Consider the following 922,746-nt stretch of genomic DNA (forward strand, 5'->3'; position numbering starts at 1 on the left):
AAAAGACATCATCGTCCGCTACAAATCGATGAGCGGCTATTGCGCGCCGTACGTGCCGGGCTGGGATACGCACGGCTTGCCGATCGAAACGGCGCTCGCGAAGCAAGGCGTCGACCGCAAATCGATGAGCGTCGCCGAGTTTCGCAAGTTGTGCGAGCAATACGCGTATGAACAAATCGACAACCAGCGCCGGCAGTTCAAGCGGCTCGGTGTGCGCGGCGACTGGGACAACCCGTACATTACGCTCAAACCGGAGTACGAAGCCCAGCAAATTAAAGTGTTCGGCGAAATGGCGAAAAAAGGGCTCATCTACAAAGGGTTGAAGCCGGTCTATTGGTCCCCGTCAAGCGAATCGGCGCTCGCCGAAGCGGAAATCGAATATAAAGACAAGCGTTCGCCGTCGATTTATGTCGCCTTCCCGGTGAAAGACGGCAAAGGCGTGCTTGAGGGCGATGAGCGAATCGTCATTTGGACGACGACGCCGTGGACGATTCCGGCGAACTTGGCGATCGCCGTCCATCCGGAGCTGGACTACCATGTCGTGGAAACAAACGGACAAAAATACGTGGTCGCTGCTGCCCTGGTCGAGTCGGTGGCGAACGAAGTCGGCTGGGACGCATGGTCGGTCGTCAAAACGGTCAAAGGAAACGAGCTTGAATACGTCGTGGCGAGACATCCGTTTTATGAGCGCGACTCGCTTGTCGTCTGCGGTGAACACGTCACGACCGACGCCGGCACGGGCTGCGTCCATACGGCGCCGGGCCACGGGGAAGACGACTTTCTCGTTGGGCAAAAATATGGGCTTCCGGTCCTTTGCCCGGTTGATGAGCGCGGCTACATGACCGAGGAAGCGCCGGGATTTACCGGGATGTTTTACGAAGACGCCAACAAGGCGATTACACAGAAGCTTGAGGAAGTCGGCGCTTTGTTGAAGCTTGGGTTTATCACCCACTCGTATCCGCACGACTGGCGGACAAAGCAGCCGACGATTTTCCGGGCGACAACGCAATGGTTTGCATCGATCGATAAAATCCGCAGCGAGCTGCTTCAAGCGATTAAGGAAACGAAATGGATTCCGGAGTGGGGGGAAATCCGCATCCACAACATGGTGCGCGACCGCGGCGACTGGTGCATTTCCCGCCAACGCGCCTGGGGGGTGCCGATTCCGGTCTTTTACGGCGAAAACGGTGAACCGATCATCACCGATGAGACGATTGAGCATGTGTCGAACTTGTTCCGCCAATACGGATCGAACGTCTGGTTTGAGCGCGAGGCGAAAGACTTGCTGCCGGAAGGATTCACTCATCCGTCGAGCCCGAACGGCATCTTTACGAAAGAAACGGACATTATGGATGTCTGGTTTGACTCCGGTTCGTCGCACCAAGCCGTGTTGGTCGAACGCGACGATCTCGTGCGTCCGGCTGATTTGTACTTGGAAGGCTCCGACCAATACCGCGGCTGGTTCAACTCATCGCTGTCCACCGCCGTTGCCGTCACCGGCAAAGCGCCGTATAAAGGCGTGTTGAGCCACGGCTTTGTCTTGGACGGCGAAGGGCGGAAAATGAGCAAGTCGCTCGGCAACGTCGTCGTGCCGGCGAAAGTGATGGAACAGTTTGGCGCCGACATTTTGCGCCTTTGGGTCGCTTCGGTTGACTACCAAGCGGACGTGCGCATCTCCGATCATATTTTAAAACAAGTGTCCGAAGTGTACCGGAAAATCCGCAACACATTCCGGTTTATGCTCGGCAACTTATTCGATTTCGATCCGAACGAAAACGCCGTGCCGATTGGGGAGCTTGGCGAAGTCGACCGCTACATGCTGGCGAAGTTGAACAAGCTGATCGCCAAAGTGAAAAAGGCCTATGACCGCTACGATTTCGCCGCGGTTTACCATGAGATGAACCATTTCTGCACCGTCGAGCTGAGCGCGTTTTACTTGGATATGGCGAAAGACATTTTGTACATCGAAGCGGCCGACTCGCGCGCCCGCCGCGCCGTGCAGACGGTGCTCTATGAGACGGTCGTCGCGTTGGCGAAGCTCATCGCGCCGATTTTGCCGCATACCGCCGATGAAGTGTGGGAGCATATCCCGAATCGAAGAGAAAACGTCGAAAGCGTCCAGCTCACCGATATGCCGGAGCCGATCGCGATCGACAGCGAAGAAGCGCTGCTGGCGAAATGGGATGCGTTTATGGACGTGCGCGATGATATTTTCAAAGCGCTCGAGAACGCCCGCAATGAAAAAGTGATCGGCAAATCGCTGACCGCGAGCGTCATCGTCTACCCGAAAGACGAGGTGCGGAAGCTATTGGCGTCGCTTGATGCCGACTTGCGCCAGCTTCTCATCGTTTCCGCCTTTTCGATCGCCGATGAGCCGTATGACGCCGCGCCGGCCGAAGCCGAGCGGCTCGACCACGTGGCCGTCCTCGTCCGCCCGGCGGAAGGCGAGACGTGCGAGCGGTGCTGGACGGTGACGAAAGAAGTCGGCGCCGATCCGTCGCATCCAACGCTTTGTCCGCGCTGCGCGCACATTGTGAACGAACATTATTCCGCGTAACAAAAAGCGGCAAGGCTGCCTTCCTGGCGGCCTTGCCGCTTCATTTGTTTGCCATGGCGAATTATGCTACAATGCAAAAAGGATGAATGAGAAGGACAGGGGGATTTGGCACGGTGGCATACTATTGGCTCGCGGCGGCGGTCATCATCCTCGATCAATGGACGAAATGGCTTGTCGTCCGCTATATGCGACTTGGGGAAAGCATCCCGATCATCGACAACGTGCTCTACATTACGTCGCACCGCAATCGCGGGGCGGCATGGGGCATACTAGAAGGGCAGTTTTGGCTCTTTTATTTGATTACGGTGATTGTCGTGGCGGCGATCGTGGTCTACATCCGCCGCCTGAAGCCTTCTGAACGCCTGGCGGGCGTAGGGCTTGGGCTGATGCTCGGCGGGGCGGTCGGCAACTTTATCGACCGCGTATTCCGGAAAGAAGTGGTCGATTTCATCCACGCGTACATCGGCACGTACAGTTTTCCGGTGTTCAACGTGGCTGACTCGGCGCTGACGGTCGGCGTCATCTTGCTGTTTGTCCATATGTTTTTTTTCGCGACACCAGAGAAAGGGAATGAGTAGATGGACACGATCACGTTTCACATCGAAGACGAATATGACGGCGAACGAATTGATAAAGTGATCGCGGCGTTAAATGAGGAATGGTCGCGTTCGCAAGTGCAGCAATGGATCAAAAACGGGCTTGTGACCGTGAACGGCCAGACGGTGAAAGCGAACTACAAATGCGAGGCGGGCGACTCGGTCGCCGTTTCGCCTCCTGAGCCGGAGCCGCTTCATGTCGAGCCGGAGCCGATTCCGCTTGACATTTATTATGAGGATGAGGATGTCCTTGTCGTCAACAAGCCGCGTGGCATGGTCGTCCATCCGGCGCCCGGGCATATGCGCGGCACGCTTGTGAATGCGCTTCTCGCCCATTGCCGCGACTTGTCCGGGATCAACGGCGTGCTTCGCCCCGGCATCGTCCATCGCATTGACAAAGACACATCAGGGCTGTTGATGGTGGCGAAAAACGACGCCGCCCACCGCTCGCTCGTCGAGCAGCTGGTGAACAAAACGGTGACGCGCCGCTACAAGGCGATCGTCCACGGCGTCATTCCGCACGATTATGGCACGATCGATGCCCCGATCGGCCGCGACAAGCGCGATCGAAAGAAAATGGCCGTCACCGAAGAAAACGGGAAGGAAGCGGTCACCCATTTCCGCGTGCTCGAGCGGTTTCGCCATTATACGTATGTGGAGTGCCAGCTGGAAACGGGGCGGACGCACCAAATTCGCGTCCATATGAAATACATCGGCTACCCGCTCGCTGGCGACCCGCAATACGGGCCGAAAAAAACGCTCGCCATCGACGGCCAGGCGCTGCACGCCGGGGTGCTCGGCTTCCGTCATCCGAGAAGCGGCGAGTATTTGGAATTCGAAGCGCCGTTGCCGCCGGAGTTTGCCGAGCTGCTTGACTGGCTGCGAAAAAACGATTGACAAACGAACACGCCCCCTTTACAATGAAAACAGGTGAACAGGAACCTTTAAGTTCAGTCCTGTGAGGCTGAAAAGGGGTCGGAATGACAAAGAAGGGCGATGTATGCCCATCTTGTTTGGCGATAAGCGCGCCATCCCCCGCTTCACAGGCGGGGGATTTTTTATGAAAACAGGCGGGAACGGCCTGGTTGGCGCGCCGCCTGCGGAAACACGCTGGCCGCGGCGTGTATGCGCTGTTAGGAGGTGGACGGAATGCAAAAGGCGGTCGTGATGGACGAACAGGCGATTCGCCGCGCTTTGACGCGCATCGCCCACGAAATCATCGAACGAAACAAAGGCATTGACGGCTGCGTGCTTGTCGGAATTAAAACGCGCGGCATTTACTTGGCGCGCCGCTTGGCGGAGCGGATCGAGCAAATTGAAGGGGCGTCCGTTCCCGTCGGTGAGCTTGACATCACCTTGTACCGCGACGATTTGACCGTGAAGACGGACGACCATGAACCGCTTGTGAAAGGAACGAATGTGCCGTTTCCGGTGAGCGAGCGGAATGTCATTTTAGTCGATGATGTGCTGTTTACCGGCCGGACGGTGCGGGCGGCGATGGATGCGGTCATGGATTTGGGCCGCCCGTCGCGCATCCAGCTCGCCGTGCTTGTCGACCGCGGCCACAGGGAACTGCCGATCCGCGCTGATTTCGTCGGCAAAAACGTGCCGACCTCTCGTTCGGAACTGATCGTCGTGGAGCTTTCGGAAGTGGACGGCATCGATCAAGTCTCCATTCATGAAAAATAGCGAAGCACCCTTTTAAGCGCAGTCCCGTGAGGCTGCAAAAGGGGCGGAATCGTTTCGGCTGTTTCTGCACCCTCTTTGCGTCTTCGCGGGCAAAGAGGGATTTTTTGTGCACACTAAAAAGCAAGACTCGCTCATTCGATCAAAGGAGTGACGAAAGATGAACAAACCGGTGTTGGACATTCAAGACCGCCCGACTGTTGGGCAATGGATCACCTTAAGCCTTCAGCATTTATTCGCCATGTTCGGGGCGACGATTTTAGTGCCGTACTTAGTCGGCTTAGATCCGTCGATCGCCTTGCTGACAAGCGGGCTTGGAACATTGGCGTTTTTGCTCATTACGAAATGGCAAGTGCCGGCGTATCTTGGCTCGTCGTTCGCCTACATTGCGCCGATCATCGCGGCGAAAACGGCTGGCGGCCCGGGAGCGGCGATGATTGGCAGCTTCCTCGCCGGATTGGTGTACGGGGTTGTCGCCCTCATCATTAAAAAAGCCGGCTACCGATGGGTGATGAAGCTGCTGCCGCCGGTTGTCGTCGGTCCGGTCATCATCGTCATCGGTCTCGGCTTAGCCGGCACGGCGGTCGGGATGGCGATGAACGGCCCGGACGGCAAATACAGCTTGCTCCATTTCTCGGTGGCGCTTGTGACGCTCGCGGCCACGATCGTCTGCTCGGTGCTTGCGCGCGGCATGTTGAGCTTGATTCCAGTGCTTGTCGGCATCGTTGTCGGCTACGTTTACGCCCTCGCTGTCGGACTCGTTGACTTGTCGAAAGTGGCGGCGGCGAAATGGTTCGAATGGCCGGATTTCTTGATTCCGTTTGCCGATTATCCGGTGCGCATCACTGCCGAGATCGTCATGCTCATGGTGCCGGTGGCGATCGTCACCTTGTCCGAGCATATCGGCCACCAGCTCGTCTTAAGCAAAGTCGTCGGCCGCGACCTCATTCAAAAACCGGGGCTGCACCGCTCGATTTTAGGGGACGGAACGGCGACGATGATCTCCGCCTTGCTTGGCGGTCCGCCGAAAACGACGTACGGGGAAAACATCGGTGTGCTGGCGATCACCCGCGTCTACAGTGTCTACGTGCTGGCCGGCGCGGCGGTCATCGCGATCGCTTTCGGCTTCGTCGGCAAAATCACGGCGCTGATCAGCTCGATTCCGACGCCGGTCATGGGCGGTGTGTCGATCTTGCTGTTTGGCATCATCGCCTCGTCCGGACTGCGGATGCTCGTTGACAGCCGCATCGACTTCGGCGCGACGCGCAACTTGGTCATCGCCTCGGTCATCTTGGTCATCGGCATCGGCGGAGCGGTGCTGAAAATCAGCGACAGCTTCCAAATTACCGGGATGGCGCTCTCGGCCATTGTCGGCGTCCTCCTCAACTTGATTTTGCCGGGGCGTCCGCAAGCCGCGGAAAACCTATTTGAAGAAAACTAGAGCGACCATGTCGCCTAATAGGAGAAAGCACCTTTTAATTAAGTCCCGCGAGGCTTAAAAAGGTGTGAAAACAGGCGCATCCAGGGCCGGAGTGCACCTTCTTCGGCTCTGCCATGCGCCGATCGTCACACCTTGCCCAGCCGGCAAGGTGTTTTTTTTCGCGAAAAAACGAAAAGGAGCGAGACCGATGACCCATCTTTTCGCATTAAGTGAACTGCCGCTTGATGAAATCCACCGTTTGCTCGATGAAGCGGAAGCGTTCCGCAGCGGGCGCATCTGGCGCCCGGCGGCGCCGATGTACGTCGCCAACTTGTTTTTCGAACCGAGCACGCGCACGAAATGCAGCTTCGAGATGGCGGAACGGAAGCTTGGGCTTCATGTCATTCCATTTGACCCGGAACGCTCGAGCGTGCAAAAAGGGGAGACGCTGTACGATACCGTACGGACGCTTGAGGCGATCGGCGTCGATGCGGTTGTCATCCGCCATCACGAAGATGCGTATTTCGAAGCGCTCCGCCATGCGGTCGGCATTCCGATCATCAACGCCGGCGACGGCTGCGGGCACCATCCGACCCAGTCGCTCTTGGATTTATTGACGATCCGCCAAGAGTTTGGCGCCTTCACTGGCTTGACGGTGGCGATCATCGGCGACATCCGTCATAGCCGCGTCGCCCGCTCCAATGCGGAAGTGTTGACAAGGCTGGGGGCAAACGTCCTGTTTTCCGGACCGGCGGAGTGGAAAGATGAAACGAATCCGTACGGGACGTACGTCGACATCGATGAGGCCATCGCCCGCGCCGATGTCGTGATGCTTTTGCGCATCCAACATGAACGCCATGCGGAAACGATGGGGCTGACAAAAGAAGAGTACCATGCGCGGTACGGGCTGACGCTTGAGCGGGCGCGGCGGATGAAATCGGGCGCCATCATCTTGCACCCGGCGCCGGTCAACCGCGGGGTCGAAATCGCAAGCGAACTTGTCGAAGCGAAGGCATCGCGCATTTTTAAACAAATGGAAAACGGCGTCTACGTCCGGATGGCTGTCTTAAAACGGGCAATGGAAGGGAGAATGGAGCATGGGCGTATGGCTGAAAAATGGCATGTCGTTCAATAAAGATGGGGAATTGATGCGGACACATATCAAAATCGAACACGGAACCATTGCAGCGATCCTCTATGAACAGCCGCTGGAAGCGAATGAGGAGGACGTGATCGACGTTGGCGGCCGTCTCATCGTTCCTGGCCTGATCGACTTGCACGTTCATTTGCGCGAACCGGGCGGCGAGGCGAAAGAAACGATTGAAACGGGCACGCTCGCCGCGGCGAAAGGCGGTTTTACGACGGTTGCTGCCATGCCGAACACAAATCCGGTGCCGGACCGGAAAGAGCAGATGGAATGGCTGCAAGCCCGCATCCGCGAAACGGCGCGCGTCAACGTGCTTCCGTACGCGGCGATCACGATTGGGCAAAAAGGGGAGGAGCTGACCGATTTTGCGGCGCTAAAAGAAGCAGGGGCGTTCGCCTTTACCGATGACGGCGTCGGCGTCCAGTCGGCCGGGATGATGTTTGAAGCGATGAAACAGGCGGCGGCGCTCGATATGGCGATCGTTGCCCATTGCGAGGACGACACGCTGACAAACGGCGGAGCGGTGCATGACGGCGAGTTCGCCCGCCGGCATGGGCTCGCCGGCATTCCATCCGTCTGCGAAGCGGTGCACATCGCCCGCGACGTCCTGCTCGCGGAAGCAGCGGGATGCCATTATCACGTCTGCCATATCAGCACGAAAGAGTCGGTGCGCGCCGTCCGCGACGCGAAGCGGGCCGGCATCCGCGTCACCGCCGAAGTGACGCCGCACCATCTGCTCTTGTGCGATGAAGACATTCCGGGGCTTGATGCGAACTACAAAATGAACCCGCCGCTGCGCAGCCGAGAGGACCGTGACGCATTAATTGAAGGACTGCTCGACGGCACGATCGACTTTATCGCCACGGACCACGCGCCGCATACGGCTGCGGAAAAAGCGAAAGGCATCGAGGCGGCGCCGTTTGGCATCGTTGGGCTCGAAACGGCGTTTCCGCTCTTATATACCCATTTCGTCAAAACAGGCGTGTTTACATTAAAGCAGCTTGTCGATTGGCTGACGATCAAGCCGGCGCAATGTTTCGGCCTCAAGGCCGGGCGGCTTGCCGTCGGGGCGCCGGCGGACATTGCGGTCATCGATTTGGAAACGGAAGAAGCGATTGATCCCGAGACGTTTGCCTCAAAAGGGAAAAATACGCCGTTTGCCGGCTGGAAATGCCAAGGCTGGCCGGTGATGACGTTTGTCGGCGGAACACTCGTATGGAAGAAAGGAAGAGAATGACATGAAACGGCAGCTGATTTTAGAAGATGGTTCGTTTTTTGTCGGCGAAGCGTTTGGCAGCTTGAAAGAGACGACCGGCGAAGTCGTCTTTAACACCGGCATGACCGGGTATCAAGAAATTTTGACCGACCCGTCGTATTGCGGGCAAATTGTGACGATGACGTATCCATTGATCGGCAACTACGGCATTAACCGCGACGACTTTGAAGCGATCCGCCCGCATGTGCACGGGTTCATTGTCAAAGAAGCGTGCCTCATGCCGTCCAACTGGCGCGGAGAACTGACGTTGGACGAGTATTTGAAAGAAAAAGGCATCCCTGGCCTTTCCGGCATCGACACGCGCAAACTGACGCGCCTTATCCGCCAATACGGAACGTTAAAAGGGATGATCTGTGGGCTAGATGTCGATCCGGTGGAAGCAGCAGCCAAGCTGCGGGCGATGGAGTGGCCGCGCGACCAAGTGCGGCGCGTCTCAACGAAAAGCGCCTACCCGAGCCCGGGGCGCGGTGAGCGCATCGTCTTGATTGATTTCGGGATGAAACACGGCATTTTGCGCGAACTGAACAAGCGAAATTGCGATGTGATCGTCTTGCCGTACAACGCCACCGCTGAAGAGGTGCTCGGCTGGCATCCGGATGGGGTCATGCTCTCGAACGGACCGGGCGACCCGAAAGACGTGCCGGAAGCGATCGAGATGATCCGCGGGATTCTCGGCAAAGTGCCGCTCTTTGGCATCTGCCTCGGCCATCAGCTGTTCGCCTTGGCATGCGGGGCGAATACGGAGAAGATGAAATTCGGCCATCGCGGCTCGAACCATCCGGTCAAAGACTTGCGCACCGGCAAAGTCGCCATCACGTCGCAAAACCATGGCTATACCGTCACGCATGAATCGCTTGCCGGCACGCGTCTTGAAGTGACGCACGTCGCCTTAAACGACGGCACGGTCGAAGGGCTGCGCCATCTCGATTTCCCGGCGTTTACGGTGCAGTATCATCCGGAAGCGTCGCCGGGGCCAGAAGATGCCAATCCGCTGTTTGACGAGTTTTTGGCGCTCATCCGCCAGTTCAACAAGAAAGGAGAAGTCATCCATGCCTAAGCGCCGCGACATTGAAACGATTTTAGTCATCGGCTCGGGGCCGATCGTCATCGGCCAAGCGGCCGAGTTCGACTACGCAGGGACGCAAGCGTGCTTAGCCCTAAAAGAAGAAGGATACAAAGTCATTCTGGTGAACTCAAACCCGGCGACGATCATGACCGATACGGAAATCGCCGATAAAGTCTATATGGAGCCGCTGACGCTCGATTTTGTCGCCCGCATCATCCGCAAAGAGCGGCCGGATGCGATTTTGCCGACGCTTGGCGGCCAAACGGGCCTTAACTTGGCGGTTGAGCTCGCCAAGGCCGGCGTGCTTGAAGAGTGCGGCGTCGAAATTCTCGGCACGAAGCTCGAGGCGATCGAAAAGGCGGAAGACCGCGAACAGTTCCGCGCCCTCATGAACGAGCTTGGCGAGCCGGTGCCGGAAAGCGCGATTATTCACAGCCTGGAAGAGGCGTATGCGTTTGTCGAACAAATCGGCTATCCGGTCATCGTCCGCCCCGCGTTCACGCTCGGCGGCACGGGCGGGGGCATTTGCACGAACGAAGAAGAACTTGTCGAGATTGTGTCAACTGGCTTGAAGATGAGCCCGGTGCATCAATGCTTGCTCGAGCGGAGCATCGCCGGCTACAAGGAGATTGAATACGAAGTGATGCGCGACGCCAACGACAACGCGATCGTCGTCTGCAACATGGAAAACATCGACCCGGTCGGCATTCATACGGGTGACTCAATCGTCGTCGCCCCGAGCCAGACGTTAAGCGACCGCGAATATCAGCTTTTGCGGAACGCGTCCTTGAACATCATCCGCGCCCTTGGCATCGAAGGCGGATGCAACGTCCAGCTCGCGCTCGACCCGGACAGCTTCCGCTATTACGTCATTGAAGTGAACCCGCGCGTCAGCCGCTCGTCGGCGCTGGCGTCAAAAGCGACGGGGTATCCGATCGCGAAACTGGCGGCGAAAATCGCCGTCGGGTTGACGCTTGACGAAATGATCAACCCGGTCACCGGGAAAACGTACGCCTGCTTCGAGCCGGCGCTCGATTATGTCGTCACGAAAATTCCGCGCTTTCCGTTTGACAAATTTGAATCGGCGAACCGCCGCCTTGGCACGCAAATGAAAGCGACCGGCGAAGTGATGGCGATCGGCCGGACGTTTGAAGAATCGCTGTTAAAAGCGGTTCGTTCGCTCGAGATCGGGGTGCATCATCTGGAATTGAACGAGGCGAAAACGGCCGCCGACGACGTGATCGAAAAACGGATCCGCAAGGCGGGCGACGAGCGGCTCTTTTACATCGCCGAGGCGCTCCGCCGCGGGGTGACGGTGGAGACGCTGCATGAATGGAGCCAAATCGACCGCTTTTTCCTGCATAAGATTCAAAACATTATTGAGATGGAAACGGTCTTGAAAAACCACCCGGGCGACCTTGACGTGTTAAAAAAAGCGAAGGGGCTCGGCTTCTCCGATGCGGCGATAGCGGCGTTATGGAACAAAACGGAGCGCGACATTTACGCGCTGCGCCGCCAACGAGGCATCGTGCCGGTGTACAAAATGGTCGATACGTGCGCGGCCGAGTTCACGTCGGAAACGCCGTACTACTACAGCACGTACGAGGAAGAAAATGAATCGATCGTGACGGAAAAACCGAGCGTCATCGTGCTTGGCTCCGGCCCGATCCGCATCGGCCAAGGGATCGAATTTGACTATGCGACCGTCCATTGCGTCTGGGCCATTAAGCAGGCCGGCTATGAGGCGATCATCATCAACAACAACCCGGAAACGGTCTCGACCGACTTCAGCACATCGGACAAACTGTATTTCGAGCCGCTGACGGCCGAAGACGTGATGCATGTCATCGACCTCGAGCAGCCGATCGGCGTCATCGTCCAATTCGGCGGGCAAACGGCCATCAACTTGGCGGCGGAACTCGAGGCGCGCGGCGTCCGCCTGCTTGGGACGACGCTTGAAGATTTGGACCGCGCCGAAGACCGCGACAAATTTGAACAGGCGCTCTCAGAGCTTGGCATTCCGAAGCCGGCCGGCAAAACGGCCGTTTCGGTCGAAGAAGCGGTCGCCATCGCCGAAGAAATCGGCTATCCGGTGCTCGTCCGCCCGTCCTACGTGCTCGGCGGCCGGGCGATGGAAATCGTGTACAATCGCGGCGAGCTGCTTCATTACATGGAACACGCCGTGCGCGTCAATCCACAGCACCCAGTGCTTGTCGACCGCTACATCACTGGCAAGGAAGTCGAAGTCGATGCCATCGCCGACGGCGAGACGGTCGTCATCCCCGGGATCATGGAACATATCGAACGGGCCGGCGTCCATTCCGGCGATTCGATTGCCGTCTACCCGCCCCAGACATTAAGCGCGGAAGTGATCGACAAGATCGCGGATTACACGATCCGACTGGCGCGCGGGCTGCATATTGTCGGGCTGTTGAACATTCAGTTTGTCGTCTCGGGAAGCGATGTCTACGTCTTGGAAGTGAACCCGCGCTCAAGCCGCACGGTGCCGTTTTTAAGCAAAATCACCGGCGTGCCGATGGCGAATCTCGCCACGAAAGCCATTTTAGGGACGAAGCTCGCCGAGATGGGCTATGAGACGGGCGTCTGCCCGGTGCGCCCTGGCGTGTACGTGAAAGTGCCGGTGTTCTCGTTTGCGAAATTGCGCAACGTCGACATTTCGCTCGGCCCGGAAATGAAATCGACCGGCGAAGTGATCGGCAAGGACGTGACGTTTGAAAAAGCGCTCTATAAGGGGCTTGTCGCCTCGGGCATCCAGATCCAGCCGCATGGGGCGGTGCTGTTGACGGTGGCCGACAAAGACAAAGAAGAAGCGGTCGAGCTGGCGCGCCGCTTTGCCGACATCGGCTACCAGCTGTTGGCGACGAACGGCACGGCGGAAACGTTGAAAGCGGCCGGCATTCCGGTGACGGTCGTCAATAAAATCCACTCGGCGTCGCCGAACATTTTGGATGTCATCCGCCAAGGGAGGGCGCAAGTCGTCATCAATACGCTGACGAAAGGGAAGCAGCCGGAAAGCGACGGCTTCCGCATCCGCCGCGAAGCGGTCGAAAACGGCATCCCATGCTTGACGTCGCTTGATACGGCAAGGGCGATGCTGCAAGTGCTCGAATCGATGACGTTTTCAACGACGGCGATGACGGAAGGGCTGGTGCGGTCATGATCGGCCGCGAACGAATGACGGTCGCAAGCCAGCGGTTGATCGCCGAGCGGACGTATGAATTGACGCTTTCAGGCCGCCTCGTGCAAGAGATGCGCCAACCGGGCCAGTTCGTTCATGTGAAAGTGGCCGCATCCGCCGATCCGCTCCTGCGCCGCCCGCTCAGCCTTTGCCATATCGATCGGGAGCGCGGACAGTGCACGATCATCTACCGCCAGGAAGGAAAAGGCACGGCGCTGTTGGCGCAAAAACAGCCGGGCGATGCGGTCGATGTGCTCGGCCCGCTCGGCAACGGCTTTCCGCTCGAGGCCGCGCCGGCGGGCAGCCGCGCGCTGCTGGTCGGCGGCGGCATCGGCGTCCCGCCGCTCTATGAACTGGCGAAGCAGCTCACAAAGCGCGGCGTCAAAGTGGTGAGCGTGCTCGGGTTTCAAACGAAAGCGGCGGTCTTTTACGAAGAGGAATTTGCCGCGTTCGGCGAGACGCATGTCGCGACCGATGACGGCTCGCACGGAACGGCCGGGCGCGTCACCGATGTGATCGAAGCGCGCTCGCTCGAGTTTGACGTCTTGTACGCCTGCGGTCCGAAGCCGATGCTTCGGGCGCTGGCGGAACGGTTTCCGAACCGGCCGGTGTACTTGTCGCTCGAGGAGCGGATGGGCTGCGGCGTCGGGGCGTGTTTCGCCTGCGTCTGCCATGTGCCAGGGAGCGAGACGGCGTATAAAAAAGTATGCAGCGACGGCCCGGTGTTTCGGGCCGGGGAGGTGGTGCTATGAACCGGCTTGCGGTCGAACTGCCGGGTCTTTCGCTCAAAAATCCGATCATGCCGGCGTCCGGCTGTTTCGGATTTGGCCGCGAGTACGCCCGGTTTTACGATTTAAGCGTGTTAGGCGCCATTATGATCAAGGCGACGACAAAAGAGCCTCGCTTTGGCAACCCGACACCAAGGGTGGCAGAAACGCCGGGCGGGATGTTAAACGCCATCGGCCTGCAAAACCCCGGCCTTGACAAAGTGCTCAAAGAAGAACTGCCGTGGCTTGAACAGTTTGACGTACCGATCATCGCCAACATCGCTGGCTCGACGGTGGAAGAGTACGTCGAGGTAGCCGAAGCGATTTCCAAAGCGCCCAATGTCCATGCGTTAGAGCTCAACATTTCCTGCCCAAACGTGAAAAAAGGCGGGATTGCGTTCGGCACCGTGCCGGACGTGGCCGCGGAACTGACGCGGCTTGTCAAAGAAGTGTCCGCCGTGCCGGTTTACGTGAAGCTGTCTCCGAACGTCACCGACATCGTCGCGATGGCGAAGGCCATTGAACAAGCGGGCGCCGATGGCTTGACGATGATCAACACGCTCGTTGGTATGCGCATCGACGTGAAAACAGGCCGCCCCGTTTTGGCCAACGGCACCGGCGGCTTATCCGGCCCGGCGGTCAAACCAATCGCCATTCGCATGATTTATGAAGTGAGCCAGGCGGTGTCGATTCCGATCATCGGCATGGGCGGTATTCAAACGGCGGAAGACGTGCTCGAGTTTTTCTACGCCGGCGCGAGCGCGGTTGCGGTCGGCACGGCCAACTTCGTCGATCCGTTCGTCTGCCCGACGATCATCGCCGACCTGCCGGCGCTGTTGGACGACCTCGGGATCGGCCACATTTCCGAATGCATAGGAAGGAGCTGGAAGACCGGTGCACACGCCGTTCATTGTCGCGCTTGATTTCCCATCAAAACAAGAGGTGGAGCGGTTTTTGCGGCCGTTTGCCGGAACGCCGCTGTTCGTCAAAGTCGGCATGGAGCTGTACTATCAGGAAGGTCCAGCCATCGTCGCGTTTCTCAAAGAACAAGGACATGCCGTCTTTTTAGACTTAAAACTGCATGACATCCCAAATACGGTGAAACAGGCGATGAAAGGGCTCGCCCGTGTCGGCGCCGATTTGGTGAACGTCCACGCCGCCGGCGGCCGGCGCATGATGGAAGCGGCGATCGAGGGGCTTGACGCCGGCACGCCAAGCGGCGCCGCCCGACCGCGCTGCATCGCCGTCACCCAGCTGACAAGCACGGACGAGCGAATGCTTCATGAGGAGCTGTGGATTTCCCGCCCGCTTGCGGAAACAGTCGCCCATTACGCCGCCTTGGCGAACGAAAGCGGCCTTGACGGCGTCGTCTGCTCGGCGAACGAAGCGCCGCTCATCAAAGAACGGTGCGGCGCCTCGTTCCTCGCCGTCACCCCGGGCATCCGCTTTGCCGATGAGGCAGCGCACGACCAAGTGCGCGTCGTCACGCCAAAGCGCGCCCGCGAGCTCGGCGCCGACTACATTGTCATCGGCCGCAGCCTCACCCGCGCCGCCGATCCGCTGAAAGCCTACGAACGCCTGCAGCACGAATGGAACGGAGGAGAGAAAGAATGAAACACGACATCGCCGCCAAATTGCTTGAAATCGGGGCGGTCGCCCTGCAGCCGAACGAACCGTTTACCTGGTCCTCGGGCTTGAAATCGCCGATTTACTGCGACAACCGCCTGACGCTCGCTTACCCCGACGTGCGCCGCCTGATCGCCGCCGGCCTCGCCGAACTCATCCGCACCCAGTTTCCCGAAGCGGATCTCATCGCCGGCACCGCAACCGCCGGCATCCCGCACGCCGCTTGGGTGAGCGAACGGCTCGGGCTGCCGATGTGCTACGTCCGCAGCCAGGCGAAAGCGCACGGCAAAGGAAAACAAATCGAAGGCCAAGCCGAACCGGGCCAGCGCGTCGTCGTCATCGAAGACTTAATCTCGACGGGCGGCAGCTCGCTTGCGGCCGTCCGCGCCTTGAAAGAGGCAGGCTGCGAGGTGCTGGGCGTCGCCGCCATTTTCACATACGGGCTCGACAAAGCGAAACAGGCGTTTGCCAAAGAGAATTTGCCTGCCTACACGCTCACCGACTACGACACCCTCATCGAAACGGCCGTCCGCCTTGGCGCCGTCAGCGAGCACGACTTGGCGACATTGCGGCAATGGCGGGAGAATCCGGAGGAGTGGGGGAGCTAAAAGAGGAAAAGAGGAGCGCGGACCAAAGGATGGTTCGCGCTTTTGTCATGGACGAAGCGGGGAGATGACTCACTCGCCATCGGCGTCATTCCATGGGGAAAAACGGAGTGTGACAGCGTCTAATGTCGTCAATATTTCGTGGGTTTTCTGAACATGAGCAAGTTTCGCTCACCACCAAGCATGAACATAACCATTCGTGGATGGTTATGTTCACAGAAAAGAGCAATGGTCGGATGGAACGACGATCGCGTATACGTACGATGGTTTCAGGAACCATTTATGGAAGAGAGAAAGCTCTAAAGTGGGAGATAGGAAGAGCTTATGCAGTGAGAAAAGCTGGGGGTAATATGTATCTTCATGTCAGACCGTGATAACATAAACAAAGGGGGTAAGCTATGTTACTGAAAACATTTCTATTATTAGGAGAAGAAGGGATGTCTGACGTTAAAAAAGTTTTTCTATCCTGAAAATACCCGAACTTCAAAATGTGCAAGGTTTCAGAGTTCGACATAGCGGCGTTTTCATCCCTTCGATGGTGACGAAATCTTTTTGTCATGGGAGTCTATATAGATCGTAAAGTGAATTTTCATCTCATGATGTACAATGAACGGGTATAATATGTTTAAAAGGATCCATCTTCCTTGAAAGGAGTGAAAACGTTATGGATTTTGTAAGAGTAATCAAAAACAGCAATGACTTAGAAAAGATCATCGATTTGCCTCAATCATTAAAAAATAGAAAAGTGGAAGTCATTATTCTTCCTTATGCAGATAAAGAAGATTTGGAACAGCCAAAAAAAAGGAATCTAAGAGGGGCTCTGTCCAAATATAAAAATGAGACTTTGCAAGCCCGAGAAAGCGATGCTTGGTCTAAAGCTGTGTGTTTAGTGCAAAATAAAAATACAGAGTTCTGCAACGAAAAGTGCAGAGCCTAAGGCAAAGAAAAAAGACTTGCCGGCTCCTAACCTTTCTTCTACTGTGGAAGGTGTGAAGACATAACCAAACAGTGGAGAAAGGATGCTGACAATGCCTGAAGTTCATCGTATCAGAAAACTGCGTGAAAAGAAAGGGGTCTCTTTCTCCACCACACCATTTCAGCTAAAATGAAGTATATAGGCGACAAAGGAGAAGATGCCGATGTCCTTGCCTCGGTTTTCCAATGTGTCGTACGAGCAATATTGGGCGTTGCGGGAACAAAGCGATGAGTGGCTTGAATATATTGATGGCGCTGTGTATATGGCTCCGTCGCCAAGCATCAAGCATCAGCTTGTTTCGAGCAACCTTCATACCGAATTGGGCCTTTATTTTCGTGGGAAGCCGTGCAACGTGTTTGCGGCGCCGACCGATATCGAACTGGCTAGCGACAAGTTTCCCGATCGCAAAGTCGTCATTCCGGATTTAAGCGTTATTTGCGATTCAAAAGGGTTTACGGAAACGAAGTATGTCGGCGTGCCTACTCTTATCGTTGAGATCTTGAGCCCTTCCAACCAGGCGCACGATTTAGTGACCAAATTCAATTTGTATATGGCGTACGGTGTGAAAGAGTATTGGGTCGTCAATCCGATGAAAGAGGCGATTACCGTCTATACGCTGAACGAGGAAGGACTGTATGAGCAGGCGGATGTGAAAGCGGGAACGGGTGTGGTGCAGTCGGCATGCTTTCCTGGGCTTCAAGTGGCTCTTGAGGATATGTTTCGTTGAGACGGATGGCAGACGTGCATGGAGTTGCATTCGCGATGGCGGCTTGTGGTTGACTCGACAAGTTTGCCAAGCGGGCTGTCCGTAAGGCCAATGCAGCTGGTCTTACAGACAGCCCGCTGTCTTTTATGCGGCACTAGACCGTTTCGGTTTGCGGGAGTTCGCGCAAATCGCCCGATGCCGTGTTGGGCGGCCATTGGGGCGCGTTTACGATGGTTTCGCCGCTTGTTCTTTTTGCCTCTGTTTCATGGTGCGGACGAGTTCTTCATCCGGCGTGACGTAGAGCGTTTGCTCGTGTTCGTAAATGACAAACCCCGGCTTGGCGCCGCTCGGTTTTTTCACGTAGCGGATGTGTGTGTAGTCGACAGGCACCGACCCGGAGTGGCGGGCTTTGCTGAAGTAGGCGGCCAAGTTTGCCGCCTCGAGGAGCGTCTCGTCAGACGGCTGCTTGCTCCGGATGACGACGTGCGAGCCAGGGATGTTTTTCACATGCAGCCAAACATCGTCCTTATGGGCCAGCTTTGTTGTGAGATAATCGTTTTGTTTGTTGTTTTTGCCAACGAGTATTTCCGTGCCGTCGCTTGCGACGTAGCGGTCAAGCTCGGGTGCGGTTGGTTTGCGCTTTTTTGCTCCTTTCGCCGCGCGCGGGCGCAAATAGCCTTGTTCAATGAGCTCGTCGCGGATTTCCTCGACATCTTTCGGCGAGGCGGTTTCAAGCTGGCTTAAAATCGTGTCGCAATAGGCGATGTCTTCTTTCGTCCGCTCGATTTGTTGTTGCACGACGGCGAGCGAGTTTTTCGCTTTTTGGTATTTTTGAAAGTACTGTTGCGCGTTCTCGGACGGCGATTTTTGCGGGTCGAGCGGAATGGTGACCGTGCCTCCGTTTTCGTCGTAGTAGTTTGCGACCTCGATTTCCGTCATGCCGCGCTTTGCGGCGTACAAATGGGCGGTGAGCAGTTCGCCGTACAGTCGATAAACGTCGGCTTTCTTTGCTTCTTCGAGCGTCTGTTCGAGCTTTAGGAGCTTTTTCTCGTTTTTCGCCTTTTCGTTCGCCATGAGCCGCTCGATGTCATGGGCTTGCTGCTTGACGCGGTCGCGCTCGGCCTTGCCGAAATAAAAGCGGTCGAGTAGCTCGCTTGCGCTCGCAAACGGTTGGCCTTCGATTTGTAAGTGCTTAAGCGGCAACACGTAAAACCATTCTTTTTCCCCGTTCGTGTACATCATCGGGGCAAAGCGGCGGCCGCGCACGTCATCGATGAGCGAAAGAAAGCTTTTTGGCAGCGTCGCCCGGTTGGCGAGCCCGGCGCGGAAGACGGCTTCGTTGGCAAATAGCGGCGAAAGGCCGCTGAAGGCGGAGACAAGCTGTTGGGCGAGCTTGCCGGCGTGAAAGTCAAGTTTTTTCAGCACCGTTTCTTCCGTCGCTTCAAGCGGATTCAGCTTGCCGTGCGTCGGTGGGGCGACGTACGGATGCCCGGGAAGCACCGTCCGGTAGCGGTTGACCGACGGCGACAAATGTTTCAAGCTGTCGATGATCGTGTTGGTCGATGCATCAACGAGGATAATGTTGCTATGGCGGCCCATCACTTCGATGATGAGCCGCTTCGTCTGCAGATCGCCGAGTTCATCGCGGCCTTTTGCATCGATGATGATGATGCGGTCGAAATCGGCTTGGCGGACCGACTCGATGATGCTTCCTTCCAACTGTTTGCGCAGTCGCATGCAAAACATCGGCGGCTCGGGCGGATTGTCGTACGTTTCGTTTGTCAAATGGACGCGCGCATACGTCGGATGCGCTGACAGCATCACTTTATGATTCTGGCCGCGGGCGCGCACGAGCATGACGATCTCATACGCCGACGGCTGGTGGATTTTCGTGATCCGCCCGCCCGCAAGCGCCTCTTCGAGTTCACCGACAATGGCGTACGTAAACACTCCGTCAAAGGACATGGAAAACACCTTTCTATTTCGTTTGTTTGCTATTTCGATCTTACCATACGACCCGCCGTTTTGAACATTTCTTTGAATATTACCTGAAGACGGACGAAGATGCCCGACGAACATGTTGCATAAAATGGGGAGGCCCGCTTTTTTGACACGATTTTTTCCCTTATGGGGGAGATGGCGTGGCAAAGGGCCCCACGACTCCTTATGTTTGTGTCGCTAAACATCATGGCGGGGACTATCATTTTTTGGGACATGTATGAATAAGCATAGAGAAGCGGGAACGGCGTGCGAAAAAATGGAAGGACGGAGGGAGACAGAATGCAATGGCATACGCTCGCGGCAAGCGATGTCGCGCACGAGACGAAGACGAATGTCAAGACCGGGCTTACTGCGGCGGAGGCGGAAAAACGGCTGCGGCAGTTCGGGTACAACGAGCTGGCGGAAGGGAAGAAGGAGTCGGCCATCGTTGTCTTTTTTCGCCAGTTTCAAGATTTTATGGTGCTTGTGTTGCTTTTGGCGACGGTGATTTCCGCGTTTTTAGGCGAGTATGTGGATGCGGTGGCGATTGTCGTCATCGTGATCATGAACGCCATCCTGGGGTTTATCCAGGAGCGGCGGGCGGAAAAGTCGCTTGCCGCCTTAAAACGGTTGTCCGCTCCGCAAGCGGTTGTGTTGCGCAGCGGGGAGTGGGTGAAAGTCCCCACGCGCGAGCTTGTTGTCGGCGATGTGGTGAGACTTGCAAGCGGCGACCGGGTCGGGGCCGACATCCGCTTGATTGAGGCGGCCGGCCTGGAAATCGAGGAGTCGGCGCTGACGGGCGAATCAGTGCCGGTGGCCAAATCGGCCGCCCCGCTTCATACAGAACAGGCGTCGTTGGGCGATTTGCACAATATGGCGTTTATGGGGACGCTCGTGACAAGAGGGAATGGGGTCGGGATTGTCATCGCCACTGGGATGAAAACAGCGATGGGACAAATCGCAACGATGCTCGAAGAGGCGGATGCGGGGGCAACCCCGCTCCAGCGCCGGCTCGAGCAGCTTGGGAAAATTTTGCTTGTCGTCGCATTGGCGCTGACGGCAGCGGTCGTGGCCGTAGGTGTCATTCAAGGGCACGACCTGTATGAAATGTTTTTGGCTGGTGTGTCGCTCGCGGTCGCCGCCATTCCGGAGGGGTTGCCGGCCATTGTGACGGTCGTCTTGGCGCTTGGCGTGCAGCGGATGATCAAACGGAACGCCATCGTCCGCAAACTTCCGGCGGTGGAAACGCTCGGCTGCGCTTCGGTCATTTGTTCCGACAAAACGGGGACGATGACGGAAAACATGATGACCGTCACGCAAGTATGGGCAGGCGGGCGGACATTTGCGGTAAGCGGCGTTGGTCTTGAAACGGATGGCGAGTTTTCTGAACGCGGCCGGACGGTTGATCCGAACCGCGTTCCCGAGCTCGCTCGCCTATTGACAATGGGGGTGCTTTGCAATAGTTCGGAGTTGAAAGAGGAAAACGGCCGGCGTTACGTCGACGGCGATCCGACGGAAGGAGCGCTGCTGGTCGCGGCGGCCAAAGCTGGATTGGCGAAAGGAATGCTTTTGCGTGAGTACACGATCGAACAGGAGTTTCCGTTTGATTCCGAGCGGAAAATGATGACGGTCATCATTCGCGACCGGAACGGGCGGCGGTTCGTTGTGACGAAAGGGGCGCCCGATGTGCTGCTTGAGCGGGCGGACCGCCTGGAATGGAACGGGCGCGAGCAGGCGCTGACCCCGGCGTGGAAAGAGACGATTGAGAAGGCGATTCGCCAGATGGCGTCTTCCGCCTTGCGCACGATTGCCATTGCGTATCGGCCGCTTGCGGAAACGGAGCGGATCGGATCGGAGAAGGAGGCGGAGACGAAGCTTCGGTTTCTCGGCGTCGCCGGCATGATCGATCCGCCGCGGCCGGAGGTGAAGCAGGCGGTGGCGCGATGCAAAGAGGCGGGGATGAAAACGGTGATGATCACCGGGGATCATGTGTTGACCGCAACGGCCATCGCCAAACAGCTTGGCGTGCTCCCGCCCGGCGGAAAAGTGATGGACGGGGCGACGTTATCGCGCCTGTCGGTCGACGAGCTCGAACGCGAGGTCGATAATATTTACGTGTTTGCCCGCGTCTCCCCGGAGCATAAGCTGAAAATTGTCAACGCCTTTAAGCGCCGCGGTCATATTGTCGCCATGACCGGCGACGGGGTGAACGACGCGCCGGCGTTGAAAGCGGCGGATATCGGCGTCGCGATGGGCCGGTCGGGGACGGAAGTGGCGAAAGAGGCGGCGTCGCTCGTGCTGCTTGATGACAACTTTGCGACGATTGAGGCCGCGATTGAAGAAGGGCGCAACATTTACGAAAACATCCGCAAGTTTATCCGCTACTTGCTCGCCTCGAACGTCGGGGAAATTCTCGTCATGTTGTTTGCGATGCTACTTTCGCTTCCGCTGCCGCTCGTGCCGATTCAAATTTTATGGGTGAATCTCGTGACCGATGGGTTGCCAGCCATGGCGCTTGGGCTCGACCGTCCGGAGGAAAATGTCATGAAGCGGCCGCCGCGCCGTCCGGATGAAGGGGTGTTCGCCCGCGGGCTCGGCTGGAAAATCGTAAGCCGCGGCTTTTTGATCGGCGTTGTTACGCTGGCTGCGTTTCTGACCGCCTATGAACGGAGCGGCGCGGATCTCGTTTACGCTCAGACGGCGGCGTTTGCGACGCTTGTGTTGGCCCAATTGATCCATGTGTTCGACTGCCGCTGCGATCGTTCGGTTTTTGACCGCAGTCCGTTCGGCAACATGTATCTCGTTGCAGCGGTGATCGTGTCGCTGCTGTTGCTGCTGGTCGTGATCTACTACCCGCCGCTGGCTGCCGTGTTCCATACGAAGCCGCTTGCGGCCGTCGATTGGCTGCTCATCATCGGTTTGTCCGCCTTGCCGACCTTTTTGTTTGCCGGCTCGCTTTTTACGAGAAAATAAAAGGATGGATATGTTATAATAAAAAAGGTGATAGAGGAGCGCTCTATGACCTTTTCTTTTTCATCAACGACGCAACGGATGTGATGGCATGGTTTACAGCATGACTGGTTTTGGCGCGAGCACGAAAAAAACGGACCGCTTGACGGTGGCGGTGGAAATGAAATCGGTCAACCACCGGTTTTGTGAAATTTCCATTCGCCTCCCTAGACAATGGCTCGTGTTTGAGGATAAAATAAAAAAAGCAATTTCACCGTACGTGCGACGCGGAAAAGTGGAAGTGTTCGTCACGATCGCCGGAGAAGGGCTTGTGAAACGGAGCGTACATATCGATTGGGATTTGCTTGGCCAGTATTGGGCCGGAGTGCAGGAAGCCGCAAAGCGATTTGCCATTGACGGCAGCGTGACGGCGGCCGAGCTGCTTCGGCTTGATGGGGCCGTCGAAGTGGTGGAAGAGGAAGGAGCGAACGAGCAGGTCGAGCCGCTGCTTTTGGCCGCTGTCGATGAAGCGGCAAAGGAACTTGTGGCCATGCGCCGGCGCGAAGGGGAGGCGCTGGCCGCGGATTTGCGCGCCCGCCTTCATGAAGTCGAAGCCGGGGTGGAAGTCATTGAGCAGCGGGCGCCGCTTGTAGTCGAGCAATACCGCGAGCGGCTTGCGCGCCGCCTGCGCGAATGGGCGCCTTCTCCGGTTGATGAAGCGCGGCTGCTCACAGAAGTGGCGGTGTTTGCGGAAAAGGCGGACATTCACGAGGAATTGAAACGCATCCGCAGCCATTTGGCGCAAATGACGGACGTCCTTGAGGCGGACGAACCGATCGGGAGGAAGCTTGACTTTTTGGTGCAAGAGCTGAACCGCGAAGTGAACACGATCGGCGCCAAGGCGAACGACAGCTTGATCGCCGCGCAAGTCGTTGAGATGAAAAGCGTGCTTGAGAAAATGCGCGAGCAGGTGCAAAACGTGGAATAAACCGTTTAAGGCGGCTTGCCGGCGGCAAAACTATGACATATGGCAGGTGGGCGCGTCATGATGAGATTTATTAACATTGGGTATGGAAATATGGTGTCGGCCACCCGCATCATTACGATTGTCAACCCTGATTCGGCGCCGATTAAACGGATCATCCAAGATGCGCGCGAAAGCGGCAAGCTCGTTGACGCGACGCACGGCCGAAGAACGCGCGCGGTCATCATCACCGACAGCGATCACGTCATTTTATCGTCCGTACAGCCGGAAACGGTGGCGAACCGCTTGTACGGAAGCGATGATTTCTCCGAGGAAGGGTAGGGTTTTCAACGTTGAAAAGCGAACGTGGATTGTTAATCGTCATGTCAGGGCCGTCCGGCGTTGGCAAAGGGACGGTGCGCAAAGCGCTGTTTTCGCGTCCTGACATCAAGCTTCATTATTCAGTGTCCGTCACAACACGCAAGCCGCGCGAAGGCGAAGTGGAAGGCGTCGACTATTTCTTTCGGACGCGCGAGCAGTTTGAACAAATGATTCGGGAAAACAAGCTGCTCGAATGGGCCGAGTATGTCGGCAACTATTATGGGACGCCGATTGATTATGTGGAAAAAACGCTCGCCGAAGGGAAAGACGTGTTTTTGGAAATCGAAGTGCAAGGAGCGATGAAAGTGCGGCGGGCGTTTCCAGAGGCGCTCTTCATTTTCTTGGCCCCGCCAAGTCTCACGGAGCTTGAAAAGCGGATCATCGGACGCGGCACCGAGTCGAAAGAGCTGATTGAAAATCGGCTGCGGGCGGCGAAAGAGGAGCTTGAAATGATGGATGCGTACGACTATGTCGTGGAAAATGATGAAGTCGAGCTCGCCTGCGAGCGGATCAAGGCGATTGTCACGGCTGAGCATTGCCGGCGCGAACGCGTCGCCGAGCGATATAAACGGATGTTGGGGGTGGAATGACGATGCTGTATCCTTCCATCGATTTGCTGATGCAAAAAGTGGACTCCAAGTATAAGCTTGTCACGGTGGTGGCCAAACGGGCGCGCGAGTTGCAGGACGGTGCGGAGCTGATGGTGAAAAAGCCGGTGTCGAAAAAATTTGTCGGCCAGGCGCTCGAGGAAATTGCCGGTGACAAGGTCGAATTAGTGGAAGAGGAAAAATAACAACCTAGCTTTAGGTTGTTATTTTTTTCAATGTCGGGGGGTGGCCAACATGATCAAGGGAAAACATATTTTGCTTTGTGTGACCGGGGGGGTGGCGGCGTACAAGGCGGCGGTGCTCACCAGCCAGCTCGTCCAGCGCGGCGCAGAAGTGAAGGTCATTATGACCGAAGGGGCTTGCCAGTTCATTACACCGCTCACGTTTCAAGCATTGTCGCGCCAGGAAGTGTATGTCGATACATTTGCCGAAAACAACCCGGCCGTCATCGCCCATATCGATTTGGCGGACTGGGCGGATCTCGTCCTCGTTGCGCCGGCGACGGCCAATACGATGGCGAAGCTGGCCGCCGGCATCGCCGATAATATGGTGACGACGACGATTTTGGCGACGAAAGCGCCCGTCTGGATCGCTCCGGCGATGAACGTTCATATGTACGAGCATCCGGCCGTTCGGGCGAACATGGAGCGGCTCTGTGAGTTCGGCTACCGGTTCATCGAACCGTCGGAAGGCTACTTGGCGTGCGGCTACATCGGCAAAGGGCGTCTCGAGGAACCGGAGAACATCATTGCCCATATCGAGCGGTTTTTTGCCGGCGATCCGCCGCTGTTTCGCGGGAAGCGCATTCTTGTCACCGCCGGGCCGACGCGGGAGAAGCTCGACCCAGTCCGCTATTTCTCTAACTATTCGAGCGGAAAAATGGGCTACGCCATCGCCGAAGCGGCGGCCCGCTTCGGCGCTTCGGTGACGCTCGTCTCCGGACCGACGGCGCTCCCATCGCCCGATGGCGTCGAGACGGTGGCGGTTGAATCGGCGGAAGAAATGTATGAAGCGGTTTTGTCTCGCTTTGCGGAAACGGACATCGTGATCAAAGCGGCGGCGGTCGCCGATTATCGGCCGAAATATGTCGCAGCTTCCAAAATTAAAAAGCAACCGGGCGGTTATGTCGTCGAGATGGAGCGGACGGTCGATATTTTGAAGGCGCTTGGCGAGCGGAAAACGGGGCAGATTTTGGTTGGATTTGCCGCTGAGACGGACAACCTTGAGCAGTATGCGTTAAAAAAACTGGAAGAAAAGCGGCTCGATATGGTCGTCGCCAACAATGTCACCGAAGAAGGCGCAGGGTTTGCCGGCGATACGAACATCGTCACCATCTTCCGCCGCGACGGCGTCGTTCGGCCGCTGCCGCTCATGACAAAACGCGAGGCGGCCGAGGAAATTTTAAAAGAAATACACGCCTATATCGAGGGGATTCGATGAAAGTCGCCTCCGTGATTGTCGATGTTCCGTCCCGGCAGACGGACCGCCCGTTCGATTATGCGATCCCGGAGCGCTGGCAAGGCGTCATCCAGCCGGGCATGCGGGTGACGGTGCCGTTTGGGGCGCGGCGTTTGCAAGGGTTTGTCGTCGAGGTGAAAGACCATTCCGACATCAAGCAGCTGAAACCGATTGAGCATGTGCTTGATGTCGTGCCGGTGTTAAACGAAGAGCTGCTGGATCTTGGCCGCTATTTAACGGAAACGACGCTCTGTTTCGCCATCTCGGCGTACCAGGCGATGCTGCCGGCGGCGATGCGGGCGAAATATGAAAAAACGCTCCGCTTGACGGATGAACGAAATCGGGAAGCATTGCCGGACGACCTAAAGCCGCTGTTTGTCCATCAAATGGAAGTGGCTTGGAAAGACATTGAAGCCGCCAGCTTATGGCGGGCGGCGCAAAAAGCGGTGCAGCAAGGTGTGCTTGAAGCCGTTTACGAAGTGAAAGAAAAAGCAGGCAAGAAAACGGTGAAGCATGCGCGTTTGGCCGTTCCGGACAAACAGGCAAACGACGCGCTGGCGGCGCTGCCTTCAAGGCAAAAGGACGTGCTTTCGTTTTTGCTTGAAAAAGGGGAAGCGGTGCCGGTTGCCGAGCTGCAAGCGGCGCTTGGCGTTTCCTCAGCGCCGCTGAAAGCGCTCGTCGACAAAGGATTGGTGGTGCTGAACGATGTCGAGGTGTACCGCGACCCGTACGAACATCGCACGTTTCAGCCGAGTGAGCCGCCGGCGCTCACTCCGGCACAAGAAGCGGCGTTGGCGAAAATCGCCGCTTCGGTGCGCGCCGGAGAGCACCGCACGTTTTTGCTTTACGGCGTCACCGGGAGCGGGAAGACGGAAGTGTACATGCAGGCGATCGACGAAGTGCTGCGCCAAGGGAAAGAGGCGATCGTCCTTGTCCCGGAAATTTCACTGACGCCGCAAATGGTCGAGCGGTTTAAGGGGCGGTTCGGTCCGAAGGTGGCAGTGCTCCACAGCGGGCTGTCCATCGGGGAAAAATACGACGAATGGCGGAAAATTCACCGGAAGGAAGTGCAGCTTGTCGTCGGTGCGCGCTCAGCCGTGTTCGCCCCGTTTGAAAACTTAGGGATGATCATCATCGACGAAGAACATGAGACGAGCTATAAGCAAGAAGAAATGCCGCGCTACCACGCGCGCGATGTCGCCATTTACCGCGCCCGCCGCCACAGCTGCCCGGTCGTGCTTGGCAGCGCCACCCCCTCGCTTGAGACGTTCGCCCGCGCCGCCAAAGGGGTGTACGAGCTGCTTGAGCTGCCGGAGCGCGTCAGCCGCCAAGGTTTGCCGTCGGTCCATGTCGTCGATATGCGCGAGGAACTGCGCAGCGGCAACCGCTCCATGTTTTCACGCCGGCTGCTTGACGGGTTGCGACAGCGGCTCGAACGCGGCGAGCAGGCGGTGCTGTTTTTAAACCGGCGCGGCTATTCAACGTTTGTCATGTGCCGTGGCTGCGGCTACGTCATCCGTTGTCCGCATTGCGACATCTCGCTTACGTACCATCGCGCCGGCGAACGGATGAAATGCCATTATTGCGGGCATGAAGAGCCGCTTGCCCCCCGCTGTCCGTCGTGCGGAAGCGAACACATCCGCTTTTTTGGCACTGGCACGCAAAAAGTGGAAGAAGAACTGACGAGGTTGCTGCCGAAAGCGCGCGTCATCCGCATGGATGTCGACACGACCGGCCGCAAAGGGGCGCATGAAGAGCTGCTTTCCCGTTTTGCCGCTAAGGAAGCCGATATTTTGCTCGGCACGCAAATGATTGCCAAAGGGCTCGATTTTCCAAACGTCACGCTCGTCGGCGTGCTGGCGGCTGACACGATGCTGCATTTGCCCGATTTCCGCGCCGCGGAAAAAACGTTTCAGCTGCTGACACAAGTGAGCGGGCGCGCCGGACGGCATGAGCTGCCGGGTGAAGTCGTCATTCAGACGTACACGCCCGACCATTACAGCATCGAGCTTGCCGCCCGCCATGACTATCGCGCCTTTTATCGGCGGGAGATGATGCTGCGCAAAGCGCACGGTTATCCGCCGTACTACTACTTGACGCTCATCACGGTCGCCCACCAGGAAGCGCCGGCTGCCGCCAAGACGGCGGAAAAAATCGCCGCCTACATGCGCAAACAGCTGTCAAACGAGGCGGTCGTTCTCGGTCCGGTCGCCTCGCCGATCGCCCGCCTTCACGATAGATATCGTTACCAGTGCATGATAAAATACAAACGGGAACCGAATGTAACGGCGGCGCTCAAAGCGGTCATCGACCGCTACCAAGCCGATGCCGCCCATGGCGGAGCGGCCATCACCGTCGATACGAACCCGTATATGATGATGTGAAAATGGAGGAAATGACGTTGCCAATATTGCCGATTGTCACATATCCCGCCCCGATTTTGGAGCAGCCGTGCGCCCCGGTGACAACGTTTGACCGCGAGCTTGCCCGGCTGCTTGACGACATGTACGATACGATGCTTGCCGCTGACGGGGTCGGCTTGGCCGCCCCGCAAGTCGGCATCACCAAGCAGATCGCCGTCATTGACGTCGGCGATGAACATGGCCGGATTGAGCTCATCAACCCAGTTATCCTCGAGGCGCGCGGCGAAGAGGTCGATGTGGAAGGCTGTTTGAGCTTTCCCGGCCTGTTTGGCGAAGTGCCGCGCGCGAAATTTGTGAACGTGCGGGCGCAAAACCGGCGCGGCCGTTCGTTTACGCTTTCGGCCGCCGGTTTTTTGGCGCGCGCGTTGCAGCATGAAATCGACCATTTGCACGGTGTGCTGTTTACATCAAAAGTGATCCGTTACTGTGATCTTGAGGAATTGGAAGGATAGATGCCGATGACGAACATTGTGTTTATGGGGACTCCTGATTTTGCCGTGCCGATTTTGCGGCAGCTTCTTGACGACGGTTATCATGTTTCGGCGGTTGTCACCCAGCCGGATAAGCCAAAAGGGCGGAAGCGCCAGCTCGTGCCACCCCCGGTGAAAGTGGAAGCGGAGCGCCACGGCATCCCGGTGCTGCAGCCGACAAAAATTCGCGAGCCGGAGCAATACGAACAAGTGTTGGCGTTTGCGCCTGATTTGATTGTGACGGCGGCGTTCGGGCAAATTTTGCCGAAAGCGCTGCTGGAAGCGCCGAAATACGGCTGCATCAATGTCCATGCCTCGCTTCTGCCCGAGCTGCGCGGCGGGGCGCCGATCCATTATGCCATCTGGCAAGGAAAAACGAAAACGGGCGTCACGATCATGTATATGGTCGAGAAGCTGGATGCCGGCGATATGTTGGCGCAAGTCGAGGTGCCGATTGCTGAAACGGACACGGTCGGCACGCTCCATGATAAATTGAGCGCCGCCGGGGCTAAACTATTATCAGAAACGCTTCCACTTTTATTGGAAGGAAACGTTACGCCCGTTCCGCAAGATGAGGAGAAAGCGACGTATGCGCCGAACATTCGCCGCGAGCAGGAGCGGATCGACTGGACGCAGCCTGGCGAAGCCATTTACAACCATATTCGCGCCTTCCATCCGTGGCCGGTTGCGTATACGACACACAGCGGGAACGTTTGGAAAGTTTGGTGGGGAGAAAAAGTGCCGACACCAGAAGCGGCGCCGCCGGGCACGATTGTGGCGCTCGAGGAAAACGGCATTGTCGTGGCCACCGGCAATGAGACAGCCATTCGCATCACCGAATTGCAGCCGGCCGGCAAAAAACGGATGGCCGCCGGCGAGTTTTTGCGCGGCGCCGGCAGCCGTCTTTCGGTCGGCATGAAGCTAGGAGAGGATCATGAACGTACGTGAACTTGCGTTGGAGACATTGTTGGCAATTGAACAACAAGGAGCCTACAGCCATCTGGAGCTCAATGAAGCGATTCGCAAAGGCCGGCTTGACGGGCGCGATGCGGCGTTGCTGACGGAGATCGTCTACGGCACGGTGCAGCGGCGTGATACGCTTGACTACTATTTAGCTCCGTTTTTGCGAAAGGCGCGCCGGCTGGAGCCGTGGGTGCGCATGCTGCTCCGGTTGACGCTGTACCAAATGGTGTATTTGGACCGCGTCCCGGATCACGCCGCCATTTTTGAAGCGGTCGAGATCGCCAAGCGGCGCGGCCATCGCGGCATCGCCTCGCTTGTCAACGGCGTTTTGCGCACGATCGGCCGTGAGGGTCTGCCTTCGCTTGAGGCGATTCACGACTCCGGAAAACGGCTCGCCGTCGCCACCAGCCATCCGGAATGGCTTGTCCGGCGCTGGATCGGCCAATACGGTTTTGAGGAAACGGCGCGCATGTGCGAGACGAATTTGCGCCCGCCGCAGTCAACAGCCCGCGTCAACCGGCTGCGGGCGACGGTGGAGGAAGCGCTTGATCGGCTGCGTGCTGAAGGCATGGCAGCTGCTCCCGGCCATCTCGCGCCGGAGGCTGTCCGCGCGGAAAAAGGAAATTTGGCGCATACGCAAGCGTTTCGCGCCGGTTTGCTGACGATCCAAGATGAAAGCTCGATGCTTGTCGCCCGGGCGCTTGATCCGGCTCCCGGCGAGCGGGTGCTTGACTGTTGCGCGGCGCCCGGGGGGAAGACGACCCATATTGCCGAGCGGATGGGCGGTCGCGGTGAAGTGGTCGCCGTCGATGTTCATGAGCATAAAGTGAAGCTCATTGAGCAGCAGGCGCAAAGGCTTGGGTTTCGCTGCATCACCCCCCTCGCCCTTGACAGCCGCCGGCTCGGCGAGCGGTTTGCCCCTGAGTCGTTTGACCGCATTTTGGTCGATGCGCCGTGCACCGGATTCGGCGTCATTCGCCGCAAGCCGGAGATCAAATACACGAAAGGGAAAGACGACGTCGCCGCGCTCGTTGCGGTGCAGCAAGCCATTTTGCGGGCGGCCGCGCCGCTGTTGAAAAAAGGGGGCGTGCTTGTTTACAGCACGTGCACCATCGAGCGCGAAGAGAATGAAGACGCGATCGCCCGTTTTTTGGCCGACCATCCGGATTTTGCCCTTGACGACCGTCTCGCCGAGCGGATGCCAGAGCCGGTGCGGCCGCGCGTGCGAAGCGGAATGCTGCAGCTGTTGCCGCATTATTTTGATTCCGACGGGTTTTTTATCGCATTACTACGAAAGAAGGTGTAAATGGAGTGGAAATCGTCCAGACCGCTGTCCGCCGGGCCTCCAGCGGCGGGCAGCCGCCATCGTTGCCGTCTGTTTATTCGCTCACGCTTGACGAGTGGAAAGAATGGCTTGCTGCTCAAGGCGAAAAGCCGTTTCGCGCCACACAAATTTACGAATGGCTGTATGAAAAGCGCGTCACCGATTTTGCCGAGATGACGAACTTGCCGAAACGGCTGCGCGAACAGCTCGCGGCGTCGTTTTCGATCACGACGCTCAAAACGATTGTCAAGCAAACGTCCAAAGATGGGACGATCAAGTTTTTGTTTGAGCTCCATGACGGCTATTCGATCGAGACCGTGCTCATGCGCCATAACTACGGCAATTCGGTGTGCGTGACGACCCAAGTCGGCTGCCGCATCGGCTGCACGTTTTGCGCCTCGACGCTCGGTGGGCTGAAGCGTCATTTGGAAGCGGGCGAAATCGTCGCTCAAGTTGTACACGTGCAAAAGGCGCTCGATGAGACCAATGAGCGCGTCAGCAGCATCGTCGTGATGGGCATTGGCGAGCCGTTTGACAATTACGATGCGCTCATCAAATTTTTGCGCATCGTCAACCATCCGAAAGGGTTGAACATCGGCGCCCGCCATATCACCGTGTCAACGAGCGGGATTATTCCGAAAATCTATCAATTTGCTGACGAAGGCATGCAAATCAATTTCGCCATTTCGCTGCATGCACCGACGAACGAGCTGCGGACGAAGCTGATGCCGATTAATAAGGCGTATCCGCTGCCGAAGCTCATGGAGGCGGTCCGATACTACATTGAAAAAACTGGACGGCGCGTGACGTTCGAGTACGGATTGTTCGGCGGAGTGAATGACCAACTTGAGCATGCCGAGCAGCTGGCCGAGCTGCTTAAAGGGCTGAAATGCCATGTAAATTTGATTCCGGTCAACTATGTGCCGGAGCGAAATTATGTGCGCACGCCGCGCAACCAAATTTTTGCCTTTGAACGGGCGCTGAAAAAACATGGAATCAACGTCACCATTCGCCGCGAACACGGACACGACATCGATGCCGCCTGCGGACAGCTTCGCGCGAAGGAGCGGAAAGAAGAGACGAGGTGAATCGGATGCGAGCCGTTTTCCGAACTGATATCGGCCAAATTCGCGAGCATAACGAAGACAACGGCGGTGTATTTGTCAACGAAAGCGGCCAATATTTCGCGGTTGTCGCCGATGGAATGGGCGGTCACCGCGCCGGCGATGTGGCGAGCGCGATGGCGGTGGCGCACTTGCAAGAGCAATGGGAGCAAGCGCCGTGCATTTCCTCGCCGGCTGAGGCGGAGCAGTGGCTGAAAGTGCAGATCGCAGCCGCCAATGAGCGGCTGTTTCGCTACGCCCTCTCCCATCCGGAATGCCAAGGGATGGGAACGACGGTCGTCGGCGCCATTTGCGCTGGGCCGTTTGCCACCATCGCGCATATCGGCGACAGCCGCTGCTACTTATTGAACCAAAACGGAATTCAACAGTTGACCGATGACCATTCTCTTGTCAATGAGCTGGTCAAAAGCGGGCAAATTTCCAAAGAGGACGCCGAACACCATCCACGCAAAAACGTGCTTTTGCGGGCGCTTGGCACCGAACCGGCCGTGAAGGTCGATATCAAAACCGTTTCCATCGATGACGGCGATATGCTCCTGCTATGCTCGGACGGATTGTCAAACAAAGTGCCCGAGGCAGACATCGTGCAAATTTTGACCGGTGCCGGCGCGCTTGAAGAAAAAGCGCAGGCGCTCATCGAATTGGCGAACGGGCGGGGCGGGGAAGACAACATTTCGCTTGCAGTCGTTGATTTTTCAGTGGAACGTGAAGGTGGGTGATCGGCGTGCTTATCGGAAAGCGATTGAACGACCGCTACAAAATCATCAGCCTGATCGGCGGCGGCGGCATGGCGAATGTCTATTTGGCCCGCGACATCATTTTGGAGCGCGATGTCGCCGTGAAAGTGCTCCGCCTTGATTTTGCCAACGACGACCGGTTTATTAAACGGTTCCGCCGCGAAGCGCAGGCGGCGACGAGCTTAAATCATGAGCATATTGTGCCGATTTACGACGTCGGCGAGGAAGAAGGCCTTTATTATATCGTGATGGAGTATGTGCGCGGTTCGACGCTGAAACAGTACATTCAGCAGCATGCCCCGCTTCCGGTCGAGCGGGCGCTTTGCATCATGGACCAACTGACGTCGGCCATCGCCCATGCCCATGAGAACGGCATTATCCACCGCGACATTAAACCGCAAAACATTTTGCTTGATGAGCACGGCAACGTGAAAGTGACCGACTTCGGCATCGCGGTGGCGATGAGTGGAACGACGATTACACAGACGAACTCGGTGCTCGGTTCGGTTCATTATTTGTCGCCGGAGCAGGCGCGCGGCGGCATTGCCACTGAAAAGTCGGACATTTATTCGCTTGGCATCGTCATGTTTGAGCTTGTCACCGGCCGGCTGCCGTTTTCCGGCGAATCGGCCGTTTCGATCGTGCTGAAGCATTTGCAGGCGGAAACGCCGTCGCCCAAGGCGTGGAATCCCGACATTCCGCAAAGCGTCGAAAATATTATTTTAAAAGCGACGGCGAAAGACCCGTTTTACCGCTATGAATCGGCGCGCGCCATGAACGAGGACATCCGGACGGCGCTGGACCCGAGGCGGCGCAACGAGGCCAAATTCACGATCCCGGATGACGGCGATGAAGCGACGAAGGCCATCCCGATCATAAAACATCCGGAAAGCGCCGCGCTTGAGCCGGAGACGCTTGTCTATGAGGAAAAGGCGAACGAGCCGGCCAAAGCGGATGACGAGCCAAAGGCGAAGCCGAAACGGAAGCGGGTCTGGATCGCCTGGCTTGCCGCCGTCATCCTATTGCTTGGAGCGGCCGGCGTGAGCGCGCTCACATGGATTCCGGACGTGTTCTTTCCAAAGGAAGTGACGGTGCCGGATGTCGTCAATAAAGACTATGACGAAGCTGTTGAACAGTTGTCGGCGCTCGGCTTGGAAATCAAAGACACGATCGATGTCGAAGATGATGCAATAGAAGAAGGAAAAGTCGTGCGCACCGACCCGGAAGCCGGAATGACGGTGAAGCAAGGGGCCGGCATTGTCATCTATAAGAGCGCCGGCAAAAAGAAAATCGAGTTTCCAAGCTTTATCGGCGACGATATTTCGGCCGCCGAGGAGGAGCTGCGCGCGGAAGGGTTCACTCGCATTACGCGCAACGGCCGCCATAGCGATAAGCCGGAAGGGACGATTTTGGATCAATATCCGTACGCCGGCGATGAAGTCGTGCCGAGCGAAACGGAAGTGATGTTCACGGTCAGCCTCGGTCCGGAAACCGTAACGCTCAAAGACTTGAGCGGCTATACGGAAAAAAGTGTGCGCGACTACGGCGAAGACCAAGGGCTGCGCATTGAAGTGAAGTACGAGTATTCCGATGAAGTGCCGAAAGGGCTTGTCATCTCGCAAACTCCGGCAGCCAATGAGCAGGTGGAAAAAGGCGAGACTGTTACGGTCGTCATTTCCCGCGGCCCGGAGCCGAAACCATCCAAAACGGTCATCAAAGAAATCGTCATCCCATACGAGCCGGCGGAAAACGGACAGGTGGTGGAAGCCCAGCTTTACATTCAAGATGCGAACCATAACATGACAACGCCATATAAAACGTACCGGCTGACAGGGCCGGTCACGGAGATCGTAGAGTTTGAAATTCCATACGGGGAGACGGCGTATTATCGCGTTATTGTCAACAATGTTGTCAAAGACGAAGGATCGATTCCATATCCAGAACACGGCGGAAAAAAGGAGTGAGGCTATGGCAGAAGGGCAAATCATCAAAGCGTTGAGCGGATTTTATTACGTGCTCTCGGAAGGGAATGTGTTTCAGTGCCGCGGGCGCGGTGTGTTTCGCAAGCAAAAAGTGACGCCGCTTGTCGGCGACCGCGTCGTCTTTACGGCGACAAGTGAGACGGAAGGCTACATTTTGGACATTCGCGAGCGGCAAAATGAACTGGTGCGGCCGCCGATCGCCAACGTCGAACAGGCGATTTTAGTTTTTTCTGCCGTAAGCCCGGACTTTAGCGCCAAGCTGTTGGACCGCTTTCTCGTCTTAATCGAATCGAAGGAAATTGCGCCGATTATCGTCATTAGCAAAATGGATTTGCTCGATGGCGAGGCGAAAGACGCGATCGCCCGTTATGCAGGTGATTACCGGCGCATTGGCTATGAGGTGATTGAGACGTCGGCCGTGACAAAAGACGGCCTCGATAAGCTGGCGGCGCACCTGCGCGGCCGCGTCTCGGTCGTTGCCGGACAGTCCGGCGTCGGCAAGTCATCGCTGTTAAATGCGCTTCGCCCGGATTTGCGGCTGAAAACCGGCGATATTTCCACCCATTTAGGGCGCGGCAAACATACGACCCGCCACGTCGAGCTGCTGGAGGTGGCCGGCGGGCTCGTCGCCGACACACCGGGGTTTAGCGCCCTCGAGTTCGACGATATTGAACTTGACGAGCTGCCGCGCTATTTTCCGGAATTCCGGGAATACGGAGAAGGGTGCAAGTTCCGCGGCTGCCTTCATGTGGCCGAACCGAAATGTGCGGTCCGCGAGGCGGCTGAGGCCGGGGACATTCCGCCGTACCGCTACGACCATTATTTAAGTTTTGTTGCGGAAATGAAAGGACGAAAGCCGAGGTATTGAACGATGATTCGAATTGCGCCATCGATTTTGTCAGCTGATTTTGCCCGTTTGGCCGAGGAAATCCGTTCGGTGGAAGAAGGCGGAGCCGATTGGCTTCATGTCGATGTCATGGACGGACGGTTCGTGCCGAATATCACGATCGGGCCGCCGGTCGTTGCCGCCATTCGCCCGGTGACGAAGCTGCCGCTTGACGTTCATTTAATGATCGCCGACCCTGACCGATACATTCCGGCGTTCGCCAAAGCCGGGGCGGACATCATCTCCATCCACGCCGAGGCGTGCGTGCATTTGCACCGGACGATTCACTTTATTAAAGAGCAAGGTGTCAAGGCCGGGGTCGTGTTGAATCCGCATACGCCGGTTGAGACAATCCGCCATGTCATCGCCGACGTCGATCTTGTCCTATTGATGACAGTCAACCCGGGGTTTGGCGGGCAGGCGTTCATTCCGTCCGTCGTGCCGAAAATTCGCGAAGTCGCCCGTTTGGCCGGCGAACAAAACAAGGCGCTGGACATCGAAGTGGACGGCGGCGTCAACGCGAAAACAGCGCCGCTTTGCGCCGAAGCCGGGGCGAATGTGCTCGTCGCCGGGTCGGCCATTTACAATGAGGCGGACCGGGCGGCGGCCATTCGCGCTTTGCGAGAAGCGTGCGCCAAGTAGAGAACGGGCTCTTGCATCCGGCAGCCGCTGCAACGGTAGGCGGTGAGCGCCGGAAAAGCCAGGCAAGGCGAAACAAGGCTTTTTCTTATTGAAAAAGGCGAAGGGGGGAAGGGGAATGGTGATCCATATTGTCGGCGGCGGCCCGCGTGAGCTTCTCCCTAGCTTGCGCCGCTATGACGGCGCGGATGTGCATTGGGTCGGCGTCGACCGCGGCACAACGGCGCTGCTTGAAGCCGGCCTCCAGCCGGTGCGGGCGTTTGGCGATTTCGATTCCGTGCCGGCTGAAGAAGTGGCCAAGCTTCAGCAAATGCTTCCGGGTTTGGAAATATGGCCGGCAGAAAAAGACAAAACAGATATGGAGATCGCCCTTGATTGGGCGGTGGAACAGGACGCCTGCCACATCCGTCTGTTTGGCGCCACCGGCGGACGTCTTGACCATCTGTTTGGCAATGTCGAGCTGTTGCTGAAATACGCCGGCCGGCCGATTGAAATCGTCGACCGGCAAAATGTGTTGACCGTCCATCTGCCCGGCGTGCATACGATCACACGCGACGATCGATACCGCTATGTGTCTTACATCCCGATTTCTGAAACGGTGGCGGGGCTCACGCTTATTGGATTTAAATATCCATTGGCCGACTGTCATATTTCCCGCGGTTCCACACTATGTATTAGTAACGAACTTATCCAATCTTCCGGTACTTTTTCGTTTTCGGAAGGCATATTAATGATGATAAGGAGCAGCGATTTTGCCGGCTGCCCGTAGTTGCGATTGGTCAGCAACGGAATATACTGGATAAGGAAATGGCGGGAAGCGCGTGATATGACGGGTGTGAGGAGGGAATCGGGATGAAGTTTTATACGATCAAGCTGCCGAAATTTTTAGGCGGAATTGTGCGGGCGGTGTTGAACGCGTTTAAAAAAGGGTAAGAAAAAAGCACCATTTTTGGTGCTTTTTTTGTTGAACGGTTAGACGCGTTTCACTTTTCCGGATTTCAGGGCGCGCGCCGAAACCCAAACGCGTTTCGGTTTGCCGTCGACTAAAATGCGCACTTTTTGCAAGTTGGCTTTCCACGTGCGGCGGCTGGCGTTCATGGCGTGCGAACGTGTGTTGCCGAACGATTTTTTCTTGCCGGTAATGAAGCATTTCGCCATCGTTTTTCCCTCCTTGCTTTTACATCCCTCTAAAAACACTATTATAATTTATCATACAACGGAAGGGATTGCAATAGACGCGCTCTTTCTCTTTCAAGAAAATGTCCTTGACATATATTTCAGTTTTCGGCTAAATAATACTAGTGGGCGGCCGGGAAGCGCTTTGAAAACAGAAAACGTTATAGTACAATGGGGGTAGCTGTGCGAGATACGCAAAGGGGGAACGAACATGTCAATTGAATGGCAAACAAAATATGGGCGCATTGAAATTGCCAATGAGGTCATTGCCATGATTGCCGGGGGAGCGGCCGTCGATTGCTACGGCATTGTCGGAATGGCGTCGAAAAATCAAATTCGCGACGGGCTGTCGGAAATTTTGCGCCGTGAGAACTTTTCCAAAGGAGTTATCGTCCGCGAGGAAAACGGCGAAGTACATATCGACATGTACATCATCGTCAGTTACGGGACGAAAATTTCCGAAGTCGCCCACAATGTGCAGTCGAAAGTGAAGTATACACTCGATCAGACGCTTGGATTGGCGGTTCAGTCCATCAACATTTACGTCCAAGGGGTTCGGGTGGTGAATCCGTAGTAAGGGGGAATCAGCCGGTGGCAATGAGGACGCTTGACGGAAGACGGTTTGCCGATATGGTGCAGCAAGGAGCCGCGCATTTGGCGAACAACGCCAAGGCGGTCGATGCGCTGAACGTCTTTCCGGTTCCAGATGGCGATACAGGAACAAACATGAACTTGTCGATGACGTCCGGAGCGAAAGAGGTGAAGGCGCATGCCTCCGACCATATCGGCAACGTCGCCGCGGCGCTGGCGAAAGGATTGTTGATGGGGGCGCGCGGCAATTCCGGCGTTATTTTGTCGCAGTTGTTCCGCGGGTTTGCCAAAGCGGTGGAAGGCAAACCGCAAGTGGACGGCTTCGAATTTGCCGCCGCCCTGCAAGCGGGGGTCGATACGGCCTATAAGGCGGTGATGAAGCCGGTCGAAGGAACGATCCTCACCGTAGCGAGAGAGGCGGCGCGCAAGGCAATTGAAACAGCGAAAAAAGATCGCGATGTCGTAGCGGTGATGGAAGCGGCGCTTGCGGAGGCGAAAGCCGCGCTCAAGCGCACGCCGGAGCTGCTGCCGGTCTTAAAGGAAGTCGGGGTTGTCGACAGCGGCGGCCAAGGGCTTGTGTACGTGTACGAAGGATTCCTTGCCGCTTTGAAAGGAGAAGCTGTCAGCACCGCTCCCGCCGAAGTGCCGATGGAAGAGCTTGTAAAGATGGCTCATCATCAAAGCGCGCAAAGCCATATTCATACCGACGAAATTGAGTTTGGCTACTGTACGGAATTCATGGTTCGGTTTGAGAAGGACAAACTGGCCCAGCATCCGTTTTCCGAAGAAGTGTTTCGCCGCGACTTGAGCCGATTTGGCGATTCTTTGCTTGTCGTCGCCGACGACGAGCTTGTCAAAGTGCACATCCATTCGGAAACGCCGGGCGAGGTGTTGACCTACGGCCAGCGCTACGGAAGTCTCATCAACATTAAAATTGAAAACATGCGCGAACAGCATGCCAACATCGTCGGCAAAGAGGCGGAACGGCCGCTGCAAGCCGGCGCGGAAGAAGCGAAGCCGTACGGCATCGTTGCCGTCGCGATGGGCGCCGGCGTGGCCGAATTGTTTCAAAGCATCGGCGCGCACGCGGTCATTGAAGGCGGACAGACGATGAACCCAAGCACCGAAGAAATCGCGGAGGCCATTCGCCGCGTCAACGCGGAGACGGTGTTCGTGCTGCCGAACAACAAAAATGTCGTGATGGCGGCCAAACAAGCGGCCGAGCTTTCCGAGCGGCAGGTGATCGTCATCCCATCGAAAACCGTTCCGCAAGGCATGGCGGCGCTCTTGGCGTTCAATCCAGCGCAGTCAGCCGAGCAAAACGAGCGGGCGATGACGGCGGCGCTTTCGCGGGTGAAAACGGGGCAAGTGACGTTTTCCGTGCGCGATACAACAATCGATGGCGTCGAAATCGAAAAAGGCGACTACATGGGGCTGTTCGATGACCGCATCGTCGTCGCCGATAAGGACAAGTTGGCCGTGACGAAGCGGCTGCTTGATGCGCTCATTGACGAGGAAAGTGAAATTGTCACCATTTTGTACGGTGAGGATGCGACCGAAGTGGAAGTGGAAACTGTTGTCGCCTATCTGGAAACGGAATATGATGGAGTGGAAGTCGAAGTGCACAACGGCCGGCAGCCGCTCTATCCGTTTATCATTTCCGTCGAATAATATGTTAAAATAATAGAAGGGAGCATTCCCTTCTATTTTTTATGCGAACGGAGGAAAGGCACCGATGAAATATAAAAGCGTCTTTGACATCATCGGCCCGGTGATGGTCGGACCGTCAAGCTCGCATACCGCCGGGGCGGCTCGCATCGGCCTCGTCGCGCGCAAGCTGTTTGGAAGACAGCCTGAATGGGCGCGCATCTCGTTTTACGGCTCGTTTGCCGAAACGTACCGGGGGCATGGGACCGATGTGGCCATCGTCGCCGGGTTGCTTGGATTTGATACGTTTGATGAGCGCATCCCGGACGCTCTGGCGATCGCTCAGGCTGCGGGAATGGACGTCTCGTTTTCCGCCGAAGAGGCGATTCCGCATCACCCGAACACGGCGCGTGTGCGCATTGGCGACGGAAAAGGGGAGCTTGAGCTTGTCGGCGTGTCCATTGGCGGAGGGAAAATTGAAATCATCGAGTTAAACGGGTTCGAGTTAAAGTTGTCGGGCCATCACCCAGCGCTATTAATCATGCATAACGACCGTTACGGGACGATCGGGGCGGTGGCCAGCGCGCTGGCGAAGCATGCCATTAATATCGGCCATATGGAAGTATCGCGCAAGGAAAAAGGGAAGGAAGCGCTGATGACGATCGAAGTCGATCAACCGTTGACCGACGAGCTTTTGCAAGAGTTGGAGCAGCTGCCTAACATTATTCAAGTAACCAAACTCGTTGATTAAATCGAAAGCGGTTCCATGTTTTGCGAAGACAGCCATGATGACGGACAGGAAGGATGGGGAAAAGAGAATGTTTCGCAATGTTGCCGAGCTTGTTGCATTGGCGGAAAAAGAGCAAATCAAAATCGCTGAGGTGATGATCCGCCAAGAAGTCGAAGTGAGCGGGCGCAGCCGGGAGGAGATTATGGCGCAAATGGAGCGCCACCTCGAAGTGATGGAGCGGGCTGTTGAAAGAGGGCTGCAAGGAGTCGTTTCCCGCTCGGGGCTGACAGGCGGCGATGCGGTGCGGGTGCAGCGCTATATCGAGCAGGGCCGCTTTTTGTCCGGGGAAACGATTTTGGATGCCGTCAGCAAAGCCATGGCGACAAATGAAGTGAACGCGGCCATGGGCGTCATTTGTGCGACGCCGACAGCGGGCTCAGCCGGCGTTGTCCCCGGGACGCTGTTTGCCGTGAAAGAGCGGTTGAATCCGACGAGAAAAGAAATGGTCGAATTTTTGTTCACCGCTGGGGCGTTCGGCTATGTCGTCGCCAACAATGCTTCCATCTCAGGGGCGGCCGGCGGCTGTCAAGCCGAAGTCGGTTCGGCAGCCGGCATGGCGGCTGCGGCGCTCGTTGAGCTGGCCGGCGGAACGCCTGCTCAAGCAGCCGAAGCGATGGCGATCGCCTTAAAAAATATGCTAGGATTAGTATGTGATCCTGTCGCTGGCTTGGTCGAAGTGCCGTGCGTCAAACGGAATGCGATGGGGGCGGCCAACGCCATGATCGCTGCTGATATGGCGCTGGCCGGTGTAAAAAGCCGCATTCCGTGTGATGAAGTGATCGAGGCGATGTACCGCATCGGCGCGGCCATGCCGGTGGCGCTGAAAGAAACTGCGCAAGGGGGGTTGGCCGCGACGCCGACCGGCCGCGCCATCGCGGCCCGCATTTTCGGCGCTTCTGCGGCATCGAAGTGAACGAAACGATGCAACAGCCGGTGACGGCGGTCAAAGGCATCGGTGAAGAAACGGCGGCGGCGCTCGCCGACATCGGCATCACAACCGTCGGCGACCTGCTCATGTATGCGCCGTACCGGTATGACGATTACGAACAAAAAGATCTAGCCGCCGCCCGCCATGAAGAAAAAGTGACAGTGGAAGGGAAGGTGCACAGCGCCCCGCTTGTAACGTATTACGGAAAAAAAAAGTCGCGCCTTTCCTTTCGCCTGCTTTCCGGCCGCTATTTAATCACGGTTGTCTGCTTCAACCGCCCGTATTTGAAAGAAAAACTCGCCTTCAATGAAACGGTGACCGTAATCGGCAAATGGGACCGGCACCGGCAGGCGATCAACGCCTATGAGCTTCGTTTCGGGGCCGCCCCGGAGACGGCCGGCATTGAACCGGTCTATTCGGTGCGCAGCCCGCTGACGGTCAAAACGATGCGCCGGCTCATGAAGGCGGCGTTCGCCCAGTTTGGCGCGCACATTCCCGACCCGCTGCCGCCCGCTTTGCGCCGCGCCTACCGTCTTGTCGACAAGCAGGAGGCGGTTCGCGCCCTTCATTTTCCGCGCTCGCGTGAAGAGTTGCACCAGGCGCGACGCCGGCTCGTCTATGAAGAGTTTTTGCTGTACCAGCTGAAAATGCAGGCGTTTCGGCGAATTGTGCGCGACGGGCAGCACGGCGTCGCCCATTCGTTTTCCGAAGAGCGGCTGGCGGCGTTTCTTTCCGCTTTGCCGTTTTCATTAACGAACGCCCAGCGGCGCGTCATCAAGGAGATTTTGGCCGATATGCGGGCGCCAAGGCAAATGAACCGTCTTTTGCAAGGCGATGTCGGCTCCGGCAAGACGGTCGTGGCCGCCGTGGCGCTGTATGCGGCGGTGTTGTCCGGCTTTCAAGGAGCGCTGATGGTGCCGACGGAAATTTTGGCTGAGCAGCATGCCCGCTCGCTCGCCGACCTGTTTGCCGGCACAGATGTCACGCTGGCGCTGTTAACAAGCTCCGTGAAAGGGAAGAGGCGCAAAGAGCTGCTTGCGGAATTGGAGGAAGGGGCGATCGACATCGTCATTGGGACGCACGCGTTGATTCAAGAAGGTGTACAGTTTCGCCGGCTCGGCCTCGCCATTACTGATGAGCAGCACCGGTTTGGCGTCGAGCAGCGTCGCATTTTGCGCGAAAAGGGGCATGCCCCGGACGTGCTGATGATGACGGCGACGCCGATTCCGCGCACGCTGGCGATCACGGCGTTCGGCGATATGGACGTATCAGTGCTCGACGAAATGCCGGCCGGGCGGAAGAAAGTGGAAACGTATTGGGTCAAGCATCATCAATTCGCGCGTGTGCTCGATTTTATCGAAAAAGAGCTTCGCCGGGGGCATCAGGCGTACGTCATTTGTCCGCTTATTGAAGAGTCGGAAAAATTGGATGTGCAAAATGCCATTGATGTTCATAGTCAGCTCGTCCACTACTACCGCGGGAAATATGAGATCGGCCTCATGCACGGCCGGCTGTCGGCCGATGAAAAAGAAGCGGTGATGCGAGCGTTCAGTGAAAACCGCATTCATGTGCTCGTTTCGACAACGGTCGTGGAAGTCGGGGTGAATGTGCCGAACGCCACCGTGATGGTCATCTATGACGCCGAACGGTTTGGACTTGCCCAGCTTCATCAGCTGCGCGGCCGGGTCGGGCGGGGGGACGCCCAGTCATACTGCATTTTAATTGCCGACCCGAAATCGGAAGTCGGCAAAGAACGGATGCGCATCATGACGGAGACGACGGACGGGTTTGTGCTGGCGGAAAAGGATTTGGAGCTGCGTGGTCCAGGCGATTTTTTCGGCACGAAACAAAGCGGGCTTCCGGAGTTTCAATTTGGCGATCCGGTGCATGATTACCGCATCTTGGAAGTCGCGCGCCGCGATGCCGCCAAACTCGTGTCGACGACGGCGTTTTGGCGTGATGAAGCGTACGCGGGGCTGCGCGCCGAACTTGAGGCGTCCGGCGTGCTCGATGGAGAAAAGCTAGATTAATAGGCAGGCGGCAAAATGTGGCCGCTTTTCACTTTTTCTGCTTGCATTCCGTTTTTTGATATTATATATTACTTTTAGTACCTAGTCATAAAACCGGACGGTGTAACGAATCGATGAGAAAAAGCAAACGCGAACGGCAACGGCTGCTGCAGGAGACGATCCGGGAAAATCCGTTTATTACCGACGAAGAGCTGGCAGAAAAGTTCTCAGTCAGCGTGCAGACGATCCGCCTCGACCGGCTTGAACTGTCGATTCCGGAGCTGCGCGAGCGCATTAAACATGTCGCCCGCCAGTCGTTCGCGGATAAAGTGCGGGCGCTGCCGCTTGAGGAAGTGATCGGCGATATTATCGACATTGAGCCGGATGAGAGCGCCATTTCCATTTTCGATGTGAAAGAAGATCATGTGTTCCGGCGCACCCGCATCGCCCGCGGCCATCATTTGTTCGCCCAGGCGAATTCGCTCGCCGTTGCCGTAATCCATGACGAATTGGCGCTGACGGCGAAAGCGACGATCCGCTTTGTTCGTCAAGTCAAGGAAGGCGAACGGGTGGTGGCGAAGGCGAAGGTGACCGGCAAAACGGCGAACGGGCGCACGATTGTCGACGTAAACAGCTACGTCGGCCAAGAGCTCGTGTTTTCCGGAACGTTCGAAATGTATCGTTCAAACATAGAGAAAAAGGATGGCGACAGCAATGAACATCGCGATTGATGCCATGGGAGGCGACCATGCTCCACGCGAAATCGTCCTTGGGGCGGCTCGAGCCGCCGCGCATTTTCCCGACATTCATATTACGCTTATCGGCGACGAAGCGAAAATCCGTCCGCATGTGCCGGACGGAGGGCGCCTGTCGATCCTCCATGCCGATGAGGTGATTGAAGCGACCGATGAGCCGGTGCGGGCTGTGCGGCGCAAAAAAAACTCGTCGTTGGTGCGCATGGCGGAAGAAGTGAAAGAAGGACGCGCTGACGCGTGCATATCGGCCGGCAATACTGGTGCGTTGATGGCGGCTGGGCTGTTTGTCGTTGGGCGGATTGCCGGCATCGACCGGCCAGCGCTCGCGCCGACATTGCCTACGCTGGACGGGCGGGGGTTTGTCTTTTTGGATGTCGGCGCCAATGTCGACGCCCGCCCGGAGCATTTGCAGCAATATGCGATTATGGGGCACGTGTATGCCCAACAAGTGCGGGGCATCGCCAAGCCGCGCATCGGCCTGCTCAACGTCGGCACCGAAGATCAAAAAGGGAATGAAACCGTGAAGCGGGCGTTCTCCTTGCTGAAAGAAACGAACCTTCATTTCATCGGCAATGTGGAGGCGCGCGATTTGCTGAATGGCGTGGCCGATGTCGTTGTCGCTGATGGGTTTGCCGGCAATGTCGCCTTAAAAACGATCGAGGGAACGGCGATGGCGCTTTTTTCGTTGCTCAAGCAGACGCTGACAAGCGGCGCGGTCGCAAAACTCGCCGCCGCTGTCCTCAAGCCGAAGCTCGCCGGACTGAAAAAGATGATGGACTACTCCGAATACGGCGGGGCGGCGTTGTTCGGCTTGAACGCTCCGGTCATTAAAGCGCACGGCTCATCCGATGCGAACGCTATTTTCCATGCCGTCCGCCAAGCGCGCGAGATGGTGGCCCATGATGTCATTGGCACGATCAAAGCGGAGCTCGAGCGGGCATAATGGATAAAGGAGGAAGCAAAATGGGTAAAATCGCCTTTTTATTTCCGGGACAAGGGTCGCAAACGGTCGGCATGGCCAAGGACGCCGCCGACCGCGACGCCCGCGCCCGTGCGGTGATTGAGGCGGCTGACGAGCGGCTCGGATTTCCGCTTTCTTCGCTCATGTTCAACGGGCCGCAAGCTGAGCTGACGCTGACGTACAACGCCCAGCCGGCGCTTTTGACCGCCAGCATCGCCTTGCTTCAGCTCGTAGACGGAGAAGGCTTGAAGGCCGATTACGTCGCCGGCCATAGTTTGGGTGAATACACGGCGCTCGTGGCCGCCGGCGCCATGTCGTTTGCCGACGCTGTCTATGCGGTGCGCCGCCGCGGCGAGCTGATGGATGAAGCGGTGCCGGCCGGCGAAGGGACGATGGCTGCCGTATTAGGGATGGAGGCAGAGGCGCTCGAAGCGGTGACGAACGAAATTGCCGCCCAAGGCCATCCGGTTGAGCCGGCCAATTTCAACTGCCCGGGGCAAATCGTCATCTCCGGTTCGAAAGCGGGAGTGGAAAAGGCGGGGCAGTTGGCGAAAGAGCGTGGCGCGAAACGCGTCATTCCGCTGGAAGTGAGCGGACCGTTCCATTCGTCGCTCATGAAGCCGGCGGCGGAAAAACTGCAGGCTGTTCTTGACAGCCTGGCCATTGAAGATGCTGCTGTTCCCGTCATCGCCAACGTAACGGCCGAGCCGGTGACGAAGAAAGAGGACATTGCCCGGCTTCTTATTGAACAGCTCTATTCGCCGGTGCGCTGGGAACAGTCGGTGCGCACGCTGTTGGCGCTTGGGGTCGACACGTTTGTCGAAATCGGACCGGGGAAAGTGTTGTCCGGCCTCGTGAAAAAAATCGACCGCAACGCCCGTGTTTATGCGGTAAACGATCTCGCTTCCTTGGAAACGACCATTGCGGCGCTGAAAGGAGAATAACAAAACAATGCTTGAAGGAAAAATCGCCCTCGTTACCGGGGCGTCGCGCGGCATCGGCCGGGCGGTTGCCTTGGAGCTCGCCCGTCAAGGGGCGAACGTCGTTGTCAACTATGCCGGCAGCGAGGCAAAAGCGAATGAAGTCGTTGAGATGATCCGCTCGCTCGGCCGCGAAGCGATCGCCGTCCAGGCGGACGTCGCCCGGGCGGAGGAGGTGGAGCGCTTGGTGAAAACAGCGCTCGACCAGTTCGGCCGCCTCGACATTTTGGTGAACAACGCCGGCATTACGCGCGACAATTTGCTCATGCGGATGAAAGAAGAAGAATGGGATGCGGTGATTAATACGAACTTAAAAGGGGTATTTCTTTGTACGAAGGCTGTGACACGGCCGATGATGAAGCAGCGCGGCGGCCGGATCATCAACATCGCCTCCGTCGTCGGGGTCATCGGCAACCCTGGGCAGGCGAACTACGTGGCGGCCAAAGCCGGCGTCATCGGATTGACGAAGACGGCCGCGCGCGAACTCGCCAGCCGGAACATCACCGTCAACGCCGTCGCACCGGGATTCATTACAACCGATATGACCGAAGCGCTCAGCGAGGAATTGAAGGGGGAAATGTTAAAACAAATTCCGCTCGCCCGTTTCGGCGAGCCGGATGACGTCGCCCGCGTTGTGGCGTTTCTCGCGTCCGACGCCGCCGGCTACATGACCGGCCAGACGCTTCACGTTGATGGCGGCATGGTCATGCCGTAACAAAAGGCGGCTAGTATTTTCCCTGAGAATCGACTATAATCATGAAGGGAGGTGAACAGAATGGCAGACGTATTGGAACGTGTCACGAAAATCATCGTCGACCGGCTCGGGGTTGACGAATCGCAAGTGACGCTCGAGGCATCGTTCAAAGACGATTTGGGTGCTGACTCGCTCGACATCGTCGAATTGGTCATGGAGCTCGAAGACGAATTCAACATGGAAATTTCCGACGAAGAAGCGGAAAAAATTGTCACAGTCGGAGATGCTGTGAACTACATAAAAAGCCATCTGTAATCCCGCTTTTTTGCAAAGTCCCGTTGCTCCGAACGGGGCTTTCTCTGCTTTTTAAGAGGCGCACGGGACCTAGCCGCGGAAAAAAGGCGCCTTTGCCACTCGCGTAGCGGGATGGTGAACGGATATAATAAAGGATAGTATACGGCCAGTTTTGTCTGGAACGAAGTCGGAGGGCATTTTTATGTCAAAACAAAAAGACAAAGAACGCATCCACGAAAAAAGGCGGGCGAAGTTTCAAGAACTGCAAAGGAAAATCGGGATCACCTTCCAAAATGAAAAGCTGTTGATGCAAGCGTTCACCCATTCATCGTATGTGAATGAGCATCGGCGGCGGCTTCACGAGGATAATGAACGGCTCGAGTTTTTGGGCGACGCCGTGCTGGAGCTGACCGTTTCCCAATATTTGTTTCAAAAATTCCCACATATGAGCGAAGGGCAGTTGACAAAGCTGCGGGCGGCCATTGTCTGCGAGCCGTCACTTGTGAAATTTGCCAACGCCCTGTCGTTTGGCGAACTCGTTTTGCTTGGCAAAGGCGAGGAGCTGACCGGCGGACGGACGCGCCCGGCGCTTTTGGCTGACGTGTTTGAAGCGTTTATCGGCGCCCTTTATTTGGATCAAGGAATGGAGGCGGTCCTCCATTTTTTAGGGCAAACGATCTTTCCCAAAATAGATGAAGGTGCTTTTTCTCATGTGATGGATTTTAAAAGCCAGCTGCAGGAACTCGTGCAGCGCGACGGCAGCGGGACGCTTGAATACACCATTTTGGAAGAAAAAGGACCGGCCCACAACAAAGAGTTCGTCGCCCGCGTGGCGTTAAACGGCCAAGAGCTCGGCATCGGTGTCGGCCGCTCCAAAAAGGAAGCCGAGCAGCATGCGGCACAAATGGCGCTTGAGACGCTGCGGGCTGCCGAGCGGCCATAGAAGGCTGGCGCTTTTACGTCAGTCTTTTTGTATGAACATTTTTTCTCGACGCACTGTGGTGGTATATTGAAAACAGCAGCCTGTCCCGGTCCGTCCGGCGGGCCGAGATCAAAGCGGAAAGATGGTGAAGCATCGTATCATGTTCCTGAAACGGTTAGATGTGATCGGCTTCAAATCATTCGCCGACCGCGTATCGATTGATTTTGTCCCCGGTGTCACGGCGGTTGTCGGCCCGAACGGAAGCGGCAAAAGCAACATTACCGACGCGATCCGCTGGGTGCTCGGCGAGCAGTCGGCGAAATCGCTGCGCGGGGCAAAAATGGAAGACGTCATTTTCGCCGGCAGCGACTCGCGCAAGCCGCTGAATGTCGCCGAAGTGACGATCACGCTCGACAACGAAGATGGCTTTTTGCCGCTTGAGTATCAAGAGGTGAGCATCACCCGGCGCGTTTACCGCTCCGGGGAAAGCGAGTTTTTCATCAACCGCCAGCCGTGCCGCTTAAAAGATATTGTCGATTTGTTTCTGGACTCCGGGCTTGGCAAGGAGGCGTTTTCGATCATCGGCCAAGGCCGGGTCGAAGAAATTTTAAGCAGCAAGCCGGAAGAGCGGCGTACGATTTTTGAAGAAGCGGCCGGTGTCTTGAAATACAAGCTGCGCAAAAAAAAGGCGGAAACAAAACTTGCGGAAACACAAGACAACTTGCATCGCGTCAACGACATTTTGCATGAGCTCGAACAGCAGCTTGAACCGCTTCGGATGCAGGCGTCAATCGCCAAAGAGTATTTGGAAAAACGCGAGGAGCTCGAGCGGTTTGAAGTGGCGCTTATGGTGCACGACATCGAGGAGCTGCACCGGCAATGGAGCGGACTGAAGGAAGCGCTTGATCGGCACCAGCAAGAGGAAGGAGCGCTGGCGGCGGCGCTGCACAAAATGGAAGCCCATATCGAACAGCTGCGCGACCAAATGGCGGCCATTGACGAGTCGATCGACGGCCTGCAGCAAGTGCTGCTGTTGGCGAGCGAGGAGCTTGAAAAACTCGAAGGCCGGAAGGAAGTGTTAAAAGAGAGGAAAAAAAATGCAGAAAAGCGGAAAGAGCAGCTTGAGGAGACTGCCGCCGCTTTAACGGCGAAACAGCGCCGCCTGGCCGAACGGCTCCGTGCAGAGCGGGCTGAGCTCGCCCGGCTTGAGGGCGCTGCCGCGGCGCTGGAGAAAGAGCTGAAAGAGAAACAAATGTCGCTTTCCGAGTATGAGGTTGATCTTGAGGAGGAGATCGAGCGGCGAAAGGGCGATTATATCGACCTTGTCCACGAACAAGCGGCGTTGAAAAACGAGCGCACGCATGTGGAGCAGGCGATCGGCAAGCTGCAGGCCAAGCGGGCGGCGCTCGACGAAGCGAACCGCCACCATCTTGCTGAACGCGAGCAGATAGAACGAAAACTGGCGGCTTCGCGCGCTGAGCAGTCCCGCCTTGAACAAGCCATCGCTGAGACGAGCGGGAAGCTGGCTCATATGACGGCCGCACTTGCGGCACAAAAGGCGGAGCTCGAACGGAATGAGTCGCTTTTGCAGCAGGCGCGTCAATACCGGCAGCAAACAAAAGCGCGCAAGCAATGGCTGGAAGAGATGCAACACGATTATGCCGGCTTTTTCCAAGGGGTGAAGGAAGTATTAAAAGCGCGCGACCGGCTTCCCGGCATTCATGGCGCAATCGTCGAGCTGATCCGCGTGCCGGACCGCTACGAAACGGCGCTCGAAACGGCGCTCGGCGGCGCGATGCAGCACATCGTCGTCGACAGCGAAGCGGCGGCGCGGCAAGCCATCCACTATTTGAAAACGAACGGCCATGGGCGGGCGACGTTTTTGCCGCTTGACGTCATTCAAGCGCGCGCCCTGTCGGAGCGGGAGCGGGCGATGATCAGCGGCCATCCGGCGTTTGTCGGCATCGCAAGCGAGCTGGTCGAGTACGATCGCGCCCATCAGGCGGCGATCGCCCATTTGCTCGGCCACGTCATCGTAACGGCCGACTTAAAAGGGGCGAATGAGCTCGCCAAACTCCTTCAGTACCGCTATCGGCTCGTCACCCTTGACGGCGATGTCGTCAGCCCGGGCGGCGCGATGACCGGCGGCGGGGCGGCGAAAAAGACAGCGTCGCTGTTGAGCCGAGCCCGCGAGCTCGAGGCGATGGCCGCCAAATTGCGCGAAATGGATGAAACGATCGCCCGGCTCGAGCGCGATATCGCAGGGAAAGAGCGCGAGCGGGCGGAGCGGGAACGGGAGGCGGCCGCGCTGCAAGAGGAGATGGCGGCGCTGCAGCGGGCGCTGCAGGCGCAAAAAGACGAACAACGCGAACTCGACTGGCAAAAAAAGCGGATCGACGAGCGGCTCGCGCTGTACGATGAAGAAAAAGCGAACGATGAGCGTGAAGCGGCGGAACTCAACCGCCGTCTCGTCGCCGTTGACAGACAGCTTGAGCAGCTTGCCGGAAAGCTGCAAGCGATTGACGACGACATCAGCCGGCTGCAGGCGCAAAAACAGACGGAGCAAACGACAAAAGAAGCGCTGCAAGCCGCGATCACAGAACAAAAAGTCGCTTTGGCCGAGACGAAAGAACGGGTGAAACACGCGCGGCGGACAGTGGAGGAGCTTGAAACGGAATTGGCTGAAACGGCCCGCGAGCTCGAAGCAGCCGAACGGGAGCGCGCCGCCCTTGCCGCCGAAATGAACGCGCCGTCCTGGAACGAGGACGAACTGGAGCAACAGCGGCAGCAAAAGCTAGAAGACAAGCAAAAAACGATTGAACTCATCGCCAGCCGCCGCGAACAGCGGCTTGACTGCCAAGGGCGGCTTGAGCATTTGGAGCGGGAATGGAAAGAAGCGAAGCGCCAGCATAAACAGCTTGTCGATGTGGTCAAAGACGAAGAAGTGAAGTTGAACCGGCTGGACGTTGAGCTTGATAACTTGCTCACCCGGCTTGGCGAAGAGTATGGAATGTCGTTTGAGGCGGCCCGTTTGGCCTATCCGCTTGAAATCGGGGCCGAAGAGGCGCGCAAGCGAGTGAAGCTGATCAAGCGCGCCATCGATGAGCTCGGCACCGTCAATTTAGGAGCGATCGATGAATATGAGCGCGTTTCCGAACGGCACCGTTTTTTGAGCGAGCAAAAAGCCGATTTGGAAGAGGCGAAAGCGACGCTCCATCAAGTGATCGACGAAATGGACGAGGAAATGAAAAAACGGTTTTTTTCAACGTTCGAACAAATCCGCGCTCATTTCGGCGAGGTGTTCCGCGAGCTGTTCGGCGGCGGGCGCGCCGATTTGCGCCTGACTGACCCGAACGACTTGCTTGAAACCGGGGTGGAGATCGTCGCCCAGCCGCCGGGGAAAAAGCTGCAGCACTTAAGCCTGCTTTCAGGCGGTGAGCGGGCGTTGACGGCGATCGCCCTTTTGTTCTCGATTTTAAAAGTGCGCCCAGTGCCGTTTTGCGTCCTCGATGAAGTCGAGGCGGCGCTTGATGAAGCGAACGTGCAGCGCTACGCCCAATATTTGAAGCGGTTCAGCCGCGATACGCAATTTATCGTCATCACCCACCGGAAAGGGACGATGGAAGAGGCGGACGTGCTGTATGGCGTCACGATGCAAGAATCGGGCGTCTCGAAGCTCGTTTCCGTCCGTTTGGAAGACTCCAAGCAACTCGTGTCGTCATAGAAAGGAGGAGCCTGCATGGGCTTTTTTCAAAAGTTGAAAGAAAAGTGGACAAAACAGGCGGATGCCGTCACGGAAAAGTTTAAGGAAGGGCTGTCGAAAACGCGCGATTCACTCGCCGGGAAAGTGAACGACTTGATCGCCCGCTACCGGAAAGTCGATGAGGAATTTTTCGAAGAGCTCGAGGAAATTTTAATCGCCGCTGACGTCGGCGTGGCGACCGTCATGGAACTGGTCGATGAGCTGAAAATGGAAGTGAAGCGCCGCAACATTCAAGATTCGGCGCAAATGCGCGACGTGATCGCGGAAAAACTGATTGACATTTACCGCGCCGGCGCCGATGACATCGAGCTTTCCGCCTTGAATATGCAAGAAGGAGGGCTGACGGTCATATTGTTCGTCGGCGTCAACGGCGTTGGCAAGACGACGACGATCGGAAAACTGGCGCATAAGCTGAAATCGGAAGGGAAATCGGTGCTCTTGGCCGCAGGCGACACGTTCCGCGCCGGAGCGATCGAGCAGTTGGAAGTATGGGGCGAACGCGTTGGGGTCGATGTCATTAAGCAGGCGGCCGGCTCCGACCCGGCGGCCGTTATGTACGACGCCATTCAGGCGGCAAAAGCACGCAGCGTTGACGTGTTGTTGTGCGACACAGCCGGGCGGCTGCAAAACAAAGTGAACTTAATGAAAGAGCTTGAAAAAGTGAAGCGCGTCATCAGCCGCGAAATCCCGGGCGCTCCGCATGAAGTGCTGCTTGTGCTTGATGCGACGACCGGGCAAAATGCGATGAGTCAGGCGAAGCTGTTTAAAGAAGCGACCGATGTGACCGGCATCGTGTTGACAAAGCTCGACGGAACGGCAAAAGGCGGCATCGTGCTCGCCATTCGCAACGAGCTGGCCATCCCGGTGAAATTCGTCGGCCTCGGCGAAAAGATGGACGATTTGCAGCCGTTTGATGCAGAAAAATATGTATACGGACTGTTTGCCGGTTTGTTCGATGAACAATAACGGCTAGTTGGCCAGTTGCATGCCGTTTAGCGGCTCGTACGGCATCGGCGCGGCCTGCATCCGTGTTTTCCCGCCAGGCTGGCGGCCAACCGCGCCCCAGCCTTGCTTTTATGCGGGGAGAAAAATCGGTCTCATCTTGACAAGAGCCGGAAAACAAAGTACACTCACTTTTGTAAAGGGAATTTACTTAACAACGGGGGAGGGAGCGTTCGGTGCTGGAAAAAACGATGCGCATGAACTATTTGTATGATTTTTATCACGCGCTGCTGACGCCGAAACAGCGCAATTACATGGCGCTGTACTACTTGGACGACTACTCCCTCGGGGAAATTGCCGAACAGTATGAAGTAAGCCGCCAGGCGGTGTACGATAACATCCGGCGCACGGAAGCGATGCTCGAACAGTATGAAGAGAAGCTCGGGCTGCTGCAAAAATATGAACAGCGGCGGCAGGCCATCGAGCGGCTGAAAGACTACATCAGCCGGCATTACGGCGCTGACGCCGAATTGGCGGCGCTTGTCCGCGAGCTGGATGAACTTGATTAAAAAAGGGGGTGGCCGCCATGGCGTTTGAAGGATTGTCCGAACGTTTGCAGCAGGTGATGAACCGCATCCGCGGCAAAGGGAAAGTCACCGAAGCGGATGTCAAAGAGATGATGCGCGAAGTGCGCCTCGCCTTGCTCGAGGCTGACGTCAACTTTAAAGTCGTCAAAGATTTCATCAAACGGGTGAGCGAACGGGCTGTCGGGCAGGAAGTGATGAAAAGCTTGACGCCGGGCCAGCAGGTGATTAAAGTGGTCAAAGAGGAGCTGACGGCGTTAATGGGCGGCGAACAGAGCAAAATCGCGGTCGCCAAAAAGCCGCCGACGGTCGTCATGATGGTTGGCCTGCAAGGGGCTGGGAAGACGACAACGACCGGGAAGCTCGCCAACTTGCTGCGCAAGCGCCATAACCGGAAGCCGCTGCTGGTCGCTGCTGACGTCTACCGCCCGGCGGCGATCAAGCAGCTGGAGACGCTCGGCAAACAGCTGAACGTTCCTGTCTTTTCGCTCGGCGAGGACGCCAATCCAGTCGAGATCGCGAAACAGGCGCTCGAGCGGGCGAAAGAAGAGCATTACGACTATGTGCTGATCGACACGGCCGGCCGCCTTCACATTGATGAGGCGCTCATGGATGAACTGAAGCAAATGAAAGAGGCGGTCAAGCCGGACGAAATTTTCCTCGTTGTCGACGCCATGACCGGTCAAGACGCCGTCAATGTCGCGCAAAGCTTCCATGAACAGCTCGGCATCACCGGCGTTATTTTGACGAAGCTCGATGGCGACACGCGCGGCGGGGCGGCGCTGTCGATTCGCGCCGTGACGGGAGCGCCGATCAAGTTCGCCGGGATGGGCGAAAAACTGGATGCGCTCGAGCCGTTTCATCCGGAGCGGATGGCGTCCCGCATTTTAGGGATGGGCGATGTCTTGACGCTCATTGAAAAAGCGCAGGCCGCCGTTGATGAGGAGAAGGCGAAAGAGCTCGAACAAAAAATGCGCACGGCCACCTTCACGCTTGACGACTTTTTGGAGCAGCTCGGCCAAGTGCGCAAGCTCGGGCCGCTTGACGAACTGATTAAAATGCTGCCGGGAGCCAATAAAATCAAAGGGCTTTCCAACATTCAAGTCGATGAAAAGCAAATCGCCCGCGTCGAAGCGATCATCCGCTCGATGACGAAAGAGGAGAAAATGCATCCGGAAATCATCAACGCTAGCCGCAAAAGGCGGATCGCCAAAGGGAGCGGCACGACCGTGCAAGACGTCAACCGGCTGCTCAAGCAATTTGATGACATGAAAAAAATGATGAAAATGATGACGAATATGCCCAAAGGGAAGAAAAAAGGATTTCGCTTCCCATTTATGTAAATGATGTTCTGTTAAGCGAAAAACCTTTACAAACGGGAAAAGAATTGTTAATATACTATCTTGTGTGAACACTATACGGAGGTGCGTACAAACTATGGCAGTAAAAATTCGTTTAAAACGCATGGGCGCAAAGAAAAAACCGTTTTACCGCATTGTTGTGGCGGATTCCCGCTCGCCGCGCGACGGCCGCTTCATTGAAACGATCGGCACATACAATCCGGTTGCGGAGCCAGCCGAAATCAAAATCGATGAAGAGCTGGCGCTCAAATGGCTGCAAAACGGTGCCAAACCGTCCGACACGGTGCGCAGCTTGCTGTCGAAACAAGGCATTTTAGAGAAGTTCCATAACTTGAAATACGGCAAATAAGCGGGATGCACATGAAACCGCTCATTGAAACGATCGTCAAGGCGCTTGTCGATCATCCGGAGGCGGTGGCGGTCGAAACCCGTGAGGAAGAGACGGCCGTCATCTATGAACTGTCGGTGCACGATGACGATATCGGCAAAGTGATCGGCAAACAAGGACGGACGATCCATGCGATCCGCACGGTCGTCTATGCCGCCGCCGCTGGATCGCCCAAGCGGGTGATTGTGCACGTGAAAGAAAAAGGGTGAGGATGTTCCTCTCCCTTTTTTGATATCGCCGTAAAGGGGGATGGGGATGAAGCTCATTCAAACGGTCGAAGTGCGGCAAGTTGTCACCGAGCGGAGCAAACAAGAGCTTGCGGCGGCATTTGCGGCGCGCAAGCAGCAGTTGGAGCGCGAGTGCGGCCAGCTTCGCTTCGAGCAAAAGCGGATGGAGAAAAGCGGGAAATACCCGGCTAGTCTTGTAAAGCAATATTTTGCCAAAGAAATCGACGACCGGATGGAGAAAATCAAGCTGCTTGAGTTTCAGCTTGAACAGTTACATATGCTATCGTTAGGAAGTGAATTGAAAGAGCGGGAAGTCGAGGCGCTCATTGAGGTGAACGTCGGCGACCGCTGGGAAGAGGTGACGAAAACGCGCGCCATTATCGTTGAAGACGGCGTCGTGAAAGAGATTCGCTAAGGAGGGAGCAAAGAATGGAACGATGGTTTAACGTCGGCAAAATCGTCAATACGCACGGCATTCGCGGCGAAGTGCGCGTCATTTCCCGCACCGATTTTCCGGAAGAGCGATACAAAAAAGGAAACAAGCTGTACATTTTCCGCGAACGCGACAGCGAGCCGATCGAAGTGACGGTGAAAAGCCATCGCGTCCATAAATCGTTCGACTTGCTGTCGTTTGAAGGCTATGACAGCATCAACGATGTCGAACCGTTTAAAGGAGCGATGCTGAAAGTGCCGGAAAGCCAGCTCGGTGAACTCGCGGAAGGCGAGTATTATTTCCATGAAATCATCGGCTGTACCGTCGTAACGGAAGAAGGAGAAACGATCGGCACGGTCAGGGAAATTTTAACGCCGGGGGCGAACGACGTCTGGGTCGTCCGGCGCGGCGACGGCACCGATGCGCTCATTCCGTACATCGACGAAGTCGTTCTTCGCGTCGATCCGGCGCAAAAAACGATCATCATCCGACCGATGGAAGGGCTGCTTGAATGATGCGGATCGATATTTTGACGCTGTTTCCCGACATGTTTTCCGGCGTATTGAATGAGTCGATTTTAAAGAAGGCGCAAGAAAAAGGGGCGGTGGACATCCGGCTTGTTGACTTCCGCGAATTTGCCGACAACAAGCATAAGACGGTTGATGATTACCCGTACGGTGGCGGCGCCGGCATGGTGCTGAAGCCGCAGCCGATTTTCGACGCGGTGGAACATGTGACAGCCGGCTCGCCTGGCGCGCGCATTATTTTGCTTTGCCCGCAAGGCGAGCGCTACACGCAAAAAAAGGCAGAAGAGCTCGCCCAAGAAGAGCATTTGGTGCTTATTTGCGGCCATTACGAAGGATATGATGAGCGCATCCGCCAATATTTGGCGACCGATGAAATTTCGATCGGCGATTACATTTTAACAGGCGGGGAGCTCGGCGCCATGGTCATCGTCGACAGCGTCGTCCGCCTGCTGCCCGGCGTGCTCGGCAACGAAGCGTCGCCGGTTGACGACTCGTTCAGTTCCGGCCTGCTGGAGTATCCGCAATACACAAGGCCAGCCGACTTTCGCGGCATGAAAGTGCCGGACATTTTGCTTTCCGGGAACCACCAGCTCATTGCCGAATGGCGCGAGAAGGAGTCGCTCCGGCGCACGTTTTTGCGCCGCCCGGATTTGCTCGCCGGCTATCCGCTCACCGAGAAACAAAAGCAATGGCTGAAAGAGTGGGAACATGAACGCGAAACGGAAAACAGCGGCTCTCAATGCGAATAACTATTGCTTGCGCCCGGCGTTTATGCTATCATATCTTTTGTGTGACTGAAGCAGTCCGCTTAAGGACGGAAAACGATGTTCCGCTGCAATGATCAAACGCATTGGCATGAACATCTGTGGAAGGAGTGGAAAATGATGCATCATTTAATCCAAGAGATCACGAAAGAACAATTGCGGACCGACTTGCCGGATTTCCGCCCGGGCGACACGGTGCGCGTCCACGTGAAAGTTGTGGAAGGCAACCGCGAACGCATCCAAGTGTTTGAAGGTGTCGTCATCAAACGGCGCGGAGCGGGCATCAGCGAAACGTTCACGGTTCGCAAAGTGTCCTACGGCGTCGGCGTTGAGCGCACGTTCCCGGTGCATACGCCGAAAATCGCGAAATTGGAAGTCATCCGCCGCGGGAAAGTCCGCCGCGCGAAATTGTACTACTTGCGCAACCTTCGCGGCAAAGCGGCGCGCATTAAAGAAAAAACGGCCCAATAACGGGCAACGGTGGATCACAGCGGAAAAGGAGCTTGCTTTCAAGCTCCTTTTTTCACTATCGATCAGCCGAACGGATAAATGATCATGTAGGTGGGAGAACGATGGAAGAGAAAAAAAGCGAATGGCGCGAATGGCTGAAAGCCATTGTTGTTGCGGTGCTGTTGGCCGGGGGCATCCGCTACTTTATTTTTGCCCCGATTATCGTCGACGGCTATTCGATGATGCCGACGTTACATAATCACGAGCGGATGATTGTCAATAAGTTGGCCTACAAAATCGGCATGCCGCATCGTTTCGATATTATTGTGTTTCATGCCGAGGAAGGGAGAGACTATATTAAACGGGTGATCGGCTTGCCGGGCGACCGGATCGAGTACAAAAATGATACCTTGTACGTAAACGGCAAACCGTATAAAGAGCCGTATTTGGACGAATATAAAAAGCAGGTTGCCGACGGGCCGCTGACCGAGCCGTTTACACTTGAGGAATTGACCGGGCGGAGCACGGTGCCGGAAGGGCATTTGTTCGTCATGGGCGACAATCGCCGCTTCAGCAAAGACAGCCGCCATATCGGCTTCATTCCGATGTCAAAAGTCGTTGGCAAGGCGAATCTTGTGTATTGGCCGCTTTCTGACGCCCGGATTGTGAAATAAACGAGGCAGGTGATGCCAATGACAGTGATTCAATGGTTTCCCGGCCATATGGCAAAAGCGAAGCGGGAAGTGCAAGAAAAATTAAAGTTGATCGACGTAGCGTTTGAGCTGCTTGACGCCCGTTTGCCGATGTCATCGCGCAACCCGATGATCGATGACATTCTCGGACAAAAGCCGCGCCTCATTTTGCTCAATAAGGCGGATATGGCCGATGAGGCCGTAACCGAGCAATGGATCCGCTATTTCCGCGGCCAAGGCCGAACAGCCATCGCCATCGATGCGCAAAGCGGGACGGGGGTCAGGCAAATCGCTTTCATTGCCAAAGAAATGGTAAAAGAGAAATTTGAGAAAATGCGGGCGAAGGGCATTAAAAATCCACGCCCCGTGCGGGCGCTCATTGTCGGCATCCCGAATGTCGGCAAATCGACGCTCATCAACCGGCTCGCCGGCCGCCATATCGCCAAAACCGGCGATAAGCCGGGGGTGACGAAAGCCCAGCAATGGATCAAAGTCGGCAAAGAAATGGAGCTGCTTGATACGCCAGGGATTTTATGGCCAAAGTTCGAGGATGAAGACGTCGGCTTCAAGCTCGCGGTCACCGGAGCGATCAAAGATGAAATTTTGAACTTGCAAGACGTCGCTGCCTATGCGCTCCGCTTTTTGTCAGTCCATTATCCGGAACGGCTGTCGGAGCGCTACCGCCTTGACAGCATCCCCGATGACATCGTCGCCTTATTTGACGCCATCGGCCGGCGGCGCGGCTGCCTGACAGCGGGCGGCGGCATTGACTATGACAAGGTCGCTGACATTGTCTTATACGACATTCGCACCGAAAAATTAGGACGGTTGAGTTTTGAAACGCCCGCTTCCTGGACGTAATGGCGTCCGGCGGGCGTTTTTTGCTTCACAGCCGGCTGAACATGGCCGATAGTATAAGTAGAAAAGGGAGAGAAACATGAAGGAGTACACGGTAAAAGAAATCGAAGCGCTGCTTCCGGAGCTTGGCGGCGAGGATGACCCGCGCTGGGAGATGCTGCGGCGCGATGAACGGAAAAGCGTGCAGGCGCTGCTTGCCCGTTTTGTGAAACAAAAAGAGCGGGAAAAAGCGATGCGGCGGCGTTGGGAGGAGTTGATGCGCTATGAGCGTGAACTGTACGCCGCCGGCATCGAACGAATCGCCGGCATTGACGAGGCCGGGCGCGGGCCGCTTGCTGGCCCGGTCGTCGCGGCGGCGGTCATTTTGCCGCCTGACGCCTACTTGCCAGGGCTTGACGATTCGAAACGGCTGACAGCAGCCAAGCGCGAGGCGTTGTTTGCGCAAATTGAGGCGTGTGCGGTTGCGGTCGGCATCGGCATTGTCAGTGCGGCGGAAATTGATGAGCGGAATATTTACGAGGCGACGAAACAGGCGATGGCAAAGGCGGTCAGCGCGCTGTCGCCGCCGCCTGACTACTTGCTCGTTGATGCGATGGCGGTGCCGTGCGCGCTGCCGCAGCGGCGTCTGATGAAAGGCGATGCCAACAGCGCTTCGATCGCCGCGGCTTCCATTATGGCCAAAGTGACGCGCGACCGGCTGATGAAAGAGCTCGACCGCCGCTATCCGCAGTACGGGTTTGCCCGCCATATGGGCTACGGGACGCCGGAGCATCTCGAGGCGATCCGCCGTTACGGCATAACGCCGGAGCACCGCCGCTCGTTCGCGCCGGTAAAGGAAGCGGCGGGCGTTGAAAATTAGCCGGCCGCACGGTTGGGCTGCAGGCCGGGACGAAAGGGGGAAAGCAAAATGGTGGAGCGGATGGAACGAACTGTTCCCGTGGCCGCCGTCCGCGATGCGGCGTCAAGCGGACAGTTTCGGCCGGGGCAGGCGGTTGTCGGCCGAATCGAGCGGGTGGAAGAGGCGGAGGCGGGGGAGCGGACAGCGCTTGTCCGCACCGACGGCCGCATCGTGCGCGCCCGCCTCGAGGCGCCGCTTGCCGCCGGGCGCACGTATTTGTTTGAAATCAAGGAAAGCGGCGGCAACGTTTACTGGAAAGCGGTCGCGCTTTCCGAACCGGAGCTTGCGGTTCCCCGTGAAGACGTCGTCCGCCGATGGCAGCAGGCATGGAAGCTGCCCGAGGCCGCACTCCCGGTGCTCCGCCAAGCGCTGAAGGCAGGCGCGGCCGTAACGAAAGAAGAAGCCGCGGAACTGGCCGCAGCGGTGCGGAAAACCGGCCGGCCGGCCGACGCGGAGGAGGTGCTCGCTTATTTGTTCCACCGCCGCCTCCCGCCGTCTCCCGCCGTATTTCGCGCACTGTGGGCGGCGCGGACCGGAGAGCCGCTCGCAGTGCAGCTTGAAAGGCTAAAAGCGGTGTTCACTGAACGTTCTTCAGGCCCGATGGCGCCGGTGTTCAAGCAGGCGGCCGACCGTCTTCTTTCGCCGCCGCTGTTCGCCTATGAGGCAGCGGTGCGCCTGTTGTTGACAGCGGAAGAAGGAGCGGAGGGGCCGGCTCATGCGCTTCTTTTCCGCCTCGGGCTTGTTCCGCTGCCGGCAGGACGGATGGCCGCCATTCAGAACGCCATGCAGCAGCGGCAGTTTGCTGAAGTCGGGAAGCTGCTCGGCCTGACGGACGAGGAAGCGTTTTTCGCGCGCTTTGCCGCTGTCGATGCCGCCTGCAAAAGCGGTGCGCTGTCAGAGGCGGAAGCGAAGCTGTGGACGTCTGTCCGCACGGCCGGCGACCCGGCGCTGTCGCTGTTTCATTGGTTGAGGCGGATCGCTGGCCGCCTCGGGCTTGAGGATGAGGCGATGCTCGCCGAAGCGTTGAAAACAAGAGGCGCGCCGCCGATGGCTCCTTCGTTGAGACGGCTGCTTCTTCATCTGCTCGGCGGAGCGGGAAGCAAAGAGGCGGAAGCCGCGGCGGAAGCGTTTCTCGACCGCCTTGACGGAATGGCCGTCATCGCCGGAAGCGATGGGCCTGTCGGGCACATTTGGATTTCTTTTCCTTTGCCGCTGGGCGGGCGCAACCACGATTTTTCGGTTTATTGGCAAGGGCGGCGGAAGGATGGAGGGGCGCTTGATCCCGATTATAGCCGCATCGTTTGCAGCGTCACGCTCGAACAACTGGGCGGGATTTTGATCGATATGCGTGTGCAGCGGCGGATCGTCCACATTTCCATTTTTCACGATGATCCGAGGCTGCCGGAGCTCGCTCATCGCTTTGCCCCGCTGGTGAAAGAACGTCTTCAGGCGCACGGTTATCTGCTGTCGGGCATTGATGTGAAAGCGGCCGAAGCCAGTCCCCCGGCCCCTTCCGTGCTGCCGTTCGCCGGCCGCAGCAGCGAGGTGGATTGGCGCGTATGAGCGAGGAGCGGAAAAAAGCGGTCGCCCTGTCCTATGACGCGGCGGTTTATGAAGCGCCTGTCGTGAAAGCGAAGGGAGCGGGAACGGCGGCGGAAGCGATCATCGCTGCCGCCCGGCAGCATGGTGTGCCGATTCGAAAGGATCCGTCGCTCGTTGAACTTCTCAGCAAAGTGGAAATCGATGACGCGATTCCGGAAGAGCTGTATGCGGTTGTCGCGGAGTTGTTTGCGTTCCTTTATCAGCTCGATCAGGCGGCGAAACAGGAAACGGAGGGGAGAAGGGACGATTTTCCTATCCCCTAATTTCTCAATTTTGCGGCGAAACGGTGGACAAGCGGGAAATGTTAGGTATAAAATGAAAGCGCTAAGACTTTTTCAGTTTCATACATAGGAGGTTGGCGCATGAACATTCATGAATACCAAGCAAAAGAAATTTTGCGAAGCTATGGCGTAAGCGTGCCGAACGGCCGCGTCGCGTTCACGGTTGATGAAGCGGTGGAAGCCGCCAAAGCGCTCGGCACACCGGTATGCGTCGTCAAGGCGCAAATTCATGCCGGCGGGCGCGGCAAAGCGGGCGGGGTGAAAGTGGCGAAAAGCCTCGAGGAAGTCCGTACATACGCCGGCGAACTGCTCGGCAAAGTGCTCGTTACCCACCAAACCGGCCCGGAAGGAAAAGAAGTGAAACGGCTGTTGATTGAAGAAGGGTGCGACATTCAAAAAGAATACTATATCGGCCTTGTCGTCGACCGCGCCACCTCGCGCGTCGTCTTAATGGGTTCGGAAGAAGGCGGCACGGAAATCGAAGAAGTGGCGGCGAAAACGCCGGAGAAAATTTTCAAAGAGTACATTGACCCGGCCGTCGGGCTGCAGGCGTTCCAAGCGCGCCGTTTGGCTTTCAACATCAACATTCCGAAGCATCTCGTCAACCAAGCGGTCAAATTTATGATGGGCTTGTACCAAGTGTTTGTCGACAAAGACTGCTCGATCGCCGAAATCAATCCGCTTGTCGTCACCGGCGATGGCAAGGTGATGGCGCTTGACGCGAAGCTGAACTTTGACTCGAACGCGTTGTACCGCCACCCGGATGTGCTCGAATACCGCGACTTGGACGAAGAAGATCCGAAAGAGGTTGAAGCATCGAAATACGACTTGAACTACATCGCCCTTGACGGCAACATCGGCTGCATGGTCAACGGCGCCGGCCTGGCGATGGCGACGATGGACATCATCAAATATTACGGCGGCGAGCCGGCCAACTTCTTGGATGTCGGCGGCGGCGCCAGCGAGGAAAAAGTGACGGAGGCGTTCAAAATCATTTTGTCGGATCCGAACGTAAAAGGCATTTTCGTCAACATTTTCGGCGGCATTATGAAATGCGATGTCATCGCGAGCGGCATCGTCGCAGCGACGAAGCAAGTCGGCCTCACGCTTCCGCTTGTCGTCCGTCTTGAGGGCACGAACGTCGAGCTCGGGAAAAAGATTTTAGAAGAATCGGGCTTGAACATTACGGCGGCGGAATCGATGGCGGACGGCGCGCAAAAAATCGTCGAGCTAGTACGTTAAGAAAGCGAGGGAGACACGTGAGCGTTTTTGTCAATAAAGATACGAAAGTGATCGTACAAGGGATTACCGGTTCGCAAGGGCTGTTTCATACAAAACAGATGATTGAATACGGCACGAACATTGTCGGCGGCGTTACGCCGGGCAAAGGCGGCACGGAAGTCGAAGGCGTGCCGGTGTTTGACACCGTTTCCGAAGCGGTCGAAAAAACAGGCGCGAACGCCTCGGTCATTTACGTTCCGCCGGCGTTTGCTGCAGACGCCATTATGGAAGCGGTCGACGCCGGGCTTGATCTTGTCGTCTGCATCACCGAAGGCATTCCGGTGCTCGATATGGTGAAAGTGAAGCGGTACATGGAAGGGAAAAAGACTCGCCTCATCGGCCCGAATTGCCCGGGCGTCATTACGCCGGAAGAGTGCAAAATCGGCATTATGCCGGGCTATATCCATAAAAAAGGGCACGTCGGCATCGTCTCGCGCTCCGGCACGCTGACGTATGAAGCGGTTCACCAATTGACGCAAGCCGGCATCGGCCAATCGACGGCGGTCGGCATTGGCGGCGACCCGGTCAACGGCACGAACTTCATCGATGTGCTGAAGGCGTTTAACGAAGACGAGGAGACGTACGCGGTCATTATGATCGGCGAAATCGGCGGCACGGCGGAAGAAGAAGCGGCCGAATGGGTGAAAGCGAACATGACGAAGCCGGTCGTCGGCTTTATCGGCGGGCAAACGGCGCCTCCGGGCAAACGGATGGGCCATGCCGGCGCCATCATTTCCGGCGGCAAAGGCACGGCGGCGGAAAAAATCAAGAAAATGACCGAATGCGGCATCAAAGTAGCGGAAACGCCGGCCGTCATCGGCGAAACGCTCATTTCGGTCTTGAAAGAGCGCGGTTTATACGAAAAATGCAAAACGCATTAACATGGGGCCCCGCACGTTGCCGTGCGGGGCGCTGTTTGCCATTGACGCAGAAAGGAGAATGGTATGTACGATACAGTTCGCGACCGGCTCATTCATCTTCACCATTGCCGCGGAGCCGGCTGGAAGACGATCCGCTCTCTGCTTGACGCGGACCCGACGCTTGCCGCTCCATTTTTCATGCCCCCTCAATCCCTTCGCCCGCTCGTTCCGCTTACTTCTCAACAATTCGCCGCTTTTTTCCGCGACCTGCATTCCATTGATCTTCACCGGCTCATCAAAACGTATGAAGCGCGCCGCATTCACGTCATAACCGTGTTCGATGATCACTATCCGCCGCTGTTAAAGCATATTTACGCTCCGCCATGGGTGCTGTATGCAAAAGGGAACGCCGGCTTGCTTCAACAAACAAAGTTGATCAGCATCGTCGGCACGCGACGCCCGACCAAAGACGGGCTCGAAGCGCTCGACAAGCTTGTTCCGCCTCTTTCGGCCGCCGGATGGACGATCGTCAGCGGGCTGGCTGCCGGCATCGACATTCATGCCCATCGGCTTGCCGTCAAGTACGGCGGAACGACGATCGCCGTCATCGCCGGCGGGCTGGATCATGTTTACCCGAAAGCGCACTCGCCCTTCGCCCGCTATTTGATGGATGAACAGCTTGTCATCGCTGAACATCCGCCGGCAACGAAGCCGCAGGCATGGCACTTTCCGGCGCGCAACCGCATCATCAGCGGGCTGTCGCTCGGCACGCTCGTCGTGCAAGCGAAACGGAAAAGCGGTTCGCTCATCACCGCCGCGTACGCGCTCGAGCAAGGGCGGGAAGTGTTCGCCGTCCCCGGTCCGATCGGGGCGGCCGAGGCAGCCGGGCCGAATACGCTCATTCAGCACGGGGCAAAACTAGTGCAGGAAGCGGAAGACATCATCTCCGAATTCCCGTACGTATAATGATCATGTTTGACAAATGCGGCAATAATCATTAATAATAATGAAGATTTCAATTTACTTCCTAGGGGTGGAAGATGGATGTCAGACTACTTGGTTATCGTCGAATCGCCAACGAAAGCGAAGACGATCGAGCGGTACTTAGGAAAAAAATATACGGTCAAAGCTTCGATGGGACACGTTCGCGATTTGCCAAAAAGCCAGATGGGCGTTGATATAGACCGCGGCTACGCATTGAAATATATTACGATTCGCGGCAAAGGCCAGGTGATTAAGGAGCTGAAAACGGCGGCCAAAAAGGCGAAAAAAGTGTTTCTTGCCGCCGACCCGGATCGGGAAGGGGAAGCGATCGCCTGGCATTTGGCCCACATGCTCGATTTAGACATTCACTCAGACTGCCGCGTCGTTTTTCATGAAATTACAAAGGATGCCATTCAACAGTCGTTCCAGCAGCCGCGCTCCATCAACATGAATCTTGTCGACGCCCAACAGGCGCGGCGCGTGCTCGACCGCCTCGTCGGCTACAACATCAGCCCGCTCTTATGGAAAAAAGTCAAAAAAGGGTTGAGCGCCGGCCGCGTCCAATCGGTTGCGCTCCGTCTGATCATCGACCGGGAAAAAGAAATCCGCCAGTTTCAGCCGGAAGAATATTGGACGATTCAAGCGACGTTTCAAAAAGGGGATGAGGCGTTTGCGGCTTCGTTTTACGGGATGGACGGCGAAAAGCGTGAATTAAAAACGGAAGCGGACGTCAAAGCGGTGCTCGCCCGCTTGAACGGGCCTGCGTTTACCGTGAAAACGGTGACAAAGCGGGAGCGAAAACGCAGCCCGGTGCCGCCGTTTACAACATCGTCGCTGCAGCAGGAGGCGGCGCGCAAGCTGAATTTCCGCACGAAAAAGACGATGATGATCGCCCAGCAGCTGTACGAAGGGATCGACCTCGGCAGCGAAGGAACGGTCGGGCTCATTACGTACATGCGCACCGATTCGACGCGCATCGCCGAAACGGCGCAGCAAGAGGCGGCAGCGTACATTGAGGCCAAATTCGGCGCGGCGTACGTCAGTCAGGAGAAGCGGAAAGAAAAGAACAGCGCGAACGCCCAAGACGCCCACGAGGCGATTCGCCCGACCTCGGCGTTTCGCGATCCGGAGAGCGTGAAGCCATATTTGACGCGCGACCAGTTTCGGTTGTATAAACTCATTTGGGAACGGTTTATCGCCAGCCAGATGGCGGCGGCGGTGCTTGACACGATGAGCGTCGAGCTGGAAAACAACGGCGTCGTGTTCCGCGCGAGCGGCTCGACGGTGAAGTTTCCGGGGTTTATGAAAGTCTATATTGAAGGGACGGACGATCAAGCGGAAGAGCAAGACCGGCTTCTTCCGGACTTGACGGAAGGGGAGACGGTCAAGAGCGAGGCGGTCGATCCGAAGCAGCACTTCACCCAGCCGCCGCCGCGCTATACGGAAGCGCGCCTCGTCAAAACGTTGGAGGAGCTCGGCATCGGCCGCCCATCGACCTACGCCCCGACGCTCGATACGATCCAAAAACGCAACTACGTCGTGTTGGAAAACAAACGGTTCGTCCCGACGGAGCTCGGGGAAATCGTCGTCGAGCTGATGCTTGAGTTTTTCCCGGAAATCATCGATGTCGAGTTTACGGCGAAAATGGAAAAAGAGCTGGATGAAATTGAAGAGGGAAAAGTGGAATGGATCAAAGTCGTCGATGAGTTTTACCGCGAGTTCGAGAAAAGGCTGAAAGTGGCGGAAAAAGAAATGCGCGAAGTGGAGATTAAAGACGAGCCGGCCGGGATCGACTGCGACATATGCGGCAGCCCGATGGTGTACAAAATGGGCCGCTTCGGCAAGTTTATCGCCTGCTCCAATTTTCCCGAATGCCGCCATACGAAGCCGATCGTCAAAGAAATCGGCGTCAAATGCCCGAAGTGCCGCGAAGGAGAGATTGTCGAGCGCAACACGAAGAAAAAGCGGATCTTTTACGGTTGCAGCCGCTTTCCGGAGTGCGATTTTGTCTCCTGGGATAAGCCGCTTGCCCGCCCATGCCCGAAATGCGGCGGCCTGCTTGTCGAGAAAAAGTTAAAAAAAGGCGTGCAAGTGCAATGCACGGCCTGCGATTATGAAGAACAGCCGGAAACATAACGGAGTGTTGAACACAATTCAGAATTTTAGAAAAAAATAGTTGCGCTGCAACCAATCATATGGTACGATGTAGAGGCATTGCGGGGTGAGGCGATGAAAAATGCGACATTTGCGTTACAATTGTTCATGGAATATTTACAAATCGAGAAAAATTATTCACAATATACTATTGCGTGCTACCGGCGCGATATTGAGCAGTTTTTCCAGTTCATGAACGAAGAAGGGATCCATGAGCTTGACCAAGTCGCCTACAGCGACGTCCGCTTATATTTGACGAAACTGTATGGCCAGCATTTGGCCAGCCGTTCGGTCGCCCGTAAAATTTCCAGTTTGCGCAGCTTTTACAAATTTTTGCTGCGCGAAGGGCGGGCGGCCGAAAATCCGTTTGCGCTTGCGACACTGCCGAAGAAAGAGCAAAAAATTCCTAATTTTTTATACCCGAAAGAATTAGAAGCGTTGTTTCTTGTCAATGATGAAAATACGGCCCTCGGCCAGCGCAATGCGGCGCTGCTTGAGTTGTTGTACGCGACTGGTGCTCGGGTTAGTGAATGTTGTCACATACAGCTGTCTGATGTCGATTTTGTTGCGGAAACTGTGCTCATTCACGGCAAAGGAAACAAGCAGCGCTACGTTCCGTTTGGCCGTCCGGCCCGCGAAGCGCTTGAACGGTATATTCATGGGGGCCGACGCGAGCTGACCAGAAAGCTGCGGGCGGACCACCGCTATTTATTTGTCAACGCCCGAGGCAATCCGCTCACGCCTCGGGGAGTGCGCCATATTTTGGATCGGATTGTCGAAGCTGCTGCGCTGACGCAAAACATCAGCCCGCATATGCTTCGGCATACGTTTGCGACTCATTTGCTCAACGAAGGGGCGGATCTTCGCTCTGTGCAGGAGCTGCTCGGCCATGCGCATCTCTCATCGACGCAAGTGTACACCCACGTGACGAAAGACCGGCTGCGGCATATTTATTTGCAGGCGCATCCGCGGGCATAGCCCGCATGTAAGGAGGGGGAAAGCGATGGAACGCTTTCATGCGACGACGATTTTTGCCATCCGCCATAACGGCGCAGCGGCGATGGCTGGCGACGGCCAAGTGACGTTCGGCAACGCTGTCGTGATGAAGCATACGGCGAAAAAAGTGCGGCGCCTGTTTCAAGGCAAAGTGCTCGCCGGCTTTGCCGGCTCGGTGGCTGACGCGTTTACGCTGTTTGAGATGTTTGAGGGCAAGCTGGAACAGTTCAACGGCAACTTGCCGCGCGCGGCCGTCGAGCTGGCGAAAGAGTGGCGGAGCGATAAAGTGCTGCGCCGCCTTGAGGCGATGTTGATTGTCATGGATAAGGAACATTTGCTGCTGATTTCCGGCACAGGGGAAGTGATTGAACCGGATGACGGCATGCTCGCCATCGGCTCGGGCGGTCAGTATGCGTTGGCTGCTGGGCGTGCGTTGAAGAAGTACGCCGGCGGCTCGATGACCGCCAAGGAGATTGCGAAGGCGGCGCTGGAGATCGCCGCTGACATTTGCGTTTATACGAACAGCCATATTATTGTCGAAGAGCTGTAAAAAAAGGAGGGGCCGATGATGGCGGAATCGTTGACTCCACGGCAAATTGTTGAGAAGCTCGACCAGTTTATCGTCGGACAAAAAGAGGCGAAAAAGGCGGTGGCGATCGCGCTTCGCAACCGGTACCGCCGCAGTTTGCTCGATGAAAAACTGCGCGATGAAGTAATGCCGAAAAACATTTTAATGATCGGCCCGACCGGGGTCGGGAAGACGGAGATCGCCCGCCGTCTCGCGAAGCTCGTCGGCGCGCCGTTTATCAAGGTTGAGGCGACGAAATTTACGGAAGTCGGCTATGTCGGCCGCGATGTTGAATCGATGGTGCGCGATTTGGTGGAAACGTCAGTTCGGATCGTGAAAGAACGAAAAATGAACGAGGTGAAAGACCGAGCTGAACAACAGGCGAACAAGCGGCTCGTTGAACTGCTCGTTCCGGGCAAACAAAAGCAAACGATCAAAAACCCGCTCGAGCTGTTGTTTGGCGGCCAAGGGAATCCGTCGGACAACAGCTACGGCCATGAGGACGAACAAGTCGAGCAAAAGCGGCGTCAAGTCGCCTGGCAGCTGGCAAACGGCCAGCTCGAAAACGAGATGGTCACGATTGAAATTGAGGAGCAGACGCCAATGCTCTTTGACTTTTTGCAAGGGACGGGCATTGAGCAGATGGGCGTGAATATGCAAGACGCGCTCAGCAGCCTGATGCCGCGGCGACGCAAAAAGCGGCGCCTGAAAGTGAGTGAAGCGCGCAAGGTGCTCATCAATGAAGAAGCGCAAAAACTGATCGACATGGATGAAGTGACGCAAGAGGCGGTTCGCCTCGCTGAACAGTCGGGCATCATCTTTATCGATGAAATTGATAAAATTGCCCGCAGCGGGGCGGTGTCCGGCTCGGCCGACGTCTCGCGCGAAGGGGTGCAGCGCGACATCTTGCCGATCGTCGAAGGATCGACGGTCATGACGAAATACGGACCGGTCAAAACGGACCATATTTTGTTCATCGCCGCCGGCGCGTTTCATATGGCGAAGCCGTCCGACTTGATCCCTGAGCTGCAAGGCCGGTTTCCGATCCGCGTCGAGTTGGCGAAACTTTCGGTTGACGATTTCGTAAGTATATTGGTCGAGCCGAATAATGCGCTCATTAAACAATATCAGGCACTTTTGGCAACAGAAGGTATAAGTCTTGAATTTTCTGACGATGCTATTCGTAAGATTGCCGAAGTGGCCTTCGAAGTCAACCAGACGACCGACAACATCGGCGCGCGCCGGCTGCATACGATTTTGGAAAAACTGCTTGAGGATTTGCTGTTTGAAGCGCCCGATATCGGGCTCGACAAAGTCGTCATCACGCCGCAATACGTTGAGCAAAAACTCGGCAGCATCGTCAAAAACAAAGATTTGAGCGAATTTATTTTATGAGGAGGAGATGGACTCGATGAACTTGCTAGAGAAAACACGAAAAATCAACGCCATGCTGCAGAAGGCAGCCGGGCGGCCGGTCAATTTCAAAGAGATGGCGGAAACGCTTTGCGATGTCATTGAAGCGAACGTGTTCGTCGTCAGCCGCCGCGGCAAACTGCTTGGCTTCGCCATTAAACAGTCGATTGAAAACGAACGGATGAAACGGATGCTTGAGGAGCGCCAGTTTCCGGAAGAATACACGAAAAACTTGTTCAACATTACGGAAACGTCCCCTAATATCGATATTAATAGCGAATATACGGCGTTTCCAGTGGAAAATCGTGACTTGTTTAAAACCGGTTTGACGACGATCGTTCCGATCAACGGCGGAGGCGAACGGCTCGGCACGCTTATTTTGTCGCGCCTTGACCGCGAGTTTGACAACGATGACCTGATTTTGGCCGAGTATGGCGCAACGGTCGTCGGCATGGAAATTTTGCGTGAAAAAGCGGAAGAAATCGAAGAGGAAGCGCGCAGCAAGGCGGTCGTGCAAATGGCGATCAGCTCGCTTTCTTACAGCGAACTTGAGGCGATTGAACATATTTTTGAAGAGCTTGACGGAACGGAAGGGCTGCTTGTCGCCAGCAAAATCGCCGACCGCGTCGGCATCACCCGTTCGGTGATCGTCAACGCCCTGCGCAAGCTTGAAAGCGCCGGCGTCATCGAATCGCGCTCGCTCGGCATGAAAGGAACGTACATTAAAGTATTGAATGACAAGTTTTTAAGCGAACTGGAAAAATTGAAATCAAGCTGAACGGCATAGCTGCCTAAGCCCGCTGGGTATTTTGTCCCGGCGGGTTTTTTGTTGTTGACAAACATCTTTGGCATCGTTTTTCTGTCATGGCATCTTCGAAAAATAGTACCAAGTTCCGTCTATACATTAGGTTTTCTTTCCCGTAAAATGAAAATTAGCAGAAATTGTCGAAAAATAGGAGAAAAGAGGGGATTCCATTGGCGCTCTTTTCAGCGACGATCGGTTGGCTTGAACAAGGACTTCGCTACGCTGCGCTTCGCCAACAGGCGATCGCCGACAACATCGCCAACGCCGATACGCCGGGCTATAAGGCGAAAGATGTGCGCTTTCAGGCGGAGCTTGACCGGGCGCTTGCCCTTGAGGCCAAACGGACGGATCCGCGCCATTTTCCGTTTCGAAACGAACAGAATGGAAAAATTGTCGTGACGACCAATGCCAGCATCAGTTACAATCATAATGGAAACAGTGTCGATATCGACCAAGAAATGTCGAAATTGGCGGAAAACCAAATTTATTATAACGCTCTGATTGAGCGGTTAAACGGCAAATTCAATACGCTAAAGACGGTGATCAAAGGAGGAAAATAGGCTGTGTCCGTGTTTCAAAGCCTAAACATTTCGGCGTCGGCGCTCACCGCCCAGCGGCTGCGCATGGACGTGATTTCTTCCAACATCGCCAACGCTGATACGACGCGGGCCCGCTTCGTCAACGGGCAGTGGGAGCCGTACCGACGCAAAATGGTCATCATCGAACCGCGCAGCGGGGCGTTTTCGGGCTATTTGCAGGCCGCCCTCGGACGCGCTGAAGCTGTCGGCAACGGCGTTCGGGTGCGCGAAATTGCTGACGATCCGGCTCCGTTTAAACTCGTCTATGACCCGGACCATCCGGATGCGGGCGCAGATGGCTACGTCCGCTTGCCGAACGTCGAACCGCTCAAAGAAATGGTCGATTTGATCGGTGCGACGCGCTCGTATGAGGCGAATGTCACCGCGCTGAACGCTTCGAAAGGGATGCTCATGAAGGCGCTTGAAATCGGGAAATAAGCCGAAGAGGAGGAATGACAAATGGTTGATGGAGTGAGCCGCATCGGGCTGGCGCCGGCGGCCGCCGCTTCAAGCCCGGCGAAGCCGGCGGCGGTGCAAAAGCAGTTCGCCGCCTTTTTCAAAGAAGCGCTCAACAATGTCAATAACGCACAAATCGAGGCGGATGCGCTGACGGAAAAGCTTGTCCGCGGGGAAAACGTCCAATTGCATGATGTGATGATCGCGGCGCAAAAGGCAAGCATCGCGCTGCAGCTGACGATCGAGATCCGCAACAAAGCGGTCGAGGCGTACCAGGAAATGATGCGCATGCCGTTGTAGACGGCAAGGGACGATACATACAGAGCCCGCCATGGCCGAACGGTGGCCGCGGCGGCTGTATGGCTGGATGATCGGGGGAATCGTATGAGCAACAAGTGGAAAGAGTGGTGGGGCCGGGCCCGTTTGTTTTGGCAAGAGCGGACGAAAAAACAGAAATGGCTCGCCGCCGGAGGGGCGGTTGCGGCCCTTTTGGCCCTTGGCCTTGGCATTTTTTTCGCCTTCAGGACGGAAATGGTGCCGCTATACAGCAATTTGACGCCGCAAGAAGCCGGACAAATCAAGGCGACGCTGGATCAGCGCGGCGTTCCCGCCGAGGTGACGGATGGCGGCACGACAATTAAAGTGCCGAAAGAGCAAGTGGATGCGCTGAAAGTCGAGCTGGCCGCCGAGGGCATTCCGAACAGCGGGGTCATCGATTATTCGTTTTTCGGCCAAAACGCGAGCTTCGGCATGACCGACAACGAGTTTAATATGGTGAAACTGAAGGCGATGCAAACGGAGCTCGCCAACTTAATCAAAACGATCGACGGTGTCGAGGACGCGAAAGTGATGATTAATCTTCCGCAGCCGAGCGTATTCGTTTCCGATGAAAAAGGGGAAGCCTCGGCTTCGATCGTGCTGAAGACGAAGCCGGGCTATGAATTCAGCGACGAGCAAATTCGGGCTTTGTATCATCTCGTCGCCAAAAGTGTTCCCCACCTCTCTACAGATAATATCGTCATTATGAACCAGTTTTTTGAGTATTTCGATTTGAAAAATGAAAACAAAAATTCGACAGCGGCGGCATTCACTGAGCAGCAACAGATCAAACGACAAATCGAACGCGACATTCAACGGCAAGTCCAGCGAATGCTCGGCACGATGATGGGGCAGGACAAAGTCGTTGTCTCGGTGACGGCCGACATCGACTTTACACAGGAAAAGCGGGAGGAGCAGTTGGTCGCTCCGGTGGACGAAAAGAACAACGAAGGCATTGCCGTCAGCGTCCAGCGCATTAAAGAGACGTACTCGGGAAGCGGTGCGCCGCCGGGCGGCACGGCCGGAACGGGGACGAATGAAGTGCCGGGCTACCAAGGAGCAAACGGCGGAACGAATGGAAACTATGAGCGGACCGAAGAAACGATCAACAATGAGGTCAACAAAATTAAAAAACAAATCGTGGAAAGCCCGTATAAAATTCGCGATCTAGGCATTCAAGTGATGGTCGAGCCGCCAAATCCGGATGATCCGAATTCATTGCCGCCGGAAACGGTCAATGACATTCAAAAACTATTAGGGACGATTGTCCGGACGTCGATTGACAAAGAAGAAGCGCAGGCGCTGACCGACCAGGATGTCAATAGCCGCGTCGTCGTCTCGGTGCAAAAGTTCAACGGCAAACCGGCATTCACCGAACCGGCGCCGGTTCAGCCGGCGTGGTGGTGGTACGCGGCCGGCGGAGGCGCGCTATTGCTCATTGCCCTACTGCTCTTCTTCTGGCTGCGACGCCGCCGTGAAGATGAAGAAGAAGAAGAGGAGGAGCTCGCATTCGCCCCGCCGCTTCCGGTCGAGCCGGATTTGCCGGAGCCGCCGGAGACGGAGGCGGCGCTGCGCCGTCGGCAGCTGGAGCGGTTGGCGAAAGAAAAACCGGATGAGTTTGCCAAACTATTGAAAACATGGCTATCGGAAGAGTAGGAGGAGCGGCGTATGGCAAAACGCGATCGGAAAGGCGGGCTGACGGGCAGGCAAAAGGCAGCCATTTTGCTCATTTCCCTCGGCCCGGACGTATCGGCCTCCATCTATAAACATTTATCCGAAGAAGACATTGAAAAGCTGACGCTCGAAATTTCCAACGTCCGCCAAGTGGCGGCCGAGCAAAAAGAGGAAGTGCTTGAGGAATTCCGGCAGCTCGCTTTGGCGCAGGATTACATCGCCCAAGGCGGCATCGCCTACGCGAAAGAAGTGTTGGAAAAAGCGCTCGGCCCGGACAAGGCGATGAACATTATCAACCGTCTGACATCAGCGCTTATGGTGCGGCCGTTTGATTTCGCCCGCAAAGCCGACCCGATGCAGCTGTTAAACTTTATTCAGCATGAGCATCCGCAAACGATCGCTCTCATTCTTTCGTATTTAGACCCGGCGCAGGCGGGGCAGATTTTATCAGCGCTGCCGCAAGAGATGCAGGCCGATGTGGCCAGGCGCATCGCGCTTATGGACAGCACGTCGCCGGAGATCATTAGCGAAGTCGAGCAAATTTTGGAGCGGCGGCTGTCGGCGACAGTGATGCAAGATTACACGCAAGCCGGCGGCATTGAGGCGGTCGTCGAAGTGCTGAACCAAGTCGACCGAAGCACGGAGCGGACGATTTTAGAGGCTTTGGAAATTCAAGACCCCGAGCTTGCGGAAGAAATTAAAAAGCGGATGTTTGTGTTTGAAGACATCGTTACGCTCGACAATCGCGCCATTCAACGCGTCATCCGCGAAGTGGATAACAATGACCTTATGCTGGCGCTTAAGGTGGCGAGCGATGAAGTGAAAGAAATTGTCTTCCGCAACATGTCAACAAGAATGGCCGAGACGTTCAAAGAAGAAATGGAATATATGGGCCCGGTCCGGCTGCGTGATGTGGAAGAAGCGCAATCGCGCATTGTCGCCATTATCCGCCGTCTCGAGGAAGCCGGGGAAATCGTCATCGCCCGCGGGGGAGGAGATGATATTATTGTCTAGCGTCATTAAAGCGCCGGCATTGGCCGGGCGCGCCGGCAAAAAGACGATCGCCGTGCAGCGCTGCATGTTCGATGTTCCGCCTTCGAACGAGGATCGGCAAAAGGAAATCGAGGCGATTTCCGCCGCCAAAGAAGAGGCGGCCGCGCTTCGCCGCCAAGCCGAGCAATATTGCGAGACGGTGCGCGAACAGCTGGCCCGTGAACGGGAGCAATGGGAGCGCGAGAAAGACCGGCTTAGGCAGGAAGCGCGCGCCCAAGGGTACGAAGACGGCTACGCCGCCGGGCGCGAGGCGGCGCTTCGCGAACACCGCGAATGGATCGACCAAGCCCGCCGCTTGGCGGAGCGGATGAATCACGAATTTTATGCGAAGGCCGAGGCGGCGGATGAGATGATGCTCGAAGTGGCGCTGAAAGCGGCGGAACGCATCATCGGCGCCACGCTCGAGCGAGACCGGAGCGCGTTTTTGCCGCTTGTGCGCCAAGTGCTGCAGGAAGTGCGGCGGCAAACGGAAGTGTCCGTTTACGTGCATCCGGGTTGTTATGAGACGGTAGCCGAACAGCAAGAATTGTTGAAATCGCTATTTCCGCACCGCGTCGATTTGTTCATCTATCCGGATGAGGCGTTGCCGGAATACGGTTGTCTCGTGGAAACGCCGTTCGGCCGCATCGATGCCAGCGTAGACATGCAACTTGAACGGTTGCGCGAAGCGCTCTACAGACGGCTGAAGGAGGGAATGTCCTCTGAACTGGCAGGCGCTTCTTGATGAAATCGCCACCGCCGATTTGTACAAACGATTCGGCAAAGTATCGCGCGTTGTTGGGCTCATGACCGAATCGAAAGGGCCGGGCAGCTCGATCGGCGACCTTTGTTACATTCATGAAACGAGCGGCCGGAAAATTCCGGCGGAAGTCGTCGGCTTTCACGAGCACCACGTCTTGCTTATGCCGTTTTCCGCCATGACGCATATCGCCCCCGGCTGTTTGGTGGAAGCGACCGGCAAGCCGCTCGAAGTGTATGTTGGCGATGCGCTCATCGGCTCCGTTCTTGATCCGCTCGGCCAACCGTTGGACGGCGCCCCGCTGCCGCCCGGGCTGAAGCCGGTGTCGGTCGACCGCGATCCGCCCAATCCGCTCACCCGGCCGCCGATCGTCGAGCCGCTTGAAGTCGGCGTACGCGTCATCGACAGCCTGCTGGCGGTCGGGAAAGGGCAACGGGTCGGCATTTTTGCCGGTTCCGGCGTCGGCAAGAGCACGCTCATGGGAATGATCGCCCGCCGCACATCGGCTGACGTGAACGTCATCGCTTTAATCGGCGAGCGGGGGCGCGAAGTGCGCGAATTTTTAGAGCGCGACCTTGGGCCGGAAGGGCTGGCCCGTTCCGTCGTCGTTGTCGCCACCTCGGACCAGCCGGCGCTCATGCGCGTCAAAGGGGCGTACACCGCGACAGCGATCGCCGAATATTTCCGCGACCAAGGGGCGGATGTCATGCTGATGATGGATTCGGTCACCCGCGTCGCGATGGCGCAGCGGGAGATCGGGTTGGCTGTCGGCGAGCCGCCGACCACAAAAGGCTATACCCCGTCGGTGTTCGCCTTGCTCCCGAAGCTGCTTGAGCGGGCCGGGACGAGCGATTCAGGCACGATCACCGCTTTTTATACAGTGCTCGTTGACGGCGACGATATGAACGAGCCGATCGCCGATGCGGTGCGCGGCATTTTGGACGGCCATTTTGTGCTTGAACGCCAGCTCGCGAATAAAGGCCAGTACCCGGCCATTAACGTGCTGAAAAGCGTCAGCCGCGTCATGCCCCATATTATCAGCGCTGAGCACCGCGAAGCAGCGAACCGGTTCCGCCGTCTCCTTTCCACTTATATCGATTCGGAGGATTTGATCCAAATAGGGGCGTACAAGCGGGGGTCATCGCGAGAAATTGATGAGGCGATTGAACGTTATCCGCAAATGATGGCGTTTTGCCGCCAAGAAATAGAGGAAAAGGCGACGCGCGCCGAAAGCATTGATGCCCTTTTCCGTCTCATTTCGCCGCCATGACGGGGGCACAGCGCTAAGATGGTGGAAGGGTGATCGACGATGATGCCGACATTTCGGCTGCAAAAACTATGGACGATGAAGGAAAAAGAAAAGCAAGCAGCGCTGGCTGAATACGAAGAAGCGCTGCACAAGTTTGAGCAGGCGGCCGAGGCGCTGTACAAGTTGCTCAAGGAAAAAGAACGATGCGAGGCGGAAAGGGACAGGCGGCTGCAAGATGGCCTCGCTGTCGGGGCCATCCGCCATACGCTGCAGTATCTCGCCAATTTGCAACAAACCATTGATCACTACCAGCTCATCGTCATGCGGGCGCGCGAGCAAATGCAGCGCCGGCAGCAGCGCCTCATTGAGCTCAACATTGAAGTGAAAAAGTATGAGAAAATGCAGGAGCGCGTGCGGTTGTGGATAGAGCAGCGCGAAAAAGAGGCCGAAAGCCGCCTGCTCGATGAAATAGCCGTTCAGCGCTTTGTGCGGCAAGGAGAGTTATAGATGGCGGGCAGCAAACTTCAGCAGGAAGAAACGGCAGGCCGTTGGCAATGGATTTTGTTCGTCGTTGTCGTCCCAAGCCTCTTTGCGGCTTTCTTCCTCTTGTTGATTGCAAAGGCGGCCGGCATTGATGCGGTGAAGGCGAAACAATGGGCGGACCGCGTGCCGTTCGTCGCCGAGTGGCTTGACTGGAAGAAGAAAGAAAAGACGCTGGCCAACACGATCGAGACGCAACAGCAGACGATCAAGCGGCAAAGTCAAACGATCGCCAAGCAAAAAAAGCGAATCGAGCAGCTAAAAAGCGACTTGGCGGCAAAAGACGAGGAAATTGCCCGGCTGTCGACGCAGCAGCAACAGCTGGCCCGACCGGAAAAGAGCAACGGGCAGGCAGCCGTGGCCGCGGCGGATGTCATCAGCATGTATGATGCCATGTCAGACAAGCAGGCCGCGGCTATTTTAGCCAAGCTGCCGGAGAATGAAGCGCTTGAGGTGCTGAGCCGGCTCGATGGCGACAAAGCCGCGGCTATTTTGGAACAAATGCCGGCCGAACAGGCGGCGAACTTGCTTTCGTCATTGCATAAATGGGCGACGAGAGAGGGGGCGGCTGAATGAAAGTGATGATCGCAGCGGCTGCACCGCAGCCGACGGGCGCGGAGCCGGCAGCGAAAAAGGAGGAAGCGGCTTCTAGCGCATTTGCGGCATTATTGGCGCAAAAGCAAACCGGAAAGCCGCCGGTTGAGGAGGGGATTGAGCGGTCATCCCAGCCGGAAGGAAAGAAGCCGCGAAGAACAGACGAATGGACAGAGTCGTTATGGCTGGCCGCTTCAGCTATGCACGTTGGCGCTGCCAACGTTCTAAACGCCCCCCCGGCGGCTGCACACAATGATGGTGAAGCCTTGGCGGCTGATGGGGAAAGCGGAAGAGTCAACCAAGAGGGGGCCGGTGCAAAAGCATTGGCAGCCGCTCCGTCTTTGTGGCAGCGGACGGATGAAAATAGCGGGTTGGACAAAGCTGCTTGGCTGGAACAACAGGCCAAAGAAATGAACGGGCGTTTCGATGGCGAACACCAGCCGCCTTTCTCACAAATTTTGCCGCGAACCGAGGGAGCTAGAAAGGAAATGGCGGTGCATTCCAACGGTGAAAGCAGCTGGCTGGCGCCGCGAGTTTTATCTTCGATGTACGGGCCAGCCTCTTTACGGCAGCAGGAGGACGCTCGCCAGCTGCATAGTGTACTCGTTTCGACAAACCTTGCCTCTTTGACTTCATTCGTCCCTGCCGGCCATGAGGCGGGTGCGGTGGAAGCAGAGAATGAAAGTTCGTTTGTCGAGCAAGTGGCCCGTGCATGGCAATTCAGCCGATGGGTGAAGCTGCCAAACGGCGTTATGCAGCTTGTTATTCGCCTTCATCCGGAACATCTTGGAACGGTGACGGTGAAAATGGCGCAAGAAGGCGGAAAATTGACCGCCCGGCTGCTTGTGGCGACCGATGCGGCGGAAGAGTTGATCCGCACCCACTTGCCGCAGCTTGTCCAGCTGCTTGACGCCGGCCAAGTTACTGTTGAGAAATGGACGGTTTGGTCTGATTACGACAGCGCGGCTCTCCCGCCGCACCCGGAGCAGCGCCGCGACGGGCGGCAGCAAGGCGGCTCTCGGCAAGAACAAAAACGGGAACAATCGCCTTCCTCTGCCCCATTTGAACTTGACGGGGCAGAGGCGGATGGATGAGGGGGACGATGATGGCAACGAACACGATCGATGCCAGTTTATGGTTGGCAAACGCGGGCCGGCCGGAACGCAAAACAGGCAATCAAATTCTTGGCAAAGACGATTTTTTGAAAATTTTGCTCGCCCAGCTGCAAAACCAGGATCCGCTCAATCCGATGGAAGATAAAGAGTTCATCGCGCAAATGGCGAGTTTTTCATCGCTTGAGCAAATGATCAATATCGCCGATCTTATGCAGCAATGGATGCAGACAAGCGGACGCGATGCGCTGCTGCGCTATAGCGGCTGGATCGGCAAAACGGTGCATTGGCAAGAAGGCGATGCCACGATGAGCGCGGTTGTAAAATCGGTGACGCAAAAAGACGGGAACATTGTTCTCGGGCTCGATAACGGGGCGACGATTGCCGCGGACGCGGTGATGACAGTCGAACAACACGAATAGAGGGGAGAGGGAGCGAATGCTTCGTTCGATGTATTCCGGCATTGGCGCCATGCGCAATTTCCAAACAAAACTTGACGTTATCGGCAACAATATCGCCAACGTCAATACGTACGGGTTTAAAAAAGGACGAACGATCTTTAAAGATTTAATGAGCCAAACGATTTCCGGGGCCAGCGGGCCGAACGCCGGCCGGGGCGGCACGAATCCGAAGCAAGTCGGGCTCGGTTCGCAGCTGGCCGCCATCGACACGGTCCATACGCAAGGAAGCCTGCAAACGACCGGGCGCGTGCTCGACTTGGCGATTTCGGGGGATGGGTTTTTCATTCTTGGCGAATTGAACAGCAGCGGACAACTTGTAAATCCGTTATTTACGAGGGCGGGGAATTTTTATTTGGATAAAGACGGATATATTGTCAATGCCGACGGCCTGTATTTAGTCGGTGAAGGATATAGTAATGCGGGATTTACAGGATTGCGAGCACGCATTCAAGTTCCAACGGATGCACAAAGCATGAGCATTGGAGCCGATGGAGTCGTCAACTATGTTGATAAAGATGGAAAGTTGCAAGTGGCAGGTAGAATTCGGCTTGCCAAGTTTCCAAATAATGATGGGTTGGAAAAAGTTGGAGGGGATTTATTTAGAGAGACCGCTAACTCAGGAACGATTATTGGTGGAGAGATTGCTTCCCCACCTCAAGAAAACGGCACCGGGACGATCGTCTCCGGCGCGCTTGAGATGTCGAATGTCGACCTTGCTGAGGAGTTTACGGAAATGATCGTCGCTCAGCGCGGCTTTCAGGCAAACACGCGCATCATTACGACATCGGATGAAATTTTGCAAGAGCTTGTCAACTTGAAAAAGTAGAATAGGAGGTAGGGCGTCGGCTGTCGTCGGACGCTGATGCCCGCTTGCCGATGATTTCGCTGACGAAGCTCAACGGCAAACGGTTTGTGCTCAATGCGTTTTACATCGAACAAATCGAGGCATTTCCCGACACGACCGTGACGCTGACGAACGGGAAAAAATTTGTCGTCCGCGAGACGGTCGAACAAGTCGCGGCGCTGGCGAGCGAATTTTACCGGCAAATTGGCGCGTTTCGCTTGCCGGAAGCAGGAGGATTGGATCGTGAAAGGGAATAAAGTACTCAAAACGATGGCCATCGTGCTGGCGGTCATTGCCTTGGCGGGCACGGCGGCGCTTGTTGCCGTCATGAACCTAGCCGGCAAAGAAAAACAGGGGGCGCCGAGCGCCGATGAACTGGCGGACAGTTCGATCGACATCCCGGAAATGACAACGAATTTGGCTGATGGCCGTTATATTAAAATCTCCTTTAAAATTCAAACCGACAGCGACAAAGGAAAAGAAGAGGCGGAGAAACGCGATTTTCAGATTAAGGATGCGATCATCGAGCAGCTCTCGGAAATGAAAGCGGCCGACTTTAAAGGAAAGGAAGGAATGACGGCGTTGAAAGAGCAGCTCAAACAACAGATTAATGCGTTAATGCAGGAAGGGAAAGTGGAGAACGTCTACATTACCTCCTTTATCCTCCAGTAGCCTGCCATCCGAAGGGGGGAAGGTGACATGACAGCCGGCGAAGTATTGTCGCAAAGTGAAATTGACGCACTGCTTGCCGCGCTTTCGGCCGGAGAAATGAACGCGGAAGAACTGAAAAAAGAAGAGGAAGGGCGGCGCGTCAAAACGTATGATTTCCGGCGGGCGCTTCGGTTTTCCAAAGACCAGATCCGCAGTTTGACGCGCATTCATGAAAATTTTGCCCGCCTGTTGACCACGTTTTTTTCCGCCCAGCTGCGCACGTATGTGCAAATCTCGGTCGCGTCGGCCGACCAGATTCCGTACGAAGAGTTCGTCCGCTCGATTCCAAAAATGACGATCATTAACGTCTTTGAAGTGCCGCCGCTCGACGGGCATGTGCTGCTGGAAATCAATCCGAATATCGCCTATGCCATGCTCGATCGGGTGATGGGCGGCCGCGGCGCCGGCATGGACAAAGTGGAGCACCTCACTGAAATTGAGACACGCATCATGTCCAACTTGTTCGATAAGGCGTTTGCCTATTGGCGCGATGCGTGGGAGTCGGTGGCGGAAATGGATCCGCTGTTCGTCGACTTTGAGGTCAATCCGCAGTTTTTGCGCATGATCGCGCCGAACGATACGGTCGTCGTCATTTCGCTCAACACGCAAATCGGCGAGGCGCGCGGCATGATGAACGTTTGCATTCCGCATGTTGTTTTGGAGCCGATTATGCCGCGGCTGTCAGTGCATTACTGGATGCAGGCGCAAAAAAAAGAGCGTTCCCCCGAGGAAGCGGGACGAATTGAGCATGGCATCCGCGCGGCTCAACTGCCGATTGTCGCCGAACTTGGCACAGCGGCTGTTACCGTCGGCGAATTTTTGCAGCTCGAGGTCGGAGACGTCATCCAGCTTGGGCAGTCGATCCATGATCCGCTTGTCATCAAAATCGGCCATATTCCGAAATTTATCGGTCAACCGGGGAAGCGGAACAAAAAGCTGGCGGTGCAAATTTTAGCGATGATCGAGGGGGACGAAGCAGGACATGATGAATGACGGAATGTTGTCGCAAGACGAAATCGATGCTCTGTTGCGCGGAATAGACAGCCGTGACCGCGCACCGGCGCTTCACGATATTTTCACCCCGCTCGAGCAGGACGCTCTAGGGGAGATTGGCAATATTTCCTTTGGCAGCTCAGCGACGGCGCTGTCCATGTTATTGAACCAAAAAGTCGAGATTACGACACCGAACGTCTCGGTGATCGAGCGGACGCGCGTCCCGGATGAGTTCCCGCAGCCGTATGTCGCCATTCAAGTCAATTATACGGAAGGGCTTCTCGGGACCAACTTGCTGGTCATTGAGCAAAGGGATGCCGCCATTATCGCCGATTTGATGCTTGGCGGCGACGGAACGGCCCCCGACAGCGCGCTTGGGGAAATTCAGCTGAGCGCGGTGCAGGAAGCCATGAACCAAATGATGGGGTCGGCGGCGACGTCGATGTCGACTGTTTTTGGCAAGCGGGTCGACATTTCCCCGCCGACGATCCATCTTCTTGATTTGAGTGAAGGAAAAGGTCTGGAATATTTGCCGGATGAAGACTTTTTGATTAAAGTGTCGTTCCGGCTGAAAATCGGCACGTTAATTGATTCGAACATCATGCAGCTGCTGCCGGTCGACTTTGCCAAAGAACTGGTCACCTATTTGCTTGGCGCGGCGGCAGGGGGAGGGGAAAGCCAGCCTGAGCTGCCGGCTGGGGCGCCTCTGTCCGTGGAGCCGGAGCCGCAGCCCGCTTACGCCTATGCGGAGGCCGGCGCTCCTTCTTCCCCGGCGGCGAACCGTTTCCCGGAGGCGCCGGCTGAGCGCCTGGATGAAGGCAAAAGCGCAGCTGGACGGCATATTCAAGCAGCTGATTTTGCTGAGTTTGACGCCCCACCGCTTGCCGCGGCGGAGGCGCGCAACTTGGAGCTGCTGTTTGATGTGCCGCTGCAAGTGACGGTTGAACTCGGACGGACGAAACGCTCGGTGCAAGAGATTTTGCAATTGTCCACCGGATCGATCATAGAACTTGATAAGCTGGCCGGCGAGCCGGTCGACGTTTTTGTCAACAATAAGCTGATCGCCAAAGGCGAGGTGGTCGTGATCGATGAAAACTTCGGCGTGCGCATCACCGACATTGTCAGCCAAAGCGATCGGTTAAAACGGCTAAAATAATGTGCATGGCAGGAGGTAGGGGGATATGGCAAGAGTGCTTGTTGTCGACGATGCTGCGTTTATGCGGATGATGATTAAAGACATTTTGACGAAGAATGGGCATGAGGTCGTCGCCGAAGCGGCCGACGGGAGACAGGCGGTCGAAAAATACAAGGAGACGCGCCCCGACATTGTGACGATGGATATTACGATGCCGGAGATGGATGGGATTACGGCGCTTAAAGAAATAAAAAAAATCGATAGCAACGCCAAAGTGATCATGTGTTCGGCGATGGGGCAGCAGGCGATGGTCATTGACGCCATTCAAGCCGGGGCGAAAGATTTCGTTGTCAAGCCGTTCCAGGCGGACCGCGTCATTGAAGCGATTAACAAAACGATCGGCTAGGAGATTAGAGGTGAGGGGATGTTGATGGCCATACGGCGATGGGCAGCGGGATTGCTGGCGGCAGCCATCTTGTTTGGGGCGCCGCCGGCGTCGGCTGCCCAAAGCCCGACGGTCGCCGATTGCCTGCAGCATCCGGATGCGTGCGGGCCGTCAGCGCCGGCCGGGCAACAGACAAAACCGACAGCGAATCAACCGGCTGATGCGGTGTCTGCTTCCGATGTGCTCCGGCTCATCGGGGCGACCGCCTTTGTCCTCGTTCTTCTTTACGCTCTGTTAAAATGGCTTTCCCGCCGCCATTCGCCTGTTTTCGGGTCAAAGGGTCTCATTGAGAATCTCGGTGGAACGAGCGTCGGGGCAAACCGCTCTGTTCAACTCATCAAAGTCGGCAACCGGCTACTCGTCATCGGCGTTGGCGATTCGATCCAGCTGCTGCGGGAAATCAGCAATGAAGACGAAATAAACGAACTGCTGGCGCAGCATAATGAGCGGCTCGAACGGATGGCCAGCTTCCACCCGTTTGGGTCCCTCCTTCGTGAATATTGGACAGCGAAAGCGAAACGGGGAAGCGGTCCGGCTCCGTCCTTTTCCTCACTGTTTGCCGAGGAAATGAGCCGAATGGCCGACAGGCGGAATGAGTGGCTGAAGCGGTTGAAAGAGAAAGGAACGGCTGGCGATGAATGACTTTGTCCATATGTTTAACTCGATGGCGCCCGAGCATGTCTCGACATCGGTGAAACTGCTTTTGCTTCTTACCATTTTGTCGGTTGCTCCCGGCATTTTGATCATGATGACGTGTTTTACGCGCATCGTCATCGTTTTGTCGTTCGTGCGCACGTCGCTTGGCACGCAGCAAATGCCGCCCAACCAAGTGTTGATCGGGCTGGCGCTGTTTTTGACGTTTTTCATCATGGCGCCAACATGGAAAGAGATTCACGATCAGGCGCTTGAGCCGCTGTTTGCCGAAAAAATTGATTTGGATGAGGCGTACGAACGCGCCGCTGTTCCGCTCAAGCAGTTTATGAGCCAACATACGAGACAGCAAGATTTGGCCTTGTTTTTATCATACAGCGGCGCCGGGCAGCCGAAAACGGTCAACGACATTCCGCTTACCGCGCTCGTCCCGGCGTTTGCGATCAGCGAGCTGAAAACCGCGTTTCAAATGGGCTTTATGATTTTCATCCCGTTTTTGGTCATCGATATGATCGTCGCCAGCGTCTTAATGTCGATGGGAATGATGATGCTGCCGCCGGTGATGATTTCGTTGCCGTTTAAAATTTTGCTATTTGTTCTTGTCGACGGCTGGCATTTGGTCGTCAAATCGTTGCTGCAAAGCTTTCAATAAAGATGGGTGGCGTTTATGAGTGCCGATTTTATCATCCGCCTTGCCGAACAAGGCGTCTACATCGTGTTGATCGTTTGCGGCCCGTTGCTGCTGCTGTCACTTGTTGTCGGGCTCGTTGTCAGCATTTTTCAGGCTGCGACCCAAATTCAAGAGCAGACGCTCGCGTTTGTCCCGAAAATCGTTGCTGTCCTGCTCGGGCTCGTCTTGTTCGGGCCGTGGATGCTCTCGAAAATGGTGTCGTACGCCCATGACATTTTCGCCAATTTGGCTTCATTTATAGGCTGATCTATGATGGAACAACTATGGACGTATTTTCCCGCGTTTTTGCTCATCTTCGCCCGCACCGCTTCGTTTTTTGCGGCCATGCCGCTCTTTTCGTACCGGACGGTGCCGGCTTCGTACAAGATTGGAATGGCGTTTTTTTTCAGCTGGCTTATGTTTTTGGCAGGGCCGAAGCCGTCGCTTCCATTGAATGATGTGTATGTATTGTTCGTCGTCAAAGAGGCGCTCGTCGGGCTGGCGCTCGGCTTGATCGCGGCCATCGTCATGGCGGCTGTGCAAGTCGCCGGCGGCTTGATCGATTTTCAAATCGGGTTTGCCATCGCCAACGTCATCGATCCGCAAACCGGGGTGCAAAGCCCGTTGCTCGGGCAGTATCTTCACTCGCTGGCGCTTTTGCTGCTGCTTATGCTTGACGGGCATCATTTGCTGCTTGACGGCTTGTTTTACAGCTATCACTGGCTGCCGCTTGACCGGTGGCCGCACATTGCCGACGGGCGGGCGGCTGAGTATGCGGTGCGCACGTTCGCGGCGATGTTTGCCGCCGCTGTGCAAATGGCTGCCCCGCTTGTCGGATCGCTCTTTTTGGTCGATGTGGCGCTCGGCCTCATCGCCCGCGCCGTGCCGCAAATGAATATTTTTGCTGTCGGGTTTTCGCTCAAGACAGCGGCTGCGTTTTTCATGTTGTTTGCGGCGATCGGGGGAATGTTGACCGCGGCGCGCGAACTGTTTCAACTTATGTTTGTGTCGCTGCGCGAGTTTATGCAGCTGTTGGGAGGCGCGTAACGTGGGCGAACGGCGGCTTGATTTGCAGTTTTTCGCCGGGGAAAAGACGGAAAAGGCGACGCCGCGCAAACGGCAAGAAGTGCGGGAAAAAGGCCAGGTCGCCAAAAGCAGCGATGCGGTGGCCGCCATCGTATTGCTCGCGCTGTTTCTCGTTTTGTCGCTGGCGGGAGCGTATGAGCGGGACGGGCTGCTGCGCATGCTCGCGCGTGCGCTTTCCGATTATGCCGCCGCTCCGCTGACGATTGATTCGCTTCATGCCATCTTTCTCGACTGGCTTCGCCATGCGGCGCTTCTGTTAGCTCCATTTTTTGCCGCCGCCGTATTAGCGGCTGGGCTGGCCAACTTTTTGCAAGTCGGTGTCTTGTTTACCGCAGAGCCGCTCAAAATCGACGGAAACCGCCTCAACCCGGTGCAAGGAATAAAACGGCTTTTTTCGCTGCGCGCCATTGTCGAGCTGTTAAAATCTGTGTTAAAAGCTGGAATCATCGGTGCGGTCGTGTTTATGCTCTTGCTCGGGGGATGGGACGAGCTCACGGCGCTTGCGGCCAGGCCGCCGGCCGCCATGCTTGCCATTGTCGGCGCGCTGACGGTGAAAATGGGGCTGTATGCTGCGGCCGCGCTCTTGTTTTTGGCGTTGTTTGACTATTTGTACCAGCGGTTTGAGTTTGAACGAAACATCCGCATGTCGAAGCAAGACATTAAAGATGAATTCAAAAAGACGGAAGGCGACCCGCTCATTAAATCGCGCATTAAGCAAAGACAGCGGGAGATGGCGATGAGGCGGATGATGCAGGAGGTGCCGAATGCCGATGTTGTCATCACCAATCCCACCCATTATGCGGTAGCGCTGAAGTATGAAGATGGAAAAATGGAGGCGCCGGTTGTCGTGGCGAAAGGGGCTGACTATGTGGCGTTGAAAATAAAGGAAATTGCCAAGGCGAACGGCGTCGTGACGGTTGAAAATCGTCCGTTGGCGCAGGCGCTTTACCGGCAGACGGACGTCGGCGACATGATTCCAGAGACGTTTTTTAAGGCAGTGGCGGAAATTTTGGCGTACGTCTACCGGCTCAAACGAAAAGGGTAACAGCAAGGGGAGAAAACCATGCAAGCGCAGCTCAAAGATTTATCCGTGTTAATTATGGTTGTGCTCATCGTCGCCATGCTCGTCATTCCATTGCCGACATGGCTGCTGAGCGTTTTGATCATCATCAACATTTCCCTCGCCTTGCTCGTTTTGCTGACGGCGATGAACACGAAAGAGCCGCTTCAGTTTTCCGTTTTTCCGTCATTGCTGTTAGTGCTGACGTTGTTCCGGCTCGGGTTGAATGTCTCGACAACCCGTTCGATCTTAAGCAAGGGGGAAGCGGGCGGCGTCGTTGAGACGTTTGGGACGTTCGTCGTCGGCGGCGATGTCGTCGTCGGGTTTGTCGTGTTTTTGATTTTGGTCATTATTCAGTTCATTGTGATCACAAAAGGGGCGGAGCGTGTCTCGGAAGTGGCGGCCCGCTTTACGCTCGATGCGATGCCGGGCAAACAGATGAGCATTGACGCTGATTTGAACGCCGGCATGATCTCGGAGCAGGAAGCGCGCGAGCGGCGGGAAAAAATCGCCCAAGAGGCCGATTTTTACGGTGCGATGGACGGAGCGAGCAAATTTGTAAAAGGCGACGCCATCGCCGGCATTATTATCGTGATCATCAATATGCTGTTTGGCATGGTGATCGGCGTTGTTGAGCAAGGAATGGACATGGCGGAGGCGGCGAAGCGCTATACGTTGTTGACGGTCGGCGACGGAATCGTCAGCCAGATTCCGGCGCTGTTGATTTCGACCGCGACCGGCATCATCGTCACGCGTGCGGCGTCTGACAGCAATTTAAGCGGCGACATTATGCGTCAGTTATTTGCGTTTCCGAAAATGTTGTACGTCACGGCGGGAACGATTTTCCTGCTCGGCTTGTTTACCCCGATCAACGATGCGTTGACAATGTCGATCGCCGGGCTGCTGGCATTTGGCGGCTACCGATTTGTCGAGCAGCAAAAACAGGGGGAAGCGGCTGCCGTCCAGCCGGATGAAGAAATAGCGGCGGCTGACGAATTAAAAAGTCCGGAGAGCGTGATTCAACTATTGCATGTCGACCCGATCGAGTTCGAGTTCGGTTACGCGCTTATTCCGCTTGCGGATGCCGCCCAAGGCGGCGACCTGCTTGACCGGATCGTCATGATCCGCCGTCAGCTCGCGCTTGAGCTCGGCATCGTCGTTCCGGTTGTGCGCATCCGCGACAACATCCAGCTTCAGCCGAACGAATACCGAGTGAAAATTAAAGGCGAAGAGGTGGCGCGCGGCGAGCTGCTGCTTGACCATTATTTGGCGATGAGCCCCGGGATTGATGACGGATCGGTCGAAGGGATTGACACGGTTGAACCGGCGTTTGGCCTGCCGGCGAAGTGGATCTCCGAGGCGGCCAAAGACCGCGCGGAAATGCTCGGCTATACGGTGGTCGATCCGCCGTCGGTCGTTTCGACGCATTTGACGGAAGTGCTCAAGGCCCACGCCCATGAACTGCTTGGGCGCCAAGAAACGAAACAGTTGATCGATCATTTGAAAGAGTCGCACCCCGTGCTGGTTGAGGATGTCACACCGAATCCGCTGCCGGTCGGGGATGTCCAAAAAGTGCTTGCCAAGCTGCTGAAAGAGAACGTGTCGATCCGCAATTTGCCGCTTATCTTTGAGGCGCTTGCCGACTTTGCCCGCCTGACCGCCGACACCGACTTGTTGACGGAATACGTCCGCCAGGCGCTGGCGCGGCAAATCACGAAGCAGTACGCCGTGCCGGGCGAACCGCTGCGTGTCATTACGCTTTCGGGCAAGGCGGAAAAAACGATTGCCGATGCGGTGCAGCAAACGGAGCACGGACGCTATTTGGCGCTTGATCCGGCGCGGGCGCAGGCGCTTGTCGAGGCGGTGGCGGCGGCGCTCGACCGCCACCCGTTCGCCGGCCAAACGCCGATCTTGCTCTGTTCTCCGGCTGTGCGCATGTATGTCCGGCAGCTGACGGAGCGCCATTTTCCGTCAATCCCGGTGCTGTCGTACAACGAGCTCGAAGCTGACGTCGAAGTTCAAAGCGTGGGGATGGTGGAAATCGAATGAAAGTGAAAAAATTTGTCGCCCCGTCGATGAACGAAGCGATGAAAATGGTCCGAGCCGAGCTCGGCCGCGATGCCGTCATTTTGCACTCGAAGGAGATTCAAACGGGCGGACTGTTCGGCTTGTTTGCCAAAAAGAAGATTGAGGTGCTGGCCGGCATCGATCCCGATCCACTGCCGCGCCGCGCGTCAGAGGCGAAGGCCCCCGCTTCTTCACGGCCGGCGGGGCGGGAGGAAGCGGACGGTTTGTTGGCCGCCGAGCTTCGGGAAGTGAAAGCGCTCGTCCGTCAAATGGCCGGCCGGACGTCGTCGCTGTTGTACCCGCCGCCGCTTATGGATGCGGAGCGGCGGCTGCTGCAGCAAGGCCTCGCCGATGGCTACATCCGCCAAGTGATGGACCGCCTGCTTGAGCGATGGTATGCGGACAAAAAAGAGAGATCCGCTGCTGCAGTTGCCGGCTGGGCGAAAGAAGCGGTGCGCGATCTTCTTTCGCCGCTCCCGTTCGCTGAAACGGCAGGAACGAAAAAATATCGCCTGCTGCTTGGCCCGACCGGAGTTGGAAAAACGACGACGCTTGCCAAAATGGCGGGGCGCGCGGTGCTTGAACATGAAAAAAAAGTCGGATTTATCACGACCGATACGTACCGGATCGCCGCGATCGACCAGTTGAAGACATATGCGCACATTTTGCAGGCTCCGCTCGAGGTGTGCTACAACGCCGATGACTTTCGGGCGGCTAAGCAGCGCCTGGCCGATTGCGACGTTGTGTTCATTGATACGGCCGGCCGCAATTTCCGCAACCCGCACTATGTTGCCGAGCTCCAGCAAACGATCGAGTTTGACAGCGAGACGGAAACGTTTCTCGTGTTCGCCGCCACCGGAAAATACAATGATATGAAAGCCATTTATGATCGCTTTTCCGTCCTCCCGATTGACCGGCTGATCGTGACGAAGCTTGATGAGACCGATACGTACGGCGCGGTCGTCAATTTTCTGCTCGAGAGCCGGGTTGGCGTTGCCTATTTAACGAATGGGCAAAACGTGCCGGACGATATGGTGGAAGCGTCAGCCGACCGGTTTGTCCATCTGTTGTTTGGAGCGGATCGATGGTGAGAGACCAGGCGGAACGGCTTCGCCGCGCGTTAAGCCGTCCACGGCGTCCGGCTTCGCCGCGGACGATCGCGGTGGCGAGCGGAAAAGGCGGAGTCGGCAAATCGAACCTTTCGCTCAATCTTTCCGTATCGCTCTCTGAACTCGGGTTTCGCGTCCTGTTGCTCGATATGGACGTCGGCATGGGCAATATCGACATTTTGCTCGGTCAATCGTCGCCGCTTACATTGGCGGATTGGTTTTCCACTCGGCTGCCCCTTTCGGACATCGTCAAAAGCGGGCCGGGGCAACTATCATATATCGCCGGGGGGACGGGCGTTGCGCAATGGCGGACGTTGGATATGGCGGGCATCGACTATTTTTTGGCTGAACTGCAGGCCATTGCCTCGCGCTATGATTATCTCATTTTTGATATGGGGGCGGGGGCATCGGAAGAGCGTCTTTATTTTTTAAAGTCGGTCGACGATGTGTTCATCGTCACGACGCCGGAACCGACTGCGGTGACGGACGCCTATGCCATGATGAAATACATGCATGCCGCCGGCAGCGAAGCGCCGTTTTCGATCATTGTCAACCGCACGAGCTGCGGGCAAGAAGGGTATGGCGTCTTTCAGCGGCTGAAAGATGCGGCGGCGCGCTTTTTAAACAAACCGATTGCCCTGCTCGGCATTGTGCCGGAAGACCGGGTTGTCGCCCGCGCGGTCGTCAGCCAGATGCCGTTTGTCCTGCTTGACCCGAAGGCGAAGGCGAGCCAGGCCGTCCGCCAAATGGCTTGGCGCTATGCGATGGGCAGAGAGGGCGAGCCGGCGCCGCCGGGTCAAATCCCCCGCTTTTTTGCGATGCTGCGCCAATTTTTGCTAGAAAGGTAGAGACGGAACATGAAGACGATCAAGGTGCTTGTCGTCGATGACTCGGCGTTTATGCGCAAATGGATCAGCGACTTTTTGTCCGAGCACCCACGCCTCGAAGTCGTCGGGACGGCTCGCAATGGCCAAGAGGCGCTCGACAAAATCGCCCTCTTGCGCCCGGATGTCGTCACGCTTGATGTCGAAATGCCGGTTATGAATGGGCTCGAAACGCTGCGGCGCATCATGCACAAGCAGCCGCTGCCGGTCGTCATGGTGTCGAGCACGACGAGGGAAGGGGCGGAAAACACGATCACCGCCATGCAATACGGGGCGGTGGATTTTGTCGCCAAGCCGTCTGGTCCGATTTCGCTTGATTTATACAAAGTAAAAGATGAGCTGATCCGCAAAGTGCTGCACGCAAGCGAGGCGAATGTAAGGGCGCTCGCCGCCCACCGCCCGGCGCTTGCCGCCCGGCGCCCGCCGGCCCAAACGGCGCGCAGCCAAAAAACGGTCGTCGCCATCGGCACGTCGACAGGCGGTCCGCGCGCCTTGGAAACGGTGTTGACGCAGCTGCCTCCTGATTTTGCCGCTCCGGTCGTCATCGTTCAGCATATGCCGAAAGGGTTTACGAAATCGCTTGCCGACCGGCTCAACGCACTGGCGGCGATCACGATCAAAGAGGCGGAAGACGGGGAACTGTTGCGAAATGGCACCGCCTATATCGCCCCGGGCGGCGTCCATCTTGCCGTCGATGAGGAAAACGGCATGTTAAAAGCGCGTTTCGACGAATCGCCGCCGCGAGCGGGCCATCGCCCGGCTGTTGACGTATTGTTCGAGTCGCTTGCGGCCATTCGCTGCTGCCGGAAAGTGGCGGTGATCATGACCGGCATGGGGGCGGATGGCACTGCCGGGCTGAAAAAATTGAAAGAAAACGAAAATGTGAAGGTCATTGCTGAGGCGCGCGAAACCGCTGTTGTGTTTGGCATGCCGAAAGCGGCGATTGAAGCAGGGGTTGTGGATGCCGTTGCTCCGCTTGCGGCCATCGCCGCCGCTATTGTTCAATCGATCGGGGAGTAAGGGGGAAAACGGCATGGATATGAGCCAATATTTAGACTTGTTTATTGATGAAAGCAAAGAACATTTGCAAACGATCAACGAACGGCTGCTTGAACTCGAAAATGATCCGGGCGATATGGCGCTTGTGAATGAGATTTTCCGCTCCGCCCATACGTTAAAAGGCATGTCGGCAACGATGGGGTTTGAAGATTTGGCAAATTTGACGCATCAAATGGAGAATGTGCTCGATGGCATTCGCAACCAAAAGCTAGCCATTACCCCGGAACTGCTTGATGTCATTTTCCGAGCGGTCGACCATTTGGAAGCCATGATCCTCTCGATTGCCGCCGGCGGCGATGGAAAGCGCGATGTAAGCGAGACGGTCGAGCAGCTGAAGCGGATCGAGCAGGGGGAAGGGCCCAGGGGGCGGGCAAACGGCGAACTGCCGGCTCTCGAGCAGGCGTATGGGGAATTTGAATACCGTGTGCTGCAGCAAGCGAAAGAACAAGGATATTCCGTCTATGAAATTCGCGTCCGCCTCCGCGACGACTGCCTGTTGAAATCGGCGCGCGTGTACATGGTGTTTGAACTGCTCAATCAAGAGGGGGAGGTCGTGAAATCAACGCCGCCTGTGGACATGCTTGAGGAGGAGCAGTTTGACCAAGAGTTTCTTGTCACGGTCGTGTCGAAAACGCCGGCGGATGAGCTGCAAAAGCAGCTGATGGGCATTTCCGAAATCGATGAGGTGGCCGTTCGAGTGCTCGATGCCGATGACCTGTCCGTCGAAGGCGAAGATCGTGCCGCCGCGCCCGAATCGCCGATGTCGGCCGCCGTCGAGCAAGCCGCAGCGGCGCAAACGGAAGCCGGGGGGGCGCAAACCGAAGCCGAAGCGCCGGAAAAGCAGCCGGCCAAGCATGTGGGCAAAACGATCCGCGTCAATATTGAACGGCTCGATATGCTGATGAACTTATTTGAAGAGCTTGTCGTCGACCGCGGGCGGCTTGAGCAAATTGCCCGCGATGTCGGCCATGCCGAACTGACGGAGACGGTCGAGCGGATGTCGCGCATTTCAAGCGACTTGCAAACGATTATTTTAAACATGCGCATGGTGCCGGTGGAAACGGTGTTTAACCGCTTTCCGCGCATGGTGCGCCAGCTCGCCCGCGAGCTCGGCAAAAAAGTGCGTCTTGACGTGATCGGGGCGGAAACGGAGCTTGACCGGACGGTCATTGATGAAATCGGCGATCCGCTTGTCCATTTGCTCCGCAATGCGCTTGATCATGGCATTGAAGCGCCGGACGTCCGGGCGGCGCGCGGAAAGCCGGAGGAAGGGACGATCCAATTGCGCGCCTACCATAGCGGCAACCATGTCTTTATTGAAATCGAGGATGATGGCGCCGGTATTTCTAGGGAAAAAGTGCTGAAAAAGGCGATCAGCCGCGGCATCGTTTCGCCCGAGGCGGCTGAGCATTTAACCGATGAGCAAGTGTATGAGCTTATTTTTGCTCCCGGGTTTTCCACTGCCGATCATATTTCCGACATTTCCGGGCGCGGCGTCGGCTTGGATGTCGTCAAAAGCACCATCGAGTCGCTCGGCGGCACGGTGGCCGTCGATTCCCGGCCCGGCCAAGGGTCGCTGTTTTCCATTCAGCTGCCGCTCACGTTGTCGATCATTTCGGTGCTGCTTGTGCAAATTGCGGCGGAAACGTATGCCATCCCGCTGTCATCGATTATGGAGACGGCGCTCATTAGGAAAGAAGACGTGTTCTATGTCCATAACCAGCCGGTCATCGATTTCCGCGGCAAAGTTGTGCCGCTCGTCCGGCTGAAGGACGTGTTCGCTGTGCCGGGCGCGTCGGATGACAGCGAGACGGTGCCGGCTGTCATCGTGCGAAAAGGGGAAAAGCTGGCGGCGTTGGCGGTCGACTCGTTTATCGGCCAGCAAGAAGTCGTGTTGAAGTCGCTCGGCAACTATTTATCTTCTGTTTTCGCCATTTCAGGGGCGACGATTTTGGGAGACGGCCGGGTGGCGCTCATTATTGACTGCAACGCGCTTGTCAAATAGAAAGCCGACTGTATGCCGGCGGAGCTGGAAAAAGGCCGCGGGCGGACGCGGCCTTTTCGTTGGCGGCGCCGGGCGAGGAAGCTGAACAGAAAAAGGGGGAAGCGACCGATGAGCATGAGCGTGCAGACGGATTGGAAAGTGATTGCATTTCGCCTGCAAGAGGAAGAATATGCCTTGCCGGTGCAATACGTTCGTTCCATTGAAAAAATGCAGCCGATTACGCGCGTGCCGGGAACGGCTCCTTATGTCAAAGGAGTCATCAACTTGCGCGGGGTCGTCACGCCGATTATCGATTTGCGCGAGCGGTTCGGGTTTGCGCCCGAACCATACGGGGAGCAGACGCGGATGATTATCGCCGCCTTTGGGGATATCGAAGTCGGGTTGATCGTCGATGCGGCCAACGATGTTCTCGATATTCCGGCAGCGAGCATTGAGCCGCCCGAGGCGATCGGCGCCATCGGGGCCGCTTACATTTGCGGAGTGGCGAAAGTCGAGAAGCGTCTCCTCATTTTGCTCGATTTGGCAAGTGTCTTAAGTGAATAAAACGGAGAGAGGGGCGTTTGCGGTTGGACGACATTCGCAACTTAACAGGGACACACATTGATATTTTGCGCGAAATTGGCAACATCGGGGCCGGCAACGCGGCGACCGCTTTGTCCATGCTGCTCAACAAAAAAATCGAAATGGCTGTGCCGCGCGTCCAAATTGCGACATTTGCCGAGATGATGGAGCTGATCGGCGGTCCGGAGCAAGTGGTGGCATGCGTCTATTTGCGCGTCGAAGGCGAAGCGCCGGGAAACATGTTTTTCGTGCTGCCGCCGGACCAGGCCGAGCAGTTTGTCCGCCGAATGACGGGCGATGGCTCGTTTTCGTTCCAAGGCGAAGCCCATGAGCTCGGGCGGTCGGCGCTGCAGGAACTTGGCAACATTTTGGCCGGCTCATACTTGTCGGCGCTCGCCGATTTCACCCGGTTAAACTTGCATCCGTCCGTGCCGGCGCTGGCGATCGATATGATCGGAGCGGTGCTGTCGTTTGGCTTGCTTGAGCTGTCGCGCGTCGGCGATTGCGCCATTTTGATCGATACAGCCATTTACGATGACCGGCGGCCAAACGAGAGCATTAACGGCCATTTCTTCCTTCTTCCTGACCCGGAATCATTTTCCATTATTTTTCGAGCGTTAGGTGTGGATGGGGGATGAAGACGGCAGAAGCAGTGAAGGTTGGCATTGCCGAAATGGAAGTTGTCGTGGCGCCGAACGTCATCCGCACATGCGGGCTCGGGTCGTGCGTGGGCGTCGTCATTTATGACAGCGGAAAAGCGGTTGCCGGTATGGCGCACGTGATGCTGCCGCATTCATCGATGGCGCGCGGGGGAGTTGTCAATGCCGCCAAATACGCTGATACAGCGGTGGAAGCGCTTTGTAAGCTCGTCCTGGCCGCTGGAGGACGGAAGGGCATGCTCAAAGCGAAGTTGGCCGGAGGGGCGCAAATGTTCTCGTTTTCCGCAGCTGGCGGGGACATGATGCGCATCGGCGCCCGCAACGTTGAGGAAGTGAAAAGGCAGCTTGAACGGCTTCATATCCCGATTGTGGCCGAAGATGTCGGGGGCCATAGCGGCCGCACAATCGAGTTTAACCCGCAGACGGGCGTGCTGGCCATCCGCACGGCGTGCCAGGACATAAAAGAAATATGATGGAACGATATGTGGTTTCCGCGAGGCGAGGGGGAGAATGATGGGGAGCGCGCTAAAAGGCGAAGAACGGAAATATTGGGACGACTGGGTCAACGGCCGCGACCGCCGCGCGGCTGAAGAGCTCGTGCAGCGCTATATGCCGCTTGTTTCCTACCATGTGCAGCGGCTTTCGGCGACGCTGCCGAGTTCTGTGCCAAAGGATGAGTTGATCAGTCTTGGGCTCCTCGGGTTGTACGATGCGATTGAAAAGTTTGACCCATCGCGCGATTTGAAATTCGATACGTATGCATCGTTCCGCATCCGCGGCGCGATATTGGACGGTTTGCGCAAAGAAGACTGGCTGCCGCGCAGCGTGCGCGACAAGGCGAAAAAAATCGAGGAAGCGGCCGAACGGCTGGAGCAGCAGTATATGCGATCGGTGACAGCGAAGGAAATTGCGGCTGAACTTGGCATGACGGAAGCGGAAGTGCAGGCGGCGGCCAGCGACACGTTTTGGTCGCTTTGGTTGCCGCTCGGACAAGGAGCGGCTGAAGACGAAGATGAGCCGCTGGCGATTCGGGACGACCGCGCCCTGCTCCCGGAAGAGGAAGCCATTAAGCGGGAAATGATCGACCAGTTGGCGGAAGGCATTCGACGGTTGAATGAAAAAGAGCAGCTCGTCATCAGTTTGTTTTACAAAGAAGAGCTGACGTTTACGGAAATCGGAAGTCTTTTGCAGCTGTCGACATCAAGAATTTCGCAAATTCATGCCAAAGCGCTGTGGAAATTGCGCCGCTTTTTAAGCGGGGATTCATGAGGCGAAAGGAAGCGGGAAGATGGACATCCAATTGCCGATGCTGCAAAGCGTCATGCCGAAGGCGCCTGAAGCCGCGTCCAAGCACGCCTTGGCGCAGCAGCACCCTCATGTTGTGCAGGCGCAGCGGGCAGCCGCGGAGGAAAAACGAGCGGAGCAGGCGCGCCGCCAAGTGACGGGAAAACGGGCGGGAGACGCGCTCCGTTTTGGGAGTCATCCTTATAAAGGAAAAACAATCGACATCAAAGGATAGTGAACAACGATGGAGGCATTTTGGCTGACTGTCAGCTTGTTGCTGCACGCGTTTTCGTTTTGGTTGATCATCCTGCTTTACACGCGCTTGTCGCGGCTAAGCGAAGAGGAAGCAAGAGCCAAGAGGCGGGCTGAGGAGCTTGAGGAGGCGATGGCGGCCCATCTCGTGGCGTGGAAAGAGGAAAATGAGCGCTTTTTGGCCGAGTTGGATGCGCTGCTTAGCGCGAAACCGGCCGCCGCGGCGGACAAGCGGACGCCGGCTCCCGTCAAGAGCCGCCTGCCTCAGCAGTCAGAGCCCGGCAATGAGAAAGAGAGCAGGCTGGTAAACGGAGCGGGCAGCGAAAACAGGCCGGGTCGGAAACAAACTGCATCGGAGCGGCCGGAGCTGGGGCGAAGCGGCCGGGTTGAACAAACGGACGCCATGGACGCGCTGTCGGACTATTTTCCCGATGTTGACGCCATCGAAGATGTAGTCGACTTTTCGCCGCCATCCGCCCATGCCGCCGCCATCGCCCGCCGTCTCGAAGCCGAAGGGATGACGGTCGAAGAAATCGCGAAGAAGCTCGGAAAAGGAAAAACAGAAGTCGAACTGCTGCTCAAATTTGGCCGAAAAAACGGCCGAATGGGCGAACAATAGCTTGATTTCCTGCCGGCGGTTATGATATATTTTTACATGGTGTGAATACACACGCCTGATGATTTCAGCAACGGTGCTGGCAACGCCAGTCTTGCTGAAAGATGAGGCAGGCGGAGGCACAAAAACCACAAGGAAACAGGAGGAGCATGCATGTCAGTCATTTCAATGAAGCAATTGCTTGAAGCTGGCGTCCATTTCGGACATCAGACGCGCCGTTGGAACCCGAAAATGAAAAAATACATTTTCACGGAGCGCAACGGCATTTATATTATCGACTTGCAAAAAACGGTGAAAAAAGTCGAGGAAGCATACAACTTCGTCCGCGAACTGGCGGCGAACGGCGGCAAAATTTTGTTCGTCGGCACGAAAAAACAAGCGCAAGAATCCGTGAAAGAAGAAGCCGAACGCTGCGGCATGTTTTATGTCAACCAACGCTGGCTTGGCGGCACGCTGACAAACTTTGCAACGATCCAAAAGCGGATCAAGCGGTTGCGCGAAATTGAAAAAATGGAAGAAGATGGCGTATTTGACGTTCTTCCGAAAAAAGAAGTCATCGGTTTGAAAAAAGAAAAAGAGCGGCTTGAGAAATTTTTAGGCGGCATTAAAGACATGAAAGAACTGCCGGATGCGCTGTTTGTCATCGACCCGCGCAAAGAACGGATTGCAGTGGCGGAAGCGCGCAAGTTGAACATCCCGATCATCGGCATTGTCGACACGAACTGCGATCCGGATGAGATCGACTACGTCATTCCGGCAAACGACGACGCCATCCGCGCCGTCAAACTGTTGACGTCGAAAATCGCCGATGCGGTGCTTGAGGCGAAACAAGGCGAAGAAGCCGCTGTGGCAGCAGAGTAAGGCAAGGTGGAGGAAAGGTGATAAGAGGGGAAAGCCTTTTATCACCTTTTTTTAGACAAAAGTCAGCAACTTTTGGCTATACTAACGAATAAGGGCAAAATGGGCATCCGTTGCCGGCATCGATACATATATGCGATCAAAAGAAGGAGGATTTATTCATGGCAATTACAGCACAAATGGTCAAAGAACTGCGCGAAAAAACGGGCGCAGGCATGATGGACTGCAAAAAAGCGCTCACCGAAACAAACGGCGACATGGAAAAGGCGATCGACTGGCTGCGTGAAAAAGGGATCGCCAAAGCGGCGAAAAAAGCGGACCGCATCGCGGCGGAAGGAATGACGTACGTCGCTGCTGAAGGCAACACAGCCGTCATTTTGGAAGTGAACTCGGAAACGGACTTCGTCGCCAAAAACGAGTCGTTCCAAACGCTCGTCAAAGAGTTGGCCGCCCACTTGCTGAAACAAAAGCCGGCTTCGCTTGACGAGGCGCTCGGGCAAACGATGGACAACGGCGCGACCGTCCAAGACTACATCAACGAAGCGATCGCCAAAATCGGCGAAAAAATTACGCTCCGCCGCTTTGCCGTCGTCAACAAAGCGGACGGTGAAACGTTTGGCGCGTACTTGCACATGGGCGGGCGCATCAGCGTATTAACGTTATTAGCCGGCAACGCCAGCGAAGAGGTCGCCAAAGACGTGGCCATGCATATCGCCGCGCTCCATCCGAAATATGTTTCGCGCGAGGATGTGCCGGAGGAAGAACTTAACCGCGAACGCGAAGTATTGAAACAGCAGGCGTTAAACGAAGGCAAGCCGGAAAATATTGTCGAGAAAATGGTTGAGGGCCGTTTGAAAAAGTTTTACGAAGACGTTTGCCTGCTTGAGCAAGCGTTCGTCAAAAATCCAGATGTCACAGTGCGCCAATATGTGGAATCGAACGGGGCGACCGTTAAACAGTTCATCCGCTATGAAGTCGGTGAAGGGCTTGAAAAGCGCCAAGACAATTTCGCTGAAGAAGTCATGAGCCAAGTCAGAAAGCAGTGACGGACCGCAACAGGGAACACGCGCGTGTTCCCTGTTTTTCAAAGCGATTTGCATCATGGAGGTCGGACATGGAACAGCCAAAATATCGACGTGTCGTATTAAAATTAAGCGGGGAAGCGCTCGCCGGAAAGCAAGGGTTTGGCATTCAGCCGGCGGTGATCCAGTCGATCGCCAGACAAGTGAAAGAAGTGGCTGAGCTTGGCGTGGAAATCGCCATCGTGGTCGGCGGCGGCAACATTTGGCGCGGAAAAACGGGAAGCGAAATGGGGATGGACCGGGCGACAGCCGATTATATGGGGATGTTGGCGACGGTGATGAACTCGCTTGCCCTGCAGGACAGCCTCGAGCAGCTCGGCGTCGAGACGCGGGTGCAGACGTCGATTGAAATGCGGCAAGTCGCCGAGCCGTACATCCGCCGGCGGGCGATCCGCCATCTTGAGAAAAAGCGGGTCGTCATTTTTGCTGCCGGCACGGGCAACCCGTATTTTTCGACCGATACGACGGCGGCCTTGCGGGCGGCGGAAATTGAAGCGGACGTCATTTTAATGGCGAAAAACAACGTCGACGGCGTCTACAGCGCCGATCCGAACGTTGACGCCAACGCTGTTAAGTACGACGAGCTGTCGTACTTGGACGTCATCAAGCAAGGGCTTGGCGTCATGGATTCGACTGCTTCATCGCTTTGCATGGACAACAACATTCCGCTTATCGTCTTTTCAATCATGGAAGAAGGCAACATTAAACGCGCTGTCTTAGGCGAAAACATCGGAACGATCGTAAGGGGGAAATAACGATGGCAAAGCAAGTGATTCAACAGGCGAAAGAAAAAATGGATAAGGCCGTGCAAGCATTCACCCGCGAGCTGGCAAGCATTCGCGCCGGACGGGCGAACGCCGGGCTGCTCGAAAAAGTGACGGTTGATTATTACGGCGTCCAAACGCCGATCAACCAGCTTGCTTCGATCAGCGTGCCGGAAGCGCGCCTGCTCGTCATCCAGCCGTACGACAAATCGGTCATCAAAGAGATGGAAAAAGCGATTTTAGCATCGGATTTAGGGTTGACGCCATCAAACGACGGATCGGTCATCCGCCTTGTCATTCCGCCGTTGACGGAAGAGCGGCGCCGCGAGCTGGCCAAGCTTGTCAAAAAATATTCAGAAGATGCGAAAGTCGCGGTTCGCAACATCCGCCGCGACGCGAACGACGAGCTGAAAAAGCTCGAGAAAAACGGCGAAATTACGGAAGACGAACTTCGCAGCTACACTGATGATGTGCAAAAACTGACCGATGACCATATCGCCAAAATCGACGCCATCACAAAAGAGAAAGAGAAAGAAGTGATGGAAGTATAGGCAAAACGATGCAAACCCTCTATGTTGATGGAGGGTTTTTTTGCTATAATGGAAAGGCAAAACATGTTGGCGGAGGACTCGTATGTTTAATAAAATCCGAAAAGCGAAGCGGGAAGATGCCCCGCTGACAAAAGAGGATGTGCTTGGCCATCCGATTCCGAACCATGTTGCCATCATTATGGATGGGAACGGGAGATGGGCAAAAAAACGGGCGCTGCCGAGGGTGGCCGGCCATTACGAAGGCATGCAAGTCGTGCGCAAAATCACCCGTTTTGCCAATGAGCTTGGGATCGAAATTTTATCGCTTTACGCGTTTTCGACGGAAAACTGGAAACGGCCGAAAACGGAAGTCGACTATTTAATGAAGCTGCCGGAACAGTTTTTGACGACGTTTCTTCCCGAGCTCGTCGCCGAAAATGTCAAAGTCCAAGTGATCGGTCATACGGAGGCGTTGCCCGATCATACGCGCCGGGCGGTTGAGCAAGCGATTCACGAAACGAGCGGCAACACCGGCTTAATTTTAAACTTTGCGCTCAATTACGGAAGCCGGGCGGAGATTGCCGCCGCTGTAAAGCGGATCGCTGAGGATGTCGAGCGCGGGGTGCTCGCGCCGGACGATATTACGGAGCCGCTCATTTCCTCATACTTGATGACGAACGGCCTGAAAGATCCGGACTTGCTCATTCGCACAAGCGGAGAGATCCGCCTGAGCAATTTCATGCTTTGGCAATTGGCGTATACGGAACTTTGGTTTACGGATGTCTTATGGCCGGATTTTACGGAGCAACATTTTCTAGAGGCGATCGCTGCCTACCAGCGCCGCGACCGCCGGTTTGGAGGAGTGTCAGCGCGATGAAGCAGCGAATCATCACCGGAGTCATAGCGGCGGCGCTCTTTTTGCCGATTGTTATTTTTGGCGGATTTCCGTTTATAATAGTAACATATATATTGGCCACGGTCGGACTGTTTGAGCTGCTGCGGATGAAAGGGATGTCCCCGTTGTCTTTCGCTGGGGCCGCCGGGTTTGCCGCCCTTTGGCTCCTGCTTGTTCCCGCTCTTTACGGCCAAGAATGGCTGGCGTCCGGGACGACAAAGTTCGGTGTGCTGGCCGCGCTCGCTTTTTTGCTGCTTGTCGGCACCGTCGTGACAAAAAATGCGCTGACGTTTGATGAGGCGGCATTTGTCGTGCTGGCGGTTTTGTATGTTGGCGTCGGGTTTTTCTGCTTCGCCGCGATCCGCTTGGCCGGCTTGGCGTACTTCGTCTACGCGCTGTTTGTCATTTGGGCGACCGACATCGGAGCGTATTTTCTCGGCCGCGCGTTCGGCCGGCGCAAGCTATGGCCGGAAATCAGCCCGAATAAGACAGTCGAAGGCGCCATTGGCGGCGTCGTCTGCGCTGTTGTCATCGCGGCCGTTTACGAATGGGCAGTCGGCCCGTTCGGCAGCCTTGGCGCAGCTGTGGGGATTGCGCTTTTGCTTTCGATGTTCGGCCAGCTTGGCGACTTGGTCGAGTCCGCTTTCAAACGCCATTACGGCGTGAAGGATTCGGGGGCGATTTTGCCGGGGCATGGCGGCATTTTGGACCGGTTTGACAGTCTGCTGTTTGTGCTGCCGCTCTTATACATATTCATCGAAGCAGTACGATAAGCGGATGAGGAGTGAAAATGTTGAAATATATTAGTATATTAGGGGCGAGCGGATCGATCGGCCAGCAAACGCTCGATGTCATGCGCGCTCATCCGGACAAGTTTCGTCTGGCGGCGGCATCGGTTGGGAAAAATGTGGAAGCGGCAAGAAAGCTGATTGTTGAGTTTTCCCCTGTTCTTGTCGCTGTCACCGACCGAGACGCTTACGAAGTGCTTCGCTGCGAGTACAGCGGGCGGACTGCAGTCGTGTACGGAGAGGAAGGGTTGGTGGAGGCGGCTGTTTGCCCGCAGGCGGACGTCGTTGTCACCGCCGTCGTCGGCAGCGTCGGCCTCGTGCCGACATTAAAAGCGATTGAAGCCGGGAAGACGATCGCTCTCGCCAATAAAGAGACGCTTGTCGTTGCCGGGCATCTTGTCACGGCGGCAGCCAAGCGGCGCGGTGTGCCGCTGTTGCCGGTTGACAGCGAGCATTCCGCCATTTTTCAATGCTTGCAAGGGGAAAAGCGTGAACACGTGGAGAAGCTGATTCTGACCGCGTCGGGCGGGAGCTTTCGCGATCGGACGCGCGAAGAGCTTGCTCATGTGACGGTCGAAGAAGCGCTTCGCCATCCGAATTGGTCGATGGGGGCGAAAATTACGATTGATTCCGCCACAATGATGAACAAAGGGTTTGAAGTCATTGAAGCGCATTGGCTGTTTGGGCTGCCGTATGAGCGAATCGACGTCGTCCTCCATCGAGAGAGCGTCATTCATTCGCTCGTCGAGTTTCGCGACACGAGCATCTTAGCCCAGTTGGGCACGCCGGATATGCGCATCCCGATTCAATACGCGCTCGCCTATCCGGAGCGGCTGCCGCTTGCGGCGGCCAAGCCGCTCGATTTGGCTGCGCTTGGGGCGCTCCATTTCGCCCCGGTCGATTTTGACCGTTACCGCTGCCTCCGCTTTGCCTATGAAGCTGGAAAACGCGGCGGCTCGCTGCCGACGGTGTTGAATGCCGCCAATGAGGAAGCGGTGGCGGCGTTTTTAGCCGGACGCATTCCGTTTTTGGCCATCGAGGAGTGGATCGAGCGCGCTCTTGAGCGCCATCAGCCGGTGGACGATCCGCAGCTTGAAGAGATTCGCGAAATTGACGCGGATGTGCGCGCTTATGTCCGCTCACTATTAGCATAAAGGTGGTTGAAACGTTGGAATCGATTATTTCGTTTATTGTTGTCTTCGGCGCTCTCGTCTTTTTTCACGAGCTCGGGCATTTGCTGCTGGCCAAACGGGCCGGCATTTTGTGCCGCGAGTTTGCCATCGGGTTCGGACCGAAAGTGTTTTCGTTTAAGAAAAGCGAAACGGTGTATACGATCCGGCTCTTGCCGCTTGGCGGTTTCGTCCGCATGGCCGGCGAAGACCCGGAAACGATCGAGCTGAAGCGCGGGCAAGTCGTCGGTCTTTTGCTTGACAGTGAAGGACGGGTGGAAAAAATCGTCCTCAACCATAAGGACGATTATCCGAACATTCGGGTCGTTGAGGTGGAAGACGCTGATTTGGAGCATGGCATGTATGTCACCGGCTATGCCGACGGCGAGCGGCTGGAGCGGTTTGCGGTGAAAGAACCGGCGTTTTTTGTCGTCGACCGCCAAGAAATTCAAATCGCCCCGTACCACCGCCAATTTGCGGCAAAAACGCTCGGGCAGCGGACGATGACGATTTTGGCCGGCCCGCTCGCCAACTTTCTATTGGCCGTCCTCGTCTTTATCATCATCGGCCTTTTGCAAGGCTACCCGGTCGACAAGCCGGTCATCGGCGAGCTGACGCCGGATGGAGCGGCGCGCGCGGCGGGGTTGAAGCAAGGGGATGAGGTCATCGCCATCAACGGCGAACGGATGGAAACGTGGACGGAAATCGTCAACACGATTCGCGCTCATCCAGAGGAGCCGCTGGAGTTTCAAATTGAGCGGAACGGGAAAGACATGAGCGTGACCGTCACCCCGGAAGCGAAAACGATTCAAGGGGAGACGATCGGCTTAATCGGCGTCTATCAGCCGATGGAAAAATCGGTGTTCGGCTCCGTAAAGCAAGGGCTGGTCGAGACGTATTACTGGACGAGGGAAATTGCAACAGGGCTCGTTCAATTGATCACCGGCCAGTTTCAGCTTGACATGCTGTCAGGCCCGGTCGGCATCGCTGTATCGACTGGCAAGGTGGCGGAGTCCGGGATCTACTACTTGATGAAATGGGGCGCGATTTTAAGCATCAACCTCGGGATTGTCAACTTGTTGCCATTGCCGGCGCTAGACGGCGGGCGGCTCCTCTTTTTCGCCATTGAAGCCGTGCGCGGCAAGCCGGTCGACCGGCAAAAAGAAGGAATGGTCCATTTTATCGGTTTCGCCTTGCTTATGTTGCTGATGCTTGTCGTCACATGGAACGACATTCAAAAATTTTTCCTATAAAGAGAGAGAATGAGGTGGCTGTGAATGAGACAAAGTCAAGCGTTTATTCCGACATTGCGCGAAGTGCCGGCGGACGCGGAAGTGAAAAGCCATCAGCTGCTGCTGCGGGCCGGCTTCATCCGCCAGAGCGCGAGCGGAGTCTACACGTTTTTGCCGCTCGGGCAACGCGTGCTGCAAAAGATTGAAGCGATCATCCGTGAGGAGATGAACCGCATCGGCGGCATGGAACTGCTGATGCCGGCGCTGCAGCCGGCCGAGCTTTGGCAGCAGTCCGGCCGTTGGTATTCGTACGGACCGGAGTTGATGCGCTTAAAAGACCGGCACGAGCGCGATTTCGCCCTTGGGCCGACGCATGAGGAAATGATCACGGCGATCGTCCGCGATGAAGTGAAAACGTACAAGCGGCTGCCGCTTGTGTTGTACCAAATCCAAACGAAATTCCGCGATGAAAAGCGCCCGCGCTTCGGACTGCTGCGCGGCCGTGAATTCATGATGAAAGACGCCTATTCGTTCCATACGTCAAAAGAAAGTTTGGATGAAACGTACAACGACATGTATAACGCCTATTCGAACATTTTCCGCCGCTGCGGCTTAAACTTCCGCGCCGTCATCGCGGATTCGGGGGCGATCGGCGGCAAAGATACGCACGAGTTCATGGTGCTCTCGGACATTGGCGAAGATACGATCGCCTATTCCGACGCGTCCGACTATGCCGCCAACATTGAAATGGCGCCGGTTGTGACCACGTACGAGAAAAGCAGCGAGCCGCCGGCCGAATTGAAAAAAGTGGCGACGCCGGGGCAAAAAACGATTGATGAAGTCGCTTCCTACTTACAAGTTTCGCCGGAGCGCTGCATCAAGTCGCTTTTGTTCAATGTCGATGGCCGGTACGTGCTTGTCCTTGTCCGCGGCGACCACGAGGCGAACGAGGTGAAAGTGAAAAATGTGCTCGACGCCACCGTCGTGGAGCTGGCGACGCCGGAAGAAACAGAACGGGTGATGGGGGCGCCGGTCGGCTCGCTCGGTCCGATCGGTGTCAGCGAAGCGGTCATGGTGATCGCGGACCATGCTGTTGCTGCCATCGTCAACGGTGTTTGCGGCGCGAATGAGGAAGGCTACCATTACATCGGCGTCAACCCGGACCGCGATTTTGCCGTCAGTCAATACGCCGACTTGCGCTTTGTCCAAGAGGGCGACCCGTCTCCGGATGGCAAAGGGACGATCCGCTTCGCTCGCGGCATTGAAGTCGGGCACGTGTTCAAGCTTGGCACGAAATACAGCGAGGCAATGAACGCCGTGTACTTGGATGAAAACGGCCAAACGAAGACGATGATCATGGGCTGCTACGGCATCGGCGTCTCCAGGCTGGTCGCGGCGATTGCCGAGCAGTTTGCCGATGAAAACGGGCTCGTCTGGCCGGCTTCGGTGGCGCCGTTTCATATCCATTTGCTGACAGCGAACGCGAAAAGCGACGAGCAGCGAGCGTTGGCGGAGGAATGGTACGAAAAATTGGGACAGGCAGGATTTGAAGTGTTATACGATGACCGCCCGGAGCGGGCCGGAGTCAAGTTTGCCGACAGCGATTTGATCGGCATTCCGGTTCGCGTCACCGTCGGCAAGCGGGCGGGCGAAGGCATCGTCGAAGTGAAAGTGCGAAAAACAGGCGAGACGTTTGACGTGCCGGTGGGCGAATTGACCGATACGGTGCGCCGCCTCTTGCAAGGGTGAACGAACGGCGCCGGCGAAAAAGAACGAGTTTCTTTTCCGTCGGCGCTTTTTGGCGTTTGTATGGTATGATTAGAAAGAGAAACGATTTCGTTGAGAGGGGAAATCATGGCCACGAAAGAACAAAAAGAGCGGTTTTTCGTTTTGCTTGAGCAACTGAAGATGACGTCGGATGAATGGATGCCGTATTTCCGTGATGCGTTCATTCACAAAGTCGTGATTGATAAAGAAGAAAAAAGCTGGCATTTCTATTTTCAGTTCGCCAATGTGCTGCCGGCCGAGGTGTACAAATCGTTTACGAACCGCTTGGCGGCTGCTTTCCGCCATATCGCTGCCATCCGGTATACGATTGATGTCGAATCGCCGCGCGTAACGGAAGACGATGTGCGGGCGTACTGGCCGCTTTGCCTCGCCGAGCTGCAAGAAGGCGTCTCGCCGCTTGTCGATTTGCTGAGCCGGCAGACGCCGGCGGTGAAAGGGAACAAGCTCATTGTCACCGCCCGCCACGAGGCGGAGGCGCTGGCCGTCAAACGGCGGTTTGCGCAAAAAATCGCTGCGATTTACGCGTCGTTCGGTTTTCCGCCGCTTCAGCTGGAAGTCGACGTGCAACCGGCTGAGCAGGAAATGGAGCAGTTTTTGGCGCAAAAGCAGCAAGAAGATGAAGAGCGGGCGTTGGCGGTGCTGACCGATATGGCAAAAGAAGAGGAAAAGGCAGCAGCCGCTTCTCCATCCGGCCCGCTCGTCATCGGCTACCCGATCCGCGACGAGGAGCCAGTGCGTCCGCTTGAGACGATCGTTGAGGAAGAGCGGCGCGTTGTGGTGCAAGGGTATGTGTTTGACGCTGAGGTGAGCGAGCTCAAAAGCGGCCGCACGCTGTTGACCATGAAAATCACCGATTACACGAACTCGATTTTAGTCAAAATGTTCTCGCGCGACAAAGAGGACGCCGAGCTCATGAGCGGCGTCAAAAAAGGCATGTGGGTGAAAGTGCGCGGCAGCGTGCAAAACGACACATTCGTCCGCGATTTGGTCATCATCGCCAACGATTTGAACGAAATCGCTGCAAACGAACGGCAAGATACAGCGCCCGAAGGGGAAAAGAGGGTCGAGCTCCATTTGCATACCCCGATGAGCCAAATGGACGCGGTTACCTCGGTGACAAAACTCATCGAACAAGCGAAAAAATGGGGTCATCCGGCGATCGCCGTCACCGACCATGCCGTTGTTCAGTCGTTTCCGGAGGCCTACAGCGCGGCGAAAAAACACGGCATGAAGGTCATTTACGGCCTTGAGGCGTACATCGTCGACGATGGCGTGCCGATCGCCTACAATGAAACGCACCGCCGTCTTTCGGAGGAGACGTACGTCGTCTTTGACGTTGAAACGACCGGGCTGTCGGCTGTGTACAATACGATCATTGAGCTGGCGGCCGTCAAAATCAAAGACGGCGAGATCATCGACCGGTTTATGTCCTTTGCCAATCCGGGACATCCGCTGTCCGTGACGACGATGGAATTGACCGGAATCACGGACGAAATGGTGAAAGACGCTCCGCAGCCGGATGAGGTGCTGGCCCGTTTTGTTGACTGGATTGGCGATGCGACGCTTGTGGCCCATAACGCCAGCTTTGACATCGGGTTTTTAAACGCAGGCCTCGCCCGCATGGGACGCGGCAAGCTCGCCAATCCGGTCATTGACACGCTTGAACTCGCCCGCTTTTTGTATCCGGATTTGAAAAACCACCGGCTGAACACGCTTTGCAAAAAGTTCGACATTGAACTGACCCAGCACCACCGCGCCATCTACGACGCGGAGGCAACCGGGCATTTGCTTATGCGGCTATTGAAGGAAGCGGAAGAGCGCAGCATACTGTTTCATGACGAATTAAACAGCCGCACGCACAGCGATGCGTCGTACCGCCTGGCGCGCCCGTTCCATGCGACGCTGTTGGCGCAAAACGACATCGGGCTGAAAAACTTGTTCAAGCTCGTCTCGCTGTCGCACATCGATTATTTTCACCGCGTGCCGCGCATCCCGCGCTCCGTGCTGGTCAAGCATCGTGAAGGGCTGCTCGTTGGCTCGGGCTGCGACAAAGGCGAGCTGTTTGACAACTTGATCCAAAAGGCGCCGGAGGAAGTCGAAGACATCGCCCGCTTTTACGATTTTCTTGAGGTGCATCCGCCCGAGGTGTACAAGCCGCTCATTGAAATGGATTACGTCAAAGATGAAGAGATGATCCAAAACATCATCCGCAGCATCGTCGCCCTTGGCGAAAAGCTCAACATTCCGGTCGTCGCCACCGGCAACGTCCATTATTTAAATCCGGAGGACAAAATTTACCGGAAAATTTTAATCCATTCGCAAGGCGGGGCGAACCCGCTCAACCGGCATGAGCTGCCGGATGTGTATTTCCGCACGACGAACGAAATGCTGGATTGCTTCTCGTTTTTAGGGCCGGAAAAAGCGAAAGAAATCGTCGTCGACAACACACAAAAAATCGCTTCGTTAATCGGTGAAGTGAAGCCGATCAAGGATGAGCTGTACACGCCGCGCATCGAAGGGGCGGACGAGGAAATCAAGGAAATGAGCTACCGGCGGGCGAAAGAAATTTACGGAGACCCACTGCCGAAACTCGTTGAGGAGCGGCTTGAAAAAGAGCTGAAGAGCATTATCGGCCACGGATTTGCCGTCATTTACTTAATTTCGCATAAGCTCGTCAAAAAGTCGCTCGATGACGGCTACCTTGTCGGGTCGCGCGGCTCGGTCGGCTCATCGTTTGTCGCGACGATGACGGAAATTACCGAGGTGAACCCGCTGCCGCCGCATTACGTCTGCCCGAACTGCAAACATTCCGAGTTTTTTAATGACGGTTCGGTCGGGTCGGGCTTTGACTTGCCGGATCAAAACTGCCCGCAATGCGGGACGAAATACAAAAAAGACGGGCATGACATCCCGTTTGAGACGTTCCTCGGCTTTAAAGGCGACAAAGTGCCGGATATCGATTTGAACTTCTCCGGCGAGTACCAGCCGCGCGCCCACAACTATACGAAAGTGCTGTTTGGCGAAGACAACGTCTACCGCGCCGGAACGATCGGCACGGTCGCCGACAAAACGGCGTACGGGTTTGTGAAAGGCTATGCGAGCGACCATAACTTAGAGCTGCGCGGCGCGGAAATCGACCGGCTGGCGGCCGGCTGCACCGGAGTGAAGCGGACGACTGGGCAGCACCCTGGAGGCATTATCGTCGTTCCCGATTATATGGAAATTTACGACTTTACGCCGATCCAATATCCAGCCGATGATACGTCATCGGAATGGCGGACGACCCATTTTGACTTCCACTCGATTCATGACAATTTATTGAAGCTCGATATTCTCGGGCACGACGATCCGACGGTCATCCGCATGCTGCAAGATTTAAGCGGCATCGATCCGAAAACGATCCCGACCGACGACCCGGACGTGATGGGCATTTTCAGCAGCACCGAGCCGCTTGGCGTTACGCCGGAGCAAATTATGTGCAACGTCGGCACGATCGGCATCCCGGAATTCGGCACGCGCTTTGTCCGGCAAATGCTCGAAGAAACGAAGCCGAAAACATTTTCCGAGCTCGTGCAAATTTCCGGTTTGTCGCACGGCACCGATGTATGGCTTGGCAACGCGCAAGAACTCATTCAAAATGGCACGTGCACGCTTTCTGAGGTGATCGGCTGCCGCGACGACATTATGGTCTATCTCATTTACCGTGGGCTTGAGCCGTCGCTGGCGTTTAAAATTATGGAATCGGTGCGCAAAGGGAAAGGATTGACGCCGGAATTTGAGGCGGAGATGCGCAAGCATAACGTGCCGGAATGGTACATCGACTCGTGCAAAAAAATCAAATACATGTTCCCGAAAGCGCACGCGGCGGCCTACGTGTTGATGGCGGTGCGCATCGCCTACTTTAAGGTGCACCATCCGCTTTTGTATTACGCGTCGTACTTTACGGTGCGGGCGGAGGACTTTGACCTTGACGCCATGATCAAAGGATCAGCCGCCATTCGCAAGCGGATTGAGGAAATCAACGCCAAAGGCATTCAGGCGACGGCGAAAGAAAAAAGCTTGCTCACGGTGCTGGAAGTGGCGCTGGAAATGTGCGAGCGCGGCTTTTCCTTTAAAAATATCGACTTGTACCGCTCGCAGGCGACCGAATTTGTCATTGACGGCAACTCGCTTATTCCGCCGTTTAACGCCATCCCGGGGCTCGGGACGAACGTGGCGCAAAACATTGTGCGCGCCCGCGAAGAAGGGGAGTTTTTGTCAAAAGAAGATTTGCAGCAGCGCGGCAAAGTGTCGAAAACGCTGCTTGAGTATCTCGAAAGCCGCGGCTGCCTCGACTCGCTTCCGGATCATAACCAGCTGTCCTTGTTCTGACGGACGGTTTTTCGTTGCAATATATTTCCCAATGTGTTATAGTTTTAGTGGAATTGGCAAAGATAATGGCAAGCAAAGAGTGGGGAAACCCACTCTTTCGTCTTGAATGAGCATCGGTCTTTCCGTCTTTCGTTCATTCCCCGCCTTGTGCAGGGGATTTTCTCATTATGCAGCATGCAGCCTTGCCCAGTAAGGAGGAACACGATGAGCAAAAAAGTGACAGAAACGGTTGAACAGCTTGTCGCGCCGATTTTGGACGAAATGGGGCTCGAGCTGGTGGACATCGAGTATGTGAAAGAAGGAAAAAACTGGTTTTTGCGCGTCTTTATTGATTCAGACACCGGCGTGGACATCGAACAGTGCGGCGTCGTCAGTGAAAGACTAAGCGAAAAGCTCGACGAGGTCGACCCGATTCCGCACAACTATTTTTTAGAAGTGTCATCGCCGGGAGCGGAGCGGCCGTTAAAAAATGAAAAAGATTTTGTAAGAGCAATTGGGAAAAATGTATATATCAAAACATACGAGCCGATTGCAGGAGAAAAGCAGTTTGAAGGGGAATTGACCGCTTTTGACGGGACGACCGTGACGCTGTCGGTCAAAGACCGCGGGCGGCAAAAAACGGTCGCCATTCCGTATGAAAAAGTGGCGAGCGCTAGATTAGCCGTCATTTTCTCTTAATGATAAAAGGGGGATTTTCGTTTCATGAACACGCAGTTGCTTGAGGCGTTAGCCGATCTGATGCGGGAAAAAGGCATCAGCAAAGAAGTGATTATGGAAGCCATTGAAGCGGCGCTCGTTTCCGCGTACAAGCGCAATTTCGGCCAAGCGCAAAACGTGCGCGTCGATTTAAATATGGAAACAGGGACGATCCGCGTGCTCGCCCGCAAAGACGTCGTCGAAGAGGTGACCGATCCGCGTCTTGAAATTTCGCTTGAGGAGGCGCAGCGGATCAATCCGAACTATCAAATCGGCGATGTCGTCGAATTGGAAGTGACGCCGCGCGATTTCGGGCGCATCGCTGCGCAAACAGCGAAACAAGTCGTGACCCAGCGCGTGCGCGAAGCGGAGCGGAGCATCATCTACGCCGAATTTGTCGACCGCGAAGAGGACATTATGACCGGCATCGTCCAGCGCATTGACCCGCGTTTTGTCTATGTCAGCCTCGGCAAGGCGGAGGCGCTTTTGCCGGCGAACGAACAAATGCCGAATGAAACGTACAAACCGCACGATCGGCTGAAAGTGTACATTACGAAAGTGGAAAAGACGACAAAAGGGCCGCAAATTTTCGTCTCCCGCACTCATCCGGGCTTGCTGAAGCGGCTGTTTGAGCTTGAGGTGCCGGAAATTTACGACGGGACGGTTGAAATCAAGTCGATCGCCCGCGAAGCCGGCGATCGTTCCAAAATTTCCGTCCATTCCGACAATCCGGAAGTCGATCCGGTTGGCGCCTGCGTCGGGCCAAAAGGGCAGCGCGTCCAGGCGATCGTCGACGAGCTGAACGGGGAAAAAATTGATATCGTCCGCTGGTCGGCCGACCCGGTGGAGTTTGTCGCCAATGCGTTAAGCCCAGCGAAAGTGCTGCGCGTCATCGTCAATGAAGAGCAAAGGGCGACGACCGTCATCGTTCCGGACTACCAGCTGTCGCTCGCCATCGGCAAACGCGGGCAAAACGCCCGTCTGGCGGCAAAATTGACCGGCTGGAAAATCGATATTAAAAGCGAGTCCGAGGCGCGGGACATGGGCATTGATCCGTATGCGCCATCCACTTCGCTTGATTTCAACGGCGCGGCGGCCGATAATGAAAATAGTGATGAGAACGTCCAATCATTCGATGCATCGGCGGAAATCGAGTGAGGGGGAATAGAAATGGCAGCGCAAAAGAAAATTCCGTTGCGCAAATGCGTCGTCACTGGAGAGATGAAGCCAAAGCGGGAAATGATGCGCATCGTCCGCTCCAAAGAAGGAGAGGTGTCGATCGACCCGACCGGCAAAAAAGCGGGGCGGGGCGCGTATATTACCCTTGACCCGGATTGCATTTTACAGGCGAAAAAGAAAAATATTTTGGCCCGCCATTTAAAAGCCGACATCGCCGACTCGCTCTATGACGAGCTGCTTGCTTTGGCGAAAAAGGAGAAACAGGCAGGACAATGAAACAGAACCGCTGGGCATCGCTGTTAGGGTTGGCGCAGCGGGCCGGAAAAGTCGTTTCCGGAGAGGGACTTGTCGTCAAAGAAGTGCAACGGGGCAGGGCGCGGCTCGTGTTGCTTTCGGAAGATGCGTCGGCCAACACGGAAAAAAAAGTGACGGATAAATGTGCGTTTTATGGCGTCCCGCTTTGCAAAGTGCCGGACCGGTATGTGCTGGGCGGCGCGATTGGCAAAGACGCCCGCGTCGTCGTTGCCGTCACCGACGAAGGGTTCGCGCGCCAATTGCAAACGATGCTCGACCGATCTTTATGGGGGTGACTGTATGTCAAAAATGCGTGTGTACGAATATGCGAAAAAACAGAACGTGCCAAGCAAGGACGTTATTCATAAATTGAAAGAAATGAACATTGAAGTAAACAATCATATGGCCATGCTCGAGGCCGATGTCGTCGAAAAGCTTGACCATCAATACCGCCCAAAGGCCGAAAAGAAAACCGAAACCAAAAATGAAAAGAAAGCGGAAAAGAAAACCGACAAGCCGAAGCGGCCGACGCCGGCGAAGACGGCCGATTTCTCGGATGAGGAAATTTTTGACGATGCAAAAGAAGCGGCCAAGCCGGCCAAGAAAAAAGGGGCGGTGAAAGGGAAAGAAACAAAACGAACGGAGGCGCAGCAGCAAGAAAAGAAAGCGTTCCAAGCGGCGAAGAAGAAAGGAAAAGGGCCGGCGAAAGGGAAAAAACAAGCGGCCCCGGCCGCGAAGCAGGTGCCGCAGCCGGCGAAAAAAGAAAAAGAGCTGCCGAAGAAAATTACGTTCGAGGGTTCGCTCACCGTGGCCGAGCTGGCGAAAAAATTGGGCCGCGAGCCGTCGGAAATTATTAAAAAGCTGTTTATGCTTGGCGTGATGGCGACGATCAACCAAGACTTGGACAAAGATGCGATCGAGCTCATCTGCTCCGACTACGGCGTTGAAGTGGAAGAAAAGGTGACCATTGACGAAACGAACTTTGAAGCGATTGAAATTGCCGATGCTCCGGAAGACCTGGTTGAACGGCCGCCGGTTGTCACGATCATGGGGCACGTCGACCATGGGAAAACGACGCTTCTTGATGCGATCCGCCATTCGAAAGTGACCGAGCAAGAAGCGGGCGGCATTACGCAGCACATCGGCGCTTACCAAGTCACCGTCAATGACAAAAAAATTACGTTCCTCGATACACCAGGCCATGAAGCGTTTACGACGATGCGGGCGCGCGGCGCGCAAGTGACCGATATCGTCATCCTTGTCGTCGCGGCCGATGACGGGGTCATGCCGCAGACGGTCGAGGCGATCAACCATGCCAAGGCGGCAAACGTGCCGATCATCGTCGCCATTAACAAAATGGATAAACCGGAAGCGAACCCGGACCGCGTCATGCAAGAGTTGATGGAGTACAACCTCGTTCCGGAAGAATGGGGCGGCGATACGATTTTCTGCAAGCTGTCGGCGAAAACGAAAGAGGGCCTCGATCATCTGTTGGAAATGATTTTGCTTGTCAGCGAGATGGAAGAATTAAAAGCCAATCCGAACCGGCGCGCGGTCGGAACGGTCATTGAAGCGAAGCTCGACAAAGGGCGCGGCCCGGTGGCGACGCTGCTCGTTCAAACCGGCACGCTCAAAGTCGGCGATCCGATCGTCGTCGGCACGACGTACGGGCGTGTGCGGGCGATGGTCAATGACAGCGGGCGGCGCGTCAAGGAAGCGGGGCCGTCGATGCCGGTGGAAATTACCGGGCTGCACGACGTGCCGCAAGCCGGCGACCGTTTCATGGTGTTTGAGGATGAGAAAAAGGCGCGGCAAATCGGGGAAGCGCGGGCGCAGCGGCAGCTGCAGGAGCAGCGGAGCGTGAAAACGCGCGTCAGCCTCGACGATTTGTTCGAACAAATCAAGCAAGGCGAAATGAAAGAGCTGAACTTGATCGTCAAAGCCGATGTTCAAGGATCGGTTGAGGCGCTGGTTGCCGCCTTGCAAAAAATCGATGTCGAAGGCGTGCGGGTGAAAATCATCCATGCGGCGGTCGGCGCCATCACCGAATCGGATATTTCACTGGCGACGGCATCGAACGCTATCGTCATTGGCTTTAACGTCCGCCCGGATGCGAATGCGAAGCGCGCCGCTGAATCGGAAAAAGTCGACATCCGCCTCCATCGCATCATTTACAACGTCATTGAGGAAATTGAAGCGGCGATGAAAGGGATGCTCGACCCGGAATACGAAGAGAAAGTCATCGGCCAAGCGGAAGTGCGGCAAACGTTCAAAGTGTCCAAAGTTGGCACGATCGCCGGCTGCTATGTCACCGACGGCAAAATCACCCGCGACAGCAAAGTGCGCCTCATCCGCCAAGGCATCGTCGTGTACGAAGGCGAAATCGATTCGCTCAAACGGTATAAAGACGATGTGCGCGAAGTGGCGCAAGGATATGAGTGCGGCTTGACGATCAAAAACTTCAATGACATTAAAGAAGGGGACGTTATTGAAGCGTACGTCATGCAGGAAGTGGCTCGGGCATGATCGGCTTTGCCGCATGCGAATGTCTCATTTATAACGCCCGCTCGCTGAAGGACAAACGGGCCGTCCTGCAGCGGGTGCTGACAAGGATTCGGCAAAAGTACAACGTCTCTGTGGCTGAACTCGATTATCAAGACGCATGGCAGCGGGCGAAAATCGGCCTTGTCGCCATCGCGTCGAGCCGAATGGCGGCTGAGCGGGAACTCGAGCGGGCCTTGGCCTTGATCGATTCGTTCCCCGAGTTGGAGCGGGCGTCCACATCATTTGAGTGGTTGTAAACCGAGGTGATGGATGATGAACATACGGGCAACTCGCGTTGGCGAGCAAATGAAAAAAGAGTTGAGCGACATTATCGGCCGCAAGCTGAAAGATCCGCGCATCGGTTTCGTCACCGTCACCGATGTGCGCGTCACCGGCGATTTGCAGCAAGCGAAAGTGTACATTAGCGTCTTAGGCGATGACGAGCAGCGGGAGAACACGCTGAAAGCACTGGAAAAGGCGAAAGGATTCATCCGTTCGGAAATCGGGCAGCGCATTCGCCTGCGCAAAACGCCGGAAATTTTGTTTGAGATCGATGAAACGATGGAATACGGCAGCCGCATTGAGCGGCTGATCCGCGAAATTTCCGACGGCGACCGCCGCCGGCCGGAAGAGGCGGAGGATGGTCCAAACAATGGATAGACGAACCGTCTATCCATTTCCGTTGCGCGAGTATAGACAGGGAAAGGGTGCGCCGATGGACGGGGTATTGCTGCTCAACAAACCAAAAGGAATAACGTCGCACGACTGTGTGGCAAAGGTGCGCCGCCTGCTTGGGGTAAAAAAAGTCGGCCATACCGGCACGCTCGATCCAAATGTGTCCGGCGTCCTGCCGCTTTGCCTTGGCAAAGCGACGCGCATTGCGGAATTTCTTACCGGAGCGACGAAAACGTACGAAGGGGAAGTGACGCTCGGCGCAGCGACGACGACCGAAGACGCCGACGGTGACGTCGTTGCCGTCCGGCCGGTCGAGCGGCCGATTGCGCGGGTGGAAATCGAAGCCGTTTTCCGCCGCCTTATCGGGGAAATCGAGCAAACGCCGCCCATGTATTCGGCGGTGAAAGTCGGCGGCAAAAAGCTGTATGAATATGCGCGCGCCGGCATCGAGGTGGAGCGCCCGACGCGGCGCGTGACGATTTACGAGCTCGAGCTGCTCGATGATCGCGAGCAGTTTGCCGGGGAGACGGTGTCATTTCGCTTCCGCGTCACATGCAGCAAAGGCACGTATGTCCGCACGCTCGCAGTGACGGTCGGCGAGCAGCTCGGCTATCCGGCTCATATGTCCGATCTCATCCGCACAGCGTCCGGCCCGTTTCGGCTTGAAGATTGTGTGACGCTTGAAGAAGTCGAGCGCCGGGCGGCCGACGGAACGGCCGCCGCCTTGCTCATTCCGATCGAGCAAGCGCTTTTTCATTTGCCGAAATATGAAATCAATGATAAAGTAGCAGAGAAAGTAAAAAACGGGGCGCTGCTCCGGCTTCCCGCCTTTTTGCATGCGCTTGACGGGCCGGTCGTGCTCGTGACGCCCGAGCGGGAGGCGCTGGCCCTGTATGTAAAGCATCCGGCGCGCCCGGGCTTGATGAAACCGCTCAAAGTGTTTCGTTGACGCCGGGCGAAGCGCGGAAAAAAAGTAAGGTGGGTTATGGACATGGAAACGATATTTCTTTCGCATCCGCATCGCTTTGAGCGCCAGGCGCTTCCCCCGACGGTGATGGCGCTCGGCTATTTTGACGGCATTCACCTTGGCCACCAAAAAGTGATCCGGACGGCGGTCGAGATTGCGAATGAACGCGGATACGAAAGCGCGGTGATGACGTTTCATCCTCATCCGTCCGTCGTGCTTGGCAAACAACCTGAGCTTCGTCTCATTACCCCGCTTAACAAAAAAGAGCAGTTGGTTGCGGCGCTTGGCGTGAATCGACTGTATATCGTCGAATTTACACCGGCGTTCGCCAACCTGCCGCCGGAGCAGTTTGCCGATCAATATTTGGATGGGCTTCATGTCAAGCACGTCGTCGCCGGTTTTGATTTCACTTATGGCCGGTTCGGAAAAGGGACGATGGAGACGATGCCGCTTCATGCGCGCGGCCGCTTTGGGCAAACCGTTGTTCCAAAGCTGGCCGTCGACGGGGAAAAGGTGAGTTCGACAAGGGTGCGGAAGCTCATTGAAGAAGGGGCGGTCGATCAGCTCCCCCGCCTCCTCGGCCGTTTTTATGACATCGAAGGGACGGTTGTCGCCGGGGAGCAGCGCGGGCGGACGATCGGGTTCCCGACGGCCAACATTGCGTTAAATGGCGACTACCTATTGCCGGCGGTCGGCGTTTACGCCGTCAAAGCGACCGTTGGCGGCCGGACGTACGAAGGGGTGGCGAACATCGGCTACAAACCGACGTTCCATGCGGCGTGCGAAGGGTTGCCGAGCGTGGAAGTGCATTTGTTTGCGTTCGCGCGCGACATTTACGGGGAAACGGTGACGGTTGAGTGGCACCGCCGCCTGCGGAGCGAGCGCAAGTTTGCCGGCGTCGCCGAGCTAGCGGCGCAAATTGCCCGCGACAAGGAAGAAGCAAAACAGTATTTCCGGCGTTTGGACGAAAAGACTTGCATTTTGCCGGAAAAAGAGGTATTCTAATCAATGTATGCGAACCGTTGCTTGGCCAGGCGAGTCACCGACGCCCGCTCGGCAAACGGGGATCGAAGACTAGGGAGGTGAACCATGATGGCATTGACGCAAGAGCGCAAACGTGAAATCATCGAACAATTCAAAGTCCATGAGAACGACACCGGTTCTCCGGAAGTGCAAATTGCGATTTTGACAGAGCAAATCAACAATTTGAATGAGCATTTGCGCGTCCATAAAAAAGACCATCATTCTCGGCGCGGCCTGCTGAAAATGGTCGGGAAACGCCGCCGGCTGTTGGCCTACTTGCGCAATAAAGATGTGGCGCGCTACCGTGAAATAGTTAAGAAACTTGGATTACGTCGATAAAAAAGCGGGAGCATTCCCGCTTTTTTGCTAGTTTATAGGCGCCGTTTGCGCGGCGATGATACAATAGCGCCAATTCGTCTATACTAATCATCAGCAGATCCCTTATTTTTGTACATAGAGAGGAGTACTCGTCTGTATGGAACAAGAGAAACGCGTGTTTTCCATCGATGTGGCTGGACGCCCGCTCGTCATTGAAACCGGCGAACTGGCAAAACAGGCGAACGGGGCGGCGCTCGTCCGCTACGGCGATACGGTAGTGCTGAGCACGGCCACCGCATCGCGGGAAGCAAAAAATGTGGACTTTTTCCCGCTGACGGTCAACTACGAGGAGCGGCTGTACGCGGTCGGGAAAATTCCGGGCGGGTTTATTAAACGGGAAGGCCGCCCGAGCGAGAAAGCGATTTTGGCGAGCCGGCTCATCGACCGGCCGATCCGCCCGTTGTTTGCCGAAGGATTCCGCAACGAAGTGCAAGTCGTATCGATGGTCATGAGCGTCGACCAAGACTGCTCCCCGGAAGTGGCGGCGTTGATCGGTGCGTCTACGGCGTTGACGATTTCCGACATTCCGTTTGAAGGACCGATCGCCGGTGTCATCGTCGGCCGCGTCGATGGCCAGTTTGTCATCAATCCGACGGTCGAGCAGATGGAAAAAAGCGATCTGCATCTTGTCGTCGCTGGGACGAAAGATGCCATCAACATGGTCGAAGCCGGCGCGGATGAAGTGCCGGAAGAAGTGATGCTCGAAGCGATCATGTTCGGCCACGAAGAAGTCAAGCGGCTCATTGCTTTTCAAGAGGAAATTGCCGCCCAGGTCGGCAAAGAAAAAATGGAAGTCGTCTTGTATGAACCCGATCCTGAGTTGGAGGCGGAAATCCGCCAACTTGCGGAAGCAGAATATTAAGCGGGCGGTGCAAGTGCCGGAAAAACTGGCGCGCGATGCTGCCATCGAGGATGTAAAAGCGGGCGTCATCGCCAAGTACGAAGCAGAAGAGGCGGATGAAGAGAAGCTGAAGCAAGTGCAGGAAATTTTGCACAAGCTTGTGAAAGAAGAAGTGCGCCGTTTGATTACAGTTGAGAAAATCCGTCCGGACGGGCGCAAAGTCGATGAAATCCGCCCGCTGTCGTCGGCGGTCGGCGTCTTGCCGCGCACGCACGGGTCGGGCTTGTTTACGCGCGGCCAAACGCAAGTGTTGAGCGTTTGTACGCTCGGGGCGCTCGGCGATGTACAAATTTTGGACGGGCTTGATTTGGAAGAATCGAAACGGTTCATGCACCATTACAACTTCCCGCCGTTTTCCGTCGGCGAAACTGGGCCGATGCGCGGGCCGGGGCGGCGCGAAATCGGACACGGCGCGCTTGGGGAGCGGGCGTTGGAGCCGGTCGTGCCGTCGGAGCGCGAGTTTCCGTACACGATCCGCCTCGTTTCGGAAGTGCTCGAGTCAAACGGATCGACATCGCAGGCGAGCATTTGCGCGAGCACACTGGCGATGATGGATGCCGGGGTGCCGATTAAAGCGCCGGTCGCCGGCATTGCCATGGGGCTGGTGAAACAAGACGATCATTACACAATTTTGACCGACATTCAAGGCATTGAAGACCATCTCGGCGATATGGACTTCAAAGTCGCCGGCACGAGAAAAGGCGTCACCGCCCTGCAAATGGACATTAAAATTAAAGGGCTGACGCGCGACATTTTGGAAGAGGCGCTCATGCAGGCGCGCAAAGGGCGCTTGGAAATTTTGGACCATATGATGCAAACGCTCAGCGAGCCGCGCAAAGAGCTGTCCAAATATGCGCCGAAAATTTTGATCATGCACATCAATCCGGATAAAATCCGCGAGGTCATTGGGCCGAGCGGCAAACAAATCAATAAAATCATCGATGAAACCGGCGTGAAAATCGATATCGAGCAAGACGGCACGATTTTCATCTCCTCTGTCGATGAAGCGGCCAACCAAAAAGCAAAGCAAATCATCGAAGACATCGTCCGCGAAGTCGAAGTGGGGAAAGTGTATTTGGGCAAGGTGAAACGGATCGAAAAATTCGGCGCGTTCGTCGAGCTGTTCAACGGCAAGGACGGGCTCGTCCACATTTCCGAGCTGGCCGAGGAGCGGGTCGGCAAAGTGGAAGACGTCGTGTCGATCGGCGATGAAATTTTGGTGAAGGTGACCGAAATCGATAAACAAGGGCGCGTCAACTTGTCGCGCAAAGCGGTGTTGCGCGAGCAGCGCGGCATTGCCGAGCCGCCGCGGGAAAAACGCGGAAGACGGCCGGAGCGCCAACGCATGAAGCCTTAGGAATTTGTTTCTTAAGGCTCTTTTGCTATGTTCTAACTTGTCTCCCGTAGACATATGGTTGTAGTAGTGAAAAAGGAGGGGGACAAGGGTGAACAACGGCTATGCCCGATACATGGCGCTAGCGGTCATGTTTCTCATCGCTTGGATGGCGGTTCAGTGGCCTCCGGTCGGCGGCTACATCGAGAGCTGGCGCCCGGCGGAAATGACCGCCATGAAAGAACGCGACAAACTGTACGAGACGATTGTCAAGCAGGCGAAGCAATACGAAATTCCCGCCCAGGATGCGGTCATTGATAAAGTGTGGAAGGCGACGCCGGGGTACAACGGGCTCGCTGTCGATATTGACGCCTCTTATGAAAACATGAAGAAAACGGGAACGTTCGATGAACGAAAACTCGTGTTCCGCCAAGTGCCGCCGCGCGTTCATTTGGATGACTTGCCGCCGGCGCCGATCTATCGCGGCCACCCCGACAAACCGATGGTCTCGCTGCTCATCAACGTGGCCTGGGGGGAAGAATACATCCCTGATATGCTTGAGACGTTGAAAAAACACGGGGTGAAGGCGACGTTCTTTTTGGAAGGGCGATGGGTAAAAAACCATCCGGAGATGGCAAAAATGATAGCAGATGCCGGCCATGAAATCGGCAACCATTCCTACAGCCATCCGGATATGAAAACGCTCAGCAGCGAAGCGGTCCGCCGCGAACTGGAAAAGACGAATGAAGTCATTGAAGCGGCGACGTCGGTCAAATGCAAATGGTTTGCCCCGCCGAGCGGCAGCTACCGTGATGACGTCGTCAACATCGCCGCCGAGCTCGGCATGAAGACGATCATGTGGAGCGTTGATACAATTGATTGGCAAAAACCGTCGCCATCTGCTATAGTGAAACGGGTAACATCAAAAATCCATCCCGGCGCCATGATTTTGATGCATCCGACGATGCCGACGGCGGCCGCACTCGATGAGCTGATCGCCTCGATCAAGCGGAAAGGCTATGCCATCGGCAGCCTGACAGCCTTATTCGACGAGAAAAGACTGGCCAAAAAACAGGAGGAACATGGAGTTGATTAACAAGTACACGTGCAAAAACGGCGTGCGAATCGTGTTGGAGCAAATTCCGACTGTAAGGTCGGTGGCCATCGGCGTATGGATCGGCACAGGTTCGCGCAATGAGACGGAACAAAACAACGGCATTTCCCACTTTTTAGAGCACATGTTTTTTAAAGGGACGGCGACGCGCACGGCCCGGGACATCGCCGAAGCGTTTGACAGCATCGGCGGGCAAGTGAACGCCTTTACGTCGAAAGAGTATACGTGCTATTACGCCAAAGTGTTGGACGAACATGCACCGCTCGCGTTGGAAATGCTTGCCGATATGTTTTTCCACTCGACGTTCGTTGAGGACGAGCTGCAAAAAGAGCGGAACGTGGTGCTTGAGGAAATCAAAATGTACGAAGACACGCCGGATGACATCGTCCACGATTTGCTCGGCAAGGCATGCTATGCGGGCCATCCGCTCGGCTACCCGATTTTAGGCACGGAAGAGACGTTGTGCACGTTTACGGGGGACACGTTGCGCCAATATATGGCCGACTACTATACTCCGGATCGCGTTGTCGTTTCCGTTGCCGGCAATGTCGATGAGCGGTTTATCACTGAAGTCGAACGTTATTTCGGCTCGTTCACTGCGTCCCGCAAACCCGCTCCGTCAGGGACGCCGACGTTTGCGCCGCAAAAGCTCGCGCGCAAAAAAGACACGGAGCAGGCGCACGTATGCATCGGGTTCAACGGCCTGCCGGTCGGCCACCCGGATGCGTATCCGCTTCTGATTCTCAACAATATTTTAGGCGGCAGCATGAGCAGCCGGCTGTTTCAAGAAGTGCGCGAACAGCGCGGATTGGCGTATTCGGTGTTCTCGTACCATTCCGCCTACCAAGACAGCGGCTTGCTCGCCATTTACGCCGGCACGGGGAGCAGCCAGCTTGACGTTTTGTTTGAAACGATCCAACGGACGCTGCGCCAGTTGAAAGAAGACGGTATTACGGAAAAAGAGCTGCATAACAGCAAAGAACAGATGAAAGGAAGCTTGATGCTTGGGCTTGAAAGCACGAACAGCCGCATGAGCCGCAACGGCAAAAACGAACTTCTTCTCGGCCGCCATCGGTCGCTTGACGAGATTATCGAGGAAATTGAAAGCGTCACGGTGGAAAAAGTGAATGAGCTGGCGCGCACCATTTTTACCGATGATTACGCGCTCGCCTTAATCAGCCCGGATGGCGTGCTGCCGCGCCCGCTTCGATCGTAGCCCCTGTCGGGCATAAAAAAAGCTAACGACCCGTTGTGAGGTTGTTAGCTTTTTTCGTTTGGCGCGCCCGTCATTCTTGTTCTGGAGCGTCGATCATCACCATATCGGCGCCGATTTTGCGAATATACTTCCACGGCACGCGAATTTCCTGCCCGTCTTTGCGAAACCCGAACCATTTTCCAGTCGGGATGAGCAACGCTTCGATTTGCCCTGTTTGTTCGTTGATTTCCAAATCCGTTTGCCCAAGCACCCCAAGCCGCTCCGCCCGCCGCACATCGACGATTTCTTTGCCGCTTAATTCACTCAGCCGCACGCTGATTCCCCCTTCCCTCTTCCCTACTTCTATATGTAAGAAACGGGCGGGCAAAAAATGCCGCCCGCCAATGGCCTATTTTTCCGCCAAGGGCATTCACCTATATTTTTCTTCCAACATAAGATGGGAAAAGAAACGGAGCAGTTTGCCAGTAAAGAAGGTGACGAGGACATATGATGTTGACAGGAATGCATGTCGCCATCATCGGCGGCGATGCGCGGCAACTTGAAGTGATTCGCAAGCTTGTTGAACTGGACGCCAAATTGTCGCTTGTCGGCTTTGACCAGCTCGCCCACCATTTTACCGGGGCGACGAAGATGTCGATCGAGGAGGTCGATTTTGCCGACCTGGATGCGATCATTTTGCCGGTTCACGGCACGACATTGGATGGCAAGGTCAACAGCGTGTTTTCCCACGAGCCGATTCCGTTCACGGAAGAGATGGTGCAAAAAACAGCCAAGCGGTGCACCGTTTATTCCGGCATCAGCAACTCGTATTTAGACGAACTGATGAAAAAGACCGGGCGCAAATACATCCAGCTGTTTGAGCGCGATGATGTCGCCATTTACAACTCGATCCCGACCGCTGAAGGAACGGTGATGATAGTGATCCAGCACACCGATTTTACGATTCACGGTTCCCGCATCGCCGTTTTAGGATTGGGGCGCGTCGGCATGACCGTCGCCCGGACATTTGCCGCTTTGGGGGCAAAAGTGAAAGTCGGGGCGCGCCGGTCGGAACATTTGGCCCGCATTACGGAAATGGGGCTTGAACCGTTTCATTTGAATGATTTGGAAAAAGAAGTGCGCGATATCGACGTTTGTGTTAACACCGTCCCCCATTTGATTGTAACGGCGAGCGTCATCGCGAAAATGCCGGCCCATACGCTGATCATCGATTTGGCGTCAAAGCCGGGCGGCACCGATTTCCGCTATGCTGAAAAGCGCGGAGTGAAAGCCATCTTGGCGCCTGGGCTGCCGGGGGTCGTCGCGCCGAAAACGGCCGGACAAATTATCGCCAACGTCTTGGCGCAGCTTTTGTATCAAGATTTACAGAAACGGGAGGAGAATAAACAATGAGCGAAAAAAGCCTGAAGGGGAAGCGGATCGGCTTCGGCCTGACTGGATCGCACTGCACGTATGACGCTGTGTTCCCGGAAATTGAAAAACTCGTGAATGAAGGGGCGGAGGTGCTGCCAATCGTCACGTATACGGTGAAGACGACGAACACCCGGTTTGGCGAAGGGGAAGAGTGGGTGAAAAAACTCGAGCAATTGACCGGGAACGAGGTGATTGACACGATCGTCAAGGCCGAACCGCTCGGGCCGAAAATCCCGCTCGACTGCATGGTCATCGCGCCGCTGACCGGCAACTCAATGAGCAAGCTGGCAAACGCCATGACCGATTCACCGGTGTTGATGGCCGCCAAGGCGACGATGCGCAACCACCGCCCGGTCGTGCTCGGCATTTCCACGAATGACGCCCTCGGCCTAAACGGCGTCAATTTGATGCGGCTGATGGCGGCGAAAAACATTTACTTCATCCCGTTTGGCCAAGATGCTCCGCACGCCAAACCGAACTCGATGGTGGCGCGCATGACGCTCCTGCATGACACTGTGCTTGCCGCCTTGGAAGGAAAGCAGCTGCAGCCAGTTGTGATCGAACGGTTCCGTTACAACGACTAACGGAGGGTGTGGAAAATCGACGCCGGGCAGAAAAATTTTCTCTCGTCCGCAGCGGAATGTGATAAAATAAAGACTATGAATTCACCTCTTTAGAGTGACGATGTGGAAGGAGAATGGCTGATGGCTGAAAAACAATACCATGTCGCTGTCGTCGGAGCCACGGGGGCAGTCGGACAACAAATGGTGCGGACGCTTGAAGACCGGAACTTCCCGGTCGGAACATTAACGTTGTTATCGTCAGAACGCTCGGCTGGCAAAAAAATGCGCTTCCGCGGCAGAGAGATTGAAGTGCAGGCCGCCGCGCCCGAGCGCTTTGATGGGGTTGATATCGCCTTATTCAGCGCTGGCGGCGCAGTGTCGAAAGCATTGGCGCCGGAGGCGGTTCGGCGCGGGGCGATTGTCATCGACAACACGAGCGCATTCCGGATGGAGGAAAACGTGCCGCTTGTCGTCCCGGAAGTGAACGAAAGCGATTTGACATGGCATAACGGCATCATCGCCAATCCGAACTGCTCGACGATTCAAATGGTCGTGGCGCTTGAGCCGATTCGGAAGGCGTTCGGCTTATCCCGCGTCATCGTTTCCACGTACCAGGCCGTCTCGGGAGCAGGGGCGCAGGCGATTGAAGAGCTGTACGAGCAGACGAAAGCGGTGCTTGACAATAAGCCGTTCGAGGCAACCATTTTGCCGGTCAAATCGGACCGGAAGCATTACCCAATCGCGTTTAACGCCATTCCGCAAATCGATAAGTTTCAAGATAACGGGTTTACGTTCGAAGAGATGAAAATGATCAACGAAACGAAAAAAATCATGCATATGCCCGAGCTGAGCGTCGCGGCGACGTGCGTGCGCATTCCGGTGGCGAGCGGGCATTCGGAGTCGGTGTATATCGAGATCGAGCAAGACGGTGTCACGGCTGCCGATTTGCAAGCGGTGCTGCGCGAGGCGCCGGGCGTCGTTCTCCAAGACGATCCGAGCGAACAGCTGTATCCGATGCCGGCCAACTGCGTCGGCCAATACGACGTCTTTGTCGGCCGCATCCGCCGCGATTTGGACAACAGCCGCGCCTTTCATTTATGGATTGTTGCCGACAACTTGCTAAAAGGGGCTGCTTCAAATTCCGTGCAAATTGCCGAAAGTTTGCTGAAGCTCGGGCTCATTTAACGAGCATCGGGGTGTTATCATGAAAATCATTGTTCAAAAGTTCGGCGGCACGTCCGTCCGCGACGAACGCGGGCGAAACTTGGCGCGCCGCCATATTGAAAACGCGCTTGGAGATGGGTACAAAGTCGTCGCCGTTGTATCAGCGATGGGCCGCCAAGGCGATCCGTATGCGACCGACACGCTTCTTGGCTTGATCGGCGGAGCCCGTCACCATGTGACGAAGCGCGAGCAAGATATGCTTATGGCGTGCGGGGAAATCATTTCGAGCGTCGTGTTCAGCAACTTGCTGAACGAACACGGCATCAAGGCGACGGCGTTTACCGGCGCGCAAGCCGGATTTCGCACGACCAGTGATCATACGAACGCCAAAATTGTTGAAATGCGCTGCGAACGGTTGCTTGAAGCGCTTCGGGAATACGACGTCGTCGTCGTCGCCGGCTTTCAAGGCATGGCGGAAAACGGAGACATCACAACGCTCGGGCGCGGCGGGAGCGATACATCGGCCGCGGCGCTCGGCGCGGCGCTAAACGCCGAGTGGGTTGACATTTTTACCGATGTCGATGGCGTGATGACGGCCGACCCGCGCATTGTCGAAAATGCTCGGCCGTTGGAAGTTGTCACCTATACGGAAATTTGCAATATGGCGTACCAAGGGGCGAAAGTGATCCATCCGCGCGCGGTGGAAATCGCCATGCAGGCGAAAGTGCCGCTGCGCATCCGTTCAACGTATTCCGATGGGCCGGGGACGCTCGTTGCGTCATCGGTGCGCGGTCAAAGAGGAAGCGATGTGAAAGAGCGTCTCGTCACGGGCATTACGTACGTCGCCAATGTGACGCAAATGAAAGTGTTGGCAAAAGAAGGGCATTATGAACTGCAGTCGGATGTATTTCAGGCGATGGCTCACGAAGGAATCAGCGTCGACTTTATCAACATTTCACCGTACGGCGTCGTCTATACGGTGAGCGGAGATATGACGGAAAAAGCGATAGCCGCTTTGCGCCGCATTGGCTATGATCCGGTTGTGACGCCCCGCTGCGCCAAAGTGTCGGTCGTTGGCGCCGGCATTGCCGGTGTGCCGGGAGTAACGGCCAAAATCGTCACCGCTCTATCGGAGCAAGGCATCCAAATTTTGCAATCGGCAGACAGCCATACGACCATTTGGGTATTAGTCAAACAAGACGATATGGAAAAGGCCGTCAATGCCTTGCATGACGCCTTTTGCCTGTCCGAGGCCGAACAGGACGAATGATCAACCGATTTGAAAATGAGGAGTGAAAACCGTGGTTCAGTTCGGGAATGTCGTCACTGCGATGGTCACCCCCTTTGACCGAAAAGGAAACTTAGATTTAGCGAAAACGACAGAACTCGTCAACTATTTGCTTGACAACGGCACGGATGCGCTTGTTGTCGCAGGCACGACCGGCGAATCGCCGACGTTGACGACGGAAGAGAAAGTCGCACTGTTCCGCCATGTCGTTTCCGTCGTCAATGGCCGCGTGCCGGTTATTGCTGGGACGGGAACGAACAATACGCGCGCCTCGATCGAGCTGACGAAACGGGCGGAAGAAGCAGGCGTCGACGCTGTCATGCTTGTGGCGCCATATTACAACAAACCGAATCAAGAAGGGCTGTATCAGCATTTTAAAGCGATCGCTGAGAGCACGCCGCTGCCGGTCATGTTGTACAACGTGCCGGGGCGCACGTCGGTCAACCTCGCTCCTGAGACCGTCATTCGGCTGGCAGCGATTCCGAATATTGTCGCGGTCAAAGAAGCCGGCGGCAATTTAGAAGCGATGGCGGAAATCATTGAACGCACGCCGGACGATTTTCAGCTGTATAGCGGCGATGACAGCTTGACGCTGCCGGTGTTGGCGATCGGCGGCGCCGGCGTGGTTTCTGTTGCATCGCACATCATCGGCAACGAAATGCAACAAATGATTCGTGCGTTCCAGGCCGGCGACCATCAAGCCGCCGCCGCGTTGCACCGGAAATGGCTGCCGCTCATGAAAGGGCTGTTCGCTGCGCCGAGCCCGGTGCCGGTGAAAACCGCCCTGCAGTTGCGCGGCTTGGATGTCGGCTCGGTGCGCCTTCCGCTCGTTCCGCTCACCGAGCAGGAGCGAAACGAGCTCAGCCGTCTGCTTGATGCTTGATGGCCATATCCGTGCAGCAAATGACCCCAGCGTCGGTTCGGACGTTGGGGCTTTTTTGTCGAGACGGTGAAATGCGCCAGCTCGTTCATGAACCATCTTGTGTTTTTTGGCGTCAATTCGTTATAATAAAGGCAAGTGACTTTGAGCGGGTTAGCATCACAATTGGGAGGACGCAGCCTTGAAATCCAAAATAAAGCCAGTAGAGAAAATACGCATTTTTGCCCTTGGGGGAATCGGGGAAATCGGCAAAAACATGTATGTCGTCGAATTGGACGAGGACATTTTCGTCCTCGATGCCGGGGTGATGTTCCCGGAAGATGAGATGTTTGGCATTGACAAAGTCATCCCGGACATTGCCTACTTAATTGAACGGCAGCACCGCATTCAGGCGATTTTTCTCACTCACGGGCATGAGGAGCATATGGGAGCAATCGCCTACGTGCTCAAGCAGCTGTCTGTGCCAGTCTACGGGACGAAGCTGACGCTCGGGTTGGCGGAAGCGATTTTAAAAGAGCAAGGCATTGCAAACGCCAAACTGAATGAAATTCATCCTGACGCTGAACTGCTGTTTGACAAAGCAAAAGTGACGTTTTTCCGCACGATCCACAGCATCCCCGATTCGATCGGCATCAGCCTGCATACATCGCAAGGAGCGATCGTGTACACGAGCGATTTTAAATTTGACCAGACGCCGTATGGCAATAATCGCGCCGACTTGGGGAAAATGGCGCAAATCGGCGAACAAGGGGTGCTTTGTCTTTTGTCGGACAGCACGAATGCCGAGCGTCCGGGCTACAGCGGCTCTGATACAGCCGTCGCCCATGAGATTGCAGATGTGATCGGCCACGCGAAAGGGCGCGTGTTTGTCGCCTGCTATGCCTCGAACATTACGCGCATCCAACAAGTGCTTTACGCCGCCAAGCAGTACGGGCGCAAGGTGGCGGTGATCGGCAAAACGCTGCATAAAATTATGGACATCGCCGTCCGCCTCGGTTATTTGCATCTGCCGGACAAGGTGACGATTTCTGCCTACGACTTGGACCGCTATGGGGATGATGAACTCGTCATTTTGACGACCGGGGGTCATGGCGAGCCGATGAGCGCGCTTTGGCGCATGGCGCGGCAGGCGAACAAGCAGGTGAACATTAAAGAAGGAGACACCGTCATCGTCGCTGCTTCTGTCATGCCGGGGTATGAGCTTGGGTTTTCGAAAACGATCGACGCCCTATACCGGGCTGGGGCGAACGTCATTTACCGCGATCGGCAAGTGCACGTGTCCGGGCACGGCTGCCAAGAAGAGCTTAAGCTCATGCTTAATTTGATGAAGCCGAAATATTTCATCCCGGTGCATGGGGAGTACCGAATGCAAAAGGCGCACGCCCGGTTGGCGAAGGCGGTCGGCATCTCGGAAGAGCGGACGTTTTTGCTTGACAAAGGTGAAGTGGTCGAATTTCGCGGCGGAGCCGCCCGCCCTGGCGGTAAAGTGCCGTACGGCAACATTTTAATCGATGGCCTCGGCATCGGCGACGTCGGCAACATTGTGTTGCGCGACAGGCGTTTGTTGTCGCAGGACGGCATTTTGATCGCCGTGGTGACACTAAACAAAGAAGCGAAAACGATTGCTGCTGGACCGGAAATCATCTCGCGCGGATTCGTTTATATGCGCGAGGCGGAGACGCTGTTGGAAGAGGCTGAGCAAATGGTGGCGGAGATCATTAAGCGCTGTCTGGAATCATACATGCTGGAATGGTCATCGTTAAAGGCGAACATTCGCGAGGCGCTAAGCCAGTTTTTGTTTGAGAAAACGAAGCGAAAGCCGATGATTTTGCCGATTATTATGGAGGTATAACGCAATCATGCTCAAAGTCCAAGGGAAATGCTGGAAACGGTGAACCGTTGCCGGCATTTTTCTTTTTCTTTTCGGCCATACTAAACGTATGACCGATAGAAAGGAGAAGGAATCGATGGACAAGGAGCGTTACCTTCAGGAAGAGACGGAAGAAAAACCGGAAACGAAAACGGAAGAGGCCACTGCTGCCATCACCCAGCTTGGGCAGACGAACGTCCCGCAAATGGAACCGGATACGAACATTCATTGTCTGACGATTGTCGGCCAAATTGAAGGTCATATTCAGCTGCCGCCGCAAAACAAGGCGACAAAATACGAACATGTGATCCCGCAAATCGTCGCCATTGAGCAAAATCCGAAAATCGAAGGGCTGCTCGTCATTTTAAATACGGTCGGCGGTGATGTGGAGGCCGGGCTTGCGATTGCGGAAATGCTCGCTTCGCTGTCAAAACCGACCGTTTCCATCGTGCTTGGCGGCGGCCATTCGATCGGCGTGCCGATCGCCGTTTCGTGCAACTATTCGTTCATCACTGAGACGGCGACGATGACGATTCATCCGATCCGTTTGACGGGGCTTGTCATTGGCGTCCCGCAGACGTTTGAGTATTTGGATAAAATGCAGGAACGCGTCGTCCGCTTCGTAACGAAGCATTCCAACATTAGCGAGGAGAAGTTTAAAGAGCTCATGTTTTCCAAAGGCAATTTGACGCGCGACATCGGCACGAACGTCGTCGGTCCCGATGCGGTCCGGTACGGCTTGATCGATGAAGTGGGCGGCGTCTCACAGGCCATGGCGAAGCTGCGCCAGCTGATCGAAGCGAAAAAAGGCGGCGAAGGGAAGATGATCCAATGATTTTGTACACGATCATGCCGGAACATTTGGTGTTCCCGGTCGATGCGGCCGCGTATGAAAAGCAAAAGCTAGTGCATTACGAAGGCATCCCGTTGCTCGTCCAAATGACCGATACGGGCGAATATGAAATCGTGCAAAACTTAAGCACCAACCCCTATCATTTTTTAAACGCCAAGTATGCGCCAGGGGTGCGGTTTCCGGTTTCTGTCGCAACATCGTAATGAATTGTCAAGTTGTTCATGATATAATAATAGACAAACGGAAAAAAGCAGCCATTGTTGGCTGCTTTTTTCCGGCTTGCCAATTCATTCATGCTGGAGTGAGCGATCATGGCGAAACGAAAGCGACAAAAAAAAGGAAAACCGCCAAAGAAACAGTCATGGACGGAGACGATTCGCTTTGAATTGATCGGTCTCGGGCTGCTGGCTGTTGCCGTTGTGGCGATGGCTCGCCTCGGGCTTGTCGGGGAAACATTCGTGCTTGTCGGCCGCTTTTTTTTCGGCGAATGGTACATGCTGTTAATAGGGGGAGTGTTCATTTTATCGCTCATCCTCATTTGGAAACGATCGTGGCCGTCATGGGCGAGCCGTCCGTTTGTCGGCGTGTCAGTCATCACAGCGGCGCTTTTGCTGCTAAGTCACGAAAAGTTATTTGAGCTCATGTCGCGGCGCGGTGAGCTTGATCCGAGCGTCATCCGGACGACGTGGGCGCTGTTTTGGAACGAGGCGGGCGGAAAGGAGTCCCATGCCGACCTAGGCGGCGGAATGGCTGGCGCTCTGTTGTTTGCCGCCAGCTATCAGCTGTTTGATTCGCTCGGGACAAAATGGATTTGTTTTCTGCTGTTTGTAGTCGGCTTTGTCGTATTGACCGGGAAATCGCTGCGCGAAACGATCGGACAGATAGTTGTTGGGGCGGCCGCGCTTGTGCGGAAGGAATGGCTGGCGTTCGTCGCCGATGTGAAACAATGGCTCGCGGGGAGAAAACGGCGAGCGAGTGTAGAACGAGGCCGGCGTTCACGGCGGACGGCCGCCTATCCGGCCGAGGAATCGGCAGAAGCCGGGGCTGCTGAGGCGGACGACGAATTGCTTTCGCCGCCGCCGATCATATCCGATTTTGCCGCCGTCCGGGCGGCCGCCGAGCCGGAAGAAGAGAAACAGCTGTCTGCGGAAGATGACGACAGCGAAGGGGGGGCATCCCCGCCGTTGGCGTTTTCCGAGCATGAAAATGCCAATTACGATTTGCCGCCGCTTGAACTTCTCCGTCCGCCAAAGCCGGCTGGGCAATCGACCGACCATGCGAATATTTATGCCAATGCGCGCAAGCTGGAAAAAACGTTCCAAAGCTTTGGCGTCAAGGCGAAAGTGACGCAGGTGCACCTTGGCCCGGCGGTGACAAAATATGAAGTGTACCCGGACGTCGGGGTGAAAGTAAGCAAAATCGTCAGCTTAAGCGACGACTTGGCGCTCGCCTTGGCGGCGAAAGACATCCGCATTGAAGCGCCCATCCCCGGCAAGTCCGCAATCGGCATCGAAGTGCCGAACGAGGAGATCGCCACCGTCTCGCTGCGCGAAGTGCTGGAGGCGGTCGAGCACACAAGGTCCGAATCAAAGCTGTTGATCCCGCTCGGGCGCGACATTTCCGGGGAAGTCGTTGCCGCCGAGTTGAACAAAATGCCGCATTTGTTGATCGCCGGCGCTACCGGGAGCGGGAAAAGCGTCTGCATCAACGGCATTATCGTCAGCCTGCTCATGCGCACCAAGCCCCATGAAGTGAAGTTGATGATGATTGACCCGAAAATGGTCGAGCTAAGCGTCTACAATGGCATTCCGCATCTGTTGACGCCGGTCGTCACCGATGCGAAAAAAGCGGCTCAAGCGCTGAAAAAAGTCGTCCAAGAAATGGAACGGCGCTACGAGCTGTTTTCCCATACCGGCACGCGCAACATTGAAGGGTATAACGAGCATATCCGTCAGCAGAACGAAGCCGCGCTGGAGCAGCAGCCGCTTTTGCCATATATCGTCGTCATCATTGACGAACTGGCTGACTTGATGATGGTCGCTTCGTCAGATGTGGAAGAGGCGATCACTCGGTTGGCGCAAATGGCGCGCGCGGCCGGCATTCACTTGATCATCGCCACTCAACGCCCGTCGGTTGACGTTATCACGGGCGTCATTAAGGCCAACATTCCGTCACGCATCGCGTTCAGCGTCTCATCGCAAATTGACTCACGCACCATTCTCGATGTGGGCGGGGCGGAAAAACTTCTCGGCCGCGGCGACATGCTGTTTTTGCCCATGGGCGCGTCCAAACCGGTGCGCGTGCAAGGCGCATTTGTGTCCGATCAAGAAGTGGAAGACGTCGTCCAATTTGTCATCGGCCAGCAGCAGGCCCAATATTACGAGGAGATGATCGTGCCGGAAGAGGAGGCGAACGCATCGGCCTTCGAAGACGACTTGTATGAAGAGGCCGTCCGCCTTGTTGTGGAAATGCAAAGCGCTTCTGTGTCGATGCTGCAGCGCCGCTTCCGCATTGGCTACAACCGCGCCGCCCGGCTGATCGACGCCATGGAGGAGCGAGGCGTCGTCGGTCCGTACGAAGGGAGCAAACCGCGCGCGGTTCTTTGGTCGAAAGAAGATTTGAAAAAGACGTCGTAGCACTCGGCGGAAAATGGGCCTCAGAGCATTTGGTCAGAAAAGCGCTGGCGTCACAAGGTTTTTCCATTGAACATGGGCTGAAATCAACAGTCTTTTGCGCTGCATCGCAAGCCCTGATCGCTAAGCAGGCAGGTCGATGCCACCTGCCTGCCAATCGTATGTCACATTGGAAACGCTCCCATAAACATATCTTTTTTTCGACAAAATTTGATAACCCTATTTATTTGGCCAGTAAAAAATGATATAGTAGTCTCAAAAAGGTTATATGTCTAATGTCAGAGGTCTGACTCTTACAGGAGATCATGTGGAGGACGTTGTCATGTCAATCAAATCAGACAACCGCCATCTGTACTTGCAAGTCATCGACCGTTTGAAACACGATATTGAAACTGGTGTGTACAAAGAAAAGCAAAAGCTGCCGTCTGAGTTTGAGCTTGCCAAACAGCTTGGCGTCAGCCGGGCGACGCTGCGGGAAGCGCTGCGGGTGCTGGAGGAGGAAAACATCATCATCCGCCGCCATGGCGTCGGAACGTTTGTCAACGCCCGGCCGCTGTTTACGTCCGGCATCGAGCAGCTGTCGAGCGTCACGGATATGATCCGCCAAGCCGGACGAAAACCGGGAACGATTTTTTTGTCTTCTTCCATCCAGCTGCCGACAGAAGACGATATGCGCCGTTTTCAATGCCGCCCGGACGACGAGATTTTGTTGATCGAGCGGGTGCGCACCGCCGACGGGGAGCCGGTCGTCTATTGCCTCGATAAAATTTTGTGCAAGTATTTGCCAAAAGGCATTTCGTACGAACACGAATCGTTGTTTGAAAACTTGCACAACCAAACGCACCGCGACATCGCCTATGCAGTTGCGCGCATCGAGCCGCTCGGCTACCATGAGAAAGTGTCGCCGATTTTGCAATGCGACCCGGAAACCGCCCTGCTTGTGCTCAAGCAAATGCATTTCGACAAAAACGACGAGCCGATTTTTTACTCGACCAACTACTTCCGTTCCGACAAATTCAGCTTTCATGTCATGCGGAAACGGTTTGGTTTTTAAGGAGGTGAAAGGGGTACATAGAACGTGAACGGAAGTTTCATACTAATTTAGGAACAAACTTTTCAGCTTAGGGGGAATGGATGATGAAAAAACGATTCGGATGGGCGTTGTCCGTTCTGTTTGCCGCCGGCACGCTGCTTAGCGCCTGCGGCCAGGATGGCGGCAACGCGGGAGGCAATAATAAGGAAGATACGTTTAGCGTCGCCATGGTCACCGACGTCGGCGGCGTTGATGACAAATCGTTTAACCAGTCCGCGTGGGAAGGGATTCAAAAGTTCGGCAAAGACAACGGGCTAGAAAAAGGACGCGGTGGGTACGACTATTTGCAGTCGACGAGCGACACCGATTATCCAACCAACTTAAACAAGCTCGTGCGCAGCGACTTTGACTTGATTTTCGGCATCGGGTATTTGATGGGCGACGCGGTGAAAGAAGTCGCGAAGCAAAACCCGAAAAAACATTTCGCCATCGTCGACACGGTTGTTGATGAGCCAAACGTCGCCAGCATCACGTTCAAGGAGCATGAAGGCTCGTTCCTTGTCGGCGTTGTTGCCGGTTTGATGACGAAAACGAATAAAATCGGCTTTGTCGGTGGGATGGAAATTCCGTTGATCGAAAAATTCGAAAGCGGATTCCGCGCCGGCGTGAAAGCGGTCAACCCGAAGGCGACCGTTCAAGTGCAATACGCAGGGGCGTTTGACCAAGCGGATAAAGGGAAAGCGATCGCTTCGAGCATGTACGCTTCCGGCGTCGACATCATCTACCATGCGGCCGGGGCGACTGGAAACGGTGTTTTCTCAGAGGCAAAAGACTTGAAGAAAAAAGATCCGAACCGTGAAATTTGGGTGATCGGCGTTGATAAAGACCAAGCACCGGAAGGGGAAGTGAAAGTCGGCGGCAAAACGTACAACGTAACGCTCACTTCGATGGTGAAACGCGTCGACGTCGCTGTCTATGACACGGCGAAACGGGCGAAAGACGGCGACTTCCCGGGCGGCAAAACGATTGAGTACGGGTTGCCGGAAAATGGGGTTGGCATCGCTCCGACACAAGACAACATTCCAGAAAATGTGCTGAAAGCTGTTGACGAATGGAAAGAAAAAATTATCAAGGGCGAAGTGAAAGTGCCGACGAATCGGAAAGAGTACGAGCAGTTTGCAGCGACCATCAAATAAAACATGAGGAAGGGGGCTGGCGTGCGCCGCTGGCCTTCTTCAAAATCATGAAATGAAGGGCGGCCGTTTTGCTGCCGCCTCTCATTTTGTGATTTTGACCCCGCTGCAGTAAGGAGTGAATCGCTTGGAATACGTGATTGAAATGCTCAATATCCGCAAAGTGTTTGGCTCGTTTGTCGCCAATGACAACATTACGCTGCAAGTGAAAAAGGGGGAGATACACGCTCTGCTTGGCGAAAACGGGGCCGGCAAATCGACGCTCATGAACGTGCTGTTCGGTTTATACCAGCCGGACGGCGGCGAAATCCGCGTCAAAGGAAAGCCGGTGCGCATTACCGACCCGAACGTCGCCAACGATCTTGGCATCGGCATGGTGCATCAGCACTTTATGCTCGTCGATACGTTCACGGTGACGGAAAACATCATTTTAGGCAGCGAACCGACGCGGGCGGGAACGATCGATATGAAGCGGGCCGAACAGGAGGTGCGCGAGCTGTCGGAACGGTATGGGCTGGCGGTCGATCCGACAGCGAAAATTGCCGACATTTCCGTCGGCATGCAGCAGCGCGTGGAAATTTTAAAAACGCTCTACCGCGGCGCGGATATTTTGATTTTTGACGAACCGACAGCGGTGTTGACGCCGCAGGAAATCCGCGAGCTCATCCAAATTATGCGCACGCTCGTCCGCGAAGGAAAATCGATCATTTTAATCACCCATAAGCTAAAAGAAATTATGGAAGTGTGCGACCGCGTCACCGTCATCCGCCGCGGCAAAGGGATCGCGACGCTTGAGGTCGCGGAAACGAACCCGAACGAGCTGGCGGCGCTCATGGTCGGCCGCGAGGTGCAGTTTACGACCGCTAAGAAACCGGCTGAACCGGGAAAATCGGTGTTGGAAATTAAAGACTTAGTCGTCAAGGACGCGCGCGGGATCAAAGCGGTCAACGGTTTGAACTTGACGGTGCGCGCCGGGGAGATCGTCGGCATCGCCGGGGTCGACGGCAACGGGCAAACCGAGCTGATCGAGGCGATTACCGGCCTTCTGAAAGCGGAATCCGGCACGGTGAAGCTGAACGGCCGCGATATTACGAACTTGCCGCCGCGCAAAATCATCGAAGCCGGCGTCGGCCATATTCCGCAAGACCGGCATAAGCACGGGCTTGTCCTCGATTTTCCGATCGGCGAAAACATGGTGCTGCAAACGTATTACAAGCCGCCGTATTCAAAGCGGGGCGTGCTGAACTTTAAAGCGATCTACGACAAAGCGCGTCAGCTCATCCGCGAATTTGACGTGCGCACGCCGGATGAATATACGAAGGCGCGGGCGCTGTCGGGCGGAAACCAGCAAAAAGCGATCATCGGCCGCGAAGTTGACCGCGACCCGGATTTGTTGATCGCCGCCCAGCCGACAAGGGGGCTTGACGTCGGCGCGATCGAGTTTATCCATAAGCGGCTCATCGAACAGCGCGACCGCGGCAAAGCGGTGCTGCTCGTCTCATTTGAGCTCGATGAAGTCATGAACGTCAGCGACCGGATCGCCGTTATTTATGAGGGGAAAATTGTCGCCATCGTCGATCCGAAAGAGACGACGGAACAAGAGCTCGGGCTGCTGATGGCCGGAAGCAAACGGAAGGAAGCAGGTGTGTCGTGATGAAGTCAAACCGTCTCCAGCAATTGTTGATTCCTGTATTGGCCGTCTTGCTCGGCATGGCTGCCGGATCCATCGTCATGCTCGTGAGCGGCTACAACCCGATCGCTGGGTTTTACGCTCTCGTGTACGGGGCGTTTGGCGATACGTACTATATCGGCGAAACGATCCGCCAGACGACGCCGTACATTTTAACCGGGTTGGCGGTGGCGTTTGCTTTTCGCACCGGCTTGTTTAACATCGGGGTCGAAGGGCAGCTGATCGTCGGCTGGCTGGCGGCCGTCTGGGTCGGCGTGTCGTTCGACTTGCCGAAAATCATCCATTTGCCGCTCGCCATTTTGGCGGCCGCCCTCGCCGGAGCGCTTTGGGGGCTGATCCCGGGCGTGCTAAAGGCGTATTTAAAAGTGCATGAAGTCATTATTACGATTATGATGAACTATATTGCTTTGCATGTAACGAACGCCATCATCCGTTCCGTTTTGTCCGATGAGGGATTTAAATCAAAGCCGGTGAAAGAAAGCGCATCGCTTCACTCCGACTTTTTTGATGCCATTACGTATCATTCCACCATGCATTACGGCATTTTCATCGCTGTCGCCGCCGCATTTGTCATGTGGTTTTTGCTTGAGCGGACGACGAAAGGGTTTGAGCTGCGGGCGGTCGGGTTCAACCAGCATGCCTCCCAGTATGCCGGCATGAACGTGCGCGCCAACATCATTTTAGCGATGGTCATCTCCGGCGCTTTTGCCGGCGTCGCCGGGGCGATGGAGGGGCTTGGCACATTTGGAAACATCTCGACGAAAGCCAGCTTTACCGGCCTCGGGTTTGACGGCATCGCCGTCGCCCTGATTGGCGGCAACAACGCGTTTGGCATTTTGCTCTCCGCCTTGTTGTTTGGCGCCTTAAAAGTCGGGGCGTTGGAAATGCCGTCAAGCGCCGGCGTGCCGACCGAACTCGTTGACATTATTATCGCGCTCATTATTTTCTTTGTGGCATCGAGCTATATGATTCGCTGGCTGTTATCTCGCTGGCAAAAGGGGGCGGAGTAAGTGAGCGTGTATGACGTGTTGCAGACGATTATCCCGACAGCGATTTTCTTTGCGGCTCCCCTCATTTTCACGGCGCTTGGCGGCGTGTTCAGCGAACGGTCCGGCGTCGTCAACATCGGGCTTGAAGGATTGATGACCATCGGCGCGTTTGTCGGCATCGTCTTTAATTTGACGTTTGCCGATCGGTTTGGCGAATGGACGCCGTGGCTTGCCTTATTGGCTGCCATGGTGGTCGGCGCTGTATTTTCCCTGCTGCACGCTGTCGCGTCGGTCACCTTTCGCGCCGACCAAGTTGTCAGCGGGGTGGCGATCAACTTTTTGGCGCTTGGCCTGTCGCTGTTTTTAGTCAAAAAAATGTACGGCAAAGGCCAGACCGACCAAATTCAAGTCGGGTTTGACAAAATCGATGTGCCGGTGTTGAGCGACATCCCGGTCATCGGCCCGCTGTTGTTCTCCAATGCGTATGTGACGTCGTACATCGCCATTTTGTTGGCGTTTGTCTCTTGGTATGTGATTTATAAAACGCCGTTTGGCTTGCGGCTGCGCGCCGTCGGCGAACATCCGATGGCGGCGGATACGATGGGGATTCATGTCGCCAAAATGCGCTACATCGCCGTCATGATCAGCGGCGCGCTCGGCGGCTTGGGCGGTGCGGTATACGCGACGATCATTTCCCGCGATTTCAGCCATGCGACCATTTCCGGGCACGGATTTATGGCGCTCGCCGCCATGATTTTTGGCAAATGGCATCCGATCGGCGCGATGGGAGCGGCGCTCTTTTTCGGACTGGCGCAAAGCTTAAGCATTGTCGGGCAAACCATTCCGTTTTTGAAAAACGTTCCGACGGTTTACTTGCTCATCGCCCCGTACGTGCTCACCATTTTGGCGCTCGCCGGCTTCATCGGGCGGGCGGAGGCGCCGAAAGCGGCCGGCACGCCATATATCAAAGGGAAACGGTAGAACTTGCAGCTGTCCGGCGCAACCGGACAGCTGTTTTTCATTCCCATGATGGCCATGTTTCCAAGCGCATCGGACGAACTAGGCGGATTTGTTTGCATTTGTCGCTTGGCAACAGGTATATTGTTGATAAGACATCTCACAATAAGCATGCCGCCCATTTTGCGACAGAAAAGGAGGAGTTGGCTTGGTCGATGAAAAAATAACGGCGGTTGGGCCGGTTCGCGTCCATACGATTCCGACCGATAAGTACAAAACGAATACACTCGTTTGGAAAATGAAAGCGCCGCTCGCCAAGGAAACGGTGACGCTGCGCGCGCTGCTTCCGTACGTTTTGCAAAGCGGCACGGCCGACTATCCGAGCGTCAAGGCGCTGCGCACCTATTTGGATGAACTGTACGGGGCGACGCTGAACGTCGATTTAACGAAAAAAGGCGAACATCATATCATGACGATTCGCATCGATGTCGCCAATGAACGGTTTTTGCCTAAACAAACGCCGTTGCTATCGAAAGCGCTTCAACTGCTTGCCGACTTGCTTCTCCGCCCGGCGCTTGACGGCGGCCGGTTTGTCGAGGACATCGTCGTGCAGGAAAAACGGGCGCTGCGCCAGCGCATTCAAGCCGTTTACGACGACAAAATGCGCTATGCGAGCATGCGTCTCGTGGAAGAAATGTGCAAAGGGGAGCCGTACGCGCTCTCGCCTAATGGCGAGCTCGAGGATGTCGACGCCATTACAGCGGAAGGACTGCACCGCTATTATGAGCGGGCGTTGGCTGAAGATGAGCTTGACTTGTATGTCATCGGCGATGTCGACGAAGAAGAGGTGCTCAACACCGTCCGTCAGCGCTTTTTGCTGCCCGACCGCGCAGAGCCGGCGCGTACGCCCCAAGCTCAGGCAAAAGCGCGTGGGGAAGTGAAGGAAGTGATCGAACGGCAAGACGTCAAGCAAGGGAAATTGAACATCGGCTACCGAACGAATGTCACATACGAGGATGACGATTACTACGCCTTGCAGATGTTTAATGGTATTTTTGGTGGTTTTTCCCATTCGAAGTTGTTCATTAACGTCCGCGAGAAGGCGAGCCTTGCTTATTACGCCGCCTCAAGACTTGAAAGCCATAAAGGGCTGCTCATGGTCATGTCCGGCATTGAGCCGGCCAATTACGAGAAGGCGCGGCGCATTATCGACGAGCAAATGCAGGCGATGAAAAACGGCGATTTTACGGATGAAGAAATCGCGCAGACGAAAGCGGTCATCCGCAATCAGCTGCTTGAGACGCTCGACACGCCGCGCGGACTTGTCGAAGTGCTGTACCACAACGTCGTCTCCGCGCGGAAGCGTCCGCTTCACGAATGGCTGGCCGGCACGGAGGAAATCGGGCGCGAAGACATCGTGCGCGTCGCTGAAAAGGTGGAGTTGGATACGGTATACTTTTTGACCGGAATGGAGGGGGGGACGGAAGATGGAAAAACGGGTGTATGAGACGCTGCAAGAAGAGCTGTTCTACGAAAAAATGGACAACGGTCTTGACGTGTACATTTTGCCGAAAAAGGGATTCAACAAAACGTACGCCGTGTTTACGACGAATTACGGTTCGGTGGACAACCAGTTTGTCCCGCTCGGCCAAACAGAGATGAAACGCGTCCCGGACGGCATCGCCCACTTTTTGGAACATAAGCTGTTTGAAAAAGAAGACGGCGACGTGTTTCAACAGTTCAGCAAACAAGGCGCCTCGGCGAACGCTTTTACGACGTTCACCCGCACGGCCTATTTGTTTTCCAGCACCGACAACGTCGAGAAAAACTTGGAAACGCTGATTGATTTTGTGCAAACGCCGTATTTTTCCGACAAGACGGTGGAAAAAGAAAAAGGCATTATCGGCCAGGAAATCCGCATGTATGACGACAACCCGGACTGGCGCGTTTATTTTGGCGCCATCGAAAGCATGTACCACAACCATCCGGTCAAAATTGACATCGCCGGCACGGTCGAATCGATCGCCCAAATTACAAAAGAGCTGTTGTACGAATGCTACGAAACGTTCTACCACCCGAGCAACATGCTTTTGTTTGTCGTCGGTCCGGTCAACGAACAAAAAATCATGCAGCAAATCCGCGACAATCAGGCGAAAAAATCGTTCCCGTCCGCTCCTGAAATAAAGCGGTTTACGTACGAAGAACCGAGCGGAGTTGCGGAAACGAAAAAAGTCATCCCCATGCACGTGCAGGCGAATAAATGTTTTGTCGGCATCAAAGCGCCGTCCGTGCCGGAAACCGGCGGACCAAAACTTCGCCATGAGCTTGCCTTCCATGTTGCATTGGACTATTTGTTCGGCAAAAGCTCGCCCCATTACGAGCGGCTCTACCGCGAAGGGCTGATTGATGACACGTTTATGTATGATTACACGGAAGAGCGCGAATTCGGCTTTGCCCTTGTCGGCGGCGATACAAGGGATGCCGAGCGGCTTGCGGCGGAAGTCAAAAACGTGTTGTTGTCATTTTCAGTTGAGGCAGTGAAAACGGAGGAATTTGAGCGGGTGAAAAAGAAAAAAATCGGCGCTTTTTTGCGCGCGCTCAACTCGCCGGAGTATATCGCCAACCAGTTTACGCGCTACGCGTTTTACGGCGCGAGCTTGTTTGACATTTTGCCGGCGTTGTCATCGTTGACGCTTGACGACGTTGCAGCCATTGCCGATGCGTGTTTCCGCGATTCGCAAATCGCCGTTTGCGAGGTTGTGCCAAAAGGGCAATGACAGGGGCTGACCGAAAGAGCGGTAATGCCCCTATCTGGGGCAACATGGAAAACTAGACCACCCTGAAACCCCTGGTAAAACCAACGATTTCAGAGGTGGTCTCTTTCCCATGTTTTTCAGTTTCATTTCATCAAAAAGGGGCTTTTGCGTCAGCCCCTTTTTTGCGTCCAACAGAAGGAGGAGAACGTTCGATGCGCTATGCGTTAATTACCGGAGCGTCAAGCGCGATCGGGCAAAGCATCGCCCGCGAGCTCGCGCAAGGCGGCTATGGGCTTTTTCTTCATTACTACCGGCGCCGCGCGCCCATTGAGGCGCTGCAAGCCGAACTAACCGGCGTGCACACCGTGCCGGTGGAAGCGGATTTGTCGATGCCGGGCGGGGTCGACCAACTGCTTTCCCGCCTCGACCGCCCGATCGATGCCATCATTTATAACAGCGGGGCCACGTATTACGGGTTGCTTACCGACATGAATGACGAGCTGATCGAACGGATGGTGCGCCTCCATGTGACAAGCCCGGCGCAGCTTGTGAAAAAACTGCTGCCGCCGATGATTTCGAAAAAGCGCGGCCAAATTGTGTTCATTTCTTCGATTTGGGGGTTGTGCGGCGCCTCATGCGAAGCGGTGTATTCGATGACCAAGGGCGGGCAAAACGCGTTCGCCAAGGCGCTGGCGAAAGAGCTCGCCCCGAGCGGCATCCGCGTCAACGCCGTCGCGCCGGGAGCGATCGCCACAGATATGCTCCGGCCGTTCAGCGAAGAAGAATTGGCGGCGCTCGCCGATGAAATTCCGGCCGGCCGGCTCGGGACCCCTGAGGAAGTGGCGAAAACAGTGGCGTTTTTGTTGTCGGACGCCGCTTCTTACATCACCGGCCAAATCATCTCTGTCAACGGCGGCTGGTATTGTTGAGCGTATATTTTTTTCGCCCGCAGGCAAACTATCCTTGAAACGTTCATCAAGGAGGGAATGGACATGTCGGTACTGGATAACTTTGAACAATGGAAAGACTTTTTATCGGAACGTCTGCAGCAAGCGCAGCAACAAGGTTTGACCCAGCAAGTGATCTCGGATGTCGCCTATCAAATCGGGGACTATTTGGCGAAAAACGTGGATCCGAAAAACCCGGAAGAACGGGTGCTCGCCGACCTTTGGAGCGTTGCGGATGAAAAAGAACAGCATGCCCTTGCCAACATGATGGTGAAACTTGTCCAACAAAAATAACACCCGGTAAAGAGAGGGGCTCCCTCTCTTTTTTCTTTCCTCTTTTCGGTTGCTTTTCCGTTCGCGGTTATAGTAGTATGAACTTAGCATAAGGCGTTCGTGCGGACAGCGGCAAGGGAGGAGACGGGATGGGCAAGCAGGAGTGGTATTTGGAGTATGAGATTCATGTCAACCGTCCAGGGTTGCTCGGCGATGTCGCCTCGTTGCTCGGCATGTTGTCGATCAACATCGTGACGATCAATGGCGTCCGGGATTCGCGCCGCGGCATGTTGCTTCTTTGCGACAGCAGCGAACAAATCGAGCGGCTGGCGACAATTTTGCGGACGATGGACAACATTACGGTGACGAAACTGCGCCAGCCGAAGCTGCTTGATCGTTTGGCCGTCCGCCATGGCCGCTACATTCAGCGCGATGCCGACGACAAAAAGACGTTTCGCTTCGTTCGCGACGAGCTTGGGCTGTTGGTCGATTTTATGGCAGAAATTTTTAAAGAAAAAGGGCATAAGCTCATCGGCATTCGCGGGATGCCGCGCGTCGGCAAGACGGAGTCGATCGTTGCTGCGAGCGTATGCGCCAATAAGCGGTGGCTGTTTGTATCATCGACGCTGATCAAGCAGACCGTCCGCACGCAGCTGATGGAAGACGAATATAGCGAGGACAACATTTTCATTGTCGACGGCATCGTTTCGACGCGCCGCGGCAATGAGCAGCACTGGCAGCTCATCCGCGAGCTGATGCGCCTCGAGGCGACGAAGGTCGTGGAACATCCGGACATGTTTGTCCGCCATACGGAATATACGCTTGATGATTTTGACTATATTATTGAGCTGCGCCATGAACCGGACGAAGACATTTCCTACGATGCGATCGAACGCCCGTCCTTGCTGGGCGGAGACGGATTTTCCGAATTTGGATTTTAATTTTAACAAGTGGAAGGTGTTGGCCGTTGACGGAACTGGGAAAACGTTTGCGGGAAGCGCGGGAGGAAAAAAACATCAGCTTGGACGAGCTGCAAGAGATGACGAAGATTCAGAAGCGGTATTTGATCGGCATTGAAGAAGGGAATTACGCCATTATGCCGGGCAATTTTTATGTGCGCGCCTTCATTAGACAATACGCCGAGGCGGTCGGCCTCGATCCGGATGAGCTGTTTGAACAATATAAGCAGGACATTCCGCAATCGTACCAAGATGATCTTCCGCAGCCGCTGTCGCGCGTGAAAACGCGCCAACAGCTTTCCGCCGAAGGGACGAAATGGCTCGACTGGCTGCCGAAAGCCTTGATCGCGGCGGCCGTCGTCGGGGCGGCCGTTCTTGTTTGGATGCTGCTCCAGCGCGGCACGGCAAACGAGCCCCCGGCGAAAACGAGCCCGGAGACGGCGGAAGTGGAAAAGCCGAAACAGTCGCCGCTTGAACAGGCGAAACAAAAGCAGTCGGCGAAGGAAACGGACGAGAAGGCAACGAATGAAAACGGACAGCAAAATGAACAGCCAGCGCCGACTGGCGAAGAAGAACAGCCGGCTGCGGCGATGAATGTGACGGAAAAGCGCGGCAACACGGCGACGATTGAAGTCGCCAGCTCCGGCGCGTTTTCCATCGAGCTTTCATCCAAAGGAACGTCATGGGTCGAAGTATACAATACGAAAGGCCATACGTTTTACCGCGGCAACTTGACAAGCGGGCAGACGAAAACGTTCGATCTGTCGGCCGAAAGCGAAGTGTGGGTGAAAATCGGGCGCACGCTCGATGTTGAGATGAAGGTGAACGGCCAACCGTTTGCCTACCCGTTTGCACCGAAGGACGAGGTGTACCAAAAGCTGCGTTTCATCTTGAAAAAATGACGGCGGGGAGCAGCTTTCAGACGGAAGAAGCGCCGCTCCCTTGCTCGCAACAGAATGTTGAACTAGCGGAGGTATTCGTTGTGAATTTGCCGAATAAAATTACGGTAGCGCGCATTATGCTCATCCCATTTTTCTTGATCGTCATGCTCGTCCCGTTCGGGTGGGGAAGCGTCCGTATTGCTGGGGCGGAGCTTCCGGCCGCTCATCTCGTCGGGGCTCTCATTTTTATTATCGCTTCAACGACGGACTGGATTGACGGCCATTACGCTCGCAAGTACGGACTCGTCACCAACTTGGGCAAGTTTTTGGATCCGCTTGCCGATAAACTGCTTGTGTCAGCAGCGCTCATCGTGCTCGTTGAACTCGGCGCCGCTCCGGCTTGGATGGTGATCGTCATCATCAGCCGCGAATTTGCCGTTACCGGCCTGCGGCTCGTGCTCGCCGGGGAAGGGGAAGTCGTCGCCGCCAACATGCTTGGCAAAATCAAGACATGGACGCAAATTGTGGCGATTTCCGCCCTTTTGTTGCACAACTTCCCATTTTCGCTCATTCCGTTTCCGTTTGCCGATATCGCGCTTTGGGTAGCGGTCATTTTTACGATTTGGTCCGGCTGGGATTACTTTTCCAAAAATAAACATGCTTTTGCCCATTCGAAATAGCCGGCCGAAAAAGGGGGAACGTCTGTTGAACGCGGAGATCATTGCTGTTGGCTCCGAACTGCTGCTCGGGCAAATTGCCAATACAAACGCCCAGTTTTTGTCGCAGCAGCTCGCCGCCTTGGGCATTAACGTCTATTTCCATACGGTTGTCGGCGACAATGCCAGCCGCCTCGAACAGGCGGTGAAAATTGCGCAAACGCGGGCGGACTTGGTCATTTTTACCGGAGGACTCGGCCCGACGAAAGATGACCTGACGAAAGAAACGATCGCCCGCCTGCTCGGCCGCCGGCTTGTGACCGACGAGGAGGCGATGCGAGCGATTGAAGCGTTCTTTGCCCGCACGAATCGGCCGATGACGGAAAACAATAAAAAGCAGGCGCTCATCTTGGAAGGGGCGGCCGTGCTGAAAAACGAGCACGGCATGGCGCCGGGGATGGCGCTGACGGTCGATGGGATTACATACATGTTGCTGCCCGGACCGCCGAAGGAAATGCAGCCGATGTTTACGAAATACGGCGCAGCGTTTTTGCGCGGCGCTTTTTCGCTTTCCGAGCGCATCGAATCGCGCGTCCTCCGCTTTTTCGGCATCGGCGAGTCGGCGCTCGAGGCGGCGATCGCCGACTTGATCGACGCCCAGTCGAACCCGACGATCGCCCCGCTTGCAAACGACGGTGAGGTAACGCTCCGTCTGACGGCGAAACATCGGGATCAGGCGGAAGCCAAGCGGCTGCTCGACGAGGCGGAAGCCGCCATTTTGACGCGCGTCGGCCGTTATTGTTACGGGTATAATGATGAAACGCTGTTTACAAAGACATTGACACGGTTAAAAGAAAGAGGATGGACAATCGCTGCAGCGGAAAGCTTGACTGGAGGCATGTTCCTTGAAGAGCTGACAGCTGTGCCGGGGGCGTCGGCTGCTGTGCGCGGCGGCGTTGTCTGTTACACAAACGGCGTAAAAGAACACATCCTTGGTGTGCCGCGGCCGCTGCTGGAGACGGACGGAGCGGTGAGCGAGCCGTGCGCCCGTTTGCTTGCTGAAAACGTCCGCGCGATGTGCGATGCGGATATCGGCATCAGCTTCACCGGCGTCGCCGGACCCGATCCGCTTGAGGGCCACCCGCCCGGCACCGTGTATATCGGCATCGCCGTCCGCGGGCGCGATGCGACTGTCCACCGTCTGACGCTGTCCGGCACGCGTGATGCCATTCGCATCCGCACCGCCAAATACGGCTGTTTTTTTCTGCTTGAGATGCTCGCGGCCGACTGCTGATCGGCCGCCCCCTTCCTTCTCCATTCTCCACCGCACATCGTTTTTTCCACCGCATGAGTATGGCGATTGTTGCTAGTTTCTCCACCGAAAAAACGAATGGACGTTCGTTTTTTGCTTGGCAATGGCCGCAAAACGCGGTATAGTATAAGTAGTCCTAGAATAAGGAGGAGTAGGTTAGTGAACCAAGATCGTCAAGCTGCATTGGAGCAGGCATTAAAACAAATTGAACGACAGTTTGGCAAGGGGGCCATCATGAAGCTCGGCGAGCAAGTCGACCGCAAAGTGTCGGTCGTGCCGAGCGGTTCGCTGGCGCTCGACATCGCGTTAGGCGTCGGCGGCTATCCGCGCGGGCGGATTGTGGAAATTTACGGCCCGGAATCGTCTGGGAAAACGACCGTTGCCCTTCACGCGATCGCGGAAGTGCAAAAGCGGGGCGGGCAAGCAGCTTTCATCGACGCAGAGCATGCGCTCGATCCGATTTACGCACAAAAATTAGGGGTCAATATCGATGAGTTGCTGCTTTCCCAACCCGATACGGGCGAACAAGGTGCGTCACGTTTCCGTATAAGTGCGTAGGCACGAAAGCGGAGTCCGATGGGAACATCGGGACAACTCTACAGCTGAGTTGGAAGGTGAAATTCCTTCCCGTGGTGATAGTCCTATATCCACGAGCCTGAGACTCCTGCATGCATTCCGGTGCACCCTCACCGGGATGTATGAAGCCAGGTGAAGTCGTAACCCAAGTAGCCTAAGGCCGCAAAATGTGGCTATGGCGAAAGTGGTGCGGGGCTCCTTAAAAGACGCCTATGGTGACGAAAGGAACCTATGCGTGAAGCTCGGTTACCGGTGCTCCCTGAAAAGGGACCATACAGGACGAACCACCGTGTCTTGTTTGCGGTGTTTCCTTTAACCGGCTGGCTTAGTTCGGTTACTGCTCTGATGGGTAGCGGACGTTCCAATCAGAGGTCCTGCCGAGTAGAGTAGGCACCTAAGGGCGTTCAAAAGAAGGGATAGGCTGTAGGGAACGTGAGAGGCCCCCTAAGGAGGAGACAGGGCTGGTCGATGATATCTTAGGGGGAGTCAGCGGTTCCATAGTAATGATGAAGGAGCGCCGTTTGAACCCCAAAGGCAACGATGGGGGAGGAAAAAACGCTCCGGAGTGAAGGGAACCAGCCGGGGCGGCAAAGTATCTACATGTTACGGCAAGCAGGCTAATTCATGGCACTTCCACCCAGTATTATAAAAAGGGGAAAGGACATGAAGGTAAATAAACTTGTCGTAAAAAGCGAACAGGACTTGAGAAACTGCTTGGATCTTCTTTATCAAGAAGCTAAAAAGGGAAAACATTTTTACGGGATGCTTGAGTTGCTTCAAAATGATGTTGTCATTTTAGAAGCTATTCGCAATATTAAAAGCAATAAAGGCAGCAAAACGGCGGGGCTTGATCAGAAAATAGTAGATGATTATTTGCTTATGCCAACGGAAAAAGTTCTCAGGATGATAAAAACCAAACTCAACGATTATAGGCCTATACCGATGAGAAGATGCAACAAGCCCAGAGGAAATGCCAAAAGCTCAAAAAGAAAAGGCAATAGTCCGAATGAGGAAGGGGAAACGAGGTCCTTAGGAATATCCGCGGTGACGGATAGAATCATCCAAGAGATGCTCCGGATAGTGCTCGAGCCGATTTTCGAAGCCCAATTCTATCCGCACAGTTATGGGTTCAGACCGTATCGCTCCACCGAACATGCCTTAGCCTGGATGCTGAAAATCATCAACGGAAGCAAGCTGTATTGGGTTGTAAAAGGTGACATTGAAAGTTATTTTGATCACATCAATCATAAGAAGCTTCTGAACATCATGTGGAATATGGGCGTTAGGGATAAACGGGTACTATGCATCGTTAAGAAAATGCTGAAGGCGGGGCAAGTGATACAAGGTAAATTCTATCCAACCGCTAGGGGGATTCCTCAGGGAGGAATTATTAGCCCGTTGTTGGCTAATGTATATCTCAACAGCTTTGACTGGATGGTTGGCCAAGAATATGAGTATCACCCTAATAACGCAAACTATCGGGAAAAGAAAAACGCATTAGCGGCGTTAAGGAACAAGGGACATCATCCCGTCTTTTACATTCGTTATGCTGATGATTGGGTTATTCTTACGGATACGAAAGAATATGCGGAAAAAATAAGGGAGCAATGTAAGCAGTATTTAGCCTGTGAGTTGCACTTAACTCTATCGGATGAGAAAACGTTCATTGCAGATATCCGCGAACAACGGGTTAAGTTTCTTGGCTTTTGTATTGAGGCAGGAAAGCGGCGCTTTCATAAAAAAGGATTCGCCGCTAGAATGATTCCCGATATGGAAAAAGTCAATGCCAAGGTCAAAGAAATTAAGCGCGATATTCGATTGTTAAGAACGAGAAAATCGGAATTAGAGAAAGCCCTTGATATTGAAAACATTAACGCCAAAATTATAGGATTAGCCAATCATCTAAAAATAGGCATTTCCAAGTACATTATGGGCAAAGTAGATCGCGTCATTGAAGAGACAGCCTACCGCACCTGGGTTAAAATGTATGGGAAAGAAAAAGCGGCGCAATATAAAAGGCCTGTGTCAGAGTTTCACAATCGGATTGACAGACATAAAGGCTATCAAATGAAACATTTTTCTGTCGTCACAGAGGATGGCATAAGAGTAGGGATTACTCATGCAAAAATAACGCCTATACAGTATGCAACAGTATTCAAACAAGAAATGACCCCATACACTGCAGACGGCAGAAAAATGTATGAAGAAAAGCATAGAAAAATACGATTGCCAGATAAAATGAGTCTGTTTGATCACGATTCGATATTCATCTACATTTTATCTGAGCATAATGATGGGAAATATAATCTTGAATATTTCTTAAATAGGGTGAATGTATTTCACAGAGATAAAGGAAAATGCAAAATATGTGCTGTATACTTAAGTCCCGGTAACTTCCACTGCCATCATATTGACCCGAGTAAACCTTTAAGTGAGATCAATAAGACCGTTAATCTAGTTAGCTTATGCAACCAATGCCATAGGCTTGTCCATAGCAACCAAGAACCGCCGTTTACAGAACGAAAAATGATTGACAAACTAACGGAGTATAGGAACAAGCTGAAAATATAAAAGTTCTGTTCGCTGGAAAAATTGTAGGTGCTGCTGCCATGTCATCGCGAGGTGATATGGTGGAGAGATAGCCCAAACGGGGCTATCGAAGCTGTCCCGGTGGAACGCCGTGTGCGGGGAAACTCGCACGCACGGTGTGGGGTGGGGGAAAAGCCGGAGATTGCATCAAAGGCTTACCTATCACTATCGCTCGAAATCGCGGAAGCGCTCGTGCGAAGCGGCGCGGTCGATATTATCGTCATCGACTCGGTGGCGGCGCTTGTGCCGAAAGCGGAAATTGAAGGGGAGATGGGCGACGCCCATGTCGGCTTGCAAGCGCGGCTTATGTCCCAGGCGCTTCGCAAGCTGTCTGGCGCCATTAACAAATCGAAAACGATCGCCATCTTCATCAACCAAATTCGCGAAAAAGTCGGCGTCATGTTTGGCAATCCGGAAACGACGCCGGGCGGGCGGGCGCTCAAGTTTTACGCTTCCGTCCGCCTAGAGGTGCGCCGCGCCGAGCAAATTAAGCAAGGCAATGATATGGTCGGCAACAAGACGAAAATTAAAGTCGTCAAAAACAAAGTTGCGCCGCCATTTAAAACGGCTGACGTCGACATTATGTACGGCGAAGGCATTTCCCGCGAAGGGGAAATTCTCGACATGGCGTCCGAATTGGACATCGTGCAAAAAAGCGGTTCGTGGTATTCGTACAAAGACGAGCGGCTTGGCCAAGGGCGGGAAAACGCGAAGCAATTTTTGAAGGAAAACCCGCACATCGCCGATGAGATCGCCCGCGCCATCCGCAAACATTACGGCATCGATGATGGCGAAGCAGGCGGCGAACCGATGCAAGACGAATTTGGGCTGCTTGAGGAATAACAGACGGAAGGCGTCCTGGCATGGCTGGGGCGCCTTTTTCCTAGCTGCCGAAACGGAACGGCCATTCACGTCCCTTTGCAGGATATGCCGGAGGACGCCCGACTAACTTGCAGGCGGTTCTGTTTCTTTTCGCATTTTGCCAAAAAGAAGAGGCAGAGCAGAACGCTCTGTGTGCCGCGGCTTAAGAAGGGCTCCTGTGTAATATCTTGACAATTCCTACCGCCGCCTTTACAATGAACATGTATATTTGTCCATGTACACGGCAGGGTCGCGTGCCCGCCCGCAGCGGCGTACTGCTTGGATGCGGGGGCGCGTGGAAATGGCCAGGCAAACGACCAAGCCAATGGGTTGAAAACGGGAATGTCCATCTGCGTCGGACGATGGCGCGAAGAAGGCGCAAGGGAAAACGAAACAGCAAGAGGAGGTGAAACGATGGGTTCGATCATCATCTCCGCTTTGCTTGCCTTAGTCATTGGTGCCGTTGTTGGCTTTTTTGTTCGCAAATCGATTGCCGAAGCGAAAATCGGTGGCGCGAAAGCAGCTGCCGAGCAGCTGATTGAAGAGGCGAGACGCGAGGCGGACGCCTTGAAAAAAGAGGCGCTTCTCGAAGCGAAAGACGAGATTCATAAATTGCGGACGGAAGCGGAGCGCGACATCCGCGACCGGAGAAGCGAGCTCCAAAAACAAGAAAACCGCTTGATGCAAAAGGAGGAAAACCTCGATCGCAAAGATGAAGCGCTCAACAAACGCGAGGCGCTGCTTGAAGCGAAGGAAGAAGCGTTAAACGAAAGACAACAGCATATTGAACAAATGGAAAGCAAAGTGGAAGCGCTCGTAAAGCAGCAACAAACCGAACTCGAACGCATTTCCGGCCTGACGCGCGACGATGCGCGCCAGCTCATTTTGGAACGCGTTGAAAAAGAACTGTCCCATGAGATTGCCATGATGATCAAAGAGGCGGAAACGCGGGCGAAAGAGGAAGCGGACAAGCGGGCGAAAGCGATTTTGTCGCTGGCCATCCAGCGCTGTGCCGCCGACCATGTCGCCGAAACGACGGTGTCCGTCGTCAACTTGCCAAACGATGAAATGAAAGGGCGGATCATCGGGCGCGAAGGGCGGAACATTCGCACGCTTGAGACGCTGACTGGCATCGATTTAATTATCGATGATACGCCGGAAGCGGTGATTTTGTCCGGATTTGATCCGATTCGCCGCGAAACGGCGCGCATCGCGTTAGACAAGCTTGTGCAAGACGGACGCATCCACCCGGCGCGCATTGAAGAAATGGTGGAAAAGGCGCGCCGCGAAGTCGATGAGCACATTCGCGAAGTCGGTGAGCAGACGACGTTTGAAGTCGGCGTCCATGGCTTGCATCCGGATTTGATCAAAATTTTAGGGCGGCTGAAGTTCCGGACGAGCTACGGACAAAACGTCTTGAAACATTCGGTGGAAGTGGCGTTTTTAGCCGGACTGATGGCGGCCGAACTCGGAGAAGACGAAATGTTGGCGCGCCGGGCCGGCTTGCTTCATGATATCGGCAAGGCGATCGACCATGAGGTTGAAGGCAGCCACGTGGAGATCGGCGTCGAGCTGGCGACGAAGTACAAAGAACATCCCGTCGTCATCAACAGCATCGCCTCCCACCATGGCGACACCGAGCCGACATCGGTCATCGCGGTGCTTGTGGCGGCGGCGGATGCGCTCTCCGCAGCGCGGCCGGGAGCGCGCAGCGAGACGCTGGAAAACTATATTCGCCGCTTAGAGAAACTGGAGGAAATCGCGGAATCGTACGAAGGCGTGGAAAAATCGTACGCCATCCAGGCCGGCCGCGAAGTGCGCATCATGGTCAAGCCGGATATGATCGACGATTTGGAAGCGCACCGGTTGGCGCGTGACATCCGCAAACGGATTGAAGAAGAGCTCGACTACCCGGGCCATATTAAAGTGACCGTCATCCGTGAAACGCGCGCGGTCGAATATGCGAAATAAAGTGGCATCCTATTGCCACTTTATTTTTTTGTGCGTAAAATGAGAAAGTACAATGGATCCGCGCCACCTTTGAAGCGAAGCGCCATATTTTTTTGATTAGAAAGGGATCGATCATGAGAATCTTATTTATCGGCGATGTCGTCGGTTCGCCGGGGCAAAAAATGGTCGAGCATTATTTGCCGAAATTAAAAGAAAAACACCGTCCCGATATCGTCATCATCAACGGTGAAAACGCCGCCGGCGGGAAAGGGATCACCGAGCCGATTTACCGGGCGTTTTTGGCCCAAGGAGCCCATGTTGTGACATTAGGCAACCATGCGTGGGACAAGCGTGATATTTTTGAATTCATCGATCAGGCGAAGGCGCTCATCCGCCCGGCGAACTATCCGCCCGGCACACCGGGAAAAGGCATCGTCTACGTGCCGACCGAGCAAGGGGAGGCGGCGGTCATCAACTTGCAAGGGCGGACGTTTTTGCCGGCGATTGACTGTCCGTTTCAAAAAGCGGATGAATTGATTGCCGCTGCCTCGACGCGCACGTCGGTCATCATTGTTGATTTTCACGCTGAGGCGACAAGCGAAAAACAGGCGATGGGCTGGCACTTGGATGGGCGCGTGTCGGCCGTCATCGGCACGCATACGCACGTTCAGACGGCGGACAATCGCATTTTGCCGAAGGGTACGGCGTACATTACCGATGTCGGCATGACCGGCCCGTATGACGGCATTTTAGGGGTTGACCGCGACGCGGTGCTGCGCAAATTTTTAACCGGACTGCCGGTCCGGTTCGGCGTCAAGGAAGGACGAAGCCAGCTGAACGCGGTGCTTGTCGATGTTGATGGAAAAAGCGGGCGTGCGCTTGGCATTGAACGGTTGATCATTAATGACGACCACCCATATTTTGAATAATCGTTTTTTTAAAAATTTTAAAAACAAGCTTCTCCTCAGCAGGAATAGTTGTCGAAACAGTGAATATAGTTACAGTGAAGACATTTTACCGTAATCCATTTTTCAAGGGGACGAGGGAGGAGCTAGAAATGGAAATATTAAAAGTTTCAGCAAAGTCGAATCCGAACTCTGTAGCCGGTGCACTTGCCGGGGTGCTGCGCGAGCGCGGCGCGGCGGAAATTCAGGCGATTGGTGCAGGTGCATTGAACCAAGCCGTTAAGGCAGTAGCGATCGCACGAGGGTTTGTGGCACCAAGCGGCATGGACTTGATTTGCATTCCGGCGTTTACCGATATTATTATTGACGGAGAAGAGCGGACCGCCATTAAATTAATCGTCGAACCTCGTTAACTCGATGATGAGTCAATGGTAAAATATAACCTGTTGGCGCCTTCGCTGTAGAAGGCAGGCAGGTTATTTTTGCTTTTTTAAGGGGGAAAATGAATGATTTTCGATGCCCACTGTGATGCGCTCATGAAGCTATGGCAAGACCGGTCGTTGTCGTTTCACGATGGGGCGCCGCTTCATGTCACCTTTTCTGGCATGGCGGAAGCGGGAATAAAAGTGCAATGTTTTGCCATTTACGTGCCGGAAACCGTGCCGGAAGAAGCCCGGTTCACAGCGGCATTGGAGATGGTGGACATTTTCTTTGCCCGCATCGTCGAGGCGTTCCCGTCCGTCAAGTTTGTGCGGACGAAGCAGGATATCGCCGCACTGAAAGAAGGGGAAATTGGCGCGATGTTGACGCTCGAAGGATGCGACGCCATCGGTGCCAACCTTGTCAAGTTAAAGACGCTTCTTCGCCTCGGCGTCGCTTCTGTCGGCCTGACGTGGAACTTTCCAAACGCCGTCGCCGACGGGGCGTGGGAGAAGCGCGGCGCCGGCTTGACCGCGTTTGGCCGGCAAGTCGTCGAGCTGCTCAATGAAACAAAGCGGTGGGTCGATGTGTCCCATTTGTCGGAAAGAGCGTTTTGGGATGTGATCGAAACAGCCTGTTTTCCGATCGCTTCTCATTCGAACGCCCATCGCCTCTGCCCGCATCCGCGCAATCTGACGGACGAGCAGCTGAAAGCGCTGATTGAAAAAGACGGGATGATTGGCATCAATTTTGTCCCGTACTTTTTAACGAAGGACAAACGGAGAGCAACGATCGCCGATGTGCTTCGCCATCTTGACCATGTATGTGCGCTCGGAGGGGAAAACAACGTCGGGTTCGGCTCCGACTTTGACGGCATTACGGAAACGGTTTCCGGCCTTGAAACGGTGAAGCAATACGACCAGCTCGTCAATGAGTTGTACAAGCATTACTCCGCCGAACAAGCATCCCGCTTTTTATTCGGCAACTTCTACGCCCATTTACCGGAGTGACGAATATCACGGAGTATCGGATCTGCGTATCCTAAAATAGAAGACAGGGCATCCGCGGTGCCGGCTGAAAAAGGCGTTCAAAATGATAGTTTCCTTGTCAGAAAAGTGGTACAATAGTAGCGAAAGGCTGGAGTGAATATGAAGGGGTGTAATGCATGATCGAACAGCTGTCATGGAAGGTGGGCGGCCAGCAAGGGGAAGGAATTGAAAGTACAGGAGAAATTTTTTCCACCGCGCTGAACCGCCTCGGATATTACTTATATGGATACCGCCATTTTTCTTCACGCATCAAAGGGGGTCATACGAACAACAAAATCCGCGTCAGCACGAAGCCGGTGCGGGCGGTCGCAGACGATTTGGACATCTTGGTGGCGTTTGACCAAGAGACGATTGACTTCAACTTTCACGAGCTGCACAGCGGCGGCATCGTCATGGCGGACGCCAAGTTCAATCCGGTCATTCCGGAGCGGGAAGGGGTCGTCCTTTATGCCGTTCCGTTTACTGATATCGCCACAAGCCTTGGCAACTCGCTCATGAAAAACATGGTTGCCATCGGCGCGACGAGTGCAGTGCTCGGATTGGATCCGGCCGTGTTCGAAAGCGTTGTCGCGGACACGTTTGGCCGCAAAGGGGCGCAAGTCGTCGAGAAAAACATGGAAGCGATCCGCGCCGGAGCCGAATATATGAAAGAGCAGTTGGGCGGGCGCGCCGAACCTATGAAACTGGCAAAAGCGGACGGCAAACAGCGGATGTTCATGATCGGCAACGACGCGATCGCCTTGGGCGCCTTGGCCGGCGGGGCGCGCTTTATGGCGGCGTATCCGATCACCCCCGCCTCGGAAATTATGGAGTATTTAATTAAAAAGCTTCCGGATCTCGGCGGCACGGTCATCCAAACAGAAGACGAAATCGCCGCCTGCACGATGGCGATCGGCGCCAACTACGCCGGCGCCCGGGCGTTCACCGCTTCCGCTGGTCCGGGTCTGTCGCTCATGGCTGAAGCGATCGGCTTAGCCGGAATGACAGAAACGCCGCTTGTTGTGGTTGACACGCAGCGCGGCGGCCCGAGCACCGGCTTGCCGACGAAGCAAGAACAATCGGACTTGCTTGCGATGATTTACGGCACGCACGGGGAAATCCCGAAAATCGTCATGGCGCCAAGCACGGTCGAAGAAGCGTTTTATGACATGGCAGAAGCGTTCAACTTGGCTGAAGAATATCAGTGTCCGGTCATTTTCTTGTCGGATTTGCAGCTGTCGCTCGGCAAACAAACGGTCGAGCCGCTCGATTACGACCGGATCGAGATTCGCCGCGGCAAACTCGTCAGCGAGGAATTGCCGCCGCTTCCGGGCAAAGACAACTTCAAACGATATGAGGTGACGCCGGACGGCATTTCGCCGCGGGTGCTGCCGGGAACGAAACACGGCATCCACCACGTCACCGGGGTCGAGCATGCCGAAACGGGCCGCCCGTCGGAAACGGCAGCGAACCGCCGGACGCAAATGGAAAAGCGGCTGCGCAAACTCGAGCACATCCACTTCCCGACGCCGGTGCACAAACAACTCCGCCACGAAGAACCGGATTTGCTCCTTGTTGGCTTTTTATCGACGCGCGGAGCGATTGAGGAAGCGATCGAACGCCTCGAGCAGGACGGTGTTAAAGTCAACCATGCGCACATCCGCCTGCTTCATCCGTTCCCGGTTGACGACGTGCGGCCGCTTGTCGAAAAAGCGAAGCGGGTCGTCGTCGTTGAGCAAAACGCGACCGGGCAATTGGCAAGCTTGTTGAAAATGCATGTCGGGCATGCGGACAAAATCGCCAGCGTCTTGAAATTTGACGGCAATCCGTTTTTGCCGGGCGATGTCTATACTAAATGCAAGGAGTTGTTAGCACAATGGCCACCTTTAAAGATTTCCGCAATGATGTGAAGCCAAACTGGTGTCCGGGCTGCGGCGACTTTTCCGTTCAGGCCGCCATTCAGCGCGCCGCCGCCAACCTCGGTTTGGAGCCGCACGAACTCGCGGTCATTTCCGGGATCGGATGCTCCGGCCGCATTTCCGGCTACATTCATTCCTATGGGTTTCACGGCACGCACGGCCGCGCCTTGCCGCTCGCCCAAGGGGTGAAAATGGCGAACCGCAACTTGACGGTCATCGCCGCCGGCGGCGACGGCGATGGGTTTGCGATCGGCATGGGGCATACGGTTCATGCCATTCGCCGCAACATTGACATCACGTATATCGTCATGGACAACCAAATTTACGGGCTGACAAAAGGCCAAACATCGCCTCGCAGCGCCGCCGGGTTTCAAACGAAAAGTACGCCGCAAGGGTCGATCGAGCCGGCGTTGTCGCCGCTTGAAATCGCGTTAAGCGCCGGAGCGACGTTTGTGGCGCAAAGCTTTTCAAGCGACCTAAAAGAGTTGACAAGCTTAATTGAAGAAGGCATCAAACATAAAGGATTTTCCCTCATTAACGTCTTCAGCCCGTGCGTCACGTACAATAAAGTCAACACGTACGAATGGTTTAAAGAGCGGCTGGTGAAAGTGAGCGACATTGAAGGGTACGACCCGTCCGACCGGGCGATGGCGATGCAGACGGTGATGAAATACGACGGGCTTGTCACCGGGCTCATTTACCAAAATAAAGAGCAAAAATCATACCAAGAACTCGTCCCGGGCTACCGTGATACACCGCTTGCTGAAGCCGATTTGAAATTGAGCAAAGAAAAGTTTGCCGAGCTTGTAGCAGAGTTTATGTAACATATAGAAAGATTGGAAGTGATTCACACCCGATGAGGGCTTGCCTCATCGGGCGTTTTTTGTTATCATAACGCGTTCCGGACATCCGGAATAAATCCCATTGTGTTTCATGACGGTTGACGCTATACTATGGTAGTGTGTGATGGAAGAAATTTGCGAGGAAGGCGGGCGGCCAACAAAGCGCCTGCGATCTACATTATTACGAATGAGGAAAGGAGATTGCGATGAACGAAAAACAACGGTTGGAACAAACAGCGCAAATTGAGACGGCAAGCCATCCAGCGGACAGAAAATCCGCCTTGGACCGGCTGAAGGAAAAAACGACGAAAGACTACGAGAAATATTTCACGAAAGTGTTTTTGCCGCCGAATTTGAAAGAAGCGAAAAAGCGCGGCAAAGAGGAAGTTCAATATGTAAAAGACTTTGCGATTCCGGACGAGTTCCGCGGCATGGGGCGCGGGCGGAAGTTTTACATCCGCACATACGGCTGCCAGATGAACGAACATGATACGGAAGTGATGGCCGGCATTTTCATGGCGCTCGGCTATGAGCCGACCGACCGTCCGGAAGAGGCAAACGTCATTTTGCTCAACACGTGCGCGATCCGTGAAAACGCGGAAAACAAAGTGTTCGGCGAGCTCGGCTACTTAAAGCCGCTCAAAACGACCAATCCGGACTTGCTTCTTGGCGTGTGCGGCTGTATGTCGCAAGAAGAAGCGGTCGTTAACAAAATTTTAAAGCAATACCAATATGTTGATATGATTTTCGGCACGCACAACATCCATCGACTTCCTTACATTTTGCATGAAGCATATATGTCGAAAGAAATGGTTGTCGAGGTGTGGTCGAAAGAAGGCGACGTTGTCGAAAACTTGCCGAAAGCGCGCAAAGGCCGCATTAAAGCATGGGTCAATATTATGTACGGCTGTGACAAGTTTTGCACGTATTGCATCGTTCCGTATACGCGCGGCAAGGAGCGAAGCCGCCGTCCGGAAGACATCATCCAAGAAGTGCGCCAGCTCGCCGCCCAAGGCTATAAAGAAATCACGCTGCTTGGGCAAAACGTCAACGCTTACGGGAAAGACTTCACCGACATCCAGTACGGCCTTGGCGATTTAATGGATGAGCTGCGCAAAATTGACATTGCCCGCATCCGCTTCACAACGAGCCATCCGCGCGACTTTGACGACCGGCTCATCGAAGTGCTCGCCAAACGCGGCAACTTGGTTGAGCATATCCATCTGCCGGTGCAATCGGGCAGCACAGAAATTTTAAAAATGATGGGCCGCAAATATACGCGCGAGGAGTACTTGGAGCTCGTCCGCAAAATTAAAGCCGCCATTCCGGACGTCGCGTTGACGACGGACATCATCGTCGGCTTCCCGAACGAGACGGACGAGCAGTTTGAAGAAACGCTGTCGCTTTACCGCGAAGTGGAGTTTGATTCAGCGTATACGTTCATTTACTCGCCGCGCGAAGGCACGCCGGCGGCGAACATGAAGGACAACGTGCCGATGGAAGTGAAAAAAGAGCGGCTCAAGCGGCTCAACGACCTTGTTCAAGAAATCGCGGCCAAGAAAATGAAGCAATACGAAGGCCAAGTCGTCGAAGTGCTCGTCGAAGGCGAAAGCAAAACGAACCCGGACGTGCTGGCCGGCTACACACGCAAAAACAAGCTCGTCCACTTTACGGGTCCGAAGTCGCTCATTGGCCAATTGGTCAACGTGCGCATTACAGAAGCGAAGACGTGGACGCTGACGGGCGAATTCGTGAATGAAGCGATCGAGGTGAACTGATATGGCGAAATATACGCGGGATGAAGTGCTGGCGCAGGCGAAGCAGTTGGCGAAAATGATCGCCGAAACCGAGGAAGTCGACTTTTTCAAACGAGCGGAGGAAAAAATCCACCAAAATGAAAAAGTGCGCACATTGATCAACGAACTAAAATCGCTGCAAAAACAAGCTGTCAACTTGCAACACTACGGCAAACATGAGGCGCTCAAGCAGGTCGAGGCCAAAATTGACGCCATTTACGAGCAGCTCGAACAAATTCCGATCGTGGGCGAGTTCCAGCAGTCGCAAGCTGAGGTGAACGACTTGCTTCAGCTCGTAGCCTCGACGATTTCGAATACGGTGACCGATGAAATTCTCGCTTCGACGGGCGGCGATGTGCTGCGCGGCGAAACAGGTGCTGCCCTTCGCTACAACAAGCACGGCGGCTGCCATTAAGGCGCCGTTTGGACGCATGGAGCAATGGCAAACGGGGGTCCCAAACGAACGGGGCCCTTTTTTTATGGCCGCTTTGGCCTATCGATGATCACCATGATGCCGCGGAGAGGCGAAGGGAGGCGCGCGGCTTGCCCGACGGCAGCTGCACAAATCAAACGGCCGCGCTGATGGACGAAAACGGAAGCCGCCAGCCGGGCGGAGAAAAAGCAGGCACATTGAACGGAACGCTTGCATACAATGAACTATACGGAATAATGATTCATTTGCTGTGCACATTAGCGGAGATGGCGCATAGGATGAAATGAAGATTCATTTGAGGAGGGTTCCGTTCGATGTCTGAATACAGAGAAATTATTACGAAAGCCGTTGTCGGCAAAGGCCGCAAGTTTACACAATCGACCCATACGGTGACGGCGCCGAACCGCCCGTCAAGCATTCTTGGCTGCTGGATCATCAACCACCGTTATGAAGCGAAAAAATGCGATAAAACGGTCGAAATTCACGGCCATTATGACATCAACGTCTGGTATTCGTACAACCACAATACAAAAACCGAAGTCGTCACCGAAACGGTGTCGTATACGGACGTCGTCAAATTAAAATATCGCGACAAAGATCATTTAATCAGCGATGACACCGATGTCATCGTCCGCGTCATCCAGCAGCCGAACTGCTTGGAATGCACCATTTCGCCGAACGGCAACAAAATCGTCGTCGAAGTGGAACGGGAGTTTGTCGCTGAAGTGATTGGCGAGACGAAAGTGTGTGTTGTCATCAATCCAGAAGGATGCGGCGGGGACGACGATGACTTTTGCGATGATGAGGACTTGGATGAAGAATTAGAAGATTTAAGCCCGGATTTGCTGCTTGGCGAAGAAGAGTAAAACTAGGAAATTTCTTTCCTAGTTTTTTCTTTTGCCGCTTGTTATAATAGTAGCGCAATCAACGGCCGGCGGGGCCGAAAAGGTTGGGGAGAAACGATGCCATCGTACACACCGATGATCCAGCAATATTTGCATATTAAAGCGCAATACCCAGATGCGTTTTTATTTTTCCGGCTCGGTGATTTTTACGAAATGTTTTTTGATGACGCCATCAAGGCGTCCCAAGAGCTGGAAATTACCTTAACGAGCCGTGACGGGGGCGGCGACGAGCGGGTGCCGATGTGCGGCGTGCCGTACCATTCAGCGCAAGGGTATATTGAACAGCTTGTCGAAAAAGGGTATAAAGTGGCCATTTGCGAACAAGTCGAAGACCCGAAAACGGCCAAAGGCGTCGTGCGCCGCGAAGTCGTTCAGCTCATCACCCCTGGGACGCTCATGGAAGGCAAAGGGCTGGCCGAGAACGAAAACCATTATTTGGCGGCCTTGACTCCATTTGCCGACGGTACATACGGGCTGGCTTACGCCGATTTGTCGACCGGCGAAGTTCGGCTCACACTTCTTTCTTCATGGGAAGAGACGGCCAACGAGCTGCACGCCATCGGGGCGCGGGAAGTCGTCATTGGCTCAGACAGCGCGGACGAATGGGTGCACGAGCTGAAGGAGCGGTACGGCCCGGCGGTTTCGTATGAAGACGAAACGTCGATGCGGGAAGAGTGGGGCGCTGTAGCCGGCCATATAGCGCAGGAAAAGCTGCGGATGACGGTGGCCCGCCTGCTTCATTACCTTGTCCGCACGCAGAAGCGGCAGCTTGATCATTTGCAGCCGGCTGAGTTGTACCAAGTCGACCAATATATGAAAATGGACCGATATTCGAAATTGCACTTGGAGCTGGTCGAAACAGTGCGCTCCAAAGGGCGGAAAGGCTCGCTCTTATGGCTGCTCGATGAAACGGTGACGGCGATGGGCGGCCGCCTTTTGAAACAATGGCTTGACCGGCCGCTTATTAACCGGAATGAAATTGAACGGCGCCTCGATTTTGTGGAGACGCTGAAAACGTCCTACTTTGAACGGCAAGAATTGCGCGACCGGCTGCGCAGCGTCTATGACATCGAGCGCCTTGTCGGCCGTGTTTCGTACGGCAACGCCAACGCCCGCGATCTTGTGCAGTTGAAAAAATCGCTTCTGCAAGTGCCGGCGCTTCGCGAGACGGTGAGCGGCTTGCCTCTCGCCGAAGCGGACAAGCTGTGCGAACGCCTCGACCCGTGCGCAGAACTGGCTGATTTGCTCGAGCGCGCCATCCAAGAACAGCCGCCGCTTTCCGTTAAAGAGGGAAACATCATTAAGGATGGATACGACGAACGGCTCGATCGCTACCGCGATGCGAGCCGCAACGGCAAGGCGTGGATTGCCGAACTGGAGGCGAAAGAGCGGGAGGCGACCGGCATCAAATCGCTCAAAGTCGGCTACAACCGCGTGTTTGGCTATTACATTGAGGTGACCAAGCCCAACCTTCCGCTCATTCCGGAAGGGCGCTATGAACGGAAACAGACGCTCGCCAACGCCGAGCGCTTCATTACCGCTGAACTGAAAGAAAAAGAGGCGCTCATTCTTGAGGCTGAAGAAAAAAGCATGGAGTTAGAATATGAACTGTTTGTCGCCATTCGCGAACAAGTGAAGCAATACATTCCGCGCCTGCAGAGGCTCGCCAAAGCGATCGCCGAGCTTGATGCGCTTCAGTCGCTGGCGACGGTGAGCGATGAGCGGCGCTACGTGCGTCCGCAATTTTCCGCCGAGCGCGTCTTGGCCATCGAAGGCGGCCGCCATCCGGTTGTCGAAAAGGTGCTCGGCGCGCAAACGTACGTGCCGAACGACTGCTATATGAACCGCGAGCGGGAAATATTGCTCATCACTGGGCCGAACATGGCCGGGAAAAGCACATACATGCGGCAAGTGGCGCTCACCGCCATCATGGCGCAAATCGGCTGCTTCGTCCCGGCCGAGCGGGCGGTGCTGCCGATTTTTGATCAAGTGTTCACCCGAATCGGCGCCGCTGACGACCTGTCGGCAGGGCAAAGCACGTTTATGGTCGAGATGCTCGAAGCGCGCCGCGCCATCGCTCATGCGACGCAAAACAGCCTCATTTTATTTGATGAAATCGGGCGCGGCACATCGACATACGACGGCATGGCGCTCGCCCAAGCGATCATTGAGTATATTCATGACCATATCGGTGCGAAAACGCTGTTTAGTACGCACTATCACGAATTGACAGCCTTGGAACAGTCGCTTGGGCGGCTGTGCAACGTCCATGCCCGCGCCGTTGAGGAGAATGGCAAAGTCGTCTTTTTGCATCAAATCGCCGACGGGCCGGCTGATAAAAGCTACGGCATTCATGTCGCCGAGCTGGCCGGGCTGCCGGCTTCGCTCATTGAACGCGCGCGGGCCATTTTAGCGGAACTGGAGAAAGAGGCGGGAAAACAGGAAGCCGCCGCAGGCAGGATGGACGATGGCGCTTTGGCGGAAGCGGGTTTGGCTGTTCAGGGGAACGAAGCGTTAGACGTCGGCAGCAAGGTTGAGCACGAGAAGGCCTCCCGTCCGTCAGCCGGCGCGGCGCGGGAGGGTGTTTTGACGGAAGCGGCGTTTGAGCAGCTGAGCATGTTTCCTGACCTTGCTCCGGCGCCTGTGGAGCCGCCTCTTTCAAGCAAAGAGAAAAAGGCGCTCGCGGCGCTGAAAGAGATCAATTTGCTCGAGATGACGCCGCTTGAGGCGTTAAACAAACTGTACGAGCTGCAAAAGCTTGTCAAGTAACGTGGAGGTGGGGGCATGGGACGCATCCGCAAGCTCGATGATCAGCTGGCAAACAAAATTGCCGCCGGCGAAGTCGTTGAGCGGCCCGCTTCCGTGGTGAAAGAGCTGGTCGAAAACGCCATCGACGCCCACAGCACGGCGATTGACATCGACCTTGAAGAAGCGGGGCTGGCGAAAATCCGCATCATCGACAACGGCGACGGCATGGAAGAAGACGATTGCCTTCTTGCGTTTGAGCGGCATGCGACAAGCAAAATCCGCGACGAACATGACTTGTTTCGCATTCGCACGCTCGGATTTCGCGGCGAGGCGCTGCCAAGCATCGCGTCCGTGTCGGAAGTCGAGCTGACGACCGGCACAGGCCGCGGACCGGGGACGAAGCTCGTGTTAAAAGGAGGCGCGCTCGTCTCCCGTGAGCGGGCGGCCGGACGCAAAGGAACGGAGATTACGGTGTCCAACTTATTTTTCAACACCCCGGCGCGGCTCAAGTATATGAAAACGATCCATACCGAGCTCGGCCACGCAGCCGATGTCGTCAACCGGCTGGCGCTGGCCCATCCGGACGTGTCATTCCGGCTTCGCCATCACGGCAAGACGCTGCTGGCGACAAACGGCAGCGGCGACGTTCGGCACGTGCTCGCCGCCATTTACGGCATGGAGACGGCGAAATCGCTGATTCCTATCGAAGCGGAATCGCTTGACTTCTCCATCCGCGGCTACATTTCGCCGCCGGAAGTGACGCGCGCCTCGCGCAATTACATCTCGCTCATCGTCAACGGCCGCTATGTGCGCAACATGCCGCTTGTGAAGGCGATTGAGGCGGGCTATCATACGCTGTTGCCGATCGGCCGCTACCCGATTGTATTTCTCGCGATTGACATGGACCCGGTGCTCGTGGATGTCAACGTCCATCCAGCGAAGCTTGAGGTTCGTTTCAGCAAAGAGGCCGAGTTGAATGACGTGGTCACCGCCGCGGTTCGCCAAGCATTCCGCGAACGGACGCTCATTCCGTCCGTATCGGCCGACAGCAAAACGGTCAAAGCGAAAGCGGAGCAAGCGGCCTGGACGTTTGCCCATCGCGTTCATGAACCGACCGCCCTGCCCGACGGGGAGGCAAGGGATGTGACCACAGCGACCCCTCTAGCCAGCGAAGGAGCGCTTGCCCCGGCGTCTGCAGCGGCTCAGGCTGATGCGCACGCTGTCTTGAAAGAAGCGGAGGTTGGGATGGTTTCGAGCAAAAAATCGGCCGCTGCCAACGATGCTCCTGCTGCGGAGCCGAAGCTGGCTGATGAGGATGAGGAAAAACGAGCGATGACGCACCTGCCGGATGCTGGGCGAGCCGAGAAAAAACAGGCGGTTGACCGCCTTCCGCCGCTTTATCCGATCGGCCAGCTCCATGGCACGTATATTTTGGCTGAGAATGAACATGGGCTGTACATGATCGATCAGCATGCGGCGCAAGAGCGGATCAATTATGAATATTTCCGGGAAAAACTCGGGAACGTGACGAACGAAGTGCAAGAATTGCTTGTTCCGCTGACGTTCGAATACCCGGCCGATGAATATGAGCGAATCGCCGCCTGCCGCGACGAGCTCGCCCGCTGCGGCGTGTTTCTTGAGCCGTTCGGCCCGCGGGCGTTTCTCGTCCGCTCTCACCCGACATGGTTTCCGAAAGGCGAAGAAAAGGCAATCATTGAGGAAATGATTGAACAAGTGCTGGCAATGAAACAAGTCGATATAAAGCAGCTTCGAGAAAAGGCGGCCATTTTAATGAGCTGCAAGCGCGCCATTAAAGCAAACCAACATTTGCGCCAGGATGAACTGTTCGCTTTGCTTGAGGCGCTGCGGCAGACGACGGACCCATTTACTTGTCCCCACGGCCGGCCGATCATCGTTCATTTTTCGACATATGAGATTGAAAAACTATTTAAACGGGTGATGTAGACAGCGCTCCCTTTGTGCGACAAAGGGGGCGCTTTTTGTAATCGTTTTGTAATCTACTTTTATTCTTTCTGTTACAGACGGATTGCTTTGATTTTACTATAATGGCTCATGTGTAGGGTAACTATTCAGCCACATCATAAAGTGAGCTGAATATTTTCTTCTTTCCTTGTCTATGATGTGAATACTGATAGACAAGGAGGTGAATCGCATGTTGACGGTACAACAAGCTGTATTTACAGTTGAGAGCTTAATCGGCAAAGTTCAACAACAAAAACAGCTCATTCATCAACTCATTCAAGAAAATGAACATTTGCGTCACGAAAACAAACAACTACGCAAAGAAAATGAACAACTGAAGTACCGTGTTCAAGAGCTGGAAGCACGCACGAAAAAAAACAGCTCCAATAGCCATTTGCCCCCATCTTCTGACCGTTTTGAGAAAAAGCGTTCCTCCCGCGAGCCGTCTGGCAAAAAGCCTGGTGGGCAAGAGGGACATGAGGGGAAGACGCTCCGTCAAGTGGAACATCCACATCATCGTGTCGTCCACCGTGTGCATACGTGTCAAGGATGTGGAGCTTCTTTGTGTGAAGTCAAACCGTTCAAAGTCGATATCCGTCAAGTGTTTGATGTCCCTCGTGTGGCGATCGAGGTGACACAACATGAACGTGAAGTGAAATCGTGTCCACATTGTCGATGCGTGCAACAAGCCGAATTCCCATCCCATGTCACGAATCATGTGCAATACGGTCCACGGCTCACGGCGCTCGTTGTTTATTTACATCATATCCAATTGATCCCGTACAAGCGTTTAAGTGATACAATCGAAGCGTTATATCAACACTCGATTAGTACAGGAACCCTTGCCAATATGGTGAAACGAGGACGCGAAGCGCTGGAATCAAATATGGACATCATCGAAGACGCCTTACTTGAATCCAACATCCTGCATGTCGATGAAACGAGTTTGCGCATCAATGGGAAACTCGCATGGGTGCATGTCGCGTGTACATCGAGATATACATACTTGGCTCCTCACGCTTCTCGTGGAAAAAAAGCGACCGATGATATCGGGATTCTTCCCCGATATGAAGGGACGATGATGCACGATGCGTTCGGTACATATCCGAAATACACACATGCCACCCATGCCCTTTGTCACGCCCATCATTTGCGTGAGTTAAAAGGATTCATCGAACAAGGGCATACGTGGGCGATGCGCATGACCACGTTTCTGTTAGCCGCCAAGCAAGCCGTCGAAGCCCATCACGGTGCACTTTCCGAAGAAGAAGCGAGACGGTGGGAACGAGTGTATGATCGCATCCTAGAAAGAGCACAACACCGATTAGAAACGATGACGCCTCTTCCGAAAAAAGCACTCGCTTTTGTTCGACGCCTTCAAAAACGAAAGGAAGAAGCGCTGCGTTTCTTACGTGAAGTACATGTTCCCTTTGACAACAACCAAGCCGAACGCGATCTTCGCATGGTCAAAGTCAAAGAGAACATTTCGGGTACGTTTCGCGAAGAAACATTCGCGCAGTCGTTTTGCATCGCAAGAAGCATCGTTTCCACACTGACGAAACACGAAAAAAACGTGTGGGATTCGTTATGTCTTCTGTTGGCAGGCGAAACGATCGATCGAGTTCTTTCCGCTACCTAGGGCATTTTCTATGACCGAAATGCCCTATTTGTGCTGGGCTTTTTTATACACTAGCACTGGGGTGAATAGTTACTGTGTAGGAATACGTGGTGAATTTTGTAGAGTGATAGCGAATTTTGTATAAACATGGATACATAAAGATGGATACATCGACGTCATAGGGGGATGCAGCATGAAAAAAACGGTTATATTGACAAGCACGTTGATCGGTTCCTTGTTGGCCGGCCACGCGGCATCGGCGGCGAGCTATACGGTGCAAAAAGGCGATACGCTTTGGGAGATTGCGAGGCAGTATGACACAACCGTCAGCGCATTGAAGCAGCAAAACAACTTGACGTCCGATCTTATTTTTCCAGGACAGGTGCTGCAAGTCAATGAGCAAGGCGAAAGTGAACAAGCAGTTGCAAATACATACACCGTTCAGCCCGGCGATACGTTGAGCGGAATTGCCCGCAAGTTTGGAACAACGGTTGACACGTTGCTCAAGTTGAACCCAAGCATTGCGGATCCCGATTTCATCCGCGTCGGGCAGAAGTTGCAAGTAGCAGGGGGACAGGAACGTTCCAATACATACAATGTGCAGCCGGCAGCCGTGCCGACAAGCGGCCGGTATATCGTGCAGGCGGGGGATACGCTGCTTGGGATTGCGAACAAGTTTCAAACGACGGTCGACCGTCTATTGGCACTGAATCCACAAATTACAAACCCGAACATTATTCGCATTGGCCAAGCCATTAAAGTGGCGGGCGGAACGGCTGATGTCCGGGAGGCCAAGCAGCAGGTGTCGGCCGCCAACTCGGCTGCCGCTGAGTCCTCCGCATCGCTTGCCGACCGAATCATCGATATTGCGGAAAAATATTTAGGGGCGCGCTATTTGTATGGAGCAAGCCCGTCGCGCACCGATGTGTTTGACTGCTCATCGTTTACGATGCGCGTTTTTGGCGAAGCCGGCATTTCGCTGCCGCGCACATCCATCGCTCAGGCGCAAGCGGGAAGAACGGTGTCGTTTGGCCAGTTGCAAAAAGGCGATCTCGTCTTTTTTGATACCGATTCGAACGGCACAATCAACCACGTCGGCATTTATGCTGGCAACGGGCAAATGATCAACGCCACCGTTTCGCGCGGTGTCACGTATTCGTCGCTGACGTCATCCTATTGGAAAACGCGGTATGTAAAAGCGGTTCGGGTGCTTAACTAACGGGATGCGTATGGACGTCGGCTTAAACATAACCGAATGCGGCGGAAGGCTGCTCGCATAAAGCACATTTGTGGCTTTGGCGGGCAGCCTTTTTTTTATGCATCCCGTGCAAAGATGTTGCTTCAGCTGCTGATCGTCACAACCAAGGGAATCATAAGGCCTGTCAATCATTTCGTACATCCTATAATAAGAAAAGGTGTCCCGTTGCTTGAGGGACACCTTTGGTCATTATTGGATGGGTTTTTTCGCTTTTCGCGTCACTTCCTCCTGAAATGAACGGATAAGGGACAGAACGATCAAAATCATGATGATCGCAAACGGGAATGCAGCGATGATCGAAGCGGTTTGCAACGCTTGCAGACCGCCAGTCCACAGCAAGATCGCCGCAGCTGCCGATTGAATGATGCCCCAGACGAACTTGACCGAATTTGGCGGGTTTAAACTGCCCTTAGTGGTTTGCATGCCGAGCACAAACGTTGCTGAGTCTGCCGATGTGACGAAAAATGTGCAAATGAGCAAAATGGCAATTCCCGAGAGCAATGGAGCGAATGGGAAATGTTCGAATGTAAAAAACAGAGCTGTTTCTACTCCTTATTTGTACAATAATCTCATGAGGATCGTGTTAGCGGTTTTGGGGCTTTGCACTTTTAGGGTAACAAAATTCGACAATGAATACAAACGATCCAAATTTTTGACGCATATCATTTTGTGCCATGATTTTTTATCGTGTAAAATAAAATACTTGTAGTTTACCAAAAAAGGAGGTTATTTGTATGAGCAGCCGCCTGTCGGTCATGGTCAGCATCGTGCTGGCGATGCTCGTCGCGTCCATGGATACGACCATCATGAACACGACAATGCCGATCATCGCCGAAGAGCTTGGGGAATTTTCCCTGTATGCGTGGACGTTTGCATCGTACATGATTACGACGACTGTCCTGTCGCCGATTGCCGGTCGTCTGTCGGACTTATTCGGCCGCAAAAAAGTATTCAGCTTTGGCATTATTTTATTTCTAATCGGCTCGCTTTTTTGCGGATTGTCGCAAAACATGGTGCAGCTCGTTTTGTTCCGCGCCTTGCAAGGGGTGGGGGCGGGATTTATGATGCCGTTTCCGGCGATTATTGCCGGCGATTTGTTCCCCGTGGAAAAGCGCGGAAAAATCCAAGCGTTTTTTACGGCCATGTGGGGACTTTCTGCCGTGTTGGCGCCGCTTTTAGGTTCGCTGTTTGTCGAGTATGCGACATGGCGCTGGGTTTTTTATGTCAACATTCCGATTTGCTTGCTCTCGCTTTTGACGCTGCTTCCGTATAAAGAAGTGTATGAACCGAAGCGGGCGGCGGTTGATTATATGGGGGCTTTGTTGTTTGCGGCGGCGATCAGCTTGCTTTTGCTCGTCACGGTCGTTGAACAGGGGCGATGGTGGTACGGTGCGGCCGGAGCGTTGTTGCTTGTCGTCTTTTATTATTTCGAAAAACGGCAGCCATCTCCGCTTGTGCCGCTGTCGCTTGTTCATCATCGGACGCTCAAATGGATGAACATTAATGGCTTTGTCAGCTGTGTTGCCTTGTTTGGGACGTCAAGCTACATCCCGCTCTTTTTGCAAAATGTCGCCCACTTGTCCGTGTTTGCCAGCGGCGTCGCCTTGCTCGGCTCCTCGGTCGGCTGGATGATCGCCGCCGTGCCGGCGGGGAAGTGGATTTTGCGCTATGGCTATCGTCCGCTTCTGATCATCGGCAACGTGCTGCTTGTCGCTTCCGGCCTTTTCCTCGCCTTGCTGAATGAAAGCCATGGGTTTTGGTACGTCTTTTTCATCATGTTTTTGCAAGGGCTGTCGTTCGGCTTGACGTCAACCGTGGGCGTTATCGGCTCGCAGCAGCTTGCTGATGCCCATGAAAAGGGGATTGCAACTGCCTTTTTTATGTTTTGCCGCAATATCGGCACGGCGATCGGCGTCACGGTGATGGGAGCGTTTTTGGCGCAGGCGTCGGCCTTTATGACCGGCATTCGCCACCTGTTTTTATTTGGTTTAATTGGCAGCATCATCGCGCTCATTACCTCATTTTTTATCCGCGATGAAGCGGAAGCCGGCCGAAACTCTTGGCAGCCGGAGGGGACGACATAAAGTCGGTCAAAGGAGGAATGCTGCCGCCGATGAAGTCGCTGTGCAAATTCGCGACGTATCGTCGGCGGTCAGCGAGATGGCCGCTTCTTCCGAGCAAATCGCCCGCTCTGTCCGGCTTGTCGCTGATGTGGCCGAATCGACGTCCGCCGGCGCCCAGGAAGTGTCGGCGGCGACCGAAGAACAGTTGGCGTCGATGGAGGAAATTTCGGCTTCGGCCGCGTCGTTGTCGAAAATGGCAGACGATTTGCAGTCGATTGTCAGCAAGTTTTCGTTGTGATGGCCATGGAGACGGCTGCTGCGGCAGCCGGCCCGTTTTGTGGCGGAAAAGGCGCCGATATAACACGATCATCACCATCCCAGCCTTAACAGCCCTCGGTATTGTTTATGCGCGGTCTCATTTGTGCGGAATAAACGACACGATGAACCTCCCCCACTTATCGAAGTGGGGGTTTCCTGTTTCCCCTTCGGAGGTGGATGCATGATAGGCTGGTTGGCAGCCTATCTGCAGGCAACACCTGGCACCCGTCCCGTTGGGAGCCACAGGCAACATGAGTATCCATGATACTCAAGGGCGGGAACTCGCCATCTACGACTTCATACCTAAGCAATCCGTCGATACGTAAACGGTTTGACCGTAAATTCCAATGGGCGGATTTCACCATAATATACTTTGGCAAATAAATTCATTGCCCCATGGATATCACGGTGTCGTTTGTACCCGCATTGACATGTATAATTTCTAGAAGAAGATTTATTTTTCTTCCCGCAAACAGGGCATGTTTGCGAGGTATAACTTTCATCTTTTTTCTCGATTTGAATTCCTTCGGCATTCAATTTGTATTTGAGATAATCAAATAATTTTCCAAACGACCAATTGGATAATTTCTGATTGGTCTTTTTGTTTCGTTTCTTTTTCGTATTCCGTTGGATTCCTTCGATATCTCCAATGACGACTTCTTTCACTTGGTTTTCCAAACACCAACGAACAAATTGTCTCGTGGTTTTGTGCAGTGCATCCTTTAGTTGTGCCTCTGATTTCGAAAGTACATATTGTTTCGCCCGATTGTACTTTTTCCATTGTTTGGAGCCTTTTTTGCATCTGCTCATGAGTTTTTGCAGTTCTTTTAATTTCTTGTTTCTCAACCGATGAATGCTTCTTATTTTTCTTCCCGTGATAATGAGGCTTTCCCCATTTTCACAAATGGCTGCGATGGTGTGAATTTCCCCTGGGTCAATAGCAACACGGTTTTTACATGGATTTTCTTTTGGTTTTTTCCCATCTTCATACGATAAACAAAGCCACAAACCACGGTCATAGACCAACTCGATTTCTTTGACTTTTCCGTTTGGAAGTTTCTCTTTGTCGATTTTCACCACCAAAGGAGATTGTCGTTTTCGATTCCAAATTCCTAGCGACAGTTCCAACGTTCCGTCTTCATGCAAAACAAACCCATCTTTTGCCCATTTCGTGTTGAAATGTTTTTTCTTTTTGTATGGATATTTGATTTTTTCTCCTTTTTTCCGTGCTTCTTTTGCCCCATCACGGGCAAAGATATATTTATGCACAACCGCCTGGATGCTTTGGCTGTGGATAGAAAAACGACCTTTTGTTGCTTTTTGCAGTTCCGTTTTGGTTATCCATTTTCCTGTTTCCAAATGATGTTCTTTTGCCAAACGAAGGCATTCGTTCCAAACTTCTGCGGAGATACGATTGCATTCAAATAGTTTTTGGATAACTTCTTTCTTTGCCCGAAAACGGGTTTTCAGCGTTCGATACATGGTTTCACCTCCTATGTTTATTGTATTCTATTGCCATCCAAAGAAGAAAGAGAAAAACAGAAAAACCGAACGCCATTCATCCCCCACCTGTAGAGGTGGGGGACTTCTGGCTGATTTATGTTAAAAGAGTCAGCGCCAAGAAAAAGGGCGGAAAAGCAAAAGAGGCCTAGCGGACGGTGAAAGCCTTTTGCGGCGTTCACTTTTTTGGCGTTCGGCGCGGCAACGGAAAGAATGGCAATTTTTCGTGCTGTGATGTATAAAACGGCAGACAGATGGCGAAAACGTAGGAAAGAAATTGTTTCATGCGTTGCCGTTTTTATGTATAATGGTGGTTGATATGAGTTCAGCAATAGAAAGCAGTGGCGCACCATGGCAGAAAAAGTCGTTGTCATTGTCGGGCCGACGGCGGTCGGCAAAACGAGGCTCGGCATCGCCTTGGCGAAAAAGCTGGGCGGGGAGATCATCAGCGGCGATTCGATGCAAATTTACAAAGGAATGGACATCGGCACCGCGAAAGTAAAGCCGGATGAAATGGACGGGATTCCGCACCATTTGCTTGACATTAAAGAGCCGTGTGAACCGTTTTCCGTCGTTGAATTTCAGCGGCTTTGCCGCGCCCTCATCGCCGACATTTCCGCGCGCGGCCGGCTGCCGATCATCGTCGGCGGCACCGGGCTGTACATTCAGGCGGCCATTTACGACTACCAGTTTTCCGACGCTCCTTCCGACGAAGCGTACCGGCGGGCTCTTCGGCAGCTGGCGGCTGAACAAGGGGTCGAAGCGCTCCATCGGCAGCTTGAGGCGGTTGATCCGGAAAGTGCGGCGCGCATTCACCCGCGTAACGTCCGCCGCGTCATCCGCGCCTTGGAGGTGTATCACTCGACCGGAAAACCGTTCAGCGAATGGCAGCGAGGCCAACAAAAACAGCTGTTGTATGAAGCGGCCATCATTGGGCTGACGGCGGAGCGGAGCGTGCTTTACCGGCGGATCAACGAGCGGGTCGATCAAATGATTGCCGAAGGGTTGGTGGACGAGGCGAGAGCGCTTTACGACCGCGGCTTTCGCGATTGCCAGGCGGTGCAGGCGATTGGCTACAAAGAGCTGTACGATTATTTTGACGGCCGCGTCTCCCTGGAGGAAGCGGTCGAGCAGCTGAAGCAAAATTCACGCCGTTATGCGAAGCGACAGCTGACATGGTTTCGCAACCAAATGCCGGTCGAATGGTTTGACATGACGGACGCCAAGATGTTCACCGCTAGAGTGGAGGAAATTTTTCGCTACATAGCAGGAAAGCTTCGACTCGAAGCGAATATATAAACCATATCTTTAGAGAGAAAAGAGGAGGACGTTCCATGAAAACGACGATCAACATTCAAGACCAGTTTTTAAACCAGCTGCGCAAAGAAAGCATCCAAGTCACGGTTTTCTTATTGAACGGCTTCCAGCTGCGCGGGTATATTAAAGGATTTGACAATTTCACCGTGCTTTTGGAAGTGCAAGGAAAACAACAGCTCATCTACAAACACGCCATTTCAACGTTTGCGCCGGAGCGGAACATCCAGTTTGAAACCGAGCACCAGTAATGCCGACGGTACATACGCCGCCGAGAGAAGACGCCTTTCCTAATGGGGGGCGTCTTTTTCGATGCCCGTCGGTCTGCACCTTGTTCCCGTTCCGCTGTTCCGTTGATCTGAGCGGCTTTTTCAATTTGAATGCGTAAACGGCTGTTTTTTTGAATAAAAATATACAAACTTTTCCCGCTGCGACCGGCCGGTTGTTCGCTTGGGCGATTGTCACGGATCGGCGGCGGCGTACGTATACTAATAGCAAAAGCGCGAGGCGCCGGCAGCGAATGCGGAACGTGTGCGGATGGCAGAAAACGGGAAGCGAGGTGACGCCCTTTGTCGGAATTGACGATGAACAAGGCGAAAGGGCAAATTAATATTGTGCTCAATTCGAAAACGGTCAACCATTTAGTAAAAGACGAGCGGAACGATTGGCTCGACGGCGAAGAGCATCAGGCGCTTCGCAACATCCAGAAAGAACTTGACCAATTGATCGGGCTCGATCATGTCAAAAAAATTGTCAAGGAAATTTACGCCTGGTTGTACATTAACCGGATGCGCAAAGAAAACGGCTTAAAAGCGAACCGCCAGGCGCTCCATATGATTTTTAAAGGCAATCCCGGCACGGGAAAAACGACGGTGGCGCGCCTGCTCGGCAAACTGTTTTTTGAGATGAACGTCCTGTCGAAAGGACACTTTATTGAGGCTGAGCGGGCCGATTTGGTGGGGGAATATATCGGGCATACGGCGAGCAAAACGCGCGATTTGATCAAAAAAGCACGCGGCGGCATTTTGTTTATCGATGAGGCGTATTCGCTCGCCCGCGGCGGGGAAAAAGACTTTGGCAAGGAAGCGATCGATACGCTTGTGAAAGGAATGGAAGACTATTGCGACGATTTGGTCGTCATTTTAGCCGGCTATCCGAAAGAAATGGACTATTTTTTATCGTTGAACCCAGGGTTGCCGTCGCGCTTTCCGCTGACGATCGAGTTTCCGGACTATACCGTCGAAGAGCTCGTGCAAATCGCCAAACAAATGCTGCGTGAGCGCGAATACGACATGACGCCGGAAGCCGAGCGGAAACTGTACGTCCACCTCGAGGGGACGCTTGAGACCGCCGGACGCCTCAAATTCAGCAACGGCCGCTATGTGCGCAATTTGATCGAAAAAGCGATCCGCAAGCAGGCGGTCCGTCTTCTGCACGAAGGGCGCTATGACAAAAAAGAGCTGATGACGATCCGCGACCGCGATTTCGTCTTCCATGCGTAAAACGAAAGGGGTCTCCTTTTCGTTTTTTTTGTGCCGTAAAAAGAGGAATGCCGGCCAAAAGAGCGAATACATAAACAACGGGGGCATATGCACTAAATTATTTGAATTGTCTGTCTATGGGATCCGCCCGCCCTCTGTCGAGACACGAAAAAGGGGGAGAAGGCGTTTGTACGTGACGATTGGAGAGATGTTTTCCCAAACAGTGCGAAAGTTTCCGGACCGGGAAGCGGTTGTCGAAGTGGCGACCGGGCGCCGCTATACGTACGCCGAATGGGAGCGGGAGGTCAACCGGTGGGCGAATGCGTTTCAGGAAGCCGGCGTGCGCAAAGGCGACCGCGTCTCCACCGTTTTGTACAACACGCTTGAATTGGCCACCGCGCTGTTTGCCTGCGCCAAAATCGGCGCCGTGTTCAATCCGATCAACTTCCGGTTGAAAGCGGAAGAAATCGCCTATATTTTGACGGACGCCGAGCCGAAAATCGTCCTGTTTGAACGGGCGGTTGAGCGGGAGCTGGCCGCGATTCATGATCGTTTTCCGCACATCGCCTTTTGGTCGATCGATCGCGATCCGCCGCCGTTTGCCAAAAGCGCCCATGAACAGGCGGAGCGGGCCCGGGAGGAAGCGCCGTCCGTTCGGGTGGAAGAGGGTGATTTGTACGCCATTATGTATACAAGCGGCACAACGGGACGTCCAAAAGGAGTGATGCACCGTCACCGCGACATGATCGAGCAAAGCGTCCTTTGCCATGGGGTGATGCGCATCCGCGAGACGGACCGCGGACTGGCGGCAGCGCCTCTGTTCCATTGCGCCGAGCTGCATTGCTGCTTGCTGCCGCGCGTGCACGCCGGAGCGGCGAGCGTCATTTTGCACCATTTTGATGCCAGGCTCGTGCTCGAAACGATTGAGCGGGAGCGGATTACGGTTTTATTCGGCGCCCCGACGATGTGGAACATGATCCTTCAGGAAAATGTAAGCGATTACGACTTGTCGTCGCTCCGTCTTGGCTTGTACGGCGCCGCTCCGATGGCCCCGGCGCTTGTCAGACAATGCCAAGAGCGGCTTGGCATCGGGCTCGTGCAAGCGTACGGCATGACGGAAATGGGACCGGCGGTGACGTTTTTGCTTGAAGATGAGCAGCTCAAGAAACCGGGTTCCGCTGGGCGCGCCTGCCTGAACCATGAAATCCGCGTCGTCCGTGCGCGTGAGGACGGGCCGTCCGACCCGGACGAGGTGCTGCCGCCATATGAAGTCGGCGAAATTGTGATGCGCGGGCCGTGCATGATGGCCGGCTACTACAAGCGCGAGGAAGCGACGGAAAAAGCGCTGTACAAAGGCTGGTATCATTCGGGTGATCTCGGCTACCTTGATGAAGACGGCTACTTGTATGTCGCCGACCGTGTCGATGACATGGTGATCAGCGGCGGGGAAAACGTCTATCCGCGCGAAGTCGAGGACGTGTTGTACGAACATCCGAAAGTGCTTGATGCCGCCGTGCTCGGCGAGCCGGACGAGCTGTGGGGCGAAAAGGTCGTTGCGTTTGTCGTCAAAAAGGACATCAGCCTCACCGCCGATGAGCTCGAGCAGTTTTGCAAGACGAGCGACCGCCTCGCTCCCTATAAGCGGCCGCGCGCCTACTATTTCGTTGACGCCTTGCCGCGCAACGCGAGCGGCAAAATTCAAAAGTTTTTGCTGCGCGAACAGCTGAAAAAACAGGCGACGGGCGGAACAGAGAAAAAGTGACCGAACAGAAGAGAGGGATGAACGGGTGACGGCTCGCTATTTGCGTGAGGAGCACCATATGTTCCGCGCGGCGTTTCGCAAGTTTTTGGAAAAAGAAGCGTACCCGCATTATAACGATTGGGAGAAGCGCGGCATCATTCCGCGTTCGTTTTGGGCGAAGATGGGCGAGAACGGCTTTCTTTGCCCGTGGGTCGATGAAGCGTATGGGGGGCTAAACGCCGATTTTGCCTATTCGGTTGTCATCAATGAAGAACTAGAAAAAGTTGGATCGAGCCTCGTCGGCATCGGCTTGCACAACGACATTGTCACGCCGTATATCGCATCGTACGGAACGGAGGAGCAAAAACAAAAATGGCTGCCGAAATGCGTCAGCGGCGAGCTCATTACGGCGATCGCCATGACTGAGCCGGGCGCCGGTTCGGATTTGGCGAACATTTCAACGACGGCCATTAAAGAGGGCGATTATTACATCGTCAACGGGCAAAAAACGTTTATCACGAACGGCATTCATGCCGACTTGATCGTTGTCGCCTGCAAAACCGACCCGCACACGAAACCGCCGCACCGCGGCATCAGCTTACTTGTCGTCGAGCGCGACACACCGGGGTTTACGCGCGGCCGGAAACTTGAAAAAGTCGGGCTGCACGCTCAAGATACCGCCGAGCTGTTTTTCCAGGATGCGAAAGTGCCGGCACATAACTTGCTTGGCGAGGAAGGAAAAGGATTTTACTACTTGATGGAAAAGCTCCAGCAAGAGCGGTTGGTCGTCGCCATCGCCGCCCAAACGGCAGCGGAAGTGATGTTCTCCTTGACCAAACAATACGTGAAACAGCGGTCCGCATTCGGCAGGCGGGTGAGCGAGTTTCAAACCGTTCAGTTCCGCCTTGCCGAAATGGCGACCGAAATCGCCCTCGGGCGCACGTTTGTCGACCGTGTCATCGAGGAGCATATAGCGGGAAAACAGATCGTCACGGAAGTGTCGATGGCGAAATGGTGGATCACCGAGATGGCGAAACGCGTCGCCGCCGAGGCGATGCAGCTGCACGGCGGCTACGGCTATATGGAGGAGTACGAGATCGCCCGGCGCTATCGCGATATTCCGGTCAGCGCCATCTACGCCGGGACGAACGAGATGATGAAAACGATCATCGCCCGGCAATTAGACTTGTAGAAAGAGGGGGTCGCGGTGCTGGACGGCATTGTTGTACTTGATTTTTCCCATTACTTGCCCGGTCCGTTTGCGAGCTGGCGCCTTGCGCAGCTCGGGGCGGACGTTATCAAAATCGAGCCGCCGTCCGGCGACCGGCTGCGCCCGTTCGCCGGGGGCCGGCTGTTTGCCGCCTACAACGCCGGCAAAAAAAGCGTTGCGTTAAATTTAAAGACGGAAGAAGGACGAGACCAAGCCCGGCGGCTCGCCGCCCGCGCCGACGTGTTGATCGAAAGCTTCCGGCCCGGGGTGATGGCGCGGCTTGGGCTCGGCTACGACGACGTGCGCCGCGACAACGAACGGATCATTTACTGCTCGATCAGCGGCTTTGGCCAACAGAGCGGGCGCTCGCTGCTCGGAAGCCATGATTTAAACTACATGGCGCTCTCCGGCTTGTTGGCGCAGCTCGCCGATGAACGCGGCCGCCCGGTTCACCCGAAAGCGACGCTGGCCGATTTTATCGGCGGCATGGCGGCGGCCGAACGCATTTTGGCAGCGCTGTTTGCCCGTGAGAAAACAGGGGCCGGCGCGCATTTAGACGTTTCGCTTGTCGATGGTTTGGCGTCGATGATGGCCGGCCACTTTGCCATTGAACACGGCGGCGGACCGAAGACCGGTCTTTCTGAGTTGTCTGGGGAGGTGGTGTGCTACCAGCTGTATGAGACAAAAGACGGCCGCTACATGAGTTTGGCGGCGCTCGAGCCGCACTTTTGGCGGCAATTTTGCGAAGCGGTCGGCCATCTGGAATGGATTGCGGCGCAATGGGCGCCGGCGCGGCCGGGAGAAGCGGTATATGATGGGCTTGTCGCCTTGTTCCGTGAAAAGACATTGGATGAGTGGATCGCGTTCGCCGAGACGGTCGACGCCTGCCTTGCCCCGGTGCTGGAGACGGGTGAGGCGAAGACGCTGTTTGCTGACGGCCGGCTCCGCCATCTCGTCCGGCTGCGGCCGGATGGCGCGTGGACGGCGGCGCATGGGCCGGACGGCCAATGGGGCGGCGGGGAGCCGCCTAAAGTCAATGAACATGCGCATTTGGTAAAGGGGGAGGAATGACCGATGATGAAAACACCGTTAAACATTTCCATGATGCTTGAGCGGGCGGAGTTGTTTTTCCCAAAAAAGCAAGTCGTTTCGCGCATGAAAGGAGGCGTCGTCCGCCATACATACAAGGAGATCGGCGAGCGGACGCGGCGGTTGTCAAGCGTATTGAAACAGCTCGGCGTCGAGGTCGGCGACCGCGTCGGCACGTTCGCGTGGAACCATCACCGCCATTTGGAAGCGTATTTTGCCATTCCCGGCATTGGAGCGGTGCTCCATACGATCAACATCCGCCTCTCCGCGCAGCATATCGCGTACATCATCAATCATGCCGATGACCGCGTCCTGCTGATTGATGACGATTTGCTGCCGGCGATTGAAGCGGTGAAAGACGAGATCCCGAACGTGCGCGCTTTCATTATCATGACTGATAAGGATGAGCTGCCGGACACGACGCTGTCGCCGGTGTACCATTACGAGAAGCTGCTCGCGGACGGCGATCCAACATTCCCGTTTTTAAAAGATCTCGATGAATACCAACCGGCCGGTATGTGCTATACGTCGGCGACAACGGGTAATCCGAAAGGGGTCGTCTATACGCACCGCAGCACCGTTCTGCATGCGATGGTGCTCGGGCTGGCTGATACGCAAGGGCTGTGCGAACGCGACGTCATCATGCCGGTCGTACCGATGTTCCATGTCAACGCCTGGGGGCTGCCGTTTGCCGCCACGTGGTTCGGTTCGACGATCGTCATGCCGGGGCCGGCGTTTACGCCGAAAGTGCTTGCCGAGCTCATTGACGCCGAACGGGTGACGATCACCGCCGGCGTGCCGACGATTTGGCTTGGGCTTTTGCAAGAATTGGAGAAAGGAAACTACGATGTCAGCAGCTTAACGCGCGTCATTTGCGGCGGTTCAGCCGCGCCGAAAGGGATCATCCGCGCGTTTGAAGAAAAATACGGCATTCCGTTCATTCACGCGTACGGCATGACGGAGACGAGTCCGCTGGTGCTCGTCTCGCGCCCGAAAAGCTATCAAGACGGGCTGTCGTACGAGGAGAAACTGGATATTCGCGCCAAACAAGGGTTGCTTGCGCCAGGGCTTGAGATGAAAGTGATCGGCCAAAACGGCCCAGTCCGTTGGGACGGCCAGGAAATGGGCGAGCTTTGCCTGCGCGGGCCGTGGATCGCCGCCGAATATTACAACGATGAGCGCACGAAAGACTCGTTCCGCGACGGCTGGCTCCATACCGGCGATGTCGTCACCATCGACGAAGAAGGGTTTGTGAAAATCGTCGACCGGACGAAAGATGTCATTAAAAGCGGCGGCGAATGGATTTCATCGGTCGATTTGGAGAATGCGCTCATGGCCCATGAGGCGGTGTTCGAAGCGGCGGTCGTCGCTGTGCCGCATCCGAAATGGCAAGAGCGCCCGATTGCCTGCGTCGTGCTGAAAGAAGGCAAAAGTGTGACGAAGGAAGAGCTGTACGACTTTTTGCGCCCGCAATTTACGAAATGGTGGCTGCCGGATGACATTGTGTTTCTCGATGAAATTCCGAAAACGAGCGTCGGCAAGTTTTTAAAGCGGAAGCTGCGCGATGAGATGGCGGCGCGCTATGCCGACGCGGCAACGGAGTAAAGGAGGCGGACACCGTGGCAGACACCATTGCGGTCATCGGCGCCGGGGTGATGGGAAGCGGCATCGCGCAAACGGCGGCGATGGCGGGAAAAACAACAAGGGGGAGAAAATGGTGCGTGAAGCAGTCATTGTCGAAGCGGTCAGGACGCCGGTCGGCAAGCGCAACGGCGTTTTCCGCGATGTTCATCCGGTGCATCTCGCTGCGGCCGTGCTCGATGAAGTCGTGCGCCGGGCGGGCATTGAAAAGCGGATGGTTGAAGACATCGTCATGGGCTGCGTGACGCCGATCGCCGAACAAGGATACAACATCGGCCGGCTCGCGGCGCTCGAAGCCGGCTTTCCGGTCGAAGTGCCGGCCGTGCAAATCAACCGGATGTGCGGCTCGGGGCAGCAGGCGATTCATTTCGCCGCCCAGGAAATCCGCTCCGGCGATATGGATGTTACGATCGCCGCCGGAGTCGAGAGCATGACGAAAGTGCCGATTTTAAGCGATGGCAACGAACGGACGATTCCGCCGTCGCTGCATGAAAAATACGAATTCATCCACCAAGGCGTCTCGGCTGAGCGGATCGCCAAAAAATACGGCCTGACGCGCGCGGAGCTCGACGCCTACGCGTACGAAAGCCATCAGCGTGCCTTGGCGGCGTTGCGCGAAGGGAAGTTTCGCGCCGAAATCGTCCCGGTGAAAGGGCTGGACCGCGACGGCCGCGAGATTCTCGTCGCCGATGACGAAGGGCCGCGGGCCGATACGTCGCCGGAAGCGCTCGCCGCGCTCAAGCCGGTGTTTCAAGAAGACGGCGTCATCACTGCCGGCAATGCGAGCCAAATGAGCGACGGGGCGGCCGCTGTTTTGCTGATGGAGCGGGAGGCGGCGAGGCGGCTTGGGCTCACGCCGAAAGCGCGCATCGTCGCGCAGACGGTCGTCGGCTCCGACCCGACGTATATGCTCGATGGCGTCATCCCGGCGACGAGGCAAGTATTGAAAAAAGCCGGCCTCACGATCGACGATATCGACCTTATTGAAATCAATGAAGCGTTCGCCCCGGTCGTGCTCGCTTGGCAAAAGGAAATCGGCGCTCCGCTTGAGAAGGTGAATGTCAACGGCGGCGCCATTGCGCTTGGCCATCCGCTCGGCGCCACTGGTGCGAAGCTCATGACATCGCTCGTTCATGAACTGGAACGGCGCGGCGGCCGCTATGGGCTATTGACGATTTGCATCGGCCACGGAATGGCGACGGCGACGATCATCAAGCGGGAGTAAGGGCAACGTGCGAAAAAACATTTGTGTGACACACACTCGACAGCGGTGGCGGCCGCTGTTTTTTCTGTCATGACGAGAAAATAAAAATATGGGACGGAACTGGAGCGATGTGATAAGATGAAAGAAAAGCAAGTGAAAGGGGAAGCGCAGTGCAGAAGGAGAAGCCGTTTTACACGTATCACGACATTGAACATTGGGAAGGAAATTGGGAACTGATCGATGGCGTTCCCTATTTATTGGCGTCTCCGTCGTTTGAGCACCAGTATGTGGTCGGACAACTGCACCTTGCATTGGCTTCGTATTTTCAGACGCGCGGCTGTCATGTTATTCTTGCCCCGTTTAATGTTCAGCTTGATCCTGAAGAGCCGGAACGGATGGCGAAAACGGTTGTTCAGCCGGATTTATCAGTCGTTTGTCGGGTTGAGCAAATCGGGAATCGGCGAATGAAAGGGGCTCCCGATCTCGTTGTGGAAGTGCTGTCGCCAAGCACCGCCCTGCGCGATCGAAACCAGAAATACTATTTATACGAAAAATATGGGGTGCATGAATATTGGATGGTAGACCCCAGCAATCGAACGATCGAAGTGCTCAGCTGGCAAGATGGACGATTCGAGCAGCGAGCGGTTTTCGGGCCAAGCGATGAGCTGGTTTCGTTTTGGCAACCGGATTTGACGGTTCCGCTCGCCCCTGTGTTTCCTCCGGAAGAAAGCGACGTCTAGCTGATCGAGCACCGTCTTGTTTGGCTGTTAGCTCTGAAAATAACGGCTTTGCTTTTGGAGTCAGCAGCAGAAAGAAGAACGCAAAGGGGATCGATGCCATGAAACAACCTGTTCTTGCTTCCTTGTATTTATCGCTTGCTGCCAGCATTTGGGGCGGGATGTACGTCGTGAGCAAATACGTGTTGGACTACATTCCGCCGTTTACGCTTGTCTGGCTGCGCTACGCCGTCGCCTTGATTGTGCTTGGTGCCATCGCCGCGGCGAAACGGGAGCGCCCGCCAAAGAGCGGGCGCGACTGGGGGATGGTCATCGCAATCGGAATCATCGGCTATGTCGTTTCCATTTCGTTGCAGTTTGTCGGCACAAAATGGTCGAACGCCCATACCGCTTCCCTCATCACCGCCTCGACGCCGGCGTTTGTCGTTTTGTTTGCCCGCTGGCTGCTTGGCGAGACGCTCACATGGCGGAAAATGGCTGCGCTGCTACTGGCGACAGCGGGTGTCATCGTCATCGTCGGCCTCGGGGGCAGCGAGGAGTCGACGTTCGCCGGAAATATAGCGTTAGTCGGCGCGGCAGTGACATGGGCGCTGTTGTCGGTGCTGGTGAAAATGACGGCGGCTCGCCTGTCCGTGTTTTCGGTCACTACGTATGCCATTTTTGTGGCATTCATTGGCATGACCCCGATGATGCTTGCCGAAGGGCCGGGGCTTGCTGCAAGCCATTGGAGCGTTCCCGTCGCCCTTGGGGTGTTGTATCTTGGCGTTGTATCGACAGCGGGGGCATTTTTTCTTTGGAACAAAGGGATGGAAATGATTGACGCCGGCGTCGGCTCGCTCTTTTTCTTTTTCCAGCCGCTCGTCGGCTCGCTCTTTGGCTGGCTGTTTTTACAAGAGCAACTTGATGTCTCGTTTTGGCTCGGCGGGGCGCTCATTGTTGCCGGAGTGGCAGTGGCGGTGCGAAGCGGGCAAAGTGCGTAAGGAATGCAGCGGCAAATGAAATGACCGGTAAAAAAGAAAAATGGTAAAGCTTTGAATTGCATCTATTATCAAAGCGAGGAGCCGTCTCTCTTTTCGTACGAATCAATTTTGCCGTTTTATCATGGCTCGCCCGCTTTTTCCCCAACCGCCCGGCGCGGCAGCTTCCAACCGTATGTGTAGGACAAAATGCGCAAAGCGGCGACGGCGATAAACAGCATATACAGCTCTACGGGCGAATCCATCCATTTCAACCCGACGGCAAGGCCGGCCAAAATCGCCCAGGCGGCGTAAATCTCCGCATGCAGCACGAGCGGCTTCCGTCCGGCGAGCACATCGCGGATGATGCCGCCGCCGCTGCCGGTCAACACCGCGGCGACGATGACCGCACTTAACGGATGCCCCATTTTCGCCGCATACAGCGCTCCTTGAATGGCGAACGCCGACAGCCCGAGGGCGTCAAAAAAGTTGCCCCACCGCTTCCACGGCGGAAGCATTTGCTTTGGGAACAAATACACAACTGTCATGGCCGCCAAAGCGACAAGAAAGAGCGGCTCTTGTTCCCATAACGCCGACACGGGAACCCCGATCAGCAAATTGCGCACCGCCCCGCCGCCAAAGGCGGTGACGATTCCCAAAATGTACACCCCAAGCAAATCGTACTCCTCTTCCATCGCGACGATCGCCCCGCTAATGGCAAAGGCGATCGTGCCGATGATGCTCAATACTTCCCACGTCATTCTTGCTGTTCCTTTCCGTGCGTTGTTCTTGTATCATTGTAGAGGCAAAAGCGGCGGAAAATCAATCATTTTTTTGGAACGAACTAGCAGAACGATGATGGGATTTGGTATCATGAACGTAGAGAACATGTTCGCCGCGAGGAAAGGAAGGGGGATGCCATGACCCGTGAACAAGCCATTATCGTCGGCTGTCAGCTGGCTGGTGTAGACGACGGACGGTTCCGCTATTCGATGGAAGAGCTCGCGTCGCTCGTGGCGACGGCAAACGGCGAAGTGGTTGCCGAACTGGCGCAAAAACGCGAAGCGCCGCATCCGGCGACGTATATCGGCAAAGGAAAAACGGAAGAGCTCGCGGCCCTTGTCAAGGAGCTCGAACCGGATCTTGTCGTTTTCAACAGCGAGCTTTCCCCAAGCCAGGCGCGCAATTTGACAAACCTGCTTGGCGAGGTGAAAGTCCTTGACCGGACGCAGCTCATTTTAGACATTTTTGCCCAGCGCGCCCGCTCAAAAGAAGGAAAGCTGCAAGTCGAGCTCGCCCAGCTCGAATATATGCTGCCGCGCCTTAGCGGCCAAGGGGAGGCGCTGTCTCGCTTGGGCGGCGGCATCGGCACGCGCGGGCCGGGGGAGACGAAGCTTGAGACCGACCGCCGCCATATTCGCCGCCGCATTGACGACATTAAAGCGGAACTGCGGCGCGTCGCCGAGCACCGCGGGCGGTACCGCGAGCGCCGGCAAAAAAACCGAGCCTTTCAAGTGGCGCTCGTCGGCTATACGAACGCCGGCAAGTCGACGATTTTCAACCGGCTGACCGCCGCCGATTCGTTCGAGGAAAACTTGCTGTTTGCCACGCTTGATCCGCTGACGCGCAAATGCGTCTTGCCATGCGGCTATACGGTGCTTGTCACCGATACGGTCGGGTTCATTCAAGACTTGCCGACGACGCTTATCGCCGCATTCCGCTCGACGCTCGAGGAAGTGACGGAAGCCGATTTGTTGCTTCACGTCGTCGATTCGTCTCATCCGGATTACGTTGCGCACGAGCGAACGGTGTTGCGGCTGCTCACTGAATTAGGGGCTTCTTCCATTCCGATGGCCACGGTGTACAATAAAAGCGATCAAAAAGCGTCGGAATTCATTCCGACAACGACTGCTTCCATCATGATCAGCGCGCTTTCCGCGGCTGACATTGACCGGCTTCGTTATTTTCTTGAAGAAGCGGTGAAACAGCAGATGGTTCATTATGACGTATCGATCCCGAGCGGGGAAGGAAAACTGCTCGCCCAGCTAAAATCGGACACCATTTTGCACGAATGGCATTATAATGAACAGGGGGGCACGTACGACTGTCAAGGGTACGTGCTGCCAGCGCACCCCTTGTATGGGGAATTGCAATCATTCCAACGGTAGAAAGGGTTCATCGATGTTTTGGACACAATGGAAACATGGGGAAATGATCGCTGCACTCGTTGAGGAAGTCGAACGGCAAATTGCGCCGATCCATCGGCGCATCGACCGGATTGTCGATGCGAACCAATATCGCGTGCTCGACAGTTTCCGCCGCCACCAAGTGAGCGACGGGCATTTCATTCCGTCGACCGGGTATGGCTATGACGATATCGGCCGCGATACGCTTGACCGCATTTACGCCGACGTATTCGGGGCGGAAGCGGGGCTTGTGCGCCCGCAAATCATCTCCGGCACGCACGCGATTGCCATCGCTTTGTTCGGCGTTTTGCGCCCGGGCGATGAACTGCTTTACATCACCGGCGCTCCGTACGATACGCTTGAGGAAATCGTTGGCATCCGCGGCCGCGGCGTCGGCTCGCTGAAAGAGTTCGGCATCCGCTACCGGAGCGTGCCGCTGGCGGAGGACGGTTCCGTTGACTTTCAAGCCGTTCGCGGCGCGCTCCACGAGCGGACGAAAATGATCGGCATTCAGCGCTCGCGCGGTTATGCGACACGTCCGTCGTTTACGGTGGATGAAATCGCGGAAATGATCGCTTTTGTCAAAGCGATTAAACCCGACGTCGTCGTGTTTGTCGACAACTGCTACGGCGAGTTTGTGGAGGAGAAAGAGCCGTGCCATGTCGGCGCCGATTTGATGGCTGGCTCGCTCATTAAAAACCCGGGCGGGGGCTTGGCGAAAACGGGCGGCTATATTGTCGGAAAGCAAAAATACGTCGAAGCATGCGCTTACCGGATGACCTCGCCGGGCATCGGAGCGGAAGTCGGTCCGTCACTGTATGCGTTGCCGGAGATGTACCAAGGGTTTTTCCTCGCCCCTCACATTGTCGGCCAGGCGCTCAAAGGAGCGGTGTTTACGGCGGCGATGCTCGAGCGGATCGGACTAAAAACCTCGCCATCGTGGAAGGCGAAGCGCACGGATTTGGTTCAGTCCGTCCGTTTTGACGATCCGGAACAAATGGTGGCGTTTTGCCAAGCGATTCAGGCTTCCTCCCCGGTCAACGCTCATTTCACTCCGTATCCGAGCGACATGCCCGGCTATGAAGACAAAGTGATCATGGCCGCCGGCACGTTCGTGCAGGGCGCGAGCATCGAGCTGACGGCAGACGGGCCGCTGCGGCCCCCATATGTCGCCTACGTGCAAGGCGGGCTGACGTATTCACACGTCAAAATCGCCATTTGTTCAGCCGTCCACCGTCTGCTTGAGCAACAGCTCATTTGTTTGTGAGAAAATATGACGCATCATTGACTGTTTTCTTGACATTATGGTAAAATGAAGGTATCAAAAGCGAGGAGGAATTGGCATGAGCAGTCATATTCGTCGTTCCATGCCATTGTTTCCGATTGGGATCGTGATGCAGCTGACTGACTTATCCGCCCGCCAAATCCGCTATTACGAAGAGCACGGCCTCGTCACGCCAGCGCGCACCGAGGGCAACCGGCGGCTGTTTTCACTCAACGACATCGACCGTTTGCTCGAGATTAAAGACTTGATTGACCAAGGCGTAAACCTCGCCGGCATCAAGCAAATTTTCGCCGCCCGGCAAGAAGGGCGCCATGAGCAGCCGGAAAAGGTCGAAAAAGTGGGGAAACCGAAGCTGTCCGACGAGGAGTTGCGCGAGATTTTGCGGACGGAGCTGCTGCAGGCCGGACGGTTTCAGCGCGCATCGCTTCGCCAAGGAGATCTCGCTCGCTTCTTTCACTAAGGATTGAGAAATGATTTCGGAGCCGGGGGAGGAGTTTCAATCATGGCAAAATATACGCGCGAAGACATTATGCGCATCGTCAAAGAAGAAAACGTCAAGTACATTCGCCTGCAATTCACCGATATTTTGGGGACGATCAAAAACGTCGAAATCCCGATCAGCCAACTTGAGAAAGCGCTCAATAATAAAATGATGTTTGACGGGTCTTCGATCGAGGGGTTTGTCCGCATCGAAGAATCGGACATGTATTTGTATCCGGATTTGGACACGTTTGTCATCTTCCCGTGGACATCGGAAAAAGGAAAAGTCGCCCGCTTTATTTGCGACATTTACAATGCGGACGGCACGCCGTTTGAAGGCTGCCCGCGCTACAATTTAAAGCGCGTGCTGAAAGAGATGGAAGCGCTCGGCTTTACGGCGTTCAACTTGGGAGCGGAACCGGAGTTTTTCCTCTTTAAGCTCGATGAAAATGGCCGTCCGACGATGGAACTGAACGACCGCGGCGGCTACTTCGACTTGGCGCCGACCGACTTAGGGGAAAACTGCCGGCGCGATATCGTGCTTGAGCTTGAGGAGATGGGCTTTGAAATTGAAGCGTCGCACCATGAAGTTGCCCCGGGCCAGCACGAGATCGATTTTAAATACGCCCATGCCATCAAAGCGTGCGACGACATTCAAACGTTTAAACTCGTTGTCAAAACGATCGCCCGCAAACATGGGCTGCATGCGACGTTTATGCCGAAGCCGATTTTTGGGATTAACGGTTCGGGAATGCACTGCAACTTGTCGCTGTTTCGCAACAACGAAAACGCCTTTTTTGATCCGAACGGCGATTTGCAGTTGAGCGATACGGCCCGGCAGTTTATTGCCGGCGTGTTGAAGCATGCGCCGAACTTTACAGCTGTCACCAACCCGACGGTCAACTCGTACAAGCGGCTTGTTCCGGGGTACGAGGCGCCATGTTATGTCGCCTGGTCGGCGCGCAACCGCAGCCCGCTCATCCGCATTCCGGCTTCGCGCGGCATGAGCACGCGCATTGAAGTGCGCAGCGTCGATCCGGCGGCGAACCCGTACTTGGCGATGGCCGTGCTGTTGGCGGCCGGGCTTGACGGCATTCGCAACAAGCTCACTCCTCCGGCGCCGGTTGACCGAAACATTTACGTCATGACGAAAGAAGAGCGGCTTGAAGAAGGCATTGTCGATTTGCCGGCCACGCTCATCGAAGCGCTCGACAATTTAAAATCGGACGAGGTGATCGTTCAAGCGCTCGGCAAACATTTGTTTGAGCACTTCGTCGAGGCGAAAGAAATCGAGTGGGATATGTACCGGACGACGGTTCATCAATGGGAATTGGATCAATATATGGAACTCTACTGATTCATAAAAAGGGGCTGACCCAAAACGCGAATGCGTTTTGGGATCAGCCCCCACTTTTTTGCCTCAAATATAGAAGAATCGCCCTTTTTTCTGGTAGAATAGAGTCACCAAAACCACTACCACCGAAAGAAGGGCGATTCTTTTATGAAATATGATCATATTTCCTTTAAAGAGTATACCATGGACAACCTCTCTTTGCCAAGCAACATCGCCGATCTCATTCCACGGGATAACATGGCCCACGTGGTTCATGAGATGGTTGAACGCATCCCGATGGAGACGTTTCTTGCTTACTACAAAGGAGGGGGCGCCTCCGCCTATCATCCGAAAATGATGACCAAAATTCTCCTTTACGCTTACACCCAAAAAATGTATCATGGCCGTGAGATTGCACGGCAGCTCGAAGTCCACCTTCCCCTCATGTGGCTAAGTGGATTTCAAAAGCCGGACTTCCGCTCCATCAATCGGTTTCGTTCGGAGCGGATGAAAGACCTGATTGACGACCTGTTCCGGGAAATGATCACGCTGCTCGTGGCCGACGGCTATGTCAAGATGGAAGATTATTTTGTGGATGGAACGAAAATTGAAGCGAATGCCAACCGGTACACCTTCGTTTGGCGCAAATCGGCTGAGAAGTACCAGGAGAAACTCCAAGCCAATGTCGATCGGCTGATTGCCCAGATCGAGGCGATCGTGGAAGAAGAAAAGGCGGAAGACATCGACCCTTCGCCGGCCTTTACGTCAGAAGAAATCCGAAAGAAAACCGAGGAGTGGGAAAAACGGTTGGAGGCCGAGCCGGACAACCAACCGTTGAAGAAGGCCATCAAGAAGATGAAGGAGGACTACTTGCCCCGCAGTGAAAAGTATGAACACCAACTCCATGTATGCGGGGATCGCAACAGCTATTCCAAGACCGATGTGGATGCCACCTTCATGCGGTTGAAGGAGGATCACATGCGAAACGGCCAGCTCAAGCCGGCCTATAACGTACAGGTGGGTTCTTCCGGCCAATTTATTTTGGGGTATTCCCTTCATCAGAGGCCGGGCGACACTCGTTGTCTTCTCCCGCATTTGGAGACCGTTCGAGAGAAGTACGGCGTGGAACCCGAACGTTTGATCGCTGACGCGGCTTATGGCTCGGAAGAGAACTACGTGAAGCTGGAAGAGAAGCACATATCGGCCTTGATCAAGTACCATACGTATGAGAAGGAGAACACGCGCAAGGTCAAGAAAAATCCGCATCATCAGCAGAATTGGACCTATGTGGAAGAAGAAGACGTTTGGATTTGCGCCAATGGGAAAAAGCTGGTTCGCACCGGAACTTCGAAACAGACCACGGAATCAGGATACACCTCGGTCACCCGACACTACCAATGCCATGAATGCGAAGGATGTCCGTTCCGTTCGGCCTGCACGACTTCCAAGTATGGACGAACCACGCAATGGAACCCCGTCTATCATGAACAAAAACAGAAAGCCCGCGAACGGTTGGAGAGTGAAGAAGGGCAAGCCCGATACCGCCAACGCCAAACCGACATTGAGAGTGTATTTGGGCAAATCAAACAAAATCGCGGGTTTCGTCGCTTTGTCCTGCGAGGCCTCCAAAAAGTTTCCATCGAATGGGGGCTGGTTTGTGCTGCCCACAATCTTCTCAAAAAAGCCGCTAGGGACAAGCAATTGTCCTTGGTGGCGTAAATGAGGGGGAGAACAGAGTCGGAATTTTGTTCCGTTTGGTAAAATATACAAAAACCAGAGAGGGCTGACTCCAAAAGTCCGCTTTTTGGCGGACTTTTGGGTCAGCCCCTTTTTATGGGCGCAGGCCGGCACGAGTCAGTCGAACAGGCGATAGACGCCGATCACTTTGCCAAGAATGGTGCAGTCGCGAACGATGATCGGCTCAAGGTGGGCGTTTTCCGGCTGCAGGCGGATATGGTCCTTTTCTTTGAAAAACCGCTTCACTGTCGCCTCATTCTCTTCCGTCATGGCGACAACGATGTCGCCGTTATCGGCGGAAGACTGCTGGCGGACGATGACGTAGTCGCCGTCTAAAATGCCGGCTTCGATCATGCTGTCGCCCATCACTTCAAGCATAAACAGCTGCTCCTCCCCGGCGGCGAGCCGCTTCGGCAGCGGAAAATAATCCTCAATGTTTTCGACCGCGGTGATCGGCTGGCCGGCTGTCACTTTGCCGATGATCGGCACGGAAATGATCTCCTCTTTTTTCCCCGCTGTTTCCGCATCGCTGTCCAAAATTTCAATGGCGCGCGGCTTGGTTGGGTCGCGGCGAATGTATCCTTTGCTCTCCAGGCGCGCAAGGTGGCCGTGAACAGTGGAGCTCGACGCCAGACCGACCGCTTCCCCAATCTCCCGGACGGATGGGGGGTAGCCTTTCGTTTTCACTTCGTGCTTAATAAACTCTAAAATTTGCTGCTGCCGTTTGGACAGTTTTGTCATCCTTTTTCACACCTCTTGCCACATCATTTGTTTTTATTATAGCACGGAGCAGATGAAAAAACAAACATAAGTTCGAGTTTTTTGTTGACACAAACAAGTGTTCCTGATTATAATTAAAGAAAAAAGCGAACAAACATTCTAGGTGGGGGGGAGAATATGAAAAAAGGGTTGATGCACTATGTCGTTTTTTCCGTCTTGCTCGCCCTGATGCTGGCTGCATTCGTTTACGCCGGCGATCCGGTCGATCCGAACGAATACATGACCGTAACGGTGGCTTCCGGCGACACGCTTTGGGGGTTGGCGAGGCAGTATGAAGAGGAGCATGGACTGACGCCGGGCGAGTTTATCCGCTGGGTGGTGGAGGTAAACCATCTGCCGGACCCGCGCCTTACAGCAGGGGAACAAATCGTCATTCCTGTGTTAAAATCAAAGCATGGCGGCTCATTGGCCGTCAACCGGTGACAGAAGGAAGGGATGGCCATGAAGGCAGTCATTTACTGCCGCGTCAGCACGGACAAAGCGGAACAGGAAACGTCGCTGGCCAGGCAGCGGGCCGAGCTCGAGAAGCTGGCGGCCGACTGCGGCTTTGAAGTTGTCAAGGTGATTGCCGAACAGGCGAGCGGCTATGAAGCCGACCGCGACGGCGTGTTGGAGCTGTTGTCGCTTTGCGAAGAACATCAAGTTGATGCTTTGCTCATTCAAGATGAAACGCGGCTCGGGCGCGGCCACGCGCGCATGGCGGTGCTGCATTGCCTGAAAAAGAGGGGCGTGAAAATTTACAGCGCCAGCCATCGCGGGGAGATGCCGCTGTCAGAGGCCGATGAAATGGTGCTGTCGATCATCGCCATTGTCGAAGAGTATCAGCGGAAAATACATAACGCCAAAATTCGCCGCGGCATGCGGCGGGCTGTCGAGCGCGGCTACCGGCCGGACCGGAACTTGACGCGGCGCGGCGAGAACGCCGGGCGCGACCGGGTCGAGCTGCCGGTTGAAGAAATCGTCCGCCTGCGCGGGCACGGCTTAACGTTTGCGGAGATCGCCGCCACGCTCCGAAGCTTCGGTTACGAGGCGTCCAAAGCGACCGTCCATCGCCGCTACCAAGAATATATGGACGGGCAGCAGGAGCGGCATTGACCATATGATGCGTCCGTCCGTCGAGCGACGGACGGCAAACGAAGGCGGGCGAGCGCCATCGTTGCCATCTTCCCGTTTCATCGGATAAGATAAAACAAAACGATACCATGGCAGATAGGGGAAGATGACTCATGCTTGCCAAACATAAATTGGCCCGCATTAATGAACTGGCGAAAAAAGCGAAAACCGGCGGCTTGTCGGCCGAGGAGACGCTGGAACAGGCGAAGCTGCGCCGGGAATACATTCAAGCGTTTCGCAAGGCGATGACCGATATGCTTCATACGGTGACGGTCATCGACCCAAACGGCCACGACGTGACGCCGCAAAAATTGAAGGAAAGTCAGCGGCGGCGCCTCCATTAAACGGTCGGAAGAGGGGCCCGGAAAATAACGTTGTACAAGCCGTTCGATTTTCTATATGATAGTAGATGACACCATGTTGATGAAAGGGAGGAAAACAATGGCGCATTCGATCGAAGAATTAGCGATTACCACCATTCGAACGCTGTCGATTGACGCGATCGAAAAAGCGAAATCCGGGCACCCGGGCATGCCGATGGGCGCGGCGCCGATGGCGTACACGCTTTGGACGAAATTTATGAATCATAACCCGGCGAATCCAAACTGGTTCAACCGCGACCGGTTTGTCTTGTCAGCCGGGCACGGGTCGATGTTATTGTACAGCTTGCTTCATTTAAGCGGCTACGACGTATCGATGGATGATTTGAAACAATTCCGTCAATGGGGAAGCAAAACGCCGGGCCATCCGGAATACGGCCATACGCCGGGCGTGGAAGCGACGACCGGCCCGCTCGGCCAAGGGATTGCGATGGCGGTCGGCATGGCCATGGCGGAACGGCATTTGGCTGCTACATACAACCGCGACGGGTTTGAGATCATCAATCATTATACGTACGCCATTTGCGGCGACGGCGATTTGATGGAAGGAGTGGCGAGCGAAGCTGCGTCACTCGCCGGCCACTTGAAGCTCGGCCGTCTGATCGTCCTGTATGACTCGAACGACATTTCGCTGGACGGGGAGCTCAACCTGTCGTTCTCGGAAAACGTCGCCCAACGTTTCCAAGCGTACGGCTGGCAATATTTGCGCGTCGACGATGGCAACAACATCGAAGAAATCGCCAAAGCGCTCGAGGAGGCGCGGGCGGACCTTGACCGGCCGACGCTCATCGAAGTGAAAACGACGATTGGCTACGGCGCGCCAAATAAAGCGGGCACGTCCGGCGTCCACGGCGCTCCGCTCGGCGCCCAAGAGGCGAAGCTGACGAAGGAAGCGTACCGCTGGACGTTTGCTGAAGATTTTTATGTACCGGAAGAAGTATATGCCCATTTCCGAGAAACGGTGCAAGAGGCCGGTGCGAAAAAAGAAGCGGAATGGAACGAACAGTTCGCCGCGTACGAACGGGCGCATCCGGAGCTGGCCGCCGAGCTGAAGCGGGCGATTGAAGGGAAGCTTCCGGATGGCTGGGAGGCGGCGCTGCCGGTGTATGAAGCGGGCAAAAGCCTGGCGACCCGCTCATCGTCCGGGGAAGTGATCAACGCCATCGCCAAAGCGGTGCCGCAATTGTTTGGCGGTTCGGCGGACTTGGCAAGCTCGAATAAAACGCTCATCAAAGGCGGCGGCAACTTCTTGCCGGACAGCTACGAAGGGCGCAACATTTGGTTTGGCGTGCGCGAGTTTGCCATGGGGGCGGCGCTGAACGGCATGGCGCTTCACGGCGGGTTGAAAGTGTTCGGAGGCACGTTCTTCGTGTTCTCTGACTATTTGCGTCCGGCGATCCGCTTGGCGGCGCTGATGGGCTTGCCGGTCATCTACGTCTTGACGCACGACAGCATCGCCGTCGGCGAAGACGGGCCGACGCACGAGCCGATCGAACATCTCGCTTCGCTTCGGGCGATGCCGAACTTGTCAGTCATCCGTCCGGCTGACGCAAACGAAACGGCGGCAGCATGGCGGCTGGCGCTCGAATCGACGGACAAGCCGACTGCGCTCGTCTTGACGCGTCAAGATGTGCCGACGTTGGCGGCAACAGCTGAGTTGGCGTATGAAGGCGTGAAAAAAGGTGCGTACGTCGTTTCACCGGCGAAAAACGGCGCTCCGGAGGCGCTGTTGTTGGCGACTGGCTCGGAAGTCGGTCTGGCCGTCAAAGCGCAAGAAGCGCTTGCCGCTGAGGGCATCCATGTCTCCGTCATCAGCATGCCATCGTGGGACCGCTTCGAAGCGCAGCCAAAATCGTACCGCGATGAAGTGCTTCCGCCGGCCGTGACGAAGCGGCTCGCCATTGAAATGGGCGCGTCGCTCGGTTGGGAGCGCTACGTCGGCGCGGATGGCGACATTTTGGCCATCGACCGATTCGGTGCTTCCGCTCCGAGAGAGAAAATCATGGCCGAGTATGGCTTTACGGTTGACAACGTCGTCCGCCGCGTGAAAGCATTGCTCGGCAAGTAATCGGGAAAGCTGCCCTTGCGTTGTTGCAGGGGCAGCTTGTTTTTGGGAAAGATGGCTGCACCTTGGTCACGTATTTTCGGGGGGAATCGAGAATCAAAGGCTTGCTCGTGACGTGTCGGCCTGTTCGCGGCCGCATGGCCATCGCAAACAAAAATCGACAATGTTAGTGAAAAAAATTGCCGTTAATAGACATATTTTTCCCTCTTGTCTTTCTATAATAAAGATAAGACGAACGAGAATGGGGGATGGGACGTGGTCCGCTATTGGATTTATTTGTTAAATGACGAGGTGGCGGCGCATTACCGCCATCAGACGGAAAAGATTGTCGAACTGCTTCGTGAGCATCAATACGCGAAAGCGCCGCTGAAGGCGATTTGCCGCAAACAAGTCGAGTTCATTACCGAGCGGTTGTCGTTCTCGCGCCTTGAATTAGGCTTGCGGCAATATTTCTATGGCCGAGTCGGCAAAAATTTGGAGCGCAATATGTTTATTTTGCAAAACGATTCCGGGGATGAGGCGCTGCTTGTCGTGCAAAAACGCCGCCTTCTCCTTGCCGCCGACAGCGCGCCGCTTGCGGCGGAGATCGGCCGCGCGCTCGCCAAAGTAGCGCCGTCGTTTTTGGCGGTCGCCGCTGATTTTGCCGACTACTATTGGCTGTCTGCGCCGGCGCAAGGAAGAAAATTCGCGTAAGACGAAGATTTTTGCTGCGGAATATTGTCTAATGGCGCATCGTTTAGTACACTGTTAGGGAGACAACAAGAAGGAGGAAAAGCGCTGTATGTGGGGTACGATTCTCGTTGGTGTGCTGGCGCTCATCGCCGGTATGGCGATCGGGTTTTTCATCGCCCGCAAAACGATGATCAATTATTTAAAGAAAAATCCGCCGATCAATGAGCAGATGATCCGGATGATGATGATGCAAATGGGCATGACTCCGTCGCAGAAGAAAATCAACCAGATGATGAAAATGATGAACAATCAACTGAAATAAGCGAAACGGACACTCGATCGAGAGTGTCTTTTTATTTTGCCAAAATGTTCTTTCAAAATTTTTCTAGTTTTGTTACAATAATATGGCGATTGTTCGTCAGCCAAATGAAAGGAGGGCGGGCCTTATGCGCGTGTTTCGCGATTTGTTTTGGTTTTTCCGCCAAGAAAAGAAGGCGTATATCACCGGCATTTTCGTGCTTGTCATCGTGGCGTTTTTGGAGACAGTCCCGCCGAAAGTGATCGGCTTGTTGGTCGATCATATGAAAAACGGCACGATGACAAAAGAAGTGCTCATCCGCTGGATCGCCGTCCTCGCCGCCGTTGCGGCGGCGCTTTACGGGCTCCGCTACGCTTGGCGCATTTTCATTTTCGGTTCGGCGGTCAAGCTTGCCCGCCAGCTGCGCAACGAGCTGTATCAGCATTTTACGAACATGTCGCCGTCGTTTTACCAGCGGAAGCGGATCGGGGATTTAATGGCCCATGCGACCAATGATTTGCAGGCGATTCAACAAACGGCGGGAAGCGGCATCTTAACGCTCGTCGACTCGGTGACGCTCGGCGGGTTTGTCCTGGCGACGATGGCGATATCGATCAGCTGGAAGCTGACGTTGATCAGCCTGCTGCCGCTGCCGGTGATGGCATGGGCGACAAGCCGGTATGGGGCGATGCTGCATGAACGGTTTTTAACGGCGCAAGCGGCGTTTTCGTCGCTGAACGACAAGGTGCAGGAAAGCGTCAACGGCATCCGCGTCATCAAGGCGTTCGGCTATGAGGAACACGATGTCGAGGCGTTTCGCCGTCAATCGGAAGACGTCGTGGCGAAAAACGTTGCCGTCGCCAAAATTGACGCCTTGTTTGATCCGACGATCGGGCTGCTTGTTGGGCTGTCATTTTTTCTCGCTGTGGCGTTTGGCAGCCAAATGGTTTTGGCGGGCGAATTGACGATCGGCGAGCTTGTGTCGTTTACGACCTACCTTGGCCTGCTGATTTGGCCGATGTTGGCGTTCGGCTGGCTGTTTAACATTGTTGAGCGAGGGCGTGCTTCGTACGACCGGGTGCGGGCGCTGTTGGCTGAACAAGATGAAATCAACGAACGTCCGGATGCCCTTCACATCGCTCCGCAAGGCGACATTGAGTATGATGTTCGTCAATTTGCCTATCCGGGGGAGGCGAAGCCGGCGCTTCGGGGCATTCGTTTTCAGCTCAAGCGTGGGGCGACGCTTGGCGTCGTCGGCAAAACGGGGGCGGGAAAAACGACGCTGCTTCGCCTGCTGCTGCGCGAGTTTGACGGCTATGACGGCGAGATTCGCTTCGGCGGCCGCGACATCCGCGATTATACGCTTTTCGCGCTCCGTTCGGCGATCGGCTACGTGCCGCAAGACCATTTCTTGTTTTCTGCCTCCATCCGCGACAACATCGCCTTTGCCAAGCCGGAAGCCGGAGAGGACGAGGTCGTACGGGCGGCGCGGCTGGCCGACATTCATGATGACATTTTGCAGTTTCCCGACGGGTATGAGACGGTCATCGGAGAGCGCGGCGTTTCCCTATCCGGTGGGCAAAAACAGCGGCTGTCAATCGCCCGGGCGCTTCTCATTGACCCGGAAGTGCTCATTTTTGATGACGCGTTGTCGGCCGTGGATGCGAAGACCGAGGCGCGGATTTTAGCGGCGCTCAAACAGGAGCGGCGCGGAAAAACGACGATCATCGCCGCTCACCGTTTAAGCGCGGTTGAGCATGCCGATTGGATTCTCGTCCTTGACGGGGGGCGAATTGTGCAGGCCGGAACGCACGAGCAGCTGATGGCAGAAGGCGGCTGGTATCGTGACATGCACCGACGCCAGCAGCTTGAGGCGCTTGCGGAGTAACAACAGGTCTGAACGTTCGAGCTCTCGCCGAAAACGAGCGGAGCGAAAAACCTGAAAATACAAGTTGTTTGTAAGATAGGGGGAAGTGGATGAACGACCGATGGTTGACAACAAAAGAGCAGCGGCGCGTCTTATGGCGGCTGCTCGCTTATATGGGAAGATACAAAAAAGAAACTGCGCTTGCGTTTGCGCTTCTTCTGTTGGCAACGGCCGGGGAGCTTTCCGGCCCGTATTTGGTGAAAGTGTTCATTGATGACTATTTGGTGCCGGGCCGCCTCGCTTTTGGACCGGTGGCGGCGCTGGCGGCCGCCTATCTCGGCGTGCTCGTCTTGAAAACGATCATTTCCTACTTCCAGCTTGTCGAGTTTCAGCGGCTCGCTTTGTACGTCATTCAAGCGCTGCGGATGGATGTGTTTGCGAAAGTGCACCGGCTCGGGATGAGCTATTTTGACCGGACGCCGGGCGGAAGCATCGTTTCGCGGGTGACGAACGATACAGAAGCGATCAAGGACATGTTCATCAGCGTCCTAGCAGCCTTTGTGCAAAACGGCTTGTTTGTCATCGGCGTGTTTGTCGCTATGTTTTCGCTTGATGCTAAGCTTGCGTTGTTTTGCCTGTTCATCCTCCCGGCGATCGCGTTCATCATGCACACATACCGCCGCTACAGCTCAGTGTTTTATCAAGAGATGCGCGAACGGCTGAGCGAACTGAACGCCAAATTGAACGAATCGCTGCAAGGAATGGCCGTCATTCAAGCGTTCCGCCAGCAGCGCCGTTTATATCAAGAGTTTGCCGCCGTCAATGAAGCGCATTACAAGGCGGGGATGAAAAACATCCACCTTGATGGACTGCTGCTTCGACCGGCGATCGATGTGGTGTATATGTTGTCGATCATGGTCGTGCTCAGCTTTTTTGGCATCACGGCGCTTGATGGCCCAGTTGAGATCGGCGTGCTGTATGCGTTTGTCAACTATTTGGAGCGCTTTTTCGAACCGGTGACGCAAATGATGATGCGCCTGTCTCTTTACCAGCAGGCGATCGTTTCCGCCTCTCGCGTGTTTGCCCTTCTTGATCATCAAGAAGAGGCGCCGGCCAATCCAAATCGGTCGCCGCATGTGATCGAGCGCGGGGAAATCGAATTTCGGGATGTCAGCTTTTCCTACGACGGCAAACGGGATGTGCTGAAACGGCTGTCGTTTGTCATCCGTCCAGGTCAGACGGTCGCGTTTGTCGGCCATACTGGCAGCGGCAAAAGTTCGATCATCAACTTGCTCATGCGCTTTTATGAGTTTGACCGCGGCGATATTTTGCTTGACGGCCGGTCGATCCGCGATTACTCGCGCGCCGAGCTGCGCCGCCGCCTCGGCCTTGTCTTGCAAGATCCGTTTTTGTTTTACGGGACGGTCAAAGAGAACATTCGCATGTATAATCAGGAACTGGACGACGAAGCCATTAAGGAGGCCGCTCGGCTCGTGCAGGCCGATGCGTTTATTGAGCAATTGCCCGGCGGCTACGACCATGTGCTCGCCGAGCGCGGGGCGACGTTATCAAGCGGTCAGCGCCAGCTTCTTTCCTTTGCTCGCACGATCGCTGCTGATCCGAAAATTTTGGTGCTCGATGAGGCGACCGCCCATATTGACACCGAAACAGAGGAAGCGATTCAAGATGCGCTCATGCGCATGCGGAAAGGGCGGACGACGATCGCCATCGCCCACCGTCTATCAACGATTCAAGACGCTGATCAAATTTTCGTCCTCCACCGCGGCGAAATCATCGAGCGCGGTACGCATCAGCAACTGCTGGCGCAAAAAGGGCTTTACTACCAAATGTACTTGCTGCAAAACGGCCTCGTCGATGTCCAAGCGCAACATCCAAAGAACGGACTGTTCGCCCGCCATGAGATGAGATGACCGCTTGCGCAGGCGGCGGGGGCGTGCCGAAAAGAAAAAGCGCCGTTTCCCGTTTAGCGGGAGGCGCTTTGTTTTCGTTGTCGTACTTGTTCGCGCTGATAGGCGTTGAGCAGCGTGTCGAGTTCTTTGCTTACTTTCATTGCGGCTTCAGAGTTTAAACCCGTTTTGGCTACGGTGTCGACAAGTTCCATCCGCTTTTGTTCGATTAAGGTCAACAGATTGCATTTTGGCACGAATAAACCGTCCTTTTCATGAAGTATCGTGTACTGTATTTTATATTATTTTACCAATGAATGCAAAAATGGAAAATAGAAAGAGTCAGTCAAGACTTTGTGGAGAACATTTTTTCGGTTCACTACGGGTGTTGTCAATCACTAGTTATAGAACCATTTTCAGGAATTAATATCGTAAGCGCTTTCGGACTCTCATCCCTCATCTTGAAGTGATGATATTGTATTCCATTTTTTTTACACCCAACCACCATCCCGGAGCGCCGACAACGCTTGATGGATCGGCGTCCCGGATGACCGCTGCAGACACGGTAGATTCTGACGCACCACATCTGCCCATAACCGTCCGGCCTTCCGTTTGGCCTGTTCGATCCGCTTGGACTTTGTTGAGGCCGAGACGGCCGACTGGGGCTCTTGCTCCTCCCACCGTCCCTTTCTCCACCCGATCCCGTCGATTCGGGCCGCCATCGCCCTCAGAAACGCCCGAAGCCCTTGGTCTTTCCAGCTGCGGCGGGATTTCACCCGATGCGCAAACCGGCTCATCACGCTCTCGGCGTGGCCCATCGGACGCATGCCGGTCGTCTCCACCCCTTGCTCCGACAGCCACTCCCGATAGTCCCGGATGCATCCCGGCATCGACTCGATCCGGCGAATCAAGGCGGCCAGCTGTTGTTCTTTGCCTTCGTCCTCCAACGTGCCGACCGCGCTGTTCAGCTCCACGAGAAGCCCCTCTTCGTCTTGTTTCGCCAGCTTCTTCCGCACCTCCCGCCAACGCGGATGGCCGGACAGACACTGACGCAGCTCCCGCGCCACATGAAATCGATCCAGCTGAAAGCACGCCCGCTTCCCAAAATACTCCCGGCAGGCTGTGATCCACGACGCCGCGTCGCCGTTGATGATCAAAAGGTCCCGGCACGGGTCATAGGCATATTCGTTCATCAGCCACTCCTCAAACCGTTCCCACACGTCTCCCGCCCCTTCATGGAGGTAGTGGCGCCGGTTCACGAGCTCGAGCTGCGAACCGTTTCGTTTCCATCCCTCGTGAACCGCCAGGATTTTCTCTTCTTTCGCCCGTTTCCCTTTCCCCTGGCGGGAAATGAACAGCCCATCCGCCTCCACAAACAGCACTCGGCCGTGCCGTTGGGAAACAGGGTGGTGCAGCGAGACAGGGGCCTCCAGCACCAGTTGGCGAATCGCCTCGTGGCTCATGACCGCATACCCCACGATCGACTCCAACGTACGGGCCGCTTTGCGGTAGGAAGAGCACTCTACGGCCAACTCGACCGCCGTTTCCTCGAGGCAAGGACTGATCGATCGGGCCCCATCAAAGCCTAATTCGGCATCCAGCAAGAAGGTATAGTTCCCCGTTTGCCGGTCATAGTAGTAGTTCCGTCGAAACGTCACTTCTCCAAACAGCGTTTGGATCGTAGTCGGCCGTTTGTCTTTCAGCTGATACCGGCGCTTGTCCCGCGCTTCCGCCAGTTGTTGATCAATCTCCTCCAAAAGGGCCGCCAACAAGACAGCGAACACCTTTTGAAGAGTTCTGACTAATTGTTCCTCCAGCTCTTTTAATAAAGGCCATTCTGTGGTAAGATGTTTCATGGACTCTCTCCCTCCTGTTTTATGGATGTTGGTCATCACCATCATAGCAGGGAGAGAGTCCTTTTTGCATGACATTTGCTTTTTTCTACCGCGCTTCGCTTGGTGGCCCCGACGAGCGTCGCGAACAAAAGTTCGCAACCCTCGTCGGGGAATCATTCCTGAATGTCACCCACAAATATTTTACTCACACCTTTCCCTGCGTACCTGCGCTTTATTTAAGGAAGAGGGCGCGCTGACGCCGGCGCCATTTTACTTACAAAGACGGGCGACCGCCTCGAGCACGCGATTTTCTTCGAACGGCTTGACGATAAAGTCGGAAGCGCCGGCTTCGATCGCCTCAACAACCATGCGCTGCTGCCCGAGCGCCGAGCAGATGATGATTTTCGCCCCGGGATCGATCTCCTTAATCGCCCGCACCGCTTCAATCCCATTCATGACCGGCATCGTAATGTCCATGATGACAAGATCGGGGCGCAGCCGGCGATACAGCTCGACCGCCTCTTTGCCGTTTTCCGCCTCACCGGCTACGGTGTGATCCGTTTTTTCCAGTACGCGCGCCAGCGTTACCCGCATAAACTTCGCATCGTCAGCAATTAAAATGGCAGCCATCTTTCCATCGCCCTCTCCTCAACGATATTCCTCCAACAACAGCCGCACAAAGGGCGGCTCCATCGCCGCTAAAAACCAGTAAACCCGCCAAACAAGCTCGTCGTATAAGCGATCAGCTTCGTCATCCAGTCAAAATAAAGAACAACTCCCATCGCCACCATGACATACCCGCCCGCTTTCATGATAGGGGCGCTATGGCGGCGGATCCATTGCAGTTTGCCGATAAAAAACGAGAGAATGAAAAACGGAACGGCAAAGCCGAGCGTATACGCGAGCATATACATCATCCCCGAGCCCGGGTTCGCGGCAGCCAAAGCGATGACCGCCACCAAAATCGGCCCCATGCACGGCGTCCAGCCGGCGGCGAACGCCATGCCGATCAGCGCCGAGCCGAAATAGCCGGACGGCCGCTCACGAAACGAAATGCGCCGGTCTTTCAGCAAAAACGCCGGCTTCCACAGCCCGGCGACAACAAGGCCGAGGGCGACGATCACGACCGCGCCGATTTGCCGGATCACATCTTGATAATCGGCAAACAGCCGGCCGAGAAACGATGTCCCGAAGCCGAGGGAGATAAAAATGAGCGAGAATCCTAGCAAGAAGCAAAGCGTATGCCATAAACTGCGGCGATTGAGCATGGCGTTTTCTTCTTTCAGCTCGCTGACCGACACGCCGGTAATATAAGACAAAAACGCCGGATAAAGCGGCAGGCAGCACGGGGAAATAAACGACAAAAACCCGGCGCCGAACGCTAAAAAGAGATTGAGATCATTCACTGTTGGATCAGCCCCTGCTCTGTTTTTTACTTTTATTTTAGCAAAAATCCTCCTCCCCGTAACGTTTTTCCCGCTGTTTCTTGGTCAATTTTTCTATTTGTGTGAGTAAAATATTTGTGGGTGACATTCAGGAATGATTCCCCGACGAGGGTTGCGAACTTTTGTTCGCGACGCTCGTCGGGGCCACCAAGCGAAGCGCGGTAGAAAAAAGCAAATGTCATGCAAAAAGGACTCTCTCCCTGCTATGATGGTGATGACCAACATCCATAAAACAGGAGGGAGAGAGTCCATGAAACATCTTACCACAGAATGGCCTTTATTAAAAGAGCTGGAGGAACAAGTGTGAGTAAAATATTTGTGGGTGACATTCAGGAATGATTCCCCGACGAGGGTTGCGAACTTTTGTTCGCGACGCTCGTCGGGGCCACCAAGCGAAGCGCGGTAGAAAAAAGCAAATGTCATGCAAAAAGGACTCTCTCCCTGCTATGATGGTGATGACCAACATCCATAAAACAGGAGGGAGAGAGTCCATGAAACATCTTACCACAGAATGGCCTTTATTAAAAGAGCTGGAGGAACAATTAGTCAGAACTCTTCAAAAGGTGTTCGCTGTCTTGTTGGCGGCCCTTTTGGAGGAGATTGATCAACAACTGGCGGAAGCGCGGGACAAGCGCCGGTATCAGCTGAAAGACAAACGGCCGACTACGATCCAAACGCTGTTTGGAGAAGTGACGTTTCGACGGAACTACTACTATGACCGGCAAACGGGGAACTATACCTTCTTGCTGGATGCCGAATTAGGCTTTGATGGGGCCCGATCGATCAGTCCTTGCCTCGAGGAAACGGCGGTCGAGTTGGCCGTAGAGTGCTCTTCCTACCGCAAAGCGGCCCGTACGTTGGAGTCGATCGTGGGGTATGCGGTCATGAGCCACGAGGCGATTCGCCAACTGGTGCTGGAGGCCCCTGTCTCGCTGCACCACCCTGTTTCCCAACGGCACGGCCGAGTGCTGTTTGTGGAGGCGGATGGGCTGTTCATTTCCCGCCAGGGGAAAGGGAAACGGGCGAAAGAAGAGAAAATCCTGGCGGTTCACGAGGGATGGAAACGAAACGGTTCGCAGCTCGAGCTCGTGAACCGGCGCCACTACCTCCATGAAGGGGCGGGAGACGTGTGGGAACGGTTTGAGGAGTGGCTGATGAACGAATATGCCTATGACCCGTGCCGGGACCTTTTGATCATCAACGGCGACGCGGCGTCGTGGATCACAGCCTGCCGGGAGTATTTTGGGAAGCGGGCGTGCTTTCAGCTGGATCGATTTCATGTGGCGCGGGAGCTGCGTCAGTGTCTGTCCGGCCATCCGCGTTGGCGGGAGGTGCGGAAGAAGCTGGCGAAACAAGACGAAGAGGGGCTTCTCGTGGAGCTGAACAGCGCGGTCGGCACGTTGGAGGACGAAGGCAAAGAACAACAGCTGGCCGCCTTGATTCGCCGGATCGAGTCGATGCCGGGATGCATCCGGGACTATCGGGAGTGGCTGTCGGAGCAAGGGGTGGAGACGACCGGCATGCGTCCGATGGGCCACGCCGAGAGCGTGATGAGCCGGTTTGCGCATCGGGTGAAATCCCGCCGCAGCTGGAAAGACCAAGGGCTTCGGGCGTTTCTGAGGGCGATGGCGGCCCGAATCGACGGGATCGGGTGGAGAAAGGGACGGTGGGAGGAGCAAGAGCCCCAGTCGGCCGTCTCGGCCTCAACAAAGTCCAAGCGGATCGAACAGGCCAAACGGAAGGCCGGACGGTTATGGGCAGATGTGGTGCGTCAGAATCTACCGTGTCTGCAGCGGTCATCCGGGACGCCGATCCATCAAGCGTTGTCGGCGCTCCGGGATGGTGGTTGGGTGTAAAAAAATGGAATACAATATCATCACTTCAAGATGAGGGATGAGAGTCCGAAAGCGCTTACGATATTAATTCCTGAAAATGGTTCTATAACTAGTGATTGACAACACCCGTAGTGAACCGAAAAAATGTTCTCCACAAAGTCTTGACTGACTCAGGAACAATTAGTCAGAACTCTTCAAAAGGTGTTCGCTGTCTTGTTGGCGGCCCTTTTGGAGGAGATTGATCAACAACTGGCGGAAGCGCGGGACAAGCGCCGGTATCAGCTGAAAGACAAACGGCCGACTACGATCCAAACGCTGTTTGGAGAAGTGACGTTTCGACGGAACTACTACTATGACCGGCAAACGGGGAACTATACCTTCTTGCTGGATGCCGAATTAGGCTTTGATGGGGCCCGATCGATCAGTCCTTGCCTCGAGGAAACGGCGGTCGAGTTGGCCGTAGAGTGCTCTTCCTACCGCAAAGCGGCCCGTACGTTGGAGTCGATCGTGGGGTATGCGGTCATGAGCCACGAGGCGATTCGCCAACTGGTGCTGGAGGCCCCTGTCTCGCTGCACCACCCTGTTTCCCAACGGCACGGCCGAGTGCTGTTTGTGGAGGCGGATGGGCTGTTCATTTCCCGCCAGGGGAAAGGGAAACGGGCGAAAGAAGAGAAAATCCTGGCGGTTCACGAGGGATGGAAACGAAACGGTTCGCAGCTCGAGCTCGTGAACCGGCGCCACTACCTCCATGAAGGGGCGGGAGACGTGTGGGAACGGTTTGAGGAGTGGCTGATGAACGAATATGCCTATGACCCGTGCCGGGACCTTTTGATCATCAACGGCGACGCGGCGTCGTGGATCACAGCCTGCCGGGAGTATTTTGGGAAGCGGGCGTGCTTTCAGCTGGATCGATTTCATGTGGCGCGGGAGCTGCGTCAGTGTCTGTCCGGCCATCCGCGTTGGCGGGAGGTGCGGAAGAAGCTGGCGAAACAAGACGAAGAGGGGCTTCTCGTGGAGCTGAACAGCGCGGTCGGCACGTTGGAGGACGAAGGCAAAGAACAACAGCTGGCCGCCTTGATTCGCCGGATCGAGTCGATGCCGGGATGCATCCGGGACTATCGGGAGTGGCTGTCGGAGCAAGGGGTGGAGACGACCGGCATGCGTCCGATGGGCCACGCCGAGAGCGTGATGAGCCGGTTTGCGCATCGGGTGAAATCCCGCCGCAGCTGGAAAGACCAAGGGCTTCGGGCGTTTCTGAGGGCGATGGCGGCCCGAATCGACGGGATCGGGTGGAGAAAGGGACGGTGGGAGGAGCAAGAGCCCCAGTCGGCCGTCTCGGCCTCAACAAAGTCCAAGCGGATCGAACAGGCCAAACGGAAGGCCGGACGGTTATGGGCAGATGTGGTGCGTCAGAATCTACCGTGTCTGCAGCGGTCATCCGGGACGCCGATCCATCAAGCGTTGTCGGCGCTCCGGGATGGTGGTTGGGTGTAAAAAAATGGAATACAATATCATCACTTCAAGATGAGGGATGAGAGTCCGAAAGCGCTTACGATATTAATTCCTGAAAATGGTTCTATAACTAGTGATTGACAACACCCGTAGTGAACCGAAAAAATGTTCTCCACAAAGTCTTGACTGACTCCAGGGAAAGGCGAGCATAGGCAAGCGCCGCGTTTTTTGTTATAATGATAGCGTTGTCCATGAATTTTGCCGGAAGAAGGTGATGGCTTTGGCGTTCATTACATCGCTCATCGCCGTTGTAATGGCGTTTTTCATCTTTTTTGTGCGCATGAAGGCGTCAGAAAAGCCGACGAATGCCAAAAAAATTATTTTGCCGCCGCTGTTTATGAGCACTGGGGCGCTCATGTTCATCGATCCGGTCTTTCGCGTTACGCGCGGGGAGCTCATTGAGGCGGTCATTCTCGGCCTGTTCTTCTCGCTGTTTCTCATTAAAACGTCGAAATTTGAAATCCGCGGCAACGATATTTATTTGAAACGTTCAAAATCCTTTATTTGGATTTTGCTCGGGTTGATTGTCATTCGTCTTGGCTTGAAAACGTATTTAGGTCGAACGATCGACTATCGCCAGTTAAGCGGCATGTTTTATTTGCTCGCGTTTTCAATGATCGTCCCATGGCGGATTGCGATGTATGTTTCGTATAGAAAACTGGCAGCGCAGCTGAAACCGCCGATTCTTACGTGAAAAGGCGTCCGAGAGAATGTAGACGCCTTTTCTTGCGCCAAGTGCATAAAACGGCCGCGAGGCGTCAAACGTTGCGTTTTCGTTGAGATCCGCCTCTTGTTTGCCGCGTAGCGGCCGCAGCGAGCCGCGAGGCGAAATGGTGAAAAAGCCGCCGGCTCATCTGTCGGTTCGGATGAGCGTCAGCGGCTTTCCAATAAATGTTTATAAGGGGCGAGATCGATGTTCTTCGCCTGCAATGTCCGGATCAAAAACTTATGGTCGCGCTTGGGGGTTGCGATGATATAGCCGCGGATCAGCAAGTCGCGTGTGATGCGCGGCGCCTGTTCCTTGAGCGCAAGCTCGCCGATTTTGCCGGCGATTTTTTGCCGGGCCACGTCGCGAAACAGTTCGGGCACAGGGCGGACAAGCTCCTCAAGCAGCGCTTTTTCTTCTTCCCCCCATAGATGACGCGTCTGTTCAATGTAATATTCCTGCCAGTCGAGCTCCGATTTCCCATCTTCTTTCGGCAGCCGCTTCAAAAACTTGCGGAACATGAAAAAGCCGCCGATCGACATCATGACAAGCAAAAAGACGACCCAAAGCAAAATAAACCAAAGAAACCATCCGGTCAGCACGATCCCCACCCCAACATGATGATCAACTGTTTTTGCCATAGGCAAGATTCGTCTACTATTATGTCGAAAAGCTTGCTGTTTGGCAAGTTTCAAACAGCGGCTTGTTACGAAGCGTAACGCAACTGTAATGCAACTGTAAAAAAGCTTGTCCCACCTTACAGCGCCAATGGATTGAAAGCCGCCGGCCGCTTTGTATGGAAAAGATATACAGTGACGTTCCCTTCTTTGCCTGCTAATCTAGTAAACAAAGAAAAAAAGCCAAAAGGCAACGATGAGGGGGATGCGCAGAGTGAAAGTGAAAAAGACGATTGCAGCGCTCACGATCATTTGCTGTATGGCGTTAAGCTCTCATGGGCTGTCGGCGGAAGCGGCTGGCTCGTATACATACTATCAAGTGAAAAAAGGGGATACGTTGTCGAAGATCGCCAAACAATATCATACTACGGTTGCTTCGTTAAAGTTGTTAAACGGGTTAAAAAGCGATGTGATTTATGCCGGCGAAAAGATAAAAGTGCCGGCTGCGGCGAAGCGATCGGCTTCGGCGCCGGCAAAGAAGAAATCGATCTCATTAAGCGCCGCCGACCGGAAGCTGCTCGCCCAGCTTGTGCAGGCGGAGACCGGTTCGAGCGAGCCGTTTGCCGGCAAGGTGGAAGTGGCGCTTGTGGTTTTAAACCGTACAACGCACCCAGAGTTTCCAAAGACGGTGCGCGGCGTTATTTATCAAAAAACGAAATCCGGCTATGCGTTTGTGCCGGTGAAAACGGGGAAATTGACCCGCATTCAGCCGACCAAGCAAGATTACGAGGCGGTTGACAAGGCGCTAGCCTTATTCCCAAACGACCGCCGCGGCTCGCTTTATTTCTACAATCCGAAAATCACCAAAGACAAATGGATGTTATCGCGTCCGGTGACGATTCGCATCGGGCACCATGTCTTCGCGAGATGAACGGGGTCGAATAAGGCCTCGTTCTTTTGTTTTGTGCATAGCGGCGGGCCGGCGTTGTTTCATCACGATTCGGCAGGAATTTCGACCGGCGGCTGCGAATGTGTGTAACGAGGAGGGGAGCGATCGTGAAAAGAATCGATCTCATCTATAACACGCTGTGTCAGTGGAAGAAGAGCGGAGAGTCGTGGGCGAGCGCAGAGGAGCTAGCTGACGCTCTCGGATTGGATCGAGCTAACGTCAGCCGCGATTTGAATCGGTTGTGGAGGGAAGGAAAAGTGCAAAAACGGCCGGGAAGGCCGGTGCGGTTTGCGGTCGCCGGCAATAGAGCGACAGCGCCGCGGTTGGACCGGCTTGCCGCCGAACAGCCGAGTTTGGCCATGGCCATCGAGCAGGGCAAAGCTGCCCTCTTGTATCCGCCGAAAGGACTGCCGATGCTGATTGTCGGGGAAACTGGGACGGGAAAATCGATGTTTGCCGAGTTGCTCCATGAATTTGCCGTCGCAACTGGCCGTTTTCCGCCGGGGGCGCCGTTTGTGACTTTTAACTGTGCTGACTACGCCAACAACCCGCAACTGTTGCTTGGGCAACTGTTTGGAATCCGGAAAGGAGCGTACACGGGAGCGCATGAACAAAAAGGGCTGCTTGAGAAGGCGGATGGAGGCATTTTATTTTTAGATGAAGTGCACCGCCTGCCGGCGGAAGGTCAGGAGATGCTGTTTACATTCATTGACCGCGGCGTCTACCGCCGGCTAGGGGAAACGGACACGGAACGAAAGGCTGATGTGCTGTTGATTTGCGCAACGACTGAAAACCCGGAATCCAACTTGCTGAAAACGTTTCGTCGCCGCATTCCGATGCATATTTGGCTGCCGCCGCTTGAGAAGCGGACGCTTGAGGAACGGTACTGTCTCGTCATGCAATTTTTTCAACAGGAAGCGGTGCGCCTCGGGAAAGACATTCATGTCTCTGCCAATGCGTTGCGCGCCTTTTTGTTTTACCCCTGTCCAAACAACGTCGGACAGCTGAAAGCCGACATTCAGCTCGTTTGCGCCAAGGCGTATGCCGACTATGTCACCGGAAAAAAAGAAAACGTCCGCATCCAGCGCGCTGACTTGTCGTTTGAGGTGCAAAGCGGGCTGCTGCTCGAGAAAAAGCATCCGCAGGCCGCCTCCTTTCCGCTGCCGCACGGTCGGTGCGTGTTTTCAGCGCATGGAGGCGAATGCCGACCAGAACTGGTGAATGATGACCAGCAATCGATTTATGACAATATTGAGCGCAAATACAGTGAGTTGAAAAAGCAGGGCGTCACCGGCGATGAACTGGATTTGCTGCTTGAGATGGACATTGAACGTTATGTTTCGCAGTATATGAAAAGTCTTCATCGCCGCATTCGCGATCGCTGCGATCTGGAGAAAATGATCGCACCTGACGTCCTGTCATTAACCGAGGCGCTAATCGCCTACGCGGAGAACAGACTGGAACGCCGTTTCCCGGAAAAGGTGGTGTATGCGCTCGCTTTGCATATTCAAACGGCGCTTAATCGCCTTCGGACCGGGAACGCCGTGACCCACCCACAGCTCAATCAGGTGCGCACCGCTTATAAAAAAGAGTTTGCCGTTGCCTTGGACTGCTTGCAGCTTATGGAAGAACAGATGCGCATTGATTTTCCCATCGATGAAGCGGGGTTTTTGACCATGTTTTTCGCGCACCGTGACGAAGAACAGGAGGAACAGGAAGAGCGGGTGGCGGTGGTTGTCATCATGCATGGCAACGGCGTTGCGTCGGCTATGGCGGATGTCGTCAACAAATTGTTGGCAGCCGCATGCGTGCAAGCGGTCGATATGCCGCTCGATGCGGACCCGAAACAAGTTTACAAGCAAGTAAAAGCGGTCTTGCAGCCGGTTGCATCGACGAAAGGGGCATTGCTGCTTGTTGATATGGGATCGCTCGTGTCTTTTGCCCATTTTTTAGAAAAAGAGCTTGCCATTCCTGTGAAAGTCATTTCTGCAGCGAGTACGCCGCATGTATTGGAAGCCGCCCGCAAAGCGATGCTCGGCTATTCGCTTGTCGACATTTATAACGAAGTGAAAACCGCTGCGCCATATTATATGAGCCAACCGTTTTGGGAAGAGGACGGGGCGGAGCAAGATAGACTGGCGATTGTTACGGCTTGTTTGACGGGAAAAGGAAGTGCGCTTGCATTAAAGCATATATTGGAAACTTACTTGCAGCTTGATGAACAATTATGGGAAATTATCCCTATTCATATCGTTGATGAAAAAGAAGCGCAAAATAGGTTGTCAAACATAGCCAAACATGTTCGAATCGTCGCCATCGTCAGCCATTTCCGCCTCGATGAACGGGTTCCGCACTTTGCTTTGGACGAAGTGCTCAGTCTGAAAGCCATGAAAGAAATACAAGCGCTTGTCGATGATGAAGAAATGTATATGCATATGGCCCGAGAACTGGACGGCCATCTTCGCCATCTGTCCTCAGGACGGGCGATTCCGGTGATCCGTGCGGTGCTCGCGTCGATCAGCCAAGAGATTGGGTTTCCGTCGCAGTCCAGCGATATGGCCGGACTTGTCCTTCATTTATGCTGCCTGCTTGATCGGTTGTTGGCCGGTGAACCATCAAGCGATGCTGGGACGGACGGTGGTTGCTGTGAACACGAACCGCTGTATACGATCGTGAAGGAGGGGTTGTTTCCGCTCGAACAGCGGTACGGCGTTCGCATCGGTGAGAATGAATTGTGTCACATTATTCGCTTTTTCCGCTCGCTGCAGCAAAAACGGGACACATAAGGCGTCTGCTTCTTTGTTTTGCGCTGTTTGATTGAAAACGGTTTCAATACACAGTTGCCGCTGACTGACACACAATGAGCCGATCTCGCTTTTCACTTCTTTTTTATTGTTGGCATGGAATTTGCTTGTTAAGATGGCGATCACAAAACAAAGGAGGAGAAAAGCGATGAACATTTTACTCATTTGCGCCGCCGGCATGTCGACGAGTTTGCTCGTGACGAAGATGCAGGAGGCGGCAAAGCAAAAAGGGATCGAGGCGAACATTTGGGCTGTGTCAGCTGATGAAGCGAAAAGTCATCTCGACCAGGCGGATGTTGTGCTGATTGGCCCACAAATCCGCTATAAGCTCGCCGCCTTCAAAAAAGAGGGTGAGGCGCGCGGCATTCCGGTTGATGTCATCAATCCAGCTGACTACGGGCGTGTCAACGGCGCCGGCGTGTTGGACTTTGCGCTGCGGTTAAAAAAATAAACAGGGGGTAGGGGCGGATGGATCGGTTTATTCGTGTGTTGGAAGAGCGTGTGATGCCTATCGCCGGCAGGATTGCCGAACAGCGCCATTTGCAGGCGATTCGTGACGGGATTATTTTGTCGATGCCATTGTTGATTATCGGGTCTTTATTTTTAATCGTTGGCTTTTTGCCGATTCCCGGTTACAACGAATGGATGGCGAAATGGTTCGGCGAGCATTGGCTTGATAAGCTTCTCTATCCGGTTGGAGCGACGTTCGATATTATGGCGTTTGTTGTCAGCTTCGGCGTCGCTTACCGGTTGGCGGAAAAGTACAAAGTTGATGCGCTTTCGGCCGGCGCGATTTCACTGGCTGCTTTTTTGCTCGCAACCCCGTATCAAGTGCCGTTCACGCCGGAAGGAGCGAAAGAAACCATTATGGTCAGCGGCGGTATTCCGGTGCAATGGGTCGGCAGCAAGGGGTTGTTTGTTGCCATGATTTTGGCGATTGTGTCAACCGAAATTTACCGGAAAATCATTCAAAAAAATATTGTCATTAAGCTGCCGGACGGGGTGCCGCCTGCTGTGGCCCGCTCCTTTGTTGCTTTGATTCCGGGGGCCGCTGTTCTCGTCGTTGTCTGGGTGGCCCGCCTTATTTTGGAAATGACACCGTTTGAAAGTTTCCATAATATTGTATCTGTGCTTCTAAACAAACCGCTCAGTGTGCTCGGCGGCAGTTTATTTGGCGCCATTGTCGCTGTACTGCTTGTGCAGCTGCTATGGTCGACCGGTTTGCACGGGGCGGCGATCGTAGGAGGAGTAATGGGGCCGATTTGGTTGTCGCTGATGGACGAAAACCGAATGGTGTTCCAGCAAAATCCGAATGCCGAACTGCCCAACGTCATTACGCAACAGTTTTTTGATCTTTGGATTTACATCGGCGGTTCAGGAGCGACATTGGCGTTGGCGTTGACGATGATGTTTCGGGCCCGCAGCCGGCAGCTGAAAAGCTTAGGTCGGCTGGCGATCGCGCCCGGCATTTTCAATATTAATGAGCCGATCACGTTCGGCATGCCGATCGTCATGAACCCATTGCTGATCATTCCGTTCATTCTCGTGCCTGTCGTGCTTGTGGTTGTTTCCTACGCCGCGATGGCGACCGGGCTTGTCGCCAAACCAAGCGGGGTGGCCGTGCCATGGACGACACCGATCGTGATCAGCGGCTATTTAGCGACGGGAGGCAAAATTTCCGGGAGTATTTTGCAAATCGTTAACTTCTTCATCGCGTTTGCCATCTACTATCCATTTTTCTCGATTTGGGACAAACAAAAAGCGGCCGAAGAGCAGACCGATCCAACGATCTCAAGCGGAGCGGGAACAACGCAATCGCTGTAAATAAGGAGAGGAACGAAATGCCGCGCTATTGCATAGTCAACGCCGATGATTTCGGTTACTCGAAAGGGGTCAACTACGGAATTTTGGAAGCGTTTCAACACGGTGTCGTCACGTCGGCGACGCTGATGGCCAACATGCCAGCGGCAGAACACGCCGCCCGATTGGCGAAGGAACATCCGGAACTCGGCGTCGGCATTCATTTTGTGCTGACGTGCGGCCGGCCGCTGGCCGATGTTCCGTCGCTTGTGAACGAGAACGGGGAGTTTCCTAGGCGTGGAGAGGCGCTTGCTGGCGCTAGGCGCAGCGATATCGAGCGGGAGCTTGCTGCCCAACTCGAGCGGTTTTTCTCGCTTGGGCTCTCTCCAACGCATATCGACAGCCATCATCACGTCCATGAGCACCCGAATGTGTTTCCGGTTGTGGAACAATTGGCTGAACGCTATCGGCTGCCGATCCGTCCGGTGCGGACGACACGGCCGCACCGGCTGGCAACCGTCGATGTCTTTTTTCCCGACTTTTACGGGGATGGATTGACAAAGGACCATTTTTTGACGCTCATCGACCGGATTGGCGACGGGCAGACGGCAGAAGTGATGTGCCATCCGGCCTATATGGACGCCCCTCTTGCTGCGGGAAGCTCTTATTGCCGGCAGCGGATCGAGGAGTTGGCTGTACTGACCGATCCAGCGCTCTCTAAGGAGATCGCAGAGCGTGGTGTCCAGTTAATTACGTACCGTGAATTCTATCAACTATAGGAGATGGCGTTATGCAAACGTATGAACAAACTGTATTCCAACTGATTCTTCACGGGGGAAACGGCCGCAGTTATGCAATGGAGGCGATTGCAGCGGCGAAAAAAGGGGAATTTGCCGCGGCGCGCAGGCTGCTTGAACAGGCGGGAGCGGAACTGCAGGCGGCCCATAGGTTGCAGACCGAGCTGCTGCAACAAGAAGCGAGCGGCGGGCAGCCGGTGGTGACGCTTCTGATGGTGCATGCCCAAGATCATTTAATGACGGCGATCACGGTCAAGGATTTAGCCGCTGAATTCGTGGAGCTGTATGAAGCGCTCAAGCGGCAAACAACCGAATCATAATTGTCGTCGGCCGGCTTGTTGACCGGGTGAGGATGATTCGCTTCAACGGGAATGAACCCAAGGCGGGCGGCAACGGGCTGTTCTAGCGACCGCCCGCTTTGTTGATTTTACAATAATTTTATTATGTGAACATAAGGGCGCCAGCCGTTCAGCCCTCCCGGCTGCCGCCGGTCTCGGCTGAACGGAGAAGGAAAACTCGGCTTGTTTGCGTCACATATCGTGGCTTGTGTTATGTTTTTGCCGCGTGTGATTGCGGTTCTTCACTTTTTTCGAACCGTCAAGCGGCTCCGGCTGCCCAGGATTGTCGCCTTTCGGGGCGTTTTTGCGCATATCTTTGCCGTCGTTTTTGTTCGTCATTTGTTGTCCCTCCTTTGTCCGTTAGCATGCGGCGTTGTGCTTTTGCTTATTCGGCGCATAATTTGCGCCCGGTTTGAAACGATAAGTAGTGAACGACCGCGATGACTGCGAAGGAGGGACGAGCCATGGTTTACCATAAAACGAAGCAAGAGGCGTTTCAAGCAGCGCAAAAGGCGACGATGGAGGCAAAAGAGTGGCATGACCATCTCGTCCGTGATCAAGCTGATTACGGCTATCAGTTAGCCCATTTGCGGCAGGAAGTGAACGAGGCGTTTGCGCAAATTGAAAACGCCCTTGAAGTCGCCTCGGAAACACAGCGCATACAGCTCGAGAAATTCCGCAGCGATTTGCAGGCGATTGTGGATGAAGTGAATCAACATGAGTAAGGGAATGACGGCGGCGGTCATTCCCTTTTTCCTGTCGATGGGGATGCTTGCGGTCAAACAACACCGTCTCCCAATCGTGTGAACGAATCGCTGCCCAAGGTGGCCAATCCCCCCAGATGCTCGGAAATGGCGAATTGGCCGCCTGCAACAGGTTGGGATTCTAGACGTTTTCCCGCTTCTTATGGCCGGAAGAGAGCGGGCCATGCGGTTATGGCAGGCCTGGGTGGCGAAACGGGCGCCAAGTCATTGGTTCTTTTTTCGTTTTTTGTTGTTTTGCCGCTGCGCTTCGGTCAACGGTTCGTTGGAAAATTCTTCATTGTAGCCGGCGCCCATCCCTTGCGCTTTTGCAGCGTTCATGCCGGGGATGACGTGGTTCGCTTTCCGTTTGCCCATGTTTTGTTCACCTCCGCTTCTAGTTTGCGACGAAACGGCCGCCTTATTCTTTTTTTGCCGCAGCAAGGAAATAAGATGGCGGCTCGTTGGAAAACATTATTTACAACTCGTTCTGTTCTATAATAATATAAAGTCGTGCCGAACTTTATGGGGATTGGGAGAATTCGTGCTATTTTTTCGACTTTCGCTCGGAAAAATAGTATAGTATTATTGTGAAGTGAAGGGGGTTATACATATGGCGAAACAAGATGTGTTCAACGCCCGCTCTTCATTCGAAGTCAACGGTAAAAAATACAATTATTACCGTTTGCAAGCGCTTGAAGAAGCGGGCATCGGCCAGGTGAGCCGCCTGCCGTACTCGATCAAAGTATTGCTTGAATCGGTGCTCCGCCAAGTCGACGGGCGCGTCATTACGAAAGAGCACGTCGAAAACTTGGCCAAATGGGGAACGCCCGAGATGAAGGACATCGACGTGCCGTTTAAGCCGTCGCGCGTCATTTTGCAAGACTTCACGGGCGTGCCGGCTGTCGTTGATTTGGCTTCGATGCGCAAAGCGATGGCGGATCTAGGCGGCGACCCGTACGAAATCAACCCGGAAATTCCGGTCGATCTCGTCATCGACCACTCGGTGCAAGTCGACCGCTACGGGTCGGACGATGCGCTAGAGTACAACATGGATTTGGAATTCAAACGGAACGCCGAACGGTACAAATTTTTGAAATGGGCGCAAAAAGCGTTTGACAACTATCGCGCCGTTCCGCCGGCAACGGGGATCGTCCACCAAGTGAACTTGGAATATTTGGCAAGCGTCGTTCACGCGGTCGAAGGGGAGAACGGCGAGTACGAAGCGTTCCCGGATACGCTTGTCGGCACGGACTCGCATACGACGATGATCAACGGCCTCGGCGTCCTCGGTTGGGGAGTCGGCGGCATTGAAGCGGAAGCCGGCATGCTCGGCCAGCCGTCGTATTTCCCGGTTCCGGAAGTCATCGGCGTCCGCTTGACAGGCAAGCTGCCGGACGGAGCGACGGCGACTGACCTGGCGCTTAAGGTGACGCAAGTGTTGCGGAAAAAAGGCGTCGTCGGCAAATTCGTTGAATTTTTCGGACCAGGAGTGGCGACTTTGCCGCTTGCCGACCGGGCGACGATCGCCAACATGGCGCCGGAATACGGGGCAACGTGCGGCTTCTTCCCGGTCGACGCTGAAGCGCTTGACTATTTGCGCTTGACCGGCCGCGACGAACATCACGTTCAAGTCGTCGAAGCGTATTGCAAAGCGAACGGTTTGTTCTACACGCCGGATGCACCGGAGCCGGTGTTTACGGATGTTGTGGAAATCAACTTGTCGGAAATTGAAACGAACTTGTCTGGCCCGAAACGGCCGCAAGACTTGATCCCGCTCTCGAAAATGAAACAGTCGTTCCGCGACGCGGTGAAAGCGCCGCAAGGCAACCAAGGCTTTGGCTTGACGGAAGCGGACTTGGAGCGGGAAATTACGGTCGAGCTGAACGGCGAACAAGTGAAATTGAAAACGGGCGCTGTCGTCATCGCGGCGATCACGAGCTGTACCAATACATCCAACCCGTACGTTCTCGTCGCCGCCGGCTTAGTGGCGAAAAAAGCGGTCGAAAAAGGCTTGCAAGTGCCGAAATACGTGAAAACGTCGCTCGCGCCGGGCTCGAAAGTCGTCACCGGCTACTTGCGTGACTCGGGGTTGCTTCCGTATCTTGAGCAGCTCGGCTTCCACCTCGTCGGCTACGGCTGCACGACATGCATCGGCAACTCGGGTCCGCTTGCGCCGGAGCTCGAAAAAGCGCTCGCGGAAAGCGATCTGCTCGTGACAAGCGTCCTGTCCGGCAACCGGAACTTTGAAGGCCGCATCCACCCGCTTGTCAAAGGCAACTATTTGGCATCGCCGCCGCTTGTTGTCGCCTATGCGCTCGCCGGCACGGTCGACATTGACTTGCTTAGCGAGCCGATCGGCAAAGGCAAAGACGGCAGCGACGTCTATTTCCGCGACATTTGGCCGTCGATGGAAGAAGTGAAAGACGTCGTCAAACGGGCGGTCGATCCGGAACTGTTCCGCAAAGAATATGAGCGCGTGTTCGACGGCAACCCGCGCTGGAACGCCATCGAAACGACGGACGAGCCGCTCTACCAATGGGATGAAAACTCGACGTACATTCAAAATCCGCCGTTCTTTGAAGGCTTGTCGCCGGAAGTGCGCAAAGTCGAACCGCTCACCGGCTTGCGCGTCGTCGGCAAGTTCGGCGACTCGGTCACGACCGACCACATCTCGCCGGCAGGGTCCATCGGCAAGAACACGCCGGCAGGTCAATATTTGATTTCAAAAGGCGTCGAGCCGAAAGATTTCAACTCGTACGGTTCGCGGCGCGGCAACCACGAAGTGATGATGCGCGGCACGTTCGCCAACATCCGCATCCGCAACCAAATCGCGCCGGGCACGGAAGGCGGCTATACGACGTACTGGCCGACCGGCGAAGTGATGTCGATGTACGATGCGTGCATGAGATACAAACAAGACGGCACCGGGCTTGTCGTCATTGCCGGCAAAGACTACGGCATGGGCAGCTCGCGCGACTGGGCGGCGAAAGGGACGTTCTTGCTCGGCATTAAAACGGTCATCGCCGAAAGCTTTGAGCGCATCCACCGCTCGAACCTCGTCTTGATGGGCGTCTTGCCGTTGCAGTTCAAAGAAGGCGAAAACGCTGAAACGCTTGGTTTGACCGGCAAAGAAGTGTTCGAAGTCCACATTGATGAAAACGTCAAACCGCGCGACCTCGTCAAAGTGACGGCGACGAACCCGGATACGGGTGAAAAGAAAGAATTTGAGGTCATCGTCCGCTTTGACAGCGAAGTCGAAATCGACTACTACCGCCACGGCGGCATTTTGCAAATGGTGTTGCGCGAAAAATTGGCGAAAGTGAAACAATAACGACAAAAAGCAGGCTCCCATATCGGGAAGCCTGCTTTTATTTTGTGTTGAGCTTTTTCGCTGCGTTCTCAAGCTTGCTTTTTGGATCCGGGGTGAACGTTCCGTCTTGGCCAAAGCCTTGCGGGTTGACGCCCGGCGCCTTTGTGCCGCGGTTGCGGCCGCCGTTTTTCGCCATCGTTTTCACCTCCACTCGGATAGTATGGCCGATCGGGGTGAAAATATAAGCAAAGCACGGCCGACAAAGGAGAGAGGAACGATGAACAAAGGATTAAAAACAGCGCTCGCGACGATTGCACTGGCACAATTTTTAAAAATTCCGATCAAGCAGCTTGAGACAGGCCGCTGGGACTGGCGGCTCTTTTTCGAAACCGGCGGAATGCCAAGCTCCCACTCTGCCGGCGTTTCGTCGTTGGCGACATTTATCGCCTTGGAGCGGGGGGTAAGAACGATTGATTTTGCCCTGGCGGCGTTGTTCGGATTGATCGTCATGTATGATGCGCAAGGCGTGCGGCGCCAGGCGGGCGAACTCGCCCTTCGCCTGAACGAGCTTGCCGAGGAAGTAAAAAAGTTAGAAGGAGACCCAAAACAAACCGTTTATCACAAACGACAGCGGCAGCTGCGCGCCCGGCTCGGGCACGAGCCGATCGAAGTCGTCGGCGGGGTGCTCTTGGGCATGGCGACCGGTGCTCTTTCGTATTGGGCGTGCCGACGCCGGCGCGAACCTTTTAAGTGGTGAAGAGGACGAGGCGTACGCGGACCGGAATAAGCGGGAAGCGAGACGCCTAGCAGAAAAAAGCTGTCCCGCTTTTTAGGCGGGACAGCTTCTGCCGCCGCTAGGAGGAGATGTTCCGTTTTTCCCGCCACCGTTTCCCCCATAAGCGCGCACTCGGAAGTTCCGAGAGAATCATGCCGGCGAAAATCGCCACACCGCCGAGCCAGGCAGACGGCGACAGCCGCTCGCCGGCCCAGAGATAGGCAGTTAAGGCGGCAAACACCGGCTCCATGGCAAAAATGAGCGCGACGCGGGTGGGGGTTGTATATTTTTGCACCGCCGTCTGAATGAAAAAGGCGGCGGTCGTCGCCAACAGCGACGTCACGGCAAGCGCCCCCCACACTTCCGGACGGCGAAGCACGGCTATGTTCCACATGTCGGCGGCATCTTCAAACCAAACGGCAAAAAGGAAACAAAGCGCAGCAACGGTAAAAATTTGCACTGTCGTCAGCAGCACGGTCGAATAACGCGATGAATATCGGCCGGTGACAATAATGTGCATGGCAAACGAAACAGCGCAAAAAAAGACGAACAAGTCGCCGCGGTTGAATGACAACTCGGCTCCGCCCGTCAGCCAATACAAGCCAAAGGCGGCGAGCGCTGCCCCAATGGCGGCGTTGGCGGTCGGCTTTTGCTTTAAAATGAAAACGGAAAAGAGCGGCACGAGCACGACGCTCAGCCCGGTAATAAATCCAGCTTTCGACGACGTCGTGTACAACAGCCCGATCGTTTGAAACGCATAGCCGCAAAACAGCCAAAGCCCCATCCACGCCCCGGCGCCGATGACCCGCCATGAAAGGTCGGACAACAGCGAGCGGGATCGGACAACAGCCCAGGCGAGCAGCAGCAAGCCGGCTAGGCTGAAGCGCACAGCGTTAAACGACAACGGCTCCAAAAAGGAAATGGCGTTTTGGACGACGACAAACGTCGTCCCCCAGACGAACGTTACCGCCAACAAACTTAAATCAGCGACGGTTTGCTGCTTCAATTCGACTCCCCCTTGTCGGTCTTTTCCACCCGTTGATCGGTTGCTAGCCGCTAGTGTACCATAAACGCGGCGAAAAAAACATACTTTTTTGGAAAAAAGCCGAGGCTTTGGCGTCAAAATCGGTTGAAATAGAAGGCTGCCGTGCATAATAATTAAATAATGAACAAGGACGAAAATGTGATAAAATAAAAACCGGCTTTGATCATGGCGATGCGGAAGGGTGACAACGTTGGAGGTGCAAATCCACTGGACATATATCACGCCGAAAAAGCAGGAAACGTTCCTCTTGACGGATTGGATTGAAGCAAGAGAGGCGCTCATGCTGGCCGATGATTTCGAGAAAACCGGGCGGGTGAAAGCGCTTGAGTTTGTCGACCGAAACGGGGTGGCATGGTCAAAAAAAGAGCTGAAAAAGCTGCTTGAAGAGATCGCCAGCGAGCCGCATGAGGTCGTCGTCTATTTTGACGGCGGGTTTGATCATGAGACGTCCCAAGGCGGCGCAGGGGCGGTCGTGTACTATAAGCAAAACGACCACCGCTACCGGCTGCGCGCCAACCGCCGGCTCGGGGAAATCAAATCGAACAACGAAGCCGAGTATGCGGCTTTTTGGTTTGTCATGCAGCTGCTCGAAGAACTGGGCGTCCGCCATTTGCCGGTGACGTTTCGCGGCGATTCCCATGTGGTGCTGAAGCAGCTGTCGGGCGACTGGCCGTGCTTTGAAGATGATTATAACGCTTGGCTTGACCGCATCGAAGCGAAACTGCGCGAGCTCGACATTCAACCGGTATATGAACCGATTGCGCGCAAGCAGAACAAAGAGGCCGATTCGCTCGCCCGTCAGGCGTTGGACGGACAGCTGATCACGAGCCGCACGGAATTGGAAGAGAAAGGGTAAGGTTGTATGGAAAAAAAACGAAACGAACGAAAAGAAATATTGGAACAGATCGCCCGACTGGAAGAAACGTATTGCGACGGCTGTTTTTTAAAAAGCACGTTCCGCAAAGAGTACGGCAAAACGTACGCCCAGTCGTTTTGCATCCAACAATGCACGGTCGGAGAGCAAATGCGGCGGTACGGGGAGAAGCTGCTTTCCGTCCCACCGCGGCCGCGCCAATAGCGGAGGCCTGAACGGAAGCCGGTTTGCGGGCGCGATGCCAAGCCGCATGACATGGCGCTGTCCGGGAGCGGCCGCACATCGGCCGCCGTCTATCCCCCCCTCTGTGCTCGGCGCAGTGAAAAGAGCTTCGCAAGCGAAGCTCTGTCGGATGGGGTTATTGTTGCGCCTCGCGAAGCTGGTGCTCGGCGCGAGCCAATTTTTGTTCGCACTGGGTGAGAAAGTCGCCGTCGACGCCAGTCGCCTGTTGACGGGCGCGGGCGAGTTGGCGGCGGGCGTTTTCGACCGCTTCTGCAGCGTGATTGAGCATCTCCGGATCGAGCTGCATCGTCGCCTGGCCGACCATTTTTTCCGCTGTTTCGACGAACATTTCCACTTGCTTTAAGTCATTGTATCCCGTATGTACGTCGGCATCGCGTTTGGCCATATGAACACCTCCCTTTTGTTATTGTTTGCCGCTTGGTGGGAACTATGCAAAACGGACATAAAAAAGGCATCCTTGCTTATGCAGGATGCCTTTCTTTCCGCTCCCGTTCTCTCGTCTATGTCAACGAAGCCTTATAATTTGACAACGTTCGCTGCTTGCGGTCCGCGGTTTCCTTGTACGATTTCAAACGAAACTTCTTGGCCTTCTTCCAACGATTTGAACCCTTCACCTTGGATCGCCGTGAAGTGAACGAATACGTCCGAACCGCCTTCCACTTCGATGAAACCATAGCCTTTTTCGTTGTTAAACCATTTTACTTTACCACGTTGCATAATGCTGAATTCCTCCTAATACCTTTAGCCAACTTGGCTAACCTCAAGATTTTTATCAAATAACAAAATATACTCCACAGCCAACCAAGGTGCGTCCTCATGATGAATGCCTGAAATATATTCTGTTATGTGATGACTTTACTATACACTATTCGGAGCTGCCGCGTCAAGCAAAAGAAAGGAAATTTCCGAAAAAAAGTGTCCCCCGCTGAAAAAATGCTGTTCAGCAAAGGAAAACAGGCCGTCCGGGGAGAAAAAAGTCATGAACGGGCAACGACAGCCATACATTGGAATAGGAACGACGCAAAGGGGGAGGAGCGGATGTACCGCGGAAAAATCGCGGGAAAAGAAGTGATCGTCCGGCTGGGCAGCAGAGTAAGCCGCCGCTATTTCAGCGACAATAAAATTTACAACATGGTACTTTCGTACGGGGAATCGGCGTTCCGCAAAGGGCAGGACACATTTTGCATTTACAACGACCGCATCGGCTTGATTGTCGCGGAAGTCGAGCAGCAAGACGTCCCGGTCATCCGGATCGACTACATTATCGAGAACGAAAATGTGTACGAATAACCGATTGACAATCGATAGAGAATGCAGTAATCTCGAATGTAAGCGGTAACAAAAACCGCGTTCGTCTGTTTCAACCGGAAACAGGCCGCCGCCGCTAGGCGCGTCTGTTTATTTTTTGCTCCGGCGCTGAAACGGGCGGCGGTTTTTTTCGTATATGTAAACAACGAGAGATAGCGAAAGAGGTGACAACGATGCTGCTTCGCAAAATGATGTCAAAAGTCGGAGTCGGGTCGGCGCACGTCGACTTGATCTTAAATAAATCGTTATGGCGCCAAGGAGAAGTGATTCAAGGGATCGTCCACATTTACGGCGGAACAGTGGAACAAAGGATCGAGCGGCTTGATGTCGAGCTCGTGCAAAAAACGATCGAAAACGGCAAGGAACTGGATGCCATTGTCGCCGTCATTCCGGCGGCCGGAGCGTTTTCGATCAAGCCGGGCGAGAAAAAGGAGATCCCGTTTTCCTACACGATTCCGGAAACATTGCCGCCATCGCGCCCCGGTCGGTCTTATCGGTTCATCACCCGCCTTCATATCGAAGACGCGGTTGATACGCTCGACTTCGATTATGTGCAAATTTTGCCGAAAAAATAGGTTGACAGCGTTTTCAACAGGTGATATGCTAAAAGCAAGTTAATACGTTGGGGTGGAGAAGCGGAGACCCACACATATTCCTCGTTGATGAGCGGGGAAGTGTGTGGGTTTTTGCTTTTTCGCCCAACGGTTCACCCTCCGGAGGGGCTGGACAAACAGGAAATGGAAGAAGAAATCACGAAATGAAGAAAAGGGGGAAGAGAACAAATGTCGCCATTTTTAGGGGAGCTCATCGGCACAGCCTTGCTCATCATTTTCGGCGCGGGTGTATGCGCCGGGGTCAACTTGAAAAAATCATACGCGGCCAACTCCGGCTGGATTGTTATTACGATGGGGTGGGGGTTGGCGGTGGCCGTGGCCGTATACGCTGTCGGCCAGTATAGCGGCGCCCATCTCAATCCAGCGCTGACAGTCGCGTTGGCGCTCGCCGGTGATTTTCCGTGGAAAGACGTGCCGGGCTATATTGCGGCGCAAGTGCTTGGGGCCGTCATGGGAGCGGTCATTGTCTACCTCCACTATTGGCCGCATTGGAAAGAAACGGACGACCCGGGCGTCAAGCTTGGCGTGTTTGCGACAGGTCCGGCCGTGCCGAATGCGGCTGCCAACTTGCTTAGCGAGATCATCGGCACGTTTGTGTTGGTGTTGGCCATCTTGGCCATTGGCGCCAACCAGTTCGCCGATGGGCTTAATCCGTTTGTCGTTGGTTTTTTGATCGTGGCGATCGGCCTGTCGCTCGGCGGCACGACGGGATACGCCATTAATCCGGCCCGCGACTTTGGGCCTCGGTTAGCCCACTTTTTGCTGCCCATCCCAGGGAAAGGATCATCAAACTGGTCGTACGCATGGGTGCCGATCGTCGGACCGCTGCTTGGCGGCGCGCTAGGCAGTTTGGTGTATAAAGCTGTTTTCTTGGGAAAACCGTCAGGCGCATTATGGGGAGTGCTGGCGGCAACGGCAGCCGTTTTGGCGGCGGCGAAGATGACAAACGGAAAGACAGTGAGCGCCACAAGCCGCCGTTCTCTGTAGCTGGCATATGGGGATTGCAAGCTCATCAAGGAGAAGGGGGAAGAAGGTTATGAATCAATACATGTTAGCCATCGACCAAGGCACAACGAGCTCGCGCGCGATTTTGTTCAATCAAAAGGGCGAAATCGTCCATATCGCTCAAAAAGAGTTTACGCAATATTTCCCACAGCCGGGCTGGGTCGAGCATAACGCGAACGAAATTTGGGGCTCGGTGCTCGCCGTCATCGCGAGCGTTTTGTCCGAGACGCAAGTGAAGCCGGAACAAGTGGCAGGGATCGGGATTACGAACCAGCGGGAGACGACGGTGGTGTGGGAGAAAGACACAGGCAACCCGATTTACAACGCCATCGTCTGGCAGTCGCGGCAGACGGCCGATATTTGCGATGAACTGAAGGCGAAAGGGTATGACCCGTTGTTTCGCAAAAAAACCGGCTTGCTTATTGACGCCTATTTTTCCGGGACAAAAGTGAAATGGATTTTGGATCATGTCGACGGAGCGCGCGAACGGGCGGAGCGCGGCGAATTGCTTTTCGGCACGATCGATACGTGGCTCATTTGGAAGCTGTCCGGCGGCCGCGCCCATGTAACCGATTACTCGAACGCGTCGCGCACATTAATGTTCAACATTCATACGCTCGAGTGGGATGACGAGCTGCTTGATATCCTAGGCGTACCGAAGGCGATGCTTCCTGAGGTTCGGCCGTCGTCGGAAGTGTACGCGAAAACCGCCCCTTATCACTTCTTTGGTGTCGAGGTGCCGATCGCCGGGGCGGCGGGCGACCAGCAGGCGGCCTTGTTCGGGCAGGCGTGCTTTACGGAAGGGATGGCGAAAAATACGTACGGCACCGGCTGCTTTATGCTCATGAACACCGGGGAAAAGGCGGTCGCGTCGAAACACGGGCTGCTCACGACGATCGCTTGGGGAATAGACGGCAAGGTCGAATACGCCCTTGAAGGCAGCATCTTCGTCGCCGGTTCGGCCATTCAATGGCTGCGCGACGGCTTGCGGATGATCAAAACGGCGGCGGACAGCGAAGCGTACGCCGAAAAAGTCGAGTCGACCGACGGGGTGTATGTCGTCCCAGCGTTCGTCGGCCTCGGCACCCCGTATTGGGACAGCGAAGTGCGAGGCGCGGTGTTTGGCCTCACGCGCGGCACGACGAAAGAGCATTTCATCCGGGCGACGTTGGAATCGCTCGCCTACCAGACAAAAGATGTGCTTGCCGCCATGGAAGCCGATTCCGGCATCTCGCTGACGACGCTGCGCGTTGACGGCGGGGCGGTGAAAAACAACTTATTGATGCAGTTTCAAAGCGATTTGCTGGCCGTTCCGGTTGAACGGCCGGTCGTGAATGAAACGACGGCCTTGGGCGCGGCGTATTTGGCCGGATTGGCCGTCGGCTATTGGAACAGCCGGGATGACATCGCCGCCCAATGGCAGCTCGAGCGCCGGTTTGAGCCGAAGATGGATGACGACAAGCGAACGATGCTCTACGATGGCTGGAAAAAAGCGGTGCGGGCGGCGATGGCGTTTAAATAACTATAGGGAACAAAGCAATAATCGATCGTGAATGGGCGGCCGCGGTCAAGCTGTGTCCTTTTCCACTTTTTTGTTCATTGCTTAGGCAGATGTTCCTTTCGTGGAGCATCTGCTTATTTATTGTCCAAAAAATAGTGGTTGAAACTGAGCTGTAGTTCACAGTCATGTTTTTCTATGAGGTATAAGACTGGAAAGGAATCAAAAAATTTACTGATATTTTTCTATAAATATTGAATTTACGAAAAAAAATGATAGAATATTATCTAAAAGGTTGGTGAAAAACAACGGATTCGCTCGATCCGTGAGAAATCACCTGGAATGAAAACAAGGTGTTGCAAAGTTTCTTAATTGGAGAAATACTGCTGTAAAGCTTTACATTCGTTAAATCACCGGCCTTCTAAATATTATAGTCTAAAATTTAGTAATACTAACAAAAGGGAGAAGGACACATTGGCAAAGCAAACGTTATTGGAAATTGAGGAGTTGCGAGTCTCTTTCCGCATCGGTGATGACTATTATGCGGCGGTCGACGACGTTTCGCTGGCGATCGGAGAGAACGAAGTCGTCGCTCTCGTCGGGGAGTCGGGTTGCGGCAAAAGCGCACTCGCTTTGTCGATCATGGGTCTCCACCCGCCCGAAAAGACAAAAATTGAGGGGCGCCTGCACTTTAAAGGGACAAATTTGCTGTCGCTCTCCGTTGCCGAACTCAATCGCATCCGCGGCAAAGAAATCGGGATGATCTTTCAGGATCCGTTAACGGCGCTCAATCCGCTCATGACGGTCGGCCGGCAGATCGAAGAAAGCATGGATTACCATCTGCGGCTGTCAGCAGCCGAAAAAAAGAAGCGAACGATCGTCTTGCTTCGCAAAGTCGGCATTCCGGAGCCGGAAAAGGTGTACCACCGTTATCCGCACGAGTTGTCCGGGGGGATGCGGCAGCGGGTCGTCATCGCGATCGCCATCGCCTGCGAGCCCGCCCTGCTCATCGCCGATGAACCGACAACGGCGCTTGATGTGACGATTCAGGCGCAGATCATAGGGCTGCTCAAAGAGTTGCAGCGGCAAATGAAAACGAGCATTATTTTAATCACGCATGATTTGGGGGTGGTGGCGGAAATGGCGGACCGTGTGGCGGTCATGTATGCTGGGGAAATCGTTGAGTTAGCGGACGTCGATACCATTTTTCACCGTCCGCTTCATCCATACACTCGCTCATTGTTGCAGTCGATCCCGTCTGCGCAGACGAAAAAGGAACGACTCCACGTCATCCAAGGGATCGTTCCGCCGCTGCATAAACTGCCGCGGCGCGGCTGCCGCTTCCAGCCGCGCATCAGCTGGATTGGGGCGGATAAGCACGAATCGGATCCGAAGTTGCGGGAAGTGGAGCCGGGGCACTGGGTGCGTTGCACATGTTATCAACATTTTTATTTTCCCGATGATCAAACGGTAGGTGGAATCGGCTATGGCGCTTCTTAACGTCAACCATTTGAAAGTATACTATCCGGTGCGCGGCGGTTTTTTTCGCCGGGTGGTCGACCATGTCCGCGCGGTGGACGATGTCAGTTTCACGCTGAACAAAGGGGAAACGTACGGGCTCGTCGGCGAGTCCGGCTGCGGCAAGACGACGACAGGGCGCACGATTATCGGTTTGATCCGCGCCACGGCCGGGGAAGTGCTGTTTGAAGGGACGGATTTGACAAAGCTTCGCCGCCGCGAGTTTCATCCGTATCGGAAAGACATCCAGATGATTTTCCAAGATCCGTATTCTTCGCTCAATCCGCGCAAACGTGTGCTCGACATTGTCGCCGAGCCGCTCCGCAATTTTGAACGCCTGTCCCCGCAAGAGGAGCGGCAGAAGGTGCAATACGTTTTAGAGCGGGTCGGCTTGAGCGCGGAGTCGATTTACAAATATCCGCATGAATTTTCCGGCGGACAGCGCCAACGCATCGGCATTGCGCGGGCGCTCACGCTCAATCCGAAGCTCATCATCGCCGATGAGCCGGTGTCGGCGCTTGATGTGTCGGTGCAGGCGCAAGTGTTGAATTTCATGAAAGAAATCCAGCAGGAGTACGGGCTGACGTATTTGTTCATCAGCCATGATTTAGGGATCATCCGGCATATGTGCGACCGCATCGGCATTATGTACCGCGGCCGGCTCGTGGAGGAAGGGACGAGCGAGGAGATTTTTACGAATCCTCAACATATTTATACGAAACGTCTGCTCTCCGCCATTCCGAACGCCGATCCGCGCGAACGCGGCCGGCAGGAGGCGCTTCGCCGCGAAGTGGAAAAAGAATATGAGCAGTCGTATTCCCGCTATTTTGATGCAAACGGCCGGGCTCACCCGCTCAAGCCGATTTCGCCGACGCACTCGGTGGCCATTCCGTAAAGAGGGGAAGACGGGAAGATGCTGAAATTTATTTTACGGCGAATCCTCATTATGATTCCGCAATTGTTTTTGCTGAGCGTCCTCATTTTCTTGCTGGCGAAGGCGATGCCGGGCGATGCGCTGACGGGGCAGCTGGCGGCCAACCCGAAAATGGATCCGCAGACGCTTGAGGAAATGCGGGAAAAACTTGGCTTGAATGATCCGGTACATATTCAATACATCCGTTGGGTGAAAAACATGCTGCAAGGGGATCTCGGCCTTTCCTATACCCACCAGCAGCCGGTCACTGATCTGCTGGCCGGACGGATCGGGAATACGGTGTTGCTGTCGGCGGCGATTTTAATTTTGACGTACCTGATTGCCATTCCGCTTGGCATCGTGTCGGGGCGATGGACAAATACATGGGCTGATAAGCTGATCGTCGGCTACAGCTATCTCGGGTTTGCCACGCCGCTGTTCATTTTTGCTTTGATCATGCTGTTTATTTTCGGCTTTCACCTTGGCTGGTTTCCAACCGGCGGCAGCGTGGACGTTCAGGTCGAGGAAGGGACGCTCGCTTACTATTTAAGCAAATTGAACCATCTCATGCTTCCGGCGTTGTCGGGAGCGCTCATCAACACGGTCGTTACGATTCAATATTTGCGCAGCGAAATCGTCGATACGAAAGTGAAAGATTTCGTGAAAACGGCGCGGGCGAAAGGCGTGCCGGAGCGGCACATCTATTGGCGCCATATTTTGCGCAATTCGTTTTTGCCGATCGCGGCGTTTTTAGGGTATGAGATCACCGGGCTTGTCGGCGGTTCCGTGTTTTTGGAGTCGATCTACAGCTATCCGGGGCTTGGCCAGCTGTTTTTGCAGTCGATTATGCAGCGGGATTACAGCGTCGTGACGGCGCTCGTCATGATTTCCGGCCTGGCGACGCTGGTGGGCACGCTGTTGTCGGACATCATTTTGAGTGCGGTCGACCCGCGCATCCGGATTGAGTAGGGAAGGAGGAAGGCAGCTGACATGAAAGCGGAAATCAGCGGCCCAACGCCGGCCGGAGCGAACATCGAGAAAAGCCCTTCCGCCTTTTCGATCATGTGGCGGGAGGTGGTTCGGGATCGGCTCGCGCTTGGTTCGCTCATCATTTTAGGAATCCTTTTGTCGATCGTCTATGGCGTGTCGCTCTTTTTGGATCAAGAGGAAATCGTGAAAGTGGATTTTCTTTCCATCTATTCTCCGCCGTCAGCGGAACACTGGCTTGGCACAGACTACGGAGGGCGCGACGTGTTTGGCCAGCTCATCATCGGCGCCCGCAATTCGTTTACGATCGGGCTGGCCATTACGCTCATCACTGGGGCGATCGGCCTCATTGTCGGATTGGTGGCCGGCTATTTCGGCGGCTGGATTGACAATGTCATTATGCGCATCATCGATTTTATTCTCGTTCTGCCGTTTTTGATGCTCGTTATTGTTTTTGTCGCCATTGTGCCTAAATATAATGTATTGACGTTCATTTTGATCATGAGCGCGTTTTTGTGGACGGGCAAAGCCCGGCTGATCCGCGCCAAAACGCTGGCCGAGCGCGAGCTGGATTATGTCAGCGCGTCAAAAACGCTCGGCACGCCAGATTGGAAAATCATTATTTTTCAAATTTTGCCCAACCTCAGCTCGATCATTATCGTCAATTTGACGTTAAGTTTGGCGGGCAACATCGGCATCGAGTCCGGGCTCACGTATCTTGGCTTCGGGCTGCCGGAGAGCACGCCGAGCTTAGGGACGTTGGTCAGCTATGCGACCAACCCGGATGTTTTGCAAAACAAATGGTGGGTTTGGTTGCCTGCGTCATTGCTTATTTTAGTGATGATGCTGTGCATAAATTTCATCGGCCAAGCGCTGAAACGTGCGGCTGATGCAAGACAACGACTAGGATAAGGGGGAAGAAAATGTGAAGAGAAAATGGCTGGCGGCTCTCGCCGCGCTCTTGCTCGTGCTCGCCGGGTGCACGGGCAAATCCGACACAACGAGCGGAAAGGGCAACAATAACGAAAAACCGGCGGCTCAGAAGGAAGACATCAGCAAATTCCCGATGACGGTGAAAAACGACGGGAAAATCATCGATGGCGGCGTGTTGAAATACGGCCTTGTGTCCGATACGCCGTTTGAAGGGACGCTCAGCTATGCATTCTACACCGGAGCGCCCGACGCAGAGATTTTGCAATTTTTTGACGAGTCGCTTTTCCGGACGAACGGTGACTATGAAATTACAAATGATGGGGCTGCCACGTATGAGTTGTCGGATGATAAAAAGACGATGACAATCCGTATTAAAGACAATGTGAATTGGCATGACGGCCAGCCGGTGACCGCTGAAGACTTGGAGTATGCGTATTTGGTCATCGGCCATAAAGATTACACCGGCGTCCGCTATGGCGATGCGCTCATCCAAGGGATCGTCGGGATGGAAGAATATCACAGCGGCAAAGCGGATAAAATTTCCGGCATTAAAGTCATCGACAAAAAGACGTTGACGATCACATGGAAACAGGCCAATCCGTCGGTGTTGACTGGCATTTGGGCGTATCCGCTGCCGAAGCATTACTTGAAAGACATTCCGATCAAAGACTTGGCGAAATCGGATAAAATCCGGAAAAACCCGATCGGGTTCGGTCCGTTTAAAGTGAAGAAAATCGTTCCGGGCGAGTCGGTAGAGTTTGTTCGCAATGATGACTACTGGGCTGGCAAACCGAACTTGGAAGGCGTCATTTTGAAAGTCGTCAGCCCGCAAGTCGTCCTGCAAGCGCTGAAAAAAGGCGAAATTGACGTCGCTGAGTTCCCGACTGACCAATATTTGAACGCGAAAGGGACGAAAAACATTCAGTTTATCGGTAAAGTGGATTTGGCGTACAACTATATCGGCTTTAAACTCGGCCATTGGGATGCGAAAAAGCAGGAAAACGTAATGGACAATCCGAAATTCCAAAACAAAAAACTGCGCCAAGCCATGGCGTACGCCATCAACAACCAAGAGGTGGCCGACCGCCTGTATCATGGTTTGCGCTTCCCGGCGACCACGCTGATCCCGCCGTCGTTCCCGGGCTATCATGACAGTTCCATCAAAGGGTATACGTACAATCCGGAAAAAGCGAAACAATTGCTGGATGAAGCGGGATATAAAGATGTGGATGGCGATGGCCTCCGCGAAGATCCAAACGGCAAAAAATTCAAGATCAACTTCTTGGCGATGAGCGGTGGGGACATCGCTGAACCGCTGGCCAAATTTTATATGCAATGCTGGAGAGATGTGGGCCTCGATGTTCAGCTTGTAGACGGACGCTTGGCGGAGTTCAACTCCTTCTACGATATGGTCGAAAAAGACGATCCGAAAGTGGATGTCTACGCCGCCGCTTGGAGAACTGGAACGGACGTCGACCCGTACGGATTGTACGGCCGCAACGTCATGTTCAACTACTCGCGTTGGGTGAATGAGAAAAACGATGAACTGTTGGAAAAAGGCCATTCCGAACAGGCGTTTGACAAAGAATATCGACGGAAAATTTACAGCGAGTGGCAAAAGCTAATGAACGAAGAAGTGCCGGTCATCCCAACGTTGTATCGTTCCGCCATCTATGCGGTCAACAACCGTGTCGCCAACTTCACGGTCGATCCGAGCTCGAAGCTGACGTGGAAAGATGTCGGCGTCACGTCCGAGCAACCGGAAGTCGAACAATGACGATTGTTGCCTTTGATGATGTACGATAAGATAGAAGATAAATTGCATACGTCTTATCAAGAGTGGGCGAGAGAACGGGCTTGATGACCCCACAGCAACCTGCCGCAGGCAAGGTGCTAACACCCGCAAAGCGGTTTCGCTTTGGATGATAAGAACGGCTCATGACCCCTTTCGCATCATTCCGAGGCGAAGGGGGTTTTTGTCGATAGGGGGTGAAGGGGGAATAGTGAAGAGGGACATGTCGATCCGAGCTTGCATGGCCGCTCATCTCCCTGCCGCAGCGTTCGCCGTTTGTGTCATGCGCTGTGTGCAGGCGGAGCTCATCCGGTTTGACTCTAAGGCGGCGGTGCATGTCGACCGTGGGGACGGATACGTTCATTTGTATGGGGAAGCGCAAGGAACAGCCTTTTCGTTGTTGTTGACCAACAGTGAGGCGGACGAATGGAAGGCGGACGGACCGTACGCCCTTGACCGCTACATATGGACAGAGCTTGGGAAAAAAGGGATTTTCCCGATGCAGATGACGCCGTATTTACAAGCAGTATGGTTAATGGAGTCATAGAAAGGAAGAGGACGAATGGCAGTCAAAAAATTTGAGCATGTCGGTATTCAAGTGAAAGACATCGAGGCATCGAAAGCGTTTTATCAAAACGTCGTCGGCTTGGAGCTGCTCGGCGAAATGATTCATACGAACGGCACGATGAAATTGGCGTTTTTAGGGATTGACGGCTCGATCATTGTCGAGCTGATCGAAGGATACAATCCGGATTTGCCGACGGAAGGAAAAGTGCACCACGTGGCGTTTACGGTCGAAGGCATCGAGCAGGAAAAAGAACGGCTTCAGTCGCTGGGTGTGCCGCTTGTGTGGGAAGAAATAACGACACTTCCGAACGGGGCAAAATATTTGTTCTTCCTCGGGCCCGACGGCGAATGGATCGAGTTTTACGAGCCTGCTCGATAAATGGCGTCACGCTAGGCGGCCAGCTGTTTGGGCCGCCTATGAATTTGCCGTCTGGCGATTGGCGCTTCGTTCTATTTTTCTTCGTATGGCCTTGCCTGCCGCTAGACAACAACCGTCCATGTAGGAGTCGTCGTCTTCTCGATTCAATGGTATACTAGAAAAAGAGAGGGGGAGGATGACGTGGAAGAAATGATCGTGCACGCGATTCAAGACGACTACCCTGATGAATTCGCCTGGTGCTACGGCTGCGGGCGTCTGAATGAACAAGGCCACCATTTCCGCACCGGGTGGCGGGGCGACAAAACGGTGACGGTGTATACGCCGCGTCCGGAACATACGGCGATTCCAGGGTTTGTGTACGGCGGGCTGATCGCCTCGCTCATTGATTGCCACGGCACCGGTTCAGCGGCGCTTGCCTTGCATCGGAAAAACGGCCATGAACCAGGGAGCGGGGAAACGCCGCCGCGCTTTGTCACTGCGTCGCTTCACGTCGATTTCGTCAAGCCGACGCCGCATGGCGTGCCGCTTGTCGCCGTCGGCACTGTGACGGAGATTCATCCGAAAAAATGGAAAGTGGACACCGAAGTGTTCGCCAACGGCGAACTGTGCGCCCGCGGTCAAGTCGTCGCGGTCGTCATGCCGAAAACGTTTGTCCAGGGATGACAAGCAAACGAAAAGCGCCGGAGGGCGGCTGTTTTTGACAGCGCTTTCTCCGGCGCTTCGCTCGTTGCGCTCGATCCCGCTTGGGAAAAAGCGGACATCTTCACAAGTGACATGTTCATCCTTGGATGGCGGGGCGAAACAGGTTGCCGATCGAACGCTTCTAGGCATGACTGCTGCCAACAGCCCGATTCAGTTGGACCGGTTTGGCGTCTGCCTCGGCGCCAGCGTTTCACTTCCCTTCCATAAACGAAAGCGCTTTTTACGGTTTATCCATAATCAGCACCGAGGAGGTCGCGCTCGCCACTTCTTTGCCGTTTTGCCGGACGACGGCAGTCACGTAGGCGACAGTTTTCCCGAACTTTTCCACTCGCGCTTCCACTTCAGCTTCCCCTGCCGCCGCGGGGCGGTGAAACGTCGTCTGCAAGTTGATGGACGCGTGTAGCTGGTCATCGCGAAGCAAGGTCGTCACCGCATACGCCATGAGAATATCCGCCGCCGCTCCGACGAACCCGCCCATGATCACCCCGTTGCCGTTGAGCAGCGATTCGCTGATCGTCCATACGCCTTTCGCATAGCCGTCTCGGGCTTCCGTCAGGCGGACGCCGAGAGTTTCGTCGCATGGGGGCGGCGCGCTTTTTCCGGCAATGACGTCATGCAAGCTGGTAATTGGCTTCATCTCGAACATCCTTTCTGTCATCCATTGCGTTTCCGTGAAAATCCCCACCACTTGGTGAGTGCGGTATACGCTCCTGATCCGTGAGGGTATACTGAAAATGGCCAAAAAAGGCAATAGGAAAGCAGAGGTGCCCGATTTTAGGCATCTCGTATAACCTGTCTGCCTTTTGGCTAGACTAAATAAGTTGTGGTTGGCGGAACGGCTCTTTGCGGGAGATCATGCAAAAGATGATCACCAACATCCGCCGAGCAATGGCGATGAGGGCTTTTTTCTTCCCGCATCGGGCCGCCAACGACCAAAACTTTCGGGACAAGGGATGCGTCTTGGATCGAGCTGCTGACCATGCCGCCTCGCATAACGCCGATCGGAGATGGGGATTGCCTTTTGTCGTGCGCGTGCTCTTTCGCTTTCCGGCGCTTTCATGGTTGCCGGGGGACAATCCAGTCCATGAAGCCGCCCGTTCCGGCGTTTCAAAGACGCTCATGTCGGTTCCCATCTCGGCTATGATGACGGCGGCGGTTTGTTTTTTCACTCCGGGCATGGTCATCAGCAGGTTCACTTCCTCGCGATACGGCTCGAGCAGGCGGTCGATGTGCTGGTCGACTTCTTCGATTAACTGCTCCAATTCCTCAACGTGTTTCCACAAGAGGCGAAGGAGACGGAGCTCGTGTTCGGTCAAGGTGCCGAGCAGCGAATCGTACACCGCTTGCTTTTTCTTTTTGAGCCTTCCGCGCAGGCATTGATCCAACTCGTCCTTGTCCACGTATCCCTTCTCAAGCAGCCGGGCGAGGATGTCTTTTCCGGAAACGCCGAAGAGATCGGAGAGGACCGAGCCGAGTTTGACATTGGAAGACTCGAGCACTTTTTGAATCCGGTTTTTCTCCGAAGTCAGCTGTCCGACCCACTTTTTGCGGAGGCGGGTAAAATCCCGCAATTCGCGAATATCCGCTGGGGGGACGAAACTTTTTTCAACGAGTCCATGGCGGAGCAGCTTGGCGATCCACTCGGCGTCAGAGACATCGGTTTTTCTTCCCGGGACATTTTTGATCCGCTGCGGATTGGCCAGTGTCAAGTCGACATAGCCCTCGAGGAAGGCGAAGACCGGTTTCCAATACACGCCGGTGGATTCCATGGCGACATGGGTAACGCCATGTTCTTCGAGCCACTCAAGCAGGTCGCCAAGTCCCTTCGAGAACGTGGAGAAGGTTTGAATGTCCTTTTGAATGTGTCCATCTTCTTCCCATAGCGCGCAGGCGACGATGGTTTCGGCATGAACATCCAATCCTGCGCAGCGAGGATAGATGACATCCATGATGAAAATCCTCCTTTTCGATGATCGAGTGCGCAAACAGCGAATCCACGGGAGAAATGCGGCAGTTTTCCGTTCGTCGTCACCTTTCCTCCGCATCGGGAAAGGGCGGACAATGGGTGGTGCACCCAGTGGATTCAAACACTTTTCCGTACAGGGTCTAAGCCACCATTAAGCATAACGTCCTGTTGAACTGTTTGCGCCTATTCTTCATTATGGGAAGAAAAGGGGGATTTTCATCCCTGGGTGGAGGGCAAACCATTGCCCATGGATCTTTTCCGTGAAAATGCATGCGCCTTGAGCAGTCATTTTCATGCCGGGTGGAGGGCAAAGCGCGCTGCCCATGGATCTTTTCCGTGAAAATCCCGTCGGCAAGCGGTCATTTTCATCCCCGGGTGGAGGGCAGATCGCTGCCCATGGATCTTTTCCGTGAAAATCCCGTCGGCAAGCGGTCATTTTCATCCCCGGGTGGAGGGCAGATCGCTGCCCATGGAACTTTTCCATGAAAATGGGGTCATTTTCATGCCCGGATGGAGGGCAAAACGCCGCCCGCGGATCGTTTCGGTGAACATCATGGATCCTAAAGCAGCGATTTTCATCGGGTGGTGAGCGAAATGAGCTCATGGATGTTTTATTCGCCAAACGGCGGCGATTTCCTCTTTTCGCGTGCATGGGGAGGAGAACGGCAAAGCTGTGGCGAAAGAAACAAGCAGCGGATGATGGAAAGGAGATGGTCTCATGTATCAACCGCCAGACGCCGGCCGTTGGACGGGACGGATTGACAGCGTGAGCGATGAGCAGACGTTTCGCCTTCATCAGCGCATTCGCTTGCTCGATTTGTCCAAGCCATTGGAGACGGTGGAACGAGCGGCGGCATTCATCGGGTTTGCGTGCGACGAAGGAGTGCGCCGCAACCAAGGACGCCAAGGGGCGAAAGAGGCGCCGGCCGCCGTCAAAGCGGCGCTGGCCCGGCTGCCTTGGCATCTTCCGGAAGGGGTCGTTGTCTATGACGCAGGCGATGTCGTTTGCGTCGATGAACGGCTCGAACAAAGCCAGACTGAACTTGGGAAGGCGGTCGCCCGCCTGCTGAAAAACGGGATGGCGTCTATCGTGATCGGCGGCGGCCATGAGACGGCGTACGGCCATTACTTGGGCGTTCGCGAAGCGCTCGGGCCCGAAGCCCGCCTTGGCATCCTCAACATTGACGCCCATTTCGACTTGCGCCCGTACGATGACGGGCCGACGTCCGGGACGATGTTTCGGCAAATATTGGATCAAGACGAACGGGTCCGTTACTTCTGCCTCGGCATTCAGCGGCTTGGCAACACGGCAGCGCTGTTTGCGGCGGCCGAGACGTACGGCTGCCGGTACATGCTTGAAGACGAGCTGACCGCAGGGCCGATCGAGGCCGCCTATGAACAAATCGAGGAATTTGCCGCTCATCACGATGCCGTGATGTTGACCATTTGCATGGACGCCATCAGCGCGGCTGCCGCGCCGGGGGTGAGCGCGCCGTCGCCGTTTGGACTCGCTCCGTCGCTAGTGCGCGCTCTCGTCCGCCGAATCGTTTCTCATCCGAAAACGATCAGCGTCGATCTTTGCGAAGTCAATCCACTCTGGGATGAAGGCGGAAAAACGGTGGCGTTGGCCGCCGCCTTTTGCATGGAAGCGCTCCTTCATTTTCGACGCTTGCAGCCAAGGCGGTGAGAACGTGAAATTGGTTATTGCCGAACGGGATGACAAAGAACAGGAAGCGATCCGCTGGCTCGTGTCCGCGTATTCCTTGCCGATTGAGCGGGTGTATACGGCAGCCACCGTGGAGGAGATGATGGCCGTCTTGGAGCGGGAGGCGCCGGAGCTATTGTACGTCGAACTGGATATGATTCCGTATGAACGATGGTCGAAGGCGACATCCCACGTCCGCTTGTTTTGCCAACGGGTGATTGCCGCAACGGCCGAGGCGACGTTCGCACGGGCGAAACAAGCCATCGACTGGCAATGCGTCGATTTGCTTGTCAAGCCGCTTGAGCCCGCCAAGCTGAAACAAGCGTTGAGGACGGCGGTTTCGCTTTCCTCCAACAGCCGCTCGAGCCTGACAGCGGGTTTTGACGGCCATGACGACTACCGCGCATTATTTTACGATGACCCCGCCGCAGCTTCCACCCATGTATGGCTTGTGCAGGCGGAACAGCCTGCCTTGTCTCGGGAAGTGATCCGCTTTTTAACGAGCTATCCGTTTCGCGGACGGGCGCGTGTATTGCCGCTCACCCGTATGGCGGTTTGCCTGCTTCCCGATTTGCCGGGCGACGGGAAAGAAGAGGCGTGGAAGCTGCTGCGCGATTGGGAGGAAGATCATCATGAGCCGCTCGCGGTTGTCGTGATGCCGCCTGATGGCCGGAGGACGGTGCGCGCGCAATACCAAGCGGCCCGCCGGCTGCTCGAGACGACGTTTTTCATTGGCTATCGCCAAGTGATCGCTCCCGCTTCGGAATACGAACAGTGGCGTGAGCTCGATCCGTTTTTGACGCCGGAGGAGCAGCGGCAATGGATCGAGATGCTCGAGCGGTTCGACCATGAAGGGGTGAAGCGATGGCTGCGGCGCGAATTCTCCCATTGGAAGCCGCCGTTTCCGAGCCCGGAGATGGTGCGGACGCGGCTGACAAGCATCTTGGCGCAAATCCGCCGCTTCATGAAAACGTACCGTCTGGACCGCGGCGGAACCGAGCGGGAGTATATGCGCATTTTTCAAGACATTTTGTACAATCCCGTCTTGTATCGCATCGTTCAAGAATTGATTTTATTTTTATATCGATTGTTCTATGAGGCCAAGCAGGCCGAGGAAGACGCGCGCGTCGACGCCGTGGAGCGCGGCCTCCGCTATATGGAGGCGCATTTTCGCGATCCGTCGCTCACGCTTGAGCGGGTCGCGGCCGCCGCCGGGCGCAGCCCCGCGTATTTCAGCCATTTGTTGTCGAAAAAGCGCGGCGTGACGTTTCGCCAGTGGCTGACGAATCGGCGGCTTGAGGAAGCGAAACGGCTGCTTCGGCAGACGGACTTGTCGATCAAAGAAATCGCCGAACAAACCGGGTTTCGCACCGCCCATTATTTGATGCGCGTCTTTAAAGCCGAACTGAACCAGACGCCGACCGCCTACCGCGATGAACAACGGCTGAAACCGTCATCACCGCGGTAGGCGGTTTTTTCAAAAGAAATGAACATATATCAAAAGAAATGGATAGATGAAGCGAAAAGAAAAAAGAAATTTCAAAAAAAATGGATCATCTTGAAAAGACGAGAATCTATCTCCATCCTCTTGGCTTCCTTACAATAAAAAGCAAAGAGGAAAAAGGAGAGGATGACGATGGCAGAAAAACGGACCGTCAGCCCGCCCGCGGGAACAGAGCGGCGGGCGAAAGGATGGATTCAAGAAGCGGCGCTGCGGATGCTGAACAACAATTTGCATCCCGATGTCGCCGAGCGGCCGGAGGAGTTGATCGTCTACGGCGGCATCGGCAAGGCGGCGCGCAACTGGGAATGTTACGAGGCGATTGTGGACACCCTTCTTCGTTTAGAAAACGATGAAACGTTGCTCATTCAATCCGGCAAGCCGGTGGCGGTATTTCGCACGCATCCGGACGCCCCGCGCGTGCTGATCGCCAACTCCAACCTCGTGCCCGCATGGGCGACGTGGGACCATTTCCACGAACTTGACAAAAAAGGGTTGATCATGTACGGACAAATGACGGCCGGGAGCTGGATTTACATCGGCAGCCAAGGGATCGTCCAAGGGACGTATGAAACGTTTGCCGAAGTGGCGCGCCAGCACTTTGGCGGCACGCTGGCCGGGACGATCACGCTGACTGCCGGCCTTGGCGGCATGGGCGGGGCGCAGCCGCTCGCGGTGACGATGAATGGCGGCGTCTGCCTCGCTGTCGAAATCGATCCGGCCCGCATTCAGCGCCGCCTTGATACGAAATATCTCGACACGATGACCGACAGCTTGGAGGCGGCGCTTGCGATGGCGAAACGAGCGAAGGAAGAGAAAAAAGCGCTGTCAATCGGCCTTGTCGGCAATGCGGCTGAAGTGTTGCCGCGTCTCGTCGAAATGGGCTTTGTTCCGGACGTCTTGACCGATCAAACGTCCGCCCATGATCCGTTAAACGGCTACATCCCGGCTGGCCTTACGCTTGATGAGGCCGCCGAACTCAGGGCGCGCGATCCGAAGCAGTACATCGCCCGTGCAAAACAGTCGATCGCCGCGCATGTGCGGGCGATGCTGGCGATGCAAAAGCAAGGGGCGGTGACGTTTGATTACGGCAACAACATCCGCCAAGTGGCAAAAGACGAAGGGGTGGACGACGCCTTTTCCTTCCCGGGCTTTGTGCCGGCCTACATCCGCCCGCTCTTTTGCGAAGGAAAAGGGCCGTTCCGCTGGGTGGCGCTCTCGGGCGACCCTGAGGATATTTACAAAACCGATGAAGTCATTTTGCGTGAATTCAGCGACAATGAGCGTCTTTGCCATTGGATTCGCATGGCGCAAAAACGCATTCAATTCCAAGGGCTGCCGGCGCGCATTTGTTGGCTCGGCTACGGCGAGCGGGCGAAGTTCGGGAAAATCATCAACGACATGGTGGCCAAAGGCGAGCTGAAAGCGCCGATCGTCATCGGTCGCGATCATTTGGATTCGGGCTCCGTCGCTTCGCCGAACCGGGAGACGGAAGGAATGAAAGACGGAAGCGACGCCATCGCCGACTGGCCGATTTTAAACGCGCTGTTGAATGCGGTCGGCGGCGCAAGCTGGGTGTCGGTTCACCACGGCGGCGGCGTCGGCATGGGCTACTCGATTCACGCCGGCATGGTCATCGTAGCCGACGGCACAAAAGAGGCGGAAAAACGGCTGGAGCGCGTGTTGACGACCGACCCGGGGCTTGGTGTGGTCCGCCACGCCGACGCTGGCTATGAGCTCGCCATCCGGACGGCGAAAGAAAAAGGCATCGATATGCCGATGCTCAAGTAGAAAGGGGGATCCATATGCGCCCGCTTTTTGTCCGCCGCGCCCGCCAGCTCGTCACGCTGGCGGGAAGCTCCGCGGCTCCGCTTGTCAAGGAGAAGATGAGCGATCTAGGCATCATCGAAAACGGCAGCGTCTGGATCGAAAACGGAGTGATCGTTGCGGTCGGCCCGGACGATGAACTGGCCCGCCAATTTGCCGATCGGCTCGCCGAAGCTGACGTCATCGACGCCAAGGACAAAACGGTGACGCCTGGGCTTGTCGATCCTCATACTCATCTCGTTTACGCCGGCAGCCGCGAACACGAATGGACGATGCGGCTCGGCGGGGCGACGTACATGGAAATCATGAACGCAGGCGGCGGCATTCATGTCACGACAAAAGCGACGCGCGAGGCGTCGGAAGAGATGTTGTATGAGGAAAGCAAGCGGCGGCTTGATCAGTTTTTGCTTCATGGGGTCACGACCGTCGAAGCAAAAAGCGGCTATGGTTTAAGCCTTGAGCACGAAATCAAGCAGCTTGAAGTCGCCAAGCGTCTCGATGACACCCACCCGGTCGATATCGTCTCCACGTTTCTTGGCGCTCATGCCGTTCCGCCGGAGTGGAAGCACGATCCGGATGAATACGTCCGCCTTGTCATCGACGAGATGATTCCCGAAGTGAGCCGGCGGGGGCTCGCCGAGTTCAACGACGTCTTTTGCGAGCGCGGCGTCTTTACCCCCGACCAGGCGCGCCTCATCCTCGAAGCAGGGAAAGAGCACGGCTTGACGCCGAAAATCCACGCCGATGAAATCGAGCCGTATGGCGGGGCGGAACTGGCAGCCGAAGTCGGCGCCATCTCCGCCGACCACCTGCTTCGGGCGTCGGACGAAGGAATCCGCCGCATGGCCGATGGCGGCGTCATCGGCGTTCTCTTGCCAGGCACGGCGTTTTTCCTCATGACCCAAGCCGCCGACGCCCGCCGTCTGATCGACGCCGGCGTTCCCGTCGCTTTGGCGACCGACTGCAACCCTGGTTCGTCGCCGACCGTCTCGCTGCCGCTTGTCATGACCTTGGCCTGCCTGCATATGCGCATGACCCCGGCCGAAGCCATCGCCGCCGCCACGATCAATGCCGCCCACGCCATCGGCCGCGCCCATATGATCGGCAGCCTTGAACCAGGCAAGAAAGCGGATTTGGTCGTTTTCAACGTCCCGAACTACGTGCAAATCATGTACTATTACGGCGTCAACCATGCGGAGACGGTGATCAAGGATGGGAAGGTGGTGGTGGCGGGAGGAAAGGTGCGCGCTTGAAGGGGAATGGTCTTCCGTTGAAGCGGTTGGCGACCGGAAGCGGGATGCTTCCGGTTGTACCAGTCTTGCGTAACGAAGAACAATGGGGGTGGAGAGAAATGAAAGCGAATCCAACCATGGCGCCATCCACGCCGACACCAACGCCGGCAAGCGGGGCATGGAAGTTTTTCGTCTTTAGCGCCATCGGCATTTTCGTATTTTTCGTTCCGGTGTCCATCGGCGGCACATCATCGATTTTGCTCGATCATATTGTGACATGGATCCGCACCCAGTTTTCAGCACTTGTTCCTTATTATGCTCTGATCGTGATCGCTCTCGGTGCCGTTTATCCGTTTTACAAAAAAACGTGGAACAAAGATGCTGTGACAACCGTTTTTTCACTGTTGAAAGTTCTAGGACTGATCACGGCGGTCATGTTGGTGTTTCGCATCGGTCCGTCATGGTTGTTTCAGCCGAATATGGGACCGTTCTTATATGACAAGCTCGTCATTTCCGTCGGACTTCTTGTGCCGATTGGCTCCGTCTTTCTCGCCATGCTCGTTGGCTACGGGCTTTTAGAATTTGTCGGCGTATGGATGCAGCCGATCATGCGGCCGATTTGGAAAACGCCGGGCCGCTCGGCCATCGATGCCGTTGCCTCCTTTGTCGGCAGCTACTCCATCGGTCTTTTGATCACGAACAAAGTGTTCAAAGAGGGCAAATATACGGTGAAAGAGGCGGCAATCATCGCTACCGGCTTTTCCACCGTATCGGTGACATTTATGGTCGTTGTCGCGAAAACATTGGGGCTCATGCCAATCTGGAATACGTATTTTTGGGTGACATTTCTCGTGACGTTTGCCGTTACAGCGCTGACCGCCCGGCTTTGGCCGCTGAGCCGCATGAGCGACGAGTATTACGACGGCAAAGGAGATCCCGAGCAAAAAGTGACGGGAAGCTATATGAAGCAAGCTTGGGCTGAAGCGATGAGGGCGGTAGAGCAGTCAAAAGGGATTGGGACAAACATATGGGAGAACTTGCGAGATGGCTTCATCATGACGATGGGCATTTTGCCGTCCATTATGTCAGTCGGACTGATCGGGCTGTTGCTCGCTGAATATACGCCGGTGTTTGACTGGTTGGGCTACCTGTTCTACCCATTCACCCTTCTGTTGCAAATCCCTGAACCGTTGTTGGCCGCGAAAGCTTCGGCCATTGAAATCGCGGAAATGTTTTTGCCCGCTTTGCTTGTCACCGAAGCTCCGCTTGTCACAAAATTCATTATTGCGGTCGTATCCGTCTCGGCGATCCTATTCTTTTCCGCTGTCATTCCATGCATTTTGTCTACGGAAATCCCGCTCAGCTTGCCGCGGCTTCTTGTCATCTGGTTCGAACGCACCGTCTTGACGCTCATCCTCACCGCGCCGCTCGCATATTGGCTGCTTTGACGGGAGCGCGGCGCTTCGATGAAAACGGACATCGATGGGGTGGCTGCGATTTTCAGGTTCGCCGCCATTCCATCAACCCGATTGAGAAGTTTCAGCGCCATGAAAGCCTGTCCACCTCCGAGACAGGCTTTCACAGCGTTTCCCGCTGCTGCTTTAACAAATCGCGAATTTCTGTCAATAGCTCCTCCTCTTTCGTCAGCGTCGGTGCGGTTTCCTTCACCTTTTCCTGCTTTTTCACCCGTTCATACAGCGTGTTGATCAATTTCACAAACAGGAAAATCGAAAACGCGATGATCAAAAAATCGACGACTGTTTGGATAAACGCCCCATATTTCACTTCCGCTTTGCCGACTTTCCAAGACAAATCGCTGAAATTGATGCCGCCTAGAATCAGCCCGACAAGCGGCATGATGATGTCATTGACGAGCGAGGAAACGATTTTGCCAAACGCCCCGCCGATGATCACCCCAACGGCTAAATCGATGACATTGCCGCGGACGGCGAATTTTTTAAACTCGTTCCACATGGTCATCTCCTTCCAAAGAAAATGTTCGTCTGCTATTATACCCGACCGGCCGCAACATTGAAACTTTTTAGCTTAAATCGAGTCAGTCAAGACTTTGTGGAGAACATTTTTTCGGTTCACTACGGGTGTTGTCAATCACTAGTTATAGAACCATTTTCAGGAATTAATATCGTAAGCGCTTTCGGACTCTCATCCCTCATCTTGAAGTGATGATATTGTATTCCATTTTTTTACACCCAACCACCATCCCGGAGCGCCGACAACGCTTGATGGATCGGCGTCCCGGATGACCGCTGCAGACACGGTAGATTCTGACGCACCACATCTGCCCATAACCGTCCGGCCTTCCGTTTGGCCTGTTCGATCCGCTTGGACTTTGTTGAGGCCGAGACGGCCGACTGGGGCTCTTGCTCCTCCCACCGTCCCTTTCTCCACCCGATCCCGTCGATTCGGGCCGCCATCGCCCTCAGAAACGCCCGAAGCCCTTGGTCTTTCCAGCTGCGGCGGGATTTCACCCGATGCGCAAACCGGCTCATCACGCTCTCGGCGTGGCCCATCGGACGCATGCCGGTCGTCTCCACCCCTTGCTCCGACAGCCACTCCCGATAGTCCCGGATGCATCCCGGCATCGACTCGATCCGGCGAATCAAGGCGGCCAGCTGTTGTTCTTTGCCTTCGTCCTCCAACGTGCCGACCGCGCTGTTCAGCTCCACGAGAAGCCCCTCTTCGTCTTGTTTCGCCAGCTTCTTCCGCACCTCCCGCCAACGCGGATGGCCGGACAGACACTGACGCAGCTCCCGCGCCACATGAAATCGATCCAGCTGAAAGCACGCCCGCTTCCCAAAATACTCCCGGCAGGCTGTGATCCACGACGCCGCGTCGCCGTTGATGATCAAAAGGTCCCGGCACGGGTCATAGGCATATTCGTTCATCAGCCACTCCTCAAACCGTTCCCACACGTCTCCCGCCCCTTCATGGAGGTAGTGGCGCCGGTTCACGAGCTCGAGCTGCGAACCGTTTCGTTTCCATCCCTCGTGAACCGCCAGGATTTTCTCTTCTTTCGCCCGTTTCCCTTTCCCCTGGCGGGAAATGAACAGCCCATCCGCCTCCACAAACAGCACTCGGCCGTGCCGTTGGGAAACAGGGTGGTGCAGCGAGACAGGGGCCTCCAGCACCAGTTGGCGAATCGCCTCGTGGCTCATGACCGCATACCCCACGATCGACTCCAACGTACGGGCCGCTTTGCGGTAGGAAGAGCACTCTACGGCCAACTCGACCGCCGTTTCCTCGAGGCAAGGACTGATCGATCGGGCCCCATCAAAGCCTAATTCGGCATCCAGCAAGAAGGTATAGTTCCCCGTTTGCCGGTCATAGTAGTAGTTCCGTCGAAACGTCACTTCTCCAAACAGCGTTTGGATCGTAGTCGGCCGTTTGTCTTTCAGCTGATACCGGCGCTTGTCCCGCGCTTCCGCCAGTTGTTGATCAATCTCCTCCAAAAGGGCCGCCAACAAGACAGCGAACACCTTTTGAAGAGTTCTGACTAATTGTTCCTCCAGCTCTTTTAATAAAGGCCATTCTGTGGTAAGATGTTTCATGGACTCTCTCCCTCCTGTTTTATGGATGTTGGTCATCACCATCATAGCAGGGAGAGAGTCCTTTTTGCATGACATTTGCTTTTTTCTACCGCGCTTCGCTTGGTGGCCCCGACGAGCGTCGCGAACAAAAGTTCGCAACCCTCGTCGGGGAATCATTCCTGAATGTCACCCACAAATATTTTACTCACACGCTTAAATCGTAGCAAATCAATTGGTTTTATAATATTATAGAATACGTTCATCAACCAAAACAAAAGGGGAAACGCATCGTGGAAGTGACCGCACAACAACGAGACGTTCGCGCGAAACAAGCAGCGAACGCCCCGAAACATCCGACTGCGTGGATTATTGCGGCCTCCATCCTTATATTGATCGGTGGCACGTTGTTCTTATATAGCCGTGTTTCCTGGCAACAGGCGCTTTTGTATGTGCTGGGAGCGTTTGGTGGATTTGTATTGTACCAGGCGCATTTTGGCTTTACATCCGCATGGCGAAAGTTTATTCTATACCGCCAAGGGGAAGGCATTCGGGCACAGATGGTCATGATGGCGGCAGCGCTCGCTGGCCGCTATGCGAAACCCATTCAGTGGAAGCGTCCGACGCGCATGACGATCGGCGCGCTGATCGGTGGGCTGATGATGGGATACGGAGCCCGGTTGGCGTTCGGCTGCAATATCGGCGCGTATTTCGGCGGCATTGCTTCATTCAGCGCCCACGGCTGGGCGTGGTTTGTCTTTGCTTTCCTCGGCAGCCTGATCGGCGTCAAACTGCGTCCGTATTGCGTGTACAAAAACTAAACGTTCGAACTTCGGCATCCCGTCATGTTGGCGAGATGCTTTCGTTATGCCGGACGCGGAATATGGTACAATGGGCAGTGAGGCTTCGACAAGAGCAGCTGCCTGCTTGTTTGAAATCGTTTTCCTTGTTTTGGGAGAGCGGAAGGAGGACAGCGGTGTTCATTGGGAGAGGAGGGAAAAGGCATGCGGCAAGCGGCCTCGATCGTCTGCATTGGCGGGGCGAACGTCGACCGAAAGGCGCGGTTGCTTGTGCCGTTTCAGCTTGGCACGTCCCATCCCGTCACCACGACGCAAACCGCGGGTGGGGTGGCGAGAAACGTGGCGGAAAACTTAGGGCGGCTTGCTCAATCTGTTTCGCTCGTCAGCACCGTTGGCGATGATCGCGATGGACAGTGGCTCGTTGACGTGACGAGCCGATATGTCAATACGAGCTTCATCGTGCGAACGCCAAAAGCGAACACCGGGACGTATACAGCGGTGCTCGATGAACGCGGCGAGATGGTTCTCGCCTTGGCGGATATGGCCATTTATGATACAGTGGGGGAAGAATGGCTAAAGCAGCAATGGACTCGGCTCGGTCCGATTTCTGCGGTCGTGCTTGACACGAATTTCCCGAAGGCTGTCATTCGTTCGGTGATTGCACAATGCCGCCAAGAGGACATCCCGCTTTGTGTTGTGACGGTGTCGGTTCCAAAAGTGAAGCGATTGCCCAGCGATTTGTCTGATGTGACGTGGTTTGTCACGAATGAAGCGGAGGCGAAGGCATTTGTGGGAAAAGATGGGCATACGGACGACATCATGAAAGCGATCCTTCACGCCGGCGCCCAGAACGTTGTCGTCACGCGCGGCGCAAACGGCGTCGCGTACGCCACCAAGCAAGGGGAAACAGAAGCGATTGCGGCGCCGAAGGTTGAGGTCACCGACGCCACCGGAGCGGGCGACGCCTTTGCGGCTGGATTTTTGTACGGCGTCTTAGGCGGACATACGGTGGAAGACGCCTGCCGCTTTGGGATGAGCAGCGCGGCGCTTACGCTGCAAACGGCCGAAACGGTGCATCCCGCTTTGAATGAACACCTGTTGCAAGCCGCCTATGCGCGGTATTTTCGCGAAGGGGGAACGAAGTGATATGAATGATTTTCTCGTCTTTTCCGAAGAAGTCGCTCAAGCGAAGGCCGAAAAAAAGCCGATTGTCGCTTTAGAATCAACGATCATCTCGCATGGCATGCCGTATCCGGAAAACGTGCAGACGGCGAAAGACGTCGAGCGGATCATCCGCGACCGCGGCGCCGTGCCGGCGACGATCGCGATCATCGATGGAAAGATTAAAATCGGGTTAACGGATGACGAACTTGAATTGTTAGGGACAAGCCGCGATGTAGAAAAAGTGAGCCGCCGCGACTTGCCGTATGTCGTCGCTATGAAGAAACACGGGGCGACGACCGTGGCGGGGACGATGATTTGCGCTGAGATGTCGGGCATCCGCGTATTTGCGACCGGCGGCATCGGCGGCGTGCACCGCGGCGCCGAACAGACGATGGACATCTCGGCTGACTTGCAGGAACTCTCGCGCACCAACGTCGCGGTCGTCTGCGCCGGGGCAAAATCAATTTTGGATTTAGGGTTGACGCTTGAATACCTCGAGACGCACGGCGTTCCGGTCATCGGCTATCAGACGGACGTCCTGCCGGCGTTCTATTCGCGGACGAGCCCGTTTCGCGTCGACTATCGCCTCGACAGCGCAGAAGAAATCGCTCAGTTCATCGAAACGAAATGGAAGCTTGGGTTAAACGGCGGTGTTGTGATCGCCAATCCCGTCCCAAAAGAAGAGGAGCTCGAGGAGTCGTATATCACCGCCATCATCGAACAAGCGCTCAACGAAGCAGAAAAGCAGCACATCACCGGCAAAGCGGTCACCCCGTTTTTGCTTGACCATGTGAAAACGTTAACCGGAGGCAAAAGCTTAAAAGCAAACATCGCCTTAGTGAAAAACAACGCCGCCTTGGCGGCCGACCTTGCCCGAGAGCTTTCTTGATGCGAACGCCCCCGCCTTGATGGAAAGGCGGGGGCATGATGGCAGTGGAGGATTTATCTTAATTAGGCGAGAAGACTCCCACTTCAACGAAGCGAAGCGGAGTAAGTGGGAGATGAATCGCCTTAACTATATTTTGCTGAAAATAGGATAGATTCAGTAAAATATAGTATAATATAGTTAGATGGGAGGTGAAAAAATGTATTTTTGTATCAAACAACAGCTAAATGGTTTGACCAAAGAAGAATACTTGACTCTTCGAGAACTGTGCCATATTGCCAAGAACATGTACAACGTCGGATTGTACAATGTCAGACAATACTATTTTGAACACAAGGAATTTCTTAATTATGAGAAAAATTATCATCTTGCAAAAACTAACGAAAACTATAAGCTGTTAAACAGCAACATGGCACAGCAAATTTTAAAAAAGGTCAATGAAGCCTTTAAATCTTTCTTTGGTTTGGTCAGTATTGCCAAACAAGGAAAATATGACCACAAGGCTATCAGTATTCCAAAATATCTTAAAAAAGATGGCTTTCATTCACTGATCATTGGCCAGATTCGTATAGACGGCAACAAATTCACGATACCGTATTCTCGCCTATTTAAAAAGACTCACAAGCCTATCACGATAACGATTCCGCCTGTGTTACTGGACAAAAAGATTAAGCAGATTGAAATCATTCCTAAGCATCATGCCAGGTTCTTTGAGATTCAGTACAAATATGAAATGCCTGAAGATCAAAGAGAATTAAATGACCAAAAAGCACTGGCAATTGATTTAGGATTAAACAATTTTGCCACTTGTGTCACATCAGACGGCAGATCATTCATCATTGATGGGCGGAGATTAAAAAGTATAAATCAATGGTTTAACAAAGAAAATGCCAGACTTCAAAGCATAAAAGATAAGCAAAAAATCAAAGGCACCACTCGTAAACAGGCTTTGCTTGCTATGAATCGCAATAATAAAGTGAATGATTATATCAACAAGACTTGCCGTTACATCATTAACTACTGTATTGAAAATCAAATTGGCAAACTTGTCATTGGCTATGCGGAAACATGGCAACGCAATATTAATCTAGGAAAAAAGACAAATCAAAACTTTGTCAATATTCCTCTCGGTAACATAAAAGAAAAACTAGAATATCTTTGTGAATTTTACGGCATTGAATTCTTGAAACAGGAAGAATCCTATACGTCTCAAGCCAGCTTTTTTGACGGCGATGAGATTCCTGAATATAATGCCGACAATCCAAAAGAATATAAGTTCAGCGGCAAACGTATTAAGCGCGGCTTGTATCGAACAAAGTCTGGCAAACTAATTAATGCTGATGTCAATGGCGCATTAAACATCTTAAAGAAAAGTAAAGCTGTAGACCTGAGTGTCTTATGCTCTAGCGGCGAAGTGGACACGCCTCAAAGAATAAGGATTGCTTGAAGCAGTCAAACTTCTTTGGAAGCCCCCACTTCAAATTTTCGCTAGAAAATTAAGTGGGGGTAGTTCACCGAGCGTGAAGCAAATGGCGGATTTTTCGATCATGCTGGGCGATTTTGACGGAGTGGGAGTCGACTGTTTCTTGTGTTTCAACTAGTTCGACGCGGATGTGGCCGAGTTTCGCTTCGAGCCGTTCGAACCGTTCGTTCACGGTGCGCTCCAACTGGGCGATCTGCCGCTCAAACCGTCCGTCCATCTCCTCAATGCGCTTGTCCATTTCATCCGTTTTTTCATTCAACGCTTGGACTTGGCGTTGGAGCGAGTCGAATTTCTCATGGAGCGCTTCGAACTGCTTGCGCATATCGGACGCGTACAAATCAAGCACTTGCAAAATTTGCGCCAATATCGTTTTTTCTTCCACCCTCTTCACCTCCTTCCACTTCTAGCATATCAAACAAGCGAGTTTGCGAGAAGGAAAAACGGTTTCAAATCAAGCGGATTTTGTCTATGATAGAGGAGGAGATGCTGTGATGTTTGAAATGACCAAGAGCTCCTTTGGCTGCCCATTTCCATCGCATCGGCCGCTGCTTGTGTTCCATGTATGAAGGAAGAACCCGCAAACCCGTCGCGAGGAGGTTGAATGTCGATATTCTGTCAGCGACGGGGGGAAATTTCAGAAAAAAGAAGGTGTGATCATGTCCTTTATTCAAACAATCGAGCCGCATTTGTTTAGCGACCATCCTGTCCTCCGCCAGTTTGCGTTTGACGCAATCGAAGAGTATCCGGATATTCCAGCCGCGCTTGTGGAGCGTTTGGTGGATGAGGCTGTAACGGCGGACAACGAAGAAACACGGAGGATGATTTTGCACGGCATCTCCAAACAGCCGTTGACCGACCGAGCGCTTGAACAGTTGTTGAGCATGAAAGATGCAGCGAAGTACATCCGTTGGTTTTTCCCGTTTCCAGCCGCCCAGCTCGAAAAATACGGAGAACAGCTGCTCCCTCACTTCCCGCGGTCTTGGCAGCGAGCTGTCCGCCTTGCTTTAGAAGGAACGGAAGATGACGTATGGGAACACTATTTTTCAGTGCTTTCGCATTTGCACGAGGAAGAGTTTCACAATCACGATTGGTTTTTAGTAGCCAAGCAAGCCGTGCGCATTCTCGTTGAACGCGGATGGATGACGAAGGAAGATATCGGTCTGGCATGGATGAAAAACGAGCAACAGCCTTGGTTTTCGTATGACGGCATTTTGGCGGTGTATGCGGTCTCGCTCGTCGGCGCCGCTGAATATATTCCCCGCCTCGCCCGACTGTTGGAACAACAAGACGGTGATGTGCTTGTTGATCAAGCCGTTTCCACCTTATCGATGTTCCAACGTGAAGAAACGATCGAAGCGGTGCGCCCATATGCGTTTCAGGAAGACACGGCGCTGTCCGCTATTCATGTGCTCGCCAACATCAAATCTAAACAGGCCGTGCGTGTATTGCGAGAAGTCTTTTCCAAGCAGCGCGATGATGACCTCCAAGCATTTTGCTTTGAGGCGCTTTGCCATCAGCTGGATAAAGAGGCGCTCCCAGAAGTAGAGCAGTATGTAAAAAGAGCGGAAAAACGAGGGCGTTCTTGGATGATTGATGTCGAACAGAACGCGTACGCCTATTATACGATTCTAGAGATCGATCACCCGAAGCTGGAAACGTGGAGAGCCATTGCCGAGCAGCGGTATCGCCATTTTCAAGCCGTGCTGCAAACACCTCCGCGGCCGACCAACATCCCATACCGCCGAAAAGAGCGAAAAATCGGCCGTAACGACCCATGTCCGTGCGGCAGCGGGAAAAAGTATAAAAAGTGCTGTGGCAAATGAGAACGCTGCTTTGTCTCAAAGAAACAGCCCGCCCCCACGCGGTGGCGTCGGAAGCGGGCCTTTTAAAAAGACACAGCCATGAGGCTTAAGCTTCCATATTGATATTCTCGGAACAACACGCGCGGCGCCCCGCCGCGATCGCCGGCCCCGTAGGCGATCCAGTACGGCGCGAGATGCTCGGGCGTCGGCACGGCCTGCTTGGCGTACGGCGCCTTGTTCTCATACTCGAACACCTCTTCACTATGGGCGGCGGATCGGCTGAGAAGCCAATCATCAAATGCGACGGCCCATTCGTCCGCCTCCGCATGCCCTTCCCAACGGAGCGCCATCAAATTGTGCACCGTCCCGCCGCTGCCGATGACCATCAATCCTTCGTCACGCAATGGACGCAGCGCCTCACCAAGCTGGAACAATTGCTTCGGCGTCCACCACGGCACGACCGACGCTTGCACAACCGGAATATCCGCTTTCGGAAATAAGCGGTAGAGCAGCACCCACGAACCGTGATCCAACCCCCGGGTCCGATCGACGGCCACTTCCGCCACACCAGCGAGACGCTCCCGCACGCGCTCCGCCCACTCGACCGACCCGCGCGCCGGATACACCACTTCATACAACTCGCGCGGAAATCCGGAAAAATCATAAATCATGTCATACGTCCCCTCAACCACCGAAACCGTCGGTTGGCGCGTCATCCAATGGGCGGTAAAGACGACGACCGCCTGCGGGCGAATTCCTTCCCCGAGTTTGCCCAAAAGCGCCGTGTACGTATTGTCTTCAATTGCCAACATCGGCGAACCGTGAGCGAGAAATAGGGCGGGGGGTCTCATCGTTCCATTCCTCCCTTGAACCATATTGACAAATCTGCTTGCGGCCTAATGCCACCTCCAAACGATTCGCCGAAAAACGGCGCCGGAATTTCTCATCCCTAGTGTAGCATAAACATCTTTCGCTCTTCTATGCACACGCTTTCTTAAACCGTGTGATGGAGGTTTGAATCTTCTCGTAGGCGTTTCTGTCTCCCTTGCGGTGAGGAGCTTTTCTTTGTCTCCCGCCATATTCATCGCCGCCCAACCCGATCGGGCGTTTGGGGAGAATGAAAGAGAGATATCACCAAGACGAATGTGCTCCTTCAACGCGCTTCTCCCACGCGAATGCTCGAAAAAACGGCTCTCCTACTAGTTAAGAGAGCTAATTTTTTAGTAGAATAGAAGAAAAATAGAAACGAAGAAAACATTTCGGCACGAAGGAGCTATTCTTATGTCATTGCACGATCTGTTCCGTGAAGTGATGGCCATCTACGAGCAAGACAAGCAGGAAAAACTGTCGAAAGAGCGGCGGACGTTTCAGTTAGTGACGCGGGCGATTCCAGAGGCGTTGAAAGCGCTGCCGTTTCTGCCGCCTGATCGGTATATGGTGAAAGGGTCGGTCGGTCAAGGGAATTGGACCGACGTGCCGTGGGTGGCGGTGATGGACCAAGAAGTGACGGATTCGACGCAGCGAGGGTATTATATCGTCTACTTATTCAGTGAAGATAGGCGCCGCCTCTATTTGACGCTCGCCCAAGGGGTGACGGAGACGCCGAAAGACGAAATGGAGCGGGTGAAGCGGGACATCCGCCAACTCATTCCCGCCGGAGAGCGCGTGCGGACCGATGATGACATCCGTCTTGGCGAAAGCAAACGGGCGAAAGACTACGAGCGGTCGGTGGCGGCGTATATCGCCTATTCGTTTGACGATCTGCCGTCCGATGAACAACTCGCGCGCGACCTCGAAACGATGATCGATTATTACCGACAGTATGTAGAGCGAACAGAACCAATGGCACCGCCCGAGCAGGTCTTTTCCTATCGGGAGGCGGTTGAGCATATTCATTCATACATATCCGCCAAAGGTTTTTATTACACAAAAGAGGAAGTGGCCAACCTCTTTCTATCGTTAAAAACAAAACCGTTCGTCATCTTATCCGGCATTTCCGGAACGGGGAAAACGAAAATCGTTCAATGGCTCGCCGAGAGCGTCGGCGCGACGGAAGACAACGGTCGCTTCACCTTAATTCCCGTCCGCCCGGACTGGAACGACGGCTCGGACTTGCTTGGCTATGTCGACATTAAAGGCGATTTCAAGCCCGGGCCGCTCACCAACGTCATCATCGAAGCGGGGAACCATCCGGACAAACCGTATTTCGTCGTGTTGGACGAGATGAACCTCGCCCGCGTCGAGCATTACTTCAGCGATGTGCTGAGCGTGATGGAAAGCCGCCGCTGGGAAAATGGGCGCATTGTATCGTCGCGGCTGCTGCCGCGAGAAACGGTGGGGCGCGACCTTTTTCTCCCGCCGAACGTCTACATCATCGGCACGGTCAACATGGACGAGACGACCCACCCCTTCAGCAAAAAAGTGCTCGACCGCGCGAACACGATCGAGTTCAACCGTGTCCGTCTCGACCATCTCGACTTTTTGCGCGATGTGCCGACCGTTGCACCCCAACCTGTCGGGCAGGAGCTGTTCGCGGCGCGGTATTTGCATTTGAAAGATGTATATGCCGATTATCCAAAGCTGGTAGAAGACGCGACGAAACAGCTCGTGGACATCAACCGCATCCTTGAGCCGCTCGGGGCGCATATCGGTTACCGCGTCCGCGATGAAATTTGTTTCTACCTTGCGTATAACGAAGAAGGAAAGCTGATGGAATTTGACAAGGCGTTCGACTATTGCCTGATGCAAAAAATGTTGCCGCGCCTTTCAGGAAGCGACGCGCGGCTGGAGCGGGCGCTCAAACAGCTGTTTGTCCTTTGCGCCGGCTTTGAACCGGACGGGGACTACAGCGGTGCGCTTGATGTGTCGTACGCCCGCTATCCAAAAAGCGCGGAGAAAATTTGGCGCATGCTGCGGAGGTTGGAGGACGATGGCTTCACTTCGTTCTGGCTCGGGGCGTGACGACTATGAGCTCGTCCATATCGAAACGAACCAGCTCACGCTCGTAATCAAAGGAAAGCCGTACCACGAACAATACGAAGGGCTCAAGCAGTACCGCCGCCTCGATTTCCACGAGACGATGGAGTTTTTCGCAAGCGGCGAAGGGGTGCGGAGCGTCAAGCTGTTTGACGTGGACGCTGGCGAGCTTGTCGACTGGTCGGGCGGCCACCGCCCGATTTTCTTTGAAAACGGCGTCTATCAGCTGCTTGTCGTTCCGAAAACCGACCGGGTGCTCTCCTTTTACCATGAGTCGCCAGCGCTGAGAAACGCCATCAGCCGTGTTGATATCGGCGGCCAAGCGGTGTTGATGGGAAATCTCCATTTCCCGAATGAAGTCGGGCTGTCGACATTCGAAATCCGCGACGGCAGCCGTTCCATTTTGGACGTGACGATCGAAATTTTCCCGACGAAATTGACCTACAAACAAGACTACCAGCGGCTGCTTGATGAAGTGAGCGAAGAAATTTACAACTTGGCGTTTCACTTTATCAAGCGCACGTACCAGTGGGCGAAGGCGAAGCGCAGCGGCGCGCCGTCCCGAAGCGAATTTTTCCGGCTTATGGAGGCGCATATCGGCGATTTTTTGCAGGCCATTCGCCATATCGAGCGGCAGCCGCACCATCAACTGTCGACCGTCCATGTGAGGGTGCGCGGCGACCAGCTCGGCCGTTTGGATGCGGCAGGACGGAATGATTTGCGCAAGCGGCCGCATGTGTTCCGCGATGTCAAACGCGGCATCGACATTGGAAGTCGAACCGTCATGCCGCAATCGGGGCTCAAAGCGAAACAAGAACTGACGTACGACACGCTCGAAAACCGGTTCGTCAAATGGATGATGACGCGCCTTGCCGAGAAGCTGCGCGATTTGTTCGAACACGTGCAAGGGAAACAAAAGCGGTACGAAACAGAACCGGATCCGGATTTGCTGGAGCGCATCCAATCGATGATCCGCGCCCTCGAAACCCGTCTCCGCCACTCCTTTTGGCGGCCGATCGGGCAGCTTGACCGCTCTGTTGCGAGCCTCGTCCTGCAAATGGCGCCTGGATATCGCGACGCTTATCAGCTGTTTCTCCTCATCACCCGCGGCCTCGCCTTGCAGGGAACGCTGTACCGAATGTCCGTCAAAGACGTGGCGACGCTGTACGAGTACTGGACGTTTCTAAAACTCGGGCAGCTTCTCGGGAAAAAATACAGACTCATCAGTCAAAACGTCATCCAAGTGAACCGCTTGGGGCTGTTCGTCCATCTCGACAAAACCCGCTCCGCCAAGCAAGTGTGCGAACATCCGCACACGGGCGAGCGAATCACGCTCACGTACCAGCTGTACGAAGGGAGGCTGCCGACCGTCCCGCAAATGCCCGACACGGTTTTGGCAATTGAAAAGAAGGGAAAAGACTATACGTTCAACTACATTTTCGATGCCAAATACCGCCTCGATTTCGCCGTTTCCGGCAGCGCGTATGAAAAACGGTACGGAATGCCAGGCCCGATGGAAGACGACATCAACACGATGCACCGCTACCGTGATTCGCTTGTCGCCCGCCGCGGCGGCCCGTACGAGCGCACCGCCTTTGGCGCCTACGTGCTGTTCCCGTGGCATGACGAAGACAGCTACCAAGCGCACCCGCTGTACAAAAGCATCAACGACGTCAACATCGGCGGCCTGCCGTTTTTGCCGAACGCCACCCGCCTGGTCGAGCAGTTCATCGAGCGGTTGATTGAAAAGAATCCCGAAGAACTGCAACAAGAAGGCATCCTGCCGCAAGGGATCATCGAAGAATGGCGGTCGGCGTTCGACGAGCATGTGCTTGTCGGCATGGTGCCAAGCGCGCGGCATTACGAAGCCTATGTGAAGCACCGCTTCTACCACATCCCGGTCAAGCAGCTGAAAAAAGGCTGGCAAGACGCGCGCTACATCGCCCTTTACCCGAAACAAGGAGCCGCCCCGCAAAACGGGGTCACGTGCTTTGGCAAAATCACCGCTGTGAACATCGTCAAACGATCGGCCATCACCGAGCTGCCGAAACGAAGCGATGAGGAATACGTTCGCTTCGAAGTCGAAAGCTGGCACTTTCTCCAACACGTCATCCGTCCCGTCGGCTACGGCATCGCCGTTTATGCGATGACGACGCTCAACACGCTCAAGCAGGCGAAAGAACTGCCGGAACTGTTCATGAAATCAAGCGAGGAAATCGCCCTTTGGCGCATCCTGCGGCGGCTGTCCGACCGCATCCGCTTCGACCTTGACGCCCGCTACTTGGATCAGGCGTCCAAAATCACCGCATACCGCGTCAAAAACGTGTCCATCCGCCTGGAAAGCGGCCGTCTCATCATCACAAACGGCGCAAAGCACAAAACAATCCCCGCCGACCTGCTCCGCAGGCAGCCGTCGGCCGTGTTTCGCGAAGTGGTGGGGATTATGGGGGAGGGAAGGATGCATGGCCATGTGGGTATGATCGAGAGACAAGGCTGGGTCTGATGATCCATGTCTGTTTCAATCCATTTTGGCATGTATAAATGATTGCATGTCAGTAGCATAAATGCTATCATTGTGTATAATAATTGGTAAAGGGTAGAGGATATTGTTTGAGGTAATATACACAGGAAATGTAAAGGAATTTGAAAATCATCTACTGAGTAAAGCCGAGCAAGAACTTAGACAAAAAGGTCGTCCGGGTATATGGTGTCATGTTGCTGATGTATATGCCAGGCAACTTACGATTATTCAACATCATCCATATCCTTCTGATCCAGAGGACAACAGCTTTCCGGATGATATCATCCCTCCGTCGTTGAAACATCTTCGCATGAATACTCGTTATGATCATTTTTACAGATGGGGGATAAGAGGTGGAAGAACTGGAAATCACAGAATTATATTTGCGATTCACAATTTTTCAAAAGTCATATTGCTTCATTATTTTGACAAGCAGTATAACGGAGCGATAAGACGAGAGGATATTGTGCCGGCTGAATCAGCATATGAACGTTATTGCGCTTTCGACCCTTGCCTTTATTAATGGACTGGAGGGAAAAACAATGAGTGATTTTTTTAAGAAATATGCAGCCATTCGAGGCGAGCAACATGTTCAAAAACTTCGATTGGAAGGAACGATAGCTGCACAGATTAAAACAAGACGAAAGCAGCTGAATATGTCTCAACAGGAACTGGCAGATCGCATTGGAGTTCCAAAATCCACGATTGGGAGAATTGAATCGGGGCTTACAAGTCCTAGGGTAGAGACGCTTTTTAAAATTTCGCAGGCATTGAATACTCCTTTTATCATTGATGGTACAAGCAGACAGGATCATAACCTAAAAAGCTGGTGATTTAGTGAAGAAGGTTGATGGCCCACCTATTTTTCAATTAGAGAAACTTTGACAAACGGGCTTGCGATTCTGATCCAACGCCGTTGATTTGCCCGCAACGCCCCGTTTTTCACCGGGCTTCTAAATGTTCAAGTTTAGCGCATAATAGGGAAATCGATGAGTTCTTTGATTAACTGAGAGTACATGTGAATTTTCCTCCGATGATTTGGCTCGGTCTCCTTTACCATACGGGAAAATTCGCATTTTTTGTATCCTCTATTTTCCCAATGCGCACCTATCTTGCCGTAAATGATCAAGTACAACTTGTGGTGAAGAGTTGGAAAAGCTTAATCACTCACTTTTTGCACCCTCCCGACGAAAATCGGGAGGATTTTTTGCGCCCATCGTTGATGGAGAGGCTGGATGTCTTGCTCCTTGACGTCGAGTTCGATCAATTCGTTCCTAGATCGAAACAGAGCCCTCGTTCTTAAGCTGTGTCTATGATAATCAATCTATAGTTTCGACAAATTTCAACAACATCCTACCAGTTGTTTTCGTAAAATAAAACCATAAAGAAAAGAAACAAGGAGCCATTCGTGCATGAAGACAAAAGGGATGATTGACAACAGACAAAACGGCCTAGTCGGCGATGCGTTGAAAGCGCATATCACAAAAGGCAGCAAACTATCGATTGCAGCGGCGCATTTTACGTTATATGCGTTTGCAGAGTTGAAAAAAGAACTGGCGCAAATCGATGAATTCCGTTTTATTTTCACAGAGCCTGCCTTTGTGCGCGGTGATCGTTCATTCAATGAATGGATGAAGAAAAACGAAGCGGCGCTGTATGGAGTAGAAGAAGAACGAAAATACAAAATCGAACTTAACCAAGCATACATAGCAAGGGAACTGGCGAAATGGCTGAAACAGAAAGCAAGAGTGAAATCGGTCGTCAATCAGCCCATTCAAGGCAGCTTATACCATGTGCGAAATGAGGACGGGTCACAAATCGGCTTGATCGGCGGGGCGCCGTTTTCCAGTCCGGGGCTCGGCTACAGCAGCTCCCCCCATTTTTATTTTACCCATATGATGAATGATCGAGATTCCAGCGCCCAGCTGCTTTGCCAGTTTGAGGCGATTTGGCAAGATGAACAGGCGCTGCAAGATGTGAAAGACGAAATATTGTGGCGCTTAGAAGTGATGTATAAAGAAAATTCGCCAGAGTTCATTTACTTCGTGACGCTCTACAATCTATTTAAAGGCTTCTTGCAAGATGCGAAAAACTACGAATCGCTACAAACAAGAACGGGATTTGAAAATACGGTCATTTGGAACAAACTTTACGATTTTCAGCGCGATGGGGTAATTGGCGCCATCAATAAAATCGAAACGTATGGAGGATGCATTATCGCCGACAGCGTCGGGCTCGGAAAAACGTTTGAGGCGTTAGCGGTCATTAAATATTACGAACTGCGCAATCATCGCGTTCTCGTGTTGGCGCCGAAAAAATTGCGGGAAAACTGGGCCATCTACCGTTTAAATGATAAGCGAAACATTTTAGCCGCAGACCGCTTTTCCTATGACTTGCTCAACCATACCGATTTATCGCGTGAGCGCGGATATAGCGGCGATATTAATTTGGAGCATGTGAACTGGGGAAATTATGACCTAGTCGTCATCGATGAATCACACAACTTTCGCAATAATGATCCGCGCAACGATCGGGTGACGAGATACTCCCGCTTGATGAACGATATCATTAAAGCAGGGGTGAAAACGAAGGTATTGATGCTTTCCGCCACCCCCGTCAACAACAAGCTGGATGACTTGAAAAATCAAAATGCCTTTATTACAGAAGGAAACGACAAGGCATTGGCGGAAACAGCGAACATCAAAAGCATCAGCCAGACGATTCGGCGCGCCCAGTCGCAGTTTAACAAATGGAGCCAGCTTCCCGAAGAAGAGCGGACGACCGAGCGGTTGTTGGATATGCTCGATTGGGATTATTTTGCTTTGCTTGATTCGCTGACAATCGCCCGTTCGCGCCGCCATATCGAAAAATATTACAACGTGGACGCTATCGGGCCGTTTCCGACGCGTCTAAAGCCGATCAATCTGAAAGAAAAAATCGACAGCAAAGATGAGTTTCCGCCGCTTGAGAAAATCAACAACGACATTTTGCGGCTTCGCATGGCGGTCTATTTGCCGATGCAATACGTGCTGCCGCACAAAAGAGCGGACTATAGCGAAAAATACGACACAAAGGTCGCAAACGGCCGAGTGTTTAAGCAAACCGACCGCGAGCACAACCTTGTTTATTTAATGAAGTCGAATTTGCTGAAGCGGCTAGAGAGCAGCGTTCATTCGTTTTCTTTGACATTGCAAAACATCATCCAACAAATCGACGAACATCTCGAGAAAATCGACCGTTGCGATGGAAGTTCTGGGACAATTGGCTAGATGGACGAGATCGATGCGGAAGATCCGGAATTGGAAGAGGCGTTGATTGGCTTGAAAGTCAAAATCTTTTTGAAAGACATGGATTTGATCCGTTGGAAACAAGATTTGCTATACGACCGGGAGGTTTTGCTGAGGCTGCTTCACCAAGCGCGGAACGTAACGCCGGATCGCGATCAGAAGCTGTTGGCGTTGAAACGATTGATTGAACAGAAAATCAAGCACCCCATTAACGAACAGAACAAAAAGCTGCTCATTTTCACCGCTTTTGCCGATACGGCAAACTACTTATACGAGAATTTGCATCAATGGGTGCGAAACCAATTTGGCTTGCACTGCGCGGTCGTGACGGGCGCCGATCGGCCGAAAACAACATTGAAGATGAAGAAAGTCGATTTCAATCATGTGTTGATGAACTTTTCGCCCGTCTCGAAAGAGCGCGATAAAGTGATGCCAGAAATGAAGGACGAAATCGACATTCTCATTGCCACCGACTGTATTTCCGAAGGACAGAACTTGCAAGACTGCGATTATCTCGTCAACTATGACATCCATTGGAATCCGGTCCGCATCATCCAGCGGTTCGGCCGCATCGACCGGATCGGCAGCAAAAACAATCAGATCCAGCTCGTAAACTTCTGGCCATCGATCGAGCTTGATGAGTACATTCAACTTGTCAATCGGGTCAAAGGCCGAATGACCATTTTAGATATTTCAGCGACTGGCGAAGAAAACGTCATTGCCGACAACAGCAATGAAATGAACGACTTGGAATACCGCCGCAAGCAACTGGAAAAATTGCAAAATGAGGTCATTGATTTAGAGGATATTTCCGGAAATATCTCGCTGACGGATTTTACTCTCGACGACTTCCGGATGGATTTGTTGAATTTCATGAAGGAACATAAAGAAGAGCTCGAGCGGGCGCCGTTTGGACTGTTCAGCATTACCGCCAATCAAAATGAAAAACTGAAAGACGAAATTCAGCCAGGCGTCATTTTCTGCCTAAAACAAACGGCGCCGATGGCATCTGCGCATGAACAAAACGCGCTTCATCCCTATTATTTGGTGTATGTCCGCAAAGACGGCACGGTGTTGTACCATCCTGGGCATGTCAAGAAAATGTTGGACCTGTATCGCTCGCTTTGCAACGGCAAAAAAGACGTCGAATGGGGCTTGTACAAGGCGTTTTACCAAGAGACGAAAAACGGAAAAGACATGGGGCAATACAAGGCGCTGCTGGAAAAAGCGGTGGAAGAGATCGTCGGCAAGATGGACCAGCAATTGATGCTCAACATCTTCAGCCTTGGAAACTTGGACGCCTTCGTGACGAACGCCAACACGAGTTTGCAAGACTTTGAGATCGTTTCGTATTTGATCATTGAAGGGTGAGGATCATGGCCGCATCCGTGTTTTATGCTACAATAGGACTGGACGAGCGCGTCCGCCCGTTGCATAAAAAGCTTGACAAAAAAATGTTTTACGACTATGCGGATTTGACGAAAAAAGAAAAGGACTATATGACGAAAGACATCGAGCGGATCGAGTTGACATACTTGTTGACCTCAAGGGTCATCAACATTCAGCCGTTCGTCAACGACGACTACCATTACGAAGGGGTCATGTTTATCACCGTTCGGCTGCGCACGGAATCAAAGGATGCGCACGTTTCCGTGATCGGGGAAATCATCCAAAAAACAGTGCCCAATCCGACCGTTATCGTGTTTGAAAAAGAAAGAAACGTTCAAATCGGAACATGCCGAAAGCGACTGAACAAAAACGACCGAACCAAAACCGTGGCCGAAGAATGGGCGTATACGCCGTGGTTTTCACTCGATCATGCTGACGAGACGGTCAAGCAGTTTCTTCGCGCCGTCCATATGGCGAAGCTGTCGTTCGCCAACTTTTTTCGATTTTATCAAGACATCCATCTGGCGGTGCAGGCGTTCCAGCACGCCAAAGCGATCGGCGCCTTTTACATCGCCGCTGATGAACAATCCAAACAGCTCGTCGCGAAAATCGAACAGGCGGAAGTCGAAATCGCAAAATGGAAAAACGAAATCAAAAAAGAAACGCAGTTTAATCGAAAAGTCGAATACCATATGAAAATTCAACAGCTAACGAAGCAAATCGAACAATGGAAGCAACAATTGCGCGGAAAGGAGTAGCACGATGGAGAAACTGGACGGAAAGTCGCTTGACCTTGTCAAAACAAACATTGAAGCGTTAAAGCAGCTATTCCCGGAAGTTGTCACGGAGGGGAAAATCGATTTTGACAAATTGAAGCTTGTTCTCGGCGAAGAGATCGAAACGCGCAATGAAAAATATGAGTTCACCTGGCACGGCAAAACACAGGCAATGAAACTCGCGCAAACGCCATCCACCGGCACGCTGAGACCGGACAAAGCATCCAGCAAAAACTGGGATACGACTGAAAACCTTTATATTGAAGGCGACAACCTTGAAGTATTAAAGCTGTTGCAAAAATCGTATTTCGGAAAGATTAAAATGATCTATATCGACCCGCCGTATAATACGGGGAAAGATTTTGTGTACAAAGATGATTTCCGTGACAATATCAAAAATTACAAAGAAATTACCCAGCAAACGACAAAGGCGAATACGGAGACAAACGGACGATACCATACGGATTGGTTAAATATGATGTACCCTAGATTAAAATTAGCTAGGAACTTATTAAAAGAAGACGGGGTCATTTTCATTTCGATTGATGATAATGAATTGGTAAATTTAAGGAAAATTTGTGATGAAATCTTTGGAGAAAATAATTTAATTGCTCAATTTACTTGGGTGAAAAAAAAGAAGGGAAGTCATTTATCGAAAAGCATACGCAACATAACTGAATATGTAATTGCCTATAAGAAGGGGGATATAACTATTGAATTGTTTGGAGAAAGTGCATATTCTGACAAGTGGCAACCACTCGTAAAAAGAACAAACAGCCATAAAGTGTTAGTTTTTCCTGCTAACTCAGTAGAAACTAAACTAGACGATGGTACTTATGAGGCTGGAAGATATGGAGAAGGTAGTACCTCTATCGAATTTTTGAAATCATTTGTCGTTAAAAATGGTTTAGTAATATTCTGAGATTGAAGTTAATGGGGCGTTTGTATGGACACAAAATAAATTAGAGGAAGAGCTAAAATTAGGTACTCGAATATCGCTATCGAGTAAATTTGGCTTTAATGTGTTGAAATTTGACCAAGACAATAAAGTAAAAAGACCACCAACTTTATTGGATAACAAACTGAACATTGGGACGAACGAAGATGCTTATGAAGAATGCCTCTCGCTTTTTAGAGCAGAAGGAGTGGCTAGTTATCCCAAGCCTGTGAGCTTAATAAAATATTTAATTAATACATTAGGATATTATGATAAAGAGATGATTGTTTTAGATTTTTTTGCGGGCTCTGCAACAACTGCACATGCTGTGATGACCTTAAATGCAGAGGACAATGGTAATAGAAAATTCATTATGGTTCAGTTAGATGAGTTTTTAGATCAAAATGATGACCAGCAAAGGAGAACTTATGAATACTTAAAATCTATTGATAAGCCACCTGTTTTATCTGAAGTAGGAAAAGAACGCATCCGTCGGGCGGGGGAGAAAATCGTTCAAGAAACCGGAAAGACCGATTTAGATATCGGTTTTAAAGTGTTTAAGCTCGATTCTTCCAATATTAAAGAATGGGATCCGGACTTTGATAACCTCGAACAAACGCTTTTCGATTTGCAGAATAACATTAAGGAAGATCGGACGAAAGAAGACTTGTTGTATGAGATTTTGCTGAAAATCGGGTTGCCGTTGACGGTGCCGATTGAGGAAATCGACTGCCGCGGCAAAACGATTTACAACGTCGCCTACGGTTCTGTGTTGGTCTGCCTAGAAGATGAGATTGACTTTGACCTTGTTCAGGAGATGTTGAACTACAGGTCCGAGCATATGCCGCCGAAAGTCATTTTTAAAGAATCCGGCTTTATGAGCGACGCGGTGAAAACGAACGCCTTGCAAACGTTGAAAAAGCACGGCATCACGGATGTGAGGAGTGTATAACCGATGAAGCTGAAGTTTAACGCGGATTTGGACTACCAACGGCGCGCGATTGAGTCGGTGGTGCATATTTTCAAAGGACAGGAATTGAGCCAGTCAAACTTCACCGTTTCGTACGGCCCTGAGGCGGGAATGCTTCAAACGGACTTAGGCGTCGGGAATCGGCTTGACCTGACGCCTGAGGAAATTTTAAAAAACGTCCAAGACATCCAGGTGAGAAACGGACTGCCGCGCAGCGAGCGGCTCGATGGCATGCATTTTACCGTTGAAATGGAGACAGGTACGGGGAAGACATATGTCTATTTACGAACGATTTACGAATTGCATAAACATTACGGATTTACGAAATTTGTCATTGTCGTTCCGTCCGTGGCGATTCGCGAAGGGGTGTACAAGTCGCTGCAAATTACGAGAGACCATTTCAATGAACTGTATGACCATACGCCAGTAGAATACTTTATTTACGATTCGCAAAAACTCGATCAAGTCCGTAACTTTGCGACAGCGACAACAATCCAAATCATGATCATTAATATTGACGCGTTCCGAAAAAGCTTTGAAGACCCGGAAAAAGAAGATAAAGCGAACGTCATTCACCGTCCGAACGATCGTTTAAACGGGTATCGCCCAATCGAATTTATTCAACAGACGAACCCGATTGTCATTATCGACGAACCGCAAAGCGTCGATACGACGCCGAAATCAAAAGAAGCGATCGCCTCGCTTCATCCGCTTTGCACCCTGCGCTACTCGGCGACGCATGTAGATAAATATAACATGGTGTATCGCCTCGATGCGGTCGACGCGTACAATCAAAAACTGGTGAAAAAAATTGAAGTCATGTCCGTTCGTTCCGAGCCGTCTTTTAACGTACCGTATATAAAACTAATCGAGGTAAAGGAAGGAAAAGCAAAGATCGAATTGGACGTCGAGTCGCGCGGAAAGGTGAAGCGGACGACGAAAACGGTGAAATACGGAGACGATTTGTACGATATTTCCGGGGAACGAGAATTGTATCGTGGCTATATCGTCGAGCAGATTGATTGGACGGAAGGAAACGAAGCGATTGAAGTAAATGGCTATCGTCTGCGGGTCGGTGATGCGATCGGCGATATTGACGATGATGCGATAAAGCGGTATCAAATCCGCAAAACGATCGAAGAGCATTTGAACAAAGAGCTGCAGCTTCGCCCGCGCGGAATTAAAGTGTTAAGCCTTTTCTTTATCGACAAAGTCGCCCATTACCGTGATTATGATAAAGATGGCAATCCGATTAAAGGAAAATATGCGGTGATGTTTGAGGAAGAATATAAGGATTTGATCCAAAAACCGAAATACCGACAGCTGTGGGATGACCCAGGCATTGATAAGGATGTGGAAAAAGCGCACAACGGGTATTTCGCGCAAGACAAAAAAGGACGGTTGAAAGATACGAAAGGGAATACAGAGGCGGATACGGATGTATACAATCTCATTATGAGGGACAAAGAACGGCTGCTCAGCCTCGATGAGCCGCTCCGCTTCATTTTCTCCCATTCCGCGCTCCGTGAAGGATGGGACAATCCGAATGTCTTCCAAATTTGCACGTTGAAAGACTCATCAGGCACCTATGTATCCAGACGCCAGGAAATCGGGCGCGGCTTGCGATTGGCCGTCGACCAAAACGGGGAGCGGGTGCATGACGATCAGATCAACATATTGACCGTGATGGCGAATGAGTCATATGAAGAATTTGTTGACAATCTGCAAAGAGAGATTGAAGAAGATACAGGCATCCAGTTCGGCAAAATCGAAAAACATGTATTTGCCAAACTCGTTTATGTGGATGAGGCGATGGAAGAGCCGGTGCAAATGGGTTATGATTTATCATTGAAGCTGTATGAGGAATTAAAACAAAACGGCTATATTGACAAACAGGGCAAAGCAACGGAAAAACTCAAACGAGCCATTGAAGACTATGATCTCCATCTGAGCGACGAATTCCAGCCGTGGCGATCGTCCATCGTGAAAGAGATCAAACGCCATTTGCAAGCATTGCCGATCAAAGATGGGACGAAAAAGAAAAAAGTCAATGTCAATATGGCGGTTCTCAATCAAGAAGAGTTTCGGCAATTGTGGGACAAAATCAAATACAAAACCGTCTATTCGGTCGATTTTGACAGCGAACAGCTCACTGACTTGTGCATCGCCGCCATTCAGGAAATGAAGCCCATTGAAAAAATCCGCATTGTCAGCCGGAAAGGAAGGGTGGAAATTGATCATGTGACAGGCGTACAGGCTCAGGTGGTCAGCGAAAAAGTGGAGGATTACGTCAGCTTGCACCATACGCTTCCAGACGTCATTACCGAGCTGCAAAACCGCACGAATTTAACACGCAAGACGATTGTCCGCATCTTAACCGGCTGCAAACGGCTCGATGATTTCAAAAACAATCCGCAAAAGTTTATTGAAGAAGTGGCAAACATCATCCAGCGCCAAATGAGGCTGTTGCTGAAAGATGGCGTGAAATATTACAAAATTGGTGATGATGCGTATTACGCGGTCGAACTGTTCCAAAACGAAGAGTTGCTCGCCTATTTGAACGACAACGCCATCCCGAGCGAAAAATCGCCGTTTGACCATATCCTTTACGATTCCGATGTGGAAGAGCGGTTCGCCAAACGTTTTGAACACGATGAGAACGTAAAAGTGTACGTCAAACTGCCGAGTTGGTTTAAAATTGACACCCCAATCGGCTCCTACAATCCCGACTGGGCGCTTGTCATCGAAAAGGATGGAGAGGAAAAACTGTACTTCGTCCTCGAGACGAAAGGACAGGAATGGGAGGACGAACTGCGTCCCGGTGAAGCAGCGAAAATTGCCTTCGCCCGCAAACACTTCCAAGCCATCGGAACAGACGTGGAATTCATCGGACCGGAGAATGATGTCGAGCGGTTTATGTTACGAGCCTTAAGCCGTTGAAGGTGGGGACAAAACAGAAGCCAAGCGGGCTTCTGCTTTGTCTTAGCATCACATTATGAATTGACCCGGTTGAATGCAAAATCTTTGAGACATCCAAGAGCACATTCCCGAGCAGCAACAGGGCGCTAGTGTATTGCACACTTAGAGAAATAGGAGTTGATAAAAAATGAGCTTCAAAGCGGAAGCGTTGCGAGTTTTCATCGCTTCGCCATCGGTGTAGAAAAGAGAGCGGCATCGCACCGCTCTTTTTGTATTTTTGATCGGTCGACAAAGTTCGATGGCAATGTTTTACAAAAATTGATACAATCAAATTGAACGTGTTGCCTATAGTGGGGAGCTGATTCATTGTTTCAGCTCCTGTTTTTGGAAGAATGGTTGCTTCACAGAATGAATCCTTGACACGCAAGGGGAGCAAAGAGGGTTGCACCTATGGACATCCGCATTCGTAAGATCTTGGTCTTCCACCATTGATTGACCGGCTGGGTGCGGTGGACTCTCAATGCCAGCCTCCTGCTGGTGCTGGCGTTCAGTGGCTCACAAAGTCCTTTGTTCTTCCTCTTGTTAAGGTGCGAAATGTGAGTTGGAAAGTCGGTGAGTATATGGCTGCCTAATTACCTTTTGCCTTGGGAAAACTGATGGGTGACCAGCTTTTGATATAAACGATGGGTAGCCAGCAATAATTCATGGTTTCCCTGTCCAGTAATGCGCCCGTCTTCGACAACGAAGATCGTGTCTGCATCGGTGACGGTAGAAAGCCGATGGGCAATAATCAACGTCGTTCGACCTTTCATCACGTTTTTCAGCGCTTCTTGCACTAGGCTTTCTGAGTCGCTGTCCAAGTTAGAAGTGGCTTCATCTAATAGCAGGAGTTTTGGGTTTTTTAAGATGGCTCGAGCAATCGCAATACGTTGTCTCTGCCCTCCTGAAAGCTTGATCCCTCGTTCGCCGACTTCTGTTTCATAGCCATTCGGCAATTTTTGAATAAATTCGTGAGCGTTGGCCAGCCGAGCGGCCTGTTCGATTTCTTCATGCTCAGGCATGCTTTCGAATCCATAACAAATATTTTCTCGAATGGTGCTTGACAAAATGGGAATATCTTGAGAAACGTAGCCAATCGCTTGTCGCCATTTTTGTAAATCGATTTCATGGATAGGTATGTTTCCTAACAAGATTTGTCCCTCGTCTGGCAGATAAAAGCGTTCAATCAGTGAAAAAATGGTGGTTTTTCCGCCGCCGCTGGGGCCAACAAAAGCGTAAATTTTGCCTGGCTCAATGGTAAAATGAATGCCTTTTAGCACCGGTTTATCTTGATGATAAGAAAAGGAAACATGTTTGAACTGCAATGTTTGATTGAAGTCGGGTTCTTTTTGTGAGCCCAGCAGTTCCCGTTGCTCTTGAAAGATTTCATTAATCCGCTCTGTAGCCCCCAATGCTTTTTGAAAGGTGGTGAAAAAGGAAGCTGTAGCAGTGAAAGGCATGACAATTTGAAAAATATAAATGATGATGGCCGCAAGCTCTCCCGCCGTCAAATGCCCAGATGCAACCTGGGCGCCGCCATAACCGACAATGATCACGACAACGAGCATCATGACGGTGGCAATCATCGGTGAGATGACGGCATAGACTTTCGCTTCTTTCAAACCGAAGGTCATTAAATTTTTGATCTCTTGATCTCCTTTTTCTGCTTCCATGTGTTGACCGTTATAAGATTTCACGAGACGGATATCTTGCAAGATCCGGCCAAGATGTCCCGAAAACTTGGCCAGTTCATCTTGCGTGCGCAAAGAAATTTGATGCATCTTTCTTCCCAACGGCATGATGATGAGCATAGCAGCGGGAACGGCCAAAAAGATAAAGAGAGTAATTCGCCAATCAATCATAATCAGTAAAATGATGGAACCGATCACAGAGACGATGCCACTAAAAAATGTGACGAGATGGTTGGAAATAAGCAATTTGATGACTGCTGTATCTTGAGTAATGCGGCTCATCGTTTCCCCCGATTCATAGCGGTCAAAAAAGGAAACAGGCAAATGAAGGATGTGGTTCCATAATCGACTTCGAATCTGGGCTACTAGAGCTTCTCCGGCATACGACATGAGATAAAACGAGATGCCGCCTGCCGCCGTTTGAACGAGAAAAGCAGATAAGAGCCAAAAAATTTGTTGCCACTTCATTCCGCCATGGGCTAAGAGATCAATAAAGTCTTTCGCAAACAGGGGGATGATCAACCCAGCCCCGCTTTCAATCAATCCAAGAATGAGGGCGAAAGCAATGAGCGATTTGTTCAATTTTCCTTGTTTGAGCAAATACCAAAATGGTTTTGGACTGCCTTGTTTCGTTTCGATCCTATTTTTCATATCCACTGTTCTCTCCTTCCTTTGATTCCTTCATATCTATACCCATGTGCTCAAGACGTTGCATGTAGTCATCCATCGCTTGTTCAAGCCACTGCGTCTCTTCTTTGGAAAAGGGGAGGGGACTAAGAACATCCCATTCTTCTTTCCACTCAAAAGAATCCCATTGGTTCTGGTTAAGTAGCTCGGTAATCTTTTCAACGGTCTCCAAGCTCAAAAGACCAAAAGTAGAGCGCAGGAACGTTTCAATCATGTGCTGTACGTCAGGGTGGTCGGCGGGGAGTCCGTACAGTTCGTGAACTTGTTTGACGAATTGGGCATAGGATTTGATCATTTCGTTCTCTTTTTGCTTGAGTTCTTCATTATGGAAGATGGCATCAACCGTTTCTTGGTCTAGGTAATGTGTCATCAATCGTTTTTGATCATCTTCTGTTTGAATGCTGCGGATTAAGCTCATCAAGAGAAGGCTGTCAATTTCTCCTTCTTCCTCTAAAAGGGTGATGGCATATTCAATGGCTTGAATGGATCTTTCTAACTGTCTTCGTTTCTGTTCTAGCATGTTTTTTTCCAGCATCAACGTTTCTTTTAAGGTAAGGTCGTATGTTGGTTGGTGGTAACTATTCAGCCACATCATAAAGTGAGCTGAATATTTTCTTCTTTCCTTGTCTATGATGTGAATACTGATAGACAAGGAGGTGAATCGCATGTTGACGGTACAACAAGCTGTATTTACAGTTGAGAGCTTAATCGGCAAAGTTCAACAACAAAAACAGCTCATTCATCAACTCATTCAAGAAAATGAACATTTGCGTCACGAAAACAAACAACTACGCAAAGAAAATGAACAACTGAAGTACCGTGTTCAAGAGCTGGAAGCACGCACGAAAAAAAACAGCTCCAATAGCCATTTGCCCCCATCTTCTGACCGTTTTGAGAAAAAGCGTTCCTCCCGCGAGCCGTCTGGCAAAAAGCCTGGTGGGCAAGAGGGACATGAGGGGAAGACGCTCCGTCAAGTGGAACATCCACATCATCGTGTCGTCCACCGTGTGCATACGTGTCAAGGATGTGGAGCTTCTTTGTGTGAAGTCAAACCGTTCAAAGTCGATATCCGTCAAGTGTTTGATGTCCCTCGTGTGGCGATCGAGGTGACACAACATGAACGTGAAGTGAAATCGTGTCCACATTGTCGATGCGTGCAACAAGCCGAATTCCCATCCCATGTCACGAATCATGTGCAATACGGTCCACGGCTCACGGCGCTCGTTGTTTATTTACATCATATCCAATTGATCCCGTACAAGCGTTTAAGTGATACAATCGAAGCGTTATATCAACACTCGATTAGTACAGGAACCCTTGCCAATATGGTGAAACGAGGACGCGAAGCGCTGGAATCAAATATGGACATCATCGAAGACGCCTTACTTGAATCCAACATCCTGCATGTCGATGAAACGAGTTTGCGCATCAATGGGAAACTCGCATGGGTGCATGTCGCGTGTACATCGAGATATACATACTTGGCTCCTCACGCTTCTCGTGGAAAAAAAGCGACCGATGATATCGGGATTCTTCCCCGATATGAAGGGACGATGATGCACGATGCGTTCGGTACATATCCGAAATACACACATGCCACCCATGCCCTTTGTCACGCCCATCATTTGCGTGAGTTAAAAGGATTCATCGAACAAGGGCATACGTGGGCGATGCGCATGACCACGTTTCTGTTAGCCGCCAAGCAAGCCGTCGAAGCCCATCACGGTGCACTTTCCGAAGAAGAAGCGAGACGGTGGGAACGAGTGTATGATCGCATCCTAGAAAGAGCACAACACCGATTAGAAACGATGACGCCTCTTCCGAAAAAAGCACTCGCTTTTGTTCGACGCCTTCAAAAACGAAAGGAAGAAGCGCTGCGTTTCTTACGTGAAGTACATGTTCCCTTTGACAACAACCAAGCCGAACGCGATCTTCGCATGGTCAAAGTCAAAGAGAACATTTCGGGTACGTTTCGCGAAGAAACATTCGCGCAGTCGTTTTGCATCGCAAGAAGCATCGTTTCCACACTGACGAAACACGAAAAAAACGTGTGGGATTCGTTATGTCTTCTGTTGGCAGGCGAAACGATCGATCGAGTTCTTTCCGCTACCTAGGGCATTTTCTATGACCGAAATGCCCTATTTGTGCTGGGCTTTTTTATACACTAGCACTGGGGTGAATAGTTACGGTTGGTGAATATATTGTCGAATCTCTTCCAAGCTAAGCCCAATAAACTTCAAACTCATAATTTTGTGCAATTGAAGAATGTCCTCTTCCGTATAGATTCGATGTCCTGATGACGGATCTTTCGTTGGCTGCAGCAGTCCAATTTCATCATAATACCGCAATGTCCGGATGGATACACCTGTCTTTTTGGCGATTTCGCCGATCGAATACGTCTCCATGACAGTTGTCCTCCTTCTTTCTTTTGCTAGTCTCTCCCTTATCATACCCCCTAACGCAACTGGAGGTTCAAGAGGGAATTGTTTAAAGGAAGGCGGATCGCTCCGCCTTTGTGCATGGATTGATGCACTGGAGATCATTTTGCACGATATAAAATACCTGAATCCGTGATAAAGACGCGTAACTTGATCAATGTCGGAATTTGACGAAAAAACGATGTAGGAAAATTCCTCCTTTTGTCGAAGTAAGTAGAGAGAAGGAGGAATGTTATGTGCAAGGTACATATTTTTTGGGATAATAGTAATATTCATATTGTTGGGCGCAACCATGTCATGAAGAAGTTTGAACCAGAGGAAGATCAAAAATTATTTAGAAGCTATTTTAAGAATCTATTTTTGTTGGCGCATAGGAATCGCCCGATTGGCAGTGCTTATGTTGTAGGAAGTATTCCCCCTCCAAATTCCAACTTGTGGGATCACGTTCGGCGGTTAGGCGTTACGCTAGAGTTACTTGAACGTTCAGCTTCAAATAAAGAAGTGGGGGTTGACCAAACACTTCAAGTCTCGATGTTTAGAGAAGCTGCAAAAAATAATGGACATGATCACACATTTGTTGTGTTGACAGGTGATGGAGCCGGGAAGAAGTTGGGTCAAGGATTCTTAAATGATTTGGAACTAATCAAGAATATGGGTTTTAATGTGGAAGTAATATCGTGGGAACATGGAACACATAAAGATCTAAAGGGATTTGCTGAAGACAATGGCTTATTTATTCCGCTTGAAGACTTTTATTACAATGTGACTTTTATAAAAGGAAAACGAAGAGCTGATGAAAGTCTCGATTTTAGCAAAATTACAAAATTAACTGTGGATGAGCAAAATCAATAACATGAATTTACATGAGGGTTGATTATACAAAATTAGACATACGCCTTCCATCAATTTGGGCATACTCAAACAAAGCAGCGGCCCTCCTCGATTTCCAGTCAAGAGGAGGCCGCTCAGAGAAAAAACTGCTTTTTGCAAAGAAAAGTTCCATGAGCAATTTTTGCTCTCCACCCGGGCATGAAAATCCCCCTTTTCTTCCCATAATGAAGAATAGGCGCAAACAGTTCAACAGGACGTTATGCTTAATGGTGGCTTAGACCCTGTACGGAAAAGTGTTTGAATCCACTGGGTGCACCACCCATTGTCCGCCCTTTCCCGATGCGGAGGAAAGGTGACGACGAACGGAAAACTGCCGCATTTCTCCCGTGGATTCGCTGTTTGCGCACTCGATCATCGAAAAGGAGGATTTTCATCATGGATGTCATCTATCCTCGCTGCGCAGGATTGGATGTTCATGCCGAAACCATCGTCGCCTGCGCGCTATGGGAAGAAGATGGACACATTCAAAAGGACATTCAAACCTTCTCCACGTTCTCGAAGGGACTTGGTGACCTGCTCGAGTGGCTCGAAGAACATGGCGTTACCCATGTCGCCATGGAATCCACCGGCGTGTATTGGAAACCGGTCTTCGCCTTCCTCGAGGGCTATGTCGACTTGACACTGGCCAATCCGCAGCGGATCAAAAATGTCCCGGGAAGAAAAACCGATGTCTCTGACGCCGAGTGGATCGCCAAGCTGCTCCGCCATGGACTCGTTGAAAAAAGTTTCGTCCCCCCAGCGGATATTCGCGAATTGCGGGATTTTACCCGCCTCCGCAAAAAGTGGGTCGGACAGCTGACTTCGGAGAAAAACCGGATTCAAAAAGTGCTCGAGTCTTCCAATGTCAAACTCGGCTCGGTCCTCTCCGATCTCTTCGGCGTTTCCGGAAAAGACATCCTCGCCCGGCTGCTGGAGAAGGGATACGTGGACAAGGACGAGTTGGATCAATGCCTGCGCGGAAGGCTCAAAAAGAAAAAGCAAGCGGTGTACGATTCGCTGCTCGGCACCTTGACCGAACACGAGCTCCGTCTCCTTCGCCTCTTGTGGAAACACGTTGAGGAATTGGAGCAGTTAATCGAAGAAGTCGACCAACACATCGACCGCCTGCTCGAGCCGTATCGCGAGGAAGTGAACCTGCTGATGACCATGCCCGGAGTGAAAAAACAAACCGCCGCCGTCATCATCGCCGAGATGGGAACCGACATGAGCGTCTTTGAAACGCCGGAACGGGCGGCTTCATGGACTGGATTGTCCCCCGGCAACCATGAAAGCGCCGGAAAGCGAAAGAGCACGCGCACGACAAAAGGCAATCCCCATCTCCGATCGGCGTTATGCGAGGCGGCATGGTCAGCAGCTCGATCCAAGACGCATCCCTTGTCCCGAAAGTTTTGGTCGTTGGCGGCCCGGTGCGGGAAGAAAAAAGCCCTCATCGCCATTGCTCGGCGGATGTTGGTGATCATCTTTTGCATGATCTCCCGCAAAGAGCCGTTCCGCCAACCACAACTTATTTAGTCTAGCCAAAAGGCAGACAGGTTATACGAGATGCCTAAAATCGGGCACCTCTGCTTTCCTATTGCCTTTTTTGGCCATTTTCAGTATACCCTCACGGATCAGGAGCGTATACCGCACTCACCAAGTGGTGGGGATTTTCACGGAAAGTTCCATGAGCAATTTTTGCTCTCCACCCGGGCATGAAAATCCCCCTTTTCTTCCCATAATGAAGAATAGGCGCAAACAGTTCAACAGGACGTTATGCTTAATGGTGGCTTAGACCCTGTACGGAAAAGTGTTTGAATCCACTGGGTGCACCACCCATTGTCCGCCCTTTCCCGATGCGGAGGAAAGGTGACGACGAACGGAAAACTGCCGCATTTCTCCCGTGGATTCGCTGTTTGCGCACTCGATCATCGAAAAGGAGGATTTTCATCATGGATGTCATCTATCCTCGCTGCGCAGGATTGGATGTTCATGCCGAAACCATCGTCGCCTGCGCGCTATGGGAAGAAGATGGACACATTCAAAAGGACATTCAAACCTTCTCCACGTTCTCGAAGGGACTTGGTGACCTGCTCGAGTGGCTCGAAGAACATGGCGTTACCCATGTCGCCATGGAATCCACCGGCGTGTATTGGAAACCGGTCTTCGCCTTCCTCGAGGGCTATGTCGACTTGACACTGGCCAATCCGCAGCGGATCAAAAATGTCCCGGGAAGAAAAACCGATGTCTCTGACGCCGAGTGGATCGCCAAGCTGCTCCGCCATGGACTCGTTGAAAAAAGTTTCGTCCCCCCAGCGGATATTCGCGAATTGCGGGATTTTACCCGCCTCCGCAAAAAGTGGGTCGGACAGCTGACTTCGGAGAAAAACCGGATTCAAAAAGTGCTCGAGTCTTCCAATGTCAAACTCGGCTCGGTCCTCTCCGATCTCTTCGGCGTTTCCGGAAAAGACATCCTCGCCCGGCTGCTGGAGAAGGGATACGTGGACAAGGACGAGTTGGATCAATGCCTGCGCGGAAGGCTCAAAAAGAAAAAGCAAGCGGTGTACGATTCGCTGCTCGGCACCTTGACCGAACACGAGCTCCGTCTCCTTCGCCTCTTGTGGAAACACGTTGAGGAATTGGAGCAGTTAATCGAAGAAGTCGACCAACACATCGACCGCCTGCTCGAGCCGTATCGCGAGGAAGTGAACCTGCTGATGACCATGCCCGGAGTGAAAAAACAAACCGCCGCCGTCATCATCGCCGAGATGGGAACCGACATGAGCGTCTTTGAAACGCCGGAACGGGCGGCTTCATGGACTGGATTGTCCCCCGGCAACCATGAAAGCGCCGGAAAGCGAAAGAGCACGCGCACGACAAAAGGCAATCCCCATCTCCGATCGGCGTTATGCGAGGCGGCATGGTCAGCAGCTCGATCCAAGACGCATCCCTTGTCCCGAAAGTTTTGGTCGTTGGCGGCCCGGTGCGGGAAGAAAAAAGCCCTCATCGCCATTGCTCGGCGGATGTTGGTGATCATCTTTTGCATGATCTCCCGCAAAGAGCCGTTCCGCCAACCACAACTTATTTAGTCTAGCCAAAAGGCAGACAGGTTATACGAGATGCCTAAAATCGGGCACCTCTGCTTTCCTATTGCCTTTTTTGGCCATTTTCAGTATACCCTCACGGATCAGGAGCGTATACCGCACTCACCAAGTGGTGGGGATTTTCACGGAAAATAATATCTTTCACTACTATAATATTTTGCTGGGTATTTATGCCAAGGCAGGAGTTCAGCCTTGGATCTTGGCCAGCCCGATGTATTCAGATTGCTTCATTGGCTTGGATGTCAGCCATGAACACGGAAAGCATGCCTCTGGGATCATTCAGGTGATTGGACGCGATGGGAAAATCATTAAACAAAAATCAGTGGCTACAGCGGAAGCGGGGGAAACCATCGCCAATTCTACAATGGAAGAGATTGTGAATGAAAGCATATACAGCTACGAACAAATATATGGAGCGAAGCCGCGGCATATTACTTTTCACCGCGATGGTATTTGTCGGGAGGATCTAGATTTTTTGCAAGCTTATTTGCGGTCTTTTCAAATTCCTTTTGATTTTGTAGAAATCATAAAAAAACCGCGAAGAAGAATGGCTATTTATTCATATAAAAAATGGGTGACAAAGCAAGGAATATACTATTCAAAAGGAAACACGGCGTATTTATGTGCGACAGATCCGAGAGAGTCTGTAGGCATGGCTCAACTTGTAAAAATTGTGCAAAAAACGAATGGTCTGTCTGTTCATGAGATTGTTTCTGATGTATATAAGCTATCGTTTATGCATATTCATTCCATGCTGAAGACACGCTTGCCGATTACGATCCATTACTCCGATTTGAGCTCTACTTTCCATAACCGCGGGCTGATTCATCCGCGTTCGCAGCATGAACGGGCATTGCCGTTTGTGTGATATGAAAGGGTTGCTTGTCCGCCACTCTCTAAGGGTTGCTGGGATTTGTAGAAGCAGAGAGTCATTGCTTGGCTCTCTGTTTTTGTTTTATCCCATGCAGGAATTTCGCACATGTTGTCGAATAACATATGTGAATTTTCACATGTGACTCACATTTCGCACCCTAACAAGGTCAAAACAAAGGATTTTTTATTTAGTTTTTCAGAATAACTTTTTGACCAACACGACGAGCGATGGCAATCCTTTTTTTACCATCGCTGGTCGTTCCGTATGACGTTACACGTAAATGCTCTCATCCAGCCCCAACCCCTGCAGAATCCTTCGTTGTTCAGGGGTGAGGGAGCGATCCAGTGAGCGTTGGATGCGTCCATCCGGCAGCTCCAGGAGGACGACGTTCACATATTGAAACAGCTGGAAAATCGCCTGCCCCGTCGGTCGGGTCAGCTTGCGGCCTCCGGCGCCCTTTAATGGGTGTTCGGGTGTGATGAACTGGCGCACTCGGCGCTGAAAAACGCGGTAAATCGCCAAGGCCAACAGAAACAAATAGCCTAATACTGCGACCCGTTCTGGTTTTTTGACGTAAATCTCATCCGTGAAAAACGGATCTTTCAAAAAAGCGAAGTTCATTTCCACCGAGATCTGCCCTTTATACAGCTTCAAGATCTCTTGGGCATCCATGGGTTGGCCCTTCCATTCCTTCGGAACGGTCGTGACAAGGACAAACCGGGACGCTTTCCGTCTTGCCTGTTCCCACGCGTCTTGGTCGAATTCGACGTCAAGGTGCAAGAAATACAGCGTCTCCACCTCGGGTTCCGCCCCTTTTTTCGGCCGTCCGCGCCGTTTTTTCAGGCGTACGGTCTCTTCGACCGCGGCCTCAACCCGATGAAACCGGGGGCGAAGGGACGCCTTGAGGGACGCCAAGGCTTGTTCGGCATCTTCCCGGCAGGAGAAGGGGTGACGCTCCCAACGGGCTTGTTCCTCGCGAAGAAGCTCCGCTTCTTTGGTTCGTTCTTTTTCAAGCGTCTTTCCTTTTCGCTGGTCGAGCGCACTCGATTCGACGACGATCAGCCGAACGGGGTGGCCTTCATAGGTGGAGGATGTTTCCCATACCCGATACGTGGCGCCGTTTCTCTCCGCCAGGGTAAAGGGTTCGCTCCACGGGATGTGAGGCGAATCGGCCTCCGCTAATGCCCGTTTCACGATCCGAAGCGACGAAGGGCCTCGGGTGATCAAAAAGGCGTTGGCCGCTTTGGTTTGCGCCAGAGTGTCTTTTGTCATCGCGGCGGAATCGGCCACGTAAATCCATTCGTCTTCCATCTTGGCTTGTTTGAGCTGTTCGTGGACACGGGACAGCACCTCCGGATTCCACGTTTTGTCAGGCAGGTTGCCGTCGTGCACATCGCCGTAAAACGGGATGCCGTCCTCGTTGCCGACCAGTCCGAAACCGATCTGTTTTTGCCAACGATGATGGCGGTTATAGCCATGTGTGATCTGCAAAGCCTCTAATGAGGCCGATTCATACGCGCCGTAAACGGTCTTGTCCGTCGTATCGGCGTGGAAGGCTCGGAGGGAAAGGCCTTCTTTGCGATAAATATGAATCAAGCAAGTGCTGATGACGTTGTGAATGCCAGCCTCATACAGGCGATCGAGATGACGGGCCAACGCATCGTCGTTCAACCAGGAAGGATGGAGATCGGGACGGATGAGTTTCTCACAATCGACCTCCTGAGCCCAATGTTCCAAGTGAACAAGGGCTTGCCGGCCGTCAAACAGATTGTAGATGATGGCCTGAACGGCATCGCTGACTCGAGTCTGGCACTGTGGATCAACGGGAACGAGATGGTCAATCAATTGGGGCAGGCCCAGTTTCTTGAATAGGGCACTTATTATATTCAAATAATCATTACGATAGACCTTTTTGACTTGAACGTTCATGAGAGAAAAACTCCTTCACTTTCCTTGTGTGTCAAGGATTCATTCGACATCGGAACGAAAAAATCCTCCCGATTTTCGTCGAGAGGGTGCGAAATGTGAGATGTGAGGTGAATGTATGGCTGTTGACCATGACCGCTTGTTCAAAGAGTTGATCCAAGCATTTTTTGAAGAGTTTATCCTTCTCTTTTTCCCCGAAATGTACGAGTATATTGATTTTCAGCATTTGTCCTTTTTATCCGAAGAACTGTTCACCGATGTAACGGCAGGGGAGAAGTATCGCGTCGATTTGTTAGTCGAAACGAAATTAAAAGGGGAAGACGGGCTGATCATCGTCCATATTGAAAATCAAAGCTACGTGCAGCCGTCGTTTCCGGAACGGATGTTCATTTACTTCAGCCGCTTGTTTGAGAAATACCGCACGAATGTCGTTCCGATTGCCGTTTTCAGCTACGATGCCATCCGCGACGAACCCTCTTCGTTTACGCTTCAACTTCCTTTTGGCAACATCCTTCACTTCCGCTTTTTCACCATCGAACTACGCAAACAAAATTGGCGCAACTACATTCGCATTGACAACCCGATCGCCGCTGCGCTGTTAAGCAAAATGGGTTATACTGAAAGTGAACGAATCGAATTGAAAAAACAGTTTTTACGCATGTTAGTTCGTTTAGAGCTGGATGAAGCAAAGCAGAGGCTGTTAATGGGTTTTTTTGAAACATATGTGAAATTGTCGGATGAAGAAGAACAACGATTGCGAAACGAGGTGAATCAAATGAAAACGAAAGAAAAAGAGCAAGTGTTGGAATTGTTGATTTCGTATGAACAAAAGGGAAAACGTGAAGGAGCTAAGCAAAAAGAGCGAGAAATGATGCGAAAAATGATTGCAAAAGGAATGAGCATTGCCGATATTGCACATATATTTGACCTAACGGAAGAAGAAGTTCATAAAAGGGTTAACGATTGACCACGACCGCTTATTTAAATAAAGAGCTGGCCACAGCGTTTTTTCATGGCTTCACCGGATATGTATTGGCCTGGCACCTGTTGTTACCCGCTAAAGGAGAAAGTTGCCCTAAGGATGATGGGGGCAGCTTTTTTTGTTATGGCCGCTCGAATTTTCGGTGCGTATGTTGGTTGGGAATTAGGAATTTATAGACGATTTGACAATGTTCGACAGCATTTTTCTGCAGCGATTGGTACAATCGAATTGACTGAGATTTTTGTTGTAGGAACGAAGGAGGGGATCACCATGGCAACGATTTGCAAAGCCGATTACTATTACGGGGCGTTGCTTTCTGCGCTGGTTAATGGGGGGCTGGCGCCTGCACTGTTTGAAAAAGAAAACGATAACCGGCAAATATACGAAGTCACGACGAATAAAGCGAGTTATATCATTTATACGAAGTACAATACCACTCCATCAGGTTCCAAGGATTTCACTTGGTCTTTTTCGTTTAGCGACAATGAGATCGAAGAAATTACTAAGATTCATCAGGAAAACAACAAGGAAAAAGAATTGATCTTTGCCTTTATTTGCAGCCAGAAGCAATTAAGCGACTACAATCAAGTCATTGCCATCGTCTACTGGGACGAATTTCTCGAATGCGTGGATATCGAAAAAGAACAAGTTCGCGGAACGGCGCGGCTGGCCGTGAAAGCAGTCAAAGGCTCCCCATGGCTGCGCATTTACGGCAGCAAGCGCGCTGATATGTTGGACGGGAAAGATAACACGATCAAAATTGAACGAAATCGCCTAGGTAATCTGTAAAGTGGTATGGGGGATGTGAAAAGGGAGGGGGGCAGATGAACGTGAATCTTTTCTATACACTGCTTCTTTTATGTTTGCTTGCCTTATTGGCAAGATGGATCAAGTCAAAAGAAGCGGAATGGATTGGATCGTATGGAGAATATAAAGTCCGTAAAGCAATTAAAAATATAGAAGCAACATCATCCGGAAAATACAAAGCTTTTCATAACCTGTATATTCCTAGACAGGATGGCTCCACTTCACAAATTGATCATGTTATCCTTTCCGATCAAGGACTGTTTGTCATCGAAACGAAAAATTACAGCGGCTGGATTTTCGGAGATGAAACGTCAAAATATTGGACGCAAGTCATTTATAAACGAAAAGAAAAATTTCTTAATCCTATTTTGCAGAACAAAGGGCATATCAAGGCGTTAAGAGACTGGCTTGGGGAGGAGTTTGCGCATATTCCGATTCACTCGGTTGTCGTGTTTTTGCCGCGGGCAAAGTTTAAATCAAATGCTCATTTTGCCCATGCTTATGTGGTTTATCCGAAACAATTGAAACAAGTGCTCGAGCAACATCAAACAAAAGTGATCGATAGGGAAACAAAGGAACGTTTAGCTCAAAAATTAGAAACAGTGCTTGCCAAAGATAAGACACAAGAAAAAGAAATGAAAAAGCGGCACGTGCAAACGATTCGAACGAAGCAAAAGCAGACGGAACAACATATACAGCAAAACCGTTGTCCAAAATGTGGCGGTGTTCTAATCGTTCGGAAAGGGAAATACGGAACATTTAAAGGTTGCAATAATTATCCGAAATGCAAGTTTACGCAGTCGATTGGCTGAACTTGCAACACGGCCGTTTGGGCAGCAACTATATATAGATGCAACGAAGAAGTTTAACATATCCTTGACGGAAAAGCGGTTTGTCCATTTTCGACTGTCGAAGGCAAGCCATAGGCTTGCCCCGTCACGCCAAGGCGTGACGGAAGACCGAACAACCACCTGCTTCACAGACCCATATATGGGTCTGTGAAGCGGCGTTGTTCGGTCGCCTGACAGTCGATAAAAGCTGCAAATGGTAAATCTTCAAATTGCATCTATATAGATAAGGGAAGGAGGAAAATGATGTTTTCTATTCACGAGGAATTGGAACGCCTATCGCAAAAGTATCGATTTTTTGCTTCAAAAGAAGCGTTTAAACAGTCATTAAAATTTCAGCTTCAAGAAAAATTCCGCGTCGAGGAGAACAAACGCTTTCATGATTATCTGATCGATTTGTGGGTGGAAGAACCGGAAAGTGGGCGCCAATACGCGATTTGTTTAATGAACAAGCTCGCTCGGGTCACGATAAAGCAAAACGGGCAAACGATTGAATTGAAGCACCACGGTGCTCAGGATCAGGGTCGTTATGATTTTTTGGCGCAAGTGGAAAAGTTAGAACGAATAACAATGGGGAGAAGGAATGTATACGGGATCGTTGTGCTGCTAACGAATGACCATTTGTATTGGACCGAGCCGATGCGACCAAATACGGTGGACTGCGAGTTTCGCATTCATGAAAACCGGATCATCACCGGGGAGTTAAAATGGCAGGAACGTGCATCAGCAGGGACGAAAAAAAACCGTGATGCGCCGATCTTTATTAAAGGGAGATATCAATTGAAATGGCATCATTATTCTACTATCAACCAAGATAAACATGGCGAGTTCCGATATGTAGCCGTTCATGTTGAGGACGTATATAGTTGAGAGAAATAGTTTTAGTGTCTGTTGTCACCTATCGAAGAAAAGCTGTGTCAGGAACGAAAACGTCTCGGGCAAGACTTGATTAACCCGGATTTATCTGTTGTGATGAAGAAGTGTTATGAGAAGCAATTAAAAAATTAGAGTGCGACAGGAGAAGCTTCGTTGCACGCGGATCCTGTCACTTGTCGAATGTATGGGCACAGACAGGGGGGAGAAAGTTTGTTAGCGGAAATACATGGAAAAATATCATCAGACGGTTCGAATTTAAGCGAGCGGCTTGAGGATCAGTTGACAGCAAACGTATTTGGCACGTTGCGTTATCTCCCTTTTCACAAAGGGATTCAGCCGATTTTCAGCAAGGCCGTATTTTTTTCTCAAACTGATCAAACGGTGTTCATAAACGGTTTGGCGGCGCAAAAAGACGAATTTATAGGGGATAAAGTTAATTTTTGGGTCAAGGGGGAAAGAAGTGAAATCGATGTTTTGCTGGAATTGGATCATTTGACCATAGGAATCGAAGTGAAATATCATAGCCCTTTATCATCAGATGATCAATTGGAGCGAGAAGCGAGTGATTTACTAAAGGGTAAAGGGCAGACGCCAAAGTTTTTGCTCTTATTAGGAACGGAACCAGAAGTGAATATGATGGCTAAAAAGGTGATGGAAGACAGAAAACTGCCAAGCGGTGTTCATTTCGGATATTTATCGTGGCAAGAAGTGTTCCATCAATTGGTGTACGTGCAAAAAAATGAAACATTGAATGAGTTTGAAAGGTTAATGCTGAAAGATTTGACTGCTTTATTGAGAAAAAAGGGATTTGATCGTTTTCAAAACTTTCAAAGCCTTGCTTGTCCTTTAGTTGACCACTGCTCCTACTTTCATTTTGTAACTATTCACCCCAGTGCTAGTGTATAAAAAAGCCCAGCACAAATAGGGCATTTCGGTCATAGAAAATGCCCTAGGTAGCGGAAAGAACTCGATCGATCGTTTCGCCTGCCAACAGAAGACATAACGAATCCCACACGTTTTTTTCGTGTTTCGTCAGTGTGGAAACGATGCTTCTTGCGATGCAAAACGACTGCGCGAATGTTTCTTCGCGAAACGTACCCGAAATGTTCTCTTTGACTTTGACCATGCGAAGATCGCGTTCGGCTTGGTTGTTGTCAAAGGGAACATGTACTTCACGTAAGAAACGCAGCGCTTCTTCCTTTCGTTTTTGAAGGCGTCGAACAAAAGCGAGTGCTTTTTTCGGAAGAGGCGTCATCGTTTCTAATCGGTGTTGTGCTCTTTCTAGGATGCGATCATACACTCGTTCCCACCGTCTCGCTTCTTCTTCGGAAAGTGCACCGTGATGGGCTTCGACGGCTTGCTTGGCGGCTAACAGAAACGTGGTCATGCGCATCGCCCACGTATGCCCTTGTTCGATGAATCCTTTTAACTCACGCAAATGATGGGCGTGACAAAGGGCATGGGTGGCATGTGTGTATTTCGGATATGTACCGAACGCATCGTGCATCATCGTCCCTTCATATCGGGGAAGAATCCCGATATCATCGGTCGCTTTTTTTCCACGAGAAGCGTGAGGAGCCAAGTATGTATATCTCGATGTACACGCGACATGCACCCATGCGAGTTTCCCATTGATGCGCAAACTCGTTTCATCGACATGCAGGATGTTGGATTCAAGTAAGGCGTCTTCGATGATGTCCATATTTGATTCCAGCGCTTCGCGTCCTCGTTTCACCATATTGGCAAGGGTTCCTGTACTAATCGAGTGTTGATATAACGCTTCGATTGTATCACTTAAACGCTTGTACGGGATCAATTGGATATGATGTAAATAAACAACGAGCGCCGTGAGCCGTGGACCGTATTGCACATGATTCGTGACATGGGATGGGAATTCGGCTTGTTGCACGCATCGACAATGTGGACACGATTTCACTTCACGTTCATGTTGTGTCACCTCGATCGCCACACGAGGGACATCAAACACTTGACGGATATCGACTTTGAACGGTTTGACTTCACACAAAGAAGCTCCACATCCTTGACACGTATGCACACGGTGGACGACACGATGATGTGGATGTTCCACTTGACGGAGCGTCTTCCCCTCATGTCCCTCTTGCCCACCAGGCTTTTTGCCAGACGGCTCGCGGGAGGAACGCTTTTTCTCAAAACGGTCAGAAGATGGGGGCAAATGGCTATTGGAGCTGTTTTTTTTCGTGCGTGCTTCCAGCTCTTGAACACGGTACTTCAGTTGTTCATTTTCTTTGCGTAGTTGTTTGTTTTCGTGACGCAAATGTTCATTTTCTTGAATGAGTTGATGAATGAGCTGTTTTTGTTGTTGAACTTTGCCGATTAAGCTCTCAACTGTAAATACAGCTTGTTGTACCGTCAACATGCGATTCACCTCCTTGTCTATCAGTATTCACATCATAGACAAGGAAAGAAGAAAATATTCAGCTCACTTTATGATGTGGCTGAATAGTTACTTCATTTTTATACAGATGAACAATTTTTTCATTTAAGTGCCAATCGTATTGAAAAGGAGTGGTATTATGAATTCCGTTAGTATACGAGAAAACATAAAAAACGCTTTTGAGGTTGTGCGAAAAACGTACGAGAGTGTCGATAAACTGTTGGCGGAATTGGACCGTCAATCGGTTGAATGTGGATTTGTTCCGGTGATCCCACAATTTTTACGTCAGAAATTTGACCGCGAGTATCAAGGCTGGTTCATTCAATCTTTTATCAAGCTATATCAGAGAGATTCCGCTCCTCCTTGCCAGTCGGGGAATGGGTTGAAAAACGCCCCAATGTATGCGGTTGAAATCTCATTTGAAGAAGAACCACGGATGACGTTATGCAAATACGTATATTCAACCCTTGAATGTAAATTAGCACATTATTTCAGAATCACTTTTTCAAATTATTTCAGATGGATTCTGAAATAATGTGCAAAATTTTTGCGGATTGTTCCGGATTTTGCACATTCTTTCGGAACGTTTGCACGCTCTTTCAGATGAAGATTTCCAGCGCGCCTGATGGACCGATGGAAAAGAAAAAGCACAAAAGAGGCCGATTCGGCCCCTTTCGTGCTAATACCCCATTTCCTCTGCGGCCATGCGCACCACTTCTTCGTCAATGGCGTCCTTTTTCAGCTGATACCCGTATAACAGGCACGTCGTGGCCAACGTGTTGATCACCCGAGGCCATCCCCGCGACTGCAGGGCAATCGCCTCTAACGCCGATGGGGTGAAGATCGGATGCTTCGCCCCGGCCTGTTTCATCCGATGCTCGATGTAGCCCGCCACCTCTTCCCTCTCCAGCGGCCCCATCCGGTATCGCATGATGATCCGTTGGTCGAGAGGGTGGTGCTGATTGAGCCGCAGCTTCCCCTGTAAATGGGGCAGCCCGGCCAAAATCAAGACAAATGGGTTGGTCGAATCCATCTCAAAGTTGAACAAGATCGCGATGTCCTGTAAAAATGCATCCTTTGCTAAATGCATCTCGTCCAAAATGAACACCGGCGTGATCCGCCGTTCATGATACAATCGCTCGATCGCCTGCTGGATTTGGCGGAAGAGGTCTACCTTGCGGTACTTCGGTTCCTCTCCTAATCCCAAGGCCAAACCACGGTAAAAATCCATCACGCCTCCGGTGGATAACGGAAAGTAGACGACATGATACAATGATGGATTCAATGACTCTTTCAGCGCCCGAAGGGCGAACGTCTTGCCCGCCCCCGGCTCTCCGATCAACAGCCCGATCCCCCGGGTTCGTTTCACGTACTCCAGCGCCCGCAACGCTTCCTGAAATGACGCCCCTTGATACGCCTCAGACGGGTCGGTTTCTTTCGCAAACGGCTCCCGCGAAAGGGAGTAAAACGATTTATACACCGTGTTCTCCCTCCTTCGCCGGAATCGCCGCAAACGGGGACCGATGGCGTTTTACATAGGCGTTGTCCTCCAAACGAACCCGAACGGCCTCCGCCACCTTCCTTCCATCTTCGTACACATAGACGCCCCGTTCGTCATAGCGGAGTTCAATCGATTGCCCAATGAACCGGGGCGGCACTTCATACAGCTGCTTGTTCAAGGTGATCGTTCCATCGGCTTTGACCTTGCGGTGCTCCCGCTTCAGAAAAATCGCGTCCAGCCAATCGATGTCTTCGATCCACACCACTCGTTCCACTTGGGACTGAAACACCTCATGCGGCGTTTTCCCATCAAGCGAGGCGTGAGGTTTTCGATGATACTCTTCTTCAAGCCACTTCCAAAAACGCTCGTTCAACTCGTCAAGCGACTTCGGCGGATTCAGCTCCAACAGCGGATAAAACCGCGTCTGCACGGTGCGGAAGAACCGTTCGATTTTCCCCTTGCTTTGCGGATCATACGGCTGGGTGTGGATCAAGGTGATTCCCATCTCGGCGCACGCATACTGCAGCACCTCGGACCGATAAATTTTCCCGTTGTCCGAGTAAATGCGTTTCGGCTTCCCGCAACGAAGCACCGCTTCCTTCGTGACGATCCGCAGCCCGTCAAACTTCTCCGAAGGGAAAAATTGGGCATATGGCACTAACCGCGAGCAGTCATCGATATACGCGATCAAAAACGTTTTCTGGGCTTTCCCATGGACGCGAATCGTGGGTCCATGGGATAAGTCCCCTTGCCATAGCTCATTGATCTGGTCATACGCAAAACGCTTTCGCTCCGGCATCGGCAAGATTTCTTTTCCCACCAGGTTGTGTTTTTTCAACAATCGGTATATAGTAAAGTATGAGAGGGTGGTGGGAATGTCCCCCTGCTTGGTGAGTTGTTCGTAGAATAGGGTCACGGGCATGGTGGGATGTTCCTTCCTCAATGCTAGAATATGATCCTCATCATCGGGGGACAGACGTCTGGAGCGGCCGCGGTCCGAACGGCGCTTCGGCTTCAAGGCGTCGAAGCCCCCTTTTTTGTATCGGGCGCACCAATCCAGAATCGTCTTCGCCGCAATGGGTTTGTCCCCTTGATGAGGAATCGAATGCACTCGCCCGCCCACCTCATTCAAATACGCCTTGGGCTCCACCTGGCCATTCACCAACGGAGCGATCAGCCCGTACCGAAACAGCGCGATGTCGTGTCTCATCGATTCATCCATCCGGATCTCCTCCCTGTCTCCCTGTGATGTTGGACCGTCCCGGTCCCTCTGCCTCCTATCTTACGAAACGGCTCGAGATTCGTCGAGAGGAAGGGTTTGTGGGAACATCAACCATCTCCATTTTTGGTGTTAAGTAGAAAATCAGGAAGCAATTTGATCCGCAAACGGATGCCACCTCTCGTTTGTCCACAGGTCTTGGATGATCGAGCCCACCCCCCGTCCCTCCAAGGTCTGCATCCACCAAACCGCCCGTTCTGTTCTTGCGTTCCCTACAGGGCCGATGATCCCCCACCTTCTCGCCGCCGCGTGATGCAAGCGAGAGAGATTCCGTAAAAATCGTCGGACATAAAACAAGATGACCTCCTTGGTGGGAAAAACAACCTGTTTGGTCTTCGCTCCTTGCCTTGGCGTTTCGAACCATGCTTTGACCGCTTGCCAAATAACCGATCGTGTATATTGAACATACGGGAGGAGGAAAGAAGGCAGCACACTCACGGTTTTGCGACACTCTTGACAGCGATATCGTGCGATCCAAAGGTGATACTCCCCCTCTGCCGTCAACGCATAGCGTTGGTAGTATCCGTGACGATGCAAGGGGCGGCGGGATGAACAGTGGGGGCATTGGTTCACGTCGGGAAAATCGTTCCCTTTCCCACGATCCGTATACGTTTGAATGTCAATGCCAAAGTCGTGAAACTGGATCACACTTCCTCCCCCTCATTGAAACGAATGGAAATCTTTGTCCGAAACAATTCACAAAAAATTTAGCACATTCCTTCAGAAAAGGGGAGAGGGCTTTCTGAAAGAATGTGCAAAAAAATGGGCGTTTTGTGCTGAAATAAAATGATAATTTACACTTGAACATTGGGATAAACCGCCGAGCGTTTCTGAACATTGGTTTTTCTATTGGCCTTTATATGATGGTGATAACTTTACTGACCATGAACTTGAAAATGGAGTGTTTAGAACTGTTCCAAATGACGAAAAAACTTCAGAAAAATATGGTAAAATTCAAGAAGTTATTTCAAAGGAAATTGACTTATTACCCATTACATCAACGAACATTAAGGATAGGGTGTTTGGTGAGTTGAAGCGTTTGTGACAGATAAACTGGAATTAGGGAAATGAAAACAGTTGACAGACTGAGGAGGGCGGTGCGTAGGGATCAAAATAGAAATGTCTCTTCGGATGGTAATATTCCGTCTAGCAGAGTTGGACAAATGGAGAAACGGCGAAAGAGAAAACGGTTATTGCAGAAAACTGCCTGGTACAAAAGAATTTAGTTATTTGGGAGTTTTAAAATGAACACGATAGAGTATAATTGCCATTTCACACTGCTTACGGCGAAGATATGGCAAGCCCTGCTTTTTTCCCGTGAATCGGGAATCGCTGGCCAAGGAGCATCGTATTAAAGATATGGGGGGAGAGGAATGAACATGCTGAGCTTTGAGCATAAGAAAGCGATTTTTCGGTCATATAAGCAGCTACAAGAAAAGCCTATAAGTTACGATCGAGTAAATTATGTTTATCCAGAAAGCCGGCAAAGAGGGAAAGTATTAGCTAGGGAGTTATCCCCTAATGGAAATGGATATGTAAATGGCAAGTATATGGATAGTGAAATCATAAAGAAAAAAGGATATAACGTTGATCGACGAGGATGGATAAGAATTGCCCATTTCTCTGAAGAACAGTTAAGGGAAGTGATTGAGATTGCCATGATGTCTATGTCAGGGAAAAGTGCTGAAATGATACAAACTGGAGCAAATTTGAACCATGATAGTAACAAAATGAAGTAGCAAGAAATAGGGATGGAAACTTCGACTTCTTTTGAAAGACCGGTTCGTTCATGTTTGTATAATTGGATTGGCTACGGAAATGTCAATGCCCCGTTTTGGTTTCTTGGGGTTGAAGAAGGTGGGGCAGAAATATGGAGACACCGTACGAAAACCCTTGAACAAAGTTTAGAGATTCGCTCAAAGTTTCATCTTCAAATGGATTTTCGGCATGTTTGGGAAGGTTTGTACCATATTACCGCTATCATCATGGATAGGCCCTAATGTTTGGCGCTATATAGCGGCTTTTATTTTGGAATTCGAAGGAAGAGATGTAACTGTTGAAAATATTAATCATTACATTTTTTATGCAAAGCAATTAGGGAGAGAAAGTTCCAATCATTTTCTTGGTGAAATGATGCCATTGCCCAAGCCGTCTAAAAAAAGCATAAAACCTTATGAATCTATTTGGAGTTCTGTAGATGATTATTATGATGAAGCGGCCAACAACAGACTTTCCCTTATTCGTAAAACAATCATTGAAAATCAAAATGTAAAGCTCATTGTATCTTATGATCGAACGCTCACTGAAATGATGCTAAACTATTTCTCTTCAACGATTGAAATTGTTAGTACGTGGAATTTTAAGCATAAGCAATATACACTTTATAAAATTACATTTAGCAATGAACGATCTATATAGGTTGTAATAAAGAATTTCCGACCTCCATGTCCCGTCTTTACTTTATCACCTAACAAGCTGGCACGGTGACAAGAAGAGCGAACAATGCCATGTAAAACAAAATTGCCACTTATATATTTATATCGACGAGAAGACGGAAGAGCCGATGCAAATGGGCTACGATTTATCGGTGAAATTATATGAAGAATTGAAGCAAAACGGCTATATCGATAAGCATAGCATGGTCACCTCTGAATTAAAGAAAGCAATAGAAAACTATGACTTGCGCTTAAGTTCGGAGTTTCAGCCATGGCTTCCAGCGATCGTAAAAGAAATAAAACGCCACTTGCAAGCATTGCCGATCAAAGATGGGACGAAAAAGAAAAAAGTCCATGTCAATATGGCGGTTCTCAATCAAGAAGAGTTTCGGCAATTGTGGGACAAAATCAAATACAAAACCGTCTATTCGGTCGATTTTGACAGCGAACAGCTCACTGACTTGTGCATCGCCGCCATTCAGGAAATGAAGCCCATTGAAAAAATCCGCATTGTCAGCCGGAAAGGAAGGGTGGAAATTGATCATGTGACAGGCGTACAGGCTCAGGTGGTCAGCGAAAAAGTGGAGGATTACGTCAGCTTGCACCATACGCTTCCAGACGTCATTACCGAGCTGCAAAACCGCACGAATTTAACACGCAAGACGATTGTCCGCATCTTAACCGGCTACAAACGGCTCGATGATTTCAAAAACAATCCGCAAAAGTTTATTGAAGAAGTGGCAAACATCATCCAGCGCCAAATGAGGCTGTTGCTGAAAGATGGCGTGAAATATTACAAAATTGGTGATGATGCGTATTACGCGGTCGAACTGTTCCAAAACGAAGAGCTGCTCGCCTATTTGAACGACAACGCCATCCCGAGCGAAAAATCGCCGTTTGACCATATCCTTTACGATTCCGATGTGGAAGAGCGGTTCGCCAAACGTTTTGAACACGATGAGAACGTAAAAGTGTACGTCAAACTGCCGAGTTGGTTTAAAATTGACACACCGATCGGCTCCTACAATCCCGACTGGGCGCTTGTCATCGAAAAGGATGGAGAGGAAAAACTGTACTTCGTCCTCGAGACGAAAGGACAGGAATGGGAGGATGAGCTGCGGCCAGGCGAAGCAGCGAAAATTGCCTTCGCCCGCAAACACTTCCAAGCCATCGGAACAGACGTGGAATTCATCGGACCGGAGAATGATGTCGAGCGGTTTATGTTACGAGCCTTAAGCCGTTGAAGGTGGGGACAAAACAGAAGCCAAGCGGGCTTTAGTATCTTTACGTATTCGCCCGCAAACTGCTTTGGGCAATAAATCTATCAGATATAGAAAGGGAGAGCGGTAACGCACCGCTCTTTTTGTATTTTTTTGCTGGTCGACAAAGTTCGACGGCAATGTTTTACAAAAGTTGATACAATCAAATCAATCGAATCTTTTTATCTATGACAAAGGGAGGGGACACGGATGGCGACGATTCGCAAAGCGGATTATTACTATGGAGCGCTTCTTTCCGCGCTGGTCAATGGCGGGTTGGCGCCGGCGCTGTTTGAAAAGGAAAATGACAACCGACAAATTTATGAAGTCACGACGAATAAAGCGAGCTATATTATGTACACGAAATACAACACGAATCCATCCGGCTCCAAAGATTTCACTTGGTCGTTTGTATTCAGCGATCATGAGATTGCTGAAATTCACAAGATTGATCTCGAACACAGCCAGGAAAAAGAAATCGTGTTTGCATTTGTCTGCGCACAGAAACAGCCGAGTGACTCCAATCAAGTGATTGCCATCGTCCGTTGGAATGAGTTTCTCGAGTGTGTCGACCTGCAAAGACAACAAGTGCGGGGAACTCCGCGGCTTTCCATAAAAGCGGTGAAAGGCTCTCCCAAGCTTCGCCTCTACGGCAGCAAGCGCGCAGATGTATTGGATGGAAAAGATCATACGATCAAAATTGAACGAAATCGATTAAACAGTTTGTAATTAGGTGAAGAACACCGATGGATGGGCTTATGTTATACGGTTTGTTCGTTTTGGCACATCTTAAATGTAGTGCCTATAGCGGTGAGCTATAGGCTCATTGTTTCAGCTCCTGTTTTTAGAAGAATGACTGCTTCACGGAGCGATTTCTTTTTGCCAAAAGGAGGAACCTAGATGTCAAAATGGTGGATGATCCGCGCGGGCGATCGCAATGAATTGATTCCGCTTTGGCTGGAAAAGGGCATCGCATCGATCGGTTGGGCGAGATTGGGCGATCCGAAGCGCTTTCGGTCGAAAGAACAGCTGCAGCGAAAGGCGGATGAAGTGTTTGCCGAGTCAAAACCAAAATCGAGAACGAGTTGGGTGAATCAAGTATGGCGGTTTGCCCATGAAATCAAAAAGGGCGATCGAGTGATCACATATTCAAAAGAGAAAAGGGAATACATTGTTGGAACCGTGACAGAAGAGCATCGTTACGATCCCTCCATCGGGCATCCCTATTATCCGAACATCATCCGGGTAAAATGGGAAAATGCGACAGTTCCAAGGGATTCGCTGTCAGACGGAGCGAAGAACAGTTTAGGTTCGACGCTGACGGTGTTTCGAGTGGACGAATGGGGCGATGAAATCGAGCAGCGTTTACACAGTGAACCATTCTCAAAACCTCAACATGAAGAGGGGGAAACGGAAGAAATCGTTGAAGACCTTGTTGGAAAAGCGTTGATGATGATCCAAGACAAAGTGGACAAGCTTGATCCGTGGCAAATGCAAGATTTAGTGGCAGGCTTGCTTCAAGCGATGGGGTACAACGTGCAAGTAAGCCCGAAAGGCCCTGACGGCGGTGTGGATGTGCTCGCCTATAAGGACGCGTTTGGCTTTGAAAAACCTGTAATCAAGGTGCAAGTGAAGCATCGCAAAAGCGCCGCCTCGGCTCCGGAAATCCAGCAACTTCTCGGGGCCAACCCGATTGATGCCAATTGCCTGTTCGTCTCCACAGGCGGTTTTACGTCCCACGCAGAGGCAGTCGCCAAACATAATTCCGTGAAACTGATTGATTTGGAAGAGCTGGTCAACTTGATTGTCCATTGGTATGAGAACATGCCTAGCGATGCGAGAGCGCTGCTTCCGCTACAGAAAATGTATGTGCCTGAATAAAAGCCGTTTGGGGCCGATTTCCTAGTTGCTCGAGGTTTTCCCGATTAAGCGAGTTGATGTTTGTTGAGCCTTTATGCCAAGGCAGGGATTTCGTCGTATTGACTTGGATGGAACACACAAGCGAAAAACGGAGAGCTTTCCCCAGCTCTCCATTTTTTCGTACATGCAGGATTTCGACCTTATGTTCACGAATGGTATTCCTTATGTTGGTTTCCTCCGTGAGGAACCGTTCTTTCCACGTGGGGGACGATTCGGCCAAGGATGTTGATGATGACAAACGGCCAACCGTTCGTCGTGCGGATGGCGCTCGTCGAGGACGCTGATCCAGTTGCGTGTGTTTGCAAGGGCGGTGGACGGAGAAGGTCGTCTTGCCTGCGATCAGGGAAGCAGCGGTTCAAGGCTGCGGCGAATCCCATCGCTTCGCGTTGCCGTGCAGACGGGGCGTCTAAATGCAAGGGCAATGGTGGTGTGTGGCTGTAAAGATGGTGTTTTTGAGAGGGGATGAATGTTGCAAATCGTCACCTATACGTTCTATTCCATTGTGTCGGAACGAAGCGGGATTCGGCTGATCGATGCGGATTGGAGCGATCGGTGCGGATGGATCGTTGTGCAAAGAAGCCGTCGGCGGTTGAATTGCTGGGAACGAAGAGCGAACTTTGGAGAGATCGGGGGTGGAGTTCTCTATTTTGTTTGTCTATCAGCTATTGAATTTTTAGGCGCAGATGGATAGAATGAAAAAGGAGAGCCATATGGCCCCGTAGCTCAGTGGATAGAGCGTCGGTTTCCTAAACCGTGCGTCGGAGGTTCGAATCCTCTCGGGGCCGCCATCTACATACGATTCGTTCGGGTTGAGATTGCCGAACCCCTTGATATGACTGCGTTTGTGGTCATTTTTCATTTTTTAGGAATCCCCAAAAAAAGATAGAATCCGAAAAAATTTTGCACGAATTTTGCACGGCTATTTGGCATGGTACAGCTCCTCCATTGCAAGGTCAACTTGCCGAGACTCTTTTTGCTCCATCTCATCTAAAATGTGCGAGTACGTTTGTAAAGTGGTTACAATATCTTTATGCCCCAGCCGCCGGGAAACGTATTTGATATCCACTCCCTCTAGTGTAGACAGTTGGGAAAATGCCCATACTGTCATTAAAAACACTGGAGGGATTTGTTTATGTTCGAGACCAAGCAAACACCGAAAGGGAAGACCACTTATTCCGTGGAGTTTAAATGGAGGGCTGTCCAGATGTACATCGAAGAAGGATGGGGATATAAGCGGATATGCCAAGAGTTAGGGATTCCCTGCACGAAAACGATCAGACTTTGGGTAAAACGTTACCATGAACATGGTCTAAAAGGGCTCGAAGAACGGCGCGGGACATCCAAGTCTCCATTCAAGGGAAGGCCTCGAAAAAAAGAGTGCAGTTTAGAGGAAGAGAATCGAAGACTGAAAGCAGAGAATGATTATTTAAAAAAGTTACGAGAGCTGGCAAGGAGGTGAAACCGAACGAGCGGTTCTCGATCATTCAGGAGTTATCCAACACCTATCCGATTGCCTGGCTATGCCAACTGGCCGGTGTGTCAAGAAGTGGATACTATCGATGGGTGAACCGGCAGGGAATCCCTGCATGGAAAATTTTTTCGGGCATTTGAAATCGGAAATGGTGGACCTTCCTACCTTTGAAACGGAAGAGGAAATGATCGAGGCGATCGATCAGTACATGTATTTTTATAATTATGAACGGTGCCAGAAAAAACTAGACTACCTCAGCCCAGTGGAATACCGAATTGCCCAAGCAGCCTAGCAGACGAACGGCTGAGAATGTCTCCTTCTTCAGCTTGCCAACGATGAAGTGGAATGAAGGAGACGTTCTCAAGTGCTTTCCTTGACAACGTTTCCTCATTCCACTATCCTAACAAGCAGCTGAAGAAGGTGGGTATTTTTCACACTGTCTACTTGACAGGGATATGTTCACATAGTCGAGAGGGGCTTTTATTTGTATTCATTAACCAAATATGAAGACTAGATAGATAAAAACGACAAATAAGAAAAACAAAGTAACTAAGGCGATACCTAACCACACAACTTTTCTAAAAATTTTTATTTTCTTGTCCGAATTACTTCTAAATGTTACTAAAAAAATAGCACCAAAAATTATCCCTAAGAAGCCTCTATATAATGTGTTAAACCAAGTAACGTGATCATTTGGCCCTACTATTAATGTACCTAGTGCATAAATAAAGAAGATTATAGATAATATTAAAGAACTGTAAGTAAAAATTCTTCCTTTATTGTTATTATTAGCAGAAAAATTATACATAAAATACCCCTTGTCTTAATTTTATTTTCGTAACTATTCAGCCACATCATAACTCACATTTCGCACCCTAACAAGGTCAAAACAAAGGATTTTTTATTTAGTTTTTCAGAATAACTTTTTGACCAACACAACGAGCGATGGCAATCCTTTTTTTACCATCGCTGGTCGTTCCGTATGACGTTACACGTAAATGCTCTCATCCATGCCCAATGCCCAATCCCTGCAGAATCCTTCGCTGATCAGGGGTAAGGGAGCGATCCAGTGAGCGTTGGATGCGCCCATCCGGCAGCTCCAGGAGGACGACGTTCACATATTGAAACAGCTGAAAAATCGCCTGTCCCGTCGGTCGGGTCAGCTTGCGGCCTCCAGGACCCTTCAACGGGTGTTCTGGAGTAATAAACTGACGCACTCGGCGCTGAAAAACGCGGTAAATCGCCAAGGCCAACAGAAACAAATAGCCTAATACTGCGACCCGTTCTGGTTTTTTGACGTAAATCTCATCCGTGAAAAAAGGGTCTTTCAAAAAAGCGAAGTTCATTTCCACCGAGATCTGCCCTTTATATAGCTTCAAGATCTCTTGGGCATCCATTTGTTGACCCTTCCATTCCTCCGGAACGGTCGTGACGAGGACAAACCGGGACGCTTTCCGTCTTGCCTGTTCCCACGCGTTTTGGTCGAATTCGACGTCAAGGCGCAAGAGATACCGCGTCTCCATCTCGGGTTCCGCCCCTTTTTTCGGCCGTCCGCGCCGTTTTTTCGGGCGTACGATCTCTTCGACCGCGGCCTTGACCTGATGAAACCGTGGGCGAAGGGACGTCTTGAGGGACGCCAAGGCTTGTTCAGCGTCTTCCCGGCACGAGAAAGGGTGGCGCTCCCAATGGGCTTGTTCCTCGCGAAGAAGCTCCGCTTCTTTGGTTCGTTCTTTTTCGAGCGTCTTTCCTTTTCGCTGGTCGAGCGCACTCGATTCGACGACGATCAGCCGAACGGGGTGGCCTTCATAGGTGGAGGATGTTTCCCATACCCGGTACGTGGCGCCGTTTCTCTCCGCCAGCGTAAAGGGGTCGCTCCACGGGATGTGGGCCGAATCGGCCTCCGCGAATGCCCGTTTGACGATCCGGAGCGACGAAGGGCCTCGGGTGATCAAAAAGGCGTTGGCCGCTTTGGTTTGCGCCAGAGTGTCTTTTGTCATCGCGGCGGAATCGGCCACATAAATCCATTCGTCTTCAATCTTGGCTTGTTTGAGCTGTTCGTGGACACGGGACAGCACCTCCGGATTCCACGTTTTGTCAGGCAGGTTGCCGTCGTGCACATCGCCGTAAAACGGGATGCCGTCCTCGTTGCCGACCAGTCCGAAGCCGATCTGTTTTTGCCAACGATGATGGCGGTTATAGCCATGCGTAATCTGCAAGGCATCCGGCGAGGCCGATTCATACGTACCGTAAACCGATACATCGGTCGTATCGGCATGGAACACCCGAAGAGGGATTCCTTCTTTCTTGTAAATTTGCACAAGACAGGCGGAAAGAACCGCGTGGATATTGGCGTCGTACAGTCGATCGAGATGGCGCGCGATGGCATCGTCGTTGAACCAAGAGGGGGAAAGTCCTGGTCGGATCAGCTTAGGCAAATCGATGTCATGCGCCCATCGTTCCAAATGAACGAGTGCTTGCCGACCGCTCAAGATATCCAAGGTAAGCAGCCAGACAACGTCGCTGGCTCGAGTTTGGCATTGAGGGTCCACGGGAACGAGACGATCAATCAACCGAGGGAGGCCAAGATCCTTGAAAATGGTGCTTATTATATTCAAATAAGAACTTTCATAAATGGCACGGATTTGAACGCTCATGATGTAGAAACTCCTTTGCTTTCCTTGTGTTTCAAAGATTCATTCGACATGAAGATAAAAAAATCCTCCCGATTTTTGTCGAGAGGGCGCGAAATGTGAGTTACACAAAATTTTATACATCATCTAATGTGCTAGTTTATATCATCATTTTTAACCTCAATTTTTGTAAGATATCTTTTTCAACATGATATACCCCTTGACCATTAGTATAGTTTAATTCATGTTCTAATTTGTTTATCAAACTTTTTGCTCCTTTAATATCTCCCTTTAAATACTTAATTATGGCAAGGGAACGGTTATAGGCATATGAATCTAATTTTGATACTCCTTTAAATAATTTATCTATTTCTTCTAAGTTTTCCTCACTGTTTCCATATAAAAATTTATAGAGTATGTATAAACTGTTAAAATTCCCTTTGATAAATTTATTTTCCTTTGTAAGCGGTTCATTTATGACTGGTTGTATACTTAAAAAAATCTGTTCAACATTCCCAGCGTCAAAATAATAATAAAAAAGAAATGTATAGATCATATGATTTTCAATTGAATTTTTCCCTTTAATTATTTCTTTACACTTTTCAATCAACTCTTTATCCCATTCAATTGGTCTTTTTGAACTAAACATCTCACTAAGTATTTGAAATTTTAAAATATGTGTAACTGTAGATGAGCATTTTTCATTACAATAATTTCCATGGTTAGAGAGATAAACAGGGTACCCCTTACGCGATACGGAGCTGTTTTTTGATCACATCAATGGGAATATCTTGCTTTGCAGCGTCATAAATGAACTCGACGACGCTGTGGTCTTTCCGCGACCGAAGAAGCTCCAGCCCGGTGGAGAGGTTTTGGCGGGATTCGGCGATGCTGTACACGCAGGAGAGCAGCACCACCGCCCAATACCGTTTCACCGCCCGAATGTGGCGAACGCGGTATCCATCCAGCTTCAGTTGATCTTTCGCCTGCCGGAAAAAGCACTCGATCGTCCAACGCTGAGCATAGTAACGCAAGATGTCTTCGTCCCCGAGTTCCCGGTCGGTGCTCAAGATGCAATGAAGATGTTCCGGCGCCATCGGCTGATCCGCCTTCCAAGCCAGCAGCACCACCGCGTCATCGAGGCCATGGATGGCCCCCTCATAGCGATACACGCGATAACGCTCCTGCCCCACCGTGACGAGGCGGGTGTCTTTGGACTCGATATAGCGGGCGAACTGCTTGGCTTGGATGGCGATGCCTTTCGGGTAGAGAATCCGGTTCGTCTTGAGCATCGCGATGACATGGAATCCCTGTTTCAAGCAGGCTTCAATGAGCTTTTTGGACGGATGCCACGAATCCATGAGCACATACACCCGCTGAGCCCGCTTCACCTTGAGCGAGGAAAGCATCTCGATCGCCAGGTCGATCTTGCTTTTTCCCGCTTTCTTGTCATACAGGCGGAACGCAAATGGGAACGCCTGCGTGAAGGTGTGCACCATCAGCCAAACGAGCGAATGCCCCCAGACCGATTGATGATCTTTATGCGAGTAGTGCCAGTCGCACCCTTGAATGGCGTGCACAGCCCGTGACGAAGGCTTTGTTTTTTGGCAAATCGTATCATCAATCGAAACAAAAAGGGGTTGATTCTTCCGTTTGGCCAGTCGTTCGACCTGGGAAAGGATCCACTCTTGAAGCTTCCCAAGCAGCCTTTCCTCGTTCCAAGGGCTTTTCGTGAAAAAGTGACGGAGCGTCGTTCGATGATTCGGATGAAAGCTCCAGTAATGAATATCAGTCAATGTTCCCGAGAATCCCTTGGTGGTCAAGGCATCGACAATATGAATGAGATGCTTGATGACCGGTTTGGAAAGCTGCAGCGTCAACCCCAGCGTGAAGAAAAACTTGTGGATTCCTTGGTGATGTGCTAATCTATTCATGAGACATGAACCTCCTTGTGGATAGTTGGTGGTACATCTATTCTAACCAAGGAATCGGGTTCATGTCTCCTTTTTTGTTTAGTTGTCAATTTATGTCAGTGAATTTGCTCATCTACAGTATGTAAAAACGTTTGTTCCTTGTCTTTAAGTAATAAAAATATATTTCCTCCATCGGTTGCTTCCCCTTTTACAATTGGAAATGAGGTAGCTATAAATATAACAATGTTTAAAAGAGAACACCATAGCATAAAATCGTTTTTATAAATCTTCCCAATCATGAAAAATATAAGAAATGCTATAAAACTAAAAAAAGGGCCTCCAAACAAAAACAATCCCCATTTTGCTTTTATTTTAGAAAAAGTTTCAACAGTAGGGGTCATAAAAGAAACTCCACCGAAATAAATCCAATGTTTATTTTCACGTATTTTTAATTTTCCTTGCACTTTTTCAATTAAAAAGGGACCAAAAGTAAGAAAATGGAAATTAAACTTACATAATACCCCAAAGATCACATGCCCTAATTCGTGCAAAAAAATAGCAATAATCAAACAGATACCCAAAATCCATATATCGAAAATAGTCGATGCTAATGATGGAAATAATTTAGTAACTATTAAGGAAATAAAGAATATAATTAGAAGTAAAATACTAGGTCTATAAATTATATTTTGCATTGAAATCCTCCCTAACCATATTTCTTATAGATAAATCCAGATATTCTAGGAAGAGGCGGGATCCCAACCGAGTTCGGCGGGTATACGGGTTAAGATCGTTTGTTTTAGTTCTTGTTGTTGTTTTTTCATTAAGAACGGAACCCGTCCCAGTGGGCTTTTTCGGTCCAACAGAAGATTGAATAAGGAAACATAAAAAAACGACGGTTTGGCGGCACAGGTTGAGCATGGCAGCAACATCTTTGCCCAAATATCCTTCCATCACGAGACGAACCGCCATGACACGTTGACCAGCGAGGCCTTTTTGATTTTTCATTCTTCTTGGCAAAGTTTTCGTGATGTCCATCCACGGTCATTCGTAATGGTGAGTCGTCTCATCCTGGGTTTGTTCCTTTTCCGTTCCTTTTCCGATCGAGTGCTTAGGAGCAGTATGATCAAGATGAGAGAAGTTTATCCAAGCGTTAACTTTGTAAGGTGCATCAGCCTTGTTGACCCCAGTTGCAAGGAGATACTTCGACAGAATTCGTTTTCATCCTTTCGATGGTGACGAATTTTTTTGTTATGGGAGTATATGTTAATTTTGTAATTAAATATAAAAATCGAGCGATGAACCAAAACTTTAATAAAAGATGTGATGCTAGTATATTTTTATGGACACATCTGGATCGCGGGTAACTATTCAGCCACATCATAAAGTGAGCTGAATATTTTCTTCTTTCCTTGTCTATGATGTGAATACTGATAGACAAGGAGGTGAATCGCGTGTTGACGGTACAACAAGCTGTATTTACAGTTGAGAGCTTAATCAGCAAAGTTCAACAACAAAAACAGCTCATTCATCAACTCGTTCAAGAAAATGAACATTTGCGTCACGAAAACAAACAACTACGCAAAGAAAATGAACAACTGAAGTATCGCGTTCAAGAGCTGGAAGCACGCACGAAAAAAAACAGCTCCAATAGCCATTTGCCCCCATCTTCTGACCATTTTGCCAACACACGTTCTTCTCGTCAACCATCTGGCAACAAGCCAGGCGGACAAGAAGGGCATCAAGGAACGACGCTCCGTCAAGTGGAACATCCACATCATCGCATCGTCCACCGTGTGCATACGTGTCAAGGATGTGGGGCTTCTTTGCGTGAAGTCAAACCGTTCAAAGTCGATATCCGTCAAGTGTTCGATCTCCCTCCTGTGCCGATCGAGGTGACACAACATGAACGTGAAGTGAAATCCTGTCCACATTGTCGATGTGTTCAACAAGCGGAGTTTCCACCACATGTCACGAATCATGTGCAATACGGTCCACGTCTCACGGCGCTCGTTGTTTATTTGCATCATATCCAATTGATCCCTTACAAGCGTTTAAGTGATACAATCGAAGCGTTATATCAACACTCGATTAGTACGGGAACTCTTGCCAATATGGTGAAACGAGGACGCGAAGCGCTAGAATCGAATATGGACATCATCGAAGACGCCTTACTTGAATCCAACATCCTGCATGTCGATGAAACGAGTTTGCGCATCAATGGGAAACTCGCATGGGTGCATGTCGCGTGTACATCGAAATATACGTACTTGGCTCCTCACGTTTCTCGTGGAAAGAAAGCGACCGATGATATCGGGATTCTTCCCCGATATCAAGGAACGATGATGCATGATGGGTTCGGTACGTATCCGAAATACACACAAGCCACCCATGCCCTTTGTCACGTCCATCATTTGCGTGAATTGAGGGGTTTCACCGAACAAGGGCATACATGGGCAGCGCGCATGACCACGTTTCTGTTAGCCGCCAAACAAGCCGTCGAAGCCCATCACGGTGCGCTTTCCGAAGAAGAAGCGAAACGATGGGAACGAGTGTATGATCGCATCCTAGAAAGAGCACAACACCGATTGGAAACGACGACGCCTCTTCCGAAAAAAGCACTCGCTTTTGTTCGACGCCTTCAAAAACGAAAGGAAGAAGCGCTGCGTTTCTTACGTGAAGTGCATGTTCCCTTTGACAACAACCAAGCCGAACGCGATCTTCGCATGGTCAAAGTCAAAGAGAACATTTCGGGTACGTTTCGCGAAGAAACATTCGCGCAGTCGTTTTGCATCGCAAGAAGCATCGTTTCCACACTGACGAAACACGAAAAAAACGTGTGGGATTCGTTATGTCTTCTGTTGGCAGGCGAAACGATCGATCGAGTTCTTTCCGCTACCTAGGGCATTTTCTATGACCGAAATGCCCTATTTGTGCTGGGCTTTTTTATACACTAGCACTGGGGTGAATAGTTACAAAAATAAAGGGTCAACCCCAACATCGTGAAAAACTTGTGAATTCCTTGATGATGTGCTAATCTATTCATGAGACATGAACCTCCTTGTGAATGGTTTGGTAGCACATCTATTCTAACCAAGGAATCGGGTTCATGTCTCCTTTTTTGTTTCGATGTAAATTTATGTTAGTGATTTTGCTCATCTACAGTAAATAAAAAATCCTTTGTTTTGACCTTGTTAGGGTGCGAAATGTGAGTCGTAAGGTGCGAAATGTGAGGTTTAGGTAAGTTGGAAGATGAAATTTGCTCAAGGGCAGATGCCGGGGGACAGTGGTGATATACAGAGGAATGCAGCTTGATTTTGGTTGAAATTGCATGTACAAAAACTGTTGACTTCAAATGATGAAAGTAGTATTATATAAAACGTCGCTTCGGTGGTAGACAAGAAGCGGCCTAAATGCATTCAACAAAGAACGAAAACGCAAAAGTTAAAAAATGCTTATTGACAAAATATGATTTTTTGATATAATTAAATTCGCCAGGTTGTTCAAGATAGTAATTAAGAAACTTGGCGATCGTCGGATGGAATCGTTATATTAATTAAAGAAATTGAATTGCAAACACGAGCGAATTCAGAAAAGCTGAATTCCTCAAGATTATGGAAAGAAGTTGCTTGTTCCTTGAAAACTGAACGAAACGAAGCGCGACGAAAAGCGGAGGTCCGCATGGGCCGAAGCAAAAGCCAATCAACTTTCTTTGGAGAGTTTGATCCTGGCTCAGGACGAACGCTGGCGGCGTGCCTAATACATGCAAGTCGAGCGGACCGAACGAGAGCTTGCTCTTGTTTGGTCAGCGGCGGACGGGTGAGTAACACGTGGGCAACCTGCCCGCAAGACCGGGATAACTCCGGGAAACCGGAGCTAATACCGGATAACACCGAAGACCGCATGGTCTTCGGTTGAAAGGCGGCCTTTGGGCTGTCACTTGCGGATGGGCCCGCGGCGCATTAGCTAGTTGGTGAGGTAACGGCTCACCAAGGCGACGATGCGTAGCCGGCCTGAGAGGGTGACCGGCCACACTGGGACTGAGACACGGCCCAGACTCCTACGGGAGGCAGCAGTAGGGAATCTTCCGCAATGGGCGAAAGCCTGACGGAGCGACGCCGCGTGAGCGAAGAAGGCCTTCGGGTCGTAAAGCTCTGTTGTGAGGGACGAAGGAGCGCCGTTCGAAGAGGGCGGCGCGGTGACGGTACCTCACGAGAAAGCCCCGGCTAACTACGTGCCAGCAGCCGCGGTAATACGTAGGGGGCGAGCGTTGTCCGGAATTATTGGGCGTAAAGCGCGCGCAGGCGGTCTCTTAAGTCTGATGTGAAAGCCCACGGCTCAACCGTGGAGGGTCATTGGAAACTGGGGGACTTGAGGGCAGGAGAGGAGAGCGGAATTCCACGTGTAGCGGTGAAATGCGTAGAGATGTGGAGGAACACCAGTGGCGAAGGCGGCTCTCTGGCCTGCACCTGACGCTGAGGCGCGAAAGCGTGGGGAGCAAACAGGATTAGATACCCTGGTAGTCCACGCCGTAAACGATGAGTGCTAAGTGTTAGAGGGGTCACACCCTTTAGTGCTGCAGCTAACGCGATAAGCACTCCGCCTGGGGAGTACGGCCGCAAGGCTGAAACTCAAAGGAATTGACGGGGGCCCGCACAAGCGGTGGAGCATGTGGTTTAATTCGAAGCAACGCGAAGAACCTTACCAGGTCTTGACATCCCCTGACAACCCAAGAGATTGGGCGTTCCCCCTTCGGGGGGACAGGGTGACAGGTGGTGCATGGTTGTCGTCAGCTCGTGTCGTGAGATGTTGGGTTAAGTCCCGCAACGAGCGCAACCCTCGCCTCTAGTTGCCAGCATTCGGTTGGGCACTCTAGAGGGACTGCCGGCGACAAGTCGGAGGAAGGTGGGGATGACGTCAAATCATCATGCCCCTTATGACCTGGGCTACACACGTGCTACAATGGGCGGTACAAAGGGCTGCGAACCCGCGAGGGGGAGCGAATCCCAAAAAGCCGCTCTCAGTTCGGATTGCAGGCTGCAACTCGCCTGCATGAAGCCGGAATCGCTAGTAATCGCGGATCAGCATGCCGCGGTGAATACGTTCCCGGGCCTTGTACACACCGCCCGTCACACCACGAGAGCTTGCAACACCCGAAGTCGGTGAGGTAACCCGCAAGGGAGCCAGCCGCCGAAGGTGGGGCAAGTGATTGGGGTGAAGTCGTAACAAGGTAGCCGTACCGGAAGGTGCGGCTGGATCACCTCCTTTCTAAGGACGAAAAGCGGAGGCCGCAATGGCCAACCTGTCGATACATCAGCGCTTCTCGTTTCGTTCAGTTTTGAGGGAATGAGAAATTCCTTCACTTGTTTTGCGCCTGCGTCTTCTAGCAGATTCAAGGAAGATGGATTCCTCGGCGCAAAGCTGCAAGGAAGCAGACTCAAGGCAGTCGCTTCGTTCAGTTTTGAAGGAATGAGAAATTCCTTCAAAAGCGCCTGTGCCTGCGTCTGCTAGCAGGTTCAGGGAAGCAAGATTCCTCGGCTCGCAACAGCTGCTACGTCTACAAGTGAATTCAGAGAAGCTGGATTCCTCGACGCAAACCAGCGAAGAAGCAGGTTCAAGGCAGCAACTTCGTTCCTTGAAAACTAGATAACCGGAAAAGCGGAGGCTCGCGTGGTTCGCCGCGATGGGCAAATGTTCTTCGCCTGCAAGGGTGCTTGCACCCGGAAGGCGAAGGTTATTTGACCCCAGAGCGGCAGGCGAGCCGACGCTAGACAATAAGGAAGAAGCCGAGAGCGCTGTAGGTTAAGCTAGAAAGGGCGCACGGTGGATGCCTTGGCACTAGGAGCCGATGAAGGACGGGGCAAACGCCGAAACGCTCCGGGGAGCTGTAAGCAAGCGTTGATCCGGAGATGTCCGAATGGGGGAACCCACTGTCCGTAATGGGGCAGTATCCATGCCTGAATCCATAGGGCATGGAGGGCACACCCGGGGAACTGAAACATCTTAGTACCCGGAGGAGAAGAAAGCAAACGCGATTCCCTGAGTAGCGGCGAGCGAAACGGGAACAGCCCAAACCAAGAGGCGTGCCTCTTGGGGTTGTAGGACCGCTCATTGTGGGAGTGAGAAAGGAACGGGGTAGACGAACCGGTCTGGAACGGCCGGCCAGAGAAGGTGACAGCCCTGTAGTCGAAACTTCGTTCCCTCCCGAGCGGATCCTGAGTACGGCGGGACACGGGAAATCCCGTCGGAAGCAGGGAGGACCATCTCCCAAGGCTAAATACTCCCTAGTGACCGATAGTGCACCAGTACCGTGAGGGAAAGGTGAAAAGCACCCCGGAAGGGGAGTGAAAGAGAACCTGAAACCGTGTGCCTACAAGTAGTCAGAGCGCGTTCATGCGTGATGGCGTGCCTTTTGTAGAATGAACCGGCGAGTGACGATGGCGTGCGAGGTTAAGCCGAAGAGGCGGAGCCGCAGCGAAAGCGAGTCTGAACAGGGCGAAAAGTACGTCGTCGTCGACCCGAAACCAGGTGATCTACCCATGTCCAGGGTGAAGGCCGGGTAACACCGGCTGGAGGCCCGAACCCACGCACGTTGAAAAGTGCGGGGATGAGGTGTGGGTAGGGGTGAAATGCCAATCGAACTTGGAGATAGCTGGTTCTCCCCGAAATAGCTTTAGGGCTAGCCTCGGGATGGAGAGTGTTGGAGGTAGAGCACTGATTGGGCTAGGGGCCCTCATCGGGTTACCGAACCCAGTCAAACTCCGAATGCCAACGACTTATGCCCGGGAGTCAGACTGCGAGTGATAAGATCCGTGGTCGAGAGGGAAACAGCCCAGATCGCCAGCTAAGGCCCCAAAGTGCACGTTCAGTGGAAAAGGATGTGGAGTTGCAAAGACAACCAGGATGTTGGCTTAGAAGCAGCCACCATTTAAAGAGTGCGTAATAGCTCACTGGTCGAGTGACTCTGCGCCGAAAATGTACCGGGGCTAAACGTGCCGCCGAAGCTGCGGGATGACCGTTGGTCATCGGTAGGGGAGCGTTCTAAGGGCGTTGAAGCCAGACCGGAAGGACTGGTGGAGCGCTTAGAAGTGAGAATGCCGGTATGAGTAGCGAAAACAGAGGTGAGAATCCTCTGCGCCGAAAGCCTAAGGGTTCCTGAGGAAGGTTCGTCCGCTCAGGGTTAGTCGGGACCTAAGCCGAGGCCGAAAGGCGTAGGTGATGGACAACAGGTTGAGATTCCTGTACCACCTCCTTCCCGTTTGAGCGATGGGGGGACGCAGGAGGATAGGGCGAGCAGGCGGCTGGAAGAGCCTGTCCAAGCCGCAAGGCTGATCCGTAGGCAAATCCGCGGATTGTAAGGCCAAGCGGTGATGGCGACGGAGTCATCCGGAAGTCCCCGATTTCACACTGCCAAGAAAAGCCTCTAGCGAGGGAAGAGGTGCCCGTACCGCAAACCGACACAGGTAGGCGAGGAGAGAATCCTAAGGCGCGCGGGAGAACTCTCGTTAAGGAACTCGGCAAAATGACCCCGTAACTTCGGGAGAAGGGGTGCTCGTTTGGGTGAAGAGCCCGAACGAGCCGCAGTGAAAAGGCCCAAGCGACTGTTTATCAAAAACACAGGTCTCTGCGAAGCCGAAAGGCGACGTATAGGGGCTGACACCTGCCCGGTGCTGGAAGGTTAAGGGGAGCGCTTAGCGGAAGCGAAGGTGCGAACCGAAGCCCCAGTAAACGGCGGCCGTAACTATAACGGTCCTAAGGTAGCGAAATTCCTTGTCGGGTAAGTTCCGACCCGCACGAAAGGTGTAACGACTTGGGCGCTGTCTCAACGAGAGACCCGGTGAAATTATACTACCTGTGAAGATGCAGGTTACCCGCGACAGGACGGAAAGACCCCGTGGAGCTTTACTGCAGCCTGATATGGAATTTTGGTATCGCTTGTACAGGATAGGTGGGAGCCTGGGAAGCCGGAGCGCCAGCTTCGGTGGAGGCGGCGGTGGGATACCACCCTGGCGGTATTGAAGTTCTAACCCGCACCCCTTAGCGGGGTGGGAGACAGTGTCAGGCGGGCAGTTTGACTGGGGCGGTCGCCTCCCAAAAGGTAACGGAGGCGCCCAAAGGTTCCCTCAGAATGGTTGGAAATCATTCGGAGAGTGCAAAGGCACAAGGGAGCTTGACTGCGAGACGGACAGGTCGAGCAGGGACGAAAGTCGGGCTTAGTGATCCGGTGGTTCCGCATGGAAGGGCCATCGCTCAACGGATAAAAGCTACCCCGGGGATAACAGGCTGATCTCCCCCAAGAGTCCACATCGACGGGGAGGTTTGGCACCTCGATGTCGGCTCATCGCATCCTGGGGCTGTAGTCGGTCCCAAGGGTTGGGCTGTTCGCCCATTAAAGCGGTACGCGAGCTGGGTTCAGAACGTCGTGAGACAGTTCGGTCCCTATCCGTCGCGGGCGCAGGAAATTTGAGAGGAGCTGTCCTTAGTACGAGAGGACCGGGATGGACGCACCGCTGGTGTACCAGTTGTCCCGCCAGGGGCACCGCTGGGTAGCTATGTGCGGACGGGATAAGCGCTGAAAGCATCTAAGCGTGAAGCCCCCCTCAAGATGAGATTTCCCACCGCGTCAGGCGGGTAAGATCCCTCGAAGATGACGAGGTCGATAGGTCCGAGGTGGAAGCGTGGCGACACGTGGAGCTGACGGATACTAATCGATCGAGGGCTTGACCTATGAGCGGCTTCTTCCAACGGTTATCTAGTTTTGAGGGAATGAACATCCTGTTGACAAATCCAACAGGATGGATATAATAATTACTGTCCAAGATGATCATCATTGCCTAGTGGCTATGGCGGAGGGGAAACACCCGTTCCCATCCCGAACACGGAAGTTAAGCCCTCCAGCGCCGATGGTAGTTGGGGCCAGCGCCCCTGCAAGAGTAGGTCGCTGCTAGGCAAAGAACAAGCAGCCAGTTGTGCGTAATGCATAATTGGCTGCTTTTGTTTTTGTTGACCAAGTTTCTGGAAGCCTCCCGTTCTTAATAAGGTGGATGGATCACGATCCGCTTTTTTCAGAACTCCTATTTGCCCTTGGAAATGTTCACTCGTTCAACCTTTCTTTTTCGCCCTTCTCCTTGCGCATCATGCTGAATGACAATGTTAGTAGTGGAATATCTGTGAACTACCCACCACCTACGCTTCGCTTAGAGGTGGGGCTTCAAGCGACTTGTGTGTGTTCGCTGAACGGTAAGCCACACACAAGAACCCTTTACGCTTCCCTTCGTTCCGAAGGTGTCCGTTCTAGCCATATTCTATCCTATTCGTTGGCTAACGCCAACCGAAATTCATCTCCCACTTTCACTGGTGCTGGCGCACCTTCACGTTTAGAAGTAGGAGACTTCTTTCGGAGGGAAGTTAAAGAGAATGCAAAATTTTTTTGAAGTACATATAATGTCCAAGTGGAGATGGTAATATATTGTTGGGGATTCATAATGGGACCATTTTAGGATTATTATAGTAATTTGGGCTGATCGGCGTTTCGACAGTACAATGGGGGGATGAGCGTGGATGATCAGCACCCAAAGTCATTGCGGGTTCTATCCATTTATGAGAGGCTTCGCAAAGGGGAGGCGATTTCAAAAAAGAGGGAGGCGGAACGGTTTAGCGTCAACGAAAAAACCATTCAGCGTGATCTCGATGAGTTGCGTGCGTACATTGCCGAGATGTTCCAAGGTTTAATGGAATTGGAGTATGATCGGAAGAAAAATGGTTATGTGCTGAAGAAGGACGAAGAAGGATGGTTGACAAACAAAGAAATTTTGGTTGTCTCTAAAATACTGCTGGAAAGTCGTTCGCTGCCAAAGGAAGAGATGGATCGAATATTGAAAAAACTCATTTTTCAATCCCATCCGCAAAATCAACGGTTTATTCAGGAAGTGATCCAAAATGAACGTTTTCACTATGTTCCTTTGCAGCATAACCAACCGCTTATTGAAATCATTTGGGAGTTAAGCAGCGCTGTACATACGAAACGCATTGTTTTAATCGACTACAAAAAGGAAGGGAGCGATGCCCCCGTTGCCCGGAAAGTCAAACCGGTAGGCATTATTTTTTCCGACTATTACTTTTACTTGATTGCCTTTCCGGAAGATTATGATTTTGACTTTCCAACGATTTATCGCATTGACCGTATTGTCCGCTATACGATAACTGACGAACATTTTCACTATGATTACAAAAATCGTTTTGAAGAGGGGGAGTTTCGGAAACGGGTGCAATTTATGCATGCTGGGGAATTGATAAAAATCACCTTCCGCTTTTGGGGTTCGTCTTTGCAGGCGATTTTGGACCGTCTTCCTACCGCGAAAGTTATAGGGAAAGATGGAGATGCTTTTGTCATTGAGGCTGAAGTATACGGGCGCGGTATCAAAATGTGGCTGCTAAGCCAGGCGCAATATTTGGAGGTGATCAAGCCAAAAGAGTTTCGCGAAGAGATGAAAAGAACGATTGAAGAGATGCTGGGGAATTATCGGCAAGAATTTGAATTTAGAGGGCATTCAACAAATGACGTTTCAACAGCTGGCCTTGATGATTTTGCCTTTCTTGCCGAAGGGCCAGCTTGATCGGTCGCATCACTGGTATTTTGAAAGCGTTTTGTTTGATGATGATGAACTAGAGCGAAAACGAATTGAGTTCAAAGGTTCGTTGTCTTTTATGCGGCTGCTTGACTGGTTTGTCGAAGGAATAAAGGAACGATACGAATCGCAGATGCAGCCGGTCATGGTGTTCGATGAGTATTTGCCATAGCAAAGGAATGGAATTTGATGCGGTGATGCTGGCCAACGTGAATGGAGAACATTTTCCTAATGACGATTTGCATGCCCGTCTCCTTTATGTTCTGGTCACCCGCGCCCAGCATGAGTTGAAAATATTTTATCAACATGAACCGTCGCCGCTATTGGAAGGGCTCGTTCAGCCAACAGCCAAATCCGCTTCCAAGTTTGATGACATCTTATGAGAAGGCGGTGCATGCCCATCCCTAAAGTTCAAAATTTCTTCATTTTTTCTCCACAGATGGTGGCGAAATATTCAACTATTTTGTAAAATTAAATATGTAGGTGAGCGTAGGTTTCCACTATTGATACCATAATTGTGGAGTAAAATACTTTATTATATAAGTATATTTTTTTAGTGTGAATAAAAGTGATATACTATAAGTTAAATGTGTTATAATATTTCTTGTCATCTCCCCCAAGCGGCGAGGGGGAGTGCTGAAATCGTTTCGAGCGGTCGCTCACCGTTTTTACAAATATGAGAGGATAGGGATGGTAAACATGGGCAACAAACAAGGAAAAACGGATGTCATCTTAATCGGCGCGGGCATTATGAGCGCGACGTTGGGGACGCTGCTCAAGGAATTGGCGCCCGAGTGGGACATTGTCGTCTTTGAAAGACTGGAAGAGGCAGGAGCGGAAAGCTCCAACGAGTGGAACAACGCCGGGACGGGGCATGCGGCGCTGTGTGAGTTGAACTATACGGTTGAGAAGGCCGATGGGTCGATCGACATCGGCAAAGCGATTAAAATCAATGAGCAGTTTTACGTCTCCTTGCAGTTTTGGGCTTATTTAGTCAACAGCGGTATTCTTCGTGACCCGAAAGATTTCGTCCGTCCGCTGCCGCATATGAGCTTTGTGCAAGGGGAAGACAATGTGGCGTTTTTGAAAAAGCGCCACGAAACGATGGCGGCCAATCCGCTGTTTAAAGGGATGGAGTTCACAGATGATCCGAAGAAGCTGGCCGAATGGGTGCCGCTCATGATGGAAGGGCGGGTGGTGGACGAGCCGATCGCGGCGACGCGGATCGAATCGGGAACGGACGTGAACTTCGGGGCGTTGACGCGTCAACTGTTTGAACATTTGAAACGGAAGAACGTGGAGATCCGCTACCGCCATCATGTCGAGGATATCAAACGGACAAGCGACGGTTTATGGGAGCTGAAAGTGCGGAATTTGGACACGGGCACGGTGGAGCTTCATGCGGCCAAGTTCGTCTTCATCGGCGCCGGGGGAGGCAGCCTCCATCTGTTGCAAAAGTCCGGCATTCCGGAAGGGAAGGGAATCGGCGGCTTCCCGGTGAGCGGGTTGTTTATGGTGTGCAACAATCCCGAGGTCGTCGAGCAGCACCATGCGAAAGTGTACGGCAAAGCGAAAGTCGGCGCGCCGCCGATGTCGGTGCCGCATTTGGACACGCGGTTTATCGACAATCAAAAGATGCTGCTGTTTGGGCCATTTGCCGGGTTTTCGCCGAAGTTTTTGAAAAACGGCTCGATGCTCGACTTGTTCACCTCGATCAAGCCGCATAACGTATTGACGATCTTGGCGGCGGGCGTGAAAAATATGTCCTTGACCAACTATTTAATCCAGCAAGTGCTGTTGTCGAAAGAACAGCGCATGCAAGAGCTGCGGGAATTCGTCCCGACGGCGAAAAGCGACGAGTGGGACATCGTCGTGGCGGGTCAGCGCGTGCAAGTGATCAAAGACACGGAAGCTGGCGGCAAAGGAACGCTGCAGTTTGGCACGGAAGTCGTTCATGCGGCCGATGGCTCGATCGCGGCGTTGCTCGGCGCTTCGCCAGGCGCATCGACGGCGGTTCATGTGATGTTGGAAGTGATTGAGAAATGCTTCCCGGAACGGATGAAAGAATGGGGGCCGAAAGTGAAAGAAATGATTCCGTCCTACGGTGAATCATTGATGAAAAACGAATCGCTTTTGCGGCAAGTGCAAGCGTCTACAGCGGAAGCGCTCGGATTGAACGGCCACTTTGCGATGCAGTTGGCGTAGGCTTATAGGTTTGAGCAATGGAAAGGAAAGCCGAGAGCCCGTTGCTTAGAAGGAGCAGCCGCCTGGAAATGAAGGGCGGCTGTTTTTCTATTTCGTTTGCCGCTTGGTGTCGGAATGAAAGGGGCCTTGCCCTGCGGTTTTCAGATGCACGGCGGGGCGCAATCAAGTATACTGGAAAACAAAGACGTGAATGGAATAGCAATGGATCATCGAGGCTTGTTGAGACGATCTTGCGCTGCGGCCGCTGTTATCTTCCATGGAGAAGCAGTTGAAGGGGGTGAGGCTATGACGAGATGGGTGTCCTATTCAGAAAAGCGGCAGTTCTTAACAACGTTTTTGCAGCAGCATCGTTTGAAGCATCCCGATGCCCGATTTGTGCTGCAATACTTGCTTCAACACCCCCATTTGCTTGAGAACGTCCATTTTACGGAAACCGAGCAAAAGCAGGCGCGGTGGCTGATCATTTCGACTGCGATGGCGGAAGAGGAAGGGCTCGTCTTTTATCGGCGCGGTCAAAAAAGCACGAGTCTTGCCTCGATTATGGGTGATTTGGCGCTGCATCCGAACGAGCCGCTCTATTTGACGCTCCATTTTCCAGGAAAGGCAAGGAATTTTTCGTACCTTCGGCTTATTGATCACCAAGCGTTTGAAAATGTCAGACGGCACGAGCGGCATGAGAAAATGGCGAAGGCGGCCGAGCAAGTGTTGGATGAGGCGCTGAAACGTCATGAACTGTCGGTGTTGAAAATGCAAATTGACCAGGCGCTTGACCGAAAAGATATGGCGTTGTTTCAACAGCTGACGGAACAGTTGAAAAAATACGAAGGACAAAACAGCTAAACGGGCTGCGGGCCTGCATGGGGCAAGCCCGCAGCCGGCGCTGGCCGCTGAACGCGGCAGTTGGGCATCGGGTGGGAGTGCTAGTGTTGCACCGTGCGGCAGCGTCAGGAAAGCGGGATGATGGCCTCGGCGACGTTGTAGTCGAACGAATCAAGTTCGGTCGGGCGGCCGAGCACAAGCTTGGCAAGCTCTGCGCCTAAATATGGCCCGACGGTGAGCCCGGAAGAGCCAAGGCCGTTGGCTGCGTAAAGTCCGGTAAAACCGGGAAGCGACCCGAAGACAGGGAGAAATCCAGGCGTGCGCGGGCGAAACCCGACCCGTGTTTCCACGTAGGTGCACGCCGACAGCCCTGGTGCGACGGCGAGCGCTTTGTCCAGTATTTCGTGGATGCCGCCGGCGGTGGCGCGGACATCCATCCCCGCTTCATCTTCATGGGTCGTTCCGATGATGATTCGCCCTCTAGGGAAGGCGAGCATATACTGATTGTTCGGCGGCATGACGACCGGCCATCGGCCAGTCTCGCCTGCCAACCATTCGAGATGAACGATTTGTCCTTTTTGCGGAGTGACGGCAAACCGAACGCCCAGCGGCTCAAGCAGTTCGCCAGCCCATGCGCCGGCTGTGACGATGACCGCTTCGGCCGTGTATTTCGCTCCATTGACTTCCACGCCGATGACGCGGGAGCCTTCAAACAGGATCTGGGCGTTTCCGCGGATGTAGGCGGCGCCAAGCTTTTGGGCCGCGTTTGTGAGGGCGTCCCGCACCGCCCGGCCGTTCACTCGGGCGGCGCCGCTCACATATAGGGCATGATGCTCACCGCCAAGCGGCGGAAACAGCTCCTTCGCCTCATGGGGATGAAGCCGCACGATCTCTCCCATTTCCGGCGCGTCTTCGCGCCGTTTGCGAGCGCGCTCCTCCATTTGTTCCAGTTTCTGTTCGTCTGTATGCAGGCAAAGCGCCCCGACGCGCGCATAACCGGTGTCCGTTTCCCCGAGCGCTTGCAGTTCTTCGATGAGGGAGGGGTAAAACTTCGCTCCGTTTTTGGCCAATCGGTACCATTTTTGGTTGCGGCGCTGCGACAGCCAAGGGCAGACAATCCCCGCCGCCGCACCGGTCGCCTGCCCTTTGTCGCCGCGGTCGATGATGATCACGTTTGCGCCTTCCTTGGCCAAATGGTAAGCGGTCGAGGCCCCTAAAATGCCGGCTCCGACGATGATGTACTTCATTCATGAACACCTTTTCCTTTTTTCTACTAGCATACCATAGACGGCGCCAATCGGGAACCGGTGTGGGCCGGCCCGAAAGCCGGCAGGCGTCAAAAAGGCGCCCGCGTCAAACGGTGTTCGGCATATTTTTTCCGTAAAAGATCTCATCCATTTCCCTTCTCAGCTTGGCGGTTGTTTCATTCGCTTCTTGTTCGCTCAAATCCTCTTTTGCATAGCCAAACAAGTAGTTGTCCAAGTCAAACTGTTTCAACTTGCATTTTGTGTGAAAAATATTCTCTTGGTAAATGTTTACGTCGATCATATCGTACTTTTCGCGAATGTGCTCCGGGATATAATCTTGAATCGACGTAATGTCATGGTCGATAAACAGCTTGTATCCGTGAATGTCGCGCGTAAATCCGCGCACGCGGTAGTCGATGATCATAATGTCGGCGTCAAATGAATGAATCAAATAGTCGAGCGCTTTGAGCGGCGAAATTTCCCCGCATGTGACGACATCAATATCGGCGCGGAACGTGCTGATTCCGTCATTCGGGTGATATTCTGGGTATGTATGGACGGTGATATGGCTTTTGTCAAGGGAAAGCACCACCGCCTCCGGCAAAGGGCCGTCATCTTCGGGCACCTCGACGACCGGCCCCTCGGAAACGAGCATCGTCACGCTCGCGCCCTGCGGAACGTAATCTTGTTTGGCGATGTTTAACACATGGGCGCCGATCATGTCGGCGACACGTTTTAAAAGATTCGTCAGCCGTTCGGCATTGTACACGTCGTCAATGTATTCGATATACGCCTCCCGCTCCTTCGCCGTTTTCGTATAGCAAATATCGTACATATTGAAGCTGAGCGATTTCGTCAAGTTGTTGAACCCGTGCAGCTTGACGCGCGGTGTTTCGTTCATCGACGGGACCCATCCTTTCGTTTTTTCTTAATTTGTCCCGTTGCTGGCGAAGATAGTAATTTTTCATTTGAAATGGAAGAAAACGGAATATAGGCTTGCCCTAATGGTCTATGGCCATTTCCGGGAAGCGTCCGCTTCAGCTTGCCCGTTTCGCTTGATATTCTTGAATGACCGACCGGACAATGTGAAGGGAGTCCCACTCCTTCGCCGAAAAAAAGACGATCGGATATTTTTTCGGGAAAAGCGTTTCTTGAATTTGTTTCGGCGGCATGCCTTTTTCGTATAAATCGATGATGTTGCCTTGAAGTTCAAGCAAGTAATCGAGTTTTCGCTGCAAGGCCTCGCGCCCGTTTGGGAGATAGCCGGCATGGGCGCAGAAGACGTCGCCGAAATCGTATGTCAACGTGCGTTGCAAGGAGGCGATGATCGCCGGGATGTTTTCCTCGCGCAAGATGACTTTCGTTTTCTCCTGACAGTACAAGTCGCCGCTGAACAATTGCCCCGTTTCGCGGTTCAAAAACGCCACATGATCGATGGAATGACCTGGCGTCGGGATGACGTCCCACGTTGCGCTTCGCGAGGAAAACGTCGTGCCGATCGGCTTGGCGGTGAATGGATCGCGCTTGCCCCAAAACACTTTTCGGTATAGCGGATAGTCCGCCTTTTGCTGGCAATAATGGATCATCAGTTCGTGCATGTAGATGGGCAGGCCCATCTTTCGCTGCAAAAATGCCGCGCAGCCGGTATGGTCTTCGTGATAGTGGGTGATGACGACTTGATCGATGTCTTGGTGTTGAAAAAACGAGGTGAATTCGTGCTCCATTGATTTGGCGCCGGTGTCAATCAGCACCCCATCGATGACAAAGCAGCGGACGGTGAGGCGGACGCCTTGAAACGTCGCCGTTCCTTTGGCGATATGCACGTTTTGAACCACTTCCGTTTCAAACCGTTTTTTGATCACTTTCTCGATCAGCATGGCGAACGGGCCTCCTTATTGGTGTGAGGATGTTGTTACCATTATACCACAACAGAATGAATGTTCATTCATTTGTTATTGGCGTTTCACACCCATCATGTGCTTGATGGGATGGAGAAAAGCGATGCTACAGTTAAGCTTACTTCAATCAAGCGTCTGTGAATATCCCCTCTTTTGGGGGATTGAACGTTTGATCAAAAGGAACGATTCGGAAATATGCAGGGGATGGTTTTGCGCAACTTGTATGATAAAATGATAGAAGATCGTATCGGAATGCGGATGCAATGGATGGACATTTGCGCCGACGCCTCCAATGGAGGACCGTCCATATTTCCGAAAGGTGAGAAGGGGATGTTCATGAAAACCGTTATTCACGCTTTCGTCATTTCGATCATCGTTCATGTCGTGTATTTGGCATCAACCATCGGCATAGGGTATTGGAAAACGAAGCTTTACAAGCCCGATGTGGAGAATGCTTGGGAGAAAGCGGCCATGCTGCAAAATGAAGTGGTGTTTGGCCACACGGGGTCGCCGATTTTGTATTTGGTGTCGTTTGTTGGAGTGGCAGCGATCGTTGCTTTGGTAATGCATGTGTACCAAATGGTTCGCGGCTGACAAAAGGAAAAAAGCCGGTCCCGACGGGGAACGAAGCCTGTTGGGGCGGCTTTTTCTTTTCGATTTCGTCTTCAAAAGGTGCCTCTCTCCCCTAACCGGAAAAGCGGAAGGGGGCGGCGCGTCAATACGCCGTCCATCCGGCATCAGCTACAATGACCGTGCCATTGACGAGGATTTCACTACTCTATGGGAATAACGAAGAAAAAGGAGAACAAGGGGATGACCGTTCTCCTTTTTCATGACGCAGATAGTGGAGATCAGTATTCATCTCTGTGAACATTATGGAGCAGGATCATATCCCACCACCGTCCATATTCCCGTCGCGTCTTGCCGGATCAGCCGTTTCAAATATACTCGCTTGATTGGAGTGTTGTGGGCGTCCACTTCTACGATGGCCTCCTTCCCGTTGTTTTGGATAATGCGCAAGTCTTCATAGTGAATCGGGTAATCTCCAGTAATGCCTCCAGGGGACATTTGCAGGCTGACAAATATTTGAGCCACAAACAAAGGATCCAATTTCCAAGGCGAACTTCCAGCATCGACGTTTTTTGATCATTTTTCTCCCGTTCCAAGTCAACAGGAACTTCCACCTTCGGCTTGAATGGGAATGGATCTTTATGTGTCGGCATTTCAAAGGCTCCGTTTGTCAGCTCTTTGGTGAATGCGATCAAGTCCCCCAAAGAGGCATGGCCGATAACGGCGTATTCAAACCCGTTTTGCCGCCAGCGAATCGAATGGAGGTCCGTCAGGCCGGCATATGGTCCTCCTGCTCCGATCACGCCTGATTCTTCTACAACCGGCGACTGAATTTCAGCAGTTTGGTGATGAATTTTCCCGACCATCGCGGTTGGGGCAAGTTTCCATTCGCCGATGGCTTTTCCTTGGATGATGACAATCTCTTTGTCCAGTGCCCGGTAATAGAGTTTGACCAGTTTTTTGTCCGGTATGATCGCGATGCGGTCTTGGACATATCCAGACGGGATTTGGCTGACCGTATCAGGCAGAAATCCGACAGCCTCCTTTGCTTCATCGATGTTGGTGACGATTTGTTCCGAGTTTTGGTTGACTTCTTGAAACCCTTTTGGCACATGGTAGGTCAGCAGTTTTTCAGGGATAGCGTGGTTCCATTCGATTTTCGTGTACGTCATTTTGTATTGGATCCCATGCTGCATTGCATATTGTTTTTGCAACGGAAGACGGGTTTCCTTATCAATCCATATCCGATAAGGCTCCCCTCCTTGTGGGGTGACTTCGACAATCCAAGATGGACGGTTGGCTGCCTTCTCTTCCCCGATGATGTTCGTTGATATGGCCTGTTTGATCCCTTTGATTTCGTTTCCGAGTTCAAAGGCAAAACGATACGGATCAGGGAAGGCAGGAAATCGATGAACTTGTTTTTCGGAAGGCCGGATCTGCCATTTCGTTTGCCCGTTATTGACGGTAATCAGCCCTTTGTTTGAACCTTCCAGTTCTTGTATATAATAGCGTCCGTGTTTGTCGGCCCAAATTTCCAATTTGGCTTGTGTGGTCGTCTTGCCTTGGGCATTCGTTTCGACAATTTCCAAAAATCCATGGTAGGCGTTGACGTCTTGAAAGGCTTTTTCCATCGCCTTTACAATGTTGGGATGGTCAAAGAGTGAAGCGAAATGGATCAGCAACGATAGGGCCAACATAGCCGCGATGCCGGCGATGCTGGCCATCCAGGCCCGTTTTTTCTTTTTCTGTTTTGTTTGCACTAGTTGATCGGTGACCGCACGGACCAGTTTGGCTGGAAAATCCCGCTCCGGCATGGCAGGCTCCCTGAGGCTGCGGACGAGCCTGGCTGTATGAAACAGCTTTTGCAATTCGGGATCTGCCCCTAAATGTTCATGGTCTTTTGGTTTTTTCTCGGCGTTCAATTGATCGATATAATCGGATAATCGGCGTTCGTTGTCATGCATCGATGGACTCCTCCTTTGGATAACGGTTTTCTATGCATGTCGCTATGCCGATCTTCAAGGTGAAACAAGGACGAAGGCTGTGATCATTTCGATCATGGTGCATATCCGCGTTGTTTTGCCCATACACTGAAAGAAGAGGAGAAACAGGGAGGGAAGAGCGTGCAATTTTACTACGGCCCACACATGCCGCTGCGCGTTTTGGATGAGATTGAATTCTGGAAGCACCAAGAGGAAGAACATACGGTCGTCATTCGCGAGCTTGCGTCTGGATTGGAAGCGCCATATGTAGAAGCGTTGAAAAAATGGGAGGAGGCGCTTTCGGCTGCGCATCAGCACGCGGTCCGTTATATCGAATCGGTGGTTCGGGCCGGCCATTATGTTCCTGAACAACTGCATCAACAAGTGCTCCATTTTGTGTCGTACTGCCTAGAGCAGAGCCTTCAGTTCATCGAATTATGCCGGCAAATCAAAACCCGCAGCAAAGCCGTCAGCCAAAACCCGACCGCCAAGGTGGTGCTCGATCACATCATTCGCGAATCGGAGTATTTTGTCGGCATCGCGCAGTTGTTGCTGTACGGTACTCATTCGGCATTGGCTGCACTGCGGACAGATTCATCGGCGACGTCATAGATGCAATGTAGTATAATGGAATTGGGTGCTTCCACCTATTATGATGAGCCACGAGGGGGACATAGCTGTGATTGTCACGACCACCAATACCATTGAGGGAAAAGAAATTGAAGAGTATTTGGGCATCGTAGCGGGAGAGGTCATTTTGGGCGCCAATGTCGTCCGTGATTTTCTCGCCAGCATCACCGACATCATCGGCGGGCGGAGCGGAACGTATGAAAGCAAGCTGGCCGAAGGGCGGGAGATGGCGATCAAGGAGATGGTCAATAAGGCGAAGCATCTTGGCGCTAACGCCGTCATCGGGGTGGATCTTGATTTTGAAACGCTGCGCGATGGCATGATGATGTGCATTGCGACAGGGACGGCAGTGCGGGTGAGATCGTAATGGAAAAGCAGAGGGTCTATCGGCCCCTGCTTTTTTTGCTTTGCTGGCTGCCGTTGTGGGGTGTCAGTGCATCGGCTGTTGATGCTGATGGGGTTTTGCGGCTTGAAATTGGATTGACAGAGGAAAAAAAGAGGGTTATGATTCACATATATGAACAAATGCTCATATGTTAAAATGAGAGGGAACGATGATGAAGGCAGAAGATCATTTGTTTTTAGATGAAAGCGTCGTGGAGGAAGTGTCGAAAATCTTTAAAGCGTTGGCGGATCCGACGCGGATGAAGATGTTGTATTTGTTGTCGCAGGAAGAATGCCATGTCGGCCATATTGCGGAAGTGCTCGGCATGTCGCAGTCGGCCGTTTCCCATCAACTGGCGCTGCTTCGGGCGCTGCGGCTTGTCAAATATCGCCGTGAAGGGAAATCACTGGTGTATTCGTGCGATGACGATCATGTCATTTCGCTGCTGAGGCAGGCGATTGATCACGCTCAACATCCATAAAAGGGAGAGAAGAACGATGCATCATCATGAACACGGCCATTGCGGCCACCATCACGGGCATCATCATGGCTTGGGCAGAGAGGGGAGCCAAAAAGGGTTGGCGGCCGCTCTTGTCATTACCGTCGGGATTATGGTTCTGGAGTTTGTCGGCGGGCTTGTGACGAACAGCCTTGCTCTTCTTTCGGATTCAGGGCATATGCTGAGCGATGCGGCTTCGCTTTTATTAAGTCTGTTGGCGGTGTGGTTTGCGGCGAGGCCTGCATCGCCGAAGAGGACGTACGGGTTTTATCGTTTTGAGATTTTAGCAGCCTTGGTCAATGGGGTTACGTTGGTCGGGATTGCCGCTTGGATTATTTGGGAAGCGGTCGCGAGGTTTGTGAATCCACCTGCTGTCGCGAGCGGGCCAATGATGGCCATTGCTGTCATAGGGTTGCTGGCTAATTTGGCAAGCGCTTGGGTGTTAATGCGCAAAGGGGATGTCAAAGAGAACGTCAATGTCCGCAGCGCCTATCTTCATGTACTTGGCGATGCGTTAGGCTCGGTCGGGGCGATCGCGGCGGGGCTTGTCATCTGGCTGTTCGATTGGTACGCGGCTGATCCGCTCATTTCCATTGCGGTGTCGGTGCTGATTTTAAAAGGGGCGTTGGCCGTGGTGAAACAGACGGTGCATATTTTAATGGAAGGAACGCCGGCGGCGATTGACCATGGGGAAGTAAAAGCGGCGCTCTCCGGCATTGATGGCGTGATCGATGTGCACGATTTGCATATTTGGACGATCACCTCGGGGCTTGATTCGTTAAGCTGCCATTTGCTCATTGAGGAAGGTTGCGATGGGCAGGCGGTTTTGCAGCGGGCGATTGATTTGATCGAGACGCGCTTTCACATTCGCCATGCGACGATTCAAATCGAAATGCCGCATATTCGCCATGGGGAGATGGAAGTATAGGGGAGGGCTGCCAAGCTTCTCCCTGTGTTTTTTAGGATCTCCAATTGTGTTGCAACGTTTCAAGGAAGATACGTACATTTTGCTTGTTTTCCATAATCGGTGCACAAATATAGGAAAACATTCGGTAAAACGGTGGATGGTTCAGGCGAACGATGGACAGGTGGCCGTGCTCGATGTCGCGGGCGACGACGCTGCGCGACAGCAAGGACAGGGCGTTGCCGTTGATCAGCGTTTCTTTAATGCCTTGGTTGCTGCTGATGATCATGAGCGATTGGATTTTCAGCCCGTTCGAGCGGATGAAATGGTTGAAATATTCCCTTGTTCCCGACCCGACTTCGCGCGCCACCCACGCCTCGTTTTGCAGCTCGCTGATCGTGACTTCGCCTTTTTGCGCCAAGGCGTGCCGCTTGGAGGCGACGATGACGAGCTCGTCTTGCATAAATGGATGAACGGACAGTTCCTTTTCGTTCGTTTGCCCTTCGATCAAGCCGATGTCGACTTGATACGATTTGACGAGTTCGACAATTTCTTTCGTGTTGCCGATCATCACCTCAAGCTCCAATTCTGGATAGCGCTTTTGGAAATCGGGCAAAAGCGGCGGCAAAATATACTCCCCAATCGTAAAGCTGGCGCCGATGGTCAATTTGCCTTTCACCGAATGATGGTGCTCCAAAATGTCTTGCTTTGTTTGTTCATAGAGCGCCACCATTTGTTTGGCGCGGTCGTACAACAGCTCGCCCGTCGGCGTCATGCGCAGCCGCTTCGGGGAGCGGATGAACAGTTTCGTCTGGAACTCCTTCTCTAAATTTTTAATGTGCAAGCTGACACTTGGCTGGGATAAATGGAGAATTTCCGCCGTCTTTGTGAAATTTTTCACTTCTGCTAACGTAATGAACGTCTTCAACTCGTCGTAATACATTGGCCAACCCCTCGCATGCAGCCTGACTGTTTTGTTGCGGATCATTATTAGTGATGTTAATAGTTTTAATAATTTATATTTATTTTACTAATGTTTTGTTTTGCGGTAAAGTGTAAATATGATATTTTGGATAAAGTATACTTTGTTTATAGGGATTAATGGAATTTGGCGTCCGCCCATGATGGCGGGTTAAGCAACGCCAATCGATTCCATCTTATTTTTATATTGTGAGGTGGACACCGTTGCAGCTGCAAGTAACCAACAGTCCGTTTAGCCAGGAGCAGATTGAGCTCTTGAACCGTTTGTTGCCGACGTTGACGCCAGCGCAAAAATTTTGGCTGAGCGGGTATTTGGCCGCCGCCGAGTCGGCCGCTGCTGTGCTTGACGCCGAAGCGCCCGCACTGCTTGTCGGGGGCGGGAAACCGGTTTCGAAAGAAGTGACCGTTCTGTACGGTTCGCAGACCGGCAATGCGCAAAAACTGGCCGAAAAAGCAGGCAAGGCGCTTAAGGAGCGCGGATTCGAGGCGAAAGTGTCGTCCATGCTTGACTTTAAGCCGAATGAATTGAAGAAAGTCGAGACGCTGCTCATCGTCGTGAGCACGCATGGGGAAGGCGATCCGCCAGACAACGCGGTGTCGTTTTACGAGTTTCTCCACAGCAAACGGGCGCCGAAGCTGAATCATTTACGCTTTTCCGTCTTGGCGCTTGGCGATACGTCGTATGAACATTTTTGCCAGACGGGGAAAGATTTTGACAAGCGGCTCGAGGAGCTCGGGGGAGAGCGGTTTTATCCGCGCGTCGACTGTGACGTCGACTACGAGGAAGCGGCGGCGAAATGGCTTGACGGCGTGCTTGCCGAGCTGAGCAAGGGGATCAATGCCGAGGCCGCGCCAGTGTTGTCGGCCGCTGCGGCCGTGCCGAAAGCCGAACCGGCGGTCGTCTATTCGCGGAAAAATCCGTTCCCGGCTGAGGTGCTGGAAAACATCAACTTAAACGGCCGCGGATCGAACAAAGAAACGCGCCATCTCGAATTGTCTCTTGAAGGATCGGGGTTGAAGTATGAGCCGGGCGATGCGCTTGGCATCTTCCCGAAAAACGATCCGGAGCTTGTCGATCTCATCATTCAAGAAATGAAATGGAACCCGGAAGAAACGGTGACGATCGACAAAGACGGGGAAGTGCGGTCGCTCAAAGAAGCGCTCACGTCCCATTTTGAAATCACTGTGTTGACCAAAGCGCTGTTGCAAAAGCTTGCGCCGCTGTCGAAAAACAGCGAGCTTCAAGCGCTCGTTGCCCCAGGCAATGAGGCGAAGCTGAAAGAATACGCCAAAGGCCGCGACTTGCTCGATGCACTGCGCGATTTTGGTCCGTGGGACGCTGCGCCGCAACAAGTCATCTCGATTTTGCGGAAAATGCCGCCGCGCCTGTACTCGATCGCGAGCAGCTTAGCGGCCTATCCAGATGAAGTGCACTTGACGATCGGCGCGGTCCGTTATGAGTCGCACGGCCGCCTGCGCAAAGGGGTGTGCTCGACGTTCTGCGCCGAACGCGTCCAAATCGGCGATACGTTGCCGGTCTTTGTGCAGCCGAACCCGAATTTTAAGCTGCCAAAAGACCCATCGACGCCGATCATTATGATCGGTCCAGGCACTGGGGTTGCGCCGTTCCGCGCTTTTATGCAAGAGCGTGAGGCGACAGGAGCCAACGGAAAATCGTGGCTCTTTTTCGGCGACCAACATTTTATGACCGACTTCCTGTATCAAACGGAATGGCTCGCTTGGCTGAAAAGCGGTGTGCTGACCAAAATGGACGTCGCCTTCTCTCGCGATACGGAGAAGAAAGTGTATGTGCAGCACCGGATGCTCGAGCGAAGCAAAGAACTGTTCGGCTGGCTCGAGGATGGCGCCGTCGTCTACGTATGCGGCGACAAACAACACATGGCGCGCGACGTCCATCAGACGTTGATCGAGATTATCGAAAAAGAAGGCGGAATGAGCCGCGAACAGGCGGAAGCGTATGTCACCGAGATGCAAAAGCAAAAACGATACCAACGCGACGTCTATTAATCTCAAAGAAGGAGTGGAATCGGAAATGGCGAAAGTCGAGTTAAAAGCGCCGGACGGACCGCCAAGCGATGTGGAGCGCATCAAGCAGGAAAGCCGTTACTTGCGCGGCACGCTCGCGGAAACGATGGAAGACCCGCTCAGCGCAGGAATTCCAGAGGATGACAACCGGTTGATGAAATTCCACGGCAGCTATTTGCAAGACGACCGCGACGTGCGCACCGAGCGGCAAAAACAAAAGCTTGAACCGGCCTATCAATTTATGATCCGCGTGCGCACGCCGGGCGGGGTGGCGACGCCCGAACAGTGGCTTGTCATGGATGAGCTCGCCCGCAAGTATGCGAACGGCACGTTGAAGCTGACGACGCGCCAAGCGTTCCAATTGCACGGCGTCTTAAAATGGAACATGAAAAAAACGATGCAAGCCATTAACAACGCGCTGATGACGACGCTTGCGGCCTGCGGCGACGTCAACCGAAACGTCATGTGCAACCCGAATCCGTACCAATCGGAAGTGCATGCGGAAGTGTATGAATGGGCGAAGCTGATCAGCGACCATTTGTTGCCGCGGACGCGGGCGTACTACGAAATTTGGCTGGACGACGAGAAAGTGGCGGGCACGCCGGCGGTTGACGGCGAAGAAGAGCCGATTTACGGACCGACGTATTTGCCGCGGAAGTTTAAAATCGGCATCGCCGTCCCGCCGTCGAACGACGTCGATGTGTTCTCGCAAGACATTGGGTTCATCGCCATTGTCGAGGACGGCAAGCTCGCCGGGTTTAATGTCGCCATCGGCGGCGGCATGGGGATGACCCATGGGGACAAAACGACGTATCCGCAGCTTGCCAAGGTGATCGGCTTCTGCCGGCCGGATCAAGTGGTCGAGGTGGCGGAGAAAATTATGACCGTTCAGCGCGACTACGGCAACCGCTCATCGCGCAAACACGCCCGCTTTAAATACACGATCGACCGCCTTGGCCTTGAAACGGTGAAAGAAGAAATTGAGCGCCGCCTTGGCTGGAAGCTCGGCGAAGCGCGCCCGTACCATTTCGAGCATAGCGGCGACCGCTATGGCTGGGTCGAAGGCGTCAATGGGACATGGCACTTCACACTCTTTGTCGAAGGCGGACGCGTCAAAGACTACGACGATTACAAGCTGATGACCGGCCTGCGCGAAATCGCGAAAGTCCATACGGGAGATTTCCGGCTGACGCCAAACCAAAACTTGGTCATCGCTAACGTCACGAGCGAGAAAAAGCCGGAAATCGAGGCGCTCATCGCCGAATACGGCTTGACCGATGGCCGCCGGTACACCGCCTTGCGCCGCAACGCGCTCGCCTGTGTCGCCTTGCCGACGTGCGGCTTGGCGATGGCGGAAGCGGAGCGCTACTTGCCGAAGCTGCTTGATAAAATCGAGGAGATTATCGACGAAAACGGTTTGCGCGACGAAGAAATCACGATCCGCATGACGGGCTGTCCGAACGGCTGCGCCCGCCACGTGCTCGCGGAAATCGCCTTCGTCGGCAAAGCGGTCGGAAAATACAACATGTACCTTGGAGCCGCGTTCAACGGCACGCGCCTTGGCAAACTGTACCGCGAAAACATCGGCGAAGAAGAAATTTTGCGCGAACTGCGCGTCCTCCTATCCCGCTATGCGAAAGAGCGTCTTGACGGTGAACATTTCGGCGACTTCGTCATCCGCGCCGGCATCGTCAAAGAAGTGACGGATGGGACGAATTTTCATGATTAAAGTGGTCAGGGTGAAATGGAAACCAGCCTCTCCTTGTTTAGGGGAGGTTGGTTTTTTGTTGCTTTCATGCAATGGCTTCGGTGTTTTGTTCATTGTAGCCGCATTCAATCAATATTAGGTTGTAATAAAGGATTTCCGATCTCCATGTCCTATCTTTATCACTTGAAAAGCTGGCACGGTGACAAAAAGAGCGAACAATGCTATGTAAAAAAGTTGCAACTTATATAATTCACAAAATATTTCAACTATATTATAGTAGTGTTATGAACTTGTATTTTTCAGATCATGACCAGGGGCAAACATTTTTTCCAAGATCGTATGCAGCGATCACGTGAATGGAAAGGGGGAGAAGATATTATGAAGATGGGAACAGAAAAACAAACATACTTGAATTACATCAATGGCGAATGGATTCATTCCTCCACTGGAAAAATCGAAGCCAGCCTTAACCCAGCCAATATCGATGACATTGTCGGCTATGTCCAAGAGTCTAGTGCGGAAGATGTAAACGCCGCGGTGGAGGCGGCGCGGCGGGCGCAGGCGGCATGGCGGAAGTTATCCGGCCCGAAACGCGGAGAGTATTTGTTCCGCGCGGAGGAATCGAAGAAGGGGCGACGCTCGTTTACGGAGGCCAACGTTTGACGGATGGGGAACGGGCAAAAGGGTTTTATGTGCAGCCGACCATCTTTGAAAACGTGTCGCCCGACATGACGATCGCTCGCGAGGAAATTTTCGGGCCGGTGTTGGCGTTAATCAAAGTGGATTCGCTGGAAGAAGCGCTTTCTCTCGCCAATGACACACCGTTTGGATTGAGCGCCTCGATTTTCACGCAAAATATCGGCAAGATGCTCGCGTTCATCCAAGACATCGAGGCCGGGCTCGTCCGGATTAATGAAGAAAGCGCAGGAGTCGAACTGCAAGCGCCGTTTGGCGGGATGAAGCAGTCCAGCTCCCATTCGCGTGAGCAAGGGCGGGCAGCCATCGAGTTTTTCACGGCGATGAAAACGGTGTTGGTCAAAGGATAAGAAATGGAGCAAAGTGCGCTGCCGTTTAGGCAGGGCGCTTTTTTTTAGCGTCAAGCCATTGGTGAAGGCGATTGTCGGCGAGCAAACGGTTTGCTTACAAAAAAATGATGAAAAATATTGACAATGATAATTTTTATCAATTAAAATATGAAATGTGAAAATGATAATCCCTCTCTTTTTAGGGTTTGGGCAGGAGCATGGTTTTCAAAAGAATGGAGTGAGATGTGGTGGCCGCATGCGGACAGAATGGCTTGACTTGAAAAGAACAGCGATTGAGGAGATGCCAGCTATCTTGGCGGTGCTGGTTGCTTCTCAACACAAGCAGAATTTATCTTTTTAATTAGGAAAGATAATCAATATCATAATTGCACCTGTAAAGCAATTGTGTCTGGACATGGCATCGTCATTCGACTTGTATGATGGGATAGAACGGGAGACAGGATGAGAAAACATGAAAAAATGGATGGTGCTTCTTGTTGTTTTGGCTGCGGCATCATTGTTTGTCGGGGTGCATGATTTATCGCCTCGCGAGCTGTTTGCCGGCGACCGTGAGGCGTGGGAAGTGTTTTTGATCAGTCGCTTGCCGAGGCTCATCAGCATTCTGATCGCCGGGTCAAGCGTGAGCATTTGCGGCTTGATCATGCAGCAGTTGAGCCAAAACCGATTTGTGTCGCCGACGACGGCGGGAACGATGGATTGGGCGCGGCTTGGCCTGTTGGTGTCCATGATTGCATTCGCTGCCGCAGGGCCGCTTGTGAAGGCGGCTATTGCCGTTGTGTTTGCGTTTGTGGGGACGCTGCTGTTTATGACGGTTTTGGATCGTGTGAAGTATAAAGATTCGATCTTTATTCCGCTCATCGGCTTGATGTTTGGCAATATTGTCGGTTCTGTCACGACGTTTTTGGCTTATAAATATGATTTGATTCAATCGATGTCCGCATGGATGCACGGCGATTTTTCCGTTATGATGCAAGGACGTTATGAAATGCTGTATGTGAGCGTTCCGCTCATGGCAATCGCTTATGTATACGCCAATCGGTTTACGATCGCCGGCATGGGGGAGGAGATGGCGACGAACTTAGGGGTTCGCTACCGTTCGATTGTCTACACTGGTCTCCTCATTGTCGCTGTTGTTTCTGCTGTTGAGGTGTTGACGGTTGGGACGCTGCCGTTTTTAGGGCTGATCGTTCCGAACATCGTCACGATGTATTATGGGGATCATTTGCGCAAAGTATTGCCGTTGACAGCCATATTTGGCGCTTTGTTTGTGCTGATTTGCGATGTATTTGGCCGAGTCGCCATTTATCCATACGAAATTCCGATCGGCTTGACGGTTGGAGTAATCGGAAGCGGTGTCTTTTTATATTTGCTCGTAAGGAGAACGAAGCAGTATGTCTAATCGGATGAAAGTGGTTGTGCTCGTGGTATTGGCGCTCGGATTGATCGTGCTATTTTTGTTTGCACACTTGCGAGGGGATTTTGACTATGTGTTGCGCTCGCGGAGCGAAAAGATTGTCGCGATGGTGCTTGTCGGTTGGGCGGGGGCGGTTTCGACCGTCTTATTTCAGACAATGACCAATAATCGTATTTTAACTCCAAGCATTATTGGGCTTGATTCCGTTTATATGCTTGTACAAACTGCTGTGGTGTTTTTGTTCGGTTCGACGACGTTGACCATGATGGGCAACACCTTGCACTTTCTCTTGTCTGCTGGGTCGATGATCGGTTTTTCAGTTTTATTGTATTCGTTTTTGTTTCGCCGTGAAGGGCAAAATTTATATTTCATCTTGCTTGTTGGGATGATTCTCGGTACGTTTTTCCAAAGTTTGACGTCTTTCATGCAATATTTGATTGACCCAAATGAATTTTCCATCATTCAAGATCGAATGTTTGCGAGCATCAACAATATAAAAACAGACTTGCTTTGGCCGGCAGGCCTGCTCATTGCGGCTGCGACATTGTATACATACCGTCATCTTCACGAGTTGGACGTGCTGTCGCTCGGCAAAGATCATGCGATCAATTTAGGCGTGGCGTATGAAACGGTCGTCAAACGGCTGCTGATGATTGTGGCGGTGTTGGTGTCGGTTTCGACCGCGCTTGTTGGTCCCATCATGTTTTTCGGATTGATAGTCGCCAATGTGGCGTATGCGTTTTTTCAAACGTATGAACATCGTTATTTGCTTGCAGGAGCGGCGCTGTTCGGCATCATCGCCCTCGTTGGCGGCCAGCTGGTAGTCGAGCGAGTGTTCACCTTTTCGACGACGTTGTCTGTCATTGTCAACATGGTCGGAGGCATCTATTTTCTATACCTTTTGTTAAAGGAGCGAAAAGCATGGTAGAGGTGAAACAAGTATTGAAGCGATACGGTGGGAAGACCGTGATTGACCGTGTATCTTTATCTGTTCCACGCCGCAAGCTCACATCGCTCATTGGCCCGAACGGGGCGGGGAAAAGCACGCTTTTGTCCATGATGAGCCGCTTAATTCCAAAAGATGGCGGAGAAATCTGGATTGAAGGAAAGGAAATTGCTCGTTATCGGACAGAAGAGTTGGCGAAAAAAATTTCCATTTTGAAGCAATCCAACCACATTGCGGCTCGCTTGACGGTACACGAATTGGTGTCGTTCGGCCGCTTTCCGTATTCGCGCGGCCGCTTGACGCGCCAAGATCGCGACTATGTGCGTGAGGCGATCCGCTATATGGAGTTGGAGCCATTGCAAGACCGCTATATGGACGAGTTGAGCGGCGGACAGCGGCAGAGAGCTTATATCGCGATGGTGTTGGCGCAAGATACGGATTATATTTTCTTGGACGAGCCGTTGAACAATTTGGATATGAAACACGCCGTGCAAATGATGAAAGTGTTGCGCAAGCTGGTCGATGAGCTTGGCAAAACGATCGTGATGGTGATGCACGATATTAACTTTGCCTCCTGTTACTCCGATTATATGGTCGCGTTAAAAGATGGAGCGGTCGTCTGTGAAGGGGATGTTTCATCGATCATGCGCAATGAAGTGCTTCGCGGCATTTATGATTTGGATGTGCGCGTGCAGACGATTGAAAATCGGCGCATCTGTGTGTATTTTTAGCAATTTTCCATGAGAAAGCGTCCATCTTGACTAGTGAAAAAGCGGGCTGTGGAAGCCTATGGGCATGCTTGGTGAAGAGCTCCGTCTCGGATTCAAACATGGGACGGGGAGACGCGATCAAAGTCAAGTATATGAAGAAGATTCCAATTAAGTAAAAAATGGTTGAGCCGGCTTTCATGTTGACATCGGCAAGAAAGGGCGCCCTTTGTCGAGTGAATACGAAAGCCGTCAACATATAATTTGAATTTCCAAAGGGGGGTATAGCCAATGAAACAGCGTTGGCTGATGGTAGTGGTTGCTTTGCTTCTTGTCGTACTGGCTGCTTGCGGCAATAAGGAGAATACAAGCAACGGAGCGAGTGGGAAGAATGACGAGAAGAAAACGGAACAGGCCGAGGAAATGACGATCAAGCACCAGCTTGGAGAGGCGAAAGTCAAGAAAAATCCAGAGAAAGTGGTTGTCTTTGATTTTGGAGTGCTGGACACCCTTGATAAACTAGGGGTGAAGGTGACAGCTTTGCCGCAGATGAACGTGCCGAAATACTTGGAGAAATATAAAAGCAGCGACTACCAAAACGTCGGCAGCTTGAAGGAGCCGGATTTTGAAAAATTGAGCGAAATCAAGCCGGATGTCATTTTTATTTCCGGTCGTCAAGCAAATTTGTATGACAAGTTGAAAGAGATTGGCCCAACCGTGTATATAGGGATTGACACTCAACATTATTGGGATTCATTTACAAACAATATGAAGCTGATCGGGCAAATGTTTGGCAAAGAAAAAGAAGTAGATGAGGAACTGGCCAATATTGAAAAACAAATCGAAGAAGTGAAGACAAAGGCTGCAGACAAAAAAGCGCTGATCATTTTGACGACCGGTGGGAAAGTGAGTGCGTACGGCAAAGGTTCGCGCTTTGGGCTCATCCATGATGTGCTCGGCGTGCCAGCCGCAGACCCGAATTTGAAAGTGACGAATCCTCATGGACAAAGCGTATCATTTGAGTACATTGCCAAGAAAAACCCGGATTACTTGTTTGTCATTGACCGCGACGCCGTTGTAGAAGGAAAGCCGACAGCGAAGCAAACGATTGAAAATGCACTTGTGAAAAAGACGAAAGCATATCAAAACGGCCACATTGTCTACTTGGATCCAAATTATTGGTATCTCTCAGGCGGCGGATTGACGTCGGTGTCGGAAATGATCAAACAGGTGGAAGAAGGATTGAAATAAAAGGACAGGCGGGCTTAGGCGGCCCGCCTGCTTTATCGTCATAAAATGATATTCTTAATTTTGTAGATTTCCCGTTCGTGTTCGATGACTTTGTTCGAGAGGAAGGTGATGTCAAGTTTGATGTTGTTCAGCTGTTCATTGAATGATTGGGCATGGGAATCGACTTTTTTCTCTAAGGAGTCGAGTCTTTGGTGGATGGAAGAAACTTCACCGTGAAGTTTGTGCACGTCCATCGCGAGGGCGTCGAGTGCGGCGTCGGTTTCATCCTGGCGGTGAAGCAGGGCAGACATCAAGTCATACAGCTCTTTTTGGCCGGCTTTGATATGGGCTTGTTCTTCTTCCAACCGCTTTTGGCCTTCAAGGAGAGCTTGCTGGATCCGTCGGAATTCTTCCTGTTCTTTTCGCATTTCTTGTTGTTCTCTTCGGATCTCCTGCTGCTCTTTTCGCATTTCTTGTTGTTCTCTTCGGATCTCCTGCTGCTCTTTGCGCATTTCTTGCTGTTCTCTTCGGATCTCCTGCTGCTCTTTGCGCATTTCTTGCTGTTCTCTTCGGATCTCCTGCTGCTCTTTCCGTATTTCTTGTTGTTCTCTTCGGATCTCCTGCTGCTCTTTTCGCATTTCTTGTTGTTCCGCTTCCAGCCGTTTGTGGCTTTCGACGAGGAGATGCAACGTGTTTTCGATATGACCGAGCCGGTCGAACAGTTGCAAGAGGATCTCTTCGCTCATGTTGGCCCCTCTTTCATCTTAATTTCCTTCATTATAGCACATATGTTCTTGTTAGACAAGCAGGAATGGTGTATATAGGAAAGCGTACAAACATATGATACAATGGATAAACAAACTGACAAATCTCAGTGCGGGCATCGGCCAGTACGTTTTAGAAAGGGATCGATGTATGCTTTACGTTTCTCCTGCCAAAATCGCAAGCTATTTTTATCATGAGTGCGAGCGGAATTTTTATTTTCAGTCGTTGGCGAAAGAGCGGCGCGGCGAGCTCGATGTGCCGGAAGAGCTGTTTGAGCAGCCTGCGGTTCATGAGAGCGTGCTGCGCCGAGGGGTTGAGTGGGAAGAGGAAGTGATTACGACCTATTTGGCCGGCCAAGTGCAGATGGGGAAGCGAGAGCCTGGCGCACCGATTTCCCACTGCTATTTGGATGGAGAGGAGACGATCCGCGAGCTGAAGCAGCCGAGCAAGCGCTATTTATACCAGCCGACATTGATCGCGCCGCCGCGCTTTTACGAGCGGTACGGACTGGACACAACGATGATCCGGTTTGCGGCGTGTCGTCCGGATTTGATTGAGTGTATTCCGGGGCAAAACGGCTTTGTGTTCCGCATCATCGACATCAAATCATCAGATGTGTTAAAGATTTCCCACCGCGTGCAAACGGCGCTGTACGCGTTGATGTTGTCCTCGGTGTTAGAGGAGCACGGTGTTAAGGGCAGCGTCGATTTGCGCGAAGCCGGGATATGGACGTACAAAACCGAGCAGCCGCAAGCAGCGGATATCAGCCAGTTGCTCCCGTATCTCGAACAGTTTTTGGCTGGCGAATTGACGGCGCTGGTTGGGAAGCAACTTGATGAGCTGTTTTGGCATTTGGATTATCGCTGTGAATGGTGCCCGTTCTATGATTACTGTTTCGACAAAGCGCGGAAACAGTCGCATATTTCCCTCGTTCCGTACTTATCGAGTCATGCGTCCCGCTTTATCCGCGAGCGGCAGCTTCCGGAGACGATCGATGAGTTTCGCCAACTTCTTGAGCGTCAAGAAACGAGACACGTCCTAAAACAAAACGCTGGATTGGCGCGTCAACTTCGGCGGCTTGAAGCGCAGCTTGAGGCGATTGCGGAGGAAAAGGTCGTTCCGTATGACCAGGCGGTGACGCATATGCTGATATGGGAAGACATCCGTCTGATTCTCACCGCGCAACGCGATCCACTGACGGGCAAGATCGCGGCGGCATCGTTGTACCGTGTTGGTGGAACAGACGTGTTTGGAACGGGATCGGAAATGCATCATGTTATCGCCGGTTCGTTTGAGGAATGCGACGAGGTTGGCCGAAAGCTGGCCGATGCGCTGGACCGCCTGCTTCATACGGTGCACGATTACAACCGGGAGCGAGAGTGGCGGGCGCAAAAGTCCGTGCAGGCGTATGTCGTCGACAACTATGAATGGGACAATGTGCAACAGTTGCTTCAAGAGCTTTTGTTCGATCCAGACTATAACGAAAAAGCTGTTCGGCTGCTGTCGTATTTTCATAGCAGCTCACTAGCAAGTGCCAGCGACCACCCAAGCGAAATGGTTCCGCTTCCTGTCGTTGTGCTGACAACGGCTGTGAGCCAGCTGTTCGCCTTGCCGGCGCATGTCGCGTACCGTCTTGAAGACTTGTCGCGATATATTGCGGCCTACCATGATTCGCCGTTTCTGTACTCGGCGAGTGAGCGTTTTTCATTTCGTTTGACAAACGCCATGAAACTGGATGTGCTGCACGACGCCTGGCAAACAGGGGACGAGGAAAAACGAAAAGCGGTCGAGAAGGAGCTGAGCCGCCGCCTTTGGGCCGCTCACAGCATCATTCAAGGAATCCGTGCGTGGGCCGAGAGCGTCCATCCTTCGCCACTTATGGTCTGGCCGGAAAAATTTGCTTTTCCCGATCTGGCTGATTACCGTGATCCGCTTGTGTCCAAGCTGGCGTTTATGGCGCGCTACGAGGCGCTATTAAACTACTTAGAAATTCGCCGAAGCCGCCTGCTCCCGCTTTCGGAGCGGCTTGAGAACGGAGTGACGCTTCATGTCACGTACCTTGGCGGCGATCGGTTCCGATTGAACAACCGGCAGGCGCTTGAAGCGATCGATCAAAAGGCGAGCTGGATTTTGACGGAGTGCAATGAGGAAGGGGAAAAGGCGCAACAGGCGTTTCCAGATTATAAGTATTCCAGCGAATGGAAGCCGCCCCAATGGGCCAATTTGTACTTTACCCGCATTCGCGCCATCGAAGATGATGGCAAGACAGCTGAACTCGAGCTCGAGTTGCCCAAATGGCTCGACCGGTTCCCGCTTGTGGAAGGAGAGGAGTATCGGCTGTCGATCCGGCATGCCGATTTTACCACCCGGCGCGTCTTGCAGGCGTTGCAACAGTTGGATAAGGACAATCATCGCATCTTGGACTTGATTCGCGATCCGATTCGCTATCGGAAAATGTTTCGTCCCAACTGGGATGTAGAGGAGGTGAAGGCGCTCCTTCGCCAAAGCGGGCTGACGAAAAGCCAGCGCCAGGCGTTTCTCCACTTTCTCCGCCATACGTTGACACTCGTCTGGGGGCCGCCTGGCACCGGGAAAACGCATTTTATTGCCGTCGCTCTTCGGCTGCTTATGCCGATTTACGAAAAGCAGGGGCGAAGGCTTGCCATTCTTGTTTCGGGTTTCACCCATGCGGCGATCGAAAACGTTCTGCGCAAAATTCAGGAGCTTGCGCCGCGGCGCAGCGTCCATATCGCGAAACTTGGTGAGATTCAGACGGAAAACGCCAAAGGAATCGCCGAGATGGCGGACCGTGACCTTCTCGGATGGTTTGGCAGCGGCGGCCATCGGGTGCTTGGCGCCACGCTGTACGGCATTCAAAGGGCATACGAAAAAGGCTATATAGAAGGGTTTGACGTCGTCGTCCTTGATGAGGCGTCGCAAATCCGCGTGGCCGATTCACTGTTGGCGCTGCGCCATGTCAAAAAAGCAGGCAGGCTGCTTATCGTCGGCGACCATTTCCAGTTGCCGCCAATCATTCAAGGGACGTATGCGGCCGCGGAAGGGGAGCCGCACTTGTTCGACTCGATTTTCCGCCTGTTGTTTGACGCGGATGTGGAGAAGCGGTATACCCGCCAATTGACGGACAATTTCCGTATGAATGAGGCGCTTTGCCGCTACCCGGCCGAGCGGATTTACAGCTCCCAGTATACCGCGTTCACCCGCCAGATTGCCGAACAAACGTTGGCGCTCGCCGATGCCCCAACTGCCGATGAATGGGTGGAAGCAGCGATCGACCCTGACTATCCGCTTGTCGTCTGCACGTATGACGGCGTGTACGGTGCCCAAGAAAACGAGGCGGAAGCGCGCTGGGTGGCGAGCATCGCGAAGGTGTTGCGGGAACGGCTTCTCGACAGCGAGGGGAAACGGTACGATGACTCATCAGAAGGCGACCAAGCGTTTTGGCGCCACGGGCTGTTTATCATCTCGCCGCATCGGGCGCAAATCCGCGCCATTCGCCGTGAGCTTGAACGCCAAGAATTGCGCCCGCCGTTTTTCGTCGATACGGTTGATAAAATGCAAGGGCAAGAGGCGGATGCGGCGATCATTAGCTACGGCGTCGCCGATCCGGAACTGGCTGTGATGGAAGGGGAGTTCATCTACAGTTTGAACCGCCTCAACGTGTCGCTCACGCGGGCGCGGAAAAAGGCGATCCTCTTCCTCTCGCGCCAACTCATGTCGCCGCCGCTTCAGGTGATCGGCAACGAGGAATACCGTGAAGGAGTCAACTTTATGGTTGGGCTTGAGCAGTACGCTTTACGTCATGGGGAAGCGCAAACGTTTATGGTCGATGGTGTTGCGCTGCAAATGTACCGAGTCAGTCGTCCGAAGATGGAAAACATGGACACTCTATGAAGCTGCTGAGTTTGACAGGAAAAAAGGATGAATCAAGGCGCTGTTCAACTTGAGAAATTCTTTGATGCATCCGAGAATCCCCCATTTTCTTACTCAAAAACCGCATAAGCAGTCACCATCCGCCATGCCTCCTTCTCCGTTTGTTGGCTCGTTTTGTTTCCATGCTGAGCGCAGCCGCGCACGGTTCGGAAGAGGGGGGCGTGGGGGACGGAATGGGGATTGATGTACGAACGGTGAATAGTTGATAAGAAAATTAAGGAAGGAAACCGCCGAGCCATGGCGAAATAATGGAAATAAGATTCGTCGATAAGAAACACTGCGCTGAGAATGCGCGGGAAGAGAGGGGGCGTGCCATGGCAAATGCCGGCGGGAGAAGATCGGTGTCGGATGCAAGGCTTGAGGCGATCAAAAAGCTCTTTCCGGAAGCGGTTGTGGATGGGGGCATCGATTGGGAGTGGCTGAAGAGGGTGCTTGGCGGTCACAAACGGCAGGAAGCATATGAGTTCATGTGGCCGGGGAAGGCAGAGGCGAGGCGGCTCGCTGAAACGCCTGCGTCCGGAGTATTGCGGCCGGACCAGGCAGCGAGCAAGCAGTGGGAGACGACGAACAATTGGTATATTGAAGGAGACAATTTAGAAGTATTAAAACTGCTGCGGACGTCGCATGCGGGAACCATTCAAATGATTTACATCGATCCGCCGTACAATACAGGAAAAGTGCTCACGTACAAAGACAATTGGCGCAAGGGGAAAGCCGTTGTTCCTAGCGGAATCCAGGAAGAAGCGCGCGCTCATGCCGGCTGGCTCAACATGATGTACCCGCGCCTTTTGGTGGCGCGGGAGCTGTTGGCGGAGACAGGGGCGATGTTTATTTCCATTGATGATACAGAACAGGCGAATTTGAAAAAGATGTGCGATGAACTGTTTGGCGAGCGAAATTTTGTCGCCACGTTCATTTGGCAGCGGTCGTTTTCGCCTGTGAACATGAACAAGTTCGCTTCGCGCAACCATGACTTCATCCTCTGTTACGCGAAAAATATCGACCGTTTAGCTTGGTACGGCTTGCCGCGCCATCCGGAAGCGGACGGGCGGTATGCCAATCCGGACAACGACCCGCGCGGGCCGTGGACGTCAGGCGATTTGTCGGTCGGTCCGCCGATTCCGGAAAAAATTTATGACATCGTGACGCCAGGCGGCCGGGTCGTTTCGCCGCCGAACGGGTATTGTTGGCGGGTGACAAAGGAGCGCTTCGCCGAGCTGGCGGCGGACAACCGCATTTGGTTTGGCAAAGACGGCAACGGGGTGCCGCGCCTGAAGCGGTTTTTAAGCGAAGTGAAGCCGACGGTGACACCGCTTACGATTTGGACGCATGATGAGGTGTCCCATTCGCAGGAGGCGAAAAAAGAGCTGAAGGAGCTGTTCGATGGGCTGGCGGTGATGGATTACCCGAAGCCGGTGAAGCTCATTCAGCGCATGGTGGCGTTGACAACGAAGGACAATGACATCATCCTCGACTTTTTTTCCGGCTCGGCGACAACAGCCCATGCCGTCATGCAGCAAAACGCTGAAGACGGCGGCCGGCGGTCGTTTCTCATGGTGCAGCTTCCCGAGCCGCTTGCGGAAACGTCCGAGGCGTATCGGGCGGGGTTTCGGACGATTTGCGACATTGGCCGCGAGCGCATCCGCCGCGCGGGGGAGAAAATCGTCCGTGAAACGGGAAAGACAGAGCTTGATATTGGCTTTCGCGTGTTTCGGTTCGAGAAGAAATCGAAGCAGCCCGCTCGCTAGGTGGACGGGCTGCTTTTCGATTTGGCTGATGAAAAGCGCTTTGGTAAAACAGGCGTTGCGTCTATGTTCCGAGTCCCTGATGTCCGTCGTTTCAGGCGCTTTTTACAATGACGCCGCAGCCCAACGGTCGTTGACAAAGACGTCGTACTCCGCGGCAATCGTTTCTTTGAGCTCCGCTAAAGACGGGATGCCGTCGGCGAACGTGTAGGTGTCAAGGCAAATGAGGGAGTATTCGTCGCCGGGATCAAATACGATGGTGACGACTTCTTCCGTTCCAGCGTCCACTTGTCGGATGGTGTCGCCGTCTTCCGGCTCCACGAGTACGTTTTGGTATGTTTCGCGAATCACGTAGTAGCCTTCCTGCAATTGTTCAGTGAATAGATGTTCGATGTCTGTCAGTTCGTGGACGATCATTATTTAAGTCCTCCTAACTTGTGAAATCATTCTCAATGTCAGTATATAACGTAGTCGTTGTCGATATAATAGATGTTGTGGAAAGTTCGAAAAATTGTCATTTTGTATGCCAAGCGTAGATAAGGTTGGGGGCAGGATTGACAAGGGAAAATAGCAGCTTCCTGCAAAAAGGCATCGCCCTCGTGGGAGGAATTCAAATATGAACAGGAAATTTATAGGAGTAATGTCCCTCTTTTTGATAACATTATTCGGAATGTATGGTGTCGGGACTAAAATTGTCGCCAAATCAAAAATTTATGAAACAGAGTCAACAACTACATTAGTGGTTAATAAAAATGATTTAGAGGACACCCGTGGTGCTAGTTGAGCGTTAAGACTCAACTAGCACCACGGGTCTTCTTTCATCTTAAAGATATGTTTGTTTACAGTTTAACATAAAGAAGTCAAGGAAGTGTAGGAAGGACTTTCATGAGACATTTATTCATCACCCGCCTACGCTCACAACCGGAAGCGAGGGTTTTCTTGGTTCAGAAAGGAATCTGGCGTTTGGTTGTCGAATGACATGAGAGAGAATGCATGAAGAAAGGGAGAGGAATGATGTCCGCATTTCAAGCGTTCGTTGTCAACAAAACCGAAACAGAATTTACCGCTGGTGTGCAGACGATGTCCATAGATGATTTGCCGGAAGGCGACGTCCTTGTCCGCGTCCATTATTCGAGCGTCAATTACAAAGATGGATTGGCGTCCATTCCGGATGGTAAAATTGTGAAAACGTATCCGTTCGTGCCGGGAATTGATTTGGCCGGGGTGGTTGTTTCGTCGCACCATCCGCGCTTCCGCGAAGGGGACGAGGTGATCGCGACCGGATATGAAATCGGTGTGACGCATTTCGGGGGCTACAGTGAATATGCTCGCCTGCACGGCGATTGGCTCGTGCCGCTGCCAAAAGGGTTGACGTTGAAAGAAGCGATGGCGATTGGGACGGCTGGGTTTACAGCGGCGCTGTCCATTCACCGTCTTGAGGAGCATGGGTTGACGCCGGAACGCGGACCGGTGCTTGTCACGGGGGCGACGGGCGGCGTCGGGAGTCTGGCCGTGTCGATGCTCGCCAAGCGCGGCTATACGGTGGAAGCGAGCACAGGCAAAACGGCGGAGCACGACTATTTGCGCGCCCTCGGCGCCAAGGAAGTGTTGACGCGCGAAGACGTCACGGCTGAACGCATTCGTCCGCTTGATAAGCAGCGCTGGGCCGCGGCGGTCGACCCGGTCGGCGGCCGGACGCTGGCGACGGTGTTAAGCCGCATCCGCTACGGCGGAGCGGTGGCGGTGAGTGGGTTGACAGGCGGCGTCGAGGTGCCGACAACCGTCCATCCATTCATTTTGCGCGGCGTCAGCTTGCTTGGCGTTGATTCCGTCTATTGTCCAATGGATGTGCGCCTCCGCATTTGGGAGCGGCTCGCTGGCGACTTAAAGCCGGATTTGGAGCGGATTGCTCAAGAGATTTCGCTCGCTGAATTGCCGCAAGCGCTTGAGCGCATTTTGCGCGGCGAGCTGCGCGGCCGGACGGTCGTGCGGTTAGGATGACGTTCGGACGCAATCGAACGGAAGCAGCGTCCGAACTTGGTGCTCTCCACATCTTCTTTTTGAATGATCCTTGATGAGTGAAGGCGACGGAAAGGGGAAGTGTGCAGAAGAAGAAAGGAAAGACGCAGGGGGAAGCACCTGCGTCTTTTTTTTTTTTGTGATCTCGAATCCGTTTTTCGACGTGAGCGTAGGCGGGGGAGCGTTCACCCCCGCAATTGATACCGCTCGAGCTCCGCGAAAAAGTCTTTCACAAACCGGTAAAACACTTTCACCGACGGAGCGAGTTCGTGGTGGTCGGAAATGATAATGCCGACGTTGCGCTTTACTTGCGGCATCTCGATTGGCACTTTGGCGGCGTAGCGAAGAAGGCTTTCCGACAAGGCGCTTTCCGGCAGGAGGGTCACGCCGATGCCAGCGGAGACAAGCCCTTTAATGGCATCGAGATCTTCGCCTTCCGATGAAATGTTGGGCGAAAATCCGGCTTGGTGGCAAGCGTCAATAATGATTTGATGCAAAATGTATCCTTTTGGAAACGTTACAAATGGATCATGGCGCAGTTCGTTCAATACGATCCGGTCGCGGCGGGCGAGCGGATGGCTGTTCGGCAGGAGGGCGGCAAACGGTTCGGAAAACAAAATTTCTCCTTTAATGCCGATTTCACGAACCGGAATCGGTCCGAGAAAGGCAAGGTCGATCTCCCGTTTTTTCACCGCTTCGATTAAATAATAGTACGACCCTTGGCGGAGATGGAACGAGACGTTTGGGTGCTCCGCTTTAAAGGCGGAGATGACCATCGGCATCATGTGGCTTGCCAGGCTTGTTGGAAACCCGATTTTAATCGTTCCGCGTTCCGGGTCCAAATACTCTTCGATTTGTTGCTTTGCATCCTCGACCGCCTTTAACACCGCTTCGGCGTGCGGCAAAAAATGGCGGCCGATCGGGGTGAGCTTCACGTTTCGCCCTTCCCGTTCAAACAGCTGCACGCCAAGCTCCGCTTCGAGGTTGGCAATTTGCCGGCTGATCGCCGACTGCGCGACATGGAGGGCGTCGGCGGCTTCGGAGACGTGTTCGCGCCGGGCGACTTCCACGAAATATTGCAGTTGCCGCAGCTCCATTTTTCTCCCTCCTTTTGATTGATCGCAAAAAGAGATGGATTTTATCTAAATTATATATTGTTTATATTAATTTTGAAAACTACAATGAATATTACAGACAATTCGGAACGGGAGGGGAAGGCAGCATGAAACACTACGGATTACCGGAAGCACAAGGGCTGTATCGCCCGGAATTTGAACATGATGCATGCGGGATCGGGTTTTATGCTCATTTGAAAGGAAAACCGTCACATGACATTATCGAAAAAGCGCTCCATATGCTTCGCCAGCTTGAACACCGCGGCGGACAAGGGAGCGATCCGGAAACAGGCGATGGCGCGGGCATTATGACGCAAATTCCGCATGAGTACTTTCAAGCGGTGTGCGGTGGGATGAACTTGCCGGAAAAAGGGCGCTACGGGGTCGGAATGTTCTTTTTGCCGGAACAGGAAGAGAAGCGGGCGTATTACGAAGCGAAATTCAATGAAATCGTTGCGAAAGAGGGGCAACGCCTGCTCGGTTGGCGGACCGTGCCCGTTGACAACGACAAGCTTGGCAAACTGGCGCGGCAAAGCAAGCCGTTCGTCCGTCAAGTGTTTGTCGCGGCAAGTGATGACGTGGCTGATGAGTTGGCGTTTGAACGGAAGCTGTATGTGATCCGCAAACAATTCGAAAAATGTGTGGAACACAACGAGTGCTATGTAGCGAGCTTCTCGAGCCGAACGATTGTGTATAAAGGGCTTTTGACGCCGGAACAAATCGATGCGTTTTATTTGGATTTGCAAGATGAACGGTTCCGTTCGGCGTTTGCTCTCGTGCACTCGCGCTTCAGCACGAACACGTTTCCGAGCTGGGAGCGGGCCCATCCGAACCGCTACTTGATCCATAACGGTGAGATCAACACGCTGCGCGGCAACGTCAACTGGATGGCGGCGCGCGAGAAACAATTTGTGTCCGAAGCGTTCGGCGCGGATTTGGAAAAAGTCGTGCCGATTTTGGATACGAACGGCAGCGACTCGTCGATTTTGGACAATGCGTTTGAATTTTTCGTTCTCGCTGGCCGGAAGCCGGCCCATGTCGCGATGATGCTCATTCCGGAACCGTGGTTTTGGGATGAGCAGATGGACGGGGCGAAAAAGGCGTTTTACGAGTACCACAGCTGTCTCATGGAGCCGTGGGACGGACCGACGGCGATTTCGTTCACCGACGGCAAGCAAATCGGCGCCATTTTGGACCGGAACGGTTTGCGTCCGGCCCGCTATTATGTCACCAAAGACGACTATATTATTTTCTCATCCGAAGTCGGCGTCATCGATGTTGACCCGAACAACATTTTATATAAGGAACGACTGAGCCCGGGGAAAATGCTGTTGGTTGACCTCGAGCAAGGGCGCATCATCTCTGACCAGGAAATCAAGGAAGAAATAGCTCATGAAAAGCCATATCGCCAATGGATCAACGAGCAAATGATCACGCTTGGCGATCTGGAAATTCCGGAGGACGTCGAAGCGCCGAAGCAGCTTGTCAAGCTGCAAAAAGCGTTCGGCTACACGTTTGAAGATGTGGAAAAAACGATTTTGCCGATGGCGACGGAGGGGAAAGATCCGACGGGGGCGATGGGCATGGATGCGCCGCTTGCCGTGCTGTCCGAGCGGCCGCAAAGTTTGTTCAACTACTTCAAGCAGCTGTTTGCCCAAGTGACAAATCCGCCGATTGACGCCATCCGCGAATATGTCGTCACGTCAACGATGACGCTGCTCGGCAAAGAAGGGAATATTTTGCATCCGGACGCCAAAGCGGCGCGGCGCATTCGCCTTGAGACGCCGCTGTTGACGAACGAAGAACTGGCGGCGTTAAAAGCGAATCCACACCCGGAATTTGCGTGCGCGGTGCTGCCGACGCTGTTTACTGATGATTTGAAACAGGCGCTTGATGAGCTGTTTGCCAAAGCGGATGAAGCGATCGAAAACGGGGCGGCGCTTCTTGTGCTGTCCGACCGCGGCGTTGATGACACGCATGTGGCGATTCCGGTGTTGCTGGCGGTAAGCGGGCTTCATCAACACCTTGTCCGCAAAGGGACGCGCACGAACGTCAGCCTGCTTGTCGAAAGCGGCGAAGCGCGTGAAGTGCACCATTTTGCGGCGCTCATCGGCTACGGGGCGGACGCCATCAACCCGTACTTGGCGCTCGAGACGATCCGCCAAGCGTCAGAAAACGGCGTCATCGCCTTGTCGTACCGGGAAGCAGCGAAAACGTACATCAAGGCGGCTGTTGACGGCGTCGTCAAAGTGATGTCGAAAATGGGCATTTCGACGGTGCAAAGCTACCGCGGCGCACAAATTTTTGAAGCGATCGGCATCGGCGACGATGTCATTGAGGAATACTTCACCGGCACGGCGTCGCAAATCGGCGGCATCGGGCTTGCGGAAATTGCGAAAGAAGCGAAAATGCGCCACGAAGCCGCTTTCGGAGCGCGGCATGAAGACGATGTGCTCGATGCAGGCAGCGAGCTGCAATGGCGGCGCAACGGCGAACATCACGCGTTCAACCCGAAGACGATCCATTTGTTGCAATGGGCGTGCCGGAAAAACGATTACAACCTCTATAAACAATATTCGAAACTGGCCAATGAAGAACAGTTGACGTTTTTGCGCAACTTGTTCGACTTCGATTCGAAGCGCCCTCCGGTGCCGATTGACGAAGTCGAGCCGGTTGAATCGATCGTCCGCCGCTTTAAAACAGGGGCCATGTCGTTCGGTTCGATCAGCCAAGAAGCGCATGAGGCGCTGGCGATCGCCATGAACCGGATCGGCGGAAAAAGCAACAGCGGCGAGGGCGGCGAAGATCCAGCCCGCTACGTGAAAGACGACAACGGCGACTGGCGCCGCAGCGCGATTAAACAAGTGGCGTCCGGGCGTTTTGGCGTAAAAAGCCATTATTTGGTTAACGCTGACGAATTGCAAATCAAAATGGCGCAAGGGGCAAAACCAGGTGAAGGCGGGCAGCTTCCGGCCAATAAAGTGTATCCGTGGGTCGGCAAAGTGCGCGGCTCAACGCCGGGAGTCGAGCTCATTTCCCCGCCGCCGCACCATGACATTTACTCGATCGAAGACTTGGCCCAGCTCATTTACGATTTGAAAAACGCCAACAAAGACGCGCGCATCAGCGTCAAGCTCGTCGCCAAAGCCGGCGTCGGCACAATCGCGGCTGGCGTGGCGAAAGGGAACGCCGATGTCATCGTCATCAGCGGCTATGACGGCGGCACGGGTGCGTCGCCGAAAACGAGCATCAAGCATGCCGGCTTGCCGTGGGAGCTTGGATTGGCGGAAACGCATCAGACGCTCATGTTGAATGGTTTGCGAGACCGCGTCGTTCTAGAAACCGACGGCAAGTTGATGACCGGCCGTGACGTTGTGATGGCTGCGCTGTTTGGGGCCGAAGAATTCGGATTTGCGACGGCACCGCTCGTCGTTTTAGGCTGCGTCATGATGCGCGTCTGCCATTTGGATACGTGTCCAGTCGGCGTGGCGACACAAAATCCGGAATTGCGCAAGAAGTTTGCGGGTGAGCCGGAACATGTTGTCAACTTCATGTACTTTGTCGCCCAAGAAGTGCGTGAAATTATGGCTGAGCTCGGCTTCCGCACGATCGACGAAATGGTCGGCCGCGTCGATGTCTTGAAGGTAAGCGAGCGGGCGAAAGCGCATTGGAAAGCGAAACATCTCGATCTGTCGCGTCTTCTGTACCAAGTCGATGGACCGCGCACTTGCATCAAAGGGCAAAACCATCGTTTGGAAGAGACGCTTGATCATACAGAAATTTTGCCGGCGGTGCAGCCAGCGCTTGAGCGGCAGGAGCCGGTCGAACTTCACCTCGCCATCCGCAACGTCCACCGCACGGTCGGGGCGATGACAGGAAGCGAAATCTCGAAGCGCTACGGCGAGGAAGGGCTGCCGGATGATACGATCCGCCTCCATTTCACCGGATCGGCTGGGCAAAGCTTTGCGGCGTTTGTGCCGAAAGGGATGACGCTTGAGCTCGTCGGCGACGCGAATGATTACGTCGGCAAAGGGCTTTCCGGCGGCAAAGTGATCGTCCGTCCGCCGCATGAGGCGCCGTTTGCCGCAGCTGACAACGTCATCATTGGCAACGTGGCGTTTTACGGGGCTACAAGCGGCGAAGCGTACATTCGCGGCCGCGCTGGGGAGCGGTTCTGCGTCCGCAACAGCGGCGTCCATGCTGTTGTCGAAGGCGTCGGCGACCACGGCTGTGAATATATGACCGGCGGCCGCGTTGTCATCCTCGGTTCGGTTGGCAAAAACTTCGCCGCCGGCATGTCCGGTGGGATCGCTTACGTTCTTGCCGATGAAGACAGCTGGAAGCAAACCGCCAACCTTGAGCTCGTCTCATTTGAGCGGCTCGAAGACGAGGAAGAAATTCGCGACGTGCGCCGGATGATCGAAAACCATTACCGCTATACAGGAAGCCCGCGGGCTGCATTGGTGCTCGACGAGTGGGACGATTACGTCCGCCGCTTCGTCAAAGTTATTCCGCGCAATTACAAACTGATGATTGAGACGATCGAAACGCTCGAACAGTCCGGGCTTTCGCACGAAGAAGCTGTCATGGCGGCGTTTGAAACGGTGGCAAAACAGAAAAAAGCGGCTGTCGGCGGCGTCCATCAGCTGCAAGCGGTGGCGAAGTAACGCTGTGGCTTGCGATTGGCCGCGAAGTGACGACGCCGCTTCGGCTCCGCGGCTTCGCGGGGCCCGCTTTTTGATCGGCCAACAGGCGGGAAGGCCGCATGAGAGAAGAGAGGATACGTACGGAAAGAAGGAGGGGAACCATCGTGGGAAAAGCAACAGGATTTATGGAATATGCACGCGAGGAAGAGAAAAAGCGCGATCCGCTTTCCCGTCTTGATGATTGGAAAGAATACACGCAGCCGTTTTCCGAAGACGTGCTGGCCCGCCAAGGCGCCCGCTGTATGGACTGTGGCACGCCGTTTTGTCATATGGGATTGGAGCTAAACGGCCTGACTTCGGGGTGTCCGGTGCACAACTTGATCCCGGAATGGAACGATTTGGTGTACCGAGGCCGCTGGAAAGAAGCGCTTGACCGACTTTTAAAGACCAACAACTTCCCAGAATTCACCGGCCGCGTCTGCCCGGCGCCGTGCGAGGGGTCATGCACGGTGGCGATTTCCGACCCGGCGGTTGCCATTAAAGGGATTGAACGGGCTATTATTGATAAAGGGTTTGCCGAGGGATGGGTGAAACCGCGCATTCCGAAAACAAGAACAGGGAAAAAAGTGGCCATCGTCGGCTCTGGCCCGGCTGGGCTCGCCTGTGCCGACCAACTTAACCAAGCTGGCCATTCGGTGACGGTGTATGAGCGGGCTGACCGCATCGGCGGCTTATTGATGTACGGCATTCCGAATATGAAGTTGGAAAAAGAAGTGGTCGAGCGGCGGGTGCGTCTGCTCGAAGAGGAAGGCATCACGTTTATTACGAACACCGAAGTCGGCAAAGATATTACGGCTGACGAACTGCGTGCTCAGTACGACGCCGTCGTCTTGTGCATCGGGGCGCAAAAGCAGCGCGATTTGGCCATTGAAGGCCGTGAGCTGGAGGGCGTCCATTTTGCGATGGATTATTTGACGGGCGTGACGAAAAGTTTATTGGATTCCAACTTTGCCGATGGCCAGTTTATTGATGCCAAAGACAAACATGTCATTGTGATCGGCGGCGGCGATACGGGCGCCGACTGCGTGGCGACCGCGCTGCGCCAAGGCTGCAAAAGCGTCGTCCAGTTCGGCAAACACCCGGCTTTGCCGGACAAGCGCCCAGACAATAACCCTTGGCCGCAATATCCGCTCGTTTTCACGCTTGATTATGCGTATGAGGAAGCGAAGGCGAAATTTGGGGCAGACCCGCGTCAATATTGCATTCAAACGAAAAAAATCGTAGGCGACGAGCACGGCCGCGTGAAAGAGCTGCATACGATTCAAATGGAAAAAATCATTGATGAAAACGGCAAAGCGATCTTTAAAGAAATTCCGGGGACGGAACAAGTATGGCCGTGTGATTTGGTGTTTATCGCCATCGGGTTTGAAGGGCCAGAGCAGCCGTTGTTGAAGCAGTTTGGCGTTGAAACGATCAACAACAAAGTGAAAGCCCCATACGGCAAATATACAACAAACATCGAGGGCGTGTTTGCCGCCGGCGACGCCCGCCGCGGCCAAAGCTTAATTGTCTGGGCCATCCATGAAGGCCGAGGGGCGGCTCGTGAAGTCGATCGGTTCCTGATGGGAGAGACGAAGTTGCCGTGGTGATCCCCTCCTCCTTAAAAAGCATCGCTTTTTAAGGAGGATTTTTTTCGTTTGGAGGGAAAAGAAAGAGATGGAAGGAGAGTGATGCTCAACATGAATCGACGATTATGGATCACCGCGGCTATGAGTCTTGGCCTTTTTTTGCTTGTTTGGACAGGCGTGGCCGCTGGATGGACAGAGAGAATGGATGAAGAGGGGCTGCGTCTGTTTGATTATTGGAATTGGCTTGATCCGTTTACGTTTCTTGGCAATGGAAAGACGATTGGCACCATCAGCATTATGCTTGTCATTGGTTTATGGTTTTTTCGCCGCGACGTCTACGGAATGGTGTTGGTTGTGGCCGCTGTTGGCGGGGGATATGGCATCAATGAGTGGCTAAAACATATCATTGGACGGCCTCGACCTCCTCATGCTGAAATCGGTGGATTTAGTTTTCCAAGCGGCCACGCGATGATCGGGACGATTTACTTGTTGATTTTGGCGTACTTTTTGGCGCAAACGCGCACGAAGCGAGGCGAGCGGGCCGCGATTTACGGCGTTTTTGGAGCGCTTGCCCTGTTGACTGGCTTAAGCAGGTTAAGTCTGCAAGTGCATTATCCATCTGATGTGCTTGGTGGGTTTTTGCTCGGGGTTGCCTATGTATCAGCCTGCCTGGCTCTTTACCGTAGGTTCACTCGCTGAAGCGGATTTTAGAACATGGACAAAAAACGATTTTTGTTTTGATTTCGCGCGGTGAAAAGCAAATTTTGCGGCTTTGTGTTGAGCTTTGCCGTTGTCGAAATTAGGGAGAAAATCTCTTTTTCTATACTATCGCGTTGACCGAGACAATGATACAATGGGGAAAAGGAGGTGAAACGATGGGGCAAGCCGAACTCGTGCAAATGATGGCCGAACTGCTTGACCAAAAGCTCAATCCCATCCACGTGCGGCTTGATCGGATCGAAGGAAATGTCCGAGCGCTTCAAGAAGGGCAGGCGCGCTTGGAAGGCGAGGTGCAAGTGCTCAAGGAAGGGCAAGCGCGCCTCGAAGGTGAGGTGCAAGCACTCAAGGAAGGGCAAGCGCGCCTCGAAGGCGAAGTGCAAGCACTCAAGGAAGGGCAAGCGCGCCTCGAAGGCGAGGTGCAAGTGCTCAAGGAAGGCCAGGCGCGTTTGGTAGATGAAGTGCAGTTGTTACAGGAGGGACAAGCCCGCTTGGACCAACGGCTTCACCGGGTTGAGGAGGATGTGCGCACATTAAAGGTGGATATGAACGCGGTCAAAGGCGATGTGCAAACATTGAAAGAAGGACAGCAACGGCTTGAAGGGAAAGTTGAACGGGTCGAAGAAAAAGTTGACAACCTCACACTAGAAATGCGGAGCCACTTTCGCTATATCGAGAACATGCTCCATAAGCATCAGGCCGCTCTTGACATGGCTTCGCGGCAGTTCTCTTCGCAACAGTCATCGATCAACTATTTGATCAAAAAAGTGGCAGAGCATGATATGGACATTTTCCACTTAAAAAATGATCTCCAACCATAGTGTCCTGTACTGCAATAAAGAAAACAGTCTAAAGGGTGAGCGGCAACTAGGAAAATACGATGGAATGAGGCGTGTTTTCACTGGTCTTCTAGACAGCTTTTTCAGCATATTTTATAGAGAGAAAGATTCGAGCCACAAGGGGAGGAAGCGATATGGCGGCCCGCGTCGTGAAAACGGGGTATGCGTTGGCGTTTTTGTGCATGATTGCCGGGATGGTGTATTTTTTTGCCGCCAATTGGCCGGAGATGGAGCGAGAGGTGAAAGTCGGGATCAGCATCGGCATGATGGCGGTGTTTTACATCGCAAGCGCGGCGCTTTGGGGCCGCCGTCGTTTCTTAGGGCGTTGGATGTTGATCAGCGGAGTGTTGTCATTTGGCATTGCGTTGGCGTTGGTCGGTCAAATGTACAACTCGCATGCGGACAGTTATTGGCTGTTTCTTGTCTGGCTTGCGCCAACCGCTTTGTTGGCGCTGCTGACAAAAGAACGGGCTCTGTCGGTGATCGCGCTTGTGTTGTTGCAGCTTGCGTGCTGGTTTTATTATTTTCCGTCCGCTTATCGGATTGAGTGGACGGAATGGTCTTCGTTTGGCGTGCTGTCGTTATTTGTGATCGTAAACGGTGCGCTCGTTGTGTTTGCTCGGACACCGCTCATCCGTTGTTTCGCTTACCTAGCCATGCAAGGTTGGCTGCTTGTGATGGACATAACTGGGTTTTCCTATGGACGCGACGCATGGTGGCCGTACGTGTATGCCGTGTTGCTCGCCGTGTTGCTTTATTATTTTCTTGTCATCGCCAAGCAGCGGTTGTATGTGTTGTTGACGAGTTTGTTTGCTGGACTGTTTTTGTTCATTCAATACATTCGCTTGCTCGCTGATCATTATGGAACATGGTTGCTTCTCATTGGGCTCGTGGCGGCTGCTGCCGTGTTGTACGGGGGCGTTGTGCTATTGCGGCGCACGGGGCTGTTTTCAGCAAAGACGAAAGCCGGGAAATGGTTTTTGGCGGCGTTTCAGGCGATTGTCACACTTGCGGCTTCCGCGTTGGCCATCCAAAGCCTGCTTGGCTTGTATTTTCTTTGGACAGAGTCATGGTCGCCTTATGTGCTCTTTTTCATTTCCATCTTTGGATTTGTCGTTCCCGCCTCATTGGGCCGGCATTGGAATGCGGTCGTTCGTTATACTCTGCTGGCTGTTGGTTATGGGCTCGGGGTGGCGATGGCGGGGGAGGTCTCGCGGCTGGCTCTGTTCCTCTATGCCATTGGGCTTGCGATTGGCATCATCCGGTCATCAGACAGCGGAGTGCGCCGGTTGACGACGGCGGCGCTGACGGTCTATTTCGGGATCGCCTTAAGTTCGGCGATGGATGACGGCCGGACGGTGTTGCTCACCTTGGCTTTGGTCAACGGCGGGTTGTATGCGTATGGCCGCTTTCGCGGAACGCCGTTTCTCACTCCGCTTGTCTTGGCGTTCGGAGCGCTTGGGATCGCGACGAGCGCCGATGTATTTGCGGCTGATGGACTGTACGTGGCGTTGAATATCGTCATGGTCTTGGCGCTTGCCTTCTTTCTTTTCCGCGGTCGGCAACTGGAGCGGAAGACCGCTTGGGTGTACACGGCGCTTTATCTCGTGCTGAAATATTACGAGTTCGCCTGGAATTTGCTTCATAAATCGATCAGCTTGCTGGCGGCAGGCGTGGCGTTGCTTGCATGGACATTGTGGCTCGAGAAACGGAATGGCTTCACATGGGCCAAGGGAGTGCGCTGGGGGCGGCGCGTTTCATTGTGGACGCTCATAGTCGTGATCGCTCAATTTTCATTTTTAGGTTATACCGTGTGGCAAAAAGAGCGATTGCTGCGATATGGTGATGTCGTAAAGCTGGAGCTTGAGCCGGTGGATCCGCGTTCCATGCTGCAAGGGGATTATATTCAGCTTCGGTACGATATTTCCACCATTCCGTCGCTTGATGGAAGCGGACGGGTGCAAGTTGGGCTGCGAAAAGGAGCGGATGGGGTGCATCGTTTGGCTGGCGTATATATGGTGAATGGAAACAAAAGGCCGGGATACACGCCGCAGCCTGGGGATGTGATCATCACCGGCACGTTCCACGGCCCGCAAGTCGTGTATGGCATTGAATCGTATTTCATTCCGGAAAAAACGGGGATGACACAGCAAGAGAATGTTCGGTTTGCCTATGTGCGCGTGAGCGAAAGCGGGGATGCGCTGCTCGAAGCGATCCGTGCTGAATAAAGATGGCGCGGGGAAAGCAGGAGAAACTACTCCCCCGCATACCGTTCTAACACGCGGTCGACCGCGTTGCCGTATGTTTCGCCGAATAAATTGAGATGAACGAGCAAGTAAAACAGCTGGTAGAGTGGTTTTCGGTCATGATAATCAGCCGAGAGCGGCATAAGCTCGCGATAGCTGTCGTAAAATCGGGATGGAAAGCCGCCAAACAGCTCGGTAAACGCGATCTCAAACTCATGATGGCCATATAAAACAGACGGATCGATCAAATACGGCACTCCGTCTGGCCCCGGAATCCAGTTGCCGCTCCATAAATCGCCGTGCAACAGCGACGGGAAACAGTCATCCGGAAGCCATTGGTCAAGCCGCTCGAGCAGCCATTCGAGACGTTTGTGCCGCTTGGCGGGCAGGAGGCCTCTCTCCGCCGCCCGCGTCATTTGTGGTCTAAGGCGGGCGGCGCGGTAATAGTCGGGCCAGCGGCCGTACCAGCCGTTGCGCTGCGGCAGCGTCCCGATGTACGTATCGCGGTCAAGGCCAAACGCCGGGCCGCGGCATTGATGGAGGCGGGCAAGGCCGCGGCCGAGCTGTTCGGCCGTCTGCGCCGTTTCCGTTCCTTCGACCCATTCCAAGACGAGCCAGCCCCAGCCGTTCGCTTCCCCGAAGCCGAAGGTATGCGGAACGTTGATGGCGCGTGCTTGCCTGATCAGCTCGAGGCCCATCTGTTCGGCAGCGAAAAATCCACTCGGCGGGAAACGTTGCATTTTGATAAAGTACGTTTGCTTGCCGCTTTGGACGCGATAGGCGTCATTGATGTCCCCGCCTGAGACGCGGCGCCAATGGCGGATGCGGGAGTGGTCGCCGATCGATTCGAGCGCCATTTGCAACATCGTTTCTTTGTTCATTCCGCCGCCTCCGTCAACTGCCGCTCCAGCTCGTTCAGCACCTCGCCGATTTTCCGGCCGTGAATGACAGCGTCGGCGAGATCGTCCAAGTCAGTCGGCTCCCAATTGATGATCACGAGTTTAGCCCCACTCCGCTTGGCAACAAGCGGCAGCTGGTTGGCTGGGGATACCTGCAGAGAGGAGCCGAGCACAACGAACAAGTCCGCTTGGCGGGCCGCTTCCCACGCTTGATCGATGGCTTTCTCCGGCAGCGGCTCGCCAAACAGCACGACCGACGGGCGCAAAACTCCGCCGCATTCACACGTCAACACACCGTGCAAATAGACAAAGCTTGGCTTTGTTTGCCCGCACCGCTGACAATGGACGGTGCGGAGCGAGCCGTGAAGTTCGATGACGCGTCGGCTTCCCGCTTCTTGGTGAAAGCCATCGACATTTTGCGTCACAATCGTCTGCACGATCCCGCGCCGCTCCCAATCGGCCAACAAGCGGTGTCCGTCATGCGGTTGGCACTGTTGCAATGTGCGAATGCGATATTGGTAAAACTCGACGAACGATTCACGGCGATGATGCAATGCATCGATGGTCGCGAGTTCGCTCGGATTGAAACGCGCCCACAGCCCGGTGCGCGGCGAACGGAAATCGGGCAGCCCGCTTTCCGTTGACATGCCGGCGCCGGTCAGTACGACGGTTCGGCGCGAGGCGGCCAGCCATGAGGTGATGGTCATTCCGTTTCCCTCCTTACTGTCGCAACCATAGCGACTCTCATTTCTGATGCTTCATCTCTTTCCACCAATCATTTTACTTTTCCTTTTCACTCGTTTCCAGTATGATAGAAATGAAAGAAAAAAATGGACAAGGAGGCGGAAATCCATGAGCAAAAAAGTGCTGATCATCACGGGTGATGCTGTTGAGGCGCTTGAAGTATACTATCCGTATTACCGCTTGCTTGAAGAAGGTTATGAAGCGACGATTGCCGCGCCGAAGAAAAAGAAACTGCATACGGTCGTTCACGATTTTGCCGACTGGGATACGTACGTGGAAAAGCAAGGCTATTTGATCGACGCCCATGCGTCGTTCGCCGAAGTCGATCCGGCGCAATACGACGGATTGGTCATTCCGGGCGGGCGCGCTCCGGAGTACATTCGCCTTGATGAGAACGTGCAGCGCATCGTTCGCCATTTCTTTGAGGCGAATAAGCCGATTGCCGCCATTTGCCACGCCTCGCTCATTTTTGAAACAATGCCGGATTTGCTGAAAGGACGGAGTTTGACAGCGTATATTGCCTGCAAGCCGGGGGTTGAGGCGCTAGGAGCGACGTATGTGTCTGACCATACAGTCCACGTTGACGGCAACCTCGTCTCCGCCCATGCGTGGCCGGATTTGCCGGCGTTTATGCGTGAGTTCCTTCGATTGCTCCAATAGCCAAAAAGGGGTCTCCCTTTGGGTGAGGGGAGACTGCTTGTGCATGCAACAGGGTTTTGGGTGCGGCGGGCGGCGCTGTTTTTCATGGCTAAAGGTTCCCGCTTGTGATGGCGGGTTTTATTTTTGATGATGCTGTCCGCCAAACGGCCCGGCCGTCATCCTGCGATATCCACTTGTTCTGTCTTCACTTTCGGCGCTTTTGTCGCCAAATAGACGCCGAACAAGACGATTGCGCCGCCGGCCAGCTGCAGGACGGATAGAGCACCGCCAAGCAAAAACGTGATCACAGCGGTAAATACGGCAATTAAGTTTAAATATACACCGGCATGGCTCGGACCGACTTTTTGCACTGAGATGTTCCAAAATAAGAAGGAAAGAATGGACGGAAACAAGCAAATATAGATCAATCCGGCGAGCCCAGCTGCACTTATGTGATCAGCTGGAAACGGATAAAAGAATGCGAACGGCCACAGCAGCAGCAAGCTAAAAAAAACGGAGCACGTTGTCGCTGTAATCGGTGGGACGGGTAGTTTTTTGCCGATGATCGAATAAAGCGCCCAGACGACACCGGCGGCGAGCATCATCAAATCACCGCGGTAACAGCTTTTCTCTCATTCTTTTTCGCTCCTGTCTAGTTTTTCCTTTCTTTTACGTTTACTTCATTGCTGCTCTGATTTCCTTCTTGCATGTTGTTTTTCTGCCGTCAGCCACCCCTGTTGCTGTTTTGCCAACAGCGGAACATGAACGGTGGGAAGAAGGCTGCGCTGGCTTAGGACGCATGCTGTTTCACGTTCGGCGGAAAGATGCATGCGTTTGCCGAAAGGGGGTGTACAATAAGGGTTGTCTTTTTCCGGTTCATAGGATAACATTTGTACCGTAAAATGATTTACTGATTTAAACAAAAATGGAGAAAAGGAAGGACGATTGTTATGGCATTACCAGGCGGGGCAGCGATGAACATTACGATTCGTCTCCAGTTCGAAAAAGATATCGTCTCGTTCAGCGATATCGCCGCCGCAATCGGCAAAACGGGCGGGGACATTGTCGGGATTGACGTCATTTCATCAAGCAAAGTTCACACGGTGCGCGACATCACCGTCAGCGCCCTCGACACGAAGCAGTGCGATTTGATCATTGAGGCGCTGAAAAAAATTCGCGGCGTCAAAATCATCAACGTTTCTGACCGTACGTTTTTAATGCACATCGGGGGGAAAATTGAAACAAATTCAAAAATCCCAGTGAAAACGCGCGACGACTTGTCGCGGGTGTACACGCCGGGCGTGGCGCGCGTCTGCACGGCCATCGCTGAGGATCCGCGCAAGGCGTATTCGCTGACGATTAAACGGAATACGGTCGCCGTTGTCTCGGACGGCACGGCGGTGCTCGGGCTTGGCGACATCGGCCCGTATGCGGCGATGCCGGTCATGGAAGGGAAAGCGATGCTGTTTAAGGAATTTGCCGGAGTAGACGCGTTCCCGATTTGTTTGGATACGAAAGACACGGAAGAAATCATTCAAATTGTGAAAGCGATTGCCCCGGCGTTTGGCGGCATTAATCTCGAAGACATTTCCGCTCCGCGCTGCTTTGAGATTGAAAAGCGGTTGAAGGAAGAGCTTGACATCCCGGTGTTCCATGACGACCAACACGGCACGGCGGTCGTGCTCTTGGCCGGGCTGCTCAACGCGCTGAAAATCGTCGACAAAAAGCTCGAGGACATTAAAGTGGTTCTCACCGGCATTGGCGCCGCTGGCATCGCCTGCACGAAAATTTTGCTTGCGGCCGGCGTGCGCAACATTATCGGGGTCGACCGCTATGGCGCCATCCATCGCGATGAAACGTATGAAAATCCGTATTGGCAAGAATATGCGCAACTCACGAACCCGGATAATCTGAAAGGAAGCTTGTCCGATGTCATCGCCGGCGCAGATGTGTTTATTGGCGTCTCAGCTCCCGGCATTTTAAAAGTGGAAGATGTGAAAAAAATGGCGCGCGATCCGATCGTGTTTGCGATGGCCAACCCGATTCCGGAAATTGATCCGGAGCTGGCCGAACCGTACGTGCGCGTCATGGCGACCGGGCGTTCCGACTATCCGAACCAAATCAACAACGTCCTTTGCTTCCCGGGCATTTTCCGCGGGGCGCTCGACTGCCGGGCGAGAGAAATTAACGAGGAAATGAAGCTCGCTGCCGCGAAGGCGATTGCCTCTGTCGTGACGGAGGATGAATTGAACGAAACATACATCATCCCGAGCGTCTTCAACAGCAAAGTCGTCGAACGCGTCAGACAAGCGGTCGTCGAAGCGGCTTACCGCACTGGGGTGGCGCGGAAGGATCATATTCCTTTAGGTGGATATACAGGGGAGCAAAAATAGAATAAGTGCGTAATTACAGAAAAAGCCGTCTGAAGGCCCACGGTTTTAATTGTAGGATGAAAGGCGACGTTGCTCGGCAATCCCTTAAGAGGATGGCTTCGAGCCACCATGTTTCTCTTTAGGTGTGGAATCTCAAAAGAAAAGGGGGTGAAGCCATGCCCACGATCACACTCAGGCTGGAGCTGCACAACCCAACGAAAGTCAAACAAGACATGTATGAACGGATGACAGAAGTGAATACCGCGTTTGCCAATTGGCTGTTGAATCATCCCGAGCTGAATCAAGCGACGAGCAAAATTTTTAAAGACTTTTCGTCGAAGCGGTTTCCTTCCGCCGTCGTCAATCAGACGATTCGGGAAGTGAAGTCTCAAAAGAAAAACCAGAAAACAAAGAAGTTCCGAACATTATGGTGTTGCTTTAACAACCAAAACGTAAAGGTGGAAAAGAAAGGAGAGTTCTACACGGTTTCATTCCCCACACTGGAGAAACGAATTGGCGTGCCGGTCGTCGTGCGTTCCTATCGTGGGCGTTCCATCAACTGCAAACGATGATTGCCTATAAAGCCGAAAAGGCAGGCATTCGGGTCGAGTGGGTGAATCCGACCTATACAAGCCAAACGTGCAAGTGTGGTCATCGAGAGAAAGCGAACCGAAACGGCATCCGCTTCCGATGCCAAAAATGCGGATACACCCTCCACGCTGACTTGAATGGTGCCATCAACATCGCCAAAGCGATTTCGGGTTTGAGCACCTAGCGCACTGGTCACAGGTGCGCCGCCCATTGGGGTACACGCTAACCTGATGGGATGGGCTGATGACACAGCCCCGAACTTGGGCGTTGTCCGAACCAGAAATGGATGAGGACGCCAACGACCCAAGAATCCCATGGCTTTAGCCGTGTGGAGTGTCAAAACCCGGCGCCAAAGGCGACGACGGCGGTATTTCAATGGAACAAGCCGCTCTTGGGCGTCTTTCGCACGAATCTCAATGAGGAGCTGCTTGACTCGCTCGTGGCGGACGAATGCGGAACGTTTGCGGTCGAGGTGAAGCCGAACGAAGTGCAAACCGTGCTTGTCGTTGATAAACAATAAGATGGTCATCAAAGCTGGGGCTTGCCGCCCCGGCTTTTCTGTTTGTAACAATAGGACAAGCTGTCCGTCTGTTTTGTAACAATACTGTAACAATTGTTAAATGAAACAGCGTGTTCGAGGGGTTGTCAACTCCCTTTTTGCAAGAAAAATATAGAATGATCGGCTGATAGAAGAAAAAAAGGAATGGAAGTGTGTGAAAGGATGACATCGCCAGCCGTTGCAACCGGCGGCTTAGGCGTTTATTTGGCAATGAAAACAAGCCTGTTTTTTGCCCATTTTTTCCAACAGTCCTTTTTCCCAAATTTAAACCAAAAATATTACAAAAAACCCGTGTTATAATGGGGGTGCAGGCAAGAGAACAGCTGGAACTGTTCCTAAACAGAACTTAAGTGGATGGCGTGACGATGAATAGAGAAAGTCTTTGAAACTTTGAAAATAGAAACGTTAAGAAGGAGGAATTCCGATGAAGAAAAAAATGTTAGCCACAATCGCCGCTTCGGTCGCACTTGTCGGCGCTTCGTTTGCGGCAACGACGAAAACGGAAGCGGCAGGGGTGACGTGTCCGACAGCGAACGTGTATCAAGTAAAATATACAAGCACTAACATTCAAGATTTCGAGAAATGGTTGAAACAATACTTCCCGTTTGTGTCGTTCCAACCGGCGAAACCGGCCGTGCAGCAACCGGCAGTGAAACAGCCGGCCGCAGCGAAACCGCAAGCTCCGGCAGCGGTCAAACAGCCGGCGGTTGCAAAACCGGCAGCCAATACGCAAGCGCCAGCGAAAAAACCGGCAACAGCGCCAACAACAACGACACAAAAAACAACCGGCTTGAACGCTTATGAGCAACAAGTCGTAGAACTGACGAACAAAGAACGGGCAAAATACGGTTTGCCGCCGCTTCAAGTCGACTTAGCTCTCAGCAAAGTCGCCCGCGAAAAATCGCGCGATATGGCGGTCCACAACTACTTCTCGCACAACAGCCCGACGTACGGCTCCCCGTTTGAGATGATGAAAAAATTCGGCATTTCGTACACAGCCGCCGGGGAAAACATCGCCAAAGGCCAACGCACCCCGCAAGAAGTCGTCAATGCGTGGATGAACAGTGAAGGCCACCGGGCGAACATTTTGAACAAAAACTTTACGCATATCGGCGTTGGTTTTGAAGAAAACGGCTATATTTGGACGCAACAATTTATCCGCAAGTAAGGCGGATGGTTGACGGTGATCCTGACCATCATGCAGATGGGCAGGGTTTTTTTGTACAAAAATATTTCGCTAACAACTTGGGAAACTATGCTATAATGGTCAACAGGCTGTAAAAAATGAGAAGATCGCGGGGGAGACACCAATGCGAATACGCGATTGGGATCACAACTTAAAAGCCCGCCTGTATGGCGAGGCGCTGATGAATACGACTTTTTGGATGTTTTTTCCGTTTATGGCCATCTATTTTGCAGACTCGTTTGGCAAAGAAACAGCCAGTATGTTATTGATTGTGTCGCAATTGTTTTCCGTGGTCGCCAATTTGATGGGTGGCTATTGCGCCGATGTGTTCGGGCGCAAGCGAATGATGGTGTTATCCGCTTACGGGCAGGGGGCGGCGTTTTTCGTCTTTGCCTTGGCCAGTTCCCCATGGTGGTCGTCGCCACTTGTCGGTTTTCTTTGTTTTACGTTTGCCGGCATTTGCGTCGCCTTTTATTGGCCGGCGAGCCAGGCGATGGTTGCTGACATCGTGCCAGAAAAAGACCGGAGCTACGTGTTCTCGGTGTTTTATACGTCGGTGAATATTTCGGTCGTGATTGGCCCGACGGTCGGCGGGCTGTTTTATGCTGATCACCTGTTTTGGCTGCTGCTTTTGGCGGCGTGCTCCTGTTTAACGATGGCGGCTGTGTTGGCCAGACGGCTGCGCGAAACAGCCCCGCATTCGGCGGGAGGACGGCGAACCGTGCCGTGGCTGCGGTTTTGGCGGGAACAAATAGGGCAGTATGCCGTCATTGTCCGCGACCGCACCTTTTTCTTGTTTATTATAGCCGGGGTGTTTGTCGCACAGACGTCTATGCAGCTTGATTTGTTGCTTCCGGTCTATATGAAAGAGACGCTTCATAAAGAAACGTTATGGGCTGGCTGGACGGTGGACGGCGCCAATGCTTTTGGCCTGCTCATTGCGGAAAACGGGCTGCTTGTGGCGCTGTGCACGGTCATGGTGACGCGGCAGATGGCGCGTTTTTCGGAGCGGTGGGCGTTTATCGGCTCGGCTGTTTTATATGGCATCACAATGTGGCTGTTTAGCCAAACATCGTCGTTTTTCGGATTTGCGGCGGTCATGGTGCTGTTCACCTTGGCCGAGCTGATGACGGCCGGTCTGCAGCAGTCATTTGTATCCAGGCTGGCACCTGAAGACATGCGCGGCCAATATTTTGCCGCCGCTAGCCTCCGCTTTACGATCGGGCGGATGGTGGCGCCGATGTCGCTTGCAGCCGCGACGTGGGTCGGCTATACATGGACGTTTGTTGGCCTTGGAATGCTGGCGCTCGCCAGCGCGGCGCTCTATGCATGGATGTTTCACCAGGCCAGGCAGCAAACAGAGCGGCCGGACATTTCCCTTTCCCAATGACGGGGGGCTATGCAAATGGCTACCCGTTTTTTTGTGTTCCCCAGTATAATAAAAAGCGTGTCGTTGTTCGTGTAACATATATTCCCTGTCTCTGACATAAAGTGGAACTAGACAGAGAGAAGGAGAGGGGAAGCCATCATGAAACTGCAACGGTGGGAAACGAACATAAACGGGGGGGAAGCGGACAACCGCGGCGGACAAGACGGCGCGGCGGCGTTGGCGCGTTATGAGAAACGGCAGCAAAAGCGCCTATTGTCCTGGGAAAAGAGAAAAAAACAATACCGTTTCATCGGCTGGCTTCTTTTGGCGGTCGCTGTCGCATGGGGGGCGGGCACGCTCGTTTGGAGCGGGTACGGAACATTAAAGACGGCAGCGAGCCGAGAGCTGGCCATCACGCGGTTGAAAGAAGCGATCGAAGACCGCGATGCGGCTGCCTTGCAAACGATGCTGAGAACGACCGATGAAACGGTGCCCATTAATGAGAAAACGCTCGCGCCGTTATTCGCCTATTTTGAACGGCATCCTGAGGCGTACGAAGCGCTCGATCAGGAGTTCGACCGCCAGCGTGAGGGGGGGCACGTGTATATTAAAGGATTGACGTCCCGCCCGCCGGTGTTTACGATTCATGTGTTTGAGGATCGGTATGTGTTTGAGCCAGCCCTCTATTTTCTCCATGTCCGCGTCGATGATCCGGAGGCGTCGCTTGTCGTCAATGGGGTGAAAGCGGAAGAGGAGGCGACGAAAGACCCATTTGTCAAAAAAATCGGCCCGTATTTGCCGGGCGCGTACACTGTAACCATTGTCCATTCGAATGGGAAAAAGAAAACCATCCGCGTTGAGCTGTTTGGCGGCGCCCGCGTCCATGAGGTCGATATCACGAAATGAACGAATAAGCAAATACCGCTTCCACGACGGCGGTAATGACAACATCTTGCGTCTGTACAGGCGGCGCTGATGAGGAAATGCTGAGAACAGCCGGATTGTATGGCGCCGGCCGAGGCGATGACTGTTCTTTCAGTTCAATCGGCGTGTCATAAAGAGGCAAGCTGAGAGCGCGGGCGATGGCCAGCGCTTTTTCTTTGGCGTGTTTCACGGCCAATGCCAACGCTTGCTGGTAATAGGCTTGTTCGTTTGCTAGACGGAATTCCAAGCCGCGGGCGAGGTTTGCTCCACGGGCAACGGCCGCCTCGTAAATGGCGCCGGCTTTTTTAGGATCGCGGACGGTGATTTCCAGCCAATGTTCGACTTCATAGCCAGATAAAGCGGTTGTTCCGTTATGATGTTCGTATGTTGGCCGGATGGAAAACGATGTCGTTTCAATGTCTTCTATTGGAATGTCAAGCGCCTTTAATGCTTCGGTGACGGCATTGGTGCGTTTGGCATTGTCAGTCAGGGCTTCTTGGATGTTGTGATGTTCTGTATGAACGCCGATTGCGATGAGGACGGTATCCGGTTTGGCGATGACGGTTCCTTGGCCAGTGATGGTCAGTGTGGGGCGAGAAGCGGCAGGGGGAGCGGGACGATGCCATGACTGCATTTCATTCCCTCCTTCCACCATTAGGCAGCTTTTTGATCCTCGTCCGCCGCTTGCCAATAGTAGACGCGCGGCAGGCCGACATAGCACCAATATTCCTTCAACAGCGAGATCACGACAAAGGAGGCAAATTGCCAGTCGATCGAATTCATCCCCATTTCTCCTTTCGATGGTTTCACTATAGCTTATTCGAAGCAGCCATTGTCCTATGCGCGCCGTCCAGTTGGTGATGAAACTTCTTTGGGCGCTTGTACGTATCATGGCGTGGACATGTTATAATGGAAGAAAAGATGAAGAAAGGGATGGACAATGAAGCAACTGCTTCGCACGATATGGCGCTGGTTCGTTTCATGGAACGTTGGGATCATCGTTGCAGTTACGGTATTTATTGCCGCCGATTTTCACGTCTTGCCCTCGCTTTTATCAGGAATGGGAGCGATGTGGGGGGTGTCCGCTGTGATGAAAAGGCGGCATCGCCGTTTGGCAGCTGACGTACCGACCGAGGAGCAGGCATACGTTCGCAGCCAGCTTGGCGAGGCGCGCGCGTTATGGAAGCGGCTGCGCCGGGCCCGCTATCGGCTTCGTTCGGTGACGATGTGGCAAACCGTTTCCCGATTGAGTGCCATCGTCGATCGGATCATTCGCGCGGTCGAGCAGCAGCCGCACCAGCTTCGCCTCGCCCAGCCGTTTTTCTTAAATGAGTGGCCGACGGCGGTGGAAATGGTGGAAAAATACGTATACTTGTCGCAGCAGCCGGTGCAAAATGCGGAAATGGCCGCGGCGCTGCAACAAACGGAGCGGTTGCTTGGCGAGCTGACCGAAGCGGCGGAGCGGCAGCTGCTCGAAGTGTTATCAAACGACGTTTGGTCGCTGCAAACCGGAGCAAAAATGCTTGAGCAGTCGTTGCATCAATCATCGGCCCGGCTTCATTTGCCGTTGTCAAAGAAAGGAGAATGACGGTGGACGAACGGAATCATGAGATGGAGTCACTCGAACAGCTTCATGAACGGAAACGGACAAGCATGCTTGACGATCTGCTGGCCCAGCCGTTTTCCCCGCTGGCCGCCCCCCAGCTTGAAGAAGGGGAAACGACGGCTAACGCGCTCGATGCGCTCAAACCGGAGCATCGGGAAAAAGCATTGGCGCTGGCCCGACAAATCGATCCGGCCAACCACCAGGCCATTTTGCAATACGGGGTGGCGGCGCAAGCTGAGCTGTCCAAGTTTTCCCATACGATTTTGCATCATGTGCAGACGAAAGACACCGGTCCGGTCGGTGAAGTGATCAGCGAGCTGATGGCGAAAATTAAGGAAGTCAATCCCGATGATTTAATGCCGGCGAAAAAAGGGTTTTTGTCCCGCTTGTTTGGCACAGTGGCCAAGCCGCTGCAAGGGATGGTGGCGAAATATCAAAAAATCGGCGTTGAAATCGACAAAATCGCCGACCAGCTGGAAAAACACCGGCATTTGTTGTTTCGCGACATCATGATGCTCGAGACGCTTTACGAGAAAAATAAAGAGTATTTTGAGGCGCTCAATATTTATATTGCGGCCGCGGAATACAAGCTGGAGGAGCTGCGGACGAAAACGATCCCGGAAAAGCAAGCGGCCGCCGAGCGCTCCGGCGACCAAATGGCTTGGCAAGAGGTGCAAGATTTGCGCCAGTTTGCCGACCGGCTGGAAAAGCGGGTGCACGACTTAAAGCTCAGCCGGCAAGTGACGATCCAGACCGCGCCGCAAATCCGCATGATTCAGCATATGAACGAGACGCTCGTCGAGCGCATCCAGTCATCGATTTTAAACGCGATTCCGCTTTGGAAAAACCAAGTCGTCATCGCGTTGACGCTGTTTCGACAACAAAAAGCGGCGGAGGCGCAAAAACAAGTTGCTGAAACGACGAATGAGCTGCTGTTGCGCAACTCCGAGCTGTTAAAAACGAACAGCATCGCAATCGCCAAGGAAAATGAGCGCGGCTTGGTCGACATCGAAACGCTGAAGCGGACGCAAGAAAACTTGATCGCCACGCTTGAGGAGACGTTGAAAATTCAAGCGGAAGGCCGTTTGAAACGGCAGCAGGCCGAACGCGAACTGGCGGCCATGGAAGCGGAACTGAAACAGACGCTTCTGTCTTTGAAGCGGCCGGAGCGTTAGGGGATCGCTTGCCCGCGGCTCGGCGCATAGAAAAGGGTGCCTGCCACGAGATGGGCACCCTTTTCGTCGTTTTGCGCGGCCGTCTTGTTTCGGCCGCAGGCGGTTGTGCAGCCAAGAGCCGCCGTTCGATGGCGTTTTGCGCTAGGCGGCCTCCTCGCCTACAAAATCGGGGGGTTGGGCGGTTCTTGCTTCGGCCGGTCTTCGTCGTCCACCCGTTCGTCTTCGCGGCCATCGGGGCGGGCGGTGCGGATGTCAAACTCTTCCGCCGCTTCCGTCTGCCACTGGCGGCCGATCAGCGGCACCCCTTCCTCGCCATGTTGGCCGATGACAAAACGCAACACATAGCCATGGAACAACAGCTCCCCTAATGCGGCAAGCAAGGCCGAGAAAAAGGCCGCATTGATCATAGCGCCCCCTGCACCGTCATAAAACGCGCCAACGCCGATCCAAGTAGCGACAAACACTAGGCCGAAATCGGCGATCGTCGCCGAGACGTTGCCGAGGCGCGGCAAGACATACAAATCGCCGAGCGCGTAGGCGACTAGCGTCAGCCAAAGGCTGAACCATAATAGTTCCGCGGACGATATGCGCAAAAACAACGGCAAAATGGCGAACATCACGGTAGCCGTCAGCAAATACTTCAGCGCCAATGCGAGCAAATGTCTCATCTTTGCGCCGCCGTCCTCACTCTGCAGGGGAGTTCGGGCCCTCTAATTTTTTATCTCCGTACCCCGGTTGCTTTTCCATATTTTTTGCCGGCTGTTGTTTTTTTCGTTGCTGCTCCAAGCTGTCGTTTTGTTGTGGCTGTCTCATTGGCCATCATCCTCTCTTTTGGTTGTTTACCGTTAGTTTGCCGCATTTGTCTTGATGTATACATGTATTATCCATAAACTTCCTCTTTTTATTTTTCATCCCTGTTTCACATTAATATAATGAACGATGTGAACAGGGAGGAAAGCGAATGGCAGAGAACAAACAATCGCTTGAGGTGGCCGGGCGCCAGTATGATCCGTCTGATTACAAGTCAGCCGCGGCTCTCGGCGCCGGGTTGGCCGAGACGCATGAACAAGTAAGCGACGTCTACGCGGAAGGGACGATCGAGGCGGCGGCCGAGCAAGAAAACGCGCCAGACATTCCCCTGTCCCCGCCGGAGTAAAAGCCGAAACGCCAAGGATTCGCTCCTTGGCGTTTCCGCTGATGGCTAAGGCTGTCCATCGGTGAGAAATGAAAGGGCAAAAGGAAAGAAAAACAGTTCGTACTTTCTGATTTCGCTGTCTATACTAGTAATGCGCACGGCGATTTACACAAGGGGGATGATCATCGTGAGATGGCAGCGGGCTTTATTGGCGTTGCTCAAAGAGCGGAAAGACCATTCCATCGCGTTGGCGATCGACACATCAAACCGCCCGGCGCGGCCTGTGCTTATTCAAAACATTGTCAAGCTGTTTGAGAAACTGCGCCCAGACACGCTGCTTGTGCAGGCGGACTTCAAGATTCGCGATGTCTCGCCGGTTGGCGTAGCTGCGATCAAGTATTTCACACACGGGAAGTCGTCGTATACTGAAGTGCTCGAGTGGGCCGCTGCGCAAAAAATCGATACGTTGTTTTACATCACCGATGTAACCGGCTATTTTTATGAAGAACTCGAAGTCGACTATGAAGTGTTTTGGCTTGTGCCGGACGATTACATGCCGCGCGTGCCGTTTGGCAAGCCCATTCGTGTGGCGTAACACTGTGAGGAATGCCCCTCGTGATGAGGGGCATTCTTTTTTGTTAAGAAATTTAACAAACTTTTTGTGTTTGAAACCGATTTCAACCAAAAACACGTGTTGCTTTTGGTTGGTTTATGTTATATATTATGACATATAAAAGGGATGATAAATGACAAAAGGGGGATGCGTAAAATGGATGAAAAAACGTTGACGCTTGGGCTGGATGCCCTCTGGGTCATGCTTTCGGCGGTGCTCGTCATCGGCATGCAGGCAGGGTTTGCTTTGCTTGAGGCCGGATCAACGCGCATGAAAAACTCCGGACATGTGGCTGGCAAACAAATTTTAAGCTTTGCCATCGCCTCATTGGCGTTTTGGGCGTTCGGCTTTGCGATTACGTTTGGGGCTGGGAATAGCTTCATCGGGACGGAAGGATGGTTTTTAAAAGAAGGAAAAGGAACGTTTGACTCGTTGTCGTGGGCGAATGTGCCGCTCGAGCTGAAATTTTTATTCCAGCTCGGCTTTGCCGGCGTGTCGCTGGCCATCGCTTGGGGCGGCTTCGCTGAGCGGGCGAAACTGTCTGTTTATTTTCTTTTCGGCACGATTTTTACGATCGCCATTTACCCGGTGATCGGCCATTGGGTGTGGGGCGGCGGCTGGCTTGGAAAAATAGGAATGCAAGATTTCGCCGGTTCGACCGTTGTTCACTTGCAAGGAGCGATTGCGGCGCTCGTGGCTACAATTTTGCTCGGCCCGCGCATCGGCAAGTTCAATAAAGATAAGACTCCAAACGTCATTCCTGGGCATAACCAAGTATATACGGTCATTGGCGGATTGATTTTATGGATCGGCTGGTTCGGCTTTAACGCTGGCAGCACGATGGCGGTTGGCGACGGATTTTTCGGCTATGTCGCGCTGACGACGAATTTGGCCGCCGCGGCGGGAGCGATCGCCGCGATTGTGACGGCGAAAATTTTGGTCGGCAAAGCGGACATTCCAGCGATGGTCAACGGCGTGCTCGCGGCTTTGGTTGCCATTACCGCCGCGTGCGCGTTCGTCGAACCGTGGGCGGCGGTTGTGATCGGTGCAGTGGCGGGGTCGTTTACGTTCTGGACATCCATCTACTTTGAACGCAAAGGGATTGACGATCCGATTTATGCTTTTTCCGTCCATGGTGTCGCTGGCATTATTGGCACGATTTCAACCGGGTTTTTCGCCTCGCCGCGTTTAGTCGAGATCACGGGCATCGGGAAGGCTGGACTGTTTTACGGCGGCGGATTTGATCAGCTGATTGTGCAAACGGTCGGGGTGCTCGGCGCTGCGGTGTATGTCGCTGCTGTTTCGTTTGTCATCTTATATGCCCTGAAGAAAACGATCGGGCTGCGTGTCACGGCGGAACAAGAAATTTCAGGTCTTGATATTAGCGAGCACGGTTCTTATGGCTATCCGGAACAGCTCGATCCGGCGTATCAGCCCAAGACCCTCGCCCAGCAGTAGCCAGGAGGGGAAAGGTGATGGAATCGTTGGCGGCAAAGGTGGTCGAGCGGCTAAACCGAGCCGAGTCGGCCGCCGAACTTCGTTTTTGCCACGATGAACTGGCGCGCGAACTGCGGCGCTGTTTGACGCTTGAACAAATGGAGCAGCTTGCAAGCGACATCGTTTGTGTGCATGAAGCCATCCTTCGCCGCGCGTTTTTCCTTGCGGAGCGGGAGACGATGAAACGGTCGGTCGGCATTCGTCCCCCGGCGTGGTGCTGGTATGTGATGGGAAGCATCGGCCGGTGTGAGCCGACGATTTGGACGGACCAGGACCACGGCGTTTTATTCGACTGTCCTGAGGAAGAGGAGGCGGCTTGTTATGAATTCATTCGCCATATGGCGGCGGTTGGGGTGGACATGTTGCATGAGGCTGGGTATCCGTACTGCTCCGGTTACGTGATGGCGACGAACAAGCGGTGGGCGCAGTCGGTCCGCGGTTGGGAGCAACAACTTTCTTCCTATTTCGAAAGCGGGTGGCCGAACGACATTCGTTTTTTGTTGATCGCGATGGATATGCGGCCGCTTTATGGAGACGCCGAACTGGCCGAGGCGGGGAGGCGGACGCTGTTTGCCGAGATCGCTGACCGGCCGCCGCTGTTGGCGCGCATGGGGGAGCACGTTCAATTTCCTCCGGTTCCGCTCGGTTGGCTGGGCAACGTGCAAACGGAGAGATGGGGGCCGCACAGTGGGGCCGTTCATATGAAACAAAGCGGCTACGTGCAACTCACCAACGCCTTAAAATGGTTAGCCTGTTTTGCGCGAGTCCCAGCGGCGGACACGGCAGAGCGGCGGCGGGCGCTTGAGGCGGCGGGCGTATTGACGGCACCGCTTTCCACCGCCGTTGGCGAGGCGCTGTCTGTTTACTATTCGATTCGTCTCAAGTACAGCACCGAGGCGAGGGATGGTCGTGAATATGTGTTATGGCGGACGCTTGAGCGGACAGAGCAAAAGCAGCTGAAGCAAGCGATGCGCACCGCAAAACGGTTGCAGCGCTTTGTCGCCCGGCAGGTGGCTCGCATTCATGCATGAGCGGCACCGTTTTTGGCAGCGGGCGCTCCGCTTGTTGTCGCTTGGCATCCCTCGTGAAGCATCATCCGCCCTATTCGGCAACGATCATTCGCTGCAGCAGGAAATGTGGCTGCGCTCGCTGCAAAAGGAAAAACAGCACATCATCAATTGGCATGACCGTTTGACTGACATCCCGTTTGTCATCATCGATATGGAAACGACCGGCTTTTCCCCGGAGCAAGGCGATGAAATTTTGGCCATGGCGGCAGCGAAAACGGTCGGAGGAGCCGTGACCGATATGTACATGACGCTCGTCAAGCCGGAAAAGCCGATCCCGCAACACATCTCCGCCTTGACCGGCATTGAGGCGAAGGATGTGGTGTTCGCTCCGCCGCTTGCCGAGGCGCTGCGCACGTTTGTGCCGTTTATTGCCACAGGCGTTTTAGTCGGCTATCATATCGGCCATGATTTGGCGTTTTTGCGCCATGCCCTTTGGCGCCATTATCGGCAAAAATGGAGCGGACGATTTCTTGACTTGCAGCCGATGATGACGCTGATCGGCCATTCGTGCCCGACGTTTGACGATGCGTTAGCTTGTTACGGCATCCGTTGCCCGCGCCGCCATACGGCCGACGGCGATGTCGAAGCGATGACGAAGCTATGGGCGATTTTGCTTAAGGAGCTTCACGGGCGCGGCATCGATACGTTGCACGATTTGTACGCGGCGCTCAGCCGCCACTGACGCTCCTAGGCAGGGCAGAGGGCTGGAAGGTTGGTGGAGAATGGTCATTGTTCGCCAAGCGATCGAGTTCGCCGTGAACAAAGAGTTGATTTTACAGGATCAATGTCGTTTTGGCCTAGGGCATCGGCTGAACGAAAAAAAAGCGCCAAGTTTGGCGCTTTTTTTGCTGGTATTAGAGCGGTTTGGTCGGCGTCGGTTCGGCGTAGCCTTCTTTATATTTTTGATCGATCATATGCCGAATGTCTTTGATCGATTTCCCTTGATCGTAAGCGGCGATCGATTCGGCGGCGATCTCCAAGCAGACGCCGCATTTGGTCGCATGATCATCCCAGACGACCGAGCCGTCTTGTTTATTTTCATAGACGAAGCAGTCGTAATTGTTCTTATGGCCAGCTGATTGCCCGCAGCCGCAATAGCAAGGGATATTCTCAAGCAGCTCGCGGTGTTCGGCCGCCTGCTGGTACAAGACCGCCATCTCTTCTTCAAACGCGCTCAAAAAGCTTGGCAAATGCTCGATCGATTTTGTTGTTTCGCGAATATCGCCAGTAGCTGTTTTCGTTATATGCGAATGGCTTTGTTCTTGGCTGTTGCCATCTGCGCAGCCTGACAGAAGAACGCTAAACGACAACATACATGCCGCCATCCATACTGGACGTCTCAAATTTCTTCTTCCTTTCTTTTTGGTCGTTTCCTGGCTCGGTTATTGACAGTTTGAATGTATCATACTTTGTCTTGGGCGGCAACCATCTTGTAGCTAGGCGCGCTGCGCTCACCATTCCGGCGTGAACTACCCCCACTTAATTTTCTAGCGAAAATTTGAAGTGGGGGCTTCCAAAGAAGTTTGACTGCTTCAAGCAATCCTTATTCTTTGAGGCGTGTCCACTTCGCCGCTAGAGCATAAGACACTCAGGTCTACAGCTTTACTTTTCTTTAAGATGTTTAATGCGCCATTGACATCAGCATTAATTAGTTTGCCAGACTTTGTTCGATACAAGCCGCGCTTAATACGTTTGCCGCTGAACTTATATTCTTTTGGATTGTCGGCATTATATTCAGGAATCTCATCGCCGTCAAAAAAGCTGGCTTGAGACGTATATGATTCTTCCTGTTTCAAGAATTCAATGCCGTAAAATTTACAAAGATATTCTAGTTTTTCTTTTATGTTACCGAGAGGAATATTGACAAAGTTTTGATTTGTCTTTTTTCCTAGATTCATATTGCGTTGCCATGTTTCCGCATAGCCAATGACAAGTTTGCCAATTTGATTTTCAATACAGTAGTTAATGATGTAACGGCAAGTCTTGTTGATATAATCATTCACTTTATTATTGCGATTCATAGCAAGCAAAGCCTGTTTACGAGTGGTGCCTTTGATTTTTTGCTTATCTTTTATGCTTTGAAGTCTGGCATTTTCTTTGTTAAACCATTGATTTATACTTTTTAATCTCCGCCCATCAATGATAAATGATCTGCCGTCTGATGTGACACAAGTGGCAAGATTGTTTAATCCTAAATCAATTGCCAGTGCTTTTTGGTCGTTTAATTCTCTTTGATCTTCAGGCATTTCATATTTGTACTGAATCTCAAAGAACCTGGCATGATGCTTAGGAATGATTTCAATCTGCTTAATCTTTTTGTCCAGTAACACAGGCGGAATCGTTATCGTGATAGGCTTGTGAGTCTTTTTAAATAGGCGAGAATACGGTATCGTGAATTTGTTGCCGTCTATACGAATCTGGCCAATGATCAGTGAATGAAAGCCATCTTTTTTAAGATATTTTGGAATACTGATAGCCTTGTGGTCATATTTTCCTTGTTTGGCAAGACTGATCAAACCAAAGAAAGATTTAAAGGCTTCATTGACCTTTTTTAAAATTTGCTGTGCCATGTTGCTGTTTAACAGCTTATAGTTTTCGTTAGTTTTGGCAAGATGATAATTTTTCTCATAATTAAGAAATTCCTTGTGTTCAAAATAGTATTGTCTGACATTGTACAATCCGACGTTGTACATGTTCTTGGCAATATGGCACAGTTCTCGAAGAGTCAAGTATTCTTCTTTGGTCAAACCATTTAGCTGTTGTTTGATACAAAAATACATTTTTTCACCTCCCATCTAACTATATGATACTATATTTTACTGAATCTATCCTAATTTTCAGCAAAATATAGTTAAGGCGATTCATCTCCCACTTACTCCGCTTCGCTTCGTTGAAGTGGGAGTCTTCTCGCCTAATTAAGATAAAAATGGCTGATCAAGGCAGTGCGTTTTCAATAAGAAAAAAGAAGACGATGCAAAGGAAGAAGAGGCTTTGCATCGTCTTTCACTGCATTACTGGCCTTGCAGAAAATATTTTTCAATATCATCCAACATCAAGTGGGCCGCAAGTACTCCGCCAGCCGTGTTCCAAATCGTGTCGCTCACTTTGTACACTTTGCCTTGTTTCGCGACGTTTAAGTTTTGAAAGAGCGGGTCGTTGATCCATTCTTTTTCGATTTCGCTTGCTTTGCCGTCGCCGGTTTCATATGTAAAGTAGAACAAGATATCGCCATCCATGGCTGGGATGCGTTCTTTCGTCACGCCGGTTTCCGCAAAGTCGTTTACGTTTTGCGATTCCGGGCGGGCGAAGCCGAGTTGGTCTAAAATGACGCCGGAGAACGAGTCTTTATGGTAAATGCGCACGTCGCCGGCCATAAAGCGGACGATCGATACTTTCATCTTCAGCTTATCGCCAAGTTTCGCTTTTAAGTCTTCGATGCGCTTGTCGTATTCAGCGATGACTTGCTTTCCTTTCTCTTCTTTGTTCACGGCTTTTGCATAGAGCATGAAGTTGTCTTTCCAGTTGCCGCGCAGCGTTTCTGAGAACACGGTCGGAGCGATTTGTTTCAGTTGCTCGTAAATTTTTTCATGGCGCATTTTGTTGCCGATGATCAAATCCGGTTTCAAGGCGGCGATCGCTTCCACGTTTGGCTCCGATTCGAGACCGAGCTCTTTGACGCCATCCATTTGGTCTTTAATGTGGTCGTACCACGGATCGCCCGTCCACGATTTGACCGCGCCGACCGGTTTCACGCCTAGCGCGAGCAGCGCTTCCGTTCCTTCGTTCGTTAAAATGACGACCCGTTTTGGCGTCCCTTTGATTTCTGTTGTTTCCATGGCGTGTTCGACCGTATAGCTTCCTTCAGATTTCGGTTCCTTGTTTTCTGCCGGCTCGGCCGTTTCTTCCTGTTTTCCGCCGCAGCCGGCAAGAAGAAGGAGAGAAAGGATGAAGGCGGACAGAAGAGTGAGATGTTTCCGTTTCACAGTGAAATCCCCCCTTATTGTTGATAATGAGTTTCATTTACGCTAATATCATAAATAACAGCGATAATCATTGTCAATAAAAAATGAAAAAATGAAAAAATCATGAGAATATCATAAAAAAAGATGGCGAAAAACATTGACGATGAGAGTCATTATCAAATAGACTTAACGTATAGATTATAGAATGAATGAAGCAAGGGAGATCGCGGGGGAATGTTCGCAACAAACCGTCAAAAAATGATTGGCCTCATCGGTTTGCTAATAGTGCTGCTTGCCGCCATGTGGATGAGCATCGTTTGTGGATATACCGACACGAGTTGGCGGCAGGCGGTGGCGGCTCTTATCGACAATAACGGATCGAACGCCCATTTAGTCGTGGCGACGGTTCGGCTGCCGCGAGCGTTGATTGCGGCAGCCGTTGGCGCAAGCCTAGCGATGGCCGGGGCGCTCATGCAAGCGCTGACGCGAAACCCGCTCGCTTCGCCAGGCATTTTTGGCATTAACGCCGGGGCCGGTTTTTTCATTGTTGTGATGGTCACCTTTTTTTCCATTTCTTCATTGCAAATGTTGTCATGGATCGCGTTTATTGGGGCGGCGGCCGCGGCGGCGATCGTGTTTGTGATCAGCGCCGCAGGGAAAGACGGGCTGACACCGCTGAAGATGACGCTTGCCGGCACGGCGGTCGCGGCTTTATTTGCCTCGCTGACGCAAGGAATGTTGGCGATGAACGAAAAGGCGCTCGAAGAAGTGCTCTTTTGGTTGGCTGGGTCAGTCGCTGGACGAAAGCTGGAGCTGTTGGCCGCCGTTTTTCCGTATTTGGCTGCCGCTTGGCTTGGGGCCATGTTGCTGGCGCGCCATGTCAACATCTTAATGATGGGAGACGATGTAGCGAAAGGACTCGGGCAGCGGACGAATGTGATCAAGGCTGCTGCCGCCCTGTTAGTCGTGCTGCTTGCTGGCGGTTCGGTCGCTGTGGCCGGCCCGATCGGCTTTGTCGGCATCATGGTGCCGCATATGGCGCGGGCGTTGGCCGGCGTTGACCACCGCTGGCTGCTTCCATACTGCGCCTTGCTCGGCGGAATTTTGCTTTTGGCTGCTGATATTGGGGCGCGTTACGTGCTCATGCCGCGCGAAGTGCCGGTCGGCATCGTCACGGCGTTGATCGGCGTTCCGTTTTTCGTCTACATTGCCCGCAGGGGGATCACCGCAAAATGAAAAAATACGTCACGGTTCGGATGGGAAACTATGTATCGTTTTTGTATGACAAAAAAGCTGCCGTCGTGATCACTGCGTTCGGGGCGGCGGCGATTCTGCTTTTTCTCGTCAGCATCGGCAGCGGGGAGATGCGCATTTCGCCGTTTGAAGCGGCCGCTGCGCTGCTCGGATACGGGGAGGAAATGCATCAGACGGTCATTTTGACGTTCCGCCTGCCGCGCGTGTTGGTTGCCTGGCTGGCCGGAATGGCGCTTGCGGCCGCGGGCGCGATTTTGCAAGGGATGGTGCGCAATCCGCTTGCTTCGCCGGATGTGCTCGGCATCACCGGCGGGGCGGCGGCCGCGGTCGTCGCTTTTTTGGCGCTGTTTAGCGATGAAAACAACTCCCTCACCGTCAGCATCCACTGGCTGCCGCTTGCCGCCTTTCTCGGCGCTGCGGCCGCTGCTTGGTTCGTGTATATGCTCGCGTGGAAAAACGGTCTCGCCCCGCTTCGGCTTGTGCTGATCGGCATTGGCATTTCCGCGCTCATGCAGGCAGTGACGACGCTGCTCATGATCGTCGGGCCGATTTACCGGGCGAGCCAGGCGAACGTTTGGATCACCGGCAGCGTATATGGCGCATCTTGGCAGCACGTTTCGCTCATGGCGCCATTGGTCATTGGGCTGCTCCTTATGGCCATGCTCGCAGCCCGACACGTCAATGTGCAGGAGTTAGGAGGCGAGCTGGCGGTTGGGCTTGGCAGTGCAGTCGAACGGCAGCGGCTCGGGCTTGTGCTGCTGAGCACCGCGCTCACCGGGGGGGCGGTGGCGTTTGCCGGCGGCATCGGGTTTGTCGGGCTGATGGCGCCGCATATGGCGCGCCGGCTTGTTGGTTCGGCGTTTGGTGCGCTGCTTCCGACGGCGGCGCTGTTAGGCGGCGTGCTCGTCATGGGGGCGGATCTCGCCGGGCGGATGCTTTTGGCGCCGACGGAAATCCCGGCCGGCGTATTTACGGCCGCACTTGGTGCGCCATATTTTATTTATTTGTTGTACCGAACCCGGAAACCATAAATGAAGGAGGGGGCAAACATGCACGCGCTGCAGGCGAAAGAATTGACATTGTCGTACGGGGATGCGCTCATTATCGATCGGTTGAACTTGACGATTCCAAAAGGGAAAATCACGGTGTTCATCGGCGCGAACGGCTGCGGCAAGTCGACGTTGCTGCGCGCCTTGGCTCGTCTGTTGAAGCCGGCAGGCGGCGCTGTCTTGCTTGATGGAAAAGAGATTGCCAAGCAGCCGACCAAGGAAATCGCCCGCCGTTTGGCCATTTTGCCGCAGTCGCCTGTGGCTCCGGAAGGATTGACGGTCCTTCAGCTCGTCAAGCAAGGGCGTTACCCATATCAAACGTGGCTCAAGCAATGGAGCGACGAAGATGAGCGCGCCGTTGCGCGCGCTTTGTCAGCAACAGGACTGACAGAGCTTGCCGAGCGGCCGGTTGATTCGCTGTCCGGCGGCCAGCGCCAGCGCGCATGGATTGCCATGACGCTGGCGCAAGAAACGGACATCATCTTGCTTGACGAGCCGACCACTTACTTAGATTTGGCGCATCAAATTGATATTTTGGATTTATTGTTCGAACTCAATGCAACAGAACAGCGGACGATCGTCATGGTGCTTCACGATTTAAATTTGGCGTGCCGCTATGCGCATCATCTCGTCGCCATTCGCAACAAAACGGTGTACGCCGAAGGGAAGCCGGAGGATGTCATTTCCCGCCAGCTCGTGAAAGATGTGTTCCAAATGGACTGTCAAATTACGTACGATCCGCTCTTTGGCACTCCGCTTTGCATTCCGTACGGCAAAGGGCGGCGCATCCTACAGAAAGAAGGCGTATCGTGATGAGGTTAAGTGAAGAAGAAGTGAAAGCGTTGGAAACGTACCGTTTTTCGAGCGAAGCTGCTGATGTCTCGTCATCGATGTTGTTGGCCCGGCTGCTGAATGATGACGGGCAGCTCGCGAAGTATGTGGCGCACGTCCGCGCCGAGATGGGGGCGGCAAACGACGCGGTTGCCGCTTCGATGCTCGTCAAGCGCCTAAGCTTTTTGGCGCCGATGGCCTTATACGCCATGTCGGTGTGGAACAAGCGGCTTGTGCTCGATCCTGAGCGAATTTGGCTTGATACGGACGGCGAAGGGGAAATGTGGATGCCGCGCTTTCGCCTTGCGCCGCCGGAAGCGGAGATGTGCGGCATTGAGCGCAGCGGTTGGCGCGAGCAGGCCGTTCGCGACGTGTTCGTCGGCTTGTTCGCTCCGCTCATCGTCCGGTTGCGGCGCCTGACGCGTGTATCGCCGCTCATCTTATGGGAAAATGTCGCGATTTATGTGTACTGGGTATATGAACGTTGGCTTGAGGATGAGTCGCTTGCCCCGGTCGCCGACCGGCTGCGCGATGATTTTTATTTCCTTGTTTATGACGCAGACGGCCGCCTGTTTGGCCAAAAAGACAATCCGCTCCGTCGCTTTTGGAAAGGCGCGAGCGGCATGCAGCGGACAACGTGCTGCCTATACGTGCAAACCAACGGGGGGACATGCTGCCAAACGTGCCCACTCAAAGCCCGCCAGCGGCAAACCGGGTGACCGGAAGGCCGCCGGTGGGCAGTTCCATATTTTTGACAAAATGTTTGCGAAATTTGTTGATTTTTGCCGTGATTTTCGTGAAAATGGAAGTGTGGACATCGCTTATTTTGGTGAAACGGCGAGGTAGCAATTGCATGGACAAATATACGGCCTTTTTCCATCACTTCACAGAAGCAGTGGTCATCTTGAATTTGCAAGGCGTGATCATTTACAACAATCCGGCTTTTGCCGGCTTGGCGCTGAGTGAAGAAGAACAGAGGACGCTGTCCGTCGAAGGACGGGCGTTGGTTGAACGGGTGAAACAGCGCCCGGCTGCCTTTCGCTGGGAGTTGCTTGACGGCTTATTGGTTGCGGGCGTGTCGCCGATCATCGGTGAAAACGGACAGACGGCCGCCGTCTTATGCGTTCTTCGCCGCCAAGCGGAGGAGAGCGGCCTGCAAGCGCGGCTTGCCGAAGCGGAACGGCGTCTGCAGCTGATTGTTGAGCATTCGAACGATTACGTGTTGATTTTTTCTCCCAATCGTGAGTTGTCATACATTCCGCCGTCATGGAAGCGAAAAACAAACAAGCGTCTTCCAGTGTCATACGAAGAGGTGCTGACATTTGTCCACCCTGATGACGCCCCGGTCGTGGCACAAAAATTGGCTGAGCTGTACGATACATACGAGACGCAATCCGCCGAATTTCGCAAGCAAGGCGAGAAAGGCGAATGGGTTTGGATGGAGGCGCAAGGGAAGGCGATCATCGATGAAGCGGGGACGCTCGATTGCGTCATTGTAACCGTGAAAAACATCAGCGAGCGGAAACGGTATGAAGAGAAGCTCCGTCAGCTTGCCTACTTCGATTCGCTTACCGGCATCGCCAACCGCAGCTATTTCGAGCGGCATATTCATGAGCTGATCGCGAGTCAGACGCCGTTTGCTCTTTGTTATTTGGATTTTGACAAATTCAAATGGATCAACGATCATTTTTCCCATCAAGCCGGCGATTACTTTTTGCGCGCGGCGGTCAAGCGCGTCGAGCGGGCGTTGCGTCCCGGCGACTTTTTTGCCCGCATCGGCGGTGATGAGTTTGTTCTCTTGCTGCCGAACATAACGAAAACAGAGATGACCGCCTTGGCGGAACAGCTTGTCAGTTCGTTTCACGAGCCGTTTTATTACGAAAAACAGCTGATTCAATCAACATTGTCGATCGGCATCGCTTTTTTCCCGAAAGACAGCGATCGGATCGAGCAAGTGATGAAATACGCCGATCAAGCGTTGTACGAAGTGAAAGAGCGGGGGCGGAACGGCTATGCCTTTTACCGGCCGACCGAGCATCGGCAGGCGGTGATTGAGCAAGATTTGCCGTTTGCTATTATGCGCGGGCAGTTGTATTTATGCTATCAGCCGAAAGTGCAACTTGCTAAAGGAAAGGCGATGGGGGTTGAGGCGCTTTTGCGCTGGCGTCATCCGTCGCTCGGTGAAATTCCGCCGCTCGATTTCATTCCGTTGGCGGAGGAAAGCGGGTTTATTTTTGAAATTACATTATGGGTGTTGGAACAGGCGTCCCGTCAAGTGAAAGAGTGGGAAAGAAAATCTCCGGGCCTCAAGCTCGCAGTCAACTTGTCGCCGTTTTTGCTCAATCGTCCGGAGCTCATCGAGCATGTGAAGCGCATTTTGCGGGAGACGGGGCTTTCGCCCGATCGTCTCATTTTGGAAGTGACCGAAAGCGGACTGATGGAAAACATCGAAACAGGGCAGCACATTTTAACCGAATTGCAACGTCTCGGTGTGCAGGCGGCGATCGATGACTTTGGAACCGGTTTTTCATCGTTGGCTTACATCCGCAATTTGCCGGTGTCGCTGTTGAAAATCGACCGCAGTTTTATTCAAGGCATTGCGGAAAATTCGAAAGATGCAACGATCGTTGATACGATCATTCATTTAGCAAAAAGCCTGGATATTGAAGTATTGGCCGAAGGAGTGGAGACCGAATCGCAGGTGGCGCTTCTTTCGCAAATGCATTGCGACTACGCGCAAGGATTTTATTTCAGCCGCTCGCTCGAAGCGGAAAAGTTGCAGCAATGGCTTGAGGAGTACAACCGCACGGCTTGCAATGGGCCTTCGTCATAAGTCGGTCATTTCCACTCATGAGTTTCCTCGGCTTGCCGCAAACTACACTTGATGACTAGGCAAGAGGAGGAAAAACCATGGAATTTGCGCCAAGAAGCGTTGTGATCGAGGAGTTCATCGACACGCTTGAGCCGATGATGGAAGCCTATGGACTCGACCAAGTCGGCATTTTTGAAGAGCATGGTGAAGGCAATCGCTATTATATCGGTTATACGATCAACAAAGACGACGAGATGATCACCATTCACATGCCGTTTGTCAAAAACGAACGCGGTGAACTGGCGCTTGAGAAGCAGGAATGGACCGTTCGAAAAGACGGTCGGGAGAAAAAAGGCTTTCATTCGCTGCAAGAGGCGATGAAAGAAATCATCCATTAACAAGCAGGCGGCCCAGCTCGGCCGCTTTTTCGCCATCGAAAGGGAGAGGATCATGATTGCGGAACTTCAGATCGCGGATGAGAAAACGGCCGCTATGGTGCTGCGCCTGCAGCGGCGCGCGTATACGATCGAGGCGCAGATCATCGGCAGCACGGCGCTCCCGCCGCTTCACGATACGATCGCTTCTCTGCAACGATGCGGCGAGCGCTTTTTTGGCTAGCTTGCCTGAGCAGGCGATTGAATGATCGATAGATGAATAGAGAGGAGAAGCAAAGGAACACATGGGGACAACCTTGTATTTGACCAGACATGGGGAAACGAAGTGGAACGTCGAAAAGCGGATGCAAGGATGGCAAGACTCGCCGCTCACGGAAAAAGGGCGGCAAGACGCCATGCGGCTTGGAAAGCGGCTTGAAGCGGTGGAATTGGCCGCGATTTACACAAGCACAAGCGGCCGGGCGCTGGAAACGGCCGAGCTCGTCCGCGGCGGGCGGCTCATTCCGATCTATCAAGACGAGCGGCTGCGCGAGATTCGTCTTGGCGATTGGGAAGGCAAGACGCATGACGAGATCCGGGAAATGGATCCGATCGCGTTCGACCATTTTTGGAACGCCCCCCATCTGTACGCTCCACAGCGTGGCGAGCGGTTTTGCGACGTGCAACAGCGGGCGCTTGAAGCGGTGCGGCGCATCATCGAGCGGCACGAGGGAGAAACGGTGTTAATCGTCACCCACGGCGTCGTGCTGAAAACGCTTATGGCGGCGTTCAAGGGCGCGCCGCTTGACCAGCTGTGGGCGCCGCCGTATATGTACGGCACGAGCGTGACGATTGTGGAGGTGAATGCGGACGTGTTTCACCTGGTTGTGGAAGGCGATGTTTCCCATCTAGAAGAAGTCAAGGAAGTATAGATAGGGAAGAAGGATGGAGAATTGGAGGCGGCGCTGTTTCTTCGGTTCATCGCCATAATATGCGCTTGGCCAATCGGATCGGTTTCTTGCGCCATCATGCAACCTCATTCATGATTCAAGAAATGGATGAAAGCTATGAGTGGGCGCCTTCCAGTACAACGTTTGGTGAAGAACTGCTTTTTCTTATCAAGTCTAGTTGTCCAAAAAAACAGCCCCGTTTCCCTCGATCGGGAAGCGGGGTTGCGCCGTTTATACGAGCCCGAGCCATCTCACAAGCTGTGCGGTCGTAAAGGTGACCGCAATGGCAATCGCTGTCGGCAAGGCAAAGGCGACGAACGTCCATTTTGCGCTTTTCGTTTCTTTGTAAATGTTGACGAGCGTCGTGCCGCATGGGTAGTGAAGCAGGGAAAACAGCATCATATTAAGGGCGGTGAGCCACGTCCAGCCGTGGTCGAGCAAAAGTTGTTTAAGAGAATGCAGACCATCGGCTTCGATGAGCGCCCCCGCGGATAAATAGCCCATCAGCAAAATCGGCACGACAATTTCATTGGCTGGCAAGCCTAAAATGAACGCCATCAAAATGTAGCCATCCAATCCCAATGATTGGGCAAATGGGTCAAGCCAGTGGGCGAAAGCGGCCAGCGCGGTTGTGTCGCCGATATGAAGATTGGCGAGAATCCATGTGATTACGCCGGCTGGCGCCGCAACCGTTACCGCCCGTTTCAGCACATAAAGTGATTTGTCGAGGGTGGCCCGGATGATCGTCTCCATGATTTTCGGGCGTCGGTACGGCGGCAGCTCCAGCGTGTAATGGGTCGGAATGCCGCGCAAGGCCGTCTTGGATAAGACCCATGAAACGGTCAACGTGACGACGATGCCAAACAACACCATGGCGACGACCACACCTGCTGTCACGAACGTGTTCCATCCACCTGTATAGCCGGCTGCCATAAATAAGGAAGAAAGCAAAATCAGCGTTGGCCAACGTCCGTTGCACGGGACGAAGTTGTTCGTCAAAATCGCGAGCATCCGCTCGCGCGGCGATTCGATAATGCGCGTCGACATGATGGCCGCCGCGTTGCAGCCGAAGCCCATGGCCATCGTCAGTGATTGTTTGCCATGCGCCCCCGCTTTTTTAAACAAGCGATCCATGTTAAAGGCGACACGCGGCAAGTAGCCATAATTTTCGAGCAAAGCGAATACGGGAAAGAAAATCGCCATCGGCGGCAGCATCACGCTGACGACCCAAGCCGTGCCTCTGTATAGACCAAGCACAAGGAGGCCGTGCAGCCAGTCGGGGGCGTGCATCGCTTGAAACGCCATGGTGAGATACGTTTCGATCGTTCCGAACAAGCGGGCGAGCGAATCGGAAAATACGTTGGCGCCGGCGATTGTCATGTACAGGACAGCGGCGAGCAGCGCCAGCATAATGGGAAATCCCCACCGCTTCGACGTGACGATCCGGTCAATTTGTTCCGTTCGATCGCGTTTTGCGGCCGCTGTATGCGTGACACATTCTTGAGAAAGCGCAGCGGACGTTTGGAAAATGGCAGACACGATCTGTTCACGCGTGTCAGCCGGTGCTAATGACTTGGCTTCGTTCATGAGCTGGTCAAACTGATTTGACAGATCCGCAGCAGGCATACGCGTTCCCCTCCTTGATCAATCGTTGCGGCGGTTGTTTCAGCGCTTGAAGCAGCGATGCATCACCGTCAAGGAGACGAAGAGCGATCCAGCGAGCAGGATGCGTGTCACCCATCAGTTCCTTGACAAGGGGCAAGAGCTTGGCAATGCCTCGTTCGATTTCCGGGCTGTACCGGATGGAAAGCGGGTTGGTGTTGATGCGGCCATGCGCCATGGCATCCACTGTATCAAGCAGTGCATCGATTCCTTCCCGGTTGCGGGCCGAAATCGGCACGACCGGCACGCCGAGTTTGACGGCTAATTTTTTTGTATTGATATGAATGCCTTTCTTTTTCGCTTCATCCATCAAATTGATAGCGATAATGACGCGGTCGGTCATTTCCAATACTTGAAGCGCTAGATTCAAGTTGCGTTCTAATGCCGTCGCATCGACGACAACGACCGTGACGTCAGGACGTTGAAACAGAAGAAAATCGCGCGCCACCTCTTCATCGGCTGAATTGGAATAGAGCGAATACGTTCCCGGCAAGTCGACGATCCGGTACAACGTGCCGCGGTGGCGGCATTCTCCTTCGGCATGAGTGACCGTTTTCCCGGGCCAGTTGCCGGTATGTTGGCGCAGGCCCGTTAAGACGTTGAACAACGTGCTTTTGCCGGTGTTCGGATTTCCCATTAAGGCAATCGTATACGTCATATCAGTCATGGTCGATCTTCTCCCCGTAAATATAGTCGCTTTCTTCTTTCCTTAATGCGATCGTCGTGCCACAAACGCGATAGGCGGTCGGGTCGCCAAGCGGGCTTCTTTGTCCAACCTTCACTTCCCCGCCGGGTACAAATCCCAAATCAAGCAATCGTCGTTTTAACACAGGATCAGGAACATCAACCTTTTCGATGCGAAAGCGATCACCCGGTTTCGTATCGGAGAGGCGGCAGTGTTTTGCTTTTGCCATAAAAGTTTCCCTCCGGTTAATATTTTTTGTTAAGGACATTTTTTTGGATTAGACCAACTTTTGAATTTATCATATTCCAGTTGCCTCGCTGTTGTCAACCCATTTGCTTCTTCTTTTTCTGACAGAGTTGTCGAACCGACAACTATTCAAAACAGTAGGAAATCATGTTATCATATGAATAGTCTGAACAAACTATTGGCAGAAAGGCGGTGACGGCGTCCATTGACGCACGATGAAATGAAAGCGATTACGGAAGGGACGATTCTTTGGCAGCCGACGGAGGAACAAATCAAAAGCTCCAACCTTTATCGATATATGGAGTGGTTGAGAGAACAGAAAGGGCTCTCCTTCTCTTCGTACCGCGAGCTATGGACATGGTCAGTCGAGGAGCTTGAGTCATTTTGGGAAACGGTTTGGGAATATTGTGGTGTTCAGGCGGCAACGCCGTATGAGTGTGTGCTGCGGGAGCGGAAGATGCCGGGGGCGGAATGGTTTCCAGGCGCTGCGCTCAACTATGCGAAACATATTTTCCGGCATGCGCGCGCCGACCGCCCGGCCATCATTTTCCGCTCGGAACGCGTGCCGTACCGGGAAGTGTCCTGGCAGGAGCTCAGCGAAAAAACGGCGGCGATCGCCAAAGCATTGCGAGCGATGGGAGTGAAGCGCGGCGACCGCGTTGTCGCGTATATGCCGAATATCCCCGAGACAGTGATGGCGTTTTTGGCGTGCGCCTCGATCGGCGCCATTTGGTCCAGCTGCTCGCCGGATTTTGGCGCTGGCAGCGTCATTGACCGGTTCGCGCAAATCGAGCCGACCGTGTTGTTTGCGGTCGACGGCTGCCAATACAACGGCAAAGAATTTGACAAAATGCCGGTCGTATCCGAATTGCGCGCCAAGTTGCCGTCATTGAAAAAGACGGTGCTGCTTCCGTATTGGCGCGGGCAGATGGAAGCGCCGGATGAGGGCGTCGTGCTGTGGGATGATGTCGTGGAGGACAAGGCGGAACTCGTCTATGAAGACGTTCCGTTTCGTCATCCGCTTTGGATTTTGTATTCCTCGGGAACGACCGGCTTGCCGAAGCCGATCGTCCAAGGGCATGGCGGCATTTTGCTTGAACATTTGAAAGCATTGACGATTTCCGAAAACTTGACGAAAGACAGCACGTTTTTCTGGTTTACGACGACTGGATGGATGATGTGGAACTTTTTGATCGGCGGGTTGCTGGCCGGGTCAACCATCGTGCTTTATGACGGCAGTCCGACGTATCCGGATGGCAACGTTTTATGGGAGCTCGCCGAGAAGGCAGGCATCACCCATTTCGGCACAAGCGCGGCGTTTATCAACATCTGCATGAAGCTCGGCCTGAAGCCAAAAGAGCAATATGACTTGTCAAAGCTCGAGGCCGTGCTCTCGACCGGTTCGCCGCTGACGGTCGAAGGGTTCGCCTGGGTGTATGAAAACGTCAAGGATGACATTTGCCTGGCATCATGCAGCGGCGGAACGGATGTGTGCACCGCGTTTGTCGTCGGCTCCCCCATTTTGCCGGTGCGCGCCGGCATCCTCTCGTGCCGCGCGTTGGGCGCGGATGTGCAGGCGTTTGACGAAAACGGCCAGCCGCTTGTCAATGAAGTCGGTGAACTTGTCATCACGAAGCCGATGCCGTCGATGCCGCTCTTTTTCTGGAACGATCCAGACGGCGAACGGTATCGGAACAGCTATTTTGACACGTACCCAGGCGTCTGGAAGCACGGCGACTGGATTAAAATTGACGAACAAGGGGGATGTGTCATTTACGGACGCTCCGACTCGACGATCAACCGTGCCGGCGTCCGCATGGGCACGAGCGAAATTTACCGTGCGGTCGAAGCGGTCGACGGGGTGCTCGAGAGTCTTGTGGTTGACTTGGAAATGATGGGCAAGCAGTCGTTTATGCCGCTGTTTGTCGTTCTCAAGCCGGGCGCGGTGCTCGATGACGAGCTGAAAGAGCGCATCCGCCAATCGATTCGGCAGCACGTCTCGCCGCGCTTTGTTCCAGATGAAATTTACGAGGTGAAGCAAATTCCGAAAACGCTAAACGGCAAGAAAATGGAGATTCCGATCCGCAAGCTGCTCCTTGGCTTCCCGCTCGAAAAGGCGGTCAACCCAGGCTCGATGGCCAATCCGGAGGCGCTCGACTTTTTCCTCGAGCTGGCGAAGACGCTGGGGGCAAAGACGCAAATAAGCTGAAGTCCCTTTTTGGAAGCGTGCGAAAGGTTGTTATTAAGTGGAGATGCTTAATAACAACCTTTCTATGTATTAGTGAATTATAAATAGAGGAGTCGGGGGCATGGAAGAAAGCAAGCGGACTAGGCCAGTTTGGAAATCCATCGGTGATTGAGGAGCGGACGACGGTGAAAGAGATGTTGGGGCGATGAGACGAGACGGTGTCCGTTTTCATGATGAGAAAGTCCGGAAGATCTGTTTAGGAGAACCTTCCGGGCTTCATTTGCGGCGACGATGATTCGGAGTTTTAGTATGACGTAAGCAGGGGGATGTTGTTTGATGATGGCTATGTTCACACAGGATATGGAACAAGCGTTAAACGTCGAAGAGATCAACGAAATGGAGCGGACTGACGTCTAGTACATATTGAGCACCGTCTTAACCCGCTTGATCTCCTTTTTGTTTTCGAACAGTTCCTCAACTAGAATTTTTTGGCCGTTGGCGACATCAGTGAGCCGTTTGTCCATGTCGGCCACTTGCTGGCTTAATTGGTTGAGTTGTTCATTCGTTTGCTGCACTTGTTTGGCGAGCTGGTCGACTTGCTCATGAGTTTGCTGTACTTGGTGATTCAGCTGCTGCACTTGGCTGTTAAGGTGTTGGACTTGTTGGCCCAGTTGCTGCACTTGCTCGTTTGTTTGTTGCACCTGTTGGCCCAGTTGCTGCACTTGTTCGTTTGTTTGTTGCACCTGTTGGCCCAGTTGCTGCACTTGTCCGTTCGTTTGTTGCAGCTGCTCGACAAGTTCTTTAATGGCTTGCCAAATCATTTCATTTGTAATATCCCCCATTCGACAATCTCCTTTCTCGTTCGATTCTCTCTCTATTATACATGACGAAAGATGGGAACGATAGAGAAAAGATGGCGAAATGTTTTTCTTTGCGGCGCGCCCCCTCGATGTGATATAACAAAAGAATGTCAACAGTACACTATTGGAGGATGGGCACTGTGATCCGTGTCAGCCATTTGCATAAATCGTTCCGCGTCCATCGCCGCGATGCGGGATGGCTTGAGGCGGCGCGCAGTTTATGGCGGCGCGACTACCGCGTCATTGAGGCGGTGAAGGACGTTTCGTTTACGATTGAAAAAGGGGAGATTGTCGGCTTTTTAGGTCCAAACGGGGCGGGGAAAACGACGACGATGAAAATGTTGGCCGGCCTCTTGCATCCGACGTCAGGGGAGATCACGGTCGGCGGGTTTGTGCCGTTTGAGCAAAAGCCGGAGTTTAAAAAAATGATGAGCTTGGTGATGGGGCAAAAAAGCCAGCTCATTTGGGACATTCCGCCGATGGAGACGTTTTTGGTCAATAAAGCGATTTATGACATCGACGATCGGTCGTTCCGCCGGACGCTCGAGGAATTGACGGAACTGCTCGACTTGGCGCCGCTTCTTGACAAGCCGACGCGCAGCTTGTCGCTTGGGCAGCGGATGCGCTGCGAGCTGGCGGCCGCGCTGTTGCATCGGCCGCGCGTGTTGTTTTTGGATGAGCCGACGATCGGGCTTGATGTCCATACGCAGGAAAACGTGCGCCGCTTTATCGTCGACTACAATCGGGAGCACGAGACGACGATTTTGTTGACGTCGCATTACATGGGGGATGTTGCAGCGCTTTGCGACCGGGTGATGATCATCAACTACGGGCGATTGATTTACGACGGGGAACTGTCAGTGCTGACGGAGAAGCTGGCGCCGTACAAGCGGCTTGAGGTTCGGTTTTCTCGGCTGCCGAATGTCGATTGGAGCGAGTACGGCGAAGTCGCGGAAATTGAAGAAGGAACGATTGTGCTCAGGGTGGCGCGCGAGAAGGCGGCGGGGACAGCAGCGCGGTTATTAGAGCGGTTTGATGTCCGCGACATCAACATCGAAGACCCGCCGCTTGAGGAAGTGATTGCGCGCGCGTTTTGGGAGGAACACGTATGATTCGCAAATATATCGCCCTATTGCGGATGAAATACATCGAAATGCTTGCGTATCGGCTTGCGACGTTCGTCTGGATGACGGGCGCCATCACGCAGCCGCTGATCACGATGTTTGTCTGGATGAACATTCATCCGGAAGAGAGCGATTCGTTTGTCTTTTATTTTATGGCCGTCATTTTTGTCGAACGAATGACGAGCGCGTGGGATGTATGGGAGCTGGACCGTGAAATTCGCGAAGGGACGTTTTCGAATTTGCTGCTTAGGCCGCTTCACCCGATCCATTGGGCGATCGCGGAAAACATCATTTATAAATGGCTGTTTGCCGTCATTTTAGTGCCTGTCTGGGTAGTGGCAGCGACATTTTGGCCGGCGCTTCGTCCTCACATGACGGCAAGTCAAATCATGTTGTTTTTGATGGCGGTTGTATTGGGTGCGGCGCTTCGTTTTTTGCTTAGTTACTCGTGCGGGTTGCTTGCGTTTTGGATGACGAAAGTGGCGGCTGTGTACGGCGTGATCGACGTCATTTCGTTGTTTTTGTCAGGACGGATCGCGCCGCTGGAAATGCTGCCGCCGGCGCTTCGCGAATGGAGCGAATGGCTGCCGTTCCGCTATATGATCAGTTTTCCGATCGAAATCGCCACCGGGGCGGCGGATGGAGGAGAGTTGGCGCGCGGCTTTGCGATCGCCGCCGGGTGGATGATGGCGCTGATTGGTGCTTTGCAATGGCTGTGGAAAGCGGGGATGAGAAAAAATCAGGCGGTAGGTGGATGAACATGCGGCGATACGGGCGGGTGTTCCGCGAGTTTTTCCGCGCTTGTTTGGTTGAGGAATTGGAATATCGAAGCGAATTTTTCGGCAATTTTATCGCCAGCTTTTTTGGCATCGCAATCGCTCTGTTGACCGTCCATATCTTTTTTTACCAGACGGATCGCTTAGGCGGCTGGACGTATGGGGAAGTGCTTGTGCTGCTCGGCGTTTTTAATACGCTGCGCGGATGGATCGATTTCGCGCTTCGGCCGAACATGCCGCGTTTGCTTGAGCATGTCCGGCGCGGCACGCTCGATTATATTTTGACGAAACCGGTCGACAGCATGTTTTACGTCAGCTTCCGCCACCTTGTCTTTTGGCGGCTGATCGATGTAGCGCTTGGCATCGGCGTCATCGGCTACGGCTTGTATGTCGAACGCTACGTGCCGTCGGCGGCGGACGTCTTGATGTTTTTCGTCTTGATGACCGCGTCACTCTTGCTTATTTATTCGTTATGGATGATGCTCATGACGACGTCGTTTTGGGTGGTGCGCATTGATGATTTGTCGTTTATTTTCGACTCGTTTTTTGACACGGCCCGCTTCCCGGGCAGCATGTACCGCGGCGCGGTGCGCTTCGTGATTACGTACGTTCTGCCGGCGGTGTTGATCACCAATACGCCGGCTTTGGCGCTGCTTGGGAAATGGAGCATGGTGGCGGTGCTGGCGGCTTTGGCTGTGGCTATGCTCTTTTTATGGGCTTCCCGCCGCTTTTGGCGGTTTGCCTTGCGCTTTTATACGGGAGCGGGCGGGTGAGAGGAAAAGCCTTCTTAGACGAGGGCTTTTTTTCTTTGGTCAATCACTGTTTCGCCTGCATCTCGACAGTGGTCGGTCAGCGGGGGTGGCGAGCGGCGCATCGTTCGTGGCCGGCTTGTGCAGATGGTTTGAGACGTGTTAGGTTGCGCATGAACTTAGAAGGCTCGTAAAAAAGCGGCCGTTTTTGCCGGACTCGTTGCTTTTGGCTGAAGGGGAAGCGTTGTTTGGGCAAAATGTTCATCCTATAATGGAAGGCCGTACTCCCGCTTCTTTGTATTCCTGCTCGTTGACTTTTACGTCAACGTCAATTAAAATAAAATTCAGAATATTACTTCTATATAGGTTGTAATAAAGAATTTCCGACCTCCATGTCCCGTCTTTACTTTATCACCTAACAAGCTGGCACGGTGACAAGAAGAGCGAACAATGCCATGTAAAACAAAATTGCCACTTATGATAGAAAAGGGATGGCTATGCACTATTTCACCATTTCCGATTTGGCGCACGAGTTTGATGTGAGCACCCGGACGATCCGCTATTATGAAGAACGCGGATTGCTTTCCCCGATTCGGACCGAGTCAGGGCAGCGGCTGTACACGAAAAAGACATGATCCCTTGTTTGACCGCGTCATGGCCGCGCCGCATGAAGCGAGCGAGGCGGAGAAAGCATGGCTCAGGCTTCTGATTGCGCTCCTTAAGATGCACACCGCCGAAGAGGCGATCGCGTTCAGCCATGAGGCGATTGAAATGCATGGAGGCAACGAGAGGGGGAAATGCGCATGGAATTGGTGCGCACGCCGCGCCGGACGAAACGGCGCGTGTGGATTTCGGCGGCCATTGGCGTCGTGATGTTGGGGGTGCTCGCCTGCGTCGGTTTGTCCGTTTATGTCGGCTGGCAGCTGACGCATAAACCGCGCGAGCCGATTACCATGACGCCGAAAGACTATGGCATGGCGTATGAAAGTGCGACATTTACAAGCAAAGATGGGAAAACGGCGCTCGAAGGCTGGATCATTCCGCCAAAAGGAACGGCGAAAATGACGGTCATTTTTGCCCATGGGTATGCCGGCAACCGGATTCAGAAAAACGTGCCGTTTTTGCCGCTCGCCAAGCGGCTTGTTGACGACGGGTACCGCGTCATCTTGTTTGACTTTCGTGCGAGCGGTGAGTCGGAAGGCGATATGATTACGATCGGCGTCAAAGAGAAAGACGATCTGCTTGGCGTCATCGATTACGCGAAAAAGCACTTCGATGAGCCCATTGCCCTGTATGGTGTTTCAATGGGGGCGGCGACATCGATTTTGGCGGCGGCAGAGGACCAGGATGTGCGCGGGGTGATTGCCGACAGCCCGTTCAGCGACCTCGAATCGTATTTGCGCGCCAATATGCCGGTATGGACGCATCTGCCGAACGTGCCGTTTACGTATTTGATTTTGGCGATCGTTCCGGCGCTGGCCGATTTGGATCTAGGCGTGTCTTCGCCCATCCATGCCGTCGATCGTGTCGCGCCGAGGCCGATTTTGTTCATCCACAGCAAAGACGACCGTTCGATTCCGTATGAAGAAAGCGTAAAACTGTACAAAACCCATTCGGATGTGTTTCAGCTATGGCTGACGGACAAAGCGGATCATGTGAAAAGTTTTTCTCTCTACAGCGATGAGTATGTAGAACGGGTGTTGGTGTTTTTGCGCTCATTGGTAAAAACTTCTTCGTAAGGCGGCTGCGATTCGTGTTCGGCCGCTTTTTGTATTATACTTGATGCAAGTTTTGATGACAGCGAGTATTTGAAATCGTTGTTGTTGCCGTATCCGAGCGAACTAATGCGAATGTACGAAGTGTCGCCGCTTGTCAACTCGCCGAAACATGATGTGAGCGCTTGCATCGAGCCGGTTCACAGCCGATGAATGGGGGAATCGAATGCACCCGATCATTTTGTTTGACGGCGACTGTTTGTTTTGCCATGCGAGTGTATATTGGATCGCCGCCCGCGACCGAAAGGCGGTGTTTCGCTTTGCCGCACAACAGAGCGCTGTCGGGCGGACATTGTTGGAAACGATGAGCGCGCCGGGAGGGGACACGGTCGTCCTCATCGAAGACGGCTGCTATTATGTCAAGTCGGATGCCGTGTTGCGCATCGGACGACATCTGGCCTGGCCGTGGAATTGGCTGGCAGCCGTCGGGTTTCTCGTTCCGCGGCTGTTGCGCGATCATATGTATGATCAGATTGCGAAACGTCGGCATCGTCTCGCACCGAAGTACGATCATTGCCAGCTGCCGCCGCCTGAACTGCGGGCTCGTTTTCTTGATGAATTGCCGCGGTAAAGAAGGAAAATATGTTTGTTTGTCGTATTGAAAAGAGAAAGAAATAAGGGAGGGGAAATGGCATGGCGAACGAAACAAAACGGTGGCTCGAACAATGCACGGCTGCGGCGCTTGAGCAGTTCGCCGATGATTTGGCAGTCGAAGCAGAACAAAGCGAGGAAGAAGCCCGCCGTCGATTTTACGAAGGCATGGCAGTAGCAGCCAAGCTCGTGGCATTGCGGTGGGAGGGAAAATGCGCGTACATCGACGACGATTTGGTCGACAATGTGTATGAAGCGATTGCCGTCTTTTCTCTTGAAAAGCTGGAGGAAGAGTTGACGGATGAAACGCAAACCGATTCCAACGAGCGCTGTTCGTTTTGCCTGAAAGAAAAGCCAAGGCTGGCCAAAGGTCCGCTGGCGGCCATTTGCGATGATTGCCTGCAGTTTGGGCTGCAAGTGATCACCATGCAATCATGACGGAGGCGGCGGTCATCGCGAAGGCGATGGCCGCCGTTTTTCCGCATAGAAGATAAGCGGGCCGGACAGAGCGAGGAGTGTGATGACAAAAGCGATGACACCGCTCCAATGGAAATGCGTCCAGACGTAGCCGCCGGCTGTTCCGGCAAGGCTTGATCCTAAATAATAGAAAAGAAGATACAAGGAAGACGCCTGCGCCTTATAGACGTGCGCCTGTTCGCCGATCCAGGCGCTGGCGATGGAGTGGCCGCCGAAAAAGCCAAACGTAAACAGCGCCAAACCGGCTATTTTCACGAGCACGGACGGAGCGAGCGTGGCGAGCGCCCCGAGCGCCGTCAAAGCGACCGACAAACGCAAGGTGCAGGCGTGGCCGCGAAGATCCGCCCGCCGTCCCATATAGACAGAGCCGATGCCGCCAAATATGTAAACGATAAACAAAAAGCCGAGCACGGATTGTCGGAATGAATACGGAGGCTCGCTCAGCAAAAAGCCGATGTAATTGTACAGCGTCACAAACCCGCCGAAAAAGAGCGATATGCTTGCTTTCAGATAGGTGATGCTTCCCTTTTCGATGTATGTCAAGGTCGGTCGCCTCTTTTTTTCGAGTGAACGAAGACTGAACATTTCTACTTTCTACTATACTGCTTTTCCCGATTGATCGTCTACAAAAAGAAACACCCGCCGCCCGCAAGGCGGCAGATGTTGGTGAGATTTGAATTTGTCCGAGTCAATGCCCATCGGGGCGGTCGGTGCAACGATGGCCTCTAAAAGATCTAAGTGGTATTCTTTTGCGAAGTTTCCTGGTAAAATTGTACAATTTATATGTATGGGAAGAATAATCGAAAGGGGCAACGTATATGATTCCGATCGTAACGGCTGAGGAAATGTACGCCATTGACCGGGAAGTGGCAGAACGGATCGGCATCAGCGCTGACTCGTTGATGGAAAACGCCGGACAGGCGCTGTTTTGGGCGCTGAAGAAGCGGATTCCGCCCGCTGCCAAGGTGGCGGTGCTCGCGGGCACGGGCAACAACGGCGGCGATGGGTTCGTCATCGCGCGCATGTTGAAAAGTTATGGCTATGAAACCGATGTCTGGCTCGTTCCGCCAAAGGAAAAGGTGAAAGGGGCGGCGCGCACGGCGCTTGAGGTGTACGAGCGGTCCGGTTATGCATGGATCGCTTATGAAGGAAAAGAGCGGGAGTTGGCGGCGCTCTTGCCGCATTATGACATCATCATTGACGCCTTGCTTGGCATCGGCGTCAAAGGGGACGTACGTCCGCCGTACAAAGAAATCATCGAGCAAGTGAACCGTTCGCCGGCGGTCGTTTATGCGATTGACGTGCCGAGCGGGGTGCCGGCGGACGGTGGGGAAGCCGGCATGGCGGTCCGCGCTGATGCGACACTGACGGTGCAATGCCCGAAACTTGGGGCGTACACGTTCCCGGCGGCCGATTATTACGGAGAGCTCACCGTCGTGGATATCGGCATTCCGCCGGCGGCGGTGCAGGCGAAAGCGGCTGCCCGGTTTGTATGGGAAATGCGCGATGTCATAAAGACGATGCCGAAGCGCCAGCGAGCGTCGCATAAAGGAACGTACGGCAAGCTGCTCATTGTCGGCGGATCCAAGGCGATGGCCGGCGCGGTGACACTCGCCGCGAAGGCGGCGCTTCGCAGCGGGGCGGGGCTGGTGACGATCGCCGTTCCGGAAGCGATGTATGAGGCGGTCGCCAACCGCGTGCCGGAGGCGATGTGTCGATTATGGCCGGCCGAGGGCGGCGCGTTTGCCGGCGCGGCCGATTGGGACGGGCTTGAGATCGATGCGATCGCGGTCGGCCCAGGGATGGGCCGGACGGAAGGGGTTCGACGCTTGGTCAATGAGCTTGTGCGCCAGCCGGTGCCGCTTGTCATCGACGCCGATGCCTTGTTTTTTTGGGGCGACTACGCCGAGCTGGTGCGCGAACGGAGCGCGCCGACGGTGATCACGCCGCATCCGGGGGAAATGGCGCGCCTCCTTCGCCGCCCGGTCAGCGAGGTGGAACGCGACCGGTTTGGCGTGTCGAAGCGGCTGGCGATGGAATATGGCGTCTATGTCGTGTTGAAAGGGCCGTATACGATTGTGACGGCGCCGGACGGGGCGCAATATGTAAACGCGACCGGCAATCCGGCCTTGGCGAAAGGCGGGAGCGGCGACGTGTTGACGGGCATCGTGGCGGCGTTTTTGCTGCAGCACGAGGCGGTGCAGCCGGCGGTGAGCAATGCAGTGTTCGTGCATGGAAAGGCTGCTGATTGGCTTGTTCAACACGGTCATTCGTCCTGGGATGTATTGGCGTCGGACGTTGTGGATGCCTTGCCGGCTGTGCTCACTTCGCTGACGTGATCAACCGGCCCATTGAAAGGGACAATGGGGGATGAACACGATTCCTGCCGGTTTGCGATGACCGGCTGGCGTATGGGCTGTATGAAATAGCCCCTTACACCGCCGGCATTCGCGAATTCTCGATCCCATTTTCAACGCTGAAGCCGTATTTGCGCCTGCGGCTGTAATGGTTGGTTTATCAGCCGACATTCAGCTTCCGCTGATCGCTGGGCTGCGACCTTTACGCGTTTGAAGCGAGAGTCTTCTTTCGAAACGATGATCAACGTTGCGGAAAGGAGGCAGTTCCATTTTTAGATAAATATTGATATCATGAATGTAGAAATAGAAGAAGGGAGATAGGAATCGTGCCGCGATTCGTTTGGCTTGAAACGGAGGAAGAAGTGAGAAGCGCCTTTCCGGTGATGCGTGAGCTGCGCACCCATTTGGATGAGGAAACCTACACGGCGCTCGTGCGAGAAGCGCAAGAACAAGAAGGGTATCAGCTTGTGGCGTTATATGATCAGGACAAAATGGTTGCGGTTGTCGGATTCATGCCGATGATCACGCTCTATAACGGCCGCTTTATTTGGGTGTGCGATTTGGTTACCGCTTCGAGCGAACGTTCGAAAGGATATGGAAAGGCGTTGTTGTCCTATGTGCACGAGTGGGCGAGGGAACACGGCTACGGGATTGTTTCGCTGTCGTCCGGCCTGCAACGGATAGACGCCCATCGCTTTTATGAGGAAAAAATGGAATATGCAAAAGTCAGTTATGTGTTTTCAAAACGCTTATCGAGTTGAATCCAACGGCGTCTGTTCAGCAGACGCTTTTCATTTTGGGGGTGGAAAATTGTCCTACTTTTCATTATAATAAGAATATATAGTCCGTATTTTGGAATTAATATTCTGATATTCGGAATTGAGGGGCAATGATGAACAAAACGGTGTTAAAAACAAAAGAACTGCTTGATTTGTTTCTCGACTGCGAACGGTTGACTTTGCCAGAGATGGTCGAACGGCTTCAGATGCCGAAAACATCGGTATACCGGATGGCGCAGTCGCTTGTCGCGCTTGGCTTTTTGCAAAAGCGGGGCGATCACTATGAACTCGGTTTGGCATTGTTGACGTTTGGGTCGCTCGTTGCCGAGCGGCTCGATATTCGTCGGGTGGCGCTGCCGGTGATGGAGCGGCTGAAAGAAGCGACGAACGAAGCGGTGAATCTTGTCATCCGCGACGGTGATGAGGCGCTCTATATTGAAAAAGTCGAGACGTCCGAGCCGGTGCGCGTCTATACGAAAGTCGGCCGGCGCGCGCCGCTGTACGCCGGCGCGTGCCCGCGCGCTTTGCTGGCCTTTATGGATGAAAAAGAGCAAGCACGCTATTTGGAACGAACAAAACTTGTCAAAATCGCCAAAAATACCGTAACGGACAAGCAGGCGTTGCGTCGGCAGTTGGAAGAAGATCGGAAACGGGGCTATACGGTCAGCTATTCTGAGCTAGAAAACTATTCGGCGGCTGTGGCTGTGCCGATTTTTAACCATGAAGGCGCGGCCATCGCCGGGCTGAGTGTCGCCGGCCCGGAACAGCGTTTTTTGCCGGATGATGTGGCGCGCATCGTTCCGTTGCTTCGGCAGGCGGCGATGGAGATTTCACGTGAACTTGGTTTTCAAGGAAAGGGATGGAAATGAACTATACGCTGTTTCCGTTATGTGAATATGCAGTGACCGTCCGGTTTGCCGATTATATCGATGAGACCGTAAATGATATCGTTCATGAGACAGCGGTTCGCCTAAAGAGAGAACGAAAAGAAGGGGTCAACGAAATTGTGCCGGCGTTTTCATCGCTTACCGTGTATTACGACCCGCTGGCGATTGGTTATGCGGACGTATGTCGGTGGCTGCGCGAAAAGGTCGAGTCGTCTGGACAGACGGAACGGCCTTTGGCGCGAACGGTTGTTATTCCTGTCTGCTATGGCGGTGAATTTGGGCCGGACTTACCAGAGGTCGCCCGCTTTCACGGGATATCGGAAGATGAGGTGGTTACGCTTCATTCGGCCGGCCGCTACCGTGTCTATATGATCGGGTTTTCGCCCGGGTTTGCGTATTTGGGGGGCTTGTCGCCGCGTTTGTCCACACCGAGGCGGGCGGTGCCGCGCACAAAAGTGCCCGCCGGTTCGGTCGGCATCGCCGGCGGGCAGACGGGCGTCTATCCGCTGGCGACGCCGGGCGGCTGGCAGCTGATCGGCCGGACGCCGCTCCGCGTATTTGACCCGCACCGGAAGGAGCCGAGCTTGCTTTCCGCCGGTGACATTGTTGAATTTCGGCCGATTGGCGCCGATGAATTTGCACGTTGGAGAGATGAACATGATTGAAGTCATGGAGGGCGGATTTTTTACGACCGTTCAAGACAGCGGGCGTTTCGGCTACCGGCATGCCGGGGTGCCGGTGGGCGGGGCGATGGACGCGTGGGCGTATCGCCTTGCCAATGCGCTTGTCGGCAACCATGGCGATGAGGCGGTGCTCGAGGCGACGATGGCCGGGCCGACGATTCGGTTTCACGCCGAAACGGTGATCGCCATATGCGGCAGCGAGTTCTCATGCGCGCTGAACGGGCAGCCGTTGGCGCTTTGGAAGCCGGCGGCCGTCAAGCCGGGCGATGTGTTGGAAATCGGGGCATGTCGAGTGGGATGGAGAGCGTATATGGCCGTAGCAGGTGGCATTGATGTTTCGCCTGTGATGGGCAGCCGTTCAACGTACGTCCCGGCGCAGCTTGGCGGTGTATCGGGCCGGCCGTTGCGGCGCGGGGATGTGTTGAAGATTGGGACGGCCGCTCTCATTTTCCCTTCAAAGCCGCTGCATTGGGGGCTCTCCCGGTTGGCCAGCCGCTATATCGGCGGAAAAACGAAAACGGTGCGCGCTGTCCCTGGTCCGGAATATGACGAGTTTACGCCGGACAGCCGCACTCAGTTGTTTGCCGCCTTCTATGAGGTGACGCCCCAATCCGACCGGATCGGCTATCGGCTTTCCGGCCCAACGTTGGCGCTTGTGCGCGAGCGGGAAATGGTCTCGGAAGCGGTCGTCTTCGGCACTGTGCAAGTGCCATCGTCCGGCCAACCGATCGTGTTGATGGCCGACAGCCAGACGACGGGCGGCTACCCGCGCATCGCCCAAGTGGCAGCGGTCGATTTGCCTTTGTTGGCGCAGGCGCGTCCCGGCGACCGTATCCAGTTTCGACCGATCGCGCCTGAGGAAGCGGTGCAGCTTTATATCGAACAACAGCGGCGGCTGGATCGGTGGATTGCCGCCATTCGCCGCCAATGGGGGGAAGAATCATGACGGTCATTGATCTCAATTGCGATTTTGGCGAAAGTTTTGGTGCATACGAGCTTGGGCAGAAAGAAATATTGTTATACGTTACGTCTGTCAACATCGCCTGCGGGTTTCACGCCGGCGATCCGCTCGTCATGCGGCGGACGGTGCAGCTCGCCATCCAGCATGGCGTTGCCATCGGCGCCCACCCCGGTCTTCCTGATTTGCTCGGATTTGGGCGGCGGGCGATGGCGGTTTCGCCCGAAGAAGTGTATGCGTACGTTGTTTACCAGATCGGCGCACTTGCAGCCTTTGTCAAGGCGGAAGGCGGCGTGATGACGCATGTGAAGCCGCACGGCGCCTTGTACAATATGGCGGCGAAAGACGCGGCGTTGGCCGAAGCGATCGCCAAAGCGGTGCGCGATGTCGACCCGTCGCTTGTCTTGTGTGGTTTGTCGGGGAGCGAGCTCATCCGCGCGGGCCGCGCTTATGGCTTGCGAACCGCGAGCGAAGTGTTCGCCGACCGGACGTATCAGGCGGATGGTTCGCTCACTCCAAGAAGTGATGCACGTGCCATCATTGTGGATGAAAATGAGGCGATCCGCCAAGTGCTTCGCATGGTTGGCGAACAGCGCGTCCGCTCATTGCAAGGGACGGACGTGACGATTGAAGCCGACACCGTCTGCCTGCATGGCGACAATGAGCAGGCGGTGCGATTTGCCAAGCGGTTGTATGAAGCGTTGCAGCAAGAAGGCATTGCCATTCAGGCGCTGCGATAGGAGGAGAGATCATGCACAAGAACGAAAGCCGATTAAGCGTGTTGATCGGGGCCGTTTTTTTGATGGCGACATCGGCCATCGCTCTCGGGTTTTTGACGCAGACGACGGTGTTTACAGCCCAACTGGCGGCGAGCTTCCGGGTTCGTTATATTGCTTTTCATTTTGTTTGACATCGTCGCCCAGGCGAACATTTGGCGCATTATTGCGGTGTCTGAGCGGAGGGCGCAAGACATTGCCAACGCGGTGCTTCCCGGCCTTGGCTATATCTTCGCGATTATCCTGCTTCTTGGCGGGCTGCCGTTTAACATCGGCAACACCGCTGACGTAAAGCGTCCGAAGCAGCAAAAGCTGTTTAGGGCGCTGTTTTCATTTGAGGCGGTTTGCTGCGTTCTCGGCAAAGTGGACAGCCATTTTCCAAGCAAGCGGATCATCCCCGCGCTTGCGTCCTGAAGCCATTGGAACGGTTTCCATCATTTGCACTTTTCTTCTCTCATCTTGTAAGATAAAGAAGGCGCAAAACAGGGCGCCGGGCAGGAAAGGAGAGCGAACATGAACGGAGCAGACATCAAAGCGATCGTCTTTGATTTAGATGGAACGCTGTACGAGGAAACAGAGCATTTTGACTATTACGCCGAACAGGTGGCTAAGCGGCTGAAGACAGCGGACCGGCCGCGGTTTTGGGACGACTACCGGGCGGTGCTGGCCGGGCGCCACCCGCTTCGCATTGGCAGTGTGTATGATACGAAAGAAGATTTGATTTTACAGCTTGAGAAAGGAGCAGTTCGCGAGGCGCGCCGCTGGAGCGGCGAACAGCTGGAGGCCCGCGCTGCCGAAGCGCTCTATCCCGGGGCGGTCACGATCGACTTGGATCGGTTTTTCAGCATCGGCGATCTTTGGTGGGTGCCAAGTTCGATTGGCCGCCATTACGGATTGACGAACGAGGATACATATGCCGCATTTTTAGAAACGCGCGAATGGATGATGGGTCCGGAGTTTACTATGAAGGGGGCTCCGGGGTTTGCCGAGACGCTCGCCGAGCTGCGCGAGAAAACGGCGCTTGTGTTGATGACAAACAGCCCGGAACCGGACAGTGAAGCGATTTTGCGAAAGCTGGGGCTGGCGGATGTATTCCATTATAAAATTTTCCAAGCCGCTAAGCCGGTTAAAACGGTTGCCCATTTGGAAGCGATTCGGGCGCGCTTTGGGGTTGAGTACAAGCAAATGCTCTGCGTCGGCGACAACATCGGCAATGACATCGCGCCGGCCCGCCGGCTCGGCTGCCGAACGATGTTGATTGACGCGTACGGTTTGGCGAAGCCGGGTGATGCCGACGTCATCGTCGCCTCCACGTCAGCGTGTGTGCCGGTGCTGCGCCGCCTGCTGTAGGCGGCGCATACCATTTTGTCTAAACTATTCAGAATATTATTGACATAAAAGGTGGAAGCATGTACAATGAAAAGTGTACATGCTAGCCAGACAATCAACGGTATGAATTGAAAGGCTTGGGCATATGGATGTTATTGCAACCGCTTTCTTTTGGGCGGTGGCTGCCGATTTGCAAAGCAGACAAAAAGAGGGGGGAACGGTTGGATGAATACGAGACATTACCCGTATTGGCCGAAACGGCTTTCGAAAACGTTGACCGTGCCGGAGACGACGCTTGTCGACCATTTGGAAACGACAGCGAAGCGCTATCCGAACAAAACAGCGATTTACTATTACGGCGCAGCATATTCGTACAAGCAGCTGCTTGATGACGTCAACGCGCTCGCCGGCTATCTCCAGCGAAAGCTGTCCGTCCAACCGGGCGACCGTGTGTTGTTGTACATGCAAAACTCTCCGCAGTTTGTCATCTCCTACTATGCCATTTTGCGCGCTGAAGCCATTGTCGTGCCGATCAACCCGATGAACACCTCAGATGAGCTTTCCTTTTATGTGAACGATTGTGAGACGAAAGTCGGCCTCGTTGGCCAAGAGCTGCTGGACAAAGCGACGCCGCTTCTCGGCCGGACACCGCTTGAACATCTTATCGTCGCCGCGTATTCCGATTATGCGTCCGATGATTCCCCGGTGTCGTTGCCGGCTGAAGTGGCGGCGCCGCGGCGGGCCATTGGGGATGAGCGCATTCTTTTATGGGCGGACTGCCTCGGCGCCCAATTGCCGCCGCTTCCATACAACGGCCATGTTGATGACATCGCCGTCTTGCCATACACATCCGGGACGACCGGGGTGCCAAAAGGCTGCATCCACCCGCACCGGACGGTGAACGCCAACATCGTCGGCGCCTACCACTGGGGCGATGTGACGAGCGATTCGGTCGCGTTGGCGACGCTGCCGTTTTTCCATGTCACGGGGATGGTCCATAGCATGCATACGCCGATTTTCGCCGGCGCCGCCATGGTGTTGATGACGCGCTGGGATCGGGACGCGGCCGCCCGGCTGATCGAATTGCACCGCTGCACCCATTGGGTGAACATCAGCACGATGCTGATTGACTTTTTGGCCAACCCGGCGCTCGGTCGATACGATATTTCATCGCTTGCGAGCATTTCCGGCGGCGGGGCGGCGCTGCCGGAGGCGGTCGGGGAAAAATTGTTTCAGCTTACCGGCGTCCGCTACTTTGAAGGCTACGGGTTGTCCGAGACGATTTCGCAAACGCACTTCAACCCGCCGGACCGGCCGAAATTGCAATGTCTCGGCGTTCCGTCGTTTGACGTCGACGCGCGCATCATTGACCCGGCGACCGGGAAGGAGCTCGGCCCAGGCGAAGTCGGGGAAATCGTCGTTTGTGGCCCGCAAGTGTTCCGCGGCTATTACCGGCGTGAAAAAGAAACGGAAGAAGCGTTCATCGAGCTCGACGGCAAACGGTTTTTCCGCACCGGCGACATCGGGCGGATGGATGAGGAAGGATACTTTTTCATCGTCGACCGCGTCAAACGGATGATCAACGCTTCCGGCTATAAAGTATGGCCGACTGAAGTCGAGTCGCTTTTGTACAAACATCCGGCTGTTCAGCAGGCGTGCGTCGTCGGCGTGCCGGATCCGCGCCGCGGCGAAACGGTGAAAGCGTTTATCGTTCTTCATGACGAGTATGTCGGCAAAGTAACGGAAGAAGAGATCATTGAATGGTCCAAGACGCAAATGGCGGCGTACAAATATCCGCGCCTCGTTGAATTCCGCTCATCGCTGCCGATGACGTCAAGCGGCAAGCTGCTTTGGCGGAAACTGCAGGAAGAGGAGTATGAAAAAGCGGGGAAAGGGGTGAACAACTGATGGCGGAGATGGTAGAAACGGTATGCGGGCCGGTGCCGGTGGAACAGCTTGGCAAAACGCTCATCCACGAGCATTTCCTCTTCGGTTATCCAGGGTTTCAAGGCGATGTGACGCGCGGCACGTTCCGTGAAGACGAGGCGCTTCGCGTCGCAGTCGAGGCGGCGGAAAAGATGAAGCGGCACGGCATTCAAACGGTTGTCGATCCGACGCCGAACGACTGCGGGCGCAACCCGGCGTTTTTGCGGCGCGTTGCCGAAGAAACAGGGCTGAACATTATTTGTGCGACCGGCTACTATTATGAAGGAGAAGGAGCGCCGCCGTACTTCCAATTCCGCCGGCTTCTCGGGACGGCGGAAGATGATATTTACGACATGTTTATGACCGAGCTGACCGAAGGCATTGCCGACACCGGAATCAAAGCCGGCGTTATCAAGCTCGCCTCAAGCAAAGGCCGCATCACCGAGTACGAAAAGATGTTCTTCCGCGCCGCCGCCCGCGCGCAAAAAGAGACGGGCGCGGTCATCATCACCCATACGCAAGAAGGGACGATGGGGCCGGAACAAGCCGCCTATTTGCTTGAGCACGGCGCCGACCCGGACAAAATCGTCATCGGCCATATGTGCGGCAACACCGACCCGGACTACCATCGCCGGACGCTTGAGTACGGTGTTTACATCGCCTTTGACCGCTTCGGCATTCAAGGGATGGTCGGCGCTCCAACGGATGAGGAACGGATTCGCACGCTTCTTGCCCTGCTTCGCGACGGATACGCAGACCGGATTATGCTTTCGCATGATACGGTCAACCTTTGGCTCGGCCGCCCGTTTGAACTGCCTGAGCCGTTTGCGGAAATGATGAAAAATTGGCATGTCGAGCACTTGTTTGTCAATGTGATTCCGGCGCTGAGAAAGGAAGGGATCGGCGACGAGGTGTTTGCGCAGCTGTTTGTGCGCAATCCAGCCGCCTTATTTTCCGCCTGACAGGGCCGTGAAGCGCCGAATTCAAAACCGCTGCCAGCCGGCTTTGCCCGGCCGACAGCGGTTTTTCGTTTGCCGTCCGTTTTTTGTCATCATTATGAATAATTTTCCTCATTTGTTGAACAATAAGGAAAGACATCAGCCGGGCGAAAGGAGGGAGAGAGGCGCTGGTGACAGAAAAACGACTTCTGTTCTTCTCACTGCTGGCCATCGCCTTATATGTGTCGCCGTACTTTGTGCTCGGTGAAGATGCGCATATGCGCGTCCATGACAATTTGGATTCCAACATTGCCTGGTATAAAGTGCTCACCCGAAGCGGCGAACTGTTTGGACCGGTTGACGGCATCATCCCGCAAATCATTAACGGATTGCCGCGCAACGCGTTCGGGACGGAGTTCAGCGGCATCGTCTGGCTTCACGCTTTGTTTCCGTCCATTTACGCCTATGGGCTCAGCCAAGCCATCACCCGCGTGTTCGCGTTTGTCGGCATGTATCTTTTGCTGAAAAAGCATGTGCTGCCGGCCGGACGCTGGGGATGGATCCGCATCGGCGCTTCGTTAACGTTCGCGCTGACGCCGTTTTGGCCGTCGGGGATGTTGAGCACGCTCGGCATGCCGCTTGCGCTTTGGGCGTTTTTAAACATTCGGGGCGGGGAGCGTTCATGGGTGAATTGGGCGGTGTTGACGCTCTTGCCGCTTTACTCGAGCTTTGTGCTTGGCTTTTTCTTTTTCCTAAGCGCGCTTGGGATTTGGTGGCTCATTGATGTCATCCGCGGCAAGGGTTGGAATTGGCGGTTTTTGGCGGCCATCGTCTATATGACGGTGCTCTATTTGGCGGTCGACTACCGGCTTGTCCATTCGCTCTTGTTTTCCGATGAACCGACAAGCCGAGACGAATATTTCCACGCCCGCCTGCCGCTTTGGCGGGTGATCCGTCTGACGTTCAAAAACTATGTGCTCGGCCATACTCATGTGATGACGGTGCACGGGTTCGTCATTTTGCCGGTGACGCTCATCGCCTTGTACTTCGTGTGGAAGCGGAAGCGCTGGCGGCAGGAAATGCCGTTTCTTGTGCTGCACGTATTGAACTTCGCGTTGTCGACATGGTATGCATTTTGGTTTTACAAAGGATGGCTGCCGCTCACGGAACGGTTTGATTTGCTCGATAAGTTCAATTTCGCCCGCTACCATTTTTTGCGGCCAATGGTGATTTACGTCTTGTTTGCACTGGCGCTGAAAATTTTTTGGCAGGAAGGCCGAAGGTGGCGGGCGGTCGGTGCGGCGGCCATTGTCTTGCAGCTTGTCGTGCTTGCTTTATGCAATGAGGAAATCGTCTACCGCGACAAGCCGTCGTTTCGCGAATTTTACGCCGAGAAGCAATTTGCCGCCATCCGCGAGTATATCGGCCGTCCCGTCCATACATACCGCGTCGCCAGCATCGGCATCCACCCGGCGATCGCCCAGTACAACGGTTTTTACACGCTTGATACGTACAACAACTTTTACCCGTTGGAATACAAACACCGGTTCCGTCGCATTATCGCCAAGGAGCTGGAAAAAAACAAAAAGCTGCGCGAGTATTTTGACGAATGGGGCGGGCGCTGCTACCTTTTTGTCGACGAACTCGGCAAACATTATATGTTCAAGAAAACGTCGAAGCGGACGATCCGCCATCTTGAATTGAACACAAAAGCGTTTTACGCCATGGGCGGGCGTTATATTTTCTCGGCGTTGCCGATTGAAAACGCAAGCGACAACGCGTTGCATCTTGAGCGTGTGTTTCGCTCGGACGAATCTGCTTGGACGATTTACTTATACAAGGTCGCATGGAAAGGGGGAACGTGAGATGTCCGAACCGGTAGTAGCCATCGTCGTGCCGTGTTACAACGAAGAAGAGGTGCTCCCAGAGACGATCCGCCGCTTGCAGGCGCTGCGCGGCGAACTTGTTGAGGAAAAAATGATTTCGCCCAAAAGTGCGCTCTTGTTCGTGGATGACGGAAGCCATGACGATACATGGAAAATCATTTACAAGGCGAGCTTGCGCCATCCGGAAGTGAAAGGGCTGAAACTGGCGCGCAACGCTGGGCATCAAAACGCGTTGCTGGCCGGTCTGTTTGCGGCAAAAACACACGCCGACTGCTTGATTTCGATCGATGCCGATTTGCAAGATGATTTGTCGGCCATTCGCGAATTTGTGCAAAAGTTTCGCGAAGGGTATGACATCGTTTACGGCGTGCGCCGGCGTCGCGATACGGATACGTGGTTTAAACGCCATACCGCCCAAGGATTTTATCGGTTAATGAAGATGTTTGGCGTTGATCTCGTGTATAACCATGCCGACTACCGTCTGATGAGCCGGCGCGCGGTCGAGGCGCTCGAACAGTTCGGGGAAGTGAACTTGTTTTTGCGCGGCATCGTTCCGCTTCTAGGTTTTCGCTCGGCGGCCGTCTATTACGACCGGAAAGAACGGCTGGCCGGAAAAACAAAATACCCGTTAAAAAAAATGATCGCTTTTGCGCTCGACGGGGTCACATCGTTTAGCGTCACCCCGATTCGCTTTATTTCGCTCATCGGCTTTCTCTCGTTTGTCGTCAGCCTCATCTTCGGCGCCTATTTTCTCTTTTTAAAGTGGGCTGGGCATACCGAGACGGGATGGACGTCGCTCATTACCTCGATTTGGCTGCTAGGGGGGCTGCAGCTCATCGCCCTTGGGCTGATCGGGGAATACGTTGGAAAAATTTATAAGGAAACGAAACGGCGGCCGCGCTACATCGTCGATTTGGATTTATGGAACTGGCCACTGCCGCAGCGGCTGTCGCCATCGGCTTCGTCCGAGGAGGCGGAAGCGGCGAAGCGGCTGCGGCCATAAGGAAACGGCAGGCGTGCACAAGCGCGCCGTTTTTCTTTGTCTTGCAATTCTAAAAAAGAAAGAGTAGACTGATGGATGGGAATGATATGGCGGATTTTCGGGGGATGCAGAGAAGGCGGTCTTTCGCCGGCTGGCAAAGGCTGTTTGTCGAGAAAGGGGAGGATAAGCGATGGCCGATTGGCGTGAATGGGCGGAACTGCGCGAGCGGGTGAGAGAGGCCAATCCGCTCGTCCACAATATGACGAATGTCGTCGTGACGAATTTTACGGCGAACGGATTGCTGGCGCTTGGCGCTTCGCCGGTGATGGCGTATGCGAAAGAGGAAGTGGCAGAGATGGCGAAGCTTGCCGGCGCGCTCGTATTGAACATCGGGACGCTGAACGCTGAGGAAGTAGAGGCGATGTTGATCGCCGGACGGGCGGCGAACGAAGCCGGTGTGCCGGTGGTGTTCGACCCGGTCGGAGCCGGGGCCACGCGCTATCGAACGGAGACGGCGCGCCGCATCGCCGAACAGGTGGAGCTTGCAGCGGTCCGCGGCAATGCGGCGGAAATCGCCAATATGATCGGCGAGACGTGGGCGATTAAAGGCGTCGACGCCGGGGAAGGAAGCGGCGATGCCGCGGCTTTGGCGAAGCGGGCGGCGGCCAAGCTTGGCACCGTTGTGATCATCACCGGAAAGGACGATGTCGTCACGGACGGAAATACGACGTATTTGGTTCACAACGGCCACCCGCTGTTGACGAAAGTGACCGGGACGGGCTGTTTGTTGACGTCGGTGATTGGGGCGTTTGCCGCTGTTGAGCGTGATATGGTGAAGGCAGCGGTGGCGGCGCTCGCCTATTATGGCGTCGCGGCGGAGCGGGCGGCTGCAGAAGCTGGGGAGCGCAGTCCGGGCCGTTTTCAGTCGTTGTTTCTAGACGCGTTGGCGCACACAAGCGCCGATGATGTGAAGCGTGACGGACAGGTCGAACAACGGTAAAAGGAGAGGGGAGCCACATGGTATTCAAAGCGTTGACGATTGCTGGTTCGGACAGCGGCGGCGGCGCCGGCATTCAAGCGGATCTCAAAACGTTTCAAGAGCTTGGTGTGTTTGGCATGTCAGCGATCACAGCGGTGACGGCGCAAAATACGCTTGGCGTGCAAGGCGTCTTTCCGCTGTCGGCGGAGGCGGTCGCCGCCCAGATCGAATCGGTGGCCGCTGATTTAGGCGCCGATGCGGTGAAAACCGGCATGCTTTTTAGCGCCGATATCATCCGCACGGTGGCTGAACAGGTGAAAAAACACGGCTGGGAGCGGCTTGTCGTCGATCCGGTGATGATCGCGAAAGGCGGCGCCCCGTTGCTGCAAGAAGAGGCGGTGGCGGCGCTGAAAGAAGAACTGTTGCCGCTGGCGCTTGTCATTACGCCGAACATTCCGGAAGCGGAAGCGCTGACCGGCACGGCCATCCGCACGATGGATGACCGCCGCGAAGCGGCGCGCCGTCTGCACCGGATGGGCGCCCGCTACGTCGTGATTAAAGGCGGCCATGATGACGACGGCGAGGAAACGGTCGATTTGCTGTATAATGGAGACGGATTTTCGTATTTTAAAAGCAAGCGGATCGACACGCGCCATACGCACGGGACCGGTTGTACGTTCGCGGCGGCGATTGCAGCTGAACTGGCGAAAGGGCGCCACCCCGCTGATGCTGTGGCAACGGCGAAGGCGTTTGTACAATCGGCGATTGCCCATCCGCTCGGCATCGGCCAAGGCCACGGGCCGACGAACCATTGGGCGTATCGGCAATATGGGGAGTGAGACGGGTGGCGCGCATCACAAGCGAAGAAATGAAAGAGCGGTTGGCGGTGTACTTTATTATGGGAACCCCAAACAGTGAGAAGCCGGCGGAGAAGGTGCTCGAGGAAGCGCTTGACGGCGGCGTGACGCTGTTTCAATTTCGCGAAAAAGGACCGGGCGCTTTCAAAGGAGAAGACAAAGCGGCGCTCGCCCAAAGATTGCAGCGTCTTTGCCGCACTTATGGCGTGCCGTTTATCGTCAACGATGACGTCGAGCTGGCTATGGCCATCGATGCCGACGGTGTCCACGTCGGCCAAGATGATGAAGACGCGCGGCGCGTGCGGGAGAAAATCGGTGATAAAATTTTAGGCGTTTCCGCCCACAACGTCGAAGAAGCGATGGCGGCGATGGCGGCAGGGGCTGATTACATCGGCGTCGGCCCGATTTATCCAACCCGCTCAAAGGATGATGCGAACGAAGCGCAAGGCCCCGATATTCTTCGCCGCCTCCGCGAAGCGGGGATTACGATTCCGATTGTCGCCATCGGCGGCATTACGGCTGACAATGCAAGAGAGGTGATGGAGGCCGGAGCGGACGGGGTGTCGGTCATCAGCGCCATCGCGTCATCTCCGTCGCCTAAAGCCGCCGCTTCTCGTTTATTGGAGGCGGTGCGGGCTGCCCGTGTGAAACGGTGACCATCAAACAGACAAGACAAAAGGGTGTCCTGTTCGCAGGACACCCTTTTTGCGTCTTATGAAGCCGTCTGCCGCCACCTCGGCCACCGCCATTCAAGCAGCGGCCGCACGAGCCGGACGACCGGCCGGCTGCCGAGAACGAGCATAACGGCGACCGACAGCGCGAGCAGAAGCGGATAGCCGTGCACATCCATAATAAAATCCGTAAACGGCGTTTCGTGCAAATATTTTAAAATAAACCCGTGCAAGATATAGATGTAAAACGTGCGCGCCCCAAGCACGGAAAACGAGAAGCGCCGGCTCGGGATGAGCGACAGAAAGCCAAACATCATGAGCAGGCTCGCCCCATAAATGGCAAGGCGGCTCGCAATGCCGGCTGATTCCGAGACGCCGAGCGTATCGTACGATTTCGAGCCGTACAGCCAATCTTGCGGCAAATCCGGAAACCCGAAATGGATGACGAAAAACATGCCAACAAGCACGAATAGCGAAACGAGGCGCACTGGGGCGGCAAACAGGCGCTCGATCGCCGACTTTTGAAAGAAAAATCCAAGCAAAAAGAACGGGAAAAACGTGAGCGTTCTTGACAAGCTCAGCCATTTTTCCGCTTCCATCATCCCGCCGGCCAAGCCGAGAAGAAGCGCCATCGGCAGCGCGATCCGCTTCGGCAGCCGGCCGAACCATAACAGCAGCACGTTCCAGCTGAACAGGCTGAGCAAAAACCATAGGCTCCAATGCGGGGTCAACAAGTCAAGTTCCAACGACTGTTTGTCGTACAGGAAGAAGTAGTAGACCGAGTACAGCAGCTGGAACAGAACGTACGGAATGAGCAGCTTTTTCGTAATTTTTTGCAAGTAGCCGTGTTCATAGAACTTTTTGGCGAAATAGCCGGAAATGAAAATGAACGCCGGCATATGGAAAAAGAAAATCCACGTATACAAGCTGTGCACCCATAAGACGCCGTCAATGTACGGGCGCAGAAAGTGGCCAAACACGACAAGGAGCATCAACGCACACTTCGCGTTGTCAAAATAATAGTCCCGCTCCTTCACAGTGTTTCCTCCTTTCTAACACATCAATTCGAATCATACTTCTTCTTTTTGGGGGAGTCAACCGCAGAAACATGCCGGAAAGCGGCTGTCCATGCAACAGTTTGACAAAGAAAGGTGATGATTGGGTGAAAAACGACCGCCGCGAAACGGACGATATGACGCAGTTATTGCAAATCATCAACGCCAAAGGGGACGAAGGGGAATTGAACGCCATCGTCTGCAACGATGAATTGTTTTGGAAAAGCTTGCGGGCGCAGGCGGAAGACAGTGCAAAAGGAGGCGAATAAGAAATGGAGTTGCTGCGGGCGAAACGGATCGCCGAGGCCGGGGAGATCGTCCCGGTGACGTATGAAGGAAAACGGGTGATCATTCAGCACGTCGATGAAGGGCGGGAAATGGCGCGCATTTATTTTGCAGATGAGCCGGAACGCGAGCAAGACGTACCGGTGCGCCTGCTTGAAGAGATGTAGGCGCCGGGCAAGTTGTCGTTGTTTTGTCAAGAGAAAGCCGATGACACTCCTTATTCGAATCTGATATAATAACGAAAGAAATGACGCTTGAACATTGGAGTGAGCAATATGAACATCGGGTTTGGAGAAATTGCGCTCATCGTCTTTTTCGCATTGCTCATTTTCGGGCCGAAAAAGCTGCCGGAGTTAGGGCAAGCGGCTGGAAAAACGCTGCGTGAATTCAAAAACGCGACAAAGGGCATCATTGACGACGACGAGGCGACAAAAGCGCAAAAATAAGAGGTTGGGCGAGAGCCTAGCCTCTTATTTTTTGCTTTGTCGTCCATTGTTCTCTCGCCGCAAAAAAAAGACAAGCTCTGCTGACAAGCGCCATATACATATACGGAGGTGCGTTCGTTCGTTGCAATCAGCCGGTGGCGGAGGGGAGTCATGATGATCAAAAAAATGGCGGCGGTGATCGTCGGCAGCCTGTTGCTTGGCGTTGGCATCAACGTCTTTTTCGTCCCTCACCATTTGCTTGATGGGGGAATGATCGGGCTCGGATTGATCGCCAAATATGTCTGGAACGTGCAAGCCGGATTGACGATGATCGTCTTGAGCGTTCCGCTTTACGTGGCGGCTTGGTTTTACTACCGCCCGTTTTTTTACAACAGTTTGCACGGTCTTTTGTTTTCCTCTTGGATGATTGACGTATTGTCGGTGTTGCGCGGCGTGGTGGCGCTCGATCCATTGTGGAGTGCCATGATCGGCGGAATCTTGGTTGGTGCAGGCATCGGGTTGATGCTGCGTGAGGAGACAAGCACGGGCGGCACCGACTTGCTCGCCCAGTTTATCGCGCGGCTGACGAACTGGAACGTTGGGGTCGTTATTTTTGTGATTGATGCGTGCATCATTTCAGCTGGAAGCTTGATCATCGACTCCGTGCCGTTTGTCCACTCGCTTGTCGTTGTCACGGTTGTCGGGGCGGTGACAACGATGTTGACGCACGAAAAAACGATGGGGGTGTAATCCAGTCCCCACCGTTTTTTCATGGCCATTCCCCGACTGTCCGCTGTCATGATCAAGACGGAAAGGGAGGCGGTTATGGAACTTGAGCGTTCGAGCCTGCAACGCTTCGTTGAGATGGCGTCATTCCGTTGCAACGGGCGGCATGCAGGCTGTTCCAGATGGAAGGCGGGCGCTTGTTCACGGTTTCGCCAGCTCGAGGGCACGATAGACGTTGATAAGTCCGTAGCCATAATACGGATCTTTTCCTCTCTCGCCTAAGTCATCAGCGCTTTCCAAAATAATGCTGCGCACTTCATCATTCGAAAGCCGCGGGTTGACGGAGCGGATCAAAGCGGCGAGTGCGGTGACGTGCGGCGCGGCCATCGACGTGCCGGAAAGGACGGCGTACCGGTGGTCGGCAAACGTGCTGGCAATGTTCGTCCCGGGCGCCACCACATCGATGTACTCGCCATAATTGGAATACAAAGCGTAGGATAGATCCGGGTCGACGGCCCCGACGCTGATCACTTCCGGATACGCGGCCGGAAAGCTCGGCTGTGATGTGCTGTCATTGCCGGAGGCGGCGACAAGGACGACATCATGGGCGTCGGCGTAGCGGATCGCCTCTTCAAGCACCGAGGATGGTTGGTAGTTGCCAAGGCTTAAATTGATGACCTTTGCCCCGTGGTCGACCGCCCAGCGGATGCCTTTCGCCACGTCGATGCTCGTTCCATAGCCGTCCGCATTTAATGCTTTGACGGCCATGATCGGGTTGAACCATGTTATGCCGGCGACTCCTTCGTCGTTGTTCGGCTGTGAGGCGATAATGCCAGCGACATGGGTGCCATGGCCATTTTCGTCATTCGGAGAGCGGTCGTCGGCCAATACGTTGTATCCGGGACCAAGGCGGCGGATTAAATCGGGATGGGTCAAATCGACCCCGCTGTCAATGATGGCGACAGGCACGGTTTGTTTGCCGCGCGACAACGTCCAGCCGGCTTCGGTATGAATGGCCGGCAAATTCCATTGGTAGCGGGCGTAAAACGAATCGTTCGGGATCAGCGCCGGCTTGTTCCACTCATTTTGCATGTAAATGTAGTGCGGTTCGCAATAATCAACCATCGGAAGGGATCGGAAATAGCGGCGCATCTCTTCGTACGTTTGCCCGCGCGAACGGAATACAAACACGTGGTCGACCTGCTTGATGAGCTGGCCGGCGATGGCTGCCTCCATTTGTTGAAGACGGCTTTCCGATGGCAATGCCCGAAAGCGGACGACGATCTCATTGGCGAAATAATGGCTTTGGTCACCGCGGCGATTATGGAGGATTTCCCGAATGCGCGGGTGCTTGTTCAACTGCTGTTTCAGCTGTTCGCCTGCGCTTAAGCTGTCTAAGGCGACAACGGTTGGATGGGTGGGTGCGACCTCGGCGTCAAACGGCTTCAGCCGTGGTGGAGCCGGGGCGTTTTCTTCTAGAGCCGGTCGCCCCAAGGCGGCTGCGGCAACGAGTAGAGCAACAACCGCGCTGGTCGCGGCCCATATTCGGTATCGGCGTTTCACGCTGTTCACCTCCTTGTTGTTAGGATGGGCGAATGGAGGGCAAATCATGAAAAATGGGATTCCCCTTGCAGCGGGCGAATCCCATTTGTGCGTTCAGCGGCCGGCTGATTGCAACACTTGCTGCGCCGTTTGCATATCGACGCGCAGCTGCTCTTGGACGTTGGTCGGATGATAGTATCCTTTGTTGATCATGTATTGGCTAATTTGCTCGTGAAACGCAATCGCGTCATGTGACATACTCCCACCACCTACGCTTCGCTTAGAGGTGGGGGCTTCTCGGGTAATCCCATCTCATGATGGGAAGTTGACCGAGCGATCCCCGTGTGCCCCACGGTTCGAGGACAAATTAGACGATCGCCAATCGTTTCATGCCCTCATGTTTGATATTGATGGCCGCATTGACGTCCCTGTCGCTCTCGAATCCACATTCACAGCGGAATGTCCGTTCAGAAAGCGATAGAGACTCCTTGACTCGACCGCAGCACGAACACGTTTTGGACGAGGGGAACCATTTGTCGATTTTGATCAGCTTCTTCCCCTGTTCGGCCAGCTTGTACTGAAGGAAAGTGGTGAACATGCCCCAGCCGTTGTCATGAACGCCTTGACCGAAATGGAGGGCTTGTGACATCCCTTTCATGTTGAGGTCTTCGATGACCACGCAATCATACCGTTTCGCTAATTTGTGCGACTCCTTATGCAGAAAGTCCTTGCGCTGGTTGGCAATTTTCTCATGCAGCTTCGCTACTTTCAGACGCTGTTTGTGCCAACGATTCGAGCCTTTCTTTTTACGAGACAATTTACGCTGTTCTTTCGCTAATGTTTCCAATGCTTTGCGATAGAATCGAGGATAATTGGCTCTCTTACCCTCGCTATCGACATACAGCGTACTCATGGAAAAGTCAAGCCCAACAACCGTTTGTACTTCTTTTAGGGCAGGTTGATGTTCGTACTCTGTGAGAATAGAAATATAGTATTTTCCTGTTTTGGTTTTCGTGATCGTACAAGACTTGATGATATGGTGGGCAGGAATCTCCCGGTGTTGCTTGAACTTGATCCATTTCAGTTTGGGCAGCTTGATATAGCCATCTGAAAGCTTGATGTTGCCATTTACCATATTTGTGGTGTACGACTGTTTCGCCTTGCGGTTTTTGAACTTGGGAAATCCAGCGCGGCCAGAAAAGAAGTGTTGAAATGCTTTCTGCAAATTCAATTGGGCGTTTGCCAGCGCAAGGCTGTCCACTTCTTTTAGCCAAGGAAACTCCCACTTTCACTTCGTTTAGAAGTGGGAGACTTCTTTCGGAAAGATGTTAAATGTTGCTTCAGCGTATTGCGCACTTCCGGGGTTGTTGCTTCGGCAATGGCCATTGCGCACGCTTTGATCGCACTTTTCGCCCCAATGAGATAGTCGGCGGCGATCATTTGATCATTGAATACGCCGGTCGGCGTCATCGTTGCCTGCATCGTTGTCCCTCCTCCGTTCGTTACGATAATAAGTTTTGCAAGTCGCGGATGTGCTGCTCTGTTTTTTGCATGTCTTGTTGAATGAGCGATTTCAGCTGCGGGTCGCTCGCCATTAGACTATTTGTTGTCGCACACGTCGTGCTGATCGCTTTTGGGGATGTTTTCCTTGCAATGACGTTCCTCGGATTGTCCACACTAACGGACAAGGAGGGACAATCGATGAACGAAACGTGTTTCTATTGCCAATGCGAGTGCGACGACAACGTGCATTACGTCTCGTTCCATGCGAACGATGAAGAACGCGAGGAAGCGCTTTGTCCGGAATGTTACCAAGAATGGCTGCAGGGCATGAAAGGCTAAAAAAACCGCACCGGTTCGGTTACGGTGCGTTTTTTTCCGCGAGCGGAGGGGTGGTGACGACATCGGACAAGTCGCTCTCTTCGTCATAAGAACGATACACGGCTGCTTTGGTCCGCGGAGCGTGAAGCGACAACGATAAAATGCGCTCGTTCCCGTTGTGGGCGACTTTTGTTTCCATCCTCAGCGCCGCATCCGCCAGTGTCAGCGAGTAAAAGCGGTACGTCAAACCGAGCCAAGTGCGCTCGGACCGGACGGTGTCCGGATGATGGCGGATCAGCTCCGCCAGCTCGGCAAACGAATGGTTTTCCCGCTGAAGCCATTCGCGAATGGCGGCTGCCGTCTGTTCCAGCAAATGTTTCCATGACGGTGTCATCGACATCATCCTTTTTTACATCCAGCATGCCCATTTTCGCCCTTTGTTATGCGGGCAGGCGGATGGAAAACGTCGTCATGTCTTCATCGGATGAACAGCGGATATCTCCGCCATGGTCTTCAATCACTTTTTTGCAAATGTACAACCCGATGCCGGTTCCGAGTTTTTTCGTCGTAAAAAACGGCTCGAAAATCGTTTCCACAATGTCGGCCGGAATGGGCGGACCGTTGTTGGCGATTTCGATGATGGTGCTTCCGTCTTGGCAACGGGCGGCGATGTTGATCCGCCGCGGTTTTTCCCTCTCTTTCAACGCTTCGATCGAGTTGAGCAAAATATTTACCAGCACATGGCGCAGCTGATCTTTATAGGCAAATATATGCATGGATTCATCGATCGCCACCGAAAGGTCGACATCGCTGTCGACGATCGAGGCGTATAAAAACTCGATAATTTCCTCCAACAGCTGGCAAAGCGAAAACGTTTCCTTTTCGCTTTCAACAATTTCTTTGCGTGAGGCATGCAAAAATTGCGAAATGCGAAATTTCAGCTGCTGCAACTCATGGTCGATAATGTCTAAATAAGGAAGATGCGGATACTCAAACTTCAATAATTGAATAAAACCAATAATAGCCGTAAGCGGATTGCGAAACTCATGGACAAAACTCGATGACATTTGTCCGAGCAGCGTCAGCCGGTCTTGATGCGATCTGGCAATGAGCGCATTTTTCTCATGCAGCTCCTTTTCTTTTAACTCATTGTATTTGGTGACCGCATGAAACAAAAACTGGTCAAACAACTCGTTTATATGGTCAATGAGCGGGGCGAGCTCATCGACGGGCAGCGGTGCGGCCAACGCATGGTTGATGATCAGGCGCCGTCCCAAGTTTACGTTGTAAACAAGGGCGCCGATGCCGGTGTTCATCTCCGCCCGTTCTTTGGCGATTTTGTTCGCCAGCCGTTCAACCATCTCGTCGGGCCACGACTGCAGCAGCGCCTCTTTGACCAAGGTGAACACCGCCAAGCCGTTTTGTTCGACACAGTCGATATATTTGTCATCGTCGGCAATTTTCATTTGCTGCAGCCAATAGGCGAGGAAGTCCGGCAAATGGGTTTCCAAATGGGTGACAAGCTGCTGTGCGGCAGATGCCAACAAAGCCACCTCGCTTTCTGTCGTTTATTATTTTTATTATAATTGGGAACATCGAACTAGAACAGAGGGAAAATGGCTGCATATCCGAGAAAACTAGTTTCCTTCCGCGAAAAAGGCGGGTGGTTTGAACAAAAACGGAAAAACCATTTATAATGAATGGGACGAACAAATATTTTGCAAAAGGTTGGGGACGATCGTGAAATTGTATGACTCGATTTTAGATTTGATCGGTGGCACGCCGATCGTGAAGCTCAACCGTCTCCCGGATCGGGAGGGAGCGGACGTATATATAAAACTCGAATCGTTCAACCCAGGCGGCAGCGTCAAAGATCGGCCGGCTTGGGAAATGATCCGCCGGGCAGAGGCGGAAGGGAAAATTACGCCTGGAAAAAGCACGATCATCGAACCGACGTCCGGCAACACCGGCATCGGGTTGGCCATGGTGTGCGCCGCCCGCGGGTATCGCTGCATCATCACGATGCCCGACAATGCGACGGTGGAGCGGGTGAAAATTTTAAAGGCGTACGGAGCCGAAGTTTATTTGACGCCGGCGGAGAAGCGGATGCAAGGGGCAATTGATGAAGCGAACCGGCTGGCTGGCGAAATCCCTGACAGCTTCATTCCGATGCAGTTTGAAAATTCGGCCAATCCGGATGCGCATCGCCATACAACGGCGGTGGAAATTTACGAGGCGTTTGATGGGCGGCTCGATGCGTTCGTGCTCACCGCCGGCACCGGCGGGACGGTGACGGGAACAGGGGAGGAACTGAAAAAGCGCATCCCAAATTTGCGCATTTACGTCGTTGAACCGTACGGTTCGCCGGTGTTGTCGGGCGGGAAGCCGGGGCCTCACAAAATTCCCGGCACGGGTCCGGGGTTTATCCCGAAAATTTTAAACCGCTCGATTTACGATGACATTTTTTTGATCAAAGATGAGGATGCCCAGCAAATGGCGCGCCAACTGGCGGCCAAGGAAGGCATTTTGGTCGGCGCCTCAGCGGCGGCGAGCGCTTATTACGCCATCAAAGTGGCAAAACAGCTCCCGAAAGGCGCCCGCGTCCTTTGCATGGCGCCCGATTCCGGCGAGCGGTATTTGTCATCCGATTTATTCGCCGATTAAGCGGACGTCGATCGACGAAAAAAGCGAGGATTTCTTGCCTTTCATTGGGAAGTGAAGCATTCCTCTCTGCAAAACAAAGAGGAATGCTTTTGTTTGATCGTTTGCCGGTGTGGAGAACAAAAAAACCGACCGGTCGTTCTTGATGAAGGATGACAATCGGCTTTCTTTCTGGTTCCTTGGCGCATGCATTGAGCGCCTCAGCGGGGAGTGCGGTGAATCGTTGCTGTTCTTTTGGCAGATCGAACGAGCGCAGCGCTGCGTCATGGTCGGAATGATAAAAACAGTGACGGATTTCATGAACCATTTCGAATTCCTCCATCGATGACGGCAGGAACGCTTGTGGAGATGGGCTGGCAATTGCCGGTGATGTTGCTGACAGCGTTCATCGCTTTGGCGCCGGGGGTATGGATCAAATGGGGATTTTGGCGCGGGAAGCGCATGCCGATCTTGCTGTTGTGACAAGTTATCAAATGTTCCGCATTTTTTTCATTTTGCTTGTCGTTCCGCCGGTGCTGAAAAAATGGTTTGCCGCCCGCTGGTTTCGATCGATTGAACGATGGGTCATGCCGTCTGCGTCAATCCAAAAGAAAGGGCTGTGACAAGAAACAAATATATGCTAAACTAGAAAGAAAAAGGAGGGGGTTGCCATGAACCATTCGACCGTTTATCGTCCGCACAGCCCGGTGGCGAAGTTGGCGGTTTCCTTTTTAGCGGCGCTGGCTGTTGCGACCGCAGGGCTGTATGCCGGGCAATGGGTGCCGGCCGGGATGTACTTGCCGCTCTATGGCTTGGAACTCATTTTGCTTTTGGTGATGATCTTCGCCCGCAGCAAAAAAGCGGTCGGCTATCCGCTCATGTTTGCGTTTATGTTTGTCTCGGGGGCGACGCTCTATCCGCTCATCGGCTATTACTTGTCCGTCATCGGCGCAGCGGCGGTGTTCAAAGCGTTTGCGCTGGCCGTCGTCTCGTTTTCCGGCGTTGCCATTTACGCGGCGAGAACGAAAGAAGATTTTTCGTTCCTCGGCGGGTTTTTGATGCTTGGCGCGTTTGCGCTTCTTGGCTTGCTGATCATCCAATGGTTCATTCCATTTTCCAGCGTCGGGCAAATGGGCATCGCTGCTTTGGGGATTTTGATTTTCCTTGGCTTTACGATTTACGACATCAACCGTTTGGCCCGCTACGGCTTTACGGAAGCGGATATCCCGATGATTGTCGTCAATATTTACCTTGATTTCATCAATTTGTTTGTCTACATTTTGCGTTTTTTCGCCAGCGATGAGGATTGAGTGCCAAAAAGGGCTGCCAAAAGGAGCAGCCCTTTTTCTATGACGATGGCACAGATCAAAGCGGCAAGTCGAAATGGTGCGGCTGTTTTTTTACGGCATGAAAGGTGAAACGCGGTGAGGCAGGAATCGGCAAATGGTGGGGCGAATAAAAGAAAGAAATGGAGAAGAAAGGGGCCTCATGATGAAGTTTGCCGTCAATGTTTCGACGATTTTCACGGAAGCGCCGTTTCTTGCCCGGTTTGCCAAGGCGAAGCAGCACGGGTTTTCGCACGTTGAGTGCCAGTTTCCGTACGCTGCGGCGCCTGAGGCGGTTGCCGCTGAACTGGAGGAATACGGGCTGTCGCTCGTTACGATCAACTTGCCGGCCGGCGATTGGGAAAAGGGGGAGCGCGGACTGGCGATTCTTCCCGGCCGTCATGACGATTTCCGCCGTGCGCTTGAGGAAGGGGTGCGCTATGCGCTCGCGCTTGGCGCGCCGCGTCTTCATTGCATGGCTGGAGTGGTTCCGGCCGATTTGCCGCGGGAACGGGCGAAAGAAATATACATGCGCCGTTTGGATGAGGCGGCCGCTGCGCTCGGCGTCCACGGTTTGACGCTGACGATTGAACCGATCAATCCGTTCGATATGCCGGGCTACTTTTTAACGGATATTGATGAAGCCGTGGCCATCATTCGCGCTCTTGGCAGGGCAAATGTGAAAGTGCAATACGACATCTACCATATGGCGCGGCTTGGGCGCGATGTGACAGCGACGTTTGCGGCCTATGAACCATTGATTGACCATGTGCAATTTGCCGATGCCCCCGGGCGGCATGAGCCGGGGACGGGAGCGCTTCCGTATCGCGAGATTTTCGCATTTTTGCAAGAGCAAGGCTACAATGGAGCGATTGGACTTGAGTACATTCCATCAGGGAAAAGCAGCGAAAGTTTTGCCTGGCATGAGGAATACCGCGGAATGAAAGGGGGAGGCGGACGATGATGCGCGTCGGCTTTATCGGATTGGGCGTGATGGGATCGCGCATGGCGAAGCGGCTGCTTGAAGCGGGATTCAATGTCACGGTGTACAACCGCACGCCGGAAAAAGCGGCACCGCTGGTGGAACGCGGCGCCCGGCCGGCTGTGACAGCAGCAGAACTGGCCGGTGAGGCGGATATCATTTGCACGTGTTTATCGATGCCGGATGATGTCATCGAAGTGTATACAGGTGAAGGCGGCGTCCTCAGCGTGGCCCGGCCTGGGACGATTTGTCTTGATTTTACGACCGTCGGCCCGAAAACAAGCCGATTTGTCGCCCGGCGCGCCGGTGAGCGCGGCGTCGCCTATTTGGATGCGCCAGTAAGCGGCGGTCCGGAAGGGGCGGAGCAAGGGGCGCTGACAATCATGGTCGGCGGAGCGAAAGAAGCATGGGAGCAGGTGCGCCCACTGCTTCAGGCGTTGGGAAAAACGGTCGAATATTTAGGGGAAAGCGGCGCCGGCAGCGCGGCGAAAGTGATCAATCAGTACTTGGTTGCTGTCCATTCCGTCGCCGCGGCGGAAGCGATGGTCGCTGGCGTCGCTTATGGGCTTGATGCCGGGAAGCTGTATCGGCTGTTAAAAGAAAGCTACGGAGACAGCCGGATGCTGCGCCGCCATATGGAGCAGTTCGTGCTGCCGCGTCAATTCACTCCTGGCGGGGCGGTGAAGTATGTGCACAAGGACGTGCGCCTGGCGAACGAGTTGATGGACGAGATCGGCCTTGGCCGCCGCCTCGGCATGCAGGCGGAAGAAGCGTTTGCCGAAGCGGTCGCCGCAGGCCTTGCCGATTTGGATATGTCAGCGGTCATCCAGCCGCTCGAACAGCGGGTCAAGGTGACAGTGGAAGAGACAGAATGAACAAAATGGTTGATAAATTCAAAAAATTCGTTGAAAAAATGCATGATCAATGATTTAATAGAGGTAGCGGCACCCTCGCTGCGCAGGGAGCCGTTCGCCTTGCCGAAACGCCAGAATGCGTTTCATTTTTTAAACTATTAAAAAGAAACATTGTTTCCTATCGCGAAACAAAGGAGGGGCAACGATGCTCTCGTTGACATGGCTGGATGAGTTAAGCGCGCTTTTGCGCCCCGGACAAATCGAAGTGAACGAATCCCCGCACCCCCTCGGCAACAGCGGGGCGGCGACCGTTTATCCGCAAACGGAAGACGAGATCGCCGCCGTGCTCCGCTATGCCGACCGCCAAGGCAAAAAGGTCGTCATCGCCGGCCGCGGCACGAAACGGGGGTTCGGCGGGCAACGGGAACAGGCAGACATCTTGTTGTCGTTGGAACACTATACCGGCATTGTCGAACATGCGGCCGCTGATATGACGGTCACCGTGAAGGCAGGAACGAAATTTGGCGATTTGCAGCGCGCGCTCGCCCCGTATCGGCAAAAGGTCGCCTTAGATCCCTTTTGGCCGGAGGAAGCGACGATCGGCGGAGTGATTGCGGCCAACGACAGCGGACCGAAGCGTCTCGGCTACGGGTCGGCGCGCGATTCCGTCATCGGGATGCGCATCGTGTACCCAGATGGGACGATCATCCGTTCAGGCGGCAAAGTCGTGAAAAACGTCGCCGGCTACGATATGAACAAGCTGTTCATTGGAGCGATGGGGACGCTCGGCGTGTTGAGCGAGATCACGCTCAAGCTCCGGCCGCTGCCAAAATATGAAAGTGTTGTTTTATTGTCGTTTCCAACCGGCGATGTTCATGATATTCGCTCGTTTGCGGTTTCCTTCCTTGATACGATGATGGAGCCGGTTTGCTTTGAACTGCTTAACCCGGCGCTTTCCGAGCGGCTGACGGGACGGCCGGTTTATACGCTTGTGATCGGGTTTGAAGATGTGGAAAACGCCGTCCATTACCAAGAACAATGGGTGGAACGGCTGCGGCCGAAAATGGCGGAAATGTCCGTTTTAGCTGCTGAGGAGGCTTCCGCCTTTTGGCAGGCGTTTTATACAGCGGCGCCGAACGGGCGCCTGGCGCTGGCGAAAAACGGCGTGGAAGCGGCGGTGAAAATCGGCGTCGTCAACTTGGATGTGCTCGCCGTCTTGCGGGAAAGCGTTCTCATCGCTGATCGCTGCCACGTCCGTCTTGAGGCGCACGGTGGATTGGGCCATGGGCTTTGCCAGGTGTATGTACACGGAAGCGAAGAAGGGGTGTTGGCGGCCATTGAGGAGCTGCGTCAGGCAGCGGTTCGCCTTGGCGGCTATGCGATCGTGAAACATTTGCCATTTTCGCTGCGCCAGCGCGTTGACGTTTGGGGCGGAAAGCCATCGTACTTTTTCTTGCTCGAAGGCATTAAGCGAAAAGTGGATCCAAACAAAACGGTCAACGATCAGCGCTTTATTGGGGGGATTTAATCATGAGCACGATAATCAATGAACGGACGGACAGCCCGGCGTGTGCGACCGCGAGCCTCGGCAACTACCGATTTCCCGACTTGCCGGACCCGAGCAAGTGGGCTGATTGCGTCCACTGCGGCATGTGCTTGGAGTCGTGTCCGACGTATGAACAAACCGGCCAAGAGCAGCACTCTCCGCGCGGCCGCGTCCATTTGATGAAATCGGTCGGCGAAGGAAAGCTTGAGTTGACGCCTGATTTGCTCGATCCGATTTTTACGTGCCTCGATTGCCGTGCCTGCACGACGGCCTGTCCGGCCGATGTCGATGTCGGTGGGCTCATTGAACAAGTGCGCGGCCAGCTCCGCCAGGCGGTGCCGCTCACCGGTTGGAAGGCGCTTGTCAGCGACGTTTTCTTAAAAGGCATTTTTCCGCATCCGTCGCGCCTCGATTGGCTCGGCCGCCTGCTGAAATGGTACCAAAAAAGCGGCTTGCAGACGGCGGCGCGCAAAACGGGGCTGCTCAAGGTGATGCCGGACCATTTGGCCGAAATGGAGGCGATTTTGCCGGCCGTCGGTACGCCGGTGCGGAAAAAGTATCAACACCAGCCGCTCATTAAGGCGAAAGGGGAAACGAAGCGGACGGTTGCCGTTTTGACCGGATGCGTCATGGATGTTATGTTTAGTGATATTAACGAAGCGACGATCCGTGTGTTGACCCATAACGGCAACGATGTCGTCATCGTCCCGGACCAGACGTGCTGCGGGGCGCTCCATGTGCACGCCGGCGACCGGGAAACAGGCCGGAAGCTCGCCAAGCAAAACATCGAGGCGTTTCGAGACGTCGACCATGTCATTGTCAACGCCGCCGGCTGCGGCTGCATGTTGAAAGAGTACCCGGAATTGTTCCGCGATGACCCGGAATGGCATGAAAAGGCGGAGCAATTTGCCGCCAAAGTTGAGGATGTGTCCAAATTTTTGCATGACACAGGCTTCAAAGCGCCGAAAGCCGAACTGAACGTGCGCCTCACCTACCATGATGCGTGTCACCTTGCCCATGGCCAGGGCATCCGCCAAGAGCCGCGCGCTTTGATTGAAAGCATTCCAGGGGTGGAAATGGTCGCCATGCCAAACGCCGATCGCTGCTGCGGCAGCGCGGGGATTTACAACCTCACCCATCCGGAGATGGCGCAGGCGGTGCTTGAGAGCAAAATGCAAAACGTGCCGCAAGAGGTGGAACTCATTTCCATGGGCAATCCGGGCTGCATGCTGCAAATGGCGCTTGGCGTGAAAAAATACGGGCGAAGCCAAAAAATCGTCCATACGGTGCAGCTGCTCGATTGGGCATATCAAAAAGAGGAAGGGAAGGACGTGCGCATATGAGAAAACGGCTGATTGCAACGAACGATCCGCACATCCAGGCGCTCGCCCGCATTGTCGGCGAAACGGCAATTTTGTACCGGAAGGAAGATTTAATGGCGTACGACTGCGACGGATTTACCGTCCACCGCCATCTGCCAAGGGCGGTCGTATTCCCGAACAGCACGGAGCAAGTGGCGGCGGTCGTCAAGTACTGCCATGAGCATGACCTTCCGTTTCTCGCCCGCGGCGCCGGCACGGGGCTAAGCGGCGGGGCGATTCCGCTAAACGGCGAAGTCGTGATCAGCCTGACGCGGATGAAGCGGCTTTTGCACGTCGATTTGGAAAACCGGCGCGCCGTCGTCGAGCCGGGGTTCGTCAATTTAAAATTGACAAACTCGGTTGCCCACCGCGGCTACTACTATGCGCCCGATCCGTCAAGCCAATACTGCTGCACGATCGGCGGCAACGTCGCGGAAAACGCCGGCGGCGCCCATTGCTTGAAATATGGGGTGACGACGAACCATATTTTGGGGCTTGAAGTTGTCCTGCCGAACGGCGAAGTGATTGAAATCGGCGCAAACGGCGTCCCCGACCCGCCCGGCTACGATTTGCTCGGGCTGTTGACCGGATCGGAAGGAACGCTTGGCATCGTGACGAAAATTACGGTCCGCTTGTTGAAAAATCCGGAAGCGAAACAGACGGTGCTCGCCTATTTTGACGAAGTGGAAGATGCAAGCCAAACCGTCTCCGACATCATTTCCGCCGGGATTGTGCCGGCGGCGCTGGAGATGATGGACCAGACGGCCATCGAGGCGGTTGAAGCGGCCGCGTTTCCAGTCGGCCATCCGAAAGACATCGCCGCGCTGTTGCTCATTGAAGTGGACGGCATTTCCGCCGGGATTGACGAGCAAATCGACGATATTTTAACGATTTGCCGCCGCCACCATGTGCGCGAAGTGAAAGTCGCCCAGTCAGAGGAAGAGCGGGCGCGCTGGTGGGCGAATCGGAAAACCGGCTTTGGCGCCATGGGGGCGATTTCGCCGGATTATTTAGTGCAAGACGGCGTCATTCCGCGCAGCCGGCTGCCGGAAGTGTTGAACGAAATCGCCAACATCAGCCGCAAATACGGGCTTCGGATTGCGAATATTTTCCATGCTGGAGACGGCAATTTGCACCCGCTTGTGTTGTTTGATGCGAGCAAGCCTGGGGAGACAGAGCGGGCGCTTGCCGCCGGAAGCGAATGCCTCAAGGCGTGTGCAGCGGTCGGCGGATCGATCACCGGCGAACATGGCGTTGGCATTGAGAAAAGAGAAGAGATGCGCTTCATCTTCACTGACGAGGAAATTTTGGCGCAAACGGCCATCCGCGACGTGTTTAACCCGAAAAACTTGCTCAACGCCGGCAAGCTGTTTCCGACGCCGGGGCGGTGCGTAGAGACAAAACGGATACCGTCCGCAGTAAAATGAAAATTTTGCAAAAATGATTGCCAGTCATTTCGTTTCATGGTATCATCTTTTTAGATGAATTAAGAAACAGTGTTTCGTAATAAGAAACAAAAAGGAGGAGAACCGAACGATGGCTGATTACGTACAAGTCGGGACGATTCAAGTGGCGAAAGTGTTTTATGAGTTTGTCAACGGGGAGCTCCTGCCGAACAGCGGGCTCGACCAAGACAAGTTTTGGCGCGATTTTGCCGCGCTCATCGCCGATTTGACGCCGCGCAACAAAGAGCTGCTGGCGCGCCGCGATGAGATCCAGCAACAATTGAATGAGTGGCATAAAGCGCACCGCGGCCGCTTCAATTTTGACGAGTATAAAGCGTTTTTAACCGAAATCGGTTATTTGGAGCCGGAAGTCGAGGACTTCGAAATTACGACAGAAAATGTGGATGATGAAATTGCCGTGCAGGCCGGGCCGCAGCTCGTCGTGCCGCTCACAAACGCCCGCTATGCGCTGAACGCCGCCAATGCCCGCTGGGGCAGCTTATATGACGCGCTGTACGGCACCGACGCCATCAGCGAAGAAGACGGCGCCTCACGCGGTTCATCGTACAACCCGGTGCGCGGGGCGAAAGTCATCGCCTACGGACGGAAGTTTTTGGATGAGGCGGTGCCGCTTGCCGAATATTCCCATCAAGACGCAGTCCAATACGCGGTCGTGGACGGGCGGCTCGTCGTGACGGTTGAAGGAGGGGCGACGACAGGGCTGAAAGAGCCGGAAAAATTCGTCGGCTTCCAAGGCGACCCGCAACATCCGACAGCGGTGTTGCTGAAGAACAATGGTCTTCACATTGAAATTCAAATCGACCGCGAGCATCCGGTCGGCAAAACGGACAAAGCCGGCATTAAAGACATTGTGCTCGAAGCGGCGGTCACAACGATCATGGACGGCGAAGATTCGGTGGCGGCCGTTGATGCCGAAGACAAAGTGCTTGTCTACCGCAACTTGTTCGGCCTCCTCAAAGGCGATTTGACGGCGACGTTTGAGAAAAACGGCAAGCTGATGACGCGGGCGTTAAACCCGGATCGCGTCTATGAAACGCCGGATGGCGGAAAGCTTGTGCTGCCGGGCCGTTCGCTTATGTTCGTGCGCAACGTCGGGCACTTAATGACGAACAACGCGATTTTGCATGCGAATGGCGAAGAAGTGCATGAAGGGATCATCGATGCCGTCATTACGAGCTTGATCATGAAACACTCGCTCATCGGCAATACGCGCTATTTGAACTCGCGCAAAGGCTCGATTTACATCGTCAAGCCGAAAATGCACGGATCGGCGGAAGTGGCGTTTGCCAATGAGCTGTTTGACCGCGTCGAAGACATGCTCGGCCTCGAGCGGAACACGATCAAAATCGGCGTCATGGATGAAGAGCGGCGGACGTCGCTCAACTTGAAAAACTGCATCTACCAAGTGCGCGACCGCATCGTCTTCATCAACACCGGCTTCCTCGACCGGACGGGCGACGAGATTCATACATCGATGGAAGCAGGGCCGATGCTGCGCAAAAACGAGATGAAATCATCGACTTGGCTGCAGGCGTATGAAAAATCGAACGTTGCCGTTGGGCTTGCCGCCGGCTTCCGCGGCCGGGCGCAAATCGGCAAAGGGATGTGGGCGATGCCGGATTTGATGGCCGAAATGCTGAAGCAAAAAGGGGCGCAGCTGAAAGCGGGCGCCAACACGGCATGGGTGCCGTCACCGACGGCGGCTACGCTCCATGCGCTTCATTACCATCAAGTGAACGTCGCGGCTGTGCAAAGCGAGCTGGCGAACGAGCGGGCCGACTATCGCGACGACATTTTGCAAATTCCGGTTGTCGACAACCCGCAATGGACGGCAGAGGAAATTCAAGAAGAAATCGACAATAACTGCCAGAGCATTTTAGGTTATGTCGTCCGCTGGGTCGATCAAGGAATCGGCTGCTCGAAAGTGCCGGACATCCATAACATTGGGCTGATGGAAGACCGGGCGACGCTCCGCATTTCGAGCCAAATTCTCGCCAACTGGCTCCACCATGGCATTTGCACGAAAGAGCAAGTGCTTGAAGCGCTTAAGCGAATGGCGAAAGTCGTCGACGAGCAAAATGCCGGCGATCCGAACTATCGGCCGATGGCGCCGAACTACGATGATTCGGTGGCGTTCCAAGCGGCGTGCGACCTCGTGTTCCTCGGCTATGAACAGCCAAACGGCTATACCGAGCCGATTTTGCACCGCCGCCGCCAAGAAGCAAAAGCGAAATTTGCCGCCATTCAGCAATAAACGCCAAAAGTTGTATAAGGAACAAGGGATGGATGACCTTGTTCCTTCCTATCTATTATGATCAGAAAATTAAGAAAATAAATGGAGAAAGGAGGCAGCTCCTAGTTACTATTGGCCGGTTGTCAAACGCAAAGCAGCACAAAAGGCGGTACAAGGGGATGGGGAAGGCTAGTAGCTAGGGATCAGTGATGGAACATTTGCGAGAACGAGCGTTGCTTGTCCATCGGCAGGCAAGAGGAAAGCTGTCAGTTGAAGTGAAAGTGCCGGTCGTGAATGCCAATGATTTAAGTCTCATTTATTCGCCGGGAGTGGCTGAACCGTGCAAAGAAATTTACGTCGACCAAGACGAAATGTACAACTATACAGTGAAGGGAAATTTTGTCGCCGTCGTCTCGAATGGCACGGCGGTGCTTGGGCTTGGCAACATTGGCGCGCGGGCGGCGCTTCCGGTCATGGAAGGGAAAGCCGCCTTGTTCAAAGCGTTCGCCGGGATCGATGCCGTGCCGCTTTGCCTCGATACTGAAGATCCGGAACAAATCATTCAAACGGTCAAGTTGCTGGAACCGGCGTTTGGGGGCATCAATTTGGAAGATATCGCCGCCCCCGCCTGCTTTGTCATTGAAGAGCGTCTTCGCCAAGAGATGGCGATCCCGGTGTTTCATGATGATCAGCATGGCACGGCGATTGTCGTGGCCGCTGGGCTGACGAACGCCTTGAAAGTGGTTGGCAAACAGCTTGCCGATTGCCGGGTTGTCATCAACGGCGCCGGCGCTGCCGGGGTGGCGATCGCCAAATTGCTGCTGTCGATCGGAGTCGGCGAACTGATCGTTTGCGACACAAAAGGAGCGATTTATGAAGGGCGCTCGCATGGGATGAACGCTATCAAGGAAGAAATCGCCCGGCAAACGAATCACCGCCGTATCTCCGGGACGCTTGCGGACGTCATTCAAGGCGCGGATGTGTTTATCGGTGTCTCGGTTGCTGGGGCGTTGACGCCGGCGATGGTTCGGACGATGAACCGCGGGGCGGTCGTATTCGCCTTGGCCAATCCGGTGCCTGAGATCATGCCGGATGAGGCAAAAGCCGCCGGCGCCGCCGTGGTCGCGACCGGCCGGTCGGATTTGCCGAACCAAGTGAACAATGTGCTTGCCTTCCCCGGCGTCTTCCGCGGCGCGCTCGATGTGCGGGCGACGCAAATTAATGAGGCGATGAAAATTGCCGCTGCCGAAGCCATCGCCGGGCTCATCCAGCCGGAAGAGCTGACGGAAGAGTATGTCATCCCGAACCCGTTTGACCGGCGCGTCGTCGAGGCCGTCGCTTCCGCCGTCGCCCGTGCCGCCATGGAGACCGGGGTGGCTCGAGTCAAGGAAAAAGTTGAGGAACAAAATCGTGTCAGAGAGGGGTAGCCATCGATGAAATTTGCCCGTTTTTTCGCTGATGGCGCGATTCGCGCCGGTGTGGTGAACGGTGAAGTGATCCGCGAAATCGAAGGAAATATGTTCACCGCTTGGGATTATACGGGAAACGTATTTCGCTATGATCGCGTTTCGCTCGTGGCGCCGCTTGTGCCGCGCCATGTGATCGGCATCGGCGCCAACTATGTGGCGTCAAGCGAGCAACGGCCGGCGGAGCTTCCGGACATCCCCGTCTTTTTCTTTAAACCGTCCTCATCGGTCATCGGCCCGGAAGCGGATATCGTCATTCCCGCCGGCGTGCGCGAGGTCAAATTCGAATCGGAACTGGCCGTTGTCATCGGCAAACAGGCGAAATGCGTGAGCGAAGAAGATGTCTGGGCGCATATTTTCGGCTATACGGTCGCCAATGATGTCACCGCGCCGCAGTTTTTCCACCCGGACGGCCATTGGACGATCGGAAAATCGTTCGATACGTTTACACCGCTCGGCCCGGTCATTGAAACAGAGCTCGATCCTCGGGCTGTATCGGTGAAAGCGCGGGTCAATGGTGAAGAAAAGCAGAACAGCTCGACCAAGCTGATGATCATTTCCATCAGCAAAATGATTTCGTATTTGTCTCATGTCATGACGCTGCAACCGGGCGACGTCATTTTGACGGGAAGCCCGGTCGGCGCCGAGCTGGTCGGCCCGGGGACGGTCATTGAATGCGATGTGGACGGCATCGGCACGCTCCGCAATACGTTCGTCGCCGCCAAAGCGCCAGCCGTTTCCATCCAACGTTCATAACGAACCTGCGGCATCTCTGGGCCAAACAAGGCATCAGGCGCGTCCTGACGGTGAATACGTTCCGTCCGTTAAGGCGGCGCTCGCTGCCATGCGCGCCTGCGCTGCTGTGTGAGTAAAATATTTGTGGGTGACATTCAGGAATGATTCCCCGACGAGGGTTGCGAACTTTTGTTCGCGACGCTCGTCGGGGCCACCAAGCGAAGCGCGGTAGAAAAAAGCAAATGTCATGCAAAAAGGACTCTCTCCCTGCTATGATGGTGATGACCAACATCCATAAAACAGGAGGGAGAGAGTCCATGAAACATCTTACCACAGAATGGCCTTTATTAAAAGAGCTGGAGGAACAATTAGTCAGAACTCTTCAAAAGGTGTTCGCTGTCTTGTTGGTGGCCCTTTTGGAGGAGATTGATCAACAACTGGCGGAAGCGCGGGACAAGCGCCGGTATCAGCTGAAAGACAAACGGCCGACTACGATCCAAACGCTGTTTGGAGAAGTGACGTTTCGACGGAACTACTACTATGACCGGCAAACGGGGAACTATACCTTCTTGCTGGATGCCGAATTAGGCTTTGATGGGGCCCGATCGATCAGTCCTTGCCTCGAGGAAACGGCGGTCGAGTTGGCCGTAGAGTGCTCTTCCTACCGCAAAGCGGCCCGTACGTTGGAGTCGATCGTGGGGTATGCGGTCATGAGCCACGAGGCGATTCGCCAACTGGTGCTGGAGGCCCCTGTCTCGCTGCACCACCCTGTTTCCCAACGGCACGGCCGAGTGCTGTTTGTGGAGGCGGATGGGCTGTTCATTTCCCGCCAGGGGAAAGGGAAACGGGCGAAAGAAGAGAAAATCCTGGCGGTTCACGAGGGATGGAAACGAAACGGTTCGCAGCTCGAGCTCGTGAACCGGCGCCACTACCTCCATGAAGGGGCGGGAGACGTGTGGGAACGGTTTGAGGAGTGGCTGATGAACGAATATGCCTATGACCCGTGCCGGGACCTTTTGATCATCAACGGCGACGCGGCGTCGTGGATCACAGCCTGCCGGGAGTATTTTGGGAAGCGGGCGTGCTTTCAGCTGGATCGATTTCATGTGGCGCGGGAGCTGCGTCAGTGTCTGTCCGGCCATCCGCGTTGGCGGGAGGTGCGGAAGAAGCTGGCGAAACAAGACGAAGAGGGGCTTCTCGTGGAGCTGAACAGCGCGGTCGGCACGTTGGAGGACGAAGGCAAAGAACAACAGCTGGCCGCCTTGATTCGCCGGATCGAGTCGATGCCGGGATGCATCCGGGACTATCGGGAGTGGCTGTCGGAGCAAGGGGTGGAGACGACCGGCATGCGTCCGATGGGCCACGCCGAGAGCGTGATGAGCCGGTTTGCGCATCGGGTGAAATCCCGCCGCAGCTGGAAAGACCAAGGGCTTCGGGCGTTTCTGAGGGCGATGGCGGCCCGAATCGACGGGATCGGGTGGAGAAAGGGACGGTGGGAGGAGCAAGAGCCCCAGTCGGCCGTCTCGGCCTCAACAAAGTCCAAGCGGATCGAACAGGCCAAACGGAAGGCCGGACGGTTATGGGCAGATGTGGTGCGTCAGAATCTACCGTGTCTGCAGCGGTCATCCGGGACGCCGATCCATCAAGCGTTGTCGGCGCTCCGGGATGGTGGTTGGGTGTAAAAAAATGGAATACAATATCATCACTTCAAGATGAGGGATGAGAGTCCGAAAGCGCTTACGATATTAATTCCTGAAAATGGTTCTATAACTAGTGATTGACAACACCCGTAGTGAACCGAAAAAATGTTCTCCACAAAGTCTTGACTGACTCTGCGCTGCTCTCCCGCCTGCAAAAGCCCGGCTGTTCGTGTATAATGGCGAGCGGAGAGAACAAATCGAGGTGAATGCGATGGAACGAGAAAACACGGTCAAATCGGTCCGCCGGGCGCTGCAAATTATCGAAATCGTCAGCACGAAAAAGGACGGGCTGGGCGTGACGGAAATCGCGAAACAAATGGACATCAACAAAAGTTCGGTGTACCGCATTTTAACGACGCTTGCCCAATACGGCTATATCGAACAACATCCGGAAACGGAGCGGTATAAGCTCGGCTACAAGTTTTTAGAGCTCAGCTCAAAGCTGCTTGATTCGATCGATTTGCGCCAAGAGGCGAAGCCATATTTGCGCGAGCTCGAAAAAGAAACGAACGAGGTCATCCACCTCGTCGTCTATGATCAAGGGGAAGTCATTTATATTGAAAAATTGGAAGGAACGGAGACGCTGCGCATGCACTCCAAAGTCGGCAAGCGGGCTCCGATGCATTGCACGGCGGTCGGCAAGGCCATTTTAGCCCATTTGCCGCCCGCGGTGGCTGCAGAGATCATCGATCGGAAAGGACTGCCGAAGCATACCGATTGGACGATCACCGACCGCGAGGCATTTTTCCGCGAACTTGAGACCGTCCGGCAAAACGGGTATGCGCTTGACTTGGAAGAAAACGAGTACGGTATCCGATGTGTTGCCGTTCCGATTTTTGACTATACTGGCGGCGTCGTCGCGGCGATCAGCGTTTCCGGCCCGACGATCCGCATGACGGACGACCGCATCACATTGCTCACTGTGCGCATGCGGCAGATCGGCAAAGAACTGTCGGCAAGGCTCGGCTATCGTGGAGCCCATTCCGTCCAGCCGTAACGGCTGGGCGTTTTGTTTTGCGGCGCGAACGGCCGGCTGGGCATGGCGGACGGAAGGGCATGCAGCCGAGCCGTGTTGCGCTTCGCTTCCCGAAAGCCGCCCGCTTTTCGCCGCGTTTTGCTAGTGCAAACGGCAATGATGCATGTAAAATAGAAACGAGGTGATTGGCAACGTGAACAAACAGACGCTTTCCGAGTGGATCGAACAGCTTCGTCAGGACCCGAACGTCGTTCATTGGCATGAAATTGAGCCGAAAGAAGCCGACACAGTTCCGTTTCCGACCGAATTGAATCCGCGGCTGCGCGCGGCGCTTGAAGCTCGCGGCATCGCCTCGCTTTACACGCACCAGGCGTCAGCGTATGAGGCGGTGCGAAGCGGGCGGAACATCGTCGCCGTGACGCCGACCGCTTCAGGGAAAACGCTTTGCTACAATTTGCCGGTGCTCGATGCCATTGCCAAAGAGCCATCGAGCCGCGCCCTGTATATCTTTCCAACGAAGGCGCTCGCTCAAGATCAAAAAAATGAACTAAACGAGATCATCGCCGAGATGGGGGTGTCGATTTACAGCCATACATACGACGGCGACACGGCGCCGGCGCTGCGGCAAAAAATCCGTCAAGCGGGCCATATTGTCATCACCAACCCAGATATGCTCCATACGGCCATTTTGCCGCACCATACGAAATGGATTTCTCTTTTTGAACAGCTGCGCTACGTCGTCATCGATGAACTGCATACATACCGCGGCGTATTCGGCAGCCATGTGGCGAACGTCATCCGCCGCTTAAAGCGCATTTGCGCCTTTTACGGGAGTCGACCAACGTTTATTTGCACGTCGGCGACGATCGCCAATCCGAAAGAGTTGGCGGAGCGGCTGATCGGTGAAACGGTGGCGCTTATTGACAACAATGGGGCGCCGCGCGGGCGGAAATATTTCGTGTTTTACAATCCGCCGGTTGTCGAGCGGACGATGAACATTCGCCAAAGCGCGACAAAAACGGCCGTTGAGCTCGCAAGACAGCTGCTTGTCAACCGCATTCCGACGATCGTTTTCGCCCGCAGCCGCGTCCGTGTCGAGTTGATTTTAAGCCATTTGCAGGCGGTGGTGAACGAACGAATCGGCGATACGACGATCCGCGGCTACCGCGGCGGCTACTTGCCGAGCGAGCGGCGCGCCATTGAAAAAGGGTTGCGCAGCGGGGAGATTATCGGTGTGGTGAGCACGAATGCGCTCGAGCTCGGTGTTGATATCGGCCAATTGCAAGCGTGCATCTTAACAGGGTATCCGGGAACGATCGCCAGCACGTGGCAGCAAGCCGGGCGCGCCGGCCGGCGCCAGGGCGATTCGCTCGTTGTGATGATCGCAAGCGCAAGCCCCCTCGATCAGTACATCATCTCCCATCCAGAATACTTTTTCGCCCGCTCGCCAGAGGCGGCGCGCATCAACCCGGACAATCTGCTCATTTTGGTCGATCATATCAAATGCGCCGCCTATGAGCTTCCGTTCCGGCGCGGCGAGACGTTCGGCGGCGTCGAGGTCGAAGAGGTGCTCGACTTTTTGGCCGAGCAAGGGGTGCTAAACGAACGCGCTGGGCGCTGGCACTGGATGAGCGACGCGTTTCCCGCGCATGATATCAGTTTGCGCTCCGCGGCTCAGGAAAACGTCGTCATCATCGATATTTCCGACACCGCCCACCATCGCGTCATCGGCGAAATGGACCGCTTCAGCGCGATGACGCTGCTTCATGATGAAGCGATTTATTTGCACGAAGGAGCACAATACCAAGTTGAAAAGCTCGACTGGGAGGAGAAAAAGGCGTACGTCCGCCAAGTCGATGTTGAATATTTTACGGACGCCAATTTGGCTGTCCGGCTTGATGTGCTGTCGGAAGACCGGAGCGAAACGCGCGGACAAATGGCGGTGCGTTACGGTGATGTATCGGTCCGAGCGATGGCGACGATTTTTAAAAAGCTGAAGCTGTCGACGTTTGAAAACATCGGATCAGGGCCGATCCGCCTTCCGGAGGAAACGCTTCATACGTCGGCGGCGTGGATCGAGTGGGAGGCGGTGCCGTCACGGTTTTCCCCGGCGCTGTTTGAACAACTCCTTGTCGGCATCGCCAATGTGCTTGGTCATCTCGTGCCGGTGTTTGTCATGTGCGACCGCTCCGATCTTCACGTCTTGCCGCAGCTTAAGGCGCCGCATTCCGGACGGCCGACGATTTTCCTTTATGATCGCTATCCAGGCGGAGTCGGCCTGTCGGAGGCGGTGTTTGAACGGTATGAAGAGATCATGAAACATGTGAAAGAATGGGTCGAACGCTGCCCGTGTGCGGACGGCTGCCCATCGTGCATCGGCATTTCAAGCGCTGACGGACCGTCGTTGAAGCGCGAACTTGTCCAGTTTTTGGACGAACAACTTGCCGTTTGGGCCGGTCCGTCCGTTTAAGCGTCGTCATGCGTGTTTTTGCCGAGTGTGGGAGAATCAACTTATAGAAGCAAGCCGACGTCAAGCAAGGAGGGGGTGAACGGATGAAGCCGAAGTTGGCGCAATGGAAAGAATTGCTTGCCGCCCGGCATAAAAAGGAGAACGATGAAGAAAAAGAAGAGGAGAAACCGGACGGACGACCTGTGACGGACGTGCCGTATGCCGACGTTTGGCGGGAGTACGGCGCCAAGCCGTATTGGTTTGCCGGCGATTACTGCCTCATTCGGGAAACGGTGTATCCGCTTGACTATCAGCACGGCCGCTATCGGCTCGGAGCGCTGTATGAAGTGCACGAAAGATGGCAGGAAGCGCCGTTTTCCCATCCGCTCTCCTGCCGCGGCTTTGCCGTTAGCGACTTATTCTTTTTTGACACGGAGACGATGGGACTTTCAAGCGGGGCGGGAAACATCATGTTCTTGCTTGGCCACGCCCGCATTCTTGGCGATTTCGTCACCATCCGCCAGCACCTTCTGCCATACCCAGGGGCGGAAGTGGCGCTCTATCAAAGTTTTTTGTCTGACGTCGATTATACGACGCTTGTTACCTATAATGGAAAAGCGTTCGACTGGCCGCGCCTGAAAACGCGCCATGCGCTTGTCCGCAACATGGTGCCAAAACTGCCAGCGTTCGGTCATTTTGATTTGTATCACGCCGCCCGCCGCTTATGGAAAGACAAATTGGATTCGCTGCGCCTTTCGGAAGTGGAGCGGCACATTCTCTATGTCGAGCGGGGCGATGATGTGCCGGGCTTTTTGGCGCCGATGATGTACAAGGAGTTTTTGCAAACGCCCCATCCAGACCGGCTCATGCCAGTATTGCGCCATAACGAGCGCGACGTGTTGTCGCTCATTGCTCTCTACATTCACCTATCCGTTCAGCTGCTTGAAGCGGACCGGCTCGCTGACCCCAAGGAGCAGTTGGCCGCCGCCCGTTGGTTCGAAGCGGTCGGGGAAACAGCGGCGGCAAGGGGGGTGTACGAGGAGGCGAGCGGCAAAGGGGCGAAGGAAGCGCAGACGGCGAAATGGCAGCTTTCGCTTTTATACCGAAAAGAAAAACGATATGAAGAGGCTACTCTCCTTTGGCGCGACTTGTTTATCCACGGAAATGGCTATTGGAAGGCGAAGGCCGGGCTTGAACTGGCGAAGGTGTATGAACATTATTTCCGGGATGCGGCCGAAGCGCACCGTTATGCCGTTATGGCATATGAAGCGTGGCGGTCGCTCGCTAGGATGAGCCGACAACATAGCGAGAAAGAAGAAGCGGAATGGCGCAGGCGGCTCGCGCGGCTTGAACGCAAGAAAAACGGGTGAGAACTCGTCCATTTCCCTGGCAAGCGCAAAATATGACAGAAAACGAAAATGTTTCGTCTTTTTGTTGTGAATCTTGTAGAAAAAAGAAAAAACGTGTACAATAGCATCGGAATGAACGAAAACGATGGCAGGGAGAAGAAGACGATGCGGAGCATGTACAAAAAAATTTTGTATCTCTTTTTTATTGTCGTCGGTTTGACGTTTGTCGTGTTCAATTATATCTATTAATGAACGTCAGAGAGGCCGGCGCCGCATAACGGATTCAAAAAGACGAATGACTATGCCAAAACGTCCGAAGCACCGGAGCGAGAGAGCCGGTAGATTGTTGGCGCGAATGGCTCTTCAAAATGGGTGTTTATACTAGTACGAGTCCACTCCGTTCATCATAGGCTAGTATTGTCAAGCAACAGCCTAAATTGATGAAAGGAGAGGAATATGATGCATTGCCTGCCGAATGTAACGGCGCCGATCGTTCATCCGCCTCGTTGCAACGTTTTGCATCATTTCGAAGCAACGATTGTGCCGCATATCCATCCATCGCATACGATGCATGTTTATCATCACCTGTATGAACATCAACATTATTTCCCGCATACGGAATCGGCGGTGGCTCAGGCTGCCAATCGCCATCTGTACTGCCCGGGTTCGGGACCGATGCCATTTCCGCCGTTTCCGCTGCGATAGTAAGCGCCAAAAACAGAAGCCGCTTTGTCGGCTTCTGTTTTTTTACGGATGGAAAACGCCGGCAGCCGGCGGCGTTTGGGCGGGAGGACGGCGTTTCGGCGCCGCCGGGAAGTCTGCGTGGGCGCCATGCGGCTTCCCGATCGATGCGGCAAGTCAACCGTCAATTGACAACCGGCTGAATTTCTGAAAAAATAAAGAGAAGATGATCGTTGAATGCGGATTGAGGTGAAAAGCCATGTCAGCCCATCAAGTGAAACTGACGCCGAAAGACATTTTAGAAAAGGAATTTAAGGTAAGCATACGGGGGTACAACCAAGACGAAGTGGATCAATTTTTGGATCTCATTATTAAAGATTATGAAGCATTTCAGCAAGAAATTGACGAGCTGCGCCAGGAAAACGCCCGGCTGAAGCGGCAAGTCGAGGAGCTTCAAAAACGGCCGGCGATGTCGGCGGGAACGACGAACTACGACATTTTGCAGCGCCTTTCCAACTTAGAAAAGCATGTGTTTGGCCGGAAACTGTATGAATAACCAGCCGGCAGGGCGAAGTTGATGCAGGGATTTCTAATTTTTTCTTCTTGATTCTCACACCAAGATCAGCTATACTGTAAGATGCTCGCAGCGTTAATCATGTTCGGGTAATCGCTGCGGCCGGTTTCGGCCGTAGAGGAAAGTCCATGCTCGCACGGTGCTGAGATGCCCGTAGTGTTCGTGCCTAGCGAATCCATAAGCTAGGGCAGTCTGGCTTCGGCTGGGCTGACGGCGGGGAAAGAACCTACGTCCGCATGCGGATATGGTTCGATTACCCTGAAAGTGCCACAGTGACGCAGCTCTAAGGGAAACCTTAGAGGTGGAACGCGGTAAACCCCACGAGCGAGAAACCCAAATGATGGTAGGGGCACCTTCCCGAAGGAAATGAACGGAGGGAAGGACAGGCGGCGTACGCTGCCTGTAGATAGATGATTACCGCCGGAGTACGAGGCGAAAGCCGCTTGCAGTACGAAGGTACAGAACATGGCTTACAGAACATGATTAACGCGGTGATTGGAATCGTGGGAAAGCCCTCCTGCAGGAAGGAGGGCTTTCTCTTTTGTGTGTTTTCCTTCCATATGACTATAATGGAAGTATAGACCATGAATGAGGATACATACGCCTATCAGATAGGGGGAACAGGATGACTTCGTTTTCACTGATTGCCACGGCCGCGATGGGGCTCGAATCAGTCGTCGCGGAAGAAGTGCGCCGGCTTGGCTATGAGTGCCAAGTGGAGAATGGCAAAGTGACGTTTGAAGGCGATGCGCTCGCCATTTGCCGGGCCAACCTTTGGCTGCGCACCGCTGACCGCGTGAAGCTGAAAGTCGGTGAGTTTCGAGCGACGACGTTTGAGGAGTTGTTTGAACAAACGAAGGCGTTGCCATGGGCCGATTACTTGCCGAAAGATGCCGAGTTTCCGGTGATCGGGAAGTCGGTCAAATCAACGCTGTTCAGCGTTTCCGACTGCCAAGCCATTGTGAAAAAGGCAGTCGTCGAAAGCTTAAAAGCGCGCTATCATTTGTCGTGGTTCCCGGAAACCGGGCCGTTGTATCGGATCGAGGTGGCGCTTCACAAAAATATCGCTACGTTGACGATCGATACAAGCGGCGCCGGGCTGCATAAACGCGGCTACCGTGCTCGCCAAGGGGAGGCGCCGCTAAGAGAGACGCTCGCGGCCGCCTTAGTGTTGCTCACCAATTGGACGCCCGAGCGCCCGTTCGTCGATCCGTTTTGCGGGTCGGGCACGATTGCCATTGAGGCGGCGCTGATCGGCCAAAACATCGCCCCAGGGTTTAACCGGGATTTCGTCTCGGAGCAATGGCCGTGGATCGGGGAATCGGTATGGGAAGAGGCGCGCCAAGAGGCGGAACAGATGGCGCGTTACGACCAACCGCTTGATATTTGCGGGATTGACCTTGACCCGCACATGGTCGAGATCGCCAAGATGAATGCAGCCGAAGCGGGGCTTTCCGATCTCATTTCTTTTCGGGAGGGCCGCGCCGAGCAGTTTCGGACCGATGCACAATACGGGGTGATCGTCGGCAACCCGCCATACGGCGAACGGCTTGGCGAACAACGGGAGGTCGAAGCGCTCTATCGCGCCATCGGCCGAGCCTTCGCCGCCTTGGATACGTGGTCGGTGTACATTTTAACCGCCCACCGCGGTTTTGAAACGCATTACGGCCGCCCGGCGACGAAGCGGCGCAAACTGTTTAACGGCTTTATTGAAACCCATTACTACCAGTACTGGGGGCCGCGGCCGCCGCGCGAAGCTCGAAGTTGACTTCTCGGCGGCCATCGATCATAATATTGTTTTGTTACTAGAAGGATGGTGATCTAGTACAAAATACTGCTAGTTCCATCTGTTTCTCAATTAGAAAAATCTTGCGAAACCAGTCTTCTTTTTTGGCGAAATGCCGCTGATTTGCTCGTGACCACTGTTTTTCACCGGTCTTCTAGGGATCGAGCGCGCAACAAACTTGTTGCGCGCTTATGCATGATATGCCGGGGGAGTTTATGCCAATTGGAGGGGTGGCGACGATGGGCCATGAACGTTATCCGTTTGTTGTAGAAAAAAATGAAAACTTTTTTGATAAGTTGAGCCAGTGGATCGGCGATGTTTTTTATGACATTTTGCCGGAAGCCGGCTTTGAGCTGCGCGACGAGCAAATTTATATGGCGTTTCAGCTCGAGCGGGCGTTTCGAGAAAAAAAGGTGATCTTCGCCGAAGCGGGAGTTGGCACAGGGAAAACGATCGTGTATTTGCTGTATGCAGTCTGCTACGCCCGCTATACCGGCAAGCCGGCCATTATCGCCTGCGCCGATGAGACGCTCATTGAGCAGCTCGTCAAAAAGGAAGGCGATATTGCGAAGCTATCCAACGTGCTCGGGCTGGAAATCGACGTCCGGCTGGCGAAATCGCCAGATCAATATTTATGTTTGAATAAACTGGAAGAAGTAACGACGTATGACGATGACGACATCGAGCTGTATGAGCAAATTTACGATGAACTTCCGGCCTTCGTCCATGACAACAAACCGCTGCAGTCGTTCTACCGCTACGGCGACCGAAAAGAATACGCCCACCTGACTGATGAGCAGTGGAAAAAAATCGCCTGGGATCCGTTTCAAGACTGTTTCACGTGCGAAAAGCGGCATCGCTGCGGACAGACGCTTTGGCGCGACTATTATCGGAAGGCGGCGGATTTGATCGTCTGCTCGCACGATTTTTATATGGAACATGTCTGGACGTATGAAGCGCGCAAGCGGGAAGGACAGCTGCCGCTGTTGCCGGAAGCGAGCTGTGTCGTGTTTGACGAAGGGCATTTATTGGAGTTCGCTGCGCAAAAGGCGTTGACATATCGAATGAAAGAGACGACGCTTGAGACGTTGCTGACACGTCTTCTTGAAAACGACATCCGTGAAGAGCTCGCCTATTTAATTGAGGAGACGCTGGAGACGAGCACGCGCTTTTTTGATGAGCTGAAAGCGTGCGCGAAAGACGTTCCGGGTTCGAACCGGAAAGAAATTTTGCCGTCGCCGCGTCTTGAACAATGGGCGAAGCGGCTCCGCGGCCAAATGGTCGAAATCGGCAACGAGCTTGTGTTTGAAAGCGAGACGTATACGATCGATCATTACCAGCTGAACATTGTGGATGAATATTTGGACCAAATCCAGTATTCACTCGATTTGTTTTTGAAAAACGCCGACGCCATTACGTGGCTTGAGTCGTCGCGTCAAGAGGCGACGTTTGTCGTCATGCCGCGCACCGTTCAAGAAGTGTTGCGCGAAAAAGTGTTCAGCAAACGAATGCCGTTTATCTTTTCGTCAGCGACGCTATCGAGCGGAAAATCGTTTGCCTATATCGCCCAAAGCTTAGGCATTGATGACTATTTATCGTTCAGTGTGCCGTCGCCGTTTGATTACGACGAACAGATGACGATTTTTATGCCGACGTTCCGCACGGATGAGACGCTGTTTGCCAAAAAATACGCATATGCGCTTGAAAAATTGCGCGAAACCGGAGGCCGGGCGCTCATCTTGTTCCCGACGCGCGAGGAGCTTCTTCAGTTTAAAGAGGCGGCAGCCGGCGAACCATTTTCGTTTTTGTTTGAAGGCGACCGTGAAATCAGCGATTTGGTCGCCGAGTTTCAGCGTAACGAGGAAACGGTGCTTTGTTCCGAACATTTATGGGAAGGACTTGACATCCCGGGGCCGTCGCTTTCGAACGTCATTATTTGGTCGCTGCCGTATCCGCCGAATGATCCGGTGTTTCAGGCGAAACGGAAGGCATACCGCGATCCGTTTTGGAGCGTTGATGTGCCGTACATGCTGCTCCGCCTCCGTCAAGGGGTCGGACGGCTCATCCGCACCCGCGACGATCGCGGCATCGTCTCCATTTTTGTCACTGACCGCGACGATGCGCAAGTCATCCAAGCGGTCAAAGAGGTGCTGCCGACAGCGGTGAGGGAAGAATAAGTTCTTCCCTTTTTCTTTTTACAGCCGAAGCGGATATTTCCCGATGTGTCAGCAGGAAAATGCCCACTTGTTATGGAAATGATGATACGGCCAGCAAAAACAGTGGGAGGATGGGGCTCGATGAAGCGAATGGAAGAACAATTTTTGGAATATGTCAAAAAAATGATGGGATACCATGAGGCGATCGGCCTCATGTATTGGGATTTGCGGACCGGGGCTCCGAAGAAAGGAGTCGGACAGCGCTCGGAAGTGATCGGCATGCTGTCGGCGGAAGCGTTCCAAATGTCGATATCCGAAGAGATGGCGGCGTTTATCGCCAAACTGTCAGCCAAAGGGGTGTATGAACAGCTTGGTGAAGTGACGCAGCGCACGCTCGATGAGTGCAAAAAAGAATATGAGCGCAATAAAAAAATTCCCGTTGCCGAATACAAGGAGTATGTAGTGCTTCGCTCCAAAGCGGAAAGCGTCTGGGAAGAGGCGAAAGCAACCGCTGATTTTTCCCGTTTTCGCCCGTACTTGGAGCGAATCATCGAGTTTCAGCGCCGTTTTATCGAGTACTGGGGATATGAAGGGCATCCGTACAACACGCTGCTTGATCAATATGAGCCGGGCATGACGGTCGAGCTGCTCGATCAGCTGTTCGGCCGGCTGCGTGAACGCATCGTTCCGCTTGTACAAGCCGTTGCCGCCGCCCCAAATAAGCCGGATACGTCGTTTTTGTTTGCTGCGTTTCCGAAAGAACGGCAACGGGCGTTTCTTTTGGAGCTGCTTCCGGAACTCGGCTATGACTTTGGCAAAGGGCGGCTTGATGAGACGGTTCATCCGTTTGCGATCGGGTTGAACCCAAACGATGTGCGCATTACGACGCGCTACGACGAACGCGATTTTCGCACCGCCATCTTCGGGACGATTCATGAGTGCGGCCATGCCCTGTATGAACAACATATTTCCGAAACGCTTGTCGGCACGCCGCTTTGCGGTGGGGCATCGATGGGCATTCACGAGTCGCAGTCACTGTTTTTCGAAAATATGGTCGGCCGCCACTATTCATTTTGGAAGCGGCATTATTCACGTCTTTCGCAATACGCGCCATCGCAGTTTGCCGGCGTTTCGCTGGATGCGTTTTACCGGGCGATCAATGAGGCGAAGCCGTCGCTGATCCGGATTGAAGCCGATGAACTGACGTATCCGCTTCACATTATCATCCGCTACGAAATCGAAAAGCAGCTGTTTGCCGGCGATATCGAAGCGGCGGACTTGCCGGACGTATGGAATGAGAAATATGAGCAATATCTTGGCATCCGCCCGTACAACGATGCGGTCGGCGTGTTGCAGGACGTCCATTGGTCGGGCGGCAGCTTCGGCTATTTTCCGTCGTATGCGCTCGGCTATATGTACGCGGCGCAATTCAAACAGGCGCTCGAAAAAGAACTCGACATGGCGGCGTTGCTTGAAGAAGGGAACATCGCGCCGATTCGTGAATGGCTGACCGAGCGCATTCATCGATTCGGAAAAACGAAAAAGCCGCTCGACCTTGTGCGCGATGCCACCGGTGAGCCGCTCAACGCCGAACACTTGATCCGTTATTTAGAAGAAAAATATAAAGCGATTTATTGTCTATAAAGCAAATCCCCCTCTCCGGTTTGGAAGAGGGGGATTTGCTTACCATAATTTGTATCCTTTCGACCCCGGCGGAGCATTTTGAATGATGTCAATGAGCGGCACCGTATAGGCGATGACAATGAGCGCCACAACGAGGCCGATCCACAGCTTCCAGTTTTCGAGCGCCAACGCCGCCCGTTCCTGCGGGGCGGCCGCTTCGGCGACCGGGAATTCGGTTTCGCCTTTCGGAGCGAAAAACGCTAGGTTAATGACGATGACAAGAATCAAAATGATGCCGATGAACAAAATGGTGCCGCCGACCGCCTGGGCGATTTGGTACGGAATCCATTCAAGCGCTTGCGGCGAGTTGCCGTATGTGGAGAACGCTGAGCGCCGTGGCGCCCCGAGCAAGCCGGCAAAGTGCATCGAGCCGGACATAAATGTCATCCCGACCGCCCATACGATCGTTTGGATGATGGCAAGCCGGTTCATCGCTTTCGTCATCACCCGGCCGGTCAAATGCGGGATGAGCCAATACGATGCGCCAAAAAACGTTAACACAACCGTCGTGGCAACGGTCAAATGGAAGTGGCCGGTCACCCAAATCGTGTTATGAACGACTTGGTTGAGCTGATGCGAAGCATTGATGATTCCACCCGTGCCGGCCGGAATGAAAAACAGCATCCCGACAAACGGCGCGAAAAAGCGGGCGTCGCCCCACGGCAATTTCCGCCACCAGCCGAACAGGCCGGTTGCCCCCTGCGAGCGGCCGTACGATTCAAACGTCGCAAACATGGCAAACGCGGTCATGAGCGACGGAATGATGACCATAAACGTCAAGACGACTTGCACGTACTTCCAAAACGGCGAAATCCCTGGCTCCAGCAATTGATGGTGAAAGCCGACTGGAATCGAAAACAGTAAAAACAAGATAAACGCCAGCCGCGCGAGCGAATCGGAGAATATTTTGCCGCCGATCACTTTCGGGATGACAGCGTACCAAACCATATACGCCGGCAATAGCCAGAAGTAGACGAGCGGATGCCCGAAATACCAAAACAGCGTCCGGCTCAAGAGCACGTTCACCCGATCCGTGAGCCCAAGTGACCACGGAATGAGCTGAAAGACGACGGTGGCGGCTACGCCAAGCGTGCAGATGAGCCATAATACCATATTTGTGACAGACATAAACGCCAACAGTGGGCTCGCCTGACCGCGGTGCGCCTTCCGCCAGCGCGCGTAATGGGCAAACATTCCAAACCCGCTCACCCAGCTGCCGACGACGACGAGCGCCAAGCCGATGTAAAAGCCAGCGTGCGCCTGAAGCGGCGCGTAAAACGTATATAAGACAGATGCTTGGCCGGTTAGGATGAAAAAGGCTGTGCAGGCCGTCCCTGCCGTCATCATCCAAAAACCGATCCAGCCGAGCCGGCGCGAACCGTCCGAGAGCGCTCCGGTCGTGCGGCTGACCGCAGCGAACTGAAAGCCGATAATGAAAAACGTCGTCAGCACAAGCCCAAGCAAGACGCCGTGCGTCGTCAAAATCGTGTAATAGCTGATCCCAGCCGGCAGCTCAAACTTGCCGGAACGGACGAGTGTTTGCAACAAACCGGCGAATCCCCCGAGCGCCAGGGCGGTAAAGGCGACAAACAAATGTGCCAGCGCCAGTTTGGCGTCGCGGCGATCGACTTTTTCCAACGAGTTCACCATCTCACTCCACCACCTTAATGCGCGCCGTCATTATATGGTGGCCGGCGCCGCAATATTCATTGCAAAGAATCGTATACTCGCCCGGTTTGTCAAACGTCGTTGTCAAGCTGTTGACATAGCCAGGTTCGACCATCATATTGATGTTCGTTCCGGGAATTTCAAACCCGTGAATGACATCTTTTGAGGTGACGTTGATCGTCACTTTCGCTCCTTTTGGAATTTCAATGGCATTTGGCGTAAAGGAAAACGCGGCCACGACGATGTTCAGTTCGTATTCGTCATCCCCTTTTTTCACAAGCCCCGGATGATCAAACGGCGGGGTGGTGTCCACTTTTTCCGGATCGATCGTCGTCAGACAGCTTGGCGGCTGCTGTCCGGCGGCGAAAGCGCTCACGCCGACGACCGTCAAAAAGACGATCAAACAACCGATGCCGAACGTCAGCCAAATTTTTTCATACTTATGAATGTGCATCTCAAGTCCCTCCCTTGCCGCTTACAGGCGGTGTAAAAATAAAAAGTAGACGCTGACCCAGGCGAAAATGATGAAAAAGCCGAGCAAAAACACGGACGACAGCGTGCCGCTGAGCGCCGGCTCTTTTTCCTTTTTTGTTTGCCGGGCCATTGCCGTCGGTTTTGTCCGCTCTGGTTTGGTCATCCTTTCATCCCTCCTCGTGCGTTTTGGATTCATCCCCCATAACGTTGACAGGCAGGTGCGCCAAGCGCGAGTTTCCCTGCTTTGACACTATCATAACCGTACAAAACGGCCGCAACAGTGACTTTTCTCACAAAAACAACACAAGAAGTTTGAACAAATGGTGACGATGGTGAACAATGTAGGAAAAGGGCGGGAAGGAAAAAGGCGGCGGATCCGTCTGATGAGGGACAGCGGCAACGGTTTTGTCCCGGACAGAACCGGAACGAAGATGGCTGACGGCAAAGGAGGGTAAAAACGAATGATTAATTATTTTTTTTATTTAATGTTCGTTTTTTTTATTAAAAACCGCTTCTCATCCGCTGCCTTCCATGGTATACTGCTAGTAACTGAATCACGCTGACTCACTCATATAATCGCAAGAATACGGCTTGCGAGTCTCTACCAGCCGACCGTAAATCGGCTGACTATGAGTGGCAATGTCAAGGGGGGCGGCCATGGCCGTCTTGCGCCTTCCTTTTGCCTTGGCTTAAAAGACATTGCCTGACTCATGGAATGAGTGAGGCCGGTGTTTTTTAAGCTTTTTTATTTTGGAGGGGATTGGCATGCGCGAATTGCTCGAAAAAATTGCCGCTGAAGGAGAGGTGCTGGCCGGCGGGGTGCTGAAAGTCGATCGCTTTTTGAACCATCAGGTCGACCCACAGCTGATGAAGCGGATCGGCGAAGCGTTTGCCGGCCGGTTTTGCGGCGAGCGGCCGACGAAAGTGTTGACGCTTGAGTCATCGGGCATCAGCCCGGCCATCATGGCCGCGTATGAACTTGGCATCCCGCTTGTCGTTGCCCGCAAGCCGATTTGGCTGTGCAAGAAAACTTGCTGATCATTGCTTGCTCGGTCGGCATAGGGTTTGGGGTGACGGCGGTGCCGAACTTGTTTGCTGAGCTTCCGGCGGGCCTGCGCATTTTGACGGACAGCGGCATCGTCGCCGGCGGCCTCACCGCCATCCTTTTAAATGCCGTCTTCCATTTCGGCAAGGCGAGAAAATCGGCTGCACTGCCGTTGCAGGAACAAAAAATTTCATAATCGTATTGATCGCTTTCATAGAAATCCATCAGCTGTTCCTGAGGCTGCGGCCGCGCTTCGTGCCGCCGCTGCGGGGAGAACGGGTGTGCGTTTCCGGCAGTGCGCAAGCAAAACAAAGACAGCCGGCTGTGAAACGGTCCCATTGACGCCAATGGCTCGCCGGCTGCGGGCCGGGGAAAAACATTCATCCCGCTGAACGAACCGGCGGGATTTTTTTGTTTTCCTATTGGGAAACGGGGCGAAATACAGTAAAATGAATGTAAATGACATTGACGGAAACAAAGGGGTTTTGGTCATGGGGGATATTGTGATCGAGCGGCCGCCATTGCGGCCGTGGCTGGCGAAAATGACAAATATGCACGACCGGCTTCAGCAAGCCGGCGACAACGAAAATGCCGATAAAGTGAAGCAGCTGATCGAAAAAACGGCAGCCGGCGAGCTGGTCATCGCCTTTTGCGGCCATTTTTCCGCCGGAAAATCAAGTTTGATCAACGCGTTGCTCGGCGAGCCGCTGCTGCCGTCGAGTCCGATTCCGACGAGTGCCAATCTTGTGAAAGTGAAAGCCGGTCCGGATTGCGTGCGCGTCTTTTATCATGATGATCCGCCGGTTGAATATGAGCCGCCGTACGATCCGGAGCTGATCCGCGCCCAATGCCGGGACGGGGAGACGATTGAGTGGATCGAAATCAGCCGCGAAACGGGCGCCATCCCCCCGGGAGTGGCCATCTTGGACACGCCGGGCATCGATTCGACCGATGACGCCCACCGGCTGGCCACCGAGTCGGCGCTTCATTTGGCGGACGTCGTCTTTTATGTCATGGATTACAACCATGTACAGGCGGAGCTAAACTTTCAATTTACGAAACAATTAACAGATGAAGGAAAAATCGTGTATTTAGTGGTGAACCAAATCGACAAACATCGCGAGGACGAACTGCCGTTTGCGGCGTTTCGCGCTTCGGCGGCCGAGGCGTTCCGGCGTTGGGGGGTCGAAGCGGCCCGCTTGTTTTTCCTATCATTAAAAGACCCAGCCCATCCAGAGAATGAGTGGCAGGAGTTGACCGCTTGTTTGCGCCGCTTGGTTGCTGACAAAGACGAATGGCTTCTTCGCGGCGCAGAAGCGGGATTGAGGCGGATTGCCGCCCGCCATCTTGAACAGCTTCGCGCGCGGCATGAGCTGCTTGAGCAGGAGTTTAAAGCGCGCCTCGAGGCGCTTGGCGGGGCTGGCAGTGAAGCCGAGGCCATGCAGGAGCTCGGGCGCTTGGAAGCTGAGCTTGCTGATTGGCAAACGGCGCGGGCGCGGGCAGAGGAAGTGTTTCGCGCTGAGCTTGACCGCGTGCTGCAAAATGCCTATTTAATGCCGTTTGAGACGAGGGAGCGGGCGGAAGCGTACTTGCAGGCGATGCAGCCGAATTTCAAAGTGGGCCTGCTGTTTGCAAAGACCAAAACGGAGCAAGAACGCGAGCGGCGGCTTGAGGCGTTTTACGAAAGCGTCAAAGCGCAGGCGGCGGCGCAAATCGAGTGGCATGTCCGCCAGCTTCTTCTCCGGTTCGGGAACGAGTGGCACGCCGACGGCGCCTGGATCGGCCAGTGCCAGCAATGGACGGCGGATTGGGATCAGACGCTGCTTTCAAGCCTTGTCAAGCAGGGGGCGGAAGCAAGCGGTGCGGCGCTATTAAACTATACGGATGAGGTGGCGATGGCGCTGAAAAAACGATACCGCGACGCGGCGCTCGCCTTGTTTGCCGGGCTCGCGGCGCAAATTGCCGAGCGGGCGGCTGCTCAAGCGAAAGCGCTAGAAGGCCGGCTTTCGGCAGCACGCGAAAAAGCGGAGCTCATCGCCCGCCTTGCCGGCTTGAAAGCGGAAGAGGAGGAGCGCCAACGCGCGCTCGAGCGGTTGATTGCCGCTTCGGGCGATGAGGTTGTGCTCGATGAAGAGCGCCTCGCTGCGCTGATGGCGCCGCCTCATTTCCAGAAAGTGCGCCATGCGCAAGCGGCAGAGCGGCCAGCAACAACGGAACCGGCTGTGAATCATCCCGCCGCCCAAGAGCAAGCGCTCAGTCGGGAAGCGGTGGAAGGAGCGGCAGAAGAGAGCGCGGACGGGCGGCGCGCTTTGGCGGCGAGTGGAAAGCAACGGAGCGATGAGGCGGCTGATCGGCTCGAGGAGGCGGCCGCCTGGCTCGAGCGGACCGATTTGTTGCGCCGGTTCGTCGGCCCGTTGCGTGACAAGGCGCGCCGGCTTCGCGAGCGGGCCTTTACGGTCGCGTTGTTCGGCGCCTTCAGCGCCGGCAAATCGTCGCTGGCCAACGCCTTGCTCGGCGCCCCGCTTCTGCCATCGTCGCCCAACCCGACAACCGCCGCCATCAGCAAAATCGCTCCGCCCGACCGGGAGCATCCGCACGGAACGGCGGTTGTCAAAGTGAAGGACGAGGCGCAAATATGGGCTGATGTGCAAGCCTCGCTTCGCCAGTTCGGCTGCGAGGCGAAGTCGTGGGATGAAGCGCTCCGCCATTGCGCCCGCCTTGCCGAATCCGGGGCTGAGCGTCCGGCGCAAAAGCCGCATCTCGCCTTTTTGGCGGCTGCCGCCGCCGGATATGAGCGGATGAAAAACCGGTTCGGGACGAGGCTGTCGATCGGATTTGCGGAGCTTGAGGCATATGTCGCCGATGAGGCGGTGTCGTGTTTCCTTGATGAAGTCGTGTTGTATGCCGATTGCCCGCTCACCCGCCAAGGGGTGACGCTTGTCGATACGCCGGGCGTCGATTCATTAAACGCCCGCCATACCGGGGTGGCGTTCCATTATATGAAGCACGCCGATGCGCTGCTGTTTGTCACGTATTACAACCACGCGTTCTCGAAGGCAGACCGGGAGTTTTTGCTGCAGCTCGGGCGCGTCAAAGATGCGTTTTCGCTTGATAAAATGTTTTTCATCATCAATGCGGCTGATTTGGCCCAGTCGAAAGAGGAGCTTGAGGCCGTCATTTCCTATATGAACGGAGAGCTCGCCCGCTTCGGCATCCGCTTCCCGCGCCTTTATGCGCTCTCAAGCCGCTTGGCGCTGGCGGAAAAAACGGGGGCCGAGCCCGGTCCGCGCGGCGTCTTGGCGGACTCCGGCTTGTCTGCCTTTGAAACCGACTTCTTCCGCTTCTTAACGGAAGAACTGGCGGAAGTCGCCGTCGAGAGCGCATATGCCGAGCTTGAGCGGGCGCGGCGGGCGGCAGAGGAATTCGCGCGCGCCGCCGGGCAAAGCGAAGCGGAAAAAGCGGAGAAACGGCAGGCGCTTGAGGCGGTGAAAACGAAGATGCACGCCGTGCTTGCTGGCATTGATGATGCCTACGGCCGGCAGGCGCTTCGCCAGGAAGTCGACGAATTGCTCTATTACGTCAAGCAGCGCGTCTTTTTCCGCCTCAACGATGTGTTTAAGGAGGCGTTCAACCCGGCGGTGCTCCGCGACGACCAAGGCCCGGCGCGTCGGGCGCTTGAGCGTTGCCTCGACGAGTTGCTCGCATCGGTTGGCTTTGATTTGGCCCAAGAGCTGCGGGCGACGAGCTTGCGTGTTGAGTCGTTTTTGCACAAACAGCTGGCCGAGCAGTTCTCGCGCCTATTCCATGAGCTTCGTCGTTTCGATGATGCGCTCGCGCTCACACCGCCTGAGCCGTTTGCCTTTTCGGCGCCGGAGTTTGCCAACGCCCTTGGGGATGTAGACCGGGTGCGGTTTACCAAGGCGCTTTCGCTGTATAAAAACGCCAAATCGTTTTTTGAGCGCGACGAAAAGCGGCGGATGAAAGAGGAAATTGAGGCGGCGCTTGTCGAGCCGATCGACGCCTATTTGGCTGAGCAAAAAGAGCGGCTTGTGGCGACGTACGCAGAACAATACAAGGATGCCGTCGCCGCACTTTCGGCCGCTCTCGCGGAACAAGTCGACAGCTATATGGAGGGCTTGCTTGCCGCGCTCGCCGAAGCGGCGGATCATGAGGCGCTCGCCCGCATCGAAGCGGCGCTTCGCGGCCTTCTTTCGGACCGCGTCGGGGAGGCGCGTTGATGAACCGGTTTCACGCTTGCGCTACATGCATCTACTACCGTATAGAAAAGCGAGCCGACGGGCTGTACACGTATTGCCGCCGGCTCGGCTATGAGACGAATCCAAACTATCGGTTCAACTGCTGGACGCCAAAACCGAACGTCCGGCGTTTGATGGAAAAAGAAGAAGGAAAGGACGAGGACCATTGAGCGAAGTACATCACGCCATCACCGCCCATATCAACAAACAGCACGCCATCTTAAAGCGGTTTGCCGCCCTTGAGCTCGAGCGCGAGCGGCGCATCGATGAGGCGGTTGAACGGTGCCGCCGCGGTGAGCCGTTTACGGTCGAGGCGATCAATGAAGTGACGAAACAAATGAACGAGCTGGCCGCCGGCGGCCTCGTGCCGGCGCGCCGCTATGTAACGCCAGAGATGGTGCGCGACTACGTGCGCCGGCTTGAAGAGAAGTAACGCACACAGCCAAAGCGTTGGCATTGGCTGCCCGGCTGCCGGCCTGTAAGCAGGCCGGGCTGATGAAAACGAAAGAGGGGGGAGAAACAATGGCGTCTCTCGTTTCCCACGAATGGCTGTTGGCGCATTTGTCCGATGAAACCATCCGCATTGTTGATTGCCGGTTTTGGCTTGGCGATCCGGCTAAAGGGGCGTCTCTTTACCGGGAAGACCATATTCCCGGAGCGGTGTACCCGATTGAAACGGGTGACCCGTCATCCGATGCTTAGTTTTCTCCGATTTAACATTACTCATAACATGCATAGTTTTTTGGCCGCTGGCGGATACTATAGGTGAACCGACGGAAGCAGAGGAGGAGACGCATGGGCCGGACAAAACTTGGCAACGCCAACGCCCAACGGAACAACAACGCCAAAAAGAAAAACGGCTTCAATGAATGGACGAGCGAGTTTGCTTCGTACGCCGAGGTGGAAGCCGAGAAACTGAAAAACGACCATAAAAACATCCGTTAATGACGAGGGCTCGCCCCTCGTTTTTTCGTCCTTAGACGTCAACGTTGGCAAACACAAACGTATGTGCTATAATGATGGGCAGAGCGGCGGAGGGCGCTGGATGGAAGAAAGGGCGCCGGCCGGCAGGGAGGGAAATGCGTGCGGAAATGGTTCGTCGTCCTATTGTTTTTGGCCGTTGCCGGCTATGGTCTTTGGAATGCGATGGCTGCCGGGAACGAACAAGAAACAGACGAAATAGAAAGCGGCCCGGGCATCGGCCAGACGGCCCCTGATTTGACGCTGCCGACGCTTGGCGGCAAAGCCGTCCGGCTGTCTGATTTGCGCGGCAAAGCGGTTGTCCTCAACTTTTGGACGTCGTGGTGTCCGCCGTGCAAAAAGGAAATGCCGGAGCTTGAGGCGTTTTACAAGCAACACGGCCGCGAAGTCATGTTGCTTGCCGTCCATTTGACGACGCAAGATACACTCGATAATGCGGAGCGATTTGCGAAAGACAAAAAACTGACGTTGCCCGTCGCCTTGGATGTGCGCGGCGAGGCGCTTCACCGATACCGAATCCAGACGATTCCGACGACGTATATCATCGACCCAAACGGCGTCATCCGGCAAAAAATCATCGGCCCGGTGACCGCCGCGCAACTCGAAAAGAAGACAGCGCTCTTTCGTTGACCGAACAGTTTTGACGGAAGGCGCTTTTTTTCATGGTTCATTATTTTTCGAAAAGTTGTCATAATTTTTATCTTTTTTGGGCATGAATAAGATTACAATATAAATGAGGGGAGGTTGATAGCGATGAGACGATCCCGCAAAATGACTCTCCAAGAATTGATCAGCGAGAACAAACGGCAATTGTTGAACGACCGGGAAGCGCTCGAGAAAATCGAGAAAAAGCTGGAAGAGCGGATGCTCAAGAAAGCAGAATAACCCATGCATAGCGGTCCTCCGGGCGGACAGACTAGATGGCGAGGAGGCGAAGACAATGAGCAATCCGAAAGGAAGCCGCAAACATTTTGTTCCCAACCATATCGGAACACAGCCTCGCGCCGCTGGTGGAAACAAAGGCAAACAAATGCAAGATCAATCCGGCCAGCATGCTCAAGTCATCCAAACGAAGGGTGAGTAGCTGGAAAATCTTGTAAAGGAGGAAGCCTATATGCCGCGTCCGAAACCGGATGACCGCAGCGACAATGTTGAGAAGCTGCAAGAGATGGTGCAAAACACCATTGAAAATATTGAAAAAGCCGAAGAAACGATGCAGTTTGCTTCCCCGGAAGAGCGGGAGAAAATTCGCGAGAAAAACCGCCGCCGCGAAGAAGCGATCGCGGCCATGCGCGCGGAAATTAAAGACGAAGCCGCTGCACGGGAGCACGGCTACCAATTATGACAAAGCTGCCCCGATGCGGGCGGCTTTGTTTTTTGGGTTGCCGCTTGAGCGGCCGGACGGACAAATGGTAACATAAAGGAGAAGCCCGGCAAAAAATGGAGGGAGAACGAACATGAAAGTGGCAGAAAAACAAATTGAAGTGCGTTATGCGGAAACAGACCAAATGGGCGTCGTCTACCACGCGAACTATTTAGTTTGGATGGAAGTCGGGCGTACGGAATTGATCAAACAGCTTGGCTTTCATTATGCCGACATGGAGAAAGAAGGCATCATTTCGCCTGTTGTCGATTTGCAAGTGTCGTACAAAAAGCCGCTTCGTTATGGGGAAACGGCGACCGTCCGCACATGGATTGACGCTTACGACGGCATCCGCGTCACATACGGCTACGAAATTGTTGCCCCGGACGGCGAGGTGGCCGTGACCGGCAAATCGCAGCACGTTTGCGTCAAGCGCGATACGTTTCGGCCGATCGTGATCCGCAAATATTTTCCCGAGTGGCATGAAGCGTATGAGCGGGCGAAACGATAAAGGGGAGCGGCGCGATGGCGTTTGGCATTCGCCGCCACGAGCTCGCGGCATGGAAAGAAAAAGTGAAGCGCGGCGAAATCGCCTTTTTGACCCATTATTGGCATGATGAACGGTTTCCGCACTGCACGACGGTGACGAAAGTCGGCTGCGCCGATGTCGAAAAACTTGCCGCCTGGGGGAGGCAATACGGGCTGAAGGAAGAGTGGATCGATCGGCGCGGTGAGTTTCCGCATTTCGATTTGCTTGGGGAGACGCAGGTGCGCATTTTGCGGCAAGAAGGCCGGCTTCATGAGCTGGAACGATTCACGAAACGGGGGAAGAAGGAGTCATGATCGATTTGGCTGTTGTAAAAGAAATGGCGAAACATACGTTAATCGAGACGCTCGGCATCGATATCATCGAGCTTGGCGAAGGGCGCGTCGTGGCGACGATGCCGGTCGACCATCGCACGCATCAGCCGGCCGGGCTGTTGCACGGCGGAGCGTCGGTTGCCTTGGCCGAGACGGTCGCCAGCATCGGCGCGTACGCGCTTGTGGACCCCAACACGGAAAACGTCGTTGGATTGGAAATCAACGCCAATCACGTCCGCGCCGTTCGCCGCGGGACGGTGACGGCGACAGGGACGGTGTTGCACCGCGGCCGGACGACGATGGTTTGGGATGTGCGCATTACGGACGAACAAGGGGAGCTCGTCTGCATCTCCCGCTGCACGATCGCCATTATTCGAAAAAGCTAGCGTCACGGCTAGCTTTTTTCGCTGGTTAATGGAGCAAAAACACCGGTTCGCCGCTTTTTTCGTCCAAATCAACCGTCAAATCGCGGCCGTCAAAATACCATTGGTCGCTGTCTTCGACAAAAAACGTCACGCCGTCAACCGTTGTCTGCGCCGCTGGCTCTCCTGCCGGCTCGTCTTTCGCCATGCCAAGCGAAAACCCTTTTTGCACGGTGCTGCATCCCCCGTAGCGGGCGAAAAAGCGGATCGCATCGCCCGGCTTCAGCTCGAGCTCCCGCTTGTACCAATCAAACGCTTTTTTGGTAATGATGATGTTCATGGCTTCCCCTCCTCACTTGTATATTATAAGCGAATGGGCGGCGCCGGTAAAACGATTGTGTGAACATTGGCTGACAATTTCAGGACAAAGCGTTTCCACAAAGTGGCGTCGTCCTCCTCCGGAGCAGCTTGAGTAAAATGGCGGCTGGCGGCAAACAGTAAAGGCAAAGGGGGTGAGGACGGTGGGCAAAAAGCGGATGTTCCCGCTCAGCTACGAATCGGATGGCGTGATGGGAAAAACGGGCAAACCACAACCGCGCCGCTCGGACAGCCGGCAAACAGACAAACAATCGCCTGACTTTTTCAACACGACGCCGTCAAGCGAATAACGGGCCGCGGCAGGCAATGGTTGAACATGGCGCCGCTTTCTTGAATAAAGTAGCCAGTAGGCTGCTTTTTTTCATGGCAACTACTATACAAACAGGCCGGTCCGCGTTATCATTACTTGAGGGACATCTTTTTCGAAAGGAGTGGCGTTTTCGTATATGAGTAGTTCGAGCCCGAACGAACCGGAACCGGAATATAGCGGGGAACGCGGCCTGTTCCTTTTTCCGCCCGCTGCTCATCATACGAAAACGAGCTCCGGACGGAAAGGAAGAGGCGCCGCCTTCCTCGCATGAAAAGGAGGAAGGATGCCAGATGATGAAAATGTATTTGTCTGATGCGAGCGGCAAAATGCGCGAAATTGACCGGATCGAAAACGGCTGCTGGATCAATCTCGTCGCTCCGACCGAGGACGAAATTCGCTACATCGCCCACCATTTGGACATTCCGATCGATTCGATCAAAGATGCGTTGGACGACGAGGAGCGGTCGCGCGTCGAAAAGGAAGACAACCATGTGCTCATTATCGTCGACATTCCGATCGTCGCCCATGATGAAGTGGACGGCCCGATTTACGAGACGATTCCGATCGGCATGATCATTACGAACACATGCTTTATCACCGTCTGTTTGCAAGAAAATCCGATTTTTGAGGAATTTTCAAAAAACAAAATCAAAAACTTTTACACGTTTATGAAGACGCGGTTTGCGTTGCAAATGCTGTACATGATTTCTACGTATTATTTGCGCTACTTGAAGCAAATCAACCGGCGGACGAGCGAAATTGAAAAAGAGCTGCACCAGTCGATGAAAAACAAAGAGCTGTTTTCGCTCCTTAGCATGGAAAAAAGCTTAGTCTACTTTATGACGTCGCTCAAGGCGAACAACATCGTCATGGAGCGGCTTATGCGCCTCAACTATTTGCGCATGTACGAAGATGACCAAGATTTGCTGCAAGACGTCATTATTGAAAACAAGCAGGCGATTGAAATGGCCGAAGTATACAGCAGCATTTTAAGCGGCATGATGGATGCGTTCGCTTCGGTCATCTCGAACAACTTAAACATTGTGATGAAGTTCTTGACCGCCATTACGATCGTCATTTCGCTGCCGACGATGGTGGCGAGCTTCTACGGCATGAACGTACCGATTCCGTACCAACACTCTCCGTACGCCTTTTTGATCGCGATGGCGCTCGCCGGTTCACTGTCAGCGGCGACGGCGTACATCTTTTGGAAAAAGCGATACTTTTGACGGCCGGCGGAACAACGGCTGCCCTATTGTTCGGGCAGCCGTTTTTGCGTTCTTGCCGCCACTCCGCCGGAGAGGATAAACTTCATCGCCTCTTCCGGCGCCATGTCGATGACTTCAACTTGTTCTTTTGGAACGAGGAGCGTCAGCCCCGCAACTTGAAACGTCTGCGGAACATAGACGGCCACATAATCGGCCAGCGGATCGTGCCAGGCGCCGACGTCATCCATCGTAATGAAGCCGAGGCATTTCCAGCCGCTTTCCGGCAGCGTGACGAGCACGACTTTGGAAAACGACCGTTTTTCCCCGATCAAAGAGGCGATCGTATCTTTGGCGACCGAATAAACGGTTTTCAGGAAGGGAATGCTTTCAAGCAACCGGTCGATCAGTCGAATGAGGCGGCCGCTCACGTATTGCGTCGACAGCCAGCCGCAGACCGTGATGAGCGCAACCGTTGCGAGCAAACCAAGGCCGGGGACGTAGCGGCCGTCTAGGTGCGGGCGGACGTATTGACCGAGCAATCCGTCCAAAACGGTGAATACTTTGTAGCACACATAGACCGCTACGAAAATCGGCACGATCGTCAACATGCCGTTTAGGAAATTTTTGGCCAAAAAGCGCATCCGTTTGCTCCCCTTTCCTTCATTCTCTTTGGCGCGGAGCTCCCCGCTTCGATCGACGGAAACAAGCGGGAAGCTGCTCCTTTCCTACCATACCAGTTTTTCTTTTTGCCGACAACGTTTTTAAAATCTCGAACATTTATAAGTGTAAACGGTAAAAAAGTTCGTATTTTACCTTGACGAACCGCCTCGTATTCCGTATACTTTCCAAGTGGAATACGAAAAGTGGGGGATGGCGCAATGAACAACCATTACGATGTCATCGTGGTCGGCGCCGGGCCGGCTGGCATTTTCACCTGTTACGAACTGACGCTGAAACTGCCTGGAGCGAACGTGCTTTTGATTGATAAAGGGCATGATATATACCGGCGAAACTGTCCGATTTTGCAGAAAAAAATTGAGAAATGCCCGCCGCCGGCCGGCAAAAAAGACTATGCCGGCTGCGTGCCGGCCTGTTCGATTACGAACGGGTTCGGCGGGGCCGGAGCGTACTCGGACGGCAAATTCAACATCACGAGCGAATTCGGCGGTTGGATGACCGATTATTTGCCTGCCTCAACCGTGCTTGACCTCATCCGTTATGTGGATGAGATCAACTTAAAACATGGGGCGACGACATCGATCACCGACCCGATGACTGACAAAGTGAAAGAGATTGAGCGGCGCGCGTATGCCGCCGGGCTGAAGCTGCTGCGCGCCTATGTCCGCCATTTGGGCACGGAGCAAAACTTAGAAATTTTAAAAAGCATTTTTGAGTATTTGCGCGAGCGGATTGCGATGCGCTTTCAGACGGAAGTGGACGATATTTTGACGGAGCGGACGGAAAGCGGCCATGTTGTCAAAGGAGTAGTGCTGAAAAACGGCGAAACGCTGACGGCGGAAAAAGTCGTCATCGCCCCGGGGCGCGACGGCTCGGTTTGGCTGAGCAAAGTGCTGCGCAAACGCCGCTTGCGGATGATCAACAACCAAGTGGACATTGGGGTGCGCGTCGAGACATCGAACATCGTCATGCAGGAAATCAACGAGCATTTGTATGAGGGGAAGTTTATTTTCAATACGTCGGTCGGGACGCAAGTGCGGACGTTTTGCAGCAATCCGTCCGGGCATGTCGTCGTCGAAAACCATTCCGGCATTATGCTCGCCAACGGACACGCCTACAAAGACCCGAAACTTGGCAGCAACAACACGAACTTCGCCCTTCTTGTCTCGCATAAATTTTCCGATCCGTTTGACAAGCCGAACGAGTATGCCCATGAAATTTCCCGGCTGGCGAACGCGTTGTCAAACGGCGGCATCATCGTGCAAAAATACGGCGACATTTTAAAAGGACGGCGGTCGACGGAAAAGCGGATTAAAGAAGGATTTATTGAACCAACGCTAAAAGAGGCGGTGCCGGGCGATTTAGGCCTTGTGTTGCCGTACAACACGATGAAAAGCTTAATTGAGATGACGGAAGCGCTCAATCACGTCACCCCGGGGCTGGCATCGGAACATACGCTCTTTTATGGCGTCGAGGCGAAGTTTTATTCGGCGCGCCCGAAGCTAAACGACCGGTTTGAAACAGAAATTGCAGGGCTGTACGTTGGCGGCGACGGCGCCGGCATTACGCGCGGCCTCGCCCAAGCGAGCGCTTGCGGCGTCTGGATCGCCCGCGACATCGTCGAAAAATTGACGCGCTAAGCTGAAGGCGGCAAGGCAGGCTGTCCGAAACGGAAGCTTGCCTTGTTTTGCATCGGATGGTTCATCGGCGGGCGTTCGTCTGAAAAGTAAACTTAAAACCAATTTAGGTTGACAATCAATCGCCCGATTCGTTACGATAAATGTAATGATGTGGAAAGGGGAGAGGAACGATGGCAAATTGGCTTCATTTGGCTGAACAAGTGCTCGACGGCCATGAACTGACCGACGAGGAAGCGCTGGCGATATTGGATTGTCCGGACGAGGAGCTGCTCCTTCTTTTGCAAGGGGCATACCGCATCCGCTCGGCGTACTATGGCAACAAGGTAAAACTGAATATGATCATTAACGCTAAGTCCGGTCTCTGTCCGGAAAATTGCGGCTACTGTTCCCAGTCGGCCGTAGCGACGGCGCCCGTGAAAACGTACAAAATGGTTGATAAGGAGACGCTGCTCCGCGGAGCGGAAGAAGCGCACCGGCTGCGCATCGGAACGTATTGCATTGTGGCGAGCGGCCGCGGGCCGAGCGATAAGGAGATCGACACCGTTGTGTCCGCGGTCAAGGAAATTAAAGAGCGGTTCGGGCTGAAAGTGTGCGCCTGCCTGGGGATTTTAAAGCCGGAGCAGGCGGCGCGGCTGAAGGAGGCGGGCGTGGACCGCTATAACCATAATATTAACACGTCAAAACAGCACCACCCGAACATTACGACGTCCCATACATACGACGACCGGGTGCGGACGGTGGAAACGGTGAAAGAAGCGGGTCTTTCGCCGTGTTCCGGCGTCATTGTCGGCATGAAGGAAACAAAGCGGGATATCGTTGAGATGGCGCGCAGCCTGCGGACGCTCGACGCGGATTCCATTCCGGTCAACTTTTTGCATGCGATCGACGGAACGCCGCTGGCCGGCACGAACGAGCTAAACCCGCGCTATTGCTTGAAAGTGTTGGCGCTGTTCCGGTATATGAATCCAACGAAAGAAATCCGGATCGCCGGCGGACGCGAAGTGAACTTGCGCTCCCTTCAGCCGCTCGGGCTGTATGCCGCCAACTCGATTTTTGTCGGCGACTATTTGACGACGGCCGGGCAGGAAAAGGCGGCCGATTATCAAATGCTTGAAGATCTCGGATTTGAAATTGAATTTGCCCCAGCACCGCCCGCCGGGGTGGTGTAACGGTTGACGGGGCTGACTCCATAGCCATCAAGTGAAGCCTTGGAGCGAGTAGCTCCAAGGCTTCACTTTTCATCTTTGGAGGCTGTGACCGTGAGAATATATAAAGATAGGCATGCCAAATACACCTTCCCTATAGAAGGTTTTTTTCATGGTATATGAGGCGGGAATTTCTTATGACACCGGCATGATGACCAAACTCTCGATAATGTCTAAAGCGCTCTTTTTTGTATAACGCCTTGATTTTTTTCCGTGTTGAGCGATGATGTCACACAGTTTTAAAAGGAGTTGGACAACTAACGCCTCAGAACACCATAAGGCTTGAAAGAAATCCATACCGAACTCCTTGATCATACTCATCGCCTTATATTCGCTCAATTCCTTTTTCTGTTTTCGATAGAGCCATTCCCGCATTTTAAACATGACAGTGGAGCTGATCAATAAGGCAATCAACGTTCCATACAGGTGGCACTGAAAGCGAGCCCCTTTCATCGGTTTGAATCGATGAATGTGAAACAGGGATTTCCATGTCTTAAATACCACTTCAATTTGCCAGCGAAGAGAATACAGCGTATGAATGTCGTGCAAAGAGGTATAAATCGCTGGAATATTGGTGATATATACATATATTGAGTGGGGGCGTCGCGTCACGTACGCGGCCCCTTTTCGTTTCGCCTTCTGTTTCCATTGTCCTTCCTTCTGTCGCTCCTGTTCTTCGGTCAGCCGATACACAATGAGCCGCGGTTGATGAACTTTCTTTCCACTGACATACGCATGTTCCAGTTCCATGGTTTCTCCGGGTTGTAACACCGCAAGGAAATCCTCTGGTTCCCATTTTCGAAATCGGTCTCCTTCTTTTTGGTAAATCCCTACATTGTGTTTGAGCCGGGAAATATAAAAGGCTCCGGCGTCATGAATGGCTTGCAATCCCTCAAGCGAAAAATAGCCTAAGTCTTTCAAACAAAGGTCTCCCTCTTGGATGGTCGATAGAAGGGACGCTCCGTAGGCGGCGTCGTGATGACGGGCATCTTCGACATCCGCATGGAGAAACTTCCCTTCTAGCCATTCATATTCTAGCTGAATTTTCACCCCAGGCCCCGTACATCCCTCGTAAATCCCCCGGATTTCAGGAGGCAGTTGAAACGACGTGGAATCGAGAATGCGAATCCGGCGAAACAGCGAATGTCTTTGACATAAGTGACGGGCTTCCTGAGTCTGATGAATGAGCAGTTTTTCAAACACCGCTTTGAGGAAACTCACCGCTTTTTCATTAAACCGTTGATTGAGCCCTTCCGCACTCAGAAAGGTGTTTTGCTTGAGAGCTAGAGCACTGCAAAGCTGCACCAATGATTTTTGACCGCCTCCTTCCTGGAGAAATGTGCAAAGTGCCACAAAATCATGGGCGCGTAATTTCCCCTTTCGTTGAATAAATTGATGATCTCGGGCCATATGTTCAAGTTCTTCGCACGATAACACGCTTCTTAATCCGTCTAAAAAACAATGCCATTCTTCTCGGAGAGATAAGGACGTCTTCAAAAAAACCACCCTTTCTAAGACATTATGAGGTCTTCAAAAGGATGGTCAAATCAGGCATATATTTATTCCTGTTTTCTTAACTTGATGGCTATGGGGGCTGACTCAAAAGTCCCTTTTTGATGAAATGTAACCGAAGTATGTGAAAGAGACCACCTCTGAAATCCTCGGTTTTACCGGGTTTTTCGTGGTGGTCTATTTTTCTATGTCGCCCCAGATAGGAGCATTACCGCTCTTTTGGGTCAGCCCTTTTTCATATGGCTAGTCCGGGATCGGTCATTGGAAACGGCCTCTAGAAGGACGGGGATTTTATGGAAACAGCGGCCCGATGGTTGGCATGAAACGCGAACGTGGCGCGTACGATGGCAATACAAGCGGCAAAAAAAGCTTCACAAACAGAAAAAAGCTCATTATAATAGCAACAAAGAGAAAGGAAGAGGATGGGGAAACATGGCAAGATCGTTTTATCGTTACTTATTGCGCTTCCGCCACGGGTGTGAAGAAGATCCAATCGTCCGGTTTGCGAACGGGGCGTACGATGACCACAGCTTTCCAAAAGGATCGGCCGACTACGAGGAGCTCAGCGGGTATTTGGAGGTGCATGGCGATTATTTGGAAAGCATGGTTCTCTTTGATGAACTATGGGAGCAGTTTTTACACGAAGCATAACATGGAAGAGGGTTTTGCTCCGAATATTGACAGCGCTTTCAATCGTTTTTCCGCGCTGGCAAAGGTGTCCACCCTTGTATGCATGCATATACTATACTAACCATTTGTTCAACAAGGGTGGGAGATGCCAATGAGCGCGCCGAAACGCCCGAAATTTTCTGTCGGCGATATCGTCGTCAATACATTGTACGGAACAGTCGGAACCGTCACCGATATTCAGCAAGTAGACGGCACGTTTTTGTACGAAATCAACCATGGCCATAGCCTGTTTGCTGAGCAGACGCTCGTGTTGTTGTCTGAATTTACCGGCGATTTGTGGATTGCCGAAGAAATTGAAATTGAGCTGCCGTTTTTCCTTGGCGAAATTGTCCGCGTCCGCGATTATGGCGGCCAATTGTTCAAAGTCGTTGGAGTGCGGACAGAAATTTACCGCTATTATGGGGAAGGATGGGAAGAGACGATTTATGAATTGAAACGGCTGACGGACGGCTGGGAAATTGAAGTCCATCTCGAAGATATGATTCCGCTGGCCGATGGGGACGAAACGTCCGTCACGCTCGTGCAAGATATCGTGATCGCCGCGCCGATGAAGGCCTCGATCGCGCTGCCGTCCGCCGGCGAAAAGAGTGGGCCGTCGGTTGACGACCTGCTTGATATGTACAATGACTACAAAGCGCTGTATGAATGGTTCGGCGATGACCAATACAAACGAATGATGGAAACGGTTGTTCAACGGTTGCAAACGATTGTAAACTACCATAATAGGAACTGACAAAGAACAAAGAGAAAGTAGGGAATGCCGGCGAAGAGGACGAACGCAGCCATTCTGTTAACAATTGTTTCCATTATTTTATCTGCAATCGTCAGCTTGTCCATTTTGTTCCGCCTCCGTATTTTTTTGTTTTATTGGTACATATGGTATGAAGGAAGCGGAAAAAGTAGTACAACATGATTTTTGACATAAAACGGAAGGCGGCGACATACAACATTACAAAGGGGGCGAGATGGAGTGAAGGAGATTGAAGTGATTATTGATACGGAGGAGATCGCCGAATTTTTTTACCAACAGCTCATCCGCCGCGGCTTTGTGCCGACGCAGGAGGAACTGGAAGAGCTCGCGGATATTACGTTTGACTATTTGCTGGAAAAATGCATTATCGACGAAGAGATTGATGTCGACGACGAGTAACCGTCGTCGTTTTTACAATTACTCGGCCGCCGCGATGGCGGCCGCTTTCATCATGGCCAAATGCCGCTCGTAGCGGTCGGTCATCTCGCCTGAGGCCGGAAGCGGAAGCGTCTCGAGCGCCCGCATGATCGTGTCGTCGGTGAACCAGTCGCGCCGATCGTCAAAAGAATGGGTGAGATCCGGCCAAGCTGCCTCAAGACGGGGGCTGTAAAGGCGGCGCCCGTCTTCTCCGCTTGCTTTCTTCATACAGTAGCAGCTGCGGATACGCATCGTGAAAAATGAGGGCGTTGGCCCGTTCCAAAAACAAAAAAAGGGGTGCGATCGTCTTTTCCGACAGCAACAACGGGAGCAGGCTGCCGCGCAAGTCGGTCATGTTCCAGCCGCCGTTGCGCGAAACGAGATGGGCCAAAAATGCCCAATGCACTTCTGGGTGGCGTTCAAAAAACGTGAAATAGGCGGCTGTGCGCGTGATGTTGTTGAGGTTATGCTCCGCCGTTTTCTGCCGAATCATAGCAACGGCCGCCGCCTCGTCGTCGCTCGGGCGTTCGCACCTTGAAACGGAAAGGCGGCAGAACAAACGAGCATCGGCAATGCGAACGGGATGACGGTATAAAAATGAGCGATAAACGTATTCGAGCGGGCGGCGCAGCACGGTGAGCGGGCGAATCGGCATCCGGTTTATGGGGACCGGCGATATTGTCTTGATTGACGAAGGGCGGAAAGGACAGACGTACTACCGCCTCTGCCCGGATGACTGGAAACGGGTGGAACGCCAGCTTGTCTGTTGACGGAATATTCAAAAATACAGTCGCCTTCAACCGATTGGGGATGGTATAATAGCGATAACATCGAATAAAGCCCGGCCGTTTAGGGAACGGATAAGAAAGGAAAGGGGGCGGATCAGATGGAAGAGCAAAGACAACGGCGCGACACGCCGACGGTAGCGCCGGGAATTGACGATGATGAAGTGTTGAACGAAAAGGCGACGGAAGAGGAGATTGAGCGCGGAGACTATACGAAAGTCGTCACACTGGCGTGGGACGAAGTCGAGCCGTCGAAGCCCTGATCGAAATAGAAACCCTTGTGCGGCACAAGGGTTTCTCCGGGTTTGTTACGATTCGGGATTGTCGTGATGGCCCGGGCCGTTTTTCCGGCCGCCGGCGGCCGAGTATTCCTTGGCGTGCGCTGCGTCTTCGGCGATCAACGCCTCTTTTGGAATATGGTTGTTCTTTTTCTGCCCGTTGATGCGGTTGCGATGCTTTTTGCCCATCGTTTTCCCTCCTTGAACTGTCGTTGTCGTTAGTGTATGCGGCAAAAGGGCGGTTCATCGACGGAAAATGTTTGCAGGCGGCGCCGGGCGGGCGGAGCGGAGACTGAAGGGAACTGGGAGGGGGACGGAATATGGCCGCATTGGCGCTGGCGCTGTTGCTGTGCGTCGTCTCGATCGCCGCGTCGCTTTGGCTCAAAGAGCAGGTGGAGCGCGTTTTGTTTCGCTGGAGAAACGTTCCTGTTCTCCATGCGGCCAATATCGTCATCATTGCGGCCATTGTTGCGGTTGCCTATTATCGGCTGAGCGGCATCGGCGTCTACTTGCGTGATTTGGCCGACATCGATGGATTTTGGTATGTATTTGCCGGAACAACGCAGCTTGTCCTGCCGCTTTATTTGTTCGCCTGCTGGCTGCTCGCCAGGCGGCGCGGGCGCGAGAAAAAATATACGCGCAGCAAAGACAAAAAGGTGCTGTATATCAACGAAAGGTATCTTGCGCGTCGCTATCGCGATGATTATCGTTCGAAAACGTCTTAAAAAGGGAGAGCAGCTCTCCCTTAAAATTTTGTTTTTTCTTTTTTGGACGTTGACGGCTGGTTGTTCGCTTTTGAGGATGGATTCGTTTTGTTGGCGTACTCCACCGCCTGCTCAAGTTTCTTTTTCACCGTCTTTCCTCCTTTCCCGCCGTGTGGGCACGAATAGTATGCCCGCCTTTCGCTCAAGCTACTCGAAGCAAGACTGCCATTTTCCGCAAACATATGATATGATAAACAAGGGCATGGCCGAACCATAACCGTTCGAAGTCATAAGGAGGAATCGAGTTTGAGCGTACATATCGGAGCCAAACAAGGGGACATCGCCGAACGTATTTTGCTGCCGGGCGACCCGCTGCGCGCCAAATACATTGCCGAGACGTTTTTGGAAGGGGCGGTGTGCTACAATGAAGTGCGCGGCATGTTCGGATTTACGGGGACATACAAAGGGCATCGCGTCTCCGTCCAAGGGACGGGGATGGGAGTGCCGTCCATTTCGATTTATGTCAACGAATTGATCCAAAGCTATGGAGTAAAGACGCTCATCCGCGTCGGAACATGCGGCGCCATTCAACCGGATGTGCGCGTGCGTGACGTCATTTTGGCGATCGGCGCATCCACCGATTCCAACATGAACCGTCTCATTTTCCGCGGCCGCGATTATGCGCCGACGGCGGATTTCCACTTGCTGCGGACGGCATACGACGTTGGAATGGAAAAAGGATTGGCGCTCAAAGTCGGCAACGTCTTTACCGCCGACATGTTTTACAACGACGAACCAAACTGGGAAACGTGGGCGCGCTACGGCGTATTGGCCGTCGAGATGGAAACGGCGGCGCTCTATACGTTGGCGGCCAAATTCGGCTGCCGGGCGCTGTCGGTGCTGACGGTCAGCGACCATATTTTAACCGGCGAGGAGACGACAGCCGAAGAACGGCAAACGACGTTTAACGAAATGATCGAGGTGGCGCTCGAAGCGGCGGTTCGCAGCAGCTGATGATGCGGCGGCTGTTCGGTGCGCCCCGGGAAACAGAAAAGGGGAAGATGAATGAATCAGCGTTGGCAAACGGCGGCGCTTATGTGCCTGTTGCTCGTTGGCTGCCAAACGGGAGGAAGCGGTGACGGCGGCGCGGCCGGCTCGCCCGGGCAGCCGGCGGAACATACGGCGCCGCCCAGCGTTCATGAACGAGAGGAACTCAACCGGCCGGTTGACCCGGATTTGCAGCTTGAAGCGAAATATTGGAACGTCATCGAGGTGCGAAACGGCCAAAAGGTCATTATGAATCCGGACAACATTTTGGTGCTCGTCAATAAAGAGCAGTCGCTTCCGTCCGGTTACAAGCCGGCCGATTTGGTTGTGCCGCGCGTGCCGTTTTCGTTTGCCGACCCGAATGCAGAAAAGCGGCGTATGCGGGCCGAGGCGGCCGCCGCGCTCGAAGAAATGTTTGCCGCCGCCCGCCGCGATGGCATCGAGCTTGTCGCGGTGTCCGCTTACCGGTCGTATGAGCGGCAGAAGGTGATTTTTGCGGAGGAGGTGCGGCAAAAAGGGGAGAAAAACGCCGTCCAGGCCGTCGCCCACCCGGGACAAAGCGAACACCAGACAGGGCTTGCAGTCGACATTAGCAGCCGGTCGATCGGCTGCCAGCTGACCGAGGCGTTCGGGGCGACAAAAGAAGGACAGTGGGTCGCTGCCCACGCGCACGAATACGGGTTTATCATCCGCTATCCGAAAGGGAAGGAAGCGGTGACCGGCTACAAGTATGAGCCGTGGCATCTTCGCTATGTCGGGCGGAAGGCCGCCGCCGTGATGAAAGAGCGCGGCATGACAATGGAAGAATATTTTCAAGCGGTAAAAAAAGTGTAAAGACGGGGCTGGCCCAAAAGAGCGGCAATGCTTCTATCTAGGGCAGCATGGAAAAACAGACCACCACGAAAAACCCGGTAAAGCCAAGGGTTTCAGAGGTGGTCTCTTTTTTACATACTTTCGGTTCCATTTCATCAAAAAGGGGCTTTTGAGTCAGCACCCGTGTTCGTTTGTTGCAGCCCCTATGTCTCACACCAAAACACGCAGTACCCGAGCCGGTCGGCAAATTGCGCTGTCAGCTGCTGATGCTTCTGCCACATGCTTGCCATCTCCGGCGTCGTCGGGAAGACGATGACGGCCGGCGCCCCTTCGCCCGCCGCCTCCGCCGCCGTTTTGTAAAAGAAATGGCGGCAGCGGAATCCGTTTTGTTCAAGCGTTTTTTTCCATTCGCCGGGCGTCATCAGCCGCTTGAAGCCGTAGAACGCGGCGATCCGCTGCTGCTCGGCGGCGGTGAGCCGCTTATGGCATGCTTCGATGCCGACGAATAGGCCATCGTTTTTGAGCACGCGGCGGATTTCGGCGAGCGCGTTTGGCAATGAAACGAAAGCAAGCACCGATTCAGAAAGCGCAAGGTCAAACGTCCCGGCGGGAAACGGGAGCGCTTCGACCGAGGCGCGATGCAAACGGACTGAGACCGCCTTGGAGGCAAAACGCTGTTTCGCCTTGGCAATCATCGTCGGGTGGATGTCGATGGCGGTGACGTTGGCCCCGTACTGTTCGGCGATATAAGCCGCCGTCTGTCCGGTGCCGCAGCCGACGTCAAGCACGGATGTCGAACGGTCGATCTTAAGTTTACGTAAGATTTGTTTTGTTAACTCAAAACCGCCTGGGTGAGCGCCATCGATCCCCATGTCCGCCAACCAGTCTAAATATGCAGACATCTGTTCCTCTCCTTTTTTTGTTTCGACTTGGTTTATCATACGCAAATGCGCTCGATTTTGCCTTTAGACAAAAAAATTTGCTTGTCCCTATTCTTATGAAAAAAGGAAATTTTCTTGCTGTAGACCCAACCGGCTTCAAGCTGGTACACTGATACGTGCAAGAATGAGATGGCTAGGTTGGTGAAGAAAGTGGATCGAAAACAAGGAGCCGAGGCGGGCGCACTGCTGAGCATTTTCGTCTATCTTCTCCTTTCGACCGGCAAGCTGTTGGCTGGGGCGGTGTTCGGCTCGGATGCGGTGGAAGCGGACGGTTGGAATAATTTGAGTGATATTATCGCTTCCTCGGCAGTCTATATCGGCATGAAAATCGCTAAAAAACCGCGTGATTGCAACCACCCGTACGGACATTCGCGGGCGGAGAACATCTCCTCGCTGTTGGCCGCTTTTTTGATGATGTCCATCGGTATTGATGTGATTACAGACGGCGCCCGCACGCTTCTTGGCGGCGGGAGGGAGGCCGCCCCCGATTGGCTGGCGGCAGCGGTCGCCCTTGCTTCAGCAGCAGTGATGTTCATCATCTATGTCATCAATGTGCGGCTGGCGCGGCGGACGAACAGCATGGCGCTGGCGGCCGTAGCGAAAGACAACTTATCGGATGCACTCGTCAGCATTGGCGCCGCGCTTGGGATTGTCGGCGCGCATCTTGAGTGGGCATGGCTCGACCCGTTGGCGGCGCTCGTCATTGGTGTGCTCATTTGCAAGACGGCGTGGGAGGTGTTTATGGAAACGGCCCATGCGTTGACCGACGGGTTTGATGAAAGAAAGCTCGCCATTTACCGGCAAGAAATCGCTGCGGTCAGCGGGGTGCGCGATGTCGCGGACATTAAGGCGCGCATGCTCGGCAATGACGTTGTGCTCGAGGTAACCATCCGCGTCGATTCGCAGTTGACGGTAGTGAAAAGCCATGAAATTGCCGACGAGGTCGAGCGTTTAATGAAAAAACGGCATAACATCCGGGCGACGCACGTTCATGTGGAGCCGGAAGCGGTGCGCTGAGCGGAGGCCAAGCAAACGGGGGCGCGGCCGTCGCGCCCCAACCGCCTGCCGATCAAGAGGGAGGGATGGTCCTCCTTTTTTTCGAATGCTGCCGTCCGATGGACGCTCCTGCTTTGTTAAGGCATCGTTCCATTCGGCGGACAAAAGCGGCTTTCGGCGGGCACGGGGCGGCGTTGCTGCGCCGATGTTCCGGCCGTTTTTTCGGCGGCCGGCGAGGAGTAGTTTTTCGGCAAACGGCAAACAATACGAATAAACGCATCAGTTAGAAAGGAGACTCGTGTATGGCCATCCATCCGAGCCCCCGCTTGCCGCTTGGCGGAATATACGAACGGCATGCGCCGGCGGGCGGCCAGTCGTGCTGGTTTCATTTCACCGCCGCCGCCAAGCCGGATTTGGAACGGCTCCTCTCCTCGCTGTCGATTCATCCGCTCGCCCGAAAACGGCTTATAGGTGGAACAGACATTCCACTGGTCGATGAGTACGAAGGATTCCTTTTTGTATCGTTGTTTATCATCCGTCCGTCCGGCCGAACGGCGAACATTCGCCTGCTTGCCGCCGAGCGGCATATCATCAGTTATATGGATGAAGATGACCCGTTTATCGGCCATGTGAAAGAACGGCTGTTGGATCATCGCGATCAGGCGCTGTACCCTGGATATGTTCTTTACCATTTCCTGGACTTAGCCGTCACTCGCTTTTTGCAGGTGATCGACCAAATCGCCGACCGCATTCAGGCGCTTGAGCGGCAAGTGTTTGCGACGCCGTTCGCCAATGAAATCGGGCGTGAAATTTACCGGATGAAAACCCATCTTCATGAGCTGCGGCAAGTGGCCGAAGCGCAGGAAGAGGCGATCAAAACGATCCGCCATGCCGAGCTGCCGTACATCAACGCGGAAACGAATCCATACATCGATGAGGTGGCCTCCCGTTTCGCCCGCGTGCCGGCGGCGCTCGACGCATTTAAGGAATCATTGTCCGCCATTTTCGATTTGCAACTGTCGCTCAAATCCGATCATATGAACGTCATTATGAAAACGTTGACATTGGTGAGCGTCATATTTTTGCCGATGACGTTTATTGCCGGTGTCTACGGCATGAATTTTTCGTTTATGCCCGAGCTGAAATGGCGGTACGGGTATCCGTTCGCCCTGCTGCTGATGGCGACCGTCGCCGTCCTCATTGCCCTGTATTTTAAGCGCAAAGGTTGGTGGGGGGAGACTGGGACGAAAGAAAAATAGGCGCCAGCTTGCAAAAATGGGCGTTGGCCCGGTCGTTTGGGCGGGCGGACGCATATGATGGTCCCGTCAACGGGATCAAGGAGGTGTCCGCCATGAGCAGTTTGGTCAGCAGCGGTTATGCGCTCGTCATTGTTTTGTTCATTTTGTTGATTATTGTCGGTTGTGTATGTGTCGCCTGGTAGGAAGCCGGACGGAAAAGAAGGGGAAGACGGGTCAAACAGTGCGGCTAGTCGCCGACGATCAGTCTTCTCCTTGGTGTCTTTTTGTTCGGCGAGCCGTTTACGAAAGCGCATTTTTATGCGTTTAGCTGCATCTGGACGGCGCTTATTTTGTTTTCCGCTGTTCAAATCAAGCAAGCGCCAGGGCAGAAAAAATGGAAGCGAAGTTCGCTTAAAGCATAAAAGCGGTCCGAGAACGGGCCGTTTTTTTGTTTTTACGGCAAATACCTATTTTTGCCGAAACCCCTAACCATTTTCCTGGTTTGTGAATAGTCTACTAGTACAAAAACAAAGGAGGTGCTGGCAAATGGGTGCAGCTTACGGCGGCGGATTCGCGTTGATCGTCGTTCTGTTCATCTTGTTGATTATTGTCGGATGCGCATGTATCGGTGGTTGGGTGTACTAACGAACCCTACTTGCTAGCAAGGAGGTGACGAATATGACATACGGCTTTTATGGCGGCTGGGGCGGCTATGGCTTCGGTTATCCGGGTTATGGCGGCTACGGCTACGGCTTTGTGCTGATCGTCGTTTTGTTTATTTTGCTCATTATCGTCGGGGCAACATGGTGATAGGCGGATGATGGGCATGCGGAGGGAGACGGCCGGGCAACGGCTGTTTCCCCCGCTTTTTTTGTGAACAGGCAGGGACAACGAAAGGAAGTGGAGAAATCATAAACGATGAGAAAATGGAAAGCATATGGAGGACGGGGAAATGACACATATTGCAAAAGACATCGTCGCGACGTTTTCGATTGTCGCGTTCGATCCGGCGACCGGGGAGCTTGGCATCGCTGTTCAATCGAAATTTTTAGGCGTTGGTGCGGTTGTTCCGTGGGCGAAAGCGGGCGTCGGCGCCGTGGCGACGCAGTCATATGCCAACACGTCATACGGCCCACGCGGCCTCGAATGGATGGAACAAGGGAAATCGGCGCAAGAAACGCTTGAGTTGCTCGTTGCCGATGACAGCGAGCGCGATTTGCGCCAGGTCGGCATCGTGGATGCGAAAGGACGGGCAGCAACGTTCACCGGAAAAAAATGTTACCCGTGGGCGGGCGGCATTACCGGACCGAACTATGCAGCGCAAGGCAATATTTTAGCCGGGGAGGAAACGGTGCTGGCGATGGGAAGAACATTCGAGCAGGCCAAAGGGCCGCTCGCCGAGCGATTGCTAAAGGCGCTTCAAGCTGGTCAGGCGGCGGGGGGCGACCGCCGCGGGCAACAGTCGGCTGCCTTGCTCGTTGTGAAAGAAAGGGGCGGCTATGGCGGGTACAATGACCGCTATATCGATTTGCGCGTTGACGACCACCCGCGGCCGATCGAGGAGCTCATTCGCCTGTATGAGCTGCGCCAGCTTTATTTTGAGAAACCGCGCCCCGAAAAAGTGGCTGTAATGGAAGGCGCGGTCAAGGAAGAGGCGGCTGCCCACTTGATCCGGCTCGGCTACTTGCCGAAAGAGCGCGCCGCCGACAGCGAGGCGCTTCACGAAGCGCTGACAGCGTATATACATACAGAAAACTTTGAGGAACGCGAACTGGAAAAAGGGAAAATCGATCTTGACGTGCTCGCGTATATGAAACAGCAGCCGTCGCCGCAGGGGGAAAAATAAAAAAATAAAAACGATCACTGCATGGTTGGTCGGGCGGATGAATGGCGTTGTATGAAAAGCGAAGGTGTCCCAAAAGGAGCGGGACACCTTTTCCTATGACTGCATATGCGCAAACAACGATTTATGCGGTGTTTCGGTTCAGGAAAAACAGCCCGTGTTTGGGCAGCGGCCGTTTAGGAGGCGAGCGGCGCACGCCCGCTGTCATGTCTGCGCCAAACGGCCCGCAGGCGAAAGCTGAGAAACAGAGCACCTGCTGCCAATCCGGCGATCAGGCCGATCCAATAGCCGAACGCTCCGGCGGCAGTCAAGAGAGCGAGCGCGCAGCCAAGCGGAAGGCCAACGCCCCAATAGGCGAGAAGAGCGGACCAAAAAACGGCGCTTACCTCTTTATAGCCCCGCAGCGCTCCTTGGATGGGAGCGGCGATGGCATCGGAAACTTGAAAGAAGATGGCATAGAGCAAAAACTTCTCCGTCAACGCCGCCACTGTCGGATCGTTTGTATACAGTCGAGCAACATCGCCGCGGAAGATGGAAAGAAACAATGCAGCGGCGGCAGCGACCGCCAAGGCGAGGGTGATGCCGATCAGGCAATATTGTTTGGCCGCTTCATAACGGTTGGCCCCAGCTTCAACGCCTACGGCGATCGTCAGCGCCATCGATAAGCTGAGCGGAATCATATACAACAAGGAAGCGAAGTTGAGGGCGCTTTGATGGGCAGCGACTGTTTCGGCGCCAAACCGGCCGACAAGCAGCGTCACCGCAGCGAAAATGCTCGTTTCAAAAAAGATGGCTGATCCGATCGGCACCCCGGTTTTCAGCAACTCTCTCCATGCGGCCCATGACGGACGGTAAAAACGGACGAGCACGCGATAGGGAGACAAACGGCGAAATTTCACCGCGGCAAAGGCAGCGGCCGCGAAGCAGTATGCGTACGTGATCGCTGTCGCATAGCCGGTGCCGATGCCGCCAAGGCGCGGAAACCCGCCATGCCCGTAAATCAACAGCCAGTTGAACAGCATATTGATCGGCAAGGCGGTGAGCGTAATCCACATCGTCACGTTCGTTTGCCCAAGTGCATCGATGAAATAGCGGAGCACAGAATAAAGAAACAGCGGGACGATCCCAAACGACAAGGCGCGTAAATAATGAAAGGCGATATGCCGAACGTTTTCGTCCAAAGACATCTGTTTCAAGATCAACGGCACAGAAGCGGCGCCGGCCATGACAATGGCGGCGGCAAGCGCGACAGTCAAGTAGAGCGCCTGGGTGACGGCGCGGGCGATTGAGTCATGGCGTCCGGCGCCGAGATGATGCGAGACGATCGGGGACAAGGCGAGCAAAATGCCGCCGACGCCGGTCCACACCGGCACCCATAAGCTGGAGCCGATCGCGACGCCGGCAAGATCTTCGGCGCTCGCGTGGCCGGACATGGCGACATCGACAAAGTTCATGGCATATTGGCCCGTTTGCGAAACAAAAATGGGAAGAAACAAGGCGAACAAGCGCCGCCATTTGCCGTTGGGCGGAGCGGGCGTGGTCATAATCGTTCCCCCTTTTTTCATGATAAAGTGACACATTGTTCTAAATCATCAACCTCATCGCTTCCGAAGCCGGGATGGCCTCCCTCTTCGGAAGCAATTTACGACGAAAGAAACGGCGGTTGGCTGCAAAGCGGAAATTCGATCAAAAAACAAGTGCCGCGTGCATCGCTTTGCACTTTCATCGTCCCGCGATGCAGTTCGACGATTTTTTTCGATAACGACAGGCCGAGCCCAGTTCCCGTTTCCTTCGTTGAAAAAAACGGATCGAAAACATGGTCGATGACCGACGGCGGAATGCCGGGCCCATCGTCGCAGAAGCGAAGCTGGACGATATGGTTCACTTTCCGGCTGCTCACCGTGACATTCATCGTTTTGGCCACTTTGGCTTCCACAGCGTTGCGGAATAAGTTTAAAAACACTTGCAAAAGCTGGCGGCGGTCGCCGCTCATTTCGTAATCGTCCAGTTGTTCGTCGAGGTCAAAATGGACGTTCACACTGTGCAGCAACGCCTCGCTCTGCAGCAGAACGCCGACATCGTCGCGCAAAAAACGGTGCAGCCGGAACGTTTCCATCTTCACGTCCGCCGGCTTGGCGATGTTTAAAAAGTCGGTGATGATGCCGTTTGCCCGGTCAAGCTCAGGAATGAGCAGGCGTTCGACGAGCGAGGCGATCCGGTCTGGCAGCTCGGTTTTGAGCAGCTGCAAATAGCCGCGCACCGTCGTCAGCGGATTGCGGATTTCATGGGCGATGCCGGCGGCGATGCGGCCGGCGACCGCCAGCTTTTCCGTTTCTTTCATCATATTGAGCGACTGAAACATACTGATGACTCGTTTGATCGATCCGTCATCGTTGTAAATAAAACGGGTGTTGACGATGCCGTAAAATCGGTCGAGCACCTCGTGATTGTAGAGCGGCTCGCCTTTTTCAAGCGATTCGAGCGTTGCGATCAGCTCGTCAGGCAGCTTCAGCAGCTCGCGAATATGTTTGCCGATGATGGCGTCGCGCTCGACGCCCGTGTCAATGGCCGCCTGCAAATTGCAAAGCGTGATGATCCCGTTGTCGTCGACAAAAACGATATGGTGCGGCACGAGATCGAGCAACGGCGTCAAAAAGGCTTCCACTTTTTCAAACGGTACGTCGTGATACAAGTCAATATCCCACTGCCATTTGGCTTCCTTTTCAAGGGACGGTGGAATGGTGCGAAGGTGCGGCCGGACGTTGCCGCGCTTTTTTTCGATGGCGATTCCACTTTCGTAATCGGCAAAGGTGAACGGAAACGGAAGCGTTTCGATGAGCCGCTCATAAGCGCGCAGCTTTCGTTCGAGCTCTTCGATTTGCGATTGTACGAGTCGATCGTTCATCTCTTCAAACTCCTTAGCTGCACATTTCGTTTTTCATTTTACAAAAACCGCCCTCCGTTGGCTATGGGGGACATCACATCGATCCGACGGGAGGACGAAACGAATCGAAGCAACCGGGCGGTGCGGGCAGGAGCCGTCAATCGATGCCTGCCGTTTCCACGCGGGAAAGGAACTGGCTAAGCGCCTCAAGGGACGGAAAAGCAGCTTGCCCCTGCCGCTCGTTGCCGCCCCCTTTGCCGCCAAACAGGGCGGCTTGTTCTTTCAGCCAGTTCCCTGCATGGAGCAAGGAAGACGGTGCTTTGGCGATCACGGCGCGCCAATCGGAGGTGGAGGCGAGAAGCGCGGTTTTGCCATAACGGTCGGCGATCAGACGGGCGATCATTTGCAGTTCTTTTGCCCCATATTGGTCGTAACAGCCAATCACTGCACGTCCTGATTCGGCGGCGGCCCGTTCGGCTTCGACGGCAAAGACGATTGCCTCGTATTGGCGCAGCCGTTTTTCCCATTCTTTTTTCTCTTGTTCCCATTTTGCGATCACGTCGAGCAGCTGATCGCGGCTTGTCCCGAACCGACCTGCTGCCGCCTGCACGACGCGGTGGGTTTGCTGGTAGTCGGCAAGCGCCCGGCCGCCGCAAAGAAAGGAAAGACGCGTCATGCCGCGATGGCGCTCTGCTTTCAGCAATTTGATCACGCCGATTTCGCCCGTGCGTTTCACATGGGTGCCGCAGCACGCCGACAAATCGATCCCTTTCATCTCGACAACACGGACAGAACCTTGGACATCGGGACGCTTGCGAAACGGCATCCGTTCTGCTTCTTCCGGCGTCACCCAATACGTCTCGACCGGGAGATTCGCGTAAATGAGTTCGTTGGCCCGGTTTTCCACTGCCAGTATGTCTGCTTCCGTCAGCGCACCCGCCGTGATGTCGATTGTGACGACCTCGCGCCCAAGGTGAAAACCGACTGTTTCGGCGCCGAGCTGTTCAACGAGTTTTCGTCTTCCGAATGCTTTTCTTTCATATTAGCAAATTCCCTCGCGTTTGCCTATCGCCGATCTTTTTGGCCGCTTTTTCCCGTTGGCAATTGGCCAAATCTATAGAACAATGTTCTAAATAAACAATATTCACAAAAGAAAAAGAACAGACCATAGACAGCTCTTCCCCTAGAAACACTCTGATGTTTTGGGACAAGTCCAACGTTCAAACGGTTTGACAAAGGAAGCGGGTTGCAGCGATGTTTGTTGAACATGATTTTATGCAACAAAACTATATGCTAAAAATAATCCAAAACCAACTAAAGAAAAGCAACATTTGTCGGTGATGAAATGTTTTGTATATAATAAAGCGGGGTGAACAAGAACTGGTCGCCCGATCGGAAAGGGTGGTTTGATGATGTTGACGTTAACAGACATTGAACAAGCGCGAGCGAAAATGAAAGGCATCGTCCACCAAACGCCGCTTGAGCATTCGCAGACGTTCAGCCGGCTGTCCGGCAATGACGTGTATATGAAACTGGAAAATTTGCAAAAAACAGGTTCGTTTAAGGTGAGAGGCTCATTCAATAAAATTATGTCGCTCACGGAAGAAGAAAGGGCGCGCGGCGTCATCGCCGCCTCGGCCGGCAACCACGCCCAAGGGGTCGCCTACGCAAGCGGCATGCTCGGCATTCCTTGCACGATTGTCATGCCGAAAGGGGCGCCGCTCAGCAAAATTGAAGCGACGAAAAGCTACGGGGCGGAAGTCGTGCTGTACGGCGATGTGTTTGACGAGTCTTTGGAATATGCATTAGAGTTGCAACGTGAACGGGGGATGACATTTGTTCATCCGTTTGACGACTTGGCGGTGATGGCCGGCCAAGGGACGATCGGCTTAGAGCTGATCGAGCAGCTTCCCGACGTCGATGTCGTTCTTTGTCCGGTCGGCGGCGGCGGGTTGCTTGCGGGGGTGGCGCTTACGTTAAAACAGCTGAAGCCGTCGGTTGAAGTGTACGGCGTTGAGTCATCGGCTTGCCCCGGCATGACGGCGGCCATACGCCATAAACAGCCCGTCTCCATTGCCGCATCGAATACGATCGCCGATGGGATTGCCGTGAAAAAGCCGGGCAATATTACGTACCAATACATTGAGCAATACGTCGATGGCGTTGTATGCGTGAAAGAGGCGGAAATTTCGCGGACGATGCTGTATGTGCTCGAGCGGAACAAGCTGTTAATCGAAGGGGCGGCAGCTTGTCCGTTGGCGGCATTGTTGTATCAAAAGCTGCCGTTTCGCGGCAAAAAAGTCGCCGCCATTTTAAGCGGCGGCAACGTCGATGTGACGCTCATTTCCCGCATCATTGAGCGGGGGCTTGTCGAAGCGGGCCGGTTTGTGACGTTTACAACGGTCATCTCCGACAAGCCGGGCCAGTTGAACAAGCTGCTGCGCATTATTGCGGAGCTTGAGGCAAACGTGATGTCGATTCACCATCAGCGCATCGGCGCCAAGGTGCTGCCAGGTCAGGCGGAAATTCACTTTTCGCTCGAGACAAAAAACGAAGACCACATTCAGCAAATCTACCAAGTGTTGTTGAAAGAAGGCTACGATGTACAGTTTTACCGATGAGCGCGCGATGGGAAAACGGTTTGTGTTTCGCCACTGTCTGTTAAGCAAACAGTGGAAAAGCCGTCTTCGAAATCATGTTCACAGGGCTGCCAAATGAATACGAAACCATCATTTGCCCAACATAGCGGCTGTTCCTTATGACATGGGGGACAGCCGTTTTGTTTTGTCAATGCACGCGCGGCGCATCTTGCGGCCGCGTCGCGCCGAGGCCTTCGCGGGCCATTTTCGCTTTCAAGCTTTCCAGGACATACAAACCGAACATGCCAAGCAGCTCTTCATCAGTCATCTCACCGATCAGCTTGAGCACATCGCGGCGGTCGAGTTCATCCAAAATCGACATCGCCACCGCTTCGGCGTCTTCTTCATCTCCGGTCAGTCGATCTTTATAGTATTCGTACAGATCGTCAGTGAACTACCCCCACTTAATTTTCTAGCGAAAATTTGAAGTGGGGGCTTCCAAAGAAGTTTGACTGCTTCAAGCAATCCTTATTCTTTGAGGCGTGTCCACTTCGCCGCTAGAGCATAAGACACTCAGGTCTACAGCTTTACTTTTCTTTAAGATGTTTAATGCGCCATTGACATCAGCATTAATTAGTTTGCCAGACTTTGTTCGATACAAGCCGCGCTTAATACGTTTGCCGCTGAACTTATATTCTTTTGGATTGTCGGCATTATATTCAGGAATCTCATCGCCGTCAAAAAAGCTGGCTTGAGACGTATATGATTCTTCCTGTTTCAAGAATTCAATGCCGTAAAATTCACAAAGATATTCTAGTTTTTCTTTTATGTTACCGAGAGGAATATTGACAAAGTTTTGATTTGTCTTTTTTCCTAGATTAATATTGCGTTGCCATGTTTCCGCATAGCCAATGACAAGTTTGCCAATTTGATTTTCAATACAGTAGTTAATGATGTAACGGCAAGTCTTGTTGATATAATCATTCACTTTATTATTGCGATTCATAGCAAGCAAAGCCTGTTTACGAGTGGTGCCTTTGATTTTTTGCTTATCTTTTATGCTTTGAAGTCTGGCATTTTCTTTGTTAAACCATTGATTTATACTTTTTAATCTCCGCCCATCAATGATGAATGATCTGCCGTCTGATGTGACACAAGTGGCAAAATTGTTTAATCCTAAATCAATTGCCAGTGCTTTTTGGTCATTTAATTCTCTTTGATCTTCAGGCATTTCATATTTGTACTGAATCTCAAAGAACCTGGCATGATGCTTAGGAATGATTTCAATCTGCTTAATCTTTTTGTCCAGTAACACAGGCGGAATCGTTATCGTGATAGGCTTGTGAGTCTTTTTAAATAGGCGAGAATACGGTATCGTGAATTTGTTGCCGTCTATACGAATCTGGCCAATGATCAGTGAATGAAAGCCATTTTTTTTAAGATATTTTGGAATACTGATAGCCTTGTGGTCATATTTTCCTTGTTTGGCAAGACTGATCAAACCAAAGAAAGATTTAAAGGCTTCATTGACCTTTTTTAAAATTTGCTGTGCCATGTTGCTGTTTAACAGCTTATAGTTTTCGTTAGTTTTTGCAAGATGATAGTTTTTCTCATAATTAAGAAATTCCTTGTGTTCAAAATAGTATTGTCTGACATTGTACAATCCGACGTTGTACATGTTCTTGGCAATATGGCACAGTTCTCGAAGAGTCAAGTATTCTTCTTTGGTCAAACCATTTAGCTGTTGTTTGATACAAAAATACATTTTTTCACCTCCCATCTAACTATATTATACTATATTTTACTGAATCTATCCTATTTTCAGCAAAATATAGTTAAGGCGATTCATCTCCCACTTACTCCGCTTCGCTTCGTTGAAGTGGGAGTCTTCTCGCCTAATTAAGATAAACTTCATCGGCATCGTCGCCTCGCTTTTTTGAGAGCGGGCTTCCTCCTTTCTTTGCAGTTGGCCGATGCAGACTTAGGGGCATCGGCAGTCCTCTCGGTTTGACGCCACGTGTGAGTAAAATATTTGTGGGTGACATTCAGGAATGATTCCCCGACGAGGGTTGCGAACTTTTGTTCGCGACGCTCGTCGGGGCCACCAAGCGAAGCGCGGTAGAAAAAAGCAAATGTCATGCAAAAAGGACTCTCTCCCTGCTATGATGGTGATGACCAACATCCATAAAACAGGAGGGAGAGAGTCCATGAAACATCTTACCACAGAATGGCCTTTATTAAAAGAGCTGGAGGAACAATTAGTCAGAACTCTTCAAAAGGTGTTCGCTGTCTTGTTGGCGGCCCTTTTGGAGGAGATTGATCAACAACTGGCGGAAGCGCGGGACAAGCGCCGGTATCAGCTGAAAGACAAACGGCCGACTACGATCCAAACGCTGTTTGGAGAAGTGACGTTTCGACGGAACTACTACTATGACCGGCAAACGGGGAACTATACCTTCTTGCTGGATGCCGAATTAGGCTTTGATGGGGCCCGATCGATCAGTCCTTGCCTCGAGGAAACGGCGGTCGAGTTGGCCGTAGAGTGCTCTTCCTACCGCAAAGCGGCCCGTACGTTGGAGTCGATCGTGGGGTATGCGGTCATGAGCCACGAGGCGATTCGCCAACTGGTGCTGGAGGCCCCTGTCTCGCTGCACCACCCTGTTTCCCAACGGCACGGCCGAGTGCTGTTTGTGGAGGCGGATGGGCTGTTCATTTCCCGCCAGGGGAAAGGGAAACGGGCGAAAGAAGAGAAAATCCTGGCGGTTCACGAGGGATGGAAACGAAACGGTTCGCAGCTCGAGCTCGTGAACCGGCGCCACTACCTCCATGAAGGGGCGGGAGACGTGTGGGAACGGTTTGAGGAGTGGCTGATGAACGAATATGCCTATGACCCGTGCCGGGACCTTTTGATCATCAACGGCGACGCGGCGTCGTGGATCACAGCCTGCCGGGAGTATTTTGGGAAGCGGGCGTGCTTTCAGCTGGATCGATTTCATGTGGCGCGGGAGCTGCGTCAGTGTCTGTCCGGCCATCCGCGTTGGCGGGAGGTGCGGAAGAAGCTGGCGAAACAAGACGAAGAGGGGCTTCTCGTGGAGCTGAACAGCGCGGTCGGCACGTTGGAGGACGAAGGCAAAGAACAACAGCTGGCCGCCTTGATTCGCCGGATCGAGTCGATGCCGGGATGCATCCGGGACTATCGGGAGTGGCTGTCGGAGCAAGGGGTGGAGACGACCGGCATGCGTCCGATGGGCCACGCCGAGAGCGTGATGAGCCGGTTTGCGCATCGGGTGAAATCCCGCCGCAGCTGGAAAGACCAAGGGCTTCGGGCGTTTCTGAGGGCGATGGCGGCCCGAATCGACGGGATCGGGTGGAGAAAGGGACGGTGGGAGGAGCAAGAGCCCCAGTCGGCCGTCTCGGCCTCAACAAAGTCCAAGCGGATCGAACAGGCCAAACGGAAGGCCGGACGGTTATGGGCAGATGTGGTGCGTCAGAATCTACCGTGTCTGCAGCGGTCATCCGGGACGCCGATCCATCAAGCGTTGTCGGCGCTCCGGGATGGTGGTTGGGTGTAAAAAAATGGAATACAATATCATCACTTCAAGATGAGGGATGAGAGTCCGAAAGCGCTTACGATATTAATTCCTGAAAATGGTTCTATAACTAGTGATTGACAACACCCGTAGTGAACCGAAAAAATGTTCTCCACAAAGTCTTGACTGACTCTGACGCCACAAATGCCATTGGCAACAGGGATGATTCATAGTATAATGGAAAAAATATCATTCGAAAAGCGGGGGAATTCTATGATTCGCCGGTTAACGGCCGAAGACGATCAACAAGTATTTTCGTTTTTGCGGCAAGATCCGTCGTTCAATTTATTTATCATCGGCGATATTGAGTCGTTTGACTATGACGCCGATTTCCAAGACGTTTGGGGGCAGTTTGACGATGCCGGCTCGCTGAAGGCGGTGCTGCTCCGTTATTACGATTCCTACATTCCGTACGCGCCTGGCGATTTTGATGCCGATGGCTTTGCTCGTCTCATCCGCGAGACAGCCCCATCATCGTCCATCCAGCTGTCCGGCAAGGCGGACATTGCCAGGCAGTTCGAAGAGCGGCTGCCGCTTGGGGAGAAGCGAACGCTTTACTTTTGCGAGTGTCGGACGGATGAATACGCCCGTCAAGAAATGGGGGCGTTCGCCGTCAAAAAAGCCGAATTGGCCGATGTCGACCGGATTCTCGACTTGCGGCGCCGCATTGCCGAATTTGAAACGAGGCCGTCGTCCCGCGATATGCTGGTGAAAGGGATGGAAACCAATTCAGCTAGAACGTACTACATTGAACAAGACGGCCGAATGGTGGCCGCCGCATCGACATCAGCGGAAAACTCATTGTCGGCGATGATCGTCGGCGTCTGCACGGATCAGGAGCATCGAGGGAAAGGGTATGCCAGCACCATCGTGGCGAAGCTCGTTTGCGATTTGCTCGCTGAAGGGAAGATGCCGTGCTTGTTTTATGACAATCCAGACGCCGGCCGCATTTACCATCGCCTTGGTTTTCGCGATATCGGATTGTGGGCGATGTACCGTTAGAAGGGCGGAAGTCCCGCCAGCTTGCTTGTGTACAAAAGCAGGCTGGCGGTTATTGTCCGTCTGCGCCGTTGGGCGTGCCGCGGCGAATGTGCTCGTCGCCGCGCTCTTGCATCGCTTTTGCCTTGTCGTTGACGAGCTGTTTTTGGTCTACGATGGAAGAAGGTGTTTGTTTTTTGTTCGCCATATCGAATCACCTCAATGGAGACGATTTTGCGCGCTGAATGAACATGTCCGCATCTTCGATCAGCCCGCAGACGCCGCATTGGACGCGGTAGCTCGGGCCGCGGTACGGGAGATGGAACGGTTCGAGCGCTTCATTTGTGTATTCATGCTCGATGTCGCCGGTGTGCGGATCGAGCTTGACCGCACGCGGATGCTGCTCAATGAGATGAAACCGCGTCCGGTTCGTTTTGCAGTTTGGGCATAGCATCGGTTCCAATGGAAGCCACCTCCGGTTTTTATCTTTTGGAAAAACGGCCGTGGTTATGTATAGGTCATCTGTTTTGTTTCAGTTCGTGCGGCTAGGGGATAGGGCTCGCGCAGCCGATCGGACGATGTGCGGCGAAAGACGCCTCCATTTTTCGGGCGCCGGAACGATTTTTGTTGACAATGGCTGCAACTGTCGAGTATCTTAATAAACAAGAAGAAGATTTTGCTTTTTTCGAAATGTTTTACAGTTCAGGCGAAGGAGACTGTTATGGCAGAGAAACCGCTTCGAGACCGCATTATCGACACCGCTCTTCATTTGTTTGAGAAATATGGCTACCACGGCGTGACGGTCGACCGCATCGTCGCGGAAAGCGATACGTCGAAAGGCGGGTTTTACCATAATTTTAAATCAAAAGATGAGCTTTTGTATCATATCCATGACGTCTTTATCACGTATGCGCTGACGAAGGCGCAGGAAGCGTATGAAAGCTGTTCGACGCCGACCGAGCGCTTGTACGCCATCGTTCAGTCGTTTGTCAAAGTGTTTCATTTATATAAACCACACATCACCGTGTTTTACCAGGAAAGCACGTACTTAAAACCGGAATACGCTGAACCGATCAATGAAAAGCGCGAAGAGTTCAAGCAAATCATTTTTCGAGTCATTCGCGAGGGGATTGAAGCCGGGGAATTTCGTCCGGAGCTGTCGGTGGAGATTACTGGCATGTCCATTATCGGCATGGTCAACTGGACATACAAATGGTACAATCCGGACGGTCCGCTGTCCATTGAGGAGATCGCGGCGTATTTTGCCGATTTCATTTTGCATGCGGTGCTCCGCACACCAGAAAACCCAGCGGCGGCGCGGTTTTTGTTGCGGCCGGCCGCCGAATAACTTGTTGATCGTATACAGACCAACTAGTCGGTTTTGAAAACGCTTCAAAAAATCAAAACCGTTTACACTCGTTTTCTTACTAAAACCGACTAGTCGGTTCAAATGATAGAACATTTTCTATGGGGGAGAGGGAGAACATGGATTTTTCATTGACGAAAGAACAACAAATGATTAAAGAAATGGTTCGCGACTTTGCTGAGAAGGAAATTGCCCCATACGCGGCGAAATGGGATGAAGAAGCGCATTTTCCGCTCGATGTCTTTCGCAAAATGGGCGAGTTGGGGTTGTTGGGCCTGCCGTTTCCGGAAGAGTACGGCGGCGCTGGGGGCGATACGATTTCGTACGCCATCGCCGTTGAGGAAATCGGCCGCGCCTGCGGCGGCACCGGGTTGAGCTATGCGGCCGCTGTGTCGCTCGGAGCGAGCCCGATTTACTACTTCGGGACGGAAGAACAGAAGCAAAAATGGCTTGTGCCGATGGCGAAAGGCGAGACGCTTGGCGCTTTTGGGCTCACGGAGCCGAACGCCGGGTCCGATGCTGGGGGCACGCGCACAACAGCGGTGCTCGATGGCGATGAATATGTCATCAACGGCGAAAAATGTTGGATCACAAACGCCCAATACGCGCGGCAAGTCATTGTCACCGCCGTGACAGGCAAAGATGCGCGCGGCAAAAACATCATCACCGCTCTCATCGTGCCAACGGACTCCCCAGGATTTACGATTCGTTCGAATTACGACAAAATGGGCGTGCGCGCGTCCAATACGTGCGAGCTTGTCTTTGAGAACGTCCGCGTGCCGAAAGAAAACGTCTTAGGCGACCCGCAAAAAGGGTTTAAACAGTTTTTGTACACGCTTGATGGCGGGCGCATCTCGATCGCCGCGCTGGCGGTCGGCATTGCGCAAGCGGCGTTTGAGAAAGCGCTTCAATACGCAAAAGAGCGCGTCCAGTTTGGTCAGTCGATTTCCAAGTTTCAAGCCATTCAATTTAAACTGGCTGATATGGCGATGGAAATTGAGCTTGCCCGCAACATGGTGTACAAAGCAGCCTGGCTGAAGGATCAAGGGAAACCGTTTACAAAAGAAGCATCGTTCGCCAAGCTGTTCGCCTCGGAAATGGGGTTTCGCGTCTGCAACCAGGCGATCCAAATCCATGGCGGCTACGGCTATATGAAAGAATACGGAGTCGAACGCCACTTGCGCGACGTCAAGCTCATGGAAATCGGCGAAGGCACATCGGAAATCCAGCGTCTCGTCATCGCCCGCCAACTCGGATGCTAAAAGCGGAACGATGCGCATATCCATAACAGTGAATTCGGACAAAGGGGAGGAGACGGTCGATGTTAGCGGTGACTGTGGGGAAATTGTTAGAGGAGCGCGCCAGGCAATACCCGGATCATGAGGCGGTCGTGTATGCCGACCACGGCTTGCGTCTGACGTACCGGCAGTTTAACGACTACTGCCGGCTTGTCGCGCGTGGATTGATGCGGCTTGGCATCGAAAAAGGGGAGCATGTCGCCATTTGGGCGACAAACGTCCCGGAATGGATCGCCTGCCAGTTTGCGACCGGGAAAATGGGCGCAGTGCTTGTTACGGTCAATACAAACTACCAAGCGGCCGAGCTTGAGTATTTGCTGAAGCAGTCCGATTCAACGACGCTCTTTTTGATTGAGCAATATCGCGACTCGTCGTATATCGATATTTTATATGAAATCGTTCCCGAGCTGCGCACGTCGGCGCCCGGACAGCTGCAATCGAAACGGCTGCCGAAGTTGAAAAACGTGATCTTTCTTGGCGACAAACGGCACCCGGGCATGTTTACATGGAACGACATCTTGGCGATGGCGCACGACGTATCAGAAGAAGAACTCGATGAACGGATGGAGAGCCTCGACCCGCACGATGTGATCAACATGCAATACACGTCCGGGACGACTGGATTCCCGAAAGGGGTGATGTTGACGCATTACAACATCGTCAACAACGCCCACCAAGTGGCGCAATGCATGGGACTTGGCGAAGGCGATCGATTGTGCATTCCGGTGCCGTTTTTCCATTGCTTCGGCTGCGTCATGAGCACGCTTGCATGCGTGACGGTCGGGGCGACGATGGTGCCGGTTGTGGAGTTCCATCCGAAGCGGGTTCTCGAGACGGTGGAAGCGGAGCGGTGCACGGCGCTTCACGGCGTGCCGACGATGTTCATCGCCGAGCTCAACGACCCGGATTTTGCCAAATACGATTTGTCGTCGCTGCGCACGGGCATTATGGCCGGTTCTCCTTGCCCGGTCGAAGTGATGAAGGCGGTCATCGAGAAAATGGGGATGAAAGACATTACGATCGCCTACGGGCAGACGGAAGCGTCCCCAGTCATCACGCAAACGCGCACCGACGATCCGCTTGAGCTGCGTGTCGAAACGGTTGGCCGCGCCTTGCCGGGCGTGGAAGTGAAAATCGTTGAGCCGGGCACGAACAAGGAAGTGCCGCGGGGTGTGCAAGGGGAACTGTGCACGCGCGGCTATCATGTCATGAAAGGGTATTACAACAACCCGGAAGCGACAAATGAAGCGATCGACCAAGACGGCTGGCTGCATACCGGCGATTTGGCGACGATGGATGAAAACGGTTACTGCCGCATCACCGGCCGGCTGAAAGATATGATCATCCGCGGCGGGGAGAACATTTATCCGCGCGAAATCGAAGAGTTTTTGTACAAACATCCGAAAATTTTGGACGTTCAAGTCGTCGGCGTGCCGGATGAGGTATACGGTGAAGAAGTGATGGCGTGGATCATCTTAAAAGACGGCGAAACGGCGACCGCTGAGGAGATTCGCGAGTTTTGCCGCGGCAACATTTCCCGGCATAAAATCCCGCGTTATATCGAATTTACCGACTCGTACCCGATGACGGCATCTGGGAAAATTCAGAAATTCAAATTGCGGGAAATGGCGAAACAGCGCCTCGGCTTAACAACCTAAGCCTAAACCGCCGCGCCGGGCGGACGAACCGTCCGGCGCCGGCACCTGTACTTTTAAGAAAGGGTGAGACGATGTTTTCGAAAGTGTTGATTGCCAACCGCGGCGAAATCGCCGTCCGTGTCATCCGCACGTGCCGACGTCTCGGCATTCAAACGGTTGCCATTTATTCCGAAGCAGACGCCGATTCGCTTCATGTCTCGCTCGCGGATGAAGCGTATTTGATCGGCAAGCCGCGCGTCGCGGAAAGCTATTTAAATATCGAAAAAATCATTGAGGTTGCCAAAACGGCGAAAGCGGAGGCGATCCATCCCGGCTACGGGCTGTTGTCGGAAAATCCAGCGTTTGCCCGCCGCTGCGAGGAAGAAGGAATCGTCTTCATCGGTCCGAAGGCGGACGTCATTGCGGCGATGGGCAGCAAAATCGAAGCGCGGCGGACGATGGAAAAAGCCGGCGTGCCGATCGTCCCGGGCGTCTCCTTTGCGCTTGATGGCGCCGATGAGGCGGCCAAAGCGGCGGCTTCGATTGGGTATCCAGTCATGCTGAAGGCGTCAGCCGGCGGCGGCGGCATCGGCATGCATATCGCTCGCGATGAAGCTGAGCTGCGCCAAGCGTTTGAAGGGAGCCAAAAACGGGCCGCTTCGTTTTTCGGCGACGGGACGATGTACATTGAAAAATATATTGAACGCCCGCGCCATATTGAAATTCAGCTTCTTGCCGACCAAAATGGCAACTGTGTTTACTTATGGGAGCGTGAATGTTCGATCCAACGCCGCCACCAAAAAGTGGTCGAAGAGGCGCCGTCGCCGTTTTTGGATGAAGAGACGCGGCGGAAGATGGGGGAGGCGGCGGTGCGGGCTGCGCGTTACATCGGTTATGCAAATGCCGGTACCATTGAATTTCTCGTCGATGAACAGAAAAATTTTTATTTTCTTGAGATGAACACTCGGCTGCAAGTCGAGCACCCGGTGACAGAAGAAATCACCGGCATCGACATCGTCGAAGAGCAGCTGCGCATCGCCGCGGGCGAGCCGCTCCGCTATAAACAAGAAGAGATTCGCCGCGACGGTCACGCCATTGAAGTGCGCATTTATGCCGAAGACCCGAACACGTTTTACCCGTCGCCCGGCCGCATTACGGCGTTTTCCGCCCCACAAGGCGAATGGATTCGTCATGAAACGGCGGTTCAAAGCGGCGCCGCGGTTACGCCGTTTTATGATCCGATGATCGCCAAACTAATCGCCAAAGGACCGGATCGGCAAACGGCGATTGAACGCTTGCTCGAAGCGCTTCGACACTATCGCGTGGAAGGGATTAAAACGAACATTCCGCTGCTTGAGGCCGTGTTGTCCCATCCGGCGTTTCAAGCGGGGGATACGACGACCGATTTCCTTTCGAAGCATTGGAAGCCAGCAAAAGCAAAATGAAGCAGAAACGGAGGAAGACACGATGACCCAAGTAACGGCAACAATGGCTGGAAGTGTATGGAAATTGTTGGTGACTGTCGGGGATCATGTAGAAGAAGGCCAAGATGTCATCATTTTAGAATCGATGAAAATGGAGATTCCGATTGCGGCTGAGGCGTCCGGCGTCGTGAAGCACATCCACGTGCAGGAAGGAGATTTCGTGAACGAAGGCGACGTGCTTGTCGAGATTGAATAAAGGGGGAGCAGAGCATGAGCCGATGGCCGGCGAAGGTGACGATCAAAGAAGTCGGCCCGCGCGACGGCCTGCAAAACGAAGCAACGCCGATCGCGACCGCCGATAAAATCGCTTGGATCAACCTATTGTCAGAAACGGGGCTGTCGTACATTGAGGTGACTTCCTTCGTCCATCCGAAATGGATTCCGCAGCTTGCGGACGCCGTTGAAGTGGCAGCGGGCATTCGCCGAAAAGCCGGCGTCACGTATGCGGCGCTCGTCCCCAACGAAAAGGGGCTTGAGCGGGCGCTTGGCGCCGGGGTCGATGAAGTGGGCGTCTTCATGTCAGCGAGCGAAACGCACAACCAAAAAAATATTAACAAAACGATCGCTGCCACATTTCCGGTGCTTGAAGCGGTCGTGAAAACGGCAAAACAAGCAGGAAAAACGGTGCGCGGCTACGTTTCCACCGTCTTTGGCTGCCCGTATGAAGGGCCTGTCGCCGTCGATCAAGTGCTGATGGTGGCGGACCGGTTGTTGGCGATGGGGGTTGACGAACTGTCGCTTGGCGATACGATTGGCGTTGCGACGCCCAAGCAAGTCGAAGAGGTGCTCGCAATCGTGCTCCGCCGTTTTCCGGCTGATCGGATCGCGATGCATTTCCATGACACGAGAGGGACGGCGCTGGCCAATATTTTAGTGTCAATGGAAATGGGGATTACGACGTTTGACAGCTCGCTCGGCGGCCTCGGCGGCTGTCCATACGCTCCCGGAGCGTCGGGAAACGTCGCCACCGATGATTTAGTATATATGCTTCACGGCATGGGGATTGAAACCGGCATCGATGTCGAGCAGCTGACGAAAGCGGCTTTTTTTATCCGCGATAAAATCGGCCGCCCGCTTCCGAGCCGCTATTTGCAAACGGTTTGATCATAAGGGGGGAGAAAACGTGAGCACACTTGTATCGTTTGAAACACAAGAAAACGGCATCGCCATTGTGACATTAAACCGTCCGGAAGCGGCCAATGCGCTTTCAAGAGCGCTTCTTTTCGAGCTTGGCGCGCTCTTTCAGGAGATCAAATTTCGCAAAGACGTGCGCGTTGTCATGTTGACCGGGGCAGGAGACAAGGTGTTTTGTGCCGGCGCTGATTTGAAAGAGCGGGCGGGGATGAATGAAACGGAAGTGCGGCAGGCCGTCGCCTTAATCAGCAAAACGATCAACGAGGTCGAGAAAGTGCCGCAGCCGGTCATTGCCGCGTTAAACGGCTCGGCGTTTGGCGGCGGGTTGGAGCTTGCCTTGGCTTGCGACATTCGGTTTGCTGCCGACGATATCCAGCTTGGGTTGACGGAAACGTCGCTTGGCATCATTCCGGGAGCGGGGGGGACGCAGCGGCTGCCGCGCCTTGTCGGCATCGGAAAAGCGAAAGAATTGATTTTTGCCGCAAAGCGCATCACCGCCAAAGAGGCCGAGCGAATCGGCCTTGTCGAATACGCGGTGCCGCGCTCCGAGCTGATGGAGCGTGCGCTTTGTCTCGCGCAACAAATCGCTGACAATGCGCCGATAGCCGTCCGTCAGGCGAAACGGGCGATCCAAAGCGTATTCAACGTTGATTTGGAGACGGGCCTCGCGATTGAGCAGCTCGCCTATGAGGCGACCATTCCGACGAAAGACCGGTTGGAAGGATTGCAGGCGTTTAAAGAAAAGCGGAAGCCGGTGTACAAAGGCGAGTAAGCCCGTTTGGACAAGGAGGGGGCGGTTTGGAAGGAGGAAGCCGCACGGAGCGCTTGCGCCGCATCGGCCTTTTCACAGCGATAAATAAAACACGGCATCCAACCTTGCTCCAGCCGAACAAGCGGGATGGAACAGCAAGATCCATCAAAACAAGGAGGGGAAACAAAGAGATGAAGGAAACAGCCAATCAACAAGACACGCTCGCAGCGGAGCTGGAGAAAAGAGCGGCGGAAATCAAGAAAGGCGGGGCGCCAAAATATCATGAAAAAAACGCCGCCCAAGGGAAATTGTTTGTTCGCGAGCGGCTGAACTTGCTGCTTGATAACGGTTTGGAAGTGGAAGACGGATTGTTTGCCAACTGTTTGGCGGGCGATTTGCCGGCTGATGGAGTTGTGACCGGCATCGGCAAAATCAATGGCCGCACCGTCTGCGTGATGGCGAACGATTCGACCGTCAAAGCTGGCTCGTGGGGAGCGCGCACCGTCGAAAAAATCATCCGCATTCAAGAAACGGCGGAAAAACTGCGCTGCCCGATCATTTATTTGGTGGACTCGGCCGGCGCACGCATTACGGACCAAATCGAAATGTTTCCCGGCCGGCGCGGGGCGGGGCGCATTTTTTACAATGAGGTGAAGCTGTCCGGCAAAGTGCCGCAAGTGTGCCTGTTGTTTGGCCCGTCAGCAGCCGGCGGCGCTTATATTCCGGCGTTTTGCGATATCGTCATCATGGTCGAGGGCAACGCCTCGATGTACTTGGGCTCGCCGCGCATGGCGGAAATGGTGATTGGGGAAAAAGTCACGCTCGAAGAGATGGGCGGCGCTCGCATGCATTGCACCGTCTCCGGCTGCGGCGACGTGCTCGTGAAAACCGAAGAAGAAGCGATTGCCTATGCACGCCGTTATTTGTCGTATTTTCCGTCCAATTACAGCGAAAAGCCGCCGGTGGTCGAGGCGAAGCCGCCGAAATCGTTTGACAAAACGATCGAGGACATTTTGCCGGAAAACCAAAATGCGCCGTTCAACATGTATGATTTGATTGAGCGGATCATTGACGAAGGATCGTTTTGTGAAATCAAAAAACTGTTTGCGCCAGAAATCATTACGGGACTGGCGCGCCTTGCCGGCCAGCCGATCGGCATCATCGCCAACCAGCCGCGCGTCAAAGGCGGCGTATTGTTCCACGATTCGGCTGATAAAGCGGCGAAATTCATCACGCTTTGCGACGCGTTCCATATCCCGCTTCTGTTTTTGGCCGACGTCCCTGGCTTTATGATCGGCACGAAAGTCGAGCGGGTCGGCATCATCCGCCATGGGGCGAAAATGATCGCGGCCATGTCGGAAGCCACCGTACCGAAGATCTCGGTCATCGTTCGCAAAGCGTACGGCGCCGGATTGTACGCGATGGCCGGGCCGGCGTTTGAACCAGATTGCTGCCTGGCGCTTCCGAACGCGCAAATCGCCGTCATGGGGCCGGAAGCGGCCGTCAACGCCGTCTACGCCAACAAAATTGCCGAGCTGCCGCCAGAAGAGCGTGCGGCATTTGTCGAACAAAAACGCGAGGAATACCGGCGCGACATCGATATTTACCGTCTCGCCTCCGAGCTTGTCGTCGACGGAATCGTCGCGCCGAACGACTTGCGCAACGAGCTCATCCGCCGATTTGACGCGTATATGTCCAAGTATATCGTCTTTTCTGAGCGGAAGCATGGGGTGTATCCAGTTTGAAAAAATGGATGGATGTCCCTCTTGCCAAGGGACGGCCGATCATGTATCATAATAATCACCAATCCGTTGCTGCGTTGTGCGTTGTAGAATGAAGTTTCAACCGATGGCAATCAAAAGGGAGTTCTACATTGAAGCGGGAATGTCATGCCCCTTATTCGTCTGCGGGGACGACAGGAACGCTTCTGCGAACACCCACCTGGTGGAGCGTGGTTGAGAAACTGCATTCAGCCGACGGCAACCGCGGCGCGGATTCATGAATGAGAAGCGGGCAAAAGAGTCCAACTGGATGCAAAACATCCGGTTGGACTCTTTTTCGTTGCGTATGTTTTCTCAAAAAGACATGAAACAATATAGTTGATTTTTCCTGTTTTCATGTTATAATCATATTTCGCACAGTAATAATTCGTATTGAAACTATTCCAACAAGAAAGATGAGGCAAGGAGGGGCGATGAATGGAAGGGATCAGCCGGGACATCATGTATGCTGTCTTCCGGACGCAAAAGGCGCTTTATCGCCTCATCCGCGAGGACGCCGCCCGCGTCGGGGTGACAGAGGTGCAGCTGATCGTCTTATATACGTTGCTGAAAAAAGAGCATATTCGTCTGAATGACTTGGCGGAAAAATTAAACTTAAGCAACAGCAATGTCAGCGGCACGGTTGACCGGCTCGTCGGCGCCGGCCTTGTTGTCCGAGAGCCGTCGAAGCAAGATCGGCGCGCGGTCATTTTGAGTTTGACGGAAAAAGGAAAAGAGACGGTGTCGGAAGCGTTTGGCGAGCAGTCGGTGCTGCGCCGGCGGCTTGGCCGCATTCAAGAACTCGTCTCTCCAGAGGAGATTGAACAGTTTTTGCATCTTCATGAAAAAATTAAAGCGATTTTACTCGGGGAGGAATAGACGTGAACGTGAAACGACTGGTTGCGCTGAACATGCATGTCGTTTTTCGCCATCGGCGCGTTTGTCTGCTCGATCGCTCCGTCGTTTGCCGTCATGCTCGCAGGGCGGCTGACGCAGGCGGTCGGGGCCGGCATTATTATGCAACTGATGATGGTCATTATGTTGTCGATTTTCCCGCCGGAACGCCGCGGAGTGGCCATGGGGACGGTCGGAATCGCCATGATGTTCGCGCCGGCGATCGGGCCGACGTTATCCGGATGGCTTGTCGAACATTATACATGGCGGCTGTTGTTTTACGTCGTGTTGCCGATCGCGATTGTAGACATTGTGCTCGCCTCCGTCTGGCTGAAACATACGCCGCGTAAAGGCAATCCAGTGCTGGACGTGCAAGGGGCGGTCTACTCCACGATCGGGTTTGGCGGCGTTCTGTATGGCTTCAGCGAAGCCGGCAGCAAAGGATGGGGCGAGACGGAAGTCGTTGTGTCGCTTATCATCGGCGTCTTGTTCTTGATCATGTTCACATGGCGTTCGCTCCGCTCGGAGCATCCGGTGCTCAATTTCCGTGTGTTCCGCTACCCAGTGTTTACGTTGGCGACCGTCATCGGATCGGTCATCAATATGGCGATGTTTGCAGCGATGGTGCTGCTGCCGGTGTATTTGCAAAACTTGCGCGGCTTTACGCCACTTGATGCCGGTTTGCTGTTGCTGCCGGGAGCGATTGTCATGGCGATCATGTCGCCGATTTCCGGCTGGGTGTTTGACCGCATCGGCGCGCGGGCGCTGGCGATCGTCGGCTTGATCATCACCGCGGTCACGACGTGGGAATTCAGCAAGCTGACGATGGATACACCGTACAGCCAGTTAATTTGGCTTTATATTTTCCGCATGTTCGGCATGTCGATGCTCGGAATGCCGATTATGACGGAAGGATTGAACGCCTTGCCGCGCCATTTGTACAGCCACGGCACGGCGATGTCCAATACGATCCGCCAAGTGGCCGCTTCGCTCGGAACGGCGTTCTTGGTGACGATCATGTCCAACCGGGCCAAATTCCATGCGGACATGTACCGAAATGAGATGACGGAAAACAATCCGTTTTTCATGAGCCTTGTCGGCCAGCTGAAGCAGGCGATTCCGAGCGATGAAGTGGTGGTGCAGCTGCTGTATGGGCTCGTGCAGCAGAGATCGACTGTCGAAGGGATTAACGACGCCTTTTTCGTCGCCACCGGCTTGACGGTATTGGCGTTAATGATGGCGTTTTTCTTAAAGGGAAAAAAGCATAAATCGCCATCAGCGTAAACAAAAGAGGGGGAGCGCCATGGCGCATTTCGGCTCGAAAGGATGGCTTGTTGCCGAGTTGAAAAAGGCGGGCATCGCCCGCCATCCGGTCGGACGGAAAAAAATTGAGACATACAAAGCAGCCGAGCTGTATGGGCTGTACCGAAAATATGTGCAGAAAACGCGCTAGGCCGGATGAAACATCCGGCTTCTTTTTTGGGCAACCTAAAGGGGAAAGGAGGGAGGCGCGCCTGATGGTTGACAAACGCGCCGGAAGCGATGAAGAAAAAACGGTTTACTGTAGCGGAAGGGGAAACGATCGCCGCCTATACAAAGCGGGAAGTGTGAGTAAAATATTTGTGGGTGACATTCAGGAATGATTCCCCGACGAGGGTTGCGAACTTTTGTTCGCGACGCTCGTCGGGGCCACCAAGCGAAGCGCGGTAGAAAAAAGCAAATGTCATGCAAAAAGGACTCTCTCCCTGCTATGATGGTGATGACCAACATCCATAAAACAGGAGGGAGAGAGTCCATGAAACATCTTACCACAGAATGGCCTTTATTAAAAGAGCTGGAGGAACAATTAGTCAGAACTCTTCAAAAGGTGTTCGCTGTCTTGTTGGCGGCCCTTTTGGAGGAGATTGATCAACAACTGGCGGAAGCGCGGGACAAGCGCCGGTATCAGCTGAAAGACAAACGGCCGACTACGATCCAAACGCTGTTTGGAGAAGTGACGTTTCGACGGAACTACTACTATGACCGGCAAACGGGGAACTATACCTTCTTGCTGGATGCCGAATTAGGCTTTGATGGGGCCCGATCGATCAGTCCTTGCCTCGAGGAAACGGCGGTCGAGTTGGCCGTAGAGTGCTCTTCCTACCGCAAAGCGGCCCGTACGTTGGAGTCGATCGTGGGGTATGCGGTCATGAGCCACGAGGCGATTCGCCAACTGGTGCTGGAGGCCCCTGTCTCGCTGCACCACCCTGTTTCCCAACGGCACGGCCGAGTGCTGTTTGTGGAGGCGGATGGGCTGTTCATTTCCCGCCAGGGGAAAGGGAAACGGGCGAAAGAAGAGAAAATCCTGGCGGTTCACGAGGGATGGAAACGAAACGGTTCGCAGCTCGAGCTCGTGAACCGGCGCCACTACCTCCATGAAGGGGCGGGAGACGTGTGGGAACGGTTTGAGGAGTGGCTGATGAACGAATATGCCTATGACCCGTGCCGGGACCTTTTGATCATCAACGGCGACGCGGCGTCGTGGATCACAGCCTGCCGGGAGTATTTTGGGAAGCGGGCGTGCTTTCAGCTGGATCGATTTCATGTGGCGCGGGAGCTGCGTCAGTGTCTGTCCGGCCATCCGCGTTGGCGGGAGGTGCGGAAGAAGCTGGCGAAACAAGACGAAGAGGGGCTTCTCGTGGAGCTGAACAGCGCGGTCGGCACGTTGGAGGACGAAGGCAAAGAACAACAGCTGGCCGCCTTGATTCGCCGGATCGAGTCGATGCCGGGATGCATCCGGGACTATCGGGAGTGGCTGTCGGAGCAAGGGGTGGAGACGACCGGCATGCGTCCGATGGGCCACGCCGAGAGCGTGATGAGCCGGTTTGCGCATCGGGTGAAATCCCGCCGCAGCTGGAAAGACCAAGGGCTTCGGGCGTTTCTGAGGGCGATGGCGGCCCGAATCGACGGGATCGGGTGGAGAAAGGGACGGTGGGAGGAGCAAGAGCCCCAGTCGGCCGTCTCGGCCTCAACAAAGTCCAAGCGGATCGAACAGGCCAAACGGAAGGCCGGACGGTTATGGGCAGATGTGGTGCGTCAGAATCTACCGTGTCTGCAGCGGTCATCCGGGACGCCGATCCATCAAGCGTTGTCGGCGCTCCGGGATGGTGGTTGGGTGTAAAAAAATGGAATACAATATCATCACTTCAAGATGAGGGATGAGAGTCCGAAAGCGCTTACGATATTAATTCCTGAAAATGGTTCTATAACTAGTGATTGACAACACCCGTAGTGAACCGAAAAAATGTTCTCCACAAAGTCTTGACTGACTCAAGCGGGAATTCCAAGTTGCAGCCGGCGCGCCGTCCCGCTACAATAAAAAAGAGAACACCATCTAGATAAGGGGATGACGCCATGATTCATCACACATGGGCGACCCGGCCGACGATCAAAAAAGTAAAGTGCGTTCACACGAACGCGGAAAAGTACATGGTCAGCAATGTATTGACGCCGGGCAAAGTATATGAAGTAAAAAACGAAACCGACGAGTTTTATTTTGTCATTGACAACAGCGGAAAAGTCGGCGGGTTTTACAAAGATTATTTTGAGGAAGTCAAGTGATCGCGCCAATCACCAAGAAAAAACGGATGTCCGAAACAGGGCATCCGTTTTTTCGATCAGCCGGCGACGCTTTGTTCCGCCGTCGGCGGCCGCAACCGGCTTGCCGGCAGCGTGATCGTCAACGTCGTCCCTTTTTGTACGGCGCTTTCGATCGTCCACGTTCCTCCCATTTGTTCGATGATTTTGACGGCGACCATCGCACCAAGCCCAGTGCCTTTTTCTTTTGTGCTGAAGTATGGCTCGCCGAAGCGGCGCACTTGTTCTTTCGTCATGCCAACGCCGTTGTCGGAAATGGTGATGACGACTGATGCCCCCCGGTTCTCGGCCGCAACATGGAGCGTGCCGCCGTTCGGCATCGCCTCAATGCTGTTTTTCAACAAGTTGAGAAAACACTGTTGGAAATATTGTACGTTTCCGATAACGACACCATGTTCGAGGGAAGAGGATACATGGATCGAATGCATATGCGCCATTGGCGTAATCATTTGCAACACTTTCTGAAGCTGGGTGGCGACATCAATCGGCTCGGTCTCTTTTGGAGCCGGTTTGGCAAACGTCAAATAGTCGCGGATGATGGCTTCCGCCCGCTCGAGTTCCTCTAAGGCGATGCGAATGTACCGCTCTTCGGTTTCGCGCGGCAGCCGACCCGTTTGCAGCAGCTGGATGAATCCTTTGACGACGGTGAGCGGGTTGCGGATTTCATGGGAAATGCTGGCTGCCATTTGGCTGACAATCTCCATTTTTTCCATCTTCATCAGCTCTGCCCGAGCGAGCTGTGCCTCATGAAGCGTCTCCATCAAATAGACAGCGAACATCATGACGAACGGCGGCATTATAATGAAATACGCGATATACGGCCTCGTTACCGGAAAATCAGCAATCATCACGGCGACAAATGTCGTCAGCACCGCGAGCAAAAACGTCAGCCCAAGCGACATAACGAGCTTGCTCGGCCGCGGTAGCTTGCGAAACAGCGGCGAGGCGGCCGCCGCTATGGCAAACATGATGGTGTAAACGATCAACGTAAGCGGCTGAAATCCGTACAAAACGGTGCGTGCCAGCATCAAGACAACAAACAGCACCGCCCCGACCGCGCCGCCGCCATACAATGTCCCAAGCAAAAACGGAATTTGCCGGAAATCATGGACGCACAGCGGATCCATGTAAATCGGAAATTTCATGCACAAAACGGCCGCCAACGCCAAGCAAGCGCCAAGCAGCGCTTGGCCATAGAGCGGGCGCTGCCGGATCGCTCGACTATGGTCATAAATAAAGGAAAAGGCAAAGATCGTGACTAAAATATAAAATAAGTTGTTCAAGACGTGCTGGTTAATGTATAAACCGGCCATACGAAAAATCTCCTAACTGAATAGACATCATCACCTTTCATTATAGCGGAAAGAGATTGAAAGAAAAATATGCATTGGCTATGTCCGGTCTTTCAGCAGCCAAACCGCCAAGGCGCCAAGGAGCGGCAGCGAGCGTAAACGAAGCCGCCGTCGAGCGCAAAATCGGAAAGAGCGCCGGGATGACCGCCTGCATCGCATCGTTCAAAAAGTGGCCGAGGCTGATGCGAACAAAATCGGGTAGACGGTCATGCTGACGGCGCTTGTTCGTTCCGTATGAACCCCCATCGTTCTCCCCCGTTCCAACCATAGATCTTAATATGGCTAAATTATACTTGATCCTTGCCACCAGAGAAAGCCCCATTTCCCAGCGTGAGCGCAGGCAAGAGGGCGCTTCATTTTTGTCTTTTCAATCGCCAGCGCGGTAATTCAACTTTTCTTTTCCGGATGCCCTGATCGCAAGCTTGACGCTCACGGACAGCGTGTTGTTGCCGAGCGGGATGAGGCCATTGGACTGATGTTGTTTCCAAATATCCGGACGCTGGCGATACAGCTGCTCCGACAGATTCAATATATCGATCTGCTGCTTCTTGCCAAGTTCATACAAGCGGCGGATCTCCTGCTTCACCGTTTGTTCCGCCAGTTTGGTCAGTTGTTTTCGCGAGAGCGGTTTGCGCAGTTCGATGATGGCGCCTTGCGCCTGCACTTGGACATCAAAAGCAGGCTCTCCATCCTTCACTTTGACCGACCATTTCGTTTTCGGGTCCCGGACGACAAGAGAGGCGACCGTTTTCCCTTTTTGTTTGACATAAATCGGGGTGCGGCGAATGTCGTGTTCGAGCCAGCGAAGTCCCTCTAGATCGGAACGGCGGACACATTGCTGCAGGCTGTAATGGTGGACAAAACACACGCCGGAAACAGCGAGCATCGGTTTCGGCTTTTTATTTTCGATCCAGCGCCGGCGGTCGAGCGTTAAATACGGAAGCCTTGCCGTATCGGCTTTTTCATCCATATCGACAATCAGCCGGCTGAGCCGGATCGGGCGGATAAACGAACTTTGTCGAAAGATTTCTTCCGGATTGGACAACAGCGAATAATACGAGGAAGCGTTTAACAGCGGCGTCGCTTCAAACAGCTCGGACAGCGGCTCATCGGTGGCGTACACCCATGCTGTATGGCGAATTTCGTTGTAACGGTTCAGCACGTCGATCACATCGGCCACGATGCCTTTTTGCAAGGCCCGTTTCGTAAAGACAATGCTTTTTACATGGCCCCATGACACCATTTGTTGAATGGAAGGGTAGATTTTGTCGGTCGCGATATTAAACGTTTCGCCAGCGGCTTTGCCGATGGAAACGGCCGCTTTCTCTCTGCCGCCCCCCGCTTCGACTTTGGCAAGGGCGGTGAAATCGATCAATTGCACGTAGGCGATTACTTGGCCATCTTTGTAGTCGATCCCGATTGAATGAATGTAGACAGCGTGATCGATGTTGCGTGTGTCCCAGCAACCGCCAAGCAGCATGATAGAGGCGATGATGGGAATGACTCGCTTCCTCATTTTCGTTCCCTCTCTTTTGCAATGAGATCATTTGGACGGACAATGCGGTCGCGCGTGCGGAACTGCTTCCATGTGCTCGGGATAAACACTTTCCCGATATCTTTGGACGGCGGCGCCAGCGGCGTCAAGTACGGAACGCCGCAGGTGCGCAAGTTGACCGCATAAGTCAAGATGAAAAACAGCGACAGAATGAAGCCAAACAGGCCAAGAACGGTGGAGGCCGTCAAGACAATAAACCGCAGCAAGGTGACGCTTCCGGCCATGTTTTGGTTGACGAGCGTGAATGTCGAGATGAAGGAAATGGCGGCAATGACGAGTGTGGCCGGGGCGGCAAGCCCCGCGTTGATCGCCGCCTGGCCGATGATTAAGCCGCCGACGACGGACACCGTCTGCCCGATGGCGATTGGCAGACGCATTCCAGCTTCTTTAAACAATTCAAACAAAATCATCATCACAAACATCTCCAGCGGCACCGGAAGCGGCACTCCTTGGCGCGACAAAATGAGCGTCGCCAGCAAGGTGAACGGAATCTGGTCCGGATGGAAGCAGGTCAAGGCGACCCAGGCGCCCGGCAAATAAATGGCGACCGAAGTGCCGACGAGCCGAAGCAGGCGCTGAAATGCGACAAACAAGAAAAACGTGTTGTTATCTTCCGACGTGTTCAGCAAAAACGTTAAATTGCCCGGGCCGATCAAGGCGTTCGGCACCCCGTCGACCAAGATGATAAAACGGCCGTTGAGGAGCGAATTGACGGCAAAATCGGGCCGCCCGGTATAACCGAACATCGGGAACAAAGAAAACCGGGTGTCAGACAACCACTCCTCAATTTGATTGGTGCTTGTCACCGAGTCGATGTACAAACTGAGCAGACGGCTTCTCACCTCATCGATGATGGTCGTGTTGGCAATATCATCGACATAAAGGAGCCCGACTTTTGTCTGGCTGCGCGTGCCGATGACAAACGGTTCATAGACGAGCCGGTGCGAGCGCAGCCGCTTGCGGATGAGCGCCACGTTTTTGCTGATTTCTTCAATAAATCCATCTTTGGGTCCACGGATCGATATTTCCGTGTTCGGCTCTTCCGGATCGCGGCTGGGCGGGCTGGCGAGCGGCATCGTGTACAAGACATCGGCTTCGTGAAAATAAATGAGCAAATCACCGCTAAACAGCCTGAAGTTGAGATCATCGATCCGCACTTCTTTTCCCATATACTCAAGCGCCGCCGGTTTGCGGGCCTCGATGTCGGCGGCCGAAAAGCATGGATGGTGTTCGCACAGCTCGCGGAACATCGGATAAATGGCCTTTTGCAGCATTTGCGTATCGCACAGTTCTTCACAATAAATAAACAGCAAGTGCACCACAGCCGCCGAGCCGTCAGGCAAAGAGGATGGAATCGCGGCTTCCGTCATGATGACGTCAGGGCATTTGGCGTACATCGTGCGCAACGCCTCTTCGGAGATGATGACGGTCTCGAGCCCTGTGTAATCGTCTTTCAACCGCTTGCCTTCGGCGGCGCGCATGGGTCGTTTCATCCTGCCACCCCTCTTTTCTTTTTTCGGTATGCCAACAAAGCGAAACCACTTAACACAACGGACAGCGCAAGACTAAACAGCAGCGATGCCGGCAGCACCCCATGTTTGACAAAATGCAAAAACTGTTCATCGCTGACCGGCGCCAGCGCCGCCAATGTGATCGCCAAGTAGAGGACAATGAGCACCCAACGGCGGGTTTGCGGATGGCGGATCGGAAACAATTCCACAATCAGCGCTGTCGATAAGGAGATGCGGATAAAGGCGCCGGACAGCCATTGATAGACCGACAGAAAGTCCACATGCTCAATGTACGTCCCTAAACTGACCATCCGCCATTGCTCAAACGCCGGATAGCGAAGGCGCGTCGCCTGCTCGGGGCCAAATTCGGTGATGGTGCCAATCGTCGGCCCGATGCTCAGCCCGGCTGTGAAAACAGCGATGGCGGCAAGCGCCTTCCATGAAAACGGGCGAGGCAGGCGATGGGAGAGAAACAATAGAACGATCACTTCCACATATCCCGCTCCGGCGTACATCATGCCGTTGAGCACAGGTCCAACACCATGTTCAAGCGTTGGTCTGAGCAGTGAATAATCTTTATGAGGCGTGGTCGAGAGCATAACGAAAAAACCAAACACGATGACGAACGGGCAAATGATCATGGAAGTGTTGGCAATCGAGTCGATGCCTTGGTACGAGTTATAAAAACAAACGGCCACGATGACCAAAATCAGCGCCCATCTCGGCGTCGCCGTCAAATAAGAGGTGGTGGTAAACGTGATCGTATCGTTTAACGTGACAAAACTATGAAGAAGCAAGAATGCGCTGCTGACACCGGCCACCGCATAAGCAGCCGCGCTTGAAAACCGGCTTTTCAGCCAGTCAAACAGCCGCTCCCCGTTCAGCTGCTTGGCGATGAAATAAAGAAGCGGCAGCCAAACGAGCAAACCTGCCAACGCTCCCAAGGCGGCGATCCACGCATCGCGGTGGGCGGCCTCAAGCATAAAGGGGATGATGATGACATGATTCATCAGCCCGACTGACAGCATGACCATGAATAACAATTGCAGGGCGCTAAGCGGCTGTCCGTTCATCATGGATCCCTTTCTTTCCATGCAATCTCTAGAACGATAGTGTTTCCAGTCTAGGGTAATTTATCCGCGCAAACGGCAAACCAACAGCGAAACTTCTCAGGCGGCAGGGGGCACAATACAGGGAAGAAAGGGCGAACATCAACGGCATGCAAGGGGGGCGCAGCATGAAATGGCTTCATTTGACGATCGGCGTGAAGATTTCCGTCTGCCGCCCCACTCGGTGTATGTCCCGGTGACGCTGATCCGGAATGGCCAGCTGTTGGCAGACGAATTAGCGGAGCTTGGGAAAACGGAGCAATGGCTGGCCGCCAAACTGCAAAAACAAGGAATTGCCTCGCCAAAAGACGTGTTGATCGCCGAGTGGCTCGAAGGAGATGGGCTGTTTGTTCAGACGTATCAGCCCGCCGAGCGGCAACGGTCAACGCGGCGGCCGACGGCGTCGGAATGAGAGGAAGAAAGAATCCAGGGATGGATTCTTTCTTTATTTTGGAAAAAATTCTTGCCTTTCTTCTGTTTTATGTGTACTATTAGTTATAGTACGGTTGTGACAATGAGAGGAGGAGGGGAGATGTTTGAGCTTGATATCCGCAGTCGCCAGCCGATTTACGAACAACTGATTGACAAAATGAAAGAAATGATCGTTCGCGAACTATGGCAGCCGCACGATCAGCTGCCATCGGTCAGGACGATGGCGAAACAGCTGATGATCAACCCAAATACGATTCAAAAAGCGTACCGCGAACTGGAACGCGACGGCTGGATTTATTCGATTCCAGGGAAAGGCAGCTTCGTTGCCCCGCGCTCGAAAGAACCAAACATCGAGGCGATCGCTGCGGTCCGTGAGCAGTTTGTCCGCCTTGTCAAGGAAGCACGGTTTTTAGGGGTGACAAATGAGCAGTTATGGCAATGGATTCGAGAAGGGGAAGAAAGAGGGGGAGGATCGTGATTCAACTTGTGGACGTGACGAAAACGTTTGATCGGTTTGCGGCCGTCAAGGGCGCGAACATGATGGTGCCAAAAGGAGCGATTTACGGGTTGCTCGGCCCGAACGGCGCCGGAAAAACGACGCTGCTAAAGATGATGGCCGGCATTCTCCGCCAAGATCGCGGAACGATTGCAGTGGACGGGGAGGATGTGTGGGAAAATGTCCGGGTGAAGCAACGCCTTTTGTTTTTGCCGGACTTTGTCTACTTTTTTCCGGACGCGACGATTCGACAAATGGCGGATTTTTACGAGCAACTGTACCCGTCGTTCAGCCGCGGGCGGTTTATGGAATTGCAGTCCGTCTTTACGCTTGATCCGAATAAAAAGATTCAGCAGTTTTCCAAAGGCATGCAGCGCCAAGCGGCGTTTTGGCTCGCCTTTTCCGTCCGGCCGGATGTGCTCATTATGGATGAGCCGCTTGATGGGCTCGATGCATTCGTCCGCCGTCATGTGAAGCAGCTGCTCATAGAAGAAGTGGCCGAACGGGAGATGACGGTCGTCATTTCGTCGCACAATTTGCGCGAGCTCGAAGATTTATGCGACATCGTCGGATTGATGGCGCAAGGGACCGTACGGATGGAGCGTGATTTAAACGAGCTGCGCGCCGGGATGCATAAAATTCAAGTCGCGTTTCGCGACAGATTTCCGAGCGAGTTGGCCGAACGCCTTGACATCGTGCATCGCGAGGAGCGCGGCAGCATCGTTCTTCTTGTCGTCCGCGGCGAGAAACGATCCATCGAAGAGACGGTGAGTTCGTTTGCTCCGCTCATTCTCGACATCTTGCCGCTGTCGTTGGAAGAAATTTTTATGTACGAAATGGGGGATGTTGTCGATGTCCGCGAAACGGTTGTCGGCTAACCGCGCCATGTGGACGCAAAATGTTCGCCAAATCGGCTGGATAGCCATCATTCATCTGCTGTTATGGCTGGCGGCGATTGTGCTGCCGATGGCGCTCGCGTATTCTCAATATGACCCAAAGGTCGGCAATATTCCGCAATGGTACAGTGTGTATGATATAGCCAATGGAATGGAAGCGCTGTGCGCTTGGCTCGTTCCGATTTTGGCGGCGGCCGGCGTGGTTCGCTACATGCACGAGAAACGGTCGGCTGATTTCATCCATAGCTTGCCCATCCGCCGCACCGAACTGCTTGCCGGGCAGATGCTTATTGGATGGCTCTTTTTGGCGGTTCCGCTCGTGTTGACCGCCTTGGTTGCGATCGGATGTCTGTACGGACTTGATCTCCCGTGGCCGATTGGAGCGGGGGATGTGGGACGATGGCTTGGCGAGACGCTTGTCGTAGAGACGGTGATTTTTGCGCTAGGTGTCATGGTCGGCGTGCTCGTCGGCCAATCGATCGTTCATATTGTGTTAACGAATATTGCTCTCTTTTTTCCGACAGGCATCATGGTGCTGCTGTTTAGCAATTTGCCGTTATGGTTGTATGGATTCCCTGATGGGTACTATTTATCGGGAAATCTGATGGATTGGGCGCTGCCGATTCGTTATGCGATGCTGACGGATCAGGCGATGAGCGCGGGGGAAGCCGGACTGTTGCTGCTGTTGTCGCTTCTGTTTTTCGGGGTGTCCATTTGGTTGTACGAGCGGCGGCCGACGGAAGCGGCCGGACAGGCGCTCGCCTTTTCAGTGCTTCGCCCACTGTTTGTGTATGGAGTGGCGTTTTGCATGTGCTTGACCGGCGGGTTCTACTTTGGACAAGTCCAACGGCAGTGGGGATGGATCATCTTTGGGTATGTTGCGTTTTCGCTTATCGGGTATGCCGTTGCGCAAATGGTCGTGATGAAAACATGGCGTGTTTTTCATAAATGGAAAGGGTATATCGCCTTTGCCGCTGTGATGTCGGTCTTATTTTTGACTGTGCGCCTTGATCCGGTTGGATATGTGAGACACGTTCCGAATTTGTCCGATATTGAGAAAGTCTATTTCGGCCAGTCGGTGATGAATTGGCAAAATCCTAACTTGATGGAAAGAGAGTTTGAAGCATTCGATCAGTTTTTGCGCACGAAGGACAACATCAAAGCTGTCAGGGCGCTTCATGCGCAGCTTGTGCACGATCAGCCGCTCCCGTCACGTTTTGGCAACGTCCGGCCGATTGTGATCGGGTATGTGCTCAAAGACGGCACGCGTCTCCTCCGCCGCTACGAAGTGCCGATTGAACCGTACATGCTGTATTTTCAGCGCATCATGGGCTCAAACGAATATAAGCAGCAATATTATTTGTTGCTTCGCCCAAGCGGCTATGCGCCGATCCGTCAGGTGACGATCCGAAATGTGGAAACCGGGCGGGCAGAGGTTGTGCTTGCCGATCCGAAGGAGATTGAGTCGTTTGTCCAGGCGCTCAAACAAGATTTGTGGAATGAGCCGGTGGAGGACATCATCCGCGGGGGGAGCACATGGCAGGGGGATATTGAATTGCTGCAAAGCGACGGCGATTCGTTTACCGTTCCCTTATCTTCACACAGCACCCATGTTCGCGAATGGTTGCAACAACAGCATCATTGGGAGCAAATACAGAAAAGGTAATGCCCAATGAAGAGGAAAGGTGTCCCGTTGCTTTTGGGGCACCTTCCTCTTTTTGCCCCCGGCTGTTGGTCAAGACGTTTTGTTTTTTCGTTTCCACATCCAAACGTTCAATAGATCGAGCAATAGTGAAAGGACGAACAATGAGAAAATAAACAGTTCTGGTGCCTTCATTACTCGAAATGGGTTCAGCACGATATGCAACGATTGATGCAAGGTCATCCCCATCAACTGATCCATGCTTACCATCGTTCCTATGGCGAGCAAGGCAAACATCAGCCAAACAACAATTAGTTTCATGGTGTTCCACCTGCTGTTTTTCTTTAGTTTTTTCTATTGATCCAAAAGCGATTCACGGGCGTATGTCCTCCCGATTTCGTGTCCATAATGAGGGATAAAAAGGAAGCGGAGTGAGGAGGAAAAACATGCTGTTTCAATGGGGAATGGGCCGACAAAAAAAGCAGATCAATGACAGGGTGAAACAAGAAGGACCGGACCATAGCGGCGAGGCGGCGGACGTCCCGCAAGAGCCGATGTCAGCTGAATTAGCCGTCAACCTTGACATCATCCGCCAAACGACTGGACAAAGCAGCGATGTTGTCATCCGCCGGTTTTCGCTTGGCCAAGAGAAGCAAATCAATGCAGCCATCGTCTTTGTGGATGGTCTTGTTGACGAAAAACATGTGTACGAGTTTTTGCTGACGCCGTTGCTGGAGGCGTCATTTCCACTGTCATTAACAGAAAAAGAATCGTTTCCGTGGATCGAACAAAAGTTGGCCGCGGTGGGCGGTGTGAAGCATGTCGTCGATTGGGAACACCTGTTTTTGGAGCTGTTTTCCGGAGAGACCATCATCTTGTTGGATGGGGTGCCGTCCGCTGTCAGCGCCAGCACCAAAGGCGGCCAATATCGTGCAATCGAGGAGCCACAGACGCAACTCGCCGTCCGCGGGCCGCGCGAGGGATTTACGGAGTCGTTGCGCGCAAACACCGCGATGATCCGCCGCCGCATTAAAAATCCCAATCTTTGGCTGGAAACGATGCAAATCGGCACCGTGACGCAAACGGATGTCGCGATCATGTACATCAAAGGCATTGCCAATGACGAGGTTATCGAGGAAGTGAGAGCGCGCCTGCGCCGCATTGATACGGACAGCGTGCTTGAGTCCGGTTATATTGAACAGTTAATCGAAGATCAAACGTTTACGACATTTCCGACGATCTACCATACCGAGCGTCCCGATGTGGTGGCGGCGAATTTGCTGGAGGGGCGGATTGCGATTTTGATTCAGGGGACGCCGTTTATCCTGATTGTGCCGGCTTTGTTTATCCAATTTTTTCAAGCGGTAGAGGATTATTATGCCCGTTTTGATATCGCCACTGCTCTTCGCTTTTTGCGCGTATTGATTTTTTTTCTCTCGCTCGTCGCGCCCTCTATTTATATTGCTGCGATGACGTTTCATCAAGAAATGATCCCGACCCAGCTCGTCATCGCCATTGCCGCCCAGCGTGAGGCTGTGCCGTTTCCCGCTTTTGTCGAGGCATTGATCATGGAAGTGACATTTGAGATTTTGCGCGAAGCGGGGATTCGGCTGCCGCGTGCAGTCGGACAGGCGGTGTCGATTGTCGGGGCGCTTGTCATCGGTGAGGTGGCGATCGCTGCCGGTTTTGTTTCATCGGCCATGGTCATCGTTGTCTCGCTCACCGCGATTGCCAGCTTTGCAACGCCGTCGTTTGCCATCGCCATCTCAGCACGCCTCATCCGCTTTGGGTTGATGTTTTTAGCGGCGATGTTCGGGTTTTATGGCATTATAATGGGTCTGCTGATCATGATTCTCCATTTATGCAGCTTGCGTTCATTTGGCATGCCATACATGTCGCCGCTTGCTCCATTTATTTCAACCAATGTAGGCGATACCCTGTTTCGGATTCCGACATGGATGTACCGCGAGCGGCCGCGCCTGATTAACCAGAAAAATATCATTCGCCAATCGGGGGATCAGAAACCGAAGCCTCCGGCACCAACACGCCGGGAAAAGGAGGATGGATCATGAAACGACCTATCGCCATGTTTGTGTCCTTTTTTGTTTGTGCGGTGCTGCTGGCTGGCTGTTGGAGTAAAAAAGAGTTAACCGATTTGGCCGTTGTCATTGCCGTCGGCCTCGATAAAACAAAAGACGGCAGATATTTGGCCTCGTTTCAAGTCGTCAACCCGGGCAACGTTGCGGGGGCGCTCGAACGAGGAGGCGGAGCGGGCGGCGTGCCCGTCTCCATTTATACGTCGACCGGAGACACGTTGGTCGAGGCAAGCCGGAAAGCCTCGAAAAAGCTGTCGCGCATCCTGTATTACGCTCATACCAACTTGGTGGTCATCGGCGAAGAAGTGGCGCGCCAAGGGTTGAATGGCGTATTCGATGCGATGGAACGGAGCCACCAGTTTCGGACGACAGCGCAGCTGGTTATTGCTCATGGCCACTCAGCGAAAGAGGTGTTAAGCGTATTAACACCGATTGACAAAATTTCCGCCAATCAAATTATTAAGACGTTGGAGTTTTCCGAGATGTCCTGGGGGCAGACAATCAACACTGATGTCTGGGGGGCGATTCGTGGTTTGACATCTTCAGGAAGAAATACAGTCGTGACGGGTGTTGTCATTGAAGGAAACCCACAGCAGGGCAAACGGCAAACAAACGTTCAATCCTCTGTGCCAGATGCTCGCATCAGCTTGGATGGACTGGCGTTATTTAAAAAAGACCGTCTTGTTCGCTGGGTGAACGGCTCAACGGAACGAGGCGTGCTTTGGGTGTTGGATCGAATCAAACAAACGAATATTACGATCCCCTGGAAAGGAAAAAAAGAAGCGATTGGTTATCGAACGATGGGAGTGAAAACGGGGTTAAAAGTGAAATTGAAAAACGGCCAGCCTTCCATTTTGGTTCATATCCAAACAGAAGGGGATATCAGTGAGACGTACGTCCCGATCAATTTGGCTGATTACCGATTATTGTTTCAATTGGAAAAGGCGATTGGCCGGGATATTGAACGGGAAGTGAAACAGGCGATTGAAACGGCCCAGCATGAAAAAACCGATGTTTTTGGTTTTGGCGAGGCGGTGCATCGCGCCCACCCCCGCCTGTGGAAGAGAATCAAAAAAGAGTGGGATGACCGCTATTTCCCTCATCTTCCGGTGACAGTGAAAGTAGAGGCTTCCATTCGACGCACGGGATTGCGGAATACGCCATATATCAAATAAGCGTTTTCGGCTCAAAAACTTGGATACGGTGGAGTGAGGAGCGATGGAGCGAGATGGAACATAGCAAAATCAATGTGCGCCAGCTGTTTGTCCTGATTGTGTTGTTTGAGCATGGCAGTGCGATGGTCATTCCACTCGGCGTCAGCGCCAAGCAAGATATGTGGATCGCCATTTTGCTCGGTCTGGCGCTTGGGCTGTTGCTGTTTTTGGTTTACGAGCGTTTGTTTCATTATTACCCCGATCAGCCGCTGACTTCCTATGTGACACATATCGTCGGCAAGCCGCTCGGCAAGTTGTTGGCGGTTCTCTATATTACCTATTTTTTCTATATCGCCGCCCGTGTGTTGCGTGACTTTGGCGAACTGTTGCTCACGTTTGCCTATCCGGAAACGCCGCTGTTTGTTTTGAATGTCCTTATGGCCATGACGGTCATGTACAGCGCCTATAAAGGCATTGAAGTATTGGCGCGCACCGGCGAACTGCTTTATACGTTGTTGCAAATACTGGCGGTTGTTGGATTCATCTTAGTTATCGCTTCCGGACTTGTTGATCTCACCCAGCTCCAACCAGTGTTAGAGGAAGGGTGGAAACGGGTGTGGAAAACGGTGTTCACGGAAACGTTGTACGTGCCGTTTGGCGAAATGATCGTGTTTACCATGCTGTTTCCATACTTGAATCGTTCGGAAAAAGCGCGGCGGGCCGCCGTTGCCGGGATGGTGTTGACCGGGATCAACCTGGCGATCATTATGGCCGTTAATACGGCCGTCTTGGGAGCTGATGCGGTGTCACGTTCATCGTTTCCGTTGCTCGATACGATCCGCCGCATTCAAGTCGCTCACTTTTTAGAGCGGCTTGATATCTTTTTTATGGTCGCTCTAGTGATCGGGGGGTTTTTCAAAGTCTCCATCTTTTTTTATGCCGGCGTCGTGGGGGTGGCTCATGTATTCGGGTTTTCGAACCACCAGCGGCTTGTTTATCCGTTTGGGGCGCTTGTCTTATTGTGGTCCGTGGCGATGGCCAGCAACTACTGGGAACATATTCATGAAGGATTAAAGATTGTCACGCTCTATCTGCACATCCCGATGCAAATCATCATTCCGGTGCTCTTGCTTGTGATTGCGGCGATTCGCCGGCGGTTTGGATCATCGGCAAAATAAGAAAAACGGACTAGAAGATTTATGCGGCAGCAAGCAGGAAAATCAACAAAAGACCGCGAATACCAACAATAATCTGTTCCCAATGGGAACAATGGGCGAAATGTGGTGCTGAACATGCAACCCGAAGGCGGGGTGGAAACAACCCGGCGCCGATGCGCGTGTTTGTTTCGGGAAGCCGGTGTCAGCTAAAAGCGATGGATGTTGATTATAACAAAAAAGGGTTGAACGATGGTGAAGGCGAACGTACAGGCGATCGATCAGCTAGACGCGGAACAGTTGGGCAGCGGCATGGTGATGACCGACCGTCAACTTTCGATTGTTGCGGTCAGCGAACCGACGCCAAGATGGCTCGGATTTGCCAAAAACGAATTAGTCGGGCGGCCGGTCGGCGTTCTGTTTTCAGCTGAGTGGTCGGCCGCGTTGTTAGATGGCATCGCCGAGGCGGTAAAAAAGGACGGATGTTGGCAAGGAGAAGCGCGCCATGTAGCGAAAAGCGGGAAAGCCTATACGAGTTGGATGAACGTCTATCGGCTATCAGGCAGCGAAGGAGAATGGCTCGTTTGGCATTTTGTTGAACAAACCGCTATGCCTCCGGCTGATCGACCGACGCCGTCTGAGTTGCTTGAGGTCATTTACGATTCCGCCCCGTTCGCTGTTGTTCCGGTGGCGGCGGACGGAACCGTGCAAGATTGGGGGCTTAGTGCCGAGCGGCTGTTTGGGCGCCGAAAAGAAGAGGCGGTCGGCCGCCCGATATGGTCGCTCTTTCGTTGCGGCAGCCAAACATGGCTTCCGTTTCCTCCCAAAGAGCAGCGATGCGGCGAAGGGATGGTGCAGCGCCGGGACGGCACGTCCGCCAATGTCGCCTATACGGTCATTCCCGTGCTTCAGGCGGACGGATATATCGTCCTTGTCGAAGACGAGACGAAGCAAAAGCAAAAAGAGGCGGAGCGGCGGCGCCAAGTCGAGCTGGCCAAAAAAATTCAGCACAACTTGTTGACGCCGCTCATTCAAAACGAGGCGGTGACGATGGATGCCGTCTATATTCCATCCGATGATTTGTCAGGCGATATTTACGCTTGCTATCAAATCGACCTGTACCGCTACGGGGTGATCGTCATCGACGTGATGGGCCACGGCATTTCGTCAGCCTTGGTGAGCATGCTGCTCCGCTCGCTTTTGCGCGGATTGATCGTGCGCGTCATCGACCCGGTCTCGGTGGCGAGCGAGCTGGAGAAGCATGTGCAAACGTTGTTTCCTGATGAGGCCAACAACATCCGCCACCTATTTTCCATGATTTATTTAGTGATTGACACGAAAGAGCGGAAAATTGAATATACCAACGCCGGCCATCCGGCTGGGCTGCTCGTTTTGGACGACGGAAGCGTCCATGAGTTGGACAAAGGCGGTTTGGCGATTGGCAGCCCGTTTTCCTTGCCGTTTGAAAAAGGGGTGATTCATTACGACAAGCGGGCCCGCCTCCTTTTGTATACAGACGGCATTTTAGAGGAGATCGACCCGTCGATTTTGCAAAGCATTGAAAAAATTCGCTTATGTACGCAAATGTGCCGCCATTTGCCGGATAAACGCTTCCTCGAGCGTTTAATCAGCCAAGGTCCGCCGCTTGTCAGCCCTTCGGACGACATTTGCTTATTGTCCATCACGGTTCATGGATAGGAGGGGCGCTTGGTAGTGTGTGAATGGATCGTGCGCTGCCGGGCGGACGAGGAAGCGGTTTTGGTTTGCCATCTCCTTGCGGAGCAGGCTGCTTCGTTGTTTGCTGTCCGTGATGCGGAATTGTTTGTGTTGGCGGTGCATGAAGCGGTCGTCAATGCCGTTAAAGCTGTTCAACGGGCGGGGATGGAGGCGGGGACGATTTCGCTCTCCTTTTTCGTCACAAGCGCTGATGTGGCCGTGGCGGTTGAAGACGAGGGCGGCGGCGTTCCGGCGGAAGTGATCGAGCAGCTTGATCAAATGACGCTCTCTGATGTATTGCTCGCCGAATCGGGACGAGGGTTGCTATTCATCCGAGAAATTATGGATGACGTTATGTGGGTTGAGCAAAAGGGCGGCCGTCGGATGCTTGTCATGAAAATGAGTCGGAATGCAACATAACTGGCTTTGGTGCCATGATGCACCCATGTGATCGGAACGAATGCGGGTGGTGGCCGAGGGCAAGGCATGGCTGGTCAACGATAGGGGGATACAATGAAACAGCATCGGTTGTCGTTTGAATTGGAAATGGTTGTAGAACGCGCATACGAATGCATCAAGCTAACTGGACGGCTCGCCTATGATACGCAGCTCGCGGCGGAACAAAAGCTGGCGACGGCGGTGGCTGCTGTCAAGCGCCGCCTTGTCGTTGTCGACGTGAGCGGCCTTCGATTTTTGGACAGTACTGGATTAGCGCTCCTTGTCCGCTTTTTTAAGCAAATCGTCAGCGAAAGCCGCGTCATGGCCATCGTCGTCCGGGATAACGCCGCTATAGAAAAGATTTTGCGGATGGCCAAGCTCGACCGGCTGCTGCCGATCGTTGGCGATGAACAACAGCTGTTGTCCCTTGCACCGCCAAGCTCTTTCGACCATATTAGCCAGGAGGCGCTTTATTCGGCATGGCGTCAGCGTTCGTCATAGACATGGCTCTCATGCCGAATCAACTGGAAGATTTCACATTTCGCTGGCCCAAAAGCGTGTCGTCTATTTTTCCGACTGCTGAAGGCAAGCCAAGGTGTGATGGAAGACGGAATAACCCCCTGATTCACAGACCTATGTATGGATCTGGAAGCGGTGTGGTTTCATCATCCGCCAATCAATCGGGCATCCCGCTCGAAACGACGGAATAGACCCGTTGTTCCCCTATTGCCGCCGATGGCCCCCGAGCGATGAGACATTCGTTCGGGGGTTTTTGTTCCTTTGGGCCGGGAGCATCTCCGCTTCTGCCCATGCATTCTCATTGTCAAATAAATATTTCGGGTTTAGAATAAAATTACACACAACGATGAACGGCGGCTAGGCTCCGCGGTTGGAATGGAGAGGAGAGTGGCGCAGACATGGGGCGGGTGCTGATCTATTTGCGGCCATATGGGAAGTGGATGGCGTTAGCTTGGTTGTTTATGTTGACCGAGCTCATCATCGAGCTTTGGCAGCCGCTGTTGATGGGGAAAATCATCGATGAAGGCATCATGAAACAGGATGTTGCCGCCATTTTCACGTGGGGAGCAGTGATGCTCGGGGCGTCGCTGTTGGCGTTTGCCTCAGGCATCGCCAACTCATTTGCCGCAGCCTACGTCGGTCAGGAGTACGGATTTGCGCTGCGGACGGCGCTGTTTGCCAAAATTCAATCGTTTTCGCTTGCGCGCATCGAGCAGTTGTCGCCGGCCTCGCTCGTCACCCGGATGACGAACGATGTGACCCAAGTGCAAAACATGTTGTTTATGAGTTTGCGCATCGCCTTGCGTGCGCCGCTTCTCGTCGTCTTTGGCGTCGCGATGGCGTTTGTTGTTCATGCGCGCCTAGCGTTCGTTTTGGCGGTGGCCGTTCCCCTGTCCGCTGTTTTTTTATTGTGGGTTGTACAAAGGGCAGCGGCGTCCTTTTCCGCCGTCCAACGAGCGCTTGATCGCGTCAACGGCGTGATGCGTGAAAATTTGGCCGGCATGCGCCTCATCAAAGCGTGGATGAGAAAAGAATACGAAGAGGAGCGATTTGCGGCGGCGAACGATGCGCTGATGGAGCGGACCATGAGCGTGCTTCGCCTCGTGGAGACGATCACGCCGGTGTTGTTGATGGTGATGAACACCGCCATCGTCGCCGTTCTCCTTTTTGGCCGCCACCATATCGAGGCCGGGACGGCGAGCGCTGGGCAAGTCGTCGCCATCGTCAACTACGCGACGCGGGCGACGGCGGCGTTGTCGATGTTTACGTTTATTACCATGGCGTTCTCTCGGGCGCGCGCCTCGGCCGTCCGCCTCGCTGAACTTCTTGAAGCCCCGGGCGAGCGACACGGGGCGGATGCGGGCGGTGGTCCGGCCGTTCAGCGCGGGGAAATCCGGTTTGAGCACGTTTCGTTCCGTTATCCGTCGAGTCCGCGCGAGGCGCTTTCGGACGTGTCGTTCGTCATCCGTCCGCATGAGACAGCCGCCATTTTAGGAGCGACAGGGGCCGGCAAATCGACGCTTCTTCAGCTGATTCCCCGGTTGTACGAACCAAGCGGCGGGCGCGTGTTGATTGATGGCGTCGATGTGCGCGAGTTTTCCGCCGAACAGCTGCGGACGGCGGTGCGCTTTGTCCCGCAGGAAGTGCTGCTGTTTTCAGGGACGGTCGCGGACAATCTCCGCTTTGGCAACATCACTGCGTCGATGGAAGAACTTGTGCAAGCGGCTCGCGATGCACAAATTCATGAAACCATCACTCGGTTTCCGGATGGATACGACGCACGGATCGGTCAAAAGGGTGTCAATTTATCAGGCGGGCAAAAGCAGCGGCTGTCGATCGCCCGCGCCTTGGTGGGGCAACCGCGCGTTTTGCTTTTGGATGACAGCACAAGCGCGCTCGATGCAGAGACGGAAGCAAAGCTGCTCGCAGCGTTGCGGAAGTATGCATGCACGACGGTGATGGTGACGCAAAAGGTGAGCACCGCGATGGCGGCGGATACGATTTTGCTTTTGGAAGACGGCCGCCTGATCGCACAAGGAAGTCATGAACAACTGCTGGCGACGAGCGACCTGTATCGACGCATCGTCGCCACGCAGGAAGGAAAGAAGGGATCGGTGGATGTCACTACGGCATAGTCCGCACGGAGCGCGTGTTGGCGCAAGTCCGCAGCGGGCGAAAAACAGCATTGGCACGTTGCGTCGGCTATGGGCCTTTATCGCTCCGCAAAAGCGAAAGCTGTTTGCGGCCGTGGCTATGGTGATGGCCAGCTCGGCGTTGGCGCTTGCTGGGCCGTATGTCGTTGGCCGGGCGGTTGATTCGTACATTGTGGAACGAAAAACGGATGGATTTTTCGCAACGCTCATTTTGCTTCTGGCCATTTATTTGGCCCTTGGGGCGGCGACGTTTTGGCAAAACTATTGGATGATCGATGTCGGCCAGCGGACGGTGCGCAGCATTCGCGAGCGGTTGTTTCATCATTTTCATGAGCTGCCGATTTCGTTTTTTGACCGACGCCAGCAAGGCGAACTCATGAGCCGGATTACAAACGACATCGACAATATGAGCCAGACATTTAACAGCACGGTTGTCCAGGTCGTCTCGAGCACGTTGACGTTGATGGGCGCTATGGTGGTTATGCTTTCACAAAGCGTTGTGTTGACAATCGTAACGCTTGTTGTCGTGCCGCTCATGTATGTGGGCATGCGCTGGATCACCAACCGGACGCGGGTGCGTTTCCGTGAGCAGCAACGGGCGCTCGGAGAGATGAACGGCTTTATCGAAGAGGTCATTTCCGGACAGAAAGTGGTGAAGCTGTTTTCCCAAGAAGAGCGGATGGAGGAGGAATTGGCGCGCAAAAATGCCGAGCTGAAACAAGCCGGTTTTTGGGCGCAAACGTATTCCGGCTTTATTCCGAAGCTGATGAACTTTTTAAACAACTTGAGCTTCGGCTTGATTGCCGTTGTCGGCGGATGGCTGGCGGCGAAAGGGACGATATCGGTCGGGACGATCGTCGTGTTTGTCGAATACGCCCGCCAGTTTACCAGACCGCTTAATGACCTGGCCAATCAATGGAACACACTGCTGTCGGCGTTGGCCGGCGCCGAGCGGGTGTTGGAAATTTTGGATTTGCCGGAGGAAGAGGAAGACGAGCGGGAAGCGGTGGTCTTGGACCGGCTTGATGGACGCATTGAGTTTCGTCAAGTCGTCTTTTCTTACGACAAACAGCGTCCGGCGCTTCGTGATGTCACGTTTTCCGTCTCACCCGGGGAGACGGTCGCGCTTGTCGGTCCAACTGGAGCCGGCAAAACGACCGTATTGCAGCTGTTGACCCGCTTTTACGATCCGGACGAAGGCGTCATTTTGATCGATGGACGCGACAGCCGGACGATCAAGCGGGCAAGTTTGCGCCGTCATATGGCGTTTGTGCTTCAAGATGCGTTTTTGTTCGCCGGAACGATCCGCGACAACATTCGCTACGGCCGGCTTGAGGCGACCGATGAAGAAGTCGAGGAGGCGGCGCGCCAGGCGAACGCCCACTCGTTTATTATGAAGCTGCCGAACGGCTATGACACCGTTTTGACCTCGGGAGGTGGAGGGATCAGCCAAGGACAGCGGCAGCTGTTGGCGATCGCCCGGGCGATGATCGCCGACCCGGCCATTTTGATTTTGGACGAAGCGACGAGCAACATCGATACAGTCACCGAAGTGCGCATTCAAGAAGCGCTCGCCCGGCTCATGAAGGGGCGGACATGTTTTGTCATCGCCCATCGGTTGAACACGATTCAACATGCCGACCGCATCGTTGTGCTCAACGAAGGCAACGTGATCGAACAAGGAACGCATGAAGAACTGTTGGAAGCAAAAGGATTTTACTTCCAATTGTATCAGCGCTATTGGTTGCGCAATGTGCAGCAGGCATAACTGTATGGTGTTCACGTTTGCGGAGGACTTCAGATGAATGCGTGTCTCCTCCATGCGAACTCGAGTGCTCAGGAAAGGAAGAGTGGATGAAAAAAACAATTAAACAAAAATATAAAGATATTTTGTTAGTCATTTCCGCCGCTTTGAGCTTTACGGCCGGGGCCGAGCGGCGAGACGCTTTTGAAACGTTTCGCGCCAGCTTGCGGATAAGGCCGGATGGCTGGCGATTTGCTTCATGGCAGCGGCATTGTCGCGCTCATGATAGTAAATGTGATTGATATACGCGATGGACAGCGCCCCCGCGCCCCGTTCGACGAGGATGAGCGGCGCGCCCGGCTCGACGACGCCTTCTTGCAAGACGCGGAAATAAAACCCGCTTTTTCCTGTCTGGCAGACGGCTTTCGGCAAATCGGGCAGCTGATGTTTGAACGCCAATTTGGAGCACGGCTGGCGCGGTTGCGACACTTGCACGAGCGCCGTGCCGGCGGCATACATGTCGCCAAGACATACATCGTCTTCCGTCAACCCGAGAAGCGTCCAGTTTTCGCCAAACGCCCCCGCCGTAAATGGGCGGCCGTATCGCTCTTCCCAATAGACGAAATGCTCGGACGGATAGGCGCAAATCGCTTTATCTTCTCCTCCGTGATGGACGAGGTCGGCTTGTCCATCTCCAGCCAAGTTGAGCTTGCCGACAGCGACCGGCCCGGCGACCGGCGTTTTGTGAATGCCGGTCACTAGCCGCTCGCCATTTCCCTCTATTGTTTTCGGCTTTCCGACATTAATTGAAACAATTTGCATTGGTTCACCCCCATACCGCCTCGGCGATGAGCCGGAAGCTTGCGAGTTTATCCTCGAAGTCGTATGTAATCGTCACGAGCATGATTTCCTCTGTTTCATACGTTTCGCTCAGCCGATACAGCTTGTCTTTGACGCGCGTCGGACTGCCGACGATCATCCGCCGCCGGTTGTCTTCCACCCGTTTGCGCTCATACGGGCTGTACGGATACGCAGCCGCTTTTTCCGGGCTTGGCGTGCCGTCCAGCGCCATCCCTTGCTCGATCATAAGAAGCGACAGATCAAGGCTGCCGGCGATCCATTCCGCTTTTTCATCCGTTTCGGCGCAAATTGCAAACACCGCGACCATTCCGCGCGGCTCGGCCAAATACGGCGATGGAACAAACCGGTCGCGGTACAGCCGCATATAATGTTCGCCGCCTTCCCCGTTGATAAACTGGGCGAACACGTACGGCAGCCCTTTATCGGCTGCCAGCTTCGCCGTTTCCGAACTGGAGCCGAGCAGCCATAGTTCCGGCGGGGACTGCACGATCGGCGTCGCCTTGACGCCATACAGCGGGTGAACCGGCGGCAAGGCGTCATACAAATAGCCGAGCAAGTCGTCAATTTGCTCCGGATAGCGGTCGACCGACCGTCGTCTGTCGCCTTGCAGCGCGATCGTCGCCCGGGGCATGCCACCGGGTGCCCGCCCGATGCCGAGATCGACGCGGCCGGGATGAAGGCCGGCAAGCACATGAAAGTTTTCCGCCACCTTGTACGGGCTGTAATGCGGCAGCATCACGCCGCCTGAGCCGATGCGGATGCGCGACGTTTTCGCTCCGATGTGTCCGAGCAGCACTTCCGGCGACGAACCGGCAAGGCTGTTTGTATCGTGGTGTTCCGACACCCAAAACCGCTTATAGCCGAGCTCTTCGACAAACTGGGCGAGCCGGACTGTGTTTTGAAGGGCTTCCTCCGCGGTCATGCCTTCGGCGATCGGTGACTGGTCGAGGACGCTCAGTTGCAGCGCCATTGCGATTCCTCCTTCTTCCGCCGCAGCGGTGGAAAAAATGATTAGTTTCTATTATGCGCTGTTTTGCTTCGATTTGTCCATTCATTTGCCCGCCCGTCTAGCAAAAACCGATCCGCCGTCGGCGGATCGGCCAATCTCGTCAAGATGCGCGGCAGTTTACAAGCTGACGGACTGCTTTTGTTCAGCCGCCTGGCGATCGGATTTGGGGCCGCGCTTAGGGAAAAAGGAATGAAACAGCTGTCTGACGCTGTCGACGATAAACGAACACCGTTCATACAGCGCCTCTTTTAAACTGTCAAGCTGGCGGGTGACTTTGTACTGCGCGGCCTCTTGCGCTTCAAGCCGTTCGATGACCGTCTCATGGAACACGTGCTGCAGCTCGAGCTGCTCGATCAACTTTTGGTACAGTTTTTCCTGCCCTTCGAGGCGGGCGGCCATTCCTTCGGCGAGCTGTTCACGTTCAGCCGTCCGCTGCTCGAGCCGGCGCATCGTGTCGCCTTGCACGGTGAGCGCTTCGATGACGGCCTGCTGCGCCGCTTCTTCTTTGGCCAGCTGCTCTTCCCACTGCAATTGTCGCCTTTCCTCCCGCTCCTGCTGGGCGATGACCGACTGCTCGAGGCGTTCGAGCGTTCCGGCCAAGGCGGCTTGCCCCGCCTGTGCTTCCATAAGCAGCCGCTCGAGGCGGGCGAGCGCTTCCGCCCACTGCCCGCTTTGCGCTTCCTGTTGCTTTTGCCCGGTTTCGGCCGCTTGCTGAAGCGAGGCAACTATGGCGGCCATTTCTTCGTAATAATGGGTTTGGGCTACTTGTCCAGCAGTCACCGTTTGTCCGAGCTCGGACAGCGCCTCGGCAAGCCGTCCGCTTTGCCGCGCCCAGCCGGCCGCAAGCGACTGTTCGAGGCGGGCGAACATGTCCGCCATTTGTTCGCGTTGTTCCGCTTGGTGCTTTTGCCCTTCTTCGATGGCGTCCTCAAGTTGGGCGAGTCGTTCCGCCAACTGATCGAACTGTTGTTTTTGCTGTTCGAGCATTTGTTGCGCGGCGGTGCGGCGATAATAAAACATCGGGTGGGATGCGGGCGGTGCGGCAGCTGGCCCGTACACGCGCGGGGTCATGTGTTTATTCATATAAATCAATGCACAAACGCCTCCTTTCCGTCGTCTATGTGGCATCATATGCCGAGCTGTGCAGTTCGGTTTGGGCGCTGGATTTGTGACACCCGCCTTCCTTTTGATATAATGAAAGAAAATATTGGAGAAAGGGTGTTGTTGATGCCAGCTGTCGAATCGAACATGTTTCCCCTCGGCAAACAAGCGCCGTCGTTTTCCCTCACGAATGTCATCGATGGCAACGTCGTCCGTCTTGAGGATGTGAAATCGGACGTCGCAACCGTCATTATGTTCATTTGCAATCACTGCCCGTTTGTCAAGCATGTCCAGCACGAGCTTGTTCGCCTCGCGAACGATTATATGCCCAAAGGGGTGTCGTTTGTCGCCATCAACTCCAACGATGCGGAACAGTATCCAGAAGATTCACCCGAAAACATGAAAAAGGTGGCGGAAGAGCTCGGCTATCCGTTTCCGTATTTGTACGATGAGACGCAAGAGGTGGCGAAAGCATACGACGCCGCTTGCACCCCGGACTTTTACATTTTCGACCGGGATCTGAAATGCGTCTACCGCGGCCAGTTGGACGACTCGCGCCCGAACAACGGCATCCCGGTCACCGGGGAGTCGATCCGCACCGCGCTGGATGCTTTGTTGGAGGGCCGCCCGGTGCCGGAAAAGCAAAAGCCGAGCATCGGCTGCAGCATTAAATGGAAACAAGCACTGTAACAATGTGCTTGACTTTTCATTGTGAAGCGGGTATGATGGAAAAAGCATCATTCGTTCGTTGCGGAATCGCCACCGCCGTGCCGTTGGCTTGCGAGTGCAGCCGGCACGGCATTTTTGTGGCCGCGATCTACTGAACAAATTCACACTGGCGCCGCCTCGGAGCGGCAAGGATGGATGAGAGGAAGGGCTTCCATTGTTTTTGTTTCCTTTCCTTGAGTTTTCGTAATTTATGTTATGTAAACAAAAGGAGAACGAGGAGATGGCGGAAGGGCGATATCGGGTGTTTGTGTATGGAACGCTGCTGACTGGCGAAGAAAACCATGAAGTGGCCGCTCCATACGTTCGCGCCGCGTGTCCAGGGAAAGTAAACGGCCGCTTATACAATGTCGGTCCGTACCCCGCGCTTGTGCTTGGAGAAGAGGGGGAAGTGGAAGGGGAGTGGCTGACGGTGACGGAAGAAGGGCTCAAGGCAATGGATGAGCTCGAGGATTACGTTGAAGGGCGGCGCGATAACGAATACGAACGGGTGTGGGTTCGCGACGCGTGCAAACCGATCGAAGGATATGTGTACGTCTATCCGCCGGAAAAAGCGGCCGGCTTGCCGCTTATTCCGTCCGGATCATGGCGGCGGCGTGAGGAGAAAATGTAACATCAAGAAACAGCCTGTGAGGAACGGTCATCCTCTGGGCTGTTTATTTTTTACATGAATATGAAAACGGTTGCAAAAAATCGTTATAAAAATACAGAAAAATTGCTAAAAAAGTGTTGCCAAACGGCCGCTCTTTTTCTATAATAAAAGCATGTTAGAAAAATAAACGTATGAATGTGAGGTAATGTGACATGTCAAAAACGTTCGTTTCCTCCACCCAAACGGGATTGCTCGAACAAATTAAAGAAACGATCCAACAAAAGAACGTTGAACTTCTTCATTTGCAGTTTGTCGACATCGAAGGGATTTTAAAACATGTAACGGTGACGGCGGAACAGCTTGATGACGTCGTCGAAGGAAAAATCATGTTTGACGGTTCGTCGATCAAAGGATTTTCGCCGATCAACCGCTCCGACTTATACCTTCGTCCGGATTTAAATACGTTTGCCGTGCTGCCGTGGACGGTCGAGGAAGGGTATGCGGAAGCGCGCTTCCTCTGCTCGGTGGCCAACCCGGACGGCACGCTGTTTGAGGGCGATCCGCGCAACGTGTTGAAAAAAACGGTCGAGCGGGCGGCGGAAAAAGGGTATACGATCTCGGTCGGCCCGGAGCTGGAGTTTTTTTTGTTCAAAGCCGACGAAAACGGCAACCCGACGCTCGAGCTCCACGATAACGGCGGCTATTTCGAACCGTCTCCGAAAGACTTGGGCGAACGCGTTCGCCTTGAAATTTACCGCGCCTTAAAAGCGATGGGCTTTACGATTGAAGCGTCGCACCATGAAGTGGCGGAAGGCCAGCATGAGATCAACTTCAAATATGCCGATGCACTCGGTGCGGCGGACAATGCAACGACATACAAATGGGTTGTCAAAACGATCGCCAGCAAGTTCGGCCTCCATGCGACGTTTATGCCAAAACCGGTGTTTGGCATCAACGGTTCAGGGATGCATGTCAACATTTCCCTCTTCAAAGATGGGGAAAATGCGTTCTTTGATCCGAACGATGCGAACCAGTTGTCAGAAACAGCGTACCAATTCATCGCGGGCTTGCTGAAAAATGTGAAGCACTTTGCGGCGGTTACGAATCCGCTTGTCAACTCGTACAAACGGCTTGTGCCAGGGTATGAAGCGCCTTGCTACATCGCGTGGTCCGCTTCGAACCGTTCGGCGCTTATCCGCATTCCGGCGAAACGCGGCGTTGCGACGCGCGTTGAGCTCCGTTGCCCGGATCCGTCAGCGAATCCGTATTTGGCGTATGCCATCATCGCTGCCGCTGGCCTTGACGGTGTCGAAAAAGGGTTAACCGCTCCAGCACCGGTTGATGAAGATATCTTCCATATGTCGGAAGAACGCCGTGCGGAGCTTGGCATCGACAACTTGCCGGAAAACTTGGGTGCTGCTGTCGCTGCGTTCGAAGAAGGTGAAATCGGCCGCACGACGCTTGGCGAGCACGTATTCAACGAATATGTCGCGTTGAAAAAAGAGGAATGGAACAGCTACCGCACGGCGGTTCATGCTTGGGAAGTCGAGCGGTATCAAGGAAAGTTCTGATCGAAAGCCACCATCCAAAAGGTGTCCCGTCGCCATATTCGGGGCGCCTTTTTTCTGCAGGCAGCTGTTTGTCTTGATGGACGGCCGCGCGGCGCCTTCCGCCCGTCGGCCGCCAAGCTGCCGGCGTTCGCAACGTCATCTTGCGCGTGGGGAGGAAAAGATGACTGCATTTTTTTATTTTTTAAATTCATAGTTGACATCTATGAATAATGGGATTTAAATTATAAGTAACACGCTCAACTATTGCAAGCGGAGGGAAACCAATGAAAAAACTGATCGTTTTTGTGTTTGTAGGATTTATCGCCCAGTTGATCGACGGATCGCTCGGAATGGCGTACGGCGTCACCTCGTCGACGCTGCTGTTGACGTTTGGCATCGCTCCAGCTGTTGCCTCGGCGTCTGTTCATTTGGCGGAAGTGGTGACGACAGCGGCGTCCGGCGCCTCTCACTGGAAATTTGGCAACGTCGATCGCGCCATGGTCGGGAAGCTCATTATTCCTGGGTCGGTCGGCGCGTTTATCGGAGCATGCTTTTTAAGCAACTTGCCAGGGGATGTGATCAAACCGTATGTATCGTTGTTTTTATTGGCGCTTGGCTTTTACATTATTTATCGATTTTTAGTGTTGAACGGCCGCGCGCCGTCGGCGTCAGGAAAACAGTGGTCCAATAAGCAGCTCGTCCCGCTCGGCTTGGCGGCCGGTTTTCTTGATGCGACCGGCGGTGGGGGCTGGGGGCCGATTGCGACGCCGGTGCTGTTGGCCAATAAAAACATGGAGGCGCGCAAGGTGGTTGGCACGGTCGATACGTCCGAATTTGCCGTTGCCTTGTCGGCAACGCTCGGATTCGTCATTTCACTCGGTTGGGAGCAAGTGAACTGGTATTGGGTGCTGACGCTGATGGCGGGCGGGGTCATCGCTGCGCCGATCGCGGCTTGGCTTGTGCGTAAACTGCCGTCCCATTTGCTTGGAGTGTTGGTTGGCGGATTGATTATTTTGACAAACGTTCGCACGCTTCTGCACGCTTGGGAAGCCCCGGCGCCGGTTTATCCTGCTGTGTACGGCCTCATCGTCATCGGCTGGGCGGCGGCAGTATGGGTGGCGATCAGAAATGGACGGAAAGGAAAAACAGCTAGTGGGGAGTTGGCGTCGTAGATTAAGACGGGGCGCCAACCCCTGTTTTTGGTTAAGGCTCGTGTTATTTCGTTTCGCCATCCTCTTGAGTGGGGAAAGAAGGAATTTTTCGCGGCGGTGTCGAATTCAATTTTGATATGAAAAGGGGGAGAGAAGCGAATGAACCGTCCAATCGATTTAGGCCGCCGCATTTCACTCATCGATTTGTACGACTTGCGCATGTCGCAGCGCACCGGTACATACGTGCTTCATGAAGACGATGTGGCGATCGTGGAAACAGGGCCAAGCCCGTCGGTGCCGCACTTGCTTGAAGGGTTGAAAGCGCTTCGGATCGATCCGGCTGAGATTCGCTATATCATCGTTACCCATATTCATTTGGACCACGCCGGCGGTGTAGGGCTGCTTCTTCAGCATTGCCCGAATGCGATGGTTGTCGTCCATCCGAAAGGGAAGCGGCATTTGGCTGATCCATCGCGCCTCATCGCCGGGGCGAAGGCGGTGTACGGCGCGCAGTTTGAGTCGCTCTTTGATCCGATTCTTCCGGTGCCAGAAGAGCGATTGATTGTGAAAGAGGACGGGGAAACGTTGAAGTTGAGTGCGGAGCGGACGCTCACGTTCTATGATACGCCGGGGCATGCGAACCATCATGTTTCCATTTATGATTCGTACAGCCGCGGCGTGTTCACCGGCGATACGATCGGCGTTTTTTACCCGCAGCTGCAAGAAGCGGGGCTTGCGTTTTGCCTGCCTTCCACATCTCCGAACCAATTTGACCCTGAAGCGATGGAGCGGTCGGCTGAGCGGCTCGAGAAGTTGAATCCGTCGCGCATCTATTTTGGTCATTTTGGCATGCTCGATGACCCGCAGGAAGCGTTCCGCCAGCTTCGCGTTTGGCTGCCGAAATTTGTGGCGGCGGGAAAAGAAGCGGTCGAGCGAAATCCGGAAGCATCGCCCGCAGAGCAGGCGAAAGTCGCTGCACAACGGTTGCGCCGCGATGTAGAAGCGTTTTTGAACGAATATGGCGTCCCGTCTTCGTCGCCGGTGTATGCGGCGATCGAGCTGGATTTGCAGGTGTGCGCGATGGGGTTGATCGATTACTGGCATAAGCGGCGGTGATAGGAGTGAATGAACGGTGTCCCAAGCATAAAAGGGACACCTTTTCTTTGTTAATACGTATAACGATGATGATGACGAATCCGTCTGCTTGGTTTCATGCCATGAGGCCGGTTTTTCTCCTTCCAAACGGTGCGTTTTGCGGTTTGGGAACAAGACAGGCGTTGGTTGGCGGCGAAACGCACGGCTTCAGGCGCGCCGTTTCGTGAACGGGAGATGGATATGGTAGAGTGGGAGTGCAGAATCCCAATCTTCGTTCGCAACCACGACGCCATAAGGAGGTGGGGACGTGAAGCAAGAGAAACCGGTTCTGTATCGCATTGGCATTGGCCTCATCATCGCCTCGTTCGTCGTTTGGGTGGCGGTGCCGATCGCGCCGTTTCTGCCGTTTTCAGCCGCTGTCAAGGCAACGATTGTCGCCACGGTCATTGCGGCGGCGGAAGTCATGTTTTGGCTTGGGGTGCTGCTGGCTGGAAAAGAAGCAGCGAGGAAGCTGAAAGCGTATTGGAATCCGAAGCATTGGCGCATAAATCGGCAACGGTTGGATCAAACCAATGATGTTAAGCAAAAAGAGGAACGGTTGGAAGAAAGCCAATAAAGAGATGAGGTGGTGGCATGAGACGGAGAGCTGTTTCGTTTCTCATCGTTGTTGCCGCTCTGTCCGGAGCGCTTTGGCTTGGCGGCCTGGCATTAGCGGTGCAAGATCAGTTTTTTGCAACCGCCAAGCCGCCGACGAAAGAACAACGGCCGTCAACGGCTGAAACAAGGCGACATGATGAGAAAATGGATATTGTTGCTCTTGGCGACTCGTTGACGAGAGGAACGGGCGATGAAAGCGGAAAAGGGTATGTCGGCTATATGGTCGATGCGCTTCGCCGGCAAACGGATAGGCCGATCCGTGTGACGAATTTGGCGGTTCGCGGCCTTCGCTCCGACGGGCTGCTTCGCCAGCTTGGCCAGCCTGAGATTCAGCGGCAAGTCGCCATGGCGGATTTGATCGTGATGACGATCGGCGGCAACGACTTGTTTCAAGGGGGGAAGCGCTTCGGTTGAACGCCAAGCAGCTGGATGAAGCGAAGCGCCGGTATGTGGAGAACCTTGACCGCATTTTCGCCGCGCTGCGCCGCTTCAACAGCGAAGTGGTCATTTTTGCGATCGGCTTGTACAACCCGTTTGGCGATTTAGACGATGCCAAACGGACATCGGCCGTTGTGCGCGATTGGAATTTTGCATCAGCGGAAGTGGCGGCCCGCTATCCGAACATCGTCGCGGTGCCGACGTTTGACTTGTTTGCCTTGCATGTCAATGATTATTTATATAGCGACCATTTCCATCCAAACAAAGAAGGGTACAAGCGGATTGGAGAGCGCGTCGCCTCGCTCATCACGTTGACGGAGGAGGACGAGCGATGACCAAACGGGCGACATTGATGGTCAAAGAGCTGCGAAAAACGATTCGCGGCAAGGAAATTATTAAAGGCATTTCGTTTGAGCTGCATGAAGGGGAAGTATTCGGTTTTTTAGGGCCAAACGGCGCGGGAAAAACGACGACGATCCGCATGCTCGTCGGGCTCATTCGGCCGACGGCGGGGACGGTGGCAATTGGCGGGTATGACCTTCATCGCCAGTTTACCGACGCGATCCGCCAGATCGGCTGCATCGTCGAAAACCCAGAAATGTATCCGTATTTAACAGGCTGGGAAAACCTTGAACATTTCGCCCGCATGATGCCGGGAATTGGTGCAGATCGCATCATGGAAGTGGCGAAGCTCGTCGGGCTGGAACAGCGCATCCATGACCGGGTGGGCACGTATTCGCTCGGCATGCGGCAGCGGCTCGGCATCGCGCAGGCGCTGCTTGGAAAGCCGAAGGTGCTCATTTTGGACGAGCCGACCAACGGCCTTGACCCGGCCGGCATTCGCGAAATGCGCGCCTTCATCCGCTTTTTGGCGGAAACGGAAGGGTTGAGCGTCCTCGTTTCATCGCATTTGTTAAGCGAAATTCAATTAATGTGCGACCGCGTCGCCATTATGGCGAAAGGGCGGCTCTTGGCGGTCGACACGGTGGAGCGGCTGTTAAACCAGCAGGCGCGCGTCGTTTGGAAAGCCGTTCCGATCGAGCGGGCGCGGGCGCTGTTGGCCGAGGAAACCGAGGTGCTGCGCGCTGATGAAGAGACGATCGTCACGCCATATGAGCCGTCGAGACTAGCCGCTTGGAACGCCAAGCTTGTCCAAGCCGGCGTCTCGGTGTCGGAAATTGAACCGCGGCTGCCGACGCTCGAAGATTTGTTTATCGAGCTGACAGGGGGCGAAACGATTGAGTAAGCTCGTGTATAATGAAATGTTGAAAATCGTCCGCAAAAAGCGGCTATGGGTGATCGCCGCCATCATTGCGGTGCTCGTCGCCTTGTTTACATACGCCCAATACCGCGAGACGGAAGAGTTGAGAAAACGGCTTGGCACGACCGACTGGCGGACGCAGCTGCAGCAGCAAATCGTCGATTTGCAAAACCGCCTCCAGTCGTCGAGCATGTCGGAAGAATGGCGGAAGTATTTGCAAATCCGTCTCAAGCAGCAGCAGTATTACTTAGAACATAACATCAACCCGTCCGCTCCCGGTGCGCCGACGTTTATGCGCACGTTTATCGAAAACGCCATCGACTTGTTTTTGCCGCTTTTGGTGATGGTGGTGGCGGCCGATTTAGTGTCGTCCGAGGCGAGCTCGGGAACGATCAAACTGCTGCTTGTCCGGCCGGTGAAGCGGTGGAAAATTTTGTTGAGCAAATATATCGCGTTGCTCCTGTCGGTGTCGCTCATTATGCTGATGGCGGCGGTGCTGTCGTATGCCATCTCCGGACTCGTGTTTGGATATGGCGGCTTCCGTCTGCCGCTATTGACCGGTTTTGTCCCTCAAGGAGAGGATCTCGATACAACGAACGTTCACATGATTCCGCAATGGAAATACATTTTGATCGAGCTTGGGCTCGCCACGTTTGTGAGTGCTGTTGTCGGCACGCTGACGTTTATGTGTTCCGTGCTGCTTCGGAGCACGGCGGCCGTGATGGGCATTATGCTCGCGGCATTGATTTCTGGCGCGATTTTGTCGAACATGGTGTCGTCATGGCATTCGGCGAAATATTTGTTTATGGTCAATTTGCGGCTGACAGATTACATAAAAGGAGCGACTCCGCCGATTGAGGGAATGACGCTTGGCTTTTCGATGGTCGTGCTGGCCGTTTGGGGGCTTGTCGCCCTCATCGTCGCTTTTGTTGTTTTTACGCGGCGGGATGTGTATTGAGAAGGAAAGCAATAAAACCGCGGGGAATCCCCTCGCGGTTGTTTCAACGAGCGTTGCGAACAACTCTTTGGCCTTTTCAAAATCGCCGAGGAGCGAGTATAATATACCTGTATTGATATGGGCTTTTGTGTTGATAAACAGCTCCCAGAGGATTAACATAAAGGCCGTGGCGTAGCGTTGCTGCATCAAATTGCCGAAACCCGGAAACGAAAAGGAAAAAAGGCGACGACAAGCGGATGACGCAAATGGAAATGGGTGGTTGTCAATTGCGACAAATGCGCCCGTTTGCGCTGCGCCGGCGGAATCAGTTTCACGGAGCGTCCCCTTTTCTTGATGCGTTTGATGTGTTTTTAGTATAGGAAAAAAAAGGGGGGCGCTATGCGTTCGGCTGTGGAAAAAACGCGCCTTTTGTCCGTTTTTGTGTGAGCAACCGCAAAAAATAAAAAAACTATTGACTTTCTTATAGAACTCATATAGAATATGAATTGTCGCAAGGGAAAATAAACAAGAGAACGACGGGAAGTAGCTCAGCTTGGTAGAGCACACGGTTCGGGTCCGTGAGGTCGCAGGTTCAAATCCTGTCTTCCCGACCATTGCCATGGGGCCTTAGCTCAGCTGGGAGAGCGCCTGCCCCGCACGCAGGAGGTCATCGGTTCGAATCCGATAGGCTCCATTTTTATACGGAGGAATACCCAAGTCTGGCTGAAGGGGGCGGTTTCGAAAACCGCTAGGGGTGTCACAGCCCGCGGGGGTTCGAATCCCTCTTCCTCCGCCATCTTACATACGAGCGTCAACCTGCCGGCAACCGGCAGGTTTTTTGTTTATCTTAATTAGGCGAGAAGACTCCCACTTCAACGAAGCGAAGCGGAGTAAGTGGGAGATGAATCGCCTTAACTATATTTTGCTGAAAATAGGATAGACTCCCATGACAAAAAAATTTCGTCACCATCGGAAGGATGAAAACAACCTTCTGTCGAATGGTCTCCTTGCAGCTGGGGTCATGAGGTCGTTGTATCTATGGTACGTAAAAGTCCGAAGGATAGACAGACCCCAGTAGTCTGGTGCACCACGGAATGTCGCTCCCTTGAGGGAAGCACGCAGGATAGAATGCTTGAACAAAGGCTGCTGCACCAGCTGTTTTTGAGAACGAAGCAGGGAGGAAGACCGATGCGCGTCTTGTATGAACGCTGTTGCGGATTGGACGTGCATAAGCAATCGATTACGGCTTGCGCCCTTACCCCTGAAGGAAAAGAGATTCGCACGTTTGGTACGCTGACCGACGATCTCGAGGAGTTGGTGGATTGGCTGAAAGAAAAAAAGGTGACGCACGTTGCCATGGAGTCGACGGGCGTATATTGGAAGCCGGTGTATAATCTCCTCGAAACAGAGCCGATCGAAGTGCTTGTCGTCAATGCCCAACACATCAAAGCGGTTCCCGGGCGAAAGACCGATGTCAAAGATGCCGAATGGATCGCGGACTTACTTCGCCATGGATTGCTAAAAGGGAGTTACATCCCTCATCGAGCTCAGCGGGAGCTCCGGGAACTGAACTGGTCCGTTATCGGCGCAGTTTGATCGAGGAACGGGCACGGGAGCTCAACCGCATCCAAAAAGTGCTGGAAGGAGCCAATATCAAGCTTTCTTCGGTCGTATCCGACATCAACGGGATGTCGGCCCGGCTCATCATTCGCGCCCTTATCGAAGGAAAAGACGATCCGGCGGCCCTCGCCCAGCTCGCCAAAGGGCGGCTGAAACAAAAAACGGAAGAACTCCGGCGCGCGTTGAAAGGAGTGATAGGGCCGCATCAACGCATGATGCTGGCCGAGCAATGGCGTCATGTGGAGTATTTAGATGAAGCGATTGCCCGATTGGATCGAGAAATCGAGGAACGAACGAGCCCTTTTCATGAAGCGCTGGAGCTCATCGATACGATCCCGGGAGTGGGGCGGCAAAGCGCGGAACAAATTGCAGCGGAAATCGGGACGGACATGAGCCGGTTCCCTACCGCCGCGCACTTGGCCTCATGGGCCGGAATGGCTCCCGGGAATCATGAGAGTGCAGGGAAACGGTTGTCAGGTCGAACGAGGAAAGGGAACAAGAAGCTAAGGTCGTGCCTCGTGGAATGCGCCCGTGCCGCCGCCCGGACGAAGAACACGTACCTATCGGCCAAGTATCATCGGATCGCCAAACGAAGAGGAGCAAATCGAGCGAGTGTCGCGGTCGGGAGAACGATTTTAGAAATGATCTATTACATCTTAACTCGAAAGGAACCGTATAGAGAGTTGGGAGCCGACTACTGGGATCGGCAGCGAGAAGCGAGCATCGTGCGTCAAACGGTGAAACGATTAGAGGGGTTAGGGTACGAAGTGAAACTGGAAAAAACGAGTGCATAGCACTTATTAACCATATATATACTGAAATACCTTCCTTTGGAATACGATTCCGAAGGCTAGGTGGGCTCCGTTTTTTGTCTTAAATGGTGTTTTCAGGATAGATTCAGTAAAATATAGTATAATATAGTTAGATGGGAGGTGAAAAAATGTATTTTTGTATCAAACAACAGCTAAATGGTTTGACCAAAGAAGAATACTTGACTCTTCGAGAACTGTGCCATATTGCCAAGAACATGTACAACGTCGGATTGTACAATGTCAGACAATACTATTTTGAACACAAGGAATTTCTTAATTATGAGAAAAATTATCATCTTGCCAAAACTAACGAAAACTATAAGCTGTTAAACAGCAACATGGCACAGCAAATTTTAAAAAAGGTCAATGAAGCCTTTAAATCTTTCTTTGGTTTGATCAGTCTTGCCAAACAAGGAAAATATGACCACAAGGCTATCAGTATTCCAAAATATCTTAAAAAAGATGGCTTTCATTCACTGATCATTGGCCAGATTCGTATAGACGGCAACAAATTCACGATACCGTATTCTCGCCTATTTAAAAAGACTCACAAGCCTATCACGATAACGATTCCGCCTGTGTTACTGGACAAAAAGATTAAGCAGATTGAAATCATTCCTAAGCATCATGCCAGGTTCTTTGAGATTCAGTATAAATATGAAATGCCTGAAGATCAAAGAGAATTAAATGACCAAAAAGCACTGGCGATTGATTTAGGATTAAATAATCTTGCCACTTGTGTCACATCAGACGGCAGATCGTTCATCATTGATGGGCGGAGATTAAAAAGTATAAATCAATGGTTTAACAAAGAAAATGCCAGACTTCAAAGCATAAAAGATAAGCAAAAAATCAAAGGCACCACTCGTAAACAGGCTTTGCTTGCTATGAATCGCAATAATAAAGTGAATGATTATATCAACAAGACTTGCCGTTACATCATTAACTACTGTATTGAAAATCAAATTGGCAAACTTGTCATTGGCTATGCGGAAACATGGCAACGCAATATGAATCTAGGAAAAAAGACAAATCAAAACTTTGTCAATATTCCTCTCGGTAACATAAAAGAAAAACTAGAATATCTTTGTGAATTTTACGGCATTGAATTCTTGAAACAGGAAGAATCCTATACGTCTCAAGCCAGCTTTTTTGACGGCGATGAGATTCCTGAATATAATGCCGACAATCCAAAAGAATATAAGTTCAGCGGCAAACGTATTAAGCGCGGCTTGTATCGAACAAAGTCTGGCAAACTAATTAATGCTGATGTCAATGGCGCATTAAACATCTTAAAGAAAAGTAAAGCTGTAGACCTGAGTGTCTTATGCTCTAGCGGCGAAGTGGACACGCCTCAAAGAATAAGGATTGCTTGAAGCAGTCAAACTTCTTTGGAAGCCCCCACTTCAAATTTTCGCTAGAAAATTAAGTGGGGGTAGTTCACGGACAAGTGGTTCACCATGCGTTGCTTTATGGTATGATAGAGCGTGAGGTGAGGACATTGCGGCAATATTTACAGCTTTTGGAGGATATTTTGGAAAACGGCGTCGAAAAAGAAGACCGAACGGGCGTCGGCACGCTGTCGGTGTTCGGCCGCCAGCTCCGCTTCAACTTACAAGATGGATTTCCGCTCGTGACAACGAAAAAATTGCATATCCGCTCCATCATTTATGAACTGCTTTGGTTTTTAAAAGGCGATACGAACGTCCGCTATTTGCAGGAGAATGGCGTGACGATTTGGGACGAGTGGGCGGACGAAAACGGCGATCTCGGCCCGATTTACGGCGCGCAATGGCGCTCGTGGAAGGGAGCAGACGGGAAAACCATCGACCAGATCGCATGGGTTGTCGAAGAGATCAAACGAAATCCGCATTCACGCCGGCTGCTGGTGAGCGCTTGGAATGTAGCGGAATTGGACGAGATGAAGCTGCCGCCGTGCCATTACGCCTTCCAGTTTTACGTCGCCAACGGCCGGTTGTCATGCATGTGGCAGCAGCGCTCCGTTGATACGTTTTTAGGGTTGCCGTTTAACATCGCGAGCTACGCGTTGTTGACGCATATGATCGCCCAGCAGTGCGACCTCGATGTCGGCGAACTCATTTTCACCGGCGGCGACGTCCATTTGTACAAAAATCATCTGGAACAAGCGAAACTGCAGCTGACGCGCGAGCCGCGCCCGCTGCCGAAGCTCGTGATCAAACGGAAGCCGCCATCTATCTTTGACTATGAATACGACGACTTTGAAATCGTCGGCTACGATCCGCATCCGGCGATTAAAGCGCCGGTGGCGGTGTGAAGGGGAGAGCGCGATGATGTCGCACATTGTGGCGATGGATGAAAACCGGGTGATCGGCAAAGACAACGGTTTGCCTTGGCATTTGCCGGCTGATTTGGCGTATTTCAAACGGGTGACGATGGGGCATGCCATCGTGATGGGGCGAAAAACGTTTGAGGCGATCGGCCGGCCGCTTCCCGGCCGGGAAAACATCGTCGTCACGCGCAACCGTTCGTTTCGCCCGGAAGGCTGCCTTGTGCTTCACTCGCTCGACGAGGTGAAACAGTGGGCCGCCGGCCGCAACGATGAAGAGGTGTTTATCATCGGAGGAGCGGAACTGTTTCAGGCGACGATGCCGCTTGCCGACCGACTGTATGTGACGAAAATTTTCGCCTCGTTCCCTGGCGATACGTTTTATCCGCCGATTTCCGAGCAAGAGTGGGAGATCGTTTCATATACGCAAGGAACGATCGATGAAAAAAACCGATACGATCACGCCTTTCTCATTTATGAGCGAAAAACAGGGCGCGCTTAGCTTTTGGCTGGGCGCGTCTTTTTGCATAGAAGCGGGGCGAACAAGGAACGATAACAAGTAAGACCCAACAATGGAAATGGAGGAAGACAAATGAAGCATATCGTTCCTTTTATCGTCAAGCTCGCCGCTTGGAGCGTCGTCTTATTTTCCATGTTTACGATCTTCAACGCCCCGCTTTCGTTGATTTCGCTCATGACGGTCATCACGGCGCTCGTGTCTTACGTCATCGGCGATGTGTTCATCTTGCCGCGCGTCGGCCATTTTGTTGCTGCCGCACTTGACGTGCCGCTTTCCTTTTTGTTGATTTGGCCGTCCAGCTTTGCCCTCATTGCCCCGTCCGTCAACATGGCATACGGCGCATTTTTCAGCGCCTTGGCGATCGGGGCGGTTGAAGCGTTTTTCCACTTGTATATGGAAAGCCATGTTCTCGAAGAGGCAAGGAGGGAAGAAGAGCACCGCTGGTATGATGAAGGAAGATGGGCAACGGAATTTGCCGAGGAAGAAGAGTTTAAAAAAGAGGACGACCGGACATAGCGCCGGTCGTTTTTTCGGTCCGCTTGCGCATGAACGAGCCGTTCGCTGTGCCTGTATTGGCCGAGTGGAAGAGGTTTCTAGAAGCTCATCCGATGACGTCAAGCTAGGACCGTGGAAGCGTCCGGTAAAGCGGGATTATCGCGATAATCGCGAGCCAGCCCCTCTTCACTCAAAAACTTTTCGAAAATTCCCTTTTCTTTTTACGAATTTGTGATATAATCTACAAATCAAAGACAACTTAGAAAAGAAAGGGAACGAGAACATGGAACAACAGCTGAAACGGAAGCAAGGGGCAGTATACGTCGAGGACATTTTGATCGCGTATCATACGTTGAAGGATGTTGTGTTCCATACGCCGCTGCAAAAAAATCCGCTGTTATCCGAGCGCTACGAATGCAATGTCTACTTAAAGCGCGAGGATTTGCAAGTCGTGCGTTCGTTTAAGCTGCGCGGGGCGTACAACAGGATGAAGCATTTAACGGATGAGGAGCGGAGAAACGGGGTGGTATGCGCCAGCGCCGGCAACCATGCCCAAGGGGTGGCCTATTCATGCCGAGCGCTTGGCGTGCATGGGAAAATTTATATGCCGGCGACGACGCCGCGGCAAAAAGTGTCGCAAGTGCAGCTGTTTGGCAAAGACATGGTTGAGATCGTGCTTGTCGGCGACACGTTTGACGATTCCTACAACGAAGCGGTGAAGTGCGCCGAGGCGGAAGGGCGGACGTTCATCCATCCGTTTGATGACGAATACGTCATCGCCGGACAGGGGACGATTGGCGTCGAGGTGCTCAACGACTGCGATGAGCCGATTGACTTTTTGTTTGCCAGCATCGGGGGCGGCGGATTGATGGCTGGGCTGGGGACGTATGTGAAAAGCATTTCCCCGTCCACTAAAGTGATTGGCGTCGAACCGGCCGGCGCCCCATCGATGAAAACGGCGCTCGAGCATGGACGTGTCGTCACGCTTGAGGAGATTGACAAGTTCGTGGACGGCGCCGCCGTCAAAACGGTCGGGGAAAAAACGTTTGCCTTATGCCGCGGGGTGCTTGATGACATCGTCGTCGTTCCAGAAGGGAAAGTGTGCACGACGATTTTGGAGCTGTACAACGAAAATGCCATCGTCGCCGAGCCGGCTGGGGCGCTGCCGATTGCCGCGCTCGAGTTTTACAAGGAACAAATCCGAGGCAAGACGGTCGTTTGCGTGGTGAGCGGCGGCAACAACGACATCGACCGGATGCAGGAAATCAAAGAGCGCTCGATGATTTACGAAGGGCTGCAGCACTATTTCATCGTCAACTTCCCGCAGCGGGCCGGGGCGCTGCGCGAGTTTTTGGATGAAGTGCTTGGGCCGACGGATGACATCACCCGGTTTGAATACACGAAGAAAAACAACAAAGAAAGCGGACCGGCGCTTGTGGGCATCGAGCTGAAACGGCGCGAAGACTACGCACCGCTCATCGAGCGGATGAAGAAAAAAGGTTTCCCGTTCCAAGAGGTCAACAAAGACCCGAACTTGTTCCATCTATTGATTTGACGAAAAAAGTCGGAACAAATTCGCCGCATTCCGACATACTTTTTCACCGGATTGGTGTATAATAAAAGTAAATCGGTGAAAAAGAGGATTGATATTTTGCTATTCAAAAGCCTCGAGTTTCAAAACGCGTATGGGCAGAAGGTCAAGATTATCGAAATTCCAGTATTGGAGGAAGAGAACACATACCGATTCATGGTCCAACTGCGCTTGGAGGCGTTTATTGCAAAGGTGTACCGATCGAGAACGAGCCGTTCTGTGTATTCGTTCCGCGAACATTTGAAGAAAGTGCTGAAATGGCCTGTATATGAACAGATCTTTAAAGAAACGGCGTTAAAGCATAATGCATGACTGTTGTTGTTTTGCCCTTGGCGGCAAAACAACTTTTTTTCTGCCGGTATCGTTCATAATGGGCGATGTTCCTGCTTGGGGATGAGCCGAGCTTGCTCATGGACGTTTTTAGGTAGGATTTTTGCCGGTTTCATTATATAATGGAAACGAGATCATCAGTATTAGGAGTGAGCGAATGAAACCAATCAAAATTGTAACCGACTCAACGGTTGATGTGCCGTCTTCGGTGCTCGCCGAGCACGGCATTGAAGTCGTTCCGCTTCATTTGACGGTTGACGGCGAGGCGTTTGTCGACCGGGTGACGATCACACCAGGGCAGTTTATGGCGAAGATGAAGGCAGCGCGTGAACTGCCGAAAAGCTCGCAACCGTCGGTCGGTGAGTTTCTAGCTGTCTATGACCGGCTCGGGGCGGACGGAAGCGAGATCATATCGATCCATATGGCCAGCGAGCTGAGCGGCACGGTCCGTTCGGCTGAGCATGCGGCGGCCCTGACCAAAGCGAACGTGACGGTCGTCGATTCCCAATTCATTTCGTATGCGCTTGGATTCCAAGTGCTTGAAGCCGCCCGCTTGGCGAAGGCGGGTCGAAGCGTTGACGAGATCATCCGGCGCTTAGACGACGTGCGCCGTCGTACGCGGCTGTATGTGGTGCTCGATACGCTCGATCATTTAGCGAAAGGCGGCCGCATCGGCCGCGGCAAAGCGCTCGTCGGCTCGTTGCTGCGCATCAAGCCGATCGCTGCGCTTGTTGACGGGCTGTATACACCGGTGTCGAACGTGCGCAGCTTTTCGCAAGCCATCGCCGATTTAGCGGGCCGGTTGGTTAAGGAGAAGGCGGAAGCGCCGGTGCGCGCGGTCGCCATTGCCCATGCCGATGCCAGGCGCTGGGCGGAGCGGCTGAGAGAAGCAGTCGCTGAGGCGATCGGTTCTGTGCCGGTTGACATTGTTGAAACGACGCCGGTTATTTCGATTCATACCGGACCCGGCGCGCTTGCGCTGATGTATTATACGGAAGAAGGGGAGCACAAGGGGTCGGGCGCAGTTTGAAACAAAGCGATACAGGATGAAAGGGACGAGCAGTGGATGTGGAAACGAATCATGATGATGGCAGCCGTTTGTTTGCTTGCCGCGTGCGGAAAAACAATTCCGGATGCCAAAAACTGGCCGGTCGCTGACTTTACGTTTGTCGATCAGACCGGCAAGCCGTTTGGACTTCGCGATCTGAAAGGAAAAGTGTGGGTCGCCGATTTTATTTTTACCAATTGCGAAACGGTGTGTCCGCCGATGACCGCCCACATGGCCAAACTGAAAGAGAAGGCGGAAGAAAAGGGGCTCGATGTTGAATTTGTTTCGTTCAGTGTCGACCCGGAAGTTGACACGCCGGAAAAACTGGCGGCGTATGCGAAGCAATTTACAGATGATCTAGCAAACTGGCATTTGCTGACTGGATACAGCCCGGCCGAGATCAGCGAGTTGGCGCAAAAAAGCTTTAAAACGATGGTGCAAAAGCCGGCTGGCGATGACCAAGTCATCCACGGCACAAGCTTTTATTTAGTCGGGCCGGACGGAAAAGTGGTTCAGACGTACAGCGGTGTGCAAGATGTGCCGTACGATACGATTTTAGAGCATATTGAAATTTTGCAGTCGTCGCAATGAGGCAAAAACGGCTACCGCCTTTTTGCCTTCTTTTCTTTCCCCTTGTTGCGGCAAAAGGCAGGTGTCACACATGATGCGATGGGGATGGCTCATCATGGTGGGGGTGTTGCTTGCCGGGTGCACGGTGCTCCCGGCCGGCGGGAAGCCGGACCGCCCGCATGAAACCGCCGTCAGCCAGCCAGAAGCGAAGCCGTTGCCGAAAGACATTCACCTCGTCGCGTTAGGCGATTCATTGACCGAAGGAGTCGGAGACGGTGAAAGGAAAGGCGGCTATGTCGGCCGCCTTGTCCCGCTTTTGGCGGCGGAGGATGGGGTGCGGACGGTGACCGTCACGAATGCCGGAAAGCGCGGCCGGCGCATCACCGAACTTGAACCGGTTATTCGCGCCCATCAGGCGGAGCTTGAGCGGGCTCATATCGTCATGATCACGATCGGCGGCAATGATGTGATGAATGTCGTCCGCGCTCATTTTTTTGACTTATCGTACGAGCGGTTTGCGAACGAGAGCCAACGATTTGCCGAGCGGCTCGATCATTTGTTGATGTTGTTGCGCACGATCAACCCGGATGCGGTCGTTGTCCTGATCGGTTTGTACAATCCGTTTTCCGCCACGTTGCCGAACATCCCGGAAATCGATGATGTCATCGCCGAATGGAACCGCACAAGCCAAGCAGTGGTTTCCCGCTATCCGCGCACGATCTTTGTGGATATTCAAGACATGTTTGCCAACCGCGATGATTTGCTTCACCGCGATGAATTTCACCCGAACGCCGAGGGATATGCGCAAATGGCAGTGCGGGTGTATGAGTCGCTCGATGCGCGAAAAGAGTGGTGGGCGAACTGATGGAAACGAAATGAAGCAGCATAAGGAGTATGTTAGAATGAATTGGAAACGATCGTTTTTCGTTTTGGCGGCTGTGAATGCTGTTGTGCTCATTCTTGCCGCTGTTTGGCTGCTGCAGCCGTCTCCGCCGGTGAAACGGCCGGAGCGCCTGGATGTGGAAGGGGCTTCGTTTACGGTGTACTCCAAAAAAGCGCACTTGAACGCTGTCATTAACGATTATTTGGCGGAAAAAACGAAAGACCATCCGCTTCGCTATGACGTTTGGCTCGCCGACCGCGTTTACGTCTCGAGTGAAATTCCGATCTTTGGGCGCAACGTCGAGCTCGTCGTCTCGTTTGTGCCGAAAGTCGTGAAAGGCGGGAACGTCGAACTTGTCGAACCGGTCATTTCGCTCGGCGACTGGAAGCTGCCGGTGACGTACGTGCTTCGCTACTTGCAAAAGCATGCGCCGCTGCCGGATGAAGTCATCATCGATCCGGGACGGGCCCGCATTTATGTGGCGCTCCATGAGATTCGTTTTGGCAACGGGTATCAAGTAGCGGCGAAAAAAATCGATTTGGCGGCCGATGAAATCGTATTTACCTTAACGATCCCGACAAACCGTCCGCGGTAAAAACGTTGACGTCAACGTTTCCGTGCAACATCGTGAATCTTGTCGGCGTCTATTTGGAAGAAAAAGGGGGCTGACCCAAAAGTCCGCCAAAAAGCGGACTTTTGGAGTCAGCCCTCTCTGGTTTTTGTATATTTTACCAAACGGAACAAAATTCCGACTCTGTTCTCCCCCTCATTTACGCCACCAAGGACAATTGCTTGTCCCTAGCGGCTTTTTTGAGAAGATTGTGGGCAGCACAAACCAGCCCCCATTCGATGGAAACTTTTTGGAGGCCTCGCAGGACAAAGCGACGAAACCCGCGATTTTGTTTGATTTGCCCAAATACACTCTCAATGTCGGTTTGGCGTTGGCGGTATCGGGCTTGCCCTTCTTCACTCTCCAACCGTTCGCGGGCTTTCTGTTTTTGTTCATGATAGACGGGGTTCCATTGCGTGGTTCGTCCATACTTGGAAGTCGTGCAGGCCGAACGGAACGGACATCCTTCGCATTCATGGCATTGGTAGTGTCGGGTGACCGAGGTGTATCCTGATTCCGTGGTCTGTTTCGAAGTTCCGGTGCGAACCAGCTTTTTCCCATTGGCGCAAATCCAAACGTCTTCTTCTTCCACATAGGTCCAATTCTGCTGATGATGCGGATTTTTCTTGACCTTGCGCGTGTTCTCCTTCTCATACGTATGGTACTTGATCAAGGCCGATATGTGCTTCTCTTCCAGCTTCACGTAGTTCTCTTCCGAGCCATAAGCCGCGTCAGCGATCAAACGTTCGGGTTCCACGCCGTACTTCTCTCGAACGGTCTCCAAATGCGGGAGAAGACAACGAGTGTCGCCCGGCCTCTGATGAAGGGAATACCCCAAAATAAATTGGCCGGAAGAACCCACCTGTACGTTATAGGCCGGCTTGAGCTGGCCGTTTCGCATGTGATCCTCCTTCAACCGCATGAAGGTGGCATCCACATCGGTCTTGGAATAGCTGTTGCGATCCCCGCATACATGGAGTTGGTGTTCATACTTTTCACTGCGGGGCAAGTAGTCCTCCTTCATCTTCTTGATGGCCTTCTTCAACGGTTGGTTGTCCGGCTCGGCCTCCAACCGTTTTTCCCACTCCTCGGTTTTCTTTCGGATTTCTTCTGACGTAAAGGCCGGCGAAGGGTCGATGTCTTCCGCCTTTTCTTCTTCCACGATCGCCTCGATCTGGGCAATCAGCCGATCGACATTGGCTTGGAGTTTCTCCTGGTACTTCTCAGCCGATTTGCGCCAAACGAAGGTGTACCGGTTGGCATTCGCTTCAATTTTCGTTCCATCCACAAAATAATCTTCCATCTTGACATAGCCGTCGGCCACGAGCAGCGTGATCATTTCCCGGAACAGGTCGTCAATCAGGTCTTTCATCCGCTCCGAACGAAACCGATTGATGGAGCGGAAGTCCGGCTTTTGAAATCCACTTAGCCACATGAGGGGAAGGTGGACTTCGAGCTGCCGTGCAATCTCACGGCCATGATACATTTTTTGGGTGTAAGCGTAAAGGAGGATTTTGGTCATCATTTTCGGATGATAGGCGGAGGCGCCCCCTCCTTTGTAGTAAGCAAGAAACGTCTCCATCGGGATGCGTTCAACCATCTCATGAACCACGTGGGCCATGTTATCCCGTGGAATGAGATCGGCGATGTTGCTTGGCAAAGAGAGGTTGTCCATGGTATACTCTTTAAAGGAAATATGATCATGTTTCATAAAAGAATCGCCCTTCTTTCGGTGGTAGTGGTTTTGGTGACTCTATTCTACCAGAAAAAAGGGCGATTCTTCTATATTTGAGGCAAAAAAGTGGGGGCTGATCCCAAAACGCATTCGCGTTTTGGGTCAGCCCCTTTTTTTGGCCGTTCCAGCCTCGTGCGGCCCCGCCGTTAGATCAGACGCAGCCCTTTCGGATAAAAGTTTTTCACCGTCCCTTTGACTTCTTTTCCCCAGCCGAATGGAAACCCGTCGACCGTCACAAGCAGCCAGCCGCGGTCGCCGCCGGTGGACAGCGTTTCGCCGCGCCAATACTGCAGGCATTCCCGGCTGTCGCTTGATAAGTCGAGCACGTGCTTCGCTTCGTCCGCTCGCAGCGCCAAGGCGAGCGCATGGTTCGGCTCAAACCGCTCCTTTTTGGCCTCGCCAAGATGAAGGCCAGCGCGCACCACTTTCAAGCCGGACAAATCCGGGCATCGGTCCGGGAGCATGGCCAAATGGCTGCCAAACGAGAGGATTGTTCCGTGCTGCACGGTTTGCAACGATTGCTGTTCAAATTGGCGGTACAATCGGACGGCCGCTTTTGGCGCGTTCGCTTTCGCCCACCGCCCGCTCCAAGGTGGAGTCGGCCGCTGTTTTTGCAGCTTGGCGACAAAATGTCCTTCCCCTTTGAGGCGATGCGGCCAAAGGCGGGCGGCGTGGACGAGATCGGATCGATTGGTTTTCGTCCATTCCGGCCGTCCCGGCTCGATGCCGCCGATTTTCGCAATCGGCAGCAACCGCAAATCATCGTACGTCTCGAGCAGCCATTCCATCGTTTGCTCGTTTTCCTCCGGAGAGAACGTGCATGTTGAATAGACAAGAATGCCGCCTTCTTTCAGCATCGCATAGGCGCTTTCTAAAATGCGCCGCTGCCTTGCCGCGCATTCTTCCACATAGGCCGGACTCCAAAACGAGGCGGCCTCTTCTTCTTTCCGGAACATGCCCTCCCCCGAGCACGGAGCATCCACTAAAATTTTGTCAAAAAAGCCGGGAAACCGCTCGGCAAGCGTTTCGGGAGCTTCATTGACGACGACGGTGTTCGTCAAGCCGAACCGTTCGACGTTCTCTGCAAGCGCTTTGACCCGTTTCGGGTGGATTTCGTTGGCGACAAGCAGCCCTCTGTTTTTCATCATCGCGCCAAGCTGGGTCGTTTTCCCGCCAGGGGCGGCGCACAAGTCAAGCACCGTATCCCCCGGCTCAGGCTGCAGCGCCTCGGCGGCCGCCATCGCGCTCGGTTCTTGAATGTAATACAGGCCGGCCGCATGGTACGGATGCTTTCCCGGCTGTTCGTCCGGTTCATAATAAAACCCGGTCGGGCAAAACGGCACCGGGGAAAGGGAAAAGGGCGCCGTTTTGACCCATGCGTCCGGGTCGGTTTTCAACGGATTGACGCGCAAGCCGTTGATTTTTTCGTTTTCATACACAGCGAAAAACTCGTCTGCTTCTTCATCAAGCAGCTTCTTCATTTTCGCGACAAATGCTTCCGGCAATCTCAACGCAGCAAATCTCCTTTCTCCGTCCGTCGTCATGAGCGTTTGCTTGGCCATTTCACTTTTGGCTCCGTTTTGTTCAAGATGCGCTTGATGTTGGCGCGATGACGATAAAAGATAAACGAAGCCAGCAACAACACCGCCACCGTCAATGGAATGTCGTCCGTGAAAAAGACGGTGTACACGACCGCATACAGCGCCGCGGCCATCGATGACAGCGAGACGTAGCGTGAAACAGCCAAGACGACAAGAAACACGGCGATGAGCGACAAAAAGAACAACGGCGAATAAAACAGCATCACCCCGCCCGATGTCGCCACCGCCTTGCCGCCGCGGAATTTGGCGAACACCGGATACATATGGCCGACGACTGCCACCGCTCCGGCCAAAAGCGGATGCACGGGGACGGAAAAAAACATCGGCAAGCTCGCCGCCAGCGTTCCTTTCAACATATCCCCGACAATGACGATCGTGCCCGCTTTCGCCCCGAGCACGCGGAACGTGTTCGTTCCCCCGAGATTGCCGCTTCCATGTTCGCGGATGTCGATCCCGTAGCCGATTTTTCCGACAAGAAGGCCAAACGGAATCGAGCCGAGAAGATAAGCAAGAAGCAAAATGAGTGCGGTCATCGAATCAAACACCCTTTACTCAACAAGTTTGTGCATGTTTCTATTTTATCATGCGCCGGTTAAAACGGTAGACTGGAAATGAAGAAAAGCGGTTGTTTTGCATTTCCACATGATAACCGGTAAACTGAAAAGCAGGCAGGGACGGACGAGTTCATTCGTCCCGCAGCAAACGCAGAGAAGAGAGGAGCGGCTGTGATGAAAACGACCGTCACGTGGAACGGAAACATGTCATTCAGCGGCCAAAGCGCTTCCGGCGTCACCATTCCGATCGACGCCGCGAAAGACGTTGGCGGCAACGATTCCGGCGCCCGGCCGATGGAACTGTTGCTTCACGCCTTGGCCGGCTGCACCGGCATTGACATCGTTTTAATCTTGCGGAAAATGCGGCTTGACGTCCGCGCGTTTTCGATGGAAGTCGAAGGAACGCGCGCCGATGACCACCCGAAGCGGTTTACCGACATTCATATTCATTATGCGCTCGAAGGCGATTTGCCGGAAGACAAAGTCGCCCGCGCCATTCGGTTGTCAAAAGAAAAATATTGTTCCGTTTCCCATTCGTTAAATGCCGCCATTACAGCGAGCTATTCGATCAACGGCGTGCGCGGGAAGGAGACGATCTAACCAAAGAAAAGAACGTGGCGTTCATGTTTGTTTCGCGTGGCATAGCACGGAATGGCAAAACGATGAAAAAGGTGTTCCGATCGTTGGCGGAACACCTTTTTTGTGTTCGAACGAATAACGGCGATCAGTCGTTTGGATAGACGCCTTGCCGTCCCGCTTTTCTTCGCGTTCGGACGGGCTGATTATTTGGCTGCCTATTTGAAACAGCGGGAGGCGGAGGTGTCCCCAAAAGACTCGGGACACCTTTTCTTTACTCCTAACGGGCGGGCTTGCAGCCGCTTGTGCTTGGACGATCGAAAAAAGATCGTTCAAGAAAGGTTTTCCGTAGATCAAGATGCTTTTTGCTCGAACAGCTTGATGATCTCCACGATCACTTCGGCCGATTTCACCATTGTATCGGCGGAAATGTATTCGTAGCGGCCGTGGAAGTTTTCGCCGCCGGCGAAAAGGTTCGGCGTCGGCAGCCCCATGTAGGAGAGCTGCGACCCGTCTGTACCGCCGCGGATCGGTTTCACCTTTGGTTCAATGCCCAAGTTCGTCATCGCTTCGTGGGCGATGTCAACAATGTGGCGCACCGGCTCGATTTTTTCGCGCATGTTGTAATATTGGTCGTTGATTTCGAGAGTGATTCGGTCGTTTCCATATTTTTGCGCAAGCGAAGCCGCGATCTCGTTCATTTTCGCTTTGCGAGCCTCAAACTGTTCGCGGTCAAAGTCGCGGATGATGTAATGAAGCTTCGTTTCCTCTACACTGCCTTGGAACGAAAGCAAATGGTAAAACCCTTCATATCCTTCCGTATGTTCCGGCGCCTCATGGGCTGGCAACTGCTGCTCGAACTCCATGGCGATTTTGATCGAGTTGATCATTTTTCCTTTCGCTGTGCCCGGATGGACGTTTTTGCCTTTAATCGTGATTTTCGCTTCGGCAGCGTTAAAGCTTTCATACTCCAATTCGCCAAGCGGCCCGCCGTCGACCGTGTAGGCAAATTGGGCGCCGAATTTGGCAACGTCAAATTTATGCGGCCCGCGGCCAATTTCCTCATCCGGGGTAAAGGCGACGCGCACTTTGCCGTGCTTGATCTCCGGGTGTTGGATGAGATAGTTCATCGCGGTCATAATTTCGGCGATTCCGGCTTTATCATCGGCGCCAAGCAGCGTCGTCCCATCGGTTGTAATCAGTGTATGCCCTTTGTAGCCGGCGAGCTCCGGGAAATCGTTTGGCGACAAGATGATGCCTTGTTCTTTGTTCAACACGATGTCGCCACCGTCGTACTGTTCGATGATTTGCGGGTTGACGTTGGCTCCCGTAAACTCCGGAGCGGTGTCCATATGAGCCAAAAAGCCGATCACGGGCACGTTTTTGTCCGTATTGGCCGGCAGCGTCGCCATGACGTAGCCGTTTTCGTCGACTGTGACGTCTTCCATGCCGATCGACTTCAGCTCTTCGACGAGCATTCTCGCCAGCTCCCATTGCCCTTGAGTCGACGGGCATGTGCTGCTTTCTGGATCGGACTGGGTATTCACTTTCGCGTAGCGGATGAAGCGTTCGATCAATTCTTGTTTCATTTGTTCATCTCCTTTTTATGTATGAGTGTTGGGTGAATGCGCGAATCGCTTCTCCAATGCAGCGGAGCGGTTCCGTGTTTATTTTATCATATGCGATCTCCACCAGGGAAAGAGGGAGCGCCATGCGGCGCGCGAGTTTTCCGCGGCCGGCGAGGCGGTTGGGATTTCGAAAGCGAAGGAATTGGGCGTCAAACCATTGGCGATGAGGCGATTTTGGCCGAGAAGCGGACGGTGGCGGAGCTCGAAGGGGCGTTCGTTTGCCCGGAAGGAGCGGCGGCGTTTGCGGCGGTCCGAAAATTGCGCGAGAGCGGCTGGATTCGCGACGGGGAGACGGTCGTCGTGCTCAACACGGGGACGGGATTGAAATACGCCGATTTGGTTCAAGTCGCCCCACCGGTGCTTGAACCGGGAGATTCGCTTTCGATGCGGGAATAATCAAGCTGTGAGCAAAAAACATAGACAAATTGAAAACAGTATTGTATGCTAAACTCATCAGAATAATTAAAAATGAAAAACGATTCATCTTCGGGGCAGGGTGAAATTCCCGACCGGCGGTGATGAGGCGCTTCGCCTCTCAGCCCGCGAGCCGCAAGGCAGGATCCGGTGCAAGTCCGGAGCCGACAGTATAGTCTGGATGGGAGAAGATGAAGGTTTGCCGGCGTTCGTTTTGGCGCATGCGAACGTCTAGTTGCGCACACCCTTTTTCTCCCTTAAGCCTTGTTCGGTTTAAGGGAGTTTTTGTTGGCGCTCGCAGCGGCAGCCTTCTTCTTGTGAGGGTCAACTACCCCCACTTAGCTAACGCTTGAAGTGGGGGCTTGCAACTCCCCAGAAGTGCAAACGGACTTCGTCCTCCTTCCTTGACTTGGGGTTGCATCAGGGGGCAGGTTGACGACTACCCAACGACGCAGGTCATGCCTGCATCGTTACCGATTCTCTCGGTGTGTCTGTTGGCAGTACTTGGCTTCCACACACAACAGACGGACCTACGCTCGATGTTTTACGGTTACAACGTTTCCTGTAACCAACTCCATACATCGAGTAGCCGTGATTGGAGTGCCTTTATTGAACGGTTTTCTCCACGCCTTTATTATATCATACACAAAAGAAAGGGGGAACGCGCATTCCTCTCCCACTTACTCCCTTTGGTCGTTGAAGTGGGAGTCTCCTGCGCGAAATAGGATGAAACGCATTTCCATCCGCGCCTTTGTCAGCATCGGAGTGTTGGGCGCCATGGCGCATGTGCTGATGATGCTCAACTTTCCGCTGCCGCCGTTTCCGAACTTTTTGCTTGTTGACTTCAGCGACATCCCGGCGCTCATCGCCGCCTTGTTGTACGGCCCGCTCGCCGGTGTGGCGGTCGAACTATTGAAAAACGTGCTGAACTACGTGTTCGTCGGCAGCGCGACCGGCGTTCCGGTCGGCCAGATCGCCAACTTCACTGCCGGGGTGGCGTTCCTTTTGCCGGTTTCCTATATTTATCGGAAAGCCGCATCGAAAAAAGGCTTGCTGCTGGGGTTGGCGGCGGGAACAGTGACGATGGCGCTCGTCATGAGCGTGCTCAACTACTACGTCTTTCTGCCGGCGTACACGCTTTTCCTCGGCGCTCCGCAGATGAGCGCGCCGGAAGCGAAGGCGTTGGTGGTATCGGCGATTTTGCCGTTTAACGCCGTCAAAGGAGCGATGGCGGCCATCGTATTTCAGCTTCTCTTTTGGCGCCTTCGTGCTTGGCTTGACAAACAGGCGGCATCTCGCCAAGCCGCTTGAGGAACAAAAAGCGAGGGTTTTTCCCTCGCTTTTTTTGCGTTTGTCAAAAGCGAATCCGCGGCACCCACTCGGCAAACCGCTCCTCTTTAAACGGATTGGCGGTCATCGAATAGCCGCGCTCCTCCCAATAGCCCGGCTCATCTTCCTTCATAAAGCGGATGCCCGACGCCCATTTCGCCCCTTTCCATAAGTAAAACGTCGCCGGCGGGATGAACCGGAGCGGATAGCCGTGCTTCGGCGAGATGTCCTGCCAGTCGTGATGCTTGTCTTTCCATCGATAGACAAACAAGGCATCGTCGCCCATCAGCGCGTCAAGCGGCAAGTTCGCCGAATAACCGAACCGGTCGCCGTTTAAATATCCGTAAATTTTCACGTATTTCACATCAGGATCTAGCTCCACAAAGCGCAAAAACTCGCGGAAGGCGATGCCTTCAAACGTCGTATCAAATTTCGACCATGTCGTGACGCAATGCATATCGACGGTGGAAATCGTTTTCGGCAGCGCCATCACTTCTTGATAGGAGAAGGAGACCTCCTTTTTGACCTCGCCGAACAATCGAAATTCCCATGTCGCCTCATCAAATTCGTACACGTCCCCTTCATGCAAAATCGGCCATTTTTCGGTTTCAAATTGGCCGGGAGGGAGTTGTTTCGGCATGGTGTGCTCCCCTTTCTATGTATTCGTTTACGTATACCATGATAAGGGGAAAATAAAGCGTGTGCAACTTGGCTATGGTTTTAATGCATCACAATATTGAGGACAGTCATGTAAGAATGGAATAATTTTCTTCTTATTGCACATCGTATTCAATAGGGATTTCATGGCCAAGAACAGCTATGGCGGGAGCGTGATGCCGATGGCCGAACAAAGAGAACGATGGCTTTTCCTTTTGGCACTTTGCCTCATCGCCCTTTACGTGTCCCCGCTCTTTCTCCTTGGCGAGAACGCCCATATTCGCGTCCACGATAATTTGGATTCCAATATCGCTTGGTATAAGGTGCTCTCCGAAAGCGGAAAAATCACCGGGCCGCTTGACGCGAACATTCCGCAAATCGCCAACGGCAAGTTGTCAAGAAATGCCCTCGGTTCGGAGTTGACCGGCATCGTCTGGCTGCACGCGTTATTTCCCACGATGACTGCTTATGCGCTCAGCCAAACGATCACAAGGGTGGTGGCATTTTTGGGCATGTATTTGTTGTTGAAAACGCATTTCCTGCCCGAGCCGCGTTGGATGGCTGTTCGCATCGGCGTGGCGCTCGCATTTGCGCTGACGCTGTTTTGGCCGTCGGGGATGTTAAGCACGCTCGGCATGCCGCTTGCGCTCTGGGCGTTTTTGAGCATCCGGAAAGGCGAGGGGGAGTGGAAACATTACGTCGCGCTCACGCTTCTCCCGTTTTATTCCAGCTTTGTGCTCGGGTTCTTTTTCTTTCTTGCCGCCATGGGCGTTTTTTGGCTTGTTGATGTGCTGCGCGGGAAGGGGTGGAACATCCGTTTTTTGACTTCCATCGCTTACATGACGCTGTTGTATTTGCTTGTCGAGTACCGGCTTGTGTACTCGTTTTTATGGGAAGACGAGCCGACGAGCCGGGATGAGTACTTCCATGCCCGGTTGTCGTTTTGGCATTGCGTCCGCTTGACGTGGAAAAACTTTATCCTCGGCCACCATCACGTCATGACCGAGCATACGTTTTTTATTTTGCCAAGCTGGTTGGTGGCGTTGTATCTCGTTTTCGTGAAAAAACGGTGGAAGCAAGAACGGTTATTTCTTTTCCTATTCGGACTGAATTTCGCCCTGTCGGCGTGGTATGCCTTTTGGTTTTATAAAGGGTGGCTGCCGCTTACGGAGCGGTTCCATTTTTTAGACACGTTTAACTTTGCCCGCTTTCATTTTTTGCGCCCGCTTGTCATTTATGTGCAGTTTGCGCTGGCGTTGAAAATCATGTGGCAATATAGCGAAAACGGGAGAAGGTGGGCGAAGCGGCTGCTAGCGGCTCAAGTGATCTTCGTGTTTTTGATTAACGAAGAAATCGTCTTCCGCTACGAGCCGACGGTGAAGCAATTTTACGCGGAAAAACAGTTCCAAGAAATCAAAGAATACATCGGGCTTCCCGTAGCCGATTACCGCGTCGTCAGCATCGGCATTCACCCCGCCATCGCCCAATACAACGGGTTTTACACGCTCGATACGTACAACAACTTTTATCCGCTGTCATATAAATACGAGTTCCGCAAAATCATTGAGCGTGAACTGGAAAAAAGCAAAACGATCCGCACATATTTTGACGAATGGGGCGGGCGCTGCTATATTTTTACAGAAGAACTTGGAAAACGGTACATGTTCACAAAACATTCGAAGAAGCGGCTGAAGAACTTGCAGCTGAATACAGAACAGTTGAAAAAAATGGGCGGCCGCTATATTTTCTCGGCGGTTCCGATCGATAACGCGGCGGAAAATGGACTCGTGTTGGACCGTGTATTCACGTCCGATGAGTCGGCGTGGACGATTTACTTGTACAAGGTGAAATAAAAACAGCGGCTCCCTTTTGAAAGGGGGAACCGCTGTTTTCTTGATTTAGCGCTCATTCAACCGCGCAAGCTGCCGGTCGTGCCACCTCGAGAGCAGCCATAGGGCAATCAGTGTCCCAATCAATGTGCATACCATATCCCATTGCGTAGCTGGCTGGGTGAATGGCCGACCAAACGAATACAGCAGCAACGATCAGCAACAACAGCCCATGAATGCGGGTTTGCCTTGCTTGTTCCACCTTTTTTCCTCCTTGGAACAGCAGGGTGGGCAGTGGCCACTCCCTGAACGAAAGGGGGTGGTGCTGATGATGACGATCGCCGATGCGCTGACGCTCATGATTGCGTTTGCGTCACTCATCGTCGCGGTGATTGCCGTATCCAAAGACAAAAAGTAACCCACCCTGCTAGGCCGAGGCGAGGGTAGGTTACGATGCCCGAGGCTTGGGCCACTGCGCTTCTTGCAGCGGCTGTGTATGGACAGGGCATTGGTGGCCGCCAATGCCCTGCTTTATTGTACGTTCCTTCTTCTTTATTATACGCGTATAAAGAAGGGGATGACAAGAACTTTAGAGAAAGGGACAGTGAAGATCGAAAAAAATGAAAAAGAGGGTTGACTCTTTCATTTTTTTATAGTAAATTTTACATTGTCGTTCCGATTCTGAAGGAACTGAAATATAAAGATACAAAAAAACTTGACAAAGTTTTGGATTGCTTTATAATAGAAATCGTCGCCATTGCCTAGTGGTGATAGCGGAGGGGAAACACCCGTTCCCATCCCGAACACGGAAGTTAAGCCCTCCAGCGCCGATGGTAGTTGGGGCCAGCGCCCCTGCAAGAGTAGGTCGCTGCTAGGCAATATCGTGGAGTATTAGCTCAGCGGGAGAGCACCACGTTGACAGCGTGGGGGTCACTGGTTCGATCCCAGTATACTCCACCATCATGGGGCGTTAGTTCAGGGGGAGAACGCTTCGCTGGCAGCGAAGAGGTCAGGGGTTCAAATCCCCTACGCTCCATTGTATGCGGTCGTGGCGGAATGGCAGACGCGCTAGGTTGAGGGCCTAGTGGGGGCAACCCCGTGGAGGTTCAAGTCCTCTCGACCGCATCGCTCCAAACAGCTATGGAGGAGTACCCAAGTCTGGCTGAAGGGGTCGGTTTCGAAAACCGATAGGGGTGTCACAGCCCGCGGGGGTTCGAATCCCTCCTCCTCCGCCATAAATATTGACTTAGCTCAATTGGTAGAGACGAGCATCTGCTTCGTCGAGTCGGCTTCGAGTTGTCCCGACGCATCCAGCGTCTTCGAATTGGCTGGGAGAGGAAGGGACACAACAGAAGCCAAGGAGTCACGGTCTACTTCTATCATGCCGACTTAGCTCAATTGGTAGAGCAACTGAATCGTAATCAGTAGGTTGCGGGTTCGAGTCCTGCAGTCGGCATCACGATTACGGAGGGGTAGCGAAGTGGCTAAACGCGGCGGACTGTAAATCCGCTCCCTTTGGGTTCGGCGGTTCGAATCCGTCCCCCTCCATTTTTATTTCTTATAAGCGGGCCTATAGCTCAGCTGGTTAGAGCGCACGCCTGATAAGCGTGAGGTCGGTGGTTCAAGTCCACTTAGGCCCATCACTTATGATGGACGACAAGAATGATTCTTGTCGTCTTTTTTGCGTTGTCGCTAAAGGCATAATGTGCTCTACCATCTCCATGGAGAATCCTCTGACTTTCACATGTCAACGAAAGGGTGCCCCCGTTCAGACACCCTCCCTTGGTTTTTACTTGAAAGTGGTTTTAGCAAAGAAACTTCCGCTTCAAACAAAACTAGAAGCCGTTCACGGAACGATAGTCCGTTTGCCTAATGGACGTACTTCCCATAATCAGGGGTAGCGATACGGTCAAAATTACGGGCGAGTTTTGTCAACCCTTCACGTAGCTCTTTGCCGGCGACAGGAGCACCGTGTCCGGTGATGGCGACTGACGGAAAGAGTGCGGCTAACTTGCGCACCGACTCGCGGGCGGCGCGCCAATCGATGGTATAATAGCGCGGCGGGCCGCTGATTTCGATTTGTTGGGTCAACACTTTATACAGTGAATCTTGGCGGACGGTGACGAACGCGTCGCCGGCGATTAAAGCGGCGTCGCGCGGCCGAAATAACGAAATGTGGCCTGGCGTGTGCCCCGGTGTGTGGATCCAGCGGAACTCCGGCAAGTGCGGAACGGTGCCGTTCTCTGGCAGCGGATGAACGCGATCGCCCAGTTGAATCGGTTCATTTGGGAAAAACGGTGATATTTTGGCGATGAAGCCGCCCTCGACGGAAGCGTCAGGTTCAGGATAGCTCGCCTTTCCAGTCAAATACGGCAGTTCAGCCGGATGGGCATACACCGGGACATTCCAATGCTTGACAAGCTCAACAATCGCTCCAACGTGGTCAAAATGGCCGTGGGTTAAAACAATGGCTTGCGGGCGGCTGCCGCTGCCAAAGCGGTCTTCCACGACTGAAACAATGTCATCGGCTGATCCCGGCATGCCAGCGTCGACTAATACAAACGCGCGGTCGTCCGGGCGGCCGACAAGACAAATGTTCACGATTTGGATCGTATGGCAGTACAAATCGGGCAGCACGCTGACTCCGAGGCCGCTCGCTGCTGACGTCGCAGGTATGAAACGATAGTCTTCTCCGTAGTGCAGTTGTTCCTCTGCCATGGGAACTCCCTCCTTGCACGAATGGATAGCCCATCGATAGGATTCCTTATCGAGAAGTGGGATATGCAACGCTAGGTTCGAACGGAAAACACCTTCCGCATTTTCCTCTTTGGCCGCTTGCTCGACATGCCCCGCCAAATAATGGTACTATAAAGGAAAGAAGGAAAGGAGGAAAACAGGATGAGCATTTTGAAAAAAGGATTGGCGTTCGGGCTTGGGCTTGCGATCGCCAGCAAAGAACAAGCGGAAAAATTGATCGATGAGTTGGTCAAAAAAGGAGAGTTGTCGCTTGATGAATCGAAGGAAGTGATCGATCAATGGAAGCAGCAAACCGAAGCGCGGAAAGCGGAAGTACAGCGGCTTGTACGCGAGCAAATCAAGCAGGTGATCGATAAACTCGACTTGGCGACGAAAGAAGACGTGCGGCAGCTCGAGGAGCGAATCCGCCGTCTTGAAGAAAAGGAACAAAGCGGGCAGTAAACCGATGCGGCCTGTCCGCTCGCTTTTTACCGCCTTAGGAGAGATGTCTCGATGATCGGAAAACGGGTGCGCCATATCGGAAGGTACCACGAAATCGCCGCCTCCTTGCTTCGGCACGGATTCGGGATGATCGTCGATGAGCTCGGCTTTTCGTCGTTTCTTTCGTTGCCGCCGCGATGGAGAGCGGAGCAAGGGAAAAAGGAAGGAAAAACGGTTGGGGAGCGGCTCCGCCTTGTGCTCGAGGAGCTCGGCCCGACGTTCGTGAAGCTCGGGCAAATTGCTAGCACACGGCCGGATTTGATTCCCGCTCCGATCATCAGTGAGCTCGAAAAGCTGCAAGACCAAGTTCCGCCGTTTCCGTTTGCCGATGTCCGCCGGATTGTCGAAGCGGAGTTTGGAAGTTCGCTGGAAACACTCTTTCGTTCATTTGAGGAAATGCCGCTCGCTGCCGCTTCGCTTGGACAAGTGCACCGGGCGGTTCTTCCTTCCGGACAGGCCGTGGCGGTGAAAGTGCAGCGCCCGCACATCGCTGCGCGGGTGGAGACGGATCTGGAAATTTTGCAAGATTTGGCCGTGCTGGCGGAACGCCGTCTCGATTGGGCGGCAACTTACCAATTGTCTGAGATTGTCGATGAACTGGCGCGTTCATTACGGCAGGAGCTGGATTATACAGTCGAGGCGCGCCATGCGGAACGGTTTGCACGGCAGTTTGCCGGCGATTCGTCGGTGTATGTCCCGAAGGTGTTTTGGGATTATACGACGAAAACAGTGCTCACGATGGAATATGTCGAAGGGATCAAACTCGGGGAGATCGAGCGGTTGAAAGCGAACGGCCACTCCTTAAAAACGATCGCCGAGCGTTTGGCTGAAGCAACCTTTCAACAAATGTTTGAGCATGGATTTTTTCATGGCGACCCTCATCCTGGCAATGTATTTGTTCTTGACGATGGAACGCTTTCCTTCATTGACTTTGGCTTGATGGGCCGCCTTCGACCTCATGTCAAACATCATCTTTCTTCACTCATCATCGCCTTAATGCGGCAAAACACGGATGGGGTGTTGGGTGCGATTTACGGTTTAGGAATTGTTCCTGACGGAGTCGATGAAGGAAAATTGCGCGATGATATTGACGAGTTGCGGGAGAAATACTACCGCGTCCCGCTCGGTGAGATCAGTCTTGGGGAAGCCGTCGAGGATTTGCTTTCGGTGGCATTTCGCCATGGCATTCGCATCCCAAGCGATTTGACGCTGTTAGGGAAAGCGCTGTTGACGGTCGAAGGGGTCGTGGAGACGCTTGACCCGCAGTTTCGCATCATGGATGTGGCCGAACCGTTTGGGAGAAAGCTGATGAAAGAGCGTCTTCGGCCTGACCGGGTGGCGGAAACGGCGTGGAAACGGATTTTCGACTACGGTGAATGGCTGCTTCGCTTGCCGGACAGCGTAAAGGAATGGACGAAAATGATGCGGCATGGCAAGCTTCGATTGGAAATCACAGCGCCTGATTTGGAAACGCTGCTAAAGAAGCTCGATCAGATTACGAACCGGCTGTCGTTTAGCATCGTTCTTCTTTCGTGGAGCATCGTCATGGCTGGCATGATGATCGCTTCATCGTTCGGACGGCAGTCGATGCTGCTATGGAAAATTCCTGCTGTTGAAATCGGATTAGGTGTGTCCGCTTTTCTTTTTGGTTGGCTGCTTTACTCGATTTTTCGTTCGGGAAAGTTTTAGCGTTTGTTGCACAATGTTAAAAAGGGCTAAACCATTTTCTGTCTCATAGAAGGATTTTTCTTTCTCGATCGCGAAACAAGTACTGCAAAACCAAAGAGGGAAGGAGGAAACCCGATGCCCATTGTCAACCCAAGCCGGGAAGAAATCGGCGACATTTTGCGCAAGGCGAAGCGGATTGCCGTTGTCGGCTTGTCCAACAATCCCGAGCGCGAGTCGTATATGGTGGCGAAGGCGATGAAAGACGCCGGATACGAAATCATTCCGGTTAATCCGATGATCGAGGAATGGGAAGGCATTCCAGCGGTCGACAAACTGACGGATATCGAAGGACATGTCGATATCGTCGATGTGTTTCGCCGTTCCGAACATTTACCGGAGCTCGCCCGCGAGTTTGTGCAAATCGATGCGGACGTATTTTGGGCGCAACTTGGCGTCGTCAATGAAGAAGCATACGCGTTTTTAAAGGAAAAAGGCTATACGGTGATTATGGATCGCTGCATTAAAGTAGAACACGCGCTCACGAAACGCCCGTAACAGGCAAAGCGCGCCATTGACGAAACGGCCATCTTCTCTAAGATGGTCCTTTCGTTTTTCAGGCGCCGTTGTCCGATTTTGTCAAGCGGTGTCAAAAGACAATGGACAGCTGGTCATTTTATGATACAATAAAACAGAAACAGATGTTCTTGTTTTGGCAGAAAGGGGTGGGCTTGTGGCAAAGCAAGCGATACATGACTATAACGAAGATGCCATTCAAGTGTTAGAAGGGCTTGAGGCGGTGAGGAAGCGGCCGGGGATGTACATCGGCAGCACCGACAGCCGCGGGTTGCATCATCTTGTTTATGAAATCGTCGACAACTCGGTCGATGAAGCGTTGGCCGGATATGGAAATTACATTTTGGTGCAAATACATAAAGACAACAGCATCACCGTCCTTGATGAAGGGCGCGGCATGCCGGTCGGGATGCATAAGCTTGGCAAGCCGACGCCGGAAGTCATTTTGACGGTGCTCCATGCCGGGGGCAAGTTCGGCCAGGGCGGCTATAAAACGAGCGGCGGCCTGCACGGAGTCGGGGCGTCGGTTGTCAACGCCTTATCAGAATGGCTGGTCGTCACGATTCATCGCGACGGCTTCATTTACCGGCAGCGGTTTGAGCATGGAGGCAAACCGGTGACGACGCTAGAGAAAATCGGCACAACGAACAAAACCGGAACCATCATTCAATTTAAGCCGGACCCAACGATTTTCAGCACGACGGTCTTCGATTATGAAACATTGAGTGAACGGCTACGCGAATCGGCGTTTTTGCTGAAAGGGTTGAAAATCGAACTCGTTGACGAACGGACCGGCATGCGGGAGGTGTTCCATTACGAAAACGGGATTGAAGCGTTTGTGGCCTATTTGAATGAGGAGAAAGATGTGCTCCACCCGGTTGTGTATTTTGCTGGCGAGCAAAACGGCATTGAAGTCGAGTTTGCGTTCCAGTTTCATGACGGTTATTCGGAAAACGTGCTGTCGTTTGTCAACAACGTGCGCACAAAAGACGGCGGCACGCATGAGGCGGGTGCGAAAACGGCGATGACGCGCGTTTTTAACGAATACGCCCGCCGTGTCGGTTTGCTCAAGGAAAAAGATAAAAATTTGGAAGGAACCGATATTCGCGAAGGATTGTCCGCGGTCGTTTCGGTGCGCATCCCAGAGCACTTGCTTCAGTTTGAAGGGCAGACGAAAGGAAAGCTCGGAACGAGCGAAGCGCGTTCGGCCGTCGATGCGGTGGTGTCCGAGCAGCTCATGTACTTTCTGCAAGAAAATCCGGACGTAAGCACGATGCTCATCAAAAAAGCGATCCGGGCGTACCAAGCGCGCGAAGCGGCCCGCAAAGCGCGCGAAGAGGCGAGAAGCGGCAAAAAGCGGAAAGGGAAAGAGGCGCTGTTAAGCGGCAAGCTGACGCCGGCGCAAGGGCGCAATCCGCAAAAAAACGAGCTGTATTTGGTCGAAGGCGATTCGGCGGGCGGTTCGGCGAAACAAGGGCGCGACCGCCGCTTCCAGGCGGTCCTTCCGCTGCGCGGGAAAGTCATCAACACGGAAAAGGCGAAGCTTGGCGATATTTTGAAAAACGAGGAAATCAATACGATCATCCACGCCATCGGCGGCGGCGTCGGCGCTGATTTTTCGCTCGATGATGTCAACTACGACAAAGTGATCATTATGACCGACGCCGACACGGACGGCGCCCATATTCAAGTGTTGCTTTTGACGTTTTTTTACCGCTACATGCGTCCGCTCATTGAAGCGGGAAAAGTGTACATCGCCTTGCCGCCGCTTTATAAAATCAGCAAAAAAAGCGGCAAAAAGGAAGTCATCGAATACGCATGGACGGATGAGCAATTGCGGGAAATCACGAAACGAATGGGCCGCGGCTATACGATTCAGCGCTACAAAGGGCTTGGCGAAATGAACGCCGATCAATTGTGGGAAACGACGATGAATCCGGAAACGCGCACGTTGATCCGCGTGCGCATTGAAGATGCGGCTCGCGCCGAGCGGCGGGTGACGACACTGATGGGCGATAAAGTCGAGCCGCGCCGCAAATGGATTGAAACGCATGTTGCCTTTGGGCTTGAGGAAGAGCCAGGGTGGATCGGCTGATGGCGGTGCGAAAAGACGCCGCCATGATTGCGCCGATGCCTTGTAGGAAAGGAGAGGTATGATGGCAGAGCGATTGTTGGAATTGCCGTTAGAAGACGTGCTTGGCGACCGCTTCGGCCGCTACAGCAAATACATCATCCAAGACCGGGCGCTGCCCGATGCGCGCGACGGGCTGAAGCCCGTGCAGCGCCGCATTTTGTATGCGATGTACATCGATGGCAACACGGCCGATAAACCGTTTCGTAAGGCGGCGAAAACGGTTGGGAACGTGATCGGCAATTTTCATCCGCATGGCGACTCGTCAGTGTACGAAGCGATGGTGCGGATGAGCCAAGAGTGGAAGCTGCGCAACGTGCTGATTGAAATGCATGGCAACAACGGCAGCCTCGACGGCGACCCGCCGGCGGCGATGCGCTACACGGAAGCGCGCTTGTCGGCGATCGCCGCCGAGTTGCTTCGCGATATTGACAAAGAAACGGTTCCGTTTGTGCCGAACTTTGACGATACGACGGAGGAGCCGACCGTCTTGCCGGCGATGTTTCCGAACTTGTTGGTGAATGGCTCGACCGGGATTTCGGCCGGCTATGCGACCGACATTCCGCCGCATGCGCTCGGCGAGGTGATCGACGCCGTCTTGATGCGGATCGACCAGCCGGATTGCACGGTTGAGGAGCTGATGACCGTCCTTCCCGGCCCTGATTTTCCGACCGGCGGCATCATCCAGGGGAAAGACGGCATCCGCAAGGCGTATGAGACCGGCCGCGGGAAAATCATCATCCGCGCCAAAGCCGCCATCGAGCAGGCGAGAGGCGGGAAAAAGCAGATTGTCATCACGGAGTTGCCGTATGAAGTGAACAAGGCGAATTTGGTGAAAAAAATTGACGAGCTTCGTTTGGACAAAAAGCTCGACGGCATTGCTGACGTCCGCGATGAAACGGACCGGAACGGGCTGTCGATCGTCATCGAGCTGAAAAAAGACGCCGATGCCGAGGCGATCCTTAACTATTTATACAAAAACACCGATTTGCAAGTGCCATACAGCTTCAACATGGTGGCGATCCATGAACGCCGGCCGAAGCTGATGAGCTTGCCGGAGCTGTTGGATGCCTACATCGCCCACCGGAAGGACGTCGTCACGAACCGTTCGCATTTTGAGCTCAAAAAAGCGAACGAGCGGAAGCATATTGTCGACGGGTTGATCAAAGCGCTCTCGATTTTGGATGAGGTGATCGCGACGATTCGGGCGTCGAGTGACAAGCGCGATGCGAAAGATCGGCTGATGGCGGGCTACGGGTTCACCGAGGCGCAAGCGGAAGCGATCGTGACGCTTCAGCTTTACCGGCTGACAAACACCGATATCGCCGCGCTTCGGCAGGAAGCGGAAGAGCTCGACAAAACGATCGCCGAGCTGAGCGCGGTGTTGGCCGATGAGAACAAGCTGTTGTCGGTCATTAAAAAAGAATTGAAGGCCATGAAAAAGCAATATGCTGACGAGCGGCGGACGGCGATTGAAGAGGAGATCGAAGAGCTGAAAGTGAACGTTGAAGCGCTCATTCCGGCTGAAGATGTGATCGTGACCGTGACAAAGGAAGGATACGTGAAACGAACGAGCTACCGTTCGTACAGCGCATCGAACGGTCAGGACATCGGCATGAAGGAGACCGACCGTCTGCTCGCCCAGCTCGAGATGAATACGACCGATGTGCTCTTGCTGTTCACCCGCCGCGGCTATTATTTGTATTGCCCGGTTCATACGCTGCCGGACATCCGCTGGAAAGAGGTCGGCCAGCATATTTCAAGCTTGATTCCGCTGGAACGCGACGATGAGCTCATCGCCGCTGTCCCTGTTTCCTCGTTTGAGACGGACGAACAGCTCGTCTTCGTCACGAGGCAAGGGATGGTGAAACGGACCGAGCTTTCCCAATACCAAGTGCAGCGCTACACGCGCCCGCTTGTTGCGGTCCATGTGAAAGACGATGATGAGGTCGCCGCCGTCTATGCGACGGACGGCCGCGGCCTCCTTTGGCTGGCGACGCATGATGGCTATGCACTTTTGTTTGCCGAAGAAGAAATCAGCCTGGTCGGCGTGCGCGCTGCCGGGGTGAAAGGGATTCAACTAAAAGAAGGAGACTTTGTCGCCGCCGCCTGCCCGCTTCGCCCTGAAGACCGCGGTTTTCTCGTTGTCGCGACGCAGCGCGGGGCGGTGAAAAAAATGGCGCTAGGCGAGTTTGAGCCATCCTCGCGCGCCAAGCGGGGTGTGCGAATCGTGCGCGAAGTGAAATCAAACCCGCACTGCGTGGCCGGAGCGGTTTTGGTCGGCGAGAGCGAGGGGACGGTCGGGCTGCGGACGGAAAAAGGGGCGACGGAGATGGTGGAGACTGCGTCGCTTCGCTTGTCGGACCGCTACGCCACCGGCTCGTTTGTCATCGATACGGATGAAGCGGGAGCAGTGGTGGACGTCTGGAAAGAACCGGCGAAGGGGATTGGCAAAGGAGAAGAAGGATGAGGGCGGACCGTTCGGATGTGCCTGCCGGTCGGCGCGCGTTGTTTGAGGGCGGAAAACCGCGGGCGAAAGCCCCGCGCTTTCAAACCAGCGTTTGTTTGCCGCCAAGCCCATGTTGGAGATTGATCAACAAAATAGGGAACGAAAAAGGGCGCTCCTTTTCATGGAGCCCCTTTTTCGATTGCGGCCTTTCCATTCGGGAATTACCAAAACTTCCACCATTTGTTCGTCCGGGAGCGGCCGGCGTTGGTGTTGGCTGCTGTTTGCCGAAAGGAAAGCACCAGTTCCCGGAAAGCTTTTTCCCGCTCGATAATGCGCTGTTCGAGCTGTTTTCGCTCCTGTTCTTGCCTCGCTTTTTCTTCGTGGCAAAAGGCGACGACCGTTTCCAAATGTTCGTGCAGCTGCTCGGTTTTTTGCTGCCACGCTTCTTGGTAGTCTTGAAGGGAGCGGCGCACGGTTTCCGCCGCAGCGCTCGTCTGCTCGCCGAGGTGGTCGAGTTGCCCTTTGACCTCCCTCATCGCCTGTTGGATGGTGTCGGCTGCCTCGCGCTTGACGGCGTCGACGAGCTCGTCTTTTACGCGGGCGACGAGCTGTTCTGCTATGTACGGGGCCCCATGGCGCAACAAACGGGGCACGTCAATAATTTCCCCTTCCATCACATCGGGTTCCACCGGAGCAGGTGGATCGGCGGGCCGCCCGTTCATCTGGGTGATGAGATCCGCGATTTCGCGCGGATGGCGGCCTTCCTCGAGCAACATACGGATTTGACGAAATCGATGGATCAGCTCGTCGGTATAAATGCGCGCCCCTTGGCTGGTGCGGGGAACGGTGATCCATTGAGCGAATTGCTTTTCCCACTGTTTCAAGTCGCGGGCGGTCGTCCCGATTTTTTTCGCTGCTTCGCGGAGTGTATAGGTTTTCATCGCATTTCCTCATCCTTTCTCGTCTTTTGGCATTGATTTACGTTATGTTTTATTTTCCTACTCGGTCGTTGATTTTCCTGCCGCTTGACAAAACATAACAAAAGAAGTGGAAGTTAGCAAAAAAAACAACAACTATTGTCGAAAAAATGAAGGTGGTCATCGAAAGATGTTGACAAACAAGGCGGGGGCTGGAATGCGCTCTTTTGGTGCAACCACGATCAGGCGCGCATCGTGTCGCGCTATGGCGATGACGGGACGTATTGGAAAGAATCAGCCAAAATGTTGGCGACGACGATCCATTTAATAAACAAAACTATGTTCTAAATAATCAACAAAATCATAAACGAACAGCATTATGGCTATCCTTGTTAACAGCAAGATCGCAAAGGGGGATGCCGGTGTGGAAGGAACATGGTGGTCGCTATTGCCTTTTCTTTTGATCATTCCGCTCGCCATTTGGCTGAAAGAAATTTTGCCCGGTCTTATAGCCGGGCTGCTTGTCGGGGCGTTTTGCCTTGAGCGGTCGCTTGTTGGCGGCATCGAGCGGGCGCTGTCCGCCATTGTTCATTCGCTCAGCGATGTTGAACACATGAAGGTGGCGGCGTTTTTGTACTTGTTCGGCTCGCTTGTCGGCATGATGCAAATCACCGGTGGGATCAAAGGGTTTGTCGAGAAGCTTTCTGGGCGCATCCGCACGAAGCGCAGGCTTTTGTTGTTCGTTTGGTTGACGGTGCCGGTGACGTTTTTTATGCCGATGTTCCGCATTATGCTCCTCGGTCCGGTGATGAAGGCGGTGCTTCGCCAGTTTCGCATCGACCGGCGCCGGATGGCGTACATCATCGATGTGTCCACTGAACCGATCATCGTGCTTCTGCCGGCGGCAACGGCGTTTGTCGGCTTTATGACGTCTGTTGTAGCGGCGGCGCTGGCGCAAAACGATATTCATGAATCGGCGTATGGCGTTTTTTTGCGCAGCTTGCCGTACAATCTGTTTGCCATTATCGCGCTGATAATCGGGCTGCTGACGACGATGCTGAACATCCGCATCGGCAAGCCGCGGGCGAAAAAAGGAGAGGAGAAAACAAACGAATTGCACGGCCTCGGGCTGCGCAAAGAATTGTCCCTTGTCACAGGAGAGCCGCTTCACCTTTTTGTCCCGCTGGCGTTGCTGCTCGGGCTGACGTTCGCTTTTTTTGCCTATGATGGTCGGCGGCGCGGGGCGCACGGCTGGCTAGAAGCGTTTTCGCAAGCGGATGCAACATGGGCGATGCTGTTGGCGCTGTTTGTGACCCTTCTTCTCTCGATGGGGTTTTATGTATGGCGCAGGCAGTCGCTGTCGGAGTTGATTTACCACTTTTTCGCGGGGGGCAACGAGTTGATGGCGCCGATCGGCATGCTCGTTCTCGTTTGGGCCGTCTCCGCGGTGGCGGGGGAGCTCGGCTTTACCGCTTACGTGGCTTCGACGTTTGGGACATGGCTTCCCGGGACGTTTGTGCCCGCGGCAGTGTTTTTGGCCGGATCGTTTTTGGCGTATTTTATCGGGTCCTCGTGGGGGACATGGGGCATTTTCATGCCGCTTGGCGTCACGCTCGCGCACGCGACTGGAGCGCCGCTTGAGATGACGGTCGGCGCGGTGTTTGCGAGCGGAACGTTCGGCGCGTTTGCCTCGCCGCTTGGCGATACGACCATCACGACAGCCGCCATCATGGATATGGACTTGATGAACTATGCGAAATACAAACTGCGCATTTCCTTGATTGGCGCCGGGCTGTCGCTTGCCGGGTACGTGCTGCTTCCGCTTTGGGCCGGGTGAGGAGAAGCGAACGCTTCGCTCTCCCTGCTCCTCACCTCTATCTAAACTATGTTCTAAATCATCAAATATCAAAAACAAAACAGTTGCATCCATAAGCGAATCAAGCTATGATAAAAATAACATACTGACTAGTTGGTAGACACACTGCTGTGTCTGCCGTCAAAAAGGGGAGAGGGAACACGAATGAAAACGCACACGATTACGGTCAATCCGCGTTTTTGTGAAACAGACGCGCTCGGACATTTAAGCAACATCAGCTATTTTATTTATTTGGAAGAAGCGCGCACCCGCCTGTTTGATGAATTGCGTTACGGCGGGCGAACGGACGACTGGCATTTTATTTTAGCTTCCACCAAGTGCGATTTTATCAACCAAGGATTCTTCGGACGACGATTGCGCGTGGAAACGAATGTCTCCCGGATCGGCAATAAAAGCTTTCAATGCATTCATCGCATCATGGAAGAGGAAACAGGAAGACTGATCGCCATCGGAGAAGCAGCGGTCGTCCATTTTAATTTCCAAACCCAAACGAGCGAACCATTGCCCGATGACTTGCGGACCATGCTTGCCGAATACCTTGCGCCGTCCGTGGGGGAAACGATTTCGCCGTTATCGTGCAAAAAAAAGGAGTAAAAAAGGGAGTGGAATATCATCCGCCTGTACGGCGGATTTTTCATTTTCAACTTTCCCACGTTTTTTGGACCGAACCACCGAAGGCGACATACTTTGTAAATAGATGAAATGGCGGAAAGGGGGAATCAACATGGCCATTCACGCTGTGATCGGCAATGCGGTGTATACATGCCGCGGTGAGCTCGAGACGTATTTTCAGCCGTTTCGCGACGGAACGATCGGCCGCTTTCATCCGTTTTCCACCCCGTTTGGCGAGCAGCGGCTTCTTTACGCCGACTGGACGGCAAGCGGACGGCTGTATCGCCCGATTGAGGAGAAAATGGCCCGTGAACTCGGCCCGTTCGTCGGCAACACCCATACCGAGTCGAACGTGACCGGGACGAAAATGACGCTTGCCTATCGCTATGCGAAAGAACTCATCAAACAACACGTCCATGCCAAAAAAAGCGATGTTTTGATCATGCAAGGGGCGGGGACAACCGGGGCTGTCAACAAGCTGCAGCGCCTGCTTGGCTTGCGCGTGCCGGAGCGGTGGAAGCGCCGCTTGTCCCTTCATGATGAGGAGCGGCCAGTCGTTTTTGTCACCCATATGGAGCACCATTCAAATTTATTGCCATGGGTGGAAACCATCGCGGAAGTCGTGGCGGTCCGTCCGACAGAAAACGGGGATGTCGATCTTGACCATTTGCGGGAGCTGCTCGAGCGCTACCGCGATCGGCCGCAAAAGATCGGCGCATTCACCGCCTGCTCGAACGTAACTGGGATCGAAACGCCGTATCATGCCTTGGCGAAACTGATGCATGAATATGGCGGGCTTTGCTTCGTCGACTTTGCCGCTTCCGCCCCGTATGTGCGCATCGATATGCACCCGGATGACCCGATGGAACAGCTAGATGCCATTTATTTTTCGCCGCACAAATTTCTTGGCGGACCGGGAAGCGCCGGCGTGCTCATCTTTGACAGCCGGCTGTATGACCAAAAGGCGCCTGACCATCCAGGAGGCGGAACGGTGTATTGGACCGACCCGTGGGGGCATTACGAATACGTAGAGGCGATCGAAGAGCGGGAAGACGGGGGAACGCCGCCGTTTTGGCAAACGATCAAAGCAGCGCTCGCCATCCAGCTGAAAGAGCAAATGAACATAAAACGAATGCGCGCCCGCGAACAGGAGCTCGTATCGCTCCTATTGCCGGCGTTAAAAGACATTCCCGGCGTCCGGGTGCTGGAAGGGCATCGGGATGACCGGCTTGGCATCATTTCGTTTGTCATCGACGGGCTGCACTACAACATCATCGTCAAGTTGCTCAACGATCGTTTCGGCATCCAAGCGCGCGGCGGTTGTTCATGCGCCGGGCCGTACGGCCATTATTTGCTTGGCATCGATCAAGAGCAGTCCGCCGCCTTGCTCAACGAAGTCAAAAGCGGCAACTTGTTGGCAAAACCGGGCTGGGTGCGCGTGTCGCTTCATCCGACGATGACGAATGAAGAAGTGTATACGATCCTTCATGCCGTCCGCCAAATCGCCCGCCATGGCGCCCGCTGGCAAGAGGAGTATGTATACGATGCGGCGAAAAACGAGTTTGTCCATCGCCACGATGACCGGTATGTCCGCCATTTCTTTCTGTTGTAATGCATTTTCATTTCCTCATCAATGCAAAACCAGTACAATAGAGGCATCCTGGAAAAAAGAAGGGGAGAACGATGAACGAATTGTACCATCTGCTTGTGCGGACCGAACGGGAAGAAGAGCTTCACCGCCGGGCATGGCGCCTCGCTGAACAGTTTGCCGCCCGCGCGGCGCATTATGATGAGCGGGCCGAGTTTCCGTTTGCCAACTTCGCTCTGTTAAAAGAAGCCGGATTTCTGTCGTTGACCGTCCCGGCCGAATACGGAGGCGGCGGGGCCTCGCTGTACGAGCTCGTGCTCGTGCAAGAGACGCTGGCCCAAGGCGACGGCGCCACCGCCTTGTCACTCGGTTGGCATTTAAGCATTGTCATGCGCCTGTATTTGCTGCGCCGCTGGCCGGAAGCGGTGCTCATCCGCCTGGCCAGCGAGATCACGGAACGCCATGTGTTGATAAACAGCGCCCATTCTGAACGGGCAACCGGCAGCCCGGCGCGCGGGGGAAAACCAACAACAACCGCTTGTTTCCGCAACGGCCGCTGGGTGCTTCATGGGCGAAAAGCGTTTGCGTCATTGGCGCCGGCACTCGATTACGTGCTAATTTCCGCCACGATTGGCAGCAGCGGCGAGGTCGGCGAATTTCTTGTCCCGATGAAAACCCCGGGGCTTCGCATTGAGCCGACATGGCACACGCTCGGCATGAAGGCGACGCGCAGCGATGATCTTGTTCTTGAAGAAGTCGAAGTCGACCAAGAGGCGCTCGTAGAGACGCTTGGAGAAGCGAACGAAGCTGCTCCGGCGCAAGGATGGCTGTTGCACGTGCCGGCTTGTTACTTAGGCATCGCCATTGCGGCGCGCAATGAGGCGCTTCGCTTTGCCAAGACGTACCAGCCTAATACCCTGCCTCACCCAATCGCCTCGACGCCCGAAGTACAGCGGAAAATCGCTGAAATGGAATGGCGCCTCACCCATGCGCGCCATTTCCTGTACGCGGTCGCCGATTTATGGGATCGCTATCCGGAAAAACGGATGGAAATGAAAGAGGAGTTGGCAACAGCCAAATTGGTCGCCACCAATACCGCGCTTGAAGTCGTCGATTGGGCGATGCGCATTGTCGGCGGACAAAGCTTGTTTGCTGACAATCCGCTTCAGCGGCATTACCGTGACGTCCGCGCTGGGCTCTACAACCCGCCTGCTGACGACTTGACGCTTCAATGGCTTGCTAAGCGGGCATTGTCTCACAACCCACCTGCTCCATAAAACAGAACGGATTCAAGCAACACGAAAAAGCTGTCCCTGCTTTGTGGGGGACAGCTTTTTTGATGCCAAGCGGTTATTCCACCTCAAGCGCCGAACGCAAAAATGCCGGCAACGCGAAACATTGGCGAAAGATCTCATCGTTCACATATTTCGTGTCATTTGGAATGGTAGTCTGCACCGGAAAATCGAGCGGCCGTTTCGAGCCGATCGTAAAGCTCCACAACCCTCCTGGATACGTCGGCACCACGGCGGTGTACACAAGCACATGCGGGAACAGTTCGCGAATATTGCGGTACGTCCGCTTCAAAATATCCAGATGGAAAATCGGCGACTGGCTTTGGCAGACCATCAGCCCATCCGCTTTCAACGCGCGATGGACGTTGGCGTAAAACTCCGGTGAAAACAAGGCTTCCGCCGGGCCGACTGGGTCGGACGAGTCGATCATAATGACGTCGTAGACGCTTTCCTTCCCTTGCACAAACTTGACGCCATCATCATAAACAAACCGCACGCGCGGATCCGATAAGTTGCCGGAGACGGCTGGCAAATGCTCTTTGCACGCCCGGACGACTTTTTCGTCGATTTCCACCATGTCGATGGCTTCAAGATGAGCGTATTTCGCCGTCTCACGAGCTGCGCCGCAGTCGCCGCCGCCGATGATGAGCACCCGCTTCGCTTCCGTATGAAACTGCAGCGGCACGTGCGAAATCATCTCATTATAAATATGGCCGTCAATCGAGGTCGTTTGCACGACGCCGTCCAGTACGAGCATGCGGCCAAAATCATACGAATCCAAAATCATGACATGCTGATACTCGGACGGCTCGGCAAAGATCACCTCTTTGATCCGGTAGCTAATTTTCAAATTGTCGCGATCATCTTCGGTGAGCCAAAGCTCTCCGTTGTCCATATGCAAGTAAGGTGGCAAAGCGTTTCCTTCGTGTTTCATTGTGACCTCCTTTAGTCATGCAGATGTTTTCACACCTTTCTAATCTTAATATATTCTTCGTCTTGTGGCAAACAAAGGGGATGTGATCGGCCGGTGCCGGACGTATTCATCCCGCCGCCCATGTTTGACGACTGGTTTCGTTTTTCCAACTGATGATCGTTCTTGCCGCCACATCCCGCGCAAAGGCCGAGCGCCAAGGTGCCAATCGCCGCAAAGGCCGCCATCGGTTTCGCATCATCCCGCGTCTTCCTTCCGTAGCGCGATGCTTAGTGATCGTGTGCCTGCCAAACGCCAAAAAACTCTCCAGCTTATAGCCAGAAAGTTTCCTCAACCGCGCCGCTCTTTCAATAAAGAACGAAGCGACGCTCGGTCTTCAAGCAAGTCGGCGAGCGTATACGCATCCAGCACACGCAAAAACGCCTCTAACGCCTCGTGAAGTGCGAAGCGAAGCCGACATACCGGCGTTAAGACGCACTCATTGCCGTGGGCGGCAAAACACTCGACAAGCGATAAGTTTTCCTCCGTTTCGCGAACAACCGCGCCGATGACAATCTCCGCGGGGCGTTTCGCAAGGCGGATTCCACCGTTGCGCCCACGGATCGTTTCAATGTAGCCGAGTTTGCCAAGTTCATAGACGATTTTGCTTAAATGATGCTCTGAAATGGAAAAAGCAGCGGCAATGTCTTTGATGTTTGTTTTTTCTTCTTCATCAAGCGCGCCTAAAAACAAGAGGACGCGCAAGGCGTATTCCGTATAGTTCGTCAACTGCATCGTGATTCACAACCTTTAAGCGACATTCTTGATCCCATTGTACCACACCTGATTCGAACGGAGAATTGTGAACAATTTATTAAAGATGTATTTGAAATATTGCTTTTTCGCAGTGCTCATGGTTGAATAAAAGATGTATTAAAAATACATGTTTTACAAGGGGATGAAATCATGACAACGACAACGAAATTGCATCCAAAAACGATTGAAATGGTAAAATCAACGGTGCCTGTCTTGGAAACACATGGCGAACAAATTACGAAGCGGTTTTATGAACTCATGTTTTCCAATCATCCGGAACTGCTCCATATTTTCAACCACGCCAACCAAAAACAAGGGCGGCAGCAACGCGCCTTGGCCGCAGCCGTGTATGCGGCAGCGCGCTATATCGACCAGCTTGATGCGATTTTGCCGGTTGTGCGGCAAATCGGCCATAAACACCGCAGCTTAGGAATCAAACCAGAACAATACCCGATCGTCGGAAAGCATTTGTTGCTGGCGATCAAAGACGTGCTCGGCGACGCCGCCACCGACGAAGTGATCACGGCTTGGGCGGAAGCATATGAAGCCATTGCGTCCGTTTTCATTCAAGTGGAAAAAGAGCTCTACGATGAGGCAGCGGCCAAACACGGAGGCTGGCGTGACTTTCGCCGATTTGTCGTCGTGAAAAAGGTGAAAGAAAGCGGCGTCATTACTTCGTTTTATTTGGAGCCGGAAGACGGCAAGGCCATCAGTGATTATTTGCCGGGTCAATACGTGAGCGTCAAACTGTCGATTCCGGGCGAGACGTATACGCATATTCGCCAATACAGCTTATCGGATGCACCTGGAAAAGGGTATTACCGCATCAGCGTCAAACGGGAAGCAGCTACAGCGGACAAGCCGGCCGGCATTGTTTCCAACTATTTGCATGATCATGTCCAAGAGGGCGACGTGCTCGAGCTTAGCGCTCCAGCCGGCGATTTTACGCTTGATTTGTCCAAAACGACGCCGGTTGTGTTCATCAGCGGCGGCGTCGGCATCACTCCGCTTTTGAGCATGGCGCATACGTTGGCCATCCGCCAACCGACCCGCCCAGCGGCGTTTTTGCATGCTGCTTTGAATGGCCGCGTGCACGCGTTTGACGAGGAGCTTCGGATGTTGGCGGAACGCCCGTCATTTTCTTATCATATTTGTTATGAGTCGCCATCCGACGAGGACTGCCACCATCCACATTTTGGAAAAGAAGGGCGGATTGACCTTGCATGGATGCAATCCGTGATCCCGACGAAAGACGCTGACTTTTATTTCTGCGGCCCGGTGCCATTTATGAAAACGGTCTACCGCGCCTTAGCAGAGTGGGGCGTGCCGGAAGAACGCATCCATTACGAATTTTTCGGCCCGGCCGGCGATTTGACGAAAGACTGATCACGGGCAGACCAAAGGGTGTCTCCTACATAACGAGACACCCTTTTTCACTGCCATTTTACTCGAGGGGAGATGTTCTTTTGAATATCGCCCCTTCCGCCGCAGGGGCAAAGGCGGCTTTTCTTGCAAAAAAGATGGGCCGTGCAGTTGGCAAGCGGATGATTTTTTTGTATGATGAAAACCAAACGACGGAAAGAAAAGGGAGAGAACAACATGACGACATTTCGCCAACATCGCTGGCAATCATTTTTGCAAGGCTATGAAGATCGCGCCCGCCTGCTCATTTCCTGTCCGGATCGTCCAGGTATTGTCGCCGCGGTCACGTCCTTCTTGTATGAGCAAGGCGCCAATATCGTCGAATCGAGCCAATACTCGACCGATCCGAAAGGGGGTACGTTCTTCCTCCGTTTGGAGTTTGACTGCCCGAACATCACGGAACGAAAAGACCAGATCGAAGCGGCCTTTGCCCCGATCGCCGCTGAATTTCAGATGCGTTGGCAGCTTCGGCTGCACAACGACATTCGGCGAATCGCGATTTTTGTCTCCAAAGCTGAGCATTGTCTGCTTGAACTTCTTTGGCAATGGCAGGCGGGAGAGCTGATCGCCGACATCGCCCTTGTCATCAGCAACCACCCCGACTTGCGCGAGACGGTCGAGTCATTTGGCATCCCTTATGTGCATATTCCGGTGACGAAAGAAACGAAAGCGGACGCCGAAGCCGAACAAATCCGTCTGCTTCGCGACTATCAGATCGACACGATCGTGCTTGCCCGCTACATGCAAATTTTGTCGCCGGCGTTTGTCGCTGAGTTCCCGGGACGGATCATCAACATCCACCACTCATTTTTGCCCGCCTTTATTGGCGCGCGTCCGTATGAGCGGGCGTATGAGCGCGGCGTCAAATTGATCGGCGCCACATCGCACTACGTCACCGACGATTTGGATGAAGGGCCGATCATCGAGCAAGACGTCGCCCGCGTGGACCACCGCCACCATCCCGACGATTTAAAGCGGATCGGCCGCCTGATCGAAAAAACCGTGCTCGCCCGGGCACTCAAATGGCATTTGGAAGACCGGGTCATCATCCACGGAAACAAAACGATCGTGTTTTATTGAACCCAAGCGGGAGAGGATTTTTCCTTTCCCGCATGGTATAATGAAGATAAGCAGGATTTGGCCGCCCAAAGAGCGAAATTTCATCCGTAGGGAAGGAGGGAAAAAGCCTATGGGAGAAAAACGGACGCCCAGCGGTTTTCTGTTAAAACAACGTGCGTTTTTAAAATTGTATTTGATTACGCTCACCGAACAGGAGCGGCTGTACGGACTGAAGCTGCTTGATGTGCTGCGCCAAGAGTTTAAACCGTTCGGCTACCGGCCGAACCATTCCGAAGTGTACAAAGCGCTCCACGATTTGATTGAAGACGGCATTTTAAAGCAAGTCAAGCAGAAAAAAGAAGGCATGAAGTACCAAGAAGTTGTGTACTACCGCTTCGCGGAAGGGGGGCAGGAAAAGGCGAAGCTGTACAAACGCCAGCTCAAGGCGGAGCTTGATCGGTGCGCGGCGCTCATTCGCAAGGCGATTGAGGACAACTTCGGTTGAGAGCGCCTCGTTTTTTCTTTGTTATATTTACATAATATATTTATGGTCTAGTTCTTTTGTTTTGCGTCCCGCCGGGCGATCTAGTAGAATGAGAGGGGAAGATCGCCACAGAGAGGAAGTCAGAAGATGGGAACATGGCCGTTGACGGTCACGAAAGAAATGGAAAAGCGAAAAGAACTGTTCCGCCGCGATCCGGATCGCGCGTTGATTGGAGCGGGCGGGTACAAGGCGGCAGATGAGGCGATCGTGCACGATGCCGCCATTGCGCTCGCGCTTGGGAAAAACGTGCTCTTAAAAGGCCCGACCGGATCGGGAAAAACGCGGCTTGCTGAAACGTTGTCCGCTTTGTTTGGTCAACCGATGCACAGCATCAACTGTTCCGTGGACTTAGACGCCGAAGCATTGCTCGGTTTTAAGACGATCGTGCACAAAAACAGCCAAGCGGTGATCGAATATGTACCCGGTCCGGTCATCCGGGCGATGGAGAAGGGGCATTTGCTATACATTGATGAAATCAATATGGCCAAACCTGAGACGCTGCCAATCTTAAACAGCGTGCTTGACTATCGGCGCCGCCTCACCAATCCGCTCACTGGCGAGGTCGTCGAGGCGAAGCCGACGTTTGGCGTCATTGCGGCGATCAACGAAGGTTATATCGGCACCGTGCCGCTCAATGAAGCGTTAAAAAACCGCTTCGTCGTCATCGATGTCCCATATGTGCAGGGGGAGACGTTAAAATCGGTCATCATGGCACAAACTACATTAACAGACGATGCGTTGATCAACCGTTTCGTCGCCTTGTCAGCCGACTTGCTGGCGCAGGTGCGAAACGGGCAAGTGGCAGAAGAAGTGGCTTCCGTACGCGCCTTGCTCGATGCGTGCGATCTGGCGGTGCATATCCCGCCGCTGCGCGCCATTGAACGAAGCATCATCGACAAGCTCGACGATGAACGGGAGCGGGCGGCGGTGCGCAATATCGCGGAAACATGGTTTGACGAGTAGGAGGCGGCCATGGAACGGTTTATGATGTTCAACGATCGGCCGATTGATCCGTTTTTGGTGATGCAGCTCGCCGATCTCGCCCGAACGCTCGCCCGCCGTCCTGACATGACGGTCGAGTTCGCCGCCCATTCCGGGATGCATCCGGTTAAGCCAACGGTGTACGTCAGTCAGTTTTGGGATGTGTATCCGCCAAAGGAGAAAGAAACGGCGATGAAAAGCGATGTCGCCTTGCGCGTCATCGGCACGCGGCGGCATACGGACCTAGCGGCGGTCCGCGCATTTCGGCAAGCAGCCGAAGCGCACCCATGGCCGAAACTGGCGAAACAGCTGTTTTCGTTGGCTGAGGATCTTCGTGTTGAGGCTCTCTGCGAGCGGGAACGGCCCGGGGTGAAACGTTGGTTTCGCACGCGCCGCCGCCTTTACCGTCGCTACTTCACCCAGCAATGGCAGGCAAACCAAACCCGCGGCGCCGCCGCCGATCAATTTTTGGCGGCGATGTATTTGCGGCTGACCGCCGACTCGCCGCTTGATGACGTTCCGCTCGCTCCGATGGCGGATGAAACGGTGCAGGCGCGCCTTGACGCGCTGTGGCCGCAATGGTTTGACGCGATGTCCACCGCGGATACGGCCCGCTGGGCGTTAGCCATCGTCGCATTGATGGAAGAGGCGCTTGCCGGTGACATGGTGAACGCTTACACCTCGCTTCCATTTGTCGATGACGGGGACGATGAACCGAAGGTGACGGTTCGCGATTTGAAGCGGGTCGATCCGTTGGAAAACCGCGATGCAGCGGAAAATCCGTCAAACGGCAAAGCGCACCAGGAAGTGCTGTCGACGTGGCACCGGGAAACAAGCCGGCCGAATGGGAATTTTCTCCGCTTTGAGTTGGAACGCGGCACCCGCACTGGCATGCTTGGCGACGGGGCGAGGCCGGGGGACGATGGCGACCAGGCGCTCGCCATTGTCCAAGGAACGTCCCGGCCGGCGAAGCGAAACGAATACGGCCTCGAGGCGGCAGCCGCATTCCAGGAACATCGACCAGCCGGAGGCGGTGCTCCATATGGGGAAGCGAACCGCCAGGCAGCCATCATTGTTTTTTCTTCCCCGCCGCCAAGTCGTGACGAACGGGACGAATACCGCAGCAAACAGGCGGCGGCCGCGCCATACCGGAAGCGGCTTGTACGCGTGATGGAGCAATGGCTCGAACACCAACGCAGCACGTGGCGCACGAACTTGCCGGCCGGACGGCTACGCAAACAGCTCATACCGTTTTTCACCGACGAGCGGCCGCGCCTGTTTTACAAAAAAGGCGAGCCAGCGCGGCGGTTCAACGCAGTGTTCGGCCTGCTCGTCGACTGCTCGGCGTCGATGCACGATAAAATGGATGAAACGAAAACGGGGCTCGTTCTCTGCCACAACGTGCTTCAAACGTTGCGTGTGCCGCATCAGATCGTCGGGTTTTGGGAAGACGCCAACGAGGCAACCGCGGCCAGACAGCCGAATTACTTGCAAGTGGCTGTTTCGTTCCGCGAGTCGTTGGACCCATCAAGCGGTCCGGCGATCATGCAGCTTGAGCCCCACGAAGACAACCGCGACGGGCTGGCGATCCGCTGGATGACTGAGCAACTTCTCCGCCGCCCGGAAACGCAAAAAGTGTTGCTCATCTTTTCTGACGGGGAACCGGCCGCCTATGGCTACGAACAAAACGGCATTATCGATACGCATGAAGCGGTGGCCGAAGCGCGGCGGCGCGGCATTGAGGTTGTCAACCTTTTTTTAGGCCGCGGGGCGGATGACGAATCGACGCGGCGGACGATTGAAAACATTTACGGCCGCTTTCGCGTTTTCGTTCCACAAGTGAGCGAGCTGCCCGACCGACTGCTTCCGCTTTTGAAAACGTGGCTGCAAAAAAGCTTGTAACAAAAGGATGGGAATCGATGATCAAACTATTTACCGACAGCGATTTAGACGGAATCGGCTGTGGATTGCTCGCCAAGCTGGCGTTTGCCGAGGTGAACATTTCGTTTTGCTCGTACCGGAACTTGGATGAACGGGTCAGCCAGTTCTTGCAAAGCGAGGAAGCGAATGGCGCCATGCTGTTTATCACCGACCTAGCCGTCGGCCAGGAGGTGGAGCAGCAGCTCGCCGAGCGGGCCAAGCGCGGCGGCCATGTGCAAGTCATCGACCACCACGTGACCGCGCTTCATTTCAACAGCTATCCATGGGGATGGGTCGCGCCCGAACGGGAAGACGGCAAAAAAACATGTGCAACCTCGCTCTTTTACGATTACCTCGTCCGCGAAGGAAAACTGGCGCCTAACGAAACGTTGGATGCGTTTGTCGAGCTCGTCCGCCAGTACGACACGTGGGAATGGGAAGAAAATGGGAATTTGCAAGCGAAGCGGCTCAACGATTTGTTCACCATTCTCGGGCTCGACGGCTTTTGGGAGACGATGAGCGAGCGGCTCGCCTCCGGGGAGGCGTTCGCCTTGACGGAGACGGAAGAGTTGCTTCTGGATATGGAAGAAAAGAAAATTCAACGCTACATCCGACAGAAGCAAAAGCAGCTCGTTCAGCGCTGGATCGGCGATTACTGCATCGGCGTCGTGTTCGCTGAACGCCATCTGTCGGAGCTTGGCAACGCCTTATCCAAACGGCATCCGCACCTAGATTTGATCGCCCTAGTCAATCTCGGGACAAAACATATCGGGTTTCGCACCATCCATGACAATGTCAACGTCGCCGAATTCGCGAAGCAGTTTGGCGGCGGCGGCCACCCGAAGGCATCGGGTTGTTTTGTGGATGACACGACCTTTCCGCTGTTTGTCATCGAGACGTTCCCGCTTGCGCCTGTTTATGGCGATGCGGAACAAAACCAACTGAACAAGCGGGAAGAGGCAGAAGGCGTGTTTTGGACGAATCATCAGGGCCAGTGGTGGTTAAGCCGCCAGACGGAACAGGGATGGACATGGTATGCCGACGGGGGAGAGGCTCGCACCTTTCCCGATGAAGCCGCGGGCGAGCGATGGTTAAAGCGGCAGTTTGCGGCAGGGCTCGCCTACGACGCCGCTGTGCTAGAGTTTTTAAGTGTGCGGCTTGGGCGGGACAAAGACGCCATCCAAGCCGACTATCCGTCGGCTGTCAAACAATACAAACATCAAACCGGCATCGAATAAGGTGCCGGTTTTCTTTGCGGCGACAAGAGAGATCGCTGGCTTTGCAGCATGGCGGCAGGCTGATTCCGACGGTGACAACGAACATACTGAAAGGAGCTCCATAGATCAAAAAAAGAACGTGACACGGCGGCCCATTCCGCCAGCCATTTTTTCATAGTGCCGCGGCACAGAAAATGTTAACATAATTGTAACAGTTTTTGTGTTTAGGAAAAACAGTTTCTGATTATAATAAGTACGTAGGGAGGTGAAGAAGGGTGAAACAGTACGTCTTTTCCTTTTACACAGACCAAGGAAGAACGTCTGTCTGGGATGAGGCGATTCCGGCATCCGGGATGATGGAAGCCTTTTCAAAAGCTCGACGGCTGCTCATCAGGTACAAACAAGAGAAAGGCATACCGGTTCGCGTTCGGTATAAAGGCGTCCGCTATCACCACACCGACATTGCATAACGTTGAAAGTTAAAAAGAAAGGATGGGAGCATGCCTTTCCTGCGACAATCGACACGCAGCGGGTAACGTGCAGTGTTTCATGAACCAATCGGGAACACTGCACGTTTTTATTTTATTTGCATCCGCACGCCATTCAACTCGGCAGGAGAAAGGGACAAGCCCAGCCACTGTCAAACGATCAGGAAGGCGAGACGGATGCGGAAAATGATTGCGGTGAAACACATACCGCTCGGGCACAAGCTAGGAACGGCGCAAAAACCAAATTGGCGACGACTCTTGATTTTTTTTGGTATGACACAACAAATATGGACGAGCCCGCATCTCATCATCGCGCACTCCTTTATAACAAACTATAACGGATTTCCAGGTGGCGGGGAGTTCAGCAACCAAATATGTCCGCTGCATGCGTATGCTGCAAAAGCGCTCATTCATGACGGATGTCGTTGTTTTTTCGCTTTTTGTCTCACTATCAAAAGATTACTTTTTATTGAGACAAAACCGAATATAACTTCCTATAATTTATATTATGTCTACTAAAATTTAAAAAATATATGAGTGGCTTTTGATTACCACTACTCTTTCTTTATTTGAATTTGATAAAATTCTTCGCTAAATTGTTTGTCTTGTTTCAACCATCTAAAATAAGTTCCTAATGTAATTCCAACTGTTTCACATGCTTGATGAACGCAATAACTTTTTCGATATTCATCGATAAAAGCTTTTTTTCTTGCTGCAACAGCTTGTTTTGTTCTTTTTACAATCCGTCAAACCATCTTGTTTGGATAGCGCGGTCCGCGGATCTTACTCGGCATGAACTGAACTCATTTAGCTATCTTCCATCTCTACTCTATACCCATTCTTCCAACGAAAACACGTCATTTCTTTCAAAGTCGTGAAGAATGGCCGGAGGCAGCAGTTCACGCACTCTCTCTTTAGTCGACCAGCAATAATCGATATGCTCTTCCGAAAGAACAACTTCATGATGATCGCTTTTGCATAAGTATGTAAGAATGACGACTTGCCGCGTTGCGTGCGTTTGAAACGTCGTCGCATATAAAATCCGCTCCACCGTCACATCCAATCCAACTTCTTCTTGGATTTCTCGCAACAGCGCCGCTTCTAAATCTTCTCCAAAGTGTATTTGCCCTCCGACTAACTCCCACGTTCCGCCGCCCACTTCGTCATCATTAGCGCGTTGTACAATTAATACTTTTCCTTCGTGTAAAATAAACCCTTTCAAAACTACAACCATTTCACTGTAGATGAGCATTTTTCATTACACCCGTTAGTTCAAGAAGTTTACTTTTGAAAATCTGCTATATTCCAATTCATTTTAGGATTAACTGTATCCATAAACTTCTTAATTTGTTCTTCACTTAAATCTTTTTCACCAGTCGAATTTTTCGCATATGATACAAGTTCCCAAGTTTCATCATAAGGTTTCTTCGGTGCTTTCCACCTAATGCTAAATGTATAATCAACGCCATCAATCTTTACTTTCATAATCAATATATCGCCAAGAAGTATAAACTTACTCATTTCCATTTTTATATGCCACCTACTTTTGTGTATTTACAGGAGAAAAAGAAAGATTGCAACTACGGGCAGAATCTTTGAATAAGAATATTTTTTTATGGTTCACTAATCCCCATTGCCAATAGCAAAAGAAAAGCAATGGCCAAAACCGCTCCATTTCCTATCAAGCTGATAATTGGCAGAAAGAAACGTTTCGTCATCAACCACGAGAACACAGCGAATAAAATACCAATAATTGATAAGATGCCATAAATTGTGATCACGAAATAAACATCAGCATCTGGACCTCTTTCAACATAGAAAATAATGATACTTATGATTACAGGAAACAGTGACACCTAATATATTTCCTACTTTTTTCTTGTCTAACACTATTACCCCCACCTTTTTGTTGATAATAACTTTTTGAATCATAGCCACCCATGCTGCATTTCGCGGCACTACAGATGATGGAAGTTCATTCGTTCTTCCATGAGAGACAACCATGCCGCATCTACACGGAACCATCAGAAGAATGAAAATATTAAGAATGATGTCTCTTTTTGATTCCTTTTATGGCAGAAGTATCAATTTTTTTGGGTCTTCACCATTTTCTGTGATTTCTACTCAATCCTAGAGACATGTTAGCTGGATGAAATAGGTTCATCAGTCAGGATCCTTCTTCCGCATACAGACCACGAAGTTGGTAGAATGGAAACAGTCAAGTGCTTTCCTTGACGGGTTCCATTCTACCAACTATCATACCGATAGCGGAAGAAGGGAGCGCTTAAGCAGCCTGACTACCTGTAGTGTTCCCTGTACACTCCAGAAATACACGCAAACGAAACCGTTCTAGATTTCGATAGCCATATGCCCGGCGTTTGATGTTTTTGATCTTGTGATTCGTCCCCTCAATTCGGGCATTCGTATATGGGCACAAAAAGTAGGAAAGAATAGGCTCCTTCCACCTTTCAAGCGTGTTGGCTGCTTCCTGAAAAGAAGCAAAAGGGCTCTGTTTGGCTAACTGAATCCATTCTTCCAAGCGTTCCTTTGCTTCGTTATATCCATCGGTTCGGTAAAAATCCCGAAACAACTCTTTCAGATAATAAGCAATGGAGAGTATCGGATACTCCTCCAAGATATCGTCTAATCGAAGCCGTTGGTCCTTACGAAGCTTTTCACAGCCTTTTAAGAGAAGATATCGAGCCTTTTTCCATGGAGAAAATTCCTTTCTTGCTTGATCCAAGGCTTGGGTCACTTTTTGAACCACATGGTACTTAATCGATGACAATCGAAGCAGATGGAAACAGGGCGCGAACCGCCTTATGATAAGGTTCCCACATGTCCAGAATCACTGTTTGGACCTTTTCTTTCGACAGGCCATTTTGGCTCAACAAGTTAACGGCGGAGTTACATTGGCGATCGGCATGCATTCCCATGACCGATCCAGCTTTGGCATCCATCAATACGGTTTCATACTGATGTCCCTTTTTTACCGCGATTTCATCTAAGCTAAGCACCATCCCTTCCTGACAAGATGCCTCCATTGTGTTTTGACGCTCTTTTGCTTTTTTTGACTCATATTTCGCAACCTTTGCATAATATACAAAAAATAACCAAAATATTCGCATAAAAATAAATTTTTATACAAATATTGTAAAATAACTAATTTTTATTCACTCAAATCAGGCTTATTTTGAATTTTTATTCAGGGTGCGAAATGTGAGTTTTGATGCGATGGAGTAGTAGATGCGTTCCAATGTTGTATATGGGATGCGGTGCTTTCGGCTAACCTCTTGAATGGTGGAGCCTTCGCAAAGTTCATACAAATACTCACAAAATCGATTGGTGTAATGTTGATTGGGTGGAATCGATTCCAAAGAGGGGGAAAACACTTGGGAACAATTCCAACACCGATAGCGCTTTACTCACATTTCGCACCCTCCCAACGAAAATCGGGAGGATTTTTTCGTTCCGATGTCGAATGAATCCTTGACACACAAGGAAAGTGAAGGAGTTTTTCTCTCATGAACGTTCAAGTCAAAAAGGTCTATCGTAATGATTATTTGAATATAATAAGTGCCCTATTCAAGAAACTGGGCCTGCCCCAATTGATTGACCATCTCGTTCCCGTTGATCCACAGTGCCAGACTCGAGTCAGCGATGCCGTTCAGGCCATCATCTACAATCTGTTTGACGGCCGGCAAGCCCTTGTTCACTTGGAACATTGGGCTCAGGAGGTCGATTGTGAGAAACTCATCCGTCCCGATCTCCATCCTTCCTGGTTGAACGACGATGCGTTGGCCCGTCATCTCGATCGCCTGTATGAGGCTGGCATTCACAACGTCATCAGCACTTGCTTGATTCATATTTATCGCAAAGAAGGCCTTTCCCTCCGAGCCTTCCACGCCGATACGACGGACAAGACCGTTTACGGCGCGTATGAATCGGCCTCATTAGAGGCTTTGCAGATCACACATGGCTATAACCGCCATCATCGTTGGCAAAAACAGATCGGTTTCGGACTGGTCGGCAACGAGGACGGCATCCCGTTTTACGGCGATGTGCACGACGGCAACCTGCCTGACAAAACGTGGAATCCGGAGGTGCTGTCCCGTGTCCACGAACAGCTCAAACAAGCCAAGATGGAAGACGAATGGATTTACGTGGCCGATTCCGCCGCGATGACAAAAGACACTCTGGCGCAAACCAAAGCGGCCAACGCCTTTTTGATCACCCGAGGCCCTTCGTCGCTTCGGATCGTGAAACGGGCATTAGCGGAGGCCGATTCGCCTCACATCCCGTGGAGCGAACCCTTTACCCTGGCGGAGAGAAACGGCGCCACGTATCGGGTATGGGAAACATCCTCCACCTATGAAGGCCACCCCGTTCGGCTGATCGTCGTCGAATCGAGTGCGCTCGACCAGCGAAAAGGAAAGACGCTTGAAAAAGAACGAACCAAAGAAGCGGAGCTTCTTCGCGAGGAACAAGCCCGTTGGGAGCGTCACCCCTTCTCCTGCCGGGAAGATGCCGAACAAGCCTTGGCGTCCCTCAAGGCGTCCCTTCGCCCCCGGTTTCATCGGGTTGAGGCCGCGGTCGAAGAGACCGTACGCCTGAAAAAACGGCGCGGACGGCCGAAAAAAGGGGCGGAACCCGAGGTGGAGACGCTGTATTTCTTGCACCTTGACGTCGAATTCGACCAAGACGCGTGGGAACAGGCAAGACGGAAAGCGTCCCGGTTTGTCCTTGTCACGACCGTTCCGAAGGAATGGAAGGGCCAACCCATGGATGCCCAAGAGATCTTGAAGCTATATAAAGGGCAGATCTCGGTGGAAATGAACTTCGCTTTTTTGAAAGACCCTTTTTTCACGGATGAGATCTATGTCAAAAAGCCAGAACGAGTTGCGGTATTGGGCTATTTGTTTCTCTTGGCCTTGGCCATTTACCGCGTCTTTCAGCGCCGGGTGCGCCAGTTCATCACACCCGAACACCCATTAAAGGGCGCCGGAGGCCGCAAGCTGACCCGACCGACGGGGCAGGCGATTTTCCAGCTGTTTCAATATGTGAACGTCGTCCTCCTGGAGCTGCCGGATGGACGCATCCAACGCTCACTGGATCGCTCCCTCACCCCTGAACAACGAAGGATTCTGCAGGGGTTGGGGCTGGATGAGAGCATTTACGTGTAACGTCATACGGAACGACCAGCGATGGTAAAAAAAGGATAGCCATCGCTCGTCGTGTTGGTCAAAAAGTTATTCTGAAAAACTAAATAAAAAATCCTTTGTTTTGACCTTGTTAGGGTGCGAAATGTGAGGCTTTACCTTGACGAACAAGTACACCGGTTGATGGAAAATCGCCAAATCCCGTACTTTTCTTGTCCGTCTGTCGTGGACAGAGGAAGTGGCAAACCCACAATGAGGGCAACGTTCCTGTGTCTCTGTTTTCTCTACATGAATCGCATAACCATAGGAATGAAGTTCTTGTTTAATCACTTTAAATTCTGGCAATCCTAGTGGTATAGAAAGCACTTACGAGACCTCCTTAATGTTTATTTCACCGCTAACATTATGGCCAGGATCTCGTCAGTGCTTTCTCTTTTTTGTCACTAAATCACAAAATTTGGTGATGAACCATAATTTCTAAAATAAACGAACAATTGAATGGTTTTGTTTTATCACTTGTGTTTTTTTGAATTTTTGTTCAACGATTGCATTACTTGTTTCTCTACTCTTTCTGCACGTTGTTTGAAACTTTCTGTACATCAGAATGGTTAATAAAAGCAGCGTAAGCTATTCGGTAAAGCTATAATTTTATTTGCATTGTCTCATTCTTAACTGCGTGTTCATAATGTCCAGAGTAAACAGATCTCACATGTTTATTGGCAAAGCATATGATCGCTGCCAAAAAGACAAATGCACTGGAAATAATAATTAAATTACGTACACCTACTAAATCTCCAATATAGCCACCGAATAACATAGCAACAGGCATTAGCAACATGGCAATGGAAACTTGAAGCCCTTTAATTCTTCCTCGATAACGAGAGTCAGTGAGTAACATAACGATAGATTCATACATGATATCATCCATTGTAATGACAAAAGACAGAAAGAAAACAGCAGCACATGTAAGTATTAAAGAATTAGAGAAGGCAATAATGATAGTAAATAATCCTGTTAACAAATTTAAATATCCAAATGCTAATCCTGTTTTAATTTTTTTGGTCATTCTCCCCCCAATAACCCCGCAAACTAATCCGCCAAATACTAGTGACATCGTTAGTAAACTGAAGGTTTGCGGACCGTTGCCAAACTCTTTGGCGATTGCCGGTGCCGCAATCGTTAACGAACTGTGCGAAACATTTGTGAGACAAGCGGTAATTAATAACCACTTTAAATATGGAATGTTTATTAAATAATTCCACCCTTCTTTCAATTCCCTAAGCTTCGAACTGGATTCACTATAGTTATTTACTGGTTTGGTAGAAATTTTAGAAAACTGTATGAGCAGAACGCCAAATATAAACACAACAAGAATTGTCAGCAATGACCAAGAAGTTCCAATCCATGTAAGAAGAAACCCTGCAATTCCTTGGCCTACAAGTCTGCTTACTCCGCTTAAAGCGATAAAATTTCCATATACACTCGAAAATTTTTCTTTTTCTACTAATTCTCGGAGAATGGTTGATTGTACAGGACCTGATAAAGTAGACAGGATCGTAAGAAGAAAAGTAGCAGCCATAGACACAATGACAATTCCGAGTTTCCCATTTATATAAAAATGAAGGAAAACAATGAATATCACTACGCATGAAAGAAGGCGACATAAGACGATAACCTTTTTTCGATTAGAACGGTCAGCAATAACTCCGCCTATCGGAGCAATGAGTAGTTGAGCAACCATCATCGCGATACTGACAAACGCCGAGTCCATTAAAGAGCCTCTTCCATTATAGGCCAACCATGTCATGATGATGGTAAACATAGATAAGCCAAAAGTGACTGAAATATTACTTCCTAAAAAAAGTAACAAATTAGTATTGTTAAGTTTTTGACTCATGATCCACCCATTCCCTTTTTAATAAACTGTAGCATATTAAATCTTGTGATTTACCATTTACATATATGCCCTCTCTTTTAATACCCTCTTTTGTAAATCCTAATTTTTCCAAACCTTTTATGCATTTATAATTTTCAACTGCAGTGCAAGCTCCTATTCGGTTTAATTGGTACTCTTCAAAACCAATATCAATAATTTTCTTTGTACATTGTAATGCAATCCCCTTTCTCAAATAGTCTGGACTAATCCATATACCTAATTCCCCAGAACGATTGTGTTTTTCAATTTCGAACGATAAAAATCCACACATTTGCTCCTTATATCTTATAGCTACATAGAACCCTTTATTTTTTATAAATAGATTTAGCCATGATTCAATAAGGGATTTTAAAGTAAACTCCTTTACTTTCCATACATAAATTCATTTTGTGTTGACTAAAACACGTTTATACCTTACAATCATAAAAAGAAGGTGTTGTTTTCCCCGCCGCCGTTGGGCAGGGCTGAGCTGTCTTTTTATTTTGACGTGAATGTTTGTCCTGTCCCTTTCCCTATGCTATTTGATCTTGATTTGATTCTGCCGCAATCATACTGAAAAACACATAATTTGTCAATAAAATACATACTATTCTCAAAGATTCTCCGAAGGCTCTTTTCTCTCTGCAAATCTATGACACATAAGCATAAAAACAGGTAATTGAGCGCTCTAGTTTCCTTTCAACGAATCTTTCCCTTTTGATCCACAACAAGTCTAAGAAATATAAAAAAACAGCTTGCCCCATGAACCTCCCCCACTTATCGAAGTGGGGGTTTCCTGTTTCCCCTTCGGAGGTGGATGCATGATAGGCTGGTTGGCAGCCTATCTGCAGGCAACACCTGGCACCCGTCCCGTTGGGAGCCACAGGCAACATGAGTATCCATGATACTCAAGGGCGGGAACTCGCCATCTACGACTTCATACCTAAGCAATCCGTCGATACGTAAACGGTTTGACCGTAAATTCCAATGGGCGGATTTCACCATAATATACTTTGGCAAATAAATTCATTGCCCCATGGATATCACGGTGTCGTTTGTACCCGCATTGACATGTATAATTTCTAGAAGAAGATTTATTTTTCTTCCCGCAAACAGGGCATGTTTGCGAGGTATAACTTTCATCTTTTTTCTCGATTTGAATTCCTTCGGCATTCAATTTGTATTTGAGATAATCAAATAATTTTCCAAACGACCAATTGGATAATTTCTGATTGGTCTTTTTGTTTCGTTTCTTTTTCGTATTCCGTTGGATTCCTTCGATATCTCCAATGACGACTTCTTTCACTTGGTTTTCCAAACACCAACGAACAAATTGTCTCGTGGTTTTGTGCAGTGCATCCTTTAGTTGTGCCTCTGATTTCGAAAGTACATATTGTTTCGCCCGATTGTACTTTTTCCATTGTTTGGAGCCTTTTTTGCATCTGCTCATGAGTTTTTGCAGTTCTTTTAATTTCTTGTTTCTCAACCGATGAATGCTTCTTATTTTTCTTCCCGTGATAATGAGGCTTTCCCCATTTTCACAAATGGCTGCGATGGTGTGAATTTCCCCTGGGTCAATAGCAACACGGTTTTTACATGGATTTTCTTTTGGTTTTTTCCCATCTTCATACGATAAACAAAGCCACAAACCACGGTCATAGACCAACTCGATTTCTTTGACTTTTCCGTTTGGAAGTTTCTCTTTGTCGATTTTCACCACCAAAGGAGATTGTCGTTTTCGATTCCAAATTCCTAGCGACAGTTCCAACGTTCCGTCTTCATGCAAAACAAACCCATCTTTTGCCCATTTCGTGTTGAAATGTTTTTTCTTTTTGTATGGATATTTGATTTTTTCTCCTTTTTTCCGTGCTTCTTTTGCCCCATCACGGGCAAAGATATATTTATGCACAACCGCCTGGATGCTTTGGCTGTGGATAGAAAAACGACCTTTTGTTGCTTTTTGCAGTTCCGTTTTGGTTATCCATTTTCCTGTTTCCAAATGATGTTCTTTTGCCAAACGAAGGCATTCGTTCCAAACTTCTGCGGAGATACGATTGCATTCAAATAGTTTTTGGATAACTTCTTTCTTTGCCCGAAAACGGGTTTTCAGCGTTCGATACATGGTTTCACCTCCTATGTTTATTGTATTCTATTGCCATCCAAAGAAGAAAGAGAAAAACAGAAAAACCGAACGCCATTCATCCCCCACCTGTAGAGGTGGGGGACTTCTGGCTGATTTATGTTAAACGGACAAGCTGCTTTTTTTGCCTGGTTAAACTGTGACCGACTCTTTGGCTTGTTTCAAATGAATGTCAAAGCGGTCGGCGTTCATCACTTTCACCCAAGCGTTGATAAAGTCGCGGACGAATTTTTCTCGGTTGTCGTCTTGGGCGTAAAATTCGGCGTACGAACGAAGGATTGAGTTGGCTCCGAAAATAAGGTCAACCCGGGTGGCCGTCCACCGCACTTCGCCCGTTTTCCGGTCGCGGATTTCATAAATGCCGCTGTCTGTCGGCACCCATTCATAGTTCATGTCGACTAAGTTGACAAAGAAGTCGTTCGTCAGCACCCCGACGCGATCAGTGAAAACCCCGTGCGGGAGATCGCGATAGTTCGCGCCCAATACCCGCAGACCGCCGATGAGCACGGTCATCTCAGGTGCGGTCAACCCTAGAAGCTGCGCTTTGTCGATGAGCAATTCTTCCGGACCGACGCTGTACTCTTTCTTTTGATAGTTGCGGAATCCGTCGGCAAACGGCTCCAGTACGGAAAAGCTCTGGACGTCAGTTTGCTCTTGCGTCGCATCGCCCCGTCCTGGAATAAACGGCACTTTGACATCAAAACCAGCATCGCGCGCCGCCTTTTCGACCGCTGCGCTGCCGCCAAGGACGATCAAGTCGGCGATGCTCACCTTTTTCGGCAGCTCGCGCTGGATGTCTTCATACACCGAAAGCACTTTGGCGAGCCGCTCTGGTTCGTTCACTTCCCAATCTTTTTGCGGCGCAAGGCGGATGCGGGCGCCGTTGGCTCCGCCTCGTTTATCGGAGTTGCGGAACGTGCTGGCTGAGGCCCAAGCGGTTTTGACGAGTTCACTAACCGTCAGACCCGAGTTCAAAATCTTCGCTTTGATTTCTTCAATTTCGGCATCGGTCAATTCATAGTCGACCGTTGGAATCGGGTCCTGCCAGATGAAATCTTCTTCCGGCACTTCCGGACCTAAGTATCTCGTTTTCGGCCCCATATCGCGATGCGTCAGTTTGAACCAAGCGCGGGCGAACGCATCCGCGAACTCATCCGGATTTTCATGGAAGCGGCGGGCGATTTTTTCGAATTCCGGATCAAAGCGAAGCGCCAGGTCGGTTGTCATCATCATCGTCGGAACTTTTTTCGATGGGTCTTCGACATCCGGTGCGAGATGCTCTTCTTTCGGGTCAACTGCCATCCATTGCCATGCCCCAGATGGGCTTTTCGTCAGCCACCAGTCATAGCCAAACAGCATATCGAAATACGACATATCCCACTTCGTCGGTGTCGGCGTCCACGCGCCTTCGATGCCGCTCGTGATCGTGTCGCGGCCTTTTCCTTTTCCGTATGAGCTGATCCATCCCAATCCTTGCGCTTCAATCGGAGCGGCTTCCGGCTCGGGGCCGACGTGGGAAGCAGGGCCTGCGCCATGCGCTTTGCCGAACGTGTGGCCGCCGGCGATCAAGGCGACCGTTTCTTCGTCGTTCATCCCCATGCGGCGGAACGTCTCGCGAATGTCGCGCGCTGCCGCTTTCGGATCCGGCTTGCCGTCAGGGCCTTCCGGGTTGACATAGATCAGCCCCATCTGCACAGCCGCAAGCGGATTTTCCAGTTCGCGATCCCCGCTGTAGCGTTCCGAAGCGAGCCACTCTTTTTCCGCGCCCCAATAAATGTCTTCTTCCGGATGCCAGACATCTTCCCGGCCGCCGCCAAAGCCGATCGTTTTGCCGCCCATCGATTCGATGGCGACATTGCCGGCCAAAATCATCAAGTCAGCCCAAGAAATTTTGTTGCCGTATTTTTTCTTGATCGGCCACAGCAACCGCCGCGCTTTATCCAAGTTGGCGTTATCCGGCCAGCTGTTTAACGGGGCAAAGCGCTGCGTGCCGGTCGAACCGCCGCCGCGGCCGTCGCCGATGCGGTACGTTCCCGCCGAATGCCACGCCATGCGGATGAACAGCGGACCGTAATGGCCATAATCGGCCGGCCACCAATCTTGGCTTTCTGTCATCAGTTTGCGCAAATCTTCTTTGAGCGCCCAATAGTCGAGTTTTTGAAACTCCTCGGCATAATTGAACTCTTCATCATGAGGATTTGTTTTTCGGTCATGTTGATGGAGAATGCTTAAGTTCAGCTGGTTCGGCCACCAGTCTTTGTTCGTCGTTCGATTCGAAGACTGATTCGTTACGCTTCCGTGAAACGGACATTGGGCTGCATTCTGACGATTTTGATTTTCCATTCTCCTGTTCTCCTTTCCCTTAATTAACAAAAAATAGAAATTCAATCATTACCATTTCTAACTGTTTTGTTTCCAGTCAAAAATGATAATGATTTGTACATTAGAATTATACTAAATTTATATTTGATAGTAAATAACAAAAGATACCTTTTATTATTTTTATTTGTGTTGCTATACCAGTCCAAGGTATGCCACTATTAATTTATGTTTCAATTGATTTAGAATTCAGTTATTTTTTAATATATAAAATAATATATAAAAGACGATGGCTTGTTTCATGAAAAACGCCGCTAGCTGAAAAAGGCAAACGCCGCACTAAGAACATCGTTGACGATTCAATTGACGCTAAAAGATGCCGCTCTCCGCCCGGCGTTAGCCGTGCTTGATCCGGAGCTGACGTTTACGATGCGGAAGCCAGTGACTGCAGCAACGGGGGTGGATGCCTTGCGTCAGAAATAGCTTGATCATACGCTATTTTCTTATGAAAGTACCGCTCAACGGACAACCACTGCCTGCCGGAAAGAATATACGATGCCCTGGTATAATCGTAATAAGTATAAAAACATTTCAACCACTTACATGATATATAGTCAAAAACCGGTCATTCATCTCCTCATGAAAATGAGGGGGATTCTGACCGGTTTCTCCTAAAGCGGACACCGTTAAGAAGGGAAATAGAGCTCTACAGCCCGATGCTGGCCATAAAACCGATAACGCCTCGGGAAATCGTGTACGATCTCATAGCTTGGGTAGTCATCCAACCGAATGGACCAGCGAATGCGCCCATCTTTGATGAAAGATAGCAGACCGTCTGATCGTTCGATGCCATCAAAGAAAAACCCGTCACGCGCCACCAGCTCGTCTTCTTCATAGAAGTTGACGACAACTTGGCGATGGCGGTATTCCGTCAGCAAAGAAAGCAAGTCACCCACGTTTTCTCTCTCCCTTACACGTGATTAGATCGGCCAAAATAGATGAAGGAGAAACAAACCGGCAAACAGCAAGGCAGAGACAAGATGAAACGTTCTTCTCCACCCTGACGCTTTTTGCCGCCGAAGGACACCTGCAAACAAGGTGATGGCCAACATCGCGAGGCTTGCATAACCGGTCACCAGTTTCCCATGGCCAAAACCGATCACCGCTCCGAGTTTCCATGCCATCACCACTCCGTGAAAGACAATCAAGCTCGTTCCGACAACCGCGAGCGGGATGTGGGCTTTCATCATGCTTCTTGCTATCCGCGCTAACGTGACTTTGACCTTCCGGATTTTTGTTTTGCGGATGACAAGGAAGATAAAATACATATTGACATTGACCAAAAACAGCAGCACCGCCACTTGTGCCAGCCATTTTCCTGCCAGCACCGCAGCTGAGTCGTTCGGGCGAAACAGCCAGATATAAACCGCCGTGCCGATCACCAACAGCGCATTAATGATCATCCAAACATAGTGGGCCATACATCCTCCATGGTTGTTCCGTTTACCATCCATTTTACCCCAAAAAACCATCCCGTCGGAGTGAGGATCATCACACCACAAACGCAGGGGCACTTCCAATACCTAGGTGCTTCCCCTCATTGACGGAAAGCCGTAAGCCGACTTTTTCACTCAACCAAAGCCAATCGGTTCATCCCATGTCGAAGAGAGCGACGCTCTGCCTGAGATGAACCGATGGCTACTTTGTCACCAGGGCTCGATTGTCCATAACCGTTTGTCTCTAAATGGTGCCGCGGCATCTAAACTCGACGGCGGGCATCGTCTTTCGCTTGTTATAACACTAGATATACCCCGATTCCCGCCGCTAGCACAAGGGCCAACCCGGCATAAATCAACACTAGGCGGGTGAGATTGCCTTTGGTTGCTGATGTGTACTGTTCGTCCCCCCGCCCCGACAGCGCGAGCGTGCCGATGAGGCCTGCAAGCATCACGACAGCCGCGGCAATCATTGAGATCGTCAACGTTCTTCCCCCTCTTTCGTTTGCCTGTCGGATGAAAGCGGCTCAACACCTATCTGCAAGGCACGGGCGCCAAACTTCGCCTGCAGCTGTTCAACCGTTTTCCAAAGCGGTTCCATTTTCACCTCCTTTTCATAATGAAACAAATCGAGCTGCTTCACGGCCCCGGTCCGGTCAAACACATGGAGCGCGGCGACGCCAAGAAGCCGCACTGGACGACCGTCCCAATGCTTTTGGAACAACCGTACAGCATAGGAAAAGATGTCTTCCGCATCCCATAACGGATCCATTCCGGTTTGGCTACGAGTGATGGTTTGAAAATCGTAGTAGCGAATGGTCAGTTGAACGGTCCGCGAGACAACCCGCTTTTCGTTCATCCTTGCACTGACAGACTCAGCCAACTGGCGCAAGACAACGAGCAAGTTCTGTTCCTCATCCATATCGTACGGCAACGTTGTTGAGTGTCCGATCGATTTTCTCTTTTCCGCCGCCACTGGATCAACCGGACGCAGGTCGATGCCGTTCGCTTTCTCTTGAAGGCGCAAACCATAGATGCCAAACGTCTGACGAAGACGCTCGCGGTCAGCTTTGGCAAGATCGCCGATCGTATGGAGGCCAAGCGCATGCAGCTTCTTCGCTGATTTGTTCGTTGGGAACAACTCAGGTCGCTTTCAAGGCGGCAAAAGCGATTTGTTTGCGGGGCGGAAACCGTTCCGCCGCTTCGCTTTCGCCTGTTGCAGGCTCGCTCTTCCATGTACTCCAGCCCATATACAGCCAAAAAAGAATGCCAGCCCCCATCACGGCTGTTCTCAGCCAAGCGGAACCAAGCCAAACGAGCGAGACGCCCAAAATGGCGAGGAAAATCAACAACGTATCACACAACGACGCCGTCAGCACCGCCGGCAAGGCATGCCGCCAACGCCGCTGGACTGCTCCTTGGGTCAAAATGAACACGTTTTGCATCCCCAATGGCAAAATGAGTCCAAACGCAAGGATAAGCCCGTGAAGAAAGGCCTTCATCATGTTTGGTTCCCCTTTTCCCCTTGCAGCCAGCGATAGATCGAAGCGGCATCTTCTTCATCCACATCCACGACACGGGAGCGGGTGCCGACCGGCATGACGGAAGCCGAGATCGTCACCAACTGTTTTTTTCTTTGCCACCATGTCGTTGCGATTTCCAACGATTGGACGTGACGCTTTAACAAATGCGCGGTCGTTCGCCGAAACCAGCCGTTGCGGAGCGACAGCTGCTTCGAGGAAAGCGCCCAGCCGGCCGCTTGATAGCGCCGCGCCCCGATCCACAGAGCAAGTGGCAACACAAACAAAAGCCCTGCTCCCCATGGACGCTCCATATACGCGGCAACTCCAACCGGAATTGTCAACCAATAAAGCGGGCGAAGCATATATCGACTTTTTGCACGCTGAGGAAGCGGACAAAATGGCACATCGAGGCGATACTCGGGCAAACAAGCCTGAACAATGGGGACGATGCGATGCTTTTTGACCAGCGGGCAAAGAACGACTTCCCCTGACGGTCCGCCATCGAGCGCTCCGCCGGCATGAATAATGGATACAGAGGCGTATCCGAAAAAACGGCGCAGCCAATTCTCATGAATAACGATGCCTTGGACGCGGTCAACAGGGACGGACACCGCTTTTCGTTCCAACCATCCGCGAGCAATCACAATCGTGTCTTCTTGTTTCCGCACGACAAACGAAGCGTACCGGATCATGTTTTGTACGATAGCTACTCCATAAGCGGCCAAGAGAAGCGACAGGATGAATAGGGCAATAAGCAATCGTCCATGTCCGTTCCATGTCGACTGAAGATCGCGGATCAGCGCCTCATATGGAATGAAGTCGCCTAATTGCGACAAAAACCCACATAAAGCGGCAACCACGCCAAGCGCTCCACCGCTTGTCAACGAAGCCACCCCTATTTCTTTCGCCGATCGTCATCTTCATCCACCACCTTCGCCCACTCGGCAATCAAGCGGCAAAGCCGTTCTGCTTCTTCCATCGGAAGAGCGGGAATTTCATGAGCGGCCGCCGCTGTGAACACCGCAATGGAAGCCAACCCGTACCGCTTGAGAAGCGGACCTTGCCGCACATCGACGTACTGAACGCGAGCCATCGGGATCAAAGTCCGTCTCGTAGACCAGACTCCTCGCTGAATGTCAATCTCTTCTTCACGAATGTCATAGCGCCAACGTCTTTGGCGCAACGGCGGGAGCCAGACGACCCATACAATGGCTTGCAACATCCAAACGCCGGCCAACACTATCAATAGCCAAGGAGGAGCATGGAACTGCGAGAGCAGCCATATGATTCCCCCGATCGCCACACCGGAAGCCAATGCCACAAGCGCCCCCGTGAGACGCCACACGGTGACCGCTTTTGATGAAATGGGTTTGCCTCTAGAGGAAGCATTCTCTTAATCTCCTTTTTGCACATCATTTCTGTTTCCAGTATAACAAAACATTTCCATGTTGGTGATGCCTTTTTCGACAATCGTTGACAGAACAACTGAACTATTATATTCTGAAATTATCTTTTTTGCTTAACCGCATAAAAGCAAAAAAGCACATCTATGAATCAACATTAGAACAGAAAGGTTGTTGTCAACATGGAACAATCCCGTCCTCAGCTGCAAAAAGGACTATTGCCCCGCCACGTTCAGCTGATCGCGTTAGGAGGGATGATCGGCACCGGCATTTTTAAAGGAAGCGCCGAGGCCATTCATATCGCTGGACCAAGCGTCGTGCTCACGTACTTGATCGGCGGCGTGCTGTTGTTTTGGATTATGGCTGCACTGGCCGAGATGGCGATCGCGTATCCGGGTTCGAACGTTCAACATTTGATCCGCCGGGCGTTTGGCTTTCGCCTGTCATGGATCGTCGGCTGGCTGTATTGGATCAATTGGACGTTGGTCACTGTTGTCGAACTGCTGGCTGCCGGCAGCTTTCTGAACTATTGGGTTCCGTCTGCGCCGTTATGGCTGCTTGCCCTCCTGTGCGCGTGTCTGATCATGGGGTTGAATCTTTTCCCTGTGAAGTATTACGGGGAAGCGGAATTTTGGCTGGCCGGACTGAAAGTGGCGGCGCTAGTGGTGTTTATCGTGCTCGGGGCGGGCGTATGGGCTGGCGTGATCCCAAGCGGCATAAGCGGCTCGTTTCCGTCTGCCAGCGACGGCGGATGGTTTCCGCACGGGTTTGCCGGAACGCTCAGCGCCTTGCTTATCGTGATGTTTTCCTATGGCGGAGCGGAGCTGATCGGGGTGGCGGTGACGGAGATGAAAGACGCCGAGCAGGTGCTGCCGCGCGTCATTCGCACCACAATCTGGCGGGTTGTCGGCTTTTATCTTTTGCCAATGGCCATCATTTGCGGCATTATGCCATGGAACACCGTTTCGGAAACGAACAGTCCCTTTGTCCAAGTGTTGGAAGCGATCGGGTTGCCCGGCGCGGCCCATGTCATGAACGCGGTGTTGCTCATTGCCGTCTTATCGGCGGCCAATACAGGCGTCTATGCGACTTCTCGTTTGCTGTACACCATGGCTGAACAAGGAGAAGCAAGCCGCCGCTTGCAGCGGACGACGAAACACGGGGTTCCGCTGTACGGGATGGGCATGGTCGCCATCTGCATCGCCGCTGGCGTGATCGGCGCCTACTTGGCGCCCGGGCGGATCATCGGGGAATTGATGACGATTCCTGGGTTTACCGTGCTCATCGTTTGGATGATGATCGGCGCCGCTCAGCTGAAGCTGCGGCCACACTACAAAACGAAGCCGTTTTTCCGAACGAAAGGGTTTCCGTACACAACGATGGCGGCGGTCGGGGCGCTCGGGGCGATTTGGCTTGGCTTTTTGCTTCAAAGAGAGCATCGAATCGGTTCGCTTCTCTGCATGGCCGTCTTGGTTCTCTTATTCATCTATTCCACTGTCAAAGAAAAGCAGCATCAAGCAACAAAAGCGCCCGGGCGAACGGCGTAACCAAACCGCCTCTTTTCGCTCGGGCGACAGCTAGAGACGGGCGTCCTTTCATCATAGACGGCGCCCGTCTTCCTTTTTTCGTGTCCAACCGTTCCCACGATATTCGTCCCATGCCCGCCAGGCCATGGTCGCCATGCCGAGCGCGAGAATCAGCGCCTGTCCGTCCATCCGGTGTTCCGTCCATAAGTGATGCCCTGCCGCTCCGATGCCGTAAAGCACCCAAACCACTGAAAACCACATAACTCCCAACCAAAATCTCCGCATCGTTTCTCCCTTTCTTTCTCCCGTTTTCCCGATCGCTCCGTAAGACTCAGGCGAAGCCGCCTATATTGTCTATTTTTTGAAAAAATAGGGGATTTTCGTATAATTATACCACAATTTTCACAAATGAGCCGAAAAAAACAAGCCATTCCCCTATGCTCCAAGGGAAATGGCTGCGCGTTTTGCGGAAACACCGATGATGATTCGTTAGTTGGCCGGCGACAGCTCGTCTTCGGTCACCCATTTGTGGTTGGTCACTTTTTGACCAGTTTCCGTATCGATGTAATCGACCATATACACCGTCGTTTGTTTCGCCGAATCAATGACTGCTTTGGCCCCTTTCATCCCTTCCATGTGATCGGCATTCAAGACGACTTCATCGCCCGGCTGGAACGGTTTGTCTCCGGCGTTTTCGATTTCTTCGTGAATGACCCATTTATGGTTTTTCACTGGGTCCCCGCCTGTAGTTGGGGTGTATGTGACCGTATAGACGATCGTGTCAAAGGCACCGGTGACAGTCGCCTTGGCTCCATCCATTCCCGGCATATGGTCGGCATGGATGATGACTTGGCTTCCAACCGGATACTTTGGTTGTTTCGCCTCCTTCAATCCGGCCGGCACCTCTTTGGAGCCCGAGTGATTCATTCCTTCATGCCCGGTGTGAGAAGCTGTATGTTCCTTTGGCGCTTTGTTGTCGTTGGCACCGGTGCAGGCCGATAACAAGAGCGCTGCCATAACTGAAGTTGTTCCCAATAACATTTTCCAGTTTTTCATCGTTTTCACCCTCCTTGCCTTGTTAGCATACCGGACTTTTGTGCAGATTTTGTGGAGATGGCCTTGGATTTGCCGCTAAAGGCCGTATGGCGCCTAGGCTGACTGTCCTTTTGGGCGGGGGCTGTTTTACCCCGCTGCTTTTTGCCCTATCTTTCGCCAGACGAACCACAAAAGAACGATCGATGCAACAGCGAGCATCAGTTTGCCAGCCCAGGCGGCCTCGAGGAATTGATGGACGGCATACGCTTCCATCCATAAAGCCGGGAGCTTGCCGAGCGAGCTAGCCGTTGCAAACACAGAAAGAGACGTGCGGCCGATGGCAGCAACGAACGTCACCGCCCCGGATGGCACAAACGGCAACAGTCGAAGCGCGAAAATAAGCCCAAATGCCTCCTTGCCACTTGCATGAAGCAACGGCTTCACCTTGGGATGGGAAAGCCATGTCGTCTCGCTCCATCGGCGAAGTCCTTTTCGATACAAGACAAACGAGACGACCGCTCCGATCGCCTCGCCGGCAAACGACACCCAAAAGCCGGGCCAAAATCCGAAAACGGTCAAATTGGCGGCAGTTAAAAAGGCGCTTGGGACGACTCCGAGCACGCTGATCACCACATTGCAGGCTAGACTCAAGAAGTACGCCGCTCCGCCGTATGCTTGAAGGAACTCAATCATCCGTTCTTCCATTTGACCCAAACGCCTCTCTTTCCGAAAATGGTTATGACTTGCGCCCTTCCCATTTGTAGCCGACGCCCCAGACCGTCTGCAAATAGTCGTCCACTGGGAACCCCGCTTTCCGCAATTTTTCGCGGATGTTTTTCATGTGGGAGTCAACGGTCCTCTCTTCCGTATCAGCGAGATAGCCCCATAGCGATGCGATGATTTGCCCGCGGCTGAACACCTGATTCGGGTGCTTTAACAGCAGCCCCAAAATGGCAAATTCTTTCGGCGTCAACGCAATCGGCTTATCTTCGTAGCGGACCGTATGTTCCTCTTCGTCCCATACAAGCCCGGCCGCGCGAATGGCGGAACGACCGCCAGCTGTACGGCGCAGCACCGCTTCAATGCGAGCAAGCAGTTCCGCCTCGTCAAACGGTTTCGTCACATAATCGTCCGCTCCGATTTTCAATCCTTGGACAATATCCGCCGTCTCATCGCGAGCGGTGACCATCATGATCGGCACATTCGAAAACGATCGAATGCGGCGGCACGTTTCCCATCCGTCGAGTTCTGGCATCATGACATCAAGCAGCACCAAATCGGCGTGATGGCGCCGCAAATAGTCAATGGCTTCCGCCCCTGAACGCCGTTTCACGCAACGGTAGCCGTTCGGCGCTAAATACAATTCCAATAAATCGAGCATCCGCTCTTCATCATCAACCAACAGCAAGGTATACATCATTATCCCTCCGGCAGCGTAATGAGGATGGTCGTTCCTTTTCCTTGTTCGCTTCGAGCAGCGATCGTTCCCCCGTGCGCCTCGACGATTTCTTTGGCAATCGCCAAACCGAGTCCGGTCCCACCGCTTGTCCGCGACCGCGATTTGTCAACCCGATAAAACCGCTCGAAAATCCGGGGCACATCTTCCGGCGGAATGCCGGTTCCTTCATCGGATACGGCAATGACGATTCCTTGCTTTTGAAGGTGAACGGCGACGGCCACCGTCGTGCCAGAAAACGCGTACTTTCGTGCATTGTCAAGCACATTGATCATCACTTGCTCGAACCGCTGCCGATCAATCGCAGCCATGACCGAACCGGGGCACTGGCACACAAGCGACAACGATTTTTCCTGAAACGCGGGGCGCAGTTTTTCACACAATTTTGTCAAAAACGAACAAAGATTTGTCGGTTGCTTTTCAATCTGGAACGAGTGTTGCTCCAGTTTGGCTAATTCAAACAAATCTTTGACCATCTTTTCAATCTTTTCCGCTTCTTCGTAAATGATCGCCATATAGTTCGCCCGTTGTTCCTCAGACAGATGCGGACGCCTAGCAATGTCGGCGTATCCTTTCACATACGTCAGCGGCGTGCGCAATTCATGAGAGATGCTCGCTAAAAATTCACTCCGCTCTTGTTTCAAATACGCCAAATCGTTGGCCAGCGTTTGAATCGCTCTCCCGAGTTGCGCCAGCTCGTCGTTGCCTTTCATCTCGAGGCGGACGGAAAAATCCCCCCGGCTGAGCGCCTCGGTCGCCTGTTTCATGCGAAGGAGCGGCATCGTGATGGCGCGGGAGAAAAAGGCGATGGTCAACACGGTGATCGCCACCGACAGCACGCCAACGACGATAAAATGATGCTTCAGTTTATACACCATCGTCCGGATCGAGCGGGTGTCTTGAAACATATACACATATCCTCTTGTTTCACCCCTGATTTGAATCGGGCTGACGGCAGCGATATGCGACGCCCGCTTCCAGTCGGTTTCAACCATCATTCCCCGGCGGGGAATATGACGGCCGTTCGTTAAAGGAATGAGGCGCTTGGCAAACGGAACAATGCCGCTAGATGCCGATACAATTCGGCGCCGGGCGTCCGTGATGGCGACATCGGTTTCCGCCTCTGATTCCATCATCACGACATGCGCCAACGTCGTTCGATCGTAATTTTTTTCCAATACATTGCGGTGGCTGTTTCCGCGCGCCAGAAGCTGCGCGAATTCTTCCTCGATGCGCGCATGGACGAGCGTAGCGTAGAGGGAAACGAACAGCACCATTTCAATGGCCAAGACAAAGGCAAAAAACAGCATGCCGAGTTTCCATGACAGTTTTCGCACGGATTCCTCTCCTCATCCATCAAGTCCGAGTGTCATTTCAATTTTACTATTTTATTTGGCAAATGTGCAGAAAGTGTGGAGATGCGGCTTTGCGCCACGCCAAGGCGTCTTGTCCCGCCAAGGAGACAAACCTTGACGGATGCGTCTTTTTCCTTCTTCCTTTATACTTAAGAAGCAGACTGTGCTCATGTAGAGACGACAGAAAGGGGTTTATCGATGAAATCGCTCGTGTTAGCGGAAAAGCCGAGCGTCGCCCGCGACATCGCCCGCGTGCTCGGCTGCAAGCAAGCGCATAAACATTATTTTGAAGGAAAGCAGCACATTGTCACCTGGGCGCTCGGCCATTTAGTGGAGCTGAAGATGCCGGAAGACTACGACCGAAAATACGAAACATGGCGGCTGGAGGACTTGCCGATCATCCCAAAGAAAATGGGCTTGAAAGTCATTCGGCAAACAAGCCACCAGTTTCGCGCCATTGAACGGTTGGCGAAACGACCGGATGTGAAAGATGTCATCATCGCGACCGACGCGGGCCGCGAGGGGGAACTGGTGGCGCGCTGGATTTTAGAGATGATCGGTTGGACGAAGCCGATTTGGCGGCTATGGATTTCGTCGCAAACCGACCGCGCCATCCGCGACGGCTTCCGCCAACTCAAGCCCGGGGTGCAGTTTGAACGCCTGTATCAATCGGCCGTCTGCCGCGCGGAAGCCGACTGGCTGATTGGGTTAAACGTCTCACGCGCCTTGACGACCAAATACAACGATCCGCTCTCAGCCGGGCGGGTGCAGACGCCGACGCTTGCGATGATCATCGAGCGCGAACGCGAGATCCAATCGTTCGTTCCCGTGCCATATTGGACAATTCGGGCCAAGATCGGGTCCATCACAGCCGTATGGGAGCGGCATGGCGGACATCGTCTGTTTGACCAAGACGAAGCGAAGCAGCTGCACGCCCGCCTTGACGGTCAGCCGGCGCGCGTCACATCGATCAAACGGAAACGAAAAAGCGAGCCCGCCCCGCTGCCGTATGACTTGACCGAACTGCAGCGGGACGCAAACAAGCGGTTTGGCTTTTCGGCGAAAAAGACGCTCTCGGTGTTGCAGCGACTGTACGAACAACACAAGCTTGTCACGTACCCGCGCACCGATTCGCGTTATTTGCCAAGCGATATGGAAGCGACGATGACCGAGCGGTTGTTGGCGATGAAATCCGGTTATGAGGACGTCATCGCTCCGCTTCTCGCCAAAGGCAAAGCAGCCAAGCGGGTATTTAACGATGACAAAGTAACCGATCATCACGCCATCGTTCCAACGGATGAGCGGCTCGACCTTAGCAGGCTGTCCACTGATGAGCGCAAGCTGTATGATCTCATCGCCCGCCGTTTTTTGGCGCTTTTCTACCCGCCGCATGAATCCGAAACGACGACAGCCGTCTTTGACATCGGCGGCGAAACGTTTGTCGCCAAGGAGACGGCGGTTGTCAACGCCGGATTTCAAGCCGTTCTCAGCAAAGAAGACAACAAGGCCCAACCAACGTTGTTGCATCTCGCGGAAGGCCAGACGCTCCCATCAGTGCAACTTGAGCTGGAACAATCGTTCACGGAACCGCCTGCCCGTTATTCGGAAGCTGACTTGCTCGCGCAAATGGAGAAATACGGGCTCGGCACGCCGGCGACAAGAGCGGACATCATCGAACGGCTGGTTGAAACCGAAGTGGTCGAGCGAAAAGACGGACGGTTTTATCCGACAAAAAAAGGGAAACAGCTGATTGAGCTCGTCAATGAAGAGCTGAAATCGCCGGAATTGACCGCCCGCTGGGAGCGGGAGCTGGAGGCGATCGCCCGCGGGAAAGGAAATCCACAACAATTTTTGGCCAACATCCGCCGGCAAACGCAGCAGCTCGTTGCCGAAATTAAGCAAAGCGAGCAGGTATACAAAGCGCCAAACCTCACGAATCTGACGTGTCCAGAATGCGGCGCGCTTTTAAAAGAGCGGAAAACGAAAGACGGACGGATGCTTGTCTGCTCGAACTTACAATGCCGCTACCGCCGCCGGCGCGACCCGAAACTGTCGAACCGCCGCTGTCCGCAATGCCACCGGCGCATGGAAATGCATGAAGGAAAGGCAGGACTTTATTTCCAATGCCGCCCGTGCAATATTGTCGAAAAAGCGGACGAGACCAAACGCATCGCCGCCAAAGGCAGCGAACGGGCGCTTCTCAAAAAATACAGCCCGGCCAACGAATCGTTTGGCACGAGTTTAGGGGAGCTGCTCAAGCAGGCGTTGAACGAAAAAAAGGAATGAGGTTGCCACACCGCGCTAGGGGCTCATGCCCCTGGCGGTTTCTTTTTCATCTTTGAAGTCTGAAACTTCCTTCTCATTGCCTCGTATATATAGGTAAATCTATCGCAAAGGAGCGATCGCGATGTTGAAAAAATGGCTAAAAGCACTTTTCGACCATCCCCATCATCCGTCGCACTACCATAAACATTACAGCAGCAGCGACCACCATTATTACAACCCGACGTATCACTCGCATCACCACCCGTCCCAGTATGGGCACCATCACTACAAAAAGAAACATCATAGCGGCAGCTTCTTCTCAAGCTTTTTCGGCAGCTGATGAAACGGTTTTTTGAACGCCATCCGTTCGTCTCCCGCTGGGTTGATCGGCCGCATCGGGGCGGGAAGGTGCTTTTGGGCCGCTATGAAATCATCGAAGAGCTTGGGATGGGAAGCTACGGCATCGCCTATAAAGGGCGCGACCTCCATACCAAGCGGTTTGTCGTCGTCAAGCAGGCGCGGCGGACAAAAGGAGAAGACGGCCGCCGCTTGCTTCAGCGCGAAGCGGATCTGCTTGCCCGTTTGCGCCACCCGCAAATTCCGAGGCTGTATGATCGGTTTGTGGAGCGCGGACAGCCGCATCTCGTGATGGAGTATATCGACGGAGAAACGGTGGAAGACCAGATTTTCAAGCTGGAAGCCAAGTACACGGAACAAGAGGCGTTTCGATTGTTAAAGAAGGTGCTTGAGGTCGTCCGGCACGTCCATGCTTTCGGCATCGTCCACCGCGATTTGCGCATCCCGAACATCATTTGGCGCGATGGAACGGCGGCGATCATCGATTTCGGCTTAGCCTGCCGCATCGGCGAACCGGTGGATTTCCGCGATGACGACCCGCTTGAGAAGCGGCTGCGGCGCGAACCGCATCCACGAAGCGATTTCTATGCCCTTGGACACTTCACCTTGTTTTTATTGTATTCTGCCTATGAACCGACAAGTGACGAGGAAAAAAGCTGGGAAGAAGAGCTCGATTTATCGCCAAACGCTCGTCGGATCTTGCGGAAAATGCTGCAGCTGGATGCGCCGTATGACCATGTTGACGAGTTGATCGACGACGTGGATCAGTTGCTCGCAGAACCCATCCGGAATCAAGCAGGGGCGCTTTGACGCTTGATCGCACCGTTCCCCGACCAACCAGAGGGTGTCCCAAAAGGATTGAGACACCCTTTCTCATTACCGTATATAGGTATAAAACAATCATTAAGAAACAATATGTTGTGTTTTGTTAAAGAGAATTACCCTTTTGGGTCAGCCCCATGTTTCATTTGAGGCGAAGTGAAAACAAAATACGCCCCGTCTCCCGCTGATGGAGAAACAGGGCGCAGCGCTCTTTTGGCACTGCCGCTCGCTTATTTTCCTTGGAACACCGGGCTCCGTTTCTCTTTAAACGCCGCCACCCCTTCGCGATGGTCTTCGGTTTCCACCATCAGCCCTTGAACGAGACGCTCTTCTTCGAGAATCTCCTCGAGTGTCGCGGTCAGCGCGTGCTCAATCAGCCGTTTTTGTTTTCCGATGGCTTTCGTGGGCCCGCACGCCAGCTTCGAGGCGAGCGATTCTGTCGCCTCGCGCAGTTTCTCAGCTGGGACGACCTCGCTTAGGACGCCCAATTCATACAGGCGACGGGCTGGAATCGGATCGGCGGTGAAGAAAAACTGTTTCGCCAAATGCGGACCGACAAGCCGCGGGAGCCAATACGACCCGCCACCGTCGGAGACAAGGCCGACTTTCGCAAAGCTCAAAATGAATTGACTGTCTTCGGCCGCGAGGATCAAATCACACGCCAGCGCGAGGTTAAATCCCGCCCCGGCAGCGAATCCGTGCACCGCGGCCATGATCGGTTTTTCGCATCGTTGCATAGTCAGAATGAGCCGATTCAGTCGGCCGATATGCTCATACGCCTGCGAGGCGCTTGATTGCCCCATCGTTTTTACATCCCCGCCGGCGCAAAACGCCCGCCCAGCGCCGGATAAGACGATGACGCGGACGGCATCATCCGCCGCGGCGCGTTCGATTTCATCCGTCAGTCCGGCAATCATCTCCGGGCTGAAGGCATTGAGCCGCTCCGGGCGATTCAGCGTCAACCATAATACAGAACCGGATTGTTCCACAAGCAAATGCGAGGTTTCCATATTCCTTTGCTCTCCCTTTCCATTTTGGACTTTTCCGTTTCATTTGATGAGCCATCCGCCATCCACCAACACATCAGAGCCGGTCATGTACGACGCTTCCGGTGAGGCAAGAAACGCAATGACGTTCGCAACTTCTTCCGGTTGCCCAACTCGACCCAAGGCAGTGTTGCGCTCGATGGCTTTCACAAACCGCTCGTTTTGCAGTCCGCGCTCGGTAAGCGGCGTCTCGACAAAACCGGGCGAGACGGAATTGACGCGGATGCCATACGGCGCCAGCTCCAAAGCGAGCGATTTGGTCAAGTTGATGACCCCTGCTTTCGCCGCGCTGTAGTGCGGAATTTCCGCCCCGGCCTGATGGCCGGACAATGACGCTACGTTCACAATCGCCCGATTGGCGCGCTCGCGTTTTGCCCCTTCGATCATCAGCGGAGCGAGCGTTTGCGAGACAAGAAAGACGCTTTTCATATTGACCCGCTGCACATCATCCCACTCTTGTTCGGTGAGCTCAAGCCATTTCGTATGGGTCGAAATGCCGGCATTGTTGACGAGCACATGCAAGTCGCCGTACCGATTTTGGACGTATGCGGCCAAGGCGCGCACTTGTTCGCGGTCCGTGACATCCGCCGCAAACCGATCGGCCACCCCTGGCACCCCAAGACGCGTGATGTCTTGCACCGTTTCTTCCAGTTTGACGGCTGTGCGGCCGACAAGCACGACAGTCGCCCCTTCCTGAGCCAGGCGGACGGCCGTCGCCCGGCCAATGCCGCTTCCCCCTCCAGTAATCACAGCGACGGTATTGGCAAAACGCATCGTTTCCTCTCCCCTCTCGTTTGTGCGACCTTTGTTTTCATCCGTTGCCCCGTATCAGCCGTCCGACGTCTAAAACGTCAGCCCGCCGCCGTCGACCGACAATGTCGCGCCGGTGATAAACGACGCTTCATCGGACGCCAAAAACAACACCGCGTTCGCCACTTCCTCTGGCGTCCCGATGCGGCCGAGGGCGTTCGCTTTCGAAATGATCGGCCATTTGCGCTCATCTTGTTTCCACGGCGTGATGATGTTCGTATCAATGACCCCCGGTGCAATGGCATTGACGCGAATGTTAAACTTCCCATATTCCAATGCCGCATTTTTCGTCAACAAAATCACCCCGGCCTTCGAGGCGTTGTAGGCCGATTCGTACTTTTTCCCTTTGATTCCAAGCAGGCTCGATGTGTTGACAATGGCCCCGCCACCGCATTGCTTCATCACGGGCACCGCGTATTTGATGCCAAGGAACACTCCTTTCAAATTAACGTTGATGACCCGGTCCCACTCTTCTTCAGACAAGTCGGTGCTCCGCACTTCCGAATGGCCGATGCCGGCATTGTTAAAGAGAATATGTAGGCCGCCAAAGGCATCAACCGCCGTTTGGACAAGGCGGCTCACTTGCTTGGAATCGGCGACATCCGTTTGGACAAAAATCGCCTCCCCTCCTTTTTCCCGAATCAGGCGGACCGTTTCTTCCCCTCCTTCCTCATTGATGTCGCTCACCGCCACTTTGGCGCCTTCTTCCGCAAAGCGAATCGCCGTCGCCCGGCCGATGCCGCTGCCCCCGCCGGTGACAATCGCAGCTTTTCCGTTCAGCCTCACGTTCTCCCGCCTTTCCCCTCTTTTTTGAATCCGCTTCCAAAAAAACACGGTATACTAACCGGTTGGTATGTTTTTCTTTTATTATACACTCTATTTAAAATATTTCAAATGTTTTTATCAATCCATCGAGGAGTCTCTGCTTTCGGGTGGGGCAGAAGGGGAAACGGAGGTGTTATTCCGCTCGCTTCGCGGAAGGGGCGCTTGAATCGTAAGCAGGGAAGGCAGTGAGAGTCATCAGCAAGAAGAGAAGCCCGCATTGTTGGCTTCCCGTTCATTGGTCCATAAGATCAGCAGCGCCGCCATCGCCGCGTCCTTCGTCTTCTCCCCCGCCCTCTTGAGACTCGAAAAACGACCGGCAAACCGCATCGAGCGATTGCAGCCGCTCAATCAATCCTTGCAAATCGCACGTATGGAGCGTATCGCTCAGTTCGCGGCCCTCCTCCGTCACCAAGTACAAGTGAATTTCCATGCATCCGTCCCAGCGGACGTTGGCGTCAAGCCAGCCATCTTCGCTCTCAAGCTCCAGCCCCACCGTCTCCCCTTGGTCATTTTTGTGTTTTGTTTTGATGACCCATACCATCCTTCGTTCCGCCCTTTCCTGTTCGCCGCCTCACTCTTGTTGTTCCGCTCCGATTCCTGACACCGGGGAGCCAGTGGACGTATGTTCATTCACCCAACGGAGTGCCGCGTCCACCACTGCATCGGCGTCAGAAAGCTGGGTGCGGTGCTCAATGATCCAATTGAGCCCGTCTTGCGGATCAAGGTCATGTTGTAAACATTCCACCAAAAATGATTGGACACATGCCGCATCGCTCCGCTCCCACGCTCCGCACTGGCGGCGCCAAATCGCTTCGATCGCATCTTTCCCGAACTGCATTGAGTTCCTTCCCTCCTGTTGCCCATATTGTCATCCATAGTATGCCTACAACAGATGACAGGGCTCCACAAAAGAAATTGGCGGGAAAGGATTTGATTTCCATTCATACGGCCTCCATCAATGGCCATACTGAGAATACGGAGGTGTTTGTTCATGAGAGAACCTTGGGAAGAACACAGCGCCGCTTCCAACCTGCCGCGCTATACCCCGGGAATCGGCGTTCCCGATGAAATGAGCCCGATTCGCGACATCGCCCGCGGTTTTGAAAACGGTCGGCCGCCGGTCATGGAAGTCACGCCAGCTGACAGCCGCCACACGGCGGATGATATTGATTTTCCGCCGGTTGACCGCGCGTTTTGAAAAAGTGGCAACAAGGGCGTCCTTGTTCGGTGGCCCTTGTTGCTCGGCTTCCGTTTTCTTCCTCTGCCATCGCCGTGCACTCGATTGGCGGCATGACCGGGTCGTTTTGGCCATATACATAGCCATATAGACCATTCCCATGGAGGGACAGCCGTTGCCGATTGAGCTTCCGGACATCACGGTCATTTGCCCGGATCCAGCCGTAGAGCATGTGTTTTCTTCCATTCACCAACGGTGGGAACAATTGGTCAAAACAAGCTCGCCTTACTCCAAAGGAGAACTGTTTTCCCTTCCGTTTCCATACGTCGTTCCCGGCGGGGTGTACCAGCAGCTCTTTTACTGGGACAGCTATTTCATTATATTGGGACTGAACATTTCAAGGCTGCACGAACTCGCCCGCAACATCGTCAGGAAACTGGCAACATGTACGAAAAATATAATGTGGTCGACATGAGCATCCGCACCATCGGCCGCTACCCTTCGCAAAAAGGGTTCGGCTGGACCAATGCGGTCTATCAAAAAATAGCGGTTGACCTTCTTGGGTGCACGGTATGTTGAGGCAGTCGGCCTAGGAACGGCTGCCAACGGCCGCCCTACCGATGGACGGACACCCACGGCTGGCCGTCTTCCCAATGAACGCGGATCGGAAGGCGAAACGCTTCTGAAAGCCGCTCGTCGGTTAACACTTCCTCTTTTTGGCCAGCCGCAAGGATGCGCCCGTCTTGCAAAAGCAAGACATGGGTAATGGAGTCGACGATTTCTTCGATATAATGGGTGACGTATAAGAGATGGCACGGCTGAGTGACGATCTGTCCGATCAATGCTAAAATTTCTTCGCGGGCCAATAAGTCAAGGCCGACCGTCGGCTCGTCCAAAATGAGCAGCTTCGGATTCGCCATCAACGCTCGGGCGATCAATGTTTTTCGCTTTTCCCCTTGTGACAGCGTCGCATACCGTTTTCCTTTGATGGCTTCGAGGCGGAACGATTCGATGAACGATTCCGCCCTAGCCCAGTCATCGTCGGTAACAGCATCATACAGGCCAATCGTCGCAAACTTGCCGCTGATGATGACATCTTCAACCGTTTCCGTTTGCAGCGTGTCGTGAAATTGATCAAGGAGCGCGCTGCTGACAAACCCGATGTGCCGGCGCAACTCCGGCAGACTCGCCTGTCCAAACCGATAGCCTAATACTTCCACCTCACCGCGCGTCGGGTACTGATAGCCGGTGACGATATTGAGAAGCGATGTTTTCCCGGAGCCGTTTAGTCCAAGAATCGCCCATTGCTCGCCTTCTTTTACTTCCCAGTTTATATCGCGCAAAATCGTGCGCTCTCCTCTTGCCCATGACACATCGCGCATGCGGATGATGACGGTCATTGTTCCCCTCCCCTTTGTGGTTCGTATGGACGGTCCTGATAGAAAAAGTTGGGCAACATGGTCGTGTTGTCATAAGTTCGGTGAAAAATGTGCGTTGTCGCCGGAGAAAGAGGCGGAATCAGCCATGTCCAATCGCCGGTGACATGGCGGCCGGCTGCTTTCTCTTGCTGTTCAAACAACTGAAATTGGCGCGCGGCGGTATGATGGTCAACGATGCTGACGCCCGCCTTTTTGTAGGAATACAAAACAGCGATATTCAATTCGACCAACGCCTTGTCTTTCCATAATGATGCGTTGGAGTTGGTGTCAAGCCCCATGCAAGAGGCCACTTTCGGAAGCATGTTGTAGCGATAATCATCGGCAAAATTGCGGGCTCCAATCTCCGTACCCATGTACCACCCGTTAAACGGTGCTGCCATATAGCGAATGCCGCCAATTTCTAGACACATATCTGAAATAATCGGGACCGCGTACCATTTTAACTGCAGATCGCGAAACCACGGAAACTCCGGATGTTCAATGGGCACCTCAAGCACCAATTCTTTAGGGATCGGCGTCCAAACAGGCTTCTGGCCGCCTACCTGGATCACCAAGGGCAACACGTCAAAAGGCGTTTTCTCCCCCTTCCACCCAAGCTGTTCACAGGCGCGGGTGAACGTGAGGGAGGATGAGTCGCCGATAATCCCTTCTTCGGTTTCATAACCGGCATAACGAATCAGTTGATGATTCCAAATGCGCACTTCCCCATTGGGACGGAAGATCGTGATCGTCGGTCGGATTTTCCCGCCATTGGTTGCAACCTCAATATGATGGAATAGATACGAAAACACCTCTTCCTCGGTGACCGCTTCTCGCGCATCGATGACATGGAGCGATTGCCAAAACAAGCGGCCGATGCAGCGGTTGCTATGGCGCCAAGCCATCTTAGCCCCATAGCTTAACTCTTCGTACGTATGGCGGTATGTTCCGGTTTGTTCCACTTCCCAACGGATTTCATTCACCCGCCGCTTTATTTCTTGCTCACTTTTTCCAAGCTCCCGATAGCTTGCTATGATAAACTGTTCTGCTTTTGTCATCAACTGCTCATCGTGCTGTCTGAGCTTATCGCTCTCGATCGTTACCATATATGCTTCTTTTCCTCCACTTCGCCGTCATTCCAATTCCAATCAAGAGGCAAATTCCCCCGACCCACCACATTTGCTCGATAAACATCGAAATCGCCAAAAAAATGAGCGCAAAACCAAGCAGTAGACGGATCGCCATGATTCTCTCCCCTTTTCCCCGCCATCGAGCGCTCTCCCATCGCGCAAAAGCAGCAGTGAACAATGCTTGGGAGACGTCTATCCTACGGGGCAATTGAGAGTCAACTACCCCCACTTCGCGAACGCTTGAAGTGGGGGCTTGCAACTCCCCAGAAGTGCAAACGGACTTCGTCCTCCTTCCTTGACTTGGGGTTGCATCAGGGGGCAGGTTGACGACTGCCCAACGACGCAGGTCATGCCTGCATCGTTACCGATTCTCTCGGTGTGTCTGTTGGCAGTACTTGGCTTCCACACACAACAGACAGACCTACGCTCGATGTTTTGCGGTTGCAACGTTTCCTGCAACCAACTCCATACATCGAGCAGCTGTGATTGGAGTGCCTTTATTGAACGGTTTTCTCCATGCCTTTATTCTATCATACACAAAAGAAAGGGGGAACGCACATTCCTCTCCCACTTACTCCCTTTGGTCGTTGAAGTGGGAGTCTCCTGCGCGAAATAGGATGAAGCAACGCTCCCGTCCCTATTGTAACAGATGCTTCCATAAAGAGAACAGACAATTTTCAATGAAACAAACCACTTTTAACTTCCCTCCGAAAGAAGTCTCCTACTTCTAAACGTGAAGGTGCGCCAGCACCAGTGAAAGTGGGAGATGAATGTCGGTTGGCGTTAGCCAACGAATATGATAGAATATGGCTAGAACGGACACCTTCGGAACGAAGGGAAGCGTAAAGGGTTCTTGTGTGTGGCTTACCGTTCAGCGAACACACACAAGTCGCTTGAAGCCCCCACCTCTAAGCGAAGCGTAGGTGGTGGGTAGTTCACGGTCTTGACGATCTCATCGCCGGCGTGAAACCGGTGACCGGCGAGCTCCGCCCCTCGGTCTTCGTTCACGACGCCGACCGGTAAATCCTCTGTATGGGCGTAAGGGTCAATCGAAGCCTCTACATTGATCCAAGCGTAAAGCGATGGAAGAACGATCAGACCGAGAGCCAATATGGATGCGGCCCAGTTGATCGTGAGATGTTTCAAATCGCTCATATAAATGCGCCATGCCTGTTTCACTTTGATCCACTTCCTTTCAAGTCGATCATGCTGTTGTTAGTATGAGCGGATCACGGAAAACTAAACCAACTTGGCCAGTCCAGCTGTTCATTTGCGGAAAAAAAGCCAAAGCGCCAAAAACAGAAAACCTATGGCGGCGAAGCGCGTCAGATCGAACGGGATGCGCTGCCCGCCGAACAAACCAAAATGGTCAACAATCGAACTCATCACGAGCTGCCCGGCAACCACGGCCATCAACGAATTGGCAACGCCGACTTTCGGAACGATGAGCACCATAACAAACACGTAAAAGGCGCCGAGAATGCCGCCGATCAGTTGCCATTTCGGCACGGAAAACATGGCGATGAGCTCGCCTTTTCCGAAAAACAATTGCACCAAAAACAACACGATCGTCCCGATCAAAAACGAAACGAACGATCCTTCCAACACCCCGACCCGTCTCCCAAGGCCGCCATTCACCCCCGCCTGTATGGAGACGGCCATCCCGGCCGCTAAAGCCATCGTCATCCATAACCACTTCATCTGTCTCTCCCCTTCCCTTTTCGCTGTCCCGCTTTATCGAACATTGATCCGAGGCTTAGAAGACCGGCGATTGAACGAAACATCCCGCTCTCCAGCATGGTTTCCCACATGAGGGAAAATGGTGGCATCAACTTCTCATTTCGCTGGCCTCATGTCGGCTAGAAATGATCCCTCTTTTCACTAACCTTCTAAACTTGGGGACACGGCTGTTGACCCGTTTAAGCCACCTCTTGTTGACTGAGCCAACCTGTCTGACGTTCACGCAACGGAAACAAGCACTTGTCCCCATATCGGTAAAGAGATTTGGCACAGCGGTGAAAAATCCTTCTTTTCACCAAAGGAAAAGAGGAGGGGGCAAACAAAAAACGGACGAATCTTTCCTGTTAAGATCCGTCCGCATGTCCGTCAATTCAGCTCCAGCAACAAGGAGAGACCGTTCCGTTGACTTAGCGATTCGCTGGCTTGCTTGCTGTTCCAGCAACGAACAGCCGCAACGACCAAAAAGCGGCGAGCACGATGGCCAACGCGATCATCATGCGGCCGAGCGCGTTTTGTTGGCTGAGCAAGTAGCTGTTGCACACGCGCGCCGGCACAGCTAAATACAGCCAACCCATGACAACGAGCATCGAGATGACATTCGCATGGACGACACCGCGAGCGATCGGATGAAGCCGTTTCCAGCTTAACGATAGCGGCAGCCCTGTAAGCAGTGGCAGCATCATCCATTTGGCAAGCCGCATCAACGGCTCATTCAACGAAGCGTCGACTGAACGCGGCAAGATCCAAAAGGAAAGGACGCTGATGGCCAACAACAATCCAGGCAAACCGTTTTCGTTCCAACGGCTGAGCCATTCGGCGAAACGGCGGGGCAACGCCAAACCAAACAGCCATCCAGCTGTCACCAGCAACGGAACTTGCCCGAGCATCACGCCAATCATCGATGATTCCATCCAACGCAACACCGGCGGCAGCGCAAGGGCTGCCATGAGGAGAGCTCCGCCGGCTGCATATCGTTTCCCGCTCACTGTTTCACCACCTCAGCGGATGCCTCTTTGGCCAGCAGGCGGTTCAGCTCAGCGCTGACCGCTTGCGGATGGTTGTAATCAAAAATGCGGACGAGCCGCCCCTTTTCGTCGAGCAAGTAAAACGCTGCATTATGTTCATACCCGCCTTTCTCATCCGGGATCACAATGACGCCCATCACTTCTAATAACCGTTGCAGTTCCTGGTCGTTCGGCACACGGGCCATGCGCCATGTAACGCCATCCGCCCCGTAATGATGGGCGTGATGCATCAACATCTCCGGTGTATCGTTTTGGCTGTCAAAACTAATGCTTAAAAACGAAAGACGATCGCTATGCGGGGACTGACGAACGGCGTCGTAGATGCGGCGCAAATTCATCTCGATCACCGGACACACATCGCCGCACCTTGTATACATAAAAGTGGCTAAAACCCATTGACCGCGCTGATCTTGCCAAGAGAACGTGCGGCCGTTTTGATCCTCGAGCCGAACAGTCGGAAGTGGTTTTGGCTCTTGCAAGATGGCGAGACGGCGGGCGGTTTCGCTCGTAAACGCCCGAAACCCGTCCGTCCCGTGCCAAAGAAGCCCAAAACCGAACAGAAGCGCGAGAGCCACCGCTACGATTTTACGCACGCGGCCCCACCTCAATGTTTTGCTTTGCTTGAACGGTGATCACTGAAACGAAAAAGCGGTAAAGGAACACCGTGACAGCGGCGATAATGGCAACCGCAAACATCGCCCCCATGCGATCATACGGAATCCATTCCGGAACATGCACAGCCCACCGCCGCGGTGCGCTCACTTTTCCAGAAAACAGGAACGTGCCGCATAGACTGAGGAAGAAAATCGTATACACCCAGAAGCTGACCATATCCGCATAGCCGATTTTTCGCCCGTTTCCACGAATGAAGTAATACATAAAGCCGAATAACATAGAAACCGCACCGATTCCCATATACATATGGAAGTGTCCCGGCACCCATTTCGTGTTGTGCATGACGTGGTTGATGACGATGGTTGCGTCCGCAATCGCCGGCATGACGCCTGCAACCCAGCCGAACATCGAAAGGAAGATGAAGCTTGACGCCATATCCCACTCAATGCCGGAACGATAGACGATCATTAACGCGCCAAAGGCGGTCACCACCAAAACCGGCAAACCATTTAAATATGAAAACACTTGGCCGATAATCAACATCCATTTCGGCATGACAAAGTCCATCAACAAATGGTGCGGGTAAATGATGATCGTAAACAATGTCGACATGTTCCACGCGATAAGGAAAATTTTGTATGACTTCCATGGGCGGTTTGTATATTTTGGCAAAATTTCATATACCGCGATGACCCCCATGTAAATGACCGAATTGGCGAAAATATGCCCGAAGGCGTAAATCAAGTTTTTCGCGAGCAGCGGATCAATCTCAATCGATGGTTGAAACAAATTGATTAAGCTCATTACTAAGACGCTTGCCCCAGCTGTTAAAGAAACGAGATTGACGATCGAAACCATCGTGCTTGCCACTACCGTAGGCGGCGGACCGTAACCTTTCACTTTTCCGAGAATTTGCGGCCAGCCGAGGCCGTGGCCAAGGCTTCCATATTCGCGAATAATGGCCCGCGACGTATCCAGATAAAGGAGCAAAAAGCTGACACCAATCAGCAGCATGCCGATCAAGTACAGGCTCGCCCCTGTTTTTCCCCACATGCCGGCTGACATCGCCGGTAGCGGATATAAAAACGTCCACGCTCCGGCGAAACGGAAGACGAAAATGCTGATGGCTGTCATCACCGCCCCTGTTAAAAACAACACGAAATGGGTCACAAAAATCGGAAACGATAACCGGACGTACTGGCGCAAAAAGTACCACATAACCGCCGATGCGGCGAACGCGGCCGCCCCGATCATAAACGTTCCGTGCGCGGTCATCATTTCATAAAATGTATCTTGTCCAAGCGGAATCATCTTTCCTTGCGCCAGCAGCATCAACAGCCCGAGCACCATCATGAGCAAAATCGCGATGCCGCTGACGAGCATGTACAAGGCAACCATCTTCCGGACATTCGCTTCCATTATTTCCCCTCCCCTTCTTGGGCTGGCACGACGGTAATGGTTGCTGTCATCACATGGTGGCCGATGCCGCAATATTCTAAACAAAGCACTTGATACGTCCCGGGTTTCTCAAACGTGTAATAAATCGTATTTGTATACTTCGGCATGGCCTGCGTTTGGGCCAATAGTTCCATGCTTTCATCATAGATGCCGACCCCGTGGTTAACATCCTCGCTCGTCACTTGAAACGCGATCGATTCACCGACGCGAAATTCGTTTCGGCTTAACACAAAACCAAACTGGCGCGCTTTCACTTGAACGACGGTCGGATTGGCGGCGTGCGCCGGCCTTTCAAATGGCAAATCGCGCAGCGTGTAAAACGTCGCTAGGCCCATGGCCGCAATGACGGCCAAAAACCATACATTCCGAATCCGGTATCCTTTTTTCTGAATTGGCTCATATTCGGCGCGCTGGCCGGAATGAGCGACGACATACAAAAAAACAAAGAGGACAAACAGGATGAGAACAACGGAAATAATCCACGCTGCCTGCTGGTACATGACCTATCCACTCCCCCTTTTCACCCGTTAAGATAGTTTCACTATAGGGGATGATGGCGCTTTCTTACAGTTAACTTCATCACAAAATAGACCATTTTTCTCCCGATTTGGCTTTTTGTGGACATTGTGATGGGGAACACAGTTATACGGCAATGGACTTGCTATAATGGGAGAAATGGCATTAGGAGGGATGAAGATGAAATCATTGGCTTTTTGGACGCTATGTACGACATACGTTCTCATTGTATTCGGCGGATATGTAGCTTCCTCAAACTCAGGGATGGGGTGCGGCCCTGACTGGCCGCTTTGCAACGGGATGCTCATCCCGGTGTTAAAAGGAGCGACGCTGGTCGAGTACGCCCATCGATTGATCGGCGCTTTGCTCGCGCTGTTGACCGGGGTGCTCTGCCTTCGCTTATGGCGCTCTTCCCGAAGCGGGACAAACCGTTTCGTTTCAGCGGTCGCCGCTGTTTTGCTTGCGTTGCAAATGATGCTTGGAGCTCTCGTCGTTTGGTTTGACCTTCCACCTATCATTGTCACGATTCATTTCTTCATCGCGTTTCTCTTTTTAGGCTGCCTTCTTTGGATTTGGCGGAACATCCAGCGCTCTCCACAGATGCATCAACCAGTCGGCCGGACAACTATTGGAACAGAGGCGAAGCGGCATATCCATGTTCTTTTGTTCTTATTGGCAGCTACGTTACTGCTTGGCGCATACGTGAAACATCAACATTACGGTCTGGCATGCGGATGGCTGACATGCGGGGAACAAGCATGGCCATCGAGCGGAGCCCAAATGTGGCAAACCGCTCATCGAACCGCTGCTGCCGCTACGGTGTTGTATACCATTTGGACAGCGTTTGTTGCCCATAGGCGCCGCTGGGGGCGCCCGCTGGAACGGCGCCTCCTTTTGGCGGCAGCGGTCGGGCTGCTGCAAGCGGTGATCGGGATAGTCACCGTTGCGACAGAAATTCATCTGTCCTGGGCGGTCATCCATTTGGCCGTCGGCACATGGCTGGCTTTGCTGCTAGTCGAGTTGAAAATCTACTTACATATGTCTGTTGTGACAAGATTATCTGCTCGCAGGAGGATGAGGAAATACACCCAAACGCCTGCCCGCTAGGCATCAAACATTAACCGAACAACGCGCGAAGCCACCCGCCGACGAAGGAAACAAGAACAACCGCCCACGCCGGCCACTTCCAAACGGCAAGCAAAAGAAAGGCGACGAGGACAAACGCGAAATCGGCCAGCTCGTTCACCGCTTTTGTCCAAATCGGATCATACAGCGCCGCAAGCAAAATCCCGACGACAGCGGCGTTCATGCCGGCAAGCGCCGCTTGGAAGCGCGGCTGACGGCGAAGCCAGTGCCAAAACGGAAACGCGCCAAGAACGAGCAAAAAGGATGGAAGAAAAATGGCTGTGGTAGCCACTAGCGCTCCCTTCCAGCCCAACGCCGCCATTCCAATATACGCGGCAAACGTAAACAGCGGCCCCGGAACAGCTTGGGCGGCGCTGTAGCCGGCTAAAAATTGATCGGCGGTGACCCACCCTTGCGGCACCACTTCCGCTTCCAAAAGCGGCAGCACGACATGCCCACCGCCAAACACGAGCGCCCCGGCGCGGTAAAAGCTGTCAAACAGCGCCAAAAGCGGTGAATGGATCCAAGTGCGAATGAGCGGCAGCGCAACAAGCAACACGGCAAACAATGAAAGCAACGTCAAACCGGTGGAACGACGAATGGAAGGCGGGATGCCTGCCGCAGACGAAGAAGATGCGACGTTTTTTCGCAATCCAACAGCGCCAATGCCCCCCGCTGCGGCGATGACGGCGACTTGGCTCCACGCGCCCGGCGCAAGAAGCACGGCGGCCGCCGCTATGATGGCGACCGTTGCCTCGAGGCGGCTAGAGGCGAATTTGCGCGCCATCTCCCATACGGCTTGTGCTACGACCGCCACGGCCACCAACAGCAAGCCGTGCATCCAGCCGGCGTCACCCCAAGAATGGTGTTGCAGCCAAACAGCAACCAGGCTGAGGGCGACCGCTGACGGCAGCGTAAAACCAAGCCACGCTGCCAACGCCCCCCAAACGCCGGCGCGCATAAATCCGATGCCGATGCCGACCTGGCTGCTTGCCGGACCAGGGAGAAATTGGCATAAAGCGACCAAATCGGCATACGTTTTCTCGTCAATCCATTTCTTTCGTTTGACGTATTCTTCGTAAAAATAGCCAAGATGAGCCACCGGTCCGCCAAATGACGTCAAGCCGAGGCGAAGCGCCGTAATTGCGACCTCCCAGACGGAACCATATCGGTCTGCTGCTTGTTTCTTTGCAGCCATGGATCCCGCTCCTTTCGTTCACGAGAGTGTCATGCTACAATCATATCATCATGCACGAGAGGAGAGAATACCATGAACGTTCGAACGATGGCGACAAACGGTTTGATCGCCGCCGTGTATATCGCGGTGACGGCGCTCATTCAGCCGTTTGGCTTTACGAATATTCAGTTTCGCGTCTCAGAAATGTTAAACCACCTAGTCGTATTCCGCCGAACATACGCCGTGGGCATCGTGCTTGGCGTCTTTTTGGCCAATTTGTTTTTCTCGCCGATTGTCGCGTATGATCTTGTATTCGGCGTCGGCCAGTCGGTGCTGGCGCTTCTCATCACGATTGTTTCCATGCGTTATGTCGAGAACATTTGGGCGCGTATGGCGATCAATACGTTGTCGTTTACCGTGACCATGGCCATCATCGCCTTTGAACTAAAGCTCGCGCTCGGCTTTCCGTTTTGGCTCACATGGCTGACGACGGCCATTGGCGAGTTTGTTGTCATGGCGATCGGCGCACCGATCATGTATGCGGTTGGCCGCCGCTTGGCGCCGAAGATGTTCGATTCCGCCCATCGAAGCCGTTAGCAGCCCTCTTTCGCCTTAGGTAAGGGGTTCGCTTCATTCTAAAGGCGCATTCCCCGTACGCCCACACGGGAAGTTCTTGATCAATCGTACGGGCTTTCAACATCTATTTTGACTACGGCATCGAACAAACCGCCCATTCAATGATCAGCGACATCACAGCAAGCAAGATGACTCCCGCCGTCGTCATCTTCAGCGCCCTCCGCCATCTTGGCGATAGGTACCGCCCCGTCCGAAGAACAACAAGGCCGACTGCGATTCCGCCCACCCACATGCAAAGGCCCACCGGGGTGACAAGCTGACGCCAATCGCTGATCCAATAGTAGATGACGAACGTCTGGCAGACAAGCAGGATGCACACGATGATTCTCATCGTTCCCCCCCTATGCGTTGAAACGCATCAAGGCGCCCGGCGCAATGTTCGATCATTTTCCGGTTGCCAAGCGGGTACGCAAACGCGGCCATCAGCACGGGAAAGATCCCCAACCCGATTTCTTTCCAAGTGAGGTGGCTTGTTTGCTGGAACTGGATAAGCACGACGCCGGACAAAATCAACATGGAAATCAAGAGCGCCCGCTTTTCAATCGGACGGCGCACCAATACCGTTCCGTTTTTCGTTTCTCTTCGTTCTGTAAAGAGCGGGCTAAGCAGAACGCCGGCCACAATCGTGCACTGCCATGTCCCGGCCACCAGCCATCCGGGTCCGTAGGCGGCCGCGTAGGTGAGCGGCGCGTAAAACAAGCCGAACCCGACCGTCCCCCAGGTGATCCATGTCCACGGATGGCATTTCATGTCATGCCAAACCGGACCGAGGTTGCGGCGTGCCAAAAGAATGGCAAACAACAGCGGAACCATAAAGAAAAAACGAAGCGACGAACTCCACGCCCAGCTTCCACCCGCCAGCTCCATTGAGCGGTTCAATATGAATGTAACAGCAAAGAAGAATGAGGCGGCAAGGCCGAGGGCCATCTCGCGCATTTTTCCTTCTCCCTTCTCAATGATGTAGAGCAGTTTTATTTTATCTCATTATTTAAAATTTTTCTATTTGTTCCTTTGATTATTTAGAACATAGTTTTATAAAAAATATGTATACACCGAAACAGCAGCGCCAAAGAGGCGATCTTATCACGATGTAAGCCTCTTTTGCCTATCATTGTTCACTTGCCAAATGCCAGCGATCGGCCTGGATCTTTGAACATTCACGGCGATATGGACTTCCCTTCTGATCCCCATCCGGAATGAACATGTCGAACGCCCACTCTTGATAAAAGGCACCCTAACAGGCGCAGCTGTCATCCGTATAATCAAAAAATATCAGAATGTGAAAAGGCTGTCTGGAAAAAGTCGAGCGATGACTTTTCCGACAGCCTGTCGAGGGTGTTGTCTCCTTCGAGACGCTATGCATGGCAAACGTGCTGATGAAAGGGCTTCTTCGTTTGTCGGCCTTGCATGGCGGACGGATTATTTGTCAATTAACTCAATCGGCACAACTTTTCCATTTTCAACCGCGGCCACAACGATTTCTGATTCAAAGCCGCCATCATCGCCGACGCTTGGAACGACGTATACTTGCTTTTCTTTCGGAATGTTTTTCAGCCCTTCGTTCAAATGCTCGCGGATGGCCATCGGATCATCAACCGTCCCAGCGGCTTTCATAGCCTCAACAAACGCGTAAAGAGCCAAGTAGTTATACCCGGATTCCGAACTCGCCTCGGCATTGAATTTCGTCCGATATTTTTCCGCAAACTCCGGAGCCCCTGGTTGGTCGGAGTGAATAAGCGGCATGACGCCGATTGAGCCTTCCAGTATCTCATAAGAACCGATCGTCCGTTGCATTTCATCGAGCTTCGCCTGATCCATAATGATAAAACCGCCTTTAAAGCCAAGTTCACGCGCTTGTTTCGCCACTTTCGCCGTCGGTTCCGACGGTCCGCCGATAAACAGCACGTCCGGTTTTTCTTTCAATGCGTTCGTCACGATGGTAAAGAAGTCAGTGTCTTTCGTAAAATCAATCGACGATTTGTAGACGACTTCCCCGCCTTGCTTTTCCCAGTACGGCAACAATTTTTCCGTCCAGTCTTTCCCGTATTGCGTCGCCGTCGGCAGAGCGGCCAGTTTCTTGCCGAAACGCTTCATGGCATAATCAGTAAAGGTCGGGATGTAGCCGTCATAGCGCGGCGGAATGCGCACGGTCAGCTTGTTGCCGGTCTGCGTAATTTTCGGTTCGCTTGTGTATGCCGCGATGATGAAATTGTCCGTTTGGTTAAACACTTGCAGCGCCATGACGCCACCGCTGTGCGGCGTGAAAATGATCGGCGTATGATGCTCTTGCACAAGGCGTTTGGCGTTCGCTGCCGTTTCGTTTGGCAAATATTTGTCATCTAATGGGACGAGGTTAATTTTGTATTTCTTTCCTTTCACCTCAAAGCCGCCGCTGTTGTTGATTTCCTCGGCCGCCATTTTCAAGCCGTTTAACGTCCGTTCCCCGTAGTAGGCGGCCGGGCCGCTCAGCGGGCCGCTGTAGCCGATGTTGACCGTGCCCGTTTCACCGCTGCCTCCTCCGCTATTGTTTCCGCCGTTGGCGTTATTGCTGCTTGGCGAATTGTTGCACGCCGCAAGCATCAACATCATGATGGCCGCGATCATAGCGGCGATTGACCATTTTCTTTTTTTCATTCTACTCCCCCCTATTGACGATTTATTATTTTGAATATTTAGATAATATTTAGCACACCCGTTATTCACCCCCTTTCAGTGCCATCTCCTCTCCTTGCTTTCGCTGATGGACAAGGATGAGGCCTATCATGCACCAATGTACGCCTTGCGGACATCGTCGTTGGCGAGCAGCTCCTCCGCCGTCCCTGAGGCAACGATCGTTCCATTTTCAAACACATAGCCTCGATGGGCGATCGACAGCGCCGCATGAGCGTTTTGTTCCGCCAACAAAATCGTTGTTCCTCCCTCATTGATTTGCTTAATCGTCGCAAACATTTGCTCGACAATCAACGGGGCGAGTCCGATTGACGGCTCATCAAGCAAGAGCACCGCAGGACGTGACATTAAGGCGCGGCCGATGGCAAGCATTTGCTGCTGGCCGCCGCTTAACGACCCGGCCGGCTCATTGCGCTTTTCCCGCAAGATGGGAAATAATTCATATACGTATTCCAACGACCGGCGGATGCCATCTTTATCCTTTCGATGAACGTAAGCGCCCATCAGCAAGTTTTCGTATACACTCATGCGAGAAAACAGTTTGCGCCCTTCTGCGCATTGCACGACGCCGCGCCCGACGATGCGATCAGGCGGAAGCGAGTCGATGCGCTCACCGTTGAGGCGGATTTCCCCTTGCACAGGTTTGTGCAGTCCGCTGATCGTGCGGAACAATGTACTTTTTCCTGCTCCATTGGCACCGAGCAAAACCGCAATCTCTCCTCGCTTGACGGAAAACGTCACATCGCGAATGGCGGCAAAACTCCCATAGCGGACCGATACGTTCGCAACTTCAAGCAATGGCGCTCCCTCCTAAGTACGCTTGAATGACCGCCTCGTTGTTTTTCACTTCCTCCGGCGTTCCTTCTGCAATTTTCTCTCCATAGTTCAACACCATAATGCGGTCGGCGATTTTCATGATCATCGACATTTTGTGCTCAATCAGGCAAACAGTCAGGCCGCCTTCTACCATTTTGACGATCAACTCCTCAAGCCCTTCCGTTTCATCCGGGTTGATGCCGGCTGCTGGTTCATCAAGCAAAACGAGCTCCGGATCGGTCGCCAAGGCCAGCGCGAACGCCGCCCGCTTTTTCTGTTCCTGCGACAAATTGGCCACCATCCGATCCGCCACATGGGTTAGACCGACAAAGTCAAGCACTTCCATCGCCTTTTCTTTGCATGCCTGTTCCTCGCGGTGATGCCGTTTCGTGCGCAAAATGGCATCAAATAAGTTGGATGACGTGCGGAGGCGATGGCCGATGATAACGTTGTCCATCACCGTCGCCTGTTCAAACAAGTGAGTCGTTTGAAACGTGCGGGCGATGCCGAGCTTCGCCCGTTCGTTCGCTGGCAGGCGGGTAATATCGCGTCCTTTGAACGTAATCGTCCCCGACGTCGGCCGATGCAAGCCGCTGATGAGATTGAAAAACGTCGACTTGCCGGCGCCGTTCGGGCCAATGATTGCGTTGATCTTCCCTTGTTCAACAGAAAACGTGACATCGTTGACCGCCAGAAGCCCGCCAAATCGTTTCGTCAATCGCTCGACATGCAAAAACATGTTCAGCCCTCCTTGGCATATCGTTCGCTCCGCTCTTGGCGCGAGGCAGCGGCCAGTTCCGCGGACGCTTGTGTTGCTTCCAGCTGAAGACGGCGCGCTTCGCTCCGCCTCGCTTTCAAACGGATGATCCCCCCAGCAATGCCATGAGGGTAAAAAATGATGAGCAGCGTCAAGACAGGTCCGAAAATCAACATCCGATAATCTTGCAAAAACTGCAACTGCTGGGACAAAAATGTAACCAAGAGCGTGCCGACGACCGGTCCGGCGAGCGTGCCGATCCCGCCGACAAGCAAATACGTTAAAAAGTCAAACATGACGCTGACGTACGCAATGTCTGGGCCGAGAAAACGGATGAACGACGCATACAGCGCCCCGGCCAGCGATGTAAAAAAGACCGAGAGAACAAATGAGGCGAGCTTGTTTTTCATCGTCGAAATGCCAAGCGTCAAGGCGAGCTCCTCGCTGTTGCGAATGGCAATGTACGTCCTCCCCGTCAGCGAATAAACAAGGCGATGCATGATCCAAACAACGACAAGCAAGAAAAACAACACCAAATAATATTGGGCAACAGGTGTTTGAAACGAGAGCGGGCCGATGTCAGCCGGCGCCGGAATGCCGATAAACCCGCGCACTCCGCCGGTTAAACTGTCCCATTTGTCAATGATCAAATAGATGATGTAGCCGACGCAAAGTGTATAAATGGCGAAAAAGTGTTCTTTCGTTCGCAAGGCGACAAGTCCGACGAAAACGCCGATCAACGTCGTCAGCAAACACGCTGCGGCAAAAGCAAGCCAAAACGGCCAGCCAGCTTTTACCGTCAAAATGCCGAGCGCATACGCGCCGATCGCAAAAAATCCAGCGTGGGCAAGCGACAAATACCCCGTATAGCCGGCAAACAAGTTCAATCCGTACACCGCAATCATCCAAATAAAGGAAATAGTCATCATATGCACGTAATAGCCGTTGGCAACGAAAAGCGGAAAGAGAATCGCCGCAGCGATGAGGGCAGCGAGCCATAGGCGCCGTTTTTCCAAAATGGCCATCAACGTCCCTCCTTGGCAAACAGTCCGTTCGGTTTGACTGTTAAAATGATGACGAGAATGGCGAAGGCGATAATGTCCTTGTAGTCATTCGACACATATGTCGCCCCCAAACTCTCGCTGAATCCTAAAATATAGCCGCCGACAATGGCGCCGGGAATGCTTCCCATGCCGCCGAGAATGATGATGACAAACGCTTTCAAGATGACGAGATGCCCCATGCCGGGAAACACAAGGTTGATCGGCGAAGCGAGCGACGCGGCAAGCGCAGCCAGGCTGCCGGAGAGGAAAAACGTCAACATGGCCACTTTGTTCGTATTGATGCCGACCAAATTCGCCCCTTCGCGGTTTTGCGCCATCGCGATGATCGAAGCGCCAATGAACGTTTTTTTCAAGAAGAGGTAAAGCAAGATCATGATGATGACAGCGGATGCGATGATGAGGATGCGTTGAATGGTCAATGTGAATCCGAACACCGTGACGACATCGCCATACGGGGTCGGCATCGTCTGATAGTCCGCCCCCCAGACAAACTGGGCAAACGCTTCCAAAAAGAGCAAGATGCCGATCGCCGCGATTTTATCATGGAGCGGCGGCGCATTGCGAAGCGGATAAAACACGAGCCGCTCCATCAAGACGCCAAGCAGCCCGACCGCCGCCATCGATGCGACGATCGCGATCCCATACGGCATCCCGAGCTTCGTCATAGCCATCAATGTAACATAACCGCCCATCATATACAGCGCGCCGTGGGCAAAGTTTGGAATGTGCAAAATGCCGTAAACAAGCGTCAACCCTAACGCCACGAGGCTGTAAACGCTTCCAACAGTCAGCCCGTTTAACAGCTGTTGGATGAATAGCTCCATCCCGATCCCCCTTTTTGTGTGCCATTTGGCCAGACCATCAAAGCGGCCGATCTTTCATTCGGTCTGACCGCCCGAATTGCCTGGCTCCTCCTCATTTCGACCGCTTTCTCCAGCTCTTGGCGCCTTTATGCCGTGCAAAATGAAATCAACGAAAATATCCGTCAGTTCTTCTTCAGAGATGCCTTCGTCAGGCCGGAACCAATAATAGCTCCAGTTGGTAATGCCGAGCAGGCCGAACGTAATCATTTCTGCATGAAGCGACGGCTTGAATTCGCCGCGCGCCATTCCGTCCCGAATAAGCTGTTCATACCGCTTGCGAAACAACCGCCGCTTGGCGCGGATTTCCTCTAAATGGTCGTCAGCCAAATGCCGCATCTCACGGAAGAAAATGCGGGCGCTTTTCTTCCGTGTGCGGATATGGCAGATGACCATATGGACGATGGCCCGCAATTTCTCCGTGCAGCTTTTCTCAAGATCTTGGACAATGCAAGCTTGCTGCCGAAGCAAATCGTCCAGATAGGAAACACAAATATCACATAGCAACTCCTCTTTGCTTTTGTAATAGTAGTAAAAGGCTCCCTTCGTTGCCCCGATCGCTTCGACGATTTCCTGCACCGACGTTTCTTTGAATCCTTTGCGTTCGAACAACTCTATGGCCACTTCCCTTAATTTTTCTTTCATCCTCCACGGTCTCCAATGCGTCATTCTCTCTCAATGATGGTCGCAATCCCTTGGCCGCCGCCGATGCACGCCGTAATCAGCGCATACTTCCCGCTGCGGCGTTTCAATTCATACACCGCTTTTGTGATCAAAATCGCCCCGGTCGCGCCAAGCGGATGGCCGTGGGCAATGGCGCCGCCGTTTATGTTCACTTTTTCCGGATCCATTTCAAGCTCGCGGTCGCAGGCGATCACTTGCGCGGCAAACGCTTCGTTGATTTCGATGATGTCCATCTCATCAAGCGTCAACCCCGCTTTTTCCAACACTTTTCTTGTCGCCGGCACCGGACCGATGCCCATGATGTTCGGGTCGACCCCGGCGACCGCATGGGCGCGGATGACGGCAAGCGGCTTTACGCCAAGCTCCTCTGCTTTTTCCCGCGACATGATGACGAGCGCCGACGCTCCGTCGTTCAATCCAGAACTGTTCCCGGCCGTCACCGTTCCGCCTTCCAAAAACGCCGGCGGCAGCTTCGACAGCGCTTCCATCGTCGTGTTCGGGCGCGGATGTTCATCCGTATCGAAGACGAACGGCTCGCCTTTTTTCACCGGAACGGTGATCGGCACGATTTGTTCGTCAAACCGCCCTTCCTGCATGGCGCGCGCCATGCGCTGTTGGCTGCGCAAGGCAAACGCGTCTTGTTCTTCACGGCTGATGCCGTACTTTTTCGCCAAATTCTCCGCCGTAATGCCCATCGGCGGGTCGCCAATCTCTTTTGGCGACAGCTGCGACTTGCGGAAGCTGGGCAGTGTTGAGCTGTACGGTTTTTCCGGGCGGTCCATCAAATACGGTGCGCGGCTCATGCTTTCCACACCGCCGGCGATATAGACGTCCCCGTCGCCGGCCCAAATGGCCTGCGCCGCCAACGCCACAGCGTTAATGCCCGAACCGCATTGGCGGTCAACGGTCAAACCTGTCAACTCTAGAGATAAGCCGGTTTGCAGCGCCGTCAGCCGGGCGATGTTGCCGCCGCCGCTTAGGACGTTGCCCATGATGACATCATCAACGTGCTCCGGGCCGATGTTCGCCCGCCGCATCGCTTCTTTGATCACTTCCGCACCGTAAATATGCGCCGGCAACGTCGCCAAAGCGCCTCCTTGGCGGGCAATGGCCGTCCGTACGGCCGACACAATGACGGCATCCCGTTTCATCGTCATTCCCCCTTGTTCGTTGTGAATACATCCCCGCAAACGGGCTGGCCCCCTCGCCCCGCTTACGGCTTCAGCTTTGGGGCCGCCCGTCTTTTTCACTCGTAAAGCGCAAAGACCGCTTCACCTTTGACGACTTCTTTGCCATGCTGATTGACGGCCGCGACGTCAAACCGAATCGTCTTGTCGCCTTTTTCCTTCACCGTTGCCTTTAAGGTGATGATATCATTTAAAAACACCATCGATTGAAAGCGGACAAAATAGTCCTGTACGAACCCTTCTTCGTAATACGGCGTAAACAGCTTTGCGAGGTTGCCCATCGTCCACATGCCGTGGGCGATAATGCCTGGAAGCCCTGCCTTTTTCGCCTCGTCGTCGATCGTATGGATCGGATTGTAGTCGCCTGATGCGCCGGCATATTTGATCAAATCGAGCCGGGACACCGGGGGAAGCGTCACGTCGGGAAGCGACTGCCCTACTTGCCAATCGCGGATCGTCGTCATACGCTCATCGCCTTTCTAACCGCCTCGTTGATGATGATCGTCGAGGTGGAAGTGAAAATGAGATTTCCGTCAGCATCCTCGCCGTTGTTGGCGATCACTAAAAAACCGAGCAAGCCCATGCTGCTTTGTTTTTCGTAATAATCTTTCACTTCCGCATAGCAGTACAGTTCTTCACCGACAAACAGCGGACGCTCATAATGGAAGCGCTGCTCGCCGTGAATGAGCCCTTTGGCCGGCAATTTCAATCCCTCAATGACGCCGTAGTCAAACACGCGCGGAAACGTCGGCGGGGCGATGTTGCGCCCGTAGCGCGACCGCTTCCCCGTCTCCTCATCCCAATAAATCGGATGAGGGTCGCCGATCGCCTCCGCAAACTTTTTCACCGCTCCGTGTTCAACGGTGTTTTTCACTTTCGCCGACCGTTTTCCGATGTCATGCTGGTACATCCCCGTCCCCCCTTAACATTTCGGGCCGCCGGCCACATACAGCACTTGGCCGTTAACAAACGACGACCGTTCGTCGGCGAAAAACGCGACTGCATGGGCGATGTCTTCCGGACGGCCGCTGCGTCCGACCGGGATGTTGGCGACGCTCGCCTCAATGAGCTGCTCAAACGAAATGCCAAGCCGCTCAGCGGTTGCCTTTGTCATATCGGTTTCAATGAATCCTGGAGCGATGGCGTTCGTCGTAATGCCGAACTTGCCGAGCTCGATCGCCAACGTTTTCGTAAACCCTTGAATGCCGGCTTTCGCCGCCGAATAGTTCGCCTGGCCGCGGTTTCCGAGCGCGGAGGTCGACGAAATGTTGATGATGCGCCCGTACCCTTTTTCGACCATATATTTTTGCGCGGCGCGGGCGCAATAAAACGCCCCTTTCAAATGAACGTCCATGACCGTTTGCCAGTCGTCGTCCGTCATTTTAAAGAGCAAGTTGTCGCGGATGACGCCGGCGTTGTTGACAAGAATATCAAGCGAGCCGAACCGGTCGACGACCTCTTGCATCGTCGTTTCCACTTGTTCGCGGTCGGTGACGCTCGCCACCTTGGCGTACACGTCATACCCTTTCTCCCGCAGCTCGGCAGCCGTCGCTTCAAGCGCTTCTTCATTTAAATCGATGAATGCCACTTTCGCCCCTTCTTCCGCGAAGCGGGTGACGATCGCCTTGCCGATGCCGCGGCTTCCTCCGGTCACAAACGCCACTCTTCCTGCAAACCGTTGGCTCATCGTGTTCTCCTCCCTTTCGATAACGCTTTCATTTTTCAGATGAACTGACCAAGTTTGACATGCCCTTTAATCAAGTTGCGAGCGATAATGAGGCGCTGAATTTCATCCGTGCCGTCGTAAATGCGCCACAGCCGCGCTTCGCGATACCAACGCTCGATCGGCATTTCCTTCGTATAGCCCATGCCGCCGTGGATTTGCATGACGCGGTCAACGACGCGATTGCCCATGTTCGCGCCAAACAGTTTCGCCATCGATGCCAAGTGGCGGTTGTCCTCCCCTTGGTCGAGCGTAAACGCCGCATTTAACACCAGCCATTTGGCCGCTTCGATTTCCACCGCTGAATCGGCGATCATCCATTGGATTGCTTGCCGCTCGGCGATCGGCTTGCCAAACGTGACGCGCTCTTTCGCATAATCAATCGCCATCTGCAGCAGCCGCTCCGCCGCCCCGACCGCACGGGCGCCGACGACCCAGCGCGCATAGCCGATCCACTCAAGTCCAAGCTTGTAACCGTAGTGCAGCTCGCCTAAAATGTTTTCTTCCGGCACGCGCACGTTTTCGAAAATCAAGCTGGCTGGCGTCGACGGCCCCATCGTATAAATCGGTTCGGAGCGCCAGCCCATCTCGCGGTCAACGATAAAGCACGTCACCCCTTCGCGCCCGTTCGTCGCCTGATGCCGCTCTTTGTCGGTGATGGCGATCACCATCACGAAATCGGCGTCATTGCCGCCGGTGATGAACGTTTTTTCCCCGTTCAACACCCATTCATCGCCATCTTTGACCGCCGTCATTTTGATGTTGCGCGTATCGGACCCCGCCCCTGGCTCGGTCATGGCGAAACACGATTTTTTCTCGCCGTTGATCGTCGGGATCAAGTATTTTTTCTTCTGCTCCTCATTCGCATAATACAAAATGTTGTCCGCCGACCCGCCGAACTGGAACGGAACGAGCGTTTTCGACACTTCCATTAGGACGATCGCCTGCATGACGTGGCCCAAGTTCGCGCCGCCGTATTCCTCCGGCGTGTTGATCCCCCAAAAACCCGCTTCTTTCGCTTTTAATTGCAATTCTTTCAATTTCTCCGGCGCAAGCCCGGGCTTTCCTTCTCGCTCATTGCGCAATACTTCATTTTCGAGCGGCATCAATTCTTTTTCGACAAACTTGCGGATCGCTTTTTGCACCATGCGCTGCTCGTCTGTTAAGCGCAAATACATGATGGTCCCCTCCGTTTTCTGTTACGCCTTTATGCTCGGCTCCACTCATCAAAATACCAACCGGTTGGTATGTTATCTTTATTATATTAGAATGTTCTGAAAAGTACAATGCCTTTTTTGATTTTTTGTCCAACGGGAAAACGCCATATGTGTTCTCCCGTTGGCATGGAATCTATCGATCTATTCCGCCTGTAGTTGCTTGCGCACGTTGGCGACCGTTTCTCCGATTCCGCCATAAATGACAAGGTCAAACATCCCATCCATTCTTGTCGCTGTTTTGTTAATCAATACTTTCCTTGTTGCCGGCGATTCGGCGGCGACATAAAACGGGATTTGATTCACGGGCGCCACTTCCAAACTTGTTCCCATGGCCAGAAGCAAGTCGCTTTCCGCCGCTCTAGCGAATGCTTCTTCGATACGAGGAACGAGCCCGCCAAACAAAACGACATCCGGTTTGACAATCGTCTGGCACTTTTCGCAGCGCGGCACCTCGTGGCGGTTGATAAACGACAGATCATACTTGTTGCCGCATGACGGGCATGTCGCCGTCTGCAGCGTGCCGTGCAGCTCAATGACATTCGTGCTCCCTGCTTTTGTATGCAGCCCGTCAATATTTTGCGTCAAAATCGTCACCGTCTTGCCCATCTCCTCAAGCCAGCGGAGAAACCGATGCCCATCATTCGGGGCAAAGCCGCCCATCATTTTTAATGAAAACATCCGCTTGAATCGACGCCAAAAATCAGCCGGATCTTTCTTATAGTAATGCTCTGACAAATAATATTCGACATGGTCCTCTTGGGCATAAAGGCCGTTTTCGCTGCGAAAATCAGGAATGCCGGATTCCGTGCTCATCCCCGCCCCGGTCAGGACGGCGATCGTATTCGCCTCTTTGATCCATTGCGCCAGTTGCCGGATTTGGTCCATCCTCGTTCTCTCCTTTCCTACGAACCTCTTGGTTTTGCCAGTCTCGCCTTCGGTTCTTTTCGAGGCCATAACGTATAGCTGAAACTCCAGACAAAATCAATCACTAAAACCAATGTCCAACGGACTGGCATAGTTTTCTCACAAATGGAATCGCCTGCAAGAAAAACCCCTCTTCCGAACGAAGAGAGGCTACCGTAAATTGAACCCTTTCCCTTCCACAAACTCCTTCATGTACATCCGGACTTGGCGGCTGAGCGTATCGGCCATCTGCCCGGTCCATGTGTCGCGGCGGCGGCCGTTTGTCCGCTGCTCATAATACGCCGAAACCGTTTCGTTGTAGCGTTGCAATTGTTCGAGGAATCGGGCGCGGTCTTGGTTGTATTCGTCCTCATGATAAACGTGTTCAAACGGCAGCCGCGGCTTTGGATCCGGCGTTTGCGCAGGATAGCCGACGGCAAGCCCGAACAGCGGAATGACCCGTTTCGGTATGTTAAGCAGTTGGCATACTTCCGGCAGGTTGTTGCGCAGCCCGCCAATGTAGCAGATGCCAAGCCCCATCGACTCCGCGGCAATGGCGGCGTTTTGCGCCGCAAGCGCCGTGTCAATCAGCGCAACCATAAACTTTTCCGTACTCTCAAGCGATGGAAGCACGTCTTTTCCTTCTAGCTCGCCAATGAGCTCATGGCGGTGAAAATCAGCGCAAAAGACAAAGAAATGGCCGTTACGCTCGACATAGGATTGATTTCCCGCCAGCTCGGCGAGCTTCCGTTTTTTCTCCGGATCTTTCACCCCGATGATCGAGTACGCTTGAACATAGCTTGAAGTCGATGCCGCCTGGGCGCATTCGACGATCGTGCGGATTTGTTCATCCGTCAACGGCCGGTCTTCAAACCGGCGGATCGAACGGTGCTGGAGAATCGTTTCGATGACTTGGTTCATGACTATGTCCTCCTTGAACAGCCCAACGGCTTCTTTTTGTGAACATGATAACAAAAAAGAAAGAGCCATACAACGAATCGGCTCTTTCCCTTCCATTATCGCCCAAACCGCCCTTCCTGGTAATCGCGGATCGCTTCGCGGATTTGTTCCGGCGTGTTCATGACGAACGGCCCGTAGGCGACGACCGGTTCGTTCACCGGCTCGCCGGCGTAAAGAAGAAGGCGCAGCTTTTCACGCGCGGTCACCTGCAGCTCCGTTTCTTCGCCGCGGTCGTGGCGGCTGAAAAACAGCGTTTGCCCGGCTTTTCCTTCCGTCTTGTCGGCGCCAAACATGCCGCTGCCTTCTAAAATGTACAAAAAGCCGTTGTAATGGCCCGGCAAGTCTTGCGCCACCGTCGCCCCCGGCTCCACCGTCATGTCGACCATCGTCACCGGGACGATGTTTTTCGTCGGCGCTTTGACGCCTTTCGATGAGCCGGAAAAGACGCGGATCACCGCCCCTTCCTCTTTTCGCACCGGCATGTCCTCGGCGCGCAAGTTTTGGTAGCGCGGCTCGGTCATTTTATGCGTGCTCGGCAAGTTGATCCAAAGCTGCAGGCTGTGCACCGTCGAACCGGGAGCCGGGTCTTCTTTATGGACGACGCCGCGGCCGGCCGTCATCCATTGCACATCCCCGGGGCCGAGCGTGCCGTGGCCGGCTTTGCTGTCAAAATGTTCGAGCTCGCCGCTGATCACGTACGTCACCGTCTCGATGCCGCGGTGCGGGTGGACATCAAAGGTTCCGCGCTCGAAAATATCTTCCATCATCAGCAAAAACGGATCATACTCTTGCCAGTTCCCAGGCTCCAGCACAGGCCCGCTTCGGTGAATCGGGCTGTTGGCGGTGATTTGCACCGTCTTGATATGGCGAATGCGGCGTTGAACAGCCATATGGATCCTCCTTCTTGTTTTTCCTCTCCCGCTGCCGTCGGGAGACAGACGCCAGCATCATCGAACCGCGTCCCCTTCTAGCGTATCCGATTCATCCAAAAACAGGCAAATGATCTGCTTACCGTGTTGCCCGTGAACTACCCCCACTTAATTTTCTAGCGAAAATTTGAAGTGGGGGCTTCCAAAGAAGTTTGACTGCTTCAAGCAATCCTTATTCTTTGAGGCGTGTCCACTTCGCCGCTAGAGCATAAGACACTCAGGTCTACAGCTTTACTTTTCTTTAAGATGTTTAATGCGCCATTGACATCAGCATTAATTAGTTTGCCAGACTTTGTTCGATACAAGCCGCGCTTAATACGTTTGCCGCTGAACTTATATTCTTTTGGATTGTCGGCATTATATTCAGGAATCTCATCGCCGTCAAAAAAGCTGGCTTGAGACGTATAGGATTCTTCCTGTTTCAAGAATTCAATGCCGTAAAATTCACAAAGATATTCTAGTTTTTCTTTTATGTTACCGAGAGGAATATTGACAAAGTTTTGATTTGTCTTTTTTCCTAGATTCATATTGCGTTGCCATGTTTCCGCATAGCCAATGACAAGTTTGCCAATTTGATTTTCAATACAGTAGTTAATGATGTAACGGCAAGTCTTGTTGATATAATCATTCACTTTATTATTGCGATTCATAGCAAGCAAAGCCTGTTTACGAGTGGTGCCTTTGATTTTTTGCTTATCTTTTATGCTTTGAAGTCTGGCATTTTCTTTGTTAAACCATTGATTTATACTTTTTAATCTCCGCCCATCAATGATGAACGATCTGCCGTCTGATGTGACACAAGTGGCAAGATTATTTAATCCTAAATCAATCGCCAGTGCTTTTTGGTCATTTAATTCTCTTTGATCTTCAGGCATTTCATATTTATACTGAATCTCAAAGAACCTGGCATGATGCTTAGGAATGATTTCAATCTGCTTAATCTTTTTGTCCAGTAACACAGGCGGAATCGTTATCGTGATAGGCTTGTGAGTCTTTTTAAATAGGCGAGAATACGGTATCGTGAATTTGTTGCCGTCTATACGAATCTGGCCAATGATCAGTGAATGAAAGCCATTTTTTTTAAGATATTTTGGAATACTGATAGCCTTGTGGTCATATTTTCCTTGTTTGGCAAGACTGATCAAACCAAAGAAAGATTTAAAGGCTTCATTGACCTTTTTTAAAATTTGCTGTGCCATGTTGCTGTTTAACAGCTTATAGTTTTCGTTAGTTTTTGCAAGATGATAGTTTTTCTCATAATTAAGAAATTCCTTGTGTTCAAAATAGTATTGTCTGACATGGTACAATCCGACGTTGTACATGTTCTTGGCAATATGGCACAGTTCTCGAAGAGTCAAGTATTCTTCTTTGGTCAAACCATTTAGCTGTTGTTTGATACAAAAATACATTTTTTCACCTCCCATCTAACTATATTATACTATATTTTACTGAATCTATCCTGAAAACACCATTTAAGACAAAAAACGGAGCCCACCTAGCCTTCGGAATCGTATTCCAAAGGAAGGTATTTCAGTATATATATGGTTAATAAGTGCTATGCACTCGTTTTTTCTAGTTTCACTTCGTACCCTAACCCCTCTAATCGTTTCACCGTTTGACGCACGATGCTCGCTTCTCGCTGCCGATCCCAGTAGTCGGCTCCCAACTCTCTATACGGTTCCTTTCGAGTTAAGATATAATAGATCATTTCTAAAATCGTTCTCCCGACCGCGACACTCGCTCGATTCGCTCCTCTTCGTTTGGCGATCCGATGATACTTGGCCGATAGGTACGTGTTCTTCGTTCGGGCGGCGGCACGGGCGCATTCCACGAGGCACGACCTCAGCTTCTTGTTCCCTTTCCTCGTTCGACCTGACAACCGTTTCCCTGCACTCTCATGATTCCCGGGAGCCATTCCGGCCCATGAGGCCAAGTGCGCGGCGGTAGGGAACCGGCTCATATCCGTCCCGATTTCCGCTGCAATTTGTTCCGCGCTTTGCCGCCCCACTCCCGGGATCGTATCGATGAGCTCCAGCGCTTCATGAAAAGGGCTCGTTCGTTCCTCAATTTCCCGATCCAACCGGGCAATCGCTTCATCTAAATACTCCACATGACGCCATTGCTCGGCCAGCATCATGCGTTGATGCGGCCCCATCACTCCTTTCAATGCGCGCCGGAGCTCTTCCGTTTTTTGTTTCAGCCGCCCTTTGGCGAGCTGGGCGAGGGCCGCCGGATCGTCCTTTCCTTCGATAAGGGCGCGAATGATGAGCCGGGCCGACATCCCGTTGATGTCGGATACGACCGAAGAAAGCTTGATATTGGCTCCTTCCAGCACTTTTTGGATGCGGTTGAGCTCCCGTGCCCGTTCCTCGATCAAACTGCGCCGATAACGGACCAGTTCCCGGAGCTCCCGCTGAGCCCGATGAGGGATGTAACTCCCTTTTAGCAATCCATGGCGAAGTAAGTCCGCGATCCATTCGGCATCTTTGACATCGGTCTTTCGCCCGGGAACCGCTTTGATGTGTTGGGCATTGACGACAAGCACTTCGATCGGCTCTGCTTCGAGGAGATTATACACTGGCTTCCAATATACGCCCGTCGACTCCATGGCAACGTGCGTCACCTTTTTTTCTTTCAGCCAATCCACCAACTCCTCGAGATCGTCGGTCAGCGTACCAAACGTGCGAATCTCTTTTCCTTCAGGGGTAAGGGCGCAAGCCGTAATCGATTGCTTATGCACGTCCAATCCGCAACAGCGTTCATACAAGACGCGCATCGGTCTTCCTCCCTGCTTCGTTCTCAAAAACAGCTGGTGCAGCAGCCTTTGTTCAAGCATTCTATCCTGCGTGCTTCCCTCAAGGGAGCGACATTCCGTGGTGCACCAGACTACTGGGGTCTGTCTATCCTTCGGACTTTTACGTACCATAGATACAACGACCTCATGACCCCAGCTGCAAGGAGACCATTCGACAGAAGGTTGTTTTCATCCTTCCGATGGTGACGAAATTTTTTTGTCATGGGAGTCTATCCTATTTTCAGCAAAATATAGTTAAGGCGATTCATCTCCCACTTACTCCGCTTCGCTTCGTTGAAGTGGGAGTCTTCTCGCCTAATTAAGATAAAAAAAACGAGCCTTTTACGAGGCCCGCTCCGCCAATCCACGGATGAATGCGTATGTGTTCGGCGCTGCCGCCCGCAGCGTGTGCCGCGTCTCTTCACTTGCGTAATAATAGGCAAACGACTCGGCAAAATACTCTTCTGGATAGGTCAAAAAATAAGATTCGCCAGGAAAAAGCCGCGGCGCCTCCTCCCGCCAAATCGCTTGAAATTCGTCCGTTTCATGAATGCGGTCAAATACGATGTAATCGAGCGAATGAGCAAACTCATGCAGCTCCAAATTGACCGAGCCGTGTCCTTTCCCTTTTTCGCTATGGCCGAGACGGACGAGCACCAAATGCGACCCGCCGATGCCCGGCACGTCATCCCATGTTTTGGATCCCGGCGCATAGCCGCGCGGGGTTTTCCCACGCAAGTGGCGGGCCGTCGGCTCATCGGTGATCGGGCCGGTCAACAGTTGGATGTAAATATGGTGGTCCGCCGCCTGCTCTAAAATCGTGCGATCAATGCGGGCGAGCGTCCGGATCATTTCATTCGCTTCAGAGGCGGAAAACTCCGTCTCCGGCACGATGATGATGCGGCCAAGCACATCATGAGACGGAACACCCCTAAGACCAAGGCTGCTTTCTTCAAGCAGCACGCCGTGGGCGGCCGGGTACGGCGAAAGCGATAGAAGCGGAATCGCGAACAGCGCTGCCAACAAACTAGTCCACAATCGTTTCATGGTGTTCCCCCGCTTCTTTTATTCTATGAAAATGATATCATAGAACGAAGCAGGGAAAAAACGCGCAAAATCAGGAAAGAACCGCAAGCGGTTTATGTGCGCCAATTCGGCGGCGTATTTTTGGACCAGTAGATTTTCCCGAGTTCATAGTGAGCTTGAAAGCCATCATCGCAAGTATGATAGTGAAATTGAAACCAGTACCCGTCCTGCGGCGGGTGTTCGCGGCGGACGTGAAAGCGGACGAGATCTTCTCCTGTGTCCATGCGATACAAATGGAAAATGCGTTCCCCTTGCCCGCCGGACGGATTTTCCGATACGGCCAAATAACGGAGCTCTTCTTCCGGACAGCGTTCAGCCAGCCCGGCAATCACCTCTTCGATGCGCGGCAAGATGACGGTGCGAAATTCATCTTCAATAACCGGGGCGATTTTGCGGCCGAACTTTTCGTACGACTGCGCCACTGCCTTTTCCATCATCTCTTCGATAAACTGTTCACGAGTTAACGAAACAGAAACAGCTTCCGCCGCATGGTCTGCTTGGGAATGCTTCCAATCGGGAGACGGGGCGTCATCTGACGGCGGCTCTTTGGCCGCGAGCAGCGAAGCGGGCGGTGTGACGAGTCCAAACGTGCAGACGGTAATGGCGGCAACAAGCGTTTTTCGAAGCCAAGACGGCAGCTTCATCGCCTTCACCTCCCACTACCGCCGATCAGCGGCTAAAGACGCAAACAAGCCGGTCGCTTTTAATTTGGCGACCGCCCGGCGCAACACCGCCTCCGGCTGGACGAGGGCGATGCGCACATAGCCCTCGCCGCTTGGCCCAAACGCGTGCCCGGGCGTGACGACGACGCCCGCTTGGTCGATGAGCGCCTTCGCAAACGAAAGCGATGTAAAGCCGTCCGGAATTTTCGCCCACACGAACATACCGGCTTGCGGACGGTCAACCGCCCAGCCGATGTCGGCCAACCCGTCAACGAGCGCATCGCGGCGCGATTGATAGATCGCGCGGCTTTCGGCGCAAAAGTCGGCCCCATGACGCAGCACTTCGGCCGCCGTTTTTTGAATCGGCCAAAAGACGCCATAATCCAAATTCGACTTAAACTCGGCGAACGTGCGAATCACCTCGGCATTTCCGCACAAATAGCCGACCCGGCAGCCGGCCATGTTGTAGCTTTTGGACAACGAATTGATCTCCACGCCAACGTCCTTTGCGCCTGGAACAGAAAGAAAACTCACCGGTTTGTTTCCGTCATAATACAGCTCGCCGTAAGCAAAATCGGACACAACGAGAATATCGTACCGCTTCGCAAACTCGACCACTTCGCGATAAAACGATTCTGTCGCTATAGCTGGAACTGGATTTCCAGGGAAGTTGATAAACATGATTGTCGCCCGTTTGGCAATGTCCTCCGGGATCGCACGCAAATCCGGCAAAAAGCGGTTTTCCTCCCTCAGCGGCAGAAAGTACGGCTCCGCTTCCGCCATTGCCACCCCCGCCGCATACGCCGGATACCCGGGATCCGGCAATAAAATGACATCCCCCGGGTCGGCAAACACCATCGGCAAATGCACGAGCCCGTCCTGTGATCCGATGACGTACGTTACTTCCGTCTCCGGATCGAGCACGACGCCATGCGCCGTGCGATAATAGTCGGCGACCGCTTCATGAAACTCGCGAATGCCCCTTAATGTGTAGCCGTACGCATTCGGCTCGTTGGCGTAGCGGGCGATCGCCTCACGCACAAACGGCGCCGGGGGCAAATCCGGGCTGCCGACGCTTAAATCGATCCACTCGTCATGAAGATGGCGCCGCTGTTGGCGATACGCCGCCAATTCGGCAAAAATCGATGCAGAAAATGCGTTCATTCGTTTCGCCCTTTTCATCGTCTTTCCTCTCCCTTGCCAAAACAAAAACCGCTTTTCCTTTTCACTTTTGTTCGTATATACTATGATTACATGAATAGTGTATCATATGTTCAAGGGGAAAACATAGACAGAAAGGCGGGAAAACAGCGATGACAACCATCTTTTTTGCGGCCAGCCTCATTACGTTGTTGTATTTCATTTACAGCTGCATCGCCAATGCCTGACGGCGGCAGCGAAAACGGAGCTCCGCACAGGAGCTCCGTTTTCTTTCAGTCGATTTTCGTTTTTTTACGCGCAGAATCAAGCTCGTAGGCGCCTGTTTCCGTTTGCGTCGTGCCTTGTCCCCTCACCTCCGGGGCGCTGACGCCCGTTTTCGAACGGTCTTTTTTCCGCTTCGGCACGCCGATCACCTCCGCCCTTATCGTTCCCCGGCGCCGGCAGCGGTATGCAAGGCCTGGGAAGGCATAAGGCATCAGTTACAATATTTGTCAAACGCAGCCAAAATGTTTTCCATCACGTCCTCCATCGAGTGAAACTCGATGTCTTCGCGCGGGATAAAATGAACAACTTCCTTTCCTTTTAAGAGCGCCATCGACGGCGAGGACGGCGCATAGCCGACAAAGTACTCGCGCATTTTCGCCGTCGCCTCTTTGTCTTGGCCGGCGAATACCGTCACAAGATGATCCGGCTTTTTCTCGCTCCTAAGCACCGCCTGCGTCGCGGCCGGGCGCGCCAGTCCGGCGGCGCAGCCGCACACTGAGTTGACAAAGACAAACGTCGTTCCTTCCACTTGTTCCATAAACTGCTCGACTTCCTCACTCGTGCGCAATTCGCGGAAACCGGCGCGGACGAGCTCATCGCGCATCGGCTGCACGAGCTGACGCATATATTCTTCATATGCCATCGACATGGCCATCATCCCTCCATATGATCATCGTTGTGCTATCAGCATACTATACTTCGCACGAAAAAATCAATGAAGACGGCTGCCAGCGGCAAGTGAAAAGCCGATGGCCGGGGGAAGACGCCCCTCCAAATCAGCGCCGGCTGGGAAACAGCCGCAAACCCGAAAATGAAGTGGCTGCCGTCAGTGACTGCAGCGTGGAACATTCAAATAGAATGAACGTATCTTGAGCACAACCGTGACGACTTAACAAGAATCGCTTGTTTGGCCAAAGAAAGAGACGCGCCGGCCGGCGCGCCTTTTTTTATTTCTCCGTCTTGTTCTCTTTTTTTCGACTTTCCGTCATTTGCTTCCAGACGGAGCCTTTCGCCTCTTCGCTGCCTTCAATCCGTTCGATCGCCATTTTCACTTGCAAGCTGACCTCAAATTCCGGATCGTTTTCCGCCGCTTTTAACGCCGGCAAGGCCGATTCATCGCCGACTTCGTACAAAAACATAGCCGCGCGCCAACGAACGAGCTTGCTTTCGTCCTTGAGCGCCTCGATCATGGCCGGAATGGCGTCCGGGTCGCCGATGTCGGACAAACAGTCGCCGGCAGTGCGGCGGACAGCGACAGCCGGATCTTTTAGCGCTTCGTACAAATACGGAAGCACCTTTTTCCCGCCGATCATGCCAAGGTATGCCGTCGCCAGGCGGCGAATCGCCATTTTTTCATCTTTTAACGCTTTGGCCAGCACCGGAATATCGTCCTCGGTCGGCTCAGCCATTTGTTCGAGCGCGGCATACCGTTTGCGCCAGTCCGGGTCATCGAGCATCTCGCTTGTCACTTTGATGCCCGGCCGTTTTTGCGCCGTTTTTTCCAGCTCGCCGCGACGGAACATGTTGACGATTCGCTCGAGCCGCTCCGGCGGGTAGGCGGCTGACAGCTCGTCGACGATTTCGCGGCCGATTTCTTCGAACGTGCCGTAACGCACCCCTTTTTCGACCCATTTGCGCTCAAGCACAACATTTCCCGCGTATTTTTGCGCCTCAATGACTGCGTCCATAAACGGTTTCGGCAGCCCGACGCGGTGTTCGCGCTCCCCATCGACAAGCTTCACTTGCATCGGCAGACCGTACAGCATTTGCACGAACACTTTCACTTCGCCGAAATGTTCGTTTCCTTTCGGCTTTGTCTCGGCGCCGTCATCCACTTTCTCACCGAACACTTCGCGCACTTTCGTCAAAATGTCGCGCCAATCGTACTTCGGATGACGCTCGACGGCCAGAAAATCGGCGACATGGTAAATGCCTTTCACCCCTTCAATGCGCATGAGCGCCTGGATGATCGGCGGCGCGGCGGCGACGTTGTCCGGCTTGTAGTTATGGCTCGTGCCAAACGGCAGCTCTTCATCAAGCAGCACTTTCATCGTATTCGGGCTTGGCGTCGGCTCAATCGCTTGAATGCGCAAGCGTTACCCCTCCTTGCCTTACAGCAGCTTTTCAATTTCCTTTCTCAGCTCGCTTGGCTTTGTTTGCGGTGCGAAACGAGCTACAACCTTGCCGTTGCGGTCGACCAAAAACTTCGTGAAATTCCATTTGATCGCCTTTGTCCCCAACGCCCCCGGCGCCTCTTCTTTTAAATATTGAAACAATGGATGGGCGTGAGCGCCATTCACATCCACTTTCGCAAACAGCGGGAACGTCACGCCGTAATTCAACTGGCAAAATTGTTCAATTTCCTCTTCCGTCCCTGGCTCTTGGCCGCCGAACTGGTTGCACGGAAAGCCGAGCACCACAAACCCGCGATCACGATATTCGTCATACAGCTCCTGCAGTTCTTTATACTGCGGGGTAAAGCCGCAACGGCTCGCCGTGTTGACAATCAACAGCACGTTGCCTCGATAGACGGAAAGCGGTTGTTCCTCTCCGCGAATCGTTTTGACGCTGAATTCATACACACTCATCGTTCTCACCTCACCCCCATCATAGCCGATTTCTCCGGTTGTTTCCACTTTTTGCACCGTTACTGGCCGGCAAATGGCTGCAGCTGTTCGAGCGAGGAAATCATATACGGCACCATTTCCGGTAAATCGGCCGCGTTTTCTTCGTAAATAAGGCGGGCAAATTCGACCACGGCTTCATTTTCATACGAGCCGCGTTCATGCGGAAACGGAAAGCGGAGCGTTTGCCGAATGATTCGCTCCTTGCCCCAAATCGTCCGCAGCGTTCCTTCGATAAGCGCACAAACGGACAGGCGGCGCACCGGCAAGGCGAACGAGACCGCAAGCCGGCAGCCGGCCTGGCCGTGATGGAGCCGTTCATTCACCAGTTCGGCAAAATCGATCGTAAGCCGCACCGTGCAGACGACCGGCGGATCAGGCGCACCGGCCTGTTGAAAGGAAATGGCGTACTCGCGCGACAGGCGGGCCAAATCGGCGAGATCGCGGCGGTCGGTGACGGCAATGCGCCCTTGCAAGTCGGCATCATAGACGGCTCCTTCCAACACCGTTTTCAAATTGTCAAACGCCGTCGGATCCATTCGTTTCCCCCCTTATTTTCTTTCGCTGTTGAATGTCCACGAACGAAAAAATGAATTGAAGAAAGTCAATAAACTTTTTATAATGGAATTATTTAAAAAACGAGAACGAAACGGAGGGGACATCGTTGCCAATCAACATTCCAAAAGATTTGCCAGCAAAAGAAATCCTCGAACAAGAAAACATTTTCGTCATGGACGAAGAACGGGCGTATTCGCAAGATATCCGCCCGCTCAATATCGTTATTTTAAACTTAATGCCGGAAAAAGAAAAAGCGGAAACGCAGCTATTGCGCCTGCTCGGCAACTCGCCGCTGCAAGTGAACATCACCTTTTTGCGCCCGGCGACCCATGAGCCGAAAACGACAAGCAAACATCATTTAGAACAATTTTACACCATTTTCCCGCACATTCGCCATCGCAAGTTCGACGGGATGATCATCACCGGAGCGCCGGTCGAGCAAATGCCGTTTGAAGAGGTCAACTATTGGGGAGAATTGACGGAAATTATGGAATGGACGAAAACGAACGTCACGTCAACGTTGCACATTTGTTGGGGGGCACAAGCTGGCTTATACTATCACTACGGCATTCCGAAATACCCATTGCCGGAAAAATGCTTCGGTGTGTTCAACCATACGGTGGAAGTGAAAAACGTAAAACTATTGCGCGGTTTTGACGATGTGTTCCGCATGCCGCACTCCCGCCATACAGACGTCAAGCGCGAAGACATCGAAAAAGTGCCGGATCTCACCATTTTGTCCATGTCTGACAAAGCCGGCGTTTGCCTCGTCGCATCGAACGACGGGCGCCGCATTTTCTTAACGGGCCATCCAGAATATGATGCGACAACGCTCAAAGAAGAATATGAACGCGACTTGGCGAAAGGGCTGCCGATTCGCATCCCGGAATCATACTTTCCCAATGATGACCCAAGCCAGCCGCCGCTGAACACATGGCGCTCGCATGCCAATTTACTGTTTGTCAACTGGCTGAACTATTACGTGTATCAAGAAACGCCTTATGAATGGGAATGAAATCAATATATGCAATCATTTCACTTGAACCATCCCGAAAAAACGCCTTGCTGAAACATATGCAAGGCGTTTTTCTCATTTTGGACGATTGTTTTCGTGTTTCGACAATCGCCCTGTTCTTTTCGTTTTTTTGACATACAATACGATAGATTCCACCAGGAGGTGAACATGATGGGCGCTTGGCATGGAAACAGCTTTGCGTTGATTGTCGTTCTGTTTATTTTGTTGATTATTGTTGGATGTGCCTGCTTGGGCGGATATGCCTACTAACCGAAATCACTGATTGCCTTCATCCGGCCGGCTTGCAACGGGAACACGAACGCTTCCCGCTTTTTTTATGCTGGGCTGTAGACAACCATGCATAGGAATGAAAGCATCGTCCATGCTAAACGTATGACAACGGCAGCCAAAGGAGGTGGAGCTCATGACGAAACGCCCAAACAACGGCAGCCGCAATCAAAACGCGCCAACGCAAGATCCGATGGCCTTGCTTCGCGGCCCGGTTTCCGGCGATAACAGCAAAGGACGTCGGCAAAACAAAATCCAAAATGACAAAACCGATGAAAATGCCTAACCTGCAAAAAAGCGGCTAAAAAACGGCCGCTTTTTTGCTTCTAAAATTCAATCCCTTTCATCGCGGCCCTTCCTTGTTCATAGTCATGCTTGACCAACTTCATTTCCGTAACGATATCGGCAGCCGCCATCAACTCCGGGCGCGCCGCGCGCCCCGTGATGACAAGATGGAGCGACGGCGGGCGCGTGCGGATCAGCTCGAGCACCTCGCTGACTGATACGATATCTTCAACGGGAAAGCGGTCAATGGCCAACACATTGTTCAGTTCATCGAGCACAATCATATCATACCGTCCGGAATACACATATTCTTTGGCCACCGCCCAGGCACGCTTCAATGCTTCCCGGTGGATGTCCGGCGTTTTCGTCCATGTGAAGCCGGCGCCGAGCTGACGGACGTCGACGCCAAGGCGCTCTAGGGCCAACTGCTCGCCGTATGTTCGTTCCGGCGATTTCAAAAACTGCAAAACCGCGACGTTCATTCCCCGACCGACGGCACGCAGGGCAAGCCCCAATGCGGCCGTCGTTTTTCCTTTTCCGTCGCCCGTATACACGATGACACGCCCGCTACGACGAGGCGTCGGCATCGCCCACGCCTCCTTGCCCCTCTGGAAACCATTGAATCGTCTCACGCAGGCGAACGACATCGCCGATGATGATGATGGCCGGATGGGAAATGCCGGCCTTTCGCGCTTCAACCGGCAACGTCGCCAGCGGCGCCGCCACGGTGCGCTGCCGCTCGGTCGTCCCCCATTCAATGACGGCCGCCGGCGTATCCGACGGCTTGCCCGCCGCCATCAGCCGGCCGCAAATATCCGGTAAATTGGCCGCTCCCATGTAGACAAGGATCGTATCGCATCCGCGGGAGAGCGCCTCCCAATCGACTTGCTCGCTCCGATGCCCGCTGACGATCGCCACCGAGTCAGCGTAATCCCGGTGGGTGACCGGAATGCCGGCATACGCCGGAACAGCGATGCCGGATGTCACCCCGGGAACGATTTCAAACGGAATGCCGGCTTTCGCCAACACTTCCGCTTCTTCGCCAACGCGGCCAAACACACACGGATCGCCGCCTTTTAAGCGGACGACCGTTTTGCCTTGTTGCGCATGCCAAACGAGCAGCTCGTGAATTTGTTCTTGAACGGTGTCATGTTTTCCCGGCTCTTTGCCGCAGTAAAGAACCTCAGCGCCCGGCTTTGCGTAGCGCAGCAGCTTCCGGTTGATGAGCCGGTCGTAAATAATGACATCCGCCCGCTCTAGGCATTCGCGGCCGTAAACCGTGATGAGCTTTTCATCGCCCGGCCCGGCGCCGACTAAATACACTTTGCCGATGGTCATTTCCCGTTCTCCCCTTTCGCATCAGCGGTGGAAACGCCTGCCGAAGCGAATGTCGCCATTTCGTTCACCATCGCCGTTGCGGACACCAAGAGCGGAAACGCCACAGCAGCTCCGCTTCCTTCGCCAAGGCGCAGGCCAAGATCCAAAAGCGGCTCTTTCCCAAGCAAACGAAGGGCTATGCTGTGCCCCGGCTCTTCGGAACGATGGCCGGCAATCATATAGTCGGCGACGTTCCCGGCAAACTGGCGGGCCACAAGGGCAGCCGCCGTGCAAATAAAGCCGTCAAGCAAAATCGGAATGCGCCGTTCAGCGGCTGCCAACATCGCCCCGGCCATAGCCGCAATCTCCAACCCGCCGATTTTCGAAAGCCATTCAACTGGCTTCGCCGGATTGGGGCGATGAAGCAAGAGCGCCCGGCGGATGACGTCCCGTTTATGGGCAAGCATCTCCTCTTGAATGCCGCTTCCTTTGCCAACGATGCGCTCAAGCGGCTCCTCGGAGAGCGTGGCCAATAAAGCGCTCGCAGCGGTTGTATTGCCGATGCCCATTTCGCCGACAATAAGCGTGCGGGCGCCTTGTTCAATGATGGATGCCGCCTGTTCGTAACCGACATAAAGCGCCTGTTCGGCCTCGGACGGCGTCATCGCTTCCGTTTTGGCGAAATTGTTCGTTCCCGGGCGCACCTTCTTCTGAATGACACGCTCATCAGCAATTGGCACGGCGACACCGACATCAATGACTTGAAGCAACGCGCCGATTTGCCGGCTGAAGGCGTTGATTGCCGCTCCGCCGTTGGCAAAGTTGTACACCATTTGCGCCGTCACTTCGGCTGGATAGGCGGACACCCCTTCTTCCGCGACGCCATGATCGGCCGCAAACACGAGCACTCCGGGCGGAGTGACGCGTGGAAACAGCTCCCCGGTCATGCCGGCAAGCGTTGCCGCCACTTCTTCCAGACGGCCGAGGCTGCCGGGCGGTTTGGTCAATTGATCGATATAGGCACGCGCTTGTTCAACCATTTCACGGTGGATCGGTGGGATGGAAACATTCATCATGGGCGCACCATATCCCCATCAAGCGGGAATAGGCGCTTCCTCCTTTCTCGTCTATGATTGAGGGAACGCGTCAACTTTTCCATCCGAATCATGCCAACACCGTTGGTGAGGGCAAAACGGACGATTTGACGGCTGATTTTATGGTTTATATCCTTCATCCAGCAGGACTCTTTACGGCCGATTGTGCGAATCATATGGAGCTTCTTCGCTTTGCCCAACGTTCGCCGCAAAGCCGCATATCGTCGGCGAATGAAAGCGCATTGGCTGTGCTTGAAAAACAACGATTTCGTTCCAATGCTGGCAACGGCGATATAACGAAGTCCCAAATCAACGCCCATTGCCTTGGTGTCTTCCCGTTGTTGGATTTCAACTGTGATCGCGACAGCCAAATTGACGCATCATCTGTTCGATCCGCTCGACCGCCACGTGCTGGCGGACATGAGCGGCAAGCCGGTCGAACGCCTTTTCTTTGAGCGAGCGAAAGAGTCGGACGCCAGAAGGAGCGATTCCTTTTTGGCGGCGAATGTTGTTGAAAAACGCGGTGCGGAACGCATCGTTATGAAACAAATCGTGCATGTACGTGCCCAGCACCCGCTCATCACTGTGCTTCGCCCCTTCATGACGGCCGTCCGCCTCAATAAGCGGCGCATAGCCAGAAAGCGGCGCCGAGCGGCCCATATGAATTTCGTATCCTTGCACGGCAAATCGCTCTCCGCCCCATGTAAGCACTCCTTCGGAACGGATCGTGATTTTCGTCCGCTCAAGCGTTGTTTCCATCGGCAGCAAATCAAGCCCTTTGACTTCCAAAAGCGGCGTCTCGACTCCATACGGATCGCGGATGACGGCGCCAAGCATTTGGTAGCCGCCGCATAAGCCGACGACCCTCGCTTTTCCTTCATTGACAAGCGACACAATGCGGGAAGCGAGTCCTCTTTTCTTCATATAAATCAAGTCTTCGATCGTGTTTTTGCTTCCCGGCAGCACGATCACATCCGGCTCGCCGAGTTCACCCGCGTGCGTCACCAACCGGACGCGGCAGTCCGGTTCGGCCAAAAGCGGGTCGATATCGGTGAAATTGGCGATTTTCGGATAGCGGATGACGGCGATGTCAATCGCTTCCTCTCCCCCGACAGATGAAGCAAACCGCTCAAGCGACAGCGAATCTTCCGCATCGATCGTCAAATCCGGCAAATAGGGGACAACGCCGAGCACCGGCACGCCGGTGTGTTGCTCAAACCAATCAAGCCCCGGTTTAAGCAGTGACACATCGCCGCGAAACTTGTTAATGATGACGCCGATGACCCGCTTTCGGTCCTCAGGCTCAAGCAGCGACAGCGTTCCGACGAGGCTCGCGAACACCCCGCCCCGCTCAATATCGCCGATCAACACGACCGGAGCATTGGCGAGGCGGGCGATGCGCATGTTGACGAGCTCACGGTCGTTTAAATTCACTTCGGCCGGGCTTCCCGCTCCTTCGATGACAAGCCGATCGTATTCGTTCATCAGCGTTTCAAGCGACTGGCGAATGACGGCCAGTCCTTGGTCGAAAAACTCGTTTCGGTAGGCGAACGCCTGCATATTGGCATACGGTTTGCCAAGCACGACGATTTGCGACTCGTGATCGCGGCTTGGCTTAATCAAAATCGGATTCATCTCGACGCGCGCCGCCACTCCGGCCGCTTCCGCCTGAATGCCTTGCGCCCGGCCGATTTCTTTCCCGTCCGGCGTTACATATGAGTTTAACGACATGTTTTGCGACTTAAACGGCGCCGTCTTCCAGCCGTCTTGGGCAAACATGCGGCAAAAGGCGGTTGCGATGACGCTTTTGCCGGCATCGGAATGGGTGCCTTGAAACATGACTGGCAGCGCTCTAGCCATCGCGTTTCACCCGCTCGCATGCGGCGAGCCATCGTTCAGCCATCGCCGGGGCGGACGCGAAATGGAAATGGACGTAGCCGGCGACAAGCCGGTGCATTAGACAACCGTCCGGCTTTGTTCCTTTCCGGCCGCTCGTGTCATAAGCAAACGGCATCTCGCTCCGCGGTTCGTACACCGAATAATGGAATTCATGTCCGCGCGCTGTTTCTCCTTCCGGCAATAGAAAATTCCCTTTCCGCCCGCGCACTTCGCGATACCCAAGCGCCGCCAGCGTCCGCTGCATGACGACCCGCCCCGGAATGACGCCGACCATGTCGTACGCCTCCCCGCTCGTCGTCACAAGCTGTTCGGTGAGAAACATAAATCCGCCGCACTCAGCCAGCGTCGGCAAACCGGATTCAATCGCCGCCCGGATCGACTGTTTCGCCGCCGTCTGCCGCGCCAGCTCAGCGGCAAATTCCTCCGGGAAGCCACCGCCGATATACAGCCCGTCGGCGCCTTCCGGAAGCGGCTCGCCGGCGAGCGGAGAGAAATAAACAAGTTCCGCGCCATAGGCGGCCAATATCTCCAAGTTTTCTGGATAGTAAAAGTGGAAGGCGGCATCCTTCGCCACCGCGATGCGAACCGGATACGTCCGGCTTGGCTGGACAAGCGGCGCAGGCGCCTCCAGAGGCGGAGCGGACTCGGCGATTTGAAGCAGCGCCTCCCAATCGACTGTTTCCGCTACTTTTTCCCCAAGGGCGGCAAAAAAAGCATCCAATTCGCCGCGCTCCACCGACGGTACGAGCCCTAAATGCCGCTCGGGCAACGTCAGAGCCTCGTCTTTTGGCAAATAACCGACCGCCGGGATGCCGCACATTTGCTCGATGGCCGCCTGAATCAGCCGGAAATGCCCTTCGCCGCCGACGCGGTTCGCAAACACGCCGGCAATGCGGACGTTGGGGTGAAAAGTTTGAAACCCGCGGACGATGGCAGCAGCGCTGCGGGCCATGCCGGCGGCGTCAATGACAAGCAGCACCGGGCTTTCCGTCAATGCCGCAATATCGGCTGTCGATCCTTCATCAGACAGCGGCTGCTTGCCGTCAAACAGCCCCATCACCCCCTCGATGATGGCGAGATCCGCCCCTTGGCAGCCGTTCGCCAACATTTGGCGCACGTTCGCACGGCCGGCCATCCAGCTGTCCAAGTTGCGCGCCGGCCGGCCGGTGACCGCCGTATGGTACGTCGGATCAATGTAGTCTGGTCCGCATTTAAACCCTTGCACCGTATATCCTTGCTGCTTCAGCGCCGCCATCAAGCCGAGCGTTACAGTCGTTTTGCCGGCTCCGCTTCCTGGCGCAGCGATGACAAGCCGTCGCATGGCTCGCTCTCCTTTCTGCGTCTGTGATCGATCAGTGCCACCGAAATCGTCACGTTGCCCGATTTCTTTTTCACGAGCGCCATTCGATCGGCACCGCTGTACAATTTCGCCGCCGGCTCGCTCACCCCGTAGGCGCCGGTGTAGCGAAACACGGTCTCCGACGGCGCTTCGATCGGCACCGTGTTCAGCTCTTCTGGCGTATATGCAACCAATTCCCATCGATATTTGTTGACTACCTCTAAAAGGCCTTGTTCATCCTTTTTCAAGTCAATGGTGCACACCGCTTTGACGCTTTTGAGCGAAAAGCGCAGCTCATTGAGCGTCTCATGAATGACCGCTTCGATTTCGTCAGCCGATGTGCCGCGGTTGCAGCCGATGCCAAGGGCGATCACTTTCGGGCGATACAAGACGCCGTTTTGCAAAATCGCTTCTTCTTCCGGCGCAAGCAGCCGGTGAGTGACCACAAGCGCTGCCGTCGGGCGGGCGGCCAGCGCCTCCGCGATCGAGCCGTACATGGTGATGTTTTTTGGCAGCGGGCGGCCCGCCGGCCACCAATTTGGTTCTCCTGACTCTTGCACAATGGCGACCGGTTCTTCATTGACAACAGCCGCGCTCACCGGCGTCAAGTTGTCATCCGACTCCCATTCCCAGCCGAATTCGCGGCCGAATAGATCAACAGCGATCGTCTGCTGCACATCGGAAGCGGTCGTAATGACCGGGCGGGCGCCCAATATGGCGGCCACACGCCGCGTCAGTTCGTTGGCGCCTCCTAAATGGCCGGATAATACGCTGATGACATGTTCTCCTTTATCATCAATGACGACAACCGCCGGATCGGTCTTTTTATCTTTCAGCAATGGAGCGATCATCCGGACGACCGCGCCGAGCGAAATGATGCAAATGAGCCCGTCGTAGCGGGCGAACAGCTCCGGCAGCAACGTCTTCACGTTGCCGGAAAACAAGCGGATCCCGTGCTCGGCTTCATCGCCGCGGGCGAATTTCTCCGTATAATACACGTCCGCTCCAACTAGCGCGCCGCCGAGCCGGCGGGCGATCTCGACCCCGTGTTTCGTAATGGCCACGACCGCATAGACGCCGTTCCTTTCGTTGTTTATGGCAACAGCCCCCACCTTACGCCTCCCCCTTTCGATATCCGTGCGTAAACGTCCGGTCATACAGCTTCGACCGATAGCCTTGTCCATGAATATGCGGATCGAGCGCCCAGCCGGCTAAGATGATGGCGTGCTTCGTCACACCATGGCGCCGCATATCCTCAGCCAATGTCGCCACCGTGGAGCGAATCACCACTTCATCCGGCCATGTCGCCTTATAGACGACCGCGACAGGCGTATCACCGCTCCAGCCCGCGTCAAGGAGCGCCGCGCTTACTTTTTTGGCAAGCGTCGCGCTTAAAAAAAGGACAAGGGTGCAATGATGCTGGGCCAGCTCCTGCAATTTCTCACGCGGCGGCACCGGCGTCCGCCCCTCGGCGCGGGTGAAAATGACCGTCTGCGTCAATTCGGGGACGGTGAGCTCGGCCTGCACCGAGGCCGCGGCCGCAAACGCCGAACTGACGCCGGGGACGATTTCCACTTCAATTCCTTCTTCTTTCAACAAGGCGATTTGCTCAAGCGTCGCCCCGTAAATCGATGGATCACCGGTATGGACGCGCACGACAAGCCGTCCTTGTTTCACTTGCTCCGCCATTGCCGCGACCATTTCTTCTAAATGCATGCCGGCGGTATGGAAAACGTCAGCATCTGGCTTCCGGTAGCGCTCGATCAATTCCGCGCTCACTAGCGAGTCGGTGTAAAAAATGGCGTCCGCCGCGGCCAACAGCTCCGCTCCTCGAACGGTGATCAAATCCGGCGCTCCCGGCCCCGCTCCGATGATATACAGCTTCACTTTCTCACCACCAGCAATGTCAAATATTCGAGTTCTGCCCCTTCGAGCCGCTCAACGTCCCAAATGACTTCTTCCCTTGACGTCACTTTCGTCACCACTGCCGCCCGATGAAGCAAATCGAGCTCGCGCAGGAGGCGGATCATCAAGTCGATCACTTTTGCTACTTTAAAAAAGATGACACAATCATGTGCAAGAATCGCGGCTTTCATCGCTTCATAGTCGTCACGCGCCGGCACGATCGCCACTTGCTCATCGCCGTCCGCAAGCGGCAGGCGAAGCCGGGCGGCGGCGGCGTTCGCCGAGCTGACGCCGGGGACGACTTCGATCGGCGCGTCTGGATAGCGTCGCTCCATCACATGCATCAAATGGATGAACGTGCTGTACAACAGCGGATCGCCTTCGGTGACAAACGCCACATCGCGCCCAGCCGACAGTTCCGCCCAAATGGCGTCGGCTGCTTCGTTCCATTTTGGTTCAAGCACGGCCACGTCTTTTGTCATCGGAAAATGAAGCCCAAGCCGGCGTTTTTCCTCCGGCGCAAAATACGCGTCGATAATTTGTTCGGCATAGCTTTTGCTTTGCCGCCCTTTTTTTGGATAGGCGATCACCTCCGCCTCTTTTAGGCGGCGGTACGCCTTGACAGTCATCAGCTCCGGATCGCCTGGGCCCACGCCGATGCCATATAATGTTCCCGTCATTTCTCTCCCTCCCGCTTCGCGGCTATGATGTACACCGGATTGAGCGCCTCAAAGCGCGTCAAGTTCAAAATCGGCTTGCTTCGCGACACTTGCGCGAGCGTGATATCGACATGAAACCCGCGTTCGCCGAGCTCGCGGCTCGCTTCGGCCAGCGTCTCGATCGTCGCCGCATTGATGACGATGCGCCCGTTTCGTTTCAAGCGGCGGCAGCACACATCCAGCAATGGCGCCATCGCCCCTGACGTGCCGCCGATAAAGATGGCGTCCGGGTCGGCAAATTCGTCGAGCCGATCGGGCGCCCTGCCGTGCACAAGTGTGATATCGACGCGGAATTTGCGCAAGTTTTGCCGGCAAAGTTCGATATCTTGTTCATTTTTTTCAATCGCAAACACGGCGCCGTCGCGGGCGATTTTCGCCGCTTCAATCGCCACCGAACCGGTGCACGTTCCAATATCCCAGACGACGCTGTCCGGGCGCAAGCGCAAGGCGCTTAGACTTAAAACTCGGATTTCTTTTTTCGTAATCAATCCTTTGTCCGGCTTGCGCTGAAAAAACTCGTCATCCTCAATGCCGAACGGCCAAACCGGGCTTGGCGCTGTCTGCCGCAAAATGACTATATTTAATGGAAGAAACTCGGCTTCCGCCATCTCTTCCAACGAAAACAAGCGGCAGCGCTCGTTCGGGCCGCCGAGCTCCTCGCCGACAAACGCCTCATATTCCGTCATGCCGTACTCGAGCAAATAGCGGGCGATGACGGCCGGCGAGTTCGTCTCATCGGTTAAGATGGCGACTTTGCGCCGCCCGTCGATCCGTTGCACGAGGCCGGTGAGCGGGCGGCCATGGGCGCTGACAAATGCGGCATCTTGCCAAGACTCCCCCATTTTCGCAAACGCCCATTGCACCGAGCTGACCGCCGGATACACCTCAATCGGCAATTTGCCGGCCAAATAGCTGCCGATGCCGTAAAAGAGCGGATCGCCGGAAGCAAGCACGACCGTGTTGCGCGTCTCATGGCGGAGCCGCTCCACCAGCTCCGCCAGTCCGCGGCGGATGATGATCGTTTCTCCTTTGTATTCAGGAAACATCGCCAGCTGCCGTTCGCCGCCGACAAGCAGTTCGCTTTCATCAATCCAGCGCCGATACAGCTCAGGAAGACTTGCCTTCCCGTCAGCTCCCACGCCGATCAGTTTCATCGTCCCCATCAATTTGCACCGCCTTTCCTAATCGTTGTCCGTTCATGGTGTAAATGGACGTCGCCACCGTCAAGCCGCCTCCGACTTCGTTGAGCGCTGCCCGGCAACACGCCTCACACAACAGTTCGAAAAACTTCGTGCAGCCGGCTTCTTGCATCATGTCGCCGACTTGCGCCGCCGTGTTCGCGCCGCGCACCGCGGCCACCAGTTCTGGGCCAGCACCTGCCTGCTCGGCGATGGCAGCCAAAAAGCCAAAGTCGACCGGGGCGCTTTTCGAGTGCACCATCATCACTCCTTGAGCGACTTTCGAAAATTTCCCCATCATCCCGACCATCGACACCATCTTGATGCCAAGCCGTTTGCATTGTTTCAGCGTAAACCCGACAAAATCGCCCATTTCGATAAACGCTTCTTCCGGCAAATGTGGATATTCTTGCATGGCGTATTTCTCGCTCCGCCCCCCGGTCGTGATGACAACATGGCGGCAGCCGTTCGCTTTCGCCACTTGAAGCGCCTGTACGATGCTCGCCCGGTAGGCGGCGGTCGAGAACGGAACGACGATGCCCCGCGTTCCTAAAATCGAAATGCCGCCCATAATGCCAAGCCTCGGATTCAACGTTTTTTTGGCGATTTCCTCGCCGCCGGGCACGGAAATGACAACGTTCACCCCGCGATGTAAACCGTATTGCGCCAATACTTCGTTGACTGCTTCGCGGATCATTTGCCGCGGCACTGGATTGATCGCGGCTTCCCCGACCGGCACCGGCAAGCCGGGTTTCGTGACACGTCCGACCCCTTCCCCGCCGTCAATATGAACGCCCGGCGACGAGGCCCATGAGACAGTGGAAACGATGAGCGCACCGTGCGTCGCATCCGGATCATCGCCGCCGTCTTTCACCACAGCTGCAGTCGCCGTTTCGCCATCGAACGAACAAGAGGCGAGCGAAAAGGTCACCACCCGCCCGATCGGAATCCGAATCGTCGCGTCTGTCTGCACTTGGCCAGTGATGAGCGCCGTGAGCGCGGCTTTCGTGGCCGCTGCCGCGCACGATCCGGTCGTATATCCTTCACGCAGCGTTTTTTTCGTTTCCATCGTTCGTCACGCTCGCTCGGCGAGCAGCGATAACGCATTCAAAGCGGCGACCGTCACGGTGCTTCCTCCTTTGCGGCCGCGGTTGGTGATGAACGGCACATCGAGCTTCGCCAATTCTTCTTTCGATTCCGCCGCCGAGACGAATCCGACCGGCAAGCCGATCACCAATCCCGGCCGCGCCTCTCCTTCTTTGATGAGGCGAATGAGCTCCAATAACGCTGTCGGAGCGTTGCCGATGGCGAAAATGCCGCCTTCCGCTTCTTTCACCGCTTTGCGCATCGCCACGATCGCCCTCGTCGTATTCAGCCGTTTCGCTTCCGCGATCACGTCTTCATCAGAAATATAGACGCGCACCGCGCTGCCGAACTTCGCCAACCGCGCTTGATTGACGCCGGCTTGCACCATTTGCACATCGGCGACGACGAGCTTGCCGCTGCGGATGGCATCAATGCCTGAGCGAATCGCATCCGGGTGGAAAAGAAGACTTTTGCCAAGCTCAAAATCAGCCGATGCATGGATGACGCGCTGAACGATTCGATATTGTTCTTCCGTAAACGAATGCTCGCCGATCTCTTCATCAATGATTTGAAAACTTCGCGCTTCAATTTGTTCCGGCTGGACGGTGGCCGGACGAAACGTGGTATGAAACTCCATCTTTCACTCGCTCCTTTTTTCGCTTGATGTTCAGGGAACTCCCGCTAGCCAAATCTATTTTGTTTGACACTACGTGTGCGCTTTACCCAGCGGCATGGAGGAATGTCCATCCGTTTACGTCGTCGGAAGCGGGGCATACTGCTTCAACGACTCAAGCACGCCGGCAAAATCGTGGTGCACGATGCCGTATGACAGCCGCGGGCGGCGGATGACGATGACCTCGATGCCGAGCTCCTCGGCGGCGGCGATTTTCTCATCCACAAACCCGACTTTGCCGCTTTCTTTCGTGACGACGACCGTGACGCCGAAATGACGGTACAGCGCCCGGTCGAGCTCTTGGGTAAACGGCCCCTGCATCATGACGATCTGCTCTTGCGAAAACCCAAGACGCTCGCATTTGTCCAAATTGTCTTTTCTCGGGAGCATCCGGGCGATCACCTTCACGTTTGGGCGATTGAGCAGTTTGGCGGCGAAAATGTCGAGCGTTTTGCTGCCGGTCGTCAGCATCACGACGCCGCCTTTTTCCGCCGCCAGCTCGGCGGCTTCTTCATAGCTATCGACAAATGTCACCTTCTCGGATGAAAGCGAAGACGCCTGCCGCTCATAGCGGATGTACGGCAATTCGGCAGCGGCCGACGCTTGCATGGCGTTTTTCGACGCCTCCTCCGCAAATGGATGGCTCGCATCGACAATCGCTTTGGCTCCCTCGGCTTTGGCCAGCTCGGCAAGCTGGGACGCATCCAAGCGGCCGACATAGGCGCGAATGCCGGATGACCGAAGCTGTTCGGCCGCGTGATCGGTGACGACCGTCGCCGTGACCGAATAGCCAGCTTGTTGGATCATCACCGCCAATTCGCGGGCATCGCTTGTTCCAGCTAACAATAAAATCATCGGACGCTTCCTCCTTCAATGATGGTGATGATGATGGTGATGATGGGCGGCGTGCAGCCGATATTGACAGATGTCGCAATTCATCGCCACCGTTTGGCCGAGCACCTCGTTGAGGCGGTCAAGCACGATCTCCTCAAGCTTCGGATGAAATCCAAAATAGCCGGCAAGCGCAAACGAGATATGCGAGTGCTCAGCTTGGTATTGCGCCACTTGCTGCTCAAGCCGCTTAATCAGGATGCCGGTGAATAAAAAATACGGAAGAACAATGATCCGCCTAGCTCCGAGCATGAGACAGCGGCGGACGGCGTCATCAAGCGACGGCGTCGTCACCCCCATAAACGCCGGCTCGATGAGCGCATAGCCCGTTTGTTCCCAAAACAAGCGGGCGATTTTATACAAGTCGCTGTTCGCGTCCGGGTCGCTCCCGCCGCGGCCGAGCAAAATGACCGCTGTGCCGTCGTCTGGCTCTTCCGGCCGCTCGCCGATTTCTTGCAGACGCTCGCGCAAAATCGCGAACGTCTGCTCATGAACGCCGATCGGCCGTCCATATCGAAACATGATGTGCGGATAGCGCGCTTTCGCCTCATCGATTTCCGCTGGGATGTGCAGCTTCGAATGCCCAGCCGGCAATAAAATGAGCGGAATGACCGCCACTTCCGCCGCTCCGGCCTCAACGCACCGCGCGATTCCTTCGCTGATCGACGGACGGCCAAACTCTAGAAAACTCGTTTCAACATGGAAAGAAGCAGAAAGACGCGGCCGCAGGCGGTCGACAAACTGCTGTACTTGCTCATTTCCTTCCGGGTCGCGGCTTCCATGGCCGACAAACAAAATGGCTCTCATATTCGCTCTCCTCTCTTTTATATCGCTCCATCCGAGGTTACTCACCGCATGCCGGCGTTTCGATCTTCGCCGCCGTCTTGGCCTCCTCGTACGAAAAGCGGCCGATTTGTTTCACGCGGGCAAAAAACTTATGAAATCGTTCGTTCGGATGAGCATGTTCTTTGTACTGTTCAATGATGTCCGCCACAATGGCCACCATCTCTTCCGGCGGGATGCCTTCCGCAACGAGCTGGCCAGGATGGGCGTTGCGGCCGACCGTTTTCCCGCCTAAAAACAAGTCAAATTTCCCTTTCCGGTACACAAGCCCGATGTCTTCGCGCACCGCGCCGTAGCATGCCATGCCGCAGCCGTTGATGCCAAGCTTCAACTCTTTCGGCAGCGCCATGCCCCCAAATCGCCGCGCCAATTCCTCGGCATATGGAATCGCGTCTTTTTTCTCTCCATCGCAAAAGTCGCATGCCTTCACCGTCAGCACATCACCAACCGGCATCACCATCAGTCCGACAGCAGCGAGCCGATCGACAAGCCCTTTTGGATCCTCTGTCACCCGCTCGATTTTGATATAATGATCCGGCGTGTACGTCATTTTCCCGTCCGGTCCGACCGCTTCGGCAAGCGCGATGAGCTGCTCCGGAGTAAACTGCTTGTTGGCCACCCCTGGGCTCACTGCCGCTTCGAACAGCACGGCGGACGCCTTCTTTGTCGTTCTTCTTTCCAATGCTGCAAGCGCGTCCTCCGCTGTTTCTCTCACCCGATGCAACAGAGCGGATGACGGCCGGTTTTCCGTTTGGACGAATGGCTCCTCCGGCAGCGGAAAAGCGGAAGCTGCCGGCGCCAATCCAGCTTCCTTCGCGGCCGCGTCCACAGCCGGCGGCAAAACCGCTACGGCGGCAAAACCGCGGTCTTTCTCGTCCCCGAAAGCGGAGGCAGCCGCGGCAAACGGCCGAAACGCTTCTCCGTTTTCTTCGTCCGGCTCTCTCAGCGGCTTCGTCTGGTCGAGCGCCCATGGCTCCGCCTCTTTGCGCAGTCGCTCATGCGGCTTGAGCGGCTGGACGGCGGCAGTCAACTGGTATTTGCGCTGGTAGCCGCGCGGCGTGATCATGAGCCCATCGTAAACAAAAGTCGTCGAGTTGCCGATAATGACCGTCGTCAACATGCCGATTTCATGGTCCAGCATATGCGCCAAGTCGGTGAGGACGATATGCTGACGCTCGCGATACGCGCTTTTTACCAGACCGACCGGGGTCTCCGGAGACCGGTGGCGAAGCAGGATGCGCTGCGCCTCCACAATCTGCCGAGTGCGCCGCCCGCTTTTCGGGTTGTACAGCGCGATGACAAAATCGGCCGCCGCCGCGGCGTCAATCCGCTTTTCAATCAGCTCCCACGGCGTCAAATGATCGCTCAAACTGATCGTACAGGCATCGTGCATAATCGGGGCGCCAAGCAGCGCCGCGCACGAATGAATCGCGGAAATGCCGGGGATGACTTCGACTTCAATCGGACTCGCTTTCGTCCACCCTTTTTCGATCAACACTTCATACACGAGCCCCGCCATGCCGTACAACCCGGCGTCGCCGCTGGAGATGACGGCAACCGTTTTGCCGCGCTCGGCCCACTTCACCGCCGCTTGGGCGCGGCTCACTTCTTCGGTCATGCCCGTGCTAATGATCTCTTTTCCAGCAATGAGATCGCGCACAAGTTCGATGTACGTTTTGTAGCCGATGATGACGTCGCTTTCTTCAATCGCTTCCCGAGCCCGTTTCGTCATATGGTCGACGCTTCCCGGGCCGAAGCCGACAATGAGCAATTTGCCGCTCATCATGATCCCTCCTTTTGCCGACTAGCACCCATTTTTCACACTCCATTCGCCGCTCATGTCCCTTTCACGGCGCAACACATCGGGGGACGATCTTTTCCTCTGGCCGCCATGCTTGCCAAAGCCGCACGAACAGCGGAACATCCAAGCGAATGTCCAACAGCCGCTGGCGGTCGGCGAATACGTCTTCGGGCGCCCCTTGCATCACGATCCGTCCTTCGTGCATGACCGCGACGACATCTGCCCACTGCCAAACGAAATCCATGTCATGGGTGGCGATCAACACGGTCGTCCCCGCCTGGTGAATGGCGTCAATTTGTTTGAGAAACTGCTTTGTCTGATGCTGATCCAAATAGGCGGTCGGTTCGTCCAATACGAGCAAGTCCGGCTTGGCCGCCATCGTACAGCAGAGCGTCAGCCATTTTTTCTGTCCGAGACTGAATTGATGGGTCGGGCGGTCCAGCCAAGATTGAAGGTGGTATTCCGCCGTAATCGCGGCAAGCGCCTCCCCCATTTTTTCTCGATCGATTCCGGCATGGACTAAGCTGATCGCCAATTCATCACGCACGAGCGGGGCGAGGATTTGATGCTCCGGGTTTTGAAAGACGATGCCGACTTCACGCCGCCATTGCGTCCAATCAGCGCCGCGTTCATACATGTTGCGCCCTTTCCAATACACCGCTCCTTCCTGCGCCTGCAGCAGCCCGTTCAAATGAAGAAACAACGTCGTTTTGCCGCAGCCGTTTGGCCCGATCAAGGCGCATTTTTTTCGCTCTGGAATTTCCCAATCAATCCCATTCAGCACATACCGTTCTGCTTGATAAGCGTATTTCACTCGTTCCATTCGCAGCAGCAACGTTTTCACCCTTTCCGCCATGCCCACCCAAGCAGCAAGGCCATGATGATGCCGGCCGCAACATCGACAAGAGGCACATGCGCTTTTTCCCGCTGATGCGTATGCCCAGCCGACGCGACGCCTCCACGCGCCGCAAGCGAACGGCTGAACGCTTCATACGACTGCCACGTTTTCATCCATAGTTGGTACATCAGCATCCCGCCATGCCGCCAATGCGTTCCCCCGCTGCGGGCCCGCAACGCCAGCATCAGCTCTGCGGCCGCCTGCTCGAGCAAAAAGATAAAGCGATACATAAGAAAGCAAAGTTCCACGAGCGCCGCCGGCAGCCGCATTCGCCTCAGCACCGCAATCAAGTCCGGCGCCGGCGTCGTAATGAGAAGGAAAAACAAGCACGACCAGGCGGCAAGGGAGCGGACGGCGAGCTTTGCAGCCGGCTGCAGCTGGCTGTCGATGAAAGTTATTTGAAAAGGAACCGACACGGACACAACGAGCGTCAGCAGGCTGAGCCCTAAAAAAACGGAGGCGGCGAGCATCGCTTTTCCATACACGGAAAACGGCACTCGTGCACGAGCGACAATCCAATACGCCATTCCGATGAGCACAAGCCATTGTTCGCGCCAGCCGCCCATCATGACAACGGCAAGCATAACAAACGCCACGATCAGCTTCCACTCCGCCCGCCATGCCCGCAGCCGGTTGTCATACGCCCAACGGTCAAACTCGCGAATCATGGCTGTTTTTCCGCTCCGAACGCCCTTTGTACAACCCGACGACGTAGCCGATCACGCCGGCGCCAAGCGCGGCTTGCAGCGAGAACAGAAGCGTTTCGACTTCGCCGCCTGGAGGGGTGAAGATCGACTCAAACCACGGCCGGTAATGCGGGTTGAGCGTTTGAATGGCTTTTTCCGCCTGATCGTCCGTTCCACCGAATTCCGATCCGCGCGCCCACCAAAGAGGAATGATGACAAGCAAAGCAGCCAGCAACACGAGCAAGCCATTTTTCTTCATCGCATTACGCCCCCTTTTCCTTTTGGAACAGCGGAGAAGCTTGATAGGAGGAAAGCCAGTTCCAGACGATTACCGTTATGATGCCTTCCGTCACCGCCAACGGCACTTGAGTAATGGCAAAAATGCCGGCGAATTTCAAAAACGAGGCGGTGACTCCCCCATCAGGAGACGGAAACGCCAGGGCAAGCTGCAGGGACGTCATGACATATGTAGCCAAATCAGACAAACAAGCGGCAAGAAACAAAGCCGCTCGATTGGATACCGCCCCTTTTCGGCACAGTTGATACACTCCGTACGCGACGAACGGGCCGACGATCGCCATCGACATCGCATTGGCCCCAAGCGTCGTCACTCCTCCGTGGGCAAGAAGCAGCGCTTGAAAGAGAAGAACGACTGTGCCGATCACCACCATCACCCATGGTCCAAACAAAACCGAGCCGAAGCCGATCCCGGTCGGATGCGAGCTGCTGCCGGTGACGGATGGAATTTTCAACGCCGACAATACAAATGTAAACGCGCCAGCTAACGCCATCAGAAGCTTATGTTCGGGGTGCTGCTTCAGCGTATGCACAAGCCGCCGCAATCCGAACACAAAGAACGGCAAAAACAACAGCCACCAAAACAGCGCCCATTTGACAGGCAAAAATCCTTCCATAATATGCATGGCATACGCTTCATTTTCATTCGTCAACAAAAAATAGGAAACGAACAAAGCCGCCATTCCGCTCCATCGAACCGCTCTCTTCATTTATCCCTTCACTCCTTTCGCAGCATGTTCCGTTTTCCGTTTTCCGCTTGGCGCCTCCCGTTCGCCGGCTGGCGTCAACACCAATTCGCCTTCGTATTCATACGTCGCCCACTCCCGCATCGGAACCCCCTCACCCAAATGGGCGCGCACAACCTCCTTCGCCCGCTCCGGCGTCATCTGTCGATACCAGAATGCCTTGCGGATAGACGATCATCACGCACGCGTCTTGGCATCGTCCGTTGCAGCGCGTCCTTGTTGTATGGACAGCGTCGTCAAGCCCGAGACGGGCGATCTCCTCGCGCACCGCCGTTGTCACGTCATCCCCGCCATGGCGGAGGCACGTCCCTCCGTTGCAAATGAGCACATGATGCTTCATTCCCCGCAAATCCCATGTCGCCACCGAATCCCCCCTTTTTGGCTAGAATGATAGAATTTAGACGCAGACAGACGGGCAGGTTTTCGGCAAAAGAAAAAGCACCTCTACAGCAGAGGTGCAGAAAAATGTATACGAAAGCCGTAAACGGCCCAAACAGGCCCAATGCAGCCATCATTCTCCCGCACGTCTGCCTATAGTCCCGTAGGCATCCGTCCGATCCAAACAAGGCAGGTCTCCTGACTTAGGATCATCGCTTGACGGCGTCTTCCCGAAGCATCCTTCAGTGACTTGCTGCCGCAAAGCTCCCCATCACAGTGGCGGGCACCGTGCCGGATTTTCACCGGGCTTCCCTTTTCACCCAAACCCTAGAGCAGGCTTAGGCACCTTGTCTGTTTCTCGCCTATTGATCTTGTCATGGAACAAGCATCCGTTCTCATCGTAGTACAACTTGATGGCAGGCGTCAACCGTTTTTTGCCGACAAATCTTCGCGGGCGACGACAACGCCGTCGGCATCGGCGTACACGTATGCGCCCGGCTCCCAGCGGACGCCGCCGAACTCGAGCACAACGTCGCGGGCGCCTTTTCCTTCTTTTTTGCTTTTCACTGGGCACGTGCCGATCGCCATGACCCCAAGCGGCATGCGGCCGATTTCCGCCGAATCGCGAATGCAGCCGTGGATGATAACGCCGGCAAGCCCCCGGTCGCAGGCGATTTGCGCCAACCGGTCGCCTAATAGCGCCACGCGGCGCGAGCCTTTTCCATCGACCACGAGCACCGTCCCCGGCGGCACCGTCTCGAGCGCTTCACGGACAAGGACGTTGTCCTCAAACACGTCGACCGTCGCGATCGGCCCGGAAAACATCCGTTTTCCGCCGTACGATTGAAACGAAAGTTCGCACACTTGCAACTCATCTAAACATTGATCGCATAAATCAGCTGTTTTCATGATCCTCTCCCCTTTCGTTTTTTTCATTCGCCACCATTCGTCAAAATCCTGCCGACTCCACATTTTTTGCGGCGCTGCTTCTGCTCGGGCATCGGATGCGTGTCCTTGCGGGGCCGCTGAAAACGATAAAAAGATGTTCTCGTCCCCGCTTTCCGGCGAACGAAAAAACGGCCCCGCACAACATGGCGGAAGCCGTTTTGGCCGCCGGGACGAACGAGCCCCGTCCGGTGATTCAGCTGGGCTAGCTGGATTCGAACCAGCGCATCACGGAGTCAAAGTCCGTTGCCTTACCGCTTGGCTATAGCCCAACGTTTTGTTGTCGTTTACAGTATGCGGCATGATGGTGCACGTTATGCATCAACCTGAATATTCTTTTGCTTGATGTGCGACACTATCGGTACAAGCACCCTTTCCCCACTATATCACCCCGTATTCCCCTAACACTTGTTTTCCTGATATGATACTGGAAGGGGAGAGATGTCTATGCGCCGGATCACGGTTTTTCGCTTCTATCTTTGCGCATTGTTTTTGTTATCGCTGCCGATCGTCTTAGCGGCCGCGGCTGCCTGGCAGCCACCCAGCCAGCCGAAAACCACCGTCATCGCCCACCGCGGCGCGTCCGGACACGCGCCGGAGCATACGCTCTCATCCTACCGCCTCGCCGCCCGCATGAATGCCGATTATATCGAAGTCGATGTGCGCGCAACGAAAGACGGGAAGCTCGTTGTCCTGCATGATGCGACGCTCGCCCGGACGACAAATGTCGAAACGGTTTACCCGCACCGGTCGCCATGGCGGGTCAGCGATTTTTCATTGCGTGAGCTCAAAAAATTGGATGCCGGATCGTGGTTCGATCCACGCTTTGCCGGCGAATGCGTTCCGACGCTTGATGAGGTGGTTCGGATGCTGAAAGCGGAACGTGTAAACGTTCCGTTGTACGTCGAAACGAAACAGCCCGGCATCGAACGGGCGGTCGCCCGCCTATTGCAAAAACACGGCGTTCTCCAGCGCGGAAGCGTCATGTTTCAATCGTTCCATCCAGAAAGTTTGCAGGCGCTCCGCCCGCTCATCCCGCGCGGCGTCCCGCTCATTCAATTGGTCGGCGAAAAGGAAGCGCGAAGTGGCCGCGACGAGCTGTTGCAACAAATCGCCGTCTATGCCGATGGCATCGGCTTGCCGCTCTCAGCCGTCACCGAAGAGTGGGTGCGCGCCGCCCATGGCCGCGGGCTCATGGTTCACGTCTATACCGTCAATGAACCACACGATCTCGCTCGCCTATGCGCCATGGGCGTGGACGGTGTGTTCACCGATTATCCAGACCGCCCTGGCCGCATTGCCGCCTGCCGTCGTTTGCCCCGTCATTGACCCGCCTTCAGGGAGCCAGGGGGAACTCATTCTTTACATAATGTTATGACGGTTAATAAAAACGAAAATCGTTCCCATTTGATCCGATTCGGTTCATCATTTGAGAAAAAGGAGGTCAGATCGGCGGTCCGCCATCGGTCCGCTTTTTCGCCAAACCTCCCGTCCCCCACTCGTGTTGCTTTCGTCATCGCTTCGGAAACTGAAACGATAATTTCTTCTCGTTTTCATCCCAAACGAGTATGGCGTCAAACGTTTTCTCGCCTTTTTTGAATCCTTTGATGACATTCGTTTTTCCTTGAGAAAGCAGTTTTTTCACATTGGCCGCCGAAATCGATTTGCCGAGAATGCGTTTGGAAATCGTAAACGGGCATTTTGTTTTCGCGTACTGGTCGCAACCGTACAACGTTCCTTTGTCGACGACGGTCCCGCCGCAAAGCGGGCACGGTCCAAGCTTCTCGCCCATCGTTTTTTTCTTCCTTGTCCGTTGGATCGAGGCGGTGTCAACCCCTCTGAAATTCCAATTCGGCGCAGCGGCGATGGCGTCAGCGACCACTTTTTGCGCCAACTTTTTCACCTGTTCCATAAAGGCAGCGGGAGAGGCGCTCCCTTCGCCGATTTCGCTTAAGCGCTGCTCCCATTTCGCCGTCATTTCCGGCGAGGCGAGAATCGTGCCGCCGAGCGCCTCGATCAATACTTTCGCCTTGTCGGTCGCATATACGAGGTTGTTTTTCACTTCAATATACTTCCGCTCTTTCAGCATGGTAATGATCGCCGCCCTTGTTGCTTCCGTGCCAAGCCCTTCCGTTTTGGCGAGCACTTTTTCCAGTTCCTCATCGTCCAAAAATTTTCCCGCCGTTTTCATCAAGGTGATGAGTTCGCCTTCGGTATACCGTTTCGGCGGCTCGGTCTTCCCTTCTTTCACCTTGACAGCGGCCGCTTCCCCCGCCTCCCCTCGCTCAAGGAGAGGCAGCGCAGCATCTTTCTCCTCCTCATGCGGGCGGATGACCGCGCGCCATCCTTCCTCGACGACTTGTCTTCCTTTCGAAACAAAGCGGGCCCGGCCGTCAACGAGCGTCGTGACGGTCGTATAATCGATGACCGCCGCCTGATGGTGGGCGGCAATTAGGCGGCGGACGACCAAATCGTACACCTTCCGTTCGTCGGCTGACAGCTTCTCGGGATCCACCACTTGCTCGGTCGGGATAATGGCGTAATGGTCCGTCACCTTTTTCTCGTTTACATAACGTTTATTCTGTAAAATCGACGGCTGCGGCAACGGAAAATACGAAGCGTACGCCGGAAACGAGGACAGCTTTTGCAAAATGGCAGGGAACGTTTCCGCTTCCCCTTTCGTCACATGCATCGAATCGGAACGAGGATACGAAACGATCCCTTTTTGGTAGAGTGACTGCAGCACATCAAGCGTCTTTTTCGGCGAGAAGCGATACAACTTGTTCGCTGTCGCTTGCAGCGTCGATAAGTTGAACAACAGCGGCGGCTGATACGTTTTCCGCTCCGTGCGGACGTCGGCGACTTCCGCTCCTTTTCCTTGGCAAAAGGCAGCGATCTTTTTCGCCATCTCCTCGTCCTTGAGGCGCGTTTGGCCGTTTTCATCCGTCCATTTTCCTTCATAGCGCTTATCGCCGATGACAAACGAAGCGACGACTTCCCAAAACGGTTCAGGGCGGAACTGCTCAATTTCCCGCTCACGCCGGACGATCAGCGCCAATGTCGGCGTCTGCACGCGCCCGACGGAAAACACATCGTTCATCCCGCGCTCCTTCAGCAAGAGGCTGTACACGCGCGAGGCGTTCATGCCGACGAGCCAATCCGCGCAGGCGCGAGCGTACGCTTCCTCATAGAGCGGGCGCGTCGTCCGTTCATCAAGCAGGCGGCGGAACCCTTCCTCGATCGCCTTCGGGGTCAAGGACGACAGCCAAAGCCGCTTGATCGGCTTGTTGACGCCGCTTAGGCGGATGAGGTTGCGCACAATGAGCTCCCCTTCGCGCCCCGCGTCGCCGGCATGGATGATTTCCGTCACTTCCGGCTTTCGCAACAGTTCCTTGACCACTTGAAACTGTTTCGCCTTCGCTTTTTCGATCTCATACTCAAACCGTTCCGGGATGATCGGCAACGTGCCGAGCGTCCACCGCTTCCACTCCGGCCGATACCGCTCCGGCGGGGCGAGCTGGAACAAATGCCCGATCGCCCATGTCATATACGCCCCGTCGGGAAACAAGTCATTCGGCAAAATTTCGATATAGCCTTGCCGTTTTTTCGTCCGAAAAATTGAGGCGAGCGTCGCCCCTTGGTCCGGCTTTTCTGCGATAATGACCTTCATCGTCCTCTCCCCTTACGGCACATCATGCCCCATGGAGCTTTGTAAGATAGCGAACCATTGCTCGCGGGAAAGCGGAAGCGACAACGCCCGCACCGCCCGCTCGATGCGTTCTTGTTTCCCCGAGCCGACAATCGGCATCATCCGCGCTGGATGAACGAGAAGCCACGCGTACAACACTTCGTCGATCGTCTCAGCGCCCACCTCACCCCGCACTTGTTCAAGCGTCCCGCGCAACCGCACCGCCCGGTCATCGTCAGCGGAAAAAATCGCCCCGCCGGTGAGCGGCGACCATACCATTGGCGGAATGCGCTTCTCAAGGCAAAGGTCAACGGTGCCGTCTTCAAGATTTTCCAACCGATACGCCGATACTTCGATTTGGTTGGTCACGAGCGGAAACGGCAAATACGACTGAAGCATTTCCCACTGCGAACGTTTAAAGTTGGAAACGCCAAAATAGCGCACTTTTCCATCCTGCTTGAGTTGGAGAAACGCCTCGGCCACCTCTTCCGGGTTCATAAACGGATCCGGGCGGTGGATAAGCAATACATCAATATAATCGGTATGGAAGTGTCGAAGGGATTGCTCAACCGAAGCGATGATATGATTTTTGCTTGTATCGTATAATTTCATCCCGTACTTCGATGGCAGCTTGATGCCGCATTTCGTCACGATCTCGATCTGACCGCGCAAGCTTGGCTTTAACGCCAGTGCTTCGCCAAAGCGCGATTCACACGTATAGTCGCCGTAAATATCAGCATGGTCAAACGTCGTAATGCCGCGCTCAAGACAAAATTCAATGAGCCCGAGCAGCTGCTCGCGCGAATAGCCCCAGTCCGCAAGCCGCCAACAGCCGTGAATGAGGCGGGAAAACGTCAAATCGTCCGCCAACCGAATTCGTTCCATTGATTGTCTCCCTTTCTTTATTTTTGGCTAAAATCGTTCCGCTTGCGCATACTACCAACAAGAGGAAAAAACGGAAAGGACGTGATGATATGAAGCGCTGGCTTCTTGGGCTCGCCGCTGTGCTTCTTTTCGCCTCCCCATGGCCGGCATCAGCCGCCGAAACCGCATACGAATGGAACCTAGCCGACATTTATCCATCCGAAGCCGAGTGGATGCACGACTACAAGGCGGTGCAAAACGCCTTGCCGAAACTGGCGGCGTTTGAAGGAAAACTCGATAATGCAAAGACGATCGCCAAACTGTTCGCCCTCAACGAACAAACGGCCCGCAAGCTCGAAAAACTGTCGCTTTACACCCATTTAAAACGCGATCTGAACATTGAAGACGAGGCAGCGGCCCGGCTTGGGGCAAAAGTGGAAGCGCTCGCCGCCCAATATGCGGCGAAAACAGCGTTTATCGAGCCGGAACTGCTCGCCCTTCCAGAGCGGACGCTCAGGAAGCTCCAAAAAAGCAAACCGCTGAAAGCGTACCGCTATTACTTCCATGAGTTGCGTGAGCAAAAGCCGCATACGCTCACGAAACGCGAAGAACAGCTGCTCGCGAAACTATCGCCGGCGCTCGGCGAGGCGGAGAACATTTATGACCACGCCGCCCGCGGCGATTACGAGCCGCCATCTGTCACGATGCCGAACGGAAAAACGGTGACATTGACCGACGACCAATACGCCGCCATGCTCGAGCACCCGGACCGCCGCTATCGAAAGGCGGCGTTTGAAGCGAAAGCCAAAAGTTATGAAGCCATGGAACAAACCGCAGCCGCGACGCTGTATGCCTCGGTCAAAGCGGATGAATTGTATGCGAACGTGCGCCGCTATCCATCCGGCCTGGCCGCCGCGCTGGCCGCCGATGACGTACCAAAGGAAGTGTTCGACAACTTAATCGCCGCCACTCGCCGCCACTTGCCGGCGCTTCACCGTTATGTCGAACTGCGGCGGCGCGCGCTCGGGCTTGACCGCGTCCATAGCTATGACTTGTACGTGCCGCTTGTCGGTGAAACAATGAAGCCGATTCCGGTCGAAACAGCGAAGACGTTGATTTTGGAAGGGCTCAAGCCGCTCGGCGCCGACTATATCAAACAGGTGCACCGAGCGTTTCAAGAACGATGGATTGATGTCTTCCCGCGCCCGAAAAAATATACCGGCGGCTACAACACGGGAGCGTATGACACCCATCCGTTCATCTTGCTCAATTACAACGGTTCGCTTGATGGCGTATTGACAATGGCCCACGAGCTTGGGCACGCTATGCATTCCGTCTACACGAACCGCGCGCAGCCGTACCATTATGCCGGCCATTCGATTTTCACCGCCGAAGTCGCCTCGACCGCGAACGAATGGCTCATGCTCGATTATTTATACAAACAGGCGAAAACAAAAGAAGAAAAACTCCGCCTGCTCATCGAACAAATCGAGCAAATCCGCGGCACGTTGTACACGCAAGTGATGTATTCCGAATTTGAGCGGATCATTCATGACAAAGTGCGCCAAGGCGGCAGTCTGACAGCGGACGAACTGAACCATCTTTGGCTTGGCCTGCTGAAAACGTATTACGGCCCGGCGTACGCCGCCGATCCCGGCGCCGCGCGCGGCTGGCTGCGCATCCCGCATTTTTATGACGCCTTTTATGTATACAAATATGCCACTTCGCTCGCGGCGTCGTACACCATTGTGAGCGACATCCAAACCGATGCAAGCGGCAAGGCGGTGAAGCGGTACAAACAATTTTTGCGCTCCGGCGCATCCGATGATCCGATCCGTCTGCTCAAGCGAGCCGGAGTGGATATGACAAGCCCCGAACCGATCGAGCGGGTCTTAGATCATTTCGCCGAACTCGTCGACGAGCTCGATCGGCAGCTGTCAAGCCAAAACCGTCAGCGGTCTATATAGATGCAATTTAAAGCTTTAACATTTTTCGTCTTTGCCGGTCATTGCATCCGACTGTCGAGTGACCGAACAACGCCGCTTCCAGACCCATGAATGGGTCTGTGAAGCGAGTCGTTGTTCGGTCTTCCGTCACGCTAAGGCGTGACGGAGGCAAGCCACACGCTTGCCTTCGACAGTCAAAAATGGGCAAACCACTTTTCTGTCAAGGATATGTTAAACTTCTTTGTTGCATCTATATACATGAAAGAGGTGTCCCGCGCCGTTCGGGACACCTTTGTTGTTGCGGCGGAAAGAAGAATATCGCTTTGCGTTGCAACGCGCGGGACCGGTTAAGGCGGTCGATCGCGCACAAAGCGACACCATGCGCTTGCCCCGCAGCCAAGACAGTTATTCACTTAAAGATGCGCCGGCAATTTTTTCTTTCACCTTGCGGATGTTTTCCATCTTATTGTCCCAACACGCTTGGCTCAAATCGACGGGATATTGCTCGGGATTGAGCGTCCGTTTGTACTCCTCCCAAAACAAGCGCAAGCTTTCTTTTGCGTACGCTTGAATGTCCGGAAGCGGCGGCGACGTATACACCAGCCGGCCGTTGTCGAAGATCGTCACATGCAAATCACGCGCTTCGAAATTGGTGACGAATTTGCTGATGAACGTGTACACCGGATGGAACATTTTCAGCCGCTCTTCTTGCTGCGGGTTTTCGCTCTCTAAGGCGATGTAGTCGCCTTCCGCTTTATGGTTGATTTTGTTGACGATGCGGTACACCCGCTTCAGCCCCGGCGTCGTCACTTTCTCTGGATTGCCGCTGATTTTGATCGTATCGACCATCTCACCGCGTTCGTTTTCAATCGCCACCATTTTGTACACGGCGCCGAGCGCCGGCTGATCGTACGCCGTAATGAGCTTTGTGCCGATCCCCCACACATCGATTTTCGCCCCTTGCGACTTCAAGTTTAAAATCGTATCTTCATCCAAATCGTTCGAGGCGAAAATTTTCGCGTTCGGAAATCCGGCTTCATCGAGCATTTTCCGCGCTTCTTTCGACAAATAGGCCAAATCGCCGCTGTCGATGCGGATGCCGATAAAGTTGATTTGGTCGCCCAGCTCCTTCGCGACGCGAATGGCGTTTGGCACCCCGGACTTCAACGTATCGTACGTATCGACAAGAAAGACACAGTCTTTATGACGGCGTGCATACTTCAAAAAGGCGGTGTATTCATCCTGATACGCTTGAATCATCGAATGGGCGTGCGTTCCGGCGACCGGAATGCCAAACAGCTTCCCGGCACGCACGTTTGATGTCGCCTCAATCCCGCCGATATACGCTGCGCGCGCGCCCCAAAGCGCCGCATCCATCTCCTGCGCCCGCCGGCTGCCGAACTCCAAGGCCGGCTCATCCCCGAGAATATGCTTAATGCGCGACGCTTTCGTGGCGATGAGCGTCTGAAAATTGATGATGTTTAAAATGGCGGTTTCAATGAGCTGCGCCTCCGCAAGCGGCGCCTCGATGCGCATAATCGGTTCATTGGCAAACACCACTTCCCCTTCGCGCATCGAACGGACCGTGCCGGTGAAGCGAAGCGTCCGCAAATAGTCTAAAAAGTCGTCGCGGTAACCAAGTTCTTGGCGCAAATAGTCGATGTCGCTGTCAGAAAATCGGAACTGTTGCAAAAACTGAATGACACGCTCCAACCCAGCGAACACCGCATAGCCGTTGCCAAACGGCAGCTTGCGGAAAAACACTTCAAACACAGCGCGGCGCTCATGCATACGATCTTCCCAATACGTCTCGACCATATTGATTTGATATAAGTCCGTATGAAGCATCAAACTGTCATCAGCATATGTCTTCATGAATTGCTACCTCCAACACACGAATGACGGCGCCGCCGAATAAAACAATGTTCATCGTCTATTCTATCATGTTTTCTCCATTATTCCACTATTTCTGCGCCTAGCGTATGGCGAAAATGGCGGAGCGCCCATTCGTGTCCCGCCGCGTCGAAGCTCGCCACCGCCCGCCGGTGGACGACGATGCGAAATCCTTTGTTGTACGCATCGACCGCCGTATGAAGAACGCAAATATCGGTGCAGCAGCCGACCAAATGCACTTCCGTGATGCCTCTTTCGCGCAATTTCAGCTCCAAATCCGTTCCGGCGAACGCGCTGTAGCGCGTTTTGTCCATCCAATACACATTGTTTTTATGCTTGTTCCCCTGATACACCGCCTCGAGCTCCCCGTACAGTTTTCGCCCCTCCGTCCCTTCAATGTTATGCGGCGGAAACAACTTCGTTTCCGGATGATAGTCGTCTCCCGCCACATGCTTGTCAATGGCAAAGACGACAAAATCACCGTTGTCAATAAACTGTTTCGTCACCCGCACGAGCTCTTTTTCAATCGCCTGCCCCGGTTTCCCGCATGTAAGCGCGCCATGATCGGCGATGAAATCGACGGTGTAGTCGATGTTAATAAGCGCTTTGTTCATTCCCGTTCACTCCTTTTCCTCTTCCTGCATGGTCGGGTTGCTGTTTTTTCATCCCGCCTACATCTTGTTGGGCTTTTCTACCATTATATCATAGCAATATGGACAGCAGACAAGACAACAAATCCCCTGCCTGCTTTGAAGCAGACAGGGGATTGTCGAAGTCGTTTTAGCTGTTTTCCGCCGCTTTGGCCGCTTTCATTTGAGCACGCAAAATGAGCGACTGGATGATCGAGAAGCAGCCGCCGACGACCCAATAGAGCGACAGCGCCGATGGAACGGAGCTGGCGCCGATAAAAATCATGACCGGCACGATGTACGACATCATCACCATTTGCGGCATTTGTTCTTCAGCCATCGACGGCGACAGGCGGAGCGAGATGAACGTCGTCAACGCCGCTAAAACGGGCAAAATGAAATACGGATCGCGATGGCCGAGCTCGACCCATAAGAACGAATGCGTTTTAATTTCTTGCGTCCGCGAAATCGCGTAATACAGCGCCATAAAAATCGGCATTTGAATGAGCACCGGCAGGCAGCCGCTCGCCGGGTTGACGCCGTGCTTTTGATACAGCTGCATCATTTCTTGCTGGAGCTTGCGCTGCGTTTCCGGGTCTTTGCTTTTATATTTTTCTTGCAGCTTCATAAGCTCCGGGCGCAGTTTTTGCATGGCGATCGATGCGCGGAACTGCTTCAAAATGAGCGGCAGCAAGCAAAAGCGGACGATGAGCGTCAGCACGATAATGGCGATGCCGTAATTGTCGCCAAACCAGTGCCCAAGCGTCAAAAGAAGCTTCGACATTGGATAGACAAAATAATGGTTCCAAATGCCTTGGCTATGTTCGTCGATCGGTTCGTTGCGGTTGCAGCCGGCAAGAAGCAAAACGGCGCCAAGCAGCACCAATACCCATTTTTTCATGAAAAGCCCTCCTTCAATATCATGTTGCAAAATCATGCCGTTTCAACATAAAGGAAAGGGCCTTCCATCCTCATCCGTTCGGCTTGTCCGTTCCCGAACGGGAATTTTCCGCCGTTGCGGCAAAAACAGCGGGCGCCATGGAAGCGCCGCCCGTTCGGCGCCTCCCTCTGCTTCATGCTCGCGAACCGCGGCCAACGCCGGTTCATAAAACAGCGAACCTGCCATCCGGCGCGCGCTCGTATGTCCTTTCATGATGATCCATAGCGCGCCGACAAGCGACATATACACAAGCAAATCAATAGGCGCTTCCATGCGTCCACCTCCCTTTCGCCTGTCGATTGTTCTCTTTCCATACAATAGCAAACTTTCAACCGAAAGAAAAGCAACAATTGATCACATCCGCTCCAAGCGGTGAAATGCCGGCTCGTCGGCTGCCAAGACGGCCAGCTCCCCGCTTTCATCGGCCGCCAGCGCCGCCCGAAGCTCTTCTTTCGCCTCATCGAAGCGTCCAAGCAGCGCGAGATAGCGGGCTCGTTCGTAGCGAAGCCGGGCATCGTTGGCCATATGGACGCACCGCTCGATGGCCGCGAGCGCCTGATCGATGCGCCCCGCTTCTTCATAAACAGCCGCAAGCTGCATATGGAACTCTTCATCCTCAGGATACCAATCAGCATAGCGCTCCCAAAGCGCCGCCGCTTCTTGATAGCGGCCCGTTTCCATATAATGCTCGCCAAGCAACATGAGCGCCTCACGGGCGAGCGGTTCTTCCGCCACAATCTCCTCGAGCTGCCGCTCGGCTTTCTCGCGCTGTCCTTCTTGAAGCCAAACGACCGCCTGCAACACGCGCAGGTCGACATCATCCGGGTCATCAGCCAGCAGCCGCTCCAGCCAGCGCTTCGCTTCCTCGCGTTTTCTTTCCTCATCGGCGGCCAATAAATATTCCACAAATTCTTGCGCCAAAGACGGATCCCAAACGCGGGCGAGCGCTTTGCGCCACGTTTTCACGGCATCGCTGTCCAATTCGAGCGCGGCATATAAGCGGGCGAGCCGCCTGTAGGCTTCCGCATCGCTACGGTTGAGGCGAATCGCTTCGTCGTAGAAATCGGTCACAATCGAAAACAAGACAACGGTGCCGACCCATTCTTTCGCTTTTGTCCACCATCGCACCGGTTCGTCATGCCCCCCCTGCTCCTCGCCAAAATACGGGAAAAGAGCCGAGGCGGTGTTCCGATACATCACGCTTTTCGCCTCGCGGCTTGCCTTCAGCCGCTCGAGTCGATGGCGCAGCTTCCCTAAGCCGCGCATCGTTTTCGGAAAGAGAGCCACATACAACGGGTACAACGATTCATCGTCCGGATGGCGCACCATCAACTGTTCGAGCAGTTTCGCCGCCTCTTTTTGGCTTCCTTCCGCGATCAGCACCATCGCCCAATGGCGGAGCACTTCAGGATGGTCCGGGTCAAGAGCAAGCGCCTTCTCGACGGCCGCCTTTTCTTGATCGCGGCGCTCAAGCGCTCCATAAACATATCCAAGGCTGTCGTAATACCACGCCTCCCCTGCATGCGGACGGGCGTCAGCCAACGCGCGGAGAAGCGCGGAAGGCTCCGCGATCGCGGCAAGCTGCTCCATATCGATGCGCTTCGGGGCCAAGCGCACCGCCTGAAGCAAATGCGCGTGCTGCCGCTCTTCGTTTTCTTCCGCCTCATAGAGTGAAGCTAAGCGAAAATGGCAAAGGACAAACGATGGATCGGCTTTGAGACAAGCCTCATACTGTTGTTTCGCCTCTTCGTGGCGTCCAAGCGAGGCGCACAGCTCCGCGAGCCGGAAGAGGGAAAGCGCATGGCCCATGGCGGCAGCTTCTCGGTAAAACGCCATGGCCTTCGACAGTCGGCCTTGCCGTTCATAAAGGGCGCCGAGAGCGGAATGGGCCGAAGCGAGTGTCGGGCGAGCCGAGACAAGCTGCTCTAAAAACGCCCGGCCGCGTTCCTCTAAAGACGGCGTTGCCAGCTGATCAAGGTAAAACTCGTACGCTTCTTCCGCCTCAAACTCAGCCAGACGCAACCCTTCTTCCAACCACGACAGCGCCGTCTCGCGTCCTTCCTCCTCGTCGGCGAACCCATGGGCGACAAGCCATCTTCCCGCGTTCAGCCAATATTCGCTGTTGGCGGCAAAACGGGCGCGCTGCTCGATCACATACCGGCGCGCCTCATCCATATCCCCGCGCTCCGCAAGGGCAGACGCCAAGCCGAGATGGGCGAACACGTCATCGCGGTCATGACGGACCGCCTCTTTGTAGCACGAAACCGCTTGTTCCGCCTCCCCTTCCTCCATATAGAGATCGCCAAGACGGACGTAAAGCGGCGCCAAGCGTCTAGCAGCGGCCAGCCCCTCTTCCAGCACCGCTTTCGCTTTTTCCCGATCACCGGCATCATCATACAAGTCAGCCAACATCAAATACGGATGCGGTTCCTGCGGGTCGAGCGCTTTGGCGACGCCAAAGCCGCGTTCCGCCTTGCGTCTTCGGCCGAGCTCCATGTCGCAGCGGGCCCGCTCATACCAAAGCTGGGCATCCCGCCGCTCGCGGCGCACAAGACGATCAAACCAGTCGCGCGCTTCGGCGAACCGCTTCGCATGGAACAACAGCACACCGTGATTCGTTTCGATAAACAAATCGCCCGGATACAGGCTGACTGCCACGCGCGAAGAGATGAGCCCTTTTTCGATATGACCGGCGTACGCCGAGGTGAGCCCGAAATAGCTCCACACTTCCGGCTGGTCTGGGTCCAACTGGAGCGAGGTGCGAAAATAGCGGGCCGCCTCTTCATAGCGGCTGGCAAAAAAGGCAATGCGCCCGCGCAAATAATGGTAGAGCGGGCTTTGCGCCTTTCCTTTCACCCGTTTGAGCACGTCTTCAGCCTTCTCCATTTCTTGCGTGTAGACGTACGCTTTCGCCGCCATCAGCAGCAAGTCGTTATGTTCGGGATACTCGCTCAAGACGCGCCTGGTGTAATCCAACACAAGCGGCTTCGCCTCGTCGCTGCCGAAATGCTTCATGACATACAGCCATGTGTACGGGATGTGCTCATGCTGGCGCAAAAAGGCGACAAAGGCGGCGAAATGCGCCTGTTCGTCCTCGTCCATCTTTTCAGCCAACGCGTGCAGCTCACGGAAATAGCGGTCCTCCTCCTCCGGAAGCTCGGCGGCGAGCGCCGCTTTTTCCCGGGGAAGCGCCACAATCGACAAATAATGCGTCCCTGCATACCACTTGGCAAGCTCGTCCTCGGAAACGACAAACGGATCAAACAGATTCGGGTCTTGCACATAAAACGCCTCGAGCCGTTCGTCATAGCCAAACAGCACTTGGACGTGTGATGACTGTTCGTAATCGACGCTCAACAGCACCGGAACGCCCTCATCAATGAGCCGCTTCCAGCGCGGCAGCGTGCCGATGAAAAAGCGGCAAACAAATCCAAGATCTTCCAAATAATGTACGGTCGTGGACAGCTTCGATCCGCGCACATCAAAAATATGTTCGGCCACTTCATCCTGCGTGCGGGGGGAACCAAGCAATCGAAGCATCATTTCCAGACTCGCCGGCACGCAATAGTTGTGCTTTTGCACGACCGGCACAAGCGGCAGCGCCACCGACCGTTTCCCTTGCCGCCCAAGCGCGCGGGCGTACGGCGTTTTTTCAAGCTGCGGCTCCGCTTTCACAAGCGATTCAAGCTTCTCCCATTCCTCAAGCTGGTAATACAGTTCGGCGCGCAAATGGGCGAAATAACGGCGATGCATATGAAGCGGATTCAGGCGGTCAAGTTCCTCCATCGCCGCGAGCGCCTCGCGGTAGGCGCGCACATCGCGCAGGCGGCGCACGCGCTCAGCGTAAAACGCTAACACTTGCGGAAAACGCTGCTTTCCTTCTTCCAAAACGGCAAGCGCCTCGCGGTGGCGGCCATCGAGCGCATACAAATCGGCAAGAAGCAAATAGCACATATCGCCGCGCTCCGAGTCGTCGAGACCGGCGCGAATCACCTGTTCGGCGCGCTTCCGGTCGCCGGTCTCGATATAAAAATAGCCCCACTTGTCATGCATCGGCGCCGTCTCATAGCGGGCAACCACATCCATCCATTCGTGCGCCTCATCGATCCGCTGCATATCCAATAAAGCGCGCACCAACGCAAACGCCGCCCGGGCGATCGCTTCCCTCGGCTCCTCCACCCGGCCTTCGAGCGCGGCGGTCAGGCGCGGAGTGAGCGCCTCTTCCACATCGAGCGGCCGGCGTTGATCGATCCATTCGTCGCACAACCACGCGAGCGTCTGCAGCGTGTTGAACTTCCGGTGGGCGTACCGGGCGACAAGCCCGCTATGCCGGTACATAAGCGCGTAGTCGAACAGGCGGACAAGCGTCCGAAACGGTTCGATCTCGTCCCACGAAGCCATGAGCGGCCGCCATTGAAACAATCCCATGTTTTCTAAATGCGGCCGCACCTGGGCAAGGGCATCCACGATTCGTTTTTCTTCAACGAGCAATGCGATCGGTTTGATATGATTCATACAAAGAAAACTCCCTTATTCTTTTTCCAGCTATTTATTAAGTGTAGAACAAGCCCGGCAAAACAGCCACATATTTTTTCACAAAAATACCGACAAACAAAAAATGGCCTCTCCTTTGAACAGGATCAGCCATATACCGATTCGTTTTATCCGGCGTGCTTGGCGAAAAATTCGAGAGACCGTTCAATAATCATCGGTTGGTCGTAATCGAGCGTCGCCACATGGTAGCTGTTTCGGAGGCGGACGATCTCTTTCTCCGTCGATGAAATGCCTTGAAAGATGATGTCGGCGTTTCCCGGCGGCACGACGTGATCTTCGTCGGAGACAAAAATCAACGCCGGACAGACGATGCGATCGAGTTTCGCTTTTGTCTGTGCCATCAGCCTAGCCAGCTGAAGAAGCGAAGCGGTCGGCGTTTTCTCGTATGCCAGCTCTTTCACATCCGGATTTTTCAAGTCCGAACCGATCGAATCCAGAATACCTCGGCAGCTCGCCGCCGCACCTCTTTTTTCCTTTTTTTGATCGGACGCCGTTACCACATCGACAACCATGACCGCCACCATTCGTGAAACAAGCCGTTGACGCCAAAATAGACGAATGCGATCCAAGCGATGCCAACCAATGCTTTCTCCATCCCTTTTCCCGTCCGATAGAGCGGCACTTTCCACCGCTTGGACGAAAACGGCCAAAACAGCGGCACCCCTTGAACAGAAAAAAAGTCTTCCACAATATGAAACAAGTAGCCGAGCACGAGCCCAGCGGTAAACGGCGACGCCGAGTCGCGCCAGACGAGGGCGGCAAGCACCCCCCAGACGATGAGCGAATGCGTCATGCCGCGATGGCCGAACGCTTCTTTTACTTTCCCCGCGACGCCGAACGAACGGCGGCCGACGTATGACGACGGCTCGTCAATGTCAGGAAGAAGGCTGCCGATGACAAGCCCCGCCGTATAGGCGGCGGTAAACGGCAGCTTTGTATGCGCGGCCGCCGCCGCGCCGAGGCATAATGTGGCAATGACATGGCTGGAGTATCGCAACGAAATCCCCTCAAACTTTTATCGTTTTCCCCATTATACCACAGAAAAGAATATTCGTTCGTTTTTTTGACGGATTTGTGACAATGATGCAAAGTGTGACAAAGTTAACATCGCGTTATTAACATCATGGCTATAGTTAAAAGTACACAACGCTAATAAGGAGTGAAGCAAATGAAACGAAAACGATCTCCGCTTGCCAACCGTTTCAAATATATTCGGCCGATCGAGCGCCAAGCCGACGGCCATAGCGAAACAACCTACGGCGACCGCGCCTGGGAAGATGCGTACCGTCGCCGCTGGCAGCACGACAAAGTCGTCCGCTCGACCCATGGCGTCAACTGCACGGGGTCGTGCAGCTGGAACATTTACGTCAAAAACGGCATCGTCACCTGGGAAGGACAGCAGCTCGACTATCCGTCGACCGGGCCGGATATGCCGGACTTTGAACCGCGCGGTTGCCCGCGCGGCGCGAGCTTCTCATGGTATATGTACAGCCCGCTGCGCGTCAAATACCCGTATGTCCGCGGCATCTTGCTTGACATGTGGCGCGAGGCGCTCTCCCATCATCCAAACAACCCGCTTGAGGCGTGGAAAAGCATCGTTGAAGACCGCGAAAAAGCGAAGCGCTACAAACAGGCGCGCGGGAAGGGCGGATTCGTGCGCGTCAGCTGGGATGAAGCATTGACGCTTGTCGCCGCTTCTTTATTGTATACGGTCGTCAAATACGGCCCGGACCGCAACGTCGGCTTCTCCCCGATTCCAGCCATGTCGATGGTCAGCCATGCCGCCGGATCGCGCTTCATGCAGCTGATGGGCGGGCCGATGTTAAGCTTCTATGATTGGTACGCCGACTTGCCGCCGGCGTCGCCGCAAATTTGGGGCGACCAAACGGACGTGCCGGAGTCAAGCGACTGGTACAACGCCGGCTACATCATCACCTGGGGCTCGAACGTCCCGCTCACCCGGACTCCGGACGCTCACTTTTTAGCCGAAGTGCGCTACCGCGGCACGAAAGTCGTCTCCGTCAGCCCAGATTACGCCGAGTCGACAAAATTCGCCGACGACTGGCTGTCGGTGAAGCAAGGGACGGACGGCGCCTTGGCGATGGCGATGGGACATGTTATTTTAAACGAATATTACGTCAAACGGACCGTTCCATATTTTGAACGATATGCCAAAACGTACACCGATTTTCCGTTTGTCGTCACCTTAAAACAAAACGGCGGCACATGGACGGCCGGCCGCTTCTTGTTGGCGAAAGACCTTGGCAAACAAACGAACAATGCCGAATGGAAGCCGGTCATCTATGATGAAAACACCGACTCGTTTGTCGTGCCGAATGGAACGATCGGCGCTCGCTGGGAAGACAAAGGAAAATGGAACTTGCGTCTTGTTGATGAGGAAACAGAACAGCCGCTTGAGCCACGCCTGTCGTTTTTAGGGAGCGAAGATGAAGTCATCTCGATCCAGCTTCCATATTTCACCGCTGAGGGCGGAAAAACGATCGAACGCGCGGTTCCAGTGAAAAAAGTGCAAACCGTAACAGGAGACGTTTACGTCACGACCGTCTATGATTTGATTTTGGCCAACTACGGCATTGACCGCGGCATCGGCGGCACAGTCGCCCGCTCGTACGATGACGAGGTGCCATTCACGCCAGCATGGCAAGAAGCGATCACCGGCGTCGACCGCGAACTCGTCGTGAAAATCGCCCGTGAGTTTGCCGACAACGCGATCGACACAAACGGCCGGTCGATGATCATCGTCGGCGCCGGGATCAACCATTGGTTCAACTCCGATACGATTTACCGCGCCGTCTTGAACCTTGTCTTGTTCGTCGGCGCCCAAGGGGTGAATGGCGGCGGTTGGGCCCATTACGTCGGGCAGGAAAAGCTGCGGCCGGTGGAAGGATGGCAGACAATCGCCACCGCCCGCGACTGGGTCGGACCAGCGAAATTGCAAAACGGCACGTCATTCTTTTACTTTGCGACCGACCAATGGCGCTATGAAGAGCGGCCGGTCGATGAGCTCATCTCACCGCTGGCCAAAAAAGCGCGCTATTCACACCCTGGCGATTACAACGTCTTGGCCGCGCGGCTTGGCTGGCTGCCGTCGTACCCGACGTTTAACAAAAACGGCATCGAGCTGTATAACGAAGCAGTAAGCCATGGAGCCCGCACGCCGGAAGAGATCGGCGCCTACGTCGCGAAACAGCTGAAAAAGAAAGAATTGCAGTTTGCGATCGAAGATCCGGACAACGAGGCGAATTTTCCGCGCAACTTGATCGTCTGGCGCGCCAACTTAATCTCAAGCTCCGGCAAAGGGCACGAATACTTCTTAAAACATTTGCTTGGCACGACGAACGGCTTGTTAAACGATGACCGCGACAGCCTGCGCCCGGAAGAAATCCGCTGGCGCGATGAAGCGCCGGAAGGCAAGCTCGATCTGCTTGTCAACTTGGACTTCCGCATGGCCGGCACAGCGCTCTACTCCGATGTCGTCCTGCCGGCAGCGACATGGTATGAAAAACATGACTTAAGCAGCACGGATATGCATCCGTTCATCCATCCGTTCAATCCAGCCGTGCCTCCGCTCTGGGAAGCGCGCTCGGACTGGGATATTTTCAAATCACTTGCGAAAGCCGTATCTGATGTCGCCAAACAAGCCGGCTTAAAGCCGATGAAAGAAGTCGTCGCCACTCCGCTGTTGCACGATACGGCGCAAGAGCTGGCGCAGCCGTTCGGTGAAGTGAAAGACTGGAGCAAAGGCGAAACTGAACCGATTCCGGGCAAAACGATGCCGAACATTCATGTCATCGAGCGCGACTATACGCTCATTTACGATCAAATGACCGCCCTGGGTCCGAACGTCGCCCGCCAGCCGATCGGCACAAAAGGGATTGCCTGGTCAGCGAAAGACGAGTATGAACAGTTGAAACGCCGGCTCGGCACTGTCCGGCGCGCTTCCATCGCCGACGGCTGCCCGGATATCAGCGAAGCGAAAAAAGCGGCTGAAGCGATTTTGACGCTGTCATCAACTACAAACGGCAAAATGGCGGTGAAAGCGTGGGAGGCGCTTGAGAAAAAGACGGATTTGAAATTGGCCGATTTAGCGAAAGAACGCGAGGAAGAATGCTTTACGTTTGAACAAATCACCGCCCAGCCGAAAACGGTCATCACCTCGCCGGCGTTCAGCGGCTCGGAAAAAGGCGGGCGGCGCTACTCGCCGTTTACGACGAACGTCGAACGGCTCATCCCGTGGCGGACGTTGACCGGCCGGCAGTCGTTTTACATCGATCATGAACTGATGCGCGAGTTTGGCGAAACGATGGCGACGTTCAAACCGGTCTTGCCGCACCGTCCGTTTTCAAACAAACGCCCGAAAGAAAACGGAAAGGAAGTCATCTTGAACTATTTGACGCCGCATAACAAATGGTCGATCCACAGCATGTATTTCGACTCCTTGCCGATGTTGACGCTTTTCCGCGGCGGGCCGACCGTGTGGATGAACAAAGATGATGCGGCCGAAGCCGGCATCAACGACAACGACTGGATCGAATGTTTCAACGAAAACGGCGTCGTCGTCGCCCGCGCCGTCGTCTCCCACCGGCTGCCGCGCGGCATGGCGTTTATGCACCACGCGCAAGACCGCCATATTAACGTGCCGGGCACGAAGCTGACAAACAACCGCGGCGGCACGCACAACAGCCCGACGCGCATCCACGTAAAGCCGACGCATATGATCGGCGGATATGCACAGTTAAGCTACGGATTCAACTATTACGGACCGACGGGCAACCAACGCGACCTGTACGTCGTCATCCGCAAACTCGAGGAGGTTGATTGGCTTGAAGATTAAAGCGCAAGTCGGCATGGTGATGAATTTGGACAAATGCATCGGCTGCCATACGTGCAGCGTCACGTGCAAAAACACATGGACGAACCGCCCCGGCGCTGAATACATGTACTTTAACAACGTTGAAACGAAACCCGGAATCGGCTATCCGAAACAATGGGAAAACCAAGAGAAGTATAGAGGCGGCTGGGAGTTGAAAAACGGCGAACTACGGCTCAAATCCGGCTCGAAAGCGATGCGGCTCGTCAACTTGTTCTACAATCCGTACCAGCCTACGATCGACGATTACTACGAACCGTGGAATTACGACTATGAAACGTTGACGAACAGCCCGCTAAAACAATACCAGCCAGTGGCGCGGCCGAAATCAAGCATCACCGGCGAATGGATGGAGCTGTCATGGGGGCCGAACTGGGAAGACGATCTGGCCGGCGTCCATATCACCGGTTTGCGTGATCCGAACGTTGTCAAAATGGAGCAGGCGATCCAAACGGAATTTGAGAATGTCTTTATGATGTACTTGCCGCGCATTTGCGAGCATTGCCTCAATCCGTCATGCGTATCGAGCTGCCCGTCAGGCGCCATGTACAAACGCGACGAGGACGGCATCGTCCTCGTCGACCAAAACGCCTGCCGCGCTTGGCGGTATTGCGTCACAAGCTGTCCGTACAAAAAAGTGTATTTCAACTGGCAAACGAACAAAGCGGAAAAATGCACGCTCTGCTTCCCGCGCATCGAAGCCGGCATGCCGACGATTTGTTCGGAAACGTGCGTCGGCCGCATCCGTTACATCGGTGTGATGCTGTATGACGCTGACAAAGTGAAAGAAGCGGCGAGCGTCACAGATGAGAAACAGCTGTACCACGCCCAGCTTGATATTTTCCTTGATCCAAACGATCCAGCCGTCGCCGCCGCCGCGAAAGAAGCGGGCATCCCAGACGAATGGATCGCCGCCGCACAGCGCTCGCCGATTTACAAAATGATCGTCGACTGGAAAATCGCTTTGCCGCTGCATCCGGAATACCGGACGCTGCCAATGGTATGGTACATTCCGCCGCTGAGCCCGATCATGAATACGATCGAAGGAAAAGGAAGCCAAGCGAGCGCCGATGACATCTTCCCGGCCATTGATGAAATGCGCATTCCGATCGAATATTTGGCGAATTTGCTGACGGCGGGCGATACGGCGCACATCCGCACGACATTGAAAAAAATGGCAGCCATGCGCTCATACATGCGGGCGAAACAAACGAACAAACAGCCGGACACCCGTCTCATTGAATCGCTCGGCTTAAGCCGTGAAGACATTGAAGAGATGTACCGTTTGCTCGCGATTGCCAAATACGAAGACCGCTTCGTCATTCCAGCATCGCACCACGAAGAAGTCGCTGACCTCTACGCCGAACAAGGCAGCTGCGGGCTGGCGTTCGCCGGCGGCCCGGGCGCTTGCGGCACGCTGTAAAAGGAGAAAGAAGGCGAGCCCCGCCCCCTTCAACAATGAAATGGAGGATTTACGATGAACAGCGAACAACAACAAACGGTCTTTCTATGTGTATCGTATTTGTTGTCTTACCCGGACGAACAGTGGGCCGAATCGCTTCCTGACTGCCTAGACGCCATCCGCTCGCTTGACGATGAAACCGTCCGCGCGCCGCTTTTGGCAGTGGCCGAACAGCTCGCGGTCACCCCGACTCGAGAGCGGACGGAGCAATATGTCGAAACATTTGATTTCGGCAAAAAAACGAATTTGTACTTGACGTATATGACAAACGGCGAGCAGCGGGAGCGCGGAATCGAACTCGTTGCCTTAAAAGCGCGCTACGAGGCGGCCGGATTCGCCGTCTCCGATCACGAGCTGCCCGACTACTTGCCGCTCATGCTTGAATGGATGGCCTATGCAGATCAAGAGCATACGACCGCCTTGCTCGCCGATTATGCCGGCCATATCCGCGAAATCGGCGACCGGCTGGCAGCGGCAGGCAGCCCGTATGCACAGCTGTTTGACGCGCTCAATCACACATTCACTCAACTCGGCGTGACGCCGCTCCCGAAAGGAGGTGCAACGGCATGGCCAGCCAATTTCTCTGGGTGATTGTTCCGTATTTGGCGCTTGTCCTATTTGTCGCCGGCCATATTTGGCGCTACCAGCGCGACCAGTTTGGCTGGACATCCAAATCAAGCGAACTGCTCGAAAAACGGCAGTTGCGCCTTGGAAGCCTTCTCTTTCACTGGGGCATTTTGTTCGTGTTTGTCGGCCACGTGATGGGCATTCTCATTCCCAAGCCGTTTTACGAGGCGCTTGGCGTGACAGAAGAGATGTACCACGCCCTCGCCTTGGCAGGCGGCATTCCGGCCGGCTTGGCGGCCTTCGTTGGTTTGGTGATCCTTTTTCGCCGCCGCTTGACGGTCAAGCGCGTACGGACGACAAGCAGCACCGGCGACTGGGTCGCGCTCGGATTTTTGCTTGTCGTGATCGCCAGCGGGTTGTCGTCGACGTTTCTGAACATCGATTCGCACGGGTTTGATTACCGGACGACAATCGGCCCGTGGTTTCGCGGCCTTCTTACGTTCCGTCCGAACCCAGCTTATATGGAAGCGGTGCCGCTTTGGTTTCAGATTCATATTCTCGCTGCATTCGGTTTGTTCGCCGTCTGGCCGTTCACCCGTCTCGTTCACGTATTCAGCTTCCCGCTCCGCTACTTGCAGCGCAGCTACGTCGTCTATCGAAAGCGAATGCCAAAACAAGCAGAGCCGGTCAACCGCGCCAAGTAAGCGAGCGGCGGGCGTCACATCAGGAACCCTAAACTGAACAGGCGGAGGGGGCAACCGATTGCCTAACAGCCGGCCTGTCAACTTTAACGGCGGCGGGAACGAAACAACGTGCGCTTCCGCATACCCTAACGATCATGCATAACAACCGGCCAACAAATGAACCAATAATAAAAAACAGGATGCCCGTCGTTTGGGGCATCCTGTTTTTTATTTGTTACTTAGTTAATGCGCGCAAACAGCTCCTCTTTCTCCGCATCGGACAACAACCGCTCGGCCATCGGGAAGAGCACGTTCTCCTCTTTCATGAAGTGCTCATCCAAAATATGATACGCCTCAATCACCGCGCCGGCAAGCGTCAACGCCTGCCTGCTGTCGATGTTCTCCGGCAGCTGGGCGGTCTTTTCTAAAAACATGGAAAGGCGCGTTTTCGCCTGTTCGTGTTCGTATTCCATAACGGCGATAGGGCCGGTCGTCCGCCCGATGTACCGAGCCATCATTGGGAACAATACGCCTTCTTCCCGCTCCGAATGCGGATCTAAGGCGGCGACGAACGATTCAACTTTTTCTCTCAAATCAGCGAGCGGCTCACGCCAGTTGCGGTCATTTTCCCCGCGGCCGATCGCCTCCGCTGCGGCAAGCAGCTGCTCCATTTGGGCGCGCAGCGGGCCGTGTTCTTGTTTTAATTGCGCCAGACCGGCGCATAATTTCACCCCTTCAGGGCCGCCCATATGGCAAAATGAATGCATCATCAATTCCTCCTTTTTATGATCCGTCCGTTGTTTCCATTATACTGTGTGCAGCATCTCCATCGTTGTGAGTCATATCACACCGCCGACAGGCAAGCGCAAAAAAAAACAGCACGCTCGCCCCCATGAGCGACGCGCCGTAGCAAATCCCCGCCGAACCGTGCTCGCCATCTGCTGGAATGAGCTTCGTTTCATGCTCGCCCCACCCTTTCATATGAAAAATACATCCCCAGTTTTATTATAAGCGGAAAATGTTCGAAAAACTGTGACAAAAAATAAACAGTTTAGCATTTTTGATGAAACACATAATATAAAACATTTAACAAAAAGATGATCTCTTATATAGCAGGTTGGACAATTGATATAAAACAACCCTCAACAGGGCTTATTGTTGAAAATAACGGGCAAGCGTCACAATCATCGCTCCCATCCGCTCATGTTCCGGGGCGATGACGCGATCGACTCCCTCTTCTTCCAATGCTTCTTTTGTCACTTTGCCAACGGCGCAGGCCACGACATCGGTGCGAAACGCGTCAAGCAGCGGTGCGATCTCTTTTTTCTCGCGGGCGAACGAAAAGAAAAAGCGGACTTGCATCGCCGATGTAAAACAGACGGCATCGACTTCGCGCCCGACGATTTCTTTATACAATGTCGCCAGTGTCTCCTCATCCGGAGCGATATGCCGGTATGGCAACAATTCCGTATACAAAGCGCCTTGTTCAAGAAAAAACTGCTTCAAGGCTGGCGCGGTATCGCCGTACAGCTGTACAACAACGTTTTTTTCCGCAAAGTCGTGCCCATAAAGAGCAGCAATCAACCCTTTCGTCGTCCCGTCCTCGCTTGCGGCCACCGGGGTGACGCCGATTTGTTTCAACGCCGTCACCGTTTTATAGCCGCGGGCAGCCACGTTCGCTTCCTTGATCGTTCGATGCCATTGAGCAGCCATTCCCTCCCGGTCGGCCGCTTCCAACAGCGCCTCAAAGCCGATTCCCGTCGTAAATACGATCCAGTCCGGCCGCATGGCGATGACGGTTCGCATTTCCTCTCCCAGTTCGCTTCCCTTTGAAAAGACGGTCCCTTGCGCCGGACGAATGATGGCCGTTCCTCCTTGCTTTTCAATAAGCGTTGTCATTTCGTCCAGTTTGCGTGACGCGCATAAGGCAATCCGTTTGCCATGCATGTCCCTTCCCCCTTATGGTCAGTCGTTCGTCCTTTCCATTCTAAAAGATGGTCTTTGCCTATGCAACAAAAAACCATTCCGCTCCCTGGCACATCGCAACGCGAATGCCGCCTTCATTGGGTATAGCGCCCAGCGCAACAGAACAGACCGCAGGCAGAAACAGCCGACCACCATCAAAAAAACACGCGCCCAAAGACGCGTGCCCTCCGTTCAACGAGTATGTACCATGGCCTCTTCTCCCCGACGGTCAAAGGAACCGATGATGCGCGTCGGCTCGACGGAAATGATCCGATCGAGCGGGATGTTCATCAGCCGCATTTGCCGATTGTAAACGAACAGTTTGCGTGCTTCTTGATACAGCTTGACCGGCAGCACGACCGCCTCCCCCTGCTCCGTTTGCACGCGCACCGGCTGCTTCTCTTCAATCCACGCCGAAAGTTGTTGGTACAATTCGTTCATTCCGCTTGTTCCCCCTTCTCACCCATTCCTACTTATTGATTATAAAAGGAAAAGACAGAAAAAGGGATGAAGAAAAATCAACAAATTCGACGAAGGGATGACAAATCATGTCGATCAAAACATTTCGGCGCACGGAAACATTCCGTGCGCCTCTAGATGTTGTCAGCGGTAAATCAACACGCGCGCTGCGGTGCGGTCAGCGCTTTCGCCGATGACGCGGATTTTTAGGCCATAGTTGGGCACATTCCGGCCGGCGTCGACGGCCCCTTTATTGTCATACGACCGGCTGTCGTCAAACACCGGCGTCGGCGATGTATCGTTGTCGATCAGCTGTGAGCCATTGATTGCCACGCGGAATGGGGCTCCTTTTTGCAGGCTGAATGCCGCATCGTGCACTTGATAGCGAGTCGGCGCTGTCGTGTTGCCCGACCATTTCAACGTATGCTGGTCGGCATCGACAACACCAAGGAACCCTTCGCCCGGATGGACGCCCGTCCAGTTGTTGTCATAGCCTTCATCCACATACCAGACGACAAGCCCTGGATCGTACGAAAGAAGCCGGTCGCCGCGCAAAATATGGGCGAGCCCTTCATCGACGCCGCGGTGGTTGCGCCATTCCAACAAATAGTAATGATCCGAATACCGCTTGCCATCGCTCTTTTCAAAGCCTTCCACCGCAAAGGCGCTGTCCCCTTCGGCGTCGTCGGCAAGCACGATTGCCCCATCAGCTGTCACTTGAATGTTGTCAATATACCAGCCGGCTTCCGACACCGCCACATCAGTGATGTAATGGAAACGGAGGTCAATCGTTTGGCCCGCATAAGCCGACAAGTCAAATTCCGCCTTCACCCAGCCGTTTGACGTACCGGTAATGCCGTTGCCAGGGTTTTGCCCGTACGGATTGTCGGTCGTTGTAATGTTTCCTTGAATTGTTGTCCATTCGTTGCTGCCATGCGGTTTTACTTCTACCGCCCCATAATCCCAATCTTTCTCAATCGCATACCATGTGTCAAAAGCGAGCATCGCCTTGGACGCTTTCGTCAAATCGATCGTCGTTGCCATCGTATGATCTAAGTTGTTTCCGCTTCCAGAGAAATAGGCGTACGCACCGCTTGGCGGAATAGTGACGACCGTTTCCTTTTTCGGCAAATTGATGCGCACAGCGTCATGGTTCGTCCCTTTCGTGCTTGCTTCGTCAAGCAATACTTCTACACCGTCTTTTGTAATCTCATTCCATTCAACGGTCGCCCCGGTCAGCCAGTTGCTTCCCGGCATCGTCGATTGCAAAAACTGTTTCGCCCAGGCGCTGAAGCCGGTCGGCTCCGTGCCCGGAATGCGCCCCGCCCAACTCCCGCTGGACATAATCGACCAATAGGCAATGGGCTCGCCCAAGCCGGAGTAAATCGTATCATATTCATCCGGCAGCCCTAAATCGTGGCCGTATTCATGGGCAAACACCCCTGCCGCCCCATCGGCCGGTTCGATTGTGTAGTCGTACGCCGCCAGCTGGCCGCGCCAATACGGCACATCGGTTGTTGTGTTCGGGATGCGATAGACCGATCCTAAATTCCAGCGGTGCGACCAAATCGCGTCGCCGCCGAGCGAACCGCCGCCCGATTCTTCTCCGACGCTGGAGTGAACGATCATTAAATGGTCAATCAAACCGTCCGGTTCGCGATAATTGCCGTCGCCGTCTAAATCGTAGCGATCCTCTTGGTCAAACTCACGCAAATCAATGGTCGGATCCTGGGCGGCCGCCGCCAGCGCCTCGCGCACAAGCGCCCGCGGATTAGCGTCATTGCCATCCGGGGTCGGCACGTTGCCGCCATAGTATTTAGCCGGATACTTCGCCTGATACCAGCCCGCCACTTTTCCTTCGATCGAATAGCTGCCGCCTGATTGCTCTTCATAATACTTTTTCACCGAGATGAGTTTTTCTCCGTTCGGTCCTGCGTAATAGCCGTCATCCCCGCCGAAAATCATGTCTTCATAATGTTCACGGGTATAATCTTTATAATACATATCCGTCTCATTCGGTTGAATGCGGTTGTGCGGAAAATCCGGGTATTCAATGAGCAAAACGAGCACGCGGTCCACCCGCTTGCCACCGTTCCATGCCTCTGGCTTGACAGACGGAACGGAATCTTTTTTCGTCTGGCCAAGCTTTTTTCCTTTCCCATTCAAAATACTGTTTTTCTGCCCCTTCTCGCGCAGCACATCGGCCCGCTTTGCCTCGTATTCGTGCAATTCTCCTTTTTCTTTCGAAGTGTGGGCCGCCTTTTGTTTTAAATAGGCGCGCACCGCTGCTTCCGCCTCAGCTGGGGTGGCGTCAGCGCGAAGCTTGCCGCTTTTTTTCAACATCTCCGCCAGCTTCTCTTCATTCACCACCGCCAAATCGACCGGACCGCCGTGCCTGGCTGCCAAAGGTGCTCCCGAATTGGCGGCCTGCGGGGCGGCCGCCGGCGCTGCCCATAGGCCCATTCCAAGCGACAGCGCAGCAACAAGTGATGTGATCGACCGTTTCTTCAAAAACATCCCTCCATATCAAATAAAAGGTTGATAGAAAATCTATACAATTAAAATATTATAGAATAATTCCAAAAAATGAAAGGGAATTTTTTACTAAGAACAAAACAGTTCTTTTTGCCTATATCTGTCGAAAAAACGAGATTTATAGCAAAAAAAGACTATTAATTTCACCTTAACAGACCCGTGATGTTCCGGTTACAATGTAATATATTCGCAATTTTTGTAGAAATTCTGGTTATGCAGCTGACGATGGGAAAGAAGGTGCCGCGATGCTGAATATTTTCAAAGACTTTTTGCTGAACTTGTTTTTTATTCTCCTGCCGGTGTTTCTTGTCCCGCTATGGACGGAGCAAGAAAAAGGGCCAAAGCGCCTCCGCCTGTATTTGCCGACCGCTTGTTACGCCATTGTAATCGTCCTATGCATCACTCTTCCGGTCGGCGCGGAAAACGATTTTATGTTCGACTTGTGGCAAATTCCGCTTTGGCTCGGCAGCCTATACGGCGGGGTTGGTCCGGCCGCCTTGTTGGTGCTCGTGACGATCGTCTATCGCTCATTGTTCGGCGGAGCTGGTGTTTTGATCACTGTCGTTGTTTCCATTGCCATCGCTGCGGTCAGTAGTTTATGGACAAAACGCTTTGCCTCGCTGCCGTCCAAACAGCGCGTGCTGCTGGCGACGCTGCTCAGCTTTGCATCCGGCCTATTGACGATCGCCATGGTAGAGTGGATCGTCAACAACCCGCCCCCGCTTCTTCTTTCACTTACATTTTTGCTCGTACAACCGGCAAGCATGCTCATCGTTTGCGCCGCCCGCGAGATGGTGTACCATGACATGGCGTTGCGCAAACGGATCATCCGTGCCGAAAAAATGGAAGCGGTCACCCATTTGGCCGCCTCCATCTCTCATGAAATCCGCAACCCCTTGACAGCGGCGCGCGGGTTTATCCAGCTGATTGAAGAGCAGCCGCTTGCCGCCGAAAAGCGCCGCCAGTACGCCCGCATTGCGTTGGAGGAGCTCGATCGGGCGGAAGCGATCATCACCGATTACTTGACATTCGCCAAGCCGGCCCCGGAGATGCCGGAAAAGCTGAACGTCAAACTGGAAGTGGAGCGGGTCATCGACATCATCCGTCCGCTCGCCAATATGAGCTGCGTCGACATTCAGGCATCGCTCGCCCCGTTTTCCGTAATGGGAGAACGGGAAAAGTTCCGCCAATGTTTGCTCAATATCATGAAAAACGCCATTGAAGCGATGCCGAACGGCGGCACGCTGTGGGTATACGCTTCGCTCGATAACGGGCGCGTGCTCATCCGCATTGCCGATACCGGCATCGGCATGACGAAAGAACAGCTCGAACGGCTTGGCGAACCGTATTTTACGACGAAAGGCGTCAAAGGCACGGGGCTCGGAATGATGGTCGTCTATCGCATTGTCGAATCAATGAACGGAACAATTCGAATTGAAAGCGAAATACATAAAGGAACGACGGTATCGATTTATTTGCCGTTCGCTCCGTCCCTATCCACGATTTCCGATAAAGAAAAGCAGTTGTTTGCCGTCTTGTAAACGCCGCGGCCAAACCGGGGGAAAACGATAACCAGCGAAACAAAGGATGCCTGTTCGGGTGTCCTTTTTCTTTGTCCTATGTTCCCGACAGTTTATCACCACTGGCGTTTTTGTTACAATACTATAGGATGGAAACATACCGAAGGAAAAGGAGACAGTTGCATGATTCACGTCAAAACGGAACGAGAAATTCAGTTGATGCGTGAGGCGGGGAAACTCTTGGCCGCCTGCCATCAAGAAATCGCCAAGCGCATCAAACCGGGGGTCACGACGATGGAGATCGACCGGTTCGTTGAAACGTTTTTGGCCAAATACGGCGCCAAACCGGAACAAAAAGGCTACCGCGGCTATCCGTATGCGACATGCGCTTCCATTAACGATGAAATTTGCCACGGGTTTCCGCGCAACGAGCCGTTGAAAGAGGGCGACATCGTCACAATCGATTTCGTGGTCAACTGGCGTGGGGCGCTCGCTGATTCGGCTTGGACGTACGCGGTCGGTGATGTAAGTGAAGATGTGCAAAAGCTGCTCCATGTCACGGAACAGTCGCTATACAAAGGAATCGAACAGGCGGTCGTCGGCAACCGGATCGGCGATATCGGCCATGCCATTCAAACGTACGTCGAATCGCACGGGTTTTCCGTCGTCCGCGATTTCACCGGGCATGGCATCGGGCCGACGATTCACGAAGAGCCGTACGTTCCCCATTTTGGCGAAAAAGGAAAAGGGATGCGCTTAAAGGAAGGGATGGTCATTACGATCGAGCCGATGGTGAACATGGGGGCATGGCAAAGCAAAATGGACGCAAACGGCTGGACGGCGCGCACCATTGACGGCTCGTATTCGGCGCAATATGAACATACGATCGCCATTACGAAAAACGGGCCGCTGATCTTAACGACGACGGCGTAAGGATGCAGATATTTCCTGTTCCCGACAGCTTGATTTTTTCGACATTCGAAAAACCCGGGTACACGTTGGCCCGGGTTTTTCGTTCCCTTCTCTTTATTCTGGCCAGACCGTTGCGGCCGCTGTGTTGCCATTGCTTTTTCCTGCTATTTTGTTTACATAATATAATTATGGTTGCTACCCTTTCAGCACTTTCACGTAAAACGTCCGCTGGCGCGGCCCGTCGTATTCACAAAAATAGATGCCTTGCCAACGGCCAAGCAGCAGCCGGCCTTCATGAATGATAACATGTTGCGACGCGCCGACCGTGCTCGCTTTCATATGAGCGGCCGTGTTTCCCTCCATATGGCGGTCAAGCGGATGCTCCCACGGGTACGTTTCATCAAAGCGGCGCATCATATCGCGCTTCACGTCAGGATCCGCGTTTTCGTTAATCGTGATGCCGGCTGTCGTGTGCGGGCAATAAACGATCGCCACCCCCTCTTCTACCCCGGACTGGCGCACCGTTTCTTCGACAAATGACGTAATCTCCACCATTTCATCGCGCTTTGTCGTGCGAAGCGAAAAAGATTGAAGCAAGTCTTTCACCTCCTGAACAAATATTTTGTAGAACAACGCAAAATTTGCTACCATTTAATTATAGCATATGGAACGGCCTCCCACCTGCCATCCCTGCATGGAAACGGGAGTCTCCTAGCAAAGTCCATTGGGGTGAAACTGCCGTGCCGAAACGATACACGAATCTCGACAACGTCTCGACGCACAAAACATGGGCTGATTTTCGCCGCTGGCAACGGGAGCGGAAACAAAAACAAAAAGACTTGTCGTACGTCGTACCGCACGCCGTGCCGCCGCAATGGAACCGGCTTCATCATCCGAACGGACGGCCGCAGCTTTGTTGGATCGGCCATTCGACGTTCGTCGTGCAAATGAACGGCATCACGATCGTCACCGACCCGGTTTGGGCGCAGCGGATGGGCGCGGCCAAACGCTTGACGGCTCCTGGTGTTCCGCTTGACAAGATGCCGCCCGTGGACGTTGTGCTCATCTCCCATGGCCACTATGACCATTTGCATTTCGGCAGCCTCCGCCGTTTGCACGGTGACCCGCACATATTCGTGCCCGAGGGGCTCGGCCGCTTGTTCCGCCGCCGCGGCTTCCGCCATGTCACTGAGCTGTCGTGGTGGCGCACGGCTGAATTCCGCGGCGTGACGCTCACATTTGTTCCCGCCCAACATTGGACACGGCGGACGCTGTGGGACACGAACACGTCGCATTGGGGCGGATGGGTCATTGAAGCGGACGACGCACCGACGGTTTATTTTGCTGGCGACAGCGGCTACTTCCGCGGCTTTCGCGACATCGGCGAACGCTTTTCCATCGACTATGCGCTCTTGCCGATCGGCGCGTACGAACCGGAATGGTTTATGGGGCCGCAGCACACGACCCCGGAAGAAGCAGTGCAGGCGTTTTTGGACTGCCGCGCCCGCCTGTTTGTCCCGATGCATTACGGGGCGTTCCGCTTGGCCGACGATACGCCGAAAGAAGCGCTTGACCGCCTATGGGCTGAATGGCGGCGGCGCGGATTGGAAGAGGAGCGCTTGCTTTGCTTGAAGCTCGGCGAGGTGATCGATGCCGCCCAACTAGCCGCAAGCGGGGGGTTCAGGCGTGCGGAATCGGGCGGAAACGAGCCATAAAGCCGCCGCTCCGACAGGCAAAAAGCGCTCCGCTGCCCGCGGAACGCTTTTTCTCTTATTCTTTCACTTCTTTTTTCCACAGCCCGACCATCAATGCGGTCACGATGGAACCAATCAAAATAGCCAATATATAAAGCCATGCGCTGCCTTTGACGATCGGGATGACGAAAATTCCGCCGTGCGGCGCCGGAAGTCCGATGCCAAACAGCATCGTCAGCGCCCCGGCTACAGCTGAGCCGACGATAATCGACGGAATGACCCGCACCGGATCGGCCGCCGCAAACGGAATCGCCCCTTCCGTGATGAACGAAGCCCCCATAATATAGCACGTTTTGCCGGCCTCGCGCTCGGCTTTCGTAAACTTCTTCTTGAAGAATGTCGTCGCCAGTGCCAATCCGAGCGGCGGCACCATCCCGCCGGCCATAATGGCCGCATGCGGCGCATAGTTGCCGGCGTCGATCATGGCGATTCCGAACGTAAACGCTGCTTTGTTAATCGGACCGCCCATATCGACTGCCATCATGCCGCCTAACACCACGCCAAGCAGCACTAAGTTCGCCGTTCCCATACCTTCGAGCCAATGTTTCAACCCTTCATTCAGCGCTTTCACCGGATCGATGACAATATACATCATAATCATGCCAGTCAGGAAAATGCCGAACAGCGGATACAACAGCACCGGTTTAATGCCTTCTAACGACTGCGGCAGGCGGCTGAACAGTTTCCGTAATCCGACGACTAAATACCCGGCTAGGAAACCAGCAATCAATCCGCCGAGGAAACCAGCGCCGCCGTTGGCCGCCAGAAAGCCGCCGACCATCCCCGGCGCAAACCCTGGTCGATCGGCAATGCTCATGGCGATGAATGCGGCCAGCACAGGAACCATCAACGCGAACGCATTGCCGCCGCCGATGTCCATTAACAGTTTGGCAAACGGATGATACGACGGATCGTTCGGGTCAAACGCTTTAATGCCGAACGTGAAGGAAATGGCAATCAAAATCCCGCCGCCGACAACGAACGGAAGCATATTCGAAACACCGTTCATCAAATGTTTGTAAAAACCGGTGCGCGGCTTCACCGCTCCCGCGCTGCCTCGCGAAGCGCCGCTCGCCCGGTAAATCGGCGCATCTTGGCGCAACGCCTGCTCGATCAGCTTCTCCGGCTGACGAATCGCCTGGGCGACTGGCACTTGGATCACGTGTTTGCCGTCAAAGCGGTCCATTTCGACTTGTTTATCCGCCGCCACAATGATCGCCGTTGCTTCTTCAATCTCCTTCGCCGTCAGCTCGTTTTTCACTCCATCTGAGCCATTGGTCTCGACTTTGATGGATACCCCCATTTCGGCTGCTTTCGCCTTCAGTGCATCAGCGGCCATATACGTATGAGCGATTCCGGTCGGACAAGCGGTTACTGCCAGCACTTTCCGCCCGTTCCCTGCCTGCACCGCTTGCTGTGGAGCTTCTTGCTCGCTTTCTTTCGCGGCAACCAAACGGATAATCTCCTCCTCGCTTGAAGCGGTTTCAAGCTGAGCACGGAACGATGCATCCATCAACATCGACGACAAGCGGGCGAGCGCCTCAAGGTGCGTCTGCTCCCCGCCTTCTGGCGCGGCGATCATGAAAAACAAATGGCTTGGCTTGCCATCGAGCGACTCATAATCAATGCCTTCCACTGAACGACCGAACGCCACCGCCGGGCGCTTGACCGCCGCCGTTTTGGCGTGCGGAATGGCGATGCCGTCGCCAACGCCGGTCGTGCTTTGTTTTTCCCGCGCCCAAATGGCTTGCTTAAACACTTCCACATCGCTGACCGCTCCCGCTTCGGCAAGCTTTTCAGCCAGTTCATCAATGACTTCGCCCTTTGTCTTCGCTTGAAGCGCGAGAATCATCGTTTCTTTTGTCAACAAATCTGTAATCTTCATTGACCCAATCCTCCTTTATTTTCAATTTATAAATGCACGATATGGACGCGGTCGACGAGCGCTTCCACTTCCTCTTTCGTACACAAATCTTCCGAAAACGCGGTCGCGCTTCCAGCGGCGACACTGTAAGCGAATGCTTCCTCAATCGATTTCCCATCCGCTTGAGCGGCCAAAAATCCAGCGACCATCGAATCGCCCGCCCCGACCGAATTTTTCACCGTTCCTTGCGGCGCTTCGGCAAACAGCGCCGTTTCCTCATTGAAGTAAAACGCCCCCGCGCCGCCCATTGACACGATGAGATGTTCCACTCCCTTTTCCACCAGTCGTCGGCCATACAACACGATGTCTTCTCTTGTCACCATCGCAACACCAAACAGTTCGGCCAGCTCATGGTGGTTCGGCTTGGCAAGAAACGGCCGGCAGGCAAGCAACGATCGGAGCGCCGGACCGCTTGTATCGATGACAAGGCGGGCTTGCCGCTTCACTGTCTCCGCTGCCAGCTGCTCGTATACATCCGCCGGCAGCGACGTCGGCGCGCTTCCAGCAAGAACAAGCACATCACCAGCCGAAAGCGCTCCAATTTTCGCGATCAATTGCGCGGCATCGTCATCGGCAACCGCCGGGCCTTCGCCGTTAATTTCCGTCTCCCGCCCCGCTTTCAGTTTGACGTTAATGCGCGTTTGCCCTGGGACATGAACAAAATCGCAGGCAATGCCTTCTTTCCGAAGTTCGCTTTCAATGTACCCGCCGGTAAATCCGCCCACGAATCCAAGCGCCGTGCTGTCCACACCCAAGCGCTTCAACACACGCGACACGTTGACCCCTTTCCCGCCCGGAAATGTGAACGTTTTCACCGAACGATTCAGTTCGCCAACATGAAGCTCATCGAGATGAACGATATAATCCACAGATGGATTTAACGTACATGTGTAAATCATGGAGCCACAACCTCTACCGTCGTTTTTGTTCGATACAAATCGTTCCACTCTTCATCCAATTCATCAGTGATCAACACCGCTTCATGCAAATCCGCAATTTTCGCGAACGAGCTTTCATTTAATTTCGAATGGTCTGCGAGCACATACGCGCGCTGCGCCAACTGCATGGCCGTATATTTCACCAGCGCCTCTTCCGGGTCTGGCGTCGTATAGCCATAGTCGTAATGAACACCGTTCGCGCCGATGAAACATTGGTCGAAGCGGTACTGCCGCAGCGACTCGATGGCGCCGCGCCCGATCAACGCCTTCGTTTTCGGCTTGATCATGCCGCCGACCAAATACGTCGTGACGTTATGCTCAAGCAGCCGCTCGACATGCATCACGCCGTTCGTCACCACAATGACCTCTTTGCCAGCCAAATGCGGAATCATTTCCCACGTGGTCGTTCCCGCGTCCAAATAGATGCAGTTTCCTTTTTGTACCAAGCTGGACGCATAGGCGGCGATCCGCCGCTTTTCCTCTATATATTTCAGCGACTTTTCCGACACGCTTAACTCTTCGCGTTTTTGCTGCAACAACGCCGCCCCGCCGTGCACGCGGCGCAGTTTCTTTTCGGTCTCAAGCTGCGTCAAATCACGGCGAATCGTCGACTCCGACGCCCCGGTCGCGTCAACGAGCTCTTGCAGCTTGATGACTCCTTTTTGCGCCAACAGGTCCAAAATGAGGCGGTGGCGTTCTTCGGTCAGCACACTCCCACCTCCGATCATCGGGGATATCGCTTACAACTCTATCATATCCCAAGACAACGAAAAAATCAATCAAAAACATTCATTATCACTCAATATTAATCAAAAATAGTATTTAAAACGATCATAATCATTCATCAACAACAAAAAAACATTGCCTTTCATTCCGATCAGGCAATGTTTCTAAACTATCGTCCGGAAAGATACAGTTGAATGGACAAAGAGTCGATTTGGGAAACGAGCAACTCGTCATACTTCTTTTGCGCCAAAAAACGCATCTCCGCCTCCGTTACATTCGGATGCTCATTTTTCACTTGTTCTACCATGTCGTTCCACACGTTTTGCGCCAACAAAACGAGCTGGACATACCGCCGTTCTTGCTTCCAAAATGCCGCCTCACCGTATTGGCGGATGAGTGTTTGAGCGGTTTCGCTCCCTTCGTATTGCCGCTTTCTGTTTTCCACTTCACGATCAACGGCCGGTTCATCTACTGAATAGCCTTTTTCTTCGGCAAGCAGCGCCATCGAGTGCAGTTCAATGAGACGGGTAACAGCGGAGCGGGGCTCAGTCATCTCATTCAACTGCTGTTTCCAATAACTGAGCCGCTCGTTGAGCTCTTCGCCGCGATACTGCTTTTTGACCGCTTCCATGGCCGAAGAGATCTCAATTTGCCAGCGTGTTTGGTAGAACTTGACTTCTGCCGCTGTAATCGCGGTGCCATTGATCATCGCTGCCACGTCTTGCTTCTTCACCTTGAGGGTAACGAGCTTTTCGACCGTCTCATCGCCGTCTTTGATTTGCAACAAAGCGTCCCATTCTCCGTCCATCGGCAGCTGCACGTTCCCTTCATAAAGGCCGGGTTCCTTCTCCGCCAATTGGACGACTGTTTGCCCGTGATCCATATTCGCCATCTCAAAGACCGCCGTCACTTCAAGCCCACCCGCCGGCTTCCCGTCCTTTTGGATGGCGACCGCAAACGAAGAAGCCGTCCCTTCCTTATAAAAAGGGGTCGTTTTCACCGACACCGTCCAATCGTTTCCTTGACACCCGGCAAGCAAGAAGAAAAGCGCTGCCATCACGATCATCCATTGTTGCCTCACTTTATTCTCCCTCCATCAGTGTGCTAAGCTCAAAATCTTCGACTCGGTATTTCGTGATCTTCCCGTTTTCCAAATAGGCGACATGGGTGCAGAGCTGCCTGACTTCGTCAATATGGTGCGACGACAGCAACACCGTTTTGTTCGGCAAAGAGCGTAAAATCGCCAGCACGTCCGCCCTTCCTAACGGATCAAGCCCGCTTGTCGGCTCGTCTAAAATCAGCAAGTCAGCATCGTAGTACAGCATAATAGCAAGCCCGAGCCGCTGCAGCATCCCTTTCGAATACTGCTTGCTTTTCATATGGCGCGCTTCCCATAACCGGACGGTGTGCAAAACGTCTTCGATCCGCTCTTCATCGACCGCGCCGTGCAACGAGGCAAAAAAGCGGACATTTTCCTCCCCCGTTAACTGAGGATACAGCTGAAACTTTTCCGGCAAATAGGCGACTTTCTTTTTCCACTCGTGCCGCCGATGATCAATGCCGTCAATATACACCGTTCCGCTTGCTGCCGGAAGCAAGTTCAGCAAGCTATGAATCAATGTCGACTTGCCGGCGCCGTTTCGCCCGACTAAAGCACACCGCTCCCCTTTCTGAATGACAAGATGGACATCATCAAGCACTTTGTTGTTTCGGTACGAAACTGTCAATCCCGCCACTTCAATCATCGTTCTTCCCCCTTTCGGCTCCACAGCATCGATGCCGCTAGCGCCCCCATCCCCCAGACCGCGATATTGAGCGCAACAAGGACGCCGGGAGAGAAGGAGAAAAATTTTTTCATCGTCCGCGACAAATAATCGAGCGAGAACATCCCGAGCGACGTCTCTAAGTAAAAACGGAGCGCATGAAGCGGCTGCAGAAAATACACGAAGGAGAACACATGCACATTGTCATACGTCACCGACGGCAAAACAGAAAGCAGCGCAAAGTCATACAAATAAATGAAAAAGAACGCGGCAAACAAGTTGGCGCCAATCAACTGAATTTTCGTCTTGCACGCGAAACCGAGCCAAATTCCAATTTGATTAAAAATAAACACAAGCACCATCGTGGCGAGCAAAAAAGAAAGAAAATACGATAAATGAAAGACAAACAAAAACTTGGCCGGAATGATCAAAACGAAGTACCAAATGACAAGCACCGTCATTGTAATGAGCTGGATCGCCGCGCTTTTTTTCCATAAAAACATCCAAGGCGGCCCGCTTTTGACGACAATCATGACCATCGTCCGCTGCTCTTTCTCCTGCATGACGGAAAAAGAAGCAAAAAATAAACAAAGAAGCGGAACGATGTACGCATTCATGTCAAACAGCATCTGCAAAAAAATAGTCAGTCCATGCTCAGCCGGCAACGATTTTGCGCTCATCAATACGGAAAGCGATGCGGCAACAACGAGCAGAAAAAACAGCCAAAACGCCTTCCCCCGCGAAAGCTCAAGCCATTCTTTCCAAATGTAGCTCATCTCCGAATCCTCCTTTTCGGCACGATCACCGCGATGGCTCCAAAGCCGAGCAGTCCCCACCACCAGCTGGCTGATATGGTCTTTTTCACAAGCGGCGCATGATCGACCGCCATCACTTCGTCTGTCTGCCGCCATTCGTTGATCGCCTCATAGACACCTAAGCTCGGCGACGACAAAAACAAATACGCCAGTTCATTTTCTTCCGCTAACTTATGAAAGGAGGACGCATAGCGAAACGGGGAATCCCCTTTCCCATCTTGGTTCAAATCAAGCAACGCCGCTTCGCCGCCCCAGTCGTTGCCAACCCCGCGAAAATCCCACCTATTCCTGTCCCCGCCGCCAAGGCGCGCGACAGCAATCGTATTTTTCCAAATCCGGTTTTCCGTAAACGTTTGCCGCTGTGAACTCGACCAAAGCTCAATGCCGATCTCATTTTGCAAAAAGACATTTCGCTGCAAAAAATTATCGTTCGACTGATCAATATACAATCCCCGCTCGTTTTGATAAAACGTATTGCCAATGATCCGGTTGTCATTTGCCATCTGCAGCAACAACCCAAACGAGCGCATTCCTTTGTTGAAGAAAAAGCGGTTGTTTTTCAGGACAATCCGGTTCGAGTTCATGATCGCCGCCCCGCCGTTATTAAGCATAAACGTATTGTCATGAAACGCGTTATCATCCGAATACATGTAGTGAAGCCCGTAACGGGTGTGAGACACTTCATTTCCTTTGGCGACGTTATGATTGGCGTAGTCAAAAAAGATGCCATCTCTCGTTCCGATAATGGTGTTATGTTCAAGCTCATTAAAATTAGAATAATAAATGTGCAGCCCATTTCCTTGTCCGGCGATTTCTCCGTTTTGTTCGCCGATCACCCGTACGTTGGCAATCCGGTTGTGATGCGCCTGACTCAAGTAAATGCCATGAAACGATTGTTTTACCGTTATGTGTTCTAGCGTATTATAATCGGAATAAACTTTGATGCCGGCGTATTCCTCTTGCGTGCTCCGGCTTTTTCCGCTGTTCGTGACGGTCACATGTGTAATGGTGACATGCGGCGCTTTGATCGAAATCACATTACCGCGCCCGCTTCCTTGAATGACCGTGCCTTTTGTGCCGATGATGGTCAGCGGTTTGTCGATGACAATATCGCCAATGTACGTTTGGCCTGTTAGGCGAATCGTGCCGTGAGCCGGAGCAGCGTCAATCAGTTGCTGCAGCGTCTGGCCGGCAGCCGCTTCTTTCGGAACATCGAAAAAGAAAAAAATGAACAAGGAAATGAGCAGCCATCGCTTCATGTTTTTCTCTCCTTCCATAGCGGAACGAGCAGGCAAACGAACGCGGCACCGACGAGATACGCACCGGTCGCAAAATAGCTGAACGTCGTAAAGTTGGCGATCCGGTTTTCTCCGAAAATCGGCGGCACAAACGGATCGATATCGATCGGGGCGTTATCGTTTAAATTCGTTCCAAAGTCAGCGAGCCAGCGATGAATATCGTAAAGACCGAGCGCCCCGCCAATGAGAAAGGCGGCGATGAACACGTACAGCCCTCTTTTGCTTCTCGTGAACGCGATGATGAATGCCGCTATGGCCATAGCGATCACGATGTAGGACAAATAGCCAAGTTCCGGAAAGCTCTCTTCACTAAACGGCTTCATGCCGATATAGTGATTGAGTCCGTTAATAATGTCGATATCCCCTTCAAGCCGATTCGGATAAACGATAATCTCTAATCCTTCCGGATATTGCGGAGCGATGAAATCCATCCCCCACCAAGGAAACGCTAAAGACAAAAGCAGCAATCCTCCGGCCGCGCCGACAAAGACGGCAGACAACGGAGACAGTTTCGCTGCAGCCATTTTCTTCACACCTCTTTTGTTAGTCAGGGGGCGCGTCCGCCCCCTCGGTTTATTGTTTCGGCTTTACCAACAAATACCCGGTCATTTCTTGGTGCAGCGCTGAACAGAAGTTCGTGCAATACAACGGGTACGTTCCCGGCTTATTGGCGGTAAACTCGATCATGTTCGTTTGTCCCGGCTGAATTTCCATATTCAAGTTATACTGGTTGATGGCAAAACCATGGGTAATGTCCTCATCAAAGTCAAGGTTCGTCAGGTGGATGACAACTTTATCTCCTTCATTCACTTCAATGACGTCCGGCCGCTTCGCATTGGCATCAAAAATAAACTTCGAACGCATTGCGATGCCGTAGACGTGCACCTCATTTCCTTTCCGGACGATGCGGGCGTCTTTTTGGTTGTACACAGCGTCTGGATTGTTGTTCTCTTTCGGGTACACTTCAACCGTTTTAATTTTATCGGCCTTGATCATTTGCCCATAGTGCGGTTCCGGATCGACCGGCGACGATTGGATCACTTTCATTTTGTCACCGCTAATGTCAATGAGCTGCATCGATTCCGGGTGGGACGGCCCGACCGATAAATAGCTGTCTTTCGCCAACTTGTTGAGCGACACTAAATATTTGCCGTCCGGAGATACGGTATCCCCTTCCGCCGCGACGGCATGCCCTGGCGAATATTGAACCGGAACGCGGTCAAGCACTTCGCCGGTTTCCGGATTCCATTTCACAATTTCAGACGAAATAAACATCGTCGTATACGCCATGCCTTTGTCATCAAACTGCGTATGCAGCGGCCCAAGCGCGTTTTCCGGATTGACTTCCCGCTCCATCACCGATTCGTATTTCAAAATCGGGATGCCGTTCCGCTCGCCGGCAAACTCTTTCTTTTCAATCGCCTGAAACGCCTTTTCAAACGAAAATACCGTCAACAACGGGGCGAGCTTCCCGGAGGCGATGAAATATTTCCCGTCTGGGGTAACGTCGACGCCATGTGGCGATTTGGCGACCGGCACTAAATAAATGCCCCCTTTATGCTTTTCCGGAAAGATCATTTTTTGACCGCCGACATTGTCATATTTCCCCGCTTTCACCATGTTCTCAAGCTCTTTCCAGTTAAACAGCACGATAAAGTCGCGGTCTTCTTGAGACGCGTTGATTTCCAAGTTTGTTGTCGCTTCTTCCGTATTGTACGTTGTCAGCACGGCCCAATCTTTTGAGATTTTTTTCCCGGCATCGGACAAATCGTACGACCACGGCGGCAACGCAACTTGATAGGCAATGTGCAGCTTTTGCGCCTTTTCATCGAACGTGACCGCACTCATCACACCGCGGTATTTTTCGCTATACTCATCAAGCGAGGCGTACTGATGGCCGAGCGGAACGGAAAATCGGGTCGGCAAAAATAAGTATTCGGTATTCTCCGTCACAAACGCGGCACAGTGCGGACCGCTCGTATTGGGGACTTCGATCATGTCTTTGACTGTAAACGTTTTCAAATCCATCACTGCCGCCCGGCTGTTCGCCACATCGGTCGCAAACATATACTTGCCGTCATATTCTCCATTCGTTTCCGAGAAAGCCGGATGATGCAAATCGCCCCACGTATAGCCGCCAAGCATTTTTTTCGAATGGGTATCCCAGCCGTAGCCGGTCGCCGGATCGGGCGAAAAGACAGGAACCGTGCGAATGCGCCGCATCGACGGCACCCCGTAAATAAACATTTGCCCCGAGTGGCCACCAGAGGCGAACAAGTAATATTCATCTTTTTCACCAAACGGAACGTACACTTTTTCCGCATCGGTTTTGGCCGATGCAGTCGAAACGGTATCAGGAGTGGAAAAATTGCCGAAAAAGACAGTTGACGCCAACACTCCAACTGCCAACCCTGACAACGCGGAAATCACTTTTTTCTTCACTCTCGTTCCTCCCATCGTTTCTTACTTTTCGGATGCTTCTTTTAAGAGAGCAATAATTTCGGCCCGCTCCTCATCTGTCAGCGGATTCGATTTGATCACCCCAGACATCACCGCAGACGTCGGCGCTTTTAAAAACTCTTCAATCGGCTTGCCGTGTTTGCCCTCGACTTCTCGATAAGCGTTCGATAAATCCGGACCGGTCGTCCCTCCTTGCAAGTTAAGCTTGGAAACAGAGTGGCAAGAGAGACAACCTTTTTGTTGCAGGATAGTCCCGTCCTGCGTACTAGCGTTTGTTGTCTTGCCCGCCCCCTTCCCATCCTCTGTCGAAGCTGATGGTTGGGACGATTGAGCCGTCTCTTGTTTTCCTGCCTGCGTCGCATTCGTCTCTCCTTTCGTTCCTCCCAACTGAAAATACGAATAACCGCCAGCCAAACCGATCAAAGCGCTAATGAGAAAAATGACGACCGTTTGTTTCATGCCCCTCCTCCTTCTACAGTGAGAAATTCGTTTACCATTATAGCCACCCCCCTTGACCTCCCCTGTGCAAAAAATCACTTCATTTCCAAGATCAGTGAACATTATTTGACAAAAGCGTGGCAAAACGGTGAAAAACAAAAAACACTTGCCACCGGCAAGTGTCCTTTCCCTTGTTCAATTCAGTTGTTGCATCTCAGCTAGCGGCAAATAACGCTCGCGCACAAACGCGACAAACTTCGCCGCATACACAGGATCAAACTGCGTCCCAGCGCAACGCTCGATTTCCTCAAGCGCCTCTTCAAACGTTTTCGTCGGCTGGTACGGCCGCTCGGTCGTCATGGCGTCAAATGAGTCGATAATACACAAAATGCGGGCCAATTTCGGGATTTCTTCCCCCTTCAGCCCGTACGGATACCCTTTCCCATCATATCGTTCGTGATGCAGCTCGACAAGCGGAAGCAAATCATCAAACCGCTTCTCCGCCGCCACAATCTCGCGTCCCCACGTTACGTGCTTTTTAATGATCTCCCATTCATGCTTCTCCAACTTTCCCCGCTTATTTAAAATATCGCGTGGCACTTCAATTTTGCCAATGTCATGGATGAGCGCCCCTAAAATGAGCGTCTGCCGTTCATGGTCGGTCAACTCATCAAGACGACTGCCAAACTCGACCGCATATTTAAACACCCGTTTGCTATGGCGGTATGTATAGACATCTTTCGAAAGAAAGAATTTCACTTGCTGCTCGAGCGCTTCCAAGTCTTGTTTAAACTTAATTTCATCCAAGCACATATTATGTTTATCATACAACTGAACGTTGTTTTTCCCTTGCGCCTTGGCGTAATACAGCGCTTGATCAGCGCGATGGATCAATTCCTCGCTTTCGTACATATCTTTTTCCATCTCGGCGATGCCGCACGAAAACGACAGGCAACGATACGGAATATGCTCGACGCCTTCAAAATATGTATCGTTCACTTCTTTGCGCAACCGGTTTAAAAACGCGTACGCGTCTTCTTTCGTCGTGTTGGGCATTAAAATGGCAAACTCTTCGCCGCCATAGCGGGCGACCGTGAAGTTCGTCCCTTCGACTGCTTTTTGCAGCAGTTTCCCGAAAAAAGTCAACAAACGATCTCCTTGCAAATGGCCGTTTCGGTCATTGTATTTTTTAAAATCGTCCAAATCCAGAAATGCCAAGGTCAACGGCTGTTTCAACAGCTTGCAGTCGGAAAACTGCTCCTTGAGCGCTTCCTTGAAAAAACCATGGTTGTAAAGACCGGTGAGGTGGTCTTTGTTGGCGCGGTTGGAGACTAGTTGGTATAATTGCAAAAATTTTTTAAAGATAAAAGATAACAATGTCACTAAAATAATCAGTAAGAATAGCCCAAAGTATTTTGCTTCCCATAACAAAATAGCTAAAACTAATGAAAGTAATAGAGTAATAGAATAGCTGACACATGCCTCTTTTAAAATTCCTAGTTCTAGGGCCCCTTTAAAGATTTGACCCACGCAGAGAAAGAAAAGCAATATCAAAATAACATTAATCCCGAAATAAACCAGTAAACTAACTAAATAAGGCAGGAGATTGTAGTAATTTATCTTTCCAATTTCTCCGTGGAAAAACAAAAAGGAATAATAGGCACCTGATATCATCAAACAATACATTGAAAAATTAAATAAATGCCTCCAAAAAGACATTTTTCGCCTATAAAACAGTTCCACAACACTATAAATAAACAAAACTTTCAGAGTAAAACTAATGCCATATAAAAATAAAATAGCAAGATAAATAGATGAGTCCATTGAGAAAGAATTAGCTTTAGGAGGTAAACTAATCGGAAAAAAATTCAACAAAATAATGGAACCAACTAACATATAAATTAAAACCCAATCCCAAAGGGATTGAGCAAAGAAATCAAGATTAATCCAAAAGCTGGACAAACCTAAAAATGAAATTATGATAATATAAATTTTTTCTGTTTCTTTAAAATTCAACGCCATATTATAACCACTCTCATGTGAATAAAATTCGATTAATAAGACTAAAAAGAGACGCAATACATGAAATCATTTTCTTAATCAAGTGTTGAAAACATCTTAAATCAAATCTTGCAGAAAAGCCACAACTATTCAATCAGTCTAAATCCAGAAGTCAACGCCACAATCACCGAACCAAGGATGAACAAATTGATCAATACTTGTTTTGCTTTGAATTTCATGTCCTTTTCCCCCTTAAAAATTAGTTTATTGATTCGCAGGAGCGGCCGTTGTTTCTTTCTCAGCATCGTCTGCCCCATGGCGCGGTGCACTGAGCATCAGATGCTGGATGAACAGAAACGCTCCTACGTTCATCACAACGTCGCCGATGCTGATGACTTGTTGGCGCGGGTACGGCGGAGACAGCGGGATGATGTCGCCAAGAAACGGCAGAAGCGTATCCGATGTGATCGCCTGGTGCTTGCCGTACAGACCGGCTTTTAACGCTTCGATATATTCGCGGCCGAGAAATTGGGCGGCTTCGATCGAGACCGGCATCCGTCCGCCGTTTACGGCCATGACGATAAAGTTGAGCAAGACGCCGGCGAAGATGACCGGAAACCCTGGCTGATGGCGGTTGAGCCATAAAAACGCGAGCCCGGTGATGTAGACGAGGAGAAAAATGCCGTTGCTCATGCTCGAGATCCATGCGACCCGCTCTTGCAGGAAAAAGACCACAAACTGCACCGCCAATAAGATCGGGAACAGCCAACCGAAGCGCAATTTCATGTTGGCCAACCCTTTCAGGCTTCCGCCGCGAAACCAGCCGATCAACAACGACAAAATGATTCCATCGTAAACCATAATGCTGTCCCCTTGATAAACAGAATTTTCTCTTTTTTCTAAACTGCTATCCTCACTTCTATTTTTACCGTTTTTTTCATTCCATGTAAATAGTCCGTTCGTCCTAACTGCAAACAAATTTTGATGAATATCGTTTCCTTCTTTTCGTTTTCGTCATTCTTTGAAACAAGAAACGACAAAAACAGCGTCATGTATATCCATTGAATAGTGAAAAAGAACCTACCCTCAATGGAATGATCCCCCGACTGCAAATGCGGCATGCGTTTTTCTCGTTGAAAGACAAAAAGCCCTTTTTTATTATTCCGTATTGCTTTTCGGAAGATTATTGTTATAATTGTTTATACAGTAATAATTTTATGGATAAAAACGTCCTTTTTGCCCATTATATGGAAAGGAGATGAAAAAGAAATGGACGCGGAAATGTTGGGAAGCAAGAATGACAAAACGTATACACGTCGGATTAGCCAAGTCGGGAATAGTTTGTCCGTTAGCATCCCGAAAGATTTAGCCACGATGCTAAACCTAAATAAAGGCGATGAAATCGAAATATATTACGACAAGGAACGAGGGGAAATCGTGATGAAACGCGCAAACCGAATTCCAAAAGGAGTCCGTCCTGAAGTCGCGATGGCAATGAACCGCGCGATCTCCAAATATGACGAAGCGCTGCGCAACTTGAAATATAGATAAAGGAGCAGCTGGAGGAAAACATGGTTTATTATTTGACAGCGGAAGAAATCCTATTTATCCATTACACGGTCATGGAAATGTACGACGACGCAGAACAAGCGGGGATCCAATTCCCCGATAAATTCGCGTGGATGTTGGAAAGGCCGAAAGCGAAATTGTTCGGGGAGGAACAGTTCCCTTCGATTATTGAAAAGGCTTGCTGCTATTACCATTCCATCGCGACAGGTCATATTTTCCACAACGGCAATAAGCGGACGGCTTTAACCGTATTCGTCACGTTCCTTGATTTGAATGGATATGAGTTCACGATGACCAATAAAGAAGCGGAAAATTTCACGGTGTACCTTGTCGAGGATGCCAAGTTCCGAGGAAATGATTGCATCCAGCATCTTGTCCACGAATTAGAAGGTTACATCCGCCCCATCCAAAAACGAAAAGAATGAGGAAAAGAGTGAGGAAAAGAGCGGGCCAAAGCCGGGTCAAGTTCAATTATTGCGTAAAATTCCATCGCCAACACAGTAAACTTGGATGACAGGACCACAACATCGTTTTTTGCTGCTTTGTTTTTACACAACTGTGCGAACCTTGATCCAAAGCCGCCTTTTCGCTATTCGCAGCTTTTCATACTTTTACCTTGCGGCAGGTATTGAGTATTGTCAAAAGTTTATCCTCCACACTCACAGTCTTCCCTTGAGTTTCAACGGTTGAACGAAAAAAGCTTTCTACCCCCGGTGTTTCGGCCATCATTGAGGCAACAACACCCAACAGCCAAAACAAAGAGCGGCCTGATCTTTTGTCCTCCAGAGCCCGTTGAAACGAAAGTTTGCCCATTGCATCCCCGCTTATTTTTTGGCTATCCTACAACCATGGAAGCGAAAGTCTTTCGTCGGAAAATGAAAAAACGGATTCCGATCATCGTCAGGAATCCGTTTGTCTTGAACGGATTATCTCTCCGTCCCGCAGCTGCCTCGGCAATGGTCAGCCGCATGGCATGACGCGCACGCCCCTTTGGCGCTTTTTTTCACGTGGCGAACCAGCGTCCAGCCGGCGTAGGCAAAAATCGCTCCGCCGATCACAAGATTCGCGATCATCGATTCTCTCTCCTTTCATGAATAACCAAGCATATGCCCAAACTGATAGACGGCAAACGAAATGACATACGCAACCGTCAGCGCGCATCCGATTGACAACAGCGTCCATTTCCGCGACCCGGTTTCTTTGCGAATCGCCGCCACCGTCGCTAGACACGGCGTATAAAGCAGGACGAACACCATAAAGCTGAACGCCGACAGCGGCGTGAAATGTGAAGCGATCACCTGCTTCAGCCCGTTCGCCTCATGAACGTGGTAAATAATATTCATCGTGGACACGACGACTTCTTTCGCCAAAAAGCCGGTGATCAAAGCCGCGCCCGCCTGCCAGGCGCCAAAGCCAAGCGGGGCGAGCAACGGAGCGATGAGGCCGCCAATGGCGGCGAGAAAACTGTCATCCATGGCAACGCCGACCCCATGCGGCCCGATGTACGTCAACAGCCAAATGGCGACCGAACCGCCAAAAATAAACGTGCCGGCTTTGCGAACGAACCCTTTCCCTTTCTCCCATGTGCTTCGCCATAGTGTGAGCGCCTGCGGCACGCGGTATGGCGGCAATTCAATGACAAACAGCGAACTTTCGTTTTTCAAGAGCGTCGATGAGAACAACTTGGCAAGCCCCAAAGCCACTGCAATGCCAAGCACGTAAAGTGAAAACACGACAAGCGCCTGCTCGCGGACGAAAAACGTGCCGGCAAACAAGGCGTACACCGGCAAGCGGGCGGAACACGACATGAACGGCAGCGCCAAGATCGTCAACAGCCGTTCTTTCGGCTGCTCAATCGTCCGCGCCGCCATCACCCCGGGAACGTTGCAGCCAAAGCCAATGATCATCGGGATAAACGCCTTGCCGTTTAACCCGATCGCTTCCATCATCCGGTCCATCACCATCGCCACGCGCGCCATATATCCGGAGTCTTCAAGCAAAGAAATGAAAAAGAACAAAATGAAAATTTGCGGCACAAACACCAACACCCCGCCGACCCCAGCGACAATCCCGTCCAAAACGAGCGCCTTGATAAACGGCGATGCCCCTGCCCAGTCGAGAAAACGGGACAACCCATCTGCCAGCGGACCGGAGAAAAACGCATCAAGCCGATCGGCAAGCGGCGTCCCCAGCCAGTTAAACGTCAGCATAAACACCACATACATCAGCGCCAAAAAAATCGGCAGCCCGACATAACGGTTTGTTACAACCGCGTCGATTTTTTCCGTTAGCGTCAGCGGTTTTTGCTCAAACTCGATGGCCGTCGCAGCGATTGTTTCACTGATCCAACGGTCACGCGTTTCATAAATATGCTTGGCTGCCTGACAGCCGAGCGCCTGTTCCGTCTCCTCACGGATCGCCAACAACGGTGACAAATCGAATCGCCCGCGCAAATAGGCGGCGATGCGTTCATTCCCCTCCAAAAACTGCAACGCCACCCATCGTTTGTTTCCCGGCACATCGTCCGGCAGCTGCTCGGCAATGCTCCGGATGGCATTCTCCACCTCGACGCCGTAATCGACGGCGATGGAGGAATGAGGCTTGTCTTTTGCCGCCAAAACGGCGTGAACCAATTCGTTCGTTCCTTTTCCTGTTCGGGCGATGACCGGGATAACAGGAACGCCAAGATACTTCGACAGTTTAGCGGCGTCCACTTTCACGCCCCGTTTTTCCGCCACATCGACCATGTTTAGCGCGATGACAACGGGACGGCCAAATTCCAGCAGCTGAACGGTCAAATGCAAATTGCGGCGCAACTGCGACGCGTCAACGATATTGACAATCGCTGAGCACGGCTCGGTCAATAAAAAATCGGTCGCCACTCCTTCATCGCGAGACAGCGGCTGAAGCGAATACACGCCGGGCAAGTCGACCACCGAAACCCCGTGCTGGCGGAGCACTCCGATTTTTTTCTCGACCGTCACCCCGCTCCAGTTGCCCACATATTCATAAGACCCAGTTAAGCAGTTAAACAATGACGTTTTGCCGGTGTTTGGATTGCCAAATAAAGCGATGTAGGACATTTATTTCACCTCGATCGATGACGCCTCTTTGCGCCGCAAGCCGATGGCCTGCCCATCGACTTCGACCATCACCGGTCCGCCAAACGGCATCGCCGCTTTCAACCGCACCGTTTTCCCTTCTTTCACCCCTAGATGAAGAAGACGCTGTTTCAGTGCCTCCTGCTCAATGGCCAGACGGACGACGACCGCTGTTTCCCCTTTATGCAAATCAGTCAGCACCATGATCATTTCCCCCTGTTTTTCTATCCACTCTCCTGTGGTCCAATAATGATTCTTCTTCTCAATTTCAATCATACCATAAGCTAAGAAAAAAGGAGTGACATTTTTCACAATCATTCCTCATTGTCACCATTTCTTCAAAATTCGCCACCTCATCAGTTGAATTTTTCTGAAAAGTATATATAATTTTTTTGTATATCTTTCCCATCTTTGCTCAAGGAGGAAGCTCAATGAACACACTAGGAAAAATCAGCAACTTTGTCGGCAACACCTTTGCCATCTGGGTGCTTCTGTTTGGAGCGCTCGCCTTTTTCGCTCCCAGCGCGTTTACGTGGATCGCTCCGTATATCGTGCCGCTTCTAGGCATCGTGATGTTTGGCATGGGATTGACGCTGTCAGCGAACGATTTTAAAGAGGTGTTCAAGCGTCCGCTTGATGTGTTAATCGGCGTCGTTGCCCAGTTTCTCATCATGCCGCTTGTCGCGTTTTTGCTCGCTTACTTTCTGCCGGTTTCACGTGAGGTGGCGCTCGGCATTATTTTAGTCGGCTGCTGCCCGGGCGGGACGGCGTCCAACGTCATGACGTATTTGGCGAAAGGGGATACGGCGCTGTCGGTCGCCGTCACTTCTGTTTCGACGATTTTAGCGCCGATTTTGACGCCGTCGCTCATTTTGCTTTTAGCGGGAAAATGGCTGTCGGTGTCCGCTGCCGCCTTGTTTTGGTCGATCGTTAAAGTCGTGCTGATTCCGATTGTTTTAGGGCTCATCGCCCAGGCGCTGTTCCAAAAGCAAGTCAAAGCGTGCATCCCGGCGCTGCCGCTCGTTTCGGTTATCGCCATTGTTGCCATCGTCGCCGCCGTCGTCGGGCAAAACCAAGCGGCCATTGCCAAAAGCGGGCTTCTGATTTTTCTTATTGTCGTTGTTCATAACGGATTGGGCTTGCTGCTTGGGTATTGGTTTGCCAAACTGTTTCGCCTGTCGCCGCCAAAACAAAAGGCGATTTCCATTGAAGTGGGCATGCAAAACTCTGGGCTTGGTGCGGCTTTAGCGACCGCCCATTTTTCGCCGCTCGCCGCCGTTCCAAGCGCTATTTTCAGCGTCTGGCACAATATTTCCGGCCCGATTGTCGCAACGTACTTCCGCAAACAAGCAGACCGCCAGACAACGGATGAACAAACGATTTCCGCTTGACCTCTCTCACGCTTTGTTTAGCCGCAAAAAAGCTGTCTCCCGAAATGAAACGACCGTTTTTCGGAGACAGCTTTTCTGCCTATTATCACGCTGTTTTTCCGCTCTCGGACGATTAGGCGCTCTTTGGAAACAAAAAGCGGACATCCGCCCTCAATCTCATTTCACAGCGCCCCCTCAAACGGAAACACCATCCTTCCCGCTAGTTCCGGGAAATCAATGAACGGATTGCGGTTGCCTTGGATGAAGAAAATCGCGCTGTTGCGATGATGCTCATACACCGTTGGCGGAAATTGTTCGTGCCAACGGACAAGGAGCGGAATATCGATTTTGCGCCGGAATGATTTCGCGATCGCCTTCGGGTAGCGAAGCAGAAAGTAAAGCATCGCCCTTGCCGCCGTCCCTTTGCCGTATTCCGGCTCGAAATAGCCGTTATGAACGACGCCGCAGCGGTTTTGGATTTGCTCGTCGGGATCTTCCGGATTGTAAAACGGGAAATCCGCGTACGGAAAATTCGACCGCATCGTATTGCACTCCGGCTGGCAAACGAATAAATGATGCAAATCGCCTTTCATCGGTTCGCGGGCGCCAAACCAAGACTGCGGCACGACATGTTCGGCATTGAATTTCCATTGCTGCTCGATCGTGTTCACCCGCTCGTGCACATCGCCCCATCCATTTTTCGTCCTTCTCAACAGTTGACGAAACTCTTCATAACGCCGCTTCATCGTTTCCACATCTTGAACGATCAGTGTTCGTGGATCTTTCCGCTCGCCGGAATACAAGCTGCGCACCGTTCCGTCCGGGTGCAAGTCGACCCATGTGTACAAATACTCATCCTTGCTGAAAAAATACGGCAGCCGCCGCTTATGGGTGTGCGCCGCCAGTTCATGATAGCGGACAAACAACATCAATCCGTCCCCTTCAAGCGGCAGATGGCGGTAATACCGTTCGCGCGCCCGTTGGTCTTCATCCGCACGATAATACGCGTCCTCCACCGCGAGCCGCTCATTCAGCTGCTCGAGCCGTTCTTTCGGATCTTCCTCCCGCCATTGGCCGAGCTCCTCAAGCCGCCGTTCCGCCTCTCCCATCGGCGCTCCCCTTTCTTTTTTCTTTTAGTGTATCATGGAAGGCGAAAGAGGGCGACAACAGCGTTAATGCAAAAGAAACGATGTCGCGCCGAACAAAACGGCGGCGATGCCGGCGGCGATCAACGATGGGATCAACTTCGTGCGCGCGTATTCCATCACCGGCAAATCCAAAATGGTGCAAAGCGTCACCGTATTGTCGCTAAGCGGCGACGCAAACGCCCCGAACGTCCCGCTCGCAAACACCGCGCCGATGACCGGCAAAATGTTCGTTCCCGACTGGCTCGCTAGCGTCACACCAAGCGGCATCAACATCCCCCACGTCCCCCACGACGAGCCGATGAAATAGGAAATGACAGCGCCAAGCAAAAACAAAATCGGGGCGACGAAAAACAGCGGAATCCATTCTTTGACATGGCCCGTAATGTATTGCGAAAACCCTAAATCCTCCGCCACAGCCGACAGCGCCCAAATGAGCGCCAGCATTAAACGGAATGCTTCGGACGTACACGATGTACGGCTCCGCTCCGATGCCAGCCGTATCAAGCACCTTATCGATGACCGACACCATATAGCCGACAAACGCGGTGGCAATTGGGATGAGCGCGACAACCGGGTTGGATGTCACCTCAATGGCAAAGCCGATTTGCTGGGACGACAGCCCAAGCCGTTTGCGCAGCGCCTTCATGATCGGCGCGACGGTGACGATGCGAAAATCGGGGTCGCTAAACGTCACCATCGTCGAAATCCACGTCAGCAGCATGGCGGTTTTGGCCGATTTCACTTTTTTGCTGACGAGATGGACAAATCCTTTGATTCCGCCGGTGTATTTGATCATGCTCACAAGACCGGCGAACACATACAAGAAAATGATGATGCGAATGTTGTTCGTCTGCATCAAGTTATCGACGACGTAATGAAGCATCGTCCGCAACCCGCCAAGCAAGGACGGGGTCATCAAATAACTGCCAACCAACAGCCCGACAAACAGCCCGGGGATGACTTGCTTCGTCCAAATCGAAATCGGGATGACAACTAAAAATGGCAAGAGAGCTTTCCACGACGGTTCCATTGGCCATTCACTCCTTTCTTTAAAAAGTATGGCGATGGTTTCCCTTGTCTATGCAAACGGTCATTGATTTTCCCCCAACAACGGGGAGACGAGTCTACACAAAAAGCGCGCCGCATGGTGGCACGCGCAAGCGAAACCGCTTTCCTACCTAAAAAAATAAAAAGCTGCCAATTAGACAGCTTTCACCGCTTCTCTTCGGGACGGCAGCGCCAACAAGTGGAGCGTCACTTCCGGCTTCGAGCCGATCCGGATGTTCACCCCGGTCTGCCCAAGCCCTTCGTTGATATAAAACGGTTTTCCCTCCCATTCATGATAACCTTTGATCATGTTCCGCTCGGTGAGCGTTTTGCTCATTTTCGCCAAATGGTACGGCTTTGGCCAATGAATTTGCCCGCCGTGGAAGTGGCCGGACAACAAGTAGTCAAAATGATAGTCTTTCATATGCGGCACGATGTCTGGATCGTGCGTCAACACGAGGTTAAGGCCGTCTTTGACGCCCGCATACGCCTTTTCAATGTCGCTGCGCCCCGTGTAAAAGTCATCGATGCCGATGATATTGACGGTGTGACCGTTGACGGTAATCGTCTTCGTCTCGTTTTGCAAGACGACGCAGCCGTGCGCCTCCAGCGTCGCTTTCAGGCGCTCGAACGACTCGCCTTGCAGCACGTAATCGTGGTTGCCAAACACGGCGTACATGCCATATGTCGGATTCAACTGTTTCAACGCCGTCAAATACGGACCGAGCTTGGCGATGCTTTCCTCACGGTCCAAAAAGTCGCCCGTTAAGGCGATCAAATCGATGCGCTCCCCTTTCAGCTTTTCATACACATCATCCGGGGAAATGGACAGCTTTTCCAAATGAAGGTCAGACAGCTGCAAAATGCGGATGGCGCCGTTCCCACCGTCCAGACTGCCGACCTGAACTTTATGCAAAACCGCTTCATACGTGTTGCGGTGGGCTTTGCGAATGGCCAAAACAAGCAATAAAAAGATTGATAGAATAATGAAAACGAACGTCATTGTCTTCTCTCCTCCCTCGATACCCATTATAGTGAAACGGAGGAGAGAAGAAAGAGGGAGTTAGTGGATGAGATGGCAGCCGTACAACGAAAACAATTTTTCCTTTGACATCACCAAATATTTCGGCGGGCGGACAAGCGGCATGAGACGGTGTTGGGCCACTGTCATCATCGGCCAATGGGATGCCATTTTCAACCAACGGTAAAATGAATCCGCTATGTCAATGACATCAAATCCGAGTCTCTCACAACCTTTGTTTAACATCGTTACGCCGATAATCCCTTTTATGCAGGCGGACTGTTCGTGATGGTAAAGATAATGGGCAACATACGGCAAACTGGCCTTCACCTGTTCGAAAATATAACGTCCTTTTTGAATATCGCCTCGATACTGCATCAGTTCGCGAAGCAGACGAACATTATGAAGGTGAATTTTCAACAGCCAGTCATTGGCCGCGATCGTCGTTCCGTCCGAAAGATGAATGGTTTCACCCTTGTATCGAAGCAAACGGACGCGAAAAATGGAACGACAGCCGTTCTCTTTCCCACCAACATATTCGAGGCGGGAACATGCATAATAGAGCGGATCCATCAGTCCCCATACAGACAACAGCCACTGCGTCGCTTTGCTTCTCATTGGCGGCATCCTTCCCCTGTTCGTTCTATCCATTTACATTATGGAATCGATCGAGCGGCATTATAAATGGAGAAAAAAGGAGAAAAGATGGCTGCATGACCAGTCGGGAGACGCGCGTACTGAGGTCCAGTTCCATTTCGCCCCCTGCTCGAGGCTTTATCAAAAAAAGCGCGCACGAATCTCTATGCGCGCCAAACAACTATGCTCTTATGATTGGACAAACGCCACTGTATTTACATCCTGTTGGCACACGGCCAGGCGGTTTTCCGCATGCTTTGCTTCCAAGCAGGGGATGCATCCAAAATTCGAATCTGCCCGCGCCCCTAGGAACGCATCCGAAAATGCGCATTCATTTGCCCTTTCAACATCCGCTCGCGCAGCTCTTTCGTCATTTCCTGACGGATTTCCCACGTCGATACCCCTTCCTCGCGCTGATTGGCGATTTTCATCAACTGCTCCACATCGGCGAACGAATATTTGCGGATGCCTTTGGAACGGTCAGGGAACACCAGCTTCCGTTCCTCGTAATAACGAATTTGCCGCTGCGACAGCCCGGTCAGTTCGCTGACGACACCGATCGAAATGACTTTTTTGTATTTGTAATGATCCTCTTGAGGATGATCTGTCATACTCCTCACCTCAATTCGTTATATTTTCTAACGTAATTATACCAAAAATGATGCTAGCCCGCTAACTTTTGTAAATAAAATTAACATATTTTTTAAATTTCCTGTAAATGTACTTAACACATTTGCTGTACACTGAAGAAAAAGATAGTATGGTAAAGGTAAAAACAGGGAGGGAATCGAATGGGGACATGGATGAGAAGCGCTGTGCGGAAGAAAAAGCAATTTTATATTGAACAGCTCGTACGGTTCGGCTTAGCCGCTGACCGTGATCGGTTTGAAGAATGGACAATGGCCGAACTGCGACGCGAATACGAACGATTCCACCCCGCCCACACGATCGAAGGAGGACGCCGCCATGGACAAACAAGCCCTCGAACTGGCCAAGCGCATCATTGAACTTGACCTCGAGCGCGATGCGATGTTTGAACAGCTGATCGCCCTCATCGGCAATCAAGCGGATGAGCTGCTTCGATTTTTGCAAAATCGATTATAAAACGATCATGCGAAAGTGCCCTGAATTTCTTCACGGGCACCTTTTTTCACCCTCATTCTTCAACAGAAATCCTTCCGAAATCAGCGCCAAGGCTGGAAAAACTTAAGAAACGCCGCGAACCCCCCCTCTTTGTCAACCTAAAGAAAGGACTGTGTTCCACCAGTTTTTTCGTTCAATCAAACTTTGGGTTACCCTATTCATTCTGCTGCTTTTTGAGAGAACGATTCGATCGCAACCGTCGTCCCTTGAAGGCGACGAGCGGCCATCACCGCGACCATGAAAACGAAGGCCAGCATCCAAAACCCATACGCCGAAGAACCGGTCCACTGCTTCATCACCCCGAGCACGTTTGGCAGCAAAAACCCTCCCAGTCCGCCAGCGGCGCCGATGATGCCCGTCAACAAGCCAACCTCTTTCGGAAACCACGTCGGAACAACTTGGAACAACGCACCGTTCGCCGCGCCAAAACAAAGGAAAAGAGCAACCATCAATCCGAACAGGACGAAAAGAGACGGCAATGTACCGATGCAAGCCAGCAACAAAGTCCCAGCGGCAAACAACAAGGAAATAAGCCGCATCCCCCCGATCCGGTCAGCGAGATAACCGCCAATCGGGCGGATGAAACTGCCCGCAAACACGACGGCGGTGACGAAATCGCCGGCCGTGACTTTGCTGATGCCGTATTCATCAAAGAAGAAAATGCCCAAGTAACCCGTCAGCCCGACAAATCCGCCGAATGACAAGCTGTAGAAGAAACAAAACAGCCATGCTTCTTTTCGCTGGAGGACGGCTCGGTATTCACGCAACGAAACGGGTTTCACCGCTGTTGGACATTCACGCGCCAGCCAAGCGAACAAAATGAAGACGACAACAAGCGGTACGAGCGCCAATCCGAACACCGCGTTCCACCCATACGCCTCCGCCAGCCGCGGGCCAAACAGCGTCGCCAGCACCGTCCCGCTGTTGCCGGCCCCGGCGATCCCCATGGCCAGCCCTTGATATTCTTTCGGATACCAGCGGCTCGCGAGCGGCAACGCAACGGCAAAGCTGGCTCCGCCCACCCCTAATAAAAATCCGAGCGCATACACATCCGTCATCTGATCTGCAAACCGCCAGCCCCACACAAGCGGCATAGCCGTCACCGCCATGCCAAGCAGACCGGCCCGCTTCCCGCCCCAGCGGTCTGCCAAAAGCCCCATCGGAATGCGAAGCAGCGCCCCGCCCAACACGGGAATGGCGACCATCATCCCTTTTTCCGCCGGCGTGAGCGCAAACTGTTCAGCGACAAACACCCCGAGCGCGCCAAGCAAGTTCCAAATCATAAAGCTGATATCAAAATACAAAAACGACGATAAAAGCGTCGGCGCATGCCCGACGCGCCAAAACGATTTTCTCGCCATCTTCCCCCACTCCCCCTTGGCACAGAATGTTCGTTATGTTAAAATGGAAATGAAATCGATTTCTCCACCTACTTCCCGCCGTATTGCTGGGAAGTTTTTTTCTTATGGCGCGTCTCGGTCCGCGCGCCCCGCTGGGGATGATTCCCCGCCGCGGACGGAAAAGAGAGCGCTTTTTCCGGCGAAATGAACCACACAAGTCAATTTCTCCCTAAATCGACCACTGGCCGCACCCGAGCTGCGCACCGCTTAAACGCCGGCATCCGGCAATGGGGATCGAGCTCATCGGATGTGACGTTGTTGATTTGCCCAAGGCCGCTCCAGTGGAACGGGACAAAAATCGTATCCTCGCGAATTTGGTCATTGTATCGGCTGCGGACGACCGCCGCACCGCGGCGCGTTTCAATGCGCACAAGCATCCCTGGGCCGATCCCGTATCGTTTGGCCGTCCTCGGGTGGATTTCCACGACCGCCTCCGGCTGCCGCGCCGAAAGCGCCGGGCTCCGCCGCGTTTGCGTTCCGCTCAAATAATGAGCAAGCACCCGTCCGGTCGTTAAATAAAGCGGATACCATTCATCCGTCTCCTCTTTCTCCGGCCGAAACGGCAAAACCGCAAACCGAGCCTTGCCGTCCGGATGAGCAAACCGTTCCGTAAACAACCGAGGAGTCCCAGGATGATGCGCATCGGGGCAAGGCCAGTAGACACGTTCGCGCCGAAGCCGCTCATACGTCACACCGTAATAATCCGCTTTGCCGCCGCGGCTCGCCAACCGCAGTTCATTGAAAATCTCTTCGGCTGACGTGAACGGGAAGAAGCGGCCCTTGCCAAGCTTGTGCGCAATCGCGCATAAAATTTCCCAATCATGTTTCACCTCCCCAGGACGCTTCCGAGCCGCCGACCGAAAGCACACCCGCCCTTCGACGTTCGTCACCGTGCCTTCGTCTTCCAAATACGACGAAACAGGCAGCACGAGATCGGCCAGCTCTGCTGTTTCGGACAAAAACATATCCGCAACGACAAGAAACTTCAGTTTTTGCATCGCTTTGGCCACAAACGCCGCATTCGGGCTCGAGACGACGGGGTTCGACCCCATGACCAACAGCCCGGTGATCTCGCCCGCATCGATCTTTTGCATCATTTCATACGCTGACACCCCCTTTCGCGGCAGCTCATCCGGCGCAACGCCCCATACGCTTGCGATATACCGCCGGTGTTGCGGATGCTCAATGCTTCGGTAGCCCGGCAGCTGATCGGCTTTTTGTCCATGCTCGCGCCCGCCCTGCCCGTTCCCTTGTCCGGTGATCGAGCCAAACCCAGAGCCAGGACGGCCGATGTTTCCGGTTGCCAGCACGACGTTGATCCACTGTCTGACCGCCGCATAGCCGTCCGTCTGCTGCTCCAAGCCGCGCGCCGTGAGCACGATCGCATCGGCCGCCTCCCCGTACTTTCGCGCCGCCAAGCGAATCTTCTCTTCCGGCACGTCAGTCAGCCGGACGATCTCATCCATCTCCACTGCTTCTATGTGCTGTTTCCATTCGGCAAACCCAACCGTCCGCTCGCGCACAAACGCTTCATCGATATATCCTTCGTCAAGCAGCACTTTCCCGATGCCGACGGCCAGCGCCGCATCCGTTCCGGGCTTGAGCGGCAGGTGCAGATCCGCCAACGCCGCCGTTTTCGTTTCCCGCGGATCCACCACGATGATAAAAGCGCCGTTCTTCTTCGCTTCATAAAAATACGGCATCAACGTCGGCTGGCATTCGGCGACATTGGTCCCAGCCAAAATGATCGTCTGGGCGAGTGGAATGTCGGAGAGCGGATTCGTCAACCCGCGGTCAAGACCGAATGCGTCGTTCATGGCCGCTGCGGCTGCCGATATGCAAAAGCGTCCGTTGTAGTCGATGTGCCGTGTCTTGAGCGCCACGCGGGCAAATTTTCCAAGCAAATACGCTTCCTCGTTCGTCAATGACCCGCCGCCGTAAACGGCAAACGCATCAACTCCATCTTCCTTCTGAATGGAGATGATTCGTTCCGCGATCAGCGAAAGCGCCTCCTCCCAGCTGACCCGCACAAACCGGCCGTCCACTTTCGCAAGCGGAACCAACAGCCGCTCGGGATGCAAAGCGTGCTGGTGGGCGTTCATCCCCTTTAAACAAAGGCGGCCGTTGGACGTCGGGTTGTCGGTCGGGACCGCCTTGTAGCGGCGCCGCTCTACAATCCGCTCCTCCACCAGCTGAAGCGTGCACTGGACGCTGCAAAACGGACATTGCGTCGCGGCAGCCGTTTCTGACGCCCGTTCTTTTTCCTTGGCGCGAAAGTAGCGCAGCAATTCATTCGTCATCGTCATTCACCCGTTTCCTGCAACTCGACATATACACAGCCGTCTTCCACAGCCACGCGGTACGTTTTGACACACCCTTCATCCGGCGCCTGCGCCTGACCGTCTCTTAAGCAAATTTTCCAATCATGAAGCGGACAAAACACAAACTCGCCGCTCACAATACCTTGTGACAAATCGCCTCCTCGATGCGGACAGCGGTTTTCAACGGCAAATACTTGATCGTCACCCGTCCGGAACAACGCCAGCTCACGATTCCCGACCCGCACGCATTTTCCGAGCCGCTTCGGCAGCTGTTCGATTGTTCCCACTTCTACTCTCATCATCACTTGATCCTCCTCGCATGGATGCATAGTCAAAGGCCAGCCTGTTGGGCAGCCTCTTTTCTCTCCGCTGAAACGCTGGATAAGGCTGGGCGGCGGAAGCAACCGGCTTTTTTGCCCGCCCATCTTTCCGTTCGCCCGCCGTCATCCCCCTTCATTCCACCGGCACCGGCTCTTTGTCGCCGATATCGCGGAACAACAGTTGCTGCACTCTCTCGTTTTCGACGATGTCCCGCCACGGATCTGTTGTCGCGGAAAGAGCTTTGTAAAGCCGCTCAAGCAGCGCGCGGCGCGTTTCCACATCGAACAACACTTCGCGGATATGCTCAAGCCCGACGCGCTCGACCCATTTGGACGTCCGTTCCAAATAATGCGCGGACTCGCGGTAATATTGCAAAAAAGCACCGGTCATCTCGATCACTTCGTCTTCCGTCTTGACCGTGCAAAGCAAGTCAGCTGCACGCAAATGGGTGCCGCCGTTGCCGCCGACATAAATCTCCCATCCGCCCTCGACGCCGACGACGCCGACATCTTTAATGCCCGATTCCGCACAGTTGCGCGGGCAGGCGGAGACGGCCATTTTCACTTTATGCGGCGTTTTCAGCCGCTCAAATGTTTGTTCCATCCGAATGCCAAGCCCGGTTGAATCTTGCGTACCAAAGCGGCAAAACTGTTTGCCGACGCACGTTTTCACCGTCCGAAGCGCCTTGGCGTAGGCGTAGCCTGACGGCATGCCAAGATCGGCCCAAATGCGCGGCAAATCTTCTTTTTTCACCCCAAGCAAGTCAATGCGCTGCCCGCCGGTGATCTTAATCATCGGCACGTTGTATTTTTCCGCGACATCAGCGATGTTCCGCAGCTGTTCGGCTGTCGTCACCCCGCCATATATACGCGGGACAACGGAGTACGTGCCGTCGGCCTGGATGTTGGCGTGCAGCCGCTCATTGACAAACAAGGATTCCGCTTCTTCATCGTACTCGCCCGGATACAACATGCCCAGGTAATAATTGAGCGCCGGACGGCATTTCGAACACCCTTCCTCGTTTTTCCATCCCAATACACTCATCACTTCTTTGACCGTCATCAGCCGCTTTTCTTTGATCGCTGCAACCACTTCCTCGCGGCTTAGGTCCGTGCAGCCGCAGATCGTTTCTTTCACCGCATACCGGTTCGCTTCTTCACCAAGCATAAGCTCAAGCAGCTCGGCGACAAGCCCTTTGCATCCGCCGCACGAGCGAGACGCGTTCGTATAGTCGCGCACCTCGGCGACCGTCTTAAGCCCGTGTTCGGCAATCGCCTGACAAATCGCGCCTTTTGTCACCCCGTTGCAACCGCAAACCACATCGGTGTCGGCCATCGCCGCCACAAGGCTTCCTTTTCCTCCCGATGAAGCCGGCGCCAATAACGAAAGAGAAAGCGCCTCAACCGAATCGCCGCGCTGGATCATATCAAATAGTTTTCTTCCTTCGCTCGTATCGCCAAACAGCACGGCACCAACGATTTTCCCTTCGCGAACGACGACTTTCTTGTACACCGAGCGCGCTTCGTCGTACAGTTTGATCGACTCCGTCCCTTCGCCATCCATAAATTCACCAGCCGAGAACACGTCGACACCGGACACTTTCAGCTGAGTCGCAACGACCGATCCTTCATACGGCTTTCCTTTTCGGCCGCAAATCGCCTCTGCCAGCACTTTCCCCTGCTCATAAAGCGGAGCGACGAGCCCATACACAACACCGCGATGTTCCGCGCATTCACCGACCGCGTAAATGTGCGGCACGCTCGTTTCCAAGTAGTCATTGACAACGATCCCTCGATTCACTTCAATGCCGCTTCTCCGCGCTAAATCAACATTTGGACGAATGCCGACCGCCATCACCACCAAGTCGGCGGCAATGGACGTACCGTCCTTAAACCGCACTCCTTCCACACGGCCGTTGCCGAACAATTCAGCCGTCTCTTTGCGAAGCAAAAAGTTCATTCCTTGTTTCTCCAGCTCCCGCTGCAGCAGCTTCGAAGCGGTCGGATCAAGCTGGCGTTCCATCAAATAGTCGAAAATATGGATGACATCGACATCCATCCCTAAGTCAAGCAACCCGCGCGCCGCCTCCAAGCCAAGCAGGCCGCCGCCGATGACCGCCGCTTTTTTGTATGTCTTCGCATATTCGATCATCCGCTCGCAATCTTGGATATCGCGAAACGCCGTCACCCCGGGCAAATCCGCCCCCGGCACCGGCAAGATAAACGGATTCGACCCTGTCGCGAAAATCAATTCATCGTATTCGACTACCCGCCCACGGTCGGTCCGGACAAGCCGCCGCTTGATGTCGACTTCCGTCACCGTTTCGCCGACAAACAGCCGAATGCCGTTTCGTTCGTACCATTCCCAACTGTTCAACGTAATGTCATCAAGACGCGTATCTCCTTGCAGCACCTTCGACAACAAAATGCGGTTATAATTCGGATGCGGTTCGCTGCCAAAAATCGTGATCTCAAACGCCTCGCGGTCAAGTTTTAAAATCTCCTCGATGCAGCGAACCCCTGCCATGCCGTTGCCGATTAACACGAGTTTTCGTTTCATATCGTCATCCCTCCATACTTCTTGTCATCGATGCAGCCAAAGCCGGATCGTCATCACCAGCATCTCCCATAATCCGACCGTTCTTGTTTTCATCACCCTCACATTCCCCCTTTGCCTTAGCTGTGCCCATCATATCACGTCAAACATGAAGCATGCATTTTTTATGTCAGTTTATATAACACACTTTTAACAAAAAACATGAATAATCGCATGAAAAATCAGAGTAATATACGTATTTGTTGGAACCATGTAACTTTTTATCACATAAAAAAGCGGCCTTCCGCCTGATGGAGCGGAGGCCGCTTCTTGTTTGGAGGGTGCTTTATTAGGGGGATGATCAGTGAATCGGACGGGATTCCAACAGTTCATCGATAATGCGCGCGTAGTGGTCAATGCGCCGCTCCAGCTCCTCCATCTGCCGCTCAAGGCGGGTGATGTATTGACGGAAGGTCATCGGAGCGCCGAATCGCTGTTCGAGCCGCTCTTCGATTTTCTGCCGCTCGCCGTGGACAGAGACGAAGATGCGCATCTCGCGGCCGAACACTTCGCGGACGGTTTCACTGATGAGTTCGCCGTATCTTGTTTGCAGCCATTCACATTGAATCTCGTTTAGGCATTCGATGATGAGCCAATCGTCATCCACCGTCGCGGACGTCGAAGCAAACCAAGTGTCAAATGACGGACCAGACAGCTTTTGCGCAAGCTTCGTTTTCACTTGCTCCCACAGATGATACTCCTTCACACATTCACCCCCTTTCGTCTACTCGCCTGGCTGCCATAGATGTTCGCGCAATTTCGCCCGAATGTCATCCGGAATCGGCTCGGGCCGCCCGGTGTCAAAATTGAAATTGACATACACCGACCGCCCTTTCGCGCACACCACCCCGTTTTGGTGGATTTCTTCATAAATCGTGAGGCTTGTGTTGCCGATGCGCTCAATGCCGGTATACACAGTCACATCTTGCCCATAATACAGTTGGTTGACGTAGTCAACCTCCATGCGGATGATCACCATCCGCCAACGTTTGAATGACAAGTCAGGTGTAAACAGCTTGAAAATTTCATGCCGCCCCGCTTCAAACCAAACGGGCACGGTCGTATTGTTAATATGGCCGACGCCGTCCGTTTCTGACACGCGCGGCGTAATGACAGTCGTAAACACGAACGCCCCTCCTCCACAAGAACTGGAATCGTCTTTTGTCGAATTTCGGCGGCTGATGTATATGGGTTCGCTCCACGATGTGGAAATTCCTGCTTCACCATCAAGAAAACGTGAAAAACGTCACCCCTTGAGCGGAAGGGGGATCCAACCTGAGGAGCGAGACCCTATTTCCAACAGCCAAAGAAAAAACAGGAGCCTGAAGCAGCCCCTGTTTTTGTGTTCTCACTTGTTGTTCGGTTCCATGATCGTCCCGGCAAACGCGGCTTGATAAATCGCGCGGATGTCGGCTTCCGAAAGCGGCATCGGGCTGCGAGCGAGCAGCCGTTTTTGCTGGACGGCGTCTTTCGTCAGACTTTCTAATGCGCTTTCCGGAATGCCAAAACCGCCGAGCGTCTTCGGAATGCCGACATCGGCGACGAGGCGCTCGAGCTCCTCGACGCAGCGGTGCGACGCCTCCTCCTCTGATAAAAAGCTCGAGTTGCCGCCAAGGGCGTTTAAGATATCAGCCATTCGTTTCGTGCAGCTTTGGCGAATGTAGCCCATCACATACGGCAAGAGCACGGCATTTGATTCGCCATGGGCGATATGAAACTGTCCGCCAAGCGGATAAGCGAGCGCATGCACGCCGGCCACCCCGGCGTTGAAAAACGCCAAACCGGCCAGGTAGCTGCCGTTCGCCATATCGATGCGCGCCTGTTTGTCCGTTCCGTTTTCCACCGCCTTGCGCAATGAGCGGGCAATGAGGCGCATCGCCTGAAGCGCCAAGCCGTCCGACGTCGGGCTCGCGTTGACCGACACGTACGCTTCAACCGCATGGGTAAGCGCATCAATGCCCGTCGCCGCCGTCACCCGCGGCGGAACAGAAACCGTGAGTTGCGGGTCGACGATCGCCACATCCGCCAACAAATAGTCATGCGTCACGACGTCTTTCGTCGTTTCTAAGGACAACACGGAGATGTTCGTCACCTCCGACCCGGTGCCTGATGTCGTCGGAATCAATATTTTCGGCAATCCTTTTTTCTCAAGTGTTCTCGTTCCAGTTAAGTTTAAATAATCGGCGACCGAACCTTCATGCACGGCCAAAACAGCGGCCAGTTTCGCCAAATCCAGCGCGCTGCCGCCGCCGACCCCGATGACGAGATCAAACTCTCCGTCGCGGACAAACGCCACCGCCTTTTCCCCCGTTTCAAGCGGCGGCTCCGGCACAACATCCGTATACACATGCACGCTGCACCCTGCTTGCCGGAGCGGGGACGCCACTTGCTCGACGAGGCCAATTTTTTCAAGCGCTGGATCGGTGATCACCAACACGTGTGTGCCTCCAAGCCTTTTTACTTCTGGAACTAACTGGCCAAGCGCCCCCCAGCCGACATGGCTGAGCGGTGGAAAGACGATGCGGGATGCGGTCATGGTTTTCTCTCCCCCTTATTCAACATTTTTTCGGAAGAATGAACGCGTTTTCTTTCCATCCGCATAACCAAACTCCTATGCTCGCCAAGCTTCCTCCAGCTCCCTCTTCAGCTCTTCGACAAGCTCCGCCGCCGGAAGCTCCCGCGCCAGCCGATATCCCGTCCCGGCCCAAAGCGACATTCCCTCCGGGTCGCCCGCCTTGGCGGATGCGGCGCGCAGCGGCTTCGTCATATGGTGCACATGCGGATACGCCGCCGGCGCCAAGGCGCGATACTCCGCCATAAACCGGTTCACAAGCCCGCGCGCCGGCCGGCCGGTAAACGCCCTCGTCACGGCCGTCTCCACAAACCGCGGATCGGCAAGCGCCTGCTTATGGAGCGGATGCGCCCCGCTTTCCGGGCAGCGCAAAAACGCCGTCCCGAGCTGCACCGCGCTCGCCCCGGCTTTAAGAGCCGCCGCAATGCCGCGCCCGTCCATGATCCCGCCCGCCGCCACAAGCGGAACCCGGACCGCTGCCCGCACTTGGGCCAGCAGCGGGAACAACGCGAGCGTCTCATCCTTTTTCGGATCGTTGCCAAACGACGCCCGATGCCCTCCCGCTTCCTCCCCTTGCACACAAAGCGCATTCGCCCCTGCTTCAGCAGCCATGCAGGCTTCTTCCCTTGATGTCACCGTCACCATGACAAACGACCCGGCCTTTTGCAAGGCGGCGATCACTTCCTTGTCCGGGCAGCCGAACGTAAAGCTCACGACCGGCACTCGCTCCTGAAGAAGCACATCAAGCTTCGCCGCCCAGTCGTCGTCCTCCCATTTCGGCTCGCCGACTGACGCCCCAAGCCGCTCCGCCTCGGATTCGAGCACGGCGCGGTAGCGTTCGAGCGCCTTTTCATCCACTGTTTTATCCCCCGGCACAAACACATTCACCCCAAACGGCCGGTCCGTCAACGTCCGCAGCTTGTGAATTTCCTTCCTCATGGCCTCCGCTGTCTTGTACCCGCCGGCCAAAAAACCAAGCCCTCCGGCGTTGGACACCGCCGCGGCCAGTTCAGGCGTCGACACCCCGCCAGCCATCGGGGCTTGGATGATCGGGATGGGAAGTGTAGAGAACATACGTATCTCCCTTCTTTCGGCTAAAACCGTTTTGCCCCTCTCCTATTTTTTCGCGCTTCGTGCTCGGATTTCCTCCCCCCTTTGTCGAATCAATCTTTACGCCGACTATGTCTTTTGCACGCTCCATGAACGACAGCTGTCCGGCCAACGCGGCGCGTTTTCAACATCTCACATACATATGGTAAGAACAGGTGTTATCCGTTGTTCAATCAATCGATCGAAACATAAAGCGAACAATACGATCCATGCCTAATCGCTGTCACCTGACGTCCAATAAACAGGCTGTTTGTTCATGATTTGTCCCTTTACTCAATATCCTTTAACAAACGGCTGGCCACTTTGATAAACGTTTTGCCATCCTCAAACGAAAAATAGCGCATGCTGTTTTCATGAACAAGTTCTTCGATTTTTGCCCATGTCTCCGTATCGCGGCGATGGTGGATGCGTTCGAGCTTCTCTACTTCCAGCTTCAAGGCACGAACCACCCACTCCGGTTCATCCGCTAGAAATCGCAAAAACTGTTCTTCTAATTGAGCATTGTAAAACGTCTGATTGTAATACGAGTCAAAGAAATATTGAAGATGTTCGAATTCTTTTCGAATGTCCATGTTTCATCTCCACCTTTCAAGTTCTCCTTTCGACAAACGTGGCGGGTCATCCTGCCTTATTGCTTGATCAAACAAAAAACTCCCCAAACCATCCACTGGTTTAGGGAGTTTATCGTCACGGCCGAAACGCCTTTAACCGTTTCGCCAGTTCTTTCGTACGCGGATATACATCGCGATAAATCGCAAACAGCTCTTTGTATTTCGCCACCGCATCCGGCCGCGGTTCGACGACGGAATCGACTTGTTTGAACGCGTCGGCGCATTGCTTGAGCGAATCGAACCAACCGACGCCGCACGCGGCGATCATCGCGGCGCCTAGTCCCGGCCCTTGTTCGTTCTTCAGCTTTTCCACTGGGATGCCGAAAATATCGGCTTGGATTTGCAGCCACTCAGCGCTTTTCGCCCCGCCGCCGATCGAGACGACCGAATCGATCGTTTTGCCGCTCGCTTTGATGATCTCCACCGACTCGTTGAGCGAGAACGTAATCCCTTCCATGACCGCGCGGGCGAAATCCCATTTCGTCTGCCGCGAATCGACGCCGATAAACGACCCGCGAATATCGGCGTCCGCATAAGGCGTCCGCTCGCCGACCAAATACGGCGTAAACAACAACCCGTTCGCACCGATCGGCGACTCGGCAGCGCGCTGGACGATCTCGGCAAACGGCACGTCTTCCGCAAACGTCCGCTTCCACCAGTCAAAGCTGTAGCCCGCCGCCAGCGTCACGCCCATGATATAGTAAGCATTTGGATCGGCATGGTTGAAATAATGCACTCGTCCAGCGAAGTCTTTTTCCCCGCTTTGTTCATAGGCAAGCACAACGCCGGACGTGCCGATGCTTGACATCATGCGGCCTTCTACCAAAATGCCCGCGCCAACCGCGCCGCAGGCGTTGTCCGCCCCGCCGGCAAACACTTTCACCGATACCGGCAGCCCCGTCTGCTCGGCCACCTCCGGGCGCAGCGTCCCGACGAACGCCGTCGCCTCGACAAGCGGCGGGCAAAGCGTGAGATCGACGCCGACCGCACGGGCGATCGCCTCGCTCCACGTTTTCGTTTTGATATCCAACAGCAGCGTCCCCGCCGCATCCGATACATCCATCGCCATGTGCCCGGTCAAGCGGAAGCGGACATAATCTTTCGGCAACAAAAACACCCGCGCCTGCTCGTAAAGGTGGGGTTCATGGTTTTTCACCCACAGCAGTTTCGGCAGCGTAAACCCTTCCAGCGCCTCATTTTTGGCAATGGAAAGCAGCTGGTCGCGGCCGACCTTTTCTTCAATTTCCCGACACTCTTCCGTCGTTCTCGTATCATTCCACAAAATCGCATTGCGCACCACATTCCCATCGTCATCAAGCAGCACAAGCCCGTGCATCTGTCCGGAAAAACTAAGCCCCACGATCGACTCCGGAGAAACGCCCGCCGTCTCCCAGACGCGGCGCAGTGCGACGATCGTTTTTTCCACCCAATCGTCGGGGCGCTGCTCGCTATAGCCGGAATGCGGCTGGTAGAGAGGATAGGACTCGGTCCATTCCCCTCTTACCTGCCCGTTTCGATCGACAAGCAATACTTTGACTGCACTCGTTCCTAAATCGACGCCAATGACGTATTCCATCCTCATCCCTCTTTCACGAACGGGATACGCTCGGCACGCTGACTTCCAACAAATATTGGTTGAGCAGCGTTTTCAGCCGCTCTAAGCGGCCGGACGTATTGCGAATTTCGCCGAGTTGCAAGGCATACTCCTCAAGCTTTTTGAAGTCCGCCGTCCCTTCGACAATTTCGCGGCCAATGCCTTCCGTATAGCTTTTGTACCGCTCTTCGATGAACTGTTCAAACACGCGGTCTTCCAACAATCGATGCGCGACTTTTAAGCCGATCGCAAAGCTGTCCATCCCGGCGATATGGGCGTAGAACAAGTCTTCCGGTTCAAACGAACCTCTCCGCACTTTCGCGTCAAAGTTCAAGCCGCCGCGCCCAAGGCCGCCGTTTTGCAAAATTTCGTACATCGCCAAGGTCGTCGCATACAAGTCGGTCGGGAATTCGTCCGTATCCCAGCCGAGCAGCGTATCGCCTTGGTTGGCATCGACCGAACCGAGCATGCCATGGATGCGGGCGACGCGCAGTTCATGTTCAAACGTATGGCCCGCCAACGTCGCATGATTCGCTTCGATGTTGAATTTGAAATAATCCTTGAGCCCGTACGTTTGCAAGAATGCCAACGCTGTCGCGACATCAAAATCGTATTGATGCTTCGTCGGCTCTTTCGGCTTCGGCTCGATCAAAAACTGGCCGTCAAAACCGATCTCTTTCGCATAGTCGACCGCCATGTGCAAGAAGCGAGCCAAATTGTCAAGCTCCAACTTCATGTCCGTGTTCAGCAGCGTCTCATAACCTTCCCGGCCGCCCCAGAACACGTAGTTTTCCGCTCCGAGCCGCTTCGCGATCTCCAGCCCTTTTTTCACTTTCGCCGCCGCATAGGCGAACACATCGGCATTGCATGACGTTGCCGCCCCGTGAACGAAGCGCGGATGGCTGAACAAGTTCGCTGTATTCCACAGCAGTTTCGTTTTGCTTGTTTTCATGTATTCTTCAATCATATCGACAATTTCATCCAAGTTTTTGTACGTCTCGCTGAGCGTTTCCCCTTCCGGCGCGATGTCGACGTCATGGAAGCAGAAAAACGGAACGTTTAACTTTTCAAACAGCTCAAACGCCGCCTCCACGCGCGCCTTCGCCAAATCCATGCCGCTGTACTTATTCCATGGACGAATCATATTGCCGACGCCAAACGGATCCGATCCATCCCCCGTAAACGTATGCCAATACGCCACCGAAAAGCGCAAATGCTCCTCCATTGTTTTGTCGCCGACTTTTTCTTCCGGATTATAAAACTTAAACGCCAACGGATTGCGCGACTCTGGTCCTTCATATGGAATGGTGCCGATATTCGAGAAATACGCCATGTCCAAGTCCTCCTTAAATAAGCGAGAATGATTTGTTTCAGTTTTATTATAACGCTTTCATATTTGTTTGTATACCATATAAACAAAGTATTCTCACCTGTAAAACCACAACTATGTTGGTTGAAGTTTTACAGGGGGGATGGGCATACGATCCCCCCACACTCTGATGTTACCGTTTTTTATCTTAATTAGGCGAGAAGACTCCCACTTCAACAAAGCGAAGCGGAGTAAGTGGGAGATGAATCGCCTTAACTATATTTTGCTGAAAATAGGATAGATTCAGTAAAATATAGTATCATATAGTTAGATGGGAGGTGAAAACATGTATTTTTGTATCAAACAACAGCTAAATGGTTTGACCAAAGAAGAATACTTGACTCTTCGAGAACTGTGCCATATTGCCAAGAACATGTACAACGTCGGATTGTACAATGTCAGACAATACTATTTTGAACACAAGGAATTTCTTAATTATGAGAAAAACTATCATCTTGCCAAAACTAACGAAAACTATAAGCTGTTAAACAGCAACATGGCACAGCAAATTTTAAAAAAGGTCAATGAAGCCTTTAAATCTTTCTTTGGTTTGATCAGTCTTGCCAAACAAGGAAAATATGATCACAAGGCTATCAGTATTCCAAAATATCTTAAAAAAGATGGCTTTCATTCACTGATCATTGGCCAGATTCGTATAGACGGCAACAAATTCACGATACCGTATTCTCGCCTATTTAAAAAGACTCACAAGCCTATCACGATAACGATTCCGCCTGTGTTACTGGACAAAAAGATTAAGCAGATTGAAATCATTCCTAAGCATCATGCCAGGTTCTTTGAGATTCAGTACAAATATGAAATGCCTGAACTAATTAATGCTGATGTCAATGGCGCATTAAACATCTTAAAGAAAAGTAAAGCTGTAGACCTGAGTGTCTTATGCTCTAGCGGCGAAGTGGACACGCCTCAAAGAATAAGGATTGCTTGAAGCAGTCAAACTTCTTTGGAAGCCCCCACTTCAAATTTTCGCTAGAAAATTAAGTGGGGGTAGTTCACTACGTAATGCTTTACATCCTGACACTTGTTATGATGACTTTCTGTTTCCACAACTGCTTTCAGATTTTAAAATTCAACTTAGTCAACACTAAATCGATACCTTGTCATCGACACCTGCTCCTTGTCAGCCGGCAATACGATCGACGGAAACTGCGGATGGTGAATGGCATCCGGAAGCCCTTGCGTTTCTAAGCAAATGCCGAGATATTTCCGCGACGGCACGCCGCCCAAATCCAACCCTTCCGGCAACTGGTTCGACGTGTACACGACGACGCCGACTTCATCCGTCTCGACGGTCAATATCCGCCCACTCTCTGGATCGGAAAGCACAATCTCTTTGTCATGATGCCGGTCGAGCCAAAACGGATGGTCATAGCCTCCGCCAACGAGTTCGATTTGCGGATGCCCGGATTCGACCGCCTCCCGGATCGTCTTTCCTTGCCGCAAATCAAACGGCGTGCCGGCGACATCCAAGACGCGGCCTGTCGGAATCAACTCCTCATTCAGCTCCAACACACGGGAGCTTTGGATGGTCAGCGTGTGATCCAAAATATCACGCTTGCCGTTGCCGCTTAAGTTAAAATACGTATGGTTCGTCAAATTGACAAGCGTCGTTTTGTTCGAACGGGCCCGGTACGTGACGGTCCATTCGTTGTTATTATTGAGCCAATACGCTACTTGAACATGAACCGTTCCCGGATATCCCTCCTCCCCGTCCGGGCTTGTGTACGAAAAGACGATCCCAACCGCATCATCGCGCTGAACCGGTTCCGCCTGCCAAAGCACGCGATGGAATCCGTTCGGGCCGCCGTGCAAGTGGTTGTTGTTCTCATTTTTCGCCAACCGGTACGTGACGCCATCAAGCTCAAAACTCGCCCCTTGAATGCGCCCCGCCACCCGGCCGATCACCGCGCCAAAGTAAGGCTCATTCTCCACATACGGCTCAAACCGATCAAACCCAAGTACGACATTTTCGATGTTGCTGTTCCGGTCTGGAACGCGGATGTCCGTCACGATGCATCCGTAGTTTGTCGTCGACAGTTCCATGCCGCGATCATTGACCAAGGTGAACAACAGAATATCGTTTCCATTAAGTTCGGACCACTTTTCGTATGTAATGTTCATCTCGATTCTCCTCCCTCTAGAAATGTTGATCTATCAAGGCTTTTCGGCCTCTCAGGGGTGTCCAAAAAATATTTTTCGACAAAATCCCTTACATCCTTTTTCAGTTTTGTGGATATCTTACAGACCTAGGGTGCACTTCGCGGCCACGGCTGGTTATATTTTCCTGCCGCGGGGGGGGGGGGGGGGAAGCATATTCGATGCACCCTTTGGATCTCCGCGTCGCTGATGAGGACGAACCCTCCCATGTCTCCGGGCGTCTTCGCGCCAACATTCCCTCGTTCGGTCTCGTCATCAGGCGGAGGCCGGCCAAGCTCCTTTAGGGACTCAAGGTCGAATGGATGAAATCACGCCAGCTTCTCCGGTGTCATCTCGTTGTCCAACGATTCTTCCGTTCGCAGGGGGGAGGCCTTAGGCCGCCCGGTGTGGAACATGGGACAAGACGTCCTGCCTCATTCGCTCCGCGTCAAACGCTTGTTTCTTCGTGCAAATCGCAAACAGCACATTCAACAGCTTTCGGCATAACGCAACGATGGACTGCTTTCCGGTCAGCGGGTTGACGGGCCGGGTCGTATAGTACTCGTGCAGTTCGCGGAACGCCTCATTGTGCCGGATCAGCGGAATCACCGCCCGAAACAGCACTGATCGCAGCCGTTTCCGTCCCCGCTTGGAGATGTGCTTTTGCCCTTTGCGCTGGCCGGAGGAGTTCTCCTTGAGCGTCAGGCCCGCCAACTTCACCAATTGGCGCGGGTCCCGATAATGGGCGAAGCTGCCGATCTCCGCCAGCAGATCGATGATCGTGGCGTCTCCCAACCCGTCGACCGTTTTCAACCATTGGTACTCCATCGTCGTTTGAACCAATGCCTTCAACTCGGCGTCCAGTGCAGCGATCTCCGCCTCCAATTGGCGGTATCGGCGGACGAGCGCGGCGATCTCAAACCGGGCCATCTCTGTCCCTTCCGTCACCCCAATCGAGTCCTTCGCGGTGTTGATCAACGCCTGAATTTTGGCCTTCTGCGGGCATTTCATCCCTTCGCTTTGCCGGTACACCTCAAGAAGCTCCTCCACCGTCCGGCCGGCCATATCAGCCGGAAGCGGCGTCCACTCCAACACCGAAAGCGCCGTTTTCCCCAAGTCACGAAACACGGTCCAAAACTCTGGAAAATACCGATCCGTCCAGCGGACGATCGCGTTTTTCACCGCCGTCTGTTCCTTGCGGAGCTTCTCTTTGAGCGTGCTCCCCACGCGCAAATCGGCTTCAATCTCGTGCAGCAGCCGGGGAACGAGGAATCGTCCGTCTTTTGCCAGTCTGGCAATGACCAGGGCGTCTTTGGCGTCGTGTTTCGTCGGCAGGTTGTCATCAAGTTCTTTCGACCGGCACACATGCGCCGGGTTGACCATGACCAACGGGATCCCGTGCTCCTCGAGGAAGTAGGCCAGGTTCAACCAGTAGTGCCCGGTCGGCTCACGGCGACGATCACCTCTGACTTCCCGAACGCTTGCATCGCCCCCTGAATCGCTTTATACAGCTGTTGAAACCCCTCTTTCGACTGGAAGATCGGGAACGATTTGCGAAGCACGCGCCCCCGGTCATCCACGAAGCAGGCGTAGTGGGTTCGTTTCGCGATATCAATACCCACGACAAGCGTTTGTTCGGTTACTTGATCAATTTTATAGTTTTGTGTACAATTCATCTGAAGTCCTCCTTGGTATGGTGAGTGATGTGGTTGACACCCCTGTATCATACCAAGAGGGCTTTTTTTGATCAAGTCCCCGGAAAAGCTCCTAACGGGAATGCTCGCTCAAGGTGAAGCGGGCTCAGCCGGTGTATGTGCTCATGGATTCGTGGTATCCGTCCAAAAAGCTCATCGAAGCCTGTCTGAAACAGGGATTCCATGTCATCGCGATGCTCAAGACGAACCGGATTCTCTACCCGAAAGGCATCGCCATCCAAGCCAAGCAGTTTGCCCGCTATATCGAGTCCAAAGACACCCGCCTCGTCACGGTGGGGCAGGAGCGTTATCGCGTGTATCGCTATGAGGGGGCCATCCATGGCCTCGATGACGCGGTGGTGCTGCTGGCTTGGAAGGCGGATCAGCCGATGGCGCCGGAACATCTTCATTGCATCTTGAGCACCGACCGGGAACTCGGGGACGAAGACATCTTGCGTTACTACGCCCAGCGCTGGACGATCGAGTGCTTTTTCCGGCAGGCGAAAGATCAACTGAAGCTGGATGGATACCGCGTTCGCCACATTCGGGCGGTGAAACGGTATTGGGCGGTGGTGCTGCTCTCCTGCGTGTACAGCATCGCCGAATCCCGACAAAACCTCTCCACCGGGCTGGAGCTTCTTCGGTCGCGGAAAGACCACAGCGTCGTCGAGTTCATTTATGACGCTGCAAAGCAAGAGATTCCCATTGATGTGATCAAAAAACAGCTCCGTATCGCGTAAGGGGTACCCTGTTTGTCTCTCTAACCATGGAAATTATTGTAATGAAAAATGCTCATCTACAGTATTATTTTTAAATTTTGTATGTCAAAATCGCACAATGAAATCGATGTTTTATTTCCTGTTTGGAACGTTCATAAAACTCAACGAACAAAGGAGACTCCTGCCAAGATGCACACAAGCGCAGTCAGGCAGGAGTTTGTTGTCTCAATCCCTCTTACCTCCCCCGAAACACCGGCTTCCGCTTTTCTAAAAAGGCGCGGACGCCTTCGCGGTGGTCTTCGGTTTGCCGCATGCGCTGTTGGGCGTCGGTTTCGAGTTCGAGCACGCGAAGCAAATCTTCTTTTGTTTGTTCGACGTACAACATTTTCGTGGCGATCATGGCTTGAAGCGGTTTTTCTTGCAAGGAAGCGATTGCTTGTTCCGCCTGTTGTTCATCTTCGACGATGAAGTCAATCAGCCCGAGCTGCTGCGCTTCGTCCGCGCTCATCGGTTTTCCTTCCCAAATGATCTGTTTGGCTTTCGCCGTGCCGACCCGCTGGGCCAAGAAGAAATGCCCGCCGCCGTCAGGGACGAGACCGATGCCGATGAAATTCATCGCCAAGCGTGCTTCTTTCGTGGCGATGAGGTAATCGCTCGCCAAGGCAAAGCTGAATCCAAGGCCGGCCGCTGGGCCATGGATGAGGGAAACGGTGATTTTCGGCATCGTATACAAGAGCATGATCATCTCCCGAATCGTATTCATCACCGTCTGAAACTGGTTTGGATCATCGACAGCGAGCATCGTCTTAATATCGCCCCCAGCCGAAAATCCTCTTCCTCTGCCGCGAATGACGACAACGGAAGCGTCGCTTTCCTTGATTTTCCGCAGCGCGTCGACGAGCTCATGCAACATTTGTACATCCATCGCATTGAGCGCCTGCGGGCGATTGAGTTCCAGTATTGCTTTGTTTTGGTCAAATGTCAAAACAACTGTTTCCATCGTTCTCCCCCTCTGAATCATCATTCATTTATTCATTTCCCGATCGGAGGGCAAAATTCCTTTTTTGTGCATGAAAAACTGGGTGCCCGCAGTCAAGGCACCCTCCCTTTCATTGCATTTTACCGTGTATGTTTGCCTGCTTTCTTTACAGCCGTCCTTTCTCCTCGCCTAAAGCAGCAAGCAGCCGCTCGATCCGTTCGAGCCGGCACCCCATACTCCCGATGGAGAAGGCGATCCATATTAACTGCCACAAACAGCACAAACGGCAGAAGCCACGCAAACAAAGGAAACAACCCATCTCCAATCGGAATCCTCATTTACCCCAACTTTTTCCATCTATAATTTTAGTTTTCGTTGAAAATAATCAACTTCAACTCCGTCATTTCCTCGATCGCATAGCGGATCCCTTCGCGGCCGAACCCGCTTTCTTTCACGCCGCCGTATGGCATATGGTCGACGCGGAACGTCGGGATGTCGTTGATCAACACGCCGCCGACGTGCAACTGCTTCGCCGCTTTCCACGCGGTATGGACGTTATCGGTATAGATGCCCGCCTGCAAACCGTAGCGCGAGTCGTTGACAAGCGCAATCGCTTCGTCGATCGAGCGGACGCGGTTGATCAAGACGATCGGGGCGAACACTTCTTGGCATGACACTTTCATTGTCGGTTCAGCATCGACAATGACCGTTGGAAGCAAAATGTTGCCGTCGCGCTCGCCGCCAAGGACGACATTCGCGCCGCCTTGTTTCGCCTCTTCAATCCAAGCAAGCGCGCGGTCGACATCGTTTGGCGTGATTAACGCCGACACATCGGTGGCTGGATCGAGCGGGTCGCCTGTTTTCAACCGTCTCGCGGCAGCGACGAATTTTTCAACGAACTCGTCATAGCGTTTTTCATGGACATAGACGCGCTGGAGCGAAATGCACACTTGCCCTTGGAACGTGAACGCGCCAAATACGCAACGCGGGATGATGCGGTCAAGATCGACCTGTTCATCGACGATCACGGCCGAGTTCGAGCCGAGCTCGAGCGTCACCCGCTTTAAGCCAGCTTTATTGCGGATCGCGATGCCGACTTCCGGGCTGCCGGTGAAGGTGATCATGCTGATGCGCGGGTCGGTGACGATTTTGTCGCCGACCGTGCGGCCGCTTCCCGTGACGACGTTGAGCGCCCCTTTCGGCAAACCGGCTTTTTCGAACAGTTCGGCGATAAAATAGGCGGACAGCGGCGTTTGGCTGGCTGGTTTTAACACAACTGTGTTGCCCGAGGCGATGGCCGGGCCAAGTTTATGGGCGACCAAGTTCATCGGGAAGTTAAACGGCGTAATCGCCCCGATGACGCCGATCGGCTCGCGGACCGTCAAGGCGATGCGATTTTCCCCACCCGGCGCGGCGTCAAGCGGCAGTGTTTCCCCATGAATGCGTTTGGCTTCTTCGGCGGCGAATTTGTACGTTTGGATCGTGCGGGCGACTTCCCCTTTCGCCGTGGTGATCGGTTTGGCTGCTTCCAAGGCGATCAACCTTGCCGCTTCTTCCTGCCGCTCTTTCAGCTGCTCGACGACCCGCTCTAAAATGGCGGCTCGTTCATGCGCTGGCATGGCCGCCATCGTTTGCCGCGCGGCGTATGCCGCGGCAATGGCTTCATCGACTTCTTCTTCTGTCGCTGTCGGAATTTCGGCAATCGTCTCGCGTGAGTATGGCGATTTCAGCTCAGTGTACGACTTGGCTTCCCGCCATTCGCCGTTGATGTATAATTTCTGTTTCTGTACCGCTGTTTCCATCTATTTCACCCTTTCCTTATTTTGGGCATACAGCTTTAGCCAACGCATCCCCCTTTGTTATATATCCCACACGCCCTGCTTATTTGTTTCATTCGCCATCATGCCCAAAAATCCTTCTTTTTCCTCTTATTTCAATAGATGATGATTGAGCCTGCTGTTACATCTTTAAGCATTTTTTGTGCCATCATGGCAAGCGCAAACGGCAGTCTCATTCTAAAGTCTGTAAGGCTCACTTTACCGCAAAATGCTTGCTGATGGTGATGTATTTCCTCGCTTGTGACAATGTTCAAACAAGAAGAGGCTACACCTGGTCAAGAACAATGGCTTGTAGACAGCACAACTAAGTAGGCCATTGGTCGACAAAAACAGTGAATAGGTTCACCATACCGGTTCTACTGTTCACCGGATGAGCTCCCAATGTTGCAACACAGGGCAATTATTTTTTCTTCCGCCCGACATCAACCAATTCTCTATCCTGAAAATACCCGAACTCCAAAATGCGTAAAGTGGCAGCGTTCAACATAGGGATATTTTCATTCCTCCGATGGTGACAAAATTTTTGGTCATGGGAGTCTATCTTTCTTTCCCATATGTTTTCGTTATATGATGGATGCAGCCAATATTTTCTTGAAAGGATACCGGGAAATGATCATCAAAAAAATCATCGACCTCACCATGCCGATCACGGCCCAAACTCCGGTGTACCCGGGGGATCCGAAGCCGAAAATCGAACCGGCGGCGACGTTCGCCCAAGACGGCTATCACGTCAGCCGCCTTGTGCTTGGGTCGCACAGCGGCACGCATGTGGATGCGCCGTTTCACTTTTACGAACACGGTTGGCGGCTCGATGACGTGCCGCTCACGTATTTTCTTGGCCGCGGCGCCGTGATCAATGCCACCGGAAAAGCGGAAGGCGAAGCGGTGACGATGGCCGATGCCGCTCCGTATATCCCGAAGCTGTCGCCGGGAACCATTGTGTTGTTTCATACCGGCTGGTCGCAATACGCCGGAACAAAGCGGTATTTCCATCATCCGTACGTCGCGCCGGATGTGATTGAAGCAATGCTGGAGCGGGGCGTGCGGACGTTTTTCATCGACGCGCTCAACATCGACCCGCCCGACGGCTCTTCGTTCCGCGCTCACGAGCTCATTCTTGGCGCCAACGGGGTGATCGGGGAAAATTTCGCGAACTTCGATCAGATCGATTTTGATGACCCGTATATTATTGCCCTCCCCCTTTCCTTGCCTGGCTGCGACGGTTCGCCCGTTCGGGCGGTGGCAGTGCAGTGGGCGTAACAAAGAAGGATGATGCAACCAAACGCCCCGCACATGCTTTGCGCGGGGCGCGGCCTTGGGCTATTTGAGCCATTTGATCACTTTCGCCGGGTTTCCGCCAACGACCGCGTTGGCGGTTTCATTATACAAACGAACGAGCCGCCGCGCCCGCTCTCGTTCCTTGACGAGCTCCAAATCGGCGGGGCTGTACAAGTGTCCCGCCACCATCTTTTCCTTTTCGCTTTTCATTCAATCCCTCCAACATCTCGCGTCTTCGCGCAGCACTCCATGGAATGATCTTATCGTCCTTCAGAAAAACCGTTCCCTGTCATCGTTTCGATGCGCACGCCTTCCCGATAATAGGCCTCCATCACATCCTTTGGCACCATGCTTCCGCCTGTCGCCCAGCCAATATGGACGGCGTTTTTCATCTTTTCTTTCAAACCGTTTGCCTCTACGTACGTTTGCCCCGCCAAATCACGAAACAACCGAACAGGCCCCTCCACTCCCGCCAATGCGGACGGCTCTAAATAGATTTCCTCCGTTTCAACCATAGCCGCGAGCAAGCGGTAAAGCGTCGAATCGTCCACCGTATAGACGCCGCTGATGACGTTCTCAAGCATGTTCCCCACCAACCTCGACGGCCGGCCCACCGCCAGCCCGTCGGCTTCCGTCTTGTTATCGAGGCCAAAATCTTGCACCGACACGCGGTCGTGCTCTCCTGTCATCAACCCAAGCAGCATGCAAGGCGAATGCGTCGGCTCAGCGAAAAAGCAATGGACATGATCGCCGTACACGAGCTTTAGGCCAAACGTCACCCCACCCGGACCGCCGCCGACGCCGCAAGGAAGATATACAAAGAGCGGATGGGTTTCATCAACCGTGATGTTCATGTCCTCTAATTGCTTTTTCAGCCGAAACGCCGCCACCGCATAGCCTAAAAACAGATGGATCGAGTTTTCATCATCGATAAAATACGACGTTGGATCCTCGGCGGACTGTCTTCGCGCCTCTTCCACCACTTTGTTGTAATCGGTGAGATGTTCGATGACGGTGACCCCTTTACTTCGCAACAAGTCTTTTTTCCATTGTTTCGCATCGGCTGACATATGAACGGTGACGCGGAATCCAAGCTTTGCCCCGATGATGCCGATGCTCAAGCCCAAGTTCCCTGTCGAACCGACGACCAGAGAATAGCGGGAAAAGAATTGCCTGAATTTCTCGCTGTCCATGACCGCATAGTCGTCTCCTATGGTGATCATCCCGTTGGCGAGCGCGAGGTCTTCCGCATGTTTCAGAACCTCGTAGATTCCCCCTCTCGCTTTGATCGACCCGGAAATCGGGAGATGGCTGTCGCATTTTAGCAACAGCTCACCCTCAATGTTGGTCTGAAACATCTTTTCTAAACGCCGTTGCATGTTCGGAATCCGGACTAAAGGGGATTCGATGATGCCATGGGCTGGCTGCGTCTCGGGAAACACTTTCGCGATGTAGGGGGCAAAGCGGCGCAATCGTTCTTCCGCCTCCTTGACATCGCGTTCGCGTAAAGGAATCGTTCGAATGGCTTGCGCAAACGCGTGATATTTTGGATTGCGCCAAAACACCTCTTCGGCCGCCATGATCGTTTCAAGCAGCGGGAATTCCTTTACCCACTTTTGGATTTCGTTTTTGGTCATCATGCACCATTCTCTCCCATGCGTGTTTGTCGTTTCGCACCCTGGGCGGATGCCGGTCCAAAGTCCGCTTCATTGTTTGTCGAACCGTTTACCTTCAGTCTCGCGAAAACCGCTTCCATTGTCAATGGGGATGAAGGGAAATGGTTTGTGGATGACATTCGGGAGTGATCCCAGCCTCGTCGGAATGGCCAAGCGAGGTGCGATCTGCTTTGAAAAATGCCTGTCTTTCCATTATGATGAAAGAGGCAAACCATATCGTGGAGATGATGATCATGGGCAATCGCCGCGGTTTATCGCTTTTGTTTCTCGTGATGTTTTTGGTCATGGCCGGGTTTGGCATCATTATCCCTGTCCTTCCATTTTACGCGGAAACAATCGGCGCGACGCCAACACAACTCGGTTGGCTAATGGCCGTGTATTCGCTCATGCAATTTTTATTTGCGCCGATGTGGGGGAATTTATCGGACCGCTATGGACGAAAGCCGATGCTGCTTGTCGGCATTTTCGGTTTGGCCCTTTCGTTTTTCTTGCTCGCCGTCGCGACAAAACTTTGGATGTTGTTTGCCGCTCGCATCATCGGCGGATGTCTATCGGCGGCCACGATGCCGGCCGCTATGGCGTACGTCGCAGATGTGACAACGGAAGAAGACCGGGGCAAAGGAATGGGGATGATCGGAGCGGCTGTCGGGCTTGGATTTATTTTCGGACCGGGGATCGGCGGCATATTTTCAAAAACGAGCTTAACCGCTCCGTTTTGGATTGCAGGCAGCTTGGCGCTCTTGACCGCTCTATTCGTTTTCGTTTTCTTGCATGAGTCGCTTCCGAGAGAAAAACGAATGAATATACGAACAAAGCGGCCATCGCTTGCGGCCGCCCTCCAAGGGCCTGTAGCGCGCCTATACTTACTGCAGCTGATCACAACGTTTTCCCTCGCCGGACTTGAAGCGACGTTCGCCTATTTTGCCGCTGAACGAGCGGGGCTTTCGTCGACGGAGCTCGGTTACATTTTCATGATCATGGGGCTTGCAGGGGCCATCGTCCAAGGAGGGCTGCTTGGAAAACTGATCCGCTCATTCGGAGAAGGAGCTGTCATTCGTGTCGGGCTGTTCTTGTCAGCAGTTGGCTTTTTTCTCATTTTATTCGTTCACAGCTTTTGGACAGCCGCGCTCTATTTAACCATTTTCGGCATTGGCAACGGCGTCATCCGCCCGTGCGTCTCCGCGTTGTTGACGAAATATACGGCGGACGGCCAAGGAAGCGCAACAGGCGTCTTATCCTCGTTCGATTCGCTCGGCCGCATCGGCGGTCCGGCGATCGCCGGCTGGCTGTTCACCTTAAAGTCCAGTTTGCCATATATGGCAGGGATTGTGCTAACATTCATTTCCTTTGCTGTTTTTCAATCGTTTCAACGCGCGATGATGCAAAAAGACTCGGCCCTTTGACACAAGAGGGGATGGGGGTGACCCGCTACACACGCAAGTGCAAGTCTTATGGATAAAAGGAGGAGGAATGCTTTGAACATCGTTCCAATCAAACAATTGAACCGCGCCATGGTCAACCAGTTTTTCACCAACCATTGGGGAAGTCCCCAAATGGTTGTCTCGACCGGCATCTATAACTGCAGCGAACTGGATGGATTTGCGGCTGTCGAGAATGGACAGCGGATCATCGGGCTCATTACGTTTGTGATTCGCGGAAACGAATGCGAGATCATCTCGCTAGACAGCATAATGGAAAACCGCGGCGTCGGCAGCACCCTTTTGCATGAGGCGGAGACATGGGCGAGACAACAAAGGTGCACCGCTGTTCAACTGATCACCACCAACGACAACTTGCATGCGCTTCGTTTCTACCAAAAGCGCGGCTACCAAATTGTGAATGTCTTTCCGAACGCTGTCGACAAGGCGCGGCGAATCAAGCCAAGCATTCCGTTGATGAGCGCTGATGGCATTCCGATTCGGGATGAGCTGTTGCTTGTGAAATGGCTTGATGGTAGGTAAAAGCGGCTTGATGAAAACAAACCATTTTCTTCCGTAAATAATTTTCTCAATCAAAAAAGTATTTTTCGCTGCACTTGCCATGGAAGTACTGTGCCTTTTGAATATATAGTGACTCAAAAACCATTGATCTCCGATGGAACACGAGATATAGAACCGCAAAGTCGCTCAGCGTATATTTCATAGTAAGAAAGGGTGTCTCGTTGCTTTTGAGACACCCTCTATCCAGATCATCTTCTTTACTCCATTTTTTATGCCACAAACAAACTCAAAACCAATACAACGGCAAACCCAACGAGAGCGATCAACGTCTCCATGACCGTCCACGATTTCAGCGTATCTTTCACATCGAGGCCGAAATAACGGTTGACGAGCCAAAAACCAGAGTCGTTGACGTGTGAAAGGATCGTTGCCCCAGCAGCGATAGCAATAACAATCATTCCTAAAATCGGACCGCTTAATCCAAGTGTTTCAATTAACGGCGCTATCAGGCCAGCAGCTGTTACCATGGCTACAGTTGCCGAACCTTGAGAAACACGGACGATCGCAGCGATGAGAAACGCCAAAACAATCGGCGGCAAGGAAGAGGATGCCATCATGTCAGCTAGTACTTTTCCGACGCCAGAGTCAATCAAAATTTGTTTGAACACTCCCCCAGCTCCAGTGACAAGAATAATAATGCCGGCTGGTTCCAATGATTTCGTCGCAATATCTTGCACTTCTTGCTTGGTGAATCCCCTTTTTTGTCCAAGCAAGTAAAACGCCAACAATGTCGAAATCGTCAGTGCAACAAACGGATGACCTAAAAAGGTTAAAAACACCCTTACCCCATTTCCTTCTGGCAAAACAACTCCTGAAACCGTATTCAACAAAATCAACACGAGTGGAATAAAGATGATGCCAGCAATCGTCCCAAACCCCGGGAGATCCTTCTCCCATTGCTTTTCTTTCATATCCATATACTCTGGAATGGTAGCGTGAATTTTTTTAGCAATATACTTTCCAAACAGCGGGCCAGCTACAATCATCGCTGGGAGACCAGCGATAAAACCAAATAAAATGACCCATCCAAGATCAGCGCCAATCAAATCTGCAACAGCAATCGGACCTGGCGTTGGCGGTACGAAACTATGTGTGACAGCTAGTCCGGCTAAAAGCGGGATGCCATAATACAAAAGCGAACGTCCTGTTTTCCGCGCCAAGCCATAGACAATGGGAACGAGAATAATGAAACCAACATCAAAAAAGACTGGAATCGCCACAATAAACCCTGTTAGACCGAGCGCCCATTGCGCTTTATCCTCCCCAAACTTATTGATGAGCGTCTGAGCGAGCCGCTCGGCTCCTCCAGATACTTCTAGCATTTGCCCAAACATAGCGCCTAATCCAACAACCACTGCCACAAAGCCGAGTGTGCCGCCCATCCCGTTTTGAATCGACTCGATAACTTTGTCTAGCGGCATGCCAGCAGCTGCGCCGACAAGCAAACTAACGAGCAACAAAGCAACAAATGCGTGAAGCTTTGAACGAATAATTAAAAACAATAGTAAACTAATCCCGGCAATGACGATAAGGATCAATGCTGAGTCAGACATTTTTCTTCCTCCTGTTCATCAAAGTCGCCTCAACTGTATAGAGAAACGAAAGGGAAAGCGTTGCTTGCAAACTCATTCTCTTCCGCTAATAAACCGATTTAGTTCAAAAATGATATTCTCCACTCCGCCGCTGAAACGCAGCGATGATGTTAAACTCCTCTTTCAACCGCTCATACAAGCGGGCATACAAATCAAACAGTTCAGCGTAAATGAGCGTATGTTCTTCCTTTGGTTCATGACGGGCTGTCGTGTCGATCCACGTTTTCACCGTTTCCAGCGACGGCAGCTCGCCTAACGCGTAAAGCGCCACGGCAGCCGCCCCTAGCGCCGACGCTTCATGCGTTTGCGGCACGATGAGCGGTTTGCCGAGCATATCAGAAAGCATTTGCCGCCAAAACGGCGACTTGGCGAATCCGCCCGAGACGCGGATTTCGGTCATTGGCCCGGTCACATCGCGGATGGCGAGCGCTACCGATACGATGCTGAAGCAGACGCCTTCCATGACAGCGCGGATGAAATGCTCGCGCTTATGATGAAGGCCAAGGCCAAAAAACGTCCCACGCGCGTTCGCGTTCCAGTACGGCGCCCGCTCGCCCGACAAAAACGGCAAAAACACCAGCCCCTCGGATCCAGGCGGGACGCGTTCCGCGTATTTCGTCAACAACTCATACGGATCGATGCCGAGCTTTTTCGCCACTTCCCGCTCGTGGGCGCCGAACTCGTCGCGCAGCCAGCGAAGCAAGATGCCGCCGTTGTTCGTCGGCCCGCCGACGACCCAATAGCCAGGCGTCAACGCATAACAAAACGTCCGCCCTTTTTCATCGGTTGTCGGTGCAGCAGTGATTGTCCGCACCGCTCCGCTCGTCCCGATCGTAATGGCCGCTTCACCTGGGAGCACCGCCCCGACGCCGACGTTGGCGAGCACGCCGTCGCTCGCCCCAATGACAACAGGCACATCCGGAGCGACTCCCATTTTTTCCGCCCATTCTCTTTTCATGCCAGTCATGATATGCGTGGCGGGAACGAGCCGCGGCAGCTGGTCGCGGCGGATGCCGACAAGGGCGAGCGCCTCCTCGTCCCAATCGAGCGTGTCCAATCGGAATAAACCCGTCGCCGATGCCATGGAATGGTCAGCGACATAGTCGCCATACAGACGGTGCAACACGTAATCTTTCACCGACACAAACCGCCGTGCTTGCTGAAATACGTCCGGCTGCTCTTCCTTGAGCCAAAGCAATTTCGATAGCGGCGACATCGGATGGATCGGCGTCCCCGTCCGCCGATAAATATCAAGTCCGTTCTGTTCTTTCAACAGCCGCTCCGTTTGAGCCACGCTTCGGTTGTCCGCCCAGATGAGAAGGCGGGTGAGCGGCCGGCCCGACTCGTCAAGCGCCATAATCGAGTGCATCGCCGCACTCAAACCCATCGCTTTCACTTGTTCTGGGCGGATGCCGTGGCGGACCGTCACCGCCCCAACCGCTTGAACGACCGCCGCGAACAGTTCATCGGGATCCTGCTCGGCAAATCCCGGATGCGGCTGGATGATCGGATAGTCGACAGCGTGAGAAGCCAGCACCTTCCCCCGCCCGTCAAACACGACCGCTTTCGTGCTTGTCGTCCCGATATCAATCCCAATGACGACGTCCCCATGAATCGCCATCGTTTCTCCTCCCTTCTTCACTTCTTCTCCCGTTTGATCGATGTCCGTTCCATCAATACCGGGGAGAAACGAAATACGCGCGGACCGTCGGCTTTTTTCGCTTTCATTTGTTCAAACACGCGCTCGGCTGCTTTCTTCCCCATCGCAAACGTCGGCTGGGCGATGGTTGTCAGCGCCGGCGTGTAAATATCGGCAAACGGCACATCATCGATGTTGATGATCGCCACCTCATCCGGCACACGAACCCCTGCGTCTTTCACAAACCGCAAAACCCCCATCAACGTCAAGTCGTTGATCGCAAACAAGGCATTGGGCCGCTTCGGTTCCACGAACCGCTTCTTCAGCTCCCCAGGCAGCGCGGCAGGTTCAGCGGCGATGACGTTTTGATCGCCGACTTCAAATCCCCTTTTCTCCATGGCCGCCCGAAACCCTTCCAACCGCTCCATCCGCGGCACGTTGTAAGAGACAAGCGGCGGGGTGACAATCGCAATCCGATCGCGGCCATAGGAAGCGAAATACTGAACCGCCATTTCCGCTGCACCTGCATTATCAAGAAGCACGCTGTCTGCCTCCACTCCCGGCACCATCCGGTCGACAAACACAAGCGGAAACCGTTCCTCGACAAGACGGCGGTAGACGTCCTCGTTCTTCCCTGTTGGAAACACGATCAACCCGTCCACTTGCTTCGCCAGCAGCGTATCAACATATGTTTTTTCCTTGTCCGGATCATCGCCGGAATTGCAGACAATGACTTGAAACCCGCGCTTTTGGCATTCCTCTTCAATGGCGTGCAGCACTTGCGTTGTCATCATATGAAGCATATTAAAAACAATCACGCCAATGGTCGCTGTCGTCTTTTGCTTCAAACTGCGGGCGATGATGTTCGGCTGATACCCAAGCTCTTCAATCGCCTCGGCGATGCGTTGTCTCGTCTCCTCGCTCATATATTCATAGCGCTTATTTAAGTATTGCGACACGGTGCTTTTCGAAACGTTGGCCAATTTCGCGACATCGGCCATCGTTACTTTTTTCAAAAGGGATCCCTCTCTCGTACTAAATCGATTTAGTTCAAAAGCGTTTTCATAAACCGGTTTAGCTTTATTATAAACCAAGTGAAAGCGGTTTACAATAGTTTTTGTTTGAAATCTAAAAATCAATGAATGGTATACGGCCGTGACAGCTTGCCGATCGAGTGATGTCATTCCGCCCGAATGGATCGCGCCAAACGGCTTCATAGATTGTACTTTCATTTTGCACTAAGCAATGCATTGATTCATTTTTATGAACAAATACCTATTTTTACCTGTCGTTTGTTTTAGTATTTTCTACATTATCGTTTGGCGTTTCTGAAACATCTGTGAAAGCCGCAGAAGAACATAATGAGTTTATTAGAGCTTCACAAGCACAATTGTATACCGATACCAATTAACAAAAAGGAGAATGGGACATGCTGACTACCATGACGTCTATTTTAGGCTACCTTTTTATAGGTGTCGTTATTTTAGCTGTTTTTATGGTTTATGAACCTCTCCTACTTACAGAAGTAGGAGTTTCCTGTTTCCCCTTCGGAGGTGGATGCATGATAGGCTGGTTGGCAGCCTATCTGCAGGCAACACCTGGCACCCGTCCCGTTGGGAGCCACAGGCAACATGAGTATCCATGATACTCAAGGGCGGGAACTCGCCATCTACGACTTCATACCTAAGCAATCCGTCGATACGTAAACGGTTTGACCGTAAATTCCAATGGGCGGATTTCACCATAATATACTTTGGCAAATAAATTCATTGCCCCATGGATATCACGGTGTTGTTTGTATCCGCATTGACATGTATAATTTCTAGAAGAAGATGTATTCTTCTTCCCGCAAACAGGGCATGTTTGCGATGTGTAACTTTCATCTTTTTTCTCTATTTCAATGCCTTCGGCATTCAATTTGTATTTGAGATAATCAAATAGTTTTCCAAACGACCAATTGGATAATTTCTGAGTTTTTGGATAACTTCTTTCTTTGCCCGAAAACGGGTTTTCAGCGTTCGATACATGGTTTCACCTCCTATGTTTATTGTATTCTATTGTCATCCAAAAAAGAAAGAGAAAAACAGAAAAACCGAACGCCATTCATCCCCCACCTATAGAGGTGGAGGACTTCTGGCTAATTTATGTTAAATTCGTGAGAAAACGGTAAAAAATTAGAAGACTGATCATAAAAGAAAAACGCCGTTCGTGAACTACCCCCACTTAATTTTCTAGCGAAAATTTGAAGTGGGGGCTTCCAAAGAAGTTTGACTGCTTCAAGCAATCCTTATTCTTTGAGGCGTGTCCACTTCGCCGCTAGAGCATAAGACACTCAGGTCTACAGCTTTACTTTTCTTTAAGATGTTTAATGCGCCATTGACATCAGCATTAATTAGTTTGCCAGACTTTGTTCGATACAAGCCGCGCTTAATACGTTTGCCGCTGAACTTATATTCTTTTGGATTGTCGGCATTATATTCAGGAATCTCATCGCCGTCAAAAAAGCTGGCTTGAGACGTATATGATTCTTCCTGTTTCAAGAATTCAATGCCGTAAAATTTACAAAGATATTCTAGTTTTTCTTTTATGTTACCGAGAGGAATATTGACAAAGTTTTGATTTGTCTTTTTTCCTAGATTAATATTGCGTTGCCATGTTTCCGCATAGCCAATGACAAGTTTGCCAATTTGATTTTCAATACAGTAGTTAATGATGTAACGGCAAGTCTTGTTGATATAATCATTCACTTTATTATTGCGATTCATAGCAAGCAAAGCCTGTTTACGAGTGGTGCCTTTGATTTTTTGCTTATCTTTTATGCTTTGAAGTCTGGCATTTTCTTTGTTAAACCATTGATTGATACTTTTTAATCTCCGCCCATCAATGATGAATGATCTGCCGTCTGATGTGACACAAGTGGCAACATTGTTTAATCCTAAATCAATTGCCAGTGCTTTTTGGTCATTTAATTCTCTTTGATCTTCAGGCATTTCATATTTGTACTGAATCTCAAAGAACCTGGCATGATGCTTAGGAATGATTTCAATCTGCTTAATCTTTTTATCCAGTAACACAGGCGGAATCGTTATCGTGATAGGCTTGTGAGTCTTTTTAAATAGGCGAGAATACGGTATCGTGAATTTGTTGCCGTCTATACGAATCTGGCCAATGATCAGTGAATGAAAGCCATCTTTTTTAAGATATTTTGGAATACTGATAGCCTTGTGGTCATATTTTCCTTGTTTGGCAAGACTGATCAAACCAAAGAAAGATTTAAAGGCTTCATTGACCTTTTTTAAAATTTGCTGTGCCATGTTGCTGTTTAACAGCTTATAGTTTTCGTTAGTTTTTGCAAGATGATAATTTTTCTCATAATTAAGAAATTCCTTGTGTTCAAAATAGTATTGTCTGACATTGTACAATCCGACGTTGTACATGTTCTTGGCAATATGGCACAGTTCTCGAAGAGTCAAGTATTCTTCTTTGGTCAAACCATTTAGCTGTTGTTTGATACAAAAATACATTTTTTCACCTCCCATCTAACTATATTATACTATATTTTACTGAATCTATCCTATTTTCAGCAAAATATAGTTAAGGCGATTCATCTCCCACTTACTCCGCTTCGCTTCGTTGAAGTGGGAGTCTTCTCGCCTAATTAAGATAAATCGAAAAAGTTCCCAAAACACGGCGTTTCCAAAAACCTCCCCTGGGAACGAAACGTCCGAAGGCTCTAACAAGACGGCCGCCGCCCTTTATGAGGGATTTGACGCCATTGCGGGCGGCGACGTTCGCTCTAGCCAGGGGGCATCCGACTTACTGCCTCACCTTTTCAATCATCTCGACCGGCAGCCCAGTCAGTTCGTGGATCGTGTCGACATCGTACCCTTTCGCCAGCATTCTCTTCACCACGTCGAGCTTCCCTTCCTCGATCCCTTGTTGGCGTCCTTGCTTCATCCCCTGTTCGATTCCTTGTTGGATTCCCTTTTCCATCCCCCGCTGTTCGTATGAGACGATGAGTTCCATCACACGCTTTGCTTCCTTCGTCTCCATTTGGCTCACCTCGTGTCGCAGTTGGATTTCCTCCTCTTCGGATAACCGCAAATACGTCTCGAAAAAACCGAACAACAGCCGCTGTTTCGCTTCATCCAGCTCAAGGCGGACGAGCATGCGCAAAAATTCCTTTTTCACGTCGACTTTCTCATCTTCATTATACCCCATTTTGCTTAGCAAGGCAGCGGCGACAGGGTTGGCATGGCGGATGTACGCGCGCCACGGCAGTTTGCATAGCTCCACCGTCAAAAAGCGGAAGTCAAGAACGGTCAAAAACGGAAACTGCATGACCAATGAGGAAGGTTCGTCGTATTGTTCGTCATAGCTGAAGATGGCGATCGGGAGAATGCGGCGGCGGTATTTTTGAAACAAGCGGCTGAAGTAGAGGAACATTCGCTCGGGGAAGGTCCGCTGGGTGTAGCTTTGATGCTCGACATGGACAATGACGAGCCCGTCTTCCCCTTTCACCTTTGTTTCGACCAACAAGTCGACGCGGTGCTTCTCTCCGGCCGTCACATCGGTGAACAGTTCCTCGGAGAGGAAAGAGAGATGGTGAACGTCAATGTACTCGTACACGTCGGGAAAGAAAAGAAGCAAAAACTCCTCAAAAAATGTCGACAGCAGCTCTTTGAACAACCGGTCATGGTCAATTCGCTTCTTCGCCACGTTTTCCCTCCCTGCAATGTCGGATTCACCGTACTGTATTCGCCCTTCGCGGCCGAATTCCTTCTTGTTTCCCCCCGCGTTTTTTTGGCATGTGCCATTTCGCATTTGTCCTTTTCCTATGTCGAGCGGTAAAACAAGCTGAACTCAGCGGTGGTTCAGCTGTGGCAGGAGACAGTTTCAGTTCCTCATGGGTACGATAAAAACGTTCATCATCGTTGACGGGTTCCATCGGTACACGATTTTGTTTCAATCCCTCATAGGTACGATAAAAACTTCCAGCTGATCGATGGGAGGTTTCACAATGAAAGCAGTTTCAATCCCTCATAGGTACGATAAAAACTGGCCTCCTTCCATGTCTCGCTGGATCAGCGACTTCACAGTTTCAATCCCTCATAGGTACGATAAAAACGGATCATAGGCAAACTGAAAAAAGTAGTCCTAAATTTGTTTCAATCCCTCATAGGTACGATAAAAACCTGTACGTTTCAAAAAATCGTTGAAATTCAGCCTTCTAGTTTCAATCCCTCATAGGTACGATAAAAACACGTCACTCCGTCTTAAGACGGGGTGGCGTTTTATATGTTTCAATCCCTCATAGGTACGATAAAAACTGAATATATTATTGTTCCTGAATACGTTGGTCTACCGGCGTTTCAATCCCTCATAGGTACGATAAAAACCTACGGATTGTGAAGAAATGTGGGCGAATTTTCGCGTTTCAATCCCTCATAGGTACGATAAAAACGAAGCAGGTGAGAGTCCTGCGGACCAGGGCGAGTAGGAGTTTCAATCCCTCATAGGTACGATAAAAACGAAAACGATTACGAAGTCCTTCTTGGGGACACTGGGTTTCAATCCCTCATAGGTACGATAAAAACACATTCAATAAAAAAAGGAGGAGGTTTTATATGTGTTTCAATCCCTCATAGGTACGATAAAAACGGAATACGCCAAGAAGCGCGTGAAGGAACTAACCCGGGTTTCAATCCCTCATAGGTACGATAAAAACCTTTCTAAGGGGGTTGGAAGAAAGCAAGTCTAGGGTGTTTCAATCCCTCATAGGTACGATAAAAACGAATACCTCGAGGAACAACGGGAGCGGACGGAGGAGTTTCAATCCCTCATAGGTACGATAAAAACAATATTCCGCTTTTGGTCCTTGATTGATTTCAGTGAGTTTCAATCCCTCATAGGTACGATAAAAACCTGCGGCTCCTATACGCCAATAAGCGAAAAAGCACAGTTTCAATCCCTCATAGGTACGATAAAAACCCAAACCATACGCATCAAATCAAGCTTTTTCTCTCTGAGCTGTTTTCAGAATATCACGTTTCAAAAATTCTGTCAATACGGTCTAGCCGCGTTGGCTGTAGGAGTTTGACGCAAAAAAACATTGTCGTCGATCCCCCGGGATTTTTGCACGATTGGAGGTCGACGACAACTTGCCCCCGTTTTCATCCGCCAATCGGAAACAGCAGGCGGGCCGCATATACTGTGCCTGTCACGGTAATGGCGCTCAACAAGGTCGACACCAGCACTGCCTGGGCGGCGTAATCGGGGTGGCAGTCATACTCGAGCGCATACAGCGCCGTATTGCGTGAACATGGATACGAACTGGCAATGAGCAATGCCTGAGCCGTCACTCCATCCATTCCTAATAGAAAGATCAAAGACGCAGCCAACAGCGGCGACAATATCAAGCGCCCGAACACACTCACATACACAAGCGGCGGCAAGGCAGTAAAACGGGCGTAGGCGATTTGCGCTCCCAACGTAAAGAGAGCGATGGCTAAAAACGCATCGGCGACCCGCTGAAGCGGCGCCCATAAAAATGATGGGATCGGGACGTGGAGCCATCGGCAGACCACGCCAAGCAACAGCGCGTGAAGAACGGGATTTTTCCATATCTCCGCAGTCCATTTCCCTCTTTTTCCATTCCCGGATACAAACTGGTATACCCCATATGTATTCGTCAAGAAATTTTGAAAGATCGTCACCATAATTTGAATCGTCGCCCCGAGCGGATGTTGATGAAATACAAGCTGACTGACCGGGATGCCGAAATTACCTGAGTTGTTCAACACAATAGTGTTTTGAAATACGGCTGACAAACTCCGTTCCAATTTGAATAACTTGGCCATCATCATACTCAAAACGATCAGTCCGCTGTTTTGCAACAAGAGAAATCCTAAGATGGCCGCCAACACCTTTCCATTCAACTCACTGTCATACACGTTGATGAATGCGACTGCCGGCAGCAGGACGTACATGTTCAATTTGGATAACGTATTGAGGTCAAGATGAAAGAAGCGGTGAAGCCCTGCCCCCAAGCCGACAATCAACAACATCGGAACCATCACTTGCAATAAAATGCCGCTAAAAACAGCCAAGACGCTCTCCTCTCTTTCTTTCTTCATATAATGGAAGTTTCATTTTTGAAAATCTATATCTACATTTTCTTCTTGTAAACTCGTTCCGGCCGCCCAACGGATCCATAGGCAATATCGGCCGTCACCTGGCCGACAGAGACGAGATACTCCAAGTAACGGCGGGCCGTCGTCCGGCTGGTTCCGATTTGCCGCCCCACTTCTTCAGCGGTGATGCCTTCCGGGCACTGTCTCACAACCGCCAACACTTTTTCTAGGGTCAATGGCTGAATGCCTTTAGGCAACATGGGCTGGTCCTTAACGGACACTTCTCTTCCAATTAATGCATCAACATCTTCTTGGCCAATCCACTCTTTCTCTTTCACCCACCGTTGCATTTTGTCATAGTACTCTTTATATCGATGCAATGTGTCGGCGAATCGGTCAAACATAATCGGCTTGATAATGTAATCAAACACTCCGCCATGCAGCGCTTGCTTCAGCGCCTCCACTTCTCGTGCTGCGGTGATCATAATAATATCGATATCGGAAAAACGCTCTCGCACCCATTTCAAAAACGAAAGGCCGTTCATATCGGGAAAATAGACGTCAAGCAACAACATGTCTGGCCGCAACACCTCCGTCAATTCCCTTGCCTCTTCAGCGTTCGTGGCGATGCCGACCACTTCATAACCGTTCACTTTCTCGACAAAGCGCCGATTGATTTCCGCAATGCGGCGGTCGTCTTCAATAATCAGTACACGAATCGGCAACATCGGTTCCCTCCTTCTAGCCTTGGCGGTCCTGCCGCCCGACATGGGCTGGCCGCTTTGGGATCATGATGGTAAATACCGTGCCTGCTCCTTGCTCAGATCGATACGTCATTTGCCCCCCGAGCATTGTCAACGCCCGGTTCACTAGATCAAGCCCATACCCCCGCCCTCCGGCAGCCTTCGTTGAAAAGCCGCGCTCGTAGATCCGTTCCGCTACAGCTGGGTCAATGCCTAATCCGTTATCCTCAACCTCAATAATTAAATCATCGCCAAGGTCAGTCAAAAAAACGGCCACCCGTTTCTCTTCCTTTCCGTTATGGAGAACAGCTTCCATGGCGTTATCTACTACATTTCCAATAATGGTTATTAGATGGTCCCGGTCCATCCATGGCGGCACATCACGGAAACTGCTTTCCCGATCGATCTCAAACACAATTTTCAGCTCGTTGGCGCGATTGAACTTGCCGATCAGCAGACCGCCGATGATCGGATCCGGAATTTCTTTCATGACAAACCGGACGATGTTTTGTTGCAAGTCGGTCTCTTTTGCGATCAGTTCAAGCGCTTCCTCATACGATTCCAGTTGAATCAGGCCAGAGATCAAATACAGCTTGTTGGAAAATTCGTGCGTTTGCGCGCGTAAGGCATCGGCATAACTGCGAAGCTGCGATAACTCTTTGGTCAAGCGATACAATTCCGATTTGTTTCGAAACGTCGATACCGCTCCGATCACACGCCCTTGCTTGTCTTTGATCGGAATGCGGTTGGCAATGACGGTTTCTTCCCCTAACACCATTTCATCGTCAAATTCTGCCTGCCCCGTCCGAATGACTTCAGGCAGCCTCGAGTGGGGAATAAGCTGCAAGATCGGCATTCCCAACACATCGCGTTCGTTCTCATACCCAAGCAGCTTCAGCGCCGTTTGGTTGACCATTGTAATCGTTCCCTCTTGATTGATGGCCACCATTCCTTCGCGAATTGCCTCTAAAATCGCCTGCTTTTCTTGGTAGAGCAAACCGATTTCTTCCGGTTCAAGGCCATGAATCGATTTTTTCACCGCCCTGGCGATCGCCACGGCGCCCACCGCTCCAAGAAAGAGAGCAAGAACGGAGAACAGAAAAATCTTTATACTATACGACCACACCGTGCGCTGAATATCTTCCAGCAAAAAACCGACCGAAACAATGCCGATCACCTGTCCGTTTTCATCCAAAACCGGCGCTTTTCCGCGGATTGCCGGACCGAGTGAACCGACCGCCTCCGAAATAATGGCCTTGCCTTTGAGAACCTCACCGTTGTCGCCCCCGACCATCGGTTTGCCGATCCGGTCCGGCAGCGGGTGAGCATAGCGGATTCCTTGGCGGTTGCCGATGACGACGTATTCCGCCCCTGTCTTTCGGCGAATATATTCGGCAAACGGCTGCAAGCGCACGGACGGATCGGGATCGCGGAACGACTCGCGCACAAGCGGGGTGGACGCGACGGTTTCCGCCACGTTCAGCGCCCGCATGCCGATTTGTTGTTTGATAGTCTCCGCGAACATATGTTGGAATAAAAACGTAAGAAACACGATGACAAACAAAAGCAGCGAACAAATGATCATCATCAACCGTGTTTGCAGTTTCATCGTGCTGTCCTCCAAACGGAAAAATGAAAAGAAAGACCATCCTCCACTAAAGGAAGAAAGCCTTTCTTTCTATTATTACATATCTTCATTGACAATGACGGTTTTTCCTCGTAATTTCATGAAAAACGGCACGGCAATCCACAATAAGGCGATGACCAACAAGACGAGCGAAATCGGCTTTTCAACGAACACGAGATAGTCCCCGTTGGATGCCGTCAACGCCCGGCGCATGTTGTTTTCAATCATTGGCCCCAGCACAAGCCCCAATACAAGAGGCGCGAGCGGGTAATCGTGTTCCGCGAGCCAATAGCCGAGCAAGCCAAATGCCAACAACAGAAACACATCAAACGTCGTCACTTGCACCGCATACACGCCGAATACAGAGATGGCGATAATGAGCGGCAACAAATACTTCGTCGGTGTTTGGATGATTTTCGCAAATAGTTTCACAAGCGGCATGTTGAGAATTAACAACATCACATTTCCAATGAACATGCTCGCAATCAATCCCCAGGCGACAGCCGGATGTTCATCAAACAACAGCGGACCTGGCTGGACGTTGTACATAATGAGCGCTCCCATCAAAATGGCCGTCGTCCCGGACCCCGGAATCCCGAGCGTCAACAGCGGAATCATCGCGCCTCCAGACGCACCGTTGTTCGCCGACTCGGGCGCCGCGACGCCGGCGATCGTCCCTTGGCCGAATTTTTCCGGATGTTTGCTGATTTTCTTTTCAAGAATATAAGAGAAAAATGAGGCCAACGTCGCTCCGGCTCCCGGCAATACGCCGATGAAAAACCCGAGCAGCGACCCGCGGGCGATCGGTCCGGCGCTTTCTTTCAAGTCCGCTTTCGTCGGCAACACGCGGCCAATTTTCGCAATTTCCCCGCTGTTCATTTCGTTGTGGAGAATGGACTTGAATACTTCCCCCAACGCAAACAGCCCGACCGCTACGGTTAAAAACTCCAGCCCCCCATACAAATAGGAAATATTGTACGTGAAGCGTGCGACGCCAGAGACATTGTCCAGCCCGATCGTGGAAAGAAGCAGGCCAAAGATGGTCATGATCCATGCTTTCGTCATCGACTTGCCGGCAAGGCCGCTCACCGCGGCGAGCCCCAGCAGCATAAGTGAAAAATACTCCGCCGGACCGAACTTCAAGGCGACATTGGACAGCGGCTCCGCTAATAATACAAGACCGATGAGCGACACAATCCCCGCCACAAACGAACCGATCGCTGCAATCGCCAGCGCCGCTCCAGCCCGGCCTTGCCGCGCCATTTGGTAGCCGTCCAGCGTCGTGACAACAGACGATGATTCCCCGGGCGTGTTTAACAAAATTGACGTCGTCGACCCGCCGTACATCGCCCCGTAATAGACGCCGGCCAACAAAATGATCGAACTGGCGGCCGCCTGCTCGGGACTCAAACCCGATGTCATCGACGCCGTCACCGGAATGAGCAGCGCCACCCCGCTCATCGGTCCGATCCCAGGAAGCACGCCGACCGCCGTGCCGATCAACACCCCGATAAATGCAAACAGCAAGTTATGCGGCTGAAGCGCCGTCTGAAATCCGTCAAACAAAAACGATAGTGTGTCCATGATGCCCCTCCTTTCATTGGAACCAAATCGGCCAGCTCGGCAATGTTCCTTGCAACAGTTTCACATAAAGGCCATATACGCCTAACGAAAAACCAGCCGCAATGGCGATCGATTTCCACAGCGCCCCTTTTTCCATCGTTTGAAAGCCGATGACAAGAAAGAGAAATGTCGTGATCAGATATCCAACCGTTTCAAGCAACGCCGCATAGAAAATGGCGGCGATGAAAATGACAAGAAACTTTTTATATTGCCGCGGCAGTTTCTCCCCTGTTGCGCCTGAATAATTTCTTGTCTCAAACAGCAGTTTTATGCTTAATAAAACCAACACAAGTCCAAGCAAAAACGGAAACACATTCGGCCCGACAGCGCTGCCGTAGGCGCTTTTCGATATGCGCAAACTTTCCACCATAAACAAAGCACCCACAGCCAAAAACGCCACCGCCGCGATCCGGTCAGCCGTTTTGTTCATGGTTCTTCCTCCTGTTCTTTACAAAAAAGGGGAAGAATGTTCTCCCCCCCTTGCTTCATTTATGCATCCCAAGCGACTTCAGCAGGTCGCCGATTTGCTGCTCTTGCTCTTGCAAAAATTTCGTAAACTCTTCCGAATTGCGGTACTCTGCTTCCCAACCTTGTTTTTGCAGCTCTTCTTTCCATTTTTCATGCTCAGACAGTTTTTTCAATGTCTCTTCCCAAAACGCTTTTGCTTCCGAAGACATTTCCTTCGGCCCGAACACGCCGCGCCAAATCGTAAACTCGGCATCAACGCCAAGCTCTTTCATCGTCGGCACGTCTTTCAGCACTCCGCCGAGGCGTTCTGGAGCGGAAACCGCCAGCACCCGCACTTTGCCGGCTTTCAAATATTCGCCAACCGAAGACGCATCCGTCGCAATCACATCCGCATTGCCGCCAAGCAGCGCCGCCATCGCTTCTCCGCCGCCATCGTACGAAACATACTTGACTGATTTCGGATCGATGCCCGACTTATAGATCGGCAAAATCGCCACTAAGTGGTCCATCGACCCTGGCGCCGACCCTCCAGCGACAGTGACCGATTTCGGGTCCTGTTTAATGGCATCGAGCAATTGGGTCAACGACTGAAATTTGGAATCTGCTTTCACGACAATCGCGCCAAAGTCTTTTGTCAACTGGGCGAGCGGGGTTGTGTCTTTGTAGCCGAACGGGCTGTTCCCTTCTTTTTTCAGGTTGTTGATGATAATCGGCGGCGAGTTGACAAACAGTTTGTAATCGTTTTTGACATCCTGGGTGGCGTACTCAGCCATAAAGACCGCCCCGCCGCCGCCCGGTTTGTTTTCGACCGTCATCGTTTGTTTGACGAGCCCCGTCTCATCGAGCACTTTCGTAATGGCGCGGGCCGTTAAATCCCAACCGCCGCCCGCCCCAGACGGAGCAACAATCGTAATCGGCTTCGTCGGATAGTTTGAGGCCGATGAGCCAGAGTTTGAACCGGATGATTTCGACCCCGCCGATTCATTGCCCCCACAGGCCGCCAAAGCCAGTGTCATCATCCCTGCGGCGAGCAATCCCCACCATTTCGTTTTCTTCATTTCTCCCTTGCCCCCCTTGTTTTTGATAACGCTTTCAATCACAACCTTACCATGCCGCGGGATGAGCGTGAAGTTTTTGAAAATAAAATGAATTTTGTGCATTTTGTTCATGGAGGTATAATCAGACCTGATATCAAGCACCTAGCGGAACGCTGGAGTCTCAAAGCAAAAAAAAGACCGCCAGCCTTCAAGGCCGACGGTACATAAAACGTTGGTACAGTGCATACTTTCTGACGTTCGTTCCTCATCTTTCATGTGGCAGGACGATCATTCGTTTTTTTTTACAATCGATCACTTACGAATCAGTGATTTCATCTACCTCTTTTGTCACCGCCAACCGTCCTCGTTAGATAGCCGCCTTTTGTATTGGATTCCCCTACTCTTCAAGCAATTCCCAAACATCTTGCTCTGGAAGATCCACCAACCGAGCAATATCTTTCGCCTTCATTCCTTTGCGCGCCATGTTGCGGATCAGCTGTTTCATTCCTTGTTTCATTCCTTGTTTCATCCCCTGTTTCATTCCTTGTTCCATTCCCTGTTTCATACCTTGTTTGATCCCTTCTTCCAACCCCTGTTTCCTTCCCTTTTGCTCATAGGAAATGATCAGCTCCAACATTTTCTCTTTTTCTTTCGTTTCCATCGCCCTCACCTCTCTTTGTAGTTGTTGCTCTTCCTCCTCCGACAGCTTCACATATGTTTCAAAAAAGCCCAACAAGAGCCGCTGCCTCGCCTCATCCAGCTCCAATCGCACCAACATGCGCAAAAACTCTTTTTTTAACTCGATTTTCTCACTTTCAGTATACCCCATTTTGCTAAGAAGGGCAGCCGCAATCGGATTGTCATGCCGGATATAGTCTCTCCAATGTTTCTTGCGCAGCTCCACGGGGAAAAAGCGAAACTGCAGCACGTCGCCAAAGGGAAACTCCTTTCAGCAGCCATCAATGCCAAATTCTTCATGTCCCATTATAATTCTCGACTGCTGATTTGCAAAGAGATTTGCCTTACTATTCAAAAAATGACTTCCCCTTCTTTGCGTCCATCATCGTCTTTTTCAATCGATTCACAAAATTTTTGTAGATTTCCGTAGATTTTCGTAGATGCGCATTTACAATCAATTCGAAAAACATTCATAAATTTGTCACAAAGGAGGGGGGCTATTGATTTATTTCCACCAAGTCAACAAATACTACGGGGATTTTCATGTGTTGAAAGACATTAACTTGACGATCAACCAAGGGGAAGTCGTCGTCATCATCGGGCCATCAGGATCGGGCAAGAGCACGCTTGTGCGTTGCATCAACCGGCTTGAGACGATTTCAAGCGGCGAATTGATCGTGGACGGCGTCAAAGTGAACGACAAAGGCGTCAACATCAACGAGCTGCGACGCAATATCGGCATGGTGTTCCAACATTTCAACCTATACCCGCACATGACTGTTTTGCAAAACATCACGTTGGCGCCACGCAAAGTGCTCGGCATGTCCGAAAAAGAAGCGAACGAGATCGCCATGTATTACTTGGAAAAAGTCGGAATCCCAGACAAAGCGAACGCCTATCCGTCCGCGCTGTCCGGCGGCCAGCAGCAGCGCGTCGCCATCGCCCGCGGGTTGGCGATGAAACCGAAAATCATGCTGTTTGATGAACCGACATCGGCGCTGGACCCAGAAACGATCGGCGAGGTGCTCGATGTCATGAAGCAGCTGGCGAAAGAAGGGATGACGATGGTTGTCGTCACCCATGAAATGGGGTTTGCCCGCGAGGTGGCCGATCGCATCGTCTTTATGGATCAAGGGCGCATTTTAGAGGAAGCGCCGCCTGAGGAGTTTTTCGCGGCCCCGAAAGAAGAACGGGCGCGCGTCTTTTTAAGCCGCATTTTAAACCATTAATTCCGGTCAATCAAAGGGGGTTTTGTTCATGAGAAAGAAAGCATGGAAATGGTGGATCGCCGTCGCCTTGACGGCCTTATTGAGCGCTGTTGCTTTAACGGGCTGCAGCACAACGGACAAAGGAGAAGGCGGAACATCGTCGGAAACCGCCAAAGCGACCAATACGCTTGAAAAAATTAAACAACGCGGCAAACTCATCGTTGGCGTCAAATATGATTTGAACTTATTCGGGTTGAAAAACCCGGAAACCGGAAAAGTCGAAGGATTTGACATTGATATTGCCAAAGGGTTGGCGAAAAAAATTCTCGGCGATGAAAACAAAATTGAATTGAAAGAAGTGACGTCAAAAACGCGCATCCCGATGCTGAACAACGGGGAAATTGACGCCATTATCGCCACCATGACGATCACCGAGGAACGGAAAAAAGAAGTGGATTTCTCGGATGTGTACTTTATGGCAGGCCAATCGCTGCTTGTGAAAAAAGACAGCCCGATCAACAGCGTGAAAGACTTGAAAAAAGGCATGACCGTTCTGACAGCGAAAGGATCGACATCGGCGGAAAACATCCGCAAAGTCGCGCCGCAAGTCAACGTGCTTGAATTTGAAAACTATGCGGAAGCGTTTACCGCATTGAAAGCCGGCCAAGGCGATGCGCTTACGACCGACAACGCGCTGCTTTGGGGGATGGCCAAACAAGATCCGAACTATCGCGTCCTTGATGAAACGTTCACCGAAGAACCGTACGGCATCGCCGTCCGCAAAGGAGACAAAGAACTGCTGCAAGTCATCAACGAATACTTGAAAGAAATTAAAGAAAACGGCGAATACGATAAGATCTACGAAAAATGGATCGGCAAAAAGCCGCAACAATAACAGGCGAAACGGTGGGCGGAACAATATCCGCCCACCTGTTTGCCCAAAGGAAAGGCTATGATTCCGCAAAGAAAGGAGGCGCTTTGTTTTGTTGCGCTTTTCCATTTTGGTTGAACATTGGGATTTGTACATGCAAGGGTTTGGCCATACGATCAAGGCCAGCGTGCTGGCGCTGATCGGCAGCTTGGCCCTGGGGACTATCATCGCCATTTTCCGCATCGCGCCGATTCGCCCGCTCAATTGGATCGGAACGGCGTACGTGGAATTTATCCGCAACATCCCGCTTGTGTTGATCGTGTTCGTTTTTTTTATGGGCTTGCCCGCCGTCGGCATTCGTTTTGACTCGTTTACCGCTGGAACGCTCGGGTTGATGGTATATACCGCCGCCTTTATCGCCGAAGCAATCCGCTCGGGGATTCAAGCCGTTCCGAAAGGACAAATGGAGGCGGCGCGCTCATCGGGGTTGACTTACTTGCAGGCGATGCGTTACGTCATCTTGCCACAGGCGGTGAAAATCGTCATTCCGCCGCTTGGCAACCAGTTCATCAACTTGGTGAAAAACTCTTCGGTGCTTGGCGTCATCGCCGGGTTGGATTTAATGTATTACGGCGACTTGATTTCCTCGAAAACGTTCGTCACCTTTGACGTTTACATTTTCGTCGCCTTGTTTTACCTCGTCTTAACGATCCCGCTCAGCCTTGGCGTCGGCTACTTAGAGCGCCGGCTGCTCAAGGCGCGGTAGGAAAGGAGGCCAAATGATGGATTTTGCCGGTGCTTACGCGCCCGCCCATTTGAAGTTTTTGCTTCAAGGGTTTCTCGTCACATTGGAAGTGGCGTTCATTTCGATTGTCTTGAGTTTTGTCTTTGGCATTATCATCGGGGTCATTCGCTATACGAAAATCCCGGTGCTTTCCCAATTGCTGGCCGTGCTGGTCGAAACGATCCGGAATTTGCCGCTGTTATTAATCATTTTCTTTACGTATTTCGCCCTTCCGGAAGTCGGATTAAAGCTTGATAAACTATACGCCGCCATTTCGGCCTTGGTCATTTTTGAATCGGCCATGTTGTCAGAAATCGTCCGCAGCGGCCTGCAGTCAATCGATAAAGGACAAATCGAAGCGGCGCGCTCATCGGGGCTTACGTATGGGCAGACGCTATGGTACATCATTTTGCCGCAAGCATTGCGGCGCATGGTGCCGCCGATCGTCAGCCAGTTTATTTCCTTATTGAAAGATACGTCGCTCGCCATTGTCATTTCGTTGCCGGAATTGATGAACCATGCGCAAATCATTAACGGCCGCAACGTCAATTTTGTCATCCCGATCTTCATTCTTGTGGCGTTCATGTACTTTATCGTCAACTATTCGCTGTCGTTATTATCTCGCCGGTTGGAATACCGTCAGCGGTGATGGAACCGTATCCCCTTCTTCAGCCGGGGCATACGGTTTTTTCTTGCCATCTCTTTTCGTTAAAAAAGATCCGTTGTTTTCGCTTCCCTGTTATATAATAGAATTATAGATTAGGCCATGACTTTCACAAAGGCGGTGACGTCCACTGACACCAGCGAAAAAAGGTAACTATTCAGCCACATCATAAAGTGAGCTGAATATTTTCTTCTTTCCTTGTCTATGATGTGAATACTGATAGACAAGGAGGTGAATCGCATGTTTACGGTACAACAAGCTGTATTTACAGTTGAGAGCTTAATCGGCAAAGTTCAACAACAAAAACAGCTCATTCATCAACTCGTTCAAGAAAATGAACATTTGCGTCACGAAAACAAACAACTACGCAAAGAAAATGAACAACTGAAGTACCGTGTTCAAGAGCTGGAAGCACGCACGAAAAAAAACAGCTCCAATAGCCATTTGCCCCCATCTTCTGACCGTTTTCACACCCATTCTTCTCGCAAGCCATCTGGCAACAAGCCAGGCGGACAAGAAGGACATCAAGGAACGACGCTCCGTCAAGTGGAACATCCACATCATCGTGTCGTCCACCGTGTGCATACGTGTCAAGGATGTGGGGCTTCTTTGCGTGACGTCAAACCGTTCAAAGTCGATATCCGTCAAGTGTTTGATGTCCCTCGTGTGGCGATCGAGGTGACACAACATGAACGTGAAGTGAAATCGTGTCCGCATTGTCGATGTGTTCAACAAGCCGAATTCCCATCCCATGTCACGAATCATGTGCAATACGGTCCACGTCTCACGGCGCTCGCTGTATATTTGCATCATATCCAATTGATCCCTTACAAGCGTTTAAGTGATACAATCGAAGCGTTATATCAACACTCGATTAGCACGGGAACTCTTGCCAATATGGTGAAACGAGGACGCGAATCGCTGGAATCAAATATGGACATCATCGAAGACGCCTTACTTGACTCCAACATCCTGCATGTCGATGAAACGAGTTTGCGCATCAATGGGAAACTCGCATGGGTGCATGTCGCATGTACGTCGACATATACATACTTAGCTCCTCACGCTTCTCGTGGAAAAAAAGCGACCGATGATATCGGGATTCTTCCCCGATATGAAGGGACGATGATGCACGATGCGTTCGGTACATATCCGAAATACACACATGCCACCCATGCCCTTTGTCATGCCCACCATTTGCGTGAGTTAAAAGGATTCATCGAACAAGGGCATACGTGGGCGATGCGCATGACCACGTTTCTGTTAGCCGCCAAGCAAGCCGTCAAAGCCCATCACGGTGCACTTTCCGAAGAAGAAGCGAGACGGTGGGAACGAGTGTATGATCGCATCCTAGAAAGAGCACAACACCGATTAGAAACGATGACGCCTCTTCCGAAAAAAGCACTCGCTTTTGTTCGGCGCCTTCAAAAACGAAAGGAAGAAGCGCTGCGTTTCTTACGTGAAGTACATGTTCCCTTTGATAACAACCAAGCCGAACGCGATCTTCGCATGGTCAAAGTCAAAGAGAACATTTCGGGTACGTTCCGCGAAGAAACATTCGCCCAGTCGTTTTGCATCACCAGAAGTATCGTTTCCACACTGACGAAACACGAAAAAAACGTGTGGGACTCGTTATGTCTTCTGTTGACAGGCGAAACGCTCGATCGTGTTCTTTCTACCACTTAGGGCATTTTCTATTACGGGGATGCCCTATTTGTGTTGCGCTTCTTTACATACTACTATCGGAGTGAATAGTTACGAAAAAAGAACCGCTTTGGCTCTTGTTGCTTTTGCTTTCTGCTGCTGCGTTTCTGGGCGAAATGAAAATGAATCCGTTTGACAGCCCATTTCGCGTCTCACTCGGCAGCGCTGTCTTTTTTCTCGGGCTTGTCGCCTTTCGCTCCCTTTCGCCGCTTGTCATCGGCGCAAGCACCGGAGCGGTGGTCGTTGGGTTTCGCGTCTTTCTTGACTCATTGACGGGCGAAATGTCCGCTTCAGAAAGTGTGCTGACCCACATTCCGGCAGCCGGGTATTATATCAGCTTTTCAGCGATGGCGGCTGCCGTTCGTTTTCGCCAACGAATGGCCGCACCGATTCGGGCTGGAACAGTTGGAGCGGCGCTTGATTTTTTGGCGAACGCCTGTGAACTAGGGATCCGATATGGGATGGGGGAGCCGTTTGCCTTCAGCGGCCAAACAGTCATCGTCTTATGGTTATTCGCCATTTTGCGCAGTTTCTGCGTGATTGGCGTTTACAATATGTGGGTGACGAAGCATGTCCGCTCGCTCGCTGAAGCGAGAAAGCAAGAACTCGAGCGTCTCATTATGGTGAGCAGCGGATTATACGAAGAAATGTTTTACTTGCAAAAATCAATGGCTCTCATGGAAGACATGACGCGCCAAAGCTATGACCTTTACTCGCGGCTGATCGAACGAAAACACGTTGAACCGCGCGTCGCCCTGGAGCTTGCCGAACATATTCACGAGACGAAAAAAGATATGCAACGCATTTTCGCCGGCCTTTCTAAGCTTATCGGCCGCCAATCGGTGCGCGGGCGCATTTCGATTGCCGAACTGTGCGCCATGGTCATTCGCGCCAATGAAAAATACGCCAACTTATCCGGAAAAACGATCACCTTTTCGTACAACGGCCATATCGATCTTATGACCGATCAGCTGTATCCGCTTCTTTCCGTGCTCAACAACTTGGTATCGAATGCCGTCGAAGCCATTGAGAAGGCAGGCGACGTCACCTTGCATGCGCGTCTCCGCGGAAGCGAGCTGATCATCGAAGTGGAGGATACCGGCCCCGGCATTGCGGCCGATGACATCGCCTGGATTTTCCAGCCCGGATTCACAACAAAATACGACCGCCAAGGCAATCCGTCAACAGGCATCGGTCTTACCCATGCACGCGATATCGCCCAAACACTTGGGGGGCATCTACAGCTCGTCAAAAGCGAGCCGGGGCAGACGGTGTTTCGTCTTGCCGTGCCGACAGCCCACCTCCTGCAAGACACACCGTCCGCCGCCGAAATGTTCTCCGATCGCAACGCCGATCGGCAAGGAAATGCCGTCATATAGGCAAGTCAAGGAAGGGAGAGAACAGGAAGATGGCGCTTCGTTTTTTTCTAATCGAAGATGATCCTGTTGTGAGAAAGATGCTTGAAAAATTAATTCATGAATCCGAACTTGGCGAGGTGGTCGGCTGTGCCGAAGATGGACTGCACGTTCGCGCGGCCGACTTGCTTCACGTGGATGTGGTGCTCATTGACTTGTTAATGCCGGGGCGTGATGGCATTCAGACGATCAAGGCGTTGCGGGAAGAAGGATTTGCCGGAACCTTTATCATGATTTCTCAAGTTGAAAACAAAGAAATGATCGGCCAAGCCTATTTGCATGGCATTGACACGTACATTCAAAAACCGATCAACCGCTATGAAGTGCTGTCCGTGCTGAAACGCGTCGCCGATCACATGTCCGCCGTCCGCTCGCTCGAGTCGATCCGCCAGGTGCTCAAAGGGTTTGAGACGCAAACGGCCGATGCCGCCGTCTCCAAACCGTCCGCCATTGAGCAACAGGCGCAACAGCTTCTGCTTCTTCTTGGCGTCGCCGGCGAGGCGGGCAGCGCGGATGTGCTTCTCGTGGTGCGCTGGTTGGCCGAGCAAGAAGCAAAAGGCCTTCCCGTCCGCGAACTGCCGCCGCTGAAAGAACTGTATGCAGGACTCGTCCAGCGGGAATACGGCCTGTCCCCGACTGAAACGGCCAAGGAAGCGCGGGCGATGGAACAGCGCATCCGTCGGCTCGTCTTGCAGGCGTTCACCCATCTCGCTTCCCTCGGCCTGACTGACTACACGAACCCGACGTTTGAGCATTTCGCACCTAGGCTGTTTGATTTCGGTGACATCCGTCGACGGATGAAAGAGCTCGAACGCGGCCAAGCTGAGACGGAATGCCGGATGAATGTGCGGAAGTTTTTAACGGCTTTTTTTCTCGAGCTGAAGCGCGTCTAGAAAGCTGGTGATTTAGTGAAGAAGGCTGATGGCCCCGCCTATTTTTCAATTAGAGAAACCTTGCCGGACGGACTTGCGATTCTAATCCAACGCCGTTGATTTGCGCGCGACGCCCCGTTTTTCACTAGGCTTCTAGGGGTGGGGAATCCACCATCCCCTTCACTTCACGACCCGCAAATGCGAAAAACTTGGAACTCGGGATGATGAAGTTGCGTTTCCTGTTAAATGGCCAGTCTTCTACATGATGATGGGGCTGCCTTTAGGACAGGTCAACCTTTTTCATTCCTTATGCCAACTGCGCCGCTCTTCGCTAGCAACGAATGAGACAAAACGAACGACGCTCGCTTCGCTTGTGTCAGCCGCCTGGGCCAAATCCTTCGTCGTCATATTCGGCACGAGTTCGGCATGGTCGAGAATGTAGGCGGCTACCTTTTTTCCGCCGGTGAAAACCGTTCCATTTGCTGTTTGATTTTCGCTAAAAGGCCGATTTCATTCATCTTATTCTCCCTTTCCGCACATCATTTTTCTTTCATCTTATCATGGAAAGCCCCCTGTGCTCCATACTAATAATCTTTAATAAAAAATATTTGATTTCGAGATATAAATTTGTTATGATAGTGGTGCGAATATGAATCATAAAGAGGAGGAAAAGCGATGACAACATTCCAACTCGACAAAGCGCACAGCTCTGTCGCCTTCCAAGTAAGACATATGATGATCTCCAAAGCGAAAGGGGAATTCACCAACTTTGACGTTGAGGTCGAAGGCGACATCAACGAACTCGAGTCGCTGAAAGTCAAAGCGACGATCGATGCCGCCTCGATCGATACGAAAAACGCCGACCGCGACAATCATCTCCGCTCGGCCGACTTTTTCGATGTCGAGAACTATCCAACCATTACGTTTGTCAGTGAATCCGTGCGCAAGCTGTCCGACACGGAATATGAAGTGACCGGGAAGCTGACGATCCGCGGCGTGACGAGAACGGAAACGTTCAAAGTCGAATACAACGGCCAAGTGAAAAACCCGCTCACCGGCGGCATCTCGGTCGGTTTTGACGTCGAAGGAACGATCAACCGCGAAGACTACGGGTTGGTATGGAACGTCGCGCTTGAAACCGGCGGATTCCTCGTCGGGAAAGAAGTCAAAATCCTCGCGAGCTTTGAATTCGCTCTCAGCTGAACGACCAAGCAACAAGCCCTTAGCCATTTGCGAGGCTAAGGGCTTATTGCGCTTCATTGCGCCGTATACCCGCCATCGATCACGACCGCCTGGCCGGTGATTCCTTTCGCTTGTTCGCCTGCCAAAAAGAGAACATAATGGGCGACTTCTTCAACGGACAAGAGCCGCCGCTGCGGCACGAGCGGGTAAATCACTTCCTCGAGCACCTTCTCAAGCGGCACCTTTCTCGTCGCCGCCAAGTCCGCGAGCTGGCCGCGGACGAGCTCGGTGTCCACATAGCCCGGGCAAAGGGCGTTCACCGTAATGCCGTATGGCGCCCCTTCTAACGCTGCCACTTTCGTTAAGCCGATCACCCCGTGCTTCGCGCTGTTGTACGCCGCTTTGCCGGCAAACCCGACGAGTCCGTTGATCGACGCCATGTTGATGATGCGGCCATATCGCTGCTGTTTCATAACGGGAAACGCATGCTTGATGGCCAAAAATGGGCCGACAAGCATGACGCGGATCAACTGCTCGAACTTCTCGGTCGGAAAGTCTTCAATATTGGCGACATATTGCAAACCGGCGTTGTTCACGACAATATCGAGACGCTCCCACCGTTTGACCGCTTCATGGATCGTTTGTTTCACCTCTTCTTCCGCCGTCACATCACACTTGACGCCGACGGCCTCGCAGCCTAGCTGCCGCAACGACTCTGCCGCCTGTTCCACCTCTTCCTGCTTCAAGTCGGCAAGCACGACGTTCACGCCGTTGGTTGCCAACGTTTTCGCCACTTCATAGCCGATCCCCCGCGCCGCTCCGGTGACGAGGGCTGTGCGATGCGCCATCATCCCCCTTCCCCCTGCTTCATCTGGTTATACACCTCATCATACTGCTTCGCCAAGTCAAAATCGAGCTTCGTCAGCCCTTTCGCCCGCCATGAAGACAGTTTCACTGTAATGAGCTTGTAGTCGATCGAAATGAATGGGTGGTGGTTGGCGTTTTCCGAAATCGCGGCGATTCGCCGAACGAACTCGATTCCTTGCAAGTAGTCTTGAAAACGGTATTTTTTCACAATCCACCGCTCATCGGCCAGCTTCCAGCCGTCCGCTTTTTCAAGCAGCGCTTGCACTTCCTCTTCCGCTAACCGCATCGTTATCCCTCACCCTCTATATTTTGAAATATGCCAGCCAGCGAAACTGTCAAATCAGCGAACAAAAACGAGACGAGCACATCGCCTTCGCCAAAGACGCTCCGCTTCTCATACCCTTTTTTCGCCGCGGCCGTACACTTCCACCGTTCGATGCAGCGGATCCACGATCCAATATTCCTTGACGCCAAACTGTTCGTACAGCTTATATTTTTCGTTCCGATCTTTCAGCGCAGTGCTCGGCGAAAGCACTTCCACCACCAAGTCAGGCGGACCATCGCAGCCTCGGCTGCCGATTTTGCTTTGATCGCAAATGACCGAGATGTCAGGCTGCACGACATGCTTGGCTTGTTCATAGTCGGCCTGTTCATCGAACCGCACATCAAACGGCGCCATGACAACCGCACATCCTTTTTCGCGAAAAAACGCTCGCAAAGCGACATACCATTCACCGACGATCGACTGGTAGACAAATGAAGGGGCCGGTGCCATGTTGTAGGGCACGCCGTTGATCAGCTCCCACCATCCGTCCCACTTGACATAATCTTGATACGTATACCGTTCCTTTTGCCGCTCGGTCGGCTTCACGTCCATTCCCCCGCCCGCTTGCTTTGCCCTTATTATACCATCGGACATCCGCGGCCGTCATACAACTCAAGAGCTTGCTCCTCAAAAAAAAAGAGCCATCCGATCGAGATGGCTTTTTCGCAAAATACTCGTTTTAAGGCCGCAAACTCACCAGTTGCTCGGCAAGCCGCAAATAAAAGGCGCGAATATCAAATGACGGATTCGGGTCAACGCCGATGATTTCCAAATGGTCGACATTGTACGTTCCCATGTCATTCCAAACCCCTTTTTTCAACGCCCCGTCATACGGTACGATCCGATCGTTTGATCCACGCTTCGGACCGTTCATCGAAATGGTATTGACAATGCCGTCGTTCTCAAGCCAATGGCTGTCAATGCCAAGCGCCGCATTGCGGTACGAGCCGAGAAACGGGGCGCAGACAATCGCGCTGAATGCGTTCATTCCAAGTTCGGGATAATAGTTGCCTGTCAGAGCTCCTCGATACGTCCGTTCGGTAGAAAAGCTCAAATAATACGTATTCGGGCTGGCTTTCACCCATCGATTCAACGTCTCAGCCCCGGGAACGGATAAATCGTAGCGGGCGGTATCGGTCGATGTCCAGACAGGGGAGCGCTTGAGCCGTTCAAAATAATGGTCGAACGATTCGCCTGGCTCGCGGCGCAGCCCCCATTGGTCGAGCTTAAAATCGTATATTTCGCTTGTGTACGGCGCGTTGCTGGCGACAGCCGCCGCTTCCAGCACCGCTTTTTGCAAGTCAAAAAAGCGATCGGTGAAATCAACCATGTTGACAAGCGTCGTCCCGTCATGAGGAGTGGCGATGGTCGTCACGCTCAACACAAAACGATGTCCGCCTTCAAACAACGGCGACAACGACACGTTGTGCTCCTTGGCGTACTCCCGCTCTTCTTGGCTTCCGTTCTCTAGGAGCGAGACAAGCATACGGGCCGTCTGCCCTCCTTGGCTGTGGGCGATGATATGGACGCGGCCTCCTCTTTTCAATTCCGGCAGCAACCCCGGATACGTGCGGCCAAACCGCGCATGGCCGTGCTTTGCCGCATGGGCTGCCCCATAATCGACCGTTCCGCCGACAAGCTGGGCGTACGCTTCACACGCCCGGTCCCAGTTGCTCGAGAGCGGTCCGACCGCCAGCGTATACGTTCGATATCCGTTGTCGTTCAGCCATTGTTCGATATCGCCGCGTACGCCGCCCCAGTACTTGAACCCAAACATTTCTTCTCTTCCCCAGCCAGTAAAGCCATGGAGAAGTACAATCGGCGCATCGTTGGCGCGTGAAACTGCCGCTTCAGCTCGCCCTCCCGAGACCGATAGGCCGAACACAAGCCATAATCCGAGCAACACAAACATAACCCGACAGCATTTCATCACGCTCTCCTTCTCCTCCCCTCGAATCGACTGAACCCCTTTATTCAGAATTGCCTGAATATTCTATACTAAATAACCAGGCTATTCAATCCCGGCAATTGTCGGGTTTTCTGATGAGGGAAAGAGAAAAATGCACTTTTGTGCCGTCATATTTCGTTTCTCGCCGACAGCGAGAGGGTGATGCACTATGTCATGGCAGCGTTCCATCACGGCCTCGTACGGATGGTTGGCTATTCTTCTTTCATGCGCGCTAGCCGCCGCGCCTACGTGGCTTCAGCGCTGCTTGCGTCTTGGACGGGGACGTATTTGGATTTGTATTTCGTGGGAAAAGGGCTGTATGCGTTCCCGAAACGGCCCTTTCCTTCTGTCTTTTCGATCGATATTTTCTTTACGGCCGTCGTTCTTCCGCTCGGCACCGTCTTCTTTCTTGCCCTCACGGAGCGGCTTAGCCGCCTTGGGCGCATGGGGCTCATCGCTGCATTGTCGGCATTGGCGGCCGCATTGGAGGCCAAAGCCGAGACGTACGGTTTGTTCACCCACACGGCCGAATGGAGCCATTGGTATTCAGTTGCCGGTTACGGTCTTTTTCTTTCAATAATATGGGAATTTTACCGCCGATTCCAAACGGTGGACTAGCCCAAATGGCGCATAAAGACAATGGCAGCGAGCAACGATAACGGGGAACAAACCGAAAAGACGAGCAGCTGCCGGATAGGAGGAATCCGATTGAGAAGAAAAAAAGCCGCATTCCTTTGCTTGGCTGTTATCGCCGCCAGCGTTGCCCTCATCGCCCAACCGGACACGGATGGAAAAGCATCCAAAACGGACGGACGGGCCGTCATAACGATCTACTTGGCAGGCGATTCGACCGTCGCCGCCGCCCCCCGCTCCCGCGCACCGCGAGCCGGATGGGGGGAAATGCTTGACGGCTGGTTTGACGATCACGTAGTGGTCAAAAATATGGCCGCTTCTGGCCGAAGCGCGAAAAGTTTTATTGAGGAAGGGCGGCTCGAGCGCATTTTGCGGGAGCTCAAAAAAGGCGATTATTTGTTCATCCAATTTGGCCATAACGATGAAAAGGTGAACGACCCGGCGCGCCACACCGAGCCGTTCACCACCTATCAGGCATATTTGAAACAGTATATTGACGGCGCCCGCGCCAAAGGGGCGACTCCTGTCCTCATCACCCCGGTCGAACGGCGGCGGTTTTCTGCCGACGGACGGGCGCTCGATTCCCACGGACGCTATCCTGCCGCCATGAAAGCGCTCGGAAAACACGAACGTGTCCCAGTGATCGATTTGACAACGAAAAGCAAACAACGGTTTGAACAGCTTGGACCGGAACGGACGAAGCGGTGGTTTTTATGGCTTGAGCCGGGCGAACACCCCAATTATCCGAAAGGCATCAAAGACAACACCCATTTTCATCAGCGCGGGGCGAAAGAAATCGCCCGTTTGGTCGTCGAAGGCATCGTCGAACTGAATCTCCCTCTTCGCCGCCACCTCATCCGTTCGCCATACGAGACCGTTCAGACAGGCGGTCACTAGACCGCCTCAGCGGCGAAACACCGTGACACCGGCAGCGCCTCGCCTGCTTTTTCCCGCCCCCGTCCCACCTAGGGCGGGTGTGTGCTCCCTTTTTGCTCCCGCCAGGCGCTGCATACCGCCTGCCCTTTCCATCCCTACCGGGCGCTTCCGGCGTATGGCGCTCTGCCGCTCGTTGGTGAATGGTACGTTTTGTTCAACAAGCGGTGGTATAGGGACGCGAGCACTTGCTGAAACAGCATGCCGAGCACGACCGGCACGCTCACTGGCGGCGGAAAATAGGTCATGGCAAGCACCGCGCCGGCGCTGATGTTGCGCATCCCGCCGGTAAACGTTAACGCAATAATATCCGACGGGGCAAACCTGAGCCATCGGGCCGCCATCCAAGAAAGAAAATAGCCGGAGCTCGCGATCGCCAAGACAAGCAGCGCCATGAAAAACAGCCGGGCGTCAACACGGCCAAAATACGGGGCGACGACTGCGCTGTTGATCATGACGACAAGCACCAGCGCCAGCTTGGAAAACGGGGACAGCACCACCGCCAGCTGCTCGTTCGCTTGAGCAGACAGCCGTTCGCCCACGAACATGCCGGCTAGTGACGGCAAAATAATCATAAAAAACAAGCCGAGCATCATCTGGCCCACGTCGAGCTCGACCACGCTTCCGGCCAATACAAGCAACGTCAACGGCACAACGACCGGCGACAAAAACGTATCAATCAAAATGACGGACAGCGCCAACGCCAAGTTTCCCCGTCCGATCGACACCCAGATGAAGCTCGTCACCCCGGTCGGAATAGCGGCCGCCAACACAAACCCGATCACCGTCCAACGGTCGCTGCCAAAAAACAGATGTCCAAGCCCAAACGCCCACAGCGGGATGATGAAATGGAGCAGACATAGCGCCGCCGCGATCGGACCGGGGTGAATAAGCACCTCTTTCAAATCAGCCAACCGCAGCCGCAAACTGCCGCTAAACGTCATCAACGCAAACAGCCACGGCACAAGTTCGGCATAATCGTGCAACTCGTTAGACAGCCATACACCGATCACTACGCTCGCCGGCGTCAGCAACGGCAACACCTTCTCAAGCCGGCGATTGATCGTTTGCCACATCGGTTTCATCTCCCTGTCTCACCATTCAAGGGCTCTTTTGCTATGCCTACACCTCCCCCATTATACACCGTAATCGCCCCATTGGAGCGACAAATTTTCATGAAACCGATGGACAACGGTTGACCAGCCAGCTCCTTAGGCTATTTCGCTGCTTTTCCCCCTCACCATTCAGCAACAAAACGACATCGCCTCGCTTCACATCATACAGCCCAGTCATTGCTTTTTCCATCCGTTCAAGCCTTTCTTTGTTCGTCCATGCGCCACACAATAATACAAAAAGATTCCAACTCTCTAGCAGCTGGACATCGGTCATTGCCGATAAACGATTGCATGCCGATGCTCCTCTTTTTGCAATTCACCGACAGACACCAAATATTCCAAATGCGCCAATGTCTCAGCCACTGCAAACCGCCATTGGTGCGCGGTCAGCGGCTTATGGCCGAACACAAGATGGGCCACTTCATAGGCGGTGCGCCCCGATGTTGCTAGCGTTTTCATTTTTTGCAACCGTTGTTCGTGGTGGCGGAAAATGTCGCTGATCCGCTCGCGAAATTGGCGAATGACCGCGCCATGGGCAGGAAGAGCCACATCCACCTCCAGTTCCTCCACTTTGCGAAGCGAGGCAAAATATTGCTCGAGCGGATTTGGATAAGCGCCGGGCCATACACTAATGTTCGGAGTAATGCGATCAAGCACATGATCTGATGCAAGCAACTGGCGCGATTCCGGCTGATAAAAGCTGATCAATCCATCGCTGTGCCCCGGGACCGGGATGACCGCCCATCGCCGCTGCCCCAGCACAATTTCCGAACGATCCAAAACGGTTAGCACCGGAAACGGGCTAACGCGCAACGACAGCTTCCACATGCTCTCCTCAATGTCCGTTACCAACTCATCCGGCACACCATGGCGGCGAAACATGGCACCCACTTCGCTCGCTTGAACGCTCTCTTCCCCCCACACTCGTTCCGCCATCGCATAATCCGGCTCGCTGATCCAGACAGGCGCCTCCGTCTGCTGTTGCATCCACCCAGCCAAGCCAAAATGATCCGGATGAAAGTGAGTGATGTAAATGGCCTGAACATGCCGCGGTTTGATTCCAAGCTGCCGAAACACTGCTTCCCAAGCGCTAATCGCCTCTGGATAGCGAAAGCCGACGTCGACAATGCTCCATCCATCCGTTTCTCGGCATACATAACAATAAACATGCTTCATCGGAAATGGGACTGGGATCGGAACGCGGTACATTTCATCTCCTATCCGCTCCATTTCAATCTGCGTCATCCATTCTCTCCCCTTTTCTTTACATCAACACCTCTTTTTTTCACCAAACAACAAAGACAACTTAGTTTTATTTTATATTTCTGAATATTTAGTTAACAAAAATATTATGCTACAACCCTTCATCTTTTTCAACTTTGAAAACCATGGTTCTAAAACAAAGAAGGCGCCCCTCCCTATAATCGGGGCACCTTGTTAAGATCATCTTATATAGATCCAATACTAGGCCAATATACAGCGAGTCGCTGTATTTTATTATTTTGGATTTTTCTGATCATTGATCTGCCAAGAAGCCATTTCTTCGGCAAACTCCGCCGCAGCAGGCTGCATCGTTCCCATCCGCCGGCTCATCCAGCGGTTGAGGCCGCGAATCACGTTTCGCATCGGGCCTTGCGTCATCGGCGCCATGCGTCTCCCTTGTCTCGCCCCCAACATCGCGGCTGCCACCGCTCCTAAGCTTACGCTGACGAGCGTCCAAATGGCGTTATGGTTTCTTCGCCGTCTAACAACCCCCAACCATGGATTCCACAACCCGCGGCCGCGCTGAACGCGGAACAGACGGAATAAGCGATCCATTGTACCTCCACCTCCTTTTGCTCGACAGCTCCCGTTCAACGGTTAGCATACGTTGCCTCTAAAAAGTCATACATGGAAAACATTAGATGTAAACAGGGAGGGTGTTCTATATAAAAATTTCCATATATTTCACTATTTTCGTCCCTTTCATGTCCCTATATACTGAATTCGTATATACAAACAAACGGAGGTCACGACATGAAAAACATCGTTCCTTTTGCCTTGGCCGCATCCATAGCCACTGTATGGCCAGCTTCAGCGTTCGCCATTGAACGCAACGATCCAGCTTTAGAGCAGTATTTAAATGAAGCAGGGATCACAGTCGAAGAGCTGGAAAATTATTTGGACTATGAAGGCTATTCGCTCGATGAGTTTGACAGCGTGGACGAATTGCGCCGTGAGTTCGGCGAGCCGCTCACGGAAGAAAATTTAGCTCAGTTGCTCGCCAAACACGGATTGACCGAACAACAGCTTCGACAAATGCTCATCGACAATGGAGAAATGGAAGAGTCACAGGCCATTACTGATGTGTTTTTATTTTACAATGATCTGGAAGAATATATCGAACTGTTTAAAGATTACTCCGTTCCGATCACGGATGAAATGCTGGCCGCCTTTCTAAACGAACGCGGAATGACAAAGGAAGAGCTCATCGCCCTTCTTGATCGGCACGGCGAATCGTTGGCCGATTACCACTCGATCGGCGAGCTGAAAGATATCGTCGATTATTATCGAAATTTGACGCCGTTGACCGAAGAAACATTAAACAAATTTTTACAAGAAATTGGCATGACGAAAACGCAATTGGAAAAACTGCTGTCTAAAAACGGCGATTCGCTTGACAATTATGCGACGGTCGAGGAACTGTCGGAGACAGTCATCGACTACTTGCTTCCGGATTTAGACGAGCTTGGTTTGACGGACGCAGAGTTGGAAAAGCTCTATAACCATTTTGAATCGCTGAATATGGAAGATCCGCAATTCGCCGAAAAAATGGAAGAAATCGGCCAACGGCTTGAGGCGATCGGTGCGTACGATTTTACGAGCGTGACGGAGCTATCGCCAACGCAAATCGCTGAGATCGCCAATGTATGGACCGACCTGCTTTCCACATTTCAGCTGGAAGCGAAGTTTTATTTGACAAAAGGTGGCGAGAAAAAGCCGCTCAGCCTGTCGACGCTGCTGACAATGGAATCAGCGAACGGCTACGATTTGCTTGTTGAAATTTACAGCACCGAAGGCGAGCTGCTGGCTGATTTTGTCGTGACCGAAGAGATGTTTGCCTCCGACATATTCGATGAAATCGGCGAAGACTTGCAACAGAGCGGCCAGGCAGCGAAAATCGAAAAAGTGGTGAAACCGGCGCCGCCGAAACCGCTGAAGCGGACCGAAGCCGGAGCGAAACTGCCGAAGACGGCATCCCCGTATGCCGCTTATATGCTTTTTGGTTTGACCTTAATCGGTGCTGGCGCATTCCTTGTCCGCTTCCGACAAGGAGCCGAGGCGAAATAAATGAACCGGAAACGGCTCGTGCGCTTTTTTGGAGCAAGCTTGATCGCAGCAGGAATCGCCGTAGCCGCCGTTAGCGGCTTGAAGTGGAAAAACGGCCTCGAGGCGGTCAAGCCGCTGTCTGTTGAAATAGAGAGACAAACAGGCGCTGCGCCGATGCAAATCCAAAGTTCACTCTACCCAAAACAGCCCAAAATCGGCGAACAAATCGGCGAACTCATCATCCCGAAGCTCAACATGAGCCTAGCGATTTACCACGGTACAGATGAAGACGAGTTGGAAAAAGGGGTCGGCCATTACGCCGGCAGTGTCCTGCCAGGAGAGGCGGACAATTGCGTGCTTTCTGGCCATCGCGACACGGTCTTCCGCCGTCTTGGCGAAGTCGGCCAAGGCGATATCTTGATCGTCCGTACGTCCGCCGGCACATTCACCTATAAAGTGCGCAAAGTGCGCATCGTCGACGCCGACGACCGGACGGTCATCGTTCCAAAGCCGAAAGCGACACTCACCGTTTCCACGTGCTATCCGTTCCGCTACGTCGGCCCTGCTCCGCAGCGGTACGTGCTCGTCGCCAACTTAATCAATGATCGCTCTTAACCTTGCAAAAAGCGAAAGGATGGCCGAAACAAGGGCCATCCTTTTTTACTTCACTTCGTACGCGGTCCAAGTCGGCTTTTTGATTTTCGCCGACAGCGAAACAATTTTCCGTTTCACTCGGGCTGCTTCCCCTCCCGCTAACGGCATCGGCTGATAATTGTTTCTTGTCGTCACCGATGAAATGCGAAATGGGATGACGCGGATTTCTTTTTTGGCTGTCCGCTTGCCGTTTTGAAAAGAAAACACCTGCTGGAAAACAAACGTATCTTTGTCGCTCGGGTTTTTGTTTCCGCCGAACATAAAATTGCCGAGGCTGTAGACGATGAACTTCCCTTTATACTCCTCAATCCCTTGAATGACATGCGGATGATGGCCGACGACCAAATCGGCGCCGCTGTCAATCGCAAAGCGGCCGAGCGCCTTTTGCGTGCTGTTTGGCACATAGCTTCGTTCCACTCCCCAGTGGAAATGGACTAGAATGATGTCGTCTCCTTGTTTCCGAAGCGTGCGAATATCGTTGGCGATTTGCTTGCGCAACGTGCTGGTATTGCTCCAACCTTCATAGCCGAGCGCCCCGACTTGAATGCCTTTGACCGTTTTCATGAGCCGAAGCGTACGGCCGAAATAACCGATGTTTTCCTTTTTTAAACTGGCAATCGTGTCATTGTATCCTCGTTGCAAGTAATCGTATGTATGATTATTGGCCAGATTCACCGCCTCAATGCCGCCATAAGTTAAGATTTTCGCATAACTCGGGTGGCCGCGGAAACGAAATGTCTTGCTTGCCTTGCGCGTCGAGGTCGTCAGCGTCGTTTCCAAATTGACGGTCGTAAAATCGTCCTTTTTGAAGATCGGCTCAATGTATTTCGTAAAATAGCGCAAGCCGTGCTTTTTCACTTCTTCATCAAACGAATACGCATAACCGTAGTTTTCATCACGCCCAAGCGTCACATCGCCCGCCGCGCTGATGGTGATGCGCACTTCGTTCGGGTTCGGCGCCGCTTGTTTGGCAGAGGCTGACGCTATCGCCATCTTATCGATCGGACTCGGCAACGGTAGATGCTCGATTGTTTGCCCCGCGGTTGGCGCCGCCAGCACTTCCTCGACGCTGCGATCAGCCGCATTGCTGCAAGAAAATAAAAAGACAGACGCCATGCATATAAGCGCCGCATTTCTCCTCTTGATCCATGCGTTCATCTTCCCTCTCCTATCCATCTATTTTCTTCAAAAGACGAAAACTTCTGCTAATGACGTATTCAACACACCCCCTATTTATCCCTTTTCTTTCCCTCAATTTAGGAGTGATGCCCTAGCCAAGCCATGATATAATGAGCTTGCAGGCGTTTCCTCCCCGAATTCCACACCTTGTCCTCCTCACGTTTCATGGTCGAAACGCCCCAAGTGAATCCCATCTTTAATAATGTAAGGAGGTTTCTTCATGGAAGAGCTGTTGCGGCAGTTAACGACGCTTGTCCAAGGGCTTGTCGATGACATGTCCGTCCTGAAACAAGACATGCAAACGGTGAAGCAAAAATTAGGCCAACTTGAACAACGAGTGGACAAACAGGAAGAAAAGCTGCGCTGGCTGAAGGAGCAGATGAAAGAAAACACGGAAATGATCAAAGCGATCCGCGACAATCAACTCGAACAGCGCAGCATTCAAGACGGCATGCGCCATGAAATCGCCAGCCTCCGCGGAGAAATGGCCGGCATTCGCGAGCAGAGGGCAACAAAAGACCAGCTCTCCCGACTTCGCGAGCAAATGGCGACAAAAGAAGACATCTCCCTCATTCATCAGCGGCTTGATTATCAACTTGGCCGCATCGCGAGAGTGGAGGAGGAGATGCATTTGCTGAAGAAAGTAGATTGACACTCCACACGCTTAAAGGCATGGGATTCTTGGATCGTTTGCGTCCTCATCCATTTCTGGTTCGGACAACGCCCAAGTTTAGGGGGGTGTCATCACCCCGTCCCATCGGGTTAGGATGTACCCCATGGGCGGCGCACCTGTGACCAGTGCGCCTGCTAGTACGACATAGACTCCTGCAGCAAACGTGATTCCTTGCATAAGAGAGAAGACAAGAAAATTGACACCGCCGCTTAACTCCTTCTCGATAAACGATTTTCCGGCAAACGGAGCAACGACAAAAAATAACAGCACCATTGTCAACGACATAGCCACCGGTGTATCACGAAGAAAACTCTATGATTTTGGCGCTTTAATATCTTCAATATCTTCCCTAAATCCGTGACAAAACATCTTTACAATAGTCGCAAACTGTTGATACGATAAAAGAAGACGACGTTAACGACTTTTCATCAAGGAAACATTTCTAGAGGGAGGATTTCATTGTTTAGGGATATAAAGATAAAATTGATATCAGGGATACTAACTTCAATTAATTCAGGTTTTTTATATTATCTAATTGAATCCAAAGGTGTCACTGTATCAAAGGAATTAAATATTTTAGAGGGACTATTAGAAGTTCTTGTCAAGTCCTTACTCTACTCTATAATATGTGTACTTCCGCTAGTTATTTTGTTCGGTATACCAATCTCCTTATTGATAGACTACGTATTACAAAGAATAAATCAAATGAATCCTCCTATATCATTTCTCCTGCATGCTATAGCCTATTTTATTATCGTAATAATATATTGGGTGATCAATTTTGGAGTAGATAAAATAATATATATAGGGGAGCCTGAAATAGCCTATAATGTATTTTTATTTGTGTATACCCCTTGTGTTTTTTGGATTATAACATACTCAATAAAAAAGCAATATTTAAGAAAATAAAATCGATACAACTTACATTTCGCACCCTACAGTTTGGAAAAAATTATTTATTTGATTTTTTAGAATAACTTTCCGATCAACACGATTAGCGATGGCAATCTTTTTTGCCATCGCTAATCGTTCCGTATGACATTACACGTAAATGCCCTTGTCCATGCCTGGTCCTTGCAGAACCCTTCACTGATTAAGGAGATCGGTTTCCCGAACGAGCATTGGATTTGCCTATCCGGCAGCTCCACCTGGACGCTTGTCCGGTTGGTCAGGTCAGTTTCCGGCCTCCTGCAACACCCGATTTGTCTCTTCCGCCGCCTGATCGAGCGCGTTTTGCGGATCGATTCCTTCGTACAACCGTTCCATCGCTTTCACGACATGTTGCCGAGATTCAGGGAAGACGGTGATGAGCGCCCCTTGGGTAGCAGGGGTTGATTTTGTTTCGTGCAGCTGATCCACCGTCACTTTTAATTGTGGGTATTTCGCCCACTCCTCTTTGACGAGCGGCTCATCGTACGCAGCCGGGTTAATGGCAAAATACCCTGTGCGCACATGCCACTCAGCTTGGACAGGAGCGGTTGTCAAGTATTTCATGAACTCCCACGCCGCTTTTTGCTCCTTTTCGCTGCTTCCTTTCATCATCCAGAGCGAAGCGCCGCCAATTACGACGCCTTGACGTTCCACGCCATCCGGGACAGGCAAATACGAAACGCCAACGTCAAATGGCGAGTTATCGATCAACGTTTTTACACCAGCGGACGAATCCAAATACATGGCGATTTTTCCTGCTTGGAAGGCGGCGCGCATGTCGTCCCAGTTTTGACCGGCGTTGTAAAACGTGCCGTCTCGGTACATGTCGCTGATCAGCTCAAATACGCGCTTCCCCTCATCTCCATTGAATACCGCTTTTGTCGCATCACCGCTCCGTCCATTGTTGTTGTTCACATACAGTCCGCCTTGTACGGCCACCATTTCTTCAAAAAACCAGCCGTAGTTCAAAATCGAGAATCCGTACCGTTCGGTTTCTTTTCCTTTTTTCTTTGTCAGCTTTTTCGCCGCTTCCTTCAACTCGCTATAGGTGAGAGGCGGTTTTTCCGCATCAAGCCCGGCTTCGCGGAACGCATCTTTGTTATAAATGAGTACAGGGGTGGATGAGTTAAATGGCATCGAGTAAATCCGCCCGTTCACGGTATAATAATTGACAATGTTTTTCTCCCATTGTGAGACATCATACTTGTCTTTATCGATCCACGTTTGCACTGGAACAATCTTTCCACTGTCGATCATATGCTTTGTTCCGACTTCAAACGTCTGCATGATCGTCGGGGCGTCTTTTGTCCCTGCTGCCGCATTCCATTTCGTCAGCGCCTCCTCATAGGTGCCTTGAAATACTGGCTTCACCTCAATCTCTGGATGGGTTTGGTTAAAATCAGCGACAATGTCATTTAAGACCGGCTCCAAATCCCCGCTCATCGAATGCCAAAACACCACTTCTGTTTTGCCTCCCGCCGCTTCGCCCGCATCTTCGCTTGAGCATCCCGCGGCAAATCCAATAAACATTAAAGCTAAGAAACTGGCTAAAACCTTTCTCATCTTGTTTCTCCTCCTCGCTATTGAATCGCTCCTTGCATAAGCCCTTTTCGCAATTGCTTCTGTCCAGCAAACAACAGCAACAAAGTTGGAAGCATCGCGATAACCGCCGCTGCCATAACGACGCCCCAGCTGCTGGCGATCTCTTGCGTCTGCAGCTGCTTGAGCCCGATCTGCACGGTGCGGACACGGTCATCGTTTGTAACGAGCAGCGGCCATAAATACATATTCCAAGCGTCCAAAAAACTATAAACAGCCAGCGTCACCAAACTCGTTTTTGAAAGCGGCAGCACGACGCGGCAAAAAAAGCGGAAATTCCCCATCCCAGATAACTGCGCCGCCTCATACAGCTCGTGCGGAATTTGCTTAAACTGTTGCCGCAATAAAAAGATGCCAAACGCCATCGCCCAAAACGGCACGATGAGTCCTGCGTAATGGTTTGTCCAGCCAAGCGCTTGGATGGTCAAAAAATTTGGGATCACAGTCGCTTCCCACGGAACGAGCATCGTGGCAATGCACACGTAAAACCACCGATCCCGACCGGGAAAGCGGAGAAACACAAAAGCGAAAGCGGCGAGACTTGACACGATGAGGCGCCCCACTGTAATCATGAAAGCCACAAAAAAGCTGTTCCATAAATATCTCCCAAGCGGAGCCTGTTGAAACGCGGCCTCATAATTGACCAATGTCCCCTTCTCAGGCCATAGGCGTCCTGACAAAATAGCGGCTCCATCCATCAAACTCATCAGAAGAGCATAAGCCACTGGAAACAAGATTACAACCGAGCATAGGCATAACAACACATAGTGAGCCGTTGCCCGCGCTATTTTCATTGGTAGTGCACCTTCCTCTCAGCAAACCGAAACTGCAAAAACGTGACGATGGCGATGATGAGAAAAAGGACAAGGGCTTGCGCGCTCGCGGAACCAAACTGATAGTTGACGAACGCTTCCCGGTAAATCGCGTAAACGAACACATTCGTAGCCTCCACCGGCCCGCCTTTCGTTAAAAAGTCAATTTGTCCAAACGTTTGCAGCGCTTGAATAAGCGAGACCGTCGTGACAAAAAACAACGTTGGCGACAACAGCGGCACAGTCACTGTCCACAGCTGCCGCCAATAGCTCATTCCAGCGATGCGGGCGCTTTCGTACAAGGATGGATCGATGTTTTGCAGACCGGCCAGCAACAATAAAAAGGTCAGTCCGATATTCATCCAGATCGTCGCCGCCGCCACCGCATACAATGCCGTGTCCTGGTCAAGAAGCCATGAAACAGGAGTCCCGCCGATCGCGGACACCAAACGATTGATGATCCCGATCGCCGGATTGTACATAAACATCCAAATCACCGAAGCGACTCCCACGCTCATCCCCATCGTAGAGGCAAAAATCGTCCGAAAGATCCCGATTCCTTTCCGTGTTTCATGAGCGAGCAACGCTAAACCGAACGAAACGGCGACCGTCGTCGGGACAGTGAGCGCCGCAAATAGAACCGTCGCCTTCAAACTATGCCAAAACGATGCATCTTGAAGAAGAGCAACAAAATGCGCCAAACCGACAAATTCCGTCGGGTGCCCTTGATAATCGGTGTGAAACACGCTTAAATACATCGTTCTCCCCAACGGGTAAAAGAGAAACACGCCAAACAGTAGGAGCGAAGGACAAAGATACACCATCCCTTCCAACCACGATTTTATTGCGGCCTGCCGCGCCTCCCGCTTCGTCCGGACCGACCATGGCGCTGGGGAGGGAACCGTTGAAACACGCTCATTCATTGGTGAACCCACACCTCCTCCCGCTTGATGGACGGGGCTCCAATTCGCTTTCCAGACGCATCGAAAAACAGGAAATCCTGCTCATCAAACGTCAATGGCACCACTTCTCCCAAACGGATGCGCCATTGTCCATTCCATCGTGCTGTCCAATAAAGATTTTTTGCCAACTCAAACGTCACTAACGTTTCATTGCCGAGCCACTCGACATGGCTGACTTTGACGGCCATAGATTCTTCTCCTGATTCCGCCGGCTCAATATGTTCCGGCCGCAGTCCGACGATCACCCGTTCAGCCTTCGGCAAAGAACGACGCCGAAGACGGATGGGCCGCTCGTTTTGCAATAAGAGGGAATGGTTCAGCACATGCGCTTCCGCCAAATTCATCGGCGGTGTTCCGATAAATGAAGCGACAAACGTGTTATCTGGGCTATTGTATACATCAAGCGGACTGCCGATTTGTTGCGGACGGCCGTCATGCAAAATCATCATCCGGTCAGCCATGGTCATCGCTTCCGTCTGATCGTGCGTGACATAAATCACAGTCATGCCGAGCTGACGTTGCAAACGTCGAAGCTCGCTCCTCATTTTCGCACGCAGCTTGGCATCTAAATTGGAGAGCGGTTCATCCATCAAACAAAGCGGAGTCTGCGCGACAATCGCTCGCCCTAAGGCAACGCGTTGACGCTGCCCCCCTGACAATTCCCGCGGCTTCCTATGCAGCACATCGGTCAATCCAAGCAATTCCGCCGCTTCCATGCAACGTTTCACTTGTTCTTCTTTCGGCACCTTTTGCGCCTGCAAGACAATCCGCATATTTTGCTCCACCGTCAAATGGGGATATAGCGCATAATTTTGAAAGACCATCGATAACCGGCGGGCGTGAGGGGGCCAATCATTCGCCACTTGTCCATCGATCAATACATATCCTGATGTCAGCGGCTCAAGGCCAGCGATCAGCCGCAAAATCGTGCTTTTGCCGCATCCCGATGGGCCGACAAGAACAAAAAACTCCCCTGATTCAATCGCGACATTCACATTCTCGACCGCGCTCTTTTTGCCTCCATACGATTTCGTCACCTCAACCAGCTCAAGAAACGCCATCCGCTTTTCTCCCCTTTCCTCTTTTTCTATTCCATCGTAATCCATTTTTGTAAACACCATCTGAACTTATTTTTTGATTTATGTAAATATTTTTTGAATAAAAAAAGAAGCTCTGCCAACGCAGAGCATCCTGTCACAGATTTGTAATCTTTTGGATCATCTGTTTTCCCTGTTGATACAAACATCAGCGTGATATTAACGAACGCCCTTCATGAGCCGCTGAATGCTCGGGGCGAGCAAAAACAAGATGACGCTTAACACAACCGCCGCCCCGCCGATCGTGCCGAAATAGGCCGTTTCGTTTTCGGGCGTATAGAAGCGCACAAGCTGAGCGTTGATCGCTTGCGCGGCGGCGTTCGATAGAAACCAAAGGCTCATCGTTTGCGCTGAGAAAGCGGCAGGGGCAAGTTTCGTCGTCGCCGACAGGCCGACCGGGGACAGGCAAAGCTCCCCGAGCACGACGATGAAGTAGCTTAACACGAGCCAAATCGGATGGACAAGCCCTCCGCCGCTCAAATGCCCCGGCACGAGGATAACGATGAACGACAGGCCGGCGAACAACAAGCCGAGCGCGAATTTTTGCGGGATCGTCGGCTGCCGTTTGCCAAGCTTCACCCACATCCACGCGAACACCGGCGCTAAGAGGATGATAAACAACGGGTTCAGCGATTGGAACCAAGCCGGTGAAAGGTGAATGCCGGCGACATCCAGCTGTGTCCGCTTGTCCGCATAGTTCGCCAAAATGGTCGATCCTTGTTCTTGAATGGCCCAAAACATCGCTGAAGCGATGAACAACGGAATGTACGCGATCACGCGCGACCGCTCTTCAGCCGTCGTTTTCGGGCTGCGGTACATGACGACAAAATAGATGATCGGGATGATGATGCCTAAGATGCCGACAAGAGAAATAAACGTTTCCACAGTGAACCAGCCGTTTGGAATCAAGATGGCTAGCAGCACGGCAATCACGACCGCCCCTACGGCCATGATGGAAGCCGCTTTTTTCTTTTCCGCTGGCGTCAATGGATTCGGCACATACGTCCCGGCCAACCCGAGGTTTTTCTTTCTTGTCGCGATGAAGACAATCAATCCGAGAAACATCCCGACGGCCGCAAGTCCGAAGCCGAGGTGGAAGTTATACTTCATCCCCGCGGTACCGACAACAAGCGGAGCCAAAAAGGCGCCAAGGTTAATCCCCATGTAAAAAATGCTGAATCCGGCGTCGCGGCGGTCATCGCCAGGCTTGTACATATCGCCGACAATGCTCGAAACGTTCGGTTTTAACAACCCAGTTCCCAAGACAATGAGCGCCATGGACACAAACAGCGCCGCCACCCCGCCTGGAATCGCCAAGGCGATATGACCGGCCATAATGAGAAGGCCGCCGTAAAAGACCGCGCGCGACGTGCCAAACACCCGGTCAGCAAGCCAACCGCCAATGATTCCGGACATGTACACCAGCGCCCCATAAATCGACATAATCGCGAGCGCCAGATGCTCATCAAGCCCGAGCCCGCCTTTCGACACTTCATAATACATGTAATACACTAAAATGGCGCGCATACCGTAATACGAAAAGCGTTCCCAAAATTCCGTGAAAAAGAGCGTAAACAACCCTTTCGGATGGCCGAAAAAGCCGCGCTGGGGAACGCTGGCAGCGATTTGTTGCTTGTCAATGGATGACATAACCACTACTTACCTCCTTTAAATTCTTTTAATATAATAATTCATTATGTTTATATTGTCAAAAAAATTTTGCATGATTCATAATTTCACATCATAATAAAGAAACATTAAGAAAAATAATATTATTCAAATAAAAAAATACATCTTTTCATCGTACAGAAAAAACCTTTTCCGCGTCTTGTTGATTCATGTATAATCAATGACAGGGAATCGTCGCTTCCGCAACAGCACCATTTCCTCTCTTCCATTTCACCTGCATCTTTGCGCCCACCGCAAATTCCTTATCTTCATTGCCAATTCAGAACGGATGTTGCCAATGAGCGAACCGTGGCGTCTTGTTTTGGACAAGATTGGGTCATACAGCAAGAAATGTCAGAGATGAGAAACAATCTGGCGACCAAGCAGGAGCTCGAGGACATCAAAACCAATGCGGCGACAAAAGCAGAGCTGAATGAAGTCAAAGCTGAAATGGCAAAAAGGAGTTGCCGCTGTTCATCAAGCCATTCAGGAAATCGATGTGATCGTCAAACGGCTTGAACAAAATCAAGAGCAACAAATGCAGCTATGGCTGCGCCAAGAACGGATCATCGATATGTTATGCCGCCGATCGATTGAACACGAAGCGGCGATTGCAGATTTGCGCCTTGCCATCAAAGGATGACGACCGCCTCATTGCCGCTTTTGCTCGCCCCGTAAGGCATTGGTACATGAATGGATGGTTCTTGGCAGCGGAAAAGATATCGTGCATTCCGCTTATTTCCGTCCCCGTGCAAAATGTGTTATACTGATCATGACACAGTTCACCAAATGAAGGGGGATGTGGGGATGCTATACCCGTATAACGGAAAACGTCCGAATGTTCATGAAACCGCATTCATTGCTCCGGGAGCCTATTTGATCGGCGACGTCACTGTCGGTCCGGAATCGACGATTTGGTTCAACGCGGTCCTGCGCGGAGATGAAGGGCCGATTATAATCGGCGCCCGAACGAGCATTCAAGACAATACGACCTGCCATTTGTACGAAGGGTCGCCGCTTGTCGTTGAAGATGAGGTGACGGTCGGGCATAATGTGATCCTTCATGGCTGCACGATCCGCAAACGGTCGATCATCGGCATGGGGTCGACGATTTTGGATGGAGCCGAAATCGGCGAAGAGTGCATCATCGGCGCCAACACGTTGATTCCGTCCGGCAAAAAGATTCCGCCCCGCTCGCTCGTTGTCGGCTCGCCTGGAAAAGTGGTGCGTGAACTGACGGACAAAGACCTTGCGCTCATCCAGCTGTCGATTGATACATACGTGCAAAAAGGAAAAGAGTATCGAAAACAGCTGGCCGATCATCGGGAGTAACATCAGCACCATCCCATCAACGAGATGGCTGCGCAAAAAACGATCGACGCGGCCGTCATACGGCTTATCGAAGAAAGAAAAAGAGCCAGCCGAAAAGGCATGGCTCTTTCTTTGCGCTTCCGATTCATGTCGGATGCAACTAGAAACGCATCACTTTTTCCATCGCGTGCAGCACGCGCGACGGCGTTGGCAAATAATCGTCTTCATAGGCGAAAAACGGAACCGGAACGTCAAATCCCGTCACCCGTTCGACTGGTGCATGTTGATAGAAAAACGATGTGTCATTGATGACGGCGAGAATGTCATTGGCTAACCCACCGGTCGCATGCGCTTCTTGGACAATGACGGCTCTTCCTGTCTTTTGCACCGACTCGGCAATCATATCTTTATCGAGCGGGTAAAGGGTGCGCAAGTCGATGACATCGGCATCAATCCCTTTTTTCGCCGCCTCTTCCGCCGCCTTCATGGCGACCGGCACCATAGCGCCCCAGGCGATGACGGTCACGTCGTCCCCTTCACGTAGTTTTTTCCCTTTGCCAATTTCAATCGTATATTTTCCTTCCGGAACGTCCTCACGAAACGCCCGATAGCTGCGCATCGGTTCCAAAAAGAGGACAGGGTCCGGGTCTTCAATCGCGGCAATCAGCAGCCCTTTGGCGTCGTACGGCGACGCGGGGCAGACGACTTTGATGCCTGGCATATGGGTAAACAGCGCTTCCGTGCTGTCCGAATGAATTTCCGGGGCCCGCACGCCCGCGCCGTACGGGGCGCGAATGACCAAGGGCACGGTAAAATGCCCTCTCGTCCGCGCACGCATGCGTGCCGCATGGGTCATGATTTGTTCATAATCTGGATAGATAAAACCTAAAAATTGAATTTCGACGACCGGACGAAATCCGCCAAGCGCCATTCCGATCGCCGCTCCCGTAAATCCCGCTTCGCTTAACGGAGTGTCAATCACCCTCTGTTCGCCAAATTCCTCCAGCAATCCGTCCGTGGCGCGAAACACCCCGCCGTTTTTCCCGACGTCTTCTCCGAGCACGATGACATCTTCACGCTCTTTTAACATGATGCGAAGCGCGTCATTGACCGCTTGCACAAGGGTCAGCGATTTCGTCCCCACCTCGGTGATCATCTTGCCATCCCCCGCTTCCATTGAAGATACGCTTCTTTTTGTTCGGCGATCGTCCATGTCGGCTGCGCGAACACAAAGTCAAACATGTCCGACGCATCCGCCTTTGGATAACGTTCCATTTCGGCCACCGCCTGCTCGATTTCCGCATCTACTTCCGCTTGCACTTGATTCGCCCATTCTTCATCCCACCATCCTTCTCGCTGCATCAAGCGTTCGACCCGCTTGATCGGATCGGTCGTTTCGCGCCGTTTCTTGCTCTCTTCCTGGTCGCGGTATCTGGACGGATCATCGGATGTCGTATGGGCGCCGTAACGCCATGTCACCGCTTCGATTAACGTCGGCCCCCCTCCGCTTCTCGCCCGCTCGAGCGCCTCTCTCGTTTTGAAATACACCGCAAACACGTCATTCCCATCGATGCGGATGCCGGGAATGTCATACGCCAGCGCCTTTTGGGCAATCGTTTTCGTCTTCATCTGCCGGGTGATGGGAACGGAAATCGCATATTGGTTGTTTTGGTTGAAAAAGACGACAGGTGCGTCAAAAACGCTCGCAAAGTTCAACCCTTCATGAAAATCCCCTTCCGATGTCGCGCCGTCGCCGAAGTACACAAGGACTGCGTTGTTCGTTCCCTTCCACTTTTCCGCACATGCCGCCCCCGCTGCTTGAGGAAGCTGGGTGGCAATCGGGACGCTTGGCGGCACAATCTTTTTCCCTTCAGGAGGGACGCATCCTTCCGTCCGCCCTTTCCAGTACAAAAGGGTTGTCGTCAACGGCCGGCCGAACGTCATCATCGCTCCATGGTCGCGATAAGTAGGAAACATCCAATCCCCATCGTTGAGCGCGAGCGCACTTCCAACTTGACACGCCTCTTGCCCTTCGTACGGCACATACGTCCCGATGCGGCCTTGTCGTTGGAGACTGACACATTTTCGGTCAAACGTCCGCGTTCGAATAAGATGACGGTACATCGTCATCGTTAACGGTTTTGTGATTCGTTCACGATACTCAGGCTGCACGACCGTTCCGTCTTCATTCAATACTTGCACGATCGGGAAGTTGAGTTCCATACCATTCCTCCTCATCCTGACAATATCAACTCAATACCGCGCGGTCGCTTGCGAGCTGTTCCCCACGAATGCGCCGAAATTCCGCCAACAGCTTCTCCACCGTCAAGCGCTTCTTTTCCGCTTCATCCACTTCCAAAATAATCTGCCCTTTATCCATCATGATGAGGCGGTTTCCTAACTCGATGGCTTGCTGCATATTGTGGGTGACCATCAACGTCGTCAGGCGGTAGCGCTCGACAATCTCTTTTGTTAAGTTGGTGATCAACTCTGCTCTCGCTGGGTCAAGCGCTGCTGTATGTTCATCGAGAAGCAAAATGGACGGTTCGGTGAAGGTCGCCATCAGCAACGACAACGCCTGCCGCTCCCCGCCCGAGAGCAAGCCGACTTTCGCCCCGAGGCGATCCTCCAATCCGAGATGAAGGGTGGCGAGCAGCTCGCGAAACTCATCGCGCCGTTTTTTCGTCACCCCGCGGCGGAGCGTGCGCGTTTGATTGCGGGCGTACGCCATCGCCAAATTTTCCTCAATCGTCATGTTCGGCGCCGTTCCCGCCATCGGATCTTGAAACACTCTTCCGATATAGCGAGAACGGACGTATTCCGGCATCATCGTGACATCTTGACCGTCGATCCAAATCGTCCCTTCATCCGGGAACATCACTCCTGAAATCACATTCATCAACGTCGATTTGCCTGCGCCGTTGCTGCCGATCACGGTGACAAAATCGCCTTTTTGCAGCGTTAAGTGAATGTTTTGAAGGGCGATTTTTTCATCCGGCGTCCCCTCATGAAACACTTTATAAATCCCGTTTAATTGCAACATCCGCCCCACCCTTTCCAACAGCGGCCGCCGCTGCCGCCTCGGCTTGGATTCGTCTTTTTGCTTCTTTTCGTTTTTTCTCTTGTTGTTGGCGGACGAGCTGGGGAACCACAAGGGCCAAAACGACCATGCATGCCGTGATCAGCTTCACATCCCCCGTCTCAAGAAATTGGACGCGCAAGGCAAGGCTCACGACAATGCGGTATAGAATCGCCCCGCCGATCACGGCAAGCGTGGTCCGCGCGATCGTTTTCGTTCCCAATACCGCTTCACCGATAATGACCGAAGCAAGGCCGATAATGATCATGCCGATTCCCATCCCGACATCGGCGAACGCCCCATACTGGGCGACAAGCGCCCCTGAAAACGCGACCATGGCGTTGGACAGCCCGAGCCCCAACACAATGAGCGAACTCGTGTTGGCCGACAGGCTGCGAATCATGCGCGGATTATCGCCCGTCGCCCGAATCGCAAGCCCGATTTCCGTCTGCAAAAACCAGTCGGTGAACCATTTCAACAAAAGAGCAAGCAATGTCATCGACAGGAGAATTCCCCATGTTTTGGCCGCGGCTGCGTCAAGTCCGATGTTCGTCCCCCATTCTTGAATGATTGTAAACACCGTCTTCCCATTCAAAAGCGGCACGTTCGAACGCCCCATGATGCGAAGATTGATCGAATACAAGGCGATCATCATTAAAATGCCGGACAAAAGCGGGTTGATCTTCCCGGCTGTATGAAGAAGCCCGGTCATACACCCGGCGGCGAATCCAACGAAAAGCGCCAGACACGTCGCGGCAAACGGATTGACGCCATGGACGATCAACGTCGCCGCCACCGCGGCTCCGGTTACAAAGCTGCCGTCCACGGTTAAATCAGGGAAATCCAACACACGAAACGACAAATACACTCCCAGCGCCATAATGGCGTAAATCAGCCCCGATTCCACTGCTCCTGTGATGGATGTCAACAACAGCACTCATCCTTTCATTCCATGTATTCCGCCATTTGGTCCCACTCCGGCTTCAGTTTGATTCCTTGCTTTTCGGCCGCTTGTTTATTGATGACGAGCTTCAGCTTTTTCGGATATTCCGGTTTGATCTCAGACGGCTTGGCTCCCCCCTTTAAAATGGCGGCCGCCATTTGCCCTGCCTGGTAGCCGATGTCGTAGTAATCAAACCCATACGCCGCAAAACAGCCTCGTTTTAACGAATCGAGCTCTCCCGTGAAAACAGGGATTTTTTTCTCGTTGGCCACACCGACAACCGATTCAATGGCGGATACGACGGTGTTGTCCGTTACGATATAAAACACATCCGCTTTGCCCACTAGCGATTCTGCGGCCTGCTTCACCTCTGCTGTTGTTGCCACTGACGCTTCTACAAATTTCAAGTCCGTCTTCTTCGCCGCTTCCTTCACTTTTTCAATTTGCGCCACCGAGTTTTGTTCGCCAGCGTTATAAATAAGCCCAACGGTTTTGGCATCTGTCTGCTCATCGATGAATTGAATCATCTTGCGAATGGCATCGGGATGGCTGTCCGTTGTTCCCGTGATGTTTTCCCCCGCCTGATCCATCGATGGAACTAAACCGGCGCCCACCGGATCCGTCACGGATGTAAACACAATGGGAATGTCTTTCGTTGCATTGAGTGCACTTTGCGCGCTCGGAGTCGAGTTGGCAAAAATGAGGTCAACCCCATCCGATACAAAGTTATTGGCGATCGTTTGACTGTTGTTCATGTCGCCTTGGGCATTTTGAATATTGTACCGAACATTTTTCCCCTCTTTAAATCCCCCGTCTTCGAGCGCCTTTTTAAATCCATTGAAGGCAGCATCTAACGATGGATGTTGAATGATTTGGGTGACGCCAATCGTAAACGTTTTCTGCTTTCCATCTTCTTTCGCACCGTTCGTCGCGGCCTTCTCTTCTCCCCCACAGCCTGAGAGCGCCAAAACTCCGAAAACGATCGGTATCGCAAATCGTTTGATCGCTTGTTTCATGAATGATTCCTCCTCGCCTCTTTGATCGCTGCTTTCCAAAAGGATTTTTATCTGAATCGAAAAATAAGGTGTTATATTTAGTATTTTCAGATAATTTTTTTCATATGGATAGACTCGGCATTAACGTCGAATATCCCACTTCGGCCGTTTTTGATGAGTGAAGAAATGGTTGCGGCGTTTGCGCTGCTCGAGCCGCTCTTCGCAAAACTGATCGGCCGCCTCGACCGTCGTTATGCCTTCCGAGTCGGCCCGCGCATAAATGGCGAGCAATGTATCGTAAATCGCTTTCGTTTTCGCCAACACCCTCTCTTTGTTCGCCCCGTACAGTTCATCGGCCACTTGAATGAGCCCGCCGGCGTTGACGATATAATCGGGGGCGTATACGATGCCTTTTTCCTTCAACATTCGGGCGTGGCGTTTGTCAGCCAGCTGATTGTTCGCCGAGCCGACGACCGCCCTCACCCGCAGCTCAGCGATCGTGTCATCGTTGATGACGCCGCCAAATGCGCACGGGATGAACACATCGGCTTGGACGCGATAAATATCCGTTCCGTTCACCGGCTTGACGGACGCCCCGATTTGCTTGCCGTACGCCATGACCTCTTTGACTGCCGCTTCGTTCAAATCGCACACATACAGATCCGCCCCTTCTTCAAGCAAACGAAGCGCCACTTTTTTTCCGACTTTTCCGAGCCCTTGGATGGCATACGTTTTGCCTTGCAAATGCCGGCTGCCAAACACCACCTGGTTTGTCGCTTGAATCCCGTACACGACGCCCTCGGCCGTCGGCACGGATGAGTCGCCGCTTCCGCCATACGCTTCCGGAACGCCGACGATGCAATTCGTCTCTTTCATGGCGTGCACGAAATCATCCGGCGTCGTCCCCATATCGGTGCCTGTGTAAAACCGGCCGCCTAATGACTCGACAAACTGGCCGAACGCACGAAACAATTCCGGCGATTTGTCTTTGCGCGGGTCGCCGATGATCACCGCTTTGCCGCCGCCAAAATCGACATCAGCGGCCAAGCATTTATACGTCATCCCTTTCGACAGCCGAAGCGCATCGGCGAGCGCCTCTTCCGTCGTGGCATACGGATGCATCCGGCAGCCGCCGAGCGCCGGCCCAAGCGCGGTGCTGTGAATGGCAATGATCGCCCTTAGGCCAGTCGCTTCATCGTGGCAAAACACGACCTGTTCGTGTTCGCGCATATGGAAAAACAAATCGAAGCTTTGCGACATGTTTGGCGATAACATGACCTTCATCGCTTCCCCTCTCCTTTGCTTCACCACTTGAAAGCGTTTTCAAGTTAATATAACAAAAAATATTATTACGTTAAAATAACGTAATACTATTTTTATAGTAACGATGTTCATTGTTAGTGTCAATCCTCTATCAACCAATTTTTCATCGCCAAAAAAAGACGCCGTTTGACAGGCGTCTTCGTTCGATCAGCGAAATAGTGTGGATAATGATTGCCACTGCGTTTTGGCTTCTGTCATCATTTGTTCAAACAGCTCGGCCACCGTTGGCACGCCATCGATGAGGCCGGCGATTTGCCCCGCGTTGATAAATCCTTCATGAAAATCGCCAAGAAGGGCGCCGCGGCGATGACGATCCTCCGATGTATATTCTTGAAACTGCTCGAGCGGCATGCCTTGCTGTTCATACTCCAGCAGCTTCTCGACATACGGCGTGCGCATGACGCGGCGGATGCGCCCGACCGAACGGCCGACAATGACCGTTTCATTTTCCTTTGCCTCGACAAGCCGTCGTTTATACGCTTCATGAAACGGCGCTTCCTTCGTTGCCACAAGCCTTGTGCCGAGCTGCACCCCTTGGGCGCCGAGCGCGAAGGCGGCGAGCAGCCCGCGTCCATCGCCGATGCCGCCGGCAGCGATGACAGGAATGCGGACGGCGCTGACGACCTGCGGAATGAGCGTCATCGTTGTCAACTCAAGCGGCGAGTTGATGCCTGCTGCCTCATACCCCTCGGCGACGACGACATCCGCCCCGGCCTCCTCCGCTTTTTGCGCTTGGTTGACCGAAGCAACGACGACAAGCACCTTGATGCCATGTTCCGCAAAACGCGGAATCCACGGCGCCGGATTGCCGGCGGAAAGCGAAACGACCGGCACTTGATGACGGATGACGAGTTCGGCGATCTCCGCGGCGTGCGGCGTCACTTGCAGCGGAATGTTCACCGCAAACGGGCGATTCGTGCGCCGCTTCGTTTCAACGATCAGCGCCTCCACCTCATCAGGCGGCATCGTGCCCGCGCCGATCGTTCCGAGCCCCCCTGCTTCCGATACGGCGCTCGCCAGCTCGGCGTTGCTGATGTTGCCCATCCCCCCTTGAATGATCGGATAGCGAAGATTGAGCAAACGGCAAACATCATTCATTATGATCACACCTTTTAGAAATATTAAGTCCATGTTTCTAATCCTATGGTTAATTTTGCATTGCTGCTCGAATAAAATCATATACCGGTTTAATCATTTTCGGTCCCCCATTGTAAGTAGTACCATTGATACGAAAGCTCCCTCTATGAACAGCAATGATTTCGTTTGATGAGTTTAGTAAAGAGGAACCGGATTGTCCATTATAAGTATCAATCTGATAAAATGCAAGCTCACCGGTTTCTTTGGAAACGGAGCCAGCCATTCCCCATTGAGATATTTCCTTATACTGTTCGATTTTATCCCCTGGATATCCATAAATTTTTACTGACGTACCTTGAATGTTAGATACTTGTCTTAATGGAAGATATCCGACTACATCACCAATATTTTTTCCTAAATATGTGCTAAGCTTAAGAACTGCAAAGTCTTGAGTTGGGTCTCCTGTTTGAATATAGTTGCTCGTAATATAATAATCTACTATTTGATACACACCGTATGAATATATATTATTATTCATGGCGGGATATACATAACCATTTATCGCGCCGGACTGATTCACAACGTCCATAACACAATGTGCATTTGTAAGAACTTTATCTTTTCCGATAACAGTTCCTGTGCAAGCATACCAACCGTCTCTAAATTCCAATTCAATGTACGCAATTTGTCTGTAAGGGGCGACTGAAGTATTGGAGACTTTTGCACGGCCATCAGCACCAATCACAACCTGAGGAAAATATTGATTTGGAGATTTATCACCGATATATGTTGTTTCAGGGTTTAAATTATATTTGTAAGGCTTACTTTTTTTGAAATCTGTATTTATCTCTGCTTTTGGAAGAACTTCACCGGTTCCTTCTGATCCTTCGGTGACCAAAACTCTTGAATTCTTTAACTTTTTCATGTAATCTTCATACTTAATGATTTCACCTTTTGAATTAATCATGTCATAAGCATTATTACTGTTTTTTGAGCAAGAACGGTTGCCGGGATATTCATTATAGACGACATAATAAACCCAATCATTACAAAAATGATAAATACAATTTTTTTCATTAAAGTAAGCCCCCTTATAAAATTCCAAAACTATAGCACCGAGATAATTTATATGTTTCAATTATATTGAACAGGCTCAATTTTCGTAACTTTGATTTTACTAGGATACGACTCTAAAACCTCTGAGTACCACACTCTGACCTTTTGCCCGTTTTTTATTCCTCCCAAAGCACCAGCTCCCGTAATCCATAACTTACTCATATGGTATTTTCTTCTTAATTCCTGTATTGATAATTTATTGGCGTCGTCCTGAATAAAATCTTGATCTTCAACTAAATAGACCTCCCCTTCTTTCATAATAATAAAACCTTCTGAAACAGTTGCTTGATTAGGAGATCGATTCGCGCTATATTCACTAAAGAAGAATAATAATGCTATGGAACACAAAATAATACTCACCAAGATATATCTCCTCATACCATCCCCCCAGCAATTTCGTTTCCCGGTCCATCGTTATGAACAAATTTCCCTTTCAGGACAGAATAACACACTAATGAACATTGATGATCCCAAGTGCATTCACGTCTTTGATACCGAACTAGCCAGCTCGGCGTTGCTGATGTTGTCCATCACCCCCTTGTGATTGGATAACGAAGATCAGAAAACGACAAACATCATTCATTATATTCAACAAACGTGAAAAAAACGTTATACATTAACAATACCATATTTTTATGAAAATGAGAATAATTTGAGTGTAACTTGAACGTTCTCCCACCTACACTAATGTTTCGAAGTGGGGGATTCTTGGTAACATCCGCTCTTCGGTAGGTTGTTCACCAAGCCATCCCCGTGCATCCCACAGTTCGACTTCCCTACAACGACAACAAACGAAGCCCTTCATTCAGGATATTTCGGGCGGCGTTATGGTTCCGGTCATGTTCGGCTCCGCCGTTCGGGCACACCCACTTGCAGATGCCAAGCCACTTCATCTCAACCTGCCGATGCCGGTAGCGCGAGCACAATTAGCTGGACGGGAAGATGCTCGCGACACGAGCCACCACCCGCCCGTACCATGTCGTTTTATACTCAAGCATATTGAGAAAACGCCCCCACGCGGAATCGGAAATGGATTTGGCAAACTTGCCGTTTTTTTGCATGCTCCGCACACGCAAATCCTCCACGTACACCACTTGGTTTTCACGGATCGAGCGGGTGGACAACTGATGCAGGAAATCGTTCCGGCAATTGGTGATTTTTTCATGAAGACAGCACATTCGGAGGCAACTTTCCTCTTTCACACTCCTCTATACCAAACGTTCCATAAACGGCAACCGGGATGCCCAGCTGCCGTTGCGCCGTGCATCCCGGTTCATTCCACCGATATCTCTTTCTCTTCCTTTTTGTCAACCTCCGCCCCTTCTTGAAACACCGCTTCAAAGAAACGGCTGGCCGGCGCGGCGAGTTGTTGGTAGTAGTCGTTAAACAAGGCGGCGGCATGGCTTCCCATCCACTCATTCGGCAGCAGCTCTTCCGGCAGGCCGGGGTCGATGAACAAAAACTTCCGGTACTCATGAACGAGCTTCGTTCGCTCGACAAAACAGTCTGCATCCGACATTTCGCCGCGCTCGATTTTATGTTTGTCAATGACATATTTTTGGCTGTAGACGGCAATAAACTGCTCGTATTTTTGGTTGATCTCGTCCAAGTTCCAGCACGTTTCCACAAGCCGTTTGTTCGTATGCGGACCGTCGTATTCGGCGAGGAAAAAATCGACGTACGGGCGGATGTCATACTTGTCGATCAAGTCGTACACTTGCTGCTTCAAATCATTCGGTGAAATCCAGCAGCTGTTGGAAATCGTGCCGAATCCGCTCCATACAAGCTCCTTCCTCAGCTCGTCGCGCAAGTGCCGCTTGTTCTCGGGGATGGTGTAAACAAGAATGCGCCATTTCCCGTCCCAATGCTCGGGACGCGTTTTGTAAATGCGCCGCGCCGCCTCCTCCATCCGCTTGACGCCGCGCACTGTAAGGGAATAGTAGCTTTTATTGCCGCGTTTTTCCGCCCGAATCCAGCCCTGTTTGCTCATGCGCGACACCGCCGCCCGCACCGCCTGGTCGTTATGGCCGAACTCGCGGAGAAGGCGGATGAGACTCCCGATCCAAATTTCACCGCCGTAGCGGCGGATGTAGTCGCCGTAAATCGTAAAAATGAGTGAGCGCGTATTCATCCGACGAAACTCCCTTTATCTTGTTTTCGAACTATAATCGTAACAAACTTTTCTCACGCTGGCAAGACGGACGAAAAACAAGAGTCAGTCAAGACTTTGTGGAGAACATTTTTTCGGTTCACTACGGGCGTTGTCAATCACTAGTTAGCGAACCATTTTCAGGAATTGATATCGTAAGCGCTTTCGGACTCTCATCCCTCATCTTGAGGTGATGATATTGTATTCCATTTTTTTACACCCAACCAAAATCCCGAAGCGCCGACAACGCTTGATGGATCGGCGTCCCGGATGACCGCTGCAGACACGGTAGATTCTGACGCACCACATCTGCCCACAACCGTCCTGCCTTCCGTTTGGCCTGTTCAACCCGCTTGGACTTCGTCGAGGCCGAGGCTGCCGTTCGGGTCTCTTCTTCCTCCACCAACTGCCCATTTCTCCGCCAAATCCCGTCGATTCGGGCTGCCATCGCCCTCAGAAACGCCCGAAGCCCTTGGTCTTTCCAGCTGCGGCGGGATTTCACCCGATGCGCAAACCGGCTCATCACGCTCTCGGCGTGGCCCATCGGACGCATGCCGGTCGTCTCCACCCCTTGCTCCGACAGCCACTCCCGATAGTCCCGGATGCATCCCGGCATCGACTCGATCCGGCGAATCAAGGCGGCCAGCTGTTGTTCTTTGCCTTCGTCCTCCAACGTGCCGACCGCGCTGTTCAGCTCGACCAGAAGCCCCTCTTCGTCTTGTTTCGCCAGCTTCTTCCGCACCTCCCGCCAACGCGGATGGCCGGACAGACACTGACGCAGCTCCCGCGCCACATGAAATCGATCCAGCTGAAAGCACGCCCGCTTCCCAAAATACTCCCGGCAGGCCGTGATCCACGACGCCGCGTCGCCGTTGATGATCAAAAGGTCCCGGCACGGGTCATAGGCATATTCGTTCATCAGCCACTCTTCAAACCGTTCCCACACGTCTCCCGCCCCTTCATGGAGGTAGTGGCGCCGGTTCACGAGCTCGAGCTGCGAACCGTTTCGTTTCCATCCCTCGTGAATCGCCAGGATTTTCTCTTCTTTCGCCCGTTTCCCTTTCCCCTGGCGGGAAATGAACAGCCCATCCGCCTCCACAAACAGCACTCGGCCGTGCCGTTGGGAAACAGGGTGGTGCAGCGAGACAGGGGCCTCCAGCACCAGTTGGCGAATCGCCTCGTGGCTTAGGACCGCATACCCCACGATCGACTCCAACGTACGGGCCGCTTTGCGGTAGGAAGAGCACTCTACGGCCAACTCGACCGCCGTTTCCTCGAGGCAAGGGCTGATCGACTGCGCTCCATCAAAGCCCAGTTCGGCATCCAGCAAGAAGGTATACGCCCCCGCCTGCCGATCATAGTAGTAGTTCCGTCGAAACGTCACTTCTCCAAACAGCGTTTGGATCGTGGTCGGCCGTTTGTCTTTCAGCTGATACCGGCGCTTGTCCCGCGCTTCCGCCAGTTGTTGATCAATCTCCTCCAAAAGGGCCGCCAACAAGACAGCGAACACCTTTTGAAGAGTTCTGACGAATTGTTCCTCCAGCTCTTTTAATAAAGGCCATTCTGTGGTAAGATGTTTCATGGACTCTCTCCCTCCTGTTTTCGGTTGATGTTGACAATCACCATCATAGCAGGGAGAGAGTCCTTTTTGCATGACATTTGCTTTTTTCTACCGCGCTTCGCTTGGTGGCCCCGACGAGCGTCGCGAACAAAAGTTCGCAACCCTCGTCGGGGATCATTTCGGAATGTCACCCACAAATATTTTACTCACACGAAAAACAAACGGAATAAAAAAGAGCCGCACCGCTAAAAAGCAGGCGGCTCTCGGCGGCGCGCCAACGGGCGGCCGCAGCCCGATCCGGCGTCATTTCGCCAAACCGCCGCGACAAGGCCGGCCTAGCGAAATACCCTCACCGTTCGTCTGCGTTTTTCACAATGGTGGCGATTCCTTGGCCGACGCCAATGCACATCGTCGCCAAGCCATAGGCGACGCCGCGTTTTCGCATTTCGTAAATCAATGTCGTCAAAATGCGGGCGCCGCTTGCGCCGAGCGGATGGCCGAGGGCGATCGCTCCCCCGTTGACGTTCACTTTCGACCGGTCGAGCTCTAGCTGGCGAATGCACTCTAGCGCCTGTGAGGCGAACGCTTCGTTCAGCTCGACAAGCCCGATGTCGTCAAGCGACAACCCGGCGCGGCGCAACGCTTTGCGCGTCGCAAAAACCGGGCCGATTCCCATGACGGCCGGTTCAACGCCGGCGACCGCTGAAGTGACATAGGCAGCCAGCGGCTTGAGTCCGAGTTCTTTTGCCTTTTCGGCGCTCATTAACAAAAGCGCCGCTGCCCCGTCGTTAATGCCGGACGAGTTGCCGGCTGTCACCGTGCCGTTTTCAAACAACGGCGGCAGCTTGGCCAACTTCTCCAACGTCGTATCCGGACGAGGATGCTCGTCTTTGTCGACCACAATGCGGTTGCCTTTCCGGTCGTGATAGACGACCGGCACCAGTTCATCAGCGAACCGGTTCGCTTCGATCGCCTGTTTCGCTTTCATTTGGCTTTCGTAGGCAAACTCATCTTGCGCCTCGCGCGTCACGCCGAACCGCTTCGCTACGTTTTCCGCCGTCTGCGGCATGCTGTCGGTGCCGTACATTTCATGCATTTTCGGGTTGACAAAGCGCCAGCCGATCGTCGTGTCGTACATCTCGATGTTGCCGCGCGGAAAATCGCTTGCCGGCTTCGGCATGACAAACGGAGCGCGCGTCATGCTTTCCACGCCGCCCGCGATCATGATATCCGCCTCCCCAGCCAAAATCGCCCGCGCCGCATAATTGACCGCATCAAGCCCTGAACCGCACAGCCGGTTGACCGTCACCCCTGCGATCTCAATCGGCAGCCCGGCCAACAGCGCCGCCATGCGGGCGACGTTGCGGTTGTCTTCGCCGGCTTGGTTGGCGTTGCCAAAAACGACATCATCAATTTGTTCGACCGGCAAACCCGGATTTCGCTCGATGAGCGCCCGGATGACAACAGCCGCCAAATCATCCGGCCTGACGTCTTTCAACGCGCCCTTGTAGCGGCCAATTGGCGTGCGCACCGCATCAACGATGACCACTTCTCTCGCCATCTTTTTCCTCCCCCTTGCTAAACCGAACCGTCAGTCCATCAGTTGTTCTCACGATTCGTGTAGTCGTAAACACCACGTCCCGTTTTGCGGCCGAGCCGCCCGGCTTTGACGTATTGCTCCAACAGCGGCGCCGGACGGTATTTTTCCCCGAGTTTTTCATGCAAATATTTCAAATTGTTCAACCTCGTATCAAGCCCGACTAAATCCGCGAGCTCAAACGGACCCATCGGGAAATTGAGGCCGAGCTTGATCGCCTTGTCGATCTCTTCCGGCGTCCCCACGCCTTCTTGCAGCATATAAAACGCTTCATTGCCGACAAGAGCGCTGATCCGGCTCGTGACGAATCCCGGAAATTCATTGACGACAACGGTTTCTTTCCCCATCCGCGCGGCGACTTCCTTCGCCATTTGCGCCGTTTCGTCGCTCGTCTCCAACCCGCGGATGATTTCCACAAGCTTCATTTTATGAACCGGATTGAAAAAATGCATGGCGATCACCCGCTCCGGCCGTTTGGTGAACGAACCGATTTCGGTCGGGCTCATGGTGGACGTATTCGTCGCAAAATAGCACGACGCCGGCGCATGAGCGTCAATCGTCTCGAACACTTGCTTTTTCCATTCAAGTTTTTCCGGCACGGCCTCGATCACCAAATCGGCATCGCGCACAGCGCCGGCTAAATCAAGCGAATACGACAGGCGCGCCTCGGCTTCTTGCCGCTCGCCCGTTGTCAATTTCCCCCGAGCGACCGCTTGTTCAAAAATTGAAGCAATCTCCTTCTGGGCGCTCTCCAATTGTTCTTGCTTAATGTCCACTAAGGTCGTCTGAAACCCGCCGACAGCGCCGACATACGCAATGCCTCTCCCCATCACGCCGCTGCCGACGACAACAAGGCGTTCGATCATCGTCTTCCCCCTCCCGTGTGTTGATGTACGGTGGCTGATGCATCGAGCTAGCGTTCTCTCTCACCAAGCGGCGGACGCCGTCAAATGAATGGGCACCCCATCACGCGCGACGGGGTGCTCAGCAAACGGACAGGCGCGTCTCTTCACGCTTGCCCGAATTCGCTCTTGCCTTCAAGGGCGGCAACTTGAACGTTGCGTCCAAGGACGCGACCCGCTCTCGTATGTTGGCAAACGCCAAACGGCAAAAGCCCTTAGACGCCAAACGGATTAAGCGGACGCGGCCCGTAATACGACAGCACGCTTTTCGTTTCTGTGTACAAATCAAGCGCCTCGACAGACAGCTCGCGCCCGAATCCGGACTGTTTGTAGCCGCCAAACGGCGTGCCCGGGAAGGCGGAGAATGGGCTGTTGACCATGACAATGCCGGAACGCAGCTGCTTCGCTACACGAACGGCGCGGCCATGATCTTTCGTCCAAACGGCGGCGGCCAGCCCATAGTCGCTATCGTTCGCCAATTCAACGGCTTCGGCTTCATCGCGGAATTTCATGACGACGACAACCGGTCCGAAAATTTCTTCACGAACCGCTTTCATTTGATGGTTCACGTTCGTCAAAATCGTCGGCTCATACCAGTAACCGTTTTCAAACCCAGCGACAACCGCCTCTTTTCCCCCGGCGGCGACCGTCGCTCCATCCGCGACCGCCGATTGCACGTATTCATCGATCACTTCCAGCTGCCCGCGGCTGATGATCGCCCCGACATGCGTGCCGGCATCAAACGGGTTGCCGAGTTTCAGCTGCTTCGTTTTGGCCACGAACGATTCCATAAAGGCGTCATAAATGCTTTCATGCACATACAAGCGAGAGCGCGCCTCGCACGATTGTCCGCTGTTGTAGAAAATGCCGAACAATGAGCCGGCGACAGCCGCTTCCAAATCGGCGTCCGCAAATACAAGGCTCGGCGATTTGCCGCCCAGCTCGAGCGTCACCCGTTTTAATGTTTTCGACGCTTTCTCCATAATTTCCTTCCCGACCGGCGTCGATCCGGTAAACGCGACTTTGTCGACGAGCGGATGCTCCACCAAATAGTCCCCGACTTCCGCCCCGGCGCCGGTCACCACATTGACGACCCCTTCCGGCACCCCGGCCTCGTGGCAAATTTCCGCCAGCACCAGGCAGGTGAGCGGCGTCAGCGACGCCGGTTTGACGACAACCGAACATCCTGCGGCAAGAGCAGGCGCGATTTTCCAAGCCGCCATCATGAGCGGGTAGTTCCACGGAATGATTTGGGCGCACACGCCAACCGGCTCTTTTTCCGTATAGTTGTGAAACGCCCCTGGCATCGGGTTGACCGCCCCGCGGTGGCCAATGATCGCTCCGGCAAAAAACTCAAAGTCTTCAATGGCTTGCATTACTTGTCCTTGAGCTGCTGACAGTGCTTTTCCGGTATTCAAAATTTCCAATTCCACCAATTCATTGAAACGTTCGCGCATGATGGATGCAATTTGGTACAAGATGCGGGCGCGTTTTTGCACTGGGAAATGGCGCCATTTCCCATGATCAAACGCCCGCCGCGCCGCCTGCACCGCCCGTTCGGCGTCCTCGCGCGTCCCTTTGGCGACGCGGGCGACCGGTTCGCCAGTGGCCGGATTGATCACTTCAAACGTCTCTCCCGAAGCGCTTTCCACCCGCTCCCCGTTCACAATCAAATGATAGAAATCGCGTTTGGTCGGCATCGGTTCCATTTTCTTTTGTTTCACAGTCGCCATCGTTTCATCCCCCTTGCTTAGTTTCCTCGGAATAATGGTTTTCGTTTTTCAAAGAACGCCTTGACGCCTTCGCGGTGATCTGCCGTCATGCCGGCAATGCGTTGGCATTCCGCTTCCCGTTCCAAGTAGCGGTCAAACGTCGTTTCTTCGCCTTCGCGAAGCAGCCGTTTGATGAGTCCAATCGCCTTCGTTGGCATGGCAGCGAGCCGCTCGGCAAACTGCTTGACTCCCTCCTCCCACTCGGAGAGAGGAATGACCTTGGTCGCCAGCCCGAGCGAGGCGGCCTGTTCAGCGGAGATTTTATCCCCGAGCACCGCCAGCTCAAGCGCCTTCGCCCGTCCGACGAGGCGCGGCAAATAGTAGAGATGGCCCGCATCCGGCACAAGACCGACGTGAATAAACGCAGGAGCGAAACTCGCTTTTTCCGAAAGAAGCCGGAAATCACACGCCAGCGCCAAGCTCATGCCCGCGCCGGCCGCCGCCCCGTTCACCGCCGCGACAACCGGCTTTTCAAATCGGTGAAGCGCTTTCATCATCGGCGCGTACCGGGTGCGCAACACGTCGCCGTGGTTCATTTCTTCCGTCACGCCGCTTAAATCTTCCCCGGCGCAAAACGCCCGCCCTGCGCCTGTGATCACCATGCAGCGGACGTTTGGATCCGCCCCTGCTTGTTTGAGCGCCTTTGTCACTTCCGCATTCATCTGCTCCGTAAACGCATTGAGCTGATCAGGGCGGTTGAGCGTCAGCCAGGCGACTTGTCCCTTCACTTCATAACGGATCGTTTCGTACATAAAGCGCCCCCCTTATTTTCCTTGGAAGCGCGGCTTTCGTTTTTCGAGGAATGCCGCCATTCCTTCTTTTTGGTCTTCCGAGGCGAACAATAGGTAAAAGTTTTTCCGCTCAAATTGCATGCCTTCATACAGCGGATAGTCGACCGCTTTCTGCACCGCCTCTTTGATCAGCCGGAGAGCCAAAGGCGGCTGTTCAGCGAGACGCCCGGCCAGCCTCATCGTTTCTTCCATTAAAAGCTCCGGGCTGACGACGCGGTTGACAATCCCCAGCTGCTCGGCTTCTTTCGCCGACATACGCGCCCCAGTCCAAAGCCACTCGAGCGCCCGCTTCGGACCGATGAGCTTTGTCAGCCGCTGCGTGCCTCCCGCACCTGGCATGACGCCAAGGTTCACTTCTGGAAAGCCAAATTCGGCCGCCGACGACGCGACAATCAAGTCGCACGAAAGCGCCAGCTCAAAACCGCCCCCGAGCGCCAACCCGTTCACCGCGGCGATCATCGGCGTTTTCACGATGGACAGGCGATCCCAATCGGCAAACTGGTTCAGCCACTCAAGGCGAATCGGGTCATCATCCGCCATCTCTTGAATGTCCGCCCCTGCCGCAAACGCCCGCCCGCGCCCGGTCAGCACGATGACGCGCACTGTTTCATCCCGGTCAAACGCTTCCACCGCCGCCACGATTTCCGCCACCATTTGACGGCTCAACGCGTTCAACACATGCGGACGGGCGAGTTCGATGATCCCGACCGCTCCTTCTTGCCGCACCGCAATGGAATTCCATTCACTCATGCTCTACTTCCTCACCGACCATAAAGGTGACGAGATCGCCGGCAAATGACATGACATCTTTGGCCGATGCTTTCGCTTCTTTCGTTTTCATCGCTTCTTGAAACGCCTCTTGGCTGTCGTAATACATTTCACACAACAAATAATACTCGCTTTCCGTCCCCATCGGCGTGCCGGTAATTTTCGTCACTGTGATTTTGCGCAGGCCCGGAATTTTTTCCGTCAGCGGCACATGCGTTCCGTAATAATGAGCGTCGAATTGCTCTTTATCTTTCGGCTGTTTGTACAAAGCGATCATTTTAAACATGGCGAACATCTCCTCTCCCTTTTCTTATCGTGAAACCAATACAGGCTTCATCGCTTCAAACGGATTTTTGCATTGTTTGCAATAGAAAATGCTGCGGCAGGCGGTCGGGCCAAACAAATTTTCCATGACAGTCCGCTCCGCCCCGCAATATGGACACGCCACTTGCCATGCCCCTGACGGCATTTGCCGCGGCGGCGGAGCGATGCCAAACTGCTTCAGCCGCTCACGTCCGGCTTCGCTGATCCGGTCGGACGTCCACGGCGGATGGCGGAGAAACTCCACCGTCACCGCCGAGGCCCCTGCTTGCTTCACCGCTTCCTCAACCCGCGTGCGGATGATATCAAGCGCCGGACACCCGAGAAACGTCGGCAGCAGACAGACCGAGACCGCTCCATCCCGAACGTCAACCTGTTCCACCATCCCAAGATCGACAATGCTAATCGAATGAATTTCTGGGTCTTTCACCGTTTCTAACGCTTTCCAAACCTCTTCCTTTGTCATGGTTCTCCCTCACATTTTCCAACCCGCTGCCGTTTTTCCCGCTTTGGCTGCCTAGTGCCGCCAATGCTGCGCCGTTTTGCTCCTTCAACAAACACTTCGCCGTCACAAAGAGGCGTCATGCCCAACGCCGCACGTTGGCCAACAGCGGCGCGGACATTACCATATCGCATGCGGGACGGCGCGGTATACTTCTGACAACGTCGCCAGCGCTTCGTCCAAATCCGGCGTATGTTCGCCGTTGCGGCCGTTGCCATGTTTCATGCCAAACGGCATCGGCCAATCAAGCCCCACTTCGGCAAACGCCGGCGCCAGCGCGGCAATCGTGTTTTCCGTCAGCACCTTTTCCTCATCAATCAGCCCCCACCGCACCATTTCCGTTCCTTTCGCCCCGAGCGTCAATACGCCGGCAAAATCAGCGGCCACATCCTGAATGGCTTTGGTCATTCGCGTCCGCGCTTCCAAAGGGGCATTCGTCAGCTGGACAAACCACGTATGCCAATGAAGCAAATGGTAGTGCAGCTCCACTTGAATTTTCGCTGCCACCTCGGCCAACGGCGTATACACACTTTTTGTCAATGATTCAAGACGGATGCGCTTCGCCTGTGTATAAAAGTACTGGCGAACAACGGTGAATGCCCAGTCATAGCGAGGCTCGCGCAAATAATGCCCCGGGCCGTTTACCCGTTCGAGCAGCACCGCGTTGCGCCGGGCCGAAGCCGGACGTGCGTGCGCCAGTTCGTCGGCTGATCCACAGCCAAGATCTTCAAGCAGCTGATAATACATGGCCGCATGCCCCATCGTATCTTGGCTGATGGAAGAAAACGCAATATCCTCCTCGATATGCGGCGCCAACCCAAGCCATTCCGAGCCGCGGTAGGCAAGCAAAAAATCATCATCCGCGAGCTGAAACAACAGCTCGACAAGCGCCTCTTGACCGTCTGGATGGAAGTGAATCGGTTTTTCGCTCATCGCCGAATCTCGCCTTTCCATGACAAAATTTCCTTCTCATCAAGCACGTTTTGCTCATATTTGCGCCATCGTTTCTTTAAATCCCCATATCCTCGCGTCAACCGGTAATCTTTGTTGTCAAGCCGCTTGAGCGTTGCTTTTTCCTCCTCACTCATTCGCCGGATATAGTCCCGCTTCACGACCCAAAGGTCCGCGACCGGCTCGCGGCGCATAAAGTTTTCCTGCGCCATCACGAGCGCGATCTCCTCATTGGGGGCAAGCAGACTGAATTGATGCTGCATCGGCGCATCCGGCGCTTTGCGGCTGAACACTTCAAACACTTGATAAAATCCTTGTTCTTTCCCCGCCATGGCCATCCCTCCTCATCCGGCCGTCCGTACGGCGCTGAGCGCCTCCCGCACCCACGCGTTCTGCTTATACGCCGTCCGCCGAAGCTCAAGCCGCTCCTGCGACTTCGGCCCGTTGTTGCGGATGATTTCTTTAAACCGCTCCCAATCCGGCTGCCGGTAAATCCATTGACCCTTCTCTTTGTCAAAATGCATGGTCTCATCAGGAATCTTCAGTCCGAGCGCCCAAATGCGCGGCACATATTTCGTAAAGAAGTCTTGGCGCAGTTGTTCATTCGTTTTCGTGCGGATGCGGTATTTGATCGTGATGTCTTGCTTCGAAGTTCCCGTCGTATCGGCCGTCGGCGGGCCAAAAAACATGAGCAACGCCTCCCACCAACGGTTGAGCGCCTCTTGCAGCATCTCTTTCTGCTCCTTCGTCCCTTCGGCAAGCGCCAAAATGATGGACTCGCCGTGCTGGGCGTGAAACACTTCCTCGGCGCAAATGCGCTTCAGCGCCCGCGCGTACGGTCCGTATGAGGCATCCAGCATGTTCGTCTGCGTCATAATCGCCGCTCCGTCGACGAGCCAGCCGATCAACCCGGCGTCCGCCCATGTTGGCGCTGGCATATGAAACACGTTATGAAACTTCAACCGTTCGTTCAATAAATCTTCGATAATATCTTCCCGCGTTTTGCCAAGCGGGGCCATCAAATCTTCCGCCACCCGAAGCAGCAGCTGGCCGTGCCCCATCTCATCCTGCACTTTCGCCATGATGCCAAGCTTGCGGCGCAGCGACGGCGCTTTCGGCACCCATTCTTTTTCCGGAAGCGCTCCCATAATTTCACTCACCGCATGCATCGCAATGAGCTTGATCAGCGTCACCCGATACTCATCCGGCATCCAGTCATCGGCTTCGATTTTTTCCCCCGCCTCGATGCGCTGCATAAATCGTTCGTATTTCTCCTCATCTGACAGGCGGGTGAACGTCATCATAGCCGCCATCCCCCATCCACCTCTCGTTTAAAATATATAACGTTTGTTTAACGTTATTATATTTTAATGTCATATATTTTGCAATCGTTTTTTTCTCTATCAGATGGATTGCGGCTCTTCAAGATGGCGGCGGTCAACGATGCGAACCGCTTTCCCTTCCGAGCGCGGGAGCGTTTTCGGCGAATGGAGACGGACGTCAATCGAAATGAGACAGTGCGTTTTCAACAATGACTGAATGCGCCGGGCAAGCAGAGCGGCCTGCTCGCTTTGCAAATCTCCGCCGACCTCGCTGTAAAAACGATCGGTCACTTCCGCATGCAGCTCGAGCGCTTCCAAATGGCCGTGGCGGAGACGATGCAGCTGATAGTGCGGAGCCAGTTCCGAGACGCGAAGCAGATGGTGCTCAATTTCCGACGGGAACACATTGACGCCGCGGATGATGATCATATCATCAACCCGCCCCTTGACCCGCGACATGCGCGCCGTCGTCCGCCCGCAAGCACAACGCTCTCTCGTCACGGAAGCGATATCGCCTGTCCGGTAGCGGATGACCGGGAACGCCTCTTTCGTCAAGCTCGTAAAAACAAGCTCTCCTTCTTCCCCTTCCGCCACCGGCTCGAGCGTTTTCGGGTCGATCACTTCGACAAGGAAATGGTCCTCGGCGATATGGAGGCCGTTTTGCGCTTCATGGCACTCCATCGCCACCCCCGGGCCGATCACTTCACTCAGTCCGTAAATATCACATGCCTTCATATCAAACGTCTCTTCAAGCGTGCGCCGCATTTCCTCGGACCACGGTTCCGCACCGAAGATGCCGTATTTCAGCGATGTTTGCCGCGGATCTTTGCCCAGTTCTTTCATCCGCTCGGCAATGTTCAATACATAGGACGGCGTGGCGCAAATGACGGTCGGCTGAAAGTCTTCAATGATCATCACTTGCCGGTCGGTGTTGCCTCCGGATACCGGCACCGTCACCGCCCCAAGCCGCTCGCTGCCATAATGCAGCCCGAGCCCGCCGGTAAACAGCCCGTATCCATAGGCGTTGTGAATCACATCCCCCGGTTTCCCGCCAGCGATGACAATCGCCCGCGCCACAATGTCGGCCCAATGGTCAATGTCCTGTTTCGTGTAAGCGACCACCGTCGGTTTGCCGCTTGTGCCGCTTGATGCGTGTACACGGACGCATTGGGAAAGATCGACCGCGAGCAAACCAAACGGATAATGGTCCCGCAAATCCCGCTTTGTCGTAAACGGGAGTTTGCGTACATCCTCAAGCGTGCGAATATCCTCCGGCTTCACTCCCTTTTCATCAAACCGTTGCCGGTAAAACGGCACCCGCTCATACACACGCTCCGCCGTCGCCCGCAGCCTCACAAGCTGGATCGCCTCCAGTTCGCTGCGTGCGGCCGTCTCAATGTCATGCAAAATCATCGTTTCCGCCCCCTCTTTTAAAGCGCTTTCATAAAAATGAAAAATACAAAACTATATAACGTTATACAAACGTTATATAGTTTTATCATGATATCTAATTTTAAAATAGGCTAAATATTTGAAAATGTCAACATATTTTCAGACCAACAAAGCTGTAAAAAAAGGAGGCGATGGACGCTCCTTTCCAAAATAAATGAAAGAGGCGGAAAAACCGCCTCTTTTGATCCTGATCGTCTAATGGCGTCCCTCGCGCGCTTGGAAGGGGACAACGCTCTTACAGAAATCCGCTAAATCTTCATAATCCCCCCTGTGCTCGCCGAGGTGACGTGTTTCGAGTAGCGGGCGAGATAGCCGGTTTTCACTTTTGGTTCAAAGCCTTTCCAGTTCGCCTTCCGCCGTTCGAGCTCTTCATCGGACAGCTTGACGTTGATCGTCCGTTTCACCGTGTCAATCTCGATGATGTCGCCGTCTTGGATGAACGCGATCGGCCCGCCTTCGGCCGCTTCCGGTGAAACGTGGCCGACGGATAGGCCGCGCGAGGCGCCGGAGAAGCGGCCGTCAGTGACAAGCGCCACTTTGGTGCCGAGCCCCATGCCGACGATTTGCGACGTCGGCGCCAGCATTTCCGGCATCCCTGGGCCGCCTTTTGGCCCTTCGTAGCGGATGACGACAACATGTCCCGGCTTGATTTTCCCGCTGGCAATGCCCTCGAGCGCTTCCTCTTGGGAGTCGAAGACGATCGCGGGCCCTTCATGGCGCGTGATGCCGCCTTGCACCGCCCCGGTTTTAATGACGGCGCCGTCCGGCGCCAGGTTGCCAAACAAAATGGCGAGCCCGCCCGTTTCCGAATACGGGTTGTCAATCGGCCGGATGACGTCATAGTTTTTCACTTCGCAGCCGGCGATGTTTTCCCCGAGCGTTTTGCCCGTGACGGTGAGCGTATCTAAATGAAGCGTGCCTTCTTTTTTCGCCAGCTCGTTCAACACGGCCGAAACGCCGCCCGCTTCATGCAAGTCTTCGATGTAATGGATGTCCGACGCCGGGGCGAGTTTGGCCAAATGCGGCACGCGCGCCGCCACTTCGTTGATGCGCTCAAGCGAGTACTCGATGCCGGCTTCGTTGGCGATCGCCAGCGTATGCAGCACCGTATTCGTCGAGCCGCCAAGCGCCATGTCGAGGGCAAACGCATTGTCGATCGCTTTTTCGGTGACGATGTCGCGCGGTTTAATGTCATGCTCGATCAAATACATGAGCTGTTTCGCCGACTGGCGGACAAGTTCTTTGCGCGCCGGGTCGACCGCCAAAATCGTGCCGTTGCCCGGCAGTGCAAGCCCGAGCGCTTCAGCGAGACAGTTCATCGAGTTGGCCGTAAACATGCCCGAGCACGATCCGCACGTCGGACAGCCGTACCGTTCGAGTTCTTCAAGCCCTTTCTCATCGAGCGTTCCCCCTAAATACGCCCCGACGCCTTCAAATACAGATGACAGTGAAATTTTCCGCCCATCCTTCGTCACGCCGGCTTTCATCGGTCCCCCGCTGACGAAAATCGTCGGAATGTTAAGACGCATCGCCGCCATCATCATTCCCGGCGTAATTTTGTCGCAGTTCGGAATGCACACCATGCCGTCAAACCAATGCGCCGAGATAACCGTTTCGATCGAATCGGCGATGATTTCCCGGCTCGGCAGCGAATAGCGCATCCCGATATGGCCCATCGCAATACCGTCGTCAACGCCGATCGTGTTCATTTCAAACGGCACGCCGCCCGCTTCGCGAATCGCTTCTTTCACGATTCTCCCAAACTCTTGCAAGTGAACGTGCCCCGGAATAATGTCGATGTATGAATTCACCACCGCAATAAACGGTTTATCAAAGTCTTCTTCTTTTACGCCCGCCGCTCGCAATAGGCTTCGGTGCGGAGCACGGTCAAATCCTTTTTTGATCATGTCGCTGCGCCGTTTTTTCATCATCGGTCCCTCCATCATGCGGTTTGATTGATTGCTAGTATTGTACCACTTTTTCTAATAGAAAGACAATTACCTTTATTATGAATGCGTTTTCAAAATCCGCTTCGAAAAAACAAGTCAGAAAAATCAGCCTTTCCTCTTGACAACCGGAGCATTTGGCGTCATAATTTCTTACAAATTGCACTCCTTGACAAGAAAACAACAGGAACGGCACGGGACTAGTAAACCGAGGGAACGCGCCAGAGAGTGGAACCCACAGGCTGGAAGGTTCCTCGCGGGAAGCCGGTTGAACCTGCCCTAGACGGCCGCTTATGCAAACATAAGCCGCACGCCTGCGTTACAGGCTCGAGGGGGCGCTTTAGGCGCCAAAAAAGGTGGTACCGCGGAACGCTTTTCCGTCCTTTTGCGAAAGGAGGAAAAGCGTTTTTTATTGGCCGGCCGCTTCGCAGGACGGCTAGGCAATCCAACTCATGCCATTCAACACGCAAAGGAGGGAGGAACGCGATGAAACGGCAGCGCGTGGTGGTCAAAATCGGCAGCAGCTCGCTCACCGATCCGAAAGGTGGCCTTTGCCGCGACAAGCTGCACGGCCATGTTGAAGCCATCGCCTATCTGAAACAGCTCGGCCATGACGTCATTCTCATCACGTCCGGCGCTGTCGCCGCCGGGTTCGGGCCGCTCGGCTACCCGGCGCGGCCGACGACGATCGCCGGCAAACAGGCCGCGGCTGCCGTCGGGCAAAGCTTGCTCATGCAGGCGTACAGCTCGGCGTTCGCCCAATTCGGCTTTACGGCCGCTCAGCTGTTGTTGACGCGCAGCGACTTTTACAGCCGCGAACGGTTTCGCAACTTGTTCGCCACGATGACGACGCTGCTCGAACACGGGGCGATCCCGATCATCAATGAAAACGACTCCGTTTCCGTTGAAGAATTGACGTTTGGCGACAACGATATGCTGTCGGCGCTTGTCGCCGGCTTTTTGCACGCCGATGCGCTCATGTTGCTTACCGACATTAACGGGCTGTATGACGCCAACCCGAAAACGAATCCACAGGCGAAAAAATACGCCTTTTTGCCGCACATTACCGACGAAATGATCGAAGCGGCCGGCGGCAGCGGCTCGGCAGTCGGCACCGGCGGCATGCGCTCGAAGCTTCTCGCGGCTCGAAAAGCACTTTCGTTTGGCGTCAGCGTGTTCATCGGCACGGGAAGCGGCCGAGAAAAACTGGCTGATATTTTAGCTGGAAAAGGAGACGGCACGTACATCGGCGTTCCGTTTCCGAAACAAATGCAAATGCGCAAGCAATGGATCGCCTATCATGCACCCGTTTCCGGCACGATCACGGTTGACAGCGGTGCCGAGGAAGCGCTGCTTGCCCGTGGGAAAAGCTTGCTTCCGGCCGGCGTCACGGCCGTTTCCGGCGACTTCCATGCGATGGATGTCGTGGATGTCGTCAATGAAAAAGGGATCACGATCGGACGCGGCCAAGTGTATTACGCCGCCGCCGATTTGAAAAAAGTGAAAGGGCGGCCGAGCGAAGAGGCCCGGCAATACTCTTACCTTCACCGCCCGGAAGTCATCCACCGCGACAATTGGGTCACGTTGCGAAAGGAGAGTGTATCGAAATGAGCGAACTGCTCGAAAAAGCCGAACGGTTGAAAACCGCCTCACAAACGCTCGCCATGCTGTCAGCGGAGGAAAAAAATGAGGCGTTGGAACAGATCGCCCAAACCCTTGACCGCGAACGCGCCTTCATTTTGCAAGAAAACGAGAAAGATATGGCCCAAGGCCGCGAACAAGGGCTGTCGCCGGCTTTGCTTGACCGGCTCCAACTCACCAATGAACGCCTGGACCAAATCATCGACGGCGTCCGCCAAGTCGCCTCGCTGCCTGACCCGGTCGGAGAAATCATCGCAGAGTGGACGCGGCCGAACGGGCTCCGCATCCAAACGGTGCGCGTGCCGCTTGGGGTCATTGGCATGGTGTACGAAGCGCGCCCGAACGTGACGGTCGATGCGGCGAGCCTTTGCTTGAAAACGGGCAACGCGGTTTTGCTTCGCGGCAGCACATCAGCGCTTCATTCGAACAAAGCGCTCGTTCGCGTCATGAAAGAAGCGCTCCGCACGACGACCGTTCCGGAAACGGCGATTGAACTGCTCGAAGACACGAGCCGGGAAACGGCGCAGCGTATGTTCCGTCTCAACAACTACTTGGATGTGCTCATCCCGCGCGGCGGAGCCGGGCTCATCCGCTCGGTCGTCGAAAACGCCACCGTGCCGGTGCTTGAGACCGGCGTCGGCAACTGTCATATGTTCATCGACGAATCAGCCGAGCGGCAAATGGCCATCGAGATCGTCCTAAACGCCAAACTGCAGCGCCCATCGGTCTGCAATGCCGTCGAAACGGTGCTCATCCATGAGCGTTGGCCATATGCCGCCGACTTGCTTGAGACGCTTCACGCCCGCGGCGTTGAGCTGCGCGGCGACCAACGTCTTGCTTCCGCCTATCCGTTTATCAGCGAGGCAACAGAAGATGACTGGTATACGGAATATTTGGCGCCGATTTTAGCGGTCAAACTGGTCGCCGATGTCGATGAGGCGATTGCCCATATCCGCCGCTACGGGACGAAGCACTCGGAAGCGATCATCACCGAAAACGAAGCGAACGTCCGCCGCTTTTTCCAGGCGGTTGATGCGGCGGTCTTGTACCATAACGCCTCCACCCGCTTCACGGACGGGGAGCAGTTCGGCTACGGAGCGGAAATCGGCATCAGCACGCAAAAGCTGCACGCCCGTGGTCCGATGGGGCTTGTCGCCATCACGACGACAAAATCGCTCGTGTACGGGACGGGGCAAATTCGGGAGTCATAACGATGGCTGCAACGAAGACGGCTTCCTTTTTCACTAAGTTTCTAAAGCATAAAACGATCCGGACCCAACGCATGGCTTCCGGATCGTTTTCTTATTTTTCCATTTCCACAAACACCCAATAGCGGCTGCCGATAAAGTTCACCGCCATCCCGGCGATTGTCGCCGCCAGTTTCGCCAGCCAGAGCGATGCAAACCGTTCCGCGGCCAGCAAAACGGCAAGCGATGCACCGAACGACAGCCCGTTGACGACAAGAAAGCGCAAAACTTCCTTTATATTGGCTTTCCGTTTGACTTGAAACGTCCAACGCCGATTCCAAATGTAGCTGTTCGCCATCCCGGCGCCGTAGGCAACGGCTTGGGCAACCGCCGCCTTAGCGCCTGCAGCAGTCAACAAAAAAAAGACGGCGAAGTCCACCGCGGTATTGCTCACCCCAACGAGGCCAAACCGCCATACGGCTTGTTTTTCTTTACGGAATATACGAAGGCTTTCGTTCATGTTTCGTTCCGACTCCCCACGTTTCATTGACAATATAGAGCGGACGCTCTTTCACTTCATCGTAAATCCGGCCGATATATTCGCCAATCGCGCCGAGCATGAGCAGTGTCACCCCGTTGCCAAGCAGCACGGCCATCAACAATGACGCCCAGCCAGCGACCGTTGAATGAGCAAACCATTTAAGATAAAGGACAACGAACATCCCTACCACACTGGCCGCCGACAACAAGAACCCAAGCCAACTCGCCAGCTTCAACGGCTTGTATGAAAACGAGGTGATGCCATCAAGCGAAAACCGAATCATCTTTTTGAGCGGGTATTTCGTCTCGCCGGCGAAACGCGGCTCCCGTTCGTATTCAACCGCCATCTGCCGGAAGCCGACCCAACTTACCAGCCCCCGAACAAACCGGCTTCGCTCTCTCATATAGCGTAACTGATCGCACACTTTCCGGTCAATAGCAGGAAAACACGAAGCTTGCCCAGCGCGCCGCTATCCGCCCCGCCCACGGCTTGACGATCACGTACATCATCCACGTCGAGGCAACCCCCGCCAACGCTTCCGGAAGAAGCACGCTAAAATCGCTCACTCCGAACACTTTCACGCTCAACGCCTGCAGCCAAAGCGCCGCCGGCGGCTTATCAACGGTAATGAATCCCTCCGGATCAAGCGCGGCGAAGAAAAACGCCTTCCAACTTGCGGCCATGCTTTTCGCCGCCGCCGTATAATACACATTGGAACCGCTGTTTCCAATTTGATAGAAGTGCAAAAAAGCTGACCAAGCCATGATCGCAGCAATCCATCCATCCCATTTCCATTGTATTTTCTTCATCGACTCTCCCTTTCCGTCATGTTCTTCGTCTCCTGCCGTTACGTTACCCCGTGTTGGTGAAAGTTTGGTGAAAAAGTCGAGCGAATGGACAAGGTTTTCATTTCGCTGACCGCAGACGTGTGCTATGATAAAAGGCGAAAGGAGGTGAATCGTGTGGAAGGAGCCACCATCGTGCAACAAATTTTAAAGGCGCTCGACTTGCATTCTGGAAAAATCCAACAACAAATGAAGGAAATGGAAGATCGGCTGCGCACCGAAATCCAAGATACAGAAAGCCGACTGCGTGCTGAAATTCAAGACACGGAAAACCGACTGCGCGCGGAGATCCAAGATACGGAAAACCGACTGCGCGCCGAGATTCAGGATACAGAAAATCGGCTGTATGCCAAAATCCGTGAGACGGAAGACCGGTTGCACCAAAAGCTTTTAGATCTGGAAAAACGCACGGATGCTCGATTTGAGCGCTTGGAAACGAAAATGAACTATTGGCGCCTTGAATGGTCGGAAACGCAGGAAACAGTTGACTTCCTCGCCCGCAAAACCCTCCAACATGAACGAAAACTCCGTTCCCGGGCTGGACAAAACGAAATCTCCTAAAAACGAAAAAGAAACAAGCCAACCGGCCGCCAGCATATTTTTTGCTTGACGGCCGGTTGGGCTTTTGTCTCGTGCTTGCCGGCTTCTTTTTTGGACAGACAACCGCCTTGACCGATCATCGTTGTGTCGAACAGCAGCCAATGTTGCGGGGCGTTCTTCTTATTCGTTTCCCTGCTGCTTTGCGATGTCCACGCGTGAAAACGCCTCTTTCATCACCTCATACGACTGCTTCAGCCGCTCATGATAGCGCGGCGCCTCCCACACCGGCCACGTGTACTCATAAAATCGCGCGGCCGGCAGCACATTCCCGTTCATCGCCGGGAAAGAAAACGAATCGTCTCCATCCTCGACGTACAAACCAAGGCGAATGCCTTCAATCATGACGCGGCTTTTGAGCCCGCCTTTCGACCAAATGTCGCCCATCACCTCGCGCCGGCTCGGGTCGGTCACGTTCAAAAGCGCCCATGGCAGGCGGATTTCGTACATATCGCCATCGCGGCTGACGCTGATATCCGTGAGTGAATCGTATGCCTCATCGTCGGGGTTGGCCGTGCCAAACCGCAACACCCCTGTTTCATATGAGTCGAACGGCACAGCCTTGCCGCGGACTTCCTCCAATTTTTTGTTCAACGTCAGGCGAATCGGGTGGTAGACGCCGTTATCTTTGCGATTGGCGTACGGGGCCGCCGGCATCATATGCAGCTCTTTTCCGTAATGGAAGTAAAACGTGTCATAGTAGCTGTCGACAAGCAGCCGGGCGCTCTGTTCTCCATGAATGACCAAGGCAAAGTCAATTCCCGCTGTCCGGACGCCAGACAGGCCGGGCAGGAGCGATTGCCCTTGGTTCGGAATCGTGTCAAACGCCATGTAGACCGTCGTCCGATCGGTGATGCGTCCGCTGTCAAGCCGCACATACAAATACCCTTCATCGCTTGTGACGTACAGCGCCCGCTTGCCCTCTGTCCAAGCCGGCCGGATTCCGTTGAATGTCCAATCGTCTTTTCGGCCGTCGACCTTCATCATCGCGGCTGCGCTTGGACCTGGCTCAAACCGAAGCAATCCAAATTGTTGTTCGTTCGTCTGCACGTTCAGCCAAAACGGGCGGCGGTCCGGGTTGTCATAATCCATTGTGTTCCATGTCCGCTTGAACCATTCATCCTGCCAGGAAAACAACAGCCCTCCCGCCATCCACTCATGGACGATGTCCTCAAACAGCTCCCGGTCGATCGTTCCTTGTTCTTGTTCCGACAAAAACCCCTGATTTTTCCCGTGTACATTTCGATGCGCCATGCCGCGCGAAGAAGGAACGCCAAATTCAGCGACCAAAATCGGCATCCGGTGCGCCGCCTTCATGTCATGCAAGTAGGCGGCATAGCTGTTCTGCTCGCCTCGTTGGTCAACATAGCTGACGTATTTTTCCTCACGATTCAAAAAGTCAGGGTAATACGGATAAATATGGTATGACGCAAACAGCCCGGCGCGCAGCTCGTCAGTGGCGTACATGACATTCGGGTTGACGGAAACAAAATCTTCTTTCACAAACGGTTCGGCCGGATGGCGGAGGAGGTCGGTCGTCACCCAATTCGTAAAACTGACCGGCCGCTGCCAGCCGTATGTTTCCGTTTCATACGCCACCGCTTCGTCGATCATACGGGCCAGCCATGCCTCAAACGGGCTCGCTCCTTTCGTGTATACGTATTTGCCGCGGTAGTCGCCCTGCTTCGGGTGTTTTTCGTTCGTCGCCGCCACAACGTCCGGATCCCACTCGACGCCGAAAATCCAGCCGAGAACATACGGGGAAAGGTCGTATCGGTACACCCCGCCGGCATGACCCGGCCGTTTTGCAATGCGGGCCTTGCCATGAACGAGGTCAATCGTACGGCGAATGTCCGTGCGAAACGCCTCACTCACCTCAGGCGCCCACACATCCTTCGTCCGCAGCATCGTCCCTTCATCGATCCAGACGCCATGGAACAAATAAAGCGGCTGCTTCGCTATTTGGTTGTACTCGTAAAGCGCCTCGTAAAACGCCGGTGGATGGATCGTATAGACGCGGATGGCATTCGCCCCCATCGCCCCGATGTACTGCAGCCAGCGGAAATATTCTTCCTTCGTGATCTTCGCCTCTCCCGGAAACGCGCCGGGTTTGCTGATGCCGAGGTTGACTCCTTTGATGAGCAGCGGCTCCCATCTCCCGTTGCGGTATACTTGCAAATAGTCGCGCCCGACCGTTCCCGCCAAGCGGACGCCGCTTTGTTCCACCGTTTGAACGGCGTCCTGCAGTTTGCCATCTTCCTTATATGCCTTGATTTCCCGCAAAATCGCTTTCATCATCGGCACGTACGCCTTCCAGTAAAAGGCCGCGCCGTTGTCCGAGCGGCCGTCCTCCGTCCATTTGCGCCATACATCCAGCCCCACGGTCTGATAAACGGAAGGCAGTTTCCCTTGATCAGCGTAATCGCCGCAAAAGTAATACGACTGATACGTCTTTGTCTCATAGCGGACAACGGCCGGAAAGGAAAACGGCAACCCGATCGCCCGCAGCTTCTCTTTCCCGCGCTCAGACAGCGACAGCGTGTACGTTGCGAGCACCATGCGCTCATCAAGCGGCTTGACGATGTCAAACCAATACGAATACGATGTGCGCATCTTGCCGCCCCAACGGGCTTCCCCCGCTTTTGTGGAGGAAAACATGACGCCACCGCCGCCAAGGTCGCGCCGATCGAGGACAAGAAGCCGATCCGACTCATCGACCAACACCATACCCGGCCCGCGGAACGAAAACGCCTTTCCGTATTGCGCTTTGTAGTTTTCTTTCACCCACACTGGCACTTCCTGGCTGTTCAAATCAGGAAAATAACGGCCGATCCAGCCGGTCCACTCAAGGCCGAACAGCTGGGCAAACGAGGCGCGCACTTCGTTTTCTGTCGGATGGGCCATCGAATTGAACTCGGCGATCAACGTTTTCCCGCCTTGGCGGGCAAACCGCCAAAGCGACTCCATCTCCTGCCGCTCAAGCCCGCCGTACACTTTCGCCCGCGCGCCGTCCGTTTGCTTGTGGACAAACTCTTCCTCATATACCCCATATGTGTCAACGATATAGACCGCATCGTACCGTGCCATCTCCTTTGGCAGCGGCCGCACCTCGTACGTTTCATCCTGTTTCGGCGCAAACCCGGCGTAATCGCGCGCAGCTTTGTATCGCTCTCCGTTGCCGTGGACGTATTTTTGCTGATTCAAGACCCAAACGAGCCCTTGATGCTCGTGATACGACCGATCGGGCACCGTTTTGTCGACAATGAGCAAATCAAGCTTTGTTTCTGGTTTCAGCCACCAAAGCCAATAGGGCGCGAACAGAACCAGCACTGCCAAGACCATATACACATAAAGCCAGCTGAACACCCGCTTCTCCATCTCCCCACTCTCTCAATCTTTCACCTATTTCCCCTATTTATAACACACGAAACGATTGTCCGGCAAGAACAGGCGGATGCGGCATTCGAAATTTCTTTTTTGGTCAACCGAAGTCCATTTCCAATCAAGTGGCGGCAACCCTTGCCAATGAGGAAATCAAAAAAGCAAGCCCCTTTGCCTAGGAGCTTGCTTGCCCGCGGCTAAATCCTCTCAACGGTTCGGCTCGTACACATCCCACGTCCATTTAATCGACTGAACAATTTGGTCCGCCGCCTGTTCAGCCTCGAGCTCATTGATAATGACGCGGGAATGATGGAGCGCATAGGCTGATTGGCGCTGGAAAAAGAGCTGCTCCACTTCTTCCAACGTTTTGTTTTTCAACACCGGCCGGCTGTCGACAATAAGCGGCAGCCGCTCTTCCTTCCAATGCTCCCACGACAAGTCAAGGAAAAAGACGATGCCGTGGGCCAAACAGGCGCGCCGCACGTCTTCCTGCAAATACGCGCCGCCGCCGAGCGAAAGAATTTTCAACCTTGTATTCGTGCACAAATCAACGATCAGCTCCCGCTCAACCTGCCGAAAATACGCTTCCCCTTTTTGCGCGAACATCTCCGGAATCGTCATCCCGTGCCGCCGCTCGATTTCCGCGTCGACATCGATGAAGTCGCGGTACAGCTTCTTCGCGACAAGCTGCCCGATCGTTGTTTTCCCCGCCCCCATAAAGCCGATCAAAATGATATTTCGCTCGCGAAGCGGGATGACCGTCTGCCTCTCCACGCTGCTTCACCTCTTTTCCTCTCTCTTCCCAGAAGACTGGCGAATGACAAGCTCCGGCTGCAAAATCGTCCGTTTCGGTGCACTCGCATCCCCTTTCATGCGTTCATGCAGCTGCTTGGCCGCATAGGCGCCGATCTTCTCAGGAAACGCGGCGACAGTTGTGAGCGGTGGCTGAAACAGCGCCGATTCTTGAATATTGTCAAACCCGACGACCGCGATGTCGCGCCCTGGAACGATCCCTTCCTCTTTTAAGCCAAGCATCGCCCCAAACGCGACGACATCGTTGTAACAAAAGAGCGCTGTCGGCGGGTTCGGGTGCTGCAACAGGCGTTTGACCGCCATCCGCCCGCCTTGCCTTGTCGTCGCCGATGGCACAAGCAGCGTGTCATCCATCTCGATGCCCGCCGCACGCAACGCTTCACTGTACCCCGACCGGCGCGCTTTCCATACGGACGATTGCGGAGACCCACCGATAAAGGCGATGCGCCGATGGCCGCCTTCGAGCAAATGCTCGACCGCCATCCGCCCGCCGGCTATATTATCGATCCCAATATAATCAAACTGTCCGGCCGGAAGTTCATCACGGGCAAACAATACAACAGGAATATCCCACTGCCGCAGCCGCTCGAGCATCTCTGCCGAACATCCAGGAACCGGGCTCATGATCACACCGCCCACCCGATGCTCCAGCATCGCCGACAATAAGGCGTCTTGTTTTTCCGGCCGGTCAAACGTCGTGCCTAAAATGACCGTATATCCTTCCTGATCGAGCGCCTCATGGACGCCAACGAGCAATTCGGAAAAAAACGGGTTGTCAAGTTCGGTGATAATAAGACCAACTGTCGACGAACGCTGCGAACGCAAATTGGCCGCCACGCGGTCATAGACGTAGCCAAGCTCTTTCATCGCTTGGAGCACTTTTTTTCGCGTTTCTTTCGAAATATTCGGACTCCCATGGACGACAAGAGAGGCGGTCGCCCGCGACACGCCGGCGTGTTTGGCGACTTGTTCGAGCGTCACGCGGGAACGCTTTTTATCTGACACCGTTCGAATCACCTGCTTTACCGTCGCTTTCACCTATCAAAAGTATAAAGGCTGGCGGCAAGCAGTGTCAATGCAAGGCGTGGGCTGCCGGGAAAACAAACTTCGAAACAAAAAACCCGGCAGCCTCGCACAAGGCAAGGAGCCGGGAAGACGGCAAGCCGCCGTTCGTTCATTCATATGATCTCGTTTTCTCGCAGCCGCTCAATGTCTTCCTTGGACATGCCAAGCATCGTTTGCAAAATCTCTTCGGTATGCTCGCCTAAATCCGGAGCAGTGCGGCGGATGGCGCCTGGTGTTTTTTCGAATTTCGGCACAATGCCGGGCATTTTAATTTTGCCAAGGCGCGGATGGGCGACTTCGATGATGTTTTCCCTTGCTTGGTAATGCGGATGCTCAAAAATATCTTTAATGCTCAAAATCGGGCTGACCGGCGGACGGTCCGGATACCCTTGCAAATACGTAAACCCGCTGAACGCCGTCGCCGGCGTGCCGAATCCGGCTTTCTCGCGAAACGGACCTGTTTGCCCGTAGCCCGAGACGCGAATCATCACCAGCTTCGGATTGATCCGCTTCAGTTCTTCATATCCGCCGCCTTCTTTGCGCAAATCCAACGTGAGCGACCGTTTATTGCGCGCCAGTCCGGGCCAGCGGAGCGGCTCCCCATCCTTGAACGGCCCGACATGGCGGAGCGTATCCCCTTTTCCTGGCAATTCCACCTTGATGACATCGGCGCCAAAATCACCGAGCAAAACCGCCCCAAACGGCGCCGCGATCATTGTCGACACATCAAGCACTTTGACGCCTTCCAGCGGCAAACGCGCCATGACAATCTCCTCCCCCATTTCGATTTATTGTCCGTATGTCATGATGACCGACAACGCGGTCCGGACGTCTTCAATCGGAATTTGCCCCGGCGCCGAGCTTTGCCGTCCGACTGCAAAGGTGACGGCAGAGCCGAACAATCCGCCTGCCAGGCGGGTGATGGCGCCCAATGCCCCCATCGACATCGTGATCAGCGGGATGTCCACCTCTTTTCGCGCTTCTTCCGTCGCCTGCAGCAGCGTGAGCACATCCCCCCGCGTTTTCGGCATCACAGCTGCTTTCGCGATGTCGGCGCCGCATTGTTCCGCTTGACGCATTTTCGCGACAAGCTCTTCCTTAGATGGCGTACAATCAAAATTATGATAGGACAAAACGAGACGCACTCCATAGCAGCGGGTCAGCTGACGGACAGCGGGGACATAGGGCTCATGGGCAAGCTCGTAATCAAGCAAATCGATCGCGCCGCTTTGGCACACTGTTTCAAACAACCGCAGCTTTTCCTCTTCTGTCAAGGAAATCGGTCGGCCGCCCTCCAGTTCGGAACGAACCGTAAACAAAATCGGGATGTCTCCGGCAATCGCCCGCATCTTTCTCGATGTGGCCGCCACTTCCTGTTCGTCCCGAATCGCCTCGAAAAAGTCCGCCCTCCATTCAATGAGATGCGGCTTTTTCTCCGTGATTTGCCTTGTTTCCTCCAACACTTGCTTCGCGTCCGCTCCGACGACCGGGGCGCAAATGCACGGTTCGTCTCCCCCGATCAAGACATTGCGCACACGGACAGCACGCTTTGCAATCGCCATATGCTCTCCCCCTTATGGTCGATAACCTAGTTTTTCGGAAATGGCTTGTGCTCCTTCTTTTACGAGCCTCTCGAATTGTTCCATCACTTCCCGTGTAAATCGATGCGCCGGCCCAGAGACGGACAAGCAGGCGCCCACTTCCCCGCGGATGTCGAAAATGGGCGCCGCAACGGCCGCAGAGCCGACTTCCCGTTCATCGATGCTAGACGCAACGCCGCGCTCCCGAATCACCTCAAGCTCCGCCGTCAGACGATCCAATCGTTCCTTTGTCGGCACTTGCGCAAAAATCCGCTCTTGAACTTCGGGCGATTGATAGGCCAACAATACTTTTCCCCCCGCCCCCGCCCAAAGCGGCAGCCGCTCGCCGATTCTCACCATATGGCGCAGCGCCTGAAGCCCCTCGCACTGTTCGACGCAAACGCGGGCATCTTGTTCCAGCACGTATAAGTTCACCGTCTCCCGCGTCTCGTCGCGCAGCCGCTCCATCACCGGCCGCGCGATTTCCCGCACTTTAATCGATTTGCCGGCAATATATCCTAAATAGTACAATCCTTGTCCAAGACGGTACTTTAACGTCTCCGGATCTTTGACGACCAAGCGGTTTTGCTCCAGCGTGGCGAGCAGGCGCGTTGTCGTTGATTTGGCCAGCGAACAGGCGTGTTGATTATCCAATAAAATCCAAAGGGTATAGAAAAAAGAGCACCTTTCCTGTAGAATGTGAGTAGCGACACAAACAAACCCAGGAGGTGCTCTCTATGAACAAGCATACCACACTCCCGAATTTGATGCAAAAACTTGTTTCGGATGAAGAGATTCAACGGATTGCCGAAGCGGTTGGGTATCGTGATTCGTCTCGAACCTTTCCGTTGCGCGAGTGGATTCACTTCTTCCTGCTGGCCGCCATGCATCAATGGAAAAGCTTTCGCCACGGAGCCGATGTGGGGCCTCTGTATGGATTGCCGCGATTCCATTATTCAACTGTATCCAAGAAAGCGAAAGAAGTTCCCTATGACATCATGAAACGCTTGTTGGCGTTGATCATTTCCAAGTGCAACCGCCAAACCCGCCGCTCGCTTCGGTTTCCCAAACCGCTTCGGGTGGTGGATTCGACGACCGTCACGGTCGGGAAAAACCGCCTGCCATGGGCTCCGTATCACGGCGAACGCGCCGGAGTGAAGCTGCACGTCGCGTATTCGCCGGAATCCTCGCTGCCGGCAGACGTGGTGGAAACCATCGGACTGCGTCATGATGGCCCGGTGGGAGAACAGTTGACGAACCCTCAACAAGTGCTGGTGGAAGACCGGGCGTATGTCAAAATCGAACGCCTCGATCGATTTGTGGAGCAGCATCAGCTCTTTGTCATTCGGATGAAGGACAACATCGAACTTCATCAGAAAAAAAGCTTGAAACGCCTTTCCAGCACATCCTCATCGGTTCAAGCCGACTTCACGTGCCAGTTGGGGATGAAACAATGCCGCTCCACCAAGCGTCACCGGGTGGTGATCTTTCGAGATGCGAATGGCCGCGACATTCGGGTCGTGACGAACCTCTTCCATGCGTCTGCGGAAACCATTGCCGACATGTACCAACAACGTTGGACTGTTGAGGTCTTTTTCCGTTGGGTGAAGCAATATCTCGAATGTCCCGACCTTGTTTGGCACGACGGAAAATGCGGTATACAACCAACTGTTTGCGGCGTTCATCGCGTATGTGTTGCTGCGATGGCTGTATGATCAAACCAAAAAACAGACGAACGTCTCTCTTTCCTTCATTTCGTTCGTTCGCCGTTTTTTCTCTGGGCAGCTTCCTCTCGATTGGAAATCCGGGATGGCCGCTGCTTTGTTTGAGTATGCCCAAATTTATGGAAGGCGTATGTCTAATTTTGGATAATCAACACTCGTGATAAATTTTAGTATTATTTTGAAGGAGTTGGGAAAAATCTGTCGAATTACAAGATTATTAATAAATAATAGAAGGGAGTTGTTTATTTTGAAAAAGGTAAAAGTATTAGCATTTTCACTCATCGGAGCATTGTCGACTTCTATAGCTACAGTATGCTTTGCTGCTGAAGGGGATGTGTTAACGGCAAAACAACAACAAGAAATCAAGGCCATTCAATCCTATCACCCAAGCGTCAAGGGGCTTGATCTTAAACATCCAGAAACTTGGAATCTTAAACAGAGTGTAGGCATCCAAGTACCAGTTGAAAGTTCAGGAAAAGTGTCTTCAGGACAAGTTTCCACTTCATCAACAAGTACAGAATTTGTAGGGGCCAAGGGTTATACCTATGTAGTAGACGAAGGACTATATTATGAAGGCGTTCATGGTACAATTCCATATCAATTAACTCCAGTAGTAGTGGTTAATGCTTGGTTAGGAAAACAATCTCCATCTGCTTCAAAAATTACATGGGTAGATAATCAAGAAGAGATAAAATATGCTACAAAGAGTGCTGCTGATGTTACAACAGGTACAAACAAAAAGGCAAAAGGTTCTGTAGGAACACTTATATATGGAGAAGCTGCTCATTCCATAACCTTTTTAACTGGAACTTATACTGCTACAACAAATGACGCCAAGATTATTGAATAATTATAATTAAGGGAAAAGAAGAGCTATTTCTCTTCTTTTTCCTTTATAGAAAGTTATAGAAAGGTATTTGACTTATGACAATAAGTAATAAAACAGGCTTTTTAATCATAATACTTTCAATGCTACTATCTTTTTTCATCACTTTGTATATCGTTAAAGGAAACCATCAAGAAACAGATGGGAGGCCGAAATTGAAACAAATATATAGCTATACAGACGTAAGAGAAACTAGTATGACTACAAAGCCGGAGTATATAGTTGACTCTAAAAAATTGTTATACACTGTAGATCAAGATGACAAGTTTGAAGCAACTTATACTTTTAAACATAATACTAGAACCCCAGAGAAAATGGTTTTTTATATCCTAATGGAAAATACTAATACTCCAATTTCAGTCAAAATTAATGGAATACAGGAAAAGTATCATGTCATTCAAGTACCCAAAAAAGGAAAAGTCTCCGTTAATTTTACCATTAGCAATGTGCCTAAAGGTAATCATATTGTTTATTTATTTACTGAAAGATATGAAGAGAATCTAAACAGTAAGAATCCAGTAGAAAAACACAATATTCAAACATTCATGTCTTTTTACTATTTCCAATTAAAAGGTAAGGAAGGAGAAACTAAGGCAATTTCTCAAAAGTCTATTAAGCCAATTTCCGTTTTAAAAGCTGACGATAAAGAAGACCATTCATTAAAACTATTTAAGGATGAAAAACTATCAAATGAAATATTAGATACCCGTGGTGCTAGTTGAGCGTCAGCGCTCAACCAGCCCTAGTGTGACCAAGGAATAAGCCAACAAGATGCCATCGAGTGCCACTTCAAACCCGGCAATGGAATTCGCTCGAATGTCGGTGATCCGGTATTGGTCTACGAGAATCGAAAACACCGTCTCGATGACTTTGCGTTTTTTCCTGATCCATTCTTCCCATGCCTTGGATGGGCCGTGCTTTTGATTGTGTCGAGACGGTGTCCAGAACGCGGCTTGGTGTTCTTCGTACAGCTTTTCTCGAAGAGCGTGGCTGATGTACCCTTTGTCCCCAAAGTTGTAGGGATGAGGGATTTGAGTCATCACCGTTTCAGCGGCTTTGACGTCGTGGCAGGACGCTTCCGTCACGACATAGCCCATGGCCAGCCCTTGATTGGTCACTTGAAGATGCAGCTTGAAACCGTAGTACCATTGCTTTTTGGAAGCACAATACCCCATATCCGCGATCCCTCGAAATCGCTTGACGCGCTGCATTCTTGCGGGATGGCACAACGGAAGAGGCAAGCTGTCGACGACCGCATAAGCATGGTGTTGGCCACGTTTCGCCAGCTCATGACGGATCCATTTGATGGCGAAACCAAGCGCCCGGCAGCGGCGGTTGTATCGGGAGCGTTCAAGAAACGAGCCGTTTGTGAACAAATTTCCCGTGACAAAACGATGCCAGGCTCGTTCGGAAGAAAAGCCCAGCAGCTTCCCCAAAAGGTGAACCGCCATGACCACTTCGTCTTCTTGCTTGACCAAGTGACGGTTGCGGCGATGAAGATACATTTGAATCAACGACAGTTGGGCAGAAACAAAACAGAAAATAGCGGCATATTGTTTTTGAAGTTTGGCTGGATCTGTAGTAAAATGAAAGTGCTCTTGCATGGGGGATCTCTCCTTTCGAATGTTGGGTGACACTTTCATTCTACTGGAGATCCGCCAGCAAGGGCTATTTTTATGCTTGTCTGAGTTTTATCTAGCACCACGGGTATTAGATAGTATTACTAGAGGAATGTATTATCTATCATTTAATAACTCAAACGAGTTTAATATGAGAGCTAATATATATGTTCTTAATGATTATGAAGTTCAAAACAATGACCTAATTTCAGTTGATATTGCCCCATTCAAAAAAGCGGTTGTTCCTATTGATCTTTCAAATATCAAAAGCAATAACAGTATACGAATAATCATGATCGGAATCCCTGAAACGAATAAGACTGAAGCGCCGTTTCCAGTAAGAGTAGCGTTTAGTACTATGCGTTTTCAAGTTTCACGGTAATGCTACACCGGCAGAAGATAGCGCTGAAAAAAGCAGAACCAAGCGATATAGACGAGATGAGTGATATGGGATGGCATTGGAGGGGAGCGCAAATTATAGGCACATGGCCATCGTACAACATATTGCTGCAATCCGTTCGAACTATTCAGGAACAAAAACGGGCTTTGTAGTGTTTTCTGCAACTAAAAATTTAAGCGAAATGCAATGAAAAAGTTTAGCACCCTATGCTCCATAAAAGTAAATATAATCCATATACCAATATAAATTATCTTACCCTATAAGGCTTGACATGGAGCCTCTGCGTGCATGGATTCTTTTGCGAAGGCCGCAGCACAAAAGGAGTTCGCAGAGGCAACCAGCCTACCATGCACGCTACTCCATGTAAAGCCTGTTGTAAATTAGCACATTATTTCAGAATCCCTTTTTCAAATTATTTCGGACGGATTCGGAAATAATGTGCAAAATCTTTGCGAATTATTCCAGGTTTTGCAGATTATTTCCGAACGTTTGCACATTATTTCGGATGATTAACTAGAATGAGGATGGATCGGGATGAAACATAACAGGGGCCGATCAGCCCCTGCTGTGTCAGTACCCCATTTCTTCGGCTGCCATACGCACAATGTCTTCGTCAATCATATGTTTTTTTAATTGAGCGCCGTATAACAGGCAAGTGGTGGAGAGGTTGTTGATGATTCGCGGCCACCCCTGCGACTGCAGGGCAATCGCTTCTAAGGCAGCTGGGGTAAAAATCGGGTGTTTCGCCCCATACCCATCAAGTTAAGAATTTTGGTCTTTGTGCATCGTCAAAAACATGGTATCCTTTCTAACGAACACTCCACGTTAGAAAGGATTTTTTTCATGGAAAAACAAATGAAAGCATGGATTCAAACCATTCATCAACTCTTTTCTCCCGAAGAATGAACCCGTCTCGCACGGAAAACAGGCTTTATCCGGCGGCAGCGTTCGTTAACGGCGGAAGCCTTTCTGACTCTCTGTGCATGGGGATGTTTCAAGCTCGGATGTATTGGCATCAAAAGGAAGACATTGAAATCAGTGAACGGAAAGCGCTCGATCTTCTCCAATCGTATTGGCACCAGTTGCTTTTGCGTTCGCATATGGCGGAAATCAACCTTTTCCCTCTCCTTTCCCTGTTACGAAAACATGCCAAGAAAGGTCGAAGGAAAGGGGAAGAAACGGCATCAGATATCTTAACGAAATTAGAGATATGGTAGAATTAGATATGGATATAAATACCAAATACCCCTCTTCTGGAGGGGTATTTGGTATGCCCAATAATGGATGTGATCCCCATCATTCACTGCGGGGATGAACACGAGTATCGTCTTAAAAATTTTATACCGCTAAACTTGACGGGTATGGGAAACGACCCCACAACGCCATAGATATCAGCCGAAAAACAGCCGCTCCGCCAACAGCGCAATGCCGATTCCTACGGCCATATAACCGAGCGCAAACGGAACATTCCTCCTGCCGATCCGATACGGATTGTCCCCCAGCTCCTCCGCCAGCAAAGAAACAGAAATATTGTACGGGCTGTACATGACCGTCGCCAAACTGCAACAAATGAGCACAATCGACAACGGCACCGCCGGAACAAGCAGCCGCACCGGCTCAAGCAGCGGCATGAGCAGCGTCAAGCTGACCAACGGATGAAACCCAACAAACGACGTCGCGAAAAAATAAACGGCAATCATTCCATACAGCCAGACGGAATGTTCCGCCCCGACGCGAAACCAGCCTCCAAGCCCAGCGAGCAGCGGAGACCGGGCCAGCATCTCGACAAACAACCCGGCTCCTAAAAACATGAAAAAGTAGTTTCCCAATCCCTCTGTCCGCTCTTTCCAATGGCAGAGCGCCATCACCGCATACCGCTTCACCCGGCGCACAAGCAGCGCCCATCCGAAACAAAACAATCCAACACCAAATGCAAAAAACAGAGCTCCCGACACCTGGTACACCCCGCGGGCGAAAAACGTGGACACAATAAACGCTGACAGCGCTGCAGCTCCCATAGCATAGTGAACGGGGGCCGTCTCGACAAACTGGGCCACCATATACAGCGCCACCGCCGCTGTATACACCGGCACCCGCCACATTCCAATCCAGTCTTGAATGCGATCGTGCGTCATTGTTCTCCCCTTTCGTTGCCATACGTTGAGATGATGATGCGACTGTTGTCCATAAGCGGCGAAAACGATTCCCCTCTCCGACAGCACACATTCACGTTTCAGCAGACGGGGCAAGCACCGGAAACCTGAGCCTCTCTACATCCAAAGCGATGTGGTGAACGTCCAATCGAAAAAAACGGGTGCCGCTACACCCGTTTCGCAAGCACCCGCTCAAGCCCCGCCGCCACGCCGTCTTCTTCATGGGAGAGGGTGACGAAATCACAATTCGCTTTCAATTCGGGGGCGGCGTTGGCCATGGCGACGCGGCAGCCCGCCACCTCAAACATCGACAAATCGTTATGGCTGTCGCCAAAGGCGACCGTGTCGCGCACATCGATGCCGTAATGGGCGGCGAGCTGTTTGAGCGCCTCGCCTTTTGTCGCCCGTTCGTTGTTCATCTCAATATTGTGCGGGTGCGACGAGGTGACCGTGACACCACGGAGTGCGGCGAATCGCGACGCTACATCACGCAGCCGCTCGCGGTCGAGGGCGAAAATCAGCAGCTTATACATCACCGTCTGCGGGTCGTCCCACACCGTGCGGATGTCATCAACATACATCACCCGCGCCTGCTGGAACTGCTTGTTCACGAGCCACTTCACCTCTGGCGCCGCATCGGCCATCCCGGAAGCGAGCGCCTCCCATTGGGCGCGGTTGTGCAGGCCGACATAGACCGCATCGCCCGTGTACGTCTCGCAATACAAATCGGACTGTTCGCGCACCCACTCAAGCGTCGGACGGACGATTGTCCGCTCGAGCGGCGCCTCGCTGATGACCGTGCCGTCTTCGAGCGAAACGACCGCGCCGTTTAAGCTGGCAATCGGGCAGATAATGCCCGCCTCGCGAAGCGGGGCGAGCGCGTCTTTGCGCGCCCTCCCTGTCACGACGGCGACGATGTGGCCCTGCGCCTGCGCTGCGGTGATGACCGCCCGGTTTCGTTCACTGATTTTTCCTTCCCTGTTTAATAGCGTTCCGTCCATATCGAGTGCAATCAACATCTCTGATCCCTCTTTCTTTCGTCATGCCAAAAGCGGCTGGAAAAACGGTGTTCCGACAGAAGCAGGGGCTAGTGGAAAGCCGGAAATTCCTGCGCTTTTCACTCCGTACCCCAGCGCCTGCCCCCATCATCTCCTGTTCGACATCACGATCGGCTTCTTCTTAGAATTCCGGTGAAAAACAGTTGCCACGCGCAAATCAGCGGCATTTCACCAAAAAAGAAGACTGATTTCGCAAGGTTTTCTAATTAAGAAACAACCGGAACTAACAGTGTTTTCTACTAAATCACTAGACCTTTAGATCGCAAACTGTTCAAACAATTCCCTCACTTCATCGGAACGAGGGGTTGGGCCTGTGCTCATATTCACACCCAACTCGCGCAAAAGCGGGGCCAGCAGCGGACCGTGTTCCTTCGTGACGCGCACATGGCTCGGTACACGCCCGAGCGCGCGAGCAAATTCAAGAAAACTTTGTTGCAGCGTCTTCGCCTCCAGCTGGCCGCGAAACACTTGGTGATGCAAAATGACTCCGCTCGCTGCATCGGCAGCCAGCGCCAGCAGCGGAAAATACGGGCGCTCCCAGCGTCGCTCCTGAATCGGCTTGTTCACATAAGCGATCGAAAACTCCGCAAACAGCGGGGCGCGATCGAGCGCCTTGACCTTTTCCAACTCGTCCGTTCCGATTTCAAGCACCGGTGTTTCCTTTTTCTTCGCCTTCGGGCGCGACACCCAGCCGTCGCGCCAATGAAGCCCGTCTTCTCTCCGTTCGGCAATCCGGGCAAACAATCGGTTGCCGCGAGCGGACAAAGCTAGGGACAGCTCGCCATCGCGCAGCCGCTCGGCGACAACGACCGCTTGTTCCAATGCCATAGCCGCCCATGCCGCTTCCTGTTCCGAAAGAAACCATGGATAATATCCAGGGGCAAAACTGCGGAACATCGGCAACAGCTGTTTTCCACTCACAGGAATGTGATACTTCCGCAACATCGCTTTATCGTCTCTTTCCAAGTCGTTTCGGGGCGCGAACGACACGAGCAATGCGCGCTCTTTAAACACAGCGTCTTTTGGATGCAACGTTCCAGATAAAATATCTTGCAAGCATGCATACCCTTCCTCACCGATGTAAATGACAAGGCCGTACTCCTGGCCAAGCGCCCCGATCACCGTACAATACAACGATTCCCCATCAGGAGTCACCACGGCAAAAATTTGATCATCGTCCATCCATGTCCACGGGGCCAAGTCCCTGTAGGCGAGCGCTTGATCGAACAGCGTTTTCCATACATCCTGTTCCACTTCTTCGACTCTGCCTTTGCTTGCGGCTCGTTTCGTTTTTTTCGCCTCACCTTCTTCCTTCACCACTTTTCGTTGAAACGGGGCGAGCGCCACATTCACGTTCGCCGTCAGCTCCGCTGTGCTCATCTCTTCCTCTATGGCTTGCACTTCTCCCCAGCTGTCCTCTTTCAAACCCACTCGCACGGCCTTGATACAGCACGGATACAACGCGTCGGGAACTGGATCGACGATCTTTTCCAAAACGATGTCATGCTCCCACATATCTCCAAAATCATACACGTATTGGGCGCGGTCGCCTTCTTCGACAAACCATTGCCCAATCCTTTCCTCCCGCTCATCGTAATCGGCGCCGTCCCATCCAGCCGCTTCGTTGCCGATTTCAATGCCCAGCCGCGCCGTTCCGCCGACCTTTGTCATGTAAAACGTATGCAAATGTTGGTCCATCCAGCCGAATGCGGCTTGCAACACGCGATGCAGCTCGGCGAACGTCATCTCCCCCGGCACAAGCAACCGACGCCAAATGGGAGGGCGCGTATGCTTCAATTGCACTTTGAGTTGATAAATCATTCTCTTCTTCCTTTCTCATTGGCTTGTCTTGCCCTCTATTATAACAGATCAACGGAAACATGATGAAATCTTCCCTCTTTTCGTAGTATAATAGATGAAAAAATTCTCAACGAAAGCGAAGGGATCGATATGTGGATCGTGTATGCTTTGTTGGCGGCGGTGTTTGCGGCGCTGACATCGGTGCTGGCGAAAATCGGCATTGAAAACGTCAATTCCCATCTCGCGACCGCTATTCGCACCGTTGTCGTGCTCGTGCTCGCATGGCTGATCGTCTGGATGACAGGCGCCCATCAAGGCGTCAAAGTGATCTCAACGAAAAGCTGGGTGTTTCTCTGCCTCTCAGGAGCAGCAACCGGATTGTCGTGGCTTTGTTTCTACAAAGCAATCCAAATCGGCGATGTCTCGCGCGTCACCGCCATTGACAAGTCGAGCTTGGTGCTGACGATTTTGTTTGCGGCGATGTTTCTCGGCGAACCGCTGTCCGCGAAAGTGGTGATCGGGGTGCTGCTCATTACCATCGGGACATTGATCATGATGTTTTAGCCAGCCGCCTTCTCAATCGTTTAGCCTGTTCTTCTCGAAATATTGCCGCCATACTCAATTTTGGCAGTTTTCCATCAAGCCTATAGACAGGACAATCCAAAAGATGTTATGATAAATTTCATAGTGACCTAGAGCTTTTCTCCGCCCTCCACATCATTTCGGCATAGAGGACAGCTTTTGGGATCACTTTATGAAATAAGGTCTTCGTTGCGACCAAGAGTGTGTGAATGGCTTCGCCGCTGCTTGTCAAACGGAGAGTAGTTTGAAAGGAGATCACTGAATGAATGATTTTCACCCGTTCGGCTGGTACGCGGCGAAAATGGCCCCGCATTTGCCGAAAAAAGCGTTTCAACCCGTGAAGTCCCGCTTGTTTGGAGGTTTGGCTTATGTAGGGCTCGTCATCGCCGGCATCCTCGCTGTATCACTTTTTCATCTTCACCCGGTATGGAACCTCCTCATCTCGGTTGTGCTTGGTTTCAGTTTTGCTGCGTTAGGATTTTTAGGACATGAAATTTTGCACGGCACCGTCGTCCGTACACCTTGGCTGCGCGATCTTCTCGGCGCAATCGCCTTTTGGCCGCTTTGCACCGGTCCGAAGTTGTGGCGGAAATGGCATAACGCCAGCCACCATGTGCATACCCAGCATGAAGAAAAAGACCCGGACGCGTGGCCAAGCATGGAGAAATTAGCGAAAAGCCGCCTGCTCTCTTGGGTATACCGCATCCCGTTTCCGATTCGCGCTTTTTTCGCCTTTAGCTCGTTGTCCGTGATGTTTACCCTTCACTCGATCCGGATGCTGTTTTACTTTTTCCACGACTTTCGCTGGAAAAACCGCGCGGTTGTCCTATTTCAATTTTTCTTGCCTTGGGCGACATGGCTCGGGCTGTTATGGCTTGTCGGCTGGGAAAAATGGCTGTTCGCCTTTTTGCTTCCGCTGCTCGTCGCCAACACGATCGTCATGAGCTATATCGCAACCAACCATCGTCTCAATCCGTTAGTGCCGGTCAACGATCCGTTGGCGAACAGTTTGTCGGTCACCGTGCCAAAGTGGGTGGATATCCTCCACTTCCACTTTTCGCACCATACTGAACATCATCTCTTTCCTGCGATGAGCTCGAAGTACTACCCGCTCGTGAAAACATACATCAAACAAATGTGGCCCGACCGCTACCACGAAATGCCGATGGGAAAAGCGTTGGCCGCCCTTTGGAAAACGCCGCGCGTCTACTACGAGCACAACGAGCTCATCGAGCCGAAGCAAGGCCATGTGTACGGCACGCTCGGCAATGGGCTCAACCCCGACCGGATTGTGCATCGCGAGCTGGAAACGGAAAAACAGCCGCGCGCAGCCAAAAAACGGGCAAAAACAAAAAAAGCAGCGGGGCAAGAGAATTTGTAGAAAGGATGGGCTTTGCGGCCGTCCGCCTCCTATGTGGATCAAATAGCGGCGAAGAGGGGAAAAGAGCGCTTTTCTTTCGGCAAACCTGCGTTTCCGTTTATATGTGCACAACCAAAAGGTGCCCCGTCTGTGGGACACCTTTTTCCTTTTCACTGACGGCATTGGTCAATGCAAGCGACCAACCTTTTCTCAATATCTTCCGCGATTTCCTTCAACGCCGGCTCGTTCACCATGCCAACAAGCATTGTCGGCTTCGGCATGCCGATTTTCGTTGTGCCGTTCTCTTGATAGACAACGAGTTTACACGGCAAAAAATAACCGACCAACAAGTTTTCATTTCACACCCGCGCCGCTTCTTGCGGGTTGCACACTTCCAAAATGACCATCGGCGTGGAAAAATCAAGCCCCTTTTCTTGCAGCTTCTCGGTTACGCTAAACTGCCAGAGCACGCCAAATCCTTCTTGTTTCAAGTTCTCTTCCAAATGCTCGATCGTTTCGCCCATGTCTGTTGGCACGTCAACCGTGTAATGGAACATCGCTCCTTCTTCCCTTCGTTATGTTTTCCCGTTGTTTAGCATGCCCAAATCGATCGCTCACCATCACGCAGAAAACGGACGGCGACACATGATCAGTTCCAGCGTTCACATGTCTTTTCCCGTGACCCGTCGCCTTTCAAGCGCTTCGATCATAAAATATCCACCCAAATTTTCACCGCCGTCGCCAAAATCAACACGGCAAGGATGACTTGCAGCACTTTCGTGTTTAGTTTTTGCCCCGCTTTCGCCCCTAGCGGAGAGGCAAGCAAGCTCGCGACGACCATGATGAGCGCCGGAATGTAATCGACTTGGCCGGTGGCGATTTTCCCGAACGTAGAGCCAATGGAGGAAATGAACGTAATGGCCAAAGACGTGGCGATCGTCATTCGCGTCGGGATTTTCAGGACCACGAGCATGACTGGCACAAGCAAAAACGCCCCCGCCGCCCCGACGATGCCGGACCCGACGCCGATGAGGAACGCCAAGGCGGCCGCCACCCCTTTGTTGAACGTCACTTGGTCAAGCGGAATGTCATCGATCCCTTTTTTCGGCACAAACATCATGATCGCGGCTAATGCCGCCAAGACGCCGTAAACGACGTTAATCGTTCCCTCGCTCATCAGCTTCGAGCCGTAACCGCCGACAAAACTGCCAACAAGAATGCTTGCGCCCATATAGAGAATGAGCGATTTGTTCAAATAGCCGCTTTTTCGATACGCCCACACGCCGCCGATCGTGGCGAAAAACACTTGCACCGCGGTGATTCCCGACACTTCATGGGCGCTGAACGCCGCCAGCCCAAACAACGGCGGAAGATACAGAAGCATCGGATATTTAATAATCGATCCGCCGATCCCCACCATCCCAGAAATAAACGAACCGACAAAACCGATGAAAAAGATGACAATGAGAAACGCGAGCGAAACATCCATCGATCATTCCTCCCTTTTCGTTTCAAAAGGGACGGGGCACGCCCCCGCCCCCTGTCAATCTGTGCCGCTTCTTTAGGCATGGGCATGATGCAGCGCGCAGCGGTTCGGGCCGATCTCAAGCTCCCGCTCTGTTTCGATATCCACGGTTTTGAGCCCGCGGTTGATGGCGACAATGTCTTCAAAGTTCGGCGGGGTTTCCGTCTTGGCGCTTTGGATGACGAGGTCGATGAATTCGTCTTTCGGTTTGTTTTGCATCATCTCATTGCGGGCGCGGATGCGGCCCAACGTATCGCCGACATACCCCTCCGCGTTGATTTCTTCGTCTAAGTTCGCGTAGTGAGCCGGCAAGACGATCACATCATCCGCCATGGCCGCGACTTTTTCGTACACGGTGTCATACAAATCCGCCGCCCATTCCGCCACTTTGCCGCCAAGGTCCGGCCGCCCGAGACCGCCGACAAAAATCGTGTCACCCGAGAACAGCCATTTGCCGTTGACAAAGAACGAGACGCTGCCTGGCGTATGGCCTGGCGTTTTCACGGCCAACACTTCCAAATGAACGTTGGCAAAGTCGATCGTGTCATGCTGCTCTAGCGGCTCGAAATCAAACACCGCTCCCTCGCTTTTCATCAAGTAGTACGTTGCCCCCGTTCGTTCGGCCAGCGCCTTGCCGCCGGAAAGATGGTCGGCATGCAAGTGCGAGTCCACGATATGCGTGATCTTCACCCCTTCTTGTTGGGCCACTTGTTCGTACACGTCAATAAACCGCAACGGATCGACGACAAGCGCTTCGCCGCCAGAGATGACCATATACGACAGGCATCCTTTGCCGACGCGGATGAATTGGTAAATTTTCAACTGATCATCTTCGTATACTTTCGCTTGATGGAGATGCTCACTCCACGCCTGCATCCCGCCAGCGAGCGTATAAACGTTGTCAAACCCGGCTTCCGTCAGCTGTTCGGCGACAAACGCCGCCGATCCGCCCTTCGCGCACACGACGACGATGTCTTTGTCTTTCGGAAGACGGTCGACAATCGAGTCAACCCCATCAATCAATTCAAAATACGGCACGTTCAAATAGTCAAAGTTTTTCCCTTCGATTTTCCAATCGCGAAAATCGCTTTCGTTGCGGACGTCCAAGATGAACAGCGATTCTTTGTTGAACACCTTTTCCGTCATTTGTTGCACGGTCATTTCTTTCACCATATTACCATACCCCCTAATGTATATTTGATTGTTAAAAAAGGCCGCTCATTACGATTGAGCGGAATCAAGCGGCCCGTTCCATTGCGACATGCCGGGAACGACGTTGCGCACACGGTCAAATCCTTTTTCGGCCAGCTTTTGCGCAGCCAAATCGCTCCGTGTCCCTGTGCGGCACACGACATAAATCGTTTTGTCTTTCGGAAGTTCGGCCATCCGATTTTCAAGCTCCCCAAGCGGAATTGAAACGGCGCCCGGAATATGGCCAAACGCATACTCCGCCGGTTCGCGGACATCCAAAACAAACGAATCAGGATCGTGAAGTTTTTCTTGCAATTGTTCATTCGATACGACATGAGGGAATGTCGTTTCTTTGCGTGTTTCACTTTCTGCTGCCTTGCGGATATAATGTTTCAAAACCCCATTTTCTTCAATTGTTCCTACATATTGATGCCCTGTGCTTTCCGCCCATGCTTTGATATCGGCTTTGGATCCCTTATCCGTCGCCTGCACTTCCAGCACTTGCCCCGGCTGCAATTCATTGATCGCCTTTTTCGTTCGAACGATCGGCATCGGGCAGGACAGTCCTTTCGCATCAACGGTCATATCAACTTTAATCATGAACGAATCCCTCCTTACGGCTTATTCGACAGGCCCTTCCCAGGCCAGCATGCCCCCTGTCATGTTGACGACGTGGTAACCGCGGCTGTCAAGAAACTCCGCGGCACGGCCGCTGCGGCCGCCGGAACGGCAGACGAGAATGTATTCCTCATTTTTGTCCAATTCATGCATGCGAAACTCGATCAAACCGAGCGGAATATTGACCGCTCCTGGAATTTTGCCCGCAGCGACTTCCTCCGGCTCGCGCACATCGATGATATGAAGCGATTCTCCCGCGCGAAGCCGCTCTTCTACCTCTTTTGGCGTGATCGTTTTCATCCTCATCCTCCTCTACTGCCAGGCGTTTAGGCCGCCTTTGACGTTCGTCACGTGCTGAAATCCCATTTTCTTTAACAGTCGGCTTGCTTTTTGGCTTCGCATCCCGCTTTGGCAAATGACAATCACTTCTTTCTCTTTCGATAGTTCGTGAGCACGGGCTGTCAATTCGTGCAGCGGGATGTTCCGAAACCCTGGCAGATGGTAAGACTGAAACTCCAAAGGGGTGCGCACATCAATATATTGCACCCCGGGTTCTTTCAACCGGCGTTTCAATTCCGCCGCCGTCATCATTCGCACCCCTTTCGGCGGGATGAAGCGGCTGGCAAAAAACCAAACAAGCAAAACAAACAGGATGATGTTGATGATAGTTTGCGACATATGATTCCCTCGTTAAATAAATAAGTTCACGTTCCCTTCCGACGCATCAGCCAAATACGCGGCGACGCCAGCAAACTCAACGCCGTCGATCAATTCCTCCGGCTTCAGCCCAAGCAAATCGACCGTCATTTGGCAAGCGACGAGTTTCACGCCTTGCTCTTTCGCCATCTCGATCAACTGCGGAAGCGGCATGGCGTTATGTTTTTTGATGACCTTTTTGATCAACTTCGGGCCGATGCCGGCAAAATTCATGCGCGACAGCCCCATGCGGTCCGCGCCGCGCGGCATCATCTTCGCGAACATCTTTTCAAGAAACCCTTTTTGCACGGGAACCGACGCCTCTTTCCGCAAGGCGTTCAGCCCCCAGAACGTATGAAAGATCGTCACATCATGGTCGTAGGCAGCGGCGCCGTTGGCGATGATGTAAGCCGCCATCGCCTTGTCATAGTCGCCGCTGAACAAAATGATCGTCGTCTTTTTCTTCGGCTGTGTCATCTGGCTGCCTCCTTCCCTTCATACCTGTATGGGTATAAAAATGTGCACACATTATCCTTTTTGGATCCAGAACATCAACACACCGTTGTCTTCTTTCATCTCAAGCACCGTATGGCCGCTCGCTTTCGCCCATGCCGGCAAATCGTTTTTCGCCCCTTTATCGGTCGTGTGCACCTCGAGCACTTGACCTGATTGCAATTCGTCCATCGCTTTTTTCGCTCTCACCACCGGCATCGGGCAGGCCAATCCTTTTGCATCCAATACTTTCGTTGCGTTCATTTTGATAACCTCCTTGATATCATACGTTTTATTACCATTACCCCTATGGGTATATTACTACGAGAAAAAGAACGTTGTCAACACCTTTTTGTTGAGCAACGCATTAACGGCTTTTCACAAGCAGTTCCACTGCTTCTTTGACAAGACTGTCTGTGCTTTCCCCTTTTTCCATGCTTTCACGAAGACAATGTTCCAAATTGGTGCTGACGATGACGGCAATGGCGCGGTCAATGGCATTGCGCGCCGCCGACAGCTGGGAAACGACGCTCTTGCAGTCTTTCCCTTGTTCCATCATGCCAAGGACGCCTTTAATTTGTCCTTCAATCCGTTTTAAGCGGTTTTTGATCTCTTTGTTATATTCCATCGGCTCGTTCGCCCCCTTTCTTGACAATCGCAAGCCGTGATCGAATAGCTGTTCACCTCATAGCCATAGCGGCGCAACAGGCGGATGCCGACGTTTTTTTCGATGTCATCCTGAACGATGATATGAAGCGGCTTTGGCGGAATATCCCGCGCATGCCGTTTCAAATACGCCACCGGAATATGCAACGCTTGGCCAAATATGGAGCCGTTGCTTTCATTATAATCGCGCAAGTCAAGAAGAAGCAAGCCGTCCGGCACCTCTTCTACCGGAAGGCATGGGATATGTTTTACAGGATAGTAGCGTCGATACAACGCTGCGCCCAAAAGAATGAGAAAGAATAACAAACTGCTAACGATCAACGGTTCACCCCCTCTATTCACCCTATGCATGATCATTATATACCCTATACGGTATAATGACAATAAGAAATATTTTCCTCAACAATTGGTTATTCCCAGCGAATCAAAAGACCATAGACAGCCGGGTGAAAACGGACAAGTTCCACGTTGCCCGCCTTTTGCTTCACATAGGAAAACAGTTCCTCCGACGGAATCCGCTCATGGAGCGGCGGCCCCATTTCGCTTTCCATCGTCTCCCATTCGATCAACAGAAACTGCCCGTTTGGCCTCATCACACGGCGAATTTCGTCAAGGGCGGCTTCTTTTTGTTCCACCTCATGAAAGACAAATGCCATGATCCCTTTGTCCACCGAATGCGAAGGCAAGGCGGTCGAAGCGACATCCGCCACCCGATATTCGATGTTGGTAACCGCTAGTTTCGCGGCTCGCTGTTTTAGCAATTCAATCATTTCTGGCTGCACATCGACCGCATACACTTTTCCGTTTGTCGCCTGCGCGAGAGGAATCGTGAAATAACCATTCCCGGCGCCAAGATCGACGACCGTGTCATCCGGTTTCACGGACAACATCGAAATGACCCGTTGCGGGTCGATCCATTCCTTGCGCTTCGGATCCAATAATCGTTCAGCATGTTCGTAATGAAAACGATGCCCTGTCATCCTTTTCCCTCCTATTCCTCACTTCCATTTCATTATACTCGCAAAGAGAGGAAAAAAGCCGGCATTGGAAAACGCCGGCTTTTCCCTACCGAACGGCGCACCGGTTTGGACCGATTTCCATCTCCCGTTGTTCCTCTTCCGTAGGATGCAATTTCCCCATGTTGGTCTGCCGAATTTCCTTGTAAGCCGGATCGATATAAGTTGCAATAAAGATTTTCCGATTGTTCGATTCTGTTTTCCTTCATAACAAGTCATTTTGATAGAATGCGGTGGGCGCTCTACTGGATGTAAAACAAAGTTTCAACTTATATAGTGTAAAAAAATATACTTAATGATATAAAAGGCATCCAGATGCAATGAATGCACTGTATCATCCAGAAAGAATGAATACAATTTGCAATGAGTGAAAATAACAGGTATATAACATTTATTTGTAAGTATGTTCTTTATGATCATAAAGTGACAAAAAGTATACTATCGCGTTATAATCAACATGGGGGTGAAATGATGGGTCACGTTTGTGGCAAGACGTATAATTGTGAAAAAGAATTAACACTCGCTGTTATTGGCGGTAAATGGAAAATGCTTATTTTATGGCATCTAGGAAAAGGGGGAAAGAAGCGGTTTAGCGAACTAAAAGCCCTCATGCCTGGGATCACCCAAAGAATGCTTGTTAACCAGCTGCGGGAGCTGGAGCAAGATCAAATTGTTTATCGCGAAGTCTATCCGGTTGTTCCGCCAAAAGTGGAATATTCATTGACCGAACATGGGAAAAGCTTGATGCCAATTCTTGATGCGATGTATGAATGGGGCAAAAACTATATGGAGACGGTCGTAAAGGGGCAAGTAAAAATCAATGAAGCAACCAAGTAGAAAGCTTTCTCTGTTATGAAAGCTTCGAAAACACTCTGCGTGTATGTTATATGCACTTTTCTTTTTTTGCTGGTAAACAAAGAAATACATACATGAAAGATAATGAGGAAAGCAATAAGTTTTATAATTAGACGCGAAAAACCAACGGACAACCATCTTTATGAAAGAACCGCTGTCCGTTGGTTTTTCTGTATATGCGTTGATGACTGTTGATGGAGTCCCGAAAATGGCGTAAAAGAAAAACGGCAAAAAAGTGCTTTGGTTTTCCAGTGGCCCGAGTTCACTGACAATAAATAAGGACTTGGCATGGCTGTTCGAATGCGAGGAAGGTCTGGAAAAAATATTCCGAATTTCTTTTTTTATTTTTAGGTATAATTTTTCACACTATGTAACACGAAAGTATCTACTTGTTAAATGGAATGATGTGCCTAATAATATCAGTATCGCCACATGAATGGGCGATACGTTGCTAGATGGATAATGAGAGAGGAGGGGTAAGAATGTATCGAAAGGAGTTTTATGTCTTTGACCAAGATCGTCCTGTTCCAGCGGTGATCCGAAATTATGAAGAAAAGGACTTTCCTGGATTAATCCGCATTCAACAGGAAAGTTTTCCTCCGCCATTCCCGTCTGAATTATGGTGGAATACGGAACAGCTGAAAAACCATGTGACACTCTTTCCAGAGGGAGCCTTATGTGTTGAGGTGAATGGTGAAATTGCGGGGTCAATGACAGGGCTTATTGTCGACTTTGATCCCAGCCATCCGGACCATACATGGGAAGAGATCACGGATCATGGATATATCCGCAACCATAACCCAAACGGGAATACGCTTTATGTCGTTGATATTGGCGTGCGCCCTGCCTACCGCAAATGGGGGCTGGGAAAATGGCTGATGCTATCCATGTATGAAGTGGTTGTTCATTTGGGACTAGAGCGGCTGTTAGGCGGAGGGAGGATGCCTGGCTACCACAAAAAAGCGCATGAGATGACAGCGGAGCAATATCTCGAAGCGGTAGTAAAAGGCAAATTGAAAGATCCTGTTATTACCTTCCTGCTTCGCTGCGGCCGCACACCTGTCAAAGTGGTGGCAAACTATTTAGAGGATGAAGAATCGTGCAATTATGCTGCACTGATGGAATGGAAAAATCCTTTTTATCGCGCAAAATCTTAAAGGAGAATGATGAAAATGGAGTATCGCAGAATTACGAGCATTGAAGACCCTTTGTTTAAGAAAATGCATCAATTGATGCAAAATGTATTTCCTCCGGAAGAAGTATTGGCATTTGATTTGTGGAAAGAGCCTCTGGAAGATCCGGGAATTCGTGTGTGCGTTGCTGTTCACGAAGGAGAGGTAGTAGGCGCAACGGAGTACCGTTATTATGAAGATTTAAATGTCGCGATGACAGATTTCACCATTATCGGCCAAGCAGGACTGGGGATCGGCCGGTTTTTAGCCAAAAAGCGGCTGGAGGATTTGCAAAATTGGGCCGCTGCAAATGGAAAGCAGTTGTATGGCATGTTCGCCGAGATTTATGATCCTTATCGGGTGAAGCATTATGAATTTGGCGGGATTAAGCCGATGGATCCATATGTTCGTCGTGAGGTATTATCTCATTTGGGATATAAGCGGCTTGACTTCCCTTATGTCCATCCATCTTGGAACAATGATGGAGAAGCCGTAACCGGCCTTGATCTTTGTTTCCTTCCGATGGACGATAGCGTGAATGAACTTCCAGCGGATCTTGTTGTGAAGTTTTTGAAACGTTATTATTCTGTCTTATCGAACAAACCAAGGGATTGGTATGAAATGATGGAAAAACTAGAGGCGAAAAACACCATACCGCTATTACCGATTTAAACCTTAATAAAAACACCATGCTTATGGAACCTTAAAAAAATTTTTCCAACTTCAGTGCGTCTTTTATCGTTTCCCTATCGAAAGCAGCAAAAATGCTATTTCGATGCTGGAAAGGGGTATGGGCCTAGAACGGGTGGCCGAACAGCGCTGTGAGGTTTGCGCGGGGCGCGGCATTGTTCTGAGGCCGCCTTTTGACAGCGTCCTTGCTGCTTTTCAAGATATCGCAGCCATGCGGCCCAAGGCGACGCCCGACTTTGACCAAGGGTATGTGACGCCCGAGACAACCGTTCGGCGGCTGGCACTGATGGCCCAACAGGGAGATCTGATGGGGCGAGACTGCCCGCCTTCTGCAGCGGGAATACCCGTTGCCGAGGGCGGGCGTTTTGTTCGCCGTTTCCTGACATCTGCATGCGGAGTTGCGTTCTTCAAGGTTTGCTGAATGACATTTGCCACCATCGCACGATTTTACCGATGGATTATGGAAGGCAACAGACTTTTGAGAGTTTTTGACGCCGCGTGCAACCATGAAAGGAGTGGTCATCGATTTTGCAAAAAGTCTTGGCACCCCCCCGCGTTCTGACTGATAACCGATTTGATTTGTAATGATCATCGAGGGAATGCTGATAGTGGGAGAGCGGCTGATGTGCACGAAGGGAATGAACGATCATGGATCGATCACAAGAATCCAATCTCCCGATTAAAAAAAGACCGCAAAGCGTTTCTTAAAGAAAGCTTTGCGACCTTTTCTCCTTTCCCCCGTGATTAAGTTGAAAATTTCGTTTAAATAGCTTAAAATTTCGAATGGTTAAAGATGTCTGCGCAACATTCCTTATACTCTATTCCAGATTAGCGTGTCTTTTGAACATGGTATTGGAGTCCAATCCTTTTTTCTCCATGCATCTTAATATGATCGCATCATAAAACAGCAAGAGGGTTTGCTCAAAAAGCGATCCCATCGGCTGTATCGTTTTGTATCCGTTATCTGACTGGCCTTTAGGCGAGCCAGGCAATTTGACCGTGATATCAGCCAATTGTCCAATGGTCGATTCAGGGAAAATGGTCACTAACGCTACGGTTGCCCCTAAGCTTTTCGCTTTTTCAGCCATGGAAAGCAGTTTTTGCGTTTTTCACGACACGTTTGATTGTGGCAAGGTCTTCAAGAAAGTTTTTGCCGACTGCTTGAAGATCATAACCTGTGTGTACGCAAATATAGTCGACTCCAAACCCATCTACTTCTTTCGCTCGTTCTTCTAAATTTTTAACCCCGATCATGTCCACCAATATTTTTTTGCCTTGTTTTTTAGCTTCTTCCACAGCACCTTTGATGGACAAATCTTCAGCAACTCCAAGTATCGTGATAATGTCGGCTCCGGCTTCGGACGCTTTCATGACTTCATATGCGGCGGCATCCATGATTTTTAAGTCTGCCAATACTTTTAAGTGAGGAAATTCTTGTTTGATTTCTTTTACAGCTCTAAGACCTTCATTAATGATAACTGGAGTGCCGATTTCTACAATATCCACATACTCCTCAACTTCTTTTTACTAATTGTTTCGCTTCTGGAATGTTTACGAGATCCAATGCTAATTGTAATTCCATGAATCCTTCACCTCTCATAAAAATTTTGCAGGTTGCATAAGCAGTATCATTTTTATGTGTTTATCTCTTACACACTGATGAGTATACTATGTATGTTTTGCCTTTAAAAGTACGCACTTTATTTTTATATAGTATCAAAAAATACACTATTGTTCATTATGTATACTATTTGGGAAAGAGGGGCTCTCCATTTCCAGACAAATTTTATTTTGAAATGGCCCAAAAATAAGAAAAGCAATATGCTATCCATTGCTTGTGGCATTAACTGAAGAACTGTTTCTTTGTCAAGCCATATGTAAAAAGGGCTATCTCATCTTTGTGAGACAGCCCTAAAACGCCGGATTTTATTTCCTGAGTTCGACAGTTTTGAGGCCATTTCAGGCAAATGAACATGGCCAAAATGCTGTGATATCGCGGTAAAGCTGGCCGTACGAAATGCCCGTCAGCTCAAGCAGTCCTTTTTTCGAGATCAATTCTTATTCCATGAGCCGCACACCCCCTTCCTTTTGTTAATTGCAGCATAACATTGTTACGTTATAAAGAGAGGCGAAAACAACAGCGCCATACGCATGGTAAAAAACGAACCAAAGCGGTTGACAACTTGTCAGCTCGCTCATTACAATGAAACCAATTTCCGCCGATGATCAGGCGATGGACATGAGGAAAGGAGAGTCAGCAGCATGAATTCGATCTTACAAAAACAGCTAGCCACCGCAGCGAAACAAACCGAAGCGGATCTCGTTGTCAAAAACGGGAAAATCGTCAACGTGTTTACGCGCGAAATCATCGAAGGGGATCTCGCCATTGCGGAAGGGATGATCGTCGGCATCGGCCGCTATGAGGGAAGGAAAACGATCGATGCCGAAGGGCGTTATATATGCCCGGGGCTGATTGACGGACACGTGCATATCGAATCGTCGATGGTGCCCCCGAGCGAATTCGCCCGCGTCGTTCTCCCGCATGGCGTGACGACCGTCATTGCCGATCCGCACGAAATCGCCAATGTCGCTGGCGTCCGCGGCATACAATTTATGCTCGACGATGCGAAACGGACGCCGCTCGATGTGTATATGATGCTGCCGTCGTGCGTGCCCGCCACTTCGTTCGAACATGCCGGAGCCTCCTTATCCGCGGCGGAACTGGCGCCGTTTTTCAACGATGAACGCGTTCTCGGATTGGCGGAAGTGATGGACTATCCGTCATTAAGGGAACAACAACCATCGATGCTTGACAAACTGGCGCTCGCGGCAAACGCCAACCGCCTCATCGACGGCCACTTGGCCGGCCTTGATGCCAACGCCATCAACGTCTACCGAAGCGCCCGCATCCATACGGACCATGAATGCGTCACCGCCGACGAAGCGCTTGAACGTATTCGCCGCGGCATGTACGTGCTCATTCGCCAAGGATCGGTCGCCAAAGACCTCGAAAAACTTCTTCCTGCCGTCACGGAGCACAACGCGCGCCGCTTTTTGTTTTGCACGGATGACAAACATCTTGATGACTTATGGTTCGAAGGCAGCGTCGACCACAACGTGCGGCTCGCCATTCGCGCCGGGCTCGACCCGCTTCTGGCCATCCAGATGGCCACGTTAAACGCCGCCGAGTGCTACCGGTTGTCGACGAAGGGCGCTGTCGCCCCGGGGTATGACGCCGACTTTTTGTTCGTTGAGGATTTGGAAACGCTGAAAATCACCCATGTCTTCAAACAAGGGGCGCTCGTCGCCGAACATGGAAGGGCAACGCTTTCCTTCCATCCGGCATCCAGTGAAACCGAACCGAAATTGCTTCAATCCATTCGTTGCCGACCCGTCACCGAATCGGATCTTCGCATCCCGATGACGAAAGGAAACAAAGCCCATGTCATTGAGATCATCCCAAATCATTTGCATACGAACCATCTTGTCACCGAAGTCGATGTCCGCGACGGGGCCTTTTCCCCTTCGGTCGAACGGGATTTGCTGAAGCTTGTGGTCGTCGAACGCCATCGCGGCCTCGGCATCGGCCTTGGCATCGTCCGCGGTTTCGGATTCAAAGCAGGCGCCATCGCTGCTTCGATTGCGCACGATTCGCATCACACCATCGCCGTCGGCACAAACGACCGCGACCTCATCGTCGCCATTGAACAGCTCCGCCAACAACAAGGCGGGCTTGCCGTCGCCAAAGACGGAGCGGTGCTCGCTGGATTACCGCTTGAGATCGGCGGATTGATGACAAGAAAAGATTATACTGAAGTGTTAAATGGATTGAAACAGATCCATGAAGCGCTGGACTCGCTCGGCTCAAGCCATGCCTTCAACCCGTTTATCACACTGTCCTTCCTCGCCTTGCCGGTCATCCCGGAGCTCAAGCTGACCGACCAAGGGTTATTTGATGTGAACAAATGGGAATTCATTCCTATTGAAGCGGTTTAAACCCTCCTATTTGCGCTGACGCTTCGAAGCGATAAGATTTGGCGAGCACCCGCCTTACAGAAAGCTGCCACTTAAAGCCGACCCGCCAAAAAACCAAGTCCCTTCATCTCCTCCATTTATCAGCCAAGGGGATGAAGGGATTTTCTTCGCCCCGCCTATTTTTCTCTTTTTTACAGCGCCATGCGGCATTGGCATAAGCACATTCCTGCATGATTGTAAAGCAGCAACATGGTCGAAAGGAAGGTGCAAGGAAATTGATCACCATCAGCCTTTGCATGATCGTCAAAAATGAAGAAGACATCCTTGCCCGCTGCTTGGACAGCGTCCGACATCTCGTAGACGAGATCGTGATTGTGGATACAGGGTCGACCGATCGCACGAAAGAAATCGCCCGATCCTACACCGCACGAGTCATCGACTTTCCTTGGAGCGATGATTTCTCTGTGGCGAGAAATTTCTCCTTTTCCCACGCCGCAATGGACTATATTTTTTGGCTGGACGCAGACGATATCCTGCCGGCAGAAGAGCAAACAAAATTTCTCACACTGAAGCACACCCTTTCTCCTGACATCGACTCCGTCACCATGATTTACAGCCTTGCCCAAGATGAAGATGGAAAAACGATTTCCAGCGTCCGCCGCAACCGCCTCATCAAACGAGCCAACCGCTTCCGATGGCATGGGGTCGTTCACGAATATTTGGAAGTATGGGGAACCATTCTCAATAGCGACATTACCATCATTCATCAACCTACTCATCACGCTTCAGACCGAAATTTAAAAATTTACGAGAGGCAGCTAGCACAAGGAATAGAACTTTCGCCAAGAGATCTATTTTACTTTGCCAACGAATTGTTTGACCATCAACAATACGAACAAGCCATTCAGTATTACGAACAGTTTTTGCAGACAAAAAAAGGGTGGGTGGAAGATTGCATCGCCGCCTGCGGAAAGGTAGCGGATGGTTTTGATGCGCTCGGTGATGAAGAACAGGCATTGCGATATGCGTTCCGATCGTTCGAATACGATACCCCTCGGGCTGAATGCTGCTGCCGGCTCGGCTATTACTTTCTTCAGCGCAAGCAATATCGGCTTGCCGCATTTTGGTACCATTTAGCCACTCAGCTCACAATGCCTTCCGACAGCTGGGGATTTGTTCATCATGCTTGTTGGACTTGGCTTTCCCACTTGCAGCTTTGTGTATGTTACTTTTACATGGGCGAGTACGAGTTAGCATACCAACATAACGAAAAAGCCAAACAATACGTTCCTCAGCATCCCGCAGTGTTGCACAACGAATGCTTGCTGCAATCCATTCTCGCCGCCGAAAGCACGTTCCACCAAGCCGATGAATCGCGATGAAAGGAGGTTATGCCGCTTGTCTGACCGACGTCCTATTCGAGTAAAATGTCTTTCCCCTTTATGCGGAACATGGCCGCCGATTGTAAAAATCTATACCGGACCAACAGGACCCACGGGACCTACAGGGCCCACGGGCCCCATTGGACCCCAAGGACCGACCGAACCCACGGAACCCATCGGACCCCAAGGACCGACCGGATCTACGGGACCCACTGGAGCAGGAGCCATCATTCCATTCGCTTCAGGAACAACGGTTGTCTTGACCGCCACTATAGCTGGGTTGGCCAACACCGCAAGTTTGATGGGATTTGGAAACGCTGCTTCAAGCATCAGTTTAGTGGGAGGAACCATAAACCTTGGGGGCACATCGAATTTTTCCCTTACCATTCCGCGTTCAGGAATCATTACTGCTGTCGCAGCCAATTTTTCCGCCACAACGGGCACAGCGCTTTTAGGAACGGCTACGATCCGCGCTCAATTGTATATCGCCACTTCTCTATCCAGCAACGTATTTTCGCCTATTCCAGGCACGCTCATTACATTAACGCCATCAATCACCTTTCCCATCTCCCTAGCCCAAAACGCCAGCGGCATCATCACAGGATTAAACGTGCCTGTCAATACTGGCGACCGGCTGCTCATGGCGTTTTTCATCACCACTTCCGGCCTTTCAATCGCCGCTTCCGTCATGGGGTATGCGAGTGCAGGAGTGGCGATTAGTTAGCGCCTCACTGTGATACCAAGGCTGCGGCTCATTGGAGCGCTCAACTAAGGCCGCTGCAAACAAGCGGCCTTATAATCCCTCTCCGTTCAGTTGAACGCTCTCCCGCCCTCATTTCGAGGTGGGAGATTCTTGGGAACACCCGCCCCGCGGCAGGATGTCCGCCAAGCCATCCCCGTGCGTCCCACGGTTCAGCCGCCCTACAACGACAGCAGTCGAAGCCCTTCATTTAGAATATTCCGGGCAGCGTTATGGTCCCGGTCATGTTCGGCTCCGCAGGCGGGGCACACCCACTCGCGAATGCCAAGCGATTTCACCTCGACGTGCCGATGCCCGCAGCACGAGCACAATTGACTCGAGGGAAACGTGCTCGCAACACGAACCACCGTCCGCCCGTACCATATCGCTTTATACTCGAGCATGCGAAGAAAACTCCCCCACGCGGAATCGGAAATGGATTTAGCCAGCTTGCGATTCTTTTGCATGTTCCTAACACGCAAGTCCTCCACGCACACCACTTGGTTTTCGCGGATGAGGCGGGTGGACAGTTTGTGCAGGAAATCGTTCCGGCAGTTGGCGATTTTTTCATGAAGCTTGGCCACTTTCAAACGGGCTTTCTCCCAGTTCGAACCGCTTGGCTTTCGACGAGCCATCACCCGCTGCCAGTAGGCGAGCTTTTCTTCATACCGGCGCCAATACCGGGGGTGTTCGATCGTTTCGCCTGTGGAAAGCACTACGATCTGTTTCAACCCCAAATCGACGCCCACTTTCTTGTCGGTTTGGGGCAATGGGGGAATATCCGTTTCCACGAGAATGGAGACGAAATACTTCCCCGCTCGATTTCGACGAATCGTGGCGGAGAGAATGCGGCCTTCCACCTCGCGGCTTTTGGCGAACTTCACCCATCCGAGCTTGGGAAGTTTCAACCGATGGCCGTCCACTTCGATCGTAGGGCGTCCGTTCTTTGGGTAGTTGCACTGGGCGGTGTACGATTGGTTCGGGTGTTTTTTGCTTTTGAAGCGGGGAGCGTTCGCCGTTCCCTCGAAGAACCGGTCAAACGCCTCGGCCAACTGCTGCAGTGCGTTTTGCAAGGCGGTTGAATCAGAGGTTTTCAGCCATGGAAGGGTTTTCTTCAAAGCTGTCAATCGTTTGGAACACTCGTTGTAGCCGAGTCCTTTTCCCGTGGTTTCATACGTCTCCTTCCACTCGGCCAAAAAGTGATTGTACACAAATCGGCAGCACCCAATCGTCTCGTTGAGGAGTTTTGCCTGTGTTCGGGTGGGATACAGCCGAAAGCGATAGGCTTTGTGCATAGCCCTCCCTCCTCAAAAAGAACGTTTGTTCTATTTACATCCATTGTATACTTTTTGCCCATTGGGGGCAATAGGGAGATTCGCAAAGGAAGCCCGGATTCATCCCGACTTACATTTACGGGTAAAAGCGAGATTTTCTCGGCGGAAGATGATCACAAATAAGCAGGCGGCTTCACGCGAACACCGTCGTGAACAACCGCCTGCTTTCTTCACGATTGCAACATGGAAAACACTTGCTCAACATCCTTATCCCCGCGCCCCGACAAATTCACAATGATGATTTGGTCTTTGCTTAACGTCGGCGCAAGCTTGATAGCGTACGCCACCGCATGGGCGCTCTCGAGAGCTGGGATGATTCCTTCTGTTTTAGACAGCAGTTGAAACGCCTCAAGCACTTCTTCGTTCGTGACCGTATAATACTCAGCCCGCCCGGACACTTTCAAGTAGCTATGTTCCGGACCAATGCCCGGGTAATCAAGCCCGGCGGCAATCGAGTATGTCGGCTGCGGGTTTCCATTTTCATCAAGGAGCACCAAACACTTGAATCCATGCAACACGGCCGGAACGCCCTTCGTTAGCGTCGCTGCCTTCTCCGGCTCGACACCGATGAGCCGCACGCTCGGTTCATCCAAGTAGTGGGCGAACGCCCCGATGGCGTTGCTTCCCCCGCCGACGCAGGCCACTACCGCATCCGGAAGACGTCCTTCCTTCTCTACAATCTGCCGCTTGCTCTCTTCGCTAATAACCGACTGAAAATGTTTCACCATCGACGGGTACGGATGCGGACCAACCGCCGAACCAAGCAAGTAAAATGTAGTCTTATAGTTTTGCACAAGATCGTTCAGCGCCTCGTCCACGGCATCCTTCAATCGTCCTTGACCTTTCGAGACCGACACGACTTTCGCCCCTAACAGCTCCATGCGGAACACATTGAGCGCCTGGCGCTTCGTATCTTCTTCTCCCATGTGAACTACCCCCACTTAATTTTCTAGCGAAAATTTGAAGTGGGGGCTTCCAAAGAAGTTTGACTGCTTCAAGCAATCCTTATTCTTTGAGGCGTGTCCACTTCGCCGCTAGAGCATAAGACACTCAGGTCTACAGCTTTACTTTTCTTTAAGATGTTTAATGCGCCATTGACATCAGCATTAATTAGTTTGCCAGACTTTGTTCGATACAAGCCGCGCTTAATACGTTTGCCGCTGAACTTATATTCTTTTGGATTGTCGGCATTATATTCAGGAATCTCATCGCCGTCAAAAAAGTTTAACAGCTTATAGTTTTCGTTAGTTTTTGCAAGATGATAGTTTTTCTCATAATTAAGAAATTCCTTGTGTTCAAAATAGTATTGTCTGACATTGTACAATCCGACGTTGTACATGTTCTTGGCAATATGGCACAGTTCTCGAAGAGTCAAGTATTCTTCTTTGGTCAAACCATTTAGCTGTTGTTTGATACAAAAATACATTTTTTCACCTCCCATATAACTATATTATACTATATTTTACTGAATCTATCCTATTTTCAGCAAAATATAGTTAAGGCGATTCATCTCCCACTTACTCCGCTTCGCTTCGTTGAAGTGGGAGTCTTCTCGCCTAATTAAGATAAATATCATGAATCCCTATAAGTTTCGGGTCGCCAATATGAATAGGGGCACCATGAACAGACGGGAAGCGGCTCGTGACTTGAACCGCCCTGACAACATCCTTATGGGGAATCGGGCGCATGCTTACAACCATCGGCCCTTCAAATCTTCCCGCTTTTACACACGGGATATTCGTTTTATACATCGGGACATTGCAATTTTCTTGAATGTGGCGAACCGGGATGCCATTGTTCACCAGGGCATGTTCAAACGTAAAGCTGCACCCGAGCAGAAAGCCGACCATGTCCTTATCCCAAAGATCGATGATATCCGTCCGCTCCTCTGTCAGTTCGCCATTTCGATAAACCCTATATTTCGGCAAGTCTACACGCAAATCTGCTCCTGGCGCCACCATGCTTGGCTCCCATGATCCCGGCTCGGTCACATCTAATACCGGACAAGGTTTCGGATTGCGCTGGCAAAACAGAAGAAATTCAAACGCCAACTCCTTCGGCAGCACAACTAAATTAGCCTGTGTATAGCCGTTTGCGACACCCGCTGTCGGTTTCACCCATTCATTGTTCCGAATCATTTGCCGTGCTTCTTTGGAGCTCATTGGTGCGGCGAAAGTCATCGCAATCTCCCTCCTTGGTTATTCAATATCACGATCTCCGATTAAGGGTATTAGTTTCTATCCCAAAATCACGTTCCCCGATACACGTGCGCCAAAGAATACCTCATTAGCATTTCTAAGTCTAATTTCTTTATCCATCGTTCTGCTGCAGAGTTTACGTGAATAATATTTTCCTTCGCATCAACCACCAAAAATGGATCAGTAATAAACGATAACAGTCCCTCTATCGAGTAACCTAAGCCGCTCTTTTCTCATCGTTTCTATACTAAATCATAAATCATATCCATGCCTGGCCGCCTAACTTGCCCGAATCTGATGCCCGACAGTATTTTCTTGCAATCACCGTAAACTACCATAAAAAACATCCATGAGTAAATTTTACTCCCCACCCAGGCATGAAAATCCATCTCTCCTTCCATAATGGAGGATGAACGCAAACAGTTTGGAAAGACGTGCTTTTTAATGGTGGTTCGACCCTGTACAAAAAACTGTTTGAGTCCATTTGGTGTTCCACCCATTGTAAGCCCTTTTCATTTGGAAAAGGTGACTACGAACAGAAAAATGCCTAACGAACAAGTGGACTCACTGTTTGCGAATTCATCAATGGAAGGAGTCCGGATCATGGATGTGCTTTATCATCGTTGCGCAGGTTTAGATGTTCATGCCAAAACGATTGTCGTTTGTGCGCTTTGGGGAGAAGAAGACCACATTCAAAAGGAGATCGAAACGTTTTCGACGTTTACCAAAGACTTGTTTCGCCTCCTGAAATGGCTCGAGGATCGAGAAATCACTCATCTAGCGATGGAGAGTACGGGGGTTTACTGGAAACCGGTCTTTAACATTTTAGAGGACTACTTTGACATTACCTTGGCCAACGCTCAGCGAATCAAGAATGTCCCAGGGAGAAAAACGGATGTATCCGATGCGGAATGGATCGCTAAATTATTGCGTTATGGACTGATTGAAAAGAGTTTTGTGCCACCCGCGCCAATTCGAGAATTGCGGGACTTGACCCGTTTACGCAAAAAAAGAGAGGAGTTTTCTCATCCCCCCTTCCTTTCAAAATACACATGCAACCGATACTCGCAAATTTCTTTCGTCCAATTGTACAAGATTTCTTCATGCTCCCGCGCAATGGAAAATTGGAGCGCAAAAACGTTGTTTGCAAAGGAAATCAGCCCATTCGAACTGCCGCTCCATTTCGTCATCGGCATGCGGGCGATCAACCGGCTCACCTTTTCTTGGTCATATTCCCAGAGGCGCTTCGTTTCTCCGTCGGAAAAATCGATGCGCTTTCGGTATTCTTTTTCCGTTAAGTACCGATGGAAAAACGGGGCAGCCTCTTGCGGTGTAATTGGTTGGTGCCATCCGGACGGTCCACGTTCAAGCATGGCTTTTAGAACAACCATTTTGTAGCTTTTTGACATCACCGTACGTTCCACTTCAACAAGCCACGGTTCGTATTTTCGGAACACGTCCTTTTCTAGATCGGACAACTCGTCTGCCCAATATAAAAACCCGACGTAAGATCCGAACTCTGATTTATACTCCGCCGCTTCGCTCCGACCATGAAGATGCAGTTCCAAATAAGTCGGCCGTCTGCCAAGCTCCTGTTTCAACTGCCGATAATCGGCAAGCAGCCGCTCTTTGCGCGGCTGGCGTTTTTTCTGCATCTCCTCGAGAAGATGGATGGCTTGTATATCAAGATGCAGTTCGCACGTTTTTGGAACGGTTGGCACAACGGATTCTCGCGCCTTTTTCTTCGTTTCGCCCCGCTGTGTATCGAACAGGCGCAATTTGACATCCGCATTCCGATAGTTTCCGATTAAATCAATAATCACGCAATAGTCCTTGCCTTCGTACAGCCGCAGCCCGCGCCCGACTTGTTGGGTGAAGACGGTCAGCGATTCCGTCGGACGCACGAACAAAAGTGTATCGACAGAAGGAATATCGACCCCTTCATTGAACAAGTCGACGGTGAAAATGGCGTCCAGTTCACGGCGTTCCAACATGGCAATGGCCTGCTTGCGCGAAATAGACCTCTGTTTTGAGTGAAGGCTGACGGTTCGATAGCCATGGCGTTGGAAATACTTGGACAAAAAATCGGCTTGCCGAACGGATGAACAAAAGACAAGCGTCCTTGTTTTCTTATACTTCTCCCACGCTCGCAAAATCTTCTCTGCCATCTCCTCGCGAAGCTGCGCTTGAAGCAATTCTTCTTCATCGTACCGGTTGCCGAGCCATTTGATTTGCGAATAGTCGGTATCGTCGTAAACCCCATAATAATGAAAGGGGGCCAGCCACCCACGCTGCACCGCTTCGATAAAATCGATGCGGTAGGCGACATTGCCGTCGCAAAGGGCGTATACGTCTTTGTTGTCGCTCCGATCTGGAGTAGCCGTGATGCCAAGAAGAAATTTCGGCTGAAAATATCGAAGGACGCGTTCGTACGATCGGGCCGCCGCATGATGGAACTCGTCGACAACAATCAAATCAAATGCGTCCGAGCGAAACGAATGCAAATGTTTTTTCATGCTCAACGTAAAGATCGAGGCAAATACCATGTCGGCATCTCTGTCTTTTTGGTTGCCATCGTACAGTCCTGCTGTCCGATCAGGAATCACGCGTTCAAACGAGCGCTTCGCTTGACGAAGAATTTCCTCACGATGGGCGATAAACAGCACCCGCGAAAAGCGGCGGGCAAAAAAGGCGGCCAAGTATGTTTTTCCCAGCCCGGTCGCCATGACTACCATCGCTTTGTCGTATCCTTCTTCATAGGCAGCTTCCAATCGCTCCAACGCCTCAACTTGGGCAAAGCGCGGCTGGATCGCTCCGTATGGCGCCGCCGTTTCATGGACAACATCGATCTTGTCCGCCGTCTCCTCCTCTTGCTTCTTCTCCGTTTCCTTCGGAAGCATCAACTCGATTTCCTCAGTCTCCGCCCATATACGGGCTAAATTGGGGTGCCGCTGGTGGTAGTCCTGATGCTGTTTTTCATAGTCATCGACCGTTTCAGTATTGACCGGCACGGTTTCCGGGGCGTAAAACAGCTTTAAAAACTGATCCATTGCTTCGGCAAATACATCCTCATCAACGCTCTTATCCAGTCCAAGGTTCCATTCGACACCGTCAGTGAGCGCCGAGCGGGACAAGTTGGAAGAACCGACAATGAAGTAGCCGCCTTCTGCATCTTCAAATAGGTACGCTTTCGGATGAAAGGACATTCCCTCGCTCCGATACAAGCGGACCTCGATGTCCGGGTGGATGGATATGAGCTCGCGCAGCGCCTCTGGCTGAGTGACAAACAAGTAATCACCAACGCAAATTTTGATATCCGCCCCCCGCTCTGCAGCTGCCCGCAAACTGCCCTTCAACAGGTGAACGCCGGACTTCATGGCAAACGATGTCAGTATGTATATCGTCGACGAGCGTCCTATCTGTTCCTGCAGCTTGTCAAGGAGACGGTTGGAAATCAATTTCACCTTACTCATCGTGAACCTCAATCAAGAAAATTTTCTCCCGAAAGCCGCCGCGCTTCTCTGCCTTTTTGGCGCGGATTTGTTCCACTTGCTCGATCGAAGCGCCATGGCATTCAGCCAAAGCATGGATAATTTCCAACACGTCTGCGAGCTCTTCAAGAGCCGCCTCATCCGTTTTCGCTTGGAGGTATTCCTCCAGCTCCTCAAACGCTTTTTTCTGCAGTTCTTTCCTATACTCTTCATCGTCAAGTATGCGGGTTGTGAACGTTTTTCCCGCTTGTTCAATAATGGTGGGAATGCGGTCGCGAACGAGTTTGTTGTATATCGGCATGTCCATTCCTCCATTTACAAAACTATACTACCATTTTACAAAATTTCGCCTTTTTTTCATAGGAAAGAACACACAGAAGACCGCCGTTTCTAAGGCTTATTGCCTGTTGCAAAATGAAAACACCAAAAATTTCACATCCCCCCCCTCTTTCATCCCATACTAAGAAAAATCGACATCATTCGCATCCAGGGGGCGATCATGGAACAATGGATTCTTTGGGCGCTTGTTGCGGTCGGGGTGGGGCTTTTGTTGTTGAGTTTCCACATTTTGCCAGCTCGGGATGTATGGGTGTCGTTTTTGCTGAATGCATATGCGGCGAGTTTTTTCGGTTCGATCGTAGCGGGGGCCGGGCTGCTGGAGTATCCGGTCCGTTTTTTTGCCAGCTATACGGGCAACAGCGTCATTTTTGAATATCTTCTTTATCCGGTTGTCAGTGTGTATGTTTATGCCACCTCGCGCCGAGCGCGCTGGCCGGGCGCGGCGGCGCAATGCGCGGGGTATGCGGCGGTGCTGACGGCCCTTGAGGTTGTCTTTGAGCGGTATACCGATTTGATCGAATATCGTGCCTGGAAGTGGGAATACTCGCTCGTTACGATGTTTCTGTTGACGCTGGCCGTTCGGCTGCTCGCCAGGCGAATGGTGGGGGGGAATGAATGAACAGGCATGTCTATTTTTGCCCGTTTGGCGCTATACATATAGTATCGTTGTCCAAAGGGGGAAAAATGGATGGTGCTGTTTGATGTGGAGCATCGGCTGTATTACGAAGCGGTCAATTCGGCGCGCCCGAAAATGGCGCCGATCCGCCAAGACCGGGCTTGGGGGTATGTATGGAAGACCGTGAATGGCGAGCGGGTGAAGTTTTGGATCGATTTCCGGCGCGGACAGTATCTCTATTTTGAATATGGACGAAAATGGTATCGAGTGAAGTATTTGCAGGCGAACGGGCGGAAATCAGGCGAAGACATATTGAACGGGGCGATGATCGATTTGACGGTGGACGGGCACCGGCTGCTGTTCATGAAAGGGCGCGTTGGCCGCGAGACGGCGCAAGTGGTCTAAAGCAGGTGCGCCTCTTGGCAGGCGTTGGAGGGTCTTTTTCGCGCTTGACGCTGAAACGGCAGGCGGCAAGGGATCATTTTCCCTTGCCGCCTTCTTTTTACGCCCACCACATCTCGGGCAGTTCTTCTTTGAACAGCACCTTTTTCAAAAGCGCGACGGCTTTGGACAGCCCTTCATCAATCGAGGCGAGCATGTCTTCATGTTCGATCGACAGCACGTAGTCGTAGCCGACGGCGCGCAGGGCGCTGACGATGTCGCGCCACATTTTTTCGCTTTGTCCGTAGCCGACGGTGCGGAACACCCACGAGCGGTCGAGGATTTGGCTGTAATGTTTCGTATCGAGCACGCCGTTTTTGCGGATGTTCGCTTCGTCTAGGTACGTGTCTTTCGCATGGACATGGAAAATCGCTTTTTCGCGGCCGAGCAGTTTGATCGCCTCAACCGGGTCGATGCCTTGCCAAAGCAGGTGGCTCGGGTCGAAGTTGGCGCCGATCGCGTCGCCGACATGTTCGCGCAGTTTGAGGAGCGTTTCCGGGTTGTAGACGACAAAGCCCGGATGCATTTCAAAGGCGATTTGCGTGATGCCGTGCTCCTTGGCGAACGAGGCTTCTTCGCGCCAGTACGGAATGACGACTTCTTCCCATTGCCATTTTAAAATTTCCAAGTAATCCGGCGGCCAGGAGCATGTGACCCAGTTCGGGTATTTGGCGCCGGGATGGTCGCCCGGGCAGCCGGAGAAGGCGTTGATGACCGGGACTTCGAGCTGCTCGGCGAGCCTGACCGTTTTCCGCCACGTGTCATGCGACTGTTTCGCGAACGCTTTGTCCGGATGAAGCGGGTTGCCATGGCAGCTTAACGCGCTGATGACGAGGCCGCGGTCGGCGATGGCTTTTTTCAACGCTTTGATGTTTTCCGGCTGGTCCAAAAGTGCGTCGGGATCGCAATGGGCGTTGCCCGGGTAATTGCCGGTGCCAAGCTCAACGGCCTCAATGCCCATGGCGGCGACTTTGTCCAGCATCTCCTCAAACGGCAGCTGTTGATACAAGACGGTGAATACGCCTACTTTCATTTTGTCATTCTCCCCCTTTTGACGGCGCGCAACGGCCGGACGGCCGCCGCGCCGCGCTGTTGTTGCTTCTCGTCGGATGAGCGGATCGAACGAACTCCCACGCTTATTCCGCCACCCGCACCCACCGTTTGGTGCGATGGCTTTCCAAAATGGCGTCGACGATCCTCATCGTATGGTGGCCGTCGGCGATCGTCGCAAACGGCAGTTCCCCGAGCGCCTCGCCGCGTTGTTTCCGGATGATGGCGCCATAAAAATCACGGAACAAATTTTTCAGCCCGTCCGGCCAGCCTTCTTCATGGCCGCCCGGGTAATGGGCGTAAGCGGCGGCTTGCGGCGACAAAAGCGCCGGGTCGCGGACGATTTCTTCGTTCGGGCCGCTGCGGCGCCCGACCCAGAGGCGGTTCGGGTGCTCTTGGTCCCAAGCGAGCGTCATCTCATCGGCGGCGATTTCAAAATAGAGTCGGTTTTTTCGGCCGGCGCTCACTTGGGAAATCGTAAACGCCCCGTGGGTGCCGTCGTCAAAATGGACGAGCACGCTGCCGCCGTCTTCCGTGTCAATCTGGACGGGCTCGGCGTCTTGAGCATGCCCGGATGCAAACGTGCTCCCTTCCTGCTTCGGCTTGTAGCGGACCGGATGGACAGTGCGCAAGTCGGCGAACACTTCGACGATTTTCTTGCCGAGCACGTATTGCACCGTGTCGCACCAATGCGAACCGATGTCGGCGATGGCGCGCGACGGGCCGTTTTGCGCCGGGTCGAGCCGCCAGTTGTAGTCCGTGTCATACAAGAGCCAGTCTTGCACATAGCCGCCGTACACGAAATGAACGCGCTTCGCCTCACGGGCGAGCCGCTCTTTCGCCTCGACAACGAGCGGGTAGTGGCGGTAGTTGAAGCAGACCGCGCTAAGGCTTTCGCTTTGTGCAGCGAGCCGCTTTAATTCCGCCGACTGTTCGCTGTCCATGGCGAGCGGCTTCTCCGACAACAAATGTTTCCCTGCCTCGAGCGCGGCCTTGTTGATCGGGAAATGGAGGACGTTGCGCGTGCAGTTGTGCACGGCTTCGACGTCCGGGTCGTCAATTAAAGCGCGGTAGTCGCCGTACGCTTTCGGAATCCCGAATCGGCGCGCGGCTTCCTCCGCTTTTTCTTGGCTGCTTGAGGCGATGGCGACGATGTTCACAAACGGCAGGCGGCGGAGCGCCTCAATATGGGAAGAAGCGGAAAAGCCGGTGCCGATAATACCGACGTTGATCCGATTCATGGCGTCACTCCTCCTTGTTTCGCTTTGATCGGCTCAAGCGGCTTGACGTTGCCGAAAACGATTTCCCCGCGGTTGACCGGCGCGGCCCAGCGGACGGCGTTGGCGATCACTTTCAGCACATCCGGGTGATGGTACGTCGGATACGTTTCATGGCCGGGGCGGAAGTAGAAAATTTTCCCTTTCCCGCGCGTGAACGTGCAGCCGCTGCGGAACACTTCCCCGCCTTCAAACCAGCTGATGAAAATCGTTTCGTCCGGCTCTGGGATGTCGAAAAACTCGCCGTACATTTCTTCCTGCTCAAGCTCGATGTACGGACCGATTCCTTCCACGATCGGATGGCCCGGGGCGACGACCCAGAGACGCTCTTTTTCATCGGCTTCGCGCCATTTCAAATTGCATGTCGTCCCCATCAGCTTTTTGAAAATTTTCGAGAAATGGCCGGAGTGAAGGACAATGAGCCCCATTCCTTCCAGCACGCGGCGGTGGACGCGTTCGACCACCTCATCTTTCACTTCATCATGGGCGATATGCCCCCACCAGACGAGGACGTCGCACCGGTCGAGCACCTCGTCGGTCAAGCCGTGCTCCGGTTCATCCAAGACAGCGGTCGCGGCGTCAAATCCCGCTTCAGCCAGGTAGCTCGCGATGACAGTATGCATGCCTTCCGGATAAATCGCTCTTACTTGTTCATTTTTCTTTTCATGGCGAAATTCGTTCCAGACGACAACGCGGATGGGTGTGGTCATTCATTGATCCCCCTTGGTTCTTTCGGCCTGCCTGTATGCGGCTAGGCCGAGTGTTTTTTGGAATGTTTCCCCATGTTCGCGACTCGTTGGGACGCCAGTGCGATTCATGGAGCGTTTCTCACCATTCGATGCGAACTTGCCGCCCTTGTTCGGACGACTCGTAAATCGCTTCCAACACTTTAGCGATCATAAGTCCTTGTTCCGCGGTGCAAAGCGGTGCCGTCTCCTCCGTGATGCTCGTGACAAAGTGGTCAAGGAGCGCCACCCGTTCGCCCTGGTCCTCAAAATGGAGCGTGACATCGGCCGGAACGCCGTGTTCGTTGCGGAACCATTTCACTTCTTGGCGGTTGCCGGCGATATTCCACTCCCAGCGCACGCCACCTTCCGTGCCAAGAAATTCGACATATGCCCGCTCTTCTTCAATGTGCGACGCCCAGCTCGTCTCCAGCAGCACCGTTGCGTCGTTTTCGAGCTGGATGAACGCCGCGGCGAAATCTTCGACCGTATAGGCGGCATCAGGCGCAAACGATGTTCCCGGCCATGCCCCTTGGCGGCGCGGGCCGAACTTCGCGTACGTTTTCCCCGTCACGGCGACCGGGTTCGGATTGCCGAGCAGCCAAAGCGTCACATCGAGCATATGGACGCCCAAATCGATGAGCGGACCGCCGCCGGAGCGCTCGCGGTCAAAAAACCATGCCCCCCATGCGGGAATGCCGCGGCGGCGCACCCAGCCCGTTTTCGCGTAATAAATCTCGCCGAACGCACCGGATTGAATTCGCTCATGCAGCCATTGCGCCGCTTGGCGGAAGCGGTTGTTCAACGACACCATAAACTGTTTTCCCGACTCATCACGGGCGCGGATGATGGCGTCGGCCTCTTCCGCTTTCGTCACCATCGGCTTTTCGCAAAGCACGTGTTTCCCGGCCCGCAAGCTGTCGACTGACACTTGGGCGTGCAAAAAATTCGGCACGGTAATGATGACGGCATCGACATCTGGTGAGGCGAGCAGTTCCTTGTAGTCGCGATACACTTCACGGAAGCCGTACGTTTTCGCTTTCTCCGCGGCCGCTTGTTCATTGACGTCGCAAATCGCCTGCAAGACGACGCGCTCGGAAAGGTTTAGCGCCGCCTTGATGTGTTCATTGGAAATCCCTCCAGCTCCAATCAAGCCGAGGCGGATTGGAATCGTGTTCCCCATGTCCTTTTCCCCCTTGCGTTTTATGTTTGCGGCTTCCATATTCCATCGGTTCTCCATCATTTGCTTGATGTAATCGATTACATCATCGCCAGAAAATCCGCCCGTCCCCCAGGACCGGAACGGGACGCTCTGTCCAGTTCTTCAGACAGAGCGCCCGCCTCCACACGAATCGCGGATGACAAGCCGGTCGGGAAGAACGAGCTGGCGCCGCTCGACATCGATTCCTTCAATGAGCCGAAGCAGCAACTCCATCGCTTTTTGCCCGATCTCAAACATCGGCTGGGCGATGGTTGTAAGGCTCGGTTCAAAAATCGAGGCCATGTGAATGTCGTCAAATCCGACAACGGCGACATCGTCGGGAACGCGCCCGCCGCGATGGCGAATGGCTTTAACCGCCCCGATCGCCATCTCATCGTTGGCGGCGAAAATCGCGGTCGGCGGCTTCTCAAGGGCGAGTAGCTTGAGCGTCAAATGATATCCGGACTCATAGGTAAAATCACCTTCCTGCACGAGCGCCGCATCGACTTCGATCTCGTGCTGCGCCAACGCTTGATAATAGCCGCGCAGCCGGTCGCGGCTTAAAATGACGTCCATCGGCCCGGATAAGTGGGCGATGCGGCGATGGCCGAGGCGGATCAAGTGTTCTGTCGCTTTGCGGGCGCTGCTGATATTGTCAATGGACACGGTCGGGATATCCGTCCCTTCGAGATACTCGCACGCCAAGACGATCGGAAACTGGCGCGCCATCTCTTCCATCAGCTCTTTGCGGATGCGGGCGGTCAAAAAAATCATCCCGTCGACTTGCCGCTGCGGCAATACGTTCAAATATTGCTCCTCAAGCCGCGCGTCATTTTGCGTATCGCCAAGCAGCACTTGATAGCCGTGCTTGAGGGCGACCGCTTCAATGCCGCGCAGCACTTTCGAGAAAAATGGATTCATAATATCGGGCACGACGACGAGCACCGTCTCGGTCTCCATCCGCCGCAAATACCGGCCGAGCACGTTCGGCTGGTAGTTCAGCGCTTCAATGGCTTCAAGCACGCGCTGCCTTGTCTCTTCGGTGACATTGCCCGTGTTGCGCAACACGCGCGACACGGTCGCCGTCGATACGTTCGCCCGCTTCGCCACGTCTTTTATGCTTGCCATTGGTCGTAGTCCTCTCGCTTATGTAATCGATTACATCTTCATCGTATATGAAAGACAGGGCGGTTGTCAAGCGTTGTTTTTTCGATCCGTCTTAGACATGGTTTGCCCCTTTCTCATATAAAGAAATGGATTTTTATCATCCCGCACCGGGAAGACCTCCACTTCCACGCATAAGCGTAAGTATGGGATGAATCGATGCCCCCACCTTCAAGCGCAGGTGGGACAGCGTTCAACACTTCGTCTCTATAAAAGACGTATCACATGATGAATCCAAGCATTGTCCAAGACTAGCGCACCCCCGCTCTTTCGACAAGAACCAAAAGTTCAGGAACATTTGTGGTGCTGGCAGGTCGGTGCTTGGATGACGGGAAGCCAATACAAAACAGAATCTTGGCAAAATGGGGTATACTGAAAGTGAGAAAGTCGAGTTGAAAAAAAGTGTTTGCGCATGTTGGTGCGATTGGAGCTGGATAAAGCGAGGCAGCGGCTCTTGTTGGGCTTTTTTGAAACGTATGTGAAGCTGTCGGAGGAGGAAGAGCAACAACTGCAAAGAGAGGTGAAGGCGATGGAAACGAAAGAAAGAGAAAAAGTGTTGGAGCTGATCATTTCCTATGAGCAAAAGGGAAGGAAAGAGGGATTGGAAGAAGGAATGAAACGCGGGATTGAACAAGGGATCAAGCAAGGAATGAAACAAGGAATGAAGCAACTGATCCGCAACATGGCGCGCAAAGGAATGACGGTGGAAGACATTGCTCAGTTGGTGGATCTTCCAGTGGAAGATGTTCGGGCATTGCTTGAAGAATAGGAAAATAAATAGTGATGTGAGGAGAACTCCATGGAAATTAGAAAACCAAACGATTTGGAATACAAAAAGATTTTATCTTAAATTAGGCGAGAAGACTCCCACTTCAACGAAGCGAAGCGGAGTAAGTGGGAGATGAATCGCCTTAACTATATTTTGCTGAAAATAGGATAGATTCAGTAAAATATAGTATCATATAGTTAGATGGGAGGTGAAAAAATGTATTTTTGTATCAAACAACAGCTAAATGGTTTGACCAAAGAAGAATACTTGACTCTTCGAGAACTGTGCCATATTGCCAAGAACATGTACAACGTCGGATTGTACAATGTCAGACAATACTATTTTGAACACAAGGAATTTCTTAATTATGAGAAAAACTATCATCTTGCAAAAACTAACGAACTGTAGATGAGCAAATTCACTGACATAAATTGACAACTAAACAAAAAAGGAGACATGAACCCGATTCCTTGGTTAGAATAGATGTACCACCAACTATCCACAAGGAGGTTCATGTCTCATGAATAGATTAGCACATCACCAAGGAATCCACAAGTTTTTCTTCACGCTGGGGTTGACGCTGCAGCTTTCCAAACCGGTCATCAAGCATCTCATTCATATTGTCGATGCCTTGACCACCAAGGGATTCTCGGGAACATTGACTGATATTCATTACTGGAGCTTTCATCCGAATCATCGAACGACGCTCAGTCACTTTTTCACGAAAAGCCCTTGGAACGAGGAAAGGCTGCTTGGGAAGCTTCAAGAGTGGATCCTTTCCCAGGTCGAACGACTGGCCAAACGGAAGAATCAACCCCTTTTTGTTTCGATTGATGATACGATTTGCCAAAAAACAAAGCCTTCGTCACGGGCTGTGCACGCCATTCAAGGGTGCGACTGGCACTACTCGCATAAAGATCATCAATCGGTCTGGGGGCATTCGCTCGTTTGGCTGATGGTGCACACCTTCACGCAGGCGTTCCCATTTGCGTTCCGCCTGTATGACAAGAAAGCGGGAAAAAGCAAGATCGACCTGGCGATCGAGATGCTTTCCTCGCTCAAGGTGAAGCGGGCTCAGCGGGTGTATGTGCTCATGGATTCGTGGTATCCGTCTAAGAAGCTCATCGAAGCCTGTCTGAAACAGGGATTCCATGTCATCGCGATGCTCAAGACGAACCGGATTCTCTACCCGAAAGGCATCGCCATCCAAGCCAAGCAGTTCGCCCGCTATATCGAGTCCAAAGACACCCGCCTCGTCACGGTGGGGCAGGAGCGTTATCGCGTGTATCGCTATGAGGGGGCCATCCATGGCCTCGATGACGCGGTGGTGCTGCTGGCTTGGAAGGCGGATCAGCCGATGGCGCCGGAACATCTTCATTGCATCTTGAGCACCGACCGGGAACTCGGGGACGAAGACATCTTGCGTTACTATGCTCAGCGTTGGACGATCGAGTGCTTTTTCCGGCAGGCGAAAGATCAACTGAAGCTGGATGGATACCGCGTTCGCCACATTCGGGCGGTGAAACGGTATTGGGCGGTGGTGCTGCTCTCCTGCGTGTACAGCATCGCCGAATCCCGCCAAAACCTCTCCACCGGGCTGGAGCTTCTTCGGTCGCGGAAAGACCACAGCGTCGTCGAGTTCATTTATGACGCTGCAAAGCAAGATATTCCCATTGATGTGATCAAAAAACAGCTCCGTATCGCGTAAGGGGTACCCTGTTTATCTCTCTAACCATGGAAATTATTGTAATGAAAAATGCTCATCTACAGTAACGAAAACTATAAGCTGTTAAACAGCAACATGGCACAGCAAATTTTAAAAAAGGTCAATGAAGCCTTTAAATCTTTCTTTGGTTTGATCAGTCTTGCTAAACAAGGAAAATATGACCACAAGGCTATCAGTATTCCAAAATATCTTAAAAAAGATGGCTTTCATTCACTGATCATTGGCCAGATTCGTATAGACGGCAACAAATTCACGATACCGTATTCTCGCCTATTTAAAAAGACTCACAAGCCTATCACGATAACGATTCCGCCTGTGTTACTGGACAAAAAGATTAAGCAGATTGAAATCATTCCTAAGCATCATGCCAGGTTCTTTGAGATTCAGTACAAATATGAAATGCCTGAAGATCAAAGAGAATTAAATGACCAAAAAGCACTGGCAATTGATTTAGGATTAAACAATTTTGCCACTTGTGTCACATCAGACGGCAGATCATTCATCATTGATGGGCGGAGATTAAAAAGTATAAATCAATGGTTTAACAAAGAAAATGCCAGACTTCAAAGCATAAAAGATAAGCAAAAAATCAAAGGCACCACTCGTAAACAGGCTTTGCTTGCTATGAATCGCAATAATAAAGTGAATGATTATATCAACAAGACTTGCCGTTACATCATTAACTACTGTATTGAAAATCAAATTGGCAAACTTGTCATTGGCTATGCGGAAACATGGCAACGCAATATGAATCTAGGAAAAAAGACAAATCAAAACTTTGTCAATATTCCTCTCGGTAACATAAAAGAAAAACTAGAATATCTTTGTGAATTTTACGGCATTGAATTCTTGAAACAGGAAGAATCCTATACGTCTCAAGCCAGCTTTTTTGACGGCGATGAGATTCCTGAATATAATGCCGACAATCCAAAAGAATATAAGTTCAGCGGCAAACGTATTAAGCGCGGCTTGTATCGAACAAAGTCTGGCAAACTAATGAATGCTGATGTCAATGGCGCATTAAACATCTTAAAGAAAAGTAAAGCTGTAGACCTGAGTGTCTTATGCTCTAGCGGCGAAGTGGACACGCCTCAAAGAATAAGGATTGCTTGAAGCAGTCAAACTTCTTTGGAAGCCCCCACTTCAAATTTTCGCTAGAAAATTAAGTGGGGGTAGTTCACCACTCACACCACAAGCATTATTCGAAGGCACATTAGGCGAAGCAAAACCGTCAGAGGAAAAAGTCAAACGTATCCTAACAAAACAATTTTCATAGTCTCCCCCTCACAATTGCCGCCGGACAAGGCAGGGAAGGGGAAGACAAATTTTCTGCGCCCCTTCCCCATTCTCCAGCCGTTATGCTTTGGCGTTATCATATGTCTTTGTTGAAGCTGCTGATAGTCCTTTTTCTCTAAAAAGTTCCATGAGCAATTTTTGCTCTCCACCCGGGCATGAAAATCCCCCTTTTCTTCCCATAATGAAGAATAGGCGCAAACAGTTCAACAGGACGTTATGCTTAATGGTGGCTTAGACCCTGTACGGAAAAGTGTTTGAATCCACTGGGTGCACCACCCATTGTCCGCCCTTTCCCGATGCACAGGAAAGGTGACGACGAACGGAAAACTGCCGCATTTCTCCCGTGGATTCGCTGTTTGCGCACTCGATCATCGAAAAGGAGGATTTTCATCATGGATGTCATCTATCCTCGCTGCGCAGGATTGGATGTTCATGCCGAAACCATCGTCGCCTGCGCGCTATGGGAAGAAGATGGACACATTCAAAAGGACATTCAAACCTTCTCCACGTTCTCGAAAGGACTTGGCGACCTGCTTGAGTGGCTCGAAGACCATGGGGTCACCCATGTCGCCATGGAATCCACCGGCGTGTATTGGAAACCGGTCTTTGCCTTCCTCGAGGGCTATGTCGACTTGACACTGGCCAATCCGCAGCGGATCAAAAATGTCCCGGGAAGAAAAACCGATGTCTCTGACGCCGAGTGGATCGCCAAGCTGCTCCGCCATGGACTCGTTGAAAAAAGTTTCGTCCCCCCAGCGGATATTCGCGAATTGCGGGATTTTACCCGCCTCCGCAAAAAGTGGGTCGGACAGCTGACGTCGGAGAAAAACCGGATTCAAAAAGTGCTCGAGTCTTCCAATGTCAAACTCGGCTCGGTCCTCTCCGATCTCTTCGGCGTTTCCGGAAAAGACATCCTCGCCCGGCTGCTTGAGAAGGGATACGTGGACAAGGACGAGTTGGATCAATGCCTGCGCGGAAGGCTCAAAAAGAAAAAGCAAGCGGTGTACGATTCGCTGCTCGGCACCTTGACCGAACACGAGCTCCGTCTCCTTCGCCTCTTGTGGAAACACGTTGAGGAATTGGAGCAGTTAATCGAAGAAGTCGACCAGCACATCGACCGCCTGCTCGAGCCGTATCGCGAGGAAGTGAACCTGCTGATGACCATGCCCGGAGTGAAAAAACAAACCGCCGCCGTCATCATCGCCGAGATGGGAACCGACATGAGCGTCTTTGAAACGCCGGAACGGGCGGCTTCATGGACTGGATTGTCCCCCGGCAACCATGAAAGCGCCGGAAAGCGAAAGAGCACGCGCACGACAAAAGGCAATCCCCATCTCCGATCGGCGTTATGCGAGGCGGCATGGTCAGCAGCTCGATCCAAGACGCATCCCTTGTCCCGAAAGTTTTGGTCGTTGGCGGCCCGATGCGGGAAGAAAAAAGCCCTCATCGCCATTGCTCGGCGGATGTTGGTGATCATCTTTTGCATGATCTCCCGCAAAGAGCCGTTCCGCCAACCACAACTTATTTAGTCTAGCCAAAAGGCAGACAGGTTATACGAGATGCCTAAAATCGGGCACCTCTGCTTTCCTATTGCCTTTTTTGGCCATTTTCAGTATACCCTCACGGATCAGGAGCGTATACCGCACTCACCAAGTGGTGGGGATTTTCACGGAAAAGCACAAAGAAAACAACAGCAATGACTGCGGCGGCAATGGCCGGATAAAACCAAAATGTTTGCCATTGGACTAATGCATCCTTCCCTTGCGCAGTCACTATCGAATTAAACAACTGACCAGCAATCATGTTTCCAAAATACATGCCAATCCCTTGCGTGAACAGCACTAGCAAGCTTTGCGCCTGCCCTTTGATTTTTTCCCCCGCTTTTTGTTCAGCATAAATAAATCCCGTGACAAAGAAGAAGTCATAGCAAATACCATGGAGAGCAATACCTAAATACATGAACCACGTTGCCTCCGCCGGCGCCCCGAAACCGAACAACAAATAGCGAGCAGTCCAGGCGATCATGCCAACAAGCAGCATGTATTTCACGCCAAGGTGACGGAAAAAGAATGGGATCAAGAGCATAAAGAAAATCTCTGACATCTGCCCAATCGTCATGACACTGCCGACGTTTTGAAAACCGACCGCGCCAAGAAACGGTGAAGTAAACGAGTAGTAAACAGCTAACGGCACGCAAATGAGCAACGAACATACAATAAAGACAAGATAGTTTTTATCTTTTAGCATTTGTAGCGCGTCAAGGCAAAGCAAATCGCGGACCGATAACGGTTTCCCTTTCGCCGGGGCCGGGGTATGCGGCAATGTAAAGCTGAAAAGACCGAGCAAAATGGCAGCACCGGCTGCGATTTGAAAAATTGTTGGATGGTCGGAAAAACCGAGCTGCCCAATAAGAAGACCTGCAACAATCCAGCCGATTGTCCCAAATACACGGATGACAGGGAAATGTTTCACGCTGTCCGGAATGTTATGAAACGCTACATTGTTCGTCAGCGCCAAAGTTGGCATGTACGTAAGCATATAAATGAAAACTAGCCAAACGAGAGCAGTTCCGTTTCCTGCTTTAATTTGTCCGGGAATTAACCAAAGCAAAATCCCACCAACAATATGGAGAAGACCAAGCACTTTTTCAGAGGCAAAAAACCGGTCAACGACCATTCCTAAGAAAAACGGGGCAATAATCGCAGCAATCGCACCAACTGAATATACTGTGCCGATGATGGAAGATAAACCACTTTTGGCTAACACCAATCCACCTGTCGCATACCAAGCTCCCCAAACAAAAAACTCAAGAAACATCATGGCTGAAAGTCTTGGAACTACGAATGGCTTTGTCGACACCCCTTGCTCACTCCCTTAGCGAAGAAATTCCCTTTGGCGCCACTTTTCCCTCCCTAAGCCATTCACAGCACCTCACCGCACGCCGGTGCATCACCTCCCTAGCAATTTATAAATATTCAGTCGCCGCTGAATTTAATCACTTTTTACCCGTCATACAAACAAAAAATCCCGGACTGCTCGCCCGGGATCCCCCTCTCACACTTCCACCGTCTTCCCTTCCTCGACGATATGGTAAAGCAAATGCGCCAGGTGGTGGATCGGTCCGTATTCCTCTTCGCCGTCTTCCGTCATTTCTTCTTCGTCGGCGAATTCAAGGTCGTTTAAGTAGAGCGCCATAAATTCGTAAAAGTCTTTCAGCTCAAAGCTGTAGCACGCGCTCGGATCTTCGCTGTCTTCTTCGTATTGAAGCATTAAATACGATACGTTGCCTTCGTTGTCCTCAGCGTCGAAAAAGACGAAATAGCCGATATTGGTGTCAAGGTCAAACAAATGCCGCGTCCCGCCTTCGGTCGCCTTATCGAACTCATCTTGACTCAGTTTGCCGACGTTCATCGCTTCGACGTCGTCTTCACGATGGAATTGGACCGTAAACGTTTTCATATTCGTCTCCTCCTTAAAAAATGCTTAATGAATACGTTCTCGCCAACCGCTCGAGCAGCTTGATTCCGGTCAGGCTGTTTCCTTTGTCGTCAAGCGCCGGACCGAAAATGCCGATGCCGCACCGGCCCGGGACGGCGGCGAGAATGCCGCCTGAGACGCCGCTTTTCGCCGGGATGCCGATTTTAATCGCAAATTCGCCGGATGCGTTGTACATGCCGCACGTGACCATAAACGTTTTGCAAATGCGGGCGACATCAAGCGGCATGAGCCGCTCGCCCGAATGCGGATCGCGCCCGTCAAGCGCGAACACCAAGCCGATGCGCGCTAGGTCGATGCACGTCATTTCGATGGCGCACTGCTTCGTGTACAAATCCATCAGCTCTTCGACATCTTCATCAATGATACGATGCTGCTTTAAAAAATAACAAAGGGAACGGTTCAAAAACGCCGTCTCAAACTCGGACCGGGCCACTTCCTCCGAATACGCGATCTGTTCGTTGCCCGCGAGGCGGCGGACGAACGCCAAGAGCCGCTCAAGCCGCTCTTCGACCGATCGGCCGCGGATCATATGCGTCACCGCCAGCGCCCCCGCGTTGATCATCGGATTGAGCGGTTTGGCCGGCTGCACTTCTTCGAGCTTCGCGATCGAGTTGAACGGGTCGCCTGTCGGCTCCATGCCGACTTTCCGGAATACCTCGTCTTCGCCGCGGTCGATTAAGACAAGGGCAAGCGCGATGATTTTCGAGATGCTTTGCAGCGTCACTTTCACCGTCACATCTCCGGCGCTCGCCACCTTGCCGTCCGGGGTGTATACAGCGATCGACAGTTCATTCGGATCGGCCTTGCCCAGGGCGGGAATGTAATCGGCTACTTTTCCATAGCGGGCGTACTGTTTCGCTTCTTCGACAAAGCGGACCAATTCTTCTTGACTGTACACAGGCATCACCGATCGTTAGTATCGCCTGTTTTTTCCGTTTCTATGCCCAAGTGTGTGGCAAACGGCCATCGATTCCCCCGCAGGCAGCCTCTTGCCCCCCGCCTGATGGATCCGCCCGCGACAAACGAACAAGGGGAGCATGCGGTTTGAACAGCAGCCGTTTTTCTTATTCTTCTTCGGCAAATACGTTTTTTAATTCGATCGCAAATCCGGGAAACAGACGGACAGGAATCGTATCATCGCGGACGTACATTCCTTGATGGCGGAATCTCCCTTCTTCGAGCACATAGACATCAATCGTCTCATTCACCGGATCGACAATCCAATATTCTTTCACCCCTGCCCGCTCGTAACGGTCAAATTTGACAATTTTGTCCTTGCGCACCGTCGATTTTGAAATAATCTCCACAACAAGATCCGGCACGCCGACAATTCGTTTTTCGCGAATTTTGCTTTTGTCGCAGACAACGACAAGATCCGGCTCAACCCATTCGCGAATTTGTTCCGGATCATCCCGATCCGCCAAACAAACGTCGATCGGAGCGCCAAATACGGTGCATGTTTTTCCACGCAAATATGTCGCAAATTCCACCAACAATTCACGTTGCACGGCCTGATGTTTCGGCGTCGGAGCGGGGGACATGTTGAAGACTTGGCCATCAATAACCTCATAGCGTACATCTTCGTCAAACATCATGTATTGCGCATAAGTAAACGGTTGCCCTTTTTCCGGCACCGGCATGAAAACGTCCTCCTTTCCCGTTTTCTTTATAGTATACTTGAATACCGCCTGGCAGCCTAGAGAACTGGTGATGTAATGAAAAATCAGCCCAAAACACACTTTTCTCAAGTTGAGAAGCCTTTTACCATCAGGTCTTCTCTTGCGGCCCAAAACAACGATGAAGCGGAAAGCATCATTTTTCACCAGCCTTCTAGTGTCTTCTTTTCCCCACACTCCGTTGTAGGCAAGGGAGAACCGTTTCAAGTATAATGAAAAAGAGGTGAGGAGCATGCAAGAAGCCATCAACATGTCCCCGTCCCCGTCATGGGAACATCAAATCGTTTGCGACAATCTTGTTTCCATGATCAAAGGAAAAAGCCCATGTCAACCGATTTCAAACTTGTCCGTGAAACTCGAAAAGAACGGAAACGTGATGAACGAGTTTATCCAGCCGGATGTCGCTGTCTATTGCGAACGGCCGGAAAAAATCATCGGCGGCTATAAGGGGCGGCCGCTCATCGTCATCGAAGTTGTCAGCCCGTCAACCTACAAAATCGATGTGACGCTGAAAAAAGATTTGTACTGCGCCTACGGAGTGGAAGAATACTGGATCGTTGACCCATACAACAAAACGATCCGTCAGTGCACACTCGAACATGATCGATACGCCGAGACGATCATCGCCTGCGGAGAAACGTTCGATTCTGTGATCGGAACGATTGACACCGCGCTCGTGTTCCAAGGCGTGTAGAAGACGGGGAAAACCATTCTTTTCGGCCTATCGGCGGTTTTTGTGGCGGAAGGCGAGTCGATTTTGCAAAGTTTCTCAACCTAAAAAGAGTCTCTGCTGAACAACTCGTTTCCAATCACGAGTTCTTTAGCGGGACATCTTGCATGCTTTGCCGTATAATCAATGGCGAATTCTCTGTCGCAAAAGCAGGGGCGGACAGACAGAGGAAGATACGTTCAAAGGAGCATGAAAACAGAAAAACACAGACTTGTCAGCAACAAGGATGCCGCTAGTCTTTCAACGGCATCCTTTTCCAACTCAACGCAAAATTCGCCATTGATTTTGTCCTGCTTTTCTTGTATAATCGAAAATGTCTCACCATCCATTTCGGGATGTAGCTCAGCTTGGTAGAGCACACGCATGGGGTGCGTGGGGTCGCAGGTTCAAATCCTGTCATCCCGATCGAAGGAAACCAGCCGAAAAAACGTTCGGCTGGTTTTTTTGTTCTCTCACGCGTTTCCTCCTCGTGACGCCGTTTTTCCCTATGAAATCAATCCAATCTGCCTTCCTGCCCAAGCGATACGGTCAACCGCCATATCAATGTCTTCTTCCGTCATCGCGGCGGTGATGGAAAAGCGAATGCGCGCCGTTCCCTCAGGGACGGTCGGCGGCCGGATGGCGACGGCTGCAATGCCTGCTTCCTGCAGCAACTCGCTCATCGCCACCGCCTGGTCGTTCGGGCCGACGATCACCGGAACGATCGGCGTCTCGCTGCCGCCGGTGTCAAACCCAAGCTGTTTCAGTTTCGTGCGGAACTGTTCGCTTAAGGCGTGCAGCCGCTGGCGCCGCTCCGGCTCGGATTGAACGATATGAATAGCCGCTTCATTGGCGGCAAGGACCGATGGCGGCAAGGCGGTCGTAAAAATGAAGCTGCGGGCGCTGTTGATCAAATACTCAATCAGCCACGGCTCTCCTGTTACATACGCGCCGAAGCTGCCGAGCGCTTTGCTGAAGGTGCCGATGGCGAGCACATCCTCTTCCTTCTCAAGCCCGAAATGGTGAAGCAGCCCTTCGCCGTTCGGTCCGAACACACCGCCGCTGTGCGCTTCGTCGACAATCAATATCGCGCGGTAGCGCCGTTTCAACTCGACCAGCTCCGGTAGCGGCGCCCAATCGCCGTCCATGCTGAAAACGGCATCGGTGACGATCCATTTCCGCTTACCGGGCGGAGATTGCTTCAACAATGACTCCAGCTGATTCATGTCGTTATGACGATAGCGGAAACAAGCGGCTTTGCTCAAGCGGATGCCATCAATTAAACTCGCATGGTTCAACTTATCGCTAAAGACAAGATCATCTCGGCCAATTAACGCTGTCAACACGCCGATGTTGGCCGTGTAGCCGCTGTTGAAAATAAGCGCCGCTTCTGCCTTTTTCCATTGTTTCAACGCGGCTTCCGCCCGCTCATAGAGCGGGTGATTCCCAACGATGAGCCGCGATGCGCCCGCTCCAGCCCCGTAGGTTCGCATCGCCTCACAGCCCGCCTCAATCAGCCGCCTATCATCCGCTAACCCTAAATAATTATTGGACGCTAAATTCAACATCGGCTTTCCGTCCAACATGACCGAAGCGCCTGACGCCTCTGCCCGGCGCAGCTGGCGCTTTTGCGCTTTTTGTTCCCATTCGAGCAGTTGGGCGGTTAGTTCGGTTTTCATCCCCATCCCCCTTATATGTAAACTATTTATAAAAAATAGTTTACATTAAAACGTGTGAATCGGCTAGGAAAAGATGGTCGGTTTTGTTGATTGATTATTTAGCACATTGTTTTGGAAATTATTCTTTCCGATCTCGGCCACATGCATAGTTCAATCGCACACCTGTCATACTATGCGTGTTATCGGCAAATAAGGAGGTGTTTCAGATGGATGTCCGTCGGGCGCAAGAAATCGCGTCGTCGCCGGTGATGGCAAACGTCACGTACAACGGCCAGCGCATTTACATTGAGCATGTCGACCAGCAAAAAGGCGTAGCAACGATCCACCCGCTTGACAACCCGAAGCAAAAACAAAGCGTGCCGGTCGCCAGCTTAGAAGAGCATGCTTAACCGCAAAAAAGCGAGAGAAAGGAATCGCCCTTTCTCCCGCTTTTTGATTGAATCGGCCGTCAGCTCTTCCCGCTCTTTGTAGGCCTCTTGCACCGTTTGTTCCTTCATCGCTGTCCGGCCTGCCGTCCGTGTGTCGGCGGCGCGGGCCGGATGCCCGGCGCGTTGGTTGTCCGGTTTCCGTTTCATCGCCCTCCCCTCCTTCATCCCTAGCATGCCCCGAATGAGACGGGTTTACGATAGCGAAGGGGAAAGAGAGCATTCTCGCCTCAAACTATTTATGAACGGTTGCGCTGTTCTTGCTGCTCATAAAGAAACGATTGAACGATGAGATACAAATTGCCGACAACGATGATGACGAGAAACAAAACAACCCTCATCTCTCCGCGCCAAAACGCGGTGAGCATCGACAAAATCCCCATCGCGGTAAATACTTTGCCGCCAAGACGGTGCGTTTTATGCCAAACCGTCTCACTCGCTAATGTCCACGGTGTGCGGATGCCAATGAAATAATTGTGTTTGATTTTCGGCATATAATTTCCGATGACAAGAAACAGGCCGCCGATGCCAAGCGGCATGACCGCCCCAACATCGATGGAAAATCCAAGATTGTACGCCAACGTCACGGCATGCAGCGCCAAGAAAAAGCAGGAAAGCGCCGCGTTGACCATACGATAGCTTGTTTGAAATCGGGCGTAATTTTCTCTTTTCGGGTCGAGCTTCGGCAAGACCGCCATCAAAAACGTGAACACCGTCATGAGAACGGGCAGCAACAACGCGCCAAACCATTTGCTGCTGAAGCCGTCAGCTTCCCCTGATGCATTCCAATGGATCGCCACTTGATCCGGCAAATACGGAAGGGCGGCCAAACTCAAGAAATAAGCGAGAACCGTCAACACGATCGTCAGCCGGCTAACGTTCACCATGTCTCTCCCCCTTTTCGACAAAATCGTAAAACCAGCGCAGCAAATCTTGAAACACCGTCGTGTTCAGAGAGTAGTAGATATGCTGTCCCTCACGCCTGTCTTGCACCAAATCAGCCTGCTTGAGAATTTTCAAATGATGCGAGACGCTCGGCTTTTGCATATCGAAATGCGAAGCGATCTCCCCTGCCGTCAACTCCCCATTCCGCAACAAGGATAAAATTTTCCGCCGCGTCGGATCGGCGATCGCTTTAAACGCTTCGTTGAATGACAATAGCGATCCCACCTTGCAAACGAGTTTTCGTTGGATGAACCGCTAAAGGGGCATCTTTCGTTTATCACAGCTTCGTACGCGGCACATGCAAACGATTTTTCATGCCGGTCTATAGTTAGACATTTAGGAAATTATCTAAATACGGACAAAAACATTCGATATTTAGACATCTTTCTAATTAAAGAATATTCCATTTCCATTGGATTGTCAATGTATTTTTCGACTTTTCACCTCTCACATGCGGCATCCGACCGCTGCCCCTCGATGAAAGAGAAACAGCCCAGCGCCACCCCCTCCGCCACTGGCGGAGGGGGATTCCCCATTAACTTCCATTAACCCCCCCGTCGGCCAAGCGGCGAGCAGCCGCTCGCTTTTTTCGCCATCAGTTCGTCTGTTAATTGCCGCAAATTGTCCACCGTGATCCCCTTTTTTTTCGGAAAAGGCGGGGCGGCCCGCGCCAAACTCCGCCGCTATATTTATTCTCTTGGAAGCAGCTTTCGCAATACTTTGCCTGACGGCGTCGCCGGCAATTCATCGATGAATTCGATATAACGCGGATACTTGAACGCCGCCATATGCACTTTCGCCCATTCGATCAACTCAGACGGCGCCACCTTTCCTTTTTCCACCCCTTTTTCCCGCAAATAGCGGGCAAAACGGTGAACGTGATCGAGCAAGGTTCCCCACGTGATCACCTTGTTATAGAAAATGTACGCCGGCTCGTTTTCCTCGCGTTCGCCGCGATGGCGCAAATAGCCATAGAGCGGCTGTTCGCCGAGCTCATAGCGGAGTTCCTTCGGCAGCCCGCTCGGCCAGTATGGGCGTGTTTCATTCATTCGTTTCACCATCCCTTATAAAAAAATACTGAATGATTAGTATGTTACCTTTCAGAAAACGCTTTCAAATACTTGTTCATGTCTCCTGCTTCATCCATATGCATATCATTTCGCCGTCATTCGCCAAATTCCTTTCTCGAACAGCCAATCATTTTATCCGACGCGGCAAACGACCACCCCCTTCCACGTTGGAGAAGGAGCGGCCGTTCGGAAAAGGAGGAAGCCTGAAGCAGCGCATACGGCTTGGTGACGGTCATTGATGCGCCGTATCCGGACGGTGTGGACGATGCGTTTTATCCCTCCACCAGTGGCGGAGATATGGCAGCACCCAATGATCCAAGCCGTATCGTCCCGCATTGGCCCCGGCGACGAGGAGAAAGACGGTAAGAAGCACCATTTGCGGGTTCGTGCTCGTCGTGCCTGAGAACATGAAGGCGAAGTTCATCACAGCTCCCATGAGGGCGGCAAACGTCGTAAACAATCCGAGAATGAGCGCGATCCCGACGAGAAATTCACCCCATGGCACAAGAACGTTGAACAATCCGACATTCGGCAACGCCACGTGTTCGATAAACGCCGCCCACCAGCTTTGCACGGCCGGATGTTCCCCAGCGGCTTTCGCCAACGCTCCTTTTAAAAATCCGGTGGCGTCAAACCCTTGCGTGATTTTTTCCCACCCTGCCGTCATCCATTCATATCCTAAATACAAGCGGAATACGACCATCAACACCGATGCCGTGACGTGTTCGCGCAACCATTTGACAACCATCGTGTTTCTCCCCTTTCGTTTTGGAAGATGTTCCTTACACTTTTATCTTAATCGTTTTTTCGCCTGGCGGCGCAGAGTTGCTCACTATTTCACAATATCTTCAAAAAGTTATGATGGAATGATGAATGCAAGATTCGTTTCATCGCAGTAAGCCTTTCCTCACAGGAAAAAGGATTGGCGTCTTGCCTCTCATACCGGAAAATAAAAGGTTCATCACCAAAAGATGTACTTGCACCTGTCATGAAAGTATGTTAGCTGTTTCCAGCCGAACCCGCAATGCAAAACGCTGGATATTTCTGTATCCGTATCCCCGACGTTTCATCAGCTTGATCTTGTTATTTGTTCCCTCCATCTTCCCATTCGAATAATGGGATAAAATGCACGATATCATTTCGTCTGTTCGTTTGACGAGTGATTTTGCGATGGCACGAACAACGGAACAAGGACAAAACAAATACCGATGAATCCAAGCCTTCAAGCGTCGTTTCGCCTGTTGCTCATCTTTGCTTTTGAACACATAGCGAACATGTTGGAGCGATTGGTAAACAGACTTTAAGTAATCGCTTTCATTACACCATTCTCGTATGATTTGACGTTCTTCCTCCGTCAATTTCTCTGGGCATTGGCTCAATAAACGGCAAACGTAACGAACATTTCCGTGTTTCTTGCCTCCTTTGCCCAAATATTTGCGACAACGTTCTAACGCATCGGTAAACAGCTGAATGACATGGAAATAGTCGACGACATGTGTCGCCTCTGGGCAAACCCGTTGAATCGCTTTTTTCATCGCTGGAGCCAAGTCACTCACGACATACTGAACGGAACGAGATACATGAGCCAATGCACGCCCAATGGCTTCCTCGTTCTTTCCTGCTTCCATGGCATACACTTCTCCCGTTTCGGCATCCATGATCGCCACTCCATAGTCGTGCCCTTTTCGAAAATCAAACTCATCGACACAAACCGCCTTTGGTTGGACGTCATTCGATAGGAAGGAAGGGGCATGGGTATAAAACCATCGTTCAACGGTCGTGTAAGGAAGCTTGAGCATACGAGCCACCGCCTGAATGGATGTTCCGATGCAAGATTGCGCGACCCATCGCTGAAAAGCATCCGTCGCCACACTTCGAGGAGAGATGGATGGATACGACGTGCTGAACGTCACGCCACACGTGCTACAACGTCTGCGCTCGACAGGAAGTTCGATCCAAAAAATTCCGATTCGCTGAGCATAGCCATGCATCCATTGCTTCTTTTTGTCTGTCATTTTGATCGTGCGCTTCAAGCAGACAGGACATAACGGGCATTGTTCGGGTAGAGAAAGTTCGAAAATCCAACGTTCCCCTTCTTTTCGCACCTTTTGAATCAAAACATCTGGTAAATCGATGAGTTCTTTGATAAACTGAGAGTACATGCGAATTTCCCTCCATGGTTTGGTTTGGTCACCTTTACCATACAGGAAAATTCGCATTTTTTGTACCCTCTATGCACACCTACCTTAAATGATCAAGTACAACTTGTGGTGAAGAGCCAAATAAAATAAACAATGTTAATTTTTAGAGAAAAGGAACGATTCAATGGAGGGGAAAAGAAAGAACATGCTACTAAGACAAATGGATCACTTGTACGAGCAAATTGTCGAACATACGAGCCAAGGGATTATGGTGACTGATGCCGACGCCCGCATTCGTTCAAACGGTTCAACGACACGTACGGCCATCAATGCGGAGACGACTGTTTGCGCAAAGTCGCCTTGTCGCTGAAGCAAACAGCCAAGCAATACGGCGGGACGGCAGCGCGCTATGGGGGGAGGAATTTGCCGTTATTTTGCCGCACACTTCGCCGTCCGAAGCAGCGGCTGCCGCTGAGGCCATACGGGCAAACGTCGAGCGGCTCGCCATTCCGCACGGTTCCTCGCCCGCTGCTTGTGTCGTCACAGTCAGCGTCGGAGCCGCCGTCGCCGTCCCGCAACCAAACGAGAGCGCGGAAACCGTTCTTTCCCTTGCCGATCAGGCGCTTTAAATGCCGGACAAAAGCACTCCCGCGAGCCACGGCGGCAGCAAGTCGAGCGCCATGTGCGGCAACACCGTTATGTGTCAACCCATCCTGTTATTCCAACATGAGGCGCGTCCTACATCGGAACGTTTCGCTCTCGTCCGGACAGCGTCCACATGTAAAGTTCCCTAAGTTGCGAGGCGGTGGGAATTATAATAAAGTGGAGATGAATCCAAAAAAAGGAGTGAACAAGATGAACCGTTGGGAGAAGGAATTGGACAAATACGCCGAACTGGCGGTGAAAGTCGGGGTGAACATTCAGCCCGGGCAGACGCTGTTCGTCAACGCCCCGCTCGAGGCGGCGCCGCTCGTCCGCAAAATCGCCAAAACCGCGTACGAAACCGGGGCGAAACACGTGTATGTCGAGTGGAACGACGAGGCGCTTACATACATTAAATTTCACCACGCCCCAGAAGAAGCGTTTTCCGAATATCCGATGTGGCGGGCAAGAGCGATGGAAGAACTCGCCGAACAAGGCGCGGCCTTTTTATCCATTTACGCCCCGAATCCGGACTTGTTAAAAGACGTCGATCCAAAGCGGATCGCGACCGCCAATAAAACAGCAGCGCAAGCGCTCGCCAACTACCGGAGCGCCATTATGGCCGACCGGAACTGCTGGTCGCTCATTTCCGTCCCCACACCGGCGTGGGCGCAAAAAGTATTTGGCGATCTGCGCGATGAAGAAGCCATCGACAAATTATGGGAAGCGATTTTCCGCATCACCCGCATCGACCAAGACGATCCGATCGCTGCCTGGCGCGAACATAACGACCGGCTCGCCCGCATCGTCGATTACTTAAACAACAAGCAATACAAACAGCTCGTTTACGAAGCGCCAGGCACCAATCTCACGGTCGAGCTCGTCGACGGGCACGTCTGGCACGGCGGCGCGGCGACGAGTCAAAGCGGCGTGCGCTTCAATCCGAACATTCCGACCGAAGAAGTATTTACGATGCCGCATAAAGACGGCGTCAACGGCACAGTGCGCAACACGAAGCCGCTCAATTACAACGGCAACGTGATCGATGGGTTTACGCTCACGTTCAAAGACGGGCAAGTCGTCGACTTCAGCGCCGAACAAGGATATGAGACGCTTAAGCACTTGCTTGACACCGATGACGGCGCGCGCCGCCTCGGGGAAGTCGCCCTCGTGCCGCACCAATCGCCGGTGTCGCTGTCCAATCTCATTTTTTACAACACGCTGTTTGATGAAAACGCCGCTTGCCATTTGGCGCTCGGCAAGGCGTATCCGACCAATATCGAAAACGGCGCCTCTCTTTCCAAAGAGGAGCTTGACCGCCGCGGCGTCAACGACAGCCTCGTCCACGTCGACTTTATGATCGGCTCAGCTGATCTGAACATTGACGGCGTGACGAAAGACGGGAAGCGCGAGCCGATTTTCCGCAGCGGCAACTGGGCGTTTGAGCTGCAATAACCCTCCATTCCACAGTTGCTCGGGCAAGAAAACAAGGCTGTTGCCAAAAGCGGGGCGAGCCCCTTTTGTCAACAGCCTTTTTCCATATTTCCCTCGCATCGACCGGGGGATGGCCGTTTTGGCGCAGTTTTCGTTCTTTTTTCGTCAAACGGATCACATACGCAGGCCCTGCGGTGAAAAGTCCGTTTGAGCCCGCCCAACACCGGCAATCAGCCGATGGTTACACGTGAATCGTCGCCGCAGCCGCCTGCGCCAGCTGTTCACATTGCCGCAAACGGATGCCAAAGAGGACAAGCGGGTCGCGATACGCTTCGGGATTCGTGCGCATCTGCTTCAATTCCCCTTCTTGGGCGGCAATTTCAAGCTCCAGCCGCTCTAGCGTTTCCCGCAGCATCGTCGCTGGCGCTTGGAAAAACTGGGTGACGTCGCGCTCAATCGACTTCGCAAACCATTCAAACGGCAACAGCAGCTGCCGAGCGGCCGTTTCGGCCACATCGATGTAATCTTGCGTTTCGATCAGCTGCTTATATTTTTGCGCCAGCATCGCCTTATTTTGCGCGAAGGCGCCGAGCAGTTTGCCCGCTCCTTTCAACAGCAGCTGACCCGGCGTCCGGCGGAGGAAAATGTTCAGCTTCTCGATTTGCGCCCCGCTCGTCAACCGGCTGATGTCACGCCGCCAGTCAGCCACAATGCGAAAATCGCATTCGAGCATAAGCCGCTCTTCGCCAAACATGGCGTTAAACCCTTCGCTCATTTCATGCAAAAACACCTGGCATTCATTGAATTCGTCCTCCGCCGCTGCAATCCACTGTTCCATAGCAACTCGCAACTTTGGCAATACCTCTTCGTTGAGATAAGCGCGAAGCCGTTCATTCGCTTTGTCGTTCAGCTCAAGAGGCAAGCGGGAAAAATCGCTGTTTTCGCCCACCAGCTCCGCCATGTTGCGCAACAGATCGGGAATCGCCTTTGTCAGCTCACCCCGCATGTCCGCCAAGACGGTGTGGAATGACTTGGCCGCTTTGGCCGTTTTCTCCTCTTGCAGGTCGCCAAGCTGATGAATGGCGCCGCTCAGTTTGGCCGCCATTTCTTTTTTCCATACGACCAGCTCCGCCAATCGTCTTTCCGCCTCGGCCCGCTGCCGGAACAAATGAGCGATGAACCGGCCGGTCGTCGTTAAAATCGCTTCCTCGCGGCGGACAGGAGACACGCATCGGCGCATCTCCTCCAGCAAGCCGATGAGGGCTTGCTGCTGCTTGCGGCTTGGCGCATGCGGGGAATAGACGATGACACGGGCTTCCGGAACGATCGTACGAACGTGCGCTTCCACTTCCTCCACCATTCGCGCGGTCTCCTCTTCATCCACCATCCCGTCGCCCGGAGGAAGCAGCACGTACATCGGCACATGCGGCGCCCGCTCATGAAGCCGCAGCAACAGCTGCTCATCAGCGCTGGAAAGCGGATCCTCGCCGTTCAGAAGAAAAAGAACGCTGTCAGCGAGCGAAAACGATACGAACGCTTCATGGTCGAATGAAGCGCGCCCGCCGAGCGGCCCGATATCCAGCAAGACAATCCCTTGCGGCACGAGTGAAAACGGCGCCGCGCATTCAATGACAACATCATCAGGAAATCGGTTGGCGCGTCCTCCCGCCGCCTGTTGAAATTCATCAATGCTCGAGAAAACGGTAAACTGGTCGTCGCTGATTTTCGCGACTTCCATCTCCCCACCGTTTCTCCATGCCAGCACCGGCGCAGATGGCGCCGCCAACGCTGCCTCGCCGACCAACGTCCGCAAAAACGCCAACCGCTCATGGCGCGACGCCCCAGCGACCAAAACGAAATGCGTCCGCGAATCGGACAACTGCCGCACGACCCAGCGGAAGCGGAAGTGCGAACCCGCCCGCTGTTCTTCCGCCCAATCGGCTATTTCGTCAAACAGCGACACACCCGTCTCCCGAACGGGCCGTTTCGCATGGACGAGCCGCTTAGCGGCGTCGTTGACCGTCTCTTCTTCAAACGCCTCAGGAAATTTCTCACTCCACGCCAACAAGGCAGCCGCCGCTGCCGCTGTCTCCGGACCATCGGCTAAACTTACCCAGCTTTTGACAAGCGGTGGCACCACTTCCACCAACTCTTTCAATCGGTACGGGCCTTTCATCAATCCTGCATAGGCTTCCCCTAAAAGGCCAGGAATTCGCTTCCAGTCGTAGTCGCGGCCGATCGACAACTCATCATAGAGGCGATTCCACTCCGCGAGCCACGAAAAATAGAGGTCACCATCCCGATACCCGTTCCATAGCGCCTGCACAAGCCGTTCAAACTTCACCCGATCCGTTTCGTACAACAGCGCCAGGCAGCGTGAAAACCGCGCAGGCGCCATCGTTCGCGCATGTCCTTGTTCCACATAACCGGTCAAGATGTCCGCCCAGCGGCGCGCCGACGTCCGCACCGCCTCTCCTAAAGCAAGCTCGACGGCGCTTTCCCAATCACCTTGCTCCTCGAAAAAGGCGCGCGCCCATTCGGTCATGTTCGGATAATCCGGATACAACGTCACACCGCGCTTAATCATATCATCCGCTTTCGCGTTTTCCCCCAACTCACGGTAGAGCGAAAACAGGCGCAAAATGATTTCCGCATGCAACGTTTCGCTTTCCGTCTCAATCGAACGGTACAGCTCCTCGGCCAGCTCGAGCCGTCCAAGCTCATAGTAGCTGTCGGCGATATTTTTTTGCGCCCACGGGCGCAAATCGTCGTGATGGACTTGTTCCCATTTAAAAATCGCCGCTTCGTAGTCGCGGCGGTGGAAATACACTTCCCCTTGGGCAAAGCGAATCGACGACAAATCAGCGCCATCCCGATGCGCCGTGAAAAAAATATCGCCAAGCGCGCTGACAACGTCGCGTTCCCCCGCCTCGACGAGCGTCTCGTAAAATGTTTTATGAACAAGTTGCTGTTCAAACCCCATGTCGATCACCTGACTCGTATATTTGCCATGCATGTTCATTGTATGGCACGTTTTCTAATTTTATTTCTATCCTATACATTTTAACAAACTTTCGCCGCCATGAACGTTTCAATTTGTTTTCATTTACGAGACAAAATTCGACCCAATAGGCGATGAGGACAACTAAAGGAACTTACAATGGTGGTTGCGCCCACGAGCTTGTCGAAAAAAGCATTCGATCGACCAGCGTTGGGCATAGTGGCGCAAGATGTCTTCATCGCTTAGCTCCCGGTCGGTGCTCAAGACGCAGTGAAGATGTTCCGATGTCATCGGCTGATTGGCTTTCCAAGCGAGCAGCACCACCGCATGGTCGAGACCGTTGAGCGCTCCTTCGTAACGATAGACGCGATAATGCTCTTCTCCCACCGTGACGAGGTGAGTGTCATTCGGTTCGATGGAGCGGGCCAACTGCTTCGCTTGGACGGCAACGCCGTTCGGATAGAGAATCCGGTTCGTCTTGATGATGTGCTAATCTATTCATGAGACATGAACCTCCTTGTGAATGGTTTGGTAGCACATCTATTCTAACCAAGGAATCGGGTTCATGTCTCCTTTTTTGTTTCGATGTAAATTTATGTTAGTGATTTTGCTCATCTACAGTTAACAAGTTACTTGTTTTGATACCTGGGTATCTCCTAACATTTTTTGAATAAGGAAAAAGCTAAAGGGCGCACATTCGAAGGAAGTGACAGAAAAACGGCAGATTTTTGACAGAAAGACGACAGAATATTTCTGTTTAGACATGTTATGATGGTATCGTGGGATATGTTGAAGCAGGGCGTCACTCCGATCGGGGTGGCGTTTTTCATTTTGACCCGGCCGACGGGACAGGCGATTTTTCAGCTGTTTCAATATGTGAACGTCATCCTGCTGGAGCTGCCAGACGGGCGCATCCAACGCTCACTGGATCGCTCCCTTACCCCTGATCAGCGAAGGATTCTGCAGGGATTGGGCATGGATGAGAGCATCTACGTGTAACGTGATACGGAACGACCAGCGATGGTAAAAAAAAGATTGCCATCGCTCGTTGTGTTGGTCAAAAAGTTATTCTGAAAAATGAAATAAAAAATCCTTCGTTTTGACCTTGTTAGGGTGCGAAATGTGAGTCATGTGCAAAATTTTTACGGATTATTCTGGATTTTGCACATTCTTTCGGAACGTTTGCACGCTCTTTCAAATGAAGATTTCTACTCTCACATCATAGACGAGAAGGAAAAAAAGAATCACGGCAGGTAGATCAAACCATGATGGAACTCTATAATGCCCTGTGATCACCGCGCAAAATTCGTGCAAAATTTTTTCGGATCCTATCGTTTTTTCGAGATTCCCAAAAAATGAAAAACGACCGCAAACGCGGTCGTATCAAGGGCTTTGAGGATTTTAACCCGAACGAATCGTATGTAAGTGGCGTCCCAGGAGAGACTCGAACTCCCGACCGACGGCTTAGGGCCGGTGCCCCTTCCTCTACAAGCCGATTCGAAGAAGCCCGATGCGTCGGGGCAACTCGCAGTTGTTTCATAGAAGCCTTTGCTCGTTGCTCTATCCTGCTGAGCTGCTGGGACATCATCGACAGAACACTCCAATATTCCCACTGTCGGCTCTTATAACCAAATAAAAAATTCCCCTCTCGCACATGGAATCAATCTTCTTTCCTGGCGATCGGAGAACTTCGTTCCAGCGCCTTTTGCGCGTTCTTTTCTTATGTAAGTGACGTCCCAGGAGAGACTCGAACTCCCGACCGACGGCTTAGGGCCGATGCCCCTTCCTCTACAAGCTTACTCGAAGAAGCCCGATGCGTCGGGGCAACTCGCAGTTGTTTCATAGAAGCCTTTGCTCGTTGCTCTATCCTGCTGAGCTGCTGGGACATCATCGACAGAACACTCCAATATTCCCACTGTCGGCTCTTATAACCAAATAAAAAATTCCCCTCTCGCACATGGAATCAATCTTCTTTCCTGGCGATCGGAGAACTTCGTTCCAGCGCCTTTTGCGCGTTCTTTTCTTATGTAAGTGACGTCCCAGGAGAGACTCGAACTCCCGACCGACGGCTTAGAAGGCCGCTGCTCTATCCTACTGAGCTACTGGGACACAATCCATTAGGAAACTCCAATATCCTCGCTGTCCCTTCCTCTACAAGCCTACTCAAGGAAGCTTGATGCGTCGGGACAACTCGCAGCTGTTTCATAGAAGCCTTTGCTCGTTGCTCTATCCTACTGAGCTACTGGGACATAGCAATCATGATGACACTCTCATTATTCCGCTGCCCCTTCCTCTACAAGCCGATTCGAAGAAGCCCGATGCGTCGGGGCAACTCGTAGCCATTTCAAAGATGACTTTGCTCGTTGCTCTATCCTGCTGAGCTGCTGGAACAATATCCATACGATATTCACGATAAAATAAAGGAAAGCGGGTGATGGGAATCGAACCCACGACTTCAGCTTGGGAAGCTGAGGTTTTACCATTAAACTACACCCGCATGATCAATATCATTAGGACTTGTCTTAGAAACGACTGCAATAAAAATATAATCGCTAATTGTTTTTTTGTCAATATCTTTTTTTGAAGTTAGTTAATAAACGCGCTCGAGAGGATTCGAACCCCTAACCTTCTGATCCGTAGTCAGATGCTCTATCCAATTGAGCTACGAGCGCATGATGGAAAAGCGGAAGACGGGACTCGAACCCGCGACCCCCACCTTGGCAAGGTGGTGTTCTACCACTGAACTACTTCCGCATCATGAGAAGAATTCATTCCTTCAAAACTAGATAACCGTCGGAAGAAGCCGGGGCGAACCGCTCGCCTGCGCTTTTCTAGGTTAAGCCCTCGATCGATTAGTATCCGTCAGCTCCACGTGTCGCCACGCTTCCACCTCGGACCTATCGACCTCGTCATCTTCGAGGGATCTTACCCGCCTGACGCGGTGGGAAATCTCATCTTGAGGGGGGCTTCACGCTTAGATGCTTTCAGCGCTTATCCCGTCCGCACATAGCTACCCAGCGGTGCCCCTGGCGGGACAACTGGTACACCAGCGGTGCGTCCATCCCGGTCCTCTCGTACTAAGGACAGCTCCTCTCAAATTTCCTGCGCCCGCGACGGATAGGGACCGAACTGTCTCACGACGTTCTGAACCCAGCTCGCGTACCGCTTTAATGGGCGAACAGCCCAACCCTTGGGACCGACTACAGCCCCAGGATGCGATGAGCCGACATCGAGGTGCCAAACCTCCCCGTCGATGTGGACTCTTGGGGGAGATCAGCCTGTTATCCCCGGGGTAGCTTTTATCCGTTGAGCGATGGCCCTTCCATGCGGAACCACCGGATCACTAAGCCCGACTTTCGTCCCTGCTCGACCTGTCCGTCTCGCAGTCAAGCTCCCTTGTGCCTTTGCACTCTCCGAATGATTTCCAACCATTCTGAGGGAACCTTTGGGCGCCTCCGTTACCTTTTGGGAGGCGACCGCCCCAGTCAAACTGCCCACCTGACACTGTCTCCCACCCCGCTAAGGGGTGCGGGTTAGAACTTCAATACCGCCAGGGTGGTATCCCACCGCCGCCTCCACCGAAGCTGGCGCTCCGGCTTCTCAGGCTCCCACCTATCCTGTACAAGCGATACCAAAATTCCATATCAGGCTGCAGTAAAGCTCCACGGGGTCTTTCCGTCCTGTCGCGGGTAACCTGCATCTTCACAGGTAGTATAATTTCACCGGGTCTCTCGTTGAGACAGCGCCCAAGTCGTTACACCTTTCGTGCGGGTCGGAACTTACCCGACAAGGAATTTCGCTACCTTAGGACCGTTATAGTTACGGCCGCCGTTTACTGGGGCTTCGGTTCGCACCTTCGCTTCCGCTAAGCGCTCCCCTTAACCTTCCAGCACCGGGCAGGTGTCAGCCCCTATACGTCGCCTTTCGGCTTCGCAGAGACCTGTGTTTTTGATAAACAGTCGCTTGGGCCTTTTCACTGCGGCTCGTTCGGGCTCTTCACCCAAACGAGCACCCCTTCTCCCGAAGTTACGGGGTCATTTTGCCGAGTTCCTTAACGAGAGTTCTCCCGCGCGCCTTAGGATTCTCTCCTCGCCTACCTGTGTCGGTTTGCGGTACGGGCACCTCTTCCCTCGCTAGAGGCTTTTCTTGGCAGTGTGAAATCGGGGACTTCCGGATGACTCCGTCGCCATCACCGCTTGGCCTTACAATCCGCGGATTTGCCTACGGATCAGCCTTGCGGCTTGGACAGGCTCTTCCAGCCGCCTGCTCGCCCTATCCTCCTGCGTCCCCCCATCGCTCAAACGGGAAGGAGGTGGTACAGGAATCTCAACCTGTTGTCCATCACCTACGCCTTTCGGCCTCGGCTTAGGTCCCGACTAACCCTGAGCGGACGAACCTTCCTCAGGAACCCTTAGGCTTTCGGCGCAGAGGATTCTCACCTCTGTTTTCGCTACTCATACCGGCATTCTCACTTCTAAGCGCTCCACCAGTCCTTCCGGTCTGGCTTCAACGCCCTTAGAACGCTCCCCTACCGATGACCAACGGTCATCCCGCAGCTTCGGCGGCACGTTTAGCCCCGGTACATTTTCGGCGCAGAGTCACTCGACCAGTGAGCTATTACGCACTCTTTAAATGGTGGCTGCTTCTAAGCCAACATCCTGGTTGTCTTTGCAACTCCACATCCTTTTCCACTGAACGTGCACTTTGGGGCCTTAGCTGGCGATCTGGGCTGTTTCCCTCTCGACCACGGATCTTATCACTCGCAGTCTGACTCCCGGGCATAAGTCGTTGGCATTCGGAGTTTGACTGGGTTCGGTAACCCGATGAGGGCCCCTAGCCCAATCAGTGCTCTACCTCCAAGACTCTCCATCCCTTGAGGCTAGCCCTAAAGCTATTTCGGGGAGAACCAGCTATCTCCAAGTTCGATTGGCATTTCACCCCTACCCACACCTCATCCCCGCACTTTTCAACGTGCGTGGGTTCGGGCCTCCAGCCGGTGTTACCCGGCCTTCACCCTGGACATGGGTAGATCACCTGGTTTCGGGTCGACGACGACGTACTTTTCGCCCTGTTCAGACTCGCTTTCGCTGCGGCTCCGCCTCTTCGGCTTAACCTCGCACGCCATCGTCACTCGCCGGTTCATTCTACAAAAGGCACGCCATCACGCATGAACGCGCTCTGACTACTTGTAGGCACACGGTTTCAGGTTCTCTTTCACTCCCCTTCCGGGGTGCTTTTCACCTTTCCCTCACGGTACTGGTGCACTATCGGTCACTAGGGAGTATTTAGCCTTGGGAGATGGTCCTCCCTGCTTCCGACGGGATTTCCCGTGTCCCGCCGTACTCAGGATCCGCTCGGGAGGGAACGAAGTTTCGACTACAGGGCTCTCACCTTCTCTGGCCGGCCGTTCCAGACCGGTTCGTCTACCCCGTTCCTTTCTCACTCCCACAATGAGCGGTCCTACAACCCCAAGAGGACATGCCTCTTGGTTTGGGCTGTTCCCGTTTCGCTCGCCGCTACTCAGGGAATCGCGTTTGCTTTCTTCTCCTCCGGGTACTAAGATGTTTCAGTTCCCCGGGTGTGCCCTCCATGCCCTATGGATTCAGGCATGGATACTGCCCCATTACGGACAGTGGGTTCCCCCATTCGGACATCTCCGGATCAACGCTTGCTTACAGCTCCCCGGAGCGTTTCGGCGTTTGCCCCGTCCTTCATCGGCTCCTAGTGCCAAGGCATCCACCGTGCGCCCTTTCTAGCTTAACCTACAGCGCTCTCGGCTTCTTCCTTATTGTCTAGCGTCGGCTCGCCGCCGCTCGGGGTCAAATAACCTTCGCCTTCCGGGTGCAAGCACCCTTGCAGGCGAAGAACATTTGCCCATCGCGGCGAAACACTCGCCTCCGCTTTTCCGGTTATCTAGTTTTCAAGGAACGAGATTACTTCATTGAATTCACTTCTCTGCAGTCTTGCGTCGAGGAATCCAGCTTCTCTGAATTCACTTGTAGACGCAAAGCGACTTCTTTGAACAAACTTCCTTGCGGCTTTGTGCCGAGGAATCTTGCTTCCCTGAACCTGCTAGCAGACGCAGGCACAGGCGCTTTTGAAGGAATTTCTCATTCCTTCAAAACTGAACGAAACGAGAAGCGCTGTGTATCGACAGTTGGCCATTGCGGCCTCCGCTTTTCGTCCTTAGAAAGGAGGTGATCCAGCCGCACCTTCCGGTACGGCTACCTTGTTACGACTTCACCCCAATCACTTGCCCCACCTTCGGCGGCTGGCTCCCTTGCGGGTTACCTCACCGACTTCGGGTGTTGCAAGCTCTCGTGGTGTGACGGGCGGTGTGTACAAGGCCCGGGAACGTATTCACCGCGGCATGCTGATCCGCGATTACTAGCGATTCCGGCTTCATGCAGGCGAGTTGCAGCCTGCAATCCGAACTGAGAGCGGCTTTTTGGGATTCGCTCCCCCTCGCGGGTTCGCAGCCCTTTGTACCGCCCATTGTAGCACGTGTGTAGCCCAGGTCATAAGGGGCATGATGATTTGACGTCATCCCCACCTTCCTCCGACTTGTCGCCGGCAGTCCCTCTAGAGTGCCCAACCGAATGCTGGCAACTAGAGGCGAGGGTTGCGCTCGTTGCGGGACTTAACCCAACATCTCACGACACGAGCTGACGACAACCATGCACCACCTGTCACCCTGTCCCCCCGAAGGGGGAACGCCCAATCTCTTGGGTTGTCAGGGGATGTCAAGACCTGGTAAGGTTCTTCGCGTTGCTTCGAATTAAACCACATGCTCCACCGCTTGTGCGGGCCCCCGTCAATTCCTTTGAGTTTCAGCCTTGCGGCCGTACTCCCCAGGCGGAGTGCTTATCGCGTTAGCTGCAGCACTAAAGGGTGTGACCCCTCTAACACTTAGCACTCATCGTTTACGGCGTGGACTACCAGGGTATCTAATCCTGTTTGCTCCCCACGCTTTCGCGCCTCAGCGTCAGGTGCAGGCCAGAGAGCCGCCTTCGCCACTGGTGTTCCTCCACATCTCTACGCATTTCACCGCTACACGTGGAATTCCGCTCTCCTCTCCTGCCCTCAAGTCCCCCAGTTTCCAATGACCCTCCACGGTTGAGCCGTGGGCTTTCACATCAGACTTAAGAGACCGCCTGCGCGCGCTTTACGCCCAATAATTCCGGACAACGCTCGCCCCCTACGTATTACCGCGGCTGCTGGCACGTAGTTAGCCGGGGCTTTCTCGTGAGGTACCGTCACCGCGCCGCCCTCTTCGAACGGCGCTCCTTCGTCCCTCACAACAGAGCTTTACGACCCGAAGGCCTTCTTCGCTCACGCGGCGTCGCTCCGTCAGGCTTTCGCCCATTGCGGAAGATTCCCTACTGCTGCCTCCCGTAGGAGTCTGGGCCGTGTCTCAGTCCCAGTGTGGCCGGTCACCCTCTCAGGCCGGCTACGCATCGTCGCCTTGGTGAGCCGTTACCTCACCAACTAGCTAATGCGCCGCGGGCCCATCCGCAAGTGACAGCCCAAAGGCCGCCTTTCAACCGAAGACCATGCGGTCTTCGGTGTTATCCGGTATTAGCTCCGGTTTCCCGGAGTTATCCCGGTCTTGCGGGCAGGTTGCCCACGTGTTACTCACCCGTCCGCCGCTGACCGAACAAGAGCAAGCCCTCGTTCGGTCCGCTCGACTTGCATGTATTAGGCACGCCGCCAGCGTTCGTCCTGAGCCAGGATCAAACTCTCCAAAGAAAGTTGATTGGCTTTTGCTTCGGTCCATGCGGACCTCCGCTTTTCGTCGCGCTTCGTTTCGTTCAGTTTTCAAGGAACGACAGTTACTATTATAAACAATCTTTCAAAAATGTCAACTACTGATTCTCTTCTAACTTATTACCGCGTTCATTTCGTCGCGGCAATTATTCATTATACGCAGTGTTAACTATTTGTCAATAGTTTTTTTATTTCATGATTGTTCGATCGTTGCACTCCGACATTCCGTCGAAGCGCGATTTTTATTCTATACACTATCTCACCTTATGTCAACTACTTTTTTACTGTAGATGAGCAAATTTGCTAACATAAATTTACAAACTAAACAAAAAAGGAGACATGAACCCGATTCCTTGGTTAGAATAGATGTGCTACCAACTACCCACAAGGAGGTTCATGTCTCATGAATAGATTAGCACATCATCAAGGAATCCACAAGTTTTTCATGACGCTGGGATTGGCGCTTTATTTCTCGAAGCCGGTCATCAAGCATCTCGTTCATCTTGTCGACGCCTTGACGACCAAGGGATTTTCGGGGACATTGACGGATGTCCGGTACTGGAGTTTTCATCCGAATCATCGAACCACGCTCAGCCACTTTTTCACGAAAAGCCCTTAGAACGAGGAAAAACTGCTTGAGAAGCTTCAGGAGTGGGTTCTTCGCCAGATCGAACGCCTGGCCAAACGGACGAATCAACCCCTGTTCCTTTCGATTGATGATACCATTTGCCAAAAAACGAAGCCTTCGTCACGGGCAACGCACGCCATTCAAGGGTGTGACTGGCATTTCTCTCACAGCGATCATCAATTGGTCTGGGGGCATTCGCTTGTTTGGCTGATGGTGCACACCTTCACGCAAGCGTTTCCGCTCGCCTTTCGTCTGTATGACAAGACATCGGGAAGAAGCAAAATCGACCTGGCGATCGAGATGCTTTCCTCGCTCAAGGGGAAGCGGGCTCAGCCGGTGTATGTGCTCGTGGATTCATGGTATCCGTCCCAAGCGCTCATCGAAGCCTGTCTGAAACAAGGATTCCATGTCATCGCCATGCTCAAGACGAACCGGATTCTCTACCCGAAAGGTATCGCCATCCAAGCGAAGGAGTTTGCCCGCTATATCGAGCCAAACGACACCCGCCTCGTCACGGTGGGGAACGAGCGCTATCGTGTCTACCGCTACGAAGGCGCGCTCAACGGTCTTGATGACGCGGTGGTGCTGCTGGCTTGGAAGGCGGATCAACCGATGACGCCGGATCATCTCCATGTCATATTGAGCACCGACCGGGAGCTGAGTGACGAAGACATCTTGCGTTACTATGCCCAGCGCTGGACGATCGAATGCTTTTTCCGGCAGGCAAAAGACCAGCTGAAGCTCGATGGGTACCGTGTTCGCCACGTTCGGGCGGTGAAACGGTATTGGGTCGTGGTGCTGTTAGCCTGCGTATACAGCATCGCGGAATCTCAACAAGACATCTCTTCCGGCCTGGAGCTTCTTCGGTCTCGGAAAGGGCACAGCGTCGTCGAGTTCATCTATGACGCCGCAAAGCAAGATATTCCCATTGATGTGATCAAAAAACAGCTCCATGTCGCCTAAGGGGTCCCCTGTTTGTCTCTTAGGGAATGGAAATTACTGTAATGAAAAATACTCATCTACAGTAGAGTTACAAAAAATTCAAGATAAATATAATGAACTCCACCAAAATTTCATTACTTCTCAAGAGTCTAGATCTCAACAATTTCTAGAACTTAAAGAAAAATTTAGGGTCTTCACCATTTTCTGTGATTTCTACTCAATCCTAGAGACATGTTAGCTGGATGAAATAGGTTCATCAGTCAGGATCCTTCTTCCGCATACAGACCACGAAGTTGGTAGAATGGAAACAGTCAAGTGCTTTCCTTGACGGGTTCCATTCTACCAACTATCATACCGATAGCGGAAGAAGGGAGTGCTTAGGCAGCCTGACTACCTGTAGTGTTCCCTGTACACTCCAGAAATACACGCAAACGAAACCGTTCTAAATTTCGATAGCCGTATGCCCGGCGTTTGATGTTTTTGATCTTGTGGTTCGTCCCCTCGATTCGGGCATTCGTATATGGGCACAAAAAGTAGGAAAGAATCGGCTCCTTCCACCTTTCAAGCGTGTTGGCTGCTTGCTGAAAAGAAGCAAAAGGGCTCTGTTTAGCTAACTGAATCCATTCTTCCAAGCGTTCCTTTGCTTCGTTATATCCATCGGTTCGGTAAAAATCCCGAAACAACTCTTTCAGATAATAAGCAATGGAGAGTACCGGATACTCCTCCAAGATATCGTCTAATCGACGCCGTTGGTCCTTACGAAGCTTTTCACAGCCTTTTAAGAGAAGATATCGAGCCTTTTTCCATGGAGAAAATTCCTTTCTTGCTTGATCCAAGGCTTGTGTCACTTTTTGAACCACATGGTACTTATCGATGACAATCGAAGCAGATGGAAACAGGGCGCGAACCGCCTTATGATAAGGTTCCCACATGTCCAGAATCACCGTTTGGACCCTTTCTTTCGACAGGATATTTTGGCTCAACAAGTGGATGGCGGAGTCACATTGGCGATCGGCATGCATTCCCATGACCGATCCGGCTTTGGCATCCATCAATACAGTTTCATACTGATGTCCCTTTTTTACAGCGATTTCATCTAAACTAAGCACCATTCCTTCTTGAGAAGATGCTTCTATCGCTGTTTGACGCTCTTTTGCTTTTTTCGATGCGATGGAGTAATAAATGCGTTCCAATGTCGTATAGGGGATGCGGTGCTTTCGACTAACCTCTTGAATGGTGGTGCCTTCGCAAAGTTCACACAAGTACTCACAAAATCGATTGGTGTAATGTTGATTGGGTGGAATCGATTCCAAAGAGGCGGAAAACACTTGAGAACAATTCCAACACCGATAGCGCTTTACCTTTACGAACAAGTACACCGGTTGATGGAAAATCGCCAAATCCCGTACTTTTCTTGTCCGTCTGTCGTGGACAGAGGAAGTGGCAAACCCACAATGAGGGCAACGTTCCTGTGTCTCTGTTTTCTCTACATGAATCGCATAACTGTAAATTAGCACATTATTTCAGAATCACTTTTTCAAATTATTTCAGATGGATTCTGAAATAATGTGCAAAATTTTTGCGGATTGTTCCGGATTTTGCACATTCTTTCGGAACGTTTGCACGCTCTTTCAGATGAAGATTTCCAGCGCGCCTGATGGACCGATGGAAAAGAAAAAGCACAAAAGAGGCCGATTCGGCCCCTTTCGTGCTAATACCCCATTTCCTCTGCGGCCATGCGCACCACTTCTTCGTCAATGGCGTCCTTTTTCAGCTGATACCCGTATAACAGGCACGTCGTGGCCAACGTGTTGATCACCCGAGGCCATCCCCGCGACTGCAGGGCAATCGCCTCTAACGCCGATGGGGTGAAGATCGGATGCTTCGCCCCGGCCTGTTTCATCCGATGCTCGATGTAGCCCGCCACCTCTTCCCTCTCCAGCGGCCCCATCCGGTATCGCATGATGATCCGTTGGTCGAGAGGGTGGTGCTGATTGAGCCGCAGCTTCCCCTGTAAATGGGGCAGCCCGGCCAAAATCAAGACAAATGGGTTGGTCGAATCCATCTCAAAGTTGAACAAGATCGCGATGTCCTGTAAAAATGCATCCTTTGCTAAATGCATCTCGTCCAAAATGAACACCGGCGTGATCCGCCGTTCATGATACAATCGCTCGATCGCCTGCTGGATTTGGCGGAAGAGGTCTACCTTGCGGTACTTCGGTTCCTCTCCTAATCCCAAGGCCAAACCACGGTAAAAATCCATCACGCCTCCGGTGGATAACGGAAAGTAGACGACATGATACAATGATGGATTCAATGACTCTTTCAGCGCCCGAAGGGCGAACGTCTTGCCCGCCCCCGGCTCTCCGATCAACAGCCCGATCCCCCGGGTTCGTTTCACGTACTCCAGCGCCCGCAACGCTTCCTGAAATGACGCCCCTTGATACGCCTCAGACGGGTCGGTTTCTTTCGCAAACGGCTCCCGCGAAAGGGAGTAAAACGATTTATACACCGTGTTCTCCCTCCTTCGCCGGAATCGCCGCAAACGGGGACCGATGGCGTTTTACATAGGCGTTGTCCTCCAAACGAACCCGAACGGCCTCCGCCACCTTCCTTCCATCTTCGTACACATAGACGCCCCGTTCGTCATAGCGGAGTTCAATCGATTGCCCAATGAACCGGGGCGGCACTTCATACAGCTGCTTGTTCAAGGTGATCGTTCCATCGGCTTTGACCTTGCGGTGCTCCCGCTTCAGAAAAATCGCGTCCAGCCAATCGATGTCTTCGATCCACACCACTCGTTCCACTTGGGACTGAAACACCTCATGCGGCGTTTTCCCATCAAGCGAGGCGTGAGGTTTTCGATGATACTCTTCTTCAAGCCACTTCCAAAAACGCTCGTTCAACTCGTCAAGCGACTTCGGCGGATTCAGCTCCAACAGCGGATAAAACCGCGTCTGCACGGTGCGGAAGAACCGTTCGATTTTCCCCTTGCTTTGCGGATCATACGGCTGGGTGTGGATCAAGGTGATTCCCATCTCGGCGCACGCATACTGCAGCACCTCGGACCGATAAATTTTCCCGTTGTCCGAGTAAATGCGTTTCGGCTTCCCGCAACGAAGCACCGCTTCCTTCGTGACGATCCGCAGCCCGTCAAACTTCTCCGAAGGGAAAAATTGGGCATATGGCACTAACCGCGAGCAGTCATCGATATACGCGATCAAAAACGTTTTCTGGGCTTTCCCATGGACGCGAATCGTGGGTCCATGGGATAAGTCCCCTTGCCATAGCTCATTGATCTGGTCATACGCAAAACGCTTTCGCTCCGGCATCGGCAAGATTTCTTTTCCCACCAGGTTGTGTTTTTTCAACAATCGGTATATAGTAAAGTATGAGAGGGTGGTGGGAATGTCCCCCTGCTTGGTGAGTTGTTCGTAGAATAGGGTCACGGGCATGGTGGGATGTTCCTTCCTCAATGCTAGAATATGATCCTCATCATCGGGGGACAGACGTCTGGAGCGGCCGCGGTCCGAACGGCGCTTCGGCTTCAAGGCGTCGAAGCCCCCTTTTTTGTATCGGGCGCACCAATCCAGAATCGTCTTCGCCGCAATGGGTTTGTCCCCTTGATGAGGAATCGAATGCACTCGCCCGCCCACCTCATTCAAATACGCCTTGGGCTCCACCTGGCCATTCACCAACGGAGCGATCAGCCCGTACCGAAACAGCGCGATGTCGTGTCTCATCGATTCATCCATCCGGATCTCCTCCCTGTCTCCCTGTGATGTTGGACCGTCCCGGTCCCTCTGCCTCCTATCTTACGAAACGGCTCGAGATTCGTCGAGAGGAAGGGTTTGTGGGAACATCAACCATCTCCATTTTTGGTGTTAAGTAGAAAATCAGGAAGCAATTTGATCCGCAAACGGATGCCACCTCTCGTTTGTCCACAGGTCTTGGATGATCGAGCCCACCCCCCGTCCCTCCAAGGTCTGCATCCACCAAACCGCCCGTTCTGTTCTTGCGTTCCCTACAGGGCCGATGATCCCCCACCTTCTCGCCGCCGCGTGATGCAAGCGAGAGAGATTCCGTAAAAATCGTCGGACATAAAACAAGATGACCTCCTTGGTGGGAAAAACAACCTGTTTGGTCTTCGCTCCTTGCCTTGGCGTTTCGAACCATGCTTTGACCGCTTGCCAAATAACCGATCGTGTATATTGAACATACGGGAGGAGGAAAGAAGGCAGCACACTCACGGTTTTGCGACACTCTTGACAGCGATATCGTGCGATCCAAAGGTGATACTCCCCCTCTGCCGTCAACGCATAGCGTTGGTAGTATCCGTGACGATGCAAGGGGCGGCGGGATGAACAGTGGGGGCATTGGTTCACGTCGGGAAAATCGTTCCCTTTCCCACGATCCGTATACGTTTGAATGTCAATGCCAAAGTCGTGAAACTGGATCACACTTCCTCCCCCTCATTGAAACGAATGGAAATCTTTGTCCGAAACAATTCACAAAAAATTTAGCACATTCCTTCAGAAAAGGGGAGAGGGCTTTCTGAAAGAATGTGCAAAAAAATGGGCGTTTTGTGCTGAAATAAAATGATAATTTACAGCATAACCATAGGAAAGAAGTTCTTGTTTAATCACTTTAAATTCTGGCAATCCTAGTGGTATAGAAAGCACTTACGAGACCTCCTTAATGTTTATTTCACCGCTAACATTATTGCCAGGATCTCGTCAGTGCTTTCTCTTTTTTGTCACTAAATCACAAAATTTGGTGATGAACCAAAAATGAAATTAGGAACTATTTCTCATAAATAACTGCAAAAAAAGCGGCCCCAAAGGAATAGGGACCTTCTCCTCCATCACCATATATAAGTATACAAGTCACGCCCTTCATTTTTTTCAATGATCATTCTTTCTCCTCTTCCTGTTTCATTTCACAGGAAATGTTACGATAACTTTTGTCCCTTCCCCTTCTTTGCTTTCAATCGAAATCGTTCCGTCGTATTTTTCGACGAGGCGCTTGGCGATGGAAAGTCCGAGTCCGTTGCCGCCTTGTTTGCGGCTGCGCGCCTTGTCTACGCGGTAAAAGCGATGAAAAACGTAAGGGAGGTCTGCTTGCGGAATGCCGATGCCAAAATCTTGAATGACGATGTTCACTTTCCCATTTTCTTCATAAACAAACAGATGAATGTCTTTCCGTGACTCTCGGCTATATTTCACCGCATTGTCCAACAAAATAATAAAAATTTGCTCGAGGTGCTGAACAGCGATGGAAACAAATACACGTTCTTTGCGGATTAGTTGAAACGTGTAGTTGTCATACACACTCGAAAAGTTGCGGACGACCGAGTCTAGTACAGCGCATACGTCTACTGCTTCTGTCGCTTCTACCGTTTCTATGTCGACACGCGATAGCTGTAACAATTCGTTCACTAAATGAATTAGCCGATCCACTTCTTTTAAACTTGACTGTAGCGATTTGTTTAATACCTCTGGGTCATGTTTTCCCCAGCGGTTTAGCATCGTCAAATGCCCTTTAATGATCGTTAACGGCGTCCGCAATTCGTGGGAGGCGTCCTCAACGAACTGTTTTTGCTGTGAAAATGCTTGTTCTAAATCGTCCATCAAGCCATTAAAGAGCTTGCCAAGCTGTGCAAGTTCGTCATTCGTATCATTAATCGGTACTCGTTCGTTGAGCCCGTTTGTTTTAATTTTTTGCACCGTATTCGTCATCGCCAGCACGTTCACAAGAAGTTGTTTAGCAATAATCGTGCCGCCTAAAAGGCTTAAAATAATCGCTCCTGCCCCCGTTGCAATCATGACGAGAAAAATCGTATCACGGAAGCGATCAAACGCCTCCATGTTGCGGATAATTTCGATCGTACCGGAAAAAATCGTCAACGGCGAACGTAAAATAAGTAACCGATCTTCTCCATGGCGAACGATTTCATATTGTAGCGATGTAGTGTTCTTCGGTTTCACCCAGTCATTCGGAACAGCGTGAGACACCGTCAAGATTGGTTCTCCTGTTTTGTCTAATATGCGTAACAGTTGATTTTTCTCATTAATCGTCGCAAAATATGATTCGTATCGCCGTAATTGTGAAGGGGTTTGAATCGATTTTTCTTTTAAAAATGCTTCCATTTCTGTTAGTTGGTGCCGCATATTTTGTTGCTCATAACTCACAATCCATTTTTCCATCACCAGATACTGTAACAAATTGTACGAGATAAATAGCACGCTTAATAACAAGGAAGACCAAATCGTCAATTTCCATTTGATCGGAAGTTTTTTAATCATTCGCGCATCACATATCCAACGCCTCGAATAGTTTGGATATATTGTTCTTTATTTTCTATGTTTAGCTTGTTGCGTAAATAACGGACATACACATCAACTACGTTCGTTTCCGCAACATAATCATAGCCCCATACTTGATCTAATAACATCTCGCGCGTTAGTACGCGGTTAATATTTCGCATAAACGTTAAAAGGAGCTCAAATTCTTTATTCGTTAGCTCAATCAGCTCTTTCCCGCGTTTGAGCACGCGGGATTCAATGTCCAACTCCAAATCTTTAAACGTTAACAAAAGCGGTTTTGCTTCCCGTTTTTCTTCGCGGCGCAAAATGACACGAATTCGTGCTAACAACTCTTCAATCGCAAACGGTTTAACGACATAATCGTCCGCCCCGCTATCGAGCCCCATGACACGATCCATGACGCTATCTCTTGCGGTTAACATAATAATCGGCGTCTCTTTTTCATTTCGCAAGCGGCGACAAACTTCTACGCCATTCAACCCCGGTAACATCAAATCAAGCAAAATAACGTCGTAATCGTTTTTTATGGCTAGCTCGAGCCCGCTTCGCCCGTCATGTGCTACATTCACTTCGTATCCTTCGTATCGGAGTTCGAGTTCTACAAATTCCGCTAATCCTTCTTCGTCTTCAATTACGAGCAGTCGGTACATACTTTCCTCCTCTACATAAGCAAGTGGATGGCTAAAGCGCCGCCAAATAAAAGCGCGGCCCATTGATGCAGCTGTTTATAGCTTCTGCCCTGTTTTCCTTTGTTAAACCGTTGTAACACATACCCGAGCGTGCTCACAAGAAGCAAGGCGACGAACGCCCCAATGCCGCTATATACTCTGCCCATTTTATCGTCATGATGCAAGAAAAAATATGTGCCATGACTAATAACGAGAAAAAGCGCAAGATAGCCAAATAACGTATGGTGTTTTCGGAAAAAAAGAAACGCTTCTTTCAGGCCGTGCTGCCAACGAATATTTCGCTTCTTTCCTTGAATAAACGCATGGCGAACGAGCCACATTCCGCCACCGGCGATTGCGCTAAATTCTGCGATCGTTCCTAACAGTTTGTATAGTTCTTTATGTGGCGCTTGTCCGGTGAGCCATATAAGTACAAACAGGGCGACGCTTAATGCTGCTAGCAGCGCGCCTGCTATTTTCACCCCTACATGAACAATGGGATGAGAAAAAACTGCTTTCATTTGTCTTCACTCCTTTTGTATTTATCATACCGCATGATGTTAAAGAAAAAAGGGAAAGGAAATGAAAATTTTTTCATAAAACAAATCCCTTCGCTCTTGGCGAAGGGACGGAGTACTCATTCGTTTTCGTCGTCAGCTTCTACTTTTACCACCTTTCCAGTTTCTGCATCGATTTTCACTTCTTGCTTTCCGTTGTTCGTTTGCACCGTAATGCTATAAACCGTTTCATCGTGATCTTTTTCGATCGTTGCTTCTGTTACTTTGCCGCTCACTTGATGTAGCGCAATCGTTGTTGCTTCTTCTTTCGTGATGTTGACGGAATTTGCCTCGCTTCCTTCCACGTCATCGCTCGTTTCGTTGTCGCTTACTTCTTCCCCTTCTGCTTTGTCTTGGTCGTTTTTATCAATCTTCACGACCGCACCTGTTTGCGCATCGACCTTCACATCCGCTAATTTGCCTTGGTCATCTTTCACTTCGACTGCATACACAACGGCGCCGTCTTCATTTTCAAGTTCCGTTCCATTTTCTTTCCCTTTTACATGTTGCAATGCAATGTCGATCGCTTCTTTCTCTGTAATTTTCGCTTTTGCTTGCAGTTGGTCTTGCTCTTGCTCGTCAGATACCTCTTTTGTTGCCTGCGTTTTGCTTGCAGCAAACGCATCATGCTTGAATGTAGCGCCGACGATTCCACCTCCAACGATGGAAAGTGCTAATGCTGGAATGAGAAATTTTTTGTTCATTTTTGTTCCTCCTTGTAATGGGATGTTTTACAGTTCTAATCGTACGGTTTGCAAATGAAACGAACGAAAAACGGATATGAACAAGCACTAATATGTTCATGAAAAATTTTTCACATTTTCTCTCTTCGCTTGTATAATGATAACCGTACAAACGGAACAAAGGGGGGTTTTTGTGCTTACGTTTATGCAACTTTTTGAAGCATACCGCTCGCTTTGGTCGAATCGAGCATTGGCAAAAGAGGAGACGTTGACAGAAGAAACGTGTAAAGCGTTGCTTTATGAGGCGATCGAAAAAGAGCTGCGCGATGAAATGACCCATCCGCGCGTTCGACAAGCGCCAGAAGTAAAATTTCATTATGCCGTCAAACGAATCATGGCCGCACCTTTAGCAGAAGCGGAAAAACTAGATTTAATTGACCTGCATTTAGAAGTGATGGATCATATTATTGTATAAAAAGTAAGCGTAAATCGCTTACTTTTTCATTTATTGGTCATAAAACAAACGAAGTTGAACAAACTATGTACCGACATCATGAAAGGAGGAGATTCGATGCCTTTAGTTCCTTATGACCCGTTTCACCATTTGGAAACGATGCGACGTGATTTCCATCGTTTTTTCACGACTGATTTTCCGTCGCTTTTTCGGGCGGATGAGATGATGCCGCGCATCGACATGCATGAAACGGCCAACGAATACGTCGTTTCGTGCGATTTACCGGGGCTGGAGCGGAAAGAGGATGTGCACATTGACGTGCAGAACAACATGTTGACCATCAGCGGCACGATTCAACGCCACCACGATGTAAGAGAAGAACAAATGCACCGGCGCGAACGCTTCTTTGGTCGCTTCCAGCGTTCGATCACCCTGCCGGCCGATGCGGCGGCGGACAACATTCGCGCGACGTACAAAAACGGCGTGCTTGACATTCATATCCCGAAAACAACGACAGGAACGAAAAAACGGGTCGACATCGAGTTTCATTAATGACAAAAAGCGGCTGACTCAAAAGCCCCTTTTTAACATTTTTTCGATTCGAAACGAAGTGAAAGTGGGAGATGAATGTCGGTTGGCGTTAGCCAACGAATAGGTGTGCGGCTTACCGTTCGGCAAACACGCCCAAGTCGCTTGAAGCCCCCGCCTCTAAGCGAAGCGTAGGTGGCGGGTCGCTCACTGAAATGGAACTAAAGTATGTGAAAGAGACCACCTCTGAACCCCTTGGTTTTATCGGGTTTTTCGTGGTGGTCTCTTTTTCCATGGCGCTCAGATAGAAGCATTATCGCTCTTTTGACCCAGCCCCTTTTCGATTGGCCCCACTGCTTGCGCGGATCACAAGATCTGTCGGCACAACCACTTTCTTGCATATCACCCGCTTCGTCGTCAACCGCTCAACAAGCAGCTCAACAGACGTTTCGCCCATAAACTCCGTGTACACTTTTACAGTTGACAGAGGCGGGTGGAGAAACGCAGCCATCGGTAAATCATTGAATCCGACAACCGCTACATCCTCGGGCACGGCGATCCCGGCTTCATGCAGCGCACGCAGGGCGCCGATCGCCATCGAGTCGCTGGCGATGAAAAACGCCGTCGGCAAGTCGCCGCTTGAGACAGCTTCTTTCATCAGCCGGTAGCCGTCCTCGGCGGTGAAGGCGCCGATCGATACATAGCGCGGATTGTACATTCCTTTCAAATATAAATATTCATAAAACGCCGCCTCGCGCTCATCACGGATTGGCGTCCCTTCGTCGACATATTCGCGGCCGCCGATGTATCCGATTTCCGTATGCCCCATTTCAAGCAAATAGTCTAGCACGGCGATCGTCGCCTGGCGCAGGTCAATGACAACCGAGTCGAACCGCCGCTCATCAGGCGAGCAGTCGACAAATACGATCTGCTTCGCACTCGAAGCAAAGGTGCTGACTTCTTTGGAGCCGAACTTTCCGACGGCGATGACGCCGTCAAGCCCTTCCATCCGTTCGGTCGGATAAACGCCATTTTGCTTAAACAGTTTGACCAGTTCAATGCCGCGGTCAAAACATTCTTTTTCCACCCCGAGGCGAATCGCCATATAATACGGGTCATCGATTTCCTGGCTTTCTGAATACCAGTGAATGAGCCCGAAGCGAAACGATTCACGCGCTTGCTGGCTTCGCTCCCGCAATGTTTTGTAGTTCAGCTCTTGGGCGACTTCAAAAATGCGCCTTCTCGTTTCATCAGAGACGGACAGCGTCGTGTCATAGTTGAGCACGCGCGACACGGTCGCCACCGAGACGCCGACTTTCTCGGCAATTTCTTTTAACGTGGCCATCGTCTGTTCGCACCCCCTTTCTGTTTCATATGAAACGCGTTTTTTCGCCGCATTTAAACAAGAGACGACATGCGCTCCACCACGTGCTGCAGAAAGCGGCGAAACGCCTCTTTCCCGTTTTGGTCCCGTTTAAACACCCCGGCATGTTCCAACACGGTCACAAACCGTTGTCCGACTTCGTGCCGCAAAATGTCATGGACGTTGTCCTTCGTGATGTCCGGATAGGCCGAGCGAATGGCTTCGCACCAATCCCAATGTTTCAGCATCGCCTCGTCCCAGTCTTCTTTCTTTGTCCGATGCACGAGATAATCGGCCAGCGTCTCCAGTTCTACGGCAAGCCGTGCCGGCAGCACCGCCAGCCCCATCACTTCGATCAAGCCGATATTTTCTTTTTTAATATGATGCAATTCTTCATGCGGATGGAAAATGCCGTACGGATGTTCCGCTGACGTCCGGTTGTTGCGCAACACGATGTCCAACTCAAACAAACCGCCGCGCCGCCGGGCGATCGGGGTGATCGTGTTGTGCGGAACATCGCCGCTGTAGGCCATAATCTCGACGCTTGGGTCGCTGTACGTCCGCCATGTTTCATACAAAAAGGCAGCCGCATCCAACACGTCCTCTTTTGGTCCAGTCAAACGGATGACGGACATCGGCCAGCGCACAATGCCGGCGGTGACGGACGGGAACGACGGAAGCGGGATACACTCTTCGATCTCCGCCTTTTCCATCGCAAACGGATAGCGCCCTCCTTGGAAATGGTCATGCACTAAAATCGAGCCGCCGACAATCGGCAAGTCGGCGTTCGAGCCAATGAAATAGTGCGGGAACTTTTCGACGAAATCGAGCAAGCGCTCAAGCGTCTTCCGCTCCATTTTCATCGGCACATGTTCGGCGGAAAAGACGATGCAATGTTCATGATAGTACACGTAGGGAGAATATTGGAAATACCACTGTTCATCCAATAACGTGATCGGGATGACACGGTGATTGGAACGGGCGGGATGGCGCCACGTTCCTTCATATCCTTCGTTTTCTTTGCATAATACACATTTTGGATACGAGGATGACGGCATCTCTTTCAATTTGGCGATTTCCTTCGGGTCTTTTTCCGGCTTTGCCAAGTTAATGGTGATATCCAATTCTCCATAGATGGTTGACACTTTCCAGTGCTGATTGTTGGCGATGCGCGCCGTTTGAATGTAATTGGACGCTTGGCTCAGCGAATAAAACCAGTCCGTCGCCTCCTGCGGGCTGCGGCGGTATCGCTCGTAAAAGGCGCGGATCACTTCCGACGGCCGCGGCATGACGCAGTCCATCAGTCTCGCATCCCATATATCGCGCTCGGTTGTGGTATTCGTTTCCAACAATCCTTGTTCATACGCCCAATCAATCATAGCGTCCAATACCGGGGCCGGCGAGGCCAAGGGAACGTCCTTGACCTCGGCCGGCTGCCATTCCGTGAGTCGGAGCGTTGCCAGCAGGCGGTTGCGCGCGTACACCACATCTTCCGGCGCTAAAAGGCCGCGTTGCTCGGCATAACGGATCAGTTGTTCAATCGCCGCAAAAATCGTTTCCATGTTTACACACCCCGATAGCCGTTTGGCCGCGCTTGATGCCATTCCCATGCCGACGCGACGATATCCGTAATGGACAAGTATTTCGGCTCCCAGCCGAGCTCGCGCTTTGCTTTTTCCGATGAAGCGACAAGTCTCGCCGGATCGCCCAGGCGCCGCGCCACGACGCGAGCGGGGATCGGGTGTCCGGTCACCTGCCGCGCCGCTTCGATCACTTCTTTGACGCTGAAGCCGTTGCCGTTGCCGAGATTGTACACGTCACTGGACGCTCCATTCCGCAGTTTTTCAAGCGCCAACACGTGGGCATCGACGAGATCAAGCACATGGATGTAGTCGCGGATGCACGTGCCGTCGGGCGTGTCGTAGTCATCGCCGAAAATGGAAATTTCCTCGCGCTGGCCAAGCGGCACTTTTAAAATCAATGGAATAAGATGCGTCTCCGGGTTGTGGTCCTCACCGATTGTCGTGCCGTACGCCCCGGCGACATTAAAGTAGCGGAGCGAAATCGAGCGGATGCCATAGGCGCGGTCCGCCCATTTCATCATTTTTTCCATCGCCAGCTTCGTTTCTCCATACGCGTTTGTCGGTTCGGTCGGATCGGTTTCGATGATCGGGATTTGTTTCGGCTCCCCATACACCGCGGCGGTTGAAGAAAAGACGATTTGCTTGACGCCAAATTCCTTCATCACTTCAAGCAGCACTTGTGTCCCGTACACGTTGTTGTCGTAATATTTCAGCGGCTCTTCCATGCTTTCACCGACCAATGAGTTCGCCGCAAAATGAATGACCGCCTCAATGTCATGCTGGCGAAACACCTCGCGCAAAAACTCGCGGTCGCGAATATCGCCTTGGCAAAACACCGCATCAGGGTGAACCGCCTCCCGGTGCCCCGTCTGCAAGTTATCCACCACGACCACGCGCTCCCCTTTTTCAAGCAGACGGTACACCGCATGGCTGCCGATATACCCTGCCCCTCCGCAAACCAAAATCATCGGCTCATCTCCTCCAGTTCCGTGAGTTCTCTCGCCCCGTCACCAACGTCAACGACATAAAAGCTTGCTTCATAACCGATTTTTTCGGCATACGCGTTTCCGACCCGTTCAATGAAATCTTGAACGCATGCCTTTTTCACAATGTTCACCGTGCAGCCGCCGAATCCGGCTCCGGTCATGCGCGCCCCGACCGTTCCTTCGTGCGACCATGCCGCTTCAACGAGCGTGTCGAGTTCAACGCCTGTCACTTCGTAATCATTGCGCAGCGACAAATGCGACTGTTTCATCAACTCGCCAAAGCGGACGAGGTCTCCCCGCTCAAGCGCCCGGGCGGCTTCAAGCGTCCGCTCGTTTTCCGTCACCGCATGGCGGGCCCGTTTTTGTTCAAGCGGGGAAAGAAGATGTGCATAACGGGCCAGTTCCGCGCTTGTCAGCTCGCCGAGCGAGGCGATGTTCCGCACGCTTTGCAGCTTCGCGAGCGCCGCCTCGCACGTCGCCCGCCGCTCGTTGTACGCCGAGTCCGCCAGGCCGCGCTTTTTGTTTGTGTTCGCGATGACGATCGCACAATCGTCAAGCACCAATGGCAAATAGCGGTGCTCGAGCGTCTGGCAGTTTAACAGGATGGCGCAATCTTGTTTTCCCATGCCGACGGCGAACTGATCCATAATGCCGCAATTGACGCCGATGTATTTATTTTCTACGTTTTGGCTCATTTTCACAAGCTCCAGCTGATCAAGCCCGCGCCTGAACAGTTCGTTGAGCATCACCGCGGTCACAAGCTCAATCGACGCCGATGACGACAGCCCGGCGCCGTTCGGGATCGTGCCGTAATACAAAATATCCAATCCGGTCTCAAGCGGGCCAAGCGCTTGAAACGCAGCCAAGATTCCTTTCGGGTAGTTCGCCCAACCGTGTTCGCGACGATAAGACAAGTCGCCGTAAGAGACCGTGATCACTCCCGTTTCCGGGAAGTTTTGCGAATAAAAGCGGACAAACGGCTCATCCGTTTGCCGAACAAGCGCATACGTGCCGATCGCAAGCGCGCACGGCAGCACATGCCCGCCGTTGTAATCCGTATGCTCGCCGATCAAATTGACGCGGCCGGGGGCGAAGAAGGTGCGGATGGCTTCGTCCGAGCCGCTGAAAAGTTCAATAAAACGCTGTTTTAATGAAAATATCATCAAAAGTCCTCCTTAGTTTTTGTATCTTTAGTAAATATTTTAGTTAAAATTTTGTTAAAAATCAACTTTCAATAAAAACAGCGGGTCGCTCCAATCAACCCGCTTAGTTAGAATAGTCATGATCTTAGCATTTTTAACTCAAGCATTAATATCGCATAAGATTTGCTTGTAATGCTTTCCTTCATTAATGGCGCGAATAACTTTAAGGTCGATTTTCGGTTGCCGATGATACGTCAACAACCCGTTAATTTCTTGTTCTACATCTGTCAGCTGCGTGTAACAGAAACCTTGGACAAGAGGTGATTCCAGCATAGCGGAAACAACCTGATAATAGCGTTCCGCAAAGTCCTCATCATTTTCGGCGCCTGAATATCCCCAACCGTCCCAATGGCTCTTCTTGTAGGCAATTCCACCAAATTCCGTGACTAAGATTGGTTCTCCACGATACTCATACCCTGGCACGTAAATCAACCGATGGCCAGGCTGGGAATGCAAAATCGTTTCAAGTGTATGGTAACGTTCCTTAAGGATTTCTTTATTCGGCTCATAATCGTGAATGGTGCAAAGATCGGATTTCGTGTGTTCCCATCCGTCATTCGAAACAACAAGTCTTGTCGGATCTAACGATTTTGTTAAATAGTAAAGACTTAAGGCATGGGCTTGCTGGCGTTGATCAGCAAGCAGGCGCGGCACCCCCCAACTTTCATTGAGCGGCACCCAAACAACAATCGACGGATGGTTGTAATCGCGCTCGATGGCTTCCTGCCACTCGCTCGTGATGCGCTTTACCGCCTCGTCTGTATATATATAGCTGTTGGCCATTTCCCCCCAAACGAGAAGCCCAAGTTTATCGGCCCAATATAAATAACGCGGATCTTCAATTTTTTGATGCTTCCTTACACCGTTAAAGCCCATTTCTTTCGTCAACTCAATATCTTTTCTAATGTCTTCGTCAGACGGCGGAGTCAAAATTCCTTTTGGAAAATAGCCTTGATCTAAAACCAGCTTCATATAGTACGGGCGATTGTTTAGCATAATGACGCCATTTTCCACAGAGATTTTTCTCATGCCGAAATAACTTTCCACACGATCGACTACATGCCCATTTTCCCGAATTGTAAAAACAATATCATATAAATTTGGGTGTTCCGGACTCCACAGTCTTCCAGGACCGTGAACATTGAAATCATGCAAATAAATGCGGCGGCTTCCCTTTCCTTCAACAAGGTGTACTTCATCTTTGGCAATTAACTGTCCATCAAAAGAAATTTCAATCTCTAGTTTTTGGTTTTCTTGGACGTTATTTATTGCATATTCAATCAAAATTTCGTCTGTATCCACATTCGGTGTCATTTTTACCTTTTCTAGATACGTCGCGGCTACTGCCTCGATCCAGACAGTTTGCCAAATGCCGGTTGTTCTTGTGTAAAAAATGGATTCTGACTTTTCCTTCCAATATTGTTTTCCGCGCGGTTGATCCAACTCTTTTGAGTAGTCTTCGACCCGTACAACAATTTCGTTTTCCCCTTCTTTCACAATATGCGTAATCTCCGCATGGAATGGGGTATGTCCGCCTTCATGGGAACAAACAAACTGCCCGTTCACCCATACGGAAGCGCGATAATCGACCGCCCCGAAATGCAAAAGAAGTCGTTTGTTTTTCCATTCATCTGGAAATTCAAACGTTCGCTTATACCAAACAATATCATGAAAGTCGGTCACGCCAATCCCGCTTAACTCGCTCTGATAGCAGAACGGAACGCGGATCGTTTGGCTATATTCATGGTTTTCATACCATTTTTCTTGAATGCCTCGATTTTCATCATCAAATTCAAATTTCCATTCACCATTTAAATTGATCCAATCTGTTCTAACAAATTGCGGACGTGGGTATTCTGGACGTGGAATGTTCATTATTGCCCTCTCCTATTCCTTGTTTTATATCGTTAATAAAACCAGATGGGAACCCTTAAAAAGAACAAGCTCCCTCTGCAACTGTCAACCCATTTTTCGTCTCAGCCATTTCGATAAACAACGGCCTTTCGCTCCCATGAGGGGTATCTGGATAATGCACCGACATATATAATCTCCCTTGAAAGTCTCTAAACAGACTCGCATGCCCTGCGTTTCGATCCAGCAACAATGGTTCGTCATGGACCCATGGCCCAGCAATATCACCACTTTTCGATCGGGCAACAGCCACTACGTATCCCCCATCCCCCCCATAACTAGGCTTAGAATAGCTCGACCAGAGCATGATTAACTCCCCGTTTTTTGCTTGATACATAAAGGGGGCATCAGTTAAAAATCCTTCCTTTTCAATTCGTGGGTCGCCAAAAAGGCGAATCCATTTCATTGATGAGGCGTGTAAAATATCAATTACTTCGCCATATGACCTCTTTAAATCTTTCGTTAAACGAATGGCTTTAATTTTTCCATCGTACTCTTGCGTCCACTCATGGCAAAATACGAGCCACCGCTGACCATGACGGTCTTCATAAAACGTTCCGTCTAAACACTCCCAGTCTCTAGGGGTGACCGGGCCTTCACTATGAGGTTGGTACGGGCCAGCCGGATGGTCGGATACGAGAATAGCAGTGCCCCTGTGTTCCCCAATTCCTCCTTTGAATGTGGCAAACATGTAAAAGCGGCCGTCTATTTCAAATACTTCAGGCGCCCAATACTGCCTTACTCCCCAAAAACCTTTTGGAGGCCGAAAAGCAATGTACGGGCCCTCCCAATCATCCAAGTTGTCACTCGCATACACTTCGAAAATCGGATCTTGATCCCCACACCCATCAGCAAATGTCGTACCGAACAAGTAGTATCTCCCCTCTTTAGCATAAGGAAAAACAAATGGATCCCTTATATGAATATCGTTTGTCTTCCATTTTCTTATCGTTCGAAACCCCTTCTCCATGCTGTCCTCCCTTTGGTTCTTTCGGTTTAATACTGTCACCAATCACTTGATGTAAGGCCCTTCCGTTAGGTCTGTACTTGGTTCTTGGTTTCTAACGCTAGGCCATCCATCTTCCCAAATGATCAGATCAATCATCAAAGGGCGCTTTGTTGCCCCGTTTAACAATCTTGGATCATCTTCATCAATGGCATGATATACAATCCAATCATTGCCTTTATCATCTGTAACGATAGCATTATGGCCAGGACCGACAAATTGCTTGCCGTTTTTTCCAGGCTTTTCGTTGAAAGCTAGGATCGTGGTACCACCACCTTCTAGAAGAGGAATTCCTTTCCGGTCTTTATACGGTCCTTTCACTGACTCGGAACGTCCAACTCTTACATGGTACGTACTATTCTCCCCATCACAACAAGCACCTGCTGAAACAAAAAGATAATAAAATCCATTTCGCTTGATTACATAGGGCGCTTCGTAACTTGTATCAGCGACTTGAAACTTTTGGCCAACGGTATGGAGCCCGTCGTTAGTCAGCTGAACTCCATAAATCCCGTGGAAACTCCCCCAAAACAAATACGATTTTCCGTCCTCGTCTTGAAAAAATTGAGGGTCAATCGAATTATCCACGCCGATACTTTCGCTTGTAAACAACGGACCGTGATCTGTAAACGGACCGCCCGGCTTTGCAGCAGTAGCTACCCCAATGGCAGGATTCGGATCTCCCCAAACAGAGAAGGCGTAATATAAATAATATTTTCCATCCTGATGCCAGGAAATATCCGGAGCCCATAAGCCTCCTCCTCCTTCTTTCCAAACAGGTTTTTGTGCAAATGCATCTCGATAAAATGTCCAATGAATCAAATCTTTCGAGCGAATAATCGGAATCAGGTGCGGTCCATGTCCATCTCCCCAGTCGTCCTCCGTGCCGTAAGCATAATAGTATCCGTCACTTCCTTTAATAATGGATGGGTCAGCAAACGTCGGACCGAAAATAGGATTTTGATAGCGTTCTGGTCTCAGCAACAGCCAAACTCCTCCGATAGCACCGATAACGAGAAGAGATGCCAACGTGTACACGATTCGTTTTTTGTCTTTCACATTCTCTTCCCTTTCCTTAATATTATTTAATCCCGGCTTGTGTGACAGCTTTCACGAACGACTTTTGGGCAATTAAGAAAATCACCATAACGGGAATGGTTGCAACTGTCGATAAAGCCATTAGTTTATTTGGCATATTGACATAACTTCCCTGTGTCATAATCGCAATTCCCGCTGTCAACGTTCTCATTTCATCCGAGTTAGTCGCATACAGCGGCCAGACGAAATCATTGAATACTCCCATAAACGTTAAAATGGCAAGCGTCCATAGTGCGGGTTTCGCTGATGGCAATAAGATCCGATAAAAAATCTGGAATTTATTCGCGCCATCCAAATAGGCTGCTTCTTCAATTTCTTTGGGGAAGGAAGAGAAAAACTGGTAAAGCAAAAATACCCCAAACGCTCCCGCTGTATAAGGCAAAATTAGCGCCCAATAGGTGTCAATCAACCCAAGGCTGTTGAATTCGGCATACAGCGGCAGAAACCAAACAATACTCGGGATCATCATCGTGCTCACAATGATTGAAAATATCGTTTTTCTAAACGGAATGTCCAAGCGCGCTAATCCGTATGCCGCTAAGGCATCAATCGTTACGACTAATATTGTAGTAATGATCCCAACAAATAAAGAGTTGAATATCCATCGAAGGATCGGAACGTTTAATTCTCCCCCCGTTAACACATTACTATAATTGGCAAACGTCGGGTTGTCCGGGATCACATTCAAATTCGGCAATATGGCTTCGATGTCGTCCTTGAAAGATATCGAAACCATCCATAATAATGGCATAATAAACACTACTGCCAAAATGCTTGCAATTGTAATGAGAAGCGCAGATTTCATATACCTCATCGTATTCACCCCTCCCTTTTATTCGCGAGACGAAATTGGATAATAGAAACACCTATAATCATTAACGCCATTAATAATGCCATGGCGGATGCCGCTCCCATTCGATGCTGGCCAAACGCCACGTCGAAGACGTTCATCAGCAGCACGGTTGTTTCCGAGCCGGGTCCTCCACGGGTCATCAAGAATGGCTGAGCATAAATATTAAACGAAGCAATCGTTGAGGTGATCACTACAAAAATCATAATTCTCCGGATCGACGGCAAGGTAATGTATATGAACCGCTGCCATGCATTAGCTCCATCGATTTTTGCGGCTTCATACATTTCCTCCGACACCTCGTTAAGGGCATTGATAAAAATAAGCATATTAAATCCAATGGTCCACCAAAGCGTAGCGCCGACAAGGGCAATCCAAACCCATGGAAGATCGGTAAGCCAGCCAATTTGCGACCCGAGATGGAGTTTGCTTAATATGATATTAAGAAGTCCTGCGTTCGTATCAAACACACGAATGAAAATCACGGCCATTACGGATGCCGAAACCGCATACGGCATAAAAAAGATGGTGCGATACACTCCGCGAATTTTAGAAGGAAGCGAATTCACCAACAAAGCTAACGCTAAACCGATGACGATTAAAAAGGGAACAGAATAAATGACAAACTTAATCGTTCCAAGCAGTCCCTGAAAAAAACTTGTATGGAGGTAGTTCCCTTCCGTGAAAATATCAATATAATTTTGCCAACCAACAAAATGGCGTTCTGCTGACAGCAATTCGTAATCTTGAAAGCTCATCATAATCCCGTGGACAAGAGGATACACTAAAAAGGCGATAAAGCAGACGAGGTACGGTAAAACGAATAAACTAGACGTTAGCTTTGACCTCCACTTCTGTTTAGAACGTTCGACTTTTATATTCACTGAAGCTCGATCAGATGGTAAATGTGGCGTCAATTGCGGCTTGGCATTGTTTTTCATTAACTCACCACCCTTATACTATTTAATCAGGCAGGTGATGCCACCTGCCTGATCCATTGTGTTATTTGACTTGCAACGCTTTTTCTTGCGCTTCGTCCAACGCCTTTTGTGGATCCTTTTGCCCGAGAAGCACGAGATTGATTTGTTTGTAAAGATCAGTCGTCATGGCTCCCCAGTTGATGACAGGCGGGTTAAATTGCACATAATCAAATTGTTGGGCGACAATCGTTTGTTGTTGTGTCAATTTCTTAAACTCGTCACTTGCAAGAACTTGTTTCGATGCTACGGCTTGGCCGGACTGCGCCCAATCGATCGAGTGACCTGCTACATATTTCAAGAAATTACCAATCCCTTCAAGAACTTTTGAATCCTTCACGTCCTTCGGAATGACAAACGTGTGAGACCCTGCTTGCACAGCCTGTTGTTTCGTACCAAGTTGCGGCACCGGAGCTACTCCGTAATTAATTTTTGCCTTATCAAACTGGTCCTTCATCCAAGGTCCATTCAGTTGCATGGCGTTTTTCCCTTGGAGGAACAACGTCACTTCGCCATCTTGGGCTACTTTTTCCGGCGACACTTTATACTTGTAAACTAAGTCTTTTAAAAACGTCAGTGCCTCAACTGCTTCCGGAGAATTCAATCGGGGTTTTCCTTGTTCATCGGCCAGTTTCACACCATTCTGTCCTACAATAGTCGGGAAAATGAACTGTTGTGGCCAAAGGGTTGGAACGACATATCCCCATTGCCCCTTTGATTGGTCGGTCAATTTTTTGGCCGCTTCGATAAATTCTTCTCGATTGGTAGGAGGATGATCAATTCCAGCCGCTTTAAATAAATCTTTGTTGTAATACAGAACTAACGGGTGAATATCCAATGGAATTCCATACCACTTTCCATCAATTGTTGCATACTTAACCGGCGCCTCTACAAAATCTTCTTTTTTAATTCCCGCTTTAGCGGCTATATCATCAACAGGTTGCAATTGCCCCTTCTTTTGATAAGTCGGTATTTGGTCAACATGCATAATCATAAGATCCGGACGTTTTTTTCCTGTGCTTAAAGCTAGGTCGACTTGTTTATAATACTCTCCGCTTGGGATGATTTGAAACTTTACGTGGTACTTATTAGATTGCTTATTGTAATCATCAACAATTTTTTTCATAAATGGGCCATCAGGTCCGGAGAACGGAGTCCAGAATGTAATTTCTTGTTTTCCTCCCGAAGTCGGAGAGGAAGATGCATCTCCGGATGTTTTTGCATTACACCCTGCCACCATCAACGATGCACCTAGAAGAGCAGCTACCACAATCCCTTTTGTCTTCTTTAACCAACTCATAAAACTACCCCCTTTTAACTTTTAAAATCGCAACATTCATCCCTATCTAGTTATCTATATGAAAGAAAACTAGTAGGCCTATCTAGTAAAACGGAGACGCATCACCAAATCAGTTTCATAGTTACCAAATTTTCTTCCAAACAAATTGACTCCTCCGTCGTTAATTGCGTCCGGTTTTACACCGATGCGGACGGTAATAAATGAGGCTTGCTCCAACCGGAGATCATCCACTGTCACATCGGATATGATTCGCCCATCGATAAACGCTCCCTGATCAGTGACACGCCATGTTTTGAGAAGGCCGAATTGTGTATTGACCTCACTCCACCATGAAGGGGTCAAAACCCCGCGTTCACCGCCAAAGTCACCTGGGCTCGTCCATGTTCCCACTTCTATTCCATTAATCCAGAGCGTGATGTCAGATGGCCAATTTGGGTTATGCAACGGCGCTTCCGAACAGACTTCCATCATGAGCTCAAGATTATTTACCTTCGCTCCAGGAGGGGTGCGATTAGGGAATCGGTATTCAACAAACCCGTGCCGAAACCAAATTAACTGGGCGTTCGTTCGTTCAGGCTCAAGAAATGAACTTGGATCATCAAGCTCACCGATAATATTGGAATCGCTTACAATGCCACATGTCGGCGAAACCTGAAAATCAAAGAAATGTCCAACTGGCATAGAAATCTCTATAAAATCATGATGATGGACTTGTACAGGTTCCCCTGTTTCCACGATAATCTTGCTAAATACTGCGGCGCATATTTTTTGTGTTCCTCTTGTACCTGGAACCATTTCTGTGCGAATTAAGTTGGCGTCCTCCAGCTTTTTAATATTCACCGCCGCCGTGGATGGGGGAATGTTGAACATTTCGGCAATTTCTACGACATTCATCGGACGTTCGAGCAGCTTTTTAAAGATGGCGACCCGCAAATCACTCGACAAAGCTTTGGCAATCTCCACAAAATCATCTAGATTAGTAGTTAACACCCTCGTCGCTACTTCTGTATTTGACGAATCAACCATCAACTTTGGCATCACTATTTATTCACCTACTTTTATAAACCTTGATAAATTCAAACAAGTTTTATTGAATGATTAAAACGAAATTCTCAATATACAATGGGATTCTGATCACTAACAAAGTGACCAACTTTTATTAGAGCCACACCCAAGAGGATAGACTCTCTTGATCTCCAAGCTCCTTCCATCCACTTATAAAGAAACTCGCTTTTTACTTAACTTTTTAAGTAAAAGTGTTTACGCTTTCATCATAACAAATTCAAAATCATCTGTCTACTATTTTTAAACAACTTTTTTTGAATGTTTACTATTTTTTTGTTTGATTTCGCTCAAAACGAAACCAAAACATTATACTCATTCGTATAATTCACAAAGGTCGATGTATCCTAAAGCATAGGACGAATATGGAGGCTCAAAACATGGATGCCAAACTACATTTACAAAAGGAATTAAAGCAAATCGAACAGTGGGAACACTCCCAAAAAGACCTATGGTTTTGGGAAAAGCTCGGCCGCTTGCCGTTTCAAGTACTCGATAAGCTGACCCCCAAAATCGTCCATCGAAAACTCGGACAGCTGCTTGATGAGCTGGGCAGCTATATTCAAAGCGGCGGGCAATACTTAGTGAATGAAGGAAAGGTATTGGACAAGCTTGGCGTATCGTCGTTGGCCGAGGTGCCGCACTTGCCGCTTGCGACGATGGATCGCGTTTGCGACGAGTTGATTGATGCCCGCGTCACGTTCGCCCAGCTGCAAGGAGCGGCGACCGGGGTCGGCGGGGCGTTGACGTTGGCGGTGGACATTCCGGCACTTCTCGGCTTAGCGCTGAAAACGCTGCAAGAGATCGCCATCGTGTATGGATACGATCCGAAGGACAAAGAGGAGCGCGTGTTTGTCGTCAAATACCTTCAGTTTGCCGCGGCGGACATCGTCGGGAAAAAAGCGATTTTGGACGAACTTTCGTCGTTCTCCCATGAACGCGGGCGCGTCTTTTCCGAACTGCAAGGCTGGCGGGAAGTGATGATGACGTTCCGCGACCAATACGGATGGAAAAAGCTGTTTCAAACCGTGCCGATCATCGGCGTCATTTTCGGTTCGCTGTTTAACAAATCGTTTATGGAAGACATCGCCGAAACCGGGAAGATGCTTTATCGGAAGCGGCGCATTATCGAGAAGCTCAAACAGTTTGAACCCGGCATCTAACATGCCGGGTTCAATTTGTTTGTTTCGCCCTGATGCATCCGCTCAGGCCGCATCATTCCCCCTATCATCGAACAGCTTTCAATCGCCACATCATGCTGATAAAATCGCCCGAGCGGTGCGGCACCGCCACTCCGGCATACATCAGCTCGTCGCCGCCGTAGACGCCAAGGCCTTCGATTTCATAGTCTTGATTCAGGTCAAGCCCTTTGAGCCGCAAGTATGACAGCGGCGCGTTCGCTTCCGCCAGAACACGGAAGTAGGCGACGAGCGCTTCCGACTGATCTTCCGAGACGAACATCCACGCCGCCTCGTTGCCTTCAAACGGGCTGAGCAGCCGATAAAACGTGCCGAACTGGACGAGGCGGCGCACATCTTTGTAAAACGCGACTTGTTCCTTAATGATTTGTTTTTCTGTTTCCGTCAATTTCGTGATATCGAGCTCATAGCCGAAGTTGCCTGACATCGCCACATGGCCGCGCGTCTTGAGGGACGTTACCCGCCCGACTTGGTGGTTCGGCACGGCCGAGACGTGGGCACCCATGGCGCTCACTGGGTAAACGAGGCTTGTACCGTACTGGATTTTCAGGCGCGAGACAGCGTCAGTGTTGTCGCTCGTCCATGTTTGCGGCATATAATAGAGAATCCCCGGGTCAAACCGCCCTCCGCCTCCGGAGCAGCTTTCAAACAAAATGTGCGGAAAGCGCGAGGTGATCTCGTCCATCACGCGATAGAGCCCAAGCATATAGCGGTGCGCCGTTTCGCGCTGGCGCTCGGGCGGCAGGGCGGAGGAGCCAATTTCCGTCATATGGCGGTTCATGTCCCATTTCACATAAGTGATGGGGGCGCTCGCAAGCACGTTCGAGATCGTTTCAATCATATAGTCGCACACGTCTTGGCGGGAATAATCGAGCACAAGCTGATTTCTTCCTTCAGAGCGCGGGCGGTTCGGCACATGGAGGCACCAGTCGGGATGTTTCCGGTACAGCTCGCTGTTTGGCGACACCATTTCCGGTTCAACCCATAAGCCGAACTGCAGCCCGAGTTCGTTCACTTGTTTCGCCAACCCGTCCAGGCCGTTCGGGAGTTTGCGCCGATTGACCACCCAATCACCGAGGGAACGGCGGTCGTCATCGCGTTCGCCAAACCAACCGTCGTCAAGCACAAACAGTTCGATGCCAAGCTCCGCCGCTGTTCGGGCGATATTCATGATCTTTTCTTCATTGAAGTCAAAATACGTTGCTTCCCAGTTATTGATCAAGATCGGGCGTTCGCGGTCGCGAAATGAGCCGCGCGCCAGGCGGGTGCGGTACAGTTCGTGGTACGTTTGCGACATTCCGTTCAACCCTTGGTCGGAGTAGACCATAACGACTTCCGGCGTTTGGAACGATTCGCCCGATTCCAATAGCCACGTAAAATCAAACGGATTGATGCCCATCGAGACGCGGGCAGTGCGGAACTGGTCCACCTCGACTTGGGCGAGGAAATTGCCGCTGTACACCAAGCTGAACCCGTACACTTCGCCTTGGTGCTCATCGGCGTTTTTGGCAGCGAGCGCAATAAACGGGTTTTGTTGGTGGCTGCTCGCGCCGCGGCGGCTTTCCGCCGCTTGCACGCCGGTCACAAGCGGACGGCGCTCGATCCAGCGTTCGCGCCCCCACGCTCCCGGGAGATGAATCCAGTCATAGTCGGCAGTTGGGAAATCGACGCTCATACTGAGCGCACGCAGCAGCTTCAACCGCTCGCCGCCTTTGTTTTCAAAACGGGCCGCGCGCGTGATGACGTTCCATTTTTCATACGCCGTATACTGCAGCGTGACCTTTAGACCGATCAGCGCATCTTCAAGAACCATTTCGAGCGTCTCCGCTTCTTGTTCATGCTCCACGTATGTCGCCGGCAGCCCGTTCAGCCTAGGCTTCCCTTTGTAAATACGGTGCGTTTTGTAGCGCAAATCGGTCACGGTCGAGCCGTTTTCCAGCTGCACTTGATACGCTGGAGCCCGGAAATCGGTATTCCCATAGGCTGGATATTCTTGCGGCAGCGTATCGAGCGAAAACGTGCGGTCAGACGGGTCGGGATTAGGAGAGAACGGACGGTCAAAAAATTGGAATCTTCTTGATCCATTTGCACTTCTAATCTTTTTTCCCCAATAAAGATGGGCTAAATGCCCTGAACGAACGAGCTGCATCACATAGCTTGTGTCGCTTGCTTGTAGATGAAAGGTTTTGGTTACATGATCGTATATAATTCCCATATTCATTCTCCTTCTCTATTTTCTAAAATGGAATATAGTCTTATCCTTTTACAGCCCCAGATGACAGTCCACTAATAAAGTATTTTTGCAGGAATAAATATAAGATAATGATCGGCAATGAACTTAGCAGCGACCCTGCAGCAACCCACCCAACGTTGTTCACATATTGTGAAAAGAAAGAAGAAAGAGCTACAGTAAGCGTATGCGATTCAGAGCTTTGCAGGAAGAATACAGAAAATTGATAGTCATTCCATACATTTACACCCGTTAAAATCATTACCGTTACAGTAACTGGTTTTAATAAAGGCATAATGATACGGAAAAATAACGAAAATCTACTCATCCCATCGATCATTGCTGCCTCGTCTAATTCTCGTGGAATCGTATTGATGAACCCGGTAAATAGAAAAATCGTAATCGGCAAGTTAAACGTCACATGCAGTAAAATAATCGCCCACGGTTGATTTAATCCACCGATATCTACAATAAATTTATAAAGAGGAACGAGAATAGTAAGCGGCGGAACAATCATAGCCGAGATAAAAAACACAAACATAAATCTATTCAAGCGAGTTTTATACCTCGCCAGCGGATAGGAAGCACATGCCCCTAAAAATACTACTAAAAGAACCGAAATTGCCGTAATCAGAATGTTATTGACAAAAGCCTGTCCAAGGTTTGCTTCTTTCCATGCATTGATAAAATTATCAAGATATAATGTAGCTGGGGGAAGCCATTTTGAGCTTGTATCGTCTGCTGGTTTGAAGGAAACGGTTATCAGTAAATAAAAAGGAATAAGATGGATGATACTAATCACCATCGTTAAAAGGAGCAACGCTTTTTTGCTTTTTTTCATCCGGCGATCTCCTTTCTTCTTAAATAAATTAATGCTGTAATACTAATGACCGAAATCAGCACAAACATCAAATTGCCAAGCGCAGCAGCATAACCTGCGTCCATACTTGCAAAATAGTATTTATACATCACTGTCGATAATGATTGGGATGCGTAGCCTGGACCGCCTTTTGTCAATGAAATAATAACATCAAAAAGCTTTAAACCTCCAACTAAATTCAACACAATATTGATAGTGATCGATGGCATCAACATTGGAAGTGTTACATGCTTAAACCGCTGCCATGATGAAGCACCGTCAATTTGTGCTGCCTCATAAAAATCCCTTGGAATCGTTTGTAATCCGGCCAAGTAAATGACCATTGCGATTCCTAAATATTGATACGTATTGACAAACATAATAATCCAAACATTCCATTGAGGGTCCGCTAATATATTTAACGGCGTATTACGGAATAAAAGAATTATATCGTTCAATGCCCCTCCATCATACTGAAAGAAGAAATACCAAATATACCCCATGATAAGCGGGCTTATAATTACTGGTAAATAAATAATGGTACGAGTAATTCCCCTTGTTTTCATTTCCTGATTGAGTAAAAGAGCATATGCTAACCCGATTATGTTTTGAAATAATGTACTCCCGATTCCGTAAATAAGCGTATTTTTAATAATTGTTCCAATATTAGGATCATGTAACATTCGTTTATAGTTATCCAAACCTATCCAATCATATGTTTGTGAAAAACCGTCCCAATTGGTAAAAGAAATTTGTAATCCCTTAAAGAAAGGATAAAAAATAAATACGATAAATAACAGCAAAGCAGGAAGATACATCACGTTTAACCAAACTGTCGAGGATATCTTTTTCCTACGTAAACCTTTCTTAACAAATTGAATTTGTGTTCGTACTTCTGTATCCACTATTCTCCTTCCCTTCTTGCCGTTTTCAGGAGTTGCTAGTACGGTTTGCTTTATTTGATAGGGTCTGAACATTTTCTTGATCAGACCCTACTTGTATAAAATTAAGCTATTATTTCTTTTGTTGCTCTCGTAGACGTTCAAATTGTTTTTTCATATTTTCGGAAAATTGCTTTGGTGTAATCGAACCAGCAATTAACTCTTGGCCATTGGTGCACATTACATCCCACATACCGTTCGGCAAATACACGCGGTCAAAATAAGGGAATACACGAATGTTAGCATATTTTTCATAATATTGCGTAAGTTCCCCTAAGTCGACATTAACTCCTTTAATACCAGCAGGAAGGTTGGTCGCTTCCGCTATTTTCTTTAAATTTTCCGTCTTTGCAAAGAAATTAATGAATTTTTTCGCTTCTTCTAAATGCGGAGAGTCCTTCCAAGCAGCTAACGTATGTCTTTCCCCCCCAGAGAATGTAGGTTCATCTCCCTCAGCAATCGCCGGAATTGGCATATAACCAACTTTCAAATTCGGATTAATTTCCTTTGCTTGTCCTACAAAGGCTGGTCCCATCATAAAAAAGGCAACTTTTCCTTCCGCAAACAGCTTTGGTAAATCGCTATATTTCGCCGTTAACATATCTTTATTGATGAGACCTTTATCGTACATTTCTTTATATTTTTCCGGGAGATATGTCCACTTAGACCAGTCAAACGTCCCATTTAATAAGTCTTGGCTGTAATTCTGTTCTGGACTAATGAGCAATGGAGTAGCAAAATAATCAAAAAATTGGCCTATCGTCCAAGCATCAACTCCAGAAAAATAAAATGGAGATACTTGTCCGTTGCTTTCTTTTTTAATTTTTTCGGCAGCAGCTAACAGCTCGTCGAACGTTTTCGGCACTTCGATACCGTACTTTTCTAAAACATCCACATTGTACGTAATTCCATCTTTTGCTTCATTGAGTGGGAGTGCGTAAACTTTCCCGTTTTTATCTGTAAGCACTGGTTTCATCGAATCCGTTAAATTAGACGCCCAGCTTTCCTTGCTTAAATCTGCCACGTATTTTCCATACCGAATTTGCGCCCAACCGTGTGTATCAAATACATCAGGCAAATCGTTAGCAGCCATTTTTACTTTAAGAATGTTTTCATATTCTTGTCCTGGAAAATTGACTTCGACATCAATATTTGGGTTTTCCTTTTCAAACTCTTTTGTAATTTCTTCAAACGCTTCTTTTCCTTTCTCATCACTAATAGTACTAAAAACAGTCAGTTTTACTTTAGAGCTAGAATCTGTCCCCGATTCTTTGCTGTTACATCCAACCATAAGAGATATCGAAAACGCTATCACTAACATAGATATCATTGACTTTTTCATTTTCATTCTCCTCCTTCACTTTCTGTAACATTGCAACTGTTTGGAAGCATGATAAAATAATTTGTACATTTGGTTAAGCATCATGGCTTAACTTTTTTTATTTTGCTCCGCTTATTTTATCACCTCCTTAAAAAACAATTTGAAAGCGGTATCTCTTTTATTTAAAAGGATCATGAGCCTTGTTGGAATCACCACTTTCATCAGAATTTCTCGTCTGTTTAATTTTTTAACTAAATTTTTAGTAATTTATTTGTTATGATAGTACCATAAACACTAAATAGATTCAATATAATATCCTAATATTTTGATTATTTCTATCGTTTTGTACGCCACTTCTATTTTACATTTTTAAACAAAATACTCATAAACTTAGAAAAATTAATAAAATCATGTAGAAATAGCGAAAAAAATTAATCCCTTGCCTGGAGTTCCCGCTGAAGTAAAACTGTAATTATTGCGGGATGCTCCAAATACAAGGGATTTTTTAATCGGATCAACATGAATTAATGTTTTCTTTTCCTTCTCTTTAGTTCTTATTTGTTACTACTGCCACATGGAACGACAGCCCCTTTTAGCGCCTTTTCCAGTTCCTTTGTATAAGCCTCCCTTTGTTCCTCTGTCCATTGCAAATAATCGGCCATAAAGGCGATAACGCGGTCTTTCTGACGCCGGACAGAATCAATATCAAACAGCAGCGCGCCGGTGCGGCGGATGAAGTAGTCGACCGGTTTGGCCGCCATTTCTTCCTCGATGGCGTAGACGAGGCGGATGAACGTTTCGCGCGTTAAGCCGGACGAGCGGTCGTATTGCTGGCTTAACGCAAACAGCCGGTCGACATTTGTGCCGTACTGTTTTGCCAGCCGCGCCCCTTGTTCTTCTGTCAGCCCATAGCGCGCCGCTTCCTTCGCCTTTTCGGCGATGAAGGCCGGCAGCCGATGCGAGCCGCCGACATCGCCGCCGGAAATTGGCAGCTGTTTCGTTTGGCACGGGCGGAACGTTTTTCCCTCTTCTTTTTCCAATTGTTTGGCGACGAGGTCAACGACCGTTTCTGCCATTTTCCGGTAGCCGGTCAGTTTGCCGCCGGCGATCGTAATGAGGCCGGATGGCGATGTCCAAATCTCGTCTTTGCGGGAAATTTCCGACGGGTTTTTCCCTTCTTCATAAATGAGCGGACGGACGCCAGCCCAACTCGACTCGACATCGTCGGCAGTGACGCCGACAGACGGGAACATGTAGTGAATCGCTTGCAATAAGTAATCACGGTCTTCTTCGGTCATGGCCGGATGAGCGGGATCATCGTCATAAAATGTATCGGTCGTGCCGACATACGTTTTCCCATCCCGCGGAATGGCAAACACCATCCGGCCGTCCGGGGTGTCAAAATAGACCGCCTGCTTGAGCGGAAACCGCTTTTGATCGATGACGATATGGACGCCTTTTGTCAGCCGGAGCCGCTTGCCGGTTTTCGATCCGTCTTTGTCGCGCAGCGCATCGACCCACGGTCCGGCGGCATTGACGACTTTTTTGGCGCGGATGTCATACAAGAGGCCGCCGAGCATGTCGCGGCATCGTGCGCCGATCGCGCGTCCGCGCTCGTCGTATAAAAACTGTTCGGCTTTGACGTAGTTGACGGCATCGGCGCCAAGCTCGACCGCTTTTTTGATCACTTCGATCGTCAAGCGGGCATCGTCGGTCCGATACTCGACGTAATAGCCGCCGCCAATCAGGCCGTCGCGCTTTAAGAGCGGCTCTTTTTCCAACGTCTGCCGGGCATTAAGCATCGTGCGCCGCTCGCTTTGCTTGACGCCGGCCAGCCGGTCATACAGCCAAAGGCCGATCGACGTGCTCCACTTGCCGAACGTCCCGCCGCGATAAATGGGCAGCAGCATCCACTCCGGTGTGGTGACGTGCGGGCCGTTTTCATACACAATCGCCCGTTCGCGCCCGACTTCCGCGACAAGCTTCACCTCGAACTGCTTTAAGTAGCGCAAGCCGCCGTGAACGAGCTTCGTCGACCGGCTTGACGTGCCGGCGGCGAAATCTTGCATCTCGACAAGCGCGACCGTCATGCCGCGCGAGATGGCATCAAGGGCGATGCCAGAGCCGGTGATCCCCCCGCCGATGACGAGAAGATCATATTGTTTTTCGCTCATCGCTTGAAGAACATCGCTCCGCTGTTTGCTTGAGAACGCCATGTCAAACTCCTCCTTTGTAAAAAAGACAAAAAGAGACCATCGCAAACACGATAAGCTTTTCGCCTACCATGCATGCATGGTCTCTCCATGTCTCCTGACTGATAATTAACTTGTTGATTCCATTATAACAGATCGTCGCCCGTTTGGCTAGCTCGACGCTTCAACGACTTCCACCGGCTTCCTCACCGCGGGGTCGGTCATAATGGCGCCAAAGCGTTTCATTTGACGTCGTCACCGATGCCGCGCCGGCTTCTAGCGCCCGCTCGACATCGTCGACCGTGCGGATGAGGCCGCCGGCGTAAATCGGTTTTCCCGTCCGTTCTTTCACTTCGCGGATGATGGGCGGCATGGCGCCCGGGATGACTTCGATGCAGTCCGGATTCGTTTTGGCGATCAGCTGATAGCTTTTCTCCAACGCATGAGAATCAAGCAAAAAGATGCGTTGCACGGCCAAGACTCGTTTTTGCCGCGCCTTCATAATGACGCCCGCTTTCGTGGAAATGAGGCCATGCGGGCGGAACTCTTGGCAAAGGTATTCCGCCGCATGTTCATCATGGCTCAGCCCTTGCACCAAGTCGACGTGAATGAGCAACTCCTTGCCATGCCGGCGGGCGTAATGAAAAACGCTTTTTAACTGGGCGATATGTACCTCAAGCAGCACTCCCATTTCGTAGCCGCTTGCCAAAAAAGCTTCGAACTGCTTCATCGTCTTTATGGCGGGAATGATGTGTTGTTTCGTCCCCATCCTCTTCCTTCTGCTCACCCTCTCAATTTGTCAACCTCGTCTAAGCATTCAAGCGACATCATCGTCCGCGGCTTGCATGTCGCAATTTTCACCCCGCGCTTGCGGAACTTCTCGACGACGTGATGAATCGCTTTTTTGCCTGCCGTCTCTTCGCCATGGGAATGTCCCATGTCTCTCACTCTCCTCCTATTCCGCTTTCGGAATGGCCAGTTCGACTGTCGTTCCTTGATCGATCTCGCTTTCCACTGTAATTTGCCCGCCGTATTTATCGATGATTTCCTTGGCGATGGAAAGCCCGAGCCCGGCGCCGCCTTGTTCGCGGCTGCGCGCCTTGTCGACGCGATAAAAGCGCAAAAAAACGTTTTTCAGCTCGTCTTTCGGAATGCCAATGCCATGGTCGCGGACGGCAACCGTCACAAATGGCCCTTCCTCTCGCAGAGAAATGGCGATTTTTTTCACCCGTTGAGAATATTTTACCCCATTGTCAAGCAAAATGAACAGCAATTGTTCAAAATGATGCTTGGCCATCGCCAGACGCGGCAGCGGCGTTTCCGGCTGATCAACAAGAAACTGAAAATCGGGATGCAAAACGCGGAAATTTTTCACGATTTGCCCGATGGCCGCAGCAGCGTCAATAGGAGCAATCTCTTTTGGAATCACGATCGCCTCAGCGCGCGACAAGTCAAGCAGTTCAAGGACGAGGCGCTTGAGCCGCTCCGCCTCTTTCATCGCCGCCTCAAGCGATTCTTCCAAAATCTCCGGGTTGTGCTTCCCCCACCGTTGCAGCAACGAAAGATGGCCTTGCAAAATGGCAAGCGGCGTGCGCAATTCATGGGACGCATCTTCGACGAATTGCCGCTGCATGGCAAAGGTGCGCTCAATGTCATCCATCATGCTGTTGAACATTATCATCAGCTCGGCCATTTCATCGCGCGCCGGGGGCACATCAATCCGCTGTTTCAGCCCGTTGTTTTTGATGTCGGCCATCGTTTCCGCCAACGTTTTTAGCGGTTTGACGAACCGTTGCGCCATAAACCGCCCGGCGAAGGCGCTCGCCGCCATCGCGCCAAAACCGATCACCGTCATAATAAGGAAAAGCATGTTCGTTACTTGTTGAAACTTCGTCAACCGGCTGGCGATTTCAATCGTTCCGCGCAAATGTCCGATATGAAGCGGCTTGCGCAGCAGCAAAAACCGTTCGTTGTTGATGAAATGCTCATCCATCTTCCGCTTGTCGGGCATCTCGCTTGGCGATAGCGACACCGCCGCCCCATTTGAAACGGAGACGATGACGTTTCCTTTCTCATCCGTAACGCGAATGAGCTGGTAGCGTTCATTCAGCTTTTCCAAAAACGCGCGGCTGCGGCGAATTTCCTCCCACGATAGATTACGTTTTTCCGCGTAATAGGTTTCAATTTCCGCCACCGTTTGTTCCATCGTTTTTTCTTCTTCCTTCAGCAGCCATTGTTTGACAATGTGGTATTGCAAAAAGGTAAAGACAAAGTACGTAATAAAAATCGCTCCGGCAGACAAGATGGTCAGCTTCCCCTTCAACGAGAGCTCGCGGGGGCGGAATCGCTTCATGGCCGCATCACATATCCAGCGCCGCGCACCGTTTGGATATATCGTTCCTTATCGTGTTCATCGAGCTTTTGCCGCAAATAGCGGACATAGACATCGACGACGTTCGTCTCCACCTCGGCGTCGAACCCCCACACTTTGTCAAGGAGCGCATCACGCGTCAAGACAACATTGATGTTTTGCATAAAGGCGACGAGCAAATCGTATTCGCGCTTCGTCAGCTCGATAAACTCGTCCCCCTTTTTTACCGTGCGCGCCTGCGTGTCAACGACCAAATCTTTAAACGCCAACACTTGCCCGTCGGCTTCAGAATGAACGCGGCGGAACAAGGCGCGGATGCGGGCGAGCAGCTCTTCAATGGCAAACGGTTTGACGATGTAGTCATCGGCCCCGTTATCGAGCCCCATGACGCGGTCAAACACGCTGTCGCGCGCCGTGATCATCATGATCGGCGTCGATTTCGCCGCCCGAATGCGGCGGCATACTTCCATGCCGTTTAAGCGGGGCAGCATGACATCGAGCAAAATCAAATCCCATGATTCCGACAAGGCGAGTTCAAGCCCTTCACGCCCGTCGCCGCACACGTGCACATCAAAGCCTTCATGCGTTAAATCCAGCTCCAAAAACCGGGCCAAGCCGGCTTCATCTTCAATTAATAACTGTAGTTGAGCAATTTTCGTTACAATAATTACCATTTAAAAAGAGACAAACAGGGTACCCCTTATGCCACGTGGAGCTGTTTTTTCACGGTATCAATGGGAATATTTTGTTTTGCTGCACGATAAATGAACTCCACGAGGCTATGTCCTTTTCTCTTGCGCAGGAGATCGAGCCCATCCGAAAAATCACTGTTAGACTCGAACATGCTGTACACATACGCAAGTTGCACCAAGATCCAATACCGTTTCACCGCCCGACGCCCGCGAACGCGGTATCCATCGAGTTTCAGCTGGTCTTTCGCTTGACGGAAAAAACATTCGATCGACCAACGTGCAGCATAGTAGCGCAAGATCTCTTCATCGCTTAGCTCGCGATCGGTGCTCAAGACGCAATGAAGATGTTTCGGCGTCATCGGCTGATCGGCTTTCCAAGTGAGGAGCACCACGGCATCCTTGAGATCGTTCAGCGCACCTTCGTAGCGATACACCCGATAACGCTCTTTTCCCACCGTGACGAGGCGGGTATCCCGTGGCTCCATAGATTTGGCAAATTCCTTTGCTTGAATGGCCGTCCCTTTTGGATAGAGAATCCGATTCGTCTTCAGCATCGCGATGACGTGGAACCCTTTTTTCAAGCAGGCTCCCACGAGGGTTTTCGATGGATACCAAGAGTCCATGAGCACATAAACGGGGCGACTCACATCCAACGAAGAAAGCATCTCGATCGCGAGTTCCCCTTTGCTTTTCCCCACCGTCTTGTCGTAGAGGCGAAAGGCAAAAGGAAACGCTTGAGTCATCGTATGAACCATGAGCCAAACGAGAGAATGTCCCCAGATCGACTTTTTCTCTACGTGAGAATAGTGCCAATCACACCCTTGAATGGCGTGTGTTGCCCGTGACGAGGGCTTCGTTTTTTGGCAAATCGTATCATCGATCGAAACAAAAATGGGTTGATTCTCTCGTTTCGAGCTGCGTTCGACACGATGAAGCACCCACTGCTGGAGTTTGCGAAGCAGCGTCTCTTCCTCCCATGGGCTTTTCGTGAAAAAATGGCTCAGTGTCGTGCGATGGTTCGGATGAAAACTCCCATGATGTAGATCGGTCAGCGTTCCCGAAAAGCCCTTTGTAATCATCGCATCCACGATATGAACGAGATGCTTCATCACAGGTTTCGAGAAATAAAGGGCCAACCCCAACATCG

At 52.9% G+C, this 922,746-nt stretch carries 841 protein-coding genes, 17 tRNA genes, 6 rRNA genes, 2 other RNA genes, 63 pseudogenes, 1 CRISPR repeat array and 4 riboswitches (2 of these 934 running past the window's edge); of the genes and pseudogenes, 547 read left to right on the forward strand and 382 right to left on the reverse strand.

Annotated features, from left to right (window positions below):
- The 15 genes from ileS to ACR1UW_RS07195 all read left to right on the forward strand — a co-directional run.
- Nucleotides 1-2,557, forward strand: partial view of an isoleucine--tRNA ligase gene (gene ileS, locus ACR1UW_RS07125; protein ID WP_498935076.1) — the 3' portion only. The gene continues 218 nt to the left of window position 1, outside the view; 2,557 of the gene's 2,775 nt are visible here — the last part of the coding sequence; its start codon lies beyond the left edge, outside the window; it ends in the stop codon at nt 2,555-2,557.
- Between the two features lie 86 nt (nt 2,558-2,643).
- A complete protein-coding gene (gene lspA, locus ACR1UW_RS07130; protein ID WP_237420066.1) occupies nt 2,644-3,135 on the forward strand; it encodes a signal peptidase II in 492 nt (163 codons plus the stop codon).
- Nucleotides 3,136-4,050, forward strand: a complete 915-nt coding sequence (locus ACR1UW_RS07135; protein WP_011230646.1) for an RluA family pseudouridine synthase — start codon at nt 3,136-3,138, stop codon at nt 4,048-4,050.
- Between the two features lie 252 nt (nt 4,051-4,302).
- Nucleotides 4,303-4,842, forward strand: a complete 540-nt coding sequence (pyrR, locus tag ACR1UW_RS07140) for a bifunctional pyr operon transcriptional regulator/uracil phosphoribosyltransferase PyrR (RefSeq protein ID WP_055358171.1) — start codon at nt 4,303-4,305, stop codon at nt 4,840-4,842.
- A gap of 157 nt (nt 4,843-4,999) precedes the next feature.
- The gene (locus ACR1UW_RS07145; RefSeq protein ID WP_498935079.1) at nt 5,000-6,280 is read left to right on the forward strand and encodes a solute carrier family 23 protein; all 1,281 of its coding nucleotides are present in this window, start codon (nt 5,000-5,002) and stop codon (nt 6,278-6,280) included.
- 187 nt (nt 6,281-6,467) lie between these two features.
- Entirely contained in the window at nt 6,468-7,394 is a 927-nt protein-coding gene (locus ACR1UW_RS07150; protein WP_013523346.1) for an aspartate carbamoyltransferase catalytic subunit, read from the forward strand.
- The gene (gene pyrC / locus ACR1UW_RS07155; protein ID WP_498935082.1) at nt 7,357-8,643 is read left to right on the forward strand and encodes a dihydroorotase; all 1,287 of its coding nucleotides are present in this window, start codon (nt 7,357-7,359) and stop codon (nt 8,641-8,643) included. The genes ACR1UW_RS07150 and pyrC overlap by 38 nt, the downstream gene beginning before the upstream one ends.
- A gap of 1 nt (nt 8,644) precedes the next feature.
- Nucleotides 8,645-9,739 (forward strand): carbamoyl phosphate synthase small subunit, encoded by a 1,095-nt coding sequence (locus ACR1UW_RS07160; protein ID WP_498935084.1) that lies wholly within the window; start codon nt 8,645-8,647, stop codon nt 9,737-9,739.
- The gene (gene carB / locus ACR1UW_RS07165; protein ID WP_498935086.1) at nt 9,732-12,929 is read left to right on the forward strand and encodes a carbamoyl-phosphate synthase large subunit; all 3,198 of its coding nucleotides are present in this window, start codon (nt 9,732-9,734) and stop codon (nt 12,927-12,929) included. The genes ACR1UW_RS07160 and carB overlap by 8 nt, the downstream gene beginning before the upstream one ends.
- Nucleotides 12,926-13,699 (forward strand): dihydroorotate dehydrogenase electron transfer subunit, encoded by a 774-nt coding sequence (locus ACR1UW_RS07170; RefSeq protein WP_498935088.1) that lies wholly within the window; start codon nt 12,926-12,928, stop codon nt 13,697-13,699. Before carB ends, ACR1UW_RS07170 begins: the two co-directional genes overlap by 4 nt.
- On the forward strand, nt 13,696-14,637 hold the full coding sequence (locus tag ACR1UW_RS07175; protein ID WP_498935090.1) for a dihydroorotate dehydrogenase: 942 nt from the start codon (nt 13,696-13,698) through the stop codon (nt 14,635-14,637). Before ACR1UW_RS07170 ends, ACR1UW_RS07175 begins: the two co-directional genes overlap by 4 nt.
- Entirely contained in the window at nt 14,609-15,328 is a 720-nt protein-coding gene (gene pyrF / locus ACR1UW_RS07180) for an orotidine-5'-phosphate decarboxylase (RefSeq protein ID WP_061567701.1), read from the forward strand. Before ACR1UW_RS07175 ends, pyrF begins: the two co-directional genes overlap by 29 nt.
- Nucleotides 15,325-15,948 (forward strand): orotate phosphoribosyltransferase, encoded by a 624-nt coding sequence (pyrE, locus tag ACR1UW_RS07185; RefSeq protein WP_498935092.1) that lies wholly within the window; start codon nt 15,325-15,327, stop codon nt 15,946-15,948. The genes pyrF and pyrE overlap by 4 nt, the downstream gene beginning before the upstream one ends.
- 661 nt (nt 15,949-16,609) lie before the next feature.
- Nucleotides 16,610-16,882, forward strand: a complete 273-nt coding sequence (locus tag ACR1UW_RS07190; protein ID WP_061567714.1) for a hypothetical protein — start codon at nt 16,610-16,612, stop codon at nt 16,880-16,882.
- Between the two features lie 202 nt (nt 16,883-17,084).
- Nucleotides 17,085-17,648 carry a Uma2 family endonuclease gene (locus ACR1UW_RS07195; RefSeq protein WP_150825334.1) on the forward strand — a complete coding sequence of 188 codons (564 nt, stop codon included), beginning with the start codon at nt 17,085-17,087 and terminating at the stop codon, nt 17,646-17,648.
- Nucleotides 17,649-17,852: 204 nt separating this feature from the next.
- Here ACR1UW_RS07195 and ACR1UW_RS07200 read toward each other — a convergent pair whose 3' ends face one another.
- A complete protein-coding gene (locus ACR1UW_RS07200; RefSeq protein ID WP_498935095.1) occupies nt 17,853-19,592 on the reverse strand; it encodes an Rqc2 family fibronectin-binding protein in 1,740 nt (579 codons plus the stop codon).
- A gap of 315 nt (nt 19,593-19,907) precedes the next feature.
- Here ACR1UW_RS07200 and ACR1UW_RS07205 point away from each other — a divergent pair, with 315 nt between their 5' ends.
- The 17 genes from ACR1UW_RS07205 (at nt 19,908) to spoVM (ending at nt 37,448) form a co-directional block, all read left to right on the forward strand.
- A complete protein-coding gene (locus ACR1UW_RS07205) occupies nt 19,908-22,580 on the forward strand; it encodes a calcium-translocating P-type ATPase, SERCA-type (protein ID WP_498935097.1) in 2,673 nt (890 codons plus the stop codon).
- Nucleotides 22,581-22,668: 88 nt separating this feature from the next.
- Complete coding sequence (locus tag ACR1UW_RS07210) at nt 22,669-23,544, forward strand: YicC/YloC family endoribonuclease (protein WP_033016075.1); 876 nt, start codon at nt 22,669-22,671, stop codon at nt 23,542-23,544.
- Between the two features lie 39 nt (nt 23,545-23,583).
- Nucleotides 23,584-23,862, forward strand: coding sequence for an extracellular matrix/biofilm regulator RemA (remA, locus tag ACR1UW_RS07215; protein WP_033011206.1), 279 nt, complete (start codon nt 23,584-23,586; stop codon nt 23,860-23,862).
- 11 nt (nt 23,863-23,873) lie between these two features.
- The gene (gene gmk / locus ACR1UW_RS07220) at nt 23,874-24,491 is read left to right on the forward strand and encodes a guanylate kinase (protein ID WP_080706534.1); all 618 of its coding nucleotides are present in this window, start codon (nt 23,874-23,876) and stop codon (nt 24,489-24,491) included.
- Nucleotides 24,492-24,493: 2 nt separating this feature from the next.
- Nucleotides 24,494-24,694 (forward strand): DNA-directed RNA polymerase subunit omega, encoded by a 201-nt coding sequence (gene rpoZ, locus ACR1UW_RS07225; RefSeq protein ID WP_011230668.1) that lies wholly within the window; start codon nt 24,494-24,496, stop codon nt 24,692-24,694.
- 49 nt (nt 24,695-24,743) lie between these two features.
- Entirely contained in the window at nt 24,744-25,949 is a 1,206-nt protein-coding gene (coaBC, locus tag ACR1UW_RS07230; RefSeq protein WP_033016073.1) for a bifunctional phosphopantothenoylcysteine decarboxylase/phosphopantothenate--cysteine ligase CoaBC, read from the forward strand.
- Nucleotides 25,946-28,351 (forward strand): primosomal protein N', encoded by a 2,406-nt coding sequence (gene priA / locus ACR1UW_RS07235; protein ID WP_100658897.1) that lies wholly within the window; start codon nt 25,946-25,948, stop codon nt 28,349-28,351. Before coaBC ends, priA begins: the two co-directional genes overlap by 4 nt.
- 17 nt (nt 28,352-28,368) lie before the next feature.
- Nucleotides 28,369-28,842, forward strand: coding sequence for a peptide deformylase (gene def, locus ACR1UW_RS07240; protein WP_498935101.1), 474 nt, complete (start codon nt 28,369-28,371; stop codon nt 28,840-28,842).
- Between the two features lie 6 nt (nt 28,843-28,848).
- Nucleotides 28,849-29,808, forward strand: coding sequence for a methionyl-tRNA formyltransferase (fmt, locus tag ACR1UW_RS07245; protein ID WP_044741250.1), 960 nt, complete (start codon nt 28,849-28,851; stop codon nt 29,806-29,808).
- Nucleotides 29,795-31,129 (forward strand): 16S rRNA (cytosine(967)-C(5))-methyltransferase RsmB, encoded by a 1,335-nt coding sequence (gene rsmB, locus ACR1UW_RS07250; protein ID WP_047818116.1) that lies wholly within the window; start codon nt 29,795-29,797, stop codon nt 31,127-31,129. Before fmt ends, rsmB begins: the two co-directional genes overlap by 14 nt.
- A 5-nt stretch (nt 31,130-31,134) precedes the next feature.
- Nucleotides 31,135-32,235, forward strand: a complete 1,101-nt coding sequence (gene rlmN, locus ACR1UW_RS07255) for a dual-specificity RNA methyltransferase RlmN (protein WP_033011194.1) — start codon at nt 31,135-31,137, stop codon at nt 32,233-32,235.
- 5 nt (nt 32,236-32,240) lie between these two features.
- Nucleotides 32,241-32,990 (forward strand): Stp1/IreP family PP2C-type Ser/Thr phosphatase, encoded by a 750-nt coding sequence (locus tag ACR1UW_RS07260; protein ID WP_094239876.1) that lies wholly within the window; start codon nt 32,241-32,243, stop codon nt 32,988-32,990.
- 5 nt (nt 32,991-32,995) lie between these two features.
- Complete coding sequence (gene pknB, locus ACR1UW_RS07265; RefSeq protein ID WP_095860200.1) at nt 32,996-34,972, forward strand: Stk1 family PASTA domain-containing Ser/Thr kinase; 1,977 nt, start codon at nt 32,996-32,998, stop codon at nt 34,970-34,972.
- Between the two features lie 4 nt (nt 34,973-34,976).
- Nucleotides 34,977-35,858: a ribosome small subunit-dependent GTPase A gene (gene rsgA, locus ACR1UW_RS07270; protein WP_498935105.1), complete on the forward strand. Its 882-nt coding sequence runs from the start codon at nt 34,977-34,979 to the stop codon at nt 35,856-35,858.
- A 3-nt stretch (nt 35,859-35,861) separates the two neighbouring features.
- On the forward strand, nt 35,862-36,518 hold the full coding sequence (rpe, locus tag ACR1UW_RS07275) for a ribulose-phosphate 3-epimerase (RefSeq protein ID WP_498935107.1): 657 nt from the start codon (nt 35,862-35,864) through the stop codon (nt 36,516-36,518).
- A 115-nt stretch (nt 36,519-36,633) separates the two neighbouring features.
- Nucleotides 36,634-37,284 (forward strand): thiamine diphosphokinase, encoded by a 651-nt coding sequence (locus tag ACR1UW_RS07280; protein WP_498935109.1) that lies wholly within the window; start codon nt 36,634-36,636, stop codon nt 37,282-37,284.
- Nucleotides 37,285-37,367: 83 nt separating this feature from the next.
- Entirely contained in the window at nt 37,368-37,448 is an 81-nt protein-coding gene (gene spoVM / locus ACR1UW_RS07285) for a stage V sporulation protein SpoVM (protein WP_033011182.1), read from the forward strand.
- Nucleotides 37,449-37,487: 39 nt separating this feature from the next.
- Here spoVM and rpmB read toward each other — a convergent pair whose 3' ends face one another.
- Nucleotides 37,488-37,673 carry a 50S ribosomal protein L28 gene (gene rpmB, locus ACR1UW_RS07290; RefSeq protein ID WP_033011180.1) on the reverse strand — a complete coding sequence of 62 codons (186 nt, stop codon included), beginning with the start codon at nt 37,671-37,673 and terminating at the stop codon, nt 37,488-37,490.
- A 229-nt stretch (nt 37,674-37,902) separates the two neighbouring features.
- Here rpmB and ACR1UW_RS07295 point away from each other — a divergent pair, with 229 nt between their 5' ends.
- The 91 genes from ACR1UW_RS07295 to ACR1UW_RS07745 all read left to right on the forward strand — a co-directional run bounded on the left by ACR1UW_RS07295 (nt 37,903) and on the right by ACR1UW_RS07745 (nt 123,755).
- Complete coding sequence (locus ACR1UW_RS07295; RefSeq protein ID WP_033011178.1) at nt 37,903-38,265, forward strand: Asp23/Gls24 family envelope stress response protein; 363 nt, start codon at nt 37,903-37,905, stop codon at nt 38,263-38,265.
- Nucleotides 38,266-38,282: 17 nt separating this feature from the next.
- On the forward strand, nt 38,283-39,953 hold the full coding sequence (locus ACR1UW_RS07300) for a DAK2 domain-containing protein (RefSeq protein WP_033011176.1): 1,671 nt from the start codon (nt 38,283-38,285) through the stop codon (nt 39,951-39,953).
- A gap of 64 nt (nt 39,954-40,017) precedes the next feature.
- A complete protein-coding gene (gene sdaAB, locus ACR1UW_RS07305) occupies nt 40,018-40,680 on the forward strand; it encodes an L-serine ammonia-lyase, iron-sulfur-dependent subunit beta (protein WP_047818118.1) in 663 nt (220 codons plus the stop codon).
- A gap of 67 nt (nt 40,681-40,747) precedes the next feature.
- Nucleotides 40,748-41,632, forward strand: a complete 885-nt coding sequence (gene sdaAA / locus ACR1UW_RS07310) for an L-serine ammonia-lyase, iron-sulfur-dependent, subunit alpha (RefSeq protein WP_055358402.1) — start codon at nt 40,748-40,750, stop codon at nt 41,630-41,632.
- The gene (gene recG, locus ACR1UW_RS07315; protein WP_033011169.1) at nt 41,629-43,677 is read left to right on the forward strand and encodes an ATP-dependent DNA helicase RecG; all 2,049 of its coding nucleotides are present in this window, start codon (nt 41,629-41,631) and stop codon (nt 43,675-43,677) included. Before sdaAA ends, recG begins: the two co-directional genes overlap by 4 nt.
- A gap of 113 nt (nt 43,678-43,790) precedes the next feature.
- On the forward strand, nt 43,791-44,387 hold the full coding sequence (gene fapR, locus ACR1UW_RS07320; RefSeq protein WP_033011168.1) for a transcription factor FapR: 597 nt from the start codon (nt 43,791-43,793) through the stop codon (nt 44,385-44,387).
- Nucleotides 44,371-45,354: a phosphate acyltransferase PlsX gene (gene plsX / locus ACR1UW_RS07325; protein WP_063330718.1), complete on the forward strand. Its 984-nt coding sequence runs from the start codon at nt 44,371-44,373 to the stop codon at nt 45,352-45,354. The genes fapR and plsX overlap by 17 nt, the downstream gene beginning before the upstream one ends.
- 20 nt (nt 45,355-45,374) lie before the next feature.
- Complete coding sequence (gene fabD / locus ACR1UW_RS07330; RefSeq protein ID WP_044741316.1) at nt 45,375-46,316, forward strand: ACP S-malonyltransferase; 942 nt, start codon at nt 45,375-45,377, stop codon at nt 46,314-46,316.
- A 7-nt stretch (nt 46,317-46,323) separates the two neighbouring features.
- Nucleotides 46,324-47,067, forward strand: a complete 744-nt coding sequence (fabG, locus tag ACR1UW_RS07335; RefSeq protein ID WP_033011164.1) for a 3-oxoacyl-[acyl-carrier-protein] reductase — start codon at nt 46,324-46,326, stop codon at nt 47,065-47,067.
- A gap of 60 nt (nt 47,068-47,127) precedes the next feature.
- A complete protein-coding gene (locus tag ACR1UW_RS07340; RefSeq protein WP_020959317.1) occupies nt 47,128-47,361 on the forward strand; it encodes an acyl carrier protein in 234 nt (77 codons plus the stop codon).
- 181 nt (nt 47,362-47,542) lie between these two features.
- The gene (gene rnc / locus ACR1UW_RS07345) at nt 47,543-48,283 is read left to right on the forward strand and encodes a ribonuclease III (protein ID WP_033011161.1); all 741 of its coding nucleotides are present in this window, start codon (nt 47,543-47,545) and stop codon (nt 48,281-48,283) included.
- Between the two features lie 139 nt (nt 48,284-48,422).
- A complete protein-coding gene (smc, locus tag ACR1UW_RS07350) occupies nt 48,423-51,986 on the forward strand; it encodes a chromosome segregation protein SMC (RefSeq protein ID WP_498935276.1) in 3,564 nt (1,187 codons plus the stop codon).
- Nucleotides 51,987-52,001: 15 nt separating this feature from the next.
- Nucleotides 52,002-52,991 carry a signal recognition particle-docking protein FtsY gene (ftsY, locus tag ACR1UW_RS07355; protein ID WP_498935115.1) on the forward strand — a complete coding sequence of 330 codons (990 nt, stop codon included), beginning with the start codon at nt 52,002-52,004 and terminating at the stop codon, nt 52,989-52,991.
- A gap of 212 nt (nt 52,992-53,203) precedes the next feature.
- Nucleotides 53,204-53,536: a putative DNA-binding protein gene (locus ACR1UW_RS07360; RefSeq protein ID WP_033011156.1), complete on the forward strand. Its 333-nt coding sequence runs from the start codon at nt 53,204-53,206 to the stop codon at nt 53,534-53,536.
- 17 nt (nt 53,537-53,553) lie between these two features.
- Nucleotides 53,554-54,894, forward strand: a complete 1,341-nt coding sequence (gene ffh, locus ACR1UW_RS07365) for a signal recognition particle protein (protein ID WP_033011155.1) — start codon at nt 53,554-53,556, stop codon at nt 54,892-54,894.
- A gap of 94 nt (nt 54,895-54,988) precedes the next feature.
- A complete protein-coding gene (rpsP, locus tag ACR1UW_RS07370) occupies nt 54,989-55,261 on the forward strand; it encodes a 30S ribosomal protein S16 (RefSeq protein WP_033011154.1) in 273 nt (90 codons plus the stop codon).
- Nucleotides 55,262-55,272: 11 nt separating this feature from the next.
- Nucleotides 55,273-55,509 (forward strand): KH domain-containing protein, encoded by a 237-nt coding sequence (locus ACR1UW_RS07375; RefSeq protein ID WP_014195433.1) that lies wholly within the window; start codon nt 55,273-55,275, stop codon nt 55,507-55,509.
- Nucleotides 55,510-55,555: 46 nt separating this feature from the next.
- Nucleotides 55,556-55,942, forward strand: coding sequence for a YlqD family protein (locus ACR1UW_RS07380; protein ID WP_055358405.1), 387 nt, complete (start codon nt 55,556-55,558; stop codon nt 55,940-55,942).
- A 14-nt stretch (nt 55,943-55,956) separates the two neighbouring features.
- Nucleotides 55,957-56,475: a ribosome maturation factor RimM gene (rimM, locus tag ACR1UW_RS07385; protein WP_033011151.1), complete on the forward strand. Its 519-nt coding sequence runs from the start codon at nt 55,957-55,959 to the stop codon at nt 56,473-56,475.
- On the forward strand, nt 56,475-57,236 hold the full coding sequence (gene trmD, locus ACR1UW_RS07390; RefSeq protein ID WP_162839645.1) for a tRNA (guanosine(37)-N1)-methyltransferase TrmD: 762 nt from the start codon (nt 56,475-56,477) through the stop codon (nt 57,234-57,236). Before rimM ends, trmD begins: the two co-directional genes overlap by 1 nt.
- 135 nt (nt 57,237-57,371) lie before the next feature.
- On the forward strand, nt 57,372-57,722 hold the full coding sequence (gene rplS / locus ACR1UW_RS07395) for a 50S ribosomal protein L19 (protein WP_498935119.1): 351 nt from the start codon (nt 57,372-57,374) through the stop codon (nt 57,720-57,722).
- A gap of 101 nt (nt 57,723-57,823) precedes the next feature.
- On the forward strand, nt 57,824-58,375 hold the full coding sequence (lepB, locus tag ACR1UW_RS07400) for a signal peptidase I (protein WP_160269151.1): 552 nt from the start codon (nt 57,824-57,826) through the stop codon (nt 58,373-58,375).
- Nucleotides 58,376-58,387: 12 nt separating this feature from the next.
- Nucleotides 58,388-59,254: a ribosome biogenesis GTPase YlqF gene (gene ylqF / locus ACR1UW_RS07405; RefSeq protein ID WP_033011146.1), complete on the forward strand. Its 867-nt coding sequence runs from the start codon at nt 58,388-58,390 to the stop codon at nt 59,252-59,254.
- Between the two features lie 76 nt (nt 59,255-59,330).
- A complete protein-coding gene (gene rnhB, locus ACR1UW_RS07410; protein ID WP_050368498.1) occupies nt 59,331-60,110 on the forward strand; it encodes a ribonuclease HII in 780 nt (259 codons plus the stop codon).
- Between the two features lie 48 nt (nt 60,111-60,158).
- A complete protein-coding gene (locus ACR1UW_RS07415; RefSeq protein WP_498935122.1) occupies nt 60,159-61,712 on the forward strand; it encodes a flagellar hook-length control protein FliK in 1,554 nt (517 codons plus the stop codon).
- The gene (locus ACR1UW_RS07420) at nt 61,709-62,014 is read left to right on the forward strand and encodes an EscU/YscU/HrcU family type III secretion system export apparatus switch protein (protein ID WP_498935124.1); all 306 of its coding nucleotides are present in this window, start codon (nt 61,709-61,711) and stop codon (nt 62,012-62,014) included. The genes ACR1UW_RS07415 and ACR1UW_RS07420 overlap by 4 nt, the downstream gene beginning before the upstream one ends.
- 99 nt (nt 62,015-62,113) lie before the next feature.
- A complete protein-coding gene (sucC, locus tag ACR1UW_RS07425; RefSeq protein ID WP_498935126.1) occupies nt 62,114-63,274 on the forward strand; it encodes an ADP-forming succinate--CoA ligase subunit beta in 1,161 nt (386 codons plus the stop codon).
- A 17-nt stretch (nt 63,275-63,291) separates the two neighbouring features.
- On the forward strand, nt 63,292-64,194 hold the full coding sequence (sucD, locus tag ACR1UW_RS07430; protein WP_015374401.1) for a succinate--CoA ligase subunit alpha: 903 nt from the start codon (nt 63,292-63,294) through the stop codon (nt 64,192-64,194).
- 63 nt (nt 64,195-64,257) lie between these two features.
- On the forward strand, nt 64,258-65,139 hold the full coding sequence (gene dprA, locus ACR1UW_RS07435; protein ID WP_498935128.1) for a DNA-processing protein DprA: 882 nt from the start codon (nt 64,258-64,260) through the stop codon (nt 65,137-65,139).
- A gap of 78 nt (nt 65,140-65,217) precedes the next feature.
- Complete coding sequence (topA, locus tag ACR1UW_RS07440) at nt 65,218-67,293, forward strand: type I DNA topoisomerase (protein ID WP_498935130.1); 2,076 nt, start codon at nt 65,218-65,220, stop codon at nt 67,291-67,293.
- Between the two features lie 93 nt (nt 67,294-67,386).
- Entirely contained in the window at nt 67,387-68,289 is a 903-nt protein-coding gene (gene xerC / locus ACR1UW_RS07445; RefSeq protein WP_498935132.1) for a tyrosine recombinase XerC, read from the forward strand.
- Between the two features lie 25 nt (nt 68,290-68,314).
- Nucleotides 68,315-68,857, forward strand: a complete 543-nt coding sequence (gene hslV, locus ACR1UW_RS07450) for an ATP-dependent protease subunit HslV (RefSeq protein WP_498935134.1) — start codon at nt 68,315-68,317, stop codon at nt 68,855-68,857.
- Nucleotides 68,858-68,875: 18 nt separating this feature from the next.
- Nucleotides 68,876-70,270, forward strand: a complete 1,395-nt coding sequence (gene hslU / locus ACR1UW_RS07455) for an ATP-dependent protease ATPase subunit HslU (protein WP_498935136.1) — start codon at nt 68,876-68,878, stop codon at nt 70,268-70,270.
- A gap of 16 nt (nt 70,271-70,286) precedes the next feature.
- Nucleotides 70,287-71,066, forward strand: a complete 780-nt coding sequence (gene codY / locus ACR1UW_RS07460; RefSeq protein ID WP_033008156.1) for a GTP-sensing pleiotropic transcriptional regulator CodY — start codon at nt 70,287-70,289, stop codon at nt 71,064-71,066.
- A 197-nt stretch (nt 71,067-71,263) separates the two neighbouring features.
- Nucleotides 71,264-71,653, forward strand: coding sequence for a flagellar basal body rod protein FlgB (gene flgB / locus ACR1UW_RS07465; RefSeq protein ID WP_033008154.1), 390 nt, complete (start codon nt 71,264-71,266; stop codon nt 71,651-71,653).
- A 3-nt stretch (nt 71,654-71,656) separates the two neighbouring features.
- A complete protein-coding gene (gene flgC, locus ACR1UW_RS07470; RefSeq protein WP_498935138.1) occupies nt 71,657-72,109 on the forward strand; it encodes a flagellar basal body rod protein FlgC in 453 nt (150 codons plus the stop codon).
- 21 nt (nt 72,110-72,130) lie between these two features.
- Nucleotides 72,131-72,427: a flagellar hook-basal body complex protein FliE gene (gene fliE / locus ACR1UW_RS07475; RefSeq protein ID WP_498935140.1), complete on the forward strand. Its 297-nt coding sequence runs from the start codon at nt 72,131-72,133 to the stop codon at nt 72,425-72,427.
- An 84-nt stretch (nt 72,428-72,511) separates the two neighbouring features.
- Nucleotides 72,512-74,101 (forward strand): flagellar basal-body MS-ring/collar protein FliF, encoded by a 1,590-nt coding sequence (fliF, locus tag ACR1UW_RS07480; RefSeq protein ID WP_498935142.1) that lies wholly within the window; start codon nt 72,512-72,514, stop codon nt 74,099-74,101.
- A 12-nt stretch (nt 74,102-74,113) separates the two neighbouring features.
- A complete protein-coding gene (fliG, locus tag ACR1UW_RS07485) occupies nt 74,114-75,133 on the forward strand; it encodes a flagellar motor switch protein FliG (protein ID WP_033008145.1) in 1,020 nt (339 codons plus the stop codon).
- A complete protein-coding gene (fliH, locus tag ACR1UW_RS07490) occupies nt 75,117-75,896 on the forward strand; it encodes a flagellar assembly protein FliH (RefSeq protein ID WP_100658906.1) in 780 nt (259 codons plus the stop codon). Before fliG ends, fliH begins: the two co-directional genes overlap by 17 nt.
- A complete protein-coding gene (gene fliI / locus ACR1UW_RS07495; protein WP_498935278.1) occupies nt 75,874-77,181 on the forward strand; it encodes a flagellar protein export ATPase FliI in 1,308 nt (435 codons plus the stop codon). The genes fliH and fliI overlap by 23 nt, the downstream gene beginning before the upstream one ends.
- A 39-nt stretch (nt 77,182-77,220) precedes the next feature.
- Complete coding sequence (fliJ, locus tag ACR1UW_RS07500; RefSeq protein WP_498935145.1) at nt 77,221-77,667, forward strand: flagellar export protein FliJ; 447 nt, start codon at nt 77,221-77,223, stop codon at nt 77,665-77,667.
- Nucleotides 77,668-78,276, forward strand: coding sequence for a MotE family protein (locus ACR1UW_RS07505; protein ID WP_498935146.1), 609 nt, complete (start codon nt 77,668-77,670; stop codon nt 78,274-78,276).
- Nucleotides 78,273-79,388: a flagellar hook-length control protein FliK gene (locus ACR1UW_RS07510; protein ID WP_498935148.1), complete on the forward strand. Its 1,116-nt coding sequence runs from the start codon at nt 78,273-78,275 to the stop codon at nt 79,386-79,388. The genes ACR1UW_RS07505 and ACR1UW_RS07510 overlap by 4 nt, the downstream gene beginning before the upstream one ends.
- An 11-nt stretch (nt 79,389-79,399) precedes the next feature.
- Complete coding sequence (flgD, locus tag ACR1UW_RS07515) at nt 79,400-79,828, forward strand: flagellar hook assembly protein FlgD (protein ID WP_498935150.1); 429 nt, start codon at nt 79,400-79,402, stop codon at nt 79,826-79,828.
- A 16-nt stretch (nt 79,829-79,844) separates the two neighbouring features.
- Nucleotides 79,845-80,693, forward strand: a complete 849-nt coding sequence (flgG, locus tag ACR1UW_RS07520; protein WP_498935152.1) for a flagellar basal body rod protein FlgG — start codon at nt 79,845-79,847, stop codon at nt 80,691-80,693.
- A gap of 50 nt (nt 80,694-80,743) precedes the next feature.
- Nucleotides 80,744-80,968, forward strand: coding sequence for a flagellar FlbD family protein (locus ACR1UW_RS07525; protein WP_498935280.1), 225 nt, complete (start codon nt 80,744-80,746; stop codon nt 80,966-80,968).
- Nucleotides 80,955-81,383, forward strand: a complete 429-nt coding sequence (gene fliL / locus ACR1UW_RS07530; protein ID WP_498935154.1) for a flagellar basal body-associated protein FliL — start codon at nt 80,955-80,957, stop codon at nt 81,381-81,383. The genes ACR1UW_RS07525 and fliL overlap by 14 nt, the downstream gene beginning before the upstream one ends.
- A 27-nt stretch (nt 81,384-81,410) precedes the next feature.
- Nucleotides 81,411-82,415, forward strand: a complete 1,005-nt coding sequence (gene fliM / locus ACR1UW_RS07535; RefSeq protein WP_498935156.1) for a flagellar motor switch protein FliM — start codon at nt 81,411-81,413, stop codon at nt 82,413-82,415.
- On the forward strand, nt 82,405-83,571 hold the full coding sequence (gene fliY, locus ACR1UW_RS07540; RefSeq protein WP_498935157.1) for a flagellar motor switch phosphatase FliY: 1,167 nt from the start codon (nt 82,405-82,407) through the stop codon (nt 83,569-83,571). The genes fliM and fliY overlap by 11 nt, the downstream gene beginning before the upstream one ends.
- 25 nt (nt 83,572-83,596) lie before the next feature.
- Nucleotides 83,597-83,956: a response regulator gene (locus ACR1UW_RS07545; protein ID WP_033008120.1), complete on the forward strand. Its 360-nt coding sequence runs from the start codon at nt 83,597-83,599 to the stop codon at nt 83,954-83,956.
- Nucleotides 83,957-83,980: 24 nt separating this feature from the next.
- Nucleotides 83,981-84,637, forward strand: coding sequence for a flagella biosynthesis regulatory protein FliZ (fliZ, locus tag ACR1UW_RS07550; RefSeq protein WP_498935159.1), 657 nt, complete (start codon nt 83,981-83,983; stop codon nt 84,635-84,637).
- Nucleotides 84,630-85,298, forward strand: coding sequence for a flagellar type III secretion system pore protein FliP (fliP, locus tag ACR1UW_RS07555; protein WP_033008117.1), 669 nt, complete (start codon nt 84,630-84,632; stop codon nt 85,296-85,298). The genes fliZ and fliP overlap by 8 nt, the downstream gene beginning before the upstream one ends.
- A 15-nt stretch (nt 85,299-85,313) precedes the next feature.
- A complete protein-coding gene (gene fliQ / locus ACR1UW_RS07560; RefSeq protein ID WP_033008116.1) occupies nt 85,314-85,583 on the forward strand; it encodes a flagellar biosynthesis protein FliQ in 270 nt (89 codons plus the stop codon).
- A 6-nt stretch (nt 85,584-85,589) separates the two neighbouring features.
- Nucleotides 85,590-86,363: a flagellar biosynthetic protein FliR gene (fliR, locus tag ACR1UW_RS07565; RefSeq protein WP_100658910.1), complete on the forward strand. Its 774-nt coding sequence runs from the start codon at nt 85,590-85,592 to the stop codon at nt 86,361-86,363.
- 1 nt (nt 86,364) lies between these two features.
- Nucleotides 86,365-87,447, forward strand: a complete 1,083-nt coding sequence (gene flhB / locus ACR1UW_RS07570; RefSeq protein WP_063211215.1) for a flagellar biosynthesis protein FlhB — start codon at nt 86,365-86,367, stop codon at nt 87,445-87,447.
- Between the two features lie 18 nt (nt 87,448-87,465).
- A complete protein-coding gene (gene flhA / locus ACR1UW_RS07575; RefSeq protein WP_044741293.1) occupies nt 87,466-89,511 on the forward strand; it encodes a flagellar biosynthesis protein FlhA in 2,046 nt (681 codons plus the stop codon).
- Entirely contained in the window at nt 89,508-90,620 is a 1,113-nt protein-coding gene (gene flhF, locus ACR1UW_RS07580; protein ID WP_033015974.1) for a flagellar biosynthesis GTPase FlhF, read from the forward strand. The genes flhA and flhF overlap by 4 nt, the downstream gene beginning before the upstream one ends.
- Nucleotides 90,614-91,486, forward strand: a complete 873-nt coding sequence (locus tag ACR1UW_RS07585; RefSeq protein WP_049624605.1) for a MinD/ParA family protein — start codon at nt 90,614-90,616, stop codon at nt 91,484-91,486. The genes flhF and ACR1UW_RS07585 overlap by 7 nt, the downstream gene beginning before the upstream one ends.
- A 9-nt stretch (nt 91,487-91,495) precedes the next feature.
- The gene (locus ACR1UW_RS07590) at nt 91,496-92,542 is read left to right on the forward strand and encodes a protein-glutamate methylesterase/protein-glutamine glutaminase (RefSeq protein ID WP_498935162.1); all 1,047 of its coding nucleotides are present in this window, start codon (nt 91,496-91,498) and stop codon (nt 92,540-92,542) included.
- Nucleotides 92,543-92,555: 13 nt separating this feature from the next.
- Complete coding sequence (locus tag ACR1UW_RS07595; protein ID WP_150825356.1) at nt 92,556-94,586, forward strand: chemotaxis protein CheA; 2,031 nt, start codon at nt 92,556-92,558, stop codon at nt 94,584-94,586.
- 108 nt (nt 94,587-94,694) lie between these two features.
- The gene (locus ACR1UW_RS07600) at nt 94,695-95,129 is read left to right on the forward strand and encodes a chemotaxis protein CheW (RefSeq protein WP_063211248.1); all 435 of its coding nucleotides are present in this window, start codon (nt 94,695-94,697) and stop codon (nt 95,127-95,129) included.
- 23 nt (nt 95,130-95,152) lie between these two features.
- Nucleotides 95,153-95,785: a chemotaxis protein CheC gene (locus tag ACR1UW_RS07605; RefSeq protein ID WP_094239893.1), complete on the forward strand. Its 633-nt coding sequence runs from the start codon at nt 95,153-95,155 to the stop codon at nt 95,783-95,785.
- Nucleotides 95,782-96,279, forward strand: a complete 498-nt coding sequence (locus ACR1UW_RS07610) for a chemotaxis protein CheD (RefSeq protein WP_033016882.1) — start codon at nt 95,782-95,784, stop codon at nt 96,277-96,279. The genes ACR1UW_RS07605 and ACR1UW_RS07610 overlap by 4 nt, the downstream gene beginning before the upstream one ends.
- 40 nt (nt 96,280-96,319) lie before the next feature.
- Nucleotides 96,320-97,075 (forward strand): FliA/WhiG family RNA polymerase sigma factor, encoded by a 756-nt coding sequence (locus ACR1UW_RS07615; protein ID WP_047818146.1) that lies wholly within the window; start codon nt 96,320-96,322, stop codon nt 97,073-97,075.
- Nucleotides 97,076-97,094: 19 nt separating this feature from the next.
- Nucleotides 97,095-97,325 carry a hypothetical protein gene (locus ACR1UW_RS07620; protein ID WP_033016878.1) on the forward strand — a complete coding sequence of 77 codons (231 nt, stop codon included), beginning with the start codon at nt 97,095-97,097 and terminating at the stop codon, nt 97,323-97,325.
- 9 nt (nt 97,326-97,334) lie between these two features.
- Complete coding sequence (locus ACR1UW_RS07625; RefSeq protein WP_095859167.1) at nt 97,335-97,961, forward strand: hypothetical protein; 627 nt, start codon at nt 97,335-97,337, stop codon at nt 97,959-97,961.
- Nucleotides 97,962-98,111: 150 nt separating this feature from the next.
- The gene (gene rpsB, locus ACR1UW_RS07630) at nt 98,112-98,819 is read left to right on the forward strand and encodes a 30S ribosomal protein S2 (protein WP_021322279.1); all 708 of its coding nucleotides are present in this window, start codon (nt 98,112-98,114) and stop codon (nt 98,817-98,819) included.
- Between the two features lie 158 nt (nt 98,820-98,977).
- On the forward strand, nt 98,978-99,862 hold the full coding sequence (gene tsf / locus ACR1UW_RS07635) for a translation elongation factor Ts (protein ID WP_033008101.1): 885 nt from the start codon (nt 98,978-98,980) through the stop codon (nt 99,860-99,862).
- A 68-nt stretch (nt 99,863-99,930) separates the two neighbouring features.
- Nucleotides 99,931-100,653, forward strand: a complete 723-nt coding sequence (pyrH, locus tag ACR1UW_RS07640) for a UMP kinase (protein WP_033008098.1) — start codon at nt 99,931-99,933, stop codon at nt 100,651-100,653.
- A gap of 2 nt (nt 100,654-100,655) precedes the next feature.
- On the forward strand, nt 100,656-101,213 hold the full coding sequence (frr, locus tag ACR1UW_RS07645; protein WP_033008096.1) for a ribosome recycling factor: 558 nt from the start codon (nt 100,656-100,658) through the stop codon (nt 101,211-101,213).
- Between the two features lie 82 nt (nt 101,214-101,295).
- Nucleotides 101,296-102,069 (forward strand): undecaprenyl pyrophosphate synthase, encoded by a 774-nt coding sequence (gene uppS, locus ACR1UW_RS07650; RefSeq protein WP_033016874.1) that lies wholly within the window; start codon nt 101,296-101,298, stop codon nt 102,067-102,069.
- Nucleotides 102,066-102,860, forward strand: a complete 795-nt coding sequence (locus ACR1UW_RS07655; protein WP_049624612.1) for a phosphatidate cytidylyltransferase — start codon at nt 102,066-102,068, stop codon at nt 102,858-102,860. Before uppS ends, ACR1UW_RS07655 begins: the two co-directional genes overlap by 4 nt.
- Nucleotides 102,861-102,880: 20 nt before the next feature.
- Entirely contained in the window at nt 102,881-104,029 is a 1,149-nt protein-coding gene (gene dxr, locus ACR1UW_RS07660) for a 1-deoxy-D-xylulose-5-phosphate reductoisomerase (RefSeq protein WP_429878186.1), read from the forward strand.
- 2 nt (nt 104,030-104,031) lie between these two features.
- Complete coding sequence (rseP, locus tag ACR1UW_RS07665) at nt 104,032-105,297, forward strand: RIP metalloprotease RseP (RefSeq protein ID WP_171697966.1); 1,266 nt, start codon at nt 104,032-104,034, stop codon at nt 105,295-105,297.
- A gap of 24 nt (nt 105,298-105,321) precedes the next feature.
- Nucleotides 105,322-107,025 carry a proline--tRNA ligase gene (locus ACR1UW_RS07670; RefSeq protein WP_047818151.1) on the forward strand — a complete coding sequence of 568 codons (1,704 nt, stop codon included), beginning with the start codon at nt 105,322-105,324 and terminating at the stop codon, nt 107,023-107,025.
- Nucleotides 107,026-107,130: 105 nt separating this feature from the next.
- A complete protein-coding gene (locus ACR1UW_RS07675) occupies nt 107,131-111,435 on the forward strand; it encodes a PolC-type DNA polymerase III (RefSeq protein WP_498935164.1) in 4,305 nt (1,434 codons plus the stop codon).
- 204 nt (nt 111,436-111,639) lie between these two features.
- The gene (rimP, locus tag ACR1UW_RS07680) at nt 111,640-112,113 is read left to right on the forward strand and encodes a ribosome maturation factor RimP (protein WP_033008087.1); all 474 of its coding nucleotides are present in this window, start codon (nt 111,640-111,642) and stop codon (nt 112,111-112,113) included.
- A 24-nt stretch (nt 112,114-112,137) separates the two neighbouring features.
- Nucleotides 112,138-113,289 (forward strand): transcription termination factor NusA, encoded by a 1,152-nt coding sequence (nusA, locus tag ACR1UW_RS07685; protein WP_033016849.1) that lies wholly within the window; start codon nt 112,138-112,140, stop codon nt 113,287-113,289.
- 12 nt (nt 113,290-113,301) lie between these two features.
- Entirely contained in the window at nt 113,302-113,586 is a 285-nt protein-coding gene (rnpM, locus tag ACR1UW_RS07690; RefSeq protein WP_498935166.1) for an RNase P modulator RnpM, read from the forward strand.
- On the forward strand, nt 113,583-113,900 hold the full coding sequence (locus tag ACR1UW_RS07695; RefSeq protein ID WP_033008083.1) for a YlxQ family RNA-binding protein: 318 nt from the start codon (nt 113,583-113,585) through the stop codon (nt 113,898-113,900). Before rnpM ends, ACR1UW_RS07695 begins: the two co-directional genes overlap by 4 nt.
- Before the next feature lie 4 nt (nt 113,901-113,904).
- On the forward strand, nt 113,905-116,130 hold the full coding sequence (infB, locus tag ACR1UW_RS07700) for a translation initiation factor IF-2 (protein ID WP_429902440.1): 2,226 nt from the start codon (nt 113,905-113,907) through the stop codon (nt 116,128-116,130).
- On the forward strand, nt 116,127-116,405 hold the full coding sequence (locus ACR1UW_RS07705; protein WP_033008081.1) for a DUF503 domain-containing protein: 279 nt from the start codon (nt 116,127-116,129) through the stop codon (nt 116,403-116,405). Before infB ends, ACR1UW_RS07705 begins: the two co-directional genes overlap by 4 nt.
- Nucleotides 116,406-116,421: 16 nt before the next feature.
- Nucleotides 116,422-116,808 (forward strand): 30S ribosome-binding factor RbfA, encoded by a 387-nt coding sequence (rbfA, locus tag ACR1UW_RS07710; RefSeq protein ID WP_033008079.1) that lies wholly within the window; start codon nt 116,422-116,424, stop codon nt 116,806-116,808.
- A gap of 55 nt (nt 116,809-116,863) precedes the next feature.
- The gene (gene truB, locus ACR1UW_RS07715; protein ID WP_033008077.1) at nt 116,864-117,772 is read left to right on the forward strand and encodes a tRNA pseudouridine(55) synthase TruB; all 909 of its coding nucleotides are present in this window, start codon (nt 116,864-116,866) and stop codon (nt 117,770-117,772) included.
- 36 nt (nt 117,773-117,808) lie between these two features.
- Nucleotides 117,809-118,795, forward strand: coding sequence for a bifunctional riboflavin kinase/FAD synthetase (gene ribF, locus ACR1UW_RS07720; RefSeq protein WP_498935169.1), 987 nt, complete (start codon nt 117,809-117,811; stop codon nt 118,793-118,795).
- Nucleotides 118,796-118,882: 87 nt separating this feature from the next.
- Nucleotides 118,883-119,152, forward strand: coding sequence for a 30S ribosomal protein S15 (gene rpsO / locus ACR1UW_RS07725; RefSeq protein WP_033008170.1), 270 nt, complete (start codon nt 118,883-118,885; stop codon nt 119,150-119,152).
- Nucleotides 119,153-119,288: 136 nt separating this feature from the next.
- Nucleotides 119,289-120,053, forward strand: a complete 765-nt coding sequence (locus tag ACR1UW_RS07730; protein WP_498935171.1) for a hypothetical protein — start codon at nt 119,289-119,291, stop codon at nt 120,051-120,053.
- Entirely contained in the window at nt 119,995-121,449 is a 1,455-nt protein-coding gene (gene pnp, locus ACR1UW_RS07735; protein WP_498935173.1) for a polyribonucleotide nucleotidyltransferase, read from the forward strand. The genes ACR1UW_RS07730 and pnp overlap by 59 nt, the downstream gene beginning before the upstream one ends.
- Nucleotides 121,450-121,537: 88 nt before the next feature.
- Entirely contained in the window at nt 121,538-122,521 is a 984-nt protein-coding gene (locus ACR1UW_RS07740; RefSeq protein ID WP_033008071.1) for a polysaccharide deacetylase family protein, read from the forward strand.
- On the forward strand, nt 122,508-123,755 hold the full coding sequence (locus ACR1UW_RS07745) for a M16 family metallopeptidase (RefSeq protein ID WP_498935175.1): 1,248 nt from the start codon (nt 122,508-122,510) through the stop codon (nt 123,753-123,755). Before ACR1UW_RS07740 ends, ACR1UW_RS07745 begins: the two co-directional genes overlap by 14 nt.
- A gap of 70 nt (nt 123,756-123,825) precedes the next feature.
- Here ACR1UW_RS07745 and ACR1UW_RS07750 read toward each other — a convergent pair whose 3' ends face one another.
- Nucleotides 123,826-124,068 (reverse strand): YlmC/YmxH family sporulation protein, encoded by a 243-nt coding sequence (locus ACR1UW_RS07750; protein ID WP_033008066.1) that lies wholly within the window; start codon nt 124,066-124,068, stop codon nt 123,826-123,828.
- Between the two features lie 173 nt (nt 124,069-124,241).
- Here ACR1UW_RS07750 and dpaA point away from each other — a divergent pair, with 173 nt between their 5' ends.
- The 38 genes and pseudogenes from dpaA to ACR1UW_RS07940 all read left to right on the forward strand — a co-directional run bounded on the left by dpaA (nt 124,242) and on the right by ACR1UW_RS07940 (nt 169,857).
- Nucleotides 124,242-125,147: a dipicolinic acid synthetase subunit A gene (gene dpaA / locus ACR1UW_RS07755; protein WP_498935177.1), complete on the forward strand. Its 906-nt coding sequence runs from the start codon at nt 124,242-124,244 to the stop codon at nt 125,145-125,147.
- Nucleotides 125,144-125,752: a dipicolinate synthase subunit B gene (locus ACR1UW_RS07760; RefSeq protein ID WP_033016831.1), complete on the forward strand. Its 609-nt coding sequence runs from the start codon at nt 125,144-125,146 to the stop codon at nt 125,750-125,752. The genes dpaA and ACR1UW_RS07760 overlap by 4 nt, the downstream gene beginning before the upstream one ends.
- Nucleotides 125,753-125,872: 120 nt before the next feature.
- Nucleotides 125,873-126,916, forward strand: coding sequence for an aspartate-semialdehyde dehydrogenase (asd, locus tag ACR1UW_RS07765; protein WP_033008061.1), 1,044 nt, complete (start codon nt 125,873-125,875; stop codon nt 126,914-126,916).
- A 19-nt stretch (nt 126,917-126,935) separates the two neighbouring features.
- On the forward strand, nt 126,936-128,165 hold the full coding sequence (dapG, locus tag ACR1UW_RS07770) for an aspartate kinase (RefSeq protein ID WP_033008060.1): 1,230 nt from the start codon (nt 126,936-126,938) through the stop codon (nt 128,163-128,165).
- A gap of 31 nt (nt 128,166-128,196) precedes the next feature.
- A complete protein-coding gene (dapA, locus tag ACR1UW_RS07775; protein ID WP_033008058.1) occupies nt 128,197-129,066 on the forward strand; it encodes a 4-hydroxy-tetrahydrodipicolinate synthase in 870 nt (289 codons plus the stop codon).
- Between the two features lie 178 nt (nt 129,067-129,244).
- Nucleotides 129,245-130,915, forward strand: coding sequence for a ribonuclease J (locus ACR1UW_RS07780; protein ID WP_498935181.1), 1,671 nt, complete (start codon nt 129,245-129,247; stop codon nt 130,913-130,915).
- Nucleotides 130,916-131,030: 115 nt separating this feature from the next.
- Nucleotides 131,031-131,768 carry a ClpP family protease gene (locus tag ACR1UW_RS07785; protein WP_033008054.1) on the forward strand — a complete coding sequence of 246 codons (738 nt, stop codon included), beginning with the start codon at nt 131,031-131,033 and terminating at the stop codon, nt 131,766-131,768.
- On the forward strand, nt 131,765-131,989 hold the full coding sequence (locus ACR1UW_RS07790) for a YlzJ-like family protein (protein WP_033008053.1): 225 nt from the start codon (nt 131,765-131,767) through the stop codon (nt 131,987-131,989). Before ACR1UW_RS07785 ends, ACR1UW_RS07790 begins: the two co-directional genes overlap by 4 nt.
- Nucleotides 131,990-132,097: 108 nt before the next feature.
- Nucleotides 132,098-134,422, forward strand: a complete 2,325-nt coding sequence (locus ACR1UW_RS07795) for a DNA translocase FtsK (protein WP_289652070.1) — start codon at nt 132,098-132,100, stop codon at nt 134,420-134,422.
- 319 nt (nt 134,423-134,741) lie between these two features.
- Complete coding sequence (locus tag ACR1UW_RS07800) at nt 134,742-135,473, forward strand: GntR family transcriptional regulator (protein WP_033008051.1); 732 nt, start codon at nt 134,742-134,744, stop codon at nt 135,471-135,473.
- A gap of 83 nt (nt 135,474-135,556) precedes the next feature.
- The gene (locus tag ACR1UW_RS07805) at nt 135,557-136,648 is read left to right on the forward strand and encodes a BMP family lipoprotein (protein WP_498935185.1); all 1,092 of its coding nucleotides are present in this window, start codon (nt 135,557-135,559) and stop codon (nt 136,646-136,648) included.
- Nucleotides 136,649-136,772: 124 nt separating this feature from the next.
- Complete coding sequence (locus ACR1UW_RS07810; RefSeq protein WP_033012198.1) at nt 136,773-138,299, forward strand: ABC transporter ATP-binding protein; 1,527 nt, start codon at nt 136,773-136,775, stop codon at nt 138,297-138,299.
- Nucleotides 138,299-139,345, forward strand: coding sequence for an ABC transporter permease (locus tag ACR1UW_RS07815; RefSeq protein ID WP_498935187.1), 1,047 nt, complete (start codon nt 138,299-138,301; stop codon nt 139,343-139,345). Before ACR1UW_RS07810 ends, ACR1UW_RS07815 begins: the two co-directional genes overlap by 1 nt.
- Nucleotides 139,346-140,305, forward strand: coding sequence for an ABC transporter permease (locus tag ACR1UW_RS07820; protein WP_033012197.1), 960 nt, complete (start codon nt 139,346-139,348; stop codon nt 140,303-140,305). It abuts the gene before it with no gap.
- A gap of 184 nt (nt 140,306-140,489) precedes the next feature.
- A complete protein-coding gene (yfmF, locus tag ACR1UW_RS07825) occupies nt 140,490-141,788 on the forward strand; it encodes an EF-P 5-aminopentanol modification-associated protein YfmF (RefSeq protein ID WP_289643885.1) in 1,299 nt (432 codons plus the stop codon).
- Nucleotides 141,769-143,058 carry an EF-P 5-aminopentanol modification-associated protein YfmH gene (gene yfmH, locus ACR1UW_RS07830; RefSeq protein WP_044741263.1) on the forward strand — a complete coding sequence of 430 codons (1,290 nt, stop codon included), beginning with the start codon at nt 141,769-141,771 and terminating at the stop codon, nt 143,056-143,058. Before yfmF ends, yfmH begins: the two co-directional genes overlap by 20 nt.
- Before the next feature lie 191 nt (nt 143,059-143,249).
- Nucleotides 143,250-143,966: an elongation factor P 5-aminopentanone reductase gene (gene ymfI, locus ACR1UW_RS07835; RefSeq protein WP_033012192.1), complete on the forward strand. Its 717-nt coding sequence runs from the start codon at nt 143,250-143,252 to the stop codon at nt 143,964-143,966.
- A gap of 63 nt (nt 143,967-144,029) precedes the next feature.
- On the forward strand, nt 144,030-144,278 hold the full coding sequence (locus tag ACR1UW_RS07840) for a DUF3243 domain-containing protein (protein ID WP_033012190.1): 249 nt from the start codon (nt 144,030-144,032) through the stop codon (nt 144,276-144,278).
- A 128-nt stretch (nt 144,279-144,406) separates the two neighbouring features.
- On the forward strand, nt 144,407-145,198 hold the full coding sequence (locus ACR1UW_RS07845) for a DUF3388 domain-containing protein (protein ID WP_033012189.1): 792 nt from the start codon (nt 144,407-144,409) through the stop codon (nt 145,196-145,198).
- Between the two features lie 26 nt (nt 145,199-145,224).
- The gene (locus ACR1UW_RS07850; protein WP_498935191.1) at nt 145,225-146,118 is read left to right on the forward strand and encodes a helix-turn-helix domain-containing protein; all 894 of its coding nucleotides are present in this window, start codon (nt 145,225-145,227) and stop codon (nt 146,116-146,118) included.
- 80 nt (nt 146,119-146,198) lie between these two features.
- Nucleotides 146,199-146,777, forward strand: coding sequence for a CDP-diacylglycerol--glycerol-3-phosphate 3-phosphatidyltransferase (gene pgsA / locus ACR1UW_RS07855; protein ID WP_063330174.1), 579 nt, complete (start codon nt 146,199-146,201; stop codon nt 146,775-146,777).
- A gap of 25 nt (nt 146,778-146,802) precedes the next feature.
- Nucleotides 146,803-148,047, forward strand: a complete 1,245-nt coding sequence (locus ACR1UW_RS07860; protein WP_498935194.1) for a competence/damage-inducible protein A — start codon at nt 146,803-146,805, stop codon at nt 148,045-148,047.
- Between the two features lie 177 nt (nt 148,048-148,224).
- Nucleotides 148,225-148,593, forward strand: a pseudogene (locus ACR1UW_RS07865) (ATPase domain-containing protein); the annotation flags it as partial.
- A gap of 711 nt (nt 148,594-149,304) precedes the next feature.
- Nucleotides 149,305-151,212: a group II intron reverse transcriptase gene (locus ACR1UW_RS07870; RefSeq protein WP_498935195.1), complete on the forward strand. Its 1,908-nt coding sequence runs from the start codon at nt 149,305-149,307 to the stop codon at nt 151,210-151,212.
- A 186-nt stretch (nt 151,213-151,398) separates the two neighbouring features.
- Nucleotides 151,399-152,073 (forward strand): annotated as a pseudogene (gene recA / locus ACR1UW_RS07875) (recombinase RecA); the annotation flags it as partial.
- Between the two features lie 432 nt (nt 152,074-152,505).
- On the forward strand, nt 152,506-154,062 hold the full coding sequence (gene rny, locus ACR1UW_RS07880) for a ribonuclease Y (RefSeq protein WP_033012175.1): 1,557 nt from the start codon (nt 152,506-152,508) through the stop codon (nt 154,060-154,062).
- A gap of 113 nt (nt 154,063-154,175) precedes the next feature.
- Nucleotides 154,176-154,970: a TIGR00282 family metallophosphoesterase gene (locus ACR1UW_RS07885; protein ID WP_033017459.1), complete on the forward strand. Its 795-nt coding sequence runs from the start codon at nt 154,176-154,178 to the stop codon at nt 154,968-154,970.
- A 128-nt stretch (nt 154,971-155,098) separates the two neighbouring features.
- A complete protein-coding gene (gene spoVS, locus ACR1UW_RS07890) occupies nt 155,099-155,359 on the forward strand; it encodes a stage V sporulation protein SpoVS (RefSeq protein WP_003251598.1) in 261 nt (86 codons plus the stop codon).
- A 93-nt stretch (nt 155,360-155,452) separates the two neighbouring features.
- Entirely contained in the window at nt 155,453-156,376 is a 924-nt protein-coding gene (locus tag ACR1UW_RS07895) for a dipeptidase (protein ID WP_095859186.1), read from the forward strand.
- Nucleotides 156,377-156,531: 155 nt separating this feature from the next.
- Entirely contained in the window at nt 156,532-158,304 is a 1,773-nt protein-coding gene (locus ACR1UW_RS07900) for a 2-oxoacid:acceptor oxidoreductase subunit alpha (RefSeq protein WP_050368532.1), read from the forward strand.
- Nucleotides 158,271-159,137 carry a 2-oxoacid:ferredoxin oxidoreductase subunit beta gene (locus ACR1UW_RS07905; protein WP_033012168.1) on the forward strand — a complete coding sequence of 289 codons (867 nt, stop codon included), beginning with the start codon at nt 158,271-158,273 and terminating at the stop codon, nt 159,135-159,137. The genes ACR1UW_RS07900 and ACR1UW_RS07905 overlap by 34 nt, the downstream gene beginning before the upstream one ends.
- A gap of 224 nt (nt 159,138-159,361) precedes the next feature.
- A complete protein-coding gene (gene miaB, locus ACR1UW_RS07910; protein ID WP_094239909.1) occupies nt 159,362-160,933 on the forward strand; it encodes a tRNA (N6-isopentenyl adenosine(37)-C2)-methylthiotransferase MiaB in 1,572 nt (523 codons plus the stop codon).
- A 1-nt stretch (nt 160,934) separates the two neighbouring features.
- Complete coding sequence (locus ACR1UW_RS07915) at nt 160,935-161,366, forward strand: YlbF/YmcA family competence regulator (protein ID WP_033012165.1); 432 nt, start codon at nt 160,935-160,937, stop codon at nt 161,364-161,366.
- A gap of 332 nt (nt 161,367-161,698) precedes the next feature.
- Entirely contained in the window at nt 161,699-162,250 is a 552-nt protein-coding gene (locus ACR1UW_RS07920) for an outer spore coat protein CotE (RefSeq protein WP_277391379.1), read from the forward strand.
- 96 nt (nt 162,251-162,346) lie between these two features.
- Nucleotides 162,347-165,058 (forward strand): DNA mismatch repair protein MutS, encoded by a 2,712-nt coding sequence (mutS, locus tag ACR1UW_RS07925; protein WP_044741255.1) that lies wholly within the window; start codon nt 162,347-162,349, stop codon nt 165,056-165,058.
- A 15-nt stretch (nt 165,059-165,073) separates the two neighbouring features.
- Entirely contained in the window at nt 165,074-167,002 is a 1,929-nt protein-coding gene (mutL, locus tag ACR1UW_RS07930) for a DNA mismatch repair endonuclease MutL (protein ID WP_498935200.1), read from the forward strand.
- 208 nt (nt 167,003-167,210) lie between these two features.
- On the forward strand, nt 167,211-168,659 hold the full coding sequence (locus ACR1UW_RS07935; RefSeq protein WP_498932894.1) for an IS66-like element ISBst12 family transposase: 1,449 nt from the start codon (nt 167,211-167,213) through the stop codon (nt 168,657-168,659).
- A gap of 172 nt (nt 168,660-168,831) precedes the next feature.
- Nucleotides 168,832-169,857 carry a C40 family peptidase gene (locus ACR1UW_RS07940; RefSeq protein ID WP_498935202.1) on the forward strand — a complete coding sequence of 342 codons (1,026 nt, stop codon included), beginning with the start codon at nt 168,832-168,834 and terminating at the stop codon, nt 169,855-169,857.
- A gap of 228 nt (nt 169,858-170,085) precedes the next feature.
- On the opposite strand, the pseudogene ACR1UW_RS07945 reads toward ACR1UW_RS07940, so the two are convergent.
- Nucleotides 170,086-170,448 (reverse strand): annotated as a pseudogene (locus tag ACR1UW_RS07945) (BCCT family transporter); the annotation flags it as partial.
- Between the two features lie 182 nt (nt 170,449-170,630).
- Between ACR1UW_RS07945 and ACR1UW_RS07950 the strand changes: the two are divergent.
- A complete protein-coding gene (locus ACR1UW_RS07950; protein WP_498935203.1) occupies nt 170,631-171,980 on the forward strand; it encodes an MDR family MFS transporter in 1,350 nt (449 codons plus the stop codon).
- Nucleotides 171,981-171,990: 10 nt separating this feature from the next.
- Nucleotides 171,991-172,257: pseudogene (locus tag ACR1UW_RS07955) on the forward strand (methyl-accepting chemotaxis protein); the annotation flags it as partial.
- Between the two features lie 323 nt (nt 172,258-172,580).
- Here the strand turns inward: ACR1UW_RS07955 and ACR1UW_RS07960 are convergent.
- Entirely contained in the window at nt 172,581-173,759 is a 1,179-nt protein-coding gene (locus ACR1UW_RS07960) for an RNA-guided endonuclease InsQ/TnpB family protein (RefSeq protein ID WP_011231306.1), read from the reverse strand.
- A 369-nt stretch (nt 173,760-174,128) separates the two neighbouring features.
- On the opposite strand from ACR1UW_RS07960, the gene miaA reads away from it, so the two are divergent.
- From miaA to ACR1UW_RS08015, 11 genes and pseudogenes are all read left to right on the forward strand, one after another.
- On the forward strand, nt 174,129-175,076 hold the full coding sequence (miaA, locus tag ACR1UW_RS07965) for a tRNA (adenosine(37)-N6)-dimethylallyltransferase MiaA (protein WP_160269183.1): 948 nt from the start codon (nt 174,129-174,131) through the stop codon (nt 175,074-175,076).
- A gap of 35 nt (nt 175,077-175,111) precedes the next feature.
- Nucleotides 175,112-175,342, forward strand: a complete 231-nt coding sequence (gene hfq, locus ACR1UW_RS07970; RefSeq protein WP_033012148.1) for an RNA chaperone Hfq — start codon at nt 175,112-175,114, stop codon at nt 175,340-175,342.
- A gap of 318 nt (nt 175,343-175,660) precedes the next feature.
- Nucleotides 175,661-176,593 carry a stage V sporulation protein K gene (gene spoVK / locus ACR1UW_RS07975; protein WP_033012147.1) on the forward strand — a complete coding sequence of 311 codons (933 nt, stop codon included), beginning with the start codon at nt 175,661-175,663 and terminating at the stop codon, nt 176,591-176,593.
- 166 nt (nt 176,594-176,759) lie between these two features.
- Nucleotides 176,760-178,334 carry a fatty acid--CoA ligase gene (locus ACR1UW_RS07980; RefSeq protein ID WP_094239916.1) on the forward strand — a complete coding sequence of 525 codons (1,575 nt, stop codon included), beginning with the start codon at nt 176,760-176,762 and terminating at the stop codon, nt 178,332-178,334.
- A 25-nt stretch (nt 178,335-178,359) separates the two neighbouring features.
- Nucleotides 178,360-179,505 carry an acyl-CoA dehydrogenase family protein gene (locus ACR1UW_RS07985; RefSeq protein WP_498935206.1) on the forward strand — a complete coding sequence of 382 codons (1,146 nt, stop codon included), beginning with the start codon at nt 178,360-178,362 and terminating at the stop codon, nt 179,503-179,505.
- A 15-nt stretch (nt 179,506-179,520) separates the two neighbouring features.
- Complete coding sequence (locus ACR1UW_RS07990; protein WP_160269185.1) at nt 179,521-180,594, forward strand: CaiB/BaiF CoA transferase family protein; 1,074 nt, start codon at nt 179,521-179,523, stop codon at nt 180,592-180,594.
- Nucleotides 180,595-180,597: 3 nt separating this feature from the next.
- On the forward strand, nt 180,598-182,217 hold the full coding sequence (locus ACR1UW_RS07995; RefSeq protein ID WP_498935208.1) for a long-chain fatty acid--CoA ligase: 1,620 nt from the start codon (nt 180,598-180,600) through the stop codon (nt 182,215-182,217).
- A gap of 14 nt (nt 182,218-182,231) precedes the next feature.
- Nucleotides 182,232-182,312 (forward strand): annotated as a pseudogene (locus ACR1UW_RS08000) (3-hydroxyacyl-CoA dehydrogenase NAD-binding domain-containing protein); the annotation flags it as partial.
- 14 nt (nt 182,313-182,326) lie between these two features.
- Nucleotides 182,327-183,478 carry a thiolase family protein gene (locus ACR1UW_RS08005; protein WP_498935210.1) on the forward strand — a complete coding sequence of 384 codons (1,152 nt, stop codon included), beginning with the start codon at nt 182,327-182,329 and terminating at the stop codon, nt 183,476-183,478.
- A 149-nt stretch (nt 183,479-183,627) separates the two neighbouring features.
- Nucleotides 183,628-184,197, forward strand: a complete 570-nt coding sequence (locus tag ACR1UW_RS08010) for a Uma2 family endonuclease (RefSeq protein WP_094239920.1) — start codon at nt 183,628-183,630, stop codon at nt 184,195-184,197.
- Nucleotides 184,198-184,295: 98 nt separating this feature from the next.
- Nucleotides 184,296-185,174, forward strand: a complete 879-nt coding sequence (locus ACR1UW_RS08015) for a DMT family transporter (RefSeq protein WP_063330726.1) — start codon at nt 184,296-184,298, stop codon at nt 185,172-185,174.
- A 119-nt stretch (nt 185,175-185,293) separates the two neighbouring features.
- On the opposite strand, the gene ACR1UW_RS08020 is transcribed toward ACR1UW_RS08015, so the two are convergent.
- Nucleotides 185,294-185,911, reverse strand: a complete 618-nt coding sequence (locus tag ACR1UW_RS08020; RefSeq protein ID WP_498935213.1) for a trimeric intracellular cation channel family protein — start codon at nt 185,909-185,911, stop codon at nt 185,294-185,296.
- 159 nt (nt 185,912-186,070) lie between these two features.
- Here ACR1UW_RS08020 and hflX point away from each other — a divergent pair, with 159 nt between their 5' ends.
- The 5 genes from hflX (at nt 186,071) to ACR1UW_RS08045 (ending at nt 192,153) form a co-directional block, all read left to right on the forward strand.
- On the forward strand, nt 186,071-187,318 hold the full coding sequence (hflX, locus tag ACR1UW_RS08025) for a GTPase HflX (RefSeq protein WP_033010132.1): 1,248 nt from the start codon (nt 186,071-186,073) through the stop codon (nt 187,316-187,318).
- 13 nt (nt 187,319-187,331) lie between these two features.
- Nucleotides 187,332-188,603 carry a methionine gamma-lyase family protein gene (locus tag ACR1UW_RS08030; protein ID WP_033010131.1) on the forward strand — a complete coding sequence of 424 codons (1,272 nt, stop codon included), beginning with the start codon at nt 187,332-187,334 and terminating at the stop codon, nt 188,601-188,603.
- A gap of 76 nt (nt 188,604-188,679) precedes the next feature.
- Nucleotides 188,680-189,081: a MerR family transcriptional regulator gene (locus ACR1UW_RS08035; protein ID WP_033010130.1), complete on the forward strand. Its 402-nt coding sequence runs from the start codon at nt 188,680-188,682 to the stop codon at nt 189,079-189,081.
- Nucleotides 189,082-189,123: 42 nt separating this feature from the next.
- Nucleotides 189,124-190,458 (forward strand): type I glutamate--ammonia ligase, encoded by a 1,335-nt coding sequence (gene glnA / locus ACR1UW_RS08040; protein WP_033010129.1) that lies wholly within the window; start codon nt 189,124-189,126, stop codon nt 190,456-190,458.
- A gap of 144 nt (nt 190,459-190,602) precedes the next feature.
- A complete protein-coding gene (locus tag ACR1UW_RS08045) occupies nt 190,603-192,153 on the forward strand; it encodes an IS1182 family transposase (protein ID WP_498935215.1) in 1,551 nt (516 codons plus the stop codon).
- 135 nt (nt 192,154-192,288) lie between these two features.
- Here the strand turns inward: ACR1UW_RS08045 and lexA are convergent, their stop codons facing one another.
- Nucleotides 192,289-192,912 (reverse strand): transcriptional repressor LexA, encoded by a 624-nt coding sequence (lexA, locus tag ACR1UW_RS08050; RefSeq protein WP_150825380.1) that lies wholly within the window; start codon nt 192,910-192,912, stop codon nt 192,289-192,291.
- A gap of 156 nt (nt 192,913-193,068) precedes the next feature.
- On the opposite strand from lexA, the gene yneA reads away from it, so the two are divergent.
- From yneA to ACR1UW_RS08090, 8 genes are all read left to right on the forward strand, one after another.
- Nucleotides 193,069-193,374 carry a cell division suppressor protein YneA gene (gene yneA / locus ACR1UW_RS08055; protein WP_033010332.1) on the forward strand — a complete coding sequence of 102 codons (306 nt, stop codon included), beginning with the start codon at nt 193,069-193,071 and terminating at the stop codon, nt 193,372-193,374.
- Between the two features lie 18 nt (nt 193,375-193,392).
- The gene (locus ACR1UW_RS08060; protein WP_033010334.1) at nt 193,393-194,046 is read left to right on the forward strand and encodes a YneB family resolvase-like protein; all 654 of its coding nucleotides are present in this window, start codon (nt 193,393-193,395) and stop codon (nt 194,044-194,046) included.
- A gap of 131 nt (nt 194,047-194,177) precedes the next feature.
- A complete protein-coding gene (locus tag ACR1UW_RS08065; RefSeq protein ID WP_100658930.1) occupies nt 194,178-194,408 on the forward strand; it encodes a DUF896 domain-containing protein in 231 nt (76 codons plus the stop codon).
- A gap of 97 nt (nt 194,409-194,505) precedes the next feature.
- Complete coding sequence (gene tkt / locus ACR1UW_RS08070) at nt 194,506-196,512, forward strand: transketolase (RefSeq protein ID WP_498935218.1); 2,007 nt, start codon at nt 194,506-194,508, stop codon at nt 196,510-196,512.
- 252 nt (nt 196,513-196,764) lie between these two features.
- Nucleotides 196,765-197,202, forward strand: a complete 438-nt coding sequence (sirA, locus tag ACR1UW_RS08075) for a sporulation inhibitor of replication protein SirA (protein WP_289667460.1) — start codon at nt 196,765-196,767, stop codon at nt 197,200-197,202.
- An 88-nt stretch (nt 197,203-197,290) separates the two neighbouring features.
- A complete protein-coding gene (locus ACR1UW_RS08080) occupies nt 197,291-197,503 on the forward strand; it encodes a YneF family protein (RefSeq protein ID WP_063330732.1) in 213 nt (70 codons plus the stop codon).
- A gap of 124 nt (nt 197,504-197,627) precedes the next feature.
- Entirely contained in the window at nt 197,628-199,367 is a 1,740-nt protein-coding gene (locus ACR1UW_RS08085) for an ABC transporter transmembrane domain-containing protein (RefSeq protein ID WP_033010342.1), read from the forward strand.
- A gap of 89 nt (nt 199,368-199,456) precedes the next feature.
- Nucleotides 199,457-201,277, forward strand: coding sequence for an ABC transporter ATP-binding protein (locus ACR1UW_RS08090; protein WP_498935221.1), 1,821 nt, complete (start codon nt 199,457-199,459; stop codon nt 201,275-201,277).
- 53 nt (nt 201,278-201,330) lie between these two features.
- Here ACR1UW_RS08090 and ACR1UW_RS08095 read toward each other — a convergent pair whose 3' ends face one another.
- The 4 genes from ACR1UW_RS08095 to ACR1UW_RS08110 all read right to left on the reverse strand — a co-directional run bounded on the left by ACR1UW_RS08095 (nt 201,331) and on the right by ACR1UW_RS08110 (nt 204,494).
- On the reverse strand, nt 201,331-201,510 hold the full coding sequence (locus ACR1UW_RS08095; RefSeq protein ID WP_033017305.1) for an aspartyl-phosphate phosphatase Spo0E family protein: 180 nt from the start codon (nt 201,508-201,510) through the stop codon (nt 201,331-201,333).
- A gap of 234 nt (nt 201,511-201,744) precedes the next feature.
- Entirely contained in the window at nt 201,745-203,109 is a 1,365-nt protein-coding gene (locus ACR1UW_RS08100; protein ID WP_498932867.1) for an ISLre2 family transposase, read from the reverse strand.
- A gap of 249 nt (nt 203,110-203,358) precedes the next feature.
- Entirely contained in the window at nt 203,359-203,718 is a 360-nt protein-coding gene (locus ACR1UW_RS08105; protein WP_498935223.1) for a response regulator, read from the reverse strand.
- A gap of 68 nt (nt 203,719-203,786) precedes the next feature.
- Nucleotides 203,787-204,494: a cytochrome c biogenesis protein CcdA gene (locus ACR1UW_RS08110; protein ID WP_055357904.1), complete on the reverse strand. Its 708-nt coding sequence runs from the start codon at nt 204,492-204,494 to the stop codon at nt 203,787-203,789.
- Between the two features lie 530 nt (nt 204,495-205,024).
- On the opposite strand from ACR1UW_RS08110, the gene ACR1UW_RS08115 reads away from it, so the two are divergent.
- The 3 genes from ACR1UW_RS08115 (at nt 205,025) to ACR1UW_RS08125 (ending at nt 208,574) form a co-directional block, all read left to right on the forward strand.
- Entirely contained in the window at nt 205,025-206,389 is a 1,365-nt protein-coding gene (locus tag ACR1UW_RS08115) for an ISLre2 family transposase (protein WP_498932867.1), read from the forward strand.
- Between the two features lie 144 nt (nt 206,390-206,533).
- Nucleotides 206,534-207,862, forward strand: coding sequence for an ISLre2 family transposase (locus ACR1UW_RS08120; protein ID WP_498935283.1), 1,329 nt, complete (start codon nt 206,534-206,536; stop codon nt 207,860-207,862).
- Between the two features lie 232 nt (nt 207,863-208,094).
- Nucleotides 208,095-208,574, forward strand: coding sequence for a CcdC family protein (locus ACR1UW_RS08125; RefSeq protein WP_498935226.1), 480 nt, complete (start codon nt 208,095-208,097; stop codon nt 208,572-208,574).
- 179 nt (nt 208,575-208,753) lie between these two features.
- On the opposite strand, the gene ACR1UW_RS08130 is transcribed toward ACR1UW_RS08125, so the two are convergent.
- Complete coding sequence (locus ACR1UW_RS08130) at nt 208,754-209,188, reverse strand: DUF2621 domain-containing protein (RefSeq protein WP_011230841.1); 435 nt, start codon at nt 209,186-209,188, stop codon at nt 208,754-208,756.
- 271 nt (nt 209,189-209,459) lie between these two features.
- On the opposite strand from ACR1UW_RS08130, the gene ACR1UW_RS08135 reads away from it, so the two are divergent.
- The 6 genes from ACR1UW_RS08135 (at nt 209,460) to ACR1UW_RS08160 (ending at nt 215,873) form a co-directional block, all read left to right on the forward strand.
- Complete coding sequence (locus ACR1UW_RS08135) at nt 209,460-210,134, forward strand: cell wall hydrolase (protein ID WP_198962497.1); 675 nt, start codon at nt 209,460-209,462, stop codon at nt 210,132-210,134.
- A 125-nt stretch (nt 210,135-210,259) separates the two neighbouring features.
- Nucleotides 210,260-212,938 carry a sigma-54-dependent transcriptional regulator gene (locus tag ACR1UW_RS08140; RefSeq protein ID WP_498935228.1) on the forward strand — a complete coding sequence of 893 codons (2,679 nt, stop codon included), beginning with the start codon at nt 210,260-210,262 and terminating at the stop codon, nt 212,936-212,938.
- A gap of 166 nt (nt 212,939-213,104) precedes the next feature.
- Complete coding sequence (locus ACR1UW_RS08145; protein WP_498935230.1) at nt 213,105-213,407, forward strand: PTS sugar transporter subunit IIB; 303 nt, start codon at nt 213,105-213,107, stop codon at nt 213,405-213,407.
- 17 nt (nt 213,408-213,424) lie between these two features.
- Nucleotides 213,425-214,780 (forward strand): PTS cellobiose transporter subunit IIC, encoded by a 1,356-nt coding sequence (celB, locus tag ACR1UW_RS08150; RefSeq protein WP_498935232.1) that lies wholly within the window; start codon nt 213,425-213,427, stop codon nt 214,778-214,780.
- 17 nt (nt 214,781-214,797) lie between these two features.
- The gene (gene chbG, locus ACR1UW_RS08155) at nt 214,798-215,535 is read left to right on the forward strand and encodes a chitin disaccharide deacetylase (protein ID WP_062898544.1); all 738 of its coding nucleotides are present in this window, start codon (nt 214,798-214,800) and stop codon (nt 215,533-215,535) included.
- Between the two features lie 11 nt (nt 215,536-215,546).
- Nucleotides 215,547-215,873, forward strand: a complete 327-nt coding sequence (locus tag ACR1UW_RS08160) for a PTS lactose/cellobiose transporter subunit IIA (RefSeq protein WP_498932836.1) — start codon at nt 215,547-215,549, stop codon at nt 215,871-215,873.
- 210 nt (nt 215,874-216,083) lie between these two features.
- On the opposite strand, the gene ACR1UW_RS08165 is transcribed toward ACR1UW_RS08160, so the two are convergent.
- A complete protein-coding gene (locus tag ACR1UW_RS08165; RefSeq protein WP_011230843.1) occupies nt 216,084-216,230 on the reverse strand; it encodes a small acid-soluble spore protein P in 147 nt (48 codons plus the stop codon).
- A gap of 125 nt (nt 216,231-216,355) precedes the next feature.
- On the opposite strand from ACR1UW_RS08165, the gene ACR1UW_RS08170 reads away from it, so the two are divergent.
- Entirely contained in the window at nt 216,356-216,616 is a 261-nt protein-coding gene (locus ACR1UW_RS08170; protein ID WP_094239934.1) for a hypothetical protein, read from the forward strand.
- A gap of 243 nt (nt 216,617-216,859) precedes the next feature.
- Here ACR1UW_RS08170 and sspO read toward each other — a convergent pair whose 3' ends face one another.
- A complete protein-coding gene (gene sspO / locus ACR1UW_RS08175) occupies nt 216,860-217,009 on the reverse strand; it encodes a small acid-soluble spore protein SspO (RefSeq protein WP_020959472.1) in 150 nt (49 codons plus the stop codon).
- Between the two features lie 235 nt (nt 217,010-217,244).
- On the opposite strand from sspO, the gene acnA reads away from it, so the two are divergent.
- Nucleotides 217,245-219,965 (forward strand): aconitate hydratase AcnA, encoded by a 2,721-nt coding sequence (acnA, locus tag ACR1UW_RS08180; RefSeq protein WP_498932839.1) that lies wholly within the window; start codon nt 217,245-217,247, stop codon nt 219,963-219,965.
- A 37-nt stretch (nt 219,966-220,002) separates the two neighbouring features.
- Here acnA and sspL read toward each other — a convergent pair whose 3' ends face one another.
- Nucleotides 220,003-220,140, reverse strand: a complete 138-nt coding sequence (sspL, locus tag ACR1UW_RS08185) for a small, acid-soluble spore protein L (protein WP_047753318.1) — start codon at nt 220,138-220,140, stop codon at nt 220,003-220,005.
- A gap of 81 nt (nt 220,141-220,221) precedes the next feature.
- Between sspL and ACR1UW_RS08190 the strand changes: the two genes are divergently transcribed.
- Complete coding sequence (locus ACR1UW_RS08190) at nt 220,222-220,701, forward strand: divergent PAP2 family protein (protein ID WP_289643897.1); 480 nt, start codon at nt 220,222-220,224, stop codon at nt 220,699-220,701.
- A 97-nt stretch (nt 220,702-220,798) separates the two neighbouring features.
- Here ACR1UW_RS08190 and ACR1UW_RS08195 read toward each other — a convergent pair whose 3' ends face one another.
- A complete protein-coding gene (locus ACR1UW_RS08195; RefSeq protein ID WP_044744162.1) occupies nt 220,799-221,725 on the reverse strand; it encodes a DMT family transporter in 927 nt (308 codons plus the stop codon).
- A gap of 229 nt (nt 221,726-221,954) precedes the next feature.
- Here ACR1UW_RS08195 and ACR1UW_RS08200 point away from each other — a divergent pair, with 229 nt between their 5' ends.
- Both ACR1UW_RS08200 and ACR1UW_RS08205 read left to right on the forward strand, forming a co-directional pair.
- Nucleotides 221,955-222,620: a ribonuclease H family protein gene (locus ACR1UW_RS08200; protein WP_013523467.1), complete on the forward strand. Its 666-nt coding sequence runs from the start codon at nt 221,955-221,957 to the stop codon at nt 222,618-222,620.
- Between the two features lie 6 nt (nt 222,621-222,626).
- A complete protein-coding gene (locus tag ACR1UW_RS08205) occupies nt 222,627-222,842 on the forward strand; it encodes a zinc-finger domain-containing protein (protein ID WP_013523468.1) in 216 nt (71 codons plus the stop codon).
- A gap of 154 nt (nt 222,843-222,996) precedes the next feature.
- On the opposite strand, the gene ACR1UW_RS08210 is transcribed toward ACR1UW_RS08205, so the two are convergent.
- Entirely contained in the window at nt 222,997-223,266 is a 270-nt protein-coding gene (locus ACR1UW_RS08210; protein WP_033008293.1) for a DUF2564 family protein, read from the reverse strand.
- Nucleotides 223,267-223,397: 131 nt separating this feature from the next.
- Nucleotides 223,398-223,598, reverse strand: coding sequence for a cold-shock protein CspD (cspD, locus tag ACR1UW_RS08215; protein ID WP_033015550.1), 201 nt, complete (start codon nt 223,596-223,598; stop codon nt 223,398-223,400).
- A gap of 321 nt (nt 223,599-223,919) precedes the next feature.
- Here cspD and ACR1UW_RS08220 point away from each other — a divergent pair, with 321 nt between their 5' ends.
- From ACR1UW_RS08220 to ACR1UW_RS08275, 12 genes are all read left to right on the forward strand, one after another.
- Nucleotides 223,920-224,171: a hypothetical protein gene (locus tag ACR1UW_RS08220; RefSeq protein ID WP_033008855.1), complete on the forward strand. Its 252-nt coding sequence runs from the start codon at nt 223,920-223,922 to the stop codon at nt 224,169-224,171.
- Nucleotides 224,172-224,362: 191 nt separating this feature from the next.
- Entirely contained in the window at nt 224,363-224,764 is a 402-nt protein-coding gene (locus ACR1UW_RS08225) for a sporulation protein (RefSeq protein ID WP_498932843.1), read from the forward strand.
- Between the two features lie 207 nt (nt 224,765-224,971).
- The gene (locus ACR1UW_RS08230; RefSeq protein WP_050368555.1) at nt 224,972-225,790 is read left to right on the forward strand and encodes an MIP/aquaporin family protein; all 819 of its coding nucleotides are present in this window, start codon (nt 224,972-224,974) and stop codon (nt 225,788-225,790) included.
- Nucleotides 225,791-225,839: 49 nt separating this feature from the next.
- Nucleotides 225,840-227,330 carry a glycerol kinase GlpK gene (gene glpK / locus ACR1UW_RS08235; RefSeq protein ID WP_498932845.1) on the forward strand — a complete coding sequence of 497 codons (1,491 nt, stop codon included), beginning with the start codon at nt 225,840-225,842 and terminating at the stop codon, nt 227,328-227,330.
- A gap of 450 nt (nt 227,331-227,780) precedes the next feature.
- Entirely contained in the window at nt 227,781-228,806 is a 1,026-nt protein-coding gene (locus tag ACR1UW_RS08240) for an ABC transporter ATP-binding protein (RefSeq protein WP_033006278.1), read from the forward strand.
- Complete coding sequence (locus ACR1UW_RS08245; protein ID WP_004892015.1) at nt 228,793-229,719, forward strand: ABC transporter ATP-binding protein; 927 nt, start codon at nt 228,793-228,795, stop codon at nt 229,717-229,719. The genes ACR1UW_RS08240 and ACR1UW_RS08245 overlap by 14 nt, the downstream gene beginning before the upstream one ends.
- An 18-nt stretch (nt 229,720-229,737) precedes the next feature.
- Complete coding sequence (gene opp4B, locus ACR1UW_RS08250; RefSeq protein WP_498932847.1) at nt 229,738-230,706, forward strand: oligopeptide ABC transporter permease; 969 nt, start codon at nt 229,738-229,740, stop codon at nt 230,704-230,706.
- A gap of 21 nt (nt 230,707-230,727) precedes the next feature.
- Nucleotides 230,728-231,636, forward strand: a complete 909-nt coding sequence (locus ACR1UW_RS08255; RefSeq protein ID WP_050368557.1) for an ABC transporter permease — start codon at nt 230,728-230,730, stop codon at nt 231,634-231,636.
- A 13-nt stretch (nt 231,637-231,649) separates the two neighbouring features.
- On the forward strand, nt 231,650-233,434 hold the full coding sequence (gene opp4A, locus ACR1UW_RS08260; RefSeq protein ID WP_498932849.1) for an oligopeptide ABC transporter substrate-binding protein: 1,785 nt from the start codon (nt 231,650-231,652) through the stop codon (nt 233,432-233,434).
- 50 nt (nt 233,435-233,484) lie between these two features.
- Nucleotides 233,485-233,589, forward strand: a riboswitch (SAM riboswitch).
- Nucleotides 233,590-233,672: 83 nt separating this feature from the next.
- The gene (locus tag ACR1UW_RS08265; RefSeq protein ID WP_055357854.1) at nt 233,673-233,996 is read left to right on the forward strand and encodes a hypothetical protein; all 324 of its coding nucleotides are present in this window, start codon (nt 233,673-233,675) and stop codon (nt 233,994-233,996) included.
- 15 nt (nt 233,997-234,011) lie between these two features.
- Nucleotides 234,012-234,395, forward strand: a complete 384-nt coding sequence (locus ACR1UW_RS08270) for a VOC family protein (RefSeq protein ID WP_498932851.1) — start codon at nt 234,012-234,014, stop codon at nt 234,393-234,395.
- Between the two features lie 180 nt (nt 234,396-234,575).
- Nucleotides 234,576-235,058, forward strand: coding sequence for a PaaI family thioesterase (locus tag ACR1UW_RS08275; protein WP_498932853.1), 483 nt, complete (start codon nt 234,576-234,578; stop codon nt 235,056-235,058).
- A 259-nt stretch (nt 235,059-235,317) separates the two neighbouring features.
- Here the strand turns inward: ACR1UW_RS08275 and ACR1UW_RS08280 are convergent, their stop codons facing one another.
- Together ACR1UW_RS08280 and ACR1UW_RS08285 are read right to left on the reverse strand one after the other, a co-directional pair.
- A complete protein-coding gene (locus tag ACR1UW_RS08280) occupies nt 235,318-235,734 on the reverse strand; it encodes a PaaI family thioesterase (RefSeq protein ID WP_498932855.1) in 417 nt (138 codons plus the stop codon).
- Between the two features lie 175 nt (nt 235,735-235,909).
- Nucleotides 235,910-237,046, reverse strand: a complete 1,137-nt coding sequence (locus ACR1UW_RS08285) for an IS110-like element ISGka2 family transposase (RefSeq protein ID WP_014195317.1) — start codon at nt 237,044-237,046, stop codon at nt 235,910-235,912.
- A gap of 735 nt (nt 237,047-237,781) precedes the next feature.
- Here ACR1UW_RS08285 and hutG point away from each other — a divergent pair.
- The 5 genes from hutG to ACR1UW_RS08310 all read left to right on the forward strand — a co-directional run bounded on the left by hutG (nt 237,782) and on the right by ACR1UW_RS08310 (nt 244,776).
- Nucleotides 237,782-238,750, forward strand: a complete 969-nt coding sequence (gene hutG / locus ACR1UW_RS08290) for a formimidoylglutamase (protein WP_498932858.1) — start codon at nt 237,782-237,784, stop codon at nt 238,748-238,750.
- Nucleotides 238,751-238,754: 4 nt separating this feature from the next.
- Complete coding sequence (locus tag ACR1UW_RS08295; protein ID WP_498932860.1) at nt 238,755-240,236, forward strand: helix-turn-helix domain-containing protein; 1,482 nt, start codon at nt 238,755-238,757, stop codon at nt 240,234-240,236.
- A gap of 168 nt (nt 240,237-240,404) precedes the next feature.
- On the forward strand, nt 240,405-242,060 hold the full coding sequence (hutU, locus tag ACR1UW_RS08300) for a urocanate hydratase (protein WP_193443788.1): 1,656 nt from the start codon (nt 240,405-240,407) through the stop codon (nt 242,058-242,060).
- Nucleotides 242,061-242,074: 14 nt separating this feature from the next.
- Nucleotides 242,075-243,349 (forward strand): imidazolonepropionase, encoded by a 1,275-nt coding sequence (gene hutI, locus ACR1UW_RS08305; RefSeq protein WP_498932861.1) that lies wholly within the window; start codon nt 242,075-242,077, stop codon nt 243,347-243,349.
- 98 nt (nt 243,350-243,447) lie between these two features.
- The gene (locus tag ACR1UW_RS08310) at nt 243,448-244,776 is read left to right on the forward strand and encodes a YjiH family protein (RefSeq protein ID WP_498932863.1); all 1,329 of its coding nucleotides are present in this window, start codon (nt 243,448-243,450) and stop codon (nt 244,774-244,776) included.
- Between the two features lie 130 nt (nt 244,777-244,906).
- On the opposite strand, the gene mscL is transcribed toward ACR1UW_RS08310, so the two are convergent.
- Together mscL and ACR1UW_RS08320 are read right to left on the reverse strand one after the other, a co-directional pair.
- Nucleotides 244,907-245,302: a large conductance mechanosensitive channel protein MscL gene (gene mscL, locus ACR1UW_RS08315; RefSeq protein ID WP_498932865.1), complete on the reverse strand. Its 396-nt coding sequence runs from the start codon at nt 245,300-245,302 to the stop codon at nt 244,907-244,909.
- A gap of 230 nt (nt 245,303-245,532) precedes the next feature.
- Nucleotides 245,533-246,897, reverse strand: a complete 1,365-nt coding sequence (locus ACR1UW_RS08320; RefSeq protein WP_498932867.1) for an ISLre2 family transposase — start codon at nt 246,895-246,897, stop codon at nt 245,533-245,535.
- A gap of 269 nt (nt 246,898-247,166) precedes the next feature.
- Between ACR1UW_RS08320 and ACR1UW_RS08325 the strand changes: the two genes are divergently transcribed.
- From ACR1UW_RS08325 to ACR1UW_RS08340, 4 genes are all read left to right on the forward strand, one after another.
- Entirely contained in the window at nt 247,167-247,694 is a 528-nt protein-coding gene (locus ACR1UW_RS08325; RefSeq protein WP_498932868.1) for a YeeE/YedE thiosulfate transporter family protein, read from the forward strand.
- A 183-nt stretch (nt 247,695-247,877) separates the two neighbouring features.
- Complete coding sequence (locus ACR1UW_RS08330) at nt 247,878-248,819, forward strand: carbohydrate kinase family protein (RefSeq protein ID WP_498932870.1); 942 nt, start codon at nt 247,878-247,880, stop codon at nt 248,817-248,819.
- 1 nt (nt 248,820) lies between these two features.
- A complete protein-coding gene (locus tag ACR1UW_RS08335) occupies nt 248,821-249,726 on the forward strand; it encodes a pseudouridine-5'-phosphate glycosidase (RefSeq protein ID WP_498932872.1) in 906 nt (301 codons plus the stop codon).
- Between the two features lie 196 nt (nt 249,727-249,922).
- Complete coding sequence (locus tag ACR1UW_RS08340) at nt 249,923-251,170, forward strand: RNA-guided endonuclease InsQ/TnpB family protein (RefSeq protein WP_498932874.1); 1,248 nt, start codon at nt 249,923-249,925, stop codon at nt 251,168-251,170.
- Nucleotides 251,171-251,234: 64 nt separating this feature from the next.
- Here ACR1UW_RS08340 and ACR1UW_RS08345 read toward each other — a convergent pair whose 3' ends face one another.
- Nucleotides 251,235-251,588, reverse strand: a complete 354-nt coding sequence (locus tag ACR1UW_RS08345) for a hypothetical protein (RefSeq protein WP_498932877.1) — start codon at nt 251,586-251,588, stop codon at nt 251,235-251,237.
- Between the two features lie 274 nt (nt 251,589-251,862).
- Here ACR1UW_RS08345 and ACR1UW_RS08350 point away from each other — a divergent pair, with 274 nt between their 5' ends.
- Nucleotides 251,863-253,029, forward strand: coding sequence for an SEC-C metal-binding domain-containing protein (locus ACR1UW_RS08350; protein WP_498932879.1), 1,167 nt, complete (start codon nt 251,863-251,865; stop codon nt 253,027-253,029).
- 62 nt (nt 253,030-253,091) lie between these two features.
- Here the strand turns inward: ACR1UW_RS08350 and ACR1UW_RS08355 are convergent, their stop codons facing one another.
- Nucleotides 253,092-253,859 carry a DODA-type extradiol aromatic ring-opening family dioxygenase gene (locus tag ACR1UW_RS08355; protein WP_498932881.1) on the reverse strand — a complete coding sequence of 256 codons (768 nt, stop codon included), beginning with the start codon at nt 253,857-253,859 and terminating at the stop codon, nt 253,092-253,094.
- 430 nt (nt 253,860-254,289) lie between these two features.
- Between ACR1UW_RS08355 and ACR1UW_RS08360 the strand changes: the two genes are divergently transcribed.
- From ACR1UW_RS08360 to ACR1UW_RS08390, 7 genes and pseudogenes are all read left to right on the forward strand, one after another.
- Nucleotides 254,290-255,969: an MrcB family domain-containing protein gene (locus ACR1UW_RS08360; RefSeq protein ID WP_498932883.1), complete on the forward strand. Its 1,680-nt coding sequence runs from the start codon at nt 254,290-254,292 to the stop codon at nt 255,967-255,969.
- Entirely contained in the window at nt 255,938-258,487 is a 2,550-nt protein-coding gene (locus ACR1UW_RS08365; RefSeq protein ID WP_498932885.1) for a DUF2357 domain-containing protein, read from the forward strand. The genes ACR1UW_RS08360 and ACR1UW_RS08365 overlap by 32 nt, the downstream gene beginning before the upstream one ends.
- Before the next feature lie 503 nt (nt 258,488-258,990).
- Complete coding sequence (locus tag ACR1UW_RS08370; protein ID WP_498932887.1) at nt 258,991-259,338, forward strand: helix-turn-helix domain-containing protein; 348 nt, start codon at nt 258,991-258,993, stop codon at nt 259,336-259,338.
- 579 nt (nt 259,339-259,917) lie between these two features.
- A pseudogene (locus ACR1UW_RS08375) lies at nt 259,918-263,163 on the forward strand (helicase-related protein).
- A 5-nt stretch (nt 263,164-263,168) separates the two neighbouring features.
- Nucleotides 263,169-263,939, forward strand: coding sequence for a DUF4391 domain-containing protein (locus tag ACR1UW_RS08380; protein ID WP_498932888.1), 771 nt, complete (start codon nt 263,169-263,171; stop codon nt 263,937-263,939).
- Between the two features lie 4 nt (nt 263,940-263,943).
- A pseudogene (locus ACR1UW_RS08385) lies at nt 263,944-265,846 on the forward strand (site-specific DNA-methyltransferase).
- Between the two features lie 3 nt (nt 265,847-265,849).
- Entirely contained in the window at nt 265,850-268,804 is a 2,955-nt protein-coding gene (locus tag ACR1UW_RS08390; protein WP_498932890.1) for a type III restriction-modification system endonuclease, read from the forward strand.
- A gap of 611 nt (nt 268,805-269,415) precedes the next feature.
- Here the strand turns inward: ACR1UW_RS08390 and ACR1UW_RS08395 are convergent.
- Nucleotides 269,416-271,164 (reverse strand): ABC transporter ATP-binding protein, encoded by a 1,749-nt coding sequence (locus tag ACR1UW_RS08395; protein WP_033008847.1) that lies wholly within the window; start codon nt 271,162-271,164, stop codon nt 269,416-269,418.
- A complete protein-coding gene (locus tag ACR1UW_RS08400; RefSeq protein ID WP_498932892.1) occupies nt 271,154-271,735 on the reverse strand; it encodes a hypothetical protein in 582 nt (193 codons plus the stop codon). Before ACR1UW_RS08400 ends, ACR1UW_RS08395 begins: the two co-directional genes overlap by 11 nt.
- Before the next feature lie 130 nt (nt 271,736-271,865).
- Here ACR1UW_RS08400 and ACR1UW_RS08405 point away from each other — a divergent pair, with 130 nt between their 5' ends.
- A complete protein-coding gene (locus tag ACR1UW_RS08405; protein ID WP_498932894.1) occupies nt 271,866-273,314 on the forward strand; it encodes an IS66-like element ISBst12 family transposase in 1,449 nt (482 codons plus the stop codon).
- Between the two features lie 72 nt (nt 273,315-273,386).
- Here the strand turns inward: ACR1UW_RS08405 and ACR1UW_RS08410 are convergent.
- Nucleotides 273,387-273,605: pseudogene (locus tag ACR1UW_RS08410) on the reverse strand (MerR family transcriptional regulator); the annotation flags it as partial.
- Nucleotides 273,606-273,872: 267 nt separating this feature from the next.
- Here ACR1UW_RS08410 and ACR1UW_RS08415 point away from each other — a divergent pair.
- From ACR1UW_RS08415 to ACR1UW_RS08430, 4 genes are all read left to right on the forward strand, one after another.
- A complete protein-coding gene (locus tag ACR1UW_RS08415; protein ID WP_498932895.1) occupies nt 273,873-274,490 on the forward strand; it encodes an NYN domain-containing protein in 618 nt (205 codons plus the stop codon).
- Between the two features lie 414 nt (nt 274,491-274,904).
- Nucleotides 274,905-276,041, forward strand: coding sequence for an IS110-like element ISGka2 family transposase (locus ACR1UW_RS08420; RefSeq protein WP_014195317.1), 1,137 nt, complete (start codon nt 274,905-274,907; stop codon nt 276,039-276,041).
- A 416-nt stretch (nt 276,042-276,457) separates the two neighbouring features.
- Nucleotides 276,458-277,594, forward strand: coding sequence for an IS110-like element ISGka2 family transposase (locus ACR1UW_RS08425; protein ID WP_014195317.1), 1,137 nt, complete (start codon nt 276,458-276,460; stop codon nt 277,592-277,594).
- Nucleotides 277,595-277,721: 127 nt separating this feature from the next.
- The gene (locus tag ACR1UW_RS08430; protein WP_498932897.1) at nt 277,722-278,477 is read left to right on the forward strand and encodes a Piwi domain-containing protein; all 756 of its coding nucleotides are present in this window, start codon (nt 277,722-277,724) and stop codon (nt 278,475-278,477) included.
- Nucleotides 278,478-278,753: 276 nt separating this feature from the next.
- Here ACR1UW_RS08430 and ACR1UW_RS08435 read toward each other — a convergent pair whose 3' ends face one another.
- On the reverse strand, nt 278,754-280,412 hold the full coding sequence (locus ACR1UW_RS08435) for an IS1634 family transposase (RefSeq protein WP_429903820.1): 1,659 nt from the start codon (nt 280,410-280,412) through the stop codon (nt 278,754-278,756).
- A gap of 115 nt (nt 280,413-280,527) precedes the next feature.
- Between ACR1UW_RS08435 and ACR1UW_RS08440 the strand changes: the two genes are divergently transcribed.
- The 5 genes from ACR1UW_RS08440 (at nt 280,528) to ACR1UW_RS08460 (ending at nt 284,828) form a co-directional block, all read left to right on the forward strand.
- Entirely contained in the window at nt 280,528-281,376 is an 849-nt protein-coding gene (locus ACR1UW_RS08440) for an Rpn family recombination-promoting nuclease/putative transposase (RefSeq protein ID WP_498932899.1), read from the forward strand.
- A 285-nt stretch (nt 281,377-281,661) separates the two neighbouring features.
- Nucleotides 281,662-282,180: a hypothetical protein gene (locus ACR1UW_RS08445; protein ID WP_498935285.1), complete on the forward strand. Its 519-nt coding sequence runs from the start codon at nt 281,662-281,664 to the stop codon at nt 282,178-282,180.
- Between the two features lie 35 nt (nt 282,181-282,215).
- A complete protein-coding gene (locus tag ACR1UW_RS08450) occupies nt 282,216-283,010 on the forward strand; it encodes an NERD domain-containing protein (protein WP_498932901.1) in 795 nt (264 codons plus the stop codon).
- A gap of 282 nt (nt 283,011-283,292) precedes the next feature.
- Nucleotides 283,293-283,916: a hypothetical protein gene (locus ACR1UW_RS08455; protein WP_237420175.1), complete on the forward strand. Its 624-nt coding sequence runs from the start codon at nt 283,293-283,295 to the stop codon at nt 283,914-283,916.
- Between the two features lie 159 nt (nt 283,917-284,075).
- Nucleotides 284,076-284,828, forward strand: coding sequence for a hypothetical protein (locus tag ACR1UW_RS08460; RefSeq protein WP_498932904.1), 753 nt, complete (start codon nt 284,076-284,078; stop codon nt 284,826-284,828).
- Between the two features lie 43 nt (nt 284,829-284,871).
- On the opposite strand, the gene ACR1UW_RS08465 is transcribed toward ACR1UW_RS08460, so the two are convergent.
- From ACR1UW_RS08465 to ACR1UW_RS08480, 4 genes are all read right to left on the reverse strand, one after another.
- On the reverse strand, nt 284,872-286,320 hold the full coding sequence (locus tag ACR1UW_RS08465; protein ID WP_498932894.1) for an IS66-like element ISBst12 family transposase: 1,449 nt from the start codon (nt 286,318-286,320) through the stop codon (nt 284,872-284,874).
- Between the two features lie 697 nt (nt 286,321-287,017).
- The gene (locus ACR1UW_RS08470) at nt 287,018-287,818 is read right to left on the reverse strand and encodes an ExeA family protein (protein ID WP_020961374.1); all 801 of its coding nucleotides are present in this window, start codon (nt 287,816-287,818) and stop codon (nt 287,018-287,020) included.
- Entirely contained in the window at nt 287,811-289,061 is a 1,251-nt protein-coding gene (locus tag ACR1UW_RS08475) for an IS481 family transposase (protein WP_047818978.1), read from the reverse strand. The genes ACR1UW_RS08470 and ACR1UW_RS08475 overlap by 8 nt, the downstream gene beginning before the upstream one ends.
- Before the next feature lie 141 nt (nt 289,062-289,202).
- Complete coding sequence (locus ACR1UW_RS08480; RefSeq protein ID WP_498932906.1) at nt 289,203-289,766, reverse strand: DUF6431 domain-containing protein; 564 nt, start codon at nt 289,764-289,766, stop codon at nt 289,203-289,205.
- Between the two features lie 725 nt (nt 289,767-290,491).
- Here ACR1UW_RS08480 and ACR1UW_RS08485 point away from each other — a divergent pair.
- From ACR1UW_RS08485 to ACR1UW_RS08510, 6 genes and pseudogenes are all read left to right on the forward strand, one after another.
- A complete protein-coding gene (locus ACR1UW_RS08485) occupies nt 290,492-290,857 on the forward strand; it encodes a hypothetical protein (RefSeq protein ID WP_498932908.1) in 366 nt (121 codons plus the stop codon).
- A gap of 208 nt (nt 290,858-291,065) precedes the next feature.
- A complete protein-coding gene (locus ACR1UW_RS08490; protein WP_237420179.1) occupies nt 291,066-291,536 on the forward strand; it encodes a hypothetical protein in 471 nt (156 codons plus the stop codon).
- Between the two features lie 115 nt (nt 291,537-291,651).
- Nucleotides 291,652-292,797 (forward strand): annotated as a pseudogene (locus tag ACR1UW_RS08495) (restriction endonuclease); the annotation flags it as partial.
- Nucleotides 292,798-293,022: 225 nt separating this feature from the next.
- Nucleotides 293,023-293,541, forward strand: a complete 519-nt coding sequence (locus tag ACR1UW_RS08500) for a hypothetical protein (protein WP_237420181.1) — start codon at nt 293,023-293,025, stop codon at nt 293,539-293,541.
- 171 nt (nt 293,542-293,712) lie between these two features.
- A complete protein-coding gene (locus ACR1UW_RS08505) occupies nt 293,713-294,693 on the forward strand; it encodes a restriction endonuclease (RefSeq protein ID WP_033015505.1) in 981 nt (326 codons plus the stop codon).
- A 751-nt stretch (nt 294,694-295,444) separates the two neighbouring features.
- Nucleotides 295,445-295,520 (forward strand) — tRNA-Arg (locus ACR1UW_RS08510).
- A 131-nt stretch (nt 295,521-295,651) separates the two neighbouring features.
- On the opposite strand, the pseudogene ACR1UW_RS08515 reads toward ACR1UW_RS08510, so the two are convergent.
- Nucleotides 295,652-295,801: pseudogene (locus ACR1UW_RS08515) on the reverse strand (site-specific integrase); the annotation flags it as partial.
- Nucleotides 295,802-295,864: 63 nt separating this feature from the next.
- On the opposite strand from ACR1UW_RS08515, the gene ACR1UW_RS08520 reads away from it, so the two are divergent.
- Together ACR1UW_RS08520 and ACR1UW_RS08525 are read left to right on the forward strand one after the other, a co-directional pair.
- On the forward strand, nt 295,865-296,191 hold the full coding sequence (locus ACR1UW_RS08520; protein WP_011229672.1) for a transposase: 327 nt from the start codon (nt 295,865-295,867) through the stop codon (nt 296,189-296,191).
- 100 nt (nt 296,192-296,291) lie between these two features.
- Complete coding sequence (locus ACR1UW_RS08525; protein ID WP_223813659.1) at nt 296,292-296,495, forward strand: IS3 family transposase; 204 nt, start codon at nt 296,292-296,294, stop codon at nt 296,493-296,495.
- A gap of 712 nt (nt 296,496-297,207) precedes the next feature.
- Here ACR1UW_RS08525 and ACR1UW_RS08530 read toward each other — a convergent pair.
- The 5 genes from ACR1UW_RS08530 to ACR1UW_RS08550 form a co-directional block, all read right to left on the reverse strand.
- Complete coding sequence (locus tag ACR1UW_RS08530) at nt 297,208-298,857, reverse strand: IS1634 family transposase (protein WP_498932911.1); 1,650 nt, start codon at nt 298,855-298,857, stop codon at nt 297,208-297,210.
- A gap of 136 nt (nt 298,858-298,993) precedes the next feature.
- Nucleotides 298,994-299,443, reverse strand: coding sequence for a hypothetical protein (locus tag ACR1UW_RS08535; protein ID WP_498932913.1), 450 nt, complete (start codon nt 299,441-299,443; stop codon nt 298,994-298,996).
- 136 nt (nt 299,444-299,579) lie between these two features.
- Complete coding sequence (locus ACR1UW_RS08540) at nt 299,580-300,767, reverse strand: IS701 family transposase (RefSeq protein ID WP_498932915.1); 1,188 nt, start codon at nt 300,765-300,767, stop codon at nt 299,580-299,582.
- 95 nt (nt 300,768-300,862) lie between these two features.
- Nucleotides 300,863-301,441 (reverse strand): site-2 protease family protein, encoded by a 579-nt coding sequence (locus tag ACR1UW_RS08545; protein WP_498932917.1) that lies wholly within the window; start codon nt 301,439-301,441, stop codon nt 300,863-300,865.
- Nucleotides 301,422-301,784, reverse strand: coding sequence for a hypothetical protein (locus ACR1UW_RS08550; RefSeq protein ID WP_429907985.1), 363 nt, complete (start codon nt 301,782-301,784; stop codon nt 301,422-301,424). Before ACR1UW_RS08550 ends, ACR1UW_RS08545 begins: the two co-directional genes overlap by 20 nt.
- A gap of 416 nt (nt 301,785-302,200) precedes the next feature.
- Between ACR1UW_RS08550 and tnpC (ACR1UW_RS08555) the strand changes: the two genes are divergently transcribed.
- The 9 genes from tnpC (ACR1UW_RS08555) to ACR1UW_RS08595 all read left to right on the forward strand — a co-directional run bounded on the left by tnpC (ACR1UW_RS08555) (nt 302,201) and on the right by ACR1UW_RS08595 (nt 314,419).
- Nucleotides 302,201-303,649, forward strand: coding sequence for an IS66 family transposase (tnpC, locus tag ACR1UW_RS08555; RefSeq protein WP_498932920.1), 1,449 nt, complete (start codon nt 302,201-302,203; stop codon nt 303,647-303,649).
- 806 nt (nt 303,650-304,455) lie between these two features.
- Nucleotides 304,456-306,014: ribosomal RNA gene (locus ACR1UW_RS08560) — 16S ribosomal RNA — on the forward strand.
- 532 nt (nt 306,015-306,546) lie between these two features.
- Nucleotides 306,547-309,474: ribosomal RNA gene (locus tag ACR1UW_RS08565) — 23S ribosomal RNA — on the forward strand.
- A 105-nt stretch (nt 309,475-309,579) separates the two neighbouring features.
- Nucleotides 309,580-309,696, forward strand: a 5S ribosomal RNA gene (rrf, locus tag ACR1UW_RS08570).
- Nucleotides 309,697-310,303: 607 nt separating this feature from the next.
- A complete protein-coding gene (locus ACR1UW_RS08575) occupies nt 310,304-311,362 on the forward strand; it encodes a helix-turn-helix transcriptional regulator (RefSeq protein ID WP_498932921.1) in 1,059 nt (352 codons plus the stop codon).
- Nucleotides 311,304-311,546, forward strand: coding sequence for a hypothetical protein (locus tag ACR1UW_RS08580; protein WP_498932923.1), 243 nt, complete (start codon nt 311,304-311,306; stop codon nt 311,544-311,546). The genes ACR1UW_RS08575 and ACR1UW_RS08580 overlap by 59 nt, the downstream gene beginning before the upstream one ends.
- Before the next feature lie 7 nt (nt 311,547-311,553).
- A complete protein-coding gene (locus ACR1UW_RS08585; protein ID WP_033027907.1) occupies nt 311,554-311,757 on the forward strand; it encodes an ATP-binding domain-containing protein in 204 nt (67 codons plus the stop codon).
- Between the two features lie 307 nt (nt 311,758-312,064).
- Complete coding sequence (locus ACR1UW_RS08590) at nt 312,065-313,579, forward strand: malate:quinone oxidoreductase (protein ID WP_289652233.1); 1,515 nt, start codon at nt 312,065-312,067, stop codon at nt 313,577-313,579.
- A 285-nt stretch (nt 313,580-313,864) separates the two neighbouring features.
- The gene (locus tag ACR1UW_RS08595; protein ID WP_033010977.1) at nt 313,865-314,419 is read left to right on the forward strand and encodes a YpiB family protein; all 555 of its coding nucleotides are present in this window, start codon (nt 313,865-313,867) and stop codon (nt 314,417-314,419) included.
- A gap of 104 nt (nt 314,420-314,523) precedes the next feature.
- Here the strand turns inward: ACR1UW_RS08595 and ACR1UW_RS08600 are convergent, their stop codons facing one another.
- The 3 genes from ACR1UW_RS08600 to ACR1UW_RS08610 all read right to left on the reverse strand — a co-directional run bounded on the left by ACR1UW_RS08600 (nt 314,524) and on the right by ACR1UW_RS08610 (nt 317,522).
- Nucleotides 314,524-315,645 (reverse strand): NAD(P)/FAD-dependent oxidoreductase, encoded by a 1,122-nt coding sequence (locus tag ACR1UW_RS08600; RefSeq protein ID WP_033025183.1) that lies wholly within the window; start codon nt 315,643-315,645, stop codon nt 314,524-314,526.
- A gap of 106 nt (nt 315,646-315,751) precedes the next feature.
- Nucleotides 315,752-316,546 carry an adenosylmethionine decarboxylase gene (gene speD / locus ACR1UW_RS08605; RefSeq protein WP_015374578.1) on the reverse strand — a complete coding sequence of 265 codons (795 nt, stop codon included), beginning with the start codon at nt 316,544-316,546 and terminating at the stop codon, nt 315,752-315,754.
- A 136-nt stretch (nt 316,547-316,682) separates the two neighbouring features.
- Nucleotides 316,683-317,522 (reverse strand): MBL fold metallo-hydrolase, encoded by an 840-nt coding sequence (locus ACR1UW_RS08610; protein WP_023633976.1) that lies wholly within the window; start codon nt 317,520-317,522, stop codon nt 316,683-316,685.
- Between the two features lie 357 nt (nt 317,523-317,879).
- Here ACR1UW_RS08610 and ACR1UW_RS08615 point away from each other — a divergent pair, with 357 nt between their 5' ends.
- Nucleotides 317,880-318,137, forward strand: coding sequence for a hypothetical protein (locus ACR1UW_RS08615; RefSeq protein ID WP_193443837.1), 258 nt, complete (start codon nt 317,880-317,882; stop codon nt 318,135-318,137).
- A gap of 386 nt (nt 318,138-318,523) precedes the next feature.
- Here ACR1UW_RS08615 and ACR1UW_RS08620 read toward each other — a convergent pair whose 3' ends face one another.
- A complete protein-coding gene (locus ACR1UW_RS08620) occupies nt 318,524-319,837 on the reverse strand; it encodes a LolA family protein (protein WP_498932927.1) in 1,314 nt (437 codons plus the stop codon).
- Nucleotides 319,838-320,236: 399 nt separating this feature from the next.
- Here ACR1UW_RS08620 and ACR1UW_RS08625 point away from each other — a divergent pair, with 399 nt between their 5' ends.
- The 4 genes from ACR1UW_RS08625 to ACR1UW_RS08640 all read left to right on the forward strand — a co-directional run bounded on the left by ACR1UW_RS08625 (nt 320,237) and on the right by ACR1UW_RS08640 (nt 322,537).
- Complete coding sequence (locus tag ACR1UW_RS08625) at nt 320,237-320,707, forward strand: DUF2935 domain-containing protein (RefSeq protein WP_011230900.1); 471 nt, start codon at nt 320,237-320,239, stop codon at nt 320,705-320,707.
- Nucleotides 320,708-320,774: 67 nt separating this feature from the next.
- Nucleotides 320,775-321,092, forward strand: coding sequence for a YbjQ family protein (locus ACR1UW_RS08630; RefSeq protein WP_025951297.1), 318 nt, complete (start codon nt 320,775-320,777; stop codon nt 321,090-321,092).
- Between the two features lie 190 nt (nt 321,093-321,282).
- Complete coding sequence (locus ACR1UW_RS08635) at nt 321,283-321,591, forward strand: ArsR/SmtB family transcription factor (protein ID WP_025951296.1); 309 nt, start codon at nt 321,283-321,285, stop codon at nt 321,589-321,591.
- Nucleotides 321,592-321,607: 16 nt separating this feature from the next.
- Nucleotides 321,608-322,537 (forward strand): cation diffusion facilitator family transporter, encoded by a 930-nt coding sequence (locus ACR1UW_RS08640; protein ID WP_044745794.1) that lies wholly within the window; start codon nt 321,608-321,610, stop codon nt 322,535-322,537.
- Nucleotides 322,538-322,568: 31 nt separating this feature from the next.
- On the opposite strand, the gene ACR1UW_RS08645 is transcribed toward ACR1UW_RS08640, so the two are convergent.
- A complete protein-coding gene (locus ACR1UW_RS08645) occupies nt 322,569-323,456 on the reverse strand; it encodes a LysR family transcriptional regulator (RefSeq protein WP_033010990.1) in 888 nt (295 codons plus the stop codon).
- Between the two features lie 242 nt (nt 323,457-323,698).
- On the opposite strand from ACR1UW_RS08645, the gene ACR1UW_RS08650 reads away from it, so the two are divergent.
- The 8 genes and pseudogenes from ACR1UW_RS08650 (at nt 323,699) to ACR1UW_RS08685 (ending at nt 332,612) form a co-directional block, all read left to right on the forward strand.
- A complete protein-coding gene (locus ACR1UW_RS08650; RefSeq protein ID WP_289652100.1) occupies nt 323,699-325,522 on the forward strand; it encodes an assimilatory sulfite reductase (NADPH) flavoprotein subunit in 1,824 nt (607 codons plus the stop codon).
- 25 nt (nt 325,523-325,547) lie between these two features.
- A complete protein-coding gene (gene cysI / locus ACR1UW_RS08655) occupies nt 325,548-327,269 on the forward strand; it encodes an assimilatory sulfite reductase (NADPH) hemoprotein subunit (protein WP_289652101.1) in 1,722 nt (573 codons plus the stop codon).
- A gap of 363 nt (nt 327,270-327,632) precedes the next feature.
- Nucleotides 327,633-327,911: an aldehyde dehydrogenase family protein gene (locus ACR1UW_RS08660; protein ID WP_429878748.1), complete on the forward strand. Its 279-nt coding sequence runs from the start codon at nt 327,633-327,635 to the stop codon at nt 327,909-327,911.
- Nucleotides 327,866-328,294: pseudogene (locus tag ACR1UW_RS08665) on the forward strand (aldehyde dehydrogenase family protein); the annotation flags it as partial. The gene ACR1UW_RS08660 and the pseudogene ACR1UW_RS08665, both read left to right, overlap by 46 nt.
- A 451-nt stretch (nt 328,295-328,745) precedes the next feature.
- The gene (locus tag ACR1UW_RS08670) at nt 328,746-329,693 is read left to right on the forward strand and encodes an ABC transporter permease (RefSeq protein WP_160269264.1); all 948 of its coding nucleotides are present in this window, start codon (nt 328,746-328,748) and stop codon (nt 329,691-329,693) included.
- Complete coding sequence (locus ACR1UW_RS08675; protein ID WP_060787965.1) at nt 329,686-330,636, forward strand: iron chelate uptake ABC transporter family permease subunit; 951 nt, start codon at nt 329,686-329,688, stop codon at nt 330,634-330,636. The genes ACR1UW_RS08670 and ACR1UW_RS08675 overlap by 8 nt, the downstream gene beginning before the upstream one ends.
- On the forward strand, nt 330,630-331,385 hold the full coding sequence (locus tag ACR1UW_RS08680) for an iron ABC transporter ATP-binding protein (RefSeq protein WP_033017401.1): 756 nt from the start codon (nt 330,630-330,632) through the stop codon (nt 331,383-331,385). Before ACR1UW_RS08675 ends, ACR1UW_RS08680 begins: the two co-directional genes overlap by 7 nt.
- A gap of 267 nt (nt 331,386-331,652) precedes the next feature.
- On the forward strand, nt 331,653-332,612 hold the full coding sequence (locus ACR1UW_RS08685) for a siderophore ABC transporter substrate-binding protein (RefSeq protein ID WP_498932931.1): 960 nt from the start codon (nt 331,653-331,655) through the stop codon (nt 332,610-332,612).
- A gap of 38 nt (nt 332,613-332,650) precedes the next feature.
- Here the strand turns inward: ACR1UW_RS08685 and ACR1UW_RS08690 are convergent, their stop codons facing one another.
- Nucleotides 332,651-333,337, reverse strand: coding sequence for a coiled-coil domain-containing protein (locus ACR1UW_RS08690; RefSeq protein WP_498932934.1), 687 nt, complete (start codon nt 333,335-333,337; stop codon nt 332,651-332,653).
- A gap of 169 nt (nt 333,338-333,506) precedes the next feature.
- Here ACR1UW_RS08690 and ACR1UW_RS08695 point away from each other — a divergent pair, with 169 nt between their 5' ends.
- Together ACR1UW_RS08695 and ACR1UW_RS08700 are read left to right on the forward strand one after the other, a co-directional pair.
- The gene (locus ACR1UW_RS08695; RefSeq protein WP_498932936.1) at nt 333,507-337,268 is read left to right on the forward strand and encodes a bifunctional RecB family nuclease/DEAD/DEAH box helicase; all 3,762 of its coding nucleotides are present in this window, start codon (nt 333,507-333,509) and stop codon (nt 337,266-337,268) included.
- A 353-nt stretch (nt 337,269-337,621) separates the two neighbouring features.
- Nucleotides 337,622-339,055 carry a site-specific DNA-methyltransferase gene (locus ACR1UW_RS08700; protein WP_498932937.1) on the forward strand — a complete coding sequence of 478 codons (1,434 nt, stop codon included), beginning with the start codon at nt 337,622-337,624 and terminating at the stop codon, nt 339,053-339,055.
- Between the two features lie 102 nt (nt 339,056-339,157).
- On the opposite strand, the gene ACR1UW_RS08705 is transcribed toward ACR1UW_RS08700, so the two are convergent.
- The gene (locus tag ACR1UW_RS08705) at nt 339,158-339,469 is read right to left on the reverse strand and encodes a hypothetical protein (RefSeq protein ID WP_047818219.1); all 312 of its coding nucleotides are present in this window, start codon (nt 339,467-339,469) and stop codon (nt 339,158-339,160) included.
- A gap of 199 nt (nt 339,470-339,668) precedes the next feature.
- Here ACR1UW_RS08705 and ACR1UW_RS08710 point away from each other — a divergent pair, with 199 nt between their 5' ends.
- Together ACR1UW_RS08710 and ACR1UW_RS08715 are read left to right on the forward strand one after the other, a co-directional pair.
- The gene (locus ACR1UW_RS08710) at nt 339,669-339,836 is read left to right on the forward strand and encodes a hypothetical protein (RefSeq protein ID WP_498932940.1); all 168 of its coding nucleotides are present in this window, start codon (nt 339,669-339,671) and stop codon (nt 339,834-339,836) included.
- A gap of 230 nt (nt 339,837-340,066) precedes the next feature.
- Nucleotides 340,067-341,053, forward strand: a complete 987-nt coding sequence (locus ACR1UW_RS08715) for an NADPH:quinone oxidoreductase family protein (RefSeq protein ID WP_498932942.1) — start codon at nt 340,067-340,069, stop codon at nt 341,051-341,053.
- Between the two features lie 203 nt (nt 341,054-341,256).
- On the opposite strand, the gene gltC is transcribed toward ACR1UW_RS08715, so the two are convergent.
- Nucleotides 341,257-342,168 (reverse strand): glutamate biosynthesis transcriptional regulator GltC, encoded by a 912-nt coding sequence (gltC, locus tag ACR1UW_RS08720; RefSeq protein ID WP_237420203.1) that lies wholly within the window; start codon nt 342,166-342,168, stop codon nt 341,257-341,259.
- A gap of 125 nt (nt 342,169-342,293) precedes the next feature.
- Here gltC and gltB point away from each other — a divergent pair, with 125 nt between their 5' ends.
- The 5 genes from gltB to ACR1UW_RS08745 all read left to right on the forward strand — a co-directional run bounded on the left by gltB (nt 342,294) and on the right by ACR1UW_RS08745 (nt 352,244).
- Nucleotides 342,294-346,853, forward strand: a complete 4,560-nt coding sequence (gene gltB, locus ACR1UW_RS08725) for a glutamate synthase large subunit (RefSeq protein WP_498932944.1) — start codon at nt 342,294-342,296, stop codon at nt 346,851-346,853.
- Nucleotides 346,854-346,996: 143 nt separating this feature from the next.
- A complete protein-coding gene (locus ACR1UW_RS08730; RefSeq protein ID WP_237420205.1) occupies nt 346,997-348,481 on the forward strand; it encodes a glutamate synthase subunit beta in 1,485 nt (494 codons plus the stop codon).
- 81 nt (nt 348,482-348,562) lie between these two features.
- Entirely contained in the window at nt 348,563-349,159 is a 597-nt protein-coding gene (locus tag ACR1UW_RS08735; protein WP_498932947.1) for a phosphatase PAP2 family protein, read from the forward strand.
- A gap of 176 nt (nt 349,160-349,335) precedes the next feature.
- A complete protein-coding gene (locus tag ACR1UW_RS08740; RefSeq protein ID WP_498932949.1) occupies nt 349,336-349,998 on the forward strand; it encodes a hypothetical protein in 663 nt (220 codons plus the stop codon).
- Between the two features lie 152 nt (nt 349,999-350,150).
- Nucleotides 350,151-352,244: a GDYXXLXY domain-containing protein gene (locus ACR1UW_RS08745; RefSeq protein WP_498932951.1), complete on the forward strand. Its 2,094-nt coding sequence runs from the start codon at nt 350,151-350,153 to the stop codon at nt 352,242-352,244.
- A gap of 26 nt (nt 352,245-352,270) precedes the next feature.
- Here the strand turns inward: ACR1UW_RS08745 and ACR1UW_RS08750 are convergent, their stop codons facing one another.
- Nucleotides 352,271-353,143 (reverse strand): fructosamine kinase family protein, encoded by an 873-nt coding sequence (locus ACR1UW_RS08750; protein WP_160269297.1) that lies wholly within the window; start codon nt 353,141-353,143, stop codon nt 352,271-352,273.
- Complete coding sequence (locus ACR1UW_RS08755; protein ID WP_049625599.1) at nt 353,140-353,868, reverse strand: NAD-dependent deacylase; 729 nt, start codon at nt 353,866-353,868, stop codon at nt 353,140-353,142. Before ACR1UW_RS08755 ends, ACR1UW_RS08750 begins: the two co-directional genes overlap by 4 nt.
- Before the next feature lie 145 nt (nt 353,869-354,013).
- Here ACR1UW_RS08755 and ACR1UW_RS08760 point away from each other — a divergent pair, with 145 nt between their 5' ends.
- On the forward strand, nt 354,014-354,565 hold the full coding sequence (locus ACR1UW_RS08760) for a DJ-1/PfpI family protein (RefSeq protein WP_023634140.1): 552 nt from the start codon (nt 354,014-354,016) through the stop codon (nt 354,563-354,565).
- A 155-nt stretch (nt 354,566-354,720) separates the two neighbouring features.
- Here the strand turns inward: ACR1UW_RS08760 and ACR1UW_RS08765 are convergent, their stop codons facing one another.
- On the reverse strand, nt 354,721-355,149 hold the full coding sequence (locus tag ACR1UW_RS08765) for a DMT family transporter (protein WP_498932954.1): 429 nt from the start codon (nt 355,147-355,149) through the stop codon (nt 354,721-354,723).
- A 345-nt stretch (nt 355,150-355,494) separates the two neighbouring features.
- Between ACR1UW_RS08765 and ACR1UW_RS08770 the strand changes: the two genes are divergently transcribed.
- From ACR1UW_RS08770 to ACR1UW_RS08795, 6 genes and pseudogenes are all read left to right on the forward strand, one after another.
- Nucleotides 355,495-356,937 (forward strand): NAD-dependent malic enzyme, encoded by a 1,443-nt coding sequence (locus ACR1UW_RS08770; protein WP_498932956.1) that lies wholly within the window; start codon nt 355,495-355,497, stop codon nt 356,935-356,937.
- Between the two features lie 155 nt (nt 356,938-357,092).
- Nucleotides 357,093-357,691 (forward strand): annotated as a pseudogene (locus tag ACR1UW_RS08775) (zinc ribbon domain-containing protein).
- Between the two features lie 144 nt (nt 357,692-357,835).
- Nucleotides 357,836-358,027 carry a hypothetical protein gene (locus tag ACR1UW_RS08780; protein ID WP_049625267.1) on the forward strand — a complete coding sequence of 64 codons (192 nt, stop codon included), beginning with the start codon at nt 357,836-357,838 and terminating at the stop codon, nt 358,025-358,027.
- Nucleotides 358,028-358,490: 463 nt separating this feature from the next.
- Nucleotides 358,491-359,234: a CAP domain-containing protein gene (locus ACR1UW_RS08785; RefSeq protein ID WP_498932959.1), complete on the forward strand. Its 744-nt coding sequence runs from the start codon at nt 358,491-358,493 to the stop codon at nt 359,232-359,234.
- A 142-nt stretch (nt 359,235-359,376) separates the two neighbouring features.
- The gene (locus ACR1UW_RS08790) at nt 359,377-360,642 is read left to right on the forward strand and encodes an MDR family MFS transporter (protein ID WP_498932961.1); all 1,266 of its coding nucleotides are present in this window, start codon (nt 359,377-359,379) and stop codon (nt 360,640-360,642) included.
- Nucleotides 360,643-360,780: 138 nt separating this feature from the next.
- A complete protein-coding gene (locus ACR1UW_RS08795) occupies nt 360,781-361,527 on the forward strand; it encodes a TcaA second domain-containing protein (protein WP_100659498.1) in 747 nt (248 codons plus the stop codon).
- On the opposite strand, the gene ACR1UW_RS08800 is transcribed toward ACR1UW_RS08795, so the two are convergent.
- The gene (locus ACR1UW_RS08800) at nt 361,517-362,179 is read right to left on the reverse strand and encodes an SIMPL domain-containing protein (RefSeq protein WP_053532519.1); all 663 of its coding nucleotides are present in this window, start codon (nt 362,177-362,179) and stop codon (nt 361,517-361,519) included. The genes ACR1UW_RS08795 and ACR1UW_RS08800 overlap by 11 nt on opposite strands.
- 20 nt (nt 362,180-362,199) lie before the next feature.
- Nucleotides 362,200-362,328, reverse strand: coding sequence for a hypothetical protein (locus tag ACR1UW_RS08805; protein ID WP_255350121.1), 129 nt, complete (start codon nt 362,326-362,328; stop codon nt 362,200-362,202).
- Between the two features lie 157 nt (nt 362,329-362,485).
- Between ACR1UW_RS08805 and ACR1UW_RS08810 the strand changes: the two genes are divergently transcribed.
- Together ACR1UW_RS08810 and ACR1UW_RS08815 are read left to right on the forward strand one after the other, a co-directional pair.
- A complete protein-coding gene (locus tag ACR1UW_RS08810; RefSeq protein ID WP_498932964.1) occupies nt 362,486-363,133 on the forward strand; it encodes a 5-bromo-4-chloroindolyl phosphate hydrolysis family protein in 648 nt (215 codons plus the stop codon).
- Complete coding sequence (locus ACR1UW_RS08815; protein ID WP_498932965.1) at nt 363,130-364,326, forward strand: toxic anion resistance protein; 1,197 nt, start codon at nt 363,130-363,132, stop codon at nt 364,324-364,326. Before ACR1UW_RS08810 ends, ACR1UW_RS08815 begins: the two co-directional genes overlap by 4 nt.
- A gap of 158 nt (nt 364,327-364,484) precedes the next feature.
- On the opposite strand, the gene ACR1UW_RS08820 is transcribed toward ACR1UW_RS08815, so the two are convergent.
- Complete coding sequence (locus ACR1UW_RS08820) at nt 364,485-364,994, reverse strand: YndM family protein (RefSeq protein ID WP_033016582.1); 510 nt, start codon at nt 364,992-364,994, stop codon at nt 364,485-364,487.
- Nucleotides 364,995-365,287: 293 nt separating this feature from the next.
- Between ACR1UW_RS08820 and ACR1UW_RS08825 the strand changes: the two genes are divergently transcribed.
- From ACR1UW_RS08825 to ACR1UW_RS08845, 5 genes are all read left to right on the forward strand, one after another.
- Nucleotides 365,288-365,482: a YozQ family protein gene (locus tag ACR1UW_RS08825; RefSeq protein WP_498932967.1), complete on the forward strand. Its 195-nt coding sequence runs from the start codon at nt 365,288-365,290 to the stop codon at nt 365,480-365,482.
- Nucleotides 365,483-365,648: 166 nt separating this feature from the next.
- A complete protein-coding gene (locus ACR1UW_RS08830) occupies nt 365,649-366,056 on the forward strand; it encodes a vWA domain-containing protein (protein WP_289668858.1) in 408 nt (135 codons plus the stop codon).
- A gap of 174 nt (nt 366,057-366,230) precedes the next feature.
- Entirely contained in the window at nt 366,231-367,532 is a 1,302-nt protein-coding gene (locus tag ACR1UW_RS08835; RefSeq protein ID WP_096225392.1) for an ammonium transporter, read from the forward strand.
- A gap of 17 nt (nt 367,533-367,549) precedes the next feature.
- On the forward strand, nt 367,550-368,602 hold the full coding sequence (locus ACR1UW_RS08840; protein ID WP_498729169.1) for a DUF294 nucleotidyltransferase-like domain-containing protein: 1,053 nt from the start codon (nt 367,550-367,552) through the stop codon (nt 368,600-368,602).
- The gene (locus ACR1UW_RS08845; RefSeq protein WP_050368609.1) at nt 368,595-369,323 is read left to right on the forward strand and encodes a 3'-5' exonuclease; all 729 of its coding nucleotides are present in this window, start codon (nt 368,595-368,597) and stop codon (nt 369,321-369,323) included. The genes ACR1UW_RS08840 and ACR1UW_RS08845 overlap by 8 nt, the downstream gene beginning before the upstream one ends.
- A 172-nt stretch (nt 369,324-369,495) precedes the next feature.
- Here ACR1UW_RS08845 and ACR1UW_RS08850 read toward each other — a convergent pair whose 3' ends face one another.
- The 3 genes from ACR1UW_RS08850 to ACR1UW_RS08860 all read right to left on the reverse strand — a co-directional run bounded on the left by ACR1UW_RS08850 (nt 369,496) and on the right by ACR1UW_RS08860 (nt 372,624).
- Nucleotides 369,496-369,966 carry a PCYCGC motif-containing (lipo)protein gene (locus ACR1UW_RS08850; RefSeq protein WP_369806429.1) on the reverse strand — a complete coding sequence of 157 codons (471 nt, stop codon included), beginning with the start codon at nt 369,964-369,966 and terminating at the stop codon, nt 369,496-369,498.
- A gap of 207 nt (nt 369,967-370,173) precedes the next feature.
- Nucleotides 370,174-371,421 carry an RNA-guided endonuclease InsQ/TnpB family protein gene (locus tag ACR1UW_RS08855; protein ID WP_150825518.1) on the reverse strand — a complete coding sequence of 416 codons (1,248 nt, stop codon included), beginning with the start codon at nt 371,419-371,421 and terminating at the stop codon, nt 370,174-370,176.
- 231 nt (nt 371,422-371,652) lie between these two features.
- Complete coding sequence (locus ACR1UW_RS08860) at nt 371,653-372,624, reverse strand: ABC transporter substrate-binding protein (protein ID WP_033008723.1); 972 nt, start codon at nt 372,622-372,624, stop codon at nt 371,653-371,655.
- 213 nt (nt 372,625-372,837) lie between these two features.
- Between ACR1UW_RS08860 and ACR1UW_RS08865 the strand changes: the two genes are divergently transcribed.
- The 8 genes from ACR1UW_RS08865 (at nt 372,838) to ACR1UW_RS08900 (ending at nt 379,855) form a co-directional block, all read left to right on the forward strand.
- A complete protein-coding gene (locus tag ACR1UW_RS08865; RefSeq protein ID WP_033008726.1) occupies nt 372,838-373,839 on the forward strand; it encodes a FecCD family ABC transporter permease in 1,002 nt (333 codons plus the stop codon).
- Nucleotides 373,836-374,888, forward strand: coding sequence for a FecCD family ABC transporter permease (locus ACR1UW_RS08870; RefSeq protein WP_033008729.1), 1,053 nt, complete (start codon nt 373,836-373,838; stop codon nt 374,886-374,888). Before ACR1UW_RS08865 ends, ACR1UW_RS08870 begins: the two co-directional genes overlap by 4 nt.
- Nucleotides 374,889-374,906: 18 nt before the next feature.
- Complete coding sequence (locus ACR1UW_RS08875) at nt 374,907-375,719, forward strand: ABC transporter ATP-binding protein (RefSeq protein WP_033008731.1); 813 nt, start codon at nt 374,907-374,909, stop codon at nt 375,717-375,719.
- Nucleotides 375,719-376,456: an IucA/IucC family C-terminal-domain containing protein gene (locus ACR1UW_RS08880; protein ID WP_033008732.1), complete on the forward strand. Its 738-nt coding sequence runs from the start codon at nt 375,719-375,721 to the stop codon at nt 376,454-376,456. The genes ACR1UW_RS08875 and ACR1UW_RS08880 overlap by 1 nt, the downstream gene beginning before the upstream one ends.
- 134 nt (nt 376,457-376,590) lie before the next feature.
- Entirely contained in the window at nt 376,591-378,570 is a 1,980-nt protein-coding gene (locus ACR1UW_RS08885; protein ID WP_033008749.1) for a putative bifunctional diguanylate cyclase/phosphodiesterase, read from the forward strand.
- Nucleotides 378,571-378,647: 77 nt separating this feature from the next.
- On the forward strand, nt 378,648-378,947 hold the full coding sequence (locus ACR1UW_RS08890; protein ID WP_033008733.1) for a DUF5634 family protein: 300 nt from the start codon (nt 378,648-378,650) through the stop codon (nt 378,945-378,947).
- A gap of 52 nt (nt 378,948-378,999) precedes the next feature.
- Complete coding sequence (locus ACR1UW_RS08895) at nt 379,000-379,167, forward strand: hypothetical protein (protein WP_033008751.1); 168 nt, start codon at nt 379,000-379,002, stop codon at nt 379,165-379,167.
- Nucleotides 379,168-379,228: 61 nt separating this feature from the next.
- Nucleotides 379,229-379,855, forward strand: a complete 627-nt coding sequence (locus ACR1UW_RS08900) for a histidine phosphatase family protein (protein ID WP_033008735.1) — start codon at nt 379,229-379,231, stop codon at nt 379,853-379,855.
- A gap of 249 nt (nt 379,856-380,104) precedes the next feature.
- Here ACR1UW_RS08900 and ACR1UW_RS08905 read toward each other — a convergent pair whose 3' ends face one another.
- Genes ACR1UW_RS08905 through ACR1UW_RS08915 form a run of 3 tightly spaced genes read right to left on the reverse strand, consistent with a single transcriptional unit; the run spans nt 380,105 to nt 382,449 of the window.
- Nucleotides 380,105-381,499, reverse strand: a complete 1,395-nt coding sequence (locus tag ACR1UW_RS08905; protein ID WP_289643980.1) for a nucleoside recognition domain-containing protein — start codon at nt 381,497-381,499, stop codon at nt 380,105-380,107.
- Entirely contained in the window at nt 381,468-382,202 is a 735-nt protein-coding gene (locus ACR1UW_RS08910; RefSeq protein WP_289643981.1) for a FeoB small GTPase domain-containing protein, read from the reverse strand. Before ACR1UW_RS08910 ends, ACR1UW_RS08905 begins: the two co-directional genes overlap by 32 nt.
- The gene (locus ACR1UW_RS08915; protein WP_289643982.1) at nt 382,195-382,449 is read right to left on the reverse strand and encodes a FeoA family protein; all 255 of its coding nucleotides are present in this window, start codon (nt 382,447-382,449) and stop codon (nt 382,195-382,197) included. Before ACR1UW_RS08915 ends, ACR1UW_RS08910 begins: the two co-directional genes overlap by 8 nt.
- 237 nt (nt 382,450-382,686) lie before the next feature.
- Here ACR1UW_RS08915 and ACR1UW_RS08920 point away from each other — a divergent pair, with 237 nt between their 5' ends.
- A complete protein-coding gene (locus ACR1UW_RS08920) occupies nt 382,687-384,675 on the forward strand; it encodes an acetoacetate--CoA ligase (protein WP_498935289.1) in 1,989 nt (662 codons plus the stop codon).
- Nucleotides 384,676-385,067: 392 nt separating this feature from the next.
- Here the strand turns inward: ACR1UW_RS08920 and ACR1UW_RS08925 are convergent, their stop codons facing one another.
- A complete protein-coding gene (locus ACR1UW_RS08925; RefSeq protein ID WP_498932975.1) occupies nt 385,068-385,496 on the reverse strand; it encodes a hypothetical protein in 429 nt (142 codons plus the stop codon).
- 158 nt (nt 385,497-385,654) lie between these two features.
- On the opposite strand from ACR1UW_RS08925, the gene ACR1UW_RS08930 reads away from it, so the two are divergent.
- The 7 genes and pseudogenes from ACR1UW_RS08930 (at nt 385,655) to ACR1UW_RS08960 (ending at nt 390,967) form a co-directional block, all read left to right on the forward strand.
- Nucleotides 385,655-386,626 (forward strand): ABC transporter ATP-binding protein, encoded by a 972-nt coding sequence (locus ACR1UW_RS08930; protein WP_498935291.1) that lies wholly within the window; start codon nt 385,655-385,657, stop codon nt 386,624-386,626.
- Nucleotides 386,623-387,396 carry an ABC transporter permease gene (locus tag ACR1UW_RS08935; protein ID WP_498932977.1) on the forward strand — a complete coding sequence of 258 codons (774 nt, stop codon included), beginning with the start codon at nt 386,623-386,625 and terminating at the stop codon, nt 387,394-387,396. The genes ACR1UW_RS08930 and ACR1UW_RS08935 overlap by 4 nt, the downstream gene beginning before the upstream one ends.
- A 2-nt stretch (nt 387,397-387,398) precedes the next feature.
- Nucleotides 387,399-388,187 (forward strand): ABC transporter permease, encoded by a 789-nt coding sequence (locus ACR1UW_RS08940; protein WP_498935293.1) that lies wholly within the window; start codon nt 387,399-387,401, stop codon nt 388,185-388,187.
- Between the two features lie 473 nt (nt 388,188-388,660).
- Nucleotides 388,661-388,792: pseudogene (locus tag ACR1UW_RS08945) on the forward strand (MerR family DNA-binding transcriptional regulator); the annotation flags it as partial.
- 168 nt (nt 388,793-388,960) lie between these two features.
- The gene (locus ACR1UW_RS08950; protein WP_498932979.1) at nt 388,961-389,902 is read left to right on the forward strand and encodes an alpha/beta hydrolase; all 942 of its coding nucleotides are present in this window, start codon (nt 388,961-388,963) and stop codon (nt 389,900-389,902) included.
- Nucleotides 389,903-390,104: 202 nt separating this feature from the next.
- Complete coding sequence (locus ACR1UW_RS08955; RefSeq protein WP_487165087.1) at nt 390,105-390,509, forward strand: thiol-disulfide oxidoreductase DCC family protein; 405 nt, start codon at nt 390,105-390,107, stop codon at nt 390,507-390,509.
- A gap of 62 nt (nt 390,510-390,571) precedes the next feature.
- Nucleotides 390,572-390,967, forward strand: a complete 396-nt coding sequence (locus ACR1UW_RS08960; RefSeq protein ID WP_498932982.1) for a hypothetical protein — start codon at nt 390,572-390,574, stop codon at nt 390,965-390,967.
- Nucleotides 390,968-390,979: 12 nt separating this feature from the next.
- On the opposite strand, the gene ACR1UW_RS08965 is transcribed toward ACR1UW_RS08960, so the two are convergent.
- Nucleotides 390,980-391,549 carry an MFS transporter gene (locus ACR1UW_RS08965; protein ID WP_236658964.1) on the reverse strand — a complete coding sequence of 190 codons (570 nt, stop codon included), beginning with the start codon at nt 391,547-391,549 and terminating at the stop codon, nt 390,980-390,982.
- Between the two features lie 275 nt (nt 391,550-391,824).
- Between ACR1UW_RS08965 and ACR1UW_RS08970 the strand changes: the two genes are divergently transcribed.
- The 15 genes and pseudogenes from ACR1UW_RS08970 to thiE all read left to right on the forward strand — a co-directional run bounded on the left by ACR1UW_RS08970 (nt 391,825) and on the right by thiE (nt 406,999).
- Complete coding sequence (locus tag ACR1UW_RS08970) at nt 391,825-393,345, forward strand: NAD(P)H-hydrate dehydratase (protein ID WP_487165089.1); 1,521 nt, start codon at nt 391,825-391,827, stop codon at nt 393,343-393,345.
- A 344-nt stretch (nt 393,346-393,689) separates the two neighbouring features.
- Entirely contained in the window at nt 393,690-394,124 is a 435-nt protein-coding gene (locus tag ACR1UW_RS08975) for a GNAT family N-acetyltransferase (RefSeq protein ID WP_033016602.1), read from the forward strand.
- A 131-nt stretch (nt 394,125-394,255) separates the two neighbouring features.
- Nucleotides 394,256-395,011 (forward strand): IclR family transcriptional regulator, encoded by a 756-nt coding sequence (locus ACR1UW_RS08980; RefSeq protein WP_033017487.1) that lies wholly within the window; start codon nt 394,256-394,258, stop codon nt 395,009-395,011.
- A complete protein-coding gene (gene pxpB, locus ACR1UW_RS08985) occupies nt 395,002-395,694 on the forward strand; it encodes a 5-oxoprolinase subunit PxpB (RefSeq protein ID WP_174704286.1) in 693 nt (230 codons plus the stop codon). Before ACR1UW_RS08980 ends, pxpB begins: the two co-directional genes overlap by 10 nt.
- Nucleotides 395,687-396,658, forward strand: coding sequence for a 5-oxoprolinase subunit C family protein (locus ACR1UW_RS08990; RefSeq protein ID WP_289643990.1), 972 nt, complete (start codon nt 395,687-395,689; stop codon nt 396,656-396,658). Before pxpB ends, ACR1UW_RS08990 begins: the two co-directional genes overlap by 8 nt.
- The gene (locus ACR1UW_RS08995) at nt 396,655-397,410 is read left to right on the forward strand and encodes a 5-oxoprolinase subunit PxpA (RefSeq protein ID WP_150825439.1); all 756 of its coding nucleotides are present in this window, start codon (nt 396,655-396,657) and stop codon (nt 397,408-397,410) included. Before ACR1UW_RS08990 ends, ACR1UW_RS08995 begins: the two co-directional genes overlap by 4 nt.
- 11 nt (nt 397,411-397,421) lie before the next feature.
- A pseudogene (locus ACR1UW_RS09000) lies at nt 397,422-397,731 on the forward strand (hypothetical protein); the annotation flags it as partial.
- A gap of 228 nt (nt 397,732-397,959) precedes the next feature.
- Nucleotides 397,960-398,796 (forward strand): HAD family hydrolase, encoded by an 837-nt coding sequence (locus tag ACR1UW_RS09005; RefSeq protein WP_063211775.1) that lies wholly within the window; start codon nt 397,960-397,962, stop codon nt 398,794-398,796.
- A gap of 204 nt (nt 398,797-399,000) precedes the next feature.
- Nucleotides 399,001-400,683 carry a long-chain fatty acid--CoA ligase gene (locus ACR1UW_RS09010; RefSeq protein ID WP_050368622.1) on the forward strand — a complete coding sequence of 561 codons (1,683 nt, stop codon included), beginning with the start codon at nt 399,001-399,003 and terminating at the stop codon, nt 400,681-400,683.
- Entirely contained in the window at nt 400,683-401,663 is a 981-nt protein-coding gene (locus ACR1UW_RS09015; protein ID WP_033009286.1) for a phosphotriesterase family protein, read from the forward strand. The genes ACR1UW_RS09010 and ACR1UW_RS09015 overlap by 1 nt, the downstream gene beginning before the upstream one ends.
- A 167-nt stretch (nt 401,664-401,830) precedes the next feature.
- Nucleotides 401,831-403,504: a DUF6044 family protein gene (locus tag ACR1UW_RS09020; protein WP_498932987.1), complete on the forward strand. Its 1,674-nt coding sequence runs from the start codon at nt 401,831-401,833 to the stop codon at nt 403,502-403,504.
- Between the two features lies 1 nt (nt 403,505).
- The gene (locus tag ACR1UW_RS09025; protein ID WP_033009283.1) at nt 403,506-404,528 is read left to right on the forward strand and encodes a glycosyltransferase family 2 protein; all 1,023 of its coding nucleotides are present in this window, start codon (nt 403,506-403,508) and stop codon (nt 404,526-404,528) included.
- A 169-nt stretch (nt 404,529-404,697) separates the two neighbouring features.
- Nucleotides 404,698-405,507 (forward strand): hydroxyethylthiazole kinase, encoded by an 810-nt coding sequence (gene thiM / locus ACR1UW_RS09030; protein ID WP_033009279.1) that lies wholly within the window; start codon nt 404,698-404,700, stop codon nt 405,505-405,507.
- A 17-nt stretch (nt 405,508-405,524) separates the two neighbouring features.
- Nucleotides 405,525-406,325 carry a bifunctional hydroxymethylpyrimidine kinase/phosphomethylpyrimidine kinase gene (thiD, locus tag ACR1UW_RS09035; protein ID WP_033009277.1) on the forward strand — a complete coding sequence of 267 codons (801 nt, stop codon included), beginning with the start codon at nt 405,525-405,527 and terminating at the stop codon, nt 406,323-406,325.
- 5 nt (nt 406,326-406,330) lie between these two features.
- On the forward strand, nt 406,331-406,999 hold the full coding sequence (thiE, locus tag ACR1UW_RS09040) for a thiamine phosphate synthase (protein ID WP_498932990.1): 669 nt from the start codon (nt 406,331-406,333) through the stop codon (nt 406,997-406,999).
- Between the two features lie 56 nt (nt 407,000-407,055).
- Here the strand turns inward: thiE and ACR1UW_RS09045 are convergent, their stop codons facing one another.
- Complete coding sequence (locus tag ACR1UW_RS09045; RefSeq protein WP_033009273.1) at nt 407,056-408,051, reverse strand: acyltransferase family protein; 996 nt, start codon at nt 408,049-408,051, stop codon at nt 407,056-407,058.
- Between the two features lie 125 nt (nt 408,052-408,176).
- Between ACR1UW_RS09045 and ACR1UW_RS09050 the strand changes: the two genes are divergently transcribed.
- From ACR1UW_RS09050 to ACR1UW_RS09065, 4 genes are all read left to right on the forward strand, one after another.
- Nucleotides 408,177-408,338 (forward strand): hypothetical protein, encoded by a 162-nt coding sequence (locus tag ACR1UW_RS09050; RefSeq protein ID WP_232722148.1) that lies wholly within the window; start codon nt 408,177-408,179, stop codon nt 408,336-408,338.
- Between the two features lie 3 nt (nt 408,339-408,341).
- A complete protein-coding gene (locus ACR1UW_RS09055) occupies nt 408,342-408,521 on the forward strand; it encodes an H-type small acid-soluble spore protein (RefSeq protein WP_033009267.1) in 180 nt (59 codons plus the stop codon).
- Nucleotides 408,522-408,629: 108 nt separating this feature from the next.
- A complete protein-coding gene (locus ACR1UW_RS09060; protein ID WP_020959661.1) occupies nt 408,630-408,800 on the forward strand; it encodes a twin-arginine translocase TatA/TatE family subunit in 171 nt (56 codons plus the stop codon).
- A 153-nt stretch (nt 408,801-408,953) separates the two neighbouring features.
- Nucleotides 408,954-409,529, forward strand: a complete 576-nt coding sequence (locus ACR1UW_RS09065) for a YitT family protein (protein ID WP_033009266.1) — start codon at nt 408,954-408,956, stop codon at nt 409,527-409,529.
- 177 nt (nt 409,530-409,706) lie between these two features.
- Here the strand turns inward: ACR1UW_RS09065 and ACR1UW_RS09070 are convergent, their stop codons facing one another.
- The 4 genes and pseudogenes from ACR1UW_RS09070 to ACR1UW_RS09085 all read right to left on the reverse strand — a co-directional run bounded on the left by ACR1UW_RS09070 (nt 409,707) and on the right by ACR1UW_RS09085 (nt 412,529).
- The gene (locus ACR1UW_RS09070; protein WP_498932993.1) at nt 409,707-411,068 is read right to left on the reverse strand and encodes a S8 family peptidase; all 1,362 of its coding nucleotides are present in this window, start codon (nt 411,066-411,068) and stop codon (nt 409,707-409,709) included.
- A 93-nt stretch (nt 411,069-411,161) separates the two neighbouring features.
- Nucleotides 411,162-411,299 (reverse strand): annotated as a pseudogene (locus ACR1UW_RS09075) (spore coat protein); the annotation flags it as partial.
- Nucleotides 411,300-411,414: 115 nt separating this feature from the next.
- Nucleotides 411,415-412,335, reverse strand: a pseudogene (locus tag ACR1UW_RS09080) (RNA-guided endonuclease InsQ/TnpB family protein); the annotation flags it as partial.
- Nucleotides 412,314-412,529 carry a spore coat protein gene (locus tag ACR1UW_RS09085; protein WP_498932995.1) on the reverse strand — a complete coding sequence of 72 codons (216 nt, stop codon included), beginning with the start codon at nt 412,527-412,529 and terminating at the stop codon, nt 412,314-412,316. The pseudogene ACR1UW_RS09080 and the gene ACR1UW_RS09085, both read right to left, overlap by 22 nt.
- Nucleotides 412,530-412,748: 219 nt before the next feature.
- On the opposite strand from ACR1UW_RS09085, the gene ACR1UW_RS09090 reads away from it, so the two are divergent.
- Nucleotides 412,749-412,889, forward strand: a complete 141-nt coding sequence (locus ACR1UW_RS09090; RefSeq protein ID WP_015374705.1) for a hypothetical protein — start codon at nt 412,749-412,751, stop codon at nt 412,887-412,889.
- 19 nt (nt 412,890-412,908) lie between these two features.
- On the opposite strand, the gene ACR1UW_RS09095 is transcribed toward ACR1UW_RS09090, so the two are convergent.
- Together ACR1UW_RS09095 and ACR1UW_RS09100 are read right to left on the reverse strand one after the other, a co-directional pair.
- Nucleotides 412,909-413,262 (reverse strand): hypothetical protein, encoded by a 354-nt coding sequence (locus ACR1UW_RS09095; RefSeq protein ID WP_237420243.1) that lies wholly within the window; start codon nt 413,260-413,262, stop codon nt 412,909-412,911.
- Nucleotides 413,263-413,308: 46 nt separating this feature from the next.
- Complete coding sequence (locus tag ACR1UW_RS09100; protein ID WP_498932997.1) at nt 413,309-414,412, reverse strand: histidine kinase N-terminal domain-containing protein; 1,104 nt, start codon at nt 414,410-414,412, stop codon at nt 413,309-413,311.
- Between the two features lie 196 nt (nt 414,413-414,608).
- Between ACR1UW_RS09100 and cysK the strand changes: the two genes are divergently transcribed.
- The 21 genes and pseudogenes from cysK (at nt 414,609) to ACR1UW_RS09205 (ending at nt 440,791) form a co-directional block, all read left to right on the forward strand.
- Nucleotides 414,609-415,532, forward strand: coding sequence for a cysteine synthase A (gene cysK, locus ACR1UW_RS09105; RefSeq protein ID WP_033009303.1), 924 nt, complete (start codon nt 414,609-414,611; stop codon nt 415,530-415,532).
- A 363-nt stretch (nt 415,533-415,895) separates the two neighbouring features.
- Nucleotides 415,896-416,131: pseudogene (locus ACR1UW_RS09110) on the forward strand (AbrB family transcriptional regulator); the annotation flags it as partial.
- Nucleotides 416,132-416,179: 48 nt separating this feature from the next.
- Nucleotides 416,180-416,818 (forward strand): Bax inhibitor-1/YccA family protein, encoded by a 639-nt coding sequence (locus ACR1UW_RS09115; protein WP_020755708.1) that lies wholly within the window; start codon nt 416,180-416,182, stop codon nt 416,816-416,818.
- A 181-nt stretch (nt 416,819-416,999) separates the two neighbouring features.
- The gene (gene hyi, locus ACR1UW_RS09120) at nt 417,000-417,797 is read left to right on the forward strand and encodes a hydroxypyruvate isomerase (protein ID WP_498933000.1); all 798 of its coding nucleotides are present in this window, start codon (nt 417,000-417,002) and stop codon (nt 417,795-417,797) included.
- Nucleotides 417,794-418,690 carry an NAD(P)-dependent oxidoreductase gene (locus tag ACR1UW_RS09125; RefSeq protein WP_095859299.1) on the forward strand — a complete coding sequence of 299 codons (897 nt, stop codon included), beginning with the start codon at nt 417,794-417,796 and terminating at the stop codon, nt 418,688-418,690. Before hyi ends, ACR1UW_RS09125 begins: the two co-directional genes overlap by 4 nt.
- A gap of 184 nt (nt 418,691-418,874) precedes the next feature.
- Nucleotides 418,875-420,197 (forward strand): FAD-binding oxidoreductase, encoded by a 1,323-nt coding sequence (locus tag ACR1UW_RS09130; protein ID WP_094238619.1) that lies wholly within the window; start codon nt 418,875-418,877, stop codon nt 420,195-420,197.
- A 2-nt stretch (nt 420,198-420,199) separates the two neighbouring features.
- Complete coding sequence (locus tag ACR1UW_RS09135; RefSeq protein ID WP_100664295.1) at nt 420,200-421,558, forward strand: (Fe-S)-binding protein; 1,359 nt, start codon at nt 420,200-420,202, stop codon at nt 421,556-421,558.
- Nucleotides 421,555-423,003 carry an FAD-linked oxidase C-terminal domain-containing protein gene (locus ACR1UW_RS09140; protein ID WP_100664296.1) on the forward strand — a complete coding sequence of 483 codons (1,449 nt, stop codon included), beginning with the start codon at nt 421,555-421,557 and terminating at the stop codon, nt 423,001-423,003. The genes ACR1UW_RS09135 and ACR1UW_RS09140 overlap by 4 nt, the downstream gene beginning before the upstream one ends.
- Nucleotides 423,004-423,112: 109 nt before the next feature.
- Complete coding sequence (locus ACR1UW_RS09145; RefSeq protein ID WP_237420248.1) at nt 423,113-425,296, forward strand: malate synthase G; 2,184 nt, start codon at nt 423,113-423,115, stop codon at nt 425,294-425,296.
- 188 nt (nt 425,297-425,484) lie between these two features.
- Nucleotides 425,485-426,702, forward strand: a complete 1,218-nt coding sequence (locus ACR1UW_RS09150) for an NAD(P)-dependent malic enzyme (RefSeq protein WP_498933004.1) — start codon at nt 425,485-425,487, stop codon at nt 426,700-426,702.
- Nucleotides 426,703-426,708: 6 nt separating this feature from the next.
- Complete coding sequence (locus tag ACR1UW_RS09155) at nt 426,709-427,497, forward strand: fumarylacetoacetate hydrolase family protein (RefSeq protein WP_498933006.1); 789 nt, start codon at nt 426,709-426,711, stop codon at nt 427,495-427,497.
- Between the two features lie 296 nt (nt 427,498-427,793).
- Complete coding sequence (locus tag ACR1UW_RS09160) at nt 427,794-429,158, forward strand: ISLre2 family transposase (protein WP_498933008.1); 1,365 nt, start codon at nt 427,794-427,796, stop codon at nt 429,156-429,158.
- Between the two features lie 229 nt (nt 429,159-429,387).
- A complete protein-coding gene (locus ACR1UW_RS09165) occupies nt 429,388-430,173 on the forward strand; it encodes an IclR family transcriptional regulator (RefSeq protein ID WP_498933010.1) in 786 nt (261 codons plus the stop codon).
- Nucleotides 430,174-430,345: 172 nt separating this feature from the next.
- Complete coding sequence (locus ACR1UW_RS09170) at nt 430,346-432,622, forward strand: DEAD/DEAH box helicase (protein WP_498933012.1); 2,277 nt, start codon at nt 430,346-430,348, stop codon at nt 432,620-432,622.
- 83 nt (nt 432,623-432,705) lie between these two features.
- Nucleotides 432,706-433,971 (forward strand): ribonuclease H-like domain-containing protein, encoded by a 1,266-nt coding sequence (locus ACR1UW_RS09175; RefSeq protein WP_498933014.1) that lies wholly within the window; start codon nt 432,706-432,708, stop codon nt 433,969-433,971.
- A gap of 438 nt (nt 433,972-434,409) precedes the next feature.
- Entirely contained in the window at nt 434,410-434,655 is a 246-nt protein-coding gene (locus tag ACR1UW_RS09180; RefSeq protein WP_276521885.1) for a CotD family spore coat protein, read from the forward strand.
- A 235-nt stretch (nt 434,656-434,890) separates the two neighbouring features.
- The gene (gpsB, locus tag ACR1UW_RS09185) at nt 434,891-435,187 is read left to right on the forward strand and encodes a cell division regulator GpsB (protein WP_011231037.1); all 297 of its coding nucleotides are present in this window, start codon (nt 434,891-434,893) and stop codon (nt 435,185-435,187) included.
- Nucleotides 435,188-435,286: 99 nt separating this feature from the next.
- An RNA gene (gene rnpB, locus ACR1UW_RS09190) (RNase P RNA component class B) lies at nt 435,287-435,683 on the forward strand.
- 147 nt (nt 435,684-435,830) lie between these two features.
- The gene (locus tag ACR1UW_RS09195) at nt 435,831-436,973 is read left to right on the forward strand and encodes a THUMP domain-containing class I SAM-dependent RNA methyltransferase (RefSeq protein WP_237420253.1); all 1,143 of its coding nucleotides are present in this window, start codon (nt 435,831-435,833) and stop codon (nt 436,971-436,973) included.
- Between the two features lie 257 nt (nt 436,974-437,230).
- Nucleotides 437,231-439,168, forward strand: a complete 1,938-nt coding sequence (locus ACR1UW_RS09200) for an ATP-dependent DNA helicase (RefSeq protein ID WP_498933016.1) — start codon at nt 437,231-437,233, stop codon at nt 439,166-439,168.
- A 120-nt stretch (nt 439,169-439,288) separates the two neighbouring features.
- Nucleotides 439,289-440,791 carry a carboxypeptidase M32 gene (locus ACR1UW_RS09205; protein WP_055358863.1) on the forward strand — a complete coding sequence of 501 codons (1,503 nt, stop codon included), beginning with the start codon at nt 439,289-439,291 and terminating at the stop codon, nt 440,789-440,791.
- Nucleotides 440,792-440,830: 39 nt separating this feature from the next.
- Here ACR1UW_RS09205 and ACR1UW_RS09210 read toward each other — a convergent pair whose 3' ends face one another.
- The 3 genes from ACR1UW_RS09210 to ACR1UW_RS09220 are packed head-to-tail and all read right to left on the reverse strand — an operon-like array spanning nt 440,831 to nt 443,135.
- Entirely contained in the window at nt 440,831-442,480 is a 1,650-nt protein-coding gene (locus ACR1UW_RS09210; protein WP_033015320.1) for a b(o/a)3-type cytochrome-c oxidase subunit 1, read from the reverse strand.
- Nucleotide 442,481: 1 nt separating this feature from the next.
- Nucleotides 442,482-442,952, reverse strand: a complete 471-nt coding sequence (locus ACR1UW_RS09215; protein WP_498933019.1) for a cytochrome c oxidase subunit II — start codon at nt 442,950-442,952, stop codon at nt 442,482-442,484.
- A gap of 21 nt (nt 442,953-442,973) precedes the next feature.
- Complete coding sequence (locus tag ACR1UW_RS09220; RefSeq protein ID WP_498933021.1) at nt 442,974-443,135, reverse strand: cytochrome c oxidase subunit 2A; 162 nt, start codon at nt 443,133-443,135, stop codon at nt 442,974-442,976.
- A gap of 157 nt (nt 443,136-443,292) precedes the next feature.
- Here ACR1UW_RS09220 and ACR1UW_RS09225 point away from each other — a divergent pair, with 157 nt between their 5' ends.
- The 15 genes and pseudogenes from ACR1UW_RS09225 to ACR1UW_RS09295 all read left to right on the forward strand — a co-directional run bounded on the left by ACR1UW_RS09225 (nt 443,293) and on the right by ACR1UW_RS09295 (nt 451,864).
- Nucleotides 443,293-443,427, forward strand: coding sequence for a hypothetical protein (locus ACR1UW_RS09225; RefSeq protein ID WP_498933022.1), 135 nt, complete (start codon nt 443,293-443,295; stop codon nt 443,425-443,427).
- 93 nt (nt 443,428-443,520) lie between these two features.
- Nucleotides 443,521-443,622, forward strand: a riboswitch (purine riboswitch).
- 115 nt (nt 443,623-443,737) lie between these two features.
- Nucleotides 443,738-443,980 (forward strand): annotated as a pseudogene (locus tag ACR1UW_RS09230) (type I phosphoribosyltransferase); the annotation flags it as partial.
- Nucleotides 443,977-444,213: pseudogene (locus tag ACR1UW_RS09235) on the forward strand (solute carrier family 23 protein); the annotation flags it as partial. The pseudogenes ACR1UW_RS09230 and ACR1UW_RS09235, both read left to right, overlap by 4 nt.
- Nucleotides 444,214-444,508: 295 nt before the next feature.
- On the forward strand, nt 444,509-448,255 hold the full coding sequence (locus ACR1UW_RS09240) for a dynamin family protein (RefSeq protein ID WP_498933023.1): 3,747 nt from the start codon (nt 444,509-444,511) through the stop codon (nt 448,253-448,255).
- Complete coding sequence (locus ACR1UW_RS09245) at nt 448,255-448,443, forward strand: hypothetical protein (RefSeq protein ID WP_498933024.1); 189 nt, start codon at nt 448,255-448,257, stop codon at nt 448,441-448,443. Before ACR1UW_RS09240 ends, ACR1UW_RS09245 begins: the two co-directional genes overlap by 1 nt.
- Entirely contained in the window at nt 448,440-448,706 is a 267-nt protein-coding gene (locus tag ACR1UW_RS09250) for a YpbS family protein (protein WP_049625395.1), read from the forward strand. The genes ACR1UW_RS09245 and ACR1UW_RS09250 overlap by 4 nt, the downstream gene beginning before the upstream one ends.
- A 62-nt stretch (nt 448,707-448,768) precedes the next feature.
- Nucleotides 448,769-448,975 (forward strand): rhodanese-like domain-containing protein, encoded by a 207-nt coding sequence (locus ACR1UW_RS09255; RefSeq protein WP_053532317.1) that lies wholly within the window; start codon nt 448,769-448,771, stop codon nt 448,973-448,975.
- A 93-nt stretch (nt 448,976-449,068) separates the two neighbouring features.
- Nucleotides 449,069-449,218 carry a protein YpzF gene (ypzF, locus tag ACR1UW_RS09260; protein ID WP_015374731.1) on the forward strand — a complete coding sequence of 50 codons (150 nt, stop codon included), beginning with the start codon at nt 449,069-449,071 and terminating at the stop codon, nt 449,216-449,218.
- Between the two features lie 138 nt (nt 449,219-449,356).
- Entirely contained in the window at nt 449,357-449,884 is a 528-nt protein-coding gene (locus tag ACR1UW_RS09265) for a TlpA family protein disulfide reductase (RefSeq protein WP_020753890.1), read from the forward strand.
- A gap of 123 nt (nt 449,885-450,007) precedes the next feature.
- The gene (locus ACR1UW_RS09270) at nt 450,008-450,139 is read left to right on the forward strand and encodes an FbpB family small basic protein (RefSeq protein ID WP_011231055.1); all 132 of its coding nucleotides are present in this window, start codon (nt 450,008-450,010) and stop codon (nt 450,137-450,139) included.
- Nucleotides 450,140-450,194: 55 nt separating this feature from the next.
- Nucleotides 450,195-450,338: an acid-soluble spore protein N gene (locus ACR1UW_RS09275; protein WP_011231056.1), complete on the forward strand. Its 144-nt coding sequence runs from the start codon at nt 450,195-450,197 to the stop codon at nt 450,336-450,338.
- Nucleotides 450,339-450,368: 30 nt separating this feature from the next.
- Entirely contained in the window at nt 450,369-450,599 is a 231-nt protein-coding gene (gene tlp / locus ACR1UW_RS09280; RefSeq protein WP_094238632.1) for a small acid-soluble spore protein Tlp, read from the forward strand.
- 112 nt (nt 450,600-450,711) lie between these two features.
- A complete protein-coding gene (locus ACR1UW_RS09285; RefSeq protein ID WP_033009217.1) occupies nt 450,712-451,128 on the forward strand; it encodes an acyl-CoA thioesterase in 417 nt (138 codons plus the stop codon).
- A 14-nt stretch (nt 451,129-451,142) separates the two neighbouring features.
- A complete protein-coding gene (locus ACR1UW_RS09290; RefSeq protein WP_055358854.1) occupies nt 451,143-451,460 on the forward strand; it encodes a hypothetical protein in 318 nt (105 codons plus the stop codon).
- On the forward strand, nt 451,457-451,864 hold the full coding sequence (locus ACR1UW_RS09295; protein ID WP_055358853.1) for a hotdog fold thioesterase: 408 nt from the start codon (nt 451,457-451,459) through the stop codon (nt 451,862-451,864). Before ACR1UW_RS09290 ends, ACR1UW_RS09295 begins: the two co-directional genes overlap by 4 nt.
- A 25-nt stretch (nt 451,865-451,889) precedes the next feature.
- Here ACR1UW_RS09295 and ACR1UW_RS09300 read toward each other — a convergent pair whose 3' ends face one another.
- Nucleotides 451,890-452,180, reverse strand: a complete 291-nt coding sequence (locus tag ACR1UW_RS09300; protein ID WP_498933029.1) for a HesB/YadR/YfhF family protein — start codon at nt 452,178-452,180, stop codon at nt 451,890-451,892.
- A 181-nt stretch (nt 452,181-452,361) separates the two neighbouring features.
- Here ACR1UW_RS09300 and ACR1UW_RS09305 point away from each other — a divergent pair, with 181 nt between their 5' ends.
- Together ACR1UW_RS09305 and ACR1UW_RS09310 are read left to right on the forward strand one after the other, a co-directional pair.
- Nucleotides 452,362-452,508, forward strand: a complete 147-nt coding sequence (locus ACR1UW_RS09305) for a hypothetical protein (protein ID WP_237420262.1) — start codon at nt 452,362-452,364, stop codon at nt 452,506-452,508.
- A gap of 310 nt (nt 452,509-452,818) precedes the next feature.
- Entirely contained in the window at nt 452,819-453,757 is a 939-nt protein-coding gene (locus tag ACR1UW_RS09310; protein ID WP_033009211.1) for a magnesium transporter CorA family protein, read from the forward strand.
- A gap of 23 nt (nt 453,758-453,780) precedes the next feature.
- On the opposite strand, the gene ACR1UW_RS09315 is transcribed toward ACR1UW_RS09310, so the two are convergent.
- Nucleotides 453,781-454,377 carry a DUF502 domain-containing protein gene (locus ACR1UW_RS09315; protein ID WP_171698019.1) on the reverse strand — a complete coding sequence of 199 codons (597 nt, stop codon included), beginning with the start codon at nt 454,375-454,377 and terminating at the stop codon, nt 453,781-453,783.
- Between the two features lie 237 nt (nt 454,378-454,614).
- Here ACR1UW_RS09315 and ACR1UW_RS09320 point away from each other — a divergent pair, with 237 nt between their 5' ends.
- Together ACR1UW_RS09320 and bioB are read left to right on the forward strand one after the other, a co-directional pair.
- Entirely contained in the window at nt 454,615-456,054 is a 1,440-nt protein-coding gene (locus tag ACR1UW_RS09320) for an NAD(P)/FAD-dependent oxidoreductase (RefSeq protein ID WP_047818304.1), read from the forward strand.
- A 170-nt stretch (nt 456,055-456,224) separates the two neighbouring features.
- On the forward strand, nt 456,225-457,223 hold the full coding sequence (bioB, locus tag ACR1UW_RS09325; protein WP_237420264.1) for a biotin synthase BioB: 999 nt from the start codon (nt 456,225-456,227) through the stop codon (nt 457,221-457,223).
- 171 nt (nt 457,224-457,394) lie between these two features.
- On the opposite strand, the gene ACR1UW_RS09330 is transcribed toward bioB, so the two are convergent.
- The gene (locus ACR1UW_RS09330) at nt 457,395-458,756 is read right to left on the reverse strand and encodes an IS4 family transposase (RefSeq protein ID WP_429902050.1); all 1,362 of its coding nucleotides are present in this window, start codon (nt 458,754-458,756) and stop codon (nt 457,395-457,397) included.
- 447 nt (nt 458,757-459,203) lie between these two features.
- On the opposite strand from ACR1UW_RS09330, the gene ACR1UW_RS09335 reads away from it, so the two are divergent.
- From ACR1UW_RS09335 to ACR1UW_RS09345, 3 genes are all read left to right on the forward strand, one after another.
- Nucleotides 459,204-459,422: a YozE family protein gene (locus ACR1UW_RS09335; RefSeq protein ID WP_033015279.1), complete on the forward strand. Its 219-nt coding sequence runs from the start codon at nt 459,204-459,206 to the stop codon at nt 459,420-459,422.
- A gap of 130 nt (nt 459,423-459,552) precedes the next feature.
- Nucleotides 459,553-460,194, forward strand: a complete 642-nt coding sequence (yodN, locus tag ACR1UW_RS09340; RefSeq protein WP_498933033.1) for a germination protein YodN — start codon at nt 459,553-459,555, stop codon at nt 460,192-460,194.
- A gap of 237 nt (nt 460,195-460,431) precedes the next feature.
- A complete protein-coding gene (locus ACR1UW_RS09345) occupies nt 460,432-460,611 on the forward strand; it encodes a YozD family protein (RefSeq protein ID WP_033015276.1) in 180 nt (59 codons plus the stop codon).
- A gap of 18 nt (nt 460,612-460,629) precedes the next feature.
- Here ACR1UW_RS09345 and ACR1UW_RS09350 read toward each other — a convergent pair whose 3' ends face one another.
- Together ACR1UW_RS09350 and ACR1UW_RS09355 are read right to left on the reverse strand one after the other, a co-directional pair.
- Complete coding sequence (locus ACR1UW_RS09350; protein ID WP_235468503.1) at nt 460,630-460,857, reverse strand: DUF2515 family protein; 228 nt, start codon at nt 460,855-460,857, stop codon at nt 460,630-460,632.
- Nucleotides 460,832-461,284, reverse strand: a pseudogene (locus ACR1UW_RS09355) (DUF2515 family protein); the annotation flags it as partial. The pseudogene ACR1UW_RS09355 and the gene ACR1UW_RS09350, both read right to left, overlap by 26 nt.
- On the opposite strand from ACR1UW_RS09355, the gene ACR1UW_RS09360 reads away from it, so the two are divergent.
- Nucleotides 461,265-461,399 carry a hypothetical protein gene (locus tag ACR1UW_RS09360; protein ID WP_412459067.1) on the forward strand — a complete coding sequence of 45 codons (135 nt, stop codon included), beginning with the start codon at nt 461,265-461,267 and terminating at the stop codon, nt 461,397-461,399. The pseudogene ACR1UW_RS09355 and the gene ACR1UW_RS09360 overlap by 20 nt on opposite strands.
- A gap of 116 nt (nt 461,400-461,515) precedes the next feature.
- Nucleotides 461,516-461,677, forward strand: a complete 162-nt coding sequence (locus ACR1UW_RS09365; RefSeq protein ID WP_498933036.1) for a hypothetical protein — start codon at nt 461,516-461,518, stop codon at nt 461,675-461,677.
- Nucleotides 461,678-461,722: 45 nt separating this feature from the next.
- On the opposite strand, the gene yoyE is transcribed toward ACR1UW_RS09365, so the two are convergent.
- Nucleotides 461,723-461,881 (reverse strand): protein YoyE, encoded by a 159-nt coding sequence (gene yoyE, locus ACR1UW_RS09370; protein ID WP_017437412.1) that lies wholly within the window; start codon nt 461,879-461,881, stop codon nt 461,723-461,725.
- Between the two features lie 131 nt (nt 461,882-462,012).
- On the opposite strand from yoyE, the gene ACR1UW_RS09375 reads away from it, so the two are divergent.
- From ACR1UW_RS09375 to ACR1UW_RS09385, 3 genes are all read left to right on the forward strand, one after another.
- Nucleotides 462,013-462,417, forward strand: coding sequence for a hypothetical protein (locus tag ACR1UW_RS09375; protein ID WP_033009204.1), 405 nt, complete (start codon nt 462,013-462,015; stop codon nt 462,415-462,417).
- Between the two features lie 285 nt (nt 462,418-462,702).
- Complete coding sequence (gene deoD / locus ACR1UW_RS09380) at nt 462,703-463,410, forward strand: purine-nucleoside phosphorylase (protein ID WP_033009203.1); 708 nt, start codon at nt 462,703-462,705, stop codon at nt 463,408-463,410.
- A 51-nt stretch (nt 463,411-463,461) separates the two neighbouring features.
- Complete coding sequence (locus ACR1UW_RS09385) at nt 463,462-464,277, forward strand: M15 family metallopeptidase (protein ID WP_237420267.1); 816 nt, start codon at nt 463,462-463,464, stop codon at nt 464,275-464,277.
- Between the two features lie 182 nt (nt 464,278-464,459).
- Here the strand turns inward: ACR1UW_RS09385 and ACR1UW_RS09390 are convergent, their stop codons facing one another.
- A complete protein-coding gene (locus tag ACR1UW_RS09390; protein ID WP_498933039.1) occupies nt 464,460-465,158 on the reverse strand; it encodes a class I SAM-dependent methyltransferase in 699 nt (232 codons plus the stop codon).
- Nucleotides 465,159-465,326: 168 nt separating this feature from the next.
- On the opposite strand from ACR1UW_RS09390, the gene ACR1UW_RS09395 reads away from it, so the two are divergent.
- From ACR1UW_RS09395 to ACR1UW_RS09425, 7 genes and pseudogenes are all read left to right on the forward strand, one after another.
- Entirely contained in the window at nt 465,327-466,214 is an 888-nt protein-coding gene (locus ACR1UW_RS09395; RefSeq protein ID WP_498933041.1) for a cation diffusion facilitator family transporter, read from the forward strand.
- Between the two features lie 281 nt (nt 466,215-466,495).
- Entirely contained in the window at nt 466,496-467,452 is a 957-nt protein-coding gene (locus ACR1UW_RS09400; protein ID WP_100659762.1) for a magnesium transporter CorA family protein, read from the forward strand.
- Nucleotides 467,453-467,544: 92 nt separating this feature from the next.
- Nucleotides 467,545-467,634, forward strand: a complete 90-nt coding sequence (locus ACR1UW_RS09405) for a YjcZ family sporulation protein (protein WP_080706518.1) — start codon at nt 467,545-467,547, stop codon at nt 467,632-467,634.
- 48 nt (nt 467,635-467,682) lie between these two features.
- Nucleotides 467,683-467,853: pseudogene (locus tag ACR1UW_RS09410) on the forward strand (EamA family transporter RarD); the annotation flags it as partial.
- Nucleotides 467,854-467,977: 124 nt separating this feature from the next.
- Nucleotides 467,978-468,076 (forward strand): YjcZ family sporulation protein, encoded by a 99-nt coding sequence (locus ACR1UW_RS09415; protein ID WP_011231081.1) that lies wholly within the window; start codon nt 467,978-467,980, stop codon nt 468,074-468,076.
- A 33-nt stretch (nt 468,077-468,109) separates the two neighbouring features.
- Nucleotides 468,110-468,241, forward strand: coding sequence for a YjcZ family sporulation protein (locus tag ACR1UW_RS09420; RefSeq protein ID WP_095859317.1), 132 nt, complete (start codon nt 468,110-468,112; stop codon nt 468,239-468,241).
- Between the two features lie 142 nt (nt 468,242-468,383).
- Complete coding sequence (locus ACR1UW_RS09425) at nt 468,384-469,277, forward strand: DUF1028 domain-containing protein (RefSeq protein ID WP_498933045.1); 894 nt, start codon at nt 468,384-468,386, stop codon at nt 469,275-469,277.
- Between the two features lie 173 nt (nt 469,278-469,450).
- On the opposite strand, the gene ACR1UW_RS09430 is transcribed toward ACR1UW_RS09425, so the two are convergent.
- The 3 genes from ACR1UW_RS09430 to ACR1UW_RS09440 all read right to left on the reverse strand — a co-directional run bounded on the left by ACR1UW_RS09430 (nt 469,451) and on the right by ACR1UW_RS09440 (nt 473,065).
- Nucleotides 469,451-470,818 (reverse strand): MATE family efflux transporter, encoded by a 1,368-nt coding sequence (locus ACR1UW_RS09430; RefSeq protein WP_498933047.1) that lies wholly within the window; start codon nt 470,816-470,818, stop codon nt 469,451-469,453.
- Nucleotides 470,819-470,916: 98 nt separating this feature from the next.
- Nucleotides 470,917-472,179 (reverse strand): two-component system sensor histidine kinase NtrB, encoded by a 1,263-nt coding sequence (locus tag ACR1UW_RS09435; RefSeq protein WP_160269382.1) that lies wholly within the window; start codon nt 472,177-472,179, stop codon nt 470,917-470,919.
- Nucleotides 472,180-472,315: 136 nt separating this feature from the next.
- Nucleotides 472,316-473,065 carry a DHHA1 domain-containing protein gene (locus tag ACR1UW_RS09440; RefSeq protein ID WP_498933049.1) on the reverse strand — a complete coding sequence of 250 codons (750 nt, stop codon included), beginning with the start codon at nt 473,063-473,065 and terminating at the stop codon, nt 472,316-472,318.
- 505 nt (nt 473,066-473,570) lie between these two features.
- On the opposite strand from ACR1UW_RS09440, the gene ilvA (ACR1UW_RS09445) reads away from it, so the two are divergent.
- Nucleotides 473,571-474,779, forward strand: coding sequence for a threonine ammonia-lyase (gene ilvA, locus ACR1UW_RS09445; protein ID WP_237420272.1), 1,209 nt, complete (start codon nt 473,571-473,573; stop codon nt 474,777-474,779).
- A 166-nt stretch (nt 474,780-474,945) separates the two neighbouring features.
- On the opposite strand, the gene ACR1UW_RS09450 is transcribed toward ilvA (ACR1UW_RS09445), so the two are convergent.
- Together ACR1UW_RS09450 and ACR1UW_RS09455 are read right to left on the reverse strand one after the other, a co-directional pair.
- Entirely contained in the window at nt 474,946-475,179 is a 234-nt protein-coding gene (locus ACR1UW_RS09450) for a DUF6154 family protein (protein WP_160270667.1), read from the reverse strand.
- A gap of 75 nt (nt 475,180-475,254) precedes the next feature.
- Nucleotides 475,255-476,502, reverse strand: coding sequence for an RNA-guided endonuclease InsQ/TnpB family protein (locus ACR1UW_RS09455; RefSeq protein ID WP_074044839.1), 1,248 nt, complete (start codon nt 476,500-476,502; stop codon nt 475,255-475,257).
- A gap of 442 nt (nt 476,503-476,944) precedes the next feature.
- Here ACR1UW_RS09455 and ACR1UW_RS09460 point away from each other — a divergent pair, with 442 nt between their 5' ends.
- On the forward strand, nt 476,945-478,309 hold the full coding sequence (locus ACR1UW_RS09460; RefSeq protein ID WP_498932867.1) for an ISLre2 family transposase: 1,365 nt from the start codon (nt 476,945-476,947) through the stop codon (nt 478,307-478,309).
- A 231-nt stretch (nt 478,310-478,540) separates the two neighbouring features.
- Nucleotides 478,541-479,329, forward strand: coding sequence for a GNAT family N-acetyltransferase (locus ACR1UW_RS09465; RefSeq protein ID WP_498933051.1), 789 nt, complete (start codon nt 478,541-478,543; stop codon nt 479,327-479,329).
- 49 nt (nt 479,330-479,378) lie between these two features.
- On the opposite strand, the gene ACR1UW_RS09470 is transcribed toward ACR1UW_RS09465, so the two are convergent.
- The gene (locus ACR1UW_RS09470) at nt 479,379-479,513 is read right to left on the reverse strand and encodes a hypothetical protein (protein ID WP_498661960.1); all 135 of its coding nucleotides are present in this window, start codon (nt 479,511-479,513) and stop codon (nt 479,379-479,381) included.
- A gap of 6 nt (nt 479,514-479,519) precedes the next feature.
- Nucleotides 479,520-479,768 carry a hypothetical protein gene (locus ACR1UW_RS09475; protein ID WP_013145420.1) on the reverse strand — a complete coding sequence of 83 codons (249 nt, stop codon included), beginning with the start codon at nt 479,766-479,768 and terminating at the stop codon, nt 479,520-479,522.
- Between the two features lie 258 nt (nt 479,769-480,026).
- Here ACR1UW_RS09475 and ACR1UW_RS09480 point away from each other — a divergent pair, with 258 nt between their 5' ends.
- The 14 genes and pseudogenes from ACR1UW_RS09480 to ACR1UW_RS09545 all read left to right on the forward strand — a co-directional run bounded on the left by ACR1UW_RS09480 (nt 480,027) and on the right by ACR1UW_RS09545 (nt 493,229).
- On the forward strand, nt 480,027-480,653 hold the full coding sequence (locus tag ACR1UW_RS09480) for a TetR/AcrR family transcriptional regulator (protein ID WP_063329931.1): 627 nt from the start codon (nt 480,027-480,029) through the stop codon (nt 480,651-480,653).
- A 137-nt stretch (nt 480,654-480,790) separates the two neighbouring features.
- Nucleotides 480,791-481,933 carry an acyl-CoA dehydrogenase gene (locus tag ACR1UW_RS09485; RefSeq protein ID WP_044743976.1) on the forward strand — a complete coding sequence of 381 codons (1,143 nt, stop codon included), beginning with the start codon at nt 480,791-480,793 and terminating at the stop codon, nt 481,931-481,933.
- A 59-nt stretch (nt 481,934-481,992) separates the two neighbouring features.
- Nucleotides 481,993-483,627, forward strand: coding sequence for an AMP-binding protein (locus ACR1UW_RS09490; protein WP_498933055.1), 1,635 nt, complete (start codon nt 481,993-481,995; stop codon nt 483,625-483,627).
- 71 nt (nt 483,628-483,698) lie between these two features.
- Nucleotides 483,699-485,051 carry an acetyl-CoA carboxylase biotin carboxylase subunit gene (gene accC / locus ACR1UW_RS09495; RefSeq protein ID WP_498933056.1) on the forward strand — a complete coding sequence of 451 codons (1,353 nt, stop codon included), beginning with the start codon at nt 483,699-483,701 and terminating at the stop codon, nt 485,049-485,051.
- A gap of 22 nt (nt 485,052-485,073) precedes the next feature.
- Nucleotides 485,074-485,286 carry an acetyl-CoA carboxylase biotin carboxyl carrier protein subunit gene (locus ACR1UW_RS09500; RefSeq protein WP_498933058.1) on the forward strand — a complete coding sequence of 71 codons (213 nt, stop codon included), beginning with the start codon at nt 485,074-485,076 and terminating at the stop codon, nt 485,284-485,286.
- 14 nt (nt 485,287-485,300) lie between these two features.
- Nucleotides 485,301-486,194, forward strand: coding sequence for a hydroxymethylglutaryl-CoA lyase (locus tag ACR1UW_RS09505; RefSeq protein WP_498933059.1), 894 nt, complete (start codon nt 485,301-485,303; stop codon nt 486,192-486,194).
- 19 nt (nt 486,195-486,213) lie between these two features.
- Entirely contained in the window at nt 486,214-486,996 is a 783-nt protein-coding gene (locus ACR1UW_RS09510; protein WP_498933061.1) for an enoyl-CoA hydratase, read from the forward strand.
- A 170-nt stretch (nt 486,997-487,166) separates the two neighbouring features.
- Nucleotides 487,167-488,720, forward strand: coding sequence for an acyl-CoA carboxylase subunit beta (locus ACR1UW_RS09515; protein ID WP_307898307.1), 1,554 nt, complete (start codon nt 487,167-487,169; stop codon nt 488,718-488,720).
- 63 nt (nt 488,721-488,783) lie between these two features.
- Nucleotides 488,784-488,971, forward strand: a non-coding RNA gene (ssrS, locus tag ACR1UW_RS09520) — 6S RNA.
- 202 nt (nt 488,972-489,173) lie between these two features.
- A complete protein-coding gene (locus ACR1UW_RS09525; protein WP_011231100.1) occupies nt 489,174-489,614 on the forward strand; it encodes a MarR family winged helix-turn-helix transcriptional regulator in 441 nt (146 codons plus the stop codon).
- A gap of 36 nt (nt 489,615-489,650) precedes the next feature.
- A pseudogene (locus ACR1UW_RS09530) lies at nt 489,651-490,913 on the forward strand (DHA2 family efflux MFS transporter permease subunit); the annotation flags it as partial.
- Nucleotides 490,914-490,932: 19 nt separating this feature from the next.
- Nucleotides 490,933-491,082 (forward strand): DUF2639 domain-containing protein, encoded by a 150-nt coding sequence (locus ACR1UW_RS09535; protein ID WP_079936670.1) that lies wholly within the window; start codon nt 490,933-490,935, stop codon nt 491,080-491,082.
- A 342-nt stretch (nt 491,083-491,424) separates the two neighbouring features.
- On the forward strand, nt 491,425-492,789 hold the full coding sequence (locus ACR1UW_RS09540) for an ISLre2 family transposase (protein ID WP_498932867.1): 1,365 nt from the start codon (nt 491,425-491,427) through the stop codon (nt 492,787-492,789).
- Between the two features lie 233 nt (nt 492,790-493,022).
- Entirely contained in the window at nt 493,023-493,229 is a 207-nt protein-coding gene (locus ACR1UW_RS09545; protein ID WP_014195730.1) for a DUF6501 family protein, read from the forward strand.
- A gap of 56 nt (nt 493,230-493,285) precedes the next feature.
- Here the strand turns inward: ACR1UW_RS09545 and ACR1UW_RS09550 are convergent, their stop codons facing one another.
- The 5 genes and pseudogenes from ACR1UW_RS09550 to ACR1UW_RS09570 all read right to left on the reverse strand — a co-directional run bounded on the left by ACR1UW_RS09550 (nt 493,286) and on the right by ACR1UW_RS09570 (nt 498,756).
- The gene (locus tag ACR1UW_RS09550) at nt 493,286-494,578 is read right to left on the reverse strand and encodes a sensor histidine kinase (protein ID WP_498933064.1); all 1,293 of its coding nucleotides are present in this window, start codon (nt 494,576-494,578) and stop codon (nt 493,286-493,288) included.
- Nucleotides 494,579-494,726: 148 nt separating this feature from the next.
- Nucleotides 494,727-494,863 (reverse strand): annotated as a pseudogene (locus ACR1UW_RS09555) (MFS transporter); the annotation flags it as partial.
- 121 nt (nt 494,864-494,984) lie between these two features.
- Complete coding sequence (locus tag ACR1UW_RS09560; protein WP_498933065.1) at nt 494,985-496,133, reverse strand: Ger(x)C family spore germination protein; 1,149 nt, start codon at nt 496,131-496,133, stop codon at nt 494,985-494,987.
- A complete protein-coding gene (locus tag ACR1UW_RS09565) occupies nt 496,130-497,665 on the reverse strand; it encodes a spore germination protein (RefSeq protein ID WP_498933067.1) in 1,536 nt (511 codons plus the stop codon). Before ACR1UW_RS09565 ends, ACR1UW_RS09560 begins: the two co-directional genes overlap by 4 nt.
- Nucleotides 497,662-498,756 carry a GerAB/ArcD/ProY family transporter gene (locus ACR1UW_RS09570; RefSeq protein WP_498933069.1) on the reverse strand — a complete coding sequence of 365 codons (1,095 nt, stop codon included), beginning with the start codon at nt 498,754-498,756 and terminating at the stop codon, nt 497,662-497,664. Before ACR1UW_RS09570 ends, ACR1UW_RS09565 begins: the two co-directional genes overlap by 4 nt.
- 169 nt (nt 498,757-498,925) lie before the next feature.
- Here ACR1UW_RS09570 and ACR1UW_RS09575 point away from each other — a divergent pair, with 169 nt between their 5' ends.
- The 4 genes from ACR1UW_RS09575 (at nt 498,926) to ACR1UW_RS09590 (ending at nt 502,282) form a co-directional block, all read left to right on the forward strand.
- Entirely contained in the window at nt 498,926-499,204 is a 279-nt protein-coding gene (locus tag ACR1UW_RS09575) for a YetF domain-containing protein (protein ID WP_498933071.1), read from the forward strand.
- Nucleotides 499,205-499,324: 120 nt separating this feature from the next.
- Nucleotides 499,325-499,702: a GntR family transcriptional regulator gene (locus ACR1UW_RS09580; protein WP_498933073.1), complete on the forward strand. Its 378-nt coding sequence runs from the start codon at nt 499,325-499,327 to the stop codon at nt 499,700-499,702.
- Complete coding sequence (locus ACR1UW_RS09585; protein WP_498933075.1) at nt 499,699-500,598, forward strand: ABC transporter ATP-binding protein; 900 nt, start codon at nt 499,699-499,701, stop codon at nt 500,596-500,598. The genes ACR1UW_RS09580 and ACR1UW_RS09585 overlap by 4 nt, the downstream gene beginning before the upstream one ends.
- Nucleotides 500,573-502,282 (forward strand): ABC transporter permease, encoded by a 1,710-nt coding sequence (locus tag ACR1UW_RS09590; RefSeq protein ID WP_498933077.1) that lies wholly within the window; start codon nt 500,573-500,575, stop codon nt 502,280-502,282. Before ACR1UW_RS09585 ends, ACR1UW_RS09590 begins: the two co-directional genes overlap by 26 nt.
- A 69-nt stretch (nt 502,283-502,351) precedes the next feature.
- Here ACR1UW_RS09590 and ACR1UW_RS09595 read toward each other — a convergent pair whose 3' ends face one another.
- Nucleotides 502,352-502,579, reverse strand: a complete 228-nt coding sequence (locus ACR1UW_RS09595; RefSeq protein WP_021322398.1) for a YczF family membrane protein — start codon at nt 502,577-502,579, stop codon at nt 502,352-502,354.
- A gap of 125 nt (nt 502,580-502,704) precedes the next feature.
- On the opposite strand from ACR1UW_RS09595, the gene ACR1UW_RS09600 reads away from it, so the two are divergent.
- From ACR1UW_RS09600 to ACR1UW_RS09635, 8 genes are all read left to right on the forward strand, one after another.
- Entirely contained in the window at nt 502,705-504,330 is a 1,626-nt protein-coding gene (locus ACR1UW_RS09600; protein WP_498933080.1) for a spore germination protein, read from the forward strand.
- A complete protein-coding gene (locus ACR1UW_RS09605) occupies nt 504,327-505,529 on the forward strand; it encodes a Ger(x)C family spore germination protein (RefSeq protein ID WP_498933082.1) in 1,203 nt (400 codons plus the stop codon). Before ACR1UW_RS09600 ends, ACR1UW_RS09605 begins: the two co-directional genes overlap by 4 nt.
- A gap of 53 nt (nt 505,530-505,582) precedes the next feature.
- Entirely contained in the window at nt 505,583-506,686 is a 1,104-nt protein-coding gene (locus ACR1UW_RS09610) for a GerAB/ArcD/ProY family transporter (protein WP_498933084.1), read from the forward strand.
- Nucleotides 506,687-506,914: 228 nt separating this feature from the next.
- A complete protein-coding gene (locus ACR1UW_RS09615) occupies nt 506,915-508,360 on the forward strand; it encodes a SpoIIE family protein phosphatase (RefSeq protein ID WP_498933086.1) in 1,446 nt (481 codons plus the stop codon).
- Nucleotides 508,361-508,375: 15 nt separating this feature from the next.
- On the forward strand, nt 508,376-508,798 hold the full coding sequence (locus ACR1UW_RS09620) for an ATP-binding protein (protein WP_011231123.1): 423 nt from the start codon (nt 508,376-508,378) through the stop codon (nt 508,796-508,798).
- Nucleotides 508,799-508,891: 93 nt separating this feature from the next.
- Nucleotides 508,892-509,317: an STAS domain-containing protein gene (locus tag ACR1UW_RS09625; RefSeq protein WP_498933088.1), complete on the forward strand. Its 426-nt coding sequence runs from the start codon at nt 508,892-508,894 to the stop codon at nt 509,315-509,317.
- Between the two features lie 416 nt (nt 509,318-509,733).
- Nucleotides 509,734-511,470 carry an ABC transporter transmembrane domain-containing protein gene (locus ACR1UW_RS09630; protein WP_318550102.1) on the forward strand — a complete coding sequence of 579 codons (1,737 nt, stop codon included), beginning with the start codon at nt 509,734-509,736 and terminating at the stop codon, nt 511,468-511,470.
- Nucleotides 511,454-513,256: an ABC transporter ATP-binding protein gene (locus ACR1UW_RS09635; protein ID WP_498933090.1), complete on the forward strand. Its 1,803-nt coding sequence runs from the start codon at nt 511,454-511,456 to the stop codon at nt 513,254-513,256. Before ACR1UW_RS09630 ends, ACR1UW_RS09635 begins: the two co-directional genes overlap by 17 nt.
- 150 nt (nt 513,257-513,406) lie before the next feature.
- Here the strand turns inward: ACR1UW_RS09635 and ACR1UW_RS09640 are convergent, their stop codons facing one another.
- From ACR1UW_RS09640 to ACR1UW_RS09650, 3 genes are all read right to left on the reverse strand, one after another.
- Entirely contained in the window at nt 513,407-514,054 is a 648-nt protein-coding gene (locus tag ACR1UW_RS09640) for an MOSC domain-containing protein (RefSeq protein WP_498933092.1), read from the reverse strand.
- 4 nt (nt 514,055-514,058) lie between these two features.
- Nucleotides 514,059-515,063: an LLM class flavin-dependent oxidoreductase gene (locus ACR1UW_RS09645; protein WP_498933094.1), complete on the reverse strand. Its 1,005-nt coding sequence runs from the start codon at nt 515,061-515,063 to the stop codon at nt 514,059-514,061.
- Between the two features lie 156 nt (nt 515,064-515,219).
- Nucleotides 515,220-516,194, reverse strand: a complete 975-nt coding sequence (locus tag ACR1UW_RS09650) for a hypothetical protein (RefSeq protein WP_498933096.1) — start codon at nt 516,192-516,194, stop codon at nt 515,220-515,222.
- A 135-nt stretch (nt 516,195-516,329) separates the two neighbouring features.
- On the opposite strand from ACR1UW_RS09650, the gene ACR1UW_RS09655 reads away from it, so the two are divergent.
- The 9 genes and pseudogenes from ACR1UW_RS09655 to ACR1UW_RS09695 all read left to right on the forward strand — a co-directional run bounded on the left by ACR1UW_RS09655 (nt 516,330) and on the right by ACR1UW_RS09695 (nt 524,631).
- Nucleotides 516,330-516,893, forward strand: a complete 564-nt coding sequence (locus ACR1UW_RS09655) for a thioredoxin family protein (protein ID WP_033012139.1) — start codon at nt 516,330-516,332, stop codon at nt 516,891-516,893.
- Between the two features lie 259 nt (nt 516,894-517,152).
- Nucleotides 517,153-517,542 carry a gamma-glutamylcyclotransferase family protein gene (locus ACR1UW_RS09660; protein ID WP_044744334.1) on the forward strand — a complete coding sequence of 130 codons (390 nt, stop codon included), beginning with the start codon at nt 517,153-517,155 and terminating at the stop codon, nt 517,540-517,542.
- A gap of 191 nt (nt 517,543-517,733) precedes the next feature.
- Complete coding sequence (gene glnA, locus ACR1UW_RS09665; protein WP_318550091.1) at nt 517,734-519,092, forward strand: type I glutamate--ammonia ligase; 1,359 nt, start codon at nt 517,734-517,736, stop codon at nt 519,090-519,092.
- A 263-nt stretch (nt 519,093-519,355) separates the two neighbouring features.
- The gene (locus tag ACR1UW_RS09670) at nt 519,356-520,243 is read left to right on the forward strand and encodes a sulfite exporter TauE/SafE family protein (protein ID WP_119877439.1); all 888 of its coding nucleotides are present in this window, start codon (nt 519,356-519,358) and stop codon (nt 520,241-520,243) included.
- Between the two features lie 138 nt (nt 520,244-520,381).
- Nucleotides 520,382-521,338 carry an MBL fold metallo-hydrolase gene (locus ACR1UW_RS09675; protein WP_498933100.1) on the forward strand — a complete coding sequence of 319 codons (957 nt, stop codon included), beginning with the start codon at nt 520,382-520,384 and terminating at the stop codon, nt 521,336-521,338.
- 286 nt (nt 521,339-521,624) lie between these two features.
- Entirely contained in the window at nt 521,625-521,933 is a 309-nt protein-coding gene (locus ACR1UW_RS09680; protein WP_369806435.1) for a transporter suffix domain-containing protein, read from the forward strand.
- A 17-nt stretch (nt 521,934-521,950) separates the two neighbouring features.
- Nucleotides 521,951-522,747, forward strand: a pseudogene (locus ACR1UW_RS09685) (SGNH/GDSL hydrolase family protein).
- Nucleotides 522,744-523,658, forward strand: coding sequence for an ABC transporter ATP-binding protein (locus ACR1UW_RS09690; protein ID WP_237420291.1), 915 nt, complete (start codon nt 522,744-522,746; stop codon nt 523,656-523,658). The pseudogene ACR1UW_RS09685 and the gene ACR1UW_RS09690 overlap by 4 nt, the downstream one beginning before the upstream one ends.
- Complete coding sequence (locus ACR1UW_RS09695) at nt 523,651-524,631, forward strand: ABC transporter permease (RefSeq protein ID WP_498933103.1); 981 nt, start codon at nt 523,651-523,653, stop codon at nt 524,629-524,631. The genes ACR1UW_RS09690 and ACR1UW_RS09695 overlap by 8 nt, the downstream gene beginning before the upstream one ends.
- A 185-nt stretch (nt 524,632-524,816) precedes the next feature.
- Here ACR1UW_RS09695 and ACR1UW_RS09700 read toward each other — a convergent pair whose 3' ends face one another.
- Nucleotides 524,817-524,945, reverse strand: coding sequence for a hypothetical protein (locus ACR1UW_RS09700; RefSeq protein ID WP_498933105.1), 129 nt, complete (start codon nt 524,943-524,945; stop codon nt 524,817-524,819).
- Nucleotides 524,946-525,147: 202 nt separating this feature from the next.
- Between ACR1UW_RS09700 and ACR1UW_RS09705 the strand changes: the two genes are divergently transcribed.
- The 14 genes and pseudogenes from ACR1UW_RS09705 to ACR1UW_RS09770 all read left to right on the forward strand — a co-directional run bounded on the left by ACR1UW_RS09705 (nt 525,148) and on the right by ACR1UW_RS09770 (nt 535,382).
- Nucleotides 525,148-525,224, forward strand: a tRNA-Pro gene (locus tag ACR1UW_RS09705).
- Nucleotides 525,225-525,231: 7 nt separating this feature from the next.
- Nucleotides 525,232-525,304: transfer RNA gene (locus ACR1UW_RS09710), tRNA-Ala, on the forward strand.
- Nucleotides 525,305-525,313: 9 nt separating this feature from the next.
- Nucleotides 525,314-525,406, forward strand: a tRNA-Ser gene (locus ACR1UW_RS09715).
- A gap of 392 nt (nt 525,407-525,798) precedes the next feature.
- A pseudogene (locus ACR1UW_RS09720) lies at nt 525,799-527,024 on the forward strand (IS110 family RNA-guided transposase).
- 146 nt (nt 527,025-527,170) lie between these two features.
- The gene (locus ACR1UW_RS09725; protein WP_047817673.1) at nt 527,171-528,418 is read left to right on the forward strand and encodes an RNA-guided endonuclease InsQ/TnpB family protein; all 1,248 of its coding nucleotides are present in this window, start codon (nt 527,171-527,173) and stop codon (nt 528,416-528,418) included.
- A gap of 125 nt (nt 528,419-528,543) precedes the next feature.
- Nucleotides 528,544-529,338 (forward strand): thymidylate synthase, encoded by a 795-nt coding sequence (gene thyA, locus ACR1UW_RS09730; RefSeq protein WP_033014075.1) that lies wholly within the window; start codon nt 528,544-528,546, stop codon nt 529,336-529,338.
- 13 nt (nt 529,339-529,351) lie between these two features.
- Nucleotides 529,352-529,852: a dihydrofolate reductase gene (locus ACR1UW_RS09735; RefSeq protein WP_033010007.1), complete on the forward strand. Its 501-nt coding sequence runs from the start codon at nt 529,352-529,354 to the stop codon at nt 529,850-529,852.
- Between the two features lie 90 nt (nt 529,853-529,942).
- Nucleotides 529,943-530,386: a YndM family protein gene (locus ACR1UW_RS09740; RefSeq protein ID WP_063211610.1), complete on the forward strand. Its 444-nt coding sequence runs from the start codon at nt 529,943-529,945 to the stop codon at nt 530,384-530,386.
- Between the two features lie 262 nt (nt 530,387-530,648).
- The gene (ilvA, locus tag ACR1UW_RS09745) at nt 530,649-531,920 is read left to right on the forward strand and encodes a threonine ammonia-lyase IlvA (protein WP_050367280.1); all 1,272 of its coding nucleotides are present in this window, start codon (nt 530,649-530,651) and stop codon (nt 531,918-531,920) included.
- Between the two features lie 96 nt (nt 531,921-532,016).
- Nucleotides 532,017-532,268 carry a YpmP family protein gene (locus ACR1UW_RS09750; RefSeq protein WP_096225270.1) on the forward strand — a complete coding sequence of 84 codons (252 nt, stop codon included), beginning with the start codon at nt 532,017-532,019 and terminating at the stop codon, nt 532,266-532,268.
- Nucleotides 532,269-532,443: 175 nt separating this feature from the next.
- Nucleotides 532,444-533,316, forward strand: a complete 873-nt coding sequence (locus ACR1UW_RS09755; protein ID WP_498933107.1) for a DegV family protein — start codon at nt 532,444-532,446, stop codon at nt 533,314-533,316.
- Nucleotides 533,317-533,352: 36 nt separating this feature from the next.
- Nucleotides 533,353-533,925 carry an SCO family protein gene (locus tag ACR1UW_RS09760; RefSeq protein ID WP_498933109.1) on the forward strand — a complete coding sequence of 191 codons (573 nt, stop codon included), beginning with the start codon at nt 533,353-533,355 and terminating at the stop codon, nt 533,923-533,925.
- A 70-nt stretch (nt 533,926-533,995) separates the two neighbouring features.
- The gene (locus tag ACR1UW_RS09765; RefSeq protein ID WP_033009999.1) at nt 533,996-534,769 is read left to right on the forward strand and encodes an SGNH/GDSL hydrolase family protein; all 774 of its coding nucleotides are present in this window, start codon (nt 533,996-533,998) and stop codon (nt 534,767-534,769) included.
- 37 nt (nt 534,770-534,806) lie between these two features.
- On the forward strand, nt 534,807-535,382 hold the full coding sequence (locus ACR1UW_RS09770; RefSeq protein ID WP_033014084.1) for a YpmS family protein: 576 nt from the start codon (nt 534,807-534,809) through the stop codon (nt 535,380-535,382).
- A 175-nt stretch (nt 535,383-535,557) separates the two neighbouring features.
- On the opposite strand, the gene ACR1UW_RS09775 is transcribed toward ACR1UW_RS09770, so the two are convergent.
- From ACR1UW_RS09775 to plsY, 3 genes are all read right to left on the reverse strand, one after another.
- Nucleotides 535,558-537,108: an IS1182 family transposase gene (locus ACR1UW_RS09775; RefSeq protein WP_171698435.1), complete on the reverse strand. Its 1,551-nt coding sequence runs from the start codon at nt 537,106-537,108 to the stop codon at nt 535,558-535,560.
- 170 nt (nt 537,109-537,278) lie between these two features.
- A complete protein-coding gene (locus ACR1UW_RS09780; protein WP_498933112.1) occupies nt 537,279-538,643 on the reverse strand; it encodes an RsmF rRNA methyltransferase first C-terminal domain-containing protein in 1,365 nt (454 codons plus the stop codon).
- A gap of 29 nt (nt 538,644-538,672) precedes the next feature.
- Nucleotides 538,673-539,266 (reverse strand): glycerol-3-phosphate 1-O-acyltransferase PlsY, encoded by a 594-nt coding sequence (plsY, locus tag ACR1UW_RS09785; protein ID WP_498933114.1) that lies wholly within the window; start codon nt 539,264-539,266, stop codon nt 538,673-538,675.
- A gap of 195 nt (nt 539,267-539,461) precedes the next feature.
- Between plsY and ACR1UW_RS09790 the strand changes: the two genes are divergently transcribed.
- Complete coding sequence (locus ACR1UW_RS09790; RefSeq protein WP_033009997.1) at nt 539,462-539,887, forward strand: OsmC family protein; 426 nt, start codon at nt 539,462-539,464, stop codon at nt 539,885-539,887.
- Between the two features lie 329 nt (nt 539,888-540,216).
- On the opposite strand, the gene pepT is transcribed toward ACR1UW_RS09790, so the two are convergent.
- Nucleotides 540,217-541,452 (reverse strand): peptidase T, encoded by a 1,236-nt coding sequence (gene pepT, locus ACR1UW_RS09795; RefSeq protein WP_498933117.1) that lies wholly within the window; start codon nt 541,450-541,452, stop codon nt 540,217-540,219.
- 195 nt (nt 541,453-541,647) lie between these two features.
- On the opposite strand from pepT, the pseudogene ACR1UW_RS09800 reads away from it, so the two are divergent.
- Nucleotides 541,648-541,887 (forward strand): annotated as a pseudogene (locus tag ACR1UW_RS09800) (threonine synthase); the annotation flags it as partial.
- 82 nt (nt 541,888-541,969) lie between these two features.
- Nucleotides 541,970-542,102, forward strand: a riboswitch (FMN riboswitch).
- Between the two features lie 529 nt (nt 542,103-542,631).
- Complete coding sequence (locus ACR1UW_RS09805) at nt 542,632-543,216, forward strand: ECF transporter S component (protein ID WP_095859372.1); 585 nt, start codon at nt 542,632-542,634, stop codon at nt 543,214-543,216.
- A 43-nt stretch (nt 543,217-543,259) separates the two neighbouring features.
- Here ACR1UW_RS09805 and ACR1UW_RS09810 read toward each other — a convergent pair whose 3' ends face one another.
- Complete coding sequence (locus tag ACR1UW_RS09810; protein WP_498933119.1) at nt 543,260-543,874, reverse strand: sulfite oxidase-like oxidoreductase; 615 nt, start codon at nt 543,872-543,874, stop codon at nt 543,260-543,262.
- Between the two features lie 199 nt (nt 543,875-544,073).
- Between ACR1UW_RS09810 and ACR1UW_RS09815 the strand changes: the two genes are divergently transcribed.
- Complete coding sequence (locus tag ACR1UW_RS09815) at nt 544,074-545,744, forward strand: DUF6044 family protein (RefSeq protein WP_498933121.1); 1,671 nt, start codon at nt 544,074-544,076, stop codon at nt 545,742-545,744.
- Between the two features lie 52 nt (nt 545,745-545,796).
- Here ACR1UW_RS09815 and ACR1UW_RS09820 read toward each other — a convergent pair whose 3' ends face one another.
- Nucleotides 545,797-545,982 (reverse strand): hypothetical protein, encoded by a 186-nt coding sequence (locus ACR1UW_RS09820; protein WP_033014099.1) that lies wholly within the window; start codon nt 545,980-545,982, stop codon nt 545,797-545,799.
- A gap of 66 nt (nt 545,983-546,048) precedes the next feature.
- Between ACR1UW_RS09820 and ACR1UW_RS09825 the strand changes: the two genes are divergently transcribed.
- The 9 genes from ACR1UW_RS09825 to ACR1UW_RS09865 all read left to right on the forward strand — a co-directional run bounded on the left by ACR1UW_RS09825 (nt 546,049) and on the right by ACR1UW_RS09865 (nt 547,360).
- Entirely contained in the window at nt 546,049-546,138 is a 90-nt protein-coding gene (locus tag ACR1UW_RS09825) for a putative holin-like toxin (RefSeq protein ID WP_231578663.1), read from the forward strand.
- A 342-nt stretch (nt 546,139-546,480) separates the two neighbouring features.
- Nucleotides 546,481-546,597: ribosomal RNA gene (gene rrf, locus ACR1UW_RS09830) — 5S ribosomal RNA — on the forward strand.
- Between the two features lie 8 nt (nt 546,598-546,605).
- Nucleotides 546,606-546,680: transfer RNA gene (locus ACR1UW_RS09835), tRNA-Val, on the forward strand.
- A gap of 4 nt (nt 546,681-546,684) precedes the next feature.
- Nucleotides 546,685-546,756, forward strand: a tRNA-Ala gene (locus ACR1UW_RS09840).
- A gap of 6 nt (nt 546,757-546,762) precedes the next feature.
- Nucleotides 546,763-546,845 (forward strand) — tRNA-Leu (locus tag ACR1UW_RS09845).
- 17 nt (nt 546,846-546,862) lie between these two features.
- Nucleotides 546,863-546,955: transfer RNA gene (locus ACR1UW_RS09850), tRNA-Ser, on the forward strand.
- A gap of 148 nt (nt 546,956-547,103) precedes the next feature.
- Nucleotides 547,104-547,176 (forward strand) — tRNA-Thr (locus tag ACR1UW_RS09855).
- 10 nt (nt 547,177-547,186) lie between these two features.
- Nucleotides 547,187-547,268: transfer RNA gene (locus ACR1UW_RS09860), tRNA-Tyr, on the forward strand.
- Between the two features lie 18 nt (nt 547,269-547,286).
- Nucleotides 547,287-547,360 (forward strand) — tRNA-Ile (locus ACR1UW_RS09865).
- Between the two features lie 229 nt (nt 547,361-547,589).
- Here ACR1UW_RS09865 and ACR1UW_RS09870 read toward each other — a convergent pair.
- Nucleotides 547,590-548,438 carry an MBL fold metallo-hydrolase gene (locus tag ACR1UW_RS09870; protein WP_429904425.1) on the reverse strand — a complete coding sequence of 283 codons (849 nt, stop codon included), beginning with the start codon at nt 548,436-548,438 and terminating at the stop codon, nt 547,590-547,592.
- A gap of 180 nt (nt 548,439-548,618) precedes the next feature.
- On the opposite strand from ACR1UW_RS09870, the gene ACR1UW_RS09875 reads away from it, so the two are divergent.
- From ACR1UW_RS09875 to parC, 5 genes are all read left to right on the forward strand, one after another.
- Nucleotides 548,619-548,918 carry a phasin family protein gene (locus ACR1UW_RS09875; protein ID WP_033014101.1) on the forward strand — a complete coding sequence of 100 codons (300 nt, stop codon included), beginning with the start codon at nt 548,619-548,621 and terminating at the stop codon, nt 548,916-548,918.
- A gap of 51 nt (nt 548,919-548,969) precedes the next feature.
- On the forward strand, nt 548,970-550,646 hold the full coding sequence (locus ACR1UW_RS09880; RefSeq protein WP_289668778.1) for an ABC1 kinase family protein: 1,677 nt from the start codon (nt 548,970-548,972) through the stop codon (nt 550,644-550,646).
- A gap of 114 nt (nt 550,647-550,760) precedes the next feature.
- Complete coding sequence (locus ACR1UW_RS09885; protein ID WP_033010909.1) at nt 550,761-551,180, forward strand: CoA-binding protein; 420 nt, start codon at nt 550,761-550,763, stop codon at nt 551,178-551,180.
- 175 nt (nt 551,181-551,355) lie between these two features.
- Nucleotides 551,356-553,293 carry a DNA topoisomerase IV subunit B gene (gene parE / locus ACR1UW_RS09890; protein WP_498933125.1) on the forward strand — a complete coding sequence of 646 codons (1,938 nt, stop codon included), beginning with the start codon at nt 551,356-551,358 and terminating at the stop codon, nt 553,291-553,293.
- A 61-nt stretch (nt 553,294-553,354) separates the two neighbouring features.
- Entirely contained in the window at nt 553,355-555,799 is a 2,445-nt protein-coding gene (gene parC, locus ACR1UW_RS09895; protein ID WP_498933127.1) for a DNA topoisomerase IV subunit A, read from the forward strand.
- Between the two features lie 200 nt (nt 555,800-555,999).
- Here the strand turns inward: parC and ACR1UW_RS09900 are convergent, their stop codons facing one another.
- Entirely contained in the window at nt 556,000-556,719 is a 720-nt protein-coding gene (locus tag ACR1UW_RS09900) for a MerR family transcriptional regulator (protein WP_033010912.1), read from the reverse strand.
- A gap of 177 nt (nt 556,720-556,896) precedes the next feature.
- Here ACR1UW_RS09900 and ACR1UW_RS09905 point away from each other — a divergent pair.
- The 5 genes and pseudogenes from ACR1UW_RS09905 to ACR1UW_RS09925 all read left to right on the forward strand — a co-directional run.
- A pseudogene (locus ACR1UW_RS09905) lies at nt 556,897-557,040 on the forward strand (alpha-amylase family glycosyl hydrolase); the annotation flags it as partial.
- A 79-nt stretch (nt 557,041-557,119) separates the two neighbouring features.
- The gene (locus tag ACR1UW_RS09910; RefSeq protein ID WP_498933130.1) at nt 557,120-558,532 is read left to right on the forward strand and encodes a Na+/H+ antiporter NhaC family protein; all 1,413 of its coding nucleotides are present in this window, start codon (nt 557,120-557,122) and stop codon (nt 558,530-558,532) included.
- A 183-nt stretch (nt 558,533-558,715) separates the two neighbouring features.
- Complete coding sequence (locus tag ACR1UW_RS09915; protein ID WP_498933132.1) at nt 558,716-559,165, forward strand: acyl-CoA thioesterase; 450 nt, start codon at nt 558,716-558,718, stop codon at nt 559,163-559,165.
- A gap of 130 nt (nt 559,166-559,295) precedes the next feature.
- The gene (locus ACR1UW_RS09920) at nt 559,296-560,795 is read left to right on the forward strand and encodes an aminotransferase class V-fold PLP-dependent enzyme (protein WP_237420331.1); all 1,500 of its coding nucleotides are present in this window, start codon (nt 559,296-559,298) and stop codon (nt 560,793-560,795) included.
- 71 nt (nt 560,796-560,866) lie between these two features.
- Nucleotides 560,867-562,048 carry an acyl-CoA dehydrogenase family protein gene (locus ACR1UW_RS09925; RefSeq protein WP_237420330.1) on the forward strand — a complete coding sequence of 394 codons (1,182 nt, stop codon included), beginning with the start codon at nt 560,867-560,869 and terminating at the stop codon, nt 562,046-562,048.
- A 73-nt stretch (nt 562,049-562,121) separates the two neighbouring features.
- Here ACR1UW_RS09925 and speE read toward each other — a convergent pair whose 3' ends face one another.
- The 3 genes from speE to nsrR form a co-directional block, all read right to left on the reverse strand.
- The gene (speE, locus tag ACR1UW_RS09930) at nt 562,122-562,997 is read right to left on the reverse strand and encodes a polyamine aminopropyltransferase (RefSeq protein ID WP_498933135.1); all 876 of its coding nucleotides are present in this window, start codon (nt 562,995-562,997) and stop codon (nt 562,122-562,124) included.
- 29 nt (nt 562,998-563,026) lie between these two features.
- Nucleotides 563,027-563,221 carry a hypothetical protein gene (locus tag ACR1UW_RS09935; protein ID WP_020755390.1) on the reverse strand — a complete coding sequence of 65 codons (195 nt, stop codon included), beginning with the start codon at nt 563,219-563,221 and terminating at the stop codon, nt 563,027-563,029.
- 103 nt (nt 563,222-563,324) lie between these two features.
- Nucleotides 563,325-563,768, reverse strand: coding sequence for a nitric oxide-sensing transcriptional repressor NsrR (nsrR, locus tag ACR1UW_RS09940; protein ID WP_011231230.1), 444 nt, complete (start codon nt 563,766-563,768; stop codon nt 563,325-563,327).
- A 171-nt stretch (nt 563,769-563,939) separates the two neighbouring features.
- On the opposite strand from nsrR, the gene hmpA reads away from it, so the two are divergent.
- The 7 genes from hmpA (at nt 563,940) to ACR1UW_RS09975 (ending at nt 571,402) form a co-directional block, all read left to right on the forward strand.
- Nucleotides 563,940-565,175, forward strand: a complete 1,236-nt coding sequence (hmpA, locus tag ACR1UW_RS09945) for an NO-inducible flavohemoprotein (protein WP_237420328.1) — start codon at nt 563,940-563,942, stop codon at nt 565,173-565,175.
- A gap of 213 nt (nt 565,176-565,388) precedes the next feature.
- The gene (gene purU, locus ACR1UW_RS09950; protein ID WP_033014125.1) at nt 565,389-566,291 is read left to right on the forward strand and encodes a formyltetrahydrofolate deformylase; all 903 of its coding nucleotides are present in this window, start codon (nt 565,389-565,391) and stop codon (nt 566,289-566,291) included.
- Nucleotides 566,292-566,400: 109 nt separating this feature from the next.
- Complete coding sequence (locus tag ACR1UW_RS09955) at nt 566,401-566,775, forward strand: replication termination protein (RefSeq protein WP_011231227.1); 375 nt, start codon at nt 566,401-566,403, stop codon at nt 566,773-566,775.
- A gap of 159 nt (nt 566,776-566,934) precedes the next feature.
- Nucleotides 566,935-567,777 (forward strand): ATP-binding protein, encoded by an 843-nt coding sequence (locus ACR1UW_RS09960; RefSeq protein WP_407066707.1) that lies wholly within the window; start codon nt 566,935-566,937, stop codon nt 567,775-567,777.
- A 9-nt stretch (nt 567,778-567,786) separates the two neighbouring features.
- Nucleotides 567,787-569,697, forward strand: a complete 1,911-nt coding sequence (locus ACR1UW_RS09965) for a nitric oxide reductase activation protein NorD (protein ID WP_237420325.1) — start codon at nt 567,787-567,789, stop codon at nt 569,695-569,697.
- Nucleotides 569,698-569,714: 17 nt separating this feature from the next.
- Nucleotides 569,715-570,953: a DHH family phosphoesterase gene (locus ACR1UW_RS09970; protein ID WP_033014133.1), complete on the forward strand. Its 1,239-nt coding sequence runs from the start codon at nt 569,715-569,717 to the stop codon at nt 570,951-570,953.
- Between the two features lie 254 nt (nt 570,954-571,207).
- The gene (locus tag ACR1UW_RS09975) at nt 571,208-571,402 is read left to right on the forward strand and encodes a hypothetical protein (protein WP_498933139.1); all 195 of its coding nucleotides are present in this window, start codon (nt 571,208-571,210) and stop codon (nt 571,400-571,402) included.
- Nucleotides 571,403-572,249: 847 nt separating this feature from the next.
- On the opposite strand, the gene ACR1UW_RS09980 is transcribed toward ACR1UW_RS09975, so the two are convergent.
- From ACR1UW_RS09980 to ACR1UW_RS09995, 4 genes and pseudogenes are all read right to left on the reverse strand, one after another.
- On the reverse strand, nt 572,250-572,672 hold the full coding sequence (locus ACR1UW_RS09980; protein WP_020755373.1) for an NUDIX hydrolase: 423 nt from the start codon (nt 572,670-572,672) through the stop codon (nt 572,250-572,252).
- A gap of 29 nt (nt 572,673-572,701) precedes the next feature.
- On the reverse strand, nt 572,702-572,947 hold the full coding sequence (locus ACR1UW_RS09985) for a hypothetical protein (protein WP_020755374.1): 246 nt from the start codon (nt 572,945-572,947) through the stop codon (nt 572,702-572,704).
- Between the two features lie 757 nt (nt 572,948-573,704).
- A pseudogene (locus tag ACR1UW_RS09990) lies at nt 573,705-574,494 on the reverse strand (ISL3 family transposase); the annotation flags it as partial.
- A gap of 156 nt (nt 574,495-574,650) precedes the next feature.
- Nucleotides 574,651-574,845 (reverse strand): annotated as a pseudogene (locus ACR1UW_RS09995) (transposase family protein); the annotation flags it as partial.
- 99 nt (nt 574,846-574,944) lie between these two features.
- On the opposite strand from ACR1UW_RS09995, the gene ACR1UW_RS10000 reads away from it, so the two are divergent.
- Nucleotides 574,945-576,603, forward strand: coding sequence for an IS1634 family transposase (locus ACR1UW_RS10000; protein ID WP_429903820.1), 1,659 nt, complete (start codon nt 574,945-574,947; stop codon nt 576,601-576,603).
- A gap of 129 nt (nt 576,604-576,732) precedes the next feature.
- Here the strand turns inward: ACR1UW_RS10000 and ACR1UW_RS10005 are convergent.
- From ACR1UW_RS10005 to katG, 5 genes and pseudogenes are all read right to left on the reverse strand, one after another.
- Nucleotides 576,733-576,945, reverse strand: a pseudogene (locus ACR1UW_RS10005) (transposase family protein); the annotation flags it as partial.
- A 274-nt stretch (nt 576,946-577,219) separates the two neighbouring features.
- Nucleotides 577,220-578,476 carry an MFS transporter gene (locus ACR1UW_RS10010; RefSeq protein ID WP_498933142.1) on the reverse strand — a complete coding sequence of 419 codons (1,257 nt, stop codon included), beginning with the start codon at nt 578,474-578,476 and terminating at the stop codon, nt 577,220-577,222.
- Nucleotides 578,460-578,897 carry a GNAT family N-acetyltransferase gene (locus ACR1UW_RS10015; protein WP_498935296.1) on the reverse strand — a complete coding sequence of 146 codons (438 nt, stop codon included), beginning with the start codon at nt 578,895-578,897 and terminating at the stop codon, nt 578,460-578,462. The genes ACR1UW_RS10010 and ACR1UW_RS10015 overlap by 17 nt, the downstream gene beginning before the upstream one ends.
- Nucleotides 578,898-579,437: 540 nt before the next feature.
- The gene (locus ACR1UW_RS10020; protein ID WP_011231306.1) at nt 579,438-580,616 is read right to left on the reverse strand and encodes an RNA-guided endonuclease InsQ/TnpB family protein; all 1,179 of its coding nucleotides are present in this window, start codon (nt 580,614-580,616) and stop codon (nt 579,438-579,440) included.
- Between the two features lie 150 nt (nt 580,617-580,766).
- Nucleotides 580,767-582,977 (reverse strand): catalase/peroxidase HPI, encoded by a 2,211-nt coding sequence (katG, locus tag ACR1UW_RS10025; RefSeq protein ID WP_498933145.1) that lies wholly within the window; start codon nt 582,975-582,977, stop codon nt 580,767-580,769.
- A 327-nt stretch (nt 582,978-583,304) separates the two neighbouring features.
- On the opposite strand from katG, the gene ACR1UW_RS10030 reads away from it, so the two are divergent.
- Nucleotides 583,305-583,436: an iron-containing alcohol dehydrogenase gene (locus ACR1UW_RS10030; protein ID WP_023634322.1), complete on the forward strand. Its 132-nt coding sequence runs from the start codon at nt 583,305-583,307 to the stop codon at nt 583,434-583,436.
- Between the two features lie 203 nt (nt 583,437-583,639).
- On the opposite strand, the gene ACR1UW_RS10035 is transcribed toward ACR1UW_RS10030, so the two are convergent.
- The 7 genes from ACR1UW_RS10035 to ACR1UW_RS10065 all read right to left on the reverse strand — a co-directional run bounded on the left by ACR1UW_RS10035 (nt 583,640) and on the right by ACR1UW_RS10065 (nt 587,317).
- The gene (locus ACR1UW_RS10035; protein WP_014195798.1) at nt 583,640-583,909 is read right to left on the reverse strand and encodes a hypothetical protein; all 270 of its coding nucleotides are present in this window, start codon (nt 583,907-583,909) and stop codon (nt 583,640-583,642) included.
- Between the two features lie 24 nt (nt 583,910-583,933).
- Nucleotides 583,934-584,434 carry a hypothetical protein gene (locus tag ACR1UW_RS10040; protein ID WP_014195797.1) on the reverse strand — a complete coding sequence of 167 codons (501 nt, stop codon included), beginning with the start codon at nt 584,432-584,434 and terminating at the stop codon, nt 583,934-583,936.
- Nucleotides 584,435-584,745: 311 nt separating this feature from the next.
- Nucleotides 584,746-584,934 carry a hypothetical protein gene (locus ACR1UW_RS10045; protein ID WP_023634321.1) on the reverse strand — a complete coding sequence of 63 codons (189 nt, stop codon included), beginning with the start codon at nt 584,932-584,934 and terminating at the stop codon, nt 584,746-584,748.
- On the reverse strand, nt 584,931-585,590 hold the full coding sequence (locus tag ACR1UW_RS10050) for a DinB/UmuC family translesion DNA polymerase (protein WP_238980067.1): 660 nt from the start codon (nt 585,588-585,590) through the stop codon (nt 584,931-584,933). Before ACR1UW_RS10050 ends, ACR1UW_RS10045 begins: the two co-directional genes overlap by 4 nt.
- Before the next feature lies 1 nt (nt 585,591).
- The gene (locus tag ACR1UW_RS10055; protein WP_014195795.1) at nt 585,592-585,954 is read right to left on the reverse strand and encodes a LysE/ArgO family amino acid transporter; all 363 of its coding nucleotides are present in this window, start codon (nt 585,952-585,954) and stop codon (nt 585,592-585,594) included.
- Nucleotides 585,951-586,856 (reverse strand): PH domain-containing protein, encoded by a 906-nt coding sequence (locus ACR1UW_RS10060; RefSeq protein ID WP_498933149.1) that lies wholly within the window; start codon nt 586,854-586,856, stop codon nt 585,951-585,953. Before ACR1UW_RS10060 ends, ACR1UW_RS10055 begins: the two co-directional genes overlap by 4 nt.
- 11 nt (nt 586,857-586,867) lie before the next feature.
- On the reverse strand, nt 586,868-587,317 hold the full coding sequence (locus ACR1UW_RS10065) for a PH domain-containing protein (protein ID WP_498933151.1): 450 nt from the start codon (nt 587,315-587,317) through the stop codon (nt 586,868-586,870).
- A gap of 240 nt (nt 587,318-587,557) precedes the next feature.
- On the opposite strand from ACR1UW_RS10065, the gene ACR1UW_RS10070 reads away from it, so the two are divergent.
- Nucleotides 587,558-588,922: an amino acid permease gene (locus tag ACR1UW_RS10070; RefSeq protein WP_193443996.1), complete on the forward strand. Its 1,365-nt coding sequence runs from the start codon at nt 587,558-587,560 to the stop codon at nt 588,920-588,922.
- 51 nt (nt 588,923-588,973) lie between these two features.
- Here the strand turns inward: ACR1UW_RS10070 and ACR1UW_RS10075 are convergent, their stop codons facing one another.
- The 5 genes from ACR1UW_RS10075 to ACR1UW_RS10095 form a co-directional block, all read right to left on the reverse strand.
- Nucleotides 588,974-589,150, reverse strand: a complete 177-nt coding sequence (locus ACR1UW_RS10075) for a hypothetical protein (protein ID WP_014195791.1) — start codon at nt 589,148-589,150, stop codon at nt 588,974-588,976.
- A 240-nt stretch (nt 589,151-589,390) separates the two neighbouring features.
- On the reverse strand, nt 589,391-589,957 hold the full coding sequence (locus tag ACR1UW_RS10080) for a YdhK family protein (RefSeq protein WP_011231187.1): 567 nt from the start codon (nt 589,955-589,957) through the stop codon (nt 589,391-589,393).
- 126 nt (nt 589,958-590,083) lie between these two features.
- Nucleotides 590,084-590,641, reverse strand: coding sequence for a TVP38/TMEM64 family protein (locus tag ACR1UW_RS10085; protein ID WP_015374808.1), 558 nt, complete (start codon nt 590,639-590,641; stop codon nt 590,084-590,086).
- Nucleotides 590,642-590,672: 31 nt separating this feature from the next.
- Entirely contained in the window at nt 590,673-591,353 is a 681-nt protein-coding gene (locus ACR1UW_RS10090; RefSeq protein ID WP_095860215.1) for a response regulator transcription factor, read from the reverse strand.
- A 2-nt stretch (nt 591,354-591,355) separates the two neighbouring features.
- Nucleotides 591,356-592,729 (reverse strand): sensor histidine kinase, encoded by a 1,374-nt coding sequence (locus ACR1UW_RS10095; RefSeq protein ID WP_011231184.1) that lies wholly within the window; start codon nt 592,727-592,729, stop codon nt 591,356-591,358.
- Between the two features lie 216 nt (nt 592,730-592,945).
- On the opposite strand from ACR1UW_RS10095, the gene ACR1UW_RS10100 reads away from it, so the two are divergent.
- From ACR1UW_RS10100 to ACR1UW_RS10110, 3 genes are all read left to right on the forward strand, one after another.
- Nucleotides 592,946-595,033 carry a DNA topoisomerase III gene (locus ACR1UW_RS10100; RefSeq protein WP_289644048.1) on the forward strand — a complete coding sequence of 696 codons (2,088 nt, stop codon included), beginning with the start codon at nt 592,946-592,948 and terminating at the stop codon, nt 595,031-595,033.
- A gap of 121 nt (nt 595,034-595,154) precedes the next feature.
- Nucleotides 595,155-595,352, forward strand: a complete 198-nt coding sequence (locus tag ACR1UW_RS10105) for a hypothetical protein (RefSeq protein ID WP_014195787.1) — start codon at nt 595,155-595,157, stop codon at nt 595,350-595,352.
- The gene (locus ACR1UW_RS10110) at nt 595,352-596,179 is read left to right on the forward strand and encodes a serine/threonine protein kinase (RefSeq protein ID WP_498933156.1); all 828 of its coding nucleotides are present in this window, start codon (nt 595,352-595,354) and stop codon (nt 596,177-596,179) included. The genes ACR1UW_RS10105 and ACR1UW_RS10110 overlap by 1 nt, the downstream gene beginning before the upstream one ends.
- Before the next feature lie 242 nt (nt 596,180-596,421).
- Here the strand turns inward: ACR1UW_RS10110 and ACR1UW_RS10115 are convergent, their stop codons facing one another.
- The 5 genes from ACR1UW_RS10115 to ACR1UW_RS10135 form a co-directional block, all read right to left on the reverse strand.
- Entirely contained in the window at nt 596,422-597,201 is a 780-nt protein-coding gene (locus ACR1UW_RS10115) for an enoyl-CoA hydratase/isomerase family protein (RefSeq protein ID WP_025950586.1), read from the reverse strand.
- 39 nt (nt 597,202-597,240) lie between these two features.
- Nucleotides 597,241-598,011 carry an SDR family NAD(P)-dependent oxidoreductase gene (locus ACR1UW_RS10120; protein ID WP_498933158.1) on the reverse strand — a complete coding sequence of 257 codons (771 nt, stop codon included), beginning with the start codon at nt 598,009-598,011 and terminating at the stop codon, nt 597,241-597,243.
- A 69-nt stretch (nt 598,012-598,080) separates the two neighbouring features.
- Entirely contained in the window at nt 598,081-598,833 is a 753-nt protein-coding gene (locus tag ACR1UW_RS10125) for an SDR family NAD(P)-dependent oxidoreductase (RefSeq protein ID WP_498933160.1), read from the reverse strand.
- A gap of 271 nt (nt 598,834-599,104) precedes the next feature.
- A complete protein-coding gene (locus ACR1UW_RS10130; RefSeq protein ID WP_498933162.1) occupies nt 599,105-599,413 on the reverse strand; it encodes a hypothetical protein in 309 nt (102 codons plus the stop codon).
- Nucleotides 599,414-599,443: 30 nt separating this feature from the next.
- Nucleotides 599,444-599,710 (reverse strand): hypothetical protein, encoded by a 267-nt coding sequence (locus tag ACR1UW_RS10135; RefSeq protein WP_011231176.1) that lies wholly within the window; start codon nt 599,708-599,710, stop codon nt 599,444-599,446.
- Nucleotides 599,711-599,863: 153 nt separating this feature from the next.
- Between ACR1UW_RS10135 and ACR1UW_RS10140 the strand changes: the two genes are divergently transcribed.
- From ACR1UW_RS10140 to ACR1UW_RS10150, 3 genes are all read left to right on the forward strand, one after another.
- Nucleotides 599,864-600,070 carry a hypothetical protein gene (locus ACR1UW_RS10140; protein ID WP_498933164.1) on the forward strand — a complete coding sequence of 69 codons (207 nt, stop codon included), beginning with the start codon at nt 599,864-599,866 and terminating at the stop codon, nt 600,068-600,070.
- Between the two features lie 154 nt (nt 600,071-600,224).
- Nucleotides 600,225-600,524 (forward strand): trehalase family glycosidase, encoded by a 300-nt coding sequence (locus ACR1UW_RS10145; RefSeq protein ID WP_233204995.1) that lies wholly within the window; start codon nt 600,225-600,227, stop codon nt 600,522-600,524.
- A complete protein-coding gene (locus tag ACR1UW_RS10150; RefSeq protein ID WP_168368518.1) occupies nt 600,494-600,628 on the forward strand; it encodes a trehalase family glycosidase in 135 nt (44 codons plus the stop codon). Before ACR1UW_RS10145 ends, ACR1UW_RS10150 begins: the two co-directional genes overlap by 31 nt.
- 35 nt (nt 600,629-600,663) lie before the next feature.
- Here the strand turns inward: ACR1UW_RS10150 and ACR1UW_RS10155 are convergent, their stop codons facing one another.
- The 9 genes from ACR1UW_RS10155 to ACR1UW_RS10195 form a co-directional block, all read right to left on the reverse strand.
- Nucleotides 600,664-601,449, reverse strand: coding sequence for an ABC transporter ATP-binding protein (locus tag ACR1UW_RS10155; RefSeq protein ID WP_498933167.1), 786 nt, complete (start codon nt 601,447-601,449; stop codon nt 600,664-600,666).
- The gene (locus tag ACR1UW_RS10160) at nt 601,446-602,573 is read right to left on the reverse strand and encodes a nitric oxide synthase oxygenase (RefSeq protein WP_498933169.1); all 1,128 of its coding nucleotides are present in this window, start codon (nt 602,571-602,573) and stop codon (nt 601,446-601,448) included. The genes ACR1UW_RS10155 and ACR1UW_RS10160 overlap by 4 nt, the downstream gene beginning before the upstream one ends.
- Nucleotides 602,567-602,737, reverse strand: coding sequence for a hypothetical protein (locus ACR1UW_RS10165; protein WP_498933170.1), 171 nt, complete (start codon nt 602,735-602,737; stop codon nt 602,567-602,569). Before ACR1UW_RS10165 ends, ACR1UW_RS10160 begins: the two co-directional genes overlap by 7 nt.
- Before the next feature lie 724 nt (nt 602,738-603,461).
- Nucleotides 603,462-603,776 carry a YhgE/Pip domain-containing protein gene (locus tag ACR1UW_RS10170; RefSeq protein ID WP_498933172.1) on the reverse strand — a complete coding sequence of 105 codons (315 nt, stop codon included), beginning with the start codon at nt 603,774-603,776 and terminating at the stop codon, nt 603,462-603,464.
- Nucleotides 603,777-603,863: 87 nt separating this feature from the next.
- The gene (locus ACR1UW_RS10175) at nt 603,864-604,298 is read right to left on the reverse strand and encodes a DMT family transporter (protein WP_063165942.1); all 435 of its coding nucleotides are present in this window, start codon (nt 604,296-604,298) and stop codon (nt 603,864-603,866) included.
- A gap of 446 nt (nt 604,299-604,744) precedes the next feature.
- Nucleotides 604,745-605,323 (reverse strand): hypothetical protein, encoded by a 579-nt coding sequence (locus ACR1UW_RS10180; RefSeq protein WP_322311218.1) that lies wholly within the window; start codon nt 605,321-605,323, stop codon nt 604,745-604,747.
- A complete protein-coding gene (locus tag ACR1UW_RS10185; RefSeq protein ID WP_322311217.1) occupies nt 605,320-605,955 on the reverse strand; it encodes an SCO family protein in 636 nt (211 codons plus the stop codon). The genes ACR1UW_RS10180 and ACR1UW_RS10185 overlap by 4 nt, the downstream gene beginning before the upstream one ends.
- On the reverse strand, nt 605,948-607,396 hold the full coding sequence (locus ACR1UW_RS10190) for a cbb3-type cytochrome c oxidase subunit I (protein WP_237420309.1): 1,449 nt from the start codon (nt 607,394-607,396) through the stop codon (nt 605,948-605,950). Before ACR1UW_RS10190 ends, ACR1UW_RS10185 begins: the two co-directional genes overlap by 8 nt.
- Nucleotides 607,396-607,935, reverse strand: a complete 540-nt coding sequence (locus ACR1UW_RS10195; RefSeq protein ID WP_322311215.1) for a cupredoxin domain-containing protein — start codon at nt 607,933-607,935, stop codon at nt 607,396-607,398. The genes ACR1UW_RS10190 and ACR1UW_RS10195 overlap by 1 nt, the downstream gene beginning before the upstream one ends.
- Before the next feature lie 196 nt (nt 607,936-608,131).
- Between ACR1UW_RS10195 and ACR1UW_RS10200 the strand changes: the two genes are divergently transcribed.
- Nucleotides 608,132-609,058: a COX15/CtaA family protein gene (locus ACR1UW_RS10200; RefSeq protein WP_322311214.1), complete on the forward strand. Its 927-nt coding sequence runs from the start codon at nt 608,132-608,134 to the stop codon at nt 609,056-609,058.
- Between the two features lie 10 nt (nt 609,059-609,068).
- On the opposite strand, the gene chrA is transcribed toward ACR1UW_RS10200, so the two are convergent.
- Nucleotides 609,069-610,274, reverse strand: a complete 1,206-nt coding sequence (chrA, locus tag ACR1UW_RS10205; protein WP_498933175.1) for a chromate efflux transporter — start codon at nt 610,272-610,274, stop codon at nt 609,069-609,071.
- A gap of 72 nt (nt 610,275-610,346) precedes the next feature.
- Between chrA and ACR1UW_RS10210 the strand changes: the two genes are divergently transcribed.
- Nucleotides 610,347-610,850, forward strand: a complete 504-nt coding sequence (locus ACR1UW_RS10210; RefSeq protein ID WP_237420305.1) for a QueT transporter family protein — start codon at nt 610,347-610,349, stop codon at nt 610,848-610,850.
- A 112-nt stretch (nt 610,851-610,962) separates the two neighbouring features.
- Here ACR1UW_RS10210 and ACR1UW_RS10215 read toward each other — a convergent pair whose 3' ends face one another.
- The 26 genes and pseudogenes from ACR1UW_RS10215 to ACR1UW_RS10340 form a co-directional block, all read right to left on the reverse strand.
- Nucleotides 610,963-611,220: a hypothetical protein gene (locus tag ACR1UW_RS10215; protein ID WP_498935298.1), complete on the reverse strand. Its 258-nt coding sequence runs from the start codon at nt 611,218-611,220 to the stop codon at nt 610,963-610,965.
- A pseudogene (locus ACR1UW_RS10220) lies at nt 611,217-611,825 on the reverse strand (multidrug resistance efflux transporter family protein); the annotation flags it as partial. The pseudogene ACR1UW_RS10220 and the gene ACR1UW_RS10215, both read right to left, overlap by 4 nt.
- 483 nt (nt 611,826-612,308) lie before the next feature.
- Entirely contained in the window at nt 612,309-613,523 is a 1,215-nt protein-coding gene (locus ACR1UW_RS10225) for an ABC transporter substrate-binding protein (RefSeq protein WP_498933178.1), read from the reverse strand.
- 126 nt (nt 613,524-613,649) lie between these two features.
- Nucleotides 613,650-614,357 (reverse strand): ABC transporter ATP-binding protein, encoded by a 708-nt coding sequence (locus tag ACR1UW_RS10230; RefSeq protein WP_498933180.1) that lies wholly within the window; start codon nt 614,355-614,357, stop codon nt 613,650-613,652.
- Nucleotides 614,350-615,114 carry an ABC transporter ATP-binding protein gene (locus tag ACR1UW_RS10235; protein WP_237420300.1) on the reverse strand — a complete coding sequence of 255 codons (765 nt, stop codon included), beginning with the start codon at nt 615,112-615,114 and terminating at the stop codon, nt 614,350-614,352. The genes ACR1UW_RS10230 and ACR1UW_RS10235 overlap by 8 nt, the downstream gene beginning before the upstream one ends.
- 2 nt (nt 615,115-615,116) lie before the next feature.
- Nucleotides 615,117-616,157 carry a branched-chain amino acid ABC transporter permease gene (locus ACR1UW_RS10240; protein ID WP_237420299.1) on the reverse strand — a complete coding sequence of 347 codons (1,041 nt, stop codon included), beginning with the start codon at nt 616,155-616,157 and terminating at the stop codon, nt 615,117-615,119.
- Entirely contained in the window at nt 616,157-617,020 is an 864-nt protein-coding gene (locus tag ACR1UW_RS10245; RefSeq protein WP_033011519.1) for a branched-chain amino acid ABC transporter permease, read from the reverse strand. The genes ACR1UW_RS10240 and ACR1UW_RS10245 overlap by 1 nt, the downstream gene beginning before the upstream one ends.
- 54 nt (nt 617,021-617,074) lie before the next feature.
- Entirely contained in the window at nt 617,075-617,701 is a 627-nt protein-coding gene (locus ACR1UW_RS10250) for a TetR/AcrR family transcriptional regulator (RefSeq protein WP_498933183.1), read from the reverse strand.
- A 20-nt stretch (nt 617,702-617,721) separates the two neighbouring features.
- Nucleotides 617,722-618,891, reverse strand: a complete 1,170-nt coding sequence (locus ACR1UW_RS10255) for a thiolase family protein (RefSeq protein ID WP_237420297.1) — start codon at nt 618,889-618,891, stop codon at nt 617,722-617,724.
- Between the two features lie 95 nt (nt 618,892-618,986).
- Nucleotides 618,987-619,391 (reverse strand): MaoC family dehydratase, encoded by a 405-nt coding sequence (locus ACR1UW_RS10260; protein ID WP_033011525.1) that lies wholly within the window; start codon nt 619,389-619,391, stop codon nt 618,987-618,989.
- Complete coding sequence (locus ACR1UW_RS10265; RefSeq protein ID WP_015374783.1) at nt 619,388-619,837, reverse strand: MaoC family dehydratase N-terminal domain-containing protein; 450 nt, start codon at nt 619,835-619,837, stop codon at nt 619,388-619,390. Before ACR1UW_RS10265 ends, ACR1UW_RS10260 begins: the two co-directional genes overlap by 4 nt.
- Nucleotides 619,838-619,849: 12 nt before the next feature.
- Nucleotides 619,850-620,614, reverse strand: coding sequence for a 3-oxoacyl-ACP reductase FabG (gene fabG, locus ACR1UW_RS10270; protein WP_498933186.1), 765 nt, complete (start codon nt 620,612-620,614; stop codon nt 619,850-619,852).
- A 35-nt stretch (nt 620,615-620,649) separates the two neighbouring features.
- Nucleotides 620,650-621,828, reverse strand: a complete 1,179-nt coding sequence (locus ACR1UW_RS10275) for an acyl-CoA dehydrogenase family protein (protein WP_063329650.1) — start codon at nt 621,826-621,828, stop codon at nt 620,650-620,652.
- 180 nt (nt 621,829-622,008) lie between these two features.
- On the reverse strand, nt 622,009-622,752 hold the full coding sequence (locus tag ACR1UW_RS10280) for an NAD-dependent protein deacylase (RefSeq protein WP_498933188.1): 744 nt from the start codon (nt 622,750-622,752) through the stop codon (nt 622,009-622,011).
- Between the two features lie 189 nt (nt 622,753-622,941).
- The gene (gene nfsA, locus ACR1UW_RS10285) at nt 622,942-623,691 is read right to left on the reverse strand and encodes an oxygen-insensitive NADPH nitroreductase (protein ID WP_498933191.1); all 750 of its coding nucleotides are present in this window, start codon (nt 623,689-623,691) and stop codon (nt 622,942-622,944) included.
- Between the two features lie 95 nt (nt 623,692-623,786).
- On the reverse strand, nt 623,787-624,620 hold the full coding sequence (locus tag ACR1UW_RS10290) for a pirin family protein (protein ID WP_498933192.1): 834 nt from the start codon (nt 624,618-624,620) through the stop codon (nt 623,787-623,789).
- Between the two features lie 200 nt (nt 624,621-624,820).
- Nucleotides 624,821-626,068 carry an RNA-guided endonuclease InsQ/TnpB family protein gene (locus ACR1UW_RS10295; protein ID WP_498933194.1) on the reverse strand — a complete coding sequence of 416 codons (1,248 nt, stop codon included), beginning with the start codon at nt 626,066-626,068 and terminating at the stop codon, nt 624,821-624,823.
- A 146-nt stretch (nt 626,069-626,214) separates the two neighbouring features.
- Nucleotides 626,215-627,435, reverse strand: a complete 1,221-nt coding sequence (locus ACR1UW_RS10300) for an IS110 family RNA-guided transposase (protein WP_327820755.1) — start codon at nt 627,433-627,435, stop codon at nt 626,215-626,217.
- Nucleotides 627,436-627,795: 360 nt separating this feature from the next.
- Nucleotides 627,796-628,500: an anthrax toxin lethal factor-related metalloendopeptidase gene (locus tag ACR1UW_RS10305; protein ID WP_498933197.1), complete on the reverse strand. Its 705-nt coding sequence runs from the start codon at nt 628,498-628,500 to the stop codon at nt 627,796-627,798.
- Nucleotides 628,501-628,592: 92 nt separating this feature from the next.
- Nucleotides 628,593-629,177, reverse strand: a complete 585-nt coding sequence (locus tag ACR1UW_RS10310; RefSeq protein ID WP_498935299.1) for a YpjP family protein — start codon at nt 629,175-629,177, stop codon at nt 628,593-628,595.
- A 21-nt stretch (nt 629,178-629,198) separates the two neighbouring features.
- Nucleotides 629,199-630,383, reverse strand: a complete 1,185-nt coding sequence (locus ACR1UW_RS10315) for an LL-diaminopimelate aminotransferase (RefSeq protein WP_498933199.1) — start codon at nt 630,381-630,383, stop codon at nt 629,199-629,201.
- A gap of 251 nt (nt 630,384-630,634) precedes the next feature.
- The gene (locus ACR1UW_RS10320; protein WP_080729592.1) at nt 630,635-630,766 is read right to left on the reverse strand and encodes a YuzL family protein; all 132 of its coding nucleotides are present in this window, start codon (nt 630,764-630,766) and stop codon (nt 630,635-630,637) included.
- 71 nt (nt 630,767-630,837) lie between these two features.
- Nucleotides 630,838-631,275, reverse strand: coding sequence for a BrxA/BrxB family bacilliredoxin (locus ACR1UW_RS10325; protein ID WP_033010047.1), 438 nt, complete (start codon nt 631,273-631,275; stop codon nt 630,838-630,840).
- Nucleotides 631,276-631,573: 298 nt separating this feature from the next.
- Entirely contained in the window at nt 631,574-632,719 is a 1,146-nt protein-coding gene (locus ACR1UW_RS10330; protein ID WP_498933201.1) for a conserved virulence factor C family protein, read from the reverse strand.
- Between the two features lie 18 nt (nt 632,720-632,737).
- Entirely contained in the window at nt 632,738-633,214 is a 477-nt protein-coding gene (locus ACR1UW_RS10335) for a glutathione peroxidase (protein WP_498933203.1), read from the reverse strand.
- Between the two features lie 59 nt (nt 633,215-633,273).
- Complete coding sequence (locus ACR1UW_RS10340; protein ID WP_237420346.1) at nt 633,274-633,789, reverse strand: hypothetical protein; 516 nt, start codon at nt 633,787-633,789, stop codon at nt 633,274-633,276.
- 125 nt (nt 633,790-633,914) lie between these two features.
- Here ACR1UW_RS10340 and metA point away from each other — a divergent pair, with 125 nt between their 5' ends.
- The 3 genes from metA to ACR1UW_RS10355 all read left to right on the forward strand — a co-directional run bounded on the left by metA (nt 633,915) and on the right by ACR1UW_RS10355 (nt 635,397).
- Nucleotides 633,915-634,823 carry a homoserine O-acetyltransferase MetA gene (gene metA, locus ACR1UW_RS10345; protein ID WP_061567748.1) on the forward strand — a complete coding sequence of 303 codons (909 nt, stop codon included), beginning with the start codon at nt 633,915-633,917 and terminating at the stop codon, nt 634,821-634,823.
- A 171-nt stretch (nt 634,824-634,994) separates the two neighbouring features.
- A complete protein-coding gene (locus ACR1UW_RS10350; RefSeq protein ID WP_011231280.1) occupies nt 634,995-635,093 on the forward strand; it encodes a YjcZ family sporulation protein in 99 nt (32 codons plus the stop codon).
- Nucleotides 635,094-635,247: 154 nt separating this feature from the next.
- Complete coding sequence (locus ACR1UW_RS10355) at nt 635,248-635,397, forward strand: hypothetical protein (protein WP_011231282.1); 150 nt, start codon at nt 635,248-635,250, stop codon at nt 635,395-635,397.
- Between the two features lie 40 nt (nt 635,398-635,437).
- Here the strand turns inward: ACR1UW_RS10355 and cobO are convergent, their stop codons facing one another.
- The 22 genes and pseudogenes from cobO to ACR1UW_RS10465 form a co-directional block, all read right to left on the reverse strand.
- Nucleotides 635,438-635,983: a cob(I)yrinic acid a,c-diamide adenosyltransferase gene (gene cobO / locus ACR1UW_RS10360; protein ID WP_498933206.1), complete on the reverse strand. Its 546-nt coding sequence runs from the start codon at nt 635,981-635,983 to the stop codon at nt 635,438-635,440.
- On the reverse strand, nt 635,964-636,734 hold the full coding sequence (cobA, locus tag ACR1UW_RS10365) for a uroporphyrinogen-III C-methyltransferase (RefSeq protein ID WP_237420348.1): 771 nt from the start codon (nt 636,732-636,734) through the stop codon (nt 635,964-635,966). Before cobA ends, cobO begins: the two co-directional genes overlap by 20 nt.
- A complete protein-coding gene (gene cobT, locus ACR1UW_RS10370) occupies nt 636,731-637,789 on the reverse strand; it encodes a nicotinate-nucleotide--dimethylbenzimidazole phosphoribosyltransferase (protein WP_498933209.1) in 1,059 nt (352 codons plus the stop codon). The genes cobA and cobT overlap by 4 nt, the downstream gene beginning before the upstream one ends.
- Before the next feature lie 68 nt (nt 637,790-637,857).
- A pseudogene (locus ACR1UW_RS10375) lies at nt 637,858-638,178 on the reverse strand (transposase); the annotation flags it as partial.
- A complete protein-coding gene (locus ACR1UW_RS10380; RefSeq protein WP_498933211.1) occupies nt 638,156-639,667 on the reverse strand; it encodes a cobyric acid synthase in 1,512 nt (503 codons plus the stop codon). The gene ACR1UW_RS10380 and the pseudogene ACR1UW_RS10375, both read right to left, overlap by 23 nt.
- A complete protein-coding gene (locus tag ACR1UW_RS10385) occupies nt 639,660-641,027 on the reverse strand; it encodes a cobyrinic acid a,c-diamide synthase CobB (RefSeq protein WP_047818426.1) in 1,368 nt (455 codons plus the stop codon). Before ACR1UW_RS10385 ends, ACR1UW_RS10380 begins: the two co-directional genes overlap by 8 nt.
- Complete coding sequence (locus ACR1UW_RS10390; RefSeq protein WP_289651086.1) at nt 640,973-642,157, reverse strand: cobalt-precorrin 5A hydrolase; 1,185 nt, start codon at nt 642,155-642,157, stop codon at nt 640,973-640,975. The genes ACR1UW_RS10385 and ACR1UW_RS10390 overlap by 55 nt, the downstream gene beginning before the upstream one ends.
- A 1-nt stretch (nt 642,158) precedes the next feature.
- Nucleotides 642,159-642,932, reverse strand: a complete 774-nt coding sequence (cobM, locus tag ACR1UW_RS10395; protein WP_289651087.1) for a precorrin-4 C(11)-methyltransferase — start codon at nt 642,930-642,932, stop codon at nt 642,159-642,161.
- A complete protein-coding gene (gene cobI, locus ACR1UW_RS10400; RefSeq protein ID WP_011887473.1) occupies nt 642,929-643,630 on the reverse strand; it encodes a precorrin-2 C(20)-methyltransferase in 702 nt (233 codons plus the stop codon). The genes cobM and cobI overlap by 4 nt, the downstream gene beginning before the upstream one ends.
- Complete coding sequence (gene cbiE / locus ACR1UW_RS10405) at nt 643,627-644,832, reverse strand: precorrin-6y C5,15-methyltransferase (decarboxylating) subunit CbiE (RefSeq protein ID WP_289651088.1); 1,206 nt, start codon at nt 644,830-644,832, stop codon at nt 643,627-643,629. The genes cobI and cbiE overlap by 4 nt, the downstream gene beginning before the upstream one ends.
- Nucleotides 644,798-645,916 (reverse strand): cobalt-precorrin-5B (C(1))-methyltransferase, encoded by a 1,119-nt coding sequence (locus ACR1UW_RS10410; protein ID WP_289651089.1) that lies wholly within the window; start codon nt 645,914-645,916, stop codon nt 644,798-644,800. The genes cbiE and ACR1UW_RS10410 overlap by 35 nt, the downstream gene beginning before the upstream one ends.
- A 6-nt stretch (nt 645,917-645,922) precedes the next feature.
- Nucleotides 645,923-646,570, reverse strand: a complete 648-nt coding sequence (locus ACR1UW_RS10415) for a precorrin-8X methylmutase (RefSeq protein WP_011231292.1) — start codon at nt 646,568-646,570, stop codon at nt 645,923-645,925.
- 114 nt (nt 646,571-646,684) lie between these two features.
- Entirely contained in the window at nt 646,685-647,461 is a 777-nt protein-coding gene (gene cobK / locus ACR1UW_RS10420) for a precorrin-6A reductase (RefSeq protein ID WP_289651090.1), read from the reverse strand.
- 15 nt (nt 647,462-647,476) lie between these two features.
- Entirely contained in the window at nt 647,477-648,304 is an 828-nt protein-coding gene (locus tag ACR1UW_RS10425) for a sirohydrochlorin chelatase (protein WP_289651091.1), read from the reverse strand.
- 37 nt (nt 648,305-648,341) lie between these two features.
- On the reverse strand, nt 648,342-650,123 hold the full coding sequence (cobJ, locus tag ACR1UW_RS10430) for a precorrin-3B C(17)-methyltransferase (protein ID WP_160270674.1): 1,782 nt from the start codon (nt 650,121-650,123) through the stop codon (nt 648,342-648,344).
- Nucleotides 650,124-650,187: 64 nt separating this feature from the next.
- Nucleotides 650,188-650,976, reverse strand: a complete 789-nt coding sequence (locus tag ACR1UW_RS10435) for an energy-coupling factor ABC transporter ATP-binding protein (protein ID WP_498933217.1) — start codon at nt 650,974-650,976, stop codon at nt 650,188-650,190.
- Between the two features lie 5 nt (nt 650,977-650,981).
- Nucleotides 650,982-651,707, reverse strand: coding sequence for an energy-coupling factor transporter transmembrane component T family protein (locus ACR1UW_RS10440; protein WP_011231297.1), 726 nt, complete (start codon nt 651,705-651,707; stop codon nt 650,982-650,984).
- Nucleotides 651,691-651,984 carry an energy-coupling factor ABC transporter substrate-binding protein gene (locus ACR1UW_RS10445; RefSeq protein WP_011231298.1) on the reverse strand — a complete coding sequence of 98 codons (294 nt, stop codon included), beginning with the start codon at nt 651,982-651,984 and terminating at the stop codon, nt 651,691-651,693. The genes ACR1UW_RS10440 and ACR1UW_RS10445 overlap by 17 nt, the downstream gene beginning before the upstream one ends.
- A 4-nt stretch (nt 651,985-651,988) precedes the next feature.
- Nucleotides 651,989-652,732: an energy-coupling factor ABC transporter permease gene (locus tag ACR1UW_RS10450; protein WP_020754781.1), complete on the reverse strand. Its 744-nt coding sequence runs from the start codon at nt 652,730-652,732 to the stop codon at nt 651,989-651,991.
- Nucleotides 652,733-653,132: pseudogene (locus ACR1UW_RS10455) on the reverse strand ((2Fe-2S) ferredoxin domain-containing protein).
- Between the two features lie 185 nt (nt 653,133-653,317).
- A riboswitch (cobalamin riboswitch) is annotated at nt 653,318-653,511 on the reverse strand.
- Nucleotides 653,512-653,569: 58 nt separating this feature from the next.
- Nucleotides 653,570-654,055, reverse strand: coding sequence for a ribonuclease E activity regulator RraA (rraA, locus tag ACR1UW_RS10460; RefSeq protein WP_060788108.1), 486 nt, complete (start codon nt 654,053-654,055; stop codon nt 653,570-653,572).
- Between the two features lie 236 nt (nt 654,056-654,291).
- Nucleotides 654,292-654,363 (reverse strand) — tRNA-Gln (locus ACR1UW_RS10465).
- A gap of 175 nt (nt 654,364-654,538) precedes the next feature.
- Between ACR1UW_RS10465 and ACR1UW_RS10470 the strand changes: the two genes are divergently transcribed.
- The gene (locus ACR1UW_RS10470) at nt 654,539-655,420 is read left to right on the forward strand and encodes a glycerophosphodiester phosphodiesterase family protein (RefSeq protein ID WP_289651093.1); all 882 of its coding nucleotides are present in this window, start codon (nt 654,539-654,541) and stop codon (nt 655,418-655,420) included.
- Between the two features lie 184 nt (nt 655,421-655,604).
- On the opposite strand, the gene ACR1UW_RS10475 is transcribed toward ACR1UW_RS10470, so the two are convergent.
- Both ACR1UW_RS10475 and ACR1UW_RS10480 read right to left on the reverse strand, forming a co-directional pair.
- Entirely contained in the window at nt 655,605-657,761 is a 2,157-nt protein-coding gene (locus ACR1UW_RS10475) for a DNA topoisomerase III (protein WP_498933219.1), read from the reverse strand.
- 12 nt (nt 657,762-657,773) lie between these two features.
- Nucleotides 657,774-658,664, reverse strand: a complete 891-nt coding sequence (locus ACR1UW_RS10480; protein ID WP_049625996.1) for an aldo/keto reductase — start codon at nt 658,662-658,664, stop codon at nt 657,774-657,776.
- A gap of 89 nt (nt 658,665-658,753) precedes the next feature.
- Here ACR1UW_RS10480 and pepF point away from each other — a divergent pair, with 89 nt between their 5' ends.
- On the forward strand, nt 658,754-660,610 hold the full coding sequence (gene pepF, locus ACR1UW_RS10485; protein WP_498933222.1) for a M3 family oligoendopeptidase: 1,857 nt from the start codon (nt 658,754-658,756) through the stop codon (nt 660,608-660,610).
- Nucleotides 660,611-660,994: 384 nt separating this feature from the next.
- Here the strand turns inward: pepF and ACR1UW_RS10490 are convergent, their stop codons facing one another.
- From ACR1UW_RS10490 to ACR1UW_RS10520, 7 genes and pseudogenes are all read right to left on the reverse strand, one after another.
- Complete coding sequence (locus tag ACR1UW_RS10490; RefSeq protein WP_015374911.1) at nt 660,995-662,464, reverse strand: nicotinate phosphoribosyltransferase; 1,470 nt, start codon at nt 662,462-662,464, stop codon at nt 660,995-660,997.
- Between the two features lie 80 nt (nt 662,465-662,544).
- On the reverse strand, nt 662,545-663,096 hold the full coding sequence (locus tag ACR1UW_RS10495; protein WP_015374912.1) for a cysteine hydrolase family protein: 552 nt from the start codon (nt 663,094-663,096) through the stop codon (nt 662,545-662,547).
- A gap of 166 nt (nt 663,097-663,262) precedes the next feature.
- Nucleotides 663,263-664,012: a membrane protein insertase YidC gene (gene yidC / locus ACR1UW_RS10500; RefSeq protein WP_100659234.1), complete on the reverse strand. Its 750-nt coding sequence runs from the start codon at nt 664,010-664,012 to the stop codon at nt 663,263-663,265.
- Between the two features lie 42 nt (nt 664,013-664,054).
- Nucleotides 664,055-664,324: a hypothetical protein gene (locus tag ACR1UW_RS10505; RefSeq protein WP_015374914.1), complete on the reverse strand. Its 270-nt coding sequence runs from the start codon at nt 664,322-664,324 to the stop codon at nt 664,055-664,057.
- Nucleotides 664,325-664,405: 81 nt separating this feature from the next.
- Nucleotides 664,406-668,566, reverse strand: coding sequence for a bacteriocin-processing peptidase family protein (locus ACR1UW_RS10510; RefSeq protein ID WP_498933225.1), 4,161 nt, complete (start codon nt 668,564-668,566; stop codon nt 664,406-664,408).
- Nucleotides 668,567-668,712: 146 nt separating this feature from the next.
- Nucleotides 668,713-669,064: pseudogene (locus tag ACR1UW_RS10515) on the reverse strand (alpha/beta hydrolase); the annotation flags it as partial.
- Between the two features lie 34 nt (nt 669,065-669,098).
- Nucleotides 669,099-669,602 carry a metal-dependent hydrolase gene (locus tag ACR1UW_RS10520; protein ID WP_011231316.1) on the reverse strand — a complete coding sequence of 168 codons (504 nt, stop codon included), beginning with the start codon at nt 669,600-669,602 and terminating at the stop codon, nt 669,099-669,101.
- Nucleotides 669,603-669,773: 171 nt separating this feature from the next.
- Between ACR1UW_RS10520 and ACR1UW_RS10525 the strand changes: the two genes are divergently transcribed.
- From ACR1UW_RS10525 to narI, 4 genes are read left to right on the forward strand one after another with little or no spacing between them, the layout of a single operon-like run.
- Nucleotides 669,774-673,460: a nitrate reductase subunit alpha gene (locus ACR1UW_RS10525; protein ID WP_498933227.1), complete on the forward strand. Its 3,687-nt coding sequence runs from the start codon at nt 669,774-669,776 to the stop codon at nt 673,458-673,460.
- Nucleotides 673,450-674,919: a nitrate reductase subunit beta gene (gene narH / locus ACR1UW_RS10530; protein ID WP_289666445.1), complete on the forward strand. Its 1,470-nt coding sequence runs from the start codon at nt 673,450-673,452 to the stop codon at nt 674,917-674,919. Before ACR1UW_RS10525 ends, narH begins: the two co-directional genes overlap by 11 nt.
- Before the next feature lie 54 nt (nt 674,920-674,973).
- The gene (gene narJ / locus ACR1UW_RS10535) at nt 674,974-675,549 is read left to right on the forward strand and encodes a nitrate reductase molybdenum cofactor assembly chaperone (RefSeq protein WP_050367301.1); all 576 of its coding nucleotides are present in this window, start codon (nt 674,974-674,976) and stop codon (nt 675,547-675,549) included.
- Entirely contained in the window at nt 675,525-676,229 is a 705-nt protein-coding gene (narI, locus tag ACR1UW_RS10540) for a respiratory nitrate reductase subunit gamma (protein ID WP_100663975.1), read from the forward strand. The genes narJ and narI overlap by 25 nt, the downstream gene beginning before the upstream one ends.
- 218 nt (nt 676,230-676,447) lie before the next feature.
- On the opposite strand, the gene ACR1UW_RS10545 is transcribed toward narI, so the two are convergent.
- The 5 genes and pseudogenes from ACR1UW_RS10545 to ACR1UW_RS10565 all read right to left on the reverse strand — a co-directional run bounded on the left by ACR1UW_RS10545 (nt 676,448) and on the right by ACR1UW_RS10565 (nt 681,143).
- The gene (locus tag ACR1UW_RS10545) at nt 676,448-676,975 is read right to left on the reverse strand and encodes a hemerythrin domain-containing protein (protein WP_020278823.1); all 528 of its coding nucleotides are present in this window, start codon (nt 676,973-676,975) and stop codon (nt 676,448-676,450) included.
- Between the two features lie 109 nt (nt 676,976-677,084).
- Nucleotides 677,085-677,189, reverse strand: a pseudogene (locus tag ACR1UW_RS10550) (pyruvate synthase alpha chain); the annotation flags it as partial.
- A 171-nt stretch (nt 677,190-677,360) separates the two neighbouring features.
- On the reverse strand, nt 677,361-678,155 hold the full coding sequence (locus ACR1UW_RS10555) for a uroporphyrinogen-III synthase (protein ID WP_014195925.1): 795 nt from the start codon (nt 678,153-678,155) through the stop codon (nt 677,361-677,363).
- Between the two features lie 210 nt (nt 678,156-678,365).
- Nucleotides 678,366-678,614: a hypothetical protein gene (locus tag ACR1UW_RS10560; protein WP_047818446.1), complete on the reverse strand. Its 249-nt coding sequence runs from the start codon at nt 678,612-678,614 to the stop codon at nt 678,366-678,368.
- A 162-nt stretch (nt 678,615-678,776) separates the two neighbouring features.
- Nucleotides 678,777-681,143 (reverse strand): M6 family metallopeptidase, encoded by a 2,367-nt coding sequence (locus ACR1UW_RS10565; RefSeq protein WP_498933230.1) that lies wholly within the window; start codon nt 681,141-681,143, stop codon nt 678,777-678,779.
- Between the two features lie 269 nt (nt 681,144-681,412).
- Between ACR1UW_RS10565 and ACR1UW_RS10570 the strand changes: the two genes are divergently transcribed.
- Together ACR1UW_RS10570 and map are read left to right on the forward strand one after the other, a co-directional pair.
- Complete coding sequence (locus ACR1UW_RS10570) at nt 681,413-682,708, forward strand: sensor histidine kinase (protein ID WP_498933231.1); 1,296 nt, start codon at nt 681,413-681,415, stop codon at nt 682,706-682,708.
- Between the two features lie 162 nt (nt 682,709-682,870).
- Nucleotides 682,871-683,620 (forward strand): type I methionyl aminopeptidase, encoded by a 750-nt coding sequence (gene map / locus ACR1UW_RS10575; RefSeq protein WP_050367307.1) that lies wholly within the window; start codon nt 682,871-682,873, stop codon nt 683,618-683,620.
- A gap of 174 nt (nt 683,621-683,794) precedes the next feature.
- On the opposite strand, the gene ACR1UW_RS10580 is transcribed toward map, so the two are convergent.
- Complete coding sequence (locus tag ACR1UW_RS10580) at nt 683,795-684,196, reverse strand: secondary thiamine-phosphate synthase enzyme YjbQ (RefSeq protein ID WP_049626256.1); 402 nt, start codon at nt 684,194-684,196, stop codon at nt 683,795-683,797.
- Between the two features lie 143 nt (nt 684,197-684,339).
- Here ACR1UW_RS10580 and ACR1UW_RS10585 point away from each other — a divergent pair, with 143 nt between their 5' ends.
- The gene (locus tag ACR1UW_RS10585; RefSeq protein WP_498933233.1) at nt 684,340-685,314 is read left to right on the forward strand and encodes an MBL fold metallo-hydrolase; all 975 of its coding nucleotides are present in this window, start codon (nt 684,340-684,342) and stop codon (nt 685,312-685,314) included.
- A 55-nt stretch (nt 685,315-685,369) separates the two neighbouring features.
- Here the strand turns inward: ACR1UW_RS10585 and ACR1UW_RS10590 are convergent, their stop codons facing one another.
- The 12 genes from ACR1UW_RS10590 to ACR1UW_RS10645 form a co-directional block, all read right to left on the reverse strand.
- Nucleotides 685,370-687,238: a PTS fructose transporter subunit IIABC gene (locus ACR1UW_RS10590; protein ID WP_498933235.1), complete on the reverse strand. Its 1,869-nt coding sequence runs from the start codon at nt 687,236-687,238 to the stop codon at nt 685,370-685,372.
- A gap of 26 nt (nt 687,239-687,264) precedes the next feature.
- Nucleotides 687,265-688,176: a 1-phosphofructokinase gene (gene pfkB / locus ACR1UW_RS10595; protein ID WP_498933237.1), complete on the reverse strand. Its 912-nt coding sequence runs from the start codon at nt 688,174-688,176 to the stop codon at nt 687,265-687,267.
- Entirely contained in the window at nt 688,173-688,925 is a 753-nt protein-coding gene (locus ACR1UW_RS10600; RefSeq protein WP_498933239.1) for a DeoR/GlpR family DNA-binding transcription regulator, read from the reverse strand. The genes pfkB and ACR1UW_RS10600 overlap by 4 nt, the downstream gene beginning before the upstream one ends.
- 185 nt (nt 688,926-689,110) lie before the next feature.
- A complete protein-coding gene (locus ACR1UW_RS10605; protein ID WP_498933241.1) occupies nt 689,111-690,022 on the reverse strand; it encodes a FixH family protein in 912 nt (303 codons plus the stop codon).
- Nucleotide 690,023: 1 nt separating this feature from the next.
- Complete coding sequence (locus ACR1UW_RS10610; protein WP_033010819.1) at nt 690,024-690,686, reverse strand: ABC transporter ATP-binding protein; 663 nt, start codon at nt 690,684-690,686, stop codon at nt 690,024-690,026.
- Nucleotides 690,683-691,480 carry an ABC-2 transporter permease gene (locus ACR1UW_RS10615; protein ID WP_049625248.1) on the reverse strand — a complete coding sequence of 266 codons (798 nt, stop codon included), beginning with the start codon at nt 691,478-691,480 and terminating at the stop codon, nt 690,683-690,685. Before ACR1UW_RS10615 ends, ACR1UW_RS10610 begins: the two co-directional genes overlap by 4 nt.
- Nucleotides 691,477-692,778, reverse strand: a complete 1,302-nt coding sequence (locus ACR1UW_RS10620) for a nitrous oxide reductase family maturation protein NosD (protein WP_498933244.1) — start codon at nt 692,776-692,778, stop codon at nt 691,477-691,479. The genes ACR1UW_RS10615 and ACR1UW_RS10620 overlap by 4 nt, the downstream gene beginning before the upstream one ends.
- Nucleotides 692,775-693,341: a hypothetical protein gene (locus ACR1UW_RS10625; protein ID WP_042382788.1), complete on the reverse strand. Its 567-nt coding sequence runs from the start codon at nt 693,339-693,341 to the stop codon at nt 692,775-692,777. The genes ACR1UW_RS10620 and ACR1UW_RS10625 overlap by 4 nt, the downstream gene beginning before the upstream one ends.
- Before the next feature lie 49 nt (nt 693,342-693,390).
- On the reverse strand, nt 693,391-695,259 hold the full coding sequence (nosZ, locus tag ACR1UW_RS10630) for a Sec-dependent nitrous-oxide reductase (protein WP_237420374.1): 1,869 nt from the start codon (nt 695,257-695,259) through the stop codon (nt 693,391-693,393).
- A 21-nt stretch (nt 695,260-695,280) separates the two neighbouring features.
- Nucleotides 695,281-695,736 carry a c-type cytochrome gene (locus ACR1UW_RS10635; RefSeq protein ID WP_033010814.1) on the reverse strand — a complete coding sequence of 152 codons (456 nt, stop codon included), beginning with the start codon at nt 695,734-695,736 and terminating at the stop codon, nt 695,281-695,283.
- A 174-nt stretch (nt 695,737-695,910) separates the two neighbouring features.
- On the reverse strand, nt 695,911-697,737 hold the full coding sequence (locus ACR1UW_RS10640) for a diguanylate cyclase (protein WP_498933246.1): 1,827 nt from the start codon (nt 697,735-697,737) through the stop codon (nt 695,911-695,913).
- A 243-nt stretch (nt 697,738-697,980) separates the two neighbouring features.
- Nucleotides 697,981-698,577, reverse strand: coding sequence for a DUF5317 domain-containing protein (locus ACR1UW_RS10645; RefSeq protein WP_021322452.1), 597 nt, complete (start codon nt 698,575-698,577; stop codon nt 697,981-697,983).
- Between the two features lie 408 nt (nt 698,578-698,985).
- Here ACR1UW_RS10645 and ACR1UW_RS10650 point away from each other — a divergent pair, with 408 nt between their 5' ends.
- Nucleotides 698,986-699,267 (forward strand): AbrB/MazE/SpoVT family DNA-binding domain-containing protein, encoded by a 282-nt coding sequence (locus ACR1UW_RS10650; protein ID WP_049626673.1) that lies wholly within the window; start codon nt 698,986-698,988, stop codon nt 699,265-699,267.
- A 20-nt stretch (nt 699,268-699,287) separates the two neighbouring features.
- Complete coding sequence (locus ACR1UW_RS10655; RefSeq protein WP_021321483.1) at nt 699,288-699,710, forward strand: type II toxin-antitoxin system death-on-curing family toxin; 423 nt, start codon at nt 699,288-699,290, stop codon at nt 699,708-699,710.
- A 178-nt stretch (nt 699,711-699,888) separates the two neighbouring features.
- Here ACR1UW_RS10655 and ACR1UW_RS10660 read toward each other — a convergent pair whose 3' ends face one another.
- The 4 genes from ACR1UW_RS10660 to ACR1UW_RS10675 all read right to left on the reverse strand — a co-directional run bounded on the left by ACR1UW_RS10660 (nt 699,889) and on the right by ACR1UW_RS10675 (nt 702,590).
- On the reverse strand, nt 699,889-700,098 hold the full coding sequence (locus ACR1UW_RS10660; RefSeq protein WP_021321482.1) for a hypothetical protein: 210 nt from the start codon (nt 700,096-700,098) through the stop codon (nt 699,889-699,891).
- Nucleotides 700,099-700,211: 113 nt separating this feature from the next.
- Nucleotides 700,212-700,358 (reverse strand): FeoB-associated Cys-rich membrane protein, encoded by a 147-nt coding sequence (locus ACR1UW_RS10665; RefSeq protein ID WP_014195950.1) that lies wholly within the window; start codon nt 700,356-700,358, stop codon nt 700,212-700,214.
- Nucleotides 700,359-700,373: 15 nt separating this feature from the next.
- A complete protein-coding gene (gene feoB / locus ACR1UW_RS10670; protein WP_498933250.1) occupies nt 700,374-702,368 on the reverse strand; it encodes a ferrous iron transport protein B in 1,995 nt (664 codons plus the stop codon).
- The gene (locus tag ACR1UW_RS10675) at nt 702,369-702,590 is read right to left on the reverse strand and encodes a FeoA family protein (protein WP_013523848.1); all 222 of its coding nucleotides are present in this window, start codon (nt 702,588-702,590) and stop codon (nt 702,369-702,371) included.
- A 227-nt stretch (nt 702,591-702,817) separates the two neighbouring features.
- Here ACR1UW_RS10675 and ACR1UW_RS10680 point away from each other — a divergent pair, with 227 nt between their 5' ends.
- Complete coding sequence (locus tag ACR1UW_RS10680) at nt 702,818-703,777, forward strand: bile acid:sodium symporter family protein (protein ID WP_289668747.1); 960 nt, start codon at nt 702,818-702,820, stop codon at nt 703,775-703,777.
- Between the two features lie 161 nt (nt 703,778-703,938).
- Here ACR1UW_RS10680 and ACR1UW_RS10685 read toward each other — a convergent pair whose 3' ends face one another.
- The 5 genes and pseudogenes from ACR1UW_RS10685 to ACR1UW_RS10705 form a co-directional block, all read right to left on the reverse strand.
- Nucleotides 703,939-704,865: an endonuclease I family protein gene (locus ACR1UW_RS10685; RefSeq protein ID WP_341085301.1), complete on the reverse strand. Its 927-nt coding sequence runs from the start codon at nt 704,863-704,865 to the stop codon at nt 703,939-703,941.
- Nucleotides 704,866-704,928: 63 nt separating this feature from the next.
- Nucleotides 704,929-705,934, reverse strand: a pseudogene (locus tag ACR1UW_RS10690) (Na+/H+ antiporter NhaC family protein).
- Nucleotides 705,935-706,105: 171 nt separating this feature from the next.
- Entirely contained in the window at nt 706,106-706,954 is an 849-nt protein-coding gene (locus ACR1UW_RS10695; RefSeq protein ID WP_498933253.1) for a metallophosphoesterase, read from the reverse strand.
- A gap of 60 nt (nt 706,955-707,014) precedes the next feature.
- The gene (locus ACR1UW_RS10700) at nt 707,015-707,590 is read right to left on the reverse strand and encodes a YkoP family protein (protein ID WP_498933255.1); all 576 of its coding nucleotides are present in this window, start codon (nt 707,588-707,590) and stop codon (nt 707,015-707,017) included.
- Nucleotides 707,591-707,913: 323 nt separating this feature from the next.
- Nucleotides 707,914-708,219 carry a MerR family transcriptional regulator gene (locus ACR1UW_RS10705; protein ID WP_047818455.1) on the reverse strand — a complete coding sequence of 102 codons (306 nt, stop codon included), beginning with the start codon at nt 708,217-708,219 and terminating at the stop codon, nt 707,914-707,916.
- A gap of 180 nt (nt 708,220-708,399) precedes the next feature.
- Here ACR1UW_RS10705 and ACR1UW_RS10710 point away from each other — a divergent pair, with 180 nt between their 5' ends.
- Nucleotides 708,400-708,615 (forward strand): Fur-regulated basic protein FbpA, encoded by a 216-nt coding sequence (locus tag ACR1UW_RS10710; protein WP_498933256.1) that lies wholly within the window; start codon nt 708,400-708,402, stop codon nt 708,613-708,615.
- Complete coding sequence (gene ykzB, locus ACR1UW_RS10715) at nt 708,575-708,712, forward strand: protein YkzB (RefSeq protein WP_015374950.1); 138 nt, start codon at nt 708,575-708,577, stop codon at nt 708,710-708,712. Before ACR1UW_RS10710 ends, ykzB begins: the two co-directional genes overlap by 41 nt.
- 197 nt (nt 708,713-708,909) lie before the next feature.
- Here the strand turns inward: ykzB and ACR1UW_RS10720 are convergent, their stop codons facing one another.
- The 11 genes from ACR1UW_RS10720 to xylA form a co-directional block, all read right to left on the reverse strand.
- The gene (locus tag ACR1UW_RS10720) at nt 708,910-710,112 is read right to left on the reverse strand and encodes a nitrate/nitrite transporter (protein WP_498933257.1); all 1,203 of its coding nucleotides are present in this window, start codon (nt 710,110-710,112) and stop codon (nt 708,910-708,912) included.
- A gap of 197 nt (nt 710,113-710,309) precedes the next feature.
- Entirely contained in the window at nt 710,310-712,457 is a 2,148-nt protein-coding gene (gene nasC / locus ACR1UW_RS10725; RefSeq protein WP_498933258.1) for an assimilatory nitrate reductase catalytic subunit NasC, read from the reverse strand.
- Nucleotides 712,454-712,774, reverse strand: coding sequence for a nitrite reductase small subunit NirD (gene nirD, locus ACR1UW_RS10730; RefSeq protein WP_498933260.1), 321 nt, complete (start codon nt 712,772-712,774; stop codon nt 712,454-712,456). Before nirD ends, nasC begins: the two co-directional genes overlap by 4 nt.
- Nucleotides 712,775-712,925: 151 nt before the next feature.
- The gene (gene nirB / locus ACR1UW_RS10735; RefSeq protein ID WP_498933262.1) at nt 712,926-715,352 is read right to left on the reverse strand and encodes a nitrite reductase large subunit NirB; all 2,427 of its coding nucleotides are present in this window, start codon (nt 715,350-715,352) and stop codon (nt 712,926-712,928) included.
- A 337-nt stretch (nt 715,353-715,689) separates the two neighbouring features.
- Nucleotides 715,690-716,094 carry a DnaA N-terminal domain-containing protein gene (locus tag ACR1UW_RS10740; protein ID WP_498933264.1) on the reverse strand — a complete coding sequence of 135 codons (405 nt, stop codon included), beginning with the start codon at nt 716,092-716,094 and terminating at the stop codon, nt 715,690-715,692.
- Between the two features lie 18 nt (nt 716,095-716,112).
- A complete protein-coding gene (locus ACR1UW_RS10745; protein WP_446663160.1) occupies nt 716,113-716,514 on the reverse strand; it encodes an acyl-CoA thioesterase in 402 nt (133 codons plus the stop codon).
- 222 nt (nt 716,515-716,736) lie between these two features.
- The gene (locus ACR1UW_RS10750) at nt 716,737-717,924 is read right to left on the reverse strand and encodes an iron-containing alcohol dehydrogenase (protein WP_498933267.1); all 1,188 of its coding nucleotides are present in this window, start codon (nt 717,922-717,924) and stop codon (nt 716,737-716,739) included.
- A gap of 75 nt (nt 717,925-717,999) precedes the next feature.
- Nucleotides 718,000-719,034, reverse strand: coding sequence for a nitronate monooxygenase (locus ACR1UW_RS10755; RefSeq protein ID WP_498933269.1), 1,035 nt, complete (start codon nt 719,032-719,034; stop codon nt 718,000-718,002).
- 305 nt (nt 719,035-719,339) lie between these two features.
- Nucleotides 719,340-719,642, reverse strand: coding sequence for a hypothetical protein (locus tag ACR1UW_RS10760; protein ID WP_011231363.1), 303 nt, complete (start codon nt 719,640-719,642; stop codon nt 719,340-719,342).
- A gap of 115 nt (nt 719,643-719,757) precedes the next feature.
- Entirely contained in the window at nt 719,758-721,257 is a 1,500-nt protein-coding gene (gene xylB, locus ACR1UW_RS10765; RefSeq protein WP_498933271.1) for a xylulokinase, read from the reverse strand.
- A gap of 13 nt (nt 721,258-721,270) precedes the next feature.
- Nucleotides 721,271-722,608: a xylose isomerase gene (gene xylA / locus ACR1UW_RS10770; RefSeq protein ID WP_498933273.1), complete on the reverse strand. Its 1,338-nt coding sequence runs from the start codon at nt 722,606-722,608 to the stop codon at nt 721,271-721,273.
- Nucleotides 722,609-722,930: 322 nt separating this feature from the next.
- On the opposite strand from xylA, the pseudogene ACR1UW_RS10775 reads away from it, so the two are divergent.
- Nucleotides 722,931-723,542, forward strand: a pseudogene (locus ACR1UW_RS10775) (nuclease/transposase family protein); the annotation flags it as partial.
- A gap of 197 nt (nt 723,543-723,739) precedes the next feature.
- Here the strand turns inward: ACR1UW_RS10775 and ACR1UW_RS10780 are convergent.
- Both ACR1UW_RS10780 and ACR1UW_RS10785 read right to left on the reverse strand, forming a co-directional pair.
- Nucleotides 723,740-724,786, reverse strand: a complete 1,047-nt coding sequence (locus ACR1UW_RS10780; RefSeq protein WP_047753057.1) for an aldose epimerase family protein — start codon at nt 724,784-724,786, stop codon at nt 723,740-723,742.
- Between the two features lie 408 nt (nt 724,787-725,194).
- A pseudogene (locus ACR1UW_RS10785) lies at nt 725,195-726,477 on the reverse strand (IS110 family RNA-guided transposase).
- Nucleotides 726,478-726,581: 104 nt separating this feature from the next.
- Here ACR1UW_RS10785 and ACR1UW_RS10790 point away from each other — a divergent pair.
- Nucleotides 726,582-727,235, forward strand: a pseudogene (locus ACR1UW_RS10790) (transposase); the annotation flags it as partial.
- 214 nt (nt 727,236-727,449) lie between these two features.
- On the opposite strand, the gene ACR1UW_RS10795 reads toward ACR1UW_RS10790, so the two are convergent.
- Entirely contained in the window at nt 727,450-728,214 is a 765-nt protein-coding gene (locus tag ACR1UW_RS10795; protein WP_498933275.1) for an enoyl-CoA hydratase, read from the reverse strand.
- A 344-nt stretch (nt 728,215-728,558) separates the two neighbouring features.
- Complete coding sequence (locus tag ACR1UW_RS10800; RefSeq protein ID WP_498933277.1) at nt 728,559-729,995, reverse strand: aldehyde dehydrogenase family protein; 1,437 nt, start codon at nt 729,993-729,995, stop codon at nt 728,559-728,561.
- A 645-nt stretch (nt 729,996-730,640) separates the two neighbouring features.
- On the opposite strand from ACR1UW_RS10800, the gene ACR1UW_RS10805 reads away from it, so the two are divergent.
- A complete protein-coding gene (locus ACR1UW_RS10805) occupies nt 730,641-731,291 on the forward strand; it encodes a cyclase family protein (protein WP_498933279.1) in 651 nt (216 codons plus the stop codon).
- 114 nt (nt 731,292-731,405) lie between these two features.
- On the opposite strand, the pseudogene ACR1UW_RS10810 reads toward ACR1UW_RS10805, so the two are convergent.
- Nucleotides 731,406-731,519: pseudogene (locus ACR1UW_RS10810) on the reverse strand (maltose acetyltransferase domain-containing protein); the annotation flags it as partial.
- A gap of 50 nt (nt 731,520-731,569) precedes the next feature.
- Complete coding sequence (gene dsdA / locus ACR1UW_RS10815; RefSeq protein WP_498933281.1) at nt 731,570-732,949, reverse strand: D-serine ammonia-lyase; 1,380 nt, start codon at nt 732,947-732,949, stop codon at nt 731,570-731,572.
- Nucleotides 732,950-733,218: 269 nt separating this feature from the next.
- On the opposite strand from dsdA, the gene ACR1UW_RS10820 reads away from it, so the two are divergent.
- Together ACR1UW_RS10820 and ACR1UW_RS10825 are read left to right on the forward strand one after the other, a co-directional pair.
- A complete protein-coding gene (locus ACR1UW_RS10820; protein ID WP_498935301.1) occupies nt 733,219-734,388 on the forward strand; it encodes an MFS transporter in 1,170 nt (389 codons plus the stop codon).
- A 72-nt stretch (nt 734,389-734,460) separates the two neighbouring features.
- On the forward strand, nt 734,461-734,946 hold the full coding sequence (locus tag ACR1UW_RS10825; RefSeq protein ID WP_498933283.1) for a GNAT family N-acetyltransferase: 486 nt from the start codon (nt 734,461-734,463) through the stop codon (nt 734,944-734,946).
- Nucleotides 734,947-735,194: 248 nt separating this feature from the next.
- Here ACR1UW_RS10825 and ACR1UW_RS10830 read toward each other — a convergent pair whose 3' ends face one another.
- From ACR1UW_RS10830 to ACR1UW_RS10890, 13 genes and pseudogenes are all read right to left on the reverse strand, one after another.
- Nucleotides 735,195-736,538: a GntP family permease gene (locus tag ACR1UW_RS10830; protein WP_498933285.1), complete on the reverse strand. Its 1,344-nt coding sequence runs from the start codon at nt 736,536-736,538 to the stop codon at nt 735,195-735,197.
- Between the two features lie 103 nt (nt 736,539-736,641).
- Nucleotides 736,642-738,198 (reverse strand): gluconokinase, encoded by a 1,557-nt coding sequence (gntK, locus tag ACR1UW_RS10835; protein WP_498933287.1) that lies wholly within the window; start codon nt 738,196-738,198, stop codon nt 736,642-736,644.
- A gap of 17 nt (nt 738,199-738,215) precedes the next feature.
- A complete protein-coding gene (locus ACR1UW_RS10840) occupies nt 738,216-739,232 on the reverse strand; it encodes a LacI family DNA-binding transcriptional regulator (protein WP_498933289.1) in 1,017 nt (338 codons plus the stop codon).
- 667 nt (nt 739,233-739,899) lie between these two features.
- On the reverse strand, nt 739,900-740,133 hold the full coding sequence (locus ACR1UW_RS10845) for a zinc ribbon domain-containing protein (protein WP_498933291.1): 234 nt from the start codon (nt 740,131-740,133) through the stop codon (nt 739,900-739,902).
- A 359-nt stretch (nt 740,134-740,492) separates the two neighbouring features.
- The gene (locus tag ACR1UW_RS10850; protein ID WP_464314373.1) at nt 740,493-741,740 is read right to left on the reverse strand and encodes an RNA-guided endonuclease InsQ/TnpB family protein; all 1,248 of its coding nucleotides are present in this window, start codon (nt 741,738-741,740) and stop codon (nt 740,493-740,495) included.
- A 292-nt stretch (nt 741,741-742,032) separates the two neighbouring features.
- Entirely contained in the window at nt 742,033-742,935 is a 903-nt protein-coding gene (locus tag ACR1UW_RS10855) for an Rpn family recombination-promoting nuclease/putative transposase (RefSeq protein WP_044743599.1), read from the reverse strand.
- Nucleotides 742,936-743,109: 174 nt separating this feature from the next.
- A CRISPR array of direct repeats spans nt 743,110-744,207; the repeat unit is 30 nt; unit sequence GTTTCAATCCCTCATAGGTACGATAAAAAC.
- A 182-nt stretch (nt 744,208-744,389) separates the two neighbouring features.
- Nucleotides 744,390-745,325, reverse strand: coding sequence for an AEC family transporter (locus tag ACR1UW_RS10860; protein WP_168368604.1), 936 nt, complete (start codon nt 745,323-745,325; stop codon nt 744,390-744,392).
- A 59-nt stretch (nt 745,326-745,384) separates the two neighbouring features.
- The gene (locus tag ACR1UW_RS10865) at nt 745,385-746,077 is read right to left on the reverse strand and encodes a response regulator (protein WP_168368605.1); all 693 of its coding nucleotides are present in this window, start codon (nt 746,075-746,077) and stop codon (nt 745,385-745,387) included.
- Nucleotides 746,078-746,090: 13 nt separating this feature from the next.
- Nucleotides 746,091-747,701 (reverse strand): ATP-binding protein, encoded by a 1,611-nt coding sequence (locus ACR1UW_RS10870; protein ID WP_063329400.1) that lies wholly within the window; start codon nt 747,699-747,701, stop codon nt 746,091-746,093.
- Nucleotides 747,702-747,776: 75 nt separating this feature from the next.
- Nucleotides 747,777-749,303 carry a tripartite tricarboxylate transporter permease gene (locus ACR1UW_RS10875; protein WP_095859466.1) on the reverse strand — a complete coding sequence of 509 codons (1,527 nt, stop codon included), beginning with the start codon at nt 749,301-749,303 and terminating at the stop codon, nt 747,777-747,779.
- A 13-nt stretch (nt 749,304-749,316) separates the two neighbouring features.
- Nucleotides 749,317-749,772: a tripartite tricarboxylate transporter TctB family protein gene (locus ACR1UW_RS10880; RefSeq protein ID WP_498933295.1), complete on the reverse strand. Its 456-nt coding sequence runs from the start codon at nt 749,770-749,772 to the stop codon at nt 749,317-749,319.
- A 55-nt stretch (nt 749,773-749,827) separates the two neighbouring features.
- Nucleotides 749,828-750,868 (reverse strand): Bug family tripartite tricarboxylate transporter substrate binding protein, encoded by a 1,041-nt coding sequence (locus ACR1UW_RS10885; protein ID WP_063210834.1) that lies wholly within the window; start codon nt 750,866-750,868, stop codon nt 749,828-749,830.
- Nucleotides 750,869-751,244: 376 nt separating this feature from the next.
- Nucleotides 751,245-751,793: pseudogene (locus ACR1UW_RS10890) on the reverse strand (RpnC/YadD family protein); the annotation flags it as partial.
- Nucleotides 751,794-752,025: 232 nt separating this feature from the next.
- Here ACR1UW_RS10890 and ACR1UW_RS10895 point away from each other — a divergent pair.
- The 7 genes from ACR1UW_RS10895 (at nt 752,026) to ACR1UW_RS10925 (ending at nt 759,064) form a co-directional block, all read left to right on the forward strand.
- Entirely contained in the window at nt 752,026-752,754 is a 729-nt protein-coding gene (locus ACR1UW_RS10895; protein WP_015375048.1) for an amino acid ABC transporter ATP-binding protein, read from the forward strand.
- Between the two features lie 28 nt (nt 752,755-752,782).
- Nucleotides 752,783-753,628: a glutamate ABC transporter substrate-binding protein gene (locus tag ACR1UW_RS10900; protein WP_011231463.1), complete on the forward strand. Its 846-nt coding sequence runs from the start codon at nt 752,783-752,785 to the stop codon at nt 753,626-753,628.
- 88 nt (nt 753,629-753,716) lie between these two features.
- Entirely contained in the window at nt 753,717-754,370 is a 654-nt protein-coding gene (locus ACR1UW_RS10905) for an amino acid ABC transporter permease (RefSeq protein ID WP_025950838.1), read from the forward strand.
- A gap of 16 nt (nt 754,371-754,386) precedes the next feature.
- Nucleotides 754,387-755,037 carry an amino acid ABC transporter permease gene (locus tag ACR1UW_RS10910; RefSeq protein WP_023633758.1) on the forward strand — a complete coding sequence of 217 codons (651 nt, stop codon included), beginning with the start codon at nt 754,387-754,389 and terminating at the stop codon, nt 755,035-755,037.
- A 255-nt stretch (nt 755,038-755,292) separates the two neighbouring features.
- Nucleotides 755,293-756,738 (forward strand): IS66 family transposase, encoded by a 1,446-nt coding sequence (gene tnpC / locus ACR1UW_RS10915; protein ID WP_498933298.1) that lies wholly within the window; start codon nt 755,293-755,295, stop codon nt 756,736-756,738.
- A gap of 140 nt (nt 756,739-756,878) precedes the next feature.
- Nucleotides 756,879-758,135: a sensor histidine kinase gene (locus ACR1UW_RS10920; protein ID WP_498933300.1), complete on the forward strand. Its 1,257-nt coding sequence runs from the start codon at nt 756,879-756,881 to the stop codon at nt 758,133-758,135.
- A gap of 29 nt (nt 758,136-758,164) precedes the next feature.
- Entirely contained in the window at nt 758,165-759,064 is a 900-nt protein-coding gene (locus tag ACR1UW_RS10925) for a response regulator (RefSeq protein ID WP_095859480.1), read from the forward strand.
- A 327-nt stretch (nt 759,065-759,391) separates the two neighbouring features.
- Here ACR1UW_RS10925 and ACR1UW_RS10930 read toward each other — a convergent pair.
- Nucleotides 759,392-759,561, reverse strand: a pseudogene (locus tag ACR1UW_RS10930) (MurR/RpiR family transcriptional regulator); the annotation flags it as partial.
- Nucleotides 759,562-759,718: 157 nt separating this feature from the next.
- On the opposite strand from ACR1UW_RS10930, the gene ACR1UW_RS10935 reads away from it, so the two are divergent.
- A complete protein-coding gene (locus ACR1UW_RS10935; RefSeq protein WP_015375055.1) occupies nt 759,719-760,246 on the forward strand; it encodes a YceI family protein in 528 nt (175 codons plus the stop codon).
- A gap of 53 nt (nt 760,247-760,299) precedes the next feature.
- Here ACR1UW_RS10935 and ACR1UW_RS10940 read toward each other — a convergent pair whose 3' ends face one another.
- From ACR1UW_RS10940 to ACR1UW_RS10955, 4 genes and pseudogenes are all read right to left on the reverse strand, one after another.
- Complete coding sequence (locus ACR1UW_RS10940; protein ID WP_498933303.1) at nt 760,300-761,076, reverse strand: 3-hydroxybutyrate dehydrogenase; 777 nt, start codon at nt 761,074-761,076, stop codon at nt 760,300-760,302.
- The gene (locus ACR1UW_RS10945) at nt 761,073-761,378 is read right to left on the reverse strand and encodes a 4a-hydroxytetrahydrobiopterin dehydratase (RefSeq protein ID WP_498933305.1); all 306 of its coding nucleotides are present in this window, start codon (nt 761,376-761,378) and stop codon (nt 761,073-761,075) included. The genes ACR1UW_RS10940 and ACR1UW_RS10945 overlap by 4 nt, the downstream gene beginning before the upstream one ends.
- Nucleotides 761,379-761,380: 2 nt before the next feature.
- Nucleotides 761,381-761,969, reverse strand: a pseudogene (locus ACR1UW_RS10950) (Uma2 family endonuclease).
- Nucleotides 761,970-762,096: 127 nt separating this feature from the next.
- Nucleotides 762,097-763,347: an esterase/lipase family protein gene (locus ACR1UW_RS10955; RefSeq protein WP_498935303.1), complete on the reverse strand. Its 1,251-nt coding sequence runs from the start codon at nt 763,345-763,347 to the stop codon at nt 762,097-762,099.
- A 180-nt stretch (nt 763,348-763,527) separates the two neighbouring features.
- Between ACR1UW_RS10955 and ACR1UW_RS10960 the strand changes: the two genes are divergently transcribed.
- Nucleotides 763,528-763,983: a CBO0543 family protein gene (locus ACR1UW_RS10960; protein ID WP_498933307.1), complete on the forward strand. Its 456-nt coding sequence runs from the start codon at nt 763,528-763,530 to the stop codon at nt 763,981-763,983.
- A 90-nt stretch (nt 763,984-764,073) separates the two neighbouring features.
- Nucleotides 764,074-764,895, forward strand: a complete 822-nt coding sequence (locus tag ACR1UW_RS10965) for a rhamnogalacturonan acetylesterase (protein WP_498933309.1) — start codon at nt 764,074-764,076, stop codon at nt 764,893-764,895.
- A gap of 134 nt (nt 764,896-765,029) precedes the next feature.
- Here the strand turns inward: ACR1UW_RS10965 and ACR1UW_RS10970 are convergent, their stop codons facing one another.
- The 3 genes from ACR1UW_RS10970 to ACR1UW_RS10980 all read right to left on the reverse strand — a co-directional run bounded on the left by ACR1UW_RS10970 (nt 765,030) and on the right by ACR1UW_RS10980 (nt 767,864).
- A complete protein-coding gene (locus ACR1UW_RS10970) occupies nt 765,030-766,007 on the reverse strand; it encodes a bile acid:sodium symporter family protein (RefSeq protein ID WP_498933311.1) in 978 nt (325 codons plus the stop codon).
- A gap of 309 nt (nt 766,008-766,316) precedes the next feature.
- Entirely contained in the window at nt 766,317-767,291 is a 975-nt protein-coding gene (locus tag ACR1UW_RS10975) for an MBL fold metallo-hydrolase (RefSeq protein WP_055358154.1), read from the reverse strand.
- A gap of 252 nt (nt 767,292-767,543) precedes the next feature.
- Entirely contained in the window at nt 767,544-767,864 is a 321-nt protein-coding gene (locus ACR1UW_RS10980; protein WP_015375079.1) for a hypothetical protein, read from the reverse strand.
- A gap of 198 nt (nt 767,865-768,062) precedes the next feature.
- On the opposite strand from ACR1UW_RS10980, the gene ACR1UW_RS10985 reads away from it, so the two are divergent.
- Both ACR1UW_RS10985 and srtD read left to right on the forward strand, forming a co-directional pair.
- Nucleotides 768,063-769,376 (forward strand): processed acidic surface protein, encoded by a 1,314-nt coding sequence (locus ACR1UW_RS10985; protein WP_498933314.1) that lies wholly within the window; start codon nt 768,063-768,065, stop codon nt 769,374-769,376.
- Entirely contained in the window at nt 769,377-769,970 is a 594-nt protein-coding gene (srtD, locus tag ACR1UW_RS10990) for a class D sortase, LPxTATN-specific (RefSeq protein WP_063210827.1), read from the forward strand. It abuts the gene before it with no gap.
- A gap of 45 nt (nt 769,971-770,015) precedes the next feature.
- Here srtD and ACR1UW_RS10995 read toward each other — a convergent pair whose 3' ends face one another.
- Nucleotides 770,016-771,167, reverse strand: a complete 1,152-nt coding sequence (locus ACR1UW_RS10995; RefSeq protein WP_498933316.1) for a CapA family protein — start codon at nt 771,165-771,167, stop codon at nt 770,016-770,018.
- 241 nt (nt 771,168-771,408) lie between these two features.
- On the opposite strand from ACR1UW_RS10995, the gene ACR1UW_RS11000 reads away from it, so the two are divergent.
- Nucleotides 771,409-771,840 (forward strand): hypothetical protein, encoded by a 432-nt coding sequence (locus tag ACR1UW_RS11000; protein ID WP_498933318.1) that lies wholly within the window; start codon nt 771,409-771,411, stop codon nt 771,838-771,840.
- Between the two features lie 150 nt (nt 771,841-771,990).
- On the opposite strand, the pseudogene ACR1UW_RS11005 reads toward ACR1UW_RS11000, so the two are convergent.
- From ACR1UW_RS11005 to ACR1UW_RS11030, 6 genes and pseudogenes are all read right to left on the reverse strand, one after another.
- Nucleotides 771,991-772,200 (reverse strand): annotated as a pseudogene (locus ACR1UW_RS11005) (PTS transporter subunit IIC); the annotation flags it as partial.
- 834 nt (nt 772,201-773,034) lie between these two features.
- Nucleotides 773,035-774,354 carry an ABC transporter substrate-binding protein gene (locus ACR1UW_RS11010; protein ID WP_498933320.1) on the reverse strand — a complete coding sequence of 440 codons (1,320 nt, stop codon included), beginning with the start codon at nt 774,352-774,354 and terminating at the stop codon, nt 773,035-773,037.
- A 17-nt stretch (nt 774,355-774,371) separates the two neighbouring features.
- Nucleotides 774,372-775,184: a carbohydrate ABC transporter permease gene (locus tag ACR1UW_RS11015; RefSeq protein ID WP_025039051.1), complete on the reverse strand. Its 813-nt coding sequence runs from the start codon at nt 775,182-775,184 to the stop codon at nt 774,372-774,374.
- Complete coding sequence (locus ACR1UW_RS11020) at nt 775,181-776,125, reverse strand: carbohydrate ABC transporter permease (RefSeq protein ID WP_021322413.1); 945 nt, start codon at nt 776,123-776,125, stop codon at nt 775,181-775,183. The genes ACR1UW_RS11015 and ACR1UW_RS11020 overlap by 4 nt, the downstream gene beginning before the upstream one ends.
- Nucleotides 776,122-777,225, reverse strand: a complete 1,104-nt coding sequence (locus ACR1UW_RS11025; RefSeq protein ID WP_033012400.1) for an ABC transporter ATP-binding protein — start codon at nt 777,223-777,225, stop codon at nt 776,122-776,124. The genes ACR1UW_RS11020 and ACR1UW_RS11025 overlap by 4 nt, the downstream gene beginning before the upstream one ends.
- 195 nt (nt 777,226-777,420) lie before the next feature.
- Entirely contained in the window at nt 777,421-778,911 is a 1,491-nt protein-coding gene (locus tag ACR1UW_RS11030; protein ID WP_021322411.1) for a peptide MFS transporter, read from the reverse strand.
- A 451-nt stretch (nt 778,912-779,362) separates the two neighbouring features.
- Here ACR1UW_RS11030 and ACR1UW_RS11035 point away from each other — a divergent pair, with 451 nt between their 5' ends.
- Nucleotides 779,363-779,572 carry a hypothetical protein gene (locus ACR1UW_RS11035; RefSeq protein ID WP_047818497.1) on the forward strand — a complete coding sequence of 70 codons (210 nt, stop codon included), beginning with the start codon at nt 779,363-779,365 and terminating at the stop codon, nt 779,570-779,572.
- A 164-nt stretch (nt 779,573-779,736) separates the two neighbouring features.
- Nucleotides 779,737-780,261: a gamma carbonic anhydrase family protein gene (locus tag ACR1UW_RS11040; protein WP_063329474.1), complete on the forward strand. Its 525-nt coding sequence runs from the start codon at nt 779,737-779,739 to the stop codon at nt 780,259-780,261.
- Nucleotides 780,262-780,400: 139 nt separating this feature from the next.
- On the opposite strand, the gene ACR1UW_RS11045 is transcribed toward ACR1UW_RS11040, so the two are convergent.
- From ACR1UW_RS11045 to ilvD, 25 genes are all read right to left on the reverse strand, one after another.
- Nucleotides 780,401-781,396, reverse strand: a complete 996-nt coding sequence (locus ACR1UW_RS11045) for an alpha-ketoacid dehydrogenase subunit beta (protein WP_498933323.1) — start codon at nt 781,394-781,396, stop codon at nt 780,401-780,403.
- Nucleotides 781,393-782,463: a pyruvate dehydrogenase (acetyl-transferring) E1 component subunit alpha gene (gene pdhA / locus ACR1UW_RS11050; protein WP_498933324.1), complete on the reverse strand. Its 1,071-nt coding sequence runs from the start codon at nt 782,461-782,463 to the stop codon at nt 781,393-781,395. The genes ACR1UW_RS11045 and pdhA overlap by 4 nt, the downstream gene beginning before the upstream one ends.
- Nucleotides 782,464-782,488: 25 nt before the next feature.
- Nucleotides 782,489-783,283 (reverse strand): ABC transporter ATP-binding protein, encoded by a 795-nt coding sequence (locus tag ACR1UW_RS11055; protein ID WP_033025609.1) that lies wholly within the window; start codon nt 783,281-783,283, stop codon nt 782,489-782,491.
- Entirely contained in the window at nt 783,258-784,250 is a 993-nt protein-coding gene (locus tag ACR1UW_RS11060) for an ABC transporter permease (RefSeq protein ID WP_498933327.1), read from the reverse strand. The genes ACR1UW_RS11055 and ACR1UW_RS11060 overlap by 26 nt, the downstream gene beginning before the upstream one ends.
- A 14-nt stretch (nt 784,251-784,264) precedes the next feature.
- Nucleotides 784,265-785,278: an ABC transporter substrate-binding protein gene (locus ACR1UW_RS11065; RefSeq protein WP_498933329.1), complete on the reverse strand. Its 1,014-nt coding sequence runs from the start codon at nt 785,276-785,278 to the stop codon at nt 784,265-784,267.
- A gap of 120 nt (nt 785,279-785,398) precedes the next feature.
- Nucleotides 785,399-786,541: a Glu/Leu/Phe/Val dehydrogenase dimerization domain-containing protein gene (locus ACR1UW_RS11070; RefSeq protein ID WP_498933331.1), complete on the reverse strand. Its 1,143-nt coding sequence runs from the start codon at nt 786,539-786,541 to the stop codon at nt 785,399-785,401.
- Between the two features lie 186 nt (nt 786,542-786,727).
- Nucleotides 786,728-787,678 carry an NAD(P)H-dependent flavin oxidoreductase gene (locus ACR1UW_RS11075; RefSeq protein ID WP_498933333.1) on the reverse strand — a complete coding sequence of 317 codons (951 nt, stop codon included), beginning with the start codon at nt 787,676-787,678 and terminating at the stop codon, nt 786,728-786,730.
- A gap of 49 nt (nt 787,679-787,727) precedes the next feature.
- On the reverse strand, nt 787,728-788,762 hold the full coding sequence (locus ACR1UW_RS11080; RefSeq protein ID WP_498933335.1) for a trypsin-like serine peptidase: 1,035 nt from the start codon (nt 788,760-788,762) through the stop codon (nt 787,728-787,730).
- Between the two features lie 29 nt (nt 788,763-788,791).
- The gene (locus tag ACR1UW_RS11085; RefSeq protein ID WP_033008036.1) at nt 788,792-789,151 is read right to left on the reverse strand and encodes a DUF3221 domain-containing protein; all 360 of its coding nucleotides are present in this window, start codon (nt 789,149-789,151) and stop codon (nt 788,792-788,794) included.
- A gap of 398 nt (nt 789,152-789,549) precedes the next feature.
- A complete protein-coding gene (locus ACR1UW_RS11090; protein ID WP_227412597.1) occupies nt 789,550-789,699 on the reverse strand; it encodes a zinc ribbon domain-containing protein in 150 nt (49 codons plus the stop codon).
- Nucleotides 789,700-789,951 (reverse strand): IS200/IS605 family accessory protein TnpB-related protein, encoded by a 252-nt coding sequence (locus ACR1UW_RS11095; protein ID WP_080729534.1) that lies wholly within the window; start codon nt 789,949-789,951, stop codon nt 789,700-789,702.
- A 95-nt stretch (nt 789,952-790,046) separates the two neighbouring features.
- On the reverse strand, nt 790,047-790,904 hold the full coding sequence (gene paaX, locus ACR1UW_RS11100) for a phenylacetic acid degradation operon negative regulatory protein PaaX (RefSeq protein ID WP_498933338.1): 858 nt from the start codon (nt 790,902-790,904) through the stop codon (nt 790,047-790,049).
- Between the two features lie 232 nt (nt 790,905-791,136).
- Nucleotides 791,137-792,504 (reverse strand): ISLre2-like element ISGsp3 family transposase, encoded by a 1,368-nt coding sequence (locus ACR1UW_RS11105; RefSeq protein WP_060788366.1) that lies wholly within the window; start codon nt 792,502-792,504, stop codon nt 791,137-791,139.
- 328 nt (nt 792,505-792,832) lie between these two features.
- On the reverse strand, nt 792,833-794,044 hold the full coding sequence (locus tag ACR1UW_RS11110; RefSeq protein ID WP_498933341.1) for a thiolase family protein: 1,212 nt from the start codon (nt 794,042-794,044) through the stop codon (nt 792,833-792,835).
- 38 nt (nt 794,045-794,082) lie between these two features.
- Complete coding sequence (locus tag ACR1UW_RS11115) at nt 794,083-794,946, reverse strand: 3-hydroxyacyl-CoA dehydrogenase (protein ID WP_498933343.1); 864 nt, start codon at nt 794,944-794,946, stop codon at nt 794,083-794,085.
- Nucleotides 794,947-795,197: 251 nt separating this feature from the next.
- A complete protein-coding gene (locus ACR1UW_RS11120) occupies nt 795,198-796,715 on the reverse strand; it encodes an aldehyde dehydrogenase family protein (protein ID WP_498933345.1) in 1,518 nt (505 codons plus the stop codon).
- 17 nt (nt 796,716-796,732) lie between these two features.
- Nucleotides 796,733-797,506: an enoyl-CoA hydratase-related protein gene (locus ACR1UW_RS11125; RefSeq protein WP_015375102.1), complete on the reverse strand. Its 774-nt coding sequence runs from the start codon at nt 797,504-797,506 to the stop codon at nt 796,733-796,735.
- Between the two features lie 12 nt (nt 797,507-797,518).
- Complete coding sequence (locus ACR1UW_RS11130; protein WP_069304328.1) at nt 797,519-798,295, reverse strand: enoyl-CoA hydratase/isomerase family protein; 777 nt, start codon at nt 798,293-798,295, stop codon at nt 797,519-797,521.
- Entirely contained in the window at nt 798,288-798,599 is a 312-nt protein-coding gene (locus ACR1UW_RS11135; RefSeq protein WP_025950499.1) for an EthD family reductase, read from the reverse strand. The genes ACR1UW_RS11130 and ACR1UW_RS11135 overlap by 8 nt, the downstream gene beginning before the upstream one ends.
- A 24-nt stretch (nt 798,600-798,623) precedes the next feature.
- Nucleotides 798,624-799,100 (reverse strand): 1,2-phenylacetyl-CoA epoxidase subunit PaaD, encoded by a 477-nt coding sequence (paaD, locus tag ACR1UW_RS11140; protein ID WP_498933349.1) that lies wholly within the window; start codon nt 799,098-799,100, stop codon nt 798,624-798,626.
- 156 nt (nt 799,101-799,256) lie between these two features.
- A complete protein-coding gene (gene paaC / locus ACR1UW_RS11145) occupies nt 799,257-800,090 on the reverse strand; it encodes a 1,2-phenylacetyl-CoA epoxidase subunit PaaC (protein ID WP_498933351.1) in 834 nt (277 codons plus the stop codon).
- Nucleotides 800,066-800,419, reverse strand: a complete 354-nt coding sequence (gene paaB, locus ACR1UW_RS11150) for a 1,2-phenylacetyl-CoA epoxidase subunit PaaB (RefSeq protein ID WP_042380853.1) — start codon at nt 800,417-800,419, stop codon at nt 800,066-800,068. Before paaB ends, paaC begins: the two co-directional genes overlap by 25 nt.
- Nucleotides 800,420-800,431: 12 nt before the next feature.
- The gene (gene paaA, locus ACR1UW_RS11155; protein ID WP_011231530.1) at nt 800,432-801,400 is read right to left on the reverse strand and encodes a 1,2-phenylacetyl-CoA epoxidase subunit PaaA; all 969 of its coding nucleotides are present in this window, start codon (nt 801,398-801,400) and stop codon (nt 800,432-800,434) included.
- Nucleotides 801,401-801,490: 90 nt separating this feature from the next.
- Complete coding sequence (gene paaK / locus ACR1UW_RS11160) at nt 801,491-802,822, reverse strand: phenylacetate--CoA ligase PaaK (protein WP_011231531.1); 1,332 nt, start codon at nt 802,820-802,822, stop codon at nt 801,491-801,493.
- A gap of 287 nt (nt 802,823-803,109) precedes the next feature.
- On the reverse strand, nt 803,110-804,789 hold the full coding sequence (gene ilvD, locus ACR1UW_RS11165; RefSeq protein WP_033006220.1) for a dihydroxy-acid dehydratase: 1,680 nt from the start codon (nt 804,787-804,789) through the stop codon (nt 803,110-803,112).
- 504 nt (nt 804,790-805,293) lie between these two features.
- On the opposite strand from ilvD, the gene proB reads away from it, so the two are divergent.
- Together proB and ACR1UW_RS11175 are read left to right on the forward strand one after the other, a co-directional pair.
- Nucleotides 805,294-806,418, forward strand: coding sequence for a glutamate 5-kinase (gene proB / locus ACR1UW_RS11170; RefSeq protein WP_498933355.1), 1,125 nt, complete (start codon nt 805,294-805,296; stop codon nt 806,416-806,418).
- On the forward strand, nt 806,415-807,659 hold the full coding sequence (locus ACR1UW_RS11175; protein ID WP_498933357.1) for a glutamate-5-semialdehyde dehydrogenase: 1,245 nt from the start codon (nt 806,415-806,417) through the stop codon (nt 807,657-807,659). Before proB ends, ACR1UW_RS11175 begins: the two co-directional genes overlap by 4 nt.
- A 91-nt stretch (nt 807,660-807,750) precedes the next feature.
- On the opposite strand, the gene ACR1UW_RS11180 is transcribed toward ACR1UW_RS11175, so the two are convergent.
- From ACR1UW_RS11180 to ACR1UW_RS11190, 3 genes and pseudogenes are all read right to left on the reverse strand, one after another.
- Nucleotides 807,751-808,155 carry a GtrA family protein gene (locus tag ACR1UW_RS11180; RefSeq protein ID WP_014196089.1) on the reverse strand — a complete coding sequence of 135 codons (405 nt, stop codon included), beginning with the start codon at nt 808,153-808,155 and terminating at the stop codon, nt 807,751-807,753.
- Nucleotides 808,127-808,621, reverse strand: a pseudogene (locus ACR1UW_RS11185) (glycosyltransferase); the annotation flags it as partial. The gene ACR1UW_RS11180 and the pseudogene ACR1UW_RS11185, both read right to left, overlap by 29 nt.
- A pseudogene (locus tag ACR1UW_RS11190) lies at nt 808,614-808,985 on the reverse strand (ArnT family glycosyltransferase); the annotation flags it as partial. The pseudogenes ACR1UW_RS11185 and ACR1UW_RS11190, both read right to left, overlap by 8 nt.
- Before the next feature lie 153 nt (nt 808,986-809,138).
- On the opposite strand from ACR1UW_RS11190, the gene ACR1UW_RS11195 reads away from it, so the two are divergent.
- Nucleotides 809,139-809,582 carry a hypothetical protein gene (locus ACR1UW_RS11195; RefSeq protein WP_015375115.1) on the forward strand — a complete coding sequence of 148 codons (444 nt, stop codon included), beginning with the start codon at nt 809,139-809,141 and terminating at the stop codon, nt 809,580-809,582.
- 159 nt (nt 809,583-809,741) lie between these two features.
- On the opposite strand, the gene ACR1UW_RS11200 is transcribed toward ACR1UW_RS11195, so the two are convergent.
- The 6 genes from ACR1UW_RS11200 to ACR1UW_RS11225 all read right to left on the reverse strand — a co-directional run bounded on the left by ACR1UW_RS11200 (nt 809,742) and on the right by ACR1UW_RS11225 (nt 817,111).
- Nucleotides 809,742-812,996 carry a hypothetical protein gene (locus ACR1UW_RS11200; RefSeq protein WP_498933359.1) on the reverse strand — a complete coding sequence of 1,085 codons (3,255 nt, stop codon included), beginning with the start codon at nt 812,994-812,996 and terminating at the stop codon, nt 809,742-809,744.
- A 210-nt stretch (nt 812,997-813,206) separates the two neighbouring features.
- Entirely contained in the window at nt 813,207-813,773 is a 567-nt protein-coding gene (locus ACR1UW_RS11205) for a shikimate kinase (RefSeq protein WP_015375117.1), read from the reverse strand.
- 6 nt (nt 813,774-813,779) lie between these two features.
- Nucleotides 813,780-814,817, reverse strand: a complete 1,038-nt coding sequence (locus ACR1UW_RS11210) for a LacI family DNA-binding transcriptional regulator (RefSeq protein WP_498933361.1) — start codon at nt 814,815-814,817, stop codon at nt 813,780-813,782.
- Nucleotides 814,818-814,990: 173 nt separating this feature from the next.
- Nucleotides 814,991-815,641: a CaiB/BaiF CoA transferase family protein gene (locus ACR1UW_RS11215; RefSeq protein WP_498933363.1), complete on the reverse strand. Its 651-nt coding sequence runs from the start codon at nt 815,639-815,641 to the stop codon at nt 814,991-814,993.
- A gap of 24 nt (nt 815,642-815,665) precedes the next feature.
- Complete coding sequence (gene aroD / locus ACR1UW_RS11220; RefSeq protein WP_498933365.1) at nt 815,666-816,439, reverse strand: type I 3-dehydroquinate dehydratase; 774 nt, start codon at nt 816,437-816,439, stop codon at nt 815,666-815,668.
- Between the two features lie 12 nt (nt 816,440-816,451).
- A complete protein-coding gene (locus ACR1UW_RS11225; RefSeq protein WP_498933367.1) occupies nt 816,452-817,111 on the reverse strand; it encodes an IclR family transcriptional regulator in 660 nt (219 codons plus the stop codon).
- 83 nt (nt 817,112-817,194) lie between these two features.
- On the opposite strand from ACR1UW_RS11225, the pseudogene ACR1UW_RS11230 reads away from it, so the two are divergent.
- From ACR1UW_RS11230 to ACR1UW_RS11240, 3 genes and pseudogenes are all read left to right on the forward strand, one after another.
- Nucleotides 817,195-818,329, forward strand: a pseudogene (locus ACR1UW_RS11230) (IS4 family transposase).
- A gap of 99 nt (nt 818,330-818,428) precedes the next feature.
- Nucleotides 818,429-819,031: a hypothetical protein gene (locus ACR1UW_RS11235; protein WP_498933369.1), complete on the forward strand. Its 603-nt coding sequence runs from the start codon at nt 818,429-818,431 to the stop codon at nt 819,029-819,031.
- 191 nt (nt 819,032-819,222) lie between these two features.
- Nucleotides 819,223-819,789, forward strand: a complete 567-nt coding sequence (locus tag ACR1UW_RS11240) for a hypothetical protein (protein WP_498933371.1) — start codon at nt 819,223-819,225, stop codon at nt 819,787-819,789.
- A gap of 3 nt (nt 819,790-819,792) precedes the next feature.
- Here ACR1UW_RS11240 and ACR1UW_RS11245 read toward each other — a convergent pair whose 3' ends face one another.
- From ACR1UW_RS11245 to ACR1UW_RS11265, 5 genes and pseudogenes are all read right to left on the reverse strand, one after another.
- A complete protein-coding gene (locus ACR1UW_RS11245) occupies nt 819,793-820,671 on the reverse strand; it encodes an IS982-like element ISGsp1 family transposase (protein WP_011231214.1) in 879 nt (292 codons plus the stop codon).
- A 985-nt stretch (nt 820,672-821,656) separates the two neighbouring features.
- Nucleotides 821,657-821,836: pseudogene (locus tag ACR1UW_RS11250) on the reverse strand (AAA family ATPase); the annotation flags it as partial.
- A gap of 641 nt (nt 821,837-822,477) precedes the next feature.
- A complete protein-coding gene (locus ACR1UW_RS11255) occupies nt 822,478-823,221 on the reverse strand; it encodes a hypothetical protein (RefSeq protein WP_289651182.1) in 744 nt (247 codons plus the stop codon).
- A gap of 185 nt (nt 823,222-823,406) precedes the next feature.
- Nucleotides 823,407-824,258, reverse strand: coding sequence for a Cof-type HAD-IIB family hydrolase (locus ACR1UW_RS11260; RefSeq protein WP_498933374.1), 852 nt, complete (start codon nt 824,256-824,258; stop codon nt 823,407-823,409).
- A gap of 294 nt (nt 824,259-824,552) precedes the next feature.
- Nucleotides 824,553-826,118, reverse strand: coding sequence for a plasmid pRiA4b ORF-3 family protein (locus ACR1UW_RS11265; protein WP_014196111.1), 1,566 nt, complete (start codon nt 826,116-826,118; stop codon nt 824,553-824,555).
- 129 nt (nt 826,119-826,247) lie between these two features.
- Between ACR1UW_RS11265 and ACR1UW_RS11270 the strand changes: the two genes are divergently transcribed.
- Nucleotides 826,248-826,661: an EamA family transporter gene (locus ACR1UW_RS11270; protein ID WP_011231547.1), complete on the forward strand. Its 414-nt coding sequence runs from the start codon at nt 826,248-826,250 to the stop codon at nt 826,659-826,661.
- A gap of 280 nt (nt 826,662-826,941) precedes the next feature.
- Nucleotides 826,942-828,060, forward strand: a complete 1,119-nt coding sequence (gene desB, locus ACR1UW_RS11275) for a Delta(10) desaturase DesB (protein WP_498933377.1) — start codon at nt 826,942-826,944, stop codon at nt 828,058-828,060.
- A gap of 149 nt (nt 828,061-828,209) precedes the next feature.
- Here the strand turns inward: desB and ACR1UW_RS11280 are convergent.
- The 11 genes and pseudogenes from ACR1UW_RS11280 to ACR1UW_RS11330 form a co-directional block, all read right to left on the reverse strand.
- A pseudogene (locus tag ACR1UW_RS11280) lies at nt 828,210-828,596 on the reverse strand (DUF302 domain-containing protein).
- A gap of 149 nt (nt 828,597-828,745) precedes the next feature.
- A complete protein-coding gene (locus ACR1UW_RS11285; RefSeq protein ID WP_015375133.1) occupies nt 828,746-829,528 on the reverse strand; it encodes a sulfite exporter TauE/SafE family protein in 783 nt (260 codons plus the stop codon).
- A gap of 72 nt (nt 829,529-829,600) precedes the next feature.
- Nucleotides 829,601-830,737 carry an MBL fold metallo-hydrolase gene (locus ACR1UW_RS11290; RefSeq protein WP_328212581.1) on the reverse strand — a complete coding sequence of 379 codons (1,137 nt, stop codon included), beginning with the start codon at nt 830,735-830,737 and terminating at the stop codon, nt 829,601-829,603.
- Nucleotides 830,738-830,785: 48 nt separating this feature from the next.
- A complete protein-coding gene (locus ACR1UW_RS11295) occupies nt 830,786-831,355 on the reverse strand; it encodes a sulfurtransferase TusA family protein (RefSeq protein WP_015375135.1) in 570 nt (189 codons plus the stop codon).
- Nucleotides 831,356-831,376: 21 nt separating this feature from the next.
- A complete protein-coding gene (locus tag ACR1UW_RS11300; RefSeq protein WP_498933379.1) occupies nt 831,377-831,673 on the reverse strand; it encodes a rhodanese-like domain-containing protein in 297 nt (98 codons plus the stop codon).
- 12 nt (nt 831,674-831,685) lie between these two features.
- Nucleotides 831,686-832,051 (reverse strand): rhodanese-like domain-containing protein, encoded by a 366-nt coding sequence (locus ACR1UW_RS11305; protein ID WP_498933381.1) that lies wholly within the window; start codon nt 832,049-832,051, stop codon nt 831,686-831,688.
- Between the two features lie 12 nt (nt 832,052-832,063).
- Nucleotides 832,064-832,546 carry a DsrE/DsrF/DrsH-like family protein gene (locus ACR1UW_RS11310; protein ID WP_015375138.1) on the reverse strand — a complete coding sequence of 161 codons (483 nt, stop codon included), beginning with the start codon at nt 832,544-832,546 and terminating at the stop codon, nt 832,064-832,066.
- 51 nt (nt 832,547-832,597) lie between these two features.
- Entirely contained in the window at nt 832,598-832,825 is a 228-nt protein-coding gene (locus tag ACR1UW_RS11315) for a sulfurtransferase TusA family protein (RefSeq protein ID WP_020278577.1), read from the reverse strand.
- A 103-nt stretch (nt 832,826-832,928) separates the two neighbouring features.
- A complete protein-coding gene (locus ACR1UW_RS11320) occupies nt 832,929-833,189 on the reverse strand; it encodes a metal-sensitive transcriptional regulator (protein WP_013145015.1) in 261 nt (86 codons plus the stop codon).
- The gene (locus tag ACR1UW_RS11325; protein WP_033012386.1) at nt 833,156-833,548 is read right to left on the reverse strand and encodes a hypothetical protein; all 393 of its coding nucleotides are present in this window, start codon (nt 833,546-833,548) and stop codon (nt 833,156-833,158) included. The genes ACR1UW_RS11320 and ACR1UW_RS11325 overlap by 34 nt, the downstream gene beginning before the upstream one ends.
- 89 nt (nt 833,549-833,637) lie before the next feature.
- Nucleotides 833,638-834,207 carry a class I SAM-dependent methyltransferase gene (locus tag ACR1UW_RS11330; protein WP_015375142.1) on the reverse strand — a complete coding sequence of 190 codons (570 nt, stop codon included), beginning with the start codon at nt 834,205-834,207 and terminating at the stop codon, nt 833,638-833,640.
- A gap of 507 nt (nt 834,208-834,714) precedes the next feature.
- Here ACR1UW_RS11330 and hxlR point away from each other — a divergent pair.
- From hxlR to ACR1UW_RS11350, 4 genes are all read left to right on the forward strand, one after another.
- A complete protein-coding gene (gene hxlR, locus ACR1UW_RS11335; RefSeq protein ID WP_498933385.1) occupies nt 834,715-835,080 on the forward strand; it encodes a transcriptional activator HxlR in 366 nt (121 codons plus the stop codon).
- 500 nt (nt 835,081-835,580) lie between these two features.
- Nucleotides 835,581-836,255, forward strand: coding sequence for a GNAT family N-acetyltransferase (locus ACR1UW_RS11340; RefSeq protein ID WP_015375151.1), 675 nt, complete (start codon nt 835,581-835,583; stop codon nt 836,253-836,255).
- Between the two features lie 15 nt (nt 836,256-836,270).
- Complete coding sequence (locus ACR1UW_RS11345) at nt 836,271-836,942, forward strand: GNAT family N-acetyltransferase (protein ID WP_033015477.1); 672 nt, start codon at nt 836,271-836,273, stop codon at nt 836,940-836,942.
- A 118-nt stretch (nt 836,943-837,060) separates the two neighbouring features.
- Entirely contained in the window at nt 837,061-837,381 is a 321-nt protein-coding gene (locus ACR1UW_RS11350) for a bis-aminopropyl spermidine synthase family protein (protein ID WP_044744794.1), read from the forward strand.
- A gap of 397 nt (nt 837,382-837,778) precedes the next feature.
- Here the strand turns inward: ACR1UW_RS11350 and ACR1UW_RS11355 are convergent.
- From ACR1UW_RS11355 to ACR1UW_RS11365, 3 pseudogenes are all read right to left on the reverse strand, one after another.
- A pseudogene (locus ACR1UW_RS11355) lies at nt 837,779-838,069 on the reverse strand (phosphoheptose isomerase family protein); the annotation flags it as partial.
- Nucleotides 838,044-838,542: pseudogene (hxlA, locus tag ACR1UW_RS11360) on the reverse strand (3-hexulose-6-phosphate synthase); the annotation flags it as partial. The pseudogenes hxlA and ACR1UW_RS11355, both read right to left, overlap by 26 nt.
- Nucleotides 838,543-838,955: 413 nt before the next feature.
- Nucleotides 838,956-839,015 (reverse strand): annotated as a pseudogene (locus ACR1UW_RS11365) (DUF4004 family protein); the annotation flags it as partial.
- Nucleotides 839,016-839,222: 207 nt separating this feature from the next.
- Between ACR1UW_RS11365 and ade the strand changes: the two are divergent.
- The 3 genes from ade to ACR1UW_RS11380 all read left to right on the forward strand — a co-directional run bounded on the left by ade (nt 839,223) and on the right by ACR1UW_RS11380 (nt 843,041).
- Nucleotides 839,223-840,956 (forward strand): adenine deaminase, encoded by a 1,734-nt coding sequence (gene ade, locus ACR1UW_RS11370; RefSeq protein WP_328075454.1) that lies wholly within the window; start codon nt 839,223-839,225, stop codon nt 840,954-840,956.
- Between the two features lie 254 nt (nt 840,957-841,210).
- A complete protein-coding gene (locus ACR1UW_RS11375; RefSeq protein ID WP_498933388.1) occupies nt 841,211-842,317 on the forward strand; it encodes a glycosyltransferase in 1,107 nt (368 codons plus the stop codon).
- A complete protein-coding gene (locus ACR1UW_RS11380) occupies nt 842,304-843,041 on the forward strand; it encodes an exosporium glycoprotein BclB-related protein (protein WP_498933390.1) in 738 nt (245 codons plus the stop codon). The genes ACR1UW_RS11375 and ACR1UW_RS11380 overlap by 14 nt, the downstream gene beginning before the upstream one ends.
- Nucleotides 843,042-843,238: 197 nt before the next feature.
- Here the strand turns inward: ACR1UW_RS11380 and tnpB are convergent, their stop codons facing one another.
- From tnpB to ACR1UW_RS11400, 4 genes and pseudogenes are all read right to left on the reverse strand, one after another.
- Nucleotides 843,239-844,351: an IS200/IS605 family element RNA-guided endonuclease TnpB gene (gene tnpB / locus ACR1UW_RS11385; protein ID WP_498933392.1), complete on the reverse strand. Its 1,113-nt coding sequence runs from the start codon at nt 844,349-844,351 to the stop codon at nt 843,239-843,241.
- Between the two features lie 209 nt (nt 844,352-844,560).
- Nucleotides 844,561-845,322 (reverse strand): annotated as a pseudogene (locus ACR1UW_RS11390) (tryptophan synthase subunit beta); the annotation flags it as partial.
- A 62-nt stretch (nt 845,323-845,384) separates the two neighbouring features.
- Nucleotides 845,385-845,681: pseudogene (locus ACR1UW_RS11395) on the reverse strand (RNA-guided endonuclease TnpB family protein); the annotation flags it as partial.
- Between the two features lie 274 nt (nt 845,682-845,955).
- A pseudogene (locus ACR1UW_RS11400) lies at nt 845,956-846,570 on the reverse strand (putative hydro-lyase); the annotation flags it as partial.
- A gap of 621 nt (nt 846,571-847,191) precedes the next feature.
- Here ACR1UW_RS11400 and ACR1UW_RS11405 point away from each other — a divergent pair.
- Nucleotides 847,192-847,599 (forward strand): annotated as a pseudogene (locus ACR1UW_RS11405) (IS110 family transposase); the annotation flags it as partial.
- A 14-nt stretch (nt 847,600-847,613) separates the two neighbouring features.
- Here ACR1UW_RS11405 and ACR1UW_RS11410 read toward each other — a convergent pair.
- A complete protein-coding gene (locus tag ACR1UW_RS11410) occupies nt 847,614-850,061 on the reverse strand; it encodes a DEAD/DEAH box helicase family protein (protein ID WP_498933394.1) in 2,448 nt (815 codons plus the stop codon).
- Nucleotides 850,054-850,380, reverse strand: a complete 327-nt coding sequence (locus ACR1UW_RS11415; RefSeq protein WP_033012378.1) for a nucleoside triphosphate pyrophosphohydrolase — start codon at nt 850,378-850,380, stop codon at nt 850,054-850,056. Before ACR1UW_RS11415 ends, ACR1UW_RS11410 begins: the two co-directional genes overlap by 8 nt.
- Before the next feature lie 198 nt (nt 850,381-850,578).
- On the opposite strand from ACR1UW_RS11415, the gene ACR1UW_RS11420 reads away from it, so the two are divergent.
- Together ACR1UW_RS11420 and ACR1UW_RS11425 are read left to right on the forward strand one after the other, a co-directional pair.
- Nucleotides 850,579-851,037, forward strand: coding sequence for a CBO0543 family protein (locus ACR1UW_RS11420; protein ID WP_498933396.1), 459 nt, complete (start codon nt 850,579-850,581; stop codon nt 851,035-851,037).
- A gap of 69 nt (nt 851,038-851,106) precedes the next feature.
- Entirely contained in the window at nt 851,107-851,439 is a 333-nt protein-coding gene (locus ACR1UW_RS11425; RefSeq protein ID WP_498933398.1) for a hypothetical protein, read from the forward strand.
- Nucleotides 851,440-851,536: 97 nt separating this feature from the next.
- On the opposite strand, the gene ACR1UW_RS11430 is transcribed toward ACR1UW_RS11425, so the two are convergent.
- From ACR1UW_RS11430 to ACR1UW_RS11450, 5 genes are all read right to left on the reverse strand, one after another.
- On the reverse strand, nt 851,537-852,508 hold the full coding sequence (locus ACR1UW_RS11430) for a sugar phosphate isomerase/epimerase family protein (protein WP_498933400.1): 972 nt from the start codon (nt 852,506-852,508) through the stop codon (nt 851,537-851,539).
- A gap of 103 nt (nt 852,509-852,611) precedes the next feature.
- Nucleotides 852,612-853,766 (reverse strand): Gfo/Idh/MocA family protein, encoded by a 1,155-nt coding sequence (locus ACR1UW_RS11435; RefSeq protein ID WP_498933402.1) that lies wholly within the window; start codon nt 853,764-853,766, stop codon nt 852,612-852,614.
- Nucleotides 853,763-854,512, reverse strand: a complete 750-nt coding sequence (locus ACR1UW_RS11440) for a ThuA domain-containing protein (RefSeq protein ID WP_237420445.1) — start codon at nt 854,510-854,512, stop codon at nt 853,763-853,765. Before ACR1UW_RS11440 ends, ACR1UW_RS11435 begins: the two co-directional genes overlap by 4 nt.
- 118 nt (nt 854,513-854,630) lie before the next feature.
- Nucleotides 854,631-855,710 (reverse strand): Gfo/Idh/MocA family protein, encoded by a 1,080-nt coding sequence (locus ACR1UW_RS11445; protein WP_498933404.1) that lies wholly within the window; start codon nt 855,708-855,710, stop codon nt 854,631-854,633.
- Nucleotides 855,711-855,851: 141 nt separating this feature from the next.
- Complete coding sequence (locus ACR1UW_RS11450; RefSeq protein ID WP_095859533.1) at nt 855,852-856,856, reverse strand: LacI family DNA-binding transcriptional regulator; 1,005 nt, start codon at nt 856,854-856,856, stop codon at nt 855,852-855,854.
- A 389-nt stretch (nt 856,857-857,245) separates the two neighbouring features.
- Between ACR1UW_RS11450 and ACR1UW_RS11455 the strand changes: the two are divergent.
- The 5 genes and pseudogenes from ACR1UW_RS11455 to ACR1UW_RS11475 all read left to right on the forward strand — a co-directional run.
- Nucleotides 857,246-857,661, forward strand: a pseudogene (locus ACR1UW_RS11455) (RpnC/YadD family protein); the annotation flags it as partial.
- Nucleotides 857,662-857,877: 216 nt separating this feature from the next.
- Nucleotides 857,878-858,063, forward strand: a pseudogene (locus ACR1UW_RS11460) (RNA-guided endonuclease TnpB family protein); the annotation flags it as partial.
- Nucleotides 858,064-858,181: 118 nt separating this feature from the next.
- On the forward strand, nt 858,182-859,369 hold the full coding sequence (locus ACR1UW_RS11465) for an IS701 family transposase (protein WP_050368573.1): 1,188 nt from the start codon (nt 858,182-858,184) through the stop codon (nt 859,367-859,369).
- A 51-nt stretch (nt 859,370-859,420) separates the two neighbouring features.
- Nucleotides 859,421-860,500 (forward strand): annotated as a pseudogene (locus ACR1UW_RS11470) (RNA-guided endonuclease InsQ/TnpB family protein); the annotation flags it as partial.
- 575 nt (nt 860,501-861,075) lie between these two features.
- The gene (locus ACR1UW_RS11475; RefSeq protein WP_074043529.1) at nt 861,076-862,212 is read left to right on the forward strand and encodes an IS110-like element ISGka2 family transposase; all 1,137 of its coding nucleotides are present in this window, start codon (nt 861,076-861,078) and stop codon (nt 862,210-862,212) included.
- Between the two features lie 91 nt (nt 862,213-862,303).
- Here ACR1UW_RS11475 and ACR1UW_RS11480 read toward each other — a convergent pair whose 3' ends face one another.
- From ACR1UW_RS11480 to ACR1UW_RS11495, 4 genes are all read right to left on the reverse strand, one after another.
- Nucleotides 862,304-863,542 carry an MFS transporter gene (locus ACR1UW_RS11480; RefSeq protein WP_498933408.1) on the reverse strand — a complete coding sequence of 413 codons (1,239 nt, stop codon included), beginning with the start codon at nt 863,540-863,542 and terminating at the stop codon, nt 862,304-862,306.
- Between the two features lie 195 nt (nt 863,543-863,737).
- On the reverse strand, nt 863,738-864,142 hold the full coding sequence (locus ACR1UW_RS11485; RefSeq protein WP_121625814.1) for a cytosolic protein: 405 nt from the start codon (nt 864,140-864,142) through the stop codon (nt 863,738-863,740).
- Nucleotides 864,143-864,155: 13 nt separating this feature from the next.
- Entirely contained in the window at nt 864,156-865,085 is a 930-nt protein-coding gene (gene glsA / locus ACR1UW_RS11490) for a glutaminase A (protein WP_121625816.1), read from the reverse strand.
- Nucleotides 865,086-865,245: 160 nt separating this feature from the next.
- Entirely contained in the window at nt 865,246-865,821 is a 576-nt protein-coding gene (locus tag ACR1UW_RS11495; RefSeq protein WP_498933410.1) for a Uma2 family endonuclease, read from the reverse strand.
- Between the two features lie 268 nt (nt 865,822-866,089).
- Here ACR1UW_RS11495 and ACR1UW_RS11500 point away from each other — a divergent pair, with 268 nt between their 5' ends.
- Nucleotides 866,090-866,551, forward strand: a complete 462-nt coding sequence (locus ACR1UW_RS11500) for a Uma2 family endonuclease (RefSeq protein ID WP_049624783.1) — start codon at nt 866,090-866,092, stop codon at nt 866,549-866,551.
- A 367-nt stretch (nt 866,552-866,918) separates the two neighbouring features.
- Nucleotides 866,919-866,992, forward strand: a tRNA-Pro gene (locus ACR1UW_RS11505).
- An 80-nt stretch (nt 866,993-867,072) separates the two neighbouring features.
- Here the strand turns inward: ACR1UW_RS11505 and bioF are convergent.
- Nucleotides 867,073-868,245: an 8-amino-7-oxononanoate synthase gene (gene bioF, locus ACR1UW_RS11510; RefSeq protein WP_498933412.1), complete on the reverse strand. Its 1,173-nt coding sequence runs from the start codon at nt 868,243-868,245 to the stop codon at nt 867,073-867,075.
- A gap of 206 nt (nt 868,246-868,451) precedes the next feature.
- Here bioF and ACR1UW_RS11515 point away from each other — a divergent pair, with 206 nt between their 5' ends.
- Nucleotides 868,452-868,634, forward strand: coding sequence for a small acid-soluble spore protein H (locus ACR1UW_RS11515; protein WP_049624782.1), 183 nt, complete (start codon nt 868,452-868,454; stop codon nt 868,632-868,634).
- Here ACR1UW_RS11515 and ACR1UW_RS11520 read toward each other — a convergent pair.
- The 6 genes from ACR1UW_RS11520 to ACR1UW_RS11545 form a co-directional block, all read right to left on the reverse strand.
- On the reverse strand, nt 868,617-868,820 hold the full coding sequence (locus tag ACR1UW_RS11520) for a hypothetical protein (RefSeq protein ID WP_049624781.1): 204 nt from the start codon (nt 868,818-868,820) through the stop codon (nt 868,617-868,619). The genes ACR1UW_RS11515 and ACR1UW_RS11520 overlap by 18 nt on opposite strands.
- An 89-nt stretch (nt 868,821-868,909) precedes the next feature.
- Nucleotides 868,910-869,557, reverse strand: a complete 648-nt coding sequence (locus ACR1UW_RS11525; RefSeq protein WP_498933415.1) for an SdpI family protein — start codon at nt 869,555-869,557, stop codon at nt 868,910-868,912.
- Complete coding sequence (locus tag ACR1UW_RS11530) at nt 869,544-869,828, reverse strand: autorepressor SdpR family transcription factor (RefSeq protein WP_044743727.1); 285 nt, start codon at nt 869,826-869,828, stop codon at nt 869,544-869,546. The genes ACR1UW_RS11525 and ACR1UW_RS11530 overlap by 14 nt, the downstream gene beginning before the upstream one ends.
- Nucleotides 869,829-870,304: 476 nt before the next feature.
- The gene (locus tag ACR1UW_RS11535; RefSeq protein ID WP_049624779.1) at nt 870,305-870,664 is read right to left on the reverse strand and encodes an AMP-binding enzyme; all 360 of its coding nucleotides are present in this window, start codon (nt 870,662-870,664) and stop codon (nt 870,305-870,307) included.
- Between the two features lie 253 nt (nt 870,665-870,917).
- Complete coding sequence (locus ACR1UW_RS11540; RefSeq protein WP_237420455.1) at nt 870,918-871,433, reverse strand: DoxX family protein; 516 nt, start codon at nt 871,431-871,433, stop codon at nt 870,918-870,920.
- Nucleotides 871,434-871,671: 238 nt separating this feature from the next.
- Nucleotides 871,672-872,847 (reverse strand): ISL3 family transposase, encoded by a 1,176-nt coding sequence (locus ACR1UW_RS11545; protein ID WP_498933418.1) that lies wholly within the window; start codon nt 872,845-872,847, stop codon nt 871,672-871,674.
- A 324-nt stretch (nt 872,848-873,171) separates the two neighbouring features.
- Between ACR1UW_RS11545 and ACR1UW_RS11550 the strand changes: the two are divergent.
- Together ACR1UW_RS11550 and ACR1UW_RS11555 are read left to right on the forward strand one after the other, a co-directional pair.
- A pseudogene (locus ACR1UW_RS11550) lies at nt 873,172-873,455 on the forward strand (diguanylate cyclase domain-containing protein).
- A 226-nt stretch (nt 873,456-873,681) separates the two neighbouring features.
- Nucleotides 873,682-874,923, forward strand: a complete 1,242-nt coding sequence (locus ACR1UW_RS11555) for an aminopeptidase (protein ID WP_055358876.1) — start codon at nt 873,682-873,684, stop codon at nt 874,921-874,923.
- A 220-nt stretch (nt 874,924-875,143) separates the two neighbouring features.
- Here ACR1UW_RS11555 and ACR1UW_RS11560 read toward each other — a convergent pair whose 3' ends face one another.
- Both ACR1UW_RS11560 and ACR1UW_RS11565 read right to left on the reverse strand, forming a co-directional pair.
- On the reverse strand, nt 875,144-877,924 hold the full coding sequence (locus ACR1UW_RS11560; RefSeq protein WP_498933420.1) for a tetratricopeptide repeat protein: 2,781 nt from the start codon (nt 877,922-877,924) through the stop codon (nt 875,144-875,146).
- Nucleotides 877,925-878,077: 153 nt separating this feature from the next.
- A pseudogene (locus ACR1UW_RS11565) lies at nt 878,078-878,389 on the reverse strand (IS701 family transposase); the annotation flags it as partial.
- Nucleotides 878,390-878,734: 345 nt separating this feature from the next.
- On the opposite strand from ACR1UW_RS11565, the pseudogene ACR1UW_RS11570 reads away from it, so the two are divergent.
- Nucleotides 878,735-878,902, forward strand: a pseudogene (locus ACR1UW_RS11570) (IS1634 family transposase); the annotation flags it as partial.
- 1,036 nt (nt 878,903-879,938) lie between these two features.
- Here ACR1UW_RS11570 and ACR1UW_RS11575 read toward each other — a convergent pair.
- The 6 genes from ACR1UW_RS11575 to ACR1UW_RS11600 all read right to left on the reverse strand — a co-directional run bounded on the left by ACR1UW_RS11575 (nt 879,939) and on the right by ACR1UW_RS11600 (nt 885,652).
- Nucleotides 879,939-880,012, reverse strand: a tRNA-Arg gene (locus ACR1UW_RS11575).
- 317 nt (nt 880,013-880,329) lie between these two features.
- Nucleotides 880,330-880,400 (reverse strand) — tRNA-Gly (locus ACR1UW_RS11580).
- Nucleotides 880,401-880,501: 101 nt separating this feature from the next.
- Nucleotides 880,502-880,575 (reverse strand) — tRNA-Arg (locus ACR1UW_RS11585).
- Between the two features lie 10 nt (nt 880,576-880,585).
- Nucleotides 880,586-880,657 (reverse strand) — tRNA-Gly (locus ACR1UW_RS11590).
- Nucleotides 880,658-880,735: 78 nt separating this feature from the next.
- Nucleotides 880,736-883,666 (reverse strand): 23S ribosomal RNA (locus ACR1UW_RS11595).
- 427 nt (nt 883,667-884,093) lie between these two features.
- Nucleotides 884,094-885,652, reverse strand: a 16S ribosomal RNA gene (locus tag ACR1UW_RS11600).
- Nucleotides 885,653-886,073: 421 nt separating this feature from the next.
- Between ACR1UW_RS11600 and ACR1UW_RS11605 the strand changes: the two are divergent.
- Nucleotides 886,074-887,261, forward strand: a pseudogene (locus tag ACR1UW_RS11605) (IS701 family transposase).
- A gap of 356 nt (nt 887,262-887,617) precedes the next feature.
- On the opposite strand, the gene ACR1UW_RS11610 reads toward ACR1UW_RS11605, so the two are convergent.
- The 8 genes from ACR1UW_RS11610 to ACR1UW_RS11645 all read right to left on the reverse strand — a co-directional run bounded on the left by ACR1UW_RS11610 (nt 887,618) and on the right by ACR1UW_RS11645 (nt 895,495).
- A complete protein-coding gene (locus ACR1UW_RS11610) occupies nt 887,618-888,757 on the reverse strand; it encodes an ISL3 family transposase (RefSeq protein WP_498933422.1) in 1,140 nt (379 codons plus the stop codon).
- Nucleotides 888,758-888,951: 194 nt separating this feature from the next.
- On the reverse strand, nt 888,952-889,752 hold the full coding sequence (locus ACR1UW_RS11615; RefSeq protein ID WP_020961374.1) for an ExeA family protein: 801 nt from the start codon (nt 889,750-889,752) through the stop codon (nt 888,952-888,954).
- Nucleotides 889,745-890,995: an IS481 family transposase gene (locus ACR1UW_RS11620; protein ID WP_047818978.1), complete on the reverse strand. Its 1,251-nt coding sequence runs from the start codon at nt 890,993-890,995 to the stop codon at nt 889,745-889,747. Before ACR1UW_RS11620 ends, ACR1UW_RS11615 begins: the two co-directional genes overlap by 8 nt.
- A 141-nt stretch (nt 890,996-891,136) precedes the next feature.
- Nucleotides 891,137-891,700, reverse strand: a complete 564-nt coding sequence (locus tag ACR1UW_RS11625; protein WP_498932906.1) for a DUF6431 domain-containing protein — start codon at nt 891,698-891,700, stop codon at nt 891,137-891,139.
- A gap of 474 nt (nt 891,701-892,174) precedes the next feature.
- On the reverse strand, nt 892,175-893,545 hold the full coding sequence (locus ACR1UW_RS11630) for a HAMP domain-containing sensor histidine kinase (protein WP_498933424.1): 1,371 nt from the start codon (nt 893,543-893,545) through the stop codon (nt 892,175-892,177).
- Nucleotides 893,542-894,216 (reverse strand): response regulator transcription factor, encoded by a 675-nt coding sequence (locus ACR1UW_RS11635; RefSeq protein WP_429883223.1) that lies wholly within the window; start codon nt 894,214-894,216, stop codon nt 893,542-893,544. Before ACR1UW_RS11635 ends, ACR1UW_RS11630 begins: the two co-directional genes overlap by 4 nt.
- Before the next feature lie 11 nt (nt 894,217-894,227).
- Nucleotides 894,228-894,755 (reverse strand): hypothetical protein, encoded by a 528-nt coding sequence (locus ACR1UW_RS11640; protein WP_487164683.1) that lies wholly within the window; start codon nt 894,753-894,755, stop codon nt 894,228-894,230.
- Nucleotides 894,756-894,871: 116 nt separating this feature from the next.
- The gene (locus tag ACR1UW_RS11645) at nt 894,872-895,495 is read right to left on the reverse strand and encodes a PepSY domain-containing protein (RefSeq protein ID WP_498933427.1); all 624 of its coding nucleotides are present in this window, start codon (nt 895,493-895,495) and stop codon (nt 894,872-894,874) included.
- A 172-nt stretch (nt 895,496-895,667) separates the two neighbouring features.
- Between ACR1UW_RS11645 and yoyC the strand changes: the two genes are divergently transcribed.
- A complete protein-coding gene (gene yoyC / locus ACR1UW_RS11650) occupies nt 895,668-895,949 on the forward strand; it encodes a protein YoyC (RefSeq protein ID WP_429883226.1) in 282 nt (93 codons plus the stop codon).
- 96 nt (nt 895,950-896,045) lie between these two features.
- A complete protein-coding gene (locus ACR1UW_RS11655) occupies nt 896,046-896,480 on the forward strand; it encodes an Hsp20/alpha crystallin family protein (RefSeq protein WP_498933429.1) in 435 nt (144 codons plus the stop codon).
- A 289-nt stretch (nt 896,481-896,769) separates the two neighbouring features.
- Here the strand turns inward: ACR1UW_RS11655 and ACR1UW_RS11660 are convergent, their stop codons facing one another.
- The 11 genes from ACR1UW_RS11660 to ACR1UW_RS11710 all read right to left on the reverse strand — a co-directional run bounded on the left by ACR1UW_RS11660 (nt 896,770) and on the right by ACR1UW_RS11710 (nt 909,770).
- On the reverse strand, nt 896,770-897,801 hold the full coding sequence (locus tag ACR1UW_RS11660) for a LacI family DNA-binding transcriptional regulator (protein WP_498933431.1): 1,032 nt from the start codon (nt 897,799-897,801) through the stop codon (nt 896,770-896,772).
- A 53-nt stretch (nt 897,802-897,854) separates the two neighbouring features.
- Nucleotides 897,855-899,381: a UDP-glucose--hexose-1-phosphate uridylyltransferase gene (gene galT, locus ACR1UW_RS11665; RefSeq protein WP_498933433.1), complete on the reverse strand. Its 1,527-nt coding sequence runs from the start codon at nt 899,379-899,381 to the stop codon at nt 897,855-897,857.
- Between the two features lie 2 nt (nt 899,382-899,383).
- Nucleotides 899,384-900,370 (reverse strand): UDP-glucose 4-epimerase GalE, encoded by a 987-nt coding sequence (galE, locus tag ACR1UW_RS11670; protein WP_498933435.1) that lies wholly within the window; start codon nt 900,368-900,370, stop codon nt 899,384-899,386.
- Nucleotides 900,367-901,551, reverse strand: coding sequence for a galactokinase (locus ACR1UW_RS11675; RefSeq protein ID WP_498933437.1), 1,185 nt, complete (start codon nt 901,549-901,551; stop codon nt 900,367-900,369). The genes galE and ACR1UW_RS11675 overlap by 4 nt, the downstream gene beginning before the upstream one ends.
- A gap of 138 nt (nt 901,552-901,689) precedes the next feature.
- On the reverse strand, nt 901,690-903,465 hold the full coding sequence (locus tag ACR1UW_RS11680; RefSeq protein WP_498933439.1) for a glycoside hydrolase family 2 protein: 1,776 nt from the start codon (nt 903,463-903,465) through the stop codon (nt 901,690-901,692).
- Nucleotides 903,466-903,520: 55 nt separating this feature from the next.
- Nucleotides 903,521-904,471, reverse strand: a complete 951-nt coding sequence (locus ACR1UW_RS11685; RefSeq protein ID WP_498933441.1) for a glycoside hydrolase family 43 protein — start codon at nt 904,469-904,471, stop codon at nt 903,521-903,523.
- A gap of 42 nt (nt 904,472-904,513) precedes the next feature.
- Nucleotides 904,514-905,566, reverse strand: coding sequence for a family 43 glycosylhydrolase (locus tag ACR1UW_RS11690; RefSeq protein WP_498933443.1), 1,053 nt, complete (start codon nt 905,564-905,566; stop codon nt 904,514-904,516).
- A gap of 22 nt (nt 905,567-905,588) precedes the next feature.
- Nucleotides 905,589-906,419 (reverse strand): carbohydrate ABC transporter permease, encoded by an 831-nt coding sequence (locus ACR1UW_RS11695; RefSeq protein ID WP_498933445.1) that lies wholly within the window; start codon nt 906,417-906,419, stop codon nt 905,589-905,591.
- A 5-nt stretch (nt 906,420-906,424) separates the two neighbouring features.
- Nucleotides 906,425-907,396, reverse strand: a complete 972-nt coding sequence (locus ACR1UW_RS11700; protein ID WP_498933447.1) for a carbohydrate ABC transporter permease — start codon at nt 907,394-907,396, stop codon at nt 906,425-906,427.
- Nucleotides 907,397-907,457: 61 nt separating this feature from the next.
- A complete protein-coding gene (locus tag ACR1UW_RS11705; RefSeq protein ID WP_498933449.1) occupies nt 907,458-908,732 on the reverse strand; it encodes an ABC transporter substrate-binding protein in 1,275 nt (424 codons plus the stop codon).
- A 78-nt stretch (nt 908,733-908,810) separates the two neighbouring features.
- Complete coding sequence (locus ACR1UW_RS11710) at nt 908,811-909,770, reverse strand: ArsR/SmtB family transcription factor (RefSeq protein ID WP_498933451.1); 960 nt, start codon at nt 909,768-909,770, stop codon at nt 908,811-908,813.
- Between the two features lie 404 nt (nt 909,771-910,174).
- Between ACR1UW_RS11710 and ACR1UW_RS11715 the strand changes: the two genes are divergently transcribed.
- Complete coding sequence (locus ACR1UW_RS11715) at nt 910,175-910,957, forward strand: EcsC family protein (RefSeq protein WP_498933453.1); 783 nt, start codon at nt 910,175-910,177, stop codon at nt 910,955-910,957.
- A 64-nt stretch (nt 910,958-911,021) separates the two neighbouring features.
- Here ACR1UW_RS11715 and ACR1UW_RS11720 read toward each other — a convergent pair whose 3' ends face one another.
- From ACR1UW_RS11720 to ACR1UW_RS11765, 10 genes are all read right to left on the reverse strand, one after another.
- Nucleotides 911,022-913,208 carry an alpha-galactosidase gene (locus ACR1UW_RS11720; RefSeq protein WP_498933455.1) on the reverse strand — a complete coding sequence of 729 codons (2,187 nt, stop codon included), beginning with the start codon at nt 913,206-913,208 and terminating at the stop codon, nt 911,022-911,024.
- 40 nt (nt 913,209-913,248) lie between these two features.
- A complete protein-coding gene (locus tag ACR1UW_RS11725) occupies nt 913,249-914,064 on the reverse strand; it encodes a carbohydrate ABC transporter permease (protein WP_033010324.1) in 816 nt (271 codons plus the stop codon).
- Nucleotides 914,061-914,900 (reverse strand): carbohydrate ABC transporter permease, encoded by an 840-nt coding sequence (locus tag ACR1UW_RS11730; protein ID WP_173426837.1) that lies wholly within the window; start codon nt 914,898-914,900, stop codon nt 914,061-914,063. Before ACR1UW_RS11730 ends, ACR1UW_RS11725 begins: the two co-directional genes overlap by 4 nt.
- Nucleotides 914,901-915,096: 196 nt before the next feature.
- Nucleotides 915,097-916,365, reverse strand: coding sequence for an ABC transporter substrate-binding protein (locus tag ACR1UW_RS11735; RefSeq protein WP_033010322.1), 1,269 nt, complete (start codon nt 916,363-916,365; stop codon nt 915,097-915,099).
- Between the two features lie 533 nt (nt 916,366-916,898).
- Entirely contained in the window at nt 916,899-918,560 is a 1,662-nt protein-coding gene (locus ACR1UW_RS11740; protein ID WP_498933457.1) for a glycerol-3-phosphate dehydrogenase/oxidase, read from the reverse strand.
- Nucleotides 918,561-918,720: 160 nt separating this feature from the next.
- Complete coding sequence (locus ACR1UW_RS11745; RefSeq protein ID WP_498933460.1) at nt 918,721-919,305, reverse strand: glycerol-3-phosphate responsive antiterminator; 585 nt, start codon at nt 919,303-919,305, stop codon at nt 918,721-918,723.
- A 14-nt stretch (nt 919,306-919,319) separates the two neighbouring features.
- Nucleotides 919,320-919,475, reverse strand: a complete 156-nt coding sequence (locus ACR1UW_RS11750; protein ID WP_167438910.1) for a hypothetical protein — start codon at nt 919,473-919,475, stop codon at nt 919,320-919,322.
- Between the two features lie 16 nt (nt 919,476-919,491).
- Entirely contained in the window at nt 919,492-920,889 is a 1,398-nt protein-coding gene (locus tag ACR1UW_RS11755) for a HAMP domain-containing sensor histidine kinase (protein WP_498933462.1), read from the reverse strand.
- The gene (locus ACR1UW_RS11760; protein ID WP_498933464.1) at nt 920,886-921,581 is read right to left on the reverse strand and encodes a response regulator transcription factor; all 696 of its coding nucleotides are present in this window, start codon (nt 921,579-921,581) and stop codon (nt 920,886-920,888) included. Before ACR1UW_RS11760 ends, ACR1UW_RS11755 begins: the two co-directional genes overlap by 4 nt.
- Nucleotides 921,582-921,607: 26 nt before the next feature.
- Nucleotides 921,608-922,746 carry the 3' portion of an IS701 family transposase gene (locus ACR1UW_RS11765; protein WP_498933466.1) on the reverse strand. 43 nt of this gene lie beyond the right edge of the window, so the window shows 1,139 of its 1,182 coding nt (coding positions 44-1,182); its start codon lies beyond the right edge, outside the window — the gene reads right to left on this strand; the stop codon is at nt 921,608-921,610.

It is taken from the genome of Geobacillus lituanicus, from assembly GCF_050994965.1.
Lineage (GTDB): Bacteria > Bacillota > Bacilli > Bacillales > Anoxybacillaceae > Geobacillus > Geobacillus stearothermophilus.

What these genes read in the sequence shown, in the direction of transcription:
- ACR1UW_RS08850 (WP_369806429.1), bottom strand. Translation starts at nt 369,966, where the DNA reads ATGGCGGCATGTATGTTGTCGTTTAGCGTTCTTCTGTCAGGCTGCGCA.
- ACR1UW_RS10660 (WP_021321482.1), bottom strand. Translation starts at nt 700,098, where the DNA reads ATGGGCAAACTTTCGTTTCAACGGGCTCTGGAGGACAAAAGATCAGGC.
- pyrC (WP_498935082.1), top strand. Translation starts at nt 7,357, where the DNA reads ATGGGCGTATGGCTGAAAAATGGCATGTCGTTCAATAAAGATGGGGAA.
- paaA (WP_011231530.1), bottom strand. Translation starts at nt 801,400, where the DNA reads ATGGCGGCTATGATGACGTTCACCCGCCTGTCAGATGAGGAGAAATAC.
- ACR1UW_RS10315 (WP_498933199.1), bottom strand. Translation starts at nt 630,383, where the DNA reads ATGAAAAGGGCGAAACGAATGAACGCATTTTCTGCATCGATTTTTGCC.
- ACR1UW_RS11105 (WP_060788366.1), bottom strand. Translation starts at nt 792,504, where the DNA reads ATGAAACATCTTACCACAGAATGGCCTTTATTAAAAGAGCTGGAGGAA.
- ACR1UW_RS11085 (WP_033008036.1), bottom strand. Translation starts at nt 789,151, where the DNA reads ATGAGGAGATATATCTTGGTGAGTATTATTTTGTGTTCCATAGCATTA.
- cobO (WP_498933206.1), bottom strand. Translation starts at nt 635,983, where the DNA reads ATGCCGACGCCTCGTCGTAGCGGGCGTGTCATCGTGTATACGGGCGAC.
- ACR1UW_RS11630 (WP_498933424.1), bottom strand. Translation starts at nt 893,545, where the DNA reads ATGATTAAAAAACTTCCGATCAAATGGAAATTGACGATTTGGTCTTCC.
- cobA (WP_237420348.1), bottom strand. Translation starts at nt 636,734, where the DNA reads ATGACCATCGGCAAAGTGTATTTAGTCGGCGCCGGGCCGGGCGATGAA.
- ACR1UW_RS11660 (WP_498933431.1), bottom strand. Translation starts at nt 897,801, where the DNA reads ATGGCCACGTTAAAAGAAATTGCCGAGAAAGTCGGCGTCTCGGTGGCG.
- ACR1UW_RS09240 (WP_498933023.1), top strand. Translation starts at nt 444,509, where the DNA reads ATGGGGGATATTGTGATCGAGCGGCCGCCATTGCGGCCGTGGCTGGCG.
- glpK (WP_498932845.1), top strand. Translation starts at nt 225,840, where the DNA reads ATGAATCAATACATGTTAGCCATCGACCAAGGCACAACGAGCTCGCGC.
- ACR1UW_RS08810 (WP_498932964.1), top strand. Translation starts at nt 362,486, where the DNA reads ATGAAGCAACTGCTTCGCACGATATGGCGCTGGTTCGTTTCATGGAAC.
- ACR1UW_RS09335 (WP_033015279.1), top strand. Translation starts at nt 459,204, where the DNA reads ATGGCAAGATCGTTTTATCGTTACTTATTGCGCTTCCGCCACGGGTGT.
- ACR1UW_RS11340 (WP_015375151.1), top strand. Translation starts at nt 835,581, where the DNA reads ATGTATCGAAAGGAGTTTTATGTCTTTGACCAAGATCGTCCTGTTCCA.
- ACR1UW_RS08590 (WP_289652233.1), top strand. Translation starts at nt 312,065, where the DNA reads ATGGTAAACATGGGCAACAAACAAGGAAAAACGGATGTCATCTTAATC.
- ACR1UW_RS09645 (WP_498933094.1), bottom strand. Translation starts at nt 515,063, where the DNA reads ATGGCGCTGCAACTGAGCGTCCTCGACCAGTCACCGATCGCCGAAGGC.
- ACR1UW_RS07920 (WP_277391379.1), top strand. Translation starts at nt 161,699, where the DNA reads ATGTCTGAATACAGAGAAATTATTACGAAAGCCGTTGTCGGCAAAGGC.
- ACR1UW_RS08585 (WP_033027907.1), top strand. Translation starts at nt 311,554, where the DNA reads ATGGAATTTGATGCGGTGATGCTGGCCAACGTGAATGGAGAACATTTT.
- ACR1UW_RS11135 (WP_025950499.1), bottom strand. Translation starts at nt 798,599, where the DNA reads ATGTTTAAAATGATCGCTTTGTACAAACAGCCGAAAGATAAAGAGCAA.
- hxlR (WP_498933385.1), top strand. Translation starts at nt 834,715, where the DNA reads ATGGGTCACGTTTGTGGCAAGACGTATAATTGTGAAAAAGAATTAACA.
- yfmH (WP_044741263.1), top strand. Translation starts at nt 141,769, where the DNA reads ATGGAAAAACGGGTGTATGAGACGCTGCAAGAAGAGCTGTTCTACGAA.
- xylB (WP_498933271.1), bottom strand. Translation starts at nt 721,257, where the DNA reads ATGGAATACGTCATTGGCGTCGATTTAGGAACGAGTGCAGTCAAAGTA.
- gltB (WP_498932944.1), top strand. Translation starts at nt 342,294, where the DNA reads ATGAAACACTACGGATTACCGGAAGCACAAGGGCTGTATCGCCCGGAA.
- nasC (WP_498933258.1), bottom strand. Translation starts at nt 712,457, where the DNA reads ATGACGATGACGAATGAATTGCTGCGCTACTTTCGCGCCAAGGAAAAA.
- ACR1UW_RS10625 (WP_042382788.1), bottom strand. Translation starts at nt 693,341, where the DNA reads ATGGCTGCAGCGAAACTGTCTCCGTTGTCTGCCGTCTTTGTCGGCGCG.
- speD (WP_015374578.1), bottom strand. Translation starts at nt 316,546, where the DNA reads ATGAACGAAACACCGCGCGTCAAGCTGCACGGGTTCAACAACTTGACG.
- flhA (WP_044741293.1), top strand. Translation starts at nt 87,466, where the DNA reads ATGCAAGCGCAGCTCAAAGATTTATCCGTGTTAATTATGGTTGTGCTC.
- ACR1UW_RS07415 (WP_498935122.1), top strand. Translation starts at nt 60,159, where the DNA reads ATGGTGGAGCGGATGGAACGAACTGTTCCCGTGGCCGCCGTCCGCGAT.
- ACR1UW_RS10020 (WP_011231306.1), bottom strand. Translation starts at nt 580,616, where the DNA reads ATGTATCGAACGCTGAAAACCCGTTTTCGGGCAAAGAAAGAAGTTATC.
- ACR1UW_RS10880 (WP_498933295.1), bottom strand. Translation starts at nt 749,772, where the DNA reads ATGAACAAAACGGCTGACCGGATCGCGGCGGTGGCGTTTTTGGCTGTG.
- nfsA (WP_498933191.1), bottom strand. Translation starts at nt 623,691, where the DNA reads ATGAACCAAGTCATCGAAACGATTCTCCAGCACCGTTCGATCCGCCGG.
- ACR1UW_RS10805 (WP_498933279.1), top strand. Translation starts at nt 730,641, where the DNA reads ATGATCATCAAAAAAATCATCGACCTCACCATGCCGATCACGGCCCAA.
- ACR1UW_RS08870 (WP_033008729.1), top strand. Translation starts at nt 373,836, where the DNA reads ATGAAAAAATACGTCACGGTTCGGATGGGAAACTATGTATCGTTTTTG.
- pxpB (WP_174704286.1), top strand. Translation starts at nt 395,002, where the DNA reads ATGGAAATGAACTATACGCTGTTTCCGTTATGTGAATATGCAGTGACC.
- ACR1UW_RS09600 (WP_498933080.1), top strand. Translation starts at nt 502,705, where the DNA reads ATGCTGTTTCAATGGGGAATGGGCCGACAAAAAAAGCAGATCAATGAC.
- ACR1UW_RS08710 (WP_498932940.1), top strand. Translation starts at nt 339,669, where the DNA reads ATGAACAGGAAATTTATAGGAGTAATGTCCCTCTTTTTGATAACATTA.
- ACR1UW_RS09920 (WP_237420331.1), top strand. Translation starts at nt 559,296, where the DNA reads ATGGCCATTCACGCTGTGATCGGCAATGCGGTGTATACATGCCGCGGT.
- gpsB (WP_011231037.1), top strand. Translation starts at nt 434,891, where the DNA reads ATGTCAGCCCATCAAGTGAAACTGACGCCGAAAGACATTTTAGAAAAG.
- ACR1UW_RS08880 (WP_033008732.1), top strand. Translation starts at nt 375,719, where the DNA reads ATGAGGTTAAGTGAAGAAGAAGTGAAAGCGTTGGAAACGTACCGTTTT.
- ACR1UW_RS07190 (WP_061567714.1), top strand. Translation starts at nt 16,610, where the DNA reads ATGGATTTTGTAAGAGTAATCAAAAACAGCAATGACTTAGAAAAGATC.
- ACR1UW_RS08935 (WP_498932977.1), top strand. Translation starts at nt 386,623, where the DNA reads ATGATTCGCAAATATATCGCCCTATTGCGGATGAAATACATCGAAATG.
- ftsY (WP_498935115.1), top strand. Translation starts at nt 52,002, where the DNA reads ATGGGCTTTTTTCAAAAGTTGAAAGAAAAGTGGACAAAACAGGCGGAT.
- ACR1UW_RS08380 (WP_498932888.1), top strand. Translation starts at nt 263,169, where the DNA reads ATGGCCGCATCCGTGTTTTATGCTACAATAGGACTGGACGAGCGCGTC.
- ACR1UW_RS10865 (WP_168368605.1), bottom strand. Translation starts at nt 746,077, where the DNA reads ATGTTGCCGATTCGTGTACTGATTATTGAAGACGACCGCCGCATTGCG.
- ACR1UW_RS10215 (WP_498935298.1), bottom strand. Translation starts at nt 611,220, where the DNA reads ATGAGAATCATCGTGTGCATCCTGCTTGTCTGCCAGACGTTCGTCATC.
- mutS (WP_044741255.1), top strand. Translation starts at nt 162,347, where the DNA reads ATGCCATCGTACACACCGATGATCCAGCAATATTTGCATATTAAAGCG.
- ACR1UW_RS10750 (WP_498933267.1), bottom strand. Translation starts at nt 717,924, where the DNA reads ATGACCGCATCCCGCATCGTCTTTCCACCGCTCAGCCATGTCGGCTGG.
- ACR1UW_RS08085 (WP_033010342.1), top strand. Translation starts at nt 197,628, where the DNA reads ATGCGCGTGTTTCGCGATTTGTTTTGGTTTTTCCGCCAAGAAAAGAAG.
- ACR1UW_RS08135 (WP_198962497.1), top strand. Translation starts at nt 209,460, where the DNA reads ATGAGGGGGATGCGCAGAGTGAAAGTGAAAAAGACGATTGCAGCGCTC.
- ACR1UW_RS10635 (WP_033010814.1), bottom strand. Translation starts at nt 695,736, where the DNA reads ATGAAACAAACGGTCGTCATTTTTCTCATTAGCGCTTTGATCGGTTTG.
- ACR1UW_RS10355 (WP_011231282.1), top strand. Translation starts at nt 635,248, where the DNA reads ATGACGAAACGCCCAAACAACGGCAGCCGCAATCAAAACGCGCCAACG.
- ACR1UW_RS11290 (WP_328212581.1), bottom strand. Translation starts at nt 830,737, where the DNA reads ATGGTGAAAGAAATGACCGTGCAACAAATGACGGAAAAGGTGTTCAAC.
- ACR1UW_RS10870 (WP_063329400.1), bottom strand. Translation starts at nt 747,701, where the DNA reads ATGAAACTGCAAACACGGTTGATGATGATCATTTGTTCGCTGCTTTTG.
- ACR1UW_RS10975 (WP_055358154.1), bottom strand. Translation starts at nt 767,291, where the DNA reads ATGACGCAGATTGAAATGGAGCGGATAGGAGATGAAATGTACCGCGTT.
- ACR1UW_RS10685 (WP_341085301.1), bottom strand. Translation starts at nt 704,865, where the DNA reads ATGGGAGAGGCGGAACGGCGGCTTGAGGAGCTCGGCCAATGGCGGGAG.
- ACR1UW_RS08500 (WP_237420181.1), top strand. Translation starts at nt 293,023, where the DNA reads ATGGCGACGATTCGCAAAGCGGATTATTACTATGGAGCGCTTCTTTCC.
- dapG (WP_033008060.1), top strand. Translation starts at nt 126,936, where the DNA reads ATGAAAATCATTGTTCAAAAGTTCGGCGGCACGTCCGTCCGCGACGAA.
- ACR1UW_RS09635 (WP_498933090.1), top strand. Translation starts at nt 511,454, where the DNA reads ATGTCACTACGGCATAGTCCGCACGGAGCGCGTGTTGGCGCAAGTCCG.
- ACR1UW_RS10650 (WP_049626673.1), top strand. Translation starts at nt 698,986, where the DNA reads ATGGACGCGGAAATGTTGGGAAGCAAGAATGACAAAACGTATACACGT.
- topA (WP_498935130.1), top strand. Translation starts at nt 65,218, where the DNA reads ATGTCAGACTACTTGGTTATCGTCGAATCGCCAACGAAAGCGAAGACG.
- ACR1UW_RS09885 (WP_033010909.1), top strand. Translation starts at nt 550,761, where the DNA reads ATGCCCATTGTCAACCCAAGCCGGGAAGAAATCGGCGACATTTTGCGC.
- ACR1UW_RS07935 (WP_498932894.1), top strand. Translation starts at nt 167,211, where the DNA reads ATGTTGACGGTACAACAAGCTGTATTTACAGTTGAGAGCTTAATCGGC.
- ACR1UW_RS11450 (WP_095859533.1), bottom strand. Translation starts at nt 856,856, where the DNA reads ATGGCAAGCATAAAAGACGTGGCGAAGCGGGCGAACGTATCGACGGCG.
- ACR1UW_RS08685 (WP_498932931.1), top strand. Translation starts at nt 331,653, where the DNA reads ATGAAACAGCGTTGGCTGATGGTAGTGGTTGCTTTGCTTCTTGTCGTA.
- ACR1UW_RS11520 (WP_049624781.1), bottom strand. Translation starts at nt 868,820, where the DNA reads ATGAAACGGAAACCGGACAACCAACGCGCCGGGCATCCGGCCCGCGCC.
- cobK (WP_289651090.1), bottom strand. Translation starts at nt 647,461, where the DNA reads ATGATTTTATTGTTAGCTGGAACAAGCGATGCCCGCGAATTGGCGGTG.
- ACR1UW_RS11260 (WP_498933374.1), bottom strand. Translation starts at nt 824,258, where the DNA reads ATGTTGATTGCACTCGATATGGACGGAACGCTATTAAACAGGGAAGGA.
- rplS (WP_498935119.1), top strand. Translation starts at nt 57,372, where the DNA reads ATGCATCATTTAATCCAAGAGATCACGAAAGAACAATTGCGGACCGAC.
- ACR1UW_RS08915 (WP_289643982.1), bottom strand. Translation starts at nt 382,449, where the DNA reads ATGGCAAAAGCAAAACACTGCCGCCTCTCCGATACGAAACCGGGTGAT.
- ACR1UW_RS10780 (WP_047753057.1), bottom strand. Translation starts at nt 724,786, where the DNA reads ATGAACATTACATACGAAAAGTGGTCCGAACTTAATGGAAACGATATT.
- ACR1UW_RS10195 (WP_322311215.1), bottom strand. Translation starts at nt 607,935, where the DNA reads ATGTACCAGCAGGCAGCGTGGATTATTTCCGTTGTTCTCATCCTGTTT.
- ACR1UW_RS09385 (WP_237420267.1), top strand. Translation starts at nt 463,462, where the DNA reads ATGAATCAGCGTTGGCAAACGGCGGCGCTTATGTGCCTGTTGCTCGTT.
- fliG (WP_033008145.1), top strand. Translation starts at nt 74,114, where the DNA reads ATGGCAAAACGCGATCGGAAAGGCGGGCTGACGGGCAGGCAAAAGGCA.
- ACR1UW_RS11120 (WP_498933345.1), bottom strand. Translation starts at nt 796,715, where the DNA reads ATGGCGACTGTGAAACAAAAGAAAATGGAACCGATGCCGACCAAACGC.
- ACR1UW_RS11310 (WP_015375138.1), bottom strand. Translation starts at nt 832,546, where the DNA reads ATGACACAGCCGAAGAAAAAGACGACGATCATTTTGTTCAGCGGCGAC.
- hutU (WP_193443788.1), top strand. Translation starts at nt 240,405, where the DNA reads ATGGCAGAAAAACGGACCGTCAGCCCGCCCGCGGGAACAGAGCGGCGG.
- ACR1UW_RS11040 (WP_063329474.1), top strand. Translation starts at nt 779,737, where the DNA reads ATGCTATACCCGTATAACGGAAAACGTCCGAATGTTCATGAAACCGCA.
- ACR1UW_RS10240 (WP_237420299.1), bottom strand. Translation starts at nt 616,157, where the DNA reads ATGGCCATTTTGGAAAAACGGCGCCTATGGCTCGCTGCCCTCATCGCT.
- ACR1UW_RS08310 (WP_498932863.1), top strand. Translation starts at nt 243,448, where the DNA reads ATGAAAGCGAATCCAACCATGGCGCCATCCACGCCGACACCAACGCCG.
- fliM (WP_498935156.1), top strand. Translation starts at nt 81,411, where the DNA reads ATGACAGCCGGCGAAGTATTGTCGCAAAGTGAAATTGACGCACTGCTT.
- ylqF (WP_033011146.1), top strand. Translation starts at nt 58,388, where the DNA reads ATGCCAATGACAGTGATTCAATGGTTTCCCGGCCATATGGCAAAAGCG.
- ACR1UW_RS09560 (WP_498933065.1), bottom strand. Translation starts at nt 496,133, where the DNA reads ATGAGGAAGCGAGTCATTCCCATCATCGCCTCTATCATGCTGCTTGGC.
- ACR1UW_RS10340 (WP_237420346.1), bottom strand. Translation starts at nt 633,789, where the DNA reads ATGGATCCGACGGCGTTTGACAATTTGAAAACGGTGTTGGAAGGAGCC.
- cobI (WP_011887473.1), bottom strand. Translation starts at nt 643,630, where the DNA reads ATGACGGGAACATTATATGGCATCGGCGTGGGCCCAGGCGATCCGGAG.
- ACR1UW_RS10350 (WP_011231280.1), top strand. Translation starts at nt 634,995, where the DNA reads ATGGGCGCTTGGCATGGAAACAGCTTTGCGTTGATTGTCGTTCTGTTT.
- fliR (WP_100658910.1), top strand. Translation starts at nt 85,590, where the DNA reads ATGGAACAACTATGGACGTATTTTCCCGCGTTTTTGCTCATCTTCGCC.
- ACR1UW_RS11735 (WP_033010322.1), bottom strand. Translation starts at nt 916,365, where the DNA reads ATGAAAAAGTCAATGATATCTATGTTAGTGATAGCGTTTTCGATATCT.
- ACR1UW_RS09790 (WP_033009997.1), top strand. Translation starts at nt 539,462, where the DNA reads ATGAAAACGACCGTCACGTGGAACGGAAACATGTCATTCAGCGGCCAA.
- ACR1UW_RS08960 (WP_498932982.1), top strand. Translation starts at nt 390,572, where the DNA reads ATGGCGAACGAAACAAAACGGTGGCTCGAACAATGCACGGCTGCGGCG.
- ACR1UW_RS10255 (WP_237420297.1), bottom strand. Translation starts at nt 618,891, where the DNA reads ATGAAACGGGATGCCGTCATTGTGTCGGCCGTACGGACGGCCATTGCC.
- ACR1UW_RS11680 (WP_498933439.1), bottom strand. Translation starts at nt 903,465, where the DNA reads ATGAACATTCCACGTCCAGAATACCCACGTCCGCAATTTGTTAGAACA.
- ACR1UW_RS11515 (WP_049624782.1), top strand. Translation starts at nt 868,452, where the DNA reads ATGGATGTCCGTCGGGCGCAAGAAATCGCGTCGTCGCCGGTGATGGCA.
- ACR1UW_RS08790 (WP_498932961.1), top strand. Translation starts at nt 359,377, where the DNA reads ATGCGAATACGCGATTGGGATCACAACTTAAAAGCCCGCCTGTATGGC.
- hmpA (WP_237420328.1), top strand. Translation starts at nt 563,940, where the DNA reads ATGACAACGACAACGAAATTGCATCCAAAAACGATTGAAATGGTAAAA.
- plsY (WP_498933114.1), bottom strand. Translation starts at nt 539,266, where the DNA reads ATGACCGCACTCATTTTGCTTCTTGCTTATCTTCTCGGCTCGATTCCG.
- ACR1UW_RS10875 (WP_095859466.1), bottom strand. Translation starts at nt 749,303, where the DNA reads ATGGACACACTATCGTTTTTGTTTGACGGATTTCAGACGGCGCTTCAG.
- ACR1UW_RS11215 (WP_498933363.1), bottom strand. Translation starts at nt 815,641, where the DNA reads ATGGCGCGTTTGCCGCTGGAAGGCGTCAAAGTGCTTGATGTGTCGACA.
- rpsP (WP_033011154.1), top strand. Translation starts at nt 54,989, where the DNA reads ATGGCAGTAAAAATTCGTTTAAAACGCATGGGCGCAAAGAAAAAACCG.
- hslV (WP_498935134.1), top strand. Translation starts at nt 68,315, where the DNA reads ATGGAACGCTTTCATGCGACGACGATTTTTGCCATCCGCCATAACGGC.
- xerC (WP_498935132.1), top strand. Translation starts at nt 67,387, where the DNA reads ATGAAAAATGCGACATTTGCGTTACAATTGTTCATGGAATATTTACAA.
- ACR1UW_RS09225 (WP_498933022.1), top strand. Translation starts at nt 443,293, where the DNA reads ATGGTGACGATGGTGAACAATGTAGGAAAAGGGCGGGAAGGAAAAAGG.
- rnhB (WP_050368498.1), top strand. Translation starts at nt 59,331, where the DNA reads ATGAAGGAGTACACGGTAAAAGAAATCGAAGCGCTGCTTCCGGAGCTT.
- bioF (WP_498933412.1), bottom strand. Translation starts at nt 868,245, where the DNA reads ATGAAAACCGAACTAACCGCCCAACTGCTCGAATGGGAACAAAAAGCG.
- pyrE (WP_498935092.1), top strand. Translation starts at nt 15,325, where the DNA reads ATGAAACACGACATCGCCGCCAAATTGCTTGAAATCGGGGCGGTCGCC.
- ACR1UW_RS10850 (WP_464314373.1), bottom strand. Translation starts at nt 741,740, where the DNA reads ATGTATTTTTGTATCAAACAACAGCTAAATGGTTTGACCAAAGAAGAA.
- ACR1UW_RS08485 (WP_498932908.1), top strand. Translation starts at nt 290,492, where the DNA reads ATGAACATGCTGAGCTTTGAGCATAAGAAAGCGATTTTTCGGTCATAT.
- ACR1UW_RS11640 (WP_487164683.1), bottom strand. Translation starts at nt 894,755, where the DNA reads ATGAAAGCAGTTTTTTCTCATCCCATTGTTCATGTAGGGGTGAAAATA.
- ACR1UW_RS11655 (WP_498933429.1), top strand. Translation starts at nt 896,046, where the DNA reads ATGCCTTTAGTTCCTTATGACCCGTTTCACCATTTGGAAACGATGCGA.
- ACR1UW_RS09175 (WP_498933014.1), top strand. Translation starts at nt 432,706, where the DNA reads ATGAAGCCGAAGTTGGCGCAATGGAAAGAATTGCTTGCCGCCCGGCAT.
- nsrR (WP_011231230.1), bottom strand. Translation starts at nt 563,768, where the DNA reads ATGCAGTTGACGAACTATACGGAATACGCCTTGCGCGTCCTCTTGTTT.
- opp4B (WP_498932847.1), top strand. Translation starts at nt 229,738, where the DNA reads ATGCTGAAATTTATTTTACGGCGAATCCTCATTATGATTCCGCAATTG.
- pepF (WP_498933222.1), top strand. Translation starts at nt 658,754, where the DNA reads ATGAAGCGCTGGCTTCTTGGGCTCGCCGCTGTGCTTCTTTTCGCCTCC.
- ACR1UW_RS10925 (WP_095859480.1), top strand. Translation starts at nt 758,165, where the DNA reads ATGGCGCTTCGTTTTTTTCTAATCGAAGATGATCCTGTTGTGAGAAAG.
- ACR1UW_RS10155 (WP_498933167.1), bottom strand. Translation starts at nt 601,449, where the DNA reads ATGACCGTCATCATCCGCATGCGCGATGTGTCATGGGCAAGAGGAGAG.
- pyrR (WP_055358171.1), top strand. Translation starts at nt 4,303, where the DNA reads ATGCAAAAGGCGGTCGTGATGGACGAACAGGCGATTCGCCGCGCTTTG.
- ACR1UW_RS09640 (WP_498933092.1), bottom strand. Translation starts at nt 514,054, where the DNA reads ATGCAAATTGTTTCAATTAATGTCGGAAAGCCGAAAACAATAGAGGGA.
- ACR1UW_RS09960 (WP_407066707.1), top strand. Translation starts at nt 566,935, where the DNA reads ATGGAAAAGCGAAAAGAACTGTTCCGCCGCGATCCGGATCGCGCGTTG.
- ACR1UW_RS07730 (WP_498935171.1), top strand. Translation starts at nt 119,289, where the DNA reads ATGGAACAAGAGAAACGCGTGTTTTCCATCGATGTGGCTGGACGCCCG.
- mutL (WP_498935200.1), top strand. Translation starts at nt 165,074, where the DNA reads ATGGGACGCATCCGCAAGCTCGATGATCAGCTGGCAAACAAAATTGCC.
- paaD (WP_498933349.1), bottom strand. Translation starts at nt 799,100, where the DNA reads ATGACAAAGGAAGAGGTTTGGAAAGCGTTAGAAACGGTGAAAGACCCA.
- ACR1UW_RS10830 (WP_498933285.1), bottom strand. Translation starts at nt 736,538, where the DNA reads ATGTCTGACTCAGCATTGATCCTTATCGTCATTGCCGGGATTAGTTTA.
- ACR1UW_RS08690 (WP_498932934.1), bottom strand. Translation starts at nt 333,337, where the DNA reads ATGAGCGAAGAGATCCTCTTGCAACTGTTCGACCGGCTCGGTCATATC.
- ACR1UW_RS10305 (WP_498933197.1), bottom strand. Translation starts at nt 628,500, where the DNA reads ATGAAACGATTGTGGACTAGTTTGTTGGCAGCGCTGTTCGCGATTCCG.
- ACR1UW_RS09315 (WP_171698019.1), bottom strand. Translation starts at nt 454,377, where the DNA reads ATGCGCTTTTTGGCCAAAAATTTCCTAAACGGCATGTTGACGATCGTG.
- ACR1UW_RS09505 (WP_498933059.1), top strand. Translation starts at nt 485,301, where the DNA reads ATGAGCCGATGGCCGGCGAAGGTGACGATCAAAGAAGTCGGCCCGCGC.
- ACR1UW_RS08700 (WP_498932937.1), top strand. Translation starts at nt 337,622, where the DNA reads ATGGCAAATGCCGGCGGGAGAAGATCGGTGTCGGATGCAAGGCTTGAG.
- priA (WP_100658897.1), top strand. Translation starts at nt 25,946, where the DNA reads ATGAAAGTCGCCTCCGTGATTGTCGATGTTCCGTCCCGGCAGACGGAC.
- ACR1UW_RS07295 (WP_033011178.1), top strand. Translation starts at nt 37,903, where the DNA reads ATGTCAATTGAATGGCAAACAAAATATGGGCGCATTGAAATTGCCAAT.
- ACR1UW_RS10955 (WP_498935303.1), bottom strand. Translation starts at nt 763,347, where the DNA reads ATGAAATGCTGTCGGGTTATGTTTGTGTTGCTCGGATTATGGCTTGTG.
- hyi (WP_498933000.1), top strand. Translation starts at nt 417,000, where the DNA reads ATGAAGTTTGCCGTCAATGTTTCGACGATTTTCACGGAAGCGCCGTTT.
- ACR1UW_RS09390 (WP_498933039.1), bottom strand. Translation starts at nt 465,158, where the DNA reads ATGTCTGCATATTTAGACTGGTTGGCGGACATGGGGATCGATGGCGCT.
- ACR1UW_RS10610 (WP_033010819.1), bottom strand. Translation starts at nt 690,686, where the DNA reads ATGATTGAAGTGGCGGGATTGACAGTTTCGTACCGAAACAACAAAGTG.
- ACR1UW_RS09630 (WP_318550102.1), top strand. Translation starts at nt 509,734, where the DNA reads ATGGGGCGGGTGCTGATCTATTTGCGGCCATATGGGAAGTGGATGGCG.
- ACR1UW_RS09955 (WP_011231227.1), top strand. Translation starts at nt 566,401, where the DNA reads ATGGGAGAAAAACGGACGCCCAGCGGTTTTCTGTTAAAACAACGTGCG.
- codY (WP_033008156.1), top strand. Translation starts at nt 70,287, where the DNA reads ATGAACTTGCTAGAGAAAACACGAAAAATCAACGCCATGCTGCAGAAG.
- ACR1UW_RS08390 (WP_498932890.1), top strand. Translation starts at nt 265,850, where the DNA reads ATGAAGCTGAAGTTTAACGCGGATTTGGACTACCAACGGCGCGCGATT.
- ACR1UW_RS10445 (WP_011231298.1), bottom strand. Translation starts at nt 651,984, where the DNA reads ATGAAGAAAAATGGCTTGCTCGTGTTGCTGGCTGCTTTGCTTGTCATC.
- ACR1UW_RS08005 (WP_498935210.1), top strand. Translation starts at nt 182,327, where the DNA reads ATGGTGCGTGAAGCAGTCATTGTCGAAGCGGTCAGGACGCCGGTCGGC.
- ACR1UW_RS09365 (WP_498933036.1), top strand. Translation starts at nt 461,516, where the DNA reads ATGGAAGAGCAAAGACAACGGCGCGACACGCCGACGGTAGCGCCGGGA.
- ACR1UW_RS08805 (WP_255350121.1), bottom strand. Translation starts at nt 362,328, where the DNA reads ATGAATTCGATCGACTGGCAATTTGCCTCCTTTGTCGTGATCTCGCTG.
- rraA (WP_060788108.1), bottom strand. Translation starts at nt 654,055, where the DNA reads ATGAAAACAGCTGATTTATGCGATCAATGTTTAGATGAGTTGCAAGTG.
- katG (WP_498933145.1), bottom strand. Translation starts at nt 582,977, where the DNA reads ATGGAAAATCAAAATCGTCAGAATGCAGCCCAATGTCCGTTTCACGGA.
- ACR1UW_RS09500 (WP_498933058.1), top strand. Translation starts at nt 485,074, where the DNA reads ATGACCCAAGTAACGGCAACAATGGCTGGAAGTGTATGGAAATTGTTG.
- ACR1UW_RS08615 (WP_193443837.1), top strand. Translation starts at nt 317,880, where the DNA reads ATGAAAACCGTTATTCACGCTTTCGTCATTTCGATCATCGTTCATGTC.
- ACR1UW_RS09660 (WP_044744334.1), top strand. Translation starts at nt 517,153, where the DNA reads ATGGCGGAAGGGCGATATCGGGTGTTTGTGTATGGAACGCTGCTGACT.
- map (WP_050367307.1), top strand. Translation starts at nt 682,871, where the DNA reads ATGATTCACGTCAAAACGGAACGAGAAATTCAGTTGATGCGTGAGGCG.
- rpe (WP_498935107.1), top strand. Translation starts at nt 35,862, where the DNA reads ATGATTCGAATTGCGCCATCGATTTTGTCAGCTGATTTTGCCCGTTTG.
- ACR1UW_RS11305 (WP_498933381.1), bottom strand. Translation starts at nt 832,051, where the DNA reads ATGTCGCAAACTATCATCAACATCATCCTGTTTGTTTTGCTTGTTTGG.
- ACR1UW_RS08735 (WP_498932947.1), top strand. Translation starts at nt 348,563, where the DNA reads ATGCTCAACATGAATCGACGATTATGGATCACCGCGGCTATGAGTCTT.
- ACR1UW_RS08505 (WP_033015505.1), top strand. Translation starts at nt 293,713, where the DNA reads ATGTCAAAATGGTGGATGATCCGCGCGGGCGATCGCAATGAATTGATT.
- ACR1UW_RS09085 (WP_498932995.1), bottom strand. Translation starts at nt 412,529, where the DNA reads ATGCAGGCAACGATGACGCCGACCGGCGTATTCAATGATCAAATGATC.
- ACR1UW_RS09465 (WP_498933051.1), top strand. Translation starts at nt 478,541, where the DNA reads ATGATTCGCCGGTTAACGGCCGAAGACGATCAACAAGTATTTTCGTTT.
- ACR1UW_RS08885 (WP_033008749.1), top strand. Translation starts at nt 376,591, where the DNA reads ATGGACAAATATACGGCCTTTTTCCATCACTTCACAGAAGCAGTGGTC.
- dprA (WP_498935128.1), top strand. Translation starts at nt 64,258, where the DNA reads ATGTACGATACAGTTCGCGACCGGCTCATTCATCTTCACCATTGCCGC.
- ACR1UW_RS08320 (WP_498932867.1), bottom strand. Translation starts at nt 246,897, where the DNA reads ATGAAACATCTTACCACAGAATGGCCTTTATTAAAAGAGCTGGAGGAA.
- ACR1UW_RS07505 (WP_498935146.1), top strand. Translation starts at nt 77,668, where the DNA reads ATGGCGGGCAGCAAACTTCAGCAGGAAGAAACGGCAGGCCGTTGGCAA.
- ACR1UW_RS11330 (WP_015375142.1), bottom strand. Translation starts at nt 834,207, where the DNA reads ATGACAGGGCATCGTTTTCATTACGAACATGCTGAACGATTATTGGAT.
- ACR1UW_RS11000 (WP_498933318.1), top strand. Translation starts at nt 771,409, where the DNA reads ATGGAAGAGCTGTTGCGGCAGTTAACGACGCTTGTCCAAGGGCTTGTC.
- paaX (WP_498933338.1), bottom strand. Translation starts at nt 790,904, where the DNA reads ATGAATACGCGCTCACTCATTTTTACGATTTACGGCGACTACATCCGC.
- ACR1UW_RS08230 (WP_050368555.1), top strand. Translation starts at nt 224,972, where the DNA reads ATGTCGCCATTTTTAGGGGAGCTCATCGGCACAGCCTTGCTCATCATT.
- ACR1UW_RS08360 (WP_498932883.1), top strand. Translation starts at nt 254,290, where the DNA reads ATGTCATTGCACGATCTGTTCCGTGAAGTGATGGCCATCTACGAGCAA.
- ACR1UW_RS09015 (WP_033009286.1), top strand. Translation starts at nt 400,683, where the DNA reads ATGGCGGAGATGGTAGAAACGGTATGCGGGCCGGTGCCGGTGGAACAG.
- pyrH (WP_033008098.1), top strand. Translation starts at nt 99,931, where the DNA reads ATGGAACAGCCAAAATATCGACGTGTCGTATTAAAATTAAGCGGGGAA.
- cobT (WP_498933209.1), bottom strand. Translation starts at nt 637,789, where the DNA reads ATGATGAATGTTTCCATCCCACCGATCCACCGTGAAATGGTTGAACAA.
- ACR1UW_RS10755 (WP_498933269.1), bottom strand. Translation starts at nt 719,034, where the DNA reads ATGTTCTCTACACTTCCCATCCCGATCATCCAAGCCCCGATGGCTGGC.
- ACR1UW_RS10885 (WP_063210834.1), bottom strand. Translation starts at nt 750,868, where the DNA reads ATGAAGAAAACGAAATGGTGGGGATTGCTCGCCGCAGGGATGATGACA.
- ACR1UW_RS10140 (WP_498933164.1), top strand. Translation starts at nt 599,864, where the DNA reads ATGAGAGAACCTTGGGAAGAACACAGCGCCGCTTCCAACCTGCCGCGC.
- dpaA (WP_498935177.1), top strand. Translation starts at nt 124,242, where the DNA reads ATGATGTTGACAGGAATGCATGTCGCCATCATCGGCGGCGATGCGCGG.
- ACR1UW_RS10260 (WP_033011525.1), bottom strand. Translation starts at nt 619,391, where the DNA reads ATGACGACGATCCGCGATTGGCAAGTAGGGCAGTCGCTTCCCGACGTG.
- ACR1UW_RS09590 (WP_498933077.1), top strand. Translation starts at nt 500,573, where the DNA reads ATGTCCGCGAAACGGTTGTCGGCTAACCGCGCCATGTGGACGCAAAAT.
- fliH (WP_100658906.1), top strand. Translation starts at nt 75,117, where the DNA reads ATGATATTATTGTCTAGCGTCATTAAAGCGCCGGCATTGGCCGGGCGC.
- ACR1UW_RS09825 (WP_231578663.1), top strand. Translation starts at nt 546,049, where the DNA reads ATGATGACGATCGCCGATGCGCTGACGCTCATGATTGCGTTTGCGTCA.
- ACR1UW_RS10655 (WP_021321483.1), top strand. Translation starts at nt 699,288, where the DNA reads ATGGTTTATTATTTGACAGCGGAAGAAATCCTATTTATCCATTACACG.
- ACR1UW_RS11495 (WP_498933410.1), bottom strand. Translation starts at nt 865,821, where the DNA reads ATGCCGGTGCCGGAAAAAGGGCAACCGTTTACTTATGCGCAATACATG.
- ACR1UW_RS08765 (WP_498932954.1), bottom strand. Translation starts at nt 355,149, where the DNA reads ATGATGCTCGCCGCCGGTGTCGTCTGGGCGCTTTATTCGATCATCGGC.
- ACR1UW_RS07340 (WP_020959317.1), top strand. Translation starts at nt 47,128, where the DNA reads ATGGCAGACGTATTGGAACGTGTCACGAAAATCATCGTCGACCGGCTC.
- ACR1UW_RS09090 (WP_015374705.1), top strand. Translation starts at nt 412,749, where the DNA reads ATGAACGAAACGTGTTTCTATTGCCAATGCGAGTGCGACGACAACGTG.
- remA (WP_033011206.1), top strand. Translation starts at nt 23,584, where the DNA reads ATGGCAGGTGGGCGCGTCATGATGAGATTTATTAACATTGGGTATGGA.
- ACR1UW_RS11535 (WP_049624779.1), bottom strand. Translation starts at nt 870,664, where the DNA reads ATGAATGAAACACGCCCATACTGGCCGAGCGGGCTGCCGAAGGAACTC.
- fliE (WP_498935140.1), top strand. Translation starts at nt 72,131, where the DNA reads ATGGTTGATGGAGTGAGCCGCATCGGGCTGGCGCCGGCGGCCGCCGCT.
- ACR1UW_RS11675 (WP_498933437.1), bottom strand. Translation starts at nt 901,551, where the DNA reads ATGATATTTTCATTAAAACAGCGTTTTATTGAACTTTTCAGCGGCTCG.
- paaC (WP_498933351.1), bottom strand. Translation starts at nt 800,090, where the DNA reads ATGGAAAGGCGAGATTCGGCGATGAGCGAAAAACCGATTCACTTCCAT.
- ACR1UW_RS07805 (WP_498935185.1), top strand. Translation starts at nt 135,557, where the DNA reads ATGAAAAAACGATTCGGATGGGCGTTGTCCGTTCTGTTTGCCGCCGGC.
- ACR1UW_RS10945 (WP_498933305.1), bottom strand. Translation starts at nt 761,378, where the DNA reads ATGCGGTTAGCGGAAGAGGAAGTGCAAGCGCTGCTTGAAAAAGCGGAC.
- ACR1UW_RS10820 (WP_498935301.1), top strand. Translation starts at nt 733,219, where the DNA reads ATGGGCAATCGCCGCGGTTTATCGCTTTTGTTTCTCGTGATGTTTTTG.
- ACR1UW_RS11750 (WP_167438910.1), bottom strand. Translation starts at nt 919,475, where the DNA reads ATGGGACATTCCCATGGCGAAGAGACGGCAGGCAAAAAAGCGATTCAT.
- ACR1UW_RS11270 (WP_011231547.1), top strand. Translation starts at nt 826,248, where the DNA reads ATGTGGATCGTGTATGCTTTGTTGGCGGCGGTGTTTGCGGCGCTGACA.
- ACR1UW_RS07545 (WP_033008120.1), top strand. Translation starts at nt 83,597, where the DNA reads ATGGCAAGAGTGCTTGTTGTCGACGATGCTGCGTTTATGCGGATGATG.
- lepB (WP_160269151.1), top strand. Translation starts at nt 57,824, where the DNA reads ATGGAAGAGAAAAAAAGCGAATGGCGCGAATGGCTGAAAGCCATTGTT.
- smc (WP_498935276.1), top strand. Translation starts at nt 48,423, where the DNA reads ATGTTCCTGAAACGGTTAGATGTGATCGGCTTCAAATCATTCGCCGAC.
- ACR1UW_RS07525 (WP_498935280.1), top strand. Translation starts at nt 80,744, where the DNA reads ATGATTTCGCTGACGAAGCTCAACGGCAAACGGTTTGTGCTCAATGCG.
- ACR1UW_RS09525 (WP_011231100.1), top strand. Translation starts at nt 489,174, where the DNA reads ATGGAAGGGATCAGCCGGGACATCATGTATGCTGTCTTCCGGACGCAA.
- ACR1UW_RS10250 (WP_498933183.1), bottom strand. Translation starts at nt 617,701, where the DNA reads ATGAAAGAAAAATTAAGGGAAGTGGCCATAGAGTTGTTCGAACGCAAA.
- miaA (WP_160269183.1), top strand. Translation starts at nt 174,129, where the DNA reads ATGGCAGAAAAAGTCGTTGTCATTGTCGGGCCGACGGCGGTCGGCAAA.
- ACR1UW_RS07600 (WP_063211248.1), top strand. Translation starts at nt 94,695, where the DNA reads ATGAGCATGAGCGTGCAGACGGATTGGAAAGTGATTGCATTTCGCCTG.
- ACR1UW_RS08910 (WP_289643981.1), bottom strand. Translation starts at nt 382,202, where the DNA reads ATGACTGATATGACGTATACGATTGCCTTAATGGGAAATCCGAACACC.
- aroD (WP_498933365.1), bottom strand. Translation starts at nt 816,439, where the DNA reads ATGGCGATTGCAAAGCGTGCTGTCCGTGTGCGCAATGTCTTGATCGGG.
- accC (WP_498933056.1), top strand. Translation starts at nt 483,699, where the DNA reads ATGTTTTCGAAAGTGTTGATTGCCAACCGCGGCGAAATCGCCGTCCGT.
- ACR1UW_RS11445 (WP_498933404.1), bottom strand. Translation starts at nt 855,710, where the DNA reads ATGGGGAACACGATTCCAATCCGCCTCGGCTTGATTGGAGCTGGAGGG.
- ACR1UW_RS11700 (WP_498933447.1), bottom strand. Translation starts at nt 907,396, where the DNA reads ATGAAAAACAATGCCAAGCCGCAATTGACGCCACATTTACCATCTGAT.
- pdhA (WP_498933324.1), bottom strand. Translation starts at nt 782,463, where the DNA reads ATGGAACTCAACTTCCCGATCGTGCAAGTATTGAATGAAGACGGAACG.
- ACR1UW_RS08225 (WP_498932843.1), top strand. Translation starts at nt 224,363, where the DNA reads ATGCTGCTTCGCAAAATGATGTCAAAAGTCGGAGTCGGGTCGGCGCAC.
- ACR1UW_RS08080 (WP_063330732.1), top strand. Translation starts at nt 197,291, where the DNA reads ATGTGGGGTACGATTCTCGTTGGTGTGCTGGCGCTCATCGCCGGTATG.
- ACR1UW_RS11440 (WP_237420445.1), bottom strand. Translation starts at nt 854,512, where the DNA reads ATGACCACACCCATCCGCGTTGTCGTCTGGAACGAATTTCGCCATGAA.
- ACR1UW_RS08015 (WP_063330726.1), top strand. Translation starts at nt 184,296, where the DNA reads ATGAAACAACCTGTTCTTGCTTCCTTGTATTTATCGCTTGCTGCCAGC.
- ACR1UW_RS08925 (WP_498932975.1), bottom strand. Translation starts at nt 385,496, where the DNA reads ATGGGGGATATTACAAATGAAATGATTTGGCAAGCCATTAAAGAACTT.
- ACR1UW_RS08205 (WP_013523468.1), top strand. Translation starts at nt 222,627, where the DNA reads ATGGAAAAAAAACGAAACGAACGAAAAGAAATATTGGAACAGATCGCC.
- ACR1UW_RS09485 (WP_044743976.1), top strand. Translation starts at nt 480,791, where the DNA reads ATGGATTTTTCATTGACGAAAGAACAACAAATGATTAAAGAAATGGTT.
- ACR1UW_RS09985 (WP_020755374.1), bottom strand. Translation starts at nt 572,947, where the DNA reads ATGGAAATGAGTAAGTTTATACTTCTTGGCGATATATTGATTATGAAA.
- ACR1UW_RS08270 (WP_498932851.1), top strand. Translation starts at nt 234,012, where the DNA reads ATGGCAGTCAAAAAATTTGAGCATGTCGGTATTCAAGTGAAAGACATC.
- ACR1UW_RS07845 (WP_033012189.1), top strand. Translation starts at nt 144,407, where the DNA reads ATGGGCAAGCAGGAGTGGTATTTGGAGTATGAGATTCATGTCAACCGT.
- ACR1UW_RS07785 (WP_033008054.1), top strand. Translation starts at nt 131,031, where the DNA reads ATGGACAAGGAGCGTTACCTTCAGGAAGAGACGGAAGAAAAACCGGAA.
- fabD (WP_044741316.1), top strand. Translation starts at nt 45,375, where the DNA reads ATGGGTAAAATCGCCTTTTTATTTCCGGGACAAGGGTCGCAAACGGTC.
- ACR1UW_RS10130 (WP_498933162.1), bottom strand. Translation starts at nt 599,413, where the DNA reads ATGGTATGGGTCATCAAAACAAAACACAAAAATGACCAAGGGGAGACG.
- ACR1UW_RS10675 (WP_013523848.1), bottom strand. Translation starts at nt 702,590, where the DNA reads ATGGTGCTGACTGATTTGCATAAAGGGGAAACAGCGGTCGTCGTCCGT.
- ACR1UW_RS08170 (WP_094239934.1), top strand. Translation starts at nt 216,356, where the DNA reads ATGGTTTACCATAAAACGAAGCAAGAGGCGTTTCAAGCAGCGCAAAAG.
- ACR1UW_RS08670 (WP_160269264.1), top strand. Translation starts at nt 328,746, where the DNA reads ATGAAAAAATGGATGGTGCTTCTTGTTGTTTTGGCTGCGGCATCATTG.
- ACR1UW_RS09805 (WP_095859372.1), top strand. Translation starts at nt 542,632, where the DNA reads ATGAAACGCATTTCCATCCGCGCCTTTGTCAGCATCGGAGTGTTGGGC.
- ACR1UW_RS09135 (WP_100664295.1), top strand. Translation starts at nt 420,200, where the DNA reads ATGAGCACGATAATCAATGAACGGACGGACAGCCCGGCGTGTGCGACC.
- ACR1UW_RS09965 (WP_237420325.1), top strand. Translation starts at nt 567,787, where the DNA reads ATGGAACGGTTTATGATGTTCAACGATCGGCCGATTGATCCGTTTTTG.
- ACR1UW_RS11115 (WP_498933343.1), bottom strand. Translation starts at nt 794,946, where the DNA reads ATGATCGAACGCCTTGTTGTCGTCGGCAGCGGCGTGATGGGGAGAGGC.
- ACR1UW_RS10505 (WP_015374914.1), bottom strand. Translation starts at nt 664,324, where the DNA reads ATGGAAGCGCCTATTGATTTGCTTGTGTATATGTCGCTTGTCGGCGCG.
- ACR1UW_RS08760 (WP_023634140.1), top strand. Translation starts at nt 354,014, where the DNA reads ATGAGCAAAAAAGTGCTGATCATCACGGGTGATGCTGTTGAGGCGCTT.
- ACR1UW_RS10290 (WP_498933192.1), bottom strand. Translation starts at nt 624,620, where the DNA reads ATGGCTGTTCAACGCCGCATTCGCCATATCAAGACGGTGCAAATCACC.
- ACR1UW_RS07375 (WP_014195433.1), top strand. Translation starts at nt 55,273, where the DNA reads ATGAAACCGCTCATTGAAACGATCGTCAAGGCGCTTGTCGATCATCCG.
- ACR1UW_RS09290 (WP_055358854.1), top strand. Translation starts at nt 451,143, where the DNA reads ATGGCGTTTGGCATTCGCCGCCACGAGCTCGCGGCATGGAAAGAAAAA.
- ACR1UW_RS08365 (WP_498932885.1), top strand. Translation starts at nt 255,938, where the DNA reads ATGGCTTCACTTCGTTCTGGCTCGGGGCGTGACGACTATGAGCTCGTC.
- ACR1UW_RS08875 (WP_033008731.1), top strand. Translation starts at nt 374,907, where the DNA reads ATGCACGCGCTGCAGGCGAAAGAATTGACATTGTCGTACGGGGATGCG.
- rimP (WP_033008087.1), top strand. Translation starts at nt 111,640, where the DNA reads ATGAGCAAAAAAGTGACAGAAACGGTTGAACAGCTTGTCGCGCCGATT.
- ACR1UW_RS08520 (WP_011229672.1), top strand. Translation starts at nt 295,865, where the DNA reads ATGTTCGAGACCAAGCAAACACCGAAAGGGAAGACCACTTATTCCGTG.
- ACR1UW_RS11465 (WP_050368573.1), top strand. Translation starts at nt 858,182, where the DNA reads ATGAATAGATTAGCACATCACCAAGGAATCCACAAGTTTTTCTTCACG.
- ACR1UW_RS09875 (WP_033014101.1), top strand. Translation starts at nt 548,619, where the DNA reads ATGAGCATTTTGAAAAAAGGATTGGCGTTCGGGCTTGGGCTTGCGATC.
- ACR1UW_RS07900 (WP_050368532.1), top strand. Translation starts at nt 156,532, where the DNA reads ATGATCGAACAGCTGTCATGGAAGGTGGGCGGCCAGCAAGGGGAAGGA.
- carB (WP_498935086.1), top strand. Translation starts at nt 9,732, where the DNA reads ATGCCTAAGCGCCGCGACATTGAAACGATTTTAGTCATCGGCTCGGGG.
- ACR1UW_RS10700 (WP_498933255.1), bottom strand. Translation starts at nt 707,590, where the DNA reads ATGAGAAGCAAAGCGACGCAGTGGCTGTTGTCTGTATGGGGACTGATG.
- fliQ (WP_033008116.1), top strand. Translation starts at nt 85,314, where the DNA reads ATGAGTGCCGATTTTATCATCCGCCTTGCCGAACAAGGCGTCTACATC.
- ACR1UW_RS09605 (WP_498933082.1), top strand. Translation starts at nt 504,327, where the DNA reads ATGAAACGACCTATCGCCATGTTTGTGTCCTTTTTTGTTTGTGCGGTG.
- ACR1UW_RS08165 (WP_011230843.1), bottom strand. Translation starts at nt 216,230, where the DNA reads ATGACGAACAAAAACGACGGCAAAGATATGCGCAAAAACGCCCCGAAA.
- ACR1UW_RS11730 (WP_173426837.1), bottom strand. Translation starts at nt 914,900, where the DNA reads ATGTATCTTCCTGCTTTGCTGTTATTTATCGTATTTATTTTTTATCCT.
- ACR1UW_RS08820 (WP_033016582.1), bottom strand. Translation starts at nt 364,994, where the DNA reads ATGAGACATTTGCTCGCATTGGCGCTGAAGTATTTGCTGACGGCTACC.
- ACR1UW_RS08950 (WP_498932979.1), top strand. Translation starts at nt 388,961, where the DNA reads ATGCGCATGGAATTGGTGCGCACGCCGCGCCGGACGAAACGGCGCGTG.
- ACR1UW_RS11620 (WP_047818978.1), bottom strand. Translation starts at nt 890,995, where the DNA reads ATGGATGAATCGATGAGACACGACATCGCGCTGTTTCGGTACGGGCTG.
- ACR1UW_RS07590 (WP_498935162.1), top strand. Translation starts at nt 91,496, where the DNA reads ATGAAGACGATCAAGGTGCTTGTCGTCGATGACTCGGCGTTTATGCGC.
- ACR1UW_RS11755 (WP_498933462.1), bottom strand. Translation starts at nt 920,889, where the DNA reads ATGAAGCGATTCCGCCCCCGCGAGCTCTCGTTGAAGGGGAAGCTGACC.
- ykzB (WP_015374950.1), top strand. Translation starts at nt 708,575, where the DNA reads ATGGACAAACAAGCCCTCGAACTGGCCAAGCGCATCATTGAACTTGAC.
- ACR1UW_RS08955 (WP_487165087.1), top strand. Translation starts at nt 390,105, where the DNA reads ATGCACCCGATCATTTTGTTTGACGGCGACTGTTTGTTTTGCCATGCG.
- ACR1UW_RS09060 (WP_020959661.1), top strand. Translation starts at nt 408,630, where the DNA reads ATGAACATCGGGTTTGGAGAAATTGCGCTCATCGTCTTTTTCGCATTG.
- trmD (WP_162839645.1), top strand. Translation starts at nt 56,475, where the DNA reads ATGCGGATCGATATTTTGACGCTGTTTCCCGACATGTTTTCCGGCGTA.
- ACR1UW_RS07760 (WP_033016831.1), top strand. Translation starts at nt 125,144, where the DNA reads ATGAGCGAAAAAAGCCTGAAGGGGAAGCGGATCGGCTTCGGCCTGACT.
- ACR1UW_RS09900 (WP_033010912.1), bottom strand. Translation starts at nt 556,719, where the DNA reads ATGAAAACCTATACACTCCGCGAAGCAGCGAAAAAAATCGGGACGACC.
- ACR1UW_RS08680 (WP_033017401.1), top strand. Translation starts at nt 330,630, where the DNA reads ATGGTAGAGGTGAAACAAGTATTGAAGCGATACGGTGGGAAGACCGTG.
- ACR1UW_RS07205 (WP_498935097.1), top strand. Translation starts at nt 19,908, where the DNA reads ATGCAATGGCATACGCTCGCGGCAAGCGATGTCGCGCACGAGACGAAG.
- ACR1UW_RS08190 (WP_289643897.1), top strand. Translation starts at nt 220,222, where the DNA reads ATGAACAAAGGATTAAAAACAGCGCTCGCGACGATTGCACTGGCACAA.
- ACR1UW_RS08425 (WP_014195317.1), top strand. Translation starts at nt 276,458, where the DNA reads ATGGATGTCATCTATCCTCGCTGCGCAGGATTGGATGTTCATGCCGAA.
- ACR1UW_RS07895 (WP_095859186.1), top strand. Translation starts at nt 155,453, where the DNA reads ATGATTTTCGATGCCCACTGTGATGCGCTCATGAAGCTATGGCAAGAC.
- ACR1UW_RS09320 (WP_047818304.1), top strand. Translation starts at nt 454,615, where the DNA reads ATGAACAACCATTACGATGTCATCGTGGTCGGCGCCGGGCCGGCTGGC.
- ACR1UW_RS09935 (WP_020755390.1), bottom strand. Translation starts at nt 563,221, where the DNA reads ATGGCGGCCTTTGCGGCGATTGGCACCTTGGCGCTCGGCCTTTGCGCG.
- sspL (WP_047753318.1), bottom strand. Translation starts at nt 220,140, where the DNA reads ATGGCGAAAAACGGCGGCCGCAACCGCGGCACAAAGGCGCCGGGCGTC.
- ACR1UW_RS09480 (WP_063329931.1), top strand. Translation starts at nt 480,027, where the DNA reads ATGGCAGAGAAACCGCTTCGAGACCGCATTATCGACACCGCTCTTCAT.
- ACR1UW_RS08030 (WP_033010131.1), top strand. Translation starts at nt 187,332, where the DNA reads ATGTTTTGGACACAATGGAAACATGGGGAAATGATCGCTGCACTCGTT.
- ACR1UW_RS08160 (WP_498932836.1), top strand. Translation starts at nt 215,547, where the DNA reads ATGCAAACGTATGAACAAACTGTATTCCAACTGATTCTTCACGGGGGA.
- pepT (WP_498933117.1), bottom strand. Translation starts at nt 541,452, where the DNA reads ATGAAACAAGAATTGATCGAACGCTTCATCCGCTACGCGAAAGTGAAT.
- ACR1UW_RS09195 (WP_237420253.1), top strand. Translation starts at nt 435,831, where the DNA reads ATGACTTCGTTTTCACTGATTGCCACGGCCGCGATGGGGCTCGAATCA.
- ACR1UW_RS09460 (WP_498932867.1), top strand. Translation starts at nt 476,945, where the DNA reads ATGAAACATCTTACCACAGAATGGCCTTTATTAAAAGAGCTGGAGGAA.
- ACR1UW_RS10960 (WP_498933307.1), top strand. Translation starts at nt 763,528, where the DNA reads ATGCACTATGTCATGGCAGCGTTCCATCACGGCCTCGTACGGATGGTT.
- ACR1UW_RS08635 (WP_025951296.1), top strand. Translation starts at nt 321,283, where the DNA reads ATGAAGGCAGAAGATCATTTGTTTTTAGATGAAAGCGTCGTGGAGGAA.
- ACR1UW_RS07815 (WP_498935187.1), top strand. Translation starts at nt 138,299, where the DNA reads ATGAAGTCAAACCGTCTCCAGCAATTGTTGATTCCTGTATTGGCCGTC.
- ACR1UW_RS11645 (WP_498933427.1), bottom strand. Translation starts at nt 895,495, where the DNA reads ATGAACAAAAAATTTCTCATTCCAGCATTAGCACTTTCCATCGTTGGA.
- ACR1UW_RS07620 (WP_033016878.1), top strand. Translation starts at nt 97,095, where the DNA reads ATGGACATCCAATTGCCGATGCTGCAAAGCGTCATGCCGAAGGCGCCT.
- ACR1UW_RS08335 (WP_498932872.1), top strand. Translation starts at nt 248,821, where the DNA reads ATGAATGATTTTCTCGTCTTTTCCGAAGAAGTCGCTCAAGCGAAGGCC.
- yidC (WP_100659234.1), bottom strand. Translation starts at nt 664,012, where the DNA reads ATGAAAAAATGGGTATTGGTGCTGCTTGGCGCCGTTTTGCTTCTTGCC.
- ACR1UW_RS08660 (WP_429878748.1), top strand. Translation starts at nt 327,633, where the DNA reads ATGGGAACAGAAAAACAAACATACTTGAATTACATCAATGGCGAATGG.
- ACR1UW_RS10090 (WP_095860215.1), bottom strand. Translation starts at nt 591,353, where the DNA reads ATGTATACCTTGCTGTTGGTTGATGATGAAGAGCGGATGCTCGATTTA.
- dsdA (WP_498933281.1), bottom strand. Translation starts at nt 732,949, where the DNA reads ATGATGACCAAAAACGAAATCCAAAAGTGGGTAAAGGAATTCCCGCTG.
- rbfA (WP_033008079.1), top strand. Translation starts at nt 116,422, where the DNA reads ATGAACATACGGGCAACTCGCGTTGGCGAGCAAATGAAAAAAGAGTTG.
- thiD (WP_033009277.1), top strand. Translation starts at nt 405,525, where the DNA reads ATGGTATTCAAAGCGTTGACGATTGCTGGTTCGGACAGCGGCGGCGGC.
- ACR1UW_RS09455 (WP_074044839.1), bottom strand. Translation starts at nt 476,502, where the DNA reads ATGTATTTTTGTATCAAACAACAGCTAAATGGTTTGACCAAAGAAGAA.
- ACR1UW_RS11010 (WP_498933320.1), bottom strand. Translation starts at nt 774,354, where the DNA reads ATGAGAAAGGTTTTAGCCAGTTTCTTAGCTTTAATGTTTATTGGATTT.
- coaBC (WP_033016073.1), top strand. Translation starts at nt 24,744, where the DNA reads ATGATCAAGGGAAAACATATTTTGCTTTGTGTGACCGGGGGGGTGGCG.
- ACR1UW_RS09245 (WP_498933024.1), top strand. Translation starts at nt 448,255, where the DNA reads ATGAACCGGTTTCACGCTTGCGCTACATGCATCTACTACCGTATAGAA.
- ACR1UW_RS09775 (WP_171698435.1), bottom strand. Translation starts at nt 537,108, where the DNA reads ATGAAACATGATCATATTTCCTTTAAAGAGTATACCATGGACAACCTC.
- ACR1UW_RS08435 (WP_429903820.1), bottom strand. Translation starts at nt 280,412, where the DNA reads ATGAACGTTCAAGTCAAAAAGGTCTATCGTAATGATTATTTGAATATA.
- ACR1UW_RS09255 (WP_053532317.1), top strand. Translation starts at nt 448,769, where the DNA reads ATGAAAACGAAAGAGGGGGGAGAAACAATGGCGTCTCTCGTTTCCCAC.
- ACR1UW_RS11560 (WP_498933420.1), bottom strand. Translation starts at nt 877,924, where the DNA reads ATGAACATGCATGGCAAATATACGAGTCAGGTGATCGACATGGGGTTT.
- ACR1UW_RS09400 (WP_100659762.1), top strand. Translation starts at nt 466,496, where the DNA reads ATGGCCATCCATCCGAGCCCCCGCTTGCCGCTTGGCGGAATATACGAA.
- bioB (WP_237420264.1), top strand. Translation starts at nt 456,225, where the DNA reads ATGGCAAATTGGCTTCATTTGGCTGAACAAGTGCTCGACGGCCATGAA.
- glnA (WP_318550091.1), top strand. Translation starts at nt 517,734, where the DNA reads ATGTCAAAAACGTTCGTTTCCTCCACCCAAACGGGATTGCTCGAACAA.
- truB (WP_033008077.1), top strand. Translation starts at nt 116,864, where the DNA reads ATGGACGGGGTATTGCTGCTCAACAAACCAAAAGGAATAACGTCGCAC.
- ACR1UW_RS08245 (WP_004892015.1), top strand. Translation starts at nt 228,793, where the DNA reads ATGGCGCTTCTTAACGTCAACCATTTGAAAGTATACTATCCGGTGCGC.
- ACR1UW_RS11430 (WP_498933400.1), bottom strand. Translation starts at nt 852,508, where the DNA reads ATGAAAGTAGGCGTATTCACCGTCTTGTATCAACAGCTGCCGTTTGAG.
- ACR1UW_RS09470 (WP_498661960.1), bottom strand. Translation starts at nt 479,513, where the DNA reads ATGGCGAACAAAAAACAAACACCTTCTTCCATCGTAGACCAAAAACAG.
- narJ (WP_050367301.1), top strand. Translation starts at nt 674,974, where the DNA reads ATGAACAGCGAACAACAACAAACGGTCTTTCTATGTGTATCGTATTTG.
- paaB (WP_042380853.1), bottom strand. Translation starts at nt 800,419, where the DNA reads ATGGCGGGGAAAGAACAAGGATTTTATCAAGTGTTTGAAGTGTTCAGC.
- ACR1UW_RS11760 (WP_498933464.1), bottom strand. Translation starts at nt 921,581, where the DNA reads ATGGTAATTATTGTAACGAAAATTGCTCAACTACAGTTATTAATTGAA.
- ACR1UW_RS08705 (WP_047818219.1), bottom strand. Translation starts at nt 339,469, where the DNA reads ATGATCGTCCACGAACTGACAGACATCGAACATCTATTCACTGAACAA.
- yneA (WP_033010332.1), top strand. Translation starts at nt 193,069, where the DNA reads ATGAAAAAAGGGTTGATGCACTATGTCGTTTTTTCCGTCTTGCTCGCC.
- ACR1UW_RS11710 (WP_498933451.1), bottom strand. Translation starts at nt 909,770, where the DNA reads ATGCCAAAGTTGATGGTTGATTCGTCAAATACAGAAGTAGCGACGAGG.
- purU (WP_033014125.1), top strand. Translation starts at nt 565,389, where the DNA reads ATGACGACATTTCGCCAACATCGCTGGCAATCATTTTTGCAAGGCTAT.
- ACR1UW_RS10115 (WP_025950586.1), bottom strand. Translation starts at nt 597,201, where the DNA reads ATGGAAACCTCGCATTTGCTTGTGGAACAATCCGGTTCTGTATTATGG.
- ACR1UW_RS09880 (WP_289668778.1), top strand. Translation starts at nt 548,970, where the DNA reads ATGATCGGAAAACGGGTGCGCCATATCGGAAGGTACCACGAAATCGCC.
- ACR1UW_RS07260 (WP_094239876.1), top strand. Translation starts at nt 32,241, where the DNA reads ATGCGAGCCGTTTTCCGAACTGATATCGGCCAAATTCGCGAGCATAAC.
- ACR1UW_RS08340 (WP_498932874.1), top strand. Translation starts at nt 249,923, where the DNA reads ATGTATTTTTGTATCAAACAACAGCTAAATGGTTTGACCAAAGAAGAA.
- ACR1UW_RS07210 (WP_033016075.1), top strand. Translation starts at nt 22,669, where the DNA reads ATGGTTTACAGCATGACTGGTTTTGGCGCGAGCACGAAAAAAACGGAC.
- ACR1UW_RS09570 (WP_498933069.1), bottom strand. Translation starts at nt 498,756, where the DNA reads ATGAACGGACAGCCGCTTAGCGCCCTGCAATTGTTATTCATGGTCATG.
- fabG (WP_033011164.1), top strand. Translation starts at nt 46,324, where the DNA reads ATGCTTGAAGGAAAAATCGCCCTCGTTACCGGGGCGTCGCGCGGCATC.
- ACR1UW_RS10275 (WP_063329650.1), bottom strand. Translation starts at nt 621,828, where the DNA reads ATGTATTTGCGCTTAACAGACGAGCAGCGCATGGTGCAAAAAGCGATC.
- ACR1UW_RS08525 (WP_223813659.1), top strand. Translation starts at nt 296,292, where the DNA reads ATGGGTGAACCGGCAGGGAATCCCTGCATGGAAAATTTTTTCGGGCAT.
- ACR1UW_RS09625 (WP_498933088.1), top strand. Translation starts at nt 508,892, where the DNA reads ATGAAACAGCATCGGTTGTCGTTTGAATTGGAAATGGTTGTAGAACGC.
- ACR1UW_RS09755 (WP_498933107.1), top strand. Translation starts at nt 532,444, where the DNA reads ATGAAACCAATCAAAATTGTAACCGACTCAACGGTTGATGTGCCGTCT.
- acnA (WP_498932839.1), top strand. Translation starts at nt 217,245, where the DNA reads ATGGCGAAACAAGATGTGTTCAACGCCCGCTCTTCATTCGAAGTCAAC.
- ACR1UW_RS10335 (WP_498933203.1), bottom strand. Translation starts at nt 633,214, where the DNA reads ATGAGTGTGTATGAATTCAGCGTCAAAACGATTCGCGGAGAGGAACAA.
- ACR1UW_RS08395 (WP_033008847.1), bottom strand. Translation starts at nt 271,164, where the DNA reads ATGAAAAATAGGATCGAAACGAAACAAGGCAGTCCAAAACCATTTTGG.
- tsf (WP_033008101.1), top strand. Translation starts at nt 98,978, where the DNA reads ATGGCAATTACAGCACAAATGGTCAAAGAACTGCGCGAAAAAACGGGC.
- sdaAA (WP_055358402.1), top strand. Translation starts at nt 40,748, where the DNA reads ATGTTTCGCAATGTTGCCGAGCTTGTTGCATTGGCGGAAAAAGAGCAA.
- lexA (WP_150825380.1), bottom strand. Translation starts at nt 192,912, where the DNA reads ATGACAAAACTGTCCAAACGGCAGCAGCAAATTTTAGAGTTTATTAAG.
- ACR1UW_RS09165 (WP_498933010.1), top strand. Translation starts at nt 429,388, where the DNA reads ATGGAACGAGAAAACACGGTCAAATCGGTCCGCCGGGCGCTGCAAATT.
- ACR1UW_RS09350 (WP_235468503.1), bottom strand. Translation starts at nt 460,857, where the DNA reads ATGAAGAAAGCAAGCGGAGAAGACGGGCGCCGCCTTTACAGCCCCCGT.
- ACR1UW_RS08580 (WP_498932923.1), top strand. Translation starts at nt 311,304, where the DNA reads ATGACGTTTCAACAGCTGGCCTTGATGATTTTGCCTTTCTTGCCGAAG.
- ACR1UW_RS10760 (WP_011231363.1), bottom strand. Translation starts at nt 719,642, where the DNA reads ATGGACATTCGAAAAGAATTCGAACATCTTCAATATTTCTTTGACTCG.
- ACR1UW_RS09420 (WP_095859317.1), top strand. Translation starts at nt 468,110, where the DNA reads ATGACATACGGCTTTTATGGCGGCTGGGGCGGCTATGGCTTCGGTTAT.
- ACR1UW_RS10490 (WP_015374911.1), bottom strand. Translation starts at nt 662,464, where the DNA reads ATGAAGACATATGCTGATGACAGTTTGATGCTTCATACGGACTTATAT.
- ACR1UW_RS09130 (WP_094238619.1), top strand. Translation starts at nt 418,875, where the DNA reads ATGCTCTCGTTGACATGGCTGGATGAGTTAAGCGCGCTTTTGCGCCCC.
- ACR1UW_RS09310 (WP_033009211.1), top strand. Translation starts at nt 452,819, where the DNA reads ATGATGAAAATGTATTTGTCTGATGCGAGCGGCAAAATGCGCGAAATT.
- ACR1UW_RS08550 (WP_429907985.1), bottom strand. Translation starts at nt 301,784, where the DNA reads ATGGACATCACGAAAACTTTGCCAAGAAGAATGAAAAATCAAAAAGGC.
- ACR1UW_RS10110 (WP_498933156.1), top strand. Translation starts at nt 595,352, where the DNA reads ATGAAACGGTTTTTTGAACGCCATCCGTTCGTCTCCCGCTGGGTTGAT.
- ACR1UW_RS10325 (WP_033010047.1), bottom strand. Translation starts at nt 631,275, where the DNA reads ATGTCGATGGCATATGAAGAATATATGCGTCAGCTCGTGCAGCCGATG.
- ACR1UW_RS11420 (WP_498933396.1), top strand. Translation starts at nt 850,579, where the DNA reads ATGGAACAATGGATTCTTTGGGCGCTTGTTGCGGTCGGGGTGGGGCTT.
- ACR1UW_RS08145 (WP_498935230.1), top strand. Translation starts at nt 213,105, where the DNA reads ATGAACATTTTACTCATTTGCGCCGCCGGCATGTCGACGAGTTTGCTC.
- ACR1UW_RS10210 (WP_237420305.1), top strand. Translation starts at nt 610,347, where the DNA reads ATGAACGTTCGAACGATGGCGACAAACGGTTTGATCGCCGCCGTGTAT.
- ACR1UW_RS11415 (WP_033012378.1), bottom strand. Translation starts at nt 850,380, where the DNA reads ATGCCGATATACAACAAACTCGTTCGCGACCGCATTCCCACCATTATT.
- ACR1UW_RS09575 (WP_498933071.1), top strand. Translation starts at nt 498,926, where the DNA reads ATGGCTTCATTTGACGATCGGCGTGAAGATTTCCGTCTGCCGCCCCAC.
- ACR1UW_RS09415 (WP_011231081.1), top strand. Translation starts at nt 467,978, where the DNA reads ATGGGTGCAGCTTACGGCGGCGGATTCGCGTTGATCGTCGTTCTGTTC.
- ACR1UW_RS07800 (WP_033008051.1), top strand. Translation starts at nt 134,742, where the DNA reads ATGTCAATCAAATCAGACAACCGCCATCTGTACTTGCAAGTCATCGAC.
- ACR1UW_RS10555 (WP_014195925.1), bottom strand. Translation starts at nt 678,155, where the DNA reads ATGCATGGCAAACGGATTGCCTTATGCGCGTCACGCAAACTGGACGAA.
- ACR1UW_RS10070 (WP_193443996.1), top strand. Translation starts at nt 587,558, where the DNA reads ATGGAACAATCCCGTCCTCAGCTGCAAAAAGGACTATTGCCCCGCCAC.
- ACR1UW_RS10425 (WP_289651091.1), bottom strand. Translation starts at nt 648,304, where the DNA reads ATGAGAGCCATTTTGTTTGTCGGCCATGGAAGCCGCGACCCGGAAGGA.
- ACR1UW_RS09200 (WP_498933016.1), top strand. Translation starts at nt 437,231, where the DNA reads ATGGGCCATGAACGTTATCCGTTTGTTGTAGAAAAAAATGAAAACTTT.
- hflX (WP_033010132.1), top strand. Translation starts at nt 186,071, where the DNA reads ATGACCCGTGAACAAGCCATTATCGTCGGCTGTCAGCTGGCTGGTGTA.
- ACR1UW_RS11315 (WP_020278577.1), bottom strand. Translation starts at nt 832,825, where the DNA reads ATGAACGCAACGAAAGTATTGGATGCAAAAGGATTGGCCTGCCCGATG.
- ACR1UW_RS10135 (WP_011231176.1), bottom strand. Translation starts at nt 599,710, where the DNA reads ATGCAGTTCGGGAAAGATGCGATCGAAGCGATTTGGCGCCGCCAGTGC.
- ACR1UW_RS11410 (WP_498933394.1), bottom strand. Translation starts at nt 850,061, where the DNA reads ATGAGTAAGGTGAAATTGATTTCCAACCGTCTCCTTGACAAGCTGCAG.
- ACR1UW_RS07940 (WP_498935202.1), top strand. Translation starts at nt 168,832, where the DNA reads ATGAAAAAAACGGTTATATTGACAAGCACGTTGATCGGTTCCTTGTTG.
- ACR1UW_RS08895 (WP_033008751.1), top strand. Translation starts at nt 379,000, where the DNA reads ATGATTGCGGAACTTCAGATCGCGGATGAGAAAACGGCCGCTATGGTG.
- ACR1UW_RS08475 (WP_047818978.1), bottom strand. Translation starts at nt 289,061, where the DNA reads ATGGATGAATCGATGAGACACGACATCGCGCTGTTTCGGTACGGGCTG.
- ACR1UW_RS10190 (WP_237420309.1), bottom strand. Translation starts at nt 607,396, where the DNA reads ATGGAAGCGAATGTCCGGAAGATGGTTGCCTTGTACATGCTCGTCAGC.
- ACR1UW_RS08465 (WP_498932894.1), bottom strand. Translation starts at nt 286,320, where the DNA reads ATGTTGACGGTACAACAAGCTGTATTTACAGTTGAGAGCTTAATCGGC.
- ACR1UW_RS10085 (WP_015374808.1), bottom strand. Translation starts at nt 590,641, where the DNA reads ATGGAAGAACGGATGATTGAGTTCCTTCAAGCATACGGCGGAGCGGCG.
- ACR1UW_RS07195 (WP_150825334.1), top strand. Translation starts at nt 17,085, where the DNA reads ATGTCCTTGCCTCGGTTTTCCAATGTGTCGTACGAGCAATATTGGGCG.
- glnA (WP_033010129.1), top strand. Translation starts at nt 189,124, where the DNA reads ATGGCAAAATATACGCGCGAAGACATTATGCGCATCGTCAAAGAAGAA.
- mscL (WP_498932865.1), bottom strand. Translation starts at nt 245,302, where the DNA reads ATGTGGAACGAGTTTAAAAAATTCGCCGTCCGCGGCAATGTCATCGAT.
- fabG (WP_498933186.1), bottom strand. Translation starts at nt 620,614, where the DNA reads ATGAGCCAACGGTTTGCAGGAAGAGTGGCGTTTGTGACCGGAGGAAGC.
- ACR1UW_RS09870 (WP_429904425.1), bottom strand. Translation starts at nt 548,438, where the DNA reads ATGGCAGAGGAACAACTGCACTACGGAGAAGACTATCGTTTCATACCT.
- fliY (WP_498935157.1), top strand. Translation starts at nt 82,405, where the DNA reads ATGATGAATGACGGAATGTTGTCGCAAGACGAAATCGATGCTCTGTTG.
- ACR1UW_RS08745 (WP_498932951.1), top strand. Translation starts at nt 350,151, where the DNA reads ATGGCGGCCCGCGTCGTGAAAACGGGGTATGCGTTGGCGTTTTTGTGC.
- ACR1UW_RS10495 (WP_015374912.1), bottom strand. Translation starts at nt 663,096, where the DNA reads ATGAACAAAGCGCTTATTAACATCGACTACACCGTCGATTTCATCGCC.
- rny (WP_033012175.1), top strand. Translation starts at nt 152,506, where the DNA reads ATGGGTTCGATCATCATCTCCGCTTTGCTTGCCTTAGTCATTGGTGCC.
- ACR1UW_RS07170 (WP_498935088.1), top strand. Translation starts at nt 12,926, where the DNA reads ATGATCGGCCGCGAACGAATGACGGTCGCAAGCCAGCGGTTGATCGCC.
- cysI (WP_289652101.1), top strand. Translation starts at nt 325,548, where the DNA reads ATGGCGAAAGTCGAGTTAAAAGCGCCGGACGGACCGCCAAGCGATGTG.
- ACR1UW_RS10165 (WP_498933170.1), bottom strand. Translation starts at nt 602,737, where the DNA reads ATGGCGGGGAAAAGGGGAGAGAATCATGGCGATCCGTCTACTGCTTGG.
- ACR1UW_RS11545 (WP_498933418.1), bottom strand. Translation starts at nt 872,847, where the DNA reads ATGTACTCTCAGTTTATCAAAGAACTCATCGATTTACCAGATGTTTTG.
- tkt (WP_498935218.1), top strand. Translation starts at nt 194,506, where the DNA reads ATGGCGCATTCGATCGAAGAATTAGCGATTACCACCATTCGAACGCTG.
- ACR1UW_RS08280 (WP_498932855.1), bottom strand. Translation starts at nt 235,734, where the DNA reads ATGAAGCCAATTACCAGCTTGCATGACGTCATTGCCGGAAAAAGCGCG.
- ACR1UW_RS09430 (WP_498933047.1), bottom strand. Translation starts at nt 470,818, where the DNA reads ATGACCACGCCCGCTCCGCCCAACGGCAAATGGCGGCGCTTGTTCGCC.
- nirD (WP_498933260.1), bottom strand. Translation starts at nt 712,774, where the DNA reads ATGATGAGAGTAGAAGTGGGAACAATCGAACAGCTGCCGAAGCGGCTC.
- ACR1UW_RS09095 (WP_237420243.1), bottom strand. Translation starts at nt 413,262, where the DNA reads ATGACACCGTCATGGAAACATTTGCTGGAACAGACGGCAGCCGCCATT.
- ACR1UW_RS11695 (WP_498933445.1), bottom strand. Translation starts at nt 906,419, where the DNA reads ATGAGGTATATGAAATCTGCGCTTCTCATTACAATTGCAAGCATTTTG.
- ACR1UW_RS09140 (WP_100664296.1), top strand. Translation starts at nt 421,555, where the DNA reads ATGAGAAAACGGCTGATTGCAACGAACGATCCGCACATCCAGGCGCTC.
- ACR1UW_RS08125 (WP_498935226.1), top strand. Translation starts at nt 208,095, where the DNA reads ATGGCTTTGGCGTTCATTACATCGCTCATCGCCGTTGTAATGGCGTTT.
- ACR1UW_RS09740 (WP_063211610.1), top strand. Translation starts at nt 529,943, where the DNA reads ATGAAGCATATCGTTCCTTTTATCGTCAAGCTCGCCGCTTGGAGCGTC.
- ACR1UW_RS09205 (WP_055358863.1), top strand. Translation starts at nt 439,289, where the DNA reads ATGAAGCGAATGGAAGAACAATTTTTGGAATATGTCAAAAAAATGATG.
- ACR1UW_RS09405 (WP_080706518.1), top strand. Translation starts at nt 467,545, where the DNA reads ATGAGCAGTTTGGTCAGCAGCGGTTATGCGCTCGTCATTGTTTTGTTC.
- ACR1UW_RS08045 (WP_498935215.1), top strand. Translation starts at nt 190,603, where the DNA reads ATGAAATATGATCATATTTCCTTTAAAGAGTATACCATGGACAACCTC.
- ACR1UW_RS07705 (WP_033008081.1), top strand. Translation starts at nt 116,127, where the DNA reads ATGATCGGCTTTGCCGCATGCGAATGTCTCATTTATAACGCCCGCTCG.
- ACR1UW_RS08020 (WP_498935213.1), bottom strand. Translation starts at nt 185,911, where the DNA reads ATGACGTGGGAAGTATTGAGCATCATCGGCACGATCGCCTTTGCCATT.
- galE (WP_498933435.1), bottom strand. Translation starts at nt 900,370, where the DNA reads ATGATTTTGGTTTGCGGAGGGGCAGGGTATATCGGCAGCCATGCGGTG.
- ACR1UW_RS09515 (WP_307898307.1), top strand. Translation starts at nt 487,167, where the DNA reads ATGAAGGAAACAGCCAATCAACAAGACACGCTCGCAGCGGAGCTGGAG.
- ACR1UW_RS07595 (WP_150825356.1), top strand. Translation starts at nt 92,556, where the DNA reads ATGGATATGAGCCAATATTTAGACTTGTTTATTGATGAAAGCAAAGAA.
- ACR1UW_RS10120 (WP_498933158.1), bottom strand. Translation starts at nt 598,011, where the DNA reads ATGCGTTTTGCCAATACCGTCGCTGTGATTACTGGAGGGGGAAGCGGC.
- ACR1UW_RS09160 (WP_498933008.1), top strand. Translation starts at nt 427,794, where the DNA reads ATGAAACATCTTACCACAGAATGGCCTTTATTAAAAGAGCTGGAGGAA.
- hutI (WP_498932861.1), top strand. Translation starts at nt 242,075, where the DNA reads ATGCGCCCGCTTTTTGTCCGCCGCGCCCGCCAGCTCGTCACGCTGGCG.
- ACR1UW_RS07950 (WP_498935203.1), top strand. Translation starts at nt 170,631, where the DNA reads ATGAGCAGCCGCCTGTCGGTCATGGTCAGCATCGTGCTGGCGATGCTC.
- ACR1UW_RS08450 (WP_498932901.1), top strand. Translation starts at nt 282,216, where the DNA reads ATGAACGTGAATCTTTTCTATACACTGCTTCTTTTATGTTTGCTTGCC.
- ACR1UW_RS08645 (WP_033010990.1), bottom strand. Translation starts at nt 323,456, where the DNA reads ATGTATTACGACGAGTTGAAGACGTTCATTACGTTAGCAGAAGTGAAA.
- ACR1UW_RS08715 (WP_498932942.1), top strand. Translation starts at nt 340,067, where the DNA reads ATGTCCGCATTTCAAGCGTTCGTTGTCAACAAAACCGAAACAGAATTT.
- ACR1UW_RS10640 (WP_498933246.1), bottom strand. Translation starts at nt 697,737, where the DNA reads ATGGCGTTGAATTTTAAAGAAACAGAAAAAATTTATATTATCATAATT.
- ACR1UW_RS08595 (WP_033010977.1), top strand. Translation starts at nt 313,865, where the DNA reads ATGACGAGATGGGTGTCCTATTCAGAAAAGCGGCAGTTCTTAACAACG.
- ACR1UW_RS11045 (WP_498933323.1), bottom strand. Translation starts at nt 781,396, where the DNA reads ATGATCACCGAGGTGGGGACGAAATCGCTGACCCTTGTGCAAGCGGTC.
- ACR1UW_RS11345 (WP_033015477.1), top strand. Translation starts at nt 836,271, where the DNA reads ATGGAGTATCGCAGAATTACGAGCATTGAAGACCCTTTGTTTAAGAAA.
- ACR1UW_RS09675 (WP_498933100.1), top strand. Translation starts at nt 520,382, where the DNA reads ATGAACCGTCCAATCGATTTAGGCCGCCGCATTTCACTCATCGATTTG.
- ACR1UW_RS11180 (WP_014196089.1), bottom strand. Translation starts at nt 808,155, where the DNA reads ATGAACGAAAGCCTTCGTATATTCCGTAAAGAAAAACAAGCCGTATGG.
- fliZ (WP_498935159.1), top strand. Translation starts at nt 83,981, where the DNA reads ATGGCCATACGGCGATGGGCAGCGGGATTGCTGGCGGCAGCCATCTTG.
- ACR1UW_RS08900 (WP_033008735.1), top strand. Translation starts at nt 379,229, where the DNA reads ATGGGGACAACCTTGTATTTGACCAGACATGGGGAAACGAAGTGGAAC.
- ACR1UW_RS09670 (WP_119877439.1), top strand. Translation starts at nt 519,356, where the DNA reads ATGAAAAAACTGATCGTTTTTGTGTTTGTAGGATTTATCGCCCAGTTG.
- infB (WP_429902440.1), top strand. Translation starts at nt 113,905, where the DNA reads ATGTCAAAAATGCGTGTGTACGAATATGCGAAAAAACAGAACGTGCCA.
- ACR1UW_RS11435 (WP_498933402.1), bottom strand. Translation starts at nt 853,766, where the DNA reads ATGAATCGGATCAACGTCGGTATTATCGGCACCGGCTTTTCCGCTTCT.
- ACR1UW_RS09550 (WP_498933064.1), bottom strand. Translation starts at nt 494,578, where the DNA reads ATGGCCGGTTTATACATTAACCAGCACGTCTTGAACAACTTATTTTAT.
- ACR1UW_RS10510 (WP_498933225.1), bottom strand. Translation starts at nt 668,566, where the DNA reads ATGAATCATATCAAACCGATCGCATTGCTCGTTGAAGAAAAACGAATC.
- ACR1UW_RS09925 (WP_237420330.1), top strand. Translation starts at nt 560,867, where the DNA reads ATGAACGAATTGTACCATCTGCTTGTGCGGACCGAACGGGAAGAAGAG.
- sspO (WP_020959472.1), bottom strand. Translation starts at nt 217,009, where the DNA reads ATGGGCAAACGGAAAGCGAACCACGTCATCCCCGGCATGAACGCTGCA.
- ACR1UW_RS08445 (WP_498935285.1), top strand. Translation starts at nt 281,662, where the DNA reads ATGGCAACGATTTGCAAAGCCGATTACTATTACGGGGCGTTGCTTTCT.
- ACR1UW_RS09275 (WP_011231056.1), top strand. Translation starts at nt 450,195, where the DNA reads ATGAGCAATCCGAAAGGAAGCCGCAAACATTTTGTTCCCAACCATATC.
- ACR1UW_RS07175 (WP_498935090.1), top strand. Translation starts at nt 13,696, where the DNA reads ATGAACCGGCTTGCGGTCGAACTGCCGGGTCTTTCGCTCAAAAATCCG.
- ACR1UW_RS08890 (WP_033008733.1), top strand. Translation starts at nt 378,648, where the DNA reads ATGGAATTTGCGCCAAGAAGCGTTGTGATCGAGGAGTTCATCGACACG.
- ACR1UW_RS08855 (WP_150825518.1), bottom strand. Translation starts at nt 371,421, where the DNA reads ATGTATTTTTGTATCAAACAACAGCTAAATGGTTTGACCAAAGAAGAA.
- ACR1UW_RS10475 (WP_498933219.1), bottom strand. Translation starts at nt 657,761, where the DNA reads ATGAAGGTCATTATCGCAGAAAAGCCGGACCAAGGGGCGACGCTCGCC.
- ACR1UW_RS08610 (WP_023633976.1), bottom strand. Translation starts at nt 317,522, where the DNA reads ATGCTGATCGAGAAAGTGATCAAAAAACGGTTTGAAACGGAAGTGGTT.
- ACR1UW_RS10645 (WP_021322452.1), bottom strand. Translation starts at nt 698,577, where the DNA reads ATGGTTTACGATGGAATCATTTTGTCGTTGTTGATCGGCTGGTTTCGC.
- ACR1UW_RS10720 (WP_498933257.1), bottom strand. Translation starts at nt 710,112, where the DNA reads ATGGCGAGAAAATCGTTTTGGCGCGTCGGGCATGCGCCGACGCTTTTA.
- ACR1UW_RS09490 (WP_498933055.1), top strand. Translation starts at nt 481,993, where the DNA reads ATGTTAGCGGTGACTGTGGGGAAATTGTTAGAGGAGCGCGCCAGGCAA.
- ACR1UW_RS11705 (WP_498933449.1), bottom strand. Translation starts at nt 908,732, where the DNA reads ATGAGTTGGTTAAAGAAGACAAAAGGGATTGTGGTAGCTGCTCTTCTA.
- rsgA (WP_498935105.1), top strand. Translation starts at nt 34,977, where the DNA reads ATGGCAGAAGGGCAAATCATCAAAGCGTTGAGCGGATTTTATTACGTG.
- ACR1UW_RS08210 (WP_033008293.1), bottom strand. Translation starts at nt 223,266, where the DNA reads ATGGCCAAACGCGATGCCGACGTACATACGGGATACAATGACTTAAAG.
- ACR1UW_RS09435 (WP_160269382.1), bottom strand. Translation starts at nt 472,179, where the DNA reads ATGAACGATCGACTCGTACAATCGCAAATCGAAGAGCTCGAACGAAAG.
- ACR1UW_RS08815 (WP_498932965.1), top strand. Translation starts at nt 363,130, where the DNA reads ATGACGGTGGACGAACGGAATCATGAGATGGAGTCACTCGAACAGCTT.
- ACR1UW_RS08255 (WP_050368557.1), top strand. Translation starts at nt 230,728, where the DNA reads ATGAAAGCGGAAATCAGCGGCCCAACGCCGGCCGGAGCGAACATCGAG.
- ACR1UW_RS09735 (WP_033010007.1), top strand. Translation starts at nt 529,352, where the DNA reads ATGATGTCGCACATTGTGGCGATGGATGAAAACCGGGTGATCGGCAAA.
- ACR1UW_RS09210 (WP_033015320.1), bottom strand. Translation starts at nt 442,480, where the DNA reads ATGGTGAACTCGTTGGAAAAAGTCGATCGCCGCGACGCCAAACTGGCG.
- ACR1UW_RS10900 (WP_011231463.1), top strand. Translation starts at nt 752,783, where the DNA reads ATGAGAAAGAAAGCATGGAAATGGTGGATCGCCGTCGCCTTGACGGCC.
- ACR1UW_RS08490 (WP_237420179.1), top strand. Translation starts at nt 291,066, where the DNA reads ATGTTTGGGAAGGTTTGTACCATATTACCGCTATCATCATGGATAGGC.
- ACR1UW_RS09545 (WP_014195730.1), top strand. Translation starts at nt 493,023, where the DNA reads ATGATTCATCACACATGGGCGACCCGGCCGACGATCAAAAAAGTAAAG.
- ACR1UW_RS08770 (WP_498932956.1), top strand. Translation starts at nt 355,495, where the DNA reads ATGGCATTACCAGGCGGGGCAGCGATGAACATTACGATTCGTCTCCAG.
- ACR1UW_RS10980 (WP_015375079.1), bottom strand. Translation starts at nt 767,864, where the DNA reads ATGGATCGCTTATTCCGTCTGTTCCGCGTTCAGCGCGGCCGCGGGTTG.
- fliP (WP_033008117.1), top strand. Translation starts at nt 84,630, where the DNA reads ATGAATGACTTTGTCCATATGTTTAACTCGATGGCGCCCGAGCATGTC.
- ACR1UW_RS09690 (WP_237420291.1), top strand. Translation starts at nt 522,744, where the DNA reads ATGACCAAACGGGCGACATTGATGGTCAAAGAGCTGCGAAAAACGATT.
- ACR1UW_RS08755 (WP_049625599.1), bottom strand. Translation starts at nt 353,868, where the DNA reads ATGACCATCACCTCATGGCTGGCCGCCTCGCGCCGAACCGTCGTACTG.
- ACR1UW_RS09535 (WP_079936670.1), top strand. Translation starts at nt 490,933, where the DNA reads ATGGCGCATTTCGGCTCGAAAGGATGGCTTGTTGCCGAGTTGAAAAAG.
- sdaAB (WP_047818118.1), top strand. Translation starts at nt 40,018, where the DNA reads ATGAAATATAAAAGCGTCTTTGACATCATCGGCCCGGTGATGGTCGGA.
- ACR1UW_RS11285 (WP_015375133.1), bottom strand. Translation starts at nt 829,528, where the DNA reads ATGGATGTTTCGCTCGCGTTTCTCATTGTCATCTTTTTCATCGGTTTT.
- ACR1UW_RS07885 (WP_033017459.1), top strand. Translation starts at nt 154,176, where the DNA reads ATGAGAATCTTATTTATCGGCGATGTCGTCGGTTCGCCGGGGCAAAAA.
- ACR1UW_RS09540 (WP_498932867.1), top strand. Translation starts at nt 491,425, where the DNA reads ATGAAACATCTTACCACAGAATGGCCTTTATTAAAAGAGCTGGAGGAA.
- ACR1UW_RS08750 (WP_160269297.1), bottom strand. Translation starts at nt 353,143, where the DNA reads ATGAACAAAGAAACGATGTTGCAAATGGCGCTCGAATCGATCGGCGAC.
- ACR1UW_RS11015 (WP_025039051.1), bottom strand. Translation starts at nt 775,184, where the DNA reads ATGAAAATAGCGCGGGCAACGGCTCACTATGTGTTGTTATGCCTATGC.
- spoVS (WP_003251598.1), top strand. Translation starts at nt 155,099, where the DNA reads ATGGAAATATTAAAAGTTTCAGCAAAGTCGAATCCGAACTCTGTAGCC.
- ACR1UW_RS11350 (WP_044744794.1), top strand. Translation starts at nt 837,061, where the DNA reads ATGGGCCTAGAACGGGTGGCCGAACAGCGCTGTGAGGTTTGCGCGGGG.
- uppS (WP_033016874.1), top strand. Translation starts at nt 101,296, where the DNA reads ATGTTTAATAAAATCCGAAAAGCGAAGCGGGAAGATGCCCCGCTGACA.
- ACR1UW_RS08420 (WP_014195317.1), top strand. Translation starts at nt 274,905, where the DNA reads ATGGATGTCATCTATCCTCGCTGCGCAGGATTGGATGTTCATGCCGAA.
- ACR1UW_RS10055 (WP_014195795.1), bottom strand. Translation starts at nt 585,954, where the DNA reads ATGATGAAGGCCTTTCTTCACGGGCTTATCCTTGCGTTTGGACTCATT.
- ACR1UW_RS09655 (WP_033012139.1), top strand. Translation starts at nt 516,330, where the DNA reads ATGCCAGCTGTCGAATCGAACATGTTTCCCCTCGGCAAACAAGCGCCG.
- ACR1UW_RS11300 (WP_498933379.1), bottom strand. Translation starts at nt 831,673, where the DNA reads ATGAAAACGATCACGCCAAAAGAGGTAGAAGAGCGGCTTCGCGCGGGA.
- ACR1UW_RS08065 (WP_100658930.1), top strand. Translation starts at nt 194,178, where the DNA reads ATGCTTGCCAAACATAAATTGGCCCGCATTAATGAACTGGCGAAAAAA.
- cbiE (WP_289651088.1), bottom strand. Translation starts at nt 644,832, where the DNA reads ATGGGGACGATGAAACTGATCGGCGTGGGAGCTGACGGGAAGGCAAGT.
- ACR1UW_RS09220 (WP_498933021.1), bottom strand. Translation starts at nt 443,135, where the DNA reads ATGACCAAACCAGAGCGGACAAAACCGACGGCAATGGCCCGGCAAACA.
- ACR1UW_RS10970 (WP_498933311.1), bottom strand. Translation starts at nt 766,007, where the DNA reads ATGTGGCAAACGATCAATCGCCGGCTTGAGAAGGTGTTGCCGTTGCTG.
- ACR1UW_RS10615 (WP_049625248.1), bottom strand. Translation starts at nt 691,480, where the DNA reads ATGAGCTACATTTGGAAAGAATGGCTTGAGCTTTCGCGGGGGAAGGCG.
- ACR1UW_RS10245 (WP_033011519.1), bottom strand. Translation starts at nt 617,020, where the DNA reads ATGGAGCTATTCATCCAACAGCTGTTAAACGGGCTGACTGTTGGAAGC.
- ade (WP_328075454.1), top strand. Translation starts at nt 839,223, where the DNA reads ATGAATTCGATCTTACAAAAACAGCTAGCCACCGCAGCGAAACAAACC.
- ffh (WP_033011155.1), top strand. Translation starts at nt 53,554, where the DNA reads ATGGCGTTTGAAGGATTGTCCGAACGTTTGCAGCAGGTGATGAACCGC.
- ACR1UW_RS09395 (WP_498933041.1), top strand. Translation starts at nt 465,327, where the DNA reads ATGGCTAGGTTGGTGAAGAAAGTGGATCGAAAACAAGGAGCCGAGGCG.
- ACR1UW_RS07200 (WP_498935095.1), bottom strand. Translation starts at nt 19,592, where the DNA reads ATGTCCTTTGACGGAGTGTTTACGTACGCCATTGTCGGTGAACTCGAA.
- nusA (WP_033016849.1), top strand. Translation starts at nt 112,138, where the DNA reads ATGAACACGCAGTTGCTTGAGGCGTTAGCCGATCTGATGCGGGAAAAA.
- ACR1UW_RS07745 (WP_498935175.1), top strand. Translation starts at nt 122,508, where the DNA reads ATGGAGTTGATTAACAAGTACACGTGCAAAAACGGCGTGCGAATCGTG.
- ACR1UW_RS07420 (WP_498935124.1), top strand. Translation starts at nt 61,709, where the DNA reads ATGAGCGAGGAGCGGAAAAAAGCGGTCGCCCTGTCCTATGACGCGGCG.
- ACR1UW_RS11295 (WP_015375135.1), bottom strand. Translation starts at nt 831,355, where the DNA reads ATGATTAAAGTTGATATGACCGTTGATGCGAAAGGACTGTCCTGCCCG.
- ACR1UW_RS09285 (WP_033009217.1), top strand. Translation starts at nt 450,712, where the DNA reads ATGAAAGTGGCAGAAAAACAAATTGAAGTGCGTTATGCGGAAACAGAC.
- ACR1UW_RS08060 (WP_033010334.1), top strand. Translation starts at nt 193,393, where the DNA reads ATGAAGGCAGTCATTTACTGCCGCGTCAGCACGGACAAAGCGGAACAG.
- ACR1UW_RS11075 (WP_498933333.1), bottom strand. Translation starts at nt 787,678, where the DNA reads ATGAATGATGTTTGCCGTTTGCTCAATCTTCGCTATCCGATCATTCAA.
- ACR1UW_RS08825 (WP_498932967.1), top strand. Translation starts at nt 365,288, where the DNA reads ATGGCAGAGAACAAACAATCGCTTGAGGTGGCCGGGCGCCAGTATGAT.
- ACR1UW_RS09810 (WP_498933119.1), bottom strand. Translation starts at nt 543,874, where the DNA reads ATGCCGAAACAACTCCCTCCCGGCCAATTTGAAACCGAAAAATGGCCG.
- ACR1UW_RS10235 (WP_237420300.1), bottom strand. Translation starts at nt 615,114, where the DNA reads ATGTTTTTGCATGTCGAGCGATTGACGAAACGATTTGGCGGGCTTCTG.
- ribF (WP_498935169.1), top strand. Translation starts at nt 117,809, where the DNA reads ATGGACATGGAAACGATATTTCTTTCGCATCCGCATCGCTTTGAGCGC.
- ACR1UW_RS10265 (WP_015374783.1), bottom strand. Translation starts at nt 619,837, where the DNA reads ATGTACCAGCATGACATCGGAAAACGGTCGGCGAAAGTGAAAAACACC.
- cobJ (WP_160270674.1), bottom strand. Translation starts at nt 650,123, where the DNA reads ATGAGCGGCAAATTGCTCATTGTCGGCTTCGGCCCGGGAAGCGTCGAC.
- ACR1UW_RS08640 (WP_044745794.1), top strand. Translation starts at nt 321,608, where the DNA reads ATGCATCATCATGAACACGGCCATTGCGGCCACCATCACGGGCATCAT.
- ACR1UW_RS11475 (WP_074043529.1), top strand. Translation starts at nt 861,076, where the DNA reads ATGGATGTCATCTATCCTCGCTGCGCAGGATTGGATGTTCATGCCGAA.
- ACR1UW_RS08350 (WP_498932879.1), top strand. Translation starts at nt 251,863, where the DNA reads ATGTCCTTTATTCAAACAATCGAGCCGCATTTGTTTAGCGACCATCCT.
- ACR1UW_RS08370 (WP_498932887.1), top strand. Translation starts at nt 258,991, where the DNA reads ATGAACGTTATTGCGCTTTCGACCCTTGCCTTTATTAATGGACTGGAG.
- ACR1UW_RS10300 (WP_327820755.1), bottom strand. Translation starts at nt 627,435, where the DNA reads ATGCGCGTCTTGTATGAACGCTGTTGCGGATTGGACGTGCATAAGCAA.
- glsA (WP_121625816.1), bottom strand. Translation starts at nt 865,085, where the DNA reads ATGCCTGTGTACAGTCAAGAAGAATTGGTCCGCTTTGTCGAAGAAGCG.
- ACR1UW_RS07150 (WP_013523346.1), top strand. Translation starts at nt 6,468, where the DNA reads ATGACCCATCTTTTCGCATTAAGTGAACTGCCGCTTGATGAAATCCAC.
- ACR1UW_RS10150 (WP_168368518.1), top strand. Translation starts at nt 600,494, where the DNA reads ATGTACGAAAAATATAATGTGGTCGACATGAGCATCCGCACCATCGGC.
- ACR1UW_RS09565 (WP_498933067.1), bottom strand. Translation starts at nt 497,665, where the DNA reads ATGAAACGACCCATGCGCGCCGCCGAAGGCAAGCGGTTGAAAGACGAT.
- fapR (WP_033011168.1), top strand. Translation starts at nt 43,791, where the DNA reads ATGAGAAAAAGCAAACGCGAACGGCAACGGCTGCTGCAGGAGACGATC.
- ACR1UW_RS10620 (WP_498933244.1), bottom strand. Translation starts at nt 692,778, where the DNA reads ATGAAGCGATGGCTGCTCATTTCCTTGTTCATTTTTTTCTTTTTCGAT.
- ACR1UW_RS08970 (WP_487165089.1), top strand. Translation starts at nt 391,825, where the DNA reads ATGATTCCGATCGTAACGGCTGAGGAAATGTACGCCATTGACCGGGAA.
- ACR1UW_RS08980 (WP_033017487.1), top strand. Translation starts at nt 394,256, where the DNA reads ATGAACAAAACGGTGTTAAAAACAAAAGAACTGCTTGATTTGTTTCTC.
- ACR1UW_RS10920 (WP_498933300.1), top strand. Translation starts at nt 756,879, where the DNA reads ATGAATCCGTTTGACAGCCCATTTCGCGTCTCACTCGGCAGCGCTGTC.
- celB (WP_498935232.1), top strand. Translation starts at nt 213,425, where the DNA reads ATGGATCGGTTTATTCGTGTGTTGGAAGAGCGTGTGATGCCTATCGCC.
- ACR1UW_RS08105 (WP_498935223.1), bottom strand. Translation starts at nt 203,718, where the DNA reads ATGGCTGCCATTTTAATTGCTGACGATGCGAAGTTTATGCGGGTAACG.
- ACR1UW_RS09595 (WP_021322398.1), bottom strand. Translation starts at nt 502,579, where the DNA reads ATGAAACTAATTGTTGTTTGGCTGATGTTTGCCTTGCTCGCCATAGGA.
- ACR1UW_RS08840 (WP_498729169.1), top strand. Translation starts at nt 367,550, where the DNA reads ATGGAATCGTTGGCGGCAAAGGTGGTCGAGCGGCTAAACCGAGCCGAG.
- ACR1UW_RS11020 (WP_021322413.1), bottom strand. Translation starts at nt 776,125, where the DNA reads ATGAATGAGCGTGTTTCAACGGTTCCCTCCCCAGCGCCATGGTCGGTC.
- gltC (WP_237420203.1), bottom strand. Translation starts at nt 342,168, where the DNA reads ATGGAGCTGCGGCAACTGCAATATTTCGTGGAAGTCGCCCGGCGCGAA.
- ACR1UW_RS08540 (WP_498932915.1), bottom strand. Translation starts at nt 300,767, where the DNA reads ATGAATAGATTAGCACATCACCAAGGAATCCACAAGTTTTTCTTCACG.
- ACR1UW_RS10935 (WP_015375055.1), top strand. Translation starts at nt 759,719, where the DNA reads ATGACAACATTCCAACTCGACAAAGCGCACAGCTCTGTCGCCTTCCAA.
- ACR1UW_RS08800 (WP_053532519.1), bottom strand. Translation starts at nt 362,179, where the DNA reads ATGCAGTCATGGCATCGTCCCGCTCCCCCTGCCGCTTCTCGCCCCACA.
- feoB (WP_498933250.1), bottom strand. Translation starts at nt 702,368, where the DNA reads ATGTCCTACATCGCTTTATTTGGCAATCCAAACACCGGCAAAACGTCA.
- proB (WP_498933355.1), top strand. Translation starts at nt 805,294, where the DNA reads ATGAAACGGCAGCGCGTGGTGGTCAAAATCGGCAGCAGCTCGCTCACC.
- ACR1UW_RS07135 (WP_011230646.1), top strand. Translation starts at nt 3,136, where the DNA reads ATGGACACGATCACGTTTCACATCGAAGACGAATATGACGGCGAACGA.
- ACR1UW_RS11720 (WP_498933455.1), bottom strand. Translation starts at nt 913,208, where the DNA reads ATGGGAATTATATACGATCATGTAACCAAAACCTTTCATCTACAAGCA.
- ACR1UW_RS10560 (WP_047818446.1), bottom strand. Translation starts at nt 678,614, where the DNA reads ATGAACGAATTGTACCAACAACTTTCGGCGTGGATTGAAGAGAAGCAG.
- ACR1UW_RS10380 (WP_498933211.1), bottom strand. Translation starts at nt 639,667, where the DNA reads ATGGCTAGAGCGCTGCCAGTCATGTTTCAAGGCACCCATTCCGATGCC.
- ACR1UW_RS09915 (WP_498933132.1), top strand. Translation starts at nt 558,716, where the DNA reads ATGAAAACGCACACGATTACGGTCAATCCGCGTTTTTGTGAAACAGAC.
- ACR1UW_RS07670 (WP_047818151.1), top strand. Translation starts at nt 105,322, where the DNA reads ATGAGACAAAGTCAAGCGTTTATTCCGACATTGCGCGAAGTGCCGGCG.
- ACR1UW_RS07625 (WP_095859167.1), top strand. Translation starts at nt 97,335, where the DNA reads ATGGAGGCATTTTGGCTGACTGTCAGCTTGTTGCTGCACGCGTTTTCG.
- ACR1UW_RS09980 (WP_020755373.1), bottom strand. Translation starts at nt 572,672, where the DNA reads ATGCTCATCTACAGTGAAATGGTTGTAGTTTTGAAAGGGTTTATTTTA.
- ACR1UW_RS07510 (WP_498935148.1), top strand. Translation starts at nt 78,273, where the DNA reads ATGAAAGTGATGATCGCAGCGGCTGCACCGCAGCCGACGGGCGCGGAG.
- flgD (WP_498935150.1), top strand. Translation starts at nt 79,400, where the DNA reads ATGGCAACGAACACGATCGATGCCAGTTTATGGTTGGCAAACGCGGGC.
- ACR1UW_RS10995 (WP_498933316.1), bottom strand. Translation starts at nt 771,167, where the DNA reads ATGAACGCATGGATCAAGAGGAGAAATGCGGCGCTTATATGCATGGCG.
- ilvA (WP_237420272.1), top strand. Translation starts at nt 473,571, where the DNA reads ATGTTGACGTTAACAGACATTGAACAAGCGCGAGCGAAAATGAAAGGC.
- ACR1UW_RS10080 (WP_011231187.1), bottom strand. Translation starts at nt 589,957, where the DNA reads ATGAAAAACTGGAAAATGTTATTGGGAACAACTTCAGTTATGGCAGCG.
- ACR1UW_RS11070 (WP_498933331.1), bottom strand. Translation starts at nt 786,541, where the DNA reads ATGAAGGTCATGTTATCGCCAAACATGTCGCAAAGCTTCGATTTGTTT.
- ACR1UW_RS08440 (WP_498932899.1), top strand. Translation starts at nt 280,528, where the DNA reads ATGGCTGTTGACCATGACCGCTTGTTCAAAGAGTTGATCCAAGCATTT.
- ACR1UW_RS10385 (WP_047818426.1), bottom strand. Translation starts at nt 641,027, where the DNA reads ATGCGACGGCTTGTCATCGCTGCGCCAGGAAGCGGAGCCGGCAAAACG.
- yoyE (WP_017437412.1), bottom strand. Translation starts at nt 461,881, where the DNA reads ATGGGCAAAAAGCATCGCAACCGCATCAACGGGCAGAAAAAGAACAAC.
- ACR1UW_RS07145 (WP_498935079.1), top strand. Translation starts at nt 5,000, where the DNA reads ATGAACAAACCGGTGTTGGACATTCAAGACCGCCCGACTGTTGGGCAA.
- ACR1UW_RS08455 (WP_237420175.1), top strand. Translation starts at nt 283,293, where the DNA reads ATGTTTTCTATTCACGAGGAATTGGAACGCCTATCGCAAAAGTATCGA.
- ACR1UW_RS09815 (WP_498933121.1), top strand. Translation starts at nt 544,074, where the DNA reads ATGGCCGAACAAAGAGAACGATGGCTTTTCCTTTTGGCACTTTGCCTC.
- rnc (WP_033011161.1), top strand. Translation starts at nt 47,543, where the DNA reads ATGTCAAAACAAAAAGACAAAGAACGCATCCACGAAAAAAGGCGGGCG.
- ACR1UW_RS11255 (WP_289651182.1), bottom strand. Translation starts at nt 823,221, where the DNA reads ATGACGCACGATCGCATTCAAGACTGGATTGGAATGTGGCGGGTGCCG.
- ACR1UW_RS11035 (WP_047818497.1), top strand. Translation starts at nt 779,363, where the DNA reads ATGAAGTCAAAGCTGAAATGGCAAAAAGGAGTTGCCGCTGTTCATCAA.
- ACR1UW_RS07610 (WP_033016882.1), top strand. Translation starts at nt 95,782, where the DNA reads ATGAAGACGGCAGAAGCAGTGAAGGTTGGCATTGCCGAAATGGAAGTT.
- ACR1UW_RS09180 (WP_276521885.1), top strand. Translation starts at nt 434,410, where the DNA reads ATGCATTGCCTGCCGAATGTAACGGCGCCGATCGTTCATCCGCCTCGT.
- ACR1UW_RS11635 (WP_429883223.1), bottom strand. Translation starts at nt 894,216, where the DNA reads ATGTACCGACTGCTCGTAATTGAAGACGAAGAAGGATTAGCGGAATTT.
- ACR1UW_RS11745 (WP_498933460.1), bottom strand. Translation starts at nt 919,305, where the DNA reads ATGGGGACGAAACAACACATCATTCCCGCCATAAAGACGATGAAGCAG.
- hutG (WP_498932858.1), top strand. Translation starts at nt 237,782, where the DNA reads ATGTATCAACCGCCAGACGCCGGCCGTTGGACGGGACGGATTGACAGC.
- ACR1UW_RS11525 (WP_498933415.1), bottom strand. Translation starts at nt 869,557, where the DNA reads ATGGTGAACGTTAGCCGGCTGACGATCGTGTTGACGGTTCTCGCTTAT.
- ACR1UW_RS09055 (WP_033009267.1), top strand. Translation starts at nt 408,342, where the DNA reads ATGGAGTTGCTGCGGGCGAAACGGATCGCCGAGGCCGGGGAGATCGTC.
- ACR1UW_RS10200 (WP_322311214.1), top strand. Translation starts at nt 608,132, where the DNA reads ATGAAATCATTGGCTTTTTGGACGCTATGTACGACATACGTTCTCATT.
- ACR1UW_RS11130 (WP_069304328.1), bottom strand. Translation starts at nt 798,295, where the DNA reads ATGAGTGAATGGAATTCCATTGCGGTGCGGCAAGAAGGAGCGGTCGGG.
- ACR1UW_RS10225 (WP_498933178.1), bottom strand. Translation starts at nt 613,523, where the DNA reads ATGAAAAAAAGAAAATGGTCAATCGCCGCTATGATCGCGGCCATCATG.
- ACR1UW_RS08285 (WP_014195317.1), bottom strand. Translation starts at nt 237,046, where the DNA reads ATGGATGTCATCTATCCTCGCTGCGCAGGATTGGATGTTCATGCCGAA.
- miaB (WP_094239909.1), top strand. Translation starts at nt 159,362, where the DNA reads ATGAACGAAAAACAACGGTTGGAACAAACAGCGCAAATTGAGACGGCA.
- ACR1UW_RS08330 (WP_498932870.1), top strand. Translation starts at nt 247,878, where the DNA reads ATGCGGCAAGCGGCCTCGATCGTCTGCATTGGCGGGGCGAACGTCGAC.
- ilvD (WP_033006220.1), bottom strand. Translation starts at nt 804,789, where the DNA reads ATGAAAAAACGGCGCAGCGACATGATCAAAAAAGGATTTGACCGTGCT.
- ACR1UW_RS08990 (WP_289643990.1), top strand. Translation starts at nt 395,687, where the DNA reads ATGATTGAAGTCATGGAGGGCGGATTTTTTACGACCGTTCAAGACAGC.
- fliJ (WP_498935145.1), top strand. Translation starts at nt 77,221, where the DNA reads ATGATGCCGACATTTCGGCTGCAAAAACTATGGACGATGAAGGAAAAA.
- lspA (WP_237420066.1), top strand. Translation starts at nt 2,644, where the DNA reads ATGAGAAGGACAGGGGGATTTGGCACGGTGGCATACTATTGGCTCGCG.
- tlp (WP_094238632.1), top strand. Translation starts at nt 450,369, where the DNA reads ATGCCGCGTCCGAAACCGGATGACCGCAGCGACAATGTTGAGAAGCTG.
- ACR1UW_RS07995 (WP_498935208.1), top strand. Translation starts at nt 180,598, where the DNA reads ATGATGAAAACACCGTTAAACATTTCCATGATGCTTGAGCGGGCGGAG.
- ACR1UW_RS08265 (WP_055357854.1), top strand. Translation starts at nt 233,673, where the DNA reads ATGTCGATCCGAGCTTGCATGGCCGCTCATCTCCCTGCCGCAGCGTTC.
- ACR1UW_RS08530 (WP_498932911.1), bottom strand. Translation starts at nt 298,857, where the DNA reads ATGAGCGTTCAAATCCGTGCCATTTATGAAAGTTCTTATTTGAATATA.
- ACR1UW_RS08940 (WP_498935293.1), top strand. Translation starts at nt 387,399, where the DNA reads ATGCGGCGATACGGGCGGGTGTTCCGCGAGTTTTTCCGCGCTTGTTTG.
- speE (WP_498933135.1), bottom strand. Translation starts at nt 562,997, where the DNA reads ATGAAACACGAAGGAAACGCTTTGCCACCTTACTTGCATATGGACAAC.
- ACR1UW_RS07655 (WP_049624612.1), top strand. Translation starts at nt 102,066, where the DNA reads ATGAAGCAGCGAATCATCACCGGAGTCATAGCGGCGGCGCTCTTTTTG.
- fmt (WP_044741250.1), top strand. Translation starts at nt 28,849, where the DNA reads ATGACGAACATTGTGTTTATGGGGACTCCTGATTTTGCCGTGCCGATT.
- ACR1UW_RS10795 (WP_498933275.1), bottom strand. Translation starts at nt 728,214, where the DNA reads ATGGAAACAGTTGTTTTGACATTTGACCAAAACAAAGCAATACTGGAA.
- ACR1UW_RS07905 (WP_033012168.1), top strand. Translation starts at nt 158,271, where the DNA reads ATGGCCACCTTTAAAGATTTCCGCAATGATGTGAAGCCAAACTGGTGT.
- ACR1UW_RS11200 (WP_498933359.1), bottom strand. Translation starts at nt 812,996, where the DNA reads ATGGAGAAGCGGGTGTTCAGCTGGCTTTATGTGTATATGGTCTTGGCA.
- ACR1UW_RS11030 (WP_021322411.1), bottom strand. Translation starts at nt 778,911, where the DNA reads ATGTCATCCATTGACAAGCAACAAATCGCTGCCAGCGTTCCCCAGCGC.
- rnpM (WP_498935166.1), top strand. Translation starts at nt 113,302, where the DNA reads ATGGCAGCGCAAAAGAAAATTCCGTTGCGCAAATGCGTCGTCACTGGA.
- ACR1UW_RS08920 (WP_498935289.1), top strand. Translation starts at nt 382,687, where the DNA reads ATGAAAGCGATTACGGAAGGGACGATTCTTTGGCAGCCGACGGAGGAA.
- ACR1UW_RS09145 (WP_237420248.1), top strand. Translation starts at nt 423,113, where the DNA reads ATGGCTGATTACGTACAAGTCGGGACGATTCAAGTGGCGAAAGTGTTT.
- ilvA (WP_050367280.1), top strand. Translation starts at nt 530,649, where the DNA reads ATGGAACAACAGCTGAAACGGAAGCAAGGGGCAGTATACGTCGAGGAC.
- ACR1UW_RS07675 (WP_498935164.1), top strand. Translation starts at nt 107,131, where the DNA reads ATGGCCACGAAAGAACAAAAAGAGCGGTTTTTCGTTTTGCTTGAGCAA.
- ACR1UW_RS09065 (WP_033009266.1), top strand. Translation starts at nt 408,954, where the DNA reads ATGATCAAAAAAATGGCGGCGGTGATCGTCGGCAGCCTGTTGCTTGGC.
- ACR1UW_RS09765 (WP_033009999.1), top strand. Translation starts at nt 533,996, where the DNA reads ATGATGCGATGGGGATGGCTCATCATGGTGGGGGTGTTGCTTGCCGGG.
- nirB (WP_498933262.1), bottom strand. Translation starts at nt 715,352, where the DNA reads ATGAAACGAAAACTCGTGTTAATCGGCAACGGCATGGCAGGGGTTCGC.
- ymfI (WP_033012192.1), top strand. Translation starts at nt 143,250, where the DNA reads ATGCGCTATGCGTTAATTACCGGAGCGTCAAGCGCGATCGGGCAAAGC.
- ACR1UW_RS09580 (WP_498933073.1), top strand. Translation starts at nt 499,325, where the DNA reads ATGTTTGAGCTTGATATCCGCAGTCGCCAGCCGATTTACGAACAACTG.
- ACR1UW_RS11685 (WP_498933441.1), bottom strand. Translation starts at nt 904,471, where the DNA reads ATGGAGAAGGGGTTTCGAACGATAAGAAAATGGAAGACAAACGATATT.
- ypzF (WP_015374731.1), top strand. Translation starts at nt 449,069, where the DNA reads ATGGGCCGGACAAAACTTGGCAACGCCAACGCCCAACGGAACAACAAC.
- ACR1UW_RS10010 (WP_498933142.1), bottom strand. Translation starts at nt 578,476, where the DNA reads ATGAGTCAAAAACTTAACAATACTAATTTGTTACTTTTTTTAGGAAGT.
- ACR1UW_RS07870 (WP_498935195.1), top strand. Translation starts at nt 149,305, where the DNA reads ATGAAGGTAAATAAACTTGTCGTAAAAAGCGAACAGGACTTGAGAAAC.
- ACR1UW_RS09770 (WP_033014084.1), top strand. Translation starts at nt 534,807, where the DNA reads ATGAATTGGAAACGATCGTTTTTCGTTTTGGCGGCTGTGAATGCTGTT.
- tnpB (WP_498933392.1), bottom strand. Translation starts at nt 844,351, where the DNA reads ATGCACAAAGCCTATCGCTTTCGGCTGTATCCCACCCGAACACAGGCA.
- ACR1UW_RS11380 (WP_498933390.1), top strand. Translation starts at nt 842,304, where the DNA reads ATGAATCGCGATGAAAGGAGGTTATGCCGCTTGTCTGACCGACGTCCT.
- ACR1UW_RS11740 (WP_498933457.1), bottom strand. Translation starts at nt 918,560, where the DNA reads ATGGCGTTCTCAAGCAAACAGCGGAGCGATGTTCTTCAAGCGATGAGC.
- parC (WP_498933127.1), top strand. Translation starts at nt 553,355, where the DNA reads ATGGCAGAGCGATTGTTGGAATTGCCGTTAGAAGACGTGCTTGGCGAC.
- hslU (WP_498935136.1), top strand. Translation starts at nt 68,876, where the DNA reads ATGGCGGAATCGTTGACTCCACGGCAAATTGTTGAGAAGCTCGACCAG.
- ACR1UW_RS07915 (WP_033012165.1), top strand. Translation starts at nt 160,935, where the DNA reads ATGGCGAAATATACGCGGGATGAAGTGCTGGCGCAGGCGAAGCAGTTG.
- ACR1UW_RS09115 (WP_020755708.1), top strand. Translation starts at nt 416,180, where the DNA reads ATGAACCATTCGACCGTTTATCGTCCGCACAGCCCGGTGGCGAAGTTG.
- plsX (WP_063330718.1), top strand. Translation starts at nt 44,371, where the DNA reads ATGAACATCGCGATTGATGCCATGGGAGGCGACCATGCTCCACGCGAA.
- ACR1UW_RS10105 (WP_014195787.1), top strand. Translation starts at nt 595,155, where the DNA reads ATGTTGAAAAAATGGCTAAAAGCACTTTTCGACCATCCCCATCATCCG.
- ACR1UW_RS07790 (WP_033008053.1), top strand. Translation starts at nt 131,765, where the DNA reads ATGATTTTGTACACGATCATGCCGGAACATTTGGTGTTCCCGGTCGAT.
- ACR1UW_RS09295 (WP_055358853.1), top strand. Translation starts at nt 451,457, where the DNA reads ATGATCGATTTGGCTGTTGTAAAAGAAATGGCGAAACATACGTTAATC.
- asd (WP_033008061.1), top strand. Translation starts at nt 125,873, where the DNA reads ATGGCTGAAAAACAATACCATGTCGCTGTCGTCGGAGCCACGGGGGCA.
- desB (WP_498933377.1), top strand. Translation starts at nt 826,942, where the DNA reads ATGAATGATTTTCACCCGTTCGGCTGGTACGCGGCGAAAATGGCCCCG.
- xylA (WP_498933273.1), bottom strand. Translation starts at nt 722,608, where the DNA reads ATGGCGTATTTCTCGAATATCGGCACCATTCCATATGAAGGACCAGAG.
- ACR1UW_RS09615 (WP_498933086.1), top strand. Translation starts at nt 506,915, where the DNA reads ATGGTGAAGGCGAACGTACAGGCGATCGATCAGCTAGACGCGGAACAG.
- ACR1UW_RS10280 (WP_498933188.1), bottom strand. Translation starts at nt 622,752, where the DNA reads ATGGACCAAATCCGGCAACTGGCGCAATGGATCAAAGAGGCGAATACG.
- ACR1UW_RS10590 (WP_498933235.1), bottom strand. Translation starts at nt 687,238, where the DNA reads ATGAAGATTACAGATTTGTTGACAAAAGAAACGATGATTCTCGCGCTT.
- ACR1UW_RS08090 (WP_498935221.1), top strand. Translation starts at nt 199,457, where the DNA reads ATGAACGACCGATGGTTGACAACAAAAGAGCAGCGGCGCGTCTTATGG.
- ACR1UW_RS08355 (WP_498932881.1), bottom strand. Translation starts at nt 253,859, where the DNA reads ATGAGACCCCCCGCCCTATTTCTCGCTCACGGTTCGCCGATGTTGGCA.
- rpmB (WP_033011180.1), bottom strand. Translation starts at nt 37,673, where the DNA reads ATGGCGAAATGCTTCATTACCGGCAAGAAAAAATCGTTCGGCAACACA.
- ACR1UW_RS10100 (WP_289644048.1), top strand. Translation starts at nt 592,946, where the DNA reads ATGAAATCGCTCGTGTTAGCGGAAAAGCCGAGCGTCGCCCGCGACATC.
- ACR1UW_RS11245 (WP_011231214.1), bottom strand. Translation starts at nt 820,671, where the DNA reads ATGCAAGAGCACTTTCATTTTACTACAGATCCAGCCAAACTTCAAAAA.
- ACR1UW_RS07585 (WP_049624605.1), top strand. Translation starts at nt 90,614, where the DNA reads ATGGTGAGAGACCAGGCGGAACGGCTTCGCCGCGCGTTAAGCCGTCCA.
- ACR1UW_RS10545 (WP_020278823.1), bottom strand. Translation starts at nt 676,975, where the DNA reads ATGCATTCATTTTGCCATATGGGCGGCCCTGAAGGGGTGAAATTATGC.
- flhF (WP_033015974.1), top strand. Translation starts at nt 89,508, where the DNA reads ATGAAAGTGAAAAAATTTGTCGCCCCGTCGATGAACGAAGCGATGAAA.
- narI (WP_100663975.1), top strand. Translation starts at nt 675,525, where the DNA reads ATGGCCAGCCAATTTCTCTGGGTGATTGTTCCGTATTTGGCGCTTGTC.
- ACR1UW_RS10680 (WP_289668747.1), top strand. Translation starts at nt 702,818, where the DNA reads ATGAACACACTAGGAAAAATCAGCAACTTTGTCGGCAACACCTTTGCC.
- ACR1UW_RS11320 (WP_013145015.1), bottom strand. Translation starts at nt 833,189, where the DNA reads ATGGAATATAACAAAGAGATCAAAAACCGCTTAAAACGGATTGAAGGA.
- ACR1UW_RS08675 (WP_060787965.1), top strand. Translation starts at nt 329,686, where the DNA reads ATGTCTAATCGGATGAAAGTGGTTGTGCTCGTGGTATTGGCGCTCGGA.
- ACR1UW_RS08995 (WP_150825439.1), top strand. Translation starts at nt 396,655, where the DNA reads ATGACGGTCATTGATCTCAATTGCGATTTTGGCGAAAGTTTTGGTGCA.
- ACR1UW_RS11425 (WP_498933398.1), top strand. Translation starts at nt 851,107, where the DNA reads ATGGTGCTGTTTGATGTGGAGCATCGGCTGTATTACGAAGCGGTCAAT.
- ACR1UW_RS08545 (WP_498932917.1), bottom strand. Translation starts at nt 301,441, where the DNA reads ATGCAAAATATAATTTATAGACCTAGTATTTTACTTCTAATTATATTC.
- ACR1UW_RS10710 (WP_498933256.1), top strand. Translation starts at nt 708,400, where the DNA reads ATGGGGACATGGATGAGAAGCGCTGTGCGGAAGAAAAAGCAATTTTAT.
- ACR1UW_RS09970 (WP_033014133.1), top strand. Translation starts at nt 569,715, where the DNA reads ATGATCAAACTATTTACCGACAGCGATTTAGACGGAATCGGCTGTGGA.
- chbG (WP_062898544.1), top strand. Translation starts at nt 214,798, where the DNA reads ATGCCGCGCTATTGCATAGTCAACGCCGATGATTTCGGTTACTCGAAA.
- spoVM (WP_033011182.1), top strand. Translation starts at nt 37,368, where the DNA reads ATGAAGTTTTATACGATCAAGCTGCCGAAATTTTTAGGCGGAATTGTG.
- ACR1UW_RS10040 (WP_014195797.1), bottom strand. Translation starts at nt 584,434, where the DNA reads ATGGCCCACTATGTTTGGATGATCATTAATGCGCTGTTGGTGATCGGC.
- hfq (WP_033012148.1), top strand. Translation starts at nt 175,112, where the DNA reads ATGAAAACGACGATCAACATTCAAGACCAGTTTTTAAACCAGCTGCGC.
- ACR1UW_RS11025 (WP_033012400.1), bottom strand. Translation starts at nt 777,225, where the DNA reads ATGGCGTTTCTTGAGCTGGTTGAGGTGACGAAATCGTATGGAGGCAAA.
- ACR1UW_RS10800 (WP_498933277.1), bottom strand. Translation starts at nt 729,995, where the DNA reads ATGGAAACAGCGGTACAGAAACAGAAATTATACATCAACGGCGAATGG.
- ACR1UW_RS09425 (WP_498933045.1), top strand. Translation starts at nt 468,384, where the DNA reads ATGACACATATTGCAAAAGACATCGTCGCGACGTTTTCGATTGTCGCG.
- paaK (WP_011231531.1), bottom strand. Translation starts at nt 802,822, where the DNA reads ATGATTTTGCATGACATTGAGACGGCCGCACGCAGCGAACTGGAGGCG.
- ACR1UW_RS08785 (WP_498932959.1), top strand. Translation starts at nt 358,491, where the DNA reads ATGAAGAAAAAAATGTTAGCCACAATCGCCGCTTCGGTCGCACTTGTC.
- ACR1UW_RS11485 (WP_121625814.1), bottom strand. Translation starts at nt 864,142, where the DNA reads ATGAAAACGTTTACGGTCCAATTCCATCGTGAAGACGACGTCGAAGCG.
- ACR1UW_RS11540 (WP_237420455.1), bottom strand. Translation starts at nt 871,433, where the DNA reads ATGGTTGTCAAATGGTTGCGCGAACACGTCACGGCATCGGTGTTGATG.
- ACR1UW_RS11125 (WP_015375102.1), bottom strand. Translation starts at nt 797,506, where the DNA reads ATGTACGAAACGATCCGTTATGAAGTGAAGGGACAAGTCGCCTGGCTG.
- ACR1UW_RS08865 (WP_033008726.1), top strand. Translation starts at nt 372,838, where the DNA reads ATGTTCGCAACAAACCGTCAAAAAATGATTGGCCTCATCGGTTTGCTA.
- ACR1UW_RS10705 (WP_047818455.1), bottom strand. Translation starts at nt 708,219, where the DNA reads ATGACAGATCATCCTCAAGAGGATCATTACAAATACAAAAAAGTCATT.
- ACR1UW_RS10440 (WP_011231297.1), bottom strand. Translation starts at nt 651,707, where the DNA reads ATGATTCGCGAGTTTGACCGTTGGGCGTATGACAACCGGCTGCGGGCA.
- ACR1UW_RS08620 (WP_498932927.1), bottom strand. Translation starts at nt 319,837, where the DNA reads ATGGCCAGCATCGCCGGCATCGCGGCTATGTTGGCCCTATCGTTGCTG.
- yodN (WP_498933033.1), top strand. Translation starts at nt 459,553, where the DNA reads ATGAGCGCGCCGAAACGCCCGAAATTTTCTGTCGGCGATATCGTCGTC.
- ACR1UW_RS10000 (WP_429903820.1), top strand. Translation starts at nt 574,945, where the DNA reads ATGAACGTTCAAGTCAAAAAGGTCTATCGTAATGATTATTTGAATATA.
- ACR1UW_RS10985 (WP_498933314.1), top strand. Translation starts at nt 768,063, where the DNA reads ATGAAAAACATCGTTCCTTTTGCCTTGGCCGCATCCATAGCCACTGTA.
- ACR1UW_RS08600 (WP_033025183.1), bottom strand. Translation starts at nt 315,645, where the DNA reads ATGAAGTACATCATCGTCGGAGCCGGCATTTTAGGGGCCTCGACCGCT.
- ACR1UW_RS07160 (WP_498935084.1), top strand. Translation starts at nt 8,645, where the DNA reads ATGAAACGGCAGCTGATTTTAGAAGATGGTTCGTTTTTTGTCGGCGAA.
- ACR1UW_RS11095 (WP_080729534.1), bottom strand. Translation starts at nt 789,951, where the DNA reads ATGTGCTGTCTTCATGAAAAAATCACCAATTGCCGGAACGATTTCCTG.
- ACR1UW_RS07795 (WP_289652070.1), top strand. Translation starts at nt 132,098, where the DNA reads ATGGCGAAACGAAAGCGACAAAAAAAAGGAAAACCGCCAAAGAAACAG.
- ACR1UW_RS08405 (WP_498932894.1), top strand. Translation starts at nt 271,866, where the DNA reads ATGTTGACGGTACAACAAGCTGTATTTACAGTTGAGAGCTTAATCGGC.
- ACR1UW_RS11175 (WP_498933357.1), top strand. Translation starts at nt 806,415, where the DNA reads ATGAGCGAACTGCTCGAAAAAGCCGAACGGTTGAAAACCGCCTCACAA.
- ACR1UW_RS11110 (WP_498933341.1), bottom strand. Translation starts at nt 794,044, where the DNA reads ATGGCGAGAGAAGTGGTCATCGTTGATGCGGTGCGCACGCCAATTGGC.
- ACR1UW_RS09760 (WP_498933109.1), top strand. Translation starts at nt 533,353, where the DNA reads ATGTGGAAACGAATCATGATGATGGCAGCCGTTTGTTTGCTTGCCGCG.
- ACR1UW_RS10160 (WP_498933169.1), bottom strand. Translation starts at nt 602,573, where the DNA reads ATGGTAACGATCGAGAGCGATAAGCTCAGACAGCACGATGAGCAGTTG.
- ACR1UW_RS07380 (WP_055358405.1), top strand. Translation starts at nt 55,556, where the DNA reads ATGAAGCTCATTCAAACGGTCGAAGTGCGGCAAGTTGTCACCGAGCGG.
- gntK (WP_498933287.1), bottom strand. Translation starts at nt 738,198, where the DNA reads ATGGCGATTCATGGGGACGTCGTCATTGGGATTGATATCGGGACGACA.
- ACR1UW_RS09150 (WP_498933004.1), top strand. Translation starts at nt 425,485, where the DNA reads ATGGAACATTTGCGAGAACGAGCGTTGCTTGTCCATCGGCAGGCAAGA.
- ACR1UW_RS08400 (WP_498932892.1), bottom strand. Translation starts at nt 271,735, where the DNA reads ATGCTGGAAAAAAACATGCTAGAACAGAAACGAAGACAGTTAGAAAGA.
- ACR1UW_RS08415 (WP_498932895.1), top strand. Translation starts at nt 273,873, where the DNA reads ATGTGCAAGGTACATATTTTTTGGGATAATAGTAATATTCATATTGTT.
- ACR1UW_RS10665 (WP_014195950.1), bottom strand. Translation starts at nt 700,358, where the DNA reads ATGATCGCGAATCTTGTGATCGGCGGAGCGATTTTTGCCTACGCCGGC.
- srtD (WP_063210827.1), top strand. Translation starts at nt 769,377, where the DNA reads ATGAACCGGAAACGGCTCGTGCGCTTTTTTGGAGCAAGCTTGATCGCA.
- ACR1UW_RS08795 (WP_100659498.1), top strand. Translation starts at nt 360,781, where the DNA reads ATGAAACTGCAACGGTGGGAAACGAACATAAACGGGGGGGAAGCGGAC.
- ACR1UW_RS09300 (WP_498933029.1), bottom strand. Translation starts at nt 452,180, where the DNA reads ATGAACATCATCATTACCAAAAAAGCGTTTGATTGGTACAAGCGGGAG.
- ACR1UW_RS09725 (WP_047817673.1), top strand. Translation starts at nt 527,171, where the DNA reads ATGTATTTTTGTATCAAACAACAGCTAAATGGTTTGACCAAAGAAGAA.
- ACR1UW_RS08115 (WP_498932867.1), top strand. Translation starts at nt 205,025, where the DNA reads ATGAAACATCTTACCACAGAATGGCCTTTATTAAAAGAGCTGGAGGAA.
- ACR1UW_RS09270 (WP_011231055.1), top strand. Translation starts at nt 450,008, where the DNA reads ATGAGACGATCCCGCAAAATGACTCTCCAAGAATTGATCAGCGAGAAC.
- rpsO (WP_033008170.1), top strand. Translation starts at nt 118,883, where the DNA reads ATGGCATTGACGCAAGAGCGCAAACGTGAAATCATCGAACAATTCAAA.
- ACR1UW_RS10910 (WP_023633758.1), top strand. Translation starts at nt 754,387, where the DNA reads ATGGATTTTGCCGGTGCTTACGCGCCCGCCCATTTGAAGTTTTTGCTT.
- ACR1UW_RS11055 (WP_033025609.1), bottom strand. Translation starts at nt 783,283, where the DNA reads ATGTTGCAATTAAACGGGATTTATAAAGTGTTTCATGAGGGGACGCCG.
- ACR1UW_RS08220 (WP_033008855.1), top strand. Translation starts at nt 223,920, where the DNA reads ATGTACCGCGGAAAAATCGCGGGAAAAGAAGTGATCGTCCGGCTGGGC.
- galT (WP_498933433.1), bottom strand. Translation starts at nt 899,381, where the DNA reads ATGGAAACGATTTTTGCGGCGATTGAACAACTGATCCGTTATGCCGAG.
- rpoZ (WP_011230668.1), top strand. Translation starts at nt 24,494, where the DNA reads ATGCTGTATCCTTCCATCGATTTGCTGATGCAAAAAGTGGACTCCAAG.
- ACR1UW_RS10450 (WP_020754781.1), bottom strand. Translation starts at nt 652,732, where the DNA reads ATGAAGAGAGCGGTTCGATGGAGCGGAATGGCGGCTTTGTTCGTTTCC.
- ACR1UW_RS09025 (WP_033009283.1), top strand. Translation starts at nt 403,506, where the DNA reads ATGTCCGAACCGGTAGTAGCCATCGTCGTGCCGTGTTACAACGAAGAA.
- flgG (WP_498935152.1), top strand. Translation starts at nt 79,845, where the DNA reads ATGCTTCGTTCGATGTATTCCGGCATTGGCGCCATGCGCAATTTCCAA.
- frr (WP_033008096.1), top strand. Translation starts at nt 100,656, where the DNA reads ATGGCAAAGCAAGTGATTCAACAGGCGAAAGAAAAAATGGATAAGGCC.
- ACR1UW_RS09005 (WP_063211775.1), top strand. Translation starts at nt 397,960, where the DNA reads ATGAACGGAGCAGACATCAAAGCGATCGTCTTTGATTTAGATGGAACG.
- ACR1UW_RS08740 (WP_498932949.1), top strand. Translation starts at nt 349,336, where the DNA reads ATGGGGCAAGCCGAACTCGTGCAAATGATGGCCGAACTGCTTGACCAA.
- ACR1UW_RS10480 (WP_049625996.1), bottom strand. Translation starts at nt 658,664, where the DNA reads ATGGAACGAATTCGGTTGGCGGACGATTTGACGTTTTCCCGCCTCATT.
- ACR1UW_RS11265 (WP_014196111.1), bottom strand. Translation starts at nt 826,118, where the DNA reads ATGATTTATCAACTCAAAGTGCAATTGAAGCATACGCGCCCTCCCATT.
- ACR1UW_RS07280 (WP_498935109.1), top strand. Translation starts at nt 36,634, where the DNA reads ATGGTGATCCATATTGTCGGCGGCGGCCCGCGTGAGCTTCTCCCTAGC.
- ACR1UW_RS09610 (WP_498933084.1), top strand. Translation starts at nt 505,583, where the DNA reads ATGGAACATAGCAAAATCAATGTGCGCCAGCTGTTTGTCCTGATTGTG.
- ACR1UW_RS07615 (WP_047818146.1), top strand. Translation starts at nt 96,320, where the DNA reads ATGGGGAGCGCGCTAAAAGGCGAAGAACGGAAATATTGGGACGACTGG.
- pfkB (WP_498933237.1), bottom strand. Translation starts at nt 688,176, where the DNA reads ATGATTTACACATGTACGTTAAATCCATCTGTGGATTATATCGTTCAT.
- ACR1UW_RS10175 (WP_063165942.1), bottom strand. Translation starts at nt 604,298, where the DNA reads ATGAAGTGGTTATGGATGACGATGGCTTTAGCGGCCGGGATGGCCGTC.
- rpsB (WP_021322279.1), top strand. Translation starts at nt 98,112, where the DNA reads ATGTCAGTCATTTCAATGAAGCAATTGCTTGAAGCTGGCGTCCATTTC.
- fliF (WP_498935142.1), top strand. Translation starts at nt 72,512, where the DNA reads ATGAGCAACAAGTGGAAAGAGTGGTGGGGCCGGGCCCGTTTGTTTTGG.
- ACR1UW_RS08845 (WP_050368609.1), top strand. Translation starts at nt 368,595, where the DNA reads ATGCATGAGCGGCACCGTTTTTGGCAGCGGGCGCTCCGCTTGTTGTCG.
- ACR1UW_RS11715 (WP_498933453.1), top strand. Translation starts at nt 910,175, where the DNA reads ATGGATGCCAAACTACATTTACAAAAGGAATTAAAGCAAATCGAACAG.
- thiM (WP_033009279.1), top strand. Translation starts at nt 404,698, where the DNA reads ATGGCCGATTGGCGTGAATGGGCGGAACTGCGCGAGCGGGTGAGAGAG.
- ACR1UW_RS11725 (WP_033010324.1), bottom strand. Translation starts at nt 914,064, where the DNA reads ATGAAAAAAAGCAAAAAAGCGTTGCTCCTTTTAACGATGGTGATTAGT.
- ACR1UW_RS10410 (WP_289651089.1), bottom strand. Translation starts at nt 645,916, where the DNA reads ATGGAAACGAAAAAAACGCTGCGTGAAGGATATACGACCGGATCGTGC.
- ACR1UW_RS08035 (WP_033010130.1), top strand. Translation starts at nt 188,680, where the DNA reads ATGAGCAGTCATATTCGTCGTTCCATGCCATTGTTTCCGATTGGGATC.
- sucC (WP_498935126.1), top strand. Translation starts at nt 62,114, where the DNA reads ATGAACATTCATGAATACCAAGCAAAAGAAATTTTGCGAAGCTATGGC.
- ACR1UW_RS10940 (WP_498933303.1), bottom strand. Translation starts at nt 761,076, where the DNA reads ATGATGGCGCATCGCACAGCCCTCGTCACCGGAGCGGCGCGGGGGATC.
- ACR1UW_RS08100 (WP_498932867.1), bottom strand. Translation starts at nt 203,109, where the DNA reads ATGAAACATCTTACCACAGAATGGCCTTTATTAAAAGAGCTGGAGGAA.
- ACR1UW_RS09010 (WP_050368622.1), top strand. Translation starts at nt 399,001, where the DNA reads ATGAATACGAGACATTACCCGTATTGGCCGAAACGGCTTTCGAAAACG.
- ACR1UW_RS10295 (WP_498933194.1), bottom strand. Translation starts at nt 626,068, where the DNA reads ATGTATTTTTGTATCAAACAACAGCTAAATGGTTTGACCAAAGAAGAA.
- ACR1UW_RS10695 (WP_498933253.1), bottom strand. Translation starts at nt 706,954, where the DNA reads ATGACGTTCGTTTTCATTATTCTATCAATCTTTTTATTGCTTGTTTTG.
- rsmB (WP_047818116.1), top strand. Translation starts at nt 29,795, where the DNA reads ATGAACGTACGTGAACTTGCGTTGGAGACATTGTTGGCAATTGAACAA.
- ACR1UW_RS08905 (WP_289643980.1), bottom strand. Translation starts at nt 381,499, where the DNA reads ATGCCTGCTGCGGATCTGTCAAATCAGTTTGACCAGCTCATGAACGAA.
- ACR1UW_RS11065 (WP_498933329.1), bottom strand. Translation starts at nt 785,278, where the DNA reads ATGAAACAAGCGATCAAACGATTTGCGATACCGATCGTTTTCGGAGTT.
- ACR1UW_RS08695 (WP_498932936.1), top strand. Translation starts at nt 333,507, where the DNA reads ATGCTTTACGTTTCTCCTGCCAAAATCGCAAGCTATTTTTATCATGAG.
- pnp (WP_498935173.1), top strand. Translation starts at nt 119,995, where the DNA reads ATGAACCCGATCCTGAGTTGGAGGCGGAAATCCGCCAACTTGCGGAAG.
- ACR1UW_RS10415 (WP_011231292.1), bottom strand. Translation starts at nt 646,570, where the DNA reads ATGGAGTTTCATACCACGTTTCGTCCGGCCACCGTCCAGCCGGAACAA.
- tnpC (WP_498933298.1), top strand. Translation starts at nt 755,293, where the DNA reads ATGTTTACGGTACAACAAGCTGTATTTACAGTTGAGAGCTTAATCGGC.
- chrA (WP_498933175.1), bottom strand. Translation starts at nt 610,274, where the DNA reads ATGGCTGCAAAGAAACAAGCAGCAGACCGATATGGTTCCGTCTGGGAG.
- ACR1UW_RS10525 (WP_498933227.1), top strand. Translation starts at nt 669,774, where the DNA reads ATGAAACGAAAACGATCTCCGCTTGCCAACCGTTTCAAATATATTCGG.
- ACR1UW_RS09215 (WP_498933019.1), bottom strand. Translation starts at nt 442,952, where the DNA reads ATGCACATTCATAAGTATGAAAAAATTTGGCTGACGTTCGGCATCGGT.
- ACR1UW_RS11555 (WP_055358876.1), top strand. Translation starts at nt 873,682, where the DNA reads ATGAACCGTTGGGAGAAGGAATTGGACAAATACGCCGAACTGGCGGTG.
- ACR1UW_RS09375 (WP_033009204.1), top strand. Translation starts at nt 462,013, where the DNA reads ATGGCCGCATTGGCGCTGGCGCTGTTGCTGTGCGTCGTCTCGATCGCC.
- rimM (WP_033011151.1), top strand. Translation starts at nt 55,957, where the DNA reads ATGGAACGATGGTTTAACGTCGGCAAAATCGTCAATACGCACGGCATT.
- ACR1UW_RS09155 (WP_498933006.1), top strand. Translation starts at nt 426,709, where the DNA reads ATGAAATTTGCCCGTTTTTTCGCTGATGGCGCGATTCGCGCCGGTGTG.
- ACR1UW_RS08835 (WP_096225392.1), top strand. Translation starts at nt 366,231, where the DNA reads ATGGATGAAAAAACGTTGACGCTTGGGCTGGATGCCCTCTGGGTCATG.
- ACR1UW_RS10470 (WP_289651093.1), top strand. Translation starts at nt 654,539, where the DNA reads ATGCGCCGGATCACGGTTTTTCGCTTCTATCTTTGCGCATTGTTTTTG.
- ACR1UW_RS09125 (WP_095859299.1), top strand. Translation starts at nt 417,794, where the DNA reads ATGATGCGCGTCGGCTTTATCGGATTGGGCGTGATGGGATCGCGCATG.
- ACR1UW_RS10570 (WP_498933231.1), top strand. Translation starts at nt 681,413, where the DNA reads ATGCTGAATATTTTCAAAGACTTTTTGCTGAACTTGTTTTTTATTCTC.
- ACR1UW_RS11500 (WP_049624783.1), top strand. Translation starts at nt 866,090, where the DNA reads ATGCAAGAAGCCATCAACATGTCCCCGTCCCCGTCATGGGAACATCAA.
- ACR1UW_RS07960 (WP_011231306.1), bottom strand. Translation starts at nt 173,759, where the DNA reads ATGTATCGAACGCTGAAAACCCGTTTTCGGGCAAAGAAAGAAGTTATC.
- ACR1UW_RS07840 (WP_033012190.1), top strand. Translation starts at nt 144,030, where the DNA reads ATGTCGGTACTGGATAACTTTGAACAATGGAAAGACTTTTTATCGGAA.
- ACR1UW_RS07695 (WP_033008083.1), top strand. Translation starts at nt 113,583, where the DNA reads ATGAAACAGAACCGCTGGGCATCGCTGTTAGGGTTGGCGCAGCGGGCC.
- cspD (WP_033015550.1), bottom strand. Translation starts at nt 223,598, where the DNA reads ATGCAACGTGGTAAAGTAAAATGGTTTAACAACGAAAAAGGCTATGGT.